Here is a 669224-nt window from a genome sequence, read left to right as displayed (position 1 = left end):
CACCTCGAGGTTGACGCCTCGCTCGCCGCCGGGCCGGCATTCCGTCGTGGTCGCCGCCTCCGGCGCCCCGACCGCTTCGGGGAGGAACTGCTCCACCAGGGCGCGCAACGCCGGGTCCTGCAGGTCGGCGCACTCGGTGGTGCCCGGACCGAGGGGCGCCGCCCCGCCAGGAGCGGCCTGTGGCGCGGGTACCGCCTCGCGCCGGTCCGGAACCGCGCCCGAGCCCGGCGCACCCTCGGCCGCGGCGGGCGGTGGCACATGCTTCTGCGCTCGCGAGTCCGCGGACGGGCCCTCCTGCGAGAGCATCGGCGCGGCCACCGTCGCGTCCTCGCCTCCGTCCTCCGGCAGCACGACGGCCCCTCCGATGCCGACGACCGCGAACAGCGCGAGCCCACCGACGGTGAGCGCCGTCCGGCGGCGGGCGGTGATCCGCCGCGACGTCCGCACGACCTGCTCGTGGTCGAACCCGGGCGGTGGCGCGTCGGAGTCGGAGGCGGCGGCCTGGAACAGCGCCCCGAGCCTCTCGTCGTCGGTCATGTCCCCCACCTCCTCATCCGGCAGGTCGCAGGTCGTCTAGCGCGTCGCCGAGCACCGCGCGCAGCGCGGTCAGCCCGTGCGCGGTCTGGCTCTTCACGGTGCCCTCGCTGCACCCGAGCGCCGCGGCGGTGCCTGCGACGTCGAGTCCGTCGAGGTACCGAAGGACGAGCACGGCGCGCTGGCGCGGCGGCACGGCCCGCAGGCCGTCGACGAGCACGTGCCGCGTGGTCACCGACTCGGACGCCGACGGCACGCCGACGGTCTCCGGAGGCGGTTCTGCCGTCGACCGCTCCCGGCGCCACGGCCGCCGCGACTCGTCGACGACGGCCCGCACGAGCGTGCGGCGGACCCACGCGTCGAGCGCGTCGCGGTCGCGGATGCGGCGCCAGTGGCGGTGCAGCGCGACGAACGCGGCCTGTGCGTGGTCGTCGGCGCGGTGCCAGTCGCCGCACAGCAGGAAGGCGGTGCGGCGCACGGCGTCGCGGCGCGCGCGGAAGTACTCGGCGAACTCCCGCTCGCTGGCGTCGTCCACCCGGCCTTGCCCCCTTCCCGCCGGTCCGTCGTGCAAGGGACGCGAGCATCCTCGTCCGGGGTTGTACGACGGCCACGTATTCCCCCGAACGGCCTAGCAATGTGACCTTTCCGTGACCCTGCCGCCGCCGGACCGTCTCCTCCTGGTTGAATCGAGGCTCGTGCGACCCACCTCGCGAGCGAGGCGATCGTCGGCCCACGACGGTCCGATCGACCTCCGCTCGGACACCGTCACCCAGCCCACGAAACAGATGCGGGCCGCGATGGCCGCGGCCGAGGTGGGCGACGACGTCCTCGACCGCGACCCGACGATGCGCGAGCTGGAGATCCGGGTGGCCGGGCTGCTCGGCGCGGCCGACGCTCTGTGGACGCCCAGCGGCTCGATGGGCAACCTCATCGCGCTCATGCACCACCTCGATCGCGGCGACTCGTTCCTCGCACCGACGGGCGCGCACGTGCTGGACAACGAGCTCGGGACGGCGGCATGGCTCGCAGGCGGGATGCCCCGCCCCCTGGAGCACGACGCCGGACCGGGCAAGGTCTCCCCGTCCGCCGTGCGCCGGGCTGCCACGGGCGACGCGCCGTACCACGCGCTGCGCACCACGCTGCTGTGCCTGGAGAACACCCACAACTCCGCCGGGGGCATGGTCACCGCCCCGGACGAGCACGCCGCCGTCGTCGCGGCGGCCCGGGGCGCGAAGCTGAAGGTGCACCTCGACGGCGCTCGGCTCTGGCACGCCGCGGTGGCCCTCGGCGTACCGCCCGGAGCCCTGACGGTCGGGGTCGACACCGTGCAGGTCTGCCTCAGCAAGGGCCTCGGCGCGCCGGTGGGTTCGGTGGTGGCCGGCTCGGTGGAGTTCGTCGCGAACGCCCGGCGGCTGCGCAAGATGCTCGGCGGCGGGGTGCGGCAGGGTGGCGTGCTCGCCGCGGCCGGGCTCGTCGCGCTGGAGCGCATCGACCGGCTCGCCGAGGATCACGACCGCGCCCGCACGCTCGCCGCCGGGCTGCGCGAGCGCGGCTGGCAGGTCGCCGTTCCGCAGACCAACATCGTGCTCGTCGCGGTCGCCGACCTGACCGGCACACTGCAGCGGTTCGAGGCGGCGGGCGTGCGCGCGGTGCCCATGGCCGGCCAGGTACGGCTCATGACCCACGCCGATCTCACCGACGCCGACATCGCCACCGCCCTGCGGCGGATCGGACCGGTCGACGGCACGACCGGCCACGCCGACGCCCACCGCGCTCCCGCGCGCCCGGCCCGGCGCTGAGGCTCAGGACGCCCGGTTGCTCCGCTCGAGCGCGTCCAGCCGGGCGTTGGTCGCCCGCAGCTCCGCGAGCACGGCGGCGAGCTGCGCCTCGGCGCGGTCCACGTCGGCCGACACCTCGTCCAGCTCACGCTCCACCGCTGCTCCCGCCTGGCGCAGGTTCTCCACGAACCAGGACGCCAGCGACGCCGTGACGACGCCGAGCAACGCGATACCCGCCACCATCAGCGACACGGCCACGAGCCGCCCTTCGAGCGTGACCGGGTAGCGGTCGCCGTACCCGACGGTGGAGATCGTCGTCATCGTCCACCACAACGCATCGCCGAACGTGGTGATCGACGAGTCCGGGGCGTACCGCTCGGCGTCGAGCACCGCGAGCGACGCGACGAACGCGATGAGCATGACCGTGCCGACGACGTAGAACACCACGCGGCCACGGGCGTCGTCGCGCAACTGCCTGTTGAGCACGGTCACCACGGTGATCAGCCGCAACGCCCGCAGCTGCCGGAACATCGGCAGCGCCAGCATCACCAGGTCGAGCAGGTGGGTGCGCACGAAGTACCAGCGGCGGCGCGCCAGCGCGATCCGCACCAGGTAGTCGAGGGCGAACACCACCCAGGTGCCGGTGAGCACGACCTCCAGCGCATTCCGGCCGGCGGGCGTGAGCGAGGTGTCGAGCACCTGCCACGCGTAGGCGGCGAGGAACAGTGCCGCAAGCCCGGTGAGCCACCAGTCGACCCGCCGGTCCCAGGCAGCGATCCGGGGCTCGTCGACGAGAACGGGCGAAGCCATGTCACGCAGCGTAGGAGCCCGGCGTGCCGCCGAAGTTCAGGAAAGCCACGTTCCTGACCCTGGAGGACAGCAAAGTGGCTTTCCTGACCTTCCAGCGGGGCCCGGGGGACTGCGCAGGGTCACCTGTCAGGCCCGCGGCAGCCACACCGCCAGTCGCTCCAGCGCCGCCGTGATGTCGGCGGTGGCGCCGGCGAAGGACAGCCGGATGAACTGCCCGCCGTCGACCGGGTCGAAGTCGACGCCCGGTGCGACCGCCACACCCGTCTCCGCGAGCAGCCGGTGGGTGAAGTCCATCGAGTCGTGCGTCAGGTGCGAGACGTCGGCGTAGACGTAGAAGGCGCCGTCGGCGGGGGCGAGGCGGGTGATGCCCAGCCCGGCGAGGCCCTCGAGCAGCAATGCACGGTTCACGGCGTACCGGGCGACGTGCCCGTCGACCTCGGCGTAGCTCGGCTCCTCGAAGGCGCCCATGGCCGCTCGTTGCGCGAGCGCGGGCGGGCAGATCGTGAAGTTGCCGGTGAGCCGGTCGACGGCGCGCAGGAGCCGCGGGGGGACGAGCAGCCAGCCCAGTCGCCACCCGGTCATGGAGAAGTACTTCGAGAAGGAGTTGACGACGATCGCCTCGGCCGAGGTGACCCACGCGGAGGACGTCGCCGGGGCACCTTCGTAGGAGATGCCGTGGTAGATCTCGTCGCTCACAAGCTGCACGCCCGTCTGCTCGCAGTACTCCGCGAGCGCTGCCAGCTCGGCCGGGTCGAGCACGGTGCCCGTCGGGTTGGCCGGGCTCGCGACGACGAGGCCTCGAACGGGCTCGTCGAGGGCCTCCAGCATCGCGACGGTCGGCTGGTAGCGGGTCTGCGGCCCGCACGGGAGGTCCACGACCTCGCAGCCGAGCGCGGTGAGGATGTTGCGGTAGCAGGGGTAGCCGGGCCGCGCGAGCGCCACCCGGTCGCCCACGTCGAAGGCCGCGAGGAACGCGAGCAGGAACCCGCCCGACGAGCCGGTGGTGACCACGACCTGCTGGGCCGGTACGTCGAGGGCGTACGTGCGCGCGTAGTGCGCCGCGATGGCGTCACGCAGCTCCGGGATCCCGAGCGCGACGGTGTAGCCGAGGACGTCGCCGTCCAGCGCTGCTGCGGCGGCGGCCCGCACCGCGGCAGGCGCGGGGGTGGAGGGCTGACCCGCCGACAGGTTGACGAGGTCGCCGTGGGTGCGCCTGCGCTCGGCGGCCGCCGCCCAGATGTCCATGACGTGGAACGGGGGCACCGCCGCCCGCGCGGCGACCGTGAGCTGGGCAGGCGGAACGGGGTGGATCGACACGATCGGAGCTTATGCGGGTCGGCGGCCGCCCCACGTCGTTGGAGGGCGACCGCCGATCCGTACCAGGGAGGTGCTCCCGCCTGTCAGAGCAGGCTGGAGACCAGGTCCTTGGCCGAGAAACGGTCGCCGCCGCTGCGGTCGCCGTCCTCGTCGTCGTCGGACTTGTCGGACTTGTCGGACTTGTCGCTCTTGCTGGAGCCGCCGTCCTCGTCCGAGTCGTCGTCGGACTCGTCGTCGGCGTCGGCCTTCTTGTCGGAGTCCTCGTCGGAGTCCTTCGACTCGGCGTCGTCGCCGCGGTCGGAACCGCCACCCAGGAGCCCCGACAGCAGGCCACCCTTGCGGTCGTCGTCCTCGTCCGCGTCGGCCTCGTCGGAGTCGTCGGCGTCGGAGTCGTCGGCGTCGGCCTTCTGGCTGCCACCGCCGCCCAGGAGCCCCGAAAGCAGGCCACCCTTGCGGTCGTCGTCCTGGTCCGCGTCGGCCTCGTCGTCGGAGACCTCGTCGGTGGACCCGCCGCCGAGGAGCCCGGTGAGCAGGCCACCCTTGCGGTCGTCATCGTCATCGTCGTCGAGGTCGACGTTGGTGGACGCGCCGCCGAGGAGCCCGGACACGAGGCCGCCGCGGACCTCCTCGTCCACGTCGTCGGCGGCGTCCCGCACCGTTCCGCCACCGAGCAGGCCGGACAGCAGCCCGCGCGAGTCGTCGTCCAGGTCGAGCGGCAGGTCGGAGCGCAGCCCGCCACCGCCGTTCAGCACGGTGGCGAGGGTGGTGGTGACCTCGCCGGTGAGCCCGTCGACGTCGAGGTCGTCGAGCACGTCCTGCAGCTCGTCGACGTCCAGGTTCTTCAGGTCGAGGTCGCCGAGGGCGGTGCGCAGCTCGCCCAGGTCGAGGTCCTGCAGGTCCAGCTTGTCCAGACCCACGTCCGAGAGGACCGTGCGCAGCTCGCCCGCGTCCAGGTCGTCCAGGTCGACCGGCAGCTGGTCCACGTCGAGCACGTCGGCGACGGCGGGCAGCTGGCTCAGCTTGAGGTTCTGCACCACGCCCGGCAGGTCGTCCAGGTCGAGGTCCTGCAGGGCGGACGGCAGGTCGTCGATGTCGATGTCCAGGCGGTCCAGCGCGTTGCTGAGCTCGCCCAGCTGGACGTTCCGCAGGCCGGCCGGGAGGTCGCCCAGGTCGAGGTCCTCCAGGGCGTCCACGTCCAGGCTGCGCAGCGCACCGGTGACGTCGCCGAGGGTGTCCTGGACCGTGGAGAGCTCCAGGTTGTCGGCCGTGGCCACCTCGGCGTCCGAGAGCGAGCCGAGGGCGGGCAGCGTGGTCAGGTCGCCGACCAGGGGCAGGACGTCGGCCCCCGGCAGCGCGGCCAGGCCGCCGCCCGGGAGCGCGACCGGCAGCGCCGTCAGGTCACCGACGACCGGCAGGACGTCGGCGCCGGGGCCGAGAGCGGCAGCCGTCGGCACGACGCCGCCCGCGAGGCCGGGCGCCGCGGACAGTGCGCCTGCCACGTCGAACACGTCCAGGTCGCCGGTGAGGCCGTCGGTGGGCAGGTCGGGCGCGGCGAGCCCGTCGACCCCCAGCGCCTCGAGCCCGGGCAGGACCGACCCCACCATCGACAGCTGGAGGTTGGTGCTGTCCTGGTCGTTGCTGACATTCGCGTCGGTGACGGCAGCCGAAGCAGGCCCGGCCGCGGCCATCATCGCCATCGGCGCGCCCACGACGCCGATTGCGGCGCGCCCGGCGATCTTCGACGCGCGGCTCGGCGCAGCGTGTCGAGACCGTGCGGTGTTCGTCATTCGAGTCCTCATGTTTCTCAGGGGAGCGAACATCGGACCCGACGTGATCAGTAGGGAGCCGTCGTGGGGAGCGGCGACGACGTGATCACCCCGGGTGCGCAGACCCTGGCGCGTCACCCGTCGGGGTGCAAATCGCGGAGAGCGACCCCCGGGCAGCACGCCTCGCCCCGTTCGGGGCAATGAGCTTGCGCTTCACGCGCCGGAGCGTACGACAAGTGATCGCAAATGTCACCTGTTCGGAGGACCCGATTTCACGATGGAGCGGGTACAGATACTGCCCCCTGGGCCGCCCGGAGGGCAATGTCCGTCCGATGGTGCGAGCCCGGGAGGTGTACCTGCTCCAACCGGTCGTAGGCCTCCTGGCGGGCAGCGAGCAGGTCAGGCCCGGTGCCGACCACGGAGAGGACCCGCCCGCCGGAGGACACGACGGCCCCGTCGTCGCGGCGGCGCGTGCCCGCGTGCAGCACGCCGGCGGCCTCCGATCCGGAGATCACGTCGCCGAGGCGGGGCAGGCCGGGGTAACCCTCGGCGGCCAGCACGACCGTGACGGCCGCGCCGTCGGCCCACTGCGGCGGCGGCTCCTCGGCGAGCCGGCCGGTGGCGGTGGCCAGCAGCAGCCGGGCGAGCGGGCTCCGCAGCAGCGCCAGCACGACCTGGGTCTCCGGGTCCCCGAAGCGGCAGTTGAACTCGATGACGGCCGGTCCGGCGGCCGTCAGCACCAGCCCGGCGTAGAGCAGCCCGGTGAACGGCGTGCCGCGCCGGTTGAGCTCGGCCGCGACGGGCGCGACCACCTTCTCCGCCAGCTCGTCGCCGAGGCCGGGCGAGGCCCACGGCAGGGGTGCGTACGCCCCCATGCCGCCGGTGTTGGGGCCGGAGTCGTCGTCACCGACGCGCTTGAAGTCCTGCGCGGGCAGGAGGGGGACCACGGTCTCGCCGTCGACGAGGCAGAAGAGCGACACCTCCGGCCCGTCGAGGTAGGACTCGAGCAGCACCGGGTGCCCACCGTCGAGGAGGGTGCTCGCGTGGGCGCGCGCGACGTCGAGGTCGGTGCTCACGACCACGCCCTTCCCCGCGGCGAGGCCGTCGTCCTTCACCACGTACGGCGGGGTGAAGCGGGCGAGCGCCGCGTCGAGGTGCGCCGGGTTGTCCACCACGACGGAGGTCGCCGTGTTGACGCCGGCCGCGGCCATGACGTCCTTCGCGAAGCTCTTCGAACCCTCGATCTTGGACGCGGCGGCGCTCGGGCCGAAGCAGGGGATGCCGGCCGCGCGCACGGCGTCGGCCGCGCCGGCCACGAGCGGCACCTCCGGCCCGATCACGACGAGGTCGGCCCGCCAGTCGACCGCGAGCGCGGCCACCGCGGCGGGATCCGCCGCGTCGACGCCGCGTTGCTCGGCGACCGCCGCCGTGCCCGCGTTGCCCGGCGCGCAGGCCAGCGCCGTGACGCCGGGGTCCTGCGCGAGGGCGAGAACGATGGCGTGCTCCCGAGCACCGGACCCAACGACCAGAACGCGCACGTCACAGAATCGTAGAGACCTCCGCTCGACCCCTCGTGAGCGGATCCGCGCACGTGCCCGCTCACGAGGCAGGCAGGGCCTCCGCGAGCAGGCTGGTCGTGGTGGCGGGGTGTTCCTCGTGCGGGAAGTGCCCGGTGGCGGGCATCAGGTGCAGGCGGTGCTGCGGACCGGCCCACCGGGCCGAGGCCGCCGCGGTCGCGGCCAGCACGCAGGGGTCGAGGGCGCCCTGGACCTGCAGCACCGGCACCGCCGGGATCCGGGACACCGCCGCCGCGAACCGCCGCCCCTCCACGCGCAGCTGGGACCGCGCCGCCCACCGGTAGTACTCGAGCGCGCTGTGCACGACGCCGGTGACCTGGATGGCGCGCCGGTAGTGGACGGTGGCCTCCGCGAGGTCGTCCCATTCCGCTGCGGACCAGTCCCGCAGGATCCGGGCCACCCTGGCTCCGCCGTCCCGCCGCAGCGACCGCTCCGGCCAGCGCGGGAGCTGGAACGCCGCGGCGTACCGGGCCGTGGCCCTGCCCTGCCCGCGGGGGTCGCGCACCACCGCTGAGCGCACGGCGAGCGGGTGCGGGGCCGCGAGCGAGGTGAGCGACAGCACGAGCCGCGGGTGCAGCGCCGTCACCGTCCAGGCGATGAGACCGCCCCAGCCGTGCCCGACGACGTGCGCCCCCGGCTCGCCGAGAGCCCGGATCAGCCCGGCGATGTCCCCGGCGAGCGTCCACAGGTCGTAGCCGCGCGGGGGTTTGTCGGAGTCGCCGTAGCCGCGCAGGTCGGCGGCCACCACCCGGTATCCGCCCTCGGCGAGCGCGGGCAGCTGGTGGCGCCACGTCCACCAGAACTCGGGGAAGCCGTGCAGCAGGACGACGAGGGGGCCACCGCCGTCGCACTCAGCGACGTGCAGCCGGATCCCGTTGGCCGACACGGCGCGGTGCGTCCACGGACCGGGCAGCCGGAGCGAGGACGCATCCGGACCCCGGTGCAACCCGAAGCCCCGTCAGCGGGCCGTCAGCTCGGGGTGCGCGTCCTCGTCGTGGCCGCGGTGCGCGAGCACCTGAGCCGACTCCTTGAGGCTGGAGATGGTGCGCTCCGGCTTGCGGATCCGGCGGACGCGCAGGTAGCCGAGAAGACCGAACAGCGCGGCCGTGAGCAGCATGATCCCGAACACGATGCCGAAGGCGGCGGAGCGCGGCAGCCAGATGTCGAGCACCTCACCGAGCGCGAGGAACGCGAAGAACAGGCTGAACAGCAGGACCGTCAGCGCGACGACGAAGAAGATGCTGCCCTGCAGGCCCTTCTTCACCTCGGAGGCGATCTCGGCGCGGGCCAGCTCCACCTCGGCGCGCACCAACGTGGACACGTGCGTGGTGGCCTCGCGCACCAGCTCACCGATCGACTGCTCGCCCGGTGATCGAACGGGTTCCGGGGCGAGCGGGATCGACGGGAGGACGGGCGGAACGTCCCCGCCGCCGGAGCTGGTCGGGCTGGCCACCGCGGTCCTCCTGCTCATCTGTCCGAGTTCGCTGGTCGCGGGCCATCCTTCCACGGCGGCCGACCCGACGCCGGTCAGGCGCACCGGCGTGCCGCGCCGATCAAGCGGCCGCGGTGTCGTCGTCCCCGTTCTCCCTCGCCCGCACGCGAACCCGGCGGACGAGCATCGCCGCTCCGATCACCGACGCCGCCGCCGAGGCGAGGAGGATGGCGGCCTTCGCCGACTCGAGCACGTCCGGCAGGCCGGCCAGCGACAGCTCGGCGATCAGCAGGCTCACGGTGAACCCGACACCGCCGAGCATCGACACCGCTGCGAGATCCCGCCAGTCGAGACCGCGCGGCCGCGAGGCCGGCGTGAGCCGGATGACGAGCCAGCACGACCCGAAGATTCCGATGATCTTGCCGACCAGCAGGCCCACCATCACCCCGAGCGCGACCGGTTCCACGAACACGGCCCGCAGCGCGTCGGGGCCGATGGGAACCCCTGCCGCGAAGAGCGCGAACACCGGCACGCACAGCCCCGCCGACCAGGGCTGCAGCCGGTGCTCGAGGCGCAGCGCGGGTGCGAACTCCTCGTCCGGGTCGGCCCGCACCCGCGTGAGCAGGCCGAGCAGAACGCCCGAGATCGTCGCGTGCACGCCGGCCTCGTGCACCGCGAACCAGGTGAACAGAGCGAGGGGCACGTAGAGCCACCACGCACGAAAGCGCCTGCGCTGCAGCCACCAGTACGCGGTGCAGGCGAGCACGACGGCTCCGAACCAGAGTGCATCGAGACCGCTGCTGAACAACACCGCGATCACGATGATGCCGCCCAGGTCGTCGGCGACCGCGAGCCCGAGGAGGAACACCCGCGCGGACACCGGCAGAGCCGACCCTGCGACGGCGAGCACCCCGAGCGCGAACGCGATGTCCGTGGCGACGGGGATCGCCCACGCGCGGTCGATCCCCGGCGCTCCCCACCCCACGGAGAGCGCCAGCACAGCCGGCACGATCATCCCGCCGAGCGCAGCGGCCACCGGGAGCAGTGCTTGGCTCCGCGTGGACAGTTCTCCGATCACCAGCTCGCGTTTGAGCTCGAGGCCGACGACGAAGAAGAACACCGCCAGCAGGCCGTCCGTCGCCCACTTCGCCAACGTCAGGTCCAGGTGCAGGGCCGCCGGCCCGACCACGGCGCCCCGCATCGCGTCATAGGCGGGTGACCAGGGCGAGTTCGCCCAGATCAATGCGATGGCGGTGGCGACGAGCAGCACCACCCCGCCGACGGTCTCGGTGCGCAGGTAGCGGGCGAACTCGCTGATGGGCGTAGCGGGGCGTTCCTGCACGGGCTGCTCCGGTCTTCACGTGGGCATGGCGACGACGTCGCCGACCAGACTTCCCGGCACACCCCGCGGGAACTCTAACCCGCGTCCGCACGCGAACGGGCGTGATCACGCTCATGCCCACAGCTCGTCGAGCCCAGCGACCGGTTCGCCGCCCTACCCTGAAACCCGTCGAGGGAGGAGGCGGAGCGCAGGTGCCACGCGAACTCCGAGCATCAGACGACGAGCGGCAGGCCGTCGTCCGGCGGCTCGAGCGGGCGTTCCGGGACGGGCGGCTGACCGTCGTCGAGTTCGACGAGCGGATGCACGCGGCCTACGCGGCCAGGACCCGCGGCGAGCTGGACGACCTCACCGAGGACCTGCCTCCTGACCTGTGGTGACCGCACCCTTCCCGGCCAGGTCACCGTCGGTCTGCGGGAGCTCCCGGCCGGGAGCAGCCGAGTCGGCGGTCGGTGGCGGGGAGATCGACGCGTCGGCGGCCGCGGAACCGGCCCGAGCGGGGACCGACGTTCCGGTCGCGTTCTCGAAGAAGCGGAGGAGCTCCACCGGCAACGGCATCACCAGGGTGCTGTTCTGGTCCGATGCCACGTCGCTGACGGTCTGCAGGAGCCGCAGCTGGAGCGCACCGGGAGTGTCGGCCATGACCCGGGCGGCGTCGGCCAACCGGGTCGAGGCCTGGTACTCACCATCGGCGGCGATCACCCGGGCGCGGCGGTCCCGCTCGGCCTCCGCCTGGTGCGCCATCGCGCGGCGCATGCTCTCGGGAAGGGCGATGTCCTTGATCTCCACCCGATCGACGGAGATCCCCCAGTCGTCGGTAGGTGTGTCGATCACCGCGCGCAGCTCGGCGTTGACCTGCTCCCGGTCCGACAGCATGGTGTCCAGGTCGGCCCGGCCGATCACCGATCTCAGCGACGTCCGTGCGACCTGGGAGATGGCGCCGAGGTAGTTCTCGACGTTGACGACCGCTTTCACCGGGTCGGTCACCCGGAAGTACACGACGGCGTCGACGCTGAGGGTCACGTTGTCCTTGGTGATCGCTCCTTGGGGTGGGACGTCGAGCACGATGGTCTGGACGGGCACCTTCACCATCCGGTCGGCCACCGGGATCATCAGCTGCAGCCCCGGCTGCCGCACCTCCGGCAGCAGCCGCCCGAAGCGCAGGACCACGCCCCGCTGGTACTGCTGCACCATCCGAACACCGCTGCCCACCAGCAGCACCACGAGCGCGACGAGCACGATCAGAACGGTCGAGAGCACAGGTTCCACATCCTTCGCTACGAGGTTGACCCGATCACGGGCCGATTCAGCCCCGACCGTTCTTCTCGGTGGCGGCCAGCAGCAGCCACGGGACCACGACCAGAGCGGTGACGACGCCGAGCACGGCCCACCACGACGCCGGCAACAGCGCGCCGATGAGCACGAGGACGAGCAACCCGGCGAGCAGAAGGCCCGTGGCGGGGAGCGACACCGGCCACCGGGAGGCGATTGCACGACGGCGGCCCCGACCGTTGAACGTACGGGCGAGGTGGGGATCACTCGTCGCCAGCTCGCGCTCGATGTCGGCGAGGACCTGTCGCTCCCACGGCGACATGGCGTCGTGATCCTCGGGACCGGGGTTGGACGATGTGCTCATCGCCGGGCCTCTCGCCGCAGCTTGCATCTGCTGCCGACCAGACTTCCCGGCGCGCCCCGTCCTGATCGTACGACTCCGCGCTGCCGCCGAACACCCTCGACGACACCGGATGTCAGTCGCCGGCCTGGTCCGTCTCGTACACGTCGGGCACACCGTCGGCGTCGGTGTCGCGCTCCTCCTCCGCGCAGATGCGCCGGTAGCGCCGGTTGCGCATCCGCAACACGACCGTGGCGAGCATGGCCGACAGCAGGGAGCCGAGCAGCACACCGATCTTGACGTGCTCGTCGCCCGAGCTTCCCTCGCCGAAGGCGAGCTCGCCGATGAGCAGCGACACGGTGAACCCGATACCGGCCAGCAGCGCGAGCCCCAGCACGTCCGTCCAGCCGAGGTCGTCGGCGAGGCGGGCCCGGGTGAACCGCTGCACCAGCCAGCTGGAGCCGAGGACGCCGACCGGCTTGCCGACCACGAGCCCGACGATGATCCCGAGCGTGACCGAGTCACCGAGGCTCGCGCCCAGCTCGGCCGCGCCGCCGACCGTCACACCCGCGGCGAAGAACGCGAAGATCGGCACGGCCACACCGGCCGACAGCGGGCGGAACCGGTGCTCGAAGTGCTCGGCGAGTCCCGGCCCCGGTCCTGGCGAGCGCCGGATCACCGGCACGGCGAACCCGAGCAGTACCCCGGCCACCGTGGCGTGCACGCCCGACTCGTGCACCAGCACCCAGGTGGCGACGGCCAGCGGGAGCAACAGCCACCATGACCGCACCCGCCGCTGCACCAGCAGCGCGAACAGCCCCAGCGGGATCGCGGCGAGCGCGAGCGGGCCCCACGACAGCGAGTCCGTGTAGAAGACGGCGATGATCGTGATCGCGAGCAGGTCGTCGACCACGGCTAGCGTCAGCAGGAACGTCCGCAGGGCCGATGGCAGGTGCGTGCTGATCACCGCGAGGACGGCGAGCGCGAACGCGATGTCGGTGGCGGTCGGGATCGCCCAGCCGACCAGCGCCTCCGATCCGGCCGCGGCGTTGATCGACGTGTAGAGCAGCGCGGGAACCGCCATGCCGCCCACCGCGGCGGCCACCGGGAGGGCCGCGCGTCGCGGATCGCGCAGGTCACCCGCCACGAACTCGCGCTTGAGCTCCAGCCCGGCCACGAAGAAGAAGATCGCGAGCAGGCCGTCGGCCGCCCACTGGTGGAGCGTGAGATCGAGGTGGAGCGCGGCGGGGCCGACCTTCAGGTCGCTCAGCCACCGGTAGCCGTCGGCCCATGGCGAGTTCGCCCACAGCAACCCGACCGCCGCGGCCGCGACCAGCAGGATGCCACCGACGGTCTCGGTGCGGAGGATGTCGCCGATCCGGCGTGCCTCCGGCCAGCTGCGCCTGGCGAGCAGGGAGGGGGTGGGTCGAGTGGGCGGGCCCATTCATGCTCCTCGAGAAGACGTCGACGATCCACTCGCCGACCAGACTTCCCGGCACACCGTCGACAACCCTAACGCCTCCTCACGAAGCGGAGGCTGGACCCGGTCCACCGGGTGTGTTTCGGTCGTGACTGGAATTGCCAGCAGAGGCAGTCAGCGCCGACCAGGACGGCACCCGGCGCCCGGATGCCGAACGCCCATGCCGTGCTCTCATGGCTGGACGACGTGTTCACCGCCGCCCCACCACTGCCTCCTGCAGCGACACGACGAGGAGAATTGCCGGTGAACGGCAGGTCGGCGAGCGCGCAGACCGCGATCGGCCCAATGGTGATCGCGGCGGCCGAGCGGTACACGCCGCTGCCGCAACGGCTCGTCGACGACGAGCTGGCCGCGTTGTTCCTCCCGCCCGGCGTGCAGTGGATCGTGCGGGCCTGCCGCTGGCGGCCGGTGCGCGACCTGCTGGTGCGTGCGACGGAGCGGTCCGCGCCCGGGATGTGGGGCAGCATCCTGTGCCGCAAGCGGTACGCCGACGACGCGGTCACCGATGCGCTCGCCGCCGGATTCGGCCAGGTCGTGATCCTCGGCGCCGGCCTGGACACCAGGGCATACCGGCTGGTCGGCCCCGCGGGGGCCGTCGCCTTCGAGCTGGATCAGCGCGCGAACACCGACGACAAGCTGCGCCGGCTGCGGGTGATCTACGGGCGTGTCCCCGACCGGGTCCGGGTGATCCCGGTCGACCTCGAGGTCGACGACCTGACCGCCGTACTGTCCGCTGCGGGCTTCGACAGCGCGCGACCCGCCCTGTTCGTCTGGGAAGCGGTCACGCAGTACCTCACGGAGGAGGCGGTCCGTGCCACGTTCATGTTCCTCGCGAAGGCGCCCGCCGGCAGCCGGCTGATCTTCACCTACGTCCGCTCGGACTACCTCGACGGCACGAACCTCTACGGCGCCGGGCGGCTGCGCGATCGGATGACCGGGAGGTACGCCGTCTGGAAGTTCGGCATCGCCCCCCGGGACGTCGCCGCGCTGCTGCGGGAGTACGGGTGGGCCGAGCGGGAGCAGGTGGGCCCCGCCGAGTACGCGGTGCGCTACCTCCAACCGGTCGGCCGCGACATGCCGATCAGCGAGATCGAGCGGTTCGTCCAGGCCGAGAAGGTGTGAGGGGCGGATCCCCGACTCGGGGGCGAGCATCGCCGGTCGAGTGGGGTCAGGTGTCCTGCTCTTCCTTCCAGCGATCGATGAGTGCGGGGAGCTCCGCGAACAGGTACGCGTAGAAGTCCCGCATCCGCTCCAGCCGCCGAGCCGCCGGGCTGTCGGGAGGGGCGCTCGCGATCCCTGCCTCCGCGATCTCCTGCATCACCTGGATCATCGCGTTCTGGCTGCTCATCATCGTTGCCCAGGCGTCGTCCCGCATGCGGAAGTGGGCGCGCCTGCTTCCCGGCACCGGGGCGGGCTCGATCAGCCCGACGGTGCGGAGCATGGTGATCGCACCCGAGATCGAACCCGCGCTCGCGCCGAGCTGCTCACCCAGCTCGGCCGCGGTCACCGACTCGCGCTCGGAGAACAGGAACGCCGCCAGCACGCGGGCGATCATCCGCTGCATCCCGTTCTGGTTCAGCGCGAGCGCAAGACGCTCGGCGACCTCGCTGCTACCGCTCAACCGAGTCACCATCCTTCAAGAATTTCTGAAACTATGCTAGCGTTCGCCGGTCGGTTCCGCCTGGGCGCGGAGCCGTGGTGAGCCGGGAAGCCTGGTCGGCGCGGTCGTACTCGCGTGCCCCCAGGAGTTCACATGCCCGTCATCGAGGTCGACAACCTCACCTTCCGCTATCCGAAGACCACCGCACCGGCGGTCAAGGGGATGAGCTTCTCCGTCGACAGGGGCGAGGTGTTCGGCTTCCTCGGCCCCAGCGGCGCCGGGAAGTCGACCACTCAGAAGATCCTCACCGGGCTGCTCACCGGCCACGGCGGCCGCGTGGCGGTGTGGGACCGCGACCCCGCCGACTGGGGAAGCGAGTACTACCAGCGCATCGGCGTCTCGTTCGAGCTGCCCAACCACTACCAGAAGCTCACGGCGCTGGAGAACCTGCAGTTCTTCGCCTCGCTGTACGCCGGCCCCACCGAGCACCCGATGGCGCTCCTGGAGGCGGTCGAACTCGCTGCGGCCGCCGACACCCGCGTAGCACAGTTCTCCAAGGGCATGCAGATGCGGCTGGTCTTCGCCCGCGCACTGCTGCACCGCCCCGAGCTGCTGTTCCTCGACGAGCCGACCTCCGGTCTCGACCCGGTGAACGCGCGCCGCGTGAAGGACATCGTCCGGGAGCTGCGCGGGCAGGGCCGCACGGTGTTCCTGACCACGCACGACATGGCCACCGCGGAGGAGCTGTGCGACCGCGTCGCCTTCGTGGTCGACGGCCGGATCGCCGCGCTCGACACCCCCACCGAGCACAAGGTCAGCCGCAGCAGGCGCACGGTGCGCGTGACCTACCGCAACGGGGGCCGGCTCGAGCACGAGGACTTCCCGCTCGACGGCCTCGCCGACGACGAGAACTTCCGCTCCCTAACCAGCGAGCACCACGTCGAGGCCCTGCACAGCCAGGAAGCAACCCTCGAGGACGTGTTCATCGACGTGACAGGCCGGTCGCTCGCATGAACCGGGTCATGAGCGGGGTTCTCCCCACCGCGGTGCGGATGGACTTCCGCCTCCAGCGGCGCTACGGGTTCTGGTACGCCACGGCGTTCGTCGTACTGCTCTGGATCGGGGTGCTGCAGCTGGTTCCCGACCCGCTGCTGGGCCCGGCCATGCCGTACCTGCTGATGGCGGACCTGGCGTTCATGATGTTCTTCATCGCGGGCGCGGTCTTCTTCGAGAAGGGCGAGCGCACCGTGTTCGCCCTGGTGACCACGCCGCTGCGGTTCCGGCACTACCTCACGGCGAAGCTGCTGACGATGTCCGCGCTCGCCCTCGTGACGTGCGTCGTGGTCGTGCTCGCCGACTACGGCCCCGGTGTCGCCCTGTTCCCGTTCGTGGCCGGCGTGGTCCTGATGACCCTGCTGATGCTGCTCACCGGGTTCATCACGGCCCCGCTGTTCCCGTCGATCAGCGAGTGGCTCCTGCCCTCGACCCTCGTGCTCACGGTCCTGAACGCGCCCATCGTCGGCTACTCGGGGCTCTACCCGCACCCCGCGTTCTCCCTGGTTCCCACCGACGGGCCGCTCCGGCTGCTCGGCGCCGCCTTCCACCAGGTCACGCTCACCGGGTGGCAGTGGACCTACGCCATCGGCTACCCGGCGGTGTGGATCGCGGGCCTGTGCCTGCTCGCGAAGCACGTGTTCCACCGCCACGTCGTCACCTCGGAAGGCGGCCGGTGATGGGGGGCACCACCGGTTTCATCGCCACCTTCGGCCGCAACGACCTGCGCACCGTCCGACGCGACAGCATGCTCGTGACGGTCATGCTCGGCCCGTTCCTGTACGCGGCGGCGCTGTGGTTCCTCCCGGCGATCACGGGCCACGTCGCCCGCGAGTACGCGTTCGACCTCGTGCCGTACCACTCGGCGATCGTCAGCGCGTTCTGCGTGCTCGGCCCACCGCTGCTGCTGGGCGCGGTCCTCGCGCTGCAACTGCTCGACGAGCGGGACCAGAACACGCTCGCCGCGCTCCGCGTGACGCCGGTGCCCCCGGCCACGTACACGGCCTACCGCGCCGGCTCGACCATCGCGCTGACCACGTTCTCGGTGCTGGCCTCGCTCACCGTCTCCGGGCAGGTCGACGCCTGGACGCTCCTGCTGAGCGTGCCGATCGCGCTCACAGCGGGCCTGCTCGCACCCGTACTCGGGCTCGTCATGGCCTCGCTGGGGCGCAACAAGATCGAAGGCCTCGCCGTGATGCGGGTGATCGGGCTCGCGGTCTTCACGGTTCCGATGATCCCGTTCTTCATCCTCGACTCCCCGTGGCAGCTCGCCTTCGGTGTCGTGCCCGCGTACTGGCCAGTTCGGGCCTTCTGGTCCGCGTTCGACGGCGGCACCTACGGGCTCTACGTCGCGGGCGGCCTGCTCTACAACGCCGCGCTCGTCGGAGTCCTCCTGCGGGTGGCCACGATGCGGCTCCGCTGAGGTTCCGGCGACCACACCTGTCGCTCAGGCCTCCGGCCGCCCCCGCAGCCGCTTGACCGCACCGCGGCGCGCCTTGGCGTCCAGCCGCCTGCGGACGGATCCGCCGGTCGGGCGGGTGGGCCGGCGCGCGGGCGGGTCGGGGCGCATCGCGTCCCGGAGTGTCGCGGCGAGCCGCTCGCGGGCGGCCTCGCGGTTGCGGAGCTGGCTGCGGTGCTCCGCGGCGACCACGGTGAGCACGCCGTCGACGAGGCGGCCGTCGAGCCGGCGCACGGCCCGCTCGCGCAGCAGTTCGGGCACCGATGGCGACCCGGCGAGGTCGAACGACAGCTCGACGCGGGAGTCGGTGGTGTTGACGCCCTGCCCGCCGGGTCCCGAGGCGCGGGAGAACCGCCACTGCAGCTCCCGGCCGGGCAGCACGACCGCGCGTCGCACCGGAAGATCCGCCTCGGCCACGCCCACAGAATGCCCCTTCCGTCCCGAGTGAGCATGTTCACGAGCGGGAATGACTCAGACGAGCTCAGCACTTTGTATGCTGTAAGCAGTCGACCGGACCAGGAGCACGCGATGGCACTGTCAGAGACCTCCACCGAAGCCGGCAGCCGGCGGATCGCCCGCCCGGTCCCGCTTCGCGAGAGCGTCTACAGCGCGATCCTGGAAATGATCGTCAGCCGGAGCCTCCAGCCGGGCCAGCACCTCGTGGAGAGCGAGCTGGCGCTGATGCTGGGCGTATCCCGGCAGCCGGTGCGCGAGGCGCTCCAGTGGCTGAAGAACGACGGGTGGGTCGACCTGCGGCCGGGCCTGGGCGCGTTCGTCCACACGCCCACCGTGGAGGAGGCCGACCAGCTGCTCGCAGTGCGCAGCCTGCTGGAGACCGAGTCCGCGCGGCTGGCCGCCACCCGGGCCACCGAGGAGGGCGTCGCCCGCCTGCGGGAGCTGTGCGACCGCGGCCGCGATGCCCTCGCCGCCGAGGACGTCACCACGCTGGTGGAGCTCAACGCCGAGCTGCACAGGGAAGTGATGAAGATGTCCGGCAACGACGTGCTCGTCGAGCTGGCCGGGCAGGTCGACCGCCGGGTCCGCTGGTACTACACGCCGGTGGCCCGCCACCGCGGCGAGCAGTCCTGGATCGAGCACGCGGCCCTGATCGACGCGATCGCGGCGGGCGACGCCGCCCGAGCCGGCGAGGTCATGTCCGCCCACACCGAGCACACCCGCCGCTCCTACCTGGAGCACCGCGACGACGCGGACGACGCGGCCCCCGCACTCCGGGGTCGCGTCCACTGACCGGCCGGGGCCGACTGCGCCCCGTCCCATCTCGGCACCGACGACGACGCCGAGCACACCCGCCCGACCGGCGGGTCCCCGCACGCCCATCCGACGCGCGACGCAGCGCGCCGGCCCTCCCCGCGCGCCGAAAGATCGGCGCTGCCGCGTCCGATCACGCATGACGGCTCGCGGTCGGGGAACCCTGAACACGGAGGTGGAACGACATGCGTACCCTGCGCAACTTCTTCCGGTCCCTGGCGGACCTGCCCCGCGGCGCCTCTGCCGACGGCCGCAGCATCGGCCTCGGCCTGGACGCCGCACTGCGGGCCCAGCGCGCCCGCGGCGCCGAGGCCCAGCCGCTCACCACGCGGACGCGCCCCGTCACCGAGGACCGCCCCTTCACCCGGGCCTGACGAGCACCGGCAGGCAAGACCGTGGCCGCCCCCTTCACAGGGGGCGGCCACCGGCGTCTCAGACGGCGAACCCGGACGGCTGCTCCGGCATCCGGGGCCGCGGCAGGGTGCTCGGCAGCCCTGGACGCTGCAGCGCACCCGCGGCGCGGGCCGCGACGAGCGACACGACGGCCGCGCCCGCGAAGGTGGCGGCCCAACCCCACGTCGTGACGGCGAGCGCGGCGAGCCCGATGCCGAGCACGCCACCCACGGCCTTGGCGCTGTAGACGAGGCCGTGCACCTCGAGCGCGCTCTGCTCGCCGAAGTACTCCCGGGCCAGGCTGGCGAAGATCGGGTAGAAGCCGCCACCGCCGAGGCCTGCGAGCACGGCCGCCACCTCGAGCGCTCCCGTCCTGCCCGTGGAGGCGGAGAGCGCGAACAGCAGCTGCGCCACCCCCTGCACGGCGAGCACCGCGCTCAACGTGCGGCAACGCCCGAACCGGTCCGACACCCGCACGGCGAAGGCCCTGCCGGCCCCGTTGACGCCTGCGAACAGGCCGGCCGCGAGCGCGACGGCGCCGATCGTGGCCGTCACGCCACCGGCGTAGACCACGATGAAGGCTGCGTTGAACAGCGACACCGCTCCGGCGCCGACCAGGATCAGGTACATCGCCGGCAGCACCCGGGTCTGCATCGCCTGCGCGGGTGAGAACTCGCGGATGGCGGGCGGGTTCATCCGGCGGGCCGGGTTGCGCAGGGCCCATGCCTGCGGGTCGACCTCGACGGGCCACCACCGCTCGGGCGGGTCGCGGAAGAAGAGGCCCGGACCGGCCACGAGCAGGAAGAGCACCACCGCGGCGGTGTCGAGGACCACGGTGAGGTTCCCCGCGTGCAGACCGATCACGGCGGCGACGATGAACGGCACGGACCCGTAGGCGAAGGCTCCGGTCACCGCGCTCACCCGCCGGCCCATGCGCTCGGGGTACCACTTCGCCACGGTGGAGGTGCAGGCCGCGTAGACGAGGCCCGCGCCGGTGCCGCCGAGGACGGCGTAGCCGAGCAGCGCGCCCAGCAGGTCGGTGCTGTGCGCGAGCACCACGAGCCCGAGCGCGGATAGGGCGGCGCCCGCGACCATCACGGGCCGCGGTCCGATCCGATGGCGCTCGCGCAGGTAGGCGGTGGGCAGGCCGACGGTCGCCTGGAGCACGGTCCACCCGGCGAGCAGCCAGATCGCGCCGACGAGGTTCCAGCCGTTGCGCTCCATCAGCGCGGGCACCGCGGCGCCGTACCCGTACTGCAGCACACCGACGGCCGCCATGGGCAACCACGCCTGCCACAGCACGCTGGAGCGGGGACGGCCGATCAGCTCCTCAGGGGACTCACCCACGCGGTAGCGGCGGCCGTGGTTGTCGCGGATCTCCCGGACGGCGCCCGAGCCTGACATCGCCATGTCGACTCCTTCCATACAGTATGCCGATAGTGCGGCAGCGTGACCGGGAGCACAAGTACCCTGGACAAGATTCTCCATACTGCATACAGTCGACCGTCATTGCTCGAGCAGCAGACGGGAGACCCGCACTGTGGACCTCTACGAGCACCAGGCCAGGGACGTCTTCGCCGCTCACGGCGTGCCCGTCCCGGGTGGCGCGGTGGCCGATACCCCGAGCGAGGCCGAGGACCGGGCGCGTGAGCTCGACGGACCGGTCGTGGTCAAGGCCCAGGTGAAGACCGGCGGCCGCGGCAAGGCCGGTGGCGTGCAGCTGGCGCGGACGCCGGAGGAGGCGCGGGAGAAGGCCGCCGCGATCCTCGGGATGGACATCAAGGGCCACACCGTGCACCGCGTCCTGGTCACGGAGGCGAGCGACATCGCCGAGGAGTACTACCTCTCCTTCCTGCTGGACCGGTCGAACCGCACGTTCCTCGCGATGTGCTCGGCAGAGGGCGGCGTCGAGATCGAGCAGCTGGCCGTCGAGCGCCCCGATGCGCTCCTCAAGGTGCCGATCGACCCGCTGACCGGCGTCGACACCGCCACCGCCGCCCGGATCGCCGCCGTTCTGCCGGGCGAGGTGGCCGAGGAGGCCGCCAAGGCGATCACGAGCCTGTGGGACGCGTTCGTGGCGGAGGACGCCACCCTCGTCGAGGTCAACCCCCTGGTCCGGACCGGGCAGGGCGAGATCGTCGCGCTCGACGGCAAGGTCACCCTCGACGACAACGCCGCGTTCCGCCACCCCGGTCACGCCGACCTGGTGGACCAGCGCAGCGAGGACCCGCTCGAGGCCAAGGCGAAGGCGAAGGACCTCAACTACGTCAAGCTCGACGGCCAGGTCGGCATCATCGGCAACGGTGCGGGTTTGGTGATGAGCACCCTGGACGTCGTCGCGTACGCCGGGGAGAAGCACGGCGGCGTGAAGCCGGCGAACTTCCTCGACATCGGTGGTGGCGCGTCGGCCGAGGTGATGGCCGCCGGGCTGGACGTCATCCTCGGCGACCCGGACGTCAAGAGCGTGTTCGTCAACGTGTTCGGCGGCATCACCGCGTGCGACGCGGTCGCAACCGGCATCGTCGAGGCGCTGAAGATCCTCGGCGACTCGGCCACCAAGCCGCTGGTCGTGCGGCTGGACGGCAACAACGTCCTCGAGGGCCGCCGGATCCTCGACGAGGCGAACCACCCCCTCGTCACGCAGGTCACGACCATGGACGAGGCGGCGGATCGCGCTGCCCAGCTCGCCTCGGCCGGCGCCGGGAGCCACGACGCGGCAGGAGCCTGAGCATGTCGATCTTCTTGCACGAGTACAGCAGGGTCATCGTCCAGGGCATCACCGGGAGCGAGGCCACCAAGCACACGGCGAAGATGCTGGCCGCCGGCACGAACATCGTCGGGGGCGTCAACGCCCGCAAGGCCGGCACCACCGTGACGATCGGCGGCCGCGACCTCACGGTCTTCGGCACCGTCACGGAGGCGATGGCCGAGACCGGTGCGGACGTGAGCGTCCTGTTCGTCCCCCCGCGGTTCGCGGGCGATGCCGCCGTCGAGGCGATCGACGCCGGCATCGGGCTCGCCGTCGTGATCACCGAGGGCATCCCCGTGCACGACACCGCCCGGGTGTGGGCCCATGCCTGCGCCACCGGGAACAGAACCCGGATCATCGGTCCGAACTGCCCCGGGATCATCTCCCCCGGCAAGTCCAACGCCGGGATCATCCCGGCCGACATCGCCGGTGCCGGGCCGATCGGGCTGGTGTCCAAGTCCGGGACGCTGACCTACCAGATGATGTACGAACTTCGGGAGTTCGGCTTCTCCACCGCGATCGGCATCGGCGGCGACCCGGTGATCGGCACCACGCACATCGACGCGCTGGAGGCCTTCGAGGCCGACCCGGACACCAAGGCGATCGTGATGATCGGCGAGATCGGCGGCGACGCCGAGGAGCGGGCGGCCGAGTTCATCAAGGCCAACGTCACCAAGCCGGTGGTCGGGTACGTGGCCGGGTTCACCGCCCCGGAGGGCAAGACGATGGGCCACGCGGGCGCCATCGTCTCCGGCTCCGCGGGCACCGCCCAGGCCAAGAAGGACGCCCTGGAAGCCGCGGGTGTGAAGGTCGGCAAGACCCCGAGCGAGACGGCCGCGCTGATGCGCGAGCAGCTCGCCGCGCTGCAGATCGGGGCCGACGCGTGACCGCCGCGCCGCTGCGCTACGACGTGAACCTGTCCATCCTCTTCACCGAGCTCCCGCTGCTCCAGCGGCCCGCCGCCGCGGCTGCTGCCGGGTTCGACGCGGTGGAGCTGTGGTGGCCGTTCCCGGAGCCGGTGCCCGCCGACCGCGAGCTGGACGCGCTGCGAACCGCGATCAACGACGCCGGGGTCCGCCTGGTCGGGCTCAACTTCGACGCGGGCGACATGGCCGCGGGCGACCGGGGGCTGCTCTCCCGGCCGTCCGAGAGCGCGCGGTTCCGCGCCAACGTCGACGTGGCCGTCGGGTTCGCGGCCTCGCTGGGCTGCACCGTGCTCAACGCGCTCTACGGCAACCGCGACGCCGACGTGACGGTGCCGGAACAGCGGGAGCTCGCCACCGAGAACCTCGTGGTCGCCGCGGCGGCTGCGGACCGCGTCGGGGCGACGGTGGTGATCGAGGCGCTCAACAGCTACGAGAGCCCGCGCTACCCGATCACCTCGTCCCAGAAGGCGCTCGACCTCGTCGACTACCTGAAGGTCGTGCACGGCGTGCCGAACGTGGGCTTCCTCGCCGACCTCTACCACCTCGCGCGGATGGGCGAGCCGGTCGAACGCCTCGTCGAGCTGCGCGGCAACCGGTTCACCCACGTCCAGATCGCCGACCCACCGGGCCGCGGGCAGCCCGGTACCGGCGAGCTCGACTGGGACGCCGTGCTCGGGCGGCTCGCCGCGAGCGGCTACGCCGGCCACGTGGGGCTCGAGTACAAGCCGGTCGGCCCCAGCGCCGACAGCTTCGGCTGGCTCCCCGGGCACCTTCGATCCGCGACCGTCGAGGAGATTGCATGACGACCATCGGGTTCATCGGGTTGGGGATCATGGGCGGCCCGATGGCCGCCAACCTCCTCGCGGCAGGCCACACCGTGCTCGGCCACGACACGCAGCAGGCCGCGGCGGAGCGGCTCGTCACCGCGGGCGGCAAGTACGTCGACTCGGTGGCCGCCGCGACCGCCGCCGACGTCGTGATCACGATGCTGCCGGACTCGCCGCAGGTCGAGGAGGTCGTCCTCGGTCCGGGCGGGGTGCTCGAGCACGCCGAGCCGGGCCTGCTGCTGATCGACATGAGCACGATCCGGCCGGACACGTCGGTCGCGGTGGGCGCCGCGGCCGCGGCCCGCGGGGTGCGCGCACTCGACGCACCGGTGAGCGGCGGCGAGAAGGGCGCGATCGACGGCGTCCTCTCGATCATGGTGGGCGGCGACGTCCACGCGTTCGATGCGGCCCGGCCGGTGTTCGAGGTGCTCGGCAAGACGATCGTGCACGTCGGGCCGAGCGGCGCCGGCCAGACCGTGAAGGCCGCCAACCAGCTCGTGGTCGGTGGGATCTACGCGCTGGTCGCCGAGGCGATCGTGCTGCTGGAGGCGTCCGGGGTGGACCCGGGCCCCGGGCTCGACGTGCTGGCGGGCGGGCTCGCCGGCAGCCGGATCCTCGAGCTCAAGCGGAAGTCGATGGTCGCGCGGGATTTCGCTCCCGGATTCCGGATCGATCTGCACCACAAGGACATGGGCATCGCGCTCGCCGCGGCCCGCGAGGCCGGCGTCGCGCTGCCGATGACCGGCCTCACCGCCCAGCTCATCGCCGCCGCCCGCGCACAGGGCCACGGCTCGCTCGACCACTCGGCGCTGCTGAAGGTGCTGGAGACCGTCTCGGGAAAGGCTGCCTCATGACGACCCCCATCCCCTGCATGGAAGCCGTCGCCGCGGTGCTCGAGTCGGAAGGGGTCGACACGGTGTTCGGGATCCCGGGCGCCGCGATCCTGCCGCTGTACGCCGCGCTGCGGAAGAGCGGGATCAAGCACCTCACGGTGCGGCACGAGGAGGGCGGCACGCACGCCGCCGACGGGTGGGCACGAGCCACCGGCAAGGTCGGGGTGTCGATCGGGACCTCCGGCCCAGCCGGGACCAACATGATCACCGGGCTGTACACGGCGCTCGCCGACTCCATCCCGATGATCTGCATCACCGGCCAGGCGCCCAGGGCGAAGCTGCACCAGGAGGCGTTCCAGGCGGTCGACATCGTCGAGATCGCCAAGCCGGTCACGAAATGGGCGGTGCAGCTGAAGGAGCCCGCCCAGGCGCCGTGGGTCTTCCGGGAGGCCTTCCGGATCGCCCGCTCCGGCCGGCCGGGGCCGGTCCTGATCGACCTGCCGATCGACGTGCAGAAGGGCACCTGCCTCTACGACCCCGCGCTCGACGCGCCGTTGCCGGTGGACGTCCCGCTGCCGCGCCCGCAGCCGATCGCCGCGGCCGTCCGGATGCTGCTCGACGCGGAGCGCCCGATCATCCTCGCAGGCGGCGGTGTGATCGGCGCCGAGGCGTGCGACGAGCTGCGCAGGCTCGCCGAGTACCTGCAGGTGCCGGTGCAGGTCACGCTCATGGGCAAGGGCGCGTTCCCGGAGGACCACCCCCTCTTCGCCGGCATGGCCGGCCTGCAGACGCAGACCCGGTGGGGCAACGCCGCGTTCCTGGAGAGCGACCTGGTGCTCGCCGTCGGCGCCCGGTTCGGCGACCGGCACACCGGCGATCTGGAGACCTACCGGCGTGGACGGAAGTTCGTCCACGTCGACATCGAGCCGACCCAGATCGGCAAGGTCTTCGAACCGGACCTCGGGATCGTCGGCCACGCCAAGCCCACCCTGGCCGCGCTGGACGAGCACGCCCGCGGCGCCTCGCCCCAGCACGCGCCCGGGCGCTGGGTGGAGCGGGTGGCGGAGCTGCGCGGCACGCTGCTGCGCCGCGACGACTTCGACGACGTGCCGATCAAGCCGCCGCGCGTCTACCGGGAGCTGAACCGCGCCTTCGGGCCCGACACCACGTTCGTCACGGCGATCGGGCTCTACCAGATCTGGTCGGGGCAGTTCCAGCAGACGTTCCGCCCGCGGCACTACCTGGTGTGCGGCCAGGCCGGCCCGCTCGGCTGGGAGGTGCCCGCCGCGATCGGCGTCAAGTGCGCCTACCCGGACAAGCAGGTCGTCGCGGTCGTCGGCGACTACTCCTTCCAGTTCCTCATGGAGGAGATCGCGGTCGCGGCGCAGTACCGGATCCCGTTCGTCATCGTCATGGTGAACAACGAGTACCTGGGGCTGATCCGGCAGGCCGAGCTCGGCTACGACATGAACTACGCCGTCGACCTGCACTACGGCGAGGGCGGCATCGACCACGTCACGCTCATGAACGCCTTCGGCTGCCCGGCGCGGCGGGTGGAGCGGCCCGAGGAGATCGCCGACGCCCTCGCGTGGGCGTCCCTCGAGTCCGAGGCCCAGCAGCTCCCCGTGCTCGTCGAGATCATGGTGGAGCGGGAGGCGAACGCCGCGATGGGGCAGTCGCTCGACGCCATCACCGAGTTCGAGCCGGTGCCCGACCTGGTGCCGGTCGCCGACTGACCGCCGGGCGGACCCCGAGGGATCTCGGGGTCCGCTCGGATCCACAAGTAGGCTGCCTACTCATAGCGTCCGCGACATGAGCCTCATCGCACTCCGCCGCGGATCCCTCGTGCTCGGCCCACTGCTGCTCGCGGCCTCCACCTTCTTCTGGGTGGACGGCCGCTACGGCGTCGTCGGGGGCGTCCTGGTGGCACTGTCCTCCGCGACATGGGTCTACGGCCTGGTCGGCGCCTGGGAGCGACTCCACCCGCGCCTGCCCGCCGCGACCGCCGCAGGCCTGGTGCTCACCCTGCTGGGCACCTTCGGCGGCATCGCCTTCGGCCTGCAGGGGTTCTTCGAAGGCGCCTTCGGCGTCTCCTCCGCCGAGTCGCTCGCGGCGGTCGACCAGCATCCGGTGGCCGCCTGGCTGGCACTGTGGGGAGCCGGCCCGCTCTTCCCCCTCTCGCTGGTCCTGCTCGGCGCCGCACTGCTGTGGACCCGGCTCGTGCCGCGTCCCGTCGCCGTGGCCCTGATGATCGCGGGCATCGCGTTCCCGCTCAGCCGGATCGGCCGGATCGACCTCGTCGCGCACGCGGTCGATGTCGTACTGCTCGGAGCCTCGGCCTCGCTGGCCGCTCACCTCGCGGCGGGCACTAGTGCCCCGCCCCGGAAGGTTGGCGCGTAAATCGGTGGATCCAGGCGTTCGCTGGCAAGGCGCCGCACGAGCCTCGTACCGGGCGTACTCGGCTCGTGCGGCAACGCGGCCAGCGGGCGTCTGGGCCGCCGAGTTACGTGGTGAACCTTTCGGGGCGGGGCACTAGCTCCGTCCGCGTACCGGACGCCTGCTGAGCACGATCACGACCAGGCCGGCCACGCCGACCACGACGCCGAGCCACACCGGCACCGGCGTCCAGCGCTCGGCCACGGCCAGCAGCCCCCAGTTGGCGTCCCACACCCCCTTCGCCAGCGCCGATCCGAAGCCCTGCACCGCCAGGACGAGCCCGATCCACACGGCCTCGCCGAACCGCCACTTCCCCACCTGCACCACACCTTCGACTCGATCAGCAACTCAAGTCGAACGTACTGGAATAATCCGCGTGAGAGCAATACGGCTATATTGGAGAAGTGGGGAGCGCCACGGAGCGCAAGCGGACCCGGGGGGTCGACGCCCGGCACGACGAGCGCCGCACCGAGATCGTCGACGCGCTGTTGCGGATCATCGGCGAGCACGGGCTCGACGCGGTGAGCGTGCGCGACATCGCCGCGGAGGCCGGCGTGTCCGTGGGCCGGGTGCAGCACTACTTCCCCAGCAAGGACCTCGTGCTCCAGGCCGCCTTCGAACGCGTCAACGAGCTGGGCGGCGAGCGCGTGCGGCAGCGCATCGCCGAGACCGGGGACTCCTCGCCGCGGGCGGTCCTGCACGCCATCGCCACCGCGCTGCTGCCCGTGGACGACGAGCACCGGCAGGCGATCCAGATCGGGGTGACCTTCACCGCGCGCGCCCTCGTCCAGCCCGACTTCGCCGAGCGGCTGCGCACCGGCTACGGCGAGCTGCACCAGCTGGTCGCCCTGCTCCTCGGGCGCGCGCGGAAGGCAGGCGACACGGCGGCCGACCTCGACCCCGACCACGAGGCCGCGGTGCTACTGGGCCTGCTCGAGGGCCTCAGCGGGCAGACCCTCGTCGGGCACCACACCGTCGAGGCCGCGCTGGCGGTCGTCGACGGGCACCTGGACGGCCTCTTCAGACCTGAGGGGAGCTACTCCCTCAGGACGCCGCCGCCACCTGCTGGTTGAGCAGGTCGGCCACGGCCGTGATGGCCCGCAACGTCGGGACCTCGGCGCCCGTGAGGTCGGCGAGCTCCACCACCGCAGTGAGCAGCACGTCGAGCTCCATCGGGCGGCCCCGCTCCAGATCCTGCAGCGTGGAGGTCTTGTGCTCCCCGGTGCGCTCGGCGCCCGCGAGCCGCTTCTCCACGGAGATCTCCGGGTAGCAGCCCACCCGGTGGGCCACCTCCAGGGTCTCCTCCATCATCTGCGCGACGAGCTTGCGCGTGCCCGCGTGGCGGCAGATGCCGGCCATGGTCGCGCGCGTGAGCGCACTGAGCGGGTTGAACGCGATGTTGCCCATCAGCTTGATCCAGATGTCGCAGCGCAGGTCCGGCTCGACGGGGCACTTCAGCCCGCCGGCCACCATCGCGTCGGCGAACTCCGTGCACCGTGCGGAGACGGTCATGTCCGGTTCACCGATGGAGAAGCGGGTGCCCTCCAGGTGCCGGACGACGCCGGGTGACTCGATCTCGGTCGCCGCGTAGACGACGCAGCCGATCGCACGGTCGAGCGGCAGGGCTCGGGTGACGGCACCGCCGGGGTCAACGCTCTCGATCCGGTGCCCCTGGAACGGCCCCGGCAGCTCGTGGAAGTACCACCACGGGATGCCGTTCTGCGCGGCGATGATCGTCGTCCGCTCGTGCAGCAGCGGCGCGACCATCGGGCCTGCGGCTGCGTAGGCGTTGGCCTTGAACCCCAGGAAGACGTGGTCCACGGGTCCGATCTCGGCCGGATCGTCCGTGGCGTGCGGGTGGGCGGTGAAGTCCCCCCGCGGGCTCCGCACCTCCACTCCCCGCTCGCGCAGCGCCGCGAGGTGCGGCCCGCGGGCGACGAGGTGCACGTCCGCACCCGCCCGACTGAGGCTCGCCCCCACGTACGCACCGATCGCACCCGCTCCCAGCACAGCAACCTTCACGTCGGGCTCCCGTCCTCGGTGACTGTGCATGCAGTATGCAGTATGGAGTCGACGAGGAGTCAAGCTTCCTCTGGACAACGGCGCGGCCGAGGAGTACCAAGACAGCCATACCGTATGCAGTAGACAGGCCGTCGAGCTCCATGGGCGGCGACGACGAGGAGATGCTTCCCATGACGCAGACGATCCCCGGAAGCGCCGCCCGCAACGGGGTCGGAGATCCACCCGCCGCCGAGACGATTTCCGGTGGCCACCTGGTCGCGAAGGCACTCAAGGCAGAAGGCGTGGACACGATCTACACGCTCTGCGGCGGACACATCATCGACATCTACGACGGCTGCGTGGACGAGGGCATCGCGGTCATCGACGTGCGGCACGAGCAGGTCGCGGCACACGCGGCCGACGGCTACTCGCGCATCACCGGCACGACCGGATGCGCCGTCGTCACGGCCGGTCCCGGCACCAGCGACGCGATCACCGGCGTGGCCAACGCCTTCCGCGCGGAGAGCCCGATGCTGCTCATCGGCGGCCAGGGCGCGCTCAACCAGCACAAGATGGGGTCCCTCCAGGACCTCCCGCACGTCGACATGATGAACCCGATCACGAAGTTCGCCGCCACCGTGCCGCACACCGCGCGCGTGGCCGACATGGTCTCGATGGCGTTCCGGGAGTGCTGGAACGGCGCGCCCGGGCCGGCGTTCCTCGAGATCCCCCGCGACGTCCTCGACGCCTCCGTTCCCCTCGAGCAGGCGAGGATCCCGCGGGCCGGCTCGTACCGCGCGTCCACCCGCTCGGCTGGCGACCCGGCCGCGATCGAGCAGCTCGCCGACCTCATCGCGCAGTCCGAGAAGCCGTGCGTGCTGCTGGGCAACCAGGTCTGGACGTGCCGGGCCACCGACGCCGCGATCGAGTTCGTGCGCACGCTCAACATCCCGGCGTTCATGAACGGCGCCGGCCGCGGCACGCTCCCGCCCAAGGACCCGATGCACTTCCAGCTGGCCCGCCGCCACGCCTTCAACGAGGCCGACCTGATCATCATCGTCGGTACCCCGTTCGACTTCCGGATGGGCTACGGGCGCAGGCTCTCCCCCGCCGCCAAGGTCGTGCAGATCGACCTCAGCTACGCCACGGTCGGCAAGAACCGCGACATCGACCTCGGCATCGTCGGCGACGCGGGCGCAGTGCTCTCCGCCGTCACCGCGGCGTCGTCCGGTCGGGTCGCGAGCGCCCCGGACCGCAAGGGCTGGATCGAGGAGCTGCGGGCGTTCGAGGACGCCGCCTACGAGAAGCGGCTCCCCCGCCAGCACTCCGACGCCTCGCCCATCGACCCCTACCGACTCGTCCACGAGATCAACGAGTTCCTCACCGAGGACTCGATCTACATCGGCGACGGCGGCGACATCGTCACGTTCTCCGGCCAGGTCGTGCAGCCCAAGTCGCCCGGTCACTGGATGGACCCCGGCCCGCTCGGCACGCTCGGCGTCGGCATCCCGTTCGTGATGGCCGCCAAGCACGCCCGGCCGGACAAGGAGATCGTCGCGCTGTTCGGCGACGGAGCCTTCAGCCTCACCGGCTGGGACTTCGAGACGCTGGTGCGCTTCAACCTGCCGTTCGTCGGGATCGTCGGCAACAACTCGTCGATGAACCAGATCCGCTACGGGCAGATCCAGAAGTACGGCGAGGACCGGGGCCGGGTCGGCAACACGCTCGGCCACGTGAAGTACGACGAGTTCGCGAGGATGCTCGGCGGATACGGCGAGGAAGTGCGCGACCCCGCCGATATCGCACCCGCGCTGCAGCGCGCCCGTGAATCGGGTCTGCCCTCACTCATCAATGTGTGGGTCGATCCCGACGTGTATGCGCCGGGCACCATGAACCAGACGATGTACAAGTGATCGGGGGCGGTAGATGAGCGCGCTCGAAGGTGTTCGCGTACTGGACATGACCCACGTCCAGTCGGGCCCGTCGGCCACGCAGATCCTGGCCTGGCTGGGCGCTGACGTGGTGAAACTCGAGGCTCCGACCGGTGACATCACCCGCCAGCAGCTGCGCGACGTGCCCGGCGTCGACAGCCTCTACTTCACGATGCTGAACTGCAACAAGCGCAGCATCACGCTGAACCTGAAGAGCGAGGAAGGAAAGCAGCTCTTCATCGAGATGGTGCAGCAGGCCGACGTCCTCGTGGAGAACTTCGGTCCGGGCGCGGTCGATCGGATGGGATTCACCTGGGACCGGCTGCAGGAGCTGAACCCGCGCCTGGTCTACGCCTCCATCAAGGGATTCGGCGAAGGCCCGTACACGCACTACAAGGCGTACGAAGTCGTCGCACAGGCGATGGGCGGCTCGATGAGCACCACCGGTTTCGAGGACGGTCCGCCGCTCGCCACCGGTTCGCAGATCGGCGACTCCGGCACCGGCATGCACGCCGTCGCCGGCATCCTCGCCGCGCTCGTGCAGCGGGGGCGCACCGGTCGCGGCCAGCGCGTCACGGTGGCGATGCAGCACGCGGTGCTCAACCTGTGCCGGGTGAAGCTGCGCGACCAGCAGCGGCTCGCCCACGGCCCGCTCGCCGAGTACCCGAACGAGGAGTTCGGCGACGAGGTCCCGCGCTCGGGCAACGCGTCCGGCGGCGGGCAGCCCGGCTGGGCGGTGAGGTGCGCGCCCGGTGGACCCAACGACTACATCTACGTCATCGTGCAGCCGCCCGGCTGGGCGCCGATCGCGAAGCTGATCGGCAGGCCCGAGCTGGCCGACGACCCCGAGTGGGCCACGCCGCAGGCCCGGCTGCCGAAGCTCGACAAGATGTTCCAGCTGATCGAGGAGTGGTCCTCGGGGCTCAGCAAGTGGGATGCGCTCGCCGAGCTGAACTCCCACAACATCCCCTGCGGCCCGATCCTCTCCACCAAGGAGCTGATCGAGGACGCGTCGCTCGCCGACAACAACATGATCGTCACCGTCGACCACCCCGAGCGCGGTGCGTTCAAGACCGTCGGTTGCCCGATCAAGCTGTCCGACTCGCCGGTGAAGATCGAGACCTCACCGCTGCTGGGCCAGCACAACGAGGACGTGTACGTGCGCGAGCTGGGCCTCGACCCGGAGCGCTTCGCCGAGCTCAAGACGAACGGAGTGATCTGAGCCATGGGAGCCGGGTACGACAAGGACGCCGTACGCGACGTCCTGGACAAGGCGCTCGCCGAGGGCCGGGACTCGCTGACCGCTCCGGAGGGCCGCCGCGTATGCGAGGCGTACGGCATCCCGACCCCGGGTGAGGGCCTGGCGAGCACGGCCGACGACGCCGTCCGCCTCGCCGCCGAGCTGGGCGGCAAGGTCGTCCTGAAGATCGTCTCGCCGGACATCCTGCACAAGACCGAGGCGGGCGGGGTCAAGGTCGGCGTCTCCGGCGACGGGGACGTCCGCGCCGCGTTCGACGAGATCGTCGCCAACGCCAAGGCCTACAACGCCGACGCCGCCATCGACGGCGTGCAGGTGCAGCAGATGCTCTCCGGTGGCCAGGAAGTGATCATCGGGGCCACCACGGACCCGACGTTCGGCAAGGTCGTGATCTTCGGTCTCGGCGGGGTCCTGGTCGAGGTCCTCAAGGACGTCACCTTCCGACTCGCCCCGGTCGACTCGCCGACCGCCCACTCGATGCTGGACGGCATCCAGGCCGCCGAGGTCCTCAAGGGCGCTCGCGGGGCGGAGCCGGCCGACGCCGACGCGCTCGCCGAGATCATCACGCGGCTGTCCGACCTGGTCACCGACTTCCCGCGGATCCGCGAGTTCGACCTCAACCCGGTGTTCGCCCGTCCCGACGGCGCGTCCGCCGCCGACGTCCGCATCCTGCTGGACGCCGAGGAGCCCGCCGAGCCGGTGCGCTACAGCCAGGAGGAGATCCTGGCGACGATGAACCGCATGATGCGGCCGAACGCGGTCGCCGTCATCGGGGCGTCCGCGGAGAACGGCAAGATCGGCAACTCGGTGATGAAGAACCTCATCAACGGGGGCTACGCGGGCGAGATCTACCCGATCAACCCGAAGGCCGACGAGATCCTCGGGAAGAAGGCCTACAAGAGCATCGGCGACGTGCCCGGCGAGGTCGACGTGGCCGTGTTCGCCGTGCCGGCGAAGTTCGTCCCGCAGGCGCTGCGCGAGGTCGGCGAGAAGAACGTGCCGGCCGCGGTGCTCATCCCCTCCGGGTTCGGCGAGACCGGCAACCACGAGCTGCAGGACGAGATCGTGAAGATCGGCCGCGAGCACGGGGTGCGCCTGCTCGGGCCGAACATCTACGGCTACTACTACACGCCGCAGAACCTGTGCGCGACGTTCTGCACGCCGTACGACGTCAAGGGTGGCGTCGCGCTGACGTCGCAGTCCGGTGGCATCGGGATGGCGATCCTCGGGTTCAGCCGAACCACGAAGACGGGCGTCTCGGCCATCGTCGGCCTTGGCAACAAGGCCGACCTCGACGAGGACGACCTGCTCACCTACTTCGAGCAGGACGACGACACCAAGGTCGTCGCGATGCACCTCGAGGACCTCAAGGACGGCCGGGCGTTCGTCGAGGCCGCGCAGCGCATCACGAAGAAGAAGCCGGTGATCGTGCTCAAGGCGGGCCGCACGGCGATGGGGGCGCGCGCCGCGGGCTCGCACACCGGTGCGCTCGCAGGCGACGACCAGGTCTACGACGACATCCTGCGCCAGTCCGGCGTGGTGCGGGCCTACTCGCTGAACGACATGCTCGAGTTCGCCCGGGGCGTTCCGGTGCTGCCCACGCCGAAGGGCGACAACGTCGTCATCATCACCGGCGCCGGCGGGTCCGGGGTGCTGCTGTCCGACGCGGTCGTCGACAACGGCATGGCGCTGATGGAGATCCCGCCGGACCTCGACGAGGCGTTCCGGAAGTTCATCCCGCCGTTCGGTGCCGCGGGCAACCCGATCGACATCACCGGTGGCGAGCCGCCGTCGACCTACGAGGCGACGATCCGGCTCGGTCTCGAGGACGACCGGATCCACGCCTTGATCCTCGGCTACTGGCACACGATCGTGACCCCACCGATGGTCTTCGCCGAGCTGACCGCTCGCGTGGTGGCCGAGGCGCGCGAGAAGGGGATCGAGAAGCCGGTGGTCGCGTCCCTCGCCGGTGACGTCGAGGTGGAGGAGGCGAGCACGTACCTCTACGACCACGGCATCGTCGCCTACCCGTACACCACCGAGAAGCCGGTGGCCGTGCTGGGAGCGAAGTACCGGTGGGCCCGCAGCGCGGGACTCATCTGACCCGTAGACCGGCAGGCACCACAGCCGGCACAGGAGCAGGTCGGTCCGGCCGGAAACCTGGGGATCTCGCCCACCCACCAGGGAACCGGCCGGACCGACCGGCGACCGCGTCGCCACATCCGGAGCGCAGACGGGAGGCAGGAGCAGGGCCGGGCAGTCAACCCATGAGATCCCAACGGAGAGGTCCCATACGTGACGACTTCCAAGCAACCCGACGCCGGTCTGCCGGCCACGGCGGCCACCGCAGGCAGCGAACGGGTGTGGCACGCGGGCAGCCTGGAACCGATGCCCATCCGCAAACTGCCGGAGCCACCCCCGTCCATCCACATCCTCGGCCCGACGGTCTTCCTCGTCGCGCTCGGCGTGGGGATGGGCGAGTCGTACATGTGGCCCCGGCTCGTTCTGCTCTTCGGGCCCGAGATCCGCTGGCTGTTCCTCATCGGCGTCACCCTGCAGGCGTTCGTGCTGCTGGAGATGGCGCGCTACGCGATGGCGACCGGGGAGAGCATCTTCACCGGCGCCGCGCGCATCTTCAAACCGATCATGTGGTTCTTCTTCACGATCGCGATCCTCATCTACATCTGGCCGGGCCACCTCTCGGCCGGCGCGTCCGCGTTCGAGTCCGCCACCGGGGTGCCGTGGCAGGTGGCCGCGATCATCGGGATGCTGGTGGTCGGCACGGTCTTCACGCTCGCGAAGGTCATCTACGACCTGCTGGAGAAGGTGCTCGGGCTCCTGATCGGCATCCTGGTGCTCGGCACGGCTGTGATCGCCTCCATGGTCGGCACCTGGGGTGACCTGGCCACCACGATCACCGGCATGTTCGCCTTCGGCTACCTTCCCGATGAGGCGCTGACCGAGGCGTGGTTCCCGGTGATCGTCGGCTCCGTGGCCTTCGCGGGGCCGTCCGGCATGCAGCAGATGTGGTACACGCTGCACCTGCGGGAGAGCGGCGCCGGCATGGGCGCGCACATCCCCAAGACCCGGGGGTTGGCGCACGCGGGCGACGAGGAGGTCATGCCCGCGCGCGGCTTCATGTTCGACACCGACGATCCGGCCGAGATGGCCAAGTGGCGTGGGTGGCGGCGCTGGGTCACCTTCGACGCCCTGCTGCTCTTCTGGGGTATCACGATGCTGGTCACCGTCTCGTTCACCGTTCTCGCGCAGGCAGCGGCCCGGCAGAGCCCGGACGTGGTCGGTTTGCTCCGGGAGGGGGAGCGGGAGGCCGCCTTGAACGCCATGTCCTCCTCGTTCGCCTCGGTCGGCGTACCGGCGCTGGGCGGGGTGTTCCTCGGGTTCATCGCGCTGATCGGCCTGAACGCCACCCTGGGGCTCTTCGACTCGTTCTCCCGGGGCCAGGCCGACATGACCTACAACTTCGTACCCGGCGCCAAGCGGTTCCGGCAGGCGCACCTCTACGCCGGGTTCCTCTGGGGCGTGATCATCTTCGGGATCTGCATCCTGCTCTGGGGACCGGCCGACGGTCCGGCAGCCATCCTGGACGTGCTCGCGTTCCTGTCCACGTTCGCCATGGGCGCGTACTGCATCGTGCTGCTCCTGGTGAACAACCGGCTGCTGCCCAAGCCGATCCGGCCGAAGCTGTGGACGAACCTGATCATCGGGTTCGGAGCGTTCTTCTACCTGGGGATGCTCCTCTACAGCCTCATCCGCTTCGGCGTGGTCGTGGGCTGACATGTCGGTGACACAGGCACGTCAGCTCGCCGAGGTCAGCGCCAGCGGCGCGGTCATCGGCGTGCTCGGGGGCGCCGTGGTCGGCGGGATGGCCGCGTTGGTCGGCCAGCCCGTCGGCTGGGCGCTCACCGGAGCGGTCACGCTCGCCGTGCCGCTCGCCCTGCTCGGCGCGGTCTACGGGGTGCTCGTGGGCCTCGGCCGCGCCAAGCCGGGCATGTTCGCCCCGGCGGCGCTCGTGTGGTTCGTGGGCTTCCCGCTCGCGCGCCTGCTGCACGAGACGGGGACTCCCGTCCTACTGGGCGGGAGCCCCACCCCACCGGACGACGTCCTCACATTCCTCGCCTACCAGGCGATGGTCAGCCTGGGCTTCGCGATCGGCTTCACCTGGCTGTACGAGCGGATCACACCGGCCTGGATGCTCCACCTCAAAGAGCACAATCCCTATGCCGAGCGGGTATACGCCCGTTACGTTGCCCACGCGAGTGCGGTGTGGGCCGCGAGGGAACAGAAGCGCGCCCGGCGCGCGGCCTCCACCGGGGCCGCCGCCCGGGGGCGAACCCGTCCATCCTCGTGACGGACGGCGCGGCGGAGCAGCTGCTCTGCCGCGCCGTCCTCGTCCCACCGCCGGCGGACGGCGTGACCCGACAGGAGAGAGATGATCATTTCGACCGGGGTGTGGATCGTGACGATAGCGGCGTTCCTCGCCGTGCTCGCGTTCGACTTCTACCTGGTGGCGCGCAACCCCCGGGACCCTTCGATGCGCGAGTCCACGATCTGGGTGGTCGTGTACGTCGCGCTCGCCATCGCGTTCGGGTTCGGCCTGCTGGCGTTCGCCGGGCCGCAGTTCAGCGGTGAGTTCTTCGCGGGCTGGATCACCGAGTACTCGCTGTCCGTCGACAACCTGTTCATCTTCGTGCTGATCATGAGCCGGTTCGCCGTGCCGCGGGACTTGCGGCAGAAGGTGCTGTTGATCGGCATCGTGCTCGCGCTCGTGCTGCGCGGCATCTTCATCGCGCTCGGCGCTGAGGCCATCTCGCGCTTCGACTGGATGTTCTACCTGTTCGGCGCGTTCCTCATCTACACGGCCTACAAGCTGATCCGGCACGGGGACGAGGACGAGGAGTTCCAGGAGAACCGGGCCCTGCGCTTCGTCCGGCGGGTCGTCCCCTCCACCGACCAGTACGTGGGCGCCCGGTTGACGACCATGGTCAACGGCCGCCGGCTGTTCACCCCGATGCTCATCGTGATGGTCGCGATCGGCACCACCGACCTGCTGTTCGCCCTCGACTCCATCCCGGCGATCTTCGGCCTGACGCAGGAGCCGTACCTGGTGTTCACGGCCAACGCGTTCGCGCTGATGGGGCTCCGGCAGCTGTTCTTCCTGATCGGCGGGCTGCTGGACCGGCTCGTCTACCTCAGCAAGGGCCTGGCGTTCATCCTCGCGTTCATCGGGGTGAAGCTGATCCTGGAGGCGATGCACCACCACGGCGTGGCGTGGGCACCCGAGGTGCCGATCCTCGTCTCGCTCGCCGTCATCGTCGGCACGCTCGCCGTCACCACGGTGGCCAGCCTCGTGAAGTCGCGCCGCGACGCCGCAACCGAGAAAACCCCGGGCGACGAGCTGACCGAGCCGAGCAGCCACCCGTCCAACTGACCGCTGCACACGCACGAGCGCCCGCTCCCTTCCAGCAGGGGGCGGGCGCTCGTGCGTGCGGGCTCGGGAGCTCAGTCCTCGGACTTGCTGCTGTCCTTGAGCCCGGCGGAGATCAGGTCCATCACCGACGAGTCCGCGAGGGTCGTGACGTCACCGACCTCGCGGTTCTCCGCCACGTCGCGCAGGAGCCTGCGCATGATCTTCCCGGAGCGCGTCTTCGGCAGCTCGTCCACGACCATGATCTGGCGCGGCTTCGCGATCGGGCCGATCTCCTTGGACACGTGGTCGCGCAGCGCCTTGATGGCGTCCGCGCCCTTCGCCTCGTCCTGGGCGACGTTGCCCCGCAGGATCACGAACGCGACGATGCCCTGGCCGGTCGTCGGGTCGGACGCGCCCACCACGGCCGCCTCGGCCACCGTCGGGTGGCTCACCAGCGCCGACTCCACCTCCGTCGTGGAGATGCGGTGGCCGGACACGTTCATCACGTCGTCCACGCGGCCGAGCAGCCAGATCGCGCCGTCGTCGTCGTACTTGGCGCCGTCGCCCGCGAAGTAGTAGCCCTGGTCGGCGAACCGGGACCAGTACGTGTCGCGGTAGCGCTCCTCGTCACCCCAGATGCCGCGCAGCATCGACGGCCACGGCTTGTCGAGCACCAGGTACCCGCCGCCGCCGGGGCCCACCGGCTTGGCCTCGTCGTTGACGATCTCGGCGCTGATCCCCGGGAGCGGCCGCATCGCCGAACCCGGCTTCGCGGCCGTGACGCCGGGCAGCGGCGAGATCATGATCGCGCCGGTCTCGGTCTGCCACCAGGTGTCGACGATCGGGCACCTGTCGCCACCGATGTTCTCCCGGTACCACATCCAGGCCTCGGGGTTGATCGGCTCGCCGACGCTGCCCAGCACCCGCAGCGACGACAGGTCGAACTTCGCCGGGATCTCGTGGCCCCACTTCATGAACGTGCGGATCAACGTGGGCGCCGTGTAGTAGATCGAGACCCCGTACTTCTGGATGATCTCCCAGTGCCGGCCCTCGTGCGGCGTGTTCGGGGTGCCCTCGTACATCACCGACGTCGCCCGGTTCGCGAGCGGCCCGTACACGATGTAGCTGTGCCCGGTGACCCAGCCGATGTCGGCGGTGCACCAGTAGACGCTCTCGCCGGGCTTGTGGTCGAAGACCACGTGGTGGGTGTAGGCGCACTGGGTGAGGTAGCCACCCGAGGTGTGCAGGATGCCCTTCGGCTTCCCCGTGGTGCCCGAGGTGTAGAGGATGTAGAGCGGGTGCTCGGCGTCGAACGCCTCCGGTGAGTGCTGGTCGGACTGCTTCTCGACGAGGTCGTGCCACCAGACGTCCCGGCCCTCGGTCCAGGGCACGTCGATGTCGGTGCGCTTGACGACCAGCACGTGCTCGATCGTCGGCGTCTGCGCCGTCGCCTCGTCGGTGTTGGCCTTCATCGGCGCCGGCTTGCCCCGGCGGAACTGCCCGTCCGAGGTGATGAGCAGCTTGGCCTCGGCGTCCTCGATCCGGGCCTTGAGCGCGCCGGGCGAGAACCCGCCGAACACCACGCTGTGCATGGCGCCGAGCCGCGCGCACGCCAGCATCGAGAACACGGCCTCGGGGATCATCGGCAGCTGGATGGCCACGCGGTCGCCCTTGCCCACGCCCAGCTCGATCAGCGCGTTCGCGGTCTTGCACACCTCACGCTGCAGGTCGGCGTAGGTGATGGTGCGGGTGTCGCCGGGCTCGCCCTCCCAGTGGAAGGCCACCTGCTCGCCGTGCCCGGCCTCGACGTGCCGGTCGACGCAGTTGTAGGCCACGTTGAGCTTGCCGCCGACGAACCACTTCGCGAACGGGGCGTCCCAGTCCAGCACCCGCTCCCACTTCTGGTCCCAGTGCAGCCGCTCCGCCTGCTCGGCCCAGAACGCCTCACGATCGCCGTCCGCGCGGTCGTACCAGTCCGCCGTGGCATTCGCCTGCCCGGCGAACTCGTCGCTCGGCGGGAAGCTGCGGCTCTCGGTGGACAGGTTGCTCAGCGTGGCGTGTTCCTCGGCCATGAGTGCCCTCCTGGTCCTGGGCGTCGGCGCCCGGCTCCACTTGCTTGGTGTTCGACGCTAGTGCGCCGGGGGGCCCAACGCACCGTCGGTCCGGACAGACCGGGCGATATCGACGGGCGGTCGACGAGGGGCCGATCGACGGCGGAGGAACGGCTCCTGCTCCGGACGAAGAGCGCAGACCGCTCGTCGCGCCGGATCCGGGTGCTGCCGTGCCGCAGTGCAGTGGAAACATGCCGGACGTGGCCGTCACCGCCGATCCGCTGGCCCCCCTGCTCGACCTGCCGGGGGTTCCCGAGGCCGTGGCCCGGGCGCGGGACGCGCTGGTCGCCGTGCACAACCACCCGGTCAACCGGCGGGGGTGGCCGGCGAGCGCCGCCGAGGCGAGCCTGCGTGCGGCGCGGGCGTCCGCCGCGCTGGACGGAGCGGCGCTCACGGCGAGCGACACCGTGGCCGACCCGGTGCTCGCGGGCGCCGTGCGGGCCGCTGAGGAGTGTGGGCGCCTGCTCGGTGCCTGGCGCAGCTCCCCCCTGCAGGCCCTCGCCCGGCTGCACGTCGTGGCCGCGGCCGACCTAGTGCCACCCGATCGGCACGAGGCGGACCTGGGCAGGCCGCGCGCAGGCGACGGCGTGGCCGCCCGGCTCGGCCTGCTCGCCGACCTCGTCACGGGCGGCACCCGGGTGCCGGCGCCGGTGCTCGTGGCGGTCGTTCACGGTGAGCTGCTCGCCCTCGCGCCGTTCCCGACGGCCAACGGTGTGGTGGCACGGGCAGCGGCCAGGCTCGCCGCGGTGGCCGCGGGCCTCGATCCGAAGGGGCTCGCCGTGCCGGAGGTCGGGCACCTGCGTCACGCCGCGCAGTACCGCGGCGCAGCCGCCGCGTTCGCAGGCGGCACCCCGGACGGCCTCCGGGACTGGGTGCTGCACTGCTGCGCGCAGTGGGAGTCCGGCGCGCGGGAAGGCACCTCGATCGCCGACGCGCGCAGCTGACCCCCGACATACGAGACGAGCGGCGCCCCCTGAGGAGCGCCGCCCGCCTGCACGGGAAGCTCGAGATCCAGGCGTGCACTACGTGTCGTGGTTGTGGCCTCGGCGTCCGGCGTCCCGGTACGCAGGCCCACGACGACATGCCTCCCGCGGCGTGCTGTGCGTGGAGCGCCCGAACTTCCCGCACGGAGCCCTTTCGGGGTGGACGGGTGCTTCTCTGCCGCACCGCCCCTGGCCGTCAGGGGTCCGTACGGCCCTTTGTAGTCGGTGACCGGGACCACAGCAAGAGCCCTCGAGAGGTGCACCGGTTCAGGCACGCAGGGTGGCGATCCGTGACCGTGGCGACACCCTCACGAACCCCAGCGGCCTCAGGAGCGCACCGGTCGCCGCCAGGCGTACCAACCCACCGCGGCCAGCGCGGCAACCGCTCCGACACCGGCCGCGGTGAGCGTGGCGCGCAGCGGAGGGCGCCGGAACCGCAACGCGACCGGATCGGCGAACGTCAGGACGGGCCAGCCGCGCAGCGCGGCCTCCCGGCGCAGCGCGCGGTCCGGGTTGACCACCGTCGGATGCCCCACCGCCTCGAGCAGCGGCAGGTCGGTGATCGAGTCGGAGTACGCGCGGCAGTCCTCGAGCCGGTACCCCTGCTCCTGCGCGAGCTGCCGCGCTGCCTGGGCCTTCTCCTCGCCGTAGCAGTAGTACTCGATCGCCCCGGTGTACCGCCCGTCCACCACGCCCATGCGCGTGGCGACGCAGCGGTCGGCTCCGACGAGAGCGGCGATCGGCTCGACGACCTCCTGACCCGACGCCGAGAGCACCACCACCTCGTCGCCGTTCGCCCGGTGCTCGGCGATCAGCTCGGTGGCCTCCGCGTAGACCAGCGGCTCGACGATGTCGTGCAGCGTCTCGGCCACGATGCTGCGGATCTGCGCCACCTCCCAGCCGGTGCACAGCGCGGTGATCCGCCTCCGCAGCAGGTCCATCGTGTTCGCGTCGGCACCGGAGAGCACCAGTAGCAACTGCGCGTAACCGCTCCGCAGGGCGGCCCGCCTGCTGATGAGCCCCTGCCGGCGGAACGGCCGGCTGAACGCGAGCGCGCTCGATCCCGCGATGATGGTCTTGTCGAGGTCGAAGAACGCCGCCGCGCCGGGGTGGGGCGGCGCCGGGGTGGGCAGCTGCGGGGGGAGCGCACCGGACACGGGGCGAGCTTGCCAGACAGGACGCGAGCCGATGGGGCGTCCTGCGCCGACACCACCCCAGATGCTTGCCCCCGGAAGCGCGCGGATGTGCTCGTCAGGGGCTACGATGGAGCTGTCCGGCTCTGTCCGGACGCGGTTCAGCTCGACCCCCCGGAGCTGAACCAACTGACGGCCCCCGCCAATCCCCCCTGGCGGGGGCCGTCCCATGTCCAGGGCTCCGACGGGCTGCCGATGATCACCGCGAGCAGATCGCGAACGCGGTGACGGCAACGGGGACGTGCGCTTCGCGCCGATCGCGAGGCGATGATCGCCGCCAGGGGCCACGCGAGCGCCGGCGGTGTGCTCCTCGCGGCCGCCCAGTGGACGGCCGCACGGCTGTGGATCGATCGGCGGTTACGAGCCGCCCCCGCTCCATTCTTCCCCACGGGTGCGACAGGAACGGGCTGGTCAGAGGCGCCTCAAACCAAGTTGTCCACATCAACCACAGGTTGTCCACAGGTTCGGTGATCGTCCGCCACGCACCCCGTCGACCGGCCACGCTGGCTCGTACCCCGGCTCGTCCGACCGGGTCCACGAGGAGGCTGTCGTGCGATCGAGAGAGATGGTGGAGCGACCGGATCCGCCGCCCCGAGGCCTGGTCATGGTGTCCGACCCCGACCTGCTCGACGCGCTGCTGCGGCTCGCCGCCGCCGCGGGGTGCGAGGTGCAGCGCGCGGTCGATCCCCCGCAGGCCCGAGCGTTCTGGAGCGATGCCCCGCTGGTGGTGCTCGACTCCGCCGCAGCCGCGCAGTGCGCCCGGGCGGGCCTGCCCCGGCGTGGCGCGGTCGTCGTCGCGGTCCGGGGTGAGCCACCGGCCTCGGTCTGGCGGCACGCGGTCGCCGTCGGGGCCGAGCACGTCATCACACTGCCCGAGGCCGAGCAGTGGCTGGTCGCCGCGCTCACCGACGCGGCCGAGGGGCCACGCACCAACGGCGCCGTGCTCGCGGTCGTCGGCGGCCGCGGTGGCGCCGGGGCGTCGGTGCTGGCCGCCGCCGTCGCCGTCACCGCGGTGCGGGAGGGCGCCCGGGCACTCCTCGTCGACTGCGACCCGCTCGGTGGCGGGCTCGACCTCGTACTCGGCGCCGAGGATCTCGGCGGGCTGCGCTGGCCCGGTATCGGGGTCGAGGGGGGCCGCGTCCCGGCCGCGGCGCTCCACGCGGCCCTCCCCTCACCCCGTGTCGGGCGCCGCGACGGCGCGCTCGGCGTCCTCTCCTGCGACCGCAGCACCCACGGTCCCGCGCCCGCGGCCGTGCGCGCCGTGGTCGAGGCCGGCAGGCGGGCCGGCGACGTCGTCGTGTGCGATCTCCCCCGCTACCCCACCGACGCCGCCACCGCTGCGCTGACGGTCGCCGACCTCGTGGCGCTCGTCGTCACCGCCGACGTCCGCTCGTCCGCCGCGGGCGCCAGGGTCGCCACGCTGCTCGGCCGGCACGGCAGGCCGGTCCGCGTCGTCGTCCGCGGTCCGGCGCCGGGCGGCGTCGAGGCCGACGAGGTGGCAAGGGCGGTGGGCGCGCCGCTGCTCGCCGCCATGCGCCCCGAGCCCGGCCTGGCACGAGCACTGGAACGCGGCGAAGCACCGCCGCGGCCGCACGGCCCGCTCGCCGGCGCGGCGCGCTCCGTGCTCACCGCGGTGCGGGCGGCGTCAGGGGCGCGGTCATGAGCACACAAGCGGGCATGGCGCCGCCGGCTCACACCGCGCCGCTCGTCGACCGCGTGCGGTCCCGGCTCGCCACCACCGGCGGCGAGCTCACCCAGGCGGCCGTCGCCGCGGCCGTGCGCGCGGAGTCCGGCGGAGTCGTCTCCGACCTCGACGTGCTGTCCGCGCTGCGGGTCCTGCGCCAGGAGTTCATCGGGGCGGGCCCGCTCGACGAGCTGCTGCGCGACCCGCGCACCACCGACGTCCTCGTCTGCGGACCGGCGTCGGTGTGGGTCGACAGAGGGGCCGGGCTCGAGCGCACCGCGGTCCGCTTCCCCGACGACGGCGCGGTCCGCCGCCTCGCCCAGCGCCTCGCGATCGCAGCGGGGCGCCGGCTCGACGACGCCAGCCCGTACGTCGACGGCTGGGTCGCCGATGCGGGCGTGCGGCTGCACGCGGTGCTGCCACCGGTCGCCGCCGACGGTACCTGCCTGTCGCTGCGCGTCCTGCGCCCGGCCGCCCACGACCTCGCGGCGCTGCGCGCATCGGGCACCCTCGACGCCACCGGCGAGGCGTTGCTGCGCGCCGTGCTCGCCGCCCGGCTCGCGTTCGTCGTGTCCGGCGGCACCGGCAGCGGCAAGACCACGATCCTCGCGGCGCTGCTCGCGGCCGTCGACCCGCACGAACGCGTGGTCTGCGTCGAGGACGCCGAGGAGCTGCGGCCGCGCCACCCGCACGTCGTGCGGCTCGTCGCCCGTCCCGCCAACATCGAGGGAGCGGGCGGGGTCACCCTGCGCGACCTCGTCCGGCAGGCGCTCCGGATGCGGCCCGACCGGCTGATCGTCGGCGAGGTGCGCGGCGCCGAGGTGTGCGATCTGCTGGCCGCCCTCAACACCGGCCACGACGGCGGCGCAGGCACGGTCCACGCCAACTCCGCGCGCGAGGTGCCGGCGAGGATGGAGGCGCTCGCCGCCACCGGCGGGTTGCCCCGCGACGCGCTCCACAGCCAGCTCGCCGCGGCCGTGCAGGTCGTGCTGCACATGCACCGGCTGCCGTCCGGGGCGCGCGTGCTCGACACCGTCGCCGTACTGGGCCGCGACCACCACTCCGACCACCACGAGGTCACCGTCCGCCCCGTGTGGAGCCGCGCGCACGGCTGGGCCGAAGCCCGCGCCGCCCTCGGCACGCTGCTCGAGGAGCGGGAGGTGAGCCTCCCGTGGTGAACGCCGCCGCCGCGTGCGCCGCCCTCGCCGCGGCCATCGCCTGCACGCCTCCGCCGCCCGCTGCCGCCCGGTTCGCCGCGCTGTGGCCGGCCGCGCGAGCCCGGCGCCTGGGCCGGCCCGGCCTCGTCGGGCCCGTCCTCCTCGGCGGGCTAGGGGGCGCCGTGCTCGCCGGCGTCGGCGGTGCGCTGGCCGGGGCGGTGGCCGCGCTCGTGGTGCGGCAGCGGCGGGCGGCCCGGCGGGCGGCGCGTGACCGGGCCACCGCCGCCGAGCAGCTGGCCGCGGCCGTCGCGCGCATCACCGACGAGCTGCGCGCCGGCAGCCATCCGGCCGCGGCGCTCGCCGGCACCGACGCCGACGGCCCGCACGCCCGGGCCGTGCTGGCACCGGCCGCGGTGGCCGCGCGCCTCGGCGACGGGATCGTGCCCGCACTGCGCCGGGGCGGCACGGGCCGTCCGGAGATCAGCGCCGACGTCGAGCGGATCGCCACGGCGTGGGCGCTCGCCGAACGGCACGGCATCCCCCTCGCCGACCTGCTCGGTCGGGCCCACGAGGACATCCGCTGGAGGGTGCGGTTCGCCGCCACCGTCCGAGCGCAGCTCGCCGGGCCACGCGCCACCGCCGGGGTACTCACCATGCTGCCGGTGCTCGGGATCGGGCTCGGGCAGCTGATCGGCGCCGACCCGCTCGGGGTGCTGCGCGGTGGCCCGCTCGGACAGGTCCTGCTGGTCATCGGTGTCGTGCTGCTGGCAGCGGGCAGCGCGTGGTCGGAGCGGATCATCGGTTCGGCGGTGCCGCGGTGACGGGCGGGCCGCCGGCCTCGTCCGGCCAGGCCGCGGCGCTCGTGCTGCTCGCCGCCGCGCTCCTCGTCGGCGGCAGCCGGCCCGGCCGCCACCGGCTCCGCGCGTTGCACGCGCCGCCGTCGCAACCGGCTCCGGACGCTCCACCGGTCCGCCCGGCATGGGTCGCGGTCGGCGCGGTGGCCGCCGGCGCGCTGGGCTGGGCGGCCGCAGGTGCCGCGGCCGGCCTGCTGCTCACCGCCGCCGCGGCCGGCGCCGGTGTCCTCGCTGTGCGGCACGCGCGGCCCGCCCGGGGGCCGGCACCGGAGCCGCACACGGAGCTCGCGGGCGGCTGGGAGCTCCTGGCCGTGTGCCTGGAAGCAGGCCTGCCCGTGGCGCTCGCCGTCACGGCGGCCGCCGAGCCACTGCGCGGCGCCGTCGGTGCACGGCTGCGCCGCACCGCGGGCCTGCTGGAGCTCGGCGCCGACGCAGCGGCGGCGTGGATCGCGGCGGAGCAGCTGCCTGCCCTCGCCACCTTCGCCCGCGCGGCGGGCCGGTCCGCGAGCACGGGGTCGGCACTCGCGCAGGTGGCCCGTGCCGAAGCCGAGCGGATCCGGTCCGGCCTGCTCGACACGGCGCAGGCGAAGGCCCAGCGCGCCGCCGTGCTCATCACCGCGCCGCTCGGCGTGTGCTTCCTCCCGGCCTTCCTGGTCCTGGGCATCGCCCCCGTCGTCGTCGGCCTCGCCGGCGAGGTGCTCGCCAACTGGTGAGCGCCGCAAACCCACGAGATAGAGGAGAAACCGATGATCCAGCTCCGCCCCGTCCGCCCGTTCCCCGTCCGCCGGTTCTGCGCGGCGCTGCCGCCTCGGCTGCGCAGGCTCGGCCGCGACGACCACGGCATGAGCACGGTCGAGTACGCGATAGGCACGGTCGCCGCCGCGGCCTTCGGAGCGCTGCTCTACACCGTGGTCACCGGCGACTCGATCCTCACGGCGCTCACCGGGCTCGTCGAGCGCGCCCTCACGGTCACGTTCTGATGGGACCGCGGGCACCGGGCCGTGCCGGCCATGCCGACAGCGACGGTGGAGCCGTCACCGTCGAGGCGGCGCTGGCGCTGTGCAGCCTCGCGGTGTTCCTCGTCGTGGCGGTCGGCGCGATCGCCGCGGCGGGCGGGTCGATCCGATGCGTCGACGCCGCCCGCGAGCTCGCCCGGCTGGCGGCTCGCGGTGAGGCCGACCGGGGCCGCACCGTCGCGGCCCAGCTGGCACCGTCCGGCGCCCGTCTGGCGCTGCGCGCCGAAGGCGACCTCGTGGTCGCCGAGGTCACGGCCGACGTCCTGCACCCCCTTCCGGTGCGGATCGGGAGCCGCGCCGTGGCCGCACTCGAGCCGGGAGCCGCGCCGCCATGAGCCAGGCCGCCACGAGCCACCGGCACGGTGCCCACGACGTCCGCGACCGGGGCAGCGCCACCGTCTGGGCGGCGCTGGGCATCGCGGTGATCATGACAGTGTTCGCTGTCGGGTTGCACCTGGTCGCCGCGGTGATCGCCCGGCACAGGGCCGAGGCGGCCGCAGACCTCGCCGCGCTGGCGGCCGCCGGACTCGCCGTCGAGGGCGCGGAGACGGCGTGCCGCCGGGCCGGGGAGGTGGCGGGGGCGATGGGCGGCACGGTCGCCTCCTGCCGGCTGGTCGGTTGGGACGCGCTCGTGGAGGTCCGCGTGGCGGTCGCGGTCACGATGCCCGGCATCGACGACGCCACGGGCCGGGCGCGCGCCGGACCGGTCCCGGCAGCCGGCTCCGTCGAGCCGCGACCCCCCGCTGCCGGCGGCACGCCGCCGAACGCACCAGCAGCGGCTCACCCGGTCGGGGCCCGGTGCAGCGGCAGACACGCACCCGTCACGACGAGCGGTCGACCGACACGGCCGGGCGGGACCACCTGCCCTCTGATCAGCGGACACGTTGCTTCGCGCAGCCGCCCGGCGACTCGGCGCACAACGGCAACGCTCGTCGTCACACCAGTACCGATCAGCGACACGCACTGGAAACGGAGGGATACCAAGCGCCTACTGGAGGCAGTCCCCGGGCGGGTTCGCCCGGCCGGACCCCGGAAGTCGCTCCCCAGACTGCGGTGGGGCCGGACCGTCGAAACCGACGCCCACCCCGCATCCGGCCCACCGCGCGCCGACCGTCGCCGGCCGGCCCGGCCCCCGACGTGGCCGGCCGGCGACGGTCTACCTCGAGGCCAAGCCCATCGAAGGGCCGGGCCGCCGGGCGGGAGCACCGGCAGCCGCGGGCGACTCGCCCAACGCGCCGAGCACCACGTCGAGCACGGCCAGGGCCCCCGACTTGTCCAGTGGGGCGTTGCCGTTGCCGCACTTCGGCGACTGCACGCAGGACGGGCACCCGGTGCGGCACTCGCAGTCGGCGATCGCGGCTCGGGTGGCGGCCAGCCAGCGACCCAGCACCGCGTGCCCGCGCTCGGCGAAACCGGCGCCGCCGGGATGGCCGTCGTGCACGAACACGGTGGGCCGTCCCGTGTGCGGGTGCAGTGCGGTGGACATGCCGCCGACGTCCCAGCGGTCGCAGATGGCGAAGAGCGGCAGGAGCCCGATGGCGGCGTGCTCGGCCGCGTGCAGTGCACCGGGGATCCGGATCGGCGGCACCCCGGCCGCCACGAGCGCCTCCTCGTCCACGTCGTACCAGACCCCGCGGGTGCGCAGCACCTGCTCGGGCAGGTCCAGCGGCACGGTCGCGAGCACCGTGCCGTCCGGGGCGCGGCGCAGGTACTCCACCACCTGGGAGGTCACCGTCACCTCGCCGAACGACACCCGCACCGGCCCGAGGTCGCGGTGGGCGAGCACGCGCGCCACCTCGACGTCTGCCGTGGACCGGGCGTCGGTGCGGAACCCCGGGTCGGCCGCCGCCACCACGGCCACGCCCGCCTCGAGGTCCAGCTCCTGCACGAGGTAGGTCTCGCCGCGGTGCAGGTACACGGCGCCGGAGTGCACGGTCGCGGGGGCGGAGGCGCCGTCGGCCGTCCCGAGCATGCGGCCGGTCCCGGCCTCCACCACGGCCACCTGACCGAGGCCGGAGCCCCTGATGTCCACCGCGCCGGCGGGGCGCTCCCTGGTGGAGGGCCAGTACCAGCCGGTCGGCCTCCGCCGCAGCACCCCGTCGGCCACGAGCTCGTCGAGCACCGCAGCGGCGGCGGAGCCACCGAAGACGTCGCGCACGTCGTCCTCGGTCAGGGGCAGCTCGGCAGCGGCGCAGACGAGCTGCGGGCCCAGCACGTACGGGTTCCCCGGATCGAGCACGCAGCCCTCCACCGGGGCGCCGAGGAGGGCTTCCGGGTGGTGCACGAGATAGGTGTCCATGGGGTCGTCGCGCGCCACGAGCACCACGAGGGCCTCGTCACGAGCCCGGCCGGCACGCCCGGACTGCTGCCAGAACGACGCGCGGGTGCCCGGGAAGCCGGCCACCACCACGGCGTCGAGGCCTGCGATGTCCACGCCGAGCTCGAGTGCGTTGGTGGTGGCCATCCCGAGGAGCTCGCCGCCGGCCAGCGCGGCCTCGAGCGCACGCCGCTCCTCGGGGAGGTAGCCACCGCGGTAGGCGGCCACGCGGGGTGGGAGGCCGGGGTCGACGTCGGCGAGCAGCCGTTGGGCGGTGAGCGCCGCCACCTCCGCGCCGCGCCGGGAGCGCACGAACACGAGCGTGCGCGCACCCTCGAGCACCAGGTCGGCGAGCATCCGCGCGGCCTCCCCACCGGCGGGCCTGCGCACCGGTGCTCCGTTCTCACCGGTCAGCTCGGGGAGCAGGGGTGGCTCCCACAGGGCCACGGTGCGCCCCGCTGCGGGCGATCCGTCCTCGGTCACCGCCGCGACCTGCCTCCCGGTGAGCCGCGCTGCGAACGCCGCGGGCTCGGCCACCGTGGCCGATGCGAGCACGAGCGTGGGACGCGAGCCGTAGCGCGCACACACCCGCAGGAGCCTGCGCAGCAGCAGGGCCACGTGCGAACCGAACACGCCGCGGTAGGTGTGGCACTCGTCCACCACCACGAACTGCAGCCTCCGCAGGAACATCGCCCACTGGCTGTGCCTCGGCAGCATCGCGCGGTGCAGCATGTCCGGGTTGCTGAACAGCCAGCGGCCGTGGCGGCGGGCCCAGTCGCGCGCGTCGGTGGGGGTGTCGCCGTCGAACGGGGCCGGGCGCACGTCGGGCACCGCGAGCGCGTCGAGCGCCCGCAGCTGATCGGCTGCGAGCGCCTTGGTGGGCGAGAGGTAGAGGGCGGTGGCCTTGGGGTCGTGGGCGAACCGCGCGAGCACGGGCAGCTGGTAGGCGAGCGACTTGCCCGACGCCGTCCCGGTGGCCACCGCCACGTCGCGGCCCGCCCAGGCCAGCTCGGCGGCCTCGGCCTGGTGGGTCCACGGGGCCGGCACTCCCTGGCGCTGCCACGCCTCGCGCAGCCCGGGCGGCACCCACCCCGGCCAGGGCGCGGTCCGCCCGGCCCGCGACGGGAGCCGCACGGCGTGCCGCAGCGGGGTCGCGTCGCCGGCGGAGGGCGCCTCGGATCCGGCGAGCACCCGGCGCAGCAGCGCCTCGCCCCGCCCCTCCGGTTCGCGCACGTCACCCACGGTGCCCGAGGTTGGCACACCACACCGACGTCCACCCCGCCGGTGCCTGCGAGGCCTGCGGTTCGACCATGCGGCGGTGAGGGGACTCACTGCGCGGTGTCGAAAGCCACACACTTACACTGCACGCGCCTGTACCGCGCCCACGTGGGGCGACGGGTTTCTCCAGACGCCAGGGTTGCCGTCCGTGTTCCCTGGCCCATTTCATTACTGACCAGGAGGACGGATGTACGTGTCCACCCTCGCCGCGAGCGATCTGACGCTCGCGGGGGGCGACTACGCCATCGTCGGCGTGGTCGCGGTGGTCGCGCTCGCCGCACTGGCCATCGGCTTCGTCCTGCTCCGGGAGGTTCTCGCTGCCGGCGAGGGCACCTCCAAGATGCAGGACATCGGTCGAGCGGTCCAGGAAGGCGCCGCGGCGTACCTCAACCGCCAGTTCCGCACGCTCGGCATCTTCGTCGTGATCGTGTTCGTACTGCTGTTCGCCCTGCCGGGCGACATCGGCGAGCGCGTGGGGCGGTCGATCTTCTTCGTCATCGGCGCCGTGTTCTCCGCGACAATCGGATACCTGGGCATGTGGCTCGCCACCCGGGCCAACATCCGGGTCGCCGCCGCCGCCCGCGAGGAGGGCGGCCGCGAGAAGGCCATGCGCATCGCGTTCCGCACCGGCGGCGTGGTGGGCATGTTCACCGTCGGCCTCGGCCTGTTCGGTGCCGCGGTCGTGGTGCTCGTCTACACCGGCCAGGCCCCGAAGGTGCTCGAAGGCTTCGGGTTCGGGGCCGCGCTGCTCGCGATGTTCATGCGTGTCGGCGGTGGCATCTTCACCAAGGCCGCCGACGTCGGCGCCGACCTCGTCGGCAAGGTCGAGCAGGGCATCCCCGAGGACGACCCGCGCAACGCGGCCACGATCGCCGACAACGTGGGCGACAACGTCGGCGACTGCGCCGGCATGGCCGCCGACCTGTTCGAGTCGTACGCGGTCACCCTGGTCGCCGCGTTGATCCTGGGCACGGCGGCGTTCGGCCAGCAGGGCCTGCTGTTCCCGCTGATCGTGCCGGCCATCGGTGTGCTCACCGCCGTCGTCGGTGTCTACATCACGCGCGCCCGGGAGGGCGAGGGCGGCCTCAAGGCCATCAACCGCAGCTTCTACATCTCCGCGGTCATCTCGGCCGTGCTGTGCGTGATCGCCGCCTTCGTGTACCTGCCGTCGAGCTTCGACGCGCTGACCTCGCCGAGCGACGCCAGCGTCGTCACCGCCATGGCCGGCTCCGACCCGCGCGTGATCGCATCGGTCGCGGTGATCATCGGCATCGTGCTGGCCGGCGTGATCCTCTGGCTCACCGGCTACTTCACCGGCACCGAGGACAAGCCGGTCAAGACGGTGGGCGAGTCCTCGCTCACCGGTGCGGCCACCGTCATCCTCGCCGGAATCTCGATCGGCTTCGAGTCGGCCGTCTACACCGCGCTCGTGATCAGCGCGGCGGTGTTCGGGGCGTTCACGCTCGCCACCGGGTCGATCACGGTGGCGCTGTTCGCCGTGGCGCTCGCCGGCACCGGCCTGCTCACCACGGTCGGCGTGATCGTCGCGATGGACACCTTCGGCCCGGTCTCCGACAACGCGCAGGGCATCGCCGAGATGTCCGGCGACGTCGAGGGCGACGGGGTCGGCATCCTCACCGAGCTGGACGCGGTGGGCAACACCACCAAGGCCATCACGAAGGGCATTGCGATCGCCACGGCGGTGCTCGCCGCCACGGCCCTGTTCGGGTCCTACCGCGACGCGATCAACCAGGCGCTCACCGAGGCAGGCGGCACGCTCGCCGACGCGGGCACCGCGTTCGCCTTCGAGGTGTTCGCGCCAAACACGCTCGTCGGTGTGATCATCGGTGCGAGCGTCGTGTTCATGTTCTCCGGGCTCGCGATCAACGCCGTCACGCGCGCGGCGGGAGCGATCGTGTTCGAGGTCCGCCGGCAGTTCCGGGAGGACCCCGGGATCATGGAGGGCACCGTCCGCCCCGAGTACGGCCGCGTCGTGGACATCTGCACCCGCGACTCGCTGCGCGAGCTGGCCACCCCCGGCCTGCTGGCGATCTTCGCGCCGATCGCCGTCGGCTTCGGCCTCGGCGTGGGCCCGCTCGCGGGGTACCTCGCAGGCGCCATCGCTACCGGCACCCTGATGGCCATCTTCCTGGCCAACTCGGGTGGCGCGTGGGACAACGCGAAGAAGCTCGTCGAGGACGGTCACCACGGTGGCAAGAACTCGCCTGCGCACGAGGCCACCGTCATCGGTGACACCGTCGGCGACCCGTTCAAGGACACCGCGGGCCCGGCCATCAACCCGCTGATCAAGGTGATGAACCTGGTCTCGGTGCTGATCGCCCCGGCCATCGTGACGTTCTCGGTCGGCGACTCGGCATCCACCCCGATCCGCATCGTGATCGCGCTGGTCGCCGTGGCGATCATCGTCGGGGCGGTCGTGGTGTCGAAGCGCCGTTCCACCTCCATCGCCGACACCCCGGCGGAGAGCACGGTCAGCTGAGCGCATCTGCCCAACCGGAGGCCGTTCACCCGTACGGGTGGACGGCCTCCGTCGTTGGAAGGGCAAGCGCCAGCCCCGGGAGGACTCATGAGAACGCGCAGGATCAGCTGCACCGCCGCCGCGCTCGCGGCGCTCGTCGCCGGGTGCGGCGGCCCCGCCGCGCCGAGCGAGCAGGCCGTGGCCTGGACCGACCAGGTGTGCGAGGCGCTCTCCGGCTTCACCCGGGCAGCCACGACGAGCCCGCACATCAACCGCGGCGATCCGGCGGCCGCGGTGCAGGAGCTGGATCGGTACCTCGGGGCGACGTCCGAGGAGCTGCAGCGTTCCCTCACCGCGCTGGACGGCGTCGGCTCGTCCCCCGTCGACGGCGGCGACGACTACGTCGGCCGCCTCGAGGAGGCCCTGCGCGGCATCCGGGGCGGTTTCGAGGCGGCGCGCACCCAGCTCGCCACCGTCGACGTGTCCGATCCGGCGCAGTTCGCGACGGCCGTCCCGGCGGCGCTGGCTCCGTTGCAGGAGCTGCACAACCTCCCCGCGCCCACGGAGGGGATGCGCGCGAGCGAGGAGCTCGGTGCGGCGAGCGAGCAGGCCGGGAGCTGCCGGCAGCTCCGCGTGACCACCACACCGGCGGGCTGATGGAGGACACCGCTCGTCGCTGCGGTCGGAGGGCTCCTGTGGAGCGCGCGCGGCGGACGGGCACACTGTCGGGTGACCGTGTCCTCAGCGCCGGGAGCAGCCGAATGCCCCGTATCACCCCGCCCGCCTTCCTCCTTCCGGCCGTCGCGGCCCTGGCGCTCAGCGGTGGTTGCACCACCGCCGTGTCGGGAGCCGCCTCCGCCGACAGCGTGGCAGCCGGGCAGGGCACCGTGGCGTGGGTCGACCAGATCTGCGGCTCGCTCCTGCCGTACCTCAAAGCGGCGGCATCGCCGCCGAAGCCGGCCGCGGCGCCGGATGCGGCGACCCTGGTGCGGGACATCGACGACTGGCTCACCGAGTCGGAGAAGAGTGCCGGCACGGCGATCAGCGGGATGGACGCGGCCGGGCCGGCGCCCATCGCGGGCGGCGACGAGATCGTCGGTCGGTTGAGCAGCACGCTGAAGACGATGCAGGCGTCCTACCGGGACGCCCGTGCGCGCATCGAACGCGTCGACATCAACAACCGGCAGGAGCTGCAGCGCGAGGTGCCCGCCGCGGTCGAGTCGGTGAAGCGGCTCGCGAGCAGCCCGATGGCCGACCTGCAGCGCTATCCCGAGCTCGCGCAGGCGGGCAAGGAGGCAGCCGGCTGCCAGCAGATCGCGCGTGAAGTCGGGAGGTGACCGCATGACCCGCTCGTCCCGGCGCGGGTGCGCTCTGATCGGGGTCCTGGCCACTGCGGTGCTGCTCACCGCAGGTTGCACCACCACGGTCGACGGCTCAGCGGCCGCCGACTCGTCGCCGGTGCCGGCAGAAGGCCCGGGAAGCGATCCGGCCGCGTGGGCCGATCGCGTCTGCGGCGCGGTCCTGAGCTTCGCCGTGCCCGCCACGTCCGCGCCGGACTTCTCGCGCACGAGCGACCTCCCAGCCGTCCAGCGCACGGTCAGCTCCTACCTGGAGACCGTCGTCAGGGGGGCCCAGCAGGGCCAGACGCGGCTCGCGGAGGCGGGCCGGGCACCGGAGCCCGGAGGCGACGAGGCCGCCCGCCGAGCACGGGATGCGCTGGGGAAGCTCGAGAAGGACCTCGGCGGCGCCAAGACCACGGTGGACGCCATGAACCCGGACGATCCCGCGGCCTTCATGGCGACCCTTGCACAGGTGGAGTCGAAGGTGTCGGCGGTCACCCCGCCGAACCCGCTCGGCGACCTCACCGCCGCGCCCCGCCTGTTCCGGGCAGCGGAAGGTGCGGCGCAGTGCCGGCGACTGTCGGCACTGGCGACGGGTGCGCCCCGCTGAGCAGAACGGATCGGCGCGTCCCGGTACCACACATCGAACAGGTGTTCTACTCTGCGCTGCGTGTCGCAGCTGTCGATGTTCTCAGCGGAGGCGCGGCCGCCACAGGTGAGCGACCTGGCGGGGCTGCTCTGCGGTCCGGGGCAGATCGCGCGGTTCGGAGCCGGTGACCAGGCCAGGCTCTCGATCGTCCTGCCCGATCCCGCCCGCGCGCCCGCGGTCGGCACCGCGTGCGCGGCAACCGGCATCCCGGTCACCACCGTCCGCACGGAGTCGGGTGCGCTCGCCCTGCGCACGGCGTTCCGGTGCGACCTGGTGGGCCTGGCGAAGGCGTGGACGCGGGGAGCGCCGAAATGCGTTCCGGAGGGATGGCAACTCGACGGCCCGACGTTACGCATGTGGGCACTTGCGGCGGGCCGTCCCGATGGGAGGGGTGGCTACCTGCTGGACCTCGACCCGGACGCCCCCGAGACGCACCTGCCGCTCATCGCGGCCGCCACCCGGGCGGGCCTTCCGCCTGCTCGCGTGGGGGACGGAGCGGCCCTGCGGATCAGCGGCACGCGCCGCGTCGCACGGCTGGTGGAGCTGGTCGGGCCGGTCCCGCCGGGGGCCGCGACGGCCGAGTGGCCACGGTACTGGGGTAGAACGGCGTCTTGACGGGATGGTTAGGCTCGCGCGGCGTAGGTCGGCAGCACGTCGGTCCCTCCCCGGTTCCGCAGCTGAATGTGACGAGCGTGACACAGCGGGTGGGTGTGCGAACGCAGGGTTCCGGCGAAAGCCGGTTCCAGGGCCACGCATACTCGGTGTCCTGGCCCCCCGTGCAGCCGGCGCGGCGGGCATCGGGGACGTCCGGTGCGCGTGCCGACGGCAGGCGCTCGCGGCACGTCCGTAGACGATGGAGTAGGACCAGGTGGCAACCGGAACGACGAGTGCGAAGCCCGCGACCGAAAAGGGCACGGGCGGTGGCCGCACGGCGGGCGGCGGCCGGGGTACCGGCACGTCCACCGGCCCCGCCAACGGGCGGCCGCTGCGACGGTTGGTGATCGTCGAGTCCGGCACGAAGGCCAAGAAGATCCAGCAGTACCTCGGCCGCGACTACGTAGTGGAGGCCTCGGTCGGGCACATCCGCGACCTGCCGCGCGGGGCGGCCGACGTCCCGGCCAAGTACAAGGGCGAGCCGTGGGCCCGGCTGGGCGTCGACGTCGACAACCAGTTCGCGCCGCTCTACGTCATCACGCCGGAGAAGAAGGGCAAGGTCGCCGAGCTCAAGGACGCTCTGAAGTCGGTCGACGAGATCCTGCTCGCCACGGACCCCGACCGCGAGGGCGAGGCCATCGCCTGGCACCTGCTCGACACGCTCAAGCCGAAGATCCCGGTGCGCCGGATGGTCTTCCACGAGATCAGCGAGTCGGCCATCCGCGCGGCCGTCGAGAACCTGCGCGATCTCGACCACGACCTCGTCGACGCGCAGGAGACCCGACGCATCCTGGACCGCCTCTACGGCTACGAGGTCTCCCCCGTGCTGTGGAAGAAGGTCATGCCGAAGCTCTCGGCGGGCCGGGTGCAGTCGGTGGCCACGCGGATCATCGTGCAGCGCGAGCGCGAGCGGATGGCGTTCGTCCCGGCGTCCTACTGGGACATCGCCGCACAGATGGACGCGGGCGCCGAGGCCTCTCCGCGGCAGTTCCCGGCGCGGCTGGTCGCCGTCGACGGGATCCGGGTCGCCACGGGCCGCGACTTCGGCGCCGACGGGCAGCTGAAGAACTCGGGCCGGAAGGACGCCGCCCGGGCGCTGGACGAGGCGAGCGCGCGCCGGCTCGCGGAGGCGCTGCAGGATCGCGACCTCGCGGTCGAGTCCGTCGAGTCGAAGCCCTACACGCGCAAGCCGTACGCGCCGTTCATGACCTCCACGCTGCAGCAGGAGGCCGGCCGCAAGCTGCGGTTCTCGGCCGACCGCACGATGCGCAGCGCGCAGCGCCTCTACGAGAACGGCTACATCACCTACCTGCGCACCGACTCCACGACGCTGTCGGAGACGGCCATCCAGGCGGCGCGCACCCAGGCCCGCGAGCTGTACGGCGCCGAGTACGTCTCGCCGCAGCCGCGGCAGTACACGCGCAAGGTGAAGAACGCGCAGGAGGCCCACGAGGCCATCCGGCCCGCGGGCGACACCTTCCGCACGCCCGGTGAGATCGCCCGTGAGGTCGACGGTGACGACTTCCGGCTCTACGAGCTGATCTGGCAGCGCACGGTGGCCTCGCAGATGGCCGACGCCCGCGGCACCACCGTGAGCGTCCGGATCTCCGGGACGGCCGCCACCGGCGAGGACGTCACGTTCGCCGCGTCGGGCCGGACGATCACGTTCGCCGGCTTCCTCAAGGCCTACGTCGAGACGCTCGACGAGGGCAGCGACGGCCAGGCCGACGACGCCGAGTCGCGGCTGCCCGAGCTGGTGAAGGGGCAGCCGCTCACGGCGGCCGAGCTGCGCCCGGAGGGCCACACCACCAGCCCGCCCGCGCGCTACACGGAGCCGAGCCTGATCAAGGCGCTCGAGGACCTCGGCATCGGCCGTCCCTCGACGTACTCGTCGATCATCAAGACCATCCAGGACCGCGGCTACGTGTGGAAGAAGGGGCAGGCACTCGTGCCGTCCTGGATCGCGTTCGCCGTGGTGGGGCTGCTGGAGCACCACTTCGGCCGGCTGGTCGACTACGACTTCACCGCCGCGATGGAGGACGAGCTCGACGCGATCGCGCAGGGCACCCAGCGCCGCACCGAATGGCTGTCGGGCTTCTACTTCGGCGCCGACCAGGGCCGTGAGGGCTCGGTCGCGCGCTCCGGTGGCCTGAAGAAGCTGGTGGGCGTCAACCTCGAGGAGATCGACGCCCGCGAGATCAACTCCGTGCCGGTGTTCGACGACGTCGTGGTGCGCGTCGGCCGCTACGGGCCCTACCTCGAGCGCGTGCGGGACGGCGAGTCGCAGCGGGCCAACCTGCCCGACGACCTGCCGCCGGACGAGCTCACGCCCGAGGTCGCCGAGCAGCTGTTCGCCGTGCCGCAGGAGGGGCGCTCGCTGGGCGTCGACCCGGTCACCGGGCACGAGATCGTGGCCAAGGAGGGCCGCTACGGGCCCTACGTCACCGAGATCCTCCCGGACCCGGAGGCGCCGGCCGAGACCAACGGCCGGAAGAAGGCCCCCGCGAAGCCCAAGCCGCGCACGGGCTCGCTGTTCAAGTCGATGACCACCGAGTCCGTCACGCTCGATGAGGCGCTGAAGCTGCTCTCGCTGCCGCGGCTGGTGGGCACCGATCCGGAGAGCGGTGAGGAGATCACCGCCCAGAACGGCCGCTACGGGCCGTACCTGAAGAAGGGCACCGACTCGCGTTCGCTCGCGGGCGAGGAGCAGCTGTTCACGGTCACCCTCGACGAGGCGCTCGAGCTGTACAAGCAGCCCAAGCAGCGGGGCAGGCGCACGGCGGCGGCCACCCCGGCGCTGCGCGAGCTCGGCAAGGACTCCGCCACCGGCAAGCCGATGGTGATCAAGGACGGCCGGTTCGGCCCGTACGTGACGGATGGCGAGACCAACGCATCGCTCCGCAAGGGCGACGAGGTCGAGAAGATCACCGACGAGCGGGCGAGCGAGCTGCTGGCCGAGCGCAGGGCTAAGGCCGGCACCACCACCAAGAAGGCACCGGCCCGCCGCAAGGCGGCACCGCGCAAGAAGGCGGAAGCCAAGAGCTGAGGCAACGCTGGGGAGCCGTGGCTACGGCTCCCCAGCGTTCTCGCGGGTCAGGTGAGGAGCGACCGCACCGCGGCCGCGAGGCGCTTGCCGTCGGCCCGCCCGGCGGCGGCAGCGGTGGCGTGCTTCATGACCTGCCCCATCTGGCGGGGACCGGGCCGCTCGCCGAGCTCGGCCGCGGTCTGCTCGACGGCAGCGCGAGCGATCTGGGTGAGCTCGTCGTCGGACAGCTGGGCCGGCAGGTAGCGGGCCAGCACCTCGCCCTCCGCGCGCTCCTGGGCGGCCAGCTCGTCGCGGCCGGCGCCGGCGAACGCCTCGGCCGACTCGGCGCGCTTCTTGGCCTCCTTGCGGATGATCGCGAGCACCTCGTCGTCGTCGAGCTGACGCGCGGCGTCGCCCGCCACCTCGGCGTTGCCGATGGCCGTCAACGTCATCCGGAGGGTGGCCTTCACCAGCTCGTCCCGGGACTTCATCGCCGCGGTCAGATCGGACCGCAGCCGCTCCTTGAGGGTGCTCACGGGAGCGCACGCTAATGCACTCACCGTCCGACGTACGCTGCAGTTGTGAACAGCTGGGCTCGGCTCGCGCTGGGCGCGACCACCACCGGTGCGGCCACCCTCGCGTACTCGGCGGGTATCGAACGCCGGTGGTGGACCCTCCGGCAGAAGACGCTCCCGGTGCTCGCGGAGGGCGCGCGCCCGCTGCGCGTGCTGCACATCTCGGACCTGCACCTGACACCGCGGCAGCACAGCAAGCAGCGCTGGGTGGCCCAGCTCGCCGAGCTGGAGCCCGACCTCGTCGTCAACACGGGCGACAACCTCGCCCACCCGCGCGCCGTGCCGGCCGCCGTCGCCGCGCTCGGCCCGCTGCTCGACATCCCGGGCCTCTTCGTCTTCGGCAGCAACGACTACTTCGGTCCGAAGCCGAAGAACCCCGCGCGTTACCTCGTGAAGAGCTCCCGCCGCAGCCACGGCGAGCCGCTGCCGTGGCGCGACCTGCGAGCCGCGCTCCTGGAGCGGGGTTGGCACGACGCAACGCACGCCCGAGTGGACCTCACCGTGGGCGGGCTCGAGGTGGCCGCGGCGGGGGTGGACGACCCGCACCTCGGCCTCGACCGCTACGACCGCGTCGCAGGCCGCCGCGACGGAGCCGCCCTGCGCCTCGGCCTCACCCACTCCCCCGAGCCGCGGGTCCTCGACCGGTTCGCCGCTGACGGCTACGACCTCGTCCTCGCCGGCCACACGCACGGCGGCCAGCTGCGCGTCCCGGGCATCGGCGCGCTCGTCACGAACTGCGGAATCGACCGCTCCCGCGCCCGCGGCGCGTCCCGCTGGGGCGCCCACACGTGGCTGCACGTGTCGGCCGGACTGGGCACGTCCCCGTTCGCCCCGGTGCGCTTCGCCTGCCCCCCGGAGGCCAGCCTGCTCACCCTCGTGCCACGCCCGTCGCTCGCAGCCGCGGCCAGGGCCACCCCTGCGTCGGCGCCTGCGGACGTCAGCTAGACTCATCCGCGGCCCACCGGGGCCATCGGGGTGTGGCGCAGCTTGGTAGCGCGCTTCGTTCGGGACGAAGAGGTCGCAGGTTCAAATCCTGTCACCCCGACCAGGAAGTCCAGGTCAGGGCCGGTTCTCCTAGAGGAGAGCCGGCCCTGGTCTTGTTCCAGGGCTCGGTCGGGAGAGTCCTGGGAGAGGGTCTTGGTGGCCGGGGCCCGGGATGGGACGCGGGCCGTCACCCATAGTCGATCTTCAGCCCACGCGCTCGCGCCGCGCGCACCATGTACGTGTCGACCTCGTACGAACGGCGATAAACCGACGGATACACCTCGCTCCACCAACCGCCCCTCGCCGAAAGCTCGTACCAGTGCGAACTATCCAGGGTGATGGACAGCCTCCGCACGCGGACGATCTCGGCCCAGCTCACGTGCGTCAGCCGCATGCGACCGTTGCGCAGGATGAAGCCGCGGGCGAAACCGTAGAAGCGCACGTGGCGGGATCGCGGGTTCGGGATCTGCACGCACACGAACAGCAGAAAGGCCGCCGGACCCGCATACAGCACGAGTTCCCACCCGTACGTGTCGCGCGCGACAGCGGTCATGATCTTGTCGACAGCGGCCCACGTCATGGAGATCGCGCCGAGGATGAATATCACGCCGACGATTCCGCCCAGCCGCTTCGGCAGGCACGTCAGCGTGTGCGGGCCGAGGTCGGCCTCCGCTGCGAGCGCCGCTACGTCGGCGGGTAGAGCCTCGGCCTCGTCGGTCGTGTTCATCGCATCTCCGATACCGAGTGTCGTCCGTCTCGCACAGGACGACACGCGGCACCCGCAGAAGGTTGGGGTGACGGCGATCCATGCCGCTGGGCCCCACGATCCACGGCTTCCCGACCGAGGGCTTCGACGTGACGTCGGGGCTCAGGGGCGCTGGTAGTGCAGTGCGACCGCCCCGGATGAGGGGAACGCCGTCGCGCTGGCGAGTTGCCATGTGGACGCGTAGCCGTCGGGGAGCGGTCGAAGCCCACCACCGAGAGTCGCCGGCACCACCGTCAGGTAGAGGTCGTCGACCAGGTCCTCCTCCAGCAGGGTTCGGATGATGCTCGCGCTGTTCAGGACCAGGATGTCCCGGCCCGGTCCACTCTTGAGGGCCCGTACCTCGGCTGCCGCATCGCGAGAAATCCGGGCGTTGGTCCATTCCGCCTTCTCGAGGTCGTCCTGCTCCAGGGTCGAGGAGAAAACGATCTTCTCTACCGTGGCCAGCCAGTTCCCGAGATCACGGGTGCGGGCCGAGCTGGTCGGGTCGTTCGTGATCGCAGGCCACACGGAGGTGAAGCCTTCCCAGTTCGTCCTGCCCAGCAGCGCGGTGCTCACGCCCCGCCAGATCCCTTCGTAGTAGAGCTCGCTCTGGCCGCTCGTGATGTGCTCCATGGCCCAGCTCATGTCGTCCTGGGGTCCGGTGCTGCTGTACCCGTCCATCGACACCGTCACTTCGGCGCCGACCTTGCGGGCCGCTCCAGCGCTCGTGATCTCCGACATGTGAATCTCCATCCGTCGTTCGGTGATCACCAACGTAAGGACGGGCGGCACTGCAGGCACCCGTGTCGGCCACGTGTTCAGCACCTGACCGCCACCTCCGCAGCGCGACCGCAGCAGCCGTCGAGGTGACGTTGATCGAGTATCGGAGCGGTCTCACGAGTTGCTCTCCCTTGCTGCGCACCACACGATTTCGCTGTGACGTCGGACGGGCATTCGGGACGCACAGCGGGCCCACTAAGGTCGCGGCGTGATGAAGCCTGCTGGTGACGAGCTTCGACCGGACGGTTGCGAGCCAACGGCCGGGTATCCGCGCCAGGAGCAGCTGATCGATGTCCGGCGGATCGATCGGCCGGACGCGGTCGTCGTGGCCGTCAGCGGCGCGGTCGACATCCTCACCGCACCCCGGCTGAGGGCCGCGGTCGCAGTTGCCCTGGAGCGCCCGGACGGCCGCCCGGTGCTCGTCGACCTCACCGACGTGAAGTTCTTCGGTTCGCCGGGGCTGAACGTGCTGGCCGAGAGTGCCGAGCAGGCGTCCGCGAAGCCGGGGTTCCAGCCGCTGCGCGTGGTGGTCGACAGCAACCGCCCCGTTCTGCGGCCGATCGAGCTCACGGGCTATGACGCGATCCTCGCCCTGTACCACGACATCGAGGACGCCGTCAGTGGTAAGTCGTTCAACTAGCGGGTAGTAGTCAAGCGCTGATCCCCGCACAAAGGCCGAAGGACCGTGATGCCGCCATCTGAGCAGGACGAGCGGTCAGGTGGCATACCTCAGCCGCTACCAGACGGAGCAGCACGGACGGTCGCGGCCGCAGAGCTCCACTTCGAGCTGGTCCCGGAACTGGTGGCACCGTCGATCGCGCGCGATCGGTTCGAGCGGTGGTTGCGCGACCTGCGCTGGCCGAACGGGCAGAGCGAGGACCTGGTGCTCGCGCTCAGCGAGGCGGTCAGCAACAGCATCGAGCACGGCTACGGGGTGCACGCCGGGCAGGCTCGGCCGGACCTCGCCGAGGCAACCGTGGAGGTGCGGGCCCGGGTGCTGGCCGAGGAGAGCGGCCGGCGCCGGATCGCGCTCACCGTTCGCGACCACGGGCGCTGGCGTGAGCCGGTCGGACCTGCGCACTTCCGCGGGCACGGCCTCAGCATCATCCGCGCCTGCGCCGACCGGTTCAGCATCGACGGCAACGCGGGCGGCACCACCCTGACGCTCGTCACCCGAGCCGCGCCACCTTCGCCCGAGGCGCGCTGACCCGACCGGGGCGAGCGATGAATCTCCGCGGCTCCGCGCGACTCACCTGTCGGACGCTCTGGTCCCGGGTGGAGGAGAAATCGTGGGAGATGTCTGGCCGCTGGTGCACGCGGAACGCGCAGCGCTCGTCGAGGACCTCGAGCGCCTCGACGAACGCAGCTGGGAAGTGCCCTCGCTCTGCCCCGGGTGGACGGTGCACGACGTCGTCGCGCATCTCGTCGACTCGGCCAGGACGACGCGCATCGGCTTCGTGGTCGCGCTGGCCCGGGCCGGGTTCGACTTCGATCGGCTGAACGCCCGCGGGGTGGAGCGCGAGCGCGGGGCCACACCGCAGGAGACCTTGGAACGGCTCCGCAGGGTGGCACCACGCACGTCGCGCCCTCCGGCGCCCATCGACACCCGCCTCGTCGAGGAGGTCGTCCACGGCGAGGACATCCGCCGGCCCTTGGGCCTCACCCGCTCCTACCCGCAGGAGGCGGTCGTCCGGTCGCTTCGCCTCCAGGCCGCCACCCCGGCGTCCTTCGGCGGCGCCAAGGAGCTGGTGGCGCTGGTCCGGCTGACGGCGACGGACGCAGACCTCTCGATCGGCGACGGGCCGGAGGTGACCGGTGCGGCCCTCTCCCTGCTCCTGGCAGCCTCCCGGCGGCGGGTGGCGCTGGAGGACCTCGACGGGCCGGGAGTCGACGCGCTGAGGTCGGCGATCTGATCGCCCGCTCACGCCGCATGCCCGCCTTGCCTGGTGCGGAGGGTCAGCACCAGCGCCGCGACGAGCACCATCAGCGCGGCGCTCACGAGCGCCGTCACGTGGAAACCTGAGGTGAAGGCGGCACGCGCGGCGGCCAGCAGCGGATCGGCGAGCGGCTCGGGCAGTTGCCGGACGACCGCCGCCGCAGTGCCGAGGTTGTCCCGGGCCGCTTCAGCGGCCTCGTCCGGCACGCCGACCGGTACGGCGGTTGCCATCGCCTCCCGGTAGACGGCCGTGATGATGCTGCCGAGCACGGCCACGCCGAAGGCGCCGCCGATCTGCGGTGCTGTCGACGAGATGGCGGCGGCGGCGCCGACGCGCTCGGCCGGCGCTGCCCCTACCACCATGTCCGTGGCCAACGCCATCATCGGTCCCAGGCCCGCCGACACCACGATCGCGCCCACCACGAGCCGCACGAGGTCGCCCGTCGGTACGACCGTTGCCAGGACCAGGTACCCGGTCGCTGACACCACGAGACCCGCGCCGATCACCACCGGCGCCGGCACGCGCCGCGCCACGCGTGGGGCGATGAGCGACCCGGCGATCACGCCGGCGGCGGACGGGGCCGTCCACAGGCCCGCGTTCAACGGGGACAGGCCCGCCACGAGCTGCAGGTACTGGGCGATCGCGTAGTTCGACCCCCACAGCACGAAGATCCCGAACGTCAAGGTGGCGGCCGCGGTGCGGAACGCGCGGTCGGAGAAGAGGCGGAGGTCGACCAGCGGGTCGGCCAACCTGCGCTGGCGACGCACGAACTGCACGGCCATTCCGATCCCGACGACCACGGCCGCGACCGGCACCGTTGAGAGCCCGTCGGCCGCGACCTGCTTGAGCCCGTACACGACCGGCAGCACGGCGAGCAGCGCCAGCACCACGCTGGCCCCGTCGAGCCGGCCCGACCGCGGATCACGGTGCTCGGGGAGCAGGAGCGGGCCCGCGACCACCAGCGCTGCCATCACGGGCGCGGCCAGCAGGAAGGCCGACCCCCACCAGAAGTGCTCGAGCAGCCAGCCGCCCACGAGCGGACCGATCGCGGTACCGCCGGAGACGCTGGCGATGATCACCCCGATCGCCACGGCGCGCTGCCGGGCGTCGCGGAACATCGCGGCGGTGATCGACAGCGTCGACGGCATGAGCGTCGCGCCCGCGACCCCCATCAGCGCCCGCGCGGCGATCAACAGCTCGGGACTCGGCGCGTACGCGGCGAGCACGGACGCGATGCCGTAGCCGACGGACCCGATGAGCAGGACGCGCCGCCGCCCGATGCGGTCGCCGAGGGCGCCGACGGGGATCAGCACCGCGGCGAGCAGGAACGCGTAGATGTCGACGATCCAGAGCAGCTGCGTGCTGCTGGCGCCCAGGTCGGCGGCGATGGCGGGCAACGCGAGGTGCGTCACGGTGAGCTCGAGGGAGGCGAGCAGGGCCGGGAGGGCGAGAACGGCGAGGCCGATCCACTCGCGCGCCCCGGCCTGCGTCGTGGTGTCGTCGGTCATTCCTCCAGCCTCAAACCTCAGGCATGGTTGAGGTCAAGGAGCTAGTCTCGTCGGGTGACCGACACCCCACCTCCCGAGCTCACCGTCGGCCAGGTCGCGGCCCGCTCGGGCGTCGCCGTGAGCGCGCTGCACTTCTACGAGGAGAAGGGCCTCATCTCGAGCCGCCGCACCGGTGGCAACCAGCGCCGCTACCCCCGGGAGACGCTGCGGCGGGTCGCCGTGATCCGCGTGGCCCAGCGGGTCGGTATCCCGCTGCGGGTGGTCAAGGAGGCGTTCGCCACGCTGCCGGACGGCCGCACGCCCGACCGGGAGGACTGGGCCCGACTGTCAGCCGTGTGGTGCGACGAGCTCAACACGCGGATCGACCAGCTCGTCCGGCTCCGCAACAGCCTCGCCGACTGCATCGGCTGCGGCTGCCTCTCGCTCGACCGGTGCCTGCTGCGCAACCGCGATGACCGGCTCGGGGCGCGGGGCAGAGGCCCGCGCCGCCTGTTCACGCGGGCCGTCCGCGAGGAGGAGGACCAGACCCGGCCACCCCGGTGAGGCACAACCTGCGGATCCACTGAGAGCGCCGGACGGCGAAGTTGCTACCGTCGGGGAGGATCAGCAGCTTCCCGCGCGGAGGAATGGCACATGGAAACGCCCTACGACTGGATCCTGGACTACTGGACGGTCACGATCTTCCTTCCCGCCGTCCTGCTGCTCATCGTGGTTCTGGCGATGATCACCCGCATCATGGACAAGAGGTCCGGGGAGTAACCCACGGCCCCGCCGCGCGCTCGAGCACCACGATCGCGAGCGCGGCGGCGACGAGGGCCGCGCTCACCCACAGCGGCGAGCTCAGGTCGAGCCCGGCCCCGATCACGATCCCCCCGATCCACGGCCCGACGGCAGCGCCGATGTTCAACGACGCCGTCGCGAAACTCCCCGCGAGGTTCGGCGCACCCGAGGCGGCGTAGAGCACGCGGGCGATGAGCGTGCCCCCCACCGCGAACGCGAGCGTCCCCATCAGCGGGACGAGCACGACCGCCGCCACGGCGTTGCCCGCCGTCAGCGCGAACGCGGCCCATCCGACGGCGAGCACGGTGCCTCCGAGCGCGAGCACCGGTCCGGGCCGGGTGTCGGACCAGCGGGCGGCGAGCCGGACGCCGAGGAACGCCCCGCCCCCGAACAGGGCGAGCATCGCGGGAACCCACCCGGCGGCGATCCCGGACACGTCGGTGAGCACCGGGGCGAGGAAGGTGAACGAGCAGAACGTCGCGCCGTTGACCAGCGCGCCGAGCAGCAGCACCACCAGCAGCTGCGGCCGCCGCAGCGCCCGCAGCTCGCCGCGCGCGCTCGGCGGGGTCGTCCCGGCATGGTCCCTCGGCACCGAGGTCAGCACCGCGACGAGCGCGGGGATGCAGAGCAGCGCGACGGCCCAGAAGGCCGAGCGCCACCCCCACAGGCCGCCGAGGACGGCCCCGCCGGGGACCCCGGCCACGCAGGCGATCGTGGTGCCGGCGAGCAGCACCGCGAGGGCGCGCCCCTTCGCGTCGGCCGGGACGATGCTCGTCACGGTGGCCAGCCCGACGGCGAGGAACCCGGCGTTCGCGAGCGCCCCCACCACCCGGGTGGCGACCAGCACCTCGAAGCTGCCCGTCAGGGCCGCGACGACGTGCGCGAGCACGAACGCCACGAGGAAGGCGGCGAGCGCGAGCCTGCGTGGCCAGCGCATGGCGAGCAGCGCCATCAACGGCGCTCCGACCGCCATGCCGACCGCGAACGCGGAGGTCAGCAGGCCGGCGGCCGGGATCGAGACGGACATCTCCGATGCGATGTCCGGCACGAGGCCGGCCACCATGAACTCGGATGTTCCCTGGGCGAAGACCGCTGTCCCGAGCAGGGGGACGACAGGCGGCAAGGACGGTTGGTGCACAGCGCGCTCCATGGCGATGTCGACGAGGTCGGTGAGATCCGGACCGGTCGAACGGAGCGGGAGTGCAGGAGATGGAGAAGACTCGCCCGAAGGGGAGAACCACCGATCGACCGGTGGTCAGGCTCTGGACGCCTCGGGGCTCGACATGATCGCGAGCCTAGTGCCCTGCGGAAGATCCGCGCCAGCGGCATACTGCGCCGGGTGGAGCGACCCGCGCTGACGCTGACCGCCACCGTGCTCGACGCCCCGGATCCCCGCGCCCTCGCGCGCTTCTACCAGCAGCTGTTCGGCTGGCCGGTGGTGCAGGACGACCCCACCTGGGTCACGCTCCGCCCGCCCGGCGGAGGGTCGGGCCTCTCGTTCCAGCTGGAGGAGCTGTACGAGCGCCCCACCTGGCCGTCGGAACGGGAGCGGCAGCAGATGCAGCTGCACCTGGACATCGAGGTCGACGACCTCGAGCGGGCCGTCGCGCACGCGATCGAAGCGGGTGCCACGCTCGCGGAGTTCCAGCCGCAGGAGAACGTGCGGGTCCTGCTGGACCCGGTCGGTCACCCGTTCTGCTTCTTCGTGAAGGAGTGACGACTCCCGGGAGCGCACGAGCCCGGCCGGTCGCCCTCGTGACCGGCGCGTCGCGAGGTCTCGGTGCGGCGATCGCCGCCCGGCTCGCCGCGGCGGGTCATCCCGTGGCGGTGAACTACGCCTCGTCCGGGGCCGCGGCGGAGGCGGTGGCGGAGGGCATCCGCGCGACGGGCGGCGTCGCACGCGCGTACCGGGCGGACATCACCGACGAGCACGAGGCCGCGAGCATGGTCGAGGACGTGCGGGGTGACCTCGGGCCGGTCGGGGTGCTCGTCCTGAACGCCACGGGGCCGCAGCCGGCGATCCCGGCCGGGGAGGTGCGCTGGCCGGACATGCGCGCCCAGCTGGACTTCTTCGTCAAGAGCCCGGTGCTCCTGCTCGGATCCGTGCTGCCGGACATGCGGGCATCGGGGTGGGGGCGGATCGTCCACATCGGGTCCGACTCGGTGCGCGGCCTGCCGAAGGGCAGCACCGCCTACGTCACCGCGAAGTCGGCGCAGCTCGCGCTGGCGCGGATGTGGGCGGCCGAGCTCGGCCCGTTCGGCATCACCGTCAACACGGTCGCGCCGGGCTGGATCCCGGTGGAGCGGCATCTGGACGCCTCGCCCACGGACCTCGAGGAGTACGCCGCACGGGTTCCCGTGAACCGGCTCGGTGTGCCCGATGACGTGGCGGGTGCGGTTGCGTACCTGGTCTCGGAGGACGCGTCGTTCGTGAACGGGGCGTGGCTGACGGTCAACGGCGGGAGCGTGCCGGGCTGACCGATCAGCGGTCGCGGGGCGGGCGGCCGATCCCCGCGATGTAGAGCACCGCGAGCGCGATGCCGGGCGGCACCGCCACCCAGATCCACCACGGGTGCAGGGACCAGTCCATCGTCAGCTCCAGCAGCCCCCACACCACCAGGTTGACGGCGGCGAGGCTGCCCCAGACGATCGTGAGCACCCGCATCGCGATGCCGCCGCCGGTGTCGGAGAACACCTGCCTGCGGCCGGGCTCGGGCGGGGGTGCAGGGAGGTCGGCGGTGACGCGGGCGAGCTCGCCCCGCGTCCGGGCGGACCAGACGGACCTGACCCGGTCGTCGAACTCCCCGAGGTCCAGCTGGCCGATGTCGTGGGCCCGCTGGAGCCGGTTCTGCACCTCGCGCCGCTCCACGTCCGAGATGCGCATGTCCTCGGGTCGCACCGGCTCCCTGCTGGGTCCATCGGTGAGCTCGCTCACGGGCGAATCATGGCAGACCGTCACCCGACCGAGCGTCACATTGCACCTATGCGTAGTTCCGCATATGTTCGGCGCCATGGGTGCGGGCCACGGACACGGGCACGGGATCGACCCCGCAGCTGCCACGAGCGCATCGGGGCGGCACATGCGGCGTCTCGCGATCTCACTGGGGGTGCTCGTCGCCTCCCTCGTCCTGCAGGTCGTCGTGGGTCTCACGACCTCGTCGCTCGCCCTGCTGTCCGACGCGGGGCACAACTTCACCGACGTGCTCGGGATGGGCATGGCGCTCGCCGCCATCGCGGCAGCCCGCGCGGCGCGCACCAACGACCGGCGCACGTTCGGTCTCTACCGGGCCGAGGTCCTGGCCGCCCTGGCCAACGCCGTGCTGCTGTTCGGGGTGGCCGGCTGGGTGCTCCTCGAGGCCGTCCAGCGCTTCGCCGACCCGCCCGAGGTGCCGGGCCTGCCCGTGGTGCTCACCGCGCTCGCCGGCCTCGCCGCGAACCTCTTCGTGTTCGCCCTGCTGCGGAAGGGCGCGCAGGAGAGCCTCAACATCCGGGGCGCCTACCTGGAGGTCATCGCCGACACCCTCGGCTCCGTCGGCGTGCTCGTCGCCGGCCTGGTCACCCTGCTGTTCGGCTGGCGCTACGCCGACCCGATCGTCGCGATCGGGATCGGGCTGTTCATCCTGCCGCGGACGTGGTCGCTCGGCCGGCAGGCCGTCCGCATCCTGGTGCAGGCCGCACCGGCGCACGTCGACGTCGCGGCCGTCCGCGCCGAGCTGGGCGCGCTCGACGGCGTGCAGGACGTCCACGACGTCCACGTCTGGACGCTGACGTCCGGCATGGAGGTGGGATCGGCCCACCTCACCGTCGGAGCCGGCTGCGACCCGGCGAAGGTGCTGACGTCCGCGCAGCGGCTGCTCACCGAGCGCCACCAGCTCGCACACTTCACCGTGCAGGTCGAGCCACCCGGTTCCCGTACCGGTTGTGCCGAACTCCGCTGGTAGCTGCGGCATGATCCCGGGGGTGACCGAGCACCCCGTCGCCCCCGTTCCCCACCGGCTCTTCGACGACGAGCGCGAGGAGCGCTGGCGCGCCCGGTTCACGGCGCCGCGGATGTCGCGCCCGGCGTGGGCGCGCGACGCACCGGACCGGTGCGTCTACACCTCGAACGCCAGTGGGACGACTGAGGTGTACGTCTGGGATCGGGTGACCGACCAGCACCGTCGCATCACCGACCGGCGCAGCGGCACCCACATCGCCACGCTCCCGCCCGACGGCGCGACGGTCTGGTGGTTCGCCGACACCGACGGCGACGAGTTCGGGCACTGGGTGCGCGAACCGTTCGCCGGCCGCCGCGCGACGGCCGCGCCCGAGCCTGCGCTCCCCGCCGTCGAGGACGGCTACCCGGCGGGGCTGGAGATCGGGCGGTCGGTGGTGGCCGCGGGGACCTCCACCGACGACGGCACGAAGATCTGGCTGCGCCGCGGCGACGGCCCGGCGGAGGTCGTCTACCAGCACGCGGAGGACGCAGGCGTCGGCGCGCTGTCGGACGACGAGACGCTGCTCGCGATCAGCCACTCCGAGCACGGGGACTCGCGGCACCCCGCGGTGCGGGTCGTGCGCGTGTCCGACGGCGGGCTCGTGGCCGAGAAGTCGGACGGGCCCGGGAAGGGGCTCACCCCGCTGACGTTCGCCCCGATCCGCGGGGACGGCCGGCTCCTGCTGCTGCACGAGCGCCACGGCCGCGAGGAGCTGCTGCTGTGGGACGTGCTCGCCGACACCGAGCGCGAGATCACGCTCGACCTGCCGGGCGAGGTCTACGCCGACTTCCACCCGGACGGACGGAACCTGCTCGTCTGGCACACGGCGGCGGCCCGCACGCGGCTGTACCGCTACGCCCTGGATTCCGCAGAGCTGGCGGAGCTGCCGGTGGCACCCGGCTGCGTGGGCTCGGCCGAGGTCCGCCCGGACGGCACGGTCGAGTACACGTGCTCGTCGGCCGCGGAGCCCTCGACGGTGCGGGCGCTGCACCCGGACGGCACCGACCGCGTGCTCGTCGCCCCGCCGGGAGCGCGCGCCCCGGGCTCGGTGCCGGTCGAGGACCTGTGGGTGGAGGGCCCGGGCGGCCGGGTGCACGCCCTCGTCGCCCGTCCCACTCATGTCGACGGCCCGGCGCCGGCCGTGTTCGCGCTGCACGGTGGCCCGCACGCCGCCGACGAGGACCGGTTCAGCGCGGGCCGGGCGGCGTGGGTGGACGCCGGCTTCGTGGTGGTCGAGGTCAACTACCGCGGCTCGACCGGCTACGGCTCGGTGTGGCGGGACGCCATCGAAGGCCGGCCGGGGCTGACCGAGCTGGAGGACGTCGCCGCCGTGTACGACCGGTGCGTGGCCGACGGCCTGGTGGACCGGGGGCGTTGCGTGGTGGAGGGCTGGTCGTGGGGCGGCTACCTCGCGCTGCTGGCCCTCGGCACCCAGCCGGACCGCTGGGCGGCCGGCATCGCGGGCGTGCCGGTGGCCGACTACCTCGCCGCCTACGCCGACGAGATGGAGCAGCTGCGGGCGTTCGACCGCGCCCTCTTCGGAGGTTCGCCCGCCGAGCGCCCCGAGGCGTACCGGGACGCGTCACCGCTCACCTACGTCGACCGCGTGCGCGTGCCGGTGCTCGTGCTGGCCGGCGAGAACGACCCGCGCTGCCCGATCCGGCAGGTGAACAACTACCTGGACGCCCTCGCCGCCCGCGGCGACGTGCGGTACGAGGTGAGCCGCTTCGACGCGGGCCACGGGAGCCTCGTGGTGGACGAGACGCTCCGCCACGTGGCGACGGAGATCGGGTTCGCCCGCCGGGCCCTGGCCTGATCGGCCGTCCTGCGCAACGGGCTGTCACCCATCGGTAGCGGATCGGAAACAAGTCGGGGGGACGCTGGCTGCATGGCGCTGTGGCGGATGCACGTCGAGCTGGAGGACCGTCCCGGTCGACTCGGCGGGTTGGCCACCGCGGTCGGCGGAGCCGGATGCAACATCCTCTCCCTGCACGTCGTCGGCGAACCGACCGACGACGGAGCGGTCACCGACGAGCTGCTGGTCCAGGTGCCCGAAAGCGTCGAGGCCGCGGCGCTGGTCGATGCGGTCGCGGCCGCCGGGATCCCGTGCACGCTGCTGGTGCGCGCCGATGCCACGGAGCTGTCCGACCCGGCCACCACGGCGCTGGCGCTCGCGCGGATGGTGGTGGCCGACCCGGGCAGCGCACCGAGCGCGGTGGCCACCATGCTGCGTGCCCGCCTGATCGACCCGGCCGCGCAGCCGTCGGGGCACGTGCACACGCTGCGCGGCGGTACCCAGCAGATCCACGTCGGCCGCCCGTGGCCGTTCACGGCCACCGAGCTCTCGCGGGCCGCGGCGCTGCTGGAGCTCGCCACGCAGCTCGCGATGCGAACCCCGATCCGCAGCGTCGGCGCCGATCGCGCCCTGCAGCTGCGGGACGGCTCGGAGGTGCGGCTGCGCGCCGCCGAGCCGGGTGACGGCCCGCTGGTGGCCGCGCTGCACGCCCGCTGCTCGCCGGCATCGCGGCGTTCCCGCTACCTCACGCCGGCGCCCCGGCTGCAGTCCGACGAGCTGGGCGCGTTGCTCGGCCCGTCCGCCTCCCCCACCGCACTGCACGCCGTGCTGGCCGTCACCGCCGACGGTGGCAGCGCCGTCGGCATCGCGAACCTCGATCCGGAGCCGGGCTCCGCCGGATCGGCGCGGGCCGCCGTGCTGGTCGAGGACGCGTGGCAGGGCCGGGGGCTCGGCACGGCGCTGCTGCGCCACCTCGCGGAGGTCGCCACGGAGCGCGGCCTCGCCGAGCTCGTCGGCTGCGCGCGCCCGGACGACGTCGGCATCACCCGCCTGCTGCGCCGGGCCGGGTTGCGCCCGGCGGCCGCGATCGTCGGCACCGAGGTGCGGCTGCGGGCCGCCCTGCCCACTCCGGTGGGCTGACACGACGCGGCCCCGGAACCAGGAGGTCCCGGGGCCACGTTCGGCAGTTGGGTGATCAGATGTCGATGCGCTCGCCGGTGTCGCCCGCGAACAGGTGCAGGTGACCCTCGCGCGGCGCGAAGTGCAGCACCGAGCCCTTGTCGGGCGGCGTGCGGCCGTCGACGCGGGCGATGATCGCGCGACGCTCGCCGCCGACCTCGGTGGTGCCGTAGACGTACGCGTCGGCCCCGAGCTCCTCGACGACGTCCACCTCGGTGGCCAGACCGGCCCCGGCGCTCACGGGCTCCATGTCCTCGGGCCGCACGCCGACGGTGATCGAGCGGGTGGACCCGACCTCCTCGATCGCCGAGCGCGGGATGTGGGTCTCGGCGCCGCCGAAGTGCAGGGTGTCGCCGTCCAGCTCGACCTGGAGCAGGTTCATGGCGGGAGAGCCGATGAAGCCCGCGACGAAGACGTTGGCCGGCTTGTCGTACATCGCGCGCGGCGTGTCGACCTGCTGCAGGAGCCCGTCCTTCAGCACGGCGACGCGGTCGCCCATCGTCATGGCCTCGGTCTGGTCGTGGGTGACGTAGACCGTGGTGATGCCGAGCCGACGCTGCAGCGAGGCGATCTGGGTGCGGGTGGAGACGCGCAGCTTGGCGTCCAGGTTGGACAGCGGCTCGTCCATGCAGAACACCTGGGGCTGGCGCACGATCGCCCGGCCCATCGCGACGCGCTGGCGCTGACCACCGGAGAGGGCCTTCGGGCGGCGCTCGAGGTAGTCCTCGAGGTCGAGGATCTTCGCGGCTTCCTGCACCCGCTGCTGGATCTCCGACTTCGGCTTGCCCGCGATCTTGAGAGCGAAGCCCATGTTCTCGGCCACGGTCATGTGCGGGTACAGCGCGTAGTTCTGGAAGACCATCGCGATGTCGCGGTCCTTCGGCGGGACGCGCGTGACGTCACGACCACCGATGTGGATGGAGCCCTGGTCGATGTCCTCGAGTCCCGCGAGCATCCGCAGGGACGTGGACTTGCCGCATCCGGACGGTCCGACCAGGACGAGGAACTCCCCGTCGGCGACCTCCAGGTCGAGCTGGTCGACCGCGGGCTTGGTGGACCCCGGGTAGATGCGGGTCGCCTTGTCATAGGTCACAGCAGCCATGCTGTGCTCCTTCCACCGGCAGGAACGTGCCGGACGATCCGAGTGAGAGGGAGTAAAGCGCTTGCAGCCTGCCATGGCAGGGGTCCCAAGGAGAAGACCCAACACGAACAGCGAGTAGTTGACTACGCAGCGTTGGAGTTACGGCATCGTTAACCGCCTCTTCTTGCCCGAGGAGATGCGTAAACGTTTTCATGGCGCGGTCTCATGGAGCGGGCGGCCTGCTCGTTCCGTCCCCATCGACGCGGAGGGTGCGATGCCAGCCCCGAAGTCCGGATCGATCCTGCGGAGACCGTCCCGCGGTACGGCCGTGGCCAGCGCCGCGCTGGGTCTCAGCCTCGTGCTCGCCGGATGCGGCGGCAGCAACGTCGCCGGAGGTGGCGGCGGCAACGCGGCCGCCTCGAACCCCGAGTGTGCGGCGTTCTCCCAGTACGGCGACCTGTCCGGCACCCGGGTCACGATCTACACCTCGATCGTCTCGCCCGAGGACGAGCCGCACATCAACTCGTACAAGCCGTTCGAGGAGTGCACCGGCGCGCAGATCGTCTACGAGGGCTCCAAGGAGTTCGAGGCCCAGCTGCCGGTGCGCGTCCAGGCGGGCTCGCCGCCGGACATCGCCTACGTCCCGCAGCCCGGCCTGCTGAAGACGCTCGTCACGCAGAACCCCGGCGCGGTGAAGCCCGCGCCGCAGGCCGTCGTCGCGAACGTCGACCAGTACTACTCGGAGACCTTCAAGGCGGCGGGCAGCGTCGACGGCACCCTGTACGGCGCGCCGCTCGGCTCGAACGTCAAGTCCTACGTCTGGTACTCGCCGCAGGCGTTCGCCGCGAAGGGCTACACCGTCCCGAAGACGTGGGACGAGATGGTGACGCTCTCGAACCGCATCACCGCCGACGGCGGCAAGCCGTGGTGTGCGGGTATCGCCTCCGGTGACGCCACGGGCTGGCCGCTCACCGACTGGCTCGAGGACGTGATGCTGCGCGAGAACGGCCCCGAGGTCTACGACCAGTGGGTCTCGCACGCCATCCCGTTCAACGACCAGCGCGTGGTGAGGGCCCTCGACCGCGTCGGCTCGATCCTGAAGAACCCGCAGTACGTGAACGGTGGCCTCGGCGACGTCGCCTCGATCGCCACCACGACGTTCCAGGACGGGGGCCTGCCGCTGCTCGACGGCACCTGCTACCTGCACCGCCAGGCCAACTTCTACGCGGCCAACTTCCCCGAGGGCACCGACATCTCGGAGAACGGGCAGGCGTTCGCGTTCGAGCTCCCGCCGATCAACCCGGCGCAGCCGCAGACGATCCTCGTGGGCTCGGAGTTCGTCGCCGCGTTCTCGGACCGGCCCGAGGTGCAGGCGTTCCAGGCGTACCTGTCCTCGCCGGAGTGGGCCAACGCGAAGGCGAAGGCCGGTAGCGAGCTCGGGCAGAGCGGCTGGCTGAGCGCCAACACCGGGCTGGACCCGAACAACCTGTCCAACCCGATCGACAAGCTCTCGGCCGAGATCCTGCAGGACGAGTCCAAGACCTTCCGGTTCGACGGTTCCGACCTGATGCCGGCGGCCGTCGGCTCCGCGTCGTTCTGGCGCGGCATGACGGACTGGATCACCGGTCAGAACACCTCGGACACGCTCACCTACATCGAGGAGTCCTGGCCCGCCTCCTCGTAAGCGGGGGCATCAGCGGTACCCGGCGCCCGGGACGGACGTGATCCGTCCGTCCCGGCGCCTCCTCTCTCGGCCATCAAGCGACCCTTCGGAGGTGAGCCGGCTTTGACGCTGCTCGACAAACTGCTCCAACTGCTGGTCGCGGTGGCTGTCTTCGCCGCCGTGATGGGCGTGGTCCTGCTCGTCGCCAACCGCGCGAGGGGCCGCCGGACGGACCTGGTGTCCGGCATCGCGTTCACAGCGCCCGCCCTCCTGCTCCTGCTCATCGGGCTGCTCTACCCGGCAACGCGCACCGTCGTGCAGTCCTTCCTCGACGCGAGGAGCGCGGGCTTCGTCGGGCTGGACAACTACATCCGGATCTTCACCCAGCCCGACCTCGTGGTCGTGCTGCGCAACACGCTGCTGTGGGTGGTGATCACCCCGATCCTCTCCACGGCGATCGGCCTGGTCTACGCCGTGCTCGTGGACCGCACCCGGTTCGAGGCGTTCGCGAAGGCGCTGATCTTCCTGCCGATGGCGATCTCGTTCGTCGGCGCGGCGATCATCTGGAAGTTCGTGTACGAGTACCGGCCCAACCAGCAGAACATCCAGCAGATCGGGCTGCTGAACCAGTTCATCGTGTGGCTGGGCTTCGAGCCGATGAACTTCATCCTGGCCACGCCGTGGAACAACCTGCTCCTGATCGTCGTGATGATCTGGATCCAGGCCGGCTTCGCGATGACCGTGCTCTCCGCCGCGATCAAGGCCATCCCGAGCGACATCATCGAGGCGGCCCGGCTCGACGGGGTCGGCGGGCTGCGGCTGTTCTTCTACATCACGCTGCCGAGCATCCGGCCCGCTGTGGTCGTCGTGGTCACCGCGATCAGCATCGCGGTGCTGAAGGTCTTCGACATCGTCCGCACGATGACCGGCGGCCAGTTCGGCACGAGCGTGGTGGCGAACGAGTTCTACGTGCAGAGCTTCCGGCTGTCCGACCTGGGCATGGGTTCGGCTCTCGCCATGATCCTTTTCATCCTCGTGGTGCCGATCGTCGTCTACAACGTGCGGCAGATGCGGAAGGTGGACGCTTGATGAGCGCCGACGTACCCCTCCCAGCGGAGGCGCGGTCATGACCGTCCTGAGCACCGAGGACACCGCAGCCGCCGGGTCCGACATCGTCGCCGCGGCGACGTCGCCCTCCGCCGCGGCGAAGAAGGGCCTCACATCGCCGTGGGCGTCGATCGCCGCGCTCGTGATCGCCGTGCTGTGGACGCTCCCCACGTTCGGGCTGTTCCTGTCCTCCTTCCGGCCGGAACGCGACGTCCAGCGCACCGGGTGGTGGACGTTCTTCACCAACCCGAACATCACATTCGACAACTACGCGGAGGTGCTGTTCGGCGGGAACCAGCCGCTCATCGACTTCTTCGCCAACTCGATCCTGATCACGATCCCCGCGGTGGCGATCCCGATCATCCTGGCGACGATGGCGGCGTACGGGTTCGCGTGGACGAAGTTCCCGATGCGCGACACGCTGTTCGTGGCGATCTTCGCGTTGCAGATCGTGCCGTTGCAGGTCGCACTGCTTCCCCTGCTGGAGATCTTCGTCGGCACCGGGCTGAACGGGACGTTCTGGACGGTCTGGATCGCGCACTCCACGTTCGCGCTGCCGCTCGCGATCTTCCTGCTGCACAACTCGATGCGGGAGATCCCGGCGGAGCTGGTGGAGGCGGCGCGCGTGGACGGCGCGGGCCACGTCCGGATCTTCACCACGATCATGGTGCCGCTGATGAAGCCGGCCATCGCCGCGTTCGCGGTCTTCCAGTTCCTGTGGGTCTGGAACGACCTGCTCGTCGCCCTCGTCTTCGCAGGCGGCACGCTCGACGTGGCGCCGCTGACCGTCCGCCTCGCCAACCTGGCCGGCGAGCGGGGCTCCAACTGGTACCTCCTCGCGCCGGGCGCGTTCGTCGCGATCGTCGTTCCACTGGTCGTCTTCCTCGCGTTGCAGCGCTACTTCGTCCGCGGCCTGCTGGCCGGCAGCGTCAAGGGCTGACCCGAGAGCCACCGGGGTCCGCCGTGAGCACGATCAAGGACGTCGCGGAGGCAGCGGGGGTCTCCATCGCGACCGTCTCGCGCGCGCTGCACGGGCTGCCCCGGGTCTCGGAGGCCACCCGGCAGCGCGTGCTCGCCGCGGCCGCCGAGCTGCGGTACGTGGCGTCGCCGAGCGCGGCGAGCCTCGCGAGCGGCCAGACGAACGCGATCGGCGTGGTCGCGCCGTTCGTGAACCGCTGGTACTTCGCGGCGATCGTGCACAGCGCCGAGGAGCGGTTGCGCATGGCCGGGTACGACCTGCTGCTCTACAGCCTCGGCACGGACGCCCACGAGCGGCGTCGCGCGTTCTCGGGCACGTTGCTGCGCAAGCGGGTGGACGGGGTGCTCGTGCTCGGCCTGCATCCCACGGCCGAGGAGGCCGCGGCGCTCTCCGCAGTTGGTGGGCCGGTCGCGATCGTGGGCGCCGACGTGCCGGGCTGGGCGAGCGTGCGCATCGACGACGCGGACGCCGCGCGCTGCGCCGTGCGACACCTGCTCGGGCTCGGCCACCGGCGCATCGGGTTCATCGGTGGCGCCGACCCCCTGCACACGGCGATGCCGGCCGACCGGCGGACCGGGTACCGCGCCGAGCTCGCCGCGGTGGGCCTGCCCGACACGAGCGGGCTCGAGGCCGTCGGCGGGTTCACGGTCGGCGGCGGGTACGCCGCGGCGGTGCGGCTGCTCGCGCTACCCGACCCCCCGACGGCACTCTTCGCCGCGTCCGACGAGATGGCGATGGGTGCGGTGCAGGCGGCGCGGCGCGCCGGGTTCCGCGTGCCGGAGGACGTGTCGGTGATCGGCATCGACGACCACGAGATGGCGGAGCTCATGGACCTGACGACCGTGGCCCAGCCCGTCGTCGCGCAGGGGGTGCTCGCGGCCGAGATGATCCTCACGGCGCTCACCGACCCGGAGCGGCCCCTGCCCGCTGTCAAGGTGCCGACCGAGCTGGTGGTGCGGGGCACCACCGGCCCGGCGCCCGGCTAGGTGCCTCGCCCGGGAGGTCGGCGCGTGACGGGGGCGCCATGGCGCCCGCGAGGGCGATGATCCTTGCGACGTGACGCCGCCTGCCCCCGGAGGGGCCCTGCGGCGAATGTCGGACCGATCACGCGCCTCTGATCATTTCCAGACCACCGTCAGGGCCCTGGCGCGGGCCATGACGCGCGTCTGGGATCGATCAAGCCTCGATCACGCCGGTTCCTCCAACACGTAGATCGTCGCGTTCGCATGTGGTCTTCCCGCTGGCGCCGGGCCTGTGATCGCTGAGCTGTGGGTGCGTTCCGCGGAACGCTGCCGGTGCCGTTGTGGTGACGGTTGTCCATGGCTGTGCCATCGCGAACGCGAGCTCGGATCATCCCCGCGATCACCAACCCCGGCTGCAGTACTAGTTGCCCCCGGGGAGGCCGGGGATCTTGAGACCGCTGTCGACCAGCGACGGGTCGGGCTCCTGTGCCGTCACCGGGATCCCGAAGTCGAAGTACTCCATGCTGATCTTCGAGGTGGTCCGCCGCTCGCGCAGCATCTCCTGGACCCTCGGGTTGTCGCCGAGCATCTTGCTCATCTCCGGCGACGCCGCGAGGTTCGCCCCGTTCGTCGCGATGTCGACCTCCAGCCGCCGGACGCGACCGTCGGAGTCGACGAACACCTGGCCGGGCATCGGGCCTGCAGCCCGCAGCGCGGCCTGGACCAGGCCGCCGTCGACCACGACGCCGCTCGCCGTTGCGAGCCGCTGCGGATCGATGGTGATCGCGTACTGGGTCACCTCGTCGCCACGCACCTGCGTCGTGCCGACCTGGCGCACGTCGTCGGAGACGCCCCGCAGCAGGTCGAGCTGCTGGCTGGGGTCGTGCTGCCCGACGGGCGTGTTCACCACGGCGGAGAAGTCGGTCTTCTGCCACCGGCTCGCCCCGACGTCGCGCTGGTACAGCACGTTCTTGCTGATCACCGTCTCCTGCGGAGGCACCGGCAGGTCCGGTGAGTGCGTGGCGACCTGGCCATCACCGATCTGGCGGGCGTAGTCGTAGGTACCGGTGCCGCTCATCGTCCACGACGAGTCGCCCAGCGTGCCGCCGGTGGTCGCGTACGTCATCTCGACCGCGTACCGGGACGAGCCGGCGGCCCGGGTGATGTCCGGGGCCTCGCGGGCGATGTCCGCCGCGGGGCGCTCCGCCGTGGCGGCGCCCCCGGTTCCGGTGTCCCCGCCGCCACACGCCGTGAGAAGCGCAACTCCCACGACGCACCCGGCGATGATCGCCCGGCCCCTCCGCACGGTGATGGTCATCATCCGCCCCCCTCCTCGTCGAGTAGAACCGTCCGCACACCCGCTCGGCCCGGCTGGTACTCGGATGGACCCCGCGGGACCAGCGGCCGTTGGGTCCGAGTGACGTGGATCATCCCATCGGGGCAGTTAGACTCCCGCTGGGCACGATCGGGGGGTCAGTGACCACGACGCAGCGGGACCAGGCCGTACCGGCGCGCGTCGTCGTCCGCATCCTCGACCCGGCCGGTGAGCCGGTCGGCGCCGGCTTCGTCATCGGCGATGATCTCGTGGCCACCTGCGCCCACGTCGTCGCGGCGGCCGTGCGCGGCGACCCGTACGACGCCCGGCCCCCATCTCAGCGAGTGGTGCTCGACCTCCCCCTGCTGCTCGAGCCCGGCACCGACGGATCGGCGCGGATCTCCGCCGAGGTCGCCCGGTGGATCCCGATCGCACCGGAGGGCACCGGCGACATCGCGGTGCTGCGCCTGCGGGACCCCCTGCCCGACGGAGCGCGGATGCCGCCGCTGCGGCGGGTCGACCAGCTGTGGGACCACGGCTTCCGGGTGCTCGGGTTCCCCGCCGAGATGGCCGACGGCGTGTGGGCCACGGGCCGGTTCCGCGGCCGGCAGGGCACGCGGTGGTTCCAGATGCAGAGCGCCGCGGGCGAGCAGCCGATCGTCCCGGGCTTCAGCGGTGCACCGGTGTGGGACGAGGAGTCGGGCGCCGTGGTCGGGATGACGGTCGCCTCGGACGTCGGCGGCACCACCACCGCCTACCTGATCCCGATCGACCTCGTGCTCGGGGTGGACCCGGAGCTCCTGCCTTGCCCGTACCGCGGCCTGGAGCCGTTCGGGGAGGAACACGCGAGCTTCTTCTTCGGCCGGGACGCCGACATCGACCGGCTCGTCGACGCCGTCGACCGCCAGCCGCTCGTCGCCGTCGCCGGGCCGTCGGGTGCGGGCAAGTCGTCGTTGGTGCGCGCGGGGCTGCTGCCCCGGCTGCGGGCCGATGGCGTTCAGGTCGCGGAGCTGCGGGCACTGCCCGGGCACCCGGTCGCCGACCTGGTCGGCACGGCGGCCGGGCTCGGTCCCGCCGACCGGGGCGGGCGTCTCGTGCTCGTCGTCGACCAGTTCGAGGAGCTCGCCGCCACCGATCCCGACGCCGCCACCGATCTGCTCGAGCAGATCGGCGAGCTGGTACGCGCCGGGCCCGTGCGGGCCGTGCTCACCCTGCGGTCGGCCACGCTCGACGACGTCGTCGTCCCCGAGCTCGCGAGCCTGCTCGGTTCCGGCACCGTCCTGCTTCCCCCGATGGACCGCGGCCAGCTCCGGACCGCGATCGTGGCGCCGGCCGAACGGGCGCCCGGTCTGTCGTTCGAGCCGGGCCTCGTCGACCGCATCCTCGACGACGCCGCGGCCGAGCCGGGCCGGCTCCCGCTGGTGGAGTCGCTGCTCACCGAGCTCTGGGCCCGGCGGGAGGGCGGGTACCTCACGCTGCGCGCCTACGAGGAGGCAGGCGGGGTGGCGGGGGTGGTCGCCACGCACGCAGAGGCCGTCGTCGCCGGCTTCGACCCGGCCGACGCGGATCGCCTGCGGCGGCTGTTCACGGCGCTGGCCGGACCCGACCGGGACGGGCGGTTCGTCCGCAGGCCGCTGCGCTGGGGCGAGGTGCCCGCGCACCTGCGCCCCCTGGTGATGCGGCTCGCCTCCGGCCGGCTCGTGGTCGTGGAGCGGGCGGCCGACGGGCAGGAGACGATCCAGCTCGCCCACCAGGCCCTGATCGTCCACTGGCCGCGGCTGCGCGACTGGCTCACCGAGGACCGCGACTTCCTGGCCTGGCGCGACCAGGTGGGCCAGCAGCGCGAGCGCTGGGAGGAGACGGGACGCGACGACGGCGCCCTGCTGCGCGGCGCCGCGCTCGCCACCGCGCTGGACCGGCTGCCGGCCCGGCACGCCGACATCCCGGCGCTCGACGTCGAGTTCGTGCAGCGCAGCCGGGCGCGGCAGCGCCGCGAGGTGCGGCGGTGGCGGGTCGTCACCGCGGTGCTGGCGGTCATCACGCTCGCCGCCGGGGTGCTCGCGGTCGTCGCGGTCGACCGCGGCAACGCCCTCGGGGAGCAGCTCGACCGCGCGAACGCCGAGCTGCTGGCCCAGGCGTCGCTCGCACGCGCGCCGACCGACCCGGTCACGGGTACCCAGCTGGCGCTCGCGGCGTGGCGGCTGGACCCGGGCAACCCCTCGGCACGCAACGCCCTACTGCGGCAGTACGTGGCGATGCGCTCCGTCGACGGGGTCCTCCCCGACGTGTCGACCGAGGCGATCATCGGGTTCGGGATGTCCGAGGACGGGCGCACGATGCTCCTGCCGGAGAGCGGTGGCCTGGTCGTGGTCACGGGGCTCCCGGACGGTCCGGCGCAGCGCCACCCGCTCCCCGATGCCCGACCCGGTTTCCTGCGTGCCGCGCTCAGCCCGGACGGCCGGTTCGCCGCCATGCTGGACCGGACGGGTGTCGTGCGCGTGTGGGACCTCATCGCCGGCGGCCCTCCGCAGGTGGTGCCCGGGCCGCCGCCGGCCAACCCGGACAGCCGGGTCTTCGGGTTCTCCGGCGACCGCCTGCTCTGGCTGGAGCCGGCCACCGGAGGTGCCGCGCTCCGCATCTGGGACGTACCGGCGGCCACACCGGTGGCACACGGGCTCGGGCCGATCCCGGAACCGGACGTCGTCGGCGTCAACCTCAGCCCCGACTCCACCCGGGCGCTGATCCGGCTGGGCGACATCAACCGGCTGGAGGACGTGCGCGTCACCCTGCGGTCGCTCGCCGACGGCGCCCGGCTCGGGGAGTTGCCGCAGTACGCCGCGGTGGTCGACGGCGGAACGGTGGCTGCCATCTGCGAAGCACCGAGCCCGGGTGCGCGCGGCAACCCCGTCGCCGTGGTCACGGGCCCGGATCTCGTCACGCCTCAGCGGCGGATCCCGCTCACCGCGTACTCCTGCTCCGGCTTCCGCCGCACGATCACCCTCGACACCCGCCACGTCGCGGAGCGACTCGGCGAGCCGGCGGACGTCGACGTGGTCCGCATCCGCGACCTCAGCGACGGCACCGCGTACGACGTCACGCTGCCTCCGGATCCGCTCTCGACCACTACCGGCGGCGGCCGCACGGCAGCCGAGAAGATGATGGTGCTTCCCGGGCCCGGCGGCACGCGGACCGTCCTGGTCCCGCACGCGCAGGCTGTGCTGCGACTGACCGCCGAACCGAACCCGTACGTCACCGCGGGCGGCACGCCGTGGATCGCGCGGAGCGACGACGCGCGGACCCTCGTCGTGAGTGACGGCCATCGCGACTACACGACGTTCGACGCCGCGAGCGGCCGGCAGGTCGCCCGGCTCGGCGAGGAGGCGATCGACGGTGGGCCCACGTCCGCGCCGGCCGTCGACCAGCGGCTCACCCTGGTGAACCGCACCGAGACCGGCTGGTGGATCACCGAGTTCGCACTCCCCTCGCTGGAGCCTGCCCTCCGCGTCAACATGCCGGGCGCTTCGGGGATGCGCACCAGCGCGGTCCCGGACCGGATCTACGCGCTGGCCGACGGGCTCCTGGCCGGATGGGACCGGTCGACGGGCGCGTCGCTGGGACCACCTGTCGACCTCGCCGCCGACCAGCAGCGCCGGGAGTGGTTCGCGGGTGATGGCCACGGGCTCGAGGGGCGCCCTGGCCATCCGGGGGAGGTTGCCGTACTGGGTCCCGGCAACACGGTCGAGCTGTGGAACCTCGTGCGCGGAACGCAGGTCGGCACGCTCCCGCAGGTGGCCGGGCGGCAGACCTACGCCTTCGCGTTCGACGGCAGCGGCTCGCGGCTCGCGGCCGTCTCGTCCGCGGGAACGCTCGATGTCTGGGATCTCGATCGGCAGGTACCGCTCGGTCCGGCCATCCCGATCGAAGGCTCGCACGACCCGGTCGGTTTCACCGCCGACGGCATGATCGTGACGGCCGCTGCCGGCCAAGGTGGCAACGGGACGCTGAACTTCTGGGACCCGGCGAGCGGACGGTCGAGCGGCACGGTCCGGCTCACGCTCGCCGACTACAGCGGGGCCGAGATCCTCGACGGCATGCGACTGGATGTCGAGGGCGGCGTCGGTGTCACGGCGGCGACGGTGGGTGCTTTTCCGTTCGCGATGGCGCTCACCCCCCAGCAGTGGGCCGACGAGCTGTGCCGGGTGTCCCGCCACCCGTTCACTGAGGTGGAACGGGCTGCGTTGCCTCCAGGCAGCACCATCGGGCCGCCGTGCTGACCCGGAATCCGGTCGTGTTCCGCCGGTGCCCGGGAGCACCATGGGCACGGTGGACGCCGACGGCACCGGCTTGAAGGCCTACCGCGCCATCCTCGCCATCCCCGGCGTGGGCGCCCTGACAGCCGTCTCGTTCCTCGCGCGCCTGCCGGCGTCCGCGGCGGCGATCACGCTCACGCTGCACGTGGTGCTCACCCTGGATCAGGGCTACGCAGCTGCAGGCGTGGTCGGAGCCGCGGCCACCGTCGGCATGGCGATCGGCGCGCCCCTGCTCGGCCGGCTGGTCGACCGGCGCGGGCTGCGCACGATGCTCACGCTCACGCTGTCCGCCCAGGCCGTGTTCTGGACCGTCGCGCCGCTGCTGCCGTATCCGGCGCTGCTGGTGGGTGCCCTGGCCGGCGGCGTGCTCGGCGTGCCGGTCTACTCCATCACCCGGCAGTCGCTCGCCGTGCTGGTGCCGGCGGATCGCAGGCGCCCGGCGTTCGCGCTCGACTCGATGTCGGTGGAGATCTCCTACATCGTCGGGCCCGCGGTCGGCGCGTTGCTGGCGCTGCAGGTGTCGTCGACCGCCGCGATGTGGACGGTCGGTGCGGGCTGGCTCGTGGCAGGCGGCGCGCTGATGCTGCTGAACCCACCCACCCGCATCGAGGAGGCCGCGGGCGAGGCGGCACCGCCGCCCCCGGTGCGGCAGTGGCTCGACCTGCGCCTGATCGGGGCCCTGCTGGCCACCACGGCGGCGGTGCTCGTCGTCTTCGGCACCGAGCTGTCGATGATCGCCGGCCTCCAGCTCGGCGGGAACGCCGGCTGGATCCCCTTGGTCAACACCGTCTGGTGCGTGGCCTCGCTCATCGGCGGGTTCGTGTACGGCGCGGCCCGGCGGTCCCGCTCGCTCCCGCTGCTCGTGGGCTGCCTGGGGGCCGCCGCGCTGCCGGTCGCGCTTGCCGGTTCGTGGTGGTCCTACGCCCTGCTGCTCGTGCCCGTCGGGCTGCTGATCGCGCCCTCGATGGCGGCGAGCGCCGAGACCGTCAGCGCGCTTACCCCGGAGCACGTGCGAGGGCTGGTCACGGGGTTCCACGGATCCGCCATCACGATCGGCGCCGCCGTCGCCACGCCGCTCGCCGGGCTCCTCGTCGACGTCGCCTCACCCGCCGTCGCCGTCCTCACCGTGGGATCGGCGGGGCTGGGCGCGGCGATCCTCGTCGGGTTGCTCGCCCGGTTGGCACCCGTCACCCCCTCAGCTGATTCTCAAGCGATCTAGTGGAGACTTCGAGCCGATGACCGCACCGCCGGACCGGCTCGCCCCCGCCTTCCCGCTGCCTCCGCCCCCACCAGGTGTTCGGCGGCGACGCGACGTTGCCCGCTACCTGACCGCGGTCGTGTTCACCCTGGTCGTGGCCGTGGGCGCGCTGCCGGACCTGGTGTTCGGGCTCGACCGTCGCAGCCCGTTCGTGCAGCTCGTGTCGATGCGACCGTGGATCCTCGGCGGGGTCCTCGCCCTACTCGTGCTCCTGCTCGTGGTGATGCTGTTCGAGCGGCGCGTGCTGCCGTTCGTGGCGGGGGTGCTCGCCGTGCTCCTGGTCGGCGTCGGCTTGACGCTCCCGCGGGTCGTACCGGACCCGGTCCCGGCGGGCGGCACCCCGTTCAAGGTGCTCGCGTTCAACACCTACGAGGGCGATGCCGACGTCGAACAGCTGGTGGCGTTGATCGAGGAGCAGCGGCCGGACGCGGCGGCGATCGTCGAGGCCGGGCCCGACTTCGCCGAGAAGCTCGAACCGCTCGTCGAGCCGCTCGGGTACCGGTTGCGCACGGCGAAGGACTCCGGTGACGACGTCGAGGACGTCACGGCCGTGGTGTCCGACCGGCTGGGCGACGTCGACTTCGAGGTGGGGGACGACACGAGCGCCTTCCCGTACGTCGAGGTCACGGGCGGCGCGCTCGGTGAGCTGCGGTTCGTCGCGTTCCACTCGATCGCCCCCGTCCCCGGCTACGTGCCCGAGTGGAACAGCGACCTCGCGCTGGTGTCCCGCTGGTGCGAAGGGCCCACCCCCACGGTGGTGGCGGGGGACTTCAACGCAACGCTGGACCACTCCGCGCTGCGCGCCGGCACGGCCGGCTGCGGCGATGCGGCGGCCCAGCGCGGCGCCGGCCTGGTCCCGACCTGGGGTCCCACGCCGGGCCTGCGCAGCATCGGCCCGCAGATCGACCACGTCTTCGCAACCGACGGCATCACCGCGGAGACCTTCGACGTGCGCGACATCGAGGGCAGCGACCACCGCGCGATCATGACGACGCTGCGCATCCCGAACTGACGAACGGCGCGCCCCCAGCCGGGAGCGCGCCGTTCGCCGGAACCCGTCAGAGGCTGATCGCCACGGTCTCCGCGATCTCGTAGGTGTTCAGGGCGGCACCCTTGCGCAGGTTGTCGCCGCACACGAACAGCTCGAGCGTGTTGGGGAAGTCGAGGGCCTGCCGGATCCGGCCGACCCAGGTGGGGTCACCCCCCACGGCGTCGGCGGGGGTGGGGAACTCGCCGGCCGCCGGGTCGTCGCGCAGCACGATCGAGGGCTGCTCGGCGAGCACCTTGCGGGCCGCCTCCACCGACACCTCGCGCGAGAACGTGGCGTGGACCGCCAGCGAGTGCGTGGTGACCACCGGGACGCGCACGCACGTGGCCGACACCTTGAGGTCCGGGATGCCGAGGATCTTGCGGGCCTCGTTGCGGACCTTGAGCTCCTCCGACGACCAGCCGTCGTCCTTGAGCGAGCCCGCCCACGGCACGACGTTGAGCGCGAGCGGGGCCGGGAACGGCGAGGCCGCTGCGTCGAGGCCGGCGGCGGCCAGCGCCTCCGCGACGTCGCCGCCGCGCACCCCGACCTCCCGGCCGGCCACGGCCGCGAGCTCGGCGTAGAGCCGGTCGATACCGCCCTGACCCGCTCCGGACGCCGCCTGGTAGGAGGCCACGACCAGGGCTTCCAGCCCGAACTCGCGGTGCAGCGCGCCCATCGCGGCCATCATCGACAGCGTGGTGCAGTTGGGGTTCGAGATGATCCCCTTCGGGCGCTCCGCCGCCTTGTCGGCGTTGACCTCGGGCACCACGAGGGGCACGTCGGGGTCCATCCGGAAGGCGCCGGAGTTGTCCACGGCCACAGCGCCGCGCTCGGCGGCGATCGGCGCCCACTGCGCGCTGACCTCGTCGGGCACGTCGAAGAGCGCGACGTCCACGCCGTCGAACACCTCTGGCGCGAGCGCCTGCACGGTGATGTCCTGCCCGCGCACGCGCAGCACCTTCCCGGCCGACCGGGGCGAAGCGACGAGGCGGATCTCCGACCACGGCACGTTCTCGCGCCCGTCGATGATGTCGATCATCGTGGTGCCCACGGCACCGGTGGCCCCGACGAGCGCGAGCACCGGGCCGCGCTCGTGGCGCCCCTGCTCGTGCCGTCCGTGCTGTTCGTGTGCGAACTCCATCCCCGTCACCGTCCCGTCCCCGCGTGCACCACTGCCTGCTCGGCGCCCCCGAGCTCGAACGCGGCGTGCAGCGCGCTCACCGCGGTGTCGAGCTGGTCGGGCCGGCAGAGCACGGAGATCCGGATCTCCGAGGTGTTCATGGTCTCGATGTTGATACCTGCGTTGGAGAGCGCCTCGCAGAACGTGGCGGTGACCCCGGGGTGCGAACGCATCCCGGCGCCGACCAGCGACACCTTCCCGACCTCCGCGTCGTGCAGCACCTCGGCGAACCCGATCTCCGGCTGCGCAGCGGTGAGCGCCGCGACGGCGCGCGGGCCGTCGGTGCGCGGGAGCGTGAACGTGATGTCGGTGCGCTGGGCCGACGTGCGGCTGATGTTCTGCAGCACCATGTCGATGTTGATCTCGGCATCGGCGACGGTGCGGAAGATCCGCGCCGCCATCCCGGGCGTGTCCGGCACGTCGGTGATGGTGATCTTCGCTTCGGACCGGTCGTGAGCGACCCCTGTGATGATCGCCTGCTCCATGGGGATCTCCTCGATCGAGCCGGTGACGAGCGAGCCCGGCTTGTCGTTGTACGAGCTGCGCACCCGCAGCGGGACGTTGTAGCGCCGGGCGTACTCCACGGCGCGCAGGTGCAGGACCTTCGCCCCGCACGCGGCCATCTCGAGCATCTCCTCGTAGGTGATGGTCTCGAGCCGCTGCGCGTCGGGGACGATCCGCGGGTCGGCGCTGTAGATGCCGTCGACGTCGGTGTAGATCTCGCAGACGTCGGCCTCCAGCGCGGCCGCGAGCGCCACCGCGGTGGTGTCCGAGCCGCCACGGCCGAGCGTGGTGACGTCCTTCGAGTCCTGGCTCACGCCCTGGAACCCGGCGACGAGCACGATCGAGCCCTCGTCGAGGGCGTCGCGCAGCCGGTGCGGGTTGACCTGCACGATCCGCGCGTCACCGTGCTTCGAGGTGGTGACCATGCCGGCCTGGGAACCGGTGAACGAACGGGCCTGCACCCCGAGCGCGTGGATCGCCATCGCCACGAGCGCGTTGGAGATGCGCTCGCCGGCGGTGAGCAGCATGTCCAGCTCGCGCGGCGGCGGGGCCGGGGAGACCTGATCGGCGAGGTCGAGCAGGTCGTCGGTGGTGTCGCCCATGGCCGAGACCACCACGACGACGTCGTTGCCCTCTTTGTGCGTGCGGACGATCCGTTCGGCGACCTTCTTGATGCGGTCCGCGTCCTGTACGGACGATCCGCCGTACTTCTGCACGACGAGGGCCACCGCCGACCTCCTGTCCTGGCCGCGCGGTCCTCCCGACGCGGCCTCCGGGCTTCATCACCGCAGGTGCACGCGCGCGGGGGGCGGGCGCTCCGGGTGCTGGTCGGGAGCCCACCCTACCGGCCGGGCCTCGGCACGCCGATGAGAATGGGGTACGCCACAGCTCACCGCCGCCGGATCGCCCACCAGAGCGGCCCGCCCAGCCCTCGGGGCAACCTGCGCGCCCTCCGCCGCGCCGGCTCCGGTTCGTCGAGCCGGGCCACCAGGTCGCGGGGCACCCACTCCCGTTCCCGGTCCCGCGGCACCAGCCGCCGGTAGCCGGGGCCGAACCACGCCCACAACGGCGGCCGCGGCGGCAGGCCGAGCCACTGCCCGAGCGGTGCGAGGTAGGGCTGTTCGCCCGGGTCGGGCCGGTCTACGACCAGCGTGCGGCCGGCCCAGAGCAGGTCCCGCCGCACCGATGCGGAGGCGAACACCGTGCCGAACGCCTCGGCGGCCGCCTCGAACAGCGAGCGGACGCCCGGATCGGTGGTGGCGGCGTCGAACCGGACGTCGAGCTGGTGGGAAGTCATCGGACCGAGCCGCGCGCGCCGCCGCGGCGTGCCGAGGCTGCCGCCGAGGCACGGCGGCTCACCCGCCGTGTGGAGCAGCGTCTCGGCCTCCGCGAACGCGCGCACGAACGCGGCGTCGCCGTCGCGGTCGAGGCGCCCGCGCAGCGGCTCGGTTGCGCCGAACCGGCGGGGAAGCGCCTGCGGGAGGTGCTCGCGGCACAGCGCGAGCCAGCGCTGCGGCACGTCGGCGGGCTCGCGGCGGCTGTCGACGTACCACTGCAACCGCAGGACGTCGACGCGCTCGTCAGGAGGCACGGCGCGGGCGGGCCGGGATCAGGGGATGCGTCGCACCAGGCGCACGACGACCGTGGTGATCACGAACCAGATCAGCGCCGCCGTGCCGTAGTTCAACACCACGCCCAGGCGCGGGTCCTGGGGCAGGAACAGGTCGCCCAGGCCGAGGTTGAACGTGTCGGCCGCGTCCCGGATCAGCTGAGTCAGCCCGTTCGCCGGGTTGGCGCCGAGCAGCGTGAGCACGATGTGCACCACGAGGACGGTGACGATCAGCATGCCGACGATCCGCAGCACGTTCCCGAGGGCGTCGATGCCCCGTCGTGCCGTGCTCCCCACTGCCACTGGAGACCTCCCCGGACTCGTTGTCCGCCATGCTCCCACGCCCCCAGCCGGGGTGCGCTACTGACTGGTATTACCCGATCGGGTGACGCTTGATCGAGGTGGCGGCCCCGGATGGGTTGCGAACCTCCCCCACTCCCGGGCTACTCTCGAAGCCGTGGCACGCCTGCTCCTTCGCCGCCGCGGCGGGGTCTGACCGACCGGCCCCTCGTCGCGGGTTGTGGCGTGCGCCGGTCCTTCTGAGATCGGCCCACCCCACAGGAGCAACTCGATGACCACGTCCCCCGACGCGTACACCTCGTCGCCCGCCGGCCGCGTGCGCACCCCCGACCGCCCGGCTCCGGATGATCAGCCGGTCTGGAACCCGCAGCGCGGCTCGCACCTGCCGGTCCACCGCTACCGGCCGTTCCACGAGCTGGTTGAGCCGGTATCGCTGCCCGACCGCACCTGGCCGGAGAAGCGGATCACCAAGGCCCCGCTGTGGTGTGCCGTCGACCTGCGCGACGGCAACCAGGCGCTGATCGACCCGATGAGCCCGGCCCGCAAGCGCCGCATGTTCGACCTGCTGGTGCGCATGGGCTACAAGGAGATCGAGGTCGGCTTCCCGGCCGCCAGCCAGACCGACTTCGACTTCGTCCGCGAGATCATCGAGAAGGACCTGATCCCGGACGACGTCACGATCCAGGTGCTGACGCAGGCGCGTCCCGAGCTGATCGAGCGCACGTACGAGGCCTGCGAGGGCGCGCCCCGCGCGATCGTCCACCTCTACAACTCGACGTCGATCCTGCAGCGCCGCGTCGTCTTCCGGTCCGACCGCGCCGGCATCGCGAAGATCGCCACCGACGGGGCGGAGGAGGTGCTGCGGTTCTCCGAGAAGTACCCGCACACCGACTGGCGCTTCGAGTACTCCCCCGAGTCCTACACCGGCACCGAGCTCGAGTACGCCGTGGACGTCTGCAACGCGGTGAGCGCGATCTGGCAGCCGACGCCCGAGTCGCCCATGATCGTCAACCTGCCGGCGACCGTCGAGATGGCCACCCCGAACGTCTACGCCGACTCCATCGAGTGGATGCACCGGCACCTGGCCCGCCGCGACGCCGTGGTGCTGTCGCTGCACCCGCACAACGACCGCGGTACCGGGGTCGCCGCAGCCGAGCTGGGCTTCCAGGCGGGCGCCGACCGCATCGAGGGGTGCCTGTTCGGCAACGGCGAGCGCACCGGCAACGTGGACCTGGTCACGCTGGGCATGAACCTGTTCACCCAGGGCATCGACCCGCAGATCGACTTCTCCGACATCGACGAGATCCGCCGCACCGTCGAGTACTGCAACCAGCTGCCCGTGCACGAGCGCCACCCGTGGGGTGGCGACCTGGTCTACACCGCGTTCTCCGGCAGCCACCAGGACGCGATCAACAAGGGCTTCCAGGCGATGCAGGCCGACGCGGCCGAGGCGGGCGTCGAGGTCGACGAGTTCCGCTGGGAGGTGCCCTACCTGCCGGTCGACCCGAAGGACATCGGGCGCACCTACGAGGCCGTGATCCGGGTCAACTCGCAGTCGGGCAAGGGCGGCGTCGCCTACATCATGAAGTCCGAGCACCAGCTCGACCTGCCCCGGCGCCTGCAGATGGAGTTCTCGAAGGTCATCCAGGAGGTCACCGACACCGAGGGCGGCGAGGTCTCCCCGAAGGAGATGCGTGACGTCTTCGAGTCCGAGTACCTCGACCGCGTCACCCCGCTGAAGCTGATCCGCCACCGCATCACGAGCGACGGCGAGGGCAACGACGAGATCGTCGCGACGGTCCGCGTCGAGAACGACCTGCACGAGATCGCCGGCAGCGGCAACGGCCCGATCGCCGCGTTCGTCGACGCGCTCGCCGGCATCGGGTTCGACGTGCGGGTGCTCGACTACCACGAGCACGCCCTGTCCGCCGGTGACGACGCCCGCGCCGCCGCCTACGTCGAGTGCGCCGTGGAGGACACCGTGCTCTGGGGCGTCGGCATCGACGGCTCGATCGTGAGCGCCTCGCTCAAGGCCGTGGTCTCGGCGATCAACCGCGCGATGCGCTGATCTCCCCCGTCAGTGGATACGAGTGCTCCGGCACTCGTATCCACTCACGAGCGGGTTTCAGCGGCCCAGGATCTCCGTCACCGAGCCGGGGTGCTCGGGCACAGCGCCGGGCCCGAGCACGTCATCGGCCGCAGCGACCGGCTCCACCTGGTGCGGCTGCAGGGTGCCGCTGCGGATCTCCTCGGCCCAGTGGCAGGCCACCCGGTGGCTGGCCGGGGCACCGGCGATCACCCGGAGCTCGGGCCGTTCGGAGTCGCAGCGGGTGGGCTGTCGCCACGGGCAGCGGGTGTGGAACCGGCACCCTTGCGGTGGCGCCGCCGGGGAGGGCAGGTCGCCGGTGAGCAGGATGCGCTCGCGCTGGTCCTCCAGCTCGGGGTCGGGCACCGGGATCGCCGAGAGCAGCGCCTTCGTGTACGGGTGCTGCGGGTCGTCGTACAGCGCCTGCGACGTGGCCTCCTCGACGATCCCGCCGAGGTACATCACGCCGACCCGGTCGCTGACGTGCCGGACCACCGCCAGGTCGTGGGCGATCACGAGGTAGGTCAGCCCCAGCTCGTCCTGCAGCCTGCCCAGCAGGTTCAGCACCTGCGCCTGCACCGACACGTCGAGCGCCGACACCGGCTCGTCGGCCACGATCAGGTCCGGCTCCACCGACAGTGCGCGCGCGATGCCGATGCGCTGCCGCTGCCCGCCGGAGAACTCGTGCGGGTAGCGGCGCAGCGCGGCGGCCGGCAGCCCGACGGAGTCGACGAGCTCCCGCAGCCGCGCCGAGTCGGCCTCCTGGCCACGGGACAGGCCGTGCGCCTTCATCCCCTCGAGCAGCATCGACTCCACCGACTGGCGCGGGTCGAGGCTCGACATAGGGTCCTGGAACACCATCTGGAAGCGCCGGCGCATGGTGCGCAGCCGCTCGCCGCCGAGCGGCGCGACGTCGACCCCGTCGAACTCGACGGTGCCGGCCGTCGGGTCGACCAGGCGCAGGATCGCCCGGCCGAGCGTGGACTTGCCGCAGCCGGACTCGCCGACGAGCCCGTACGTCTCGCCGCGGCGGATCTGCAGGGAGACCCCGTCGACGGCGTACACATAGCCGATCGTGCGGTCGAGCAGCACGCCGCGCCTGATCGGGAAGTGCACGGCGAGGTCGCGCACGTCCAGCAGCACGTCGTCGCGTGGTTGCGCCATGTCACTCACTCCGCGCTCGCCGGCACCGGGTTGTGGCAGCGCAGCAGCCGCCCGCCCGCCGTCTCGCCGAGCGGCGTGACCTCCAGGCACCGTTCCAGGGACCGCGGGCAGCGCGGCGCGAACGCGCACGCGTGCTCCCACGGCACGTTGTCGACCACCGAGCCCTTGATCGCCGGCAGCTGCTCCCCCTGCGGGCTGTCCAGGCGCGGAATCGAGCGCAGCAGGCCGTGCGTGTACGGGTGCCGCGGTGTGCTGAAGAGGCGGTGGCGCTGCGCCCGCTCCACGATCCGTCCCGCGTACAGCACGTTCACGGTCTCGCACAGCCCGGCGACGACGCCCAGATCGTGCGTGATCATGACGAGCGCCGCGCCGGTCTCCCGCACGAGCTCGCGCAGCAGCTCGAGGATCTGGGCCTGGATGGTGACATCGAGCGCCGTGGTGGGCTCGTCCGCGATGAGCAGCCGAGGGCTGCACGCCAGCGCGATCGCGATGAGCGCGCGCTGCCGCATGCCGCCGGAGAGCTGGTGGGGGTAGGAGTCGAGCCGCCGCCGCGGGTCGGGGATGCCGACGCGGTCCAGCAGCTCCACCGCGGCCCTGCGCGCCACTTCCTTGCCCATCCCCCGGTGCCGCCGCAGCACCTCGGTGATCTGCAGACCCACCGGGATCACCGGGTTCAGCGAGGTGAGCGGGTCCTGGAAGACCATCGACAGGTCCCGGCCCCGGCGCTCGCGCATCTGCGAGTCGGACAACGTCAGCAGGTCGGTACCGTCCATCACGACGCTGCCGCTCACGCGCACGCCGCGGTCCGGCAGCAGCCGCATGATCGCCATCGAGGTCACCGACTTGCCGCACCCGGACTCCCCGACCAGGCCCACGACCTGGCCGGGCGCGACGTCGAAGCTGACGCCGTCGACGGCCACCGTCTCCGGCTCGCCCTTGCGCTGGAACGAGACGCGCAGGTCGCGCACCGACAGCAGCGGCTCGGACGGCCCGGCGCCGGTGCGGATGTCGTCTGCGGGGTGCGCGGCCGTCATCGGCGCCCCTTCGGGTCGATGGCCTCGCGCAGCGACTCGCCGAGCAGCGTGAAGCCGAGCGCCACGAGGATGATCGCGAGCGCCGGGTAGAACGCGAGCGCTGGCCGGACATCGAGGTAGGTCTGGGCCTGGGCGAGCATGAGCCCCCATTCGGCACGGCCGGGGTCGGCGTCGCCGAGACCGAGGAAGGACAGCGCCGCCGCGTCCAGGATCGAGGTGGCGAGCGTCAGAGTGGCCTGCACGATCACGGGGCCGATCGCGTTCGGCAGCATGTGCCGCAGCACCACGGCGGGCCGCTTGACGCCCAGCGCGGTGGCCGCCACCACGTGGTCGCTGTGGCGCTGGGCCAGCATCGACCCGCGCAGCAGCCGCGCGAAGATCGGCACGCTCACGATGGAGACCGCGATGATCACGCTGGTCTGCGACGGGCTCGCCGCCAGCGCCGCCACCGAGATCGCGAGCAGCAGGCTCGGGATCGCCAGCAGCACGTCGGTGACCCGCATGAGCAAGGTGTCGACCCAGCCGCCGAAGGCACCGGCCACCGTGCCGATCACGATGCCGAACGCGAGCCCGATGATCGTGGCGAAAACACCGACGAGCAGCGTCTGCTGCGAGGCGAGGATCATCCGGGAGAAGAAGTCGCGCCCGAGCTGGTCGCTCCCAAGTGGGAAACCGTCCTGCGGCCCGGGGATCGAGCCGGGGCGGAGGTCCTCCTGCAGCTGCGGGAACGCCGCGGTGGCGTCGTGCGGGGCGAGGAGCGGCGCGAAGGCGGCCACCACCACGAAGACCCCGATGATGATCCCGCCGACGATCGCGGCCGGTTCACGGCGCAGCCGCCGGAGAGCCTCGGACGTGAGGCTGCGCCCGCCCGCGATGTCGTCGATGCGGTTGCGGCGGCGTTCGAGCCACGTGGTCGTCATGACCTGTCCTTGATCATGACAGTCGCACCCGTGGGTCGATGACCGCGTAGGAGAGGTCGACGAGCAGGTTGACCAGCACGTAGATCAGCGCACCGAGCAGCAGCACCGCCTGCAGCCGCGGGTAGTCCCGCAGCGTGATCGCGTCGGCGAGCAGCGTGCCGACGCCACCCCACACGAACACCCGCTCGGTGAGCACGGCCCCGGCCAGAAGCAGCCCGACCTGCAACCCGATCGTCGTGGAAACCGGGAGCAAGGCGTTGCGCATCACGTGCCGGCCGCGGACGGTGCCGGGTGCGAGGCCCTTCGAGTTCGCCGTGCGCACGAAGTCGGACCCGAGCACGTCGAGCACGGAGGCCCGGGTGATCCGCACGATCACCGCGAGCGGGATGGTGGCCAGTGCCAGCGCCGGCAGCACGAGGTGGTGCAACGCGTCGAGAGTGGCGTCGAACTCGCGGGTGAGGAGCCCGTCGAGCACCGCGAAGCCGGTGACGTTGGTGGCGTCCACCGCGACCGACTGGCGGCCCGACGGCGGGAACAGGCCCAGGTCGACGGCGAACACGTCCTTCAGCACGTAACCGAGGAAGAACACCGGCACGGCCACGCCGACGAGCGTGCCCATCACCGTCGCCACGTCGAGCGAGCGGCCGCGGTGGAGCGCCGCGACGTATCCCAGCGGGATGCCGAGCCCGACCGCGATCACCAGGGCCGTGATCGACAGTTCGATCGTGGCAGGCAAAGCCCGGCCGATCTCCTCGAGCACGGGCTGCCCGGTGATCGACGACGTGCCGAAGTCACCCGTGGCGACCCGGCCGAGGAACCGGCCGTACTGCACCCAGATCGGCTGGTCGAGGCCCATCACGCGGTTCAGCTCGGCGATGCCCTCCGGTGTCGCCCGGTCACCGAGGAACGCCGTCGCGGGCCCCCCGGGCAGCGACCGCAGCCACGCGAAGACCACGATCGACAACAGCAGGAGCGTCGGGATCACCTGCAGCAGGCGCCGCACCACGAAGCGCAGCATCATCCCCCCTCCATCGAACTCGGACGCCGAGAGTGGCACCGCCCTGCCGGGCGGTGCCACTCGGAGCCCCTCTCAGTCGACGCTGACCGTGAGGAACCGCTCATCGGTGAGGGGCGAGGGGATGAGCCCGTTGACGCCGTTCCTCACCACGATCGCGGGGGGCGAGCTGGAGAGCGGCACGGCGGGCAGCTGCTCCATGACGAGCCGGTTGGTCTCCCGCCACGCGGCGGCGTGCGCCTCCTCGCCGATCGTCCCGTCCGCGTCCTTGATGCTCTTGATGATCGCGCCGTCCTCCGCGTCGGTCAGCCCGAACTCGGGGCCCGGCGAGCCGAAGAAGCCCTCCACGAAGTTGCCCGCGTCGTTGTAGTCACCCGTCCACCCGAGCAGGTGCAGGTCCTGCACACCGTTGACCTGCACGTCGTCGAGGTAGCCACCGTTCCACGGCTTCGCGACCGGGTTCACGGTGATCCCGACCTGCCGCAGGTTCTCCGCGAGTGCGGTGAAGATGTTGGTCGGGTTGGGCATGTAGGGCCGGCTGACGTCGGTCGGGTAGTAGAAGTTGAGCGTCAGGTTCGACACGCCCGCCTCGGCGAGCAACGCCTTGGCCCGCTCCGGGTCGTGCGGGATCGGCGGGATGTCCGGGTTGTAGCCGGCCACGGTGTCCGGGACGAACTGGGTGGCCACCACCGCGCCCTCGGGCAGCTGGTTGCGCACCATCGCCTCGCGGTCGAGCGCGTACGCGATCGCCTGGCGCACCCGGATGTCCTTGAGCGCCGGGTTGTTCTTCTTGTTGATCCCGAGGTACAGGATGTTGAACACCGGCCGGACCAGCACCTGGAAGCCGGCGTCCTTCAGTCCCGGCCAGTCGGCGGCCGACGGGTAGTCGAAGCCGTCGATCGTGCCGGCCTGCAGCTCCTGCTTGCGGGCGTTCTCGTCCGGGATGACCCGGAAGATGAGCCGGTCGAGCTTGGCGGGCTCGCCCCAGTACTGGTCGTTGCGCACCAGCGTGATCGTCTGGTTCGTCCGGTCGTAGCTCTCGAACTTGAACGGGCCCGTGCCCGTCGGGTGCTCCATCGCGTACGCGCTGTAGGAGAACGACTCGCCGCTCTGGGTGACCTCGTCCGCGTTGTACTGCTGGAGGGCGGCGGGGCTGGAGATCGACAGCGAGGTGAGCCCGAACGCCGCCGGGAACGCGCCCTTGGCACGGTTCAGCTTGACGACGGCCGTGGTCGGGTTCGGCGCCTGGCACGAGTTGTAGACCGGGTCGGTGACGCCCTCGGTGAGGTTGTTCGAGTACCCGCCGAACAGCTCGTAGTAGTAGATCGCCTGGCTCTGCGCCGCGGCCGTCGGCAGGTTGAACCAGCGGTTGAAGTTGAAGCAGACCGCCTCGGCGTTGAAGTCCGTGCCGTCGTGGAACTTGACCCCCTCGCGGAGGGTGAACGTCCACTGGGTGCCGTCCGGGCTGGGCTCCCACTGGGTGGCGAGGCCGGGCGTGAGCTCCGAGGTGCCGTGCTTGTAAGTGATCAGCGTGTCGTAGATCTGCCGCGACACCCGGAACGTCTCCCCGTCCTGGGCGAACAGCGGGTCGAAGCTGCGCGGGGCACCAGCCGCGCCGAACACCATCGTTCCGCCGGTGGCACCTGCTCCGCCCTGCTCACCGCCCGCGTCCCGCTCGGACTGGGCGCACGCGGCAAGGGCGATTGCGAGCGCACCGGCCATGCACGCGGCCGAGATACGTCTGGCGGCTGATCTCATGCGGGCAACACCTCTTCGTAGGAGACCCGCTGGAAACTAGTGCGGCGGGATACCGATCGGTAGCTCATCGAGTCACGGTTCCGCTACGGCCTCTAACGATCAGGTGACGCCGCCGCGCCGGGATTGTCGGACGCCGTCGGCATTCTGCGCCTCGTGGACGGCCCCGCCCGCTGGTGCACTCGGGTGATTGTCCCCGGAGCGCTTCCCCTGCAATTGCAGGAGGACCTTGCGTGCGGCAATCTAAGTATCCGGCCGACCTCCCCCCGACGCAGAGGGGCCGGCCGGGTCATCCCGAGAGGAGGCCGACCGTGAACAACAACTCCGGTACCCGCCTCCGCCGTCCTGCACTCATCGCGGAGCTCCTGCGAACCAGGAACCGCCTCCCGTCCCGGGCCGCCGGGACCCACATCCGTCCGGCAGACCGCCGGCGAGAAGCAGCACACGGGAAGGAGCCATCCATGTCCACACTGACGTCTCCGGGGAAGCACACCGGTGCCGGCACGCCCCAGCAGAACGGGTCGTCGCCATGATCACTCTCATCGCCGCAGGCATCGGTCTTCTCATCCTGGTCGCGATCACGGTCGGCATCGTGGAGGCCGCACAGGCACCCACCTGGCGGCAGATCGCGGCAGAGCGGCGCGCACGCTGGGAGGCCAGGCAGCCGCAGCCGCACGGCCTCGACCCGTACGCCGGCTCAACGTCCTACGACGACTCCGACGACGAGTCGTGGGACGACGACTAGGCAGCGCGATTCCGGGGAGTGATCGCGCGGCCGCCGGGGCCGCCCCACACGTCGGGCGGCGGCCCCGGTCGATCCGGCTCCGATCGGCAGACCGGCCCGGTCGTCGCCGATCTCCACTCAGGCGTCGAACGCGCCGCGCTTGATCCCGGCCACGAACGCCGCCCATTCCTGCGAGCTGAACGTCAGCTCCCGGCTGCGGTCCTTGGTGTCGCGCACCGCCACGACATCGCCGTCGCGCAACCCGACCTCGACGCAGTCGCCGCCGGAGCAGAAGCTGCTGATCTTGTACTCGGCCGCCAGGTGCTGGGTCATCTCGGTCTTCCTCCGGGGGGAGCGTGCTGGAGCTCGTATCGATGGACGATCTCCCGCGAGGCGTCCGGGTCCAGCGCCCGGTCCGCCACGTCCGCGAGGACGTCTTTATACAGGTCCACATCGGACTCGTTCTCGTAGGTATCCCCCGAGGGGCTCTCGATGAACACCACGTCCGACCCGACCGATTCGGGGAACTCAAGGATCTGGAACGGACCTGCGTGGGCCCGGTGCAACCCGATCGAGAACGGAAGCACCCGAACGGTGACGTTCGGCAGGGTCGAGCGCTCGCGCAGGTATCGCAGCTGCGCGGCCATCACGTCCGGGGAGCCCACCACCCGGCTCAGCACCGACTCGTCCAGCACCACCTCGAGCTGCAGCGGCGGCGTCCGTTTCGTGAGCGCTTCCTGTCGCCGCAGGCGCAGCTCGACGAGCCGGTCCACCTCGCTGTCGGTGCGCTCCGACAGCAACGCCTCCAGCACGGCCCGCGTGTACTCGGGCGCCTGCAACAGACCGTGCACCCAGGCAACCTCGAAGGACCGCACGCGCACGGCTTCCGTCTCGAGCGCCGTGTAGCGGGCCGGCGCGTTCATGACGAACCGCTCGGCCTGCACGCCGTCGGTGTAGCGCTCCCACCAGCCCTGCTCGCGACTCTCGTGCACGAGTTGCCTGAGCCGCTCGCGCCGCTCCTCGTCGGTGACGCCGTACAGCCTCATCAACGCGACGACGTCGGGCATCCGAGGGATGCCCTTGCCGTTCTCGAGCCGGCTGATCTTCGACGCGGAGCAGTCGAGCTCGCGAGCGACCTCGACCAGCTGCAGGTCGGCCCGTCGGCGCAGCTGACGCAGCTCGGTCCCCAGGCGCCGTCGCGGGCCCGCGGGTCCTTGGGCAGTGGGCATCAGTCCGCCGCTCGTCGAAATCCAGGCGTGCAATTGCACGAGCTGGAACCGAGGATAGCGGAGACCGCGGGTGACCCCACGCGGGCTCGCCCTACACGCTGTCGAAACCCCCGGCCTTCACCGAGCCGAGGAACTGGGCCCACTCACCCTCCGTGACCAACAAGAGCGGCGCGTCGGGGGTGAGGGTGCTGCGGAGGGCGACGCGGCCGTCGGGCAGCCGTGCGGCCTCGAGACAGTCGCCCACGGCACAGAACTCCCGCCCCACGAACTCGAGCTCGCTCTCCGCACCAGTCAACGGTCCACCCCTCCGTCGCACGACCGGGTGATCGTACAGCGGCGGAGCGTGATCCTCCGGCTCGCCGACCCGGAGGCCGGCGGGCGGGGAGTGACGGCGCGCGGCCTACTCGACGTGCGTGTCGGCGACCTCTCGCAGGAAGCTCAGGAGCTCGCGGCCGTCCAGCGCCTGCTTCCAGGCGGCGTCGAGGCGGTCGGAATGGGTCTGCACGATGTCGGCCTTCTCCTGCAGGCCGCCCCCGTCCTGACCCTCGAAGAAGATGACGTCGCTCTCGCCGTGGTCGAACGAGAGGATCTGGAACCCACCCCCGAGGAGGCCGTGCAAGCCGATGGAGAACGGGAGGACCCGCACCTCGATCGGCGACGAGCCGTCCTCGACGATCTCGGACAGGTGCTGGATCTGCTCACGCATCACGCCGGCGCCGGAAGCGGGGCGGCGCAGCACGGACTCGTCGACCAGCGCCGCGACGCGCAGCGGGTCGGGCTCGCGCCGGAGGACGCTCTTGCGCTCCAGCCGCATCCGGATCATCGTCTCCAGCGCCTCGCCCGACACGGTGGGCTGCGACGCCGTGATGACGGCGCGCGCGTAACGCTCGGTCTGCAGCAGCCCCGGGACCGCGCCCGAGGAGAACTGGCGGAGCATCGACGCGCCGGCCTCGAGGCCGATGAAGCGGTGCAGGGTGGACCCCGGCGCCAGCAGGTCGCCGTACGAGTCGTACCACGCGGCCTGCTTGCCCTCGCCCGCGAGCTGCACGAGCTCCTCACGCGCGTCGGGGGCCGAATAGAGGCGCAGGAGGGTGTCGATCTCCGGGCGGCGGGGTGTGGACAACCCTGTCTCGATGCGACTGATCTTCGACACCGAGCAGTCGAGCTCTTCCGCGGCTCGACTCACCGCCACCCCGGCCGCCTCTCGTAGACGCCGAAGCTCGGTGCCGAGAGTGCGACGGGACAGGACAGGGCTGGTGGCCATGCCAGTACCCCTTCATGGGACCTGAGCTGTTGGGACGTCCAGTGCGCCCACCGCCGGCCGAACCGCCGGGTGTGCGTGACGAATGAGAGTACCCCTGCCGCCACGCGATGGCCATCACTGTCGTGCAGAACACTGCACGCTTCGTGCACATGTTGTAAGCAATCCCGCTGTGCACTTGCACAGATGCCCACCGCGCCTCACACTCGGAACCGGGTCACCGCCCGAGGAGGCACCGATGACCGGGATCGCATTCGTCGCCGTCGGAGGAGTCCTAGCGCTGGTCCTGCTGGCCGTGCTGATCGGCAACGCGGACGCGCGAGCGCAGCGGGACGCGTGGAACCGCATCGCCCGGCGCAGGCGCGAGCTCGGCGAGTGGGAGCGCGAGCTGATCCGGGCCGCCGAGTCGGAGGGGTGCCCCGCCTGCCGGTTGCTCCGGGAGCGGGGCAAGCTGCACGACCCGCTCTAGCCGATCAGCTCAGAGCGCGCGCCTGCCCGAGAGGGCGCGGCCGAGCGTCAGCTCGTCGGCGAACTCGAGGTCGCCCCCCATCGGGAGGCCGGACGCGAGCCGGGTGACCGTGAGGCCGGGGAAGTCGCGCAGCAGCCGGACGAGGTAGGTCGCCGTGGCCTCACCCTCGGTGTTCGGGTCGGTCGCGATGATCACCTCGGCGATCTCCGTCTCGTCGGCCGCCGGGCCGGTGCCGCCGAGGCGCGCGAGCAGCTCCCGGATCCGCAGCGCATCGGGCCCGACGCCGGCCAGGGGATCCAGCGCCCCGCCGAGAACGTGGTACCGGCCCTTGAACTCACGGGTGCGCTCCACGGCAAGGACGTCCTTGGGCTCCTCGACGACGCACACGACCGTGGGATCGCGGCGGGCGTCGGCGCAGTAGCGGCACCGCTCCCGCTCGGACACGTTGCCGCACACCTCGCAGAAGCGGACGCCTTCCTTGACCTTCTGCAGCGCGTCCTGGAGCCGACCGACGTCGGCCGGATCGGCGGCGAGCAGGTGGAACGCAATCCGCTGGGCGCTCTTCGGCCCCACCCCCGGCAGCCGGCCGAGCTCGTCGATCAGGTCCTGGACCGGCCCCTCGAACACGGCAGCAGCGCGCTACGCGCCGAGGCCCGGCAGGCCGAGGCCGCCCGTGACGTCGCCGAGGCCTCCGGCGAGCGGCCCCATCTTCTCGGCCTGCAGCTCCTGGGCCGCTCGCGCGGCGTCCTGCAACGCGCCGACGATGAGGTCCTGCAGCGTCTCGACGTCCTCCGGATCGACGACCTTCGGATCGATCCGGACGGCCCGCACCTCCCCCGCGCCCGTGGTGGTGATCTGCACCAGGCCGTTGCCCGCCTGACCGACCACCTCTGCGGACGCCAGCTCGGCCTGCGCGGCCATCAGCTGCTCCTGCATCCTCTGCGCCTGCTGCAGGATCATCTGCATGTCGGGCTGACCCGGTTGCACCAGCGATCTCCTCGCACGTCGCGCCTGCGCCGGCACGGCCGGCCCCGTTGCCAGGCTAGGCCATTCCCGAACCAAGGGGCTGGCAGGCTGACGACGTGCGCACAATCCGATGGGTCGTGCTCGTCGCCGCGGCGGTCCTGCCGACCGTCGCGTGCTCCGGCGCGGCCGCGGCCCCCGGGCCGCCTGCCCCCGCCCCGGTGGCGACCCCGGCCGCGACGGAGCCACCGCCCGTGGTGGTGCTCGACCCGGGCCACAACGGCCGCAACGGCACCGCGTCCGCCACGAGGAGGCTCGTGCCCGACGGTCGCGGCGGCGAGAAGGCGTGCAACACGACCGGCACCTCCACCGACGCCGGCTACCCCGAACACGCCTTCGCCTTCGACGTCGCCCAGCGGGTGACGACGAAGCTGGAGGCGGCAGGCGTGCGCGTCGTGCTGACCCGTCCCGACGACGACGGCGTGGGCCCCTGCGTGGACGAGCGGGGCCGCGCAGGCGAGGCGGCAGGTGCCGCGGCGACAGTGTCGATCCACGCCGACGGCGCCGCCCCCGCCTCGTCCGGGTTCCACGTGGCCTACTCCGACCCGCCGCTGAACCCCGTGCAGGCCGGACCGGCGCGGGACCTCGCCACCGCCCTGCGCGATGCGCTGCGGTCGGGCGGCTTCCGGGACTCGGACTACATCGGGCGCGCCGGGCTCTCACCGCGCGCCGATCTCGCCGGGCTCAACCACGCCACCCGCCCGACGGCCCTCGTGGAGTGCGCGAACATGCGCAACCCGCGCGAGGCAGCCGTGGTCTCCTCACCCGACGGCCGCGAGCGCTATGCAGCCGCGATCGCGGACGGCGTGCTGGCCTTCCTCGGCCTGAAAGGCTGATCAGGGCCGTTCGATCGCCCGGGCTCCCAGCTGCGAGGTGAGCAGCTCGATCGCGGCTTCCTCCGGGTCCCGGCGCTCCGCGTCGCTCACCGGGACGGCGGCCTCGGCGAGCATCGCCTCCTCGTCGTCCTCCGGCGGGGCGTCCTCGTCGGGCGGCTCGGGGGGCAGGGGCACGCCGTCGTCGGGAGTGGGCGCGCGGCGGGCCGGCGGCGACTGCTGGGCCCGCGCCGGAGGCGGTGTGTGCTGGGGGCGCGACGGCGGATCCGCGCGGCGCGGCGGGGCACTTCGGCCGGCGGCGGGCGCCGCCGGGGCCTCGCCGGACTCGCACCGCACCTGCCAGCGCACGCCGAGCACCGTGTGCAACGCGGCGGCGACGATGTCGGCGTTGCGCGACTCGGAGAGGCGCCGGGCGAGCGAGGGCGCGCCGATGCCGAGCACGAGGGTGTCGCCCTGCACGGCCCGCACCGTGGCGTTGACCAGCATCGCCTCGATGCTGCGGCTCTGCGCCCGAGCCGCGGCGAGCACCTCCGACCACACGCGGCGGACGGCAGCGGCGTCCAGCGCGCCGCCCTGAGCAGCTGCGGGTTCCGCGGCAGGCGACGGCGGTGCCGGCTCCGCAACCGGGGGCGGCGGCGTGGGCGGCGGTGGCGCTGCAGCAGGCTGTGACACGGGAGGCTGTGTCTTTGCGGGCTGTGGCACCGCGGGCTGGGACACCGCAGGCCGGGACGACGGCTGCGCCGGCGCAGGCTTCCGATCCCCCGGCGGCTGGGCGGGAGCCTGGGGCGCGGGAGGCGCGGGACGGGGCTCCTCCACGGGGCGGTCGGGGGGAGCGGGGACGGGCGCGGCCGCCGGCTCCGCCGCGGGCGACCCCGACCTGCCGTCGATCCCGGGCGCCGGGGCCCCGCTCGGCCTGCGGAAGGTGCGGCGCGCCTCCCCTGCCGCGGCCTCCTCCTGCCCGGGCGGCGCCGCGGCGATCGCGCTGCGGCGCTCCAGCCGCTCGATCCGCTCCAGCAGGCCCTCCTCCGCGGTGGTGGCCGCGGGCAGCAGCATCCGGGCGCAGAGCAGCTCGAGCAGCAGGCGGGGAGCGGTGGCGCCGCGCATCTCGGTGAGCCCGGTGTGGACGATCTCGCCGTACCGCGTGAGCGTGGCCGCACCGATCTTGCCGGCCTGCTCGGCCATCCGGGCGATCTCGTCGGCGGCGGCCTCGACGAGCCCGCGCTCCGCGGCCTCGGGCACCGACTGCAGCAGCACGAGGTCGCGCAGCCGCTGCAGCAGGTCGGCGGCGAAGCGGCGGGGGTCGTGGCCGGCCTCGACGAGCCGGTCGACGGTCTCGAACACCGCTGCGCGGTCGGCTGCGGCGAGCGCGTCGACCATGTCGTCGATCAGTGCGACGTCGGTGACGCCGAGCAGCGCCACCGCGCGCTCGTACGTGACGCCCTCCGGCCCTGCGCCCGCGAGGAGCTGGTCGAGCACCGAGAGGGTGTCGCGCGCCGACCCGCCGCCCGCGCGCAGCACCAGCGGGTAGACCGGCGGCGCCACGACGGCGTCCTCCTCGGCGCAGATGCGTTCGAGGAGCTTGCGCAGCGTGCCGGGCGGGATGAGCCGGAACGGGTAGTGGTGGGTGCGCGAGCGGATGGTGGGCAGCACCTTGTCGGGTTCGGTCGTGGCGAACACGAACACGAGGTGCTCCGGCGGCTCCTCCACGATCTTCAGCAGGGCGTTGAAGCCCTGCGTGGTGATCATATGGGCCTCGTCGACGATGAACACGCGGTACCGCGACTCGGCCGGTGCGAAGAACGCGCGGTCGCGCAGCTCGCGGGTGTCGTCGACACCGCCGTGGGACGCCGCGTCCAGCTCCGTGACGTCGATGTTGCCCGGGCCACCCGGCGCGAGGGACACGCAGGACGCGCAGACGCCGCACGGGTCGGGGGTGGGGCCCTGCTCGCAGTTGAGCGAGCGGGCGAGGATGCGGGCCGAGGACGTCTTGCCGCAGCCCCGCGGCCCGGAGAACAGGTACGCGTGGTTGATGCGACCCGCGGCCAGCGCGGTGCTGAGCGGCTCGGTGACGTGCTCCTGCCCGACCACCTCGGCGAACTTCGCCGGGCGGTACTTGCGGTACAGAGCCAGCGCCACGGCCGCGAGGCTACCCACCACCACCGACGCCCGGACGACGGGGAACGGCACCCCGCTCCCCACCAGACCCAGACGCCACGCTCGGCCGGTCCAGATGCCGCACTCACCGCACCAAGACGCCCGACTCCCCCAGCTGACCGCCGGACTCGCCAACCAAGCCCGGCGGGCATCCAAAAACCGCTGGACCGACGTGAAGCCACACACCGACATCGGTACTCACACACCGACTGCAGTAGGTGTGTGACGACAGATGTCGATGTGACGGGAGCCGCACGAGCAGCAGGAGAACAACGAGACGCAACCACGGCGGGGGTCCGGGGGGCGAAGCCCCTCCGGCAGGGGGTCTGGGGGCTTGGCCCCCAGGAGACGCTGACGAACGAGGCCGGCGAGCGCGGTACGCGAGCACAGCTCGCCACCTCGTGAGGGGACCCCGCGCACCCGCCAGAGCCCGTTGACCCTTGCTGCCTTCCGGCCCTGGGGGAGTTCACAGGATGGACGCCGCGCGGGGTCCGGGGGTGAGTGTAGTGGAGAGGGGGCGGGAGGGCTGTGGGCGGCCCCGGCTATGCTTCGAGGCGGAGGATTCGCCTAGTGGCCTATGGCGCACGCTTGGAAAGCGTGTTGGGTTCACGCCCTCGCGGGTTCGAATCCCGCATCCTCCGCGCTGCTGATCAGCGAGAACGCCGGGTCTGCCCCTGAGGGCGGCCCGGCGTTCTCGCGTCTGTGGTCGGACCCGGGTCACCAGCGCGGGTCTCCCCCCGGGCCCGCCGGACGGCGGAGCGTCGTCGTGGTCGCCTGAAGTTCATGTATTAGCCCGGGCCTGATCGGGAACAGGGGCTGCAGTGGGTCGACAAGAGCGGCCCCATTGGGGAATCAGGAGGAACGGTGACCGTCACGGGTATCATCACCGCGATCATCATCGGGGCCATCATCGGATTCCTCGGCCGCCTCGTGGCGCCGGGGAGGCAGGACATCCCGATCTGGCTGACCGTCTTGGTCGGCATCGTGGCCGCGTTCATCGGCACCTGGATCGCCGGACTGTTCGGCGTGGCCGACACGCGCGGGATCGACTGGCTCGAGATCATCATGCAGGTTGTCGTGGCCGCGATCGGCGTCGTCGTCGTCGCGGGTATCTACGGCCGCCGCGCGATTCGACGGTAGGCGCACCGTCCCGGCGTGATCTCGTCTCCCGCCGGTGACGCAGCTCCCGGGTCAGGTCCTCGGCGCGCAGCAGTTGCGCGTCGGGGACCTGCTCGGTGAGCAGGTCGGCCCGGGCGCCGATCATCTCGAGCTGGGCGTGGAGCTCTCGGGCCGCCGCCTCCATGGCATCTGGGCGAGGTGGGTGTCGAGGCACTCGGCCAGCTCCACCCGCACGATCTCGGCGATGTCCGCGAGGCGCTCCGGCATCGCGGGCCCGTCGGCGGGGTGGCCGGCCGCATCGTCGAGCCGGTCGAGCACGAGCCGTACGGTCCGGATGATCCGCCGGACCGCCTGCTCCGCGCCGCCCCGCATCGCGGCGCGTTCCAGCTCGACGCGTGTGAGCTGCTCTTCCGCCTCGGCCCGCAGCGCATCCGTCAGGCTCGGCTCGACGACCGGCTCGGGTGGCGCGACGAGCGCGCCCACCATTCCCGCGATGTTCTTCCGGGATTCGAGGTAGCGGCGCACCGCCCCCGACCGGTCGGACGAGTTCATCTGTTCCGCTTCTCGGCTCCGCTTCTCACCGCGCCCGATTCTGCCGCCTGGACCGGCGAGGTGACCGCTCGGTGGACATCCGGGCGCGATCCGCGCCTCCCCGAGAGGCATGATCGAGCGAGCCCACCGGGACAGGAGGACGATGCCGACGCCACCCACCTTCGCCGACGTGCAGGCCGCCGCGGAGCGGATCCGCGGCCACGCGCACCGCACGCCGGTGCTGACCTCCCGCCGGATCGACGCGGAGACCGGTGCCCATCTGTATTTCAAGTGCGAGAACTTCCAGCGGATGGGCGCGTTCAAGTTCCGCGGCGCGTTCAACGCGTTGTCGCGGTTCGACGAGGCTCAGCGCAGGGCGGGGGTCGTCACCTACTCGTCGGGGAACCATTCCCAGGCGATCGCGCTCGCCGCGAGCATCCTCGACATTCCGGCCACGATCGTGATGCCGCACGACGCGCCCGAGAGCAAGGTGGCCGCCACACTCGGGTACGGCGCGTCCGTGGTGCGCTACGACCGGTACACCGAGGACCGCGAGGAAATCGGGCGGGCGCTCGCCGCCGAGAAGGGCTACACGCTCGTGCCGCCGTACGACCACCCGGACGTCATCGCCGGGCAGGGCACGGCGACCATGGAACTGTTCGAGGAATCGGGAGAGCTCGACGCGCTGTTCGTGTGCCTCGGCGGGGGCGGTCTCCTGTCGGGTGCGGCGCTCGCCGCGCGAGCCCTGGCACCGTCCTGCCGGGTCGTCGGTGTGGAACCCGAGGCGGGCGACGACGGTCTGCGATCGTTCCGGACCGGTTCGATCGTGCACATCGACACCCCGGATACGATCGCCGACGGCGCTCAGACCCAGCACCTGGGCGTGCTCCCGTTCGAGATCATCCGCCGGGACGTGGACGACATCGTCACGGCGAGCGACGCGGAGCTCGTGACGGCCATGCGGGTGTTCGCCTCGACGATGAAGATCGTCGTGGAGCCGACGGGCTGCCTGGCGTTCGCCGCCGTCCGCAGGCTCGCGGCCGATCTGGCCGGGCAGCGGGTCGGGGTGCTGGTGAGCGGCGGGAACGTCGACCTCGCCCGCTTCGCGGCGCTCGTCACGAGCTGACCGAGCGGGCGGGGCTCACGCCCGGGGCGCCGTGACCCCGATGTCGACGGGGAGGGTGTCGACCCCGAACACGAACGACAGCTTCCGGAACGACAGCTCGGACGGCTCGGTGCCGAAGCGGACGTCGGGGAACCGCCGCACGAGCGCCGGGTAGGCGGCACGCAGCTCCATGCGGGCGAGCTCGGCACCGATGCAGCGGTGCAGGCCGTAGCCGAAGGCGAGGTGCGGGCGGGTGGTGCGACCCGGGTCGAAGTCGTCGAGTCCGCCGTCGCGGTTGGCCGCGCTGAGCGAGCAGAGGACGATGTCGCCCTCCTCGATGGTGGCGCCCCCGATGGTCAGCCGCTCCTTGGCGAAGCGCGGGAAGGCGACCTGCACGACCGTGAGGTAGCGCAGCAGCTCGTCGACGAACGGGTCGACGGCCTCGTCGCTCTCCCGGATCGCCTTGCGGCTCTCCGGGTGCTGCATGAGCACGATCGTGCCGAGCGCGAGCATGCTGGCCGTGGTCTCGAGACCGCCGGTGAGCAGGCCGTCGGCGATGCCCGCAAGCTCGTGGTCGGACAGGTCGTCGCCGTGCTCGCGCACGAGGCGGCCGAGCAGCCCGTCGCCGGGTTCGTCCCGCTGGTTCTGCACGATCTTGAGCAGGTACTCCATGGACTCGGAGATCGCGCCGAGCGAGCCGGTGACCCCACCGAGCAGGTCGAAGCGGGTGGTGGACAGGCGCTGGAACTCGGCGCGGTCGGAGTAGGGAACGCCGAGCAGCTCGCAGATCGTGAGCGACGGGATCGGCAGTGCGAAGCTCTGTACGAGGTCCACCGGGCGACCCGCCTCTGCGACCTCCTGCATCTCGTCCAGCTGGCCCGCCACGATCGCCTCGATGCGCGGCGCGAGCCTGCGGAGCCGGTGCCCGGTGAACTCCGGTGTGAGCAGCTTGCGCAGCCGGGTGTGGTCGGGCGGGTCGGTGAACCCCAGGCCCCCCGGGTTCTGCTCGGCGGTGATCCCGACCGTGCCGACCAGGTTGGTGAAGTCGTTGCTGAACGCCGGGGCGTTCGCGAGCACGGCCTTGGCCTCCTCGTACCCGGTGACCAGCCACGCCCGCAGCCCGAACGGGAGCTTCATCCGGCTCACCGGCTCGACCGCGCGCAGGTTCCCGAGCTCGGCCACGGGGTCCAGCCCGTCGCGCCGCAACGGCACGAGGGCGGAGTCGGGTAGGACCGACAGCAGCGCGTCGGTGCTGCCGCTGCGCCTGCGTCCCAGCCTCAGGCGAGCGAGAGTGGTGATGATGCGTCTGCGGGCCCCCCACATGCGGCAGAACTCTATGCAGGTCGCCGACCCGGGTGGTGAGAGTGTGCTGAGATCGGTCGCTCCTCGTCGGTGAAGAACGTCCGCAGCGCGCCGGCCAGCTCGTCCGGCGCCTCCTCGGCCATGTGGTGGCCGGACTCGATCGGTCCCCCGCCGCGCAGGTCGGTGGCCCAGTCGCGCCATATCTCCCGCGGGTCGCCGTAGAGGTCCTCGAGATCGTCGTGCCGGGACCACAGGACCAGCAGCGGGCAGGTCACGCGCCGCCCCGCGGCCCGGTCGGCCTCCTCGTGGTCGCGGTCGATGCCGAGCCCGGCCCGGTAGTCCTCCAGCATGGCCCGCACGGTCTCCGGGTTCCGCACCGCGCTGCGGAACTCGGCGAACGCCTCATCACCCATGTACTGCGGGCTGCCGCCGTACCACGCATCCGGGTCGGCGAGGATCGCGCGCTCCGGCTTCTCGGGCTGGGCGAAGAAGAACCAGTGCCACCACTCGCGGGCGAACTTCTCGTCGCACCGGGCGAGGTGCTCGGAGATCGGGATGCAGTCGAGGAGGACGAGGCGCTCGACCGCGTCCGGGTGGTCGAGGGCGAGGCGGAGCGCGACGTAGCTGCCGCGGTCGTGCCCGGCCAGCGCGAACCGGTCGTGGCCGAGCTCGCGCATCAGCCGGACGACGTCCTCCGCCATGACCCGCTTCGAGTAGGGAGCGTGGTCGGGGGTGGTGGGCGGCTTCGACGAGCGCCCGTAGCCGCGGAGGTCCGGCACCACGACGGTGTGGCCGGCCGCCACCAGCTGCGGCGCCACCCGGTGCCAGGTGGCACCGGTGCGGGGATGGCCGTGCAGGAGCACGACCGCGGGCCCTTCGCCCCCGTGACGCACGTGGAGCTGCGCGTCGCCGACGTCGACCAGGCCGGTGGTGAAGCCTTCGAAGAGCGGCATCCGAGCAGGATCGACGAGCCGGGCTAGGCTCGCAAACGATGCGCGACCCACTGGACCTCCAGGACGGCGTGCTGGCCATGATGTCCGCGCGCACCGGGCACTTCCCGCTGGAGTCCGGCCACCACGGCGAGCTGTGGCTGGAGCTCGACGCGCTGTTCTGGACGCCCGCTGCCCTCGAGCCGTTCGCGCACCGGCTCGCCGAACTGATCCGGCCGCACGAGCCGGACGTCGTGTGCGGGCCGCTGGTGGGCGGGGCGTTCCTCGCCCAGCTGGTCGCCGCGCGGCTCGGCGTCCGGTTCTGCCACACCGAGCGGACCTCGACGGGCGACGGCCTCTACGCCGCCACCTACCGGCTGCCCGACGCGTTGACCGCCCGGCTCGCGGGCCTGCGGGTGGCGGTCGTCGACGACGTCGTCAACGCAGGCTCGGCCGTGCGGGCCACGCTCGCCGCGCTCGGGCAGGCCGACGCGCGGCCGGTGGCGCTCGGCGCGCTGCTCGCGCTCGGCAGCACGCCTGCGGCCGTGGCGGCGTCGGCAGGCCTGCCGCTGGAGTCCGTCGCCACCCGCGACAACGAGATCTGGGAGCCGGAGCACTGCCCGCGGTGCGCGAACGGGGAGGCGCTGCAGACGCCCTGACGCGATCATCGGGGCATGGCAGTACTCGACGTGATCGTCCCGAAGCTCGTCCTGCTCCCCGGGGTCGTCGCGGTGGTGCTCGGCGGGAGCCGGGCGCGCGGCACGAGCCGACCGGACAGCGACTGGGACATCGGGCTGTACTACCGCGGCGGCTTCGACGCGACCCTCCTGCGCGGCCTCGGCTTCCCCGGGCACGTCGCGCCGCCCGGCGAGTGGGGCCGGATCGTCAACGGCGGGGCGTGGCTGTCGGTCGACGGCGAGCCGGTCGACGTGCTGCTGCGCGACCTCGACGTCGTGGAGCGCTGGTGGGCGGACGCGCGGGCAGGCCGCTTCGAGGTCGACAACGTCGAGGGCCACATCGCCGGACTGCCCACCTACACCCCCGTCGGCGAGCTCGCGATCTCCCAGGTGCTGCACGGTGAGCTGCCGCGGGTGACCTACCCGGACGCGCTGCGGGACGCGGCGAGCAGGCGGTGGCGCTGGAACGCCGGCTTCTCGCTCGCGTACGCCGAGAAGTACGCGAGACGCGGCGACGTCGCCCTCGCCGCGGGGACGATGGCCCGGGCGACCGCGCAGACCGCCCACGGCGTGCTCGCCGAACGCGGCGAATGGGTGCTGAACGAGAAGGGCATCGTCGACGCCGCCGGCCTCGGCGCGGCCCACGGGATCATCGGCACCTGCGCGAATGATCCCGTTGAAGCGGTGCGCGCGCTGCGGGAACTGCTCGTCCCATCGCAGCTGGACGAGCTGAACGCCCGCGACCCGGCCTGAGAGGAGACCCGGGTCCGGCAACTCTCACGCCGGGGATCCGTAGCAGGCGGCGATCGCGGCAGCGCGGTCGCGCAGGGAGGTGCGCAACGACTGCGGCGCCAGGGCTTCAGCGTCCATGCCCAGCTGCCACAGCGCCCATTCGGCGTGCCAGGAGTCCTGGAAGGTCACCTCCAGCCGCAGCCGGCCGTCTGCGTCGGGTTCCTCGGCGCGGACGGCCACCGCGGTGCTCAGCAGGTCTTCCCGCCGCGCCGGGTTCACCCGTACCAGCACGGGGATGTGGCCGCTCGACAGGAACTGCGCGCAGCGTTCCCGCCACACCCGGCCCAGGTCGACCCGGTCCGGTCGCTGCGTCGGTTCGGGGAGCTCCTCGGCCGCCAGCACCCGCGACAGCCGGTAGGTGCGGTCCGCGCCGGATCTCGTGGCCAGCAGGTAGCCGCGGTCGCGAACGGTGACCAGGCCGATGGGGTCCACCGTGCGCCACTGCGGGGTCTCGCCGGTGGCCGCGTAGTGGATGCGCAGCTTGTGCCCGGCGAGCACGGCCCGCCGGACCTCGATCATCGCCGTGTCCGGCACCTCCTCACCGACCACCCGGCGGGAGAGCAGATCTGTCTCCGGCTCGACGAGGAACCGCTGGGCCGCGTCGCTCGCGGTGGCCCGATGGCCTTCGGGCAGCGCGTCGACGACCTTGCGCATGGCCGAAGCGAGCGCCGAGCCGAGGCCGAACACCGGCTCGCCCCGCGCCGATCCGGCGGCCAGCAGGGCGAGGGCCTCGTCGTGGTTCAGCCCGGTGAGCTCGGTCCGGAAACCGGGCAACAACGCGAAACCGCCGTGCCGGCCCCGTTCGGCGTAGACCGGGACGCCGGCTGCGGACAGCGCCTCGATGTCGCGCAGCACGGTGCGGGTGGACACCTCCAGCTCGCGGGCCAGCGTGTCGGCGGTCAGCCGGCCGTGCCGGCGCAGCAGCAGCACCAGCGAGACCAGCCGGTCGGCGCGCACCCGAGAACGCTACCAAATACACGACACAGGATGTCGTGATTTGCGGTGAGGCTCATCGACACCCACTCTCGACGAATCGAATGGAGCAGATGTGGCTGTGGAACGAACGGCCGTCAACCCGGTGACCTGGTCGACGGAAATGGGGTTCAACCAGGGTGAGATCGTCTCCGGGCACACCCGGACCCTCTACTGCTCCGGGCAGACCGCGATGAGCGGCGACGGCAAGCCCCAGCACGACGGCGACATGGCCGCGCAGCTGGCGCTGAGCCTCGACAACCTGGAGGGCGTGCTCGGCGAGGCCTGCATGTCACTCGCGAACCTCGTCCGGCTCAACGTCTACACCACCGACGTCGACCTGCTCTTCCAGCACTACGGCGTGCTGGCGTCGCGGCTGGGCGCCGCCGGGGTGGCGCCGACCACCACGATGCTCGGGGTGGCGCGGCTGGCGATCCCCGTCCTGATGGTCGAGCTCGAGGGGACCGCCGTCGCGTGACGGCGTGATCACCGGTGCTCAGGATGGTGACGATCGGCGTCTACGGCCTCGACGGCGAGTCCTTCCTGCAACGACTGCGGGAGGCGGACGTCCGCGTACTGCTCGACGTACGCCAGCGCCGCGGTGTCCGCGGACCGGAGTACGCCTGGGCGAACTCGCGGCGGCTACAGGCGGCCCTTGCCCGTGCCCGGATCGCCTACGAGCATCATCCGGAGCTCGCCCCGACCACCGAACTACGCCGGCTCCAGTACGCCGAGGACGACCGCCGAGGGGTCGGCAAGCGCTCGCGCCGCGAGCTCGCTGCCGAGTACACCCGCCGCTACACCGCTGAGATCCTCGACGGCGCCGACCTCGAACCGATCGTGTCGGCGCTGTCGAGCAGCGGGACCGGGGCGCTGCTCTGCGTCGAGCGCGACCCGGAGGCGTGCCACCGCTCGTTGATCGCCCGGCGGTTGACCGAGCGGCACGGCGTCGTGATCGAACACCTGCGCCCGTCGTGATGGGCGAGGTGGAAGTTCCGGCAGACACGGTCGCGACGAGCGGGGTTCGACCTGCGGGCAGGTGGCGACTCAGGCGGCTGTGCTTCGGCGGTGGGCGGTCGGGCTGAGTCCGCGGACGCGTTTGAATGCGACTGAGAGGGCGAAGGCGTTGGCGTAGCCGACCCGGCGGGCGATGGACTCCACCGTGTCGTTCGTCTCGCGCAGCAGGTCCGCGGCCAGCGTGATCCGCCAGCCGGTCAGGTAGGCCATCGGGGCCTCGCCGACCAGGGCGGCGAACCGCCGCGCCAGGCTGGCTCGGGAGACACCGGTCCGATCGGCGAGCTCGGCGACGCTCCACCGGTACGCCGGGTCCTCGTGCAGCAGCCGCAACGCCAGGCCTGCCACCGGATCGCTCTGCGCCCGGTACCAACCGGGCACGTGCGACTCGGGCCGGGCGAACCACGCGCGCAGGGTGACGATCAGGGCGAGATCGAGCCAGCGGTCGAGCACGCTCTGCTGGCCGGGCTCGTCGCGCTGGATCTCGCCGAGCACCATGTCCATCACGGGCCCGGCGACGTCGCCGGCCGGCACCACCAGCACCGGCGGCAGCGCGGCGAGCAGCCGGCGGCTGACGTCGCCTTCGAGCTGGTAGGTGCCGCTGACCGCCATCACCTCGCCCTCGGGTCGGCCGCCGTGGGTTCGGACGCCGAGCCGGGCGCTGTAGTCGACGGGCGCCCCCGGCAGCGCTTCGCAGACGCCGCCGGGATGGATGCGCAGCTGCGGTTTGGTGTCCGGATCATCGACCACGACGTACGGCTCGGGGCCGGCCAGTACCGCGACGTCGCGCTCCTGGAGCCGGACCGGGTCCAGCTCTCCGCGGATGATCCAGCCGGAGCCGCGAACGAGTGTGGCCAGGGCGAGCTGCGCCTGGTCGCGGATGTCCAGGCCCCACGGTCGGTCCAGGATGGTCAGGTTGAACACCCCGCCCCGAGCCCGGGTGCACGCGAGCAAATCGTCGAGGACGTCCACGCCGAGCAGCGTACTTGAGACGCGGAGACATGGAAACGCGCCAGACAACCATGGTTTCTCTCGACCACTCGCGGTGAACTACTTCCATGACTACTTCACCGATTCTCATCCTGGGCGGTAAAGGCAAGACCGGGCGCCGCGTCGTCGCGCAGCTGGAGGCGAAGGGAGCACCGGTCCGGCTGGCGTCACGATCGAGCGAGCAACGGTTCGACTGGTACGACGACAGCACGTGGCCCGGCATCGTTTCCGGGGCCCACACGGCCTACCTGGCGCCGCCGGTCGGGCCGACGGGCCTGGCCCAGGCCTGCCGGTTCGTCTCGCACGCCGCCGAGAACGGCCTGCGGCGGGTGGTGCTGCTGTCCGGCCGCGGTGTCGGCAGTCCCGGGCGCGAGTTCGCCGTCTACCAGAGCAGCCTCGAACTGGAGCACGCCGTCAAGGACAGCGGCGCAGACTGGACCATCGTCCGGCCGGCCTGGTTCATGCAGGGCTTCAGCGAGGACTTCCTGCACGAGTACGTGATGGCGGGCGAGATCAGGGTCTCCGCCGGCACCGGCGCCGAGGCGTGGATCGACACCGAGGACGTCGGTGACGTGATGGCCGCCGTCCTGCTCGACGAGCGGCACACCGGCCAGGCCTACTCGCTGTCCGGGCCGCGCACCCTCACCATGACCGAGGTCGCCGACGAGTTGACGACCGCCACCGGCCGGCAGATCCGCTACGTCGACCTCGAACCGGACGAGCACGTCGCCGAGCTGACGGGCATCGGCTTGCCCCGGGAGGACGCGGAAGCCGTGCGCGATCTGTTCGCCGTGATCCGCAACCACCGTTCCGAGTACATCTCCCACGGTGTCGAGGAAGTCCTCGGCCGCGCTCCCCGCGACTTCACCGACTGGGCCAGGTCCACGGCACAGGCAGGGGCGTGGTCGGCCTGACCGGTCCGTGTCGAGCGCAGGTGCCTCACGCTGCTGTGCGTGAGGAGACCGGCGGACTGACCGGCAAGAACTCTCAGTCACCCACGCTCCCCCGCATCGGAGGTCCCGAATGGACACGGTGAGCACGCTGTCGCTGGTCTTGGCGACGCTGACGATGGGCCTGGTCACCGGCGCCTTCGTCGTGTTCTGGCACACGATCATGCCCGGCCTCGCCACGACCGACGACCGCACGTTCGTCAGCGCGTTCCAGTCGATCGACAAGGCGATCATCAACCCGTGGTTCATGATCACTGGCTTCATGGGCGCACTTGTCTTCACGCTCATCGCGGCGTTCGCCCAGTTCGGCCGTCCCACCTTCCTGTGGATCGCGGTCGCGCTCGTGCTCTACGCGATCGTCTTCGTGATCACGATCGCGGTCAACGTGCCGCTCAACGATGCGATCAAGGCGGCGGGCCTGCCCGATGACCCCGCCGAGCTCGCCGCGATCAGGGAGGCGTTCGACGAGGCCAGGTGGCGGGCGTGGAACCTCGTGCGTGTGATCGCCGGCGTCGTCGCCTTCGCGAGCCTGACCTGGGCGCTGGTCTTGCACGGGCGCACCGTGGTGGGCTAGGGCGAGCTTTGCCGGGTCGCCGAGCACGAACCAGGCGATCCGAGCGGTCGGGACCCACCGCCGGCGGCACGGCGAGCCGAACTGCGACCACAACGACGAACGCCGGGCCTCCTCGCGAGAGGCCCGGCGTTCCGCCTGTTCGGGCTGGCGGTAGCGGTGGGATTTGAACCCACGGACGCTTGCACGTCACGCGCTTTCGAGGCGCGCTCCTTCGGCCGCTCGGACACGCTACCGCCGACGAGCTTACAAGGTGCCGTGGCGGCGTTTCGCGCCGCCCGGGCGACGGTGGACAATCCAGCGATGATCTCCTCGTTCACGGTCCGGCGGGTGCTCGTGGCGGCCGCGGTCGTCCTCTCCGCCGCCGCCTGCGCGCCGGAGCCGGCGGCGCCCCCGGCGGGTGCCGGACCGTCCTGCGAGCCCGGCGCCCTCCCGACCCTCACGGCGGGCACCCTCACGTTCGGCACCGACCAGCCGGTCTACCCGCCGTGGTACCTCGACGACGACCCGGCGTCCGGCAAGGGCTTCGAGAGCGCCGTCGCGTACGCGATCGCCGACGGGCTCGGGTACCCGCGGGACAAGGTCACCTGGGTCCGGGTGCCGTTCAACGCATCGATCCAGCCCGGTCCGAAGTCCTACGACCTGAACCTCACCGAGTTCTCGATCACGCCGGAGCGGGCGCAGGCCGTTGACTTCTCGGCGCCCTACTACGACGTGAAGCAGGCGGTGGTCGCGCTGGAGACCGGCCCGGCGGCGAACGCCGCCTCGATCGCCGAGCTGAAGACGGCGAAGCTCGGCGCGCAGGTGGGCACCACCAGCTACCAGGCGATCATCGACCAGATCGCGCCTGCGAGCGAACCCGCGGTGTTCAACACCAACGACGACGCGAAGCTCGCCCTGTCCAACGGACAGGTCGACGCGATCGTCGTGGACCTGCCCACCGCCTTCTACATCACATCGGCGGAGCTGGAGGGCGCGAAGATCGTCGGACAGCTGCCGCTGGGTGGCGGCACGCCGGAGCAGTTCGGCGCCGTGCTGGACAAGGACAGCCCGCTGACGGCGTGCGTCTCGACGGTGATCGAGAAGCTCCGTTCGGACGGCACGCTCGCCGAGCTGGAGCGGCAGTGGCTCGCTTCGGCGGAGACGGCGCCCGAGCTGCGGTGATCCTTTCACCACTCGCCCGCGAGCGGTTCGCCTACCGCCGCTCGCGGGCCCGGCGCTCCACCCTGGTCGCCCTCGCCTCGACCGTCGTGTTCGCGGGAGCGGTCGTGGTCGCGGTGACCAGCGCGCCGGGCTGGCCCCGCGTCCAGGAGACGTTCCTCGACGTGCGGATCGGCTGGGAGTCGCTGCCGGCCATCGCGGCGGGTCTGTGGCTGAACGTCCGGGTGCTCGTGGTGGCCGAGCTCGGGGTGCTCGTGCTCGGGCTGCTGATCGCGGTGCTGCGCACACTGCGCGGCCCGGTGTTCTTCCCGCTGCGCGCGCTGGCCACCGGCTACGTCGACCTGTTCCGCGGCGTGCCGCTGCTGATCGCGCTCTACCTGATCGGCTTCGGCCTGCCCGCGCTGCGCCTGCAGGGCGTCCCGAACGACACCGCGGTGCTCGGCACGATCACGCTGATCCTGATCTACTCCGCCTACGTGGCGGAGGTTTTCCGGGCGGGCATCGAGTCGGTGCACCCGTCGCAGCGCGCCGCGGCCCGCTCGCTCGGCCTGTCGTACCGCCAGTCGATGCGGCTGGTGATCCTCCCGCAGGCCGTCCGGCGGGTGCTGCCGCCGCTGCTCAACGACTTCGTGGCCCTGCAGAAGGACGTCGGGCTGATCTCGGTGCTCGGCGCCGTCGACGCGATCCGAGCCGCGCAGATCGCGTCGGCACGCAGCTTCGACTTCACCCCCTACGTCGTGGCGGCGCTGCTGTTCGTGCTGCTCGCGGTGCCCACCGGGCGCATCGCAGACGCCGTGGCGGCGCGGGCGAGCCGGCGGCAGGGGCTCGCATGACCCCGGTCCTCGACGTGCGCGGCCTCGTCAAGCGCTACGGCGACGCCACCGTGCTCGACCACGTCGATCTCACGGTCGGCGAGCACCAGGTGGTCACGGTGATCGGCTCGTCGGGCTCCGGGAAGTCGACTCTCCTGCGCTGCGTCGACCTGCTCGAGGAGATCGACGACGGCCAGGTGCTGCTGGACGGCGTCGACGTCTCGGACCCGCGGGCCGACACGGCGGCGGCCCAGCGGCGGATGGCGATCGTGTTCCAGGCGTTCAACCTGTTCCCGCACATGACGGCGGTGCAGAACGTCGCGCTCGCCCCGCGCGTGGTGCACGGCCTGTCCGCCGCGGAGGCCGACGAGCGGGCCCGCGAGCTGCTGGACCGGGTGGGACTCGCCGACCGGGCCGCGTCCCACCCCGACCGGCTCTCGGGTGGCCAGCAGCAGCGCGTGGCGATCGCCCGCGCGCTCGCGGTCCGCCCGCGCCTCCTGCTGCTCGACGAGATCACCTCCGCCCTCGACCCGGAGCTGGTCGGCGAGGTGCTCGCGATCGTCCGCGGGCTCGCCGCCGACGGCGTCACGATCCTCATGGCGACGCACGAGATGGGCTTCGCCCGCAACGTGTCCGACCGGGTCTGCTTCCTCGACGGCGGCCGCGTGCTGGAGTCCGGCCCACCGGCCCAGGTGCTCGGCGACCCCGTCCAGGAGCGCACGCGGCAGTTCCTGTCTCGCGTGATCGCCGCAGGACGGCTGGGGTAGGGCCGCTGCCGTACCTCCAATACGGTGAATGACATGCGCCGGTTGCTCGCCGCTCTACCCGTCGTGCTGATGCTGCTCGCGGGCTGCGCGGCGACGCCACCACCACCGCCTCCCCCGCCGCCTCCCGCCCCGGTGACGCCTACGGTCGAGACCACGGCAGGCGAGTGGGCCGGGCGGATCGGGATCCCCGGCGCGCCCCTCGAGATCGGCATCCGGCTGAGGGCCGAGAACGGCGGGCTGCACGGGGAGATCGACATCCCGGCGCAGGCGATCAAGGCGATGCCGCTCTCCGACGTCCTGCTGGAGGGCCGCGAGCTCTCCTTCCGCCTCCCAGACGTCGGGGGCGACGCCTGGTTCCGCGGCACCTTCGAGACGGACGGCAAGAGCATCCCGGGCGCGTTCACGCAGTTCGGGCAGTCGTTCCCGCTCGTGCTGCGCCCCGGACCGGTCGCGGGCAGGCCGCAGGAGCCCAAGCCGCCGTTCCCGTACCGCGCCGAGGACGTGAAGTACCCCGGCCAGGGCGTCGACGTCGCCGGCACGCTGACCCTCCCGCAGGGACCGGGCCCGTTCACCGCGGTCCTGCTCCTCACCGGCAGCGGCGCGCAGAACCGCGACGAGGAGCTGTTCGGGCACAAGCCGTTCCTGCTGCTCGCCGACCTACTGACGCGTGCCGGGTACGCGGTGCTCCGGGTCGACGACCGCGGTATCGGCGGGTCGACCGGATCGCTGTACGACTCCGACTACGACCAGCTCACCGGTGACGCGGTGGCCGGTGTCGAGTTCCTCCGCGGCCGGTCGGAGATCAACCGCGACAAGATCGGGCTGCTCGGGCACAGCGAGGGCGGCTACCTCGTGCCGCTGGTCGCGCAGCGCACCCCGGTCGCGTTCGCGATCATGATGGCCGGGCCGGCGGCGCCCGGCGAGGAAGTCCTGGTCACGCAGAACCAGCTGCTGCTGCAGGCCGCGGGGGCACCGCCCGAGGTGGTGTCGAACCAGATCGCGTACGTGCGCACGCTGGTCGCCCTCCTGCGGGCCGAGGACTACCAGCGGGCGCGCGCCCTCGCCGTGCGGCAGCTCGTGTCGCAGGCCGCGGGCCTCCCGCCGGAGCAGCAACCCGCCCCGGAGCAGCTCGAGGCCCAGGTGGCGGCCACCGTGAACCCGTACTACCGCTCGTGGGCCACGCACGACCCGGCCCCCGCGCTGCAGGCGCTGCGAGTGCCGGTGCTCGCGTTCTTCGGCGGCGCCGACCTCCAGGTGCCCGCCGGGCAGAACGAGCCGCTGATGCGCTCGCTGCTCTCCGGCACCCCGGACGCAACGGTCCGCACGCTCCCCGGGCTCAACCACCTCATGCAGCCGGCGGGCAGCGGCGGGCTCGACGAGTACGCCACCATCGACACGACCATCGACCCGTCGGCGCTCGACCTCGTGCGCGGTTGGCTCACCCAGCGTTTCCCGCGGTAGGCGGCGCGGCCGGGCTCACCCTCCGACGAGCCGGGCGACCCGGAGTGCCGGTCGGTCCCCCTCCCGGAGCGCGCCGTTGGTGATGAACGCGGAGTCCCCGCGGACGACCACCGCCGTCGTGCCCTGGAGGCCGTCGTCACCGTCGAGCAGAACCCGATGGGAGCCGTCCGCCGCGACACCGACGAGCTCGCTCGTGTCGTTGAGCGCCGCGAGGATCTCCTCGCCCCGGCCGGTGAAGTCGAAGTCGTCGATGCCGGTCAGGCCTGTGGCGTGCACGGCGGCCGGGCCCGCCGCACCCGACTGTTCGACCGGGATGCGCACGATCGTGCCGAGGTCGTAGTTGCTCACCCACACCGCTCCTGCGTGCAGCTTCAGGCCGTTCGCGCCGAAGAAGCCGGACGGTGCGATGGTGGGATCGGCACTCCAGACCGACGGTTCACCCCCGGACAGCGGAGCCTCCCAGACCCGTCCACCGGTCGAGTCGGTGACGAGGAAGCGGTCGCCGGGCTGGTCGATGAGCAGTGCGTTGGGCATGGTGTCCGCCGGCATCGGGACGATCAGCTCCGGCTCGGTCGACCCGGGTGCCAGTCGCCAGATGCCGGTCAGCCCGCCCCGCCCTGCCGAGTATAGGAAGAACACCGCGCCGCCTTGATCGCGCGCCACCCCGGTCACCTGCGGGAACCCGACCACCGGTGTGGTGCCGCCGCCGTCCGCGGGCACCGGCATGGTGACCAGCACCTCGGTACCGCCGTCTCCCCTCACCCGGACGACCTGCCGCGCGCTGATCATGCCGATGACCGCGCCGCCGTCCGGTTCGAGCGCGATGCTCTCCGCGTTCTGCCCGGCGGACTCGTCGAACTCCGCGAGCACCCGGACGTGGGCCAACTCGATGAGCCCGGCGGGCGCCGGAGCCCCCGTCGACGCAGCGGGCTCGGCTGACGCGCACGCGGCAGCACCGAAGGCCGTGCCGGCCGCCAGCGCGATGCCGAGGACGGCGGACGACACGCGGACGTGCGCGGCAGACGACGACATTCGCATCGGGATGTTCCTCTTCTGTCTCATGTGGACTGTCGGTCGACGTCACGGGACCCGGTGGGTCGGGGCGTGCGGTCAGGGGGTCTGGCGCAGCTCCGCGCTGTCGAACCGCTCCCGGCCGAGCGCCGCGATCAGCTCGAGCTTCCCCACTGCCTCGCTGCCGGGGGCGGGTGAGTACACGACCAGCCGCTGCCCCTCGGCGGTCGCCAGGACGTCGAAGTCGAGTTCGACCAGCCCGGCGGCCGGATGGATGATCCGCTTGCTATCGCTGCGGCGGACGGCGACGTCGTGTCGAGCCCACAACCGCCTGAACTCCGGGCTCGCGGCGCGCAGGGCCCGGACCAGCCCCGTCGCGAAACGGTCCCCGCCTCGCGCCGCGACCGTTGCGCGGAGGTCTTCGACCTGGGCACGGCTCTCGCCCTCGTGGTCCTCGACCGGCTGGCGGGCGCGGAACGTCGGATCGGTGAACCAGCGGTACGTGCAGCTGCGGGCATAGCCGCTCAGTCCGGTCTGCTCGCCGAGCAGCGCGTCGGCGAGCGCGTTCTGCGCGAGCACCACGTTGAGGTCGGAGGCGATCAGCGCGGGGAGGGTGGCCAGGTCGTCGAGCAGGCGCAGCAGGACCCGGCTGACGTGTTCGTCGGGCCCCGCAGCGGGCGGACCGTGGTGCCCCGAGAGCAGGAACAGGTGGTCGCGTTCGTCCCGGCTCAGCCGCAGGGCGCGGGCGAGGGCTGCGACGAGGGCGACCGAGGGTGCCGCGCCCCGGCCCTGCTCGAGCCGGGCGAGGTAGTCCGGTGACATTCCGGCGAGCTGCGCGACCTCGAAGCGCCGCAGGCCCGGCGTCCTCCGCCGGGACCCCACCGGCATCCCGACGTCCGAGGGCTGCAGCAACGCCCGCCTGCTGCGCAGGAAGTCCCCGAGCTCGCCGCGATCCATGCGCTCCAGCATGATCCGTCCCGAGTGGGACAACCAGGACCTGTCAGGTTCACGGTCCGGGTTCGCCGCAGCCGGCAGCGACAACCTGGTGCAGCACTAACCGCGGTGGAGCGTGAAGAACGCCTCCAGCACCGCGGCGCACTCGGCCTCCAGCACGCCACCCACCACCTCGGGGCGGTGGTTCAGCCGCCGGTCGCGCAGCACGTCCCACAGCGAGCCGACGGCGCCGGTCTTCGGTTCCCACGCCCCGAATACGACCCGCCGAACCCGGGCCAGCCCGAGCGCACCCGCGCACATCGTGCACGGCTCGACGGTCACCGCGACCGTGCAGCCCTCCAGCCGCCACTCCCCTGCGACGCGTGCTGCCGCGCGCAGGGCGAGCACCTCGGCGTGCGCGGTGGGGTCGCCGAGGGCCTCGCGCGCGTTGCAGGCGGCGGCCAGCTCGCGGCCCGCGGCGTCGACGACGACCGCACCGATCGGGACGTCACCGCTGGCGGTTGCAGTCGCTGCCACCTCGAGCGCACGCCGCACGAGCGCCTCGTCGGAGGCGAGCGGAGTCACCTAGCTGACGACCTCGGCCAGGGCGTCGGCGAACCCGCAGCGGCGGCCGATGGCGGCCAGCTGCTCGTCGGGGTAGAGCTCCACCTCGGCGGCGAGCACCTCCAGCTCGTCGGCGGGCAGGCCGAGGTCGGCGAGGATCGCGAGATCGCCCTCCGGCCACGGCGGCGCGTCGAGCGCGTCCTCCTCGGACGGCAGCTCAACGCGCAGCAGGTCGAGCACGTCGGCGGCCACGTCGTAGTCGAGTGCGGCCACCGCGTCGGACACCATCAGCGCGATCCCGCCCGGTGTGGGCCGCAGCAGCACGAAGAACTCGTCGTCGACGTCGAGCAGGCCGAGCACGGCACCGGTGGAGCGCAGGGAGCGCAGCTCGGTGATCGCCGTGTCGAGGTCGACGAGGGCCTCCGGAGCCAGACGCAGGCAACGCCACAGACCGTCCTCCCGGATCGCCGCGACGGCGTATCCGGGCAGGGCCTGTTCGCGCACGTCCGCGGGACGCTGGGCGCTCTGCACCGCCATGTCTCCTACGGTAAGCCTCCGAGTCACTGTGCTCCAAACCACAACCAGAAGTTGGCCCTCGCGTCACCTTCCGGAGATGCCAGGATCGTGCACATGTCGCTACCGGGTGCCCCGATCGACGGACTGCATGCCCACGCTCGGAGTGTCCAGCCACGGACGGTGACGTTGCGGCGCGCGCTGCACCGCCATCCGGAGCTCGGTCTCGACCTCCCGCGCACCCGCGACGCCGTGGTCGCCGCGCTCGCCGATCTGCCGGTGCAGGTGCACCTGGGGCGCTCCGTCAGCTCGGTGGTGGCCGTGCTGGAAGGGCACCGGCCCGGTCCCACGATCCTGCTCCGCGGCGACATGGACGCGCTGCCCATGCCGGAGGACACCGGGCTGCCGTTCGCGTCCGAGGTCGCAGGGGCGATGCACGCCTGCGGGCACGACACCCACGTCGCGATGCTCGCTTCGGCCGCGAAGGTCCTCGCCGACCGCCGCGACGAGCTGGGCGGGCGCGTCGTGTTCATGTTCCAGCCGGGCGAGGAGGGCTTCCACGGCGCGCGGTACATGATCGAGGAGGGTCTGCTCGACCGCAGCGGGCCGGCCGGCCGGCCGGACGCGGCCTACGCGCTGCACATCTCCGCGACGCTGCCGTCCGGCGAGGTGCACGCCCGGCCCGGGCCGCTCATGGCAGCCGCCGACACGATCAAGGTCACGGTCAACGGCCGCGGCGGGCACGCCTCGGCGCCGCACGACGCGCTCGACCCGGTACCGGCGGCCGCTGCGATGGTGGGGGCGCTGCAGACCGCAGTGACCCGGCGCGTCGACACCCACCAGCCGGTCGTGCTCACGATCGCGCACATCGTCGCCGGCACCACCACCAACGTCATCCCCGAGACGGCCTACCTCGAGGGCACGCTGCGGAGCCTCTCCGAGACCGCCCGCGCCACGATGTACGAGGAGATCCGCCGGGTCTGCCGGTACACCGCGCTGGCCCACGGGTGCACCGCGGAGGTGGAGATCGAGCCCGGCTATCCCGTCACCGTCAACGACTCCGCCGCGGTGGACCAGGTCACCGAGCTCGCAGGCGATGTGCTCGGCCACGACAACGTGGCCACGATGCCCGCGCCGATCATGGGCGCGGAGGACTTCTCGTACGTGCTGGCCGAGGTGCCCGGCGCGCTCGCGTTCCTCGGCGGCTGCCCGCCGGGCGTCGACCCCGCCCTCGCGCCGCCCAACCACTCCAACCGCGTCGTCTTCGACGAGGAGGCAATGGCCGCCGGAGTGGCCGTATACGCAGGGCTGGCGCTGGGAGCGCGCTGAGGAGCTGTGGCGTTCGGATGCGCGGGCGGTCAGCGTTCCTTCCGCCGGCTCAGCCGGAGGTTGCGACCTTCCACAGGTAGCCGTCGGGGTCTGCGAAGTAGCCGAAGTACCCGCCCCATTGCGCGTCCCCCGGCTTTCGGACCACGCTCCCGCCTGCGGCCGCCGCCTTGGCGATCACACCGTCCACCTCCTCACGGGTGTCGGTGACGAAGTGGAACGAGACCCCGCGGAATCCGGACCCCTCCGACGGGACACCCGCGTCCTCCGCGGCTGCGTCCCACTCGTAGAGAGCCAGCGACGAAGAGCCCTCACCGAGGCTGAGCCGGACGAAGTTCGGGAAGTCCTGTGCGACCTCCGCCTCCATGCCCTCCGTGTAGAACTTCTTCGCCACGGCCAGGTCCCGGACTCCGAGCATGATGGTGCTGACCTTCGCTGACACCGCTTTCTCCTCCTTGGTGCCGGCCGCCATCAGGGCCTGCTTGTACGTGTAGTGGCACATGGCGACTCCCCGCTTGTCACATCCGGCTCGTTCCGCCGGTCAACCGGTATGACAGGCGGGCGCGGAGGAACGTGACAGATGAGCGAGTACGACTGGCTGACACGGCGGTACGCCGAGCACCGGGAGCGGCTGACCACGCTGGCCCACCGGATGCTCGGCTCGCGCGGCGATGCCGAGGACGCGGTGCAGGAGGCGTGGCTGCGGGTCAGCCGTGCCGACACCGACCGAGTGGAGAACCTCGCCGCGTGGCTCACCACGGTCGTGGCCCGGGTCTGCCTGAACGTGCTGGAGTCCCGCAAGGTCCGGCGGGAGGAGCCGACCGGGGCATTGCCGCCGGACCCGGTAGCGCCTGGCACGAGCATCCACCCGGCCGACCGGACAGGCCCCGAGGACGAGGCGCTGCTCGCCGATTCGGTCGGCATCGCACTGATGGTGGTACTGGACACCCTGACTCCCGCCGAGCGGCTGGCGTTCGTCCTGCACGACGTCTTCGACGTGTCGTTCGGCGAGATCGGCTCCATCATCGACCGCTCCCCCGTGGCGGCCCGGCAGTACGCCAGCCGAGCCCGGCGCCGGGTGCGGGGAGCAACCGTGGCATCCGATGCCGCGCGGTCCCGGAAGCGGGAGATCGTGGCCGCTTTCCTCGCCGCCTCCCGGGGCGGGGACTTCGCCACGCTGCTGACCCTGCTCGATCCGGACGCCGTGCTCGTGGCCGATCCGACGGCCGTCCGGATCGGGGCGCCCGCCGAGCTCCGCGGCGCCGATGCGGTGGCAGGCACCTTCGCCGGAGGCGCCGAGGCCGCTCGCCTCGCTCTCGTCGACGGCGTCCCCGGCGCGGTCTGGGTGCGCGGCGGCCGGCCGAAGGTCGTCTTCACGTTCACCGTCAGGGACGAGAAGATCACCGGCATCGCCCTGGAGGCCGACCCGGACCGGCTGCGCGACGTCGACATCGTCTTCCTCGGGGCAGGCGGCACCGAGCGATGACGCTCGTTCCGGTCACGGATGGGCGAGCCGGGCGGTGGCACGCGGGGTCGGGTCGGCGGCCGCTCGATCGGTGGGGCGCAGTGCGCGGGACGCGAACGCCGCGCACAGCAGGCCGCCGATCATGATCTGGTGAAACGCAGGATTGCCGACGACGAGGTGCGAGGCCGCTGCGCCGGTGAGGTCGAACACGATCCCGGCGTAGGCCCACTCGCGCAGGCGCCCGAGGCGGGGGACGAGCAGGGCGGGCACCGCGAGCAGCTTCCAGACGCCGAGGATCGTGACGACGTAGGTCGGGTAGCCGAGAGCCGTCACTCCCCCGACGGCGAAGTCCGCGCGCAGCAGGTACGCGAGTCCGCCGGACAGGAGCATGAACACGGTGATGGCCGTCGTGGCCCAGTAGGCGAACGTGCGCGCGGACATGGGGACTCCGTTCTCGTCATGGGGCGGGGAGACACGCGGACGATCGGTTGGCCGGCCTGGATCAGGCCTCCGACGACCTCGTCCACCCTGTTGACCGGCGGCGCCGCGAAGATGTGACGGACGCTGTGCGGCGCGCGGGGCCACCCGTCCACAACTCGTCGGCGCGCTCCTACCGGCCTGTAAAGATGGCGGGGTGCTGCCTGACCTTCGCGAACTCGGCATGGCCCTGCGCTCCCGGCAACTCTCGGCCACGGAGCACGTCCGGAACGTCCTGGACCGCCTCGCCGCCGACACCTGCAACGCCGTCATCGCCCTCGACGCCGAACGCGCGCTGGCCGCGGCAGCCGAGCGGGACGCCGAACTCGCGCGCGGCGACTGGCGCGGGCCGCTGCACGGCGTCGCGGTCGGGGTGAAGGACCTGATCGACGTCGTCGGGCTCCCCACCAGGGCGGGCTCCGACGTACTCGCGGACGCGCCACCGGCAACGGCCGACGCGCCGGTGGTCGCCCGCCTGCGCGAGGCGGGCGCCCTGATCGTCGCGAAGCTGCACACCCACGAGTTCGCCTACGGCCCGACGGGCGACGTCGCCGCCACCGGACCGGCGCGCAACCCGCACGACCCGTCGCGGATCACCGGGGGCTCGTCGTCCGGCTCGGCTGCCGCCGTCGGCGCGGGGCACCTGCCGCTCGCGCTCGGCACCGACACAGGCGCGAGCGTGCGCACGCCTGCCGCGCTGTGCGGCGTGGTCGGGCTGAAGCCCGCGTTCGGCGTGCTCCCGACCGACGGGTCCTTCCCGCTCTCGGAGTCCCTCGACCACATCGGTGTACTGGCCCCTGACGTGCACGCGGCGTCCGTCGCGTGGGACGTGCTCAGCCGCGCGGACGGCACCGGCGGCGGCATCCAGGCGCCCGGTGTGAACGGCGTGCGGGTCGGCCTGCTCACCGACGAGTACTGGCGCGCGCTCGACCCGGCCATCACCAAGGCCGTCGAGGCCGCGGCCGCCCGCCTCCAGGCCCGCGGGGCGCAGCTGCAGGAGGTGAGCACCCCGATGATCGACGAGCTGGCGGCGACGTACCCGGTGATCGTCGGCGCAGAGGCGTACGCCACCCACGCGCAGTGGCTCGCGGAGCGGCCGGAGGACTACCAGCCGATCACCCGCGAGCGGCTGCTCCCGTTCGCCGACCAGCCCGCCCGGGCCTACGTCGACGCCATGCGCACCCGCCGCCGCCTCACCGCAGCCTTCCGTGCGGCCGTGGCCGACCTCGACGTCCTGCTGCTGCCCACCACCCGCCTGCGGGCCACGCCGATCGGGGCGGCCGAGGTCGAGGTCGGCGGCATCGACGTGGCGGTGCGTCCCCAGCTGCTCGCGCTCACCCTCCCGTTCAACCTCACCGGCTGGCCGGCGGCCTCCGTGCCGGGTGAGGTCGCCGACGGTGGCCTGCCCGCCGGTGTGCAGATCGTCGGCGTGCGGCTGGAGGAACGCGGCGTCCTGCGGGTGGCGGGGGCGCTCGCCCGGGACTGAGCGCGGGCCGCGTACCGTTTCGCCGCGTGACGGAGCGGGCGGTGTGCGTGATCGGCGCCGGGTTGATCGGCGGGTCGCTGATGCGGGCCGCGGACAAGGCGGGACGCGCGGTGTGGGGCACGAGCGCGTCCGAGGAGACCGCGGCCGAGGCGCGCGCCGACGGCTTCGACGTCGGTACCGACACCGACGCCGCGCTCCGCCGGGCAGTCGAGGCGGACGCGCTCGTGGTGCTGGCCGTCCCGCTCCCCGCGCTGGACGGCGTGCTGCGCCGGGTGGACGCGGTGGCGCCGACGTGCCGGCTCACCGACGCCGTGAGCGTCAAGGTCGCGGTGGCCGACGCGGTCGCCCGGTTCGCGCCGCGCGCCCGCTACGTGGGCGGGCACCCGATGGCCGGCACCGCCGAGTCGGGCTGGGGCGCGGGGAACGCGGGCCTGTTCGTCGACGCGGCCTGGGTGGCGGCCGCCGACGACGGGACCGACCTCGACGTGTGGGCCGACGTCGCCGAGCTGGCGTGGAGCTGCGGGTCGCGGGTGGTGCCGGCCGCGTCCGACGAGCACGACCTCGCGGTGGCCCGGGTCTCGCACCTGCCGCACCTGCTCGCCGCGGTGCTCGCCGCCGTGGGCGCCGGGGGCGACGACGACCTGCCGCTCGCGCTGGCCGCATCCTCGTTCGCCGACGGCACGCGGGTGGCCGGCACCCGCCCCGAGCTCGTGCTCGCGATGTGCGAGGGCAACCGGGACGCGTTGCTCGCCGCCGTCGACGACGCGCTGGGCCGGCTCGGCGCGATGCGCGGGGCGCTCGCGTCGACCGGCGGGCTCGCCGCCACCGTGCGGGCCGGTCACGAGGGCCGGCTGCGCTGGGCCGCGGCCCGGGACCCGCAGCCCGTGCGCGTGCGGCGCGGCCGCACGACGCCCACCGAGCTGCGGGAGATCGGCCGCCGCGGCGACGCCGTGGTCGGCTGGGCCTGATCACGGAGGCCCCGCTGCAGCGGCGGCCCTACTCGACCACCGCGCGCCCTCTCAGCTGGTGGCGGGCAGGAGGCGGCGGGCGAGGCCGGGGTAGCTGGCGACCACACCGTCTGCGTCGACCACGAGGTCGGCGGTGAAGTCACCCGACCGGAACCCGATCCCGGCGTGGCCGGCGTCCTCGTCGAACACCGACACGGTGCGGTAGGTCTGCTCGACCACGCGCACCTCCAGGTCGGGCAGCGACACGAACACCATCGGCAACGTGTGCTCGCCCGCCTCGCGGTGCAGGCCGAGCCTGCGGATCGGGATCGTGTTGAACATCGGGCTGTACGCCAGGTCGACGTCGACAGCCCCGGCGCAGTCGTCGCGGACGGCGCCGCTCCCGGAGCCGGTGTCGAGCAACCAGACCCCGTCGTCGGTGCGGTTGATCGTGAGATGCCGCTCCCGCTCGGCGGTCGCGCTGGTGACCGAGAGCCGCGACACCCTGCCGTCCTCGCCGACCACCAGGCGGTAGGAGGAGGTGAAGCCACCGGTCGGCTCGACGCGAACCATCCGGCCGAGGGCCCGGAACCCACCGTGACCGGGAATCATCCGCACGCCCTCGAGGCCGTGGCCGTCCTCGGCCTGCCACGTCAGCATCGTCGTCACCGGAGCAACCGTAGTCCAGGAGGGCGTTCTCCGTGACCTTGCAGCAAGCGTGGTGGCTGCACGTGCCCTCCTCATCGCCCGTGGTGACGCAGGTGGGCGGGAAGCCCATTGTCGGGGGTTCAGGCCTCAAGCTCCACATGTGCGGGATCCAGGTCGTCACGCAGACCGCGGAACACCGGGTGCCAGAGGCGCCCGGCCTCGGTCCAGCCGCTGTGGCTCACCTCGATGACGGTGTGCGGGTCGCACCACCTCGATCCCGCGGCCTCCGCACGCGGCAGCGGCCCGGCGAACGGCGGCATCTCCACCTGCGTCAGCCGGTCCCACAGGAGCCGCTGCACCCGGTCGCCCGCCAGCCCGGAACCGACCCGCCCCACGTACCGCAGCCCACCGCCGTCGGGCACGCCGAGCAGGAGCGCCCCGATCCGGTTCGAGCCGCTGCGCTCCGGGCGCCAGCCGCCCACCAGGCAGGCCTGCGAGTGCCGGTGGGTGACCTTCGTCCAGCTGGGGCCGCGGCGGCCGGGCCGGTACACGCCGTCGCGCCGCTTGGCGACGACGCCTTCCATCCCCCGCTCCCGTGTGGCGTCGAACAGGGCCGCGCCGTCGGTGTAGATCGGGGAGAGCGAGAGCACCGGGACCGAGGCGAGGTCCAGGCGTTCCAGGGTGCCGCGACGCTCCACGAACGGGCGCTGCAGCAGCGGCACGCCGTAGAGGCGGAGCACGTCGAAAACCATGAACGTGACGGGCCTCGCCTGGGCGACCCGCGGCGCGACCGGGCCGTGCATCCGCTCGGCCAGCGCGGCGAAGCTGGGCACGCCGTTCTCCAGCAGCACCACCTCGCCGTCGAGCAGCACGTCCGGCGCGAGGGCGGTGAGCGCAGCCAGCTCGGGGAAGTTGGCCGTGACGTCGCGCTCGCTGCGGCTGGAGAGCCGGACCTGCCCGTCGGCGACGTCGGCGAGCAGCCGCATGCCGTCCCACTTCACCTCGAAAAGCCATTCCGGACCGCTCGGAAGGGCGCCGGGGGTGGCGAGCATGGGCAGCACGCCGCCATGCTGACAGCAAGAATCGCGAAGGGAATCGCGAAACGCGGAGGAAACGGGGGCTCGCATGCGCGCGATGTGGAGCGGCGCGGTGTCGTTCGGACTGGTCAGCGTGCCCGTCAAGGCGTACTCGGCCACGTCCAACCACGACATCAGGTTCCACCAGGTGCACGCGGCCGACGGTGGACGGATCAAGTACAAGCGCACCTGCTCGATCGACGGCGAGGAGGTGGACTACGCCGACATCGTCAAGGGCTACGAGACCGACGACGGCGAGCTGATCACCCTCGACGAGGAGGACCTCGACTCGCTTCCCACGAAGTCGGGGCACGAGATCGACGTGGTCGAGTTCGTCCCGGCCGACCAGATCGACCCGCTGCTGTTCGACAAGAGCTACTACCTCGAACCGGACGCCAAGGCGGCCAAGCCGTACGCGCTGCTGCGCGAGGCGCTCGTGCAGACCGACCGGATGGCGGTCGTCAAGGTCGCGCTGCGGCAGCGGGAGAGCATCGCGCTGCTGCGCGTGCGCGACAAGGCGATCGTGCTGCAGACGATGCTGTGGCCCGACGAGGTCCGCGAGCCCGAGTTCGACATCCTCGACGCCGAGGTCGAGCTGCGGCCCCAGGAGCTGACGATGGCGGCCTCGCTCGTGGAGAGCCTGGGCGCCGACTTCGACCCCACGCAGTTCCACGACGAGTACCGCGACGCGGTCGTCGAGCTGATCGAGCGCAAGCGCACCACCGGCGACACCCGGCCCGCGCCCGCCCCCGAGAAGCGCGACGAGGGCCCGGACAGCATGACCGACCTGCTCAGCGCCCTGCAGGCGAGCGTGGAGGCGGCACGGGCCGCGACCGGCAAGCCGGCCGAGGCGGCTCCGGAGGAGCCTGCGGAGAAGAAGCCACCCGCGCGCCGGTCGTCGAAGAAGAAGGACGACGACGACGAGGCGCCGCGCAAGCGCCGCAAGCCCGCCTGAGCCCGTCCCGGTTCCGACGAGCGGCGCGTTCGTCGGAACCTATCCGACGAACGCGCCGTTCGTCGGAACGATCAGGGGCCCAGCGCGTTCTGCGGGGGGCGTTCGTCGGCCGCGAGGGCGTCGAACAGGGCCTTCGAGCGGGTGCGGTCCCAGTTCACCACGCCGTCGCGTACCGGCACCGTGGTGGAGATGCCGTCCGAGAGACCGCGCATGGCCAGGCCCAGCTGGGCGAGGTGCCAGACGTGCGTGCTGTCGTCCACCGCGACCGAGTTCGACAGGCCGGTGGCCAGCGGCACGATCCGGAACGGGTTGAACAGCGTGCCCGGGCTGGTGGCCTTGTCGAGCAGCGCTGAGATGAACGCGCGTTGGCGCTCCACCCGCCCGAAGTCCGAGGACGCGGTGGCCCGGGTGCGCACGTAGCCGAGCGCGGTGGCCTCGTCGAGGGTTTGGCAGCCTGCCTTGATGTTCAGCGCGGCCTTGGGGTCCTTGATCGCCTCGGGGACGCACATCTCGACGCCGCCCACCGCGTCGACGACCGAGACGATGCCGAGGAACCCGATCTCGATGTAGTGGTCGATGCGCAGGCCGGTGGCCTTCTCCACCGTGGCGACGAGCAGTTCGGGACCCCCGCCCTCGGCACCGCCACCGCGCCCGTACGCTGAGTTGATCTTGTGTCGGCCCTCGCCGGGGATGTCGACCATGGAGTCACGCGGGAGGCTGACCAGCGTGGTGGGTCCGCTGCCCGTGTGCAGGAGCATGATCGTGTCGGTCAGCTCCGACTCGGGGTCGCCGGTGGCGTACTCCTTGCGCTGCTCCGGGGTGAGGTTCGCCCTGCTGTCGGAGCCGACGATGAGCCAGTTGGTGCCTGCCCCCGACGCGTCGCTGTTCGACGGCAGCGCCGGCACCCGGGCGAGCGTGCTGTCCACGTACACCGCGAACCCGAGCGCGGCGACCAGCAGCGCGAGCAGCGCGATCCCCAGGCGGCGACCCCAGCGCGGGCGGCTCCGGACGGGTCGCGGCCGGGGCGGGCGCCGCCGCGGCGGCGCGCCGGCGGCACCTTGTGGACCCCTGCCGACCTGGGCGGGCAGCAACGCCGTGCGCTGCACGGGGCGCGGCCGGCGCGGGGACGCAGGCTGTGCACCCTGCCCCGGCGGAGGGGCCGGAGGTGGATAGGCTCGGCCCGGATGCGGCCGCTGCGGCTGCCCCCACTGGGGGGCTCCGCCTCGGCGCCCCGGCACGGGTGGTCGGCCCGGGGGCCCACCACCGCCACGGAAGTCGTCCATGCTCCCCACCTGTCGTGATCGCGGTACACGTCGTCCATGTACAGGGACGCACGAGTGGGCGGACCGGTTCCATGGTCGCGCCAGATGGTGGTCAGGAGGAGAGGAGCGGCTCTCCTTCGAAGAAGCCGAGCTTCTCGCAGTAGAACTCCAGCCCGATGCCGTTGGGATCGCGGATGTAGAGGCTGTTCTCCACGCCCCGGTCCGGCCCGAGGTACGTGACGCCGGCGGCGTCCAGGCGCTCCTTCGCGGCCGCGAACTCCTCCGGCGAGGTGGAGAGCGCCAGGTGCTGGACGGCGCCGATCGTCTCGGTGAAGTCCGGGTGGTCGTGCCCTGGGAAGTCGAAGAAGCCGAGCAGGTTGTTGTTGCCGATGTCGAAGAAGAAGTGGCTGGAGCCGCTGTAGTCGCGGTTCTCCACGAGCTCGACCAGCGGGAACCCGAGCAGTTCCTGGTAGAACCGGATCGTCTCCTCGACGTCGCGGCAGATCAGCGCCAGGTGGTGCACCCCACGCACGGTGGAGGCCGGGCGCTTGGCCGGCTCGGTGAGGTAGCGCTCCCTCAGCTCCGTGCGTCGGTCCCGGATCGCCTCGAGCTCGGCCCCTTGCGGTTGCGGCATCACTTCATCCCTTCGGTCACGACGTCCCGGCGTGCAGCACGAGTCCGTCGACGGCTGCGGCGTGCTCGGCCTCACGCAACCGGGCCAGCATCTTCGGACCCATGTGCGTGAGCACCAGCCGGCCCACCGCCAGCTCGCCAGCATGCTCGCGCAGGGTGCTGTAGTCGAGGTGGTAGCGAACCTGCTGGTCCCACGTGTAGGCCTCGCACGCGAAGACGTCGGCCCCGGCTGCCCGACACCAGCGCGGGGGTCCATGCGGTGTCCCCCGAGTAGCCGAAGCCGTGCCCGTCCGCGTCCAGGCGCACCGCGAGCGCGGGTGCGCCGCTCGCGTGGTCGACCTCCCAGCTGCGCACGGAGAACGGCCCGATCCCGTCGGCGCCGCCCGCGCCGTCCAGTTCCACGACCTCCACCTCGAACCGCCGCCTCACGCCGGTGGAGCCGGGGTAGAACGTCTCCATCGCGGTGTGCAGCCGGTCGCCCGTCCCCACCGGCCCGAACACCGTGAGCGGCGCCGTCCGCCGGGTGAACTGGCCGTCGAGGACGAGGAACGGCAGCCCACCGAAGTGGTCGCCGTGCAGGTGGGTGACGACGACGGCGGCCACCTCCCCCGGGTCGACGCCCTGCGCGCGCATCGCCGTGAGGCTCGTGGCACCGCAGTCGACGAGCGCGGTGCCCCCGTCCACCCGCAGCCGGATGCACGTCTGGAACCGGCCGCCGCTGCCGAACGCGTCGCCGCTGCCGACGAACGTGATCTCCACCTCCCGCACTGTGCCACCCGCGCGGGGTGCGCGCCGGATCGTGCGGGTAGTCCGGTCCGGTGATCGACCGCTTCGACGGCTGGATCGCCGGGATCGGCACGTCGGCCGGCCTGCGTGCCGTTGTGGGGCACTGGCCGCGCTCGCCGCTCGGCGCGTTCTCGGACGTCATGGTCGAGCAGGCGGACGGGCACCGGGTGCTGCTCGCCCCGTCGGCCGACGTCGCCGAGTACGTGGGCTCGACGTACGTGTTCGACGAGGTCCGGCTCGGTCCGGTGCGGGTGGCCGTCGCCGGGTCGGACTGGCGGGTCGACGCGGCACCGCTCGACCTCGAGTTCACGGTCGGGCGGCGCCCTGCCGTCGGATGGCTGCTGCACGCGGTGCCGCGGCGGCTCGCCACCCACCCGCGGTGGGTGGCCGCGATCGACGTCGTCGCCCGCACGGTGCTCCCCGGCGTGCGGACCCGCGGCAGCGCAGGAGGCGAGCGCGAGGAGTTCTACGCCGCCCTCGACCTGCACGGGCTCGCAGCGGCGCGCGCCCGCTGGGATGGCGCGGACCAGGGCGCACTCGCCCCGGTGGCGCCACCCGTGCGTTTCGGCTTCGGCTCCACCCCGCGCAGCCCGTCGCTGACGCGGATCGTCACCCTCGTGCAGGAGGCGTAGCCCGTGCAGACGTTCCTCCCCTATCCCGACTTCGCCGCCAGCGCCGCCACGCTCGACGACCGCAGGCTCGGCAAGCAACGCGTGGAGGCGCTGCAGGTGCTGCGTGCGCTGACGTACCCGGCCTACGGGTGGAAGCACCACCCGGCCGTCCGCATGTGGGAGGGCTACCCGGACGGGGTCGCCGCCTACGGTCTCGCCGTGTGCGCCGAGTGGACCGGCCGCGGCCGCCCGGACACCTGCGCCGCGACGATCAGCACGGACCTCGCCGCCGCCGGTCGTCCGCTCCCGCGGATGCAGGCCGAGCTCACGCGCCGGTGCGAGCTGCCTGCCTGGCTCGGTGACGAGCGGGTGCACCGCAGCCACCGCTCGGCGCTGGTGCGCAAGGATCCGGAGTTCTACGGGCCGCTGTTCCCGGACGCCGACCCGGAGGAGGGCTACTTCTGGCCGGTCTGAGTGACCGGGCACGGCCCCGGGGCGCCGACCGGGGGCGCGTTCGCACCGCGCACGCCGATCGCCGCCGCGTGTTCGCACACCCGCAGCACCACGTCCGGGTCCCAGTCGTAGTGCAGCTCCGCGAGGCGACCCCAGCGCAGCAACCCGCGGTGGGTGCCGTGGTTGGTGAACCGGGCACCGTCCGCGGCGGTGACCACATCGGTCCACTCCGTCCGCACCGCGGTGGCCCACGGGGGCCCGGACACGGAGACCGCGTGCACTTCGAGTTCGATCGCGCTGGTCAGGCCGCGCAGGCGCGACCACCACTCCCGGAAGCCGTCCCGGGTGCCCCGGACGCCGCCGAGCGGGCTGGTTCCCGGAGCGCACGTGTGCACGTCGGCGCGGCACATGGCGAGCACGAGGCGGTGCCGGCCCGCGGACGCCTGCCGGTAGAGCACGGGAACCAGGCGGCGCAGCGCGCCGTTGTACGGCCGCCAGACGATCGCCGCGCCGTCCACGGCCGCTACCGAGCGGCGGCGAGCAACGCGACGAGCGCGATGCCCTGCAGGCCGGCGCGGGCCCAGAGGACCGAGTCCCAGCGGCGCTGCATCGCCCGGGTGTCGGACGGCACCGTGCCTGCGCCCGCCGCGGCGCGCAGCAACCGGTTGACCGGCGCGCTGACGCGGACGAAGAGGACCAGCCACGTCAGCAGGGCGACGAGGGCCACCGCGGAACCGGCACGCGCGACCCCGACGCCGAGGACGCTGCCGGTGCCCGCGGCGACCACGGCGACCACGGCGACCGCGAACGGGACCGGCAGCCTGCGGTCCCCGTAGTGGTGGATCCAACCGACCAGGTCGGCGATGCTCGCGTCGGCCGCCCGCTCCCCGGCCGGCCGCAGCACGAGCAACGCGAACACGTCGGATCCGTAGATCACCGCGGTGCCGAGCACTCCCACAACGGCGACTGCGCCGGCGAACGACATCGATCCCCCCAGAGCGCTGCCTGCTACAAGTCGTAGTACTACGAACAGTAGCAGTTGCCGCGGCGGCCGCGCCCTAGAGCCACCGCGGCGGGGCCGGTAAGGCGGCCGGGGTGCCGTCACCCGCGAGCGCCTCGACGCCCTCGCCACCGCAGCGCCCCACCAGCCAGCCGAGCACCTGCGCCGCCTCGCCGCGCAGCCGCAGCGGCTCGTCGGAGGCCGGGCCGAGTGTCCAGGTCCGGTCCCGGTCGGTGGGGGCCAGCACCGCGGACGGGCAGCCGTCGGCGGCCGACAGCATGCCGGTGGAGTCGTCGAGCAGGGTGTCCACGACATCGGGGGCGATGTCGCTGACGGAGACCCCGGCATCGAGGTCCACCGCGTGCAGCCACACCTCGCGCACGCGCATCCAGGGGATCTCGGTGGCCGGGATCGGCCGGCCGAGTGCGCTGCGGACCTGCGCCTGCCAGGTCGTCTCGTCGAGCGCGGCGAGTGCGCCGTCGAGGGCCTCCGCGGTGGTGGCCAGCTCGTCGCGCAGGACGTCGGCAGGTGCCTGCGCCGAGGACTCGATCTCGGCGGCGCGGTGCTCGCGGGACGGGTACATCGGCGTCTCGATCCCGGTGCGCGCCCAGGTGGCGAGCCGCGTGAGCGCCTCGGCGTTGCGGGCGACGTGCGCGACCACGTGGGCGCGGGTCCAGCCGGGCAGCGCGCTCGGTGCCCGCAACGCGTCGTCGGGAAGGGCGTTGACGGCCCGGGCGAGGAGCTCGGTGCCCGCTCCCATCCAGGGCAGCGTCACTGCGGTGTCGCGGCGATCCACGTACGGATCCTAGGCCTGGTCAGCCGCCCGCGAGCGGGTCAGGGCTTGCGGCCCGGCGCAGCTCCGGCACGCGCAGTCGGCGCCCGCGCGCGTGGATCCGGCCGGCCACGAGGCCGAGGCCGGCGCGCAGGGCGCTGGCGGCGTCGAGGGTGGCGTCCCGGGCGGCGGCGCTGAGCGCGGTGAAGCTGGCGTAGCCGTGCACGAGGCCGGGAAAGCGGCGGGCCACCACCGGGACCCCCGCGTCGCGCAGGCGGGCGGCCAGCTCCTCGCCCTCGTCGCGCAGCGGGTCGAACCCGGCCGTGGCGAGGTACACCGGCGGCATTCCGGACAGGTCGTCGGCGCGCAGGATCGCGCCGCGCGTGTCGTCGGTCGGCACGCCGTCGGGCAGGTACATGCGTTCGAGCTCGAGCATGTAGTCGGCGCTGAGCCCGAACCCGGTGGCGAAGAGCTCCCGCGACCCGCCGGTGCGCTCGACGTCGGTGACGGGGTACAGCGCGAGCACGAACGCGGGCGCCGGGCCGCCGAGGACCGCCTGCTGGTGGGCGACGACGAGCGCGAGGTTGGCACCGGCGCTGTCGCCACCGACCGCGATCAGGTCCGGCTGGGCGCCGAACGCGGCCGCGTCCGCCCGGACGGACCGGAACGCCGCGAGGGCGTCCTCCAGCGCCGCCGGGTACGGGTGCTCGGGCGCCAACCGGTACTCCACCGAGAGCACGCGCACCCCGGACTGGGCGGCGAGCAGCCGGCAGAGCGGGTCGGTGGAGGCGACGCTGCCCATCACGAACCCGCCGCCGTGGAAGTAGACGATCAGCGACCGCGTCTCGGGCACGGCGGGCGGCACGTACAGCCGCGCCGGGACCGGCCCGGTCCCCCCGGGCACTTCCACGTCACGGGTCTCGATGTGGGCGAGCAGGGCGTCGGCAACGAGGTCGGCGGCGAGGTCGGCCTGCCGCCGCTGCTCGGCGAGCGTGGCGCGGTCGACGGTGGCGCCGTCGCCCTTGGAGAACAACCGGTCGACCCGGCCCAGCAGGTGCAGGTCGAGGTCCAGCTCCTGCCCGTCCAACCAGATCGCACGCCCGGTGAGCAGGCGTTTGACCGGTCTGGGCAGCCCGAACAGGACGCGGAAGACCCACCGCAGCGCCTGCACGCGCACCTTCTCACCGATCACATACGAAAGGTACGCCGCGCGAACGCGATCGGCTCATTACTTGACCGCGCCCACGGCCAGCCCGTCCTGGATCCTCCGCTGGAACGCGACGTACACCGCGAGCACCGGCAGCAGGGCGATCACCAGGCCGGCGAACAGCGCGCTCCAGTCGGAGCGGTAACCCTGGTTGGCCGCCAGCACCGCCAGCCCCTGCGAGAGCACGTACCGCTCGTCGTCGGGCATGAGCACCAGCGGCAGCAGGAACTGGTTCCACAGGCCGAGGAAGTTGAGGATGCCGACACTGATCATCCCGGGGCGGGCGAGCGGCAGCATGATCCGGAAGAACGCGCCCGCGTGCGAGCAGCCGTCGAGCATCGCGGCCTCGACGAGCGCACCGGGCAGGGTCCGGAAGAAGCTCGTGAGGAAGAAGACCGTGAACGGCAGCGCGTACGCGGTGTAGACGAGGATCAGCCCGTGGTAGGTGCCGAGCATCCCCACGTTCTGCACCACGAAGAACAGCGGCACGAGGGCCAGGAAGATCGGGAACGTCATCCCGGCCACGAAGGTGTAGTAGATCGCGTTGCGGCCCGGGAACTCGTAGCGGGCGAGTACGTAGGCGACCATCGCGCCGAGCAGCATCACCAGCACCACCGCCACGCAGACGACGATGGTGCTGTTGATGAAGTAGCGGCCGATGTTCGCCGTGGTCCAGGCCCGCACGAAGTTGTCGAAGTGCCACTCGGTCGGCAGGCTCCACGGGCTCGTGAAGATCTCGCGGTCCGACTTGAACGCGGTCAGCACCGCCCAGAGCAGCGGCACGGTGACCAGAACCGCCCACACGACGAGCAGGCCGTGCGAGACGCCGTTCAGCGTGCGCGCACCGGCCGACGGGCCATCGGAGCCGAGGTCGCTCGGCCGGGCCTGCCGGCGCGGAGGCGCGGCGGTGGGGGCAGGGGTCTCGATGGACATGGTTCTCCCCTAGAACTCGACCCGGTCGCGGCGACCCGATCGGAGGACGACGACCGCCAGCAGGAGCGTGACCAGGCAGAGCGCAACGCCGATGGCCGACGCGTAGCCGAACCGGCCGTCGGTGAACGCCGCGCGGTACAGGTACTGGGCCACTACCTCGGTGGACCCGTCCGGGCCGCCGTCGGGCAGCATCACCTGCAGCAGTGCGAAGCAGTCGAGCATCAGGATCCCGAGGTAGATGTACGAGGTCTTGATGGCGTCGGTGATCATCGGCAGCGTGATGCTCACGAACGTCCGGATCCCGCCTGCGCCGTCCAGCACGGCCGCCTCGAAGACGTCCGTCGGCAGCGACTTCATGGCCGCGCTGAACACCACGTAGTAGAAGCCCACGTAGATCCAGATCAGCACGGCCATCACCGACGGCAGCGCGAACGTGGTGTCCCCGAGCCAGGCGCGGGTGAGCCAGTCGAACCCGACCAGCCGCAGCAGGCCGTTCAGCAGGCCCGCCTCCGGGTTGTAGAAGAACCCGAACAGCACCCCGCCGATGACCAGCGGCACGACGTGCGGGAAGAAGAACACCACCTGGTAGAAGCGCGAACCGCGCACCCCGCCGCGCGCGGCGGAACCGCGCCGCCCCGCCACCGTGGTCATGGTGGCGAGGAACAGCGCGATCCCGAGCGTCACGATCGGCACGACGACCAGCAGCTGGGCGTTGTGCCACATCGACCGCCAGAACCGCCCGTCACCGAGCAGCTCCGCGTAGTTGGCCAGCCCGATGAAGTTCCGGTTGGGCGAGAACCCCCGCCAGTCGGTCAGCGAGATGTAGACCGCCTGGAGGTATGGCGACACCACGAAGACGACGTAGAGGAGCAGCGGGATCGCGAGGAAGCTCGCGATGAACCGGTACTTTCCGTAGCGCATTGGATGCCCCAGGTGTAGATGATCGCTCGAGCAAGCTCCGCTCAGCGCTGGAACTTGGGCACGTTCTTGTCGCCGGCGAGCTTGTCGGCCTCCGACTGCACGGTGGAGATGAACGTGTTCGCGTCGATCCGGCCCGCGAGCAGGTTCCCCAGCTGCTGCTGCAGCACCGACTTGTAGAAGTTGACGTACCAGGTGTTGACCTGCCAGGAGAAGACGTCGCTGCCCGCGGCGTCCAGGGCTGCCGTGACGGACTGGAGCGCAGGCGTAGCTCCCGCACCGGCGTCGGCACCGCGCACGCTCGGCACCGAGGCCGTGAGCTCGGCGAACTTCGACGCGCCCTCCTTGGACATCATGAGCCGGAGGTACTCCAGCCCGCCGTTCACGTTCTTCGCGCGCGCCGGCACGATGAACGCTTCGGTGGGCTGGGTGCGCAGCGCCGTCACCGGCAGTGCGGAGCCGCTGTCCAGCACCGGCACGGGGGCTGCCGTCATCGTGAAGTCCGGCGGCGCGATCCCCTTCATCTCGTTCTCCAGCCAGGACCCGGAGACGTAGAACGCCGCCTTGCCCTGCACCCACGCGGTCTGCGCCTCGGTGTGCTTGAGGCCCTCCGAGCCGGGCATGAAGTAGCCCTTGCGGACCATCTCCTCGATCGCCTGCACCCCGGCGACGACGACGTCCTGCTGCCACGCCCCCGGCTCGAGGTTGTCGATCTTCTTGGCGACGTCCGGCCCACCCTGCTTCACGGACATGCCGAGGGAGAGGTCGAACACGTAGTCGGCGGCGTTGGTGCCGCCGTACGCCCACGGGGAGATGCCTGCGGCCTTGATCTGCTCGCAGAGCGCCATCATCTCGTCCAGCGTGGTCGGCGGCTGCCAGCCGTTCCGCTCGAACAGCGGCTTCGAGTACCACATGGGGAACGCGGCGTAGACGTAGTTCAGCATCACGAACTTGCCGCCGTAGGTGCCCTGCTCCAGCACGCCGGGCAGGAGGATGTCGCGGATCTTGACGTTCGGGTCGTCAACGGTGGGGGCGTCGAGGAGCGGGGTGAGGTCGGCGCACTGCCCCTCGGCGGCGAGGGTGGCGTAGTCGATCTTCTGTGCACCCGAGTTGTCGAGCACGTCCGGCGGGTTGCCCGCGACGAAGCGCGGCTGCATCTCCTGGGCGATCTGCGTGGTCGCGCTGTGCTTGACCTGCGCCTGCGGGTAGGCCTTCTTGTAGAGCTCCTCGTGGAAGAGCGCGTACTCGTCGCCGTAGCCGCCCTTGAAGATCACGACGTCGAGACCGGCGTCGGCGGCGACACCGAGCGGGTTCTTCGCGCTCACGTCTCCCTGGGCCGCTGTGGTCGGACCTCCGCCGCCGGTGGCACACGCCGACAGCACGCCAGCACCGGGCACGGCGAGCAGCCCGGCGGCTGCGAGCCGCTGCAGGAACTGCCTGCGGTCGAGTCCGGGACGGGGCCTGGTCATGACTACCTCCTCGTTGAGATCGGTCGTGCGACGGCCGCGACGGCCGGACTTCCTCATGCTGGGCGCCGGATGCGTCCCGCATAGCGGGCTTCGAGCGCGTCGTTGTGGGCGTCGCCCTCGGGTACGTTGGACGACAGGTAGACGGGTGGGGTCTCACCGGCGACGAGCATCGTGCGCACCACCTCGGCGACGATCATCTGCGCCAGCAGCGCCGCCGTGATGGACGAGATCGCGCAGACGGAGATGCCGCCGGTCTCGAGCACGGCGTCGCCGTAGGGCGCTCCGTTGTCGAGCACGACGTCCGCCAGCTCGTAGAGGCGCAGTCCGGACGGGTGGCGCGACGTCACCCGGCTGCTGTGCGCCATCGACGTGATGACGACCAGCCGGTGGCCGCGCTCCTTGACGACGCGCGCGAGCTCAACGACCGAGCCGTTGCCGCCGGAGTTGGACGCCATCACGAACACGTCCGACGGCGACACCCCGGCCAGTTCGTAGAGCCTGCGGCCGACCGCGGGGTCACGCTCGAGGTGCTCGGTGAACAGCAGCTCGGGCGGCTCGCCGCCCAGCAGCACCAGGTCGCGCAGGGCGATCATGTTCGTCGGCACGAGGCCACCGGCCCGTCCGCTGAGCTCCATGGCGAGCGCCTGCGAGTGCCCGGTGCCGAACGCCTGCACCACCCCGCCGGCGCGCAGGGCTTCGACCACCAGGTCCGCCGCGGCCGCGACGGCGCCCGCCTGCTCCTGCGCCACCCTCCGCACCGCTTCCTCGGCGGCCGCGGCGAAACCGGCGGCGGAGACCTCCATCGTGCTGCCTTCGACGGCCATCAGGCTCCTCCGCGTGCGGCGTCGGACGTCTCGTCGTTGATCGGTGCAGCCCCGCGGCGGGCCCGCGCCTCGTAGGGGGTGCGGTGCGGCGCGACGGCGTCGGCCGCGCGGGTCCACGTCTCCGTCGCACGCTCGTGGGTGCGCTGGGCGACTGCGAGGTAGAGCAGGTCGAGCACCAGGAACTGGGAGTGCCGGGCCGACATCTCGCCCGAGCGGTACGAGGTCTCGCGCACCGAGGTGCACAGAAGGTTCTCGGCGATCTCGGCGATCGGGGACGTGGAGAAGTTCGTGATCGCCACCGTGGTGGCGCCGCTGGCCCTGGCCTGCTCGAGCATGTCGACGGTCTCGGTGGAGCGGCCGCTGTGCGAGAGCGCGATCGCCACGTCCTGGTGGTCGAGCTGCGCGGCGCTCATGAGCCCGGCGTGCACGTCGGACCATGTCCACGAGGCGATGCCGATCCGGTGCATCCGCATCTGCATGTCCTCGAGCACGGCCGCGCTGTGGCCCACGCCGTAGAGGTCGACGCGGCGGGCCCCGACGAGCGCGTCGACGACGGTCGCGACGACCCGCAGGTCGAGCCCCGAGGCCGTCTCGTGCATCCCCTGCAGGTCGACGGCGAGCAGGGTGCGCAGCACGCGGTCGAGCGGGTCGGTGGGCAGCACGTCGGCGCCGATGCCGAGCTCCCAGCCGGCCTGGTCGGCACGGCCGATGTCGGTGGCGATCCCGACGCGCAGCTCGGTGTAGCCGCCGAGGCCGAGGCTGCGGCAGAAGCGGGTGACGGTGGCCGGTGAGGTGCCGCTGCGCTCGCCGAGCTCCACGATCGTGGCCCGGGACGCCCACGCGGGGTCCTCGAGGATCGCGACACCCACCTGGCGCAGCGCCCCGGCGAGACCGGGCAGCACGCTCCGGAGGTGGGCGAGCAGCTGACCCGTAGCCGCCTCGACGGGCGGTTCGGATCCCGCTGTCACTGCCATCGGTAAACCTTTCAAGCCCGGGCGGATTGGTGAAAATTTCCACCACACGGGGTGAGCTGTCAAGGCTTCGGTAAGACGTTCCTGCAACGAGCAGGTAACGGATGGTGCCGGAGTGATCGCTCAGCCAGCAGTGTCGATCACGAACCACCCCGGACGGGCCGGGTCGTGGACGAGGCGAGCACGACGACTCCCAGCACCGCGACCGACAGGTTCGCGTACAGCTCGTACCCGGCCAGCCCGTCGACACCGGGGATCAGGAACCGGTTCACGACGTTGAGGAAGCCGAAGATCGGCTGGTGGCCGAGCAGCCGGTCGACCGTCCCGCTGACACCGACGGCCAGGAGGACGGCGCCCGCGAACTGGAGGACGCTGCGCATGTCCGGGACGGTAGGAACGGCAGGCACCTGCGCGGATCGGTCAGCGGTGTGCGCCCGCTCCGACGGAAGTACCGGGTTCACCACCGTCGGTATGGAACCGGACGGACGAGCGGGCCACCGACCGTAGGCTCCGGATCGATGGAGAGCACCCGTTCCGCGAGGCGGCGCAGCCGGCGCGACTGGATCGTGGACACGGCGATCTTCACGCTGGCCGTGCTGTTCGGGCTGCTCACGGCGTCCCAGCGGATCGCGACACCCGTCGTTCCGTCGTGGCTCTTCGAGGTCGACCAGGTCGTCGGGGCTCTCGGGTGCGCCGCGCTGTGGCTGCGCAGGCGCCGGCCGACCGAGCTCGCGGTGGTGCTCGTGGCCCTGTCGACGTTCTCCGAGCTGGTCGCCGGTGCGATGCTCGCCGCGCTCTTCACGGTGGCGGTGCACCGGTCGAAGCGCGTCTCGTTCGCCGTCTTCCTGCTGAGCGTGGTCAGCGCGGTGGGCTACGTGGTGCTGCGACCCGAGCCGGACGTCCCGCCCTCGCTGTTGCTGATGCTCGGCATCGCAATGCAGAGCGCCGCGTTCGGCTGGGGTCTGGTGATCCACCACCAGCGCCAGCTCGTGACGCGGGCGCACACCGAGGCCCAGCTGCGCAGCGAGCAGGCCCAGATGGAGGCCCGAGATGCGGTTGCTCGCGAGATGCACGACGTGCTGGGACACCGGCTGTCGCTGCTCAGCGTGCACGCCGGGGCCCTTGAGTACCGCCCGGACGCCCCGCCGGAGGACATCGCCCGCGCGGCGCGGGTGATCCGGGAGAGCGCCCACCAGGCGCTGCAGGACCTCCGGGAGGTGATCGGGGTGCTGCGGGCCCCGGTCGGTGAGCTCCCCCAGCCGACCGTCGCCGACATCCCGGAGCTGGTGGCCGAGTCCCGGCGCGCCGGGATGGACGTGGAGCTGCACCACGACGTCTCCGGGGCGCCACCGGACACCGCCGGGCGCACGGCGTACCGCGTGGTGCAGGAGGCACTGACGAACGCACGCAAGCACGCACGGGACACCACCGTGACCGTCGCCGTCGGCGGATCCGCCGGGTCCGGCCTCACCGTCCGGGTCGAGAACGGAGCACCGCGCCACCCCCGACCGGCCCATGCACCCGGGCACGGCCTCACCGGTCTGGCCGAACGGGTCGAGCTGGCCGGCGGGCACCTGGAACACGGCCCCACCGACGCCGCCGGCTGGCGGGTGGCGGCCTGGTTACCGTGGCCCGCGTGATCCCCGACGATCCCGTCGACGTGCTGATCGTCGACGACGACCCGCTCGTGCGCGCCGGCCTCACGATGATGCTCGGCGGCACGCCGGACATCCGCGTGGTCGCCGAGGCGGGTGACGGCGCCGAGGTGCTCCCGCTCGTCGCCCGATACGCCCCGGACGTCGTGCTCATGGACATCCGCATGCCCGGGATGGACGGCCTGGCCGCCACCGAGGCGCTGCGGGCCGGCGAGCGGGCGCCCCAGGTCATCGTGCTCACCACGTTCGACGCCGACCGGCACGTCCTGCGCGCGCTGCGGGCCGGCGCGGCGGGCTTCCTGCTCAAGGACACCCCGCCGGAGGAGATCGTGGCCGCGGTCCGCATGGTCGCCCAGGGCAGGCCCGTGCTCTCGCCGGAGGTGACGCGCCGACTGATCGCCCGCGTCGCGGACAGCGATCACGACCGGCGCAGGGAGCGGGCCATGGCCCGGCTCGCGCTGCTGAACGACCGCGAACGCGACGTCGCCGTCGCGGTGGGCCAGGGCCGCTCCAACGCCGAGATCGGCGCGGTGCTCCACCTCGCGCTGCCCACGGTGAAGACGCACGTCTCGAACATCCTCACGAAGCTCGACCTCAACAACCGGGTCCAGATCGCCCTGCTCGCCCACGACGCCGGACTGGTGGACTGACACGGCTGCTCGACCAGCGGACACACCCACCCCACAGGTCGAGTAGCGCCGGCGCGTATCGCCGGGTCTCCTCGGTCAAGGCCTCCTCGGTCAAGGCCTCCTGTCTCAAGGTGGCCTTCTCAGGGCCTCCTGGCGGCGCCGCGCATTGTGCGGGGCCGCCCCTCACAGCTCAAGGGCGCCTGCGGCGTCGCTCCGCGATCGCTGCGCGACCCTTGACCTGCGAGCCTCTGCGACCCCCGAGGGCAAGCTTCGCGGGCAGGCCAAGGGCCTGCCCTCTTGGTGCGCGGCGCCGCCAGGAGGCCGGTCTCGGGCATCTGGCTGCCTTCGCGCACCCGGTTTCGGCTCGCGCACCCCTTGTCGGGCCACGCGACCGGTCGACGGGCCGCGTCGGCCGAGAACGCGTGCGTGACCTAGAGATAGGTGCGTGACCAGCCCGCCCGGCCTCATGATCAGCGGTTCGGCGCGTTTCCCGCCGGTTTTCGGCCGTTTTCGCGCCGAACCAGTGATCATGATGGTGAGACCGGCCTTCGGTGGCGCCGCGCGCCGAAGGGGCAGGCCCGGGGCCTGCCCGCGAAGCGGGCCTTCAGGGGCCGCAGAGGCTCACGGGTCATCCCTGAAGGAGCGGGGCCGGTCAACCCGCGGTTGCGGCTCCTGATCTTTCTTCTCGGTTCTCCCGCCTGTTCTTGGGCGCGGCGGGCTGAGGCGTCGGGGTCAAGGATCGGCCCGGAGGGTCGACCGCGTAGCGGCCGTCAGGTCCTTGATGCCGACGCCGGGCGGCGCACGCTGTTCACGGGGTGGAGAAAAGGGGGGTGGTCTCGCGGCTCCCGGGGGTCGGGTGATCGAGGGTCGGGTGCGTGCTCCAGTGCCGGTGCCCCGGCGGTGGACAGGCCCGGTTGAGGGCTGTCGGTCATCCCTTCGCCCGGTGGGCATGGAGTGCTGCGACGGGTTCGCGGTGAGCGGGGTCAATCAAGGGGGCGACCACGCCGTGGTTCCCGGCGCCGTGATCGTGCGCTGTGATCTTGCGCGCTGTGATCTTGCGCTGGGACGGGGGTCATGACCCGTGCGACCGGCGCCCACCTCGGTTGGCGGCCGGCTCATGCCGCCGATCTGCCGGGCGGGGTGTGTGGCTGGGGCGGGGTGTGGGGTTGGGGCGGGGTGAGCCGGCGGATGTGCCCGTCGCGTAGGCCGTAGTAGACCAGCTCGACCAGCTCGCGGGCGGCGGCAACAACGCCGATGTTGCGGCCGCGGGCCTGTCAAGAAGTCTGTGTAAGTCGATCTAGGAATCGGTCAGGTCAGGTAGGGGTTGATGCGCTCGGGGTAGGCCAGGGCGAGCGAGCCGAGGGCCTGTTTCCAGCCCTGGACGACGGCGCCTTCGACCAGCCGGCCCGGGGCCTTGCGTTCGTTGGCTGGTAGGCCCTTCTCCTTCGCCCGGGCGCGGGCGCGTTTGTCCTCAATGTCGCGGATCGCCAGCCACAGCAACTTGATCGCGGCGTCGTCGTTCGGGAAGTGCCCCCGGTTCTTGATGATCTTCCGAAGTTGGTAGTTCAGCGACTCGATCGCGTTCGTCGTGTAGATGATCTTCCGGAGCTCGGGTGGGAACGCCAGGAACGGGATGAACCGCTCCCAGGCGTTCACCCAGGTCGCCACGGCGGCCGGGTACTTCTTGCCGAGGCTGGAGCTGGCGAAGCTGTCCAACTCGGTGCGGGCGATCTCGTCGGTGGGGGCGGTGTAGATCGGCCGCAGCGCCGCGGCGACCTTCTTGCGGTCGGCGTAGGAGACGAACCGCATCGCCGCGCGCAGCAGGTGCACCGTGCAGGTCTGCACGATGCTCTGCGGCCAGGTCGCTTCGATGGCCTCGGGGAATCCGCTCAGCCCGTCGCAACACACGATCAGCACGTCCCGCACGCCGCGGTTGCGCAGCTCGGCGCACACCCCGGCCCAGAACTTCGCCCCCTCGGCTGCCTGCACCCAGATCCCGAGCACGTGCTTGACGCCGTCGAGGTCGACCCCGACGGCCAGGTGCGCGGACCGGTTGCGGACCTGGTGCCCGTCCCGCACTTTGATCACCAGCGCGTCCAGGTAGACGATCGGGTAGATCTCCTCCAGCGGGCGGGACTGCCAGGCCTTCACCTCCTCCAACACCGAGTCGGTGATCTTGGAGATGGTGTCGTGGGACAGCTCGGTGCCGATCGTGCGCTGCAGGTGGTGGGCGATGTCGCGCACGGTCATCCCACCCGCATACAGCGAGATGATCATCTCATCCAGGCCGCCGGTGCGCCGCGAACCCTTCGGCACCAGGCGCGGTTCGAACGTGCCAGACCGGTCCCGCGGAACGTCCAGGGCCACGTCGCCGACCTCGGTGGCCACCGTCTTCGGGCTGGTGCCGTTGCGCGAGTTCGGCGTCCCACGCCCGGCCGGGTCGCCTTTCTCGTAGCCCAGGTGCGCGGTCTGCTCGACCGCCAAGCCGCGTTCGAGCACCGCTTTGATCATCTCCGGGAGGAAACCACCATCGCCGGTCAAGGCGAGCTCGCCCGCATCGACCTGGGACATGAGCTGATCCAGCAGGCCGGCCTCGATCATGCTGTTCACCGCGTCCCGCGCGGTCACCGGCCCGGCATCATCGTCGGCGCCGAGAGGATGGCCAGCCCGTGGCTCACCGGTCATGGTCATCTGTGTACTCCTCAACTCAAGAGGATCTTGTTACACAGACCATCTGACACGCTCGCGGCCGCGGCGGGCAGCGACCCGCTCCCGGACCGCACCGGTGCGGGTGTGTTCGCCGACCCGCTGCACCGCCTCCACCGCAGCCCAACGCACCAACCGGGAACCCTGTTTGGTGATCCGGCCGCGATGCACGGTGGTGTCGGACTCATGGTGTCTCGGGGTCAACCCGGCCCAGCTGGCCAGCTGCGCGGGTCCGGGGAAGCGGGTGACGTCACCGATCTCAGCCACGAACACCGCAGCCAAGGTGGGCCCGACCCCGGGAATCTGCTGGATCGCCCGGTAGCCGGGATGTTCGCGCAGCCGGTTGGTGACCAACTTGGCGAACAACTCGACCTCGAAGTCCACGTTAATGATCAGTCGTAGCGCGGAGTCGACCCGAGCGCGTGATTCGACCGACAGCCGGGCCGCGCCCAACAAGTGCTGCCCGCCCGGGCTGAACAGATCACTCATCGGCACCTGCACCCCGGCCTCGGCCAGCACGGCGTGGACCTGGGATTTCAAGCTCGAGCGCAACGCCACCAGCTTGGCCCGATGCCGCACCCAACCACGCAGCTCCCGGGTGGCCGGTGGCGCGATCCACGCCTCGGGCAGCCGACCCATCCGCAACAGATCAGCCAGATCCCCCGCGTCCCGCTCGTCGTTCTTCACCCGCCGATAGCAGAACATCTTCACCCCCAGCGGATGCGCCAAATGCACGTGCGCGCCCAACTCGGCCAGGGTGTCCGCGGCCCAGTACCAGCCATAGGCCGCTTCCAGCACCACCTCCGGGGCCTCCCCGGCGCGGGCCATCACCTGCCGCAGATACTCCGGATCGTTGGAGATCCGCACCGTCTCCAACGTCTCACCCATCTCGGTCTTGCGAACCAGCCCCGACCGCCGCCGGTGCAGGTCAATTCCCACGACCTGCTTGCCCTCGTACGATTCGCTCACAGGGGCCTCCTCAAATCGTTGGTGTGAGCACCCCGAGCATGAGCCGGGAGCCACGAGGAGCGGAGGCCCCGCTCCTTCATCCCATCAAGGGGCGCGAAGCGCTCGCGAAGCGAACGCCGCAGGCGCCCTTGAGGCGTGAGGGGCGGCCCCGCACAATGCGCGGCGCCACCGAAAGCCCGGGGGGGAGGTGCCTGCCACCACCCGAAGGCCCGATGGGAGACGGCCTGTCTCGATACGGGCCGGCGCTGGGGCACCGACCCACTCGACCACGGAGTGTTCGGGCGCCGGCTCTGCTCGGCCGCGGGAGTGCGACGGCGGGTTGGCCCCTAGCTCGCGGGCCGCGCGACTCCCATCGCGTTCGGGTAGGGCACCGCGCCCGCCGCCGCCAGCGACTCGGCGACGGGACCGAGGGTCGTGCGCAGCACCTGCAGCTCGGCGTCGCCGAGCGTGCGCAGGGCGGCCGTGGCCGATCGGTCCGTGCCCCGCTCGATCTCCGCGCGCAGCTCGTCACCGCGAGCCGTCCTCTCGCCTGCGGCGTCGACCAGGCCACGGGCGCGCAGCCGCTCGGCCGCGTCGGCCCACTCCTCCTCGGTCCACCCCCGGAACTCGCGCTGCTGCGAGACCAGCGAGCCCCCGTGCAGGCGGTGGCACTCCACGCCGTCGACCTGCGCGGCCACGAGCTCGGCCACGTGCCCGTCGCCGCGGTACTCGCGCAGCACGGTGGCGGCGTGCCAGACGCGGGACAGCGGATCGTCCGGGGCCGGGAGGTCCAGGTGCGCGGCCGCGAGCGGCCTGCCTGCCACGTCGAGCGTGGCGAGCACGGAGGTGAGCAGGTCGGCCACGTCGGCGATTCCGTCACCGGTGTGGCGCGTGAGCGCCGACCGGGCGAGGTCCAGCCGGGTGTCGAGCACGCGGGCGGGATCGGCGAACGTCCACGCGTCGGGCAGCGCGCGCTCCACCATCCGCGGTGCGAAGCCGTAGAAGAGCGCGGTCACCAGCCGCGGGCTCGGGGTGCCGAGCGCCGCGGAGCGGGAGGCGAAGTAGCCCATCCAGTACCCGCGCAGCCCCAGCGCCCCGTAGGCCGCCTTGGCCTCGGGCACGAAGTACACCGCGGCGTGCACCGCCTCCAGGATCCGCCACAGCTCACGCTCCAGGAGCGCTCGTTCGGTCATCCCTGCGGTCTACCGCCCGAGGGCACACCAGACAAGCGCCAGAGATCAGGGGATTGCTGGATTGTTGAACGATCAGTATGGTGCTTGATACGCAGGTCCAGCGGAGCACATGGAGGCGCCATGCGAGCGGCACTGGTCGAGGATCTCCCCACCGTCATGTCCAACCGCGACCTGCGGCTGCTGCACGCCGTCGCCGACGGCAGGGTCGAGTGCACCGGCAGCGTCGAGCCCGACTTCTTCATCGACGGGTTCGCCTGCTGCGACCACATGGCCGCCCGCGCCCTCGTCCGCAGCGGCATGATCCGCCCGACCGGCGGCGTGCGCGGGCCGGTCCAGCTGACGGCCGCAGGCCGAGAGGCGCTCGCGGCAACCCGCTGAGTTGCACGTCGGAAGCGTTCAGGCGACCGCTTCTGCCACGGCCGTGATGTCCCGCGTGTGGTGGCGCGCCTCGTGCAGTGCCTGGCGCACGAGCCACCGGGCGGTCCGCTGCTCGTCGGCACGGCGGGTGGCGGTGCGGTCCCAGCCGGTGGTGGCGGCGATCTCGTCGAGGAAGCCGGCGACGTAGGTGTCCAGCTCGGTGAGCACGACCTCGAGGTCCGCGTCGTTGTAGCGGAACCGGACCGCCCGCAGGTCGGCGAACATCGGGTCCAGCGCGGGCTCGTCCTCGGTGCTGGTGCGGTGCAGCCGGGTCGTGAACGTCGCGAACACGTCGCGGACGTGGCAGGCGTACTCCACGACCGACCAGGTGGCGGGGTCCGGGCGCACCCGCCGGTGTGCCTCCGGCACGGCGAGCGCTGCGGTCCGGACCTCGGCCGGGACGGACCGCAGCGCCGCGACGGCGGCCTCCAGATCGGTGTCGGCGTAGGACATCGCGCAGGACGCGCAGACGTGGTCCTCACCGGCGAGCGGCGGCAGCTCACCCGATCCGGGCACGCTCATCCCGATCACCCCCGCGCGTAAGCTACGCGGCCGTGACGGCCGGTACCACGCGATTGGGCATCGGCCTCGCGGCCGTCGCCCGTCCCGCCTACATCAACTCGGGGCGGGCCACCGACCTCGGCGCCCGACGCAGCGTCTCCGAGTTGCGGGCCCGTTCGGAGGCCGTGCTCGACGCCGCGTACGCCGCCGGCATCCGGTACGTCGACGTGGCCCGCTCCTACGGGCGGGCCGAGGAGTTCCTCGCCGGGTGGCTGGCCCACCACCCGGAGGTCGACGACGTCGAGATCGGGTCGAAATGGGGCTACCGGTACGTCGGCGACTGGCGCCTCGACGTGCCGGTGCACGAGGTGAAGGAGCACTCCCTCGCCGCGTTCACCGACCAGCTCGCCGAGACCGCCGCGCTGCTCGGCCCACGGCTCGCGGTCTACCACGTGCACTCCGCCACGCTTGACACCGGCGTGCTCGACGACGCGGATCTGCACCGGGCGCTCGCCGAGCTGCGCGACCGCGGGGTGCGGATCGGGGTGTCCACCTCCGGACCTGCGCAGGCCGACGCCGTGCGCCGGGCGCTGGAGATCCAGGTCGACGGGACCCCGCTCTTCACCTCGGTGCAGTCCACGTGGAACGTGCTGGAGCCCTCGGTCGGGCCAGCGCTCGCCGAGGCGGCCGACGCGGGCGCCCGCGTGATCGTGAAGGAGGCCGTGGCGAACGGCCGACTCACGCCCGGAACATCCGACGCCCCGCCTCGGGCGGTGGCGCTCGCCGCCGAGATGGGCGTGCCGCTCGACCAGCTCGCGATCGCGGCGGCGCTCGCCCAGCCGTGGACGTGGTGCGTGCTCTCCGGTGCGGTCGACCCGCTGCAGGTCGCGAGCAACGCGGCGGCCACCGGGGTGGCGCTGCCGGCGGACGCGCTGGCCGAGCTCGGGACGCTCGCCGAGGACGCCGTGACGTACTGGTCGGCCCGCTCGGCCCGCGCCTGGAGCTGATGCCCCGCCGCCGCGTGGACAACGGTCGGCGGGTGTGCGATGTTGCCCATCACTCGTCGGAGTGATCGTCACCGCCGAGTCCAGCAGGAGGTGCCATGGACGTCACCACCAGGAACCGGAGCAGTCGTCGTCTGGCCGTCGTCGCCACCGCCGGGGTTCTGCTACTCGCCGCGTGCGGGGGTGGGGAGACCGCGGCGCCGGGGGCGGACAGGTCGCTGTCCATCGCCACCGGTGGCACCGGCGGCGTCTACTACCCGTACGGCGGCGGCATGGGCACCGTGCTCTCGGAGAAGCTCGGCGTCACGGCCACCGCCCAGGAGACCAACGCATCCGTCGACAACGTGCTGCTGGTGCAGGACGGCGGGGCGGACATCGCGTTCGCGCTCGGCGACACGGTGGCCGACGCGGTGGGGGGCAAGGCCCAGTTCGAGGGCCGCCAGGTCACGCTCTGCACACTCGGCAAGCTCTACGACAACTTCACCCAGACCGTCACCACCAGCGGCACCGGCATCCGCGGCATCGCGGACCTGCGCGGTAAGCGGGTGTCGGTCGGCTCGCCGGGCTCGGGCACCGAGGTGATCGCGCTGCGGCTCCTCGAGGCGGCCGGGATCAACCCGGAGACCGACATCCAGCGCAGCCAGCTCGGCGTCGGCGAGACCGCGCAGGCCCTGCGCGACGGCACGATCGACGCGGGCTTCTGGTCCGGTGGCCTGCCGACCGGGGCACTGGTGGACCTGGCGACCACCGGGCAGATGGTGCTGCTCCCGACTGGCGAGTACGCCGACGAGCTGGCCGCGAAGTTCGGCCCGTACTACGAGACCGAGGACATCCCGGCGGGCACCTACCAGGGTCAGACGGAGGCGAGCCCGCAGGTCGTCGTGCCCAACGTGCTGATCGTGCGTTCCGACATGCCCCAGCAGCTGCAGCAGGACATCACCCGGACGATCTTCGAGAACAAGGCGCAGCTCGCCGCCGTCCACCCGGCCGCGAACGACCTCGACCCCGCCACGGCCGGGGACGTCGGGTTCGTGGAGGTCTGCCCCGGTGCGAAGGCCTACTTCGATCAGGCCACGGGCTGACCGGGCTTCCGCGGTGCTCGCCGCGGTGCTCGCGCTCGGCCTGCTCGGGTCGGGGTGTGCCGCGGCGGACCCCGGGCCCGCGCTCACGGTGCGCGACGGCGCCGGCGATCTGCTGACGCGGGTTCCGCTGCCCGCGCCGGAGTTCGCGGTGAGCTACCGCAACTCGGTGTACGGGACCCTGGCCGAGGAGCGCTACACCGCCCGGGAGGGCGGCCGGTTCCGGCTGGTCGAGCTGGCGGCCGACCAGCTCGCCGTGCTCGAGGAGTACTACGCCGTGCCCGGGCCGGTGCGCACGGCGCCGAGCGGTGACCGCAGGCGCTGGGTGGCCGAACCCCGCGACCACCCGGAGTTCGGCGAGCTGTCGATCGCCGCGACGGCGCTCGGCGAACGCACGCTGCACGTGCCGGGGCGGGCGCCGATACCGCTCCCCCCGCTGGTCACCGATGGGGTCACCGTGGTTCTCGACGTCGAGGAGAGCTGATGACCACGCGTCCGGACGGCGACGAGGCACCTGCCATCGACGAGGAGGCGCTGCTCGCCGAGTACGAGGCGGAGAAGCCGGCGCGGCGGCTGACCGGATGGCCCCTGCGGGTGGTGCAGGTGCTGGGCACGATCCTCACGCTGTACGGCCTCTGGTGGGTGTTCAACCCGATGCCCGCGCAGCTGTACCTGCCCTCGTTCCTCGGGGTCGGGCTGACGCTGACGTTCCTCGTATACCGCGGCTGGGGGCGCCCGGAAGGCGCGACCACCGACAACCCGCACCTGCTCGACTGGCTGGTCGCCGTGGTGGCGCTCGTCCCGTTCGCCTACATCCTGGCGGACTGGGACTCGTTCTTCCGCCGCGCGGTGGTGCCGACCGACCTCGACGTCGTCATGGGCACGCTCGCGATCCTGCTCGTGCTGGAGGCGGCGCGGCGCACCGTCGGCCTCGTGGTGCCGCTGGTGGTGGTCGGCTTCCTCGCCTACGCCTACTTCGGCCCGTACTTCCCCGGGCCGTTCGCCACGTCGTCCTTCACCTGGGAGCGCCTGGTCGGCCACAACATGATGGGCACCCAGGGCGTGTTCGGCGTGCCGATGGAGGTCGCCGCCACCTACATCATCCTGTTCACGCTCTACGGCGCGGTACTGACGGCGTCCGGCGCCACCAGGTTCTTCATCGACCTGTCGTTCGCCGCATTCGGGCAGTCGGGAGCGGGCCCCGGCCGCACCGTCACGCTCGCCGGGTTCCTGCTCGGCACGGTGTCGGGCTCCGGGGTGGCCACCACCGTGACGCTCGGTGGCGTGGCGTGGCCGCTGCTGCGCAAGGCCGGCTACCCGCAGGAGCACGGCGGCGCGGTGCTCGCGGCCGCCGGCATCGGCGCGATCCTCTCCCCGCCCACGCTCGGCGCGGCGGCGTTCATCATCGCCGAGCTGCTCAACGTCTCCTACCTGCAGGTGCTGATCTGGGCGACGATCCCCACCCTGCTGTACTACCTGGGGATCATCCTCGCGGTCGAGATGGACGCCAGGCGCTACCGCACCCACGCGATCGACATCGACGTCCGCCCCGCGGGCGCCCTGCTGCTCCGGTTCGGCTACCACTTCAGCTCGCTGGTGGCGATCGTCGTGTTCATGGCGATGGGCCTGACGCCGTTCCGCGCGGTCGTCTACGCCACGGCGCTCGCGTTCGCGCTGAGCTTCCTCGACCGCAGCGCGTGGATGACGCCGCGGCGCATCGGCGAGGCGCTCGCTTCCGGCGCGACCGGGGCGCTTTCGGTGATCCCGGTGATGGCGGTGGCCGGGATCATCGTCGGGGTCATGACGCTCACCGGGCTCGGGCTGAAGCTGGCCGGGATCATCGTGGCCCTCGCGGGCGGGAGCCTGGTGCTCACGGCGATCTACTCGGCCGTGTCGGTGGTGCTGCTCGGGCTCGCGGTGCCGGTCACGGCGAGCTTCATCATCTCGTGGGTGATCATCGGCCCCGCCCTGCAGAACGTGGGCGTGCCCGCCTTCGCAGCGGCGATGTTCATCTTCTACTACGCGGTGCTGTCGGAGGTGTCCCCGCCCACGGCGCTCTCGCCGTTCGCGGCCTCGGCGATCACGGGCGGGCGCCCGGTGCGGACGATGTGGCTCACCTGGAAGTACACGCTGCCCGCGTTCCTCGTCCCGTTCGTCGTGGTGCTCTCGCCGCAGGGCGTGGGGCTGCTGCTGGAGGGCGGCGCCGGCACGGTGCTGGTCGCCGCGCTCGCGTCGGCGGCCGCTGTAGCCGCGCTGGCCGTCGTCACGGGGGCGTGGCTCGCCGGTCCCGCCGGCTGGCCCGAGAGGGCACTGTTCGCGGTGGCCGCGATCGCGCTGCTGGTGATGGCGCCGCTCTCGCTCGGAATCGGCGCCCTTGCGGGCATCGCGGGCATTGGAGTGCACCTGCTGCGCCGTCGACGAAAGGCAGCCGACAACCAATCGAAAGTCAACCGCTAGCGGTTACCAAACTGTTCATTGACGGTTACGGCAGTGCTTCCTACGGTTCGCCCGTGGCGGGCATCGCGGAGCACGAGCGGCAGCAGGAGGTGCTGCGCCTGCTCGACGTCGACGGTCGGGTGAGCGTCGCCGACCTCGTCCGCCGCTTCGGCGTCACCGCCGTGACGATCCGCAAGGACCTCGAGGTGCTCGAGCGCCGGCAGCTGCTCGCGCGTGTGCGCGGCGGGGCCGTCACTGCCGACGGGGCCGACGAGGGCGCGTTCGAGATGCGCCTGCGCCACGGCACGGCGGCGAAGGCCGCCATCGCCCGCGCAGCCGCCGCGATCGTGCCCGACGGCGCCGCGATCGCGCTGGACTGCAGCACCACCTGCTTCCACCTCGCGCACGAGCTGCGCGGCCGGCGCAGCCTGATCGTGGTCACCAACGGCCTGCGTGCCGCCGAGCTGCTGAGCGACAGCGGGGTCACCGTCGTGCTCCCCGGCGGCACGCTGCGGCGCTCGTCGTGGTCCCTCGTCGGCGAGATCGGCGACGTGGTGGTGAGCCGCGGGCGCCTGACGATGGGCTTCTTCGGGGTACGCGGGCTCTCCCGGGAGCACGGCCTGATGGAGCTCTCGGTGGAGGAGACCACCGTGAAGCGGCGGCTGGCCGCCGCGTGCACCGACGTGTACGGCCTCTTCGACTCGTCGAAGATCGGCCGGTTCGCCCTGCACAGCTTCGTGGCCACCCAGCGGATCACCGGGCTGTACACCGACGACGGGGCCGCCCCCGACGCGCTCGCCGGTTTCGCCGAGCAGGGCGTCAAGATCCACCGCGTGCCCGTCGAAACCACTCACGAGACGTCCGCCTGATCACAGGTGTGGAGGAAGGAGCGAGGATGCTCAACAGGCGCATCACCGCGGCACTGGCCGTGGCAGCGGCGGGGGTGCTCGCCCTCACCGGTTGCACCCAGCAGAACCCCGGGGGCGGGGGCGGCGGAGGTGGGGGCGGCGGTGAGGAGAAGGTCAAAGTCGCCTTCGTGCCCAAGCTGCAGGGCATCCCCTACTTCGAGGCGATGAACACCGGCGGGCAGAAGGCCGCGCAGGAGCTCGGCATCGAGTGGATCTACCGCGGCTCCTCGACGGCCGACCCCGGTGCCCAGACCGAGATCGTCAACTCGCTCATCCAGCAGCGGGTGGACGTCCTCGTGGTGGCGCCGAACGACCCCGACTCGATGGCCCCCGTGCTCCAGGAGGCCGCCGACGCCGGCATCCACGTCATGACCGCCGACACCGACGCGCCGAACTCGGTGCGCGAGGCGTTCGTCAACCAGGCCACGGCGGACGGCATCGGCACCGCGCTGACCGACGCCCTGCTCGAGGCGATGGGCGGCAAGGGCAAGTACGCGATCGTCTCCTGCGGGCAGACCGCGGCGAACCTCAACTCCTGGATCGAGGTCCAGAAGAAGGTGACCGCGGAGAAGTACCCGGACGCCCAGATCGTCGACATCGTGTACGCGGGCGAGGACGAGGCGCAGTCGGTCTCGATGGCGAAGGACCTCATGAACGCGCACCCGGATCTCACCGGCCTCGTCGGTGAGTGCACCGCGTCTGCGCCCGGCGTGGCCAAGGCGGTCACCGAGGCCGGCAAGGTCGGGCAGGTCTTCACCGTCGGGCTCGGCACGCCGCAGTCGATGAAGCAGTACCTCGACAACGGCTCGTCGTCCGCGGCGATCCTGTGGGACGTCGAGCAGCTCGGCTACCTCACCGCGTGGGCCGGGCTCCAGGTCGCCTCCGGCACGCCGTTCCAGGAGACGAACAAGGTGAACGACCAGCTCACGGCCGTGAAGTGGGACCCGAGCCAGAAGATGCTGCTGCTCGGCGACCCGCTGCGGATCACGACCGACAACGTCAACAACTACAAGTACTGATGGCCGGCGACGTCCTGCTGCGGCTGCGCGGCGTTCAGAAGCGCTACGGCGGCGTGCGGGCGCTGCGGGGCGTCGACCTCGACGTTCTCGCCGGCGAGGTCCATGCCCTCGTCGGCGAGAACGGCGCCGGCAAGTCCACGCTGATCAAGATCGTCTCCGGGGCCGAGGTGGCCGACGAGGGCACGGCCGAGATCGGCGGCACGCCGCTCACCGGCGGGAGCACCCAGGCGGCCATGGAGGCGGGGATCGCCACCGTGTACCAGGAGCCGCACCTGTTCGGCGAGCTCACCGTCGCCGAGAACGTGTTCCTCGGCCGTGAGCTGCGGTCGAGCGGGCGGGTGGACTGGGCGGCCCAGCGCACGCGGGTGAGCGAGCTGCTGGAGCAGATCGGCCTCGACCCGGCGATCGGCGACGTCCGCGTGGCCGACCTGCCGGTGGCCGAGCAGCAGCTCGTCTCGATCGCGAAGGCGTTCGCCCACTCGGCGAAGATCCTGATCCTCGACGAGCCGTCGGCGATCCTCACCGACCGCGAGATCGAGGTGCTGTTCGGCGTGGTCCGCAACCTGCGGGCCGCAGGCGTCGGGATCATCTACATCTCCCACCGCCTCGACGAGCTGGCGCAGATCAGCGACCGCGTCACCGTGCTGCGCGACGGCGAGGTGGTGGCCAGCCGGCCGACGAGCGAGCTGACCGTGCGGCAGGTGGCCGAGCTGATGGTCGGCCACGAGCTGGGCTCGGCCACCACCGACCGGCCCGCCCCGACCGGCGACCCCGTGCTCGCGGTGGCCGGGCTCGGGCGCACCGGGGCGTTCACCGGCCTGGACCTGCAGGTGCGGCCGGCCGAGGTGGTGGCGCTCTACGGGCTCGTCGGCTCCGGCACGGACGCGATCGCCCGTGCCCTCTACGGGGTGAGCCCGGCCGACACCGGCACCGTGCAGGTGGACGACCGCGCCGTCCGGCTGCACTCGCCGCAGGACGCCGCGGCGGCCGGGATCGCGATGCTGCCGGGCAACCGCAAGCAGCAGGGCGTTTTCGCGAACAAGTCGATCGCGTTCAACATCACCAGCGCGCACCTGCGCCACCTGGCGAAGTTCGGGTTCTGGTTCGACCGGCGCCGCGAGCGCTCGATCGCGGAGGACTTCCTGCGCCGCATCTCGATCAAGGCCCCCGATGTCGGCACGGCCGTCGGGGCGCTGTCGGGCGGCAACCAGCAGAAGGTCGTGCTCGCCCGCCAGCTCGTGCGCGCGCCCCGCGTGCTCGTGCTGGAGGAGCCGACGCAGGGCGTCGACGTGGGCGCCAAGGAGGAGATCCACCGGCTCGTCCTGGAGCTCGCGGACGGCGGCAGCGCGGTTCTCGTCATCTCGACGGATCTACCGGAGGTGCTGCAGCTCGCCGACCGGGTGCTGGTGGTGCGCAAGGGAGCAGTTGTGCGGGAGTTCGGGCGCGGTGCGAGCCAGGCCGACGTGCTCGCGGCAGCGGCCGGGGACGAAGGCGAGGCCGCGGCGTGATCACCACTGCGAAGGAGGCCACCGCGCCCGTCCGGCGCAGGCCACGCGTGCGCGCGATCGAGGGCCAGGAGCTCGCGCTCATCGCCGTGGTCGGGCTGCTGTGGGTGGTGCTCTCCGTCGCCACCGACACGTTCCTCACCACCGGCAACCTGCAGAACATCCTGTTCACGGTGGCGCCGATCGCGCTCGTCGGGATCGGGATGACGGCAGTGATCGTCACCGCCGGGATCGACGTCTCGGTCGGCAGCCAGGCCGCCGTCGTGATGGTGATCATCGCGCTGCTGGCGCGCGACTCCGGGCTGCCGTTCCTGCCGGCGGTCGCCGTCGCGGTGGTGATCGGGCTGGTGCTCGGCGCGATCAACGGCCTACTGGTGGCCTACGGCGGCATCCACCCGATCATCGTCACGTTCGGCACGCTCAACATCTACCGGTTCGTCTCGCTCCAGATCTTCGGCACTGAGCAAGTGGCCGGCGTGCCCGCCACGCTCGCCCCGATCGGCGGCGGCACGGAGGGCCGGATCCTCGGCATCCCCACCGCCTGGTGGCTCACGCTGCTGCTCGCCGCGGGCATGTGGTGCTACATGCGGTACTGGGCCACCGGCCGGCACCTCTACGCGGTGGGCGGCGACGCGTTCGCGGCGCGCCTCGCCGGTGTGCGGGTGCGGCGGCGCCAGATCAGCGCGTACGTGCTCACCGGCGCGTGCGTGGGGCTCGCGGCGTGCGTGCTCATCGGCAGCGGCGGGCTGGTGCAGCAGAACGTGGGCACCGGGCTGGAGCTGCGGGTGATCGCCGCGGTCGTGATCGGCGGCACGAGCATCATCGGCGGCCGCGGCACGGTGCTGGGCACCCTGCTCGGCGCGCTGCTGGTGGGAACCGTGTCCAGCGCCGTCACGCTGCTGTCCTGGCCTTCGGAGCTCACGCAGCTGTTCATCGGACTGTTCATCCTCGTGGCGGTCGGGGTCGACCTGCTGCGCGAGCGGCGGAGGAGCGCCCGATGACCGAGATCGAGACCGTCCCGCCGGCCGAGCAGGCCCGGGGCGAGTCCCTCGCGTCGCGCGTGCTGCGGATCGCGCTGACCGAGCGCATCGTGCTGCTCGCGGTGCTGCTGGTCGTGGTGGTCGTGTGGTTCCGGGTGCTGGGCGCGGGCGGCTACCTCGTGGCGCCCTACGACCTGCGCTACCTGGGCAACGCGCTCGAGTCGATGGTGCCGTTCGCGCTGCTCGCGGTCGCCGAGCTGTACGTGATCGTCTCCGGCCGCGGCGGGATCGACCTGTCGGTGGGCGCGATCGTGTCGCTCGCCGGGATGGTGTTCGGGCTGATGGTCGGTGTGTGGGGCTGGCCGGTGCTGCCCTCGATCGTCGCCTGCATCGTCGTCGGGGGCCTGCTCGGCGCCGTGAACGGTGCGCTGGTTGCGTACCTCCGGTTCCCGGCGCTCATCGCCACGCTCGCGACGTACTACGCGTACAGCTCGCTGGCGCTGGTCAGCAACGCGAACGCGCCGGTGTCGACCCCGCCGGTGGTCGCGATGCACGGGCTCACCCGCAACATCACGCTGCCGCTGCTGCCGCCCATCCCGCTGCACGTCTTCACGATCCTGCTGCCGTGCGCGGTGCTGGCCTGGGTGGTGCTGTCCCGCTCGACGTACGGCCGCTCGCTCTACGCGGTCGGCACCAACGACATCGCCGCCGGGTACGCCACCGTGTCGGTCAGCCGCACCCGGTTCACCGCGTACGTGGTGTCCGGGCTGCTGTCCGGCGTGGTCGCGCTCGTGACGGTGGCGCAGTTCGCCTCGGCCCGGCCGGACGCCGGCACCGTCGGCAACGGTATGGCGCTGCCCGCGATCACCGTGGCCGTGCTGGGCGGCGTCGCGATCCAGGGCGGGATCGGGCGCGTCGGCGGCGTGCTGGTGGCCGCGCTGCTCGTCACCTGGCTGAACGCCGGGATGCTGCTCGCGTTCCCGGAGGGCGCGGAGGGCAGCCGCTACCAGCTGCTGGCGCTCGGGCTGGTGCTCGTGCTGTCGGCGCTGCTCAACACGGTCGCTCTGCGCCGGTACGGGAGGCTCTCGTGACGTTCGCCCTGCTGCCGTCCGAGGTGCCGGCCGAGCTGGTCGCGCTCACCCGGCGGATCGGCGACCCGGCGGCCGACCTGGTCGTACTGGCCGAGGGCAACACGTCCTTGCGCCTGGGCGACGACCGGTTCGTCGTGAAGGCGAGCGGCTCCCGGATGGACCTGGCCGAGGCGGGTGACTTCGTCGTCGGTGAGCTGCCCGAGCTCGTCGACGTGCTGGAGCGGGGTGGCACCGACCAGGAGACGCTGTCGCGGCTGCTGTCCGCCGGGGACTCGCGGGCGTCGATCGAGACGCTCGTGCACGTCGTCGCGCTGGCCGCCGGGGCGACCTGGGTGGCGCACACGCACCCGACCGCGGTCGTCGGGCTGCTCGCCGTGCGGGAGGCGCAGGAGCTGTGGGAGGCGCCGCTGTTCCCGGACGAGGCGGTGGTGCTCGGCGAGCCGGTGTGGGTGCCCTACGCAGCACCGGGCATCGCGCTCGGCACCGCGGTGCACGCCGCCGTCCGCGAGCGGCTGGACCGCGACGGCGTCGCGCCCCGCCTCGTCCTGCTCGGCAACCACGGCATCGTCGCGCTCGGGGCCACCGCCACCGAAGTGGAGACCATCACGACGATGGCGGTAAAGGCCGCCCGGGTCCGGTCGGTGGGTCTCGGCGCCGGAACGCTCGCACCGCTGGATGCCGCACACGCCAGGGATCTGGCCGCCCGCCCCGACGAGGCGGCCCGCCGCACGCGACTCGGCGCCTGAAGATCCCGAGCTGTGGAAAGAACCGTGGACAGAAGGGTGGTTGACTCGCAGACATGGACACCGGACTGAAGGGACGCACCGCCGTCGTACCCGGCGCCAGCTCCGGCCTCGGCCTCGCCGTGGCCCGCTCGCTCGCCGCCGAAGGCGCCAACGTCGTGCTGGGCGGGCGGCGCGGGGAGCTCGTGCGCGAGGAGGCCGCGAAGCTGCCGTCCGCGGTCGGGGTCGAGGTCGACCTCACCGACCCGGGCGCCACCGACGCGCTGGTCGGCGCCGCGCACGACCGCTTCGGCCCGGTCGACGTGCTCGTGCTCAACGGCGGCGGTCCCCCGCCCGGCGTGGCGGTCGACTTCACCCCCGAACAGCTCGCCGACGCCGTTGCACTGCTCGTGCAGCCGCACCAGCGACTCGTCCGGGCCGTGCTGCCGGGGATGCGCGAGCGCGGCTTCGGCCGGATCGTCGCTATCGGGTCCAGCGGTGTGCAGGCCCCGCTCGAGCGCCTCGTCGCGTCCAACGCGGCCAGGGCCGCCCTCGCGGGCTACCTGAAGACCCTCGCCGGCGAGGTCGCCGCCGACGGCGTCACCGTCAACATGGTGCTCCCGGGCCGCATCGCCACCGACCGCACCACCTCCATCGACAAGGCAGCCGCCGAACGCACCGGCACCACACCCGAGGAGGCCCGCGCCCAGTCGGAGGCGGGCATCCCGGTCGGGCGGTACGGCAACCCCGAGGAGTTCGCCGCGGTCGTGACGTTCCTGGCCAGCGCGGCGGCCTCGTACGTCACCGGGGAGCAGATCCGGTGCGACGGGGGGCTCGTGCGGGCCCACTGATCACTGGAAGTGGTGTGAGGACGACAGAAATGTCGCTCTCACACCAGTTCCAACGATCATCCTGATCCGACCACGCGGACGCCGTCGTGGGCACGCGCGGCGACACCACCGTCCAGCGCGTCCAGCACCCGGATCGCGTAGGCGGGGGCCATGTGCCGGCGAACCTCGTCTCGGTTGAACCAAGCGACACGGCGGGACTCGTCCGTCGCGATCGCCTCGCCTGCGGCCGGTCGGCAGCGGAACACCAGTGCGACGATCCCTCGCGACAGGTTCTTGTATGCCCCAGTGAGCTGCTCGACTTCGACCTGCACGCCGGTCTCCTCGGCCACCTCGCGGCGGACACCCTCGTCGAACGTCTCGTCCAGTTCGAGCACGCCACCCGGCGGCTCCCAATGGCCGTTGTCCCGGCGCTGGATCACGAGGACGCGCCCGTCGTCGCGCACCACGATTCCGGCAACACTCACGGAGTGTCTGGGCGTGCTGCCCATGTCGAGCCTTTCCTCCGACGATCAGAGACGTACCCTACGGGGCGCCTGGACGACTGGAGGTGTTGGCGTGGAGCTCGGCCGCATCGATCGGCTGAACGATCGGCCGCCATACCGGCAGATCGCCGATCATCTCCGCGCCGCGATCGACGCCGGCCAGCTCGGGCCTGGGGATCGGCTCCCCTCCGAGGCGGAGCTGAAGGAGCACTACGGCGTTGCGCGGATGACCGCCAGGCAAGCGATCCAGGAGCTGCGCACGGAGGGCCGGGTGGTCGCAGAACACGGGCGCGGAGTCTTCGTTCGGCAGCCGCCACCGGTCAGGAGGCTGGCGTCTGACCGCTTCGCGCGCGAACACCGGGAGGCGGGGAAGGCAGCCTTCCTCGCGGAGGCGGAGCGAAGCGGTTTCCGGCCACGTGTAGATCAGATCGAGGTGACCCGGGGCGAAGCACCTTCCTTCGTGCGTGAGCGCCTGCAGCTGGAAGGCGGCCTCGTGCTGAGCCGATCTCGGCGCTACTTCGCGGACGACCGCCCGGTCGAGCTCGCAGTGTCATATCTGCCGCTCGAGATCGCAGAAGGCACTGCGATCGCGGAGACCGACACCGGCCCTGGAGGCGTGTACGCCCGGCTGGAAGAGGCCGGGTACACCCTCGAGCGATTCGTAGAAGAGGTCACTGCTCGTATGCCGACGTCCGAGGAGCGAAGCCGCCTCGAACTGCAGGCGGGCGTGCCGGTGATCGTGGTCCTCCGCACTGCCTATGACAGCGCAGGTCGATCAGTAGAGGTGTGCGACACCGTCAAGGCTGCTCCCGCATTCATCCTCGAATACGAGATCAAGGCACGCTGACCTCGTTGCATCTGCCCCAGGGAGGCGGTAGCGTGGCGCTACTCCCCTAGACAACCAGGCAGCCAGCGAAGGTGAGTGTTCGGCGTGGCCAACGACGAGGTTGACGACCACCTGGTAGCTCGACGGACCTTCGCCGCCGCGGTGGCTTTCATGGCCGCGCAACCGGGTGGTCCAGAACGAACTCTCGCGCTCCACCGCCGCCGCCCGGACGGCTACTGCACCGGATGCGTGCACACCCTCGCGCACTGGCCGTGCACCGTCGCCCGCATCGCCCTTTGCGCGGTCGCCGGGCACAACTGATCGTCGGACCCACCCCGTACGGTCCTCGCGTGGCTCCCCGAGGCAGCAGGTCCCGTCCCACGAAACGCCGCCCGGAACCTCCCGACCTCCCCGACGAGTTCGCCGCGGCACCCGGCGAGGTCGAGGGCGGTGACCTGTGGGACTGTGTCGAGGCGGGCGCCGAGGTGCAGGTGCCCGAGCGCGTCGCCGACCTGCGGATCCAGGAGAGTCGGTGGGTGGGGGGCGACCTCACCGGCGTGCGCTTCACCGGCCTGGAGTGCCGCGACGTGGAGTTCGTCCACTGCGACCTGTCCGGGGCGAGGTTGGAGGAGGCCGTCCTCACGCGGGTCGTCTTCACCGACTGCCGGCTCACCGGCACCGCCTTCGACGGGGCGCAGCTCACGGACGTCCACATCAGCGACAGCACCGCCGACCTCGCCGGTCTCCGGATGACGAAGGCGCGGTTCCTCCTCGTCGAGAACACCTCGCTGCGCGGCGCCGACTTCTACGAGTTCGACGGCGAGCACTGCGCGCTGCTCGGGTGCGACCTTGGCGAGGCGAGCTTCGACACGGCTCGGCTGCGGGAGACGGACCTGCACGGGTCCACCGTCGACGACGTCCGCGGCGTGCTGTCCCTGCGCGGCACGCGGATCAGCCCCGACCAGATCGTCCCGCTGGCCGGCGGCCTGCTCGACGCGCTGGGCATCCAGGTGACGGAGCGCCCAGCAGGCTGAGGTCGGAGGGCCGACCGAGCGGCTTCACAGACCCAGCCCGGACTTCACAAAGGGCGGGCCCTGTGTGAAGCCCGGACCGGGTTTGTGAAGTCGCTGCCCGGCGGCCCGGAATCAGCCGCGGCCCAGGAACGGCATGGTCGTGGCCGTGATCGTCAGGAACGGGATGTTCGCGTCCAGGGGCAGCCGGGCCATGAGGAGCACGGCCTCGGCCACGTGGACCGGGTCGAACGTCGGCTCGGGGCGGACGCTGCCGTCGGCCTGCCGCGCACCCACGGAGATGCCGGCGGTCATGTCGGTGGCGGCGTTGCCGATGTCGATCTGCCCGCACGCGATGTCGTAGGCGCGCCCGTCGAGCGCGATGGACTTGGTCAGGCCGGTGAGGGCGTGTTTGGTGGCCGTGTACGCGGCGCTGCCAGGGCGCGGCACGTGCGCGGAGATGGAACCGTTGTTGATGATCCGCCCACCCTGCGGGCGCTGGGCGCGCATCGCGGCGAAGGCCTCGCGGGCGCAGAGGAAGGCGCCGGTCAGGTTGGTGGCCACGGTTGACGACCAGTCCTCGACCGCGATCTCGTCGACGCTGCCGGACGGGCCGAACGTGCCTGCGTTGTTCATCAGCAGGTCGACCCGGCCCCAGCGCTGCCGCACCTCGGCGAAGAGGTGCGCCACCGAGGCGGGGTCGCCGACGTCGGTGGGCACGACGAGCGCCGACTCGCGGCCGCCCGCGGTCTCCTCCAGCGCCTCCGCCCGGCGCCCGGCGAGCGCCACGCGGTAGCCCGCGTCGAGCAGGGTGGTCGCCACCACCCTCCCGAGTCCCGAGCCAGCACCCGTCACCACTGCCACGTCGCCGTCCGTCACGAGGGACATGATCCCAGGCGCGCCACCACGCATCCGGCCCGTCCGCTCGCCAGCTCGGCGACGTGCCGCTCGACGGCCGTGAACCCGCCGTCCTCGAGGAGGCGGGCGAGCCGGTCGACGGTCGGCTCGGTGGTCGCGGGGTCGAGCGGCTGGAACGGCAGCGCGAACCGGCCACCCGGCGCGAGGTGCGCACGCACGATCGCGAGCTCCCGGCGCGGGTCGCCGCGCAGGAGCACCGGGACGTGGATCGCGAAGGCGAGATCGAACCGGGCGTCGCCGAGATCGGCTTCGTGCAGCGCCGCCACCTGGAACGCCGCCCGCCCCGCGGCCACGTGCGCGGCGTTGCGGCGGCTCGCCGCCTCGATCATCTTGGCGGACCGGTCGATGCCGAGGACCCTCCCGCCGTCGAGCCGCTCGCACACCAGCGACACGGCCACCCCGTGCCCGCACCCGATCTCGAGCACCCGGTCGCCGGGTTGCACGCCCAGCGTCCCGACCGCCCAGACCAACCGCTCCGCCGCAGCCGCCACGCGTGGAAGCATGGCATCGTGCGCCAGCTGACCAGGATCGCCTCTGCCGACGACGTCGCCGTCGACGACCTGCGCATCATCGAGCGCACCAGGAACTGGACGGCGCCCGTGCACACGCCCGCCCACCAGCTCGTCTTCGTGCGGCGCGGCACGTTCGGGCTCCGGCTGCGCAGCTCGGAGGCCACGGTCGACCCGGTGTCCGCGTTCGTGGGACGGCCCGGCGACGAGCAGAGCATCGCCCACCTGCCGGGCCGCGAGGACGCCTGCACCGTGGTCTCGCTCGGTCCGCGGCTCGCGGCGGAGCTCCTGCCACGGCGGTTGCCTGCCACCCTGCGCACCTCGGGCCGGGTGGACATGGCGCACCGTGCGCTGCTCGCGAGGGCTCGCCACGGCGCGGACGGGTTCGAGCTCGCCGAGCGGGTGGTGCGGCTCGCCGAGGGCCTGCTCGACGGCCCCGTCCGGGCGCCGGCGCGCAGCGGCACCCCGTCCCACCGTCGGCTCGCCGGAGTGGCCCGCGAGCTGCTGGTCACCGATCCGGCGTTCGACCGGCTGGACCGCCTCGCCCGCATGCTCGGGGTCTCCCGGTCGCACCTCTCCCGGGTGTTCCGCGCGGAGACCGGCGAGACGCTCACCCGGTTCCGGAACCGGCTGCGGGTGCGGGCCGCGCTCGACCGGCTGGCCGACGGCGACCGGGATCTCGCCGGCCTCGCCGCCGATCTCGGGTTCGCCGACCACGCGCACCTCACCCGGGCGGTGCGGGCCGAGGTGGGCGACCCGCCGAGCCGGGTGCGGCGCCTGCTGGCGGGCGAGCACGAATCGTCAAGCCGCGGGGCCGGGAACGGCAGACGATCAGGCAATGATCATGCGAATCTGGAGCGCCCGCACGTCCGGTGATCCCCGCGCCTACGAGCAGGAGTTCAGCGCACACGTGCTCGACGCGCTGGGCGGGCTCGCCGGTTTCCGCGGCGCCTACCTGCTGCGCCGGTCGCACGGAACCGGCACCGAGCTCGTCACGCTGACGCTGTTCGACTCGCTCGCCGACGTGCGCCGCTTCGCGGGGCCGGACGTCGACGCGGCGAACGTCTCCCCCGCCGCCCGCGCCGTGCTCGACGACGTGGACGAGCGGGTGCGCCACTACACGGTGGTCAGCGCACCTACTCCTCCGTGAGCGACAGCGCCCCGGACGGGCAGTTCGCCACGGCGTCGCGGGCGGCGACGACATCGGCGGGGTGCTCGTCGAGCACGACCACGATGCCGTCGTCGTCCTGGTCGAACACCGCGCCCGCCGTGAGGACGCACAGCCCCGCGCCGATGCAGACGTCGCGGTCCGCGTGCACTTCGACACCGGCCACCAGGTCCCCCTTCACCACGTCACCTGCAGTGATGTCAGACCGTAGATGATGCTGAAGCTGCGGAACGTCGCGGTGCCGGGCACCTCGGCCAGCCCGGGGAACCGCTGCAGCAGGGCCGGGAAGCCGATCTTCATCTCCATCCGGGCGAGCGGCGCTCCGAGGCAGTGGTGGACGCCGTGGCCGAACGCCACGTGGCCGACGCCGCCGCGCGTGACGTCGAGCCGGTCGGGGTCGGTGCGCAGCTCCGGGTCGCGGTTGGCGGTGGGCAGCGCGCACATGACGAGATCGCCCGCCGCGATCGGCTGCCTGGCGATCTCGGTGTCGACGGTGGCCATCTTGGCGGTTCCGGTGTGCACGATCGTGAGCCAGCGCAGCAGCTCCTCAACGGCCGAGTCGACGCGGTCGGGCTCGTCCCGGACGATCGCGAGCTGGGCCGGGTGGCGCAGCAGGGCGAGGGTGCCCAGCCCGAGCATGTTGGCCGTGGTCTCGTGCCCGGCGATCAGCAGCAGCGACGCGATCCCGGCGAGCTCGTCGGCGGTGAGGTCGTGGCCGTGTTCGCGCACCAGCATGCCGAGCATGTCCTCGCCCGGCTCCGCCTGCGCCCGCGCCACGAGCTCGGCCATGTACGCCCGCGACTCCTTCCCCGCCTCGAGCCGATCCTCCATCGGGACGCGCAGGTCGAGCTGCCGGTGGGTGCGTTCCTGGAACGCCGCCCGGTCGGCGTACGGCACCCCGAGGAGCTCGCAGATCACCAGCGACGGCACCGGCAGGGCGAACTCCGCCAACAGGTCGGCAGGCGGCCCGTGGCGCTCCATCGCGTCCAGGTGCTCGTGGACGATCTCCCGGATCCGCGGCTCCAGCCTGCGCATCCGCCGCACCGTGAACTCCGGTGTGAGCATCCGGCGCAGTCGGGTGTGGTCCGGCGGGTCGGCGGCGAGCAGGTTCCCCGCCAGCTGCCGCGCCCGTTCCTCCGGGGTCACGGGTGGGAGCCCCGGCGGGCGGCCCGCCTCCTGCAGGCGGGCGTTGCTGAAGCGCACCGGATCGCTCAGCACCTCACGGACGTCCGCGAACCGGGTGACGAGCCAGGCCTGCATGCCGAATGCGGTGCGGATCCGCTCGATGCCCTTGCCGTCCCGCAGTTCGGCCAGCACGGGCACGGGGTCGAATCCGTTGCGCTGCATGTGGACGGGCAGCGTTGGCGGTGCTGTCACCGGACCTCCCGACGGCGCGCGCCCACGCGGCACGCTCCCGTGAGAGACGACGGACACCCACCTCCGGGTTCCGCGCGGCCTCAGCAACCCCTCAGTCGACCATGGCGGGTCCGCCGCCCGCCGGCGCGCCGCTCGGCCTGCGGAGGAAGAGGGCGAGCACGACGGCGGCGCCCGTCATGATCGTGGTGATGAACATGACGTCGTCGAGCGCCGAGACGTAGACCTGCGTGGACGTCTGCTGGTAGATCGCCATCGTGCCCAGCACCTGACCCGAGGCGCCGGGGCCGAGCGACGGCATCATGTCCGGGCTGACCAGTCCGGCCCGGTCGGCTCCCAGCTGGGCCTGCTGGATGGTCATGAAGGCGGTGAGCGCGGCCAACCCGAGTGCCGCCGAGACCCGTTGGGTGACGTTGTTGAACGCGCTCGCCGAGCCGACGAGCGCGGGCGGCACGGCCGAGATCCCGTTCGTCATGATCGGCATCATGCACATCCCCGTGCCGAGGGCACGGAGGCAGAGCAGCGCGATGATCTCACCCTCGGACGTGACGGCCGTCAGGTCCTGCATCAGGTAGCCGGCCAAGGTCATGATCAACAGCCCGACGACCGCGGGAACCCGCGCCCCGATCCGGTCGTAGACCTGCCCGGCGATCGGCATGAGCACCGCCATGACGAGCGCCTGCGGCATGAGCAGGAGCCCCGCCTCGAACGCCCCGAGCCCGCGCGCCGACTGCAGGTAGACCGGGATGTAGAAGAGCACCGAGAACAGGCCGACCGAGAGCACCGAGATCAGCAGCAGCGAGTTGGTGTACGCCCACACCCCGAACACCCGCACGTCGAGCAGCGGGTTCTCGACCGTGTTCTCGATGACCACGAACAGCGCGAGGCACAGGAGCCCGAGCAGGATCAGGATCACCGTGGGGTAGGCCGTCCACCCCCACGACTGCCCCTCGGAGAGCGCGAGCAGCAGCGACGACAGCCCGGTGGCGATCGTGAGGAAACCGAGCAGGTCGAAGCGCCCGGCCGGTCGCCCGGCGAAGGGCGGGAGCAGGAGGAAGGCCGCGATCGCACCGAGGATGCCGATCGGGACGTTGATGAAGAAGATCAGCCGCCAGTCGACGTACTCGACCAGGTAGCCACCGAGCGTGGGGCCGACGGCGGGCGCGACGACGACGCCGAGCCCGTAGATGCCCATCGCGCTGCCGATCTTCTCCTTGGGCACGATCTGGTAGAGCATCGAGAGGCTCACGACCGGCAGCACGCCGCCCGGGATGGCCTGGATCACCCGGAACGCGATCATGCTGTCCAGGTCCCACGCGACGCCGCAGAGCGCCGATCCCGCGGCGAAGGCCAGCAGCGACACGATGTAGAGCCGGGTCTGCCCGACCCGGTTGGCGAGCCACGAGCTGATCGGCACGATCACGCCGAGCACCAGCGTGTAGGACGTGGCGATCCACTCGATGTCGTCGGCGGTGACCCCGAAGACGTTCTGCATCTTCGGGATCGCCACGTTGACGATGCTCGTGTCGAGCACCGACATGAACATCCCGGAGACGAGCACGACGAGGGGGAGCAGCCACCCCCCGCCTGCCGCGGGCGCCTCCGCGCGGGGGGCTGCCGCCTGCGTCACCGCCTAGTTCTTTCTAATGTTCACGGTGACGTTCATGCCGGGCACGATCCCGAGACCGTCCGGGTTCGCGATGTCGATCTTCACCGGGATCACCTGGGTGACCTTCTGGAAGTTGCCCGACGTGTTCGACTCCGGGAACACGGAGAAGACGCCGGCCGCGCCGCCCTGCACCTCGCGGACCGTGCCCCGGAACGTGTGGCCCGGGAACGCGTCGACGTCGATGTCCACGAGCTGGCCGGGACGGACGTCGTCGATGTCGGTCTCGTCGACGCGCGCCGTGACGAAGATCTTGGAGAAGTCGTAGGCGACGGCCAGCTCGGTGCCCGCCGTGACGTACGTGCCCTCGACCGCGTTGTTGATCGCGACGGTGCCGTTGGCCGGGGCCCGCACCGGCATCTCCGGCTGGACGAACGCACCCTGGATCCGGATCCGGCCCACGACGTGGTCCTGCTCGAGCTGCGCACCCTGCGAGGCCCGCCAGTCGATCACCGTGCCGCTGGTGGGTGCGTTCACGGAGATCTTGTCGCCGTCGATCTGCGCGTTGTCGGTGCTGACGTAGTTCTGGGCGTCGATGAAGTACCAGGTGGTGATCCCCCCGCCGGCCAGCACCGCGATCGCGAGGATCACGATCAGGGCGATCCTCGTGCCCTTCGACATCTTCCGCTTCGGCTTCGGCTCGGCGGCGTCGCTCGCCGCCGTGTTGGCGGCGGCGTTCGTGGTGTCGCTGGGCTTGCCGTCGGTGCTGCCGTTGCTCACCGCGACCGGCTCTGTGATCGGACCATCAGACATCGACCGACTCCCCTCCGACCTCGAGTATCCGCTCGTTCATCGCGCGGCCGGCAACACGACCTGCTGCCCCTCCCGCAGGCCGGAGAGCACCTGCGTGCGGTCCGCGCCCACCTTGCCCGCCTCGAACGGCACCGCCTTCTGGGTGCCGTCGGAGTCCACGACGGTCACGGTGGGACGGCCGTTCTCCTGGCGCACCGCCCCGTTCGGCACGGTGAGCACGTTGTCGAGCTCCTCCGTGACCACGGTGGCGCGCACCGTCTGCCCGTCCTTGATCCGCGGGTCGGACTTCTGCACGACCATCGTCGCGTAGTAGGTGACCACCCCGGAGATGGCGGTTCCGGTCGGGGCGACCGACAGCACCGTGCCGTCGAGCGTCACGTCCGGGACCGCGTCGACCGAGATCCGCACCTTCTGGTTCGGCTGGATCGTGGCCGCGTCCGCCTCGTTGAACGGGACGACCACCTGGAACGCGTCGATGTTGTCGAGCACCAGGAACTGCGTGCCGCCGGGCCGGGCGGGGTTGGCGCCGATCCCGGCCGCCGCCTGTGCCCCCGACGCGGAGTCGACGCCGGGGATGCTCGCGCCGCTCCCGGGGGCGAGGGAGCTGGTGCCGCTGCTCGGCGCCAGGTACTCCCCCACCACGCCGTTGATCGCCGAGACGGTGGCGGCCACCGGGGCGCGCAGGGTCGCGTTGTCGACGTCGCGCTGCGCGGCGGCCACGGCCGCCTGCTGGCTCACCACGGAGCCGCGCTGCTCCTCGATGTCGAAGGGGCGGTCCGACCGCGCCGAGTTCGCGTTGTTGCGGGCGTTCACCACGCCCTGCTCCGCGTTTGCGATCGAGAGCTCGCCGCTGGCCTTCGTGTTGTCGCGCGACTTCTTCGCGGAGTCGACGGCGTTCTCGCTGACCACGACCTGCTGCCTGGCCGACGTCACGGCCTGCTTGCTCGCCGGGATGTTGCTGCAGGCGGGGTTGCTCACCGTCACGAGCGACTGCGACGAGCTGCTCGACCCGGACGTGGTGCTGTCCTCGTCGTCGGAGTCCTCGCTGCCCTCGGCCTTGCGACTGCTCGACGAGTCGTCTCCACACGCCCGCTCGTCGGCCTCGAGCTTGTCCTTGGCCTTCTCGAGCGCCTTCTTGTCGATGGCGAGCTTCCGCTCGGCGTTGTCGATCTCCTGCTCGGCGGCGTCGAGCGACTCGTCGGCCTGCTTGCGCGTCTTGTCCAGGATCTCCTGCGCCTGGGCGAGGGTGTCCCTCGCGCCCGCGGCGACCGGGGAGTTGATCAGCCGGTCGAGCGCGGCCTGCTGCGACCTCAGCTGACCCTGCTGCTGTTCGAGGGCCTGGCGCAGCGCGAAGTCGTCGATCGTGGCGAGCACCTGGCCCGGCTCGACGCGGTCGCCGACCTTCACGAAGACGTTGGTGAGCTGACCGCCGTTCGGGAAGCCCATGTTCTGCTGGCTCGCAGCGCTCATCGACCCGGTGGCCGACACGCCGCTGGTCACAGCGGCTCGCTGGACCGTCGCGGTGTTCGGCCTCGAGGGTTCCTCACTCGTGCACGAGGCCAACAGCAGGACAACCAGCGCACCGCATCCGGCCACACCGATCCGCCGCAGCCGTCCAGTCGGCACCAGCCGCCCGTTCATCCGCTGCACGCTCCCCTCCCGAAGATGCGGCACAATCACCACGCTCTGGAAACGAGAGAGCAGTCTCGCAGATACCGTTTCCCTCGATCGAGTGACCCCGATCATGCGAGAGTGACGGCCCTGATAATTTGCTGAGACCGGAAGGGCGGACGTGGTAGACGACCAGCAGCCGCGACTGCGGGCCGACGCGCGCCGCAACCGCGACCGTATCGTCGCTGCCGCCAAGACGTGGTTCGCCACGCACGGCCCCGACGCGCCCACCGAGGAAATCGCCCGATCGGCTGGCGTCGCCACGGGCACCCTGTACCGGCACTTCGCCGACCGGGAGGCCCTGATCAGGGCGGTGGCGGTGAACAACTTCGAGAACGCGTTCGCGGAGGCGGACGCAGCCGTCGCCGAGGAAGCCTCGGCATGGGACGCACTCGTGCGCATCCTGCGCCAGTCGCAGGAGCTACGGCTGTCGTTCCGGCTACTGACGGCCTACCCGCACGTGCACGCGGTCCTCAAGAAGGAGCGGGACGTCGACCGGTCCCGCCGGCACATGGTCGGCCTGCTCGACCTGGTCGTGCGCAGGGCGCAGGCCGAGGGCACGCTGCGCACGGACGTCGGCACCGGCGACGTCGCCGTGATGTTCGCGCTGCTCGCCCAGCCCCTGTCCATCGATTGGACCGCGCCGGCGCAGCTCGCGTCCGAGCGCTGCATGGCGCTGCTCCTGGAGAGCCTCAGGGCGGACGGGCCGCACGTCACGCTCCCCGGGCAGGCGATCTGGTCCGAACACCTCACCCACGGCTGAGCCGATCAGGCGGCCGGGAGGCGGGACCGTTCTCCGGGGCCGATCTCCGGGTGGTCGACGGCGGGATCCCAGCCGAGGTCCGCCGTCGCTCGCGCCGTGGAGTAGAACCCCGCGTTCCCCTCCATCGGCGTGCGCAGCGGCACGCCCGGGTACCAACGCGCGGCGAGCTCGGCGCTGGGGGTGCCGGTGATCGTGCGGTCGGCGACGACGTGGTAGACGGCGTGGCCCGGCGTCGGGCGGAGCAGGGCGAGCAGGCAGGCGGCCGCCGCCGCGTCGAAGCTCACCCAGCCCCACAGGTCCTTGCGGGCCCGCCCGTCGTCCGGCCCACGCGAGGTCGCCGCTTCCGCGTCGTCGCGCAGGCCGTGCAGTCGCAGTGCGGAGAACGCCACACCCGGCCGACGCCGCGCGAACGCCGCCGACTGCTGCTCCACGACCCACTTGGAGAGGCTGTACGCGTCCTCGGCGTAGGTGGGGTGGTCCTCGTCCACCGGGAAGTAGTCGTAGCGCGGATCGGCGCTGTAGACGCCGCCGATCGCGTTGATGCTCGACGCAAGGCAGACACCCTCGAGCCCGTGCTCCTCGGCCGCCACCAGGACGTGGTAGGTGCCGTTCACGTTGACCCGGTGGACCTCCGGCTCCGGGTACCGGGGATGCACGAGCCCGCCCAGGTGGATCACGCCCTGGGCGCCGGCGAGCGCGGCCCTGGCCTCGTCCAGGTCGGTGAGGTCGGCGGCCCGCCACTCCACCCGTCCAGCCGGCTCACCCGTCGCGCCGGGCAGGTCGGTCGCGACGACCTCGTGCCCGGCGCGCAGGGCCCGGGCGACGACGTGCCGGCCGAGCCGGCCCGCCGCGCCCGTCACTGCTATCCGCATCAGTTCCCTAGCTCCACAGGCGGTCGTGGGAGAACTCGCCGTCCCAGTGGGTGGTCTCGGCGAAGAACACCGGGTCGCGCGGGTCGAGCTGCTGCCGGAACAGCTCCTCGTTGATCTCGCCGAACCCGAGGCCGGGGGTGTCGGGCACCGTGATGTACCCGTCCTGGATCAGCGGCCGGGGCAGGCCGGTGACCAGGTCGCTCCAGAACGGCACGTCGGCGGCGTGGTGCTCGAGGGCCAGGAAGTTCTCGGTGGCCGCGGCGAGGTGCACGCACGCCATCGTCGCGATCGGCGATGCCGCGAGGTGCAGGGCCATGGCGATGCCCTTCTCCTGCGCGTAGTCGCCGAGGCGCTTGGTCTCGGCGATCCCACCGGAGGTGGCCGGGTCCGGGTGCACGACGCGGATGGCGCCCGCATCGAGCAGCGGCTTGAAGTTCTCGGTGAGGTAGATGTCCTCGCCCGTGCAGGTGGGCACCGCCACGGCCTCGGTGAGCTGGCGCCACTGGTCGGTGTACTGCCAGGGGATCAGGTCCTCGATCCAGGCCAGCGTGAACGGTTCGAGCGCCCGCCCGATCCGGATGCACGAGTCGATGGCGATGTGGCCGAAGTGGTCGGCCGCGAGCGCCACGTCGTAGCCGACGATCGACCGCACGGTGTCGACGTAGCTCGCCAGGTGCTCGACGCCCTTCGGCGTGACCTGGATGCCGGTGAACGGGTGCATCGTGGAGACGTCGTCCCGGGATCCGGCCGGGGCGATCAGCGCGCCGGGCACGTCCCACAGCAGGGAGATGCCCACGTCCATCTTGAGCATGGTGAAGCCGCGGCGCTTGCGCTCCAGCAGCCGCTCGCCCATCTCGTGCGGGTCGAGCAGCGACGGCGTGTCGGCGTAGCACCGCACGGTGTCGCGGAACTTGCCGCCCACCAGCGCGTACGCCGGCACCCCGTACGCCTTGCCCGCCAGGTCCATCAGCGCCATCTCGATGCCGGACACGCCGCCGCCCTGGCGGCCGTGGTGCCCGAACTGCTTGATCTTGCGGAAGACCTTGTCGAGGTTGCAGGGGTTCTCCCCGACGATCCGGCTCTTCAACACGAGCGCGTAGCTGGCGCTGGCCTGGTCGCGCACCTCGCCGTAGCCGACGAGCCCCTGGTTCGTGTCGATCCGGATGATCGAGGAGCGGAACGGCACGCCGTGCAGGTTCGCCACCCGCACGTCGGTGATCCGCAGGTCGCTCGGCCGCGACGCGGTGCTGACGTACTCCTCGCTGACGGTGCTGGTGCTGGTACTGGTGCTCACGCATTCTCCTTGCGCCACTGCTGGAAGTCGGCCTCGATGTCGTCCGCCCAGGTCGGGACGTCGATCTGGGCGCTGGTGTAGCGCCGCTCGGACAGGCGCTGCTTGCCGAACACGTCGCGGATGCGGGTGTCCTCACTGGTGGCCGCCACCTCGGCGGCGAGGTGGGCGGGGATCACGGCGACGCCGGTCGGGGTGCCGAGGATGACGTCGCCGGGCAGCACGGTGGCACCGCCGATGCGGATCGGGATGTTGATCCCGGCCAGCGTGACACCGCGGATCGGTGTGGGGTCGACGTCGCGGTGGAAGATGTTGACCTCACCCGGGAGCTTCTGCAGACCCTGCAGGTCGCGGATGCCGCCGTCGATCACCGCACCTACGCCGGTGCGCGAGGCCACGGCCGTGCCGAGGTTGTCGCCGACCACGGTGCCCTCGACCACCTTGCCGAAGATGTCGACGACCATGACGTCGCCGCTCTCGAGGGTCTCGATCACCCACGAGTTCTGGCGGTCGCCCTCCAGGTGCCCCTCGCGGGCGCCGGCCGCGACCACGACGGCGTCGTAGTCGGGCCGGTGCGGCAGGAACTGCGCGGTCACCGCCCGCCCGACGATCACGGTGCCGGGGTGCGTCTCACGCCAGCCCCCCGCGAACTGGCGCACGTACCCGGCCTGGAACAGGTGGCCCCACGCCTCCTCGGTGGTGGCGAGCTTCAGGGTCGCCAGCACGTCGTCGGGTACGCGAGGCCGGCCCGAGCCGAAGCGCTCACCGGTCCATGCCGCGGTGAGCTCCTCGAGATCGTCCTTGCCGGGATGGATGCGCACTTCCGCTTCGCCTTCTTCCTGCTATACGAGTTCGGTCATTCCCTGGACGGTGGTCATGAGGAGCGGCGCGTAGCCGAGCAGCTCGGCGCGGTCGACCGCGAACGTCACGGTCGAGATGCTGACCCCGCCGCGGGGCCGTCCGGCGCGGTCGAGGATGGCCGCGCCGAGGCAGCGCACGGTGGCCTCGTTCTCCTCGTTGTCGACGGCGTAACCGCGCTCGCGGATCGCGGCGAGCTCGGCGTGCAGGGCCGGCAGGTCGGTGATCGTGGCCGGCGTCCTGGCCGGCATTCCGGCGGAGGCCATGACGGCGTGCACCTCGGCGGCGGGCAGGTGGGCGAGGATCGCCTTGCCGATCGCCGTGCAGTGCAGCATGAGCTGGTTGCCCACCCGCGACCGCATCTCGTACGGCTTGTCGCTGTCGACCTTGTGCAGGTAGACGGCGTGGTCACCGACCCGGACCGCGAGGTGCACCGTGTTGCCGCCCGCACCCTCCTGCAGCCGGCGCAGGGCGGGCCCCGCGCCGGCCGACATCACCGACACGATCCGCGCGCCGAGCCCGGACAGCCGGCCCCCCACGCCGTAGCGCCCGTCGCCGCAGTTCTCCGCGAACCCCTCGGCGGTGAGCGTGGCCAGCACGCGGTACGCCGTGGAGCGCGGTACCGCCGCGCGCTCGGCCACGTCCATCAGCCGGTGCGGGCCGTCGGGCACGGCGAGCGCCTCCAGGATCCGCATGGCCTTCTCCACGGACGTCCCGGCCGCGCTGGCCCGCCCCCTGCGAACCGGCTGTACCGATGACGCTGAAGTCATCCCTTCACGGCACCCGCTGTCAGACCCTCGGTCAGGAACCGCTGCCCGAAGGCGTACATGAGCACCACGGGGATGCTGATCAGCAGCGAGGCCGCCGCCAGCTGGCCCTGTGGCACGACGTCGCCGAAGATCATCGACTGCATGCCGACCGGCAAGGTCTTGTAGTCGTCGCGGGTGATGAAGACGAACGCGAAGAGGAACTCGTTCCACGCGTTGGTGAGCGTGAACAGGGCGACCGCCAGCAACCCCGGCTTCGCCAGCGGCAGCACGATCCGGACGAACGCACCGAACCGCGTGCAGCCGTCGACGAGCGCCGACTCCTCCAGGTCGGCCGGGATCGACTTGAAGTAGCCGACGAGCAGCCACGTGGCGAACGGCAGCGTGAACGTCGGGTACGTGATCACCAGCGACCAGAGCGAGTCGTTCAGCCGGACGCCGCTCATCATCTGGTACAGCGGGATGAACAGCAGCGCACCCGGCATCACGTAGGTGAGCAGGATCGTCACCGTGAAGCTCTCCGAGCCGCGGAACTTCAGGCGCGCCAGCGCGTAGCCGGCGAGCGCGGCGCACACCAGCGCGATCAGGGTGGACGCCACGGCCACCAGCACCGTGTTGACGTACCAGGTGCCGAACGCCCGGCCGGAGAAGAGGTTCGTGAACTGCTCGGTGCTCCACGGGGTGGGCCACAGGTCGTCGGTGCGCATGACGATCTGGGCGTCGGACTTGAACGCCGTGACCGTCATCCAGTAGAGCGGGGCGAGCACGAACCCGAGCAACCCGACGAGCGCGACCCCCGAGCCGACCCCGTTGACCAGGCGCGCCGCCACGCTGTTGCCCCGCGCGGCCAGCGTGGAGACGACCCGCCCGATCACCGCTGCGAGCAGCACGAACACGCCCAGTACGAGCGCGGCCTTCCACACGATGTGCGGTGAGGCCCAGATCAGCAGCAGCGTCGAGACGGCGACGACGACCCACGGCATCGCCTTGCGCTGCGCCGGGGTGAGCCGGCTGCGCCCGAGGTCGGCCGTGCCGGGCCCGTCGCTGCGGCGCATCATCCGAACCAGGATGACCACGAGGATGCCGATGATCGGCAGCATCACCAGTGTGACCGCGGCACCGGCGCCCTCCTGCAGCTGCTGGATGGCCTTGGAGTAGGCCACCATCACGTACGGCGCGGTGGCGTCACCGGGCCCGCCCTGGGTCATCAGCCAGATCAGGTCGAAGTTGTTGAACGTCCAGATGGACGACAGCAACACCGTCACGATCATGACGTGGCGCAGTCCGGGCAGGGTGACGTGCCGGAAGCGCTGCCACGGGGTGGCGCCGTCCACCATGGCCGCCTCGTACAGCGTGCTGTCGATCGCCTTGAGCCCGGCGAGGAAGGTCACCGTGAAGAACGGGATGCCCTTCCAGACGTTGACCAGGATGACCGCCGGCATCGCGAGCGCGGGGTCGGACAGCCACTCGGCAGGCCAACTGTCGACGAGCCCGATCGCGGCGAGCATCGGCCCGATCCCGGAGTCGGTGAGCACCACGTTGACGCTGCCGAAGATCGGGTCGAACAGCGAGCGCCACGTGAACGCGGTGACGACCGTCGGCACCACCCACGGCAGCAGGATGATGCCGGCGATGACCGCCCGGCCCTTGCGCATGTGGTGCAGCATCAGCGCCGCGATGAGGCCGAGCGTGACCTTGAAGATCTCGGCGTACGCGGTGAAGACGAACGAGTTGAGCACACCGGTGTGGAACACGGGATCGTCGACGAGCGCGGTGTAGTTGTCCAGCCCGACGAACACCGTGTCCGCGCCGTGCCGCTCGGTGGTGCTGGTGACGATCGAGCTGACGATCGGGAACAGGATCAGCGCCGCGATGAGCAGCCCGGCGGGCGCGAGGAAGGCCGTGGCGAGCCGCCAGTCGCGCCCGAGCATCCGCTGGAGGCCGCTGAGCGAGGACGCCGGCGCGGCCGCCGAGGGGGTCGGGGACGGCCGCGGGCGCAGCACGGTCACTGCTTGTAGCCCTGCTGCTCGAAGATCTGGACCATGCGGTCGTGGGTGGTGGCCACGGCCTCGGCCGGGGCGGTGCCCTGGACCACCGCCTGCATCATGTCCGTGAGCAGGTAGGCGGCCACGGCGGCCTGCTCGCCGGGGCTCGGGGGCTGCGGGAACGCGTAGCCGGTGGCGGTGGTCAACGGGATCGGCGTCTTGGTCTGTTCGCGGATCGCCGCGTAGGCCGGGTCACCGTCGGTGTAGTACGGGTCGGAGTCCCACACCTTCTCCCACGAGGGGTTCACCAGGCACGGCGCACCCTTCGCGACGCCGAGCAGGGCCGAGCCGCTGACCATGAACTTCGCGACCTGCTTGGCCAGGTCGGGGTTCTTCGCCCCCTTGAACACGACGAACGAGTTCGACGAGCCGAAGGCGATCGGGGTGTCGGTGGCCGGACCGATGGCCCCGTTGAACGGGTGGGTGTTCGCGTAGACCGGGTTGCCCTTGGTCTTCGAGTCGGCGTAGATGCTGTACTGGTTGTTGGTGACGCCGATGATGCCCGCGAGCCAGTTCTCGTTGTTGCCGGTGTCGGTCCAGCTCGCGATCCCGGGCGGCAGCATTGGCTCGTACTTCGGGTTCGTGTAGATGTCGCCGATGAACGTGACGGCCTCGACGGTCTCGGGCGAGTTGAAGACCACCTTCTGCCCGGTGTTGTCAGCGATCGCCCCGCCGTAGCAGTTGATGACGGACTCGATGAACCCGTTGGCGTCGCCGGAGCGGTTGATCGTGATGCCCCACCCGAAACGCCGCTTCGCCGGGTCCGAGACCGCCAGCGCGTTGTCGCGCAGCTCCTCCCACGTGTAGGTGGACTTGATCGGGAGCCCCTTCTCCGCGTACCAGTCCTTCCGCAGGAACATCCCGGCAGCGATGAAGTGGTAGGGGATCGCGAACCAGCGCCCGTTGAACACGCAGAAGTTGCTGGCTTCCGTCGCCGGCTCGCCGTAGAGGGCCTTCATCTCCTCGACCACGTCGGTGACGTCCTCGAGGTCACCGAGGTTCTGCAGCTGGCCGACGAACCGCTCGTCGTTCATGAAGGCCAGGTCCCGGGTGGTGCCGGCCCTCACCTCGGCGTCCATCTTCGCGACCATGTCGCCGGCGTCGCCCGACACCAGGTCGTTCTGGACGGTGGTGCCGGTGGCCTGCGCGAAGGCCTGGAGTGACCGGTCGAGGGCCTGGTTGGCGGCCTCGGAGTACAGCTTCTGCGAGAGCATGCCCACCGAGCCGCCGCGGTAGGGCGCCGCGGCGTCCAGGATCGCCTGCGGGACCTGCACCTCCACCGGCGGGGCGGCCGGTGGGCCACCGCCACAGGCGGTGAGCCCCACAGCGCCGAGCGCGCTCATCCCCAGGAACTTCCGCCTCGACCACTCGGGTCCGGTCCGCAGTGCCATGACCACTCCTCCCACGTCCCCGCACTGGGACGCGTACCGACGGGGCAACGGTGCAACCGACGGGAGCATCCGTTTCTCTTAGCGAAACGGAATGCCACGTAGTGCGACGGCGGTCACACTAGGGGGACGCCCGGTCGGGTGTCAACGCTCACAGACCGGATATTTCGCGCTCACCGGGAAGGCCGTCGAACAGGCCCTCGGCGCCGAGGGGGCGCCACAGCGGCACCCCGCCCTCGCGGGGGGTGTCGAGCGGGACGACGGCGGCCTGCTCGGCCGAGTCGAGCGCCGCGAGGACGATCCGCATGTTGGCCACGCTCTGCGCGATCGTGCCCACGACGGGGCGGCCGTGCTGCACGGCGTCGGCGAAGTCGCAGAGCTCGCCGTAGTAGCCGTTGTCGATCCCGCGGAAGACGGCCGTGGTCGTCGTGCCGTCCGCGCGCGTGAGCGTCACCCGCCGCTCGGCCTCCGGCCCGGACAGCACGAGCACGCCCTCCGTGCCGTAGAGGCGCATGTCGTTCGGCTCCGGCGGCACGGGCACCTCGGAGTAGCAGGCCGTGTAGTTGCCGATCGCGCCGGAGGCGAACGTCAGGTTCAGGGCGAGGTCCGACGGCGAGTCGATCGTGCTGTTGGCCCACTGCACGGCCCCGTGCACCCGTACCGCCTCGCCGCAGAGCATGCGGATCTGCGCGATGTCGTGCACGCCTGCGTCGAGGTGGACCCCGCCGCGGTACTCGGGCCGGCGTCGCCACGGCGTGCCGTTGAACCGGCCCTCGCGCGGCACCATCTGCCCGGCGCGCCGGTACGCCATCAGGTGCAGCTTGCCGATCGCACCGTCGTCGAGCAGGGCGCGGGCGTGGCGGATGTCGTCGCGGTAGAAGTAGTTCTCGCCGACGAGCACGATCCGGTCGGGGAACTCGCCCTCGAAGTCGAGGAACGCCCTGGCCTGCTCCTCGTCGGTGCCGGTCGGCTTCTCGCAGAGCAGGTGCTTGCCGGCGAGCAGCGCGTCACGGGCGATCCCGTACAGCACCGGGATCGGCACCGAGACCAGTACCGCGTCGACGTCGTCGCGGGCCAGCAGGTCGCGGTGGTCGGTGTGGTGACGCGACCCGTCGAGCCCGCTGTACGCGGCGAACCGCGCCGCCTGCTCGGGTGACGGGTCGGCGAACGCCGTGACGACGAAGCGGTCGGGCATCCGGCGCAGCGCGGGCCAGTGCAGCTGCTCGACGGCCAGCCCGGTGCCGATCACGCCCAGCCGGATCGGAGCCTCGTTCACTGCCAATGCTGTCCCGTCCTCGTCGTCGGTTCCGGAATTCGTCGGGCGGCGTGCCGCTCGGCCGCTACTGGCTGCTGACGTCCCTCGCGGGCCCGTCCCACTCGCCGGCCGCACGCTTGGTCTGCTGCTCCTTCGCCGCGAGGATCGCGGAGTTCTTCAGCAGGTGGGCACGCATGACCTCGCGCGCCGCGTCCGGGTCGCGCGCCTCGAGCGCCGCGTAGACCTGCGCGTGCGCCTCGGTGGCGAGGTGCAGGCTGTCCGGGCTGCCCTGGTTGGTGACCCGGCGGCTGGCGGTGCCCAGCCAGCGGGCCGAGTACATGATCCGGTCGAGGATCCGGTTGTTCGCGGCCCGGCAGATCTCCATGTGGAACTCGTGGTCGACCTCGAGGTAGGCCTCGGGATCGTCCTCCAGCCCCGCCATCCGGTCGAGCTCGGCGCGGAGGCGGGCCAATGTCTCGTCGGTGATGCTGGCGGCCGCCATCGCCGCCAGCTCCGGCTCCAGCAGCACCCGCACCTGGAGCAGCTCCTGCAGCAGCTCGTCGACGAGCTCCTCGGGCAGCCACTCGACCAGCAGGGGGCTCAGGTAGTCCCACTCGGCGCGCGGCCGGACCGTGACCCGCCGCCCCTGCGCGATGTCCACGATGTCGAGCGACGCGAGGATCTTGAGCGTCTCGCGCGCCACGACCCGGGAGACCCCGAACTCGCGGGAGATGTCCAGCTCGGACGGTGCCCTGCCCTCGCTGATCTCACCGCTGACGATGCGTCGGGTCAGGTGGGCCGCCACCTGCACCGGGAGAGTCCGGACCTTGACAGCGTCCGCGGACTCTTGTCTCCTGTGCATGTCATCAGCTTATAGGACAAGTTGTCATCCTCAACCCCCCACCAGCGAAAACTCCTGGTCCGCGGGAAGAGGAGTTCCGCCCTGGCGGTCCATCACCGCCATCCCTGCCAGCGCCGGCGACCCGAGGGGGCGAGCACCGTGGACACGAGGCTCGAGTTCCTCGCCCGCGTCCGGACCGACGACGGGTTCGAGGTCGCCGACCCGCGCGAGCAGGCCCACGTGGGCCGCCCGGAGCTATCGACAAGGGCAGGTGAAAGACCTCGACGAGGAGGTTTCCATGGGAGGTGCGCACGATGTCTAGTGCCCTTAGCAGGCGCCGGTTCCTCGGTGGCTCGCTCGCGCTCGCCGCAGGCGCGGCGGCCACGCCGCTGCTCGCCGCGTGCGGCGGTGGCGAGTCCGGCGGGAACGTCACGGAGATCAACGCCCTGCTGATCACGGGCGGGGACCGCTACCCCGCCTACTGGGAGAAGGTCACGTCCGCGTTCAAGCAGCAGACCGGGATCACGGTCAAGTACGACCTGCTCCAGTTCACGCCGCTCACGTCCAAGGAGATCACGCTCGCCGCCGCGCGCAGCACGCAGTACGACGTCTACAGCACCCACACCGCGCAGATCGGCGCGTTCTTCCCCCACTTCGAGCCGCTCAACAACTACTTCGACACCGCCGAGCTGGCGGACTTCGTCCCCGTCGCGATCCAGTACCTGACGAACCCCGCCACCGGCGAGCTGGCCGCGATCCCGCGCAACATGGACGCGCGCACCCAATACTACCGCCGCGACCTCTACGAGGCCGCGGGCGTGCAGCCCGCGAAGACGTGGGAAGAGCTGGTGACCATCGGGCAGCAGCTCACGAGCGGCGGCAAGTTCGGCCTGGTCCTACCCGGTCAGGGCGACCCGGCCCAGCGCCAGTTCGCCGACTTCCTCTGGCAGGCGGGCGGCGAGTGGCTCGACCAGAACAACAACGTCACGTTCAACTCCCCCGCGGGCGTCGAGGCGCTCACGTTCTACCGCGACCTCATCCAGAAGTACCGGATCACGCCGTCGGACGTGGTCACCTACCAGTGGAACGAGAACTCGGCGGGCTTCACGAACGGCAGCTCCGCCGCCGTCTTCGACTGGCCGGGGGCGTTCGCGAGCTTCGGTGACCCGTCGCTGTCCACCGTGTCGCAGGGGTTCGCCACGGCACCGATGCCGAGCCACAAGACCGGCACCTCCTGCGCGATCTCGCACGCCCTCGCCATCAACAAGTACTCCCGGAACAAGGACGCCGCCGCGCAGTTCCTGCGGTTCACGGTCACCCCGGAGGCCCTGGTCGACCAGTACAAGGAGTTCAAGAACTACCCGAGCCGGGTGTCGACGGCCGACCAGGTGATCGGCCAGGCGCAGGGCATGGAGCAACAGTGGCTCTCCGACCTGCGCACCACCATCGAGAACGGCAAGGAGTGGCCGAAGGTCCCCGGCTTCGACAAGGTCTCCACGGTCGTGCAGACGGCGGTGCAGAACGCACTCAGCGACCAGATGAGCCCCCAGGCGGCGCTCGACGCGGCCGCCGAGGAGAGCACCCGGATCCTGCAGCAGGCGGGGGCGCTGCGCTGACGATGGCGACCTCCCAGTTGACCCGCCCGCGAGCGCCGGTCACCCGGCACTCGCGGGTGACACCGAAGTGGCTCACCGGCTACACGCTCGCAGCACCGGCGATCCTGCTCATGCTGGTGATCTTCCTGTACCCGCTCGGCCACTCGTTCGTCATGAGCTTCTTCCGGTGGGACCTGAACACCGCGGAGAGCCCGTTCGTCGGCCTCGGCAACTACGGCGACCTGTTCACCGGCACCTCGTTCGGCCAGACGCTGCGCAACCAGGTGGTCTTCACCGTGGCGTCGCTGGTGATCGAGGTCGTCGGCGGCATGGCGATCGCGTTGCTGCTGAACAGCAAGCTGCGCGGGCTGCGACCGGCCCGCACCCTGCTGCTGATCCCGCCGATGGTCGCGCCCGCGGTGGTCGGCCTCAACTTCCGGTGGCTGTTCAACGAGCAGTACGGACTGATCGACGGCGTGCTCGTCCGGCTCGGGCTCCCGGCGATCCCGTGGCTGTCCGACCCCGGGTGGGCGCTGGTCTCGGTGATCATCGCCAGCGCGTGGCAGAACACGCCGCTCCTGGTGCTGCTGTTCCTCGCGGGGCTACAGGCGATCCCGCGGGAGCCGCTCGAGGCGGCGGCGGTGGACGGCGCATCGGCGTGGCGCACGTTCTGGGCGATCGTGCTGCCGCTGATGCGGCCGGTCGTCGTCATCGCGTTGATGATCCGGATCATCGACCTGTTCCGGACCTTCGACGTCGTCTGGCTGATGACGCAGGGCGGGCCCGGCAACGCCTCGAACCTCCTCACCGTGGAGGCCTACAAGCTGGCGTTCCAGAGCGTCGACTTCGGCCACGCCGCGGCCGTGTCGTACGTGGCCCTGGTCATGTCCCTCCTCGTCCTCGCGCTCCTCTACGGGATCCCGCGGCTCACCGCACGGAGGTCGGCATGGCAGGCATGACCCTCGATAGGACCCCGAGGCCGACGCCGGTCCGCCCGCGCCGCACGGGCGCCAGCGCGGGTCTCGTGGCGCGCTACGTCGTGCTCGTGCTGGTGGTCCTGCTGTCCATCTTCCCGCTGGTCTGGCTGCTGCTCACGTCCCTGCGCACCTCGGACGAGCTGTTCGCGGTGCCGGTCCAGCTGCTGCCGAGCACGGTGACGCTCGACCAGTACGTCACCGTCTTCACCGAGTACGAGATGGCCGACTACGTCTGGAACTCGATCGTCGTCTCGCTCGCGACGGTGGCGCTGGTGATGGTGCTCGCGCTGCCGTGCGCGTACGTCCTCGCCCGGTTCCGGCTGCCCGGGGTCAAGGTCCTGATCACGGTGCTGCTGATCATGCGGATGATCCCGGTGATCGCACTCGCCATCCCGCTGTTCGCGGTGTTCTCCCAGATCGGCCTGCTGGACTCGGTGCTCGGGCTCGTCCTGACGCACGCGGCCTCGAAGCTGCCGGTTGCGATCTGGCTGCTCATGGCGTTCATCCAGGACCTGCCGAAGGAGATCGAGGAGTCGGCCGAGATCGACGGCGCGGGGGTGGTCCGCAAGCTCGTGTTCGTCGTCGCCCCGCTGATCGGCCCCGGGCTCGCGGCCAGCGCGGTGCTGACCTTCCTGTTCACGTGGAACGACCTGCTCATCGCGCTCACCCTGACCTCGAGCGAGGCCGCCCAGACGCTCCCGGTCGGCCTCACCAACTTCGTCACCCAGTTCGGCATCGACTGGGGGCCGATGTCAGCAGCGGGCGTGCTGATGGTCGTCCCGACCCTGCTCTTCGTCTGGTTCGCCCAGGGCTATCTCGTCAAGGGGCTCGTCGCGGGCGCGGTCCGTGGTTGAGCACCGTTTCGCCGAAAAGGAGATGTGAGAACTCGTGGATCTTTCGCTCGACGGCAAGGTGGCGATCGTGACGGGCGCCGCGTCCGGGTTCGGCCGTGCGGTCGCCTCGACGCTCGCTGCCGAGGGGGTGCGGGTGGCGGGCGCCGACATCAACGAGGCAGGCGTCGTCACGGCGATGAAGGAGCTCGGCGGCGGGTCGGCGGCGTGCCGCGGCTACGCGCTCGACGTCTCGAGCCGGACCAACTGGTCGGAGCTCGTGCGCACCGTCGAGGAGGACCTCGGCCCGGTCGACATCCTCTGCAACATCGCAGGCCCCGCCCCGGGACCGGTCAGCGGTCACCTGGACACCGACGACGACGAATGGCGTCGCCAGATCGACGGCCACCTCTCCGGCGTCTTCCGGGGATGCCAGTCGGTTCTCCCGGGGATGATGGAACGGCGCTACGGGAAGATCGTGAACATGTGCTCCTTCACGGCGCACGGCACGGTCGCGAACATCCCCGGCTACGACGCCGCGTTCGGCGGGATCCTCGCCTACACGAAGGACCTGGCGCGGTTCGCCGCCCCGTACAACATCAACGTCAACTGCGTGTCCCCCGGCAACATCGAGACCCCCATGACGCAGGAGTGGATGGCCCAGCCGGGGGCCCGTGAGCGCCTGCTCGAGACCACCCTCATCGGCCGCATCGGCCAGCCCGACGACGTGGCCAACTGGGTGGTCTTCCTCGCCTCCGACCGCGCGCAGCACGCGGTCGGCATCGAGATCAACGTGTCCGGTGGACAGCTGATCGCCTGACCTCGTCCGACAAGGGAAGTTCACGACACGGCCCACCGGGCCGGGAGGAGAAGCATGAGGATCGTCAACGTCACGACGGCGGTTGTCGCCTACCACGGCCAGGCCACGTTGGTGCGGATCGACACCGACGAGGGCATCACGGGCTACGGCGAGGCGAACCCGGACGCGGGTGCGGGGGGCGTCGTCGGACTGATCAACTCCCTGAAGGACCTCCTGATCGGCGAGGACCCGCGCAACGTCGAGCGGTGCTGGGAGAAGCTGCGTCGCCGCGTCTTCTCCGGCCCGCAGGGCGGCGTCTACGTGATCGCGATGAGCGGCATCGAGCTGGCGCTGTGGGACCTCGCGGGGAAGGCGGCCGGGCAGCCGGTGTACCGGATGCTCGGCGGCAAGTTCCGCGACCGGATCCGGCTCTACGCCGACTGCGGCGACGGGGACGACCCCGCCGGTTCCGTCGCCGGCTGCGTCGACCGGGCACAGCGGATGGTCGCCCAGGGCTTCACCGCCATCAAGTTCGACATCGACGACCTGCACCACCCGGCCAAGTTCGACCCGTTCAACCACACCGTGAACGCCTCCGAGCTGCGCTCGATGGTGGAACGGGTGGCAGCGGTGCGCGAGGCCATCGGGCCGGACATCGACCTCGCCATCGACCTGCACGCCCGCTACGACGTGCCGAGCGCCTGCCGGATCGCCTGGGAGCTCGAACCGTTCAACCTCATGTGGCTCGAGGAGCCCGTCCCGGCCGAGAACGTCGACGCGCTGGTGCGGGTGCGGGCCCAGACCCGCACCCCGATCTGCGCAGGCGAGAACCTCTACCTGCGGTGGGGCTTCCGCGAGCTGCTGGAGAAGGGCGCGGTGGACGTCATCGAGCCGGACGTGCCGAAGTGCGGTGGGCTCGCCGAGGCGAAGAAGATCGCGAACCTCGCCGAGATGCACTACGTGCCGTTCGCCCCGCACCTGGTCTCCACGCCGCTGGGCACGATGGCCACGGCGCACCAGTGCGGCGCGATCCCCAACTTCTACGTGCAGGAGTGGCACGCGCTGGAGGAACGGGAGATCTGGGACAGCTACGTGACCGCGCCCGACGGCAGCGGCTCGATCGTCAAGGACGGCTACATCACCCTGCCCGACACCCCGGGCATCGGTGTCGAGCTCGACATGGACGGCGTCCGCAAGCACGCCGTCCCCGGCTTCGGCATCTTCGAATGAGCGACACCGCAACCGTCGCGAAGCGGCTCAAGGCGCTCTACACCGCCGTGGTCTACGACATCATGGACGAGATGGCGCTGCCCCATCAGTGCCTCGACCTCGGCATCGCGCCACTCGACCGCGACATGCAGGTGGCCGGTCCCGCCTACACCGTGATGGCGGGACCCGACATCCGCGAGCGCGACGAGATGCCGGAGAACACGAAGCTGGCCGACTTCGGCGTGTTCACGCAGATGTACGAGGGCTGCGTGGTCGTCGTCGGGGCGGCGGGCGAGCGCCAGAGCGGGATCTGGGGCGAGCTCATGAGCAACGCCAGCCGCGCCCGGGGAGCCACCGGCGTCGTGATCGACGGCGGGATCCGCGACGGCAGGCTCGTCCGCGAGATCGACGGGCTCGGTGTCTTCGCCCGCTACACCTCGCCGATCGAGTCGCTGCGCCGCTCCCGGATCCACGACATCGAGATCCCCATCTCGATGACCGGCACCACGTCCAGCCAGGTCCGAGTCAACCCGGGCGACTGGATCTTCGGCGACGAGGACGGCGTACTGGTCATCCCGAAGGACGCGCTCGACGAGGTGCTGGCGAAGTCCGAGGAAGCCAAGGACATCGAGGACAAGGTCCGCGAGGAGGTGCAGGCCGGTACCCCGGTGATCGACGTCTACAACAAGTACGGGCGGTTGTAGCGCAACGGGCTGATCAGTTCGGCGCGAGGCAGAGGACGTAGCTGTCCAGGCCTCCGCCGCGCTGGAACCCCGACGTCGCCCCGGGTGCCGACCCGCAGGCGATGTCGATGCCCAGGAAGCCGCCCTCCACCCGCTCGACCACGCGGTACGCGGCGTCGGGCGCCCCGCAGTCCGCCTTCGCGTACCCGGGGTCGCCCGACGTCTCGGCCAGGCAGTCGCCCGCCTGCGCGGTGTCCGGCGATGCGTTCGGGTCGACGCCCACGGGGCCGAGGCAGAACAGCAGGTCGACGCCCATCCCCTCGAGGGCGTTCAGCCCGTACGGGTCGTCGCCGGTGGCGACCATGTCCCAGCTGTAGCTGGAGCTCGTGCCCGGCACCGAGGAGCACTGGTCGGTGCCGGCGATGGTGGTGGCGTTCTCGATGCGGCGCAGCACCACGGCCTCCGCCGTCGGGTCGGCGCATCCCACCCGGTGCACGGAGTTCGCGGCGACGCCGACGACGCAGTCACCGTCCTTCGCCACGTTGATCGCGGTGGCCGGGTCGACGTCACGCGGGCCGATGCAGAGCGTGGAGTCCGACCCGGTGTCGGAGTAGCTCTCCGTCACCCCGGCCACGGCGATGCAGTCGCCCGACGACTCGGCGAAGCGCTCCAGCACCCGCAGCGACGCCGTCGCACAGTCGGCCTTCGCGTACGAGTTGTCGGACTTCTGGACGCAGTCGCCCGTCTCGGGCCCCGTCGAGCAGGCGGTGAGACCGCCACCCGCCAACAGCGCCACCACGAGCAGCAGTAGAACACGCACCACCATCTCGGCTCCCCCCTCGAGCTGCTACCTCATCAGATCCGGCCCCGGCCCGCGTCATCGGGATCGGTCCGGCGAGACCACAGCGCTCCGATCCGTTGGACGAACGGCGCTTTCGTCCGACAGTTCGTCCGGAAGATCCGGTCGCTGAGGCAACAGGCACTCCACGGCTCGCCGATTTGCGCTTCACCAGCAGCACCGCATCGCCAGTAGTAGTGCGACGTTTTGTGATCACGGGTGTTCGGTGCCCTTGCCAGGCTCCGTCAAGTGGTGGTCTCGGGCATGATCCGGAGTATCGGTTGGCTATGGCTGTGCCGGCAGCCATGGACAACCGATACAGGCGATCTTGGCCTTCATGATCCGGTCTATCGGGCGTCCATGGTTGTTGCGGCAGCCATGGGAAACCGCCAGTTCGGATCATGGTCGTCCGGGCGGTGCGCCACGCAGCCCCGATGCGGTGCCCGCCTTCCGTTGATCGGTTCCCGTCAGATCGGCCCTGGTCAGCACGCCGCCGGTGGGCGATTCCCCGCGCGACAGCACCACGACGGCACGGCGCCGAGCGTTCCGATGCTCCTATGGAGCTCAGTGGCTGGTCCAAAGTCTTCTCGGTCTGAGTGGGGGCGGCGTGGACCACGCGAGCGACGTGGCGGCGCCATCCACCAGGGCCACGCCTCACCAGGCCTTCGGCTGCCCCACGCTCGTCCAGGTCAACCTCCACCAGGCCTTCGGTGGCGCCGCGCATCATGCGGGGCCGCCCCTCACGCCTCAAGGGCGCTCCGCGATCGCTGGCGCGACCCTTGACCCGCGAGCCTCTGCAGCCCCTGAGGGCCCGCTTCGCGGGCAGGCCGACAGGCCAGCCCCTTCGGCGCGCGGCGCCACCGAAGGCCGTCTCACCACATGATCGAGGATTCCCTCCCACACAGAAACGGGCAAAACGGCCGAGGAAGTCGGCCACACACCGACTTCGGTCCTCACACACCGACTGCAATCGGTGTGTCACCGCAGAAGTCGGTGTGCGAGCGCGGGAAGATGCCCGAGACCGGTCTCCTGGCGGCGCCGCGCGCCCAAAGGGGCAGGCCCTTGGGCCTGCCCGCGAAGCATGCCCGGAGGGGCCGCAGAGGCTCACAGATCAAGGGGCGCGCAGCGCTCGCGAAGCGACGCCGAAGGCGCCCTTGAGCTGTGAGGAGCGGCCCCGCACAATGCGCGGCGCCGCCAGGAGGCCCCGGGAAGGCAGACCTTGAGCCAGGAAGCCTTGACGCCATGACCGGCGGTGTCGGGGGCACACAGTTGTCCTTCACTGCGAACGCACAAGAGGCCGTGATCAGCGTTCGCGCAGACCGACTCGCCGTGGCCCCGCCCGTCGCCGGGTCTCGGCGTCACCGTGCACACCTTCCTGCCACCACACACACCGTCGGACACGTGCACCGACCCCGCACGATGTGCACGCTCGCCCGGCCGGCGCGCCCGGACCACCGTCGATCACTCGTCTAGGGTCCGATCCGTGGACCTCGGGTCGATCGCGGACTGGGTGAACGCCGCAGGCACGGTCGGCGCATTCGGTGCCGCCCTGTTCGCCGGGATCGTGGCCGTCCGCGGCTACCGGACTCAGCAACGGGCGATCGACCGTCAGCTGGCCGTCCATGCCGAGGACGAACGTCGGCGAGCGCAGAGCGAACGCCAGTGGCAGGCGAGCAAGGTGGCGGTTTGGGTGTATCGCGGCCGGAACAGCTGGACCGTGCACGCGGCGAACAGCAGCGGTTTGCCCGTCTACCGCCTCACAGTGCGCATTTCAGGCGAGGAACCTCCGTTCTCGGTTGCGATAGAGCGAGGCACGCAGAGTCCCGTCCCGGCCGATACCGCTCGCAAGCTCACCAACGCCCTGCGCGTCGTGCTCGATCAGCGGAACGCGCTCCACATGGACCCGAACAAACTGCACGTCGCGATCGCCTTCACCGACGCAGCCGGGGTCCGCTGGCGACGAGACGAGCGGGGGAAGCTCGACGAGGTGCCCGATTCCTTCGACTTCGACGAAGTCGATGAACGGCTGATCGACAGGCTGGTTCCGAGGCACGATGATCGCGATGATCGGGGGATCCTCTGACTCGGGAACCTCAGCCCACGGCCGCAGCGGCCACCGCGGCCGTGCAGATGCGCGCCAGGTCGTCGTCGTCCGTCACGTAGGGCGGCATCGTGTAGACCAGGTCGCGGAACGGGCGCAGCCACACCCCCTCCCGCACGGCGGCGGCGGTGGCCGCCGCCATGTCGACCTCGTGGTCGAGCTGCACCACGCCGATCCCGCCGAGGACGCGGACGTCCCGCACACCCGGGAGGTCGCGGGCCGGCTCCAGCCCGGCGTGCAGGCCCTTCTCGATCCGGGAGATCCCGCCCCGCCAGTCGCCCCCGAGGAGCAGGCCGAGCGAGGCGTTGGCCGCCGCCGCGGCCAGCGGGTTGCCCATGAACGTGGGCCCGTGCGCGAGCACGGAAAGCTCGCCGCGGGAGATCCCCTCGGCCACCTCCGGCGTGCACAGGGTGGCGGCCATCGAGAGGTAGCCGCCGGTGAGCGCCTTGCCGACGCACATGACGTCCGGGCTCACGCCTGCGTGGTCGGCGCCGAACAGCTCCCCGGTGCGCCCGAAGCCGGTGGCGATCTCGTCGAACACCAGCAGCACGTCGTGGGCGTCGGCGAGCTCGCGCAGCGCCTGCAGGTAGCGCGGCGAGTGGAACCGCATCCCACCCGCGTTCTGCACCACGGGCTCGACGATGACGGCCGCCACCTCGTGCCCGTGGCGGGCGAGCAGTTCCGCGAGGTGCTCGACGTAGGCGGGCTCGAACTCGCGCGGCGGCGCGTCGGCGAAGACCTGCTCCGGCAGCACGCCTGCCCAGACGTGGTGCATCCCGCCGTCGGGGTCGCAGACGGACATGGGGTGCCAGGTGTCGCCGTGGTAGCCGCCCCGCCAGGTGAGCAGCCGCCGCCGCTCGGGACGGCCGCGCGAGCGCCAGTACTGCAGGCACATCTTGATCGCGACCTCGACCGAGATCGACCCGGAGTCGGCGAGGAAGACGTGCTGCAGCGGCTCGGGGGTGATGTCCACGAGCGTGGTGGCCAGCCGGATCGCGGGTTCGTGGGTGAGCCCGCCGAACATGACGTGGCTCATCCGCCCGAGCTGGTCGCGCACGGCCTCGTCCAGCACGGGGTGGGCGTAGCCGTGGATCGCCGACCACCACGAGGCCATGCCGTCGACCAGCTCACGCACCCCGTCGACCGGCTCGGCCAGCCGCAGCCGCACCCCTTCCGCGGACTCCACGAGGTACGGCGACCGCACGCCCGGCATGGGCGAGTACGGGTGCCAGACGTGCTTCCGGTCGAGGTCGAGCAGCTGGGCAGGGGTGAGCACGCGGCCTCCTCGGTCGTGGGTCGGACACCGCGACGATTCCAGCACGCACCGGCCGGGGACCGGAGCATGGCGCAGCGCACACAGAAACCTGAGCGACCGCTCCAGTAGTATCTGGAGCATCCGCTCAGGTTTCTCTCCTCTCCCCGGAGGCTCCGGTGCCCTGGCTCTTCCTCGTCGGCGCGATCCTGTCGGAGGTCATCGCGACCCTCGCACTGAAGCTCTCCGACGGCTTCTCGAGGCTCGTTCCGTCGATCGTCGTCGTGATCGGCTACGTCGTGGCGTTCGGCATGCTGTCGCAGGCGCTGACCCGCGGCATGGCGATCGGCGTGGCGTACGGGGTGTGGGCCGCGGCCGGGGTCGCGCTCGTCGCGATCGCAGGCGCCGCGTTCTTCGGGGAGGGCATGACGATGGTGCAGGTCGGCGGCGTCGCGCTGGTGATCGCGGGCGTGCTCGCCATCGAACTGGGAGCGGAGCACTGACCACCGACGGACGCAGGCGGAAGGGCGAGCAGCGCCGCAGGCAGCTCCTCGACGCCACGATGCGGGTGATCGAACGGGCGGGGGTCGCCGCGGTGAGCCAGCGCGTGGTCGCCCAGGAGGCGGGAGTCCCGGCGAGCGCCGTCACCTACTACTTCCCGGCGATCGACGACCTGCTCGTCGCGGCGCTCGCCGACTGCAACGACGACCACCTGCGCCGGCTCGACGAGAGCGCACGTGCCCCCGACCCGATCGCAGCACTCGCCCGGGTGATCGCCGAGAGCAGCGACGCGCGGCGAGCGCACGCGGCCGCGGAGTACGAGCTCTTCCTGCTCGCCGGGCACCGGCCGGAGCTGGAGCCGGAGGTCGACCGCTGGACGACCGCGGTCGACGCCTACCTCGCACCCCACGTCACCGACCCCGTGCGGCGTGCGGCGGTGGCCGCCGCCGTGGACGGGCTGTTCCTGCGCTGCTTCGTCGCGACCGACCCGCCGAGCGCCGACGAGGTGCGTGCCCTCCTCGCGAGCATCATCGGGTGCTGATCAGGCCGAGCGGCGAGGGCCGGGCAGGATGCGCTCCACGACCTCGGTGACCAGGTCGTCGAACTGCTCCTCCGGGAAGACGTCGGGCAGCGTGAGCCGGTCCAGGATCAGCCAGTTCAGCGCCAGGTAGAGCACCACGACGGTGGTGGCGTCGCCCGGCAGGCCGGACTCCTCGTGGTTGCGGATGTTGAAGTCGAGGTCGGCGCGGATCCGCTTGCTGAGCAGCTCGCGCAGCTCGGGCCGGCGGGTGCTCTCCAGGCGCAGCTCCAGCAGCGCCAGGTATCCGGACCGGAAGCCGGCGACCCGCTCGACGATGTCGCGCATGAGCTCGGTGACCCGGTCGCGGTCCCGCGGCCCGGCGAGCGCCGCGTCGAGCACGGCGGCGTCGGGTTCGAGCCGCTCGTAGTAGCGGTGGCCGACCTGCGTGAACAGCTCATCGCGACTGCTGAAGTAGTTGGACGCCGTGCCGACGGGCACCTGCGCCTCCGCGTCGACCGCGCGGAAGGTGAGCCCCCGCGCCCCCTCCCTGGCCAGCACCTCGATCGCGGCGTCCAGGAGCGCCGCCCGCCGGGCCGGGTTCTGCCGCATCCACATCTCCTCTGTTGACACCACTTCATCTGTAGTACTACAGTCAAATCACTACATGCAGAGTACTACAGCTGAGGTACTACATGCGAGCCACGTCCTTCCCGCAGCCCCACCCGCGGCGTCCGCAGCAGCCGACGAAACCGCGTCCGGCGTCCCGGCCCCGGCCCGTCCTCCGCCCGCGCGGCAACCGATAGCCGACAGCCGGCAGCCGAACACCACGACAGGAAGGCCCGAGTTTGCGAAAACTCGTCTACTACGTCGGCATGACCATCGACGGCTTCATCGCCGCGCCGGACGGGGGTGTCGACTTCTTCCCGGTCACGCCGGACGTGCTCGAGTTCATCACCGGCGACTACCCGGACACCCTGCCCACCCACGTGCGGGAGCAGCTCGGCGTCGACGTGCCCAACCCGAACTTCGACGTGGGCGTGCAGGGGCGGGCGACCTTCCAGCCCGCCCTCGACATCGGGGTCACCAGCCCGTTCGCGCACCTGCGGCAGTACGTCGTCTCCACCACGTACGAGAGCCCGGACCCGGCCGTCGAGGTGATCTCGGACGACGTCACCGAACGGATCCGGCAGCTGAAGGCCGAGGACGGCAAGGACATCTATCTCATGGGCGGGTCCCGGTTGGCCGGGTCCCTGCTCGCCGAGATCGACTCGCTCGTCCTGAAGGTCTACCCGGTGGTGGCCGGGGCGGGAATCCCGCTGTTCACCGCCGAGTTCGGCCCCACCAGCTTCCGACTGACCGGCAACCGGACCCTGGAGGGCGGAACGGTGGTCCTGAGCTACGACCGATGAGTTCCGGGCAGCACCGCGGTCTTACCTCCGAGATCCCGACGACCGGAGGAACGAGAGCGATGAACACGGGGCAGTCAGTGCGAGCCGGCCGGCGGGAGTGGGTCGGCCTCGCCGTCCTGGCGCTGGCCTGCCTCCTGTACGTGATGGACCTGACGGTGCTGCACCTGGCAGTTCCCGCGCTGAGCGAGGACCTCAGGCCGACGAGCACGCAGCTGCTGTGGATCATCGACGTCTACGGGTTCATGGTGGCAGGCGCCCTCGTCACGATGGGCACCCTCGGGGATCGGATCGGCCGGAGGCGGCTGCTGCTGATCGGCGCAGCCGCCTTCGGAGCCGTGTCGGTGCTGGCGGCGTTCTCCACCACACCCGAGATGCTCATCGTCAGCCGGGCCCTCCTCGGGCTCGCCGGGGCAACGGTGGCGCCGTCCACGCTGTCGCTGATCTTCCACATGTTCCAGGACCCGAAGCAGCGCTCGCTCGCCGTCGGCATCTGGATCGGGGCGTTCTCGGCGGGCAGCGCGATCGGGCCGGTGCTCGGCGGGCTGGTGCTCGAGGCGTTCTGGTGGGGATCGGTGTTCCTGCTCGCGCTGCCGGTGATGGGCGCCCTGCTGGTGCTCGGCCCGCGCGTGCTCCCCGAGTACCGCGACCCGAACGCCGGGCGGCTGGACCTGCGCAGCGTCGCGATGTCCGTCGGTGCACTGCTCGCGATCGTGGCCGGCCTGAAGCAGCTCGCCCAGGACGGGCCGACCACCGGCGCCGTGCTCGCGATCGCCGCGGGCGTGGGCGTCGGAACGCTGTGGGTGCGCAGGCAGCAGCGGCTCGCCGAGCCGATGATCGACCTCGCCCTGTTCCGGATCCGCCGGTTCAACGCCGCGCTCGTCGTGAACTTCCTGGCGCTCTTCGTGATGATCGGCTACTTCCTGTTCATCGGGCAGTACCTGCAGCTGGTCGCGGGGATGTCGCCGCTGCACGCCGGCCTGTGGTCGTTGCCGGGCGCACTCGGCTTCGTCGTCAGCTCCCAGCTCGCGCCGCGCTTCGCGCAGCGCGTCAAGCCCGCGAACCTCGTGGCCGCCGGACTCGCCGCCGCCGCGGCCGGGCTCTTCCTGCTCACCACGGTTCAGGTCGGCACGGGGCTCACCGCCATCGTCGTCTCGTCCGTGGTGATCTCGCTCGGCATGGGCCCGGTCTTCGGGCTGACCACCGAGATGATCGTCGGCTCCGCCCCGGCCGAGAAGGCGGGTGCGGCATCCGGCATCTCCGAGACCGCCGCCGAGCTGGGCGGGGCGCTCGGCATCGCCGTGCTGGGCAGCATCGGCGCCACCATCTACCGCAGCGGCGTGGCGGGCGGCCTGCCCGCCGACGTGCCGGCAGAGGCTGCGCACGCCGCTCGCGACACGCTCGGCGGGGCGGTCTCCGCGGCCGCGCACCTGCCCGAGCCGACCGCGGCCGTGCTGGTCGACGTGGCACGGGAGGCGTTCGTCGCAGGCCTGCAGGTCACGGCCGCCGGGGCGGGCGTGATCGCGGCGGCCATCGCGGTCGTGGCGGCCGTGGCGCTGCGCGACAGCGGTGCGCAGCAGCAGGAGGCTTCGGAGCGCGAAGCAGAACCGGCCTGCTGCTGACCTCGAGGCCGGTTCCCCGCCGACCCCAACCGATCCGCGGCACCGGCGGTCGTCCCCGCCACCAGTGCGCGTCGGCGAGGGAGAGCGACCATGACGACCATCCGTTCCACGATCATCCGCGGTGCCGCCGCGGTCGTGCTCGCGACCGGCGCGACCGTGCTCGGAGCCGCCCCTGCGAACGCCGCCCCCGACACCTGGGCGGCGATCGCGGTCTCGGTCGAGACCGGCAACATCGGCTACTCCTACGAGCAGCCCTCCGGCTCGGCCGCGGCGAGTGCCGCCGAGAACGAGTGCGGCGCGAGCGACTGCCGGTCGTTCGTGCGCGTCAGCAACGGGTGCGCCGCGGTGGCACAGGCGCGGAACCTCGCCTGGGGCTGGGCCTACGCGGCGTCGCTGGAGGAGGCGAAGCGCGCGGTGGTGCGGGCGACACCGGGTCGTGGCGCACGCGTGCTCGCGTACGCCTGCACGGGTGCCCACCGGTGATCGCCACCTAGGCTGGCCAGGTGGCCCGCATCGATGTGCAGATCCCGACTCCCGACGGCACGTGCCCCGCGACCCTGCACGTACCCGACGGGGACGGGCCGTGGCCCGGGGTCGTCCTGTTCCCGGATGCGGGCGGCGCGCGCGAGACGATGCGGGCGATGGCCGACCGGCTCGCGGGCACGGGCTACGTGACGTTGGTCCCCGACGTCTACTACCGCGAGGGTGCGTGGACCCCGTTCGACATCGCCACCGTCTTCACCGACCCCGGCGAGCGGGCTCGGATGGGGGACTACATGGGCCGCCTCACGCGGGACCGGATCGTCTCGGACACCGGCGCCCACCTCGACTTCCTGCTGGCGCGCCCCGAGGTCACCGGCTCCGCGGCCGGGACGACCGGCTACTGCATGGGTGGACGGCTGTCGCTGATCACGGCGGCAGCGCACCCGGCCGCGGTCGCAGCAGCGGCGTCGTTCCACGGTGGCGGGATCGCGGTGGAGGACGACCCGCAGAGCCCGCACCTGGCGGCGGGCCGCATCACCGCCACCGTGTACGTCGCCGGGGCGGAGGACGACGCCCACTTCACACCCGAGCAGGCGCAGCTGCTCGACACGGCGCTCACCGAGGCCGGCGTGCGGCACACCGTGGAGTTCTACCCGGCGAAGCACGGGTTCGCGGTGCCGGACAACCCCACGTACGACGTGGCCGCCGAGGAACGCCACTGGAAGGCCCTGGAGACGCTCTACGCCTCCACCTTGCGGAACTGAACCACGCCGCGCCGCACCCACTCGACCACCCGGTCCGCGGTCTCGGCCAGCCCGAGCGCGGTGGTGTCGACCAGCTCGACGGGAGGGGCGAGGACCGGCCCGTTGCGGCGCAGCCAGTGGTTGAACTCGACCGTCTCCGCGATCCGGGGCTCGTCCCAGCCACGCCACGCCGGTCGGGCGCTCAGCCGGGAGCGCAGCACGTCGGAGTCGGCGACCAGCGCCAGGTAGTGGATCTCCCCGACGAAGGCGCGTTCCGGGCGCCGCTCGAACTGCTCCGGCACGACCGTGCCGACCAGCACCACCGGACGCCCGCTCTGGTGGATCATCGCGGCCGTCCGCAGCCAGATCCGGCGGAAGTCCGCGAAGTCGTCGGCCGGATCCTGCAGGCCCGGCGTCCACAGCACGTCCTGCTCCACCACGACCGCCACGTCCGCGAGTGCCTGCGGGAGCAGGCGGGCCACCGTCGACTTGCCCGCCCCGCTCGGACCGGTGAGCGCGAACAGCGGCAGCCGCCGGAACGGCTGCCGATGCCCGCAGTCACCGCAGATCAGCACCGCCGCGTCGGGCGCGACGACCGGGTGCGTGAACCGGGCGCCACACCCGAGGCAGATCTGCAGGTCGACCGGATGCTGATGCCGGCTCGGCGCAGCCCGCTCGCTCAGCGCTCCCGGCTCACTCGGCAAGAGCCCACTCAGCCGAACAGCTCGTCGAGGAAGCCCTTGCGGCGCTTGTGGCCGCCCCCGTGGTGGCCGTAGGGCGGCGGGGAGTCGTTGTAGCGGCCACGCTGGTGCCCGTACGGGGGCGGGGAGTCGCTGTACTGGCCGCGGTGCTGGCGCTGGTGGGGCGGGGGCGAGTCGGCGTAGTAGCCCTGCGGGGACCCGTGGCCGCCGTAGAAGCTCTGCTCCGCGTTGGCGATCTGCTCGAGCTCGCCGCGGTCGAGGAAGATCCCTCGACAGCCCTGGCACTGCTCGATGTGGACGCCTCGCCGGTCGACGGTATGCATCAGGTTCTGACACTTCGGACAGATCACCCAGCCGAGAGTAGCGCGGGTGGTTGCAGAGGGTGCACCCGCAACCACCCGCCGCCCCGTCGGACGGCCATCCCGCCCGTATGGAGGAGCGCTCGCACCGCGGCACCGCACGCCGTCAGCGGTCGGTGATCCGCTCGGCGAGGTGCACCGTGACCGTCTCGCCCGGGCCCTTGCCGATCGCGCGCTGGAGCTCGCCCTTCACCGGCAGCTTGTGGGTGCCGTCGCCGAGCGCCATGAACGAGCTGCGGAACGGGTGGCCGTCCACGGTGCCGCTGACCTTCACCAGGCCGCGGGTGCCGAAGAACTCGGCCGAGCCGGGCATCACGACGTAGGTCCAGCCGCCCGGGTTCGGGCTCTTCTGCAGGACGGCGTTGAACTCGTGGTCAAGGGACTGGTTCTCGGTCATCGTTCCTCCTCGGCCGGACGGCCACGGCGGCCGTCCACAACCGGAACGTCGAGAGCGAGCCCGCGTCCTCGACATGCCTGCCGAGATTTTCTACCGCCCCACCACCGCGGTCGCGTGGTCGCCGAACACGAACGGGGACGGCTCGCACTCGGCGATGAAGTCCGCGGGGAAGCCGCGCTCGAAACCCACCGCGGCCTCCAGGCGGTCGACCGCGTCGTCGGGCAGGACCAGGTCGAGCGCTCCCAGGTTCTCGGTGAGCTGCTCGACCGAACTGACCCCGACGAGCGGGTGCACGGCCGGCGACCTGCTGCGCGTCCAGGCGAGCGCCACCTGGGCCGCGGTGGCGCCCAGTTCGTCGGCGACGGCGCGCACGGCCGCGGCGGCCGCCTCGTCCCGCGGGGTGAGCGATCCCGGGTCGGCCCGGCGGGAGCCGCCTGCGAGCCGGCCGCTCGCGAGCGGTGCCCACGCGGCCACGCTCATCCCGAACGCCTCCGCCATCGGGAGCAGCTCCCGCTCGATGTCGCGTTGCAGCAGGTTGTAGGGCACCTGCAGGCCGGCGAACGGGGTCCAGTCCCGCCACTGCGCGAGGGTGTTCGCCCGGGAGACCACCCACGCGGGCGCGTCGGAGATCCCGACGTAGAGGATCTTCCCGGTGCGCACGGCGTCGTCGAGCGCGCGCATCGTCTCCTCGAGCGGAGTGTGCCGGTCCCACACGTGCACCCAGTAGACGTCGATGTAGTCGGTGCGCAGCCGCCGCAGGCTCTGCTCCAGCGAGAACACCAGGTTCTTGCGGTGGTTGCCCGCCGCGTTGGGATCGCGCGCATCGCGCGAGAGCGTGTACTTGGTCGCGAGGACGAACCGGTCGCGCCGCTCGAGGACGGAGCCGAGCAGCTCCTCCCCGTCGCCGTAGGCCGACGCCGTGTCCAGGACGTTGCCGCCCGCATCCGCGTAGGCGTCGATGATCCGGCGGGTCTCGCCGGGATCGGTGAGCACCATCGTGCCGAGGAAGAGGTCCGAGACGCGCAGGCCGGTGCGGCCGAAGAGGCGGTACCGCACGGTCAGCCCACCCGCACGGCGTCGCGCGCGGACACCTCGTATGAGGAGCCGTCGATCCCCCAGGACACGATCCGGGTCGGCCGCACGAGGATGAACGCCGGATCGAAGTCGAACGATGCGCCGAGCCGCTTCCCGATTTCGGCGCCGCCCGCGGTGCACGCCTCGGCGACGCCGCGCACCTCGACCCCGCGCGGGGTCCACGGGTCGACCGTCGCGACGTCGTCGACGACCAGCGCCGCGACGCCGGACGCCGCGATGTCCCGGAACTTCTTGCTGGTGGCCATCCCGCTGCCGGCGTAGCCGCCGACGACCAGCTCGTCGGTCTCGGGGTCCAGCAGGAACCCGACCGGCTTGACCTGCGGTCGCCCGTCCGGACCGACCGTCGCCAGCCGGCCGAGCGGCTGACCGCGCAGGTACTCGATCTCCGCTGTGGTGAATGCGCTCATGCCCGGAAGCCTCCGTCGGCGCCCGCGGGTTAGGGAGACCGCACCAGGGACCCCCTACCCTCGGGGGCGTGACCGACAACGCGCTCGGCGCATTCCTGCGCGCCCGCCGGGAAGCGATCAGCCCGGCCGCGGTGGGTCTCCCCTCGGGGTCCCGCCGCCGCACACCCGGCCTGCGCCGGGAGGAGCTGGCGTCGCTCGCCGGCATCAGCGTCGAATACCTGACCCGCCTGGAACGGGGCAGCGACCGTCGCCCGTCCACGCAGGTGATCGGGGCGCTCGCCGATGTGCTCGCCCTCTCACCGGAGGAGCGGGTGCACGTGTACCGCATGGTCAAGGCGGTTACCGGCGACGTGTGCGTGCAGGCGCAGCCACCGTCGCCGACGGTGCGCCCCACCGTGCTCGCCCTGCTCGACCGGCTGGAGCCCACCCCGGCGTTCGTCGCCGCCCCGCACGGCGACGTGCTCGCCTGCACCGACGGGTTCCGCCGGCTCGCCGCGCCGATCGGGCTGTTCGACGCCACCGAGCCCAACCTCGTGCGGTTCACCTTCGACGCGCGGGCGCGCGCGGCGTTCCCGGACTGGGAGGCGGTGGCCGACGAGCGCACCGCCGCCCTGCGTGCGGCCGCCGACCTCGGCGACCGGACGGCCGCGGCGCTCGCCGACGAGCTGTCGATCACCGAGGGCGCCGTGTTCGCCCGCCGGTACGCCGCGGGCGGCACCGTGCCCGCCTCGACCGGGATCGAGCGGTGGGCGCACCCGGGGGTGGGCCCACTGCGCCTGGCGTACGAGAGCCTCCTGCTCGCCGGGTCCGAGGAGCTGCGCCTCGTCGCCTACCTGCCGGCCGACGCGGCCAGCTCCGACGCACTGGCCGAGCTCAAGGAACGGGCCCTGATCAGCTGAACCGCTGCTCGAGGCGGAACGCCACCTCCTCGCCTGCCCGGTGCTTGCCGATCAGCTTGCACAGCGCCGCCCGCACCGGCAGCCAGTGCGGGCCCTCGCCGGAGGGCATGAGGGTGGCGGTGAAGGGGTGGCCGTCGATCGTCCCGCCGACCTTCACGGCCCGGCGGGTGCCGAGCAGCTCGGCCGAGTCGGGGACCGTGATGTAGGTCGGGAAGGAGCCGTCCTTCTCCAGAGGGGCGGTGAACGAGTGGTCGAGATGCGTCATGGGAAGGGAGTCGCACGGCACGACGCGGATTCATCGGTGCTCGGCGAACCAGCGGATCCAGCGCCGCTGACCAGGGGTTTCCACCGCGCGTCGCCGGTAGTGGCCCCGGGTCCACGCCACCGCCTCCTCAGCGGGGCACCCGGCGAGCACGGCCATGCAGGCGATCACGGTTCCCGTGCGGCCCGTGCCCCCGTGGCAGGCGACCTCGACCCGCTCCCCCGAACGCGCCCGGCGATGGGCCTCGACGATCTGCGCGGCCGCCGCGTCGGCGTCGCGGGGGGTGCGGAAGTCGGGCCAGTCGATCCAGGCCGCAGGCCACTCGGGCCGCCAGGCCGTGCGGCGCCCCGGCAACCCGAGGTAGAGGCCGAACTCGGGCAGCGGCCCGTCGGGGAACGGCTCCCGGCGCCCGCGGCCACGCACGAGCGTGCCGTCGGGCAGTGCGATCGCGCCGGAGAGCGGGGCGGTCACGCCGCCTCCCCGGCCATCGCGGCGACGAACCGGAGCAGCTCCGCGTTCGCCTCGACCGACCCGACGACGATCACCTTGAGCCGGTCGCCGTCCCGCACCACGTCCACGTGCGGTGCCCGCGGGCCCTTCGGCAGTCCCCGGACCAGCGCTTCCAGGCGCTCCGCCGCGTCCGGGTCGATCCCGTCGACGTCGAGGACGCTCGTCGCCTCGATGCGGCGCGGCCTGCTGGACCCGCCGCTGCTCCCGGTCAGCGCCCGCAGGTCGGCGTCGGACACGCGGTACTGCTTGCCGATGCGCACCGCGCTCAGCCGGCCGTCCCGCACGTAGTTGCGCACGGTGCGGACGTGGAGGCCGAGCCGATCGGCGACGTCGTCAAGGGAGTACCACTCACTCATGCTCCCTATCCTTCCCTATGAAGGGGAGGTTGGGTCAAGATAGGTGCCCACGCCGCTGCATCAGCATCGTTCCGGTCGCGCCGGCGAGTCCCACGGCGAGCAGCGCCGCCGGGGCCGCGGCCCGCCAGGCGGGGCCGGCCAGGTCGAGCATCGCGCCGGTGGCGGCCATGACCGGGGCGGCCACCAGTGCGGACACCAGGTAGTAGAAGCCGTAGTAGGTGCCGAGGAGCCGCTCGCTCCCCACCACCGGCAGCAGCTGCATCGTGAACGGGTTGGCCAGCGCGATCCCGAGCGTGAAGAGCACGGCGCCCGCGAGCACCGGCAGCGCCGCGGCCGGGGCGAGGCCGGTCGCCGCCGGCAGCAGCGGCGCGGAGACCGCGACCGGCGCGAAGCCGGCGCCCATCAGCGCCAGCCCGACCGCGACGCACGTGCCGGGGGGCCAGCGGCGCCCGCCCCACGCGGCGACCCGCACGTACAGCGCGACGCCCGTGACGGTGGACACCGCGAAGAGCACGCCGACGGCGGCCGGCGTGCCGGTCACGCGCTGTGCCTCGAGCGGGAAGACGAGGTAGACCTGGTTGTACAGGGCGAAGTAGGCCGAGCCGCACAGCGTGAACGCCGCGAACCGGCGGTTGCGCACCACTGCGCCCCAGCTGCCGAGCACGCCATCGGCGTGGGGCTGGACCGGGTGCGCCGGCAGCACGAGCGCCTGCGCCACGGTGAGCAGCAGGAACGTCGCGCACGCCACGGCCGCGACCAGCCGGAAGTCCACGGCGAGCAGCGCCGCCCCCAGCAGCGGTCCGGCGAACGCCCCGGCGTCGGCGGCCGTGTTGAACACGGCGAAAGCCGCCGCGCGCTCCTCACCCGCCTCCCGGCTCAGGTACGCGCGCACCGCCGGGTTGAACAGCGCTCCCGCGAACCCGGTGAGCACCGCGGCCGCCACGAACCCGACCGGCGAGGTGACGAGCGCGAACAAGCCGAAGGCGAGCACGCGCAGCGCGCAGCCGAGCACGATCACCGGGCGGGCGCCGAGCCGGTCGGCCGCGGTGCCGCCCACGAGGAAGAGCCCCTGCTGGGAGAGGGTGCGCACCCCGAGCACCACACCGACCAGCGCCGCGGCGTAGCCGAGGTCGTCGACGAGGTGGGTCGCGAGGTACGGCACGACCATGTAGAAGCCGACGTTGATCCCGAACTGGTTGACCACGAGCAGCCGGGCCGCCGGGGTGAGCGCCAGGAACCGCGAGCGGACGCTCACGCGACGGGCACGTCCAGCGGCAGCTCGAAGTGCACGGTCGCGAAGCGGGGGTCGTGCTCCTCGCCCCGGTCGTCGCGGATCTCGACGACCGGCAGCGAGCGCCAGAACGGCTCGGCGGCCGGGACCCTGGTGTTGGTGTGCAGGTAGATCACGCGGAAGCCGCCGTCCGCTCGGACGAACTCCTGGCAGGCGGCCACGAGGCGGCGCGCGAGGCCGTGCCTGCGGTGCTCGGGCAGCGTCGCCACCCGCAGCAGCTGCGCCACGGCCTGCCGGTCGGCGTAGCGGTGGCCCAGCTCCGCCGGGTGCGGCGGCACGTTCGGTCCGCCGACCCGGACGGCCGCCGTCGACACCACGATGCCCGCCAGGTCGACCGCGACGAACATGGCCTGCCGCGGGTTGTCCACGTAGGTCTCGACCGGCCGGTCGAGGTCCCAGTGCCACTGCGGCTGGTAGCCGTAGCCGAGATCGGCTTCGGCGGCGTGCAGCACGACGGTGCGGGCGCCGTCGAGGTCCTTCCGGGTCGTGGCGCGGCGGATCGCGTACCGGGTCACGTGGTCCTCTCTCGTCAGCCCGCGAGCGGGTCGGTCGGGTAGGCGGCCAGCAGGGCCCGGGTCCGGGAGTGCGCGGCGTCGCTGCGCAGGCGGGCGACCGGGAGGTCCTCGACCAGCCGCCCGCCGTCGAGCACGGCGATGCGGTCGCACAGCCGTTCCAGCACGTGCAGGTCGTGGGAGACGACGAGGGCCGTCATGCGGTGCTCGGCCACCACCTGCGACAGCACGCGGATCAACTCGGCCTGCAGCGTGACGTCGAGCGCGGACGCCGGCTCGTCGGCCACCAGCACGCGGGGCCGCACGGCGAGCGCGCGGGCGATCGCCACCCGCTGGCACTGCCCGGTGGACAGGGCGTTCGGGCGGCGATCGGCCGCCCCGTCCAGCCCGACGGCAGCCAGCAGCTCGTGTGCCCGCGCCCGCCGAGCGGCCCGGGTGCCGATCCGGTGGAAGTCGAGCGGGTCGGCGACCAGCTGCGCGGCCGTCCGCCACGGGTTGAGCGACGCGCGGGGGTCCTGCGGCACCAGCTGCACGGCGCGGCGCACCGCCTGCCACCCCCGCTCCGCGGGGTCGATGCCGGCGAGCTGCAGCTCGCCCGCGTCCGGGCGCTCCAGCCCGAGCAGGCAGCGCAGCAGGGTGGTCTTGCCCCCGCCGCTGCGTCCGGCGATGCCCACCACCTCTCCCTCGCCGACGTCGAGGTCGAGCCCGTCCAGCACGCGCGCGCCGGCGTAGGACCTGGTCAGCCCGCGCACGCGGATCGCGGGGGCGCCGCCTGCCCGGGGCGCCGGGCGGCGCGGCGGCAATGCCCACGGGACGTCGCGCACCAAAGCGCGGGTCGCCTCGTGCACCGGGTCGCCGAGCACGCGGGCGGCGGTGCCCTGCTCGACGATCCGGCCGCGGTGCAGCACCGCCACGCGGTCGGCGAGCGCGGCGGCCACCGTCACGTCGTGGGTGACGAGCACGACGGCCGTGCCGGCGGCCGCCCGCTCGCGCAGCCTGGTCACCAGTTCCTCGCGGGCCGGTCCGTCCAGCGCGGTGGTCGGCTCGTCGGCCAGCACCAGCCGTGGCTCGCCCGCCACCGCGAGCCCGAACCCGACGCGCTGCGCCATGCCGCCGGAGAGCTCGAAGGCACGCTTGGCAGCCACCGGAGCAGGATCGGCGAACCCGCTCGCCCGCAGCAACGGCTCGGATCGACCCGGGTCGCCGCTCACCTCGGTGAGCAGGGAGTGCACCCGGCGCAGCGGCGTGAGCGCGAGCGCCGGGTCCTGGAACACCATGCCGATCTCCCGGCCCCTGACCCGGCGCCACGCCCCGCGGGCGGTCAGGTCGATCCGTCCCGCGTCCGTGCGCAGGGCGAGCTCCCCCACCCGCACCCGTCCCGGGGCGGGGACCAGGCCGAGCAGGGCTCGCAGCAGCGTCGACTTCCCCGATCCGCTGCCCCCGAGCACGACGACCGCCTCCCCCGCGTCGACGTCCAGGTCCACCCCGTCGAGGACGGTCCGGCCCGCGTACTCGACGGTGAGCCCGCGGACCGACAGCAGGCCCGTCACGACGCCACCGTCTGGGTGGACCGGTCGAGCACGTCACGCAGGCCCTCGCCCACGCACGTCAGCGCGAACACGGTGACCAGCACCGCCAGGCCGGGCCCCAGCACGAGGTGCGGGCTCGACAGCGCCACCCCGCGCGCCTCGGCGAGCATCGCGCCCCACTCCGCGGCGGGCGGCTGCGCGCCCATCCCGAGGAACGACAGGCCGGCGACGGTCGCGATCAGCTGCCCCGCCTCCACGGCGGTGAGCACGGCCAAGGGCCCGATCAGGCGCGGCCGGATCTCGGTGCGCAGCAGGTGGGCGCGGGACGCGCCGAGCGCGCGGGCGGCCACCGCCGACGGCTCGGCCAGCGCCGACCGCACGAGCGCCCGGGTCAGCCGCGCGAACGGCGCCCACCACACCAGCAGCGCGCCGCCGAGCACGGCGGTGAGCGAGGGACCGCGCAGCCCGACGAACGCCAGGATCACGATCACGGCCGGGAAGGCGACGACCCCGTCGACCAGCCGGCGTCCCAGGTCGTCCAGCCGTGGTCCGGCGAGGCCGACGGCGATGCCGATCGCGGCCCCGACGGCGATCACCGCGAGCATGGTGGCCCCGGTCTGGAGCAGGGTGTTCTGCCCGCCGTGCAGCACGCGCGATGCGGTGTCGCGGCCGAACCGGTCGGTGCCGAGCCAGTGCTCGCCGCCCGGTGGGGCCGAGCGCGGCCCCACTTCCTGGGCGACCGGGTCGAACGGGGCCAGCCACGGCGCCGCCAGCGTCGCCAGCACGACGGCCGAGAGCAGGACGACGCCCACGGTGAGCAGGCCACGGCCGGTCGGCCTCATGCCACCGCCTCCGCCCGTGCGTCCTGGCGGGGGTCGACGAGCCGGCCCGCGAGGTCGACGCCGCGGTTGACCAGCACGACGAGCGCTGTGGCGAGCACGACGTACGCCTGCACGACCGGGTAGTCCTGCGCCGCGATCGCGTCCACGGCGAAGAGGCCGACACCCGGCCACGTGAACACGGCCTCGGTGATGATCGAGCCGGTGACCAGGGAGGCGAAGGCGAGCCCGCCCAGGATCAGCACGGGACCAACCGCGGGCCGCAGGACGTGGCGCAGCAGGGTGCGCCCAGGGGATGCGCCACGGGCGAGCGCGGCGACGGCGTAGAGCCGGCCGCGCTCGGCCACGAGCGAGGCCCGCAGCACCCGCGACATCGTCGGGGTCACGGCGATGCCGAGGACGAGCGCCGGCAGCCAGATCCGGTCGAGGCTCGCCGGTCCGGCGATCCGGTAACCGGTGGTGCCGGTTGCGACCTGCAGCGCGAGCGTGCCGAGCAGGAACGACGGCACCGCGACCGTGGCGAGTGTCGCCAGCCGCACGACCTGGTCCACCGGCCCGTCCGGTCGGCGGCCGGCCAGCAGGGCGAGGCCGCAGGCGAGCACCACGGCCACGGCGAACCCGGCCGTGCCGAGCGCGACGCTCGCGGGCAGCCGGTCGAGCATCTCGTCCAGCACGGGCTGCCCCGTGCGGTACGAGGTGCCCCAGTCGCCACCGACCATGCGCGCCAGCCAGAGCGCGTACTGCTCGGGCAGCGACCGGTCGAGGCCGAGCTCGACGAGCCGCTCGGCCCGGATCCGGTCCTCGTCCTCCCGGCTCAGCGAGATCCCGCCCGACTCGCCGAGCTGCACGTCCACCGGGTCGCCGGGAGCGGAGCGGACCATCGCGAACACGACCGCCGAGGCCACGAGCAGCATGCCCGCGGTGCCGGCGAGCGATCGGAGGAGAGCGCGCACGTCACCCGCCGAGCGAGAGGCCGGGCTGCACGAGGTTCTCGTACTGCAGCGGGTGCGCGGCGAAACCGCCGACCCGGCTCGCCACCGCTGTCGCCTGGGGGCGCGGGTGCACCGGGACGGCCGGGACGACCTCGGCGTGCAGCGCGTTGAGCTCCAGCACCGCTGCGGTGCGCGCCTGGTCGTCAGCGGCCGTGTTCGCGCGCTGGACCAGCTCGGCGACCTGCGGCAGGTCGTAGTGGCCGTAGTTGCCCGACCCACCGGGCGAGAGCTGCACGGAGAACAGGCTCGGCACATTGCCGAGCGTGGTGAACGCCGCGGTCTGCGCGTCCCAGTCGCCGCGCTCGCGCGCCTGCTGCACCAGCGCGTTGTCGACGTAGGACAGGTCCACGTCCGCCCCGAGCGCGTCCCACTGGGACTGCAGCACCTCACCGGTTGGGCCCTCGGTCCCCCAGGTCTGGAGCCGGAACGCCAGCGGAACGCCGTCCTTCGCGCGCCTTCCGTCCGGCCCGCGGACCCAGCCGGCCTCGTCGAGGAGCCGGCCTGCGAGGTCGGGGTCGTAGCGCGTGAAGCCCTGCTGGTCGGCCTGGGGGTAGGCGGGGTTGGACGCGAGCCAGCTCGGCGCCGGCTCGGTGAGCCCCTCGCCCGCGATCTCCGCGACCGCCTCGCGGTCGACGGCCCACGCGAGCGCACGGCGGACCCGCTCGTCGGCCAGCGCGGGCGACGCGGGGTTGAGGTACACCGCGACCGTGTTGGCAGCCGGCGCGCCGACGAGGGTCAGGCCGTCCGCTTCCCTGAGCTCGGGTACCGCGGAGCTGGGCAGCAGGTCGACGATGTCGGCCTGCCCGGCCAGCGCGATCTGCGCCCGCGCCTGCGGGTCGGCCACCTGCTGCACCGTGATCGTCTCGACCGTGGGCGCCTGACCCCACCAGTTCGGGTTCCGCTGCAGCGTCACCTCGCGCTCGGCGTCGAAGCCGGTCACGCGGAACGGCCCGGTGAGGTCGGCCTCGGCCGGGCCCGCCGGGGCGGTGAGCCCGCGGTAGGCGGCGACGTTGTGGATCTGCAGCTCGTAGTGGGAGAGCGTGTAGTCCAGGAACGGCGCAGGCCCGGTGCTCCGGACGGTGAGGGTGCGCAGGTCGACGACGGAGACCGTCAACCCCTCCAGGAGGTCGCCCGCGAGCTCGTTCTCGGCAGCGGAGCGCTCAAGCGACGTCCGCACGGCCTCGGCGTCCACCGGCGCGCCGCTGTGGAACCGCGAGCCCTCGCGGAGCACGACGGTCCAGGTGTCGGGGGCGGTCTGCTCGATCGACTCGGCCAGCTCGGGCGCCACCGTGCCGTCGGCCCGGATCTTCGCGAGGGACTCGCCCACCCCGTACGCGCGCAGGTAGCTCGTGGTCAGCGCCTCCGCGGGATCGAGGGTGGCGTTGATCTTGGCGACGGCGAGCGTGAGCCCGCCGTCCGCGGCCCGGTCTCCGCCGGCGCAGGCGCTCGCGAGCAGGGCGGAGACGAGCAGGGTCAGGATGCGGCGCACGAGCAGGGAGGGTAGATGAATATGATTACCGTCTTCCAGTAGTTCTGATCACATGGCGGCTCGTGCATTGAACTTGTTGTTGCCATCTATATGCAAGAATCCGCTCGTGCGCGATACCGCGTTCCTGCGGCTGTGGACCGGCATCACCGCTTCCGGCCTCGCAACGTGGGCTCTGCCGTTCCTGCTGGCGCTCGCCGTCCTCGACGGCTCGCTCGACGCCACCGGCCTCGGCCTCGCGCTCGCCGCCCGCACCGCCGGGTTCCTCGCCGCCGTCCCGGCCGCTGGCGTGCTGGCCGACCGGTACCCGCGGCGCACGGTCGTCGCCTGGTCGGCGGCCGCCGCGGCCGTCGCCAGCCCGGTCGCCGCTGCCGGCCTCGGCACGTCCACGCTCGTGCTCGCGGTCGCGGCGGCCGTCGTCGGGGCGGGGCAGGGGGCGTGCAGGCCGGCGTTCCAGGCGCTCACCGCGGAGGTCGTCGCACCCGAGCGGCGCCAGCAGGCCAACGCCGCCATGACGATCGCAGTGCGGGTCAGCGTCCTCGTCGCACCGTCGGTCGCCGCGCTGCTGGCCCTCGCCGTCGACGTCCACACGCTGGTCGCGGGCACCGGCGCGCTCTGGCTCGTCGCGGCCCTGCTGCCACCCAGGGGCGCCGTCGCCGCACCGCCCACCCGGAGCCCGTTCCTGCGCGAGTTCGCCGACGGCCTCGCCGAGGCCCGGCGCCACCCCTGGTTCCTCGCGGGCCTCGCCGCGCTCACCGCGGTGATCGCCACCGGCTACTCCGCCACCGGTGTCGCGCTCCCCCTGATCGCCCGCGACCGCTACGGCACCGAGGCCGTACTGGCGGCCGCCACCACCGGGTACGCCCTCGGCGCGCTGGCCGGCGCGTTCCTCGTCGTGCGCTGGAGACCCGCCGCGCCCGGCCGGGTCGCCCTCGGCGGTCTTGCGTGCTACGCGCTCGCCCCGCTCGCGCTCCTGCTCCCCGTGCCGGCCGCGGTGCTCGTCGCCGCATACGTCGTCACCGGGATCGGGATCGAGCTGTTCAACGTCCCGTGGTTCACCGCGACCCAGCGCGAGGTCGACCCGAGGCTGCTCGCCCGCGTGTCGAGCGTCGACTTCCTGTTCTCCTACGGCCTCGCCCCGCTCGGACTCGCCCTCATCGCGCCCGCGATCACGGTGTTCGGCGCCGGCCCGGTCCTGCTCGCCTGCGCCCTGGTGTGCCTCGCCGCCCCGGCGGCGGCGATGCTGGTGCCGGGCACGCGCGCCTTCTCCCGTCGCCTGTGAGACTGACCGGGTGGAGACCGACGTGTTCCTGGCGGACTGCCCGGCGCGCACCACGCTCGACCTGGTCGCCGGCACCTGGTCGGTCGTCGTCGTGTTCGCCCTGCGCGAGGGCCCGATGCGGCACGCGGAGCTCCTGGAGCGCATCGGCGGCATCTCGAAGAAGGTGCTCACGCAGACGCTGCGCCGCCTCGAGGGCAGCGGGCTCGTGCGGCGCCGGGCGATCCGATCGGCCCCACCGGGCGCCGAGTACGCCCTCACCAGCCTGGGCGAGAGCCTCGTCGAGCCCGTGACCGTGCTCGCCCGGTGGGCGGAGCAGCACGCCGAGCAGGTCGCCACCGCTCGCGACGGCGCGCCGTAGGGCACCCGGCGGTACCCCACGGACCAGCACGCTCGGATCCGGCACCGGGCGCCCGCCCGGGCCGGGAGGAGTCGGTATGAGGATCGGCATCATCGGGGCGGGCCGGATGGCGGCCGTGCTGGCGCAGCGGTGGGTGGCCGCCGGGCACGAGGTCATGATCGGGGCGCGCGACGCGGAACGCGGCAAGGTGCTCGCCGCCCGCCTCGGCCCCGACGTCCCGAGCGGGACGCTGCGCGAGGCCGCGGTGTTCGGCGAGGTCGCGCTGCTCGCTATCTGGCCGACCGACGTGATCCCCGCGCTGCTGGCGGCAGGGGCCGCGGACGGGACGCTCGCCGGCCGCACCCTGATCGACTGCAACAACCCGGTCGAGACGATGAGCTTCACGCTCACCACCGGCGAGGTGTCGCTGGCCGAGCAGGTCGCCCGCCTCGCGCCCGGCAGCCGGGTCGTGAAGGCGTTCAACCAGTGCCACGCGGACGTCTGGGCGATGGACCCCCCGGTCTTCGACGACCGGCCGCTCGTCGTCCCGCTCGCCGGGGACGATCCGGCGGGCAAGGACCTCGTGGCCGGCCTCGTCCGCGACACCGGGTGCGAACCGTTGGACGTCGGACCGCTGCACCGCGCCCGGCACCTGGAGGCGATGGCCGCGGTCGTGATCGGCCTGCTGTACGGCGGCGCCCCGACGCACACGGTCTTCAACCTGGTGGACGCCTGATACTGCGGATCATGACCGAGGCGCGGCCCCAGAGCTGGTCCATCGAGGAGCGCGAGTACGCGCGGCAGGAGTCCAGGCGGGGGCAGCGGTTCGCCTACGAGGTGCTCGATCCGGTGCGCACGGCCCTCGTCGTGGTGGACATGGTGCCGTTCTTCGCCGACGCGGGCCCCCACTTCCGCGGGATCGTGCCGAACATCAACGCCATCGCCTGCGGCCTGCGGGAGGCAGGCGGGACCGTCGCGTGGGTGCTGCCCGAGGTCGGACCACCCTCGGAGTGGGCGACCGGCTTCTACGGACCCACCGTCGCCGCGATGTTCGCCGCGTCCGGCGGCACGGGCTCGCCGCACGAGCGGCTGTTCCCGGAGCTGGACGCGCGGGCCGACGACGTGTGGGCCGAGAAGTCGGCGCCCAGCGCGTTCTTCCCTGGCCGGTCGACGCTGCCCGCGGCGCTCGCAGCGCGGAACGTGGACACCGTGCTGGTCACCGGCACGGTCACGAGCGTCTGCTGCGAGTCGACCGCGCGGGACGCCGCCACGCTCGGCTACCGCGTCGTGTTCGTGGCCGACGGCACGGCGGACGTGCGGGACTCGGTCCGCAACGCGACGCTGCGGACCGTCTACCGCAGCTTCGGCGACGTCCGGCCCACGACCGCGGTGCTCGAGTTGATCTCGTGACGGCGGTGCGCGCCGCTCAGCTCCACCAGGCCTCTGAGCAGGCGATTTCACGAACGTGACGGCCCCGCCGATGCGGCGTTGCCCACGGTGTTCACATGACCCACCCACCGGCCACCGCCCGGGACCTGCGCGCCGCGCGCGACACCCTTCCGGTCGCGCTGAGCGTCGCGCCGTTCGGGCTCGTCATTGGGGCGACCGCCACCCAGCTCGGGGTTCCGCCCCTCGCCGACATGGCTGCGGCAGCCACCGTGTTCGCCGGGGCCGCGCACTTCGCGCCACTGACGATGTTCGCGGCAGGCGCAGGCGTGCTCGCCGCGCTCGGCACCGCGGTACTGATCAACGCCCGCCTGCTGCTGTACTCCGCTGCGCTGGAGCCGCGGTTCCGCGACCAGCCGCGCTGGTTCCGCTGGTTCGGCCCCGCCCTGCTGATCGACCAGACCTACCTCATGGTCCTCGCCCGCGACGACCTCGGCGACCCGGCGCGCTTCCGCCGGTACTGGCTCGTCGGGGGCGGGTTGTTGCTGGCCACCTGGGTGGCCGTGGTGGGCATCGGCGGCGTGCTCGGCCCCTTGCTCCCGGCCGGTTCCCCGTTGGACGCCGCCGCCGTCGTGGTGTTGGCAGGCATGCTCGGGCCACGGCTGGCCGCGGTGCGCCCCGCCCTGATCGCGTTCACGGCGCTGGTCGTCGCCGTCGTGGCAGCGCCACTGCCCGGCGGTGTCGGGCTGGTCGCGGGGATCGTCGCCGGGATCGCAGCGGGCGCCCTGCTCGACCGGACGCCGTCATGAGCGCCGTCACGATCGTCGCGACCCTGGTCGCGGCGGGCGCAGTGTCGTGGCTCCTCCGGGTCACACCGATCACCCTGCTGCCCGCCGGGCGGCTCCCGGCCTCGGCGCGACGGCTGCTCGACCACGCCGCACCGGCGGCCATCGCCGCGATGGTCGGAGCGGGCATCGCGGGCGGCTCGGCCTTCTCCGACCTCGGGCCCCGGGTGCCGGTGCTGCTCGGCGCGGTCGTGGCCGCGCTGATCGCGTGGCGGCGCCGCGGTCTGGTCCTGCCGGTCGCGGCGGGGCTGGTGGTGGCCGTCGCGCTCACCGCTCTGTGAGGCGTCGGCGCGCTGAGCTGCGCGTGAGTCGGTGAAGGGCGATCGGGGTCACATTTCTCGAGGCAGCGAGCGAACCTCGCCCGGCCTGCGACGTCTTTCTGTACGGAGGGTTGAGCCAATGTCCATCTTGAACCTGACCGGACGCGACCGAGCGCTGCTGCGCGCGGTGGCCGCCGGTCGCTGCGACATCACCGCCACGGGCGTCCCGGACCTGCGGGTGGACGGCCGGTGGTTCTGCGACCAGACCCGCGCGCACGTCCTCATCGCGGCCGGGCTGCTGGTCCGGGCCGGCGGGACGACGCCCCGGGTCACCCCGGCCGGCCGAGCCGCACTCGACGAGTACGAGCGCCCTGCCGCCTGACGGCCCTGTTCCCGCGGGTCGCGCCGGCGCAGACTGGGCCGGGCGGTGACGCGCGTATGACGGTGGAGTTCCGGCTGCTCGGCGACGTCGAGGTGGGTTTCGACGGCCGCCTGGTCGACACCGGCCACACCCGGCAGCGCGCCGTGCTCGCCGCGCTGCTGGTCGACGTCGGCCGGCCCGTCCCCGCCGACCAGCTCATCGACCGGGTGTGGGCGGACCGCCCGCCCTACCGGGCCCGCAACGCCCTGTCCGCCTACGTGTCACGGCTGCGCGGGGTGCTCACCGGCGTCGACGGCGTGCGGATCACCCGCGGCCCCGGCGGCTACCTCCTCGCGGTTGATCCGCTGACGGTCGACCTGCACCTGTTCCGGCACCTGGTCTCCCGCGGCCGGGCGGCGGAGCAGCCGGCGGAGGCGGCGGCGCTCTACGCGCGGGCCCTCGACCTGTGGCGGGGCGACCCCTTCCCCACGCTCGACGTTCCGTGGTTCGCCGACCTGCGCACCGCGCTGGAGGCCGAGCGGCTCGCCGCCACGCTGGACCGCAACGACGCGGCACTCGGCGCCGGCCGGCACGCGGAGCTCATCGCCGAGCTCACCGCCGCGGCCGGAGCCCACCCGTTCGACGAGCGCCTGGCCGGGCAGCTCATGCTCGCCCAGTACCGCAGCGGTCGGCAGTCCGACGCGCTCGCCACCTACCAGCGGATCCGCCGCCGCCTCGTCGAGGACCTGGGCAGCGAACCCGGTCCCGCTTTGCGCGCGGTGCACCAGCAGATCCTCGACGCCGATGCGGGCGCACCACCCGTGGCTCCTCGCGCACGCCCGTCCCGCGGCAACATCGAGCGGCGCCCGACCCGCTTCGTCGGCCGGGACGACGACGTCCGCCGGGTCGAGGAGGCCCTGCGTGACGGCCCGCTGGTCACGCTGAGCGGCGTCGGAGGGGTCGGCAAGACCAGGCTGGCCGTCGAGGTCGCGCGTCGAGCGCGGTTCGCCGACGGGATGTGGCTGTGCGAGCTCGCCCCGCTGTCCGACGGCACGGCCGTGGGCCATGCCCTGGCCGCGGCGCTCGGGGTGCAGCAACAGCAGGGGCTCGGGATCGAGCAGACGATCACCGACTACCTCGCCGGTCGCCACCTCCTGCTCGTGGTGGACAACTGCGAGCACGTCCTGGACGCAGCGGCCCGGGTCGTCGACCGGATCGTGCGGCACTGCCCGTCGGTTGCGGTGCTCGCGACCAGCCGGGAACCGCTGGGCGTCGAGGGCGAGCGGGTCGTCCCGGTGCATCCCCTGCCCGACTCCGATGCGGCAGCGCTGTTCGCCGACCGCGCGAAGGCGCATCGACCGGAGTTCGGCCTCGATCCGGGCGTCGCGGAGGCGGTGGGCGAGATCTGCCGTCGGCTCGACGGGCTTCCCCTCGCCATCGAGCTGGCCGCCGCCCGGATCCGCGCGATGTCGGCAACGGAGCTCGCGCAGCGCCTGGACAGCTCCCGGCTCGTGCACGCGACCCGCGGTGCCGCACCCCGGCACCAGAGCCTCGTCGCCGCGATCGACTGGTCCTACCGGCTGCTCTCCGAGCCGGAACGGGCCCTGTTCGCCCGGCTGTCGCTGTTCGCGGGCGGGTTCGACCTCGACGCAGCCCACGGCGTCTGCGCCGAGCAGGGGAGCGCCGAGGAGGACACCCTCGACCTGCTGATCGGGCTCGTCGACAAGTCCATGGTCATCGCCCGCCACGGGGCCGGCCGGTCGCGCTACCTGGTTCTGGAGACGCTGCGGGCGTACGGGCGGGACCGCCTCGACGAGGCCGGCCTCGCCGACCGCTTCGCCCGGCGGCATGCCGCGCACTTCACCGCGCTCGCCGAGCGGGGTGCCCGGGCCGTGCAGGGCCCCGACGAGCGGATCTGGGTGGAACGGGTGCTGCCCGACTACGACAACCTGCGCGCCGCGTTCGAGCGCGCGGTCGCCGACCGGGACGCCGACCTCGCGATGCGGCTGGTCACATCGCTCCCCGAGCTCGCCCACCTGCGAGTGGGCTACGAGTCGGCGACCTGGGCCGAGCGGACCCTCGATCTGGCCGATCCGGGACACCCGCTGTACGCCGCCGCGGCGGGAGCGGCCGCGCGGGGGGCGTGGAACCGCGGGGACTTCGCCCGCGCACGGGCGCTCGCCGCGCTCGCGGGAGGACGGGTGCCCGGGCGCGGCACCGGCCGGGTGGCCTACCCCGGCGACGTCCTCGCCGACGTGGCCCTCTACGCGGACGACCCCGGCGCGGCCCTGCGCCACTACAGCGCGGAGGTGGAGCGGGCGCGCCGCGACGACGACCCGATCCGGCTCGTCTGGACCCTCTACTACGTCGCGGTGTGCCACGCCGTGCTGCGCAACCCGGAGCAGGGGCTGCCCGCCGCGGAGGAGGCCGTGCGCGTGGCCGACCCGACGGCCAACCCGACCGCGCAGTCGATGGCCAGGTACGCGCTCGGCCTGGTGCTCAAGAAGTCCGACCCGGAGCGGGCACTCGCGCTGTTCGACGAGGCGGGCGAGCTCGCCGCCTCGGTGCGCAACTTCTGGTGGCACGGCATCGCGCTCATGGAGCGCGCAGCCACGCGGGCCGTGCACGACGATCCCCGGCGTGCCTGCCGCGAGTTCCTCGACGTCCTCGACCACTGGGAGCGGGTCGGCGACTGGAGCCAGCAGTGGATCGCGCTGCGGTACGTGGTGCGCCTGCTGGCCCGGGTCGACGCCGCCGAGGCCGCCGTCACGCTGCACGCCGCGCTCGGCGCCGCCGGCAGGCCCTCCCCGCTGGACGCGGCCCGGCCCGCCCGCGTCCTCGGCGACGAGCGGTACGCCGCCGCATCGGCAGCCGGCAGGTCGCTCGCCGGCTCAGCGGTCGTCGCGTACGCCCGCGAAGCCCTGAGCCACCACGCCTGACCAGCGCATTTCACGATCCTCGAAGGAGCGCCGATGCGCAGGCGCGCAAGCTCAGCGGCACCTGATCCCGAACTTTGCGAGGACAACATGACCACCACGGCCAACGCCGACCGCGAGCTGAAGGCCCGGCACCGCGCGCTGTGGGCGTCCGGCGACTACCCCGCCGTCGCCGCCGAGCTCATCCCCCAGCTCGGACCGGTGCTGGTGGAGGCGGCCGGCGTCCGGTCGGGGCAGCGCGTGCTCGACGTCGCCGCGGGCTCCGGCAACGCGGCCGTCCCGGCCGCCGCCACCGGCGCCGACGTCACGGCGTCCGACCTGACACCGGAGCTCTTCGACGCAGGCCGGCGGATCGCCGCCGAGCAGGACGTCGACCTCACCTGGACGGAGGCGGACGCCGAGGCCCTCCCCTTCCCCGACGACGGGTTCGACGTGGTGCTGTCCTGCGTCGGCGCCATGTTCGCGCCCCGGCACCAGGCGGTCGCCGACGAGCTGGTCCGGGTGACCCGTCCCGGCGGGACCATCGGTTTGATCAACTGGACGCCGCAGGGTTTCATCGGCAACCTCTTCGCGACGATGGCGCCGTACGCGCCGCCACCCCCGCCCGGCGCCACCCCGCCGCCGCGATGGGGCGACGAGGAGCACGTCCGCGGGCTGTTCGGCGACCGGGTCGTCGACCTCGAGATGCGACGCCGGCGCGTACGGATGGCGAACGACCTCGATCCCACCGGGTTCCGCGAGTACTGGAAGCGCAACTACGGGCCGACGATCGCGGTGTACAAGTTCAACGCCGACCGGCCGGAGCGGATCGCCGACCTCGACCGCGACTTCCTGCAGTTCCTCACCACGTGGAACGACGGGAACGGCTGGGAGGCCGAGTACCTGCTCGTCACCGCCCGGAAGCGGTGAGATGACCACGACGGCACCCTCCCCGCTCGCCGCCCTGGGCCTGCTCGCGCCGCGCATCGAGCAGACCCGGGCGGCGGCTGCCGCCCAGCGGCGGCTCCCGGACGAGCTCGCCCGCGCCATGGCCGAGGCCGGGCTGTTCGGCATGCTCGTCCCGCGGGCGCTCGGCGGGCTCGAACTCGACCCCCTCGCAGCCGCAGACGTGGTGGAGGAGGCGTCCCGGATCGACGGCTCCGCCGGGTGGGCCGTCATGATCGGCGCCCAGTCCGCGTGGTTCGCCGCGTTCCTGCCGCTGTCCGTCGCCAGGCAGGTCGTCGGCCGGCCCGCGGCGACACTGGCCGGCGTGCTGCGACCGGGCGGTCGGGCGGTTCCCGTCGACGGCGGCTACCGGGTGAGCGGGCGGTGGGGGTTCGCGAGCGGCTGCACGTACGCGGATCACCTGTACGGGACGTGCGCGGTGGAGCGGCCGGGCGGACAGCGCGAGCTGCGGTTGGTCTACGTGCCCGCCGCCGATGCCACGGTCCTCGACACGTGGCGCTCCGTCGGGCTGCGCGCCACCGGCAGCCACGACTTCGCCCTGCAGGACGTCACCGTCGCCGCGGACTGGACGCTGCCCATGCCCGTGCTGGGCGCGGCCCGGCACGACGGGCCGCTCTACCGCGACGGGTACCAGAACCTCGTCTTCGTCCTGCAGGCCGCGCAGGCGCTCGGCGTGGCCCGCGGCGCGCTCGTCACGTTCACCGAGCTCGCATCGGACACCGTGCGCTGGCTGAGCGGGGCGCCGCTGCGCGACCGGCCGATGGTGCAGATCACGGTCGCGCGGGCCGAGGCGAAGATCGCGTCGGCCCGGGCGTGGCTGCGGGAGGTGGTCGCCGAGGTGTGGGACACCATCCTCGCGGGCAACCCGCCCGGCCCGCGGCAGCGGATCCAGGTGCGCCTCGCGATCACCCACGCGATCTCCACGTCCGTGGGCGTGGCCGACGTCCTGCAGCGGGTGGCGGGCGCGGTCGCGGTGGCCGAGGACCACCCGCTGCAACGGCAGTTCCAGGACCTGCGCACGGCCGCGGCGCACGTACAGGCCGCGCCGAGCATCTTCGAACTCGCCGGTGGACTGCTCCTCGGTGCGGACGTCCCCCCGTCCGTGCTCCTGTGAACTGGAGATCCCCGTCTCATCCACTGGGAGATCCTTCGATATGACCGGACATTGAGGTGCACACTGGCCCTGATGAGCAGCCCGGTGACGCCCCGTCGGTTCCCCCGTTGGGTGTTCGGGGAGGGCAGCGAGCCCGACCCGCGGTTCACGCTCGCCAACGAGCGCACGTTCCTCGCCTGGATCCGCACCGCGCTCGCACTGCTCGCATGCGGCGTCGCGCTCGAGGCCGTCGCCCCGCCGATGCAGCCCCAGCTGCGGCTCGCCGCCTCCGTGCTGCTGATCGTCCTGGGCCTGCTGACGCCGGTGCAGGCGTGGTTCGCCTGGAGCCGCGACGAGCGCGCCATGCGCAACGGCAGGCCGCTCTCCGCGCCCGCACTGATGGTGCCGCTGGCCGTGGGGAGCGCGATCACGGGTGTGCTCCTGCTGGCAGCGCTGCTGCTGCGATGAGCGACGGGGGCCGGCGGTTCGATCCCGGGCTGCAGCCGGAACGCACGGCGCTGGCCTGGCGGCGCACCGGGCTGGCCGTGGCCGTCGGGGCGATCGCGGGCACCCGTGTGCTCTTCCCGACGCTGGGAGTGGGAGCGGTCGTGGTCGGATTGCTCGGGCTGGGCCTGGCCGCGCTGCTCGTCCTCGGCTCGACGCGCCGCGCACGCCGTGCAGAGGCCTGCCTCCTGCAGGACGGCAACCTGGTCTCCGGCCCTGGCGGGCGGCTGGTGGCGGCGGTGTGCGTGGCCTCCACGGCCATCGGGGTCGCGGCGCTGGTCGCGGTGGTGGGACCGCACCTATAGCGCGGCGTAGTCCCCCAGCTCGGCGAGGTAGCGGGCGCGCTGCTCGTCCGGCAGCCAGGCGATCTCGAACGCGTTGCGCTCCAGCTGCACCAGCTCGGCCGGGGTGAGGTCGGCGGACCTCGCCAGTGCGAGCAGGTTCTCGGAGACGTAGCCGCCGAAGTAGGCCGGGTCGTCGGAGTTGACGGTGACGCGGACACCATCGCGCAGCAGCCGGGCGATCACCGCGGCCTTCATGTCGCCCGTGACGAACCCGTTGGAGATCGGGCAGCAGGTGAGCCCCACGCCGCGCTCACGCACGATCTCCAGCAGCCGCGGGTCCTCCACCACGTTCGTGCCGTGGTCGATGCGCTCGACCCGGATGTCCTCGAGCGCCTGCCGGATGTGCTCGGTGGTGTTCTCCTGGTCGACGTCGCAGTGCATCGTGAGGTGCAGCCCCTCGTCGCGGGCCTTCGCGAACACCTCGGCGAACTTCGCGGGCGGGTTGCCCCGCTCGTCGGAGTCGAGACCGAGGCCGAGGACCAGGTCCTTGAACGGCAGCGCGGCGTCGAGCGCCTCCATCGCGCTGTCGGCGGGGAGATCGCGGACGATGCACATGATCAGGGCACCCGCCACGCCGAGATCGCGTTCGGCGTCCTGCAGCGCGCGGTGGTAGCCGCGGACCACGGCCTCGAACGGCACCCCGCGCCCCATGTGCACCTGGGGGTCGAAGAACACCTCGGCGTAGCGGACGTTCTGCGACGCCGCGCGCACGAGGTAGGCGTGGGCGAGTTCGTAGAAGTCCTGCTCGGTGACGAGCACGTCCATCGCCGGGTAGTAGACGGCGAGGAACGACGCCAGCGAGTCGAACCGGTAGGTGCCGCGGACCTCCTCGACCGTGCGCTGCCCGATGTCCACCCCGTTCCGCTCCGCGAGGGCCAGCTTCAGCTCCGGCTCGAGCGTGCCCTCCAGGTGCACGTGCAGCTCGCACTTGGGAAGGCCGGCCACGAACTCACCGAGCTCCACGTCCATGCAGGCATCGTGCTCCCCCGCTCGGCGGTTCGCGACCCGTCCGCCCGATCGGGTGTGGGGCGCTTTCGATGGACGACCAGCCTCCCGACAACGTGCTACTTGCTGGTTGCACGTCATCGCGCGAACGCGCTACCCTAGGGTTGCGCCTCGATCGGAGCCCGGCGCACGGCACGTCCGACGGCAGCGCGAGGAGAGATCGATGAGTGCGGACCGGATCGAAAGCGACACGCTGATCGACGCCTCCCTGGCAACGGTGTGGTCGCTGGTGGCCACCCCCGCGTTCTGGGTGGCCGACGAGGCGAGTGTGGCGGGGACCGTGGCCGAGGAGGGCGCTTCGCTGGTCGCCAAGAACCCCAATGTCGGCGAGGTCTCGGTGCGCGTCGAGAAGGTGGAGCCGCCCACGTATGTCGCGTACCGCTGGGCGAGTGCGTTCCCCGGGGAGGAGTTGCGGGCCGACAACAGTACGCTCGTCGAGTTCATGTTGAGCACGGAAGACGGCAAGACGCGGCTTCGCGTCGTCGAGAGCGGGTTCGCCACATTGGGCACGTCCGAGGAACTGCGCGACAAGACGGTGCGGTTCAACACCGACGGCTGGTCGCAGGTGTTCGACGTGGTCAGGAAGCGCGCCGAAGAACCCTCGATGTGACCACGGAACGGCACGGGTCGAGCGAGCCGGTCGGCGACGTACTCGCGGCGCTGGCCGACCCGACGCGACGTCGACTGCTCGACCTCCTCGCCGAACAGGGTGCCGGCACCGCGACCACCCTCGCCGAACGACTTCCCGTTTCGCGGCAAGCTGTGGTCAAGCACCTCGCCGTGCTGGATGCCGCCGGGCTGGTCTCGGGAAACCGGGTGGGACGCGAGGTCCGCTACACGGTCCAGCCCGCCGCGCTGGACGCGACCGCGCGGTGGATGACGGCGCTGGCGGCCGACTGGGACCGCAGGCTGGCGTACATCAAGCGGATCGCCGAGGAAGCAGAGCGGAACTCGCATTAGCGACTGATTCTGTTCGTTCTGCTCCGGCTGCTCGTGCAATGGAATCGCGGCTGACGTCTGCCGCGGCGACATCAAACAGATCTGGCGCAGCTTTCGCTGCAGCCATGGAACAGGAGTGCCCGAATGGATCTGCAACTGACCGGGAAGACGGCCGTCGTCACGGGTGGCAGCAAGGGGATCGGCCTGGCCGTCGTCCGCACCCTGATCGACGAGGGGATGCGCGTGGTCACCGGCTCGCGCACCATCACCCCCGGGCTGAAGGAGACCGGGGCCGTGCCCCTGACCGTCGACCTCACCACCGCGGAAGGGCCGGCCGAGCTCATCGACGGAGCCCTCCACGAGCTCGGCGCCATCGACCTGCTCGTCAACAACGTGGGCGTCGGCGACACGGACGACTTCGCCAAGGGCGCCCTGCTCAACCTGCTCGAGCTGCCGGACGACGCGTGGGAACACACCTTCGACCTGCACTTCTACAGCGCGCTGCGGGTCAGCCGTGCCGCGCTCCCCAGCCTCGTCGAGCGCCGGGGCACGATCATCAACGTCTCGTCGGTCGGAGCGCGCGCCCTCGCAGCGGGCCCCGCCGACTACAACGTCTCCAAGGCCGCGCTCAGCGCCCTCACCAAGGTGATCGCCGAGCAGTTCGGACCGCGGGGCGTCCGTGCGATCACGGTGTCGCCGGGACCGGTGAGCACCGGGGTGTGGGTCGATCCGGACGGCTTCGTGGCCCGCCTGGCGGAGGCGCAGGGCGTCTCCCACGAGTCCTTCGTGGAGCAGGCGATGAGCGGGCTCGGCGTGACGACCGGACGGATGAGCACCCCGGAGGAGGTGGCGCGGCTCATCGCCTTCCTGGCGTCGCCGAACAACATCACCGGCAACGAGTACCTCGTCGACGGCGGAATGATCAAGAACGCGTGATGGACACCGACGGGAAGAAAGGAACGGGGAGTCACGTGTCCGTCGAAGCGATGTCGCCGCCGCGGTTCAGCGGCAAGCAGCGGATCATCCTGCTGGTCCTGCTCGGCGCCGGGTTCATGGTGTCCGTCGACTTCTCGATCCTGAACGTCGCGTTGCCGGAGACGGGCGCCGGCATCGGGATGGAGGTGGCCCAGCTGCCGTGGATCACAGCTGCTTACGCGTTGCCGTCGGCGGGCTTCGCGCTGCTGTTCGGCCGGTTCGCGGACCTGTTCGGCCGCCGCAAGCTGTTCATGGCCAGCATGGTGGTGCTTACCGTGGCCTCGTTGCTCGGTGGCTTCGCGACGACCCCCGAGGTACTGCTGGCCGCCCGCGCGCTGCAGGGCCTCGCCACCGCGATGGCGCTCCCCGCAGCGTTGTCCCTGCTCACCACCACCTTCGCGGAAGGTGCGATCCGCGACCGCGCACTCGGCCTCAACGGCGCGCTGCTCTCCGGTGGCTTCACCATCGGCGCGCTGGTCGGCGGCGCGCTGGTCAGCCTGCTGAGCTGGCGGGCCGCATTCCTGATCAACGTCCCCGTCACCGTGCTGATCCTCGTGGCCACCCCGTTCGTGATCAGCGAGAGCCGCATGCCCGAGCGCGTGAAGCTGGACCTGCCCGGTGCGGTCACCGTGACCGGCGGTCTCCTGGCCGTCGTCTACGCGATCATCGAGCGCAGCGTCGTCGCGGCCGTGGTCGGCCTGGTGCTGCTGGCCGCGTTCTGGATGATCGAACGGCGGGCGGCCGCGCCGCTCACCCCGGTCCGCACCCTCGCCCGCCCGACCGTCAAGTGGGGCAACTTCGCCGGCCTCGTCGTGTTCAGCATGGAGACGGCGATGATCTTCATGCTGACGCTGTACCTCCAGAACGTCCTCGAGCTCAGCCCCCTCGTGACCGGTCTGATCTTCGGTGTACCGGGCCTGGCGGCGGTGCTCGCAGGCCCGTTCGCCGGCCGTTCCATCGGCCGCCACGGCCCCCGCAAGGTGCTGACGGCGGGCATGGCCGTGCAGGGGCTCGCCACGCTCCCGCTGATCTTCCTCGGCGGAGAGCGCATCGGGTTGGCCCTCCTGATCCCCGCGCTGTTCATCAGCTTCTTCGGGCACGTCACGGCCATCGTGGCCTACACCATCACCGGCACCTCGGGCCTGCCGGACGACGAACAGGGCCTCGCCACCGGTCTCACCTCCATGACCCAGCAGGTCGGCATCACCGTCGGCATCCCGGTCCTGAGCGCGATCGCCGCCACCCAGGCGTCCGAGCTGCCCGGGATCCACCTGGCGCTGATCGTGAACGTGGTCGTGACGCTCGCCGCCGCCGCACTCGTCTGGTTCGGGCTGGGCCGACGCGGTGCGCCGGTCACGGGAACGCCCGCAGCTCCCTGAACAGTCGCCGGGCGTCGGGCCTCTTGAAGCTGCGCACACCTGCGTTCCGCAGAACGCAGGCGTGCGGGGCGCCTCGGTCCGATCCCGTGAACTTGCATGATGCTAGCTTGCTTGCATGACGCCAGCGGACTCGTCTCCCGACGCCCCCGCCGAGAACACCACCGACCACCGGGTGGCCCTGGTCACCGGCGCCAGCAGCGGTATCGGCCTCGCCACCGCGCGCAGGCTGCACCGCGACGGCGCTCGCGTGGCGATCAGCGCGCGTGACCCCGATCGGCTCCGCCTCGCCGCCGCTTCCATCGGCGATGACGTCATAGCCGTTCCCGCCGACGTCACCGAGGAGGCCGACCTCGACCGCCTCATGGCCACCGTCGCTCGGGCACTCGGCCCGATCGACGTCCTGTTCGTCAATGCAGGCCTCAAGAGGTTCGCGTCCCTGACCGACGTCACCGAGGAACTCTTCGACGAGGTCTTCGCCACCAACACCAAAGGCGCCTACTTCACCGTGCGCGCCGCCCTGCCCCACCTCGAGGACGGGGCATCGATCGTCCTCTGCGGCCTCGCTCCCGTCGATCCTGCCTGGCGCCGTCCCGGAACCAGCGTCTACACGGCTTCCAAAGCCGCGCTCCGGTCGTTCACCAGGACCACCGCGGCCGAGCTCGCCCACCGGCGGATCCGCGTGAACACCGTCAACCCGGGGGCCATCGACGTGTCCGGGCCCACCTACCTCCCACCCGACGCGATGGTCGAGCGGATGCGCCGGACAGCGGACGCGACACCGATGAAGCGGCTCGGCAGACCCGAGGAGATAGCCGCCGTCGTCGCGTTCCTCGCGTCCGATGACGCGTCCTACATCACCGGCCAGCAGATCACCGTTGACGGCGGGCTGTCGTGACACCGCTCGCCTCCTGTCGGACCCCTGGATGAAGATGGGCGGGGTTGCCGACGAGGGGGAGACATGATCGCCGAGCTGAAGACGGTGGCGTTCGACGCGCGGGACATCGGCGCCGAGGCCGACTTCTACACCGCGCTCGCCGGCTGGTCACGAGCTTGGACCGACGACGACTGGATCACGATGTTCACGCCGGACGGCTGGCGCATCGCGTTCCAGCTCGCGCCCGACCACGTTCCGCCGCGCTGGCCCGACCCGGCCCACCCGCAGCAGGCGCACCTCGACCTGCGCGTACCCGACATCGACGCGGCCGCCGAGAAGGCGGTGGCGCTCGGCGCCACGCTGCTCCGCCGCACCGACACCTGGCACACCCTCGCCGACCCGGCCGGCCACCCGTTCGACCTCTGCCTGCACGAGGAGGACCCGAACACCACGGTGATGGGCGTGATGCTCGACTGCCCCGACGCGAAGGTGCTCAGCACGTTCTACTCCGAGCTGACCGGCAAACCGATCACCTACGAGGCGCCCGGCGCCGCGATGATCGGCGAGGACGGCAAGAGGCCCATCCTGTTCCAGCAGGTCGAGGAGTACCACGCGCCGCAGTGGCCGGACCCGGGGCACCCGCAGCAGGTCCACCTCGACCTGCTCGTCGAGCGCGCCGACCTGGAGTCGGCGGAGCAGGCGGTGCTCGGGATCGGTGCGACGAGGCTGCCCGCCGGCGGGGACAACTGGCGGGTCTACGCCGACCCCGCCGGCAAGCCGTTCTGCTTCACCTGGGAGGACGGCAGCTGAGACGTGGTCATGGCGCCGTACTCACCGGGTGCTCGTGGTCGGCGGGGGTTCCCGCAGTGGCGTCGGTGACCGAGTGCAGCAGCCGTTCGATGGCTGACGGATCTCCTACGACGGCCGCGCTGCCGTCGGCGCATGCGGTCGCGAGGGTGGCCGGATCGGTCAGCAGGGCGCTGAGCGTCCCGGGGTCCGTGCGGAGCGAAGCGGCCGCCGTCGCAGGTTCGCCGGGCTGCACCTGAACCCGTCCGGACTCGAGGCGGACCGTCCACACCCGACCGTCGAGCTCGAGACGGCAGTTCGTCGGCGGCGCAGCGGGGTCGGGACGAGCGGCACTTCGCAGGAAGATCAGCACCGACGTGGCACTGAGCGCGCTCGGCGGCGGGGGTTGCGGGGCGTCCATCCCCCAGTCGCTCAGGGCCAGCAGGACCGCTTCCAGCTTCCGGCCCCGTTCGGTCAGCTCGTAGGCCCGCGGCCCTTCCGTGGCTGCCGGTCGGTGGATCACCCCGTTGCGCTCGAGCTCTCGGAGCCGGTCTGCGAGCAGGTTCGAGCTGACGTGGGGCAGAGCATGCCGCAGCTCCGAGAAGCGTTGGGGCGCCAGTAGCAGCTCGCGGACGACGAGCAGGGCCCATCGCTCCCCGACGACGTCGAGGGCCCGGGCGATCGCGCAGGAGTCGCGATAGCTACGGCTGGTCGGCATGGCGGACCTCCCCTCGTCCAACTGATGTGAAACTACCACAGGTACTGATTGTTTTCTGCAACCAGCGATGGTTGACTTTTGCAACTGCAGCTGGCTACCGTTCGCTGCCACGGCGGTGCCGGGTCAGGACGGCCGCGACAGCGATGAGGGACCGGCGCGAGGGGTTCCTCGAGATGGAGCAGGGATGATGCAGACGAGTACTGGGCCGGCCGCGCTGAGTCGCAGCAAGACGAACCTCGCTCTGGCCACGCTGTTCCTGGGGATGTTCGTGCTGGGCAGCGGCGAGCTGCTCGTCGTCGGCCTGCTGAACCTGATCGCCGCCGACCTCCAGGTGCCCATCCCGACGGCCGGCGTACTGGTGGCCGCCTACGCGTTGGGCCTGGCGATCGGCGGCCCGATCCTGACCGCGCTGACGATCAGGCTGGACAAGCGGACGATCCTGATCGCCACGGTCGTCCTGGTCATCGTCCTCACGCTGGTCCCGGTGCTGACCACCAGCTTCGGCCTGTTCGTCGCGGCACGTACCGTCATCGGAGCGCTGCACGGCCTGTTCGTGGCCGTCGGCTTCGTGCTGGCGATGTCGATCGTCCCGCCGGAACGCGGTGGCCGGGCGATCTCCGTGGTCGTCTCCGGGCTCTTCGTGTCGACCGCTCTCGGCGTGCCGCTGGGCACGCTGGTCGGTCAGGTGCTCGGCTGGCGCGGCTCGTTCACGGCGGTCGCCGTGCTCAGCGTGGTCGCCCTGATCGCCACGCTGTTGCTGATCCCGTCCATGCCCAGCACCGGTGGCGGCGCGGGCAGCCAGGCCAAGTACGCGTTCGCGCCGCGGGTGCTCGCCGCGCTGGCCGTGAACGTCGTGGCGTTCGCGGCGGTCTACTCGGCCCTCACGTACATCGTGCCGTTCCTGGAGAGCGTCACCGGCATCTCCGGTGCGGTGATCAGCGTGTTCCTCCTGGCCTACGGTGCGGCCACCGCGGCGGGCTCGTTCGCAGGCGGCCGGTTCGCCGACCAGAACGCCGCGCGCACCCTGGTCGTCGGCTCCATCGGCGTAGCGGTCTCCCTGCTGGTGCTCCACCTCGTCGGCACGATCCCCGTGCTCGTGGCGCTTGCGCTGCTCGCCTTCGGCCTGTTCGCCATGGGCATGGTGCCCTCGATGCAGTACCGCGTGGTGGTCCTGGCAGGCCCGGGAGCACAGCTGGCGTCCTCGCTGCCCGCGTCCGCGGCCAACGTGGGCATCGCGTTGGGCGCGTTCGCCGGTGGCGTGGCGATCGGCACCTTCTCCGCCTCGTCGGCCGTGATCACCGGCCTGATCATCGCGGTGATCTCCATCCCGGTCGCATGGGCCGCCGGCTTCCTGAAGCCCCCGGTGGTCGCGGACGCGACGGTGCCCGCGGTGGCGACCCCCGAACCTGCCTAGACCACGGAAGACCCAACCCACACTCGGAGGACACATGAGTGGCTTGCTGCTCGAGAAGAAGAACGCCGTGATCTACGGCGGCGGGGGCGCCATCGGCGGCGCCGTCGCACGGGTCTTCGCCCGGGAAGGCGCGCGCGTCTTCATCGCCGGGCGGACCCAGGCGAAGCTCGACGCGGTGGCGGACGACGTCGCCACCACGGGCGGAAAGGTCGAGACCGCGCAGGTCGACGTCTTCGACCAACAGGCGGTCGACGAGCACGCCGAGGCGATCGCGGCGACGGCCGGCAGCATCGACATCGCGCTCAACGCCGTCAGCGTCATGCACGACCAGGGAACGCCGCTGGCGGATCTCTCGCTGGAAGAGTTCATGCGGCCGATCGACGGTTTCCTCCGGACGCTGTTCATCACGAGCAAGGCCGTGGCGCGGCACATGGGTCGCGAGCGTCCCGGCGTCGTCCTGACCCTGTCCGAACCGGGTGCCAAGCTGGCCGTGGGCGGCATCCTGGGGCACGGCGTGAGCGCCGCCGGCAAGGAGGCGTTCTCGCGGCTGCTGGCCGCGGAGCTGGCACCGAGCAACATCCGGGTCGTCGACATCCGTCCGCACGCCGTCGTCGATGCGCCGGCAGCGGGTTCCTACACCAAGGACCTCTTCACACGGTCCGCGGCGGCGGCCGGGCAGTCGGTCCAGGAGTTCTTCGAGAACGGGATGGCGCAGGGGACCCTCCTGAAGAGGCTGCCCACGCTCTCCGAGATCGCGGAGACGGCCGCGTTCCTGGCCTCGGATCGCGCTGGAGCCATGACCGGAACGGTCGCCAACCTGTCCGCCGGCGCACTCGTGGACTGAGTTCCGGCTCTGAACCGACCCCACGACGACGAGGAGATTCGACATGACGACCCTGAAGCCCGGCAGCATGCTGCTCGGCACGACCCGTCCCACCGAGCTGCGGGCGTGGTACGCGAAGGCGCTGGCGCCGGAGTCCACCGGCGAGGGCGCGATCGACCTGGGCGGCTTCCTGCTGGTCATCGACGGGCGCGACGACGTCGAGGCGAAGAACGACCAACCGGGCCGCGCGATCATCAACTTCCACGTCGACGACTTCGACGCCGTGGAGGCCCAGCTGAACGCGGCCGGCGCGGAGTGGATCTCGGTCGAGGACCGGGAGAAGGGCCGGTTCGGCACCTTCGCCGACCCCGACGGCAACTACCTCCAGATCATCGAGTGGAAGAAGGACGCCTGAGGGACCGGACGCCCGTGGTCACTTGACAGTGGACGACAGCCTGTGACGATGACCGCGCGGCGATCGATCAGGTCGGCTGCTTGGAGCGGGGGCAGATGAGCACGCCGGTTGAAGAGCAGGACGCGGTGCGGGGCTGGTGGCGGGACGCGGTCGTCTACCAGATCTACCTCCGCAGCTTCGCGGACGGCAACGGTGACGGGATCGGCGACATCGCCGGTATCCGCGCACGGCTGAGCTACCTGCGAGGCCTCGGCGTCGACGCGTTGTGGATCAACCCCTGGTATCCGTCGCCGATGGCGGACGGCGGGTACGACGTCGCCGACTACCGAGGGATCGAGCCGGTGTTCGGCACCACCGAGGAAGCGTTCGCGCTGATCGAGGAGGCGCACGCGCTCGGGCTGCGGGTACTGCTCGACATCGTGCCCAACCACACCTCCGACCAGCACCCGTGGTTCCGGGCGGCGCTCGCGAGCCCGCCCGGTTCCCCGGAACGGGGCCGGTACCACTTCCGGGCAGGCCGCGGCCCGGACGGCGAGCTGCCGCCCAACGACTGGCGCAGCGTGTTCGGCGGTCCTGCGTGGACTCGCACCCCGGACGGCGAGTGGTACCTGCACCTGTTCGACGCCGGGCAGCCGGACCTGAACTGGGCGGACGAACGGGTGCACGCGGAGTTCGAGTCGATCCTGCGGTTCTGGTTCGACCGCGGTGTCGACGGGTTCCGCATCGACGTCGCGCACGGGCTGGCCAAGAGCGAGAGCATGCCCGACATCGGGCTCGCCGAGGGGGACCCCCTGCCTCCGCCCGGCCGGCCGGGGCACCCGCACTGGGACCTCGACGAGGTGCACGAGATCTACCGCGCCTGGCGGAAGATCGCCGACTCCTACCCGGACCCGCGCGTGTTCGTCGCGGAAGCGTGGGTCTTCGATGCACCCCACCGGCTCGCCCGCTACGTGCGCTCCGACGAGTTGCACACCGCGTTCAACTTCGACTTCCTGCGGATCCCGTGGGACGCCGACGCCCTGCGACAGACGATCGACGACTCGATCGGGGCGGTCACGGCGGTGGGTGCCCCCGCCACCTGGGTGCTGTCCAACCACGACGTGGTGCGGCACGTGTCGCGGTTGGGTCGCCCGTTCATCCCGGGCGCCTTCCAGCTGGTGGACCTGCCGCCGATCGAGACGCTCGACCGCCAGCTCGGCGTGCGCCGCGCACGGGCCGCCGCGCTGCTGATGTTCGCGCTACCCGGGGGCGCCTACGTCTACCAGGGCGACGAGCTGGGCCTCTGGGAGATCGAGGACCTACCCGAGGACACCCTGCAGGACCCGACCTGGGTCCGTTCAGGGCACACCGACCGCGGCCGCGACGGTTCTCGAGTGCCACTGCCCTGGTCCGGCACCGCGCCGCCGTTCGGGTTCAGCCCAGAAGGCACGTCCGCGCAGCCGTGGCTCCCGCAGCCTGCAGACTTCGCCACGGTCACCGTCGAACTGCAGGAGCGGGACCCCGACTCCATGCTCGGGTTGTACCGGCAGGCACTTGCGCTGCGCCGCGCGCACGCGGAGCTCGGCGACGGGGAGCTGAACTGGCTGCCGAGCGCGCCGGGCGTGCTCGCGTTCTCGCGGGGCTCCGGTTTCAGCTGCTGGGTGAACCTGTCGCCGGCGTCGGTCCCGCTCCCGCCCGGCGCCGAGGTGTTGCTCGCGAGCGGGCCGCTCCCGACCGACGGGACGCTACCGGTGGACGTGGCGGTCTGGCTCGACGCGTCAGCTGACACCCGGCCGTCCTGACCTCTTGACTACGGGTTCGTGCCCGACGGCGGGCAAGGCGCACGGTGGCGGCGGGGCAGGTGACGACATTGCCGATCGACCTCGACCGGGCGACCCTGGTCGCGTTCTACGGGGCCAAGCCCGCGAGCCTGGACAGGACGGTTCGCGCGCTACAGGATGCGGCCTCGTCCGTGCTGGGCACCCGATTTCGGCCGAGAGCGGTGGACGACGTCCACGCGACCCTCATGGGCCTGGACCAACCAGCGGAGAACGGCGTCGCGCCGCACCTGGCGCAGGCCGTCCGGCATCTGCTCGACGTACTTCGGTCCGAGCGCGTCGTGCTGCAGTTCGGCGGGTTCTCGCCGGGTGAACGGACGATCACGAGTCGAGGGAGATCGCTCCACGACCGGACCCTCGGTGTCGTCGCTCGGCAGATCGTCCTGATCGGCTGGCCCGTCCGGGAGGCCCCGCTGGGCCGCGCCCCGAGTATGCGACTCGCCGACCTGCGCTACGAGTTCGAGCGGTACGGGTTCCGGCACAAGTACCACGCGCCCGGCATGGGCCCCGACCCGGACGCCTACATGGTCCTCGGCGAGGTGGACGACGCCGACGGTGTGGACGCTCACGCCATCGCCGCCATCACCCGGGGCGGCGGGCTGCAGGACGCCATCCTCGTCGACCTGACGCCCGACAGCGTGTTCCTGGTGGAGTACCACGAGACTTCGCTGGCACGTGCGAGCTCCCGGTGGTGGACGCTGGACTCCGCCGACGCGGCGATGCGTGACGGCCCGACGCCGAGCCGGCGTTGTTCTGCGGCGCCGTGAGGACCTGAACAAGATGCTGGGACGGCGCCGGGCGCCCGGGTAGGCCGATAGAAATGATCTGGCCCTGACCATTGGAGCCGGTCAGGGCCAGATTCGATCGAGTGCGCCCGAAGGGATTCGAACCCCTAACCTTCTGATCCGTAGTCAGATGCTCTATCCGTTGAGCTACGGGCGCGTGTGCTGTTCAGTTGTACCTCATGCCGTGTCCGACCCGGAAGTCGGCCACGCCAGCGCGGAGGCTCCGGGATTTGAACCCGGGATGGGGGGTGACCCCAAACCGCATTAGCAGTGCGGCGCCATAGACCAGACTAGGCGAAGCCTCCCGGGGCCTCTCGGCCTCCAGCGCTCACCAGAGTACATGGGCCCGTGCGGCGGGTTCACGACCCCCCGGTGGCGAGGGCGAGGAAGGGGCCGAGCGCGTCGGGGTTCTGGAGGGCGCCGCGGCTCACGGCCCGGTCCGGCGACACGCCTGCGAGGATCTTCTTGACCGGCACCTCGCACTTCTTCCCGTTGAGGGTGCGGGGGATCGCCTCGACGGCCACGAACCGGTCCGGGACGTGGCGGGGCGAGAGCTCGGTGCGGAGGGCGCGGCGCAGGGCGGGCTCGACCTCTTCGAGCGTGGCGCCCTCGGCCAGGACGAGGAAGCAGAGCAGGGCTCCCTCGTCGCGGGCGCCGAGCTCGGTGGTGTCGATCACCAACGAGTCGAGCACCTGCTCGAAGCCCTCGACCACGGCGTAGAAGTCGGCGGTGCCCATGCGCACGCCACCGCGGTTGAGCGTGGAGTCGCTGCGCCCGTAGATGACGAAGGAGCCGCGGGGTGTCCGGCGGACCCAGTCGCCGTGGCGCCACACACCCGGGAACTCGTCGAAGTAAGCCTCACGCAGGCGGGTGCCGTCGGGGTCGTTCCAGAACATCACCGGCATGGACGGCATCGGGCGGGTGATCACGAGCTCGCCCACCTCGTCGACGAGCTCCTCGCCCTTCTCGTCGTAGGCGACCACGGCGGCGCCGAGCGAGGCGCAGCTGATCTCGCCCAGCCACACGGGCAGGTTCGGCGCGGACCCCACGAACGCGGCGCACACGTCGGTGCCGCCGGACACGGAGCAGATCTGCACGTGCTCGCCCACCGCTTCGCCGACCCAGCGGAACCCCTCGACGGACAGCGGTGCGCCGGTGGAGCCGAGCGCGCGCAGCGAGCCGAGGTCGAACTGGTCGCGCGGGCGTAGCCCCGCCTTGAGGCTCGCCTGGATGAACGGGGCGGACGTGCCGAAGTACGTGACCCGGTGCCGCTCGGCGAGCCGCCACAGCGCACCCAGGTCGGGGTGGCCCGGGTTGCCGTCGAAGAGGATCACCGTCGCCTCGACGAGAAGGCCGCCGATGAGGAGGTTCCACATCATCCAGCCGGTGGTCGTGAACCAGAAGAACCGCTCCCCCGGCCCGAGCTCCATCTGCAGCCCGAGCGCCTTGAGGTGCTCCAGCACGATCCCGCCGTGGCCGTGCACGATGCCCTTCGGCAGGCCGGTCGTGCCGGACGAGTAGAGCACCCACAGCGGGTGGTCGAACGGCACCGGCTCGAAGGCCAGCTCACCGGGCGTGCCGGTGAACTCGGCCCACGGGACGGCGCCGTCGAGCGTGGCGGCCTCGTCCAGGTACGGCACCAGCACGGTGGTGGCGAGGGTGGGCAGCTCCTCGCGCAGCTGCTGCACGGTGCTGCGGACGTCGAACCGCTTGCCGCCGTAGACGTAGCCGTCGACGGCCAGCAGGACGGTCGGCTCGATCTGGGCGAACCGGTCGCGCACGGCCCGGGCGCCGAAGTCCGGTGAGCACGACGACCAGATGGCCCCGAGGCTCGCCGCGGCGAGGAAGGCGGCGAGCGTCTCCACGCTGTTGGCCGCCAGCGCGACGACCCGGTCGCCCCGGCCGACGCCGGCCCGCACGAGCCCGGCGCGCGCCCGGCCGACGAGGTCGCGCAGCTCGCCGCGGGTCACCTCGCGCTCGAGACCGTCCTCGCGGACGAACACGACCGCGAGGTCGGCGTCCGAGCCGGGGGCGAGCGCGTGCTCCGCGTAGTTCAGCGTGGCCCCCGGGAACCACTCGGCGCCGGGCATCTCGGTGCGGCCGAGCACGGCGCGCGGCTGCGCGTGGAACCGGACGCCGAGGAACTCGGCCACCGCCGACCAGAAACCCTCTTGGTCGTCGACCGACCAGGCGTGCAACGTGGCGTAGTCGGGAGCGTCGACGCCGCGGTGCTCGCGCACCCACTCGGTGAACTCGGCCAGCCGGCCGTGGTGGTCGGGATCGGGGGTCCACAGGACGTCGGGAGCCTCGGCGCCGGTCATACGCGCAGCATGCATTCCGAGGTGCCGGACGCGCCAGAGGGCGCCCTGATCAGCGCAGGTGGGAGTCGAACCAGTTCAGGGTGCGCTGCCAGGCGGCCGCGGCCACGTCCGGGTCGTCGTCGAAGCGGTGGCCCCGGCGCGGGTAGACCACGACGTCGGTGGCGACCTGCGACGACGCGGCGGCGTCCCGCAGGCGGGCGACCTCCGGGTCGGGCCCGCCCCCGTTGACCTCGCCGTAGATGCCCAGCCATGGGCAGGTCAGGCCGGGAGCGGCTTCGACCAGCGCGGGCAGCCCGCCGGCCGGGCTCGCCGGCACCGGGTCGCCCGCCACCGTGACGGCGGCACCGAGCGTGCGTTTGGCGGCCACGAGCAGCGCGACGGAACCGCCCAGGTCGAACCCGAGCACCCCCATCCGGTCGGGGGTGACGCCGCGCTCCGCGAGCCAGCCGAACGCGGTGTCCGTGTCGGCCATCACCTGCTCGCCCTCGAGCCGGTCGACCTGTTGCTGCACCTCGTCGTCGGCGCCGTCGAGCTCATCGGCACCGTCACGGTGGTAGAGATGTGGGGCGACGGCGAGCCAGCCGTCCGCGGCGAGGCCTTGCACGATGCCGCGTACCGAGTCGGTGACACCCCGTGCCTCGTGCAGCACCACGATCCCCCCGCGGATCGCGCTGACCGGCTCCGCGACGGTGAGTCGCAGCGCACTGCCGTCTACCAGAGGGACGGTCTCGGTGCGGATCTCGGTCATGGAACCAGGGTGTCACGGCTGGGTGAAGTCGGCGGCCTCGGGCACGGTTACGGTGACGTTCATGACGCAGATCCGCCCGGACCTCGACACCCTGCCGGCCTACGTGCCCGGGAAGACCATCCCGGGTGCGATCAAGCTGGCGAGCAACGAGGTCGCACTGCCGCCCACCCCCAAGGTGTTGGCCGCCATCGCCGAGGCGGCGACGAGCGGCAACCGCTACCCCGACCTGGCCGTCACGGGCCTGACGGCGCGGCTGGCGGAGGCCCGGGGCGTCGCAGCCGAGCGGATCGCCGTCGGCTGCGGTTCCGTGAGCCTCTGCCAGCAGCTCGTGCAGGCCACCTGCCGGGAGCCGGAGGAGGAGGTCGTGTTCGCCTGGCGCTCGTTCGAGGCGTACCCGATCGTGACCCAGATCGGCGGCGCCACGATCCGCACCGTCCCGATCGACGCCGAGTTCCGCCACGACGTCGACGCGATGGCCGCCGCGGTCGGGCCGCGCACCCGGCTCGTGTTCGTCTGCAGCCCGAACAACCCGACGGGCACCGTGGTCACCCGCGCGGAGCTGGAGCGGTTGCTCGGGGCCGTCCCGCAGAACGTGCTGGTGGCGCTCGACGAGGCGTACCACGAGTACGTCACCGACCCGGACGCCGTGGACGGCATGGACCTGATCGACGCCCACCCCAACCTCGTGGTGCTCCGCACCTTCTCGAAGGCCTACCGGCTGGCCGCGCTGCGCGTCGGGTACGCGATCGGGTCGCCGGAGGTGGCGACGGCGCTGCGCAAGGTCAGCTCTCCGTTCAGCGTGAGCACCCTCGCCCAGGCCGCCGCCGTCGCCGCGCTCGACGACGAGGAGACCCTGCTCGCGGGCTGTGCCGGCGTGATCGAGGAGCGGGTGCGGGTGCGGGACGCCCTGCTCGCCGCCGGCTTCACCGTGCCGCCCACGCAGGCCAACTTCGTGTGGCTCGCGCTGGGCGAGCGCACCGCGCCGTTCGCGGCGCACTGCCTCGACCACAAGGTCGTGGTGCGCCCGTTCCACCCGGACGGCGTGCGCGTCACGGTCTCCACGCCCGAGGAGAACGACGCGTTCCTCGCCGCCGCCATGGCGTTCGAGGGGTAGGCCGGACGGACGAGGCCCGGCCCCGAACTGGTCGGGACCGGGCCGGCGAACGTATGGGGTCAGCGCGTGACGCCGCGCCTGCTGTAGATGCCCGCGACGACCGTGACACCGATCGCGGCCACGACGATCTGCAGGATCAGCTCGATCCAGTCGATGCCGCCGGTGTCGGCGACGTTGAACAGGCCGGCGATCCAGGTGCCGATGAAGGCCGCCACGATCCCGACCACGATGGTCAGCCAGATCGGGATGTTCTGCTTCCCCGGCGCCACGAGACGGCCGACGAAACCGATGATGGCGCCGATGATGATGGCGGTGATGATCCCCGTAACAGTCATCCGTGCTCCCGACTCTCGTCCGGGCCGCAGCCGCGCGGCTCGTGTGTAAGCACTGGGTAGCACGGTGTGACCGCCGTCGCACTAGGCAACCGCAGATGCCACCCGGTCGGGCCGTGTTCGATAACGGTTATGGCCTCGATCAGGCCTCGAGCACGTAACCCTCACCCCGGACGGTTCGGATGCGCTCCGCTCCGATCTTGCGGCGCAGGTAGGAGATGTACACCTGCACGAGGTTGGGCGACGCAGGCTCCGACCACACCTCACGGGCGAGCCGGTGCGGGGGCACCACCTCGCCCGGCTCGGCGATGAGGGCCATCAGGAGCGCGTACTCGGTGGGCGACAGCGAAATCGACTGCCCGTCGACGCTCACGTCTCCGAACTCGGTGTCGACCACGAGCTCGCCGAGGCGCAGCACGGTGTTCTCGACGGCCGGGCCGAGCCGCAGGCGCAGCCGGATCCGGGCGGCCAGCTCGTCGACGGCGAACGGGCGCACCAGGAAGTCGTCGCGGTCGCCGCGCAGGAGCCCGAGCAGGCCGACCCTGCGCTCGCGGGGCGTGACGGCGATGACCGGCACGTTGGGCGCCTCGGTCTGCACGGCGACGAGCACGGCCGCCTGGTCCGGGCCGGGCAGCTCGACGTCGAGCACGACGAGAGCCGGATCGCGGTTGCGGACGGCGTCGAGAACGCCGATGCCGTCGCTCACCGGGCTGACCGACACGCCTTCGGAGCGGAGACTGCGCAGCACGGAGGCCGACGCGGCGGTCGGGGGCAACGCCAGTAGTACGTGGTTGGTGGTGGTCGTGGTGGGCAGCGTGTTCGGGGGCACGGACACACGCGTCGACACGGCGGCCGACGTGTACGAGGACGCACCCCCCGGGGGAGCAGCGGGGAGCATCGCCTGACACCTTTGCGCAGTGGGCGCCTCGTAACAATCGGCTAACGGAGCGACATCAGCCCCGCAATCGCGGTTCTCAGGTCTCAGCTGAGAGCCCTATTAATCCGATCGGAGTACAAGGCGCGCACAACACGCCCGATCGGGTGCGGCCCGGCGCGCACAACCTACCCCTCAGCGCGGACGAGCAACCCGAGCTCTCAGGTTTCCGATCACGAGCCGTCACCCTCCCTATCGTTCCGCCCCATGCGAAGGACAACCTCCGCAGTGGGCAGCTCAGCCACTGAGCTGATCGAACGGGTCACTGCCGAACGTGGCAGCGACGCCGTCACCGCGTCGGGCCGGCACCGGCACCCGCGCGGCCACGCGGAGGCCGTCGTCACCTCCGACGCGCCCGGGACGAACTCCACGACCCGGCGGCTCGCGCCGATGGCGGTCGGCGCCCTCGTGATGCTGGTCGCCACGCTGGTGGCCACGCTCGCGCAGCCCTCCGACGACCCGTCGCTCGCGGCCCAGCAGCTGAGCAACAACGCGGCCGTCGCAGATCCCGCGCAGGCACCGCCCGTCACCCCGGAGCCGACCCCCGAACCGCCGGCCGCCGCAGAGCCGACCGAGCCGCCTGCCACGAGCAAGCCCCAGGCCGCGGAGCGGAAGGCGGCCGCCGGCGAGCAGGCGGCAGCGCCCCGCAAGAGCGGTGGTGCGGGTGAGGGCCGGTCGGCGGCGGCCGCGAACGGCTGGACCCGCGCGGGCGGCGACGAGTTCAACGGCGGGCTGAGCCCGCAGTGGAGCCCCTACGACGGCGAGGGGCACGACGGCCAGGGCCGCCGCACGCCGGACGCGATCAGCGTCGAGAACGGCGTGCTCGTCATCCGCGGCGACTCCGAGGGCAACACCGGCGGCATGTCCTGGAAGGAGGACCAGCGCTTCGGCCGCTGGGAGATGCGCGCCCGGTTCCCCAAGGGCGACGACCAGTACCACCCCGTGCTGATCCTCTGGCGCGAGAGCGGCGGTCAGGAGAACGGCGAGATCGACTTCGCCGAGACGACCAGCGCGTCGCCCGACGTCTCGTTCTTCCTGCACTACGGCAGCGACCAGAAGTACGCGACCAAGACCATCGACATCGCGCAGTGGCACAACTACGCGGTCGAGTGGGTGGACGGCCGGGTAACCGGCTACATCGACGGCCAGAAGTGGTTCGAGAGCACCGACGAGGAAACCCTTCCGCCGGGCCGGATGCACGCGACGATCCAGCTCGACTACTTCCCCGACGGCGGCTCGCCCAAGCCAACCGAGATGCAGGTCGACTACATGCGGATCTACCGCTAGCTCTTTCGGACCAACTGCACGACCGCCCCAACACCCCGTCCCGCCCGGCGCTCCCCACCGGGCGGGACGGGACGTTCACCGGAACGTCGTCCGGGACGTCAGCAACCGCGCGAGCCGCGCGTCGGACTCGCGTAGCGCGGCCAGGTCGAACGTCGACGTGGAGGCGAGCAGCTCGTCGGCGCCCGTGCGGTGGAACAGCTCGCCGAGCTCGGCCGCGACCGTGGCCTCGTCGCCGTGCACCGTCCGGCCCACGGCGTCCTCCACGACTGCACGTTGCCGCTCGGACAGCACGCGGTCCGGGTCGACCGGCTCCAGCGCCGGGAACTGGCCGGTGGTGCGCGCCGCCGCGAGCGCCCACGCCTCCGGGAGTGCGAGCTCGCGGGCCCCGGCGACCGAGTCGGCGATCAGGACGTCGAGCGAGACCACGACGTACGGGCGGCCGCCCGCGGCCTCGGCGCGCGCCCGGTAGTCGTCCAGGGCTGCGCCGATGTCCGCGCTGTCCAGCACGGGCCCACCGAGCACGACCGGCAGGCCTGCGTCACCGGCCACGGCGAGGCCGCGGCCCGTGGCCAGCACGAACACCGGAACCGGGCGGTCGAGCCGCGGGCGGGCCGTGACCGGGCCGCTGCCCTCGAGGTAGGAGCGCAGCTCGTCGAGATCGGTGGCGAAGGTGTCCGGTGCATCGGCCGCACGGCGCAGGGCTGCTCGCACCGGCGGGGTGAAGCCGAGCGAACGGCCGACACCCAGGTCGATCCGGCCCGGGAAGAGGGCCTCCAGCATCGCGAACTGCTCGGCGACGACCAGCGGCTGGTGGTTCGGCAGCATCACGCCCCCCGACCCGACCCGGATCCGGTCCGTCCGGGCGGCGACCGCTGCGACCAGCACCGGCGGGCTGCCGCTCGCGATGCCCGGGACGGCGTGGTGCTCGGCAACCCAGAACCGGTGGTAGCCGAGCCGCTCGGCGCGCTGCGCCCGCTCGACCGTGTGCCGCAGCGCCGCGGCGTCCGGCTCGCCCGCGCGGGTACGGGAGCGATCCAGCAACGAGAGCCTGACCTGCGGTTCCATCGCCTCGCCCAACACCCCGCCCCCGCCGGCCATTCCGGAAGGCGGCGCGACGACCGCGACTCGGCTGCACCAGGAGCGCGACTCGCGTGCACCGAGGGCGCGACTCGCGTGCACTCAGACCGCGACTCGCGGGAGCAGGAGACCCCCAGCCCCGCGAGTCGCGGTCTGAGTGCGAGCGAGTCGCGGTATCAGCGGGGGCGCTTGGTGTGCGGGCGGCCGCCGCGGAGCTGGCGGGCCAGGTCCTCGCGCGGTCCGACGTGCGTCGGATCGCCCTTCTTCGCCTTCGCGCGGCGCTCGGCCCGGTTGAGCGGAGCGGACTCTTCGTCCGGCTCGGTGGCCGGGTCCGGCTCGGCGGCCGGCTTCGGCTGCTCGGCGTCGGGCGGGACTGGCTGGGACACGGAGAACCTCCGAGGTGGTTGGAGGGCGGACAGGGCTCAGAGGATCACCGCACAGCCTAGAGCCCGGCCACGGCGAGGCCTCGGCAATTCCCCCGCGGTACTCAGCGAGCGACGCGGGGGTAGCGGATCAGCAGGCTCGCCAGCACGTCGTCCGGCCCGGGAGCGGCGTAGGTGTGCGGCACGTCGGCCGCCCACTCGACGTACTCGCCGGGGCCGGCGCGCAGCGGGTCGTCCACCGGGCCGGTCTCGAGCACCCCGGAGAACACCGTGACGTGCTCGGTGACGCCCACCTGGTGGGCGGATGAGCGCTGCGCGAGGCCGGTCGGGACGCGCATGCGGTAGAGCTCGTACGTCACCGGGCCGTCGTCGAAGACGCGCAGCAGCTGGATCTGCACGGCGGCGCCGCTGAGGGTGGCGGGTGGTGGGCTGAGGAGGGCGGTCAGCGGCAGTTCCAGGGCGGCGGCCACGGCCTGCAGGGTGTCGAGGGTGGGGTTGCGGGTGCCGGCCTCGAGCCCGGACAGCGTCGCCTTGCCCACAGCGGCCCGGCGTGCCAGCTCGGACAGCGACATGCCGCGGCGTTCGCGCAGCTCCCGCACCCGGCCGCCCACGTCGGCCGCGCCCTCGGCGAGGGCAGGCCCGGCAACGCCCTCGCTCGCGGCATCCACATGGGCTATCGTCCCATCGTTCCGTAAACGGAACGACCATGGGAGGGAACAGGTGCGGCTGCAACCCGTGCTCGCCGGTGTCGTGACGGCGCTGGTCGGCTTCTCCAGCGCGTTCGCCGTGGTGCTCACCGGGCTGCGAGCGGCAGGGGCCGACGAGCGGCAGGCGGCGTCCGGCCTGCTCGTGCTGTGCCTGGCCTCCGGCCTGGTCGCGCTCGGGCTGGGGCTGCGCGACCGGATCCCCATCAGCATCGCGTGGTCCACGCCCGGCGCCGCGCTCCTGATCTCGACCGGTCCCCCGGCCGGCGGCTTCGCCGCCGCCATCGGCGCGTTCCTGCTGTGCGGGGTGCTCGTCGTGGTGGCCGGGCTGGTGCCGGCGGTCGGACGGCTGATCGCGCTGATCCCGGTGCCGATCGCGAGCGCGATGCTGGCCGGGGTGCTCGTGGAGCTCTGCCTCGCGCCGGTGCGGGCCCTCGCGGAGGTTCCGTTGCTCGCCGCGCCGGTGATCGCGGTCTGGGCGCTCATCAGCCGGTTCGCCCGGACGTGGGCGGTACCGGCCGCGCTCGTGGTGGCAGCCGTCACGATCGGGCTCACGGGCCCGGGGCTCGGTGGCGTGACGCTCGCGCCCGCCCTCGTGTGGACCACTCCGACGTTCGACCTCGCGACGGTCGTGGGCATCGGGATCCCGCTGTTCCTCGTCACGATGGCGTCGCAGAACGTGCCCGGCGCCGCCGTGCTCGCCCAGTACGGCTACGCCGCGCCGATGCGCCCGATCCTCGCCACCACCGGCCTGGCGACGATCGTCTCCGCCCCGTTCGGCGGACACGCGGTGAACCTCGCGGCGATCAGCGCCGCGCTGGCGGCCGGCCCGGACGCCCACCCGGACCCGCGGCGGCGCTGGCTCGCGTCCGTCACGGCGGGGGTGGCCCTCGCGGTCCTCGGGCTCGGCGCGGGACTCGCCGCGGCCCTGCTCGTGCTGTCACCGCCGGTACTGATCGAGGCGGTGGCCGGGCTCGCACTCCTCGGCGCGCTGGCCGGGGCCCTGTCGTCGGCGGTGTCCGAGCCGGACCGGCGCGAGGCCGCCGCCATCACGTTCGTGGTGACGGCGGCCGGCGTCGGGTTCCTCGGCATCGGAGCCGCGTTCTGGGGCCTGCTCGCCGGGACGGGAGTGAGCCTCCTGCACCGGCGACGCACGCCCGCCGAGCCGGTCACCTCCCCCCGCTGACGGGTTCGAGGTGCCGGGCGAACGGCTCGTCGAGCGGCGCGCTCGTGAGCCGGTTCGCGAACGTCGACATCGTGTAGGCACCGATCCCGAGCACCACTTCCAGCGCATTGCGGAGCGTGTAGCCGTGGCCGAGGAAGGACTGCACGGAGTCGTCGGGCACGTCGCCCGTGGTGGCGAGCACCTCGAGGACGAACGCTCGCAGCGCCTCGAGCCGGGGGTCGGTGAGCGGCTCCCCCGCCTGCAACGCTGCGACCAGCGCTTCGTCGGCATCCAGCCCTCGCAGCTTGCCGGTGTGCATGGCGACGCAGAGGTGGCAGCCGTTGCGGACGGCGATCGTCATGATCAGGACTTCCCGCGCCACCGGATCGAGGGTCGACGCCTCGAACGTCTTGCTGAGGCGCAGGAACCCGTCGAGCAGCTCGGGTGACTCGGCGAGCCGGGCCACTGCGCCCGGCACGAACCCGAACTGCTTCTCGACGGCGCCCATCGTGCGGCGGGCGGCCTGCGGCGCGGTCTCGATGGTGTGGGCGGGGAACATCTGGGACATCGGCATCTCCTAGACTCGACAACGTGGTTGACCAAACCGTAAACCAGGTTGTCGAATCTGTCCATGGGTGATCACGGGGACGAGCCGGGCTGGATGCTCCCGCTGCTGCTCTTCGGCGGTTTCCGGACGCTGGTCGACCGCCTGCACGCCGAGCTCGCGCAGCAGGGCCACCCCGACGTGCGGCCGGCGTACGGCTTCGCCATGCAGGCGATCGGCCGGGACGGCGCGACGGCCAGCGAGCTGGGCAGGCGCCTGGGCGTGTCCAAGCAGGCGGCCGGCAAGACCGTCGACCGGCTCGTCGAGCTGGGCTACGCCGAGCGCAGCGCGGACGCCGCCGACGCCCGGCGCAAGCTGGTGCGGCTCACCCCGCGCGGCTACGACGTCCTGGCCCGCTCGGCCGCCGTGTTCGAGCAGCTGCGCGCCGAATGGGTCGAGCAGCTGGGCGTCGACGGGGTGCGCGCCGTGGAGGCGAACCTGAGGGCGGTCGTGCCGGCCACGGCCGTCCGGCTGGACGCGGCGAGCTGGTTCGGCCCGTGATCCCGGTGCGGCGAGGCCGCAACAGCTGTCAGCCCGTCAGGCCCCGACGCGTCAGGAGCGGGGCGAGCTCCGGGTCGCGGCCGCGGAAGGCGCGGTAGGCCTCCATCGGGTCCACCGCGCCGCCGCGGGAGAGCAGCTCGCGGCGGAACGCGTCGCCGTTCTCCCGGCGCAGGCCACCGTTCTCGGCGAACCACTCGACGGTGTCGGCGTCGAGCACCTCGCTCCAGATGTAGGAGTAGTACGCCGCGCTGTAGCCGCTCATCATGTGGTTGAAGTACGTGGTGCGGTAGCGCGGCGGTGCCGTCGGCTCGACGACGCCCGCCGCCGCGAGCGCGTCCGCCTCGAACCGCTCCACGTCGGTGACCGCGTCGTCGGGGCCCAGCCGGTGCCACGCCTGGTCCAGCAGCGCCGCGGCGAGGTACTCCGTGGTGGCGAAGCCTTCGCCGAAGCGCCGCGCCGCCGCGAGCCGCTCGACCAGCTCCGCCGGCATCGGCTCGCCGGTCCCGTGGTGGCGCGCGTAGCTCGCGAGGATCTCCGGGTCCTCCAGCCACATCTCGTTGACCTGCGACGGGAACTCCACGAAGTCGCGCGGCACGGACGTGCCGGAGAAGGTGGGGTACCGCACGTCGGAGAAGAGGCCGTGCAGGGCGTGGCCGAACTCGTGGAACAGGGTGCGGACGTTGTCGACGGTGAGGAGGGTGGGCTCGCCGTCGGCGGGCTTGGCGATGTTCAGCGTGTTGAGCACCACGGGCTTCGTGCCCAGCAGGTGCGACTGGGGCACGAACGAGTTCATCCACGCGCCGCCGCGCTTGGAGTCGCGGGCGTAGAAGTCGGCGACGAACAGGCCCAGCTGCCCGCTGGGGTCGAACACGTCGAAGACCCGGACGTCGGGGTGGTAGCGGGGCAGGTCGTGGCGCTCGGCGAAGCGCAACCCGTACAGCCGGCCTGCGGCGTGGAAGACGCCGTCGTGGAGCACGCGCTCCAGCTCGAAGTACGGGCGCAGTGCGTCGGCGTCGATGTCGAAGCGCTCCCGGCGCACGCGTTCGGCGTAGAAGGCGCGGTCCCAGGCCTCGATCAGGAAGCCGGCGGCCTCGGACAGCTCCGCGGCCTCCGCTCGCGCGTTCGCGACGGCGACCGGCGCCAGCTTGCCGAGCATCGCGTCGATCGCCTCGACGGTGCCGGCCGTGGCGTCCTCGGCGATCCAGGACGCGTGGTGGGGGTGGCCGAGCAGGCGCGCCCGCTCGGCGCGCAGCGCCATCGTCCGCAGCACGATGTCCCGCGTGTCGTGCTCCCCACCGAGTCCCCGCTCGATCGACGCCCGGTGCAGCCGCTCCCGCAGCGCCCGGTCGGTGAGGGATGCGAGCGCGGGCTGCTCGGTCGGCAGCACGAGCGTCAGCAGGTACCGGCCGGGGTGACCGCGATCGGCGGCGGCACGCGCAGCGGCGGAGACGGCGCTCGGGGGCAGCCCGTCGAGCTGCGCCACGTCCTCGACGAGGACGGCCGCGGCGTTCGCCCCGGCCAGCAGGCGCCTGCCGAACTCCGTCGACAGCGCGGAGAGCCCGGCGTTCAGCTCCTTGAGCCGCTCCTGCTCGGCGGGCGCGAGCCGGGCGCCGGCCCGCACGGCGTCGCGGTACCGCCGCTCCAGCAGACGAAGCGACTCGGCGTCGAGGCCGAGGTCGTGCCGGGCTGCGAACAGCGCCTCGACGCGGGTGAAGAGCACCGGGTCGAGCGTGATCGCGTCGGCGTGCGCGGCGAGCCGTGGGGCCACGTCGGCCTCGATCTCGCGGAGCCCAGGCGTGCTGCACGAACCCACCAGCGTGAAGAACACGGTCGACACGCGTCGCAGGGTGGCGCCGGACCGTTCGAGGGCGACGATCGTGTTCTCGAACGTAGCCGGGCCCGGGTCGGCGGTGATCGCGTCGACCTCCGCTCGTTGCTCGGCCATGCCCGCTGTGAACGCGGGGATGAAGTGCTCCTCGCGGATCGCGTCGAAGTCGGGGAACCCGAACGGCAGCGGGCTGGGGGCGAGGAACGGGTTGCCGGTCACCCGCGCGAGCATAGGTCCGTGACGCGGGTGCAGGTCGGGGTCGGAGCCGTGGTCAGCGAGGGCGGGCGGATCCTCGTGATGCGCCGGGCGGGTGCCCACGGCGCTGGTAGGTGGGGGTTGCCGGGCGGGCACCAGGAGTTCGGCGAGTCGCCGGAACGCACCGCCGTGCGCGAGACCCTCGAGGAGACCGGGCTCGTCGTTCGTCCCACGGTCCGGCTGGGGTTCACCGACGACCCGATGCCCGACATCGGGCGGCACTACGTGACGCTGTTCATCGCCTGCGAGCGGCTCGACGGCGAGCCGGAGCTGCGCGAGCCCGAGAAGGCCACGGCGCTCGCCTGGCTCACCCCCCATGAGCTGCGCGCCCGTCGCACGGAGCTGTTCGACCCGCTCGCTCGCTGCCTCGACGCGGGTTTTCTGGACGCGAAACCGGCTTGACCTGAACCCGGGTTGAGGCCGGAAGCTGCCTCGCATGGACGTCGCCGCCTACCTCGCGCGGATCGGGGCCCCCCGCCCGGCCGCTCCCACCAGCGCCTCGCTCGCCGCTCTGCAGCGAGCGCACGTGCAGTCCGTTCCGTTCGAGGACTACGACATCCACACCGGTGTCACGATCTCCCTCGAGCCGGACGTGCTCGAACGCAAGATCGTCCAGCGGCACCGCGGCGGCTACTGCTACGAGCTGAACGGGCTGTTCGGCGCGCTGCTGCGGGAGCTGGGCTTCGCGGTCACGCTGGTGGCGGCGTTCTCACTGGACGACAACGGCACCCGCGGTCCGGACGTCGACCACCTGCGGCTCCTCGTGGACGCCGTCGACGGCAACTGGGTCGTCGACGTCGGCAACGGCGCGCGGTGGCCACAGCCGGTGCCGCGGCGGCCCGGCGTGCACGGCCGCGTGCAGGTGTACCGCGACGGCGACGTCTGGTGGACCACGGAACGCCGCGGCGACGGCAGTTGGGAGCGGGGCTGGGCCTGGACCCCGCAGCCGCGGCAGCTCGCCGACTTCGCCGAGCGCAACCGCTACCAGCAGTACGACCCGTCCTCGGACTTCGTCGGCAGGCGGGTGGCCGCGCTCGCGACGCCGACGGGCCGGATCTCCCTGGTGAACGGGGTCTTCGCGGAGCTCGCCAACGGCGTGCGGACCGAGCGGGAGGTCTCGGCCGCCGAGGAGTGGGCGCTGCTCGCCGACCGTTTCGGGATCGTGCTCGACCGCCCGTGGGCCGAGCGGGTCCCCGTGCTCACCAGCTGCTGACCGTGAGCTGGGCGGCCTTCTCGCCTACGGCGACAGCGGTGGCCGCCGTCCCCCGCCGCGGAGCGATCGGGAGCACCGACGTGTCGGCCACCCGCAACCCCTCGATCCCGTGGACCCGCAGCTGCGGGTCCACCACCGGCCCGATCGCGGCGCTCCCGGACAGGTGCACGGCGGTGGCGAGGTGGGCGCCGATCCAGGCGTCGAGCTCGCGGTCGCTGCCCAGGACGTCGCCGCCGGGGGCGGTGCGCGTGCCGACGCCCGCGCGGAGCAGGTCGGCGGCCGTGCGGATGGCGTGGCGCAGGAGCCGGCGGTCGTGCTCGGTGCGCAGGTAGCGGTAGTCGATCCGGGGCCGGGCGCGCGGGTCCGGCGAGGTGGGGGTGATCGTGCCGCGGCTCTCGGGGCTCGTCACCATGCACATCAGGTGCAGCTCACCGGCGGGCGCGAAGGGCCGGACGAACGCGAGCACCTCGACGTCGCCTCCCGGGTCGGCGCCCGCGTCCCAGTCGAGCGCGGCCTGGCTGCCCGGGGTGTGCGGGTGGGCGGGCGGGTCGGCGGTGGTGAATGGCACGAACACCACGGGGTGGTCGGTGAAGCCCTGCCCCACCGGCAGGTCGCGCACGACCGGCACGCCGGCGCTGCGCAGCACGTCGGCAGGCCCGATCCCGGACAGCATCAGCAGGTGCGGGGTGGCGACGGCGCCCGCGGCGAGCATGACCTCCCCCGCCTCGACCACGGTGCCGTCGAGCAGGGCGACACCGCGGGCCCGGTCGCGGTCGAGGAGCACCCGAGCCGCCGGGGCGTCGGCGCGCACGGTCAGGTTCGGGTGGCCTGCGAGGTAGGCAGCGGCTGCGCTGGTGCGCAACCCGTCCCCTGCGTTGCTCGGCACCAGCCCGGCCCCTGGTGGGCCGCCTGCGTTCTTGTCGGGTTCCAGCGGGTGGCCGAGCCGCTGCGCAGCCCCGAGGAACCGCTCGGCCACGGGGTGGAGCAACGGGCCGGCAGGGCGCCGGACGGGCACCGGGCCGCTGTCGCCGTGACCGGGCGCAGCCGGGTGGTCGAGGTCGTGTTCGGAGCGGACGAAGTGCGGCAGGAGGTCGGCCCACGCCCACCCGGGCACGCCCCACCCCGCGGCGTCGGCGGGCGTCGCCCGCACCCAGTTGGCCCCGTTGATCGCGCTCGACCCACCGACGACGCGCCCGCGCGGCACGCTGACGGTGTGACCCGGGCGCAGCTCGGCCGCGTAGGACCAGTTCAGCGGGTGCCCCGGCCGGGCTCCGTCGAGCCAGTCCGGCGCCGCCGCGACCGGGCCGGCCTCGAGCAGCAGCACCCGTCGCCCCGCATCCTCGGCGAGCCGGCCCGCGAGGGCGCAGCCCGCCGAACCGGCGCCCACCACGACCACGTCGTACACATCAGGGAGGATGCCTCGCGATGACCGATCTCGCGCAGGATCTCGCCGCGTTCCTCACCGCGGCGCCCACCCCGTACCACGCAGTCGCCGAGGGCGTGCGCCGGCTGAGCGCCGCCGGCTTCACCGAGCAGCCGGAGTCCGGGCCGTGGGAGGACGGCCCCGGCGGCCGCTACCTGGTGCGCGACGGCACGCTGCTGGCCTGGTTCGTGCCGGAGGCCGCCCCTCCCGGCACGCCCTTGCGGGTCTTCGCCGCGCACACCGACTCGCCCACGCTCAAGGTCAAGCCGCGGCCCGACACCGGCGCGGCCGGGTGGCGGCAGGTCGCCGTCGAGGTCTACGGCGGGGCGCTGTGGAACTCCTGGCTCGACCGCGACCTCGGCCTCGCGGGACGCCTCGCCCTCTACGACGGCTCGGTCGTGCTCGTCGACGTGCGCAGGCCGCTGCTGCGGGTGCCGCAGCTGGCGATCCACCTGGACCGCCAGGTGAACCAGGGCCTCAAACTCGACCCGCAGGAGCACCTGCTGCCCGTCTGGGGGCTGGGCTCACCGGCCGAGGGGGATCTGATCGAGTTCCTCGCCGCGGAGGCGGGGGTCGACCCGGCCGAGGTGGCCGCGCACGACCTCGTGGTGCACGAGCTCACCCCGCCGGCCCGGCTGGGCGAGCACGAGGAGCTCCTGGTCGGGCCGCGGCTGGACAACCTCGCGTCCGTGCACTCCGGCCTGGGCGCCCTGCTCGCCGCCGCCGACGACGCGGCGGGGGTGATCCCCGTGTTCGTCGGCTTCGACCACGAGGAGATCGGCAGCGCCTCCGCGACCGGCGCGGCCGGTCCGCTGCTGGAGACCGTGCTCACCCGGCTCGCGGGCGGGTTCGACGCCCGCGGCGCGGCGTTCGCCGCGTCCCGCTGCCTCTCGGTGGACGTCACCCACGCCGTCCACCCGAACTACCTGGGCCACCACGACCCGAACCACCGCTCGGTGCCGAACGACGGCCCGGCCCTGAAGGTCAACGCCAACCAGCGCTACGCCACCGACGCACCCGGCGCGGCCGCGTGGCACCGGGCGTGCCGGGACTCCGGCACGCCCACGCAGGTGTTCGTCAGCAAGAACACGGTGCCGTGCGGCAGCACGGTCGGGCCGATCCTGTCCACGCGGCTGGGCATCCGCACCGTCGACGTCGGCATCCCGGTGCTCTCGATGCACTCCGCGCGCGAGCTGTGCGGGGTGCAGGACCCGGCCCACCTCGCCGCGGCGGCCACCGCTTTCCTCACCGACCCGATCTGATCCCCTCGAAGATCCGCGCGAAGCTCGCGGCGCCGTGGCCATCGGCGAGCTGGCGGGCGAGCAGCTCCTGCAGCGGCGCCACGAGGTCGACGGCGACGCCCTCGTCCCGGCTGGCCCGGACGATCGTGTCGAGGGCCGCCTTGTTGAACGCGATGGTCTGCTCGCCCGTGGTGGTGTAGTCGCGCGCGTCGATGGCCGGGGCGTTGTGCGCGAAGCCCCCGGTCATGGCGGTGGCCCACGCCGCGGCCTGCTCGGCGAACTCGCCCGCCGAGAGCCCGGCGCTACCCACGAGCGCGGCACCGTGGAAGAAGCCCGCGAACATCCCGTACATCGCCGACAGGAGCGCCAGGTCGTAGAGCGAGGCGAGCCCGGCGTCCTCCCCGAAGAACTCCGCCGTGCCGAGCAGCTCCAGGCCGGGGCGGTAGCGCTCGAACGCATCCTTCGAGCCGCTGTAGAGGAAGCGGGCGCCCTCCTCCCCGATCATCGGCGGGATCGCCATCATGCCGCTGTCGACGTACTCGATGCCGTGTCCGGCCGCCCACTCCGCCATCTCGCGGGCCTGCCGCGGGGTGCCGGTGGTGAAGTGGACCAGGGTGCGCCCGGCGAGATCGCCCGCGACCGGCTCGACGATCTCGCGGGCGGCGGCGTAGTCGAGCACGCACACGAGGACGAGCGGGCTCGCCGCGACCGCCTCGGCGACGCTGCCTGCTCGGACCGCACCCTGCGCGACCAGCGGCTCGGCCCGGCCCGGCGTGCGGTTCCAGACGGTGGTCGGATGCCCACCCCTGAGCAGGACCTCGGCGATCCGGGAGCCCATGGCGCCGAGGCCGATCACGGTGACGGACGGGTGGTCGTGCTGGGACATGGAGTTCCTTCCGGTCGTCGTCTTCGAACGACCTCACGGTGCCGCCGCGCGCTGATGTTCCACGCACGGCTCTCGCACGGCGGGAGGATGTGGCCTTACCGTGGTGCGAATGTCCCCGGAGCCCCCGAGGAGGTCGGCGTGAGCGAGGAGCTCTCCCTCACCAACGGCCGCGACGTCTACTGGTTCGTCGGCGGCCCGCTCGACGGTCGCGTCGACACCCGCGAGCCCTCCGACCCGGCTCCGGACACCGTGCGCTACGTGCACCTGCACGAGGGCCCGAAGATCGTGCACCACTACGACCTGCACGAGGTGGCCGGCCACGGCGGCGAGTACCGGCTGCGCCACCCGGACCCCGACGACGCGGGTTGACCTCCCCGATCGCCGGGTAAGACCGGGACCCGACCTCCCGGAGGGTTACGTGCCACCCACCACCACCGCCGCCCAGTCGCTGTGGCTCGCCGCGCAGTCCAGCACCACCTACCCGCCGCCGTCGGACGAGCGCGCGTTCGACGTCCTCGTGCTCGGCGGCGGGATCACCGGCCTGACCACCGCGTTGCTGCTCAAGCGGCGCGGTGTGCGGGTGGCAGTGGTAGAGGCCGGGCGCGTCGGCGCCGGCGTCAGCGGGAACAACACGGCCAAGGTCACCGCCCTGCAGTCCACGGTGCTGACGTCGATCGGCGGCACCCGCGGTTCGGACGTCGCCGACGAGTACGCCGTGCGGAGCCTGGCCGCGGTGGAGCTGGTGGCCGAGCTGGCCGCGGCCGAGGGCATCGAGTGCGACCTGCAACGTCGCGAGGCGCTCACCGTCGCCGTGCGGGACAGCGAGCTGAGCGACGTCGAGCGGGAGTACGAGGCGGCCCGCAGGGCCGGCCTCCCCGTCGACATGACGTCGTCGGTGGACCTCCCGTACCCGGTGGCGGGGGCGGTCCGGCTGCGCGACCAGATCGAGTTCCACCCGGTGAAGTACGTGTCCGGGCTCGCCGCCGCCGTCGACGGCGACGGCTGCCGCGTCTTCGAGGACACCCGGGCGGTGAGCGTCAGCGAAGGCAGCCCGGTGCAGGTCGAGACCACCCGCGGGGTGCTGACCGGCGACCGCGTGGTCGTCGCCACCCACTACCCGGTCTGGGACCGGGGGATCTACTTCGCGCGGATGGAGGCGAGCCGCTCCTACTGCGTTGCGGCGCGGGTGCGTGGCGAGCCCGCCCGCGGGATGTCGATCACGACCGGCGCCGAGACCTGGTCCTACCGCTCTGCGGGTGACCTGATGATCGTGCTCGGGAAGAGCCACGCCGCCGGTGCGCGCGGCGTCGACGGCTCCCGCTACGCCGCCGTCGAGGAGCACCTGCGCAAGCACTGGGACGTGGAGCAGGTGACCCACCGCTGGTCGGCCCAGGACCCGACGCCGTACGACCACACCCCGATGATCGGCACCTACCTGCCGAAGAACACCCGCATGTACGTGGCGTCCGGCTTCTCGAAGTGGGGGCTCTCCGGAGGCACGATGGCCGCGGCGATCCTGTCCGAGCAGCTCACCGGTGGCCCGGGCACCGACGCGTTCAGCCCGCACCGCGTCTCCCTCCGCGGTTTGCCGGAGCTGGCACGGCTGAACGCGAAGGTGGGCGTGGACCTCGTCGCCGACCGGCTGATGCCGGGGCAGATCTCCTCCGCGGCGGACCTCGCACCCGGATCGGCGGGGGTGGTGCGCACGGGGACCGAGCGCACCGGCGTGTACCGCGACCCCGACGGCGGGCTGCACGCCGTCTCGATGCGGTGCACGCACCTGGGCTGCCTCGTCCGGTTCAACGCCGCCGAGACGAGCTGGGACTGCCCGTGCCACGGCTCCCGGTTCGACGTCGACGGGGAGGTCCTGGAAGGGCCGGCGGTGCGGCCGCTGCCCCGCCGCACTCCACCGGGTGAGTGACAGACGTCACGCATCTCGGCGGGCCCGGGCGCCCTCCTCGCTACGGCGGGTGGCGGCAATACCGGGGGCGCCGCTACCCGCCACCCCGCGGCGCAGCAGCACCGGTAGCGCCACCGCGATCAGCAAGCCGCCCACGGCGAGCAACGCGGCCCCGCCCGTCGCCCATGCGGCGTAGACCGCGAACGTCGCGAGCTGGGTGCCCAGCGCGGCCACGGACGTGACGGTGGCGCGCGTGGCGCTCGGGATCCGCTCCTGCAGCCGCGCGTCGACGACCACGAGCGCCGCCCGGTAGCCGCAGTAGAAGGCGGCGACGGCGACCAGGCCCGCCGGATGCCCCCCGATCCCGGCCGCGCCGAGCAGCACCATCGCCGCCGCGAGCACGGTCCCAAGTGCCCACGCGGGCAGCCGGCCGGCCGCTCCCCCGAGCACCGCGCCCGCCGTCCCGCCGATGACGATCACCACGGTCGCGAGCGGGATCGTCGCTGCCGGGATCCCCCAGTCCGCCAGAAGGAGCGGGAAGTACTCCTCGACCGCGTCGTAGGCCCCGAGCACGGCAGCGGCCAGCAGCACCGGCCGCACGCCGGGGGTACGGGCCGCGGCGACGACGCCGGTGCGCAGCGTCGTGAAGTAGCCGGTCCCGTCGGCCGCGTCGCCGCGGGGCGGTTCCGGCAGCGTCACGGCCACGCCTGCGGCGACCAGGCAGGTGCCCACGCTCACCCAGCCGACCAGCGGGAAGCCGCCTGCGACGAAGAGCCACATCGCCGCGAATGCCGCCGGGAGCTGGGCCACCAGCTCCATCGCCGCGACCCAGCCCGCGACGCGCGCGTAGTGCTCCGCCGCCCCGACCGCGTCCAGCCCGTCGTAGAGCAGCGCCTCCTTCGCACCGGAGTCCAGCGACCCGCCCAACCCCCAGAGCACGAAGCCGAGCGCGAACCCGGCGAAGCCGGGAAGCAGCATCCACACCGCGAACCCGGCGGCCTGCAGCACCCCGGCCGCCGCAAGGCACGACCGCCGGGAGAACCGGTCGGCGAACGCACCCGTCGGTACCTCGGCGAGCACCGCGACCGCCGACCAGATCGCGAACAGCGCGGAGACCTCCGCGACGGACAGCCCGGTGGCCGTGAACAACAGGGCGTACAGCGAGTACAGCGGGACGACGTCGGCGAGCAGCGCCCACGCCACCACGCGGCGGGCGAGCGGGCGCGCTGGAGGCGGCAGAGTGCGTCAACCGGGCACGCCGTGAGGCTAGCCACATCCGACGCCTGGTCCCGCCGATTTTCGTTCCCTGGCAAGATCGGCGAACGTGCTCACCTCCTCGGTGCACCTCGTCACGGGCATCCAGGCGGCTGGCAAGTCGACGGTCGCGCAGGCGCTCGCCGAGCGGCTGCCCGGCCGGACCGTGCACGTCCACGGCGACCAGTTCCGCCGCTGGGTCGTGGGCGGCCGGGCCGAGATGACGCCCGACGCAGGCCCGGAAGCCCTCCGCCAGCTGCGCCTCCGGCACTTGCTCACCGCCCGTACCTGCGACACCTACGCCGATGCCGGCTTCACGGTGGTGGCCCAGGACGTCGTGCTCGGCGAGGAGCTGCCGCGGATGGTCGAGGCGATCCGCACGCGTCCGCTGCACGTGGTCGTCCTCGCCCCGCGTGCGGACGCCGTGGCGGCGCGGGAGGCGCAGCGCGGGAAGCGGGCGTACGGCCCGTGGACGGTGGAGGCGCTCGACCGGTCACTGCGTGCCGAGACGCCCCGCATCGGGCTGTGGCTCGACACGTCCGATCTGTCCGTCACCGAGACCGTCGACGAGATCGTGCGCCGGGCCGACGAGTCGCGGGTGGCCTGAGGAGGCTGTCGCGAACGTCAATGCTCGCGCGCAGGCCCGTGCGAGGCTGCCCACGTGCCGCTCCTCACCGAGGAGTTCACGAGGCAGGAGACGCGGGTGCTGCGTGGGCTCGGGGTTCCGGACCGCCGGCGTGGGTAGTCCCGACCGGTGGCGGACTACGACACCGCGATCTTCGACGTCGACGGCACGCTCGTCGACACCAACTACCACCACGCCCTGGCCTGGTTCCGGGCGTTCCGCCGGCACGACCTGACCGTTCCGGTCTGGCGGCTGCACCGGGCGATCGGGATGGGCGGCGATCACGTCGTGCCTGCCGTCGCCGGTGACGACGTGGAGCAGCGGCTCGGCGAGCAGCTGCGCGCCGACTGGGCCGAGGAGTTCGCCCCGCTGCTCGACGAGATCCAGCCCTTCGAGGGCGTGCGTGAGCTGCTGGAGGACGTGCGCCGCCGTGGCTTCACGCTCGTGCTGGCGAGCTCGGGCAAGGCCGAGCACGTCGACCACTACCTGGGCCTGTTCGGCGGTGCGGAGCTGGCCGAGGCCTGGACGACCTCCGCGGACGTCGAGCAGACCAAGCCGGAGCCGGACCTGCTGCGGGCCGCGCTGGAGAAGGTGGGTGGACGTTCGGCGGTGCTGGTCGGCGACTCCGTGTGGGACTTCGAGGCGGGCGGGCGGCTCGGGGTGCCCGGATACGGGCTGCGCACGGGCGGCTTCGCCGTCGACGAGCTGCGCGAGGCGGGAGCGCTCGAGGTCTTCGAGTCACCGGCGCAGCTGCACGAACGCCTGGACGAAACCGCGCTCGCGAAGAGTGCCAGGAGCTGACCTACATCCCTCCTACGGTCGTGCGGACGACGACCCAGGAGGACCGATGATCCACGAAGCCCAGGTGTTCCAGCTCGCCGACCAGGCAGCAGGACACGCATTCACGCTGGTCGGGTCCGAAGACATGGACAGCATCCTCCCGCCGCTGTTCGACATGCCGGGCGCAGACCAGCCGCTCCCGTTGCGCCAGGTCCTCACCCACGCCGCCTACGACGAGGCGTGGATCCCGGACATGCTCGCCGGCCGGACGATGGAGGAGGTCGGGCGGGACGCCTACGACGGCGACCTGCTCGGCGACGACCCGCACGGGAGCATCGCCCGCATCGCCGAGCGCGCACGCGCGGCTGCCGGCCGGGTGACCGACCGCGATGCGGTGGTGCACTGCGCCTACGGCGAGGTCCCGGTGTGGGACTACTTCTGGCAGCTCAACGTCGCGCGCACGCTCGCCGCCCACGACATCGCGCGGCTCCTCGGAGCCGAGTCACCGGTGTCCGAGGAGCTGGCGAAGGCGATGTGGGAGGGCACGGCGCCGGCAGCTGACACGTGGCGGTCGTTCGGGATCTACCGGGAGGAGGTGGCCGTGCCCGACGGCGCTTCCTGGCGTGCGCGCTACCTCGGCCTCACCGGCCAGCAGGAGTCGTAACGCACGCACGACCCCCAGCGAGCCAGGCCCATGCTCAACTCGACGGCACCCTTCGCCGTGCAGCCCGGCGAGGGCCCGGTTCTCGAGACGCCCACCGGTGACTCGATCACGGTGAAGGCCGACACCAGGGGCACGAACGGCTCGCTCACGGTCCTCGAACTGCTGGTCGCGCCCAAGTCGGGGCCGGCGAGGCACATCCACCTGCGCGAGGACGAGGTCTGGTGGGTGCTCGAGGGCGACTTCCGGTTCAAGGCCGGTGACACCATGCTCCGGGCGTCGGCCGGGGGCATGGCCTTCGGGCCGCGCGGCCTGCCGCACAACTTCCAGAACATCGGCGAGACGCCGGGGCGGTTGTTGATCATCACATCCCCGTCCGGGGTGGAGCGGTTCTTCGAGCAGTTCGCCGCGCTTCCGGCTCCCGTGGACGGCGACGCGCTGGCCGCCGTCGGTCACGCGAACTGGATCGAGTTCATCGGTCCCCCGCTCGCGGTCTCCGATCCGCTCTAGAGCGGATCGCGCCGAGCCGCGCACCAGCATGGTCATGGCGGCCCTGGCGTGCGCTTGCGATGATCATGAGCTGGCTCCTGGCGCCGCGACGGCCTCGGGAGCGCCGAACCGGTGCACCTCCGGTGGCGTCCCCGCGGCGAGCGCGTCGGCCCGCGCGAACCGCAGGAGCCACGGACGCATGCGCACCAGCACGAACCCGGGGTCGTCCGGCCCACCTGGCCAGATGGTGGCGGGATCGAACCCCGCCGGTCGTGGCGTTGCGGCCACCATCGTCCACACCCGCTCCCGCTCGTCGCGATCGGTGACCACCTGCGCATGGCACTCCGCGACGGCGACGTCGTGCTTCTCCCACCAGTACGAGCACGAGACGTACGGGGTGGCCTCGATGTGGCCGAGCTTCGGCGTGCCGGACCGGGTGGTGAGCCACCCCGTCAGCCCCTCGCCTCCGAGCTCCCAGACCGGGTGGACGACGCGCGAGCGCGGCCGCCCGGATCGGTCGACGGTGCCGAGCGTGCACCAGACGATCTCGTGGGCGATCCCGACGAACCGTTCGAGCGGCGACATATCCACAACCATAGTTACACAACCAACATTGTCAACCTTGGTTGTAGGCTTCCCCCGTGCCCGTTCCGGACGACCTGCTCGACTTCGCCGTGGCTGCCCAGCTCGCCGGGCTGGCGCTCACCGACCGCGCCCTCGAACGGCTGCACGCCCGCGGCCACCCCCAGCTGCGGGTGAGCCACGGCTACCTGTTCCAGCACCTCGTCGAAGGTCCGGTCACCATCGGTGAACTGGCCGAACGGCTCGGCATCACCCAGCAGGCCGTCTCGAAGACGGTCGCCGAGCTGACGACCGCCGGCTACGTCCACCGCGAGCCCGACGCGGCGGACGGGCGGGTGCGCCGGGTCGCGCTCACCGAGCGCGGCCACGCGGCGGTGCGCGACGCCCGCGAGGTGCGGGCCGAGCTGGTCGGCGAGCTGACCGAGAAGATCGGGGCCGACCGGGTGGAGTCGGCGCGGCGCACCCTGCTCGCCGCGCTCGACATCGCGGGTGGCACCGCCGCCGTGCGGAACCGCAGGGTGCGTCCGGCACGGTAGGACCGCGGAAGCTCGACGCTCACCGGCGAGCACCTCGCGGCGTACGTCGGCGGGTGACCGGTCAGACGACGGAGCCGGCCGGCCCCGCCAGCACCGTGACGCCTGCCGTCGCGAAGTTGGCCAGGTCGGCCCGGGTCGCCCGGGCCTCCGGTCCCGCCATGCCCGCGCCGTAGGCCGCCTCGGACTCGTACTCCATCATCGCCACCAGGTAGTACGGGGGCAACGTGCCGTCCGGGCCCGGTCCGGGCCTCGTCACCGTGTAGCGCTGCAGGCCGGGGATCGTGGCGGCGAGCGGCGCGTGGACCCCGTCGTAGTGTTCGTCGAACCGGGCGGGATCCTCGGGGTGGTTGTAGAGCACGGTGACCTGGAACACGAGACCTCCTCGCCGCGGGACAGGAGTCATCTCTAGCGCACCGATGGCGTCCGGAGGCACGGTGAGGGCGGGATCACGGGACCGGGCAGAGGATCTCGGCGGCGATCCGGGCGCTGTCCTGCGCGAACGGGACGAGGCCGAGCCGGAGCCCTATGTCTCCGGCAGATCGGACCTCAGAGCCGTCTGAGCACGTCCACATCTGCAGCCGTTCCGGTACGAAGCTCAGGATCGACCACTGCCAGAGCTGCAACCGCATCGGCGGGACCGCGGAAGCGGAGGGATTCGAACCCCCGAACCCTTTCGGGTCTCTCGCTTTCAAGGCGAGTGCATTCGGCCGCTCTGCCACGCTTCCGTCGATGAGGGTAGTCGCAGGCCCAGCGGGCGGTGGAGCGGCGCGGGCGGCACCCTTACGGGCGAGCGTGAGCGAGCGGTCACGGCGGATGTGGTGGGATCTGCGCGGGAGGGCAGCATGCGGTTCGACGAGAACGCCCAGCTGGACACGTCTCACATCGACGACCTGCGGGGCAGCGGTGGTGGCGGCGGGATCGGCGGGCGCGTCGCGGTCGGCGGCGGCGGGCTCGGCGTGGTGGGGCTGATCCTCTACTTCCTGCTCAGCCAGCTCGGCGGGGGCGCCGGCGTCGACATGGGCGGGCTCGGGGGGCTGGAGCAGGGGCAGACGAGCGACACGTCCCAGGCGGCCTCCAACTGCCGGACGGGCGGGCAGGCCAACACGGAGCTGGACTGCGAGGTCGTCGCGGTCGTCAACTCGCTCGACGGGTACTGGAGCGACACCTTCGCCCGCTCCGGGATGACCTACCAGCCGCCGCGCACCAACTTCTTCAGCGGCGGTGTGCGCACCGGCTGCGGCAGCGCGTCGTCGGCCGTCGGGCCGTTCTACTGCCCGGCCGACCAGGAGGTCTACATCGACCTGGGCTTCTTCCGGGAGCTGGAGACGCGCTTCGGCGCGGAGGGCGGTCCCTTCGCGCGGGCCTACGTGATCGCTCACGAGTACGGGCACCACATCCAGGCGCTGCTCGGCACCAGCGAGCGCGTGCAGGCGGGCGAGACCGGGCCGACGTCGGGCTCGGTGCGGCTGGAGCTGCAGGCCGACTGCTACGCCGGGGTGTGGGCGAACCACGCCGAGTCGGTGCCGACGGCATCCGGCCAGCCCCTGATCCAGAACGTGACGCGCGACGACGTGGCGGCCGCGCTCGACACGGCCGCCCGCATCGGCGACGACTACATCCAGAGCCAGCTCGGCGGCGGCCAGGTGGACGAGAGCCAGTTCAGCCACGGCAGCTCGGCGCAGCGCGAGCACTGGTACACCACCGGGTACCAGACGGGCGACCCGGCGCGGTGCGACACCTTCGCGCGCGGGGTCGACCTCGGCTAGCGGCGGGTCGCCGGAACACCGTTCCCGTCAGCGCAGCGGGTTGATGCGCTGCTCGGGTCGACCACCTACTCCAGGCCGAGCAGCGGCAGGCAGGCGTCTGCGCCCTCGACCTGCAGCTTCCACTCCGGACGCACGAAGTCCTCGGGGGTGAGTACGAGGCGCACGTCCTCGGCGGCCTGCCCGCGCCGGACGACCCACGTGGAGCCGTCGCGGCGGTAGCCGAGGCGCGCCGACACCCGGTGCGATGCCACGTTGTCGGCGAAGGCGGAGGAGCGCGCCCGCACGGCGCCGAGGTGGTCGAACGCGAAGGCGAGCACCGCCGCCCGCATCTCGGTGCCGAACCCGCGGCCCTGGTGGCGCATGCCGATCCAGGAGCCGGTTCCGACCTCGCGGAGGATCCGGAAGTCGGCGGCCCGGAAGCCCTGCGTGCCGATCACCCGTCCCTCGTGGCGGGCCAGGAAGTTGACCGACCAGTCGTCCGGCGCCAGCCGGGAGCGCACGTCCCAGAAGTGCTGCAGCATGCGACGGCCCAGCTCGCGCGGGTCGGCGTCGGTCCACGGGACGGCGAACGGCATGAAATCCGGCGGGTGCACGCCGTGGTGGGCCTCGTCGACGAGCTCGAGCAGCCCGGCGTCGTCGTCCGGTCGCAGCTCCAGCCGTGGCGTGCGCAGGACGAGACGCCGCAGTGGCCATGGCTCCGGGTGGTTCATGGAGCCACCTTGCCGGAGCGGCGCCGTCGCGCTCGACCGAATAGCGTCAGCGCCATGCATGCGATCACGGTGCGGGAACCGGGCGGGCCGGAAGTACTGGAGTGGACCGAGGTCGCGGACCCGGCGGCGGGTCCGGGCGAGGTCGTCGTCGACGTCGCCGCGAGCGCGGTCAACCGCGCCGACCTGCTGCAACGCCAGGGCTTCTACCCGCCGCCGCCCGGGGCGACGGACATCATCGGGCTCGAGTGCTCCGGCCGGATCGCCGCGATCGGCGACGGCGTCGAGGGCTGGCAGGTCGGCGACGAGGTGTGCGCGCTGCTCGCGGGCGGCGGGTACGCGGAGAAGGTCGCCGTGCCGGCCGCGCAGCTGCTGCCGGTCCCGGACGGCATCGACCTGGTGACGGCCGCGGGCCTGCCCGAGGTGGCGTGCACCGTGTGGTCGAACATCGTGGCCGCCGGGCGTCTGACCGCCGGGGAGACGTTCCTCGTGCAGGGCGGGAGCAGCGGGATCGGCACCCACGCGATCCAGGTGGCCAAGGCGCTCGGCGCCCGGGTGGCCGCCACCGCGGGTGCCCCGGATCGCCTGGAGCGCTGCCGCGCGCTCGGCGCCGACATCGTGATCGACTACCACGACGACGTCCCGGCCCGGCTGAAGGAGGCCACCGACGGGCACGGCGCCGACGTCGTCCTCGACATCATGGGCGCCAAGGGCCTCGCCGCGAACATCGAGGCGCTCGCGCCCGACGGCCGGCTGCTGATCATCGGCCTGCAGGGCGGGACGAAGGGCGAGATCGACCTCAACAAGCTGCTGCGGAAGCGCGGCAGCGTCACGGCCCTGCAGCTGCGCGGCCGCCCCGTGACCGGGCCGAACGGCAAGGGCGCGATCGTCGCGGGGGTGCGCGAGCAGGTGTGGCCCATGCTCGCCGACGGGCGGGTGCGCCCGATCGTGCACGGCAGCATCCCCCTGCCGGACGTGGCGAAGGCACACGCCCAGCTCGAGGCGGGCGGCGTGATCGGCAAGATCCTCTTGCCCCTGACCTGATGCCGTGGGTGGATGTGAGTGCTGGAGCACCCGCATCCACTTCCGACGCCGGAACGCCCGGCTCGCTACCGTGGTGCGGTGAGCCAGCCAACGGAGCAGAACAACGGGGACAACGGCGACCAGCAGCTCATGGTCATTGGCCCTGACGGGCGGCCGGTGGGCGTGGCGCGGGTCCCCCAGTCCGGCGAGGACGCCGAGGAGCAGGGAGTGGGCTCCATGGTCGAGCAACCGGCCAAGGTCATGCGGATCGGCACCATGATCAAGCAGCTGCTGGAGGAGGTGCGGGCCGCGCCGCTCGACGACGCGTCCCGCAACCGGCTCCGCGAGATCCACGAGAACTCGATAAAGGAGCTGGAGGACGGGCTCGCCCCGGAGCTGCGCGAGGAGCTGCACCGCCTCAGCCTGCCGTTCACCGACGACTCGACGCCGTCGGACGCGGAGCTGCGGATCGCCCAGGCGCAGCTGGTCGGCTGGCTGGAGGGGCTGTTCCACGGCATCCAGACGGCGCTCTTCGCCCAGCAGATGGCCGCCCGCCAGCAGCTGGAGCAGATGCGCCGCGGCCTCCCGCCCGGCGCGGCGCCCGCGGCCGGGGAAGGCCCGATCGGCCGGGGCACGGGCCAGTACCTGTAGCGGAGCCGGACCGGTGATCGTGCTCGCACATGATCACCGCTCCCGCGCACTCCTGCCCCGGCGGCGCACCCGGTCGACGGGGTGTGTCCGCGGCGGCGACGTGCGTCGACCGACACGGGGAGCGCGGGCCGGCGGAGGCGCGCATCCGCCGGTTCCGGCCCGCACACCAGCACCGGCGCGGACGGTCGCTCGACCCGCCGGTACCCTCGCCTGGTGGCTCAGACGATGACCACCGGCGACGACCGGGCCGAGGGCGCCATCCCCGCCCGGCCCGCCGTGGCCGACGTCCCCGGTTCGCGCAGCTGGCGGCGCGCGTTCGGCGACCTGAAGCAGGGTTGGCAGCAGCGCCCGCTGTGGGGCTACCTGGGCTGGCAGGACATCAAGCAGCGCTATCGGCGCTCGGTGCTCGGGCCGCTGTGGGTCAGCATCAGCATGGCGGTCATCGCCACCGCGATGGGCATCCTGTACGGCGCGCTGTTCCAGATGGACCTGCCCACGTTCCTGCCCTACGTCGCCACGGGGCTCCTGATCTGGAACTTCGTGAACGGCTGCATCCTCGAGGGCAGCGAGGTCTTCATCGCCAACGAGGGCCTGATCAAGTTCCTGCCGGCGCCGCTGTCACTGCACGTGTACCGGCTGGTCTGGCGCCAGACGCTGTTCTTCCTGCACAACCTGGTCGTGTGGGCCGTCCTCATGGTGGTCTTCCCGCACCCGCTCGGCTGGTCGCTCCTGCTCGCGTTGCCGGCGTTCGCGATCCTGGTGATCAACGGGGCGTGGATCTCCGTGCTGGCCGGCATCGTCGCCACGCGGTTCCGCGACATCCCGCCGATCATCGCGAGCCTCACGCAGCTGCTGTTCTTCATGACGCCGATCGTCTGGCAGTACGACACGTTGCTGCGGAACCCGGCGGTGGCCGAGCGGGCGCGGATCGCCGAGCTGAACCCGGTGCTGCACTTCGTGGAGATCCTGCGCCAGCCGCTGCTCGGCCAGCCGATCGAGTGGCGGCACTGGTGGGTCGTCCTCGCCATCACCGTCGTCGGGTGCGCCGCCGCACTCGTCTTCCTCCGCAACTACCGCTCCCGCGTCGCGTACTGGGTCTGAGGGGCGCATGGTCAGCATCGACATCGAGGGCGCCGCCGTCGACTTCCCGATCTTCGACGCGAAGTCGCGCTCGTTGAAGAAGGCCGTGCTCGGCCGGGCGGGTGGACGGATCGGCACCAATTCGAAGGTCCCGGTCATCGAGGCACTGCGCGACATCACGGTGTCGCTGCGCCGGGGCGACCGGGTCGCGCTCGTCGGCCACAACGGGGCGGGCAAGTCCACGTTGCTGCGGCTGATGTCGGGCATCTACGAGCCGACCCGCGGCCGGTCGAGCGTGGTGGGCAAGGTGGCCCCGGTCTTCGACCTCGCCGTGGGGATGGACCCGGAGATCTCCGGCTACGAGAACATCCTCATCCGCGGCCTGTTCCTCGGCATGACCCGCAAGCAGATGGAGTCGCGGGTCGACGACATCGCGGAGTTCACCGAGCTCGGCGACTACCTGTCGATGCCGCTGCGCACGTACTCAACGGGCATGCGGGTGCGGCTCGCGCTCGGCGTGGTCACGAGCATCGACCCCGAGATCCTGCTGCTCGACGAGGGCATCGGGGCCGTGGACGCCGAGTTCCTCGCCAAGGCCCGCACCCGGCTCTTCGAGCTCGTGGAGCGGTCCGGCATCCTGGTGTTCGCCTCCCACTCCGACGAGTTCCTCGCCGACCTGTGCGACACCGCGATCTGGATGGACCACGGCACCATCCGCGAGCACGGCCCGCTGCGCGACGTGCTCCACCACTACAAGGGACGTGACGTGCTGGCCGAGATCGAAGCCCGGTGAAGGCTACGGCTCCGCTTCCTCCCGGATCCGTCGTCGCGGTGGTGGTCACGCGCCACCGCACCGAGCTGCTCGCGGAGTCGCTGGCCGCGCTCGCGAAGCAGACCCACCCCATCGCCCACCTCATCGTCGTCGACAACGGGCCCGACGAGCCCGCCCGCGAGGTGGTGGAGACCTGCGGCCTGCCGGCCACCTGGGTCCCGTCCTGGACGAACCTCGGCGGCGCGGGCGGTTTCGCGCTCGGGATGCTGCAGGCCCTCGCCATGGGCGCCGACTGGATCTGGCTGGGTGACGACGACGGCCTGCCGGCCGACGAGTCCACCCTCTCCACGCTGTTCGACCTCGCCGAGCGCCGCCGCCTCGCCGCCGTGTCCCCCACCGTGGCCGACAAGGACCGTCCCGACCGGCTGGCCTTCCCCGTGCGGCGGGGGCTCGCCTGGCACCGTTCCCGCGCCGCGCTGGCGGCCGACGTCAAGCACGGCGCCGACGACGAGCTGCTGCCCGGGATCGCGGCCCTGATGAACGGCGCGCTGTTCCGGGCCTCCACGCTCGACGTCGTCGGCGTGCCGGACCTGCGGCTGTTCGTGCGGGGCGACGAGGTGGAGGTGCACCGGCGCCTGGTGCGTTCCGGGCTGCCGTTCGGCACCTCGCTGCGGGCGGCGTACCTGCACCCGGCCGGTTCCGACGACGACAAGCCGATGCTCGGTGGACGCCTGCACGCCCGCGACCCCGACGACCCGGTCAAGCGCTACTACACCTACCGCAACCGCGGCTTCCTGGTCTCCCAGCCGGGCATGCGGCGGGTGGGCGCGCTGGAGGTGCCGCGGTTCGCCTGGTACTTCCTGGTGACCAAGCGGAGTCCCCGCGAGTTCCTGCAGTGGCTGCGGCTGGTGCGCCAGGGCCGGTCGGAGCGATTCCGGCGCCCCTGATCAGGCGGCGGTCGGCGGCCAGGCACCCGAGGTGGGGTCAGCGGCGGAAGACGACCGTGCGGAGCATGACGAAGTTGATCGCGGTGGCCGTGCCCTGCGCGATCACCCACGCCACGCTCGTGCGGAACGGGAGCTGCGGCAGCACGGCGAGCATCAGGGCGTTCATCCCGATGTTGATCGCGAACGTGGTGCCGTAGAGCAGCACGAAGCCGGCGAAGCGGGCGCGGCCGCCCTCGGTGGCGGTGAACGTGAACCGGCGGTTGAGCAGGTACGCCGTGGTGGTGCCGAGGATGAAGCTGATCGCCTTCGCGAGGTGCACGTAGGTGCCGAGCGCGAGCAGGGCGTGGTAGCCGCCGAAGTCGACGAGCGCGGAGAGCGCCCCGACCGCGACGAACCGGCCCAGCTGCGCGGCGAGGCCGGGCTGGGCCGGTGCGTCGGCGGTGGTCACCTGTCAAGGGTATCGAGTGGCTGAGAGCCGGGCGGCGAGTACCGCCACCAGGCCCGTTGCGGCGATCAGCGCGCCCGCGGCGGGCGGGCCGGTCACGCCGAGCGGGGTGTCGATCGCGAGCCCGCCGAGGTACGCGCCGAGCGCCGCGCCCGTGTTGACCGCGGAGCCCCCCGCTGCCGATGCGAGCAACGGGGCGCCTGCCGCCTGGTCGATCAGGCGGGTCATGAACGGCGCCACCAGGGCGAACGCGCTGGCTCCGACGACCATCAGCAGGACAGTGGCCACGACCGGAGAGCTCGCGCCGACGGCCAGCCCGGCCAGAGCGGCCGCGAGCACCGCGAGCCCGGCGCCGAGCACCCTCAGCTGGGACCCGGCCCCGAGCCTGCCGCCGACGACGTTGCCGGCCAGTAGCCCGACCCCGAACAGGCCGAGCAGCGCGGCGATGGCGCCAGGCGGGAAGCCGCTGGCCGAGGTCAGCAGGGGTGCGATGTAGGTGTAGGCCGCGAAGAGGCCGCCGAGGCCTGCCATCCCGATGGCGAGCGTGAGCCACACCTGCAGCTGCCGGAACACCCCGAGCCCGGCCCGCAGCGTCGTGGGTGCGGGTGGCGGCGTCGCGGGCACGGCGACGAGGACCGCCACCAGCGCGGCCGCCCCCGCCGCGGCGACCGCCCAGAACGTGGCGCGCCACCCGAGCTCCTGCCCGATCAGGGCGCCGAGCGGCGTGCCCGCCACGTTCGCGGCGGTGCCACCCGCGAACACGAGCGCGATCGCGCGGGCCCGCAGCTGCGGCGCCACCAGGTCGGCCGCCACGACGGCCGCGGTGGCGAGGAACGCGCCCTGCCCGAGCGCGCTGAGCACCCGGCCCGCCATCAGCATCGAGTACGTGCCGGAAAGGGCGGCGAGGGTGTTGCCGGCCAGGAAGACGGCCGCGGCGATCACCAGCAGCCGGGTGCGCTGCACCCGGGTGCCTGCCACGACGAACAGCGGCCCGCCGACGACGATGGCCGCGGCGTAGCCGGAGATCAGCAGGCCCGCCGTGGAGATGCCGATCCCGAGGTCGGCGGCCACCTCGGGAAGCAGGCCCGCGATCACGAACTCGGCGGTGCACATCACGAACGCGCCTGCCGCGAGCGCGAGCAGCGCGACGCGCGGGAACGACCGGGCGGCGGGCGGGGCGACGGCGACGGCGGTCATGACGCACGCACCGGCGCCAGCGCGGCGGTGATCCGGGCCAGCCGCGCGCCCTGGTGGGTGGCGGCGGCGAGCACCTCCTCCGGCGGTCCCTCCGGACCGGCCACGGTGCTCAGCCCGTACGGGTTGCCGCCCGCGGCGTGGATGAGGTCGTAGTCGACGTACCCGGTGGGCACGATGATCGAGCCCCAGTGGTGGGCCACGTGGTAGAGCGCGAGGAGCGTCGACTCCTGCCCACCGTGCACCTCGGCGGTGCTGGTGAACCCGGTGAACGGCTTGTCCGCGAGGTGCCCCGCCTCCCAGATCCCGCCCGTCCGGTCGATGAACTGCTTGAGCTGCGCCGCCACGTTCCCGTAGCGGGTGGGCGTGCCGAGGGCGTAGCCGTCGGCCCAGGTCAGGTCGTCGAGCGTGGCGACCGGGATGTCGGCGGTGGCGTCCCGGTGGGCCCGCCAGTCCGGGTTCCGGTCGACGACGTGGTCGGGCACGGTCTCCTCGACGCGGCGCAGGCGCACCTCGGCGCCTGCCCCGATCGCGCCCTTGGCCAGCGCCTCGGCGATGGCGTGGACGTTGCCGGTCGCTGAGTAGTAGACGACGGCGATGCGGGGGGCGGACATCCGGTTCTCCTCTCGGTGGTCGGCGGGGATCAGCCGGCGACGGCGAGAGCGGGGCGCGCCGCGCTCTGCAGGGCGGACACCAGGTCGGTGAGGGCGTCGCTGTGGGCGGGGTCGCGGAACACGTCCGCGCCGGGCTCGAACGCCTGGTCGGCCAGCGGCAGGGAGAAGGAGGGGTCCAGGACCTCGCTGCCGGCGATCCGCAGCACCTTGGCGAGGTGCTCGGCCGCCCACGCGCCGCCGTAGTCGCCGGGGCTGGCGCTGGTGACGCCGACGAGCTTGCCGGTGAGCACCGACTCGCCGTAGGGCCGCGACGCCCAGTCCAGGGCGTTCTTGAGCTGGCCCGGGATCGAGCCGTTGTACTCGGGGGTGGAGATCAGCAGGGCGTCGGCGCCCGCGATCGCCGCGCGCATGTCCGCGACGGAGGCGGGGGTGTCGTGCTCACCGTCCTCGTTGAACGGCGGGATCGCGCTCAGACCGCACCACAGCTCGACCCACGTGTCGTCGGCGGCGACGGCGGCCGCGGCGCGCAGCAGCGCGGTGTTGACGGAGTCGGCGCGGAGGCTGCCGGAGATGGCGAGGATGCGGAGGCCCATCGATTCTTCCCTTCGGGGGTGCCTGTTCGACGAGACCGACAGTGGGCTCCCGCGCTTACCGATCACTTCCCGTTCGCTGACCATCCGCCCGTTACGGTCGTAACCGTGCGATTCGGTGTGCTCGGACCGCTGGCGGTTTGGACCGACGCCGGCGCGCCGGTCGTGGTGCCGGGCGCGATGGTCCGTGCCCTGCTCGCCGACCTGCTGGTGCACCGGGGCAACCTCGTCACGGCCGACCGGCTGATCGAGGACCTCTGGGGCGCCCGCGCACCTCGGCAGCCGCTCGGCGCGCTGCAGGTGAAGGTCTCGCAGCTGCGGCGGGCACTCGACGGTGCCGAGCCGGGCGCCCGCGCGCTGGTGGTGTCCCGCGGTCCCGGCTACGTCCTCGACGTACCCGCGGCCGCCGTGGACGCCGGGCGGTTCGCCGACCTCGTCGCCGCGGCACGGGCGGCCGAGCGGCCGGCCGCCGTCGCGGAGCACCTCGCCGAGGCGCTCGCGTTGTGGCGGGGGCCGGCGTTCGCCGACGTGGCCGACGAGGAGTTCGCCGCACCGGCGGTCGCGGAGCTGGAGGAGCTACGCCTCGGCGCCGTCGAGCAGCACGCCGAGGCGCGGCTGGAGCTGGGCGAGGTCGACGCCCTGATCGGCGAGCTGAACACCTTGATCGACCGGCACCCGTTGCGGGAGAAGCTGCACGCCACCCGGCTACGCGCGCTGTACCGGGCGGGCCGGCAGGCCGAGGCGCTGCAGCGCTACGACGAGCTGCGGGTCCGGTTCCGGGACGAGCTCGGCCTGGATCCCTCGCCCGAGCTCGTCGAGCTGCACCGCGCGATCCTCACCCAGGAACCCGAGCTGGACGCCGTCCCGGCCACCGCGGTGCCACGGACCAACCTGCCCGCGACGTGGGACGAGATGGTCGGGCGGGACGGTGACGTCGCGGAGCTGCGCGCCGTGCTCGACTCGGCCCGGCTCGTGACGCTCACCGGCCCGGGCGGGGTCGGCAAGACCCGGCTCGCCATCGAGACCGCGCGCCGGCTGGTCGACGTGATGCGCGACGGGGTGTGGCTCATCGAGCTGGCCGCGGTCGACGGCCACCGCGACCACCCGATCGGCGAGCTGGCGGAGCTCGTGACCACCGCGCTCGCCCTGCACGACGACACGCCGAACGCGGCGGCCGCCGACCCGATCGACCGCATCGCCGACGCCGTCGCCGACCGTCAGGTGCTGCTGCTGCTCGACAACTGCGAGCAGATCGTCGAACCGGTCGCCGAGCTGGTCGCCGCGCTGCTGCGGCGGGCGCCGGGGCTGCGGGTGCTCGCGACCAGCCGGGAACCGCTCGGCCTGCGCGGCGAGGTCGTGCGACCGGTCCCCGCCCTGGACCTCCCCGCCGAGGCGGCCGACCCTGCCGAGTCCGCTGCCGTGCGGCTCTTCGTCTCCCGGGCAGCGGCCGCTGCGCCCGGGTTCGCGCTCACGCCCGCGAACGCCCACGTCGTGGCCGCGGTGTGCCGGCGGCTCGACGGGCTCCCGCTCGCCCTCGAGCTGGCCGCGGCGCGCGTCCGAACGCTCGGCCTCGCCGAGCTGGCCGCGCGCCTCGACGACCGGTTCCGCGTGCTCGACTCCGGCCCACGGGACGCTCCCCGGCGGCAACGGACGCTGCGCGCCGTCATGGACTGGAGCTGGGAGCCGCTGTCGGAGTCCGAGCGGGCGGTGCTGCGGCGCCTCGCGGTGACCGCCGACTGCTGCACCGCGGGCCTCGCCGAGAAGGTGTGCGCAGGGGACCCGATCGGCGAGGGCGACGTGCTCGGGCTGCTGGCGCGGCTCGTCGACCGCTCGCTGGTGATGCCGGTCGACCAGGGCGGCGCCATCCGCTACCGGCTCCTGGAGACCGTCGCGGCCTACGCGGGGGAACGGCTGCGGGAGACCGGTGAGGAGGAGGCGGCCCAGCTGCACTACGCCCTCGCCTGCGCGGAGCTCGCCGAGCAGGCCGCGGAGCGGTTGCGGGGCCCCGACCAGCAGGAGTGGCTGCAACGCCTCGATGCGGAGGCGGCCAACATGCGCGGGGCGCTCGACATCGCCGTCGCCCGGTCCGACGCCGCACTCGCCCTGCGGCTGGTGCGTGCGCTGACCTGGTACTGGTTCCTCCGCGGACGCCACCGGACGGCAGCGCGGTCGCTCGCGGCGGCGCTCCGGATCGCGGGGCAGGAACCCTCGGTCGTGCGAGCCGACGCCCGCGCCGCGCTCGCCTCCATCAGGATCCGGGAGCGCGGCGTCGACGATCCGGCGGCGCACAGCCGCGCCGCGCTCGCCGAGTACGCCGGACTCGACGACCCCGGGGCGCTCGCACACGCCCAGTGGCTGCACTCCTACGTCATCAGCGGGATCGGTGCGCTGGAGGAGTGCGAGCCACTCGCCCACGCCGCGCTGGAGACGTTCCGCGAGCTGGGCGACGCGTGGGGCACCGCCGCCGCGCTGCGCGAGGTCGGCATGTACGCGATGACCCGCGGCCGCCTGGACGAGGCGCGGCGCGCGGGTGCGGAGAGCGCGCGGCTGTTCGAGGAGCTGGGCGACCGGTGGGGGCAGGCCGCAGCCGCCGAGCTGCTCGGAACCCTCGACGAGATCGCAGGCGACAACGAGTCGGCCGCGCGAAGGCACCGGGACGGGATGCGCTGGACCGAGGAGCTGCAGCTCTGGCCGGCCATGATCGACCACCTCAGCCGGCTCGGCAGGCTCGCCGCCCTCATGGGCGAGCCCGCGCTCGCCGACGAGCACCACCGTCGCGCGATGACGCTCGCCCGTGAGCAGGGCTACGAGTCCACGGCCGTCTACGCCCAGCTCGGCCTGGGCATGGTGGCCCGCCGCACCGGACGGCTCGACGAGGCGCACGAGCACCTGACCGCCGTGCACGAATGGCACCGCACGGCCGGGTACGAGCCGGGGAAGGCGCTGACCTACGCCGAGCTCGGCTTCCTGGCCGAACAGCGCGGCGACGTGGACGGGGCGCGCCGCCTGCACACCGAGGGCCTCGCCGCTGCGCGCCGTTCCGGCGACCCGCGGGCGGTCGCCCTCGCGCTCGAAGGTCTGGCCGGCGAGCGCGCGCTCAGCGGCGAGCACCGCGAGGCCGCCCGCCTGCTCGGCGCCGCGGCAGCGGCCCGGGCCGCTGCTGGTGAGACGGATGCGTCCAACGACCGCGGCGACGTCGAGCGGATCACCGCAGCGGCCCGCGCGGCACTGGGTGGTGCGTTCGACGCGGAGTTCGCCCGTGGCGCCGATCTGGACGTCGACTCCGTGGTGGGCACTATGAGCGGGTGACGACCACGCACTCCGCCGTACGTCCCCTGGCCGACGACTACGTCCGCCGGCTCGCCGACCTCGACACCCGGGTGGCGACGTCACTGGGCACGCACCCCGGCGACGACCGGGTACCCGACCTGTCTCCCGAGGGTCATGACGCCGTCGACGAGCTGGACCGCTCGACGCTCGCGGCCCTGTCGGCCGCTGCCGTGGTCGATGACGACGACCGCCGGTGCGCCCGGCTGCTGCGCGAACGGCTCGAGGCCCAGCTGGCGGTGAGCGACGCGGGAGAGCACCTCCGCACCGTCCGCAACATCTTCGGGCCGCCGGCGCAGGTCCGGCAGCTGTTCGAGCTGATGCCCACGACCTCCCCGGACGGCTGGGCGGTGGTCGCGCGGCGGATGGGCGGGGTGCCGGACTCGTTCCGCGGCTACGCCGCCGCCTCGCTGGCCGAGGGGTCGCGACGCGGGTTGCACGCCGCCCCGCGGCAGGTGGAGACGGTGGTGGGTCAGCTCGACGACTGGCTCGCCGGCGAGGGTGGCTCGTGGTTCCACTCGTTCGCGGCGAAGGCGCCGGACGGGGTCTCGGCGGCGGTGCGGTCCGAGCTGACGGGTGCGGCCGACGCGGCGGCCGCGGCCACCGGAACGCTGCGGGAGTACCTGGCGGACACGTACCTGCCGGCGGCGGAGGGCACCCCGGACGCCGTCGGGCCGGACCGGTACCGGCTCGGCGCACGCCTGTCCACCGGCGCGGACCTCGACCTCGACGAGGCCTACGCCTGGGGGTGGGCGGAGTACCGGCGGATCGACGCGGAGATGCGCCGGGAGGCCGAGGCCGTGCTACCCGGGGCGGACCTGCGCACCGCGATGCGTCATCTCGACGAGAACGGCCCCGCGGTGGACGGCGTCGAGGAGGTGCGCGCCTGGCTGCAGCAGATGATGGACACGGCGATCGCGGAGCTGGACGGCACGCACTTCGACATCGCACCACCGGTGCGCGTCGTGGAGGCGATGATCGCGCCGCCGGGGAGCGCGGCGGCCCCGTACTACACCCGGCCGTCCCTCGACTTCTCCCGCCCGGGCCGCACGTGGCTGCCCACCATGGGCGAGACCCGGTTCCCGCTGTGGCAGCTGATCAGCACCTGGTACCACGAGGGGGTTCCGGGGCACCACCTGCAGCTGGCCCAGTGGACCCACCTCGCCGACCGGCTCTCGACGTACCAGACCACGATCGGCATGGTGTCCGGCAACGCCGAGGGCTGGGCGCTCTACGCGGAACGCCTGATGGACGAGCTGGGATACCTCACGGTGCCCGGCGCTCGGCTCGGCTACCTCGACGCGCAGCAGATGCGCGCGGTGCGCGTCGTGATCGACATCGGCATGCACCTGCAGCTGCAGGTGCCGGCCGACTCCCCGCTCCACCCGGGCGAGACCTGGACCCCGGAGATCGCGCGCGAGTTCTTCGGCGCGCACTCCGGGCGACCGGGGGCGTTCCTGGACAGCGAGATCGTCCGCTACCTCGGCTGGCCGGGCCAGGCGATCAGCTACAAGCTCGGCGAGCGGGCCTGGCTGGCCGGCCGGGACGCGGCGCGGGCGGCCCGCGGCACCGACTTCGACCTGAAGGCCTGGCACGCCGCCGCGCTGTCGCTGGGCAGCCTCGGCCTCGACGACCTCACCGACGAGCTGGCGAAGCTGTAGCGCCACCCGGACCGGCGGAGCACCGTCAGGCGCGTGCCGCAGCCCTGGCGATCTGCACCTCGAGCCCGTCCAGGATGAGCTCGAGCCCGAACCGCCAACCGTTGTCCCCGGACCGGCCGGACCCGGTGGCGCTCAGCACGGCCGCGTAGTCGCCGTTGCGCGATGCGAGCTGCTCGCGCAGCGAGCCGGACCCCTTGCCCGGGGTCCACGGCTGCGTGCCGGACATCGTGGCCGTCAGCGTGTTGCGCACGTGGGCGCACAGCAGCAGGACGGCGTCCATCTGCTGGGGGCCGGCGAGCCCGGCCTCGGCGAGCACGTCGACCGGGCACTCGATCCACGCGACCTCGCGGGGACCCATCACCCGGTCCCCCACCGTGGCCTGCGGCAGCCACGGGTGGAGCAACCAGTTCTCCCGGAGCAGCCCCGCCCACTCCTCGATCCGGGGCCGCCAGCCGGCGCCGTGGAGGACCGGCGGGTCGCCGACCGCGGCCTCGATCGTGACGGCGAGCAGCTGTGCCTTGCCCGTCACGTACCGGTACAGCGCCATCTTCGTGACGCCGAGGGCCTCCGCCACCCGCTGCATGGAGACGGCGGCGAGCCCGTCGGCGTCGGCGATCCCGATCGTCGCCGCCGCGATCGCGGCGATCGAGAGCGACGGCCGCGGCCCGCGGCTGGGCGTGCTCGGCGTTCCCCAGAGCAGCTCGATGATCTGCCCGGTGTCGTCGTCCATCCGCTCCTCGATTCGCTCTTGCCCCCACGACCCGTTTGCCGTAAACAGTATCCACCAGATACTGTTTCTACAGGAGACAGTACAGCACCTCGAGGGGAAACACTCATGGGATCCATCAAGTCCGGCCTGTTCATCTCGCTCGACGGCGTGATCGAGTCGCCGGAGACCTGGCACTTCGACTACTGGAACGACGAGATGGGAGCAGCCGTCGGCGCGCTGATGGAGGGCAACGACGCCATGCTGCTCGGCCGCAAGACCTACGACGGGTTCGCCGAGTACTGGCCCCAGGCCGACCCGGACGACCCCATGACCAAGCAGATGAACGAGGCGCAGAAGTACGTCGTGTCGAGCACCCTCACCGAGGCCACCTGGGAGAACTCGACCATCGTCAGCGGCGACGTCAAGGCGGAGCTCACCGAGCTGAAGCAGGACAAGCAGCTCGGAACGACGGGGAGCGCGGTACTGGTCCGCTGGCTCCTCGAGCAGGAGCTGATCGACGAGCTGCACCTGCTCGTGCACCCGGTCGTGATCGGGACGGGCCAGAAGCTGTTCGAGGACGGCGCGAAGGTCCCGCTGAAGCTCCTCTCCTCCGCCACCTTCGAGACCGGGGTCGTGCACCTGATCTACGGCCCGGCCACCAGCTGACCCGGCCCGGAACCGGAGGTTCGAGATGGGCAGGATCGTCGTAACCGAGTTCATCTCGCTCGACGGTGTCGTCGAGGCCCCCGGCGGCGAGGAGTTCGAACACCCGAACTGGGCGTTCGCCTTCGACCGCGGCGACGAAGGCGAGCAGTTCAAGGTCGACGAAGCGCTCGGGGCCGAGGCGCTGCTGCTCGGCCGCAAGACCTACGAGGGCTTCGCCGCCGCGTGGCCGGGCTACGAGGGCGAGCTCGCCGACAAGTACAACGGCATGCCCAAGTACGTGGTCTCGCGCACCCTCACCGATCCGGCGTGGAACAACACCCACGTGCTCGGCGGCGACCTCGTCGAGGAGGTCACGGCGCTGAAGAAGGCGGTGGAGGGGGAGCTCCAGGTCGCCGGGAGCATCCAGCTCGTGCAGGGGCTCATCGCGAACGACCTCGTCGACGAGATCCACCTCATGACGTTCCCGATCATCCTCGGCACGGGACGGCGGCTGTTCGGGGAGACCCCCGACAAGTCGACGTGGAAGCTGACCGAGTCCAGAACGGTCGGCGAAGGCATCCCGATCACGATCTTCCGACGGGCAGATCAGAAGTAGCGGCCGGCTATGCGGTAGCGCCGCCGCACCGTCACCGATCCCATCCCGGCCCGGCCGTGCACCACGAAGTGGGGGACGCCGGGCCGGGGTACGGACGGGACGCTGCTCTTGACCGTGCCCATGCTCGCCACGATGTCGTCGACGTTGGCGGTGGCGTCGTCGGGCACGAGCAGCTTGGCCGATCCCGCACCCAGGTCGACCTCGATGTCCACCACCGGGTGCGGGATCACCGTGTCGCAGAAGTCGAGCACCACCGAGCCCATCGCGCTCTGCAGGCGCAGCCGCGGCGGCACGTCCCACGTCCCGCTGCGCTTGATCGTCGACATCCCGGCGCGGAGCACCAGCGGCGGCGCGTCCGACGGCACCGCGGGCACCGGGCGGGCCACGATCGCGTCGGGGTCCGGCAGGTCGACGAAGGGTGGGCGCAGGTCGACCTCGTAGCGCGCCGCGTAGACCACCGCGAGCCGTTCCTCCAGCTCGCTGAGCGTGATCCGGCCCTCGGCGAGCGCCTGGTGCAGCCGCTGGGCCGCCCGCTCGCGGTCTGCATCGGAGATGCGGAACCCGCGCGACTCGGACGGCGACTCGCTCACAGGCTGAGCCTAACGGCGCGGCGAAGCGCTGGCCGGGACGAGCGCTACCCTGGCCCGCGATGCCGGAATCGACGAGCTTGCGCGGTTGGGGACGTACCGCGCCCACCACCGCGAAGGTGCTGGCCCCCCGGTCCCCCGACGACGTGTCGGCCGCGATCAAGAGCGCAGGCCCGCGCGGCGTCATCGCCAGGGGCCTCGGTCGCTCCTACGGCGACCCGGCGCAGAACGCGGGCGGCACCGTCCTGGACATGACGGGGATGGCCACCATCCACTCCATCGACGCCGAGACCGGCATCGTGGACCTGGACGCCGGAGTCAGCCTCGACACGCTCATGCGCGCCGCGCTGCCGTACGGGTTGTGGGTGCCGGTTCTGCCCGGCACCCGGCAGGTCACGATCGGCGGCGCCATCGGCGCGGACATCCACGGCAAGAACCACCACACCAAGGGCAGCTTCGGCAACCACGTCCGATCGCTCGACCTGGCCACGGCCGACGGCTCGGTGCGCAGGCTCACCCCGGACGGCCCGGACTCCGACCTGTTCTGGGCCACCGTCGGCGGGATGGGCCTCACCGGCGTGGTCGTGCGCGCCACCGTGCAGCTGCACCGCACCGAGTCGGCGTACTTCGTGGTGGACACCGACCGCACGGCCGACCTCGACGAGCTGATGGGCCTGCTCACCGACGGTTCGGACGACACGTACGGCTACTCCGCCGCCTGGTTCGACACCACCACCACCGGCGCGCAGCTCGGCCGGGCCGTGCTCACGCGCGGCTCGCTCGCCACCGTGGACCAGCTGCCCGCGAAGCTGCGCAGCGACCCGCTGAAGTTCGACGCGCCACAGCTGCTGACGTTCCCCGACGTGTTCCCGAGCGGGCTGGCCAACCGCTACACGCTGCGGGCGTTCAGCGAGCTCTGGTACCGCAAGGCGCCCAAGCGCCAGCGCGGGTCGATCCAGAACATCACGGCCTTCTACCAGGTGCTGGACCTGTTCGGGGACTGGAACCGGGTGTACGGCTCGCGCGGCTTCCTGCAGTACCAGTTCCTCGTGCCGTTCGGCGAGGAGGCGACGTTCCGCCGGATCGTCGAGAAGATCGCCGCGTCGCCGCACGCGTCCGGGCTCAACGTGCTCAAGCGGTTCGGTGCGGGCAACCAGGCGCCGCTGTCGTTCCCCCAGCCCGGCTGGACGATCACGGTCGACTTCCCGATCGCGCGCGGCCTGCACCAGCTGTGCGAGGAGCTGGACGAGCTGGTGCTCGGCGCGGGCGGCCGGTTCTACCTGGCGAAGGAGTCGCGGGTGAGCGCCGCGAAGTTCCGCCGCGGCTACCCGCGCTTCGACGAGTGGCGCAAGGTGCGCGACGCCGCCGACCCGGAGGGGGTCTTCGCCTCCGACATGTCCCGCAGACTGGAGCTGACCAAGTGATCGACGCCGTGGGCAACCCGCAGAGCATCCTGCTGCTCGGCGGCACCTCCGAGATCGGCCTCGCGGTCGTCGAGGCGTTCGCGGGCGACCGGCCGCTCCGCGTGGTGCTCGCGGCCCGCCCGTCCGACCGGCTCGACGCCGCGCGCGCCCGGCTGGAGGCGCGTGGCTGCGCCGTCGAGACGCTCCCGTTCGACGCCGAGGCCCTCGACACCCACGCCGACGTGGTGCGCAAGGCCTTCACCGGCGGCGACATCGACGTGGCGATCGTGGCGTTCGGCCTGCTCGGCGACAACGAGCAGGCCTGGACCGACGTCTCGTACGCCGCACGGCTCGCGCAGGTCAACTACACCGCGGCGGTAACGGTCGGCGTGGCGGTTGCCGAGCGGATGCGCGAGCAGGGCCACGGGGCGATCGTGGCGTTCTCGTCGGTGGCGGGCGAGCGCGCCCGCCGCTCCAACTTCGTCTACGGCTCCACGAAGGCCGGGCTGGACGCGTTCTACTCCGGGCTCACCGAGGCCCTGCGCCCCCACGGCGTCACCGTCACGGTGGTGCGCCCCGGCTTCGTGCACACCCGCATGACCGAGGGGATGCGGCCGGCCCCGCTGTCCACCACGCCCGAGGCCGTCGCCGCGATCACGGTCGACGCCGTCCGCAGGCGCCGCGAGCTCGTGTGGGCGCCCGCGCCGGTGCGGTTCGTGATGAGCGTGCTGCGGCACCTGCCGCGATCGGTGTTCCGCCGAATCCCCGGCTGAGTGTCGAGAACCCCGCGACGGTTCCGACCTCTCCGTGCAAGCCGAGCTGGACAGGAGCGAACCGCGATGAAGTACATGCTGATCATGCAGTTGAACCCGGCCGCCTTCGACGCGCTCACCGACGAGCAGCGCAAGGAGATCATGGAGGGCCACGGGGCGTTCATGGACACCATCAAGGCCTCCGGCGAGATGGTGGAGACCAAGGCACTGGCCGAGCCGGCACAGAGCGCCGTGGTGCGGGTGCGCGACGGCGTGCCGGTGGTGACCGACGGCCCGTACCTCGAGTCCAAGGAGTTCATGGGGGGCTACTACGTCGTGGACTGCGCCACCCGTGACCGAGCCCTGGAACTGGCCGCCCTGATCCCCGACGCCGGGGTCGAGGGCCTCGGCATCGAGGTCCGCCCGATCATCTTCTCGTCGGGTCCGGCGGACTGAGGTGTCAGCAAGGCCACCTTCCTGACGTCTCGCGTCGTGAAGGTGGCCATGCTGACGTACCCCCGCGTGGTCAGTTCCCGGCGTGCAGGTAGCTGCCCCGGATGTACTCGGCGCGCTCGTAGTCGGCCCAGAGGTCGTACTCGCTGCGGTGCGCCGCCCGCCTGCGCTCGGCCTTGACGAGCGCCGTGGCCAGCGTCGCGGGCCGCAGGGGCGAGGCGGCGTGCCGCGGCTGCGGCAGGGGCTCGTCGAGCCAGCCCGCGACCCGGGCGCGGGCCTGGCGCTTCGCCGCGAACCGGGCGGCCGCGGTGGCCAGCGCGCCGTCGGCGGAGGCGGCGACGGCCGGCAGGGTGAGCGGCCGGGCGCGCAGGATCCCCAGTGCGATGGCGACCCGCACCGGCAGCCGCTCGACGGCCGGGGTGAGGGCGCGCAGGCTGCGCCTGCTCGGCTCCTCGACGAACCGGTACATCAGCGCCGCGACCCCCACCGTGAGCACCAGCACCTGCACGCCGACGACGTGGGCGAGCGCGGTGTCCGGTGCCAGCACGGCGTAGCGCTCCAGCGCGAGCCAGTACACCTCGAAGAGCGGGATGTGCACGAGGTAGAGGCCGTAGGACAGCCGCCCCCCGTACCCGAACGCGGGAGTGGACAGCAGCATCGCCGGTCCCCGATCGGCCACGGCGAGCGCCGCCACGAGCACCGGGAACAGCACGATCACGGCGCCGCCGCGGCCGGGGCCGGCGAGCTCCCCAAGCAGCAGGCCCGCGGCCAGCACGATCGGCAGCACCGCGGCGACGGCTGACGCGGCCCGCCGGGCCGTGGGCGTCGGGTGCAGCCTGCGGACGGCCAGGTGGGCCAGCGCGCCCGCCCCGAACCCGCACAGGATGCGCACGAGCCAGCTCCACGGGAAGTACGGGCTGCCGGTGGCGAGGTAGGCCCATGCGATCGGCGCCATCAGCAGCACCGAGCCGCAGGCGAGCAGCACGACCGGGAGCCGGCGCATCCGGTACAGCACGAGCGCGGCGACCGGGAAGAGCAGGTACGCGAGCCACTCCGCGCTGATCGACCAGGTGGAGCCCACCCAGGAGGCGCCGTCGAAGTAGGGGTCGTCCCAGAGCTGCACGAGGACGAGCTGCTGCAGGTACTGACCGATGTCGAGCCCCGGCTGCACGGACTGGAACGCGATCACGCCGTCGCCGCCGAGCGCGGCACGCGCGATCAGCCACACCCCGAACACGTGCAGCACCAGCAGGTAGACCGGCCACAGCCGGCAGGCGCGCGCCCACAGGAACCGGACGGTGACCCTGATCCGCAGGGAGGGCCCGAGCTCGTCGACGTAGGTGTAGGCGATCACGAACCCGCTCAGCACGAAGAACAGGTCGACGCCGAGGGCGCCCGAGGTGATCAGCGGCCCCAGTGCGTCGACCACCCCGGTCACCCCCGGAAGCGGGGTGAAGTGGAAGTGGAACAGCACCACCCACACCGCTGCGACGGCCCGCAGTCCCGTCAGACCCCGTATTTCACCGGAGGATGCAGCTCGAGTACCGGATGGGGTGGCTGTTGGGCGCGGGCTCGTCACGTTCGTGAAAACGAAGCCTCGCTAACCAGCGATGCGAGTGACACCCGGAACGTACCGGCTTGGCCGCTGCGCTCACGGAGCGCTTCCGAGGTCGTCATCCATTCGGACGGATATCTGTTCGTGTTTCCGGCGCGCCTCCCACCACCGGCAAGCACGCAGTGCTACCCGCCGCCTCACCAGGCGTCGATGTGCAGCACCTTGTCGAGGGGCTCGCGCGGGGCCGGCCGGAAGGTCTCCCCCGTGTAGTACGCGGTGGGGAGCAGCACGCCCTGACGCACCTGCGGCGGGATGCCGAGCAGCTCCCCGATCTCCCGCTCGTGGGCCAGGTGCAGGGTGGTCCACGCGGTGCCCAGCCCTCGGGCGCGCGCGGCCAGCTGGTAGCTCCACGCCGCCGGGAGCAGCGAGCCCCACAGGCCGGCCTGGTTGCCGGCCGGCAGGTCGCCGCCGACCGTGATGCAGGCGAGCACGAGGACCGGGACGTCACCCATCCGCTCCGCGAGGTGGTCGGCCGAGGTCGCGACGCGCGCGCCGACGGCCTGCCGCTCCGCCGAGAGCTCCGCGGACCGTTCGGCCCGGGTCTCGCGGTAGCGGTCGTAGGACCGCTTGTAGTACTCGCCGATGGTGCGGCGCCGCTCCGGGTCGGTCACCACGACCCAGTGCCAGCCCTGCGAGTTGCTTCCGGTGGGGGCCTGGAGCGCCACCTCGAGGCACTCGCGGACCAGTTCGATCGGGACCGGCCGGTCGAGATCGAGCCGCTTGCGCACCGAACGCGTGGTGGTGAGCAGCTCGTCGGGGGTGAGCGGGAGCGTCATGCGTCCGATCATGCCTCCGGCGGCCGCACCCGGGAGGGATACATCGCTCACCTAGGCTTCGCGCGTGCTCCCACGGTCGGATCCCGGCCCGCGCCGGGCCGCCGGCCTGTTCGGCCTGCTCACCGTGCTCGCGGCGGTGGCGTTCCCGCTCGCCCCGGTCGAGCAGCCCGAGGCCGTCTACTCCTGGACGGCCGCCGACGGCGACGCCGCGATCCCGCTGCTGCCCTACCAGCCCGTCCAGCTCACCGCGCGGACGAGCTGCACGACCGCGCGGGAGGCGCCGCCCGGCCAGGTGCTGCTGTCGACCGTGCCGCCGCGGCCGGACGTGGTGGGCGAGCCCCTGCGCGGGCTGCTGCTGACGGCGTCCGGCGGGGCGGTGCGGGTGGAGAGCGCAGGCGTCGACCTCGGCACGGCCGAGCTCCCGGGCGGTGACTGCACGCTGTCGGTCGTCTCCGACCCGGAACGGACCTCGGTGCTGGTCGACGACGAGCCGGCGCTCGTGCGGGACGGCGACGTGCGGCCCGACGTCGCCGGCGCCTTCTCCGACGTCCGCGCCGGTGTCGAGCTGCGCCTGTCCACCGATACCCGCTTCGAGACGACGATCTCGCCGCTGAAGGCCGTGATCGGCGCGGTCGGGGTGCTCGCGCTGCTCGGAATGCTCGTGGCGTTGCGGCGGGTCGGTCGGGCGCGCCGGGTCCGGCTGCTCCCGCGGCACTGGTGGCGGCCGCGGCCCGTGGACGGGGCGGTGGCCGCGCTGCTCGTCGGGTGGTGGGCCATCGGGCCCATCACCGTGGACGACGGCTACATCTCCGGCATCGTGCGCAGCACGGGCAGCAACGGGTTCGTCGGCAACGCCTACCGCTGGCTGAACGCGCCCGAAGCGCCGTTCAGCTGGTTCTACGACCTCTACTACCCGTGGTCGCTCGTCTCGTCCTCCACCCTCTGGATGCGGCTGCCGTCCACGCTGCTCGGCCTGCTGTGCTGGTGGTTGGTCTCCCGGCTGACGCTGCCCCGGCTCGGTCGCTTCGCCGGCCGGCGGTGGGTGCCGTGGTTCGCCGCGCTGGCCTTCGCCACCTGGTGGGTCCCGTTCGGGCTGGGGCTGCGGCCGGAACCGTGGGTCGCCGTGGGCGCGCTCGGGGTGTTCCTCGCCGTCGAGCGCACCCTCGCGACGGCGCGCCTGCTGCCGCTCGCCGTCGCGCTCGTGCTCGCAGGCGCGACGACAGCGGTGACGCCGGGCGGCCTGCTCGCGTTCACCCCGTTCCTCGCCGCAGCGCGTCCGCTGCTGACCCTGCTGCGCACCCGACGCGAGCTGCGTCCGCTGCCGCTGCTGGCCGTGCTCGCGGCCGCCGCGGTGTCGGCGGTGTTCCTGATGGTCCCCGACCAGAGCCTCGCCGGGATGCTGGAGGCCGTCCGGGTGCGGGCGGTGATCGGCGGCGGCCAGCCGTGGTTCGAGGAGACGATCCGGTACTCGCGCCTGCTCGACACCTCGTTCCAGGGCGCGATCGGCAGGCGGGCTGCGGTGCTGGGCACGCTGCTCGCCGCCGCTGGCGTGCTGTGGTCGCTCCGCCGCACGGCCGCGGGGATCGCAACGGGCCCGGCCCGCCGGCTCGTCATCGGGTTCCTGCTGGGCACGGCGGCGCTGACGCTGTCCCCGACGAAGTGGACCCAGCACTTCGCCGACCTCGCCGGCCAAGGGACCGCCGTGCTCGTGCTGGGCGCCGTCGTCGCGTCCGCGCCGCTGCGCGCCCGCCCGCGGGCGTTCGTCGCGGGTCTGGGGGCCACCACGGTCGTCGCGGCGATCGTGCTGGCGGGCTACAACCTCTGGCCCTACCAGGGCGCGTGGTTCACGCCGACGTTCAGCACCATCGCCCCGCGGATCATGGACATCCCACTGGCCACGATCGCGCTGGTGGCCGGGGCCGCGGTCGTCCTCCCACTGCTCGCGCGGTGGACCTGGCAGCGGGCGGTCGGCGATCCCGAGAGCCCACTCCCCCGCAGGATCCCGGCTCCCGCCCCCGTCTTCGCCGCCGTGCTGGTGGTGGTGCTGGCCGTGGAGGTGCTGATCGTCGTGCGGGTGGCGGCGGCGCACCGCGACAGCTACACGCTCACCTCGGACACGATCGCCACGCTGCGGGGCCACCCGTGCGGCCTGCAGGAGCGGCTGTCGGTGGAGACGGATCCCGCTGCCGGTGTGCTGCCGGTCGCCGACGGCTCGCCCGCCGGCACGCTCCCGGTCGACGTGGGCGGGCACACCGTTCCCGGCGTGCCGGTGGCCGGCCGGACCACCACCCCGTGGTTCACGCTCGACCCGCAGCAGCGGACGCAGGCCCTGCCCGTGGTCGTCACCACCTCCGGGCCGCTGCGGCCGAGCGACGGGCTGTACCTCGAGTTCGGCGATGCGAGGCAGGTGCTGGAGCGCAGGCGCATCACACCCGACCTGCCGGCCCAGGACGACATCCGCGAGCTCGCACCCACCGGAGCCACCGCGGTGCGGCTGGCGGTCGACGCGCCGGACACCACCCGGGCACTCGCGACGCTGCCGCGCGCCCCGCGGCTGACCCCGATGACCGACCTCCTGCCGCCCGGCACGAGCGCGCTCCTCGACTGGCCGGTGGCGTTCCTGTTCCCCTGCCTCACCCCGGAACCGCTGCCCGTCGGCACCGCTGCACTCCCCCGGTGGCGAGTGGGCCCACCCGCGGACAACACGGAGACGCACATCACCTACCAGCCGCAATACGGCGGACCCTTCGTCGCACCACGGCTGCTGATCACCGAACGGCGGATGCCCACCTACCTCGCCGGTGATCCACTCCGCGACGCCGGGCAGCTCTACCGCTGGCTCCCCATCGGGCCACTCGCCCGCCCCGAGCCGGTCGTCACCTGGCCCACCGTGGCCGGATGGCATCAGAACGGTCACCCCCGCGTGCCCGGAATCGACCCCGTCGGGTGACCCCCCGCGCCGTGGCCCGCCCCACCCGGCCCGCACAATGAGCCCCGGAAAGGTGAGCCCCGGAAAGGGCACCGACGACCGGAGGACGGCCGCGCGCATGCTTCGCACATCGGACAGCACGGATCGGGCCGCCACGCCCGCGACCGAGGAGCACCCGGATCGGCAGGCCGACCGGACCCCGGCCCGGCTGCTGGCGCAGCGCGGCCTGTTCTTCGGGCCGTCCGCCCTCGTGCCCGAGGACCTCTACTCGAGGGTCGAGCGGGGGGCCGCGCGCCGCGAGCGGGACCGGGTGACGCTCGCCCCCGGCTCGCTGGTGAACACCAACACCTACTTCGGGCGGTTCCACGCCACCTACTGGCAGCGCTGGACCGACATCGGCGAGGTCGAGGTCTCGGCAGTGGCCTCCGGCACCGGCCGGCTGCGGCTGATGGCCTCGGACACCAACAAGGTGTGGCGGATCGTCGCGGCCGTCGACGTGCGGGAGGGGGAGGCCACCACGGTGCGCCTCGTCGGCCCCGTCGACCGGTTCGTCGACGGCGGCGGCATGTGGCTGGAGATCGCCACCGAGATCGACGAGCTCACCGTCTCCGACGTGCGCTGGACCGTGGCCGCCGCCCGCGCGGTGCCGCCCACGGACATCGCCATCACCACCCACAACCGCGTCGACGACTGCCTCAACACGCTGCAGGCGCTCGCCCGCGACCCGGAGGCGCTCGAGCGCATCCGCACCGTGCACGTCGCCGACCAGGGCAGCGATCCCATCGAGTCCCGCGAGCGGTTCGGCGACATCGCGGCGGCGCTCGGCGAGCGCCTGAAGTACGTCCGCCAGCCCAACCTGGGCGGCTCGGGTGGGTTCGCCCGCGGCATGCTGCACTCCACGGACGGCGCACCGGACGAGCACGCCGACGTCCTGCTCATGGACGACGACGTGCTGCTCGAGCCGGAGCTCCTCGTGCGGCTCACGGCGTTCGCGGCCAGCACCCGGCACACGATGATCGTCGGCGCGCAGATGCTCAACCTGCTGCACCCCGGCCACCTGCACATCTCGGCCGAGTACGCCGACCCCGAGGTGCTGCTGATGGGGCTGAAGATGCCCGGCGCCCTCCGCGACGAGTACCTGCTCGGCACGGACGAGCTCGGCCTGCCGACCAACCAGGAGCGCCGGGTCGACACCGAGTACAACGGCTGGTGGTCCTGCCTGATCCCGGCCCCGGTGATCCGCGCGATCGGCTACCCGCTGCCGCTGTTCCTGCAGTGGGACGACATCGAGTACGGCTACCGGGCCCGTGCCCATGGTTTCCCCACCGTCTCCCTTCCCGGGGCCGGCGTCTGGCACGCCGACTTCGGCTGGAAGGACGGCGACGAGTGGCAGCGGTACTTCACCATCCGCAACGGCCTGATCATGGCCGCGCTGCACAGCGGCTTCTCGATCCGCCGGATCACCGGGCGGCTCGCGCAGCTGGTGTCGCACCAGCTCGTGGCCATGCAGTACGGGATGACGGCCACGCTGCTGCAGGCCGTCGAGGACTTCCTGGACGGGCCCGGCGTCCTCTCGGACGGCTCGGCCGGTGCCCTCGCGCGCGTCCGGGAGATCCGGAAGGCCTACCCCGAGACCGTGATGCACCCGATGTCCGAGTCGGGCGGCGAGTTCCACGAGCGGGCCGTGGTCCGGGCGGCCAACGAGCCCGGGTCCGAGACGCTCACGTTCCTGAAGCGGGCCGTGTACCACCTGGCCGGCCGCTCCGTGCACCGCAGCGGTTCGGTCCCCGCGGGCGACGCGCACTGGTGGCACGTGTCCCTCTTCGAGCGCGCGATCGTCACCGACATGTCCGAGCAGGGCTTCCGGGTGCGCACCCGCGACAAGCAGCTGGCCGTCCAGCTCGCCCGCCGGGCCGTCCACCTGCTGCGCCGCTTCGTGCGCGAGGCACCCGCCCTGCCCGCCCGCTACCGCGCGGAGCTGCCGCGCCTCACCAGCCGGGAGAACTGGGAACGGCTCTACGACCAGAAGGGCTGACCCCTCGCCCGATCAGCCGCCGACGTACTCCCTCGGAGTGCCGAGGAAGTGCTGATCTTGTTCCTGGTCCGACCTGTCGGACTCCGATTGAGTGATCACGTCCGCCGCCTGGACGGACGTGATCACCCAATCGCAACAGGAGCACAGAACAGATGCGCAACCTTGCACACCGGGCAGGTCGGCTCGCGATCGTCCCGGTACTGGCTGGCGCCACCATGTTCGGCGTGGCGACCCCGGCGGTGGCCGCACCCCCCGCCCCGCAGCCCGAGCCGGGGGTGTCGAAGGACTGCAGCGAAAGCGTCGGGGACGGGATCATCGTCTGCCTCGTCGTGGAGAAACCCGACCCGGAAACCACCCTCGTGTCCGCCGCCGTCGAATCCGCTTTCGGTGACCTGAAGGGCGCCATCGTGGTGCTCGAGGCGTGCGACAGCGAGAGATGCTCCGTGCAGGAGGTGGCCACCGGCGAGAACACCGCCGAGGTCCGCACGAAGCCGCAGGAGTGGGGCCGGGGCACCGGCTACTACCGTGCCAACGCCAGCATGGTGGGCCACCGGAACGACCTGCACTCCGGCGTGGTCCATCCCGGCTCGTGACCACCGATCGGCTGTCCGGGCTGCTCCGGACAGCCGAATTCGGTCGGCTCCAGCAACACCCCGCCCCCCGCGGCGATCTTCATAGAAGAGGAACAGGACTGGGGGGTCACTGTGACTGGCTTCGGGGAGCTGCTGCGCGATTCGCGGCTGCGGGTCGCGCTCACGCAGGAGGAGCTGGCCGAACGCGCCGGCATCAGCGTGCGGGCGGTGGGGAAGCTCGAATCAGGTGAGACGTGCCGGCCGCGGCCGGCGACCGTCCGGATGCTGGCCGATGCGCTCGGGCTCCGGGAGCCCGAGCGGACGCTGTTCACGTCGTCGGCGTTCGGCATCCGGCTGCTCCGCCCGCTCGGCGCGCGCCTGGTCGGCACGGGGAGCGGGGCGGGGTAGGGCTCACCGTCGGTCGAACACCTCGCGGGCCCACGCCTCACGGCTGGTCAGCTCCGGCAGCGCCGCCCGGTAGCGGCGCTGCAGGTCGGGCCACGCCTTGGCCACGCGCCGGTACTCCGTGACCGCGTTCCTGAGCATCGACCGGAACAGCGCCGGGTTGCGACGGCGGAACGTCACCCCGCGCCCGTCCGGGGTGGCGACGGTGGCGGAGTCGAGCCGCGACAGGACGAACCACTGCGCGTGCCGGGCCGGGACGTTGCGCTGGGGCACCGCCTGGTGGCCGGGGTCGGGGGCGCGCAGGTTGTGCAGCACGCCCTGCGCGAGCCCCTTCACGGCGGCGACCTTGCCGGACGGCGGATCCGGGAACACCTGGGCCGACAGCGCGTCGAGGTCGGAGAGCGGCACCTGCGTGGCCGAGTCGAGCGGTCGGCCGTCGTCGTACTCGGCGCGCTTGGCGCGGATCTCGCCAAGCACGGTGGGCAGCTTCGGGAAGAGGTGCTCGGGGCCGGACAGGAAGTCGCGCAGCGCCATCTCCTGCAGCGCAACGGCCGAGTACTCCAGCAGCAGCAGGTGGCGCAGCGTGCGCTTGAGCGTGTCGCGCAGCAGCGCGGTGGGGTTGTCGGGCCCGTGCAGCGCGGCCGCGACGAACCGGTTGCGGTAGTGGAAGTAGGCCTGCCAGTCGCTCGTGTCGTCCTTCTCGAGGAACGACATGTGCCAGATCCCGATGCCGGGCACGGTGGCCGTCCGGTAGCCCTTCGCACGGGCGCGCAGCCCGTACTCGGCGTCGTCCCACTTGATGAACAGCGGCAGCGGCATACCGACGTCCTCGGCGACCACGCGCGGGATCAGGCAGGTCCACCAGGCGTTGTAGTCGACGTCGGTGCGCCGGTGCAGCCACGGCGTCTGGCGCAGCGGCTGGTCGGCGAGGTCGTGGTGCGGCTCGGTGCCGGGCGCGTTGCGCCACAGGAACGTGCCGCGGTCGATGACCTCGCCCATCGTCGAGAGCTGCGAGCGGGCCTGCAGCGACAACATCTGCCCACCGACGAGCATGGGTGAGCGGGAGTAGCGGGAGAACGCGACGGCCCGCAGCACCGAGTCGGGCTCGAGCAGGATGTCGTCGTCCATGTAGAGGATCTGCTCGCAGTCGGTGTGCTCGAGCGCCTCGTACATGATCCGCGCGTAGCCCCCGGACCCGCCGAGGTTGGGCTGGTCGATGATCCTCAGCTTGTCGCCGAGCGCAGCGGCGGCCTGCTCGAAGCCCGGCTCGTCGCGCACCTTCCTGGTGCCCTGGTCCGGGATGATCACGGCGGTGATCGCGTCCCGCACGAGCGGGTCCTCGCCGAGGGCGGTGAGGGTCGCCACGCAGTCGGCGGGGCGGTTGAACGTGGGCGTGCCCACGGCCACCGCGGCCCGGCCCGTGGGCTCGTCGGCGGCGTACCAGCCGCCCGCGTGCAGGACGAGCTCGCCCTCGTCGGTGGTGAGGTCGAACCAGTACCACCCGCCGTCCTCGAAGGGCCGCAGGTCGAGTGGCATGTCGATCTCTTGGACGCCCGACACCACGACGCCCCGCTCGAAGATCGTGGAGCCGTCGGACTTGGTGCGGTAGACGTCCACCCGGCCGTCCCCCTGGAGGGACAGCTTCAGGTGCACCTCGGTGAGCCGGCTCCACCGGCGCCAGTACCCCGCCGCGAACGCGTTGAAGTAAGCGGCGAAGGAGACCTCGCTCTGCTCCGGCACCACCGCCGACGTCCGGGACGTGGCACGCAGCCTGCGCGCGGTGACCCCGGAGCCACCGAGGCTCACCTTCTTCAGGACCTCACCACCGGCCACGTCCGGCACCGTGGTGAGCCGGATGCCCGTCCGCTCGTCGAGGTAGAGCGCGCGGACGCTCATCGGGTCGCCCGTACGCGGCAGGATCACCCGCTGCAGCAGGTGGCCCTCCGGCGGGGGCGGCGTCGCACCGCGGCGGCGCGCCGGCTTCGGGCGGGGCGGCGTCTCGGAGATCGTCATCGCGGAGCGTCCTGTGTCGTCGAGGGCCGTGCACATGTGCGTGCGTACTCAGCGCCCGAGGGTAGCGACGGCGCGTCAGGATGCTCGCCGGTGGGGCGCGCCGCCGGTGTGTCACAGGTCATGGCGTCCCACCTGCTCGTCGGGGAGGATCGGCGGCGTGTCCCCGGCCGCGACGTTCCGGGCGCGCCGCCACGTCGACCTCCGTCGGCAGGCGAGCGCGCTCTGTGCCGTCCCCGCCGCACGGGCCTGACGCACTCGCAGGCGCCCGCGCGGCCACGCCGCCCGCACCTCGCTCGACGGCAGGGACGTCCATGCCCACCACCCTCCTCGCGTCCCCCCACGACGGCCGGTCCCGGCCGCTCGACACCGGCGACGGCCGGCGGGGCCAGAACGCGGCCGCCGTTCTCCGCGCCGTGCTCGACCAGGGGCCCGTCGCGCGCAGCACCATCGGCCGGGTCACGGGCCTGAGCGGCGCCGCGGTGAGCCGCCAGCTCGCCGAGCTCGCCGACCTGCGGCTCGTCCGCGAACGGCCGGTCCGCGCCCAGCGACAGGCTGTCGGCCGCCCGCACGTACCGGTCGACATCGACGTCCGCCACCACGTCGCAGCCGGCGTGCACATCGCCGTGCTGCACAGCACGCTCGTCCTCATGGACCTGCGCGGACGCGTGCTGGCCGAGGAGCGCGTGCCGCACGGCCCGGACCGGTCACCGCCCACGGTGTTCGCCGACCTGGCCAGGCGCACGGCCGCGTTCCTCGATGCGCACGGGGCCGGCCGCAGGCCACTGGGCGTCGGCGTGGCCACCGGGGGCTGGGTGGATCCGGCGCGCGGTGTGGTGGTCCGCCACCGCGGGCTCGACTGGCGGGACGTCCCGGTGGGGCCGCTGCTCGGGGAGCGGCTGGGCCTGCCGGTGAGCGTCGACGGCCACGCCCGCGCGTTGGCACACGCCGAGCAGCTGTTCGGCGACGAGCGCGAGCGGGCGCGCTCGAGCCTCGTGCACCTGTTCGTCGGCAACGTCGTCGACGCGGCCATCGCCACCGGTGGGTCCGTCCACGAGGGTCCGAACGCGGCCGCGGGGCACGTCAGCCACCTCCCGGTGGGTGGGGACGCGCCCTGCTCCTGCGGCCGTCGCGGCTGCCTCGCGGCCACCGCAGCTGAGCGGGCCGTCGCGGGACGAGCCGTTGCGGCGGGCCGGCTGCGGACGCCCCGCTTCGCGGACGTCCTCGCAGCCCTCGATGCGGACGAGCGGTGGGCGCTGGACCTCCTCCGCGATCGCGTACGGGTCGTCGGCCGCGCGGCGGCCCTCCTGCTCGACGTGATCAACCCCGAGGTGCTGGTCGTGTGCGAGGCCGGCACGGCCCGCAGGCCCGAACTGCTCGCCGACCTGCGCGCGGAGGTGGCTCGCCACTCGCACCGCGGCGGCGAGGTGGCCCGCAGGGTGGTCGCCGGTTCGTTCGGCACGCGGGCGCTCGGGGTCGCGGCCGGCTCGGTGGTGCTCCGCGAAACCTACGATCGCCCCCTGGAACTAGCTGCGCGTATTTAATTGCAGTCGTCCGAAAATTGACTTCGGGCGTCCCGCCACTCACGATGTTCGACATGAGCGCACACGTTCTGAGCAGGGCATGTCGCCCCTGCTGCGCTCTCTGTCGCTGATCGCGGCCACTTCCCGAGATTCTCCCCCGGACTGTCCGGACAATTTGTCCGGCAATGGTCCGCGCATTTCTCCCGAGAATTTTCGAACCAACGAGAGGACCATCGTGACCATCGCACCAGAACGCACCGGGCTGACCATCCGCCCGGTCGCGGGCCACATCGGCGCAGACGTGTCCGGCGTCGACCTGACCGACCCGCTCGACCCGGGCACGGTCGAAGGGCTCACCGCCGCGCTGCACCGCCACAAGGTGCTCTTCTTCCGCGGCCAGGAGCTGGACCACGCCGCGCAGATCCGGTTCGGCCGCGTGTTCGGCGAGCTGACCTACGCGCACCCGCACGACGACGCCCCGCCGGAAGGCAACCCGGAGATCTTCACGATCGACCCCGAGCGTTACAAGCAGCGCTACGGCGACGACTACGCCACGCGCCGCCGCAAGTACAGCTACGTCGCAGGCTGGCACACCGACGTCACGGCCGCGGTGAACCCGCCGGCCGTCTCCGTCCTGCGTGCCGACGTCGTACCGGAGGTCGGTGGCGACACGACGTGGACGAACCTCGCCGCCGCCTACGCGGGCCTGTCGGAACCGGTGCGGCGGTTCGTCGACGGGTTGCGCGCCGAGCACCGCTACGGCGGGGGCGAGGCCCCGAAGGGCGGTTCGAGCTACGCGCGCCGCGTGAACGACAACCTGCTCGTCTCGATCCACCCCGTGGTGCGGGTGCACCCCGCCACCGGCGAGCGCGCGCTCTTCGTGAACCCCGGTTTCACCAGCCACATCGTCGATGTCGAGCCCCGGGAGAGTCGGGCGATCCTCGACCTGCTCTACGCCGAGATCACGCGGCCCGAGTACACGGTGCGGTTCCGGTGGGAGCGGGGCAGCGTGGCCGTCTGGGACAACCGCGCGACCGCGCACCTCGCCCCCGCCGACCTCGACCACCTCGACGTGCGCCGCACCCTGCACCGCGTCACGGTGATCGGGGACCGGCCGGTGGGGCCGGACGGGTTCGAGTCGCAGATCGTGGCGGGTCGCCCGTTCACCGCCGACCACGCGGTGGTCGTGGACTGATGGCCCGCCTGCGACGCGGCTGGGCCGCGGTGGTGGGGGTCCTCCTGCTCACCGCATGCGCCGGCCCCACCGGGGCCGCCGAGCTGGACGCGGCCACGCCCCTGCCCACCGAGGTGCCCCCGGGCACCACGCTCGTCGTCGCCGACCAGTCGGAGGCCCAGCAGGTGGCGCTGCGCGCCTCCGGCGAGCTGGAACGGCTGCCGTTCACCGCCGAGTTCGCCAACTTCACGGGCGGTCCGGCGATCCTGGAGGCCTTCCGGGCCGGCGCGGCCGACGTGGCCAGCGTCGGCGACACCCCGCCGATCCAGGCCCTCGTGGCCGGCGAGGACGTCCCGATCATCCTCGCGCGCCGCACCGACCCGTCGAGCACGCGGCTCGCCGTGGCTCCCGGCGTCGGCGCCCGCACGCTCGCCGACCTGCGCGGCAAGCGGATCGCCTACGCCGAGGGAACGGCGCAGCAGGTGATCGTGCTGCGATCGCTGGAGAAGGCCGGCCTGACGACCGCCGACGTCGAGCTGGTGCGCCTGCAGCTCGGCGAGTTCAACGACGCGGTCCGCACCGGGCAGGTGGACGTCGCACCGCTGAACGAGCCCCGGCTCACCCGGTTCCTCGCTGACGCGGGCCCGCGGGGCGGCGGGGTCATCGACCCGGCCGAGACCGCCGGCACCTCGTCCGGGCTCAACTACATCTACGCCCGGCGCGAGGCGCTGCAGGACCCCGCGAAGGCGGCTGCGCTGCGGGCCTACGTCCAGCACTACATCCGCTCGCAGCAGTGGATCAACGACCACCGCGAGGAGTGGATCCAGACGTACTACGTGGAGAACCAGGGGATCTCGGCCGAGGACGGCAGGCGAATCGTCGACTCGCTCGGCACGGTCACGTTCCCGCGCCTCGACGACACGGTGGTGCGGGCCCAGCAGGCCACCATCGACGTGATCGACCGGGCGGGCGAGCTGCCCCGGAAGGTGCGCGCGGCCGACGGGTTCGACCTGCGCTTCACCGACGTCGTCGCCGAGGCGGTGCCGGCAGCGGGGGCGTCGTTCGGCCCGGAGGTGGCGGTCCGATGACCGAGCTCTCGCTCGCCACGTCCCGCGAGCGCGCCGAGCCGGCGGTCGCGGAGCTCACCCCGCGACCGCGCAGGCGCCGCCGGCTCGGCCCCGGTCGCACCTCGGCCCGTGGCCTCGCCGTCGGGCCGCTGCTGCTGCTCGCCGCGTGGACCGTCGGGTCGGCCACCGGGCTCGTCGACCCGGCAACGCTGTCCCCGCCCTGGACGGTGGTCACCACCTCCGCAGAGCTGATCGCCGACGGCCGGCTGCAGTCGAACCTGCTCACCTCCGTGCAGCGGGCGGCGATCGCGCTCGTGCTCGGCGTCGGCATCGGGGTGGCGATCGCGCTCGTCGCCGGCCTGTCCCGGGTCGGTGAGGCGATCGTCGACGGGCCGGTGCAGATCAAGCGAGCCGTTCCCACGCTCGCGCTCATCCCGCTCGCGATCATCTGGTTCGGGATCGGCGAGGAGATGAAGATCATTATGATCGCGCTGAGCGTGTTCGTGCCGATCTACATCAACACCCATGCCGCGCTGCGCGGCGTCGACATGCGGTTCGTCGAGCTCGCCGAGAGCGTCGGGCTGTCGCGCACGCAGTTCGTGCGCCGGGTCGCCCTGCCCGGTGCGCTCCCCGGCTTCTTCACCGGGCTCCGGCTCGCGGTCACCGTCTCCTGGACGGCACTCGTCGTCGTCGAGCAGGTCAACGCGACCAGCGGGATCGGCTACCTCATGACCCAGGCCCGCACGTACGGGCAGACCGAGATCATCGTCGTCGGCCTGGTCGTCTACGCCGTGTTCGGGCTGGTCGGCGACCTCGTCGTGCGCGCAGCGGAGAGGAGGGCGCTGTCGTGGCGACGCTCGCTGGGCAGCTGACCGCCGTGCGGGCCCGTGGCCTCACCCGGGGCTTCGACGGCCGCGCGGTGCTCGACGGCGTGGACCTGGACATCCGGGAGGGCGAGTTCGTCGCGCTGCTCGGCCGCAGCGGCTCCGGGAAGTCGACACTGCTGCGCGCCCTCGCCGAGCTCGACGACGGGGTCGCGGGGTCCGGCGAGCTGGAGGTGCCCGCCGAGCGCGCGGTCGTGTTCCAGGACTCGCGGCTGCTGCCGTGGGCCCGGGTGCTCGACAACGTCGTGCTGGGCCTCGGCGGCGCTGACGCGCGCGACCGCGGCCGTGCGGCGTTGGCCGAGGTGGGCCTCGCGGGCCGGGAGCGGGCGTGGCCGAACGAGCTGTCCGGCGGGGAGCAGCAGCGGGTCGCGCTGGCCCGGTCGCTCGTGCGCGAGCCGGCCCTGCTGCTCGCCGACGAGCCGTTCGGCGCACTCGACGCGCTCACCCGGATCAAGATGCACCACCTGCTGCGCGAGCTGTACGACCGGCATCGCCCGGCGGTGCTGCTGGTCACGCACGACGTCGAGGAGGCGGTGACGCTGGCCGACCGCGTGCTGGTGCTCGACGCTGGCCGCGTCGTCGTCGACCGGCCGATCCCCCTCGACCGTCCCCGCCACGCCGCTGATCCGCAGTTCGTGGCGCATCGCGAGTTCCTGCTCATCGCACTCGGAGTGGACCGATGACCCGACGACAGCTCTCCCTCAACGCCTTCATCTACCCGGCGGGGCACCACGAGGCCGCGTGGCGGCATCCGACGAGTGCCGCCGAGCGGATCTACGACGCCGCCTACTACCAGGAGATCGCCCGCACCGCCGAGGCCGGGACGCTCGACGCGGTGTTCTTCGCCGACGGCCCGGCCCTGCAGGGCGACATCACCCACAACGCCGTCGGCAGGCTGGAGCCGATCACCCTGCTGACCGCCATCGCCGCGGTCACGGAGCGGATCGGGCTGATCGCCACCGCGTCCACCACCTACTACGAGCCGTACAACCTGGCGCGCCTGTTCGGCTCGCTCGACCACATCTCCGGTGGCCGGGCCGGCTGGAACATCGTCACGACCGGCAACGACGCCGCGGCGGCGAACTTCGGGCTGGACGCACACCCGACCCACGCGGAGCGGTACGCCCGGGCCCGCGAGTTCGTGGACGCCGTGGTGGCGCTGTGGGACAGCTGGGAGGACGACGCCGTCGTCCTCGACCGCGCCGCGGGGATCTACGCGGACCGCTCGAAGATCCACGAGATCGGGCACGCCGGCCGGTACGTGCGGGTGAAGGGACCGTTCAACCAGCCGCGTCCCCCGCAGGGCCACCCCGTTCTGGTGCAGGCGGGCGCGTCCAACGACGGGCGGGCGTTCGCCGGGCGGTACGCCGAGGCGATCTTCACCGCGCACCAGCGCCTCGCCGACGCGCAGGCGTTCTACGCCGACATCAAGCAGCGGGCCGCACGGATGGGCCGCCGGCCCGAGCACGTGAAGATCCTGCCCGGGATCAGCCCGTTCATCGCCGGCACCGAGGCGGACGCCCGTGCGCTCGAGCGGGAGTTCAACGAGCTGACCGTGCCCGCGTACGGGTTGCGGCAGCTCGAGCGCATGACCGGCACCGCGCTCGGCCACCTCGACCTCGACGGCCCGGTGCCGGTCGAGCTGTTCGCCGACGCGGGGGACGTCACCGACAACGGCCGCAGCCGCCTGCAGGTCGTCGCCGGCATCGTGGAGCGCGAGCGCCCGACCGTCCGGGGGCTGCTGCACCGGCTGGCGGGCGCACGCGGTCACCGGGTGTTCGCGGGCACGCCGGAGCAGGTCGCCGACACGATCGAGGACTGGTTCACCTCGGGCGCGGCCGACGGCTTCAACGTGATGCCGCCGTACTACCCCGGCGGGCTCGAGGTCTTCGTCGACACGGTCGTGCCGATCCTGCGTGAACGCGGGCTCTTCCGCAGCGAGTACACCGGACGCACCCTGCGCGACCACTTCGGGCTGCCGCGGCCCGAGAACCGGTTCGCGGGGCGCACCGAGGTGGCCGCCGTATGAGGTAGCTTGCTTGACGGCAAGCAACACTCACATGCTCGGAGGGCACGGGTGATGTCCGAGGCGGGACCACTTCGGCGCCTCGCCGTCCCGGTGTTCCTGCCCGCCGCGGTGTTCGGCGTCGGTCAGGGCGCCGCGATCCCGGTGGTGGCGCTGCAGGCCCGGGAGCTCGGGGCGTCGGTGGGCGGTGCGGGCCTGGTCGTGGCCCTGCTCGGGCTCGGCATGGTGCTCGGCGACCTCCCCGCGGGGCGCATCGTCACCCGCATCGGCGAGCGGTCGGCCGTGCTGCTGGGGAGCGGGATCGGGGCCGTCGGGGCGGCGCTCTGCCTGCTGTCCTGGACGCCGGTGGTGCTCGGGATCGGTGTCGGGATGTACGGCATCGCGAGCGCGGTGTGGGCGCTCGCCCGGCAGGCCTACATCATCGAGACGGTGCCGGTCGAGCTCCGGGCACGGGCGCTGTCGGCGATGGCCGGGCTGAGCCGGCTGGGCACGCTGATCGGACCGTTCCTCGGGGCAGCCGTCGTGTACCTGCTCGGCCCGCGGGGCGGCTTCCTCGTGGAGCTGGTGGCCGTGGTCGTGGCCGGTGCCCTCATGGCGGGCATGCGGGCGGTCGAGTCGGACCGCGGCGGCGGTCGGCCCGCCCACAGCCTCCTGAAAGTGCTGGTCGCCCACCGGCGGGTGCTGGGCACGCTCGGCGTGAGCGCCCTCGTCATGGGCGCATCGCGGGCCTCGCGCACCGCCGTGCTTCCGCTGTGGGCCGACCACATCGGCCTGGACGCGACCACCACCAGCCTGCTGTTCGGCGTCGGGGCGGCGGTCGACGTCGCGTTGTCCTACCCGGCGGGACGGTGGATGGACCTGCGCGGCCGCCGTCCCGTCGCCGTCGGCTCGCTCGTCACGTTCGCCGCAGCGCACGTGGCGCTACCGCTCACGGGCAGCGTGCTGGCGCTCGGTGCGGTCGCCGTCCTCATGGGCGTCGCCAACGGGCTGAGCAACGGCCTGATCATGACGCTCGGCGCCGACGCGGCGCCGGAGGACGGGCGTGCCGAGTTCCTGGGCGCCTTCCGCCTGTGCCACGACTCCGGCTCGCTGATCGGACCGCTGGCGCTCGCCGCCGTCGCCGCGGTGGCCACCCTGGGCGTGGGCTCCGTCGCGCTCGGGGCGCTCTCGGCGCTGGGCGCGGCCGGCATGGCGCGGTGGGTGCCCCGGCGCCCGGTCCGCGCTCGACCCGGCACGGGCGAGGTCCGGGGCGGGCACCGCTGAGCGGTCAGTCCTCGGATTCCGTGCCCGAGAGCGCCTTGCCGTCGGTGAAGTAGGGGCGCAGGCGGTTGTCGAACATCGTCAACGCCGAGCCGATCGCCATGTGCATGTCGAGGTACTTGTACGTGCCCAGCCGGCCGCCGAACAGCACGTTCCCGTTCGCGGTCTCCTTGCGGGCGAGGTCGCGGTAGCGCTGCAGCTTCGCGCGGTTGTCCTGGCTGTTGATCGGGTAGTAGGGCTCGTCGCCGGACTCCGCGAACCGGGAGTACTCGCGCACGATCACCGTCTTGTCCGTGCGGTAGTCCCGCTCGGGGTGGAAGTGGCGGAACTCAAGAACGCGGGTGTAGGGCACCTCTGCGTCGTTGTAGTTGATGACAGGCGCGCCCTGGAAGTCGCCGGTCTCGACCACCTCCTGCTCGAAGTCGAGCGTGCGCCAGCCCAGCTCGCCCTCCGAGAAGTCGAAGTAGCGGTCCAGCGGGCCGGTGTACACGGTGGGCGTGCCCGCCGGGATCTGGTCGCGCACCTCGAAGTAGTCGACGTCGAGGCGCACCTCGATGTTCGGGTGGTCGGCCATCTTCTCGAGCCACGCCGTGTAGCCGTCGACGGGAAGACCCTCGTACTTGTCGTTGAAGTAGCGGTTGTCGAACGTGTACCGGACCGGCAGCCGCGTGATGATCGACGGGTCGAGCTGCGTGGGGTCGGTCTGCCACTGCTTGGCGGTGTACCCCTTGATGAACGCCTCGTAGAGCGGGCGACCGATGAGCGAGATCGCCTTCTCCTCGAGGTTCTTCACGTCCTTCGCGTCGATCTCGCCCGCCTGCTCGGCGATGAGGGCGCGGGCCTCGTCGGGGGTGTGCGAACGGCCGAAGAACTGGTTGATCAGCGCCAGGTTCATGGGGAACGCGTAGACCTGGTCGCCGACGCGCGCGAAGACGCGGTGCTGGTAACCGGTGAACTTCGTGAAGCGGTTGACGTACTCCCACACCCGCTCGTTCGAGGTGTGGAACAGGTGGGCCCCGTAGCGGTGGATCTCGATGCCCGTCTCGGGCTCGACCTCGGAGTAGGCGTTGCCACCGATGTGCGAGCGGCGCTCGAGCACCAGCACCCGCTTGTCCAGCTCCGTGGCAGCCCGCTCGGCCACGGTGAGGCCGAAGAAGCCGGAGCCGACGACGACGAGGTCGTATCCCGCGTAGGTCACGCCACCCGAGGGTAGTGGGCGCCCCACTGCGGCCCGACCCTGGCATCACCCGGGCGTCATCCACGGACGTGTAGGTTCTCGCCGGTTGCCGTTGATCCGGCGACGGCGGCGATCCGGGGGTTCGGCAGGTGGGAGCAGGCGCGCAGGTGGTGGCGCTGTACGTGCTCACCCTCTGGGTGCCGGGTCTCGTGCTCGGCGGCCTCGCCGGCCTGCGCGGCTGGACGCTCGCCGCAGCGGCCCCGCTCCTCACCTACGCCGTCGCCGGGTTGTTCGGGCCGATCTTCTCCGCGATCGACATCGCCTGGTCGCCCACGAGCGCCGGGCTGCTCCTCGTGGTGCTCTCCGCCGGGGCGGTGCTCGCGCGTTTCGGGATCCGGCAGCGGTTCGGCCCTTCCGACCGCTCGGGGCCGCCGGTGTGGGCGCTCTGGGTGCACGCCAGCGTGGCCGCGGCGCTCGGCGCCGTCGTCGTGTTCGGCGCCACCGTGATCTGGTCGGGACTGGGGCAACTGTCCGCGATCCCCCAGGACTGGGACGCCGCGTTCCACGCCAACGGCATCCGGTGGATCGCCGACACCGGCGACAGCAGCCTCGTCGGGATGGCCAAGGTCAACTGGTACGAGAACGGCGTCGAGGTCTTCTACCCGAACGCCTACCACCTGGTGGCCGCGGTGGTCCTGCGGATCACCGGCGCGGACGTCCCCACCGTCCTCAACGCGCAGACCGTGCTGCTGCCCGGGATGGGCGCGCTGACCATCGTCGCGCTGGTGTACCGCTTCCGCGGCCGAGCCGTGCTCGCCGTGGCCGCTGCCGCCTGCAGCGTCGCGTTCACCTCGTTCTACGACATGCTGTGGCGGGGCCCGCTGCTGCCGTTCGTCACCGGCGCCGTGCTGATGCCGCTGGCCGCGGTGCTGCTGCTGGACGTCCTCGACGCGAGGGGCCTGCGCCAGATCGGCCGCGGGCTGCTGTTCGGGCTCGGGCTGCTCGGCATGATCGCGCTGAACCCGGCCACGCTGTTCACCGCGGCGGTCTTCGTCATGCCGGCGATGGTGCAGCGCTGGGTGGGCCAACCCCGCCTGCTGCTGCGTGAGCCGATCGTCGTGCTCGCCGCGGGGGTGGTCGCCGCGCTGCTCGCGCTACCCCAGGTGCTCGGCTCGATCGGCAGCGCGTCCGGCGAGCCGGTGTACGACTGGCCGGCGGAGCTGACGCAGTCGGAGGCCTTCGGCGAGCTGCTGGCGTTCGCGCACGACGGCCTGCGCCCGCAGTGGTGGCTCGTGCTCGTCGTCGCCATCGGCATCGCGCGGGTGGGGCGGCTGGGCGCGCTGCGCTGGATCTTCGCGTCGGGGATCGCGTTCGGCACGATGTTCCTGCTCGCCGCGTCGTCGGACGAGACGTTCGTCAACACGATCACGCGACCGTGGTGGAACGACCAGTGGCGGCTCATCGGGCTGTGCGTCGTGCCCGTCGCCGTGCTGGCCGGGCACGGTGTCGCCGAGGCGCAGCGCAAGGTGGCCGACGGCATCAGGGCGCTCGCCGCGAAGGTCGAGGCCGGTCCGCCCGACCTGGTCGACCTCGCGGGGCGGCTCGTCGCCACCGGCCTGGTGCTGACGCTGTTCGTAATGACGAGCGAGTACCTCTACCTCGGCCGCAACGTGGCCCGGATGCGCCTGGCCGCCCCGGACGGGCCGGTCGTTTCGTCGCTGGAAGCCGACGCCATGCGCGTGCTCGCGACGCTGGTGCCGCCCGACCAGCGCGTGATGAACGACCGCGGCGACGGCTCGGCGTGGATGTACGCGATCGCGGGCGTGCACCCGGTCGCCGGTTTCTACAACTTCTCCGGCATCGGGCCCGACGCCCTGCTGCTCAACACGCGCTTCAACAGCTACCCGGTGGACCGCTCGGTGCGGGCTGCGGTCGCGCGCCTCGACGTCACGTACGTGATGCTCGGCCGGGGCTTCGTCCGCACCGACTGGCGCCGCGCCCCCGGGCTGCTCGGGCTGGAGAACGCCCCCTGGCTCCAGCCCGTCTACCGGAACAAGGACGCGGTCATCTACCGCATCAAGGCGCGGCCGGGCTAGGCCATACCCTTGCGGCCGTGTCCGCGCAAGCAGAGGCCGGTACGGGCGGGCTGGACCTGGCCGTCACCTCCCCGGCCCTCGACCCCCCCGGCCGGTTCGCGCGAGCCGCAACCGTCGCCGGCGAGGTCGTCGCCTGCGTGGGCGCCGCCATCGGCACGGTGGCGCTGAGCAGCTCCGTCGAGGTCGACCCGCTGGACCGGCTCGGCCAGGTGAGCGGCCTCGCCGCGCTCGACCTGCGGTTCGTCCTGCTCGGGCTGGCGGTGCTCGCGGCCTGTGTCGCGACGGCACGGCACCCACGGGCGTTCAACGTGGTCAGCCGCCTGGCGTGCGCCGCCGTCGCCGGGCTGGCCACCGGGCTGGTCGCGGGCGGGATCGTGCTCGCGCTGCACGGCACGACGTGGGCGCTCTTCGCGAACTGGGGCGACTCCGGCCAGCTCATCCGCTGGGCCGACGACATCCTCGCCGGCCGGCCGATCCCGCCCGACTACCCGCCCGTGGCGCTGCACCTGATCGCCCGCTGGGCCGAGCTCACCGGCGACTCGACGGCGGGCGCCCTGCGCACCTCGCAGGCGGTGGGCACGGCGCTGTTCGGGCCGATCGCCTACCTGTCGTGGCGGCTCGTGCTGACGCCCGTGTGGGCCCTCGCCGTTGCGCTCGTGGCGGGGATGCCGCTGCTGGAGCCGTACAAGCCGTACACCACGGTGGTGCTGGTCGCCCTCGTGCCGCTGCTCATCGCGTTCCTGCGGCTGCTCCGCCGTGCCGACACCCTCACGTGGACGCGCCTCGCGGTCGCAGGCGCCGCGGCTGGCGTGGCGCTCGGGGCGCTGTTCAGCGTCTACTCCGGCTGGTTCCTCTGGTCCGCGCCGGGTGCGCTGGTCGCCGTGCTCGTCCGGTTCCCGAGGCGCGCGCCGGTGCGCGGGCTCGCGCTGCTCGGGGTGACGGTGGCCGGCCTGGTCGCGGTGGCGTGGCCGCACCTGTTCGGCGCGATCGCCGCCGCGGGCAAGGTGCAGGACCGCTACTTCTACTTCGACACCGCCGTCGAGCCCGCGTACATCGCGATGTGGCGCAACGACCTGCCCGGCAACGTCGGCCCGTGGCCACCACCCGGCGAGCTCGCGGGCGTCGGGGTGTTCACGGTGTTGCTGGTGGTCGGCCTCGGCGTCGCCGTCGCGGTGGCCGGCCGGCGGACCGCGGTGCTCACCACGGGTGCGCTGCTGGCCGGGGCGTGGATCCTGCGGCTCGCGATCGCATCGCAGATGTACGAGACCCAGACCGTGCAGCTCTACCCGCGCACGACCGCCGAGATCCTCTTCTGCCTGCTGCTCATGGCCGTCCTCGCGGCCCGCTACGGCGGCCGACGCGTGCAGGACGCCTGGCGGGCGCGCGCCGCCGCCGGCAACGGCCGCGTTCCGCGGAACGCGATGCCGCTCATCGGCGCACTGAGCGCAGCGCTGCTGCTGGCGCTCTCGATGGGCTCCGCCACCGCCGACCGCTACCTCCCCCGCAACGACGGGTCGGTGGGGCTGCTGGCGTACGTGGCCCAGCACGTGCGGCAGCCGGACGGGCGGTGCCCGGTGTTCAGCGGGGCGAACGGGTGCGCGCCGGATCCGGGGGCGTTGTTGCGAGGTGAGTGGCCGCCGCAGGCTCCTTGATCACCGCTGCGGCGCCACACCCCATCCCATGGCCGAGAGCCGGCGGATAGCGGCCTCGACATCCGCGCGGCCCGCGGCGTCCCCCTCGATCCACGGTGACCAGTTCTGCCACCACTCGAGAGACATCGACCCGGCGTCGTTGACGATCCGAACCCGGAACGGGACCGTATCGGAGTTCCCGGCGAGCGGACCGGCCACCCAGAAGTCGTCTCCGATCCGCTCGACGGGATAGCGGATCACGCCGGCTCCCTCCGACACCGACAGCGCGTCGCCGTCGGGTTCGACGCCGCGGCCGGTCGCCCCGGGAAGGCGGGCTCGGACCGCGGCGACGATCAGCTCGCTCCACCCGGTCGTGGTGCCAGGCTGCGAGCAGTGCGGATCGGCGAGGAGATCGGCGAACCAGCCCAGGACGGCGGCCCGGTCGAGCCGCGCAGCCCGAGAGACCACCAGCCTGTTCCAGACGTCCGGGATTGCGACCGCTTCGGGAACTGCGGCACGACGCAGCTGGTGAAAGGGGGTGGCCGGCCGCGGCTCGTCGAGCGGGTAGCCGAACTCGGCGTGACAGCATCGGAGTGCGACGTTCACCGCGAGCGGTTCGAAGAGACCGTCCGCCAAGGCGAAGAGCGTGTCCACGGCGATCTCGGCGTACCCCAGCTCGTCGTCGACGTGATCCGGGACCTCGATCTCAGCGGACGTGAGGCCTCGCCCCCTGCTACGGATCCTCACATCGGCCACGTGAACCTCACTGCTTCGTCCAGGTCGATCCATGCCGCACCAGCACGATCGACTCGCCGAACTGGTCGACGATCGTCACCCGGTCGATCAGCATGCTGCGCGGGACGTTCTCGGTGAGGTGCTCCGCGAACTTGTCGTAGATGTTCGACGTCCCGATGAGCTGACCGTCGGGTCGCGTGCGGATCACCGTACCGTCCTTCAGGATCTCCGTCGTCTGCTTGCGCGACTTCTTGACCCCGACGTCCAGCTTGATGTGGACCCGAGCTTCGGGACTGCCCTCCACGGGGTGCTCCGTGCCCTGCCGGTTCTCCACCTTCTCCACCGCGTGAGTCACACCCTCCGTCAGGTCAGTCGGCCCCTTAACGGCGTTCTGGAGCGCCTTCACCTCGATGCTGGCGAGGACCTTCCCCTCGGGGGTCTGTACCGCGATGTCGAACTCCCTCAGCCGCTTGCCCGTCTTCTCGGAGATCCGCGGCGTGTTCTCCAGGCCGACCTTCACCACCATGCCCGGGTTCTCGGCCACCAACCGTCGAGCGATGCTCAGCTCGGCCGCGGCCTCGGCCAGCTCCTTGAACCCCTTGACGCCGTTGAACTGCAGCCAGTCCTTCATCCCGACGATCTCGCCGGCCGCCTGGGCCCGCATCGCCGCCTCGATCTCGCGGAAGACCGCTCCATCGGCCAACTGATCGATTTTGGAAGCGTCCAGCTTCCCGTCCCGGATCGCCTCCGGCCAGCCAGCCCGGTCCAGGATGTCGGCGACGTGCTGCCGTGTGGGGGCGCCCTGCCGAGGAGCCTGGGCGTCGCCCAGCTCGTTGCGCATCCAGCTCTCGTCCGGGTGCCCGCGGCGGACGAAGGTCTGCCCGGCGTACTCCCAGACGTGGAACCGCGGGTCGCCGCGCAGGCCCGAGGTCAGCTCATCAATGCTGCGGGCGCCGACCTCGGCGCGGAACTTCTCGTCCACGATCCGAGGCGCGCGCTGCGGCAATGCGCGCTGCACGGAGCCGGCGAGATCGCCGAGCTCGTTCAACGGGCGGGGCCGCAGGCTCGCGAGGGGGCCGAGGGCGAGGTGCCCGATGTCCCCCAAGCCGGTACGGGTGGGGCCGACCATCGTGCCCGGGACCAGCGACGGCAGCTCGAGGCGGTTGGGCCGGGTCAGCGGTCCGGTGACCCCGCGCATCGTGGTGGAGAGCTCCTTCGGCACGCGGCGGAACATCGCGGCGAAGGGCAGGATCGCGCCGAGGTCCTGCGCGAGCGTGGAGGCGATCTTCCCCTGGCCGTAGGTGGCGCGGAGCTTGCTCGTGTCGCCCTGGATCGCCGAACCCCACCTGTCAAGGAACCCCTCGGCGTTCTGGACGGCACCGGTGGTGATCGGGAACTTGCTGCTCCAGTCACCCCCGGTGGGCAGGGCGTTCTGGAGGACCCGGGTGTCGCCGGTCATGGCGGCACCCATCGAGCCGACCGCGATCTGGGACCAGGTTCCCAGCTCGGTGAGGCCGTTCTCCACACCCTGCGCCGCCATGCGGGGGATGCCGGTGAAGATGCCCTTGACGTCGTCACGGGCGACGCTGAGGAAGTCCTTCGGGCGGTTCTTCTGGTCCCCGAACGGGTCGTTGATCCAGTCCACGCCCCGGTCGAGGAAGCCCGAGACGTTGTCGCCAACCGCGACGAGCACGCTCTGGCGGTTGTTCCGGTAGACCTCCTCCAACTTCGCCCGCTCGGAGTCGGAGAGGTTCTTCGTCCACGCCTCCCAGTCGTCCGGCAGCTCGTGGCCACGGACGAACCAGTCCTGGAAGCCGTTGGTGTCCGCCTTGCCGTCGCCGTTGAGGTCCTGGCCCGGCTGGAGGCTCTTCGCCCACGCCACGTTGGCGGCCGAGCTCAGGAAGGCGTTCTCCCACGACGCGAAGTTCGGCTTCGCGGCGACGTTGCCCAGATCGACGGAGGATGCGGCGATCCGTGTCTTCTCGTCGCCGGACAGGTTGGCCCAGACCCGGCTCAGCTGGTGGTCCGAACCCTGGTAGTGCTGGTCGAGCCTGGGCAGGGCGGCGGCCGCGGCATGCACGTACGCCATGTCGGGGTAGCCGGACGACGGCAGCCGGACCTCGGTCAGGAAGCTGGAGATCGTGGAGTACTGCCGGTCCCGGATGGCGTTGTAGTTGAGCTGACCGAGCGTGCTCACGCCCCCGAACGTGTCCGCCAGGCCCTGCTCGCGGGCGTTCCTCGGGGCGGTGAGCCGGTTCTGCAGTTCCTGCGACAGGTCGAGCTGCCCGTCGGCGAGCGTCAGATCGACCTTCCAGTTCGTGTTCCCGGATGCCGACACGTAGACCAGATCCAGATCGCGCAGGATCCCGTTGGCCTCGTTGATCACCGGGCGGTGCTGCCGGTCGATGTCCCCGAGCGCGGCCTGCTCCCCCTCCAGCCAGGTCAGCTCGCCCTTGAACCACTCACGCTCGCCGGGCAGCAGGTAGCCGCGCTTGTTGGCGGCGTCCACCCGCTGGTTGTAGGTCTCGGTGCGGTCCTTCAGCGTCACGGGCCGGGTGCCCAGCGCGTGGGACAGCGCGAGCGAGGCGTCGCCGAACTTCTGCTGCCCCTCGAGGATCTTGTCAACTGCCAGCTGTTGCTGCTCCGCCGAAGGCTTGCCCTTGATGTCGACGTCGAGGATGTCGGAGACGACCTCGGGGTTCTCGTGCACCAACCACCGCGCGTTGTCGTTCAACGTCGCGCCCCGGTAGTTGGCGTACTCCATGAGCGAGGACCGCTCGGCCGCCGGCAGCCAGCGCTTCAACAGGCCCGGCGCCGCCTCGTCGATCGCCCCCTTGAGCGGAGCGATCTGACCCCACTCGGCGTCGTCGATCCAGTTGTCCGCGAGGGCATGCGCGACCGCGGACTCGAAGTCGCTCACGGTCGACGACACCGACTCGCCGTACTTCGCGTGGACCTCGGCGATGTCGCTCTTGTCCTCGAGCGAGGCGAAGATCGCTCCGTGCCGCTGCATCTGCGACGGCGCGGGACGGCCCCGCTCGTAGGCGTCCGCCGCCGCCGGGTTCGCCTTCCGCAGCTTCTCCAGCTCGATCTCCGTGAGCGGCCGCAGCTTGTCGCCCTCGGCACGCGGCACGACCGGGGTGCCGTCCGGGTTCTTCACCTCGGCCACGGCGGCCGCGACGTCCTCGGGGAGCTTGTAGTTCGGGTCGTAGGCAGCGACCGCACCGCCTCCCGGGTTCGTCATGACACCCGCCACGTCCCAAGGGCCGTTCCCCCTGACGTCGCCGCCGGTGCCCTCGCCGCAGTAGCCGAGGGAGCTCGACTCGGCGCAGAACCGGCCGCCCGCGGTCCCGTCGTTGTTGCGGTAGCGCAGGCCGGTGACGCGCCCGGTACCCAACGCCTCCTGGATGTCGCCGAACCGGTTGCTGCCGGAGCACTTGTTCTGACCGCCGCCGTCACCGGTCTCGCAGATCGCCCCGCCGCCGTTGCCCTGGGCGTCCGGGTTGAACTGGGTGAACTTGCAGCCCTTGCCCTCGCAGGTCTGCACGCCGCCGTTGGTGGTCATGCGAGTCACGGGGCCGTTGCTGAAGTCGTACAGTTCCACCTCGCCCCAGCCGTTCGGGCGGGTCGGGTCCTCGCCGGGCAGGCCCTCGCCGAGCCGGCAGTTCTTGCACGTGACGAACGGGAGGTAGGTCGCGCTCGGCTCGCCCGGGCGGGTGACCGCGCAGTCGCCGGAGCAGTAGAGCTTGCCGCCCGTGCCGCCGTGGGCCGTCAGCCGCCCGTTGCCCCACACGCCGGCGCGGTCGGCCAGGTTGGTGACCGAGTAGCCGCTCGGCAGCGTGACGGTGAACATCTGGTCCTTGATGTCGAACGAACCCTGACGCCCGTTCGACGGCGTGTAGATCGTCGCCCGCGGCGCGTCGACCGCCTGGGACTGGGCGGAGATCGTGATCCCCTCGGCCGAGGTGAACTGGAAGTGGCCCTTGCCCTCGAACTGGATCTTGCCCGGTCCGCCGGCCGCGTCGCGCCCGGTGATCTCGCTCCACGCCCGGTCGATCGTGATCTTGTCCCCGCCGGGGAGCCCCGGCACCGACGGCCGGTTCCACTCGCACGGGCCGGTGCAGGTCACCTTGAACGGCGATCCGGTACGCGGGTTGCTGAGCCGGGCGGAGCCGCCCGGGTTCGGCACCCGGACGTTGCCGCTGTGCGCACGCGTGGTCGTCCCGGTGTGGCCGTCGGTGATGTACCAGTTGCCACCGGTGGCGCTGGCCTCGCCGTCTCCGTCCGCATCGCGGGCGATGTGGACCGTGTCCCTGCCGTGGGCGACGTCGTTCGCGGACCCGCCCGGCGTGGTCGACATCTGCCCGTCGAACCCGGTGAAGATGTTGTACGAGGCCTTCTCGCCGGTCGTCGTCTCGGCGGTGCACGCGATCCAGCAGACCTTCTGGACGACCTTGCCGTCCTGGCCCATCGCGCTGACGGTGCAGAGGCCGAAGAAGCCGAGGCACTTTCCGTCGACGGACCGGACCGGCTCGCCCATCTCCCCGATCGGGACGCTCTCGGGAACCAGGTTGCCGTTCTCGTCGTAGAAGTATCCCGGCGGCGGGGCGTACGGGGTGAACACGCTGTCGCCCGGCGTTTGGCAGCTGGAGTAGGAGCCGTAGCACTGGCCGCCCCCGTAGCCGGGCTCGGCGATCGCGATGACGCCACAGCCACCGCCCGAGGAACCGCCGCCGACGCAGCGCGGCCGACCCCAGGAGTCCCAGGTCCCCCCGGCCTGCGGGTCGTCGAAGTGCCCCGCCGCGTAGGCCTCTGCCTCGTAGTGGGTGCTGCAGTTCGGCGCGCCGGCGCAGGTCGCCTCGGCGTACGCGTGACCGTCCTCGGCGAGGACCTTCGCCGAGACCACCACGCCGCCGCTGCCGAACCCGCCGGTGCCCGAGCCGTGCGCCCGCGCCTTCGCCCACGATCCGGACGGGTGCGAGGTGGACTTCGACGCCGTCGCCTCGTAGCGGTACGAGCAGCCGGCGTTGGCGCTGCCCTGGCACTCGGCCATCGCGACTGCGAGGTCGGCGTTGGTCTCAGCGGTGGCGCTGGTGGCGCACCACCCGCCACCCGCACCACCGGAAGCGCCGCAGGTGGCGTCCGCCGACGCGATCATGCCGCCGGTCGCGCTGGACGCCGTGCTGCTGGCGGAGAAGCTGTAGCTGCAGGTCGATCCCGCGGACGCCTGGCAGTTCGCGGAGACCTGGGTGCTGCCATCGGTGGCACCCACCCGCGAGGTTCCGGCGCACTGGCCGTCCACGCCCGCGGTGCAGTCGGTGCGCGACTGCGCGCTGTGCCGCCCGTTCGACCCGGTGAACAGCGCGTCGCCGTCGGTGTGGGTCACGCAGCCGGTTCCGGCGCAGCTCGCCATGACCTCGGCGACACCGGTGGTGACGTAACCGCTCGTGACGGCCTGGCAGGCACCGGCCGTCCCGCACGTAGCGGTGGACGTGGCGTGCACGCCCGCGGCGCCGGTCGCGTGCGACTGCGACGACGCCCGCGTGGCGCATCCGGTCGCGCTGCCGTCGGCGCAGGTGACCCCGACCGAGGCGCTCGTCGCGGCGTCCGGCCCGGACACGGCGACCGTCGAACCGGCGCTGATCTGCGCTTCACAGGCGGTTGCGCCGGAGCAGCCCGTGTCGCCGCTCGCACTGCTGCGGGACTGCTGCCCGCCGAGCTCGGCGACGGCGTGTGCGGTTCCGGTCAAGGCGGCGGTGCAGCCGGCCTCGGGGCACGCGACCCGGGAAGTCGTCTGCGCGGCACCGGGGGAGGCCGTGGCGTCACTGCCGACTGCGCACCCGGAGCCCGCAGCGGTGCAGGTCGCGGTCGTGGTCGAAGCGCCTGCAGTCCCGGTGGTGCTGCCCGTGGTCGCCGCGGTGCAGCCCGCACCCGCGCACTGCGCGCCGGCGGACGACTCGCTCGTGACTGCCGGGGCGCCGGTCACCGGCATCGCGGCCAGCTCGGCAGCCTCCGACGCGGTCACCCGCGCCTGCTCCGCCCCTGCCGCCGCGTCCGCGGCGGCCTTCTTCTGCTCTGCTGTGGCATCCGCCCGGCCCGCAACCCGTGCGGCCAGTGCGGCGTAGTACTCCGCCTGCGCGGCCTGCTCGGCCAGCTGCACGGCGGTGGAGATCCGGTCTTCCGCGATCATGTCGGCCACGACCTGGCCCGACGCCGCGGTGGCGCTCGTCTGCGCCCGGCAGCCGCTCACGCCCGTGGCGCAGCTGCTGCTGGTACTGGAGCCGCCGGCCGGTGGGCCACGCGCCCCGACGACTCCGTTGCCGGTGGTCGGGCCGTCGCTGCCGGCCGCCGAGCTGCGCGCCACCCCGGTGCACCCGTTGGCGCTGCCGGAGCAGTCGAGCGTGGCGTTCGCCATGGTCCAGCTGGACGCGCCCGGCACGGTGGGCGCGCCGGAGTTCGCCGACGAGCCGGGCGCGGTGGGCACCGGCGCCGCCGGCTGCTCCTGCTGCGGCTGGCTGCCCTGCGGGGCGTCACCCGTCGTACCGGAGGTCACGGTCGCGTTGGCGGTGGAGCGCTCGGCCACGAGCGGAGCGATGACGTTCGCCGACGGGTCGGACGAGGCAGCGGAGTTGGTGACGGCCTGGCACACGCCGCCGGTCACGCCCTCGCAGGAGCCCTCGCCGTGCGAACCGCGCGCCGCGAGCGACACCAGCGGGTCGGTGGCGTTCGCCGCGCTCGAGACCGAGCCGGTGCAGGCGAGCTCACCCGCGCAGGTCATCGCCGCACCGGCAGCCGAGGCCGCGGACGGACCGGCCGGCAGGCGGGCCGCGTTCACCGGCTGTGGGCCACCGGCCAGAGCCAGCGCGGCACCCGGACCGCTGGAGGCGGTCGAGACCGACTGGACGTCGCAGCCGCCGGTCGCACCCGTGCAGGACGCGGTGCCGTCGGACGTGCGCGTCAACGCGCCGTCCCACGCGGAGGTGCTGGTGCGCACCGACCCCGTGCACGACGTTCCGGGCGCGCAGGCCAGGGAAGCGTTCGCGGTGGCGGTCGACGACGGACCGGTCGCCGGCTGGCCGGGCAGCGGCAGCCCGGTGTTCGGGTCGGTGGCGACGAAGTCGTTCGCGCTCGACGCCGCCGAGCTGGCCGTGCCGGCGCACCCGCCGCCCGTCACCGCGCACTCGGTGGACGCGGAGGTGCCGCGGGCGTCGGGCGTGACCGCGGTGTCGCGGGCGCTCGTTGCCGAGGTCGCCGTGCCACCGCACTCGGTTGCGGCGCCCGCGCACTCGACCGAGGCGGTCGCGTTCGACACGCTGACCGGACCGGACACCGGAACCACGCCGGCCACGATCTCGCCGGGGGTCGGCTCACGGTCGGACACGAGCGTGTCCACCGCCGTCGAGCAGGTACCGCCGGCACCGCGCGCCGAGCAGGACGAGGTGCCCGTGCTGTCGCGCACACCGATCACGTCGCCGGAGGCGGCGCCGGTCGTCGTGCTGTTGCCCGTGCCCGAGCACTCCTGGGTCGCGCAGGCGACGCCGGATCCGGCGGCGCTGGTGGCGTACAGCTCCCGGGCGGCGTTGCCCACGGAGCGGGACTCCGCGGCGACGTCCCCGACCTCGGAGGCGGACTGCGCAGAGCACCCGCCGGCCGAAGCCGTGCAGGACGACGTTCCGGTGGTCTCCCGCACCGGCGCCGCCGCGCCGGCAACTGCCGGGCTGCCGGTGGTCTTGCCGCTCGTCGTCCCCGTGGCGTTCCCGGTGCACGCCGCGTCGCAGTCGACGCTGCCGCCGGCCGTGCTCGACGCCGACAGGTCGCCGTCCTCGCCGTCGGCCTTCGAGTCGCTGCGGGCCGAGCAGGAGCCGCCGTCCACGGAGCAGTCCGCGGTCGCGGCGGTGGTCGACTGGCGGGAGCTGGTCGCGGCCACGACCGAGGCATCGGTACGCGTGCCGGCGGAACCGGTGCACCCGGTGTCGCACCCGGTCTCGGCGTCGGCGACGACGTCGCCGTCCTCGCTCACCTCGACCCGGCTGGAGGTGCCGCAGCCGGTGGCCGACTCGCACTGCGCCGAGCTGCTGCCGGCGACGTGCGTCTCGGTGGGCTCGTCGGCGGAGGCGAGGCGCACGGTGTCCCGACCGTCACCCGGCTCCGCACCGCCACGCCCCGAGCCGTTCGACTCGCTGCGGCAGGTCCCGCTCCCGGACTCGCATTCGGCGCTCGCGCCCTCGCGGTCGGCCTTGCTGGACTGCCCGCAGTCCCGGGCAGCGCCGTCGCACCGCGCGGAGGACCGCGTCTCGGTGCCGTCGGCGCCGCGGCTGGACGCGCTGCTCCCGCAGCCGGTGTCGTCGCACGACGCCTCGGCCTTCGAGCCACCCGACTCGGAGGACGCACCGCAGTTCGACACCCCGGACAGGCAGAGCTTCCGCTCGGAGTCGCGCTCACCGTCGGCGGACTCGCTCGCCGACCCGCAGGCCACGAACGCGCCGTCCCCGTCACATCCGGCGGCAGCACCCTCGCCGTCGAGGTCGTCCTCGGACACCGTCCGCACCTCGCGGTCGGTGGCGTCCATCAACTCGTCGGTGGCGTCGTAGACGTCGTCGCGCCGCTTCTCGTAGTCGGCGACGTTCTTCTCGTGCGTCGCGCGGTCGACCGCGCCGGAGGCGACCTGCTGCTCCTCGGCGTCCAGCTCCGACTCGCGCTTGCTCAGCTCGTTGTGCCCGTCGACGACCTCGTCGACCAGCTCGACGCGATCCGGCGACAGCTCGTCCCGGTTCTCGGCGGCCTTGCGCTCGCGCTCCGCGTGCTCGGCGGCCTTCTTGTCGTAGTCGGCCTGGGACGTCTCGCCCGAGGCGACCTTCGACTTCTCCTGCTCGAGCTCTTCCTTGCTGTTGTCGACCTCGATCCGGTCCTCGAGCACCCGCTCGGTCAGCTCCGGAGAGTCGTCGTAGTCCTTGTCGTCATCGCGGTCGTCCCGGTCCTCGTCCTCGTCGGACTCGCGGGACTCGTCCTCGTCGCTCTCGTCGGAGCTGAGGAGGGAGACGATCTCGGCAGGCGGGCCGCGGGGGTCAGCGGGGTCCCCGGCGCGCAGCCGCGCCTGCTGGGTGTCCTGGTCGTCGACCGCGGCGAGCTCGTCCGCAGCTTCCGTGAACAGGTGCTCCCGCTGTGCCTCCTCGGCATCGGAGCGCGCGTCGTCGGAGTCGGAGTCGGACACCTCCTCGAGCGCAGCCCGCACATCCGCGTCCGCGAGGACGTCGTCGACCAGGTCCGTGACCTTCGCGGCGAGCACGTCGACGGACTCGGAGCCCTCCTCGGCGTCCGAACGCTCGTCGGTCTCCGATGCCTGGTCGCCACTGTCGCCCTGCACCTCGCGGACCTGCGTCGACGTTGCGTCGCGGTCGCCGGTCCCATCGGCGTCGCCGTCCTCGTCGTCGCCGCCCTGAGTCAGCCCCTCGACCAGGTCCCGGACGTCCTCCGTGGCCTCATCGCCGATGCCCTCGGCGAGGTCGGTGGCCGATTCGGCCAGGTCAGCGGTGTCGAGCTCGCTGCTCTCGAGGTCGGAACCCTCGGAGTCGGCGCTCTCGGAGTCGTCCTCGTCACGGGATTCCCGGGTGTCCGAGGAAGGCTGCTCCGCGGAGATCTTGTCATAACTTTCGCGAGCCTCGTCGCGCGCTGCTGCGGCCGAGACGTCGTCGCCCTCTTGGGCGTCGCCGTCGACCTCGCTGCCGGAGTCGGCCGACTTCCCGTCCGACTCGTCCGAGGCGTCGGACTTCGGAGCGCGCTCGTCATCGGCTGCGTCATCCTGGTCCGCCGCGGCGTCGCTCTGCGCGTGCTGCGAGTCGGAGAGCTCGGCGGCCTCGGAGTCCTTCTTGTCCGAGTCGTCGCCGGCCCGCTGCGCGTCCTCGCCGGCACCGTCGTCCTCGGCGGCCGCAGGCTTCTCCTCGTCGGACTGCTCGCCCCGCGACTCGCTCGTTCCCGCGTTCTCGCCGTCCGAGTCGCGCTTCTCCGATTCGGACGAGCTGTCGTCGGACTTCTTCTCGCCGGCCTCGTTCTTCTCCGACTCGTTCTCGTCGGAGTCCTTCTTGGCGGACTCCTCCTTGTCGGAGTCGCTCTTGTCCGACTCGTTCTCGCCGGACTCCTTCTTGGCCGACCCCTCCTTGTCGGAGTCGCTCTTGTCGGAGTCGCTCTTGTCGGAGTCGCTCTTGTCGGAGTCGCTCTTGTCGGAGTCGCTCTTGTCGGAGTCGCTCTTGTCCGAGTCGCTCTTGTCCGAGTCGCTCTTGTCCGAGTCGCTCTTGTCCGAGTCGCTCTTGTCCGAGTCGCTCTTGTCCGAGTCGCTCGACGACTTCTCGTGCGAGTCGGAGTCGGAACCGGAGTCCGAGCTGTCGCCGCTGTCGGAGTTTCCGCTGTCGGAATCCCCGCCGTCCGAGTCGCCCTCGCCATCGCCTGAGGCCGAAAGCAGCAGCAACGAAGAACCGGAAGTGCGACCTCCCGCGGCCCGATCCTTGCCACCCTTCACGGCCCCGTACACAACGGTCTGAACCGGAACCGCGGCAGCGGTAGATGCGGTGCAGGAGAGGAAGACGCCTCCGAGCCACAGCACCCCGATGCCGAACGCGACACCGAGGATCGTGCGCAGCACCAGGAGGAGGCGCTCGACCGGTGAGGTCCGCAGCCGCACGACGCACGCGCCAGGACGCACGACGAGGCCGGTGGCCTCATCGTTGCGAACCGGGCGCGCGAACATGACAGGTTGCTCCTCGAGAAGGTGACCGGCGGCAGGTGCCGCCTGGGAACACAGGAAGAAGGTGTGCGGAAAGCACGGATTGACCGGGTCGCGCCTGAGGCAAGCGACCAGAGCTGGACGGGTGACAACACTCGCATCCAGCAGCTCTGCCGTACCGATTCCATCCGACGCGCAACGTCAGCGTCTAATGGATCCGGCTGGCAATCCCGATCCGAAGATCAGGACCGGTTGAACCTATCAGACTGATCCACTCGAACCAAACCGGTTTGATGTGACCGCCGTCACAGCTACCGTTTGCCCGTCGAGCAGGTCCGGGGAGCGCGTCAGCCCGCCGACGGAACGAGCACATCCCCGCACGACGCCCGGGGCGACCGACGCGCGTTCTCGTCGTCCACCACCGCCGCGGATGCGCGAATTCGGAGCGCCTCGAGATCTCCGGGCCCGAGGGCGTCGCGTCTCACCCAGTCGGTGACACCCGCCGGACTCGTCGCGATCTTGTCATAACTCGCGGTCATTCGCGGGTCGGCGGCGAGCCCGGTCAGCCGTGCCCAGTCGGGATTGAGCGTGAGAAAGGTCGGGCGCACGTCGCGGAGGAGATGGGTACGCAGTCCGGCAATGTCGCCGGTCGCCCAGAATTCGGCGACCCGGCGGTCCGCGAGACCGACGATGTCGACCAGGCGCAGATTGCTGACGAGTGCAGCCCCGCCGATATCGGGCGCGGCGAGCACGGGATCGGTGACGCGGACGAGGTCCGCGTAGGAATTGATCGTCCGGCCCGTGTTCTGCGCAACGAGGCACAGCGGAGCGGTCGGCGCGGCGCGGAATGCCCGGACACCGTCGAGGAATGCCAACCCGGAAATGGCGGCCGCGCCGACTGCGAGCACTGCCACCACGATGCGGCCGCGGGCGGCGAAATGGGGTGCGACCAGCGTGGCGGCAACCACCGCGGCAAGTGCGCCCAGCGGCCACACCGGGGTGGCGAACCGGAGCTGGCCCATCCAGTCCGGAGCCAGCACACCGAAGGCCGCGACGGCCAGCGCGAGGGGCACGAGCAGGACCACCAAGGCCCGGCGCCGGACGCCGTTGCGGGCCAGCGCCGCCCCGACGGCGGCGACGGCGAGCAGCGCGGCGGGCCAGCCGACGTAGGTCACGAGCTCGCCGGGCCGGGTGGCGGCGGCGAGGCCGGGAAGTCCCTGAGACTTGGCGATCGCCGTGTTCGGCAGGTACTCCCCGAACACCGCCAGCCGCCACGCCAGGTACGCCCCCGCCGGCACCGCGAAGACGAGCAGGCTCAACGCGGCGGCCCGCACGGCGCGGCCCAGATCGGCCCGCCGCAGCAGCAGGAGCGCCGCGAGCGGGAAGGCTGCCGCGTACACGAGGCCGTCCGGGCGGGTGAGCGCGGCCAGCACGGCGAGGAGCCCGCACCACACGGCCGTGGCGGGTTCGAGCAGGCGGCCCGCCACGACGGCGCGGACCAGCACCGCCGCGATCCCAGCAGCGGCGAGTGCCAGCAGCGCGTTCTCCAGTCCGGACATCGTCCAGATCACGAAGGACGGCACGGCCGCCGTCACCAGGCCGGCGCCGACCGTGACCAGAGCGGGCCGGCGGGTCATCGCGATGGCCACGGCGTAGCAGCAGGCGAACACACCGGCGACGAGCACCAGCGCCAGAAACTTCGGGAAGGCCACGTAGTCGGGCACCCCGAACCAGGTGCCGCGGTCGAACAGCCCGACCCAGCGGCCGAGCACCATGAGGCCGAGCCAGGCCGGGTTCGAGAAGCCCTCCACCGGTTCGGCCCCCGGCTGCAGGACGGGGCCCGCACCGGTCGCGATCGACCGGGCGTAGGCGAAGGTGATCGCGGCGTCGTCGACGATCCACCGGCCGTAGAGCAGGGCGTGGACACCGAAGGCGGCCGTCGGCACCCCTACGGCCACGGCCGCCCGCAGCCACCACGCGGCAGCTTCGAGCTCACCGGGGTCGGCGTCGACGCCCCTGGCCACGACCAGTGGCCCTCGGTGGGCCACCGCTACGCGCCGAACGCGTGGCGGGCCAGGGTGCGGACGCCGCCGAGCCCACCGTGTCGTGCCGCGGCAGGCAGCCGGGTGAGGGCGTTGATCCGCGACGACAGGTGCCGGCGGGCCGCGCGGGCCGCGCGCGGCCATCCGCGCACAGCCATGCGGTCGGCCGTCTCGAGGAAGAAGGCGCGCTCCTCGGCGAAACGCCTGCCGTCGGCGGCGTGCGCGGAGGACACGGACGCGTCGTGCCGCCGGTACTGGAAGCAGGTGGTGGGCTCGACGAGCAGCGACTCGCCGTCGAGCACGAGGTCGAGCACGAGTGCGAGGTCCTGCACCACCTCGACGCCCTCGCGGAACCCGGTCCGCCGCAACGGCTCCGAGCGCCAGCAGATCGACGGGAAGTACAGCCAGTTGCCCCGCAGCAGGCTCACGGCGAGCTCCTGCCCGGAGAGGACGGTGTGCTCGGTGACCCGGGGGGCGTAGACCCAGCGCTTGCCCAGGTCCACCAGCGAGCGCGCCGGCGCACCGTCGGCGTCGACCACCTCGACGCCGGGCTGGATGATCGCGGCGTCCGGGTGTGCCGCGTGCGCGCGTCGCACCGTGCCGACGTAGTCGGCGAGCATGAGGTCGTCGTTGCCGATGATCACCGCGAGCTCGTGCTCGACCCGGTCGACGCACTGCTGGAAGTTGCGGTTGATGCCCAGGTTCCGCGGGTTGAGCCGGTAGCGCACCCGCTCGTCGCCGAGGCCTGCGCACCACTCGGCGAGCGCGTCGTCGGCCGACTCCCCGGTGTCGTCGAGGATCGTGAGCCGCCAGTTCGGATCGTCCTGGGCGAGCACGCTGCGGATGGTGGCCTGCACGAGGTCGAGCCGCCCGTAGTGGGGCAGCATGACGTCCACGGTGGTCACCGCAGGTTGTCCTCGCTCACCACGGGCGCGCGTTCGCCGTCGCCGGTCGCGATGCTGACCACCTGGGCGGAGTGCAGACCCCGCTCCCTGTTGATCAGCTCCGCCTCCCGGATGGCCACGGTGCGGGCCAGCTCCGTGTAGCGGCGGTCGACCACCCGGAACCGCTGGTACATGCTGAACATGCCGGCCATGAACGCCACGACCAGCGCGTACAGCACGAGATCGGTGCCGCGGCCGACGCCGAGCATGCGGGCGATCGCGGTGAGGTCGTCGGGCCGCATCACGGCGTAGACGTTCGCGAGCGCGAAGAGCACGAGAGCGATCCGCTTGCTCGCCTGCACGTAGATCGCGTGGGAGCTGCGGACGAAGACGTACATGATCGTCAGGACCGCGAGCACGAGGAGGAACTGGATTAGCACGGCCGATCACCCCCGGTTGCGGACGGACAGGTCGAAGAGGATGTTGACCCCGTTCAGCAGCGACTGGCCCTTGCTGCGGGAGTACTCGGTGTAGCGGATCGACACGGGGATCTCCCGCACGCGCCACTTCGAGCGCCCCAGGTACGAGACGATCTCCGAGGCGTGCGCCATGCCGTTCATGGTGATCTGCAGCTGGTCCGCGACCGGGCGGGTGAGCACACGCAGGCCGTTGTGCGCGTCGGTGAGACGCAGCTTGCGCCCCGCCGGGCTGAGCAGCACCGCGACCCTCAGCACGATCCGCTTGATCAGCGGCACCGAGTCGGCGTGGTCGGCGAACCTCGTGCCGAGCACGACGTCGGCCGCCCCGGACCGGGCGACGTCGACCATCGCGGAAGCGTCCTCGAGCCGGTGCTGGCCGTCGGCGTCGTAGGTGACGAAGTACTGGGCACCCGGCTGCACGCGGGCGTAGGTCAGGCCGGTCTGCAGGGCCGCGCCCTGGCCGAGGTTCACCGGGTGCCGCACGAGGTGGGCACCGGTGCGCAGCACGGCCTCGGCCGATCCGTCGCCGCTGCCGTCGTCGACGCACACGACGTTGGGGAAGACCGTCAGGACCTGCCGGACGACCGATTCCAGCACCGGCGCCTCGTTGAAGACCGGGATCACGACCCAGACGTCCTCGTTGCGCCTGCCGTCGACGGTGGTCACACCGGTCTCCTCCGGGTCGTTTTCTCCAGGCATGGCCGCGTCAACCTACCGGCGTCCCGTGGCGGGCGATGCACCCACGCCCGCGGCCGGCAGGCGCAGTGCCCGCAGCACTCCGACCAGCAGCACGGCGAGCACCACGAGGGGGCCGACGAGCTGGGCCACGAGGGCGGCGCTGATCGGCTCCGGTCCCACCACCAGTACCACGAGGAACACGACGGATCCGGCCATCCACCCGATCGTGACCGTACGTTGACGGGCGAGCGCCAACAGCGTGGGCTGCACGACGAGCGCCAGCATCATCACCAGCGTTGCCGCGCCGAGCAGGGCGAGCGTGCCGACCGATGGGCGGTACGCGGTGTTGAACAGCTGCTCGGCGGCCCACGGGCCGAGCCACACGCACCCGGCCACCCCGACCACGCCCAGACCGGCCACCAGCCCGAGCACCTGCCACAGGCGGCTGGTCAGCTCGTCGTGACGGCCCATCGCCGCGGCCCGCGTGACCTGCGGCAGCAGCACCGCCTGCACCGGCGCGAACAGGAACAGCGGCACGCGGGCGAGCACGAACGTCGACCCGAAGACCGCGGCGGCCACGAGGTCGTCCGGCAACCGGTAGGTGACGACGACCGGGGCCAGGTTGGCCACCAGCTGGCTGAGCGCGATCGCCCCGACGAGCCACAGCAGCGAGCGCCCCATCCCGGGCGGGCTGGTCGTGACGTCCGTCGCGGGCAGCTTCACGGCCGGCCACACGCTCAGGGCGGCCACCGCCGAGCCGACGGCGAACGCGAAGCCGTAGCCCGCGGGCTCGTCCAGCGCGAACGCCAGCAGGGCGAGGCACGGCAGCAACCGGACAGCGCCCTCGACGTACAGGGTGCGCGCGTACGCGGTGAAGCGCTGCTGCCCCCCGAGCAGGCCACGGGTCCAGTACACGGCACCGGACCCGGCGATCGCGACGAGCAGCGCGACGAACAGGCCGGGGCGCCATTCGAGGACCCGACCCAGAACGAGCGGCCACGCCACGAGCACGACCGCGACCAGCGCGGCGAACGACCACAGCGCGAGCACCGCCGCCCGCCTCGCGACCGGGCGCAGCGGCTCACCGCGCGCCGCGGCGGAGCTGACCGCGCGGCTCGTCTCCTGCTCGAGCGCGGCGAAGACCCCCGGCCCGATGATGTTGACGAGCATGTACAGCGAGATGAGGGCGCTCAGCGCGCCCGCGTCGGCCGGGCCGTGGAACACGTGGCCGACCACGGCGACGAACGCGTAGCCCGCCGCACCGAGCACCCCGAGCCCCGCGGCGAGGTGTGCCGCGGTGCCGAGCCGGCGGGCGGGTGTCACGTGGTCACGGTAGTGGGCCGGGTTCCGTCAGATCCGGGCGAGGGTGACGAACTCGTTGTACGGGAAGACCCGGCCCGCGAGGCGGGGGAACGGGAACGAGTACTGCCGGGCCACCGTCAAACCCACGGTCTCGCACAGGGCCGCGACCTCGGCGAACCCGCAGAACCGCACGTGCGTGGCGTCGGTGGTGTACCCCTTCTCCTGCGGGGTGATCAGCACGACCTTGCCGCCCTTGCGCACGAACGGCAGGTAGGTGCGCAGCAGGCCGACGGCGTCCTCCTCGGACATGTGCTCGACGACGTGCGCGGCCAGCAGGCTGTCGAACGAACCCTCGGTGGCGTGCGCGCTGGTGAAGAACTCGTCCGAGGTGTAGGCGACCAGCCCGCGCTCCCTCGCCACCGAGACCGAGGCGGCGTTGTGGTCGACGCCCACCCCCTCGCCGCCGAGGTGGGCCAGGTTGCGCCCGAGACCGCAGCCCACGTCGAGGGTGCGGCCGAGCTGGAGCCGGCGGATGTTCCAGCGGTACGGCGCCTGCACGTCGAGCCACCGCTTCCACCGCGCCTGCTCCAGGTTCTTCAGGCGTTCGGCGTAGTCGGGGGCGTCGGTGCGCGGTCGACCGTCTGGCGCTGTCACCGGTCCAGTGTGCCGCCCACCGCCTCACCCGTCCGCGACCACCCCCGCATGGAGCATTGACCGATATGCGACAGCAGTTGGCCAAGCATCGCCATCCGGACACCAGTGAGACCGCGACACTCGGAGCATGACGCTCTCACCTGCTCGAACCGCCCAGGAGGCCATCCAACGCAGGCTCGACGACCTGGTCGATTCCGGGGTCGAGCTCGGTGCACAGGTGGCCGCGTACGTCGGGGACGAGCTCGTGGTCCACGCGTGGGCGGGGGTGGCCGACCCCGCCACCGGACGGCCCGTCGACGGGAACACGCTGTTCCCGGTCTTCTCGGTCAGCAAGGGCATCCTCACCACCGCGGTGCACCGGCTGGTGGAGCGCGACGTGCTGCGTTACGACACCGGGATCGCCGAGCTGTGGCCCGAGTTCGGAACCCGCGGCAAGGAGGCGGTCACGGTCGCCCACGTGCTCGAACACAGCGCGGGGATCCCCTACTTCCCCACCGGCCTGACCCCTGACGACCTCGCCGACTACGACCGGGTCGTGTCCCTGGTCGCCGACCTCGAGCCGGCATGGGATCCGGGCACCATGACCGGCTACCACAGCCTCACGTTCGGCTACCTCGTGGCGGAGGTGGTCCGGCGGGCCACCGGGCGAACGGTGGACGAAGTCGTCCGGACCGAGGTCGCCGAGCCGCTGGGGATCGAGGACCAGCTGTTCATCGTGCCCCCCACGGAGCAGGCCCACCGGCTCGCCGACATCGACGCGACCGACTTCGTCGCGCTCCAGGCGCAGCTCCCCAGCGGGAACGCGTTCCAGAAAGTGGTCGGCGGGATCCGGGTCGACTCGATCGTGCCGAGGCGGGTCGCGCCGGCCGGCCGGAGCTGGGCCATGGACGCGTTCCTCCCGTTCGGTGCGACGATGACGGCACGCGCGGGCGCCGCGCTGTACGGCGCGCTGGCAAGCGGGGGCGGGCGGCTGCTCTCGCCGGAGCGGGTCGCGCTCGCCACCCGCATCCGCCGCCGCGACACCGACCAGATCATCGGCGCCCCGGCCCTCAAGTCACTGGGCTACCTGCACGCCGACCCGGTCTCCGGCGGGATCGAGAGCGCGTTCGGGTTCGGCGGCCTCGGCGGGGCGGAGGCCTACGCCGACCCGGAGCGGCGGCTCGGCTTCGCCTTCACCCACAACCGCCTCACCCCACCGACGGCCGAGGAGAGCGCGCCGGGGCTGGCGGCGTTGCTGAGGGAGAACCTCGGCGTGGCCTGAGGGGTTCGGCCTCCTCGAGCGCCGCCAGCCACGGCGCGCAACGACAGGCCCGCCACAACCGGATCTCGCGCAGCCGCCGCCCCACCGGGGCACCGCTGGCCTCGGCCATCTGGGATCTCCCACGGGCGTGCTGGCGCTCACAACCGTACGCGGGCGGCCCGTTACGATCCCGCCGTGCGCGCCGTAGTGACCGGTGGGGCCGGGTTCATCGGGTCCCACGTCGTGGATTCCCTCGTCGCCGACGGCGCCGACGTCCTCGTGCTCGACGACCTCAGCCACGGGTCCGCCGCCAACCTCGCCGGCTCCCCCGCGGCCGAGCTGGTGGAGCTCGACGTGCGCGACGAGGCGGGCGTGCGCAAGGCGATCACCGGGTTCGCGCCCGAGGTGGTGTTCCACCTCGCGGCGCAGATCGACGTGCGCAAGTCGATGGCCGACCCGGTCACCGACACCTCGGTCAACGTCCTCGGCTCGGTCAACGTCTTCTCCGCGGCGCTGGCGGCGGGCGCGCGGCGGGTGGTGAACACCTCCACCGGCGGGGCGATCTACGGCGAGACCGACGTCGTCCCCACCCCGGAGACCACACCGACCGACCCGCTGTCGGCGTACGGGCTGGGCAAGCGCACCGCGGAGCGGTACGGCAGCTGGTTCCGGCGCAGCCGCGGGCTCGACGTCGTCACCCTGCGGTACGGCAACGTGTACGGGCCGCGCCAGGACCCGCGCGGCGACGCCGGCGTCATCGCGATCTTCTGCGACCGGGTGCTCGCGGGGCAGCGGCCCACCGTGTTCGGGGACGGCAGGCAGACCCGCGACTACGTGTTCGTCGGTGACATCGTCGCCGCCAACCGGGCCGCCGCCGCGGCGACCGACCTCGCGCACGAGATCTACAACGTCGGCACCGGCACCGAGGTCGACGTGCTCGCACTCGCCGAGGCCGTGGCCGCGGCGGCGGGCGTGGACGACTTCACGCCCGAGCTCCTGCCGGCGCGGCCCGGCGAGGTGCTGCGCAGCTGCCTCGACGTCGGCCGCGCCCGGACCGACCTCGGGCTCCCCGAGCCGACCGGCCTCACCGACGGGCTGCGCGCCACCCTCGACTGGGTGCGCACCCTCCCCCGGGAGCGGTCCGAATGACCGACCTGCGGGTGTCGCAGACGTCCATCCCAGGCCTGCTGCACATCGACCTCGTCCTGCACCACGACGGCCGCGGCTGGTTCAAGGAGTCCTTCCAGCGCGCGAAGCTCGAGGCGCTCGGGTTCCCGCCGTTCGAGATCGTGCAGAGCAACGTCTCCTACAACGCCGAGGTGGGCGTCACGCGCGGCATCCACGCCGAGCCGTGGGACAAGTTCATCTCGCTCGCGCACGGTCGGGCGTTCGCCGCGATCGTTGACCTGCGGGCGGGCGAGTCGTTCGGGCGGGTCGAGACGTTCGAGCTGCACCCGGGCAACGCAATCTTCGTGCCCCACGGGTGCGGCAACTCCTACCAGACGCTCACGCCGGACGTCGTCTACTCGTACCTGGTGAACGAGCACTGGACGCCGGACGCGCGGTACACGCTGATCCAGGCGTTCGACCCCGCGCTGGGCATCGAATGGCCGATCGGTGAGGACAAGGCGATCCGCTCCGACAAGGACCGCGGCCACCCACCGCTGTCCGCCCTCGCCGCGACGGGGGCATGACGTGCGGGTACTCGTGCTCGGGGCCGGTGGGCAGGTGGGGCGGGCGTTGGTCGCGGCCCTGCCGGACGCCACCGCGCTGCGCCACCTCGACCTCGACATCGCCGACGCCGCGAACGCGACCATCGACTGGGCGGCCTACGACACCGTCGTCAACGCCGCGGCGTTCACCGACGTCGACGGCGCGGAGACCGTCCAGGGCCGTGCCGCCGCGTGGCTGGCCAACGCCGCCGGGCCGGCCGCGCTCGCCGCGATCTGCCACCGCTCCGGCTCGACGCTGGTGCACCTGTCCACCGAGTACGTGTTCGACGGCCGGTCCACGCAGCCGTACCCGGAGGACGCGCCGGTCGCGCCGCTGTCGGTGTACGGCGCGTCGAAGGCCGCCGGCGACCTCGCCGTGCAGACCCTCGAGCGGCACTACCTGGTACGCCCGAGCTGGGTGGTCGGCGACGGCCACAACTTCGTGCGCACCATGCTCCGGCTGGCCGAGAAGGGCGTCGAGCCGTCCGTGGTGGCCGACCAGATCGGACGACCGACGTTCGCCACCGACCTCGCTTCCGCGATCGTGCACCTCGTCGCGAGCGGGGCCCCGTACGGGACCTACCACGTCACCGGTGGCGGCGAGCCGGCGTCGTGGGCGGAGGTCGCCCGGGCCACCTTCGCGCTGGCCGGGCACGGCGACCTCCGGGTCACCGACACCACCACCGCCGAGTACTTCGCCGACAAGCCGCACGCGGCGCAGCGCCCGCTCAACAGCGTGCTCGACCTGTCCCGGGCCGCCGCGGCCGGCGTGGAGCTGCCGGACTGGCGCGAGCGGCTCGCGGAGTACGTCACGTCCGGTTCTTGAGCGGCTCCCACCAGGAGCGGTGCTCGGTGTACCAGCGGACGGTGTCGGCGAGACCCCGCTCGAACGACACCTGCGGGGCGTAGCCCAGCTCCTCGGCGATCTTGGACCAGTCCACGCAGTAGCGGCGGTCGTGGCCCTTGCGGTCGGCCACGGGCTCGATCATCGACTCGTCGGCCCCCACGGCGGCGAGCAGCCGCAGCGTGAGCTCCTTGTTCGTCAGCTCCGTGCCGCCGCCGATGTTGTAGACCTCGCCGTCGCGCCCCTTCTCCGCGACGAGCTGGATGCCGCGGCAGTGGTCGTCCACGTGCAGCCAGTCGCGGACGTTGAGGCCGTCGCCGTAGAGCGGCACCTTCCTCCCGTCGAGGAGGTTGGTGACGAACAGCGGGACGACCTTCTCCGGGAACTGGTGCGGCCCGTAGTTGTTCGAGCAGCGGGTGATGCAGACCGGCAGGCCGTGCGTGCGGTGGTAGGAGCGGGCGAGCAGGTCCGAACCCGCCTTCGAAGCCGAGTACGGCGAGTTCGGTTCCAGGGGGTGCGTCTCGGGCCACGCGCCCTCGTCGATCGAGCCGTACACCTCGTCGGTGGAGACGTGCACGAACCGCGAGACGCCGCGCTCGAGCGCCGCCTGGAGCAGCACCTGCGTGCCGACGACATTGGTGGAGACGAAGTCGGCTGCCCCGGCGATCGAGCGGTCGACGTGCGACTCGGCCGCGAAGTGCACAACGACGTCCGTGCCGGCCATCACCTCGGTGACAACACCCGGGTCACGGATGTCGCCGCGGACGAACCGCAGTCGCGCGTCGTCGGTGAACGGCGCGAGGTTGGTGAGCGTGCCGGCGTAGGTGAGCAGGTCGAGCACCACGACGTCGGCATCGGCGTACGCGGGGTAGGCGCCGCCCAGCAGCGAGCGGACGTAGTGCGAGCCGATGAAGCCCGCTCCCCCGGTCACCAGTACCTGCACGTTCTCTCCTAACCCGCGAACGACTTCGCCACGTCCATCACGTACTCGCCGTAGCCCGACTTCGCCTGCCGCTCGCCCAGCGCGTAGCAGGCGGCCGGGTCGATGAAGCCCATCCGCATCGCGATCTCCTCGATGCAGGCGATCCGCACGCCCTGGCGGTTCTCCAGCACCCGCACGTACTCACCCGCCTCCAGCAACGACTCGTGCGTGCCGGTGTCGAGCCAGGCGAACCCGCGGCCGAGGTCCACCAGCTTCGCCGTGCCGCGCTCGAGGTAGGCGCGGTTGACGTCGGTGATCTCCAGCTCGCCCCGGGCCGAGGGAGTGAGGCCTGCCGCGATCTCGACGACGTCGTTGTCGTAGAAGTAGAGCCCGGTGACCGCACGGTTGGACCGCGGGTGCGCCGGCTTCTCCTCGATCGACAGCAACCGGCCGTCGGGGCCGGCCTCCGCCACGCCGTAGCGCTGCGGGTCGCGCACCGCGTAGCCGAACAGCACGCAACCCGCCTCACCGTCGGTGACGTCGGCGATCGAGCGCTGCAGCAGCCCGGAGAAGCCCGGCCCGTGGAAGATGTTGTCGCCGAGCACAAGGGCGGCCGCGTCGGAACCGACGTGCTCGGCACCGATCACGAACGCCTCGGCCAGCCCGTTCGGCTCGGGCTGCTCGGCGTAGCCGATGCGCAGGCCGAGCTCGCCGCCGTCACCGAGCAGCCGCCGGAACACGGGGACGTCCTGCGGGGTGGAGATCACGAGGATGTCCCGGATCCCGGCCAGCATCAGCACCGACATCGGGTAGTAGATCATCGGCTTGTCGTAGACGGGCAGGAGCTGCTTCGACACCGCACGGGTGATCGGGTGCAGCCGCGTGCCCGACCCGCCGGCCAGGATGATGCCCTTCATCGGCACCGATCAGGAGTAGACGGCGAGCGTCAGGGTGGCGACCCACACGAGCGCCAGCACCTGCAGCACGCGGTCGCCCAGCGCGATCTCCTCCGGTTCGCCGCCGTTGCCGGAGTCGACGTCGACGGAGTAGCGCAGCACCGCGATCACGAACGGCACGATCGAGATCACCGACCACATCTGGTTGTGCCGCACGACGCCGATGTCGAAGGCCCACAGCGAGTAGGTGGTGATCAGGATCGTGGCCGACAGCGCCCACACGAACCGCAGGTAGGACGCGGAGTAGCTCTCCAGCGACTTGCGGATCTTCGCGCCGGTGCGCTCGGCGAGCATCATCTCGGCGTACCGCTTGCCGGCCACCATGAACAGCGAACCGAACCCGGCGACCAGCAGGAACCACTGCGACAGCGCGATGCCGGTGGCCGCGCCGCCCGCGATGGCGCGCAGCAGGAAACCGGAGGCGACGATGCAGATGTCGAGCACCGCCTGGTGCTTGAGCCAGTAGCAGTAGGCCAGCTGCACCGCGATGTACACGCCGAGCACGACCACCAGCTGGACGCTCGCCAGCGCGCTCAGCGCCAGCGCGCCCAGCAGCAGCACGGCGGCCACGGCCATCGCGAGGCCCGGCGGGACGATGCCTGCGGCGATCGGCCGGTTGCGCTTCGTCGGGTGGGCCCGGTCGGCGGCCACGTCGTTGGCGTCGTTGACCAGATAGATGCCGGACGCGGCGAGCGAGAACGCCACGAACGCCACCGCGAGCTCCATCACGATGCCGTGGCGCAGCAGGTCACCGCTCGCGAACGGCGCGGCCAGCACCAGGACGTTCTTGACCCACTGCCGGGGCCGCATCGTCTTCAGCACGCCCCGCGCGACGCTCACGGGCGTGCGGTGCGGGACGGCCTGCTCGGCCGGCACGTCGGTGCTGGTCATCGCTCTTCCTTCCGGATGGCCCTGCGCGCCACGGCCGCGACGGCGGCGCCGAGCGCGGAGCCTGCGAGGACATCTGTGGGGTAGTGGACGCCGAGCACCATCCGCGAGAGCGCCATCGCCGGCACCACGACGGCGGCGAGCGGCTTGCGCAGCAACGCGCCGAACAGGACCGCTGCCGCGGTGCTGGAGGTGGCGTGCGCCGACGGGAAGCTCAGCCTGCTCGGGGTGCCGACGTGCACCTGCACCCGCGGGTCGTCGGGCCGCGGCCTGCGCACCACGCGCTTGACCCCGACCGACGCCCCGTGGGCGACGGCCACCGCGGCCGTGGCGGCGATCCACTCCCGGCGGCGCCTGCGGTCGACGAGCGCCCCGATCGCCCCCATGGCGAGCCAGCCGGCGGCGTGCTCGCCGAAGAACGACATCCCGCGCGCCACCCGCACCACGGGCGGGTGGGCCAGCGCGCCCTGCACGGCCTCGAGGACCCACACCTCGGCTGCCATCGGCGGGACGTCGACCGTGCCGTCCGGCTCGAGGGTCGGGACGGCGTGCGGGCGGTCGAGTAGCTCGGCCACGGGCGGGGCCTCCAGTACGGCGTGCGGGCGGTGCGGCCCGCGCGGGAAGAGGTGCGGCACGCGCCGCACGGAGTGCGCTGACGTCGCCCGATGCTACGCCCGGTCACGCTGCGTGTTCGGGTGTGGGCGGAACAGTGTCAGAACCAGCGCTCCAGAACGAGCGCCAGACCGTCCTCCGCGTTGCTCGCCGTGACCTCGTCGGCGACCTCGAGGAGCGCCGGGTGGGCGTTCCCCATCGCGACGCCGTGCCCGGCCCAGCGCAGCATCTCCAGGTCGTTGGGCATGTCGCCGAACGCGACCACGTCGGCGGCCGTCACACCGCGCCGCCGCGCCACCTCGGCGAGACCGGTGGCCTTCGTGACGCCGGGCGGCGACACCTCGACGAGCCCGCGCGGGTAGGAGAACGTGAGGTCGGCCTGGTCGCCGATCACCGGGGTGAGGGCGGCGACCATCGCGTCGCTGGACAGCCGCGGATCGCGGATGAGCAGCTTCACCGCAGGCCGGCTCAGCAGCACGGAGCGATCTGCCGCGATCTCGTCGCCGTCGTCCCAGGCGTGCCGGTACCCCGGCTCGGCGACGAACGGCGCGCCGAGGTCGACCCGCTCGACCGCCAGCGCGCACCCGGGCAGCGTCTCCGTCGCCGCTTCGGCGAGCCGGGCGAGCGCGTCCGGCGGGATGGCGTCGGCCCACAGCACGCGGTCCGCAGCGGCGTCGTAGAGCACGCTCCCGTTGGCGCACACGGCGAGCGCGGCCACCTCCAGCTGCGCCACGACGGGCGGGATCCACCGCGGTGGCCGGCCGGTGACCAGCACGAACCCGACCCCGGCCGCGACCAGCCGCTCGACGACGGCGACCGCACGCGGCGAGACCCGCTCGTCGGGGTCGAGCAGCGTGCCGTCGACGTCGGTGGCGACGAGGCTGGGAGGTTGCACCCGACCAGACTACGTTCGCGCGGTACGTGTCCTCGTGGTGTCCGCTCCCGCTCGTGAGCCCGACCGACCGCGGTCGTGAGCGTCTACAGGCGCACCGGCATGAGCAGGGAGACCGACCGCGGCGACCGCCCGGTGATGACCAACGGCGTGATCGGGCCGTCGAGGCCGAGCACGAGCTGGCCACCGCCGCCCGCGTCCAGAGCCTGCAGCAGGAACTCGCGGTTCACCGCGACCCCGGGGCCGTCGGTGATCCGGACGCCGCCCGGCCCGCTCTCCAGGGTCGTCACCTCGTACTCGGTCCCGTCACGACGCACCCGGCGTGGAGGCGCCGCTGCCAGCGCGGCCCGCAGGGCGGCCCCGTCCACCGCGACCCCGGCGTCGTCCACGGGCAGGAGCCTGCGGTAGTCCGGGAACGGTTCTGCGATCACATCCCCGTCGAACGTCCCGGTGCCCGCCGCCACGCGGACCACCCCTCCGGCCAGCGTGATCGCGACGGTCTCCGCCGATGGGATGCGGTCGACGAGGTCGACCGGGAGCACGGCCCCCACCGCCGGACCGTCCATCCCGACGACGGGCACCTCGGCCGCCGCGAGCCGGTAGCGGTCGGTCGCGACGACCGTGAGCGCACCGGGCGTCACGTCGAACAGCACACCCGACAGCACCGGGAGATCCGGGTCGGAGCCGACGGCGAACCGGACGGCGCGCAGCGCGGCGGCCAGGTCGGTGCCGCGGACGGTCACGGTGGTGGTCGGCACGAGATCCTCCTGTGCGAGCAGTGATCGGACGGAGGAGAGCTCACGGCGGGCGTCGGCAAGGCCCTGTTCCAGGCGGAGCAGGTGCCGGTCGAGCATGGCGTCGACGGCGCCCGGGTCGTGCCGGGCGGCCAGCACCTCCCGGATCCCGGCCAGCGGCACCCCGACCCGGCGCAACGAGGCGACGAGCCGGGCGACGACCACCTGGTCGGGGGTGTAGTACCGGTAGCCGGAAGCCGGGTCGACGCTCGCAGGCGTCAGCACCCCCGCGCCGTCGTAGAAGCGCAGCGCGCTGACCGACAGGCCGCTCTCGCGCGCCATCCGGCCGATCGTGCGCACCGCCCCGGCCGAGCCGGCCCCCTTCGAGCTCTCCACGTCACCGACCCTCGTGCCTCGACATGGTCGAGAGTCAACGTCGAACGCGGATGACCTCGAGCCCCATGACGCCCGCGAGCGGACCGAAGCCGTCGTCCTGCGTCACGACCGGAAGACCACGGGACGCAGCGACCGCTGCGATCCAGAGATCGTTGACGTTGACCCGTCGACCGCTCTCGGCAAGGTGCACGCGCATCCGCGCCCACGCCCGCGCGGCCGACTCGTCGATGTCGATCAGCTCGATGTCGCTGACGGCGTCCAGCGTGGCCAGGCGGCGCGCCCTGATATCGACATCCGCAGCTGCGAGGACGCCGGCCTGGAGTTCCGCCAACGTCACGACCGACACCGCCGTTTCCTCAGGAATCCCCTGCTCGTCGAGGGCCCGGCCGCTCTCCAGGGCGATGAACACGCTCGTATCGAGCAAACCCTTCACCTGATCGGGCCGAGGTCGTCCGTCGTGTCGCCGGCCAGCCGGGCGAGGTCGTCCCGGAGGCCGGGATCTGCCTGGATCCGGCGGAGGCGCGACACGAGCTCCTCCCGCCTGATCCACGACCGCCGTGTCCGCTGTACCGGCACCATCTCCGCGACCGGCCTGCCGTTGACGGTGATCGTGACCCGCTCACCGGCTTCGACCCGCCGCAGCACACCAGCCGTGTCGTTCCGCAGCTCGCGGGAGGGAACGCTGGACATGCGACGACCGTAGCACTGCTGTAGGCCAACGTAGCCGCACTCGGAGCGGGTACGCAGGGGCATGGCCGACGAACGGACCCTCCTGAAAGCACTGCTCAACCGCGCCGGCACCACGTACGCCGAGCAGGCCGGGATCCGGCTGAAGGACAGCCCGGCGCCGCTGTACCGCCTCCTCGTGCTGTCGGTCCTGCTCTCGACGCGGATCAAGGCCGACATCGCGGTGGACGCCGCCCGCGCGCTCGCCGACGCCGGGATGGGCACGCCGGCGAAGATGCGCGAGGCGTCCTGGCAGGAGCGCGTGGACGCGCTCGGGCGGGCGAGCTACAAGCGCTACGACGAGAGCACCGCGACCGCGCTCGGCGAGGGCGCCGAGCTGGTGCACCGCGAGTACGGCGACGACCTGCGGAAGCTGCGCGACCGCGCCGACGGCGACCCGAAGCGCATCCGGGAGGCGCTCACCGGGTTCCCGCGGCTGGGCCCGGTCGGCGCCGACATCTTCTGCCGCGAGGCACAGGACGTGTGGCCGTCGCTGCGCCCCGCGATCGACGGCAAGGCCCTCGACGGCGCACGCCGCGTCGGGCTGCCGGCCGACGCGCACGAGCTGGCCCGGCTCGCTCCCGGTTCGGACCTCGCCCCGCTGGCGGCGGCGCTGGTGCGGGTGGCGCTCAACGAGCCGCTCGCGGAGGAGGTCGTGGCAGCGGCGTGAGCCGGGCCGCCCGACCCGCGGGTCAGAGGATGGCGACGGCCACGACGAGGCCGAGGGCCAGGTGCGCCGCGGAGACGACGAAGGCCTGCGGGCGGATGCTGTCGGCGGCCAGCACGGCGCCGATGTCGATGCCCGTGACCCACTCCAGCAGCCGCACGCCGCCGACCTGCGCCACGATCCCGACCAGACCGAAGATCAGCGACGAGAGCAGGCCCTCGAGCAGGCCACCGGTCGACGTGTAGATCGCGACCACGATGATGAAGGCCATGCTCACCATGCCTGCGGCGGTGACCACCACGGCGTTGGGCAGGCCGTCGCGGACCAGCCGGTTGAGCTTGCCCGGAGTCGTGATGTCGACGGCGTAGAAGCCGAGCAGCACGAGCAGCACGCCGAGCACCGCGTAGAGCAGGATCGCGCCGACGCCACGGCCGATCACCTCGCCGAAACCCGGTCCGATCTGGGCCAGGAACGTCACGAATACCTCCATGGGGAGCGTCAGGATGCGGGGATGCGGTGGGGGACGAACGCCGCGCCGTCGTCGGTGACGAGCCCGACGGTCTCGCGGATGCCCAGCCCGGCCGCGGTGTCACCGACCACCCACGCACCCAGCGCGGGACGGTAGCCGTCGAACTCGGGGAGCGGGTCGAAGAGCTGGTAGACGTACCCCTCCTCGCCGTACACACCACCCGTCTGGTGCTCCATGCCGGGCGCCACGATCGAGATGTTCGCGCCCTCGCGGCCGAGCCGGGGCTTGCGGACGTACTCGGTGAGGAGCCCCGGCTGGTCGAGGTAGGCGGGGAGCAGGTTGGGGTGGCCCGGGTACATCTCCCACAGCACGGCGAGCAGCGCCTTGTTGGACAGCAGGGCCTTCCACAGCGGCTCGATCCACAGCGTCTCCGGGAGGCTGCGGATCACGCTCTTGCCGAACTGGTCGGTGAGCACCCACTCCCAGGGGTAGAGCTTGAAGACCGCCGCCATGGGCGATTCCTCGAGGTCGACGAACCGGTCGAGGGCGGCGTCCCAGCCGATGTCCTCGATGGTGAGGCCGACGGTGTCCAGGCCCGCCTCGGCCGCCGTCTCCTGCAGGTAGCCGGCGGTGACGTGGTCCTCACCGGTGGCGTCGCCGCCCGACCACGTGAAGTGGATCTCGCCGCCCGGCAGCCTGCCCTTGATCGTCGTCCAGCGCTCCACGAGCGCCTCGTGCAGGGAGTTCCACTGGTCGTCGTCGGGGTGGACGTCCTTGAGCCAGTACCACTGCAGCAGCGACGCCTCGAGCAGCGTGGTGGGGGTGTCGGCGTTGTACTCCAGCAGCTTGGCCGGGCCACCGCCGTCGTAGCGCAGGTCGAACCGGCCGTAGACGTGCGGGTCGCTGCGCCTCCACGACGCCGCGACGGCGTCGAAGGCCCACTCCGGCAGCGCGAAGTCGCGGTACCGCTCGGTGGTGACCACGTGGTCGACGGCCTCCAGGCACATCCCGTGGATCACCTCGACGTCGGCCTCGAGCGAGAGGACCTCGTCCATCGAGAACGTGTAGTGCACGGACTCGTCCCAGTACGGCCGGGGCGCACCGCCGATGCCGACGCCCGGCGTGTTGTAGACCATGCCCTGCTCGCGGACGATGCTCTCCCAGCCCGGGCGGGGCTCCCCCGTGTGCCGCTCCACTAGGAACCGCTGCTCGAGCTGCCGCGCGAGACCCCGAGCCCGCCCCGGGACACCGAGCTGCTCCCGGACGGGTTGACGACGGTCTTGCCGGACGAGGTGGTGACCCGGGTGCCCTCCCTCGGCACCGTGGTGGTGCCGCCCTGCACCTTCTGGCCGATCGCGCCGCTGCCGCCGTACGTGTAGTGGTACTGGCGGCCGCCGCCACCGATGAAGATCGGGTAGACGCCACCCCCGCCGTAGTACCCGCCGCTCGAGCTCGCGGGAGTGACGCAGTTCGAGTCGTCGACGATCACACCCTCGTCGTCGACGCACTGGGCCTGGACCTCGTCGTCGGCCTGCACCACGGAGTACCCGACGGCGATGAGCGCGACCACGCCGACCGTGACGCCCGCACCGATCAGGATCCGCTTGCGCTTGCGCTTGGAGCGCTCCTGCTCCTCGGCCTCCTGGCGCTCGGCCTCCTCCGCGCGGCGCGCGGCGACCTCACGGGCGCGGCGCTCGGCGAGAGTGGGTTCACGCGGAGTCGTCGACTCGTCCTGGAAGCGCATCCGGCCGCGAGCACCCTCGTCCGGCGCCGGTGCGCCGTCGGGCTGCTCGTCCGGCTCACCGCCGGTCTTGCCGCCGTCGACATCCTCGTCGGGCACCGCTCATCCCCCCTTCGGCCGCGCTCCCGGGCCGGTGACAGGTCCGTCCCGCGCGCCGAACCGTACCGGGCTGCCACCCACCGGCAAACGCTGACGCTCGCAGCACGCCGACGACCGATGGTCGCGCAGATCGACCCCGCCCTCTGGACGTGACCCCAGGTAACGGCATGATGACGGCCGACATGGACCGACTGACCGCTCCCCCCGGCCGGCCCCGGACGCCGCAGCACCCAGGTGCCCCACGCCTGCAGCCTGCGCTGCGCCCTGGCGACGCGCCCACCGTCGTCGTCCCCAACGTCAACCGCCTCGCCGCTGCCCGGGCCACGGCGCAGGGCAACGCGGTCGCCGCCCGCACGGGCAGACACAGCGTCCCGGCTCCGTCGGCGCAGCCCGCGCCCCCACCGCCTCCCCCGTCCCGCGCCCCCGAGCCGCGGCTGGTGCGACGCATGGTCCTCGGCGTCCTCATCGGCTCGCTCACCATGCTGGGCGTCGCCACCCTCGACTCCTTCGCCGGCGCCAAGGTGCCCGTTCTGGGCACGCTCGCCTCGCTCCCCGCGGCCGTGAGCGGGTCGAGCGCGCGTGAGGTCCCCCCGCCGCCCGCCACCCCGGGCACGTGCCTCATGTGGACGCGTCCCGACGCCGCCGACACCGACGTCGTCGACTGCGCCCAGCCGCACCTGTTCGAGCAGGCCGGTTCCGTCACCCTCGCGAGCGACATGGCGCTGCCCGACGACCGGCAGTGGCGTCAGCTGGTCAACGAGCGTTGCCAGCCGGTCGTGGTCGACTACCTCCGCGGCAAGTTCGACCCGGACGGGCGGTTCCGGGTGGGCGCGCTGAAGCCCTCGCCGTCCAAGTGGGCCGACGGCGACCGCGAGCTGCGCTGCGGCGTGCAGAGCGCCTCCCGGTCCGGCGCGCTCCTGCCCCTCTCCGGCCGCGCGGCCGACTCCGACCAGGCCGCCGTCCACGATCCGGGCACCTGCCTCGCGATCGACGGCCGCACGATCGGCGACCCCGTCGACTGCGCCGGGCCGCACGCCGTCGAGACGGTCGGGATCGTCGACCTCTCCGAGAAGTTCCCCGACGCCTTCCCCGCGGTCGGCGACCAGGACGCCTACCTGCAGCCCCAGTGCGCCAAGATCGCCAACGAGTACGCGGGCAGCGCCGACTCGATCTCGAAGAAGGGCCTCACCGTCTACTGGGACAACATCACCGAGGCGTCCTGGAAGGCCGGCAGCCGCAAGGCCAACTGCAACCTCGCGGCGCTCCTGCCCGACCGGAGCGGGTTCGCGCCCGTCACCGGGCCGGTGAAGGGCGACGTCGTCGTCGGCGACGAGCCGGCCCCGCCCGTCACCGGCACGCAGGGGCCGAGCACGCCCGCCCCGCCGACGGACGGCCCGCCCGCCGAGGAGATCCCCACGGCGACGCCGACACCGGCGCCGACGAGCGAGCCGTCCGCCCCGACGCCCCCGGTGGAGCCGACCCGGCCGGCGGCCACCACCCCGCCCGCGCCGGAGCGCCCCGAGAAGCCGGAGACGCCCGAGCCGCCGGTGGTCAGCGGCGTTGCGCCGACCGCCGCGGTGACGGGCCGGTAGCGAGGCGATGAGCGCGCCGCCGGGCACGGCGGTGCGACCATCCAGCGGTGGACATGACCCGGCGGCAGTTCGAGGAGCTCGTCGCGGACGCACTCGACACGATCCCGCCCGAGCTCACCGCCGCCATGGACAACGTCGTGGTGCTGGTCGACGACCGCCACGGCACCGATCCGGAGCTGTTGGGGCTCTACGAGGGCGTGGCGCTCACCGAGCGCACGTCGAACTACGGCGGCGTGCTACCCGACCGGATCATGATCTACCAGGACGCCATCCTCGACATCTGCGAGACGGAGGACGACGTCGTGCACGAGGTCGCCGTCACCGTCGTGCACGAGGTGGCACACCACTTCGGGATCGACGAGGCGACCCTGCACGAGCTCGGCTGGGGCTGAGCCGCCGCCGAGCTCGGCCGATCAGGCAGGCGCGCCGCCCGCGGTGACATCACCGGGCACCGGCACGGCGCCGTCCCAGTGCTCGAGCGCCCAGCGGCCGTTCTCGGGGCGCAGCACCACGATCCCCGTGTTGGGGAGGAAACGCGTCTCCGCGGTGTCGCCGAGCAGGGCGGCCGCCGCGAGGCGGATGGCGGCGCCGTGGCTCACGAGCACGACGTCGCCGCTCGCGCCGTCCAGGATGCCGTCGAGCGCGGGCAGGAACCGCTCCCGCACGTCGTGGGCCGACTCGCCGCCGGGGAGGCGGGCGTCCAGGTCTCCGGTCCACCACGCGTCGTAGACGGCCATGAAGCTCTCCAGCGCCGCGCGGCCGGACCGGCCCTCCAGCTCGCCGCAGAACACCTCGTGGACCCCGTCGACCACCCGGACGTCCAGACCGTGCGCCGCGGCGACCGGGGCGGCCGTCTCCTGCGCTCTGATCGCCACCGAGGCGTGCACCGCGGTGACCGGGTCGGCGGCGAGCCGCTGGGCGAGCGTGGCCGCCTGGGCCTGGCCCCGCTCGTTCAGCGGTAGGCCCGGCGGGCGGGTGTCGAGGATGTGCTGCGCGTTCGCCGGGGTCTCCCCGTGCCGCGCCATGACGAGCCGGACATCACTCACGCCACTCCCCCCGTGCGCACTCGGTCGAGCCACTCCTGGGCGGCGCGGAACTGCGCCGCGTCGGCACCCCCGACGGGCAGCGGGGACGTGCTGGGGGGCGCCGTCGACGCGCCGTTGGCGGCACGCGGGTAAGAGCCGAGGAACCGGACGCGGTCGCACCTGCGGTGCAGGGCGGCGAGCGCCTCGCCCATGGCCGGCTCGGCGACGTGCCCGGTGCAGTCGAGGTGGAACCAGTACTCGGCGTGCCGGTCCTTGATGGGCCGGGACTCGATGCGCGTGAGGTCGATCCCGCGCACCGCGAGCTCGGTGAGCAGGCCGAGCAGCGCGCCGGGCCGGTTCTGCGTGGTGGCGGCGAGCGTGGTGCGGTCGTGCCCGGTGGGCGCGGGCGGCGGCCCGGGTGGGGACACGAGCGCGAACCTGGTGATCGCGCCCGCGTTGTCGGCGATGTCGTCGGCGAGGATGTCGAGGCCGTGCTGCTCGGCAGCCAGTGGCGCCGAGACCGCAGCGTCGAACTCGCCCCGCGCCACCTGCGCGGCCGCCTCGGACGTGGAGGCCGACAGCAGGACGTCGGCACCGGGCAGCCGGGCCGCGATCCAGTCGCGGGTCTGGGCGATGCCGTGCGGGTGGGACGCGACCGTGCGCACGTCGGCGAGAGTCGTACCGGGCCGCACCAGCAGCGCGAACCGGACGGCCAGCAGGGCCTCCCGCACGATCACCAGCGGCGGGTCGACCACCAGGCCGTCGAGCACCGCGGGGACCGCGCCCTCCACCGAGTTCTCGATCGGGACGCAGCCGAGGTCGGCCGAACCGTCCCGCACGGCGGCCAGCACGGCCGGGGAACCGGTGCAGGGCAGGAACTCGGCCCCGGCGGCCTCGGGCATCGACCGCAGTGCCTGCTCGGTGAACGTGGCGCGCGGCCCGAGGAACGCGATACGGGTCACGTCCCGACCCTACTGTGGACGCATGGGCAGCCTGACGCTGGTGCTGGTGGCCGTCGACGCTCCGATGGCGCGGGCGTGGCGCGCGCTCGCCGAGGGCCGCGCCGGGCTCGTCGTGCACGAGGGCTCGATCACCGACGTCGACGCCGACGCCGTGGTGAGCCCGGCCAACTCGCTCGGGATCATGGGCGGCGGCATCGACGCGGTGTACGCCCGCTGGTTCCCCGGCATCTCCGAGCGGGTGCAGGCGGCCTCCGGCGGCAACCTCCCGGTCGGCGAGGCCGTGATCGTGCCGACGGGCGTCGAACGCCCGGCCTGGCTGGTGAGCGCGCCGACGATGAGCCGGCCCGGTCAGCGGCTCCCCTCCGACGGCGGCGCCGCCCGCGCAGCGGCCGCCGCCGTGTTGCGGCTGTGGCGCGACGGCGCCCTCCCCGACGGCACCCCGGTGCGCCAGGCGGTGCAAGCGATCGCGATGCCCGGCCTCGGCACGGGCGTGGGTGGCCTGTCAGCCGAGGTGTGCGCGCAGCGGGTGGGCGAGGCGCTGGACGAGATCCTCGGCGACGCCTGACCCCGACTCGCGCGCACCCAGACCGCGACTCGCGGAAGGACCGGGCGACGCTCCTATGGTTCGTCAAGCCGTTGCGGCGCCTGATTCGAGCTGCCGGTAGAGCTGGCGGGCGATGTAGCGCTTGAGGCACCGCTTGATGTCGCGGTCGGTCTTGCCCTGGGCTCGGCGACGGTCGGCGTAGGCGCGGGTGTCGGGGTCGTAGCGCAGCCGGGACAGCGCGATGTTGTGCAGGGCCCGGTTGAGTTGGCGGTTGCCGGAGCGGTTGAGCCGATAGCGCACCGTTTTACCCGAGGAGGCTGGGATCGGGGCGGCGCCGGCGAGCATCGCGAACGCGGCATCGTTGCGGCACCGCCGGGAATGCGACCAGGCGGTCAGCACGGTCGCGGCGTTGATCGGGCCGACCCCGGACAGCGTGAGTAGATCCGGTCGCCACGCGCGCACGATTGCTCGGATCGCCCGTTCGTGCTCGTTGGCCTCGGTTTCCAGGGCGCGGACCCGGCGGGCGAGTGCCCGCAGTGTGGACAGGGCGGTGAAGGTGTGCACGTCGGCGCTGGCCGTGGCCGGTCGCAGCCGCGCGGCGGTGGTGAGCATGTCGCGGGTGGTCTGGCCGCGGAACCGGGCCCGGACCGGTTCCGGGGCGGTGATCACCAGTGCGCGCAGCTGGCGTTGGGCGGTGCTGGCCGCGGCGACCGCGGCCCGGCGTGCGGTGAGCAGGATCTGCAGGCCGGCCCGTTCGGGTCCGGTCTTGGGCTGTGCCAGTCGTGTGCGGGCGAGCGCGTCGCGGGCGGCGCGTTCGGCGTCGATCGGGTCAGACTTTGCCCCGGCTCGGCGGGCGGGGCGGACCGGCCGGTCAAGTTCGACGACCAGCTCACCGAGCTGGTCGAGGTGTCGGGCCAGGCCGGCGCCGTAGCCGCCGGTGCCCTCGATCGCCCAGCCGCGCAGCCCGCCGTGGGCCTCGGCCAGCGCGACGAGTTCGGCGTATCCGTCTTCGTCGGCGCTCACCGTGGCGGTGGCCAGCACGGCGCGGGTATCGGTCGCGACCACGGCCGCGGTGTGGGTGTCGGTGTGGGTGTCGACCCCGATGACGAGCTCGACCAGTTCTGCGAGCATGGACAACGCGTTCTCCTGACCTGGAGGGACGTGAGGTCCGGTCCGGATCGGAGTCGGCAGGACTGTGACGGGACACGCCAGCGGCTACTGGCGGTCATGCTCCTGATCAAGCCAGCTACTCCGGCCGGGCCGGTGCCGACAGCAACAGGCGGACAAGTCGGATCAAGGGCATCACGCCAGTCAGGCGAAGAGCCACACCTGCTGCTGTCATCACCAGCCCACTGTCACTGAGCCAGCTTCACCATCCTCACAGTCAGGCGAGCAGGCCGAGGCCGGCGAGCTGGGCGGCCGGCACGGGCTCGGGGTCGGCCCCGCAGCGCGACAGGAGCCCGCGCACGCCCTTGACGGCCCGCTCGGACAGGCCGTTGATCTCGTGTGCGAGCGCGGTGCCGTCGGTGGACTCGAGCGCCTCCCGGACATCACCGCCACCCACGGCCCGCGCGACACCCAGCAGGAGGTTGAGAATGCCGTGGCGGGACATGTCGTCGTGATCGGTGCGGACGACCTGGCGGAGCCCGAGCGTGGTGAACGGCCGCCCGGTGTCGACGACCACGTGGAGGAACTCCTCCACCTCCGCGGCCGACGGCACGTCGGAGGCGCGGGGGCCGCCGCAGCGCAGCTTGGGCGCGCACCCGTGCTCGGCGACGCGGCGCACGGCGCCCAGCCAGGCACTGATGTCAGCGGGCTCGGTGCCGGCCGGCCTACGGGGCTCGACCACCGCCACGACGTCCTCGGGCACGAACTCCGAGACCCGCTCCAGCCAGACCGCGTCGACGTCGGGCGGAGCCGCGGTCTCGACGGTGCGCGGCGTGAGCAGGCTCGACCGCGAGAAGACCGTGGAGAGCGCCTTCGGCACGGCACCGAGCCCGGTGTCGACGACGAGCGACACGTCGACGGGACGGGACGGCACCGACCGGGCCAGCTCTTGGACCAGCGCGGGAAGCCTCGACACCGGGCAGACCAGCTGCCCGACGAGACCGCCGTACCGGCCGTCACGGGCGCTCAGGTACCGCGATACGACCGCGTCCACTCCGGGCGCCACCGACCGGGGCTGCAGCAGGCTGGTGTCGTCGACCAGCTGCGCGAAGAGCGGGGGGATGGCCCAAGGATCCGCACCAGCCGCCGTCGTCACAGTCCCAGACGCTAACGGGTGTGCTCGGGCCGTGTGACATCGGCCGTGGGTTCGCGCGCTGGACACCCGTCGAGGCACCGGATAACTTAGCCTCACCTAAGTCACGGAGGTGTCACGTTGGGATCCACCCGGCCCCGCCGACCGCCCACGCCGTCGGCAGCCGAGCGCGCCCGCAGCGTCGCCGCAAGGGGCGGCACGGCGTGCCTCGTCGGCACTGGAGCGCCCCAGGCCGTGCCCCTCGTGCACCACGTCCGGGCAGACGGTTCCGCGGTCCTGCTGCTGGACGACGACGAGCCGGTGCTCGACGCGATCCGGTCCGCGCCCGGCGGCGAGTTCGCTGCGATGCTCGAGATCACCGACCTCGCCCCCGTGGAGCTCAGGGAGCCCGTCCGCGGGCTGCTGTGGGTCACCGGGCGGCTACGGCTCCCGGAGCGCGACATCGCCCGGCGCATGGCGCTGCAGGTCGCCGACGTGCGGCCGGACGAGGAGTTGCTGCGGCTCGGCCACGGCGCCACCCTGGTGCGGCTCGACCCCGGATCGGCCGTGCTGTCCGACTCGGAGGGCACCGCCGCCCTCACCCCCGTCGACCTGGCGGCCGCATGGCCCGACCCGTTCTGCCGCTACGAGGGCCACTGGCTCGCGCACCTCGAGCAGTCCCACTCGGACGTCCTCGACCTGCTCGTCCGGCACCTGCCGCCTGCGCTGCGCGACCTGCGCGACGCACGGCTGCGCCCGTTGGGAATGGATCGCTACGGCCTGCGCCTGCGGCTCGAGGCGCCCGGCCGCGACCACGACGTGCGGATCGCATGGGCCAAGCCGGCCACCAGCGTGGAGGAGCTGCGCGTGCAGATGCAGCACCTGATCGGGTGCCCGATGCGGCGCGGGGCCGATGTCGACCCGCTCGGGGGCACTCGACCCGCTAGCTGACGGGGGACCGCCCGGCGCGCACCCGGTGGGTGACCCGCCGCTCCGCGATGAACGAGGCCACCGGGATCGTGCCCGCGATGAGGATCAGCAGGGCGTCGAGCGGCTTCCACCGCCCGCGCTCGGCCAGCAGCAGCGTGCAGACGATGTAGATCATGTAGAGGAAGCCGTGGGTGACGCCCACGACCGCCACCAGCTCCGGCTGGCCGAAGATGTACTTCATCGGCATCGCGATCAGCACGAGGACGAGTAGTCCGACGCCGGTGACCCATGCGGCGATGCGGTAGGCGAGCAGGGCGGTCTCGATCGGCACGGCGTCCTCAGTGGTCGGTTTCGCGAGCGGCCAGCTGGGCCAGCATCTGGTTGTAGGCGACGAGCTCGGGGTCGTCGTCCACCGGCGGTGGGGCGGCGTCGCGGGGGCGCGGCCCGAACGGCGACGGGGCGGCCGGGCGCGGCTCCGGGAGCGGAGCGGCGGCGGCGGACTCCTCGGCAGGCGGGGCGGCCTCCTCCAGCTTCGCCGCCTCCATGCGCAGCATGCGCCACCACATGACACCGAAGAACACGGCGAAGAGCGGCCACTGCAGGCCGTACCCGACGTTCAGGGCGCTTCCCATCGCGGAGCCGGCGCGCTGCCACTGCCAGGCGGCGAGCCAGCCGCATGCGGCCATCGCGCCGAGCGTGAGCACGTGCCAGACGATCCACCTCGGGGAGAGGACCAGCCTGCGCACGAGGACAAGGCTACCCGCTGGATAGGGTCCGCGACCGTGACCGCTCTCCGGGACTGGATCGCTCCGCCGCCGTCCGGAACGGCCCTGCTCACCGACCCGCGGACCCGCCGGCTCGTCGGGCTGGAGGTCCTGGTCGTCCTCACAGTGACGCTCGGGCTGTCGGCGGTGCGCAGCGGTCTCGCCCTGCTCGACGCCGTGATGCAGCCGATCCCCCTCAACGAGCAGCAGGTGGCGCTCAACGCACCCGCTTCCGAGGTCGGGCTCATCGACCTCGCGTTCCAGCTGACGCGCGTGTTGCAGCTCGTCGGCTGGGGCGCGCTGGGGGCCTACCTGCTGCTGCGCGCCGGGTTCGCGATGCGCGACGTCGGGCTGGACCGGCGCCGCCCCGGCCGGGACGCCCTCGGCTCGGCCGGCCTGGCCGCGCTGATCGGCGTGCCCGGGCTGGGGCTGTACCTGGTCGCACGCGCGATCGGCGTGAGCGTGACGATCGCGCCCACCACCCTCGGCGATACCTGGTGGCGGGTGCCGGTGCTGCTGATGTCGGCCGCGGCGAACAGCTGGGCCGAGGAGGTGGTGATGGTCGCCTACCTGATCACGCGGCTGCGCCAGCTCGGCTGGTCGGAGAACCGGTCGGTCGTGGTCCAGGCCGTGCTCCGCGGCTGCTACCACCTCTACCAGGGCCTCGGCGGGTTCATCGGCAACATCGTCATGGGGCTGGTGTTCGGCCGGGTCTGGCAGCGCACCAACCGCCTCTGGATGCTCGTCGGAGCGCACGCCCTGATCGACATCGTGGCGTTCCTCGGCTACGCCGCACTCTCCGGCCGGGCGGCCTGGCTCCCCTGACGGGCGTGGGCGGCTACGCGCAGCCAGACGTTCGATCATGAGCGTTCCGCGCTGTTACCGGCACGTTCGGCGGTGGTCGCGCGGATGATCCGCTGTGTCGGTTGGCTACTGCTGTGGCGACAGCCATGGACGACCGCTACTCGCGATCTTGACGTTCATGGTCCGGTGTATCGGGCGTCCATGGTCGTGGGAGCAGCCATGGACCGAAGCCGCCGGTGGGCGCGCCGTTCCCGCGCCCACCGGAACGCTTCGCCACCACAACGGCACCGCCGGCTGCGTTCCGCGGAACGCACCCGAGCCGTGATCAGCGGGGATCATCGCCGTAGCCGGCGGGAAGGCGCCGCGCGGACGTACCGGCGCAGCGCCTCCCTCACGAGCACTCAGCGCAGCGTGATCTGCTTCCCGGCCAGTGCGTCGCGGGCGCGGCGCTCGGAGTCGGTGAGCGGGGTGTCATCGCCGAGCGCGGTCTCGAGTCGCTCCGCGAAGGTGGACAGGGGTTCGGTCCACTCCTTGGCGTGCAGCTCGCGGTCGAGGTCCCACACCGGAACGAGCAGGCCGTGGGCGCGGAACGACCCGGCGTACCGGGCGTCCTCGGCGAGGGCCAGCTCGCCGCGTGCCTGCAGGCGGGCGAGCGCGGCCAGCAGGGCCTCCTCCGGCTCGGGACGCACCCAGCGCAGGTGGGCCTTCGAGCCGGTGTCCACCCAGTACGCGGACCGGACCCCGGGTGCCGGCACCGGCTCGGTCGGCATGATCACCTTGTTGGCGCGTTCCAGCGCGGCCGTGACGTCGGGGCTGGGTTCGGAGCCGTCCTCGGCGGGTGGGATCCACCAGCCGAAGTCCGCGTGCACGGTGACGTCGAGCGTCGCCGCCGGGTCCAGCACGTCCTGCAGGCGCACGAGCTCGCCCGCGACGCCGGGGCCGACGACCGGGAGCGACGTGCCCGGCTCGGCCGTCTGGGCCCACCGCAGCGCCTTCGCCAGGTCGGCGGACAGGTCACCGGAGTGGGCCTGCACCTGCATGCCGAGCAGGATCGACCCGTCCGGACGCACGACCGCGGCGGCGGCTCCGGGCAGCACGGTGGCCAGCGTGACCGGGGTGTCGCCGGGCTCGCGCAGCGGCAGCGGGGCCGTGGCCGACGGCAGGAACTCCCGCATCGCGACCAGGTCGCACTCCGCGGCGAGCCCCTCGAACGGCCGGATGACGATCACGTCGTCTCCGGCGCCGTGGCAGGCCTTGTAGCGCTTGCCCGAGCCGCAGGGACAGGGGCGGCGGGGGTTCTCACCCGCGGGCGCCGCCTTGGCACGTGTCTTCTTGCCCATGGTCCGGCAGACGTTAGCGGTTCCCGCATAGCAGGATGAGACCGCCATGGCCCCTTTCGACCCGGGTGACCCGGACTTCCTCGCCGACCCGTACCCGGCCTTCGCCGCGCTGCGCGCCCAGGCCCCGGTGCACGAGCACCCGTTGCTGGGCATCCCGGTCGCGGTGTCGCACGCCGCGTGCTCCGAGGTGCTGCGCGGGCGCGACCTGGGCCGCATCTGGGTCGACGCCGAACCGGCCGCCGATTTCCCGGCCTTCAACCTGCTGCACCGCAACTCGCTGCTCGAACGCGAGGGCCAGCCCCACGACCGGCTGCGCCGCCTGGTGGCTGGCGCCTTCAACCGCGGCCACACGGCCCGGCTGGAGCCGCGGGTGCGGGCGCTCGCCGACCGGCTGGTCGGCGAGCTCGTCGAGCGCGTCCGGGCCGACGGCAGCGCCGACCTGATGGCGGGTGTCGCGGCCGTCCTGCCGGTCGAGGTGATCGCCGATCTGCTCGACGTGCCGGAGCCGGAACGGTCGGCGCTGCGCGGCTGGTCCAACACGATCGTCACCATGTACGAGCCGGACCCCGGCCGGGTGCGGCGCGCGGAGGCGGAGCGGGCGGCCGCCGAGTTCGTGGAGGCGCTCCGCGGGCTCGCCGCGCACCGGCGGCGGCATCCGGGCGACGACCTGATCACCGACCTGCTCGACGCCGACCTCGATGCCGACGAGCTGGTCGGCACCGCCGCGCTGCTGCTCATGGCCGGTCACGAGGCCACGGTCAACGTGATCGGAAACGGCGTGCTCGCCCTGCTGCGCCACCCCGAGCAGTGGCGGCGGCTGGTCGCCGACCCGGGGCTGGACGCGACCGCGGTGGAGGAGCTCATCCGCTACGACCCCCCGCTGCAGCTGTTCGAGCGCACCGCCGTGGTCGACACCGCGGTGGCCGGACACTCGGTGCCGGCCGGCACGAAGATCGCCGCGCTGCTCGGGGCCGCCGCCCGGGACCCGGCCGTCTTCGCCCGTCCGGACGAGCTCGACGTCGGCCGCCGGCCCAACCCGCACCTCGGGTTCGGGGCGGGCGTCCACTACTGCCTCGGCGCCCCGCTCGCCCGTGTGGAGGTGGCGGCCACCCTGGACGCGCTGCGCCGCCGGCTTCCGGCCGTGCAGCTCGGGGCCGAGCCCCCGCGACGGCCGGACTTCGTCATGCGCGGGCTGCGGGAGCTGCGGCTGGCGTGACCGCCCGCGGCCCGGTCAGGCCGTGGACACCGTGGGCGCGGACAGGCCCTTGGGCTGCTCGGGCGCCGTGGACGCCGAACCGACCCGCAACAGCACCTCGCGCCTGCGTGGCGCGGCCGGGGCGAGCAGCCGGGTGAGCCGGAGCACGAGCCGTGCCGTGACGCCCGCGGTGACGGCGGCGAGCAGGTCGAGCACGGCGTGCAGCACGACACCGTCGGCGCGCGCCTGCACCCCGGTGCGCAGTGACCACAGCAGCACGACGGCGGTGAGCACCGCGCTCGCCGCCCACAACGCCCACCAGACGAGCACCTGTCGCGACGGGCGCGGGCGCCGCTCGGCCGGCAGCCCGATCGCGCTGTGCTCGATCTCGGCGAGCACGGACCCCGGGACCGAGAGGTTCAGCCCCGGCACGAGCCACCCGAGCACGATCATGCGCGTGGACCGGGACGGCCGGACCTGCGCGTGCTCGCCGGCCGCCTGCGCGGCACGGACGGTCCACAGCACCATCAGGACGCCGACCACCACCGTCAGGATGGGAGCGACGGTGCCTGCCGACGCCACGAGAGCGTCGGAGGCGGCCACGGTCTCGGCCCGGAGCGCGCCGTCCCGGCTGGCCAGCAGGAGGACGTACCGCCACACCTCCGCGCCGGCGGCGAGCAACGCCACCGCGGCGGTGGCCCACAGCAGCGGCACCAGCGAGCCGAGGATCGTCCGCGCGCCGACCAGCGGATCCGGCCGCTCCGGCTCCGGATCGGATGGCGTCCACGGGCCGAGCGGGAACCCCCACCGGGGCAGGAGGCGGTAGCGCGGCGGCCCGGTGTAGCGGGCCCGTGGGGGCACCTGCCGGGGCGGTGTGGCGCTGGGCGGAGGCTCGGCCACCCAGCGCAGGGCAGCCAGGTAGCGGCCGCAGAACGGGCAGAACGGCCCACCACCCGCCGGGGCCTGGCGGCCACAGCGCGGACATGGCGGGCCCATGCCGGCCTCGTCCGCACCCGGAGCCGCTGGTTGCACGGGTACCGCGACCTAGACGATCTGGGGCTGGGCGCCGCCGGCGGCGACGATCTCGCGGCCCTGCCGGGCCCACGCCTGCATCCCGCCCTCGACGTTCACCGCCGGGTAGCCCTGTGCGGACAGGTAGGCCGCAACGCGGGCGGACCGGCCGCCGGAGCGGCAGATGACGTACAGCGGGTCGCCGTCGGGCAGCTCGTCCATCCGGGCCGTGAGCTCGGACATCGGCAGGTGGGTGGCCCCAGGGGCGTGGCCCGCGGCCCATTCGTCGGACTCGCGGACATCGAGCAGAGCGGCGTCGGGCGGCAGCTGCGCCACCGACACCTCCTGGACGGCTGGTCCGGTCATGGCCGCAATCCTCGCACGCCGGGACGTCACACCCCGGTTAACGCAGAACGGCGCCCGGCCACAGGGCCGGGCGCCGTTCCGTGCTGGGTCGGATCAGTGCACGATCGCCTTCTCGGAGCCGGCCCCGGTGAGGGAGCGGACCTCCATCTCGGCGAACTTCCCCTCCTCGACGGGGTGCCTGCCGCCGACGTAGGTGCCGATGACGCCCAGGATGAACGAGAGCGGGATCGACACCAGGCCCGGGTTGGACAGCGGGAACAGGTGGAAGTCCACGTTCGCGATCATCGACGTCGGACGGCCGGAGATCGCGGGCGAGAACACGATCAGGAGCACGCAGGAGGCGAGACCGCCGTAGATGCTCCAGAGCGCACCGGTGGTGTTGAACCGCTTCCAGAACAGCGAGTAGAGGATCGTCGGCAGGTTCGCCGAGGCCGCCACCGCGAACGCCAGCGCCACCAGGAACGCGATGTTCTGGTTGCGGGCGAGGATGCCGGCTGCGATGGCGATGACGCCGATGACCACGGCGGTGATGCGGGCGACCCGCACCTCGGCGTCCGGGCTGGTCTGCCCCTTCTTGATGACGTTCGCGTACACGTCATGGGCGTACGACGCCGACGCCGTGATCGTCAGGCCGGCCACGACCGCCAGGATCGTGGCGAACGCGACCGCCGAGATGATCCCGAGCAGGAACTCGCCGCCGAGCTGGTACGCGAGCAGCGGTGCCGCCGAGTTGGTGCCGCCCGGTGCCGTCGCGATGCGCTGCGCGCCACCCTCCACCAGGGCCGCCGCGCCGTAACCCAGCACCAGCGAGAACAGGTAGAAGATGCCGATCAGCCAGATCGCCCACACCACGGAGCGACGCGCTTCCTTCGAGCTCGGCACGGTGTAGAAGCGCATCAGGATGTGCGGCAGGCCGGCCGTCCCGAGCACGAGAGCGAGGCCGAGCGACAGGAAGTCGATCTTCGCCGTGGTCGTCGCGCCGTACTGCAGGCCCGGGATCAGCAGCCGCTCGCCCAGCTCCTTGGGCGCTGCGGTGGGCGAGGTCTGCACCTGAGGATTGGCGTCCACGGCCTGGCCGAGAAGGGCCGACAGGTTGAACCCGAACAGGGCGAGGACCCAGACGGTGATGACCGCGGTTCCGATGAGCAGCAGGGCGGCCTTGATGATCTGCACCCAGGTGGTGCCCTTCATGCCGCCGACCATCACGTAGGTGATCATCAGCGCGCCGACGATGGCGATCACGACACCCTGGCCGAAGGTGTTGCTGTTCGGGATCTGCAGCAGCAGCGCGATGAGCGCGCCCGCGCCCGCCATCTGCGCCAGCAGGTAGAAGAACGACACGACGAGCGTGGAGGTGGCCGCAGCAGCCCGCACCGGACGCTGCCGCATCCGGAAGCTCAGCACGTCGCCCATCGTGAACTTGCCGGTGTTGCGCAGCAGCTCCGCGACCAGCAGCAGCGCCACCAGCCACGCGACGAGGAAGCCGATCGAGTACAGGAACCCGTCGTAGCCGTTCACCGCGATCGCACCCGCGATACCGAGGAACGACGCCGCGGACAGGTAGTCACCGGCGATCGCGACGCCGTTCTGCGGGCCGGTGAACGACCGCCCGGCTGCGTAGTAGTCGGCCGCCGTGCGGTTGTTGCGACTGGCGCGGAACACCACGACCAGCGTCACCACGACGAACGCGGCGAAGATGCCGATGTTCAGCAGCGGGTTGCCGACGCCCGGGGAGGCCGGCGCCTGTGCGATGACGAGGTTCATGCGGCACCTTCGATCTGCTCACGGATCTTCTCGGCGGCCGGGTCGAGGTGCCGGTTCGCGTACCGCACGTAGACCGTGGTGATCACGAACGTGGTGACGAACTGCAGCAGGCCGAAGATCAGACCGACGTTGATGTTGCCGAACACCGGGATCGCCATGAACCCGGGCGCGAACGATGCCAGCAACACGTAGAGGAGGTACCAGACCAGGAAGGCGGCACTCATCGGGAAGACGAATCGCCGTAGCTTCCTGCGCAGCTCGACGAACTCGGGAGTGGCTTGCATCTGTTCGTAGATGGTGCCTGTAGATCGCTCGCCTGTGGCACTCACGGCGTCGTCTCCGTTCTCTTCCGTCCGCGCATTGCATCGTCGCCGCGCCTTCGGGGCACAACGGGGCGAACCATAGCCAAGTCACACTCCCGCTCTGGAATACTCCACCTGGGTGATGGCGGGCGCCGTGCAACTGTCGCGACCAACTCGGGATCAGCGGCGAGGATCTCGGGACGACTGGCCGACGAGCGGTCGACGAGCGGTCCCGACTCGGACGTACCGGACCGAAGGGCGACCGCGGGTCGTCCCGTCGAGCGAACTGCCGGGCCGGCGGTCTCACCAATTGGGACGCTGGCGGTCCTCGAGGCGGTCGCGGCTCAGGCCGAGCCGTTCGGGTGCGTGCAGCCGCAGGAGCACCTGGTCGGCGTCGATCGGGCGCTGCCGGCTGGTCAACCTGCTGACCACGATCATCGTGATGAACGCCGCCGGCACCGTGGCGATCGCAGGCCGGTAGAGCAGCACGCCCAGCCACCCGCTGTCGACGAACCCGGCGAGGCTGACGGCGACCGCGCCGGCCGAGCTGAGCCCGCCGACCAGCACGCCGGCGATACCGCCCGCCGCGGTGAGCCCGCGCCACCAGATGCCGAGCACGAGCAGCGGGCAGAACGTCGACGCGGCCACCGCGAAGACCAGCGCGACGGCCTCCCCGAAGTCCAGCCGGGTGACAGCAACCGCCAAGGCGAGCGGCACCGCACCGGCGACCACCGCCGCCATGCGGAAGTCACGAACCCGGCTGCTCCCGATGAGGTCGGTGGACAGCACGCCCGCGACGCTCACGATCAGCCCGGACGCGGTGGACAGGAACGCCGCCCACGCCCCCGCCGCCACCAGCCCGCCCAGCAGTGCGCCGGCCAGGCCGCTGCCGAGCACGGCGGCCGGCAGCAGCAGGACGGCCGCGTCGGTGTCGCCGTTGACGAGCAGCTGCGGCGTGTAGAGGCGCGACAGCGCACCGAGCAGCGTGACCGCCAGGTAGAAGCATCCGAGCAGGGCGAGCACGAACACCGCGGTGCGGCGCGCCGCCCGCCCGTCGGGGTTGGTGTAGAAGCGCACGAGCACGTGCGGCAGGCCCATGGTGCCGAGGAACAGCGCGAGGATCAGCGAGTACGTGGCGAGCAGGCCGTGCTCGCGGCCGTCCGGGAACGGGGCGAGCCACGTGGAGTCCGTCACCGGAGCTCCTGCGACCACCGGCACCGGTGCGCCCGCCGGGAACTCGAGCTCCGCGCCCGCGAGGACGGTGTGCCTCCCGATCTCCCAGCGGACGGGGGCGTCGGTCACGTTCCTGCCGTCGAGCACCCCGCTCGCGATGAACTGGACCGGCTCCGCGACCTGCAGCTCCACGTCGGTGCGGATCTGGACCGTCGCGCGGTCGGGGAACTGCGGCGGGGCCGGCTGGTCGAAGCTGCGGTCGTCGCTGAAGAAGAAGATCGCCGCGATGATCGCAGGCAGCGCCAGTGCGGTGAGCTTGAGCCAGTACTGGAACGCCTGCACGAAGGTGATCGACCGCATGCCGCCCAGCACGACGGTGGCGACCACGATGAAGGCCGCCACCGCGGAGCCCCACCAGTCCGGGAGCCCGGTGGCGGTGGTGACGGTGAGACCCGCCCCCTGCAGCTGGGGCAGCAGGTACAACCAGCCGATGACCACGACGAACACCGCGCAGACCTTGCGCAGCAGGCCGGAGCGCAGGCGGAACTCGGCGAAGTCGGGCACCGTGTAGGCGCCGGAGCGCCGCAGCGGGGCCGACACGAACAGCACGAGCGCGAGGTAGCCCGCGGTGTAGCCGACCGGGTACCACAGCGCGTCGACGCCGTCGCGGAGGATGAGCCCGGCGATGCCGAGGAAGGACGCGGCGGAGAGGTACTCGCCCGAGATCGCGCCCGCGTTGGCCATCGGGCCCACCGTGCGCGAGGCGACGAAGAAGTCGGAGGTGCTGCGCGCCACGCGCACCCCGAGTGACCCGATCACGGCCGATGCCAGCGCGACGAGGCCGATGGCCACGATCGCGATGATGCCGGTCGTCGTCACGGACTCACTATGTCAACGCGATGGCCCGCCCACCACTACACCTTCGTCGGTCACCCGGCGCGACCGGGTCGGTCGAACCGGTCGCGGGAGAGCCCGAGCTGCTCCGGAGCGTGCAGCATGATCAGCGACCGGTCGACGTCGCGCGGGATCGAGGCCCGCGTGAACCGGCTCACCAGGACCATCGTCAGGAACGCGGCGGGCACGGTGACCACGGCGGGCCGGTAGAGCAACACCCCGGCCCAGCCCTGCGGCACCGCGGCGAACAGCGACAGCGTGACGGCCACCGCGGACAGGCCGCCGCCGACGAGCACGCCCGCGATCGCGCCCGCCGCCGTCAGGCCACGCCACCAGATCCCCAGCACGAGCAGCGGGCAGAACGTCGATGCGGCCACCGCGAAGACCAGCGGCACGGTCAGCGCGAAGTCCGACCGCGCCATGACCAGGGCGAGCCCGAGCGGCACGACGAGCGACAGTGCGGCGGCCAGGCGGAAGTCGGTCCACCGCCCCCGCAGCACGTCCGTGAACAGCACGCCCGCCAAGCTGACGACGAGCCCGGACGACGTGGACAGGAACGCCGCCGCGGCGCCCGCCGCCACCAGCCCGCCCAGCAGCCAGCCGGCCCAGTCCTGCCCAAGCACCGCCGTCGGCACCAGCAGGACCGCCGCGTCGGTCTCGCCGCTCACCAGCAGCTGGGGCGTGTAGATGCGGGTGAGCGCGCCGAGCAGGGTGACGAGCACGTAGAAGAACCCGATCATCGCGAGCACGATCAGCGTGGTGCGGCGGGCGGCCCGCCCGTCCGGGTTGGTGTAGAAGCGCACCAGCACGTGCGGGAGCCCCATCGTGCCGAGGAACCCGGCCACCAGGATCGAGTAGATCGACAGCAGCTGGTCGACCGCGGTGCCCGTCATCGGTTCGAGCCACTCGCGGTCGGTGGTGGGAGCGCCGTCGACGGTGGGCACGGCCGAACCCGCCACGAACTTCAGGGTGGTGCCGTCCTCCACCACGTACTGCCCGGCCTGCCAGGTGACGTCGCCCCGCGCCCAGCTGCCGTTGACGATGCCGTCGACCCGCACCTGCACGGGCTCCGTCACGGACAGCACGACATCGGTACGGACGTCCACCGCCGTGTTCTGCTCGAACCGCGGGGACGTCGGCCGGTCGAAGCTGCGGGTGTCGTTCAGGAACAGGCTGCCCACCACGAGGGCGGGCACGAGCAGCGCCGTGAGCTTGAGCCAGTACTGGAACGCCTGCACGAAGGTGATCGAGCGCATCCCCCCGCCGACGACGGTGAGCAGGACGACCACGCCGGCGCCCGCGACCCCGCTCCAGGCGGGCAGGCCGGTGAGCGTGGTGAGCGCGAGCCCAGCGCCCTGCAGCTGGGGCAGCAGGTACAGCCAGCCGATCACCAGCACGAACGCGGTGCACAGCCGGCGCAGGACCGGCGAGGCGAGCCGCACTTCGGCGAAGTCGGGCACGGTGTGGGCACCGCTGCGCCGCAGCGGGGCGGCCACGAACAGCAGCAGGGAGAGGTAGCCCGCGACGAACGCGACCGGGTACCAGAGCGCGTCGGCGCCTTCACGCAGGATCAGGCCCGCGATGCCGAGGAACGACGCCGCGGACAGGTACTCACCGGAGATCGCGCCCGCGTTGGCGATCGGGCCCACGGTGCGCGAGGCCACGAGGAAGTCCGACGTGCTGCGCGCCATGCGGACGCCGTACGAGCCGATCAGGGCCGACACGAGCCCGACGAGCCCGATCGCGCTGAGCGCGACGAGTGCAGGGGTGGTCACTCCCAACTAGTCCTGCACGGTCTCGGCGAAGTTCTGCTCGAGGTGCTCGGCGGTGCGGGTGTGCCACAGCCCGAGCCCGAAGAGGAACGGGTAGACCAGCACGCCGAGCAGGAGCCACGGCAGGCGGATCCCGAGCACCTCGACGCGTCCGACCTCCGGGACCATCGCGAAGAGCAGCGGCAACAGCCCGAGGGTGAGACCTGCACCGATCGCGAACCGCAGGGCGATCGCCAGCTGCGACCCGATGAGGTTGGTGCGCAGCAGCTCCCCCACGCCCGTGCTCTCCTGGATGGTGATGACCGTGCGGACGGGGCGGGCCACGCTCTTGCGCTCGGCGAGCACCACCCGCACCCGCTTGCTCCCCTGCGGTGCCGCGGCGTCGGGGCCGGGAGATGGGGAACCGCGCAGTTCGGCGCCCCGCTGCTCGGGCACGCTGATACCCGCGGGAGCCGGGCCGGGCTGATCCTGGGTGCCGGACGGTTCGTCGTCGGCGGGCGCGGCCGGGACGGGCGGGACCGGTGCGGTGAGCTCGGCCGCGACGGGGTCCGGGGCCTTGGGAGCCGGCCGCGGCGCGACGGCCGGGGCGGGACCCGTCGGCGCGGACCGCAGGACGGCCTCGCCGGGCGTGGGAGGTGGCGCGGGCAGGGGGCCGGTCGGCGCTGCGCGGCCGGGGACGGCGTTCGGAGTGGTGCGTGCCGGCCGGGGCTGGACGGGTGCGGTGGCCTGCTGGTTCTGCGGCGGCGCCTCCGTGGGCGCGGCCGGGCCGGGACGGGGCGGGGCAGGCGCGGTGGCCTCCACCGAGGGGATCGGGGTCACGGGAGTGGCGACGTTCGCCGACTTGTAGGCGCGCCCGCGAGCGGCACCCCGCATCGCGGCGGCCGCGGCGATCCCCGGGCGCACCTGACCGGCGGGCGCTGCCTCACCGTCCGACGATGGCTGTTCGGGCTGTGCGGGCTGTGCGGGAGCCGACCGGGTGGGCGGGCCGGACCAGACCGGCCGGGCTGCGGTGCCCTCGGTGCGCTCGCGACGCAGGAGCTCGCTCGCCTGTGACATCTGCCCGCCGACCGGGCCCGGACGGGGCGCACCCGGCCCGGGCGTGGCAACGGAGTGCCGCGCGACGTACTCCGCGGAGCTGGGGGTCGTGGTTCCGCCGCGGCGCGCGTGCCGCCCACCGCCGCCTGCTGCTGCCTTCTCGGCGATGCGGCGCTGGATCTCGTCGTGCAACCACGCGGATCCGGCGTCCGGATCCGGGTCGGGGGCCTCTGCGCGGTGCGGGACCGAGCCGTCGTCCGGCTCGGGGGTCACCGACGGCGGGGCGCCGTCGGTGAACGTGGTCATCGCTGGCTCCACGCCTGCTTCGTCGCGCGGACGAGCCGGTCCTTCAGCTCGCGGGTGTGGCGCCTGCTCACCGGGAGCTCGGCGCAGTCCGGGCCGGTGCCGACCCGCACGACGTAGCCGGAGCCGGACAGCCGCAGCTCCGTGACCAACGGCAGCGCCACGAGGAACGACCGGTGGATGCGCACGAAGCCGGCCTCGCGCCAGCGGTCCTCCAGCACGGAGAGGGGGATGCGGACGAGGTGGCTGCCCTCGTTGGTGTGCAGGCGGGCGTAGTCACCCTGGGCCTCCACGTACCGGACCGCCGAGCGCGGCACGAGCTTCGTGGTGCCGGCGAGCTCGACCGGGATCACCTCGTCCTCGGTGCTCTGCTCGGGCTGCGGTTCGGCCACGGTGGCGGCCCGGTTGGCGAGGATGCGGTCGATCGAGGCGGCGAGCCGCTCGGAGCGGATCGGCTTGAGCAGGTAGTCGACGGCCCCGACCTCGTAGGCGTCGACGGCGCGGTCGTCGTGGGCCGTGACGAACACGACCGACGGCGGCACGGCCATCGACGAGAACACCCGCGCCAGCTCGAGGCCGTCGAGGCCCGGCATGCGGATGTCGAGGAAGACGATCTCGACGTGGGTGCGGTCGGCCACGCGGGTGCCGCTCACCGGGTCGGCGAGTCCGCGGTGGGCCGAACCGGCGGTGGCGGCCTCGCGGACGCCCTGCCGGCTGTTCAGGATGCGGAGTGCGTCGGTGGCGTCCGATGCTTTGAGCACGGTGCCGACGCGGGGGTCCTCGCTCAGCAGGTAGGCCAGTTCTTCGAGAGCCGGCAGCTCGTCGTCCACCGCGAGGACGACCAGGCCGCCGGAGCTGTCGTTGCTGTCCACGATCTCCTCATCCTGCGTGTCCGGGGGCCGGGGCCGGGACGTCCTGCCCCAACTCCGACGACCATGGTGACGGCGAATCCGTGTGAGTGCCAGAGCCCAGCACCAATCGGGTTCGTCCGGTCACACCGCGCTACAAACCGTACCGCGCCCACGCGGCCCGTATCTCGGCCGCCTGGGCAAGGCCCAGGAGGGCGTCCGTGCTGATCACGCTGGTGGAGGCCGCGGGAGGGGTCAGTCCGAGCCGGGCGAGTAGCGGCTTGCGCCCCTCCACCGGAACGAGTTCGGCTTCGGGGAAGCGCTCGCCGAGTACAGCGCGTGCGGTGCCGAGCCCGTCGACCAGGCCCAGCTCCACGGCCTTCGCTCCGGTCCACACCTCACCCGTGAACAGCCCGTCCTTCTCGCGCAGGCGATCCCCGCGCCGCGCCACCACCCATTCCTGGAACATCGTGTGCAGCTGGTCCTGCAGCTCCCGCAGCCACGCGACGTCCTCCTGCTTCTCGGGCAGGAACGGGTCGAGACGGGACTTCGACTCACCCGCCGTGTAGAGCCTGCGCTCCACGCCGAACCGCTTGATCAGCCCGTCCAGCCCGAAACCGTGGCTGATCACGCCGATCGAACCCACGATCGAGGTGGCGTGCGCGTAGATCTCGTCCGCAGCGCACGCCAGCCAGTAGCCCCCCGACGCCGCCACGTCCTCGCAGAACGCGAACACCGGCACGCCCTTCTCCGCGGCGAGGCCGCGGATCCGGTCGGCCACCAGCGCCGACTGGGTCGGCGAGCCGCCCGGTGAGTTGACCAGCAGCGCGACCGCCACGAGCCCTTCCGGTGCGAACGCCCGCTCGAGCGGCTTCTCGACCGCCTGCGCGTTGATGACCGAACGGGGCATCGGCCCGGTGGCGGCCGTGATCACGCCGTGCAGTCGCAGCAGCGACACGACCGGCCGGTCGCCGCGGTCGCCGAAACGACCGGGGAGGCGGGAGGCGAGCCGGTCCGGGAGGCGGATCACGTCCATGCGGCCACGTTACGCGGCTGCGCGCGAGTCGCAAGATCAAGAAGCGCCGAGACGTGCCCAGCGCCACCGCGAGTCGCGGTCTAAGTGCGCGCGAGTCGCGGTCTCGGTGCGCTCAGACCCGGATGCCGGCGCGGAACTTCGGGACGCGCAGCGTGATCTTCATGCCCTCGCCGGGCGCGGTGTCCACGACGAGGCCGAAGTCGTCGCCGAACGTGGAGCGCATCCGGTCGTCGACGTTGCCGAGGCCCACGTGGGCACCCGACTGGTGGGCGTCGTCCAGGTCCTCGTGCAGCCGCGCCGGGTCCATGCCGATCCCGTCGTCCTCCACGATGATCACGCACTCCGCACCGGCGTTCTCCGCGGTGATCGTGATCGTGCCGCCGTTCGGCTTGCCGCCCAGCCCGTGCCGCACTGCGTTCTCCACCAGCGGCTGCAGCGCGAGGAACGGCAGCACGACCGAGAGCACTTCGGGTGCGATCTGCAGCTTGATGTTGAGCCGGTTGCCGAAGCGGGCCTTCTCCAACCGGACGTAGCGCTCGATGTTGGTGAGCTCGTCCTGGAGGGTCGTGTACTCACCCGCGGTGCGGAACGAGTAGCGGGTGAAGTCGGCGAACTCGATGAGCAGCTCGCGGGCGCGCACCGGGTCGGTGCGGATGAACGAGGCGATCGTGGTGAGCGCGTTGTAGACGAAGTGCGGCGAGATCTGCGCCCGCAGCGCCCTGACCTCGGCGCGGTTGAGCCGGGCCCGCGACTCGTCGAGCTCGGCGAGCTCCAGCTGGCTCGACACGTAGCGCGCGACCTCCGCCGACGCCCGCAGCAGCACCGGGCCAGCGGTGGACGTGGTGAGGGCCGCGAGGGTGCCGACGATCGCGCCGTCGGTCTCCAGCGGCACGACCACGATGCCCCTGACCGCGCAGTTGGGGTGCTCGCAGGACAGTGCGGTGTGCGACAGCACCTGCTGGCGCCCGGTGGAGATCACCTGGTCGGCCAGCGACCGGACGTCCGGCTCGTGCTGGTCGGCGTCGCCGTCCCAGGCCAGGGTGGTGCCCCGGTTGTCGGTCATGGCCAGCGCGCACGTGTCCAGCAGCTGCCGCAGGTACGGCAGCGCGAACGCAGCGGAGTTCGGCGAGAGGCCCTCGCGCAGCGACGGCGCGGCCAGCGCCACCGTGTGCAGCGTGGCGAAGGTGGCGCGCTCCAACGGCGTCGCGAAGGTGTTGCGCCGGTTCTTCATGATCAGCCACACCAGCAGCCCGATCATCACGATGATGACGCCGCCGGCGACGAGCAGCGCCGTGGAGCTGCCCAGCAGCTCAGCCACGTTCCACCCCCACCTACCTACCTCACCAGGCGCGACAGCCGCCGGTCGGCGAGTGGCTTGCCGCCGGTCTGGCAGGCGGGACAGTACTGGAACGACTTGCTCGCGAAAGAGACCTCCCGAACGGTGTCGCCGCACACCGGGCACGGCAGCCCGGTGCGGGCGTGCACCCGGAGCCCGGAGCGCTTCTCACCCTTGAGCTCGGCGGCGCCCTGGCCGACCGACCGCTCGACGGCGTCGGTGAGCACCGACCGCATGGCGGCGTAGAGGTCGTCGACCTGCTCGGCCGTCAGCCGGCCGGCCGTGGCGTACGGCGAGAGGCGGGCCGTGTGCAGGATCTCGTCGCTGTAGGCGTTGCCGATGCCGGCGATCACCTGCTGCTCCACGATCAGGGTCTTGAGCCGCTCCGTGCGCCCGGCGAGCAGCGCGGCGAACTCGTCGCGGGTGAGGGCGAGCGCGTCGGGGCCGAGCCGGGCGATGCCCGGCACCTGCTGCGGGTCGGCCACGAGGTAGACGGCGAGGCGCTTCTGCGTGCCCTGCTCGGTGAGGTCGAACCCCGGTCCGCCGACGGTGTCGAGGTGCACCCGCAGGGCGAGCGGCCCCCGCCCGGGCTTCGGCGGCGTCGCGGCGGCGGAGTCGTGCCAGCGCAGCCAGCCTGCCCGGGACAGGTGGGTGATCAGGTGCAGCGGCTCTTCCGGCCGGTCGCCGAAGTCGACGGACAGGAACTTGCCGTACCGGGCCGCCCCGGTGACCACCCGCCCGGCCAGCGCGGACACCGGCGGGTCGAACGTCTTGACGACGCTCATGCCCGCCACGTCGACGCGCGCGACCGGCCGGTAGATCGCGTGCTCGCGCAGGTGGTGGGCCAGCGCCTCGACCTCGGGGAGCTCGGGCATCAGTTCACCGGTTGCAGGGGGCTGTCGGCGTGGCCCGGTGTGCCCTGGGTGCGGATGCGGCGAACGATGATGCGGATCTCCTCCTTCGCCTTCGACCCCCCGCGCACGAGCCCGGTCCACCGCTCGGCAGGCAGGTCGTAGCCGCCCGCCGTCTCGGCCACGATCGTCCACGGCCTGCGCAGGAACCACCGGATGGGGAAGAAGGCCACGACGGCGAACGCGACGAGGTACAGGAACCAGGGGATGTGCACCCCCGCGGGCCGCCAGACGATGATGATCAGCCAGAACACGAAGAGCGCCGACAGGATGAGCACTGCCGCACCGCGCCCGCCGTCGACGTCGTGCTCGAAGTCGTCGCCCGTGGCCGGTAGGGACCACTCGATGTTGCGGCGCACCGACCACATGCGTCCGTCGACACCGGCGACCGTTCTCGTAGCCATCTTCTCCGCCGTGGTGAGTGCGTGTGTGTTTTCCTCAACTTTCCCACAGATCGGGCCGTGTTGGCGGCTACCAGCGCAGCGGGAGACTCGTGATCCCGTTTATGAAGTTCGAGACGAGCCTGCGCGGCTCGCCGGCCAGCTCCACCTGCGGCAACCGCAGGAACTCGGTGAAGAACTCGCGCATCTGCAGCCGGGCGAACGCCGCCCCGAGGCACAGGTGCGGGCCCTGCCCGAACGACAGGTGGTCGTTCGGCTCGCGGGTGAGGTCGAGGCGGAACGGGTCGGGGAAGCGGCGCTCGTCGTGGTTGGCCGACACGTGGTAGACGACGACCTTGTCGCCACCCGCGATCCGCTTGCCGCGCAGCTCGACGTCGCGCGCCGCGGTGCGCCGGAACGTGAGCACGGGCGGGTGCACCCGCAGCAGCTCCTCGATCGCCGACGGCAGGAGCTCGGGCCGGGTGCGCAGCCGCCCGTAGGCGTCGGGGTGGCGGACGAGGGTGAGCACGCCGCCGGGCAGCGCGCTGCGGACGGTGTCGTTGCCGGCGATCACCAACAGGAAGAAGAACATCTTCAGCTCGGCGTCGGTGAGCCGCTGGCCGTCGACCTCGGCCCGGACGAGCGCGGTCATGAGGTCGTCGGCCGGCTCGGCGCGCTTGCGCTCGGCCAGTTCCTCGGCGTAGCCGAACATGTTAGCGAGCTGCGCGGGCGAGCGCGGGTTGACCGGCCGGCCCTCGGCGTCGGTGACGACGTGGGCGTGCTCGGGGTCCTGGTAGCCGATCACGCGGTTGGTCCACTCGAGCAGCAGCGACCGGTCGGCCGTGGGCACGCCGAGCAGGTCGGCGAGGTTCTGCAGCGGGAAGTCGTCGGTGACCTCGCGCGGCAGGTCGCACGCTCCCCGCCCGGCCACGGCGCCGAGCAGCGCGGCCGCCCGCCCCCGCACGGCATCGGCGAAGAGCTCCAGGCGCCTGCGGGTGAACGTGCCCGTGACGATCCGGCGCAGCCGCACCTGCTCCGGCGGGTCCATGTTGAGGATCATCCGGCGCAGGAACGGCAGGTCGGCGGGGTCGGGGTCGCGGATCTGGGTGGCGCCGAGCGCAGAGGAGAAGACCTCGGGCGCGCGTAGGACGTGCTTGACGTCGTCGTGGCGGGTGATGGCCCAGAAGCCCGGGCCCGCCGGCCAGATCCCGATCTCGGGCTCCTCCTGCCAGCTCACCGGGTCGGTGTCGCGCAGCAGGCGGAGCGCGTCGTGGGGCACCCCGCGCGCGAACGTGCGCGGGTCGAAGACGTCGACGTCCGTCACGATGTCGTGCCTACCCGAAATCGAGCGCGGGCGTGAGCACGCCTTCGAGCGCGAGCAGCCATTCCTTGGTGGCCCGGCCGCCGCCGAAGCCGCCGAGCGAGTCGGAGCCGAGCACCCGGTGGCAGGGCACCACGACCGGCAGCGGGTTGGAGCCCATGATCGACCCGACGCCGCGCGCCGCCGTGTATGCCTTGCCGAGCCCGCTGCGCGCCGCGAGCTCCCCGTAGGTGACGGTGGCGCCGTACGCAACGGTGTCGTGCAGCGTCTGCAGCACGACGCGCTGCGACCCGGAGGTGAGCGACCAGTCGAGCGGCACGTCGAACTCCCGCCGCGTACCGGCCAGGTACTCCGCGAGCTGCGCCACGGCGGCGCCGCCCTCGGCGTCGACCAGCGGCTCGCCCAGCCGGTCGGCCGCCCGTTCGACCACCTCGGGTTGGTGCCCGAACGCGACGAGCGCGAGCCCTGCTGGCGTGACGCCGATGGTGAGGGCCCCGATTGGTGCGGGCGCCTCGACCACGGACCGGACGATGGCCATGCCGTCCAGTGTGGCGCGCCCCTCCGACATTTCGCGCCTCCCGCTGCCGGGTTCGATCAGCCCGGGCCGCCCGCTGGTGAATCCGGGAGGTGCGGGAACGGGAACAGGTCGACCATCAGGTGGTGGGTGACCCAGTCCGCCCAGTCCTGCGCCGGCCAGCCCTGGGTGACGACCAGCAGGCCGTAGGTCTCGTGCGACAGCACCGTCGCGACGATCTCCGTGGCGCGCTGCAGCGAGATGTCGGTGGTGAAACCGGGCTTCTCCGCGAGCTCGTCCACCGCCTGGGCGTGCACGGCGAGCTCCGCGCGGCGGGTGCGGTCGAGCAGCTCGGCGGGTTCGGGGTCGGCCGCGGCGGCCCGCAGTGCCGCGTCGAGCGGGAATCGGCGCTCGACCTGCGCCCCCGCCTGCTCGACGTACCGCCGTAGCGCCGAGGCACCCGCCTCCTCGGCCCGCACGTCCGGGAGCCACTCGTTCGGCTGGTCGTCGGTCGCGACGGCCAGCGCGGCCTCCAGGACCGCTGCTTTGCTGCCGAAGGACAGGTAGAGCGTCTGCACCGCCACGCCTGCCGCGCGGGCGATGCCCGCCATCGTCGTCTCCACGTACCCGTCGCGTACGAACATCGGTGTCGCGGCTGCCACCACCCGCTGCCGGGTGGCCTGGGCGCGTTCCGCGCGAGCGGCGCGTGTACGAGTCGACAACTGGAACCCCTTGCTGGAATGGCGTTACACCATCAAGTTACAGCAACAGGCTCCATAACGATCTTCAACACGCCGATGCAGCACGTCTCAGCTGCCAGAACCACGTTCCACAACCTCCGCCCACCGCACCGCCCACGAACGCAACGGCGCGATCGCATCGCCGAGGTCCTCACCGAGCGCCGTCAGGCGGTGGGCCCGGTTCTCGTCCTGCTCGACGAGGCCGGCGGCGCGCAGCTCGCCGAGGCGCGTGTTCAGCACGGTCGGGGACAGGCCGTCGCACCGCTCCTGCAGCGCCCGGAAGCCGACCGCCCCGTCCCGCAGCTCCCAGAGGATGCGCAACGCCCACCGCCGGCCCAGCAGGTCGAAGGCCGCCATGATCGGGCGGCCGGACCGCGATCCGCGGACCGGCGAGCCGGGGAGGGGTGCCGTGGGGTCGTTCACGGGCCCATTGTCGCCGGAGGGCCTGATCCGCTACGAACTCCGTAGCTAGTCCGGGAACCGCGGGGCCCACGGCTCGAGCGGCAGCTGCACCGAGGTGATCACCGTGGACAGCGTCCGGTACCAGCCGCAGAGGATGATCAGCTCGATCAGCTGGGCGGGTTCGAAGATCGCAGCGAGCTCCTGCCACGTCCCGTCGGTCAGCCGGCCGTCGGAGAGCTCGTCGGCGGCCGTGACCAGCAGGCGCGTGCGCGGGTCGAAGACCGGGGCATCGGCAGGGGCGGTCGCCAGCGCCGCCAGGGTGGCCTCGTCGAGACCGACCGACGGGCCGAAGACCACCGCGTGCACGCCCCATTCGTACTCGGCGCCCGCTCGCGCCGTGGTGCGCTCGATGAGCACCTCGCGGTCCCTCGCCGGCAGCAGCCCCTTGTTGAGCAGCCCGGACGCCATCGGCCGCATCCGGTCGGCCAGGTCGCGGTGGACCGCGAGCACGCGGAACAGCAGCAGCGGATCGAGCGGGGAGCCCGGCGGCATCAGCTTGCCGAGCAGCCGCTCGACGTCCTCGTCGTAGGGAGGGTGCACCGGCGCGATTCGCGGCTCCATCCCTCGACGCTACTGATTACGTAGCAGTCGTGCGGATCTCGTCGAGCGTTCTCGGTTGCGTCAGCCGCCAGTGGTTGCCGAACGGGTCGCGGAACGCGGCGTCGATCCCGTAGAACCGCTCCTCCGGCTCCTCGATGAACTCGACGCCCCGCGCCTTCAGCTCCTCGTACGTCGCCCGGCAGTCGTCCGTCTCGAGGGCACCGAGCCCCAGGTAGCCGCGGGCGACCAGGCTGCGCAGCTGCCCGGCGATCGGCTCCTCGACCACGGGCGGCTCCGGCACGACGAGCATCATCGGCGTGCCGGGCCGACCGGGCGGGTGCACGGTCAACCAGCGGAAGCCGTCCATCTCGCTGTCGATGCCGACCTCGAAGCCGAGCACGTCCACGTAGAAGCGCTTGGCCTCGTCGAGGTCCAGTACGTTCAGGCAGACGAGCGCGAACCCCGTGATCACGGCTGTCGAGCGTAGGGCGCGCCGACGAAGTCGTGCACCGCCGATGCGAGCGCGTCCGGCGCGACGTCGTGGGTCTGGCCGGGCAGCTCGCCGTAGGTCGCGCCGGGGATCTCGCCTGCTGCTGCCTTGCCGGCGGCGCGGAACCAGTCCGGGCTCGCACCCCCGGTGAAGACGGCGGTGGGGGCGGTGATCGCGGCGAAGCGCTCGGCGGGGATGCTCCCGTCGCCCGTCACGGCGGCGTCGTAGGCGAGTGTGGGCGCGAGCCGCTCACCCAGCTCCCAGTACGGCGACCGCCGCATACCGGCGATCGCATCGGCTGGGAGGCCGACCACGGTCATGAACAGCTCCAGCGCGTCGCCGCGGCGCCCTTCTGCCAGCAGCGCGGTCGTCCGTTCTGCGTACTCGCGCGCGGCGCGCCGGGCGGCGGCGTCGAGCCGGAAGGGCGGCTCCCACATCACGAGGTGCCCGACCGGCAGCCCGGCGGCCGCGGCGTGCGCCGCGAGCACCGCGCCCGACGAGAGGCCGACCACCACCGGCGAGCCGCCCGCCGCGGCGAGCAGGACCTCCAGGTCCTCGATCTCGCGCTCGACGGCGTACGGGAGGGTGTCGGTGCTGTCTCCGCGGCCGCGACGGTCGTAGTTCAGCACGGTGAAGTGGGCGGCGAGGCCCTGCGCGATGCGGGCGTCGACGGCGCGGTCGCACGAGGCTCCCGCCACGAGCACCAGCGGCGGCCCCGCACCGATCTGGTCGAAGGCGATGGTCGTTCCGTCTGCCGAGGTCACTGTCTCCATGGCGGGGACGCTACGAGCGCGACCGCAGCCGCTGCTTCTCGAAAACCGCTCAACCTGCCGGGCGGGTGTACCGGCGGACCAGGCAGGAGGGGATGGCCGCGAGCTCCTCGTGGCCCGCGCGGCTGCGGTAGGAGGTGGGGCTCTCGCCGACGAACCGGCGGAACTGGGTGCTGAACGACCCGAGGCTGGTGAAGCCGACGGCGAGGCAGACCTCGGTGACGGACAGCTCGCCCGCGCGCAGGAGCGCCTTCGCCCGCTCCATCCGCCTGCGCAGGAGGTAGCGGTGGGGGGTCTCGCCGAAGGCGGCCTTGAACGACCGGCTGAAATGGTCCTCGGACACGTGGGCGCTACGGGCGAGCGCAGGCACGTCGAGCGGCCCCGCGAAGGCGCGGTCCATGAGGTCCCGCACCCGCAGCAGGTGCCGGGCGAGCGGAGTCGCCGGTGGGCCCGTCACGGGGCCGACGGTAGCTCCTACCAGGCTGCCGTGACGGGAACGGCGTTCCACAAGCGGACTACAGCAACGGGATCACGGCCGTCTCGGTGGGGTTCGGGTAGCCGCGCCTCAGCGCCGGGCCCCGGCGCGCTCGCCGAGCTGCTTGATGGCGTCGGTCGCGGGCCCCGTGTCGATGAGCCGGTCGACCGGCGGTGGGTCACCCTTGAGGATCCCCAGCTGCCCCATCGACTCGACCGTGCTGCGGATCCGGTCGGGGTCGAGGCCGGTGTTCAGGGGGAAGACCTGCCGCTGCGTGAGCAGGATGTCGTAGGACTCGGCGATGATCGAGTCGTCGAAGCCGGTGGCGTCGGCGACTATGCGCACCGTCTCGTCCTTGTTGCTGTACATGAACCGGTGGGCCTTGGTGAGGGCGGTGAGCAGCCGCGAGGCCGTCTCCCGGTTGGCCTCCAGCCAGGAGCGCGACACGAAGAACGTGCCGTAGTGGTAGTTCGGCACGATGTCGGCGAGGTTCGCGAGGACGTGCAGGTTGCCGTACGAGTGGGCGGCGGCGACCGCTTGCTCGGTCTGCAGGATGGCCGACTGGATGCGGCCGTCCACGAGGGCCGCCGTGTAGGACTGCGCGTCCACGGGCACGTACTGCACGTCGTTGGGCGTGAGACCGCCCTGCTGGAGCACGAGCCTGGTCATGACCTCGCGGAACGCACCGACCTCCTGCACCCCGAGCGGGCGTCCGCGCAGGTCGGACGGGGTGAAGACGTCCTTCGGCGTGACGGCGGAGACCGCCAGCCGGTCGCTGAAGGACCCGATGATGACGACGTCACCACCGCCCGCCACGGCGTTCACCACCGGCTCGATGCTGGACGCCCCGACGTCGAGCTGCCCCTCGGCGACGGCCTGCACCACCGAGACTCCCGAGCGGAAGTTCTGGATCTCGGCCGCGACGCCGTAGTCGGAGAGGAAGCCCTTCTGCTGGGCGACGAGGATGTCGGCGTTGGCGAAGCTCGTGACGCCGGTCGGCAGGCCGATCCGGAGGATGGGACGCCCGCTGGCGGCCGCCTCGGCCTCCTGGCCCAGCGTCCCGCACCCGGCGGTGAGCGCGGACAGCGCGACGAGAGCGACGGCGAGCAGCCTGCGCGGTCGTGACGACATGGATTCCCCTCAGTCTCTCGCCGACCAGCGGACGACGCGACGCTCGACCAGCTCGAGGAGCCCGGTGAGGATCACCCCGAGCGCCGCGATCACGAGGATGGGCACGAACGTGCGGTCGGTCTGGAAGCTGTTGGCGTTGGTGACGATCAGGTAGCCGAGCCCGGAGAACGCCGTGAAGAACTCGGCGACGATGATGCCGATCAGCGCGCGCCCGATCGCGAGCCGGAGGCCCGTGACGACGTACGGCAGCGCCGACGGCAGGATGAGGTCGAACCACATGCGACGCTCACCCGAGCAGAACGAGCGCGCCACCTCGACGAGCTCGCGGTCGACCTCCTGCACCCCGCGCATCGTGTTGATCAGCACGGGGAAGAGCACGAAGAGGATCACCACGACCGTCTTGGCGGTGGGCCCGAACCCGAACCAGACCACGATCACGGGGATCAGCGCCACGGTGGGGGTGGCGTAGAGGGCGTTGAGCGGCAGCTCGATCAGCGTGGCGAAGACCTGGTTGCGGCCGGCGGCCAGCCCGATCACGAGCCCGGCCGTGACGCCGATCAGCGAGCCGACGCCCAGTACGACGAAGCTCTCCCCCATCGCCTTGGGCAGGGTGCCGTCCGCGACCATGTCGAAGGCGGCGGCGATGATCGCGGTCGGGGAGGACAGCAGGATCGGGTTGATCGCGCTTCCGTAGAGCTCCCACGCCACCGCGATAGCGACCACGGACGTCAGCCGTAGCGCCCACCTCGTGCTGGGCGACAGCGAGCCGGCCGACCTGCGGGTGCGGACGCGCGACGCGGGACGGGTCGCGCCGGGCCCCTCGACCACGGTGCTCATGCGCTCTCCAGCACGCGGTCGGTGCCGACCTGCAGGGCGTTCCACAGCTGCTCACGCAGGTCGGCGTACGACTCGTGGGAGCGCACCGCGCGGGCCGACCGCGGCCTGGGGATGTCTACCGGGACCTCGAGCGCGATGCGCCCTGGCGGGCCCGCGATCACGACGATCCGATCGGCCATCAGGATGGCCTCGTCGACGTCGTGCGTGATCAGCATCGCCGACATGCCGGCGTTGCGCTCCCAGAGCTGCAACACCTCGTTCTGCAGCACCTCACGGGTGATCGCGTCGACCGCGCTGAACGGCTCGTCGAGCAGCAACAGCTCGGGCTCCATCGACAACGCGCGGGCGATGCCGACGCGCTGCTTCATCCCGCCCGAGAGCTGGTGGGGATAACGCTGCTGGGCATGGGTGAGGTTCATGATCTCGAGCAGCTCGTCGACCCTCGGGCCGTAGCCGGTGCGGCCCTGCACCCGCAGCCCGTACTCGACGTTCGCCCGCACCGTCTTCCACGGGAACAGCCCGAAGTGCTGGAAGACCATCGAGATCCGGGGCGTCGGCTTGCGGATCTCCTCGCCGTCGAGCTGGACGGACCCCGCCGCGGGCGGCAGCAGGCCGGCCACGGTGCGCAGCAGGGTGGTCTTGCCGCCACCGGACGTGCCGATGATGCACACGAACTCGTGCTCGGCGACGGAGAGCTCGATGTCGTCGAGGATGTGGTTGCCGCCGAGCGACACGGACAGGTGGTCGACGACGACCTTGGGCTTCGTCTCGTTCATCGGCCCCCCGAGGGCATCCGCTGCTCTGCTGGTGCCCGCAAAGACTACAACCAGTTTCAGAAAGCCTTTACATTCGGGCACGTTAGGGCCATTCGGGTGTACTGTCAACAGTGCCGGTTACTCACCGAATACAATTAGCAGCCGAAATTAACCGGCTATTTTCTCACAGCACGTCGGGCTGGTGTACATCGGCCCGGCCACGCGCGAGCACCCTGTTCAGGGCGTCCTCGAGAGCAGCGGCCGGCCCGGGCGTCGCCGCGTGGGCGCGCCAGGCGACGTACCCGTCCGGTCGCACCAGTAGCGCGCCGCTCTCGGCGATCCCGGCGGCGTGGGGCCACCGCCCGTGCGGGTCGCTCAGCAGGGTTCCGGGAGCGATGCGGTGCGCACCGATGTCGATGCCGAGGCGGGCCGCCACCTCGGCCGCCGCGCCCACCCACTCGTCCCCGGCCACGCCCGTCAGGACGGTGAACCGCGACCGGACGAGGTCGAGGCTGGAGATGCGCTTGCCGTCCAGGTCCAGCCAGAGGTGCGGCAGCCGGGAACCGGGCGCGCCGTCGAAGTCCAGTTCCACGTCGACCGTCGACGGCAGCTCCGGTTGCGGATCGACCACCGCGGCGGAGTCGTAGCGACAGGCCAGCTGCACGACCGGGGCGGCCGCCACTCCCGCCGCGGCACGGGCGGCGTCCGCGGCCGGCCCGGTGCCCCAGTGCAGCCGGGCGTCGGGGAGCCTGCGCAGCGCCTGGTCGAGGGTCCACGCCGCGACGGGGTGCCGTTCGGCCTCGTAGGTGTCCAGGAGGGCCTCGCCCGCCTCGCCGCGGAGCACCGCCGCCAGCTTCCACGCGAGGTTGTGCGCGTCGGCGATGCCGGTGTTCAGGCCGAACGCCCCGATGGGCGAGACCGCGTGCGCCGCGTCGCCGACGAGGAAGACCCGTCGGTCGGCGAACCGGTCGGCGATCTCGCCGCGCGGTCGCCACGGCAGGACGCTGCGCACCTCGACGTCGAGCTCAGCGTCCCCGACCGCCGCGCGGACCAGCTCCCGGCAGCGTTCGGGGGTGAAGTCGTCGACGGTCTCGCCTGCCTCCGGCTGGTACCCCGTGGTCGGGGCCGCCTTCGAGCTCACGCCCGACGCCACGCTCGCGCTGAACGTCGTCGGCACCGTCATGGCCTACGTGCTCGGCGCCGTCGCATCCGAGCTCGCCGACCTGCAGGCGCAGCGGCGGACCGGGCTGACCGAGGCGCAGTGGCAGGCGAGCGTCGGCCCCTACGTCCGCCGGCTCCTCGACAGCGGCGAGTACCCGCACCTGGCCCGCCGGCTCTACGAAGCCGATGACGACATCGCTCCGGAGGAGCGGTTCGCGTTCGGGCTCGCGCGCGTGCTCGACGGGGCGGCGGCGATCGTCCGGTAGCGACGGCCGGACCGTCCTCTAGTGTCGGATCCGTGGTCGGGCTCGCTGAAGCCGCCGGCGTGGTCCTCGCCGGGGGCCGGTCGTCGCGGATGGGCCGCCCGAAGGCCGCCCTCGAGTGGCACGGCTCCACCCTGCTGCACCGGACCACCGCCCTGCTCGCCCGCACCGTCGGCGGGCCCGTGCTGGTCGTCGCCGCTCCCGGCCAGGACCTGCCCGAGCTGCCGCCCGGGATCGAGCTGGTGGCCGACCCCGTCGAAGGGCTGGGGCCGATGCGGGGGCTTGCCACGGGCCTGGCCGCGCTCGAGGGGCGCGCACCGGCCGCCTTCGTGTGCTCCACCGACCTGCCCTTCCTGCACCCCGCGCTGGTCCGGCGGGTGCTGCGCGAGTTCACGGATCCGGAGACCGACGTCGTGCTCCCGGTGGCCCGCGGCTACCGGCAGCCACTTGCCGCGGGCTACCGCACGGCGCTCGCCGGGCTGGTGGAGAAGCTGCTGGGTGAGGGGGACCTGCGGCCGGGGATGCTGTTCCGGCACTGCCGGGTCACCCAGCTCGACGACGACGCCCTGCTGGCCGACGCCGAGCTGGCACGCGCCGACCCCGCGCTGGACTCGCTGGTGAACGTCAACGAGCCCGACGACTACGCGGCCGCGCTCGCCCGGCCGGAGCCGGAGGTGGTGGTCGAGCGGTTCGGGGCGCTCGCGAGCGGCGGGCAGCGGGGACCGCGCACGGTCCGCGCGGCCTCCCTCGGTGCGGCGGCCGCCGCGGTCGGGATCGCGCTCGACCGGCACGTCGTCGCGGCCGTCAACGGGGACCAGATGACCCGCGACGCACGCCTGCCGCTCGTCATCGGGGACACCGTCGCCTTCTTGTCGGCCGACGCAGGGGGCTAGAGCGCCCTGGCAGGCCTAGGCTCGTGTCGTGCCGGCCGGTGGATATTTCGGGCGAGCCCTGGTGGTCGACGTCGGGGACCGCGAGGCGACGAGCGCGCCGCTCCCCCTCGACGACGCAGTGCTGCGCGCCTACCTCGGTGGGGTCGGGTTGGGTACCTGGCTGATGCACCGGCTGGCCCCGGCCCGGGTCGACCCGCTCTCCCCGGACGCGCCGCTGGCGTTCGTGTTCTCCCCGCTCGTGGGGACCCCGCTGACGACGAGCGCGAAGTTCGCGGTGGTGGCCAAGTCGCCGCTCACCGGGCTGCTCACCGATGCGCTGGCGTCCAGCAGGTTCGCGATCGCCGGGAAGCTGACCGGGAACGACGCGATCGTCATCCGGGGCAAGGCGGCGGAGCTGTCGGTCCTGCTCGTCGACGGCGACGGGGCCCGGCTCGAGCCCGCTCCGGAGCTGGCCGGCATGCCGGCGGCGCAGACCGAGGCGGCCGTTCGGGAGCGGTTCGGGCGCGGCTGGCAGACCGCTGCCATCGGTCCCGCCGGGGAGCGGCAGGTCCGCTACGCCACGGTCAGCCACGACGGCCGCCACGCCGGGCGCGGCGGGCTGGGCGCGGTGCTGGGGGCCAAGAACGTCAAGGCGGTGCTGGTCCGGTCGGCGACCCGGGTGGAGATCGCCGACCAGACCGCGGTGCTGGCCGCGGCGAAGGACCTGCGGACACGCAGCTTCGGACCGGCCACTGCGAAGTACCGCGAGCTGGGCACGCTGGCCAACCTGCTGGCCTTCAACGCCGTCTCCACGCTCCCCACCCGCAACTTCACCGCGGTCACCTTCGAGGGCGCGCCCCGGCTGGCCGCCGAGGAGCTGCACGAGCTGCGCGGGGTGGCCCGCAACTCGTGCGCGTCCTGCTCGATCGGCTGCGAGCACATCTACTCCCGCAAGGGCGGCGGCACGCAGCGGATGGAGTACGAGAACGTGTTCGCGCTCGGGCCGCTGTGCGGGGTGTCCGACCCGGACGACGTGTTCGCGGCCAGCGCCCGCTGCGACGAGCTGGGCCTGGACACCATCTCGGCGGGCGGCACGATCGCCTGGGCGATGGAGTGCGCCGAGCGCGGCCTGATCGACGCACCCTGGCTGAGGTTCGGCGACGGTGCCGCGTTGCTGCGCGCGCTCGACCTGATCGGCGCCCGGGAGGAGGGCCTCGGCGAGCTGCTCGCGCAGGGCTCGCGCCGGGCGGCCGAGGTCGTCGGCAACGGTTCGATCGAGTTCGCGCCGCAGGTCAAGGGCCTTGAACTGCCCGGGTACGAGCCGCGCACCCTGCAGGCGATGGCCCTTGGTCTCGCGGTCAACGCCCGCGGCGCCGACCACAACCGCTCCGGCGCGTACGAGGCGGACCTCTCCGGCGAGCACGACCGGCTGAACGGCGGGCCTGCCCAGGTCGCCGCGGCGGTGGGCACCGAGGACCGGGCCGCCGTGATGGACTCGATGATCCTCTGCAAGTTCCTGCGCGGGGTCTTCGAAGATCCGTTCACCGAGTGGGCCGCGTTGCTGCAGGCGGTCACCGGTTGGGACCTCGACGCGGCCGAGCTGCACTCGGTCGCGCGCCGGATCGTGCTGGCCAAGCGGGTGTTCAACCAGCGAGAAGGGGCCACGGCCGCCGACGACACGCTGCCGCAACGCATGCTGGATACGCCCCTGCAGCTGGGTTCGGGCCGGGTCGCCGCGCTGACCGCCGAACGTCTCCGCGCGATGGTCGCGGGCTACTACGTCGAGCGCGGCCTCGACGAGGAGGGCCGCCCTGACCGGGAGGCGGAAGCCGCGTTGCTGCTGGGTCCGTGAGGACCGAGAATCGCCGGACCGCGGAGGAACGGCTATGTTGTATGCGGTATGCACGATCGGTTGGGAGTCGAGATGACAGCCGTGCAGGATGCGTCCGCCGCAGTGCGGACGATCACCGCTGAGATCGACGGGTTCGCGGTCACCGTGCCCGAAGGCACCTCCATCTACGACGCGGCCAAGCAAGCCGGGGTGGACATCCCGGTGCTGTGCCACGACGAGCGCTACGACCCGGTCGGTGTGTGCCGGATGTGCGTGGTCGACACCGGCGGGCGCGTGTTCGCCGCCGCGTGCGTCCGCCCGTGCGAGGACGGGATGCAGGTCAAGACCTCCACCCCGGAGCTCGAACGCAGCCGCGCCACCCTGACCGAGCTGCTGATCTCGGACCAGCCGCCGCGGGCGGAGGACCCCAAGGACCTCAAGACCCGCGACAATCTGCTGCTCGAGCTGGCCGACGGGTTCGGGGTGGCCCGGGAGACCACCGAACTGCCCTGCGGCTCCGGCCGCGGCACCGACTCGTCCAACCCGGTCATCGACGTCAACCACGACGCCTGCATCCTGTGCGACCGCTGTGTGCGGGCCTGCGACGACATCCAGGGCAACGACGTCATCGGGCGCTCCGGCAAGGGCTACTCCACCCGGATCGCGTTCGACCTGAACGACCCGATGGGCGCCAGCTCCTGCGTCACCTGCGGCGAGTGCGTGCAGGCCTGCCCCACCGGGGCTCTGACCAACAAGCCCATCCGCGGGATCCCGATCCGCCCGCGCGAGGAGCTGGACGCCGTCGAGAGCGTGTGCCCGTACTGCGGGGTCGGCTGTGCGCTGACCTACTACGTCGACCGGGAGCGCGGCGCGATCTCCTTCGCCGAGGGCCGCGACCAGCCCGGTTCGCAGAGCCGGCTGTGCGTGAAGGGCCGCTACGGCTGGGACTACTCGGCCTCGCCGCAGCGGCTGACCACTCCCCTGATCCGCATCGACTCGGCCTACCCGAAGGGCGCCCTGTCCGCAGACGTCCGCGGCGACGGCAACAACGACAGGGGCCGGGTCAACGGCGGCGAGCGCAGCGGCGGTGGCCGCAAGCCTGGCGACAAGCGCGGCGGCAAGCGCAAGCCCGGCGGCCTGGTCGACTACGACGAGGTCATGCCGTACTTCCGGGAGGCGACCTGGGAGGAGGCGCTCGACCTGGTCGCCCGGCGACTGCGCGAGATCCACGCCAGTGGCGGGCCGGGCGCGATCGCCGGGTTCGGCTCGGCGAAGTGCTCCAACGAGGAGGCCTACCTCTTCCAGAAGCTCATCCGCACGGGCTTCGGCACCAACAACGTCGACCACTGCACCCGGCTCTGCCACGCGTCATCGGTGGCCGCGCTGTTCGAGGGCGTCGGCTCGGGCGCGGTCTCCACGACGTACGGCGACGTCGCCAACGCCGACGTCGTGATCATCACCGGCTCGAACCCGACCGCCAACCACCCGGTGGCCAGCTCGTTCTTCAAGCAGGCCCGCCGGCGCGGCACCAAGATCATCTACGTCGACCCGCGGGCGTCCACGGTGGCCGAGCACGCCGACATCTTCGTGCAGCTCAAGCCGGGCACGGACGTGGCGTTCTACAACGCGGTGATGCACGAGGTCATCCGGCTCGGGCTGATCGACCGGGACTTCATCGCGAACCGCACGTCGAACTACGACGAGCTCGCCCGCACCGTCGCGGACTACCCGCCGGAACGGGCCGCGCAGATCACCGGCGTGGACGCCGACACCATCCGCGAGGTCGCCCGCACGTGGGGCGAGGCGGGCGCCGCGGTCGTCTACTGGGGGATGGGGATCTCCCAGCACACCACCGGCACCGACAACGCGCGCTGCCTCATCGCGCTGTGCTCGATCACCGGCAACGTCGGGCGCCCGGGCACCGGGCTGCACCCGCTGCGCGGGCAGAACAACGTGCAGGGCGCATCGGACGCCGGCCTGATCCCGATGTTCTACCCCGACTACCAGGGAGTGGACGCCGAGCAGACCCGGCTGCGGTTCGAGGAGGCCTGGGGCACCCGCCTCGACCCGAAGCGCGGGCTGACCGTCACCGAGATCGTCAAATCGGTGCTGGAGCCCGGCGGCGTGCGCGGCATGTACATGCTCGGCGAGAACCCGTTCCTGTCCGACCCGAACATCAACAAGGTGCGCAAGGCGCTGTCCGCGCTCGACTTCCTCGTGGTGCAGGACATCTTCCTCACCGAGACGGCCGAGTTCGCCGACGTGATCCTCCCGGCCACCTCGTACCTGGAGAAGGACGGCACCTACACCAACACCGACCGGCGCGTGCAGCTCGGCCGCAAGGTGATGGACCCGCCGGGGCAGGCGCGCCCGGACTGGCAGATCGTGCAGGACATCGCCCGGCGGATCGGGCTGGACTGGGACTACGGCTCGCCGAGCGAGGTGTTCGACGAGATGGTCGCGCTGATGCCGTCGTACAAGAACCTGCGGTACGACAACCTCGGGCTGAGCGGGAAGCTCTACCCGAACGACGACCCGGAGCACAGCGACGGCACGGTCGTCATGTTCGACGAGCGGTTCAACACCGACGACGGCCTGGCCCACCTGGTACCGGCGCAGTGGCTGCCGGCCAAGGAGCTGCCCGACGCGGAGTACCCGCTGGTGCTCAACACCGGGCGGCTGCTGGAGCACTGGCACACGGGATCGATGACCAGGCGCTCGTTCGCGCTGGACGCGATCTCCCCGGTGGCGGAGGTCTACATGCACCCGAAGGACGCCGCCGACCGCGGTCTGGCGCACGGTGAGACGGTCCGCGTGCGGTCCCGGCGCGGGACGATCGAGCTGATGGTGCGCATCTCGCACCGCGAGCAGCTGGGCAACTGCTTCATCCCGTTCCACTTCCGCGAGGCGGCGGCCAACCTGCTGACCATCGACGAGGTCGACCCGGTCGGCAAGATCCCGGAGTTCAAGTTCTGCGCCGTGCAGGTCGAGCCGCTGGGGGTGCGGGCATGACAACCGCGGACGAGCTCGCGAGCAAGGTGACCGACCGGGCCGCCGAGGTCAGGGGGCGGCGGGTGCCCGGCGTGGAGGGACGGGCCGGGAAGTTCCCCGGGCCGTCGCTGATCCCCGCGCTGAACGCGATCCAGGCCCGGCTGGGGTGGCTGCCGCGCGAGGAGCTGGTGGAGCTCTCCCGCGACGCCCGGCGCCCGCTCTACGAGATCGAGGGCCTGATCTCGTTCTACCCGCACTTCCGCACCGAGCCGCCGACGAAGGTCGCGCTGCACGTCTGCCACGACCTGCCGTGCTTCCTGCGCGGCGGCGAGGCCCGGCTGGCCGAGCTGCGCGAGCGCTACGGCGAGGACGCCGAGGTCGAGCTGGTCGAGGTCTCCTGCCTGGGCCGCTGCGACACCGCGCCTGCGGTGGCGGTCAACGAACGACCCGCGCCCGTCGAGGACGCCGACGCGCTCGTCGCCGGTGCGCGCGGCGGCGACGTCGGCGCCACCCCGGCGAACGTGCGCACCGAGCCGTGGCCCAACGACCCGTACCCGGCCGGATCGCGCGTTGCCGACCGGTACGCCAGCCTGCGCGCGCTCCTGGCGGGCGAGCTGGACCCGGACACCGTCGTGCAGACGCTGAAGGACTCCGGGCTGCGCGGGATGGGCGGGGCCGGGTTCCCGACCGGGCAGAAGTGGGGCCTGGTCCGCAGCACGCAGCCCGGCGGCGTCAAGTACGCGATCTGCAACGCCGACGAGTCCGAGCCGGGCACGTTCAAGGACCGCCAGATCCTCGCCACCCAACCGCACCTGGTGCTGGAGGGCCTGCTGCTGGGCATGGCGGTCGTCGGGGCCGAGCAGGGCTGGGTGTTCATCCGCCACGAGTACGGCCCGGAGGAGCACGTCCTGCGCGAGGAGCTGGACGCACTGCGCGCGGCCGGCGTGATCGGGCCGGACGCCTGCGGCAGCGGGCGGCGGCTGGACGTCGAGGTGTTCGTCTCCCCCGGCGGCTACATCCTCGGCGAGGAGACCGCGCTCCTGGAGTGCATGGAGGGCCACCGCGGCGAGCCGCGCAACAAGCCGCCGTTCCCCGGCAACTACGGCCTGCACGGCAGGCCGACGCTGATGAACTCGGTGGAGACCTTCGCCGACGTGCCGGTGATCCTGCAGCGCGGCGCGCAGTGGTGGGCCGACCAGGGCGCGGGCGACTCGGTGGGCTGGAAGTTCTTCGCCGTCTCCGGGCACGTCGAACGACCGGACGTCTACTGCGTGCCGATGGGCACCACGGTGCGCGAGCTGATCGAGCTGGCGGGCGGCGTCAGCGACGGCCGGCAGGTCGGCGCGGTGCAGCCGGGCGGCGCGTCGTCGAACTTCATCGGCCCGGACAAGCTGGACATGCCGCTGGACTTCGGCACCGCGGTGGAGAACGGCACGATGCTCGGCTCCGGTGCGATGGTCGTGCTGGCCGAGGGCACCGACCTGCTCGCGGCGTCGACCAACGTGCTGCGGTTCTTCCGCGACGAGTCGTGCGGCAAGTGCGTGCCGTGCCGGGTGGGCTCCACCAAGGCGCACACGATCCTGCGCGACGCCGTCGAGACCGGTTCGGACCTGGACGACGACCAGCGGGCGCACATCCTGCGGCTCGAGGAGGTCATGCGCAAGACCTCCATCTGCGGGCTGGGCCAGGTCGCGCTGGGACCGGTGGTCAGCGTGCTCGGGCTGGACAAGGGCGGTGCGGCCGCCCGGCCGCAGCCCCGCCCGGAGGGCGCGGAGGACCAGCCGGACCGGTGACTCGCGAGTTCTTCACAGCGAAGACGGTCGGCGAGGCGCTGGCCGGGTTCCGACCCGCCCGGCGCACCGCCGTCGAGGACGTCCGGCTCGCCGACGCGCTGCACCGGGTGCCGGCCGCGGACGTGCGCGCGCCCACGGCGATGCCCGGCTTCGCCCGCTCCACGGTGGACGGCTACGCCGTCCGGGCCGCCGACACCTACGGCGCCTCCGAGGGCCTGCCCTCATACCTCGACCTGGCCGGAGCCGTGCGGATGGGCGCAGCGCCCACCGTCACCGTGTCGCACGGCAAGTGCGTGGCGATCCCGACCGGTGCCGTGCTGCCGGACGGGGCCGACGCGGTGGTCATGGTCGAGCACACGGCGGAGACCATGCCCGGCACGATCGAGGTGACCCGGCCGGTCGCACCGGGCTCCGGGCTGGTCCGGGCCGACGAGGACGCCGCAGCGGGTGACGTGCTGGTGGGTGCCGGTCGGCCACTGCGCGCCCCGCAGCTCGGGTTCCTGGCCGCAGCCGGTGTGACGACCGTGGAGGTGCACGCCCGCCCGCGGGTCGCGATCGTGTCCACCGGCGACGAGGTGGTGCCGCCGGAGACGCCCACGCTCGCCCCCGGCCAGGTCCGCGACGCCACGGCGTCGGCGCTGGCGGGGCTGGTCCGCGACGCAGGCGGGGAACCGGTGATGGCCGGGATCGTCCCGGACGACCGGGGCGCCCTGGAGTCCACACTGCGGTCGGCACTCGCCGACGCCGACCTGGTGGTCGTCTCGGCCGGGTCGTCGGTCGGGGCCCGCGACGAGACGGCGGGCGCGGTGGCCGCGCTGGGCGAGATCTGGTGCCACGGGCTGGCCGTCAAGCCGGGCAAACCGACGTTGCTGGCCGAGTGCGGGGGTGTTCCGCTGGTCGGGCTGCCCGGCAACCCGCTGTCCGCGCTCGTGGTGTTCCGGCTGGTCGGGGTGCCACTGGTGTGGCGGCTCGCCGGCGCTGCGGAACCACCGCCGGAGCCGACCGTGCGCGCCCGGCTGAGCCGCGACCTGGCCTCCGCCACCGGCCGGCTGGACGTCGTGCAGGTCGCCGTCCGCGACGGCGTCGCCGAGCCGCTGTTCGGGCCCTCCGCGCTGCTGTCCGTGCTGGCGCGGGCCGACGGCTACCTCGTCGTGCCCGAGCCGGCGACCGGCCTCGACGGGGGCACCGACGTGGAGGTCATCCTGTACCGATGACGAGCCCGTTCGTGTCCGACATCCCCGCCGAGCAGGCCCGGCGGGCGTGGCGCGACGCCTGCGCCGCCGCGGGCTGCCCGCCCCGGGTCGACGCGGTGGTGCTGCCGGTCGGGGAGGCGGTCGGGCGCGTCACCGCGGAGTCGGTGTGGGCCCGGCGCTCCTCCCCCGCGTTCGACTCGGCGGCCATGGACGGCATCGCCGTGCGGTCCGCCGAGACCGTGGGCGCCGCCGAGACCACCCCCGTGCTGCTCGACGACTTCGCGGTGGTCGACACCGGGGACCCGCTTCCCGGCGGCTACGACGCCGTCGTCATGCGCGAGCACGTGCACCACACCCCGGACGGGCGCGCCGAGCTGCGCGCCGCGGTGCCGCCGTACCAGCACGTCCGCTCGATCGGCGAGGACATCAGCGCTACGGAACTGCTGCTGCCGGAGGGCCACCGGCTGCGCCCGGTCGACGTCGCCGCCTGCGCCGCGGCGGGCGTCGTCGAGCTGCTGGTGCGCCGCAAGCCCCGAGTGGTGATCATCCCGACCGGCGACGAGATCCGGCCCGTCGGCACCGAGCTGGGCCCCGGCGAGATCGCCGACACCAACTCGATGATGCTCGCTGCGCAGGCCGCCGAGATCGGCTGCGATGCCCGGACCACCGGCATCGTCGCCGACGACCCCGACCTGATCACGGCCGCCGTCCGGGACGCCGCAGGCGACGCGGACCTGGTGATCCTGATCGCCGGTTCGAGCGCCGGGCGCGACGACTACACCGCGCGGGTGGTCGCGGCCGCAGGTGCCCTCGCCGTCCACGGGGTGGCGGTGCGCCCCGGGCACCCGGTCGTCCTCGGGACCGTCGCGGGCGACCCGGCCACGCCGATCCTCGGGGCTCCCGGCTACCCGGTCTCGGCCGCGCTGACCTTCGACATCTTCGCCGCGCCGATGCTGGCCGCGCTCGAGGGCGCCTCCCCGCGGGAGCGCCCGACCACCACGGCCCGGCTGGCCCGCAAGCTGGCCTCGGCCATCGGCTCCGACGACTGGGTGCGCGTCCGGCTGGGCCGCGTCGGCGGCGATGTCGTCGCGACGCCCCTTCCGCGCGCGGCCGGCGTGCTGACCTCGCTGGTCCGCGCCGACGGCCTGCTGGTCGTCCCGGCCGGGGTCGAGGGCCACCACGCGGGCGAGCAGGTGAGGGTGGAGCTGCTGCGCGGCCTGGCCGACGTCGAGCGCACGATCGTCGCGATCGGCTCGCACGACCTGGTCCTCGACGTCGCAGCGTCGGCGCTGCGCGCGGCCGACCCGTTGATCACGCTGGCCTCGTCGAACGTCGGGTCGCTCGGCGGGCTGGTGGCGCTGCGCGACGGGCTGTGCCACGTGGCCGGCTCGCACCTGCTCGACCCCGCCACCGGCGAGTACACGCTGCCGTACCTGGACCGGATCTTCGGCCCGCACGCAGACCTGGCCGTGGTTCGGCTGGTACACCGGGACCAGGGCCTCCTGGTCGCTCCCGGCAATCCGCTCGGCCTCACCGGTATCGCCGACCTCACCCGCCCCGACCTGCGCTACGTCAACCGCCAGCGCGGCGCGGGCACGCGCGTGCTGCTCGACCACGAGCTGGGCAAGCGGGGCATCGACCCGACGACGATCAGCGGCTACTCCCGCGAGGAGCACACCCACCTGGGCGTGGCCGCGGCCGTCGCGGCCGGCCGTGCCGACACGGGCCTCGGCATCCAGGCCGCGGCCCGCGCCTTCGGGCTGGACTTCGTCCCGGTCGCCCGCGAGCCGTACGACCTCGTCCTGCGTGCTGCCGGGCTGGACGACGAGGTGCTCGCACCGCTGTGGGCCCTTCTGGAACAGCACGACTTCCGCAACGAGGTGGAGAAGCTCGGCGGCTACTCCTGCGCCGAGACCGGTCGGCGAATCCGGTAGCCCCCCGGGGCATACCGCCAGAAGTCAGACCGGCGGGCCACCATCGACCATCGCCGAGCGGAGCAACGCGCGGGCCGTCCACCGCATCGTCGAAGCGGCATCCTCCCGCGGGAGACCGGCGACGTCGACCAGCCAGACGAACGCCTCGATGCCGGTGGCCGCCCGGATCGCCGTGGCGAGGCGCCTGCGGTCGAGCTCCGGGTGGGACGTCGCGAGCGGAGCGAGGGCGTCCTCGAGCCAGCCGATGACGCGGCCCCGGCGCAGCACCGGCCCCGTCGGCTCCTGCCCCGGCTCCAGCGACAACCGCAGCGACGCGCGCAGCTGTGGCTCCCAGTCGAGCACGATCCGCGTGGTCTCGGCGACGACGAGCGCGAGCCGCTCCCCCGGATCGTCCGGCGGGTCGTCGGGGAGCAGCGACGTCCGATCGATCTCCGGGTGGGCAGCGCCGACCAGCGCGCGCTGGTTGGGGAAGTAGCGGTACGCCGTGGTGCGCGACACCGCGGCGTGTGCGGCCGCCTCCTCGACGGTGGGCGTGACGCCGGCGCCCAGCAGCTCTCGCGCGGCCGCGACCAGCGCGTCCCGGGTGCGGGCCTTCTGGTTGCGACGGCCCGTCTGCTCGTAAGGGACTGCCGCGGGGGTTGTCATCGCACTTCACGGTACCGTACTGTCCTTCGTGGTACTTCAGTCCCACGAAAGGGGACGCCATGTGCACCGACCCCGTCGAGACGGATCCGGACTTCTACTCGGTGGTCTTCGAGAACGAGCGCGTGCGGGTGCTGGAGTACCGCGACCACCCGGGCGACCGCACCTCGATGCACAGCCACCCGGACATGGTGATCATCCCGCTGTCCACGTTCCGCAGGCGGCTCACGCTGGACGGCGGGCGCACGGTCGAGGTCGAGAAGCGGGCGCACGACGCGGGCTGGGTGCCGGCGACGGCACACGCGGGCGAGAACATCGGCGACACCGACTCGCACTCGCTGTTCGTCGAGCTCAAGTGAGCCGAGCTGAGACGGGCCGGGCGGTCAGCGGCGGCCGACCCCGACCCAGCTGATCCCCGCCCGGCGCAACACGTCTGGGTCGAGCAGGTTGCGGCAGTCGACCACCACGCGGCCGGCGAGCGCCCCGGCCACCGCGCCCCAGTCGAGCGACCGGAACTCGGGCCACTCGGTCAGCACCACCAGCGCATCGGCGTCCTTCGCGGCCCGCAGCGGCTCGTCGGCCACGGTGACGCAGTCGGTGACGCCCGGCACGGCCGCGGGGCAGCCCGGGTCGTAGGCCGTCAGCTCGGCGCCGCCGTCGCGCAGCAGCCGCGCGACGGCCAGCGCGGGCGAGTCGCGCAGGTCGTCGGTGCCCGCCTTGAAGGTGAGCCCGAGCAGGCCGAGCCGCTTGCCGGCGAGGTCGCCTCCGACGGCGTCGGCGATCTTGTCGACCACGATGTGGCGCTGGCGCTCGTTGGTGGCGATGCTCGCGGTGACCAGCGGCAGCTCGATCCCCGCCGCGGCCGCCACCTGCACCAGCGCGTTCGTGTCCTTCGGCAGGCAGGAGCCGCCCCACCCGGGACCGGGCTGGAGGAACGCCTGCCCGATCCGCCGGTCGTGCCCCATGCCCTCGGTGACGTCCGCGACATCGGCGCCGAGCACGTCGCACAGCTCGGCGAGCGCGTTGACGTACGACAGCTTCATCGCGAGGAAGCAGTTGGCGGCGTACTTCACCATCTCCGCGCTGGCCGCGTCGGTGAGCACCGTCGGCGCGCCGAGCCGGGAGTAGAGCGCCGCCACCCGCTCGGCGGCGTCCTGGGCGTCGCTGCCGACGACGATCCGGTCCGGGTGCAGGAAGTCGTGCACCGCGGAGCCCTCGCGCAGGAACTCGGGGTTGCTCACCACCGCGATGTCGCGCCGCTTCAGCAGCTTGCGGGTGGCCTCCGCCGTGCCGACGGGCACCGTCGACTTGTTGACGACGACGCACCCCGCCGGGAGCAGCTGCCTGATCTCGGTCGCGACCGCCCGCACCGCGGTCAGGTCGGCGGCGCCGCCCTCGCCCATCGGGGTGGGCACGCAGAGGAACACCACCTCGACCGGCTCTCCGTCGCGCCCCGCCACCGCGTCCCGCGCGCCCAGCACGAACTCGAGCCGCCCCGCCGCCTGGTTCTCGACCACCAGCTCCGGCAGGCCCGGCTCGAGGATGTCGACGACGCCCCGGCGCAGCCGCTCGACCTTCGCCTCGTCGACGTCCGCGCAGACCACGCGGTGGCCGAGCGAGGCGAGGCAGGCGCCCGTCGTGAGACCGACGTAGCCGGAACCGATCACAGCGATGCGCCGGGCGAACATGCCGGGCACGCTGCCCTGGCCGGATGACCGCCGGCTGGCCCGGCGGGGGCGCGGGGATGAAAGCTGACCTACAGGTCGGCGGCCAGCGGGACCCGCTTCACGGCGGGGGAGGTCATCCACTCCCGCAGGACCTGGGTGGCGTGGACGTCGTCGGCGTTGTAGGCGAGCAGCCGCTCCCGCTGCTGCGTGTCGGGAGGCGCGCCATCCATCCCGACGGCGTGCCGGTACCAGCGCATCGAGTTCTCCCCGCCCGCCTCCGGGTCGCGCCATGTGAAGCCTGCCGCCGGGGCGATGCGCTTGAGACCCTTGCCCTGCGCGCACAGGAACCAGTCGCTGACCACGGCGAACAGGTCGATCCAACCGGGGTGGCCGATGAACTCCTCCACCTCGGCGAGCGGCGGGATACCCGGCATCCCGGCGAACCGGGTGGCCGAAGCCAGCAGCCAGCGGTTCTCCGCCTGCTCGTTGTAGCAGTAGGCGGCGAAGCTGCGGCCGGTGGCGGCGGCCCGCGCCCGCACCGCCGACAGCCACGTCCAGAACTCGGCGAACGACCGCGCCTCGTCCTGGGTGGGCACCGGGTCCCACGTGGCGAAGGCGCGGTAGCCGTCGGGCTCGTCGCCGGGCAGCCGCCCGCTCGGGTGGCGCAGCAGGGCGCCCCAGAGGTAGGCGCCCGCCTCGCCGAAGCTCTCCATGTCGACGTCGACCTCGATGTCGGCCCGCGGCACCTCGACCTCGGCCACCCGCCGCACCACCGCGAGCCCGCGCATGCGCGCGCGTGCGAGCGCGACGAGGTCGGCGAACGGCAACCCCGGCACCTCCACCGGGGGCTCCGCGACGGGGTCGAGCGCCGCGAGCTCCGCGACGGTGGCCACCCCGACCTCGCGCAGCATCCCGGCGAGCTCCCCGCGGACCACGAGGCTGACGTCCTCGGCCCGCTCCAGCTCGGCCTCGCAGGTGGGCCACCACGGGCAGCGCCTGCACTCCGTGACGCGCGACGGCTCCGCGAGCGCGGGCGCACCGGTGGCGGCCGCCGTGGCGACGGCCACGCGGTCGGCGAACCGGGCGTCGTACTCGGCGAGGGTGGAACGGGCGCCCGGCCAGTGGCCCGCGCGCAGGTCGTGCCACACCACGACGTCGGCGTCGAGCCCGATGACCCCGCCGTGGTCGCCGTGCCTCAGCCGGGAGTCGGCCGCCCAGCCCGCGGCGTGCAGCATGCGGTTGAGGTGGGCGAGCCGCAGCAGGTCACGGGGCTGGGAGCGCACCTTGCGCTCCTGGTCGACGGCGGCCCGCTGGGGCCACGGGGCCTCCAGCGGCGCCGTGAGCGCGCCGGTGCCCGGATCGGTGATGCGGTGGCGCACGACGATGACCGGGACGTAGCCGCCCCCCGGCACCCGGACGAGCAGCTCCGCGTGCCCCCTGCGCCCCGCCGCGCGATCGGTGGGCAGCGCGGCCCTCCAGATGAGCCGGGCGCCCGATGCGACGGCCCTGGCCGTGGCCGCGACCCGCTCGGCAGCGGGGAGCGCCGCCGGCACCTCGCACCACTCACCGGCGAGCGCCGCGGCCAGCCGGGCCCCGAGCTCCTCGCGGTGGGTGGCGGCGTCGGCCCTGCGCTGCTCCAGCGCCGGATCCGGCATCGCCCGAGGCGCCGACGCAGCATCCGGGTCGTGGTCGAGGTGGACGCGTCGACGGCAGCGCGTGGTGGCGGCGGCGTCGAGCACCGGCCCGCCGGCGGGCTCCACCGCGGTGAACAGGTTCTCGATCGCCGTCACATCCGAAAGGGTAATGACAGGTGCCGACAGTCCGGCGCGGATCGCCCGTCACCAGATCGGTGCGCGCCGCAGTTCCACCTGCGGAGTGGCCCGGCACTAGGCTCGGAGATCACCAGGAGCGGGCACCAGGAGGGCGAGCGGATGGGGCTGCTGCGAGGCCGGTCGGCGCCCGAGGCGGGCGAGGCCATCGAGAGCGCGGTCCGTCGGGCCCGCAAACCGCTCACGGCGGCGCGGGCGAAACGCATGATCGGCGTGAGCAAGGCCGTCGCCCCGCTCCTCGCGCCGTACGCGCTCGCCGCCGCCGCCGTCGCACGCACCCGCTGGGACGCCTACCGGGCCGCACGGCTCGGCGTGGAACCCGGCCAGCTCGGCGCGTACGCCGGGCGCGGCGGCGCGCTGCACGCCCGGCTCTCGCGGATGGCGGAGGCGCTCGACCGGCTCGACTCCGGCGCCGAGGCGCACGGCACGGGCGCGGCTCGCCGGTTCGCCGTCGACACCCGCCCGCGGCTGGCCGACCTGGCCGTGGCCGTGCGCGCCGCCGAGCAGATGCCGACCCCGCGCCGCCGCACGGCCTACCGCGCCATCGGCGCCGAGCTGGACCGGCTCGAGATCGCCCTGCTCCACCACCTCGGGGTCCAGGGATAGCCCTTCCTCTCCGCTGAACGGGTGCGCTGGCTGCACCACCCGCGCTGCGGCTACCGTCGTGCCCCGTGAGGCGCGGTCCGGGCGGTGGTGTGCTCCGGGGTGCCGTCCTGGCCGGGTTGAGCGCGTTGCTCGCGGCCGCCGGGCACGCAGCGGCCGGGGGCACGCTCCCCGACCTGGCGGTGCTCGTACCGGTGCTGCCCCTGCTCGCCTGGACCTTCACCGGCGCCGCGAGCCGCTGCCAGGGGCTGGTGGGCACGCTCGCGGTGCTCGCGGTGGGGCAGTTCGTCCTGCACAACGCGATCGAGCTGCTGCACCCGTCCCACGCGGGCCCGTCGATGCTCACCGTGCACGCCGCGGCCACGGTGGTCACGGCGCTCGCCGTGCGCCACGCCGACCGCGGTGCCGCCGCGCTGACGGCGGCGCTCGGGCGGGTCCTGCCGCGCAGGCTCGTGCCGCCCCCGGCCGACCGGCCGCTCCGGACGCTCGCGGTGCCGGGGCCCGCGCTCCCCGGGCGGCTCGCCCGTGCGTTCGCCGTCGCCCACGCCCGGCGTGGCCCTCCGGTGGCGTGCTGACTCCCGAGTCCGCACGTCCTCGACGACCAACCGGAGACCGTCCATGCCCTCGTCCACCCACCGGGGCGCGCTGCGCGTCGGCACCGTCACCCTGCTCGCCGGGCTCGCGTTGCTGCTCGGCGCGGCACCGGCGCTCGCGCACACCCGCCTCCAGAGCAGCGACCCGACCGACGGCGCAAGCCTCGACGCCGCCCCGAGGCACGTATCGCTGACCTTCAACGAGGAGATGTCGCCCGAGTTCAGCACGATCACGGTCGTCGGGCCGGACGGCGCCCGCTACGAGACCGGTCAGGTCGGCGCAGAGGGCGGCACGGTCAGCACGGCCGTGCTCCCGCTCGGCCCCGCGGGCCAGTACAAGATCGGCTACCGGGTGGTGTCGGCGGACGGTCACCCGGTCGCGGGCGAGGTCTCGTTCACGCTCACCACCGCGGGGCAGGCGGCCACCGCGCCCGCCCCCGCGACGTCAGCACCCGCCGCAGCCCCGGCCGCGGCACCGGCGGCCGCCGCACCGGCCGACAGCGAAGGCGGCTCCCCGGTGTGGCCGTGGATCGTCGGGGCCGTCGTCCTCGTCGGCGGCGGGGTCGTCGCGGCGCTGCGGCTGGGCCGCGGATGACAGCACCGACCGCGGGCCCGCGCTCCCTCGACCGGCTGCGTCCGGTCGGGTGGGCCGGACTCGCGGTCGGCGCCGCGCTGGTGGCGAGCGTGCTCACCGGCGCGCTCGCGAACACGACGCTCCCGGTGCTGGTCGGGACGTCGGTCACCCGGTCCGGGATGAACGTCGCCGGCGTCGCGTGCGTCGGGTTCACGCTGCTCGCCCTGCTGCTCCCACCGGCCCGCCACGTGCCCGGTTCCGCGCTGCGCACCCTGGAGCGGGTGCGGGCCACCGCGGACCGCGCGCTGGTCGCCGTGGCGGGGACGTGGCTGGTGCTCGTCCTGGTCGGCATCATGTTCCGCACGGCCGACGCGTTCGGCAGGCCGCTCGGGCAGCTGGCGGCGGGCGAGATCGGCAGCTTCATCACGGAGCTGGCCGGTGGGCGCGGGCTGGCGCTCACAGCGGTCTGCACCGCGGCGCTCCTCGTGTGCGCGGCGCTGCGGCTGCGTGACCGCGCGCTCGTGCAGGCCCGCGTTCCGCTGGTGGCCGCGCTGCTCGGACTCGTCACGCCCGCGGTCACCGGGCACGCGGGCACCCACCCCGACCACCAGCTCGCGATCATGTCGATCGGCGTGCACGTGGTCGGGGCAGCGCTCTGGGTGGGCGGACTCGCGGTCGTGCTCGCGCTCGTGGCACGCCACCGCGCCCTGCTCGACCCGGTGCTGCCGCGGTTCTCGCGGCTCGCCGGCTGGTGCATCGCCGCCGTCACCATCACCGGGCTGCTCACCGCGGTGATCCGGCTCGGGACGTGGGACGCGATCCTCGGCACGCGTTACGGCGTCCTGGTGCTGACGAAGATCGCATGCCTCGTGCTGCTCGGGCTACTCGGCGGGCTCGCCCGGCGCAGGCTCGCCGCCGGGCGTACCCCGGTGCTGAGGTGGGCCGGTTACGAGGTGGCGCTCATGGCCGCCACGATCGGCATCGCGGCCGCGCTCTCCCAGTCGGCCTAGCCCCGGTCCGCCTAGCCCCGGTACGCCTCGAGCAGGCGCAGCCACACCTCGCTCATCGTCGGGAACGCCGGCACGGCGTGCCAGAGGCGGTCGAGCGGCACCTCGCCGACGATCGCGATCGTGGCGGCGTGGATCATCTCAGCCACGTCCTGACCGACGAATGTCACGCCGACGAGAACCCCGCGCGTGGTGTCGACCACCATTCGCGCGGCACCGTCGTACCCGTCGGCCTGCAGTGACGACCCGGCGACCGCGATCGGGATGTCGACGACGCGGACGTCGATGCCCGCGGCACGCGCCTGCGCCTCGGTGCGGCCGGCCGCCGCCACCTCGGGGTCGGTGAACACCACCTGCGGGACCGCGCTGTGGTCGGCGGTCGCGACGTGCGCGCCCCACGGCCGGGTGTCGAGCTCCTCGCCGATCGCGCGGGCCGCGATCGCCGCCCCGACGATCCGCCCGGCGTACTTGCCCTGGTGGGTGAGCAGCGCGCGGCCGGTGACGTCGCCCGCGGCGTACAGCCACTCCCCGGTCACGCCCTCGACCAGGCCGGTGTCGTCCACGGTGAGCGGCTTGCCGGGCTCGAGGCCCACCGCGTCCACCCCGATCGAGGAGGTGTTGGGCCGTCGCCCGGTGGCCACGAGCAGCTCGTCGACGACGACGGGGCCGTCGCTCGTGCGGAGCTCGATCTGGTCGCCTGCCGGGGCGACCGAGTCGAGCCGGTGCTCCAGCCGGACGTCGACGCCCTCCTCCCGGAGCGCCGCGGCCACCCGCTCGCCGGCGAACGGCTCCATCGCGGGCAGCAGCCGCGGCCCGCGCTGCAGGAGCACGACCTCCGAGCCGAGCCTGCGGAACGCCTGCGCCATCTCGCAGCCGACCACGCCACCGCCCAGCACGGCGAGCCGGGCCGGGACCTCCTTGGCCGAGGTGGCGGCGCGCGAGCCCCACGTCCGCACGGTGTCGAGACCCGGAACGGGCGGAGTTGCGGGCACGCTGCCCGTGCACACGACGACGGCGCGCCGGGCGACCACCGTCTCGCGGCCGGCCGGCCCGTCGACCTCGACCGCGCGTTCGCCGACGAGCCGGCCCAGCCCGCGCAGCACCCGGATGCCGGCGCCGGTGGCCCACTGCACCTGGCTGTCGTCGTCCCAGTCGTGGGTGAACGAGTCGCGGCGCGCCAGCACGGCCGCCGGGTCGAACTCGGCCGTCGTGCCCGGCAGCCTGCGCAGCGCTGCCACCGCGTGCCCGGTGCGCAACAGCGCCTTCGACGGGATGCACGCCCAGAACGAGCACTCGCCGCCGAGCAGCTCCGACTCGACGATCAGCGCCGAGAGCCCGGCGCGGACGGCGTAGTCGGCTGCGTTCTCGCCCACCGGCCCTCCGCCGAGGACGATGACGTCGACCTCGGTCATCAGGACACCCCTGCCACGGCCTCGAGCACGTCGCTCTCCCCTTCGCGCAGTTCCAGGATCTTGCCGGCGCTGCCCCACGAGTCCAGCAGCGCGACGAGCACAGCTGCCGTGTCGTCGCGGGTGACACTGCCGAGCGGCACCGGCGGAGGGGCGAGCAGCACCTTCCCGACACCCGGGTCGTCGGTCAGCGAACCCGGACGCAGGATCGTCCAGTCGAGGTGGTCGGCGGCCTGGATCGCCTCCTCGGCGGCCTTCTTCGCCGCGATGTAGGCCGCCCAGACCTCACCCCGTTCCGGCGCAGGCGGCTCGTCGACGCCCGGCGAGGACACCAGCAGGTAGCGCCGGACGCCCGCGATCCGAGCCGCGTCGGCGAGCAGCACGGCGGCCGCCCGGTCGACGGTGTCCTTGCGGGCCACCCCGCTACCCGGTCCGGCACCCGCCGCGAACACGACGGCGTCGGCACCCTCCAGCACGGCCGCCAGCTCGTCGGCGGCCGCCGTCTCCATGTCGAGCACCACCGGCGTTGCGCCCACCCGTTCGAGGTCGGGGACGTGGTCCGGGTTGCGCACCAACCCGGTGACGACGTCCGCTCGGCCGGCCAGCAGCGCGGCCAGCCGCAAGCCGATCTTCCCGTGTCCTCCTGCGATCACCACGTGCACGAGCCGGACGGTAGTCCCGTCAGCGGTTCGGCCGCAGCGTCCACACGACGGTCATGCGGGTGGTGTCCCGGCCGTCGCCGTCGGTGATCGTGACGTCGATGCCGAACTCCGGCCGCGCACCGGCCTCCAGCTCGGCGACGACCTCCTCGGCCGGCCTGCCCAGCTCGGCGACCGCCGTGAGCGGTCCCCGGGCGATGCGCTGGTAGGCGATCTCGGACCGGACGGGCAGCGGCGTGGCCCGCTCCATCGTCGAACCGAACGCGGCCAGCGTGACGGCGCCGGTGGCGGTCTCGCCGACGCCGAAGATCATCGCGGCGTGCGGGCCGCCCACGTGGTTGCGCAGCGCGGGGTCGTCGGGCAGGCGCAGGACCGCCCGCTGGGGCGTGACCTCCACGAACTCGATCCCGACCGCCGCGACCCACGGCACGGTCTGCTGCATCGCGGCGCCGACCCAACTCAGCTCTGTCGTCACAACCGCCGATGCTACTGGCCAGTAACCAGGTGTGGGTGGATCGCGGGCCGACTCCTGTCAGACCGGGCCGCGCCCGTACGTCAGCCGCCGCAGCAGCAACTCGGCAGGCCCGCGACGGGAACGGCGTTGCATGGCGTACGCCGCCACCACCGACACCAGCCACACGGCGATCGCGGACCCGGCGGCGGCGAACGTCGGACTGGTCGCCGAGCCGGCCAGGTCGAGCGCGAACGGCCAGGCGAGTACCGCCCACGCCACCGACTGGAACAGGTAGCCCGAGAGCGAACGCTGCCCGAGCGCGGTGAGCGCACCCACGACGACGTTCTCGCGCGGTGCCGCCATCGCCTTGCCGAGCGCGTGCGACAGCAGGCCGAACACGGCGACGTAACCGACGCCGCCGAACGTTCCCGACACCTCGTACAGCAGCTTCACCCACGGCGCAGCCGCGCTGCCGACCTCGTAGACGCCTGCGCTGAACAACCCCATCGGCAGGCCGCCCGCGACCGCGAGACCGATGCCACCGACGGCGGCGACGCGCAGCAGCCGCAGGTGGCGCGCCGGCTCCTCGAGGATCCGCTTGCGGGCCGCCCATGCGCCGATCCACACGACGAAGACGAGCCCGGTGATGGTGAGCGTGTGCACCGGCCACTCGTGGAGCCGGGTGAGCAGCGATGCGAGGTAGTCGGGCCGGCTGAACGCGCCGTCCGGGCTGGTCGGGACCTGTGCCGCCGGCCCGCCGGATCCGCTCGTCAACGCGATCACCACGGGGAGCACGACCACGTACACGCCGACGAGCGCGAGGTACCAGGGCGCGAGCCGGTGCACCCGGTCGCTCCGGCGCAGCAGGAGCAGGGTGAACGCGATGCCGATGATGCCGTACCCGCCGAGGAAGTCGCCTGCGAAGAGGAGCACACCGTGCACGGCGCCGAAGGCGAGCAGCCAGGCGTTCCTCCTGAGCAGCACCGAGCAGGCGGCACGCGGATCCCCTGCGGCAGCGTCCTGCCTGCGGGCCAGCTGCACCAGGCCGTAGCCGAACATGATCGCGAACATCGGGTACGCCCGCGCGTGCACGAAGGCGAACATGAACACGTTGTAGGCGCGCTCCGCGCCGTGGGGCGTGGTGTCGACGCCGGGCGCGGATGCGAAGAACGCGCCGGCCGCGTTGGCCAGCGCGATGAACAGCAACATGGCCCCGCGAGCCAGGTCGGGCGCGAGCGCGCGCTCGGCGCCCCGCACCGGGCCTCTTGCGGCGTGCGACGAGTGGGCTCGGGAGGCGACGGACACGGCGCTCCTCGGTCGACAGGATTAGCTGATGCCATAAACTATATGAGATAAACGAAGGCGGGTTCAAGTGGTCGGGAAGACTGGGCCGATGGCTGCAGCTGAGGTGCCCCCGGCACTGGGCCGGCTCTGGCGGGTGCGCTCCGGATCAAGGCTCGGACGACCGGCTGAGCTCGACGTCGACCGGGTCGTCCGCGCAGCCGTCGAGCTCGCCGACCGCGAAGGGCTGGCCGCCGTCACGCTGTCGCGGGTGGCGAAGGAGCTCGACTGCACCACGATGGCGCTGTACCGGCACGTCGGCTCGAAGGAGGAGCTCTACCTGCTGATGAGCGACTCCGCCGCAGGTGCGCCGCCCGCCCTCGATGCGGCCGGCTGGCGCGACGGCCTGCGGCAGTGGGCACTCGCCGACCGGGCGGTGCACGGCAGGCATGCGTGGCTGGCCCGGCTGCCGGTCTCCGGCCCGCCGAGCGGGCCGAACGCGATCGCATGGCTGGATGCCGGGCTGCGGGTGCTGCGGGACACCGGGCTCGACTGGGGCGCGAAGGTCGGGGTGCTCACCGTGCTCAGCGCGTACGTCCGCAGCTCCGCGCAGATGTCCCAGGAGTTCGCCGCCGGTCGCAGCGGAACCGGTCGCGACCAGACCGAGGTGGAGCGGGACTACGGCCGGGCCCTGGCCCGGCTGGTGGACGAGGAGCGCTTCCCCGAGGCGTCGCGGCTGTTCGCCTCGGACCTGTTCGAGACCGTGCCGGAGCCGGTGGCCGCCACCTCACCGGTGGTCGACCCCGACTTCGACTTCGGCCTCGAGCTCATCCTGGCCGGCGTCGCCGCTGCGGTCGCTGCGAGCCGCTAGGTGAGCTGCTCCTCGGCGACTGTCAGCCCCAGACGTCCTCCGCGACCTGCACGATCAGCCGCAGCTTCGCCACCTGCTCCTCGAGGGTGAGGGCGTTGCCCTCGACCGTGGAGGAGAAGCCGCACTGGGGGGAGAGGCACAGCTGGTCGAGCGGCACGTACTTGGAGGCCTCGTCGATGCGGCGCTTGAGGTCGTCGGGGTCCTCCAGCTTCCCGCTCTTCGTGGTGACGAGCCCGAGCACCACCTGCTTCCCCGGCGGCACGAACCGCAGCGGCGCGAACCCGCCGGAGCGCTCGTCGTCGAACTCGCAGAAGAACCCGTCGACGTCCAGCTCGCCGAACAGCGCCTCGGCGACGAAGTCGTAACCGCCTTCGGCCGCCCACGACGAGCGGTAGTTGCCCCGGCACATGTGGGTGGTGATCCGCATGCCGTCCGGGCGGCCCGCGACCGCGTCGTTGATCTGCTTGATGTAGCGCAGGTGGGCGTGCTCCGCGTCCTCTCCCCTCGCCGCGATCTGCGCGCGCTGGGCCGGGTCGTTGAGGTAGGCGAGGCTGGTGTCGTCGAGCTGCAGGTAGCGGCACCCGAGGTCGGCCACGGCGCGCACCTGCGCCGCGTACGCGGCGGACAGGTCCGACCAGAACTCCTCGACGTCCGGGTACACCGTGCGGTCGATCATCGCCGTCCCGCCGCGGTAGTGGACCATGCTCGGCGAGGGGATCGTGAGCTTCGGCGTGGCGGTGCTGGTGAGCGAGGCCAGGAACCGGAACGCGTCGGCGAAGATCGGCTGGTCCAGCCGGACCTTCTCGCGGACGGCGAGCCCCGCGGTGACGAAAGCGTTCTCGCCCTCCGCGTTGTGCATGCTGACGCGGATCTTCTCGTCGGTCTTCGTGATGCCGCCGAGCTGGTAGATGAAGTCCATGTGCCACGAGGTGCGTCGGAACTCGCCGTCGGTGGCCGACTGCAGTCCGATCTCTTCCTGCATCGCCACCGCGTCCCGGATGGCGGCGTCCTCCTCGGCGCGCAGGCCGTCGGCGTCGAGGGTGCCTGCCGCGAACCGTTCCCTCGCGGCGAGGAGCGCGGGCGGGCGCAGGAGGCTGCCGACGTGGTCTGCGCGGAATGGCGGTTCGGTGCGTCGCTGCATCCCCGGAACGTAGCGCCGTGCGGTACCCGGCGCCCAGGTGCAGGCTGGTTGCGTGGATCACGGCGTCTTCACCTTCCTGACCGACTACGGAACCGATGGGCTCGCACTCGCCCGGGCCGTCGAGGAGCGCGGCTTCGACGGGCTGTACCTCACCGAGCACACGCACATCCCCGCGAGCCGGGAGTCGGCGTGGTCGGGCGGCTCCGAGCTGCCGCGCAGGTACTCGCACACGTACGACCCGTTCGTCGCGCTGGCCGCGATGGCGGCCGTGACCGAGCGGATCACGCTCGGGACGGCCGTCTCCCTCGTCCTCCAGCACCACCCGATCGGGCTGGCCAAGACGGTCGCGAGCCTCGACCGGATCGCGGGCGGCCGGTTCGAGCTCGGCGTCGGCCCTGGCTGGAACCGGGAGGAGATGGCCAACCACGGCGTCGACCCGCGCACGCGGACCCGCCGGATGCTGGAGCACATCGCGGCCATGCGGGAGATCTGGACCGCCGACGAGGCGGAGTTCCACGGCGAGTTCGTCGACTTCGACCCGATCTGGTCGTGGCCGAAGCCGGTGCGCACGCCGCCGGTCCTGATCGGCGGGGAGGGGTCGAGCGTCCTGGACCGGGTGCTCTCGCACGGCGACGGCTGGATGCCGCGCGGCGCTCCCGGTGATGACGTGGACGCGCTCGCCGGCCGGATCGCCGAGCTGCGCCGCCGCGCCGCCGAGGCGGGACGCGGCCACCTCACCGTCACCGTGTTCGGTGCCGTGCCGGATCGGGCGGTGCTCGAGGAGTACGCGGCCGCGGGTGTGGACCGGGTGCTCTACTCGGTGCCCGACGCGGGCGAGGACGAGGTCCTGCGCACGCTCGACGAGCTGGCCGCCCTCCGCGGCTGACCCCGCGGCGGCCGGGTACAACAGGCGACGACGTGACGACCGATCGGACGGGATCTGAGATGAACGACGACGAGCTGCACCGCCGGATCGACGAGCTGGTGGCCGAGGAGCACCGCCTGGAGCGGGCCCACGTCGGCCAGGCGCTCTCGGAGGCCGAGCAGCAGCGGATGAACGACCTGGGGGTCCAGCTGGACCGCTACTGGGACCTGCTGCGCCAGCGGGACGCCCGCCGCCGCGCCGGCCTCGACCCGGACGCCGCGCAGGAGCGGTCGGCCGATGTGGTGGAGGGCTACCGGCAGTAGGCCGTGCAGGTCACACCGGTCACCCCGGCCCGCCTCGTCGACGAGGTCGTGGAGCTGGTCGATGCCCGTCCGGGACGGGTGCGCCTCGCGCTCGACGGCCCGCCGCCCACGCACCCGCTCGCGCTCGCCGAGCGGGTGGCCGACGCGCTGCGCGCGCGTGGCCGGCTGCCCGTCGTCGTGAACGCCGACGACTTCCTGCGGCCGGCGTCGGTGCGGCTGGAGTTCGGCCGCGAGGATCCCGACGAGTTCCTCGACGGCTGGCTGGACGCGGGTGGCCTGCGCCGGGAGGTGCTGGACCCGGCTGGACCGGCCGGCTCGGGCCGGGTGCTCCCCCGCCTGTGGGACGCGGTGGCCGACCGCGCCCACCGGGACCGGTACGTCGAGCTCCCCGGCGACGGCGTGGTGCTGCTGGCGGGCGCGCTGCTGCTGGGCCGCGGCCTCCCCCTTGACGTGGCGGTGCACCTGCGGATGACACCCGCGGCGCTGACCCGCACCCTGCCGGAGGAGGACCACTGGACCCTCCCGGCGTACGCCCGCTACGCGGAGGAGCGAGCTCCGGAGTCGGAGGCGGACCTGGTGGTCCTCTCCGACCACCCCACCCGCCCCGCCCTCCGCCACTGACCCCCGACGTCGTCGTGCACGCCACGGCTCCCCACGCAAGCGCGCATAGGTGGCCCTGAGCCGAGACGAGCCCCAGGAGCGACGGACACCAGGCCCACGACCGGGTGGCACCCATCCGGCTGTCGTCCGGTTCCCCCGACCGCTCCCCGGCTACCCACTGTCGTGGACTGGACCCCGACAACAACCCATGATCGGATGAGCGCCACAAGGCGTGGCCCAGGTCCACGAGGCACGAAGGCACGAACGCAGGTCCGACGAGGAACGCTAGGCCGACCACCGATGCAGGGCCGACAATGAAGGCCAGGCGGCAACGAAAGCCAGCGGCAACGAAGGGTGACCCGATGAGATGGGGGTCCGGGGGCGAAGCCCCCGGCTGGGGGTCTGGGGGGCTAGGCCCCCCAGAGGAGAACCGATGTCCACCGAAAGGTGAGCGAGTTCCGCGAACATGCTCAGCTGGTGGGCGAGGAGGGAGTTGAACCCTCACGTCCTTACGGACACACGGACCTGAACCGTGCGCGTCTGCCATTCCGCCACTCGCCCTGGCAGAGGTGAAGTTAGCACGGGGGTGGGAGGGGGTTTTGGGCGGCCCCTGGGTCGGGGGGCGGCAGGTGGCGGACTAGCACAGATACGATCGGCACTGCCAGCAACACGCCGATGCGAACGGAGGAAGATCGGTTGGGCCGCGTCGACAGGTTCGAGCGCCGTCTCCAGGGACTGGTGGGCGACGCCTTCGCGCGGGTCTTCGGTGGCAGCGTCGTTCCCCAGGAAGTTGTGCAGGCGCTGCTCAGGGAAGCCGAGGGCAGGATCGAGGAGCTCGCGGGGGGTCGCTTGTTGGCGCCCAACCGGTTCACGGTGCTGCTCAGCCCCACTGATCTCGATCGCATGGGCGGTGACCGAGCGGAGATCGTGAACTCGCTGTCCGGCTCTGTCACCGAACAACTCGCCGACCAGGGATGGGACACCTACGGCGAGGTCGTAGTCTTCCTGGAGCGCTCCGATGCGCTGCACACGGGACAGTTCCGCACCCGCTCGACCGTGGACCCCGACGCTTCCCGCCGGGACGCCATCCGAGCACGCGACGCAGGAGAAGCACCCATGAGCCAGCAACCGGGCCACCCCGAGGAGAACGGGCAGTACGGATACGACCGTGGTGCCCCCGGCGGATACGGGCAGCAGCAGACGTACGCCCCGCCCGCCTACGACCAGCGCCAAGGGGGGTACGACCAGGCCGAACCGGGCCAGCCGGGCTACGGCCAGCAGGGCGGGTACCCGCAGCAGGGCGGCGCCGGCTACGCCGGCCCGCAGCAGGGCGGCGGGTACGACCAGGGTTACGGCGGCCAGCAGCAGGGCGGCTACGGCGGCCCGCAGCAGGGCGGCGCCGGGTACGGCGGCCAGCAGCCCGGCGGCGGGTACGACCAGGGCCAGGGCTACGGCCAGCAGGGCGGCGGCGGGTACGGCGGTCCGCAGCAGGGCGGCGGCGGCTACGACCAGGGTTACGGCGGCCAGCCGCCTGGCTACGGGCAGCCGGGTTACGGCGGCCAGCAGCCGGGTTACCCCCCTGCTCCCGGCGGCTACGACCAGGGTTACGGCGGCCAGCAGGGCGGCTACCCCCAGCAGCAGCAGTACGAGCAGGGGTACGACGGCGGGTACGACCAGGGTTACGGCGGCCAGCAGGGCGGCTACGGCGGCTACCAGCAGCAGCTGTCTGCCTCGTTGTCGCTCGACGACGGTTCGGGCCGCACGTACGACCTCACCCAGGGCAGCCACGTGATCGGGCGGGGGCAGGATTCGTCCTTCCGTCTCCCCGACACCGGCGTGTCGCGCCGCCACCTCGAGATCAACTGGGATGGTCACAGCGCGACGCTGACGGACCTCGGTTCCACCAACGGCACCACCGTCAACGGCAACCCGGTGCAGACCTGGCAGCTCAACGACGGTGACGTCATCCGGGTCGGGCACTCGAGCCTGGTCTTCCGCACGCAGTAGGCGGTGGGGGGACATCGCACGTAAGACGCAGAGAACGGAGTTCGCCGCGAGTGCCGGAGTTGGTGCTGCAGCTGACCAGGGCGGGCTTCCTCGCCCTCCTCTGGCTGTTCGTGCTGGTCGCGCTCCGGGTGGTGCGCTCTGATCTCTACGCCGCGTCCGGTCTGCGCGCGCTGGTCCCGGGTGGGAGGGCCACGGCTCGCAGGGGTCGGGGCCGCACGCCCCGTCAGCTCCTGGTGACGCAGGGGGCGCTGGCGGGCACGCGTATCACGTTGGATTCCCGGCCGATCCTGATCGGCCGGGCCGACGACTCCACGCTGGTGCTCGACGACGACTACGCGTCCACTCGCCACGCGCGGATCTCGATGCAGGGTGACGAGTGGTACGTCGAGGATCTCGGGTCGACAAACGGCACGTACCTCGACCGGGCTAAGGTCACCGGGCCGACCCGGGTCCCCCCGGGCGTCCCTGTCCGCATCGGCAAGACGGTGATCGAGCTTCGATCATGAGCCGGCGCATGCTCCACCGCCGTGCCCCGGCGCTCGTCGCCCGGGCCGGTTGCGCCGGCGGATCTGCCCCTGAACGTAGTGTCGGAGCGCTGAGATGACGCTGGTCCTGCGTTACTCCGCCCGCAGCGACCGCGGGCTCGTCCGGCAGAACAACCAGGATGCCGTGTACGCCGGTCCCCGGCTGCTGGCGCTCGCGGACGGGATGGGTGGTCACGCCGCGGGTGAGGTGGCTTCGTCGCTGGTGATCGCGGCGCTGGCCCCGCTCGACGAGGACGATCCGGGCGACGACCTGCTGGCCGAGCTGCGCGATGCCACCGTGGAGGGCAATGCCGCGATCACGCGGCACGTCGCCGAGGCGCCCGACCTCGAGGGCATGGGCACCACGCTCACCGCGATCCTGTTCGCCGGCAACCGGCTGGGGCTGGTGCACATCGGCGACTCACGCGCCTACCAGCTCCGGGACGGCTACCTCACGCAGATCACGAAGGACGACACGTTCGTCCAGTCGCTGATCGACGAGGGCCGGATCACGGAGGAGGAGGCGCACACCCATCCGCAGCGGTCGCTCCTGCTGCGGGCGATCACGGGGCAGGACGTCGACCCGTCGCTCACGATCCGCGAGGCACGGGCCGGTGACCGGTTCCTGCTCTGCTCCGACGGGCTGTCGGGCGTGGTGAGCGACGAGACCCTCGCGGAGACCCTGCAGGCCTACCGCGATCCGCGCGAGTGCGCGGACCGGATGATCGAGCTGGCCCTGCGGGGCGGCGGCCCGGACAACATCACCTGCATCGTGGCCGATGTCGTGGACATCGACTTCGGCGAGGACGCGCCGATCGTGGGCGGTTCGGCCGGAGACGGTTCCGACGACGGCCCGCCGCCGGACTCGGCGGCCGCACGCGCGTCGGCCACCACCCTCACCCGCACGGCGCCCCAGCGGGTCGTGCCGTTGCAGGAAGCACCGGTCGCGCGGCGCCGGAGGCCGCTGCGGGTCGTGCTCGCCGTGGTCGCCGTGGTCGCCGTGCTGGTCGCAGGCGGGTTCCTCGCCCGGACGTGGGTCCAGCAGCAGTACTACGTCGGCGCCGACGCCGAGCAGGTGGTGATCTTCCAGGGGGTGCGCGGCGACGTGCTGGGCCTCCCGCTGTCCTCGGTCGCGGAGCGCACGGACATCGCGCTGGACGACCTGCCCCAGACCGAGCGCAGCCAGGTGCGCGACGGCATCGTCGTCATGGACAACGGGCTCAGCGGCGCCCACGAGCTGGTCGAGCGGCTGCGCCACCGGATGCTCGAGCCCTGCCCGCCGCCGGCGGCACCCCCGACGCAGTCGCTCGAACCGACGCAACCTCCGGTGCAGCCGGGCGTCGACCCGAACGTGCAGCCGCAACCGCAGCCCCCGGTCGACACGACCCCGCTGCCGACGCCTGAGCCGGTGCCTGGGACCACCTGCCGGTCGGTGAGCTAGATGAGTATCCCCGAGCCTCGCACGGGATCGCCGCCGCCGACCCCGGCGCCGCTGCCCACCGGGCGCGGCATCGAGCTGGTGCTGCTGGCTTTCGCCGCCGTGCTGGTCACGGGCGCACTGGCGTTGGTGGAGGCCAACCAGGAGCAGGAGCTCACGCAGTCGCTCCTGTGGGTGGGGCTGGCCTACCTCGCACTCTTCTCGATCGCGCACCTCGCCGTGCGGCGGTTCGCGCCGTTCTCGGACCCGCTGGTCCTGCCCTGCGTCGCCTTGCTGAACGGGCTTGGGCTGGTGATGATCCACCGGCTCGACCTGGCGCGGGTGGAGCGGGCCGCCGCGGGCGGGAACGAGCCGATCGAGCTGGTCTCCCGGCAGATCGCGTGGACGGCGATCGGGGTCGCGCTGTTCGTCGCGGTGATGTGGGTGATCCGCGACCACCGAACGATCGCCCGCTACGCCTACACCGCCGGTTTCGGCGGCCTGGTGCTGCTCGCGCTGCCCGGCCTGCTGCCCTCGTCGATCTCCGAGATCAACGGGGCCAAGCTGTGGATCCGGATCGGCGGTGTGGGGATCCAGCCCGGCGAGTTCGCCAAGATCCTCCTGATCGTGTTCTTCGCGGCGTTCCTGGTGCAGAAGCGGGACCTGTTCAGCACCGCGGGCCGCCGGTTCCTGGGAATGGAGCTGCCGCGGGCCCGCGACCTCGCCCCGCTCGTCGTGGCGTGGGGCCTCTCGGTCGGCGTCCTGGTGCTGGAGCGGGACCTCGGCACGTCGCTGCTGTTCTTCGGCATCGTGCTGGTGCTGCTCTACGTGGCGACCGAGCGGGTCTCGTGGCTGCTCATCGGCCTCACGTTCTTCCTCGGCGGCTGCCTCATCGCCTACCAGCTGTTCGGCCACGTCCGGGTGCGCGTGCAGGGCTGGCTCGACCCGTTCGCCGACTTCGAGAACACGGGCTTCCAGATCGCGCAGGCGCTGTTCGGGCTCGGCACCGGCGGGGTCGGCGGCACCGGCCTCGGCGCCGGACGGCCGGACCTCGTGCCGTACGCCGAGAGCGATTTCATGCTCTCCTCGCTCGGCGAGGAGCTGGGCCTGATCGGCCTCGCCGCGATCCTCCTCGTCTACCTGGTGCTGATCACGCGCGGCCTGCGGAGCGCGCTCGCCGTGCGCGACAGCTTCGGCAAGCTGCTCGCAACCGGCCTGGCGTTCACGCTGGCACTGCAGATGTTCATCGTCATCGGCGGGGTGTCGAAGCTCATCCCGCTCACCGGTCTCACGCTGCCGTTCCTGTCCTACGGCGGGTCGTCCCTCGTGGCGAACTACGCGCTGGTGGCAATGCTGCTGCGCATCTCGAACGCCGCCCGCGCCCCGCTGCCCCGACGCCAGGCCGCCCCGCTGCCGCCCATCGCCGAGGCGGGCACCGAGCTGGTGGAGCGGCCGTCGTGAACACGCCGGTTCGTCGCGTGGCGATCGCCGTGATGGCGATGGTCCTTCTGCTGATGGGCAACCTGACCTACGTTCAGGTGGTGAAGGCGGGTGACTACCGCAGCGATCAGCGCAACCAGCGGGTGCTGCTGGCCGAGTACTCGCGCAAGCGCGGCCAGATCAGCGCGGAGCGCCAGATCCTCGCCAGCAGCGTCGAGACCGACGACCGCCTGCGCTACCTGCGCCAGTACTCCGACGGACCGATGTACGCGCCGGTCACCGGCTACTACTCGATCACCTACAGCTCCAACGGGATCGAGCGGGCCGCCGACGCGGTGCTCAACGGCAGCGACGACCGCCTTTTCGCGCGCCGGCTCTCCGATCTGATCACCGGCAGGGACCCGAGCGGCGGCAACGTGCTGCTCACGATCGACCCGGCCGTGCAGCAGGCCGCGTACGAGCAGCTGACCGAGCGCAACTACACCGGATCGGTCGTGGCGCTGCGCCCGCAGACCGGCGAGATCCTCGCGATGGCCTCGACGCCGTCCTACGACCCGAACAAGCTCGCGAGCCACGACCCGGACGAGCGGATGGCCGCATGGCAGCAGTTCAACCAGGCCGACCCGCCGGTGCTGCCGAACCGGGCGATCTCCGAGACCTACCCGCCGGGATCGACGTTCAAGCTGATCGACGTGGCGGCGGCGCTGACCAGCGGCCGCTACACCCCCGACAGCCAGCTCACGGCGGCGTCGGCGATCACGCTCCAGGGCACCAACACCCAGCTGCGGAACTTCAACGGCAACGCCTGCGGCACGGGTGAGACGGCGAGCCTGCGCGACGCGCTGCAGCGTTCGTGCAACACCGCGTTCGCCCAGCTGGCCTCCGAGCTGGGCGAGCAGGCCATCCGCAAGCAGGCGGAGGACTTCGGCATCGGCACCGCTGCCCTCCAGGTGCCGATGTCGGTCGCCCCGTCGACCATCGGCGACATCCCGGACATCGCGGCCCTCCAGCAGTCCAGCATCGGGCAACGCGACGTCGCGCTCACCCCGCTGCAGAACGCCATGGTCGTGGCCGCCATCGCCAACGGCGGTGTGGTGATGCAGCCGCACCTGATCAGCCAGATCCAGAGCCAGGACCTCCAGCCGGTCGAGACCACCAACCCGGACCGCATCGGGCCCGCCATCGACCCGTCGGTGGCCAGGACCCTGACCGAAATGATGGTCAACAACGAGAACAGCTACTCGGGAAGCGGCAAGATCACCGGGGTGCAGATCGCGGCCAAGACCGGCACCGCGGAGCACGGGCCGGATCCCGAGTCGGTCGCCCCGCACGTCTGGTACGTCGCGTTCGCCCCGGCCGACGACCCGCAGGTCGCGGTCGCGGTGCTGGTCGAGTCCGGCGGCGACCGCAGCAACCTCGCGGCGACGGGCGGCACGGTCGCCGCACCCATCGGCCGCGCGGTGATCCGAGCAGCTCTGGGGACGGACCGATGACCGTCCTCGCCGCGGGCCAGAAGATCGACGACCGCTACCTCCTCGAACGCCGGATCGCCGTCGGTGGCATGGGTGAGGTCTGGGAGGCCTCCGACACCCGGCTGGGCCGCGGCGTCGCGGTCAAGGTGCTGCGACCCGAGCTGGGCGACGACCCGGAGTTCCTCCACCGGTTCCGCATCGAGGCGCGCACCGTCGCCTCCCTCGACAACCCCGGCATCGCGGCTGTCCACGACTACGGCGAGGACGAGGCCCCGAACGGCAGGCGCACGGCGTACCTGGTGATGGAGCTGGTGCGGGGTGAGCCGCTGTCCACGATCATCGCCCGCGGCCCGATCGACGCCGACGAGACGCTGCGGCTGATCGAGGACGCCGCGTGGGCGCTGCAGGCGGCGCACGAGCGCGGGTTCGTGCACCGCGACGTCAAGCCGGGGAACATCCTCGTGCGCACCGACGGCGTCGTGAAACTCACCGACTTCGGCATCGCGAAGGCCGCCGACGCGGTGCCGGTGACGCGTTCCGGCATGGTGATGGGCACCGCTCACTACATCGCCCCCGAGCAGGCGAGCGGGGCGGAGGCCGGGCCGGCTAGCGACGTCTACTCGCTGGGCATCGTGGGGTACGAGTGCCTGGCCGGCCAGCGTCCGTTCCGCGCCGACAGCGCGGTGGCAGTGGCGATGATGCAGGTCAGGGAGGCACCGCCGCCGTTGCCTTCGGGCATTCCGCGCGGGGCGCGCGAGCTGATCGAGGCCGCCCTCGTGAAGGACCCCGCGAAGCGCTACGGCACCGGCGGGGAGTTCGCAATGGCCGTCGCCGCCGTGCGCCGGGGCGAGCCGCTGCCCGCGGTCGGCTCGATGACGGGCACGATCACCCCTCCGCGCTCGCCGTCCACGCCGTCGCGGGCGGCACCGAAGACGGCGCCGAGGGCAGCACCACCGTCGGCGCCGTTCCCGGCCTCCTCTCCCCTCTCGGCGCCGATCCCCACGCGCTCGACCCCGCCGCGGCAGGCGCGGCCGGTGCCCCCGGCGCCGAAGTCCGCCCCCCGCCCGGCCCGGCCCGCACCGGCGCCTGCCCGTCGCCACGGGCCGGACACGCCGAACCACCGCAGGCCCCAGCCGACACCGGCCCGGCACACCGCGAAGGCGCCACCGGCGAGTCGCGCGTCATCCCAGTCGTTCCAGCTGCAGCCGAAGTCGTCGGGGCGCACCCTGCTGCTCGTGCTGTTCGTGCTGCTCACGATCGCCGCCGTCGTCGTCGGCGTGCTGCTGTTCCGAGGTGGGCTCCCACCGATCGGCGCCGTCAATCCGACCCCGCAGGGTGCGGGACCAGGTACGGTGACGGGTCAGGAGGGCATCCCGGGAAGTTCGGCGGTACCCGGCGGGCTGCTCTCCCTGGTGATCGTCACGGGGAGCGCCCGGTGAACCCGTACAGCCGACGGCCTGGCGCTGCGGTGGCCGGCTGGTCACCCCGCCGGGCGGCGCGGCCCGGCATGATGTCCGAATCATCCATGACTCCCAGGAATCGGCACCGATGACCACCCCCCGACTGTTGTCCGAGCGCTACGAACTGGGCGAGGTGCTCGGTTACGGCGGCATGGCCGAGGTGCATCGCGGGCTCGACACGCGGCTGGGCCGCGACGTCGCCGTGAAGGTGCTACGGGCCGACCTGGCGCGCGACCCCCAGTTCCAGATGCGCTTCCGGCGGGAGGCCCAGAACGCGGCCGCGCTCAACCACCCCGCCATCGTCGCCGTGTACGACACCGGCGAGGTGCAGAGCGAGTTCGGGCCGCTGCCGTACATCGTCATGGAGTACGTCGACGGCCAGACGCTGCGCGAGATCGTGAAGACGCAGGGCCCGATGACGCAGCGCCAGGTCATCGAGGTGATGGCCGACGTGTGTGCCGCCCTTGACTTCAGCCACCGCCACAACATCATCCACCGTGACGTCAAGCCGGCCAACATCATGATCAATACCGCCGGCGCGGTCAAGGTCATGGACTTCGGCATCGCGCGAGCGCTCGGTGAGGGCCAGAACGTCACCCAGACGGCCGCCGTCATCGGCACGGCGCAGTACCTGTCCCCCGAGCAGGCGCGCGGCGAGGCCGTCGACGCACGCTCGGACGTCTACGCCGCGGGCTGCGTGCTGTTCGAGCTGCTCACCGGCGAGCCGCCGTTCACCGGTGACAGCCCCGTTGCGGTCGCCTACCAGCACGTGCGGGAGGAGCCCCGCCGCCCTTCGGAGCTCAACCCGAGCATCCCGTCGTCGCTCGACGCGGTCGCGCTGAAGGCGCTGTCGAAGAACCCGCTCAACCGGTACCAGTCGGCGGCGGAGATGCGCTCCGACCTGGTGCGGGTGCGCAACGGGCAGGCCCCGATGGCCCCGCTGGTGATGAGCGACGACGAGCGCACCGCCATGCTCGCCGCGAGCCCCGCCGCCGCCACCCGCCGCATCAACGGGCGCCAGGTGCCGCCGCCGGTGGACGAGTACGACGACTACTACGACGAGCCGCCCCGCCGCAGCACCGCCAAGGTGGTCGGCGTGGTCCTCGCCGTGGTGCTCGCGCTCGGCGTGGTCGGCTTCTTCGTGTACCAGGTGCTCATCGCCGGTCCGGCGGCGCCGCAGACGGTGGCGATACCGGCGGTCGCGAACATGAGCGAGGCCGATGCCCGCGCCCAGATCCAGGCCGCGGGACTACGACTGGGCGAGTCCCGGCCCCAGGAGTCGTCGGTCGAGCAGAAGGACCAGGTGCTCAACACCGACCCGCCGGCCGGCACCGTGGTCGACGAGCGTTCGCTGGTCACGCTGATCGTCGGGAGCGGGCCGGCCAGCGTCACCGTGCCCCGACTGGAGGGCAAGACGCTCCAGGAGGCCCAGGCGGAGCTGGAGCGGGTGGGCCTCGAGCTCGGTGCGCAGACCCAGCAGGCGACGTCCGACTCGTCCCTGATCAACCACGTCATCGACTCCACCCCCAAGGCGGGCGAGTCGGTGAAGGGCGGCGACTCGGTCGCCGTCATCGTCGGCATCCAGCAGACGGGTGTGAAGGTCCCCGACGTCTCCGGTCAGGACCTGGACGACGCCGTGAGGACGCTGGAAGGCGAGGGTCTGCGGGCGCAGGTCCCGGACAACTCCGACGACAGCGACAAGGTCACGGGCACCGATCCGGCCGCCGGCACGGTGGTGCAGCCGAACTCCCAGGTCGAGCTGCTCACGGGCAGCAGCAGCGACGGCGAGGCGATCATGCCCGACCTCGTCGGACGGCGTGAGGAGCAGGCGAAGAGCCAACTCGCCGAGCTCGGCTTCCAGACGCTCTCGATCCGGCGGCAGACGGTGTCCAGCAGCTCGGACGTGGGCCGCGTGCTCGACCAGTCGGTCCAGGCGGGCGACCGGGTCTCCACCGACCAGCAGATCACGCTGACCATCGGCGAGGCCTCCGGTTCCGGCGGCGGGCTGGTCAACTAATCGCGCGATGCGGCACACCGGGATCGGGCAGACTGGCGCGATGCGCGTCCTCGTCGTCGACAACTACGACAGCTTCGTCTACAACCTCGTGCAGTACCTCGCCCAGCTCGGGGCCGAGGTCACGGTGCGCCGCAACGACGAGGTCGACCTCGACGAGCTGGACGCCGTCGACGGCGTGCTCGTCAGCCCCGGCCCCGGCACGCCCGAGCGGGCTGGATCCAGCATCGAGGTGATCCGGCGCAGCGCCGAGCGCGCGCTGCCGGTGCTGGGCGTCTGCCTCGGCCACCAGGCCATCGGGGTGGCATGGGGCGGCGTCGTCGAACGCGCGCCCGAGCTGCTGCACGGCAAGACCTCGCTCGTCCACCACGAGGGCACCGACGTGCTGGCGGGGCTGCCCAACCCGTTCGTCGCCACCCGCTACCACTCGCTGTCGATCCGGCCCGACACGCTGCCCGACGAGCTGGAGGTCACCGGCCGCACCGACGGCGGCGTGATCATGGCGGTGCGGCACCGCGAGCTACCCGTCGTCGGCGTGCAGTTCCACCCCGAGTCGGTGCTCACCGAGGGCGGACACCGGCTGCTGGCCAACTGGATGGCGAGCGCGGGCCATCCGGTGCCCGAACCCACGGTGGCAGCTCTGTCGGCGGAAGTCGCGGCGGTCACCGCCAGCGCCTGAGCACGCGTTTCAGCGAGCACGCTACCGTGGGGACAGCCACGCACTCCGACATCCCGAGGTCAGCACCCATGCCGAAGTCCAAGGTCCGGAAGAAGGCGGTTTACACCCCGCCTGCCAACCGCCCCGGCACCACCCCGGTGAAGGTTGCGGGTCCCACGCACCCGATCTACATCGGCGTGATGCTCGGCGTGATGCTCCTCGGGCTCGTCTGGCTCGTCGTGAACTACCTGGCCGGCGAGTCCATCTCGTTCATGGCCACTCTCGGGCCGTGGAACTTCGCGATCGGGTTCTCACTGATCGTGATCGGGCTACTGATGACCATGCGGTGGCGCTGACCAGCGTAAATACAGCAATGTGAGTAGTCCCCAGTGTGGACAGGTGCTGTGGACAAGTCACTTTCCGTGATCAACACGTATGAGTGACCACGCGCCCGCCGGTGTCCGGGAATGGAGCCCGGCGCCCGGTCTCGTCGTGCTGGCCTGGCTGCTGGCCGTCGCCGCCGCAGCCTGGTGCGCCGCGCTGTGGTGGTCGGGAGCGGACCCGGCAGGGGGCCTGCTGGCCGCGGTGGCGGCACTGGGCGCGGGGCTGGCCGCACTGTTCGGCACCCGGGCCCGGCCCCGCCTGCGCGCCGATCCGGACGGTCTGACGGTCGGTGGGCTCCTCCGCTCGCGCCACCACCCCTGGCCGTTCGTCATCGGCGTTCGCGTGCTGCGGGTGCGGCGGCTCGGGCGCGAGAGCTCGCTCCTCGAGGTCGACATCGTCGCGGCCGACGGCACCGAGCAGCTGCTCGTGTTCGGCCGGCTCGATCTCGCGGCCGATCCGGAGGACGTTGCTCCGCAGCTGCTGGCGCTGCGCCCCTGAACGATCTGGGGCCCCTGACGTCCCCCACATGCCGCAAGCGGGTACTCCCCGTGCCCGATGCGCCGCCCGAACGTGCGGTCGTACGGGGTCGCCTCCGGCCCTACTATCGACTGACGCGACGAAGGGAGTCTGGATGGCGACGACCAAACGGATGCGGGGCACGGACGGCTGCACCACTGGCTGCGGCTGTAACCCACCCGCCTGACCCATCCCGACGAGCCACGGCGGGGCACCCTGACGAGGGTGCCCCGCCGTCGTCGTACGCGGGCGAACTACAGGCCGGTGACCCAGATCAGGAGCACCAGCACCACGGTGAGCGCGCCGAGCGCGGCAACCTGCACGGCGGTGCGGTTGCGCGCCGGCGCGTAGACCAGCGCTGCTGTGGCGGCTGCGCCGATCAGGAGCCCGCCGAAGTGCCCCTCCCACGAGATGCCGGCAACGGTCAGGCTGAAGATCACGTTGATGCCGATGATCCCGAAGACCTGCCCGGCGGGCGCCCTGAGCCGGCGCAGCACGACGACCAGCGCACCCATCAGCCCGAACACCGCCCCGGACGCGCCCGCCACCTGCTGGTCCGGCGCGGAGAAGAGCATCACCGCGGCGGCGCCACCGAGCATGGAGACGAGGTAGAGGGCGAGGAACCGGCCGCGCCCGAGCACGACCTCCAGGTCCCGGCCCAGCATCCACAGCGCGAGCATGTTGAGCACCAGGTGGATCGGGCCGATGTGCAGGAACCCCGAGGTGACCACCCGCCACCACTCGCCCTCGTGCACGAGCCCGGGCACGAGGGACAGCTCGCGGAACAGCCGCGACATCGAGTTGTACATCACGTCGCCCGCCTGCACGGCGGTGAGGGCGAAGACCACGGTGTTGACCGCGATCAGCGCCGGCACCACCAGCGAGCGGCCCCGCGGCGTCGCCCCGGCCACGGTGGTGCCTCGCGGGGCGGTGCGCTGGCCCTCGGCCACGCAGTCGACGCACTGGTAGCCCACCGAGGCCTCACGGAGGCACTCGGGGCACGACGGGCGCCCGCACCTCGTGCAGCTCAGCCCGGTGGGGCGGTCCGGATGCCGCACGCACACGGCCGGGGGGCCGTAGGGCGAACCACCTGGCTGGTACGGCGGCGGTCCGGCGGGGTACGTCATCTCGGGCCCGGGACTCAGGCCGAGACGTCGATGTGCTCGATGACCACGTCGGAGAGCGGCCGGTCCGAGCGGTCGGTCGGCGTGGTCGCGATGGCGTCGACGACGGCCCGCGACTCCGCGTCCGCCACCTCACCGAAGATCGTGTGCTTGCGGTTGAGCCAGTCGGGGGTGGACACGGTGATGAAGAACTGCGAGCCGTTGGTGCCCGGGCCCGCGTTGGCCATGGCCAGCAGGTACGGACGGTCGAAGCGCAGCTCCGGGTGGAACTCGTCGCCGAACTCGTACCCGGGGCCCCCGCGCCCGGTGCCCGTGGGGTCGCCGCCCTGGATCATGAACCCGCCGATGACCCGGTGGAAGACCGAGCCGTCGTAGAACGGGCCGGACGTCTCGCCCTTCGCGTTGGGCCGGTTGTAGGGTTTCTCCCCGGTCGCCAACCCGACGAAGTTCGCCACGGTCTTCGGGGCGTGGTCCGCGAAGAGATTGATCCGGATGTCGCCCTGGTTCGTCCGGAGCGTCGCGGTGTGCTTGCCGTTCCCTGCTTCCGTCACGCCACCATCGTGCCAGCCCTGCTCGGAGACCGTCCGCCCAGCACTGCGTTCGGGGGCAGGTTTCAGGGAAGCACGTCGGCCAGGAAGGACGTGACCGCGCGCTCGTAGGCGCCCGGATCGGCGTTCCAGGACCCGGTGTGCTCGACCACCGGCACCTCCAGGTACCGCATCGGCCAGTTCAGCGCCGGGCTCGCCGCGGCGAGGGCCCTGCTGGCCGCGACCGGGACGGCGGTGTCGCCTGCGCTGTGCACGAGCAGCGTCGGCGGCCGGACCGCCGGCGGATGGCGCGCCAGGTCGAAGCGGTCGAAGTCGATCCCGATCCGGCGGCTCGTCACCGCGCTCGCCAGCGGGGAGAGGGCGGGCGGCAGGCGGCGGTTGCGGGCCTGCTGCCGCAAAGTGGCCCGCCAGTCGACCAGCGGGGCGTCCCAGACGACCGCCGCCACCCGGTCCGCCTCCACGGAGCGGTCGAGGAAGGCACCCGTGACAGCGCCGCCCATGGACCACCCGAACAGCACGATCCGCCGCGCTCCCCGCCCCACGGCGAACCGGACCGCCGCCTCCAGGTCCTCCCACTCCGTGTCGCCGAGGTGGTAGTACCCGTCCGGGCTCGGCGGGGCGTCCATGTCGTTCCGGTAGGTGATCGCCAGCTGCGGGTGGCCGAGCGCGTGCAGCGCCGGGAGGATCCGCAGTGCCTCACGGCGCGCTCCACCCCGGCCGTGCACCAGCACCACCCAGGTGTCGCCGTCGGCGGGGACGAACCAGGCGGGGTAGGAACCCAGCGGACCGGGCACGTCGACGTCCTCGAACGGCAGGCCACGCGCCGCCGGGTCCGGGTCGTAGGGGCCTGCGTCGAGCACTGCCGCGGACCCGGGCTCCGGGCGGTGCCCACCGAGGAGCGGCCGCACCACCTCGCGGCGGCTCTGCGAGACCACCGGTCCCAGCACCGCGAGCCGGTCGCCGTGGTCGGTGGCCCACCGCAGCCCCCAGACGCCCGGCTGCGCGGTGAGGCGGCTGACGGCGAGCGTGACCGCATCATCGGCGACGCCGAGCACCCGCTCCGGGAAGACCGGCCGGATCGACGTGTCCAGCAGGACCGAGGAGTAGAACCACCCGATCCCCGCCGCGCTCGCCCCGACTCCGAGGCCGACGCCGAGCCCCGCTCCCACCCCCCGAAGCAGCATCACACCGATGATGATGCCCGCAGGCCCTGACAGCGCGCAGCACTCGCCGTCACCCCTCTCGGTGACAGCGCGCCCACCTGCAGTTCCCCTCTCCACCGGTTCGGGTGAACCGGCCGCCACGAGCGGTGGACCAGCGACAACTGCCGCTCGCCCACCTCGTTGTCCACCCGAGATCAGCGTCGCCCTCGACGCCCGCCAGCACGAAGGGATACTCGATGAGCAGCCTTGCTCGGCGCACCCTGCGCGCCACCGCTGCCGTGGCCGGGATCGCCGCCGCAGGCGTCGGGATCGCGGCTCCCGCGTTCGCCGCCCCGGTCGACCCCGAGCGTCCGTCCACCGACGAGGCCGTCCCCGCACCCGACACGCGCTCCACGCCGAACGTGCTCGGCAGTGCGCCCAAGACGTCCGACGTGCCCGACCTGCCCCAGCTCTTCACGGTCGAGAACACCGGCGTCTACACCGCCGACCGCGGGCTCCCCCAGCTCCCCACGACCCGCCACCTGCCCGCGCCCGACCTGCCGGCGCCGCACGACGCCGTCGACCTGGGCGACACGCAGCAGACGCGGGGCACCGACGTCGAGTTCCGCACGGCGGCTCCGGAGCGGGACAGCGCGATGCAGCAGCTCGACGCCGCCTCGATGTTCGACGCCGTTCCCGGCCACGTCCTGGGAGCCACCGAGAACAACGACGTCCGCTACTGACGGCGCGACGGGTCCGGACGCACGTGCCGGCCGTCCGGACCCGTCACGCGAGCTCGAGCCGGACGAACGGCACGTCATGCTCGATCCAGGTCGCCGTACCGCTGCCTTACCTCTGACGTCATCGACCGGACGACCTCCCGCGGGCGAGAGTCGATCCCGACAGCACCGACGCCAGGAGGATCGCCATGACCGCCCTCTCGCTCACCCGCATCACCGCCGTCCGTGACGGCGGCCGGATGCTGCGCTTCGCCCTCCGCCTCGACGCCGCCGGATCCGGGGTGTTGGGGCTGGTCGGCCTCGCCGCTGCCGCGCCCCTCGCCGACCCGCTCGGCATGACGACAGGCGGGCTGCGCGGAACCGGCGCGTTCCTCGTGGCCTACGCGCTCGCGCTCGTGCTCATCGCGGCGCGACCGGTGATCCCGAGGACCGCCGCGTGGACGGTCGTCGTCGGCAACACCGCCTGGGTCCTGGGCAGCCTCGGCGCCGTCGTCGCCGGTCGGGACACGTTCACCGCGCTCGGTGTTGCCGTGGTGCTCGCCCAGGCCGCCGCGGTTGCGGTGTTCGCCGACCTGCAGTGGCTCGGCCTGCGCCGGGCCCGCTGACGCGAGGGGTACGAAGAAGCACGTCAATGTGGAACAACGGTCCACTCAGAAGTGCTTGCGCAGCACCATCAGCGAGCGGGGCGTGATGCGGAGCCTGCCGCCCGGCCTCGCATCCCGCTCGCGCCTGCGGGCCCTGGCCCGCAGCGGGTCGGCGGTGTCGAGGACGATCGACCAGATCCGCCCGTACGACTCGGCGGGCAGCGTGAACGGCACCGCCTGGTGGTGGGCGTTGAACAGCAGCAGGAAGGACTGGTCCACGACGCGGCGGCCGATCTCGTCGAGCTCGGGGATTCCTTCGCCGTTGAGGTAGATGGCCAGTGAGCGCGCGAAACCGCCGTTCCAGTCCTCGTCGCTCATCGGCTGCCCGTCCGGGCGGAGCCAGGCGATGTCCTCGATGCTCGAGCCGCGGATGGGGCGTCCCTGGAAGAACCGGCGCCTGCGGAAGACCGGGTGGTCCCGGCGCAGGGCGGCGACCTCGGAGACGAAGTCGGTGAGCACCGAGTTCTCGCGCGCGGCCGACCAGTCCACCCACGCGAGCTCGTTGTCCTGGCAGTACACGTTGTTGTTGCCGTGCTGGGTGCGACCGAACTCGTCGCCGTGGGCGAGCATGGGCACGCCCTGCGACAGCAACAGCGTCGCGATGAAGTTGCGCTTCTGCCGCTCCCGGAGCGCGTGGACCGCGCCGTCGTCGGTCGGGCCCTCGACGCCGTGGTTCCACGACCGGTTGTGGCTCTCCCCGTCGCGGTTGTCCTCGCCGTTCGCCTCGTTGTGCTTCTCGTTGTACGAGACGAGGTCGTTCAGCGTGAACCCGTCGTGCGCCGTCACGAAGTTGATCGAGGCGATCGGGAGCCGGTTGTCCTTCTCGTACAGGTCGGACGAGCCGGTGAACCGGGAGGCGAACTCGCCGAGGCTCGCCGGCTCACCGCGCCAGAAGTCGCGAACGGTGTCGCGGTACTTGCCGTTCCACTCGGTCCACAGGGACGGGAAGCCGCCCACCTGGTAGCCACCCTCACCGACGTCCCACGGCTCGGCGATCAGCTTGACCTGGCTGACCACGGGATCCTGGTTGACCAGGTCGAAGAACGCGGCGAGCCGGTCGACCGCGTGGAACTCCCTGGCCAGCGCCGCGGCGAGGTCGAAGCGGAACCCGTCGACGTGCATCTCGAGCACCCAGTACCGCAGCGAGTCCATGATCAGGCGCAGCGACTCGTGGGCGCGGACGTTGAGGCTGTTCCCGGTGCCGGTGGTGTCGTAGTAGAACTCCGGCTGGTCGGGCACCACCCGGTAGTAGTTGAGGTTGTCGATCCCGCGGAACGACAGGGTCGGGCCGAGGTGGCTGCCCTCTGCCGTGTGGTTGTAGACGACGTCGAGGATGACCTCGATCCCCGCCCGGTGGAACTGCTTGACCATCGTCTTGAACTCCTGCACCTGCTCGCCGCGGGTGCCGAAGGACGCGTAGTCGTTGTGCGGGGCGAAGAAGCCGATCGTGTTGTAGCCCCAGTAGTTCGAGAGGCCGCGCTGCTCGAGCGCGTGGTCGTGGAGGAACTGGTGCACCGGCATGAGCTCGATCGCGGTGACGCCGAGGTCCTTCAGGTGCTTGATCATCACCGGGTGGACGAGCCCCGAGTAGGTGCCCCTGACCTCGGGGGGCACGTCCGGGTGCGTCATCGTCATGCCCTTGACGTGCGCCTCGTAGATCACCGTCTCGTGGTACGGGATGCGCAGCGTCCGGTCGCCCGTCCAGTCGAAGAACGGGTTCACCACCACCGACCGCGGCATGAACGGCGCCGAGTCGGTGGTGTTGAGCGAGCGCGGCTCACCGAACCGGTAGGAGAACAGGGCCTCGTCCCAGCGCGCGTGCCCGTCGACCGCCTTGGAGTACGGGTCGAGCAGCAGCTTCGCCGGGTTGCACCGCAGGCCGGCCTGCGGGTCGTAGGGGCCGTGCACGCGGTAGCCGTAGCGCTGCCCCGGGCGTACCCGCGGCAGGTAGCCGTGCCAGATCAGCACCTCGCGCTCGGGGAGGTCGACGCGCGTCTCGCGGCCGTTCTCGTCGAACAGACACAGTTCCACGCGCTCGGCGACCTCGGAGAAGAGCGCGAAGTTCGTGCCTCCCCCGTCGTAGTTGGCGCCGAGCGGGTACGGCGATCCCGGCCAGATCTCCACCTGACGAGTCAGACCGATGCCCCGGCCAGCTGGGCGAGCCGCGAGAGCTGGTCGTCGAGGGGGCCGTCGTCGTCGAGGTTCCAGAGCAGCTCGGTGACGCCGATCGCCTCCAAGCGGGGGATCGCCTCGAGGATCTGCTCCGGCGAACCGGTCGGCGATGCGCCGTCAGCGGTGGGCTCGGCCGCCGGGAACTGGTTGACGCGCACGACAACCGGGAGCGTCTCCGGGTCGTGACCCGCCTCGGCGGCCGCGGCGCGGAAGACCTGCACCGCGCCTTCGAGGGCCTCCCAGCCGAACCACACCGGGTTCAGCCCCAGCCCGAGCCGGGCGGCGCGCCGGATCCCGGCAGGCGACCCGGCCCCGGCGAGGATCGGGATGCCACCGGCTCGCGTCGGCTTCGGGCCGACGTTCGACTCCTCGATCCGGTAGAAGCGGCCGTCGTACGAGACGGGGTCCGGACCCCAGAGCGCGCGCACCGCCTCGATGAACTCGCTGAACCGGGGTCCGCGGTTGCTCAGCGGCACACCGGCGGCCTCGAACTCCTGGGCCATCCACCCCTGCGCCAGCCCCGCGACGACCCGGCCGCCGCTGAGCCGGTCCAGCGTGGCGAAGCGGCGGGCCAGGTCGGCGGGGTTGTGCAGCAGGGCCACCACGACGCTGGTGCCGAGCGTGATCCGGCTGGTGTGGGCCGCGGCGAACGCCAGCACCTCGAGCGGCGCGAGGACCGAGTCGTAAGCATCGGGCAGCGGCACCGTCTGCCCGTTCATCTGCCCGCCTGCGGTCGGGGACAACAGGCGCTCGAACGTCCACAGCGAGTGGAGACCGGTCCGCTCGGCCGTGCTGGCCACCTCGGTGATCGTCTCGGCACCCGCCGAGTCGCCTGTGGTGGGAAGCGCGATCCCGAGTCTCATTAGCTGCACAGTAGTCCGCGATCGACGATCGGCAAGGCCGGCAACGGGCGTGGACATCGAGTTCCGGCAGGCCCGCGCGTGGTATACCAGCGCGGTGGTGCACGACGAGGCGCCGGCGCTGCCGCCGCTCGGCCGCTCGACGACGCGCTCGGACCTGGTGGCCGCGTCGATCAAGTCCGCGATCCTGTCCGGCCGGCTGCGGCCGGACGAGCTGCTCGTCGAGCGCCGGATCGCCGACCAGCTCGGCGTCTCCAAGACCCCGGTGCGCGAGGCGCTCATCGCGTTGACCTCCACCGGCCTGCTCGCCCCCACCCGCAACCGCGGGGTCGCGGTGCGCCGGCTCGGCCCGGAGGACGTGCGGCAGGTCTACGAGATGCGCCTGCTGGTCGAGCCGTGGGCCGCCGGCCGGGTGGCCGAGACGGGCACCCTGGATGCGGCCGAGGCGAACCGCGCGCTCGACGACGCGGCGCGCTTCGTCGAGCTCGACGACCACCCGGGGCTGAGCCTCGCCAACCGGCGGTTCCACCGCAGCATCTACTCGACGTGCGCCAACGAGCTGGTGATCCGCACGCTCGGCGACCTGCAGGACCTCACCGCGCTCGGCACCGTGAGCCTGTTGTGGGAGCAGTGGCCCACCTGGCGCGCCGAGCTGGAGGAGCACCGGGAGATCCTCGCCGCCGTCCGGGAGGGCCGGGCGGCCGCCGCCGAGGAGCTGGTGCGGGGCCACATCCAGCGTTCGATCAGCCGGCTCCGCAACGAGCGGACCCAGGCCGCGACCGGGTAGCTAGCCGCGGGTGCGGTACTCGGCGAGCGTCGTCTCGTCCGGTGGGTAGGTGCCGCGCAGCGGCGCGCCCGACTCGATCTTCTCCAGCACGAACGCCTCCAGCCGCTCCTGCTCGACGGCAGCCGCTGCCACCTCTGCCGCGAGGTGGCGCGGGATGCAGACGACGCCGTCGCGGTCGCCGACCATGATGTCGCCCGGGTAGACCGGCACCTCCGCGCAGCCGATCGGCACGTTCAGGTCCACCGCGTGGTGCTGGGCGAGGTTCGTGGTGGCCGCCGCGCCCGCCGCGAACGTCGGCAGCGCGAGCTCGGCGAACCCCTCGCTGTCGCGCACCGACCCGTCGGTGACGAACCCGGCCACGCCGCGGCGCAGCAGCCGGGTGGCGAGGATGTGACCGAGCGACGCGGCCCGCGTCCGGCGCCGGGCGTCGACGACGAGCACCGCGCCCGGCGGCACCGTCTCGACCGCCTTGCGCTGCGGGTGGTCGTAGTCCTGGAAGACCGACAGCGTGTCCAGGTCCTCGCGCGACGGGATGCAGCGCAGCGTGAACGCCTCGCCGACCATGCGGGTCTGCGCCGGGTTCAGCGGCCGGATCCCGTGCAGGAACGTGTTGCGCAGGCCGCGCGCCATGAGCTGGGTGGTCACGGTCGCGGTGCTGACGGTGCGCAGCGCCTCGAGCGTGCCGGGGTCCACGGTCTCGGTCGTCATGACCCTCCTCATCGAGCTACGCCGCTGGTATACCAATACACCAACTACGTCGTGGTCGCCGCCCCGCCGGGGATGGGCAAGGCTGTGGACGAGCTGTTGTCGTGATCGGGAGGAAGTCTGCGTGACGACCGTCGCCGCAGCGGTGGTGGAGCTGCTCGCCGAAGCGGGTGCTCGCCGCTGCTACACCGTGCCCGGAGAGTCGTTCCTCAGCCTGATCGACGAGGTCGACCGGCATCCAGGGCTCCAGTTGGTGTCAGTGCGACATGAATCGGGCGCGGCCTTCATGGCCGACGCGGACGCGCGGCTCACCGGCGTTCCGGCGATCGCCATGGCGAGCCGCGGCCCCGGCTCGTCGAACCTCGCGATCGGCGTGCACACCGCCCACCAGGACTCGACGCCGATGATCGTGCTCCTGGGACAGGTCGACTCGCAGCTGCGGGGGCGCGAGGCCTTCCAGGAGGTCGACCTCACCGCGTTCTACACCCCGATCACCAAGTGGGCGGTCACGGCCGAACGCGCAGAGGACGTTCCCGAGCTCGTCGCCCGCGGCTGGCGGATCGCGACCTCGGGCCGGCCGGGTCCGGTCGCGATCGCGATACCCAGCGACTTCGTGGACGCGGAGTTCTCCGGAGCGGTACCACCACCCGTCGCGGAGCCGGCCACGCTCGACACGGCGGCCGTCGAAGAGCTCGCCGGGCGCCTGCTCGCCGCCCGCAGGCCGGTGGCCATCGCCGGGGAGTGCGCCCGCCCTGCCCGCGACCGCCTCGTCGCCGCGGCCGAGCACTTCGGCATCGGGGTGTGCACGTCCTTCCGCCGCCAGGACGCCTTCCCGGCCGACCACCCCAACTTCCTGGGCCACCTCGCGCTGGCCACCCCCGATGCGACCGTCGACGCCGTGACGGGCGCCGATCTACTTCTCGTCATCGGGACACGACTCGACGAGGTCACCACCCAGCGCTACCGGCTCCCGGCGCCGGGAACCGAGGTCGTCCCGATCGGCCGGTACGGCCACGGCGGGATCGACGCCGACCCCGCCGACGTGCTGGCCGCGCTCGCCCGCCGAGGGGGACCGGCGCGCCCGGTGGACTGGACGCAGGTGCACGGGGCCGTCGACGCCTGGTCGACCCCTCCCGCCGGTGACGCCGACGGTGGCGTGCACCCGGCCGCCGTGATCGCCGCACTGCACCGGCACCTCCCACCGGACGGCATCGTCACCAACGACGCCGGGAACTTCGCCGCGTTCCTGCACCGCTACTGGCGCTTCCCGCCCACCACCACCCAGCTCGCGCCCGTGAACGGCGCGATGGGCTACGCCGTGCCGTCCGCGGTCGCGGCCGCGGTGGCGGCGCCGGAACGCACGGCGGTGGCGGTGGTCGGCGACGGCGGCGTGCTCATGACGGGCCAGGAGATCGAGACCGCGGTGCGGCTCGGCGCGCCGGTCGTCGTCCTCGTGCTGCAGAACGGCATGTACGGGACGATCGCGATGCACCAGGCCCGCGACCTGGGGCGGACGTCGGGCGTGGACATCGGCCTCGTCGACCTCGTGCGGTGGGCCGAAGGGCTGGGCGCCGCCGCGTACGGCGTGACCGACGCCCGCGAGCTCGACGAGGCGGTGCGGCGCGCCGTCACCGGTCGACGGCCGGCCGTGGTCGCCGTCCGCACCGACCCCGACATCATCACACCGACCGCGACGCTCACCGGCCTGCTCGAGCGGGTGCCGGTGTGAGGCTGACGCCGGAAGAGCTGCGCAGCCACCGCTGGTTCGGCGCCAGCGACCTGAGGTCCTTCGGGCACCGGTCGCGGGCGCAGCAGATGGGTCACGACGCCGAGGAGTACAGCGGCCGGCCGGTGATCGGCATCCTGAACACCTGGAGCGAGCTCAACCCCTGCCACACGCACTTCCGCGAGCGGGCCGAGGAGGTCAAGCGCGGGGTCTGGCAGGCAGGCGGGTTCCCCGTCGAGCTGCCGGCGATGTCGCTGTCGGAGCCGTTCCAGAAGCCCACCACGATGCTCTACCGCAACATGCTCGCGATGGAGGCCGAGGAGCTGCTGCGCTCCCACCCCGTCGACGGGGCGGTCCTGATGGGCGGCTGCGACAAGACCACGCCCGGCCTCGTCATGGGCGCGACGAGCATGGGGCTGCCGTTCGTGTTCCTGCCCGCCGGCCCGATGCTGCCCGGCCGCTGGGGCACGGAGGTGCTCGGCAGCGGGTCGGACACGTGGAAGTACTGGGACCGCAAGCGCGCCGGCACGATCACCGAGGAGGACTGGCGGGCGATCGAGGGCGGCATCGCCCGCTCCCCCGGCCACTGCATGACGATGGGCACCGCCAGCACGATGACGGCGGCCGCGGAGGCGCTCGGGCTGACCCTGCCCGGCGCCTCGTCGGTGCCGGCCGCGTTCTCCGGTCACGCGCGGATGGCGGTGGCGACCGGACGACGGATCGTCGACATGGTCTGGGAGGACCTGCGCCCCGACCAGGTGCTCACGGCGTCCGCCTTCCGGAACGCGGTCACGGTGGTGATGGCGCTGGGCGGGTCGACGAACTCGGTCATCCACCTGATCGCGATGGCGGGCCGCGCGGGCGTGGACCTGTCGCCCGCCGACTTCGACGCCGTGTCCCGCCGCACGCCCGTGCTCGCCAACATCCGCCCCTCCGGCGCTTACCTCATGGCCGACTTCCACGACGCCGGCGGCCTGCGCGCCCTGATGGTCCAGCTGGGCGACCTGCTCGACCTCGACGCCCGCACCGTCGCCGGCACGACCGTCGGCGAGAACATCGCGGGCGCCGTGGTGCACGACCCGGACGTCATCCGCGGCCGCGACCGCGCGCTCTCCCCGGAGGGGGCGCTCGCGGTCCTTCGCGGCAGCCTCGCCCCGGACGGGTGCGTGCTCAAGACGTCGGCCGCGAGCCCGCACCTGCTGCAGCACACCGGACGCGCTGTCGTCTTCGACGACTACGACGACCTCGCCGCCCGCATCGACGCCGACGACCTCGACGTCGACGCGGACTCCGTGCTGGTGCTGCGCGGCGCCGGCCCCATCGGCGGCCCCGGCATGCCCGAGTGGGGGCAGCTGCCGATCCCGAAGAAGCTGCTGCAGGCCGGGGTGACGGACATGGTCCGCATCTCCGACGCGCGGATGAGCGGCACGAGCTACGGCACCTGCGTGCTGCACGTCGCCCCCGAGTCGGCGGCGGGTGGCCCGCTCGCGCTCGTCCGCGACGGTGACCTCGTCCGGCTGGACGTACCCGGCCGCCGGCTGGACCTGCTCGTGCCCGACGAGGAGCTCACGGCCCGGCGAGAGGCCTGGCGGCCACCGGTCCGGCCGCCTGCCCGCGGTTACGCCGCGATGTTCGCCCGGCACGTCACGCAGGCCGACCAGGGTTGCGACTTCGACTTCCTCGCCGGCTCGGGGGCACCGGAGCCCGCGATCCACTGACGGCCGTTCACCGAGCTGTTCTTGACGAAATGCGATCTTCACCCGATAGGGTCACGCCTCATCAGAGTTCTGCACCGGATCAGGAGGGCCATGTACGGGACGAGGACGGCGGCGCGGACTGGGCTCGCGACCCTCGCTGCACTGACGTGTGTCGTGTTGAGCGGCAGCATGGCATCGGCCGCTCCGCCGGACGTCGACCCGAACGACTACTGGTGCTTCGACGGTGAGGAGTACCTCTGCCTCTTCGACGGTGACGGCGGCCCCTGGGAGGGGAGCTTCACCCTCGACCCGGGGAACGAGCGGGAGATCGACCTGCGGGACTCGGACTCGGAGGGGGACTTCAGCGACCGGATCACCTCCTACACCAACAACGTGGACGCCACCTACCGGTTCTACGACCAGCCCGAGGGCACGGACTGCTGGGACCTGGTCTTCACGGCCCGTCCCCACACCCAGGGTGTCTTCCCGGCTGACGCCGACAACCGCGCGGACCTCGTCGTGCGCGACCGGGAGAAGTCGAATCCCTGCGCGTAGCGCGAGCTCGAGCAGGCCCGCGTAGCCGGGTGCCGGAGCCGGGCGGCGCCAGCCGCTGCCCGTCGCCGACCCGTCACACGGTCCCGAGCCACAGGTCGACGGCGAGCGCGAAGCCGAGCGCGACGACGGTCCACCGGATCGCCCGTGCCGGGAGCCTGCGGGCGATGACCGGGCCGAGCGCGCTGCCACCGAACAGGCCGAGCGCCAATGGTGCCGCTGCCGCCCAGTCCACGGGGCCGGCCACGACGAACACGGCGGCCGACACGAGCCCCATCACCCCGAGCAGCATGTTCTTGATCGCGTTGGCCTCCGGCAGGCGGTCGTCGACGAGCACGAGCAGCAACGCCAGCAGCATGACGCCCGCTCCCGCGCCGAAGTAGCCGCCGTAGCCCGAGACCAGGCCGACGAGCGGCCACGCGAGGAGCCGCGCCCGCTCTGGTCGTAGAGCGGCCTGCACGGTGAGCCACGGCTGGAAGAGCAGCGCGAGCGACGCGAGGGCGACGAGGAACGGGACGACACGCGAGAACACGCCCGGCGGTGTGACCAGCAGCAACAGTGAGCCGACACCAGCGGCACACGCGGCGACCGGCAGCATCCGCGTCAGGGAGCCGCGGGCGGCGACGAGCTCACGCCGGGAGGTCAGCGCGGACCCGGGCCAGCAGGCGACGGCCGCCACGAGGTTGGTGACGTTCGCCTGCAGCGGCGCCACCCCGACGGCCAACAGCGCCGAGTAGGACACCAACGACGTGATCCCACCGGCAGCCCCGATCGTGCCGGCCACCAGCCCAGCCGCGATCAGGACCAGCGACTCGGCGGGAACGACCACCACACCGAGTCTGGCAGAGTGATCTACTGACGCCCCGGGGGACGCCCTTTGGAGATCAACCCCGACCCGCCCACGCCATGATCACGAGCCAGCGCGCGAAGCGAGCCTCGAGCCGGCGGCGTGGGCACGCCCCTCAACGAGGCGACACCGACGGCGACGTGACCACTACCGGGCAACGCAACCACCGACGGCAAACCAACTACCGCCGGCAAACGCGACCACTGCCGGGGAGCGCGACCGACCACGGCCACGCAACCACGGGGATGGGGGTCCGGGGGCGAGCCCCCGGCCGGGGGTCTGGGGGGCTGGGCCCCCCAGAGTGAAAACGACACGCGAGCAGGCGAGCGCACTCCGCGAGCAGGCTCGCCCCGAGCGTGGAGACGAGGGGAATCGAACCCCTAACCCCCGCCTTGCAAAGCTGGTCGACGACGATGACCAGGGCCACCACCAGCAACTACGGTGCCGCGACCCACCGCGGCGGCCCACTCGTACCGCAACGGTTGACCACACTTCGTGTCACCACTCGTGTCACGGGCAGCGTCCGGCATAACCCTGGCCGACGATCCACCTGAGTCACGTGGTGCGGTTGTCGCGGTCGTACAGCTTCACCGGGCCGCGGCCACCCTGTTCGGCGAAGCGACTCCGGCCCTCAACCAACCGCGGCAGGAGGCGCGACGCGCAGATCGAGGTATACGATATCAATAGACTCGCTCCCATTGGCTTAGTGCTCCGCGCCCACACGTTGCACACCCAGGCCGCCCGCCACATGCAGCGCAGATTTCGAGCCGATCGGCGTCTCCTCTCAAGCGAACTATGTTCCTGCACCGAAGGCATCGATAGTTTCCCCTACCGGGGGATTCTCGATTGCCGAAAGGGGGTGCCGGCTGCAGGATCGCGTCCGCCTTTGCGTCGGTGCTCGCAACCAGTCCTCCGGCTGCCGTCTTTAATGCTAGGCCATATCTCTCGTGAATGAATGAGCCTTGCTGACTCGCCTGCAACCATCCCGCCGGCGTCCGCCTACCTGGTCGAAGGCGTGCCGGTTCAATGAGCGCTGAGAAGTCCTTCTTGGCCTTTCCGGAGTTGTGTGCTATCGCATGCCTAACCTTGAGAATCTGAGAAAGTGTGGCCTTATCGGGACGCCTCTCAAGGCGCGAGAACGGTCTGCCCCCAACCAGGAAGATGCGTGCGCGGCGAATCGTTTCATCAACAGGGAGCCAAGTCAAGTAAGGCCTGTCGGCTAGAAGAATGGCTTCCCCGACTGATTGCCTCGAGATGCTGAGGGTAGGCTTAACGCCCTTCAAAGCCGACTTGTTCATCACGCACGACCAAAAGAGTTCCTCAAGAAAATTTTCAAATAAACTGACCATGCCGAGAAGTGTCGCTTCATGCACGGAATCGACGCTTCTTTGACTCATACCCCCCGCTCGCCGGGAAGTTCGGGCATCCAAGGCGACTTTGAGTAACCGATCCAGCCTAGCATGGAACTGGTCGTATATCTCGGCCCCCTTAGCCATCGGAATCCTTGGCTGCCTTAACTCGACCCATCAAGAAATTGACCCGAGCGATTCGACTTGATCGATCAGTCGCCGCCCCGCGTAGTGCCTTCTGGAGGTCATCAGGAAGATCCGACAAGCTCTCGAGACGGTCGTGTGCCGCCGTTAGCAACTTGTGCAGAGTGCGCGGCCCGATTCCTTCGATGTTCGACATGTCCGGGTCCGCAGGCTGCTCTAATAGCGGAGCTCCGAATCGTTCAGCCAGGGCAAGCGCGAAGAGACTGTACAACCAGCCCTGTTGACGAAACCGTCGCAACTGCCGGCCTGACTTGTCTGGCCGAACCAGATCATCCACGATCCCGAAGGCCAGTCGAAGTCGTTCCAAGACCGCATCAGCGAATCGAAACTCGTCATCGAAATCTTCATACATCCTGTCAAGAGTCGATTTCGATTTGGCCGAAACCCCATGCAGGGCCAAGTAGATGAGCTCGCTTGTAAACTCGACATCATCCATCGTGGCGATATCGTGCGGAGTAAAGGTCTCCCATTCCCTCCAGCGATCTAGCTGCTCGTACGACAGATCGTACGCGAATTGCTTAAATTCGCCGTGATATTTAGCATTGCGCAACTCCTGGAAGTTGAGCCGCAGGCCAGTAGAGTTTAGTCGGGCGAAGATCTGAAGAAGCTCGGCATCCGGCATCGAAGTCGGCAGTACATGAACCGACAACTCAGTTTGGATCAATCGCTCCTTGATATTCTGCGGGAGCGCACTGAAGCTCATTCCTCCGTACTCCCGATTATGCGAGCGCAGCACCGTAAAGTGGTCAGACTCATCAGCATCCGGGAGCGAATCGATATCTAGGTAGGCCAGGATCGTGCGTAGACGCTGCTGACCGTCTACGACGTGTCGAATATTCCTGAGAGTCCCGGGATCAGTCTTCATCTGCAGAAAAATGATCGGCACTGGCCAACCCCTGAGGAAGGTGTCTATGAGTTGACTCTTGGCCTTGGGAGTCCAAACACTGTTGCGCTGGAAGTAGGGACGAAGGTTTAACGTTCCTTGCCGCTGCCACTCAAGAAAGTCTAGAACGCTGTAGACTGTCTTGGTGACTTCGAAGGGCTCGGCCATAGCTGGAGGATAGGCCATTGCCTCCCGCAGAGAACGCAGCGACTGCCGTAAGACGGCGACGTTCGGCCAGGACATCGTGCCCCCGACAGCCGGCAGCGCTGGAGCGCTCCGCTGGGACACGCGGTCAAGCCGCGGGGCCGCGCCGTGAACGTACGGCCACGAGACAGTGGCATCTCGTCCGCAACGAGTCTGTCGCTCATCGTCCAGGCGAGGCGACGGCCCCTCAAAGACGGTTCGGTTCGTCGAGTGGCGCGTCTGCGGTCATGAGCGACTTGCTGGCCAGCGCAGGCCGGTCCTGCAGCTGAGGTCGTCTGCGCAGAGGCACCGGACGAACGCCTCGGCGATGCGTGGGCAGTCGGCAACGTCGCCGGCTCCACTCACGCCCCCTACGCCACGGCTGATGTATCCGCTAAGAGTCCTGGGATGAGCCTGCTCGCGATGGCGCTACTCAGAGCGGGCGGGACTGCGTTGCCTATTATGTCTGCCAACTGCGCACGTAGTTTCGCCGAAGCAAACGTGAAGTAGTCTGGGAAACCTTGGATTCGGGCTGCCTCGTGTGCCGTCAAAGCACGCGGAAGCTCAGGGTGCATATATCGACCTTGCCCAATACTGCCGAATCCGCTCGTCAGCGTTTGTGCTGGCGCATCCCAGGACAAGCGCCCGTACATCGACTTGTACGAGTGGTCGTTCTGATGACATTCGGGCCGAAGTGAATTCGGCAGGTCGTACTCATTGTTCCGAAGTAGCCACTCCATGCGCTCCCGGTTCGCTGAGGAAGCTCGGGGGACCTGGTCGTAGGGCTTGGGGTTGTCCACGTTGACCAAGTCTCCGATCGCCCAGCGGAGGTTGCACCGCAGGTCTAGGTACTTTGAGCCGACATCGTTGAGGACCGCATCTACATCCAGTACCCCGTCTCGGCTGGCCAGCAGGATGTGGCGCTTCCTGGTCTGGGCTACTCCGAGCGCGTGGACACCTATGACATCGGACGCCACCGAGTAGCCGAGTTGTTGCAGGTGCTTAGTCGTCACGCCGACCGCGTCCTTGCGGTCCCGGCGCACTGCAGGGACGTTCTCGATCAGTACGACGTCCGGTCGTAAAAGCTCCGCTGCTCGTGCCATTCTGACGTAGAGCGCGTTCTTCGGGTCGTCGCGCCTGGTGTGGTTGTTAAGATCGCTATGTCCTTGACAGGGTGGGCCACCCACGAGCAGGTGGATATCGTGACAGAGCGACCGCGTCCGCTGCTCGGAAGGCGTTGGGAGTTCGCCGAGTTCTCCGTCGAAGAAGTCCTCGACGGAGGCACATCGCACGTTCGCCGATGGAAAGTTGTCACGGTACACGTCTACTGCGGCGTCGACGAAGTCGACGGCAAGCACCACGTCGAGGCCGGCTCCGTGTCCGTGTGCGGCCTGTGCGACGCCGAGGGTTAGCCCTCCGCATCCGGCGAACAGGTCGACGACCCGAAGATGCTGGGCGCCGGCCTCGAAGTTGGGGCGGTCGCGGACCAGGAGTGGGTGCTGCGCGGTGGTCGTACTGACGGTCACCGCGCGGAGCGTATACCGGATCGGCCAAAAACTCGAGCGTCTTCGTGGCTACTCACAGGCAGAGGCCCGGCCCGACAGGTGCTGTCGAGCCGGGCCTCTGGCGCGACCTACGCGTTAAGAGGGATAGCGGGCTGGTACGGCGGGAGGACCTGGCCGGCGGCCCTGCCGCGGATCTTCGCAGCGGTAATCTCGTTGCTGCCCTCGATCGCGTCCGCGACGGCGTAGCCGACCTCCTTGGGACCGGCGACGGTCACCGCGCCCTTCGGGGTGCGGCGAGTACCGATGCCATCCCAGAAGCCCTCGCGTTCCCACCGGATCTCGTCGAGCGTGTCGAGGACCTGCTCGAGCGTGAGGCGGGGGGAGGTGGAGGGGATGGTCGTGAGAACGCGGTGGGCCAGGACGCCGATGCCGCCCAGGATGGCCGGCGCCCCGATGAGATACTCGCTCTTGTTGGTGAACTGCACCGCGAAGCGCTGCAGAATCGCGTGGATCACCTTGCTGATCTCGTCGCGGACATGGCGGAAGTCGACGTCGTCCATGCCGGGGACGGGCTTGGCTCCATACTGAAAGCCCGGCCGGCCCAGCAGCGTGGTGACCACGAGCGTGCGCAGAGCGCTGAGCGTGATCCACTCCTGCGCGGTCTTGCCGACCTGCCTGCTGGACTGCATGACCACGGCGGAGACACGAACGCGCTGGCCGTCGACGCGCTGGATCGGCATGTCGAGGATGTGCCGAACGATCTGCGTCGCGGGGTCGTGCATGTCCCGGGACAGCGCCTCGTTGGCGTTGACCTTCGTGCCGAGGACATTGCGCCAGTAGAAGAGGTCGCCGAGCTCATCGGGCCCCAGCCCGTGGTGGATCTCCACCGGCACCCGGATGTCCTCAAGCAGCTCCTGGAGGTTCTCGCCGGCGTCGATCCTCAGCAGCAGCTCGTTGTTGACGCGGGTCCAGGCAGCTCGCTGCGTCTCGCCGTCGACGGCGATCAGCTTGCGCCCGAACGGTAGACCGATCTTCGCTGATCCATCGGGCATCCTGACCACCCGCAGCTTCACGGGCGTGCCGAGGAGGATGGGCGGGGTTCCGCGGTGCTCGCCGTTGATGGTCCGGTTGAGGATGAACTCGCCGTAGCGCGGCACGTTTCGGCGCTTCTCGCCGGTGAAGAGGCGCTGGATGCGCTCGCGCTCCTCGATGTGCTTGGCCAGCGCAGGGTCAGCGAGCATGGACGGGCGGAGCTTCTTGTCCTCGAGCTTCTCCGGATCGGGAACCAGCTCAAGGAGGTGACCGAGGGAGAGGGTCGCCAGGACGGAGTGCTCGTCCACATACAGGCAGGTGATGGCCGAAGCCCTGCTCGGGTCGATGAACTCGGCGACGTTCACGGTCGCGGAGCTGCTGGTGGGCAGGCTCATGGTAATGCGATGCCTCCAAGAAGGCGTCATTGCTCCGCGAACATGGGACACCTAGACTTGCTGGTGCCACCCTGCAAGTCGGCGGTCCTCGAATCGGGGAGCGTGAGTGGAGCCCCGGCCAGCAGGCCGGGGCTCCACTATCTTGGGTCTCCCGAGTCAATCTGTCAAATCACTCGAGTTGCGAGCTGCCTTTCTCGGGTTGGCCCCTCGCGGCCGACGAGGGTCGACCGAGCGTCGCAGGACCTCCTCGAGCTTCTCGACCGCCGTGGGCACGTCCTCGTGCTCCCACACGCGGACGACGGTCCAACCAGCACCAATCAGACGCCTGTCGGTGTCCTCGTCGCGGCGCCGATTCGCTGCGAGCTTGTCCGCCCAGAATCGTTTGTTCGCCTTGGACTCCGTCCCATGCACCGGACATGCGTGCCAGAAGCAGCCGTCGACGAAGACCGCGACGCGCTGCCTGGCGAAGACGATGTCGGCACGCCGCCGAAGGCCGGGAAGCACCGCGGCGTCAACCCGATACCGCCATCCGCGGGCATGAAGCGCGCGCCTGAGCAGCAACTCGGGCGTGGTGTCGCGGCGCCGGTTGGCACGCATGCGCCTCGCGGCCTCCGGCGACGACGGCATCGGCGTTGCTGCACGACCCGCCTGGCCAGGCCGGCACGACGAGCGTTGCGTGCCCTCTGCGGTCACGGCTCTGCCTCCCCTGGCTCCTCTGCCGCGGACTCGGTCCCACATGCCCCACACGTGATCGGACCCGCGGTGAGAACTGTAGGCGCGACCCGGATCGCCGGTAGCTCCACACCGGGCCACCGAGTGCCGCCCCACGCCCCCGAACTGCCACCGTCAAAGCGCCGGGGGCCCAGTCAGGACCCGCTGTTCAGTCCCCGCTCCCCCTCGCCGTTCGGGGCCCCTTGTCGGGCAGGTCAGGCGTGAAGTCGGTCCCGCACACCCCGCACGAGATCGGGCCAGCAGCCAGCACGGTCGGGGAGACCCGGATGCGGCGGCCGCACTCGCACACGCACGGCGGTGGGCTCGGCTTCCTCGTCCTGCCGCCGTCGGTGATCTCCACCAACCGGTGCAGCCGCAGGGCCCACCGGTCGCTGGACGTCCGGCTCGTCAGCCGGTGGGAGAGCGGACAGGTCCAGCGTCCCCAGGGCGTCTACCGACGACTACTCGGCCACCTCGGCGCCCCGCAGCCCAACGCGCCGGCGCCTGCACGAGCGCGAACCACTCCCGTTCTGCCGGGGCATTGCCCTGTCGAGCCGGTCGACCGGTCCATAGCGTCGCCAGCGACCGGCGACGACTTCGACCTGGGAGACGGTGACCCCTCCGTGCAGCGACGGAACTTCCTCCGCGCAGGCTCCTCGCTCGCGATCTCCGGCCTCCTCGCCGCGGTCATCGGCGACGGGGCCAGCTCGAGCAGCGCGACACCCGATGTCGTCGACGAGCTGACCCACCGCCTCGTGAGCCTGCGGAAGCTCGACAACACCCTTGGCGGCGCGGACACGTACCGGCTCTACGCCGCGGAGGCGGAGCTGACCGGCCACCTGCTGCGCAGCGGCGCACACCGCGACGTCGTGCACCGCGGCCTCCTCTCCCTACACGCCGAGCAGTCGCAGCAGGCCGGCTGGGCAGCGTTCGACGCCGGATGGCACGACGTAGCGCGCGACCACTACCGCCGCAGCCACGCCGCCGCGACGGAGGCCGGCGACGCCGGGCTCGCCGGCAACGCCCTCGCCTTCCATGCCTACCAGCTCATCGGGCTCGGACAGCCGGCCCGCGCGGTCTCGGAGAAGTCGGTGCACGCCGCCGATCAGCCGGACGTCGACCCCGGCGTCCGCGCGCTTCTCTACTCACGGGCCGCCTGGACATTCGCCCTGGACGGCGACGCGAACGCGACCGCTCGATGCCTCGGTCAAGCGGAGGACGCGCTCGCACTCGCCGACGGCCGGACGCCGGACTACGCCGCGTGGATCGACGAGACCGAACTCGCAATCATGACCGGCCGCTGCTGGAGCGAACTCCGCCGTCCACTACGGGCGGTGCCCGTGCTAGAGACGGCGCTTGCCCGCTACAGCGACGCGCACTCACGCGACAAGGCGCTCTACTCGTCCTGGCTCGCCGACTCCTACATCGACGCCGGCGAGATCGAGCAGGCGACGGCGGTCGTGCAGTCGAGCCTCATCGTCATGGGCAACGTGTCGTCGGTCCGGCCGCGTGAGCGGCTGGTCAAGGTCGCCGGCCGGCTTGCTGAGCACAAAGACCTACCCGTCGTGCGGGACCTTCTCGGTAGTCATTCGCTCCACCCACTCGACGTACGACGCTGACGCCCGGGCCAGTGGCACGGCGGTGACCTCAGGGTTGTTCCACTCGTGGTGCTCGATGAGGTGCGCCTCCAGCGCGGAGTAGCGTGCTGCCGTCGTCTTGAAGGACACGACCCACTCCTCGCCCTGGCCGAACTCGCCGTTGTGCCAGAAGGCTGATGCCACCGGACCCGCCACCTGCCCGCCTGCGGCAAGACCGGCCGCGATCGCGGACTCGGCGAGCCGCAGCCCGGCCTCACGGGTGGGAGTCGCGGTGGACACCGTCAGCACCTCGGTCATGGCCGCGAGCGTACGAGGTCGCCGACGTGCAGCACAGCCGTGATGTCTCGGCTGTCGAGCAGGCGAGGGGGGCAGGGTTCGGCCTCCGCCTTCGCCGAACCCATAACGGGCACCGTTCCGACGAAGCGCGGACGGCGCAGCTCAGGTCGTCGCGTTGATCGTTGCCAACGTCCCGCTAACGACCGGCTCCTGTGCACGATTGTAACATTCAGTTGACAGGTGAGCACCGGACCCGCACTGTGCCTCTAGTTCACCTATGTATGACAGGAGTCTACAGTGATTGACCAGACGCTCGCTATCACGAGGCTCGCCCGGACGGTGGCGGCTGCACTGAGGACCTTCGCCGACGACATGGAGGCTGCGTCAGCAGCCGTCCCCGACGCAGCGGCGACAGAGGACGTACTCATCCCCGAGGGCCGTGGCCTTCGACAGCGCCAGATCCTGGAGCTGCCCGGCCTCGTGGGCGAAGACGGGTTGAAGACCGCCGACATTGCCAGCGCCATCGACTATGAGGTGCCGAACACCCACTCGACCCTGCAGGCCCTCGAGCGGAACGGGCTCGTCGAGCTTGTTCCTGGTGTGAGCCCCCAGACCTGGCGTCTCGCCCAGCGTTACCGGACGAATGCTCCGGTCTTCAAGCGCCTGGCCTCTCGTGTGAAGAAGGGAGAGTGGACGACCTACGGCGATATCTCCATCGCCGTACGGGGAGACACGCGAGCAGCCCGGGGCGTCGGTCGTGCCGCGGCCGCAATCTCCGACTTCCCTCACCCAGAGCGCGTGCTTATGGACGGCGGTGTGATCAATCCCAGCTGGAAGGACAAGGACGGCAGGGGCCCGGACTACTGCCGTCAGCTGCTCGAGGAGCAGGGAATCAGGTTCGAGGGCGACCGTGCAGACAAGAGCCAGCGTGTCACGTGGGACGAGCTGCGCCGGCGTGACGAGGCCGAACCCGTCGAGTAGCCAGCCCATCGCTCCACGCCCGTCACTCAGTCCCGTCCTCTCCCGTTGCCTCCGCCAGGTACTTGGGCGTCGCGCGGTCTGGGGCGACGTCGCTCGCGCGAACCACCGCACGCCGACCTCGACTCACCTCAACGACTCCCCATGTCTGGAGCAGAGCAACGGCACGCTGTGCGGTCGCCGTCGCGACGCCGAACTCGGCGCCGAGTTGCTTGCCGGTCGGGAGCTGATCGCCGACGTTGATCGATCCCGCCACCACGCGGGCCAGCAGCTCGACAGCAACCCGCTCGTACGGACTGCGCGGATTGGTTCGAGCACGCTCACCGTCGTTCGTGGTGGCGGGCGTCGGGCGAGCCGGGAGACGGTCGGCGAGTCCCTGCGCCGCGCGCTGGTCGGCCTCGGCCACCCACGCTGCGTACACCCGCAAGGTGGTTGTCCCGCCGCCACCGTGACCGAGCCGACCCGCGACGGTACGCACGTCGACGCCGGCGGCGATCAGCTCTGTCGCCGAGTAGTGCCGCAGGTTGTGCAGGTGCGTGTCGATCCCGAGCCGATCCGCCATTCGCCCGTACCGCTGTGTAACCGACGATGGCTTGAGGCTGGTTGAGCCGTCCGGCGAGTTCGAGAACACGAAGGCATCGGGCGACATCTCGAGTCCGAGCGCGGCCATGCGCGCTTCCCATCGCTGGCGGTGCTCGATGAGCGCGGCGACGGTGCCCGGGTCGATCGTGACGTGCCTGCGCTGGTGGGTCTTGGTGTCCTTCTCCTCGGTGTCGTTGCCGTCCTGGGCAATGGCCCGGCGGACGGTGACGACGGCGCGTTCGAGGTCGACGTGTCGCCAACGCAACGCACACAGCTCGCCGCGGCGAGCACCGCTGACCATCGTGAGCCAGACGAGCATCCCCCAGTCCGGATCGACCCGGAACGACTCGGCGATCAAGCAGGCTGCCTCGTCAGGTGTCGGCGGCTGCGGGTCAGGCGACGGCACCGGGGGCGGCTCGGCCTGGTCCATCGGGCTCGCCCCCACCCACCTCCAGCGAACGGCCCGTTTGTAGGCCCCGCTGAGGATGTAGTGGATCTTCCGGATCGTCGCGTTGCCCAGCGGCTTGCAGCGGTGCGGGCCGCACCGGTGGTCGCACTCGTGCGCCATCGGGGTGCGGTGGTCGATCTGCTTCCGGTGGGTGCAGTGGTCCCGGCAGCGCCGCATCTCGGCGTAGAGCGAGTCAAGGATGTCAGCGTCGAGGTCGCCGACCTTCCGCTTGCCGATGAACGGTCGAACGTGCTTGTCCACGTACTCGCGGTAGCCCGTGACGGTGCGCTTGCCGCCCTGGTGCTGGTCGAGGTAGCGGTCGAGCAGCTGATCGACGGTCGCCGTCGTGCGCGGGCTGCGTCGCTGCTTCACCTCGTCGACGAACCGCCGACGCACCTCGTCGGCCCGCTCCCACGCCTTCGGACCGGCCGGGATCACCTCGACCAGGTCGTGACGGCGCTTGGTGATCGGGTCGGTGCCAGCGTAGACACGCACGCGCAGGGTGCCGCTCGGGAGCTCGTCGATGCTGCCCCGCTCACGCTTACGCGGGTTCGTCGCCCTCGCCACGAGCAGGACGATACGCGACTTGCGTCACGCCCCGTGTCATGCTGACCGAGTCAGCCGGCTCTCGCTCGGCGTTCGTGCTGGTCAGATCGGTGGAGACGAGGGGAATCGAACCCCTAACCCCCGCCTTGCAAAGGCGGTGCTCTGCCAATTGAGCTACGTCCCCTGGCTGAGCGGGGACGTTACCCGCTCAGCAGCGGGCGATGTTGCCCGGGCTCAGTTCTTGGTGGCCTCGTGCCACAGGTCGGTCTCGCGGGAGGAACGAACCTTGGAGAAGATGAAGGCACCCGCGGCCAGAGCAACGGCAACGGCGATGAGCTTCTTCACGAGGATCACGTCCTAACCTGTCCCGAAGGATGTCCGGAGTGGAGCTCAGGGAAGTGGGCCCAGCTGGATTTGAACCAGCGACCTCGTCGTTATCAGCGACGCGCTCTAACCAACTGAGCTATGGGCCCTTGCGACGGGGACGAGGCTACCGCAGCGCCCCCGGCCGCCTTCAACCGGATACCCCCTCGGGTCAGTCCCGCTCGGAGAGGGTGACCTCGATGCCGCCGACCAGGTCGGCGGACACGTTGTAGACGAACGCGCCCACTGTGACGGCCACGGCGAAGAGCAGGCTGTTGATCGCTCCGATCACCGCGGCGAAGCCGAAGACGCGCCCGGCGCTGATCAGCGGGCTGCCGGTGGGGGTGTCACCGGACACCAGGTCGGCGTAGGTGCCGTTGAGCCGGTCCCAGACGCCCATGCCGTCGAGCGCGCCGTAGAGCACGCCGACCGCGACCAGCCAGATGAAGAACAGCACGACGGCGAGCACGAGACCCAGCTTCAGCACCGACCACGGGTCGAGCCTCTTGAGCTGCAGTGCGGCCTGCCGGGGTGGCCGGTTGCGCATCGCCCGCACGCTGGACCAGCTACCGCTTTCGCTCGCGGGTCCCGACCCGGCGCGCTGCTCGTCGTAGCGCGCGGGTGGCTCGAGGAAGGCGGTGGGTCCCTCGTCGAGCAGCGTGGTGTCCTCCGGCTCCTGCTCCGGCAGGGGCTCGGGCGCCGGTTCCGCGGTGCCACCGCCGCCGGACATCCGGTGCCACGGCGGCGGTGCCGCCGCCTCCGGCCCCGGTCCGGGCATCGGGCCCGGTGCCGGCTCCGGCTCCACCGGGCGAGGCGATGGCGACGGTGAGGGCGCTGCGGGTGCCTCCGGCGCCGACGCCTGCTGGGCGGGCTCTGCCTGCGGGGGCTGAGGCAGCTGTATGTGCGCGGTGGGCGCATCCGCTCCGGTGGGGTCGGACGGACGCTCGGCCGTCACCACCTCCTCGGCCTGCGCGGGGGCGGACCCGTTCGTGCCGGCCGTGCCGCCGGGCTGCGCGGGAGCGGTGGCCTCCGGCGCGTTCGCCTGTCCGTTCGCCTGCTGCGGGATCGCCGCCTGCTCGCCGGTCGCCAGGCGGCCGCGGCCGTCCGGCTCGTCCGGTGTGCTCGTCGTCTCGTTCACGAGGTGAACGTCTCCTCGGGGCCTGGTGGGTGGGGCGGCTCGCGAGCTCAGCCGAGCGACTGGTCGTCCGCGTCGTCCTCGGCGTTGCGCGCCACCGCGAGAAGCGTGGCAGTCTCGCCGAGGTTCATCAGACGGACCCCCTTCGTCTGCCGGCCGGCCTTGCGGACCTCCCGGGCGGTCGTGCGGATCACCCCGCCGGTCGAGGTGATCGCGTACAGCTCGTCGTCGATCCCGACGATGAGCGCGCCGACCAGAGTGCCACGACGACGGTCGTACTGGAGTGTCAGAACACCCTTGCCGCCCCGACCCTGTACCGGATAGTCCTCGATCGGGGTGCGCTTGGCATAGCCGCCCGCGGTGGCGACGAGCACGAAGGTCTCCGGCCGCACCACGGCGAGCGACAGCAACCGGTCGCCGTCGTTGAACCGCATCCCCAGGACGCCGGACGTGGCGCGGCCCATCGGGCGCAGTGCATCGTCGCTCGCGCCGAACCGGATCGACTGGCCCTCCGCCGAGACGAGCAGCAGGTCGTCGGTGGCCGAGCAGAGCACGGCCCCGACGAGCTCGTCGTCCTCGCGCAGGTTGATGCCGATCAGGCCGCCGGTGCGGTTGGAGTCGAAGTCGGTGAGCCGCGACTTCTTCACCAGACCGCTTCTCGTCGCGAGGACGAGATATGGCGCCGCCTGGTAGTCCTTGATCTGCATGACCTGCGCGATGTGCTCGTCCGGCTGGAGCGCGAGCAGGTTGGCCACGTGCTGGCCGCGGGCGCTGCGGTTGGCCTCCGGCAGCTCGTAGGCCTTGAGCCGGTACACGCGACCCTTGTTCGTGAAGAACAGGATCCAGTCGTGCGTGGAGCACACGAAGAAGTGGGCGACGATGTCGTCCTGCTTCAGCTGCGCGCCCTGCACGCCCTTCCCGCCGCGCTTCTGCGCCCGGTACAGGTCGGTCTTCGTGCGCTTGGCGTAGCCGGTCTGAGTAATCGTCACAACGACGTCTTCGACCGCGATCAGGTCCTCGTTGGTGACGTCGCCGTCGTCGGCCACGATCTGCGTGCGCCGCTCGTCGCCGTGCTTCTCGACGATCTCGGTGAGCTCGTCGCGCACGATCGTGCGCTGGCGCTCGGGCCGGGCGAGGATGTCTTCGAGGTCGGCGATGGTGCGCTCGATCTCGGCCAGCTCGTCGATGATCTTCTGGCGCTCCAGCGCGGCGAGCCGCCGCAGCTGCATGTCCAGGATCGCCTGGGCCTGGATCTCGTCGACGTCGAGCAGCTCCATCAGGCCCGTGCGCGCGACGTCGACCGTCTCGGACGCCCGGATCAGCGCGATGACCTCGTCGAGCGCGTCGAGCGCCTTGACGTAGCCACGCAGGATGTGGGCCCGCTCCTCGGCCTTGCGCAGCCGGTAGCGGGTGCGCCGGACGATGACGTCGATCTGGTGCCGGATGTAGTTGCGGACCATCTGGTCGAGCCGGAGCGTGCGCGGCACGCCGTCGACGATGGTCAGCATGTTGACGCCGAAACCCTGCTGCAGCTGGGTGTGCTTGTAGAGGTTGTTGATCACGACCTTGGCGACGGCGTCGCGCTTCAGGGTGATCACGATGCGCATGCCGATGCGGTCGGACGACTCGTCGTTGATCTCGGCGATGCCGGAGAGCTTGCCGTCGCGGTGCTGCTGCGCGATCGACTCGATGAGGTTGTCCGGGTTGACCTGGTAGGGCAGCTCGGTGACAACGAGGATGGTGCGCCCCTTGGGGTCCTCCTCTACCTCGATCACCGCGCGCATCCGCACCGAGCCGCGGCCGGTGCGGTAGGCCTGCTCGATCCCGTCGCGGCCGACGATCAGGCCTGCGGTCGGGAAGTCGGGGCCCTTGATCCGCTGCATGAGCGCGGCGAGGAGCTCCTCGTCGGAGGCCTCCCAGTTGTCCAGCGCCCACACGACGCCGTCGCCGACCTCGCGCAGGTTGTGCGGCGGGATGTTGGTGGCCATGCCGACCGCGATCCCGACGCTGCCGTTGATCAGCAGGTTGGGCACCCGCGACGGCAGGACGAGCGGCTCCTGCGTCTTGCCGTCGTAGTTGTCGGCGAAGTCGACGGTGTCCTCGTCGATGTCCTGCAGCATCGCCATGGCGAGCGGGGACAGCCGGCACTCGGTGTACCGCATGGCCGCGGCCGGGTCGTTGCCGCGCGAGCCGAAGTTGCCCTGCCCGTCGACCAGCGGGTAGCGCAGCGCCCACGGCTGGGCGAGCCGGACGAGCGCGTCGTAGATGGCCGAGTCACCGTGGGGGTGGTAGTTACCCATCACCTCACCGACGACGCGCGCGCACTTGACGTAGCTGCGGTCGGGGCGGAAGCCGTTCTCCCCCATCGAGTACAGCACCCGCCGGTGCACCGGCTTGAGCCCGTCCTCGACCAGCGGCAGCGCCCGGCCGACGATCACGCTCATCGCGTAGTCGATGTAGGAGCGCTGCATCTCCTGCTGGATGTCGACCGGTTCGGTGCGGTCGCCATCCGGCGGCGGGGGCAGCGTGGGGTCCAAGGTGTCGGTCATCGTCCTTCTCTGCTCATGCGGTTCCTGCTGACGGGGCGCGCGGGGCTACACGTCCAGGAACCGCACGTCCTTGGCGTTGCGCGTGATGAACGACCGGCGGGACTCGACGTCCTCGCCCATCAGGATCGAGAACAGCTCGTCGGCCGTGGCGGCGTCGTCCAGCGTGACCTGCAGGAGCAGCCGGTTGGCCGGGTCCATCGTGGTCTCCCACAGCTCCTTGGCGTTCATCTCGCCGAGGCCCTTGTAGCGCTGGACGCCCTCTTCCTTGGGCAGCTTCTTGCCGGCGGCCCGGCCGGCCTCGATGAGGCCGTCGCGCTCGCGGTCGGTGTAGGCGAACTCCGGCTCGCTCCCACGCCCGCCCCACTTGATCTTGTAGAGCGGGGGCTGCGCGAGGAAGACGTGCCCCGCCTCGACCAGCGGCCGCATGAAGCGGAACAGCAGCGTGAGCAGCAGGGTGCGGATGTGCTGGCCGTCGACGTCGGCGTCGGCCATCAGCACGATCTTGTGGTAGCGCAGCTTCGACAGGTCGAACTCGTCGTGGATGCCGGTGCCCAGCGCCGTGATGATGGACTGGACCTCGGTGTTCTTGAGCACCCGGTCGATGCGGGCCTTCTCGACGTTGATGATCTTGCCGCGGATCGGCAGGATCGCCTGGTACATCGAGTCGCGGCCGGACTTGGCCGAGCCGCCTGCCGAGTCGCCCTCCACGATGTAGACCTCGGACTTCGACGGGTCGGTGGACCGGCAGTCGGCGAGCTTGCCGGGCAGGCCGCCGATGTCACCCGCGCTCTTGCGCCGCACCAGCTCGCGCGCCTTGCGAGCCGCGATCCGGGCCTGCGCGGACTGCACCGCCTTGTTGACGATGGTCTTGGCCTCGGCCGGGTTGCGCTCGAACCAGTCGGCGAGCCACTCGTTGCTGACCCGCTGCACGAACGACTTGATCTCGGTGTTGCCGAGCTTGGTCTTGGTCTGGCCCTCGAACTGGGGCTCCTTCACCTTGACCGAGACGATCGCGGCGAGGCCCTCGCGGATGTCGTCGCCGGACAGCGCCGGGTCCTTCTCCTTGAGCAGCTTCTTGTCACGCGCGTACTTGTTGACCGTGGAGGTCAGCGCGGAGCGGAAGCCCTCCTCGTGGGTGCCGCCCTCGTGGGTGTTGATCGTGTTGGCGAACGTGTAGACCGACTCCGTGTAGCCGGAGTTCCACTGCATCGCCACCTCGACCGCGTGGCCTTCGCCCTCCGCCGAGTACGCGACCAGCTTCTTGTGGATCGGGTCCTTCGACTTGTTGAGGTGCGCGACGAAGTCCTCGAGGCCGTTGGGGTAGCAGAAGGTGTACTCCTTCACCTTCGCCACGTAGCCCTCGGCGTCGGGTTCCTCCTCCTCGGCCGGGTGCCCGTTGCGCTCGTCGCGCAGGACGATCGTGAGCCCCTTGTTGAGGAACGCCATCTCCTGGAGACGGCGGCGGATCGTTTCGATGTTGAACGTGAGCGTCTCGAAGATGTCGCCGTCGGGCCAGAACGTGACCGAGGAGCCGGTGCGCTTGGTGGGCTCCCCCTTGCGCAGCGGTCCGGGCACCGAGCGGGCGTAGTGCTGGCGCCACACGAAGCCGTCGGTGTGGATCTCGACGTCGAGCGCCACGGACAGCGCGTTGACGACCGAGACGCCGACGCCGTGCAGACCGCCGGACACCGCGTAGGAGTCGCTGTCGAACTTGCCGCCCGCGTGCAGCATCGTGAGCACCATCTCGACGGCGGGCTTCTTCTCCACCGGGTGCATGCCGACCGGGATGCCGCGGCCGTCGTCGACGACCCGCACACCGCCGTCCTCCTGCAGCGTGACCTCGACGCGCGTGGCGTAGCCCGCCATCGCCTCGTCGACGGCGTTGTCCACGACCTCCCAGATCAGGTGGTGCAGACCCCGCTCGCCGGTGGAGCCGATGTACATGCCGGGCCGCTTGCGGACCGCCTCGAGACCCTCGAGAACAGTGATGGACGACGCGCTGTAAGCGTTCTTCTTCTCCGGCACGGGCAGCCTGTCTCCTCGCCACGACAGCCCTTCCGGCGGGCACACGGTTGCACCCGGCGCATCAGGGCCTTTCGACCGGGCGATCGGGGAGCGCCCGGGAACACCCCTCCATCATACCGGGGCACCCTGGCAGGAACGCGGCTAGGACACCCCCAGAATCGTCACAGACAGGCGATCGGGAACCGAGACGGGTTTCGTCGGCCGCCACGGGGGGTGAAACGGGCTACGGGCACATCACGTCGCCCTGAATCGCCGCATGACGCGATCGCCATCAGCCGTACGTGTCCCTGGGCCCCCTGCCACGCACGTGGCGCGGGCCGTGCCGCCAGCTGGGTCCGGACGGCCCGACCACGCGGATCCGGCGCACGACGTCCTTCCCGACCGAACCGGCCAGCCGGGAGAGCAGCTGGCGCTGCAGCTGACGCAGCTGCGTGGCCCACGCCGTCGACTCGGCCTGCAGCACGAGCTCGCCGTCGCGCAACGAAAGGGGCGTGCAGTGGTCGGCGATCTCGGCGCCGACCAGGTGCGGCCAGCGGCCCAGGACGGTGGCGTCGGTCAGCCGCGGCGACCAGCCCCGGTCGAGGGCGACCCGGGAGACCACCCGGCCGAACGGCTGCGGATCCCGCTCGTCGGGGCCCGCACCCGACCACCGCCTGCGGCGCCCGCGGGAGCTGACCGGCTTGCGTCCTTCGTTCTCCGCGCTGCGCTGAGCCGCTCGCTGGGCGTTGGCCTCCCGGGCCGCGCGCAGCGCCTCACGGGCCAGATCCGCCCCGCGGTTGCGACCAGCGGTCGTCCCCGAATCATCCCCAGGGTTGGGGACAACCGCCCTCGAATGGGGCGCGCCGGGCGGTTCGCGGGGTACGACGGGCGGTCGTTTCGCCTCGTCATCACCAGTGCGGCGAAAGTTATCCACAGTATCCACACCTTTGTCCCCAGGTGGGAGAGATCACAGTCGACCTCCTGACGTGGCCTCTTGCGGAAACGGCTCCACATGCCCTCCGCTCACCGCGAACCGGTCGCCGGAAAGACCCTCCGGGACGTCCTCCGCGACCGCCGCCGTGATCAGCACCTGTTCGGCGCGCCGAGCGACGTCGGCGAGGGCGGAACGCCGACGTGAGTCGAGCTCCGCGAACACGTCGTCGAGCACGAGGACCGGCTCGACGTCGTCGGCGCAGAGCAGCCGGTACGACGCGAGCCGCAGCGCGAGCGCCAGCGCCCAGGACTCGCCGTGGCTCGCGTACCCCTTCGCAGGCCCCTCGCCGAGCCGCAGCTCCAGGTCGTCGCGGTGAGGGCCGACGAGGCAGACGCCGCGTTCCACCTCCTGCCGCCGCATGCGCCCCATCGCATCCACGAGGAGCGGCTCCAGCTCGCCGACCGAGGACGGCAGTTCGCCCTCGAGGCTGCACCGGTAGGCGAGCGCGATCGGGTCCGAGGTCGGCGCGACCTCGGCGAACGCCTCCACGGCACGGGGGGCGATCGCGGCGACGAGCTCGAGCCGGCCCGCGAGCAGCGCGGCCCCGTGCCGGGCGAGGTGGCCGTCCCACACGTCGAGCGTGCGCAGGTCGCCGCCGCTCCTCGCGGTCTTGAGCAGCGCGGAGCGCTGCCGCAGCACGCGGTCGTAGTCGGAACGCACGGCGGCGTAGCGCGGGAACCGGGAGACGAGCAGGTCGTCGAGGAACCGGCGACGCTCACCGGGGTCGCCGCGCACCAGCGCGAGGTCCTCGGGGGCGAACAGGACGGTTCGCAGGATCCCCAGCACGTCACGCGGCTTCGCCACCGGAGCCCGGTTCACCCGGGCCCGGTTGGCGCGGCCGGGGGCGATCTCCACCTCGACGGTCAGCTCGCGGCCCTGGTGCACCACCAGCCCGCGCACGAGCGCCCGCGCCGCACCCCGCCTGATGAGCGGGGCATCGGTGGCCACCCGGTGCGAGCCGAGCGTGGCCAGGTACCCCGCCGCCTCGACGAGGTTGGTCTTGCCGACCCCGTTCGGCCCCACGAGCACCGTGACGCCGGGCCGCAGGTCGAGCTCGGCGCTCTCCCAGGAGCGGAAGTCCGTGACGGCGAGCCGGCGCAGGTGCACGGACTAATTCTGAGTGGTGCCGGTGCCCGAGCTCGGCCCGGCGTGCTCACCGGGCGTTCCGGCCGGTCCAGCGGCCGACCGCACCGCGTGCCCGCCGAACTGCTGGCGCAGCGCCGCGACCGCCTTCATCGCGGGCGAGGAGTCCTGCCGGGAGGCGAACCGCGCGAACAGCGCCGCGGAGATCACCGGCAGCGGCACGGCGTGCTGGATGGCCTCCTCGATCGTCCAGCGGCCCTCGCCGGAGTCCTCGACGTAGTCGTCGAGCTTCGCGAGGCCCGGGTCCTCCTTCAGCGCGACGACGAGCAGGTCGAGCAGCCACGAGCGCACCACCGTGCCGCGCGACCACGCCTCCAGCACACCGGGCACGTTGGTGATCAGCTCGGCGGCCGAGAGCAGCTCGAAGCCCTCGGCGTAGGCCTGCATCAGGCCGTACTCGATGCCGTTGTGGACCATCTTCGAGAAGTGGCCCGCGCCAACGGGGCCCGCGTGCACGAAGCCCTCCTCGCGCGGCCCCTCCGGACGGAGCGCGTCGAAGATCGGCATCGCCCGCTCGATGTGCTCGGCGGACCCACCGGCCATGAGCCCGTAGCCGTTCGCCTTGCCCCAGATCCCGCCCGAGACGCCGACGTCGAGGTAACCGATCCCCTTCTCGTCGAGCAGCGCGGCGTTGGGCCCGTCGTCGGTGTAGCGCGAGTTGCCCCCGTCGATGACGAGGTCCCCGGCCTCCAGCACGTCGGCGAGCGCGCGCACGGTGCCGCGCGTCGGCTCCCCGGAGGGGACCATCACCCAGACGACCCGCGGCGCCGTGAGCGCCTCCGCCAGCGCGGCGAGCGACTCGACGTCGCTCACCTCCGGGCGCGGGTCGTAACCGACGACCTCGTGGCCCGCCGACCGCAGCCGGTCGCGCATGTTGCCGCCCATACGGCCCAGGCCGATGAGTCCCAGTTGCACTTGTCGTCTCTCCTGCAGGTCGGGTGCGCGCACCGCTCAGCCGGGCAGGCGCACAGGCATCAACAGGTGCAGGTACCCCGGCACCGGTTCCGGAGTCTCCTCCGTCGCCGCGTCCTCCGCAGGCGCGGCGGGCACCGGGCGCACCAGAGCGGGGCGGTTCGGTGTGGTGAACGTGAGCTGCGCCCGCTCGGTGTGCAGGGCACCGAGGCCGTCGAGAAGGTACCCGGGGTTGAACGCGATCACTAGCGGCGCGCCGTCGAGTTCACACGGAAGCTCCTCCTCGGCGCTCCCGACGTCGTCGCCGCCCGCGGCCAGGCGCAGCCCGTCGTCGGCGAACTCCATGCGGACCTGGGCGACGCGGTCGGTGACCAGCGCGACGCGCTTGATCGCCTCGACGAGCGGGGCGACGTCGATCACGGCGGCGCTCGTGTGCTCGGCGGGGATCAGCTGGCGGAACCGCGGGAACTCGGCGTCGAGCAGGCGGGTGGTGGCGCGCCTGCCGCCGCCGGTGATGCCCAGCATCCCGTCGCCGGCGGACAGCGCGATCTCGACCGTGCCGGCGCCGGAAAGCGTCTTCGCGACCTCGGCCAGCGTGCGCGCCGGGATCAGCACCGCGCTCGACTGCGCTTCGTCCTCGGGGGTCCAGTCCAGCTCGCGGACGGCGAGCCGGAACCGGTCGGTGGCCGCGAGCGTGAGCCGCTGGCCCTCGATCTCCAGCCGGATGCCCGTGAGCATCGGCAGCGTGTCGTCCCGGCCGGCCGCGACGGCGACCTGCGCGACGGCCTCGGCGAGCTCGCTCGCGGCCACGGTGCCGGCGAGCTGGGGCATGGCCGGCAGCTGCGGGTAGTCCTCGACCGGCATCGTCGGCAGGCTGAACCGGCTGCTGCCGCAGTTGATCGTGGCGCGCGAGCCGTCGACGACGAGATCGACCGGCTTGGACGGGAGCGCGCGGGTGATGTCGGCGAGCAGGCGGCCCGAGACGAGCACGCGGCCCGGGTCACCGATCGTGGCGTCGAGCTCGACCCGGGCGGACGTCTCGTAGTCGAACCCGGAGACCGTGAGGCGGTCGCCGTCGGCCCCACCGGAGGCTTCGACGAGAACGCCGCCGAGCACCGGGACCGGTGGCCGTGCCGGGAGGCTGCGGGCCACCCAGGCGGCGGCGTCGGCGAGGACGTCGCGTTCGACCCGGAACTTCATGAGGGGACCTCTCGCGCTGGGGACGACTCAGTGTCGCCGGCTCGAATGCCGGCGGGCGTTGTGGGTGCGGCGCCCGGACGCCGCCGCGGTGCCGGGATGACCCGGGCCGGGGAGACCACCGTAGAGCCTCCGGACGGCGGGTGTCATCCCGGCCATGCGCTACCCGATCGGGACGAGCCGACTCACTCCATCCACGTCGCTTCTTCTTTCTTGGATGTTCAAAGAGATAGATCCAGCAGTAGTGAAAGGGCCTGTGCAAACTGTGGATGGACGATGTTCCCGCTGGTCGGACGCCGTGTCCGGGTGGGGAGCGTCGGGTGGGCGCACCCGTGGGCGGATGAGGTGACCGGTGGATGACGCTTCGGAACGTCCACCTGTCCCCGCGGTGGACACCGGTTTTCCACCGTCTGCGCACGATCCGTCCACCGGCCTCTCGGCGACCATCCACAGAGTTGTCCCCAGATGTGGGTGAAGAGTGGTCGGGTGGGGACGGAGCGCGACCGGATCCGGTCGCCGATCCTCGCTCTGCGCAACCCGTCGGTGCTCGCTGCGAGCACCCGGGTGACGACGAGCCGTGACCGGGAGTGGTGACGGGATGCGACGGGTGTGCACGGGGAGCGACCGCTACTGGCCCTGACACACAGGAGAAGAGGTATGGCGCGGCTCGCGCACCGGTCGTCCGGGCGCGCGCCTCGTCGACGGGGCGCGTCGCCGGGGAAGGGGTGCGCGGCCGGCGAGGAGGTGCGCGCCCGGCGGAGGGATGCGTCGCGGTGGGAGGCGTGCGCCGCGCTCAGTGGCGGGCGCGCTGCTTGATCCGCGCCGTGAGCTCCTGGACCTGTTCGAAGGTCTTGCGGCGCTGGGCGATCTCGTTGCGGATCTTCTTGTCGGCGTGCATGACCGTGGTGTGGTCGCGGCCGCCGAAGGTCTGCCCGATGCGCGGCAGGGAGAGATCGGTGAGCTCGCGGCACAGGTACATGGCGATCTGGCGCGGTTGGGCGTGCGCCTTCGACTTCCCCGGCCCGCACAGCTCGTCGATCGTGACGCCGAAGAACTCGGCGGTGACCGCCATGATCGTGGGCGCCGTGATCTCGGACGCCGCGGAGTCGGGGATGAGGTCGCGCAGCACGATCTCGGCGAGCTGCGTGTCGACCGGCTGCCGGTTCAGCGACGCGAACGCCGTGACGCGGATGAGCGCGCCCTCCAGCTCGCGGATGTTGCGCTCGATGCGTTCGGCGATGAACTCGAGCACGTCGCCGGGGACGGCGAGCCGGTCCTGCGCGGCCTTCTTCCTCAGGATCGCGATGCGGGTCTCCAGCTCGGGCGGCTGGATGTCGGTGATGAGGCCCCACTCGAACCGCGTGCGCATCCGGTCCTCGAGGGTCTCGAGGCGCTTCGGCGGCCGGTCGGAGGAGACGACGATCTGCTTGTTGGCGTTGTGGAGGGTGTTGAAGGTGTGGAAGAACTCCTCCTGGGTCCCTTCCTTGCCCTCCAGGAACTGGATGTCGTCCACCAGCAGCACGTCGACGTCGCGGTAGCGGCGCTGGAAGGCCACCTTGCGGTCGTCGCGCAGCGAGTTGATGAAGTCGTTCGTGAACTCCTCGGTGGAGACGTACCGCACGCGCATGCCGGGGAACAGCCGCTGCGTGTAGTGGCCGACCGCGTGGAGCAGGTGGGTCTTGCCCAGTCCGGAGTCGCCCCAGATGAAGAGGGGGTTGTAGGCGCGGGCCGGCGCCTCGGCCACCGCGACGGCGGCGGCGTGGCTGAAGCGGTTGGACGCCCCGATGACGAAGGTGTCGAAGGTGTACTTCTCGTTCAGCCGCGTCTGCGAGCGCGGGCTGACGGTGTCGCCGGCAGGCGGGCCGGAGTAGGTGGGCCAGACCTCGGCAGGACGTCCGTCGCCGCCGGGCTCGCGGGGACCACCGCCGTTGGTGCGTGCGCCGTCGTTGCCCGCCACCACGTCGAGGGGGCCCGTGGTCGGCAGCACCGTTCCATCGGAGCCGACGGGCTCGTCCGGCTGCTCGACGGGGAGGTGGTCGTTGACACCGGGGGCGGCGACGGTGCGCGGGTGGGCTCCCGGCGGGTCGGGCACCTCGGTGCCGCCGGACGCGGCCGAGGCGTCGACGACCACCGCGAGGTTCACGGTGACACCCAGGTGCCGGCCGAGCGCATCGCTGATGGGCCGGCGCAGGATGCGTTCGATCGCGTCCTTCGCGAACTCGCTCGGCGCCGCGAGCAGCGCCGTGCCGTCGATCAGACCGAGCGGGCGCGTGAGCCGGAGGAAGGCGCGCTGCTGCGGGGAGAGCGACTGACCGGATCCGGCCGCGGCGCCGGAGAGATCGGCGATGACACGGTTCCAGACCTGTCCCAAGTCACCTGGCTGGTCGGCCACCGGTCCGCGCTCCCCTCCGGTCGTCGCCCCGGACGATCACGCACCCCGGATTAGGGGCGATCATCCCCAGACTTGTCCACACCTGTGCGCAAGACGGTACGCGGGCACGCAGCGTGAAACACGTGCGGGCCCGTGCAGCCGACGAAGTCGTGATCCCCCCGGATCCAAGTGTGGGAGGGGGACGCTAACAACGTCGGGCCGGTGTCACAAGCCACCGCTGTCACGCAATCGGGCAACAGGATGACCGTCGTCGTCGTGCCCGCGGTGGCCTCCCCCGCAGGACGACGCCGGCCCACCTGCCATGTACCCTGGTCACAACCGTGCCCGTGCATGCGGGTCGTGTGCTGCCCGTGGTGCGCCCAGTCGTGTGCCGAGAGCGGTCCTCGATCCGTGCGGGCGCCGATGCACCACCGACCCAACCCGAACGATGACGATCGACGGCCTGCCCCGCACCGCCGCCGACCAGGAGAGCCGACCGTGAGCAAGGGCAAGCGCACCTTCCAGCCCAACAACCGCCGCCGGGCCCGTACGCACGGCTTCAGGCTGCGGATGCGTACCCGCGCCGGGCGCGCCATCGTCGCGGCCCGCCGTGGCAAGGGCCGCCAGCGGCTCTCCGCCTGATCCGGCCGGCCCGGTGCTGCCGGCCGGGTCCCGGCTCACGCGCCGGGACGAGTTCGCCGCCGTCCTGCGGCGGGGGTGGCGCAGCGGCCGGTCCAGGCTCGTGGTCCACATGCACTGTCCCGCAGACGGCGACGCCCCGCGCGCCGGGCTGGTGGTGAGCAAGGCCGTGGGCGGCTCCGTGGTTCGCCACCGGGTGAGCCGCCGGCTGCGCCACCTGCTCGCGCCGAGGCTCGGCGAGCTCCCGGCCGGCGCCATGGTCGTGGTCAGGGCGCTGCCGCCCGCCGCCGACGCAACGTCGGCCGAGCTGGGCGACGACCTCGACTCGGGCATCCGCGCGGTCCTCCGGAAGGCGGGTGGAACGCGCCGTGGATGACGAGCGCCGTTCCCCGCTGACGCGGCTGCCCGTCGCGCTGCTGCGCGGTTACCAGCGCTGGGTGTCCCCAGCACTCCCCCCGACCTGCCGTTTCTACCCCACCTGCAGCGCGTACGCGATCGAGGCGTTGCAGGTGCACGGTCTGCTGCGCGGTTCTTGGCTCACGGTCAGGCGGTTGGCGCGGTGCGCGCCATGGCACCCTGGCGGAGTCGACCCGGTGCCGCCGCGCCGATCCCGCCCGGCCCGGAAGAACATCGAGGAGCAAGCCCCGTGCTGAACTTCATCTACTACCCGGTCTCGTTCATCCTCTGGGTCTGGCACGAGGTCTTCGGCTTCCTCCTCGGGCCGGACAACGGCATCGCGTGGGCGCTGTCGGTGATGTTCCTCGTCTTCACGCTGCGGGCCATCCTCTACAAGCCGTTCGTGCACCAGGTGCGCTCGATGCGCCGGATGCAGGAGTTCCAGCCGGAGATCGCCAAGCTCCGCAAGAAGTACGCCAACGACAAGCAGAAGCAGGCCGAGGAGATGCAGCGGCTCCAGAAGGAGCACGGCGTCAACCCGCTCGGCGGCTGCCTGCCCGTCCTGGTGCAGGTGCCGGTGTTCATCGGCCTGTTCCACGTGCTGCGCGAGTTCGGCCCCACCAACGGCGACGGCTCACCCCGTACGGAGAACTACTTCTTCGGGTTGGAGGAGGTCCAGTCCTTCAACCGCTCCGACCTGTTCGGGGCGAAGCTGGGCAACTGGGTGCTGCAGGGCGAGGAGTTCCTCAACGCCGCCGGCACCTCGATCGCCTCGATGCTGATCGTCATGATCCCGCTGATGATCGCCGCGGGCTTCTTCACGCACATCACCGCCCGCCACTCGGTGGCCCGGCAGACCGCGGCGCAGGCCGAGAACCCGCAGACCGCGATCATGAACCGGTTGATGCTGTACATCTTCCCCATCGGTGTGGTCGTCGGTGCGCCGTTCCTGCCGCTCGCAGTGCTCCTCTACTGGGTGTCGAACAACCTGTGGACGCTCGGTCAGCAGTACGTCGTCTACAAGCGGATCGACGCCGAGGAGAGCGCCAAGCGCGAGCAGGCGGCCGTCACCCGGCAGGCGCGTGCTCCGCGGCCCGGCCAGAAGCCGGTGCGGCCGGACACTGCGCCGGCCGACGAGCCCCAGCAGCCGGCCAAGCGCCCGGGCGCCAAGCCCGTCACCCGCAAGCCGGCCGGACCCGGCGCGAACGGTGCTGCTCCGGCCACCGAGCCGAAGGACGCGTCGGGCAACGGCACCGGCAAGAGCCTGAACGGCGTCGACCGCGGTGCGCGCAGCGGAGGCGGCTCCCGGCCGCCGGCGCGCCGCCCGCGCAAGCGCCGCTGACCCACCAGACATCCGCGGTCGCCCACCGGCGACCGCAGCGGCGCGTTCCGGATCACCGGGCGCGCCGCACCTGTTCAGAGAGGAGACGCATCGTGCCGAAGACTGCGCAGGACGGGGCCACCTCCGCCGAGGACCAGCTGGTGCGCGAGGGCGACATCGCCGGCGACTACCTCGAGCAGCTGCTCGACATCCTGGACTACGACGGCGACATCGACCTGGACGTCGAGGCGGGGCGGGCGATCGTCAGCATCGTCGGGGGCGAAGACCTCGACAAGCTCGTCGGGGAACGCGGTGCGGTGCTCGAGGCGCTGCAGGAGCTGACCCGGCTCGCGGTGCAGCAGGTGTCGGGCAACCGCAGCCGGCTGATGCTCGACATCGCGAAGTGGCGCGAAGGCCGCCGGGACGAGCTCACCGACCTCGGCACCCGCACGGCCAACGAGGTGCTGGAAAGCGGGGAGTCGGTGCGCCTTCGCCCGATGACGCCGTTCGAGCGCAAGGTCGTGCACGACGCCGTCGCGAAGGTCAAGGGCGTCTCCAGCGAGAGCGAGGGCGAGGAGCCGCGCCGGCAGGTCGTCATCTTCCGCAGTGCCTGATACCGGGTCTGCGCAAGCGGAATCGAACCGGGACACCACTGTCTTCGGCGAGCGCCTCCCGCTCGCCCGACGCTATGCCGAGCACCTCGCCACCTCCGGCGTCGAGCGCGGGTTGATCGGTCCGCGTGAGGCGGATCGGGTGTGGGAACGGCACGTGCTCAACTGCGCGGTCGTCGCGGCCCTGGTGCCGGACGGCGCGCGTCTCGTCGACGTGGGTTCGGGAGCCGGGCTTCCCGGGATACCGTTGGCGCTGGCCCTGCCCGCTGCCCGCATCGTCCTGGTGGAGCCTCTCGCTCGTCGGGTCGAGTGGTTGCGAGAGGTGATTGCCGATCTCGGCGTGGCGGTCGAGGTGGAGCGGGGTCGGGCCGAGGAAGATGTTGTGCGGCGGCGATGGGAGGGAGCCGACGTGGTGACCTCTCGTGCCGTCGCGCCGCTGGCCCGCCTCGCCGGCTGGTGCCTGCCGCTGCTCCGGCCGGGCGGGCACATGCTCGCGATCAAGGGCGCCGCCGCGGCTGACGAGGTGGAGCGGGACACGGCTGCCGTGCGACGACTCGGCGGTGGGGTCCCCCGGATCGAACGGTGCGGGTCGGGGATCATCGATCCTCCCAGCACGGTGGTCGTCGTCGAGCGGAATGCCGGTGCCCCGGTCCGCACGACGCGCAGGAGAGGGCGGGCGTGACGTTCAAGGTGTCCCAGTACGAGATCTCCCCTGACCATGTTTCACGTGAAACACCCGGGTGGACCCCGATCGCGGAGGAGGCCGCGCGCGCCGCGCGCGTGCTCCACCCCGACCGTTACCGGATGCCCCGCCCGTCCCACCGGCGGGTGCTGACCGTCGCCAACCAGAAGGGCGGCGTCGGGAAGACCACCAGCACGGTCAACCTGGCTGCCGCGCTGGCGATGCACGGCGTCCGGGTGCTCGTGATCGACCTCGACCCGCAGGGCAACGCCAGCACCGCACTCGGCGTGGAACATCGACTGGGCACGCCGTCGGTGTACGAGGCGCTGTTGGGCGAGATCCGGCTGGCTGAAGCGGCCGCCGAGAGCACCGCCTCGTCGAACCTGCTGTGCGTCCCGGCGACGATCGACCTCGCCGGTGCCGAGATCGAGCTCGTGAGCATGGTGGCGCGTGAGAACCGGCTGCGGCAGGCCCTCTCCCCCGAGGCCCTCGACGAGCTCGACGTCGACTACGTCTTCGTCGACTGCCCGCCGTCGCTCGGCCTGCTCACGGTCAACGCGCTGGTGGCGGCCAACGAGGTGCTGATCCCGATCCAGTGCGAGTATTACGCGCTGGAAGGGCTCGGCCAGCTGCTGAGCAACATCGACCTCGTGCGTGCCCACCTCAACACCAGCCTGCACGTCTCGACCATCCTGCTGACCATGTACGACGGGCGCACCAAGCTCGCCGACCAGGTCACCAACGAGGTGCGCGGCCACTTCGGGCCCACGGTGCTGCGCACGGTGATCCCGCGCAGCGTCAAGGTCTCCGAAGCTCCCGGGTACAGCCAGACGGTGCTGGCCTACGATCCGGGCTCACGCGGCGCGATGAGCTATGTCGACGCAGCCCGTGAGATCGCCGAACGTGGTGCGGAGATGCCCGTGCCGCCTGACCGAGACGGGCGGTAATCCGCGATGCCTGAGCGCGAGGCGCCTCCGGCGCGCCCCACGGCCCAGAAGCCCGCCCTGCAGCGGAAGGGCGGGCTGGGGCGCGGGCTGGCAGCGCTCATCCCGACCGCACCTGCCCAACCGGACGCCGGGAGCCCGAGCGTCACCGGCCGGGCCACGACCGTGGCGCCGGGCCCGACGGTCCCGGCGCCCACGCAGCCGCGCGCCTCCGAGCGCACCGCCGAGCCGGCTGCGCCGATCCCCGTCGATGGCGCGGTGTACCGCGAGATCGAGCTCTCGGCGGTCCAGCCGAACGCGAAGCAGCCGCGCACGCAGTTCGACGAGGAGGCGCTCGCAGAGCTCGAGCACTCCATCCGCGAGTTCGGCCTGCTGCAGCCGATCGTCGTGCGCGAGGCCGGAGCCGGCTCCTACGAGCTCGTCATGGGCGAGCGGCGCTGGCGGGCCGCGCAACGCGCAGGCCTCACCCGCCTCCCCGCGATCGTGCGCCGCACGGGCGACGACGCGATGCTGCGCGACGCCCTGCTGGAGAACATCCACCGCGTCCAGCTCAACCCGCTCGACGAGGCGGCCGCCTACGAGCAGCTGCTCGCCGAGTTCGGCGTCACGCAGACCGAGCTCGCCGACCGGCTCGGTCGCAGCCGCCCCGTCGTCACCAACACGATCCGGCTGTTGAAGCTGCCGGTGTCGGTGCAGCGACGGGTCGCGGCGGGCGTGCTGTCGGCCGGGCACGCCCGCGCGCTGCTCGGCGTCGAAGACCCGGGGAAGCAGGAGGAGCTCGCAGCCCGGATCGTGGCCGAGGGCATGTCGGTGCGCGCCACGGAGGAAGCCGTCGTGCTCCTCCGCCGCGACGCCCCTTCCTCTTCCAAGCCGACCCGCCGCAAGCCGATGCAGGCTCCCGGCCTGCAGGACCTCGCCGAGCGGCTCTCGGACAAGTTCGACACGCGCGTGAAGGTCGAGCTCGGGCAGCGCAAGGGGCGCATCGTGGTCGAGTTCGGCTCGGTCGAGGACCTGGAGCGGATCGCCAAGCTCATGAACCGCGCCGAAAGCTGACCCTGCTCCGAGTACCCCGGCCGCCGGTGCGGCCGTCAGCGGCGCTCTCAGGGCGCCCTGTACGGCACGCTGGCGGCCTGGCGGGAGCAAGCCGGTATGGCGGGGACGGCGATGTTTCACGTGAAACAGTCGAGCCGCTGGACCGGCGGAAGGCTGGTCCGTCGGGCGCATCGAGCGCGTAGTCGGGGCCAGGTGGGGCCGACTCGGCACGTCCTGACCGACGGGTGGAGGCAACCAGGCCGAGTCGCCGGCCGGGTGGACCGCACGCCCACGTCAACGGCGCACGGATCGAGGAACGAGGTGTTCGTGGCGACCGGGGCCTCGCTCTTCCCCGGCTCGGTCGCCGGGGCCGGGTCGGAGCTGCGGATCAACAGCGTGCTCCACGTCAACTCCCGGCTGGAGGAGCGGACCGTCGTCCCGATCGGCTGGATCGCGGTCGGCGATCCGGCCGAGCTGTTCTCGCCCGATCGGCACGAGGAGCTGTGGGAGGTCCAGCGGGACCTGGACTTCCCGGGCACGGTCTACGGCGTCCCGCGGGGCACCCCGATGCGCACCGTCATGGCGCGGCAGGTGGAGTTCTACGGGGCGCACCGCGCGGACCACGTGGTGGACGGGTGACCGCCCGAGCCCGTGACGGGCTCGCGGGTCACTCGGCGAGACTCGGGTTGCGCTTGACCGCGACGAGGCTGGCGATCGTGGTGACCGCCAGCACCCCGACGATCACGGAGAGGGAGAGCCCGATGCCGATCTCCGGCACGGGGAGCGGCTCGCCGCCGTTGAGGAACGGCAGCTCGTTCTCGTGCAGGGCGTGCAGCACGAGCTTCACGCCGATGAAGCCCAGGATCACGGCGAGGCCGTAGGGCAGGTAGATGAGCCGGTTGAGCAGGCCGCCGAGCAGGAAGTAGAGCTGGCGCAGGCCCATCAGCGCGAACGCGTTCGCACTGAAGACCACCGCTCCCCCGATGGGAGATGGCCCGGAGCTCGAGGACGCGGTTCTTCGTTGCGGGGAATGGCACCTGCTGCCGTCGTCCGGGGAATCCGGTACTGGGATCGTGACGGCCATGGCCTTCCTGCAGCTCACCGCAATCCTCGTCGAGGACTACGACGACGCCATCGCCTTCTTCACCCGGGCGTTGGGATTCGAGCTGACCGAGGACTCGCCGGCCCGCACCAACGACGGCCGACCCAAGCGCTGGGTGGTCGTCCGCCCGCCAGGTGCGGAGACCGGCATCCTCCTCGCCCGCGCCGACGGCGAACACCAGATCCCCGCGATCGGCAACCAGCACGCCGGTCGGGTCGGCTTCTTCCTCCGCGTCGACGACTTCGAGGCCAGCTACCGGAACATGTGCGCCGCCGGCGTCGAGTTCCTCGGCGAGCCCCGGACCGAGCCCTACGGTCGGGTCGTCGTCTTCCGCGACGTCGCCGGCAACCGCTGGGACCTCCTCGGCCCCGCCGCCCCTTCCTGATGCGCGGATGTTTCACGTGAAACAGCGCGGGTCGCGACGTGCGGGTTCACCTAAGGCGTTGTTTCACGTGGAACAGCGCGCCGCGGCGGGCAGGCGTTTCACGTGAAACGGCGCCGGGCGATCGCCCGCTCCACGAGCGCGGAGTAGAGCTCGCCCAGCTCCATCCCCGCTGCCCGGACCGACAGGGGGAGCAACGAGGTCTCGGTGATGCCCGGCGACACGTTCACCTCGAGGACCTGGATCCGGCCGTCGAGGTCGACCACCGCATCGGTGCGGGACACGTCGCGGAGGCCGAGCAGCTGGTGCGCGGCGAGCGCCGTCTCCTCGAGGCGGGCGAGGGTGGTCGCGTCCAACCGGGCCGGGCAGTGGAAGGAGACGGCGCCGGGGGTGTAGCGCGCCGTGTAGTCGTAGACGCCGCCCCCGGCGTCGATCTCCACCGGCGGCAGCGCGCGCAGCCCGGCACCGTCGTCGACGACGGTGACACCGACCTCGGTGCCGCGCACGAAGCGCTCCGCCAGCACGGTGTCGGAGTAGGCGAGGCAGCTGACCATCGCCGCTGGGAGCTCGGAGCGCGCGGTCACGACCTGCGCCCCGAGCGCCGACCCGCCCTGGTCGGGCTTCACCATCAGCGGGAGGCCGAGGCGGTCGACCATCGCGTCGAGGACGGCCTGCGCCCCGAGCGCACGGAACGTCGCGTGCGGCAACGCCACCCAGTCCGGCGTGTCGAGCCCGGCGCCTGCGAGCTCCGCCTTCGCCGTCGGCTTGTCCCACGCCGCCCGGCAGGCCTGGGCGGACGTGCCGACGAACGGGACGTCGAGCAGCTCGAGGACGGCCTGCACCGACCCGTTCTCGCCCTCTCCCCCGTGCAGTGCGATCGCGACCGCGTCCGGCGGGTCGTTGCGCAGCTGTGCGACGAGCGACCCGTCGACGTCCCACTCGCGCACGTCGGCACCGGACGCGCGCAGCGCGGCGGCGAGGCGCCGGCCGGACCGCAGGGACACCTCGCGTTCGTGGGAGAGCCCACCGGCCAGCACGACGACGGTTCGTTCGCGTTCGATCACTGTGTTGCCCTGCCTCCGCTTCGCTCCGGCTGCTCGCGGGCCTCTCGAGGCGCCGTCCTGCTCCTCCGGTGCTCGGTCGCTCGTTCCTCGCTCCCTGCGCGCCTCCCCCGCAGGACGGCGCCGACCCGCTCGCGCAGGATCAGGGAGTGTGCGGGCTGGGAGCCTGCGGCCCCCCGCCGAGCGCCGGGCGCGCCGAGCTGCCGAACGTCCGCATGACGTCGAGCTCCGCCTCCAGCACGGCTGCCAGCCGGCGCACGCCCTCGGTGATGCGCTCCGGCGTCGGGTAGCAGTACGACAGCCGCAGCTGCCGGCTCCCGAACCCGTCGGCGTAGAAGCCCGTGCCGGACGCGTACGCGACGCGAGCCGTGACGGCGCGCGGGAGCATCGCCTTCGTGTCGACGCCCTCCGGGACCGTGAGCCACACGTAGAAGCCGCCGTCCGGCACGTTCCACGTGCAACCGTCGGGCATGTGCGCCTCGAGCGCTTCGAGCATCGCGTCGCGGCGGTCGCGGTAGACCTCGGTGTAGGTCTTGACCTGGGCGCGCCAGTCGTGTGCGGCGAGGTAGCGCGACACCAGCATCTGCGTGAAGCTCGGCGGGCACAGCACGGCCGACTCGGCGGCGAGCACGAGCCGGTCCCGCACCGCGGGCGGCACGAGGGCCCAGCCCACGCGCAGGCCGGACGCGAACGTCTTCGAGAACGACCCGAGGTACACGACGTCACGGTCCATCGAGCGGAGCGCGGGGTACGTGCGACCGCTGAACCCGAGGAGCCCGTACGGGTTGTCCTCGAGCACGGCCACCCCGTACGAGGCGCAGATCTCGAGCACCTCCGCCCGCCGCTCGACGGCGAGGGTGACGCCTGCGGGGTTGTGGAAGTTCGGGATCGTGTAGAGGAACTTCGGGGTGATCCCCTCCGCGGCGAGCGACCGCAGCGCGTCGCGCAGCAACTCGGGGACGAGGCCGTGCTCGTCCATCGCGACGTGCACGACGCGCGCCTGGTACGCGGCGAAGCTGCCGAGCGCACCGACGTAGGACGGCCCCTCGGCGAGCACGACGTCGCCGGGGTCGCAGTAGATGCGGGTGACGAGGTCGAGCGCCATCTGCGAACCGACGGTGACCACGACGTCGTCGGGATCGGCGCGGATCCCCTCGAGCGCCATCACCTCGCAGATCTGCTCGCGCAGCGCGGGCACGCCGTGGGCGGAGCCGTACTGCAGGGCGACCTGGCCGTCGCGCGCGACGAGGTCCGCCACCTCGGCCGCGAGGGCGTCGAGCGGGAGGGCAGCGAGGTTCGGCATGCCACCGGCGAGCGAGACCACCTCGGGACGGCTCGCCACGGCGAACAGCGCGCGGATCTCCGACGCGGTCATGCCCGCGGTGCGAGCAGCGAACCGCTCCGTGGCGCCCGGCCGCGGCGCGCCCGCCGCCGCTGCCGCCCCTGCTCCTGCGGGCACGGCGGGGAACGGCGATGGGGGCGTGGCCGGATTCGGCACGGTGGACCTCCCGGATCCTCTGTGACTTCGACCGCCCGAGTCTATGGGGTGCGTTCACCGGTCCGGCCCCGGTCGTCGGCAAGGCCACTCCGCGTCCCAGTACCCGGAATGGGGGAACCTGCGACCGATCGTCGTGGTAGGAGCACCGGTCGCAGCAGGTGGGGTGTCGTTTCGGGCTGGATCGATCTATGGTCGTCGGGTCGGCGCGGCGAGTAGCGCCGTATGTCCGAGTTCGCGATGGCTCCTCGCCGCCGGAGGTTGTGTTGTCCTGGCACGTGGCCGCGCTAACTCTGGACAATCTGGACGATCTGCCCAAGCGGTGCAGGAAGTGCGTCTTCTGGGAGCTGTCCGAGAACCTCGGCAAGCAGGCCGCCGACTTCGCCTCCACGGAGCTGGAGAAGGAGGCGTGGGTCTCCGAGGTGCTCCTCGAGTGGGGCTCGTGCGGGCGCGTCGTCTACATGGCCGGAGCGCCTGCGGGATACGTGATCTACGCGCCCCCGTCGGCGGTGCCGCGAGCGGCCGAGATGCCCACCGGCCCCGTGTCCGCCGACGCCGTACTCCTCACCACGATGCAGGTGCTGCCCGAGTTCTCGGGCGAAGGGCTCGGGCGGATGCTCGCCCAGGCCGTCGTGCGCGACCTCACCCGGCGCGGCGTCAAGGCCATCGAGGTGTTCGGTGAGCAGCGCCCCGGCTCCGAGCCGGGCTGCCTGATCCCCGCCGACTTCCTCCGCGCGGTGGGCTTCAAGACCATCCGCCCCCACCCGCGCTTCCCGCGGCTGCGCATGGAGCTGCGCTCCGCGATGACGTGGAAGGAAGACGTCGAGGCGGCGCTGGAGCAGCTGCTCGGCACGATCACAATCCCGATGCAGGCCAGCGGCCTGCGCGCCGATCCCCTTCGTTCGGTACCCACCCGGTCGGGAACGGCCTTCAGCGGCCCGTACAGGTCGCTCTGTACGCCTCGGTGACGGCCCGGTAGGGCCTACCCGACCCGATGGGCGCGGGCCCGAGGTCGACCGACTCTCAGATCGCCTGAGCCCCGCCGCGCTCGAGTTCGCGTGCGAGCACGTCCGAGAAGGTGAACGTGCCGGTCGGCTGGTCGTCCTGGCCGAGCAGGTACAGCCGCTTGACGGCGACGAGGATGCCTTCGGCCACCACGTCGCGGAACGCCGGGTCGAGCAGCCGGCGCCGGTCGCCGAGGTGGGTGAGGTAGCCGATCTCCACGCGCACCGTGGGCATCCGGGTGAGGCGCAGGAGCTCCCAGGTGCGGGCCTGGGTGCGGCAGTCCTGCAGGCCGGTGCGGATGAGCAGCTCGCGCTGGATGAAGCCGGCGAGGGCCTCCCCCACGGTCGAGGTGGCGCCCGATCCGTTGCCGAAGTGGAACGTGGCAAGGCCGTGGGCGTGCATGCTGCGGTTGGCGTCGGTGTGCAGCGACAGCACGAGGTCGGCGCCTGCCTGGTTGGCGAACGCGGCCCGCTCGGTCTCGCTCGGGCAGGTGTCCTCCTGCCGGGAGAGCATGGCGTCCATGCCGGTGGCCGTCATGCGGCCGACGAGGCGGCGGGCCATGTCCCAGACGATGTCGGCCTCGGCCACCCCGGCGGCGACGACGCCCCGGTCGGGACCGCCGTGCCCGGGGTCGACGACGATCCGCTTGCCCCGCAGCCGCGGCCCGGCCTGGCGGAGCAGCTCCTGCTCGCGCAGCAGCCGCGGTCGGCCGCCGGTGACCTTCCGGCCGAGCTGCCGCAGCGACCGGAGGGTCGCCGGGCCGCACAGCCCGTCGGGGACGAGCCCGTACTCGCGCTGGAACTTCTTCAGCGCGGCCTCGGTCTGCTCGTCGAACACCCCGCCCGGGCGGCCCGGGTCGTACCCGAGCTCGAGGAGGCGCTCCTGCAGCGCGACGACGTCGTCGCCGCTCATCGGGGCGGAGATCAGGAGGGCGAGCATCCGGTCGCCCAGCTGCCAGCCGGCCTCGCGGAGTGCGCGGTACGTGGCCGCCCCGACGATCCCGTCGGTGATGAGACCCCGCTGTTGCTGGAACGCTCGGACCGCTTGCTCCACGTCGTCGTCGAAGACGTCGTCGCGAAGCCCGTCCCCGGCGGCTGCGGGCAGCAGACCGAACCGTCGCAGCGTGGACCGGATCTCGACGACACCCGGACCGCTGTCACCTCGGCGCAGCAGCTGCATGCACCCCTCGCTCGCTGTCGTGGCTTCCCGTGCTCGGACCGCCCGCCCCCCGATCCGGGCCGTCGACCATTGTGCCCTGCCCGGGGGATACCCGCGGACAGCGGGCCGTGTCGGAACGTGTTCGTGTCGTGATAAGCCGGAGCCCCGCCCCCGGCGAAAGCGGGAGCGGGGCTCCGCGGCCCTGACGGGTCGACCCGTCAGGCCAGGTAGTCGGCCAGGTCCTTCAGCAGGGCGGCCTTCGGCTTGGCGCCGACGATCTGCTTCACGGGCTTGCCGTCCTTGAAGACGATCATGGTGGGGATGGACATCACCTGGTAGTCGCGGGCGGTGGCCGGGTTGGCGTCGATGTCCAACTTCGCGACGGTGACCTTGTCCTTGTTCTCCCCGGCGATCTCGTCGAGCACCGGAGCGACCATCTTGCACGGCCCGCACCAGGTGGCCCAGAAGTCGACCACTACGGGCTTGTCGCTGTTGAGGACGGCGCTCTCGAAAGAGGCGTCGGTGACCTCGACGGTGTTGGCCATGTGTACTCCGTTCCCTGGAACTTGCCCCGTACTCGGTGGGGGGTGTGTCTGGTGGGTCAGGCGGTGACGGCCGCGACCTGCTCCGACGCGGCGCCGTAGCCGCCGCCGACCAGCTCGCTGGGCACCGGCGTGTCGGCGAGCCAGCGCTCGGCGTCGATGGCCGCGGCACACCCCGAGCCGGCAGCGGTGATGGCCTGGCGGTAGACGTGGTCGACGAGGTCACCTGCGGCGAACACGCCGGGGATCGCGGTGCGGGTGCTGGGCGACTCGACCTCCAGGTAGCCGTTCTCGTCCGTGGCGAGCACGTCCTTCACGAGCTGGCTGCGGGGGTCGTGGCCGATCGCGACGAACATCCCGCTGACGTCGAGCACCGACTCCTCGCCGGTCCTCGTGTCACGCAGCCGCAGGCCGGAGACGCTGCCGTCTCCCAGCACCTCGACGACCTCGGCGTTGGTGCGCCAGCGCATCTTCGGGTCGTCCTGGGCGCGCTGCAGCATGATCCGGGAGGCGCGGAACTCGTCGCGGCGGTGCACGATCGTGACCGAGCGGGCGAACCGCGTGAGGAACGTGGCCTCCTCCATCGCCGAGTCGCCGCCGCCGATCACCGCGATGTCCTTGTCGCGGAAGAAGAAGCCGTCGCAGGTGGCACAGGCGCTGACGCCACGGCCGAGCAGCTTCTGCTCGCCGGGGACGTGCAGGTAGCGCGCGGCGGCGCCCATCGCCAGGATGATCGCCCGGGAGCGGTAGGTGACGCCGCCCGCGACCACCGACTTGACCTCACCCTCGAGCGAGATCTCCTCGACGTCCTCGCTGCGCAGCTCGGCACCGAAGCGCTGCGCCTGGCCGCGCATCTGCTCCATCAGCTCGGGGCCCATGATCCCGTCGGTGAAGCCGGGGTAGTTCTCGACCTCGGTCGTGGTCATGAGCGCGCCACCGAACTGCGTGCCCTCGAACACGAGGGGGCGCAGCTGGGCGCGAGCGGCGTACACCGCTGCGGTGTAGCCCGCCGGGCCCGACCCGACGATGATCAGTTCGCGAACCTCGCCGGTGTTCGCTCGATCGCTGCTCACGGGTTGCGTCCCTCCTCGTCGCGTACATGCGCTGCAACACCATTCCAGGAACGGGCATTCCACCGCGGGCGGGGGCCGCACCGGCGCGTGAGCGCGCTCACCCTCCGATGGTCCGCGTGTCGAGCAGCTCGCCGCCATCCGGCCCGCAACCCGGTGCGACGACCACGATGTGCAGGCGCCCGGGCGCACCCGCGCCCAGCAGCAGGAGTACCCCGTCGCGCCCACCGAGAACGACGTCGCGGCCGCCGAGGAGCTGGGCGTCCGGGGTCACCCCGGGTGGTGCGACGGCGCGCAGGCAGCCGGCTCGCCGCGCCGGGTCGGCCAGGTCCCCGGCCTCGAAGGCGCCCCGGACGGTGAGACCCGCAGCCACCAGATCCACTCCGTCGAGGGACATCCGGGCAGGATCGCGGGGCGTCCACAGCAGCCCGGCCACGACGGTGGCGGCGAGCAGGGCGGCCGCCACGAGCGCCGGCCGCACGCGGCGTCGGGGGCGGACCCGTGGGGGCTCCGCGGCCCTCGCGGCCAGCGCGGCGTCCCACCGTGCGGCGTACTCGGCGGGCACGGGCGGATCCGCCAGCTCGCCCAGCTCGGCGCGGGTGGCGGCCAGCCCGGCGAGCGCGGCCGTGGCATCGGGGTCCCCCGCAGCGGCGGCCCGGACCTCGGCGGCCGTGGCCGGGTCGAGCAGACCGGCGTCGAGGTCGGCGAGGAGGTCGGCGGGCAGCCCGCGGTCGTGCGGTTCGCTCATCTCTCCTCCTCCCGCAGGTGGCCCAGCAGCGCACCCAGCCGGACCCGCCCGCGGGCGCAGCGGCTCTTCACCGTGCCGACCGGGACCTCCAGCACCTCGGCGACCTCGTCGACCGGCCAACCTTGCACGTCGACCAGCACCACCGCCACCCGCTGGTGCGCGGGCAGCTCGGCGAGCGCGTCGATGACGGACAGCCGGGTGACCACGTCGACCGCGACGTCCGGCCGCCGCTCCCGCGGCTCGACGTCCGGGAGGAGGGGCACGGTGTTGTGGCGGCCGTCCTTGCGGAGCCGGTCGATGCAGGCGTTCACCAGGATGCGGTGGAGCCAGGTGCGGACCGATGCCTCGCCCCGGTAGGTGCCCGCCCGCCGGTAGGCGGACACGAGCGCCTCCTGCACGACGTCGGCGGCGTCCTCCGGGTGGTGCAGGGTGCGCACCGCGACGCCCCACAACCGGTTCCGGTACCGGGCGACCAGCTCGCCGAACGCGTGCGGGTCGCCCGACCGATGGGCGGCGAGCAGCTCGGCGTCGCTCGGTGCCCCCACGGTCGGAGAGTAGGTCGGGGACGCCGTCGCCCGTGGGCGTTCGGGAGAACTCGGCCCACCAGAATTGCGCTGTGAAGCGACTGCGGCCCGTCGACCTCGCCCGGGAGGCCGGCCTCTCGACGCAGCAGGTGCGGAACTACGAGGCCGCAGGCATCCTGCCGCCGGCACCGCGCACCGAGAGCGGCTACCGCACCTACGGCCCGGAGCACCTGGAGGCACTGCGGACCTTCCGGGCGCTGGTGCCGGGGTTCGGCATCGGGCGGGCGACGGCGATCATGCTCGCGGTTCACGCGGGTGACCGGCGGCAGGCGCTCCGGTTGGTGGACGAGGGCCACGCGGCCCTGCACGAGCAGCGGCTCGCCACCGACACCGCCGGTGCTGCGCTCGACGCCCTCGCGGAGCGGTTCCGCGACCCGGAGCCGGAGCCGGGCCCGGTGTTGCGGGTCGGTGAGCTCGCCGCCCGGCTCCGCGTGCGCCCGTCGACGCTGCGGGTCTGGGACGCGGCCGGCCTGCTCACCCCCGGCCGCGAACGCGGCACCGCGTACCGGACGTACGGGCCGACCGAGATCCGCGACGCCGGGATCATCGCGATGCTGCGGCAGGGGCACTACGGGTTCGAGCAGATCAGACCCGTGCTGGAGGGCCTGCGCCGCGCCGGGAGCCCGGAGGCGCTGCGGGCGGCGGTTGCGGAACGGCGGGAAGCGCACGACCGGCAGAGCCGCGCGATGCTGCACGGCGCGGCACTCCTGCACGCCTACATCTCGGCCGCGGAGTAGCGCCTGCGCTGCTCGCTACGCCCCGGCGCGGCGGAACTCGACCTCGCCGATCTCGCTCGAGTACTCCCCGTCGCGACCGGACAGCTTCGTGATCCACAGCAGCACGTGCTCCACGGGCTGGCTACCGGCCAGCGAGACCGGCGTGCGGCTGCCCTGCACCGTGACCTCGGCGATCTTCTCCGTCTCCGAGAACGGGGCGTCGGCGGAGGGGGCGGAGCGAACCTCGATCACGGTGCCGCGGCTCGGCGACTGGATCGTCAGCTCGGACAGCTGCACCGCGGATGCGAACGACACCATGATCCCGACGCCCGGCCGGTAGGCCGGGAACTGCTGGTAGTAGCTGGAGGTGTTCCAGGCAGTGGCCGGGTCGCGGTCGATGACCCGGGTGGCGCGCTCGGAGTTGTCGGGGTCGCCGCCCTGGTCGTAGACCTGCACGGCGAGGCCGCCGACGGCGGGCCCGGCCGGGGCGGGCGCCACCTGCGGCTGGCCGGGAGCGGGTTGCACCGGCTCGCCCTCGACGACGATGGGCGGACCGCCGCTCTCCACGAACATGGCGCCGAGCTGCACGCCGAGGTAGCCGAGGACCATGAGCACCGCGGCGCCGAGCGCGGTGAGCGCGATCGTCATCTTGCGGCGGCGCTGCGGATCGGGCGGGCTGACGGTGCGGCCGCGGTCCTGCCACACGTCCTCGGGCGATGACGGCACCCCGTCGTGCGCGGGTGGGAACAGCGCCATCCGGTCGTCCTCGGCCACCACCTCGGTGAGCAGGCGCTGCACCGCCGCGGCGGTGTGGACGTGTCCCGGTGCGCCGTCGGGGCCGAGGGTGCCCTGGGTGAGCGTGTCGAGCTCGACCGGAACCCCGGGCCGCAGCTCCGACGGCGGCAGCAGCGCCCCGCCCGGGGTGCGCTCGGCCGCGGCCAGCCCGGCGCGGGCGGCGTCGGCGGAGGACAGCGGCCAGTGGCTGGTGAGCAGGGTGTAGAGCACGGCGCCGAGGCCGCGGACGTCGTCGGCGGGCGTGACGTCCGAGCGGGGCAGCGCGAAGCAGAGCTGGGCGCGGCCGTCGGGGGTGATCCGGACCCGCTGCGGGTGGTCGCAGCCGAGCACGAGGCCGTGCCGGTGGGCGGCCTCCGCCGCGGCGGCCAGCGGGGCGACCGCGCGGGCGGCGGCGAGCGGCTTGATCAGGCCGTCGGCGACGACCTCGCCGAGGCTGCGGCCGGGCACCCACTCGGTGACGGCGGCGCCGAGCACGTCGTCGGGCACGCTCGCGGCACCCGGCGTGAGCACGTCGAGCAGCCGGGCGCAGCCGTTGTGCTCGAAGCTGCCGGAACGCAGCGCACGCACGACCATCTGCTCGGCGCGGTCGACGTCGCTGAGGTCGTCGTCGAGCACGGCGCCGGGCGCCGGGCGCCGCAGCACCGTGACGGCGACGTCACGCCGCAGGATCGTGTCCTCGGCGCGCCAGAACTCCGCGCAGGCCGCCGGGTCGGTGCCGACGCGCGTGCGCAGCCGGTAGCGGCTGGCCAGCAGGCTGCCGGCGATGGTGCCGGACGGCACGGGCGGCACCGCGGGGGCGGTGGGGAGGTCGACGGCAGGTGTGCTGCGCACCGTCGGTTGCTCGGCGGCTGCTTCCGCCGGTCGATCTTCGGGGCGTTGTTGTTCGGGGACGTGCGGCGCCGTGTCCACCGCAGTGTCCACCGCAGCCGCCACCGTTTCGTCGGGCGACTCCCCGGGCGCGGCCGCACCGGAAGGTGGGCTCGCCAACTCACTCACCGCTCCGCCCTCCCCGGCACTTGCGAACCACACCTCGCCCGGGGCAGAGCCTACGTCAGCGGCGTGTGCCGCGCCGAGGCTTCCCCTTGTCGACGAGCCGTTCGAGTCGCTTCAGGACGACACCGACCTCACCTATCCCTATCAGTCGCATCAGCAGCACCGTTACCGGTCCGCCCAGCACGACCGCCACCCCGAGCTCGGCCCATGCCCTGGCCAGCGGGGCGAGCGTGGCGAGGGGCCCCTGGGCCAGCAGCGCGACCACCCCGGCGGCGAGCAGCATGCCCGCCGCCGCGGCCACCAGGCTGCGGCCGGCCGTGCCGAGCACAGCTCCCGTCGGCACCCGGCCGAGCATCCGCCGGAGCAGGAGCTGGCCGACCACCGCGCCCACCACGAACGCGGTGCTGTTGGCGGCCGCCAGGCCCAGCACGACGTCCTCGGGAGCGAGCAGCACCGGGCAGGCGAGCATCAGCGGGATCTTCGTGGCCACCACGCAGAGCTGCACGAACGTCGCCCAGCGGTGGGCCGTGAGCGCGTAGAGCACGCGAGCCTGCAGCATCGTGAAGGCGAAGGGCAGCAACCCGAACGCCGACACGGCGAGCGCGGCGCCGAGCCGGGCGGCGCCGTCGAGGTTCCCGGCCCGCAGCCCGAAGAGCGCGACGCCGACCGCGGTGCCGAACACCGTGAGCAGCACCGAGATCGGCACCAGCAGCACGGAGGCGAGCTTGCCGCCCAGCCCGAGGTCGGCGGCGACGTCTGCGGTGCGGCCCTCGGCCGCGGCCCGGGACATGCGCGGCATCAGGACCGTGAGCAGCGAGACCCCGAGTACGCCGTAGGGCACCTGCAGCAGCAGCCACGCGTTCGTGTAGATCGCGAATGCGCCGCCGTCGGACCCGGTGGCCACCCGGCTCGTGACGATCAGACCGGCCTGGCCGATCAGCACGTAGACGATCGCCCACGCACCGAGGCTCGCCGCCTTGGTCAGGCGGGGGTCCCAGCCCCAAAGCGGGCGGTACCGGAACCCGACGCGGCGTGCGGCGGGCAGCAGCACGAGCGTCTGCGCGGCGATCCCGAGTGTCGTGCCGACGCCCAGCACGAGCAGACGGGCGTCGTCGGGCACCGCGAGGTAGACGCCGACGACGGTGAGCACGACCACGTTGTTGAGCACCGGGGCCCAGCCGAACGCCCCGAACGAGCCGCGGCTGTTGAGCACCGCGCCCAGCAGCGCCCCCAGGCCGTAGAAGAAGATCTGCGGCAGCAGCATGTAGGCGAGCGTGGTGGCGAGCGCCGGGTCGGCCTTGCTCGTGGTCTGCCCGCCCAGGTACAGCTGGGTCAGCAGCGGTGCCGTCAGGAGACCGGCCGCCGTGGCCACAAGGAGGGCCGCGCCGGTCAGCGTGATCAGCTTGCGGGTGTAGGCCTCGCCGCCGTCGGGATCCTCGCGCTGCGCCCGCACGAGCAGCGGGATCATCATGCTGCTCAGCGCACCGCCGATCAGCAGCTCGTAGACGATGTTGGGGAGGGTGTTCGACAGCGTGTAGGAGTCGTTGAGCACGGTGGCGCCGAGCACCGTGAACAGCGCGACCTGCCGCAGGAACCCGGTGATCCGGCTGGCCAGGCTGCCGAGCGCCATCAGGCTGCTGGAACGGCCGAGCGACGGCTCGGCCCGCTCCGGACGCACGATCGGGATCCGCTCCGTGACCGCGTCGTCCGGGGCCGGGTCGGTCACGGGCTCGGGACGCGCGGTGGGCCGGGGGGCGGCCTCTCGCCGCGGTGCGGCACCGCCGGGAGGCGGTCCGTGGCGGCGAGCGGGTCCGGGAACGGGTCGCCGGTGTGGTGGGAACGCGGGCCCGCCGGGGGCTCCGGGCTGGGCGGAAGGGGTGGGTCGGGTGGGACCGGTCCGGGCCGCCGGCTCCGCGGCTCCCCACGGATCCGGCGCACCACCCGACGGCCGGCCAGCACCACGAGGAGGATGCCCGCGCTCGCCGTCAACCACACGGTGATGGTGCCGTAGGCGGTGGAGCGCACCCGCAACCGGCTCGGCTGCCCCAGCAGCTCGCCGTCGGGGGTGCGCACCGCAGCCTGCACGGTGAACTGCCCCGACCGCGTGACCTCCGCGCTCACCCGCACCTGGCGCCTGCCGAGCGGGGGCACCTCCTGCGGCTCGATCGGGGCCACCCGCAGGCCGGAGGAAGGAAGGATCTCCACGTCCACCCGCACGGTGACCGGGAGGCCGTTCGCCACCGTGATCAGGATCGGCGCGTCGGACGTGCCGAGGGAGTACGGGCCGGGCGGCTCGAGCACGCGGACCGAACCCCGCAGCTCGGCCACGCGGTCGGCCAGATCCGCGGCGGCCGACTCGGCCTCGGCCGGGCGCGTGCGCCACGCCGACGACGCGGGGAGCAGGAGGCCGCGCCGCAACGGCGTGAAGGTCTCCTCCGGGCTGACGCCGACGCCGGAGTTCGGCACGGCGGCCGAGGCGAGATCGTCGATGTCCCCTGCGGCCGCGCGCAGCTCGTCCACCGCGGGCCCCGTGACCTCACGGCCGCCGACCTGCAAGGGATAGGTGACCGGAAGCGCCGCCGCGCCCGTCGGAGGCCCCACGGCCAGCACGTCGTCGAGCCCGCGCGGCACGATCCGCCCGATGTCGAGCAGCTGGTCGACGGCGCCGAGCAGCGCGTCGGTGGAAGCAGCGTCCGCCGTCCACCGGTGCGGAGGGGCGAGCACGAGTGGCCCGCCCGCGCGCGCCGCGACGCTCTCCTGCTCCTGGCTGCGGAAGCTGAGCGCGCCGATCAGGTCCTGGGTGGAGAGCGGGCTCGTGGTGCCGGCCGGGCTCGCCGACGGGGCCGAGCCGCTGCGCACCGCACCCAGGTCGCCGCCCGGCACGTCGGGGAGGCCCGCAGCGGCCCTGGTGAGGAGCGGATCGGTCAGGACCATGAACTGGGCGCGCTGCCCGCCCGCGATCTGGAGGACGCCCGAGTCGTACGCCGTCCGCCCCTGCTCGACGGCATCCGCCGACAGCAGCAGCGACCGCCCACCCGCCCTGGCCGCAATCGCGAGCGTGGCGTCATCGACCGCACCTTCGACCGGCCACGTGACGTCGGGGACGACCGGCGTCTGGAGGACGTCCTGCAGCACCTGCCGCCCGTCGGTGATCGCGCTGGCGGCGAGGTCGGCCATGCCGGCACGCGTGAGGGCGACGAGGTCGGCGTCGGCGTACGGAAGCGCGATCACGCAGCCCCCGCGCGCCACCGACGCGAGCTGGTCCAGCCAGGCCCCGGCCGCCGGGCCACCTGTGCCCGGCACGCGAACACCGTCCCGGCCGAGCACCTGGTAACCGTTCGCGCTCCGCATCAGAGCGGCGGTCTCCACCAGCTCCGGGTCGATCGCGAGGCACGTCGCCTCGCGCACCCGAGAGCCGGCAGGCGCGTTGCGCGCCAGGGCCGCCACGAGCCCACCGAGGCGCCCGTCGGGGGCGAAGGCGGCGGCCAGGCCGTCGTCGGTGAGCAGGGTGGGCTCACCCGGGACCGTGGCGAGCCGGTGCGGGACGTCGGCGATCGGCACGAGCATCGCGAACGGGGTGGCCCCGCCGGTGGTGGCCTGCGGCACCTGGTCGGGAGCCGACGGGTCCGGCGGCAGCGACAGCACCGGCAGCAGCATCCGCACCGCGGCGAGCCGGGCGCGTGCGCCGTCCCCCGGCGCCCCGTTGACGTTCACGAGCAGCTCGTGCACGCCGGTGGTGTCGAGCGCGAGGCTGGTCTCGGGTGCCCCCCGCAGCGGCAGGGTGAGCCGCACGGGCAGCTGCGCGCCGGGGGCGAGCTCGCCGGGGAGCGGCATGAACTCCGGCGTGACCGCGTCCGTGCGGGCAGTGCCGTCGAGCGCGTCGCGCAGCGCACCCTCCGTGGCGAGGGGGTTGCCGCGCTGCACGCGGATGACCAGGTCGCGCACCGGGACGTCGCCGGTGTTCGTGAGCGTGCCGGCCACCACCAGGTCGCGGGGACCGCCCGCCGTGACCACCCGCGGCGACAGCTCGGCGAGCTCCAGCCGCAGCGGCCCGTCCGCCGCACTCCCCTGCGCGGGCTCCGCGGCCGCGACGGGGACCGGACCGGTGCCCAGCAGCCCGGCCAGCGTCAGCAGGGTGATCGCGACGAGAGCCGCGACCGGCTTCACGCGGACTCCTCCAGCAGCTCGGTGGCCCTCCTGATCAGGCGGCGTTCGTCGGCGTATGCGAGTCGGTCCTCGAGCTCGTCGAGCGGCACCCACGCCACCTCGGCGACCTCGACGTCGTCATCGCAGAGCTCTCCACCGAGTGCCTGGAGCAGGAAGTGGTGGACGGTCTTGTGGACGCGCCGGTCCTCGGCGACGAACCAGAAGTCGATCGTGCCGAGCGGTGCGACCACGCGGCCGATGATGCCGGTCTCCTCCTCGACCTCGCGCACCGCCGCCTCCTCGGCCGTCTCACCGGCCTCGATGTGGCCCTTGGGCAGCGACCACAGCAGGCGGCCCTTGCGGTCGAGGCGGCCGATCAGCGCGGCCGTGCCGGTGGCGTGGTCGACGACCAGCCCGCCCGCCGAGGTCTCGTCGACCGTGCGCAGCCGTCTGCGCCGTTCGGCCGGACGACCCCCGCGACGCCCCCCGGAGCGGCCGCGGGATGAGGACATGTGGGGATCGTAACGAGCGAGGGGCGTTGAACGCCGCCGCGAGCCGCGCGCCGCCCATCCTCGTCGCCCCCCGAACGGGCGACGCATAGACTGGCGCGCCGTGTCCGCACCCGCCACGGCCTCCGGCGCCGCGCCCCCCGATCTTCTGCGAGCCCAGGAGAATGCGGTGGTGCAGATGGTCACGATCGGCCCGGTCGCCGAGGAGCTCGCCGTCCGGTTCGCCGACGCCGGCCACCGGCTCTACCTGGTCGGTGGCAGCGTCCGCGACGCGCTGCTCGGCCGCGAGGTCTCCGACCTGGACTTCACCACCGACGCCCGGCCCGAGGAGATCCTCGCCGTCGTCGACGGCTGGACCGACGCGATCTGGGACGCGGGCATCGCCTTCGGCACGGTCGGCGCGCGCAGGCGCGGCACCACCGTGGAGATCACGACCTTCCGCGCCGACGCCTACGACCGGGTCTCCCGCAACCCGGTGGTGCGTTTCGGTGACACGATCGAGGACGACCTCGTCCGGCGGGACTTCACGGTCAACGCGATGGCTGTTGAGCTCACCGGCCCCGAGCGGCGGTTCGTCGACCCGTACGGCGGCCTCGCCGCGCTCGCCGCCGGCACCCTCGACACGCCGGCAGCGCCCGAGGAGTCGTTCGCCGACGACCCGCTGCGGATGCTGCGGGCCGCCCGGTTCGTCTCCCAGCTCGGCCTCACGCCCGCCGAACGAGTTCTCGTCGCGATGACGAACATGGCGGGTGAGCTGGCCCGCATCAGCCGCGAGCGCGTGCAGGCCGAGCTCAACAAGCTGATCATCGGCACCCACCCGCGGCGCGCCATCGAGCTGATGGTCGACACCGGGCTCTGCGACCAGGTGCTCCCCGAGGTCCCCGCCATGCGGCTCGCGATCGACGAGCACATGCAGCACAAGGACGTCTACACCCACTCGCTCGTCGTCATGGAGCAGGCGATCGAGCGGGAGACCGACGGTCCCGACCTCGTGCTCCGCCTCGCCGCGCTGCTGCACGACATCGGCAAGCCGGACACCCGCCGCAAGGAGCCGGACGGTCGCGTCAGCTTCCACCACCACGAGGTGGTCGGGGCGAAGATGGTGCGGAGGCGGCTGCGGGAGCTGAAGTACTCGAAGGCGATCGTGGACGAGGTCGCCCAGCTGGTGTTCCTGCACCTGCGCTTCCACGGTTACTCGGGCGGCGAGTGGACCGACTCGGCCGTCCGCCGCTACGTCACCGACGCAGGCCCGCTCCTCGACCGGCTGCACAAGCTCGTGCGCTCCGACTGCACCACCCGCAACCGCCGCCGGGCCGCCGCGCTGCAGCGCAGCTACGACTCCCTCGAGGAGCGGATCGCCCGGCTGCGCGAGCAGGAGGCGCTCGAGTCGATCCGTCCCGACCTGGACGGCAACGAGATCATGCGGTTGCTCGGCATCCCCCCGGGTCCGCAGGTCGGCAAGGCCTACAAGCACCTGCTCGCCCTGCGCATGGAGCGCGGCCCCCTCACCCACGAGGAGGCGGAGGCCGAGCTGCGCGCGTGGGCGGCGGACAACCTCAGCTGACGGCGAGCCGGCGGGCGCGCCGCAGCTGCAGGTCGTGGCCGACGAGGCCGAGCACGTACAGCAGGGCGGCCGCGGCGAACAGCCACGGGGCGGTCCCGTCCGGCGGGCTGAGCAGCGCGGCGGTGGCCACCGCCAGCACGTAGCCGACGTTGAACACGATGTCGTAGAGGGCGAACACGCGACCGAGCACCTCGTCGCCCACCTCGCCCTGCACGGCGGCGTCGACGCTGAGCTTCACGATCTGGCCGGTGAGCGCGAGGACGAACGCCGCCACCATCACGACGGGCAGCGAGAGCAGCGCCGCGAGGGCGAGCTGTGTGAACGTGGCGACCACGAGCGACACCCGAACCGTGCGCGGCCGGCCCCACCGGTGCACCATCCACGGGGCGAGCAGCGCCGCCGTGCCCAGCCCGGCCGCGGCGAGCACGACCGCCTCGCCGAGGCCTGCCATGCCGGCACGCAGCGGGCCCGCGTCGGTGAACGCGTACCGGAACAGCAGCAACGACAGCAGCGTCGAGACGCCGAAGGCGAGCCGGTGCGTCCCGAGCGCCAGGAACGACGCCGCCACCGACGGGGTGGCGATCGTCGCGCGCGCCCCGTCGGCGAATCCGTGCAGCACGCTGCTGACCGTCGACCGGCGGTGGTCGGTGCGGTCGGGTCCGAGCGCCCCCCGTCGGAACCCGGCGGCGAGCACCGCCGCGGTCAGCGAGCCCGCGATCCCCACGAGGGTCACCGCGCCCGAGCCCGCGTCGCCCGTGCCCACGAGCTCGCGCAGCCCGATCGCCGTCGCCCCGCCGATGGCGGCCGTCGCAGCGCCTGCGGTCACGGCGAGGGTGTTGGCCTCGATGAGGTGCTGGCGCGGGACGACGTGCGGCAGCGCGACCGACAGGGCGGCGAGCACGAACCGGTTCACCCCGGCCGCAGCCAGGGCAGGCAGGTAGAGCGCCACGCCGGAAGCGCCGGACAGCACCACGGCGGCGACGACCACCACGAGCGCCGCGCGCACGAGGCTGGCGCCCAGCAGGACGCGCCTGCGGTCCCACCGGTCGATGAGCGCGCCCGCGAACGGCCCGATCAGCGAGTACGGCAGCAGCAGCACGGCCAGCCCGGCGGCAACCGCGAGCGGGTCGGCCTGCCGCTCCGGGTTGAACAACAAGGCCCCGCCGAGCGCGGCCTGGAACATGCCGTCGCCCCACTGCGTGGCGAAACGCACGGCCAGCAACCGGCGGAAGCCCCGGGTGCGCAGCAGCCGCGCGAGGCCGAGTCGTACGTTCGGCGGCTCGCCCGGGGCGTCGGTGGCGGCGGACGGCTGCCCGGAGCCAGATGTCGGCACGGCTGGAGGCTACTGCCCGGAGCGGGGTGCGACGATGGACATGTGGTGGACGAGCACTCCCGTTCTGGTTCGGCTCCCGGTTCGGAGGTGGCGCCAGGCACATTGCTGGTGGCGGCTCCCGGGCTGCTCGACCCCCACTTCCGGCGAACTGTGATCTACGTCATCGAGCACCGGCCCCGGGGCACGCTCGGGGTCGTCCTCAACCGGCCGAGCGAGGTCACCGTGCGCGACGTCCTCCCGTCGTGGGCGCCGCTCTCGTCGCAGCCGCCCGCGGTGTTCGTCGGCGGGCCGGTGGAGAGCGAGACGGCGCTCTGCCTCGCCGCGGTGCGCACCGGCCAGGACCCGAGCGCGGTCGACGGGCTGATCGCCGTGCGGGGCCCCGTCGCGCTCGTCGACCTCGACTCCGACCCGGCCGAGATCGCGCCGAGGCTGCGCGGGCTGCGCGTGTTCGCCGGCTACTCGGGCTGGGACGCCGGGCAGCTCGCGGGCGAGATCGAACGCGGCGACTGGATCGTCGTGCCGGCCATCCCCGACGACGTGCTGGCCCGGCACGACGGCCACCTGTGGGGCCACGTGCTGCGCCGGCAGGGCATGCCGCTGGCCCTGCTCGCGACCTATCCGCTGGATCTCAGGAACAACTAGCGGGTCGATCGCGGTGGGTTGCCGCCTAGGACGACTGCTGGACGCCGGCCGTCGCGGTGCGGCAGCCCGCGACGAGGTCGCAGCCGGCGCACGCCCCGCCGCACGCCGAGGGTCCGGGGTCCGGCGCAGGCACGGCATTCGCCGCGCGATCCCCGGCCACTCCCCCGACCCCGGTGAGGACGAAGACGGCGATCGTGCTCACGACCACCAGGGTCCAGCCGAGCACGCCGGTCGCTCCCGCCAGCAGCGCGCCGCCACCGACGACGGCCACGGCGCCCGCCGCGCCGAGCGGGGCCGCCGCCACCTGGTTGGCCACCGCGAACGCGGCGTCCGAGCGCAGGCTCGCGGCCGTCCGCACCCCGGCCCACCGGTTGCGGCGCAGCTTTCGTCGCAGTCCGAGGACCGCGATCGTGAGGAGCGCGGCACCGAGCACGACGAGCAGGACACCCAGGGCGAGGCGGACGGGGATCGGCACGGCGACCAGATTACGTGGTGCCCCATCCCGTCCGCTCCGCTCCGGCCCACCCGCGCCGTACCCGATCGCACCGGCGGGACCAGCGGCGCTACCCTGGTGGCGTGGCCCGCCGACTTCTTCTCGAGGCCGCGCCGCACTGAGCGTGCCCCCGGCATGCACCGGCGCGGCCGACCCCTTCTGCCTGGTGGCAGGGGGGTCTTCTGGTTTTCGGGCCACCAACGGACTTCCCAGGAGCGGGACATGAGCACGGACACGACCGCAGCCGCGCCGGAGGGCGCCGAGGCGCCCGGCAACGAGGGCACCCCGCCGTTCCGGTACGGCGCCGCGCTGGCCGAGCAGATCGAGCGCCGCTGGCAGGACCGGTGGGAGAACGAGGCCACCTTCCACGTGCCCAACCCCGCGGGCCCGTGGGCGGAGCCGGAGGCGCTGGGTGGCGCGAAGTTCTACCTGATGGACATGTTCCCGTACCCGTCCGGCTCAGGGCTGCACGTCGGGCACCCGCTGGGCTTCATCGGCACCGACGTGCTGGGCCGCTACCTGCGGATGACCGGGCGCACGGTGCTGCACGCGATGGGGTTCGACGCGTTCGGCCTGCCGGCCGAGCAGTACGCGGTGCAGACCGGCACGCACCCGCGCAAGACCACAGAGGACAACATCGAGCGGTACAAGGCGCAGCTGCGCAGGCTGGGCCTGGCGCACGACGAGCAGCGCTCGTTCGCCACCACCGACGTCGAGTTCTACCGCTGGACGCAGTGGATCTTCCTGCAGATCTTCAACTCCTGGTACGACCAGGAGCAGCGGAAGGCGCGCCCGATCGCCGAGCTGGAGGCTGAGTTCGCCGCCGGCACGAGGGCAACGCCCGACGGGCGGCCGTGGGCCGAGCTGACCCGCGTCGAGCAGCGCGGGGTCGTCGACTCGTTCCGCCTGGCCTATGTGTCCGAGGCGCCGGTCAACTGGTGCCCCGGCCTGGGCACCGTGCTGGCCAACGAGGAGGTCACCGCCGACGGGCGCAGCGAGCGGGGCAACTTCCCCGTGTTCCGCCGCAACCTGAAGCAGTGGATGCTGCGGATCACCGCGTACGCCGACCGCCTGATCGACGACCTGGACCGGCTGGACTGGTCCGACGCGGTCAAGACGATGCAGCGCAACTGGATCGGCCGGTCCGAGGGCGCCCAGGTCCGGTTCCCCGTCGACGGCGGGCAGGCGGCGATCGAGGTGTTCACCACGCGCCCCGACACGCTGTTCGGCGCCACCTACATGGTGCTGGCGCCCGAGCACCCGCTGGTCGACGCGATCACCCCCGCGGAGTGGCCCGACGGCGTCGACCCGCGTTGGACGGGCGGTGCGGCCACCCCCCGCGAGGCGGTGGCCGCGTACCGGGCGGCAGCGGCGCGGAAGTCCGAGCTGGACCGCCAGGAGGCCCGCGACAAGACCGGCGTCTTCACCGGCGTCCACGCCACCAACCCGGTCAACGGCGAACGCATCCCGGTGTTCGTCGCCGACTACGTGCTGATGGGCTACGGCACCGGCGCGATCATGGCCGTCCCCGGTCAGGACCAGCGCGACTGGGACTTCGCCACCGTGTTCGGGCTGCCGGTCGTGCGCACGGTCGCCCCGCCGGAGGGCTGGGACGGCGAGGCGTACGTCGGTGACGGCCCGGCGATCAACTCGGCGAACGCGGAGGTCAGCCTGAACGGGCTGGCCGTGGCCGACGCGAAGAAGCTGATCACCGACTGGCTGGCGGGCAAGGGCGCCGGCGAGGCCGTGGTCCAGTACAAGCTGCGCGACTGGCTGTTCTCCCGGCAGCGGTACTGGGGCGAGCCGTTCCCGATCGTGTTCGACGAGGACGGGCTGCCGGTCGCGCTGCCGGACGACCACCTGCCGGTGGAGCTGCCCGAGGTGGCCGACTACTCCCCGAAGACCTACGACGCCGATGCGGCCGACACCGAACCGGAGCCGCCGCTGTCGCGGGTGAACGACTGGGTCGAGGTGGAGCTGGACCTGGGCGACGGGCCGAAGCGGTACCGGCGCGAGACGAACACGATGCCGCAGTGGGCCGGCTCCAGCTGGTACCACCTGCGCTACCTGGACCCGGCCAACCGCGAGCAGATCGTCCACCCCGACGTCGAGCGCTACTGGCTGGGCAAGGACCCGTCACGCCCGAACGACGTCGGCGGCGTCGACCTGTACGTCGGCGGGATGGAGCACGCCGTGCTGCACCTGCTGTACGCCCGGTTCTGGCACAAGGTGCTGCACGACCTGGGCCACGTCAGCTCCGAGGAGCCGTTCCGGCACCTGATCAACCAGGGCTACATCCAGGCCTACGCCTACACCGACGCCCGCGGTGCCTACGTCCCCGCCGAGGAGGTGGTCGAGGACGAAGCCGGGCGTTTCACGTGGAACGGTCAGCCCGTGCGCCGGGAGTATGGGAAGATGGGCAAGTCGCTGAAGAACGTGGTGACCCCCGACGAGATGTGCGAGCGCTACGGCGCCGACACCTTCCGGCTGTACGAGATGTCCACGGGCCCGATGGAGGTCTCGCGGCCCTGGTCCACGCGCGACGTGATCGGCTCGCAGCGGTTCCTGCAGCGTGTGTGGCGCAACCTGGTGGACGAGCAGACCGGGGAGGTCCGGGTCACCGATGCCGAGCCGGACACCGAGACGCTGCGGGTGCTGCACCGGGCGATCGCCGGCGTGCACGGCGACTACGTGGCCCTGCGCTACAACACCGCGGCCGCGAAGCTGATCGAGCTGAACAACCACCTGACCAAGGCCTACGGCACGACCGGCGTGCCCCGCTCCGTCGCGGAGCCGCTGGTGCTGATGATGGCGCCGCTGACGCCGCACGTCGCCGAGGAGCTGTGGTCGCTGCTGGGGCACGAGCAGTCGCTGGCGCACGGCCCGTTCCCCGTGGCCGACGAGCAGTACCTGGTGGCCGACACGGTCGAGTACCCGATCCAGATCAACGGCAAGGTGCGCTCGCGCATCACGGTGCCGGCCGACGCCACACCCGACCAGGTGGAGGCCGCGGCGCTGGGCGAGGAGAAGGTCGTCGCCGCGCTGACCGGCCGAGCTCCCCGCAAGGTGATCGTGGTGCCGGGCCGGCTGGTCAACGTGGTGGTCTGACGCCGGTTCGGCCTGCTCGTCGACGCCCTACCGCCACGCGGTTCAGCGGGTCAGCCAGGGGCCGAGAACGCGGTGGATCTGCGGCAGCACGAACCAGACAACCGACGCGGTCATGAGCGGCACGACCACGAGGAACCGCGCCGCGGGCGGGAGCGTGTGCACGAGCGGGTCCGTCAGGGTGGCGATCAGCAGGAGTAGCGGGTAGATCGCGCAGGTCAGCAGCACCCACATCTTCCACCGCCTGGGCCGGGTCGCCACGGTCCGCGCAGCGGGCGTGGGGGCTGGGGAGATCGGTGAAGTCCTCGACATGCCCTCACGGTGCGCGCGCCCGCGGCATCCGTTCAGGGCGCAGCGTTCCTGGCAGCGCCGCGGGTAGCAGCGCCGTGGGTAGCAGCGCCACGGCCACCCACACCGCACCTGCGGCTGCGACGATGGCGGGGTGAGCTCGACAGCGCTGGCCGACTTCCTGCGGGCCCGGCGCGCACAGGTCCGCCCCGGGGACGTGGGGTTGCCCGTCGGCGTCGGACCGCGGCGCACGCCAGGACTGCGCCGGGAGGAGCTGGCCGCGCTCGCCGGGGTGAGCGTCGACTACTACATCCGCCTCGAGCAGGGCAAGGAGACGAACCCGAGCAGCGCCGTGCTCGCCGCGCTGGCGAGCGCGCTGCGGCTCGACGACCACGCCCGGGCCCACCTGTTCGCGCTCGCCGACCACGTCGCCCACCGCAGGCCGCTGCGCCGCGCACCGGAGCGGACGGTCACACCGAGCATGCGGCTGCTGCTGGAGAACCTCCGGCCGTGTCCCGCGCTGCTGCTCAGCCGCACGAGCGACGTCCTCGCCGCGAACGCCGAGGGGCTCGCGCTCTACCACGGGATGGCCGACTGGCCTGCGGCCCGGCGCAACACGATCCGCTACGTGTTCCGGCACCCGCAGGCCGCTGCCCTGTTCGGGGACTGGCGGGCCTCGGCGGCGGCCTCGGTGGCGAACCTGCGCACCGTGCTGGCCGCCGACCCGGAGGCGCCGGACGTCGCCGAGCTGGTGGAGGAGCTGTCGGCGGCGAGCCCGGAGTTCGCGGCGCTGTGGGAGCGGCACGACGTCCGGCCGAAGGCGAGCACGCAGAAGGTCTTCCACCACCCGACGGTCGGCGAGCTCAACCTGACCTGGGAGGTGTTGCGCTACGACGACGACGGCAGCAGGCGCGTCACCGTGCACCAGGCCGCGCCGGGCACCCCCGACCACGACGCGCTCTCGTTGCTGGCGATCGCAGCCGACGCCGGGATCTGACGGTCGAACGCGGGGAGGAATCCCGGCTCGTCAGGCGTCCTACTCCTTCTTGCCCTTGCCGAGCGCGCCGGCGACCAGCACCGCCGCCCAGATCCCGAGCGGGATCGCGGGCCAGAACGCGTGCAGCGAGCCGGACACCAGCGACGTCGTGCCCCAGATGGCGATCATGATGATCGCGCCGCCGAGCCATTCGCGCCACTCGTTCAGCCACTTGTGCCGCTCGGCCACCGCAGCCGGCTGCTTCACCGCGGGCACGGTGGGCGCCGGCGGGAGGTCGGCGGTGACGGGCTCGAGCTCGCCGTAGGTGGTGGCGGCGTACGCCGAGCGCAGCCGGGTGTCGTACTCGGTGAGGTCGAGCCGGCCCTCGTCGACCGCGATGCGCAGGCGCTCGGCCGCGGCGGCGCGGTCGGCGTCGGAGATGCGCATGTGACTGCGGTCGGCGTCGGAGCTCACGGCGCCGATGGTACGAGCGGCGCGGCGTTCCGGCATCGAACTGCCGGCGGATCCCCGGGTAGCCGTTCGATGTAGCTGGCCGCCATTCGCGTCACCGGTTAGTCTCCCTGTTCATGACAGAGAACTCTGTCGACGACAGGGTGACGCGACGGCGGCGGGCCGCCGTCGAGGAGATCCTCGCCATGGCCTGGACGCTGGCGGCCGAGCAGGGGATCGCGGGGATCTCGTTGCGTGAGCTGGCCTCGCGGCTGGGGATGCGACCGCAGTCGCTGGCCTGGTACGTACCGAGCCGGAACGCCCTGTACGACCGGATGTTCGCCCACGGGCACCAGCAGTTCCTCGAGTGCCTCTCCGCGGCGGAACCGCTCGACGTCCACCGGGCCGCTCGGGCCTTCGCCGGCTTCTGCGTCGCGAACCCTGCGCGCTACCAGCTCATCGCCCAGCGCACGGTGCCGGGGTTCACGCCGTCGGCGGAGTCGGTCGCGTTGGCCCGTCGGGCCTTCGGCGCGTGGCGCGCAGCCCTCGCCGGGGCGGGTGTCACCGGCCAGGAGGCCGTGGACGTCCTCACCGCCGTGGTGAAGGGGGTGGTCGACCAGCAGATCACCGTCGACCCGACCGGCGACCGCTTCCTCCGCCACCTCGACCTGGTGATCGACATGTTCCTCGCCCACAGCGCCGGGGCCCGGCCGTGACCACGCCCTTCCAGGTGCGGCTCGAGGTGCGTGCCTACGAGCTGGACACCCAGGGCCACGTCACCACCGCCGCCTACCTGCAGTACGCCGACCACACGCGGTGGAAGCTCCTCGAGGCCGCGGGGATCGACCTCGAGGAGCTGCGGCGCACCGGGCTCGGCCCGGTGACGCTCGAGACGACCGTGCGGTTCGTGCGCGAGCTGCGACTCGGGCACGAGGTCGACGTCTCGTGCGCGTTCGACTGGCCCGGCGGCCGCACGACTCGCGTCAGCCAGGAGCTGCGCCGCGCCGACGACGGGAGCCTTGTGGCGGAGCTGCGCAGCGTCGGTGGCCTCCTCGACCTGACGGCTCGCAGGCTGGTGGCGGATCCCGGCGCGGTGTGGCGGCGGCTCGCGCGGCGACCGGAGCTGCTCGGGCTCGCCGGGTGACCGCTCGCGGTCAGATGCGGCGCGCGGAGTTGAACTTCATCCGGCCCATGTCGGAGATCTTGACGGGGCTCTTCCGGGTGCTGGCGTGCAGGATCTTGCCGTTGCCGATGTAGATCCCGACGTGGCTGACCGGCTTGTAGAAGAACACGAGGTCGCCGGGCTGCAGCTGGTCGCGGGAGACCGGCGTGCCGACCTTCGACATCGCCCGGCTGGTGCGCGGCAACGACTTGCCCGCCCGCTTGAACGCCCACGAGACGAGGCCGGAGCAGTCGAAGGCGTTCGGGCCGCTCGCGCCGTACCGGTACGGGGAGCCGATCTTGCTCATCGCGAAGTCGACAGCCGCCGCCCGGGTGCCCGCGGCCACCGCCTCGGCGGAAGCCGGCTGGGGAAGCGATGGCGCGGTCGCGACGACCGGCGTGCCGGTGTACGCGACGGGGAGCGGGGCGGCCTCGGCGGCGGGGAGCACGGCGAGGACGGAGGCGGCGGCAGCGGCGGTGGTCACGACGGCGGCGCGAACCGCGAGAGCGGGCAGGTGGTTGGGCACGGGGTGGTCCTCGGGGTAGCACCGGCGGACGGGTCCCGCGGGCCGGGGGAAGCCAGCAGGAGCCGACGGGACGCGCGGTGCACGGCCCCATCTCGCATCCGGGCCGTGCTGCGTCCCGCCTGTCCGGCGGTGGCCCTGCGCCCGCCGCTCCGGGTGAGCGTCGGTGGCGCAGAGCCGTTCCGCAGATTACGAACGCATTTCGTTGCTTCGCCATGACGCATGTCTCAATTGTGCTGTCGCTATCCGGTGAACCCCATCACCGCTGACTGGGCCATACAGGTACGTCTCGTACACCCGTACTGTCGCCCGATCGAGTTGATCAGACCAACCAGGGTGGCCTGCGGCACAAGCTGTGCCGTGATGCGTTCGTTATTGGGGCAGACGAGTGAATTTCCTTCCGGATCGGAACGGATCGGCTGTTCTCGGAAAGGTTGCCGATCTGCAAATAAATCGGCCCCGGTCGTGGCGGCAAGGGCCACGGCCGGGGCCGGACGGGATCTGGACGGCTGGAGCGGGGTCAGCGCTCCCGCTCGCCGCGGATGAACTCCTCGACGGCCTGGCGGGCGAAGTCGTCGCTGTACTGCTCCGGCGGGGACTTCATGAAGTAGCTCGCCGCGGAGAGGATCGGCCCGCCGATGCCCCGGTCCTTGGCGAGCTTGGCCGCGCGGACGGCGTCGATGATGATCCCCGCGGAGTTGGGCGAGTCCCAGACCTCGAGCTTGTACTCGAGGTTCAGCGGGACGTCCCCGAACGCCCTGCCCTCCAGCCGGACGTAGGCCCACTTGCGGTCGTCGAGCCATGCGACGTAGTCGGACGGCCCGATGTGGACGTTGTCCTTGCCGAGCTCGCGGTCGACCTGCGAGGTGACCGCCTGGGTCTTGGAGATCTTCTTCGACTCCAGCCGCTCCAGCTCCTTCATGTTCAGGAAGTCCATGTTCCCGCCCACGTTGAGCTGCATCGTGCGGTCGAGCTGCACGCCGCGGTCCTCGAACAGCCTGGCGAGCACGCGGTGGGTGATGGTCGCCCCGACCTGGCTCTTGATGTCGTCGCCGATGATCGGCACGCCCGCCACGCGGAACCTCTCCGCCCACTCCGGGTCGGAGGCGATGAACACCGGGAGCGCGTTGACGAACGCCACGCCCGCGTCGATGGCCGCCTGTGCGTAGAAGCGGTCGGCCGCCTCGCTCCCGACCGGGAGGTAGGAGACGAGCACGTCGGCGCGGGTGTCGCGGAGCACCTGCGCGACGTCGACCGGCTCGTCGTCGGACTCGTCGATCGTCTCCCGGTAGAACCGGCCGAGCCCGTCGAGCGTGTGACCGCGCTGCACCGGCACGCCGAGCGGCGGGACGTCGCAGATCTTGATGGTGTTGTTCTCGCTGGCCGTGATCGCCTCGGAGAGGTCGCGGCCGACCTTCTTGGCGTCGACGTCGAACGCGGCCACGAACTCGATGTCGCGCACGTGGTAGCCGCCGAAGTCGACGTGCATCAGACCGGGGACGCGCGTGGCCGGATCGGCGTCCGCGTAGTAGTGCACCCCCTGCACCAGCGACGCCGCGCAGTTACCCACGCCCACGACGGCGACACGGACCTCACTCATTGCGGCTCCTTCTCTCGTCTTCCTGGTCTGCGGGTTCCGCCTCGTCCTGCGCTGCGCGTTCGGTGGCGATCAGCTCGTTGAGCCACCGCACCTCCCGCTCGCAGGCGTCGAGGCCGAGCTGGTGCAGCTGTTGCGTGTAGTTGTCGATCTGCTCCCGCGCCCGGACGAGGGCGGCCCGCAACCCTTCGCGGCGCTCCTCGACCGCCCGCCTGCGGCCCTCGAGGATCCGCATCCGCGCCTCCGCGGGCGTGCGGGAGAAGAACGCGATGTGGACGCCGAAGCCGTCGTCGTCCCACGCGTGCGGGCCGGCCTCGGACAGCAGCTCGGCGAGGCGTTCCTTGCCCTCGGCCGTGATCCGGTAGACCCGCCTGCTCCGCCGTGGCCAACTGCCCGGCTCGGGTGCCTCCTGCTCGGACGCCTCGACGATCAGACCGGCCCGCGTGAGGCGGCGCAGCGCGGGGTACAGCGACCCGTACGAGAACAGCCGGAAGCCGCCCAACCTCAGCCCGAGCTGCTTGCGCAGCTCGTAGCCGTGGACCGGGGCCTCCTGGAGCAGGCCGAGGATCGCCAGCTCGAGCACGACGACCTCACCTCCGTTGCCGCACTGTCGGAGCACACGGCGATAGCACGCTGCAGTATATCGACGCGATACATCTGCGCGCAGTCCCGAGAGCGCGCCGGGGTGACCCGTCGTCGAACGACCGGCCGCGCGGAGGCGTTCTCGCGCGTCGGCGCGTGGGGTCCGCGTACCCTGACCGGGTGCGCACCCAGCGGCAGGTGGTCGACTACGCGTTGCAGCGCCGCGCGCTGCTCGCCGAGGTCCACTCCGGACGGGTCGGTGTCGCTGATGTCTGCGACGCGAGCCCCTACCTGCTCCGAGCTGCACGTTTCCACGGTGAGCCCACCGATCACACGTGCCCGGTCTGCCGCAAGGAACGCCTCACCCAGGTATCGTGGATCTTCGGCGACGAGCTCAAGCACGCCGCGGGATCGGCACGCAAGCCCGAGGAGATCGAGCAGCTGGCGAACGTCTACGCCGACTTCTCCGTGTATGTGGTGGAGGTCTGCCGCACCTGTAGCTGGAACCACCTCGTTCTGTCCTATGTGATGGGCACGGGCGACGCTCCCCACAGCCGCAGGTCCGACCGACGCAGGACCGCCGCCGAGTGACCGCAAACCCGTCCCCCGAACCCCCGGAGCAGCGGTGAGTGATCAGCGCGACCCCCGGTTCGACGCGCCGCGGGGCCGTCCCCGCAACCCGCACGGCGGCCCGCCACCCCGGCAGGGCCCGCCGCGAAGGCAGGGGCCCGGCCCGGATCCACGCATGCCACCGCAGCGCTACCGCGCCGACGGCCCCCCGGTTCCGGGTGGGCGGCCGCGCCAGCCGGGGGCCGACCCGTCGGTGGCCCTGCTCACCCATGATGACGACGACGCCACCGCCGTCGTGTCCGGTCACGGGCCGGGTGCCCCGGGTGCGGACCGGTCCAGGCGCCCCGCACCGGCCGCCCGCGGGAAGAAGAAGGTCTCACCGTGGCGCCGCGTGCGCCGGATCTCCTACGTCGTGCTCGGCCTGCTCCTGCTCGGCCCGTTCGTCGCGTTCGTCATCGGCTGGTTCGTGTTCCCCGTGCCGTCGTCGCAAGAGGTCTCGCTCGCGCAGGTCGCCAACTTCACCTTCGCCCGCGGCGAACCCCTCGCCACGGTGCGTCAGGACAACGTCAACCGCGTCGCCGTCACCCTCGACAAGGTCCCGAAGCACGTGCGCGACGCGGTGCTGTCCGCTGAGGACCGGTCCTTCTACTCCAACCCCGGCTTCGACTTCATGGGCATCGGGCGGGCTGTCTACAACCAGCTCACCAACCGTGCGGGCGGTGGCTCGACCATCACCCAGCAGTACATCAAGGTCTCCACCGGGGAGGACGACGCCTCCCTGTGGCGCAAGTACAAGGAGGTCGTCCTCGCGGTCAAGATCTCCAAGGAGAAGACCAAGGACGAGATCCTCGAGAACTACCTGAACACGATCTACTTCGGCCGCGGCGCATACGGCATCCAGGCGGCGGCGAAGGCGTACTTCAACAAGGACGTCGGGGAGCTCACGGTGTCCGAGGGCGCGATGATCGCCGGCATCATCCAGTCCCCGTCGCGGTGGGACCCTGCGAAGAACCGGGAGAAGTCCGAGGAGCGGTGGGACTTCGTGCTCGACGGCATGGTCGAGAAGGGGTGGCTCGACCGTGGTGAGCGCGCGGCCCAGACCTTCCCCGAGCTCCCGGACATCCCGGAGCAGGCCGAGGCCGGCATCCCCGGCGACGACCGCTACCACATCTACGAGCGCGCCCTGAAGGAGCTCGAGGCGAAGGGCATCACCGCGGACGTCATCAACACCCGCGGCGTCACGGTCACCACCACGGTCGAGCAGCCGCTGCAGGCCGAGGCGGTGGACACCGTGACGAAGCAGCAGGACAAGCAGCCCAAGAACCTGCGTTACGGGCTGGTCTCCATCGACCCGAAGACCGGGGCGATCGTCAGCTACTACGGCGGGAAGGAAGGGCTGGCCCTCGACTACGCGGGCGAGGCGTTCCGCCAGCCCGGGTCGTCGTTCAAGCCCTTCGTGCTGGCCGCCGCGCTGGAGAACGACCCCACCTTCGGGCTCGGCACCGAGATCGACGGTACCGGCCCGAAGGCGTTCACGGGCAGGCCCGGCGTGGTCCGCAACGTCGAGGGCGTCAGCTGTGAGAAGTGCGGCGCCGAGTTCGCCATGACCGAGTCGATCAACACGTGGTTCTACCAGCTCGGGATCACCGTCGGCCCGGGCAACGTCGCCAAGGCGGCCCACCAGGCCGGCATCCCGGACGACCTCCTGCAGAACCCGACCGGCGGTATCGCGCTGGGCGACAAGGAGGTGCACCCGGTCGACATGGCTTCCGCGTACGCCACGTTCGCCGCCGAGGGCAAGTACCACGAGCCGTACATCGTGTCCAAGGTGGAGGCGGCCGACGGCGAGATCCTCTACGAGCACAAGGACACGGAGCGGCAGGTCATGTCGCAGCAGGTGGCCCGCAACGTGATCGAGGCGATGCTCGGCGTGGCCCCCAAGAAGGGTTACGACCTCCCCGGGCAGCAGGTCGCCGCGAAGACGGGCACCGCCCAGCTCGAGGGCAGCGCCAAGGACAACCGCGACGCCTGGTTCGTCGGCTTCACCCCGAACAAGGCCACGGCGGTCTGGGTGGGCACCGACAAGAGCGAGCCGATCCGCGACAGCCGGGGCAACCCGATCTTCGGCAGCGGTGTGCCCGGCCAGATCTGGCACGCCTTCATGAAGGAAGCCACCGAAGAGGACCCGGCAGAGCAATTTTCCCAGTTCGTCGCGATGGGTGAGGCGCCGACCCCCGACTCGGACTCCTCGGAGACCGAGTCGTCCGACGAGGACTCCGAGGACTCCGAGGACTCGGACAGCGACGAGGACCGCGACAGCGACTCCGGGAGCTCCTCGGACGACGGGGACAGCGGGTCCTCTCGCGACAGCAACTCCCGGTCGAACAACTCGGACGACGGCGGCAGCAGTGGCGACCAGCCCACGTCCTTGGACACGCAGGACAGCGGCACGTCCGGCACGCCCCGCTCCTCGGGGGGCTCGGCGAACCGCGGTCAGTCGGACCGCTCGGCGCTGAACAGCACGTCCGACCCCGTCGGGTGAGCTCGCGGGTGCGGGTGCGGGAGCCGGACCACCCGCCCGCGCGTGTCGTCCCCACGTGGACCGAGCCGCTCGCCGCTGCCGCCGGCCGGCTGGTCGGAGGGCCGCTCGGCCGGCACGCCCTGGTCGGCCGGAGCCGCTTCTGGACGCCGCTGCGCGTGATCCTGCTGCTCGCGGTGGCGGTGCTGGCCATGGGCTGGCTCGGCAAGGCCCCCTGCCTGCAGCAGTACACCACCGACGACGGCACCGTCGCGCTCGACTGGCGCAACAACCGCCAGTACGTGGCGATGTGCTATTCCGACACCGTCCCGCTCTGGGGTATCGAGGGGCTCGACCGCGGGGCGGTGCCCTACCGCGACCCGTGGGTCGAAGGGGAGGGCACCGACGACGAGAAGGTGCGGTACATGGAGTACCCGGTGCTCACCGGGTTCTTCCAGTACGTCAACGCGCGGCTCGCCGACGCCTGGGTGTCGGCGGCGGGCGTGGTCCCGATCCTGCCGACGGCCCTCCCCGTCGTCGTGTACTTCGACATCAGCGCGGCGTGGCTGGCGCTGGCGTGGCTCGTCGCCGTGTGGGCGGTCCGTGCCCTGCGACCGAACCGGCCGTGGGACGCGGCGCTCGTCGCGCTGTCCCCGCTGGTGGCGGTGCACGTGTTCACCAACTTCGACGCGCTCGCCGTCGCGTGCGCCGCGGCGGGGATGCTCGCGCTCGCCCGGCGCAGGCCGTTGCTGGCCGGCGCGTTGCTCGGTATCGGCGGCGCCTTCAAGTTCTACCCGCTGATGCTGCTCCTGCCGGTCCTGCTCGTGGCGATGCGCAGGCGCCGGCTCAGCACTGCCCTGCAGACGATCGGCGCGGCGGTCGGTGCGTTCGTGCTCGTCAACGCGCCGGTGGCACTGCTCTACCCCGTGGGATGGGCGGAGTTCTTCCGGCTCAACCGCACCCGCCCCGCCGATCCCGACTCGCTCTACTTCGTCGTGCAGTACTTCACCGGCTGGCCCGGGTTCGACGGCAAGCTCGCCGAAGGTCAGGCGCCCGCCGTGCTCAACGCCGTCTCGGCAACGCTCTTCGTGCTGTGCTGCGCCGCGATCTGCGTGCTCGCGCTGCGCGCACCACACCCGCCGCGGCTGGCATCACTGACGTTCCTCACGGTTGCGTCGTTCCTGCTGGTGAACAAGGTGTGGAGCCCGCAGTACTCGCTGTGGCTCGTGCCGCTCGCGGTGCTCGCGCTCCCGCGCTGGCGGCTGCTGCTGGCGTGGATGGCGGTGGACGCCCTGGTGTGGGCGCCGCGGATGTACTACTACCTGACCCCCGCCAACAAAGGACTGCCGCCGGACTGGTTCCTCGGTGCTGTCGTGATCCGCGACGCGTTCGTGGTCGTGCTGTGCGTGCTGGTGGTGCGCTCGGTGCTCCGCCCGGACACCGACCCCGTGCGGATGGCGACCCCGGGTGAGTGGCCGGCCGTGCTCGACGCGGATCCCGACTGGCCTGCTGTCGCGCGAACTCCACCGAAGGTGGTCAGCACCGCCAGCTGAGGGGTGGCACGCTGCCGGGGTGGGCCTCTCCCGCGATCAGGTCGAAGCCGCGTTGGGCCGCTTCGCCCACCGGCCGCTCGACCGGCCGGACCTCAAGCGGGCCGCCGTCGGGATCACCCTCGTCGCGGACGGCGCGGCGCTCCTGCTCACGCGGCGCGCGGCGACGTTGCGCGGGCACCCCGGCCAATGGGCCCTCCCCGGCGGGCGAACCGACCCGGGCGAGGCCCCGGGCGCGGCTGCTCGCCGCGAGCTCGCCGAGGAGCTCGGCCTCGTGCTGGACGCCGACGCCGAGCTCGGCCTCCTCGACGACTACGCCACCCGGTCCGGATACCTGATCACGCCGGTGGTGCTGTGGGCGGGCATCGCGCCGGTGCTCCGGCCCAACCCGGTGGAGGTGGCCGAGGTGCACCGGGTGCCCCTCGACGTGATCGACGTGGAGCCGCGGTTCGTCACGATCGCCGAATCGGACGCGCCGGTGATCCAGCTGCCGATCCTCGACCGGTTGGTGCACGCGCCCACGGCGGCCGTGCTGCACCAGTTCCGCGAGGTGGTGCAGCACGGCCGTCCCACGCGGGTGGCGCACTTCGAGCAGCCGGTGTTCGCCTGGCAGTAGGCGGACTGGACGAGTAAGTCCGAACTCGACGGGACTCCGGCTGGCGCTGGAGCGACTGTGAACGTTCCGCGGAACGCGATCCGCGTGGGCGTGCACATCGTGTGGGGTCGGTGCACATGTCCGGCGGTGTGTGCGGTGGCGGCACGGTGTGCACGGTGGTGCTGAGACCGCTGATCACGGCCACAGCCCACCATCATCAGCGGAATCGGGACATGAGCCGCACCTATGCGGCTGTAACCCATTCCTGCTGATCATGGGCCTTCGCGCGGATACCTGGCGCCCGGGCTGGTCGCGCCTGAGCATGTGGGATTGGTCGGGGGTGAGGGTCGGCACCACCGCAGGTTGCGTGGCACCAGGCCTGCAGTGTCGTCCCCGGCCGCCGTGCCCCCGGCGTCGGGGACGGCCGTCCACGCAACCACTGAATTCGGTAGTGAACCCAACCCAGCCACCCACCGAGGCGAGGGGGCGATTGGAACAGAGGAGCACCCGAGAGGCCGATCAGCAGGGGGAGCGCAGAGAGGCCCGGGCCGGGAACGGCGCGCCCACCGACGGCTTCCCGACCAGGCGGACCCGACGGGAACCGATCGACAGAAGTCAGGGACTGCATCGCCCGGGCGACCATGATCCGAACTGGCGGTTGCTCATGGCTGCGGCCACAACCATCGACGCCCGATACACCGGATCTTGAATGTCAAGATCGCATGTATCGGTTGCCCATTGCTGTCGGCACAGCTATGGCGAACCGATACTCCGGATCATGCCCGCGACCACCGGACGGGCCCGGCACGAGCACCGAACGGCGTGATCACAACACCCGTACTGGACGAGCAAGTCCGACCCGGTCAGTGGTTGTAGGCGAGCAGTGCCATGTTCACCGCCGGCCCGCCAGGACCCGCTCGTCTAGGGACGCGCCGCCCGTGCCGTCCTGCGCAGCGGCGTGGGTGCGTAGGTGTCGGCGGGGAGCGCGGCCTCCTCGTCGGGGGTGAGCAGGTCGAGCTCCTTGCGGGAACCGACGTCCAGCCAGTCGTGGGCCAGCCGGCGGGCGAGGTAGTCGCCCACCGAGGCGGCGTGCGGGATGTCCGGGTCGTCGGTCATGCCCATCGGTTCGAAGCGCTGGTTGCGGAACTTCGCCACGAACTCCTCCAGCGGGACGCCGTGCTGCAGGCCGAGCGAGATGGCGGCCGACAGCAGGTCCATGAGGCCGGCCGTGGTGGAGCCCTCCTTGCCGAACTTGGCGAACACCTCCCCCAGCGACCCGTGCTCGTCGGCGTTGGCGATGACGTAGAACTCGGTGCCTGCGACCTCGAACGAGGTCGTGGTGCCCTGGCGGGACCGGGGCATCCGCCGCCGTGCCGATGGGGCGGGGTCGCTGGTGCGTGCGGGAAGCGCCATGAACGGGCCGACGTCCTTTCGATGCCACATGTAGGTGATTTGTGCGACATTGTCACTAGATGTTGTGGTTTCGCACCGTACCGCGAGGGCCTGAAAATTCGGTGGCGAAACGCCGTCCCGGCCGGCGAGTGCCGACGATCGGGTGCTCCGGCCCGGCCATGACCGCGGCCGCCACGGCCGTCGCTGCCGTGAGGGCCAGCGCGATCCAGAACGCCTGCTGGACGGCGGCCGTCGCCGTGGCCGGGTCCCCGCCGTCCAGCCCACGCAGGACGACGGTGCCGAGGGCGGCGGTGCCGAAGGTGGCGCCGAGCTGCTGCACCGCGTTGAGGAGGCCGGCGGCGGAGCCCGTCTCGTGCGGGGCCACCCGGGCCAACGCGGTGGTGAAGAACGGGACGGTGAACAGCCCCAGCCCGACGCCGCACACGCCGAGCGCCGACAGGGTGGCCCAGCCGCCCGCAGGCGCGTGGGCGTACGCGGTGACGGTGGCGAGGAGCCCGAACGCGAGGACGGCGAGGCCGACCTGCATCACGCGAGCGCCGTAGCGGGGCACCAACCAGGTGCCGGCCACCCACGACGCCACCGCGGATCCCGCCGTCCAGGGAAGCAGGGCCAGGCCGGCCGACAGCACGTCGCGGCCGAGCCCCAGCTGGAGGTGCAGGACGATGACCAGCATCAGCCCGTTCATGACGGCGAAGAAGAGCGTGGAGGCCACGAGCGCAGCGGGGAACCTGCGGTCGGCGAACAGGCTGACCTCGACCAGCGTCGCTCGGCCGCGTGCGGCGGCGATGCGCTGGGCGACGCCGAACCCGACGAGCGTGGCGAGCCCCGCGGCCACGATCGCCCAGGTCCACCGAGGCCAGCCCCACTCGCGGCCTTCGATCAACGGGTAGACGACCAGCGCGAACCCGGCCACGGCCAGCACGGTCCCCGCGAGGTCCAGCCGGGGGCGGTCCGCGGCGGCGTTCTCGAGCAGCACCGGGGCGCAGCAGAGCACCGCGACCACGAGCGGGATGTTGATCAGGAAGGCCGCGCGCCACGACCACCCGAGGAGATCGGCGTCGACGACCAGTGCGCCGAGCGCAGGCCCGCAGATCGCGGCCAGCCCCATCACCGGGCCGATGCTGCCCAGCGCCTTCGCCAGTTCCCTGCCCTCGAACATCGCTTTGACCAGCCCGAACGTCTGGGGGATGACGAACGCGGCTGCGGCCCCCTGCACGGCTCGCCAGCCGATCAACACGGAGACATCCGGGGCGAGCGCACAGCCGACCGAGGCGATGCCGAACCCGGCCACCCCGATCAGGAAGACCCGCTTGCGGCCCGCGATGTCCCCCAGGCGGCCGCCCGTGATCAGCAGCAGCGCGAACGGCAGCGTGTATGCGGCGCCGAGCCACTGCACATCGGCGGTCGAGCCCCCGAGCACCGCGTGGATCGTCGGCGCAGCGACCTGCACGATCGTCGCGTCGAGCAGGTTCATCGCCTCGGCCACGAGCAACGCCACCAGTGCGAGCCAGCGCCATCTTTGAGTCATGGCGGCAGATTCGGTTCGGGGTGCGCGCACTTCCAGCTGCCAGCCGAAAGCTGGCTGTTCCTTTCCATCCCGAGGCCGGGGGCGCAGGATCGTTCCGTGCTGGACGACGTCGATCGGGGCCTGGTGCATGCGCTGCACATCGACGGGCGGGCCCCGTTCGCACGGATCGCCGAGGTGCTCGGTGTGTCCACGCAGACGGTCACCCGCCGCTACCAGCGTCTGCGGCGCGAGGCGGGCCTGCGCGTGGTCGGCCTCACCACGCCCGGCCAGACCGCGGACAGCCGGTGGATGGTCCGCCTGACCGCGGCCCCCGCCACCGCCGGCGACATCGCGCGGTCACTGGCGCGACGCCCCGACACCTCCTGGGTACGGCTCACCTCGGGCGGAACGGAGATCGTCGCCGTCGTCACGGCACCGATGGCTGGTGGTTCGTGGCCCGCGCTGGTGCTGCACGACATCCCACGCACCGCGAGCATCAGCACCGTCAGCGCCCACGCACTGCTCCACACCTACCTCGGTGGCCCCACGACGTGGCCCGGCCGCACGCAGGCCCTCGACCACGCCCAGCAGGACCGGCTCAGCAGGCCCGCACCGGTCGTCGAGTGCGCTCCCGAGCGCGTCGAGCTGAACCCGAGCGAGCAGCGCATGCTCGCGGTCCTCACCCGCGACGGGCGCGCCGCCTACGGCGAGCTCGCCGCGGCGACCGGGTGGTCGGCCGCAACCGCGGCCCGTCGCCTGTCCGACCTGCGCGACCGCGGAGTGATCTTCTTCGACGTCGAGATCGACGACACCCACCTCGGCGTCGCAACCCGCACCATGCTCTGGCTGTCCGTGGCGCCGGCCGATCTCGACGCCACCGCCCGCGCCATCGCCGGCCACGCGGAGGTCGCCTTCGTGGCCGCGATCACCGGTACGTACAACCTCGCGGCCCAGGTGCTGTCCTCTGGGCCCGCGGCGCTGCACGGCTACCTGACGGGCCCGCTCGCCGACCTCGGCGCCATCCGCGCCATCGAGACGACACCCGTTCTGCAGACCCTCAAGGCGCTCTAGTGTCCCCCGTGGCACCCACCGACTCGGCCACCGGCGTGCGCCGCGGTAGCGGCCCGGCGGCCAGCCGGTCGGGAACGCGCAGGAACACGACGAACAACGCCAGCAGCAGCGCCGCCCGGCCCCACACGCCGACGGTGACGGCCTGGGCGGCGAAGCCGTCGTAGATGCCGGACGGGAGGCCGGCGTGGAGCTGGTAGTACCAGCGGAAGATGCCGATCCCCATCGCGAGGTCCGCGAGGAGGTAGGCGGCCACGAGTGACCACGGCACCTGCACCAGCACGAAGAACGGCAGCAGCCACAGCGTGTACTGCGGCGAGTGGACCTTGTGCAGCAGCAGGAAACCGCACAGCATCGCGGCGCTCACCCCGACCCACGGGTAGACGCCGTCGCGGCGGAACCGCCACCAGCCCAGCGCGACGGCCACCGCGAACGACAGCAGCACGAGCGTGGGCGAGAGCCAGTCCATGGTCGACTGGAAGTCGACGTTGTCGGGGTCGGACTCCGGGCGGAACCCCCAGAACCAGATCGAGTTGGTGGTGAAGTCGACCTTGCGCAACTGCTGGAACGTGAACGACGCCCGCCAGCCCTCGTAGCCCGCGAGCATGAACGGGACGTTCACCAGCACCACGGTGGCCGTCGCCGCGAGCGGCACGCGCACCGCTGCCCGCCAGTCCAACCGGCCGGGGCGCGACTCCGCGAGCACGTACAGCGCCAGCGGCAGCACGAACGCACCCGGGTAGAGCTTGAACGCGAAGCCCAGCCCCAGCAGCACCGCCGCAACGGTGCCGCGCTGGGCGAGGGAGCGGTCGGTGCGCCAGCCGTGCACGGCGAAGACGGCCGCGACGGCGCAGGCGACCACGGGGAGGTCCCAGTTGTGGAAGGCGTAGAGCACGACGGGCGGCCCCAGCGCCCACAGCAGGGCGCGCCACCGCGCGAGCCGGCCCAGCAGCCATCCGGTGAGCAGCCCGAACGGAGCCATCAGCAGCGCCGACCCGAGGAGGAAGCCCGCGTCGGTGTGGGCGAACAGCGCACCGGCCCAGATCAGCAGCCCGGTGAGCACCGGGTACTCCACGGAGCCGCCGAGCAGCTGCCCGTCCGGGGTGATCGACCCGCTCACGTACGGGAAGACGTGGTGGTCGATGTCGCGGCCGATCCACAGGTGCTGGATGTCGGAGTAGCAGACGTCGCGCTCGATGCGCACCCCGTAGTCGGGTGTGCTGCGCCCGTTGTCTTCGAACTCCGGCCCGGTGCAGCGGGCCTTGTTCTCGTAGCCGAGCAGCAGCGTGATGCCGGTGAGCAGCACGAGCACCGCCAGCACGACGCGACCGGTGCGGGCGAGCGGGTGCACCGAGGTCGCAACCCGCTCGCCACGGGCGGTGCTCAAAGCGGCGCCGGTCACGGCCCCGACCCGCTCGCGGGCTCCGCCATCGCAGCCGGCATCACGATCCGAGCCGCTCACGCAGGAAGGCGATGTCGGCGGCCTGACCCTCGGCCGGTGTCTCGACCACGACCGGTGCCCCCGCCGCTGCGCAGACGGCGACCAGCGCATCGGGATCGATCGTGCCGTCGGCGATGTTGGCGTGGCGGTCGCGCGAGGAGGCGAACTCGTCGCGCGAGTTGTTGAGGTGGACCAGGTCGATCCGACCGGTGATGGCCTTGGCGCGGTCGACGACGTCCACCAGCTCGACGCCCGCGGAGTACGCGTGGCAGGTGTCGAGGCAGAAGCCGACCCCGAACTCGCCGACCGCGTCCCACAGGCGGGCCAGGTCGTCGAGCTTGCGGGCCATCGCGTTCTCGCCGCCCGCCGTGTTCTCGATGAATATGGGGACCGCGAACCCGCCCTCGTCCGCCTGCCGCTCGATGAACTTGCGCCAGTTCTCGAAGCCCTTCGTGGCGTCCTCGCCCTGCGTGACGTGCCCGCCGTGGACGACGAGCCCGATCGCGCCCAGCTCGGCGGCGAGCTCGGCGTGCTGCACCACGATCTTGCGCGACGGGATGCGGATGCGGTTGTTCAGCGAGGCGAGGTTGACCGGGTACGGCGAATGGACGACGACCGTCAGGTCGCTCTCCCGCAGCTGCGCCGCCTGTGGATGGCTCGGTGGCTTCTTCCAGCTCTGCGGGTCGGCGAGGAAGAGCTGCACGATGTCGGCGCCCCGTTCCGCCGCCGAGACGAGCGGGTCGTCCTCGCGCGCGTGTGCCCCGATGAGCATGCGGGCCAGAGTAGTGACCACGCCCGACAGCGGCGCCATGGGTGCGTGTGCGATCGCCAACGCGGGTCCCGCGCGCGGTCCCGCGCGTTCGCGCTGGTAGCCTCGATGCGTCACCCCGACCGGTGCTCGCCGAGCGCCGTGCGCGCCGCCGATGGCGGCGATTCTGTCGGGGTCTGGTGAGAACCTCCTGTCGCGGAAGGACCGCGGCCGTTCCAGTCCATAGGAGGTGAGTGGTTCTCATGCGTCATTACGAGCTGATGGTCATCCTCGACCCGAGCCTTGACGAGCGCACTGTGACGCCGTCCCTTGAGACGTTCCTCAACGTCGTGCGCACCGACAAGGGCACTGTCGAGAAGATCGAGGTGTGGGGCAAGCGGCGACTCGCCTACGAGATCGCCAAGCACGCCGAGGGCATCTACGCCGTCCTCGAGGTCACGTGCGAGCCGGCCACGGTCGCCGAGCTCGACCGCCAGCTGGGGCTCAACGAGTCCGTGCTGCGCACCAAGGTGCTGCGGCGCGAGCGGAAGAAGGCCGCCGCCGAGCCGAGGCGGGCCACGCCCGTCGCCGCGGGCTGAGGGCGACCAGCGAGATGGCCGGCGAAACCGTCATCACGGTGATCGGCAACCTCACCGCCGATCCCGAGCTGCGCTTCACCCCGTCCGGGGCCGCGGTCGCCAACTTCACGGTGGCGTCCACCCCGCGCACCTTCGACCGCCAGTCCGGCGAGTGGAAGGACGGCGACGCGCTGTTCCTGCGGTGCAACGTCTGGCGGCAGGCGGCGGAGAACGTCGCCGAGTCGCTCACGCGCGGCATGCGCGTGATGGTGTCCGGGCGGCTGCGGCAGCGGTCGTTCGAGACCCGTGAGGGCGAGAAGCGCACCGTCGTCGAGCTCGAGGTCGACGAGGTCGGCCCGTCGCTCCGCTACGCCACGGCCAAGGTCAACAAGGTCAACCGGGGCGGCGGCAGCGGGGGCTTCGGCGGCAGTGGCGGTGGTGGCGGCGGTGGCGGCGGCGGCGGGTACGGCGGCGGTCCCGCCGACGACCCGTGGGGATCCGCGCCGCCTGCCGGCAGCGGCCCCATCGCCGACGACGAGCCCCCCTTCTGACCCACGCCTCTAGCAACAACCAGGAGAACCACCCATGGCCAAGCCCGTCCTGCGCAAGCCCAAGAAGAAGGTGTGCGCGTTCTGCAAGGACAAGGCCCAGGAGATCGACTACAAGGACACCGGCCTGCTGCGGAAGTTCATCTCCGACCGCGGCAAGATCCGGGCCCGCCGGGTCACCGGCAACTGCCGTCAGCACCAGCGTGACGTCGCGGTCGCGGTCAAGAACTCCCGCGAGGTCGCGCTGCTGCCCTACACCTCGACCGCGCGCTGAGGGGGAGTACCGGTATGAAGCTCATCCTCACCGCCGACGTGCCCAACCTGGGCGCACCCGGCGACATCGTCGAGGTCAAGGACGGCTACGGCCGCAACCTCCTGCTCCCCCGCAAGCTGGCCGTCGTGGCCACCCGGGGTGCGGAGAAGCAGGTCGCAGCCATCCAGCGCGCCCAGCGCGCCCGCCAGATCCGCGACCTCGGCCACGCCAAGGAGGTCGCGGGCGAGCTCCAGGCGCTCAGCCTCACCATCAAGGCGAAGTCGGCAGGCGACTCCGGACGCCTGTTCGGTTCGGTCACGGCCGCCGACGTGGTCGATGCCGTTCGCACCGCCGGCGGGCCCGCCCTCGACCGGCGCACGGTCGAGGTGCCGGGTCAGATCAAGACCGTCGGCACCCACAAGGTCACCGTGCGGCTGCACCCGGAGGTCACCACCGAGCTGGACGTGAACGTCGTCGCCAGCTGATCGGCCTTCGCACGACAGAGCGAGCCGTGTCCGCGCTTCCGCGGACACGGCTCGCTCTTTTTGTTGCGGGTCCACAGACGCCTCACTGCCATCCGTGCCGTTACTCACAGTGAACGGGGCGAAACTTCTCTCCAAGATTTTCGTTCGGTCCCGTTAACGTTTCCGTGCCCTCCGGAGAGACACTGGATCACCTGTCCAGGTGGCACGCCGGGAAGTTACGGCGACGTCGCCGAGTGATCGATCGGACGCGCCGAGTGGGCGATCTCGGCGGCGTGGCGACACGCCGAAGACGGCCGAACCGGCGTGTCGCGAGAGAAAGTTGTCCACATCTCCCTATAGTGCGCTGACCTGCCTATATGCCTTTGATCGACGAGTTGTCCACACGTCTTCCACAGGTTGCCCTCTACGCGTTCCTGGCTCGATGCCGATCCGTCCCCAGCTGGTCCACAGCCCCGCGCACAGGCCGGTTTGGTCGGCTCGGAGCAGGCCCTTAACCTGCTTTCCGGGGTGCGAGGACTCGACTCGGCCGACGGTTCCCGTTCTCCGGGACGTCATCCGGACGTCGTCGAGCTTATCGAACCTTTGTTCGATACAATGGCGGCAGGGGGTGACGCTGCGTATGGCTCTGGCTGACGACCGTCCGACGGGGAGGCCTCGTGCCGTCCGCCCGGGGGGCGACGGGGTCGACCCGACTGGGATGTTCGACCGTCAGCCGCCGCAGGACCTCACGGCAGAGCAGTCGGTCCTCGGCGGCATGCTGCTGTCCAAGGACGCCATCGCCGACGTCGTCGAGATCCTGCGCCCCGACGACTTCTACAAGCCGGCCCACCAGACGGTCTACGACTGCATCCTCGACCTCTACGGCCGCGGGGAGCCCGCCGACGCCGTCACGGTGTCCGCGGAGCTGCAGCGCCGCGGCGAGCTGATCCGGCTCGGCGGCGCGCCGTACTTGCACACGCTGATCGCCACGGTGCCCACCGCTGCCAACGCGGCCTACTACGCCGAGATCGTCGCCGAGAAGGCGATCCTGCGCCGCCTCGTCGAGGCCGGCACGCGCATCGTGCAACTCGGCTACCACGGCGCCGACGGTGCCGAGGTCAACGACGTCGTCGACCGCGCACAGGCCGCCATCTACGAGGTCACGGAGCGCAGCACCAGCGAGGACTTCGTCCCGCTCGAGGAGCTGCTCCAGCCCACCATGGACGAGATCGACGCCATCGCCTCGCGCGGCGGCGTCGCCCTCGGCGTCCCCACGGGCTTCGCCGACCTCGACGCCGTCACCAACGGGCTCCACCCGGGACAGATGATCGTCGTGGCGGCGAGGCCGGGACTCGGGAAGTCGACGCTCGGACTGGACTTCGCCCGCTCCTGCTCCGTGAAGCACGGGCTCACGAGCGTCGTGTTCTCCCTGGAGATGAGCAAGTCCGAGATCGTCATGCGCCTGCTGTCGGCGGAGGCGCGGATCCGGCTGGCCGACATGCGCGCCGGCCGGATGAGCGACGACGACTGGACGCGCATGGCGCGGCGGATGAGCGAGATCAGCGAGGCGCCGCTGTTCATCGACGACTCGCCCAACCTCACGCTGATGGAGATCCGGGCCAAGGCGCGCCGGCTCAAGCAGCGCCACGACCTGAAGCTGGTCATCCTCGACTACCTGCAGCTGATGACGTCAGGGCGCAAGGTCGAGTCCCGGCAGCAGGAGGTGTCGGAGTTCTCCCGGCAGATCAAGCTGCTGGCCAAGGAGCTCGAGGTGCCGGTGGTGGCGATGAGCCAGCTGAACCGTGGTCCCGAGCAGCGCACCGACAAGCGGCCGCAGCTCTCCGACCTGCGTGAGTCCGGGTCGATCGAGCAGGACGCCGACATGGTCATCCTCCTGCACCGCCCTGACGCGTTCGAGCGCGACGACCCCCGGGCGGGCGAGGCCGACCTGATCCTGGCCAAGCACCGAAACGGCCCCACGAGCACCATCACGGTGGCCCACCAGCTGCACTACAGCCGCTTCTCCGACCTGGCCCACGGCTAGACCGGTTGCGGCATCGACCTCATCCGTGAAGTGATCGTGCGACGTCGTCGGGCGCGGCGTCGGTGGGAAGTGGTTCGCGGTGGTCGGCGCGCAGGCCGTCGAGGGAGATGCGCAGCAGCCTGTTCCACATCTGCGGGCGGCAGTCGTCGGTGATCTGGACGGCGTGGCCCAGCGAGAGCAGCAGGAGCAGCAGGTCGTCTGTGGTCACGCCGGGGCGTAGCAGGCCCGCGGCCCCGGCGCGGGCGCACAGCTCCTCGATGACGAGCCGGAGTTGCCGGATGCCGTCCAGGTCGGGGACCGACCAGGTCAGGGCGAAGTTCTCCATCATCGCGCGGTGGCGCGCGCAGCCGGTCAGGGCCTGCTCGTAGAAGTCGGTCAGTGCAGCCCAGGGGTCCTCGGCGTCGGTCGCCGTCCGGCGCGCGGATTCCGCCCAGCGCGAGAAGTCCTGGCGCAGGACCGTGTGGACGAGATCCTCCTTCTTCGGGAAGTGCCGGTAGAGGGTGCCCATGCCCACCCCGCTGCGGCGCGCGATCTCGCGCACGTCAACCGCGGTGCCCTGCTCGGCCAGCACTTCGGCGGCGGCCTCGACGATCGCCTCCCGGTTGCGGATCGCGTCCACGCGCGGTGCGCGGCGCCGGGCGGAGTCGTCCGGTTCGGCCACTGCCATGCGGACGAGCATACCGCCTTATGCGGAGCAGATGCTCCGCTCTGTGCTAGCGTGCGGAGCATCTGCTCCGGATAGTGAAGGGGATGTCATGTCCGACCCGACCACGGCGACAGAGGCCGAGGCTCCTACCGCGGCAAGCTGGAACGACCGGATCATCGCCGAGTTCCGCACGAACGCCGGATACGTGCGGTGGAGCAGCGAAGAGGAGTTCGCCGCGGGTCGCCCCATCCCGCCCCGGATCCCCGGGTTCGACGAGCGGGGCATCCCCCTGATCCTGGTGCACCACATCGGCGCCAAGACGGGGCGCGAGCGGATCAGCCCGTTGTTCTACCAGCCGGTCGGCGATGGCTGGGCCGTCTTCGGAACGCACGGTGGCAGTCCGGAGCACCCGGTCTGGTACCGCAACCTCATGGCGCACCCGCAGGCCACGGTCGAGGTGGGCGCGGAAAGAGCGCCGGTCGTAGCTCGGCTCGCCGAGGGCGCGGAGCGCGAGCGGATCTGGGCGGAAGAGGTGGCGCTCGTCCCGAAGTTCGCCGAGTTCGAGGCGGCCGCGGGCAGGCAGGTCCCCGTCGTCGTGCTGGAACGTGTCCACGCAGAAGCCGCCACCCCGCCCCTCCGGCCGTAGAGCGCCCGAAATCGGTTGCACCCGCTCGAGGCGGTGGTCACGATCGCCACCGTCCTCGTCACCGGCGACCGGAGCCCTCCTGATGCGCGAACTCCTCGGAACACCCCAGCGTCCCCATCGCTTCGTGGTATTCGAGGACTTCGTCGCCCATGCCCCTCAACATCGGGATTCTCGCTCACGTCGACGCCGGTAAGACCAGCCTGACCGAGCGCCTGCTCTTCGACACCGGCGCGATCGCGCGGCTCGGCAGCGTCGACGGCGGCGACACCCAGACCGACACCGGCGCCATCGAGCGGCAGCGCGGGATCACCGTCCGCTCGGCGGTGGCGGCGTTCACGGTCGGCGCCACCCAGGTCAATCTGATCGACACCCCGGGCCACCCCGACTTCATCGCGGAGGTCGAGCGCGCGCTCGGCGTGCTCGACGGGGTGGTGCTCGTGCTCTCCGCCGTGGAGGGGGTGCAGGCGCAGACGCGCGTGCTGATGCGCACGGTGCGCGACATGCGGCTGCCCACCCTGCTGTTCGTCAACAAGATCGACCGTCGCGGCGCGCGGCACGAGGACCTGCTCGCCGAGGTCAGGCGCACGATCACCCCCAGTCCTGTCAGGATGACGAGAACCGCCGGCCTCGGCACCCGGGGGGCTGCCGCGCGCGCCGAGCCCCTCGACGCGCCCGAGATCGTGGAGGCGCTCGCGGAGACCGACGACCGCGTGCTCGCCCGAGTCGTGGACGGCCCGCCGCTGACGGCCGCCGAGGCCGGGGAGGCGCTGGCGGCCGGCACCGCCGCTGGGCGGGTCCACCCGCTGTACGCGGGTTCCGCGGTGAGCGGTGCGGGCATCCCGGCGCTCCTCGACGGGATCGTGCGGCTGCTCCCGCCCGCACCGGTGGTGGCGGCCGCCGAGCCGCAGGGCACCGTCTTCGCCGTCGAGCGGACGCCGTCCGGGGAGAAGCTCGCCTACCTGCGCCTCTTTGCAGGTGAGGTGCGGCCGCGGCAGCGCGTCGTGATCCACAGGCGCCGCCGGGACGGCGGCTGCGAGGAGCGGTCGGCGCAGGTGACGTCCCTCCGGGTGGTCGGGCGGAACGGCATCGCACAGCTGACGGCCGGTGACATCGGCCGGCTCGGCGGGCTGGCACCGAAGGTGGGAGACCGGATCGGCCCGGACGGTGCGGAGGAAGGGCCTCGTTTCGCCCGCCCGACGCTGCGCACGGCCGTGCAGCCACGCGACCCGGCCGACGCGGGCCGCCTGCACGCGGCGCTCATGAGCCTCGCGGACGAGGACCCGCTGATCCACGCGCAGGTGGTCCCGGGCGGCGCCACCGAGGTGTTGCTGTACGGCGAGGTGCAGAAAGAGGTGATCGCCGAACGGCTCGCGGTCGAGCACGGCGTCGAGGCGGATTTCACGCCGAGCCGGATCGAGTGCGTCGAGCGGCCGGTGGGCGTGGGCGAGGCCGCCGAGGAGTTCGGCAGGCGCGGGCCCGCGCTCGGCCGCTTCTGGGCGACGGTCGGACTGCGCGTCGAGCCGGGGCCCCGCGACAGCGGCGTGGCCTTCCGGTACGAGACCGAGCTCGGGGCGCTGCCGCGCGCCTTCCACACCGCGATCGAGGAGACCGTGCACCTCGCGAGCAGGCGGGGACCGCACGGCTGGGCGGTGACCGACTGCCGGGTCACGCTCATCCGCTCCGGCTTCGAGGCGCCGATCAGCGTGGCCGCCGACTTCCGGGGCCTCACCGCGGTGGTGCTGGCCGCGGCGCTCGAACGGGCGGGCACGCAGGTGTACGAGCCGTACCACGCCTTCGAGCTGGAGATCCCGGCCGACGTGCTGAGCGAGGTCGCCTCGCGGATCACGGCGCTCGGGGCGCGCATCGCGGAGACAGCGGGTGACGCCACCCGGTGGCAGCTCGCGGGCACCGTTGCGGCCAGCAGGCTGGACACGGTGCAGCGCAGCCTTCCCGGACTCACCCGCGGCGAGGCGGTGTGGTGGACCCGGCCCTCGGCCGATCAGCCGATTCCGGGAGCGGGTCTCACCTGAGGTGTCACCGTCGCCAGAACAGGTGGTGGGTCACGCCGCTCGGGCTGGGCACGACCTCGAGGTGGAACCGGTCGAGCAGCTCGTCGGGCGACTCCCACAACCGCACCCCGGATCCGAGCTCCACCGGCGCGACCGCCACGTGCATGGTGTCGACGAGGTCGGCGTCGAGGAACTGCCGGATGGTGCTGGGGCCGCCGCCGAGCCGCACGTCCTTGCCCTGCGCCGCCTCCCGTGCCCGCTCGAGGACCGTGGCCGGATCGCCCTCGACGAAGTGGAACGTGGTGTCGGAGAGTGTGAACGACGGGCGCTCGTGGTGGGTCAGCACGAACACCGGGGTGCGGAACGGTGGCTCGTCGCCCCACCAGCCGCGCCAGTCGTGGTCGCGCCACGGGCCGCGCAGCGGGCCGAACTTGTTGCGGCCCATGATCTCGGCACCGATGTTGTGGGTGAAGTCCCGCGTGAAGTAGTCGTCGAGGCCGCGGCTCCCGCCCGGGTCGGTGCGGTTGGGCCAGCTCGCCGTGGCCCCGGCCCAGGCCCACAAGCGGCCGGGGTCGGGAAGGCCGAACGGCCGCTCGAGGCTCTGGTGCTCACCCGCGCCGATACCGTCGCGCGAGACGTTGAAGTTCTGGACCCTCAGCATCTGCTTCACGTGGAAGGGTCGGAGCCGCAATCCGGCTCTTGTCAGGCACGTCGAGTGACGCTCGTCACAAGGGGGCTCGATGACCGACCACCCGACGCCGTCGGCGCGCGCTCGCGAGCTGGTGCGCGGGACCTACGACGTGCACGTCCACGTCGCCCCGGACGTGATGCGGCGGCGGATCGACGACGTGGCCCTCGCGGAGCGGTTCGCGGCCGTCGGGATGGCCGGGTTCGTCCTCAAGTCGCACTACGTGCCCACGGCGGAACGCGCCGAGGTGGTCCGCCGCGCCCGTCCCGGGATCGACGCGTTGGGTGCCATCACGCTGAACGCGTCCGTCGGCGGGCTGAACCCGATCGCCGTGGAGATCGCCGGCCGCGGCGGCGCCCGGTTCGTCTGGCTGCCCACCGTCGACAGCGCCAACCAGCGCGGCTGCCAGCAACGCGAACCCGAGGGCGCGAGGCCGCCGATGTGGGCGCAGCTGCAGGCCGACCTCGCCACGGCCGGCATGGCCGCCGAACCGGTCGACGTGCTCGACGACGGGGGCGTCGTCCTGGAGCGCACCCGGCAGGTGCTGCGGCTCGTCGCGGCGCACGACATGACGCTCGCGACCGGCCACCTGCACCAGGACGAGTCCGCCGCGGTCGTCGACGCCGCGCTCGAGGAAGGGGTGCGCCGCATCGTGGTGACGCACCCCGAGTTCACCTCGCAACGGATCGGCGTGCCGCGCCAGCGCGCGCTCGCCGAGAAAGGCGTTGTGCTGGAACGTTGTTACACAACCCCGTACACCGGCAAGGTGCCCTGGGACGTGTGGCTGGGGAACATCCGCGAGGTCGGCCCGCGCCACTCGGTGGTCTCCAGCGACCTGGGCCAGCCCTTCAACCCGCCCGTGGAGGACGGCCTCGCGCTGGCCGCCGACCGCCTCCTGGACGCCGGCTTCACCGAGGGCGAGGTGCGGCTCATGACCGTCCACAACAGCAGGTGGCTGGCCGGGGCCGAGCCGCTGCCGGACGCGCCCGCTGACCTTCTGCCGGGCTAGCGGGCCGCGTGCTCCGCGATCAGCCGCGTCGCGTCCTCCGCGACCTCGATCGTCGCGAGGTGGGCGGCGGGCAGCACCTCGAGCCGGGCGTCGGGGATGCCTTCGGCGATCGTGCGGGCGTGCGGCTCGACCGGCGTCGACGGGTCGGCGGAACCGGCGATCACGAGCGTGGGCGCGGTGATCGCGCCGAGGCGGTCGCGGTGGTCCCACACCTCGAGCGCCTGGCAGCACGCGAGGTATCCGGCGTCGGGGGTGCGTGCGACCCAACCCGCCGCCTCGGCCACGACGTCCGGGTGCGCTGCGGCCCAGTCCGGCGTGAACCACCGCGACACGATCCCGTCCGCGAGCGGAGCGGTGCCACCGGAGGAGACAGCCGCGATGCGCTCCTTCCAGACCGTGGTGTCGGGGAAGTTGGACGAGGTGCAGCACAGCGTGAGGTTGGTGATCCGCTCCGGCGCCTCCGACGCCAGGTACATCCCGACCATCCCGCCGAGCGACAGCCCGCACCACGCCACGCGCTCCAGGCCGAGCCGGTCGAGCAGGGCGAGCACGTCGTCCGCGAGGTCGGCCATCGCGTACGGCCCGGGAGGTACCGGGGAGCCGCCGTGCCCCCGGTGGTCCAACCGGATCACGCGGAACCGCTCGGTGAGCGGCGCGACCTGGGGTCGCCACATCTCCAGGGTGGAGCCGAGGGAGCCGGACAGCACGAGGACGGGCGCGTCGCGCGGCCCCTCGTCGACGTGGTGCAGGTCGACGGCCACGCTCAGCTCGCCTTCGAGCCGACGGTGCGCATCCCGCGCAGCGTCTCCAGCTCGGTCGTGCTCGGCGGCGCCGTGATGACGAGATCGGCCGAGACCTGCAGCGGCCACCCGGTCTCGGCCCGCACCTGCTCCACGGTCACGCCCTGGTGCAGCGTGGTGAGCACCAGCTCGGCCGTGTCCGGGTCCGGTTCCAGCACCCCGAGATCGGTGATCACGCGGACCGGGCCGGCCCCGCGCAGCCCGAGCAGCTCGCGGTCGCCGCGGCCGCTGCCGTTCCCGACCGACGTCACGAAGTCGACCTGCTCGACGAAGGCCCGGTGCCGGTGCCGCATCACGACGATCACCTCCCGGCAGGACGCCGCGATCTCGGGTGCGCCGCCCGAGCCGGGCAGCCGGACGGTCGGCTCGTCGTACTCGCCGATCACCGTGGTGTTGATGTTGCCGAGCCGGTCGACCTGAGCGCCGGAGAGGAACCCGACGTCGATGCGGCCGGGCTGGAGCCAGTAGTTGAAGATCTCGGGAACGCTGACGACGCTCAGCGCGGAGTCGGCGAGGATGCCGTCGCCGATGGAGAGCGGGAGCTCCGCCGGTTTCGTGTCGAGGGTGCCCGACTCGTAGATCAGGACCAGCCGCGGGGCGTGCAGCCTGCGGGCGAGGTTGGCGGCCGTGGACGGCAGGCCGATCCCGACGAAGCAGACCTGGCCGTCGCGCAGGGCACGGGCGGCCGCGATGCTCATCATCTCGTCGGCGGTCCAGGTCGCTGCCGGCTGCGTGCCGGCTACGGGCTCCGCGGTGTCCGTCATGAGGGCGCCTCCCCGGCGAAGAGTTCGTCGGCGCTCATTCCGCCTCCTCGATCGTGCGTCGCCAGCGCAGGAACGCCTCGCGGTCGCGGCTGATCGCGTCCCACGCCCGGTACGCGGCGTTGTCGCGCTCGTAGTAACCGTGCGCGTAGGACGGGGCGGCGCCGCGCGGAGCCGTCGCCACGGCATCGACCACCCACCCCGGCAGCACCACGGCCCCCGGCACCGGCGTCAGCTCGTCGACGACCTCCTCGACGGTGACCAGCGACCGGCGGGCCGCGAGCACGGCTTCCTTCTGCACGCCGGTGATGCCCCACAGCTGCACGTTGCCGTCGCGGTCGGCTCGCTGGGCGTGCACGATCGCGACGTCCGGGTTGAGCGCGGCGACGGCGGCCAGGCGCTCGCCCGTGAACGGGCACTCCACCGTGGAGATCGTGTCGGTGTGGTCGGGCAGGTCCGTGCCGCTGTAGCCGCGGAGCACCGCGAACGGCAGCCCCGACGCGCCCGCCACGTACCGGTTGGCCATCCCGGCGTGGCTGTGCTCCTCGATCCGCAGGGGCACTGGCCAGGCGTTGGCGAGTGCGTCGCGCATCCGGTGCAGCGACCCGACGCCGGGGTTGCCTCCCCAGGAGAAGACCAGCTTGGACGCGCAGCCCGCCCCGATCATCTGGTCGTAGATGAGGTCGGGGGTCATCCGCACCAGCGTGAGGTCCCGCCGGTGCTGGCGGATGATCTCGTGGCCAGCTGCGAACGGGATCAGGTGCGTGAACCCTTCGAGCGCGACGGTGTCGCCGTCGTGCACGAGCTCCGACACGGCCTGCGGCAACGGCACGATCTTGGCCACGCCGGAACGGTAGTGCGCTCGTCCCGGCCCGGCAATCGACGGCGCTCCCTTTCCGGCATGTGGCACCACCGGGTGACCCTCATGACGCTGGGCGAGGCGCCTGTCACGTTCTGCGGCGGCGGCTGCGGCCCAGTGCAATGGTGTGCGGGGTGAGCACCCTCTCCGACACCCGCCCCGCCGCCGCATCCGGGCGCTTCAGGCTGGGCGGCGAGCAGGGCCGCCCGGTCCACCGTCTCGGCTTCGGCACGATGCGGCTCACCGGTCCCGGCGTGTGGGGTCCGCCTGCCGACCGCGCCGCAGCCGTTGCCGTGCTGCGGCGTGCGGCCGACCTCGGTGTCGACCTCTTCGACACGGCCGACTCCTACGGCCCCGACGTGGCCGAGGAGCTCCTGCGCGAGGCACTGCACCCGTACGACGGCCTGACTATCGCGACGAAGGCCGGACTCCTGCGCACCGGTCCCAACGAGTGGCACGCATACGGCAGGCCGGAGTACCTGCGCCAGCAGTGCGACCAGAGCCTGCGCAAGCTCGGCGTCGAGCGGATCGACCTCTTCCAGCTCCACCGCGTCGACCCCCAGGTCCCCGCCGCCGAGCAGTTCGGCGCACTCGCCGAGCTGCAGGCCGCCGGCAAGGTCGCGGCCGTCGGGCTGTCCGAGGTCGGGGTCGACCAGATCGAGGCGGCCCGCCTCGTCGTCGACGTCGCCACCGTGCAGAACCGCTACAACATCGCCGACCGCAGCAGTGATGACGTCCTGCGCTTCTGCACCGAGCAGGGCATCGGCTTCATCCCGTGGGCGCCGATCGCGGCCGGAGGGCTCGCCCGGCCGGGCGGGGCGCTCGACACCACCGCACGGCGGCTCGGCGCCACCCCGGCGCAGGTCGCGCTGGCGTGGCTGCTGCAGCGCTCCTCGGTGATGCTCCCGATCCCGGGCACGAGCGACGTGACGCACCTCGAGGAGAACGTCCGCTCGGCCTCCCTCCCGCTCGATCTCGACACCGTCGAGGAGCTCGACACCGCCGCCTGATCCGTGCCGCTGGGCCGAAGCTGTGCGTGTTGTCCGGTTACTCGGGCGAGCGCTGCGACACGCGGAATCCACCCGAACGAGGGGAATCGGGTCCCACCCCTGTAACGGGTGTGATCCAGCCGTTTCCACGGCGGAGTGTCCCCGTTGTGGGTGGTGATGCGCCGAACGGCCCAGCCGGGACAGGGCCGCACGCTCGATCGACGGCGCATGAGATCACGACGGAGGTGACGTGTGTCCGAGCTGGTGACGGACCTCGACTGGTGGGCGGCCACCCGCTATCCGAATGCCGACGAGGAGTGGGGACCGGCGTCCGGCAGGCATGCCTACAACGAGGACGCCGCGCTGACGCCGATCTTCCACGCACTGACGCGGGGCGGCTGGCGCGGTCGCCAGTACGAACCCGCGTACTCCGCCGACCACCGGGGCGACCACCGGGCCGAGCCGGTCGACGAGTTCGACCGCGACCCGCTCACCGCTCCGATCCCCGTCGAGCCTCCCGTCTCGCCCCGCAGGCGCCGCGAACGGCGGGAGACCGGGCGCCACCGCCGCGGGCACTGAAGGCCGCGCGGGTAGGGGTGGACCCACTCCGCCCGCTAGCCGCGGATCCGGGCCGCGACCTCCCGAAGGGCGACCGTTGCGGCCCGCCGGTCCACCCGGGTCGGCTCGCCGCCGTCGAGCACCTGTTCGCCGGCCACCCACACGTCCCGGACCAGGCGGGACCCGCCGGCCCACACGAGGTTGGACAGCAGCTGGGCGTCGTCCTCCGGTGCGACGAAGGTGGGGTCGTCCAGGTCCACGTGCACGATGTCGGCCCAGCGGCCCGCCTCGAGCGTGCCGAGGTCGTCGCGGCCGATCGCGGCTGCGCCGTCCCGCGTGGACATCAGCAGCAGCTCGGCGGCGGTGAGGGCGGCGGCGTCCCCGCTGCCGACGCGGGCGAGCAGGCCGGCGAGGCGGGCCTCGGCCCACAGGTCGAGGTCGTCGCCGGACGCGGGTCCGTCGGTGCCGAGGCCGACGCGCACCCCGGCCCGGCGCAGCGCCGTCACCCGGGCGATGCCGGCGGCGAGCTTGGCGTTGGATCCCGGGCAGTGGGCCACCGCGGCGCCCCGCGAGGCGAGCAGGGCGATGTCGGCCTCGGAGAGGTGCACGGCGTGGGCGGCGATGACCCGGCCGCCGAGCGCGCCGACCTCGTCGAGCAGGGCTGGCACGGATCCGTGCGACTCGCGCTGCGCGCGGTCCTCCTCCGTCGTCTCGGCCACGTGGATGTGCATCAGCGCGTCCCGGGCGCGGGCGTGTTCGGCCACCGACGCGAGTGCGTGCGGCGGGAGCGTGTACGCCGCGTGCGGGCCGTAACCGAGCTCGATCCGCTCCCCCGGCCCGGATCGGACGCCCACCGCGTCGATGCGGGCGGACACGTCGTCGCGCATCTGCTCCCAGGTGCCGAGGCGGTCCCATCCGGGCGCGGCGATGATCCCCGGCGTCAGCACCACCCGGGACCCGACCGCCGACACGGCGTCGATGACGGCGTCGGTGAAGAAGTACATCTCGACGCTCGTGGTGCAGCCGGTGCGCAGCAGCTCGACGCAGCCGGACGTCATGGCGACCTGCACGTCGGGGGCCTCGAGGCGGCCCTCGGCCGGCCACATCACGTCCTGCAGCCAGCGCATGAGCGGGAGGTCGCCGCCCATGCCGCGCAGCGCGATCATCGGGGTGTGGGCGTGGGTGTTCACCAGGCCGGGCAGCAGCGCACCCGGCAGCGTCCGCACGGGCGCGGTGCTGGTGGGCGCCGTCGCCCGCGGGCCGACGTGCGCGATCCGTCCCTGCTCGTCGACGTCCACGACCGCGTCGCGCAGGACCGAGCACTGGGGGTCGCACGGCAGCACGACCGGCGCGACGAGCCGCGCTCCGCTCACCCGCCCCGCCGGCTCCGCAAGCTCCGCCGGCTGCCATCCCCCGGGCGTCATCTCCGCGGCTCCAGCAGCGAGCGCAGCGAGCGGAACGGCGGCAGCCAGGCGCCGGTGTCGGGCAGCGTGTCGAGGGTGATGCGCGGGAGCGGCTCGCGGAACACGCCCTCGATGTCCTCGAGGTCCACGAAGTCGATCACCTCGGAGTTGAGCGCGAAGCTCGCGTGCTCGCGGAACCCGATGACGGTGACGGTCGTGCCGGCAGCGTCGAGCTCTTCGAGGGGCTCGCGGAACGCGCGGCCGTCGCCGGACGCGACCACGAGGTGCCGCAGGGCACCTTCCATCGCGCGGAACCTGATGTGGGCGAGCATGTCGTCGTCGACATCGGAGTCCTCGGTGAGCTTCGGTTTCGCGAACACCGCGAAGCCCACGTTGCGCAGAGCCTCGACCCACGGCCGGACGACCTCGGTGCTGCCCGGTGCCACGTTGGTGAACACGGTGGCCTCGGCCACCGCGTCCGGCCCGGCGAGCTCGAGCAACCAGCGGCCGACGGCGTCGAACCGCGGCCGGAACGCCGCCGTGGGGCGCGCCCCGAGCAGCGAGCCGAGGCTCATGTCCATGTTCGGCGCGTCCCACACGAGGAGCACGCGTGGTGTCGGGGTCGCCGTCCCGGTCGGGATCATCGGACGACCCTATCCGGATGGCATCCTGTGGTGATGGACGAGCTGCGCGACCGCTGCGCCGCCCAGATCCGCGATCTGCACCGGGTGATCGAGGACTGGCTCACGGGTCGCGCGCCTCGCACTGCCGAAGCGTTCGCCGCGTTCGCCGACGCGCACTCCCCCGAGTTCACGATGGTCCCGCCGGACGGTGCGCTGCTCGGCAGGGACGAGCTCCTGCCCGGGTTCGAGAGCGCGCACGGCACCGCTCCCGGCCTGCGGATCCGCATCTCCGACGTCGCGCTGGTCCACGCCGACACCGGCGGGATCCTGGTCACCTACGAGGAGTGGCAGGACGGACCGGCCGGGAAGTCGGGCCGCCGCAGCACGGTGCTGCTGGAGCCGCACACTTCCGCGCCGCACGGCCTGCGGTCGCGGCACCTGCACGAGACGTGGATCGACCGTGGACGATGAGCTCGAGGTCGCCCGGCAGACCGCCGCGGCGATGGAGCGGGCCGATGGCGCCGGCCGTGGGGTGGGCGTGCGCCTGCTCGACGTCGCGCCGGGCCGGGCGCGTGTCGCGCTGACGGTCGAGGAACGGCACGTCAACGGGCACGGCATCTGCCACGGCGGGTACCTCTTCTTCCTCGCCGACGCCGCACTCGCCTACGCGTCCAACAGCTACGGCACGTCCGCCGTTGCGGCCGGCGCCGACATCACGTTCCTGCGTCCCGTCACGCTCGGCGCCGAGCTCGTCGCCGAGGCGGTCGAGCGGGCGCGCACCGGCCGGTCGGGGCTGTACGACGTCACGGTCCGCGCCGGTGACGAGGCCGTGGCGGAGTTCCGCGGCCGCACCCGGCAGGTGCCGGGCCTGCCCCCGCCTGCCTGAGATCGGGGATCAGCAGGGAGCGGTGAAGTTCGGCGGTGTCGCGCCGTCGCCGTAGTCGCCCTTGTTGTTGTAGAACACCAGCTCGTTGGTGCTGGCGACGTTCCCGCACATCCGCCCGGTGGGGACGAGCGAGTTGAACTGCAGGGCATAGGGGGCGTCGGAGATCTCGTTGTTCACCAGGCTGTTGCCGCCCTTGTCCCACTCGGCGCCGTCGGACTTGATCTTCACGCCGACGCCGGCGCTGCTGAAGATCTTGTTGTCCCGCACGATGTTGGCGTGCCCGCGCAGCTCGACGTTGCTGCCCTGGAACTCGATCGGCTCGGTGTTGCCGTAGCAGCTGTTGAGCAGGAGCACGTTGTCGTGCGCGTTCTCCTTGACGTTGAAGCATTCCGAGCCGAACGTGCGGATCACGTTGTGGATGACGACGTTCACCGAGCTGGTGTCGTTGTCGTGCATGGGCTGGGTGGTGGACTTCGGGCTGGTGCCGATGTAGACACCTTCGCCGTTGTGGTACCCGAACCGCTCGTTGGCCGGATCCTTCTTGCCGAACACCCCGCAGTGCTCGATCAGGGAACTGATGACGAGGTTGTGGTGGGAGTTGTTCCGGAACCGCACGCACTCGGTGCCGGCCCGCCGCAGGTACATGTTGCTGATGGTGATGCCGGTGATGTCGCGCGACGTGTCGGCCGAGCCCACGTAGACGAGCTTGCTGTCCTTCACCTGTGCCTGGATGCTGTCCTTGAACGCGGTGATGGTGGCGATGTCGGCGGGGAACTCGGTGTCGCGCAGCGCTTCCTGTCCGTCGATGGTGAACCCGTCGAGCGTGTAGAAGCTGTGGTCGATGTTGAAGATGCGCCCCGTGCCGTAGAGGACCGCCTTCCGGCGCCCGGCCACGTCCGTGCCCACCTCGGGGCCCTTGATCGTGATCGGGGCACCGGGACGCCCGCCGACGACCGTTCGCGGCTGTTCGCGGTACTCACCGGGTGCGAGGTTGATCCGCGTGCCCGGCGTCGCCTTGTTCAGCGCGGCCTGGATGGTGCGCAGCGGCGCTGCGGCGGAACCGTCGTTCGCGTCGTCGCCTGCCGGGTCGACGTACAGCTGCACCCGCGGAAAAGGCGGGAGGACGTCGTCGACGAGTTCGTCGACGTCCCGGGGAAGCAGATCGAGGAGGCCGTCCAGGTGCGGGAGCGGCTCGATGGCGAGCTCATCGTGAACCTGCGGTGCTGTGCCCGGCACCGGGCCGGCCGCCTGGGCTTCCGCCACGGTTCCGGTCAGGAACGTCGCAGCGACCATTGCTGCGGCGGAAAGCACCTTCGTCACTTGCACGTCCTCCCGGAGTGCCAGCCCAGAACGAATGTGTGGCCATGCTGGATCGGGAGCGTATACAGATGGTCCGATGCCCTCGCCCGCGGCCCGCACGAACGGGTGAGAAACCACTCCTCAGGTTGAGGAACGAGGGGTCGGGAGGAGAAATGCGGGCCGGGTGCTCGGGTCCGGTTCGTCGTAGTAGCGGTGGTAGACGGGCGTGAGGCCGCCGGATACCGGCGGCACGATCCAGCTCCAGTCGGCGGGGCAGCGTCGACCAGCCCGCTCCTCGCGCTCGACGTGGGTGAGGAAGCGGCGCGACTCGCTGTGGTGGTCCGCCATCGTCACGCCCGCGACGTCGAAGGAGTGCTGGACGGCGCGCACCATCTCGACGAGGGCACGGTCGCGCCAGAGCGTGCGCTCCGAGCTCGTGTCCAGCCCGAGCCGCTCCGCGATGACCGGGAGGAGGTCGTAGCGATCGGCGTCGACGAGGTTGCGGGCGCCGATCTCCGTACCGAGGTACCAGCCGTTGAACGGAGCGGCCTGGTACGTCACCCCGCCGATCTCCAGCGGCATGTTGCTGATCGCGGGCACGGCGTGCCAGCGCAGCCGCAGCTCGGCGAACCACGCGTGGTCGGGGTGGGTCAGCGGGACCTCCAGCACCGCGTCGGGCGGCAGCTCGAAGACCTCCGGCTCGCAGTCGCCGTCCGCGATCAGCAACGGCAGCACGTCGAAGCGGCCAGGAGGGTCGGGGCGCTGCCAACCGAGCGCGACGGCGCGGTCGGTGAATTCGGTGTACTTGCCGTCCCCCCGCACGGCGCCGCTCGGCATCCGGTGCCCGGCGTAGCGCACCAGCTGGTCGTTGTGGATGCGCGGCCCGGGAGCACCGGGGCGGTCGGGGGCGAAGACCGTGATCGTCGAGCGGATCCGCCCACCTCGAGTGGCGACCCGCAGGTGCTCCACGCACTCGGCGGCGACGTCAGCGGGAGTGCGCACGTGCCGGCGGTCGCGGACGTGGAGGCTCCTCCAGTACAGCCTGCCGATGCAGCGGGCCGCGTTGCGCCATGCGACCCGGGCGCCGAACTCCAGCTCCTCGGTCGTGTGCGCGTAGGTGCCGGTGGCGTCGATCTCTTCCCGGATCCGCCGGATCCGCCGGGCGAGCGGCACGGACGGCTCGGCCTCGGCGTGGAACCGGGTCAGGAACTCCAGTGCCGCCTCCGGGTCGACGACGGAGGGCGCCGGCGTTGCGTGGGTGACGGGGCACGTTCGAGGAGCGGGAACCGCAGCGTTCGTGGCGATGAGCGTCAACCCGCAGCCTTCCTCACGCCGATCAGGGCCGCAGACCTTCCTACCCGGTCACGTTCCGTCGTCGCGAGGTGCGTCCGCGTGACGGGTCCGGTACATGAGGTCACGCACGGTTCGCCCTTCGATCCGTGCGCGCTGCTCGAACTTCGTGACAGGTCGCCAGTCCGGGCGCGGGGTCCAGCCGCCGGCTTCGCCGGCCCCGGTGTTCACGAGCGCCGGTTCGGCGTCGCACACCGCCCGCATCTGCGTGGCGTAGTCGTCCCAGTCGGTGGCGAGGTGCAGGAAGCCGCCGGGCTCCAGCCGGGATGCCGCGAGCGCGACGAAGTCGCGCTGGACCAGGCGGCGCTTGCGGTGGCGCCGCTTGGGCCACGGGTCGGGGAAGAAGATCCGGATCCCGCCGAGCGACGCGGGTGGTACCCGCTCCCGGAGCAGGGCGACGGCGTCGCCGCGCAGCAGGGCGACGTTGGTGACCCCGGTGTCCGCGAGCCGCATCAGCAGCTGCGCGAGCCCCGGCTCGTACACCTCGACCGCGATGTGGTCCACGTCCGGCGCGGCCGCGGCCATCGCCGCCGTGGACTCCCCCATCCCCGATCCGATCTCCAGCACCAGTGGGGCCCTGCGCCCGAACCAGGCAGGCGGGTCGTACGGCTCGGCGCCGCTCAGGATGTCGCCGACGTCCCGGCCGCGCTCCGGCCACCAGCGGTCCCACGCGTGCTGCTGACCCTCGGTGAGCCGGCTGCGGTGGTGGACGAAGGTCGGGACCGGCGGGTGCGCTGCCTCAGTCACCGGTCTGCGGGCGGGAGGCCTCGGCGGCGGGCAACCGCACGCCGGACGTGGCGCCGGGGAGCTTGCCGCGCACGTAGCCGGCGGTGGTGCAGGCCAGCGCGGTGACGACGGCGGCCGCGGACGACACGCGGCCCTCCTTGAGCTCGCGCAGCACGGCGGTGGGCAGCACCCGCGCCACGTAGCTGCGCTCGGTGGACAGGGCGTCGTCGCTGCCCACGAGCTTGGAGACGGCCGCCTTCGACAGGCCTTCCGCCCAGCTGCGGCGGCGCAGGTAGGCCCACTCGATGCGGTCGCGGCTCACCCGGTGGTCGACGACGGCGGCCGGCTCGAACAGGATCCGGATCTTCTCGCCCGCCCGGTGGTAGTGCTGCCGGGCCCGGATGCAGAGCTCGGTCTCCTCGCAGCCGAGGGGGTTCTTCCCGATGCGCCCGATGTCCTCCGCGAAGCCGCCGACGCGCTCGAACACTTCGCGTCGGAACGACATGTTGCACCCCATGAGGTTGCGCACCTCGGCCTGGCGCAACGGCTGGCCGGTGTAGGTGCACCCCACGATCCAGTCGAGCTCGCCGGTGCCGTTCGGGTCGTACGGTGCGGCGCCGGGCAGCACCCGCGGCCGGTTGACGGGCCAGCGCGGGTGCGCCACCCCGCCCACGGCCTTGACGGTCGGGTCGCTGTAGGGCGCGAGCAGCGCGGCGAGCCAGCCGGGCCGGGCCGCGGCGTCGTCGTCGAGGAACACCACGACGTCGCCGGTCGCCTCGGCGATGGCGGTGTTGCGCGCGCCGGACAGCCCCTGCTTGTGGGCGTTCGGCAGCACGCGCACGCCGCGCGGGCCGAACTCCTGCTGCGCTCGCGAGAGCAGCGCCGGGTTGTGGTCGACGATCACCAGCGTTTCCGCCGGCGTCACGTCCTGCGCGGCGACCGAGCCGACGGCGGCGACGATGTCGTCCCACCGCTTCTCGGTGTACACGCAGACCACGACGGTCGCCGTGACGGCCGGACTGTCCACGGGTGGTCTCCTCCTACCGGGCGACTGCTGGTCAGAAGCGGCGGGCGGACTTGCGGCGGTCGGCCCGCCGGTGCTCGGCCAGAAGGGTACGCAGCACGCGCGCGCCGTCGGCGAAGGTGCGCAGGTTGGTGTCCCCGAACACGCGCTGCCGCTCGATCGAAGGCACCTCGGTGATCTTGAGCCCGGCAGCGGCCACCCGGCAGTTCAGCACCGTCTCGATCTCGAAACCGTCGCCCCAGAGCATCCCGTCGGTCGGCGCCGGTGCGTCGATCGGCGGTAGTTCGAGCAGCGGGAGCAGGTCGGCCCAGAACGCGTTGTAGCCGTAGCAGAGGTCGGTGTAGCTGGTGCCGAACAGTGCGTTCACGACGCCGTTGAGGCCGGCGTTGCCGGACTTGCGCAGCAGCGTGATGTCGTCGCTGCCACCGCCAGGGGTGAAGCGGCTGCCCTTCGCGAAGTCCGCCCCCGCCACCAGCGCGGAGACGAACGCGGGGATCTCGGACGGGTCGGCGGAGCCGTCGGCGTCGAACATGACGATGACGTCACCCGTTGCCGCGGCGAACCCGCAGGCCATGGCGTTGCCCTTGCCCTTGCGGGTCTGCGTGATCACCCGGACCCACGGGAGCACCCGCTTGGCCGTCTCGACGGTGCCGTCGGTGGAGTTGCCGTCGACCACGATGATCTCGTGGACCGTCGGCCGCACCGCGGCGATCGCCGGGAGCACGATCTCGAGGTTGCGCGCCTCGTTCCGGGTGGGGACCACCACCGAGACGGTCGGGAACGGGGTTCGACGGCGCTGAGCGTGCGGTCGCGGTAGGCGGATCGTTCGTTGCGCGTGCAGCTCCGAGGGAGCCGGGCCGCCGTAGGCGACCGCACGGGCGGATGAAACGGCGCTCACACATCCTCCAGACGGGTCCGCTCCAGCGGGACAACGAAGCCGTCCCGCGCCGGTTGCGGGTGACGGGGAGCAGGTCGCCCGTCCGGGCAACCGCTCCGGTAGCTCATCGCTGTGCGCTGGACCGAGGTCACGTTCTTGTGACGCACGGGAGCGCTGGGGGGTTGCCTCCTTCCTCGAATCGCTCCGGAGAGTGGGCCGCGCCGGCCCCCGCGCGGCGCGGTCGGCACCCAGCGCGACCTCGTCACTCGGGCGGGTGTCGCCGGGGGGAGCGGTCCTTCTCGATCACTGTGCCCGTCCGGCTCGTACCCCATCTGAGGCCGCCTGTCCCGTCCTCAGCCGCCGTTATCGTTTGGTGATCTTCAACAGGTAGCGCTACGGAGCTCGCGGGGTGTGTGGAGCGCGAATGATTCCGGCATGGGCACCGATCCGTACGTGGCGCTGGCGTCCGAGCTGAACCTGCTGGGCAGGCGGCTCGACTGGCTGGGCGCCGAGTTGCTGCGGCTACGTGCCGCCGGTGCGGCCGGGGCGGGTGTTCCGGGGACTGAGGGGATCCCCGGGACGCCCGCAGGCGCTGTGCCGGTCGCCCAGGGATGGCCGGTTGCCCATGAACGGCCCCGTCCGCCGGGGACGGACGGGCCGGAGCAGGCGCCCGCGGGCCCCGGGGGCGGTCCGCGGGCGCCACGCTCGCAGATGTCGGGCGCGCGCGTGCTCGCCTGGACGGGTGGCGGGGTGACGCTGCTCGGCGTCGTCCTGCTGCTCGCGCTCGCCGCGTCCCGGGGGTGGTTCGGGCCGGTGGGGCGCGTGACGAGCGGCGCGGTGCTCGGCGTCGCGCTGATCGGTCTCGCGCTGCGCCTGCACCGGAGGCCGGACGCCCGGGTCGGTGCGCTCGCGCTGGCCGGCACCGGCTTCGCGACGCTCTACCTCACCGTCGCCGCCGCCACCGAGCTGTACGAGTTCCTGGCGCCCGGGCCCGCGCTGCTGGTGGCGCTGGGGGTCGCCGCGGGCGGGCTGGGGCTCGCCGACCGGTGGCGGGCGCAGCTGCTCGGCTGCGGCGTGGTGGTCGGTGCGGCGGCGCTGGCGCCCTTCCTCGTGTGGAGCTGGCTGCTGGTCGCGCTCGTGCTGGCGCTGCAGCTCGCGGCGCTCCCTGTCGTGCTGCGACGCCGCTGGCCCGTGCTCGCGCTCGTGGCCGCGGCCGGCCCGGCGCTGTACGGAGCGGCCGTGGGGGGCCTGGCGGAGGCGAGCGAGCGCGTGCCCACCGTCGCCGTCGCCATCGGCGCGCTCGTCGCGGGGCTCGCCACCGCACTGCCGGCGGCCCGGGTGCTGTCGGCCCGTGCGGTGGGAGCGCTCGTGGCCGCCGCGCCGGCGCCGGTGCTGATGACGTCGCTCGCGTGGGGCGGATGGGAAGGTGCCGCGCTCGCCGCGGTCGCGGTTGTGGCGCTCGGCGCCTTCGCGGCGGTACCGGGCACCGCGCGCATCGGGGGATGGAAGCCGGCGGAGCCTGCGGAGCCGGCGGGGCGGGTGAGGACGGTCAGGGTGGTGGCCGTCGCCGCGGCCGCGGTGGCGCTGTTCCAGGCCACCCTCGTCGCGTTCGACGGATCCACGGCCACCGTCCTGCTGCTCGGGCAGGCGATCGTCGCCTCGGTGCTGGCCGCCCAGCTGCGGGCCCGCCTGCCGCTCGCGGTCGGCACGGCGTACGGCGTGGTCGCGGTGCTGATCGCGCTCGGCCGCGACGCGCCGCTCGAGCGCCTCGTCCGGTTCCCCTCCTCCGCCTACGCCGGATCGCTCGTCACCGGGGCCGCGGTGTCCGCGCTGGTACTGGTGTTCGCGGTGGCGGTGCTGGTGGCAGGCGCGCGGGTCGGGCTGGTGCGCGCGGATCCGGCCTCCGCCCCGATGTGGGTGCCGGCCGGCGTCGTGGGCCTCTACGGGGCGACGTCGCTCGTGGTCACGCTCGCCCTGCTCGTGTCGGACGACCGCACCGGGTTCACCGCGGGGCACGCGCTCGTCACCGTCTCGTGGACGGTGCTGGCGCTCGTGCTGCTCGCCAGGGGCATCCACCGGCCGGCGCTGCGGATCGCCGGGATGGTGCTGGTCGCGTCCGCCGTGTTGAAGCTCGTGCTGTTCGACCTGGTCGCGCTCGACGGCCTGGCGCGCGTGGCGGCGTTCCTCGGTGCGGGCCTCGTGCTGCTGGCGGCGGGCACGCGGTACGCGCGACTCGTGGCCAACGCCGAAGCGGAGGCGAAGTAGGGGATTGCTGTCTTGTCAGATCGTTGAACGATCTATAGCCTCGGCGACGGCGCTACCGAGGCAGGGGTGTAGGTGGATACCGAGACCGAGCTGGGTACCACGGGGCAGGCGAGCCGCGTCTTCTTCGCGCTTAGCGACGTGACACGACGCAGGCTCCTCGACCGGTTGCTCGACGAGGACGGCCAGCGTCAGGCCCAGCTCACCGCGGGCCTGAACGTCTCCCGGCAGGCCGCGGTCAAGCACCTCGAGATCCTCGAGCAGGCGCACCTCGTCACCGTCGACCGCGGCGGTCGCGGGGTGGTGTACCGGCTCAACCGCTTCCCGCTGCGCACGGTCAAGTCGGCGTGGATCGACCGGTTCACCGAGCACCGCGTCCGGATCGACTGCGGCCCCTGAACCGCGGGGCCCCCGACCGTTCACGCTCGCACACGTTCTCGCCCGATCCGGCCCCAGCGGGGCGGGCGCCTGCGAGCCTGCGTCGTATGCCCGACCGCTACGCCGAAGCCGTGCAGGCCCGTCGCCGCGAGCTGCGCGAGCTGCGGGAGCGGCTCGCCGGCGGCCACCGAGGTGAGCTGCGCAGCTGCCTCGCCCTGAGCAGGCTCGCGGCGGCGGGTCACGCGTCCGCATCGCTCGCCGCCCTGCGCCGCGAGGCGGCAGAGCACATCCGCCGGGGTGACCGCGTCGCCCGCGACCGGTTGCCCGACCACGTCACGGCCGCCGTCGACGGGATCGCGGCTGCCACCGCTGCCCGCTGGGCGGTCGAGCTGGGCCCACCGCTGCGCCGCATCGCCACCGAGCGCGGGCTGACCATGGCACCGGGCTGGCTCCGCCTGCCCGTGCCGCGGGCGCCCGGCCCACCGCCGCCGCCGGAACCCGCCCCGCCGAGCCCCACACTCATCGCCGGCGTGATCGAGGGGGCTGCGCTCGGGCGGCTCGCCCTGTTCCCGCTCGCCGCGCTGCCGCTCGTCGGCCTGCCGGCGCTCGGTGGTCCGGCGCTCGCGCCGCTCGCCGTTGGAGTCGGGCTCACCGCGCTCGTCGTCGCCGCCCGCTCCCGGCGGCTCGCGGCCGAACGGGAGCGCCTGCGCCGCAGGGTCGAGCAGGTCGTCGTGGCGGGGGCCGCCGCGATCGAGGCCGACCTGGACCGCAGGCTGGTCGAGCTCGAACCCGGTGTCTCAGCCGCCCTGGACGCCGCGGTGCTGCGCAGGCGCGCCGCGGTCGACCGCGAGCTGGCGGCGCTCGCGCCCGAGCGGGCCGGCAGCCGTGGATGAGCCGGGCCGGGTCCCCGAGGAGGCCCCGGAGGCAGGAGCAGACGTCGGCGCGGGGTTCGACACCGACGGCGACGGCACACCCGACACCCTCGTCACCGTCGACGGGATCGATCTCGTGGTCGCGATCGACCTCGACGGCGACCGCTTCGCCGACCAGGTGCTGCGGATCGGCCCGGACGCAGGCGTCCGGGAGCAGCCGGTGGGCGCCTGGTTCTCGGAGCCCGACGACGCGGGAGATCAGTAAGTTGGTGGGGTGGCCACCGATCGCATCGACCCGGAGTTCCGCGCGCTCCCGCTGTCCGCGCTGGCCGACGCCGCGCTGGGTCGGGCACGCGAGCTCGGTGCGCAGCACGCCGACCTGCGCGTCGAGCGGATCCAGTCGCAGGGGATCGACCTGCGGGACGGCTCGGTCACCGGCGTGAGCGACACCACCACCGTCGGCCTCGCGGTGCGGGTGATCGTCGACGGCGTGTGGGGCTTCGCCTCGCACGTCGAGCTCACCCCGGAGCGCGCCGCCTCCACCGCGGAGCGGGCCGTCGACGTGGCGCGCACGCTCGCGCCGGTGGCCGTCGAACGGGTCGAGCGGACCGACGAGCCCGTGCACGCCGGTGCCGAGTGGGTGTCGGCGTACGACGTCGATCCCTTCGCGGTGCCCGTGCGGGACAAGGTCGCGCTGCTCGCGGAGTGGTCGGGGCGGCTGCTCGCCTCCGACGGCGTCGACCACGTGCACGCGGCGGTCGCGCAGGTCCGGGAGAACAAGTTCTACGCCGACACGGCGGGCACGAGCACCGTCCAGCAGCGGGTGCGGATCGGGCCGTCGGTCGTGGCCACCGCCGTCGACCGCGCGGCCGGCGGCTTCGAGACCATGGCCTCGCTCGCCCCGCCGGCCGGCCGGGGCTGGGAGTACCTCACCGGCACCGGCTGGGACTTCGACGACGAGCTGTCCCGGATCCCGGAGCTGCTCGCCGAGAAGGTGAAGGCACCATCGGTCGAGGCCGGGGCCTACGACCTGGTGATCGACCCGACGAACCTGTGGCTCACCATCCACGAGTCGGTCGGCCACGCCACCGAGTACGACCGCGCGATCGGGTACGAGGCGGCGTACGCGGGCACCAGCTTCGCCACGCCCGACCAGCTCGGCAGGCTGCGGTACGGCTCTGAGCTCATGCACGTCACGGGTGACCGCACGGTGGCCCACGGCCTCGCCACCATCGGCTACGACGACGACGGCGTGGCCACCACCGAATGGGACCTCGTCCGCGACGGCGTGCTGGTGGGCTACCAGCTCGACCGCACGTTCGCGCCGCGCCTCGGGCTCGACCGCAGCAACGGGTGCGCCTTCGCCGACTCGCCGCACCACGTGCCGATCCAGCGGATGGCGAACGTGTCCCTGCGACCGGACCCGGCGCGGGACACCAGCGTCGACGAGCTGATCGCCGGCGTCGACCGCGGCATCTACGTCGTGGGCGACAAGTCCTGGTCGATCGACATGCAGCGCTACAACTTCCAGTTCACCGGCCAGCGCTTCCACCGCATCGAGGGCGGGAAGCTCGCCGGGCAGCTGCGCGACGTCGCCTACCAGGCCACCACCACGGACTTCTGGGGCTCGATGGACGCCGTCGGCGGCCCGTCCACCTGGCAGCTGCACGGGGCGATGAACTGCGGGAAGGCCCAGCCGGGGCAGGTAGCCCCGGTGAGCCACGGGTGCCCGGCCGCCCGGTTCCGCGGGGTGAACGTGCTGAACACGCTGGAGGAGGGCCGATGACCGGCGTCATCCGGCCGCAGGAGGTCGTCGAACGCACCCTCGCCGCGGCGCGGCACCTGCACGGGTGCGCCGTGCTCGTGCGCGAGTCGAGCGAGGCGGCGCTGCGGTGGGCCAACTCGACGATGACGACGAACGGGCACACGACGTCCCGGCGCACCACGGTGATCGCGTTCGTCGCGGTCGAGGGTGGCGTCGCCGCCGGTGTGGTGAGCTCGAGCGTCGCGGTCACCGAAGCGGCCCAGCTGCAGGAGCTGGTGCGCGCCGCCGAAGCTGCGGCGCGGGACGCGGGTCCGGCGAAGGACGCCTCGCCGCTCGTCGAGCCGGATGCCGACGGCCCGTCGTGGGACGAGCCGGCGGTCGAGACGTCGATCGGGGTGTTCGGCCCGTTCGCCGAGGGTCTGGCCGAGGTGCTGGCCGGGCCGCACCGCCAGTACGGCTTCGCCTCCCATGAGCTCTCCACGGTGTGGCTCGGCACCTCCACGGGGATCCGCAGCCGCTGGGTGCAGCCCACCGGCTCGGTGGAGCTGAACGCCAAGACCCAGGACCTGAACGGGTCGGCCTGGACGGGGGTGTCCACCGCCGACTTCACCGACGTCGACGTCCGCGCGCTGGCCGCCGAGGCCGACCGCCGCCTGGCCTGGAGCAACCGGCGCGTCACGCTGCCGGCCGGGCGGTACGAGACCTTGCTGCCGCCGTCCGCCGCCGCAGATCTGATGGTCTACCTCGCCTGGTCGATGGAGGGCAGGCCCGCGCAGGAGGGGCGCAGCGCGCTGGCCGGCCCGGACGGGCCACGGGTCGGGGAGAAGCTCACCGCGCTGCCGCTCACGCTCGCCAGCGACCCGGCCGCTCATGGCCTGGAGTACGAGCCGTTCCTCACCGCCACCCGCTCCGGCGAGGGCGTCTCGGTCTTCGACAACGGCGCGCCCACCCGCAGAGCGGAGTGGGTCGGCGAGGGCTCGATCGGTGAGCTCGTCTACTCCCGCGCCGAGGCGGCGGAGTTCGGCACGCGGTTCACACCGGCAGGCGGGAACCTGCTGCTCACCGGCGGGTCGGCGGACTCGATCGCCGACATGGTCGCCCGCACCGAGCGCGGCCTGCTGCTCACCTGCCTCTGGTACATCCGCGAGGTCGACCCCACCACCCTCCTGCTCACCGGGCTCACCCGCGACGGCGTCTACCTGGTGGAGCACGGGGAGGTCGTGGGCGAGGTCGACCACAACTTCCGCTTCAACTACTCGCCCCTCGACGTGCTGCGACGCACCACCGAGGTCGGCGCAACCGAACGCACGATCCCGCGGGAGTGGAAGGACTGGTTCACGCGCACGGCCATGCCGCCGGTCCGGGTTCCGGAGTTCAACATGTCGTCGGTGTCGCTCGGACGATAGGAACGAATCGGCGAACGGCCTGCGCGCAGATCATCCGATCGGAGGTGTCCTGCGTCACAGTCGATTCGGCCGTTCGACCCCGGTCGCCGAACCGGTCGGCGCGTCGACGAGCCAACCGACACCCCACGGGCCTGCTTTGCCGTTGACTGACTCGACAGCGCCGACGTCGTCGCCAGGTCGCTGGACCGGGAAGGGGCGAGGAGTGTCGTTCGAGGTTGTGAGCGCATACACCCTGCTCGTCGGGGACGCGGACGAGCCCGCCACCGTCAGCGTGCACAGCACGGCAGATGACGCATGGCGGGCGCTCGACCGTGAGGTGCGCAGGCGGTGCGGCATGCGCCCGCGGCCCCGTCGCCGCGCGGATGCGGATGCCACCACCCGCCTGGCCAACGCATGGCGGGCCGGCGACCCGGAGGGCCGGTACTGGAACGTCACGGTCCACCGGCTGCCCATCCCGCTCCCGGTGATCGCCCGCGAGGCGATGGTCTCGGGCCGCTGAGCCCGCACGAGGCGGGTCAGGCCCGAGCGAGTCCCGGCAGGTGTGGGCTCGCCGGCGACGAACACCGCGCGGCGGCGCCGGAGCGTGCCGAGGGGGCCACAGCCCCGACGGCACGCCCCGGACGGCTCCGCGGCGCCGTATCAGGCTCCGAGTAGTCCCTGCCCGACGAACTCGCCTTCGACGCACCCGGCCGGGATGACGAAGGCCGCCGACCCGACGTGGGTGACCCACAGGTTCATCACGTCGGACTCCGCGAGGCGGGCCTGCACCGGCACGAATGCGGTGGCCGCGTCCGCCTGGTAGGCGGCGAACAGCTGCCCGGCATCCGGCTTCCCGTCCGCGGTCGGCCCGTCGTCGTAGCTGTACCCGCGCCGCAGCATCCGCTCGGCCGGGGTCCGCGCCTTGGCCCGTGCGACGTGGGCGCTCGCCGCCACGACGGGCATGCCGCGCCCGTCGACCGCGAGCGGGTCGACCTCGTCGAACTCGCCGCCACCGGTCACCGGGGCGCCGGTGTCGAGGCGGCGGGCGACGGCCATCTCCTTCCCCACGCGGCCGAAGTCGTCCCACGTGTCGAGGTCCATCCGGATCCGGCGCAGAACGAGCATGCTGCCGCCGACGAGCCACGACGGCCCGTCGCGAACCCACACCGCCTCGGCCAGCTCCGGGGAGCCGGCGGCCGGGTTGGCGGTGCCGTCGCGCTGCCCGAAGAGGTTGCGCGGCGTCGTCCCGGCCGGCTCGGACCCGCGGGCGGGGTTGAACCCGCGCTGCATCCAGCGCACGGAGGTGACGCTGCGGGCGTCGCGGACCAAGCGGCGCACCGCGTACGACAGCGGCACCGGATCGTCCGAGCAGACCTGCAGGAGCAGGTCCCCGCCGGACCATCGCGGTTCGAGCCGATCGGTCGGGAAGGTGGGCAGCTCCCGGACCACCGCGGGGCAGTCCCCGCCACGACCGACGGCGTCGAACAGCCCCGGCCCGAACCCGAAGGTCACCGTGAGCCGCGACGGCAGCGCCGGGAGCTCCGGGTCCTCGGCCGCGAGCGGAGGGCGCCCGCTCATCAGCCGTGCTGCGTCGTCGCTGAGCAACCGCATCAGCCGGCGCACATCCGCCGGTCCGGTGCCCGGGCGCAGGTCGAGACCGAGGAACACCGCGTGCGCCTGCGCCGGAAGCGTGTCGATGCCCGGCTGGTGGACGCCGTGGAACCCAATGCCCTCGGCACCCATCGGCGCCGCCGCGCTCGGGCCGGCTTCCGGCTCGGCATCCCGGGCGGCCAGCGCCGTCACGGTGCCTCCGCCGACGGCGGCGGCCGCAGCACCCAGCAGCACGGCCCGACGGCGGAGCGAGGGACCGCCCGCGCTCATCCGCCGTGCCCCTCTGAGTCGTACTTCTCCTCGCCGCCGCTGGTCTCCTTGCCCAGGGCCCTGAACGTGGTCGTGGAGCCGTCGGACAGGGAGAGCGTGACCTCGACCTGGTCACCAGGCCGGATCGGGGACGCCAAATCCATGATCATGATGTGGTTGCCGCCCGGTGCGAGCACGAACGGCGTGCCGGGCTCGATGACGAACCCGTCGGCCTTCGGCCGCATCACCATCGCCCCGTCCGCGCCGGCGGCAACCTCGTGCAGCTCGGTGCGCGGGGACGCGGACGTCTTCGCGGAGACGACGGTGACCGGGGCGGACGCGGAAGTGCTGAACGAGCCGAACACCGCCGTCATCCCCGACTCGGCGGTCTTGACCCACGGATCGGTGATGGTGACGGCGGGCGCCGCGGCCACGGCGGACGCCGCTGGGGCAGCCGGTGCGGCTGGTGCCGCGGCGCTTCGGCCGCCCGCGCAGCCGGCCAGGGCGAGCGCGGCCGCGGATGCAGCGGTGAACAGGAGCAGCCCGCGGTAGGGACGCGCGGAAGCAGACATGTGTGACCCCTCGGATCGGTACGTGGACCCGACCCGGGCAGGGACGCCGGGCCGGTGAAGCGCGCCGCGACGCGCCTCACCGGCGGTGGTGTCCGGTCAGGTGCGCGCCGCGAGGGAGGTGCTCGGCGGCCCGCGGCCGGAGATGTCGTGCAGGGACGCACCGAGCCGGACCGGCACGTCGCGCGGCGCGACGACGAGGAGCCGGGTCACCGGCACGACCCGGAACGGGTGCAGCACCGCGACCGGTAGGAGAGCCCGTACGACGTGGGCGATCAGCCGCTCGCCGTGGCTGAGGAGAGCACCGAGGACGGCGGCCGCGAGCCCGTGCGCGACGAGCATCGCGAGCGAGGGAGTGGGACCGAGATGCGCCCCGTGTCCCGGTGTGGCGAACGCGAACGCGAAGTGCAGCACCACCTGGGTCGTGAGCAGCGCGGCGGCCGTGGCGGCGGGGCTTCGGGGCCGGCCGGCGAACCGCGCCGACACCCCCTCTGCGAGCGCGACGAGCAGCAGGAGCTGCGGGACGTCCGGCGGCTCCCCGCCTGCCGTCACGTGCGCGCCTGCGGTGAGGCCGACGGCCGAGACGGCGAACGCCACGGAGCGGGCCCGACGGGCACCGCTCGACGTGGACACGGGCGGGGAGTCTACGTCGCCTGTGTCCGGCCCTTCACCCGAACGAGGAGATCCGTGGCCACCGAGCTACGCCGGGGGCGGTGCGTACTGGCGCATCCGGGCCAGGAGGTCGTCGACGCTCAGGTCCGGGGGCAGCGGGGTGCCCGTCAACGTGCGCAGGTAGAGCCCGTCGCCGACGAGCTGGGCGAGCCAGGCGAGCACCGGGTCGTGCAGCTCGTCGAGCAGGGCGGCGAACCCGTCGGCGTCGACCCGCGCGAGCGCGTCCCGCACGGCCTGCCCGGCCGTCGTGCTGTCGGCCAGGCGGAGAACCGCGAGGTAGGTGCGGGTGAGGCCGCCGGGCGCCGCGCCGCCGGGGGCGGAGGTGCGGACGTAGTAGGCGACGGCGCCGTCGGGCGCGTTGCGGATCGCCTCGGCGTCGGCGGCGCTGCGGTCCCGTAGCCGGTCGAGCAGACCGGCGGCCAGGGCCTCCTTCGAGGCGAAGTGGTAGAGCAGCCCGCCCTTGGACACACCCGCGGCCGCTGCGACGGCGTCGAGCGTGACGGCCGCGCCGCCGTGCTCGATCAGCAGGGTCTCGTAGGCGTCCAGCACGCGGTCGCGGGCGCTCGGCACGCGGCGAGTCTAGGCGCGCCGGTGGCATTCACCACGTGGGGGAATCACCAGGCGATCTGTACCGTCTAGACGGTACAGACATCGATTCAGGAAGGGGTCCGTTGACCGTCACCGCCCATCGCCCAGCCCCGCCCGCGCGCGCCGGCCGCCGCGAGTGGGCCGCACTTGCCGTGCTGCTCCTGCCGACGCTGCTGGTCACGATCGACAACACCGTGCTCGGCTTCGCCCTGCCGGCGATCAGCGCCGCGCTCGCGCCGTCCGCGACGCAGCTGCTGTGGGTCGTGGACGTCTACCCGCTCGTGCTGGCCGGCCTGCTGGTGACGATGGGCACGCTCGGCGACCGGGTCGGCAGGCGTCGCACGCTGATGGTCGGCGTGGCGGGGTTCGGCGCGGTCTCGCTCGTCGCGGCGTTCGCGACGGACGCGACGCACCTGGTGGCGGCCAGGGCCCTGCTCGGGTTCTTCGGCGCCATGCTGATGCCCGCCACGCTCGCCCTGCTGCGCACGCTCTTCCTCGACCGCGCCCAGCGCCGGCTCGCGGTCGCGATCTGGGCGACCGGGTTCGCGGCCGGTTCCGCGCTCGGCCCGATCGTGGGCGGGCTGCTGCTGGAGCACTTCTGGTGGGGCTCTGTGTTCCTGGTGAACGTGCCGGTGATGCTGGTACTGCTCGTGCTCGCGCCGGTGCTGCTCCCGGAGTCGCGCATGCCGAATCCCGGCCGGCTCGACCCGCTCGGCGTGCTGCTCTCCCTGCTCGCGATGGCGCCCGCGGTGCTCGCGGTGAAGCTCGTCGCCCACGACGGCTTCACGCCGGTGGCCGCGCTCGCGCTGCTCGTCGCGGCCGGCTCCGGCGTGCTATTCGTGCGCCGCGCCGAGGCCCGGCGGGCCGCGGGTGAGGAGCCGCTGCTCGACGTCACCCTGTTCGCGTCGCCGGTGCTGCGGCTATCGGCGCTCGCCAACGCGACGACGATGTTCGCCCTCACCGGCCTGCTGTTCTTCTCAGCGCAGTACCTCGTGCTCGTGCAGGGCCTGACGCCGATGAGCGCCGGGCTCGTGCTGCTGCCCGGGTTCGTCGTGACGATGCTGGCCGGCCTGGCGGCATCCCAGCTCGGCAGGCGGTTCCCGCTGCGGGCGCTGGTGCCCACCGGGCTGTTGCTGGCGGCGTCCGGCTACCTGCTGTGCACGCTCCTGGGGACCGGCCCGTCGATGGCCGTGCTGCTGGCGGCGAGCGTGCTGGTCGGGGCCGGGATCGGCCTGTCGGAGACGATCACCAACGACGCCATCCTCTCCGCGGCTCCCCCGGACCGGGCGGGCGCGGCGTCGGCCGTGTCCGAGACCGCGTACGAGATCGGCGCCGTGCTCGGCACGGCCGTGCTCGGCAGCGTGCTGTCGGCGGTGTACCGGGCGGGCGTCGAGGTGCCGAGCAGCGTCGGACCGACCTATGCCGCCGCGGCGCACGAGACGCTCGGTGGGGCGGTCGGCGTGGTGCAGCGGCTGACGGGCACGCCGGCGGCCGAGCTGCTGTCCTCCGCCCGGGCTGCGTTCACCGACGCGGTCGGGGTGACGGCGTTGACCGGCGCAACCGTCTGCGTTCTCGTCGCTCTGACGGTGTTCACCGGGCTGGCGCGGAGGCGCTAGGCCCTTCGTAACCGGCGCGCGCCGCGGCCACCTCGTCCATGTGCTGCTCGGCCCACTCCTTGATGTGGGCGAGCAACGGCATGAGCGTGGCGCCGAGCGGGGTGAGCGCGTAGTCGACCCGCACCGGCACCGACGGGGTGACCGCGCGGCTGACGAGCCCGTCCCGCTCGAGCGAGCGCAGCGTCTGCGTGAGCATCTTCTGGCTGACGCCTGCGATGCGTCTGCTCAGGTCCGAGTACCGCTGCGGCCCCCCGGCCAGCGCCGACAGCACGAGCGTGACCCACTTGTCGCTGATGCGCTCCAGCAGCTGGCGGGTGGGACAGGACGCGATGTAGGCGTCGTAGCGCAGCGCGGCCTCGGCGCGGCGCTGGGCGGCGGTGCGGGTGGCCATCTCTCCTCCGCGTGCCGTACGCACTTCCAGGTGCCTTCTTCCCGTTGAAGAGTAACTCCCCGATCTTGGGATCGTGCGTGCACTGGTGGCCCGACGTCTCGACGGGCCGGATGCGATCGAGCTGATCGAGACGCCGGTTCCCCGGCCGGGGCCGGGGCAGGTCCGGATCGAGGTGGCCGCGGCCGCGGTGAACCCGGTCGACGTGGGAACGGCGAACGGCGCGCTCGTGCGGATCGGGCTCACGCCGCCGCGGGACCAGTTCGGGCTCGGCTGGGACGTGGCCGGAACGGTCGACGCGGTCGGCCTCGGTGTGGACCTGGCCGTGGGCACCTCGGTCGTCGGTCTGTCCGACCTGCTCGGCAGGCCGCTGAAGACGCACGCCGAGCAGGTCGTGCTCGACGCGGCGGCGGTCACCCCCGCCCCGCGTGGCCTCGACCCGGTTGAGGCGTCGACGATCCCGTTGAACGCGCTCACCGCCGACCAGGCCCTCGACGCGCTGGCACTCCCGGCCGGGGCCGCACTGCTCGTCACCGGAGCTGCCGGTGCGGTCGGCGGGTACGCCGTGCAGCTCGCCCGGCACCGCGGGCTGGACGTCGTGGCGACCGCCGCCGCTGCCGACGAGGCGCTCGTGCGCGGCCTGGGGGCGCGGCACTTCGTGCCCAGGGGCGCCGACCTGCCCACCGCCGTGCGCGAGCTGGTGCCCGGCGGGGTGGACGGGGCTCTCGACGCCGCGATCGTCGGGGTCGCCGCCCAGGAGGCCGTGCGCAACCGGGGAGCGTTCGCCCACCTCGTGGCCACCCCGGCGCCCCCGCACCTGCGCGGGATCCGGGTGCACACCGTGCTCGTCAGCGCGGACGGCGACCGGTTGCGGCGGCTCGTCGGGCTGGCCGGGGCCGGGATCATCGGGACGAGGGTGGCCGGCGTGCACGCGCTCGACGACGCCGCGGCCGCTTATCGGAAGGTGGCGGGCGGCGGGTTGCGCGGGCGCCTCGTGCTCACCCCCTGAAGGCCGCGATGACCTCGGCCATCCGCGCCACGGGGGCCGCGTCGCGCAGGTCGGGCAGCCGGACCGCCACCTCGGCCACGCCGATCTCCGCGAGCTCGCGGAACCGGCCGACCTGGTCGGTCACGGTGCCTGCGTGCACCTGCTCGGCGTACCGGCCCGCGTCGACGGTCCGTGGCCGGTGCGCCTCGACGAGTCGGTCCACCTCGGCGGGATCCCCGCCCACCAGAGCGGTGGTGAGGTGCGACAGCTCGACGGCACGTCCGGTGCGGGCGCAGTGCTCGCGGAGCACCTCGGCCTTGCGCGCGACGGCCGGCAGCTCGCCCAGCACGTTGGCGACGTCGGCGTAGCGGGCGGCGAGCGGCAGCGTGCGCCGCTCGCCCCCGCCGCCGAGCACGATCGGCACGTGCTCCTGCAGCGGCCGCGGGTAGCCGGACGTGTCGGGCAGGTCGAGCACCTGCCCGCGGAACGGCTTCCCGCCCGGTCCCCACAGCACCGGCAGCGCCGCGAGCGCGTCCTCGAGCAGGGCGTAGCGCTGCGCGAGCGGCGGGAAGCCGAACCCGTACGCCCGGTGCTCTGCCTCGAACCAGCCGAGCCCGATGCCGCAGATCGCGCGGCCGCCGGTGAGCACGTCGAGCGTGGCCACGATCTTGGCGAGGTGCCCGACGTTGCGGTGCGTCACGGCCGTGACGAGGGTGCCGAGCCGGACCCGCTCGGTGCAGGCGGCGAGCCAGGCGAGGGTGGTGAAGCTCTCGGGGAAGTCCTCCCACGCGCGACCGAGCTGCGGGATCTGCCGGAAGTGGTCCATGACGTAGATCGCGTCGAACCCGGCGGCCTCCGCCGCCACCGCGATCTCGCGCAGCCGGTGCCGCATCCCTGCTGCGCCGCCGCGGAACTCCCCGACGTGCAGCGCGAACCGGAGCCCGACGGGGACCTCCCGCTGGCGGTCGGCCGCAGCGGCCGACCCCACGAACGTCCGGGGAACGACGCGCACCGGCTCCGGCGCGAGCACCTCGTCGAACCCCTCGCCCGCGAGGGCCTCGTGCACGCCCGGCCACGCCTTCAGCTGCGCGGTCAGCACCGCGGCCGGCACTGGGCGGTCCCGCGCGCGGTTGCGGGCGCGGCACACCCCCGCCGGGGTGTCGAACGCGACGGCGACGCACGCCAGGTCGTGCTCACGCGCCAGGCGCAGCCAGCTTGCTCGGCGTCCGGCGTCGAGCCCGGTGGTGTCGACGACGGTGGTCAGCCGGCGTGCTACCCGCCGGGCGACGATCTCGTCGAGCAGGGCGAGCGCGTCGGCGCTCGCCGCGATGTCGTCCTCACCCGCCCCGACCAGGGCGCGCAGCCGGTCGCTCGAGACGACCGCGTCGGGTGGGAAGTTCTGCGCGGCCCACGTCGACTTGCCGGACGCGACCGGGCCCGCCAGCACGACGAGGCAGGGCGACGGCAACCGCACCCGTCAACCCCGCAACAGCCGCACCAGGTCGACGACCTGGCGGCCGAGCGGGCGCAGCACCGGTAGCCGGGAGAGCCGGACGAGCCGCGCGACGATCGGTGCGGTGCGGTCCACGAGCATGCGGGTGCGGGCGGCGCCGTCGGAGCGGTCGTGCACCCAGAACAGCACGACTCCCAGGTGCTGCAGCCACAGCAGCTCGGGCAGCTCGCGCGCCAGCTCGGGGTCGGGCTCGACCCGGGCGCCCGCGAGCACCTCCCGGTAGAGGTCCACAGCGGCCGCTCGTGCGGGGCCGGTCTCCGGGCTGAACGGCGACAGCGGGTTGTCGGGCTGGGCGGCCACCGCGAAGAAGCGGCCGGCGAACTCCCGGTACGGCTCGGCCACGGTGACCCAGGCGTGGAGCGTGGCGCCGAGCCGGTCGGCGAGGTCCGTGCGCTCGGCCAGCCCGGGGAGCGCGAGCGCGCGGTGCTCGGCGACGAGCTGGTCGTAGAAGCCCTGGACCAGCTCGTCCTTCGAGGAGAAGTAGTAGTAGGCGTTGCCGACCGACACGCCGGCCCGCTCGGCGACGGCACGCATCGTGGTGCCCTCGAAGCCGCGCTCGCGGAACAGGTCGAGCGCAGCCGTGACGATCGCCTCGCGGGTGCTCCCGCGAGCCGTCGTCACAGATGGCCCTGCTCGCCCGTCGGCTGGGTGTTGATCCCGCGGTCCGCGAGGCGCTCCTGGACGTGCTCGGAGATCTCGGCCGCGCGCCTGCGCTCGCGGACCCGGATGAGCACGAGCATCGAGATCCCGTAGGCGAGGCCGAGCGTCAACAGCACCACGCCGAGCTTGACGACGAAGGTCTGGAGCATGTTGTCGCCTGCGACGTCCGAGACCGAGATGATCGCCAGAACGCCGAGCGTGACCAGGTGGAACAGCACCGACAGCAGCAGGTTCACCGAGCGGGTGACCTTCTCGTCGTGGAACACCTCGAGTAGGAACGGCTGGCCCGCCCTGACGAGTAGGCGGCCCACCAGGAAGGTCAGCCCGACCGACACTGCTAGTAGTGCGACGTACTGGGTCATCTGGGCTTCCATCGGGCCTCCCGACCGTTGAACGTGTTCAACACACTACGCGTCCGAGGCGGCGCGGTCCACGGCTGCGGAGTGCTCACCCGTGTGGGCGCTCACAGTGGGGGTACCCACATCCGTGTGAACTACCCGTCGTCCCGATGGAGGGAGGCCGAAAGCGTAGGAAAGCGCTTTCGATTGTTCTGAATCGATTACCTGATCGGTCCTGTGAGTGAGCCGACAGCCGCTCATCGTGCAGGGAATAGGTGTTCGCAGGTACCGTCGACACCCATCCTTCTAGAGCACACCCACCCGAATCAGGGTCGGGTGTGCGCAAGCATTTTCAGGACCGGGGAAGCCGGCGAGGAGCGAGGACGATATGACTGCGATGACCGTGCCGGGGATCGACGGAGCGCCCACCGCGAACGCCGAGCTGCTGTCCTGGGTGCGGGAGGTCGCGGACCTGACCACGCCCGACCGGGTCGTCTGGTGCGACGGGTCCGACGAGGAGTGGGACCGCATGACGACGCAGCTCGTCGATGCGGGCACCTTCGTGAAGCTCGACGAGTCGAAGAAACCGAATTCGTTCTGGGCTGCCTCCGACCCCGACGACGTCGCACGTGTCGAGGAGCGCACCTACATCTGCAGCGAGGAGCGGGACGGCGCGGGGCCCACCAACAACTGGATGGACCCGGGCGAGATGAAGAGCACCATGACGGAGCTCTACCGCGGGTGCATGCGGGGCCGCACCATGTACGTCATCCCGTTCTGCATGGGCCCGACCGACGCGGAGATCCCCATGCTGGGGGTCGAGATCACCGACTCCGAGTACGTGGTCGTCTCGATGCGGATCATGACGCGGATGGGTGCGTCGGTGCTCCCGCTCTTCGCCGACCGGGGCGACTCGTTCGTGAAGGGCCTGCACTCCGTGGGCGCCCCGCTCGATCCCGGCCAGGAGGACGTGCCGTGGCCGTGCAACGACACGAAGTACATCAGCCACTTCCCGGAGACCCGTGAGATCTGGAGCTACGGCTCCGGCTACGGCGGCAACGCGTTGCTCGGCAAGAAGTGCTACGCGCTCCGGATCGCTTCCGCGATCGCTCATGACGAGGGCTGGCTCGCCGAGCACATGCTGATCCTCAAACTGATCTCGCCGGAGGAGAAGGCGTACTACGTGGCCGCGGCGTTCCCGTCGGCGTGCGGCAAGACGAACCTCGCGATGTTGCAGCCGACCGTGCCCGGCTGGCGCGCCGAGACCATCGGTGACGACATCGCGTGGATGCGATTCGGTGAGGACGGCCGGCTCTATGCGGTGAACCCCGAGTTCGGCTTCTTCGGTGTCGCACCGGGCACGAACTGGAAGACGAATCCGAATGCGATGCGCACGATCGAAAAGGGCAACTCGCTCTTCACGAACGTCGCTCTCACCGACGACGGAGATGTTTGGTGGGAGGGGCTCGAGGGCGACCCGCAGCACCTGAGGTCGTGGCTGGGCGAGGAGTGGACGCCGGACTCCGGCAAGCAGGCCGCCCACCCCAACTCCCGCTACACGACGCCGATCTCGCAGTGCCCGGTCGTGGCGCCGGAGTGGAACGACCCGAAGGGTGTTCCGATCTCGGCGATCCTGTTCGGCGGCCGCCGCAAGACCACCGTGCCGCTGATCACCGAGTCGCGTGACTGGCAGCACGGCACGTTCATGGGCGCCACCATGTCGAGCGAGATGACGGCCGCGGCCAAGGGCGGCAAGGGCCAGGTGCGGCGCGACCCGATGGCGATGCTGCCCTTCCTCGGCTACAACGTCGGCGACTACTTCCAGCACTGGCTGAACGTCGGCAAGGGGGCCGACGCGGGCAAGCTGCCGCGGATCTTCTACGTCAACTGGTTCCGCCGCGGCGAGGACGGCCGCTTCCTGTGGCCCGGCTTCGGCGAGAACTCGCGCGTGCTGAAGTGGGCCGTCGAGCGGATCGAGGGCACGGCGGCCGCCACCGAGACGGCCGTCGGCTACGTCCCCACCGCCGACGCGCTCGACCTCGACGGCCTCGACGTGCCCGTCGCCGACGTCGAGGCGGCCCTCGAGGTCGACCCCGAGGAGTGGAAGGCGGAGCTCCCGCTCATCGAGGAGTGGTTCGAGAAGGTCGGCGCGCGCCTGCCGACGTCGATGCGCGACGAGCTGGAGGCGCTGAAGCTCCGTCTCGGCGCGTAGCCGCACCGCTTCCGCGATCGGCCCGTTCGTCCGGAAACCCGTCGGACGGACGGGCCGTAGGTGCGCTGCCGCTCCTACGATGTGCCCCGTGAGTCGATTGCACCTGCTCCTGCTGGTGCCGTTCCTCGCGCTCGTGACGCCGTGGTTCAACTCGGTCGAGCCGCGCCTCGCCGGAGTGCCGTTCTTCTACTGGGTGCAGTTCGCCTGGATCCCCGTCACCATCGCGTGTCTGGCCGCGGTTCACCTCGGCACCCGGCGTTCGCCGGGCGGGCCACCGTGATGCAACCGACCGTTCATCGCGGCGTAACGACCGTTCGCCGGATGGCGCCGCATCGTCGGCGCGACTTAATCGTTTTTTCGGCCGCATCGACCGCTGATCCACTCGCCGCGCCCTGATCGGGTGGCCGGACGCCGCCGCGCACCGCCGTTCCGGCGCTCCGCAACCGCCGAACGCTGTCGTCCGTGGGCCACGAGTGCAACATTCGGGTCGCGCCCGCGATACGAGGGTGACCATCGCCCGGGGCGGTGGCAGCGGAGGTGACCACGTGCTCGAAGTCGGAACGGGGAACCAGAACAGCGAGGACGACGACCTCGCCGTCTTCGTAGACCGTCTCGCGGCGGCGGGAGCGGACCAGTCCACCACCGACGCGCAGACGCAGATCCACCAGGGCATCGCGGCGGGCCACCCGCCACCCGGTGTCCGCAGGCTCGCCGAGGCCCTCGCCGCCTCGGTCGCGGAGCTGCCCCCTCCGCCGCGCAGATCGGTCGAGGACACGGCGTCGCTGGTCTCGGCCGTCCGGGACAACACGCTGGTCGTCCTCGAGGACTTCGACGTGCCCGCCACCGCCCGCGCCGTCGCGGCGCTGCTCGCCGACGGGCGCCGGGTGGTCGTCACGGGCGCCGCGCCCGCCGAGCTCGCCGCGGTCCGGGCCGCCCTGCCGGCCGAGGCCGCCGACCGCGCCCTCCCCCACCTGCCCGCGCTCCCGCCCGCCGAGCTGCGTGAGCTGAGGCGCCTGCTCGCGACGTCGACGCCGGAGCGTCGAGCGCGCGGCGAACAGCTCCTCCCGCCCGAAGGGGAGCTCCCGGACACCGGCGAGGTGGCGCAGCTGTGTGCGCTCGCCGCCGGCTCGGAAGCCGCGGGCGACGGTGAATGGATGCTGCCCACCCTCCTCGCCGACCTCGACGAGGAGCGCCGCGCCGCCGTCACGTCCGTGGCCCAGTGCGTCGACCGGTCGCTGGCGGCCATGCCGTCGCGCGAGGAGCACGGTTGGGCGTGGGAGCTCCTGTCCGAGCTGATCTACGGGCGGCACCGGGCGGAGTTCGACCAGATGCTGGAGGACACGGCGGAGGTCGTTGCGGTGCTCGACCGCACCCGCTCCGCACCGCCGGTGCTGTTCGCGGAGGCTCCTCCTCCGGGCGCCGTCGAGGTGCTGCTCCGCTACCGCGAGTTCCTCGCATCGGGAGGCCGCTCGCGCTCGTACTTCAAGACGGCTGTGCAGCGTGACGTGCAGCCGGTGCTCGACGTCGTGCGGGTCGGCACGCAGGTGCCCGAGACCGAGGAGGACGTCGACCGGGTGCTCGAGTACCTCGAGCTCGTCGATCGCCAGGCGCGCGTCGACGCCGCGTGCACCGAGCTCGGCGTGCCCGTGCCGGCCGACGAGAACGAGCTGGCCGAGATCGGCGACGGGCTGGCGAAGGTGGCCACGGCGGCCCGCTCCGTGAGCGCGCTCCGCCACGACGTGCTGTTCCTCGGCACCGACTCGCCGCTGTCGGTACCCGACGTCGACGCCGCGCAGGAGATCGCGGCCGGAATCCTCGAGTTCTCCGTGCACGGCTCGGGTGTCGACGCCGCCCGGCGCCTCGACGCACTGGCCGACGCGCTCGCCGCGCTCAGCCCGGCCACCGCCACGGCACCCGAGCACGAGCTGGCCGTCGCCGCGTTGCGTGCGCGCGACTCCTCCGGCTACGCGGCCGCCGTCGAAGCGCTCGGCGCCGCGCGCCGGGAGCAGCGTGACGACCACCTGCGCGTTCTCCTGCTGCAGCGTCTCGAGGAGGGCGCCCCGCGCCTCGCGGCGGCCTGGGAGGCACTCGCCGACACCAGCCCCGCGGCGCTCGGGTTCGTGTCGTTCGTGCCGGTCGAACCGCTGCTCTCCACGCTCCCCCCGCCCGACAGCGCCGATGTCGTGCTCGTGCTGGGGGCGGGCGGGCTCGGCGTGGAGCGGCTGCTGCTCAGCGCCGTGGCACCCCGGATCGTCGCCGCCACCGGGCCGGGGGACGCCCGGGGCGACGGGCCCACCCTGCTGAGCGTGTTGCAGCGCGCGTCGGCCCTGGTGATCAGGGGCCGCCCGACCGGTGGCCGGGTCGTGCCGTTCAGCGGCGGTTCCGCCCGCGCGGCGGCGCCGATGGGGCAGGCGGGCGCCTAATACTCCAGCCGTAGTTCGTGATCTTCCCGGCGTGGCGGCCCGAGGTTGCGGACGGGTGGTGGTCGGGGTGACGGTGCGCAGCCCCTTCGATCTCGTGCGATATCTAGCAGCGCTAGGTGCACTCAGTCGATCCGCTGCTGCTCAGACCGCTCGAACTTCGGCGAGCCGCTTGGCTGCGAACTGGTCAGTCCCGCTGGGGTCCCAGCAGACGGCGGCTTCCCAGGCGGCCCGCGTTTGCGCGGCGATGTCGTACGCGTCGTCATCGAGACCGGCGGCGTTGTGCGGCAGCGCCAAGTCGAGGTCGGGGACGTCGACGTGCGACTCGTCCCAGTCGATCATCGCGACGCGATCTGCGGTCATGCGGATGTTGCCCGGGTTGGGGTCGCCGTGGACGACGCACCTCGTGCGACCGGTGAGTCGCGCCCACGCTGCTCGGCATCTGACGACACCCTCAGGCGGCATCGCGCCGAGGTCGACCCTCGTCCCGGTCTCGGCGTGCAGAAGGTCGGTCGACGATCGCCAGCCTGGGCGTTGGGCCCAGCCGTGCGTTGACCGATGCAGCTGGCCGAGTGTGTCAGCGACGCGACGCCAGTCGGCTTCGGTCTCGGGCGGTCCGCCCTCCACATGGGTCATCACCACCAGACCGTCGGCGAAGTGCCGGCCGTCCGTGGTCGGGATCGGCACCGGCACCGTCATCCCTTCCCGGTCGAGGTGTCGCAACAGGTCGGTCTCCCACGCCAGATCAGCGTCGCTGCGTTGGCCGAGACGACCGACCGCAACGTGCCCGTTGACGCGCACGCTCCACACCTCGTTGACGCCAACTCCGCCAGTGAGCGGCTCGACGCGGACGACGTCGTTACCCCACTGCTCGAGTGCCTCCCATCCCACCGGCCACATCTTCGCGGAGGGTCATGAAGCGCGCGACGAGATTAACGATCTACGGCTGGAGTACTAAGCGCTCACGCTGTCCAGCAGCGCGATCGGGTCGGTCCCGGTGGTGTCCCGTCGCCACACCCCGCGACCGGCAGGGCGTTCCAGCTGCCACCCGTCGGACCGGCGGAGCAGGCGCGCCACGGGCGTGGCCGACCAGGCGGGGCCGAGCTCCGGGTACGCGGGTGGCCTGCGCTCGAGGATGGTGATCGCATCGCCGTGGATCGTGTAGGCGACCTGGCGGTGGTCGCGCTCGCCTGCGGGGACTCGCGCGGAACACCAGTGCGACAGCCGCATGCGGATCTCCTCGGGCACGGCCATGTTCGAATGGTCCCCGTTCGGCGACGCTCCGTCGACCGCTATGAGGGGAATGCGCCGCGGGTTAGCGTCTATCCATGACAGACGCGGTCCCCGTGAGCCGGTTCGGCCACGTCGAGCTGGAGGACATGCCCGACGACCTGCGGGCACGGGTGGGTGCCATCGCCGAGAAATCGGGATTCGTGCCCAACGTGTTCCGCGCCCTCGCGCGCAGGCCCGCGGAGCTGCGCGCATTCCTCGACTACCACGACGCGCTGATGGACTCCGACGACGGGTTGAGCAAGGCCGAGCGGGAACTGGTGGTCGTCGCGACGTCGGGCGCGAACCACTGCACCTACTGCATCGTGGCCCACGGCGCGATCCTGCGCGTCCGCACGAAGGACCCGGAGATCGCCGACCGGGTGGCGAGCAACCCGTGGGCTGTGGAGCTGAGCAGGCGCGAGCGTGCGATCGTCGACCTGGCGCTGCTGATCGCCACCGACTCCGCTGCGCTCACCGAGGCGGAGCTCGACGACGCGCGGGCCGCCGGGCTGACCGACGAGGAGATATGGGACGTCGGCGCCATCACGGCGCTGTTCGCGATGTCCAACCGGCTCGCGCACCTCACGGCGCTGCGGCCGAATCCGGAGTTCTACCTGATGGGAAGGCTGCCCCGAACCTGAGATCCCGGCGCGCAACCACGCGTACACGTGGCTGTGACCGAGAACGGAGACGATCGCATGATGGCGAACCTGTTCGGGAAGCGGGCGGCGATCGTCTCCTACCGCCTGGGTACGGCCGACGGCGTGTCGGTCACGGCGGACCAGTGGGCCGGCGCGCTGCAACGTCTCGGCATGCGGGTGCGCACGGTCGCGGGCGACGGTGAGCCGGACGTGATCGTGCCCGGCCTCGCCCTCGACGCGGCGCGCCCGCCGTCGCAGCACGCGCTCGCCGCCGCGCTGGACGACGCCGACGTCGTGGTCGCCGACAACATCTGCTCGCTGCCGATGAACATCGAGGCAGGCGAGGCGGTGGCGGAGTACCTGCGCGGACGCCCCGCCGTGCTGCGCCACCACGACCTGCCATGGGAACGGGAGCGGTACGCCGACGTCACCGCGTGGCCGCCGGACGACCCCGCATGGCGCCACGTCACCGTCAACGAGCTCGCCCGCTCAGAGCTCGCCGCCCGTCGCGGGATCGTGGCCACCACGATCTACCACGGCTTCTCCGAGGAGCGCCGCGCGGAGGCGCGGGACCCGGTGCGAGCCGCCCTCGGCATCGGCTCCGAGCTGCTGATCCTCCAGCCGACGCGGGCGATCCCCCGCAAGAACGTCGACGTCGGCCTGAGCATCGCCGAGACGCTCGGGGCCACGTTCTGGCTCACCGGTCCCGTCGAGGACGGCTACGCGTACGAGCTGGACCGGCTGCTGGAGCGCGCCCGGGTGCCGGTGCGGCGCAGGCTCCCCGACGGGGTGGACGTGGCGGCCGCCTACGCCGCGTGCGATGCGGTGGTGCTGCCGTCGTCGTGGGAGGGATTCGGGCTCCCGCTGATCGAGTCGGCACTGCACCGCAAGCCCATCGTCGTGGGCGACTTCCCGGTGGCGGCCGAGCTACGGGCGTTCGGCTTCCGCTGGTTCCCGGTCGACGACCCGGCGGAGCTCGAGGCGTGGCTGGCCCGTCCGGACCCCGTCCTGCTCGACCACAACGAGAAGATCGCAGAGGAGCACTTCGGCATCGAGGCACTGGCCCGCCGCCTCGACCGGCTGCTGACCGGCGTGCAGGTGTGCCACCATTCGGCGACCGGCGAGGACGGAGGCCCCGGATGCGACTGCTTGACCGCGTGATCGCCAGAGTGCTGCGTGGTCCGGTCGAGGCCCTGGTGGCCCAAAAGGTGGCAGAGCAGGTGGCGGAGCTGAAGCTCGACGCCCTCTACTCCTACCGCTGGCACGGTGACCGCTCCCGGCTCCACATCCCGGACACCGCCGTGGTCAACAACGCCCTGTTCAACATGTCCGGCGGCACGATCACGCTCGGCGAGTACGCCTTCTTCGGCCACGACGTCGCCGTGCTCACCGGCACCCACGACATCGAGCTGTTCGGGCGCGACCGCCAGCTCGGGTTCCCCCGTTCCGGTCGCGACGTGGTGATCGGCGACGGCGTGTGGCTGGCGAGCCATGTGCTCGTGCTCGGCCCGGTCACGATCGGCGAGCACGCTGTCGTCGCGGCGGGCTCGCTCGTGCGGGAGGACGTCGAGCCGTACACGGTGGTGGCCGGGCGGCCGGCCAAGGTGATCAAGACGATCGCGCGTACCGCGTGAGGCTGGAGATCGGCGCCGGGGAGCGGCCACACCCCGACTACGACCTGCACGTCGACGTGCTCGCGCTGCCCGGGATCGCGGTGCGCTGCGCGGTCGACCGGCTGCCGTTCACCACGGGGTCCCTGGACGCGCTGCGCGCCAACCACGTGCTCGAGCACCAGAGCTACGAGCTCGTGACGGAGACGCTGCGCGAGTGGGCCCGCGTGCTGCGTCCCGGGGCCCCGGTCGACATCGGCGTGCCCGACGCGCGGTTCGTGGCCGGCCAGTGGGTGCGCGACGAGATCGACACCGCCGAGGCCAACCACTGGATCCTCGGCGGCCATTCGGACCGGGCGGCGCACAAGGGAACCGACGAGCGCGGCGTGCCGCTGTGGATCTGGAACGCCCACCACACGCTGTTCGACGCCGAGTTCCTGCGCGCCGCGGTGGCCGAGCACTTCGTGGTGGAGGAGCTGTTCACCTACGACGTGCGGAACCTCCGCGTCTACGCCCGCAAACCCTGATCACGGCCGCCGGCTACCCCTTCGGCCGCAGCCGCAGCTCCTGCATCCCGCCGTCCACGGCGAGCACGATGCCGGTGGTCGACGTCGAGTGCGGGCTGGCCAGGTAGGCCACCGCGCCCGCCACCTCCTCGGCCGACACGAGCCGCCCGTGCGGCTGGCGCGCCTCGAGCGCGGCGCGCTCCGCGGCCGGGTCGTCGGCGCGCTCCAGCAGCCGCCCGACCCACGGGGTGTCGGCCGTGCCCGGTGCGACGGCGCAGACCCGGATGCCCTCGGCGAGGTGGTCGGCCGCCATCGCCCTGGTGAGGGCGTGCACGGCGCCCTTGCTCGCGCTGTAGACGGCCCGCTGCGGGATGCCCGCCGTGGCGGCGATCGAGCCGGTGTTGACGATCGCCGCGGACGGCGACTTCCGCAGGGCCGGGAGGGCCGCGCGGGTGACGCGGACCATCCCGAGCAGGTTGACGTCCAGCACCCGGTGCCACTCGTCGTCGGGGTTGTCGGCGACGGTGCCCTGCGCCCCGATACCCGCGTTGTTCACGAGCACGTCGAGGCGGTCCCACTCCTGCAGCACGCGGTCGACCGCGGCGCGCACCGAGGCGTCGTCGGTGACGTCGGCCTGCACGGCGAGCGCGCCTTCGGGCGGGTTGCTCACGTCCCGGTCGAGCACGGCGACGCGGGCGCCGTCGGCCATGAGGCGCAGCGCGATCGCCGCCCCGATCCCCGACGCCCCTCCGGTGACGGCCGCGACGAGACCGTCGAACTCCCCTGCCATCAGCGGCCCTCCACCATGGTGTGGCGCTGGCGACCGAGCCCCTCGATCTCGATCTCGACCACGTCGCCTGCCTTCAGGAACGGGAAGCGCCCGGACAGGGCGACGCCCTGCGGGGTGCCCGTGATCACCAGGTCGCCCGGTTCGAGCGTCATGAACTGGGAGAGGTGCCAGACGAGGAACCCGACGTCGAAGATCATGTCCTTGGTGGTGGAGTCCTGGCGCGGCTCGCCGTTCACCCAGCTGCGCAGGCGCAGGTTGCCGTGGTCCACCTCGTCCGGCGTGACCAGCCACGGCCCGGTCGGGCAGAAACCGGGCGCGCACTTGCCCTTGCTCCACTGGCCGCCCGAGACCTCGATCTGGGCGTAGCGCTCCGACAGGTCGTCGGCCACGACGAAGCCGGCCACGTGGGCGAGGCTCTGCTCGGGGGACTCGAGGTACGCCGCGGTGCTGCCGATCACGAGGCCGAGCTCGACCTCCCAGTCGACCTTGGCGTGCTCGCTGCGCGGCATGGCGACGTCGTCGTTCGGGCCGCCGACGGTGTTCGGCGTCTTGAAGAAGACCACCGGGTGCTCCGGCGGCGCCGCCCCGGACTCGGCGGCGTGCGCCGCGTAGTTCATCCCGATGCAGATCACCGCGCCCGGGCGGGCGATCGGCGACCCGGTGCGCAGGTCCGCCGCGCCCTCCAGCACGGGGAGCGATCCCGCCTCGGCGGCCGCGCGCACCTCGGCCACGCCATCCCTGGCGAAGAAGCCGCCGTCGATGTCGCGGGCGAGCCCGCGCAGGTCGTAGGTGCCGGTGTCGGTGACGAGTGCCGGGATCTCGGCTCCGGCTGGTCCGAGGCGAGCGAGCTTCATCGCGGCTCCTGACGGTCGTCGAAAGATCTGATGTCCGAGACGGAACCTACCTGCCGCGAGGCCTGTGATCGACCCGCGGCCCGCGAATGTGGTCAGGACTGCGCGGCCACCAGCGCGGAGGCGATCCGCTTCGCCCGCGGGGCGGCGGCCGCATCCTTCGGATGGAGGCGCAGCCCTGGAAGGCGGCGTCGTCGAAGCGCCGGGCGATGGCATCGAACAGGGTGGCCGCCGTGGAGATCTCCACGCTGTTGTTGTTCGGCGGGGGAACGGATTGACGGCACGCGCGCCCACCCTCCCGGCCGTCCTCGCGACCCGCGTCGTCGGAGCGGCGCTCCACACCGCGAGCGCGACGTCGGCGGCGGCGGCGCTCGCCGGCCCGGCGCGCCGTGGCCGGGCCATCGTGCTCGTGATGGTGCCCAGCACGAGGGACGAGGTGATCCCCGCGGCTGCCTCGCCCTGCTCCGCCGTGGTGTTCGACCGGGGCGCACTACCTCGCGGTCTCCACGTCGGGGCGGTCGGTCCGCTCGCCGCCGTGTTCGTGCTCGCTGCCGACTCGTCTCGGGTGGGGGCCGGACGCGCTTCTTGACCAGTAGACATCCGATGTCTACGGTGGGCCCGCATCGGCAGAAAGGACTGCGCGTGAGCCGCATCACCGCTTTGGAGACCGCGGACGTGCGGTTCCCCACTTCGCTCCAGCTCGACGGCTCGGATGCGATGAACCCCGACCCCGACTACTCGGCGGCCTACGTCCGGATCGTTACGGATGCCGGCGACTCCGGCCACGGGTTCGTCTTCACCATCGGCCGGGGCAACGACGTGCAGGTCGCCGCGATCGAGGCCCTCTCCGGTCACCTCGTCGGCAGGGACGTCGAGCCGCTGCTCGCCGCGATGGGCGACACGTGGCGCGAGCTGGTGCACGACTCGCAGCTGCGCTGGCTGGGCCCGGAGAAGGGCGTCATGCACATGGCGATCGGCGCGGTCGTCAACGCGCTGTGGGACCTGCGTGCCAAGCGGGAGGGCCGGCCGCTGTGGCAGGTGCTGGCCGCGATGACCCCCGAGCAGCTCGTCGACCTCGTCGACTTCCGCTACCTCACCGACGCGCTCACCCCCGAGGAGGCGCTGCGGATCCTGCGCGCCGCAGAGCCGGGCCGCGCCGAGCGGGAGGCGCGGCTGCTGGAGGAGGGCTACCCCGCCTACACGACGACCCCCGGCTGGCTCGGCTACGACGACGAGAAGCTCGCGCGCCTGTCCCGCGAGGCCGTCGAGGAGGGGTTCGACCAGATCAAGCTCAAGGTCGGCGGCGACCTCGAGGACGACGTGCGGCGGCTGCGGATCGCCCGCGAGGTGGTGGGGCCGGACATCCGGATCGCGGTGGACGCCAACCAGCGCTGGGACGTCGCGGACGCGATCGCGTGGATCAAGGAGCTGGCGCGCTTCGACCTCGCGTGGGTGGAGGAGCCTACCAGCCCCGACGACGTGCTCGGCCACGCGGCCATCGCCCGCGGCATCGCGCCGATCCCGGTGGCGACCGGGGAGCACATGGCCAACCGGGTGCTCGCCAAGCAGTTCCTCGCCCACGACGCGCTGCAGGTGCTCCAGATCGACGCCACGCGCGTGGCAGGCGTCAACGAGAACGTGGCGATGCTGCTGCTCGCGGCGAAGTTCGGGGTGCCGGTCTGCCCGCACGCCGGTGGGGTGGGGCTCTGCGAGGCCGTGCAGCACCTGGCGATGTTCGACTACGTCGCCGTGTCCGGCACGCTCGACGGGCGCATGATCGAGTTCGTGGACCACCTCCACGAGCACTTCGTCACGCCGGTCCAGGTGACGGGCGGCCGGTACCGGACCCCCACCGAGCCCGGTGCCGGTACCGAGATGCACGCCGCCTCGCTGGCCGGGTACACGGTGACCAGCGATGCCTGACCGCGTGCCCCCGTTGGGGAGGCTCGGCTTCGGCGGCGCCAACCTCGGCAACCTCTTCACGGCCATGTCCGACGAGCAGGCGCACGGTGTGCTGGAGGCGGCCTGGGAGTGCGGCATCCGCTACTTCGACACGGCGCCGCACTACGGGCTGGGGCTTTCCGAGCGCAGGCTCGGCGCCTTCCTCGCCACCAAGCCGCGGGACGAGTTCGTCATCTCCACCAAGGTCGGCAGGCGGCTGGAGCCGAGCCCGGAAACATCAGATGGGTTGGACGAGGAAGGCGGCTTCGTCGTGCCGGCCGACCCGCGCCGGGTGTGGGACCCCTCGCCCGGCGGCGTGCGGCGCAGCCTCGACGAGTCGCTGGAGCGGCTCGGCCTCGACCACGTCGACGTGCTGTTCCTGCACGATCCCGACGAGTACCCCGACATGGAGGCGTCCGTCGCGAGCGCCGTGCCCGCCCTCGTCGCGCTGCGCGAGGAGGGCCTCGTGCGCGCGGTGGGCATCGGGTCCAAGTCGGTGCCCGCCCACCTGGCAGGCGTGCGCACGGGCGACCTCGACCTGCTCATGGTCGCCGGCCGGTACACGCTGCTCGAGCAGCCGGCCGCACCCGAGCTGATCCCGGAGTGCCGGGAGCGCGGCATCGGGATCGTCGTCGCCGGCGCGTTCAACTCCGGGCTGCTCGCCACGTCCACGCCCGGCCCCGGAGCCCGCTACGAGTACGGCGACGCGCCCGCCGAGGTCGTCGAGAAGGCGCAGCGGCTCGCGATGGTGTGCGGGAAGCACGGCGTGGAGCTCCCGGCCGCCGCGCTGCAGTTCCCGCTGCGCGAGCCGGTGGTCCGCTCGGTCGTGCTCGGCGCCACGGAGCCGGAGCACGTGCGCCAGAACGTGCAGCGGGTCGCCGAGGAGCTGCCCGACCGGCTGTGGGAGGAACTCGCCGAAGAGGGGTTCCTGTCGTGATCGACGCCCACTTGCACCTGTGGGACCTGCAGCGCAGCGCGTACTCGTGGATCACGCCCGAGCTCGGCCCGTTGCACACCACGATCACCGCCGAGCGCGCGGCCGGCGAGCTGGCCGCGGTCGGCGTGGAGCGGGCGGTGCTCGTGCAGGCGGAGGACTCGGTGGCCGACACGGAGTTCATGCTCGAGGTCGCGGCCGAGCACGAGTGGGTGGCAGGCGTCGTCGGATGGGTGCAGCTGGACGACCCGTCGACCGCCTCGGCCCAGCTCGACCGGTTCACCGCCGACCCCGCGTTCCGCGGCGTGCGCCACCTCGTGCACGACGACCCGCGGGACGACTTCCTCGCGCTGCCCGCCGTGCGCACCTCGCTCGGGATGCTGGCCGAGCGCGGCCTGCCCTACGACGTGCCGGACGCATGGCCGCGCCACCTCACCGCCACGGCGGAGCTGGCCGGGGCGCTGCCGGAGCTCACCGTCGTGCTCGACCACCTGGGCAAACCGCCGCACGGGAAGCCGGACCTCCCGCAGTGGCGGGAGGCGTTCGCCGCGGTCGCGGCGCGCCCGAACACCGTGGCGAAGGTGTCGGGGCTGCAGGTGCGCGGCGAGCCGTTCACGGTGGCCGTGATCCGCCCTTCGTGGGAGACGGCGCTCGAGCTGTTCGGCCCGGCCCGGCTGATGTGGGGCAGCGACTGGCCGATGACCTTGCTCACGGCAGGGTACGGCGGCACCTGGGAGGTCCTGTCCGAGCTCCTCGGTGAGCTGACCGACGAGGAGCAGGGCAAGATCCTCACCGGTACCGCGCAGCGCGTGTACGGGCTGCCGGTACCGACGACATCAGAGGAGGGACCGTGCTCTCCGGTATCCACCCGCTCCTGACGGGGCCGCTGCTCCTCCACCTGGACGCGATGGGGCACTCGGACGCCGTCGTGCTCGCCGACGCGCACTTCCCGGCCCACCGGCTGGCGGCCCGCGTGCTCGATCTGCCCGGCGTCGCGACGCCCGACCTCATGGCCGCGATCCGCACGGTCGTGCCGCTGGACGACGCGCCTGCCGTCGACCTCATGGCCACCCCGGACGGCGAGCAGCTCCCCGTGCAGGAGGAGCTGGTCGCCGCATCGGGCACCAGCGACGTGCGCTTCCTCGACCGGTTCGCCTTCTACGACGCGGCCGCGCCCGCCTACCTGATCGTGCGCACCGGCGAGACCCGCGTGTACGGCAACGCGATACTGCGGAAGGGCGTCGTGGGATGACCGAGCCGCTGTTGTTGCAGGCCAAGGGCGTCGGGAAGAGCTTCCCCGGCGTCCGGGCGCTGCAGGACATGCACATCGAGCTGCGCCGCGGCGAGGTGCTCGCGCTCGTCGGGGAGAACGGCGCTGGCAAGTCGACGCTGATGAAGCTGCTGTCCGGCATCTACACGCCGGACGAGGGCGAGTTCTTCCTCGACGGGGAGCCGCTGCAGGTCTCCGGTCCGCGCGACGCGCTGGCGCAGGGCATCAGCATCATCCACCAGGAGTTCAACCTGATGCCCGACCTCACGGTCGCGCAGAACATCTTCATCGGCCGCGAGCCGAAGGCCGGGCGGTTCTTCCTCGGCGAGCGGGCCCTCGAGGCGAAGGCCGCCGAGCTGCTCGACCGGCTGCACATGCCGTTGAAGCCCGGGCAGCGGGTGGGCGACCTGACCGTCGCGAAGCAGCAGATGGTGGAGATCGCGAAGGCCCTGTCCTACGAGCCCCGCATCCTGATCATGGACGAGCCCACGGCTGCGCTGAACGACGCCGAGGTGCGGGTGCTGCACGACCTCATCCGGCGCTTCCGCCGCCCGGACACCGGCGTCATCTACATCTCGCACCGGATGGACGAGCTGAAGGCGATCAGCGACCGGATCACCGTGATCCGCGACGGCCGCTACATCGACACCCTCGACACGGCCACCACGACGATGCCCGAGGTCATCTCGCGCATGGTGGGCCGCGAGATCACGGGCGGGCTCGGGCCGGAAGGGGTGCGGGCGGACCGGCCGGTCGTGCTGTCGGTGCGCGGGCTCACCACCAAGGACCTGCTGAAGGACGTCTCGTTCGACCTGCGCGAGGGCGAGATCCTCGGTTTCGCCGGGCTGATGGGGGCCGGGCGCACCGAGGTCGCCCGTGCGCTGGTCGGTGCGGATCCGGTCGAGTCCGGCACGGTCGAGCTGCGCGGGACGCCGGTGCGGATCACCACGCCCGCCGAGGCGGCCAAGCACCGCATCGGCTACCTGTCAGAGGATCGCAAGCACCTCGGGCTGCTGCTGGACCAGGACGTCAACGCGAACGTCGGGCTCAGCTCGATCCGCGAGAAGTTCCAGTCGTGGGGGTTCGTCCGCGACCGCGCGATGCGGGCGCGCTCCCGCGAGGTCGTGGAGTCCCTGCGCATCCGGACGCCGTCGATCGACCAGACCGCCAAGTTCCTCTCCGGCGGCAACCAGCAGAAGGTCGTCATCGCCAAGTGGCTGGTCAAGGACTGCGACGTCCTGATCTTCGACGAGCCGACCCGCGGCATCGACGTGGGTGCCAAGGAGGAGATCTACCGGCTCCTGAACGATCTCGCCGCCCAGGGCAAGTCGATCATCATGATCTCCTCCGAGCTGCCGGAGGTGCTGAGGATGTCGCACCGGGTCGTCGTGATGAGCGAGGGCCGGGTCACCGGGCAACTCGACGCAGCAGAAGCAACCCAGGAGAGCGTCATGCACTTCGCCACCCTGCGCCCGGAGACGGAGGCAGTCAGTTGACAACTCCCACCGCCACCGAGGAGGAGCAGCGCAAGGAAGCGCCCGCAGGGGTGCGCCAGTCGCTGCGGGCCGGGCTGCAGCAGTTCCTCGCATTCGCGAGCCTGCTCGTGATCTTCGTGTTCTTCTCGATCGTCAGCCCGAACTTCTTCAACTACGGCAACATCACCAACATCCTGTTCTCGACGGTCGTGATCGGCACGCTCGCGCTCGGCACCACCTTCGTGATCATCACGGGTGGCATCGACCTGTCGATCGGCACCGGCATGACGCTGTGCGCCGTGATGTCGGGGGTGCTGATCGTCAACGCGGGGGTCCCGCTGCCGCTCGGCGTGCTCGGCGCGATCCTCTTCGGCGGGCTGCTCGGGCTGATCAACGGCCTGAACGTGGCCGTGCTCGGGCTGCCGCCGTTCATCGCGACGCTGGCGATGATGCTGGTGGCGCAGGGCCTGGCGCTGGTCGTCTCGAACAGCACGCCGATCTACTTCGACCAGACGCCGTCCTACATCGACATCTCGATCGGCAGCATCATCCCCGGCGCCAACTTCCCCAACGCCGTGATCATCCTGGCGCTGGCCGCTGTGATCGCCGGTGTGCTGCTCAACAAGACGGTGCTCGGGCGCTACACCTACTCGATCGGCAGCAACGAGGAGGCCACCGCGCTCTCCGGCATCGACGTGCGCCGGTGGAAGATCGTCATCTACACGCTCGCCGGCCTGTTCACCGGTCTCGCGGGCGTGATGATCTCGGCCCGCCTCGGCTCGGCGCAGCCCGCCACCGGCATGGGCTACGAGCTCCAGGCGATCGCGGCCGTCGTGATCGGAGGCACCTCCCTCTCGGGGGGCAAGGGCTCGATCGTCGGTACGGTCATCGGTGCCCTGATCATCTCCGTGCTGAACAACGGGTTGCAGATCATGTCGATCCCGCAGGAATGGCAGAACGTCATCCTCGGCTGTGTGATCCTGCTCGCCGTGTACGCAGACCGGGCACGCAAGAGCACCACCGCCTGACCGCTAGATTTTCTCCACCACGCTCGACCAAGGGAGCTCGATCGACATGCGGATCCACCGGATCGGAGCGGCTTTCGCGGCGGCCGCCTTCGCCTTGACGGCCGCGGCGTGCGGCGGCTCGTCCGACGCGGGCGGGGGCGGCGAGCAGCCGTACATCGCAATCGTCTCCAAGGGTTTCCAGCACCAGTTCTGGCAGGCCGTCAAGCAGGGCGCCGAGCAGGAAGCGGCCGTGCAGGGCGTGCGGATCAGCTTCGAGGGGCCGGCCAGCGAGTCCGAGGTCGAGGCCCAGGTGACGATGCTGACCAACGCGCTGGGCCGCCAGCCCGACGTGCTCGGCTTCGCCGCCCTCGACTCGCGTGCCGCGGCCCCGCTGCTCCAGCAGGCGCGGAGCAGCAACATCCCCGTGATCGCGTTCGACTCCGGGGTCGACAGCGACATCCCGCTCACCACCGCGGCCACCGACAACAAGGCCGCAGCCGCCGAGGCCGCGAAGCACATGGCCGAGGCGCTCGGCGGCAGCGGCAAGGTCGGTCTGGTCGTGCACGACCAGACCAGCCGCACCGGGCAGGACCGCCGCGACGGCTTCCTCGAGTGGATGCGCACCAACGCACCGGGCGTCCAGGTCCTCGACCCGCAGTACGGCGGCGGCGACCAGGCCAAGTCCGCCGACATCACCAAGGCGATCATCGCCGCCAACCCGGACCTGCGCGGGATCTACGCCGCCAACGAGGGCTCGGCGATCGGCGTGCTCCGCGGCGTCGCGGAGAGCGGCAAGACCGGGCTCACCGTCATCGGCTTCGACTCCGGCACCGGCCAGATCGAGGCGATCAGGAACGGGCAGATGCTCGGCGCGGTCACCCAGGACCCGATCGGCATGGGCAAGGCGCTCGTCGACGCGGCGGCCAAGGCCCACCGCGGCGAGCAGCTGCCGAAGGTGATCGACACGGGCTTCTTCTGGTACGACAAGAGCAACATCGACAGCGCGGAGATCCAGCCGCTGCTGTACCAGTAAGCCCCCGAAACGTCAGCAAAGCCACTTTCATGGCGCCACGCGTCGTGAAAGTGGCTTTGCTGACGTCTGGGGTCAGCCCATCGCCTGCCGGAGCCACTCCGCCACGCCGTTGATGTGCACGGTGGCGTGCGCGGCCGCGAGCGTCGCGTCGCCTCGTGCCAGTGCCTCGATGATCGCCCGGTGCTCGGTCAGCGTGCGCTCCACCGCGCCCTCCTCGGACAACCCCCGCCAGATCCGGGCGCGCAGGGTGCTGCTCGACAGCGTCTCGAGCAGGCTCGTCAGGTAGGCGTTGCCGGCCAGCTCGGCGATGTACCGGTGGAACACCTGGTCGTGGGCCACGAGGTCGTCCACCGACGTGGTGCTGTGCGCCTGGGCGAGCAGGTCGTGCAGGTGCTCGATGTCGGCGGCCGTTGCGCGCGGGGCGGCGAGGGTGGCCGCGGCCGGCTCCAGGATGCGGCGCACCTCGAACAGCTCCAGGACCGACGAGTCCTGGTGGATGTCGACGACGAACGACATCGCGTCGAGCAGGATGTCGGGCGTCAGGCTGGTGACGTAGGTGCCGTCACCTCGTCGGACGTCGAGCACGCGGATCACCTCGAGGGCCTTCACGGCCTCGCGCAGGGAGCTGCGGGAGAGCCCGAGCGCCTCGGACAGCTCCTTCTCCGGCGGGAGCCTGTCGCCTGGACGCAGCTCGCCGGACCGGATCATCGCCTTGATCTTGAGGATCGCCTCGTCGGTGACGGCCACCCGTGGAGTCTGGCAGCACCGCGGACGCTCGTGTCAGTGCCGACGCATAGCGTCTGCGAGGTGCTCACCACGCTGGCCGTCGAGAACTACCGCTCGCTGCGTGATCTCGTGCTGCCGCTGTCCCGGCTCACCGTCGTCACCGGGGCGAACGGGAGCGGGAAGTCGAGCCTGTACCGGGCGCTGCGGCTGCTGGCCGACGCCGCGCGCGACGGGGCGGTCGCCGCGCTCGCGCGGGAGGGCGGGCTGCCGTCCGCGTTGTGGGCCGGCCCGGAGTCGGTGGGGCGCGCGGTGCGCGCGGGCAGGGCGCCGGTCCAGGGAACGCGACGCACCAAGCCCGTCGGGCTCCGGCTCGGCTTCGCGGGCGACGAGTTCGGCTACGCCCTCGACCTGGGCATGCCGATCCCCACGGAGACCGCCTTCAACCGCGATCCCGAGTTCAAGCGGGAGTGCGTGTGGCGCGGCCCGGTGCTGAAGCCCGCCGCGCTGCTCGCCGACCGGGCGGGGCCGGTCGTGCGGACCCGCGAGCAGAGCGGGGCGTGGGGCCGGGACCCGCACCGCATCGGGCTCACCGACAGCATGCTCACCGCGTTCGCCGACCCGCGGATCTCGCCCGAGGTGCTGCTCGTGCGGGAGCGCATCCGCTCGTGGCGGTTCTACGACCACTTCCGCACCGACGCCGACGCTCCCGCGCGCCGGTCCCGGGTGGGTACGCGCACCCCGGTGCTCGACCACGACGGCGCCGACCTCGCGGCCGCCCTGCAGACGATCAAGGAGATCGGCGACGCCGAGGGCCTGCGGGCGGCCGTCGACAACGCGTTCCCCGGCTCCCGCCTGGAGGTGGCGGCGGGCGAGGACGGCCGGTTCGAGCTGAGGTTCCGCCAGCACGGGCTGCTGCGGCCGCTGTCGGCCGCGGAGCTGTCCGACGGCACGCTGCGCTACCTGCTGTGGGTGGCGGCGCTGCTGACGCCGCGCCCGCCGGAGCTGCTGGTGCTCAACGAGCCGGAGACGAGCCTGCACCCCGACCTGCTCCCCGCCCTCGCGGCGCTGATCTCGATCGCCGCCGCCCGTACCCAGGTCGTGGTCGTCACGCACGCGCGGCCGCTCGTGCGCGCCCTCGAGTCCGTCGACGACAACGCCGCCCTGCTGGAGCTGGAGAAGGAGGTCGGCGCCACCGTGCTGGCGGGGCAGGACCTGCTCGACCGGCCGGCGTGGCACTGGCCGAAGCGCTGAGCGGAGGGCCACCACGCCGTGGCCCTCCGCCCGCTCAGCTCGCCCCGTCCGCGCTCAGCCGCCGCACCACCATCGGCTCGGCCAGGATCTGGTCCAGCACCGCGCGGACGTGGTGGAAGTGCGGGGTCTCGAAGTGCGCGTCGAGGGCGGTGTGACCCGTCCACTGCTCGACGATGACCATGCGGGCCGGCTCGTTCGGGTCGACGTACGGCCGGTACGCGAGGCAGCCGGGCTCGTCGAGGGACGGCTCGATCATCGCCTCGAGGGCCGTGCGGAGCCGGTCCTCCTGACCGGGCGCCGCCAGGCACTCCGCGACGACGGTGAGGGACATGGGAGCTCCTCTCCGGTTCGAGTTCGGGTTCAGGGACGCACGGGGCCGGTGCCGGCGCCGGCGCGGGTGATCGCCTCGGCGATCGCGTCGAGGTCGGCGGGGTCGAGGGTGAGGCGGGCACCGGGCGTCCAGCCGTCGACCTGCGCCGGTCGCCGCGCCCCGACGATCGCGCCGGTGACGCCCGGCCACGCGAGCGCCCACGCCACCGCAACGGCGGGCACGGTCGTGCCGTGCCGAGCCGCCACGGCCTGGAGCGCCGCGGTGACCTGCAGGTTCCGTTCGAGGTCGGCGGTGAAGTCGGGGTGCGAGCGCCGCCAGTCGTTGTCCGGCAGGCCGGCGACCCTGGCCGCGTCGATCGCGCCGGTGAGCAGCCCGGAGTGCATCGGCTGGTAGACGATCACGCCGGCGCCGTGCTCGGCGGCCCACCCGATCTCCTCGGCCGCCTGGCGGCCCAGTGCGGAGAACGGCGGCTGGATCGCGTCGACGTGCGCCACCGCCTCGGCGCGGTCCAGCTCGGCCGGACCGTGGTTCGACAGCCCGATGGCCCGGACCTTCCCCTCGGCGCGGAGGTCGGCCATCGTCTGCCAGTACTCCTCCAGCGGCGTCGCGTCCACGGGCTCGGACCGGTCCTCGCCGCCCCAGACGAGCAGCTTGCCGTCGCCGGGCCAGTGCACCTGGTAGAGGTCGACGTGGTCGACACCGAGCCGGCGCAGCGAGGCCTCCAGCTCGCGGCGCACGCTCGCGGCCGTCATGACCTTGCGCGGCGGGCCGCTGCGCCGGGCCGGGTCGTCCCAGACCAGCCCGGTCTTGGTGAAGATCAGCGGCCGCTCGGAGTCGGGGATGTCGGCGATCGCCTTGCCGACCACCGACTCCGAGTGGCCGAGGCCGTAGGCGGCGGCGGTGTCGATCCAGTTGACGCCGGATGCGACGGCGTGGCGGATGGTGGCGACGGAGTCGGCGTCGTCCTGGGGTCCCCAGGCGTACTGCCAGTCCCCGCCACCCATCACCCACGCCCCCAGCCCGGTGGTGGAGATCTGCATGCCGGTATCCCCGAGCGGGCGGACCGGCAGGTGCGTCGTGGTCACGTGGTGGTGCTCCTTCGTCGAGCGTCGCGGCAGGTCGGCCTCACGGGGTGCGAGGTCGGCTGCGACGTCCACGAGCGTGGTTGCGGCCGCCGGGGGCAACCAGTGGCGCGCGGTGCCTGGGCACGCCATGACCAGGACGGCGCGAACGGATCGGGGGATGATCGGTGGATGGTCCTCGATCGACGCGCCGAGCTCGGTGAGTTCCTCCGGTCCCGCCGGGCCCGGCTCGACCCGGAGAAGCTGGGGTTGCGCCACCTCGGCGGGCGGCGGCGGGTTCCCGGCCTGCGCCGGGAGGAGCTGGCGCAGCTCGCCGGGGTGAGCGTGGACCACTACGTGCGGCTCGAGCAGGGGCGGACACTGCACTTCTCCGACGCCGTCCTGGACGCCGTGGCGCGCGCACTGCAACTCGACGACGTCGAGCGGGCGCACCTCCGCAGGCTGGCGCGTCCGGAGCAGGAGGCCGACGGCGTCCTGGCCGGGACGCAGGAGGTCCGTCCGGGCCTGCGGCGGCTGATGGAGATGAGCGCCGACGTGCCGGCGTACGTGGTGGGCCGGGGCACCGACGTCCTCGCGTGGAACGCGCTGGCGGCGGCGCTCATCACCGATTTCGGCGCCCTCCCCCGGCGGCACCGGAACCTGGCTCGGCTGATCTTCCTGGACGAGGGCACCCGCAGCCTGTACGCCGACTGGCGGAGCAAGGCGGGCGACGTGGTGGCCTACCTGCGCCTGGACGCCGGGCGGCACCCGGGCGATCCGGCCATGGCGGCACTGGTCGACGAGCTGTCCGCGGCCAGCGCCGACTTCCGGGAGCTGTGGGTCGAGCACCGGCTGAAGGACAAGACCCACGGCCGCTACGTCTACCGGCACCCGGTGGTCGGCGAGCTCGACCTGGGGTTCGAGACCCTCCGGCTCCCGGACGACCCCGATCAGGCGCTGATCGCCCACACCGTGGAGGCGGGGTCGCCGTCGGCCGCGGCGCTGCGGCTGCTGGCGACGTGGGCCGCGGAGACCGCGCGCGCCCGCTGACCGCGCCCGCCAGTGGTCAGAGCACCTTCGACAGGAACAGCTTCGTGCGCTCCTGCTGCGGGTTGGTCAGCACCTCGCGCGGGTCGCCCGCCTCCACCACCCGGCCCTCGTCCATGAACACGAGGGAGTCGCCGACCTCGCGGGCGAAGCCCATCTCGTGCGTGACGACCACCATCGTCATGCCGTCGCGGGCGAGGCCGCGCATGACGTCGAGGACCTCCCCGACGAGCTCGGGGTCGAGCGCCGAGGTGGGCTCGTCGAACAGCATCAGCCGGGGTTCCATCGCCAGCGCCCGCGCGATCGCCACCCGCTGCTGCTGACCACCGGAGAGCTGCCCGGGGTACGTGTCGCACTTGTCGATGAGGCCGACCCGGTCGAGCAGCTCCACGGCGCGCTTGCGGGCGGCCTGCCGGGGATCCCGGCGAACGGTGCGCGGCGCCTCCATGACGTTCTCGGCCGCCGTCATGTGCGGGAAGAGGTTGAAGCGCTGGAACACCATGCCGATCTCGCGGCGCTGCCGGGCGACCTCGGACTCGCGCAGCTCGTAGAGCTTGCCGCCGGACTCCCGGTAGCCGATGAGGTCTCCGTTCACCCGCATCTGCCCCGCGTCGATGCGCTCGAGGTGGTTGATGCAGCGCAGGAACGTGGACTTGCCGGAGCCGGACGGCCCGATGATGCAGGCCACCTCACCGGGCTGGACCGTGAGGTCGATGCCGCGCAGGACCTCGACCCGCCCGAAGCTCTTGTGGACGTCGACGGCCTCGACCATCGGGGGGCTCATGCCGGCTGCTCCGGGTTGCGTCGGGGGAAGAGCCGCGCACCGGTCTGACCTCGGTTGGTACCGCGTCCGTAGTAGCGCTCGACGTAGTACTGCCCGACCGAAAGGAGCGAGGTGAGCAGCAGGTACCAGGCGGCCGCGACGATGAGCAGCGGGATCGTCTGGAAGTTCGTTGAGTAGATGCGCTGCACCGAGGTGAGCAGCTCGAAGTACCCGATCACGACCACGAGCGACGTGGTCTTGAGCATCGATATCGTCTCGTTCCCGGTGGGCGGGATGATCACGCGCATCGCCTGCGGCAGGACGATCCTGCGCAGCGTCTGCGCCCGCGACATCCCGAGCGCGCCCGCCGCCTCGCTCTGCCCCTGGTCGACCGACTGCAGCCCGCCGCGCACGATCTCCGCCATGTAGGCGGCCTCGTTGAGGCCGAGGCCGAGCAGGCACGCGGCGAACTGGTTGATCAGCTGGTTGGTGTCGAACGAGACGAACTCGGGTCCGAACGGGATGCCGAGCGACAGCCGCGGGTAGAGCGCGGCGAGGAAGTTCCAGAACAGCAGCTGCGCGATCAGCGGGGTGCCGCGGAACAGCCAGATGTAGAGAGCCGAGACCGAGGACAGGACCGGGTTCGGCGACAGCCGCATGACCGCGAGCGCCACGCCGCCCACGATCCCGACGAGCATCGCCAGCAGTGTCAGGATCAGCGTGTTGCGCAGCCCGTTGAGCACCGGCGGGGCGAACAGGTACTCCCCGACGATCGGCCAACGGAAGTTCGGGTTGGTGAGGACCGTGTTGACGAACATCGCCGCCAGCACGGCCAGCACCGCGACCGCCACCCACCGGCCGGGGTGCCGCACGGGCACCGCCTCGATCGGCTTGGGCCGCTCCCTCTCGGATGGAGGGGACACCTCCGTCACGTCAGCTCCGGATCTCAGCCGTCGTGATCGCGCCGTCGGACACGTTCCACTTCTCGAGGATCGCCTCGTAGGTGCCGTCCTCGATCAACGCCTGCAGCGCGCCCCGCACGGCCTCCGGGTACTGGGCCTGCCCCTTCTTGATCACGACGCCGTAGGGGGCCGTGTCGTAGGTGGCGCCGAGCTGTTCGACGGCACCCTGCGTGGTGCTGACCGCGTAGGCGACGACCGGGGAGTCGGCCAGCATCGCGACGATCCGGTTGGCGGTCAGCGCAAGGGTCACGTCCGTCTGCTGCTGCAGCTCCGACATCTGGATCTCCGGCTTGCCGGCCGCCTTGCAGGCCTCGTTGCGGGCCACGAGGTCGTCCACCTGCACCGTGCCGCGCTGCACGCCGATCGCGAGGCCGCACAGGTCGTCCGGGTTGACGTTCTGCGGGTTGCCGGCGGCGACGGCGATGCTCGTGCCCGCGGAGAAGTAGCTGATCATGTCGACGGTCTTGACACGCTCGTCGTTGATCGTGAACGACGACATCGCCATCTCGTAGCTCGCGGCGTCGACGCCGGGGATGATCCCGTCGAACGAGGTGTTCTCGAACTGCGCCTTGAGGCCGAGCTTCTGCGCGATGGCCGTGCCGAGGTCCACGTCCATGCCGATGATCGTGGTGCCGTCGGTGTCGGTGAACTCGTTGGGCGGGTAGGACGCGTCCACCCCGAACTTGAGGACACCGTCGGAGGACACCGACTGCGGCACCATCCCGGCGAGCGCGTCGTCCTTCGTCACCGCCGGCACCGGCTCCGTGGTCGGTGCGGCGGCGCCACCGGGGGCGGCTCCGCCACTGCCATCGCCGCCGGCCCCGCACCCCCCGAGGAGTACGGCGAGCGCGGCTGCGCCGAGCGCGGCCGGGAACGAACGGCGGATGGCGGGCACGATGACCTCCTCGTAGGCGGTGATTACGCGGGGATGCTGCCACTCGTACGTCTGTCGGACACCTCGGCGGTGGTCACTGTTGTGTGACATCACCCAGAGTGATTCGTTTGGAATGTCCAGTGAGGAGCGGGGCTAGGTTGGGTACTCCCGGAACCGGCAGACACCGTGTGCGCGTTGTCCGCGGTGATACGACCCCAACGGAGGACCCGATGGCCCTGATCAAACGCCTCGCACTGCTGGCCACCGCGGCCGAGGCAGCGCGCCGCTACGCGAAGAGCAACCCCGACAAGGCGGCCAAGTACCTCGACCAGGCCGCCGCGTTCGTCGACAAGCAGACCAAGGGCAAGTACTCGGGCCAGATCCGCGGCGCAGCCGACAAGGCGAAGGGGCTCGCCGGGATCCGGCAGACGCCCGGCTTCGGCGCAACCGGCAACGGCTACACGCAGGGTTACGAGCAGAACGCGGGCTTCGGCAAGACGGCCGACTACACGGCGCCGACGACCCCGTCGCCGCAGCAGCCCCAGCCCGGCCAGGCCGGCCCGACCGAGCGGTAGGCCTCGCGATCGGTGTCGAACGGCACGTCCCGGTGTTCCGGGACGTGCCGTTCTCGGTTCGACGGCCGCCCGGTCGGGCGGGCCCCTCGACGCGCCCCACCCGGGCCCGCGGGCCATCTCCCCTGCGGGTGTGCGCCGTGTCAGGATTGCGCCCTGAGCCGGTCGCGGACCCGCATCGGGCCGTCCTCGACCGGACGCGCCACGCCCTGCGTCCTGCCACGAACGGGAGCAGGTCGACGAGCACGAGGAGGCACCGTGTCCGTTCCGCAGGACTGGACCCCACCCACAGCGGGCAGCCAGGACTCGCGGCCCAGCCGTGAGCACGTGGTCGCCGGCCTGAAGGCCACCGACGAGGGCGACCCGGAGCTCGTCCAGCTCCTCACGCCGGAGGGCGAGCGGGTGGCCGACCCCCGCTTCGACAAGTACGCCACCGACGTCGACGTCGACGCCCTGCGCAGCCTCTACCGGGACCTGGTGCTGGTGCGCCGGTTCGACCGCGAGGGCAACGCGCTGCAGCGCCAGGGCCAGCTCGGCATCTGGGTGCCGCTGCTCGGCCAGGAGGCCGCGCAGATCGGGGCGGGACGCGCCATGGCGCCCCAGGACATGGCGTTCCCGTCGTACCGGGAGCACGGGGTGGCGTGGACGAGGGGAATCGACCCCACGGACCTGCTCGGGATCTTCCGCGGCACCGACCACGGCAGCTGGGACCCGAAGGCCACCCGCTTCCACCTCTACACGATCGTCATCGGCAACCAGGTGCTGAACGCCGCCGGGTACGCGATGGGCCAGAAGTTCGAGGGCAAGGTCGGCGACGGCCCCGACAGCGAGGCCACGATCTGCTTCTTCGGCGACGGTGCCACCAGCCAGGGTGACGTGCACGAGGGCTTCGTGTGGGCCGCGGTCTACGACGCGCCCGTCGTCTTCTACTGCCAGAACAACCAGTGGGCCATCTCCGAGCCGACGGAGCGGCAGAGCCGGGTGCCGCTCTACAAGCGCGCCACCGGCTACGGGTTCCCCGGCATCCGGGTCGACGGCAACGACGTGCTCGCCTGCCTCGCCGTCACGCGCTGGGCGCTCGAGGAGTGCCGGTCCGGCAACGGCCCGGTGCTGATCGAGGCGTTCACCTACCGGATGGACGCCCACACCACCTCGGACGACCCGTCGCGCTACCGCCTCGCCGACGAGCTGGAGCTGTGGAAGCTCAAGGACCCGATCGAACGCGTGCGGGTCAACCTGGTGCGCGAGCACGGCGTCGGCCAGGAGTTCTTCGACGGGGTGCAGGCCGAGTCCGACGAGCTGGCCGCCCGGTTCCGCGAGTTCTGCGTGAACATGCCGCAGCCGGCCCCGGACCGGATGTTCTCCCAGGTGTACGCGGAACCCTCGCCCCTGATCGAGGCGCAGCGCGCCGAGTTCCTCGACTACCACGCGTCGTTCGAGGGGGTCTGAGATGGCGCAGACGACCCTGGCCAAGGCGCTGAACAACGGCCTGCGGGCGGCGATGGAGCGCGACCCGAAGGTCATCGTGATGGGCGAGGACGTCGGCAAGCTCGGCGGCGTCTACCGGGTCACAGACGGGCTGCAGAAGGACTTCGGCGAGCAGCGCGTTCTCGACACCCCGCTCGCCGAGTCGGGCATCATCGGCACCGCCGTCGGCCTGGCGATCCGCGGGTTCCGGCCGGTGTGCGAGATCCAGTTCGACGGGTTCGTCTTCCCCGGCTTCGACCAGATCGTCTCCCAGCTGGCCAAGCTGCACTACCGCTCGCAGGGCAAGGTCAAGGTGCCGGTCGTCGTGCGGATCCCGTTCGGCGGGGGCATCGGCGCGGTCGAGCACCACAGCGAGTCGCCCGAGTCGTACTTCGCGCACGCCGCGGGGCTGAAGGTCGTGGCCTGCTCGAACCCGGCCGACGCCTACTGGATGATCCAGCAGGCCATCGCGAGCGACGACCCCGTGATCTTCTTCGAGCCGAAGCGGCGGTACTGGGAGAAGGGCGAGATCGACCTGGACGCCGAGCCGCATCCGCTCTTCGCGTCCCGCGTGGTGCGGCCGGGCAGCACGCTCACCGTCGCCACCTACGGGCCGATGCTGAAGACCTGCCTCGCCGCCGCAAGCGCGGCCGAGTCCGACGGCCACGAGCTCGAGGTGATCGACCTGCGCACGCTGTCCCCGCTCGACCTGGACCCGGTGCTGGAGTCGGTGCGGCGCACCGGCCACCTGGTCGTCGTGGCCGAGGCGCCGTCGGAGTCCTCGATCACGTCCGAGGTCGTGGCCCGCGTCCAGCAGGCGGCGTTCTACTCCCTCGAGGCGCCCGTGCTGCGGGTCACCGGGTTCGACACGCCCTACCCGCCGTCGAAGTGCGAGGAGGACTACCTCCCCGACCTCGACCGCGTCCTGGACGCCGTCGACCGCTCGCTGGCCTGGTGACGCCGATGCTGCGCGAGTTCACCCTCCCCGACGTCGGTGAGGGCCTCACCGAGGCCGAGATCGTCACCTGGCAGGTCGAGCCGGGGGACACCGTCACCGTCAACCAGGTCATCTGCGAGATCGAGACGGCGAAGGCCGCCGTCGAGCTGCCCAGCCCGTGGGCGGGCACGGTGGCCGAGCTGCTCGCGCGGCCCGGCGAGACGATCGAGGTCGGCACCCCGATCATCGCGATCGACACGGGCGGCGGGGCGCCTGTGGCGAAGGCCGACGACGAGGAGGCCGTCCCCAACCTGGTGGGCTACGGCCCGCGCCAGGGCTCGGTGACCCGCCGCGCCCGCCGTGGCCAGGCGAGCCCGGCCGCGGCTCCGGAACCAGCGCCGGAGCCCGCGCCCGAGGCGCCGCGCGACGGGGCCGCCCCCCTCGCGAAGCCGCCGGTGCGCAAGCTCGCCAAGGACCTCGGGGTCGACCTGCGGAGCGTCAGCGGCAGCGGCGAGGGCGGTGTGATCACCCGGGCGGACGTCGAGGCGGCGGTCGCGCCGGCTCCGAGTGCGCCGGCTCCGGCTCCGAGTGCGCCGGCTCCGGCTCCGAGTGCTCCGGCCCCGAGCGTGGGTGGGGTGCGCCGCGAGCCGATCCGCGGCGTGCGCAAGGCCACGGCGGCGGCCGTGTCGGGCAGCGCGTTCACCGCGCCGCACGTCACCGAGTTCCTGGCCGTCGACGTCACGGAGACGATGGCCCTGCGGGACCGGTTGCGGGCCACCCGCGAGTACGCCGACGTGAAGCTCACGCCGCTGGCGTTCGTGGCCAAGGCGGTGTGCCTCGCCGCGAAGCGCACCCCGGACGTCAACGCCTCGTGGGACGAGGCGGCCGGCGAGATCGTCTACTACGACCGCGTGCAGCTCGGGATCGCCGCGGCCACGCCGCGCGGGCTGATCGTGCCGAAGATCCGCAACGCCGACACGCTCTCGCTGCGTGAGCTGGCCGGCGCGCTCGCCGACCTCACCGGCACGGCACGGGCCGGGAAGACACCGCCTGCCAACCTCGTCGGCGGCACGTTCACCATCACCAACGTCGGCGTGTTCGGCGTGGACACCGGCACCCCGATCATCAACCCGGGGGAGGCGGCGATCCTGGCGGTCGGCGCGATCAAGCCGATGCCATGGGTGGTGGACGGCGAGCTGGCGGTGCGCACGGTGTGCCAGCTGGCGTTGTCGTTCGACCACCGGCTCGTCGACGGCGAGCAGGGCTCCCGTTTCCTCGCGGACGTCGGCGCGCTGCTCGCGGATCCGGGGCTCGCTCTCACGTGGTGACCGATCCGTAACTGGTCATCGGGAGCACGGACGCCACCTCGTGCGTTAACCGAGCATGGCGTTCGTGCTCCTGTACCTCGTGGTCGAGATCGTCGCGCTGGTCGCGCTCGGGTCGGCGATCGGATTGGGCTGGACGCTGCTCGTGCTCATGGCCGGGTCGGTGCTCGGGCTGTGGCTCGCCCGCCGCGAGGGCGTGCGGGCCGCGCAGGCACTCGCCGAGGCGGTGAGCAACCGGCGGGTGCCCACCGCCGAGGTCACCGACGGCATGCTCGTGGCCGCGGGCGGCGTGCTGCTGTTCCTGCCCGGCCTGGTCACCGACCTCGCCGGGCTGCTACTGGTGCTGTCGCCCACCCGTGCGCTGGTGCGTCGCCGGCTGGTCCGCGCGGCGGAGGAGCGCTCCCCCGAGCTGCGCACCGCGCGCATCCGAAGCCAGGCTCCGGTGGTCGACGGCGAGGTGGTCGAGCACGACGCCCCACGGCCCGAGCGCATGGTGATCGAGGGCACGGTCGTGCCCGGCGACCCGCGCTGACCAGGGGCGGTTCACACAGTCAGCGCCCAGGTGGTGGTGCACCGCGCCGTCACCCGGACCGGCTCCGGTTCCAGGCCGAGCGCGCGCACGTCGGGGCCCGCCGCTTCGGCCGCGGCCATCCGGTAGGCCACGGGAACGCCGTGCTCCGCCGCCTCGGACAGCCGGAGGAGGGGGCCGAGGGTCGCGCCGAGTGCGTCGGCGTACCCCTCGGCGCGTGCGCGGGCGTCGGCCACGGCGCGCTTCTGCGCCTCCCGTAGTGCAGCGGCCGGGTCCGCGAGCACCCATCTCGGCCCCTGGAGATCGGTCGGCTCGGCCCCGACCAGCGCCGACAGCACGGCGTCGAGCGCGCCGACTTCGGTAACGAGCAGCGCGAGGTCCTCGCCTGCGCGGCAGCCCACGATGCGGTTGCCCCGCCACTCGTTGTGCACCCGGATACGGCGGTGCCGCACCTCCAGCCCGGGGTGCGCGAGCGCGGCCTCCGCCGCCGCCACCCGCCGGCCGAGCTCGCGCACGGCATCGGAGCGGGAGCGCGCCACGGCCGTGAAGCTGACATCGAGCTCCGCGCGGTCGCCCAGCTGCTCGTGCCAGCCGGTGCCCTCGGTCACGATCTGCGGAGCGGTCTCGGTCACAATGCCAAGGAAACCAGATCGCGCTGTATTCAGATCTCTACTCCAAGGGCAATAGGAGTGCAGACGGCGCGATGAGCAGTGGGAGGGGTACGGGATGGCTCGGCCCCTGGTGCGCCTGAGGCGGCTCGTGCGGGAAGGGCGGTCCGACGCGCCGGGGCAGGTGGTCGACGGGCTCGGCCGCATCGGGCTCGTCGGTTACGGGCTGGTGCACCTCGTCGTCGCGTGGCTCGCGCTCCACGTGGCCTTCGGCGTGCCGGACGCCCCGCCCGACGCCGTCGGTGCGGTCGGGACGATCGCGCGCACGCCGGGCGGCGTCTTCGCGCTCCTCGTGGCCGTGATCGGCCTGTTCGCGTTCGCGCTGTGGCAGCTCACGGCCGCCGCGATCGGGTTCAAGTGGGTGCACGGCAACGAGCGGCTGCGCAAGCGGGTGGGCGCGGTGATGAAATCGATCGCGGTGAGCGCGCTCGCGGGGATCGTCATCGACTACCTGGCGGGCGTCGGCTCGGCCCGCGCCACCAGCGTGCAGCAGCTGGCGGCGCACGTGCTGGAGCTCCCCGCCGGGCGGGTGCTGCTGGGGCTCGTCGCCGTCGTGCTGGTCGGGATCGCCTGCGCGATGACCTACACCGGCGTGCGCCGCACGTTCATGGGCGATCTCGACGTCAAGGCGCTCGCGCCCGGTTTGCGGAACGCGATCGAGGTGGCGGGGGCTGCCGGGCACCTCGCCCGTGCGCTCGCCATCGCGGTGGTCGGCGGTCTCGCCGGTGCGGCGGCGCTGTTCGCGGATCCGGCGTGGGCAGGCGGCCTCGACACGGCACTGCGCGCGCTGGGGAGCACCTCGGCGGGGACGTGGCTGCTCGTCGTGGTGGCCGCGGGCTTCGCCGCGTTCGGGGTGTTCTGCGTCGCGGACGCCGCCACCCGCCGCGCCTGATCGGGGATTCTCGCGCTCTCTAGCGGGGAGCCGATACTGGGGCAGAAAGGGTCATCGTCGTCACGACCGGGCGATGCCACCCCCGATCAGGTCGGCCAGCGCGGTGACGGCGTCCGCCGCGGAGGTGCGGCCGCGGTTCAGCTCGGCGGCGATCGCGTCCGCGGCGGCCAGCGCGGCGATGCAGCGCAGCCGGAGCGCGTCGGCCGGGAGACCGGAATGCGGGGCGAGGGCTGCCGCCATCACCTCCGTGTACCCGTCGAGCATCTCGTGCTGGAGCGCCTCCGCCTCGGGGTCGCCCTTCAACGCCGCCGAGACCGCGCTGAACTCCGGCATGTCGGTGGCGCATGCGAAGTACGCGGCGCTCATGACGTCGGCGACCGCGCCCGCAGTGGGTCCGGCGGTGCGCAGCGCCTCCGTCACGGCTGCCCGGTGCCGTTCCTCTAGTCGCCGGTAGAGCGCGAGCAGGAGGCCCGTGCGGGTGCCGAAGTGGTCGTACGCGATCGGCCTGCTCACCCCGGCCTCCTCCGCGAGCGTCACGAGGGTCAGGCCGTCGGCACCGTGCTCCCGCACGATCCGGAGAGCGGCGTCGAGCAGCTGCTCCCGCCGGGCCTGCTTGGACAGGCGCATCGAGGTTCCCCCTTGCGTTCCTGCGGTCAGTGTAGCTACAAAGTGTAAGTTACAAAATGTCGCTACGAGAGGGAGTGGCCAAGTGGAATCGGTACTGATCCTGGGTGGGTCCGGTCAGGCGGGCGCGGGGACGGCGGCGCTCCTGCGGCGGTGGCACCCGACGCTGCCGCTGACGATCGCGGGACGGAACATCGACCGCGCCCGCCGGGTGGCCGACGAGCTCGGCCACGCCACGGCCGTCACCGTCGACCTGACGCGCGGCGATCTCGGTCTCCCGGCAGGCGGCAGCCATTCGGCCGTGGTCGCCGCGATCTGGGACGACCACCTGCACGGGCTGCGCCACGCGCAGCAACGCGGAGTGCCGTACCTCAGCATCTCCAGCGGCCTTGTCGACATCGCGCCGGAGGTCGTCGCGGGCGCCCAGCAGCCGAGCGCATCGCCGATCCTGCTGGCCAGCCACTTCTGCGCCGGCACCGGAGTGCTCGCGGCGCTGCACGTCGCCCGGGGGTTCGACCGGGTCGACAGCATCGGCATCGGCGCCGTCCTGGACGAGCTGGACGCGGGTGGACCCGCGGGACTGGCGGACCTCGAGCGGTTGTTCACGGCCTCCTCCGCGGGACTGCGGCGTCTGGACGGCGTCTTCACCTGGCTCGCCGCGTCCGATTCGCAGGCCGAGGTACGCGCCCTGGACGGCGCGGTCCTGCCGGCCCAGAGCGTCCCGATCCTCGACGTGCCGAGCCTCGCCCACGCGACGGGAGCGCCCGACGTCCGTTTCGACTACGCGATCGGCGAGTCGGCGGGCCGGCGCCGCGGGGGAAAGCCCTCGATCGAGATCCGGATCGACGTCGAGGGGGTGGACGCGGCGGGCGCGCCGCTGCGCACCAGTCGGTACCTCGTGCACCCGGACGGGCAGCGGCCGCTCACCGCTCTCGGCGTCGCTCTCGGCGTCGAACGGCTGCTCGGTCTGCGCGGCGAGGCGCCCGCGCCGGGCATCCACACCCCGGAGTCGCTGATCGACCCGGCCTACGCGGCGTCGCGGTTGTCGGAGGTCGGCGCCTCCTTCGTCGACGCCTCGATTCCGGAGTATCGCGGTGTCTAGCGATTGCCCGAGACTGTTTTAGAGCAGGCGATCGGCGACACGCCATCGCTCTCGATAGCCGCTTCTACGGTCTGGGCAAGATCCGCCGATACCGTCCGATGGATGGACCCCGTGCGCAACCCGTTCGCGCCCGGCGCGGGCCAGCGGCCCCCCGAGCTCGCCGGCCGCGACAAGGAGCTCGACGCGTTCGAGATCGTGCTGGAGCGGGTGGCCCGCGGCCGGCCGGAGCGCAGCCTCGTGCTGACGGGGCTGCGCGGGGTCGGCAAGACCGTGTTGCTCGGCGAGCTGCGGTCGATGGCGATGCGGGCCGGGTGGGGGGCCGGCAAGATCGAGGCGCGGCCGGACGCCGACCTGCGCCGCCCGCTCGCCGCGGCACTGCACCGGGCAATCCGCGACCTCGCCGTGCGCCACCGGGACCCGGAGCGGGCGGGCGACGATCCGGTCGACCCGGACCGCGCCGACGAGGTGCTCGGTGTGCTGAAGGCGTTCGCGATGCGTTCGGCGCCCGACGGCGCGAAGCTGCGCGAACGCTGGCAGCCCGGCATCGACGTGCCCGTCGCCAACGGCCGGGCCGACTCCGGCGACATCGAGATCGACCTCGTCGAGCTGTTCACCGAGGTGGCGGGGCTCGCCCAGGAGGTCGGTTCCGGGGTGGCCGTGCTCATCGACGAGATGCAGGACCTGCGCCCGGACGACATCTCGGCGCTGTGCGCGGCGTGCCACGAGCTGTCGCAGTCCCGTGCCCCGCTCGTGGTGGTCGGGGCCGGGCTGCCGCACCTGCCCGCGGTGCTCTCGGCGTCGAAGTCCTACTCGGAGCGGCTGTTCAAGTACGTGCGGATCGGGCAGCTCGACCGGGCCGACGCCGACTTCGCGCTGCTCGCGCCCGCCGAGCGGGAGGACGCATCGTTCGACCTCGACGCGTTGGACGCCCTGTACGAGGCCTCGGGTGGCTACCCGTACTTCGTGCAGGCCTACGGGAAGGCGGCGTGGGACGCCGCTCCCCGCAGCCCGATCGGGGCGCCCGACGTCAAGCTGGCGGCGCCGGAGGCCGAGAGCGAGCTCGCCGTCGGCTTCTTCGGGTCCCGGTACGAGCGGGCGACGCCCGCGGAGCGGGAGTACCTGCGCGCGATGGCCGAGCTCTCCGAGGGCAGGGACGAGCCCGTCGGGACCGCCGGGATCGCGGATCACCTCGGCCGAAAGGCTTCATCTCTATCCCCGGCCCGTGACAGCCTGTTGAAGAAGGGGCTCGTCTTCTCGGCCCAACGGGGTCAGATCGCGTTCACCGTGCCCCACTTCGGCCGCTACCTGCTCACGCAGCCCTGATAATACTGCTCCGAACGGGTGAAACCGGCCCATATCGCGGGCACAGGTAACGGCCGGGGCCCGATGTCCGATTCCAGGTACAGCCCCGCGGCGCTGTCGGACCCCCGACCTGACAGCACCGCGGGGCTCTCCGCATCTTCGGGCCGGTCAGGGGCCTTTCAGGACCTCCTCGTAGCATCGGTCCGATGCAGGACGCCAAGCTCGAGATCCAGATGCTGCACGACCGGGTCCTCGTGAAGCCGGACTCGGCCGGGGAGCGGCGTAGCGGTGCGGGAATCGTCATCCCCGCAACCGCGGAGGTCGCCAGGCGTCTTGTCTGGGGGGAGGTGCTCGGTACGGGAGCGCACTGCCGCACCGTCAAGGTCGGCGACCGGGTGTTGTTCGCGCGCGACGACCAGTACGAGGTCGACGTGCAGGGCGCCACCTACCTGGTCCTTCGGGAACGGGAAGTGCACGCCGTCGCCACGGAGCGCACCGAGCACGGTACTGGGCTGTACCTGTGACGGACCGGGCTTCCGCCCGGTCCGATGGTTGAGGGGAAACGGACTTCAATGCCCGAGCGGCAGTCATCGCCTGGGGAGGCGACGGCTTCTCCGGAGCCGGAGATCACGGAGCACGTCAGCACCGGGGGAACGGAGAAGCCGGCGTCGGGGGACGCGGCGGATGCCGCGCAGGTGCCCTCTCCGGTCCGGACGGCCGAGCGCGCGGGCAGCGAGACCGCTCCCGCGCCGACGCCGCGCCCGACCCCGCGGCCCGCACCAGCCGGACCGCGGCCAGGTGGCGACGAGAGCCCGACGGTGCGCACGCCCACCGGGCGCGCCCCGGTACCCCGCCCCGTCGAGCAACCGAACGGTCAACCGGGCAACGGTCACGCAGACAACGGCCACGCTCCGAACGGGAAGGCCGCCAACGGCCAGGCGACGAACGGTCACGCGTCGAACGGTCAGGCCGGCGACGGGCAGGTCACCAAGGCGCAGCCCACGGTCGGCGAAGCGCCCACGGTGCGTGCAGCGGCCCAGCGGCCGTCCCCCGCGGCGCGTCCATCGGCGGAACCGCACCCGCTCGCCGATCCGCGCCCGCCCGCGGGGGCGCACCCGCTCGCCGACCCCCGCCCGTCCCCTGCGCCGCACCCGAAGGCCGATGCGCGGCCGCCCGCTGCGCCGCGCCCGTCGGTCGAGCGGCCTGCGGCCGAAGCGCGGCCTGCCCCGACCCCGCATCCGCTCGCCGACCCCCGCCCGTCCGCGGCGCCGCACCAGCGTCCGGCCGGTGAGAACCGAGCAGCCGCAGAGCAGCGGCCCGGCGAGGCCACCACGGTCGTCGTCCCGGTGGCACCCCGGCCCGTCGACGACGCCGCGGCCACCCAGATGCTGCCGCGCCGCTCGCCGGTGGCCACCGAGGAGCCGGCCACCGAGCGGATCGAGCGGATCCCGGCCATGGCGCCCCGCCCGCCGCTGCCGCCGCCCGACCTCCCCACCCGCGTCGGTCTCGGCGGTCCCGGCGACATCGACGACGGAGGACCCCCCACCGGCACCGACGGCGGCCGCAGGCCCGGCCGCGGGCGCAGGCGCGTGCTGGTGCTCGCGGCGGTGGTCGGCGCGCTCGGCGTGCTCTACGGCGCCGACCTGCTGCTGAGCTCCGGATCGATGCCGCGCGGTGTCACGGTGGCCGGCATCGGCGTGGGCGGGCTGTCGCTCGCCGACGCCGAGACGCAGCTGCGCTCGGAGATCGGCACCCGCACGGCGGGCCCGATCCCGGTCACCGTCGGCGATGCGCGCGGGGAGATCGACCCCGCGGCGGCGGGTCTGTCCATCGACTGGGAGGCCACGCTCGACCGCGCAGGCTCCCAGCCGCTGAACCCGATCACCCGGATCACGTCGTTCTTCTCGGAGCGCGAGACCGGGGTCGTCACGATCGCCGATCCCACGGCGGTGGTCCAGGCGCTGGAGCAGCTCGGGCCGGTCGTCGACCGGGATCCGGTCGAGGGCACGGTGCGGTTCGAGGGCACGCAGCCGCAGCCGGTGGACCCGCAGCCGGGCCAGCAGCTCGACGTTCCCGGGGCCAGCGAGGTCCTGCAGCGGGACTGGGCGAACGGGGGCGCGGTCGCGCTGCCGCTCACCGCGCTTCCGCCCACCACCACCGCTGAGGACGTCGCCACCGCGGTCGAGGACATCGCGCGTCCGGCGGTGGCCGCGCCGATCACGGTCGTCGGCGAGAACGGGGTGAAGGGCACGGTCACCCCGGAGGTGATCGCGGCGTCGCTGAGCTTCCAGGCCGAGAACGGCGACCTGGTGCCGCAGCTGAACCAGCAGGCGATCCAGGACGCGCTCGGGTCCCAGCTGGCCGCGTCGGAGAAGCCGGGCCGGGATGCCACGTTCGACTTCTCGAGCGGCCGTCCCGTCCTCGTTCCGTCGCAGGACGGGCGCGGCGTCGACTACCAGGCGACGGTCGCGGCGATGGTCGGTGTGCTGAGCAGCGCGGAACCCCGTGAGGTCACCGCGGTCTACGCGGAGAAGCCGGCCGAGGTCACCACCGAGGAGCTGCAGGCGCTGGGCAACCCGGAGATCATCGGCGAGTTCACGACGGGCGGGTTCGCCCCCGACTCCGGCCAGAACATCCGCCGGGCCGCCGAGCTGGTCAACGGCACGGTGGTGCAGCCGGGCGAGGTGTTCAGCCTCGACGCGGTCACCGGACCGCGCACCGCGGCCAACGGGTACGTCGAAGCCGGCGTGATCGACAACGGGCGGGCGTCCCGCGGCATCGCCGGCGGGGCCTCCCAGGTGTCCACCACGCTCTACAACGCCGCCTACTTCGCCGGCATGACGTTGCTGGAGCACAAGGCGCACAGCTTCTACATCAGCCGCTACCCGGCCGGCCGGGAGGCGACGATCGCCACCGGGGCGATCGACAACAAGTTCCGCAACGACAACAAGACGCCGATCATGATCCGCACCCGGTGGACGCCGACGTCGGTCACGGTGCAGATCTACGGACAGCGCCAGTTCGAGGTCACGGGCGAGTTCGGGCCGCGCACCAACCCGACCCAGCCCAACGAGATCACCATCCCGTCGGGAGAGGACTGCCACGCCAGCAACGGGTCCCCCGGTTTCACGATCACCGACACCCGCACCCGGCGCAACGTCGACACCGGCGAGGTCAGCAGGGAGACCATCACCACGCGCTACAACCCCGCGCCCCGCGTCGTCTGCGAGGACTAGCGGGGCACCAGGCCGTGGCTGGGGGTTCCGGAACCGGGACCTCAGTTCGTACCCTCGGTTGTTCAGCGGCGACGAGATCGGGGGTACTGAGCATGCGGATCGCTGACGTACTGCGCAGAAAGGGCACGACCGTGGCGACGGTCGGGCCCGAGGTCACGGTCACCGAACTCCTCGGCGTGCTCGCCTCCCACAACGTGGGCGCCCTGCCCGTCATCGAGAACGGCAGCCTGATCGGCATCGTCTCCGAGCGGGACGTCGTGCGGCGGCTGCACGCGGGTGGTGCATCGCTCCTCCAGGCCAAGGTGGCGGACATCATGACCACCGAGGTCACCACGTGCAGCCCGAGCGACGACGTCGGTGACCTCGCCGCCGTCATGACCTCCCGCCGCTTCCGGCACCTCCCGGTGCTCGTGAACGGTGAGCTGGCCGGCATCGTCAGCATCGGCGACCTGGTGAAGGCGCGCATCGACCTGCTGGAGTCGGAACGGGAGCAGCTGCAGAGCTACATCGCAGGCTGACCCCGTGAGTGGATACGAGTGCCGGAGCACTCGTATCCACTTCCGACGCCTGATCAGGCCGGGGTCATGGCGAGCCGCAGTCGGACGGGTGCCGCGTGCAGCTCGTGCTGCGGCAGCACGTCGGGCCCGCAGCTCGCGGTGCCGATGCCGCGGTGGGCCAGGTCCACGGTGAGCCAGACCCGGTCGCGCGGCACGAGGTCGACGGGATGCCGTGCGGCGTCGAGGTCGGCGCTGGTCCAGCGCCGCGCGGTGAACGCGAACGTCCCCGGGTCCCCTTCGCCGGTCGGCAGGGCCTCGATCCGCAGGCCGCCACCCCCGCCGGTCAGCTCGGCCCACCGCACGTCCGCCCGCCTGCCGTTCTCCTGTGGCATGACGTACGGCGTCTGGAGTGCGTCCACGGAACTGGTGAACCGGCCGATGCGCGCCGCGCGCCGCGTGTCGGGGTAGGCCTCCCCGGGCCCGCCGCCGTACCAGGTGACGCCGTCCAGCTCCGCCGGCAGCGAGCAGACGAGACCCAGCCGCGGGATCGGTGCCGGCCACTCGCCCTCCGGTTGCACGGAGACGTCGAGGAGCAGCCCGCCGCCTGCGAGCGGGACCCAGCGCATGGTGGACAGGAACCCGGCGTCGAGAGCGGCCGGCGCCGTGCGGGTGCGCACGACCACCCCACCGTCCTCGTCGCGAACGTCGACCACGCGGTGCCGCAGCCGGTGCAGGCCGATCGCCCGCCAGGCGTCGGCGGCCGAGTCGCGCGGGATCCGGTCGTTGTCGGTGGGGGCGCGCCACGCGTCGAGGCGCGGACCGTCCACCGTGAGACCTGCGAGCTCCGTGAGCACCCCGCGCACGCGGTCCAGCGCCACCGCGCCGCTGCCCGGTAGGGCCGCTCCCCGCGGGCGCTCCACCAGCCGCACCTGGCCCCAGCCGATCTCGTGGCCCGTCGGCGCCCACGGCTCGTCCCCGGCGAGTACGGCGCGCACGGTCAGCCAGGTCTCGGCGTCGCCGCCCGCCTTGGCCGGCAGGTCGAGCTCGACGCTCTCGCCCGCCGCCACGTGGGGCACGTCCAGCTCGCCCGACTCGACCTCGACCCCGTCCTCCTCGACGGCCCAGGGGAACCGCAGGTGGCCGAGGTCGAGCACCTCGTGCAGGTTGGTGACGCGCAGGCGCCCGTCGGGTGTGCCCGCGATCCGCACTGGCTCGATCACCTTGGCGAACTCGTGCAGACCCGGCGAGGGCGTGCGGTCCGGGAAGAGCAGCCCGTCCGCCACGAAGTTGCCGTCGTGCAGCTCCTCGCCGAAGTCGCCGCCGTAGCCGAAGAACTCGCGGCCCTGCGCGTCCCGGGTGCGCAGGCCGTGGTCAATCCACTCCCAGACGAAACCGCCCTGGCAACGGGGGTGGGCCTCGAACAGCTCCTGGTACTCCGTGAGCCCGCCGGGGCCGTTGCCCATCGCGTGGGCGTACTCGCAGAGCACGAACGGCGCCTCGCGCCGTGCGGCGTCCTGCACGGGGTCGACGCCGCGGGCCGGTTCCTCCCGGCGACCGATGAGGTCGGTCTCGGCCTGGGAGGCGTACATCCGGCTGTAGACGTCGGACCAGCGCCCGTCCGGGCAGTGCTCGTAGTGCACCGGACGGCCGGGGTCGCGGTCCTTCGCGTAGCGGTACATCCGCTCGAGGTTGCGGCCGGTCCAGGACTCGTTGCCGAGCGACCACATGATCACGCTGGGGTGGTTCTTGTCGCGCTCCACCATCCGGCGCATCCGGTCCTCGTACGCGTCGCCCCAGGTCGGGTCGTCGGTCGGGTTGCCGCGCCAGCCCACGTGCACGAAGCCGTGGGTCTCGAGGTCGCACTCGTCCACGACGTACAGGCCGTACTCGTCGCACAGCTCGAGGAACCGGGGGTGGGGCGGGTAGTGGCTGGTGCGCACGGCGTTGACGTTGTGCCGCTTCATGAGCAGCACGTCGTCGAGCATGTCCTGCTCGGTGACCGCGCGGCCGCGGTCGGGGTGGAACTCGTGCCGGTTCACCCCGCGCAGCAGCACCCGGTTGCCGTTGACGGTGAGCAGGCCGCCGGAGATCCGGACCGTGCGGAAGCCGACCCGCAGCTCGACGCGCTCGGCGGGCGTCACCACCGCCACGTCGTAGAGCCGGGGCACCTCGGCGCTCCACGGCTGCACGCCCTCGACCCGCACCTCCTCGCCCGCGGCGACGTCGATGCCGAGCTCCGGCACGAGCACCCGCGCGTTCGCGGGGGCCTCGACGCGCAGCATCCCGGCGCCGTCGTCGTAGCCGGCGTGCACGAACACGTCCTCCACCCCGCTCGCCGGGCGCGCCAGCAGCGAGACCTCCCGGAAGATCCCGGACATCCACCACATGTCCTGGTCCTCGAGGTAGCTCCCCGCCGACCACTGGTGCACCCGCACCGCCACCAGGTTGTCGGCCCCGGGGCGGACGACCTCGGTGACGTCGAACTCGGACGGCAGCCTGCTGCCCTGTGCGGTGCCGACCTCGTGGCCGTTCACCCACACCGCGAAGCAGGAGTCGACGCCCTCGAACCGCAGCACGATCCGCTCGCCCGCCCAGTCGGCGGGCACGGCGACCGTGCGGCGGTAGCTGCCCGTCGGGTTCTCCGTGGGCACGTGGGGCGGATCGATCGGGAAGGGGTAGCGGGTGTTGGTGTAGGCCGGCTTGCCGTAGCCGTGCAGCTGCCAGTGCGCCGGCACCGGCAGCTGCGCCCACCCCGCGTCGTCGAACCCGGGGTCGGCGAAGCCGGCCGGGGCCTCCTCCACCGTCGGGGACAGCTCGAACCGCCACTGCCCGTTGAGGCTCATCCGGGGTGCGTCCGACCGGACCGCGGCGCGGGGCGGCAGCATCCGGGCATCCGGACGCGGGTCCTCGAGATAGGGCGCGGACGTCACGGGCGGTTCCTCCTTCAGACGGGGCGTGGGGTGTACCGGCCGGTGCTGGAGCGCACGATCAGGTCGGGGACCATCCGCACCGGGATGGGCTCGGCGGCACCCGGGTGCTCGATCTGGGCGAGCAGCATCGCGACGGCGCGGCGCCCCTCGTCGACGAAGTCCTGGCGGAGGGTCGTGAGCGGCGGGATGAAGTAGGCCGCCTCGGGGATGTCGTCGAAGCCGATCACGCTGACGTCCCCCGGCACGGTGCGGCCGGCTTCGTGCAGCGCGAGCATCAGCCCGAGCGCCATCTGGTCGTTGGCGGCGAACACGGCACTCACCTCCGGATCGGCCGCGAGCACCCGCCCGGTGGCGTAGCCGGAGCGCGCGCTCCAGTCACCCTCCAGCGGCCCGTGAACCGGCGCCCCGGCCGCCTCGAGGGCCGCGCGCCAGCCCCGCACCCGGGAGCGCGCCGCCTCGAAGCGGAGCGGCCCGGAGAGGTGCCGGACCGTGGGGTGGCCGAGGTCGAGCAGGTGACGGACGGCGTTGTGGGCCCCGGCGGTCGAGTCGAACTGGAAGCCGGCCGCCACGGCGTCCAGACCACCGCACAGGACCATCAGCGGGACGGTGGGCGGCATGGCGCGCAGCGCGGCGGCGGCGTCCACCTCGGGGTCGATCGCCAGGATGCCCTCGACGCGCTGCGCGGCCATGCGCTCGACGGCGGACAGCGCGGAGGCGCGGTCGAAGCGCGACAGGCTCTCGGTGCTCACCGAGTAACCCGCGTCGCGCACGGCCGTCTCGACGCCCCGCAGGGTGGTGGCCGGCCCGTACAGGTCCGTGCCGATCGTGACGATCCCGATCGTGCGGGACCGCCCGGAGGCGAGCGAGCGGGCGGCGGCGCTCGGCCGGTAGCCGAGCTCGCGCATCGCGGCGAGCACCCGTTCGCGGGTGGAGTGGCGCACGCCCGGCTGGTCGTTGATCACGCGGGAGACGGTCTGGTAGGAGACGCCGGCGAGCGCGGCGACGTCGACCATGACCGGCGTGCCGTGCCGCCCGGTGGCGCGGCGGGCACCGCTGTCGACCATGGTGCCTCCCGGTATCGACTGTGAACGCTCACACGATAAGGCCGCCATGCGGGTCTCAGGCAAGCAACGGCTGAGGGTCACCTCTTGACCGGCGATGTGTGAGCGCTCACACTTGCGGCCGCGACGACGCGGCGACGGTCGAGGAGGATCGGTCGATGGCAGTGGTGAGCCGTGGGGCGCCCGCCGGAGCAGGTGCCCACCCCTCCCGGCGGCGGGCCCTCACCGGGTTCCTCTTCTTCGCCCCGTTCCTGGTCGTCTTCCTCGCCACGATCGTCGCGCCGCTGGTGTACGCGCTGGGCCTGAGCCTGTTCCGGCGGCGCCTGATCGGCGGCACCACGTTCGTCGGGCTCGACAACTACCTGCGCGCCGCCACCGACCCCCAGTTCCTCGCCGGGATCGGGCGGGTCGGGCTGTTCCTGGTCATCCAGGTGCCGGTGATGCTGCTGCTGGCGCTGTTCGTCGCGCTGGCCATCGACAGCAGGCGCGTCTGGTGGCCGAAGCTCTTCCGGCTGGGCGTCTTCGTGCCCTACGCGGTGCCCTCGGTGGTCGGCGCCTTGATGTGGGGCTTCCTCTACGGCGGCCAGTTCGGCCTCACCGGGCAGCTGGCCGAGGCGTTCGGGGTGGACCCACCGGACCTGCTCGGGTCGTCGCTCATGCTCGCGTCGCTGGCCAACATCGTCACCTGGCAGTTCGTCGGCTACAACATGCTGATCCTCTACGCGGCCCTGCGCGCGATCCCGCAGGACCTCTACGACGCCGCCGAGGTGGACGGCGCAGGCGAGTTCCGGAAGGTGTGGAGCGTCAAGCTGCCCGCGCTGCGACCTGCGCTGCTGCTCGCGACGATCTTCTCGGTGATCGGCAGCTTCCAGCTCTTCACGGAGCCGAAGGTGATGACCGACCTCTCGCCCGCCGTGATCGGCACCTCGTACACGCCCAACATCTACGCCTACGAGCTGGCGTTCAACGGCCAGCTGGTCGACTACGCGGCCGCGATCTCGGTGTTGCTGGGACTGGTCACGATCGTCGTCGCCTACGTCGTGCAGCTGACCACCGCCCGACGGGAGCACATCCTGTGACCGCTGTGGAGACGACGCCCGCGCGGGCGCGCACGGTTCGGCGGTCCACCTCAGGCGGCGGGTTCCGCAACCGCAGGCCCAGCGTCGTGTTGACCGCGGTGCTGCTCGCCCTGCTGGCGTACTTCCTCCTGCCGCTGGCCTGGCTCGTGATCAACTCGACGAAGAGCACGACGGGGCTGTTCGAGAGCTTCGGCCTGTGGTTCGCGAGCGACTTCCACCTGTTCGAGAACGTCCGGGACACCCTGACCTACGACGGTGGCATCTACGGCCGCTGGTTCCTCAACACCGTCCTGTACGCGGTGGCCGGCGCCGGAGGGGCAGCGCTGCTCGCGGCGCTCGGCGGGTACGGGGTGGCGAAGTTCGACTTCCCGGGGCGGCGACTGCTGCTCGCCGGCGTGCTGGGAGCCGTGATGGTGCCGGTCACGGCACTGGCGATCCCCACCTACCTGCTGATGAGCTCGGTGGGGCTGGTCGACACCCCCTTCGCGGTGATCATCCCCTCGATGGCGAGCCCGTTCGGGCTGTACCTCATGTGGATCTACGCGGCCGCTGCCGTGCCCGACGAGCTGCTCGAAGCGGCCCGCATCGACGGGGCGGGCGAGCTGCGGATCTTCTGGTCGGTGGCCATGCGTCTGCTGGCCCCCGGCTTCGTGACGGTGCTGCTCTTCCAGCTCGTCCACGTGTGGAACAACTACTTCCTGCCGCTCATCGTCCTCAACGACCCGGCCTGGTTCCCGCTCACGGTCGGGCTGCAGCAGTGGAACGGCCAGGCCTACCAGGTCGGCGGAGCCCAAGCCGTCTTCACGATCGTCATCACGGGTTCGTTGCTGGCGATCATCCCCCTGGTCGTCGTGTTCCTCGTGCTGCAGCGGTACTGGCAGTCGGGCCTCGCGACGGGCGGGGTCAAGCAGTAACTGGAACCGCGGCGATCACCCACCCCGGGAGGACCGAACGACATGATCCGATCACGGAGCACGCTGGCGGCGGCGTCCGTCGCGCTCGCCATGGCGCTGTCCGCTTGCAGCGGCGACTCGGGTGCCGGCGGAGGCGGTGGAGGCGGCGGGACCACCTGCGACGGTCCGCTCACGTTCTGGACCTGGGTGCCGAACATCCAGTCGGCGGTGGACCTGTACGAGCAGACCCACCCCGGCACCGACGTCCAGGTGGTCAACGTCGGCCAGGGCGACGAGCACTACACGCAGCTGCGCACCGTGCTCACCGCAGGCACCGGCGCACCGGACGCCGTCCAGATGGAGTTCAAGAACATCCCCGCCTTCGTGCTCACCGAGTCGCTCGTCGACCTGCGCGAGCACGGCGCGGCGGAGCTGGAGAACCAGTTCCTGCCGTCGGCGTGGCGGCAGGTGCTGGTCGGCGAGGGGATCTACGGCATCCCGCAGGACACCGGTCCCATGGTCATGATGTACCGGAAGGACATCTTCGACAGCCTGGGCATCCCGGTCCCCACCACGTGGGACGAGTACGTCGAGGCGGGCAGGCGCATCCACGCGAGCGACCCGAACCGCTTCATCGGGCACATCGGCCCCGACGACGCGGGCGGGATCCAGAGCCTGCTGTGGCAGGCCGGTTCCCGGCCGTTCCAGCGGCAGGGGGAGACGGCGATCACCATCGACTTCTCCGACGAGGGCGCCGCCCGCTGGGCCAAGACGTTCAACACCCTGGTCTCCGAGCAGCTCGTCGAGCCGGTGCCCGGGTTCACCGACGAGTGGTACCGGGGGTTGACCGAGGGCCGCTACGCCACCTGGGTCGCCGGGGCGTGGGCGCCGACCTTCCTGCAGACCGTGATCCCGCAGACCGAGGGCCTGTGGCGGGTGGCACCGATGCCGAACTACGGCGAGCCGGTCACGGCCGAGAACGGCGGGTCCTCCGTGGCGGTCACCACGCAGAGCGAGTGCCCCGCCGCCGCGGCCGACTTCGCGAAGTGGCTGAACGGCGACCCGGCCGCGGCCAAGCTGCTGAACGAGGTCAGCCTCCTCTACCCGGCGACCAGCGGGCTCGTCGAGAGCCAGGAGTGGCTGAACGCCCCGATGCCGTTCCTCGGCGGGCAGCTGGCCAACCAGGTCTACGTCGAGTCCTCGCGGCAGGTCGCGGAGGGCTGGCAGTACACGCCGTTCCAGGACTACACCGAGAGCGTGTTCCCCGACACCGTCGGGCAGGCCATGGTCGGCCGCACCGACCTGCAGGCGGGTCTGAACGCCTGGGGTGAGCGGCTGCGCAGCTACGCCACCGAGCAGGGGTTCCAGGTCCAGGGCAGCTGATCCGACCATCGACGAACGGCGCCCGGCATCGAGCTGGGCGCCGTTCGGCGTTGCCGGGATCAGAACGCGGCTTCCGGCAGCTCCATCAGGCTGTTGTCCGTGGCCTCCAGCACCGCGCGCTGGGCGGTCAGCTGCGGCAGCACCGTCCTCGCGAAGAAGCGGGCCGCGCCCACCTTGCCCTCGTAGAAGGCCACGTCGCGGGCGGACGGCTCGCCACCGAGCGCGACGAGCGCCACGTCGGCCTGGCGAAGCAGGAGCCAGCCGATCAGCAGGTCGCCGACCGCCATCAGCAGCCGGACGGTGTTCTGCCCGACCTTGTAGAGGCTCGTCGGGTCCTCGGCCGAACCCATCAGGAAGCCGGTGAGGGTGCCCAGCATGCCCTGGACGTCGGCGAGCGCCGTGGCGAGCAGCGCCCGCTCCTCCTTGAGCCGCCCGTTGCCCGACTCCGCGTCGAGGAACGCCTTGATCTCGCCGGCCACGTACCCGATCGCCTGGCCGTTGTCGCGCACGATCTTGCGGAACAGGAAGTCCAGCGACTGGATCGCGGTGGTGCCCTCGTAGAGCGAGTCGATCTTCGCGTCGCGGATGTACTGCTCGATGGGGTAGTCCTGCAGGTAACCGGAGCCGCCGAGGGTCTGCAGCGAGAGCAGCAGCTGCTCGCTGGCGCGCTCGGAGCCCACGCCCTTGACGATCGGCAGCAGGAGGTCGTTGACGCGCTCGGCGAGCGTGGTGTCGGCGCCGCTGAACTCGCCCACCTTGACCTCGTCCTGGAAGGTGGCGGTGTAGGTGTAGAGCGCCCGCAGGCCCTCCGCGTACGACTTCTGCAGCATGAGCATGCGGCGCACGTCGGGGTGGTGCGTGATGGTCACGCGCGGGGCGGTCTTGTCGAGCTGGCGCGTGAGGTCGGCGCCCTGCACGCGCTCCTTCGCGTAGTCGAGCGCGGCGAGGTAGCCCGCCGAGAGCGTGCCGATCGCCTTCGTGCCCACCATCATCCGGGCGTACTCGATCACCTGGAACATCTGCGCGATGCCGTCGTGCACCTCGCCGAGGAGCCAACCGACGGCCGGGACACCGTGCTGGCCGAACGTCAGCTCGCAGGTCGTGGAGGCCTTGAGGCCCATCTTGTGCTCGACGCCCGTGACGAAGGCACCGTTGCGCTCGCCCGGCTCCCCGGTCTCCGGGTCGAAGTGGAACTTCGGCACGAGGAAGAGCGAGAGGCCCTTGGTGCCCGGCCTCGGCGTGATGCCGGGACCCTCGGGACGGGCCAGCACGAGGTGCATGATGTTCTCGGTGAGGTCGTGCTCACCGGAGGTGATGAAGCGCTTGACGCCGTCGAGGTGCCAGGTGCCGTCCGGCTGCTGCACCGCCTTGGTCCGGCCGGCCCCGACGTCGGATCCGGCGTCGGGCTCGGTGAGCACCATCGTGGCGCCCCACCCGCGGTCGATCATCAGCTCGGCCCAGCGCTTCTGCTGCTCGGTGCCGTTGCGGTGCACCACGGCGGCGAAGTTGGGGCCCGCCATGTACATGAAGGCGGCGGGGTTCGACCCGAGGATCAGCTCGGACGCGGCCCACTGCACGGTGGCCGGGATGCCGTAGCCGCCGAGGTCGGCCGGCAGGCTGATCCGCCACCACTCGCCATCCCACAGCGCGCGGTAGCTGTCCTTCAGCGACTGGGGCAGCGTGACGGAGTGGGTGGCCGGGTCGAAGACCGGCGGGTTGCGGTCGGCGTCGACGAACGACTCCGCGAGCGGACCGGTTGCCACGGCGTTCAGCTCGGTCAGCACGCCGCGCACCGTGTCGGTGTCGACGCTGTCGAAGGGTGCGGTGCCGAGCCGGTCCTGCACCCGGAAGACCTCGAACAGATTGAACTCGAGGTCCCGCAGGTTGCTCCTGAAGTGGCCCATCGTGCATCGCTCCTCAGCAGGGTGGGACGGCCTACTCGTCGGTAACCTCAAGGGTATTACTCATCGGTAACCTCGGCAAGGCACGAGTGGCCTGAAGGGCCCGCGAGCCGCCGGAGCGGAAGCGGAGGCAGTTCGACACGGCCCGACCGGGCGATCACACCTTCGAGCAGCAGCGTTGTGTCCGGCGTTTGCATCGCTCATCGTTCGGCGATCAACAAAACGCGATCAACGCGGCGACCGTCGATGGGAGGGCGAGGTGTGGTTTCCGGCTGCGTCCCGCCGCAGCGTCCTCCTCGGCGGGCTCGTCCTCACCGGGACGATCGCCGGCCTGGTCCGGCCGGCCGCCGCGTGGGCGGCGCAACCGGGGTTCAAGGTCCCGCCGATCATCGGTTGCGACGCGTGGGGCGCACGCCCGGCGTCGGACGTCGTCCCGGTATGGGACCAGCGGCCGGTGCGGATCATCGCGCACCACACCGCCACCGCCAACGTCGAGGACTACAGCCGTGCCGGCGCCGAGGCCGTCGCCCGCAAGATCCAGGACTTCCACATGGACCGGCGCGCCTGGATCGACACCGGGCAGAACTTCACGATCAGCCGCGGCGGATACGTCCTGGAGGGTCGCCACCGCAGCCTCGAGGTGCTGCGCGGAGGCCGCCAGCACGTCGAGGGGGCGCACTGCACCGGGCAGAACGTCGAGTCCGTCGGGATCGAGAACGAGGGCACGTACTCGACCGTCACGCCGCCCGACAAGCTGTGGGCCCGGCTGCGGGACATGTGCGCCTACATCTGCAACCAGTACGGGATCCCGCCGACCGAGATCGCCGGGCACCGCGACTTCAAGGACACGCTCTGCCCCGGTGACGCGTTCTACGCGATGTTGCCGCAGCTGCGCACCGAGGTGGCGAACCTGCTCGGGGAGCAACTGTCCGAGCGGGCCGCCCGGCGGGCGTCGTGGCCGCTGCTGCGTCCCGACAGCACCGGTCCGGCAGTGGAGGCGGCCCAGCACCTCCTGCGCGCCGCCGGCCTCGTCGACGTGCAGCCGGACGGCCACTTCGGCGAACGAACGGCCGCGGCCGTCCGGAAGTACCAGCAGGCCAACCGCACCGAGGAGGTCAACGGGCTGATCGGCGGGGAGACGTGGCCGTTGCTCGTGACCGCGCGGGGTGCCGACCAGGACGAGGTCGCGCTCGCCGTGCGGGCCGTCACGCCCGGCGGCGCCGTACGCGCATCCGCGCTACCCGGAATGGACGAGTGGAAGCGCCTGTTGAGCGCCGACCGCCGCCCGTGACCCCGCTCGCCGCACCGGCGCCACCAGCGCGATCGCCCGGACGGAGTCTTGCGTGCTGGTGATCGTGCCACTCACCTGATCGGGGAGGACCGCTGGGCACACGCCGCAACCGGCGGAGATCGATGGTTGCAGGTCGCTGAGTAACCTCCGATCAGTGTCGACGCGTACCCAGCCGGCGCCGCGGGCTCCGGAGAGGCTGCTCACGGGCTCGCCCGTGGCGCGTCGACTCGTGCACGAGGCGGCTGCGCGCTCCGCGTCGACGCGCCGGGTGGACGTGATCGGTCCGGGCGGGCACGGCAAGACCGTGTTGCTCGACGCGCTCGCCGCGGCGTTCGCCGCCGCGGGCCTCAGGGTCCACCGGGACTTCGCCGGCGTCGTGGAGCTGGGCGCCGACGACGCGCTCCTGCTGGACGACGCCCACCTGCTCCCGGCCGACGAGCTGGAGCGGCTCGCGGCGCTCGCCGCTGCACCCGGTGGGCACCTGGTGGTGGCGCACCGGCCGTGGCCGCGCCCGCCCGGCACCGCGGCGCTCGGCAGCGCGCTCGCGGCCACCCGTCCGCCCGTCGTGCTGGAGGCGCTCGACCGCACCGGCGTCGCGGCGCGTGCCGCACTGCTGCTGGGCGGCGACCTTCCGTCGGCGGAGCTGGTGGACCACGTGTTCGAGCAGACCGCGGGCCTGCCGAGGCTGGTCGACCGGCTGCTCGCCGCGCTCGTGGAGCGGGCCGGGCCCGACCGCGCTCGAGGTGTGCCGCTGCCCCTCGAGCCGCCGGCGGGCCTGCTGGTGCAGCTCGGATACCTCGTGCAGGGGCTCGGCGACGGGGTGGGTGGCCTGTTGCTGGCGCGCGCGCTCGGTGCCCCCCTGGAGTCCGAGGTGCTCGTTCCGCTGCTGGGCCTCTCCCCCGACGACGTCGCGCCCGAGCTCGACGAGCTGCTGGAGGCCGCGCGGGCGGCGGGGATGCTCACCGGCGACGGCAAGGCCGTGCCGCTCGTCTCGGCCACGGTGCTCGCGCGCACCCCGCAGGCCTCCCGCGTGGAGCTGCGACGCACCCTCGCCGAGATCGAGCTCGACCGCGGCGGCAACGTGCTCGAGGCGGCCCGCGGCCTGCTCGGCACGGGTGCGAGCGGGTCACGCGTTGCGGCCGTGTTCACCACGGCGGCCGAGGAGGCGCTGCGCGTCGGCTCGCCGGCCGCGGGTGAGTTGTTCGACGCGGCCGTGCAGGCAGGCGGCTCCGCGCTCGGTCTCGCGGCCGGCCGGGCCGAGGCCGCAGTGCTCACCGGAGACCTCGACCTCGCCCTCACCCAGGCCGACCAGGTGCTGTCCGATCCCGATCAGCTGCCATCCGCGGACGCGGTCCGGGCCGGCACGGTGGCCGCCGCCGTGCTCGCCCACCGCGGGATGCTCGCCCGCAGCGCGGAGCTGTACCGGTGGATGAGCACGGTGCTGGAGCCCTCGGGCACCACCGCCGTACGCGCGGTGCCGGCGCTCATCGGCACGGGGGCGCTCGACGAGGCCGGCAAGATGCTGCACGCGTCCGCTGCCGTGAACGGCGGCCCGGTGCGCCCCCCGACCTTGCTGGCCGGCGCCGAGGAGCTGATGGCCCAGGGCGTCTACGACTCGGTGGCCGGATCGCCGACCGCGGCGCTGTCGCAGCTGACGCGCGCGGCGTCGCTGCTGGAGGCCTCGCAGCGGGCGGCACTGCTCCCCGACACCCCGGCCGCGCTGGCGGCGCTGGTCGCCGTGCACTGCGGTGAGCTCGACGTGGCGCAGTCGGTGCTGGAACGCGCCCTGCGGGTCGGGCTGGGCGGCCGCGGGTCGGTCACCCGCCACCGCCTCCTCCTCGGTTGGATCGCGCTGTTCCGCGGGGCCACGGGCGCCGCGCGCTCGGCGCTCGCCCTCGCCTCACCGCCCGGTGCCGTCCTCGAACCGCGGGACGAGCTGCTGGCGGCCGCCCTCGACGTCGCGCTCGCCCGGCGGGCCGGCGACCTCGCCGTGCTCATGACGGCCTGGGGCCGGGCGCGGGAGGCGATCGTGCGCCACCCGGTGGACCTGTTCGTGCTGCAGCAGCTCGGTGAGCTGTGGGTGGCCGCCACCCGGCTGAGGGAGTCGAGCTGGGTGCGCCCCCACCTCGACGAGGCCACCGACCTGCTCTCCCGGCTCGGCGACCCCGCGCTGTGGGCGGCGCCGCTGCACTGGGCGGGCCTGCAGGCCGCGATCCTGTCCGAGAGCCGCGAGGCGGCGAAGCGGCACGCCGCGGCGCTGGAGGCAGCCGCCGACGGCAGCCGGTACGCAGCCGCGATGGCCGCCGCCGCCCAGCACTGGGTACGGCTCCTCGACGGCGAGGTCGACCCAGCGGGCGTAGAGGCCGCCGCCCGTGGCCTGCACGCCGTCGGAATGGCCTGGGAGGGCGGCAAGCTCGCGGGCCAGGCGGCGATCCGCACCCACGACCGCAAGGCGATGACAGCGTTGCTCGGGTGCGCCCGCGCGCTGCAGAGTACGGGCCCGGCGGCCCGCGCCGTCGCCGTGGAGGCCGACACCGACGGCGACGCCCGGACCATCCCCGCCACCGCCGCGGAGGCCGAACAGCTCCTGCCGGACGCCACCTCGGACGGAGTCGACGGCCCGCTGAGCGACCGCGAACGGGAGGTCGCAGGCCTGGTGCTGGAGGGCCTGACCTACCGGCAGATCGGCGAACGGCTGTTCATCTCGGCCAAGACCGTCGAGCACCACGTCGCGCGGATGCGCCAGCGACTCGGCTCGGGCAGCCGGGGCGAGCTGTTCGCCCACCTGCGCCAGATCGTCGGGCCGGGTACCGAGGCCTGAGGAGCCGGGGCGAAGCCGAGCAGGCCGCCCGCCCGCGCCCGTTGTCCTGCTGGATCGTCAAGCCTCCGCGTGGGCCTCCAACAGGCGGCGCGGCCGTGCTCGCTGCGTTCCGATGCTCCTATGGAGCTCCAGTGGCTGGTCCAAGGTCTTTTCGGGTCTGGGTGGGGCGGCGTGGACCACGCGGGCGATGTGGCGACGCCACAGTCCAGGGCCACCCCTCGCTGGGCCTTCGGTGGCGCCGCGCATCGTGCGGGGCCGCCCCTCACGCCTCAAGGGCGCTGCGCGTCGCTGCCGCGATCGCTACGCGACCCTTGACCCGCGAGCCTCTACGGCCCCTTCCGGGCCCGCTTCGCGGGCAGGCCACCGGCCAGCCCCTTCGGCGCGCGACGCCACCGAAGCCGGTCTCACCACGATAATCGAGGCTTCCCTCCCACAGAAACGGGCAAAACGGCCGAGGAAGTCGGTCACACACCGACTTCGGTGCTCACACACCGACTGCAATCGGTGTGTCAGCGCAGAAGTCGGTGTGCGAGCGCAGGAAGATGCCCGACACCGGCCTCCTGGCGGCGCCGCGCGCCCAAGGGGCAGGCCCTTGGGCCTGCCCGCACTGCTTGCCCTGAGGGGCGGCCCCGCACAATGCGCGGCGCCGCCAGGAGGCCCTGGAAAGGCAGGCTTCGAGACCTTGACGCCATGACCCGGCGTTGTCGGGGGCACACAGGCGTCCTTCACTGCGGAACGAACAACACGGAGGCCGCCTGCAGCACTAGTTGTAGTTCTGCCGCATGCTCGCGAGGATGCCTTCGCAGCTGCGGACCACCTCGCGGGCGACGTCGGCAACCGCGCGGCTCGACAGGGGGCTCTCGCCCCGGCGCCGCCAGCGGTTGGCCGCGTCGAGGGCGGCGTCCCACACCTCCTGCGGGCCCGCGTCCGGTTCCAGCCCCAGCCGGGCCGCCGCCGATCCGCCGTCGCCGCCCAGCAGCTGCTCGGCTTCCTGCAGCACCTCCTTGGGCAGCTTGATGGCTCCGGCGCGGAGCGCGGCGAGCAACCGCAGCTCGGCGAACTCGTGCGCCCCGGCGAGGATGCGCTCCACCTCGGCCGCGAGCGGCGCCGTGTCCGGGCGGGGTTCGCGGGTGAGCACCAGGTCGACGGCCAGCAGCGCCGACCGGGCCTTGAGCAGGTCACGCCGCTCGCTGAACTGCGTGGAGAGCACGCTGCGCAGCTCGTCGAGGCCGCTGCGTTTGACGAGCTCGGCCGAGATGGCGGTGGGGTCGGTCATGCCCTGGCGGATCAGGGTGGTGGCCAGCCGCACTCCGAACATGCCGAACCGCTCCATCAGCTGGGCACGGGTCTGCGAGTCGGGGGCGTCCCGGGAGTCGAGCTCGGTGCGGGAGAAGCGGTCGGCCGACAGCAGCATCGCCTCGATGTCGGAGCGGGGCATCGCGGCGAGCGCGGTGAGCGCCGTGAACTCGCCCTGGCGCATGGTGCGGCCGGTCTGGGCCAGCAGCCCCGCCACGGCCACCACGGTCTGGCACAGGCCGCGGATCTTGTCGTCGGCGCGGTAGCGCCGGGCGATCTTGCGTGCGGACGTCAGCGCGTTGAGCCGGCCTGCGCCGATCTCGTCGGCGCGCGAGAGCACGCCGATGGTGTTGATCGGGGTGGCCCTGGCGACGCCCTGGTCGAAGAACGACTCTAGGAACCGCACGTCGGTGTTGTGCAGGTGCCGCATCAGGTAGATGACGGCGTCGGCCTGGGTTGGGGCGTCCTCCGGCGCGAGGAACGCGCCCGCTCGGGCCGACGTGTCGGCCGACAGCGACGCGATACCGGGGGTGTCGATCAGCGTCTGCGTGCGCAGGCTCTGCGACGGCCACTCCACCTCGAGCTTGTCGACCTTCTCCACCGGATAGCCGTGCAGGTCGAACGAGAGCCCGCCGGTGGAGCGGTTGATCGTGAGCTGCTGGGGCTCCGCGCCGCGCGGGTACATCGTGACGCGGGGGAACTGGGCGTCGACGTACCAGGTGACGACCCGGGTGCACTCGCCGGCGTCCGTGGGGGCGATCTGCTCCCCGACCAGCGCGTTCAGCAGCGTGGACTTGCCCGCCTTCACCTTGCCGGCTATGGCGACGCGCAGCGGCTCGTCGAACCGCTGCAGGTTGTGGGTCAGCCAGCCGTGGGCCTGCGGGCTGTCCTTGTAGGCCTCGATGGTCTGGCGCAGCAGGATCCGCACCGCGGCGCCGAGCGGGGGCGCGGGCGCGCTCATGCGGCACCTCCGGAGATCGCGGCCGATCGTTGCTCGCTCACGAGGGCCTTCGCGCGCTGCGCCATCCCGTCGATGCGGGCCAGCTCGGCCTTGAGGTCCTTGATCCGCTTCTCCCGGCCGGCCGTGTTGGTCTTCAAGGCGTTGTGCGCGGCCTGGACGGACGCGGCGATCGAGGTGCTCATCTCCTCGGCGAGCGCGCTGAAGTGGTCGCGCAGCTGGCGCTGGGTGCGGCGCAGCATGTCGGTGGAGTCCTTGCCGACCTGGAACGTGACCTCGTCGATGTGCTTGCGCACCCCGTTCTTGGCGTCCCCGCGGCGCTTCTGCAGCAGGCGCTTCTTCTCGTCGCGCACCGCCTTGATGCCCAGCAGCACGCCGGCCGGGGCCCCCGCGAAGATCGGCAGACCGGCGAGCGTGCCGAGCATGCCGAACATCAGCATGCCGCCGTAGCCACCCTTCATGCCGGTGAGGAGCTGGCCGCCGCGGGTGAGGTTCTCCACCTCCGGCTGTAGGAGGGGGTCGACCTTGCCGGCGATGCCCTCGTCGTCGAACCGCAGCTCGGGCATGGCGATGTCGGCGCCTTCGGCGAAGTGCTCGGCGACCTGGGCGGCGAGCCAGCGCGCGCGTTCGGCCGCCCATACGAAGTTGGCCGACGCCGCCGAGGAGATCTGCTGGTGGAACCAGTCGGAGAACTGGTCCCACACCTCGGCCGGGTCGGAGTCGTCGATGAGCTGCTCGGCCTCGCGCCCGATGGTGCGCAACCGGTCGCGCAGGTCGTAGCCGATGTCGGACTGCAGGTCGGCGACGCCGTCGTTCAGGGTGATCTGCCAGCGCGACGAGCGCTGCTTGAGCTCGTCGGCGCGTGCCTTGGCCTTGGTGAGGTCCTCGACGAGTGCGTTGACCTTGTCCGGGTCCTCGAGGATGGAGAGCTCGGCCCTCATGCCCGCCGAGAGCTGCTCGGAGACCGAGAGCACGTCGTGGCTGGTGGAGCGGCGGTCGAGGTCGTCGGACTGGGCCACGACCTTGTGCAGCAGGTAGTCGACGAGCGGCTTGAAGCCGGACTCGTCCATCAGCTCGAGGTCCTGCTCCTTCGCCGCGTGCAGCCGCAGCACCGAGGACACCGGGAAGATCTCGGCGTCGACCCCGGCCCGGCGCAGGTGGCCGCGGTCGAGCTCCTCGATGCGCCGCCAGTGCGGGTAGAGGTCGGTCTTGGTGAGCACGCAGGCGACGTTGGGGCACAGCTTCATCGCCGCGTCGAGGAACTCCAGCTCGGGAGCCGTGTACTCCTGGGCGGCATCGGAGACCAGCAGCACCGCGTCGGCGCCGGGCAGCGCGGACATGGTGGCCGCGCCGTGGGCCGAGCCGAGCCCGCCGACGCCCGGGGTGTCGACGAGCACCAGCCCGCCGGAGAGCAGCTTGCGCGGCAGGCCCACCTCGGCGTAGCTGATCAACGCCTTGTTGCCGGGGTTGCCGGCCTCCGAGACGTGCTGCACCAGCTGGGTGGCCGGCACCTCCGTGCGCTGCGTGGAGTCTTCGGACTCGCCCTCGCGCACGAGCGCGGCGGCGGTGGTCTCGGCGTACTTCACCACGGTGGGCACCGCGGTGGCGACGTCGTCGTCCACCGGGCAGACGGGGGCGTTGACCAGCGCGTTGACCAGCTGGCTCTTGCCCTGCTTGAACTCGCCGACGATGAGCACCCGAACATCGGGGTCGACCAGCCGCTTGCGGGTCTGGAGCAGTCGCCCACCGAGGTCGGGACGCTCGTAGGCGGTGGTTGCTTTCAGCGCGAGGTCGACCAAGTCGACCGCTGCGGGAACCGCCACGCCGGGTCCTTCCCTCTTCGTCGTACCTGCTCGCCGTCGACCGATACTCGCTCACCGGATCAGCCGCTACGACACCGGCCCCGCCACCTCGGGTACTCCCGTTGGGTGGCGGGGCCGGCGGCGCGTCACCCGGCAGGCTACAGCGCCGACCACGGCAGGCCGCCGCCAGTGATCAGACGACCTCGGCGCTGTACGACTCCTGGGTGCTGTCGTGGCTGTCCGTGGTGGTCGTGTCGTTGTCCACGGAGGTGCTGCTGTCGGAGCTGTCCGAGTACGCGCTGTACGAGTCGTTGTCGACGATGTCGGTGGTGGTGTTGCCCGAGTCGTTCGTCGAGTGGTTGCTCGCGTCGACGGAGGTGTCGTTGTCCTCGTAGTTCGAGTTGTCGACCGAAGAGCTGCCGTCGATCGCGAGCGAGCTGCCGTCGTCGACGTTGACCCCGCCGTCGATGTCGGTGGAGGACACGTCGCCGTCGCCGAAGCCCGCCGTGTTGTCGTCCCCGACCACGACCGAGTTGTCGTCGCCGTCGATCCTGGTGTTGTCGTCTCCGTCGATGTTGCCGTCACCGACGGTGTTGTCGTCGCCGCTGGTGATCGTCGAGTCCTCGATGTCGTCGCCGGCCGCGACCGAACCGTCGCCGGAGGCGACCACGGAGTCGACGTCGACGTCCAGGTCGAAGTCGCCGCCTCCGGTGTCGGCCTGGATGTTGGTCGAGTTGTCGGTGATCGTGTCGCCTTCGTTGGTGATGTGGTTGTTGGTGACGTAGGTGTCCAGGTAGCGGACCGCGGCCTCGTGGTCGCTCTCACCGGGGTGCGAGGCGGGAACGGGCGGCGGCGGGGGCACGTGGACGACGTGGTTGCCGCCGGTGTTGTAGTCGCGGCCGAAGTCGGCGTCCTGGCGGTCCTGCAGCAGGATCAGGGCCTCGCGGATGTCCTCCGGCGACACGTCGCCGCAGGAGGCGAGGAAGCCCTCCGGGTCCTCGCGGTACGCGCTGGGGTCGCGGAGCAGGTTGAGGAGCAGTTCGATAAGGCTCGGCGTCGACATCGTGGCTCAACTCCATCGGTGGGAGATGCCGGGTCAGGGGAGTTCCGGCGTTGGACCGAACGCTATGGCGATCGGCCATCCGGGCCATCGGGGATCGTCCAGAGTCCGGGATCGGTACCCGTACGGGGATCGGACCGCCTCCTCGTAGGGGGTTCGGGGATGGGGGCGCCCCCGAGGGGATCAAGCCCCTTCGGGCAGCGGCGGCCCGGCGTCGTGACCGTCCGGGACGTCGTCCGGGAGGTCGGTGAACGCGGTGAACTCGCCGAAGTCTTCGAGGTGACCGAAGTCCGCGAGGTCGAGGATGCTCCGGTCGTCGAGTGCGTGACCGGGCGCCGGCCCCGGTGGGAGAGCCGTCCACGCGCCGTCGTCGGCAGCGAGGTCCGACCCGGCGCCGTAACCCGTGTCGTCACCGGCGCCGAAACCGCCGAGCAGGACGTGGTCGGAGCTGACATCGGGCTCGGCCCACCCCTCGGCGGGATCGACCTGGTGCGGACCTGCGAGGTAGCGGGCCAGGTACTCCACCGCGGCCTCGTGGCCGTCGCCCGTGGGCGGTGGGGGCGGCGGGGCGGTAGCTGCGTCGAGGGAGTAGTAGTCGACGGTCTGGGTGTCCTGCACGAGCACGAGCGCGTCGTGCACGTCGGCGGGGGTGAGATCGGCGAGACCGTGGGCGGTGAGCGTGCCCTGCGGGTCGTCCCCGAAGGCGCCGCGCAGCCCGTCGTCGGCGAGGAGCGCCTGCAGGAACTCCATCAGGGACAGCGTCTCGGCCATCGACTGGTCTCTCCGTGCTCGATGGGATCGGACAGAACGGTAGGTCCGCGACGGCCGGCGGCCATCGGGGATGGGGCACCGTCCCCCGATCCGGCGTTAGGGGATCCGTCCTCCGGGGCGGTCCCGCAACGCCGCGACCCCGCCACCGGCATCGCCGGCGACGGGGTCGCGGTTGGTCGGGTCCGATCAGGCCTGGATCGAGACGTCCGAGTGGTCGTGGCTGTCGGTGCTCTCCGAGTCGTTGTCCTCGGAGCGGCTGTGGTCCGAGTTGTCCTCGTAGTGGCTGTACGAGTCGTTGTCCTCGATGTCGGCCGTGTTGTTGAAGGAGTCGTTCACCGAGTTGTCGCTCGCGTCGATCTCGGTGTCGTTGTCCTCGTAGTTCGAGTTGTCGACCGAGGAGCTGCCACCGATCGCGAACGAGCTGCCGTCGTCGACGTTGACGTCGCCGTCGATGTCGGTCGAGGAGGCGTCACCGTCGCCGAAGCTCGCGGTGTTGCCGTTGCCGATCACGGCCTCGTTGCCGTCGCCGGAGATCGAGGTGTTGCCGTTGCCCTCGATGTTGTTGTCACCGATGGTGTTGTCGTCGCCGCTGGTGATCGTCGAGTCCTCGATGTCGTCACCAGCCGCCACCGCTCCGTCACCCGACGCGACGACCGAGTCGACGTCGATGTCGGCGTTGAAGTCGCCGCCGCCGGTGTCGGCCTGGATGTTGGTCGAGTTGTCGGTGATCGTGTCACCCTCGTTGGTGATGTAGTTGTTGGTGATGTACCTGTTGATGTAGTCGGCAGCCGAGTCGTCGTCGTGCACGGGCGACGGGGCGGCGATGTGGATCTCGTTGCCGCCGGTGTTGTAGTCGCGGCTGAAGTCCGCGTCCTGGCCGTCGTCCTGGATGATGTCGAGCGCGTCCCGGACGTCCTCTGCGCTCAGGTGGCCGAGGCCGGCGTCGTCGAGGGCGCCCTCCGGGTCGTCGGCGAACTCCTGCCGGGCCTCGTCGTCGAAGATCAGGGAGCGGAGGAACTCGAGCAGAGTCATGTGTTCTGTATCCCCTTCGGGTTGCGTGTCTGCGGTTGGGTGGGCCGCGTTGAACACAACGTAGGACGCAGGAGTTGCTCGGCCATCGGGGATCCCCCACAGTTGCGGGAAGCGGCCGTTCGGGGGATTAGGGGGACCCCCGATAGGGGGACACGGGGGTCGGTCTTGGTCCAATAGGGCCCCCTTGGAGGGGGCTAACGACAGGCCACCAGCCTGCGATGCGATGGTGTCACCGGCCTTCAGGCCGGTTGTCGGGGTGAGGGGAAGGCATGGCGTACCAGCTCGGGATCGACCTGGGGACGACGTTCACCTGCGCCGCGGTGTGCCGCTCCTCGGGCAACCGCTGGGGCGAACCGGAGGTCGTCACCCTCGGTAGTCGCGGCGCGACCGTGCCATCGGTCGTCTTCGTCGGACAGGACGGTTCCATCGTCGTCGGCGAGGCCGCCGAGCGCCGCGCGCTGACCGACCCGGACTGCGTGGTCCGCGAGTTCAAGCGCCGCATCGGCGACCCGACCCCCGTGATGGTCGCGGGCAGGCCGTGGGCCCCGCAGGACCTGTCCGCGTGGCTCGTCCGGTGGGTGGTCGACCGGGTGGCCGAGCGCGAGGGCGGCCCGGCCGAGCGGATCGCCGTCACCCACCCCGCCGCGTGGGGACAGCACAAGAAGGAGCTGTTGGGCGCCGCGCTCGCGAACCAGGGCCTCAGCGTCACGTTCCTGGCGGAGCCGCAGGCCGCCGCGATGAGCTACGCGACGAACGAGCGCGTCAGCGCCGGCTCCACGATCGCGGTGTACGACTTCGGCGGCGGTACGTTCGACGCCGCGGTCGTGCGCAAGGGCGACGTCGACTTCCGGCTGGTCGGCCGGCCGGAAGGCCTCGAGCGGCTCGGCGGCATCGACTTCGACCAGGCGGTGTTCGAGCACGTGCTCGAGGGCATGCCGGACGCCTTCGCCGAGCTCGACGAGAGCGATCCGGCCGTGCTGTCGGCCGTTGCGCGGATCCGGCGCGAGTGCACCGAGGCCAAGGAGGCCCTGAGCAGCGACACCGAGGTGTCGATCCCGGTGCTGCTCCCGGGGTCGCGCGGCTCGGTTCGGCTGCACCGCAGCGAGTTCGAGGCGATGATCCGGCCGCAGGTGGAGGACACCGTCGCGGCCCTGCGCTCCGCCGTGATCTCGGCCGGGTTCGCGCCGGACCAGCTCACCGCGGTGCTGCTCGTCGGCGGCACGTCGCGGATCCCGCTCGTCGCACAGCTGGTCTCCGAGCAGCTCGGCCGGCCGGTCGCGGTGGACGCCGACCCGAAGAACGCCATCGCGAAGGGTGCCGCGCTCTCGCTGGCACCCCAGCCCGCCGTGGCCGCGCCCGTCGGGGGCCCGGGGATGCAGCAGATGCAGCAGGGGCCGCCACCGGCTCGCCCGCCGCGCATGGCTCCCCCGCCCCCCGGGATGCCGGGGACGCCGTACGGCGGCCCGTACAACGAGGGCCCGTACAACGACGGCCCACGCGGCGGACAGGGCGCCCCGCCCCACGACAACCGACCGGGCCGGTACGGGCCTCCGGCGCGTCCCGCTCCCGAACCGGCCGCGGCGATGCTCACCGAGCCGCCCACGAGGCAGGCCCGGCCGGCCGCCCACCAGCAGCCGGAGCCGGAGTGGGACTACGACGACTACGACGACGAGCCGGACCGGCCCGAGCGCCGCCGGCCCAACACGCTGGCCATCGGGCTGGGCGCGCTGCTGGCCGTCGGCGCCGTGGTGCTGGCGTTCGTCCTGTGGCCCACCTCCACCCCGACCGACAGCGCCGGCAACGAGAGCTCCCTCACGACCCCCACGTCGTCCGGGTCCGGCGGTAGCGGTGGTGGCAGCCGCGGATCCGGCGGTGGGGGCGGTGCTGGCCCGGCCGCGCCGCCTGCCGGCGAGGCCACGGTTGCACCGCCCACCTCGGCCGACGAGGAGCCACCGGCCCCGACCAAGACCACGACGAAGGCCAGCGAGCCCACCAAGCAGAGCGACCCGACCAAGAAGCCCGACTCCGGCAGCGACGCCGACAGCGACTCGAGCAGCGACACCGACGCCGGCAGCGAGTCGGGCGGTGGCGACGGTGACAGCAACGCGGCCGGCCCCGAAACCGACCTCGGCGAGGTCGACCCCGAGGTCCCCTCAGCGGCGCCCGGCCTCTGAACGCATCGAAAACCGAGAAGGGAACACCGCCGTGCTGCGGATGGGAGCGATGGTCGTCGCCATGGAGCTGGCGGCCGGGCTCGTGGCGTACGGGTACTTCGGTTGGCCGGTCCTGGTGATCGGCGTGCCCGTGATCGTCCTCACGCTCGTCGCGCTCCTGGTCGTCCGCGCCTCCGAGGCGCCCCGGCGGAGGCTGCAGGAGCACCGCGCATCCCGCTGGGACCCGGACGCCGCGGTGCCGGGTGGGCTGATGAGCGGTTTCTTCGAGGTCTCGAAGCAGCGCCGGAAGCCCTGACCCGCACGGCCGCTCGCGGCCCCGTGAGGCATGCTGAACCCCGTGCTGGTGGGGATCCTGTTCGCCGCAGTAGCGATGATCCTCAACAGCTGCGGCGCCCTGCTGCAGGCCGCGGGTGCCCGGCGGGCCACCCGTGCCAGGCCGGCGGCCATCCAGCCGCGCTATCTCGCGGGAATGCTGCTGGACCTGGTGGCATGGGGATGCGCCGTGATGGCACTGCGGGTGCTGCCGGTGTTCGCCGTGCAGGCGGTGATCGGGGGCACGATCGCCCTCACGGCGCTGGTGAGCGCCCGGTTGATCGGAGCCCGGTTGCCGATGAGCACGCGGCTCGCCGTCACCGGTTGTCTAGCCGGGCTCGTGCTCGTCGCGGCGAGCGCGGGCAGCGAGCAACCTCCGGTGCACCGCCCGGGCGTCGACGTGGTGCTACTGGCCTCGCTCCTCCTCCTGGCGGTCGCCGTGCTCATCCTGCGGCAGGGCAAGCACGCCTGGCCGCTCGCGGTGGTGTCGGGCCTCGGTTTCGGCGGAGGCGCCGTGTCGGTGCGCGCCGCGCACGTCCAGACAGGTGAAGGGCTCGACGTCGGGCTGCTGCTCGGTCAGCCCTCCACCTACCTCGTGGTCGGGTTCTGGCTGGTCGGCATGGTCGGCTACACGGCGGCGCTCTCGCGCGGCGATGTCGGCGCCGTCACGGCGGTCTTCACCGTCACCGAGGTCCTCCTGCCGGGGATGGTCGGGATCTGGTTGCTCGGTGACCCCGTCCGCCCGGGCTGGGGCTGGGTGCTCGCGCTCGGGCTCGCCGCTGCCCTCGCCGGCACGGTGGTGATCGCGAAGGCCCCACCGTTGCGGCCGCGCCGCACCAGATGACACCCGAGCTACGGGACGGCTCGTGCCAGCCGGTCCCGTAGCTGCGTGCAGTACTCTGCGAACCCCGCGGGTTCCTCCACGCGGAACTCGACGCCGAGGATCGCGGTGGTCACCGCCAGCCACTCGAACGAGTCGACCCAGGTCGTGTAGCGGCAGCGGCCGTCGTCGATGGGCTCGAGGGTGCCGTCCTGGTGCCCGAGCCGGTCGAGCACCAGCTGGTACGGGGCGAGGAAGGTCAGCACAGCACGGTGGCGCGGGGCCGTCAGCGCCGCGTCGAGGTAGGCGGCGGCCGACTCGGCCGGCAGCTCGCGCGGCGCGAACCGCTCACCGGTCGTGCGGGCGCCCGTCACGCGGTCGAGGCGGAACGTCCGCCAGTCACCCCGGTCGAGGTCCCAGCCCAGCAGGTACCAGCGCCGCCCGGCCAGCACCTGCCGGTAGGGCTCCACGCGCCGTCCGGTCTGCTCCCCGTCCCGGGACCGGTAGTCGAACACGAGCCGTTCGTGCTGCTCAGCAGCCGTGCCGACGAGGCTCAGCAACCGCGTGCTCACGGCCACGCCCGCGGCGGGAGCGGTCTCGGTGGCCCGGTGCAGGGCCGTGACCTTGCGCCGCAGCCGGGCCGGGAGCACCTGTTCCAGCTTGCGCAACGCGCGGGAAGCGGCGCCGGCCTCGTCGTCGATCTGGGCGCGGCTGCCCGCCGCGAGCCGCAGCCCGACGGCGATCGCGACGGCTTCGTCGTCGTCGAGCAGGAGCGGCGGCATCGCCGTGCCGGCCACCAGCTGGTAGTGACCGCCCGGGCCGGGGCGGGCCTGCACGGGGTAGCCCAGCTCGCGCAGCCGGTCGACGTCGCGGCGCAACGTGCGCGGGCTGGTGCCGAGCCGGGACGCGAGATCCGCCCCGCTCCAGCTGCGGCCGTCCTGCAGCGTGGACAGCAGCGCCAGCATCCGCCTGCTCGGATCGGCCACGGGATCCATGGTGGCACGAGATGTGGCCAGGATTTGACCGCGATTGTTCGTAGCGTGGCGGGCATGGATGCCATACGCGTGGTTGGAGCACGGGAGAACAACCTGCGCGACGTCACCGTCGAGATCCCGAAGGGACGGCTCACGGTCGTCACGGGTGTGTCCGGGTCGGGGAAGTCGTCGCTCGTGTTCGACACGATCGCCGCCGAGTCGCGGCGCCAGCTCGGGGAGATGCTGCCGGCGTTCGCGCGCAACCGGCTCACCCACCAGAGCCAGCCGGACGTCGACGGGTTGGAGAACCTGTCGGCCGCCGTCGTGGTCGACCAGCGCCGCATCGGGGGGAACGCGCGCTCGACGGTCGGCACCGCCACCGACATCGCCCCGCTGCTGCGGCTGCTGTACTCGCGCGTCGCGACGCCGCACGTCGGCTACTCGCCGGCCTTCTCGTTCAACGACCCGAGCGGGATGTGCCCGCGTTGCGAGGGGCTGGGATACGTGGCCGACATCGACCTCGAGCGCCTGGTCGACCGGGACCGCTCGCTCGACGACGGCGCCATCCGCATGTCCGCCTACCAGCCCGGCACCTACCGCTGGAAGAGGTACGTGCACTCCGGGCTCTTCGACCGCGCGAAGCCGCTGCGGGAGTACCGCCCCGACGAGTGGGACCTGCTGTTGCACGCCGAGGAGATGACCCCGCCGAACCCGGACCGCGAGTTCCCGCGCACCGGCACTTACCTGGGCGTCGTCCCGCGGTTCCGGCGCGACTACCTCGCGGGCGGGCACTCGAAGGTGCCGCAGCGGGTGCGCGAGGAGGTCGAGCGGCTGGTCACACGCCGCCCGTGCCCGGAGTGCGACGGCGCTCGGCTGAACGCCGCCGCCCGCGCCGCCACGATCGACGGCCACACCATCACCGACTGCTCCCGGCTCGAGCTCGGCGACCTCGCCGCGTTCCTGCGCACGATCGAGCACCCGGTGGCCGCGCCGATCGTGCGGGCCGTCGTGCACCGGCTCGACGCGCTCGTCGACGTCGGGCTCGGCTACCTCAGCCTCGACCGCGAGACGCCGACGCTCTCCGGTGGCGAGGCGCAGCGCATCACGCTGGTCCGCCAGCTCGGCAGCAGCCTCACCGACCTCACCTACATCCTCGACGAGCCGAGCGCCGGCCTGCACCCGCACGACGTGGACCGGCTGATCGGGCTGCTGCGGCGCCTGCGGGACAAGGGCAACACCGTGCTCGTGGTGGAGCACGACCGGGACGTCATCGCCGCTGCCGACCACGTGGTCGAGATGGGCCCCGGAGCCGGCCCGGCGGGCGGGCGGGTCCTGTACGCGGGCGACGTGGCCGGGCTGCTGCGGTCGGACACCGCCACGGGGCGCGCGCTTCGGAGCGGGCCGGTGCCGGACCGCCCGCCCCGCCGCCCGACCGGGGAGCTGCGGATCACGGGCGCGTCGCTGCACAACCTGCGTGGCGTGGACGTGTCGGTGCCGCGCGGGGTGCTCACCGCGGTGAGCGGCGTCGCGGGATCGGGCAAGAGCACGCTGGTCACCGAGGTGCTGCCGCGCGCGCACCCGGAGGTGGTGGTCGTCGACCAGTCGCCGCCGCGCGGCTCCCGCCGCTCCAACCCCGCTTCCTACCTGGGTGTCCTCGATCTGCTGCGGGCGGCGTTCGCGGCGGCGAACGACGTGCCGGCGGCCCTGTTCAGCCCCAACTCCGCCGGGGCCTGCCCGTCCTGCCGCGGTCGCGGCGTGATCGAGACCGACCTGGCGTTCCTCGACCCCGTGACCACGGTGTGCGAGGCGTGCGGCGGCTCCCGCTTCTCCGACGAGGCCCTGAGCCACCGGCTGGACGGCCGGACGATCGCCGAGGTGCTCGCGCTCACCGTCGACGAGGCGCGCGCGGTACTGCCCGCCGGACGATCGGCCCTCTACCGCGCGGCGGACGTCGGGCTGGGCTACCTGACCCTCGGCCAGCCGCTCACCACCCTCTCCGGCGGCGAGCGGCAGCGGCTGAAGCTCGCCGCCGAGCCCCGCGTGGAGGGCGGCGTCGTGGTGCTCGACGAGCCGACAGCGGGGCTGCACCCGAGCGACGTCGCGCAGCTGCTCCAGGTCCTGCACGGACTGGTCGAGCGCGGCGCCACGGTCGTCGTGGTGGAGCACGACCTCGACGTGATCGCCCAGGCCGACCACGTGATCGAGCTCGGGCCAGGCGCGGGGCGCGACGGCGGGCGGGTCGTGTTCACCGGTACCCCGGAGGAGCTCGCCGCCGAGCGCGGCTCGATCACGGGGCGGCACCTGCGTCGCCGGCTCGCCTCGGAAGGTCAGGAAAGCCACGTTCCTGAACCTGGAGGACAGCAACGTGGCTTTCCTGAACCTGCAGGGGACGGTCAGGGACCGACCGCGACCAGTGCCCCGTGGTGTCGGGGTGAGTCCGCCTCGTCGACGAGGGCCACCGCGAGGTCGGCGTAGGAGAACGAGTCGGGCGCCGGCTCCAGCAGCGCCGTGCCGCCCGTCCGGTAGCGCCCGGTGCGCTCGGCGGCCTCGTCCAGGAACACCGGCGGCGGGGCGAGCACGACCCAGTCGAGCGGGGCGTCCGCGAGCACGTCGAGCTGGGCGACGTGCCCGAGCGCGAACGCGCGGTGGTCGGGAGGGAAGGCCGGGTCGTCGAGCATGCGCCGGCCCGGCGCGGCCTCGAGGGCCGGACCGATCCCCGCGAGGACGAGCCGCGAGACGCCCGCACCGGTCAGCCCGGTCACGAGAGCCCGGGTGGCGGCGGTGTAGAAGTCGACGGCCGGCACGTCGAGGCGGGCCGCGGTGGTGATCGCCGCGTCGTGCCCGGTGGCCGCCGCGGCCACGCTCGCCGCGTCGGTGACGTCCCCGGCGACCACCGTCACGTGCCGGTCCGCGAGCCGGGTGTCCGGCGTGCGCATCACGGCCGTGACGGTGTGTCCGCGCGCCGCGGCTTCCGCGACCACCTTCCGCCCGGCCCGACCACCAGCTCCGAAGACCACGATCTTTCCCATGGCGCGCACGCTATGAGCCCGGTGCCCGGTTCCCGCAACGGTAGTGGCCGCGACCAGCGCCGACGTACGCTCGGCCCCGTGCCCGAACCGCTCGACCCCGACATGTTCGCCGGCTGCGCCGACCACACCCCGCTCCCGGTCCGCGTGGGGGACAAGTGGACGGCGAAGATCCTCGTCTGCCTGCGCGACGGTCCGCGCCGGTTCTCCGAGCTGCAGGTCCCGCTCGCGCCGGTCACGCCGAAGGTCCTCACCGAGTCGCTGCGCGCCATGGAGCGCGACGGGCTCGTCACGCGCACCGCCTATCCGGGCATTCCGCAGCGGGTCGAGTACTCCCTGACCGACCTCGGCCACTCCCTGTTCGCGCCGTTGGCCGCGTCCTGCGCCTGGAACGCTGCGCACGGGGCGGAGCTGCGCAAGGCCCGGGACGCCTACGCGGAGCGCTGAGCCAGCGCCAGCCGGATCTCGTCCACCGGGTCGCTGTCGTGATAGGGCCGCTCGTCGGGCTCGATGCCGTCGAGGAAGCCCTGGTAGACCAGCGCGGCCTCGAGGTGCTGGACGGGCCGCACCAGCTCCACGGCCCGCGCCGGGTCGGAACCGGGCACGCCTGCCCGCCACTCGGCCACCCAGCTCTCCGTCGCCGACGCGGCGAGCGGAGCCGGTAGCCACTCGGCGAGTCGCAGCAGGTTGCGTGCGGGATGGCAGTAGCTCGTCTCGCACCAGTCGACGACGACTCGGGTGTGCCCGTCGGATCGCCAGTTGCCCGGGTGGAAGTCGCCGTGCACGAGGGTCTCGGGCAGGCCCGTGGCCGCGATCGCCGCGGCGCGGCGGGGGAGGTCGTCGACGAGGCGGTCGAGCGCGTGCCGCTCCTCCGCACCGAGCACGGCGGCCACGTCCGGAGCGAGCAGCCGGTCGACCCGGCTCGCCAGCGTGGTCACGCGGTGGTCGGGCAACCCGGGCAGCTCGCGCCCCGCGAGCGCGACCTGCACGGCGACGTACCGCCGCAGCACCTCGCGGACCGTGGCCGGGTCGGGCTGCCAGCAGTCGGTACCGGGAACGTCGGCCAGCAGCGTGCACCCGCCGTCGGCGGTGGTGGCGAGCACCTCGGGGACGAGCCCGGGGTCGTACGCGGCCACCCGGCCGATCGCCAGCGCCTCCGGCGCGAGGAACGGCGGGGTGCACTTGATCCAGGCCGGTCCGGCGGCGGTGGGCAGCCGGTAGAGGCAGGAGAGGTTCCAGGACTTCACCTGCACCGGTGGTCCGGTTGGTGGGCGACCCAGCGCATGCAGCTCGCCCGCCGCCCAGTCCAGCACCCGAGCCGGCCCGCCGGGCTCGGCCCAGCGCATCCGCCGCCCGTGCGGCGCGAGGACACCGGGATCAGGCGATCCGTCCCATCCCGGGTTCGTCGTCGGCGGGGTCAGCGCTTCCGCCAGGTAGGTGACCTCGCCGCCCCGGGGCGACCGGCCGGTCGTCGCCACCATCCGCAGCACGGCGGTGCGAGCGCCGAGGCACCGGTCGAGCTCCGCCGCGACCGGCTCGACGTCCGCCCACCAGGGACTACCGACGTCGAACGCGGGCAGCGCGCCGAGGAGCGATCCGCCGTGCACCACGATCGCGCGCACCCGTCGGCCGGCTGGTTCCACTCGACCGATCCTCCCGACCGGGGCAACCTGTTTCCCACTGTCGGTACCCGATGCGAACATATGTTCGTGCCTGGCGAGGCCTCCATCCTCCACGCCGACCTCGACGCGTTCTACGCCTCCGTAGAGCAGCGCGACGACCCGCGGCTACGTGGGCGTCCGGTGATCGTCGGCGGGGGCGTGGTGCTCGCGGCGAGCTACGAGGCGAAGGCGTGCGGGGTGGCCACCGCGATGGGCGGCCGGCAGGCACTCGCCCTCTGCCCGCACGCGATCGTGGTGCCGCCGCGGATGTCGGCGTACGCGGCGGCCAGCAAGCTGGTGTTCGAGGTGTTCCGGCAGACCACGCCGCTGGTGGAAGGCCTCTCCATCGACGAGGCGTTCCTGGACGTCGGCGGCCTGCGCCGGATCGCAGGCCCGCCCGTCGACATCGCCGCGCGGCTGCGCAGGGAGGTGCGCGAGCGCGTCGGTCTGCCCATCACCGTTGGCGTCGCCCGCACGAAGTTCCTGGCCAAGGTCGCGAGCGGGGTGGCGAAGCCGGACGGGCTGCTGGTCGTCCCGCCCGACGGGGAGCTCGCCTTCCTCCACCCCCTCGCGGTGGAGCGGCTGTGGGGCGTCGGCCGGATCACCGCGGCGAAGCTGCGCGAGTACGGCATCTCGAGCGTGGGGGAGGTGGCGGCCCTCCCCGAGTCGGTGCTGGTGTCCACGCTCGGTCGCGCGCTGGGCCGCCACCTGCACGCGCTCGCCCACAACCGCGACCCCCGCCCGGTCGTGGTCGGCCGCAGGCGCGGGTCGATCGGCTCCCAACGGGCCATCGGGCGGGGACCGCACACGGCGGAGAGCATCGACGCGGTGGTCGTCGGGCTGGTCGACCGCGTCACCCGGCGCATGCGGAAGGCCCACCGGGTGGGCCGCACCGTGATGCTGCGGCTGCGCTTCGCCGACTTCTCCCGGATCTCCCGCTCCCACACGCTCGCCCGGCCGACGTCCGGCACCGAGGAGGTGCTCGTCGCCGTGCGCGCGCTCGTGGCCAGGGCGTCGCCGCTCATCCGGGAGCGCGGTTGCACCCTCGTCGGCATCGCCGTCGGCAACCTCGACGACGACGCCACGATGCAACTCGAGCTGCCCTTCGACGAAGGCGACGCCGACGCCCTCGACACGGCACTCGACGAGGTGCACCGCCGGTTCGGCAGCTCGGCCGTCACCCGGGCCGTGCTGCTGGGGCGCGACCAGGGCTTCGCGGTGCCGCTGCTGCCCGACTGACCACGGCGCGCGGCTCGAAGATCTGGTACTCGCTGTTGTCCCTGGTCAGCGCCGCGCCAGCAGGAGCGCGCCGCGTTTCGTCACCGGCAGCGGGAGCGGGCCACGCGCCGCGATCGCGTCGGCGAGCCGGCCGGCCTCGTCCGGTGGCACGAACCGCGCGCGCAGGTAGTCCCGCACGGTGTCGCGGTCGGGGAGCGTCACGAGCGGGGCGTCCCACGCCTCGGTGGCCACGGCGCCGAAGACGCTCGCCACGAGGCCGGGCGCGTCCTCGGCGTCGAAGGTCCCGGGCGTCGGGCGCCAGAACGGCGCCAGCTCGGGAGAGTCCGAGCGGGCCACCGTCCCGGCGACCAGGAGCCCGTCCGGTCCCAGTACGCGCCGCGCCTCGCGGAGCGCCACCTCGGGCTCGTCGAGGTGGTACAGCACGTTGACCGCGACGACCGCGTCGACGCTCCCGCCCGCCACCGGGAGAGCGGTGATGTCGCCGCGTACGACAGGCCCGTGCGCGCGGGCGGCCGTGACCATCGGGACGCCCGCGTCGAGCCCGATCACGTGCAGCGGGCAGGCGGCTGCCGCCACGGCGAGGGCCCCGTCACCACAGCCCGCGTCGAGCACGGTGGTGACGCCCGCCGCGAGGAGGTGCTCGACGATCCGGGCCTGCAGGTTCACGCCCGTGGCGCAGCGCGCCGCCGTCAGGCGCATGCCCAGCCGGTACCGCTCGGGATCGGTGTCGTAGTCACGGGGTGTCGGCATGCGTTGATCTCCGAGGAGCCGGTGGACACGATGAGGGTATGGAGCGACCGCCCGTGACGCTGCGCAGGATGACCGACGACGAGTACCGCTCGTGGGTCGACGAGGTGCAGGCGAGGGTCGTCCGGGAGCTGCTCGGGACCATGCCCGAGGAGGAGGCGCGCGCCACGGCGGCGGGTGGGATCGCGCTGTACCTGCCGCAGGGGGTGGCCACTCCGCGGCACACCCTGGTGACGGCGGAGGACGCAGCCGGCAGGCCCGTCGGGAATGCATGGGTCGGGCCGGACCCGCATCGCGCCGACGGCTCCGACGCCGCATGGCTCTACGACATCGAGGTCCAACCGCGTGCGCGCCGCAACGGGTACGGCTCGGCCATCCTCGCCGAGGTGGAGGCACTGGTCGTGCGCGAGGGCAAGACCCGCCTCGGCCTCAACGTCGTCGGCACCAACGAGGCCGCTATAGCGCTCTACCTGAAGCACGGTTACGCCGTCTCCACGATGCAGATGCACAAGGCGCTGACGTAGCCCGCCCATGCGGTCGCGGGGATGCGGTCACGCGTCGGCCACGGGCTGCCGCAAGATCGTTCTCAGCTTGGCGGGATCCGCTCTCCGTGGATCGCTTAGGTAGATCTCGTGGTGCTTCCCGACCATCACGAACCCCCGCTCGGGGATGAACTCCTCGTGCATGTGCCGGAGCAGTTCGGCCTCGTCGTCGTAGGCCCCGACGTGAAGGGCCTGGACGCAGCGTCCTTCCGACAGGACCTCCGAGCGGAGGTCGCCGAGCCGGGCGGGTGGATCCTTCCTGCCGACCTGCTCGACGGCATCGACGAACACCTCGGCCGTGATCCAGTCCGGGATCATGATCATCATGGTCCAGTGCCACTGCGCCTTGTCCCGGGCCGTGGTGAAGGTGCTCATGTCGTCGGCCCACCACAGGCCCTCCAGCGGCATCACCACGTAGTCGCGATCGAGGGTCTTCCGGCTGGCGAACTTGAGCCTGTAGGCCACGGGGTAGAGCGCCGAGACCGCGTCCACGTAGACGGGGGTGTTCGGATCGCCGTGGCCATCGATCATGAGGTACTGCAGGTCCGGCACGTCGACGACCTGCGGTGAGCCGCGCTTCGCCCGGTAGCACTCCAGCTCCCGCCTGAAGTCGACCTTCCCTGGCACGGGTTCTCCTGGACCGACGAGAGTCGCGATGCGGTGATCGCTCGGAGCGAACGGCGGTCACCGTACCGTCCGAGCCGGCCTTCACTCGTGCGGAGATCGACCCCTGTGCTCAGCTCGGACCAGCGTGAATGGGTTCATTTGCGGACCCGGAAGCGCAGGTGCAGGACGCGGTCGCCCTGGACGACCTCGTCGGGGTCCTCGAGCAAGACCTGCTTCGAGAGCGGGCCGAAGAAGCGCTTGCCCGTGCCGAACACCACCGGCACCACGTCGAGTGCGACCTCGTCGACGAGCCCGGCCTCGAAGATCTGCCCGCCGACGTCGCCCGCCGCGATCGAGACGGTCCGGTCCCCGGCGAGCTCCTTGGCGAGGTGTACGGCGTCGGTCACATCGTCGACGAAGTGGAACGGCGCGGAATCGTCCCAGCCTTCGGGCGCCGGCCGGTGCGAGACGACCACGCAGTGGTCCCCGGCGGGCGGCTTGCCTCCCCAGCCCTCGGTCATGTCGAAGACGTGCCGGCCGACGATCAGCGCTCCGATCGCGTCCAGCATCGGCCGGTAGTAGTCGTGGGACTGGCGGGTGACGCGCGGGCTGTTGTCGATCTCGTACAGCGGCGTGTCACCGGTCTCGAACCAGTCGAACAGCGGTCCGACCTGGTCGTCCTCCGTCGCGATGTACCCGTCGACCGACACGATCGTCTGCATGATCACCTTGCTCATACCCGATTCTGTCCGGCGGCCGAGCGGGCTGGCTTGTAGAAAATCAAACGGCCGGCAGCGGGCCGACGTCGAGAGCGCTGCCGGGATGCTCGGCGGTGAACCGGCGGCGCAGGTCGAGGTACCCCGTCGGCGTGAGCCCGGTGAAGTGCCGCATCTCGTGGTTGAAGTGGGACTGGTCGTGGTAGCCGGCGCGGTGCGCAACCTCCGCCCAGTCGACGTCGCAGGCGGGGTCGATCGAGGTGACGACCTCGGCGAAGCGGTACGTCCGCGCGAGGCGCTTCGGCGTGATCCCCACCAGGTGCTTGAACCGCGCGGCGAGATGCGTGCTGCTGACGCCGGCCGCCTCCGTCAGGCTCGCGATGGAGAGGCTGCCCGCGCTCCGGCTGATCCGGGTGCTCGTGTCGTGCACCAGGCCGAGCCCGGCGACCGGCCTCAGGCGAGCCAGGAGCGCGGCTTCGAGGATGTCCAGCATCGCCGCGGGCGACGCTGCACTGTCGAGCCGGTCGGCCAGCTCCTCGACCACGGCACCCCAGACCGCCTCGACCGGGACCGGCAGACCGAGCATCGCCGCCGGCACCCCGGTGAGCGGCGCCAGACCCCACGGTTTGAGGTGTACGCCGACCGACCTCGTGTTCGGGGGGTACTCGAAGGTCGTCCGACAGGTCGGCGTCCCCCACACGCACCCGTCCGCGAAGTCGTCGCTCCCGCCGGGATGGGTGACCCGGAACGGGGCCGCGAGGTTGATGATCACAAGCGCCGATGGCATCGGCGGGATCGTGAGCCGCGGGTAGGGCGGTGTGCCGGCGAGGTAGTAGAGGTCGTCCACGATGGATGCCAGCGACGGCGCGGGAGCCCGGGCGACGTACTCCATCCGCCAAGTATCACGGCATGAGCACTGTCGGCCGGCGCGATCGGATCGACCGTGACAGCCGCTTCCCGGGTCGAGTCGGAGGGCGGGATCCGGAGACGCGCCGCCCCGACCGGCCGGTACCGCCGATGGCCGGTACCGCCGCGGTCGGGGCAGGCCGGCGGCTAGTTCAGATGCCGGGCGAAGAACCGGGCTGCGGCGTCGATCTCGAAGGACGGGACGCCGGTGTGCCCGCCCAGGTTGGCGTGCAGCGTCTTCTCCTCGGAGCCGAAGGCGTCGAACAGGTCAAGGGCATGTTGCCGGTCGTTCCGTTCGTCGTCCCACTGCAGCAGGACCTGCAGCGGGATGGTGACCCGGCGGGCCTCCTCGAACAGGGCGCCGGGCACGAAGGTCCCGGCGAACAGGACGGCCGCCGAGATGCGCGGCTCGACCACCGCCAGCCGGATGCCGATGGAGATCACTCCCCCCTCGTACCCGACCGGGCCGCCGATCTCGGGCAGCGCGAGGAGGGCGTCCAGGGTGGCCTGCCATTCCGGGACCGCCTTCTCGACCAGCGGGAGGACGAGGGCGTCGACGATCTCGTCGACCGGCTCGCCTGCCTCCACCGCCCGGCGCAGGTCGGCGCGTGCCTGCTCGGCGGCGGCCGAACGGGGCCGGTCACCGCCCCCGGGGAGCTCGATCGTGGCCGCGGCGAAGCCGTGCTCCGCCGCGTGGTGCCGGGCCCGGGCCGCCAGTCGGGGGTGCATCCCCTGCAGTCCGCCGGGATGGCCGACCAGGATCAGCGGCGCCGGTGCGGATGCGGATCCGGGCGTCCACAGGATGCCGGGGATCTCGCCGAGGGTGAACCCGCGTTCGAGGACGCCGTCGTCGAGGCGCTGTTCAGAAGTGAGTTTCATGGTCGTGCCTTCCGGGAGTGCTCTTGAACGGCGCTCCCGGACGACCTATCGCCCGACCGTGACCCCTGAGGGGAGCACCCACGTCGAAACGTTCACGGGTACCACCTCCTCGTTCTCCGGCACGGCCTCCGGCAACGTAGCTGTGTCGCCGTGGCCCGCCAACGGGTTTTGTCCATGGCTGGGCAGCCACGGCTACATCCGGCCCCGTGCGGGCGGCCGGACACGTGGCGTCGGCGGCGTACCGGCTCCGCCACGGGACTCCACGGCCCGGCACGTTGCGGAGGGAGCCGAACGGAGGGCACGGCGAACAGCAGATCAAGGAACGACGAAGGCCCAGCTCCGGTGTGGACACCGTTTGAGCTGGGCCTTTGTGGTAGAGCGGATGACGGGAATCGAACCCGCGTTCTCAGCTTGGGAAGCTGATGTTCTACCATTGAACTACATCCGCGTGGCGCGATCGAAGCCTAGCATCTCACGCTGCGTCACCGACAAGTCCCTCCGCGTACGTCCAACAGTGTGGTTCTCACTCTTTCGGAACCAGTTGTTGGGATGGGCTCTCGACGCCCGGTCGGTGCCAGGTTCACACTCCAGGGACCCCGTCAGGCCAGCTCCCCCGGCCGAAGGATCCAGCATGACCGAGTTCGAAGCGTCGCTCGACGCGCTGCCCGGACCCGACCACGACCACGACGTCCTGCTCGTCGCGGGCAGCCTGCCCGAGGTGGCGCGGCTCGCGCCGGTCTCCACCGCGTTCGCCGAGGCCGACCGGATCCGCGCGATCACGGTCGCCACCGGCCCCGACCCGATGTCGGTGCACGAGGCCTTCGAGGCGCTCGGCGTGCCCGCCGACGTCACCGTGCTGCTGCGGGAACCGCCTGCACCCCAGCCGGCCGCCGTCGCGGCCACGCTGATGACGCGCCTCGACGACGTGCTCGTCGACCTCGACCCGTCGGCCGTCATGGTCTACGGGGGCGGGATGACCGCGGCGGTGGCCGCGCAGGTGGCGTTCTGGCGGCAGATCCCGGTGGTGCACCTGCAGAGCGGGGTGGCCACCGACGACCTGCTGTGCCCGTTCCCGCAGGAGGCCAACCGGCGGATCATCGGCCAGCTCGCGTCGCTGTTCCTCGTGGCGGAGCAGTCCGCGACGGGCACCCCGGTCGGGCCGAACGCGATCGCGGTCGGCGAGACCATGACGGCGAACCCGCAACCCGCCGACCTGTCGTTCGCGCGCCTCGTGCGGCGGGTGTGGGCGGGTGGGCCGCGCCTGGTGCTGGTCGGGCTCGACCGCGTCGACTCGCTCGGTGTGCTCGCCGGGCTGCCGGACCTGCTGGCGCACGAGCCGGACATCGAGATCGTGCTGTTCGGTGAGCTCGCGGCCCACGGGGCCGCCTACCCGCTGCTGGAGCACGAGCGGGCCAGGGTGGTGCGCAACCTGCCGCTCGCGGAGCTGGTGCAGCTCGTGGCGGCGAGCGCGGTGCTCGTCTCCGACGATCCAGACCTGGTCGCCGACGCGCCGGGGCTCGGCACGCCTGCGGTGCTCGTCGACGGGCCGCACGTCCCACACCCCGGCGACTCGATCCGCAGCATCCTGAGCCCGGCCGTCATGACCACGGTGCGCCAGGTCCTCGCCACCGCCGGCATCACGCCGGTCAGCCCGTCGGACGGGCTCGCGGCCGCGCGCGTCGAGCAGGCGGTCGCGTGGATGTTCGGGCTGTGCCCGTCACCGCTGCTCGGCTCGCCGTCCCCGACGAACACCCAGGTCTGAGCACCTGGCTACCCTGACGCCGTGCTGCTGTCCGACGGTGACCTGCGCAAGGAGATCGACGCCGGTCGGCTGGTGCTCGACCCGTGGGACGAGGCGATGCTCCAGCCGTCGAGCATCGACGTGCGCCTGGACCGCTTCTTCCGCGTCTTCCAGAACTCCCGCTACACGCACATCGACCCGGCGCAGCAGCAGGACGAGCTGACCTCGCCCGTCGAGACCCAGGGCGACGAACCGTTCGTGCTGCACCCCGGCGAGTTCGTGCTCGGCTCGACGTTCGAGGAGGTCGCACTGCCCGACGACCTCGCGGGCCGGCTCGAGGGGAAGTCGAGCCTCGGGCGGCTCGGCCTGCTCACCCACTCGACGGCAGGCTTCATCGACCCGGGCTTCAGCGGGCACATCACGCTCGAACTCTCGAACGTCGCGAACCTGCCGATCACGCTGTGGCCCGGGATGAAGATCGGCCAGCTGTGCCTGTTCCGGCTGTCCAACCCCGCCGAGCGGCCATACGGCAGCGAGGGCGTCGGCTCCCGCTACCAGGGTCAACGCGGCCCGACGCCGTCCCGCGCCTACCGGAGCTTCCACCGGGCCGACACCCGCCGCTAGGAAGTCGCCCGGTAGAAGGTGGTGCCCAGGCGGCCGCGTTCGCCGGTGCGCACGTCGGTGAAGCCTGCTTCGCGCATGCGGTCCGGGATGCCGTCGCCCACGTTGTCGCGCAGCCGCTCGTCGCGCTGCATCCGGTGCCCGAAGGTGCCCCGGTGGTGGCCTGCGACGTCGACCAGGTGCAGCTGCCCGCCCGGGCGCAGCGCGCGGCGGACCTCGGCGAGCGCGCGGCGCTTCTCGGCGTCGTCGAGGTGGTGGAACATGAACGACGACAGCACCCGGTCGAAGCTCGCGTCCGGATAGGGGAGCTCACCCGCCTTCCCCTGGTCGAAGCGCACCGGCCGGCCCGCCCGGTCCGCCTTGCGCCTGGCCCTCGCCAAGGCGAGCGGGTCGGGGTCGAGGCCGACTATCTCCGCGTCGGGGTGCATTCGCTGGGCGCGGAGCACGAGGCCGCCGGGGCCGCAGCCGATCTCGAGCACCCGGTGACCCGGCTCGATGGCGGCCAGCTCGACGAGGCGCCGGTGGATCCGCGGCACGCCGAGCAGCCAGGTGAACGTGTCGTAGAACGGCAACAACCAGTCCTTGCCCATCGCGGGCAGGTAGTCGTGCTCCTGATGGCGGTGGGGCATGGCCGTTCTCCCTCTTGGATGCGACGATGTTCCGGTGTCGGACTCCAGGCTGGAGCGGCTAGGACCTGCTGCCAAGGGACGTTCGTCGGACGTACTGGGACTATCTTCGGCTCTGGTCCAGACGGTGACCAGTGGGGGTGCGCCGGTATACGGCTACCGTCGGGTGCCGGGTGTTCCGCCGGTCGGCGTGGTGCGCACCCAGGACGGTCACACGCGGCCGGACGTCATTCCTCCCCGGCCCCACGCCCACGACTTCCTCGTGCTCGTGTACGTGGAGCGCGGCGGTGGACGGATCCGGCTGGACGACCGCGAGTGGCGGGTCGAGGCCGGTGACGTGCTGCTGGTCGCTCCGGGTGAGGTGGTCACGTTCGACGAGCCCGATCTGCCGCGCGCCGACGGGTGGTCGGTGTACTTCCCGCCGGACGTCATCGAGCCCGGCGACCTGGGCGCGTTCCTGTCCTGGCGCGCCCACCCCCTGCTCTTCCCGTTCGTGAGAGGCGTGGCGGGTGGGGCGCAGCGGCTGCACGTCCCGCGGGAGCAGCGCGCTTCGTTCGTCGAGCACATCGTCGCAGTCGATCGGGAGGTGCGGGAGCGGCGCGACGGGTGCAACGAGGCCGCGATCGCGCACCTCACCCTGCTGCTCGTCGCGGTCTCGCGGCTCGCGGCCGACGTGTCCGACGACCTCGTCCTGCGCGACGAGCCGCAGCTCGCAGCCGTCTTCGACGCGATCGAGGCCGGCTTCCGCGCCCCCTTGACCCTCGCGGACGTCGCCGCGACGGTGGGGCTCACCCCGGGCCACCTCACCACCGTGGTGGGACGCAAGACCGGGCGCACCGTGCAGCAGTGGATCACCGAGCGGCGGATGGTCGAGGCGCGGCGGCTGCTCGCCGAGACCGAGCTGACCGTCGAGGCGGTCGGCGCCCGCGTCGGCTACCGCGACCCGGGCTACTTCGCCCGGCGGTTCCGGCGAGCCCACGGCGCCTCACCGCTCGAGTGGCGTCGCGCAGGCGCGAGAAACCAGTAACCTCGGGCCGCGTGGAACCGCCGCGCGAACCCGGCCACCCGTGGCTTCCCGAGACGCGTCCGGCGTACCCGCCGCCCGTACCGGTCCAACCCGGCCCCACCTCGGGCAACGACTCGCAGCCACCACGACCGCGGTTCGACTGGCGCCGCCTGTCCCGCTCGCCCCGCGGCGCCGCGGGCCTCGCCGTCCTGGCTGCGGCACTGCTGCTCTGGCCGTTCGCCGGCTTCTCCTGGATCCCCTGGTTGATCGGGATCGTCGCACTCGTCGTGCTGCGACTGCTCCGGCTCGACGGCCCGCTCCGAGGCTGGGACGTCCCGCTCGCCTGCCTCGCGGTCGTCATCGGGCTGATGTTGAGCACCGGCCCGTGGGCCTGGGCGATGGCGGCGAGCATCGGCATCCTGCTGGCCGGGCTGGCGCAGCTGCCGTGGTGGCGGCTCGCGGCCGTCGGGGCGGTGCTGTGCGTGGTGAGCGGGATCGGCTTCGGCACGTCGCTGCGCCAGGACCGGGTCGAGATGGAGCAGATGCAGGCCAGGGCGGGCGATCCGATGCGCGTGCAGCTGGGCGAGGCGCGTCCGGCCCGCGTCCTGCCTGCACTCCTCACCGCCGTGCAGCAGGACGACGCGGACCCGGTCTGCCGGCTCCTCACGCCCGAGGCTGAAGGTCAGCTCCTCGCGGCGGTCGGCGTCGCGAGTTGCCCGGATGCCGTGGCGGAGCTGCACCGCCGGACCTCCGGGGTGCCCGGCCAGGACGAGAAGCAGCTGCCTCAGCCGCAGGCGTCCCCGGACGGGCTGGTCGTCGACGCGTGCTCGACGGCATGGTCCGGCGCCGCCGGGCGGGAGCTCGGACGCATCCTGATCATGCAGACCGACCCGTCGGTCCAGCGCTTCGCCGTGCGCGGCTTCGCACCCTGCGCCGGCTGAGAGGCGCGTCCGCGCCTCACTGCCCGGTCGAGCGTTCCTGGTCCGATGCCGATCCGTCGGCGCGCGCGCCCTTCGGCTCGGCGCCTCCGGTGCTCGCACCCCCGACCGAGACGTCGCCCGCCGGATCCGCCTGGGCCGCCGACTCGTCGCCCGCACCGTTCGCAAGGGTGCCGCTGGCCGGCGTCGTGTCGGCGGTGGGCGGCGCCCCGGCGCCGAGGGCGTCCACCGTGTCGGTGACGTGGCCGTTCCCGGCGCCGTCACCGCGCTTGACGGAGGCGAGCAGCATCTGCGAGACGTCGAGGATCTCGACGCCTGCGCCCTTGTCCTCGCTCTGGCGCTGGGTGAGGCCGTCGGAGAACATCACGCGGCAGAACGGGCAGCCCGTCGCGATCTTCTCCGCCCCGGTGGACAGGGCCTCGTCGACGCGTTCGAGGTTGACCCGCTTGCCGATCTTCTCCTCCATCCACATGCGCGCTCCACCGGCGCCGCAGCAGAAGGACCGGTCGGCGTGCCGGGGCATCTCGGCCAACTTGACGCCTGCGGCCCCGACGAGCTCGCGGGGTTCGGCGTAGACCTCGTTGTGCCGGCCCAGGTAGCACGGGTCGTGGTAGGTCACGTCGGTCATCGCGTCGGGCGCGGCGACCGGCACGAGCTTGCCCTCGCGCACCAGCTTGTTGAGCAGCTGGGTGTGGTGCACGACCTCGTAGTGCCCGTCCAGCTGCGGGTACTCGCGGCCGAGGGTGTTGAGGCAGTGCGGGCAGGTCGTCACGATCTTGCGCGTGCCCGGCTCCCGGCCGTCGAATACCGCGTTCAGCACCTCGACGTTCTGCTGGGCGAGCATCTGGAAGAGGAACTCGTTGCCGGAGCGGCGGGCGGGGTCACCGGTGCACGACTCCTCCGGCCCGAGCACCACGTAGTCGACGCCTGCGCGGTGCAGCAGCTCGGCGGTGGCGCGGACGGTCTTCTTGGCGTTGTCGTCGAACGCGCCCGCGCACCCGACCCAGAACAGGTACTCGGTGTCGGGTGAGAGCTCGCCGTCGAAGACCGGGACCTCGAAGTCGAGGTTCTTCGTCCACTCCAGGCGGTCCTTGGCGTTCTGACCCCAGGGGTTGCCCTTGTTCTCCAGGTTGCGGAACAGCACGCCGAGCTCGGAGGGGAACTCGGACTCGATCAGCACCTGGTGGCGGCGCATGTCGACGATGTGGTCGACGTGCTCGATGTCCACCGGGCACTGCTCGACGCACGCCCCGCAGGTGGTGCAGGACCACAGCACGTCCGGGTCGATCACCCCGCCCTGCTCGAGGGTGCCGACCAGCGGCCGCGCGGCCTGCTCCGGCCCCGACCCGGGGACGCGGCCGAAGCCGGACTCCGGCACGTGGTGGCCCCCGGAAGCATCGACAGGGCCGCCCGCCTGGTCGGCTCCGCCCTTGACGGAGACCGCGCCCTCCTCGGGCATGTCCTGGCCGCCGATGATGTAGGGGGCCTTGGCGAGCAGGTGGTCGCGCAGGTCCATGATCACGAGCTTCGGGGACAACGGCTTGCCGGTGTTCCAAGCCGGGCACTGGCTCTGGCAGCGACCGCACTCCGTGCAGGTCGCGAAGTCGAGCATGCCCTTCCACGTGAAGTCCTCGACCTTGCCGCGACCGAACGCCGCCTCGTCCGGCGGGTCCTCGAAGTCGATCGGCTTGCCCTCGTGCTCGATGGGCTGCAGCGGCCCGAGCGCCTTCGGCAGCCGCTTGGCGGACACGTTGAGCGGGGCGGTGAAGATGTGCAGGTGCTTGCTGTAGGCGATGATCACGGTGAACACCAGCATCACGCCGATGTGCAGCAGCAGGCCGATGCTCTCCAGCACGAACAGCGTGCTCTCCGGAACTCCGGCGAACAGTTCGCCGACGGCCAGTGAGACGAACGCGCCCGACTCGTACGGGAACACGCCCAGCGCCGCCGACGCGCCGCGGAAGAAGAACATCGTCCACAGCACGTTGAAGATCATGAAGAGGATGAGCCACGCGCCTGCGGTGTGGGAGCCGTAGAACCGCGACGCCCGCTCCAGCCGCTTCGGGGCGTTGCGGATGCGGATCACCGTGAACACGGCGATCGAGATCAGCGCCAGTGACGCGATCAGGTCCTGCAGGAACCCGAGGACGGGCCAGCGGCCGATCAGCGGGATGTGGAAGTCGTGGTCGAACAGCGCGCCGTACGCCTCGAGGTAGACGGTGATCAAGATCACGAACGCCCAGAACGTGAAGAAGTGGGCGAGGCCGGGCACCGACCAGCGCAGCAGCTTGCGCTGGCCGAACACCTCGACGAACTGCGCTTTGATCCGCTCGTTCATCTGCTGGAGCCGGTCGTGCGCCGGTTGCCCGGACCTGATCAGCGTGTAGAGCCAGTAGGCGCGGCGGCCGGACACCGCCAGGGCGAGCACTGTCATCGCCAGTCCGATGACGAGTCTGACAACCACGGCTTTCCTCCAAGGGCTGGCGCCGCGGGTGGTGGACCGCGGGCCGTTGCGGAGCAGGGTAGACCGGTGCTCCCCGCCGCGCGCCGGCGTCGTTCCGGCTGATCAGACCGTAACTTACTCACTGGTAACAGCGGAGCGCGATGTGACCCTAACCCGCCGTCGGTGGTCACGCCTTCGGGTGCGCGGCGGAAATTCGTCACTCAACCGGTCCAGATCCGGCGTCACGATCTCGCCGTTCACCCCTGCGCCCCGGCGAATCGCTGTCCGTGTCGGTCGCCTCTGACGCGCGGGCGACTCGCTATGCTCCCGGTGGTCAACATGGTCTACTCGTGCGCGAATGCCCGAGCAGACCAAGGTCGGGCGACCACCAGCCCGAGGTGTCGGGTACGCGGCGAACTCGGGTTGGCAGCGCCACGAGGAGGAGCCGTCATGACCGGACCACAGGTGCTCGTACTGCAGGCGCAGACCCTGAGCACCGGCGGTCTCCAAGGGTGGATCCAGGACAACGTGATCCCGCTCATCCTGCTCGGCATCGCGATCATCCTCCTGTGGATAGGAGGCAAGGGTGACAACGCAGGCGTCGCGCGCCGCAGCGTCGGCCTGATCGTCGGCCTCATCGCCCTCGGCATCGCGGTGTCCGGCAACGGCCCGGAGATCGGCAGCTTCCTGGCCGGTCTCCTCGTCGGGTGATGCTCGTCCGCACCGACGACGAGATCTACCGCGTCGACTCCGTCTGGCTCGGGCCGCCGCGCGCCACGTTCCCCTGGCGCGCGAGGTACGTGAGCTACGGTCTCGGCCTCCTCGTCATGATCGTCATCATGTTCGTCCAGCGCCGGGTCGGGATCGGGCTCGACTTCTTCTCGGTCGCGTGGGCGCTCGTGCTCACTGTGTTGATCACGCGGTTCATCGGCCAGCGCATCGACTACGAGCGCCCGCTCGGCCAGGTCGTCGGGCTCTTCCGGCACGAGATCTCGGGCCCGCGGCGACGCACCGCCGCGACCGGTGGGGTCATCCGCTCGAGCCACGTGCGCGTCGGCCCGGCCGTCGGGCCACGCAAGGTGCGTCGGCGGGGAAAGCCGCAGCAGGCAGGACGCCGGGTCCAGCCCGGCCGTCGGGAGGGGCGTTCGCGTGTCACGAGGTGACGCGGGTCGGGATCGGAGACCCAACGAGCGCGCGAGCCGCAGGCGCGGCCGCGCGCTCGCGGGTGACGGCGGGCTGCCGACGTACGAGCCGAACATCGCGCTGCGTTCCATCGAAGGGCACCTGACCCGCACCGGCACGCAGGTCATGGCCTGGTACCGGCTCGCGGCGCAGGCATGGAGCTTCCGCAGCGACTCGCAGCGCGAGGTGCTGATCCGCCAGATCGCGGCGCAGCTCGGCGAGCTGCAGGGCCGGTGGCTGCACCTGCGGGTCACCACGCGGCCGTACCCGGTGCACATGTGGGCGGAGGCGTTCGACCACAACGCGCTCGGCCGGATGCCCGACGTCGCAGGGGCACTGGGCTGGGACGGCTTCCTCGAGGGCGAGCAGCGCCACCTCATGGGCCTGTCGATGTCGGACAAGGAGGTGTTCCTCGGCATCGAGGTGTCCGGGCGGCGCACCCTCGACCGCTGGGTCGAGCGCGCCGCGCCGGTGCTCGGCAAGGTAGCTCCGGCCGCGGTCCGCGCCGAGATCGAGGCGCTGTCCTCCGAGGTCGCCCACCTGGACGCGCTGGTCGCCGGTTCAGGGCTCGACGCGGTGCCGGCCTCGTCCGACGACATCGCGTGGCTGATGCACCGGTCCTGCGCGCTCGGCCTGCCCGCACCGCGCACGCTGAACGTCGTGCCGGGCGGTTCGCACCGCTGGGAGACCGAGGACCTCGCCGCGTTCACCGACGGCGTCGAGATGCAGCAGGAGCCCTACGCCCCAACCGTGCAGGTGGTCGGGCGGCTGCGCGCGCAGACCGTGAGCCGGAACGTCGCCGTCCTCTCGCTCGGCCTGATGGAGGGCCTGCGCATCCCCGAGGTCGACGACCCGTGGATGCAGCACTCCGACCGGCTGCCCTTCCCGGTCGAGTGGTCGGCCCGCATCTACGTGCGCAAGCCCGAGGAGGTCGCGGGCGAGCTGCAGCGCCAGATGGGGAAGGTGCGCAGCCAGATCCGGCACTACACCCACGACCACGACCTCGACCCGCCGATGTCGCTCGCGCGGCAGGCCGACCGGGTGCTCGAGGTCGAGGACGAGCTGACCAGCGGGCTCACCCAGCTCAACACGCGCCTGTACGGCTGGTGGCGGATCGCCGTGTCGGGCAAGGACGAGGCCGAGGCCATCAGCCGCGCGCAGCAGGTGCTCGACGTCTACCGGCCGAAGGTGCAGATCGAGCACCCCGAGGCCCAGTACCGCTACGCGCGCGAGTTCATCCCCGGCGAGCCGCTCGCGTCCACCGCGTACCGCAGGCGCGGCTCGGTGATGTGGGCCGCATCAGCCGTGCCGGCGGCCACCGCTTCGGTCGGCGACCGGCGCGGCATCATGATCGGTGAGACCTGCACCGCCACCCGGCGACCGGTGGCCTGGGACCCGTGGCTCGCGCAGGAGGTGCGCCGCGCCTCCGGGCTGACGGCGGTGATCGGTGGCCTCGGGTCCGGGAAGTCGTTCCTGACCGGGCTGATCACGTACAAGACGTTGCGGGCCGGCGCGCGCTGGACGCTCCTGGACCCGTCGGGGCCGCTCGCGCAGCTCACCCGCCTGCCCGAGCTGGCGCCCTTCTCCCGGCACATCAACCTGCTGCGCGCCGACCCGGGCATCCTCAACCCGTACCGCGTTGTCGCCGAGCCGCGTCCGGAGCACTTCGCCGACGAGGAGGACCCGGAGCGGGCGTGGCGCCGGGAACGGTCGCTCGCCGCGGCCACCCGCCGCAGGCTCGTCCTCGACGTCCTCACCGGGCTGTTGCCCTTCGACGTCGCCCGGATCCCGCACACCCGGATCGTGCTGCTGCGCGCCGTGCGCGAGGTCGGCGGATCCCCGGACCGGCACCCCGGCCAGGTCATCGACGTGCTGCGCCGCCACGCCCGCGACGGTGAGGACCACGCGGGCGTCGTGGCCGACTTCCTCTCCGAACGGCGGGAGCTTCCGCAGGCCGCCCTGCTGTTCCCGGACACCTCCCGCGACGACCCGTGGCAGGCCGACCGCGACTACCGCCTCACGGTGCTCACGATGCAGGGCATGACGCTGCCCCGGCCCGGCAGCCCGCGCGAGGAGTGGACCGACGCGGAGGCCCTGGCCGTCGAGCTGCTCAACCTGGCGTCCTGGCTGACGCAGCGCACCATCTACGACGCCGACCGCAACCTGCGCAAGGGCGTGGCCCTCGACGAGACCCACTTCCTGTCGCAGGTGCCCACCGGCAAGGTGCTGATCGACCGGCTCGCCCGTGACTCCCGCAAGTTCAACGTGCGCGCGCTCTTCGCCTCGCAGCTGGCGGGCGACCTGCTGCGGGTCTCCGGGTTCGCGTCGCTGGTCAACGCCGTGTTCGTGGGCCGCACCGACGACGAGGAGGCCCAGCGCGACGCGCTGCGGCTGCTGAAGGTGCCCACCGGCGTGGGCTACGAGCAGATGCTCGGCACACTGTCGCCGCGCCCGCGCAACGACGACCGGCCCGACGACACCCCGCGCCAGTTCATCTTCGCCGACGGGCACGGCGGCGTGGAGAAGATCCGGATCGACCTGGAGGCGCCGCACCTCGAGCACGTCCGCGAGGCCCTCGACACCAACCCGGACGCCAACCGGATCTCCGTGAGCGGCGCGCCGGTCGTCACCCCGGCCGCGGTGCACGCGCCCGACGAGCCGATGCCGTCCCGCCCCGTGGTGCTCGGCAGGCGGGGCAACTCCGTCGTCGACCTGGGCAGCGACCTCGGCGACGACCTCGAGGGGGACGACGAGTTCGACGACCTCGACGACACGGACCGCCTGCTCGGCACCGTTCCGGGTGGCCTGGCCGCCGCCCGCAACGGCGACCGGCCCCACCTTCGCGCCGACGAGGACTTCGACCTGCTCGGTGACATCGACCCCGGCTCCGACTTGGACGACGAGCCGTCCGCCGTCGACGGCGCCGATCGTTCCGCCGGTGGCCGCGTTCCCGCGGCCGGGGAGGCCCGTCGGTGATGCCCGGAGGCACCCCGGCAGCCGCAGGATGGCTGCCGGTCGCCCTGGTGATCGCGGCGGCGGTCGCCGCCGGCCTGCGCCGCGGCCGTGCGCGGCGGCGCCGAGGAGATGCCGGCGCCCGGCCGCGCCGGCGCGCCGCCATGCTGATCGTCGCCGGGCTCGTCGGGGGTTCCGTCCTGCTCGGGCAGCCCGCGTTCGGGCAGGGGTTCGACTGCAAGGAGTCGCCGGAGCCGGACCGGCCCGGCACCGGGCTAGTCGGCTCGCTCGACCCGCCTCGGGCGTCGGGTGGGATCGAGGGAAGCGTCTACCGCGAGGTCGGCTACGCCGGACTTGTCTGGCACAACTACGACATCGGGTGTGCGGGCGCGGCCTTCAACCCGTCCACCACCACCGATACGTGGCTGGGCAACCAGGCCCTGAACGTCGCGAAGTTCGCGGTCGGCGGGGTCAACTGGGCGCACTACCTCATCGCCGACGGCGGCGAGCTGCTCTCCCCGCTGGACCAGCTGATCGGCAACGGCACCCGCGCCATGTACGACGCGGTGTTCACCACGTTCATCGGCCCGGTGCTGCTGTTGCTCGCCGTCATCCTGCTGGTGCTCGCGCTGCGCGGTGACCTGGCCCGGCAGACCCAGCGCGCGGCCCTCGCGGTGGTGGCGCTCGTGGTCGGGTCGGCGGCCTACCTCGCGCCCGTCGACTGGGCGAAGGCGGCCGACCCCCTGCTGCTCGACGGGGTCACCCAGATGCAGGAGGGCTTCCTGGGCCAGATCGGGCTCGGCACCAGGGACACCCTGCCGACGGTGCTCGTCGACCAGGTCATCTACCAGAACTGGCTACGTGGCGAGTTCGGTGCGCCGGACGTGCCGCAGGCCCAGGAGCTGGGCCGCGACCTGCTGCGGGCGCAGACGTTCACCATCGACGAGGTCGACCAGCGCCAGGACACGCTGCAGCTGGCCGAGCAGAAGAAGGCCGACTTCGCCGCGATCGCCGCGCGCATGGGCGACCGGTACCCGTACTTCCAGGGCGAGTCCGGCAGCCGGGTCGGCGCGGGCGTCCTCGCGGTCGTCCAGGCCATGTGCATCGCGCTGTTCCAGCTGCTGTCGAAGGTGCTCGTGCTGGTGGCGATGCTGGTGCTGCGGCTCATGGTCATGACGGCGCCCGCCGTCGCCGTCATCGCGATCCTCAAGCCGGACATCATGCCGGCGCTGCTGCGCGTCGCCGGCGCCGCGATCGTCAACACGCTCGTCGTCGGCGCGCTCGCCGGCCTGCACGCGCTGCTCGTCGTGTCGCTGTTCCGGCCCGGTTCCGGGATCGGCCTGTGGCTGGCGCTGCTCGTCACCGGCGTGGTGACGGTCGTCCTGTGGGCCGTCGCGCGGCCGTTCCGGCGGTTGGTGTCGATGGTGTCGCTCACCCGCGAGCAGTTCGGCGGCATCGTGCCCGGCGCGGGCACCGGGCCGATGTCGCGGGTGTGGCAGCGGGTGCGAGGCGCCGCGGCCGACGACGACGACCGCCAGACCCGGTGGTGGGACGAGCGGCGCGGCGCGATGGCGTCCGCGGGCCGGCCGGGGGGCGCGCGCCCGGAGTCGGAGCCGGCCATGCGGGTGTCCACTCCCGCCGCGGACGTGCCCGCACCGCGGAGCACGAGCCCGGAGCCGCCGCAGCGCGCTGCCGTTCCCGCCGCGCGCCGCCGCGCGTTGCCGCCGCCTCCTGACGACGCGGTGACCACCGGCGGTATGCCGAGCTGGGGCGACTCCGGCGAGATGGACGACCGGGTGATCTACCGCAGACCCGACGCGGTTCCGCTGCGCCCCGGCAGTGCCCGGCCGGTGCAGGCGGAGATCGTCGACGGGGTGCCCGTGTACCGGATCTACCGGCCGCGGTCGGACCAGACCGCGTTCTTCTCCGGCGGCGGTCGTGCCGATTAGGACGCCGCACGGCCGGTCCGCTGCGTACCGGGCGATGTGGGCGTGGCCGCTGCGCTCACCGCTGCGGCTCGCGCTCACGACGGCCGTCGTGGTGGCCGTGGCGGTCGGTGCGACGTTCGCGATCGCCGCGCTCGGGCCGAGGGGCACGGGTAACGGGCCCGACGCCTCCGGCGGGACGGCCGCTTCGGCCGCTCGCCGACCCGACGCCCCGCGCACCCCCACTCCGACGGTGCTGCCCCCGGTGCCCGAACTCACCCCCTCGCCGCTGCCCCTGTCGGCGGCGCCGGATGCGGCCGTCGAGACCGCGGCCCGCTGGGCGGCGGCGTGGGTCCGCCCGCGGCCGGGCACCACGCCGCAGCAGTGGCTGGACGGGCTGCGCAGGACGACCACCGACGAGTACCTCGGGGTGCTCTCGGGGGTCGATCCCGACAACATCCCCGCGACGCGGGTCACCGGCGAGCCACGCCCCGTCCGCGTCGCTGCCCGCTCGGTGCAGGTGGAGGTGCCGACCGACAAGCTCAAGCTGATCGTGCTGGTCGTGCGCACCGAGGACGGCTGGCGGGTCGCCGGCTACGACCGGGAATGAGCGGGTCACCATGCGTGCCCTGCGTCCGCTGCGGCTGCTCGTGCCGGTCGTCGTCCTCGTGGCGGCGCTCGGCCTGTTCCTCGGCGTCGGTTTCATGGCCTTCACCGCGAGCACCGGCGGCTTCGGCGGTGGCACCCCCAGCTACGGGGCGTGCGATCCCACCGTGCGCGCCCCGGTCGGCCCGCTCGCCGGCAGGCGGGCCGGCACCCGCATCGATGACCTCAGCGACGAGCAGCGGCAGAACGCGGCCACGATCATCGGCGTCGCCCGTGACATGGGGGCGCCGCCGCGGGCATGGCTGATCGCGCTGGCCACCGCGATGCAGGAGTCGACCCTGCGCAACATCAACTACGGCGACCGCGACTCGCTCGGGCTGTTCCAGCAACGCCCCTCCCAGGGATGGGGATCGCCGACCGAGGTCACCGACCCCGTCTACGCCACGCGGATCTTCATCGAGCGCCTGCTGGAGGTCCCCGCCTGGGAGACCATGCCGGTCACGGTCGCGGCCCAGACCGTGCAGCGGTCAGCATTCCCGGACGCCTACGCGAAGTGGGAGGGCCTCGCCGCCGAGCTCGTGCAGCGACTGGCGGACGTCGCCGATCCGACGGGATGCGGGCGCACCGCGGTGCTGCCGGAGGGCGTGGCGGGCGCGGCGATCGCCTTCGCGCTCCGCGAGGTCGGCAAGCCGTACGTCTGGGGGGCCACCGGCCCGAACACCTACGACTGCTCGGGGCTCACCCTGCGCGCCTTCCAGGCGGCCGGGATCAACCTGCCACGGGTGTCGCGCCAGCAGTTCTTCGCGGGTGGACACGTACCCGTCGAGCAGGCGCAGCCGGGCGACCTGCTGTTCTACGCGACCGACCCGAGCGACCCCACCACGATCCACCACGTCACGATCTACCTGGGCGACGACCAGATGGTGGAGGCGCCATACACGGGCGAGCAGGTGCGGGTGCGGCCCGTGCCGTGGAACTTCAAGGAGCTCGTGCCGCTGGCCACGCGGCCCGGCACCACGCCGAACTCCGCATAGCAGTATCGATACTGTCGCGCTCGGCAATCCGCCACGGCAGGAGTAGTGCAGGAGTAGTAATGCCCCCCGACAGCTCCGTCCCGGCATCCACCACGCCGGTGCAGGACTACCTCGACCGGCCGGCGCCCGGCGCCACGCCGGACCACCTCGTGGTGCCGCGCTCCCTCGCGCAGTCGATGCCGCTGCGCTGGCAGCAGGTGTTCGTCGGGCTGCTCGCCGACCTGCACGACGCGTACGGGCACCTGCCGTGGCCCGAGTACGAGGTGGTGCCGAGCCGCTGGGAGCTGCTGGTCGATCTCGACGAGCAGCAGCTCGCCGCCGCCGGCTACCACGCGGACCTCGGTCCGGACGGCCGGTTGGAGTACCTCGACGCGGACGAGAACGTGGTGGCCGACCCGGAGCACCACCGGGTGCTCGCCCCGGTGGAGGACCCGCTGCCGCCCGCCTCGGCCGGCCGGGTGGAGCCGCGTCCCGCTGCGCCTCTCTGACCGCCGCTCCCGGTGGTCGGGCAGGGCTCGACAGGTGCCGGGAACACGATCGCCAGGTCGTGCGTTGGGGCTGGTAGCAAGTTGAGCGTGTCCGGCTCAAGGCGTCGACGACGCTCTGGGTCGAGGCATGGCAGACTTGAGTGAAGGCAGCTCAAGCTACCAACCATCGGAGGCACAAACCATGGCTCGTGCGGTCGGCATCGACCTCGGGACCACCAACTCCGTCGTCGCCGTCCTCGAAGGTGGCGAGCCGACGGTCATTGCCAACTCGGAGGGTGCTCGCACCACTCCATCCGTCGTCGCGTTCGCCCGCAACGGCGAGGTGCTCGTCGGGCAGTCGGCGAAGAACCAGGCCGTCACCAACGTGGACCGGACGATCCGCTCGGTGAAGCGCCACATCGGCACCGACTGGAAGACCGGCGACGTCGACGGCAAGACCTACTCCGCGCAGGAGATCAGCGCGCGCGTGCTGCAGAAGCTCAAGCGCGACGCCGAGTCCTACCTGGGCGAGGAGATCACCGACGCGGTGATCACCGTGCCCGCCTACTTCGAGGACGCGCAGCGCCAGGCCACCAAGGAGGCCGGCCAGATCGCGGGTCTCAACGTGCTCCGCATCGTCAACGAGCCCACCGCGGCCGCGCTGGCCTACGGGCTCGACAAGGGCGAGAAGGAGCAGACCATCCTGGTCTTCGACCTGGGTGGCGGCACCTTCGACGTCTCGCTGCTGGAGATCGGTGAGGGCGTCGTCGAGGTCAAGGCGACCAACGGCGACAACCACCTCGGTGGCGACGACTGGGACGAGCGGGTCATCAGCTGGCTCGTCGACAAGTTCAAGAACTCGCACGGCATCGACCTGACCAAGGACAAGATGGCGATGCAGCGGCTGCGCGAGGCCGCGGAGAAGGCGAAGATCGAGCTGTCGAGCCAGTCGACGGCCACGATCAACCTGCCCTACATCACGGTCGACGCCGACAAGAACCCGCTGTTCCTGGACGAGACCCTGTCGCGCGCCGAGTTCCAGCGGATCACCTCGGACCTGCTCGACCGCACCCGCGCGCCGTTCAACCAGGTGATCAAGGACGCCGGCATCTCGGTCGGCCAGATCGACCACGTCGTCCTCGTCGGCGGCTCCACCCGCATGCCGGCGGTCACCGACCTGGTGAAGGAGCTCACCGGCGGCAAGGAGCCCAACAAGGGCGTCAACCCGGACGAGGTCGTCGCCGTCGGCGCCGCCCTGCAGGCCGGTGTGCTGCGCGGCGAGGTCAAGGACGTCCTGCTGCTCGACGTCACCCCGCTGTCCCTCGGCATCGAGACCAAGGGCGGCGTGATGACCAAGCTCATCGAGCGCAACACCACGATCCCCACCAAGCGGTCGGAGATCTTCACCACGGCCGACGACAACCAGCCGTCCGTGCAGATCCAGGTGTTCCAGGGCGAGCGCGAGATCGCGGCCTACAACAAGAAGCTCGGCATGTTCGAGCTGACGGGCCTGCCACCCGCCCCGCGTGGTGTGCCGCAGATCGAGGTCTCGTTCGACATCGACGCCAACGGCATCGTGAACGTGTCGGCGAAGGACCTGGGCACCGGCAAGAGCCAGGCCATGACGATCACCGGTGGGTCCGCGCTCGGCAAGGACGAGATCGACCGGATGATGCGCGAGGCCGAGCAGCACGCCGAGGAGGACAAGAAGCGGCGTGAGGAGGCCGAGGTCCGCAACCAGGCCGAGTCGCTCGTCTACCAGACGGAGAAGTTCGTCAAGGAGAACGACGAGAAGCTGCCCGCCGACGTCAAGGACGCGGTGAACGGCGCGCTGGGCGAGGCGCAGACCGCGCTCAAGGGCACCGACACCGAGGCCATCAAGGCGGCGATGGAGAAGCTCGCCACCGAGTCCCAGAAGATGGGCTCGGCCCTCTACCAGCAGCCGGGCGCCGAGGGCGCTGCCAACCCCGGTGACGCGGGCCCGGCGGACGGCCAGCAGGCCGGCGGCGGCGCCGACGACGTGGTGGACGCCGAGATCGTCGACGAGGAGAAGGACAAGAAGTGACTGACCACGACCGCAACGAAGGCGCCGACAGGGGCGACGGGGAGCGGGTCGTGGTCCGGGACCGGCGCCGGATCGACCCGGTCACCGGCGAGGTGCGGTCCCCGGCCGGAGACCCGGCCGGGGCCGTCCCCGACGCACCGGAGCAGCCCGCCGAGCAGGCGACCGGGCCGGACGCCGTCGCGGCCGCCGAGCTCGCCGCCCAGGTCGCCGAACGCACCGCCGATCTGCAGCGCGTCAGCGCCGAGTACGCCAACTACCGGCGGCGCGTCGAGCGCGACCGGGAGAGCGTGCTGGTCGGGGCGCGCGTGCAGTTCGTCGCCGAGCTGCTCACGGTGCTCGACGACCTCGACCGCGCCGAGGCCCACGGTGACCTCACCGGCCCGTTCAAGTCCGTCGCCGACAAGCTCGTGGCCGTCACCCAGAAGCTCGGCCTCGAGCCGTTCGGGCTGGAGGGCGAGCCCTTCGACCCGTCGGTCCACGAGGCCGTGCAGCACGAGGCCAGCAGCGTCAACGGGCCCACGGTCACCGTGGTCTCCGCGGTGCTGCGCCGCGGTTACCGCATCGCCGACCGCGTGCTGCGGCCGGCGATGGTCACCGTGGCCGACCGGGCCGACGACATGGGGCGGACCCGACCGGACGGGTACGGCGGCCCCGGCACCACACCAACCGATCCGGCCGTAGAGCCCTGACAGAGGCAGAGGAGGCGGAGTGACCCAGCGGGACTGGATCGAGAAGGACTTCTACCGCGAGCTGGGCGTCGCCTCCGGCGCCTCGGCGGACGAGATCAAGAAGGCGTACCGGAAGCTCGCGCGTGAGCTGCACCCGGACGCCAACCCCGGCGACGCCAAGGCGGAGGCCCGGTTCAAGACCGTGTCCGAGGCGTACGGGGTGCTGTCCGACGAGAAGAAGCGCCGCGAGTACGACGAGACTCGTGCGCTCTTCGCCGGCGGTGGCGGGTTCGGCCCAGGGGGATTCCCCGGCGGATTCGGGTCCGGCGCCGCCGGTCAGGGCTTCGACCTGAACGACCTGTTCGCAAGGGCCGGCACCGGGAGTGCCCCCGGTGCACCCGGTGCCGGCGGGATCGGCGACCTCTTCGGCGGCCTGTTCGGCAACCGGGGCGCCGGCCCGACCACCACGCGCAGCCAGCGTGGTGCCGACGTCGAGAGCGAGCTGCGGATCGACTTCGTCGACGCCGTGCGGGGGGCCGAGGTGCAGCTGCGCCTCACCTCGCCGGGCCGCTGCGAGCGCTGTGGCGGCACGGGCTCGCGGCCGGGGAGCACGCCGCGCACGTGCCCGACGTGCAGTGGCGTCGGACTTGTGAGCCGCAGCCAGGGCGCGTTCGCGTTCTCCGAGCCGTGCCGCGACTGCCGCGGCACCGGCCGGGTGATCGACGACCCGTGCCCCGACTGCGGCGGCGACGGCGTGAGCACGCGCACCCGCACGATCACGGTGCGCATCCCCGCCGGGGTGGCCGACGGCCAGCAGATCCGGCTCAAGGGCCAGGGCGAGCCGGGCCGCGGCGGTGCGCCGGCGGGCGACCTGTACGTGAAGGTGCACGTCACCCCGCACCGGCTCTTCGGCCGGTCCGAGCGCAACCCGGACGACCTCACGCTCGCCGTTCCGGTCACCTATCCGGAGCTGGTGCTCGGGAGCACCGTCACCGTGCCCACGCTCGACTCCACCGTGTCGCTGCGGATCCCGCCCGGCACGGCGAGCGGGCGCACGTTCCGGGTGCGGGGGCGCGGGGTGCAGCGCAAGGGCAAGACGGGCGACCTGCTCGTCACCGTCGATGTGGCGGTGCCGGCGCGACTCGACGACAAGGCCACCGAGGCGTTGCAGTCCTACGCCGAGGCCACGAAGGAGTTCGACCCGCGGGCCGACCTGCTCGGAGGTACGCGATGACCACTGACGGCCACGGGCTCCCGCCCGGGGCGAACATGGACAGCCCGATCTTCGTGATCTCCGTGGCTGCCGAGCTGGCGGGCCTGCACGCGCAGACCCTGCGCAGCTACGACCGGCTGGGGCTCGTCAGCCCCGGCCGGGCCGCGGGTGGCGGGCGCCGCTACTCACCGCGCGACATCGCCCTGCTCCGCGAGGTGCAGCGGCTTTCCCAGCAGGAGGGCGTCAACCTCGCGGGAATCAAGCGGATCATCGAGCTGGAACAGCTCGTCGACGAGCTTCGCGCGCAGATCGAAGAAATGACGCAGGAAATCGCCGCGGCGCGTGCCGCCGCCGAGCAGGCGGCCGCCTCGGTGCACGCGTCCTATCGGCGTGAACTGGTTCCCGTCGATCGCCGGCAAGCGATCGTCGTGTGGCGGCCGAAGCCGCGGGAGCGGTAGCCGAGGGCAGGATTCGCACGAACGTTGCCACGGCGTTCATGGGTGGCTGGTCCGCGAATGTTCGTGCACCCGCCACGGCATCGGCATGCCGCATTCCGATGCGCGCCAGGTCTTGTGCGCCAGGGATCTTCCGGAGGTTCGCTCCTGCCGGGCGTCAACCGGCTGTCGGGAGACTCGGCCGCGGGGGTTGGGGACGACCCGTGGTCGGTGAGACGGCCGTCACGAGGCGGCTCGGTGAATATGTGGATCTAGGTCTGGCCATCCGATCACGTGGCTGGTACGTTCGCTGCACCAGAGCTGGATGCCCCGGTCGCTGCCTCAGGCGCGACTGGAGAGGGTTCAGCACTTGCAGGGCTGCGCGACGTGACTCTTTCCGTCGGGTAGGTGTCGCTGCCTCAGGCGCGACCAGTCAGATCCTGCGCTCTTCCCTTCGTGTGCCACGAAGACCTCTCCTCCGGATCAGCGACTTCCCAGGAGCATCACGACATGTTCGGGCGCCCAGCTCACGACGGCGAGGCCACTGGCCTCGCCGTGCGTGCTGACGCCTGCGTGGTGCGGCTGCGGACGTCGCCGGTTGATCGGGTGCTGCTGGTCCTGCACACGATCACCGGTGCCGCGTTCGGGGTCGCTGTGCTGTGGTTGGGTTCCGCGTTCCTCACGTCGCCGTCCACAGCCGCCGCGGTTCCGGTTCAGACATTCGTGTACGGAGCCGTGAAGGGTGGCAAGGACAAGGCGGCCGGCGGCCGGGCATCCTCCTCCCCGCTGTTCCTGTTGACCGCCTCGAATGACGACGGCGGCGAATCCGACTCGGGCGGCGGCGATTCGGATGGCGGCGACTCGGGCTCGGACGAAAGCTCGGACTCCGGTTCCGACTCGGACAACAGTGATTCGCGTGAGGAGTCGTCCAGCGAATCGGACGAGAAGGAGTCGGACGAGAAGGAGTCGGACGAGAAGAAGTCGGACGAGAACAAGTCCGACGAGAAGAAGTCCGACGAGAAGTCCGACGAGAAGAAGTCCGACGAAGGCTCCGACGAGAAGCAATCCGACGACAGCCCGGCTGCGGAAAGCAACACGGACGACGCTGACTCGGACGACGAGAAGACCGACCCGAGCGAGTCGCGGAGCGAGGACTCGGACGAAGAGCCGCCCGCGGCGGAAGAGCGGGACGACGTCGAAGAGGACCGAGACGCAGAGGCGCCCGCGTCCGACAGCGGTTCGGAGGTCGAGGCTTCCGAGAACGAGGAGTCCCCCGAGACGCAGGCCGCGTCGAGTGAGCCCGCGACCGATCAGGACGATGCAGCCGAAGAGCTTGCCGAGGGTGAATCCGTCGACGAGCAGGGCGCCGATGAGCAGGCTGCCGAGCCCACGGAGCAGGTCGACTCCGCGGACGGGTCGGACGGCGCGACGATCGACCCCGGCAGCGATGCGGACATCGAGGACGTCGACGGCGACACGGACGAGAACCAGAGCGTCGCGGCTGAGCGCGCGCTCGACCTGACTCCCGAGAATTATGACAAGATCGGCGACGAGCAGCCTTACTCGGGCTCGGACGATTCCAGCGATCAGGACGACTCCGAGGACACCGAAACCGCCGATCTCGGCAGCGAGGACATGGCCGAGTCGGCTGCAGAGCTGGCCGGGAGCGTCGGCGGCGACGCCACCGAGCGTGCCCTCGACCTGGTCGAGGGCCTGACGCAGGACGACGACCCCGACTCGGATGACGAGCGCGACGCGCAGGAGTGGCCGGAGTTCGCCGACGAGCTGTCTGACGAGGCGCGGCAGTTGATCGCGGCCGGGAGCGCTGCCCGCGAGGACGACGAGGCAGGCACGGACGAGGACTCGACCGAAGACGTCCGGGACGACACGACCGACTCGGTGAACCGCGCCGTCGAGGATCTCGTGGAAGATCGTGGCGAGGATGCCGGCGCGATCGTGAGCGACGTGCTCGAGCGAGTTCCCGACTGGGTCGAGGCGGCCTCGTCGAACGAGGACGTCACCGAGCGGGTCGAAGAGGCCCGCGCGAACTGGGACGAGCTGGACGGCGACGAACCCGAGCGGGACGACGTCGAGCGGGCTGTCCATGAACTGACCCGACACCTCGGAGACGATCAGGACGTCGACGGGGATGCCGGTCAGGGTGTCGATGTCGAGCAGGCGTCCGACGAGAGCGACGCACTGCGTGAGCAGTTGGTGGATGCGGACGACACCGAGCGGGTCATCGAGCGGCTGGTCGCCCGGGAAGGCACCCGCGAGCAGCCGGTCCTGAGCGACGCGTCGGACCGGCGGCCGCGGGTCGACGCGGAGACTTTCGAACGGATCGGCGACCGGGTGGTCGACGTCGTGCGGGAAGCGGCCTCCGACGAAGGCGAGGGTCTCGCCGATGCCGTGGACGAGCTCGTCGACGAGGTGTCCAGGTCCATCGAGTCGAGCGGCGAGTCGTCGGACGAGTCGGAGCCGCAGCCTGCCGTGCTGATGCGGGAGGCCGCGAAGAACGGCGGCGATGTCGACGGCCTGTTGGTCGACGAGTCCGGCGATCCGGATCTGTGCCAGTCGGCGGGCGCCGGGTGTGACGAGCCGGCCCCGGGTTCGGGGTTGTTCTCCGCCGAGTCTGCCCGGGGTCCTCCGTCCGATGACGATGACGACGAGGACGAGGATTCCGAGAGCCGCATCGAGAAGGTTCTCGAGGATCGGATCGAGACGGACAAGAGCGCGGCGGTGCTCGAGGAGAGCCGCACGCAGGTTGCGGCGGGCACGAAGACGGCCGAGCAGTTCACCCAGGAAGAGGCCGCGCACCAGCAGCGGGTCGCGGAGGCCGAGGCAGAGCGGGCCGAGCTGTCGCAGGAGAAGGTGGAGCTGGTCGACGAGGTCGTCGACGGGCACAAGGGCTTGAAGGGTCGCGAGGACACGCTGGCCGCCGAGGCGCAGCAGGTGGCCGCCGGCGCTGTCGATGCGGCGACGCACGAGAAGAACGTCGAGGCCTTCGAGGCCGACAAGGACGAGCTCTACGAGAAGACCGACCGGTTGCGCGAGGCCGCTGGGCGGGACAAGCCGGAGACGGTGTCGTCGCGCGACGCGGGCAAGGACGGGTCGGCTGCCGGGTGCGGTGTGAGCGGGGCGTTCGCGGAGTGCGGCTCCGTCTCCGAGCACGAGAGCGGCGAGCGGCAGAGCGACCGGTGCGTCGCGTTGGGCGGAGTGTCCGGGTGTGGTGTGTCCACCGGCTCCGGCGACAACACGGCGGCGGCGTCGTGTGATCTCTCCAGCTGCAGCAGCACCGCCCGGAAGGGCGAGAACACCGCGTCGGCGAAGTGCTCTTTCGGGACCGACGGGTGCAGTGAGCGCAGCCGCGCAGATTCGCGTGGCGCCGAGGCGGACTGCCGTACCGGCAGCGGCTCCTGTGAATCCGGCAGCTCGGGCGCGCGGCGTGGGAACGATCAGGCCAGGCTGGCATCCACCGCCACCGGCGAGGAGTCGCGCCAGGGCAATGCGACCGCGCGTTGCGAGGGCGCATCCGGCTGCGGCACGAAGAGCGAGATCACGTTCGACCGATCCGGCGACGTGCGCGCGGACGCGGGCACGTCCTGCCGCGTCGACTGCTCCGGCAACGCGGCCACGGCGACGGGTGGCACGGCGAGTGGCGTGCAGGCCGGTACCGAGCGGACGAGCAACGGTTCGGCGAGCTGCGAGTCCACCGGCGGCGGCTGCAAGGCGCGGTCGAGCACGAAGGTCGACGGCTCCGTCGACGTCGAGCGCGGCAAGGCCGGTGCGGTCCTCTCGGTGACCGACGGCGATGGCAAGGCCTCGAGCACCGCCCAGGCGAGCGTCGACTGCAAGGGCGCCGCGGGCTGCTCGGGCCGGGCCGGCACCGCCACCGGTGGCAAGGTCGCCGCACCGAATGCCACGGCGGGAGCTCCGGCGGCGGTGCGAGAGACCAGCGGTTCGGCGAGCTGCGACGTCACCGGCGGCGGCTGCCGCAGCGAGTCCGCCTCCGCTGCGGTGGACGGCGGTGTCTCCGCCCCCGGGTTCGACCGCGCCGCGGACGGCACGCTGGTCGCCCGGCCGGCCGGGCACGAGCTGACCGCGACGAGCAGGTCGGGCGCGCGGGTCGACTGCCGTGAGGTGGGGTGCACGGGTTCGGGCGCCTCGACCACGTCTGGTGCCGCGTCCGGTGACATCGCCGGCTCGCGCGACAGCACCGGCTCGTCGAACTGCACCGCTCGTGGCGCCGGCGCGAGCTGCGCCGCCGAGTCGGACAGCAAGGTTTCCGACCGCGAGCCGGCCACCGGTGCGGCCGCGGTGTCGGGCCCGGTCAGCATGTCCACCGCGGGCGCTACCGTGAAGTGCTCCGGTGGCACCACCGAGTGCGGCGGCACCACGGCATCGTCGACGAGCGCGCGCGACACCGCGGTCACCCCGCACGCCCGCGGCACGAGCGCGGCTTCCGACTGCGCGGTGAGCAGTGGCGGCTGCTCGGGTGAGTCGAGCTCGAAGGCCTCCAGCGCCCCCGACTTCGTCACGATCGACCCCGCAACGGGTCAGCCGGTCGCGGGACAGCCGGCCAGCGGACCGTCGTCGACGTCCTCGTCGTCCGCGGCGCTGGACTGCCCGAAGGGCTGCACCGGAACCGTCCACACCAGCACCGCCGCCTGGGACGGCGCGGTCGCCGGCGGCGCACCGCGCACGTCGAACGGCACGGCTTCCTGCACCGGCGGCACGGGTGGGTGCGAGGTGCGGTCGGTCTCAACCGCGTCGACCGGACCGGGCGCGGCCCAGGAACTCGCCGCGCGGTCGCAGGCCGGGCCGGGGCAGCCGGTCAACGCGGCCCGGCTCGTGGCCGGTCCGTCGGCCGCGTCCGCGGCGGGCGCGGTACTGACCTGCGCCGGCCGGCAGCTGTGCACCGGCAAGGCGACGAGCGCGGCCACAGCGACCGACCCTTCGGCGTCGCCGGATCCGCGGGGCTCGCACTCGGAAGCGTCCTGTGAAGGCGTCTCCGGCGGGGTGTGCCAGGCGGTCAGCAACTCGGCGGCGTCGAGCGGCCCGGACGCGAACAGCATCGCACCGCTGGTGCAGGCGCGCTCCACGGACAACGCGACGGTGACTTCCGGCACGACCGGCGACCAGGCCCCGCAGCAGCAGTCCGGCGAACCCGGCCAGGACCAGCCGGCCACTCCGCCCGCACCCACCGCGCCCGGGTCGAGCGCGAACTCGGGTGGCCCGACCGTGCCCGGCGCATCCAGCTGGACGATGGCGAGCGCCACCCTCGACTGCCAGAGCGGCACCGTCTGCACGGGCACCACGCGTACCTCGGCATCGGGCAGCGACGGCCCGGCCGCGCTGGGTGGTCAGCCGGGCGCGCGTGGTCCTCCGGGTGAGGGCACGTCCTCCACCAGCGCTACCTGCACCGGCGGCCGTTCGGCTTGCCGCGCGCAGAGCTCCTCGACCGCGGGGTCGGGCCAGGTCGTGGCCGACATCGTGGCGGAACAGAACAAGACCACCGCCGAGCAGGCCGGGAAGACGGCTGCGGAGGCGAAGAAGAACGCCGCCGAGGCGGCCAGGATCGCGGCCCGCCCAGGCGCCACCGAAGCACAGAAGAAGGCCGCCGCCGATGCGGCGAAGGTCGCCGAGGACGCGCAGAAGGCTGCCACCGAGGCAGCCGACCTGGCGACGAAGCCGGTCACCAACGCACCGGCGACGCTGGCGCAGTCGAGTGCGGTCGCGCAGTGCGCAGGCCCCGGCTGCACCGCGACGACGACCGGGGACACGTCGGGCGCCGCGGGCGCATCACACACCACCGCCACCTGCACCGGCGGGAAGTCCGGGTGCACGTCGGCGAGCGAGGCCACCGCGGCCACAGTGCGCAATGCCGGCCAGACCGAGGATGGCACGCCGGTTCCCGGCTTCACCGGCACCGCGCAGGCCACCTCGCAGATCGACTGCCCCGAGACGGGTTGCACCGGCAAGGTCACCGGCACCGCGAACGCGACGGCCGGCCCCGGCGGGCGGGTCTCGCGCAGCACCGCCGAGGGCGACGCCGCCTGCGACGGCTCCGGCAGGTGCACCGCGCAGATCACCGCTGGTTCGACGATCACGGTCTCCACCGGCGACGGCTCGCCCGACACCGCCGGGGTTTCGACCAGCGCGTTCGTGGCTGCGGCGTGCCAGAACGGCAGCGAGGACGGCTGCGCCACCCGCGCGACCTCCGCCACGGAGGCTGCGGGCGGCCCGACGGTGCACGCCACGGCCACGGCGTCGTGCGCGGGCACGGGCGGCTGCCAGGCGGGTACCGCCGGCCTGACGGGCAAGGACGTCGCCCATGTCTCGGCCGGATGCGCGGGCACCGGCTGCCGGACACACACCGAGGGCACCGCGGCCTCGGCGGCCCTGGGGGGCACCAACACGGCGAGCTCGGTCAGCGACTGCACGGCGGGTGCTCAGGGTGAGTGCGCCGGCCAGAGCCAGGTCGGGGCGAACGAGTCCGTCGCGCAGGCCGCCGCGGCGTGTGGTGGCACGGAAGGATCGACCTGCTCGTACTCCTACCGCGCCGAGAGCCACGCCAAGGCCGCGGGCGCGCACGGTGACGCCGTCGGCTACGGCGAGGGCGCAACCGGTGGCGGCCAGGTCGTGACCATGGCCGCGGCAGCGAGCGGCCCTGGCTTCGCCCAGGCAGCCGCCTCCTGCCAGGGCAGTGAGGGCACCGCCTGCAGCTACTCCTACTCGGCCACCGTCTCCGCGTCGGCTTCCGACGGTGCGTCGTGGGCGAAGGCCTACGCGCACGGCTCGGACCAGGGCGCCATGGGCGGTGGCGGCGTGATGGTCACGGCGTCGGCCTTCGCCAGTGGCAGCTCGGCGCAGGCGGCGTCGTCCTGCGTGGGCGCCCCGAACTGCGCCTCGACCTACTCGGCCCACGCCGAGGCGAACGACCGCAGCCAGGAGTTCGCCCCGACCTGGGACGACCCGGGCGGCTACTACGTCGCACACGGCGAAGGAACCTGCTCGGGCAGCGGGCGGGGCGGCTGCGGTGTCACCGCCTACGCGAACGCCGGCCCCGGCGGTGGCGGCGGGGCGACCTGCTCCGGCGACTGCTCCAACTTCACGCAGAGCGGCTACAACAACTTCATCCAGACCAGCCCGTCGCTGAAGGCGCTCGCGGCGGCAGCGACGCCGGTCGACGAGAACGGCAACCCGCTGCACGTCAAGGACATGAAGGAGATGGACAGCGGCGCCGAGGCCGGCTGGTTGGTCCGGGCCGGCGGCAAGCTGACCGACGGCACGGTCGTGACCGAGGACACGTTCGTGCCGTTCGGCCAATCCAGGCCGGAGGGCGCTGTCCCTGCCGTCCAGCGCAAGGAGTCCGGCAAGCCCGCGGAACGCCCCCTCCCGTGCAGCGAGAAGTGCGCGGTCGGCAACGAGAGCAACGGCCCGTACGCCGGCTACGACCCGAACGCAGCGGAGGCGAGCCGGTTCTACGTCTCGAACTCGTTCGCTCCGAACGACCCGCGGCGGGACAGGTCTGCCAGCCAGTCGCACGCTCTGACCCGTCGCGACGTGGATGGCAACGGTATCCAGATGTTCCAGGGCGACGGTTACAGCGAGAACGGCCGCACCGGGGCACGGTTCTCAGGTCGCAACACCTCGCCCACCACGGTGGTCACGACCCGCCTGTCGGACCCGAGCGGATCGCCCTTCACCGTCAAGCTCGAGACGAAGGACTTCCTGAGCGCTCCCGGGGAGTACACCTTCGAAGGCGCCAAGACCGACATCTCGGGCAAGCCCATCCCGTTGCCGCCGAACGCCAAGCCGCGGCTCGACGCCGCAGGCAACCCCATCACGGTCGACAAGATCACGTTCACCGGCACGTGGGCGGACATCAGCGACCGGGCCGGGGTGATGAACCAGGGGTCGTTCAAGTTCCGCGGCTTCGGCGAGTACGTCTCGCGCGAGGGCGTTCGCGTGGAACTCGCCTCGGGTGAGGCGGACATCCTCACCCACAACAAGGACGGCTACGGCGGCTACGCGACGTTGCGCGCCGTTCCGGAGCCCGACTCGCCGTTCGGCAAGGCCACGCGGCCGAACAACCCGGCATCGCTGCCGCTCAGCCCGAAGCTCGACGTGCCGGGCGACAGCAAGATCCGCGACAACTCCGTTGTCTCCGGGACGATCGAGCCCCTCGAGGGCGGTGTGCTGAAGTGCGAGGGCTGCGCCGGCAACGGCAAGGAGACCGGCTACGTCACGCACGTCAACCCGACGGTGGCCACACCCGGCACCAGCACCTGCTCCATCACCGCCGGCAGGTGCACCAGCCGTGGCGCGAACTGGAACGGGCAGAACGTCGACGAGGCGGTCGCCGAGATCCCGGCACCGTTCGTCGGTGACAGCAAGGACCGCAGCGTCGGGTTCGTGCACTGGATGCGCGACGGCCACGGTGAAGGCGGCAAGGTCGTCGGCTTCGTCAAGGGCGCCGGCACGGTGAAGGCGACCGACGCCTACGGCAAGTGGATCAGCGACAGCGGCAACGGTGCGGGTATCTACCTGGGCCTTTCCGAGGACGACGGCTACAACGACGGGCAGTCGTGCTCGAACGCCGCCGGTCAGTGCAAGGGTTCGGCGCCCACCTCGCCCACGCCGGGCAAGACCGGCGAGCACCTCCGGCTGACGTGGGCCGAGCCCACCCCCGCGTTGACCGGGGTCTACGGGATGCTCGGCCCCTGGAAGGAGAAGCACGAGCGCAAGCCGGGTGTCGTCGGCCCCATCGAGTCGGAGCGCGAAGGCGCGCAGGACCTGATGTCCAAGGCGATCGCGGTGTCGCGCTATCAGGACGGCGCGAGCCACGCCCGGTGGGCCGTCGAGACCGGCAACCCCCTGGTCACACCGGTTGCCAAGGCGATCGATGCCGCCAAGCAGGACGGCGTCACCTCGTCTGCGGAGCAGGCGCAGCTCGACACGATGATCACCGATCTCGGCGCGCGGAACCTCCGCAGGATCGCTCGCAACGAGCAGCGTGAGCTGGACGTCAAGCTCGGCAACGCCGTCCTGCCGCGCAGGACCGAGGACATCGAGCGGGTGCTCGCCACGGACCCGGCGCTGGTGCACAAGTACAACCCGCAGACCCCGGACAACCCGAACGGTTACCCGCTCCCCGTCGACTGCACGGTTCCGTTGCCGACCGAGCAGCAGATCCAGCAGGCGCGGACCAACCTCGACAACGCCCAGGAGCAGGCTCGCCAGGATGCGCTGACCTTGGGCGGTATGAGGGGCGAGCTGGAAGCCTTCCAGCAGCGCAAGAACGCCTACGAACATGCGGTCACCCGGTACGAGAGCGGTTTCGGCGGCGACTACGGCGCGCTGGAAGCGGAGCGGCGGGCGATCAAGGCAGAGGCCGATCGGCTGGGTGGGGTGCAGCAAGGGCTGATCGACAAGCTCGACGCGTCGCAGAGCAAGCTGCGCGCCTACGACCTCGCCCTGGCGGGTGCCGGCAACCCGGCGGTCGCAGCCAATTTGCGGGTGGCCGACGAGAACCTCCGCGCCGTCCAGGGATTCGCGAAGACCCTGCCCGAGCCGCGAACGCGGGCCGAGCTCGACAGGTCCAACAGGCTCGCGGCCTTCGCCAAGTCGGTCGAGGCGGGTTACGGGCTCGCGGCGGTCGCTCCCCGCGTGCCGATGCCGGGCGCTCGCCTGAACGACATGCAGCTGCCTTCGACGGGTGCGAAGGACATGTCCAAGGCGTTCACGTCGGCGCTGTACCGGGACGACCTCATGAACCAACCCGGCGACCTGGGGAAGCACTGGCGGGGTCTCGGTCTCTCGAAGGATGTCGCGAAGCGCGACCAGCTGGCGGACCAGGCGTCGATGGGCGATCCCAAGACCGTCATCGACCGGCTCTTCGCGTCCCAGAGCCTGACGCAGGGCGAGCTGCCGGCGAAGACGCGGGCCAGGATGGACGAGCGGAACATCGACTGGTCGAAGGGCGTCCAGACGATCCCGATGCTCTACATGCCCCCCGACGGCCAGAAGGACGTCGAGAGCCGCTTCGAGACGCTGTACCGGATCACGACGAAGGACGGCACGGTCCTTTACATCGACCATGTCGTCGACGCGGACGAGCGCAAGATCGCCGGCTACTACGGCGGCCTGAACGACTTCATCCGCCACAACGAGACGTTCCCCGACGACGGTCGTCTGACCTTCGCGAAGGGCGTCTACGTTCCCGCGCCGGCGAACGCGTACAGCGAGAACGCCACGTGGACCCGCATCGACCTGCACACCACCGCGGCGCATCGCACACCGCCGCTGATCAAGGTGGGCCATGCCGCTGCGATGGTCGCTGCCACCGCGGGTGCCGTGGTCCTGACCGTTGGCACCGGTGGCGCGGCGGCCGTGGTTGGTTGGGGTCTTGTCGGGTTCACGGTCGGGTGGACCAGCGCCGACGCCATCGGCAACTTGCACTACCGCAGTGCGCACGGGCAGAGCAACGACTTCATCGAGTCGGCCAGCGCGCGTAACTCGGTCCTCACGCTCGGTGCGAACGTGTTCCTCGGAGCGGGTGCGCTGCTCCGTCCTGTGAGTGCCGGCCTGGCCTCTGCCGCGAACTGGACGTCCACGGGGATCTTCGCGTACCAGCTCGGCGAAGGCGTCTACACGACGTGGAAGCACTGGGACAAGATGAGCCCGTACCAGCGCAACGAGGCGCTCAGCGGCCTCGCGCTGAACGCGGCGATGCTGGGCATGCCGATGGCTGCCAGGGCGAGCTGGGCTCGCGCCGGGTGGAGCGGCGCGCAGGTTCCGACGTTGAAGACTGCGGCGGGCCAGGCCGGCCGGGTCATCGCCGCACCGTTCCGGGCGATAGGGCACGGCTTCGCCGGCCTGGCCCGCGTCGCTCGCAACATCCTCACCGCACCTCCCGCGACATCGCGCGGCCGGGTGATGCTGCACAACCCGCCGGCTGCACCGCAGGGTGTTGCACCGGTGGGTCCGCGCCCCCCGGGGCAGGCCAACCCAGGGGTGCAGGTGTCACCTGTCCAGGGTCAGGGCCTGCAGCTGCGGCCGGTTGGGCAGGCCCCGCAGGGTGGGCAGCCGCACGGCAACCCGGTCGCAACCGGGACACCGGCTTCAGGCGGTTCGGTGCAGTCGGCCCCGCCGCAGGGCGGCGGGCACCCGGGCCAGAGCCAGACGCCGACGCCCGAGGCCGGCAAGCTGCGCGACGGTGTCGAGCAGCAGCCCGACGCGCAGGACGGCGCCACCGCCGTGGAGCGGCCGCTGGCGGAACGGGTCGGCGAGGAGCTCGGTCGGAACTCCTCCGAGAAGCCCACGCTCGAGGCGCTGACCGAGCGCCTGAACCGCGGCCGGCCGTCGGATCAGCACGTCAGCAAGCAGGACGTGCGGGAGGCCCTGTCGGATGGGCCGCTCGCCGACCGCGTGCTCGTCGAGGTGAGGAGGGGTACCGACTCGCCGTCGCTGAAGGAGCTGACCGACCGGCTCAACGACGGAATGCCGGCCAACCGGCATGTGACGCCGGAGCAGGTTCGGGACGCGATCGCAGACCTGCCGGTGATCGACCGGATCGGCCTCGAGCTGAAGGGTGCCCGGCTGGGCGCCATGAAGCTCAAGGACTTGACCAAGGCGGTCAACGAGGGCATGCCGAAGGACAAGCGAGTCGGCAAGAAGCAGATCCGGGAGGCGATCGAGCGCGACGTCCTGATCGTCGACGGCCGATACGGCGGCCACCGCTATGACATCGTCCTGGACCCCCACGACAACCTCCACCTCTGGGTGGTGCGCACGATCCGCGGCGGCGCGGCCGACAAGCCTCCCGCGCACTGGGTCGGCAAGGGTGCGGACGAGTCGGCGCCGAACGCCGGCCCGGCCGACGAAGGTGTGATCGGCGGGCCGAGGACGGGTCAGCCGGTCGAGGGCGGCGCTCCGGTCGCCGGCGCGCAGGTTCCGGACGCCGACTTCGGTGTACCCGCTGTCCCCACGCGTCGCGGCTCGTCGACCGGCACACCGGACACCGGTTCTCCGCCTTCGAACGGCGAGCGCGTCACGTACTACTTCGGCGGCAAGAAGGTCACCGCCGAGGAGCTCCGCGAGCTCGGCTTCGATGTCGGCGAACGGGATCGCGGACCGGGCGGTGACACGCGCCCGAGCGGGCCGAACGGACCGAGCGCCGCCGATGGCGTCGGCGCGACCAAGTCGGGTCGTGGTGACGCCCAGAGCGGGGACGGCGACAACGGACCGGGCACGCCAAATGGGCTGAGCGCGCCGGATGCCCCGATCCTGCCCGTCAAGCCGGCGAACCAGACGGCCGGCGGCGGCACCTCGGGCGCCGCGTCCGGGGCCGGCACCACCACCGTCGGCGTCGGCGGCGCCCCCAACGGTCCTCGTGTGGCCGGGGTGGCCGGGAAGCCGACGAGCGGGCCGCAGGGCCACGTCTCGGATCCGATGTCGGGCGGTGGGACGAGGGGGCCCCCGAGCCCGTCGCCCACTTCCGCCCAGGCAGGTGAGCCTGCCGCTGATGTCACCACCCAGCACGTCCACCGAGAGGAGACGCAGCAGAGCGCTGGAAACACTGTCGAGAACTCCACGAACCGCGCCCCGAAGCACGAGAACGGACAGGGCTCGACGAAGCCGGCAGAAGCCGTATCCCCCACGGGGAACGACGGCGAGGCACCGGTCGACGCGAAGCACGTCCGCGACGCTCTCCAGCAGATCAAGACGGATCGGCGTGAGCGCGAAGAACGCGGCGGGATCGTCACCGACGAGAACGTCGCGACGCAGCTGTCCGAGCAGCTCGGCCGGACGGTCACGAAGGACGAGGTCGTCGACGCCATCGCGGCTCCGGACGGCTTCGGACTCGCGCACGGTGCCGATGGCTTGATCGTCGCGAGCCCCACTGGTGGCGGGATCGGGGCCGAGATCCCGAAGTCGGCCCTCGACGCGCCGCGGACCAACCTCCCGGTCGCGGGCAAGCAGGACGAGGGCAAGACCAAGGGGATCCGGATCGGCGACGGCCGCCAGGTCGAGCAGACCGGCCCGGTCACGCACAACCGCGGTGCCCAGCCCGCGGTCGGTAGCACCGTCGCCAAGGCAGAGACATCGCTGTTCGAGAGCCCGGTGTCCCGCACGCTGGAGAAGCGGCTCGACGCCCTGTACCAGCGGATCGAGAAGCAGTGGTCGCGCGTCGGTTCGATGGAGAACCCGGCGGAGGCGACCCGCCGCCTCCACGCGATTCAGCGGAGCGTGGACGAGCTCCACAGCCGGAGCGACCCGCTCGGCGTGGAGATCCATCGCATGCAGCGGCGGATCGGCGAGCTCGAGGCCGAGCTGATGGAGCTCAAGGCTTCGCGCGGCACTGAGGACGTTGCGCGCTTCGACGAGGATCTCGCTTCTCTGAAGACGAGGCAGAAGCAGCTCGCCGAGGAGCGGGAGAGCCTGGTCGGGGCGGACGACGTGCAGGCTGCCGTCGAGCGCGCGGTCGCCATCGAGCAGCGTGCGAAGGAGCTCGATGCGGACCTCGCACGGGCCTACGACGACGCCGTCACGCAGCGCGGGGAGACGCTCGACGATGCCAAGCAGGAGCTGGCCGGCCTGCTGGCGGCCCGCGATCGGCTCCGCACGACCGGAGGAGGGGCGGCCGACAGCCACCAGCTGGGCGTCGTCGAGTTGGAGATCCATCGCCGGTCGTTCGAGCTGAACAAGATCGAGACCGAGCTGAACACGCTCGAGCGCAAGAGCGGCAACGACGACATCGCCTACCGCGACGCTCTGAAGGCCGAGCGGAACTCTCTCACCTGGGAGCGAAGCGGCCTCTCCGGGACGGACGACGTGTACGCCGCGGTGGAGCGCGCACTCGAGATCGAGCACCGCGTGAAGGAGATCGACGGGGCGCTGGCCGAGCCGCGAGGACCCGGCACCGCCAGGTACGAGACGGCCTTCCAGAAGCACGAGGAAACGCTCGCGGACCTCCGCCACGAGCTCACGGAGCTGTACACGATCCGCCAGTCGCTCCGGGAGACCGGAGCGCTGCCGAACGAGATCGCGTCGACGGGCTTGAGCTCCGGGAAGCCGTGGACGGCGCGCCCTCGCCCGACGGAACCGCCGGCGCGCCCCGAGCCGCTCAAGGCGCCTCGCGCCGAGGAGATGCCGACCAGGCTGACTTGGTACGCGCACGTCACGCGCAAGGCGGCACATGTCCTGGTCAAGTGGGTGATGCCGCTTCTCGTCATCCTGCCGGCCCGTGCCGTGCACGCCGACGTGATCGATGTGCTGACCCCGCAGCGGTCGATCGTTCTGGAGGTCGGCTCGCAGCCGCGCGCGGCAGCGCCGCCGGGCGAGCGGATCATTCAGTCCGAGCCGATGAAGTCCACCGACGCCACCGGCCGGACCGCGGAGCGGGCCGGGCACGACGGGAGCCGCATTGCGGAGCCGGAGACGGCTCAGGCCGGCAAGCACGTCACGGGGGAAGGCGGGTCCGTCGAGCCGACGTCGACCAGCCGGTGGGTGCCGGTGGTGCCGCTCGGCGTGGACGACGACATGGCCGGCCGGCAGCACGGCCAGGCGCCGGCGCCGAACCCGGGGTCGGGTCTGGACCCCTCACCTGCCGACATCGCGATCTGGGACCGGCGCCTGCGCCAACTCCGCGACCACGAGGCCCCCGAGGTCGGCGATCCGAGGCTGGGTGGGGTCGGCATCAGCTTCCACCGGCCGCTGTCGGCGGCCGAGAGCACGGTGCGTCCGGAGGGCATCAGCGCGGCGGAGTGGGCGTTGCTCACGCCGGCGCAGCGGGCGGAGGAGTTGCGGCTGGCCCGCGACAGGGTGCTGCGGCAGGCGCAGGAGATGGAAACGCCGCTGAAGAGGGCGCGGGAGGAGCGCGAGCGGCTCGAGCAGGAGATCGAGGATCTGAAGGCTCGGGCCGAGGAGCTGCGGCAGTTCGCGGAGGCCCTGGAGGCCCAGGGACGACGGCTCTCGCGCAGGACGCTGTGGAACTGGCTCCTGGCCGGCAAGCAGGAGGAAAGGGACGCCTGGCGACGGAAGGTCGAGCAGGTCGAGCAGCTCCGCAAGACCATCGGGAACCGGCTGGAGCAGGCGACCTCCGCGCGGGACGACCATCTGTTCTTCATCGAGAACTACGAAGGGCTGATCGAGGAGGAGGTCTCCCGCCTTCGTAGCGACGCGCAGGCCCTCGACGCGTACGTCGCGATGCACGAGGAGGTCGCGAACTGGACGAGGGCCGGCCGCAGGGACCTGGCGCAGATCGAGGAGTACCGCAAGAAGTACCCCGAGGACAGCGACCATCGGGTCACGTCACGCCAGGTCGGCATCTACACCTGGCACAAGCAGATGCTCGCCTGGCTCGAGAAGCGCGGTGTGCCGAGCGACGTGATCGAGCAGCTGGAGAAGCTGGCCGGTGGCAGCGCGTGGAACAACCGGATCCAGGATCTGCTGGTCTCCGGTGTCCGCTCCGACGAAGAGCTGGTCTCGTTCCTCACCACGTTCTCGGAGCGGAACACGTTCGGCTGGAGCGAGGAGAGCATCACCGCGCTGGTGGGCGCCCTGCCGCGGACGCCCAAGGCCGCTGCCGCGGCCACCCGGCGTCCGATGCACGCCGGCCTGCCGCACCGTCACGGGACCCGCCTGGTCGTCCAGGCGGTCGTGGGCGCGCTGACCGTCGGCGGCGCCAGCCTGTTCGCCCTGACCTCTGGTGTCAGTACGACGGCAGTCGTCGGTGTGCCCGTTCTCGCGCTCGCCGCGATCGGCGCGGTCCTCTATGTGATCAAGATCGTGCGGAACCGCGGCCCGCCGCGGAAGACGGTCTTCATGCTCGTCGGCGGGGTCGCCCTGTTCGTCGGCGGCCTGGTCTGGGCGGGCGTCGTGACGAGCATGACGCTGCTCGTGGGCTCGATGTTCGGGCTGCTGGGCCGCGGGCTGCTCCGCTGGGCCGCCCACAGGTTCGGGACCTTCGAGCTCAGGGGTCCGCTGCTGAAGACGGCTGTCGCGTTGGCGCCGCTCGCGTTGCTGTCGCTGGCACTCGCCGGCTTGGGGGCGACGGCGGCGGAGTTCGTGGTCGCCGGGCTCGGCGCGCTCGCCACCGGCCTCGCCATCGGCGTGCACAACCGGCTGCGCGCCGGCGGCCTGGGCACGTGGATGACCGGCGTGGCGCTGCTCATCGCCGTACTCAGCCCGATCGCGGCGGCCGGTGTGGCGAGCGCACAGCCGCTGACCCCGCAGACCTCGATCAGCCAGTCGCAGGCGCCCGCCGGTCCGCCCACCGAGATCGCGGTGTCCGAACCCGGCCAGGGTCTGGGGCACCTGGACACGGTGCTCGGCTTGCCCTACGGCGCGGTCGCGGCAGCGAACGCCGAGAAGCTCGAGACGAGACGCGAGGGGCTCGTCTATCTCGGCGAGCGCTTCAGGATCCCGTCGACCTGGCCGGGCACGATCCCGGATGGCCAGGACCCGTCGCGCGTCGCTGCGCACTTCGGCATGACCGCCGAGCAGCTCCACGAGAGAACCGACGTCCGTCCGGACGGGCAGCTCACATTCGTCAAGGCCACTCCGCCCGCATTCGTGGACCCGCAGCCCCGCTACCCGGACAACACCGAACCGACCCCGAACGTGTCGCCGTCGCCGGCCGCACCGATCGCCATCGCCGGGAAGCCGGTCGCCGAGATCATCTTTTGGGCGGCCGCCGGCCTCGTCGTCCTGAATGTGATCGGCAACGTGGTTCTGCACACGGTCACGCGGCTCCGTGGCCGCCCCGTCCCCATGGGGCCCGCCGACCGGCCGCGACCGATCGTGCCGAGCACCCCGCGTGAGCTGTGGGCCGCGCTCAGGACGCGCTTCGACGACGACCGCGCCGAAGCGGCAGTCGCTCGCCTGGTCCATGCGGAGCACGAGCTGTGGGCAGCGCTGCTGGGAACCGACGCGGACTCCCAGGAGGCGGCGCGACAGGAACGCGACGCTGCTCGCGCGGCCGTCGACGAGATCACCGGCGACCTGATCTGGGACGTCGCGCGGCTCGGGCAGAGTGACGAGCAGCTCGCGGGCGCGCTCGACGTCCCGGTCGTCGTGGCGGCACTGCTGACCGCGCAGGCGCGCGCGGCGCTGGTCGCCCCGACCGGCGCCGAGCCGCGCCAGTACGCGGCCAACCGAACCATGGCGGGTCTGCGGGAAACCCTCGACGCGGCACGGGAGCCGGTCGAGCAGGCGCGGGCCGAGATGGCCATGTACGAGGCCTACGTCGCGGACTACCGGAACAGGGCCGAGCTGAACGTCATGCTCGGCGTGCGCTGGCTGATGTACCCGCAGGGTCGCCCCGCCGGCGGCGAGAAGGAGCTGCGGGAGATCGCGAAGAGGCTCGACCTGCCCTACGAGTGGGTCGCGCACCTCGCCAGGGACGAGACGGTCCCCGTCGACGTCCCGCCGCTCGCCGGGCTGCGCCCGGAGAAGCACCGCTCGTTCGAGGGTGACCTCCAGCTGGTCGTCGAGGCTCGTGACCAGGCGCTGGTGCCGCTGCGGAACGCCGAGCGGCGCTACGCCGAGGCGCGCGCGGCCTGGTTCGAGGCGCTGGCCGAGCACCGTGCCGTCGTCGCCGATGGGCTCCGCGCCGCGGTGGACGGTGACGCGAAGGTGAGTGAGGTCGCGAGGGGTGCTTCGGTTCCGGTCGACGTCGTCAGGTCCGTCGTCCGTGGCGCCGGCTTCCCGACGGTTCCCGACCTGGGAGCCTCGCTCGGCCCGTCCTGCGACTGCACGACGTCGTCGGGCGCAACGAGCCAGGTCGTGCCGAGCGGCGCCGGCGGCAGGCGCCGCGCCGCGAAATCGATCCGGGGACCGCCCGGCCACTGGTCCGGACTGTTCGACAAGGGGCGTGCGCTGCGCGGCGCGCTGCTCGAGGCAGAGGGGCACTGGCGGCGCTGGCAGTGGGCCGCGCGGGAGGCAGCGGCTGCCGCCGGGCGGGCCAGGGAGGCGCGCGAGGACTACGAGCGGCGCGCCGGCGGGGTGCTGGCGATCGTCAGCGGCACCGCGCCTGGCGTGGGCGGGCGCGCGCTCGCGGACGCGACACAGGCTGTTGCCGAGTACACCCGGCAGGCCGCGGAAAGCCAGCAGGCCTACATCGCGGCGATCACCCCCGCGGTGCGGGCCGCCGCGCAGGACGGCCTGCCCCTCGCCGTGATCATGCGCCGGACCGGACTCGGCTGGGCGACGGTCAGCGATATGGCCAACCTGGGCCGCTCGGACCCCGACCTCCGCAACAGGTGGGATCCGCTGATCGATTGGTGGATGACCTTCTGGGGCCTGCGGCACCCGATGAAGCACTACACGCTGGCAGACGGGAAGCGGGTGTCCGAATCCTGGATCCGCACCCAGCTGGAGCTCGCGGGCGGCGGCGAGCTGGCGATGTATCACGGGCGGGTCATCGGCCTGGTCAACGAGTCGCGGATGCTGACGTACCTCTACTCGGACGGGCACTTCCACCACGCCGGCTACGACCACCCGCGCAGCACCAGCATCGACCGGTTCCAGACGATGCTGGTCAACGCCGGGCACCAGGGTGTGATCACGTTCCACCCGATCCCGCAGCGCGGGAAGGGCCTGGCCACGGCCGGCGGCCTCTTCTACTACGCCGTCCCAACCGTGCTGAAGCTCGGGGTGGTGTTCGAGGTCGCGATGCTGCACATGTGGGGCAAGTACCCCGACGTGCTGCTGCTCGACGCCGTCCGGCGGCTTCCTCAGCGTCTGAGCTGGCGCACGGTGGTCGGCGTCGTCGGCGCGCGCCTCGACGTCCCGGGAGCCCTCGCCTACCTGCAGGCCATGGCCATCATCAACCCCGACCTGGCGGTGCTCGTCGGCGAGACCACGATCGCCAAGGAGGCCGTCACCGTCCTGCTCGGCCATGAGGCGATCCAGACGCTCAACCCCGAGTGGGAGAACCAGATCGAGCGGCTGGTCACGGCCGCGGGGCTAGTGCGTGCCGCGGTCCGCGACGGAGAGCACCCGCTGGGTGCCGACGACCTTCCCACCGAGCTGCGCGCCCTGATCGCCGGCGAGCGCGACGACGCGGGTCGCGATCCGATGGCGCTGATCCCGGCCCTGCTCATCCACGTGGACGCCGTCAAGGACCTGCTGGTCCGCGCCGGGCACGAGCGCGAGTCGCACGACCTGATGTCGCGGGCGGAGCTCCAAGCGCTCGACATCTACAACCCGAACGTGCGCGAGCTGCTCGAGGCGTCGGAGCGGGTCGGGTACCTGGTGGTCCTGCACAACGACTTCGGCCTGGCCCGGATCCTCGCGGACGGCAGGCTCGGGTTGTCGACACCGGACGAGCGGTTCGGGATGTCGTTGCTGTCGCTGCTGGCCGAGTACCCGAACGCGAAGGTGACCTTGGCGCACCTCGGCGTCGGCAAGCACACGACGCTGTCCGTCGAGCATCTCGACGTGATCGAGCGCGTCCTCGACAACCCGAAGTTCGCGCACATCTCGTTCGACATCTCGTGGAGCGAGGTGGCCTACCACCTGCAGGAGACCCAGGCGATCACCGATCGGTTCATCGAGCTCGTCAGGAAGCACCACACGCGGATCATCGGCGGCACCGACGCCGTGAAGCCGGAGTCCTACCCGCAGTACGTGCAGTGGATGCACGACATGGAGCCGGTGTTCCGCCGGATCCGCGACGAGGTGGGCGAGGAGGCCTACCACAACATCGCCCACTCCAACCTGGAGCGGCGACTCATCGCGGCGCGGACCGACGTGCAGCGCTGGGCGTACGTGCAGCTCAGGTCGGGTGCGTGGAACGAGTTCCGCGCGGAGTTCTCGCCGGAGCGCAACGCGGTCATCGACGACTTCCTCATCCGCTACGAGCTGGAGATGGGCGACCCGTCGGCGGAGGAGCTGGCGCGGCGCGCGGCGATCGCCGTGGACGGTCCCGGCGACTGGAAGTCCCCCCGTACGCCGGGCGCCGAGCAGGTGCGCAGCTTCGTCCGCTGGAACAACGCGGTGACCCCAGAGGTCGCGCGCGAGGGCCGGATGATGACGTGGCGCCTGTTCCGCACCGCGGCGAAGGCCGAGTACGCGGCCCGCGAGGAGACCAGGGCGAAGAAGAAGGAGGCCGCGAAGCAACAGAAGGCGGACCGCGACGGGCTCGCCCGCGCCACCGACGCCGCTGCGCTGGATCTCGTCGACGCGGGCGGCAACCCGTACACGATCCAGGCCTTGATCGGTGCTCACCAGACCGAGCACGCCTTCCGTGACCAGGACCTCGCGCGGTGGGTGCTCGACGAGATCCAGCACACGGAGCTCGCGCAGCGGGCCGACCGGGCCGAGATCGGCCGCATGCGCAAGCGGTTGCTGATCTGGACCGCCGTCGCGACCGTGGTCACGATCGCCGCGCTGGTTCTCGGCTGGGCGTGGCTGACCCCGGTGTCGGCGATGGCGAACTACACGGCCTTCGCCGTCCGCGGTGCGCTGAACACGCACCGGATGGCCTACGTGCAGCAGATGCGCGTGCTGGTCGAGTCGGTCCTGGAGCGCGGCCAGTTCATGCCGGAGAAGATCAACAGGCTCGTCGATGTGATCGGCAAGTACGCGGCGTTCGACGCGGCGCTGCCGGAGCGGCTCACCGAGTTCGACCGGTTGGCCAACGAGATCAAGGTCGAGGCGCGCATCCTCATGGAGAAGGGCCTCGACAACGAGAGCGCCTGGAGCCGGTTCGAGACGAAGCTCTCGAGGTTCGGGCGCTTCCTGCTCAGGGCCGGCACCGCGTTCGGCGCGCAGGCGCAGGCGTTCCACGGCCTCAACCCGCACGCCGGCCTGCTCGGCAGGCTGCTCGCCACCACGCTGGCGGCGACGCTCGTGGTCAACCTCTTCTTCCACGTGCCCGCTGCGATCGCCGGGTTGGCGGCAGGCTCGGCGATCGACCTGCTGGTCAACGGCTCGTTCGCCGTCGCCGACCTGCTGTTCCTCGGCCAGGCCCTGCCCGCGATGATCACCGGCTGGGTCGGCTACGACGCCAGCGCCTACCCGCTCATCCGCAAGGACTTCCACCTGGCGGCGCTGCCGATGGTCACGCTCGCGAGCTTCCTGCTCTCCGTCCAGCTCGCGTTCGTCGCGCCGAGCCTGATGGTGATCCCGGCGCTCACGCTGACCTGGTCGTCGGCCTACCTGTCGAGGCTCGCGATCATCGCCGAGTCCTGGCTGGGCCGGATCTCCCCCCGCTTCGGTGCCGCCGCGGCGATCGTCCAGGCGCTCAGCCTGATGTCGTTCGGCGTGCACGCGCTGCTCCCGACGCACTGGGTGCCGCTCGTGACCGCGGTGGTCGCCGCGCCCATCGGCATCTACCTCGTCTCCCGCATCGACTCGTGGCTGGCGAAGCTGATGCGCGACCCGAACCGCCTGCGCCTGCGCCGCCTGCTCTCCGGCGGGCTGGTTCTCCTCGGGGCGGCCGTGATGGCGGTGGTGGTACCCAGCGAACGCTCGCAAGCCGCCGACGCGACCGGTGTCGGCCCGACCGGTGGGCCGAACGAGCCCGGTGCGCTGTTCGACTTCCTGTCCGGCGTGCACCTGTTGATCGGTGCCGGTGTCGCCGCCGTCGTCGCCGGCGCTGTGGCTGCCCGGGTCGTTGCGCGGGCGCGCGGACCTCCTCCGGCGCGGCTCGCCACCGAGGCCGACCTGCAGCGGATCAGGGACGAGCTGATCGTCTCCGAGTACGGCGTGATCATCGCGCCGAAGCGGGCGTGGCGGTACGAGGACCGCACGGTCGGCGAGGACCGGCTGCGTTCGTACGGACGGGAGCTGCGGGTCGAGACCGGATCGTTCCTGCTGGTCACGCACGCCGACGCGAACGGGTTCTACTTCCCCGCGGCGGACGCGATCATCCGACTGACCTTCGAGCAGATGCAGGGGCTGCTGGTCTCGCTCCCCGAGTTCCGCGCGTGGCGTGACCGGACCGCCGTGGCGGGCGACGAGCCCCTGTTCGACGCCGTCGCCTGCCGCCTCGGCTGCATCGGCGAGAAGGACGCACGGACCCTCGCGGGCGGCCTCGGTGTCACCATCCGGGCGCCGGAAGGCGACGTGGACGTGTTCGCGCCGGCGACCGCGGGTGGCGCGGCCCGGATCAGCCCGGTGTCGGGTGGCTGGGTCGACCTCCTCCCCGACGGCTCGCGGCGCCCGGCGCTCGCGTCGATGCCGCTGATCGCGCCGGACCTGACACCGGGTGCGCGGCGGTTCGCGCCCGGCGGGTACCTGGCGCGTGGCCCGCCGGCGGGAGGGCTGCCGGTACGCGCCGGCGGCGATGAGCAGCCTTCCCGAACAGAAGAACAGCAGCGCCTCCTCGACAAGACGTTGGCCGACCTGGCCGACGGCGGCGGCTGGAAGAAGGGCATCTCCGAGACCGCCCGTCGGGAGATCGACGAGGCCCGCAAGAAGATCCCGGCCGATTGGACGCCGCCCGTTGTCGGCGCGGGCCGTTTCGGCATCGACAAGAAGTCACCGATCCGCCCGATCTACGAGGCGCTGCGCAAGGGCAGCCCGGAGGGCGTCGGCGACGTGCCGTTCCAGGGCGCTCCCCGTCCCAAGCCCGGCGACATCGACCCCGCTCGTCCCAGCACGAGGATGAAGCCGACGGCCAATGATCCGACCGTCGCGCAGGTTTCGCCGGACCACGTCGTGCCGCTCGCGAAGATCGTCAACCTGCCCGGCTTCTGGCGGCTCGGCACGGACCTGATGTACGCGATCGCCAACGCGCCGCTGAACCTGCAGTGGCTGTCGCGCTCGGTGAACCAGTCGAAGGGCTCCGGCACCGCGGCGAACGTGTCGAAGGCCGACCCCCAGTGGCAGCGGGACCAGGCCGCCATCGAGGACTGGCTCCTCGACAAGCTGCGGGACGTCGTCGACGACCTCCTCGTCAGCCAGGGTGACCAGCCGTCGAGGCCGGAGACCGAGCGGGTGCCGGGCACCGAGCGCCCCGGCCGGCCGAGCATGCCTCGTGCGCCCCCCGCGGGTGGGCTGATCCGGCTGCCGGTCCTGCAGTGGTTGATGCACCGGCTTCTCGGCGACGGCCCCGACGCCCTGGCCGGACGGTACGGCGCCCCACGGGACGAGATCGGCGGCGACCAGCCGCGTGGCGGTTCCAGCCGTGGGCGGGACCAGGCCACACAGATCGACGACGACGCGCTTGCGCCCGGTGAGCTGTGGCGGCGGTACGGCGTCGGTGGCGCGTCCGCCGGTGCCAACCAGGTGGCCCGTGGACTCGCGGGCGCCATCGGAGACCGCGCGCAGTCCGCGCACTGGCGGGCCATGGCCGACAAGTTCGTCCACGACTACCTGGCGGACACCCCCGAGACGGCCGACAAGGACCGGTGGCTGCTGGTCAGAATCCACGTCGACCCACACGCAGTGGGCTTCCTCGACAGCGTCCTCAGCGGCTGGCGCGTGACCCTGACCGATGCAGAGCACCACGCCAACAACATGAAGCGCAGCGAGATGCTCGCCGAGGGTTACCGGGGCCGAGTCGTCGAGCGCGGCGACGTGGTGATCGCCGAGGGCTCGGACGACTGGGACCCCGGCTACTCCGGCGCGGTGGAAGGCCGGGGCTCCGACCACATCGACCCGGCCAGGACCAGCGGTGACCGCGGCTACGCCGGTGACGCGACGAGCTCGACGTCCCCGACCCGCCAGAACCGGTCGCGGCCCGAGGAGCCCTACCTGCCCGAGAACGTCAACCGCGGGGAGTTCGAGTACCACCTGCGGCAGTGGGACGAGTTCGTGGAGAACGCCGACTCGCTCCAGCAGCGCCGGTACAACGTCGGCCGGTTCATCCTCAGCGGTGACCAGCTCGCCCGCCGGATGATGGTCGACGAGCTCGTCACGTGGTTCCGGGAGCGGGTCGCGCCGAACGAGCGGCCGGTCGTCGCGGATGCGATCGCGGCGAAGCGGCCGCGCATGAAGGGCCTGCTCATCCAGGTCGACCGCGTTCTCAGGAGCAAGGCCCTCGGCGGCCTCGGCGACCGCTTCCTCAGGGTGAAGCCGATCCGTGAGCGCAGGGTCGTCACCGAGGCGGACATCGCCGAGTGGGCCGAGGACTGGCACTGGTTCGCCGAGAACGTCGACGTCCTCACCGACAGCGTGCGGTACAACGGCGCGTACATCGAGGCGGCGGACGTGACCTTCCGTCGCGAGTTCGCCGCTGAACTGGTCGAATGGTTCGGCAGCAGGGTCGAGCCGGAGGACCGACCGGTCGTCGCACAGGCGATGCTGGCCGCGAACCCCGGGCTCAGGTCGATCCTCAAGCGCGTCGACAGGAAGCTGGAGAGGACGGGCAAGGGCGGTCTCGGGTGGGGCCTGCTCGGGGTGTCCGCCGTGGTCGGCGGGTCGGTGGTCGCGGGGGTGATGGGCACCTCCGGCACGGCGAAGGCGGACACGACGTCCGGCCCCGGTGAGGCGGTTGTCCGCGGCCTCGAGCTCGACCTCTCCTCGATGATCGACTTCGTCGTCACCGCGGGAGCCACCGCGTTCGCGATCGTCACGGTCGGGGTCGTCGCCACCGTGTTGTACCGGGCCACGGCGATGCTGGTCCGGGCGATCATCCGCGGGCTGCGCGCAATGGCGGGGCACGGCTTCGCGGTCCGGCAGTGGCTGCGCGACCGGGCGCCGCCGGCGCTCGGACGGGCCCTCGCCATCGGCGGAGCCGCCGCCGCCGCCCTGCTCGGCGCGTTCGCTCCCGGCCACGCGGCGGAGCCGGACCACGTCATCGGCGAACCGACCCGGCCGCAGATCCGGTTCGACGACGACTTCGCGTACGACCCGCGCGAGAGCGCCGAGATCGCCGACCACCTGGCGTGGGCGAAGTGGGCGGTCATGCTCGGGGTGGCCGGGGACGTGCGCCCCGACCTGGCCGACGGCACCGCGCTGTACGCGCACTACCGCGGCGGGACCGGCACGTCGGTCACCGTCGACCTCGAGAAGGGGTACCGCGAGGACCCGGAGATCCGCGGGGCCGTCCGGACCGAGATCGACAGGGCCGTCGCCGCCGCCGAGCGGATCCACCGGGAGACCGGGCGGACGACCTTCTCGATCACCGGGCCGGGCAGCGCATGGGGGACCGCAACCGAGAACTGGCAGAAGACGCTGGGTCACTACACGACCTGGGCCAGCGCGGACGTCGTGGTCACCGGTTCGCGGATCACGATGGCCCTGACGGTGCACGCCGAGGACCGCTACAACTTCAACCGCGACACGAGCGCGGCGAGCGACGAGAACGGTCGCTTCGAGGTGCTGGGCTGGGCCCGCTCGTTCGACACGCACGGCGCGCTGTCCCGGACGGTGTCGTGGGACGTGAACGGGAACGGGCGGACCGTCGAGACCCCGGCGACGGTGCGCCCCTCCGGTCTCGGCGCCGGACCGTCGCACGGTCTCATCACGGGCGGCATCGCCCTGCTCACCGTCTTCCTGATGGGAAGGCGCACGCGGATCGGTGAGCCCGGTTCGCGCCGCAACGGCCCGCCCGCCACCCGGCAGCACTCCGGCAGCACGCGGAGTCGTGCTCCTCCGGATGATGACCGAGTCGGGCGCTCCGGCGAGCGGCACGGCCGGAGCGAAGACGTCGGCACGACGGACGGGTCCTCGGTCGCTGGAGACTCCTCGATCGATTCCTCGAGCCGTCCGGGCGTGCTCGGACGCTTCGTTGCGCTCGTCCGGAAGGTTGTCGGCGCGATCGCGAGGCTCGTGGGCCGCGGTACGGCCGCGTTGGTGCTGGCCGGCGGGGTGATGCTCGCCGGGCCCACGCCGAAGGCGGAGGGTGCCGGAATGATCGCGGGCTCCGCGTCGGGGGTCGACGTCGGCGCGATCGGTCTCATCGCCGGAGTCGTCGTCGGCGCGCTCGTGGTCGTCCGGCGGATGGTGTCGGCGCACCTCACGGCTCGCCAGCAGGCGGCCGTGGATGGCCTCCTGGGAGTCGTCCCGGATCAGGTGGCCGACAACCTGCTGAACCTGATGACGCGGTGGAGCAGGGACGGCCGCTTGCGGGCACCCGGCCGGGAGGAGTTCCCGAGCTTGCCGCGCGGTCCACCGGACCTGAGCGGCGTCGTCTACGTGGACGGCGACGAGGCCGCCGCGCGCGAGGAACTGCGCGACGCCGGCCTCGACCTCGAATGGTTCGACTCGATCGGCTGGGTCGATCTCGAGATCAACCCCGGCGGGGACGGCGTGATGCTCCGCAGCAGGCTGCAGGTGATCCATGACCTGATGGCGAGCGGACATCTGCCCTCCACCTGGTTCGACTTCCTCCGCTACTACGTGACCCGATTCCGGGTGCAGGGGTTCATGCACTCCGATGACGGGCTGTCGCGCGCCGAGTTCGCTGCGCAGCTGTTGGCGATGCTCGACAAGGCTCGGTCGGCTGCCGCCGAGGGCGCAGATCCGCTCTGGGCCGGTGCCGCCGACCTCCTGGTCCAGGTCCGCGCTCAGCGCGATGGCCAGGTCACCGATGGCATCGGGCATGTCGTGGCAACGACGGAGGAGAACGCGTTCATCCTGGTCTCACGCCGCCTCGTGCCTGCAGACGCACGACTCGAGGTCGTGCACGGGAACAAGAGGTGGGCGTCGGCGCGACTGGTTCGCCCTGGCGTCGGCCTCGTCGTCAAGCTCTGGGCGAAGATCGACGAAGAATACGACGGCATCGAGGGGTTCCTTGCCGCCCACATGGCGCGCAACATCGATGTCGCCGTCATCGCGGTCCGCTTGAACGCGGGCGAGCAGGAACTGTTCGCCGATGCCGGCCGCGACATCGGCGAGACGGTCTCTCGTATCGGCCTGATGGCACCGCCGAATCTCGTCCGTGCGTTCCTGGAGGCCACGGGACTGCCCAGCGGCGTGGGACGAGTGACCGGGAAGCAAGCCGAGAAGCTCGATTATCACGAAACCTCCATGGTGTACCCCCGGTCGGGGGACAACGCGACTGCGGTGCTGAAGGCCACGCCGCGGCGCGGCAACGATCTCCGCAACCCCGTCAACACGAGGGGTTACGTGGCGTCGTTGTTCGTGGTGGTGTCGTTGCTCGTGGTGGCGGCGATGGCCGGGACGCCTGTCGCGGTCGCGGTCGCGGCGATGCTGCTGATGCAGCGGATGATCGGCCGGTTGCGCCCGTGGCGGGCGCTCGGGCTCGTCGTCGGTGCGATCACTGCGATGGCGGTCGGGGCGGCGGCGGCAACGATCGGGGCGGCCCTGATCGCACTCACCGCCGCGACGACGGTCGTGGAACTCGGACGTCAGCGGAATCGTCCGCCGGTGCTACCGGCGAACCGACGGATCCGCATCACGGTCGCGGCGATGCAGGAGGTCCTCGGAACGGGATCCGAGGGTGATCCGTCGCGCTCGACGGAATCCAGCGGCCTGTTCACGACGCGACGGAACGCGCTGGTCGCCGTGGAGCTGGATGGATCGGTACCGGAAGAGGTGCGGAGCGTCGTTCGCATCGGTGTGGGCTGGATCGCCAGCGGAACCGGCGTTGTGGTTCGCAACGACGGCCGGTGGGCCGACATCCTCACGAACCTGCACGTCGCGATCGACGGAGTGCCGATCTGGGTGCGTACTCAGGGCAGGGTTCGCCGAGCAGTGCGGCTTCCCGACGCCTCGCGGGACGAAATCCACAGCTGGACCAGGTACTACGGTGTGCCGTCGGACTACCTGTCCGTGACGGATCTGCGGGTGATCCGCATCGACTCGCGGGGGCTCGACCTCGTTCCGGCTGAACTTGCGACCCAGGACCACTCGGGGAAGCTGGGAATCGCGGTCGGTTTCGGTGGAGGCGGGGCATACGGGTTCTTGTCTCTCCTCGGCAAGGCGCCCAAGCCCATCGTCGGGATCGGCGAGCTCTTCTCGTACGGCGCGAGCCTGGCTCTGCGCACGTCGTGGCGCGTGATGGGCGGTATGTCGGGAGGGCCGGTCTTCGTGCGTGAAGGCGGTCGCCTGGTCATCGGCGGTTTGACCAACGCAGGCATTGTCGAGATGTCCGAGAAGCATGACGGTTGGTCGTTCCAGGTTCCCGCGCCCTTGATCAGGGCGTACCTCTCGGCGCTGGAGGGGCGTGCGTGGGGAATGGAGTACGGGCGCCCGAGCGTGGACTCCCTGGGCGTGCGCAGAACCGGAACCCGCCGCAAGCCCCGCGGCTACAACGACGATTCACGTCCCGCGACGGACGAGGATCTGCTGCGGATCGCGAACGACCTGGTCATGTTCGAGGGGGGCGCGGTCTTCGCGCCGCGGGCCGTGCAGCGCGATGCCGGCAGCATCGGCGAGAACCCGCTCGATGCGCCCGCTCTCGGCCTGCGCCCGGCCGGTCGCCACTTCGCGTTCGTAGCGCCCGCCCACGACGGTGAGTTCTACTACCCGTTCGAGGACATCGACGTCCGGTTGAGCCCGGAGCAGGTCGCCGGCCTGCTGACCGCACACCCCGGGTTCCGACCGTGGCACGAGCGTGCCGCCGAGTCGGCGGGTGAGTTCGCCCTCGTGGTCGTGGCGGCGGACATCGCGGGCTGGTACGGGGACGAGTCGATGCGCGGGTTGTCCCGTGCACTCGGTGTGCGGGTGCTCGCCCCGAACGCGGAGGTGGTGGTGCATCCGGCCGCCGATCCTGGCACCGCGGCCCGGATCGAGCTGAAGCGCGCGTCGGACGGTTTGCCCGGTGGGTGGCTCGACGTCCACGCCGACGGCCCCGTTCGGCTGGCGCCGGCCCCGGTCGAGCTGGTCTCGCCGGAGGCCGCACCGGCCCCGGCACGGCTCATCCCGGCCGGTCAGCACGCGCGTGCTCCGCCCGGTGCCACGAGCGCTCGGCCGGGCGGGGCCGCGCTGATCGTTGCCGGACTCGCCGGAACCGTGCTCGGCCTGATCGGCATGTTCGGGACGGCCGGCACCGCGGAGGCCGCCACGTCGCAGGGCGGCACCGAGGCGGCCACCGCCGTGGCCGCGGCGGGCGGCACTCAGCTGCCGGTGTCGGTGTTCGGTCTTTCCCCGCTGGCATCCGGGGCGGTCGTCGTGGTTGCGGCTGCAGTCGCGACGGGCTTCGCGATCTGGATGTGGCTGCGCGGTCGGTCACCGCCCGCCGGCGATTCGCTCGTTGCCCACGCCCGGGCGGCCGCGGCGAGCCTGCCGAGCGAGGGCGTGCTCGGGCGGTTCGACGAGCGCAACCACGAGGCGCTGGCACCGATGCGGGAGCTGGCGTTCCGTGACCTCTTGACGGAGACGGCAGACGGCAGCTGGCGGCGCGTTGCTCAGCAACACGAGGTGCTGGCGATGTTGCGCGGGCCGGCGTATCGCCACATCTTCGGCGACGTGCAGCCGGAACCGGCGATGGCTGCGCTCGACGCGATGGCATCCCATGCTCACGTCCCCGCGAACCCGGTTCACACGGGCGGCTTGGCACTGCCGACCTTGCGTCGGGCCATCGCCGTGATCAAGGCGAAGATCGTTGCGGGTGTGGGTGACGTCGTCGCGCTCGAACGCGAGCTCCGGTCGCTGCGCGCGCAGGAGGAAGGCCTGAGCACCGACCCGAGCGATGCCTTCGACCTGCAGGGGTGGGATGACCTCCCCGAGAACGTCAAGGACACGTTCACGTTCGCGTACCGGATGGTCGTCGAGAGCGGTCCGGGGGTGTGGCTGGACAAGGCGACCGATCGCCGCCCGCGGGTCATGATCCTCGGCGAGGCGGATTTCCGGCGGGAATGGGCGAGCGGCGAGGCTCTTCCCCGAGCCTTCCACTCGGCGGGAACGCTGTACTTCAGGCTCGAGACCTTCGACGCCGCCGGCCTCGATCTGCCATGGTTCCCCGCGCACCTGATCGATGCGGCGTCGACCTTGTTGCACGAGTGGGTGCATGCGGTCGACCGTGCGCTCGAAACGGCGCCCGGCATGCAGTCGGAACGGAATGCCTTCTGGGTGCAGCACCTGTTCATGCATCTGTGGACGGAACGGGCCGCATCTCTGCGCGCCATCCATCCTCTCGCCGGTAATGGGTCGCCACCTGCAACCACCACGGCCCGCATCGAGATCCTCGACGCGCTCATCCGCGACTGGCGCCCTGAGCATCAGGCGCCGCGGCAGTACCGGCTCCCGGCCGGCTACGAGCGGACCTTGTCTCCCAGGTCCACGATGCTCCTCCTCGCACTCGGCACGGCGGGTCTCGGACAGCTCATAGGTCTGTCGCTCTACCAGATCTCGGCTGCGGTTCTCGTGGTTTCGGTCGCGTACACCGCTCGATACGCCGGGTTGTTCGTACGCAAGGACCGGCAGCCCGAATCGTTCGTCGAGGGGTTCGACGCCGACCGGACGGGTCCCGAGGGGACGAGCGAGGAGGTCGCGGGGTCCGCGCAGACAGCGACGCTGCTCGAACGCTCCCTCGCCATCCTCCGCAGGGCATTCGCCGCGGTCGCGAAGCTGTTCGGCGTGGGCGTGGCCGTTCTGACCACGTTCGTCGGCTTGTCGCTGCTCACTCCGGCCCCCGAAGCACGAGCTGTCAGCCTCGGAACGGAGGTCGCGGCCGACCCGTCGCTGCTCGGCGGCTTGTTCAGCTCGCCGCTGCACGGGGCCATCACGGTCGTGGTCGCGATCGCTGCAGTCATATACGTCGCGTGGCTCGTGATGCGCTGGATCGGCGAGCGACGGCAGGAGGCGTGGCTCGAACAGGTCCGGGGCTGGAACGAGATCGGCTGGGCTCACCTGAAGGACGCGCCACTGGCGTTCGCGATCTGGCGGGTGACCGCGGTGGCGGACGGGCGCCCCACGCTGCGCCTCGATCGGCCTGGTCGCATGTTGGCGAATCTGATGGCTCGGCCCGGGTTCGACGCTGCTCTGGCCGATGCCGTGGAGGCCGCCCTCGTCGTGGTCGAGGAGACCGCCGGTGGCCGGGTGCTGCGCTCGAGCGAGAACTACCGCAGGTTGGCCGACGAGGCGCCGAGGGAGTTCGTCGCCGCTCTCTCCCGCAGCCCGGCGGCCACGCTCGACGACAAGGCTCTGGCCACCCGATCCACGCAAGAGGCTGCCGGGCTCGTCTTCGCAGGGCTGCGCAACGCGATCTGGGCGCACCGCAAGGCGACGGCCGGAAACGGCGGGCGGAAGGGGGGCTCACGTGAGCTTCGCGCGCTGTTCGCCCCGATCCGTGCCGCGAGCAAGGCGGTGAACGCGGCCCGGCGCGACCTGTCGAAGGCTCGCTGGAAGGCGGATCGCGTCGAGCGGTTGGAGCAGCTGCGGGTCCAGCGCTCGGGCATCGGCTTCGCGCGCCAGCTCGTCCTCGCGTCCTTCCCGGTGACGGGCGGCTGGTGGCTGCTGGTCACCGGCCTGAAAGCGGCAACGACATCGGTGCGAGTCGGGATGGCCCGCCTGCGGCTGCCCGCAGAGGTTCGCGGCATGGGCCTCGACGCCGCCCGCGCGAAGTTCGCCGGGCCGGTCGCGACCGCCGCGCAGGCGCTGAAGTCGGCACAACGCGACGAGCAGCACGCGGTGTTGGCCGTGGCGACCGAGGCCACGCTCGACGAGCGCTACCGCGGCGCCGACGTGGCTCGCGAGCTCGACAGGGCCGTGTTGGGGTGGAAGGGACGGTTCCGGCCACTGGTCATCGGGGGCGCGAGCGGCTGGCCGGGGCAGGTTGGCGGCGCGTCGCAGGTGGCGTCGACGGAGTTCGCCGCCGGGTTCGGGATCCCCGAAGCCGACGTGGTCTCGCAGGCCGCGATCGGGACGACCGTCTCCGCGTTCTCCGGCCCCGCCATCGCGGCTCTGGGTGTCCGCCTGATCCGGAACACGTTCTGGATCCTGTTCTTCTCCCTCTCGGCCGCTGTCGGGCTCGGCGGCATGGCCCTCGTGCCCGCGGCGGCGACATTCCTGCCGGGAGCGTTCCTGGTCTCGCTGGCAGGGCTGGCGGTCGGGCTGATGGTGGGCAAGGAGGAGATCGACCATCCGGTCTCAGCCGCGATGAAGCCGGTGCGGAACGGTCGTAGGGACCTCGGGTTCAAGATCGTGCAGCTCGGTGTGCCGGCCCTCGTCGCGAAGTCGATCCCCGTGATCGGGCTGTCCGCCACGCTGGGCGTGCTGTCGGTGGCGACCGTTCTGCTGACGGCGGCGGTCTGGGTCGTCCTGCGCGGAGTGGATCCCGAGGCTCGGCCGCGCGCACCGCCGTCGGTCGGGACGGCGCTGCTCGGTGGCCTCTACCAGGTCGTCGGTACGCCGCGCGGTCTGGCCAGGTGGATCGCCTCGATCCCGATGCTGGCCGTGGTCACCGGGTTCTATCTCAGCGCACTCGGCGCCCCGATGCTCGACCAGATGCTCGTGATCGTGGCGCCGGAGCTGTCAGGCAGCCGGGCGGCGCTGGGGTCGGCCGTGGCCGCGGTCGTGACGGTGCGGGGCATCGCATCCCTGCTCGTCGGCGGCAACTGGCCGAAGCTGAAGAGGCTGCTGGCGACCCCGGGTGCCCTCTGGCGGCTGGTCGGCCGCGACGTCCCGCTCGGAGAACCGAGCGAGGCGCGGGTGCTCGTGGTCATCTCTGTGCTGGCGTCGGTGACAGCGGTGCCGGTTGCCTGGCTCGTGATCGCGCCGAGCGTCGTGGCGTTCGGTGCCGTCTCCGTGGTGACGGTCGTGGTCGTGACCGTGGCCCGGCTGCCACTGAACGAGTGGGCGGAAGGGCCCTCCGGCGCATCCCTGATCAACACCGGCAAGGCGCTCAGCATCGCTGCCGGCGCTCAGACCGACGCCATGCTGCTGGGCGGTTTCTCCGGCGCCGTCACCGTGCTGGTCGCGAGTGGAGCCGACTACAGCGCCCTCACGACCGAGGCGCTCGGCCGGTTCGGCCTGCTGACGCTGGCGGTGATCGGGCTCGGGATCCTGGCGTCGATCCGGGTCGCGAAACTGCGGATCGGCACGCTCGACGAGCTGAAGAAGGCGCTGACCGAGCACGCGGACGCCACCGAGGAGCAGGCCGGGACGATCGCCGGCAAGCTCTCCACGAACGGTGTGCGCGACATCGGTTCGGCCGCCGCGGCCCTCGCGGAGGGCTGGTCGCCCGCGGTGGCGGCGCCGGTTCGGGGCGAGCTGGGGCGGAAGCGCGTCGCCCAGCTCGACCTCCTGCCGGACGAGCTGCGGATGCTCCGCATCGCACTTCGCGAGTTCATCTCACCCGAGGACGCGTCGCGGCCCGGGCTGCTCACGAACGTGACCAGAACCGTCTTCCGGTGGCTCGGGCAGCGGCTTCGCTGGGTGGTCGGCCTGGTCGCATCAGCGGCATCGACCGTGGCGCTGACACCGTCGGCGTCGGCGACGACCGGGCCGAGCTCACCCGTCCACGCTTCGACGAGGGGGGCGGGTGCTCCCGGCCCGACATCGATCTGGGGCGACGTCTTCTCCACGTCGGTGACCATCGCGCTCGTCGGCGCGGCGGCCGCCGCGCTCGGGTTCGCGATCTGGTTGTGGACGGACATGCGCGCCCACGCTCGCACATTCGAGTCCGGGCGGAAGGCATGGTGGGCGTCCGCAGGCTTGGCCGTACCGGCTGGTCTGGGCTTGCTGGGGCTGGGCCTGGCGTCCGCGGCACTGCCAGGCGGCCCGGCCGACCCCGTCCCCACCCTCTCCGCCGGGGTGTTCGCCGCCGCTGCCTTCGCGATCACCTTCCTGACCACGCGGGAAAGCCCGCGACACGAGCCGGATGTCCCGCATTGGGCGCCGCTGCCCGAGCCGCCGTCGATCACGGCTGCGGTGGGCGCTCCTGCACCGGTGCCGGCGTCGAAGGCCGGCCTGTTCGTCAAGCTGCACGCCCCCAACGGGGATCCGGTGTGGCAGGCGGTCGAACTGGGCCGCGCGCTGCATCCGCTGGCGACCCGGACCGTCCGCGTTCAGCAGCAGCCGTGGGACCGCATGAGCTGGCACGAGAAGGGCGACCAGCAGGGGTCCGGCCTCCTGCTCGACGAACGCCTGGTGGTCACCAACCGGCACGTGGTCGAGCGCAAGGCCGACCCGCAGCACGTCGCTCGTACCGGGCGCAGGTACCTCCCCTACTTCAGTCGCGTCACGGTGAGGCTCGCCTCCGGCACGACGATCGAAGGCGAGGTTCTGCCGCTGCCGGACCCGACCGAGCTGGCTCTCCAGCTCATCGCGACCGGGGCTGTCGACGGGCCGACGACGTTCGAGGAGCTCCTGGAAGCAGCCGAGGAGCTCGATCTCGTTCTCGTCGAGCTGCGTGATCCCGGGCTCGTCGACGTGGATCTCCCGCCGTTCGAGCTCGCCGTGAACGTCTCCGCGGGTTCCGGCGTCGTCCCGCTCGGTTTCGGGCGGACGACGGTCGACGTCGAGGCCGCGGGGCAGACATGGCCCATCGCCGTCGCCGGTGAGCAGCTCGTGGTCAGCACCGGCACGCTGCTCGGCAGCGCGGGTGGCAAATACCGGCCTGCGGAAACGGCGTTCTCCCTCGAGCATCGCTCGCCGGCGGCCGGGCCGGGCAACTCCGGCGGCCCGCTGGCGGTGCGCGATGCGGGCGACCAGGTGCTCCGCGTCGCGGGGTTGCTCACGTCCCAGCGCACCGCCGTGCGTGCGGCCGCGATCGACGCCCTCTTGCGGGCACATGGTGTGCGGCCGCGGCTCCAGGTGCCGGAGATTCCGGGTGTGGACCCGGTGACCGATCTGGGTCCTCGCCGGACCTGGGTCGCGGACGTCGTCAACAGCATGATCACGCGGCACCGGACGATCGCCGGGCTCGACGACGGCCGGCAGAAGCGGGAGCTGGAGAGCCAGTTCGCCCGTGACGTGGCACGAGTCGCGGATCAGATGACCCCGCACGAGCTCGGGGTGGTGACGCCGGCGCTCGAGCGTGCCGCGCCGAGCCTGCACGCGCTGATCAAGGGCAAAGATCAGACCGCCGGGCCGACGGCGCCGGCAGAACGGGGCCGGGCCCGGTTCTTCCGGCAGGCCGGCGCCTTCGCCGCGCTGATCGGCGTGGCCGGCTGGTTGTTCATGACGGTCGGGGCCCGGCCGGCGTCGGCGGACCCGGGTGTCGCTGCCGGCGGAAGCGGTGACGGCTCGCCGAGCTGGGTTGCCCCGTCCCTGATCGTCGGTGGTGTCGTGGTCGCCGCTGCTGTCGCCGCCTGGAAGTACGCACGGAGGAAGGCCGTCAGGTACCTGCTCGGCCGGCATGTCGGGATCGCGGCGGCGCACGAGCAGCTCCGGCAGGCGGGACGGCCGGTCCACCCTTCGTCGGATGATCTCGGTGCGGCCGAGCAGCGTGCCGGCAGCGACCGCTTCGTGCGACTGCGTTCGACGTTCCACGACGGGGTCGAGCGCGACGACTTCGGTGTGCTGGCCGCGGCGTCGGGCGCGCTCGGGTACGTGGTGACGGACCGTCGCGCGGTGCGCGGGGCGGTGGACGTCGACGTGGTCGTGGGCGGGGGCACGGTTCCAGGTCAGGTGCTCGAGTACCCGCGCGTGGGCGACGTGATCGATCGGTGGGACGCGGCGAGCACGGAGGACGACGAGCAGGGCGGCGTGACCCGGTCGTACCTGGCGAGGCACGTGGACCTGGCACTGGTTCGTTTCGAGCTCGCCGACGCGGACCGGTTCGGTCGCGAACCGGCCGCGAGCGTCGCCTCGACCGTGGAGCTGGCCGACCGCGCCGGCCTGCGCCGGCCGGACGGCCTGATGCGTGCGTGGCTGGAGGCAAGCGGACTGGGAGGAGCCGATCTGGGCGCGCTGGCCGACAGGCCGGCCCGTCCGACCCCCCGGGCCTGGGTCAACGACCCGTCCAGGCTGCTCGACGCAGCCCCCGAACGGATGCCCGCGCAGGGCCGGCCGATCGTGCGCGACACGGTGCGGAGCCTCGTGTCCCTGGGCTTCCTCCTCGCGACGCTCTGGATGACGGGCTGGATGAGCGGATCGCTGAGGCCGCGCGACATCGACGCCGGTGAGCAGATCGCCCTCGCATTCGCCGTCGCGCTGTTCATCGGGATGCCGGGGCCGGCCGCGGTGACGCCGCTGGTCAGGTACATCGGATGGTCGTCCGCTGCCGTCATGCGACTCGGGCTCCTGGTCTACCCGCTGGCGGCGACGGTGGGTCTGTTGGCGGTGGCGCCGATGTGGGTGGCGGCCGGCTGGCCGGCCTGGCTCGGCACGGTCCTGCCGGGCTTCGTCCACGACTTCTTCCCGAGCCTCGCTCATGCGCTGTTCGCGGCGACGTGGACGGCCCTCGTGGTGGCCGCCGCGGCCGTGCCGTTCGTCCGGTCCCGGACCCGCAGGCCTGCCGTCCTCGACGAACTCGATCTCGTCGTCACGACGAAGGCGGACATCGCCAGGCTCACCGGTACCGATCCGCGTGACGACGGTCCGGTGGCGATCTCCGGTGAGTTCGAGCTGCTGGAGGGATCGCGGTCGGCCGTTCAAGCGGTCGAGCTGGGCTCGGAGGTCGTCGAGCAGGTCGACAGCGTGCTTCGTCTCGACACGGCGGTCGGGTCTGCCGGAACGACATTCGTCCTCCGCGACGACGGGGTCCACACCGACCTGGTCACCAACGACCACGTCGTCGGCAAGGCCCGGAGAGTCTGGGTGAACGCGGACGGCGTCCTGCAGGAGGCCCGCCCGCTACCCGTCCCGTCGCCGGAGACGGTCGCCGCCTGGATGCGCGATCTCGACGTCTTCCCCGGCGTGGGGATGGACGATCTCATCAAGCACGCGAAGCGGCTGGACGTGCGTCTCCTGCGGACCAGGTCGCTCGGGCGCAGGCCCCTCGACCTGGCCACACGGGAGCACTTCTTCGAGCCGACGATGTCGATCGCGTACCCGCTGGGCGGAGTTCGCAGCGGCAGGATGCCGCTGGCCAGGCGGTCGGCTCCGATCGTCGGGCTCGGCGAGGCTCGCCCGGAGGGCAATGTCGTGCACGACTCCGCCTCGGAGGACCTGGCCGTCGGCACCCGCACGACCTGGGCCATCGAAGGGGGCGCGTCCGGGAGCCCAGGACTCGTGGACGAGGACGGAACGCTCGTGGTCCACGAACTGCTCCACTGGAGTGTCCATCCGCTCCTGGGCCGCCATCCGGGGGCCAATCGCTCGTTCGCGGTAGGCGCCCTGGCCTTGCGCGCCTACCTGGCTGCGCTGGAGGAGGAGCACGGGACGCGACCCGTGGCCTCCGCGTCGGCGCATGCCGACGAGTCTCCTCCCCGTCGGTCCGGGCTCGAGCGCGCTCTCGCATGGATCGCCGCGCTCGTGGTTCTGATCAACGGGTTCCTCGCGCTGTCGAGCACTTCTGCTTCGGCTGCCTCGAACATCGAGGGGTCCCCGGAGGCCGCAGCGACCATGCTCGGGGCTTCGCCGAGCTGGCTGCTCCCGTCACTGCTCGTGGCTGGTGTCGTCCTCGTCGGCCGGTGGTACGGGGTGCGGAGGTTCGACCGGGTCGACGAGCCGTCCGACGGGGTGCTCGGCCTGGCAACCGCCGACTTCCAGAAGCCCTTCGGGCCACCGGTGGACGAGCGTGTCGCGGGTGCGCAGATGCGCGGAACTCCCGTGCAGGGGGGTCGACGGCGGGACGAGATCGTCAAGGACCTGGAGCGGGGTTCGCGGTGGCCGAGCGCGCACGCCGGCCCGGCCGGCGTGCTGGACCTGATCCGCAGGGTGGTCGCCGAGAAGGTCGCAGGCATCGAGAACGGGGAGGCGTTCCAGGCCCTCATGTCGATCAGGCGGGGCTCGCGCAACCCGCCGCACGTCCATCAGTTCTGGCTCGCCGAAACGCTCGGCGGCGATGCGAAGTGGCAGGAGATCGCGGCCGGCCACGTCGCGGAAGGCGACGACGTCGTCCGGGTCTACTTCCGCACCGCCGACGGAGCGCTGCACGAGTACACGGAGTCGTTCCTCGCCGAGGTGCTGCTCGGAGCGGGACCGGAGCTCCGCCACCTCATCGCCGTCATCGCCGAGCGGACCCTGGCATCGCAGACGATCGACGACGACCGGCTGCTGACCAGGCGGGCACTACGGCAGCTGGAGCTCATGAGCGTGGAGGCCCCCGACGCCCTGCGAGCTCTCGTCGACGACTACTCGCGGGTTCAGCTCCACATCCGCACCGTGTTCGGCGGCAGCGGACCGCTGTGGACCGCGCTGCTGTTGGCGTTCGCAGCCGAGTTCCACGAGGCGGCCGAGGCGGCGTTGACGGGAGCCACGGGGGTGACGGCTGCGGACGAGGCGTTGGTGCTCGCCGACGCCGCCACCGCTGCGATCCAGACGCTCACGGCCTTCCTGCCGGGAAGCACCGGCCAGCTCGCCGCGCGGGCGCACCTGCTCGACGCGATCGAGGCCGCCGTCGGTGCCCTGTCCGACGACCACCGCTCGCCCGACGAGCTGGCACGAGCGGCGGCGCGCACGCAGGACCTGCTCGCGCGAGCCCGTGCGCTGGTGGAAGCCGGTCCGGGGGTGCGCCCCGATCAGTCGCAGGGCGCTGCCGTGGTCGTCGAGTGGCTCTCGATGGCGACGATCACCGCGGACGGGGTGCGGCCGTCCGACGACGCGCTCGGGCAGGCGGCAAGGACCGACCCCGACGTGCTGCAGGCGTTGATCGACGGCCGCCGGGTCGTCCAGGACCACGTCCTCGATCTGTTCGGGGACGACGAGCTGCGCGTCCGGCTGCTGACCTACGTCGACGAGCTCGTCGCCGCTGCCAGGAGCGCTCTGACCACCGCGTCCGACTTCACCGCGGTGCTCGGCGAAGCCACCCTGCTCCATCACGTACTGCAGGCCGCTCGTGAGGGGTTGGGCAAGAACGTGCCGGCCTCGCCGGAGCAGCACTGGCTGCGCGCCGAGCTGTTCAACGAGACCGACGTTGTGTACGAGCGGCTCGGGAGGCTGCTCGTCGAGCTGGTCGATCTGGAGGACATGGACGGGCTCCCGTCGCGCGCCGTGCTCGCTCGCCTCCGCGCGGAGCTCGACGAGCTCGGCTCGCCCGTGTGGGCGGTGACGCTGCGGGTCTGGACGGTGCTCGGTGACGGGCGCATCCAGGGCGGCGGGCTGATCATCGGCGGCGCCGAGCCGCACGAGGAGCGGCTGCTCGGGCGCATCCTCCGGTCGGTGGCCGCCGCGCTGGCACCCGAGGGCGGCGAGGTCGACGTCGACTGGCACCTGGTCGCGGCGCCGCTGCGCAGGGCCGGACTGAGCCGCCTCGGCACGCAGATGATCGCCTACACCGTCTTCGGCGAGCTCGGCGACGACCGCGTGTGGACGGTGTCGTTCACGCACGTCAGCGCGGTCTTCGCCGGGTCATCGGAGGCGCGGGAGCTCATCGCCGGGCACGAGGGCCTGCATCATCGGCATCCCCACGGCTGGGAGGGCCACGACGCGCACGCGTCGACGACCCTCCAGCGGCTCGACGGCGTGTTCCCCGGCTGGCGTGACCGGGTCCGGGAAGCGTTCGAGCAGGTACCCGATCCGACCGGCGGCGACATCACCGTGCTGGACGCGGCGGCCGCGCGGTCCACCGTGATCGGCCGGTACGGCCGCCACGGCTTCATCGAGCTGAGCGGGCTCGACGTCGACGAGCTGCCGGCGCACTTCACCGCGCTTCGCGTGCGCCACGGCTACCTGGACGGGATCGCCGTGAGCGGAGCCGAGCACGGCATGTCCGGCGCGGACGTGCCGGACGACGTCGTCGTGGTCGGCGCAGGCGGGGTGCTGGACATCGACGCGGTGGTCCTCGCCGAGGTGCGGGCGCTACCGCCGGGTACGCAGCATGCACTCTGGCGTGACGCGCTCGCGCGGCTCGCGGGTGGGACCTGCTGCGTCGTCGCGGCGGAGGTGCCGGGTCTCCCGCGGACGTGGCCCTACCTGCGCTCGGTGCGCGCCCAGCACGCCGTGCTGGAGCGCCGCTACGGGATCGACGCCACCGGCTTGCCCGCTCCGGCGATCGCAGCGCTGAACGCGGCCGACGAAGACCTGGTGCGGTGGACGCTGCGACAGGCGCCGTCGGGGCAGGAGCGTGAAGCGCTGTTCGCGCTGGCCTACGCACTGGCGGACACCGTTCGGGTGAAGACGCTCCACGTGGACGGCAGCGTGAAGTCGGGGTCCGGCACGGTCATCGGACCGGGGATCGTGGCAACGTCGGCCGAGCTGTCGTGGGGCGCCGCCGAGTTCACGATCACGTCGCCGGACGGACACGCGTACCACGGCGTCGAGGTGGATCCGCAGTCCTTCGACGAGGCGTGGAGAGACGTGGCGATCCTGCGCGTCGACGCCCTCGCCATCGGGCCCGCCGCCCCGCGCCACCGCGGTGACATCGCCGAGGGCGCTCGGATCGTCGTGATCGGACACCCGGTGCACGGGCCTGCCGGGGTCTCGGTCGGCCGGTTCACGCTCTCGCCCACCGGCGAGCCGGAGGTGCGGGCCCCACGAGTGGAGAACGCACTGGGCGGCGGGGTCTTCGGCGGACACGGACTGATCGGGATGGCGCAACCGGGCTCGGCGCGGACCAGCGCCGCGGTCGTGCCCGTTCCGGCGACGGAACTCCTGCCGCCCGACGGTGCGGTGCGGGTGACGGTGCGCCGCCCCGGCACCTCGCCGGACGACCTGCGCCCGCGCACCGTCGAGGGCATCGCACGAGTGCTCGAGTCCGGGAGGCGCGACGACCTGCGGCCGACGCTCGTGCAGCTGCTCCGGGAGATGCCGTGGTCGGTGCTGGAGCGGGTGGCGTTCCGGATCGGGCACCTCGGCCACGAGCCGAGCCAGGTCGACCGACTGATCCGCGGCGTCGTGGACGCCGAGATGCTCCGCAGGGCAGCCGACGTGCAGCTGAACCTTCATCCCCGGTTGATGACACCGTCCCCGCTGTACGAGTTCGAGGAGCTCGAAGCGGTCTTCGACCTCGCGGGCGAGGTCGTGTTCGCGGGCGCGCGGCGGTCGTACGAGGACCCGGAGAGCATGCAGGTGCTGGCCGCCCTGCTCGACGCGGCCGAGGCCGAGCAGCGCTTCCGGATGCGGAGCACGACGCCCGACCAGCAGGCCCTCACCAGGATGCGCGACCGGATCCTCGTCGTGCTCGCCATCGGCATCTCATCGCCACTGCTCGACGCGCGGCTGCAGGAGCTCGCCGCCCTGTACGACATCGATCCAACGCCGGTGACGCCCGCCGTGCCCGACACGACGGCCTACCTCGTCGTCGGCGGCACCGTCGTCGAGCCGGCCGACGCCGAGTTCGTCCGCACGACCGTGGGCACGTCCCACGACGCCGACGTTCGGATCACCGGCGGCGACCTCGGGCTCATGCCGCGGCACGCCCACGTCCAGTTCGACCGCGGCGTCGCGCGGATCGCTCCGGCCGAGCGCGGAAGCGCGATCACGGTGAACGGCCGGGTCGTGACGGGGCCGACGGTGCTCCGGGACGGCGACGTGATCGTGCTGGGCGACAACACCCGCATCGTGTACCTGCGCCGTGATGACGTACCGACGGCGGGGGCGTCGATCGGCGCCGGCCTCCCGCTGGCCGGTCTCGGCGACATCGACCCGCGCCTCGGTGCGGCGCTCCTGACGCTCGCGGTGCTGCTGTGGGCCTCGGCCACCCGGCTCGGCGGCAGGTGGGAGCGAGGCCCGCCGTGGTTGCTCGGCGCTCGTGGCTTCCGCACGCTCCGGCTCGCCGACCGCACCGCGATCGGCAAGATCACTGGAGGCCGGATCCCCGGAGCGGCGGCCTTCACCGCAGGGGCGGGGAACATCGGTGCCGCCGTCCTGCCGGCGTGGGAGCGGGTGGGGCAGCACGAGCCGGCAGCCGGCCGGGAGCCGTGGGTGCGTCGGTTGCTGAGGTGGATCGGACGTCTACTCGCGCCGCTGGTCACCGCCATGGTGTTGACGCTCGGCGGTCCGGGCGCCGGCGCGTCCGCGGAGGCGATCCCGATCGGTGCGGTCACCGCGCAGGAAGCGCCTGCTGCCACGGGCGAGACCGCGGCCGGCGCGCCGGACACGCCCAGCGGCGGGACCGCGGCGGTCTCCGTCGAGGGCGACACGCTCCGCGACTTCGCAGCCGGATGGCGGACGACCACCGAACCCATCCGTGCCGCGACCCCGCGCCGGCTCCCGGCCGACGACGCCGTGCTGCCCGAGGACACCGTGGTGGTCGCGCCTGCAGGCAAGGGCGACACGTGGACCGTCCAGCCCGACGAGTACCTCGAGAAGATCGGGCTGCGGGTCGGCCGGCGCGACTGGCGGGTCGTCGCGGCGGCCAACCCGATTCGGTTCGGCGAAGGCCGGAACCCGCACCACGTCGAGCCCGGCTGGGAGATCACGCTGCGGCCGTCGCTCGTGCAACCTCCGGTCGCGCCGACCGTGCCGACGCCCGTGCCGCCGTCGAGCACCCCGCCGCCGAAGACCACCGCGGCTCCGGCGCCGACCTCGACTCCGCCGCCCGCGGCACCGTCCACCAGCAGCGCCACGGCGCCCCCGGCGCGCACCACGTCGACGGTTCCGGGCGGCAGTGCGTACCCGGCCCCGCAACCGGCGCGCGGCCCGCCCGGTCTGCCGTGGGTGCCCGTGGCCTGGATCGTGGCCGCCGTCGGGCTCATCGGGGGCGTGGTGCGCTTCGCACGCGTGGGCAAGGCCTCCGAGGGCGTGTTCCGGGGAATGCCGCCGCTGCCGACGGCGCGGCCCGCCCGGTCCCGGACCGCCGTGGCGGAGGTGCTCACGCGGCCGGTCCCGCGGGTAGCCACGTGGCGCTCCGGGCAGAGCCGCAGCTTCCGCGGAGCGTTCGTGACGGTCCTGGGCGCCGGCATCGCGGTGATGCTGTCGGGGTGGCTGGCGCCGGGCGCGCTCGCGTCGACGCGCGCGGTCATGGCGCGGATCCGGCGGTGGGTCGTGCGCGCGGCCGTCGCCGTGGCGTTCGCGGTGATGGCCGTCGTCGCCACGGCCGGGCCCGGCCTCGCCGCCGATCAGGCCGTCGAGGAGACGACGGTGGTCCGTCCGGGCGACACGCTCTCGGCGATCGCCGAGCGAACCGGCGAGCGCGACTGGCGCACGCTCTACCAGCGCAACGCGGACGTGATCGGCGGGAACGCCGACCTCATCCGTCCCGGGGCGGTGCTGCGGCTGGCACCGCCGACCGGCGGATCACGGCTCCCTCCTCCCGCCGCGCGCAAGCCGCACCCCGAGTCGACACCCAACCCGGCGCCGTCGACCTCGGAGTCGACGTCGCACTCGGCCACCCAGCAGACCGCACCGGCCCACCCCGCTCGCGGTCCTCCGTGGTGGGGCGCTCTCCTGCTGTGGATCGTCGGGATCGCCGCCATCGTCGTGGCGACGACCGAATACCTCCGTGTGCGCGCCGCATCCGCGCTGCCGGAACCGAGGTGGCGGCACGGAGCGGGCCCGGCGCTCGGGCGCAACGACGTGTGGCGCGCCGATGCGTCGTTCCTCGCCGAACCGTCCCCCCGCCATAAGGAGGGCGCCGGCCGGTTCGCCCCGCTGAAGCTGCGCGACTACCGGCTGTACCTCGGGGGGCAGTCGATCTCGGTGTACGGCGGCTGGATCCAGAACATCGCGCAGATCCAGCTGGTGATGCAGCTGACCCAGGGCAGCGGCTTCTGGCTCGGTGCGGTCGTCGCGCTGCAGACCATCCCGAGCGTCCTGTCGATGTGGGGCGGGGTCCTCGCCGACCGGCACGACAAGCGGCTGCTGCTGATGATCACGAACGGCGGCCTCCTGGGGACCGCCGCCCTGCTGGGGATCCTCACGGTGACCGGTCAGGTCGCACTCGGCTGGATCCTGCTGATCGCGCCGGTGACCGGGGCGCTCACCGCGATCGCCAAGCCGATCCAGAAGGTGTTCGTCTCCGAGATCGTCGGCAAGGGGCTGGTCGGCCAGGCAGTCGCGCTCACGTCGCTGGTCTTCACCTTCATCCAGGTCATCGGCCCGTTCACGGCCCCGTTCGTGATCATGGCGTTCGGTGTGGGCGGGTCGTTCGTGATCAACGCCGCCAGCTTCGCCGTGGTGCTCGCGGCGCTGCTCCTGATCCCCTCGCCGAGCCTCGCGCGCGCAGCGCCGAAGGCCCGCGACGACGTCCGGCTCAGGGACGCCTTCACCTACCTCCGTCATCCCGATCGGCGTGATCTCGCGATCGTCCTCTTGCTCTGGCCCGTCGTCGCCTCGTTCGCGCTGAACGCCGGGGTACTGGTACCGCTGCTCGCCTACAACGGGCTCGGCGCCGACGTGCGCGGCTACGGCGCCCTGGCGACGGCCGGCGGGGTCGGCGCCGTCGTCGGGGGACTGCTGAACACGCTGCGCCGCCCCGGGAGACCGCCGCTCGCCATGGTCCTCGGCGGCGCGCTGGCGCTCGGCGCGCTCACCGTGGTCACCGGGCTCATGCCGACGCTCCTGCTCGCGGTGATCCTGATGGGCGTCACCGGCATCGCCCGCCTGCTCTACGTGACCGCGACGGACGCCTACCTGCAGACGTCGGTCGCCGAGGGGATGCGCGGGCGGGTCATGGGCCTGTACATGACCTTCGCCTTCATCGGCGACCCGATCGTCGCCCCGCTGCTGGGCCTCGCCAGCGAGATGTGGACCGGACGTGCGCCGTCCGTGATCGGCGGCGGTGTCGCGGCGCTCGCGGCGGCGGCCGCGATCGTCCTGTCGCTGCGGTTCGCCGGCCCGCGGGAGGCGGGTGCCCGGGTGACGCGGCTGTGGTCGGTCGTCATCGCCGTGGCCGTCGCGCTGGCAGGCACTGTGGCGGGCCCCGATCCCGCCCCGTCCGAACGGCGACAGTCGCAGTCGTCGGGATCGCCGCGCGCTGGAACACGGCTGGACGTCGCCGATGTCGGCGCGGATCCCGTGGCGACGCAGCCGGACGAGGGACAGCCCCCGCTCCCAGGCGCCGGCGCCACCGTCCCGGTTCACCGCGACGAGCCGGCGACGCAGCAGATCGAGCAGCGTTCGCGCGCTCCTCCCACGGCCTGGTGGCCGGCCGCCGAGACCCACCGGCAGCAGGCGCAGACCGCGCTGACCGAGCTCCCCGAGACCCCGTTCTCCGGGATTCCCACCCATCGGCAGCGCGGGTCGGTCCCGCCTGCCTTCCCGTGGCCCGTCGTCGACGGCCACTCGTCCACAGGAGGAAACACATGAGTAGCTCGCGCCCGGTTCCGACCTTTCCGCTCTTCCTGCAGCCCGGGCAGGCCGACCTCAATCGGCCGGCACCGGAGACCGAGCAGGTCGTCACCGGTTCCGACGAGTGCGAACAGAGCAGCAACCGGCGCTGCTGCGAGCTCACCGGCTGCGAGAACCTCCTGCCGATGGTCCCCGGCAACGACGAGACGATCCGTTACTGCTGCCAGGCCCACCGCAGGTCCGCCCGAGGCCTCCGGAGCCGGTCCCGGCACGACGGGCAGCGATGAGGATCACGACCGCCGCGCGCGCCGATCGGGGATCGGCGTTGCCGCGATCGCGCCGCCGCTGACGACCCCGGTGGAGCGGCCGGACCGAGGGCAGGCCGCTCCATCGGGGGTTCAGGTCGAGGCCGTCAGCACCCCGCGTCGGGCCAGCAGACCGATGATCAGGGCGCTGACGGCCGGCACGGTGGCGAGCACCAGCCACGGCACCGCAGGCGCCGCCACCGCCGGGTCCAGCAACGCGCCCACCACGGTGCTGCCGCCGAGGACGGCGAGCCCTCCGGCCGAGGACAGCACCCCGAAGTAGACGCCGAGCCGTCGCTCCCCGGCGAGCCGTGGCACGAGGTCCTGCGCGACGGGAACGGCGAGCATCTCGCCCGCCGTGAGCAGCACGACCATGGTGACGGCCGGCCACAGGGGGGCAGCGGCCGTGGATCCGGGCAGCAGCACGGCGATGGCCACCGTGAGAAACGACCCGGCCATGAGCCCGAAGCCCAGCACGATGGCGCGAGCCGCGCCGATCCGGCGGCCCCAGCGGGTGGCCGACAGCTGGCCGATGATCACCATCACGGAGGCGAGCACGAAGAGCCATGCGAGGGCGGCCTGGCTCCCGGTGGCCCTGCGCAGCTCGGCGGGCAACGCCAGGTAGAGCTGGTTGTAGCAGAGCAGGTTGCCGGAGTAGCCCGCTGCGAACACCATGAAGCGCCGGTTGCGCACCACCTCCGCCCAGCCCGCGAGCACGGGCTCGCCTGCGTGCTGTGCGGTTCGGCGCGGCAGCCAGCACAGGTGGGCGAGGCCGATCAGCACGAACACGGCGGCGGCCACGAGGCAGGAGAGCCGGAACCCGGCGACCAGCAGCGCCGCGCCGACGAGCGGCCCGACGACCGTGCCGACCTGGCCGGAGATCGCGAGCATCGCGAACACGTCCGCGCGGGGCGGCCCGCCCGCCTCCGCCTGCTCACCGGCCTCCCGGGCGAGGTACGACTCAACGGCCGGAGAGAACAGGGCCGCGGCGAACCCGGTGAGCAGCGCGCCTGCGAGTACGACGGGGAGGCTCTCGGCCACCCCGAGCAGCACGAACCCGGCCACCCGGAGCGCGCAGCCGGCGAGGACGACGGGTTTGGCGCCGATCCGGTCGGTGAGCGTGCCGCCGACGACGAACAGCCCCTGCTGGCTGAACGTCCGCAGGCCGAGCACGAGCCCGACCACGGCGCCCCCGAGCGCGAGGTCCTCTGTGAGGTGCGTCGCTAGGTAGGGCAGCACCATGTAGAAGCCGATGTTGAAGGCCAGCTGGGTGAGAACGAGGAGCTGCACGACCCGGGGGAGGCGGCCGAAGTCGCGCAGCACCCCGAACCGGCGCCGGACCGGCTCAGCGGTAGCAGTCATTGTCGCCAAGTTGTAGCAGTTGCGACTGTATGGTGACGATGTTGACCCGGGATGCATCTATGCACATGGCCGCACATGATTGACAGGTTGTTCATACCTGCAGATGATCGCTGCGCCCCTCCCCCATCGTGTGAAAGGCCTTCGATGCACGCCCCCCTCCGGCCCCTGTGCACTCCCCTCGCGACGGTGCTGGCGGTGCTCGTGCTCGTGGCGGCGTGCGGCCGAGGGGCGGGTGCCGCGAGCGGGACCCCGGTGCCCGACGGCGAGCTGCGGATCGCCGCGCAGTTCTCCCCGCGCTCGGGGTACGCGATCGACACCGACGACGCGTTCATCCTCACCCAGCTCGGTGCCACGGAGGCGTTGACCAGCGCGGCGGCCGACGGCCGGGTGCAGCCGGCGCTCGCGGAGTCCTGGACGCAGGTCGACCCGCTCACGTGGCGGTTCGTGCTCCGTTCTGGAGTGACGTTCCACGACGGCACTCCACTGACACCTGCTGCCGTCGTCACCGCACTCGGCCACGTGGCCGGGGTGGCGGCTCCGCCACGTGCGCTGCGGGGGCTCGGTCTGACCGTCGTCGAGGACGGTGCGAACGCGGTGCGGATCACCACGGCGCGTCCCGACCCGATCCTCCCGCAGCGGATGAGCAGCCCGAACGCGGCGATCCTCGCCTCATCGGCGTACACCGGTGGCGCGCCGTCCGTGATCGGCACGGGCACCGGCCCGATGCGGCTCACCGCGGTGGAGGGCACCCAGCGGGCCGTCCTCGAGCGGTTCGACGGCTACTGGGGTGGCCGGCCCGCACTCGCGCGGGTGACCGCGACGTTCGTCGACGACCCCGCCGCACGGGCCCTCGCGCTCCGCGCGGGCGACGTCGACATCGCACAGGGGCTGCCCGAGTCGTCGCTCCTGGAGTTCTCCGCGGGCTCCGGGTTCGACGAGCAGACGATCGCCGCCCCGCGCACCGTCTCGCTCCTCATGAACCAGGCCGCGGCCCCGTTCTCCGACGTGCGGATCCGGCAGGCGGTCGCCCGGGCCGTCGACCGGACGGCACTCGCGGAGCAGGCCCTCGCCGGCTCGGCGACGCCGGCGTCCGAGCTGTTCGGTCCCGCGGTCGCGTGGGGCGACCGGGGACCGGCGCCCGCACCCGACGTCGAGGGGGCGAAGGCGCTGCTCGCCCAGGCGGGCCACGGCCCGGACAACCCGCTGCACGTTCGGCTCTGGACCTACCAGAACCGGCCGGAGCTGCCCACCCTCGCCACCGCTGTGCAGGCGATGCTGCGCGATGTCGGCATCGACGCCGAGATCCAGATCGGTGACTACGGCGCCCAGGAGCCGGACCTGCTCGCCGGCCGCTACGACATGTTCATCCTCTCCCGCAGCTACCTCACGGACGTGCCGGACGCGGGCGCCACGTTGCGGAGCGACTACACCTGCGACGGGTCGTACAACATCGCCCACCACTGCTCGCAGGCGTTCGACTCGCTCGTCGCAGGCCTCGACACCACGACCGACGTCGCCGCGCGGCAGGAGGTCTTCCGTGCGGCCGCACGCATCCTCGTGGACGGCGCGGTCGGGGTTCCGCTCGTGCACTCGCTGGAGAACGGCGTCTCCCGGAACGTGACCGGCTATACGGTCGACCCGATGGCGAAGCGCCTGGTGACTCCCCAGCTCGCCATCACCGGATGATCATCCGGCGCCTCGTGTCGGTGCCCGCGGTCGTCCTCGCAGCGTCCGTGCTGATCTTCCTGCTGCCCCGGCTCACGGGCGTGGACACGGTCCGCGCCGTGCTGCGCAGCCGCGTGGCGGAGGCCGAGCCCGACCCGGTGGTCGCCGCGCGGGTGGCGGCCGAGCTCGGGCTCGACCGGCCGCTGCCGGAGCAGTTCCTCCGCTGGTTCGGTCACGTCCTGACCGGCGACCTCGGCTTGTCGTACGCGACCCGGACGCCGGTCGCCCCGCAGCTCGCGTCCGCGCTCGGCGTGTCGGCGGTGCTCACCACGCTTGCGCTCGTGCTCGCCGCGGCGATCGGGATCCCCGCGGGTGTGCACGCAGCCCGCCGCAGGGGCGGGCTGGTCGACCGGGTCGTGACGGTGGCGTCGGTGCTGGGGGTCGCCGTGCCGGAGTTCATCCTCGCGCCCGTGCTGGTCCTGCTGCTCGCGGTTGCGGTGCCGCTGCTGCCGGCGCTGGGATGGGGCAGCCCGGCGCAGGCCGTGCTCCCCGCGCTGACGCTCGCGACGTTCCCCGCGGCGCTGGCCGCGCAGCTCACCCGGGCCGAGACGGCCGACGTCCTGTCGCGCCCGCACGTCGTGCTGGCACGCGCGAAGGGCCTCACCGACGGCGTCGTGCTGTGGCGCCACGCCGCCCGGCTGGCGCTCACCTCCGTCACCTCGCTCTCGGGGCTGTTCTTCGCGGGCCTGCTCAGCGGCGCTGTCGTCGTCGAGGTGGTGTTCGCCGTGCCGGGACTGGGCCGGCTGCTCTACGACGCCGTGATCGGCCAGGACCTGCCGGTCGTCCAGGCCGGGCTGCTCGCCGTCGTGCTGATCGCGGTGCTGGCCGCGCTGGCCGCCGAGGTGCTGCAACTGGCGCTCGACCCGGTCGCCCGCGCGTCGGTGCCGCGATGAGGCGGGCGGACGTCGCCGTGGTCGTGCTCGCGGTCGCGGCCGCGTGGCTGCTTCCGTTGGACGGGTTGGCCACCGACCTCGCCGACCGCTTCGCCGCGCCGTCGCTCGCCCACCCGCTGGGCACCGACCACCTCGGCCGCGACGTGCTCGCCCGGCTGGTCGACGGCGCGTGGATCTCGGTCGGGCTCACCGGGGTCGCCCTGGCCGTCTGCACCGTGCTCGGCACGGCCGCCGGGTTGCTCTCCGGCTACGCGGGCGGCGTGGCTGCCGGGCTCGTGCAGCGGGCCGTCGACGTCCTCGTCGCCATCCCCGCGATCGTCGTCGGGCTGGTCATCGCGGCAGTGGGAGGCCCGGGCACCGGCACGCTGCTGCTCGCCGTCCTCGTCACCGGCTGGTCGCCGTTCGCGCGGCTCGCACACCACCTCACGGTGCGCGAGCGCGCCAGGGAGTACGTCGAGGGCGCGGTGGCGATCGGCGCCGGACCGGTCCGCATCGCCGTGCGGCACGTCCTCCCGAACGCGCTGCGACCGCTCGTGGCGCACGCGTGCCTGCGGTTCGCGAACGTGCTGCTCTCGATCGCCGGGCTGTCGTTCCTCGGCCTCGGCGTGCAGCCGCCGACGCCCGAGTGGGGGGTGATGCTGGCGGAGGGGCGGCAGTTCATGTTCCTCGCCCCGCAGCTGGTGTTGTTGCCGGCCACGGCGATCGTGGCCGCGGCGACCTTCGTCACCGTGCTCGGCCGCCGTTTGGAGCGGCGCTGGGGTAGCACATAAGGTGCTGTTGCAGATTATTGGCGACAGGAGCGCGGGTGGCGACGATCGAGGCGAGCGGCCGCAGGGTGGGGACGGTGCGGCCCGACCTGAAGGAAGCGCTCGGCGCGGTCGGCGTCGTGCCGGCCCGGGTCGACCTGGTGCAGAGCCGCGCCGTGTTCGAGCGCGACGGCGCGGTGATCGTGCCGAACACGCCGACCGACCCCGACGAGCTCGCGATCGCGGCCGCCCGGACCCTCGGCGGCCGGCTCCGCGCGCTGACCGGAATCCGCCCGCAGGGCGGCACCGACAGCCCGGCGCTCGGGCTGCACTCGGACGGCGCGAACGTCGTGGTCGAGGTCCACGGCCGCCGCGTTCCCCTGCGCGAGCCGGACGAGGACTACCTCTACATGCTCTGCTCGTCCCCCGCGCCCTCCGGCGGCGACTCGGTGCTGATCGACGCGTACGCCCTCGTCGACCGGCTCGCCGAGGTCGCGCCGGACCTGCACGGGTTCCTCACCCGCAACGACGTCGACTACTTCGGCGGATGGCGGACGCCGGCCCGGGGGGTGCCGGCGACCCCGCTCGTCCGAAGGCTCGTCGAGTGGACCCGGGGCGGCCGGCGCGTCGTGCGCGCGAGCGACTACGCCGCCCCGGTTCCGCGCGAGCCGCGTTGGGACGAGCACATGGCGTTCCTCGACGAGTACGCCGACGTGCTCGCCACCGCGTTCGAGTGCGCTCCGCGCTTCCGCCTGGAGGCGGGCGATCTACTGGCGCTCGACAACTACCGCTTCCTGCACGGCCGCGACGCGTTCCGCGGAACCCGCGAGCTGCACGTTCTCGCCGTCCGCTCGGCGGACGCCTGGTAGTCGGCTGCGGTGCATCGCGCCTACTGGACGCGCCGCGCGATCGGAGTTGCTCGTCAGTCCATCGTGAACGGGTCGTACTTGATCCGGTCGAGCGGCGTGCCGGCCACCAGCATCCGGGAGACCGTGGCCCGGATCATGGCAGGCGAGCCGCAGACCAGTACATCGTGGTCGGACCACGCCCCGTACCGGGTGACGACGTCGGCGAGGGTGCCGCGCTCGGCCCCGGAGGTGCCCTGGTCGTCCTCGACGACGGGGATGACGTCCAGCCAGGTGTTGCTGTAGGAGAACTTGCGGAGGCTGGTGAAGTCGTAGAGGTCGTCCCAGGTGCGACCCCCGACGAACACCTGGGTGCGGGGTTGCTCCGGCCGCTCGGCGATCTCCTCGAGCAGGGCCTTGATGGGTGCGATGCCGGTGCCGCCGCTGACCATCAGCAGGTCGCGTTCGCTGGCGGGGTCGACGTGCATGCGCCCCATCGGGGGGCCGATGCGCCAGGTGTCGCCGATGCGGGAGTGGGCGACGATGGCGCGGCTCACCCAGCCGCCGTCGACGGCGCGGACGTGGAACTCGAGGGTGCCGTCCTCGCGCGGTGCGTTGGCTGGCGACAGGTAACGCCACAGCCGCGGGCGCTGCGGGGTCTCGATGCTGACGTACTGGCCTGCGCGGTACGGGACGGGCTCGCCCGGCTGGACGGTGATGATCGCGAGGTCCCAGCCGAGGCGTTCGTGCGCGACCACCCGGCCGAGCCACGACGCCGGCCCCCGTTCGGCCTGGGCCGCTGCGCGCATGGCGGTGGACACCACGGCGTAGGCGTCGACCCAGGCGTCGCGTACCGCGGGGGTCCAGATGGAGGGGCCCGCCGTGGTGCCGATGGCGGTGAACAATGCCTCGCCGACCGCCTCGTAGTGCTGGGCGACCACCCCGAACTTGCGGTGGTCGCGCCCGAGCTGCTCGAGGAAGGGCACGAGCTCGTCGGGCTGGTCGATCATCTGCACGACGTGGACGAGCGCGCGCATCAGCCGGCTGCGCTGGACCTCCATGTTCACCGGGAACAGGTCTCGGCTCTCCGGGGCGATCCGGAACAGGGTGGCGTAGAAGAGCCGGCCCATCTCCTCGACCCTCGGCTCGACCTCCGCCCAGGTGTCCCTGATGAGCTGTGCCCGTCCGTGCTCTTCACCGCGCGGCTCACCGATGCTGTGGAGGTCAGCCGTGAGCAACTGTTCAGCGGTCATGAAGGCCGGCTTCTTCCTGCTCGTCGGAACGGGGAGCGCGGACCGGGGTCCGGCGGGCAGTTTATCGCGCGTGACGCCTTTCGGTGACTCTTCAGCGCTCGGGTGGCACGGTGGTGAGGTGGCTCCCCCAACCCAAGCTGTCGTTCAGACCTGCCCGCCGACCGTCCATCGCACCGTCGCGGAGCCGGAACGGTCCGTCGAGTGCGATCCGGTCCCCGGATCGACGGGTGAGCACGCGCTGCAATGCGCTTACGGCACGGAGGCGCGCGCTCGCCGCTTCTACGCCGACCAGGTCCGTGATCGACTGCTGCCGACCATGGTCGCGTTCGTCCAGCGGATGGAGATGGTGTTCGTGGCCTCGGCGGATGCCCGCGGTGAGTGCGACGCGTCGCTGCGCGCCGGGCCTCCCGGGTTCATCCGCGTTCTCGACGCCCGCACGCTCGCGTACCCGGAGTACCGCGGCAACGGGGTGCACGCGAGCCTCGGCAACATCTCGGAGAACGGCCACATCGGCCTGCTGATGGTCGACTTCGAGGAGGACCTCATCGGGCTGCACGTCAACGGCACCGCCCGGATCGTGGAGGCGGAGGAGTTCGCCGAGGCGTTCCCGCAGGTCCCGCCGGACACGGAGAACGGCAGGCGGGCGGAGCGGTGGGTCGTCGTCGAGGTCGAGGAGGCCTACGTCCACTGCCGCAAGCACATCCCGCGCATGGCGCGCGTGCACGAGAAGCGCGAGTGGGGCACCGACGACCCGGGCCGCAAGGGCGGCGACTACTTCCGGGCCAAGGAGACGCCGCGGTGGCGGCCGCGCCCCCACGCCGGTCGCAAGCGGTTCCCGAGCACCACGCACCTGGGCGGGGGCAGCTCGCGGATCCTGCGGCCCCGTTGACGGAAGTTTCACGTGGAACCGGAGCAGCCCGATCAGCGAGCGCGCAACCTGCGTACCGCGCCGACGACCAGCGCCAGCACCCCGAGCAGGCCCAGCACGAGCCACACCAACCCGGCGAAGAGGCCGAAGCCCGTGACCGCCACCGCGAGGAAGAGGAGCAGGCACGCGGCTATGCCCAGGTAGGTGACGCGGAGCGGGCCGTCGGCGCGCAGGGCGGCCAGCACCGCGGGCCGGACCCCGGCGGGGAGGCCGCGCACGGTCCACCAGGCGAGCAGCCCGATCGCCAGCAGCGAG

At 72.3% G+C, this 669224-nt stretch carries 613 protein-coding genes, 10 tRNA genes, 1 other RNA gene and 2 pseudogenes (1 of these 626 running past the window's edge); 327 read left to right on the top strand and 299 right to left on the bottom strand.

The features are described 5' to 3' along the window. The coding region (locus tag FB388_RS39155) for a hypothetical protein (RefSeq protein WP_142107648.1) at window positions 1-537 on the bottom strand (537 nt) is incomplete at its 3' end. Window positions 538-550: 13 nt separating this feature from the next. Beyond that, complete coding sequence (locus FB388_RS39150) at window positions 551-1069, bottom strand: SigE family RNA polymerase sigma factor (protein ID WP_142107647.1); 519 nt, start codon at window positions 1067-1069, stop codon at window positions 551-553. A 250-nt stretch (window positions 1070-1319) separates the two neighbouring features. Between FB388_RS39150 and FB388_RS39145 the strand changes: the two genes are divergently transcribed. Next, the gene (locus FB388_RS39145) at window positions 1320-2333 is read left to right on the top strand and encodes a threonine aldolase family protein (RefSeq protein WP_246122842.1); all 1014 of its coding nucleotides are present in this window, start codon (window positions 1320-1322) and stop codon (window positions 2331-2333) included. A 3-nt stretch (window positions 2334-2336) separates the two neighbouring features. On the opposite strand, the gene FB388_RS41020 is transcribed toward FB388_RS39145, so the two are convergent. From FB388_RS41020 to nhaA (FB388_RS39110), 7 genes are all read right to left on the bottom strand, one after another. Next, the gene (locus FB388_RS41020) at window positions 2337-3122 is read right to left on the bottom strand and encodes a potassium channel family protein (RefSeq protein WP_142107645.1); all 786 of its coding nucleotides are present in this window, start codon (window positions 3120-3122) and stop codon (window positions 2337-2339) included. A gap of 126 nt (window positions 3123-3248) precedes the next feature. After that, window positions 3249-4367, bottom strand: coding sequence for a pyridoxal phosphate-dependent aminotransferase (locus FB388_RS39135; protein WP_142107831.1), 1119 nt, complete (start codon window positions 4365-4367; stop codon window positions 3249-3251). A gap of 155 nt (window positions 4368-4522) precedes the next feature. Further along, entirely contained in the window at window positions 4523-6226 is a 1704-nt protein-coding gene (locus FB388_RS39130; RefSeq protein WP_142107644.1) for a hypothetical protein, read from the bottom strand. Window positions 6227-6477: 251 nt separating this feature from the next. Beyond that, window positions 6478-7743 carry a phosphoribosylamine--glycine ligase gene (gene purD, locus FB388_RS39125; protein ID WP_142107643.1) on the bottom strand — a complete coding sequence of 422 codons (1266 nt, stop codon included), beginning with the start codon at window positions 7741-7743 and terminating at the stop codon, window positions 6478-6480. Window positions 7744-7804: 61 nt separating this feature from the next. Continuing rightward, window positions 7805-8668, bottom strand: coding sequence for an alpha/beta fold hydrolase (locus FB388_RS39120; RefSeq protein WP_246122841.1), 864 nt, complete (start codon window positions 8666-8668; stop codon window positions 7805-7807). A 72-nt stretch (window positions 8669-8740) separates the two neighbouring features. Continuing rightward, window positions 8741-9235: a phage holin family protein gene (locus tag FB388_RS39115; RefSeq protein ID WP_246122840.1), complete on the bottom strand. Its 495-nt coding sequence runs from the start codon at window positions 9233-9235 to the stop codon at window positions 8741-8743. A gap of 100 nt (window positions 9236-9335) precedes the next feature. Next, entirely contained in the window at window positions 9336-10556 is a 1221-nt protein-coding gene (gene nhaA, locus FB388_RS39110; RefSeq protein WP_246122839.1) for a Na+/H+ antiporter NhaA, read from the bottom strand. A 191-nt stretch (window positions 10557-10747) separates the two neighbouring features. Between nhaA (FB388_RS39110) and FB388_RS39105 the strand changes: the two genes are divergently transcribed. Next, window positions 10748-10933, top strand: coding sequence for a DUF1707 SHOCT-like domain-containing protein (locus FB388_RS39105; protein ID WP_211362487.1), 186 nt, complete (start codon window positions 10748-10750; stop codon window positions 10931-10933). Here FB388_RS39105 and FB388_RS39100 read toward each other — a convergent pair. The 3 genes from FB388_RS39100 to nhaA (FB388_RS39090) all read right to left on the bottom strand — a co-directional run bounded on the left by FB388_RS39100 (window position 10902) and on the right by nhaA (FB388_RS39090) (window position 13609). After that, window positions 10902-11813, bottom strand: coding sequence for a slipin family protein (locus FB388_RS39100; protein WP_246122838.1), 912 nt, complete (start codon window positions 11811-11813; stop codon window positions 10902-10904). The genes FB388_RS39105 and FB388_RS39100 overlap by 32 nt on opposite strands. 46 nt (window positions 11814-11859) lie before the next feature. Next, entirely contained in the window at window positions 11860-12189 is a 330-nt protein-coding gene (locus FB388_RS39095) for a DUF3040 domain-containing protein (protein ID WP_170226026.1), read from the bottom strand. Between the two features lie 112 nt (window positions 12190-12301). Next, on the bottom strand, window positions 12302-13609 hold the full coding sequence (gene nhaA, locus FB388_RS39090) for a Na+/H+ antiporter NhaA (protein WP_142107639.1): 1308 nt from the start codon (window positions 13607-13609) through the stop codon (window positions 12302-12304). A gap of 279 nt (window positions 13610-13888) precedes the next feature. Here nhaA (FB388_RS39090) and FB388_RS39085 point away from each other — a divergent pair, with 279 nt between their 5' ends. Further along, complete coding sequence (locus FB388_RS39085; RefSeq protein WP_246122837.1) at window positions 13889-14767, top strand: SAM-dependent methyltransferase; 879 nt, start codon at window positions 13889-13891, stop codon at window positions 14765-14767. 46 nt (window positions 14768-14813) lie between these two features. On the opposite strand, the gene FB388_RS39080 is transcribed toward FB388_RS39085, so the two are convergent. Continuing rightward, a complete protein-coding gene (locus FB388_RS39080; RefSeq protein ID WP_425468620.1) occupies window positions 14814-15275 on the bottom strand; it encodes a GbsR/MarR family transcriptional regulator in 462 nt (153 codons plus the stop codon). Window positions 15276-15398: 123 nt separating this feature from the next. Here FB388_RS39080 and FB388_RS39075 point away from each other — a divergent pair, with 123 nt between their 5' ends. Genes FB388_RS39075 through FB388_RS39065 form a run of 3 tightly spaced genes read left to right on the top strand, consistent with a single transcriptional unit; the run spans window position 15399 to window position 17721 of the window. Continuing rightward, the gene (locus tag FB388_RS39075; protein WP_142107636.1) at window positions 15399-16259 is read left to right on the top strand and encodes an ABC transporter ATP-binding protein; all 861 of its coding nucleotides are present in this window, start codon (window positions 15399-15401) and stop codon (window positions 16257-16259) included. An 8-nt stretch (window positions 16260-16267) separates the two neighbouring features. After that, window positions 16268-16978 carry a fluoroquinolone export ABC transporter permease subunit gene (locus FB388_RS39070; protein ID WP_211362486.1) on the top strand — a complete coding sequence of 237 codons (711 nt, stop codon included), beginning with the start codon at window positions 16268-16270 and terminating at the stop codon, window positions 16976-16978. Continuing rightward, on the top strand, window positions 16978-17721 hold the full coding sequence (locus tag FB388_RS39065) for an ABC transporter permease (protein WP_142107634.1): 744 nt from the start codon (window positions 16978-16980) through the stop codon (window positions 17719-17721). Before FB388_RS39070 ends, FB388_RS39065 begins: the two co-directional genes overlap by 1 nt. Window positions 17722-17745: 24 nt before the next feature. On the opposite strand, the gene arfB is transcribed toward FB388_RS39065, so the two are convergent. After that, window positions 17746-18174 (bottom strand): alternative ribosome rescue aminoacyl-tRNA hydrolase ArfB, encoded by a 429-nt coding sequence (gene arfB, locus FB388_RS39060; RefSeq protein ID WP_142107633.1) that lies wholly within the window; start codon window positions 18172-18174, stop codon window positions 17746-17748. A gap of 111 nt (window positions 18175-18285) precedes the next feature. On the opposite strand from arfB, the gene FB388_RS39055 reads away from it, so the two are divergent. Beyond that, complete coding sequence (locus tag FB388_RS39055; protein ID WP_142107632.1) at window positions 18286-19005, top strand: GntR family transcriptional regulator; 720 nt, start codon at window positions 18286-18288, stop codon at window positions 19003-19005. 206 nt (window positions 19006-19211) lie between these two features. Continuing rightward, window positions 19212-19400, top strand: a complete 189-nt coding sequence (locus FB388_RS39050) for a hypothetical protein (RefSeq protein WP_142107631.1) — start codon at window positions 19212-19214, stop codon at window positions 19398-19400. A gap of 58 nt (window positions 19401-19458) precedes the next feature. Here the strand turns inward: FB388_RS39050 and FB388_RS39045 are convergent, their stop codons facing one another. Further along, on the bottom strand, window positions 19459-20829 hold the full coding sequence (locus FB388_RS39045; protein ID WP_170226025.1) for an OFA family MFS transporter: 1371 nt from the start codon (window positions 20827-20829) through the stop codon (window positions 19459-19461). Window positions 20830-20959: 130 nt separating this feature from the next. Between FB388_RS39045 and sucC the strand changes: the two genes are divergently transcribed. The 6 genes from sucC (at window position 20960) to FB388_RS39015 (ending at window position 27154) form a co-directional block, all read left to right on the top strand. Then, window positions 20960-22147, top strand: a complete 1188-nt coding sequence (gene sucC, locus FB388_RS39040) for an ADP-forming succinate--CoA ligase subunit beta (protein WP_142107629.1) — start codon at window positions 20960-20962, stop codon at window positions 22145-22147. Between the two features lie 2 nt (window positions 22148-22149). Then, complete coding sequence (gene sucD / locus FB388_RS39035; protein WP_142107628.1) at window positions 22150-23055, top strand: succinate--CoA ligase subunit alpha; 906 nt, start codon at window positions 22150-22152, stop codon at window positions 23053-23055. Further along, window positions 23052-23897, top strand: a complete 846-nt coding sequence (locus FB388_RS39030; RefSeq protein ID WP_142107627.1) for a hydroxypyruvate isomerase family protein — start codon at window positions 23052-23054, stop codon at window positions 23895-23897. The genes sucD and FB388_RS39030 overlap by 4 nt, the downstream gene beginning before the upstream one ends. Beyond that, window positions 23894-24775 carry a 2-hydroxy-3-oxopropionate reductase gene (locus tag FB388_RS39025; RefSeq protein ID WP_142107626.1) on the top strand — a complete coding sequence of 294 codons (882 nt, stop codon included), beginning with the start codon at window positions 23894-23896 and terminating at the stop codon, window positions 24773-24775. Before FB388_RS39030 ends, FB388_RS39025 begins: the two co-directional genes overlap by 4 nt. A 17-nt stretch (window positions 24776-24792) precedes the next feature. Continuing rightward, window positions 24793-26490, top strand: coding sequence for a glyoxylate carboligase (gcl, locus tag FB388_RS39020; protein WP_142107827.1), 1698 nt, complete (start codon window positions 24793-24795; stop codon window positions 26488-26490). Between the two features lie 76 nt (window positions 26491-26566). Continuing rightward, window positions 26567-27154 (top strand): hypothetical protein, encoded by a 588-nt coding sequence (locus FB388_RS39015; RefSeq protein WP_142107625.1) that lies wholly within the window; start codon window positions 26567-26569, stop codon window positions 27152-27154. Window positions 27155-27286: 132 nt separating this feature from the next. Here the strand turns inward: FB388_RS39015 and FB388_RS39010 are convergent, their stop codons facing one another. Further along, window positions 27287-27508, bottom strand: a complete 222-nt coding sequence (locus FB388_RS39010; protein WP_142107624.1) for a hypothetical protein — start codon at window positions 27506-27508, stop codon at window positions 27287-27289. A gap of 86 nt (window positions 27509-27594) precedes the next feature. Here FB388_RS39010 and FB388_RS39005 point away from each other — a divergent pair, with 86 nt between their 5' ends. Next, complete coding sequence (locus FB388_RS39005) at window positions 27595-28263, top strand: TetR/AcrR family transcriptional regulator (RefSeq protein WP_142107623.1); 669 nt, start codon at window positions 27595-27597, stop codon at window positions 28261-28263. Here FB388_RS39005 and FB388_RS39000 read toward each other — a convergent pair. Then, window positions 28235-29212: a 2-dehydropantoate 2-reductase gene (locus tag FB388_RS39000; RefSeq protein WP_142107622.1), complete on the bottom strand. Its 978-nt coding sequence runs from the start codon at window positions 29210-29212 to the stop codon at window positions 28235-28237. The two genes, FB388_RS39005 and FB388_RS39000, sit on opposite strands and share 29 nt — an antisense overlap. Window positions 29213-29382: 170 nt before the next feature. Between FB388_RS39000 and FB388_RS38995 the strand changes: the two genes are divergently transcribed. The 6 genes from FB388_RS38995 (at window position 29383) to FB388_RS38970 (ending at window position 37829) form a co-directional block, all read left to right on the top strand. Next, the gene (locus tag FB388_RS38995) at window positions 29383-31104 is read left to right on the top strand and encodes a thiamine pyrophosphate-binding protein (RefSeq protein ID WP_142107621.1); all 1722 of its coding nucleotides are present in this window, start codon (window positions 29383-29385) and stop codon (window positions 31102-31104) included. A 13-nt stretch (window positions 31105-31117) separates the two neighbouring features. After that, window positions 31118-32344, top strand: coding sequence for a formyl-CoA transferase (gene frc / locus FB388_RS38990; protein ID WP_142107620.1), 1227 nt, complete (start codon window positions 31118-31120; stop codon window positions 32342-32344). Between the two features lie 3 nt (window positions 32345-32347). After that, window positions 32348-34483 carry an acetate--CoA ligase family protein gene (locus FB388_RS38985; RefSeq protein ID WP_142107619.1) on the top strand — a complete coding sequence of 712 codons (2136 nt, stop codon included), beginning with the start codon at window positions 32348-32350 and terminating at the stop codon, window positions 34481-34483. Between the two features lie 192 nt (window positions 34484-34675). Beyond that, window positions 34676-36175, top strand: coding sequence for an Nramp family divalent metal transporter (locus FB388_RS38980; protein WP_142107618.1), 1500 nt, complete (start codon window positions 34676-34678; stop codon window positions 36173-36175). Window positions 36176-36182: 7 nt separating this feature from the next. After that, window positions 36183-36749 carry a hypothetical protein gene (locus FB388_RS38975; RefSeq protein WP_425468615.1) on the top strand — a complete coding sequence of 189 codons (567 nt, stop codon included), beginning with the start codon at window positions 36183-36185 and terminating at the stop codon, window positions 36747-36749. A gap of 81 nt (window positions 36750-36830) precedes the next feature. After that, a complete protein-coding gene (locus tag FB388_RS38970) occupies window positions 36831-37829 on the top strand; it encodes a TerC family protein (RefSeq protein ID WP_142107616.1) in 999 nt (332 codons plus the stop codon). Between the two features lie 71 nt (window positions 37830-37900). Here the strand turns inward: FB388_RS38970 and acs are convergent, their stop codons facing one another. Then, window positions 37901-39880: an acetate--CoA ligase gene (acs, locus tag FB388_RS38965; RefSeq protein ID WP_142107615.1), complete on the bottom strand. Its 1980-nt coding sequence runs from the start codon at window positions 39878-39880 to the stop codon at window positions 37901-37903. Window positions 39881-40110: 230 nt separating this feature from the next. Here acs and FB388_RS38960 point away from each other — a divergent pair, with 230 nt between their 5' ends. Then, window positions 40111-40863, top strand: a complete 753-nt coding sequence (locus tag FB388_RS38960; protein ID WP_142107614.1) for an oxidoreductase — start codon at window positions 40111-40113, stop codon at window positions 40861-40863. Window positions 40864-41228: 365 nt separating this feature from the next. Here the strand turns inward: FB388_RS38960 and FB388_RS38955 are convergent, their stop codons facing one another. Beyond that, window positions 41229-42059, bottom strand: coding sequence for an HAD family hydrolase (locus tag FB388_RS38955; RefSeq protein WP_246122833.1), 831 nt, complete (start codon window positions 42057-42059; stop codon window positions 41229-41231). A gap of 586 nt (window positions 42060-42645) precedes the next feature. Here FB388_RS38955 and ssd point away from each other — a divergent pair. The 7 genes and pseudogenes from ssd to FB388_RS41010 form a co-directional block, all read left to right on the top strand. Continuing rightward, complete coding sequence (gene ssd / locus FB388_RS38950) at window positions 42646-43758, top strand: septum site-determining protein Ssd (RefSeq protein WP_281290533.1); 1113 nt, start codon at window positions 42646-42648, stop codon at window positions 43756-43758. Beyond that, window positions 43755-44957 (top strand): TadA family conjugal transfer-associated ATPase, encoded by a 1203-nt coding sequence (locus FB388_RS38945; RefSeq protein ID WP_246122831.1) that lies wholly within the window; start codon window positions 43755-43757, stop codon window positions 44955-44957. Before ssd ends, FB388_RS38945 begins: the two co-directional genes overlap by 4 nt. Then, window positions 44951-45757 carry a type II secretion system F family protein gene (locus tag FB388_RS38940; RefSeq protein WP_142107612.1) on the top strand — a complete coding sequence of 269 codons (807 nt, stop codon included), beginning with the start codon at window positions 44951-44953 and terminating at the stop codon, window positions 45755-45757. The genes FB388_RS38945 and FB388_RS38940 overlap by 7 nt, the downstream gene beginning before the upstream one ends. After that, window positions 45754-46503, top strand: coding sequence for a type II secretion system F family protein (locus FB388_RS38935; protein ID WP_246122830.1), 750 nt, complete (start codon window positions 45754-45756; stop codon window positions 46501-46503). The genes FB388_RS38940 and FB388_RS38935 overlap by 4 nt, the downstream gene beginning before the upstream one ends. A gap of 33 nt (window positions 46504-46536) precedes the next feature. After that, a complete protein-coding gene (locus tag FB388_RS41015) occupies window positions 46537-46770 on the top strand; it encodes a DUF4244 domain-containing protein (protein ID WP_142107611.1) in 234 nt (77 codons plus the stop codon). Next, the gene (locus FB388_RS38925) at window positions 46770-47141 is read left to right on the top strand and encodes a TadE family type IV pilus minor pilin (RefSeq protein ID WP_142107610.1); all 372 of its coding nucleotides are present in this window, start codon (window positions 46770-46772) and stop codon (window positions 47139-47141) included. Before FB388_RS41015 ends, FB388_RS38925 begins: the two co-directional genes overlap by 1 nt. Next, window positions 47138-47452 (top strand): annotated as a pseudogene (locus tag FB388_RS41010) (Rv3654c family TadE-like protein); the annotation flags it as partial. The gene FB388_RS38925 and the pseudogene FB388_RS41010, both read left to right, overlap by 4 nt. Window positions 47453-47962: 510 nt before the next feature. On the opposite strand, the gene FB388_RS38915 reads toward FB388_RS41010, so the two are convergent. Further along, on the bottom strand, window positions 47963-50356 hold the full coding sequence (locus tag FB388_RS38915) for a DEAD/DEAH box helicase (protein ID WP_211362485.1): 2394 nt from the start codon (window positions 50354-50356) through the stop codon (window positions 47963-47965). A gap of 232 nt (window positions 50357-50588) precedes the next feature. Here FB388_RS38915 and FB388_RS38910 point away from each other — a divergent pair, with 232 nt between their 5' ends. From FB388_RS38910 to topA, 6 genes are all read left to right on the top strand, one after another. After that, window positions 50589-52901 (top strand): sodium-translocating pyrophosphatase, encoded by a 2313-nt coding sequence (locus FB388_RS38910; protein ID WP_142107608.1) that lies wholly within the window; start codon window positions 50589-50591, stop codon window positions 52899-52901. Window positions 52902-52988: 87 nt separating this feature from the next. Next, window positions 52989-53537, top strand: a complete 549-nt coding sequence (locus FB388_RS38905; protein ID WP_142107607.1) for a hypothetical protein — start codon at window positions 52989-52991, stop codon at window positions 53535-53537. A gap of 104 nt (window positions 53538-53641) precedes the next feature. Then, window positions 53642-54217 (top strand): hypothetical protein, encoded by a 576-nt coding sequence (locus FB388_RS38900; protein WP_142107606.1) that lies wholly within the window; start codon window positions 53642-53644, stop codon window positions 54215-54217. 4 nt (window positions 54218-54221) lie between these two features. Then, window positions 54222-54830 (top strand): hypothetical protein, encoded by a 609-nt coding sequence (locus FB388_RS38895; protein ID WP_142107605.1) that lies wholly within the window; start codon window positions 54222-54224, stop codon window positions 54828-54830. A 60-nt stretch (window positions 54831-54890) separates the two neighbouring features. Then, window positions 54891-55484 (top strand): hypothetical protein, encoded by a 594-nt coding sequence (locus FB388_RS38890; RefSeq protein WP_142107604.1) that lies wholly within the window; start codon window positions 54891-54893, stop codon window positions 55482-55484. A 382-nt stretch (window positions 55485-55866) separates the two neighbouring features. Continuing rightward, window positions 55867-58569: a type I DNA topoisomerase gene (gene topA / locus FB388_RS38885; protein WP_211362528.1), complete on the top strand. Its 2703-nt coding sequence runs from the start codon at window positions 55867-55869 to the stop codon at window positions 58567-58569. Between the two features lie 47 nt (window positions 58570-58616). On the opposite strand, the gene FB388_RS38880 is transcribed toward topA, so the two are convergent. After that, window positions 58617-59084, bottom strand: coding sequence for a GatB/YqeY domain-containing protein (locus FB388_RS38880; protein WP_142107603.1), 468 nt, complete (start codon window positions 59082-59084; stop codon window positions 58617-58619). 45 nt (window positions 59085-59129) lie between these two features. Between FB388_RS38880 and FB388_RS38875 the strand changes: the two genes are divergently transcribed. Together FB388_RS38875 and FB388_RS38870 are read left to right on the top strand one after the other, a co-directional pair. Next, complete coding sequence (locus tag FB388_RS38875) at window positions 59130-60068, top strand: metallophosphoesterase (RefSeq protein ID WP_142107602.1); 939 nt, start codon at window positions 59130-59132, stop codon at window positions 60066-60068. Window positions 60069-60094: 26 nt separating this feature from the next. Then, window positions 60095-60171 (top strand) — tRNA-Pro (locus tag FB388_RS38870). A gap of 123 nt (window positions 60172-60294) precedes the next feature. On the opposite strand, the gene FB388_RS38865 is transcribed toward FB388_RS38870, so the two are convergent. Beyond that, on the bottom strand, window positions 60295-60834 hold the full coding sequence (locus FB388_RS38865) for a hypothetical protein (protein ID WP_142107601.1): 540 nt from the start codon (window positions 60832-60834) through the stop codon (window positions 60295-60297). A 141-nt stretch (window positions 60835-60975) separates the two neighbouring features. After that, window positions 60976-61593 (bottom strand): dihydrofolate reductase family protein, encoded by a 618-nt coding sequence (locus FB388_RS38860; protein WP_142107600.1) that lies wholly within the window; start codon window positions 61591-61593, stop codon window positions 60976-60978. Between the two features lie 250 nt (window positions 61594-61843). On the opposite strand from FB388_RS38860, the gene FB388_RS38855 reads away from it, so the two are divergent. The 3 genes from FB388_RS38855 to FB388_RS38845 all read left to right on the top strand — a co-directional run bounded on the left by FB388_RS38855 (window position 61844) and on the right by FB388_RS38845 (window position 63545). Then, window positions 61844-62272: an anti-sigma factor antagonist gene (locus FB388_RS38855; RefSeq protein WP_142107822.1), complete on the top strand. Its 429-nt coding sequence runs from the start codon at window positions 61844-61846 to the stop codon at window positions 62270-62272. 48 nt (window positions 62273-62320) lie between these two features. Further along, the gene (locus tag FB388_RS38850) at window positions 62321-62839 is read left to right on the top strand and encodes an ATP-binding protein (RefSeq protein ID WP_142107599.1); all 519 of its coding nucleotides are present in this window, start codon (window positions 62321-62323) and stop codon (window positions 62837-62839) included. Window positions 62840-62921: 82 nt separating this feature from the next. After that, entirely contained in the window at window positions 62922-63545 is a 624-nt protein-coding gene (locus FB388_RS38845; RefSeq protein WP_142107598.1) for a maleylpyruvate isomerase family mycothiol-dependent enzyme, read from the top strand. Window positions 63546-63553: 8 nt separating this feature from the next. On the opposite strand, the gene FB388_RS38840 is transcribed toward FB388_RS38845, so the two are convergent. After that, on the bottom strand, window positions 63554-65077 hold the full coding sequence (locus tag FB388_RS38840) for an MFS transporter (protein WP_142107597.1): 1524 nt from the start codon (window positions 65075-65077) through the stop codon (window positions 63554-63556). A gap of 54 nt (window positions 65078-65131) precedes the next feature. Here FB388_RS38840 and soxR point away from each other — a divergent pair, with 54 nt between their 5' ends. Continuing rightward, complete coding sequence (soxR, locus tag FB388_RS38835) at window positions 65132-65620, top strand: redox-sensitive transcriptional activator SoxR (protein WP_142107596.1); 489 nt, start codon at window positions 65132-65134, stop codon at window positions 65618-65620. Window positions 65621-65710: 90 nt separating this feature from the next. Continuing rightward, window positions 65711-65836 (top strand): hypothetical protein, encoded by a 126-nt coding sequence (locus tag FB388_RS41005; protein WP_281290532.1) that lies wholly within the window; start codon window positions 65711-65713, stop codon window positions 65834-65836. On the opposite strand, the gene FB388_RS38830 is transcribed toward FB388_RS41005, so the two are convergent. Then, entirely contained in the window at window positions 65811-66980 is a 1170-nt protein-coding gene (locus tag FB388_RS38830; protein WP_142107821.1) for a Cmx/CmrA family chloramphenicol efflux MFS transporter, read from the bottom strand. The two genes, FB388_RS41005 and FB388_RS38830, sit on opposite strands and share 26 nt — an antisense overlap. Before the next feature lie 216 nt (window positions 66981-67196). Between FB388_RS38830 and FB388_RS38825 the strand changes: the two genes are divergently transcribed. Together FB388_RS38825 and FB388_RS38820 are read left to right on the top strand one after the other, a co-directional pair. Beyond that, complete coding sequence (locus FB388_RS38825; RefSeq protein WP_425468613.1) at window positions 67197-67574, top strand: VOC family protein; 378 nt, start codon at window positions 67197-67199, stop codon at window positions 67572-67574. After that, window positions 67571-68335 (top strand): SDR family NAD(P)-dependent oxidoreductase, encoded by a 765-nt coding sequence (locus tag FB388_RS38820; RefSeq protein WP_142107595.1) that lies wholly within the window; start codon window positions 67571-67573, stop codon window positions 68333-68335. Before FB388_RS38825 ends, FB388_RS38820 begins: the two co-directional genes overlap by 4 nt. Before the next feature lie 4 nt (window positions 68336-68339). Here FB388_RS38820 and FB388_RS38815 read toward each other — a convergent pair whose 3' ends face one another. Then, entirely contained in the window at window positions 68340-68792 is a 453-nt protein-coding gene (locus FB388_RS38815) for a DUF1707 SHOCT-like domain-containing protein (RefSeq protein ID WP_170226023.1), read from the bottom strand. Between the two features lie 76 nt (window positions 68793-68868). Here FB388_RS38815 and FB388_RS38810 point away from each other — a divergent pair, with 76 nt between their 5' ends. From FB388_RS38810 to FB388_RS38800, 3 genes are all read left to right on the top strand, one after another. Then, window positions 68869-69798, top strand: a complete 930-nt coding sequence (locus tag FB388_RS38810; RefSeq protein ID WP_142107593.1) for a cation diffusion facilitator family transporter — start codon at window positions 68869-68871, stop codon at window positions 69796-69798. Between the two features lie 7 nt (window positions 69799-69805). Next, on the top strand, window positions 69806-71650 hold the full coding sequence (locus tag FB388_RS38805; RefSeq protein ID WP_142107592.1) for a prolyl oligopeptidase family serine peptidase: 1845 nt from the start codon (window positions 69806-69808) through the stop codon (window positions 71648-71650). A gap of 72 nt (window positions 71651-71722) precedes the next feature. After that, a complete protein-coding gene (locus FB388_RS38800) occupies window positions 71723-72769 on the top strand; it encodes a GNAT family N-acetyltransferase (protein WP_142107591.1) in 1047 nt (348 codons plus the stop codon). Window positions 72770-72824: 55 nt separating this feature from the next. Here the strand turns inward: FB388_RS38800 and FB388_RS38795 are convergent, their stop codons facing one another. Further along, window positions 72825-73910, bottom strand: coding sequence for an ABC transporter ATP-binding protein (locus FB388_RS38795; protein WP_142107590.1), 1086 nt, complete (start codon window positions 73908-73910; stop codon window positions 72825-72827). 253 nt (window positions 73911-74163) lie between these two features. Between FB388_RS38795 and FB388_RS38790 the strand changes: the two genes are divergently transcribed. From FB388_RS38790 to FB388_RS38775, 4 genes are all read left to right on the top strand, one after another. Then, window positions 74164-75573, top strand: coding sequence for an ABC transporter substrate-binding protein (locus FB388_RS38790; RefSeq protein WP_142107589.1), 1410 nt, complete (start codon window positions 74164-74166; stop codon window positions 75571-75573). A gap of 102 nt (window positions 75574-75675) precedes the next feature. After that, window positions 75676-76641: a carbohydrate ABC transporter permease gene (locus FB388_RS38785; RefSeq protein WP_211362484.1), complete on the top strand. Its 966-nt coding sequence runs from the start codon at window positions 75676-75678 to the stop codon at window positions 76639-76641. 37 nt (window positions 76642-76678) lie between these two features. Next, window positions 76679-77599: a carbohydrate ABC transporter permease gene (locus FB388_RS38780; RefSeq protein ID WP_142107588.1), complete on the top strand. Its 921-nt coding sequence runs from the start codon at window positions 76679-76681 to the stop codon at window positions 77597-77599. A gap of 23 nt (window positions 77600-77622) precedes the next feature. After that, window positions 77623-78624, top strand: a complete 1002-nt coding sequence (locus FB388_RS38775) for a LacI family DNA-binding transcriptional regulator (RefSeq protein ID WP_142107587.1) — start codon at window positions 77623-77625, stop codon at window positions 78622-78624. A gap of 397 nt (window positions 78625-79021) precedes the next feature. Here the strand turns inward: FB388_RS38775 and FB388_RS38770 are convergent, their stop codons facing one another. Then, window positions 79022-79921 (bottom strand): SCO4651 family lipoprotein, encoded by a 900-nt coding sequence (locus FB388_RS38770; RefSeq protein ID WP_142107586.1) that lies wholly within the window; start codon window positions 79919-79921, stop codon window positions 79022-79024. A 155-nt stretch (window positions 79922-80076) separates the two neighbouring features. Here FB388_RS38770 and FB388_RS38765 point away from each other — a divergent pair, with 155 nt between their 5' ends. From FB388_RS38765 to FB388_RS38755, 3 genes are read left to right on the top strand one after another with little or no spacing between them, the layout of a single operon-like run. Then, window positions 80077-84189, top strand: coding sequence for an nSTAND1 domain-containing NTPase (locus FB388_RS38765; protein ID WP_142107585.1), 4113 nt, complete (start codon window positions 80077-80079; stop codon window positions 84187-84189). Between the two features lie 25 nt (window positions 84190-84214). Further along, entirely contained in the window at window positions 84215-85444 is a 1230-nt protein-coding gene (locus tag FB388_RS38760; RefSeq protein ID WP_211362483.1) for an MFS transporter, read from the top strand. Between the two features lie 16 nt (window positions 85445-85460). Further along, window positions 85461-86495, top strand: a complete 1035-nt coding sequence (locus FB388_RS38755) for an endonuclease/exonuclease/phosphatase family protein (protein WP_142107584.1) — start codon at window positions 85461-85463, stop codon at window positions 86493-86495. Between the two features lie 46 nt (window positions 86496-86541). Here the strand turns inward: FB388_RS38755 and FB388_RS38750 are convergent, their stop codons facing one another. The 4 genes from FB388_RS38750 to FB388_RS38735 form a co-directional block, all read right to left on the bottom strand. Continuing rightward, entirely contained in the window at window positions 86542-87654 is a 1113-nt protein-coding gene (locus FB388_RS38750; RefSeq protein ID WP_142107583.1) for an aspartate-semialdehyde dehydrogenase, read from the bottom strand. 5 nt (window positions 87655-87659) lie between these two features. Then, window positions 87660-88925, bottom strand: coding sequence for an aspartate kinase (locus tag FB388_RS38745; RefSeq protein ID WP_142107582.1), 1266 nt, complete (start codon window positions 88923-88925; stop codon window positions 87660-87662). 161 nt (window positions 88926-89086) lie between these two features. Then, window positions 89087-89788, bottom strand: a complete 702-nt coding sequence (locus FB388_RS38740) for a hypothetical protein (RefSeq protein ID WP_142107581.1) — start codon at window positions 89786-89788, stop codon at window positions 89087-89089. A gap of 18 nt (window positions 89789-89806) precedes the next feature. Further along, a complete protein-coding gene (locus FB388_RS38735) occupies window positions 89807-90109 on the bottom strand; it encodes a hypothetical protein (RefSeq protein WP_142107580.1) in 303 nt (100 codons plus the stop codon). A 268-nt stretch (window positions 90110-90377) separates the two neighbouring features. Between FB388_RS38735 and leuA the strand changes: the two genes are divergently transcribed. Next, complete coding sequence (leuA, locus tag FB388_RS38730; RefSeq protein WP_142107579.1) at window positions 90378-92174, top strand: 2-isopropylmalate synthase; 1797 nt, start codon at window positions 90378-90380, stop codon at window positions 92172-92174. 57 nt (window positions 92175-92231) lie between these two features. On the opposite strand, the gene FB388_RS38725 is transcribed toward leuA, so the two are convergent. The 5 genes from FB388_RS38725 to FB388_RS38705 all read right to left on the bottom strand — a co-directional run bounded on the left by FB388_RS38725 (window position 92232) and on the right by FB388_RS38705 (window position 98083). Further along, window positions 92232-93356: an ABC transporter ATP-binding protein gene (locus tag FB388_RS38725; protein ID WP_142107578.1), complete on the bottom strand. Its 1125-nt coding sequence runs from the start codon at window positions 93354-93356 to the stop codon at window positions 92232-92234. Between the two features lie 5 nt (window positions 93357-93361). Then, a complete protein-coding gene (locus FB388_RS38720; protein ID WP_142107577.1) occupies window positions 93362-94390 on the bottom strand; it encodes an ABC transporter ATP-binding protein in 1029 nt (342 codons plus the stop codon). Beyond that, entirely contained in the window at window positions 94387-95310 is a 924-nt protein-coding gene (locus tag FB388_RS38715; RefSeq protein WP_142107576.1) for an ABC transporter permease, read from the bottom strand. The genes FB388_RS38720 and FB388_RS38715 overlap by 4 nt, the downstream gene beginning before the upstream one ends. A 13-nt stretch (window positions 95311-95323) precedes the next feature. Then, window positions 95324-96328 (bottom strand): ABC transporter permease, encoded by a 1005-nt coding sequence (locus FB388_RS38710; RefSeq protein WP_142107817.1) that lies wholly within the window; start codon window positions 96326-96328, stop codon window positions 95324-95326. A 72-nt stretch (window positions 96329-96400) separates the two neighbouring features. Then, on the bottom strand, window positions 96401-98083 hold the full coding sequence (locus FB388_RS38705) for an ABC transporter substrate-binding protein (RefSeq protein WP_211362482.1): 1683 nt from the start codon (window positions 98081-98083) through the stop codon (window positions 96401-96403). Window positions 98084-98609: 526 nt separating this feature from the next. Between FB388_RS38705 and FB388_RS38700 the strand changes: the two genes are divergently transcribed. After that, window positions 98610-98825: a hypothetical protein gene (locus FB388_RS38700; RefSeq protein ID WP_142107575.1), complete on the top strand. Its 216-nt coding sequence runs from the start codon at window positions 98610-98612 to the stop codon at window positions 98823-98825. Window positions 98826-98942: 117 nt separating this feature from the next. On the opposite strand, the gene FB388_RS38695 is transcribed toward FB388_RS38700, so the two are convergent. The 4 genes from FB388_RS38695 to FB388_RS38680 all read right to left on the bottom strand — a co-directional run bounded on the left by FB388_RS38695 (window position 98943) and on the right by FB388_RS38680 (window position 101297). Beyond that, the gene (locus FB388_RS38695) at window positions 98943-99137 is read right to left on the bottom strand and encodes a DUF397 domain-containing protein (RefSeq protein WP_142107574.1); all 195 of its coding nucleotides are present in this window, start codon (window positions 99135-99137) and stop codon (window positions 98943-98945) included. After that, a complete protein-coding gene (locus tag FB388_RS38690) occupies window positions 99134-100033 on the bottom strand; it encodes a helix-turn-helix domain-containing protein (RefSeq protein WP_142107573.1) in 900 nt (299 codons plus the stop codon). Before FB388_RS38690 ends, FB388_RS38695 begins: the two co-directional genes overlap by 4 nt. A gap of 91 nt (window positions 100034-100124) precedes the next feature. Then, entirely contained in the window at window positions 100125-100328 is a 204-nt protein-coding gene (locus FB388_RS38685; RefSeq protein ID WP_170226022.1) for a DUF397 domain-containing protein, read from the bottom strand. 105 nt (window positions 100329-100433) lie between these two features. Further along, window positions 100434-101297, bottom strand: a complete 864-nt coding sequence (locus FB388_RS38680; RefSeq protein ID WP_142107571.1) for a helix-turn-helix domain-containing protein — start codon at window positions 101295-101297, stop codon at window positions 100434-100436. A 235-nt stretch (window positions 101298-101532) separates the two neighbouring features. Here FB388_RS38680 and FB388_RS38675 point away from each other — a divergent pair, with 235 nt between their 5' ends. Beyond that, window positions 101533-101763 (top strand): hypothetical protein, encoded by a 231-nt coding sequence (locus FB388_RS38675; protein ID WP_142107570.1) that lies wholly within the window; start codon window positions 101533-101535, stop codon window positions 101761-101763. Window positions 101764-101772: 9 nt separating this feature from the next. Here the strand turns inward: FB388_RS38675 and recR are convergent, their stop codons facing one another. Together recR and FB388_RS38665 are read right to left on the bottom strand one after the other, a co-directional pair. Further along, window positions 101773-102390 carry a recombination mediator RecR gene (recR, locus tag FB388_RS38670; protein WP_142107569.1) on the bottom strand — a complete coding sequence of 206 codons (618 nt, stop codon included), beginning with the start codon at window positions 102388-102390 and terminating at the stop codon, window positions 101773-101775. 12 nt (window positions 102391-102402) lie between these two features. After that, a complete protein-coding gene (locus tag FB388_RS38665) occupies window positions 102403-102750 on the bottom strand; it encodes a YbaB/EbfC family nucleoid-associated protein (protein ID WP_246122827.1) in 348 nt (115 codons plus the stop codon). A gap of 95 nt (window positions 102751-102845) precedes the next feature. Here FB388_RS38665 and FB388_RS38660 point away from each other — a divergent pair, with 95 nt between their 5' ends. Further along, window positions 102846-103622 carry an N-acetylmuramoyl-L-alanine amidase gene (locus tag FB388_RS38660; protein ID WP_425468611.1) on the top strand — a complete coding sequence of 259 codons (777 nt, stop codon included), beginning with the start codon at window positions 102846-102848 and terminating at the stop codon, window positions 103620-103622. On the opposite strand, the gene FB388_RS38655 is transcribed toward FB388_RS38660, so the two are convergent. Beyond that, window positions 103623-105755, bottom strand: coding sequence for a DNA polymerase III subunit gamma and tau (locus tag FB388_RS38655; protein WP_142107568.1), 2133 nt, complete (start codon window positions 105753-105755; stop codon window positions 103623-103625). A 419-nt stretch (window positions 105756-106174) separates the two neighbouring features. Beyond that, window positions 106175-106269: signal recognition particle sRNA small type (gene ffs, locus FB388_RS38650), an RNA gene on the bottom strand. A 60-nt stretch (window positions 106270-106329) separates the two neighbouring features. Here ffs and FB388_RS38645 point away from each other — a divergent pair. Beyond that, window positions 106330-106414 (top strand) — tRNA-Ser (locus tag FB388_RS38645). 223 nt (window positions 106415-106637) lie between these two features. After that, a complete protein-coding gene (locus FB388_RS38640) occupies window positions 106638-106913 on the top strand; it encodes a GlsB/YeaQ/YmgE family stress response membrane protein (RefSeq protein ID WP_142107567.1) in 276 nt (91 codons plus the stop codon). Window positions 106914-107033: 120 nt separating this feature from the next. Here FB388_RS38640 and FB388_RS38635 read toward each other — a convergent pair whose 3' ends face one another. Continuing rightward, window positions 107034-107444 (bottom strand): hypothetical protein, encoded by a 411-nt coding sequence (locus FB388_RS38635; protein ID WP_142107566.1) that lies wholly within the window; start codon window positions 107442-107444, stop codon window positions 107034-107036. Between the two features lie 142 nt (window positions 107445-107586). Between FB388_RS38635 and FB388_RS38630 the strand changes: the two genes are divergently transcribed. After that, window positions 107587-108549: a threo-3-hydroxy-L-aspartate ammonia-lyase gene (locus tag FB388_RS38630; protein ID WP_142107565.1), complete on the top strand. Its 963-nt coding sequence runs from the start codon at window positions 107587-107589 to the stop codon at window positions 108547-108549. Window positions 108550-108564: 15 nt separating this feature from the next. On the opposite strand, the gene FB388_RS38625 is transcribed toward FB388_RS38630, so the two are convergent. Next, complete coding sequence (locus FB388_RS38625) at window positions 108565-109851, bottom strand: cytochrome P450 (protein ID WP_142107564.1); 1287 nt, start codon at window positions 109849-109851, stop codon at window positions 108565-108567. A gap of 11 nt (window positions 109852-109862) precedes the next feature. Then, window positions 109863-110783 carry an alpha/beta fold hydrolase gene (locus tag FB388_RS38620; protein ID WP_142107563.1) on the bottom strand — a complete coding sequence of 307 codons (921 nt, stop codon included), beginning with the start codon at window positions 110781-110783 and terminating at the stop codon, window positions 109863-109865. Between the two features lie 38 nt (window positions 110784-110821). Between FB388_RS38620 and FB388_RS38615 the strand changes: the two genes are divergently transcribed. After that, window positions 110822-111418, top strand: coding sequence for a phosphoribosyltransferase family protein (locus tag FB388_RS38615; protein ID WP_142107562.1), 597 nt, complete (start codon window positions 110822-110824; stop codon window positions 111416-111418). Between the two features lie 15 nt (window positions 111419-111433). Next, a complete protein-coding gene (locus FB388_RS38610) occupies window positions 111434-112189 on the top strand; it encodes a nucleotidyltransferase domain-containing protein (RefSeq protein ID WP_142107561.1) in 756 nt (251 codons plus the stop codon). A gap of 24 nt (window positions 112190-112213) precedes the next feature. Here the strand turns inward: FB388_RS38610 and FB388_RS38605 are convergent, their stop codons facing one another. Beyond that, window positions 112214-113185 (bottom strand): helix-turn-helix transcriptional regulator, encoded by a 972-nt coding sequence (locus FB388_RS38605; RefSeq protein ID WP_142107560.1) that lies wholly within the window; start codon window positions 113183-113185, stop codon window positions 112214-112216. A 97-nt stretch (window positions 113186-113282) separates the two neighbouring features. Here FB388_RS38605 and FB388_RS38600 point away from each other — a divergent pair, with 97 nt between their 5' ends. Continuing rightward, window positions 113283-113678, top strand: a complete 396-nt coding sequence (locus tag FB388_RS38600; RefSeq protein ID WP_142107813.1) for a RidA family protein — start codon at window positions 113283-113285, stop codon at window positions 113676-113678. A 23-nt stretch (window positions 113679-113701) separates the two neighbouring features. Then, window positions 113702-114178 (top strand): DUF488 domain-containing protein, encoded by a 477-nt coding sequence (locus FB388_RS38595; protein WP_246122825.1) that lies wholly within the window; start codon window positions 113702-113704, stop codon window positions 114176-114178. A 69-nt stretch (window positions 114179-114247) separates the two neighbouring features. Here FB388_RS38595 and FB388_RS38590 read toward each other — a convergent pair whose 3' ends face one another. Beyond that, window positions 114248-115186: an AraC family transcriptional regulator gene (locus tag FB388_RS38590; protein ID WP_142107558.1), complete on the bottom strand. Its 939-nt coding sequence runs from the start codon at window positions 115184-115186 to the stop codon at window positions 114248-114250. Window positions 115187-115272: 86 nt separating this feature from the next. Here FB388_RS38590 and FB388_RS38585 point away from each other — a divergent pair, with 86 nt between their 5' ends. Then, window positions 115273-116118: an NAD(P)H-binding protein gene (locus FB388_RS38585; RefSeq protein ID WP_142107557.1), complete on the top strand. Its 846-nt coding sequence runs from the start codon at window positions 115273-115275 to the stop codon at window positions 116116-116118. Between the two features lie 109 nt (window positions 116119-116227). Further along, window positions 116228-116728, top strand: coding sequence for an anthrone oxygenase family protein (locus FB388_RS38580; protein ID WP_170226021.1), 501 nt, complete (start codon window positions 116228-116230; stop codon window positions 116726-116728). 145 nt (window positions 116729-116873) lie between these two features. Here FB388_RS38580 and FB388_RS38575 read toward each other — a convergent pair. Beyond that, window positions 116874-116961 (bottom strand) — tRNA-Ser (locus tag FB388_RS38575). 67 nt (window positions 116962-117028) lie between these two features. Here FB388_RS38575 and FB388_RS38570 point away from each other — a divergent pair. The 4 genes from FB388_RS38570 to FB388_RS38555 are packed head-to-tail and all read left to right on the top strand — an operon-like array spanning window position 117029 to window position 120926. Next, window positions 117029-117889 (top strand): ABC transporter substrate-binding protein, encoded by an 861-nt coding sequence (locus FB388_RS38570; protein ID WP_142107556.1) that lies wholly within the window; start codon window positions 117029-117031, stop codon window positions 117887-117889. Beyond that, the gene (locus FB388_RS38565; protein WP_142107555.1) at window positions 117886-118719 is read left to right on the top strand and encodes an amino acid ABC transporter permease; all 834 of its coding nucleotides are present in this window, start codon (window positions 117886-117888) and stop codon (window positions 118717-118719) included. The genes FB388_RS38570 and FB388_RS38565 overlap by 4 nt, the downstream gene beginning before the upstream one ends. After that, on the top strand, window positions 118716-119465 hold the full coding sequence (locus FB388_RS38560; RefSeq protein ID WP_142107554.1) for an amino acid ABC transporter ATP-binding protein: 750 nt from the start codon (window positions 118716-118718) through the stop codon (window positions 119463-119465). The genes FB388_RS38565 and FB388_RS38560 overlap by 4 nt, the downstream gene beginning before the upstream one ends. 33 nt (window positions 119466-119498) lie before the next feature. Then, window positions 119499-120926 carry an alpha/beta hydrolase family protein gene (locus tag FB388_RS38555; protein ID WP_142107553.1) on the top strand — a complete coding sequence of 476 codons (1428 nt, stop codon included), beginning with the start codon at window positions 119499-119501 and terminating at the stop codon, window positions 120924-120926. A 15-nt stretch (window positions 120927-120941) separates the two neighbouring features. Here FB388_RS38555 and FB388_RS38550 read toward each other — a convergent pair whose 3' ends face one another. The 4 genes from FB388_RS38550 to FB388_RS38535 all read right to left on the bottom strand — a co-directional run bounded on the left by FB388_RS38550 (window position 120942) and on the right by FB388_RS38535 (window position 123971). After that, a complete protein-coding gene (locus FB388_RS38550; RefSeq protein WP_142107552.1) occupies window positions 120942-121988 on the bottom strand; it encodes an SMP-30/gluconolactonase/LRE family protein in 1047 nt (348 codons plus the stop codon). A 48-nt stretch (window positions 121989-122036) separates the two neighbouring features. After that, a complete protein-coding gene (locus FB388_RS38545; RefSeq protein ID WP_142107551.1) occupies window positions 122037-122894 on the bottom strand; it encodes a helix-turn-helix transcriptional regulator in 858 nt (285 codons plus the stop codon). Between the two features lie 96 nt (window positions 122895-122990). After that, window positions 122991-123455 carry a nucleoside deaminase gene (locus FB388_RS38540; protein WP_142107550.1) on the bottom strand — a complete coding sequence of 155 codons (465 nt, stop codon included), beginning with the start codon at window positions 123453-123455 and terminating at the stop codon, window positions 122991-122993. Further along, a complete protein-coding gene (locus FB388_RS38535; protein WP_142107549.1) occupies window positions 123456-123971 on the bottom strand; it encodes a tRNA adenosine deaminase-associated protein in 516 nt (171 codons plus the stop codon). Window positions 123972-124064: 93 nt separating this feature from the next. On the opposite strand from FB388_RS38535, the gene FB388_RS38530 reads away from it, so the two are divergent. Next, window positions 124065-125276 (top strand): M20 metallopeptidase family protein, encoded by a 1212-nt coding sequence (locus tag FB388_RS38530; protein WP_142107548.1) that lies wholly within the window; start codon window positions 124065-124067, stop codon window positions 125274-125276. Between the two features lie 49 nt (window positions 125277-125325). On the opposite strand, the gene FB388_RS38525 is transcribed toward FB388_RS38530, so the two are convergent. Then, entirely contained in the window at window positions 125326-125775 is a 450-nt protein-coding gene (locus FB388_RS38525; RefSeq protein ID WP_211362480.1) for a VOC family protein, read from the bottom strand. A 78-nt stretch (window positions 125776-125853) separates the two neighbouring features. Between FB388_RS38525 and FB388_RS38520 the strand changes: the two genes are divergently transcribed. Beyond that, window positions 125854-126759, top strand: coding sequence for a sigma-70 family RNA polymerase sigma factor (locus FB388_RS38520; protein WP_142107547.1), 906 nt, complete (start codon window positions 125854-125856; stop codon window positions 126757-126759). 12 nt (window positions 126760-126771) lie between these two features. Here FB388_RS38520 and FB388_RS38515 read toward each other — a convergent pair whose 3' ends face one another. Further along, on the bottom strand, window positions 126772-127179 hold the full coding sequence (locus tag FB388_RS38515) for a DoxX family protein (protein ID WP_142107546.1): 408 nt from the start codon (window positions 127177-127179) through the stop codon (window positions 126772-126774). A 193-nt stretch (window positions 127180-127372) separates the two neighbouring features. Here FB388_RS38515 and FB388_RS38510 point away from each other — a divergent pair, with 193 nt between their 5' ends. Further along, on the top strand, window positions 127373-128701 hold the full coding sequence (locus tag FB388_RS38510; RefSeq protein ID WP_142107545.1) for an amidase: 1329 nt from the start codon (window positions 127373-127375) through the stop codon (window positions 128699-128701). A gap of 26 nt (window positions 128702-128727) precedes the next feature. Beyond that, window positions 128728-129669, top strand: coding sequence for a prephenate dehydrogenase (locus FB388_RS38505; protein WP_142107544.1), 942 nt, complete (start codon window positions 128728-128730; stop codon window positions 129667-129669). A 51-nt stretch (window positions 129670-129720) separates the two neighbouring features. On the opposite strand, the gene FB388_RS38500 is transcribed toward FB388_RS38505, so the two are convergent. Together FB388_RS38500 and ligD are read right to left on the bottom strand one after the other, a co-directional pair. Continuing rightward, entirely contained in the window at window positions 129721-130308 is a 588-nt protein-coding gene (locus FB388_RS38500; RefSeq protein WP_246122891.1) for a putative glycolipid-binding domain-containing protein, read from the bottom strand. A gap of 128 nt (window positions 130309-130436) precedes the next feature. Further along, window positions 130437-131348 (bottom strand): non-homologous end-joining DNA ligase, encoded by a 912-nt coding sequence (gene ligD / locus FB388_RS38495; protein ID WP_142107810.1) that lies wholly within the window; start codon window positions 131346-131348, stop codon window positions 130437-130439. Between the two features lie 73 nt (window positions 131349-131421). Between ligD and ku the strand changes: the two genes are divergently transcribed. Beyond that, window positions 131422-132327, top strand: a complete 906-nt coding sequence (ku, locus tag FB388_RS38490) for a non-homologous end joining protein Ku (protein ID WP_142107542.1) — start codon at window positions 131422-131424, stop codon at window positions 132325-132327. A 71-nt stretch (window positions 132328-132398) separates the two neighbouring features. Here ku and FB388_RS38485 read toward each other — a convergent pair whose 3' ends face one another. From FB388_RS38485 to FB388_RS38475, 3 genes are all read right to left on the bottom strand, one after another. Continuing rightward, window positions 132399-133433 carry an LCP family protein gene (locus tag FB388_RS38485; protein ID WP_246122824.1) on the bottom strand — a complete coding sequence of 345 codons (1035 nt, stop codon included), beginning with the start codon at window positions 133431-133433 and terminating at the stop codon, window positions 132399-132401. A 268-nt stretch (window positions 133434-133701) separates the two neighbouring features. Further along, window positions 133702-134223, bottom strand: a complete 522-nt coding sequence (locus FB388_RS38480; protein ID WP_142107540.1) for a VOC family protein — start codon at window positions 134221-134223, stop codon at window positions 133702-133704. A gap of 71 nt (window positions 134224-134294) precedes the next feature. Continuing rightward, on the bottom strand, window positions 134295-134981 hold the full coding sequence (locus FB388_RS38475; RefSeq protein WP_211362479.1) for an MBL fold metallo-hydrolase: 687 nt from the start codon (window positions 134979-134981) through the stop codon (window positions 134295-134297). A gap of 59 nt (window positions 134982-135040) precedes the next feature. Between FB388_RS38475 and FB388_RS38470 the strand changes: the two genes are divergently transcribed. Continuing rightward, window positions 135041-135640 (top strand): hypothetical protein, encoded by a 600-nt coding sequence (locus FB388_RS38470; RefSeq protein WP_142107539.1) that lies wholly within the window; start codon window positions 135041-135043, stop codon window positions 135638-135640. Between the two features lie 3 nt (window positions 135641-135643). Then, complete coding sequence (locus tag FB388_RS38465) at window positions 135644-136093, top strand: MSMEG_6728 family protein (RefSeq protein ID WP_142107538.1); 450 nt, start codon at window positions 135644-135646, stop codon at window positions 136091-136093. On the opposite strand, the gene FB388_RS38460 is transcribed toward FB388_RS38465, so the two are convergent. From FB388_RS38460 to FB388_RS38415, 10 genes are all read right to left on the bottom strand, one after another. Next, a complete protein-coding gene (locus FB388_RS38460) occupies window positions 136075-136590 on the bottom strand; it encodes a nuclear transport factor 2 family protein (protein ID WP_142107537.1) in 516 nt (171 codons plus the stop codon). The two genes, FB388_RS38465 and FB388_RS38460, sit on opposite strands and share 19 nt — an antisense overlap. 5 nt (window positions 136591-136595) lie before the next feature. Next, the gene (locus FB388_RS38455) at window positions 136596-137057 is read right to left on the bottom strand and encodes a DUF1772 domain-containing protein (RefSeq protein WP_142107536.1); all 462 of its coding nucleotides are present in this window, start codon (window positions 137055-137057) and stop codon (window positions 136596-136598) included. Window positions 137058-137130: 73 nt separating this feature from the next. Further along, a complete protein-coding gene (locus FB388_RS38450) occupies window positions 137131-137868 on the bottom strand; it encodes a maleylpyruvate isomerase family mycothiol-dependent enzyme (RefSeq protein ID WP_246122823.1) in 738 nt (245 codons plus the stop codon). Between the two features lie 19 nt (window positions 137869-137887). Continuing rightward, window positions 137888-139036 carry an alpha/beta hydrolase gene (locus FB388_RS38445; RefSeq protein WP_142107535.1) on the bottom strand — a complete coding sequence of 383 codons (1149 nt, stop codon included), beginning with the start codon at window positions 139034-139036 and terminating at the stop codon, window positions 137888-137890. Window positions 139037-139072: 36 nt separating this feature from the next. After that, complete coding sequence (locus FB388_RS38440) at window positions 139073-139984, bottom strand: carbohydrate ABC transporter permease (protein WP_142107534.1); 912 nt, start codon at window positions 139982-139984, stop codon at window positions 139073-139075. A 9-nt stretch (window positions 139985-139993) separates the two neighbouring features. After that, a complete protein-coding gene (locus tag FB388_RS38435) occupies window positions 139994-140905 on the bottom strand; it encodes a carbohydrate ABC transporter permease (protein ID WP_142107533.1) in 912 nt (303 codons plus the stop codon). Between the two features lie 41 nt (window positions 140906-140946). Beyond that, entirely contained in the window at window positions 140947-142371 is a 1425-nt protein-coding gene (ngcE, locus tag FB388_RS38430; protein ID WP_170226019.1) for an N-acetylglucosamine/diacetylchitobiose ABC transporter substrate-binding protein, read from the bottom strand. A 53-nt stretch (window positions 142372-142424) separates the two neighbouring features. Then, on the bottom strand, window positions 142425-143195 hold the full coding sequence (locus FB388_RS38425; RefSeq protein WP_246122822.1) for a sugar isomerase domain-containing protein: 771 nt from the start codon (window positions 143193-143195) through the stop codon (window positions 142425-142427). Continuing rightward, entirely contained in the window at window positions 143195-144169 is a 975-nt protein-coding gene (locus FB388_RS38420) for a MurR/RpiR family transcriptional regulator (protein ID WP_142107531.1), read from the bottom strand. The genes FB388_RS38425 and FB388_RS38420 overlap by 1 nt, the downstream gene beginning before the upstream one ends. A gap of 137 nt (window positions 144170-144306) precedes the next feature. Then, complete coding sequence (locus tag FB388_RS38415; protein ID WP_142107530.1) at window positions 144307-144546, bottom strand: hypothetical protein; 240 nt, start codon at window positions 144544-144546, stop codon at window positions 144307-144309. Between the two features lie 138 nt (window positions 144547-144684). On the opposite strand from FB388_RS38415, the gene FB388_RS38410 reads away from it, so the two are divergent. Further along, window positions 144685-145806 carry a sensor histidine kinase gene (locus tag FB388_RS38410; protein WP_142107529.1) on the top strand — a complete coding sequence of 374 codons (1122 nt, stop codon included), beginning with the start codon at window positions 144685-144687 and terminating at the stop codon, window positions 145804-145806. After that, complete coding sequence (locus FB388_RS38405) at window positions 145803-146471, top strand: response regulator (protein WP_142107528.1); 669 nt, start codon at window positions 145803-145805, stop codon at window positions 146469-146471. Before FB388_RS38410 ends, FB388_RS38405 begins: the two co-directional genes overlap by 4 nt. Before the next feature lie 1287 nt (window positions 146472-147758). Here the strand turns inward: FB388_RS38405 and FB388_RS38400 are convergent. The 3 genes from FB388_RS38400 to FB388_RS38390 form a co-directional block, all read right to left on the bottom strand. Continuing rightward, a complete protein-coding gene (locus FB388_RS38400) occupies window positions 147759-149135 on the bottom strand; it encodes an IS256 family transposase (RefSeq protein ID WP_142102488.1) in 1377 nt (458 codons plus the stop codon). A gap of 36 nt (window positions 149136-149171) precedes the next feature. Next, complete coding sequence (locus tag FB388_RS38395; protein WP_170226018.1) at window positions 149172-150125, bottom strand: IS110 family RNA-guided transposase; 954 nt, start codon at window positions 150123-150125, stop codon at window positions 149172-149174. Between the two features lie 326 nt (window positions 150126-150451). Beyond that, on the bottom strand, window positions 150452-151297 hold the full coding sequence (locus FB388_RS38390) for an SCO6745 family protein (RefSeq protein ID WP_142107526.1): 846 nt from the start codon (window positions 151295-151297) through the stop codon (window positions 150452-150454). Window positions 151298-151417: 120 nt separating this feature from the next. Between FB388_RS38390 and FB388_RS38385 the strand changes: the two genes are divergently transcribed. After that, the gene (locus tag FB388_RS38385; protein ID WP_142107525.1) at window positions 151418-151675 is read left to right on the top strand and encodes a hypothetical protein; all 258 of its coding nucleotides are present in this window, start codon (window positions 151418-151420) and stop codon (window positions 151673-151675) included. Between the two features lie 18 nt (window positions 151676-151693). On the opposite strand, the gene FB388_RS38380 is transcribed toward FB388_RS38385, so the two are convergent. Then, on the bottom strand, window positions 151694-152236 hold the full coding sequence (locus FB388_RS38380) for a DinB family protein (protein ID WP_142107524.1): 543 nt from the start codon (window positions 152234-152236) through the stop codon (window positions 151694-151696). A gap of 32 nt (window positions 152237-152268) precedes the next feature. Between FB388_RS38380 and FB388_RS38375 the strand changes: the two genes are divergently transcribed. From FB388_RS38375 to FB388_RS38325, 11 genes are all read left to right on the top strand, one after another. After that, window positions 152269-153222, top strand: coding sequence for an aldo/keto reductase (locus FB388_RS38375; RefSeq protein ID WP_211362478.1), 954 nt, complete (start codon window positions 152269-152271; stop codon window positions 153220-153222). Window positions 153223-153317: 95 nt separating this feature from the next. Beyond that, window positions 153318-154301, top strand: a complete 984-nt coding sequence (locus FB388_RS38370; RefSeq protein WP_142107523.1) for a TAXI family TRAP transporter solute-binding subunit — start codon at window positions 153318-153320, stop codon at window positions 154299-154301. Between the two features lie 13 nt (window positions 154302-154314). Beyond that, the gene (locus FB388_RS38365) at window positions 154315-154782 is read left to right on the top strand and encodes a hypothetical protein (protein WP_211362477.1); all 468 of its coding nucleotides are present in this window, start codon (window positions 154315-154317) and stop codon (window positions 154780-154782) included. Further along, complete coding sequence (locus tag FB388_RS38360) at window positions 154782-156755, top strand: TRAP transporter permease (protein WP_142107522.1); 1974 nt, start codon at window positions 154782-154784, stop codon at window positions 156753-156755. The genes FB388_RS38365 and FB388_RS38360 overlap by 1 nt, the downstream gene beginning before the upstream one ends. Window positions 156756-156808: 53 nt before the next feature. Further along, on the top strand, window positions 156809-157603 hold the full coding sequence (locus FB388_RS38355; protein WP_170226017.1) for a DeoR/GlpR family DNA-binding transcription regulator: 795 nt from the start codon (window positions 156809-156811) through the stop codon (window positions 157601-157603). A gap of 26 nt (window positions 157604-157629) precedes the next feature. Next, on the top strand, window positions 157630-158661 hold the full coding sequence (locus FB388_RS38350; RefSeq protein WP_142107520.1) for an autoinducer 2 ABC transporter substrate-binding protein: 1032 nt from the start codon (window positions 157630-157632) through the stop codon (window positions 158659-158661). Beyond that, the gene (locus tag FB388_RS38345; RefSeq protein WP_142107519.1) at window positions 158661-160169 is read left to right on the top strand and encodes a sugar ABC transporter ATP-binding protein; all 1509 of its coding nucleotides are present in this window, start codon (window positions 158661-158663) and stop codon (window positions 160167-160169) included. Before FB388_RS38350 ends, FB388_RS38345 begins: the two co-directional genes overlap by 1 nt. Next, window positions 160166-161167, top strand: coding sequence for an ABC transporter permease (locus FB388_RS38340; RefSeq protein WP_211362476.1), 1002 nt, complete (start codon window positions 160166-160168; stop codon window positions 161165-161167). Before FB388_RS38345 ends, FB388_RS38340 begins: the two co-directional genes overlap by 4 nt. Further along, window positions 161164-162237: an ABC transporter permease gene (locus FB388_RS38335; protein ID WP_142107518.1), complete on the top strand. Its 1074-nt coding sequence runs from the start codon at window positions 161164-161166 to the stop codon at window positions 162235-162237. The genes FB388_RS38340 and FB388_RS38335 overlap by 4 nt, the downstream gene beginning before the upstream one ends. Then, complete coding sequence (locus FB388_RS38330; RefSeq protein WP_142107517.1) at window positions 162234-162983, top strand: class II aldolase/adducin family protein; 750 nt, start codon at window positions 162234-162236, stop codon at window positions 162981-162983. The genes FB388_RS38335 and FB388_RS38330 overlap by 4 nt, the downstream gene beginning before the upstream one ends. A 53-nt stretch (window positions 162984-163036) precedes the next feature. Further along, on the top strand, window positions 163037-163810 hold the full coding sequence (locus tag FB388_RS38325) for an SDR family oxidoreductase (protein ID WP_142107516.1): 774 nt from the start codon (window positions 163037-163039) through the stop codon (window positions 163808-163810). Between the two features lie 56 nt (window positions 163811-163866). On the opposite strand, the gene FB388_RS38320 is transcribed toward FB388_RS38325, so the two are convergent. After that, window positions 163867-164274 carry an NUDIX hydrolase gene (locus FB388_RS38320; protein WP_246122821.1) on the bottom strand — a complete coding sequence of 136 codons (408 nt, stop codon included), beginning with the start codon at window positions 164272-164274 and terminating at the stop codon, window positions 163867-163869. A gap of 91 nt (window positions 164275-164365) precedes the next feature. Between FB388_RS38320 and FB388_RS38315 the strand changes: the two genes are divergently transcribed. The 3 genes from FB388_RS38315 to FB388_RS38305 all read left to right on the top strand — a co-directional run bounded on the left by FB388_RS38315 (window position 164366) and on the right by FB388_RS38305 (window position 166152). After that, window positions 164366-165139, top strand: a complete 774-nt coding sequence (locus tag FB388_RS38315) for a GntR family transcriptional regulator (protein WP_211362475.1) — start codon at window positions 164366-164368, stop codon at window positions 165137-165139. An 84-nt stretch (window positions 165140-165223) separates the two neighbouring features. Continuing rightward, window positions 165224-165439: a hypothetical protein gene (locus FB388_RS38310; protein WP_142107514.1), complete on the top strand. Its 216-nt coding sequence runs from the start codon at window positions 165224-165226 to the stop codon at window positions 165437-165439. Between the two features lie 29 nt (window positions 165440-165468). Then, window positions 165469-166152, top strand: a complete 684-nt coding sequence (locus FB388_RS38305; RefSeq protein ID WP_170226016.1) for a pentapeptide repeat-containing protein — start codon at window positions 165469-165471, stop codon at window positions 166150-166152. A gap of 111 nt (window positions 166153-166263) precedes the next feature. Here FB388_RS38305 and FB388_RS38300 read toward each other — a convergent pair whose 3' ends face one another. Together FB388_RS38300 and FB388_RS38295 are read right to left on the bottom strand one after the other, a co-directional pair. Continuing rightward, window positions 166264-167016 carry an SDR family oxidoreductase gene (locus FB388_RS38300; RefSeq protein WP_142107512.1) on the bottom strand — a complete coding sequence of 251 codons (753 nt, stop codon included), beginning with the start codon at window positions 167014-167016 and terminating at the stop codon, window positions 166264-166266. Further along, on the bottom strand, window positions 167004-167537 hold the full coding sequence (locus tag FB388_RS38295; protein ID WP_170226015.1) for a class I SAM-dependent methyltransferase: 534 nt from the start codon (window positions 167535-167537) through the stop codon (window positions 167004-167006). The genes FB388_RS38300 and FB388_RS38295 overlap by 13 nt, the downstream gene beginning before the upstream one ends. An 18-nt stretch (window positions 167538-167555) precedes the next feature. Here FB388_RS38295 and FB388_RS38290 point away from each other — a divergent pair, with 18 nt between their 5' ends. Next, window positions 167556-168431 (top strand): helix-turn-helix domain-containing protein, encoded by an 876-nt coding sequence (locus tag FB388_RS38290; RefSeq protein ID WP_142107510.1) that lies wholly within the window; start codon window positions 167556-167558, stop codon window positions 168429-168431. After that, window positions 168394-168705, top strand: a complete 312-nt coding sequence (locus FB388_RS38285; protein WP_142107509.1) for an antibiotic biosynthesis monooxygenase — start codon at window positions 168394-168396, stop codon at window positions 168703-168705. Before FB388_RS38290 ends, FB388_RS38285 begins: the two co-directional genes overlap by 38 nt. Here the strand turns inward: FB388_RS38285 and FB388_RS38280 are convergent. The 5 genes from FB388_RS38280 to FB388_RS38260 all read right to left on the bottom strand — a co-directional run bounded on the left by FB388_RS38280 (window position 168692) and on the right by FB388_RS38260 (window position 174016). Next, a complete protein-coding gene (locus FB388_RS38280) occupies window positions 168692-168904 on the bottom strand; it encodes a ferredoxin (RefSeq protein ID WP_246122820.1) in 213 nt (70 codons plus the stop codon). The genes FB388_RS38285 and FB388_RS38280 overlap by 14 nt on opposite strands. Continuing rightward, the gene (locus FB388_RS38275; protein WP_425468610.1) at window positions 168901-170100 is read right to left on the bottom strand and encodes a cytochrome P450; all 1200 of its coding nucleotides are present in this window, start codon (window positions 170098-170100) and stop codon (window positions 168901-168903) included. The genes FB388_RS38280 and FB388_RS38275 overlap by 4 nt, the downstream gene beginning before the upstream one ends. 91 nt (window positions 170101-170191) lie before the next feature. Then, window positions 170192-171727 carry a DHA2 family efflux MFS transporter permease subunit gene (locus tag FB388_RS38270; RefSeq protein ID WP_142107507.1) on the bottom strand — a complete coding sequence of 512 codons (1536 nt, stop codon included), beginning with the start codon at window positions 171725-171727 and terminating at the stop codon, window positions 170192-170194. A 3-nt stretch (window positions 171728-171730) separates the two neighbouring features. Then, a complete protein-coding gene (locus FB388_RS38265; protein WP_211362474.1) occupies window positions 171731-172516 on the bottom strand; it encodes an efflux RND transporter periplasmic adaptor subunit in 786 nt (261 codons plus the stop codon). Between the two features lie 36 nt (window positions 172517-172552). Further along, window positions 172553-174016, bottom strand: a complete 1464-nt coding sequence (locus FB388_RS38260) for an efflux RND transporter periplasmic adaptor subunit (RefSeq protein WP_170226014.1) — start codon at window positions 174014-174016, stop codon at window positions 172553-172555. Window positions 174017-174308: 292 nt separating this feature from the next. On the opposite strand from FB388_RS38260, the gene FB388_RS38255 reads away from it, so the two are divergent. After that, a complete protein-coding gene (locus tag FB388_RS38255; protein WP_142107505.1) occupies window positions 174309-174950 on the top strand; it encodes a TetR/AcrR family transcriptional regulator in 642 nt (213 codons plus the stop codon). Between the two features lie 5 nt (window positions 174951-174955). Here FB388_RS38255 and FB388_RS38250 read toward each other — a convergent pair whose 3' ends face one another. From FB388_RS38250 to FB388_RS38215, 8 genes are all read right to left on the bottom strand, one after another. Beyond that, entirely contained in the window at window positions 174956-175822 is an 867-nt protein-coding gene (locus FB388_RS38250; RefSeq protein WP_246122818.1) for an NAD-dependent epimerase/dehydratase family protein, read from the bottom strand. Window positions 175823-175829: 7 nt separating this feature from the next. After that, window positions 175830-177116: a mandelate racemase/muconate lactonizing enzyme family protein gene (locus FB388_RS38245; protein ID WP_142107504.1), complete on the bottom strand. Its 1287-nt coding sequence runs from the start codon at window positions 177114-177116 to the stop codon at window positions 175830-175832. After that, window positions 177113-177934 carry an RraA family protein gene (locus tag FB388_RS38240; RefSeq protein WP_142107503.1) on the bottom strand — a complete coding sequence of 274 codons (822 nt, stop codon included), beginning with the start codon at window positions 177932-177934 and terminating at the stop codon, window positions 177113-177115. Before FB388_RS38240 ends, FB388_RS38245 begins: the two co-directional genes overlap by 4 nt. A 21-nt stretch (window positions 177935-177955) precedes the next feature. Further along, window positions 177956-178741, bottom strand: coding sequence for an IclR family transcriptional regulator (locus FB388_RS38235; RefSeq protein ID WP_142107502.1), 786 nt, complete (start codon window positions 178739-178741; stop codon window positions 177956-177958). Next, a complete protein-coding gene (locus FB388_RS38230) occupies window positions 178738-180741 on the bottom strand; it encodes an ABC transporter permease (protein WP_246122816.1) in 2004 nt (667 codons plus the stop codon). The genes FB388_RS38235 and FB388_RS38230 overlap by 4 nt, the downstream gene beginning before the upstream one ends. A gap of 2 nt (window positions 180742-180743) precedes the next feature. Beyond that, window positions 180744-182174 carry an extracellular solute-binding protein gene (locus tag FB388_RS38225; RefSeq protein WP_142107500.1) on the bottom strand — a complete coding sequence of 477 codons (1431 nt, stop codon included), beginning with the start codon at window positions 182172-182174 and terminating at the stop codon, window positions 180744-180746. 148 nt (window positions 182175-182322) lie between these two features. Beyond that, a complete protein-coding gene (locus FB388_RS38220; protein WP_246122815.1) occupies window positions 182323-183447 on the bottom strand; it encodes a Gfo/Idh/MocA family protein in 1125 nt (374 codons plus the stop codon). A gap of 64 nt (window positions 183448-183511) precedes the next feature. Then, entirely contained in the window at window positions 183512-184288 is a 777-nt protein-coding gene (locus tag FB388_RS38215; protein ID WP_246122814.1) for a FadR/GntR family transcriptional regulator, read from the bottom strand. 293 nt (window positions 184289-184581) lie between these two features. Between FB388_RS38215 and FB388_RS38210 the strand changes: the two genes are divergently transcribed. The 6 genes from FB388_RS38210 to FB388_RS38185 are packed head-to-tail and all read left to right on the top strand — an operon-like array spanning window position 184582 to window position 190381. After that, window positions 184582-185883, top strand: a complete 1302-nt coding sequence (locus FB388_RS38210) for an extracellular solute-binding protein (protein ID WP_142107498.1) — start codon at window positions 184582-184584, stop codon at window positions 185881-185883. A gap of 56 nt (window positions 185884-185939) precedes the next feature. Continuing rightward, on the top strand, window positions 185940-186821 hold the full coding sequence (locus FB388_RS38205) for a carbohydrate ABC transporter permease (RefSeq protein ID WP_170226012.1): 882 nt from the start codon (window positions 185940-185942) through the stop codon (window positions 186819-186821). After that, entirely contained in the window at window positions 186818-187693 is an 876-nt protein-coding gene (locus FB388_RS38200) for a carbohydrate ABC transporter permease (protein WP_142107496.1), read from the top strand. The genes FB388_RS38205 and FB388_RS38200 overlap by 4 nt, the downstream gene beginning before the upstream one ends. Before the next feature lie 34 nt (window positions 187694-187727). Then, window positions 187728-188489: an SDR family NAD(P)-dependent oxidoreductase gene (locus FB388_RS38195; RefSeq protein ID WP_142107495.1), complete on the top strand. Its 762-nt coding sequence runs from the start codon at window positions 187728-187730 to the stop codon at window positions 188487-188489. Between the two features lie 54 nt (window positions 188490-188543). Next, the gene (locus tag FB388_RS38190) at window positions 188544-189698 is read left to right on the top strand and encodes a mandelate racemase/muconate lactonizing enzyme family protein (RefSeq protein ID WP_142107494.1); all 1155 of its coding nucleotides are present in this window, start codon (window positions 188544-188546) and stop codon (window positions 189696-189698) included. Beyond that, window positions 189695-190381, top strand: a complete 687-nt coding sequence (locus FB388_RS38185; RefSeq protein ID WP_142107493.1) for an RraA family protein — start codon at window positions 189695-189697, stop codon at window positions 190379-190381. The genes FB388_RS38190 and FB388_RS38185 overlap by 4 nt, the downstream gene beginning before the upstream one ends. Before the next feature lie 13 nt (window positions 190382-190394). Here FB388_RS38185 and FB388_RS38180 read toward each other — a convergent pair whose 3' ends face one another. Further along, window positions 190395-191186 carry an LppU/SCO3897 family protein gene (locus FB388_RS38180; protein WP_142107492.1) on the bottom strand — a complete coding sequence of 264 codons (792 nt, stop codon included), beginning with the start codon at window positions 191184-191186 and terminating at the stop codon, window positions 190395-190397. A gap of 1495 nt (window positions 191187-192681) precedes the next feature. On the opposite strand from FB388_RS38180, the gene FB388_RS38175 reads away from it, so the two are divergent. Next, window positions 192682-193281, top strand: a complete 600-nt coding sequence (locus tag FB388_RS38175; RefSeq protein ID WP_142107491.1) for a hypothetical protein — start codon at window positions 192682-192684, stop codon at window positions 193279-193281. 10 nt (window positions 193282-193291) lie between these two features. Here the strand turns inward: FB388_RS38175 and FB388_RS38170 are convergent, their stop codons facing one another. Further along, on the bottom strand, window positions 193292-194575 hold the full coding sequence (locus FB388_RS38170) for an adenosylmethionine--8-amino-7-oxononanoate transaminase (RefSeq protein WP_281290529.1): 1284 nt from the start codon (window positions 194573-194575) through the stop codon (window positions 193292-193294). A 155-nt stretch (window positions 194576-194730) separates the two neighbouring features. On the opposite strand from FB388_RS38170, the gene FB388_RS38165 reads away from it, so the two are divergent. Then, the gene (locus tag FB388_RS38165) at window positions 194731-195054 is read left to right on the top strand and encodes a DMT family transporter (protein WP_142107489.1); all 324 of its coding nucleotides are present in this window, start codon (window positions 194731-194733) and stop codon (window positions 195052-195054) included. Next, window positions 195051-195593, top strand: coding sequence for a TetR/AcrR family transcriptional regulator (locus FB388_RS38160; protein ID WP_281290537.1), 543 nt, complete (start codon window positions 195051-195053; stop codon window positions 195591-195593). The genes FB388_RS38165 and FB388_RS38160 overlap by 4 nt, the downstream gene beginning before the upstream one ends. Here the strand turns inward: FB388_RS38160 and FB388_RS38155 are convergent, their stop codons facing one another. Further along, window positions 195594-196181, bottom strand: coding sequence for a TetR/AcrR family transcriptional regulator (locus FB388_RS38155; protein ID WP_142107487.1), 588 nt, complete (start codon window positions 196179-196181; stop codon window positions 195594-195596). It lies immediately after the preceding gene. Window positions 196182-196444: 263 nt separating this feature from the next. On the opposite strand from FB388_RS38155, the gene FB388_RS38150 reads away from it, so the two are divergent. From FB388_RS38150 to FB388_RS38135, 4 genes are all read left to right on the top strand, one after another. Then, the gene (locus FB388_RS38150; protein WP_246122813.1) at window positions 196445-196981 is read left to right on the top strand and encodes a dihydrofolate reductase family protein; all 537 of its coding nucleotides are present in this window, start codon (window positions 196445-196447) and stop codon (window positions 196979-196981) included. Window positions 196982-197040: 59 nt separating this feature from the next. Then, window positions 197041-198600, top strand: a complete 1560-nt coding sequence (locus FB388_RS38145; RefSeq protein WP_142107485.1) for an MFS transporter — start codon at window positions 197041-197043, stop codon at window positions 198598-198600. 90 nt (window positions 198601-198690) lie between these two features. Beyond that, the gene (locus FB388_RS38140; protein ID WP_142107484.1) at window positions 198691-199083 is read left to right on the top strand and encodes a DUF4189 domain-containing protein; all 393 of its coding nucleotides are present in this window, start codon (window positions 198691-198693) and stop codon (window positions 199081-199083) included. Between the two features lie 20 nt (window positions 199084-199103). Beyond that, the gene (locus FB388_RS38135) at window positions 199104-199847 is read left to right on the top strand and encodes a dienelactone hydrolase family protein (RefSeq protein WP_142107483.1); all 744 of its coding nucleotides are present in this window, start codon (window positions 199104-199106) and stop codon (window positions 199845-199847) included. On the opposite strand, the gene FB388_RS38130 is transcribed toward FB388_RS38135, so the two are convergent. From FB388_RS38130 to FB388_RS38110, 5 genes are all read right to left on the bottom strand, one after another. Beyond that, window positions 199823-200509: a P-loop nucleotide/nucleoside kinase family protein gene (locus tag FB388_RS38130; RefSeq protein WP_142107799.1), complete on the bottom strand. Its 687-nt coding sequence runs from the start codon at window positions 200507-200509 to the stop codon at window positions 199823-199825. The genes FB388_RS38135 and FB388_RS38130 overlap by 25 nt on opposite strands. A 29-nt stretch (window positions 200510-200538) precedes the next feature. Continuing rightward, window positions 200539-200877 carry a TFIIB-type zinc ribbon-containing protein gene (locus FB388_RS38125; RefSeq protein WP_142107482.1) on the bottom strand — a complete coding sequence of 113 codons (339 nt, stop codon included), beginning with the start codon at window positions 200875-200877 and terminating at the stop codon, window positions 200539-200541. Window positions 200878-200992: 115 nt separating this feature from the next. Beyond that, entirely contained in the window at window positions 200993-201283 is a 291-nt protein-coding gene (locus FB388_RS38120) for a DUF1905 domain-containing protein (protein WP_142107481.1), read from the bottom strand. 90 nt (window positions 201284-201373) lie between these two features. Beyond that, window positions 201374-202339: an aldo/keto reductase gene (locus FB388_RS38115; RefSeq protein WP_246122810.1), complete on the bottom strand. Its 966-nt coding sequence runs from the start codon at window positions 202337-202339 to the stop codon at window positions 201374-201376. A gap of 2 nt (window positions 202340-202341) precedes the next feature. Further along, on the bottom strand, window positions 202342-202785 hold the full coding sequence (locus FB388_RS38110) for a PPOX class F420-dependent oxidoreductase (protein WP_142107480.1): 444 nt from the start codon (window positions 202783-202785) through the stop codon (window positions 202342-202344). Between the two features lie 68 nt (window positions 202786-202853). Here FB388_RS38110 and FB388_RS38105 point away from each other — a divergent pair, with 68 nt between their 5' ends. Continuing rightward, window positions 202854-203684 (top strand): helix-turn-helix domain-containing protein, encoded by an 831-nt coding sequence (locus FB388_RS38105; protein ID WP_142107479.1) that lies wholly within the window; start codon window positions 202854-202856, stop codon window positions 203682-203684. On the opposite strand, the gene FB388_RS38100 is transcribed toward FB388_RS38105, so the two are convergent. From FB388_RS38100 to FB388_RS38060, 9 genes are read right to left on the bottom strand one after another with little or no spacing between them, the layout of a single operon-like run. Next, a complete protein-coding gene (locus tag FB388_RS38100) occupies window positions 203677-203949 on the bottom strand; it encodes a DUF1905 domain-containing protein (protein WP_142107478.1) in 273 nt (90 codons plus the stop codon). The genes FB388_RS38105 and FB388_RS38100 overlap by 8 nt on opposite strands. 30 nt (window positions 203950-203979) lie before the next feature. Beyond that, the gene (locus FB388_RS38095; protein ID WP_142107477.1) at window positions 203980-204417 is read right to left on the bottom strand and encodes a protein-tyrosine phosphatase family protein; all 438 of its coding nucleotides are present in this window, start codon (window positions 204415-204417) and stop codon (window positions 203980-203982) included. Next, on the bottom strand, window positions 204414-204812 hold the full coding sequence (locus FB388_RS38090) for a helix-turn-helix domain-containing protein (RefSeq protein ID WP_142107476.1): 399 nt from the start codon (window positions 204810-204812) through the stop codon (window positions 204414-204416). The genes FB388_RS38095 and FB388_RS38090 overlap by 4 nt, the downstream gene beginning before the upstream one ends. A 34-nt stretch (window positions 204813-204846) precedes the next feature. Beyond that, entirely contained in the window at window positions 204847-206067 is a 1221-nt protein-coding gene (locus tag FB388_RS38085; protein WP_211362473.1) for an MFS transporter, read from the bottom strand. Further along, entirely contained in the window at window positions 206064-206618 is a 555-nt protein-coding gene (locus tag FB388_RS38080; protein WP_142107475.1) for a GNAT family N-acetyltransferase, read from the bottom strand. Before FB388_RS38080 ends, FB388_RS38085 begins: the two co-directional genes overlap by 4 nt. A gap of 14 nt (window positions 206619-206632) precedes the next feature. After that, entirely contained in the window at window positions 206633-208165 is a 1533-nt protein-coding gene (locus FB388_RS38075) for an ABC transporter ATP-binding protein (RefSeq protein ID WP_142107474.1), read from the bottom strand. Beyond that, on the bottom strand, window positions 208162-208986 hold the full coding sequence (locus FB388_RS38070; RefSeq protein WP_142107473.1) for an ABC transporter permease: 825 nt from the start codon (window positions 208984-208986) through the stop codon (window positions 208162-208164). The genes FB388_RS38075 and FB388_RS38070 overlap by 4 nt, the downstream gene beginning before the upstream one ends. Next, window positions 208983-209936, bottom strand: coding sequence for an ABC transporter permease (locus FB388_RS38065; RefSeq protein WP_142107472.1), 954 nt, complete (start codon window positions 209934-209936; stop codon window positions 208983-208985). Before FB388_RS38065 ends, FB388_RS38070 begins: the two co-directional genes overlap by 4 nt. 1 nt (window position 209937) lies before the next feature. Further along, window positions 209938-211464, bottom strand: coding sequence for an ABC transporter substrate-binding protein (locus FB388_RS38060; RefSeq protein ID WP_142107471.1), 1527 nt, complete (start codon window positions 211462-211464; stop codon window positions 209938-209940). 52 nt (window positions 211465-211516) lie between these two features. Here FB388_RS38060 and FB388_RS38055 point away from each other — a divergent pair, with 52 nt between their 5' ends. The 12 genes from FB388_RS38055 (at window position 211517) to FB388_RS38000 (ending at window position 221715) form a co-directional block, all read left to right on the top strand. Next, window positions 211517-212743: an MFS transporter gene (locus FB388_RS38055; RefSeq protein WP_142107470.1), complete on the top strand. Its 1227-nt coding sequence runs from the start codon at window positions 211517-211519 to the stop codon at window positions 212741-212743. A 10-nt stretch (window positions 212744-212753) separates the two neighbouring features. Then, entirely contained in the window at window positions 212754-213101 is a 348-nt protein-coding gene (locus FB388_RS38050; RefSeq protein ID WP_142107469.1) for a winged helix-turn-helix transcriptional regulator, read from the top strand. 76 nt (window positions 213102-213177) lie between these two features. After that, a complete protein-coding gene (locus tag FB388_RS38045; protein WP_142107468.1) occupies window positions 213178-213816 on the top strand; it encodes an NADPH-dependent F420 reductase in 639 nt (212 codons plus the stop codon). Between the two features lie 11 nt (window positions 213817-213827). Further along, a complete protein-coding gene (locus FB388_RS38040) occupies window positions 213828-214490 on the top strand; it encodes a cysteine hydrolase family protein (RefSeq protein WP_142107467.1) in 663 nt (220 codons plus the stop codon). Between the two features lie 95 nt (window positions 214491-214585). Further along, complete coding sequence (locus FB388_RS38035) at window positions 214586-215275, top strand: AzlC family ABC transporter permease (protein ID WP_142107466.1); 690 nt, start codon at window positions 214586-214588, stop codon at window positions 215273-215275. Beyond that, window positions 215272-215592, top strand: a complete 321-nt coding sequence (locus FB388_RS38030) for an AzlD domain-containing protein (RefSeq protein WP_142107465.1) — start codon at window positions 215272-215274, stop codon at window positions 215590-215592. Before FB388_RS38035 ends, FB388_RS38030 begins: the two co-directional genes overlap by 4 nt. A gap of 118 nt (window positions 215593-215710) precedes the next feature. After that, window positions 215711-215953: a hypothetical protein gene (locus tag FB388_RS38025; protein ID WP_142107464.1), complete on the top strand. Its 243-nt coding sequence runs from the start codon at window positions 215711-215713 to the stop codon at window positions 215951-215953. A 56-nt stretch (window positions 215954-216009) separates the two neighbouring features. After that, on the top strand, window positions 216010-218871 hold the full coding sequence (locus tag FB388_RS38020) for an AfsR/SARP family transcriptional regulator (protein ID WP_142107463.1): 2862 nt from the start codon (window positions 216010-216012) through the stop codon (window positions 218869-218871). Between the two features lie 87 nt (window positions 218872-218958). Continuing rightward, window positions 218959-219777, top strand: a complete 819-nt coding sequence (locus FB388_RS38015) for a class I SAM-dependent methyltransferase (RefSeq protein ID WP_142107462.1) — start codon at window positions 218959-218961, stop codon at window positions 219775-219777. A gap of 1 nt (window position 219778) precedes the next feature. Further along, window positions 219779-220927 carry an acyl-CoA dehydrogenase family protein gene (locus FB388_RS38010; RefSeq protein ID WP_142107461.1) on the top strand — a complete coding sequence of 383 codons (1149 nt, stop codon included), beginning with the start codon at window positions 219779-219781 and terminating at the stop codon, window positions 220925-220927. A gap of 72 nt (window positions 220928-220999) precedes the next feature. After that, a complete protein-coding gene (locus tag FB388_RS38005) occupies window positions 221000-221374 on the top strand; it encodes a YidH family protein (protein WP_142107460.1) in 375 nt (124 codons plus the stop codon). Continuing rightward, on the top strand, window positions 221371-221715 hold the full coding sequence (locus tag FB388_RS38000; protein ID WP_142107459.1) for a DUF202 domain-containing protein: 345 nt from the start codon (window positions 221371-221373) through the stop codon (window positions 221713-221715). The genes FB388_RS38005 and FB388_RS38000 overlap by 4 nt, the downstream gene beginning before the upstream one ends. Here FB388_RS38000 and add read toward each other — a convergent pair. Further along, window positions 221710-222723 (bottom strand): adenosine deaminase, encoded by a 1014-nt coding sequence (gene add / locus FB388_RS37995; protein ID WP_142107458.1) that lies wholly within the window; start codon window positions 222721-222723, stop codon window positions 221710-221712. The genes FB388_RS38000 and add overlap by 6 nt on opposite strands. Before the next feature lie 199 nt (window positions 222724-222922). On the opposite strand from add, the gene FB388_RS37990 reads away from it, so the two are divergent. The 6 genes from FB388_RS37990 to FB388_RS37965 all read left to right on the top strand — a co-directional run bounded on the left by FB388_RS37990 (window position 222923) and on the right by FB388_RS37965 (window position 227736). Continuing rightward, complete coding sequence (locus FB388_RS37990; RefSeq protein WP_142107457.1) at window positions 222923-223369, top strand: SRPBCC domain-containing protein; 447 nt, start codon at window positions 222923-222925, stop codon at window positions 223367-223369. Continuing rightward, window positions 223366-223719: an ArsR/SmtB family transcription factor gene (locus FB388_RS37985; RefSeq protein ID WP_142107456.1), complete on the top strand. Its 354-nt coding sequence runs from the start codon at window positions 223366-223368 to the stop codon at window positions 223717-223719. The genes FB388_RS37990 and FB388_RS37985 overlap by 4 nt, the downstream gene beginning before the upstream one ends. Window positions 223720-223842: 123 nt before the next feature. Next, the gene (locus FB388_RS37980; RefSeq protein WP_142107455.1) at window positions 223843-224634 is read left to right on the top strand and encodes an SDR family oxidoreductase; all 792 of its coding nucleotides are present in this window, start codon (window positions 223843-223845) and stop codon (window positions 224632-224634) included. A 35-nt stretch (window positions 224635-224669) separates the two neighbouring features. Continuing rightward, window positions 224670-226052, top strand: coding sequence for an MFS transporter (locus tag FB388_RS37975; protein ID WP_211362472.1), 1383 nt, complete (start codon window positions 224670-224672; stop codon window positions 226050-226052). A 115-nt stretch (window positions 226053-226167) separates the two neighbouring features. After that, window positions 226168-226947 (top strand): SDR family NAD(P)-dependent oxidoreductase, encoded by a 780-nt coding sequence (locus FB388_RS37970; RefSeq protein ID WP_142107454.1) that lies wholly within the window; start codon window positions 226168-226170, stop codon window positions 226945-226947. A gap of 63 nt (window positions 226948-227010) precedes the next feature. After that, the gene (locus FB388_RS37965; protein ID WP_142107453.1) at window positions 227011-227736 is read left to right on the top strand and encodes a VOC family protein; all 726 of its coding nucleotides are present in this window, start codon (window positions 227011-227013) and stop codon (window positions 227734-227736) included. 7 nt (window positions 227737-227743) lie between these two features. Here FB388_RS37965 and FB388_RS37960 read toward each other — a convergent pair whose 3' ends face one another. Continuing rightward, window positions 227744-228430 carry a winged helix-turn-helix transcriptional regulator gene (locus FB388_RS37960; protein WP_142107452.1) on the bottom strand — a complete coding sequence of 229 codons (687 nt, stop codon included), beginning with the start codon at window positions 228428-228430 and terminating at the stop codon, window positions 227744-227746. Window positions 228431-228614: 184 nt separating this feature from the next. On the opposite strand from FB388_RS37960, the gene FB388_RS37955 reads away from it, so the two are divergent. The 5 genes from FB388_RS37955 (at window position 228615) to FB388_RS37935 (ending at window position 233666) form a co-directional block, all read left to right on the top strand. Further along, window positions 228615-229844, top strand: coding sequence for an MFS transporter (locus FB388_RS37955; RefSeq protein ID WP_142107451.1), 1230 nt, complete (start codon window positions 228615-228617; stop codon window positions 229842-229844). A gap of 34 nt (window positions 229845-229878) precedes the next feature. Continuing rightward, window positions 229879-230688 carry an SDR family NAD(P)-dependent oxidoreductase gene (locus tag FB388_RS37950; RefSeq protein ID WP_142107450.1) on the top strand — a complete coding sequence of 270 codons (810 nt, stop codon included), beginning with the start codon at window positions 229879-229881 and terminating at the stop codon, window positions 230686-230688. Window positions 230689-230731: 43 nt separating this feature from the next. Next, complete coding sequence (locus FB388_RS37945; protein ID WP_142107449.1) at window positions 230732-231082, top strand: VOC family protein; 351 nt, start codon at window positions 230732-230734, stop codon at window positions 231080-231082. 95 nt (window positions 231083-231177) lie between these two features. Beyond that, window positions 231178-232863 carry a glycoside hydrolase family 13 protein gene (locus FB388_RS37940; RefSeq protein ID WP_142107448.1) on the top strand — a complete coding sequence of 562 codons (1686 nt, stop codon included), beginning with the start codon at window positions 231178-231180 and terminating at the stop codon, window positions 232861-232863. Between the two features lie 59 nt (window positions 232864-232922). After that, complete coding sequence (locus FB388_RS37935; protein WP_142107447.1) at window positions 232923-233666, top strand: hypothetical protein; 744 nt, start codon at window positions 232923-232925, stop codon at window positions 233664-233666. Window positions 233667-233768: 102 nt separating this feature from the next. Here FB388_RS37935 and FB388_RS37930 read toward each other — a convergent pair. The 4 genes from FB388_RS37930 to FB388_RS37915 all read right to left on the bottom strand — a co-directional run bounded on the left by FB388_RS37930 (window position 233769) and on the right by FB388_RS37915 (window position 236753). After that, window positions 233769-233841: transfer RNA gene (locus FB388_RS37930), tRNA-Arg, on the bottom strand. 58 nt (window positions 233842-233899) lie between these two features. Further along, window positions 233900-233989: transfer RNA gene (locus FB388_RS37925), tRNA-Ser, on the bottom strand. A gap of 54 nt (window positions 233990-234043) precedes the next feature. After that, the gene (locus tag FB388_RS37920; protein WP_211362471.1) at window positions 234044-236005 is read right to left on the bottom strand and encodes an acetoacetate--CoA ligase; all 1962 of its coding nucleotides are present in this window, start codon (window positions 236003-236005) and stop codon (window positions 234044-234046) included. 49 nt (window positions 236006-236054) lie between these two features. Continuing rightward, entirely contained in the window at window positions 236055-236753 is a 699-nt protein-coding gene (locus FB388_RS37915) for a dienelactone hydrolase family protein (RefSeq protein ID WP_142107445.1), read from the bottom strand. A 61-nt stretch (window positions 236754-236814) separates the two neighbouring features. On the opposite strand from FB388_RS37915, the gene hisC reads away from it, so the two are divergent. After that, on the top strand, window positions 236815-237867 hold the full coding sequence (gene hisC, locus FB388_RS37910; RefSeq protein ID WP_142107444.1) for a histidinol-phosphate transaminase: 1053 nt from the start codon (window positions 236815-236817) through the stop codon (window positions 237865-237867). Between the two features lie 59 nt (window positions 237868-237926). Here hisC and FB388_RS37905 read toward each other — a convergent pair whose 3' ends face one another. Both FB388_RS37905 and FB388_RS37900 read right to left on the bottom strand, forming a co-directional pair. Then, window positions 237927-238202 carry a GlsB/YeaQ/YmgE family stress response membrane protein gene (locus FB388_RS37905; RefSeq protein ID WP_142107443.1) on the bottom strand — a complete coding sequence of 92 codons (276 nt, stop codon included), beginning with the start codon at window positions 238200-238202 and terminating at the stop codon, window positions 237927-237929. 139 nt (window positions 238203-238341) lie between these two features. Next, on the bottom strand, window positions 238342-239028 hold the full coding sequence (locus FB388_RS37900) for a response regulator transcription factor (RefSeq protein WP_246122807.1): 687 nt from the start codon (window positions 239026-239028) through the stop codon (window positions 238342-238344). A gap of 312 nt (window positions 239029-239340) precedes the next feature. Here FB388_RS37900 and FB388_RS37895 point away from each other — a divergent pair, with 312 nt between their 5' ends. Beyond that, entirely contained in the window at window positions 239341-240420 is a 1080-nt protein-coding gene (locus FB388_RS37895; RefSeq protein WP_142107441.1) for a glycoside hydrolase family 16 protein, read from the top strand. 75 nt (window positions 240421-240495) lie between these two features. Here FB388_RS37895 and FB388_RS37890 read toward each other — a convergent pair whose 3' ends face one another. From FB388_RS37890 to FB388_RS37880, 3 genes are all read right to left on the bottom strand, one after another. Further along, a complete protein-coding gene (locus tag FB388_RS37890) occupies window positions 240496-241485 on the bottom strand; it encodes an MsnO8 family LLM class oxidoreductase (RefSeq protein ID WP_142107440.1) in 990 nt (329 codons plus the stop codon). 188 nt (window positions 241486-241673) lie between these two features. Beyond that, window positions 241674-241883 carry a hypothetical protein gene (locus tag FB388_RS37885; protein ID WP_142107439.1) on the bottom strand — a complete coding sequence of 70 codons (210 nt, stop codon included), beginning with the start codon at window positions 241881-241883 and terminating at the stop codon, window positions 241674-241676. A gap of 101 nt (window positions 241884-241984) precedes the next feature. Then, on the bottom strand, window positions 241985-242548 hold the full coding sequence (locus FB388_RS37880) for a helix-turn-helix domain-containing protein (RefSeq protein ID WP_211362470.1): 564 nt from the start codon (window positions 242546-242548) through the stop codon (window positions 241985-241987). A 52-nt stretch (window positions 242549-242600) separates the two neighbouring features. Here FB388_RS37880 and FB388_RS40125 point away from each other — a divergent pair, with 52 nt between their 5' ends. Continuing rightward, complete coding sequence (locus tag FB388_RS40125) at window positions 242601-243770, top strand: benzoate/H(+) symporter BenE family transporter (protein ID WP_211362469.1); 1170 nt, start codon at window positions 242601-242603, stop codon at window positions 243768-243770. Here the strand turns inward: FB388_RS40125 and FB388_RS37870 are convergent. After that, window positions 243754-244308 carry a carboxymuconolactone decarboxylase family protein gene (locus tag FB388_RS37870; protein WP_142107794.1) on the bottom strand — a complete coding sequence of 185 codons (555 nt, stop codon included), beginning with the start codon at window positions 244306-244308 and terminating at the stop codon, window positions 243754-243756. The genes FB388_RS40125 and FB388_RS37870 overlap by 17 nt on opposite strands. 72 nt (window positions 244309-244380) lie before the next feature. Between FB388_RS37870 and FB388_RS37865 the strand changes: the two genes are divergently transcribed. Beyond that, a complete protein-coding gene (locus FB388_RS37865; RefSeq protein WP_142107437.1) occupies window positions 244381-244854 on the top strand; it encodes a MarR family winged helix-turn-helix transcriptional regulator in 474 nt (157 codons plus the stop codon). Between the two features lie 28 nt (window positions 244855-244882). Here the strand turns inward: FB388_RS37865 and FB388_RS37860 are convergent, their stop codons facing one another. Further along, on the bottom strand, window positions 244883-246913 hold the full coding sequence (locus FB388_RS37860) for a M3 family metallopeptidase (protein WP_142107436.1): 2031 nt from the start codon (window positions 246911-246913) through the stop codon (window positions 244883-244885). A 6-nt stretch (window positions 246914-246919) separates the two neighbouring features. Between FB388_RS37860 and FB388_RS37855 the strand changes: the two genes are divergently transcribed. Further along, window positions 246920-247339 (top strand): nucleotide triphosphate diphosphatase NUDT15, encoded by a 420-nt coding sequence (locus FB388_RS37855; protein ID WP_170226011.1) that lies wholly within the window; start codon window positions 246920-246922, stop codon window positions 247337-247339. A gap of 34 nt (window positions 247340-247373) precedes the next feature. Continuing rightward, window positions 247374-248150, top strand: a complete 777-nt coding sequence (locus FB388_RS37850; RefSeq protein WP_142107434.1) for an arylamine N-acetyltransferase family protein — start codon at window positions 247374-247376, stop codon at window positions 248148-248150. Here FB388_RS37850 and mftG read toward each other — a convergent pair. Beyond that, window positions 248137-249555: a mycofactocin dehydrogenase MftG gene (gene mftG / locus FB388_RS37845; protein ID WP_246122805.1), complete on the bottom strand. Its 1419-nt coding sequence runs from the start codon at window positions 249553-249555 to the stop codon at window positions 248137-248139. The genes FB388_RS37850 and mftG overlap by 14 nt on opposite strands. Before the next feature lie 20 nt (window positions 249556-249575). On the opposite strand from mftG, the gene FB388_RS37840 reads away from it, so the two are divergent. Next, window positions 249576-250835 carry a M18 family aminopeptidase gene (locus FB388_RS37840; protein WP_142107433.1) on the top strand — a complete coding sequence of 420 codons (1260 nt, stop codon included), beginning with the start codon at window positions 249576-249578 and terminating at the stop codon, window positions 250833-250835. On the opposite strand, the gene FB388_RS37835 is transcribed toward FB388_RS37840, so the two are convergent. After that, entirely contained in the window at window positions 250819-251700 is an 882-nt protein-coding gene (locus tag FB388_RS37835; RefSeq protein WP_142107432.1) for an NAD(P)-dependent oxidoreductase, read from the bottom strand. The genes FB388_RS37840 and FB388_RS37835 overlap by 17 nt on opposite strands. Before the next feature lie 138 nt (window positions 251701-251838). On the opposite strand from FB388_RS37835, the gene FB388_RS37830 reads away from it, so the two are divergent. Together FB388_RS37830 and FB388_RS37825 are read left to right on the top strand one after the other, a co-directional pair. After that, window positions 251839-252069: a hypothetical protein gene (locus FB388_RS37830; protein WP_142107431.1), complete on the top strand. Its 231-nt coding sequence runs from the start codon at window positions 251839-251841 to the stop codon at window positions 252067-252069. A gap of 49 nt (window positions 252070-252118) precedes the next feature. Beyond that, complete coding sequence (locus tag FB388_RS37825) at window positions 252119-253621, top strand: FAD-dependent oxidoreductase (protein ID WP_142107430.1); 1503 nt, start codon at window positions 252119-252121, stop codon at window positions 253619-253621. Window positions 253622-253627: 6 nt separating this feature from the next. On the opposite strand, the gene FB388_RS37820 is transcribed toward FB388_RS37825, so the two are convergent. Then, complete coding sequence (locus FB388_RS37820; RefSeq protein ID WP_246122803.1) at window positions 253628-254806, bottom strand: MFS transporter; 1179 nt, start codon at window positions 254804-254806, stop codon at window positions 253628-253630. 118 nt (window positions 254807-254924) lie between these two features. On the opposite strand from FB388_RS37820, the gene FB388_RS37815 reads away from it, so the two are divergent. From FB388_RS37815 to FB388_RS37800, 4 genes are all read left to right on the top strand, one after another. Beyond that, the gene (locus tag FB388_RS37815; protein WP_211362468.1) at window positions 254925-255461 is read left to right on the top strand and encodes an AAA family ATPase; all 537 of its coding nucleotides are present in this window, start codon (window positions 254925-254927) and stop codon (window positions 255459-255461) included. 147 nt (window positions 255462-255608) lie between these two features. Next, window positions 255609-256280 carry an HAD family hydrolase gene (locus FB388_RS37810; protein WP_142107429.1) on the top strand — a complete coding sequence of 224 codons (672 nt, stop codon included), beginning with the start codon at window positions 255609-255611 and terminating at the stop codon, window positions 256278-256280. Between the two features lie 46 nt (window positions 256281-256326). Further along, window positions 256327-256923 carry a DinB family protein gene (locus FB388_RS37805; protein ID WP_142107428.1) on the top strand — a complete coding sequence of 199 codons (597 nt, stop codon included), beginning with the start codon at window positions 256327-256329 and terminating at the stop codon, window positions 256921-256923. A 30-nt stretch (window positions 256924-256953) separates the two neighbouring features. Next, on the top strand, window positions 256954-257430 hold the full coding sequence (locus tag FB388_RS37800; protein ID WP_142107427.1) for a cupin domain-containing protein: 477 nt from the start codon (window positions 256954-256956) through the stop codon (window positions 257428-257430). A gap of 63 nt (window positions 257431-257493) precedes the next feature. Here the strand turns inward: FB388_RS37800 and FB388_RS37795 are convergent, their stop codons facing one another. Further along, the gene (locus tag FB388_RS37795) at window positions 257494-257994 is read right to left on the bottom strand and encodes a pyridoxamine 5'-phosphate oxidase family protein (protein ID WP_246122801.1); all 501 of its coding nucleotides are present in this window, start codon (window positions 257992-257994) and stop codon (window positions 257494-257496) included. Between the two features lie 56 nt (window positions 257995-258050). Between FB388_RS37795 and FB388_RS37790 the strand changes: the two genes are divergently transcribed. Then, window positions 258051-258527, top strand: coding sequence for a MarR family winged helix-turn-helix transcriptional regulator (locus tag FB388_RS37790; protein ID WP_170226010.1), 477 nt, complete (start codon window positions 258051-258053; stop codon window positions 258525-258527). Between the two features lie 61 nt (window positions 258528-258588). On the opposite strand, the gene FB388_RS37785 is transcribed toward FB388_RS37790, so the two are convergent. Further along, the gene (locus FB388_RS37785; protein ID WP_211362467.1) at window positions 258589-258900 is read right to left on the bottom strand and encodes an EthD family reductase; all 312 of its coding nucleotides are present in this window, start codon (window positions 258898-258900) and stop codon (window positions 258589-258591) included. Window positions 258901-259167: 267 nt separating this feature from the next. Continuing rightward, window positions 259168-259252: transfer RNA gene (locus FB388_RS37780), tRNA-Ser, on the bottom strand. A gap of 117 nt (window positions 259253-259369) precedes the next feature. Here FB388_RS37780 and ypfJ point away from each other — a divergent pair. Next, window positions 259370-260293, top strand: coding sequence for a KPN_02809 family neutral zinc metallopeptidase (ypfJ, locus tag FB388_RS37775; RefSeq protein ID WP_142107424.1), 924 nt, complete (start codon window positions 259370-259372; stop codon window positions 260291-260293). Between the two features lie 65 nt (window positions 260294-260358). On the opposite strand, the gene FB388_RS37770 is transcribed toward ypfJ, so the two are convergent. Beyond that, window positions 260359-261003 carry a GNAT family N-acetyltransferase gene (locus tag FB388_RS37770; RefSeq protein ID WP_142107423.1) on the bottom strand — a complete coding sequence of 215 codons (645 nt, stop codon included), beginning with the start codon at window positions 261001-261003 and terminating at the stop codon, window positions 260359-260361. A 54-nt stretch (window positions 261004-261057) separates the two neighbouring features. Here FB388_RS37770 and FB388_RS37765 point away from each other — a divergent pair, with 54 nt between their 5' ends. The 5 genes from FB388_RS37765 (at window position 261058) to glfT1 (ending at window position 265473) form a co-directional block, all read left to right on the top strand. Beyond that, on the top strand, window positions 261058-262044 hold the full coding sequence (locus tag FB388_RS37765) for an NAD(P)H-quinone oxidoreductase (RefSeq protein ID WP_142107422.1): 987 nt from the start codon (window positions 261058-261060) through the stop codon (window positions 262042-262044). Between the two features lie 129 nt (window positions 262045-262173). Then, on the top strand, window positions 262174-262674 hold the full coding sequence (locus FB388_RS37760) for a bacterial proteasome activator family protein (protein ID WP_142107789.1): 501 nt from the start codon (window positions 262174-262176) through the stop codon (window positions 262672-262674). A gap of 225 nt (window positions 262675-262899) precedes the next feature. Beyond that, entirely contained in the window at window positions 262900-263775 is an 876-nt protein-coding gene (gene wzm, locus FB388_RS37755) for a galactan export ABC transporter permease subunit Wzm/RfbD (RefSeq protein ID WP_142107788.1), read from the top strand. Between the two features lie 7 nt (window positions 263776-263782). Beyond that, on the top strand, window positions 263783-264547 hold the full coding sequence (wzt, locus tag FB388_RS37750) for a galactan export ABC transporter ATP-binding subunit Wzt/RfbE (protein ID WP_142107421.1): 765 nt from the start codon (window positions 263783-263785) through the stop codon (window positions 264545-264547). Next, window positions 264544-265473, top strand: a complete 930-nt coding sequence (glfT1, locus tag FB388_RS37745) for a galactofuranosyltransferase GlfT1 (protein ID WP_142107420.1) — start codon at window positions 264544-264546, stop codon at window positions 265471-265473. Before wzt ends, glfT1 begins: the two co-directional genes overlap by 4 nt. Window positions 265474-265510: 37 nt before the next feature. On the opposite strand, the gene FB388_RS37740 is transcribed toward glfT1, so the two are convergent. The 4 genes from FB388_RS37740 to FB388_RS37725 are packed head-to-tail and all read right to left on the bottom strand — an operon-like array spanning window position 265511 to window position 268319. Further along, window positions 265511-265921 carry a GtrA family protein gene (locus FB388_RS37740; RefSeq protein ID WP_142107419.1) on the bottom strand — a complete coding sequence of 137 codons (411 nt, stop codon included), beginning with the start codon at window positions 265919-265921 and terminating at the stop codon, window positions 265511-265513. Between the two features lie 3 nt (window positions 265922-265924). Continuing rightward, the gene (locus tag FB388_RS37735) at window positions 265925-267115 is read right to left on the bottom strand and encodes an MFS transporter (protein ID WP_142107418.1); all 1191 of its coding nucleotides are present in this window, start codon (window positions 267113-267115) and stop codon (window positions 265925-265927) included. Beyond that, window positions 267112-267726 carry an NAD(P)H:quinone oxidoreductase gene (gene wrbA / locus FB388_RS37730; RefSeq protein ID WP_142107417.1) on the bottom strand — a complete coding sequence of 205 codons (615 nt, stop codon included), beginning with the start codon at window positions 267724-267726 and terminating at the stop codon, window positions 267112-267114. The genes FB388_RS37735 and wrbA overlap by 4 nt, the downstream gene beginning before the upstream one ends. A 29-nt stretch (window positions 267727-267755) precedes the next feature. Further along, complete coding sequence (locus FB388_RS37725) at window positions 267756-268319, bottom strand: NADPH-dependent FMN reductase (protein ID WP_170226009.1); 564 nt, start codon at window positions 268317-268319, stop codon at window positions 267756-267758. A 105-nt stretch (window positions 268320-268424) separates the two neighbouring features. On the opposite strand from FB388_RS37725, the gene FB388_RS37720 reads away from it, so the two are divergent. Both FB388_RS37720 and FB388_RS37715 read left to right on the top strand, forming a co-directional pair. Continuing rightward, complete coding sequence (locus FB388_RS37720) at window positions 268425-271625, top strand: AfsR/SARP family transcriptional regulator (protein WP_142107415.1); 3201 nt, start codon at window positions 268425-268427, stop codon at window positions 271623-271625. Continuing rightward, window positions 271622-273304 (top strand): DUF885 domain-containing protein, encoded by a 1683-nt coding sequence (locus tag FB388_RS37715; protein WP_211362466.1) that lies wholly within the window; start codon window positions 271622-271624, stop codon window positions 273302-273304. The genes FB388_RS37720 and FB388_RS37715 overlap by 4 nt, the downstream gene beginning before the upstream one ends. Before the next feature lie 25 nt (window positions 273305-273329). On the opposite strand, the gene FB388_RS37710 is transcribed toward FB388_RS37715, so the two are convergent. Beyond that, window positions 273330-274034: a TetR/AcrR family transcriptional regulator gene (locus FB388_RS37710; protein ID WP_142107414.1), complete on the bottom strand. Its 705-nt coding sequence runs from the start codon at window positions 274032-274034 to the stop codon at window positions 273330-273332. A 105-nt stretch (window positions 274035-274139) separates the two neighbouring features. Here FB388_RS37710 and FB388_RS37705 point away from each other — a divergent pair, with 105 nt between their 5' ends. After that, window positions 274140-274679, top strand: coding sequence for a dihydrofolate reductase family protein (locus FB388_RS37705; protein ID WP_142107413.1), 540 nt, complete (start codon window positions 274140-274142; stop codon window positions 274677-274679). A 25-nt stretch (window positions 274680-274704) separates the two neighbouring features. Then, complete coding sequence (locus tag FB388_RS37700) at window positions 274705-275274, top strand: dihydrofolate reductase family protein (RefSeq protein WP_142107412.1); 570 nt, start codon at window positions 274705-274707, stop codon at window positions 275272-275274. On the opposite strand, the gene FB388_RS37695 is transcribed toward FB388_RS37700, so the two are convergent. Beyond that, window positions 275265-275864 (bottom strand): DUF1707 SHOCT-like domain-containing protein, encoded by a 600-nt coding sequence (locus FB388_RS37695; RefSeq protein ID WP_142107411.1) that lies wholly within the window; start codon window positions 275862-275864, stop codon window positions 275265-275267. The two genes, FB388_RS37700 and FB388_RS37695, sit on opposite strands and share 10 nt — an antisense overlap. Before the next feature lie 59 nt (window positions 275865-275923). Here FB388_RS37695 and dprE1 point away from each other — a divergent pair, with 59 nt between their 5' ends. The 3 genes from dprE1 to FB388_RS37680 all read left to right on the top strand — a co-directional run bounded on the left by dprE1 (window position 275924) and on the right by FB388_RS37680 (window position 278472). After that, on the top strand, window positions 275924-277285 hold the full coding sequence (dprE1, locus tag FB388_RS37690) for a decaprenylphosphoryl-beta-D-ribose oxidase (RefSeq protein WP_142107410.1): 1362 nt from the start codon (window positions 275924-275926) through the stop codon (window positions 277283-277285). Continuing rightward, window positions 277282-278037, top strand: a complete 756-nt coding sequence (dprE2, locus tag FB388_RS37685; protein WP_142107409.1) for a decaprenylphospho-beta-D-erythro-pentofuranosid-2-ulose 2-reductase — start codon at window positions 277282-277284, stop codon at window positions 278035-278037. Before dprE1 ends, dprE2 begins: the two co-directional genes overlap by 4 nt. A 66-nt stretch (window positions 278038-278103) precedes the next feature. Further along, a complete protein-coding gene (locus tag FB388_RS37680) occupies window positions 278104-278472 on the top strand; it encodes a YciI family protein (RefSeq protein WP_142107408.1) in 369 nt (122 codons plus the stop codon). Window positions 278473-278542: 70 nt separating this feature from the next. On the opposite strand, the gene FB388_RS37675 is transcribed toward FB388_RS37680, so the two are convergent. Continuing rightward, on the bottom strand, window positions 278543-280048 hold the full coding sequence (locus tag FB388_RS37675) for an acyltransferase family protein (RefSeq protein ID WP_142107407.1): 1506 nt from the start codon (window positions 280046-280048) through the stop codon (window positions 278543-278545). A gap of 173 nt (window positions 280049-280221) precedes the next feature. Then, window positions 280222-280860: a nitroreductase family protein gene (locus FB388_RS37670; RefSeq protein ID WP_142107406.1), complete on the bottom strand. Its 639-nt coding sequence runs from the start codon at window positions 280858-280860 to the stop codon at window positions 280222-280224. Window positions 280861-280924: 64 nt separating this feature from the next. Between FB388_RS37670 and FB388_RS37665 the strand changes: the two genes are divergently transcribed. The 4 genes from FB388_RS37665 to FB388_RS37650 all read left to right on the top strand — a co-directional run bounded on the left by FB388_RS37665 (window position 280925) and on the right by FB388_RS37650 (window position 286804). Next, a complete protein-coding gene (locus tag FB388_RS37665) occupies window positions 280925-283810 on the top strand; it encodes an arabinosyltransferase domain-containing protein (RefSeq protein ID WP_142107405.1) in 2886 nt (961 codons plus the stop codon). A 97-nt stretch (window positions 283811-283907) separates the two neighbouring features. Next, a complete protein-coding gene (locus FB388_RS37660) occupies window positions 283908-285824 on the top strand; it encodes a glycosyltransferase (RefSeq protein WP_142107404.1) in 1917 nt (638 codons plus the stop codon). A gap of 152 nt (window positions 285825-285976) precedes the next feature. Continuing rightward, on the top strand, window positions 285977-286417 hold the full coding sequence (locus FB388_RS37655) for a hypothetical protein (protein WP_142107403.1): 441 nt from the start codon (window positions 285977-285979) through the stop codon (window positions 286415-286417). A gap of 111 nt (window positions 286418-286528) precedes the next feature. Beyond that, window positions 286529-286804 carry a helix-turn-helix domain-containing protein gene (locus FB388_RS37650; protein WP_142107402.1) on the top strand — a complete coding sequence of 92 codons (276 nt, stop codon included), beginning with the start codon at window positions 286529-286531 and terminating at the stop codon, window positions 286802-286804. Between the two features lie 3 nt (window positions 286805-286807). On the opposite strand, the gene FB388_RS37645 is transcribed toward FB388_RS37650, so the two are convergent. After that, on the bottom strand, window positions 286808-288814 hold the full coding sequence (locus tag FB388_RS37645) for a glycosyltransferase (RefSeq protein ID WP_142107401.1): 2007 nt from the start codon (window positions 288812-288814) through the stop codon (window positions 286808-286810). Between the two features lie 311 nt (window positions 288815-289125). On the opposite strand from FB388_RS37645, the gene FB388_RS37640 reads away from it, so the two are divergent. The 7 genes from FB388_RS37640 (at window position 289126) to FB388_RS37610 (ending at window position 296748) form a co-directional block, all read left to right on the top strand. Then, entirely contained in the window at window positions 289126-290355 is a 1230-nt protein-coding gene (locus FB388_RS37640; RefSeq protein ID WP_142107400.1) for an ROK family transcriptional regulator, read from the top strand. Between the two features lie 214 nt (window positions 290356-290569). Beyond that, window positions 290570-291529, top strand: coding sequence for a TauD/TfdA dioxygenase family protein (locus FB388_RS37635; RefSeq protein WP_246122797.1), 960 nt, complete (start codon window positions 290570-290572; stop codon window positions 291527-291529). Further along, complete coding sequence (locus tag FB388_RS37630) at window positions 291529-292596, top strand: ABC transporter substrate-binding protein (RefSeq protein ID WP_142107398.1); 1068 nt, start codon at window positions 291529-291531, stop codon at window positions 292594-292596. The genes FB388_RS37635 and FB388_RS37630 overlap by 1 nt, the downstream gene beginning before the upstream one ends. Continuing rightward, window positions 292593-293447 carry an ABC transporter permease gene (locus tag FB388_RS37625; RefSeq protein WP_142107397.1) on the top strand — a complete coding sequence of 285 codons (855 nt, stop codon included), beginning with the start codon at window positions 292593-292595 and terminating at the stop codon, window positions 293445-293447. Before FB388_RS37630 ends, FB388_RS37625 begins: the two co-directional genes overlap by 4 nt. Next, a complete protein-coding gene (locus tag FB388_RS37620) occupies window positions 293423-294142 on the top strand; it encodes an ABC transporter ATP-binding protein (protein WP_142107396.1) in 720 nt (239 codons plus the stop codon). The genes FB388_RS37625 and FB388_RS37620 overlap by 25 nt, the downstream gene beginning before the upstream one ends. Next, window positions 294139-295488 (top strand): LLM class flavin-dependent oxidoreductase, encoded by a 1350-nt coding sequence (locus FB388_RS37615; RefSeq protein WP_142107395.1) that lies wholly within the window; start codon window positions 294139-294141, stop codon window positions 295486-295488. The genes FB388_RS37620 and FB388_RS37615 overlap by 4 nt, the downstream gene beginning before the upstream one ends. Before the next feature lie 51 nt (window positions 295489-295539). Beyond that, entirely contained in the window at window positions 295540-296748 is a 1209-nt protein-coding gene (locus tag FB388_RS37610; RefSeq protein WP_142107394.1) for an MFS transporter, read from the top strand. 4 nt (window positions 296749-296752) lie between these two features. Here the strand turns inward: FB388_RS37610 and glf are convergent, their stop codons facing one another. After that, window positions 296753-297943 carry a UDP-galactopyranose mutase gene (glf, locus tag FB388_RS37605; RefSeq protein WP_211362465.1) on the bottom strand — a complete coding sequence of 397 codons (1191 nt, stop codon included), beginning with the start codon at window positions 297941-297943 and terminating at the stop codon, window positions 296753-296755. Window positions 297944-298071: 128 nt separating this feature from the next. Here glf and FB388_RS37600 point away from each other — a divergent pair, with 128 nt between their 5' ends. Together FB388_RS37600 and FB388_RS37595 are read left to right on the top strand one after the other, a co-directional pair. Continuing rightward, on the top strand, window positions 298072-300018 hold the full coding sequence (locus FB388_RS37600) for a DUF6541 family protein (RefSeq protein ID WP_142107392.1): 1947 nt from the start codon (window positions 298072-298074) through the stop codon (window positions 300016-300018). A 17-nt stretch (window positions 300019-300035) separates the two neighbouring features. Further along, entirely contained in the window at window positions 300036-301670 is a 1635-nt protein-coding gene (locus FB388_RS37595; RefSeq protein WP_142107391.1) for a hypothetical protein, read from the top strand. On the opposite strand, the gene FB388_RS37590 is transcribed toward FB388_RS37595, so the two are convergent. The 8 genes from FB388_RS37590 to FB388_RS37555 form a co-directional block, all read right to left on the bottom strand. After that, complete coding sequence (locus tag FB388_RS37590) at window positions 301671-302396, bottom strand: hypothetical protein (protein ID WP_142107390.1); 726 nt, start codon at window positions 302394-302396, stop codon at window positions 301671-301673. Between the two features lie 16 nt (window positions 302397-302412). After that, complete coding sequence (locus FB388_RS37585) at window positions 302413-313125, bottom strand: hypothetical protein (RefSeq protein ID WP_142107389.1); 10713 nt, start codon at window positions 313123-313125, stop codon at window positions 302413-302415. A gap of 323 nt (window positions 313126-313448) precedes the next feature. Continuing rightward, window positions 313449-315125: a hypothetical protein gene (locus FB388_RS37580; protein WP_142107388.1), complete on the bottom strand. Its 1677-nt coding sequence runs from the start codon at window positions 315123-315125 to the stop codon at window positions 313449-313451. 26 nt (window positions 315126-315151) lie between these two features. After that, window positions 315152-316048, bottom strand: a complete 897-nt coding sequence (locus FB388_RS37575; RefSeq protein WP_246122795.1) for a glycosyltransferase family 2 protein — start codon at window positions 316046-316048, stop codon at window positions 315152-315154. Beyond that, window positions 316045-316467, bottom strand: a complete 423-nt coding sequence (locus FB388_RS37570; protein ID WP_211362464.1) for a DUF2304 domain-containing protein — start codon at window positions 316465-316467, stop codon at window positions 316045-316047. The genes FB388_RS37575 and FB388_RS37570 overlap by 4 nt, the downstream gene beginning before the upstream one ends. 6 nt (window positions 316468-316473) lie before the next feature. Continuing rightward, entirely contained in the window at window positions 316474-317172 is a 699-nt protein-coding gene (locus tag FB388_RS37565) for a glycosyltransferase family 2 protein (protein ID WP_246122792.1), read from the bottom strand. A 45-nt stretch (window positions 317173-317217) separates the two neighbouring features. After that, window positions 317218-318507, bottom strand: coding sequence for a lipopolysaccharide biosynthesis protein (locus FB388_RS37560; RefSeq protein WP_142107386.1), 1290 nt, complete (start codon window positions 318505-318507; stop codon window positions 317218-317220). 27 nt (window positions 318508-318534) lie between these two features. Beyond that, complete coding sequence (locus FB388_RS37555) at window positions 318535-319140, bottom strand: class I SAM-dependent methyltransferase (RefSeq protein WP_142107385.1); 606 nt, start codon at window positions 319138-319140, stop codon at window positions 318535-318537. A 127-nt stretch (window positions 319141-319267) separates the two neighbouring features. Here FB388_RS37555 and FB388_RS37550 point away from each other — a divergent pair, with 127 nt between their 5' ends. The 4 genes from FB388_RS37550 (at window position 319268) to rfbD (ending at window position 322918) form a co-directional block, all read left to right on the top strand. Further along, on the top strand, window positions 319268-320401 hold the full coding sequence (locus FB388_RS37550; protein ID WP_142107384.1) for a serine hydrolase domain-containing protein: 1134 nt from the start codon (window positions 319268-319270) through the stop codon (window positions 320399-320401). A gap of 174 nt (window positions 320402-320575) precedes the next feature. After that, on the top strand, window positions 320576-321529 hold the full coding sequence (locus tag FB388_RS37545; RefSeq protein WP_142107383.1) for an NAD-dependent epimerase/dehydratase family protein: 954 nt from the start codon (window positions 320576-320578) through the stop codon (window positions 321527-321529). Then, window positions 321526-322074 carry a dTDP-4-dehydrorhamnose 3,5-epimerase family protein gene (locus tag FB388_RS40770; RefSeq protein WP_246122790.1) on the top strand — a complete coding sequence of 183 codons (549 nt, stop codon included), beginning with the start codon at window positions 321526-321528 and terminating at the stop codon, window positions 322072-322074. The genes FB388_RS37545 and FB388_RS40770 overlap by 4 nt, the downstream gene beginning before the upstream one ends. 1 nt (window position 322075) lies before the next feature. Continuing rightward, the gene (rfbD, locus tag FB388_RS40765) at window positions 322076-322918 is read left to right on the top strand and encodes a dTDP-4-dehydrorhamnose reductase (RefSeq protein ID WP_246122788.1); all 843 of its coding nucleotides are present in this window, start codon (window positions 322076-322078) and stop codon (window positions 322916-322918) included. Here rfbD and rfbB read toward each other — a convergent pair. From rfbB to FB388_RS37500, 8 genes are all read right to left on the bottom strand, one after another. After that, window positions 322902-323879, bottom strand: a complete 978-nt coding sequence (gene rfbB / locus FB388_RS37535) for a dTDP-glucose 4,6-dehydratase (RefSeq protein WP_142107382.1) — start codon at window positions 323877-323879, stop codon at window positions 322902-322904. The genes rfbD and rfbB overlap by 17 nt on opposite strands. Window positions 323880-323887: 8 nt before the next feature. Beyond that, entirely contained in the window at window positions 323888-324775 is an 888-nt protein-coding gene (rfbA, locus tag FB388_RS37530; protein WP_142107381.1) for a glucose-1-phosphate thymidylyltransferase RfbA, read from the bottom strand. A gap of 9 nt (window positions 324776-324784) precedes the next feature. Beyond that, window positions 324785-325705 (bottom strand): decaprenyl-phosphate phosphoribosyltransferase, encoded by a 921-nt coding sequence (locus tag FB388_RS37525; protein WP_142107380.1) that lies wholly within the window; start codon window positions 325703-325705, stop codon window positions 324785-324787. Further along, entirely contained in the window at window positions 325702-326205 is a 504-nt protein-coding gene (locus FB388_RS37520) for a phosphatase PAP2 family protein (protein ID WP_142107784.1), read from the bottom strand. Before FB388_RS37520 ends, FB388_RS37525 begins: the two co-directional genes overlap by 4 nt. A gap of 209 nt (window positions 326206-326414) precedes the next feature. Further along, window positions 326415-327209, bottom strand: a complete 795-nt coding sequence (locus FB388_RS37515) for an HAD family hydrolase (RefSeq protein ID WP_142107379.1) — start codon at window positions 327207-327209, stop codon at window positions 326415-326417. 83 nt (window positions 327210-327292) lie between these two features. Next, on the bottom strand, window positions 327293-328336 hold the full coding sequence (locus tag FB388_RS37510; protein ID WP_211362463.1) for a DNA polymerase III subunit beta family protein: 1044 nt from the start codon (window positions 328334-328336) through the stop codon (window positions 327293-327295). A gap of 34 nt (window positions 328337-328370) precedes the next feature. Beyond that, window positions 328371-328769: a type II toxin-antitoxin system VapC family toxin gene (locus FB388_RS37505; protein WP_281290527.1), complete on the bottom strand. Its 399-nt coding sequence runs from the start codon at window positions 328767-328769 to the stop codon at window positions 328371-328373. Then, a complete protein-coding gene (locus FB388_RS37500; RefSeq protein ID WP_142107377.1) occupies window positions 328766-329026 on the bottom strand; it encodes a type II toxin-antitoxin system Phd/YefM family antitoxin in 261 nt (86 codons plus the stop codon). Before FB388_RS37500 ends, FB388_RS37505 begins: the two co-directional genes overlap by 4 nt. A 61-nt stretch (window positions 329027-329087) precedes the next feature. On the opposite strand from FB388_RS37500, the gene FB388_RS37495 reads away from it, so the two are divergent. Next, window positions 329088-329732, top strand: coding sequence for an endonuclease (locus FB388_RS37495; RefSeq protein ID WP_142107376.1), 645 nt, complete (start codon window positions 329088-329090; stop codon window positions 329730-329732). Window positions 329733-329754: 22 nt separating this feature from the next. On the opposite strand, the gene FB388_RS37490 is transcribed toward FB388_RS37495, so the two are convergent. Genes FB388_RS37490 through FB388_RS37480 form a run of 3 tightly spaced genes read right to left on the bottom strand, consistent with a single transcriptional unit; the run spans window position 329755 to window position 332038 of the window. Continuing rightward, the gene (locus tag FB388_RS37490) at window positions 329755-330219 is read right to left on the bottom strand and encodes a DUF350 domain-containing protein (RefSeq protein WP_142107375.1); all 465 of its coding nucleotides are present in this window, start codon (window positions 330217-330219) and stop codon (window positions 329755-329757) included. A gap of 8 nt (window positions 330220-330227) precedes the next feature. Beyond that, window positions 330228-331394, bottom strand: coding sequence for a glutathionylspermidine synthase family protein (locus FB388_RS37485; RefSeq protein WP_142107374.1), 1167 nt, complete (start codon window positions 331392-331394; stop codon window positions 330228-330230). Further along, window positions 331394-332038 (bottom strand): hypothetical protein, encoded by a 645-nt coding sequence (locus FB388_RS37480; protein WP_246122786.1) that lies wholly within the window; start codon window positions 332036-332038, stop codon window positions 331394-331396. Before FB388_RS37480 ends, FB388_RS37485 begins: the two co-directional genes overlap by 1 nt. Before the next feature lie 182 nt (window positions 332039-332220). Between FB388_RS37480 and FB388_RS37475 the strand changes: the two genes are divergently transcribed. Together FB388_RS37475 and FB388_RS37470 are read left to right on the top strand one after the other, a co-directional pair. Further along, window positions 332221-333630: a septum formation family protein gene (locus FB388_RS37475; RefSeq protein WP_170226006.1), complete on the top strand. Its 1410-nt coding sequence runs from the start codon at window positions 332221-332223 to the stop codon at window positions 333628-333630. A 53-nt stretch (window positions 333631-333683) separates the two neighbouring features. After that, on the top strand, window positions 333684-334022 hold the full coding sequence (locus FB388_RS37470) for a metallopeptidase family protein (RefSeq protein WP_142107781.1): 339 nt from the start codon (window positions 333684-333686) through the stop codon (window positions 334020-334022). A gap of 21 nt (window positions 334023-334043) precedes the next feature. Here the strand turns inward: FB388_RS37470 and FB388_RS37465 are convergent, their stop codons facing one another. Further along, window positions 334044-334676, bottom strand: coding sequence for a histidine phosphatase family protein (locus tag FB388_RS37465; protein ID WP_246122785.1), 633 nt, complete (start codon window positions 334674-334676; stop codon window positions 334044-334046). Next, window positions 334673-335617, bottom strand: a complete 945-nt coding sequence (gene pheA, locus FB388_RS37460) for a prephenate dehydratase (RefSeq protein WP_142107372.1) — start codon at window positions 335615-335617, stop codon at window positions 334673-334675. Before pheA ends, FB388_RS37465 begins: the two co-directional genes overlap by 4 nt. A gap of 22 nt (window positions 335618-335639) precedes the next feature. On the opposite strand from pheA, the gene FB388_RS37455 reads away from it, so the two are divergent. Then, window positions 335640-336182, top strand: a complete 543-nt coding sequence (locus tag FB388_RS37455; RefSeq protein WP_142107371.1) for a macro domain-containing protein — start codon at window positions 335640-335642, stop codon at window positions 336180-336182. A 63-nt stretch (window positions 336183-336245) separates the two neighbouring features. Here FB388_RS37455 and FB388_RS37450 read toward each other — a convergent pair whose 3' ends face one another. Next, the gene (locus tag FB388_RS37450; RefSeq protein ID WP_211361989.1) at window positions 336246-337292 is read right to left on the bottom strand and encodes an IS110 family RNA-guided transposase; all 1047 of its coding nucleotides are present in this window, start codon (window positions 337290-337292) and stop codon (window positions 336246-336248) included. Window positions 337293-337545: 253 nt separating this feature from the next. Then, window positions 337546-338424, bottom strand: coding sequence for a hypothetical protein (locus FB388_RS37445; protein ID WP_142107370.1), 879 nt, complete (start codon window positions 338422-338424; stop codon window positions 337546-337548). A gap of 117 nt (window positions 338425-338541) precedes the next feature. Here FB388_RS37445 and FB388_RS37440 point away from each other — a divergent pair, with 117 nt between their 5' ends. Continuing rightward, window positions 338542-339351 (top strand): DUF2470 domain-containing protein, encoded by an 810-nt coding sequence (locus tag FB388_RS37440; protein ID WP_142107369.1) that lies wholly within the window; start codon window positions 338542-338544, stop codon window positions 339349-339351. Here FB388_RS37440 and FB388_RS37435 read toward each other — a convergent pair. Next, window positions 339344-339661 (bottom strand): DUF3817 domain-containing protein, encoded by a 318-nt coding sequence (locus FB388_RS37435; RefSeq protein ID WP_142107368.1) that lies wholly within the window; start codon window positions 339659-339661, stop codon window positions 339344-339346. The genes FB388_RS37440 and FB388_RS37435 overlap by 8 nt on opposite strands. A gap of 7 nt (window positions 339662-339668) precedes the next feature. Further along, complete coding sequence (locus tag FB388_RS37430; RefSeq protein ID WP_142107367.1) at window positions 339669-340076, bottom strand: hypothetical protein; 408 nt, start codon at window positions 340074-340076, stop codon at window positions 339669-339671. A 36-nt stretch (window positions 340077-340112) separates the two neighbouring features. Between FB388_RS37430 and FB388_RS37425 the strand changes: the two genes are divergently transcribed. Beyond that, window positions 340113-340919 (top strand): CPBP family intramembrane glutamic endopeptidase, encoded by an 807-nt coding sequence (locus tag FB388_RS37425; RefSeq protein WP_246122784.1) that lies wholly within the window; start codon window positions 340113-340115, stop codon window positions 340917-340919. Window positions 340920-341299: 380 nt separating this feature from the next. On the opposite strand, the gene FB388_RS37420 is transcribed toward FB388_RS37425, so the two are convergent. Next, window positions 341300-342238, bottom strand: coding sequence for a DUF5926 family protein (locus tag FB388_RS37420; RefSeq protein ID WP_142107366.1), 939 nt, complete (start codon window positions 342236-342238; stop codon window positions 341300-341302). Window positions 342239-342284: 46 nt separating this feature from the next. On the opposite strand from FB388_RS37420, the gene FB388_RS37415 reads away from it, so the two are divergent. After that, a complete protein-coding gene (locus FB388_RS37415; RefSeq protein WP_142107365.1) occupies window positions 342285-343454 on the top strand; it encodes a cytochrome P450 in 1170 nt (389 codons plus the stop codon). Window positions 343455-343469: 15 nt separating this feature from the next. On the opposite strand, the gene FB388_RS37410 is transcribed toward FB388_RS37415, so the two are convergent. The 24 genes from FB388_RS37410 to FB388_RS37295 all read right to left on the bottom strand — a co-directional run bounded on the left by FB388_RS37410 (window position 343470) and on the right by FB388_RS37295 (window position 365740). Next, complete coding sequence (locus tag FB388_RS37410; protein ID WP_246122783.1) at window positions 343470-344429, bottom strand: DUF4328 domain-containing protein; 960 nt, start codon at window positions 344427-344429, stop codon at window positions 343470-343472. A 48-nt stretch (window positions 344430-344477) separates the two neighbouring features. Continuing rightward, a complete protein-coding gene (locus FB388_RS37405) occupies window positions 344478-344810 on the bottom strand; it encodes a rhodanese-like domain-containing protein (RefSeq protein ID WP_142107364.1) in 333 nt (110 codons plus the stop codon). 93 nt (window positions 344811-344903) lie between these two features. After that, complete coding sequence (locus tag FB388_RS37400) at window positions 344904-346574, bottom strand: solute symporter family protein (RefSeq protein ID WP_142107363.1); 1671 nt, start codon at window positions 346572-346574, stop codon at window positions 344904-344906. After that, entirely contained in the window at window positions 346571-346858 is a 288-nt protein-coding gene (locus tag FB388_RS37395) for a DUF485 domain-containing protein (RefSeq protein WP_142107362.1), read from the bottom strand. The genes FB388_RS37400 and FB388_RS37395 overlap by 4 nt, the downstream gene beginning before the upstream one ends. Window positions 346859-347179: 321 nt before the next feature. Then, window positions 347180-348928 carry a sodium/solute symporter gene (locus FB388_RS37390; RefSeq protein WP_142107361.1) on the bottom strand — a complete coding sequence of 583 codons (1749 nt, stop codon included), beginning with the start codon at window positions 348926-348928 and terminating at the stop codon, window positions 347180-347182. 50 nt (window positions 348929-348978) lie between these two features. Further along, window positions 348979-350718 (bottom strand): sodium/solute symporter, encoded by a 1740-nt coding sequence (locus tag FB388_RS37385; protein ID WP_211362461.1) that lies wholly within the window; start codon window positions 350716-350718, stop codon window positions 348979-348981. A gap of 6 nt (window positions 350719-350724) precedes the next feature. Continuing rightward, window positions 350725-352056 (bottom strand): hypothetical protein, encoded by a 1332-nt coding sequence (locus FB388_RS40120; RefSeq protein ID WP_211362460.1) that lies wholly within the window; start codon window positions 352054-352056, stop codon window positions 350725-350727. Next, entirely contained in the window at window positions 352053-352925 is an 873-nt protein-coding gene (locus FB388_RS37375; protein WP_142107360.1) for a LytR/AlgR family response regulator transcription factor, read from the bottom strand. The genes FB388_RS40120 and FB388_RS37375 overlap by 4 nt, the downstream gene beginning before the upstream one ends. 130 nt (window positions 352926-353055) lie before the next feature. Further along, on the bottom strand, window positions 353056-353928 hold the full coding sequence (locus tag FB388_RS37370) for a S49 family peptidase (RefSeq protein WP_170226035.1): 873 nt from the start codon (window positions 353926-353928) through the stop codon (window positions 353056-353058). A 121-nt stretch (window positions 353929-354049) separates the two neighbouring features. Next, complete coding sequence (locus FB388_RS37365; RefSeq protein WP_246122782.1) at window positions 354050-355255, bottom strand: sensor histidine kinase; 1206 nt, start codon at window positions 355253-355255, stop codon at window positions 354050-354052. 17 nt (window positions 355256-355272) lie between these two features. After that, window positions 355273-356148, bottom strand: a complete 876-nt coding sequence (locus FB388_RS37360) for an Fpg/Nei family DNA glycosylase (protein ID WP_142107358.1) — start codon at window positions 356146-356148, stop codon at window positions 355273-355275. Beyond that, entirely contained in the window at window positions 356148-356588 is a 441-nt protein-coding gene (locus FB388_RS37355) for a hypothetical protein (protein ID WP_142107357.1), read from the bottom strand. Before FB388_RS37355 ends, FB388_RS37360 begins: the two co-directional genes overlap by 1 nt. 67 nt (window positions 356589-356655) lie before the next feature. Further along, complete coding sequence (locus FB388_RS37350; RefSeq protein ID WP_142107356.1) at window positions 356656-357888, bottom strand: cytochrome P450; 1233 nt, start codon at window positions 357886-357888, stop codon at window positions 356656-356658. 10 nt (window positions 357889-357898) lie between these two features. After that, the gene (locus tag FB388_RS37345; RefSeq protein ID WP_211362459.1) at window positions 357899-358423 is read right to left on the bottom strand and encodes a methylated-DNA--[protein]-cysteine S-methyltransferase; all 525 of its coding nucleotides are present in this window, start codon (window positions 358421-358423) and stop codon (window positions 357899-357901) included. 56 nt (window positions 358424-358479) lie between these two features. Next, window positions 358480-359121 (bottom strand): TetR/AcrR family transcriptional regulator, encoded by a 642-nt coding sequence (locus FB388_RS37340; protein WP_142107354.1) that lies wholly within the window; start codon window positions 359119-359121, stop codon window positions 358480-358482. An 87-nt stretch (window positions 359122-359208) separates the two neighbouring features. Next, window positions 359209-359562, bottom strand: coding sequence for a winged helix-turn-helix transcriptional regulator (locus FB388_RS37335; RefSeq protein ID WP_246122781.1), 354 nt, complete (start codon window positions 359560-359562; stop codon window positions 359209-359211). A 45-nt stretch (window positions 359563-359607) separates the two neighbouring features. Continuing rightward, on the bottom strand, window positions 359608-360162 hold the full coding sequence (locus tag FB388_RS37330) for a carboxymuconolactone decarboxylase family protein (RefSeq protein WP_211362458.1): 555 nt from the start codon (window positions 360160-360162) through the stop codon (window positions 359608-359610). Between the two features lie 16 nt (window positions 360163-360178). Continuing rightward, window positions 360179-360613, bottom strand: coding sequence for a VOC family protein (locus FB388_RS37325; protein ID WP_142107353.1), 435 nt, complete (start codon window positions 360611-360613; stop codon window positions 360179-360181). Beyond that, window positions 360610-361404, bottom strand: coding sequence for an alpha/beta fold hydrolase (locus FB388_RS37320; protein ID WP_142107352.1), 795 nt, complete (start codon window positions 361402-361404; stop codon window positions 360610-360612). The genes FB388_RS37325 and FB388_RS37320 overlap by 4 nt, the downstream gene beginning before the upstream one ends. A gap of 49 nt (window positions 361405-361453) precedes the next feature. Then, the gene (locus tag FB388_RS37315; RefSeq protein WP_142107772.1) at window positions 361454-361801 is read right to left on the bottom strand and encodes a helix-turn-helix transcriptional regulator; all 348 of its coding nucleotides are present in this window, start codon (window positions 361799-361801) and stop codon (window positions 361454-361456) included. A 165-nt stretch (window positions 361802-361966) separates the two neighbouring features. Then, on the bottom strand, window positions 361967-363007 hold the full coding sequence (locus FB388_RS37310) for an ABC transporter substrate-binding protein (protein ID WP_142107351.1): 1041 nt from the start codon (window positions 363005-363007) through the stop codon (window positions 361967-361969). Between the two features lie 9 nt (window positions 363008-363016). Continuing rightward, window positions 363017-363844: an ABC transporter permease gene (locus tag FB388_RS37305; protein WP_142107350.1), complete on the bottom strand. Its 828-nt coding sequence runs from the start codon at window positions 363842-363844 to the stop codon at window positions 363017-363019. Further along, window positions 363841-364620: an ABC transporter ATP-binding protein gene (locus FB388_RS37300; RefSeq protein WP_142107349.1), complete on the bottom strand. Its 780-nt coding sequence runs from the start codon at window positions 364618-364620 to the stop codon at window positions 363841-363843. The genes FB388_RS37305 and FB388_RS37300 overlap by 4 nt, the downstream gene beginning before the upstream one ends. A 163-nt stretch (window positions 364621-364783) precedes the next feature. Beyond that, window positions 364784-365740, bottom strand: a complete 957-nt coding sequence (locus tag FB388_RS37295; RefSeq protein ID WP_211362457.1) for an FAD-dependent monooxygenase — start codon at window positions 365738-365740, stop codon at window positions 364784-364786. On the opposite strand from FB388_RS37295, the gene FB388_RS40115 reads away from it, so the two are divergent. The 7 genes from FB388_RS40115 (at window position 365715) to FB388_RS37260 (ending at window position 376637) form a co-directional block, all read left to right on the top strand. Further along, window positions 365715-366026: a TetR/AcrR family transcriptional regulator C-terminal domain-containing protein gene (locus tag FB388_RS40115; RefSeq protein ID WP_211362456.1), complete on the top strand. Its 312-nt coding sequence runs from the start codon at window positions 365715-365717 to the stop codon at window positions 366024-366026. The genes FB388_RS37295 and FB388_RS40115 overlap by 26 nt on opposite strands. A 32-nt stretch (window positions 366027-366058) precedes the next feature. Then, window positions 366059-366916, top strand: a complete 858-nt coding sequence (mobA, locus tag FB388_RS37285) for a molybdenum cofactor guanylyltransferase (RefSeq protein WP_211362455.1) — start codon at window positions 366059-366061, stop codon at window positions 366914-366916. A 28-nt stretch (window positions 366917-366944) separates the two neighbouring features. Next, window positions 366945-368747: an aldehyde ferredoxin oxidoreductase family protein gene (locus FB388_RS37280; protein ID WP_142107346.1), complete on the top strand. Its 1803-nt coding sequence runs from the start codon at window positions 366945-366947 to the stop codon at window positions 368745-368747. A 72-nt stretch (window positions 368748-368819) separates the two neighbouring features. Then, on the top strand, window positions 368820-371738 hold the full coding sequence (gene fdhF, locus FB388_RS37275) for a formate dehydrogenase subunit alpha (protein ID WP_142107345.1): 2919 nt from the start codon (window positions 368820-368822) through the stop codon (window positions 371736-371738). Further along, the gene (locus FB388_RS37270) at window positions 371735-373510 is read left to right on the top strand and encodes an NAD(P)H-dependent oxidoreductase subunit E (protein ID WP_142107344.1); all 1776 of its coding nucleotides are present in this window, start codon (window positions 371735-371737) and stop codon (window positions 373508-373510) included. Before fdhF ends, FB388_RS37270 begins: the two co-directional genes overlap by 4 nt. Continuing rightward, the gene (locus FB388_RS37265; RefSeq protein WP_142107343.1) at window positions 373507-374724 is read left to right on the top strand and encodes a molybdopterin molybdotransferase MoeA; all 1218 of its coding nucleotides are present in this window, start codon (window positions 373507-373509) and stop codon (window positions 374722-374724) included. Before FB388_RS37270 ends, FB388_RS37265 begins: the two co-directional genes overlap by 4 nt. Further along, the gene (locus FB388_RS37260) at window positions 374721-376637 is read left to right on the top strand and encodes a molybdopterin biosynthesis protein (protein WP_142107342.1); all 1917 of its coding nucleotides are present in this window, start codon (window positions 374721-374723) and stop codon (window positions 376635-376637) included. Before FB388_RS37265 ends, FB388_RS37260 begins: the two co-directional genes overlap by 4 nt. A 24-nt stretch (window positions 376638-376661) precedes the next feature. On the opposite strand, the gene FB388_RS37255 is transcribed toward FB388_RS37260, so the two are convergent. Beyond that, window positions 376662-377282, bottom strand: coding sequence for a TetR family transcriptional regulator (locus tag FB388_RS37255; protein ID WP_142107341.1), 621 nt, complete (start codon window positions 377280-377282; stop codon window positions 376662-376664). Window positions 377283-377341: 59 nt separating this feature from the next. Here FB388_RS37255 and FB388_RS37250 point away from each other — a divergent pair, with 59 nt between their 5' ends. Then, entirely contained in the window at window positions 377342-377638 is a 297-nt protein-coding gene (locus FB388_RS37250; protein ID WP_142107340.1) for a cupin domain-containing protein, read from the top strand. A 24-nt stretch (window positions 377639-377662) separates the two neighbouring features. Here FB388_RS37250 and FB388_RS37245 read toward each other — a convergent pair whose 3' ends face one another. Beyond that, window positions 377663-378967 (bottom strand): UDP-glucose dehydrogenase family protein, encoded by a 1305-nt coding sequence (locus FB388_RS37245; RefSeq protein ID WP_142107339.1) that lies wholly within the window; start codon window positions 378965-378967, stop codon window positions 377663-377665. Window positions 378968-379035: 68 nt separating this feature from the next. Next, window positions 379036-380736, bottom strand: coding sequence for a TM0106 family RecB-like putative nuclease (locus tag FB388_RS37240; protein WP_246122780.1), 1701 nt, complete (start codon window positions 380734-380736; stop codon window positions 379036-379038). A 141-nt stretch (window positions 380737-380877) separates the two neighbouring features. Here FB388_RS37240 and FB388_RS37235 point away from each other — a divergent pair, with 141 nt between their 5' ends. From FB388_RS37235 to FB388_RS37220, 4 genes are all read left to right on the top strand, one after another. Continuing rightward, window positions 380878-381381, top strand: a complete 504-nt coding sequence (locus tag FB388_RS37235) for a DUF6474 family protein (protein ID WP_246122778.1) — start codon at window positions 380878-380880, stop codon at window positions 381379-381381. A gap of 65 nt (window positions 381382-381446) precedes the next feature. After that, window positions 381447-381953 (top strand): hypothetical protein, encoded by a 507-nt coding sequence (locus tag FB388_RS37230; RefSeq protein ID WP_142107338.1) that lies wholly within the window; start codon window positions 381447-381449, stop codon window positions 381951-381953. A 43-nt stretch (window positions 381954-381996) separates the two neighbouring features. Then, on the top strand, window positions 381997-382566 hold the full coding sequence (locus FB388_RS37225; protein ID WP_142107337.1) for a copper resistance CopC family protein: 570 nt from the start codon (window positions 381997-381999) through the stop codon (window positions 382564-382566). Then, complete coding sequence (locus FB388_RS37220; RefSeq protein ID WP_142107336.1) at window positions 382563-383555, top strand: copper resistance D family protein; 993 nt, start codon at window positions 382563-382565, stop codon at window positions 383553-383555. The genes FB388_RS37225 and FB388_RS37220 overlap by 4 nt, the downstream gene beginning before the upstream one ends. Window positions 383556-383566: 11 nt before the next feature. On the opposite strand, the gene FB388_RS37215 is transcribed toward FB388_RS37220, so the two are convergent. From FB388_RS37215 to FB388_RS37200, 4 genes are read right to left on the bottom strand one after another with little or no spacing between them, the layout of a single operon-like run. Then, window positions 383567-384964 (bottom strand): dihydrolipoyl dehydrogenase family protein, encoded by a 1398-nt coding sequence (locus FB388_RS37215; protein ID WP_142107335.1) that lies wholly within the window; start codon window positions 384962-384964, stop codon window positions 383567-383569. Beyond that, on the bottom strand, window positions 384964-385623 hold the full coding sequence (locus FB388_RS37210) for an NAD(P)H-binding protein (RefSeq protein WP_142107334.1): 660 nt from the start codon (window positions 385621-385623) through the stop codon (window positions 384964-384966). Before FB388_RS37210 ends, FB388_RS37215 begins: the two co-directional genes overlap by 1 nt. Before the next feature lie 19 nt (window positions 385624-385642). Continuing rightward, entirely contained in the window at window positions 385643-386095 is a 453-nt protein-coding gene (locus tag FB388_RS37205; protein WP_211362454.1) for a DUF4442 domain-containing protein, read from the bottom strand. A 57-nt stretch (window positions 386096-386152) separates the two neighbouring features. After that, complete coding sequence (locus FB388_RS37200; protein ID WP_246122776.1) at window positions 386153-387379, bottom strand: DUF418 domain-containing protein; 1227 nt, start codon at window positions 387377-387379, stop codon at window positions 386153-386155. An 88-nt stretch (window positions 387380-387467) separates the two neighbouring features. Here FB388_RS37200 and FB388_RS37195 point away from each other — a divergent pair, with 88 nt between their 5' ends. After that, window positions 387468-388226 carry a TetR/AcrR family transcriptional regulator gene (locus FB388_RS37195; protein WP_211362453.1) on the top strand — a complete coding sequence of 253 codons (759 nt, stop codon included), beginning with the start codon at window positions 387468-387470 and terminating at the stop codon, window positions 388224-388226. A gap of 22 nt (window positions 388227-388248) precedes the next feature. Here the strand turns inward: FB388_RS37195 and FB388_RS37190 are convergent, their stop codons facing one another. Next, window positions 388249-389367 (bottom strand): 5-methyltetrahydropteroyltriglutamate--homocysteine S-methyltransferase, encoded by a 1119-nt coding sequence (locus FB388_RS37190; protein WP_142107333.1) that lies wholly within the window; start codon window positions 389365-389367, stop codon window positions 388249-388251. Between the two features lie 52 nt (window positions 389368-389419). On the opposite strand from FB388_RS37190, the gene FB388_RS37185 reads away from it, so the two are divergent. From FB388_RS37185 to FB388_RS37175, 3 genes are read left to right on the top strand one after another with little or no spacing between them, the layout of a single operon-like run. Continuing rightward, window positions 389420-390253, top strand: a complete 834-nt coding sequence (locus FB388_RS37185; RefSeq protein ID WP_142107332.1) for an LLM class F420-dependent oxidoreductase — start codon at window positions 389420-389422, stop codon at window positions 390251-390253. Window positions 390254-390312: 59 nt separating this feature from the next. Next, window positions 390313-390555 carry a DUF2630 family protein gene (locus FB388_RS37180; RefSeq protein WP_142107331.1) on the top strand — a complete coding sequence of 81 codons (243 nt, stop codon included), beginning with the start codon at window positions 390313-390315 and terminating at the stop codon, window positions 390553-390555. A gap of 3 nt (window positions 390556-390558) precedes the next feature. Then, window positions 390559-391176 carry a nucleoside/nucleotide kinase family protein gene (locus FB388_RS37175; protein ID WP_142107330.1) on the top strand — a complete coding sequence of 206 codons (618 nt, stop codon included), beginning with the start codon at window positions 390559-390561 and terminating at the stop codon, window positions 391174-391176. A gap of 454 nt (window positions 391177-391630) precedes the next feature. On the opposite strand, the gene FB388_RS37170 is transcribed toward FB388_RS37175, so the two are convergent. After that, window positions 391631-391716: transfer RNA gene (locus FB388_RS37170), tRNA-Leu, on the bottom strand. Between the two features lie 135 nt (window positions 391717-391851). Between FB388_RS37170 and FB388_RS37165 the strand changes: the two genes are divergently transcribed. From FB388_RS37165 to FB388_RS37120, 10 genes are all read left to right on the top strand, one after another. Further along, window positions 391852-393162, top strand: a complete 1311-nt coding sequence (locus FB388_RS37165) for an FHA domain-containing protein (protein WP_142107329.1) — start codon at window positions 391852-391854, stop codon at window positions 393160-393162. A 50-nt stretch (window positions 393163-393212) separates the two neighbouring features. Next, window positions 393213-393668: an FHA domain-containing protein FhaB/FipA gene (locus tag FB388_RS37160; RefSeq protein ID WP_142107328.1), complete on the top strand. Its 456-nt coding sequence runs from the start codon at window positions 393213-393215 to the stop codon at window positions 393666-393668. A 94-nt stretch (window positions 393669-393762) separates the two neighbouring features. Next, the gene (locus FB388_RS37155) at window positions 393763-395127 is read left to right on the top strand and encodes a PP2C family protein-serine/threonine phosphatase (protein ID WP_142107327.1); all 1365 of its coding nucleotides are present in this window, start codon (window positions 393763-393765) and stop codon (window positions 395125-395127) included. Next, entirely contained in the window at window positions 395128-396564 is a 1437-nt protein-coding gene (locus FB388_RS37150; protein ID WP_142107326.1) for an FtsW/RodA/SpoVE family cell cycle protein, read from the top strand. Beyond that, on the top strand, window positions 396561-398036 hold the full coding sequence (locus FB388_RS37145; RefSeq protein ID WP_142107325.1) for a peptidoglycan D,D-transpeptidase FtsI family protein: 1476 nt from the start codon (window positions 396561-396563) through the stop codon (window positions 398034-398036). Before FB388_RS37150 ends, FB388_RS37145 begins: the two co-directional genes overlap by 4 nt. Next, the gene (locus FB388_RS37140; RefSeq protein WP_142107324.1) at window positions 398033-399454 is read left to right on the top strand and encodes a serine/threonine-protein kinase; all 1422 of its coding nucleotides are present in this window, start codon (window positions 398033-398035) and stop codon (window positions 399452-399454) included. Before FB388_RS37145 ends, FB388_RS37140 begins: the two co-directional genes overlap by 4 nt. A 109-nt stretch (window positions 399455-399563) precedes the next feature. Then, complete coding sequence (pknB, locus tag FB388_RS37135; RefSeq protein WP_142107323.1) at window positions 399564-401492, top strand: Stk1 family PASTA domain-containing Ser/Thr kinase; 1929 nt, start codon at window positions 399564-399566, stop codon at window positions 401490-401492. A 40-nt stretch (window positions 401493-401532) separates the two neighbouring features. Beyond that, window positions 401533-402168, top strand: a complete 636-nt coding sequence (locus FB388_RS37130) for an aminodeoxychorismate/anthranilate synthase component II (RefSeq protein ID WP_142107322.1) — start codon at window positions 401533-401535, stop codon at window positions 402166-402168. A gap of 68 nt (window positions 402169-402236) precedes the next feature. Then, a complete protein-coding gene (gene crgA, locus FB388_RS37125) occupies window positions 402237-402503 on the top strand; it encodes a cell division protein CrgA (protein ID WP_142107321.1) in 267 nt (88 codons plus the stop codon). A 79-nt stretch (window positions 402504-402582) separates the two neighbouring features. Then, window positions 402583-403029 (top strand): PH domain-containing protein, encoded by a 447-nt coding sequence (locus FB388_RS37120; RefSeq protein WP_142107320.1) that lies wholly within the window; start codon window positions 402583-402585, stop codon window positions 403027-403029. Between the two features lie 272 nt (window positions 403030-403301). Here FB388_RS37120 and FB388_RS37115 read toward each other — a convergent pair whose 3' ends face one another. From FB388_RS37115 to FB388_RS37105, 3 genes are all read right to left on the bottom strand, one after another. Beyond that, window positions 403302-404021, bottom strand: coding sequence for a rhomboid family intramembrane serine protease (locus tag FB388_RS37115; protein WP_246122774.1), 720 nt, complete (start codon window positions 404019-404021; stop codon window positions 403302-403304). Window positions 404022-404188: 167 nt separating this feature from the next. Then, entirely contained in the window at window positions 404189-404722 is a 534-nt protein-coding gene (locus tag FB388_RS37110) for a peptidylprolyl isomerase (RefSeq protein ID WP_142107318.1), read from the bottom strand. 62 nt (window positions 404723-404784) lie between these two features. After that, window positions 404785-405903: an alpha/beta hydrolase family protein gene (locus FB388_RS37105; RefSeq protein WP_246122772.1), complete on the bottom strand. Its 1119-nt coding sequence runs from the start codon at window positions 405901-405903 to the stop codon at window positions 404785-404787. 215 nt (window positions 405904-406118) lie between these two features. Here FB388_RS37105 and FB388_RS37100 point away from each other — a divergent pair, with 215 nt between their 5' ends. Beyond that, window positions 406119-406604 (top strand): hypothetical protein, encoded by a 486-nt coding sequence (locus FB388_RS37100; protein ID WP_142107317.1) that lies wholly within the window; start codon window positions 406119-406121, stop codon window positions 406602-406604. Between the two features lie 185 nt (window positions 406605-406789). Next, entirely contained in the window at window positions 406790-407206 is a 417-nt protein-coding gene (locus FB388_RS37095) for a hypothetical protein (protein WP_142107316.1), read from the top strand. A gap of 45 nt (window positions 407207-407251) precedes the next feature. Here the strand turns inward: FB388_RS37095 and glgX are convergent, their stop codons facing one another. Both glgX and FB388_RS37085 read right to left on the bottom strand, forming a co-directional pair. Continuing rightward, window positions 407252-409369 (bottom strand): glycogen debranching protein GlgX, encoded by a 2118-nt coding sequence (gene glgX, locus FB388_RS37090; protein WP_142107315.1) that lies wholly within the window; start codon window positions 409367-409369, stop codon window positions 407252-407254. An 8-nt stretch (window positions 409370-409377) separates the two neighbouring features. Next, window positions 409378-410280, bottom strand: coding sequence for a TIGR03619 family F420-dependent LLM class oxidoreductase (locus tag FB388_RS37085; RefSeq protein WP_170226005.1), 903 nt, complete (start codon window positions 410278-410280; stop codon window positions 409378-409380). 49 nt (window positions 410281-410329) lie between these two features. On the opposite strand from FB388_RS37085, the gene FB388_RS41000 reads away from it, so the two are divergent. After that, window positions 410330-411064, top strand: a complete 735-nt coding sequence (locus tag FB388_RS41000; protein WP_170226004.1) for a GntR family transcriptional regulator — start codon at window positions 410330-410332, stop codon at window positions 411062-411064. On the opposite strand, the gene FB388_RS37075 is transcribed toward FB388_RS41000, so the two are convergent. Next, a complete protein-coding gene (locus tag FB388_RS37075) occupies window positions 411065-411772 on the bottom strand; it encodes a ribonuclease activity regulator RraA (RefSeq protein WP_142107312.1) in 708 nt (235 codons plus the stop codon). A 121-nt stretch (window positions 411773-411893) separates the two neighbouring features. Here FB388_RS37075 and FB388_RS37070 point away from each other — a divergent pair, with 121 nt between their 5' ends. The 3 genes from FB388_RS37070 to FB388_RS37060 all read left to right on the top strand — a co-directional run bounded on the left by FB388_RS37070 (window position 411894) and on the right by FB388_RS37060 (window position 415747). Beyond that, window positions 411894-413498, top strand: coding sequence for a thiamine pyrophosphate-dependent enzyme (locus tag FB388_RS37070; RefSeq protein WP_246122770.1), 1605 nt, complete (start codon window positions 411894-411896; stop codon window positions 413496-413498). After that, window positions 413495-415213, top strand: a complete 1719-nt coding sequence (gene araD / locus FB388_RS37065) for an L-arabinonate dehydratase (protein WP_142107310.1) — start codon at window positions 413495-413497, stop codon at window positions 415211-415213. The genes FB388_RS37070 and araD overlap by 4 nt, the downstream gene beginning before the upstream one ends. A gap of 168 nt (window positions 415214-415381) precedes the next feature. After that, window positions 415382-415747 (top strand): hypothetical protein, encoded by a 366-nt coding sequence (locus tag FB388_RS37060; protein ID WP_142107309.1) that lies wholly within the window; start codon window positions 415382-415384, stop codon window positions 415745-415747. Between the two features lie 73 nt (window positions 415748-415820). On the opposite strand, the gene FB388_RS37055 is transcribed toward FB388_RS37060, so the two are convergent. The 5 genes from FB388_RS37055 to FB388_RS37030 all read right to left on the bottom strand — a co-directional run bounded on the left by FB388_RS37055 (window position 415821) and on the right by FB388_RS37030 (window position 422835). Next, a complete protein-coding gene (locus FB388_RS37055; protein WP_170226002.1) occupies window positions 415821-416573 on the bottom strand; it encodes a sulfite exporter TauE/SafE family protein in 753 nt (250 codons plus the stop codon). 1506 nt (window positions 416574-418079) lie between these two features. After that, on the bottom strand, window positions 418080-419195 hold the full coding sequence (locus FB388_RS37045) for a DUF262 domain-containing protein (RefSeq protein WP_170226001.1): 1116 nt from the start codon (window positions 419193-419195) through the stop codon (window positions 418080-418082). A gap of 386 nt (window positions 419196-419581) precedes the next feature. Further along, window positions 419582-420736: a DNA cytosine methyltransferase gene (locus FB388_RS37040; RefSeq protein ID WP_170226000.1), complete on the bottom strand. Its 1155-nt coding sequence runs from the start codon at window positions 420734-420736 to the stop codon at window positions 419582-419584. 107 nt (window positions 420737-420843) lie between these two features. Then, complete coding sequence (locus tag FB388_RS37035) at window positions 420844-422142, bottom strand: ParB N-terminal domain-containing protein (protein ID WP_142107304.1); 1299 nt, start codon at window positions 422140-422142, stop codon at window positions 420844-420846. 156 nt (window positions 422143-422298) lie between these two features. Further along, window positions 422299-422835: a very short patch repair endonuclease gene (locus tag FB388_RS37030; protein WP_246122768.1), complete on the bottom strand. Its 537-nt coding sequence runs from the start codon at window positions 422833-422835 to the stop codon at window positions 422299-422301. Between the two features lie 239 nt (window positions 422836-423074). Between FB388_RS37030 and FB388_RS37025 the strand changes: the two genes are divergently transcribed. Then, window positions 423075-424472 carry an NsdA family TPR-like regulatory protein gene (locus FB388_RS37025; RefSeq protein ID WP_142107303.1) on the top strand — a complete coding sequence of 466 codons (1398 nt, stop codon included), beginning with the start codon at window positions 423075-423077 and terminating at the stop codon, window positions 424470-424472. Here the strand turns inward: FB388_RS37025 and cutA are convergent. Continuing rightward, entirely contained in the window at window positions 424410-424748 is a 339-nt protein-coding gene (gene cutA / locus FB388_RS37020; protein WP_142107302.1) for a divalent cation tolerance protein CutA, read from the bottom strand. The two genes, FB388_RS37025 and cutA, sit on opposite strands and share 63 nt — an antisense overlap. Window positions 424749-425024: 276 nt before the next feature. Between cutA and FB388_RS37015 the strand changes: the two genes are divergently transcribed. Further along, the gene (locus FB388_RS37015) at window positions 425025-425708 is read left to right on the top strand and encodes an MGMT family protein (RefSeq protein ID WP_142107301.1); all 684 of its coding nucleotides are present in this window, start codon (window positions 425025-425027) and stop codon (window positions 425706-425708) included. Window positions 425709-425730: 22 nt separating this feature from the next. Here FB388_RS37015 and FB388_RS40750 read toward each other — a convergent pair whose 3' ends face one another. Then, on the bottom strand, window positions 425731-426717 hold the full coding sequence (locus tag FB388_RS40750) for a tyrosine-type recombinase/integrase (protein ID WP_246122766.1): 987 nt from the start codon (window positions 426715-426717) through the stop codon (window positions 425731-425733). A gap of 60 nt (window positions 426718-426777) precedes the next feature. Between FB388_RS40750 and FB388_RS40745 the strand changes: the two genes are divergently transcribed. Next, entirely contained in the window at window positions 426778-427347 is a 570-nt protein-coding gene (locus FB388_RS40745) for a hypothetical protein (RefSeq protein ID WP_246122764.1), read from the top strand. A gap of 45 nt (window positions 427348-427392) precedes the next feature. Here FB388_RS40745 and FB388_RS37005 read toward each other — a convergent pair. The 11 genes from FB388_RS37005 to dnaA all read right to left on the bottom strand — a co-directional run bounded on the left by FB388_RS37005 (window position 427393) and on the right by dnaA (window position 439970). Beyond that, window positions 427393-427465: transfer RNA gene (locus tag FB388_RS37005), tRNA-Ala, on the bottom strand. A 50-nt stretch (window positions 427466-427515) separates the two neighbouring features. After that, a complete protein-coding gene (locus FB388_RS40110; RefSeq protein WP_211362450.1) occupies window positions 427516-427635 on the bottom strand; it encodes a DLW-39 family protein in 120 nt (39 codons plus the stop codon). 45 nt (window positions 427636-427680) lie between these two features. Next, a tRNA-Ile gene (locus FB388_RS37000) sits at window positions 427681-427754 on the bottom strand. A gap of 62 nt (window positions 427755-427816) precedes the next feature. After that, window positions 427817-428782 (bottom strand): DUF3566 domain-containing protein, encoded by a 966-nt coding sequence (locus FB388_RS41290; protein ID WP_425468607.1) that lies wholly within the window; start codon window positions 428780-428782, stop codon window positions 427817-427819. A 47-nt stretch (window positions 428783-428829) separates the two neighbouring features. Further along, window positions 428830-431328 carry a DNA gyrase subunit A gene (gene gyrA, locus FB388_RS36990; protein ID WP_142107299.1) on the bottom strand — a complete coding sequence of 833 codons (2499 nt, stop codon included), beginning with the start codon at window positions 431326-431328 and terminating at the stop codon, window positions 428830-428832. Window positions 431329-431373: 45 nt separating this feature from the next. After that, window positions 431374-433353, bottom strand: coding sequence for a DNA topoisomerase (ATP-hydrolyzing) subunit B (gene gyrB / locus FB388_RS36985; protein WP_142107298.1), 1980 nt, complete (start codon window positions 433351-433353; stop codon window positions 431374-431376). A gap of 271 nt (window positions 433354-433624) precedes the next feature. Next, window positions 433625-433954 carry a DciA family protein gene (locus FB388_RS40740; RefSeq protein ID WP_246122762.1) on the bottom strand — a complete coding sequence of 110 codons (330 nt, stop codon included), beginning with the start codon at window positions 433952-433954 and terminating at the stop codon, window positions 433625-433627. 345 nt (window positions 433955-434299) lie between these two features. After that, window positions 434300-435433 carry a DNA replication/repair protein RecF gene (gene recF, locus FB388_RS36975; RefSeq protein ID WP_142107297.1) on the bottom strand — a complete coding sequence of 378 codons (1134 nt, stop codon included), beginning with the start codon at window positions 435431-435433 and terminating at the stop codon, window positions 434300-434302. 3 nt (window positions 435434-435436) lie between these two features. After that, entirely contained in the window at window positions 435437-436402 is a 966-nt protein-coding gene (gene gnd, locus FB388_RS36970; protein WP_281290536.1) for a phosphogluconate dehydrogenase (NAD(+)-dependent, decarboxylating), read from the bottom strand. An 18-nt stretch (window positions 436403-436420) separates the two neighbouring features. Then, window positions 436421-437581: a DNA polymerase III subunit beta gene (dnaN, locus tag FB388_RS36965; RefSeq protein ID WP_142107295.1), complete on the bottom strand. Its 1161-nt coding sequence runs from the start codon at window positions 437579-437581 to the stop codon at window positions 436421-436423. 790 nt (window positions 437582-438371) lie between these two features. Further along, window positions 438372-439970 carry a chromosomal replication initiator protein DnaA gene (dnaA, locus tag FB388_RS36960; RefSeq protein ID WP_142107294.1) on the bottom strand — a complete coding sequence of 533 codons (1599 nt, stop codon included), beginning with the start codon at window positions 439968-439970 and terminating at the stop codon, window positions 438372-438374. A gap of 477 nt (window positions 439971-440447) precedes the next feature. Here dnaA and rpmH point away from each other — a divergent pair, with 477 nt between their 5' ends. The 9 genes from rpmH to FB388_RS36915 all read left to right on the top strand — a co-directional run bounded on the left by rpmH (window position 440448) and on the right by FB388_RS36915 (window position 446213). Beyond that, complete coding sequence (gene rpmH, locus FB388_RS36955; RefSeq protein ID WP_075952533.1) at window positions 440448-440591, top strand: 50S ribosomal protein L34; 144 nt, start codon at window positions 440448-440450, stop codon at window positions 440589-440591. Window positions 440592-440604: 13 nt separating this feature from the next. After that, on the top strand, window positions 440605-440964 hold the full coding sequence (rnpA, locus tag FB388_RS36950) for a ribonuclease P protein component (protein WP_142107761.1): 360 nt from the start codon (window positions 440605-440607) through the stop codon (window positions 440962-440964). After that, complete coding sequence (gene yidD, locus FB388_RS36945) at window positions 440957-441241, top strand: membrane protein insertion efficiency factor YidD (RefSeq protein WP_142107293.1); 285 nt, start codon at window positions 440957-440959, stop codon at window positions 441239-441241. The genes rnpA and yidD overlap by 8 nt, the downstream gene beginning before the upstream one ends. Further along, window positions 441235-442326, top strand: coding sequence for a membrane protein insertase YidC (gene yidC, locus FB388_RS36940; RefSeq protein ID WP_142107292.1), 1092 nt, complete (start codon window positions 441235-441237; stop codon window positions 442324-442326). Before yidD ends, yidC begins: the two co-directional genes overlap by 7 nt. A 92-nt stretch (window positions 442327-442418) precedes the next feature. Continuing rightward, complete coding sequence (locus FB388_RS36935; RefSeq protein ID WP_142107291.1) at window positions 442419-442919, top strand: Jag family protein; 501 nt, start codon at window positions 442419-442421, stop codon at window positions 442917-442919. Then, entirely contained in the window at window positions 442912-443598 is a 687-nt protein-coding gene (rsmG, locus tag FB388_RS36930; RefSeq protein WP_142107290.1) for a 16S rRNA (guanine(527)-N(7))-methyltransferase RsmG, read from the top strand. The genes FB388_RS36935 and rsmG overlap by 8 nt, the downstream gene beginning before the upstream one ends. Before the next feature lie 23 nt (window positions 443599-443621). Beyond that, window positions 443622-444545, top strand: coding sequence for a ParA family protein (locus tag FB388_RS36925; protein ID WP_142107760.1), 924 nt, complete (start codon window positions 443622-443624; stop codon window positions 444543-444545). 6 nt (window positions 444546-444551) lie between these two features. Beyond that, the gene (locus FB388_RS36920; RefSeq protein WP_142107289.1) at window positions 444552-445595 is read left to right on the top strand and encodes a ParB/RepB/Spo0J family partition protein; all 1044 of its coding nucleotides are present in this window, start codon (window positions 444552-444554) and stop codon (window positions 445593-445595) included. A gap of 306 nt (window positions 445596-445901) precedes the next feature. Next, window positions 445902-446213 carry a hypothetical protein gene (locus FB388_RS36915; RefSeq protein WP_246122760.1) on the top strand — a complete coding sequence of 104 codons (312 nt, stop codon included), beginning with the start codon at window positions 445902-445904 and terminating at the stop codon, window positions 446211-446213. Window positions 446214-446241: 28 nt separating this feature from the next. Here the strand turns inward: FB388_RS36915 and FB388_RS36910 are convergent. Next, window positions 446242-446547, bottom strand: a pseudogene (locus FB388_RS36910) (TerC family protein); the annotation flags it as partial. Between the two features lie 109 nt (window positions 446548-446656). Between FB388_RS36910 and FB388_RS36905 the strand changes: the two are divergent. Further along, window positions 446657-447061, top strand: coding sequence for a VOC family protein (locus FB388_RS36905; RefSeq protein ID WP_142107288.1), 405 nt, complete (start codon window positions 446657-446659; stop codon window positions 447059-447061). 98 nt (window positions 447062-447159) lie between these two features. Here the strand turns inward: FB388_RS36905 and FB388_RS36900 are convergent, their stop codons facing one another. Together FB388_RS36900 and FB388_RS36895 are read right to left on the bottom strand one after the other, a co-directional pair. After that, entirely contained in the window at window positions 447160-448122 is a 963-nt protein-coding gene (locus FB388_RS36900; RefSeq protein ID WP_246122758.1) for a D-alanine--D-alanine ligase family protein, read from the bottom strand. 139 nt (window positions 448123-448261) lie between these two features. Beyond that, window positions 448262-449578, bottom strand: coding sequence for an aminotransferase-like domain-containing protein (locus tag FB388_RS36895; protein ID WP_246122756.1), 1317 nt, complete (start codon window positions 449576-449578; stop codon window positions 448262-448264). Between the two features lie 302 nt (window positions 449579-449880). On the opposite strand from FB388_RS36895, the gene FB388_RS36890 reads away from it, so the two are divergent. After that, complete coding sequence (locus tag FB388_RS36890; RefSeq protein WP_142107757.1) at window positions 449881-450582, top strand: GNAT family N-acetyltransferase; 702 nt, start codon at window positions 449881-449883, stop codon at window positions 450580-450582. Between the two features lie 55 nt (window positions 450583-450637). Here FB388_RS36890 and FB388_RS36885 read toward each other — a convergent pair whose 3' ends face one another. The 5 genes from FB388_RS36885 to sigM all read right to left on the bottom strand — a co-directional run bounded on the left by FB388_RS36885 (window position 450638) and on the right by sigM (window position 454682). Beyond that, the gene (locus FB388_RS36885; protein WP_142107287.1) at window positions 450638-451798 is read right to left on the bottom strand and encodes an N-acetylmuramoyl-L-alanine amidase; all 1161 of its coding nucleotides are present in this window, start codon (window positions 451796-451798) and stop codon (window positions 450638-450640) included. A gap of 197 nt (window positions 451799-451995) precedes the next feature. Then, a complete protein-coding gene (gene trxA / locus FB388_RS36880) occupies window positions 451996-452322 on the bottom strand; it encodes a thioredoxin (RefSeq protein ID WP_142107286.1) in 327 nt (108 codons plus the stop codon). 56 nt (window positions 452323-452378) lie between these two features. Next, window positions 452379-453392 carry a thioredoxin-disulfide reductase gene (gene trxB, locus FB388_RS36875; protein WP_246122752.1) on the bottom strand — a complete coding sequence of 338 codons (1014 nt, stop codon included), beginning with the start codon at window positions 453390-453392 and terminating at the stop codon, window positions 452379-452381. Window positions 453393-453489: 97 nt separating this feature from the next. Next, a complete protein-coding gene (locus tag FB388_RS36870) occupies window positions 453490-454137 on the bottom strand; it encodes a hypothetical protein (protein ID WP_142107284.1) in 648 nt (215 codons plus the stop codon). After that, window positions 454134-454682, bottom strand: coding sequence for an RNA polymerase sigma factor SigM (sigM, locus tag FB388_RS36865; RefSeq protein WP_142107283.1), 549 nt, complete (start codon window positions 454680-454682; stop codon window positions 454134-454136). Before sigM ends, FB388_RS36870 begins: the two co-directional genes overlap by 4 nt. 71 nt (window positions 454683-454753) lie before the next feature. Between sigM and FB388_RS36860 the strand changes: the two genes are divergently transcribed. After that, window positions 454754-455458 (top strand): MerR family transcriptional regulator, encoded by a 705-nt coding sequence (locus FB388_RS36860; RefSeq protein WP_142107282.1) that lies wholly within the window; start codon window positions 454754-454756, stop codon window positions 455456-455458. 15 nt (window positions 455459-455473) lie between these two features. Here the strand turns inward: FB388_RS36860 and FB388_RS36855 are convergent, their stop codons facing one another. From FB388_RS36855 to FB388_RS36840, 4 genes are all read right to left on the bottom strand, one after another. Next, window positions 455474-457063 carry a protein kinase family protein gene (locus FB388_RS36855; RefSeq protein ID WP_142107281.1) on the bottom strand — a complete coding sequence of 530 codons (1590 nt, stop codon included), beginning with the start codon at window positions 457061-457063 and terminating at the stop codon, window positions 455474-455476. Between the two features lie 220 nt (window positions 457064-457283). Continuing rightward, window positions 457284-458951 (bottom strand): murein biosynthesis integral membrane protein MurJ, encoded by a 1668-nt coding sequence (murJ, locus tag FB388_RS36850; protein WP_246122750.1) that lies wholly within the window; start codon window positions 458949-458951, stop codon window positions 457284-457286. Beyond that, window positions 458948-461392: a DUF6049 family protein gene (locus FB388_RS36845; protein WP_142107280.1), complete on the bottom strand. Its 2445-nt coding sequence runs from the start codon at window positions 461390-461392 to the stop codon at window positions 458948-458950. The genes murJ and FB388_RS36845 overlap by 4 nt, the downstream gene beginning before the upstream one ends. Further along, entirely contained in the window at window positions 461389-461883 is a 495-nt protein-coding gene (locus tag FB388_RS36840) for an NUDIX domain-containing protein (RefSeq protein WP_142107279.1), read from the bottom strand. Before FB388_RS36840 ends, FB388_RS36845 begins: the two co-directional genes overlap by 4 nt. Window positions 461884-461983: 100 nt before the next feature. On the opposite strand from FB388_RS36840, the gene FB388_RS36835 reads away from it, so the two are divergent. Then, window positions 461984-463444, top strand: coding sequence for a CCA tRNA nucleotidyltransferase (locus tag FB388_RS36835; protein WP_246122748.1), 1461 nt, complete (start codon window positions 461984-461986; stop codon window positions 463442-463444). On the opposite strand, the gene FB388_RS36830 is transcribed toward FB388_RS36835, so the two are convergent. Next, window positions 463437-464777 carry an MFS transporter gene (locus FB388_RS36830; RefSeq protein WP_246122746.1) on the bottom strand — a complete coding sequence of 447 codons (1341 nt, stop codon included), beginning with the start codon at window positions 464775-464777 and terminating at the stop codon, window positions 463437-463439. The genes FB388_RS36835 and FB388_RS36830 overlap by 8 nt on opposite strands. 87 nt (window positions 464778-464864) lie before the next feature. Between FB388_RS36830 and FB388_RS36825 the strand changes: the two genes are divergently transcribed. Further along, complete coding sequence (locus tag FB388_RS36825; RefSeq protein ID WP_246122744.1) at window positions 464865-465419, top strand: YqgE/AlgH family protein; 555 nt, start codon at window positions 464865-464867, stop codon at window positions 465417-465419. Between the two features lie 25 nt (window positions 465420-465444). Here the strand turns inward: FB388_RS36825 and FB388_RS36820 are convergent, their stop codons facing one another. Further along, window positions 465445-465894: an SdpI family protein gene (locus tag FB388_RS36820; RefSeq protein WP_246122742.1), complete on the bottom strand. Its 450-nt coding sequence runs from the start codon at window positions 465892-465894 to the stop codon at window positions 465445-465447. Window positions 465895-466134: 240 nt separating this feature from the next. Between FB388_RS36820 and leuS the strand changes: the two genes are divergently transcribed. Further along, window positions 466135-469020: a leucine--tRNA ligase gene (gene leuS / locus FB388_RS36815; protein ID WP_142107277.1), complete on the top strand. Its 2886-nt coding sequence runs from the start codon at window positions 466135-466137 to the stop codon at window positions 469018-469020. A gap of 42 nt (window positions 469021-469062) precedes the next feature. Here leuS and FB388_RS36810 read toward each other — a convergent pair whose 3' ends face one another. After that, window positions 469063-469329: a putative antibiotic biosynthesis monooxygenase gene (locus tag FB388_RS36810; protein ID WP_142107276.1), complete on the bottom strand. Its 267-nt coding sequence runs from the start codon at window positions 469327-469329 to the stop codon at window positions 469063-469065. Window positions 469330-469459: 130 nt separating this feature from the next. Between FB388_RS36810 and FB388_RS36805 the strand changes: the two genes are divergently transcribed. Continuing rightward, window positions 469460-470302 (top strand): MmyB family transcriptional regulator, encoded by an 843-nt coding sequence (locus FB388_RS36805; protein ID WP_211362447.1) that lies wholly within the window; start codon window positions 469460-469462, stop codon window positions 470300-470302. Between the two features lie 39 nt (window positions 470303-470341). Here FB388_RS36805 and FB388_RS36800 read toward each other — a convergent pair whose 3' ends face one another. Further along, the gene (locus tag FB388_RS36800) at window positions 470342-470755 is read right to left on the bottom strand and encodes a DUF1707 SHOCT-like domain-containing protein (RefSeq protein ID WP_246122740.1); all 414 of its coding nucleotides are present in this window, start codon (window positions 470753-470755) and stop codon (window positions 470342-470344) included. 113 nt (window positions 470756-470868) lie between these two features. Here FB388_RS36800 and FB388_RS36795 point away from each other — a divergent pair, with 113 nt between their 5' ends. After that, on the top strand, window positions 470869-471447 hold the full coding sequence (locus tag FB388_RS36795) for a TetR/AcrR family transcriptional regulator (protein ID WP_142107275.1): 579 nt from the start codon (window positions 470869-470871) through the stop codon (window positions 471445-471447). Then, window positions 471444-471875, top strand: a complete 432-nt coding sequence (locus FB388_RS36790) for an acyl-CoA thioesterase (RefSeq protein WP_142107274.1) — start codon at window positions 471444-471446, stop codon at window positions 471873-471875. The genes FB388_RS36795 and FB388_RS36790 overlap by 4 nt, the downstream gene beginning before the upstream one ends. A gap of 10 nt (window positions 471876-471885) precedes the next feature. On the opposite strand, the gene FB388_RS41110 is transcribed toward FB388_RS36790, so the two are convergent. The 3 genes from FB388_RS41110 to FB388_RS36775 form a co-directional block, all read right to left on the bottom strand. Further along, window positions 471886-472419 (bottom strand): C40 family peptidase, encoded by a 534-nt coding sequence (locus tag FB388_RS41110; RefSeq protein ID WP_342787960.1) that lies wholly within the window; start codon window positions 472417-472419, stop codon window positions 471886-471888. A 517-nt stretch (window positions 472420-472936) separates the two neighbouring features. Continuing rightward, entirely contained in the window at window positions 472937-474016 is a 1080-nt protein-coding gene (locus tag FB388_RS36780) for an inositol-3-phosphate synthase (RefSeq protein WP_142107273.1), read from the bottom strand. Then, window positions 474009-474596: a PadR family transcriptional regulator gene (locus tag FB388_RS36775; protein ID WP_142107272.1), complete on the bottom strand. Its 588-nt coding sequence runs from the start codon at window positions 474594-474596 to the stop codon at window positions 474009-474011. The genes FB388_RS36780 and FB388_RS36775 overlap by 8 nt, the downstream gene beginning before the upstream one ends. Window positions 474597-474775: 179 nt before the next feature. Here FB388_RS36775 and FB388_RS36770 point away from each other — a divergent pair, with 179 nt between their 5' ends. The 4 genes from FB388_RS36770 to FB388_RS36755 all read left to right on the top strand — a co-directional run bounded on the left by FB388_RS36770 (window position 474776) and on the right by FB388_RS36755 (window position 479849). After that, complete coding sequence (locus FB388_RS36770) at window positions 474776-475186, top strand: DUF5318 domain-containing protein (RefSeq protein ID WP_142107271.1); 411 nt, start codon at window positions 474776-474778, stop codon at window positions 475184-475186. Between the two features lie 154 nt (window positions 475187-475340). Next, the gene (locus FB388_RS36765) at window positions 475341-477707 is read left to right on the top strand and encodes a transglycosylase domain-containing protein (protein WP_142107270.1); all 2367 of its coding nucleotides are present in this window, start codon (window positions 475341-475343) and stop codon (window positions 477705-477707) included. Next, window positions 477704-479236 carry a glycosyltransferase family 87 protein gene (locus FB388_RS36760; protein WP_142107269.1) on the top strand — a complete coding sequence of 511 codons (1533 nt, stop codon included), beginning with the start codon at window positions 477704-477706 and terminating at the stop codon, window positions 479234-479236. The genes FB388_RS36765 and FB388_RS36760 overlap by 4 nt, the downstream gene beginning before the upstream one ends. Window positions 479237-479255: 19 nt before the next feature. Continuing rightward, window positions 479256-479849, top strand: a complete 594-nt coding sequence (locus FB388_RS36755; RefSeq protein ID WP_142107268.1) for an NUDIX hydrolase — start codon at window positions 479256-479258, stop codon at window positions 479847-479849. Window positions 479850-480749: 900 nt separating this feature from the next. Here FB388_RS36755 and FB388_RS36750 read toward each other — a convergent pair. Both FB388_RS36750 and FB388_RS36745 read right to left on the bottom strand, forming a co-directional pair. Further along, entirely contained in the window at window positions 480750-481241 is a 492-nt protein-coding gene (locus FB388_RS36750) for a TSCPD domain-containing protein (protein WP_142107267.1), read from the bottom strand. Between the two features lie 55 nt (window positions 481242-481296). Continuing rightward, on the bottom strand, window positions 481297-482769 hold the full coding sequence (locus FB388_RS36745; RefSeq protein WP_142107266.1) for an MFS transporter: 1473 nt from the start codon (window positions 482767-482769) through the stop codon (window positions 481297-481299). Window positions 482770-482865: 96 nt separating this feature from the next. On the opposite strand from FB388_RS36745, the gene FB388_RS36740 reads away from it, so the two are divergent. Continuing rightward, the gene (locus tag FB388_RS36740; RefSeq protein WP_142107265.1) at window positions 482866-483819 is read left to right on the top strand and encodes an Lrp/AsnC family transcriptional regulator; all 954 of its coding nucleotides are present in this window, start codon (window positions 482866-482868) and stop codon (window positions 483817-483819) included. On the opposite strand, the gene FB388_RS36735 is transcribed toward FB388_RS36740, so the two are convergent. Both FB388_RS36735 and FB388_RS36730 read right to left on the bottom strand, forming a co-directional pair. Continuing rightward, window positions 483806-485278 carry a glycosyltransferase family 87 protein gene (locus FB388_RS36735; RefSeq protein WP_425468606.1) on the bottom strand — a complete coding sequence of 491 codons (1473 nt, stop codon included), beginning with the start codon at window positions 485276-485278 and terminating at the stop codon, window positions 483806-483808. The genes FB388_RS36740 and FB388_RS36735 overlap by 14 nt on opposite strands. Continuing rightward, window positions 485259-486029, bottom strand: a complete 771-nt coding sequence (locus tag FB388_RS36730) for a deoxyribonuclease IV (RefSeq protein WP_142107263.1) — start codon at window positions 486027-486029, stop codon at window positions 485259-485261. The genes FB388_RS36735 and FB388_RS36730 overlap by 20 nt, the downstream gene beginning before the upstream one ends. A gap of 239 nt (window positions 486030-486268) precedes the next feature. On the opposite strand from FB388_RS36730, the gene rpsF reads away from it, so the two are divergent. The 5 genes from rpsF to dnaB all read left to right on the top strand — a co-directional run bounded on the left by rpsF (window position 486269) and on the right by dnaB (window position 489892). Next, entirely contained in the window at window positions 486269-486604 is a 336-nt protein-coding gene (rpsF, locus tag FB388_RS36725; RefSeq protein WP_142107749.1) for a 30S ribosomal protein S6, read from the top strand. Window positions 486605-486618: 14 nt separating this feature from the next. Then, the gene (locus FB388_RS36720; RefSeq protein ID WP_142107262.1) at window positions 486619-487134 is read left to right on the top strand and encodes a single-stranded DNA-binding protein; all 516 of its coding nucleotides are present in this window, start codon (window positions 486619-486621) and stop codon (window positions 487132-487134) included. 34 nt (window positions 487135-487168) lie between these two features. Beyond that, the gene (gene rpsR, locus FB388_RS36715) at window positions 487169-487405 is read left to right on the top strand and encodes a 30S ribosomal protein S18 (RefSeq protein WP_013678623.1); all 237 of its coding nucleotides are present in this window, start codon (window positions 487169-487171) and stop codon (window positions 487403-487405) included. Between the two features lie 14 nt (window positions 487406-487419). Continuing rightward, window positions 487420-487869: a 50S ribosomal protein L9 gene (rplI, locus tag FB388_RS36710; protein ID WP_142107261.1), complete on the top strand. Its 450-nt coding sequence runs from the start codon at window positions 487420-487422 to the stop codon at window positions 487867-487869. 619 nt (window positions 487870-488488) lie between these two features. Further along, entirely contained in the window at window positions 488489-489892 is a 1404-nt protein-coding gene (gene dnaB / locus FB388_RS36705; protein ID WP_142107260.1) for a replicative DNA helicase, read from the top strand. Window positions 489893-489911: 19 nt separating this feature from the next. Here the strand turns inward: dnaB and FB388_RS36700 are convergent, their stop codons facing one another. Next, window positions 489912-490559: a TetR/AcrR family transcriptional regulator gene (locus FB388_RS36700; RefSeq protein ID WP_142107259.1), complete on the bottom strand. Its 648-nt coding sequence runs from the start codon at window positions 490557-490559 to the stop codon at window positions 489912-489914. 88 nt (window positions 490560-490647) lie between these two features. Between FB388_RS36700 and FB388_RS36695 the strand changes: the two genes are divergently transcribed. Together FB388_RS36695 and FB388_RS36690 are read left to right on the top strand one after the other, a co-directional pair. Beyond that, a complete protein-coding gene (locus tag FB388_RS36695) occupies window positions 490648-491184 on the top strand; it encodes a nitroreductase/quinone reductase family protein (RefSeq protein WP_142107258.1) in 537 nt (178 codons plus the stop codon). Between the two features lie 149 nt (window positions 491185-491333). Then, entirely contained in the window at window positions 491334-493214 is a 1881-nt protein-coding gene (locus FB388_RS36690) for an elongation factor G (RefSeq protein ID WP_142107257.1), read from the top strand. A 4-nt stretch (window positions 493215-493218) separates the two neighbouring features. On the opposite strand, the gene FB388_RS36685 is transcribed toward FB388_RS36690, so the two are convergent. Further along, window positions 493219-493863: a dihydrofolate reductase family protein gene (locus tag FB388_RS36685; RefSeq protein ID WP_142107256.1), complete on the bottom strand. Its 645-nt coding sequence runs from the start codon at window positions 493861-493863 to the stop codon at window positions 493219-493221. A gap of 70 nt (window positions 493864-493933) precedes the next feature. Here FB388_RS36685 and FB388_RS36680 point away from each other — a divergent pair, with 70 nt between their 5' ends. Beyond that, on the top strand, window positions 493934-494890 hold the full coding sequence (locus FB388_RS36680) for a DUF6282 family protein (RefSeq protein ID WP_142107255.1): 957 nt from the start codon (window positions 493934-493936) through the stop codon (window positions 494888-494890). On the opposite strand, the gene pcaD is transcribed toward FB388_RS36680, so the two are convergent. Genes pcaD through FB388_RS36665 form a run of 3 tightly spaced genes read right to left on the bottom strand, consistent with a single transcriptional unit; the run spans window position 494887 to window position 497295 of the window. Next, the gene (gene pcaD / locus FB388_RS36675; protein ID WP_142107254.1) at window positions 494887-495651 is read right to left on the bottom strand and encodes a 3-oxoadipate enol-lactonase; all 765 of its coding nucleotides are present in this window, start codon (window positions 495649-495651) and stop codon (window positions 494887-494889) included. The genes FB388_RS36680 and pcaD overlap by 4 nt on opposite strands. Before the next feature lie 2 nt (window positions 495652-495653). Then, window positions 495654-496454, bottom strand: coding sequence for a CoA-transferase subunit beta (locus tag FB388_RS36670; protein WP_142107253.1), 801 nt, complete (start codon window positions 496452-496454; stop codon window positions 495654-495656). Window positions 496455-496488: 34 nt separating this feature from the next. Continuing rightward, window positions 496489-497295, bottom strand: a complete 807-nt coding sequence (locus FB388_RS36665; protein WP_142107252.1) for a CoA transferase subunit A — start codon at window positions 497293-497295, stop codon at window positions 496489-496491. A 149-nt stretch (window positions 497296-497444) separates the two neighbouring features. Here FB388_RS36665 and FB388_RS36660 point away from each other — a divergent pair, with 149 nt between their 5' ends. Further along, a complete protein-coding gene (locus FB388_RS36660) occupies window positions 497445-498320 on the top strand; it encodes an aldo/keto reductase (protein WP_281290525.1) in 876 nt (291 codons plus the stop codon). Between the two features lie 231 nt (window positions 498321-498551). Next, on the top strand, window positions 498552-498878 hold the full coding sequence (locus tag FB388_RS36655; protein ID WP_142107250.1) for a hypothetical protein: 327 nt from the start codon (window positions 498552-498554) through the stop codon (window positions 498876-498878). A gap of 35 nt (window positions 498879-498913) precedes the next feature. Here FB388_RS36655 and FB388_RS36650 read toward each other — a convergent pair whose 3' ends face one another. Further along, the gene (locus tag FB388_RS36650; protein WP_142107249.1) at window positions 498914-500281 is read right to left on the bottom strand and encodes an amidohydrolase family protein; all 1368 of its coding nucleotides are present in this window, start codon (window positions 500279-500281) and stop codon (window positions 498914-498916) included. Beyond that, the gene (locus tag FB388_RS36645; protein ID WP_142107248.1) at window positions 500278-500904 is read right to left on the bottom strand and encodes an NYN domain-containing protein; all 627 of its coding nucleotides are present in this window, start codon (window positions 500902-500904) and stop codon (window positions 500278-500280) included. Before FB388_RS36645 ends, FB388_RS36650 begins: the two co-directional genes overlap by 4 nt. A gap of 33 nt (window positions 500905-500937) precedes the next feature. Between FB388_RS36645 and FB388_RS36640 the strand changes: the two genes are divergently transcribed. Both FB388_RS36640 and paaI read left to right on the top strand, forming a co-directional pair. Further along, the gene (locus tag FB388_RS36640; protein WP_142107247.1) at window positions 500938-501354 is read left to right on the top strand and encodes a DUF4440 domain-containing protein; all 417 of its coding nucleotides are present in this window, start codon (window positions 500938-500940) and stop codon (window positions 501352-501354) included. Window positions 501355-501385: 31 nt separating this feature from the next. Then, window positions 501386-501769, top strand: coding sequence for a hydroxyphenylacetyl-CoA thioesterase PaaI (gene paaI, locus FB388_RS36635; RefSeq protein WP_142107748.1), 384 nt, complete (start codon window positions 501386-501388; stop codon window positions 501767-501769). A 9-nt stretch (window positions 501770-501778) separates the two neighbouring features. On the opposite strand, the gene FB388_RS36630 is transcribed toward paaI, so the two are convergent. The 5 genes from FB388_RS36630 to FB388_RS36610 all read right to left on the bottom strand — a co-directional run bounded on the left by FB388_RS36630 (window position 501779) and on the right by FB388_RS36610 (window position 506934). Then, window positions 501779-503089 (bottom strand): DUF1565 domain-containing protein, encoded by a 1311-nt coding sequence (locus FB388_RS36630; RefSeq protein WP_142107246.1) that lies wholly within the window; start codon window positions 503087-503089, stop codon window positions 501779-501781. A gap of 120 nt (window positions 503090-503209) precedes the next feature. Beyond that, window positions 503210-504382, bottom strand: a complete 1173-nt coding sequence (locus tag FB388_RS36625) for a nitric oxide synthase oxygenase (protein ID WP_142107245.1) — start codon at window positions 504380-504382, stop codon at window positions 503210-503212. Window positions 504383-504430: 48 nt separating this feature from the next. Next, a complete protein-coding gene (gene trmB / locus FB388_RS36620) occupies window positions 504431-505165 on the bottom strand; it encodes a tRNA (guanosine(46)-N7)-methyltransferase TrmB (RefSeq protein WP_142107244.1) in 735 nt (244 codons plus the stop codon). Continuing rightward, complete coding sequence (locus FB388_RS36615; RefSeq protein WP_142107243.1) at window positions 505158-506171, bottom strand: glycosyltransferase family 2 protein; 1014 nt, start codon at window positions 506169-506171, stop codon at window positions 505158-505160. Before FB388_RS36615 ends, trmB begins: the two co-directional genes overlap by 8 nt. A 31-nt stretch (window positions 506172-506202) precedes the next feature. Then, the gene (locus FB388_RS36610) at window positions 506203-506934 is read right to left on the bottom strand and encodes a glycosyltransferase family 2 protein (RefSeq protein WP_211362444.1); all 732 of its coding nucleotides are present in this window, start codon (window positions 506932-506934) and stop codon (window positions 506203-506205) included. Window positions 506935-507480: 546 nt separating this feature from the next. Here FB388_RS36610 and FB388_RS36605 point away from each other — a divergent pair. From FB388_RS36605 to FB388_RS36575, 7 genes are all read left to right on the top strand, one after another. After that, the gene (locus tag FB388_RS36605; protein WP_142107241.1) at window positions 507481-509310 is read left to right on the top strand and encodes a DUF2339 domain-containing protein; all 1830 of its coding nucleotides are present in this window, start codon (window positions 507481-507483) and stop codon (window positions 509308-509310) included. 72 nt (window positions 509311-509382) lie between these two features. After that, window positions 509383-509706 (top strand): ArsR/SmtB family transcription factor, encoded by a 324-nt coding sequence (locus tag FB388_RS36600; protein ID WP_142107240.1) that lies wholly within the window; start codon window positions 509383-509385, stop codon window positions 509704-509706. Window positions 509707-509792: 86 nt separating this feature from the next. Further along, window positions 509793-510578: a hypothetical protein gene (locus tag FB388_RS36595; RefSeq protein ID WP_142107239.1), complete on the top strand. Its 786-nt coding sequence runs from the start codon at window positions 509793-509795 to the stop codon at window positions 510576-510578. Continuing rightward, window positions 510571-510822 (top strand): hypothetical protein, encoded by a 252-nt coding sequence (locus FB388_RS36590; RefSeq protein ID WP_142107238.1) that lies wholly within the window; start codon window positions 510571-510573, stop codon window positions 510820-510822. The genes FB388_RS36595 and FB388_RS36590 overlap by 8 nt, the downstream gene beginning before the upstream one ends. Window positions 510823-510831: 9 nt before the next feature. Beyond that, complete coding sequence (locus FB388_RS36585; protein WP_142107237.1) at window positions 510832-512343, top strand: TldD/PmbA family protein; 1512 nt, start codon at window positions 510832-510834, stop codon at window positions 512341-512343. Further along, window positions 512340-513728 carry a metallopeptidase TldD-related protein gene (locus FB388_RS36580; RefSeq protein ID WP_142107236.1) on the top strand — a complete coding sequence of 463 codons (1389 nt, stop codon included), beginning with the start codon at window positions 512340-512342 and terminating at the stop codon, window positions 513726-513728. The genes FB388_RS36585 and FB388_RS36580 overlap by 4 nt, the downstream gene beginning before the upstream one ends. Window positions 513729-513945: 217 nt before the next feature. Then, a complete protein-coding gene (locus tag FB388_RS36575) occupies window positions 513946-514227 on the top strand; it encodes a hypothetical protein (protein ID WP_246122736.1) in 282 nt (93 codons plus the stop codon). Window positions 514228-514367: 140 nt separating this feature from the next. On the opposite strand, the gene FB388_RS36570 is transcribed toward FB388_RS36575, so the two are convergent. The 4 genes from FB388_RS36570 to FB388_RS40995 form a co-directional block, all read right to left on the bottom strand. Then, the gene (locus FB388_RS36570; protein ID WP_142107234.1) at window positions 514368-515588 is read right to left on the bottom strand and encodes a Dyp-type peroxidase; all 1221 of its coding nucleotides are present in this window, start codon (window positions 515586-515588) and stop codon (window positions 514368-514370) included. After that, window positions 515585-516139, bottom strand: a complete 555-nt coding sequence (locus tag FB388_RS36565; protein WP_142107233.1) for a copper chaperone PCu(A)C — start codon at window positions 516137-516139, stop codon at window positions 515585-515587. The genes FB388_RS36570 and FB388_RS36565 overlap by 4 nt, the downstream gene beginning before the upstream one ends. A gap of 96 nt (window positions 516140-516235) precedes the next feature. Beyond that, the gene (locus tag FB388_RS36560) at window positions 516236-516769 is read right to left on the bottom strand and encodes a hypothetical protein (RefSeq protein ID WP_142107232.1); all 534 of its coding nucleotides are present in this window, start codon (window positions 516767-516769) and stop codon (window positions 516236-516238) included. Between the two features lie 66 nt (window positions 516770-516835). Next, a complete protein-coding gene (locus FB388_RS40995) occupies window positions 516836-517378 on the bottom strand; it encodes a TetR/AcrR family transcriptional regulator (RefSeq protein ID WP_142107231.1) in 543 nt (180 codons plus the stop codon). Window positions 517379-517479: 101 nt separating this feature from the next. On the opposite strand from FB388_RS40995, the gene FB388_RS36550 reads away from it, so the two are divergent. Then, a complete protein-coding gene (locus tag FB388_RS36550; RefSeq protein ID WP_211362443.1) occupies window positions 517480-519012 on the top strand; it encodes an MFS transporter in 1533 nt (510 codons plus the stop codon). On the opposite strand, the gene FB388_RS36545 is transcribed toward FB388_RS36550, so the two are convergent. Further along, window positions 518987-519403, bottom strand: a complete 417-nt coding sequence (locus FB388_RS36545) for a winged helix-turn-helix transcriptional regulator (RefSeq protein ID WP_142107229.1) — start codon at window positions 519401-519403, stop codon at window positions 518987-518989. The genes FB388_RS36550 and FB388_RS36545 overlap by 26 nt on opposite strands. Before the next feature lie 73 nt (window positions 519404-519476). On the opposite strand from FB388_RS36545, the gene FB388_RS36540 reads away from it, so the two are divergent. Next, window positions 519477-520409, top strand: coding sequence for an NADP-dependent oxidoreductase (locus FB388_RS36540; RefSeq protein ID WP_142107228.1), 933 nt, complete (start codon window positions 519477-519479; stop codon window positions 520407-520409). Here the strand turns inward: FB388_RS36540 and FB388_RS36535 are convergent. From FB388_RS36535 to FB388_RS36525, 3 genes are read right to left on the bottom strand one after another with little or no spacing between them, the layout of a single operon-like run. Beyond that, the gene (locus FB388_RS36535) at window positions 520399-521862 is read right to left on the bottom strand and encodes an LLM class flavin-dependent oxidoreductase (protein ID WP_142107227.1); all 1464 of its coding nucleotides are present in this window, start codon (window positions 521860-521862) and stop codon (window positions 520399-520401) included. The two genes, FB388_RS36540 and FB388_RS36535, sit on opposite strands and share 11 nt — an antisense overlap. Before the next feature lie 3 nt (window positions 521863-521865). Continuing rightward, on the bottom strand, window positions 521866-522522 hold the full coding sequence (locus tag FB388_RS36530) for a TetR/AcrR family transcriptional regulator (protein ID WP_142107226.1): 657 nt from the start codon (window positions 522520-522522) through the stop codon (window positions 521866-521868). Further along, window positions 522519-522935 (bottom strand): hypothetical protein, encoded by a 417-nt coding sequence (locus FB388_RS36525; protein ID WP_142107225.1) that lies wholly within the window; start codon window positions 522933-522935, stop codon window positions 522519-522521. Before FB388_RS36525 ends, FB388_RS36530 begins: the two co-directional genes overlap by 4 nt. A gap of 352 nt (window positions 522936-523287) precedes the next feature. Between FB388_RS36525 and FB388_RS36520 the strand changes: the two genes are divergently transcribed. From FB388_RS36520 to FB388_RS36510, 3 genes are all read left to right on the top strand, one after another. After that, window positions 523288-525111, top strand: a complete 1824-nt coding sequence (locus tag FB388_RS36520; protein ID WP_142107224.1) for a phosphoenolpyruvate carboxykinase (GTP) — start codon at window positions 523288-523290, stop codon at window positions 525109-525111. Between the two features lie 88 nt (window positions 525112-525199). Further along, the gene (locus FB388_RS36515; RefSeq protein ID WP_246122735.1) at window positions 525200-525391 is read left to right on the top strand and encodes a DUF3311 domain-containing protein; all 192 of its coding nucleotides are present in this window, start codon (window positions 525200-525202) and stop codon (window positions 525389-525391) included. A 265-nt stretch (window positions 525392-525656) separates the two neighbouring features. Continuing rightward, a complete protein-coding gene (locus tag FB388_RS36510; protein WP_142107222.1) occupies window positions 525657-527534 on the top strand; it encodes a hypothetical protein in 1878 nt (625 codons plus the stop codon). 141 nt (window positions 527535-527675) lie between these two features. On the opposite strand, the gene FB388_RS36505 is transcribed toward FB388_RS36510, so the two are convergent. Together FB388_RS36505 and FB388_RS36500 are read right to left on the bottom strand one after the other, a co-directional pair. After that, window positions 527676-528431: a phosphotransferase enzyme family protein gene (locus tag FB388_RS36505; RefSeq protein WP_211362442.1), complete on the bottom strand. Its 756-nt coding sequence runs from the start codon at window positions 528429-528431 to the stop codon at window positions 527676-527678. A 54-nt stretch (window positions 528432-528485) separates the two neighbouring features. Beyond that, window positions 528486-528785: a DUF3024 domain-containing protein gene (locus FB388_RS36500; protein WP_142107220.1), complete on the bottom strand. Its 300-nt coding sequence runs from the start codon at window positions 528783-528785 to the stop codon at window positions 528486-528488. A gap of 74 nt (window positions 528786-528859) precedes the next feature. Between FB388_RS36500 and FB388_RS36495 the strand changes: the two genes are divergently transcribed. From FB388_RS36495 to FB388_RS36480, 4 genes are read left to right on the top strand one after another with little or no spacing between them, the layout of a single operon-like run. Continuing rightward, a complete protein-coding gene (locus FB388_RS36495) occupies window positions 528860-529444 on the top strand; it encodes a peroxidase-related enzyme (protein WP_142107219.1) in 585 nt (194 codons plus the stop codon). 60 nt (window positions 529445-529504) lie between these two features. Beyond that, window positions 529505-530605, top strand: coding sequence for a glycosyltransferase (locus FB388_RS36490; protein ID WP_170225998.1), 1101 nt, complete (start codon window positions 529505-529507; stop codon window positions 530603-530605). Next, window positions 530584-531078, top strand: a complete 495-nt coding sequence (locus FB388_RS36485; RefSeq protein WP_142107217.1) for an acyltransferase — start codon at window positions 530584-530586, stop codon at window positions 531076-531078. The genes FB388_RS36490 and FB388_RS36485 overlap by 22 nt, the downstream gene beginning before the upstream one ends. After that, window positions 531075-531581, top strand: a complete 507-nt coding sequence (locus FB388_RS36480) for a class I SAM-dependent methyltransferase (RefSeq protein ID WP_170225997.1) — start codon at window positions 531075-531077, stop codon at window positions 531579-531581. Before FB388_RS36485 ends, FB388_RS36480 begins: the two co-directional genes overlap by 4 nt. Before the next feature lie 13 nt (window positions 531582-531594). Here FB388_RS36480 and FB388_RS36475 read toward each other — a convergent pair whose 3' ends face one another. After that, the gene (locus FB388_RS36475) at window positions 531595-532350 is read right to left on the bottom strand and encodes an SDR family NAD(P)-dependent oxidoreductase (protein WP_142107215.1); all 756 of its coding nucleotides are present in this window, start codon (window positions 532348-532350) and stop codon (window positions 531595-531597) included. Then, entirely contained in the window at window positions 532350-533204 is an 855-nt protein-coding gene (locus tag FB388_RS36470; protein ID WP_142107214.1) for a fumarylacetoacetate hydrolase family protein, read from the bottom strand. The genes FB388_RS36475 and FB388_RS36470 overlap by 1 nt, the downstream gene beginning before the upstream one ends. A 271-nt stretch (window positions 533205-533475) precedes the next feature. Between FB388_RS36470 and FB388_RS36465 the strand changes: the two genes are divergently transcribed. Genes FB388_RS36465 through FB388_RS36430 form a run of 8 tightly spaced genes read left to right on the top strand, consistent with a single transcriptional unit; the run spans window position 533476 to window position 540861 of the window. Beyond that, window positions 533476-533790 carry a hypothetical protein gene (locus FB388_RS36465; RefSeq protein ID WP_142107213.1) on the top strand — a complete coding sequence of 105 codons (315 nt, stop codon included), beginning with the start codon at window positions 533476-533478 and terminating at the stop codon, window positions 533788-533790. Between the two features lie 53 nt (window positions 533791-533843). Then, the gene (locus tag FB388_RS36460; protein WP_142107212.1) at window positions 533844-535124 is read left to right on the top strand and encodes an L-fuconate dehydratase; all 1281 of its coding nucleotides are present in this window, start codon (window positions 533844-533846) and stop codon (window positions 535122-535124) included. Continuing rightward, window positions 535117-536079 (top strand): aldo/keto reductase, encoded by a 963-nt coding sequence (locus FB388_RS36455; protein WP_142107211.1) that lies wholly within the window; start codon window positions 535117-535119, stop codon window positions 536077-536079. Before FB388_RS36460 ends, FB388_RS36455 begins: the two co-directional genes overlap by 8 nt. Then, a complete protein-coding gene (locus FB388_RS36450) occupies window positions 536076-536954 on the top strand; it encodes an amidohydrolase family protein (RefSeq protein WP_142107210.1) in 879 nt (292 codons plus the stop codon). The genes FB388_RS36455 and FB388_RS36450 overlap by 4 nt, the downstream gene beginning before the upstream one ends. After that, window positions 536927-537328, top strand: a complete 402-nt coding sequence (locus FB388_RS36445) for an RbsD/FucU family protein (RefSeq protein ID WP_142107209.1) — start codon at window positions 536927-536929, stop codon at window positions 537326-537328. Before FB388_RS36450 ends, FB388_RS36445 begins: the two co-directional genes overlap by 28 nt. Continuing rightward, on the top strand, window positions 537325-538842 hold the full coding sequence (locus FB388_RS36440) for a sugar ABC transporter ATP-binding protein (RefSeq protein WP_142107208.1): 1518 nt from the start codon (window positions 537325-537327) through the stop codon (window positions 538840-538842). Before FB388_RS36445 ends, FB388_RS36440 begins: the two co-directional genes overlap by 4 nt. Then, on the top strand, window positions 538839-539849 hold the full coding sequence (locus tag FB388_RS36435; protein ID WP_142107207.1) for an ABC transporter permease: 1011 nt from the start codon (window positions 538839-538841) through the stop codon (window positions 539847-539849). The genes FB388_RS36440 and FB388_RS36435 overlap by 4 nt, the downstream gene beginning before the upstream one ends. Before the next feature lie 46 nt (window positions 539850-539895). Then, on the top strand, window positions 539896-540861 hold the full coding sequence (locus FB388_RS36430; RefSeq protein ID WP_142107206.1) for an ABC transporter substrate-binding protein: 966 nt from the start codon (window positions 539896-539898) through the stop codon (window positions 540859-540861). Window positions 540862-540933: 72 nt separating this feature from the next. Here FB388_RS36430 and FB388_RS36425 read toward each other — a convergent pair whose 3' ends face one another. After that, complete coding sequence (locus FB388_RS36425) at window positions 540934-541608, bottom strand: FadR/GntR family transcriptional regulator (RefSeq protein WP_142107205.1); 675 nt, start codon at window positions 541606-541608, stop codon at window positions 540934-540936. Between the two features lie 60 nt (window positions 541609-541668). On the opposite strand from FB388_RS36425, the gene FB388_RS36420 reads away from it, so the two are divergent. After that, the gene (locus tag FB388_RS36420) at window positions 541669-542838 is read left to right on the top strand and encodes an AAA family ATPase (RefSeq protein WP_142107747.1); all 1170 of its coding nucleotides are present in this window, start codon (window positions 541669-541671) and stop codon (window positions 542836-542838) included. 34 nt (window positions 542839-542872) lie between these two features. Here FB388_RS36420 and FB388_RS36415 read toward each other — a convergent pair whose 3' ends face one another. After that, window positions 542873-543169 carry a putative quinol monooxygenase gene (locus FB388_RS36415; protein ID WP_142107204.1) on the bottom strand — a complete coding sequence of 99 codons (297 nt, stop codon included), beginning with the start codon at window positions 543167-543169 and terminating at the stop codon, window positions 542873-542875. Between the two features lie 29 nt (window positions 543170-543198). Beyond that, window positions 543199-544254: an aldo/keto reductase gene (locus FB388_RS36410; RefSeq protein WP_246122731.1), complete on the bottom strand. Its 1056-nt coding sequence runs from the start codon at window positions 544252-544254 to the stop codon at window positions 543199-543201. A 168-nt stretch (window positions 544255-544422) separates the two neighbouring features. Between FB388_RS36410 and FB388_RS36405 the strand changes: the two genes are divergently transcribed. Then, window positions 544423-545280, top strand: a complete 858-nt coding sequence (locus tag FB388_RS36405) for a helix-turn-helix transcriptional regulator (protein ID WP_142107203.1) — start codon at window positions 544423-544425, stop codon at window positions 545278-545280. A gap of 16 nt (window positions 545281-545296) precedes the next feature. Here FB388_RS36405 and FB388_RS36400 read toward each other — a convergent pair whose 3' ends face one another. Genes FB388_RS36400 through FB388_RS36390 form a run of 3 tightly spaced genes read right to left on the bottom strand, consistent with a single transcriptional unit; the run spans window position 545297 to window position 547897 of the window. Beyond that, complete coding sequence (locus FB388_RS36400; RefSeq protein ID WP_142107202.1) at window positions 545297-546061, bottom strand: amino acid ABC transporter ATP-binding protein; 765 nt, start codon at window positions 546059-546061, stop codon at window positions 545297-545299. Continuing rightward, on the bottom strand, window positions 546058-546963 hold the full coding sequence (locus FB388_RS36395) for an amino acid ABC transporter permease (RefSeq protein WP_246122729.1): 906 nt from the start codon (window positions 546961-546963) through the stop codon (window positions 546058-546060). Before FB388_RS36395 ends, FB388_RS36400 begins: the two co-directional genes overlap by 4 nt. Window positions 546964-546973: 10 nt before the next feature. Then, entirely contained in the window at window positions 546974-547897 is a 924-nt protein-coding gene (locus FB388_RS36390; RefSeq protein WP_246122727.1) for an ABC transporter substrate-binding protein, read from the bottom strand. Window positions 547898-548106: 209 nt separating this feature from the next. Here FB388_RS36390 and FB388_RS36385 point away from each other — a divergent pair, with 209 nt between their 5' ends. The 5 genes from FB388_RS36385 to FB388_RS36365 all read left to right on the top strand — a co-directional run bounded on the left by FB388_RS36385 (window position 548107) and on the right by FB388_RS36365 (window position 552709). Then, window positions 548107-548451 carry an antitoxin gene (locus tag FB388_RS36385; protein ID WP_142107199.1) on the top strand — a complete coding sequence of 115 codons (345 nt, stop codon included), beginning with the start codon at window positions 548107-548109 and terminating at the stop codon, window positions 548449-548451. Window positions 548452-548706: 255 nt separating this feature from the next. Further along, on the top strand, window positions 548707-549897 hold the full coding sequence (gene pdhA / locus FB388_RS36380) for a pyruvate dehydrogenase (acetyl-transferring) E1 component subunit alpha (RefSeq protein ID WP_142107198.1): 1191 nt from the start codon (window positions 548707-548709) through the stop codon (window positions 549895-549897). 1 nt (window position 549898) lies between these two features. Further along, window positions 549899-550873, top strand: coding sequence for an alpha-ketoacid dehydrogenase subunit beta (locus FB388_RS36375; protein WP_142107197.1), 975 nt, complete (start codon window positions 549899-549901; stop codon window positions 550871-550873). Between the two features lie 5 nt (window positions 550874-550878). Beyond that, window positions 550879-552180, top strand: a complete 1302-nt coding sequence (locus FB388_RS36370; protein ID WP_142107745.1) for a dihydrolipoamide acetyltransferase family protein — start codon at window positions 550879-550881, stop codon at window positions 552178-552180. Window positions 552181-552235: 55 nt separating this feature from the next. Beyond that, the gene (locus tag FB388_RS36365) at window positions 552236-552709 is read left to right on the top strand and encodes an FxsA family protein (RefSeq protein WP_142107196.1); all 474 of its coding nucleotides are present in this window, start codon (window positions 552236-552238) and stop codon (window positions 552707-552709) included. A gap of 11 nt (window positions 552710-552720) precedes the next feature. Here FB388_RS36365 and FB388_RS36360 read toward each other — a convergent pair whose 3' ends face one another. Beyond that, the gene (locus tag FB388_RS36360) at window positions 552721-553338 is read right to left on the bottom strand and encodes an SIMPL domain-containing protein (protein WP_246122726.1); all 618 of its coding nucleotides are present in this window, start codon (window positions 553336-553338) and stop codon (window positions 552721-552723) included. A 94-nt stretch (window positions 553339-553432) separates the two neighbouring features. Here FB388_RS36360 and FB388_RS36355 point away from each other — a divergent pair, with 94 nt between their 5' ends. After that, window positions 553433-554266 (top strand): DUF1206 domain-containing protein, encoded by an 834-nt coding sequence (locus FB388_RS36355; protein WP_142107194.1) that lies wholly within the window; start codon window positions 553433-553435, stop codon window positions 554264-554266. A 60-nt stretch (window positions 554267-554326) separates the two neighbouring features. On the opposite strand, the gene FB388_RS36350 is transcribed toward FB388_RS36355, so the two are convergent. After that, window positions 554327-554893 (bottom strand): TetR/AcrR family transcriptional regulator, encoded by a 567-nt coding sequence (locus FB388_RS36350; protein WP_142107193.1) that lies wholly within the window; start codon window positions 554891-554893, stop codon window positions 554327-554329. An 82-nt stretch (window positions 554894-554975) separates the two neighbouring features. On the opposite strand from FB388_RS36350, the gene FB388_RS36345 reads away from it, so the two are divergent. The 5 genes from FB388_RS36345 (at window position 554976) to FB388_RS36325 (ending at window position 561048) form a co-directional block, all read left to right on the top strand. Further along, window positions 554976-555992 (top strand): saccharopine dehydrogenase family protein, encoded by a 1017-nt coding sequence (locus FB388_RS36345; RefSeq protein WP_142107192.1) that lies wholly within the window; start codon window positions 554976-554978, stop codon window positions 555990-555992. A gap of 102 nt (window positions 555993-556094) precedes the next feature. Beyond that, the gene (locus tag FB388_RS36340; RefSeq protein ID WP_142107191.1) at window positions 556095-557315 is read left to right on the top strand and encodes an ATP-binding protein; all 1221 of its coding nucleotides are present in this window, start codon (window positions 556095-556097) and stop codon (window positions 557313-557315) included. A gap of 185 nt (window positions 557316-557500) precedes the next feature. Next, on the top strand, window positions 557501-557818 hold the full coding sequence (locus FB388_RS36335; RefSeq protein WP_142107190.1) for a GroES family chaperonin: 318 nt from the start codon (window positions 557501-557503) through the stop codon (window positions 557816-557818). A 294-nt stretch (window positions 557819-558112) separates the two neighbouring features. Next, window positions 558113-560530 carry a VanW family protein gene (locus FB388_RS36330; protein ID WP_211362440.1) on the top strand — a complete coding sequence of 806 codons (2418 nt, stop codon included), beginning with the start codon at window positions 558113-558115 and terminating at the stop codon, window positions 560528-560530. 92 nt (window positions 560531-560622) lie between these two features. Beyond that, window positions 560623-561048 carry a CBS domain-containing protein gene (locus FB388_RS36325; RefSeq protein WP_142107189.1) on the top strand — a complete coding sequence of 142 codons (426 nt, stop codon included), beginning with the start codon at window positions 560623-560625 and terminating at the stop codon, window positions 561046-561048. 53 nt (window positions 561049-561101) lie between these two features. Here the strand turns inward: FB388_RS36325 and FB388_RS36320 are convergent, their stop codons facing one another. Beyond that, the gene (locus tag FB388_RS36320; RefSeq protein ID WP_246122724.1) at window positions 561102-563957 is read right to left on the bottom strand and encodes a glycoside hydrolase family 2 TIM barrel-domain containing protein; all 2856 of its coding nucleotides are present in this window, start codon (window positions 563955-563957) and stop codon (window positions 561102-561104) included. Between the two features lie 14 nt (window positions 563958-563971). Next, window positions 563972-565021, bottom strand: a complete 1050-nt coding sequence (locus FB388_RS36315; protein WP_142107188.1) for a LacI family DNA-binding transcriptional regulator — start codon at window positions 565019-565021, stop codon at window positions 563972-563974. A gap of 155 nt (window positions 565022-565176) precedes the next feature. Here FB388_RS36315 and FB388_RS36310 point away from each other — a divergent pair, with 155 nt between their 5' ends. The 3 genes from FB388_RS36310 to FB388_RS36300 all read left to right on the top strand — a co-directional run bounded on the left by FB388_RS36310 (window position 565177) and on the right by FB388_RS36300 (window position 568373). Continuing rightward, the gene (locus FB388_RS36310; protein WP_142107187.1) at window positions 565177-566097 is read left to right on the top strand and encodes a carbohydrate ABC transporter permease; all 921 of its coding nucleotides are present in this window, start codon (window positions 565177-565179) and stop codon (window positions 566095-566097) included. Window positions 566098-566183: 86 nt separating this feature from the next. Then, window positions 566184-567011: a carbohydrate ABC transporter permease gene (locus FB388_RS36305; RefSeq protein ID WP_246122872.1), complete on the top strand. Its 828-nt coding sequence runs from the start codon at window positions 566184-566186 to the stop codon at window positions 567009-567011. A gap of 42 nt (window positions 567012-567053) precedes the next feature. Continuing rightward, window positions 567054-568373 carry an ABC transporter substrate-binding protein gene (locus FB388_RS36300; protein WP_142107185.1) on the top strand — a complete coding sequence of 440 codons (1320 nt, stop codon included), beginning with the start codon at window positions 567054-567056 and terminating at the stop codon, window positions 568371-568373. 59 nt (window positions 568374-568432) lie between these two features. Here FB388_RS36300 and FB388_RS36295 read toward each other — a convergent pair whose 3' ends face one another. Then, window positions 568433-570277: an acyl-CoA dehydrogenase gene (locus FB388_RS36295; protein ID WP_142107184.1), complete on the bottom strand. Its 1845-nt coding sequence runs from the start codon at window positions 570275-570277 to the stop codon at window positions 568433-568435. A gap of 256 nt (window positions 570278-570533) precedes the next feature. Between FB388_RS36295 and FB388_RS36290 the strand changes: the two genes are divergently transcribed. Further along, window positions 570534-571565 carry a peptidoglycan recognition protein family protein gene (locus tag FB388_RS36290; RefSeq protein ID WP_142107183.1) on the top strand — a complete coding sequence of 344 codons (1032 nt, stop codon included), beginning with the start codon at window positions 570534-570536 and terminating at the stop codon, window positions 571563-571565. Window positions 571566-571719: 154 nt separating this feature from the next. After that, a complete protein-coding gene (locus FB388_RS36285; RefSeq protein ID WP_142107182.1) occupies window positions 571720-574386 on the top strand; it encodes a LuxR C-terminal-related transcriptional regulator in 2667 nt (888 codons plus the stop codon). Between the two features lie 763 nt (window positions 574387-575149). Here FB388_RS36285 and FB388_RS36280 read toward each other — a convergent pair. The 5 genes from FB388_RS36280 to FB388_RS36260 form a co-directional block, all read right to left on the bottom strand. Continuing rightward, window positions 575150-576643 carry a dynamin family protein gene (locus FB388_RS36280; protein WP_142107181.1) on the bottom strand — a complete coding sequence of 498 codons (1494 nt, stop codon included), beginning with the start codon at window positions 576641-576643 and terminating at the stop codon, window positions 575150-575152. After that, on the bottom strand, window positions 576640-578463 hold the full coding sequence (locus FB388_RS36275) for a dynamin family protein (protein WP_142107180.1): 1824 nt from the start codon (window positions 578461-578463) through the stop codon (window positions 576640-576642). The genes FB388_RS36280 and FB388_RS36275 overlap by 4 nt, the downstream gene beginning before the upstream one ends. A gap of 172 nt (window positions 578464-578635) precedes the next feature. Further along, the gene (locus FB388_RS36270; protein WP_142107179.1) at window positions 578636-579505 is read right to left on the bottom strand and encodes a hypothetical protein; all 870 of its coding nucleotides are present in this window, start codon (window positions 579503-579505) and stop codon (window positions 578636-578638) included. A gap of 180 nt (window positions 579506-579685) precedes the next feature. Then, the gene (locus FB388_RS36265) at window positions 579686-580273 is read right to left on the bottom strand and encodes an IniB N-terminal domain-containing protein (protein ID WP_142107178.1); all 588 of its coding nucleotides are present in this window, start codon (window positions 580271-580273) and stop codon (window positions 579686-579688) included. A 186-nt stretch (window positions 580274-580459) separates the two neighbouring features. Further along, window positions 580460-581305 (bottom strand): IniB N-terminal domain-containing protein, encoded by an 846-nt coding sequence (locus FB388_RS36260; RefSeq protein ID WP_142107177.1) that lies wholly within the window; start codon window positions 581303-581305, stop codon window positions 580460-580462. A 269-nt stretch (window positions 581306-581574) separates the two neighbouring features. On the opposite strand from FB388_RS36260, the gene FB388_RS36255 reads away from it, so the two are divergent. The 3 genes from FB388_RS36255 to FB388_RS36245 are packed head-to-tail and all read left to right on the top strand — an operon-like array spanning window position 581575 to window position 584635. Further along, window positions 581575-583479: an Hsp70 family protein gene (locus tag FB388_RS36255; protein WP_142107176.1), complete on the top strand. Its 1905-nt coding sequence runs from the start codon at window positions 581575-581577 to the stop codon at window positions 583477-583479. 31 nt (window positions 583480-583510) lie between these two features. Beyond that, a complete protein-coding gene (locus FB388_RS36250) occupies window positions 583511-583774 on the top strand; it encodes a hypothetical protein (RefSeq protein ID WP_142107175.1) in 264 nt (87 codons plus the stop codon). Window positions 583775-583816: 42 nt separating this feature from the next. Further along, on the top strand, window positions 583817-584635 hold the full coding sequence (locus FB388_RS36245) for a hypothetical protein (protein WP_142107174.1): 819 nt from the start codon (window positions 583817-583819) through the stop codon (window positions 584633-584635). Window positions 584636-584643: 8 nt separating this feature from the next. On the opposite strand, the gene FB388_RS36240 is transcribed toward FB388_RS36245, so the two are convergent. After that, a complete protein-coding gene (locus FB388_RS36240) occupies window positions 584644-585597 on the bottom strand; it encodes a helix-turn-helix transcriptional regulator (RefSeq protein WP_211362439.1) in 954 nt (317 codons plus the stop codon). Between the two features lie 63 nt (window positions 585598-585660). Between FB388_RS36240 and FB388_RS36235 the strand changes: the two genes are divergently transcribed. Next, window positions 585661-588060, top strand: coding sequence for an excinuclease ABC subunit UvrA (locus tag FB388_RS36235; protein ID WP_142107173.1), 2400 nt, complete (start codon window positions 585661-585663; stop codon window positions 588058-588060). On the opposite strand, the gene FB388_RS36230 is transcribed toward FB388_RS36235, so the two are convergent. Continuing rightward, the gene (locus FB388_RS36230) at window positions 587979-588614 is read right to left on the bottom strand and encodes an NAD(P)-dependent oxidoreductase (RefSeq protein WP_142107172.1); all 636 of its coding nucleotides are present in this window, start codon (window positions 588612-588614) and stop codon (window positions 587979-587981) included. The genes FB388_RS36235 and FB388_RS36230 overlap by 82 nt on opposite strands. Before the next feature lie 78 nt (window positions 588615-588692). Here FB388_RS36230 and FB388_RS36225 point away from each other — a divergent pair, with 78 nt between their 5' ends. Next, entirely contained in the window at window positions 588693-589058 is a 366-nt protein-coding gene (locus FB388_RS36225) for a winged helix-turn-helix transcriptional regulator (protein WP_246122722.1), read from the top strand. Here the strand turns inward: FB388_RS36225 and FB388_RS36220 are convergent. After that, the gene (locus FB388_RS36220; RefSeq protein ID WP_211362438.1) at window positions 589043-590254 is read right to left on the bottom strand and encodes an aminoglycoside phosphotransferase family protein; all 1212 of its coding nucleotides are present in this window, start codon (window positions 590252-590254) and stop codon (window positions 589043-589045) included. The two genes, FB388_RS36225 and FB388_RS36220, sit on opposite strands and share 16 nt — an antisense overlap. 60 nt (window positions 590255-590314) lie before the next feature. On the opposite strand from FB388_RS36220, the gene dinB reads away from it, so the two are divergent. Beyond that, window positions 590315-591511: a DNA polymerase IV gene (dinB, locus tag FB388_RS36215; RefSeq protein ID WP_142107170.1), complete on the top strand. Its 1197-nt coding sequence runs from the start codon at window positions 590315-590317 to the stop codon at window positions 591509-591511. 45 nt (window positions 591512-591556) lie between these two features. Here the strand turns inward: dinB and FB388_RS36210 are convergent, their stop codons facing one another. Continuing rightward, window positions 591557-592261, bottom strand: a complete 705-nt coding sequence (locus FB388_RS36210) for a class I SAM-dependent methyltransferase (RefSeq protein WP_142107169.1) — start codon at window positions 592259-592261, stop codon at window positions 591557-591559. A 38-nt stretch (window positions 592262-592299) separates the two neighbouring features. On the opposite strand from FB388_RS36210, the gene FB388_RS36205 reads away from it, so the two are divergent. Beyond that, window positions 592300-592782, top strand: coding sequence for a GNAT family N-acetyltransferase (locus FB388_RS36205; protein ID WP_142107168.1), 483 nt, complete (start codon window positions 592300-592302; stop codon window positions 592780-592782). Window positions 592783-592809: 27 nt separating this feature from the next. Here FB388_RS36205 and FB388_RS36200 read toward each other — a convergent pair whose 3' ends face one another. The 5 genes from FB388_RS36200 to FB388_RS36180 all read right to left on the bottom strand — a co-directional run bounded on the left by FB388_RS36200 (window position 592810) and on the right by FB388_RS36180 (window position 596355). Next, a complete protein-coding gene (locus FB388_RS36200; protein WP_142107167.1) occupies window positions 592810-593427 on the bottom strand; it encodes a GyrI-like domain-containing protein in 618 nt (205 codons plus the stop codon). 134 nt (window positions 593428-593561) lie between these two features. Beyond that, window positions 593562-594143: a dihydrofolate reductase family protein gene (locus tag FB388_RS36195; protein ID WP_142107166.1), complete on the bottom strand. Its 582-nt coding sequence runs from the start codon at window positions 594141-594143 to the stop codon at window positions 593562-593564. A 43-nt stretch (window positions 594144-594186) separates the two neighbouring features. Next, window positions 594187-595014 (bottom strand): helix-turn-helix domain-containing protein, encoded by an 828-nt coding sequence (locus tag FB388_RS36190; RefSeq protein ID WP_142107165.1) that lies wholly within the window; start codon window positions 595012-595014, stop codon window positions 594187-594189. A gap of 161 nt (window positions 595015-595175) precedes the next feature. Continuing rightward, entirely contained in the window at window positions 595176-595907 is a 732-nt protein-coding gene (locus tag FB388_RS36185) for a dienelactone hydrolase family protein (RefSeq protein WP_142107164.1), read from the bottom strand. 377 nt (window positions 595908-596284) lie between these two features. Next, window positions 596285-596355 (bottom strand) — tRNA-Gly (locus tag FB388_RS36180). Window positions 596356-596538: 183 nt separating this feature from the next. Between FB388_RS36180 and FB388_RS36175 the strand changes: the two genes are divergently transcribed. Together FB388_RS36175 and dcd are read left to right on the top strand one after the other, a co-directional pair. Continuing rightward, a complete protein-coding gene (locus FB388_RS36175; protein WP_142107163.1) occupies window positions 596539-597669 on the top strand; it encodes a UDP-N-acetylglucosamine 2-epimerase in 1131 nt (376 codons plus the stop codon). A gap of 21 nt (window positions 597670-597690) precedes the next feature. Further along, window positions 597691-598272, top strand: a complete 582-nt coding sequence (dcd, locus tag FB388_RS36170) for a dCTP deaminase (RefSeq protein ID WP_142107162.1) — start codon at window positions 597691-597693, stop codon at window positions 598270-598272. Here dcd and FB388_RS36165 read toward each other — a convergent pair. Then, complete coding sequence (locus FB388_RS36165; RefSeq protein WP_142107161.1) at window positions 598269-598898, bottom strand: class I SAM-dependent methyltransferase; 630 nt, start codon at window positions 598896-598898, stop codon at window positions 598269-598271. The genes dcd and FB388_RS36165 overlap by 4 nt on opposite strands. Before the next feature lie 163 nt (window positions 598899-599061). Between FB388_RS36165 and FB388_RS36160 the strand changes: the two genes are divergently transcribed. Both FB388_RS36160 and FB388_RS36155 read left to right on the top strand, forming a co-directional pair. Beyond that, window positions 599062-599922, top strand: coding sequence for an AraC family transcriptional regulator (locus FB388_RS36160; protein WP_246122720.1), 861 nt, complete (start codon window positions 599062-599064; stop codon window positions 599920-599922). A gap of 11 nt (window positions 599923-599933) precedes the next feature. Further along, window positions 599934-600842 (top strand): hypothetical protein, encoded by a 909-nt coding sequence (locus tag FB388_RS36155; RefSeq protein ID WP_142107159.1) that lies wholly within the window; start codon window positions 599934-599936, stop codon window positions 600840-600842. Between the two features lie 16 nt (window positions 600843-600858). Here the strand turns inward: FB388_RS36155 and FB388_RS36150 are convergent, their stop codons facing one another. Further along, window positions 600859-603303: a (Fe-S)-binding protein gene (locus FB388_RS36150; RefSeq protein ID WP_170225995.1), complete on the bottom strand. Its 2445-nt coding sequence runs from the start codon at window positions 603301-603303 to the stop codon at window positions 600859-600861. Window positions 603304-603732: 429 nt separating this feature from the next. On the opposite strand from FB388_RS36150, the gene FB388_RS36145 reads away from it, so the two are divergent. The 13 genes from FB388_RS36145 (at window position 603733) to FB388_RS36085 (ending at window position 661199) form a co-directional block, all read left to right on the top strand. Then, complete coding sequence (locus FB388_RS36145; protein WP_142107158.1) at window positions 603733-603993, top strand: hypothetical protein; 261 nt, start codon at window positions 603733-603735, stop codon at window positions 603991-603993. Continuing rightward, window positions 603993-604445, top strand: coding sequence for a hypothetical protein (locus FB388_RS36140; protein WP_142107740.1), 453 nt, complete (start codon window positions 603993-603995; stop codon window positions 604443-604445). Before FB388_RS36145 ends, FB388_RS36140 begins: the two co-directional genes overlap by 1 nt. Next, window positions 604432-607440 carry an ATP-binding protein gene (locus FB388_RS36135; protein ID WP_142107157.1) on the top strand — a complete coding sequence of 1003 codons (3009 nt, stop codon included), beginning with the start codon at window positions 604432-604434 and terminating at the stop codon, window positions 607438-607440. The genes FB388_RS36140 and FB388_RS36135 overlap by 14 nt, the downstream gene beginning before the upstream one ends. Beyond that, on the top strand, window positions 607440-609365 hold the full coding sequence (locus tag FB388_RS36130) for a hypothetical protein (protein ID WP_142107156.1): 1926 nt from the start codon (window positions 607440-607442) through the stop codon (window positions 609363-609365). Before FB388_RS36135 ends, FB388_RS36130 begins: the two co-directional genes overlap by 1 nt. Continuing rightward, complete coding sequence (locus FB388_RS36125; protein WP_142107155.1) at window positions 609355-609951, top strand: hypothetical protein; 597 nt, start codon at window positions 609355-609357, stop codon at window positions 609949-609951. Before FB388_RS36130 ends, FB388_RS36125 begins: the two co-directional genes overlap by 11 nt. A gap of 10 nt (window positions 609952-609961) precedes the next feature. Next, on the top strand, window positions 609962-610981 hold the full coding sequence (locus tag FB388_RS36120) for a C40 family peptidase (protein ID WP_142107154.1): 1020 nt from the start codon (window positions 609962-609964) through the stop codon (window positions 610979-610981). A 59-nt stretch (window positions 610982-611040) separates the two neighbouring features. Then, window positions 611041-611469, top strand: a complete 429-nt coding sequence (locus tag FB388_RS36115) for a hypothetical protein (protein ID WP_142107153.1) — start codon at window positions 611041-611043, stop codon at window positions 611467-611469. Between the two features lie 181 nt (window positions 611470-611650). Then, window positions 611651-613513: a molecular chaperone DnaK gene (gene dnaK / locus FB388_RS36110; RefSeq protein ID WP_142107152.1), complete on the top strand. Its 1863-nt coding sequence runs from the start codon at window positions 611651-611653 to the stop codon at window positions 613511-613513. Then, a complete protein-coding gene (grpE, locus tag FB388_RS36105; RefSeq protein ID WP_142107151.1) occupies window positions 613510-614202 on the top strand; it encodes a nucleotide exchange factor GrpE in 693 nt (230 codons plus the stop codon). Before dnaK ends, grpE begins: the two co-directional genes overlap by 4 nt. A gap of 19 nt (window positions 614203-614221) precedes the next feature. Further along, window positions 614222-615415, top strand: a complete 1194-nt coding sequence (dnaJ, locus tag FB388_RS36100; RefSeq protein ID WP_142107150.1) for a molecular chaperone DnaJ — start codon at window positions 614222-614224, stop codon at window positions 615413-615415. After that, a complete protein-coding gene (locus FB388_RS36095; RefSeq protein WP_142107149.1) occupies window positions 615412-615852 on the top strand; it encodes a heat shock protein transcriptional repressor HspR in 441 nt (146 codons plus the stop codon). Before dnaJ ends, FB388_RS36095 begins: the two co-directional genes overlap by 4 nt. Window positions 615853-616338: 486 nt before the next feature. Continuing rightward, window positions 616339-660930: an MFS transporter gene (locus tag FB388_RS36090; protein WP_142107148.1), complete on the top strand. Its 44592-nt coding sequence runs from the start codon at window positions 616339-616341 to the stop codon at window positions 660928-660930. Next, window positions 660927-661199 carry a hypothetical protein gene (locus tag FB388_RS36085; protein WP_142107147.1) on the top strand — a complete coding sequence of 91 codons (273 nt, stop codon included), beginning with the start codon at window positions 660927-660929 and terminating at the stop codon, window positions 661197-661199. The genes FB388_RS36090 and FB388_RS36085 overlap by 4 nt, the downstream gene beginning before the upstream one ends. A 111-nt stretch (window positions 661200-661310) precedes the next feature. Here the strand turns inward: FB388_RS36085 and FB388_RS36080 are convergent, their stop codons facing one another. After that, a complete protein-coding gene (locus FB388_RS36080; RefSeq protein WP_142107146.1) occupies window positions 661311-662579 on the bottom strand; it encodes an MDR family MFS transporter in 1269 nt (422 codons plus the stop codon). Between the two features lie 144 nt (window positions 662580-662723). Between FB388_RS36080 and FB388_RS36075 the strand changes: the two genes are divergently transcribed. From FB388_RS36075 to FB388_RS36060, 4 genes are read left to right on the top strand one after another with little or no spacing between them, the layout of a single operon-like run. Further along, window positions 662724-664265 (top strand): ABC transporter substrate-binding protein, encoded by a 1542-nt coding sequence (locus FB388_RS36075; RefSeq protein ID WP_142107145.1) that lies wholly within the window; start codon window positions 662724-662726, stop codon window positions 664263-664265. Further along, complete coding sequence (locus FB388_RS36070; protein ID WP_142107144.1) at window positions 664262-665197, top strand: ABC transporter permease; 936 nt, start codon at window positions 664262-664264, stop codon at window positions 665195-665197. Before FB388_RS36075 ends, FB388_RS36070 begins: the two co-directional genes overlap by 4 nt. After that, window positions 665194-665967, top strand: coding sequence for an ABC transporter permease (locus FB388_RS36065; protein ID WP_142107143.1), 774 nt, complete (start codon window positions 665194-665196; stop codon window positions 665965-665967). Before FB388_RS36070 ends, FB388_RS36065 begins: the two co-directional genes overlap by 4 nt. A 35-nt stretch (window positions 665968-666002) precedes the next feature. Continuing rightward, window positions 666003-666812, top strand: a complete 810-nt coding sequence (locus FB388_RS36060; RefSeq protein WP_170225994.1) for a TauD/TfdA family dioxygenase — start codon at window positions 666003-666005, stop codon at window positions 666810-666812. Window positions 666813-666865: 53 nt separating this feature from the next. On the opposite strand, the gene FB388_RS36055 is transcribed toward FB388_RS36060, so the two are convergent. Further along, window positions 666866-668041 carry a globin domain-containing protein gene (locus FB388_RS36055; RefSeq protein WP_142107141.1) on the bottom strand — a complete coding sequence of 392 codons (1176 nt, stop codon included), beginning with the start codon at window positions 668039-668041 and terminating at the stop codon, window positions 666866-666868. A 118-nt stretch (window positions 668042-668159) separates the two neighbouring features. On the opposite strand from FB388_RS36055, the gene FB388_RS36050 reads away from it, so the two are divergent. After that, on the top strand, window positions 668160-668930 hold the full coding sequence (locus FB388_RS36050) for a pyridoxamine 5'-phosphate oxidase family protein (RefSeq protein WP_246122709.1): 771 nt from the start codon (window positions 668160-668162) through the stop codon (window positions 668928-668930). Window positions 668931-668962: 32 nt separating this feature from the next. On the opposite strand, the gene FB388_RS36045 is transcribed toward FB388_RS36050, so the two are convergent. Next, a protein-coding gene (locus FB388_RS36045; protein WP_142107139.1) for a tetratricopeptide repeat protein crosses the window boundary here: on the bottom strand, window positions 668963-669224 show its 3' end. 776 nt of this gene lie beyond the right edge of the window; only the last 262 of its 1038 coding nucleotides appear in the window; its start codon lies off the right edge, out of view — the gene reads right to left on this strand; the stop codon is at window positions 668963-668965.

Origin of the sequence: Pseudonocardia cypriaca, assembly GCF_006717045.1 — a bacterium.
GTDB lineage: Bacteria > Actinomycetota > Actinomycetes > Mycobacteriales > Pseudonocardiaceae > Pseudonocardia > Pseudonocardia cypriaca.
The sequence above is the reverse complement of the archived record's forward strand: the minus strand, read 5'-3'. Positions and strand labels throughout refer to the sequence as shown.

Coding starts and splice junctions, on each gene's coding strand:
- FB388_RS38265 (WP_211362474.1), bottom strand. CDS start 172,516: ATGTCTGATGGTCCGATCACAGAGCCGGTCGCGGTGAGCAACGGCAGC.
- FB388_RS36120 (WP_142107154.1), top strand. CDS start 609,962: ATGCGTGCCCTGCGTCCGCTGCGGCTGCTCGTGCCGGTCGTCGTCCTC.
- FB388_RS39135 (WP_142107831.1), bottom strand. CDS start 4,367: ATGGACATCTGGGCGGCGGCCGCCGAGCGCAGGCGCACCCACGGCGAC.
- FB388_RS38370 (WP_142107523.1), top strand. CDS start 153,318: ATGGACGTCACCACCAGGAACCGGAGCAGTCGTCGTCTGGCCGTCGTC.
- FB388_RS38400 (WP_142102488.1), bottom strand. CDS start 149,135: ATGACCGGTGAGCCACGGGCTGGCCATCCTCTCGGCGCCGACGATGAT.
- FB388_RS38090 (WP_142107476.1), bottom strand. CDS start 204,812: ATGAGTGAGTGGTACTCCCTTGACGACGTCGCCGATCGGCTCGGCCTC.
- FB388_RS36265 (WP_142107178.1), bottom strand. CDS start 580,273: ATGGCCGAGACGCTGTCCCTGATGGAGTTCCTGCAGGCGCTCCTCGCC.
- FB388_RS37330 (WP_211362458.1), bottom strand. CDS start 360,162: ATGGAGCCGCGAATCGCGCCGGTGCACCCTCCCTACGACGAGGACGTC.
- FB388_RS38900 (WP_142107606.1), top strand. CDS start 53,642: ATGCCCCGTATCACCCCGCCCGCCTTCCTCCTTCCGGCCGTCGCGGCC.
- FB388_RS36565 (WP_142107233.1), bottom strand. CDS start 516,139: ATGTCTGCTTCCGCGCGTCCCTACCGCGGGCTGCTCCTGTTCACCGCT.
- FB388_RS38680 (WP_142107571.1), bottom strand. CDS start 101,297: ATGGCCACCAGCCCTGTCCTGTCCCGTCGCACTCTCGGCACCGAGCTT.
- FB388_RS36340 (WP_142107191.1), top strand. CDS start 556,095: ATGGACCCCGTGCGCAACCCGTTCGCGCCCGGCGCGGGCCAGCGGCCC.
- FB388_RS38720 (WP_142107577.1), bottom strand. CDS start 94,390: ATGACGGCCGCGCACCCCGCAGACGACATCCGCACCGGCGCCGGGCCG.
- FB388_RS36295 (WP_142107184.1), bottom strand. CDS start 570,277: ATGGGCCACTTCAGGAGCAACCTGCGGGACCTCGAGTTCAATCTGTTC.
- FB388_RS37625 (WP_142107397.1), top strand. CDS start 292,593: ATGACCGAGCTCTCGCTCGCCACGTCCCGCGAGCGCGCCGAGCCGGCG.
- FB388_RS38345 (WP_142107519.1), top strand. CDS start 158,661: ATGGCCGGCGACGTCCTGCTGCGGCTGCGCGGCGTTCAGAAGCGCTAC.
- FB388_RS40120 (WP_211362460.1), bottom strand. CDS start 352,056: ATGACCACGTTCACCGACGGCGCCCCGCCGTCGGTGACCCCCGAGCCG.
- wzm (WP_142107788.1), top strand. CDS start 262,900: ATGACCACCGGCGACGACCGGGCCGAGGGCGCCATCCCCGCCCGGCCC.
- FB388_RS36650 (WP_142107249.1), bottom strand. CDS start 500,281: ATGACGCCCGGGGGATGGCAGCCGGCGGAGCTTGCGGAGCCGGCGGGG.
- crgA (WP_142107321.1), top strand. CDS start 402,237: ATGCCGAAGTCCAAGGTCCGGAAGAAGGCGGTTTACACCCCGCCTGCC.
- FB388_RS36300 (WP_142107185.1), top strand. CDS start 567,054: ATGATCCGATCACGGAGCACGCTGGCGGCGGCGTCCGTCGCGCTCGCC.
- FB388_RS37085 (WP_170226005.1), bottom strand. CDS start 410,280: ATGAGACTCGGGATCGCGCTTCCCACCACAGGCGACTCGGCGGGTGCC.
- ypfJ (WP_142107424.1), top strand. CDS start 259,370: ATGCGGTTCGACGAGAACGCCCAGCTGGACACGTCTCACATCGACGAC.
- FB388_RS38420 (WP_142107531.1), bottom strand. CDS start 144,169: ATGGCAGTGACAGCGGGATCCGAACCGCCCGTCGAGGCGGCTACGGGT.
- FB388_RS37640 (WP_142107400.1), top strand. CDS start 289,126: ATGCCCACCACCCTCCTCGCGTCCCCCCACGACGGCCGGTCCCGGCCG.
- FB388_RS37195 (WP_211362453.1), top strand. CDS start 387,468: ATGGCTGCAGCTGAGGTGCCCCCGGCACTGGGCCGGCTCTGGCGGGTG.
- FB388_RS38810 (WP_142107593.1), top strand. CDS start 68,869: ATGGGTGCGGGCCACGGACACGGGCACGGGATCGACCCCGCAGCTGCC.
- FB388_RS38620 (WP_142107563.1), bottom strand. CDS start 110,783: ATGCCGCTCTTCGAAGGCTTCACCACCGGCCTGGTCGACGTCGGCGAC.
- FB388_RS36315 (WP_142107188.1), bottom strand. CDS start 565,021: ATGGTCGACAGCGGTGCCCGCCGCGCCACCGGGCGGCACGGCACGCCG.
- FB388_RS38040 (WP_142107467.1), top strand. CDS start 213,828: ATGACCGAGGCGCGGCCCCAGAGCTGGTCCATCGAGGAGCGCGAGTAC.
- FB388_RS37045 (WP_170226001.1), bottom strand. CDS start 419,195: ATGGCCGAGCCCTTCGAAGTCACCAAGACAGTCTACAGCGTTCTAGAC.
- FB388_RS38840 (WP_142107597.1), bottom strand. CDS start 65,077: ATGACCGACGACACCACGACGCAGGCCGGGGCGCGCGAGTGGATCGGC.
- FB388_RS38440 (WP_142107534.1), bottom strand. CDS start 139,984: ATGTCCATCGAGACCCCTGCCCCCACCGCCGCGCCTCCGCGCCGGCAG.
- FB388_RS37630 (WP_142107398.1), top strand. CDS start 291,529: ATGGCCCGCCTGCGACGCGGCTGGGCCGCGGTGGTGGGGGTCCTCCTG.
- FB388_RS37470 (WP_142107781.1), top strand. CDS start 333,684: ATGACCCGGCGGCAGTTCGAGGAGCTCGTCGCGGACGCACTCGACACG.
- FB388_RS37490 (WP_142107375.1), bottom strand. CDS start 330,219: ATGGAGGTATTCGTGACGTTCCTGGCCCAGATCGGACCGGGTTTCGGC.
- FB388_RS37520 (WP_142107784.1), bottom strand. CDS start 326,205: ATGGCAGCCGAGGTGTGGGTCCTCGAGGCCGTGCAGGGCGCGCTGGCC.
- FB388_RS37795 (WP_246122801.1), bottom strand. CDS start 257,994: ATGTCGCCGCTCGAACGGTTCGTCGGGATCGCCCACGAGATCGTCTGG.
- FB388_RS36920 (WP_142107289.1), top strand. CDS start 444,552: ATGCCTGAGCGCGAGGCGCCTCCGGCGCGCCCCACGGCCCAGAAGCCC.
- FB388_RS38300 (WP_142107512.1), bottom strand. CDS start 167,016: ATGTCCCTCGTGACGGACGGCGACGTGGCAGTGGTGACGGGTGCTGGC.
- FB388_RS38850 (WP_142107599.1), top strand. CDS start 62,321: ATGCCGCCATCTGAGCAGGACGAGCGGTCAGGTGGCATACCTCAGCCG.
- FB388_RS36525 (WP_142107225.1), bottom strand. CDS start 522,935: ATGGAAGCCCAGATGACCCAGTACGTCGCACTACTAGCAGTGTCGGTC.
- FB388_RS37765 (WP_142107422.1), top strand. CDS start 261,058: ATGCATGCGATCACGGTGCGGGAACCGGGCGGGCCGGAAGTACTGGAG.
- FB388_RS38895 (WP_142107605.1), top strand. CDS start 54,222: ATGACCCGCTCGTCCCGGCGCGGGTGCGCTCTGATCGGGGTCCTGGCC.
- FB388_RS38350 (WP_142107520.1), top strand. CDS start 157,630: ATGCTCAACAGGCGCATCACCGCGGCACTGGCCGTGGCAGCGGCGGGG.
- FB388_RS37345 (WP_211362459.1), bottom strand. CDS start 358,423: ATGGCCATCGTCCGGTCCGTGGTCGAGGCGCCCGCACCAATCGGGGCC.
- FB388_RS38020 (WP_142107463.1), top strand. CDS start 216,010: ATGACGGTGGAGTTCCGGCTGCTCGGCGACGTCGAGGTGGGTTTCGAC.
- FB388_RS39070 (WP_211362486.1), top strand. CDS start 16,268: ATGAGCGGGGTTCTCCCCACCGCGGTGCGGATGGACTTCCGCCTCCAG.
- FB388_RS38945 (WP_246122831.1), top strand. CDS start 43,755: ATGAGCACACAAGCGGGCATGGCGCCGCCGGCTCACACCGCGCCGCTC.
- FB388_RS36085 (WP_142107147.1), top strand. CDS start 660,927: ATGAGTAGCTCGCGCCCGGTTCCGACCTTTCCGCTCTTCCTGCAGCCC.
- FB388_RS38455 (WP_142107536.1), bottom strand. CDS start 137,057: ATGTCGTTCGCCGGCGCAGTCGCCGTTGTGGGAGTGCTCGGCACCGCG.
- FB388_RS38925 (WP_142107610.1), top strand. CDS start 46,770: ATGGGACCGCGGGCACCGGGCCGTGCCGGCCATGCCGACAGCGACGGT.
- FB388_RS37220 (WP_142107336.1), top strand. CDS start 382,563: ATGACAGCACCGACCGCGGGCCCGCGCTCCCTCGACCGGCTGCGTCCG.
- FB388_RS38385 (WP_142107525.1), top strand. CDS start 151,418: ATGCGAGCGGCACTGGTCGAGGATCTCCCCACCGTCATGTCCAACCGC.
- FB388_RS38045 (WP_142107468.1), top strand. CDS start 213,178: ATGAGGATCGGCATCATCGGGGCGGGCCGGATGGCGGCCGTGCTGGCG.
- FB388_RS38225 (WP_142107500.1), bottom strand. CDS start 182,174: ATGGCACTGCGGACCGGACCCGAGTGGTCGAGGCGGAAGTTCCTGGGG.
- FB388_RS37130 (WP_142107322.1), top strand. CDS start 401,533: ATGCGCGTCCTCGTCGTCGACAACTACGACAGCTTCGTCTACAACCTC.
- FB388_RS38030 (WP_142107465.1), top strand. CDS start 215,272: ATGAGCGCCGTCACGATCGTCGCGACCCTGGTCGCGGCGGGCGCAGTG.
- FB388_RS37310 (WP_142107351.1), bottom strand. CDS start 363,007: ATGTCGTCACGACCGCGCAGGCTGCTCGCCGTCGCTCTCGTCGCGCTG.
- FB388_RS38795 (WP_142107590.1), bottom strand. CDS start 73,910: ATGGCTGCTGTGACCTATGACAAGGCGACCCGCATCTACCCGGGGTCC.
- FB388_RS36270 (WP_142107179.1), bottom strand. CDS start 579,505: ATGTCGACGCCGAGCCTTATCGAACTGCTCCTCAACCTGCTCCGCGAC.
- FB388_RS36720 (WP_142107262.1), top strand. CDS start 486,619: ATGGCCGGCGAAACCGTCATCACGGTGATCGGCAACCTCACCGCCGAT.
- leuA (WP_142107579.1), top strand. CDS start 90,378: ATGACCACGTCCCCCGACGCGTACACCTCGTCGCCCGCCGGCCGCGTG.
- FB388_RS38805 (WP_142107592.1), top strand. CDS start 69,806: ATGATCCCGGGGGTGACCGAGCACCCCGTCGCCCCCGTTCCCCACCGG.
- FB388_RS38525 (WP_211362480.1), bottom strand. CDS start 125,775: ATGTGCCACTACACGTACAAGCAGGCCCTGATGGCGGCCGGCACCAAG.
- FB388_RS37980 (WP_142107455.1), top strand. CDS start 223,843: ATGGATCTGCAACTGACCGGGAAGACGGCCGTCGTCACGGGTGGCAGC.
- FB388_RS36810 (WP_142107276.1), bottom strand. CDS start 469,329: ATGTCGAGGACTTCACCGATCTCCCCAGCCCCCACGCCCGCTGCGCGG.
- FB388_RS36505 (WP_211362442.1), bottom strand. CDS start 528,431: ATGTGGCCGGTGGGATGGGAGGCACTCGAGCAGTGGGGTAACGACGTC.
- FB388_RS36680 (WP_142107255.1), top strand. CDS start 493,934: ATGACCGACCACCCGACGCCGTCGGCGCGCGCTCGCGAGCTGGTGCGC.
- FB388_RS36175 (WP_142107163.1), top strand. CDS start 596,539: ATGACCGAGTTCGAAGCGTCGCTCGACGCGCTGCCCGGACCCGACCAC.
- FB388_RS37860 (WP_142107436.1), bottom strand. CDS start 246,913: ATGCTCGCGCGGGTGACCGGCAACCCGTTCCTCGCCCCCAGCCCGCTG.
- FB388_RS38790 (WP_142107589.1), top strand. CDS start 74,164: ATGCCAGCCCCGAAGTCCGGATCGATCCTGCGGAGACCGTCCCGCGGT.
- rpsF (WP_142107749.1), top strand. CDS start 486,269: ATGCGTCATTACGAGCTGATGGTCATCCTCGACCCGAGCCTTGACGAG.
- FB388_RS38770 (WP_142107586.1), bottom strand. CDS start 79,921: ATGATGACCATCACCGTGCGGAGGGGCCGGGCGATCATCGCCGGGTGC.
- FB388_RS38570 (WP_142107556.1), top strand. CDS start 117,029: ATGATCTCCTCGTTCACGGTCCGGCGGGTGCTCGTGGCGGCCGCGGTC.
- FB388_RS37725 (WP_170226009.1), bottom strand. CDS start 268,319: ATGGGCCTCCGCATCCTCGCCATCTCCGGCAGCCTCCGCGCCGACTCC.
- FB388_RS36780 (WP_142107273.1), bottom strand. CDS start 474,016: ATGAGTGAGGTCCGTGTCGCCGTCGTGGGCGTGGGTAACTGCGCGGCG.
- FB388_RS37150 (WP_142107326.1), top strand. CDS start 395,128: ATGAGTATCCCCGAGCCTCGCACGGGATCGCCGCCGCCGACCCCGGCG.
- FB388_RS38960 (WP_142107614.1), top strand. CDS start 40,111: ATGCCGGACGTGGCCGTCACCGCCGATCCGCTGGCCCCCCTGCTCGAC.
- rfbA (WP_142107381.1), bottom strand. CDS start 324,775: ATGAAGGGCATCATCCTGGCCGGCGGGTCGGGCACGCGGCTGCACCCG.
- FB388_RS38235 (WP_142107502.1), bottom strand. CDS start 178,741: ATGACTTCAGCGTCATCGGTACAGCCGGTTCGCAGGGGGCGGGCCAGC.
- FB388_RS38055 (WP_142107470.1), top strand. CDS start 211,517: ATGGCGGCTCGTGCATTGAACTTGTTGTTGCCATCTATATGCAAGAAT.
- FB388_RS38970 (WP_142107616.1), top strand. CDS start 36,831: ATGATCATTTCGACCGGGGTGTGGATCGTGACGATAGCGGCGTTCCTC.
- frc (WP_142107620.1), top strand. CDS start 31,118: ATGAGCGCGCTCGAAGGTGTTCGCGTACTGGACATGACCCACGTCCAG.
- FB388_RS38780 (WP_142107588.1), top strand. CDS start 76,679: ATGACCGTCCTGAGCACCGAGGACACCGCAGCCGCCGGGTCCGACATC.
- FB388_RS37805 (WP_142107428.1), top strand. CDS start 256,327: ATGATCCACGAAGCCCAGGTGTTCCAGCTCGCCGACCAGGCAGCAGGA.
- FB388_RS37955 (WP_142107451.1), top strand. CDS start 228,615: ATGATGCAGACGAGTACTGGGCCGGCCGCGCTGAGTCGCAGCAAGACG.
- FB388_RS37660 (WP_142107404.1), top strand. CDS start 283,908: ATGCTTCGCACATCGGACAGCACGGATCGGGCCGCCACGCCCGCGACC.
- FB388_RS36795 (WP_142107275.1), top strand. CDS start 470,869: ATGACAGAGAACTCTGTCGACGACAGGGTGACGCGACGGCGGCGGGCC.
- FB388_RS37940 (WP_142107448.1), top strand. CDS start 231,178: ATGAGCACGCCGGTTGAAGAGCAGGACGCGGTGCGGGGCTGGTGGCGG.
- FB388_RS36310 (WP_142107187.1), top strand. CDS start 565,177: ATGGCAGTGGTGAGCCGTGGGGCGCCCGCCGGAGCAGGTGCCCACCCC.
- FB388_RS36840 (WP_142107279.1), bottom strand. CDS start 461,883: ATGTCCTCATCCCGCGGCCGCTCCGGGGGGCGTCGCGGGGGTCGTCCG.
- FB388_RS36370 (WP_142107745.1), top strand. CDS start 550,879: ATGCTGCGCGAGTTCACCCTCCCCGACGTCGGTGAGGGCCTCACCGAG.
- FB388_RS36400 (WP_142107202.1), bottom strand. CDS start 546,061: ATGAGCCCCCCGATGGTCGAGGCCGTCGACGTCCACAAGAGCTTCGGG.
- FB388_RS38480 (WP_142107540.1), bottom strand. CDS start 134,223: ATGCCGCAACCGCAAGGGGCCGAGCTCGAGGCGATCCGGGACCGACGC.
- FB388_RS38535 (WP_142107549.1), bottom strand. CDS start 123,971: ATGGCGGTGCAGAGCGCCCAGCGTCCCGCGGACGTGCGCGAACAGGCC.
- leuS (WP_142107277.1), top strand. CDS start 466,135: ATGAGCACGGACACGACCGCAGCCGCGCCGGAGGGCGCCGAGGCGCCC.
- FB388_RS38435 (WP_142107533.1), bottom strand. CDS start 140,905: ATGCGCTACGGAAAGTACCGGTTCATCGCGAGCTTCCTCGCGATCCCG.
- dprE1 (WP_142107410.1), top strand. CDS start 275,924: ATGCCGGAATCGACGAGCTTGCGCGGTTGGGGACGTACCGCGCCCACC.
- nhaA (WP_142107639.1), bottom strand. CDS start 13,609: ATGGGCCCGCCCACTCGACCCACCCCCTCCCTGCTCGCCAGGCGCAGC.
- FB388_RS38110 (WP_142107480.1), bottom strand. CDS start 202,785: ATGAGCGCATTCACCACAGCGGAGATCGAGTACCTGCGCGGTCAGCCG.
- FB388_RS36335 (WP_142107190.1), top strand. CDS start 557,501: ATGCAGGACGCCAAGCTCGAGATCCAGATGCTGCACGACCGGGTCCTC.
- FB388_RS38695 (WP_142107574.1), bottom strand. CDS start 99,137: ATGACCCAGCACCTGGCGGCCGAGTACAAGATCAGCAGCTTCTGCTCC.
- FB388_RS36260 (WP_142107177.1), bottom strand. CDS start 581,305: ATGACTCTGCTCGAGTTCCTCCGCTCCCTGATCTTCGACGACGAGGCC.
- FB388_RS37495 (WP_142107376.1), top strand. CDS start 329,088: ATGGCCGACGAACGGACCCTCCTGAAAGCACTGCTCAACCGCGCCGGC.
- FB388_RS38035 (WP_142107466.1), top strand. CDS start 214,586: ATGACCCACCCACCGGCCACCGCCCGGGACCTGCGCGCCGCGCGCGAC.
- FB388_RS37105 (WP_246122772.1), bottom strand. CDS start 405,903: ATGCTGCTTCGGGGGGTGGGAGCGGGGCTCGGCGTCGGCCTCGGAGTC.
- FB388_RS38690 (WP_142107573.1), bottom strand. CDS start 100,033: ATGCCCACTGCCCAAGGACCCGCGGGCCCGCGACGGCGCCTGGGGACC.
- FB388_RS38635 (WP_142107566.1), bottom strand. CDS start 107,444: ATGAACTCGTCCGACCGGTCGGGGGCGGTGCGCCGCTACCTCGAATCC.
- FB388_RS37415 (WP_142107365.1), top strand. CDS start 342,285: ATGGCCCCTTTCGACCCGGGTGACCCGGACTTCCTCGCCGACCCGTAC.
- FB388_RS38140 (WP_142107484.1), top strand. CDS start 198,691: ATGACGACCATCCGTTCCACGATCATCCGCGGTGCCGCCGCGGTCGTG.
- FB388_RS36470 (WP_142107214.1), bottom strand. CDS start 533,204: ATGAAGCTCGCTCGCCTCGGACCAGCCGGAGCCGAGATCCCGGCACTC.
- FB388_RS38360 (WP_142107522.1), top strand. CDS start 154,782: ATGACCACGCGTCCGGACGGCGACGAGGCACCTGCCATCGACGAGGAG.
- FB388_RS38985 (WP_142107619.1), top strand. CDS start 32,348: ATGGGAGCCGGGTACGACAAGGACGCCGTACGCGACGTCCTGGACAAG.
- FB388_RS38285 (WP_142107509.1), top strand. CDS start 168,394: ATGATCATGCGAATCTGGAGCGCCCGCACGTCCGGTGATCCCCGCGCC.
- FB388_RS36455 (WP_142107211.1), top strand. CDS start 535,117: ATGCCTGACCGCGTGCCCCCGTTGGGGAGGCTCGGCTTCGGCGGCGCC.
- FB388_RS37315 (WP_142107772.1), bottom strand. CDS start 361,801: ATGGACCGCGCCTTCGCGGGGCCGCTCGACGTGCCTGCGCTCGCCCGT.
- FB388_RS36055 (WP_142107141.1), bottom strand. CDS start 668,041: ATGACCGCTGAACAGTTGCTCACGGCTGACCTCCACAGCATCGGTGAG.
- FB388_RS38530 (WP_142107548.1), top strand. CDS start 124,065: ATGTCGCTACCGGGTGCCCCGATCGACGGACTGCATGCCCACGCTCGG.
- FB388_RS36185 (WP_142107164.1), bottom strand. CDS start 595,907: ATGAAACTCACTTCTGAACAGCGCCTCGACGACGGCGTCCTCGAACGC.
- FB388_RS37965 (WP_142107453.1), top strand. CDS start 227,011: ATGATCGCCGAGCTGAAGACGGTGGCGTTCGACGCGCGGGACATCGGC.
- FB388_RS36095 (WP_142107149.1), top strand. CDS start 615,412: ATGACCACTGACGGCCACGGGCTCCCGCCCGGGGCGAACATGGACAGC.
- FB388_RS36695 (WP_142107258.1), top strand. CDS start 490,648: ATGTCCGACCCGACCACGGCGACAGAGGCCGAGGCTCCTACCGCGGCA.
- FB388_RS36065 (WP_142107143.1), top strand. CDS start 665,194: ATGAGGCGGGCGGACGTCGCCGTGGTCGTGCTCGCGGTCGCGGCCGCG.
- FB388_RS39095 (WP_170226026.1), bottom strand. CDS start 12,189: ATGAGCACATCGTCCAACCCCGGTCCCGAGGATCACGACGCCATGTCG.
- FB388_RS37420 (WP_142107366.1), bottom strand. CDS start 342,238: ATGGGCAAGAAGACACGTGCCAAGGCGGCGCCCGCGGGTGAGAACCCC.
- FB388_RS37895 (WP_142107441.1), top strand. CDS start 239,341: ATGCGAAGGACAACCTCCGCAGTGGGCAGCTCAGCCACTGAGCTGATC.
- FB388_RS36325 (WP_142107189.1), top strand. CDS start 560,623: ATGCGGATCGCTGACGTACTGCGCAGAAAGGGCACGACCGTGGCGACG.
- FB388_RS36730 (WP_142107263.1), bottom strand. CDS start 486,029: ATGCTCATCGGGGCACACGCGCGCGAGGACGACCCGCTCGTCTCGGCG.
- FB388_RS38005 (WP_142107460.1), top strand. CDS start 221,000: ATGAGCAGCCCGGTGACGCCCCGTCGGTTCCCCCGTTGGGTGTTCGGG.
- FB388_RS38410 (WP_142107529.1), top strand. CDS start 144,685: ATGGAGAGCACCCGTTCCGCGAGGCGGCGCAGCCGGCGCGACTGGATC.
- FB388_RS37610 (WP_142107394.1), top strand. CDS start 295,540: ATGTCCGAGGCGGGACCACTTCGGCGCCTCGCCGTCCCGGTGTTCCTG.
- FB388_RS39015 (WP_142107625.1), top strand. CDS start 26,567: ATGAGCCTCATCGCACTCCGCCGCGGATCCCTCGTGCTCGGCCCACTG.
- FB388_RS38500 (WP_246122891.1), bottom strand. CDS start 130,308: ATGCTGACGTGGCAGGCCGAGGACGGCCACGGCCTCGAGGGCGTGCGG.
- FB388_RS38675 (WP_142107570.1), top strand. CDS start 101,533: ATGACCGGGATCGCATTCGTCGCCGTCGGAGGAGTCCTAGCGCTGGTC.
- FB388_RS38390 (WP_142107526.1), bottom strand. CDS start 151,297: ATGACCGAACGAGCGCTCCTGGAGCGTGAGCTGTGGCGGATCCTGGAG.
- FB388_RS36700 (WP_142107259.1), bottom strand. CDS start 490,559: ATGGCAGTGGCCGAACCGGACGACTCCGCCCGGCGCCGCGCACCGCGC.
- FB388_RS38755 (WP_142107584.1), top strand. CDS start 85,461: ATGACCGCACCGCCGGACCGGCTCGCCCCCGCCTTCCCGCTGCCTCCG.
- FB388_RS41020 (WP_142107645.1), bottom strand. CDS start 3,122: ATGGCTTCGCCCGTTCTCGTCGACGAGCCCCGGATCGCTGCCTGGGAC.
- FB388_RS37915 (WP_142107445.1), bottom strand. CDS start 236,753: ATGACCGAGATCCGCACCGAGACCGTCCCTCTGGTAGACGGCAGTGCG.
- FB388_RS38010 (WP_142107461.1), top strand. CDS start 219,779: ATGACCACGACGGCACCCTCCCCGCTCGCCGCCCTGGGCCTGCTCGCG.
- FB388_RS37645 (WP_142107401.1), bottom strand. CDS start 288,814: ATGACGATCTCCGAGACGCCGCCCCGCCCGAAGCCGGCGCGCCGCCGC.
- wrbA (WP_142107417.1), bottom strand. CDS start 267,726: ATGTCCGCCCCCCGCATCGCCGTCGTCTACTACTCAGCGACCGGCAAC.
- FB388_RS36490 (WP_170225998.1), top strand. CDS start 529,505: ATGGCGAACCTGTTCGGGAAGCGGGCGGCGATCGTCTCCTACCGCCTG.
- FB388_RS39075 (WP_142107636.1), top strand. CDS start 15,399: ATGCCCGTCATCGAGGTCGACAACCTCACCTTCCGCTATCCGAAGACC.
- FB388_RS38070 (WP_142107473.1), bottom strand. CDS start 208,986: ATGAGGCCGACCGGCCGTGGCCTGCTCACCGTGGGCGTCGTCCTGCTC.
- FB388_RS37840 (WP_142107433.1), top strand. CDS start 249,576: ATGACCGATCTCGCGCAGGATCTCGCCGCGTTCCTCACCGCGGCGCCC.
- pknB (WP_142107323.1), top strand. CDS start 399,564: ATGACCACCCCCCGACTGTTGTCCGAGCGCTACGAACTGGGCGAGGTG.
- FB388_RS36115 (WP_142107153.1), top strand. CDS start 611,041: ATGCCCCCCGACAGCTCCGTCCCGGCATCCACCACGCCGGTGCAGGAC.
- add (WP_142107458.1), bottom strand. CDS start 222,723: ATGGACGTGGAGCTCGGTGAGTTCGTGGCCGGCCTTCCCAAGTGCGAG.
- FB388_RS36195 (WP_142107166.1), bottom strand. CDS start 594,143: ATGAGCAAGGTGATCATGCAGACGATCGTGTCGGTCGACGGGTACATC.
- FB388_RS37710 (WP_142107414.1), bottom strand. CDS start 274,034: ATGGACGACGACACCGGGCAGATCATCGAGCTGCTCTGGGGAACGCCG.
- FB388_RS37095 (WP_142107316.1), top strand. CDS start 406,790: ATGACCGCCCTCTCGCTCACCCGCATCACCGCCGTCCGTGACGGCGGC.
- FB388_RS36690 (WP_142107257.1), top strand. CDS start 491,334: ATGCCCCTCAACATCGGGATTCTCGCTCACGTCGACGCCGGTAAGACC.
- FB388_RS38610 (WP_142107561.1), top strand. CDS start 111,434: ATGGCAGTACTCGACGTGATCGTCCCGAAGCTCGTCCTGCTCCCCGGG.
- FB388_RS37655 (WP_142107403.1), top strand. CDS start 285,977: ATGCGCAACCTTGCACACCGGGCAGGTCGGCTCGCGATCGTCCCGGTA.
- FB388_RS37190 (WP_142107333.1), bottom strand. CDS start 389,367: ATGCAGCGACGCACCGAACCGCCATTCCGCGCAGACCACGTCGGCAGC.
- FB388_RS37060 (WP_142107309.1), top strand. CDS start 415,382: ATGGCATCGGCCGCTCCGCCGGACGTCGACCCGAACGACTACTGGTGC.
- FB388_RS37950 (WP_142107450.1), top strand. CDS start 229,879: ATGAGTGGCTTGCTGCTCGAGAAGAAGAACGCCGTGATCTACGGCGGC.
- FB388_RS37960 (WP_142107452.1), bottom strand. CDS start 228,430: ATGCCGACCAGCCGTAGCTATCGCGACTCCTGCGCGATCGCCCGGGCC.
- FB388_RS37870 (WP_142107794.1), bottom strand. CDS start 244,308: ATGTTCCCCGCCCACACCATCGAGACCGCGCCGCAGGCCGCCCGCCGC.
- FB388_RS38705 (WP_211362482.1), bottom strand. CDS start 98,083: ATGAGATCAGCCGCCAGACGTATCTCGGCCGCGTGCATGGCCGGTGCG.
- FB388_RS36605 (WP_142107241.1), top strand. CDS start 507,481: ATGGGCACCGATCCGTACGTGGCGCTGGCGTCCGAGCTGAACCTGCTG.
- FB388_RS38905 (WP_142107607.1), top strand. CDS start 52,989: ATGAGAACGCGCAGGATCAGCTGCACCGCCGCCGCGCTCGCGGCGCTC.
- rplI (WP_142107261.1), top strand. CDS start 487,420: ATGAAGCTCATCCTCACCGCCGACGTGCCCAACCTGGGCGCACCCGGC.
- wzt (WP_142107421.1), top strand. CDS start 263,783: ATGGTCAGCATCGACATCGAGGGCGCCGCCGTCGACTTCCCGATCTTC.
- fdhF (WP_142107345.1), top strand. CDS start 368,820: ATGACAGCCGTGCAGGATGCGTCCGCCGCAGTGCGGACGATCACCGCT.
- FB388_RS36570 (WP_142107234.1), bottom strand. CDS start 515,588: ATGAGCGCGGGCGGTCCCTCGCTCCGCCGTCGGGCCGTGCTGCTGGGT.
- FB388_RS36745 (WP_142107266.1), bottom strand. CDS start 482,769: ATGACTCAAAGATGGCGCTGGCTCGCACTGGTGGCGTTGCTCGTGGCC.
- FB388_RS37260 (WP_142107342.1), top strand. CDS start 374,721: ATGACGAGCCCGTTCGTGTCCGACATCCCCGCCGAGCAGGCCCGGCGG.
- FB388_RS37990 (WP_142107457.1), top strand. CDS start 222,923: ATGAGTGCGGACCGGATCGAAAGCGACACGCTGATCGACGCCTCCCTG.
- FB388_RS38000 (WP_142107459.1), top strand. CDS start 221,371: ATGAGCGACGGGGGCCGGCGGTTCGATCCCGGGCTGCAGCCGGAACGC.
- FB388_RS36595 (WP_142107239.1), top strand. CDS start 509,793: ATGCCCGACCGCTACGCCGAAGCCGTGCAGGCCCGTCGCCGCGAGCTG.
- FB388_RS36365 (WP_142107196.1), top strand. CDS start 552,236: ATGGCGTTCGTGCTCCTGTACCTCGTGGTCGAGATCGTCGCGCTGGTC.
- FB388_RS37180 (WP_142107331.1), top strand. CDS start 390,313: ATGAACGACGACGAGCTGCACCGCCGGATCGACGAGCTGGTGGCCGAG.
- FB388_RS36415 (WP_142107204.1), bottom strand. CDS start 543,169: ATGTCCCTCACCGTCGTCGCGGAGTGCCTGGCGGCGCCCGGTCAGGAG.
- FB388_RS37500 (WP_142107377.1), bottom strand. CDS start 329,026: ATGTCCAGCGTTCCCTCCCGCGAGCTGCGGAACGACACGGCTGGTGTG.
- gcl (WP_142107827.1), top strand. CDS start 24,793: ATGGAAGCCGTCGCCGCGGTGCTCGAGTCGGAAGGGGTCGACACGGTG.
- FB388_RS36670 (WP_142107253.1), bottom strand. CDS start 496,454: ATGACGGACACCGCGGAGCCCGTAGCCGGCACGCAGCCGGCAGCGACC.
- FB388_RS37475 (WP_170226006.1), top strand. CDS start 332,221: ATGGACCGACTGACCGCTCCCCCCGGCCGGCCCCGGACGCCGCAGCAC.
- FB388_RS38380 (WP_142107524.1), bottom strand. CDS start 152,236: ATGAGCGTGCCCGGATCGGGTGAGCTGCCGCCGCTCGCCGGTGAGGAC.
- FB388_RS37410 (WP_246122783.1), bottom strand. CDS start 344,429: ATGGGCCCGCCATGTCCGCGCTGTGGCCGCCAGGCCCCGGCGGGTGGT.
- FB388_RS36235 (WP_142107173.1), top strand. CDS start 585,661: ATGGATGCCATACGCGTGGTTGGAGCACGGGAGAACAACCTGCGCGAC.
- FB388_RS38580 (WP_170226021.1), top strand. CDS start 116,228: ATGGACACGGTGAGCACGCTGTCGCTGGTCTTGGCGACGCTGACGATG.
- FB388_RS37760 (WP_142107789.1), top strand. CDS start 262,174: ATGGTCATTGGCCCTGACGGGCGGCCGGTGGGCGTGGCGCGGGTCCCC.
- FB388_RS36640 (WP_142107247.1), top strand. CDS start 500,938: ATGGACGAGCTGCGCGACCGCTGCGCCGCCCAGATCCGCGATCTGCAC.
- FB388_RS36090 (WP_142107148.1), top strand. CDS start 616,339: ATGTTCGGGCGCCCAGCTCACGACGGCGAGGCCACTGGCCTCGCCGTG.
- rpsR (WP_013678623.1), top strand. CDS start 487,169: ATGGCCAAGCCCGTCCTGCGCAAGCCCAAGAAGAAGGTGTGCGCGTTC.
- FB388_RS36385 (WP_142107199.1), top strand. CDS start 548,107: ATGGCCCTGATCAAACGCCTCGCACTGCTGGCCACCGCGGCCGAGGCA.
- FB388_RS36070 (WP_142107144.1), top strand. CDS start 664,262: ATGATCATCCGGCGCCTCGTGTCGGTGCCCGCGGTCGTCCTCGCAGCG.
- FB388_RS38595 (WP_246122825.1), top strand. CDS start 113,702: ATGGTGACGATCGGCGTCTACGGCCTCGACGGCGAGTCCTTCCTGCAA.
- FB388_RS36430 (WP_142107206.1), top strand. CDS start 539,896: ATGCGGATCCACCGGATCGGAGCGGCTTTCGCGGCGGCCGCCTTCGCC.
- FB388_RS39025 (WP_142107626.1), top strand. CDS start 23,894: ATGACGACCATCGGGTTCATCGGGTTGGGGATCATGGGCGGCCCGATG.
- FB388_RS36350 (WP_142107193.1), bottom strand. CDS start 554,893: ATGCGCCTGTCCAAGCAGGCCCGGCGGGAGCAGCTGCTCGACGCCGCT.
- FB388_RS36905 (WP_142107288.1), top strand. CDS start 446,657: ATGGCCTTCCTGCAGCTCACCGCAATCCTCGTCGAGGACTACGACGAC.
- FB388_RS37305 (WP_142107350.1), bottom strand. CDS start 363,844: ATGAGCACCGTGGTCGAGGGGCCCGGCGCGACCCGTCCCGCGTCGCGC.
- FB388_RS40750 (WP_246122766.1), bottom strand. CDS start 426,717: ATGGACCAGGCCGAGCCGCCCCCGGTGCCGTCGCCTGACCCGCAGCCG.
- FB388_RS38710 (WP_142107817.1), bottom strand. CDS start 96,328: ATGCTGCGCTTCGTGGTGCGGCGCCTGCTGCAGGTGATCCCGACGCTC.
- FB388_RS36355 (WP_142107194.1), top strand. CDS start 553,433: ATGGCTCGGCCCCTGGTGCGCCTGAGGCGGCTCGTGCGGGAAGGGCGG.
- FB388_RS37225 (WP_142107337.1), top strand. CDS start 381,997: ATGCCCTCGTCCACCCACCGGGGCGCGCTGCGCGTCGGCACCGTCACC.
- FB388_RS37355 (WP_142107357.1), bottom strand. CDS start 356,588: ATGGCTACGAGAACGGTCGCCGGTGTCGACGGACGCATGTGGTCGGTG.
- FB388_RS38560 (WP_142107554.1), top strand. CDS start 118,716: ATGACCCCGGTCCTCGACGTGCGCGGCCTCGTCAAGCGCTACGGCGAC.
- dnaN (WP_142107295.1), bottom strand. CDS start 437,581: ATGAAGTTCCGGGTCGAACGCGACGTCCTCGCCGACGCCGCCGCCTGG.
- ngcE (WP_170226019.1), bottom strand. CDS start 142,371: ATGACCAGGCCCCGTCCCGGACTCGACCGCAGGCAGTTCCTGCAGCGG.
- FB388_RS38425 (WP_246122822.1), bottom strand. CDS start 143,195: ATGGCCGTCGAAGGCAGCACGATGGAGGTCTCCGCCGCCGGTTTCGCC.
- FB388_RS38800 (WP_142107591.1), top strand. CDS start 71,723: ATGGCGCTGTGGCGGATGCACGTCGAGCTGGAGGACCGTCCCGGTCGA.
- FB388_RS38250 (WP_246122818.1), bottom strand. CDS start 175,822: ATGCGGATAGCAGTGACGGGCGCGGCGGGCCGGCTCGGCCGGCACGTC.
- FB388_RS36190 (WP_142107165.1), bottom strand. CDS start 595,014: ATGGAGTACGTCGCCCGGGCTCCCGCGCCGTCGCTGGCATCCATCGTG.
- FB388_RS37705 (WP_142107413.1), top strand. CDS start 274,140: ATGGGATCCATCAAGTCCGGCCTGTTCATCTCGCTCGACGGCGTGATC.
- FB388_RS37360 (WP_142107358.1), bottom strand. CDS start 356,148: ATGCCCGAGCTCCCCGAGGTCGAGGCGCTGGCCCACCACCTGCGCGAG.
- FB388_RS36750 (WP_142107267.1), bottom strand. CDS start 481,241: ATGGCGCTTCCCGCACGCACCAGCGACCCCGCCCCATCGGCACGGCGG.
- FB388_RS37920 (WP_211362471.1), bottom strand. CDS start 236,005: ATGACCGGCGCCGAGGCTCCCGACGTCCTGTGGACCCCCGATCCCGAC.
- FB388_RS38630 (WP_142107565.1), top strand. CDS start 107,587: ATGCCGACGCCACCCACCTTCGCCGACGTGCAGGCCGCCGCGGAGCGG.
- FB388_RS40770 (WP_246122790.1), top strand. CDS start 321,526: ATGACCGACCTGCGGGTGTCGCAGACGTCCATCCCAGGCCTGCTGCAC.
- FB388_RS38415 (WP_142107530.1), bottom strand. CDS start 144,546: ATGCGCAGCGTCCTCCAGTTCGCGGGCGCCGTCCTCCTGGCCGTCGGT.
- FB388_RS38155 (WP_142107487.1), bottom strand. CDS start 196,181: ATGCGGCAGAACCCGGCCCGGCGGGCGGCGCTCCTGGACGCCGCGATC.
- FB388_RS37680 (WP_142107408.1), top strand. CDS start 278,104: ATGAAGTACATGCTGATCATGCAGTTGAACCCGGCCGCCTTCGACGCG.
- FB388_RS38725 (WP_142107578.1), bottom strand. CDS start 93,356: ATGGCGCAACCACGCGACGACGTGCTGCTGGACGTGCGCGACCTCGCC.
- FB388_RS38120 (WP_142107481.1), bottom strand. CDS start 201,283: ATGACCGAGAACCAGTCCCTTGACCACGAGTTCAACGCCGTCCTGCAG.
- FB388_RS38200 (WP_142107496.1), top strand. CDS start 186,818: ATGACCCTCGATAGGACCCCGAGGCCGACGCCGGTCCGCCCGCGCCGC.
- FB388_RS38150 (WP_246122813.1), top strand. CDS start 196,445: ATGACCATCGACGGCTTCATCGCCGCGCCGGACGGGGGTGTCGACTTC.
- FB388_RS37035 (WP_142107304.1), bottom strand. CDS start 422,142: ATGAGCCTGCCCACCAGCAGCTCCGCGACCGTGAACGTCGCCGAGTTC.
- FB388_RS39130 (WP_142107644.1), bottom strand. CDS start 6,226: ATGACGAACACCGCACGGTCTCGACACGCTGCGCCGAGCCGCGCGTCG.
- FB388_RS36210 (WP_142107169.1), bottom strand. CDS start 592,261: ATGCCGACACCCCGTGACTACGACACCGATCCCGAGCGGTACCGGCTG.
- FB388_RS39045 (WP_170226025.1), bottom strand. CDS start 20,829: ATGGCGATGTCAGGCTCGGGCGCCGTCCGGGAGATCCGCGACAACCAC.
- FB388_RS38585 (WP_142107557.1), top strand. CDS start 115,273: ATGACTACTTCACCGATTCTCATCCTGGGCGGTAAAGGCAAGACCGGG.
- FB388_RS36765 (WP_142107270.1), top strand. CDS start 475,341: ATGCCACCGCAGCGCTACCGCGCCGACGGCCCCCCGGTTCCGGGTGGG.
- FB388_RS38185 (WP_142107493.1), top strand. CDS start 189,695: ATGAGCGACACCGCAACCGTCGCGAAGCGGCTCAAGGCGCTCTACACC.
- FB388_RS38180 (WP_142107492.1), bottom strand. CDS start 191,186: ATGGTGGTGCGTGTTCTACTGCTGCTCGTGGTGGCGCTGTTGGCGGGT.
- FB388_RS36485 (WP_142107217.1), top strand. CDS start 530,584: ATGCGACTGCTTGACCGCGTGATCGCCAGAGTGCTGCGTGGTCCGGTC.
- dinB (WP_142107170.1), top strand. CDS start 590,315: ATGTTCGTGCCTGGCGAGGCCTCCATCCTCCACGCCGACCTCGACGCG.
- FB388_RS37235 (WP_246122778.1), top strand. CDS start 380,878: ATGGGGCTGCTGCGAGGCCGGTCGGCGCCCGAGGCGGGCGAGGCCATC.
- FB388_RS38865 (WP_142107601.1), bottom strand. CDS start 60,834: ATGAACACGACCGACGAGGCCGAGGCTCTACCCGCCGACGTAGCGGCG.
- FB388_RS38215 (WP_246122814.1), bottom strand. CDS start 184,288: ATGCACAGGAGACAAGAGTCCGCGGACGCTGTCAAGGTCCGGACTCTC.
- FB388_RS38860 (WP_142107600.1), bottom strand. CDS start 61,593: ATGTCGGAGATCACGAGCGCTGGAGCGGCCCGCAAGGTCGGCGCCGAA.
- FB388_RS37245 (WP_142107339.1), bottom strand. CDS start 378,967: ATGTTCGCCCGGCGCATCGCTGTGATCGGTTCCGGCTACGTCGGTCTC.
- FB388_RS37075 (WP_142107312.1), bottom strand. CDS start 411,772: ATGACGACCGAGACCGTGGACCCCGGCACGCTCGAGGCGCTGCGCACC.
- FB388_RS38100 (WP_142107478.1), bottom strand. CDS start 203,949: ATGACGCATCTCGACCACTCGTTCACCGCCCCTCTGGAGAAGGACGGC.
- FB388_RS36165 (WP_142107161.1), bottom strand. CDS start 598,898: ATGCCCCACCGCCATCAGGAGCACGACTACCTGCCCGCGATGGGCAAG.
- FB388_RS36140 (WP_142107740.1), top strand. CDS start 603,993: ATGCTCGTCCGCACCGACGACGAGATCTACCGCGTCGACTCCGTCTGG.
- FB388_RS38145 (WP_142107485.1), top strand. CDS start 197,041: ATGAACACGGGGCAGTCAGTGCGAGCCGGCCGGCGGGAGTGGGTCGGC.
- FB388_RS38325 (WP_142107516.1), top strand. CDS start 163,037: ATGGACACCGGACTGAAGGGACGCACCGCCGTCGTACCCGGCGCCAGC.
- FB388_RS36545 (WP_142107229.1), bottom strand. CDS start 519,403: ATGGCCACCCGCACCGCCGCCCAGCGCCGCGCCGAGGCCGCGCTGCGC.
- FB388_RS36870 (WP_142107284.1), bottom strand. CDS start 454,137: ATGAGCGAACCGCACGACCGCGGGCTGCCCGCCGACCTCCTCGCCGAC.
- FB388_RS38910 (WP_142107608.1), top strand. CDS start 50,589: ATGTACGTGTCCACCCTCGCCGCGAGCGATCTGACGCTCGCGGGGGGC.
- FB388_RS37320 (WP_142107352.1), bottom strand. CDS start 361,404: ATGGAGACAGTGACCTCGGCAGACGGAACGACCATCGCCTTCGACCAG.
- FB388_RS37850 (WP_142107434.1), top strand. CDS start 247,374: ATGGACGTCGCCGCCTACCTCGCGCGGATCGGGGCCCCCCGCCCGGCC.
- FB388_RS36645 (WP_142107248.1), bottom strand. CDS start 500,904: ATGATCCCGACCGGGACGGCGACCCCGACACCACGCGTGCTCCTCGTG.
- FB388_RS36255 (WP_142107176.1), top strand. CDS start 581,575: ATGGCGTACCAGCTCGGGATCGACCTGGGGACGACGTTCACCTGCGCC.
- FB388_RS38335 (WP_142107518.1), top strand. CDS start 161,164: ATGACCGAGATCGAGACCGTCCCGCCGGCCGAGCAGGCCCGGGGCGAG.
- FB388_RS38210 (WP_142107498.1), top strand. CDS start 184,582: ATGTCTAGTGCCCTTAGCAGGCGCCGGTTCCTCGGTGGCTCGCTCGCG.
- FB388_RS38615 (WP_142107562.1), top strand. CDS start 110,822: ATGCGCGACCCACTGGACCTCCAGGACGGCGTGCTGGCCATGATGTCC.
- paaI (WP_142107748.1), top strand. CDS start 501,386: ATGGAGCGGGCCGATGGCGCCGGCCGTGGGGTGGGCGTGCGCCTGCTC.
- FB388_RS36130 (WP_142107156.1), top strand. CDS start 607,440: ATGCCCGGAGGCACCCCGGCAGCCGCAGGATGGCTGCCGGTCGCCCTG.
- acs (WP_142107615.1), bottom strand. CDS start 39,880: ATGGCCGAGGAACACGCCACGCTGAGCAACCTGTCCACCGAGAGCCGC.
- FB388_RS36580 (WP_142107236.1), top strand. CDS start 512,340: ATGACCGGCGTCATCCGGCCGCAGGAGGTCGTCGAACGCACCCTCGCC.
- FB388_RS39055 (WP_142107632.1), top strand. CDS start 18,286: ATGGCACTGTCAGAGACCTCCACCGAAGCCGGCAGCCGGCGGATCGCC.
- FB388_RS41015 (WP_142107611.1), top strand. CDS start 46,537: ATGATCCAGCTCCGCCCCGTCCGCCCGTTCCCCGTCCGCCGGTTCTGC.
- FB388_RS36280 (WP_142107181.1), bottom strand. CDS start 576,643: ATGAGCGCGCCCGCGCCCCCGCTCGGCGCCGCGGTGCGGATCCTGCTG.
- FB388_RS37255 (WP_142107341.1), bottom strand. CDS start 377,282: ATGACAACCCCCGCGGCAGTCCCTTACGAGCAGACGGGCCGTCGCAAC.
- ligD (WP_142107810.1), bottom strand. CDS start 131,348: ATGCTCGCCACCCCCGGCGCCCTTCCGAGCGGTCCGGAATGGCTTTTC.
- FB388_RS37215 (WP_142107335.1), bottom strand. CDS start 384,964: ATGACCGAGGTCGACGTCATCGTCCTCGGCGGAGGGCCGGTGGGCGAG.
- FB388_RS36075 (WP_142107145.1), top strand. CDS start 662,724: ATGCACGCCCCCCTCCGGCCCCTGTGCACTCCCCTCGCGACGGTGCTG.
- FB388_RS38015 (WP_142107462.1), top strand. CDS start 218,959: ATGACCACCACGGCCAACGCCGACCGCGAGCTGAAGGCCCGGCACCGC.
- FB388_RS36230 (WP_142107172.1), bottom strand. CDS start 588,614: ATGGGAAAGATCGTGGTCTTCGGAGCTGGTGGTCGGGCCGGGCGGAAG.
- FB388_RS36500 (WP_142107220.1), bottom strand. CDS start 528,785: ATGGCCGTGCCCGAGGAGATCCGCATGCGGCTGTCGCACTGGTGTTCC.
- FB388_RS37400 (WP_142107363.1), bottom strand. CDS start 346,574: ATGAACCTCGTCATCGCACAGGCGCCGGCCTCCCCGGGCGTCGGCAAC.
- FB388_RS38995 (WP_142107621.1), top strand. CDS start 29,383: ATGACGCAGACGATCCCCGGAAGCGCCGCCCGCAACGGGGTCGGAGAT.
- FB388_RS36440 (WP_142107208.1), top strand. CDS start 537,325: ATGACCGAGCCGCTGTTGTTGCAGGCCAAGGGCGTCGGGAAGAGCTTC.
- FB388_RS36145 (WP_142107158.1), top strand. CDS start 603,733: ATGACCGGACCACAGGTGCTCGTACTGCAGGCGCAGACCCTGAGCACC.
- FB388_RS38715 (WP_142107576.1), bottom strand. CDS start 95,310: ATGACGACCACGTGGCTCGAACGCCGCCGCAACCGCATCGACGACATC.
- ku (WP_142107542.1), top strand. CDS start 131,422: ATGCGCGCGATGTGGAGCGGCGCGGTGTCGTTCGGACTGGTCAGCGTG.
- FB388_RS38700 (WP_142107575.1), top strand. CDS start 98,610: ATGATCACTCTCATCGCCGCAGGCATCGGTCTTCTCATCCTGGTCGCG.
- FB388_RS37250 (WP_142107340.1), top strand. CDS start 377,342: ATGTGCACCGACCCCGTCGAGACGGATCCGGACTTCTACTCGGTGGTC.
- FB388_RS37945 (WP_142107449.1), top strand. CDS start 230,732: ATGACGACCCTGAAGCCCGGCAGCATGCTGCTCGGCACGACCCGTCCC.
- FB388_RS37300 (WP_142107349.1), bottom strand. CDS start 364,620: ATGAACGAGACGAAGCCCAAGGTCGTCGTCGACCACCTGTCCGTGTCG.
- FB388_RS36495 (WP_142107219.1), top strand. CDS start 528,860: ATGACAGACGCGGTCCCCGTGAGCCGGTTCGGCCACGTCGAGCTGGAG.
- dnaK (WP_142107152.1), top strand. CDS start 611,651: ATGGCTCGTGCGGTCGGCATCGACCTCGGGACCACCAACTCCGTCGTC.
- FB388_RS37450 (WP_211361989.1), bottom strand. CDS start 337,292: ATGCTCGCAGAACTGGTCGAGCTCGTCATCGGGGTCGACACCCACACC.
- FB388_RS38550 (WP_142107552.1), bottom strand. CDS start 121,988: ATGAGACAGAAGAGGAACATCCCGATGCGAATGTCGTCGTCTGCCGCG.
- FB388_RS37455 (WP_142107371.1), top strand. CDS start 335,640: ATGGGCAGCCTGACGCTGGTGCTGGTGGCCGTCGACGCTCCGATGGCG.
- FB388_RS37835 (WP_142107432.1), bottom strand. CDS start 251,700: ATGTCCCAGCACGACCACCCGTCCGTCACCGTGATCGGCCTCGGCGCC.
- FB388_RS38515 (WP_142107546.1), bottom strand. CDS start 127,179: ATGTCCGCGCGCACGTTCGCCTACTGGGCCACGACGGCCATCACCGTG.
- FB388_RS38520 (WP_142107547.1), top strand. CDS start 125,854: ATGAGCGAGTACGACTGGCTGACACGGCGGTACGCCGAGCACCGGGAG.
- FB388_RS37905 (WP_142107443.1), bottom strand. CDS start 238,202: ATGACTGTTACGGGGATCATCACCGCCATCATCATCGGCGCCATCATC.
- dnaB (WP_142107260.1), top strand. CDS start 488,489: ATGGCTCTGGCTGACGACCGTCCGACGGGGAGGCCTCGTGCCGTCCGC.
- FB388_RS37155 (WP_142107327.1), top strand. CDS start 393,763: ATGACGCTGGTCCTGCGTTACTCCGCCCGCAGCGACCGCGGGCTCGTC.
- FB388_RS39145 (WP_246122842.1), top strand. CDS start 1,320: ATGCGGGCCGCGATGGCCGCGGCCGAGGTGGGCGACGACGTCCTCGAC.
- FB388_RS37395 (WP_142107362.1), bottom strand. CDS start 346,858: ATGCAAGCCACTCCCGAGTTCGTCGAGCTGCGCAGGAAGCTACGGCGA.
- FB388_RS38625 (WP_142107564.1), bottom strand. CDS start 109,851: ATGTGGGGGGCCCGCAGACGCATCATCACCACTCTCGCTCGCCTGAGG.
- FB388_RS36375 (WP_142107197.1), top strand. CDS start 549,899: ATGGCGCAGACGACCCTGGCCAAGGCGCTGAACAACGGCCTGCGGGCG.
- FB388_RS36205 (WP_142107168.1), top strand. CDS start 592,300: ATGGAGCGACCGCCCGTGACGCTGCGCAGGATGACCGACGACGAGTAC.
- FB388_RS37770 (WP_142107423.1), bottom strand. CDS start 261,003: ATGAACCACCCGGAGCCATGGCCACTGCGGCGTCTCGTCCTGCGCACG.
- FB388_RS38025 (WP_142107464.1), top strand. CDS start 215,711: ATGTCCATCTTGAACCTGACCGGACGCGACCGAGCGCTGCTGCGCGCG.
- FB388_RS36475 (WP_142107215.1), bottom strand. CDS start 532,350: ATGGCAGGGGAGTTCGACGGTCTCGTCGCGGCCGTCACCGGAGGGGCG.
- cutA (WP_142107302.1), bottom strand. CDS start 424,748: ATGACCGAGGTGCTGACGGTGTCCACCGCGACTCCCACCCGTGAGGCC.
- FB388_RS37550 (WP_142107384.1), top strand. CDS start 319,268: ATGACGCTCTCACCTGCTCGAACCGCCCAGGAGGCCATCCAACGCAGG.
- FB388_RS39050 (WP_142107631.1), top strand. CDS start 19,212: ATGCGTACCCTGCGCAACTTCTTCCGGTCCCTGGCGGACCTGCCCCGC.
- FB388_RS38855 (WP_142107822.1), top strand. CDS start 61,844: ATGAAGCCTGCTGGTGACGAGCTTCGACCGGACGGTTGCGAGCCAACG.
- FB388_RS39065 (WP_142107634.1), top strand. CDS start 16,978: ATGGGGGGCACCACCGGTTTCATCGCCACCTTCGGCCGCAACGACCTG.
- FB388_RS36405 (WP_142107203.1), top strand. CDS start 544,423: ATGGTCCTCGATCGACGCGCCGAGCTCGGTGAGTTCCTCCGGTCCCGC.
- FB388_RS37865 (WP_142107437.1), top strand. CDS start 244,381: ATGGGTGATCACGGGGACGAGCCGGGCTGGATGCTCCCGCTGCTGCTC.
- FB388_RS37405 (WP_142107364.1), bottom strand. CDS start 344,810: ATGACCGGACCAGCCGTCCAGGAGGTGTCGGTGGCGCAGCTGCCGCCC.
- FB388_RS36080 (WP_142107146.1), bottom strand. CDS start 662,579: ATGACTGCTACCGCTGAGCCGGTCCGGCGCCGGTTCGGGGTGCTGCGC.
- FB388_RS36520 (WP_142107224.1), top strand. CDS start 523,288: ATGACTGCGATGACCGTGCCGGGGATCGACGGAGCGCCCACCGCGAAC.
- FB388_RS37670 (WP_142107406.1), bottom strand. CDS start 280,860: ATGACGCTCCCGCTCACCCCCGACGAGCTGCTCACCACCACGCGTTCG.
- FB388_RS37970 (WP_142107454.1), top strand. CDS start 226,168: ATGACGCCAGCGGACTCGTCTCCCGACGCCCCCGCCGAGAACACCACC.
- FB388_RS37140 (WP_142107324.1), top strand. CDS start 398,033: ATGACCGTCCTCGCCGCGGGCCAGAAGATCGACGACCGCTACCTCCTC.
- FB388_RS37270 (WP_142107344.1), top strand. CDS start 371,735: ATGACAACCGCGGACGAGCTCGCGAGCAAGGTGACCGACCGGGCCGCC.
- FB388_RS41005 (WP_281290532.1), top strand. CDS start 65,711: ATGGAAACGCCCTACGACTGGATCCTGGACTACTGGACGGTCACGATC.
- FB388_RS37615 (WP_142107395.1), top strand. CDS start 294,139: ATGACCCGACGACAGCTCTCCCTCAACGCCTTCATCTACCCGGCGGGG.
- FB388_RS36885 (WP_142107287.1), bottom strand. CDS start 451,798: ATGCAGCTGCTGCGCCGAGGTGACAGCGGTCCGGGTGTCGTCGAGATC.
- FB388_RS38190 (WP_142107494.1), top strand. CDS start 188,544: ATGAGGATCGTCAACGTCACGACGGCGGTTGTCGCCTACCACGGCCAG.
- FB388_RS38555 (WP_142107553.1), top strand. CDS start 119,499: ATGCGCCGGTTGCTCGCCGCTCTACCCGTCGTGCTGATGCTGCTCGCG.
- FB388_RS37525 (WP_142107380.1), bottom strand. CDS start 325,705: ATGACCAGCACCGACGTGCCGGCCGAGCAGGCCGTCCCGCACCGCACG.
- FB388_RS37735 (WP_142107418.1), bottom strand. CDS start 267,115: ATGACCGCCGTCGCCGTCGCCCCGCCCGCCGCCCGGTCGTTCCCGCGC.
- gyrA (WP_142107299.1), bottom strand. CDS start 431,328: ATGACCGACACCTTGGACCCCACGCTGCCCCCGCCGCCGGATGGCGAC.
- trxA (WP_142107286.1), bottom strand. CDS start 452,322: ATGGCCAACACCGTCGAGGTCACCGACGCCTCTTTCGAGAGCGCCGTC.
- hisC (WP_142107444.1), top strand. CDS start 236,815: ATGACGCAGATCCGCCCGGACCTCGACACCCTGCCGGCCTACGTGCCC.
- FB388_RS38545 (WP_142107551.1), bottom strand. CDS start 122,894: ATGGATCGCGGCGAGCTCGGGGACTTCCTGCGCAGCAGGCGGGCGTTG.
- FB388_RS37120 (WP_142107320.1), top strand. CDS start 402,583: ATGAGTGACCACGCGCCCGCCGGTGTCCGGGAATGGAGCCCGGCGCCC.
- FB388_RS37890 (WP_142107440.1), bottom strand. CDS start 241,485: ATGGAACCGCAGGTCAGGCTCTCGTTGCTGGATCGCTCCCGTACCCGC.
- sucD (WP_142107628.1), top strand. CDS start 22,150: ATGTCGATCTTCTTGCACGAGTACAGCAGGGTCATCGTCCAGGGCATC.
- FB388_RS38750 (WP_142107583.1), bottom strand. CDS start 87,654: ATGGAGTTCGCACACGAACAGCACGGACGGCACGAGCAGGGGCGCCAC.
- FB388_RS37585 (WP_142107389.1), bottom strand. CDS start 313,125: ATGTTCGCGCGCCCGGTTCGCAACGATGAGGCCACCGGCCTCGTCGTG.
- FB388_RS37700 (WP_142107412.1), top strand. CDS start 274,705: ATGGGCAGGATCGTCGTAACCGAGTTCATCTCGCTCGACGGTGTCGTC.
- FB388_RS37800 (WP_142107427.1), top strand. CDS start 256,954: ATGCTCAACTCGACGGCACCCTTCGCCGTGCAGCCCGGCGAGGGCCCG.
- FB388_RS37100 (WP_142107317.1), top strand. CDS start 406,119: ATGAGCAGCCTTGCTCGGCGCACCCTGCGCGCCACCGCTGCCGTGGCC.